The organism is Pseudoduganella sp. UC29_71 (assembly GCF_042693265.1).
Lineage (GTDB): Bacteria > Pseudomonadota > Gammaproteobacteria > Burkholderiales > Burkholderiaceae_D > Rugamonas.
Genome location: NZ_CP170549.1, coordinates 451,666 through 1,361,934, shown reverse-complemented (window position 1 = coordinate 1,361,934; position 910,269 = coordinate 451,666). Strand labels below are relative to the sequence as shown.

Annotated in this window: 773 protein-coding genes, 15 tRNA genes, 6 rRNA genes, 2 other RNA genes, 23 pseudogenes and 4 riboswitches (2 of these 823 cut by a window edge); of the genes and pseudogenes, 338 read left to right on the top strand and 481 right to left on the bottom strand. The window is 65.5% G+C overall.

From position 1 onward, the window contains the following. From ACFJI2_RS06135 to ACFJI2_RS06105, 7 genes are all read right to left on the bottom strand, one after another. A protein-coding gene (locus tag ACFJI2_RS06135; protein WP_377704217.1) for a GFA family protein crosses the window boundary here: on the bottom strand, positions 1–104 show its beginning. It extends 295 nt beyond the left edge of the window; only the first 104 of its 399 coding nucleotides appear in the window; its start codon is at positions 102–104; the stop codon falls past the left edge of the window. Positions 105–119: 15 nt separating this feature from the next. Further along, entirely contained in the window at positions 120–542 is a 423-nt protein-coding gene (locus ACFJI2_RS06130; RefSeq protein ID WP_377704216.1) for a hypothetical protein, read from the bottom strand. Positions 543–608: 66 nt separating this feature from the next. Further along, entirely contained in the window at positions 609–1,562 is a 954-nt protein-coding gene (locus ACFJI2_RS06125) for a chemotaxis protein (RefSeq protein WP_377704215.1), read from the bottom strand. A gap of 69 nt (positions 1,563–1,631) precedes the next feature. Further along, positions 1,632–2,591, bottom strand: a complete 960-nt coding sequence (locus ACFJI2_RS06120) for a threo-3-hydroxy-L-aspartate ammonia-lyase (RefSeq protein ID WP_377704214.1) — start codon at positions 2,589–2,591, stop codon at positions 1,632–1,634. Between the two features lie 23 nt (positions 2,592–2,614). Continuing rightward, a complete protein-coding gene (locus tag ACFJI2_RS06115; protein WP_377704213.1) occupies positions 2,615–3,583 on the bottom strand; it encodes an ornithine cyclodeaminase family protein in 969 nt (322 codons plus the stop codon). Then, positions 3,573–4,217, bottom strand: a complete 645-nt coding sequence (locus ACFJI2_RS06110; RefSeq protein WP_377704212.1) for a transcriptional regulator — start codon at positions 4,215–4,217, stop codon at positions 3,573–3,575. Before ACFJI2_RS06110 ends, ACFJI2_RS06115 begins: the two co-directional genes overlap by 11 nt. A 52-nt stretch (positions 4,218–4,269) precedes the next feature. Beyond that, positions 4,270–5,856: an amidase gene (locus ACFJI2_RS06105; RefSeq protein WP_377704211.1), complete on the bottom strand. Its 1,587-nt coding sequence runs from the start codon at positions 5,854–5,856 to the stop codon at positions 4,270–4,272. 389 nt (positions 5,857–6,245) lie between these two features. On the opposite strand from ACFJI2_RS06105, the gene ACFJI2_RS06100 reads away from it, so the two are divergent. Further along, positions 6,246–6,812: a TolB family protein gene (locus ACFJI2_RS06100; RefSeq protein ID WP_377704210.1), complete on the top strand. Its 567-nt coding sequence runs from the start codon at positions 6,246–6,248 to the stop codon at positions 6,810–6,812. Positions 6,813–6,840: 28 nt separating this feature from the next. Further along, the gene (locus tag ACFJI2_RS06095) at positions 6,841–7,923 is read left to right on the top strand and encodes a DUF4214 domain-containing protein (protein WP_377704209.1); all 1,083 of its coding nucleotides are present in this window, start codon (positions 6,841–6,843) and stop codon (positions 7,921–7,923) included. Positions 7,924–7,972: 49 nt separating this feature from the next. Here ACFJI2_RS06095 and ACFJI2_RS06090 read toward each other — a convergent pair whose 3' ends face one another. The 17 genes from ACFJI2_RS06090 to gltX form a co-directional block, all read right to left on the bottom strand. Further along, positions 7,973–8,548, bottom strand: a complete 576-nt coding sequence (locus ACFJI2_RS06090) for an elongation factor P (protein WP_056396798.1) — start codon at positions 8,546–8,548, stop codon at positions 7,973–7,975. Positions 8,549–8,698: 150 nt separating this feature from the next. Then, positions 8,699–9,895, bottom strand: a complete 1,197-nt coding sequence (gene earP, locus ACFJI2_RS06085; protein WP_377704208.1) for an elongation factor P maturation arginine rhamnosyltransferase EarP — start codon at positions 9,893–9,895, stop codon at positions 8,699–8,701. A gap of 39 nt (positions 9,896–9,934) precedes the next feature. Next, positions 9,935–10,010, bottom strand: a tRNA-Glu gene (locus tag ACFJI2_RS06080). A gap of 27 nt (positions 10,011–10,037) precedes the next feature. Further along, positions 10,038–10,113 (bottom strand) — tRNA-Glu (locus ACFJI2_RS06075). A gap of 81 nt (positions 10,114–10,194) precedes the next feature. Next, positions 10,195–10,512 carry a cytochrome C oxidase subunit IV family protein gene (locus ACFJI2_RS06070; RefSeq protein ID WP_107875390.1) on the bottom strand — a complete coding sequence of 106 codons (318 nt, stop codon included), beginning with the start codon at positions 10,510–10,512 and terminating at the stop codon, positions 10,195–10,197. An 8-nt stretch (positions 10,513–10,520) separates the two neighbouring features. Further along, complete coding sequence (locus ACFJI2_RS06065) at positions 10,521–11,198, bottom strand: heme-copper oxidase subunit III family protein (protein WP_377704207.1); 678 nt, start codon at positions 11,196–11,198, stop codon at positions 10,521–10,523. A 3-nt stretch (positions 11,199–11,201) separates the two neighbouring features. Then, complete coding sequence (locus tag ACFJI2_RS06060) at positions 11,202–11,843, bottom strand: cytochrome c oxidase subunit 3 (protein ID WP_377704206.1); 642 nt, start codon at positions 11,841–11,843, stop codon at positions 11,202–11,204. Beyond that, positions 11,840–13,648 (bottom strand): cbb3-type cytochrome c oxidase subunit I, encoded by a 1,809-nt coding sequence (locus ACFJI2_RS06055; protein WP_377704205.1) that lies wholly within the window; start codon positions 13,646–13,648, stop codon positions 11,840–11,842. The genes ACFJI2_RS06060 and ACFJI2_RS06055 overlap by 4 nt, the downstream gene beginning before the upstream one ends. Positions 13,649–13,662: 14 nt before the next feature. Continuing rightward, positions 13,663–14,871 carry a c-type cytochrome gene (locus tag ACFJI2_RS06050; protein ID WP_377704204.1) on the bottom strand — a complete coding sequence of 403 codons (1,209 nt, stop codon included), beginning with the start codon at positions 14,869–14,871 and terminating at the stop codon, positions 13,663–13,665. Positions 14,872–14,965: 94 nt separating this feature from the next. Next, a complete protein-coding gene (locus tag ACFJI2_RS06045) occupies positions 14,966–15,457 on the bottom strand; it encodes a hypothetical protein (protein ID WP_107981537.1) in 492 nt (163 codons plus the stop codon). A 157-nt stretch (positions 15,458–15,614) separates the two neighbouring features. Continuing rightward, positions 15,615–15,690, bottom strand: a tRNA-Glu gene (locus ACFJI2_RS06040). Positions 15,691–15,720: 30 nt separating this feature from the next. Then, a tRNA-Ala gene (locus ACFJI2_RS06035) sits at positions 15,721–15,796 on the bottom strand. A gap of 38 nt (positions 15,797–15,834) precedes the next feature. Beyond that, positions 15,835–15,910, bottom strand: a tRNA-Glu gene (locus tag ACFJI2_RS06030). A 57-nt stretch (positions 15,911–15,967) separates the two neighbouring features. Further along, a tRNA-Ala gene (locus tag ACFJI2_RS06025) sits at positions 15,968–16,043 on the bottom strand. Positions 16,044–16,177: 134 nt separating this feature from the next. Further along, a tRNA-Glu gene (locus tag ACFJI2_RS06020) sits at positions 16,178–16,253 on the bottom strand. Positions 16,254–16,285: 32 nt separating this feature from the next. Next, positions 16,286–16,361, bottom strand: a tRNA-Ala gene (locus ACFJI2_RS06015). Between the two features lie 82 nt (positions 16,362–16,443). Next, positions 16,444–17,853, bottom strand: coding sequence for a glutamate--tRNA ligase (gene gltX / locus ACFJI2_RS06010; protein ID WP_377704203.1), 1,410 nt, complete (start codon positions 17,851–17,853; stop codon positions 16,444–16,446). Positions 17,854–17,940: 87 nt separating this feature from the next. On the opposite strand from gltX, the gene ACFJI2_RS06005 reads away from it, so the two are divergent. Beyond that, the gene (locus tag ACFJI2_RS06005; protein WP_377704202.1) at positions 17,941–19,395 is read left to right on the top strand and encodes a serine hydrolase domain-containing protein; all 1,455 of its coding nucleotides are present in this window, start codon (positions 17,941–17,943) and stop codon (positions 19,393–19,395) included. Between the two features lie 84 nt (positions 19,396–19,479). Here ACFJI2_RS06005 and ACFJI2_RS06000 read toward each other — a convergent pair whose 3' ends face one another. From ACFJI2_RS06000 to apbC, 3 genes are read right to left on the bottom strand one after another with little or no spacing between them, the layout of a single operon-like run. Beyond that, positions 19,480–19,878 (bottom strand): DUF4399 domain-containing protein, encoded by a 399-nt coding sequence (locus ACFJI2_RS06000; RefSeq protein ID WP_377704201.1) that lies wholly within the window; start codon positions 19,876–19,878, stop codon positions 19,480–19,482. A gap of 18 nt (positions 19,879–19,896) precedes the next feature. Further along, a complete protein-coding gene (locus tag ACFJI2_RS05995) occupies positions 19,897–21,003 on the bottom strand; it encodes a WD40/YVTN/BNR-like repeat-containing protein (RefSeq protein ID WP_377704200.1) in 1,107 nt (368 codons plus the stop codon). Beyond that, entirely contained in the window at positions 20,996–22,084 is a 1,089-nt protein-coding gene (gene apbC / locus ACFJI2_RS05990; RefSeq protein ID WP_377704199.1) for an iron-sulfur cluster carrier protein ApbC, read from the bottom strand. Before apbC ends, ACFJI2_RS05995 begins: the two co-directional genes overlap by 8 nt. A 133-nt stretch (positions 22,085–22,217) precedes the next feature. Between apbC and metG the strand changes: the two genes are divergently transcribed. Together metG and ACFJI2_RS05980 are read left to right on the top strand one after the other, a co-directional pair. After that, entirely contained in the window at positions 22,218–24,386 is a 2,169-nt protein-coding gene (gene metG / locus ACFJI2_RS05985) for a methionine--tRNA ligase (RefSeq protein ID WP_377704198.1), read from the top strand. A gap of 15 nt (positions 24,387–24,401) precedes the next feature. Continuing rightward, positions 24,402–24,881 (top strand): GNAT family N-acetyltransferase, encoded by a 480-nt coding sequence (locus ACFJI2_RS05980; RefSeq protein WP_377704197.1) that lies wholly within the window; start codon positions 24,402–24,404, stop codon positions 24,879–24,881. 7 nt (positions 24,882–24,888) lie between these two features. Here ACFJI2_RS05980 and ACFJI2_RS05975 read toward each other — a convergent pair whose 3' ends face one another. The 6 genes from ACFJI2_RS05975 to ACFJI2_RS05950 all read right to left on the bottom strand — a co-directional run bounded on the left by ACFJI2_RS05975 (position 24,889) and on the right by ACFJI2_RS05950 (position 32,890). Then, positions 24,889–25,356 carry a cache domain-containing protein gene (locus tag ACFJI2_RS05975; RefSeq protein WP_377704196.1) on the bottom strand — a complete coding sequence of 156 codons (468 nt, stop codon included), beginning with the start codon at positions 25,354–25,356 and terminating at the stop codon, positions 24,889–24,891. Then, positions 25,353–25,928, bottom strand: a complete 576-nt coding sequence (locus ACFJI2_RS05970; protein ID WP_377704195.1) for a hypothetical protein — start codon at positions 25,926–25,928, stop codon at positions 25,353–25,355. The genes ACFJI2_RS05975 and ACFJI2_RS05970 overlap by 4 nt, the downstream gene beginning before the upstream one ends. Before the next feature lie 8 nt (positions 25,929–25,936). Beyond that, positions 25,937–26,992, bottom strand: coding sequence for a porin (locus tag ACFJI2_RS05965; protein WP_377704194.1), 1,056 nt, complete (start codon positions 26,990–26,992; stop codon positions 25,937–25,939). Positions 26,993–27,089: 97 nt separating this feature from the next. After that, on the bottom strand, positions 27,090–30,728 hold the full coding sequence (locus ACFJI2_RS05960; protein ID WP_377704193.1) for a hydantoinase B/oxoprolinase family protein: 3,639 nt from the start codon (positions 30,726–30,728) through the stop codon (positions 27,090–27,092). 35 nt (positions 30,729–30,763) lie between these two features. Further along, entirely contained in the window at positions 30,764–32,035 is a 1,272-nt protein-coding gene (locus ACFJI2_RS05955; RefSeq protein WP_377704191.1) for an MFS transporter, read from the bottom strand. 81 nt (positions 32,036–32,116) lie between these two features. Continuing rightward, complete coding sequence (locus tag ACFJI2_RS05950; RefSeq protein WP_377704189.1) at positions 32,117–32,890, bottom strand: putative hydro-lyase; 774 nt, start codon at positions 32,888–32,890, stop codon at positions 32,117–32,119. Between the two features lie 153 nt (positions 32,891–33,043). On the opposite strand from ACFJI2_RS05950, the gene ACFJI2_RS05945 reads away from it, so the two are divergent. Continuing rightward, positions 33,044–33,979, top strand: coding sequence for a LysR family transcriptional regulator (locus ACFJI2_RS05945; RefSeq protein ID WP_107875349.1), 936 nt, complete (start codon positions 33,044–33,046; stop codon positions 33,977–33,979). Positions 33,980–34,196: 217 nt separating this feature from the next. Here the strand turns inward: ACFJI2_RS05945 and ACFJI2_RS05940 are convergent. Further along, positions 34,197–35,088: pseudogene (locus tag ACFJI2_RS05940) on the bottom strand (DMT family transporter). 122 nt (positions 35,089–35,210) lie between these two features. Between ACFJI2_RS05940 and ACFJI2_RS05935 the strand changes: the two are divergent. From ACFJI2_RS05935 to ACFJI2_RS05920, 4 genes are all read left to right on the top strand, one after another. Continuing rightward, positions 35,211–35,420 (top strand): DUF3460 family protein, encoded by a 210-nt coding sequence (locus ACFJI2_RS05935; protein ID WP_107875343.1) that lies wholly within the window; start codon positions 35,211–35,213, stop codon positions 35,418–35,420. 20 nt (positions 35,421–35,440) lie between these two features. Continuing rightward, the gene (locus ACFJI2_RS05930) at positions 35,441–36,286 is read left to right on the top strand and encodes a ScpA family protein (protein ID WP_107875340.1); all 846 of its coding nucleotides are present in this window, start codon (positions 35,441–35,443) and stop codon (positions 36,284–36,286) included. A 19-nt stretch (positions 36,287–36,305) separates the two neighbouring features. Beyond that, positions 36,306–37,145 carry a pantoate--beta-alanine ligase gene (gene panC / locus ACFJI2_RS05925; RefSeq protein WP_107875338.1) on the top strand — a complete coding sequence of 280 codons (840 nt, stop codon included), beginning with the start codon at positions 36,306–36,308 and terminating at the stop codon, positions 37,143–37,145. Between the two features lie 98 nt (positions 37,146–37,243). Next, positions 37,244–38,257, top strand: a complete 1,014-nt coding sequence (locus ACFJI2_RS05920; protein ID WP_377704186.1) for a porin — start codon at positions 37,244–37,246, stop codon at positions 38,255–38,257. 64 nt (positions 38,258–38,321) lie between these two features. Here the strand turns inward: ACFJI2_RS05920 and ACFJI2_RS05915 are convergent, their stop codons facing one another. The 15 genes from ACFJI2_RS05915 to flhD all read right to left on the bottom strand — a co-directional run bounded on the left by ACFJI2_RS05915 (position 38,322) and on the right by flhD (position 51,966). Next, a complete protein-coding gene (locus tag ACFJI2_RS05915; RefSeq protein WP_377704184.1) occupies positions 38,322–39,536 on the bottom strand; it encodes an EAL and HDOD domain-containing protein in 1,215 nt (404 codons plus the stop codon). 68 nt (positions 39,537–39,604) lie between these two features. Next, on the bottom strand, positions 39,605–39,994 hold the full coding sequence (gene cheY / locus ACFJI2_RS05910) for a chemotaxis response regulator CheY (protein ID WP_028104141.1): 390 nt from the start codon (positions 39,992–39,994) through the stop codon (positions 39,605–39,607). A gap of 122 nt (positions 39,995–40,116) precedes the next feature. Continuing rightward, entirely contained in the window at positions 40,117–41,187 is a 1,071-nt protein-coding gene (locus ACFJI2_RS05905; RefSeq protein WP_377704183.1) for a chemotaxis response regulator protein-glutamate methylesterase, read from the bottom strand. 22 nt (positions 41,188–41,209) lie between these two features. Next, complete coding sequence (cheD, locus tag ACFJI2_RS05900) at positions 41,210–41,806, bottom strand: chemoreceptor glutamine deamidase CheD (protein WP_107875327.1); 597 nt, start codon at positions 41,804–41,806, stop codon at positions 41,210–41,212. 17 nt (positions 41,807–41,823) lie between these two features. Further along, on the bottom strand, positions 41,824–42,654 hold the full coding sequence (locus ACFJI2_RS05895; protein WP_377704181.1) for a CheR family methyltransferase: 831 nt from the start codon (positions 42,652–42,654) through the stop codon (positions 41,824–41,826). A 53-nt stretch (positions 42,655–42,707) separates the two neighbouring features. Continuing rightward, positions 42,708–44,426, bottom strand: coding sequence for a methyl-accepting chemotaxis protein (locus ACFJI2_RS05890; protein WP_107875612.1), 1,719 nt, complete (start codon positions 44,424–44,426; stop codon positions 42,708–42,710). A gap of 75 nt (positions 44,427–44,501) precedes the next feature. Then, positions 44,502–44,993: a chemotaxis protein CheW gene (locus ACFJI2_RS05885; RefSeq protein ID WP_107875321.1), complete on the bottom strand. Its 492-nt coding sequence runs from the start codon at positions 44,991–44,993 to the stop codon at positions 44,502–44,504. Between the two features lie 58 nt (positions 44,994–45,051). Beyond that, on the bottom strand, positions 45,052–47,256 hold the full coding sequence (gene cheA / locus ACFJI2_RS05880) for a chemotaxis protein CheA (RefSeq protein ID WP_377704179.1): 2,205 nt from the start codon (positions 47,254–47,256) through the stop codon (positions 45,052–45,054). A 38-nt stretch (positions 47,257–47,294) separates the two neighbouring features. After that, the gene (locus ACFJI2_RS05875) at positions 47,295–47,660 is read right to left on the bottom strand and encodes a response regulator (RefSeq protein WP_107875314.1); all 366 of its coding nucleotides are present in this window, start codon (positions 47,658–47,660) and stop codon (positions 47,295–47,297) included. Between the two features lie 62 nt (positions 47,661–47,722). Next, positions 47,723–48,271 (bottom strand): chemotaxis protein, encoded by a 549-nt coding sequence (locus ACFJI2_RS05870; protein ID WP_107875311.1) that lies wholly within the window; start codon positions 48,269–48,271, stop codon positions 47,723–47,725. Positions 48,272–48,310: 39 nt separating this feature from the next. Further along, positions 48,311–49,270: a flagellar motor protein MotB gene (motB, locus tag ACFJI2_RS05865; protein ID WP_377704176.1), complete on the bottom strand. Its 960-nt coding sequence runs from the start codon at positions 49,268–49,270 to the stop codon at positions 48,311–48,313. A 50-nt stretch (positions 49,271–49,320) separates the two neighbouring features. Continuing rightward, complete coding sequence (gene motA / locus ACFJI2_RS05860) at positions 49,321–50,181, bottom strand: flagellar motor stator protein MotA (RefSeq protein WP_377704175.1); 861 nt, start codon at positions 50,179–50,181, stop codon at positions 49,321–49,323. A gap of 93 nt (positions 50,182–50,274) precedes the next feature. Then, positions 50,275–51,045 (bottom strand): SAM-dependent methyltransferase, encoded by a 771-nt coding sequence (locus ACFJI2_RS05855; RefSeq protein ID WP_377704174.1) that lies wholly within the window; start codon positions 51,043–51,045, stop codon positions 50,275–50,277. Between the two features lie 46 nt (positions 51,046–51,091). Continuing rightward, complete coding sequence (flhC, locus tag ACFJI2_RS05850; RefSeq protein WP_107875299.1) at positions 51,092–51,634, bottom strand: flagellar transcriptional regulator FlhC; 543 nt, start codon at positions 51,632–51,634, stop codon at positions 51,092–51,094. A 14-nt stretch (positions 51,635–51,648) separates the two neighbouring features. Beyond that, positions 51,649–51,966, bottom strand: coding sequence for a flagellar transcriptional regulator FlhD (flhD, locus tag ACFJI2_RS05845; protein ID WP_057157943.1), 318 nt, complete (start codon positions 51,964–51,966; stop codon positions 51,649–51,651). A gap of 512 nt (positions 51,967–52,478) precedes the next feature. Between flhD and kynU the strand changes: the two genes are divergently transcribed. From kynU to ACFJI2_RS05825, 4 genes are all read left to right on the top strand, one after another. Continuing rightward, entirely contained in the window at positions 52,479–53,738 is a 1,260-nt protein-coding gene (gene kynU / locus ACFJI2_RS05840; protein WP_377704172.1) for a kynureninase, read from the top strand. Between the two features lie 11 nt (positions 53,739–53,749). After that, positions 53,750–54,649 carry a tryptophan 2,3-dioxygenase gene (gene kynA / locus ACFJI2_RS05835; RefSeq protein WP_377704171.1) on the top strand — a complete coding sequence of 300 codons (900 nt, stop codon included), beginning with the start codon at positions 53,750–53,752 and terminating at the stop codon, positions 54,647–54,649. Positions 54,650–54,705: 56 nt separating this feature from the next. Next, positions 54,706–55,248: an RBBP9/YdeN family alpha/beta hydrolase gene (locus ACFJI2_RS05830; protein WP_377704169.1), complete on the top strand. Its 543-nt coding sequence runs from the start codon at positions 54,706–54,708 to the stop codon at positions 55,246–55,248. Positions 55,249–55,382: 134 nt separating this feature from the next. Further along, on the top strand, positions 55,383–55,955 hold the full coding sequence (locus tag ACFJI2_RS05825; protein WP_377704168.1) for a CHRD domain-containing protein: 573 nt from the start codon (positions 55,383–55,385) through the stop codon (positions 55,953–55,955). A gap of 67 nt (positions 55,956–56,022) precedes the next feature. On the opposite strand, the gene htpG is transcribed toward ACFJI2_RS05825, so the two are convergent. Next, complete coding sequence (gene htpG / locus ACFJI2_RS05820; RefSeq protein WP_377704166.1) at positions 56,023–57,945, bottom strand: molecular chaperone HtpG; 1,923 nt, start codon at positions 57,943–57,945, stop codon at positions 56,023–56,025. An 89-nt stretch (positions 57,946–58,034) separates the two neighbouring features. Then, on the bottom strand, positions 58,035–59,552 hold the full coding sequence (locus ACFJI2_RS05815; RefSeq protein WP_377704164.1) for a PLP-dependent aminotransferase family protein: 1,518 nt from the start codon (positions 59,550–59,552) through the stop codon (positions 58,035–58,037). Between the two features lie 97 nt (positions 59,553–59,649). Between ACFJI2_RS05815 and ACFJI2_RS05810 the strand changes: the two genes are divergently transcribed. From ACFJI2_RS05810 to ACFJI2_RS05790, 5 genes are all read left to right on the top strand, one after another. After that, a complete protein-coding gene (locus ACFJI2_RS05810; RefSeq protein ID WP_377704163.1) occupies positions 59,650–60,618 on the top strand; it encodes a threonine dehydratase in 969 nt (322 codons plus the stop codon). Between the two features lies 1 nt (position 60,619). Beyond that, a complete protein-coding gene (locus ACFJI2_RS05805) occupies positions 60,620–61,552 on the top strand; it encodes a DMT family transporter (protein WP_377704161.1) in 933 nt (310 codons plus the stop codon). A gap of 77 nt (positions 61,553–61,629) precedes the next feature. Continuing rightward, positions 61,630–62,091: a RidA family protein gene (locus ACFJI2_RS05800; protein WP_107875277.1), complete on the top strand. Its 462-nt coding sequence runs from the start codon at positions 61,630–61,632 to the stop codon at positions 62,089–62,091. Positions 62,092–62,119: 28 nt separating this feature from the next. Next, positions 62,120–63,313 (top strand): PLP-dependent aminotransferase family protein, encoded by a 1,194-nt coding sequence (locus ACFJI2_RS05795; RefSeq protein WP_377704159.1) that lies wholly within the window; start codon positions 62,120–62,122, stop codon positions 63,311–63,313. A 288-nt stretch (positions 63,314–63,601) separates the two neighbouring features. Then, a complete protein-coding gene (locus tag ACFJI2_RS05790; protein ID WP_377704158.1) occupies positions 63,602–64,963 on the top strand; it encodes a diguanylate cyclase in 1,362 nt (453 codons plus the stop codon). Here the strand turns inward: ACFJI2_RS05790 and ACFJI2_RS05785 are convergent. Beyond that, positions 64,960–65,871, bottom strand: coding sequence for a bile acid:sodium symporter family protein (locus ACFJI2_RS05785; RefSeq protein WP_377704157.1), 912 nt, complete (start codon positions 65,869–65,871; stop codon positions 64,960–64,962). The two genes, ACFJI2_RS05790 and ACFJI2_RS05785, sit on opposite strands and share 4 nt — an antisense overlap. Positions 65,872–65,933: 62 nt before the next feature. Beyond that, complete coding sequence (locus tag ACFJI2_RS05780) at positions 65,934–66,689, bottom strand: class II aldolase/adducin family protein (protein WP_377704155.1); 756 nt, start codon at positions 66,687–66,689, stop codon at positions 65,934–65,936. 77 nt (positions 66,690–66,766) lie between these two features. On the opposite strand from ACFJI2_RS05780, the gene ACFJI2_RS05775 reads away from it, so the two are divergent. Further along, complete coding sequence (locus ACFJI2_RS05775) at positions 66,767–67,435, top strand: Crp/Fnr family transcriptional regulator (protein WP_377704153.1); 669 nt, start codon at positions 66,767–66,769, stop codon at positions 67,433–67,435. Between the two features lie 300 nt (positions 67,436–67,735). On the opposite strand, the gene ACFJI2_RS05770 is transcribed toward ACFJI2_RS05775, so the two are convergent. Genes ACFJI2_RS05770 through ACFJI2_RS05760 form a run of 3 tightly spaced genes read right to left on the bottom strand, consistent with a single transcriptional unit; the run spans position 67,736 to position 72,575 of the window. Beyond that, positions 67,736–69,298 (bottom strand): FGGY-family carbohydrate kinase, encoded by a 1,563-nt coding sequence (locus tag ACFJI2_RS05770; protein WP_377704151.1) that lies wholly within the window; start codon positions 69,296–69,298, stop codon positions 67,736–67,738. A gap of 2 nt (positions 69,299–69,300) precedes the next feature. After that, positions 69,301–70,944, bottom strand: coding sequence for a glycerol-3-phosphate dehydrogenase/oxidase (locus tag ACFJI2_RS05765; RefSeq protein ID WP_377705800.1), 1,644 nt, complete (start codon positions 70,942–70,944; stop codon positions 69,301–69,303). Positions 70,945–70,964: 20 nt separating this feature from the next. Beyond that, a complete protein-coding gene (locus ACFJI2_RS05760) occupies positions 70,965–72,575 on the bottom strand; it encodes an FAD-binding oxidoreductase (RefSeq protein WP_377704149.1) in 1,611 nt (536 codons plus the stop codon). A gap of 90 nt (positions 72,576–72,665) precedes the next feature. Between ACFJI2_RS05760 and ACFJI2_RS05755 the strand changes: the two genes are divergently transcribed. Further along, a complete protein-coding gene (locus ACFJI2_RS05755; RefSeq protein ID WP_377704147.1) occupies positions 72,666–73,700 on the top strand; it encodes an AraC family transcriptional regulator ligand-binding domain-containing protein in 1,035 nt (344 codons plus the stop codon). Positions 73,701–73,740: 40 nt separating this feature from the next. On the opposite strand, the gene ACFJI2_RS05750 is transcribed toward ACFJI2_RS05755, so the two are convergent. The 3 genes from ACFJI2_RS05750 to ACFJI2_RS05740 form a co-directional block, all read right to left on the bottom strand. Next, on the bottom strand, positions 73,741–74,181 hold the full coding sequence (locus tag ACFJI2_RS05750) for a hypothetical protein (RefSeq protein WP_377704146.1): 441 nt from the start codon (positions 74,179–74,181) through the stop codon (positions 73,741–73,743). 61 nt (positions 74,182–74,242) lie between these two features. After that, complete coding sequence (locus tag ACFJI2_RS05745) at positions 74,243–74,770, bottom strand: SRPBCC family protein (RefSeq protein WP_377704145.1); 528 nt, start codon at positions 74,768–74,770, stop codon at positions 74,243–74,245. A gap of 103 nt (positions 74,771–74,873) precedes the next feature. After that, positions 74,874–76,289, bottom strand: a complete 1,416-nt coding sequence (locus ACFJI2_RS05740) for a cytochrome P450 (RefSeq protein ID WP_377704143.1) — start codon at positions 76,287–76,289, stop codon at positions 74,874–74,876. A 66-nt stretch (positions 76,290–76,355) separates the two neighbouring features. Here ACFJI2_RS05740 and ACFJI2_RS05735 point away from each other — a divergent pair, with 66 nt between their 5' ends. Beyond that, the gene (locus ACFJI2_RS05735) at positions 76,356–76,796 is read left to right on the top strand and encodes a VOC family protein (RefSeq protein WP_377704142.1); all 441 of its coding nucleotides are present in this window, start codon (positions 76,356–76,358) and stop codon (positions 76,794–76,796) included. Here ACFJI2_RS05735 and ACFJI2_RS05730 read toward each other — a convergent pair. The 3 genes from ACFJI2_RS05730 to ACFJI2_RS05720 all read right to left on the bottom strand — a co-directional run bounded on the left by ACFJI2_RS05730 (position 76,748) and on the right by ACFJI2_RS05720 (position 82,673). Next, complete coding sequence (locus tag ACFJI2_RS05730; RefSeq protein ID WP_107875221.1) at positions 76,748–76,948, bottom strand: hypothetical protein; 201 nt, start codon at positions 76,946–76,948, stop codon at positions 76,748–76,750. The genes ACFJI2_RS05735 and ACFJI2_RS05730 overlap by 49 nt on opposite strands. Before the next feature lie 63 nt (positions 76,949–77,011). Further along, the gene (locus tag ACFJI2_RS05725) at positions 77,012–79,831 is read right to left on the bottom strand and encodes a M16 family metallopeptidase (protein WP_377704140.1); all 2,820 of its coding nucleotides are present in this window, start codon (positions 79,829–79,831) and stop codon (positions 77,012–77,014) included. Positions 79,832–79,847: 16 nt separating this feature from the next. Next, positions 79,848–82,673, bottom strand: coding sequence for a M16 family metallopeptidase (locus tag ACFJI2_RS05720; protein WP_377704138.1), 2,826 nt, complete (start codon positions 82,671–82,673; stop codon positions 79,848–79,850). A 94-nt stretch (positions 82,674–82,767) separates the two neighbouring features. Next, positions 82,768–82,910, top strand: a riboswitch (FMN riboswitch). 101 nt (positions 82,911–83,011) lie between these two features. On the opposite strand from ACFJI2_RS05720, the gene ribB reads away from it, so the two are divergent. Then, positions 83,012–83,674, top strand: coding sequence for a 3,4-dihydroxy-2-butanone-4-phosphate synthase (gene ribB / locus ACFJI2_RS05715; protein ID WP_377704137.1), 663 nt, complete (start codon positions 83,012–83,014; stop codon positions 83,672–83,674). A gap of 52 nt (positions 83,675–83,726) precedes the next feature. Here ribB and ACFJI2_RS05710 read toward each other — a convergent pair whose 3' ends face one another. Beyond that, positions 83,727–85,169 carry an MFS transporter gene (locus tag ACFJI2_RS05710; RefSeq protein WP_377704136.1) on the bottom strand — a complete coding sequence of 481 codons (1,443 nt, stop codon included), beginning with the start codon at positions 85,167–85,169 and terminating at the stop codon, positions 83,727–83,729. A 105-nt stretch (positions 85,170–85,274) separates the two neighbouring features. Between ACFJI2_RS05710 and ACFJI2_RS05705 the strand changes: the two genes are divergently transcribed. Genes ACFJI2_RS05705 through ACFJI2_RS05690 form a run of 4 tightly spaced genes read left to right on the top strand, consistent with a single transcriptional unit; the run spans position 85,275 to position 88,632 of the window. Next, positions 85,275–86,141 carry a LysR family transcriptional regulator gene (locus ACFJI2_RS05705; protein ID WP_377704135.1) on the top strand — a complete coding sequence of 289 codons (867 nt, stop codon included), beginning with the start codon at positions 85,275–85,277 and terminating at the stop codon, positions 86,139–86,141. A 22-nt stretch (positions 86,142–86,163) separates the two neighbouring features. Beyond that, positions 86,164–86,961: an MlaE family ABC transporter permease gene (locus ACFJI2_RS05700; protein ID WP_377704133.1), complete on the top strand. Its 798-nt coding sequence runs from the start codon at positions 86,164–86,166 to the stop codon at positions 86,959–86,961. A gap of 13 nt (positions 86,962–86,974) precedes the next feature. Next, entirely contained in the window at positions 86,975–87,928 is a 954-nt protein-coding gene (locus ACFJI2_RS05695; protein WP_377704132.1) for an MlaD family protein, read from the top strand. Beyond that, complete coding sequence (locus ACFJI2_RS05690; protein WP_377704131.1) at positions 87,925–88,632, top strand: hypothetical protein; 708 nt, start codon at positions 87,925–87,927, stop codon at positions 88,630–88,632. The genes ACFJI2_RS05695 and ACFJI2_RS05690 overlap by 4 nt, the downstream gene beginning before the upstream one ends. 142 nt (positions 88,633–88,774) lie before the next feature. Here the strand turns inward: ACFJI2_RS05690 and ACFJI2_RS05685 are convergent, their stop codons facing one another. Further along, positions 88,775–90,040 carry a DEAD/DEAH box helicase gene (locus ACFJI2_RS05685; protein ID WP_377704130.1) on the bottom strand — a complete coding sequence of 422 codons (1,266 nt, stop codon included), beginning with the start codon at positions 90,038–90,040 and terminating at the stop codon, positions 88,775–88,777. Positions 90,041–90,175: 135 nt separating this feature from the next. Here ACFJI2_RS05685 and ACFJI2_RS05680 point away from each other — a divergent pair, with 135 nt between their 5' ends. Next, complete coding sequence (locus ACFJI2_RS05680; protein ID WP_377704129.1) at positions 90,176–91,162, top strand: dipeptidase; 987 nt, start codon at positions 90,176–90,178, stop codon at positions 91,160–91,162. Between the two features lie 98 nt (positions 91,163–91,260). On the opposite strand, the gene ACFJI2_RS05675 is transcribed toward ACFJI2_RS05680, so the two are convergent. After that, the gene (locus ACFJI2_RS05675; protein WP_377704128.1) at positions 91,261–92,430 is read right to left on the bottom strand and encodes a mandelate racemase/muconate lactonizing enzyme family protein; all 1,170 of its coding nucleotides are present in this window, start codon (positions 92,428–92,430) and stop codon (positions 91,261–91,263) included. An 88-nt stretch (positions 92,431–92,518) separates the two neighbouring features. Between ACFJI2_RS05675 and ACFJI2_RS05670 the strand changes: the two genes are divergently transcribed. After that, positions 92,519–93,409, top strand: coding sequence for a LysR substrate-binding domain-containing protein (locus tag ACFJI2_RS05670; protein WP_377704127.1), 891 nt, complete (start codon positions 92,519–92,521; stop codon positions 93,407–93,409). On the opposite strand, the gene ACFJI2_RS05665 is transcribed toward ACFJI2_RS05670, so the two are convergent. Then, a complete protein-coding gene (locus ACFJI2_RS05665; RefSeq protein ID WP_377704126.1) occupies positions 93,410–93,799 on the bottom strand; it encodes a VOC family protein in 390 nt (129 codons plus the stop codon). Positions 93,800–93,840: 41 nt separating this feature from the next. Here ACFJI2_RS05665 and ACFJI2_RS05660 point away from each other — a divergent pair, with 41 nt between their 5' ends. Beyond that, positions 93,841–94,581 carry a Mut7-C RNAse domain-containing protein gene (locus ACFJI2_RS05660; RefSeq protein ID WP_377704125.1) on the top strand — a complete coding sequence of 247 codons (741 nt, stop codon included), beginning with the start codon at positions 93,841–93,843 and terminating at the stop codon, positions 94,579–94,581. Here ACFJI2_RS05660 and ACFJI2_RS05655 read toward each other — a convergent pair. Both ACFJI2_RS05655 and ACFJI2_RS05650 read right to left on the bottom strand, forming a co-directional pair. Further along, positions 94,558–95,055 (bottom strand): VOC family protein, encoded by a 498-nt coding sequence (locus ACFJI2_RS05655; RefSeq protein ID WP_377704123.1) that lies wholly within the window; start codon positions 95,053–95,055, stop codon positions 94,558–94,560. The two genes, ACFJI2_RS05660 and ACFJI2_RS05655, sit on opposite strands and share 24 nt — an antisense overlap. A gap of 28 nt (positions 95,056–95,083) precedes the next feature. Then, positions 95,084–95,497, bottom strand: coding sequence for a hypothetical protein (locus tag ACFJI2_RS05650; protein WP_377704121.1), 414 nt, complete (start codon positions 95,495–95,497; stop codon positions 95,084–95,086). A 68-nt stretch (positions 95,498–95,565) separates the two neighbouring features. On the opposite strand from ACFJI2_RS05650, the gene ACFJI2_RS05645 reads away from it, so the two are divergent. Beyond that, on the top strand, positions 95,566–95,925 hold the full coding sequence (locus ACFJI2_RS05645; RefSeq protein WP_377704120.1) for a MerR family transcriptional regulator: 360 nt from the start codon (positions 95,566–95,568) through the stop codon (positions 95,923–95,925). A 57-nt stretch (positions 95,926–95,982) separates the two neighbouring features. Here the strand turns inward: ACFJI2_RS05645 and ACFJI2_RS05640 are convergent, their stop codons facing one another. Further along, positions 95,983–97,815, bottom strand: a complete 1,833-nt coding sequence (locus ACFJI2_RS05640) for a DUF4153 domain-containing protein (protein WP_377704119.1) — start codon at positions 97,813–97,815, stop codon at positions 95,983–95,985. A gap of 140 nt (positions 97,816–97,955) precedes the next feature. Here ACFJI2_RS05640 and dapC point away from each other — a divergent pair, with 140 nt between their 5' ends. The 8 genes from dapC to ACFJI2_RS05600 all read left to right on the top strand — a co-directional run bounded on the left by dapC (position 97,956) and on the right by ACFJI2_RS05600 (position 106,970). After that, positions 97,956–99,170 (top strand): succinyldiaminopimelate transaminase, encoded by a 1,215-nt coding sequence (gene dapC / locus ACFJI2_RS05635; RefSeq protein WP_377704118.1) that lies wholly within the window; start codon positions 97,956–97,958, stop codon positions 99,168–99,170. A 12-nt stretch (positions 99,171–99,182) separates the two neighbouring features. Next, a complete protein-coding gene (dapD, locus tag ACFJI2_RS05630) occupies positions 99,183–100,010 on the top strand; it encodes a 2,3,4,5-tetrahydropyridine-2,6-dicarboxylate N-succinyltransferase (protein ID WP_056397036.1) in 828 nt (275 codons plus the stop codon). 83 nt (positions 100,011–100,093) lie between these two features. Continuing rightward, positions 100,094–101,230 carry a PilT/PilU family type 4a pilus ATPase gene (locus tag ACFJI2_RS05625; RefSeq protein ID WP_377704116.1) on the top strand — a complete coding sequence of 379 codons (1,137 nt, stop codon included), beginning with the start codon at positions 100,094–100,096 and terminating at the stop codon, positions 101,228–101,230. A gap of 93 nt (positions 101,231–101,323) precedes the next feature. Continuing rightward, the gene (locus tag ACFJI2_RS05620; protein WP_377704114.1) at positions 101,324–102,469 is read left to right on the top strand and encodes an MFS transporter; all 1,146 of its coding nucleotides are present in this window, start codon (positions 101,324–101,326) and stop codon (positions 102,467–102,469) included. Between the two features lie 82 nt (positions 102,470–102,551). Then, positions 102,552–102,905: an ArsC family reductase gene (locus tag ACFJI2_RS05615; protein WP_377704113.1), complete on the top strand. Its 354-nt coding sequence runs from the start codon at positions 102,552–102,554 to the stop codon at positions 102,903–102,905. Beyond that, the gene (dapE, locus tag ACFJI2_RS05610) at positions 102,902–104,035 is read left to right on the top strand and encodes a succinyl-diaminopimelate desuccinylase (RefSeq protein WP_107875157.1); all 1,134 of its coding nucleotides are present in this window, start codon (positions 102,902–102,904) and stop codon (positions 104,033–104,035) included. Before ACFJI2_RS05615 ends, dapE begins: the two co-directional genes overlap by 4 nt. 42 nt (positions 104,036–104,077) lie before the next feature. Next, complete coding sequence (gene prmB, locus ACFJI2_RS05605; protein ID WP_132138090.1) at positions 104,078–104,965, top strand: 50S ribosomal protein L3 N(5)-glutamine methyltransferase; 888 nt, start codon at positions 104,078–104,080, stop codon at positions 104,963–104,965. Between the two features lie 10 nt (positions 104,966–104,975). Beyond that, positions 104,976–106,970 carry an ATP-binding cassette domain-containing protein gene (locus ACFJI2_RS05600; protein WP_377704112.1) on the top strand — a complete coding sequence of 665 codons (1,995 nt, stop codon included), beginning with the start codon at positions 104,976–104,978 and terminating at the stop codon, positions 106,968–106,970. Between the two features lie 60 nt (positions 106,971–107,030). Here the strand turns inward: ACFJI2_RS05600 and ACFJI2_RS05595 are convergent, their stop codons facing one another. Beyond that, positions 107,031–107,519, bottom strand: a complete 489-nt coding sequence (locus ACFJI2_RS05595; RefSeq protein WP_377704111.1) for a chemotaxis protein CheW — start codon at positions 107,517–107,519, stop codon at positions 107,031–107,033. 135 nt (positions 107,520–107,654) lie between these two features. On the opposite strand from ACFJI2_RS05595, the pseudogene ACFJI2_RS05590 reads away from it, so the two are divergent. The 3 genes and pseudogenes from ACFJI2_RS05590 to arfB all read left to right on the top strand — a co-directional run. Next, positions 107,655–108,515 (top strand): annotated as a pseudogene (locus ACFJI2_RS05590) (HDOD domain-containing protein); the annotation flags it as partial. Between the two features lie 168 nt (positions 108,516–108,683). Next, positions 108,684–109,772, top strand: a complete 1,089-nt coding sequence (locus tag ACFJI2_RS05585; protein ID WP_377705799.1) for a CaiB/BaiF CoA transferase family protein — start codon at positions 108,684–108,686, stop codon at positions 109,770–109,772. Next, on the top strand, positions 109,769–110,161 hold the full coding sequence (gene arfB, locus ACFJI2_RS05580) for an alternative ribosome rescue aminoacyl-tRNA hydrolase ArfB (RefSeq protein ID WP_377704110.1): 393 nt from the start codon (positions 109,769–109,771) through the stop codon (positions 110,159–110,161). The genes ACFJI2_RS05585 and arfB overlap by 4 nt, the downstream gene beginning before the upstream one ends. A gap of 110 nt (positions 110,162–110,271) precedes the next feature. On the opposite strand, the gene ACFJI2_RS05575 is transcribed toward arfB, so the two are convergent. The 3 genes from ACFJI2_RS05575 to ACFJI2_RS05565 all read right to left on the bottom strand — a co-directional run bounded on the left by ACFJI2_RS05575 (position 110,272) and on the right by ACFJI2_RS05565 (position 114,587). Beyond that, positions 110,272–112,149, bottom strand: coding sequence for a flagellar assembly protein A (locus ACFJI2_RS05575; protein WP_377704109.1), 1,878 nt, complete (start codon positions 112,147–112,149; stop codon positions 110,272–110,274). Positions 112,150–112,158: 9 nt separating this feature from the next. After that, positions 112,159–114,039: a flagellar assembly protein A gene (locus ACFJI2_RS05570; protein ID WP_377704108.1), complete on the bottom strand. Its 1,881-nt coding sequence runs from the start codon at positions 114,037–114,039 to the stop codon at positions 112,159–112,161. Positions 114,040–114,224: 185 nt separating this feature from the next. Further along, a complete protein-coding gene (locus ACFJI2_RS05565) occupies positions 114,225–114,587 on the bottom strand; it encodes a hypothetical protein (RefSeq protein WP_377704107.1) in 363 nt (120 codons plus the stop codon). A 178-nt stretch (positions 114,588–114,765) separates the two neighbouring features. Between ACFJI2_RS05565 and ompR the strand changes: the two genes are divergently transcribed. The 3 genes from ompR to ACFJI2_RS05550 all read left to right on the top strand — a co-directional run bounded on the left by ompR (position 114,766) and on the right by ACFJI2_RS05550 (position 117,989). Then, positions 114,766–115,533, top strand: a complete 768-nt coding sequence (gene ompR / locus ACFJI2_RS05560; protein ID WP_107875135.1) for a two-component system response regulator OmpR — start codon at positions 114,766–114,768, stop codon at positions 115,531–115,533. Positions 115,534–115,550: 17 nt separating this feature from the next. Then, positions 115,551–116,909 (top strand): ATP-binding protein, encoded by a 1,359-nt coding sequence (locus ACFJI2_RS05555; RefSeq protein ID WP_377704106.1) that lies wholly within the window; start codon positions 115,551–115,553, stop codon positions 116,907–116,909. A gap of 75 nt (positions 116,910–116,984) precedes the next feature. Then, positions 116,985–117,989 carry a diguanylate cyclase domain-containing protein gene (locus ACFJI2_RS05550; RefSeq protein ID WP_377704105.1) on the top strand — a complete coding sequence of 335 codons (1,005 nt, stop codon included), beginning with the start codon at positions 116,985–116,987 and terminating at the stop codon, positions 117,987–117,989. On the opposite strand, the gene ACFJI2_RS05545 is transcribed toward ACFJI2_RS05550, so the two are convergent. From ACFJI2_RS05545 to ACFJI2_RS05530, 4 genes and pseudogenes are all read right to left on the bottom strand, one after another. Beyond that, the gene (locus ACFJI2_RS05545) at positions 117,965–118,546 is read right to left on the bottom strand and encodes a flavin reductase family protein (RefSeq protein WP_107875126.1); all 582 of its coding nucleotides are present in this window, start codon (positions 118,544–118,546) and stop codon (positions 117,965–117,967) included. The two genes, ACFJI2_RS05550 and ACFJI2_RS05545, sit on opposite strands and share 25 nt — an antisense overlap. 16 nt (positions 118,547–118,562) lie before the next feature. Then, positions 118,563–119,081 carry a nuclear transport factor 2 family protein gene (locus tag ACFJI2_RS05540; RefSeq protein WP_377704103.1) on the bottom strand — a complete coding sequence of 173 codons (519 nt, stop codon included), beginning with the start codon at positions 119,079–119,081 and terminating at the stop codon, positions 118,563–118,565. 36 nt (positions 119,082–119,117) lie between these two features. Continuing rightward, positions 119,118–119,643 (bottom strand): annotated as a pseudogene (locus tag ACFJI2_RS05535) (2,4-dienoyl-CoA reductase); the annotation flags it as partial. Positions 119,644–119,820: 177 nt separating this feature from the next. Continuing rightward, a complete protein-coding gene (locus tag ACFJI2_RS05530; protein ID WP_377704102.1) occupies positions 119,821–120,813 on the bottom strand; it encodes a LacI family DNA-binding transcriptional regulator in 993 nt (330 codons plus the stop codon). An 81-nt stretch (positions 120,814–120,894) separates the two neighbouring features. Here ACFJI2_RS05530 and ACFJI2_RS05525 point away from each other — a divergent pair, with 81 nt between their 5' ends. Next, positions 120,895–121,794, top strand: a complete 900-nt coding sequence (locus ACFJI2_RS05525; protein ID WP_377704101.1) for a hypothetical protein — start codon at positions 120,895–120,897, stop codon at positions 121,792–121,794. Between the two features lie 54 nt (positions 121,795–121,848). On the opposite strand, the gene ACFJI2_RS05520 is transcribed toward ACFJI2_RS05525, so the two are convergent. Continuing rightward, the gene (locus tag ACFJI2_RS05520) at positions 121,849–123,228 is read right to left on the bottom strand and encodes an MFS transporter (RefSeq protein WP_377704100.1); all 1,380 of its coding nucleotides are present in this window, start codon (positions 123,226–123,228) and stop codon (positions 121,849–121,851) included. A gap of 227 nt (positions 123,229–123,455) precedes the next feature. Here ACFJI2_RS05520 and ACFJI2_RS05515 point away from each other — a divergent pair, with 227 nt between their 5' ends. The 4 genes from ACFJI2_RS05515 to ACFJI2_RS05500 are packed head-to-tail and all read left to right on the top strand — an operon-like array spanning position 123,456 to position 126,438. Beyond that, entirely contained in the window at positions 123,456–123,941 is a 486-nt protein-coding gene (locus tag ACFJI2_RS05515; protein WP_107875088.1) for a VOC family protein, read from the top strand. 11 nt (positions 123,942–123,952) lie between these two features. Continuing rightward, positions 123,953–124,387, top strand: coding sequence for a YciI family protein (locus ACFJI2_RS05510; RefSeq protein WP_132138072.1), 435 nt, complete (start codon positions 123,953–123,955; stop codon positions 124,385–124,387). Positions 124,388–124,418: 31 nt separating this feature from the next. Then, positions 124,419–125,156, top strand: a complete 738-nt coding sequence (locus ACFJI2_RS05505) for a YciI family protein (protein ID WP_377704099.1) — start codon at positions 124,419–124,421, stop codon at positions 125,154–125,156. A gap of 7 nt (positions 125,157–125,163) precedes the next feature. Beyond that, positions 125,164–126,438, top strand: coding sequence for an RNA polymerase sigma factor (locus tag ACFJI2_RS05500; RefSeq protein WP_377704098.1), 1,275 nt, complete (start codon positions 125,164–125,166; stop codon positions 126,436–126,438). On the opposite strand, the gene ACFJI2_RS05495 is transcribed toward ACFJI2_RS05500, so the two are convergent. The 3 genes from ACFJI2_RS05495 to ACFJI2_RS05485 form a co-directional block, all read right to left on the bottom strand. Further along, positions 126,435–126,974, bottom strand: coding sequence for a DUF488 family protein (locus ACFJI2_RS05495; protein WP_377704097.1), 540 nt, complete (start codon positions 126,972–126,974; stop codon positions 126,435–126,437). The genes ACFJI2_RS05500 and ACFJI2_RS05495 overlap by 4 nt on opposite strands. 98 nt (positions 126,975–127,072) lie before the next feature. Continuing rightward, a complete protein-coding gene (locus tag ACFJI2_RS05490) occupies positions 127,073–127,930 on the bottom strand; it encodes an STY0301 family protein (RefSeq protein WP_377704095.1) in 858 nt (285 codons plus the stop codon). A 139-nt stretch (positions 127,931–128,069) separates the two neighbouring features. Then, positions 128,070–128,480 (bottom strand): GFA family protein, encoded by a 411-nt coding sequence (locus ACFJI2_RS05485; RefSeq protein ID WP_377704093.1) that lies wholly within the window; start codon positions 128,478–128,480, stop codon positions 128,070–128,072. A gap of 118 nt (positions 128,481–128,598) precedes the next feature. Between ACFJI2_RS05485 and ACFJI2_RS05480 the strand changes: the two genes are divergently transcribed. Together ACFJI2_RS05480 and ACFJI2_RS05475 are read left to right on the top strand one after the other, a co-directional pair. Beyond that, positions 128,599–129,759 carry an iron-containing alcohol dehydrogenase gene (locus ACFJI2_RS05480; protein ID WP_377704091.1) on the top strand — a complete coding sequence of 387 codons (1,161 nt, stop codon included), beginning with the start codon at positions 128,599–128,601 and terminating at the stop codon, positions 129,757–129,759. Positions 129,760–129,773: 14 nt separating this feature from the next. Beyond that, positions 129,774–129,873, top strand: a riboswitch (TPP riboswitch). Between the two features lie 48 nt (positions 129,874–129,921). Continuing rightward, positions 129,922–132,042 (top strand): TonB-dependent siderophore receptor, encoded by a 2,121-nt coding sequence (locus ACFJI2_RS05475; protein WP_377704090.1) that lies wholly within the window; start codon positions 129,922–129,924, stop codon positions 132,040–132,042. On the opposite strand, the gene ACFJI2_RS05470 is transcribed toward ACFJI2_RS05475, so the two are convergent. The 12 genes and pseudogenes from ACFJI2_RS05470 to ACFJI2_RS05415 all read right to left on the bottom strand — a co-directional run bounded on the left by ACFJI2_RS05470 (position 132,043) and on the right by ACFJI2_RS05415 (position 150,018). Continuing rightward, on the bottom strand, positions 132,043–132,789 hold the full coding sequence (locus tag ACFJI2_RS05470; RefSeq protein ID WP_377704089.1) for a hypothetical protein: 747 nt from the start codon (positions 132,787–132,789) through the stop codon (positions 132,043–132,045). Then, positions 132,786–133,319, bottom strand: coding sequence for an AAA family ATPase (locus tag ACFJI2_RS05465; RefSeq protein WP_377704087.1), 534 nt, complete (start codon positions 133,317–133,319; stop codon positions 132,786–132,788). The genes ACFJI2_RS05470 and ACFJI2_RS05465 overlap by 4 nt, the downstream gene beginning before the upstream one ends. Before the next feature lie 24 nt (positions 133,320–133,343). After that, positions 133,344–133,967 (bottom strand): nicotinamide riboside transporter PnuC, encoded by a 624-nt coding sequence (gene pnuC, locus ACFJI2_RS05460; RefSeq protein WP_377704086.1) that lies wholly within the window; start codon positions 133,965–133,967, stop codon positions 133,344–133,346. Positions 133,968–134,061: 94 nt separating this feature from the next. Beyond that, the gene (locus ACFJI2_RS05455) at positions 134,062–136,206 is read right to left on the bottom strand and encodes a S46 family peptidase (protein WP_377704085.1); all 2,145 of its coding nucleotides are present in this window, start codon (positions 136,204–136,206) and stop codon (positions 134,062–134,064) included. An 80-nt stretch (positions 136,207–136,286) separates the two neighbouring features. After that, positions 136,287–137,453, bottom strand: a complete 1,167-nt coding sequence (locus ACFJI2_RS05450; RefSeq protein ID WP_377704084.1) for a histidine kinase — start codon at positions 137,451–137,453, stop codon at positions 136,287–136,289. Beyond that, a complete protein-coding gene (locus ACFJI2_RS05445) occupies positions 137,450–139,672 on the bottom strand; it encodes a CheR family methyltransferase (RefSeq protein ID WP_377704083.1) in 2,223 nt (740 codons plus the stop codon). The genes ACFJI2_RS05450 and ACFJI2_RS05445 overlap by 4 nt, the downstream gene beginning before the upstream one ends. Before the next feature lie 23 nt (positions 139,673–139,695). Further along, entirely contained in the window at positions 139,696–140,013 is a 318-nt protein-coding gene (locus ACFJI2_RS05440) for a chemotaxis protein CheB (protein ID WP_377704082.1), read from the bottom strand. A 100-nt stretch (positions 140,014–140,113) separates the two neighbouring features. Next, positions 140,114–140,758 (bottom strand): TolC family protein, encoded by a 645-nt coding sequence (locus tag ACFJI2_RS05435; protein ID WP_377705798.1) that lies wholly within the window; start codon positions 140,756–140,758, stop codon positions 140,114–140,116. A gap of 136 nt (positions 140,759–140,894) precedes the next feature. Then, a pseudogene (locus ACFJI2_RS05430) lies at positions 140,895–141,737 on the bottom strand (TolC family protein); the annotation flags it as partial. Continuing rightward, positions 141,734–144,963, bottom strand: a pseudogene (locus ACFJI2_RS05425) (efflux RND transporter permease subunit). The pseudogenes ACFJI2_RS05430 and ACFJI2_RS05425, both read right to left, overlap by 4 nt. Continuing rightward, the gene (locus tag ACFJI2_RS05420; RefSeq protein WP_377704081.1) at positions 144,960–148,142 is read right to left on the bottom strand and encodes an efflux RND transporter permease subunit; all 3,183 of its coding nucleotides are present in this window, start codon (positions 148,140–148,142) and stop codon (positions 144,960–144,962) included. Before ACFJI2_RS05420 ends, ACFJI2_RS05425 begins: the two are co-directional and overlap by 4 nt. A 34-nt stretch (positions 148,143–148,176) precedes the next feature. Next, the gene (locus ACFJI2_RS05415) at positions 148,177–150,018 is read right to left on the bottom strand and encodes an efflux RND transporter periplasmic adaptor subunit (protein WP_377704080.1); all 1,842 of its coding nucleotides are present in this window, start codon (positions 150,016–150,018) and stop codon (positions 148,177–148,179) included. A gap of 257 nt (positions 150,019–150,275) precedes the next feature. Between ACFJI2_RS05415 and ACFJI2_RS05410 the strand changes: the two genes are divergently transcribed. Further along, positions 150,276–150,968 (top strand): response regulator transcription factor, encoded by a 693-nt coding sequence (locus tag ACFJI2_RS05410; RefSeq protein ID WP_107981127.1) that lies wholly within the window; start codon positions 150,276–150,278, stop codon positions 150,966–150,968. Then, positions 150,968–152,512 (top strand): ATP-binding protein, encoded by a 1,545-nt coding sequence (locus ACFJI2_RS05405; protein WP_377704079.1) that lies wholly within the window; start codon positions 150,968–150,970, stop codon positions 152,510–152,512. Before ACFJI2_RS05410 ends, ACFJI2_RS05405 begins: the two co-directional genes overlap by 1 nt. Here ACFJI2_RS05405 and ACFJI2_RS05400 read toward each other — a convergent pair. The 3 genes from ACFJI2_RS05400 to ACFJI2_RS05390 all read right to left on the bottom strand — a co-directional run bounded on the left by ACFJI2_RS05400 (position 152,509) and on the right by ACFJI2_RS05390 (position 155,319). Further along, complete coding sequence (locus ACFJI2_RS05400; RefSeq protein WP_377704078.1) at positions 152,509–153,654, bottom strand: PEP-CTERM sorting domain-containing protein; 1,146 nt, start codon at positions 153,652–153,654, stop codon at positions 152,509–152,511. The genes ACFJI2_RS05405 and ACFJI2_RS05400 overlap by 4 nt on opposite strands. A 271-nt stretch (positions 153,655–153,925) precedes the next feature. After that, positions 153,926–154,828 carry an anti-sigma factor family protein gene (locus ACFJI2_RS05395; protein ID WP_377704077.1) on the bottom strand — a complete coding sequence of 301 codons (903 nt, stop codon included), beginning with the start codon at positions 154,826–154,828 and terminating at the stop codon, positions 153,926–153,928. Further along, positions 154,825–155,319 (bottom strand): sigma-70 family RNA polymerase sigma factor, encoded by a 495-nt coding sequence (locus tag ACFJI2_RS05390; RefSeq protein ID WP_107875014.1) that lies wholly within the window; start codon positions 155,317–155,319, stop codon positions 154,825–154,827. The genes ACFJI2_RS05395 and ACFJI2_RS05390 overlap by 4 nt, the downstream gene beginning before the upstream one ends. 105 nt (positions 155,320–155,424) lie before the next feature. Here ACFJI2_RS05390 and ACFJI2_RS05385 point away from each other — a divergent pair, with 105 nt between their 5' ends. After that, complete coding sequence (locus ACFJI2_RS05385; RefSeq protein ID WP_377704075.1) at positions 155,425–156,810, top strand: S8 family serine peptidase; 1,386 nt, start codon at positions 155,425–155,427, stop codon at positions 156,808–156,810. Positions 156,811–156,911: 101 nt separating this feature from the next. Next, complete coding sequence (locus ACFJI2_RS05380; protein ID WP_377704073.1) at positions 156,912–157,817, top strand: hypothetical protein; 906 nt, start codon at positions 156,912–156,914, stop codon at positions 157,815–157,817. Positions 157,818–157,979: 162 nt separating this feature from the next. Here ACFJI2_RS05380 and ACFJI2_RS05375 read toward each other — a convergent pair whose 3' ends face one another. The 3 genes from ACFJI2_RS05375 to ACFJI2_RS05365 form a co-directional block, all read right to left on the bottom strand. Then, positions 157,980–158,519: a GNAT family N-acetyltransferase gene (locus ACFJI2_RS05375; protein WP_377704072.1), complete on the bottom strand. Its 540-nt coding sequence runs from the start codon at positions 158,517–158,519 to the stop codon at positions 157,980–157,982. Further along, entirely contained in the window at positions 158,516–160,387 is a 1,872-nt protein-coding gene (sppA, locus tag ACFJI2_RS05370; protein WP_377704071.1) for a signal peptide peptidase SppA, read from the bottom strand. Before sppA ends, ACFJI2_RS05375 begins: the two co-directional genes overlap by 4 nt. 72 nt (positions 160,388–160,459) lie before the next feature. Continuing rightward, complete coding sequence (locus ACFJI2_RS05365; protein WP_377704070.1) at positions 160,460–161,938, bottom strand: sodium:solute symporter; 1,479 nt, start codon at positions 161,936–161,938, stop codon at positions 160,460–160,462. Positions 161,939–162,038: 100 nt separating this feature from the next. Here ACFJI2_RS05365 and dgt point away from each other — a divergent pair, with 100 nt between their 5' ends. Next, entirely contained in the window at positions 162,039–163,250 is a 1,212-nt protein-coding gene (dgt, locus tag ACFJI2_RS05360) for a dGTP triphosphohydrolase (protein ID WP_377704069.1), read from the top strand. 118 nt (positions 163,251–163,368) lie between these two features. On the opposite strand, the pseudogene ACFJI2_RS05355 reads toward dgt, so the two are convergent. After that, positions 163,369–164,579, bottom strand: a pseudogene (locus ACFJI2_RS05355) (MFS transporter). A gap of 98 nt (positions 164,580–164,677) precedes the next feature. On the opposite strand from ACFJI2_RS05355, the gene ACFJI2_RS05350 reads away from it, so the two are divergent. Next, on the top strand, positions 164,678–164,926 hold the full coding sequence (locus ACFJI2_RS05350) for a DUF3820 family protein (RefSeq protein WP_377704068.1): 249 nt from the start codon (positions 164,678–164,680) through the stop codon (positions 164,924–164,926). Then, entirely contained in the window at positions 164,923–165,486 is a 564-nt protein-coding gene (locus tag ACFJI2_RS05345; RefSeq protein ID WP_377704067.1) for a DinB family protein, read from the top strand. Before ACFJI2_RS05350 ends, ACFJI2_RS05345 begins: the two co-directional genes overlap by 4 nt. 65 nt (positions 165,487–165,551) lie before the next feature. Here the strand turns inward: ACFJI2_RS05345 and ampC are convergent, their stop codons facing one another. Next, complete coding sequence (gene ampC / locus ACFJI2_RS05340; RefSeq protein WP_377704066.1) at positions 165,552–167,456, bottom strand: class C beta-lactamase; 1,905 nt, start codon at positions 167,454–167,456, stop codon at positions 165,552–165,554. Positions 167,457–167,575: 119 nt separating this feature from the next. Here ampC and ACFJI2_RS05335 point away from each other — a divergent pair, with 119 nt between their 5' ends. The 3 genes and pseudogenes from ACFJI2_RS05335 to blaOXA all read left to right on the top strand — a co-directional run bounded on the left by ACFJI2_RS05335 (position 167,576) and on the right by blaOXA (position 169,809). Then, positions 167,576–167,956, top strand: a complete 381-nt coding sequence (locus tag ACFJI2_RS05335) for a BlaI/MecI/CopY family transcriptional regulator (RefSeq protein WP_377704065.1) — start codon at positions 167,576–167,578, stop codon at positions 167,954–167,956. Beyond that, positions 167,953–168,867, top strand: a pseudogene (locus tag ACFJI2_RS05330) (M56 family metallopeptidase); the annotation flags it as partial. The gene ACFJI2_RS05335 and the pseudogene ACFJI2_RS05330, both read left to right, overlap by 4 nt. Positions 168,868–169,002: 135 nt before the next feature. Then, on the top strand, positions 169,003–169,809 hold the full coding sequence (blaOXA, locus tag ACFJI2_RS05325; RefSeq protein WP_377705797.1) for a class D beta-lactamase: 807 nt from the start codon (positions 169,003–169,005) through the stop codon (positions 169,807–169,809). A 34-nt stretch (positions 169,810–169,843) separates the two neighbouring features. On the opposite strand, the gene ACFJI2_RS05320 is transcribed toward blaOXA, so the two are convergent. The 3 genes from ACFJI2_RS05320 to ACFJI2_RS05310 are packed head-to-tail and all read right to left on the bottom strand — an operon-like array spanning position 169,844 to position 171,920. Next, positions 169,844–170,224 (bottom strand): glutaredoxin domain-containing protein, encoded by a 381-nt coding sequence (locus tag ACFJI2_RS05320; RefSeq protein ID WP_377704063.1) that lies wholly within the window; start codon positions 170,222–170,224, stop codon positions 169,844–169,846. 33 nt (positions 170,225–170,257) lie between these two features. Beyond that, positions 170,258–170,671 carry a DUF1810 domain-containing protein gene (locus ACFJI2_RS05315; protein ID WP_377704062.1) on the bottom strand — a complete coding sequence of 138 codons (414 nt, stop codon included), beginning with the start codon at positions 170,669–170,671 and terminating at the stop codon, positions 170,258–170,260. A gap of 40 nt (positions 170,672–170,711) precedes the next feature. After that, complete coding sequence (locus tag ACFJI2_RS05310; RefSeq protein ID WP_377704061.1) at positions 170,712–171,920, bottom strand: MFS transporter; 1,209 nt, start codon at positions 171,918–171,920, stop codon at positions 170,712–170,714. A gap of 101 nt (positions 171,921–172,021) precedes the next feature. Between ACFJI2_RS05310 and ACFJI2_RS05305 the strand changes: the two genes are divergently transcribed. Beyond that, positions 172,022–172,930, top strand: a complete 909-nt coding sequence (locus tag ACFJI2_RS05305; RefSeq protein ID WP_377704060.1) for a LysR family transcriptional regulator — start codon at positions 172,022–172,024, stop codon at positions 172,928–172,930. A 25-nt stretch (positions 172,931–172,955) separates the two neighbouring features. Here ACFJI2_RS05305 and ACFJI2_RS05300 read toward each other — a convergent pair whose 3' ends face one another. From ACFJI2_RS05300 to ACFJI2_RS05285, 4 genes are all read right to left on the bottom strand, one after another. Beyond that, positions 172,956–174,056, bottom strand: a complete 1,101-nt coding sequence (locus ACFJI2_RS05300) for a PEP-CTERM sorting domain-containing protein (RefSeq protein ID WP_377704059.1) — start codon at positions 174,054–174,056, stop codon at positions 172,956–172,958. Positions 174,057–174,235: 179 nt separating this feature from the next. Continuing rightward, positions 174,236–176,434 carry a putative bifunctional diguanylate cyclase/phosphodiesterase gene (locus ACFJI2_RS05295; RefSeq protein WP_377704058.1) on the bottom strand — a complete coding sequence of 733 codons (2,199 nt, stop codon included), beginning with the start codon at positions 176,432–176,434 and terminating at the stop codon, positions 174,236–174,238. Continuing rightward, positions 176,427–177,389 carry an EAL and HDOD domain-containing protein gene (locus ACFJI2_RS05290; RefSeq protein WP_377704056.1) on the bottom strand — a complete coding sequence of 321 codons (963 nt, stop codon included), beginning with the start codon at positions 177,387–177,389 and terminating at the stop codon, positions 176,427–176,429. Before ACFJI2_RS05290 ends, ACFJI2_RS05295 begins: the two co-directional genes overlap by 8 nt. Before the next feature lie 113 nt (positions 177,390–177,502). Beyond that, positions 177,503–178,420, bottom strand: a complete 918-nt coding sequence (locus ACFJI2_RS05285; protein WP_107874954.1) for a LysR substrate-binding domain-containing protein — start codon at positions 178,418–178,420, stop codon at positions 177,503–177,505. Between the two features lie 154 nt (positions 178,421–178,574). Between ACFJI2_RS05285 and ACFJI2_RS05280 the strand changes: the two genes are divergently transcribed. The 4 genes from ACFJI2_RS05280 (at position 178,575) to ACFJI2_RS05265 (ending at position 182,517) form a co-directional block, all read left to right on the top strand. Further along, complete coding sequence (locus ACFJI2_RS05280) at positions 178,575–179,276, top strand: pirin family protein (RefSeq protein ID WP_377704055.1); 702 nt, start codon at positions 178,575–178,577, stop codon at positions 179,274–179,276. A 156-nt stretch (positions 179,277–179,432) separates the two neighbouring features. Then, on the top strand, positions 179,433–180,083 hold the full coding sequence (gene ribA / locus ACFJI2_RS05275; RefSeq protein ID WP_056397224.1) for a GTP cyclohydrolase II: 651 nt from the start codon (positions 179,433–179,435) through the stop codon (positions 180,081–180,083). 35 nt (positions 180,084–180,118) lie between these two features. Beyond that, positions 180,119–181,537, top strand: coding sequence for a serine protease (locus ACFJI2_RS05270; RefSeq protein ID WP_377704053.1), 1,419 nt, complete (start codon positions 180,119–180,121; stop codon positions 181,535–181,537). Next, positions 181,534–182,517 (top strand): FHA domain-containing protein, encoded by a 984-nt coding sequence (locus ACFJI2_RS05265; RefSeq protein ID WP_377704052.1) that lies wholly within the window; start codon positions 181,534–181,536, stop codon positions 182,515–182,517. Before ACFJI2_RS05270 ends, ACFJI2_RS05265 begins: the two co-directional genes overlap by 4 nt. Positions 182,518–182,530: 13 nt before the next feature. Here ACFJI2_RS05265 and ACFJI2_RS05260 read toward each other — a convergent pair whose 3' ends face one another. From ACFJI2_RS05260 to ACFJI2_RS05110, 31 genes and pseudogenes are all read right to left on the bottom strand, one after another. Next, the gene (locus ACFJI2_RS05260; protein ID WP_377704051.1) at positions 182,531–182,935 is read right to left on the bottom strand and encodes a VOC family protein; all 405 of its coding nucleotides are present in this window, start codon (positions 182,933–182,935) and stop codon (positions 182,531–182,533) included. 11 nt (positions 182,936–182,946) lie between these two features. After that, on the bottom strand, positions 182,947–183,249 hold the full coding sequence (locus ACFJI2_RS05255; protein ID WP_377704050.1) for a hypothetical protein: 303 nt from the start codon (positions 183,247–183,249) through the stop codon (positions 182,947–182,949). A gap of 232 nt (positions 183,250–183,481) precedes the next feature. Then, positions 183,482–183,973 (bottom strand): 2-C-methyl-D-erythritol 2,4-cyclodiphosphate synthase, encoded by a 492-nt coding sequence (gene ispF, locus ACFJI2_RS05250; RefSeq protein WP_377704049.1) that lies wholly within the window; start codon positions 183,971–183,973, stop codon positions 183,482–183,484. Further along, on the bottom strand, positions 183,970–184,782 hold the full coding sequence (gene ispD, locus ACFJI2_RS05245; protein WP_377704048.1) for a 2-C-methyl-D-erythritol 4-phosphate cytidylyltransferase: 813 nt from the start codon (positions 184,780–184,782) through the stop codon (positions 183,970–183,972). The genes ispF and ispD overlap by 4 nt, the downstream gene beginning before the upstream one ends. Positions 184,783–184,792: 10 nt before the next feature. Continuing rightward, positions 184,793–185,509: a hypothetical protein gene (locus ACFJI2_RS05240; protein ID WP_377704047.1), complete on the bottom strand. Its 717-nt coding sequence runs from the start codon at positions 185,507–185,509 to the stop codon at positions 184,793–184,795. Positions 185,510–185,523: 14 nt separating this feature from the next. After that, positions 185,524–186,081, bottom strand: a complete 558-nt coding sequence (locus ACFJI2_RS05235) for an NUDIX domain-containing protein (RefSeq protein ID WP_377704046.1) — start codon at positions 186,079–186,081, stop codon at positions 185,524–185,526. A 36-nt stretch (positions 186,082–186,117) separates the two neighbouring features. Continuing rightward, positions 186,118–186,471, bottom strand: coding sequence for a DUF2818 family protein (locus ACFJI2_RS05230; protein WP_132138026.1), 354 nt, complete (start codon positions 186,469–186,471; stop codon positions 186,118–186,120). Continuing rightward, complete coding sequence (gene nuoN / locus ACFJI2_RS05225) at positions 186,471–187,988, bottom strand: NADH-quinone oxidoreductase subunit NuoN (protein WP_107981110.1); 1,518 nt, start codon at positions 187,986–187,988, stop codon at positions 186,471–186,473. Before nuoN ends, ACFJI2_RS05230 begins: the two co-directional genes overlap by 1 nt. A 21-nt stretch (positions 187,989–188,009) precedes the next feature. Then, positions 188,010–189,494: an NADH-quinone oxidoreductase subunit M gene (locus ACFJI2_RS05220; RefSeq protein WP_377704044.1), complete on the bottom strand. Its 1,485-nt coding sequence runs from the start codon at positions 189,492–189,494 to the stop codon at positions 188,010–188,012. A gap of 37 nt (positions 189,495–189,531) precedes the next feature. Then, on the bottom strand, positions 189,532–191,619 hold the full coding sequence (nuoL, locus tag ACFJI2_RS05215) for an NADH-quinone oxidoreductase subunit L (RefSeq protein WP_377704042.1): 2,088 nt from the start codon (positions 191,617–191,619) through the stop codon (positions 189,532–189,534). A 36-nt stretch (positions 191,620–191,655) separates the two neighbouring features. Continuing rightward, positions 191,656–191,964, bottom strand: coding sequence for an NADH-quinone oxidoreductase subunit NuoK (gene nuoK, locus ACFJI2_RS05210; RefSeq protein ID WP_008450334.1), 309 nt, complete (start codon positions 191,962–191,964; stop codon positions 191,656–191,658). Then, positions 191,961–192,593: an NADH-quinone oxidoreductase subunit J gene (locus tag ACFJI2_RS05205; RefSeq protein ID WP_377704041.1), complete on the bottom strand. Its 633-nt coding sequence runs from the start codon at positions 192,591–192,593 to the stop codon at positions 191,961–191,963. Before ACFJI2_RS05205 ends, nuoK begins: the two co-directional genes overlap by 4 nt. A gap of 28 nt (positions 192,594–192,621) precedes the next feature. Then, positions 192,622–193,110: an NADH-quinone oxidoreductase subunit NuoI gene (nuoI, locus tag ACFJI2_RS05200; RefSeq protein ID WP_056397264.1), complete on the bottom strand. Its 489-nt coding sequence runs from the start codon at positions 193,108–193,110 to the stop codon at positions 192,622–192,624. Between the two features lie 9 nt (positions 193,111–193,119). After that, positions 193,120–194,202, bottom strand: a complete 1,083-nt coding sequence (gene nuoH, locus ACFJI2_RS05195; RefSeq protein WP_377704040.1) for an NADH-quinone oxidoreductase subunit NuoH — start codon at positions 194,200–194,202, stop codon at positions 193,120–193,122. Next, on the bottom strand, positions 194,202–196,532 hold the full coding sequence (gene nuoG, locus ACFJI2_RS05190; protein WP_377704039.1) for an NADH-quinone oxidoreductase subunit NuoG: 2,331 nt from the start codon (positions 196,530–196,532) through the stop codon (positions 194,202–194,204). Before nuoG ends, nuoH begins: the two co-directional genes overlap by 1 nt. A 17-nt stretch (positions 196,533–196,549) precedes the next feature. Next, a complete protein-coding gene (nuoF, locus tag ACFJI2_RS05185; protein ID WP_377704038.1) occupies positions 196,550–197,845 on the bottom strand; it encodes an NADH-quinone oxidoreductase subunit NuoF in 1,296 nt (431 codons plus the stop codon). Beyond that, entirely contained in the window at positions 197,842–198,330 is a 489-nt protein-coding gene (gene nuoE, locus ACFJI2_RS05180) for an NADH-quinone oxidoreductase subunit NuoE (protein ID WP_107874902.1), read from the bottom strand. The genes nuoF and nuoE overlap by 4 nt, the downstream gene beginning before the upstream one ends. Positions 198,331–198,348: 18 nt before the next feature. Beyond that, a complete protein-coding gene (locus tag ACFJI2_RS05175; RefSeq protein WP_107874899.1) occupies positions 198,349–199,602 on the bottom strand; it encodes an NADH-quinone oxidoreductase subunit D in 1,254 nt (417 codons plus the stop codon). Continuing rightward, complete coding sequence (locus ACFJI2_RS05170; protein WP_377704037.1) at positions 199,602–200,195, bottom strand: NADH-quinone oxidoreductase subunit C; 594 nt, start codon at positions 200,193–200,195, stop codon at positions 199,602–199,604. Before ACFJI2_RS05170 ends, ACFJI2_RS05175 begins: the two co-directional genes overlap by 1 nt. Positions 200,196–200,213: 18 nt before the next feature. Next, a complete protein-coding gene (locus ACFJI2_RS05165; protein ID WP_056397301.1) occupies positions 200,214–200,690 on the bottom strand; it encodes an NADH-quinone oxidoreductase subunit B family protein in 477 nt (158 codons plus the stop codon). A 3-nt stretch (positions 200,691–200,693) separates the two neighbouring features. Continuing rightward, positions 200,694–201,053: an NADH-quinone oxidoreductase subunit A gene (gene ndhC, locus ACFJI2_RS05160; RefSeq protein WP_056397304.1), complete on the bottom strand. Its 360-nt coding sequence runs from the start codon at positions 201,051–201,053 to the stop codon at positions 200,694–200,696. Between the two features lie 188 nt (positions 201,054–201,241). Continuing rightward, positions 201,242–201,326: transfer RNA gene (locus ACFJI2_RS05155), tRNA-Leu, on the bottom strand. Between the two features lie 131 nt (positions 201,327–201,457). Beyond that, positions 201,458–201,913 (bottom strand): preprotein translocase subunit SecG, encoded by a 456-nt coding sequence (gene secG, locus ACFJI2_RS05150; RefSeq protein WP_377704035.1) that lies wholly within the window; start codon positions 201,911–201,913, stop codon positions 201,458–201,460. Between the two features lie 48 nt (positions 201,914–201,961). Continuing rightward, on the bottom strand, positions 201,962–202,723 hold the full coding sequence (gene tpiA / locus ACFJI2_RS05145) for a triose-phosphate isomerase (protein WP_377704034.1): 762 nt from the start codon (positions 202,721–202,723) through the stop codon (positions 201,962–201,964). 86 nt (positions 202,724–202,809) lie between these two features. Further along, a complete protein-coding gene (locus tag ACFJI2_RS05140; protein WP_377704033.1) occupies positions 202,810–203,787 on the bottom strand; it encodes an NAD(P)H-quinone oxidoreductase in 978 nt (325 codons plus the stop codon). A gap of 115 nt (positions 203,788–203,902) precedes the next feature. After that, positions 203,903–204,499: a tetratricopeptide repeat protein gene (locus tag ACFJI2_RS05135; RefSeq protein ID WP_377704032.1), complete on the bottom strand. Its 597-nt coding sequence runs from the start codon at positions 204,497–204,499 to the stop codon at positions 203,903–203,905. 98 nt (positions 204,500–204,597) lie between these two features. Then, positions 204,598–205,374: a GIN domain-containing protein gene (locus ACFJI2_RS05130; protein ID WP_377704031.1), complete on the bottom strand. Its 777-nt coding sequence runs from the start codon at positions 205,372–205,374 to the stop codon at positions 204,598–204,600. 137 nt (positions 205,375–205,511) lie between these two features. After that, entirely contained in the window at positions 205,512–206,558 is a 1,047-nt protein-coding gene (locus ACFJI2_RS05125) for a serine endopeptidase (RefSeq protein ID WP_377704030.1), read from the bottom strand. Positions 206,559–206,602: 44 nt separating this feature from the next. Then, a pseudogene (locus ACFJI2_RS05120) lies at positions 206,603–208,104 on the bottom strand (ATP-binding protein). Then, positions 208,097–208,810: a response regulator gene (locus tag ACFJI2_RS05115; protein WP_181259912.1), complete on the bottom strand. Its 714-nt coding sequence runs from the start codon at positions 208,808–208,810 to the stop codon at positions 208,097–208,099. The pseudogene ACFJI2_RS05120 and the gene ACFJI2_RS05115 overlap by 8 nt, the downstream one beginning before the upstream one ends. A gap of 2 nt (positions 208,811–208,812) precedes the next feature. Then, the gene (locus ACFJI2_RS05110; RefSeq protein ID WP_377704029.1) at positions 208,813–210,087 is read right to left on the bottom strand and encodes an ABC transporter substrate-binding protein; all 1,275 of its coding nucleotides are present in this window, start codon (positions 210,085–210,087) and stop codon (positions 208,813–208,815) included. A 328-nt stretch (positions 210,088–210,415) separates the two neighbouring features. Here ACFJI2_RS05110 and ACFJI2_RS05105 point away from each other — a divergent pair, with 328 nt between their 5' ends. From ACFJI2_RS05105 to ACFJI2_RS05080, 6 genes are all read left to right on the top strand, one after another. Next, entirely contained in the window at positions 210,416–211,684 is a 1,269-nt protein-coding gene (locus tag ACFJI2_RS05105) for a maltoporin (RefSeq protein ID WP_377704028.1), read from the top strand. 37 nt (positions 211,685–211,721) lie between these two features. Next, on the top strand, positions 211,722–212,975 hold the full coding sequence (locus ACFJI2_RS05100) for an ABC transporter substrate-binding protein (protein ID WP_377705796.1): 1,254 nt from the start codon (positions 211,722–211,724) through the stop codon (positions 212,973–212,975). A gap of 175 nt (positions 212,976–213,150) precedes the next feature. Further along, positions 213,151–214,137, top strand: coding sequence for a carbohydrate ABC transporter permease (locus ACFJI2_RS05095; RefSeq protein ID WP_377704027.1), 987 nt, complete (start codon positions 213,151–213,153; stop codon positions 214,135–214,137). Between the two features lie 40 nt (positions 214,138–214,177). Next, positions 214,178–215,005: a carbohydrate ABC transporter permease gene (locus ACFJI2_RS05090; RefSeq protein ID WP_377705795.1), complete on the top strand. Its 828-nt coding sequence runs from the start codon at positions 214,178–214,180 to the stop codon at positions 215,003–215,005. Positions 215,006–215,015: 10 nt separating this feature from the next. Then, positions 215,016–216,155 carry an ABC transporter ATP-binding protein gene (locus tag ACFJI2_RS05085; protein WP_377704026.1) on the top strand — a complete coding sequence of 380 codons (1,140 nt, stop codon included), beginning with the start codon at positions 215,016–215,018 and terminating at the stop codon, positions 216,153–216,155. A 181-nt stretch (positions 216,156–216,336) separates the two neighbouring features. Next, entirely contained in the window at positions 216,337–217,962 is a 1,626-nt protein-coding gene (locus ACFJI2_RS05080; protein WP_377704025.1) for an Ig-like domain-containing protein, read from the top strand. Positions 217,963–217,975: 13 nt separating this feature from the next. Here the strand turns inward: ACFJI2_RS05080 and ACFJI2_RS05075 are convergent, their stop codons facing one another. Beyond that, a complete protein-coding gene (locus ACFJI2_RS05075; RefSeq protein ID WP_377704024.1) occupies positions 217,976–218,989 on the bottom strand; it encodes an aldo/keto reductase in 1,014 nt (337 codons plus the stop codon). A 98-nt stretch (positions 218,990–219,087) separates the two neighbouring features. Here ACFJI2_RS05075 and ACFJI2_RS05070 point away from each other — a divergent pair, with 98 nt between their 5' ends. After that, positions 219,088–219,984, top strand: a complete 897-nt coding sequence (locus tag ACFJI2_RS05070) for a LysR substrate-binding domain-containing protein (protein ID WP_377704023.1) — start codon at positions 219,088–219,090, stop codon at positions 219,982–219,984. Here ACFJI2_RS05070 and ACFJI2_RS05065 read toward each other — a convergent pair. Beyond that, complete coding sequence (locus ACFJI2_RS05065; RefSeq protein WP_377704022.1) at positions 219,981–220,421, bottom strand: DUF29 domain-containing protein; 441 nt, start codon at positions 220,419–220,421, stop codon at positions 219,981–219,983. The genes ACFJI2_RS05070 and ACFJI2_RS05065 overlap by 4 nt on opposite strands. A gap of 106 nt (positions 220,422–220,527) precedes the next feature. Between ACFJI2_RS05065 and ACFJI2_RS05060 the strand changes: the two genes are divergently transcribed. Beyond that, complete coding sequence (locus ACFJI2_RS05060) at positions 220,528–222,027, top strand: c-type cytochrome (RefSeq protein ID WP_377704021.1); 1,500 nt, start codon at positions 220,528–220,530, stop codon at positions 222,025–222,027. Here the strand turns inward: ACFJI2_RS05060 and ACFJI2_RS05055 are convergent, their stop codons facing one another. Next, a complete protein-coding gene (locus tag ACFJI2_RS05055; protein WP_377704020.1) occupies positions 222,028–222,399 on the bottom strand; it encodes a c-type cytochrome in 372 nt (123 codons plus the stop codon). Between the two features lie 246 nt (positions 222,400–222,645). Between ACFJI2_RS05055 and ACFJI2_RS05050 the strand changes: the two genes are divergently transcribed. The 7 genes from ACFJI2_RS05050 to ACFJI2_RS05020 all read left to right on the top strand — a co-directional run bounded on the left by ACFJI2_RS05050 (position 222,646) and on the right by ACFJI2_RS05020 (position 234,509). Next, positions 222,646–223,917 carry a dicarboxylate/amino acid:cation symporter gene (locus ACFJI2_RS05050; protein ID WP_377704019.1) on the top strand — a complete coding sequence of 424 codons (1,272 nt, stop codon included), beginning with the start codon at positions 222,646–222,648 and terminating at the stop codon, positions 223,915–223,917. Between the two features lie 25 nt (positions 223,918–223,942). Further along, the gene (locus tag ACFJI2_RS05045; RefSeq protein WP_377704018.1) at positions 223,943–225,022 is read left to right on the top strand and encodes a porin; all 1,080 of its coding nucleotides are present in this window, start codon (positions 223,943–223,945) and stop codon (positions 225,020–225,022) included. A gap of 61 nt (positions 225,023–225,083) precedes the next feature. Next, complete coding sequence (locus tag ACFJI2_RS05040; protein ID WP_377704017.1) at positions 225,084–226,958, top strand: ATP-binding protein; 1,875 nt, start codon at positions 225,084–225,086, stop codon at positions 226,956–226,958. After that, entirely contained in the window at positions 226,958–228,292 is a 1,335-nt protein-coding gene (locus tag ACFJI2_RS05035; protein WP_377704016.1) for a sigma-54-dependent transcriptional regulator, read from the top strand. The genes ACFJI2_RS05040 and ACFJI2_RS05035 overlap by 1 nt, the downstream gene beginning before the upstream one ends. A gap of 106 nt (positions 228,293–228,398) precedes the next feature. Next, the gene (locus ACFJI2_RS05030) at positions 228,399–231,482 is read left to right on the top strand and encodes a response regulator (RefSeq protein WP_377704015.1); all 3,084 of its coding nucleotides are present in this window, start codon (positions 228,399–228,401) and stop codon (positions 231,480–231,482) included. A 1-nt stretch (position 231,483) separates the two neighbouring features. Then, positions 231,484–233,622, top strand: a complete 2,139-nt coding sequence (locus ACFJI2_RS05025) for a putative bifunctional diguanylate cyclase/phosphodiesterase (protein ID WP_377704014.1) — start codon at positions 231,484–231,486, stop codon at positions 233,620–233,622. Positions 233,623–233,750: 128 nt separating this feature from the next. After that, positions 233,751–234,509, top strand: a complete 759-nt coding sequence (locus tag ACFJI2_RS05020; protein WP_377704013.1) for a hypothetical protein — start codon at positions 233,751–233,753, stop codon at positions 234,507–234,509. Positions 234,510–234,570: 61 nt separating this feature from the next. Here ACFJI2_RS05020 and ACFJI2_RS05015 read toward each other — a convergent pair whose 3' ends face one another. From ACFJI2_RS05015 to dnaX, 5 genes are read right to left on the bottom strand one after another with little or no spacing between them, the layout of a single operon-like run. Then, the gene (locus tag ACFJI2_RS05015) at positions 234,571–235,776 is read right to left on the bottom strand and encodes a CaiB/BaiF CoA transferase family protein (RefSeq protein WP_377704012.1); all 1,206 of its coding nucleotides are present in this window, start codon (positions 235,774–235,776) and stop codon (positions 234,571–234,573) included. Beyond that, positions 235,773–236,363: a recombination mediator RecR gene (recR, locus tag ACFJI2_RS05010; RefSeq protein ID WP_107874818.1), complete on the bottom strand. Its 591-nt coding sequence runs from the start codon at positions 236,361–236,363 to the stop codon at positions 235,773–235,775. Before recR ends, ACFJI2_RS05015 begins: the two co-directional genes overlap by 4 nt. A 3-nt stretch (positions 236,364–236,366) precedes the next feature. Further along, complete coding sequence (locus ACFJI2_RS05005; protein WP_377704011.1) at positions 236,367–236,657, bottom strand: YciI family protein; 291 nt, start codon at positions 236,655–236,657, stop codon at positions 236,367–236,369. 3 nt (positions 236,658–236,660) lie between these two features. Next, positions 236,661–236,987, bottom strand: coding sequence for a YbaB/EbfC family nucleoid-associated protein (locus ACFJI2_RS05000; RefSeq protein WP_107874812.1), 327 nt, complete (start codon positions 236,985–236,987; stop codon positions 236,661–236,663). Positions 236,988–237,022: 35 nt separating this feature from the next. Next, positions 237,023–239,806 (bottom strand): DNA polymerase III subunit gamma/tau, encoded by a 2,784-nt coding sequence (dnaX, locus tag ACFJI2_RS04995; protein WP_377704009.1) that lies wholly within the window; start codon positions 239,804–239,806, stop codon positions 237,023–237,025. Positions 239,807–239,903: 97 nt separating this feature from the next. Here dnaX and ACFJI2_RS04990 point away from each other — a divergent pair, with 97 nt between their 5' ends. Continuing rightward, complete coding sequence (locus ACFJI2_RS04990) at positions 239,904–240,566, top strand: hypothetical protein (protein ID WP_377704008.1); 663 nt, start codon at positions 239,904–239,906, stop codon at positions 240,564–240,566. 54 nt (positions 240,567–240,620) lie between these two features. Here ACFJI2_RS04990 and ffs read toward each other — a convergent pair. Together ffs and ubiD are read right to left on the bottom strand one after the other, a co-directional pair. Continuing rightward, positions 240,621–240,719, bottom strand: an RNA gene (ffs, locus tag ACFJI2_RS04985) — signal recognition particle sRNA small type. Between the two features lie 118 nt (positions 240,720–240,837). Further along, complete coding sequence (ubiD, locus tag ACFJI2_RS04980) at positions 240,838–242,322, bottom strand: 4-hydroxy-3-polyprenylbenzoate decarboxylase (protein ID WP_107981094.1); 1,485 nt, start codon at positions 242,320–242,322, stop codon at positions 240,838–240,840. 513 nt (positions 242,323–242,835) lie between these two features. Here ubiD and ACFJI2_RS04975 point away from each other — a divergent pair. Then, on the top strand, positions 242,836–243,759 hold the full coding sequence (locus ACFJI2_RS04975; protein WP_377704007.1) for a transglycosylase SLT domain-containing protein: 924 nt from the start codon (positions 242,836–242,838) through the stop codon (positions 243,757–243,759). Positions 243,760–243,828: 69 nt separating this feature from the next. Here ACFJI2_RS04975 and nusB read toward each other — a convergent pair whose 3' ends face one another. The 3 genes from nusB to ribBA are packed head-to-tail and all read right to left on the bottom strand — an operon-like array spanning position 243,829 to position 245,979. Then, positions 243,829–244,299, bottom strand: coding sequence for a transcription antitermination factor NusB (gene nusB / locus ACFJI2_RS04970; protein WP_107874798.1), 471 nt, complete (start codon positions 244,297–244,299; stop codon positions 243,829–243,831). A 30-nt stretch (positions 244,300–244,329) separates the two neighbouring features. Next, entirely contained in the window at positions 244,330–244,824 is a 495-nt protein-coding gene (ribH, locus tag ACFJI2_RS04965; protein WP_107874795.1) for a 6,7-dimethyl-8-ribityllumazine synthase, read from the bottom strand. A 45-nt stretch (positions 244,825–244,869) separates the two neighbouring features. After that, the gene (gene ribBA / locus ACFJI2_RS04960) at positions 244,870–245,979 is read right to left on the bottom strand and encodes a bifunctional 3,4-dihydroxy-2-butanone-4-phosphate synthase/GTP cyclohydrolase II (protein WP_377704006.1); all 1,110 of its coding nucleotides are present in this window, start codon (positions 245,977–245,979) and stop codon (positions 244,870–244,872) included. Positions 245,980–246,155: 176 nt separating this feature from the next. Between ribBA and ACFJI2_RS04955 the strand changes: the two genes are divergently transcribed. The 10 genes from ACFJI2_RS04955 to ACFJI2_RS04910 all read left to right on the top strand — a co-directional run bounded on the left by ACFJI2_RS04955 (position 246,156) and on the right by ACFJI2_RS04910 (position 254,828). Beyond that, positions 246,156–247,049: an SMP-30/gluconolactonase/LRE family protein gene (locus tag ACFJI2_RS04955; RefSeq protein ID WP_107981092.1), complete on the top strand. Its 894-nt coding sequence runs from the start codon at positions 246,156–246,158 to the stop codon at positions 247,047–247,049. A 179-nt stretch (positions 247,050–247,228) separates the two neighbouring features. Next, a complete protein-coding gene (locus ACFJI2_RS04950; protein WP_377704005.1) occupies positions 247,229–247,978 on the top strand; it encodes a GntR family transcriptional regulator in 750 nt (249 codons plus the stop codon). 19 nt (positions 247,979–247,997) lie between these two features. Continuing rightward, positions 247,998–249,773 (top strand): fumarate reductase/succinate dehydrogenase flavoprotein subunit, encoded by a 1,776-nt coding sequence (locus ACFJI2_RS04945; protein ID WP_377704004.1) that lies wholly within the window; start codon positions 247,998–248,000, stop codon positions 249,771–249,773. An 8-nt stretch (positions 249,774–249,781) separates the two neighbouring features. After that, positions 249,782–250,015 (top strand): ferredoxin family protein, encoded by a 234-nt coding sequence (locus tag ACFJI2_RS04940; protein ID WP_056397410.1) that lies wholly within the window; start codon positions 249,782–249,784, stop codon positions 250,013–250,015. A 9-nt stretch (positions 250,016–250,024) separates the two neighbouring features. Further along, positions 250,025–251,413, top strand: a complete 1,389-nt coding sequence (locus ACFJI2_RS04935; RefSeq protein WP_377704003.1) for an ABC transporter substrate-binding protein — start codon at positions 250,025–250,027, stop codon at positions 251,411–251,413. An 8-nt stretch (positions 251,414–251,421) separates the two neighbouring features. Continuing rightward, positions 251,422–252,228 carry an ABC transporter permease gene (locus tag ACFJI2_RS04930; RefSeq protein WP_377704002.1) on the top strand — a complete coding sequence of 269 codons (807 nt, stop codon included), beginning with the start codon at positions 251,422–251,424 and terminating at the stop codon, positions 252,226–252,228. Beyond that, positions 252,225–253,076 (top strand): ABC transporter ATP-binding protein, encoded by an 852-nt coding sequence (locus ACFJI2_RS04925; RefSeq protein WP_377704001.1) that lies wholly within the window; start codon positions 252,225–252,227, stop codon positions 253,074–253,076. The genes ACFJI2_RS04930 and ACFJI2_RS04925 overlap by 4 nt, the downstream gene beginning before the upstream one ends. Next, the gene (locus ACFJI2_RS04920; protein WP_377704000.1) at positions 253,073–254,041 is read left to right on the top strand and encodes a HEAT repeat domain-containing protein; all 969 of its coding nucleotides are present in this window, start codon (positions 253,073–253,075) and stop codon (positions 254,039–254,041) included. Before ACFJI2_RS04925 ends, ACFJI2_RS04920 begins: the two co-directional genes overlap by 4 nt. Continuing rightward, the gene (locus tag ACFJI2_RS04915; RefSeq protein WP_377703999.1) at positions 254,038–254,337 is read left to right on the top strand and encodes a DUF971 domain-containing protein; all 300 of its coding nucleotides are present in this window, start codon (positions 254,038–254,040) and stop codon (positions 254,335–254,337) included. Before ACFJI2_RS04920 ends, ACFJI2_RS04915 begins: the two co-directional genes overlap by 4 nt. A gap of 68 nt (positions 254,338–254,405) precedes the next feature. After that, complete coding sequence (locus ACFJI2_RS04910; RefSeq protein WP_377703998.1) at positions 254,406–254,828, top strand: OsmC family protein; 423 nt, start codon at positions 254,406–254,408, stop codon at positions 254,826–254,828. Between the two features lie 10 nt (positions 254,829–254,838). On the opposite strand, the gene ACFJI2_RS04905 is transcribed toward ACFJI2_RS04910, so the two are convergent. The 9 genes from ACFJI2_RS04905 to pilV all read right to left on the bottom strand — a co-directional run bounded on the left by ACFJI2_RS04905 (position 254,839) and on the right by pilV (position 264,396). Further along, positions 254,839–256,962, bottom strand: coding sequence for a multicopper oxidase family protein (locus tag ACFJI2_RS04905; protein ID WP_377703997.1), 2,124 nt, complete (start codon positions 256,960–256,962; stop codon positions 254,839–254,841). Between the two features lie 218 nt (positions 256,963–257,180). Beyond that, positions 257,181–257,810: a riboflavin synthase gene (locus ACFJI2_RS04900; RefSeq protein ID WP_107981082.1), complete on the bottom strand. Its 630-nt coding sequence runs from the start codon at positions 257,808–257,810 to the stop codon at positions 257,181–257,183. Positions 257,811–257,822: 12 nt separating this feature from the next. Continuing rightward, positions 257,823–258,917 (bottom strand): bifunctional diaminohydroxyphosphoribosylaminopyrimidine deaminase/5-amino-6-(5-phosphoribosylamino)uracil reductase RibD, encoded by a 1,095-nt coding sequence (gene ribD, locus ACFJI2_RS04895; protein ID WP_377703996.1) that lies wholly within the window; start codon positions 258,915–258,917, stop codon positions 257,823–257,825. A gap of 12 nt (positions 258,918–258,929) precedes the next feature. Continuing rightward, complete coding sequence (locus ACFJI2_RS04890; protein WP_377703994.1) at positions 258,930–259,601, bottom strand: GspH/FimT family pseudopilin; 672 nt, start codon at positions 259,599–259,601, stop codon at positions 258,930–258,932. Continuing rightward, positions 259,529–259,984 carry a type IV pilin protein gene (locus ACFJI2_RS04885; RefSeq protein ID WP_377703993.1) on the bottom strand — a complete coding sequence of 152 codons (456 nt, stop codon included), beginning with the start codon at positions 259,982–259,984 and terminating at the stop codon, positions 259,529–259,531. Before ACFJI2_RS04885 ends, ACFJI2_RS04890 begins: the two co-directional genes overlap by 73 nt. Continuing rightward, positions 259,981–262,095 (bottom strand): pilus assembly protein, encoded by a 2,115-nt coding sequence (locus ACFJI2_RS04880; protein WP_377703992.1) that lies wholly within the window; start codon positions 262,093–262,095, stop codon positions 259,981–259,983. Before ACFJI2_RS04880 ends, ACFJI2_RS04885 begins: the two co-directional genes overlap by 4 nt. A 131-nt stretch (positions 262,096–262,226) precedes the next feature. After that, positions 262,227–262,856 (bottom strand): PilX N-terminal domain-containing pilus assembly protein, encoded by a 630-nt coding sequence (locus ACFJI2_RS04875; protein ID WP_377703991.1) that lies wholly within the window; start codon positions 262,854–262,856, stop codon positions 262,227–262,229. Then, positions 262,856–263,770: a PilW family protein gene (locus ACFJI2_RS04870; RefSeq protein WP_377703990.1), complete on the bottom strand. Its 915-nt coding sequence runs from the start codon at positions 263,768–263,770 to the stop codon at positions 262,856–262,858. Before ACFJI2_RS04870 ends, ACFJI2_RS04875 begins: the two co-directional genes overlap by 1 nt. A 71-nt stretch (positions 263,771–263,841) precedes the next feature. After that, positions 263,842–264,396, bottom strand: coding sequence for a type IV pilus modification protein PilV (gene pilV / locus ACFJI2_RS04865; RefSeq protein WP_377703989.1), 555 nt, complete (start codon positions 264,394–264,396; stop codon positions 263,842–263,844). Positions 264,397–264,618: 222 nt separating this feature from the next. Here pilV and ACFJI2_RS04860 point away from each other — a divergent pair, with 222 nt between their 5' ends. Further along, the gene (locus tag ACFJI2_RS04860; protein WP_377703988.1) at positions 264,619–265,782 is read left to right on the top strand and encodes a DUF4351 domain-containing protein; all 1,164 of its coding nucleotides are present in this window, start codon (positions 264,619–264,621) and stop codon (positions 265,780–265,782) included. A 7-nt stretch (positions 265,783–265,789) separates the two neighbouring features. Here ACFJI2_RS04860 and nrdR read toward each other — a convergent pair whose 3' ends face one another. Together nrdR and glyA are read right to left on the bottom strand one after the other, a co-directional pair. Continuing rightward, complete coding sequence (nrdR, locus tag ACFJI2_RS04855; RefSeq protein WP_377703987.1) at positions 265,790–266,251, bottom strand: transcriptional regulator NrdR; 462 nt, start codon at positions 266,249–266,251, stop codon at positions 265,790–265,792. A gap of 78 nt (positions 266,252–266,329) precedes the next feature. Next, positions 266,330–267,574: a serine hydroxymethyltransferase gene (gene glyA, locus ACFJI2_RS04850; RefSeq protein ID WP_107874736.1), complete on the bottom strand. Its 1,245-nt coding sequence runs from the start codon at positions 267,572–267,574 to the stop codon at positions 266,330–266,332. A gap of 90 nt (positions 267,575–267,664) precedes the next feature. Continuing rightward, a riboswitch (ZMP/ZTP riboswitch) is annotated at positions 267,665–267,784 on the bottom strand. 87 nt (positions 267,785–267,871) lie between these two features. Here glyA and ACFJI2_RS04845 point away from each other — a divergent pair. From ACFJI2_RS04845 to ACFJI2_RS04800, 10 genes and pseudogenes are all read left to right on the top strand, one after another. After that, positions 267,872–268,619: pseudogene (locus tag ACFJI2_RS04845) on the top strand (SDR family NAD(P)-dependent oxidoreductase). Positions 268,620–268,726: 107 nt separating this feature from the next. Then, on the top strand, positions 268,727–269,149 hold the full coding sequence (ybgC, locus tag ACFJI2_RS04840) for a tol-pal system-associated acyl-CoA thioesterase (RefSeq protein ID WP_107875573.1): 423 nt from the start codon (positions 268,727–268,729) through the stop codon (positions 269,147–269,149). Between the two features lie 4 nt (positions 269,150–269,153). Continuing rightward, positions 269,154–269,843 (top strand): protein TolQ, encoded by a 690-nt coding sequence (tolQ, locus tag ACFJI2_RS04835; RefSeq protein WP_377703985.1) that lies wholly within the window; start codon positions 269,154–269,156, stop codon positions 269,841–269,843. A gap of 15 nt (positions 269,844–269,858) precedes the next feature. Continuing rightward, positions 269,859–270,299: an ExbD/TolR family protein gene (locus ACFJI2_RS04830; RefSeq protein WP_165917977.1), complete on the top strand. Its 441-nt coding sequence runs from the start codon at positions 269,859–269,861 to the stop codon at positions 270,297–270,299. A 3-nt stretch (positions 270,300–270,302) separates the two neighbouring features. Beyond that, positions 270,303–271,235: a cell envelope integrity protein TolA gene (gene tolA / locus ACFJI2_RS04825; protein ID WP_377703984.1), complete on the top strand. Its 933-nt coding sequence runs from the start codon at positions 270,303–270,305 to the stop codon at positions 271,233–271,235. Between the two features lie 8 nt (positions 271,236–271,243). Further along, positions 271,244–272,518, top strand: a complete 1,275-nt coding sequence (gene tolB, locus ACFJI2_RS04820; protein ID WP_377703982.1) for a Tol-Pal system beta propeller repeat protein TolB — start codon at positions 271,244–271,246, stop codon at positions 272,516–272,518. A gap of 36 nt (positions 272,519–272,554) precedes the next feature. Further along, positions 272,555–273,082 carry a peptidoglycan-associated lipoprotein Pal gene (pal, locus tag ACFJI2_RS04815; protein WP_107874724.1) on the top strand — a complete coding sequence of 176 codons (528 nt, stop codon included), beginning with the start codon at positions 272,555–272,557 and terminating at the stop codon, positions 273,080–273,082. Between the two features lie 86 nt (positions 273,083–273,168). Further along, positions 273,169–273,936, top strand: a complete 768-nt coding sequence (ybgF, locus tag ACFJI2_RS04810; protein ID WP_377703981.1) for a tol-pal system protein YbgF — start codon at positions 273,169–273,171, stop codon at positions 273,934–273,936. A 76-nt stretch (positions 273,937–274,012) separates the two neighbouring features. Next, positions 274,013–274,088, top strand: a tRNA-Lys gene (locus tag ACFJI2_RS04805). A 29-nt stretch (positions 274,089–274,117) separates the two neighbouring features. Next, positions 274,118–274,193 (top strand) — tRNA-Lys (locus ACFJI2_RS04800). 54 nt (positions 274,194–274,247) lie between these two features. On the opposite strand, the gene ACFJI2_RS04795 is transcribed toward ACFJI2_RS04800, so the two are convergent. From ACFJI2_RS04795 to ACFJI2_RS04780, 4 genes are all read right to left on the bottom strand, one after another. After that, complete coding sequence (locus ACFJI2_RS04795) at positions 274,248–274,862, bottom strand: DUF308 domain-containing protein (RefSeq protein ID WP_377703980.1); 615 nt, start codon at positions 274,860–274,862, stop codon at positions 274,248–274,250. Positions 274,863–274,939: 77 nt separating this feature from the next. Then, positions 274,940–275,524 (bottom strand): TetR/AcrR family transcriptional regulator, encoded by a 585-nt coding sequence (locus ACFJI2_RS04790; protein WP_377703979.1) that lies wholly within the window; start codon positions 275,522–275,524, stop codon positions 274,940–274,942. A 56-nt stretch (positions 275,525–275,580) separates the two neighbouring features. Continuing rightward, positions 275,581–276,549 (bottom strand): quinone oxidoreductase family protein, encoded by a 969-nt coding sequence (locus tag ACFJI2_RS04785; RefSeq protein WP_377703978.1) that lies wholly within the window; start codon positions 276,547–276,549, stop codon positions 275,581–275,583. Further along, positions 276,546–277,007: a nuclear transport factor 2 family protein gene (locus ACFJI2_RS04780; RefSeq protein ID WP_377703977.1), complete on the bottom strand. Its 462-nt coding sequence runs from the start codon at positions 277,005–277,007 to the stop codon at positions 276,546–276,548. Before ACFJI2_RS04780 ends, ACFJI2_RS04785 begins: the two co-directional genes overlap by 4 nt. 8 nt (positions 277,008–277,015) lie before the next feature. Between ACFJI2_RS04780 and ACFJI2_RS04775 the strand changes: the two genes are divergently transcribed. Continuing rightward, entirely contained in the window at positions 277,016–277,876 is an 861-nt protein-coding gene (locus tag ACFJI2_RS04775; RefSeq protein ID WP_377703976.1) for an AraC family transcriptional regulator, read from the top strand. A 25-nt stretch (positions 277,877–277,901) separates the two neighbouring features. Here the strand turns inward: ACFJI2_RS04775 and ACFJI2_RS04770 are convergent, their stop codons facing one another. Beyond that, on the bottom strand, positions 277,902–279,206 hold the full coding sequence (locus ACFJI2_RS04770; protein ID WP_377703975.1) for a family 1 glycosylhydrolase: 1,305 nt from the start codon (positions 279,204–279,206) through the stop codon (positions 277,902–277,904). Positions 279,207–279,420: 214 nt separating this feature from the next. On the opposite strand from ACFJI2_RS04770, the gene ACFJI2_RS04765 reads away from it, so the two are divergent. Both ACFJI2_RS04765 and ACFJI2_RS04760 read left to right on the top strand, forming a co-directional pair. Next, positions 279,421–281,037: a family 43 glycosylhydrolase gene (locus tag ACFJI2_RS04765; RefSeq protein ID WP_377703974.1), complete on the top strand. Its 1,617-nt coding sequence runs from the start codon at positions 279,421–279,423 to the stop codon at positions 281,035–281,037. An 11-nt stretch (positions 281,038–281,048) separates the two neighbouring features. Further along, positions 281,049–282,383 carry a hypothetical protein gene (locus tag ACFJI2_RS04760; protein ID WP_377703973.1) on the top strand — a complete coding sequence of 445 codons (1,335 nt, stop codon included), beginning with the start codon at positions 281,049–281,051 and terminating at the stop codon, positions 282,381–282,383. A 66-nt stretch (positions 282,384–282,449) separates the two neighbouring features. Here the strand turns inward: ACFJI2_RS04760 and ACFJI2_RS04755 are convergent, their stop codons facing one another. Continuing rightward, a complete protein-coding gene (locus ACFJI2_RS04755; RefSeq protein WP_377703972.1) occupies positions 282,450–283,196 on the bottom strand; it encodes an SDR family oxidoreductase in 747 nt (248 codons plus the stop codon). A 99-nt stretch (positions 283,197–283,295) separates the two neighbouring features. Between ACFJI2_RS04755 and ACFJI2_RS04750 the strand changes: the two genes are divergently transcribed. Together ACFJI2_RS04750 and ACFJI2_RS04745 are read left to right on the top strand one after the other, a co-directional pair. Further along, positions 283,296–284,276 carry a cupin domain-containing protein gene (locus ACFJI2_RS04750; RefSeq protein WP_377705794.1) on the top strand — a complete coding sequence of 327 codons (981 nt, stop codon included), beginning with the start codon at positions 283,296–283,298 and terminating at the stop codon, positions 284,274–284,276. A gap of 29 nt (positions 284,277–284,305) precedes the next feature. Then, entirely contained in the window at positions 284,306–284,770 is a 465-nt protein-coding gene (locus tag ACFJI2_RS04745; protein WP_377703971.1) for a DUF6130 family protein, read from the top strand. An 18-nt stretch (positions 284,771–284,788) separates the two neighbouring features. On the opposite strand, the gene gstA is transcribed toward ACFJI2_RS04745, so the two are convergent. Next, entirely contained in the window at positions 284,789–285,418 is a 630-nt protein-coding gene (gene gstA / locus ACFJI2_RS04740; RefSeq protein WP_377703970.1) for a glutathione transferase GstA, read from the bottom strand. Between the two features lie 115 nt (positions 285,419–285,533). On the opposite strand from gstA, the gene ACFJI2_RS04735 reads away from it, so the two are divergent. After that, positions 285,534–285,848 carry a helix-turn-helix domain-containing protein gene (locus ACFJI2_RS04735; protein ID WP_107981065.1) on the top strand — a complete coding sequence of 105 codons (315 nt, stop codon included), beginning with the start codon at positions 285,534–285,536 and terminating at the stop codon, positions 285,846–285,848. 13 nt (positions 285,849–285,861) lie between these two features. Here ACFJI2_RS04735 and ACFJI2_RS04730 read toward each other — a convergent pair whose 3' ends face one another. Next, positions 285,862–286,551: a pentapeptide repeat-containing protein gene (locus ACFJI2_RS04730; protein WP_377703969.1), complete on the bottom strand. Its 690-nt coding sequence runs from the start codon at positions 286,549–286,551 to the stop codon at positions 285,862–285,864. Positions 286,552–286,703: 152 nt separating this feature from the next. Here ACFJI2_RS04730 and ACFJI2_RS04725 point away from each other — a divergent pair, with 152 nt between their 5' ends. After that, on the top strand, positions 286,704–287,717 hold the full coding sequence (locus ACFJI2_RS04725; protein WP_377703968.1) for a methyltransferase: 1,014 nt from the start codon (positions 286,704–286,706) through the stop codon (positions 287,715–287,717). Positions 287,718–287,727: 10 nt separating this feature from the next. On the opposite strand, the gene ACFJI2_RS04720 is transcribed toward ACFJI2_RS04725, so the two are convergent. Then, entirely contained in the window at positions 287,728–289,278 is a 1,551-nt protein-coding gene (locus ACFJI2_RS04720; RefSeq protein ID WP_377703967.1) for a helicase HerA-like C-terminal domain-containing protein, read from the bottom strand. A 119-nt stretch (positions 289,279–289,397) separates the two neighbouring features. Between ACFJI2_RS04720 and ACFJI2_RS04715 the strand changes: the two genes are divergently transcribed. After that, a complete protein-coding gene (locus tag ACFJI2_RS04715) occupies positions 289,398–290,000 on the top strand; it encodes a hypothetical protein (RefSeq protein WP_377703966.1) in 603 nt (200 codons plus the stop codon). 22 nt (positions 290,001–290,022) lie between these two features. Here ACFJI2_RS04715 and ACFJI2_RS04710 read toward each other — a convergent pair whose 3' ends face one another. Next, a complete protein-coding gene (locus ACFJI2_RS04710; protein WP_377703965.1) occupies positions 290,023–290,673 on the bottom strand; it encodes a GGDEF domain-containing protein in 651 nt (216 codons plus the stop codon). 212 nt (positions 290,674–290,885) lie between these two features. Between ACFJI2_RS04710 and ACFJI2_RS04705 the strand changes: the two genes are divergently transcribed. Next, on the top strand, positions 290,886–291,233 hold the full coding sequence (locus tag ACFJI2_RS04705; protein WP_377703964.1) for a hypothetical protein: 348 nt from the start codon (positions 290,886–290,888) through the stop codon (positions 291,231–291,233). 164 nt (positions 291,234–291,397) lie between these two features. On the opposite strand, the pseudogene ACFJI2_RS04700 reads toward ACFJI2_RS04705, so the two are convergent. The 4 genes and pseudogenes from ACFJI2_RS04700 to ACFJI2_RS04685 all read right to left on the bottom strand — a co-directional run. Beyond that, a pseudogene (locus tag ACFJI2_RS04700) lies at positions 291,398–292,195 on the bottom strand (two-component regulator propeller domain-containing protein); the annotation flags it as partial. Beyond that, positions 292,156–292,956, bottom strand: coding sequence for a two-component regulator propeller domain-containing protein (locus ACFJI2_RS04695; RefSeq protein ID WP_377703963.1), 801 nt, complete (start codon positions 292,954–292,956; stop codon positions 292,156–292,158). The gene ACFJI2_RS04695 and the pseudogene ACFJI2_RS04700, both read right to left, overlap by 40 nt. Before the next feature lie 88 nt (positions 292,957–293,044). Then, entirely contained in the window at positions 293,045–294,217 is a 1,173-nt protein-coding gene (locus ACFJI2_RS04690) for a glycerophosphodiester phosphodiesterase family protein (RefSeq protein ID WP_377703962.1), read from the bottom strand. Positions 294,218–294,326: 109 nt separating this feature from the next. Then, the gene (locus ACFJI2_RS04685; RefSeq protein WP_377703961.1) at positions 294,327–294,764 is read right to left on the bottom strand and encodes a hypothetical protein; all 438 of its coding nucleotides are present in this window, start codon (positions 294,762–294,764) and stop codon (positions 294,327–294,329) included. 276 nt (positions 294,765–295,040) lie between these two features. Here ACFJI2_RS04685 and ACFJI2_RS04680 point away from each other — a divergent pair, with 276 nt between their 5' ends. Then, positions 295,041–298,358 (top strand): DUF4450 domain-containing protein, encoded by a 3,318-nt coding sequence (locus tag ACFJI2_RS04680; protein WP_377703960.1) that lies wholly within the window; start codon positions 295,041–295,043, stop codon positions 298,356–298,358. A 24-nt stretch (positions 298,359–298,382) separates the two neighbouring features. On the opposite strand, the gene ACFJI2_RS04675 is transcribed toward ACFJI2_RS04680, so the two are convergent. Then, positions 298,383–300,341 carry a helicase-related protein gene (locus ACFJI2_RS04675; protein ID WP_377703959.1) on the bottom strand — a complete coding sequence of 653 codons (1,959 nt, stop codon included), beginning with the start codon at positions 300,339–300,341 and terminating at the stop codon, positions 298,383–298,385. A 55-nt stretch (positions 300,342–300,396) separates the two neighbouring features. On the opposite strand from ACFJI2_RS04675, the gene ACFJI2_RS04670 reads away from it, so the two are divergent. From ACFJI2_RS04670 to ACFJI2_RS04655, 4 genes are all read left to right on the top strand, one after another. Next, a complete protein-coding gene (locus ACFJI2_RS04670) occupies positions 300,397–301,002 on the top strand; it encodes a YigZ family protein (RefSeq protein WP_107874662.1) in 606 nt (201 codons plus the stop codon). Positions 301,003–301,053: 51 nt separating this feature from the next. Next, positions 301,054–301,129 (top strand) — tRNA-Lys (locus tag ACFJI2_RS04665). Between the two features lie 183 nt (positions 301,130–301,312). Further along, on the top strand, positions 301,313–301,897 hold the full coding sequence (locus ACFJI2_RS04660; protein ID WP_377703957.1) for a LysE family translocator: 585 nt from the start codon (positions 301,313–301,315) through the stop codon (positions 301,895–301,897). A gap of 9 nt (positions 301,898–301,906) precedes the next feature. Continuing rightward, positions 301,907–303,373, top strand: coding sequence for a PLP-dependent aminotransferase family protein (locus tag ACFJI2_RS04655; RefSeq protein ID WP_377703956.1), 1,467 nt, complete (start codon positions 301,907–301,909; stop codon positions 303,371–303,373). On the opposite strand, the gene ACFJI2_RS04650 is transcribed toward ACFJI2_RS04655, so the two are convergent. Further along, the gene (locus ACFJI2_RS04650; RefSeq protein ID WP_377703955.1) at positions 303,370–303,930 is read right to left on the bottom strand and encodes a YceI family protein; all 561 of its coding nucleotides are present in this window, start codon (positions 303,928–303,930) and stop codon (positions 303,370–303,372) included. The two genes, ACFJI2_RS04655 and ACFJI2_RS04650, sit on opposite strands and share 4 nt — an antisense overlap. Positions 303,931–303,956: 26 nt before the next feature. Further along, on the bottom strand, positions 303,957–304,394 hold the full coding sequence (locus ACFJI2_RS04645; protein ID WP_377703954.1) for a hypothetical protein: 438 nt from the start codon (positions 304,392–304,394) through the stop codon (positions 303,957–303,959). 139 nt (positions 304,395–304,533) lie between these two features. Between ACFJI2_RS04645 and ACFJI2_RS04640 the strand changes: the two genes are divergently transcribed. Beyond that, a complete protein-coding gene (locus ACFJI2_RS04640) occupies positions 304,534–305,481 on the top strand; it encodes a winged helix-turn-helix domain-containing protein (protein ID WP_377703953.1) in 948 nt (315 codons plus the stop codon). 16 nt (positions 305,482–305,497) lie between these two features. Here ACFJI2_RS04640 and ACFJI2_RS04635 read toward each other — a convergent pair whose 3' ends face one another. After that, on the bottom strand, positions 305,498–307,549 hold the full coding sequence (locus ACFJI2_RS04635; RefSeq protein WP_377703952.1) for a PKD domain-containing protein: 2,052 nt from the start codon (positions 307,547–307,549) through the stop codon (positions 305,498–305,500). A gap of 266 nt (positions 307,550–307,815) precedes the next feature. Between ACFJI2_RS04635 and ACFJI2_RS04630 the strand changes: the two genes are divergently transcribed. Further along, positions 307,816–309,468: an OmpA family protein gene (locus tag ACFJI2_RS04630; RefSeq protein WP_377703951.1), complete on the top strand. Its 1,653-nt coding sequence runs from the start codon at positions 307,816–307,818 to the stop codon at positions 309,466–309,468. 46 nt (positions 309,469–309,514) lie between these two features. On the opposite strand, the gene ACFJI2_RS04625 is transcribed toward ACFJI2_RS04630, so the two are convergent. Next, on the bottom strand, positions 309,515–310,054 hold the full coding sequence (locus ACFJI2_RS04625) for a PEP-CTERM sorting domain-containing protein (RefSeq protein WP_377703950.1): 540 nt from the start codon (positions 310,052–310,054) through the stop codon (positions 309,515–309,517). 122 nt (positions 310,055–310,176) lie between these two features. Between ACFJI2_RS04625 and ACFJI2_RS04620 the strand changes: the two genes are divergently transcribed. Together ACFJI2_RS04620 and ACFJI2_RS04615 are read left to right on the top strand one after the other, a co-directional pair. Further along, positions 310,177–311,094, top strand: coding sequence for a GGDEF domain-containing protein (locus ACFJI2_RS04620; RefSeq protein ID WP_377703949.1), 918 nt, complete (start codon positions 310,177–310,179; stop codon positions 311,092–311,094). A 39-nt stretch (positions 311,095–311,133) separates the two neighbouring features. Next, positions 311,134–312,017, top strand: a pseudogene (locus ACFJI2_RS04615) (neutral zinc metallopeptidase). A gap of 9 nt (positions 312,018–312,026) precedes the next feature. On the opposite strand, the gene ACFJI2_RS04610 reads toward ACFJI2_RS04615, so the two are convergent. Next, positions 312,027–312,425, bottom strand: a complete 399-nt coding sequence (locus ACFJI2_RS04610; protein WP_377703948.1) for a hypothetical protein — start codon at positions 312,423–312,425, stop codon at positions 312,027–312,029. 139 nt (positions 312,426–312,564) lie between these two features. After that, positions 312,565–313,431, bottom strand: coding sequence for a helix-turn-helix transcriptional regulator (locus ACFJI2_RS04605; RefSeq protein WP_377703947.1), 867 nt, complete (start codon positions 313,429–313,431; stop codon positions 312,565–312,567). Positions 313,432–313,611: 180 nt separating this feature from the next. Between ACFJI2_RS04605 and ACFJI2_RS04600 the strand changes: the two genes are divergently transcribed. After that, positions 313,612–314,499, top strand: a complete 888-nt coding sequence (locus ACFJI2_RS04600; protein ID WP_377703946.1) for an RNA polymerase sigma-70 factor — start codon at positions 313,612–313,614, stop codon at positions 314,497–314,499. A gap of 48 nt (positions 314,500–314,547) precedes the next feature. On the opposite strand, the gene ACFJI2_RS04595 is transcribed toward ACFJI2_RS04600, so the two are convergent. From ACFJI2_RS04595 to ACFJI2_RS04585, 3 genes are all read right to left on the bottom strand, one after another. After that, a complete protein-coding gene (locus tag ACFJI2_RS04595) occupies positions 314,548–317,631 on the bottom strand; it encodes a diguanylate cyclase (protein WP_377703945.1) in 3,084 nt (1,027 codons plus the stop codon). Next, a complete protein-coding gene (locus tag ACFJI2_RS04590; protein WP_377703943.1) occupies positions 317,628–318,590 on the bottom strand; it encodes a hypothetical protein in 963 nt (320 codons plus the stop codon). The genes ACFJI2_RS04595 and ACFJI2_RS04590 overlap by 4 nt, the downstream gene beginning before the upstream one ends. A 117-nt stretch (positions 318,591–318,707) precedes the next feature. Beyond that, positions 318,708–318,917 (bottom strand): hypothetical protein, encoded by a 210-nt coding sequence (locus tag ACFJI2_RS04585; protein ID WP_377703942.1) that lies wholly within the window; start codon positions 318,915–318,917, stop codon positions 318,708–318,710. On the opposite strand from ACFJI2_RS04585, the gene ACFJI2_RS04580 reads away from it, so the two are divergent. The 10 genes from ACFJI2_RS04580 to ACFJI2_RS04535 all read left to right on the top strand — a co-directional run bounded on the left by ACFJI2_RS04580 (position 318,916) and on the right by ACFJI2_RS04535 (position 332,825). Continuing rightward, on the top strand, positions 318,916–321,624 hold the full coding sequence (locus tag ACFJI2_RS04580) for a response regulator (protein ID WP_377703941.1): 2,709 nt from the start codon (positions 318,916–318,918) through the stop codon (positions 321,622–321,624). The genes ACFJI2_RS04585 and ACFJI2_RS04580 overlap by 2 nt on opposite strands. Beyond that, positions 321,621–322,751: a two-component system response regulator gene (locus ACFJI2_RS04575; protein WP_377703940.1), complete on the top strand. Its 1,131-nt coding sequence runs from the start codon at positions 321,621–321,623 to the stop codon at positions 322,749–322,751. Before ACFJI2_RS04580 ends, ACFJI2_RS04575 begins: the two co-directional genes overlap by 4 nt. Positions 322,752–323,085: 334 nt before the next feature. Further along, complete coding sequence (locus ACFJI2_RS04570) at positions 323,086–324,756, top strand: glycosyl hydrolase family 18 protein (RefSeq protein WP_377703939.1); 1,671 nt, start codon at positions 323,086–323,088, stop codon at positions 324,754–324,756. A gap of 19 nt (positions 324,757–324,775) precedes the next feature. Next, positions 324,776–325,807: a cupin-like domain-containing protein gene (locus ACFJI2_RS04565; protein WP_377703938.1), complete on the top strand. Its 1,032-nt coding sequence runs from the start codon at positions 324,776–324,778 to the stop codon at positions 325,805–325,807. A gap of 12 nt (positions 325,808–325,819) precedes the next feature. Then, the gene (locus tag ACFJI2_RS04560; RefSeq protein WP_377703937.1) at positions 325,820–328,114 is read left to right on the top strand and encodes a chitinase C-terminal domain-containing protein; all 2,295 of its coding nucleotides are present in this window, start codon (positions 325,820–325,822) and stop codon (positions 328,112–328,114) included. 159 nt (positions 328,115–328,273) lie between these two features. Then, the gene (locus ACFJI2_RS04555) at positions 328,274–329,101 is read left to right on the top strand and encodes a hypothetical protein (RefSeq protein WP_377703936.1); all 828 of its coding nucleotides are present in this window, start codon (positions 328,274–328,276) and stop codon (positions 329,099–329,101) included. 65 nt (positions 329,102–329,166) lie between these two features. Further along, positions 329,167–330,576, top strand: a complete 1,410-nt coding sequence (locus tag ACFJI2_RS04550; RefSeq protein WP_377703935.1) for an L-cystine transporter — start codon at positions 329,167–329,169, stop codon at positions 330,574–330,576. Between the two features lie 83 nt (positions 330,577–330,659). Beyond that, on the top strand, positions 330,660–331,421 hold the full coding sequence (locus ACFJI2_RS04545; protein ID WP_377703934.1) for a histidine phosphatase family protein: 762 nt from the start codon (positions 330,660–330,662) through the stop codon (positions 331,419–331,421). A gap of 23 nt (positions 331,422–331,444) precedes the next feature. Then, the gene (locus ACFJI2_RS04540) at positions 331,445–332,377 is read left to right on the top strand and encodes an NAD(P)H-hydrate dehydratase (protein ID WP_377703933.1); all 933 of its coding nucleotides are present in this window, start codon (positions 331,445–331,447) and stop codon (positions 332,375–332,377) included. Positions 332,378–332,471: 94 nt separating this feature from the next. Beyond that, positions 332,472–332,825 carry a hypothetical protein gene (locus ACFJI2_RS04535; protein ID WP_377703932.1) on the top strand — a complete coding sequence of 118 codons (354 nt, stop codon included), beginning with the start codon at positions 332,472–332,474 and terminating at the stop codon, positions 332,823–332,825. Positions 332,826–332,894: 69 nt separating this feature from the next. Here the strand turns inward: ACFJI2_RS04535 and ACFJI2_RS04530 are convergent, their stop codons facing one another. From ACFJI2_RS04530 to ACFJI2_RS04515, 4 genes are all read right to left on the bottom strand, one after another. Then, positions 332,895–334,307: an OmpP1/FadL family transporter gene (locus ACFJI2_RS04530; RefSeq protein ID WP_377703931.1), complete on the bottom strand. Its 1,413-nt coding sequence runs from the start codon at positions 334,305–334,307 to the stop codon at positions 332,895–332,897. A gap of 164 nt (positions 334,308–334,471) precedes the next feature. Next, on the bottom strand, positions 334,472–337,684 hold the full coding sequence (locus ACFJI2_RS04525) for an efflux RND transporter permease subunit (protein WP_377703930.1): 3,213 nt from the start codon (positions 337,682–337,684) through the stop codon (positions 334,472–334,474). Positions 337,685–337,687: 3 nt separating this feature from the next. Next, positions 337,688–338,866: an efflux RND transporter periplasmic adaptor subunit gene (locus tag ACFJI2_RS04520; RefSeq protein ID WP_377703929.1), complete on the bottom strand. Its 1,179-nt coding sequence runs from the start codon at positions 338,864–338,866 to the stop codon at positions 337,688–337,690. Between the two features lie 166 nt (positions 338,867–339,032). Beyond that, on the bottom strand, positions 339,033–339,464 hold the full coding sequence (locus tag ACFJI2_RS04515) for a divergent PAP2 family protein (RefSeq protein WP_377703928.1): 432 nt from the start codon (positions 339,462–339,464) through the stop codon (positions 339,033–339,035). Between the two features lie 105 nt (positions 339,465–339,569). Here ACFJI2_RS04515 and ACFJI2_RS04510 point away from each other — a divergent pair, with 105 nt between their 5' ends. Together ACFJI2_RS04510 and ACFJI2_RS04505 are read left to right on the top strand one after the other, a co-directional pair. Continuing rightward, positions 339,570–340,601: a DUF475 domain-containing protein gene (locus ACFJI2_RS04510; RefSeq protein ID WP_377703927.1), complete on the top strand. Its 1,032-nt coding sequence runs from the start codon at positions 339,570–339,572 to the stop codon at positions 340,599–340,601. 37 nt (positions 340,602–340,638) lie between these two features. Continuing rightward, positions 340,639–341,013, top strand: coding sequence for a hypothetical protein (locus ACFJI2_RS04505; RefSeq protein WP_377703925.1), 375 nt, complete (start codon positions 340,639–340,641; stop codon positions 341,011–341,013). Positions 341,014–341,124: 111 nt separating this feature from the next. Here ACFJI2_RS04505 and ACFJI2_RS04500 read toward each other — a convergent pair whose 3' ends face one another. The 4 genes from ACFJI2_RS04500 to ACFJI2_RS04485 form a co-directional block, all read right to left on the bottom strand. Beyond that, complete coding sequence (locus tag ACFJI2_RS04500) at positions 341,125–343,455, bottom strand: hypothetical protein (RefSeq protein ID WP_377703924.1); 2,331 nt, start codon at positions 343,453–343,455, stop codon at positions 341,125–341,127. Positions 343,456–343,594: 139 nt separating this feature from the next. Then, positions 343,595–344,017: a cupin domain-containing protein gene (locus ACFJI2_RS04495; protein WP_377703923.1), complete on the bottom strand. Its 423-nt coding sequence runs from the start codon at positions 344,015–344,017 to the stop codon at positions 343,595–343,597. A gap of 30 nt (positions 344,018–344,047) precedes the next feature. Beyond that, the gene (locus ACFJI2_RS04490) at positions 344,048–344,803 is read right to left on the bottom strand and encodes an SDR family oxidoreductase (RefSeq protein WP_377703922.1); all 756 of its coding nucleotides are present in this window, start codon (positions 344,801–344,803) and stop codon (positions 344,048–344,050) included. Between the two features lie 98 nt (positions 344,804–344,901). Then, positions 344,902–345,906 (bottom strand): serine/threonine protein kinase, encoded by a 1,005-nt coding sequence (locus ACFJI2_RS04485; RefSeq protein ID WP_377703921.1) that lies wholly within the window; start codon positions 345,904–345,906, stop codon positions 344,902–344,904. Between the two features lie 87 nt (positions 345,907–345,993). Between ACFJI2_RS04485 and ACFJI2_RS04480 the strand changes: the two genes are divergently transcribed. The 5 genes from ACFJI2_RS04480 to ACFJI2_RS04460 all read left to right on the top strand — a co-directional run bounded on the left by ACFJI2_RS04480 (position 345,994) and on the right by ACFJI2_RS04460 (position 351,166). Then, on the top strand, positions 345,994–346,692 hold the full coding sequence (locus ACFJI2_RS04480) for a UPF0149 family protein (protein WP_107874565.1): 699 nt from the start codon (positions 345,994–345,996) through the stop codon (positions 346,690–346,692). Between the two features lie 201 nt (positions 346,693–346,893). Then, on the top strand, positions 346,894–348,717 hold the full coding sequence (locus ACFJI2_RS04475; RefSeq protein WP_377703920.1) for a DUF1800 family protein: 1,824 nt from the start codon (positions 346,894–346,896) through the stop codon (positions 348,715–348,717). Between the two features lie 14 nt (positions 348,718–348,731). Then, positions 348,732–350,108, top strand: coding sequence for a DUF1501 domain-containing protein (locus ACFJI2_RS04470; protein ID WP_377703918.1), 1,377 nt, complete (start codon positions 348,732–348,734; stop codon positions 350,106–350,108). 108 nt (positions 350,109–350,216) lie between these two features. Next, positions 350,217–350,681, top strand: a complete 465-nt coding sequence (locus ACFJI2_RS04465) for a hypothetical protein (RefSeq protein WP_377703917.1) — start codon at positions 350,217–350,219, stop codon at positions 350,679–350,681. 80 nt (positions 350,682–350,761) lie between these two features. Beyond that, positions 350,762–351,166: a hypothetical protein gene (locus ACFJI2_RS04460; RefSeq protein WP_377703916.1), complete on the top strand. Its 405-nt coding sequence runs from the start codon at positions 350,762–350,764 to the stop codon at positions 351,164–351,166. A 6-nt stretch (positions 351,167–351,172) separates the two neighbouring features. Here the strand turns inward: ACFJI2_RS04460 and orn are convergent, their stop codons facing one another. After that, complete coding sequence (orn, locus tag ACFJI2_RS04455; protein ID WP_056397682.1) at positions 351,173–351,757, bottom strand: oligoribonuclease; 585 nt, start codon at positions 351,755–351,757, stop codon at positions 351,173–351,175. 47 nt (positions 351,758–351,804) lie between these two features. Here orn and ACFJI2_RS04450 point away from each other — a divergent pair, with 47 nt between their 5' ends. The 17 genes from ACFJI2_RS04450 (at position 351,805) to ACFJI2_RS04370 (ending at position 373,260) form a co-directional block, all read left to right on the top strand. Next, positions 351,805–353,073, top strand: coding sequence for a M48 family metallopeptidase (locus tag ACFJI2_RS04450; RefSeq protein WP_377703915.1), 1,269 nt, complete (start codon positions 351,805–351,807; stop codon positions 353,071–353,073). A 10-nt stretch (positions 353,074–353,083) separates the two neighbouring features. Then, positions 353,084–353,434 carry a 4a-hydroxytetrahydrobiopterin dehydratase gene (locus ACFJI2_RS04445; protein WP_377703914.1) on the top strand — a complete coding sequence of 117 codons (351 nt, stop codon included), beginning with the start codon at positions 353,084–353,086 and terminating at the stop codon, positions 353,432–353,434. Beyond that, entirely contained in the window at positions 353,431–354,339 is a 909-nt protein-coding gene (gene rsgA / locus ACFJI2_RS04440; protein WP_377703913.1) for a ribosome small subunit-dependent GTPase A, read from the top strand. The genes ACFJI2_RS04445 and rsgA overlap by 4 nt, the downstream gene beginning before the upstream one ends. 75 nt (positions 354,340–354,414) lie before the next feature. Continuing rightward, positions 354,415–357,276 (top strand): ATP-binding protein, encoded by a 2,862-nt coding sequence (locus ACFJI2_RS04435; RefSeq protein ID WP_377703912.1) that lies wholly within the window; start codon positions 354,415–354,417, stop codon positions 357,274–357,276. Positions 357,277–357,361: 85 nt separating this feature from the next. Further along, positions 357,362–357,619: a hypothetical protein gene (locus tag ACFJI2_RS04430; RefSeq protein ID WP_377703911.1), complete on the top strand. Its 258-nt coding sequence runs from the start codon at positions 357,362–357,364 to the stop codon at positions 357,617–357,619. A 320-nt stretch (positions 357,620–357,939) separates the two neighbouring features. After that, on the top strand, positions 357,940–359,385 hold the full coding sequence (locus ACFJI2_RS04425) for a polysaccharide lyase family 1 protein (RefSeq protein WP_377703910.1): 1,446 nt from the start codon (positions 357,940–357,942) through the stop codon (positions 359,383–359,385). Positions 359,386–359,395: 10 nt separating this feature from the next. Continuing rightward, complete coding sequence (locus ACFJI2_RS04420; RefSeq protein WP_377703909.1) at positions 359,396–360,088, top strand: PEP-CTERM sorting domain-containing protein; 693 nt, start codon at positions 359,396–359,398, stop codon at positions 360,086–360,088. A 170-nt stretch (positions 360,089–360,258) separates the two neighbouring features. Next, positions 360,259–361,185, top strand: coding sequence for an ornithine carbamoyltransferase (argF, locus tag ACFJI2_RS04415; protein ID WP_057155223.1), 927 nt, complete (start codon positions 360,259–360,261; stop codon positions 361,183–361,185). A 32-nt stretch (positions 361,186–361,217) separates the two neighbouring features. Then, positions 361,218–362,450: an argininosuccinate synthase gene (locus ACFJI2_RS04410; protein WP_132139229.1), complete on the top strand. Its 1,233-nt coding sequence runs from the start codon at positions 361,218–361,220 to the stop codon at positions 362,448–362,450. A 95-nt stretch (positions 362,451–362,545) separates the two neighbouring features. Beyond that, a complete protein-coding gene (locus ACFJI2_RS04405) occupies positions 362,546–364,357 on the top strand; it encodes a methyl-accepting chemotaxis protein (protein WP_377703908.1) in 1,812 nt (603 codons plus the stop codon). A 79-nt stretch (positions 364,358–364,436) separates the two neighbouring features. Further along, on the top strand, positions 364,437–366,257 hold the full coding sequence (locus tag ACFJI2_RS04400; RefSeq protein ID WP_377703907.1) for a methyl-accepting chemotaxis protein: 1,821 nt from the start codon (positions 364,437–364,439) through the stop codon (positions 366,255–366,257). 9 nt (positions 366,258–366,266) lie between these two features. Next, positions 366,267–366,731, top strand: coding sequence for a chemotaxis protein CheW (locus tag ACFJI2_RS04395; RefSeq protein ID WP_377703906.1), 465 nt, complete (start codon positions 366,267–366,269; stop codon positions 366,729–366,731). After that, on the top strand, positions 366,728–368,098 hold the full coding sequence (locus ACFJI2_RS04390; RefSeq protein WP_377703905.1) for a CheR family methyltransferase: 1,371 nt from the start codon (positions 366,728–366,730) through the stop codon (positions 368,096–368,098). The genes ACFJI2_RS04395 and ACFJI2_RS04390 overlap by 4 nt, the downstream gene beginning before the upstream one ends. Further along, positions 368,095–368,778, top strand: a complete 684-nt coding sequence (locus tag ACFJI2_RS04385) for a chemotaxis protein CheW (RefSeq protein ID WP_377703904.1) — start codon at positions 368,095–368,097, stop codon at positions 368,776–368,778. Before ACFJI2_RS04390 ends, ACFJI2_RS04385 begins: the two co-directional genes overlap by 4 nt. Further along, complete coding sequence (locus ACFJI2_RS04380) at positions 368,775–371,189, top strand: response regulator (protein WP_377703903.1); 2,415 nt, start codon at positions 368,775–368,777, stop codon at positions 371,187–371,189. The genes ACFJI2_RS04385 and ACFJI2_RS04380 overlap by 4 nt, the downstream gene beginning before the upstream one ends. Further along, positions 371,186–372,211 (top strand): chemotaxis-specific protein-glutamate methyltransferase CheB, encoded by a 1,026-nt coding sequence (gene cheB, locus ACFJI2_RS04375; RefSeq protein WP_377703902.1) that lies wholly within the window; start codon positions 371,186–371,188, stop codon positions 372,209–372,211. Before ACFJI2_RS04380 ends, cheB begins: the two co-directional genes overlap by 4 nt. Positions 372,212–372,228: 17 nt before the next feature. Beyond that, entirely contained in the window at positions 372,229–373,260 is a 1,032-nt protein-coding gene (locus ACFJI2_RS04370) for a diguanylate cyclase (RefSeq protein WP_377703901.1), read from the top strand. 48 nt (positions 373,261–373,308) lie between these two features. On the opposite strand, the gene murB is transcribed toward ACFJI2_RS04370, so the two are convergent. Further along, entirely contained in the window at positions 373,309–374,337 is a 1,029-nt protein-coding gene (gene murB, locus ACFJI2_RS04365) for a UDP-N-acetylmuramate dehydrogenase (protein ID WP_377703900.1), read from the bottom strand. Positions 374,338–374,490: 153 nt separating this feature from the next. Here murB and ACFJI2_RS04360 point away from each other — a divergent pair, with 153 nt between their 5' ends. After that, positions 374,491–374,976: a YajQ family cyclic di-GMP-binding protein gene (locus ACFJI2_RS04360; RefSeq protein ID WP_025595779.1), complete on the top strand. Its 486-nt coding sequence runs from the start codon at positions 374,491–374,493 to the stop codon at positions 374,974–374,976. Between the two features lie 106 nt (positions 374,977–375,082). Further along, a complete protein-coding gene (locus ACFJI2_RS04355; RefSeq protein ID WP_377703899.1) occupies positions 375,083–376,342 on the top strand; it encodes a nitronate monooxygenase in 1,260 nt (419 codons plus the stop codon). A 96-nt stretch (positions 376,343–376,438) separates the two neighbouring features. Here ACFJI2_RS04355 and ACFJI2_RS04350 read toward each other — a convergent pair whose 3' ends face one another. The 5 genes from ACFJI2_RS04350 to ACFJI2_RS04330 all read right to left on the bottom strand — a co-directional run bounded on the left by ACFJI2_RS04350 (position 376,439) and on the right by ACFJI2_RS04330 (position 381,845). Continuing rightward, positions 376,439–377,377: an exopolyphosphatase gene (locus ACFJI2_RS04350; RefSeq protein ID WP_377703898.1), complete on the bottom strand. Its 939-nt coding sequence runs from the start codon at positions 377,375–377,377 to the stop codon at positions 376,439–376,441. A gap of 63 nt (positions 377,378–377,440) precedes the next feature. After that, a complete protein-coding gene (locus ACFJI2_RS04345) occupies positions 377,441–378,199 on the bottom strand; it encodes a phosphatase PAP2 family protein (RefSeq protein WP_377703897.1) in 759 nt (252 codons plus the stop codon). Next, positions 378,180–379,817 (bottom strand): phosphoethanolamine transferase, encoded by a 1,638-nt coding sequence (locus ACFJI2_RS04340; RefSeq protein WP_377703896.1) that lies wholly within the window; start codon positions 379,815–379,817, stop codon positions 378,180–378,182. Before ACFJI2_RS04340 ends, ACFJI2_RS04345 begins: the two co-directional genes overlap by 20 nt. A gap of 98 nt (positions 379,818–379,915) precedes the next feature. Continuing rightward, positions 379,916–381,169 (bottom strand): sensor histidine kinase, encoded by a 1,254-nt coding sequence (locus tag ACFJI2_RS04335; protein WP_377703895.1) that lies wholly within the window; start codon positions 381,167–381,169, stop codon positions 379,916–379,918. After that, entirely contained in the window at positions 381,156–381,845 is a 690-nt protein-coding gene (locus ACFJI2_RS04330) for a response regulator (RefSeq protein WP_025595952.1), read from the bottom strand. The genes ACFJI2_RS04335 and ACFJI2_RS04330 overlap by 14 nt, the downstream gene beginning before the upstream one ends. A 139-nt stretch (positions 381,846–381,984) precedes the next feature. Between ACFJI2_RS04330 and ACFJI2_RS04325 the strand changes: the two genes are divergently transcribed. Then, positions 381,985–384,300, top strand: a complete 2,316-nt coding sequence (locus ACFJI2_RS04325) for an alpha-amylase family glycosyl hydrolase (protein ID WP_377703894.1) — start codon at positions 381,985–381,987, stop codon at positions 384,298–384,300. 72 nt (positions 384,301–384,372) lie between these two features. On the opposite strand, the gene rrf (ACFJI2_RS04320) is transcribed toward ACFJI2_RS04325, so the two are convergent. The 7 genes from rrf (ACFJI2_RS04320) to ACFJI2_RS04290 form a co-directional block, all read right to left on the bottom strand. Further along, positions 384,373–384,485, bottom strand: a 5S ribosomal RNA gene (rrf, locus tag ACFJI2_RS04320). 133 nt (positions 384,486–384,618) lie between these two features. Next, a 23S ribosomal RNA gene (locus ACFJI2_RS04315) occupies positions 384,619–387,492 on the bottom strand. Between the two features lie 200 nt (positions 387,493–387,692). Further along, positions 387,693–389,223, bottom strand: a 16S ribosomal RNA gene (locus ACFJI2_RS04310). The 16S, 23S and 5S rRNA genes sit together here, the layout of an rRNA operon. A gap of 336 nt (positions 389,224–389,559) precedes the next feature. Next, entirely contained in the window at positions 389,560–391,893 is a 2,334-nt protein-coding gene (locus tag ACFJI2_RS04305) for a penicillin acylase family protein (RefSeq protein ID WP_377703893.1), read from the bottom strand. Between the two features lie 127 nt (positions 391,894–392,020). Then, positions 392,021–392,133: ribosomal RNA gene (gene rrf, locus ACFJI2_RS04300) — 5S ribosomal RNA — on the bottom strand. 105 nt (positions 392,134–392,238) lie between these two features. After that, positions 392,239–395,111: ribosomal RNA gene (locus tag ACFJI2_RS04295) — 23S ribosomal RNA — on the bottom strand. Positions 395,112–395,275: 164 nt separating this feature from the next. Further along, positions 395,276–396,806: ribosomal RNA gene (locus tag ACFJI2_RS04290) — 16S ribosomal RNA — on the bottom strand. A 460-nt stretch (positions 396,807–397,266) separates the two neighbouring features. Between ACFJI2_RS04290 and ACFJI2_RS04285 the strand changes: the two genes are divergently transcribed. The 3 genes from ACFJI2_RS04285 (at position 397,267) to ACFJI2_RS04275 (ending at position 400,348) form a co-directional block, all read left to right on the top strand. Further along, a complete protein-coding gene (locus ACFJI2_RS04285) occupies positions 397,267–398,637 on the top strand; it encodes a sensor histidine kinase (protein ID WP_377703892.1) in 1,371 nt (456 codons plus the stop codon). A gap of 63 nt (positions 398,638–398,700) precedes the next feature. Beyond that, positions 398,701–399,474 (top strand): LytR/AlgR family response regulator transcription factor, encoded by a 774-nt coding sequence (locus ACFJI2_RS04280; RefSeq protein WP_377703891.1) that lies wholly within the window; start codon positions 398,701–398,703, stop codon positions 399,472–399,474. 97 nt (positions 399,475–399,571) lie between these two features. After that, complete coding sequence (locus tag ACFJI2_RS04275; protein WP_377703890.1) at positions 399,572–400,348, top strand: sensor histidine kinase; 777 nt, start codon at positions 399,572–399,574, stop codon at positions 400,346–400,348. Positions 400,349–400,399: 51 nt separating this feature from the next. Here the strand turns inward: ACFJI2_RS04275 and ACFJI2_RS04270 are convergent, their stop codons facing one another. The 4 genes from ACFJI2_RS04270 to ACFJI2_RS04255 form a co-directional block, all read right to left on the bottom strand. Then, positions 400,400–400,849, bottom strand: a complete 450-nt coding sequence (locus ACFJI2_RS04270) for a porin (RefSeq protein ID WP_377703889.1) — start codon at positions 400,847–400,849, stop codon at positions 400,400–400,402. Continuing rightward, entirely contained in the window at positions 400,785–401,489 is a 705-nt protein-coding gene (locus ACFJI2_RS04265; RefSeq protein ID WP_377703888.1) for a porin, read from the bottom strand. The genes ACFJI2_RS04270 and ACFJI2_RS04265 overlap by 65 nt, the downstream gene beginning before the upstream one ends. 195 nt (positions 401,490–401,684) lie before the next feature. After that, positions 401,685–402,335, bottom strand: a complete 651-nt coding sequence (locus tag ACFJI2_RS04260) for a class I SAM-dependent methyltransferase (RefSeq protein WP_377703887.1) — start codon at positions 402,333–402,335, stop codon at positions 401,685–401,687. Positions 402,336–402,337: 2 nt separating this feature from the next. After that, entirely contained in the window at positions 402,338–403,279 is a 942-nt protein-coding gene (locus ACFJI2_RS04255; protein WP_025595741.1) for a CysB family HTH-type transcriptional regulator, read from the bottom strand. Between the two features lie 178 nt (positions 403,280–403,457). Here ACFJI2_RS04255 and ACFJI2_RS04250 point away from each other — a divergent pair, with 178 nt between their 5' ends. The 8 genes from ACFJI2_RS04250 (at position 403,458) to ACFJI2_RS04215 (ending at position 412,519) form a co-directional block, all read left to right on the top strand. Next, on the top strand, positions 403,458–405,149 hold the full coding sequence (locus tag ACFJI2_RS04250) for a nitrite/sulfite reductase (RefSeq protein WP_377703885.1): 1,692 nt from the start codon (positions 403,458–403,460) through the stop codon (positions 405,147–405,149). Next, positions 405,142–405,705 carry a DUF934 domain-containing protein gene (locus ACFJI2_RS04245; protein ID WP_377703884.1) on the top strand — a complete coding sequence of 188 codons (564 nt, stop codon included), beginning with the start codon at positions 405,142–405,144 and terminating at the stop codon, positions 405,703–405,705. The genes ACFJI2_RS04250 and ACFJI2_RS04245 overlap by 8 nt, the downstream gene beginning before the upstream one ends. A 15-nt stretch (positions 405,706–405,720) precedes the next feature. Then, positions 405,721–406,437 carry a phosphoadenylyl-sulfate reductase gene (locus ACFJI2_RS04240; RefSeq protein WP_377703883.1) on the top strand — a complete coding sequence of 239 codons (717 nt, stop codon included), beginning with the start codon at positions 405,721–405,723 and terminating at the stop codon, positions 406,435–406,437. 33 nt (positions 406,438–406,470) lie between these two features. Beyond that, positions 406,471–407,418, top strand: a complete 948-nt coding sequence (gene cysD / locus ACFJI2_RS04235; protein WP_377703882.1) for a sulfate adenylyltransferase subunit CysD — start codon at positions 406,471–406,473, stop codon at positions 407,416–407,418. Further along, a complete protein-coding gene (locus ACFJI2_RS04230; protein WP_377703881.1) occupies positions 407,418–408,725 on the top strand; it encodes a sulfate adenylyltransferase subunit 1 in 1,308 nt (435 codons plus the stop codon). The genes cysD and ACFJI2_RS04230 overlap by 1 nt, the downstream gene beginning before the upstream one ends. Positions 408,726–408,728: 3 nt before the next feature. Then, complete coding sequence (gene cobA / locus ACFJI2_RS04225; protein WP_107878017.1) at positions 408,729–409,463, top strand: uroporphyrinogen-III C-methyltransferase; 735 nt, start codon at positions 408,729–408,731, stop codon at positions 409,461–409,463. A gap of 217 nt (positions 409,464–409,680) precedes the next feature. After that, complete coding sequence (locus tag ACFJI2_RS04220) at positions 409,681–411,726, top strand: M13 family metallopeptidase (protein ID WP_377703880.1); 2,046 nt, start codon at positions 409,681–409,683, stop codon at positions 411,724–411,726. A gap of 52 nt (positions 411,727–411,778) precedes the next feature. Next, positions 411,779–412,519, top strand: coding sequence for a hypothetical protein (locus ACFJI2_RS04215; RefSeq protein ID WP_056402589.1), 741 nt, complete (start codon positions 411,779–411,781; stop codon positions 412,517–412,519). A 14-nt stretch (positions 412,520–412,533) separates the two neighbouring features. Here ACFJI2_RS04215 and ACFJI2_RS04210 read toward each other — a convergent pair whose 3' ends face one another. Genes ACFJI2_RS04210 through lptF form a run of 3 tightly spaced genes read right to left on the bottom strand, consistent with a single transcriptional unit; the run spans position 412,534 to position 415,213 of the window. Continuing rightward, on the bottom strand, positions 412,534–412,914 hold the full coding sequence (locus ACFJI2_RS04210; RefSeq protein ID WP_377703879.1) for a sirohydrochlorin chelatase: 381 nt from the start codon (positions 412,912–412,914) through the stop codon (positions 412,534–412,536). Beyond that, a complete protein-coding gene (lptG, locus tag ACFJI2_RS04205) occupies positions 412,914–414,083 on the bottom strand; it encodes an LPS export ABC transporter permease LptG (protein ID WP_107878009.1) in 1,170 nt (389 codons plus the stop codon). Before lptG ends, ACFJI2_RS04210 begins: the two co-directional genes overlap by 1 nt. Further along, a complete protein-coding gene (gene lptF / locus ACFJI2_RS04200) occupies positions 414,080–415,213 on the bottom strand; it encodes an LPS export ABC transporter permease LptF (protein ID WP_377703878.1) in 1,134 nt (377 codons plus the stop codon). Before lptF ends, lptG begins: the two co-directional genes overlap by 4 nt. A 60-nt stretch (positions 415,214–415,273) precedes the next feature. On the opposite strand from lptF, the gene ACFJI2_RS04195 reads away from it, so the two are divergent. Beyond that, entirely contained in the window at positions 415,274–416,767 is a 1,494-nt protein-coding gene (locus tag ACFJI2_RS04195) for a leucyl aminopeptidase (RefSeq protein ID WP_377703877.1), read from the top strand. A gap of 38 nt (positions 416,768–416,805) precedes the next feature. On the opposite strand, the gene ACFJI2_RS04190 is transcribed toward ACFJI2_RS04195, so the two are convergent. The 3 genes from ACFJI2_RS04190 to ACFJI2_RS04180 form a co-directional block, all read right to left on the bottom strand. Further along, positions 416,806–418,131: an IS4 family transposase gene (locus ACFJI2_RS04190; protein ID WP_377702271.1), complete on the bottom strand. Its 1,326-nt coding sequence runs from the start codon at positions 418,129–418,131 to the stop codon at positions 416,806–416,808. Positions 418,132–418,231: 100 nt separating this feature from the next. Further along, entirely contained in the window at positions 418,232–418,582 is a 351-nt protein-coding gene (locus ACFJI2_RS04185; RefSeq protein ID WP_377703876.1) for a hypothetical protein, read from the bottom strand. A gap of 174 nt (positions 418,583–418,756) precedes the next feature. Continuing rightward, complete coding sequence (locus tag ACFJI2_RS04180; protein ID WP_377703874.1) at positions 418,757–419,128, bottom strand: hypothetical protein; 372 nt, start codon at positions 419,126–419,128, stop codon at positions 418,757–418,759. 477 nt (positions 419,129–419,605) lie between these two features. Here ACFJI2_RS04180 and xth (ACFJI2_RS04175) point away from each other — a divergent pair, with 477 nt between their 5' ends. Further along, on the top strand, positions 419,606–420,373 hold the full coding sequence (xth, locus tag ACFJI2_RS04175; RefSeq protein WP_377703873.1) for an exodeoxyribonuclease III: 768 nt from the start codon (positions 419,606–419,608) through the stop codon (positions 420,371–420,373). Positions 420,374–420,380: 7 nt separating this feature from the next. Here xth (ACFJI2_RS04175) and ACFJI2_RS04170 read toward each other — a convergent pair whose 3' ends face one another. The 5 genes from ACFJI2_RS04170 to prpB form a co-directional block, all read right to left on the bottom strand. Next, positions 420,381–423,662, bottom strand: coding sequence for an EAL domain-containing protein (locus ACFJI2_RS04170; protein ID WP_377703872.1), 3,282 nt, complete (start codon positions 423,660–423,662; stop codon positions 420,381–420,383). Between the two features lie 173 nt (positions 423,663–423,835). Next, a complete protein-coding gene (gene prpF, locus ACFJI2_RS04165; RefSeq protein WP_377703871.1) occupies positions 423,836–425,038 on the bottom strand; it encodes a 2-methylaconitate cis-trans isomerase PrpF in 1,203 nt (400 codons plus the stop codon). Between the two features lie 2 nt (positions 425,039–425,040). Next, complete coding sequence (acnD, locus tag ACFJI2_RS04160) at positions 425,041–427,635, bottom strand: Fe/S-dependent 2-methylisocitrate dehydratase AcnD (protein WP_377703870.1); 2,595 nt, start codon at positions 427,633–427,635, stop codon at positions 425,041–425,043. Next, a complete protein-coding gene (gene prpC, locus ACFJI2_RS04155) occupies positions 427,635–428,786 on the bottom strand; it encodes a 2-methylcitrate synthase (protein WP_377703869.1) in 1,152 nt (383 codons plus the stop codon). Before prpC ends, acnD begins: the two co-directional genes overlap by 1 nt. Positions 428,787–428,809: 23 nt before the next feature. After that, positions 428,810–429,697, bottom strand: a complete 888-nt coding sequence (gene prpB, locus ACFJI2_RS04150) for a methylisocitrate lyase (RefSeq protein WP_377703868.1) — start codon at positions 429,695–429,697, stop codon at positions 428,810–428,812. Between the two features lie 159 nt (positions 429,698–429,856). Here prpB and prpR point away from each other — a divergent pair, with 159 nt between their 5' ends. Together prpR and ACFJI2_RS04140 are read left to right on the top strand one after the other, a co-directional pair. Next, entirely contained in the window at positions 429,857–431,536 is a 1,680-nt protein-coding gene (prpR, locus tag ACFJI2_RS04145; RefSeq protein WP_377703867.1) for a propionate catabolism operon regulatory protein PrpR, read from the top strand. Positions 431,537–431,653: 117 nt separating this feature from the next. Further along, positions 431,654–432,121 carry a DUF6328 family protein gene (locus ACFJI2_RS04140; protein WP_219914930.1) on the top strand — a complete coding sequence of 156 codons (468 nt, stop codon included), beginning with the start codon at positions 431,654–431,656 and terminating at the stop codon, positions 432,119–432,121. Between the two features lie 23 nt (positions 432,122–432,144). On the opposite strand, the gene ACFJI2_RS04135 is transcribed toward ACFJI2_RS04140, so the two are convergent. Further along, on the bottom strand, positions 432,145–435,510 hold the full coding sequence (locus ACFJI2_RS04135) for a PDZ domain-containing protein (protein ID WP_377703866.1): 3,366 nt from the start codon (positions 435,508–435,510) through the stop codon (positions 432,145–432,147). Between the two features lie 182 nt (positions 435,511–435,692). Between ACFJI2_RS04135 and ACFJI2_RS04130 the strand changes: the two genes are divergently transcribed. The 5 genes from ACFJI2_RS04130 (at position 435,693) to ACFJI2_RS04110 (ending at position 440,581) form a co-directional block, all read left to right on the top strand. After that, positions 435,693–436,568 (top strand): alpha/beta fold hydrolase, encoded by an 876-nt coding sequence (locus ACFJI2_RS04130; protein WP_377703865.1) that lies wholly within the window; start codon positions 435,693–435,695, stop codon positions 436,566–436,568. Further along, positions 436,568–437,605, top strand: a complete 1,038-nt coding sequence (locus ACFJI2_RS04125; protein ID WP_377703864.1) for a sensor histidine kinase — start codon at positions 436,568–436,570, stop codon at positions 437,603–437,605. Before ACFJI2_RS04130 ends, ACFJI2_RS04125 begins: the two co-directional genes overlap by 1 nt. Further along, positions 437,605–438,408, top strand: a complete 804-nt coding sequence (locus ACFJI2_RS04120) for a LytR/AlgR family response regulator transcription factor (RefSeq protein WP_377703863.1) — start codon at positions 437,605–437,607, stop codon at positions 438,406–438,408. Before ACFJI2_RS04125 ends, ACFJI2_RS04120 begins: the two co-directional genes overlap by 1 nt. Then, positions 438,405–439,088 (top strand): alpha/beta fold hydrolase, encoded by a 684-nt coding sequence (locus tag ACFJI2_RS04115; protein WP_377703862.1) that lies wholly within the window; start codon positions 438,405–438,407, stop codon positions 439,086–439,088. Before ACFJI2_RS04120 ends, ACFJI2_RS04115 begins: the two co-directional genes overlap by 4 nt. A 167-nt stretch (positions 439,089–439,255) precedes the next feature. After that, positions 439,256–440,581, top strand: coding sequence for an IS4 family transposase (locus ACFJI2_RS04110; RefSeq protein WP_377703861.1), 1,326 nt, complete (start codon positions 439,256–439,258; stop codon positions 440,579–440,581). Positions 440,582–440,625: 44 nt separating this feature from the next. Here the strand turns inward: ACFJI2_RS04110 and clpA are convergent, their stop codons facing one another. Then, positions 440,626–442,929, bottom strand: coding sequence for an ATP-dependent Clp protease ATP-binding subunit ClpA (clpA, locus tag ACFJI2_RS04105; protein ID WP_107877978.1), 2,304 nt, complete (start codon positions 442,927–442,929; stop codon positions 440,626–440,628). Continuing rightward, positions 442,926–443,228 (bottom strand): ATP-dependent Clp protease adapter ClpS, encoded by a 303-nt coding sequence (gene clpS, locus ACFJI2_RS04100; RefSeq protein ID WP_056402670.1) that lies wholly within the window; start codon positions 443,226–443,228, stop codon positions 442,926–442,928. The genes clpA and clpS overlap by 4 nt, the downstream gene beginning before the upstream one ends. A 333-nt stretch (positions 443,229–443,561) precedes the next feature. Between clpS and ACFJI2_RS04095 the strand changes: the two genes are divergently transcribed. Beyond that, positions 443,562–443,765, top strand: coding sequence for a cold-shock protein (locus ACFJI2_RS04095; protein WP_056403455.1), 204 nt, complete (start codon positions 443,562–443,564; stop codon positions 443,763–443,765). Between the two features lie 114 nt (positions 443,766–443,879). Here the strand turns inward: ACFJI2_RS04095 and ACFJI2_RS04090 are convergent, their stop codons facing one another. The 3 genes from ACFJI2_RS04090 to icd all read right to left on the bottom strand — a co-directional run bounded on the left by ACFJI2_RS04090 (position 443,880) and on the right by icd (position 446,154). Then, positions 443,880–444,500, bottom strand: coding sequence for a PEP-CTERM sorting domain-containing protein (locus tag ACFJI2_RS04090; RefSeq protein WP_377703860.1), 621 nt, complete (start codon positions 444,498–444,500; stop codon positions 443,880–443,882). A 77-nt stretch (positions 444,501–444,577) separates the two neighbouring features. Beyond that, on the bottom strand, positions 444,578–444,784 hold the full coding sequence (locus ACFJI2_RS04085; RefSeq protein ID WP_377703859.1) for a type II toxin-antitoxin system MqsA family antitoxin: 207 nt from the start codon (positions 444,782–444,784) through the stop codon (positions 444,578–444,580). Between the two features lie 116 nt (positions 444,785–444,900). Then, positions 444,901–446,154, bottom strand: coding sequence for an NADP-dependent isocitrate dehydrogenase (icd, locus tag ACFJI2_RS04080; RefSeq protein ID WP_377703858.1), 1,254 nt, complete (start codon positions 446,152–446,154; stop codon positions 444,901–444,903). Between the two features lie 102 nt (positions 446,155–446,256). Here icd and ACFJI2_RS04075 point away from each other — a divergent pair, with 102 nt between their 5' ends. Further along, on the top strand, positions 446,257–446,820 hold the full coding sequence (locus ACFJI2_RS04075) for a pseudouridine synthase (protein ID WP_377703857.1): 564 nt from the start codon (positions 446,257–446,259) through the stop codon (positions 446,818–446,820). 125 nt (positions 446,821–446,945) lie between these two features. Here the strand turns inward: ACFJI2_RS04075 and ACFJI2_RS04070 are convergent, their stop codons facing one another. Further along, positions 446,946–447,248 carry a hypothetical protein gene (locus ACFJI2_RS04070; protein ID WP_377703855.1) on the bottom strand — a complete coding sequence of 101 codons (303 nt, stop codon included), beginning with the start codon at positions 447,246–447,248 and terminating at the stop codon, positions 446,946–446,948. 56 nt (positions 447,249–447,304) lie between these two features. Next, entirely contained in the window at positions 447,305–447,571 is a 267-nt protein-coding gene (gene rpsT / locus ACFJI2_RS04065) for a 30S ribosomal protein S20 (protein ID WP_056402684.1), read from the bottom strand. A gap of 263 nt (positions 447,572–447,834) precedes the next feature. Here rpsT and murJ point away from each other — a divergent pair, with 263 nt between their 5' ends. Then, entirely contained in the window at positions 447,835–449,385 is a 1,551-nt protein-coding gene (gene murJ, locus ACFJI2_RS04060; protein WP_377703854.1) for a murein biosynthesis integral membrane protein MurJ, read from the top strand. Positions 449,386–449,446: 61 nt separating this feature from the next. Here murJ and ACFJI2_RS04055 read toward each other — a convergent pair whose 3' ends face one another. The 23 genes and pseudogenes from ACFJI2_RS04055 to ACFJI2_RS03945 form a co-directional block, all read right to left on the bottom strand. Beyond that, positions 449,447–449,935: an FxDxF family PEP-CTERM protein gene (locus ACFJI2_RS04055; RefSeq protein WP_377703853.1), complete on the bottom strand. Its 489-nt coding sequence runs from the start codon at positions 449,933–449,935 to the stop codon at positions 449,447–449,449. Between the two features lie 223 nt (positions 449,936–450,158). Next, positions 450,159–450,902 (bottom strand): type II secretion system protein, encoded by a 744-nt coding sequence (locus tag ACFJI2_RS04050; protein ID WP_377703852.1) that lies wholly within the window; start codon positions 450,900–450,902, stop codon positions 450,159–450,161. Beyond that, on the bottom strand, positions 450,877–451,263 hold the full coding sequence (locus ACFJI2_RS04045; RefSeq protein WP_107876827.1) for a type II secretion system protein: 387 nt from the start codon (positions 451,261–451,263) through the stop codon (positions 450,877–450,879). The genes ACFJI2_RS04050 and ACFJI2_RS04045 overlap by 26 nt, the downstream gene beginning before the upstream one ends. Further along, positions 451,257–451,732: pseudogene (locus ACFJI2_RS04040) on the bottom strand (type II secretion system protein). Before ACFJI2_RS04040 ends, ACFJI2_RS04045 begins: the two are co-directional and overlap by 7 nt. Continuing rightward, positions 451,729–453,816, bottom strand: a complete 2,088-nt coding sequence (locus ACFJI2_RS04035) for a secretin N-terminal domain-containing protein (protein WP_377703851.1) — start codon at positions 453,814–453,816, stop codon at positions 451,729–451,731. Before ACFJI2_RS04035 ends, ACFJI2_RS04040 begins: the two are co-directional and overlap by 4 nt. Further along, on the bottom strand, positions 453,816–454,433 hold the full coding sequence (locus tag ACFJI2_RS04030) for a hypothetical protein (protein WP_377703850.1): 618 nt from the start codon (positions 454,431–454,433) through the stop codon (positions 453,816–453,818). Before ACFJI2_RS04030 ends, ACFJI2_RS04035 begins: the two co-directional genes overlap by 1 nt. Continuing rightward, positions 454,430–454,993, bottom strand: coding sequence for a hypothetical protein (locus ACFJI2_RS04025; RefSeq protein WP_377703849.1), 564 nt, complete (start codon positions 454,991–454,993; stop codon positions 454,430–454,432). Before ACFJI2_RS04025 ends, ACFJI2_RS04030 begins: the two co-directional genes overlap by 4 nt. Continuing rightward, complete coding sequence (locus tag ACFJI2_RS04020; protein ID WP_377703848.1) at positions 454,990–455,583, bottom strand: hypothetical protein; 594 nt, start codon at positions 455,581–455,583, stop codon at positions 454,990–454,992. The genes ACFJI2_RS04025 and ACFJI2_RS04020 overlap by 4 nt, the downstream gene beginning before the upstream one ends. Continuing rightward, positions 455,580–456,428: a hypothetical protein gene (locus ACFJI2_RS04015; RefSeq protein WP_377703847.1), complete on the bottom strand. Its 849-nt coding sequence runs from the start codon at positions 456,426–456,428 to the stop codon at positions 455,580–455,582. The genes ACFJI2_RS04020 and ACFJI2_RS04015 overlap by 4 nt, the downstream gene beginning before the upstream one ends. After that, positions 456,421–458,109 carry a GspE/PulE family protein gene (locus tag ACFJI2_RS04010; RefSeq protein WP_377703846.1) on the bottom strand — a complete coding sequence of 563 codons (1,689 nt, stop codon included), beginning with the start codon at positions 458,107–458,109 and terminating at the stop codon, positions 456,421–456,423. Before ACFJI2_RS04010 ends, ACFJI2_RS04015 begins: the two co-directional genes overlap by 8 nt. Then, positions 458,106–459,302, bottom strand: coding sequence for a type II secretion system F family protein (locus tag ACFJI2_RS04005; RefSeq protein WP_377703845.1), 1,197 nt, complete (start codon positions 459,300–459,302; stop codon positions 458,106–458,108). The genes ACFJI2_RS04010 and ACFJI2_RS04005 overlap by 4 nt, the downstream gene beginning before the upstream one ends. A 45-nt stretch (positions 459,303–459,347) precedes the next feature. Next, positions 459,348–459,791: a type II secretion system major pseudopilin GspG gene (gspG, locus tag ACFJI2_RS04000; RefSeq protein WP_107876843.1), complete on the bottom strand. Its 444-nt coding sequence runs from the start codon at positions 459,789–459,791 to the stop codon at positions 459,348–459,350. Positions 459,792–459,949: 158 nt separating this feature from the next. Continuing rightward, positions 459,950–463,123, bottom strand: a complete 3,174-nt coding sequence (locus ACFJI2_RS03995; protein ID WP_377703844.1) for a S8 family serine peptidase — start codon at positions 463,121–463,123, stop codon at positions 459,950–459,952. A 40-nt stretch (positions 463,124–463,163) separates the two neighbouring features. Beyond that, positions 463,164–463,886: an NF038120 family PEP-CTERM protein gene (locus ACFJI2_RS03990; protein ID WP_377703843.1), complete on the bottom strand. Its 723-nt coding sequence runs from the start codon at positions 463,884–463,886 to the stop codon at positions 463,164–463,166. Between the two features lie 255 nt (positions 463,887–464,141). Further along, positions 464,142–464,600 carry a hypothetical protein gene (locus ACFJI2_RS03985; RefSeq protein WP_377703842.1) on the bottom strand — a complete coding sequence of 153 codons (459 nt, stop codon included), beginning with the start codon at positions 464,598–464,600 and terminating at the stop codon, positions 464,142–464,144. A gap of 64 nt (positions 464,601–464,664) precedes the next feature. Continuing rightward, a complete protein-coding gene (locus ACFJI2_RS03980; RefSeq protein ID WP_377703840.1) occupies positions 464,665–465,498 on the bottom strand; it encodes a LuxR C-terminal-related transcriptional regulator in 834 nt (277 codons plus the stop codon). 14 nt (positions 465,499–465,512) lie between these two features. Further along, entirely contained in the window at positions 465,513–466,295 is a 783-nt protein-coding gene (locus ACFJI2_RS03975) for a winged helix-turn-helix domain-containing protein (protein ID WP_377703839.1), read from the bottom strand. A gap of 186 nt (positions 466,296–466,481) precedes the next feature. After that, positions 466,482–467,162 (bottom strand): NF038129 family PEP-CTERM protein, encoded by a 681-nt coding sequence (locus tag ACFJI2_RS03970; protein ID WP_377703838.1) that lies wholly within the window; start codon positions 467,160–467,162, stop codon positions 466,482–466,484. A 12-nt stretch (positions 467,163–467,174) separates the two neighbouring features. Then, positions 467,175–470,177 (bottom strand): ExeM/NucH family extracellular endonuclease, encoded by a 3,003-nt coding sequence (locus ACFJI2_RS03965; RefSeq protein ID WP_377703837.1) that lies wholly within the window; start codon positions 470,175–470,177, stop codon positions 467,175–467,177. A 144-nt stretch (positions 470,178–470,321) separates the two neighbouring features. Next, entirely contained in the window at positions 470,322–471,248 is a 927-nt protein-coding gene (locus tag ACFJI2_RS03960) for a TIGR03790 family protein (RefSeq protein ID WP_377703836.1), read from the bottom strand. 175 nt (positions 471,249–471,423) lie between these two features. Beyond that, positions 471,424–471,969 (bottom strand): FxDxF family PEP-CTERM protein, encoded by a 546-nt coding sequence (locus ACFJI2_RS03955; protein WP_377703835.1) that lies wholly within the window; start codon positions 471,967–471,969, stop codon positions 471,424–471,426. 260 nt (positions 471,970–472,229) lie between these two features. Then, complete coding sequence (locus tag ACFJI2_RS03950) at positions 472,230–473,447, bottom strand: MFS transporter (protein WP_377703834.1); 1,218 nt, start codon at positions 473,445–473,447, stop codon at positions 472,230–472,232. Next, positions 473,444–474,613, bottom strand: a complete 1,170-nt coding sequence (locus ACFJI2_RS03945) for an amidase (RefSeq protein ID WP_377703833.1) — start codon at positions 474,611–474,613, stop codon at positions 473,444–473,446. Before ACFJI2_RS03945 ends, ACFJI2_RS03950 begins: the two co-directional genes overlap by 4 nt. Before the next feature lie 401 nt (positions 474,614–475,014). Between ACFJI2_RS03945 and gcvA the strand changes: the two genes are divergently transcribed. After that, complete coding sequence (gcvA, locus tag ACFJI2_RS03940; RefSeq protein ID WP_377703832.1) at positions 475,015–475,899, top strand: transcriptional regulator GcvA; 885 nt, start codon at positions 475,015–475,017, stop codon at positions 475,897–475,899. A 102-nt stretch (positions 475,900–476,001) separates the two neighbouring features. Further along, positions 476,002–477,327: an IS4 family transposase gene (locus tag ACFJI2_RS03935; protein WP_377703831.1), complete on the top strand. Its 1,326-nt coding sequence runs from the start codon at positions 476,002–476,004 to the stop codon at positions 477,325–477,327. A 43-nt stretch (positions 477,328–477,370) separates the two neighbouring features. On the opposite strand, the gene ACFJI2_RS03930 is transcribed toward ACFJI2_RS03935, so the two are convergent. From ACFJI2_RS03930 to ACFJI2_RS03905, 6 genes are all read right to left on the bottom strand, one after another. Further along, the gene (locus ACFJI2_RS03930; protein ID WP_377703830.1) at positions 477,371–478,801 is read right to left on the bottom strand and encodes a mannose-1-phosphate guanylyltransferase/mannose-6-phosphate isomerase; all 1,431 of its coding nucleotides are present in this window, start codon (positions 478,799–478,801) and stop codon (positions 477,371–477,373) included. Between the two features lie 15 nt (positions 478,802–478,816). Continuing rightward, positions 478,817–479,959: a sugar phosphate nucleotidyltransferase gene (locus ACFJI2_RS03925; protein WP_377703829.1), complete on the bottom strand. Its 1,143-nt coding sequence runs from the start codon at positions 479,957–479,959 to the stop codon at positions 478,817–478,819. A gap of 48 nt (positions 479,960–480,007) precedes the next feature. Beyond that, entirely contained in the window at positions 480,008–481,288 is a 1,281-nt protein-coding gene (locus tag ACFJI2_RS03920) for a nucleotide sugar dehydrogenase (protein ID WP_377703828.1), read from the bottom strand. Between the two features lie 39 nt (positions 481,289–481,327). Continuing rightward, positions 481,328–482,065, bottom strand: a complete 738-nt coding sequence (locus ACFJI2_RS03915) for a WecB/TagA/CpsF family glycosyltransferase (RefSeq protein WP_107876872.1) — start codon at positions 482,063–482,065, stop codon at positions 481,328–481,330. After that, a complete protein-coding gene (wecB, locus tag ACFJI2_RS03910; protein WP_377703827.1) occupies positions 482,062–483,189 on the bottom strand; it encodes a non-hydrolyzing UDP-N-acetylglucosamine 2-epimerase in 1,128 nt (375 codons plus the stop codon). Before wecB ends, ACFJI2_RS03915 begins: the two co-directional genes overlap by 4 nt. Before the next feature lie 76 nt (positions 483,190–483,265). Beyond that, positions 483,266–484,411: a glycosyltransferase family 4 protein gene (locus tag ACFJI2_RS03905; RefSeq protein ID WP_377703826.1), complete on the bottom strand. Its 1,146-nt coding sequence runs from the start codon at positions 484,409–484,411 to the stop codon at positions 483,266–483,268. Between the two features lie 135 nt (positions 484,412–484,546). Between ACFJI2_RS03905 and ACFJI2_RS03900 the strand changes: the two genes are divergently transcribed. Continuing rightward, positions 484,547–485,467 carry a glycosyltransferase family 2 protein gene (locus ACFJI2_RS03900; protein WP_377703825.1) on the top strand — a complete coding sequence of 307 codons (921 nt, stop codon included), beginning with the start codon at positions 484,547–484,549 and terminating at the stop codon, positions 485,465–485,467. 55 nt (positions 485,468–485,522) lie between these two features. Further along, on the top strand, positions 485,523–486,614 hold the full coding sequence (locus ACFJI2_RS03895) for an Rpn family recombination-promoting nuclease/putative transposase (RefSeq protein WP_377703824.1): 1,092 nt from the start codon (positions 485,523–485,525) through the stop codon (positions 486,612–486,614). A gap of 9 nt (positions 486,615–486,623) precedes the next feature. On the opposite strand, the gene ACFJI2_RS03890 is transcribed toward ACFJI2_RS03895, so the two are convergent. From ACFJI2_RS03890 to ACFJI2_RS03825, 14 genes and pseudogenes are all read right to left on the bottom strand, one after another. Further along, positions 486,624–488,213: a hypothetical protein gene (locus ACFJI2_RS03890; protein ID WP_377703823.1), complete on the bottom strand. Its 1,590-nt coding sequence runs from the start codon at positions 488,211–488,213 to the stop codon at positions 486,624–486,626. A 104-nt stretch (positions 488,214–488,317) separates the two neighbouring features. Then, positions 488,318–489,193 (bottom strand): polysaccharide lyase, encoded by an 876-nt coding sequence (locus tag ACFJI2_RS03885; protein ID WP_377703822.1) that lies wholly within the window; start codon positions 489,191–489,193, stop codon positions 488,318–488,320. A gap of 18 nt (positions 489,194–489,211) precedes the next feature. Next, the gene (locus ACFJI2_RS03880; protein WP_377703821.1) at positions 489,212–490,000 is read right to left on the bottom strand and encodes a heparin lyase I family protein; all 789 of its coding nucleotides are present in this window, start codon (positions 489,998–490,000) and stop codon (positions 489,212–489,214) included. A 240-nt stretch (positions 490,001–490,240) separates the two neighbouring features. Continuing rightward, a complete protein-coding gene (locus ACFJI2_RS03875) occupies positions 490,241–491,803 on the bottom strand; it encodes an oligosaccharide flippase family protein (RefSeq protein ID WP_377703820.1) in 1,563 nt (520 codons plus the stop codon). 19 nt (positions 491,804–491,822) lie between these two features. Further along, entirely contained in the window at positions 491,823–492,515 is a 693-nt protein-coding gene (epsI, locus tag ACFJI2_RS03870; RefSeq protein WP_377703819.1) for an exosortase-associated protein EpsI, B-type, read from the bottom strand. Beyond that, positions 492,512–493,408: an exosortase B gene (xrtB, locus tag ACFJI2_RS03865; RefSeq protein WP_377703818.1), complete on the bottom strand. Its 897-nt coding sequence runs from the start codon at positions 493,406–493,408 to the stop codon at positions 492,512–492,514. The genes epsI and xrtB overlap by 4 nt, the downstream gene beginning before the upstream one ends. Then, positions 493,409–494,290 carry a chain length determinant protein tyrosine kinase EpsG gene (gene epsG, locus ACFJI2_RS03860; RefSeq protein WP_028833620.1) on the bottom strand — a complete coding sequence of 294 codons (882 nt, stop codon included), beginning with the start codon at positions 494,288–494,290 and terminating at the stop codon, positions 493,409–493,411. It abuts the gene before it with no gap. A 28-nt stretch (positions 494,291–494,318) separates the two neighbouring features. Next, positions 494,319–495,722, bottom strand: a complete 1,404-nt coding sequence (gene epsF / locus ACFJI2_RS03855) for a chain length determinant protein EpsF (protein WP_377703817.1) — start codon at positions 495,720–495,722, stop codon at positions 494,319–494,321. A 9-nt stretch (positions 495,723–495,731) separates the two neighbouring features. Further along, positions 495,732–496,529 carry a polysaccharide export protein EpsE gene (gene epsE / locus ACFJI2_RS03850; RefSeq protein ID WP_377703816.1) on the bottom strand — a complete coding sequence of 266 codons (798 nt, stop codon included), beginning with the start codon at positions 496,527–496,529 and terminating at the stop codon, positions 495,732–495,734. A 35-nt stretch (positions 496,530–496,564) separates the two neighbouring features. Continuing rightward, positions 496,565–497,584, bottom strand: coding sequence for an EpsD family peptidyl-prolyl cis-trans isomerase (locus ACFJI2_RS03845; protein WP_377703815.1), 1,020 nt, complete (start codon positions 497,582–497,584; stop codon positions 496,565–496,567). Between the two features lie 101 nt (positions 497,585–497,685). Further along, a pseudogene (locus tag ACFJI2_RS03840) lies at positions 497,686–499,067 on the bottom strand (undecaprenyl-phosphate glucose phosphotransferase). 8 nt (positions 499,068–499,075) lie between these two features. Next, positions 499,076–500,275, bottom strand: a complete 1,200-nt coding sequence (gene epsL / locus ACFJI2_RS03835; protein WP_377703814.1) for an XrtB/PEP-CTERM-associated polysaccharide biosynthesis outer membrane protein EpsL — start codon at positions 500,273–500,275, stop codon at positions 499,076–499,078. Between the two features lie 6 nt (positions 500,276–500,281). After that, the gene (locus ACFJI2_RS03830) at positions 500,282–500,977 is read right to left on the bottom strand and encodes a CAAX prenyl protease-related protein (protein ID WP_377703813.1); all 696 of its coding nucleotides are present in this window, start codon (positions 500,975–500,977) and stop codon (positions 500,282–500,284) included. A 123-nt stretch (positions 500,978–501,100) separates the two neighbouring features. After that, the gene (locus tag ACFJI2_RS03825) at positions 501,101–503,011 is read right to left on the bottom strand and encodes an ATP-binding cassette domain-containing protein (RefSeq protein ID WP_377703812.1); all 1,911 of its coding nucleotides are present in this window, start codon (positions 503,009–503,011) and stop codon (positions 501,101–501,103) included. Positions 503,012–503,143: 132 nt separating this feature from the next. On the opposite strand from ACFJI2_RS03825, the gene ACFJI2_RS03820 reads away from it, so the two are divergent. Then, positions 503,144–503,218 (top strand) — tRNA-Arg (locus ACFJI2_RS03820). A gap of 289 nt (positions 503,219–503,507) precedes the next feature. Beyond that, positions 503,508–504,794 carry an aldehyde dehydrogenase family protein gene (locus tag ACFJI2_RS03815; RefSeq protein WP_377703810.1) on the top strand — a complete coding sequence of 429 codons (1,287 nt, stop codon included), beginning with the start codon at positions 503,508–503,510 and terminating at the stop codon, positions 504,792–504,794. Here the strand turns inward: ACFJI2_RS03815 and ACFJI2_RS03810 are convergent. Further along, positions 504,791–505,243: a hypothetical protein gene (locus ACFJI2_RS03810; protein WP_107876915.1), complete on the bottom strand. Its 453-nt coding sequence runs from the start codon at positions 505,241–505,243 to the stop codon at positions 504,791–504,793. The two genes, ACFJI2_RS03815 and ACFJI2_RS03810, sit on opposite strands and share 4 nt — an antisense overlap. An 80-nt stretch (positions 505,244–505,323) precedes the next feature. Next, entirely contained in the window at positions 505,324–506,025 is a 702-nt protein-coding gene (locus ACFJI2_RS03805; RefSeq protein ID WP_377703809.1) for a PEP_CTERM-anchored TLD domain-containing protein, read from the bottom strand. A 108-nt stretch (positions 506,026–506,133) separates the two neighbouring features. On the opposite strand from ACFJI2_RS03805, the gene ACFJI2_RS03800 reads away from it, so the two are divergent. Further along, complete coding sequence (locus ACFJI2_RS03800; RefSeq protein WP_377703808.1) at positions 506,134–507,012, top strand: heparin lyase I family protein; 879 nt, start codon at positions 506,134–506,136, stop codon at positions 507,010–507,012. 29 nt (positions 507,013–507,041) lie between these two features. Here the strand turns inward: ACFJI2_RS03800 and ACFJI2_RS03795 are convergent, their stop codons facing one another. The 21 genes from ACFJI2_RS03795 to ACFJI2_RS03695 form a co-directional block, all read right to left on the bottom strand. Then, complete coding sequence (locus tag ACFJI2_RS03795) at positions 507,042–507,437, bottom strand: RidA family protein (protein WP_377703807.1); 396 nt, start codon at positions 507,435–507,437, stop codon at positions 507,042–507,044. Beyond that, the gene (locus ACFJI2_RS03790) at positions 507,434–508,606 is read right to left on the bottom strand and encodes an acyl-CoA dehydrogenase family protein (RefSeq protein WP_377703806.1); all 1,173 of its coding nucleotides are present in this window, start codon (positions 508,604–508,606) and stop codon (positions 507,434–507,436) included. The genes ACFJI2_RS03795 and ACFJI2_RS03790 overlap by 4 nt, the downstream gene beginning before the upstream one ends. Beyond that, on the bottom strand, positions 508,606–509,460 hold the full coding sequence (locus tag ACFJI2_RS03785) for an enoyl-CoA hydratase family protein (RefSeq protein WP_377703805.1): 855 nt from the start codon (positions 509,458–509,460) through the stop codon (positions 508,606–508,608). The genes ACFJI2_RS03790 and ACFJI2_RS03785 overlap by 1 nt, the downstream gene beginning before the upstream one ends. 12 nt (positions 509,461–509,472) lie before the next feature. Beyond that, positions 509,473–509,964: a MarR family winged helix-turn-helix transcriptional regulator gene (locus ACFJI2_RS03780; protein WP_377703804.1), complete on the bottom strand. Its 492-nt coding sequence runs from the start codon at positions 509,962–509,964 to the stop codon at positions 509,473–509,475. Beyond that, the gene (locus ACFJI2_RS03775; RefSeq protein ID WP_377703803.1) at positions 509,964–510,737 is read right to left on the bottom strand and encodes an SDR family NAD(P)-dependent oxidoreductase; all 774 of its coding nucleotides are present in this window, start codon (positions 510,735–510,737) and stop codon (positions 509,964–509,966) included. Before ACFJI2_RS03775 ends, ACFJI2_RS03780 begins: the two co-directional genes overlap by 1 nt. Positions 510,738–510,740: 3 nt before the next feature. Further along, positions 510,741–513,152, bottom strand: coding sequence for a bifunctional salicylyl-CoA 5-hydroxylase/oxidoreductase (locus ACFJI2_RS03770; protein ID WP_377703802.1), 2,412 nt, complete (start codon positions 513,150–513,152; stop codon positions 510,741–510,743). A gap of 4 nt (positions 513,153–513,156) precedes the next feature. Then, positions 513,157–514,809: an AMP-binding protein gene (locus ACFJI2_RS03765; protein WP_377703801.1), complete on the bottom strand. Its 1,653-nt coding sequence runs from the start codon at positions 514,807–514,809 to the stop codon at positions 513,157–513,159. Between the two features lie 118 nt (positions 514,810–514,927). After that, positions 514,928–515,650, bottom strand: a complete 723-nt coding sequence (locus ACFJI2_RS03760) for a response regulator (protein ID WP_377703800.1) — start codon at positions 515,648–515,650, stop codon at positions 514,928–514,930. 90 nt (positions 515,651–515,740) lie between these two features. Beyond that, on the bottom strand, positions 515,741–520,678 hold the full coding sequence (locus ACFJI2_RS03755) for a two-component regulator propeller domain-containing protein (protein ID WP_377703799.1): 4,938 nt from the start codon (positions 520,676–520,678) through the stop codon (positions 515,741–515,743). Between the two features lie 69 nt (positions 520,679–520,747). After that, positions 520,748–521,917 (bottom strand): patatin-like phospholipase family protein, encoded by a 1,170-nt coding sequence (locus ACFJI2_RS03750; protein WP_107876935.1) that lies wholly within the window; start codon positions 521,915–521,917, stop codon positions 520,748–520,750. Positions 521,918–521,935: 18 nt separating this feature from the next. After that, complete coding sequence (gene ggt, locus ACFJI2_RS03745; protein WP_377703798.1) at positions 521,936–523,690, bottom strand: gamma-glutamyltransferase; 1,755 nt, start codon at positions 523,688–523,690, stop codon at positions 521,936–521,938. A 73-nt stretch (positions 523,691–523,763) separates the two neighbouring features. After that, positions 523,764–524,522, bottom strand: coding sequence for a 3-hydroxyacyl-CoA dehydrogenase (locus ACFJI2_RS03740; RefSeq protein WP_107876939.1), 759 nt, complete (start codon positions 524,520–524,522; stop codon positions 523,764–523,766). Between the two features lie 80 nt (positions 524,523–524,602). Beyond that, positions 524,603–525,079 carry a hypothetical protein gene (locus tag ACFJI2_RS03735; protein WP_377703797.1) on the bottom strand — a complete coding sequence of 159 codons (477 nt, stop codon included), beginning with the start codon at positions 525,077–525,079 and terminating at the stop codon, positions 524,603–524,605. A 209-nt stretch (positions 525,080–525,288) separates the two neighbouring features. Continuing rightward, positions 525,289–527,436 (bottom strand): sodium-translocating pyrophosphatase, encoded by a 2,148-nt coding sequence (locus ACFJI2_RS03730; RefSeq protein WP_377703796.1) that lies wholly within the window; start codon positions 527,434–527,436, stop codon positions 525,289–525,291. A gap of 217 nt (positions 527,437–527,653) precedes the next feature. Then, positions 527,654–529,402: a methyl-accepting chemotaxis protein gene (locus ACFJI2_RS03725; protein WP_377703795.1), complete on the bottom strand. Its 1,749-nt coding sequence runs from the start codon at positions 529,400–529,402 to the stop codon at positions 527,654–527,656. A 146-nt stretch (positions 529,403–529,548) separates the two neighbouring features. Further along, positions 529,549–530,205 (bottom strand): adenylate kinase, encoded by a 657-nt coding sequence (gene adk / locus ACFJI2_RS03720; RefSeq protein WP_377703794.1) that lies wholly within the window; start codon positions 530,203–530,205, stop codon positions 529,549–529,551. Positions 530,206–530,372: 167 nt separating this feature from the next. Continuing rightward, positions 530,373–531,125 carry a 3-deoxy-manno-octulosonate cytidylyltransferase gene (kdsB, locus tag ACFJI2_RS03715; RefSeq protein WP_377703793.1) on the bottom strand — a complete coding sequence of 251 codons (753 nt, stop codon included), beginning with the start codon at positions 531,123–531,125 and terminating at the stop codon, positions 530,373–530,375. A gap of 12 nt (positions 531,126–531,137) precedes the next feature. Continuing rightward, the gene (locus tag ACFJI2_RS03710) at positions 531,138–531,314 is read right to left on the bottom strand and encodes a Trm112 family protein (protein WP_107876951.1); all 177 of its coding nucleotides are present in this window, start codon (positions 531,312–531,314) and stop codon (positions 531,138–531,140) included. Then, a complete protein-coding gene (gene lpxK, locus ACFJI2_RS03705; protein WP_377703792.1) occupies positions 531,295–532,401 on the bottom strand; it encodes a tetraacyldisaccharide 4'-kinase in 1,107 nt (368 codons plus the stop codon). Before lpxK ends, ACFJI2_RS03710 begins: the two co-directional genes overlap by 20 nt. Positions 532,402–532,502: 101 nt before the next feature. Then, entirely contained in the window at positions 532,503–532,937 is a 435-nt protein-coding gene (locus tag ACFJI2_RS03700; protein WP_107877145.1) for a biopolymer transporter ExbD, read from the bottom strand. Between the two features lie 8 nt (positions 532,938–532,945). Then, the gene (locus ACFJI2_RS03695) at positions 532,946–533,554 is read right to left on the bottom strand and encodes a MotA/TolQ/ExbB proton channel family protein (protein WP_377703791.1); all 609 of its coding nucleotides are present in this window, start codon (positions 533,552–533,554) and stop codon (positions 532,946–532,948) included. Positions 533,555–534,665: 1,111 nt separating this feature from the next. Between ACFJI2_RS03695 and xseA the strand changes: the two genes are divergently transcribed. Then, positions 534,666–536,027 carry an exodeoxyribonuclease VII large subunit gene (gene xseA, locus ACFJI2_RS03690; RefSeq protein WP_377703790.1) on the top strand — a complete coding sequence of 454 codons (1,362 nt, stop codon included), beginning with the start codon at positions 534,666–534,668 and terminating at the stop codon, positions 536,025–536,027. A gap of 103 nt (positions 536,028–536,130) precedes the next feature. On the opposite strand, the gene ACFJI2_RS03685 is transcribed toward xseA, so the two are convergent. The 3 genes from ACFJI2_RS03685 to ACFJI2_RS03675 all read right to left on the bottom strand — a co-directional run bounded on the left by ACFJI2_RS03685 (position 536,131) and on the right by ACFJI2_RS03675 (position 541,148). Further along, a complete protein-coding gene (locus ACFJI2_RS03685; protein ID WP_377703789.1) occupies positions 536,131–537,168 on the bottom strand; it encodes a glucokinase in 1,038 nt (345 codons plus the stop codon). 80 nt (positions 537,169–537,248) lie between these two features. Then, positions 537,249–539,723 carry a TonB-dependent receptor gene (locus ACFJI2_RS03680; RefSeq protein WP_377703788.1) on the bottom strand — a complete coding sequence of 825 codons (2,475 nt, stop codon included), beginning with the start codon at positions 539,721–539,723 and terminating at the stop codon, positions 537,249–537,251. A gap of 90 nt (positions 539,724–539,813) precedes the next feature. Next, complete coding sequence (locus ACFJI2_RS03675; RefSeq protein ID WP_377703787.1) at positions 539,814–541,148, bottom strand: GH1 family beta-glucosidase; 1,335 nt, start codon at positions 541,146–541,148, stop codon at positions 539,814–539,816. Between the two features lie 195 nt (positions 541,149–541,343). Between ACFJI2_RS03675 and ACFJI2_RS03670 the strand changes: the two genes are divergently transcribed. From ACFJI2_RS03670 to ACFJI2_RS03650, 5 genes are all read left to right on the top strand, one after another. After that, positions 541,344–542,357: a substrate-binding domain-containing protein gene (locus tag ACFJI2_RS03670; RefSeq protein WP_165918047.1), complete on the top strand. Its 1,014-nt coding sequence runs from the start codon at positions 541,344–541,346 to the stop codon at positions 542,355–542,357. 124 nt (positions 542,358–542,481) lie between these two features. Further along, entirely contained in the window at positions 542,482–543,060 is a 579-nt protein-coding gene (gene sodB / locus ACFJI2_RS03665) for a superoxide dismutase [Fe] (RefSeq protein ID WP_377703785.1), read from the top strand. Between the two features lie 307 nt (positions 543,061–543,367). After that, a complete protein-coding gene (locus tag ACFJI2_RS03660) occupies positions 543,368–544,504 on the top strand; it encodes a TRAP transporter substrate-binding protein (RefSeq protein ID WP_377703784.1) in 1,137 nt (378 codons plus the stop codon). 66 nt (positions 544,505–544,570) lie between these two features. Beyond that, the gene (locus ACFJI2_RS03655) at positions 544,571–545,158 is read left to right on the top strand and encodes a TRAP transporter small permease subunit (RefSeq protein ID WP_377703783.1); all 588 of its coding nucleotides are present in this window, start codon (positions 544,571–544,573) and stop codon (positions 545,156–545,158) included. Beyond that, positions 545,155–547,191: a TRAP transporter large permease subunit gene (locus tag ACFJI2_RS03650; RefSeq protein WP_377703782.1), complete on the top strand. Its 2,037-nt coding sequence runs from the start codon at positions 545,155–545,157 to the stop codon at positions 547,189–547,191. Before ACFJI2_RS03655 ends, ACFJI2_RS03650 begins: the two co-directional genes overlap by 4 nt. A gap of 41 nt (positions 547,192–547,232) precedes the next feature. Here ACFJI2_RS03650 and ACFJI2_RS03645 read toward each other — a convergent pair whose 3' ends face one another. The 3 genes from ACFJI2_RS03645 to ACFJI2_RS03635 all read right to left on the bottom strand — a co-directional run bounded on the left by ACFJI2_RS03645 (position 547,233) and on the right by ACFJI2_RS03635 (position 550,153). Then, on the bottom strand, positions 547,233–549,530 hold the full coding sequence (locus ACFJI2_RS03645) for a hypothetical protein (protein WP_377703781.1): 2,298 nt from the start codon (positions 549,528–549,530) through the stop codon (positions 547,233–547,235). Positions 549,531–549,594: 64 nt separating this feature from the next. Next, a complete protein-coding gene (locus ACFJI2_RS03640) occupies positions 549,595–549,894 on the bottom strand; it encodes a hypothetical protein (protein ID WP_377703780.1) in 300 nt (99 codons plus the stop codon). Positions 549,895–550,006: 112 nt separating this feature from the next. Continuing rightward, positions 550,007–550,153, bottom strand: a complete 147-nt coding sequence (locus ACFJI2_RS03635) for a hypothetical protein (RefSeq protein ID WP_377703779.1) — start codon at positions 550,151–550,153, stop codon at positions 550,007–550,009. A gap of 49 nt (positions 550,154–550,202) precedes the next feature. Here ACFJI2_RS03635 and mgrA point away from each other — a divergent pair, with 49 nt between their 5' ends. Beyond that, the gene (mgrA, locus tag ACFJI2_RS03630; RefSeq protein WP_377703778.1) at positions 550,203–551,246 is read left to right on the top strand and encodes an L-glyceraldehyde 3-phosphate reductase; all 1,044 of its coding nucleotides are present in this window, start codon (positions 550,203–550,205) and stop codon (positions 551,244–551,246) included. Between the two features lie 11 nt (positions 551,247–551,257). Here mgrA and ACFJI2_RS03625 read toward each other — a convergent pair whose 3' ends face one another. The 3 genes from ACFJI2_RS03625 to ACFJI2_RS03615 form a co-directional block, all read right to left on the bottom strand. Further along, complete coding sequence (locus tag ACFJI2_RS03625; RefSeq protein WP_377703777.1) at positions 551,258–553,876, bottom strand: ATP-binding protein; 2,619 nt, start codon at positions 553,874–553,876, stop codon at positions 551,258–551,260. Positions 553,877–553,982: 106 nt separating this feature from the next. Then, a complete protein-coding gene (locus tag ACFJI2_RS03620; protein WP_377703776.1) occupies positions 553,983–554,873 on the bottom strand; it encodes an SDR family oxidoreductase in 891 nt (296 codons plus the stop codon). An 82-nt stretch (positions 554,874–554,955) separates the two neighbouring features. Next, entirely contained in the window at positions 554,956–555,711 is a 756-nt protein-coding gene (locus tag ACFJI2_RS03615) for an SDR family oxidoreductase (RefSeq protein ID WP_377703775.1), read from the bottom strand. A 115-nt stretch (positions 555,712–555,826) separates the two neighbouring features. Here ACFJI2_RS03615 and ACFJI2_RS03610 point away from each other — a divergent pair, with 115 nt between their 5' ends. Next, positions 555,827–556,723 (top strand): LysR family transcriptional regulator, encoded by an 897-nt coding sequence (locus tag ACFJI2_RS03610; protein ID WP_377703774.1) that lies wholly within the window; start codon positions 555,827–555,829, stop codon positions 556,721–556,723. A gap of 15 nt (positions 556,724–556,738) precedes the next feature. Here the strand turns inward: ACFJI2_RS03610 and ACFJI2_RS03605 are convergent, their stop codons facing one another. Then, positions 556,739–557,062 carry a hypothetical protein gene (locus tag ACFJI2_RS03605; RefSeq protein WP_132139338.1) on the bottom strand — a complete coding sequence of 108 codons (324 nt, stop codon included), beginning with the start codon at positions 557,060–557,062 and terminating at the stop codon, positions 556,739–556,741. 146 nt (positions 557,063–557,208) lie between these two features. Here ACFJI2_RS03605 and ACFJI2_RS03600 point away from each other — a divergent pair, with 146 nt between their 5' ends. The 6 genes from ACFJI2_RS03600 to ACFJI2_RS03575 are packed head-to-tail and all read left to right on the top strand — an operon-like array spanning position 557,209 to position 562,872. Then, positions 557,209–557,430: a DUF4148 domain-containing protein gene (locus ACFJI2_RS03600; RefSeq protein ID WP_377703773.1), complete on the top strand. Its 222-nt coding sequence runs from the start codon at positions 557,209–557,211 to the stop codon at positions 557,428–557,430. Between the two features lie 18 nt (positions 557,431–557,448). Beyond that, positions 557,449–558,891, top strand: coding sequence for an efflux transporter outer membrane subunit (locus tag ACFJI2_RS03595; RefSeq protein ID WP_377703772.1), 1,443 nt, complete (start codon positions 557,449–557,451; stop codon positions 558,889–558,891). A 48-nt stretch (positions 558,892–558,939) separates the two neighbouring features. Then, the gene (locus ACFJI2_RS03590; protein ID WP_377703771.1) at positions 558,940–559,437 is read left to right on the top strand and encodes a MarR family winged helix-turn-helix transcriptional regulator; all 498 of its coding nucleotides are present in this window, start codon (positions 558,940–558,942) and stop codon (positions 559,435–559,437) included. A gap of 15 nt (positions 559,438–559,452) precedes the next feature. Beyond that, entirely contained in the window at positions 559,453–561,726 is a 2,274-nt protein-coding gene (locus tag ACFJI2_RS03585) for an FUSC family protein (RefSeq protein ID WP_377703770.1), read from the top strand. Beyond that, positions 561,716–561,916, top strand: coding sequence for a DUF1656 domain-containing protein (locus ACFJI2_RS03580; protein WP_107876988.1), 201 nt, complete (start codon positions 561,716–561,718; stop codon positions 561,914–561,916). The genes ACFJI2_RS03585 and ACFJI2_RS03580 overlap by 11 nt, the downstream gene beginning before the upstream one ends. 14 nt (positions 561,917–561,930) lie before the next feature. Further along, positions 561,931–562,872 carry an efflux RND transporter periplasmic adaptor subunit gene (locus ACFJI2_RS03575; protein WP_377703769.1) on the top strand — a complete coding sequence of 314 codons (942 nt, stop codon included), beginning with the start codon at positions 561,931–561,933 and terminating at the stop codon, positions 562,870–562,872. Positions 562,873–562,937: 65 nt separating this feature from the next. Here ACFJI2_RS03575 and ACFJI2_RS03570 read toward each other — a convergent pair whose 3' ends face one another. From ACFJI2_RS03570 to ACFJI2_RS03560, 3 genes are all read right to left on the bottom strand, one after another. Next, positions 562,938–563,243 (bottom strand): hypothetical protein, encoded by a 306-nt coding sequence (locus ACFJI2_RS03570; RefSeq protein ID WP_107876992.1) that lies wholly within the window; start codon positions 563,241–563,243, stop codon positions 562,938–562,940. Between the two features lie 11 nt (positions 563,244–563,254). Beyond that, the gene (locus tag ACFJI2_RS03565) at positions 563,255–563,905 is read right to left on the bottom strand and encodes a thiol:disulfide interchange protein DsbA/DsbL (RefSeq protein ID WP_107876994.1); all 651 of its coding nucleotides are present in this window, start codon (positions 563,903–563,905) and stop codon (positions 563,255–563,257) included. Positions 563,906–564,047: 142 nt separating this feature from the next. Further along, the gene (locus ACFJI2_RS03560; RefSeq protein ID WP_377703768.1) at positions 564,048–566,015 is read right to left on the bottom strand and encodes a TonB-dependent receptor; all 1,968 of its coding nucleotides are present in this window, start codon (positions 566,013–566,015) and stop codon (positions 564,048–564,050) included. 64 nt (positions 566,016–566,079) lie between these two features. Beyond that, positions 566,080–566,328: riboswitch (cobalamin riboswitch) on the bottom strand. A 62-nt stretch (positions 566,329–566,390) separates the two neighbouring features. On the opposite strand from ACFJI2_RS03560, the gene ACFJI2_RS03555 reads away from it, so the two are divergent. From ACFJI2_RS03555 to ACFJI2_RS03545, 3 genes are all read left to right on the top strand, one after another. Beyond that, the gene (locus ACFJI2_RS03555) at positions 566,391–568,595 is read left to right on the top strand and encodes a M1 family metallopeptidase (RefSeq protein WP_377703767.1); all 2,205 of its coding nucleotides are present in this window, start codon (positions 566,391–566,393) and stop codon (positions 568,593–568,595) included. Further along, complete coding sequence (locus ACFJI2_RS03550) at positions 568,592–569,449, top strand: hypothetical protein (protein WP_377703765.1); 858 nt, start codon at positions 568,592–568,594, stop codon at positions 569,447–569,449. Before ACFJI2_RS03555 ends, ACFJI2_RS03550 begins: the two co-directional genes overlap by 4 nt. A gap of 79 nt (positions 569,450–569,528) precedes the next feature. Continuing rightward, positions 569,529–570,332, top strand: coding sequence for a class III extradiol ring-cleavage dioxygenase (locus ACFJI2_RS03545; RefSeq protein WP_107877002.1), 804 nt, complete (start codon positions 569,529–569,531; stop codon positions 570,330–570,332). Positions 570,333–570,420: 88 nt separating this feature from the next. Here the strand turns inward: ACFJI2_RS03545 and ylqF are convergent, their stop codons facing one another. Continuing rightward, the gene (gene ylqF / locus ACFJI2_RS03540; protein WP_107981408.1) at positions 570,421–571,371 is read right to left on the bottom strand and encodes a ribosome biogenesis GTPase YlqF; all 951 of its coding nucleotides are present in this window, start codon (positions 571,369–571,371) and stop codon (positions 570,421–570,423) included. Between the two features lie 155 nt (positions 571,372–571,526). Here ylqF and ACFJI2_RS03535 point away from each other — a divergent pair, with 155 nt between their 5' ends. Further along, a complete protein-coding gene (locus ACFJI2_RS03535) occupies positions 571,527–573,509 on the top strand; it encodes an OPT family oligopeptide transporter (RefSeq protein WP_377703764.1) in 1,983 nt (660 codons plus the stop codon). A gap of 119 nt (positions 573,510–573,628) precedes the next feature. After that, positions 573,629–576,709 carry a response regulator gene (locus ACFJI2_RS03530; protein ID WP_377703763.1) on the top strand — a complete coding sequence of 1,027 codons (3,081 nt, stop codon included), beginning with the start codon at positions 573,629–573,631 and terminating at the stop codon, positions 576,707–576,709. A gap of 16 nt (positions 576,710–576,725) precedes the next feature. Here ACFJI2_RS03530 and ACFJI2_RS03525 read toward each other — a convergent pair whose 3' ends face one another. Both ACFJI2_RS03525 and ACFJI2_RS03520 read right to left on the bottom strand, forming a co-directional pair. Beyond that, positions 576,726–577,112 (bottom strand): VOC family protein, encoded by a 387-nt coding sequence (locus tag ACFJI2_RS03525; protein ID WP_377703762.1) that lies wholly within the window; start codon positions 577,110–577,112, stop codon positions 576,726–576,728. Between the two features lie 20 nt (positions 577,113–577,132). After that, the gene (locus tag ACFJI2_RS03520; protein ID WP_377703761.1) at positions 577,133–578,059 is read right to left on the bottom strand and encodes a histone deacetylase family protein; all 927 of its coding nucleotides are present in this window, start codon (positions 578,057–578,059) and stop codon (positions 577,133–577,135) included. A 60-nt stretch (positions 578,060–578,119) separates the two neighbouring features. On the opposite strand from ACFJI2_RS03520, the gene ACFJI2_RS03515 reads away from it, so the two are divergent. The 6 genes from ACFJI2_RS03515 (at position 578,120) to ACFJI2_RS03490 (ending at position 584,099) form a co-directional block, all read left to right on the top strand. Further along, positions 578,120–579,040 carry an AAA family ATPase gene (locus ACFJI2_RS03515; protein ID WP_377703760.1) on the top strand — a complete coding sequence of 307 codons (921 nt, stop codon included), beginning with the start codon at positions 578,120–578,122 and terminating at the stop codon, positions 579,038–579,040. 111 nt (positions 579,041–579,151) lie between these two features. After that, positions 579,152–580,135 carry a DUF58 domain-containing protein gene (locus ACFJI2_RS03510; protein WP_377703759.1) on the top strand — a complete coding sequence of 328 codons (984 nt, stop codon included), beginning with the start codon at positions 579,152–579,154 and terminating at the stop codon, positions 580,133–580,135. Between the two features lie 31 nt (positions 580,136–580,166). Next, positions 580,167–581,726: a transglutaminaseTgpA domain-containing protein gene (locus tag ACFJI2_RS03505; RefSeq protein WP_377703758.1), complete on the top strand. Its 1,560-nt coding sequence runs from the start codon at positions 580,167–580,169 to the stop codon at positions 581,724–581,726. Next, positions 581,726–582,199 (top strand): DUF4129 domain-containing protein, encoded by a 474-nt coding sequence (locus ACFJI2_RS03500; protein WP_377703757.1) that lies wholly within the window; start codon positions 581,726–581,728, stop codon positions 582,197–582,199. Before ACFJI2_RS03505 ends, ACFJI2_RS03500 begins: the two co-directional genes overlap by 1 nt. Beyond that, positions 582,196–583,350 carry a lytic murein transglycosylase B gene (mltB, locus tag ACFJI2_RS03495; RefSeq protein ID WP_377703756.1) on the top strand — a complete coding sequence of 385 codons (1,155 nt, stop codon included), beginning with the start codon at positions 582,196–582,198 and terminating at the stop codon, positions 583,348–583,350. Before ACFJI2_RS03500 ends, mltB begins: the two co-directional genes overlap by 4 nt. A 437-nt stretch (positions 583,351–583,787) precedes the next feature. Then, entirely contained in the window at positions 583,788–584,099 is a 312-nt protein-coding gene (locus tag ACFJI2_RS03490; protein ID WP_056402943.1) for a hypothetical protein, read from the top strand. A 63-nt stretch (positions 584,100–584,162) separates the two neighbouring features. On the opposite strand, the gene cysM is transcribed toward ACFJI2_RS03490, so the two are convergent. Continuing rightward, entirely contained in the window at positions 584,163–585,065 is a 903-nt protein-coding gene (gene cysM / locus ACFJI2_RS03485) for a cysteine synthase CysM (RefSeq protein ID WP_377703755.1), read from the bottom strand. A gap of 104 nt (positions 585,066–585,169) precedes the next feature. After that, positions 585,170–585,709, bottom strand: a complete 540-nt coding sequence (locus ACFJI2_RS03480; protein WP_377703754.1) for a GNAT family N-acetyltransferase — start codon at positions 585,707–585,709, stop codon at positions 585,170–585,172. Between the two features lie 130 nt (positions 585,710–585,839). Here ACFJI2_RS03480 and ACFJI2_RS03475 point away from each other — a divergent pair, with 130 nt between their 5' ends. After that, on the top strand, positions 585,840–587,603 hold the full coding sequence (locus ACFJI2_RS03475) for a cyclic nucleotide-binding domain-containing thioredoxin-disulfide reductase (RefSeq protein ID WP_377703753.1): 1,764 nt from the start codon (positions 585,840–585,842) through the stop codon (positions 587,601–587,603). 178 nt (positions 587,604–587,781) lie between these two features. On the opposite strand, the gene ACFJI2_RS03470 is transcribed toward ACFJI2_RS03475, so the two are convergent. The 16 genes from ACFJI2_RS03470 to gyrA all read right to left on the bottom strand — a co-directional run bounded on the left by ACFJI2_RS03470 (position 587,782) and on the right by gyrA (position 605,984). Then, positions 587,782–589,158 carry a M28 family peptidase gene (locus tag ACFJI2_RS03470; RefSeq protein WP_377703752.1) on the bottom strand — a complete coding sequence of 459 codons (1,377 nt, stop codon included), beginning with the start codon at positions 589,156–589,158 and terminating at the stop codon, positions 587,782–587,784. A gap of 180 nt (positions 589,159–589,338) precedes the next feature. Further along, positions 589,339–589,707, bottom strand: a complete 369-nt coding sequence (locus tag ACFJI2_RS03465) for a helix-hairpin-helix domain-containing protein (RefSeq protein ID WP_107877026.1) — start codon at positions 589,705–589,707, stop codon at positions 589,339–589,341. A gap of 97 nt (positions 589,708–589,804) precedes the next feature. Next, positions 589,805–590,722: an FAD:protein FMN transferase gene (locus ACFJI2_RS03460; protein ID WP_377703750.1), complete on the bottom strand. Its 918-nt coding sequence runs from the start codon at positions 590,720–590,722 to the stop codon at positions 589,805–589,807. A gap of 29 nt (positions 590,723–590,751) precedes the next feature. Continuing rightward, positions 590,752–592,050, bottom strand: a complete 1,299-nt coding sequence (locus tag ACFJI2_RS03455; RefSeq protein WP_377703748.1) for a DUF4214 domain-containing protein — start codon at positions 592,048–592,050, stop codon at positions 590,752–590,754. Positions 592,051–592,125: 75 nt separating this feature from the next. Beyond that, entirely contained in the window at positions 592,126–593,070 is a 945-nt protein-coding gene (gene rfaE1, locus ACFJI2_RS03450) for a D-glycero-beta-D-manno-heptose-7-phosphate kinase (protein ID WP_377703747.1), read from the bottom strand. Positions 593,071–593,191: 121 nt separating this feature from the next. Further along, complete coding sequence (gene lapB / locus ACFJI2_RS03445) at positions 593,192–594,367, bottom strand: lipopolysaccharide assembly protein LapB (protein ID WP_107877034.1); 1,176 nt, start codon at positions 594,365–594,367, stop codon at positions 593,192–593,194. A 13-nt stretch (positions 594,368–594,380) separates the two neighbouring features. After that, positions 594,381–594,686, bottom strand: a complete 306-nt coding sequence (locus ACFJI2_RS03440) for a lipopolysaccharide assembly LapA domain-containing protein (protein ID WP_107877036.1) — start codon at positions 594,684–594,686, stop codon at positions 594,381–594,383. 104 nt (positions 594,687–594,790) lie between these two features. Beyond that, positions 594,791–595,096 carry an integration host factor subunit beta gene (locus tag ACFJI2_RS03435; protein ID WP_050408958.1) on the bottom strand — a complete coding sequence of 102 codons (306 nt, stop codon included), beginning with the start codon at positions 595,094–595,096 and terminating at the stop codon, positions 594,791–594,793. A gap of 16 nt (positions 595,097–595,112) precedes the next feature. Continuing rightward, on the bottom strand, positions 595,113–596,792 hold the full coding sequence (gene rpsA, locus ACFJI2_RS03430) for a 30S ribosomal protein S1 (RefSeq protein WP_056402965.1): 1,680 nt from the start codon (positions 596,790–596,792) through the stop codon (positions 595,113–595,115). A gap of 107 nt (positions 596,793–596,899) precedes the next feature. Continuing rightward, positions 596,900–597,568, bottom strand: coding sequence for a (d)CMP kinase (cmk, locus tag ACFJI2_RS03425; RefSeq protein WP_377703746.1), 669 nt, complete (start codon positions 597,566–597,568; stop codon positions 596,900–596,902). 7 nt (positions 597,569–597,575) lie between these two features. Beyond that, complete coding sequence (aroA, locus tag ACFJI2_RS03420) at positions 597,576–598,931, bottom strand: 3-phosphoshikimate 1-carboxyvinyltransferase (RefSeq protein ID WP_377703745.1); 1,356 nt, start codon at positions 598,929–598,931, stop codon at positions 597,576–597,578. Between the two features lie 14 nt (positions 598,932–598,945). Continuing rightward, positions 598,946–599,869, bottom strand: coding sequence for a prephenate dehydrogenase/arogenate dehydrogenase family protein (locus tag ACFJI2_RS03415; RefSeq protein ID WP_028833812.1), 924 nt, complete (start codon positions 599,867–599,869; stop codon positions 598,946–598,948). Beyond that, entirely contained in the window at positions 599,862–600,989 is a 1,128-nt protein-coding gene (hisC, locus tag ACFJI2_RS03410; protein WP_132139311.1) for a histidinol-phosphate transaminase, read from the bottom strand. The genes ACFJI2_RS03415 and hisC overlap by 8 nt, the downstream gene beginning before the upstream one ends. Positions 600,990–601,002: 13 nt before the next feature. Continuing rightward, a complete protein-coding gene (gene pheA / locus ACFJI2_RS03405) occupies positions 601,003–602,076 on the bottom strand; it encodes a prephenate dehydratase (RefSeq protein WP_028833810.1) in 1,074 nt (357 codons plus the stop codon). Positions 602,077–602,100: 24 nt separating this feature from the next. Beyond that, positions 602,101–603,183 carry a 3-phosphoserine/phosphohydroxythreonine transaminase gene (gene serC / locus ACFJI2_RS03400; RefSeq protein ID WP_377703744.1) on the bottom strand — a complete coding sequence of 361 codons (1,083 nt, stop codon included), beginning with the start codon at positions 603,181–603,183 and terminating at the stop codon, positions 602,101–602,103. A gap of 146 nt (positions 603,184–603,329) precedes the next feature. After that, the gene (gene gyrA / locus ACFJI2_RS03395; RefSeq protein ID WP_107877050.1) at positions 603,330–605,984 is read right to left on the bottom strand and encodes a DNA gyrase subunit A; all 2,655 of its coding nucleotides are present in this window, start codon (positions 605,982–605,984) and stop codon (positions 603,330–603,332) included. 404 nt (positions 605,985–606,388) lie between these two features. Between gyrA and ompA the strand changes: the two genes are divergently transcribed. The 7 genes from ompA to ACFJI2_RS03360 all read left to right on the top strand — a co-directional run bounded on the left by ompA (position 606,389) and on the right by ACFJI2_RS03360 (position 612,577). Next, on the top strand, positions 606,389–607,105 hold the full coding sequence (ompA, locus tag ACFJI2_RS03390; protein ID WP_107877052.1) for an outer membrane protein OmpA: 717 nt from the start codon (positions 606,389–606,391) through the stop codon (positions 607,103–607,105). A 125-nt stretch (positions 607,106–607,230) separates the two neighbouring features. After that, positions 607,231–607,926, top strand: a complete 696-nt coding sequence (ubiG, locus tag ACFJI2_RS03385) for a bifunctional 2-polyprenyl-6-hydroxyphenol methylase/3-demethylubiquinol 3-O-methyltransferase UbiG (protein WP_028833898.1) — start codon at positions 607,231–607,233, stop codon at positions 607,924–607,926. Between the two features lie 56 nt (positions 607,927–607,982). After that, the gene (locus ACFJI2_RS03380) at positions 607,983–608,690 is read left to right on the top strand and encodes an HAD-IA family hydrolase (protein WP_028833899.1); all 708 of its coding nucleotides are present in this window, start codon (positions 607,983–607,985) and stop codon (positions 608,688–608,690) included. 84 nt (positions 608,691–608,774) lie between these two features. Then, positions 608,775–609,731: a hypothetical protein gene (locus ACFJI2_RS03375; protein WP_377703743.1), complete on the top strand. Its 957-nt coding sequence runs from the start codon at positions 608,775–608,777 to the stop codon at positions 609,729–609,731. Between the two features lie 177 nt (positions 609,732–609,908). Next, positions 609,909–610,268, top strand: a transfer-messenger RNA (tmRNA) gene (gene ssrA, locus ACFJI2_RS03370). 96 nt (positions 610,269–610,364) lie between these two features. Continuing rightward, positions 610,365–611,840 (top strand): DUF6538 domain-containing protein, encoded by a 1,476-nt coding sequence (locus ACFJI2_RS03365; RefSeq protein WP_377703742.1) that lies wholly within the window; start codon positions 610,365–610,367, stop codon positions 611,838–611,840. A gap of 86 nt (positions 611,841–611,926) precedes the next feature. Then, entirely contained in the window at positions 611,927–612,577 is a 651-nt protein-coding gene (locus tag ACFJI2_RS03360; protein WP_377703740.1) for a DUF6988 family protein, read from the top strand. A gap of 27 nt (positions 612,578–612,604) precedes the next feature. Here ACFJI2_RS03360 and ACFJI2_RS03355 read toward each other — a convergent pair whose 3' ends face one another. Beyond that, the gene (locus tag ACFJI2_RS03355; RefSeq protein ID WP_377703739.1) at positions 612,605–613,603 is read right to left on the bottom strand and encodes a hypothetical protein; all 999 of its coding nucleotides are present in this window, start codon (positions 613,601–613,603) and stop codon (positions 612,605–612,607) included. 157 nt (positions 613,604–613,760) lie between these two features. Then, positions 613,761–614,420 carry a recombinase family protein gene (locus ACFJI2_RS03350; RefSeq protein WP_377703738.1) on the bottom strand — a complete coding sequence of 220 codons (660 nt, stop codon included), beginning with the start codon at positions 614,418–614,420 and terminating at the stop codon, positions 613,761–613,763. A 106-nt stretch (positions 614,421–614,526) separates the two neighbouring features. Here ACFJI2_RS03350 and ACFJI2_RS03345 point away from each other — a divergent pair, with 106 nt between their 5' ends. From ACFJI2_RS03345 to ACFJI2_RS03335, 3 genes are all read left to right on the top strand, one after another. After that, complete coding sequence (locus tag ACFJI2_RS03345) at positions 614,527–614,898, top strand: hypothetical protein (protein WP_377703737.1); 372 nt, start codon at positions 614,527–614,529, stop codon at positions 614,896–614,898. 368 nt (positions 614,899–615,266) lie between these two features. Continuing rightward, positions 615,267–615,851 (top strand): hypothetical protein, encoded by a 585-nt coding sequence (locus tag ACFJI2_RS03340; RefSeq protein ID WP_377703736.1) that lies wholly within the window; start codon positions 615,267–615,269, stop codon positions 615,849–615,851. Positions 615,852–616,056: 205 nt separating this feature from the next. Next, complete coding sequence (locus tag ACFJI2_RS03335) at positions 616,057–617,400, top strand: Fic family protein (protein ID WP_377703735.1); 1,344 nt, start codon at positions 616,057–616,059, stop codon at positions 617,398–617,400. A 424-nt stretch (positions 617,401–617,824) separates the two neighbouring features. On the opposite strand, the pseudogene ACFJI2_RS03330 reads toward ACFJI2_RS03335, so the two are convergent. From ACFJI2_RS03330 to tnpA, 4 genes and pseudogenes are all read right to left on the bottom strand, one after another. Then, positions 617,825–618,250, bottom strand: a pseudogene (locus ACFJI2_RS03330) (transposase); the annotation flags it as partial. A gap of 83 nt (positions 618,251–618,333) precedes the next feature. After that, on the bottom strand, positions 618,334–619,875 hold the full coding sequence (gene tnpC / locus ACFJI2_RS03325) for an IS66 family transposase (RefSeq protein WP_377700834.1): 1,542 nt from the start codon (positions 619,873–619,875) through the stop codon (positions 618,334–618,336). A gap of 29 nt (positions 619,876–619,904) precedes the next feature. After that, the gene (gene tnpB, locus ACFJI2_RS03320) at positions 619,905–620,252 is read right to left on the bottom strand and encodes an IS66 family insertion sequence element accessory protein TnpB (RefSeq protein ID WP_377700833.1); all 348 of its coding nucleotides are present in this window, start codon (positions 620,250–620,252) and stop codon (positions 619,905–619,907) included. Further along, entirely contained in the window at positions 620,249–620,635 is a 387-nt protein-coding gene (gene tnpA, locus ACFJI2_RS03315) for an IS66-like element accessory protein TnpA (protein ID WP_377700832.1), read from the bottom strand. Before tnpA ends, tnpB begins: the two co-directional genes overlap by 4 nt. Positions 620,636–620,924: 289 nt before the next feature. Here tnpA and ACFJI2_RS03310 point away from each other — a divergent pair, with 289 nt between their 5' ends. The 12 genes from ACFJI2_RS03310 to ACFJI2_RS03255 all read left to right on the top strand — a co-directional run bounded on the left by ACFJI2_RS03310 (position 620,925) and on the right by ACFJI2_RS03255 (position 631,331). Further along, complete coding sequence (locus tag ACFJI2_RS03310; protein ID WP_377703734.1) at positions 620,925–622,157, top strand: helix-turn-helix domain-containing protein; 1,233 nt, start codon at positions 620,925–620,927, stop codon at positions 622,155–622,157. A gap of 46 nt (positions 622,158–622,203) precedes the next feature. Continuing rightward, positions 622,204–622,857: a hypothetical protein gene (locus ACFJI2_RS03305; protein ID WP_377703733.1), complete on the top strand. Its 654-nt coding sequence runs from the start codon at positions 622,204–622,206 to the stop codon at positions 622,855–622,857. Positions 622,858–622,867: 10 nt separating this feature from the next. Further along, on the top strand, positions 622,868–623,632 hold the full coding sequence (locus ACFJI2_RS03300) for a DUF899 domain-containing protein (protein ID WP_377703732.1): 765 nt from the start codon (positions 622,868–622,870) through the stop codon (positions 623,630–623,632). A 20-nt stretch (positions 623,633–623,652) separates the two neighbouring features. After that, positions 623,653–624,435: a hypothetical protein gene (locus ACFJI2_RS03295; RefSeq protein WP_377703731.1), complete on the top strand. Its 783-nt coding sequence runs from the start codon at positions 623,653–623,655 to the stop codon at positions 624,433–624,435. Continuing rightward, positions 624,365–625,585 (top strand): MFS transporter, encoded by a 1,221-nt coding sequence (locus ACFJI2_RS03290; RefSeq protein WP_377703730.1) that lies wholly within the window; start codon positions 624,365–624,367, stop codon positions 625,583–625,585. The genes ACFJI2_RS03295 and ACFJI2_RS03290 overlap by 71 nt, the downstream gene beginning before the upstream one ends. Next, positions 625,582–627,222: a glycoside hydrolase family 43 protein gene (locus ACFJI2_RS03285; RefSeq protein WP_377703729.1), complete on the top strand. Its 1,641-nt coding sequence runs from the start codon at positions 625,582–625,584 to the stop codon at positions 627,220–627,222. Before ACFJI2_RS03290 ends, ACFJI2_RS03285 begins: the two co-directional genes overlap by 4 nt. 62 nt (positions 627,223–627,284) lie before the next feature. Next, entirely contained in the window at positions 627,285–628,058 is a 774-nt protein-coding gene (xth, locus tag ACFJI2_RS03280) for an exodeoxyribonuclease III (protein WP_377703728.1), read from the top strand. Positions 628,059–628,138: 80 nt separating this feature from the next. After that, positions 628,139–628,429 carry a hypothetical protein gene (locus ACFJI2_RS03275; RefSeq protein ID WP_107877088.1) on the top strand — a complete coding sequence of 97 codons (291 nt, stop codon included), beginning with the start codon at positions 628,139–628,141 and terminating at the stop codon, positions 628,427–628,429. 97 nt (positions 628,430–628,526) lie between these two features. Further along, positions 628,527–628,826 (top strand): antibiotic biosynthesis monooxygenase family protein, encoded by a 300-nt coding sequence (locus ACFJI2_RS03270; protein ID WP_107877092.1) that lies wholly within the window; start codon positions 628,527–628,529, stop codon positions 628,824–628,826. Positions 628,827–628,904: 78 nt separating this feature from the next. Further along, a complete protein-coding gene (locus ACFJI2_RS03265) occupies positions 628,905–629,207 on the top strand; it encodes a hypothetical protein (RefSeq protein WP_377703727.1) in 303 nt (100 codons plus the stop codon). A 137-nt stretch (positions 629,208–629,344) separates the two neighbouring features. After that, positions 629,345–630,352, top strand: coding sequence for an SLAC1 anion channel family protein (locus tag ACFJI2_RS03260; RefSeq protein ID WP_377703726.1), 1,008 nt, complete (start codon positions 629,345–629,347; stop codon positions 630,350–630,352). 16 nt (positions 630,353–630,368) lie between these two features. Then, positions 630,369–631,331 carry a GlxA family transcriptional regulator gene (locus tag ACFJI2_RS03255; RefSeq protein ID WP_377703725.1) on the top strand — a complete coding sequence of 321 codons (963 nt, stop codon included), beginning with the start codon at positions 630,369–630,371 and terminating at the stop codon, positions 631,329–631,331. Here ACFJI2_RS03255 and pncB read toward each other — a convergent pair. The 3 genes from pncB to ACFJI2_RS03240 form a co-directional block, all read right to left on the bottom strand. Continuing rightward, entirely contained in the window at positions 631,328–632,515 is a 1,188-nt protein-coding gene (gene pncB / locus ACFJI2_RS03250) for a nicotinate phosphoribosyltransferase (RefSeq protein ID WP_181259924.1), read from the bottom strand. The two genes, ACFJI2_RS03255 and pncB, sit on opposite strands and share 4 nt — an antisense overlap. Before the next feature lie 12 nt (positions 632,516–632,527). Next, on the bottom strand, positions 632,528–633,409 hold the full coding sequence (locus tag ACFJI2_RS03245) for a cysteine hydrolase (RefSeq protein ID WP_377703724.1): 882 nt from the start codon (positions 633,407–633,409) through the stop codon (positions 632,528–632,530). Positions 633,410–633,552: 143 nt separating this feature from the next. Beyond that, positions 633,553–634,167: an FMN-dependent NADH-azoreductase gene (locus ACFJI2_RS03240; RefSeq protein ID WP_107877102.1), complete on the bottom strand. Its 615-nt coding sequence runs from the start codon at positions 634,165–634,167 to the stop codon at positions 633,553–633,555. 112 nt (positions 634,168–634,279) lie between these two features. On the opposite strand from ACFJI2_RS03240, the gene ACFJI2_RS03235 reads away from it, so the two are divergent. Then, the gene (locus ACFJI2_RS03235) at positions 634,280–635,197 is read left to right on the top strand and encodes a LysR family transcriptional regulator (protein ID WP_107877105.1); all 918 of its coding nucleotides are present in this window, start codon (positions 634,280–634,282) and stop codon (positions 635,195–635,197) included. A gap of 13 nt (positions 635,198–635,210) precedes the next feature. Here the strand turns inward: ACFJI2_RS03235 and ACFJI2_RS03230 are convergent, their stop codons facing one another. Genes ACFJI2_RS03230 through ACFJI2_RS03195 form a run of 8 tightly spaced genes read right to left on the bottom strand, consistent with a single transcriptional unit; the run spans position 635,211 to position 643,801 of the window. Further along, positions 635,211–636,515: an EAL domain-containing protein gene (locus ACFJI2_RS03230; protein WP_377703723.1), complete on the bottom strand. Its 1,305-nt coding sequence runs from the start codon at positions 636,513–636,515 to the stop codon at positions 635,211–635,213. 7 nt (positions 636,516–636,522) lie between these two features. Beyond that, positions 636,523–637,329, bottom strand: a complete 807-nt coding sequence (locus ACFJI2_RS03225; RefSeq protein WP_377703722.1) for a CheR family methyltransferase — start codon at positions 637,327–637,329, stop codon at positions 636,523–636,525. Positions 637,330–637,353: 24 nt separating this feature from the next. Next, positions 637,354–637,899 carry a chemotaxis protein CheW gene (locus ACFJI2_RS03220; protein WP_377703721.1) on the bottom strand — a complete coding sequence of 182 codons (546 nt, stop codon included), beginning with the start codon at positions 637,897–637,899 and terminating at the stop codon, positions 637,354–637,356. 15 nt (positions 637,900–637,914) lie between these two features. Further along, positions 637,915–639,576, bottom strand: a complete 1,662-nt coding sequence (locus ACFJI2_RS03215) for a methyl-accepting chemotaxis protein (RefSeq protein WP_377703720.1) — start codon at positions 639,574–639,576, stop codon at positions 637,915–637,917. A gap of 28 nt (positions 639,577–639,604) precedes the next feature. Continuing rightward, the gene (locus ACFJI2_RS03210) at positions 639,605–641,896 is read right to left on the bottom strand and encodes a chemotaxis protein CheW (RefSeq protein WP_377703718.1); all 2,292 of its coding nucleotides are present in this window, start codon (positions 641,894–641,896) and stop codon (positions 639,605–639,607) included. Continuing rightward, positions 641,893–642,219: a lipid asymmetry maintenance protein MlaB gene (locus ACFJI2_RS03205; protein ID WP_377703717.1), complete on the bottom strand. Its 327-nt coding sequence runs from the start codon at positions 642,217–642,219 to the stop codon at positions 641,893–641,895. The genes ACFJI2_RS03210 and ACFJI2_RS03205 overlap by 4 nt, the downstream gene beginning before the upstream one ends. A gap of 16 nt (positions 642,220–642,235) precedes the next feature. Then, entirely contained in the window at positions 642,236–642,604 is a 369-nt protein-coding gene (locus tag ACFJI2_RS03200; RefSeq protein ID WP_107877119.1) for a response regulator, read from the bottom strand. A gap of 9 nt (positions 642,605–642,613) precedes the next feature. Further along, positions 642,614–643,801 (bottom strand): methyl-accepting chemotaxis protein, encoded by a 1,188-nt coding sequence (locus ACFJI2_RS03195; protein WP_377703716.1) that lies wholly within the window; start codon positions 643,799–643,801, stop codon positions 642,614–642,616. Positions 643,802–643,987: 186 nt separating this feature from the next. Here ACFJI2_RS03195 and ACFJI2_RS03190 point away from each other — a divergent pair, with 186 nt between their 5' ends. Continuing rightward, entirely contained in the window at positions 643,988–644,506 is a 519-nt protein-coding gene (locus ACFJI2_RS03190; protein WP_377703715.1) for a chemotaxis protein CheD, read from the top strand. On the opposite strand, the gene ACFJI2_RS03185 is transcribed toward ACFJI2_RS03190, so the two are convergent. From ACFJI2_RS03185 to ACFJI2_RS03175, 3 genes are all read right to left on the bottom strand, one after another. Then, positions 644,472–644,825 (bottom strand): MerR family transcriptional regulator, encoded by a 354-nt coding sequence (locus tag ACFJI2_RS03185; protein WP_107877123.1) that lies wholly within the window; start codon positions 644,823–644,825, stop codon positions 644,472–644,474. The two genes, ACFJI2_RS03190 and ACFJI2_RS03185, sit on opposite strands and share 35 nt — an antisense overlap. Positions 644,826–644,827: 2 nt before the next feature. Next, positions 644,828–645,799: a DnaJ C-terminal domain-containing protein gene (locus ACFJI2_RS03180; RefSeq protein WP_377703714.1), complete on the bottom strand. Its 972-nt coding sequence runs from the start codon at positions 645,797–645,799 to the stop codon at positions 644,828–644,830. 99 nt (positions 645,800–645,898) lie between these two features. Beyond that, a complete protein-coding gene (locus tag ACFJI2_RS03175) occupies positions 645,899–646,597 on the bottom strand; it encodes a beta/gamma crystallin-related protein (RefSeq protein WP_377703713.1) in 699 nt (232 codons plus the stop codon). Between the two features lie 144 nt (positions 646,598–646,741). On the opposite strand from ACFJI2_RS03175, the gene ACFJI2_RS03170 reads away from it, so the two are divergent. Beyond that, the gene (locus tag ACFJI2_RS03170) at positions 646,742–648,139 is read left to right on the top strand and encodes an MATE family efflux transporter (protein WP_377703712.1); all 1,398 of its coding nucleotides are present in this window, start codon (positions 646,742–646,744) and stop codon (positions 648,137–648,139) included. A 115-nt stretch (positions 648,140–648,254) separates the two neighbouring features. Beyond that, positions 648,255–650,471: an alpha/beta fold hydrolase gene (locus ACFJI2_RS03165; protein WP_377703711.1), complete on the top strand. Its 2,217-nt coding sequence runs from the start codon at positions 648,255–648,257 to the stop codon at positions 650,469–650,471. Between the two features lie 101 nt (positions 650,472–650,572). Here the strand turns inward: ACFJI2_RS03165 and ACFJI2_RS03160 are convergent, their stop codons facing one another. From ACFJI2_RS03160 to ACFJI2_RS03145, 4 genes are all read right to left on the bottom strand, one after another. Next, positions 650,573–651,898 (bottom strand): IS4 family transposase, encoded by a 1,326-nt coding sequence (locus ACFJI2_RS03160; protein WP_377702271.1) that lies wholly within the window; start codon positions 651,896–651,898, stop codon positions 650,573–650,575. Between the two features lie 114 nt (positions 651,899–652,012). After that, entirely contained in the window at positions 652,013–652,204 is a 192-nt protein-coding gene (locus tag ACFJI2_RS03155; RefSeq protein WP_377703710.1) for a CsbD family protein, read from the bottom strand. Positions 652,205–652,300: 96 nt separating this feature from the next. Then, a complete protein-coding gene (locus ACFJI2_RS03150) occupies positions 652,301–652,951 on the bottom strand; it encodes a class I SAM-dependent methyltransferase (protein ID WP_377703709.1) in 651 nt (216 codons plus the stop codon). Between the two features lie 9 nt (positions 652,952–652,960). Further along, positions 652,961–654,979, bottom strand: coding sequence for a M13 family metallopeptidase (locus tag ACFJI2_RS03145; protein WP_377703708.1), 2,019 nt, complete (start codon positions 654,977–654,979; stop codon positions 652,961–652,963). Between the two features lie 233 nt (positions 654,980–655,212). On the opposite strand from ACFJI2_RS03145, the gene ACFJI2_RS03140 reads away from it, so the two are divergent. Together ACFJI2_RS03140 and ACFJI2_RS03135 are read left to right on the top strand one after the other, a co-directional pair. Further along, positions 655,213–656,040 (top strand): HDOD domain-containing protein, encoded by an 828-nt coding sequence (locus ACFJI2_RS03140; RefSeq protein ID WP_107877873.1) that lies wholly within the window; start codon positions 655,213–655,215, stop codon positions 656,038–656,040. A 169-nt stretch (positions 656,041–656,209) separates the two neighbouring features. Beyond that, a complete protein-coding gene (locus ACFJI2_RS03135) occupies positions 656,210–656,491 on the top strand; it encodes a flagellar protein FliT (protein WP_377703707.1) in 282 nt (93 codons plus the stop codon). A 129-nt stretch (positions 656,492–656,620) separates the two neighbouring features. Here the strand turns inward: ACFJI2_RS03135 and ACFJI2_RS03130 are convergent, their stop codons facing one another. Continuing rightward, positions 656,621–657,838: an aminotransferase class I/II-fold pyridoxal phosphate-dependent enzyme gene (locus tag ACFJI2_RS03130; RefSeq protein WP_377703706.1), complete on the bottom strand. Its 1,218-nt coding sequence runs from the start codon at positions 657,836–657,838 to the stop codon at positions 656,621–656,623. A gap of 206 nt (positions 657,839–658,044) precedes the next feature. Beyond that, positions 658,045–659,346 carry a hypothetical protein gene (locus ACFJI2_RS03125; protein ID WP_377703705.1) on the bottom strand — a complete coding sequence of 434 codons (1,302 nt, stop codon included), beginning with the start codon at positions 659,344–659,346 and terminating at the stop codon, positions 658,045–658,047. A 133-nt stretch (positions 659,347–659,479) separates the two neighbouring features. On the opposite strand from ACFJI2_RS03125, the gene fumC reads away from it, so the two are divergent. The 3 genes from fumC (at position 659,480) to ACFJI2_RS03110 (ending at position 661,589) form a co-directional block, all read left to right on the top strand. After that, positions 659,480–660,877 (top strand): class II fumarate hydratase, encoded by a 1,398-nt coding sequence (gene fumC, locus ACFJI2_RS03120; protein WP_107877881.1) that lies wholly within the window; start codon positions 659,480–659,482, stop codon positions 660,875–660,877. Between the two features lie 67 nt (positions 660,878–660,944). Next, a complete protein-coding gene (locus tag ACFJI2_RS03115; RefSeq protein ID WP_056403114.1) occupies positions 660,945–661,181 on the top strand; it encodes an RNA-binding S4 domain-containing protein in 237 nt (78 codons plus the stop codon). Positions 661,182–661,304: 123 nt separating this feature from the next. Next, positions 661,305–661,589 carry a DUF883 domain-containing protein gene (locus ACFJI2_RS03110; protein ID WP_107877883.1) on the top strand — a complete coding sequence of 95 codons (285 nt, stop codon included), beginning with the start codon at positions 661,305–661,307 and terminating at the stop codon, positions 661,587–661,589. 6 nt (positions 661,590–661,595) lie between these two features. On the opposite strand, the gene ACFJI2_RS03105 is transcribed toward ACFJI2_RS03110, so the two are convergent. The 10 genes from ACFJI2_RS03105 to ACFJI2_RS03060 form a co-directional block, all read right to left on the bottom strand. Next, positions 661,596–662,060, bottom strand: a complete 465-nt coding sequence (locus tag ACFJI2_RS03105; RefSeq protein WP_377703703.1) for a DoxX family protein — start codon at positions 662,058–662,060, stop codon at positions 661,596–661,598. A 46-nt stretch (positions 662,061–662,106) separates the two neighbouring features. Then, on the bottom strand, positions 662,107–663,783 hold the full coding sequence (locus tag ACFJI2_RS03100) for a DUF692 family multinuclear iron-containing protein (RefSeq protein ID WP_377703702.1): 1,677 nt from the start codon (positions 663,781–663,783) through the stop codon (positions 662,107–662,109). A gap of 49 nt (positions 663,784–663,832) precedes the next feature. Next, positions 663,833–664,099 carry a DUF2282 domain-containing protein gene (locus ACFJI2_RS03095; protein ID WP_107877889.1) on the bottom strand — a complete coding sequence of 89 codons (267 nt, stop codon included), beginning with the start codon at positions 664,097–664,099 and terminating at the stop codon, positions 663,833–663,835. A gap of 178 nt (positions 664,100–664,277) precedes the next feature. Further along, positions 664,278–664,457: a hypothetical protein gene (locus ACFJI2_RS03090; RefSeq protein ID WP_107877891.1), complete on the bottom strand. Its 180-nt coding sequence runs from the start codon at positions 664,455–664,457 to the stop codon at positions 664,278–664,280. A 94-nt stretch (positions 664,458–664,551) separates the two neighbouring features. After that, complete coding sequence (locus ACFJI2_RS03085) at positions 664,552–664,752, bottom strand: YjfB family protein (protein ID WP_107877893.1); 201 nt, start codon at positions 664,750–664,752, stop codon at positions 664,552–664,554. A 52-nt stretch (positions 664,753–664,804) separates the two neighbouring features. Next, positions 664,805–665,350 carry a molybdopterin-guanine dinucleotide biosynthesis protein B gene (gene mobB / locus ACFJI2_RS03080; protein ID WP_377703700.1) on the bottom strand — a complete coding sequence of 182 codons (546 nt, stop codon included), beginning with the start codon at positions 665,348–665,350 and terminating at the stop codon, positions 664,805–664,807. Positions 665,351–665,361: 11 nt separating this feature from the next. Continuing rightward, positions 665,362–666,312 (bottom strand): general secretion pathway protein GspB, encoded by a 951-nt coding sequence (locus ACFJI2_RS03075; protein ID WP_377703699.1) that lies wholly within the window; start codon positions 666,310–666,312, stop codon positions 665,362–665,364. Between the two features lies 1 nt (position 666,313). Next, complete coding sequence (locus ACFJI2_RS03070; RefSeq protein ID WP_377703698.1) at positions 666,314–668,143, bottom strand: AAA family ATPase; 1,830 nt, start codon at positions 668,141–668,143, stop codon at positions 666,314–666,316. Positions 668,144–668,191: 48 nt separating this feature from the next. Continuing rightward, the gene (locus tag ACFJI2_RS03065) at positions 668,192–668,662 is read right to left on the bottom strand and encodes a hypothetical protein (protein WP_377703697.1); all 471 of its coding nucleotides are present in this window, start codon (positions 668,660–668,662) and stop codon (positions 668,192–668,194) included. A gap of 2 nt (positions 668,663–668,664) precedes the next feature. After that, positions 668,665–668,850 carry a hypothetical protein gene (locus ACFJI2_RS03060; protein ID WP_056403149.1) on the bottom strand — a complete coding sequence of 62 codons (186 nt, stop codon included), beginning with the start codon at positions 668,848–668,850 and terminating at the stop codon, positions 668,665–668,667. Between the two features lie 226 nt (positions 668,851–669,076). On the opposite strand from ACFJI2_RS03060, the gene ACFJI2_RS03055 reads away from it, so the two are divergent. The 15 genes and pseudogenes from ACFJI2_RS03055 (at position 669,077) to ACFJI2_RS02985 (ending at position 684,706) form a co-directional block, all read left to right on the top strand. After that, on the top strand, positions 669,077–669,364 hold the full coding sequence (locus ACFJI2_RS03055; RefSeq protein ID WP_377703696.1) for a hypothetical protein: 288 nt from the start codon (positions 669,077–669,079) through the stop codon (positions 669,362–669,364). Positions 669,365–669,547: 183 nt separating this feature from the next. Further along, positions 669,548–670,027, top strand: a pseudogene (locus tag ACFJI2_RS03050) (GIN domain-containing protein); the annotation flags it as partial. A gap of 97 nt (positions 670,028–670,124) precedes the next feature. Beyond that, a complete protein-coding gene (locus tag ACFJI2_RS03045) occupies positions 670,125–670,916 on the top strand; it encodes a GIN domain-containing protein (RefSeq protein ID WP_377703695.1) in 792 nt (263 codons plus the stop codon). A gap of 282 nt (positions 670,917–671,198) precedes the next feature. Continuing rightward, a complete protein-coding gene (locus ACFJI2_RS03040; protein WP_377703694.1) occupies positions 671,199–672,083 on the top strand; it encodes a BadF/BadG/BcrA/BcrD ATPase family protein in 885 nt (294 codons plus the stop codon). Between the two features lie 71 nt (positions 672,084–672,154). After that, the gene (locus ACFJI2_RS03035; protein ID WP_377705793.1) at positions 672,155–672,832 is read left to right on the top strand and encodes a GntR family transcriptional regulator; all 678 of its coding nucleotides are present in this window, start codon (positions 672,155–672,157) and stop codon (positions 672,830–672,832) included. After that, entirely contained in the window at positions 672,829–673,944 is a 1,116-nt protein-coding gene (gene nagA / locus ACFJI2_RS03030; RefSeq protein ID WP_132139490.1) for an N-acetylglucosamine-6-phosphate deacetylase, read from the top strand. Before ACFJI2_RS03035 ends, nagA begins: the two co-directional genes overlap by 4 nt. After that, positions 673,934–674,947, top strand: coding sequence for an SIS domain-containing protein (locus tag ACFJI2_RS03025; RefSeq protein WP_107877909.1), 1,014 nt, complete (start codon positions 673,934–673,936; stop codon positions 674,945–674,947). The genes nagA and ACFJI2_RS03025 overlap by 11 nt, the downstream gene beginning before the upstream one ends. 176 nt (positions 674,948–675,123) lie before the next feature. Continuing rightward, positions 675,124–676,350 (top strand): ABC transporter substrate-binding protein, encoded by a 1,227-nt coding sequence (locus tag ACFJI2_RS03020; protein WP_377703693.1) that lies wholly within the window; start codon positions 675,124–675,126, stop codon positions 676,348–676,350. Continuing rightward, on the top strand, positions 676,347–677,213 hold the full coding sequence (locus ACFJI2_RS03015; RefSeq protein ID WP_107877913.1) for a carbohydrate ABC transporter permease: 867 nt from the start codon (positions 676,347–676,349) through the stop codon (positions 677,211–677,213). Before ACFJI2_RS03020 ends, ACFJI2_RS03015 begins: the two co-directional genes overlap by 4 nt. Then, positions 677,210–678,019: a carbohydrate ABC transporter permease gene (locus ACFJI2_RS03010; RefSeq protein WP_377703692.1), complete on the top strand. Its 810-nt coding sequence runs from the start codon at positions 677,210–677,212 to the stop codon at positions 678,017–678,019. Before ACFJI2_RS03015 ends, ACFJI2_RS03010 begins: the two co-directional genes overlap by 4 nt. Further along, the gene (nagZ, locus tag ACFJI2_RS03005; protein WP_377703691.1) at positions 678,016–679,503 is read left to right on the top strand and encodes a beta-N-acetylhexosaminidase; all 1,488 of its coding nucleotides are present in this window, start codon (positions 678,016–678,018) and stop codon (positions 679,501–679,503) included. Before ACFJI2_RS03010 ends, nagZ begins: the two co-directional genes overlap by 4 nt. A 40-nt stretch (positions 679,504–679,543) precedes the next feature. Beyond that, positions 679,544–680,854 (top strand): MFS transporter, encoded by a 1,311-nt coding sequence (locus tag ACFJI2_RS03000; RefSeq protein ID WP_377703690.1) that lies wholly within the window; start codon positions 679,544–679,546, stop codon positions 680,852–680,854. 4 nt (positions 680,855–680,858) lie between these two features. Next, complete coding sequence (locus tag ACFJI2_RS02995; protein ID WP_377703689.1) at positions 680,859–681,989, top strand: ABC transporter ATP-binding protein; 1,131 nt, start codon at positions 680,859–680,861, stop codon at positions 681,987–681,989. A 94-nt stretch (positions 681,990–682,083) separates the two neighbouring features. Then, positions 682,084–683,394 carry a tetratricopeptide repeat protein gene (locus ACFJI2_RS02990; protein ID WP_107877924.1) on the top strand — a complete coding sequence of 437 codons (1,311 nt, stop codon included), beginning with the start codon at positions 682,084–682,086 and terminating at the stop codon, positions 683,392–683,394. Between the two features lie 67 nt (positions 683,395–683,461). Next, positions 683,462–684,706: a hypothetical protein gene (locus tag ACFJI2_RS02985; RefSeq protein ID WP_377703688.1), complete on the top strand. Its 1,245-nt coding sequence runs from the start codon at positions 683,462–683,464 to the stop codon at positions 684,704–684,706. On the opposite strand, the gene ACFJI2_RS02980 is transcribed toward ACFJI2_RS02985, so the two are convergent. From ACFJI2_RS02980 to ACFJI2_RS02970, 3 genes are all read right to left on the bottom strand, one after another. Then, entirely contained in the window at positions 684,703–685,923 is a 1,221-nt protein-coding gene (locus ACFJI2_RS02980; protein ID WP_377703687.1) for an acyltransferase family protein, read from the bottom strand. The two genes, ACFJI2_RS02985 and ACFJI2_RS02980, sit on opposite strands and share 4 nt — an antisense overlap. Continuing rightward, a complete protein-coding gene (locus ACFJI2_RS02975; RefSeq protein ID WP_377703686.1) occupies positions 685,920–686,930 on the bottom strand; it encodes a glycosyl hydrolase in 1,011 nt (336 codons plus the stop codon). The genes ACFJI2_RS02980 and ACFJI2_RS02975 overlap by 4 nt, the downstream gene beginning before the upstream one ends. A 74-nt stretch (positions 686,931–687,004) precedes the next feature. Further along, a complete protein-coding gene (locus ACFJI2_RS02970; protein ID WP_377703685.1) occupies positions 687,005–689,650 on the bottom strand; it encodes a TonB-dependent receptor in 2,646 nt (881 codons plus the stop codon). A gap of 367 nt (positions 689,651–690,017) precedes the next feature. Between ACFJI2_RS02970 and ACFJI2_RS02965 the strand changes: the two genes are divergently transcribed. After that, complete coding sequence (locus ACFJI2_RS02965) at positions 690,018–690,758, top strand: GntR family transcriptional regulator (RefSeq protein ID WP_377703684.1); 741 nt, start codon at positions 690,018–690,020, stop codon at positions 690,756–690,758. 116 nt (positions 690,759–690,874) lie between these two features. On the opposite strand, the gene ACFJI2_RS02960 is transcribed toward ACFJI2_RS02965, so the two are convergent. From ACFJI2_RS02960 to rpsP, 8 genes are all read right to left on the bottom strand, one after another. Further along, the gene (locus ACFJI2_RS02960; protein ID WP_377703683.1) at positions 690,875–693,598 is read right to left on the bottom strand and encodes a M16 family metallopeptidase; all 2,724 of its coding nucleotides are present in this window, start codon (positions 693,596–693,598) and stop codon (positions 690,875–690,877) included. Between the two features lie 46 nt (positions 693,599–693,644). Beyond that, complete coding sequence (locus tag ACFJI2_RS02955; RefSeq protein ID WP_107877935.1) at positions 693,645–693,983, bottom strand: DUF3579 domain-containing protein; 339 nt, start codon at positions 693,981–693,983, stop codon at positions 693,645–693,647. 163 nt (positions 693,984–694,146) lie between these two features. Then, the gene (locus ACFJI2_RS02950; RefSeq protein WP_107877937.1) at positions 694,147–695,106 is read right to left on the bottom strand and encodes a CobD/CbiB family protein; all 960 of its coding nucleotides are present in this window, start codon (positions 695,104–695,106) and stop codon (positions 694,147–694,149) included. Positions 695,107–695,175: 69 nt separating this feature from the next. After that, on the bottom strand, positions 695,176–695,838 hold the full coding sequence (locus ACFJI2_RS02945) for a CoA pyrophosphatase (RefSeq protein ID WP_377703681.1): 663 nt from the start codon (positions 695,836–695,838) through the stop codon (positions 695,176–695,178). 86 nt (positions 695,839–695,924) lie between these two features. After that, positions 695,925–696,311, bottom strand: a complete 387-nt coding sequence (gene rplS, locus ACFJI2_RS02940; protein WP_056403202.1) for a 50S ribosomal protein L19 — start codon at positions 696,309–696,311, stop codon at positions 695,925–695,927. A gap of 120 nt (positions 696,312–696,431) precedes the next feature. Next, positions 696,432–697,193 carry a tRNA (guanosine(37)-N1)-methyltransferase TrmD gene (trmD, locus tag ACFJI2_RS02935; protein WP_107877941.1) on the bottom strand — a complete coding sequence of 254 codons (762 nt, stop codon included), beginning with the start codon at positions 697,191–697,193 and terminating at the stop codon, positions 696,432–696,434. Between the two features lie 13 nt (positions 697,194–697,206). Next, a complete protein-coding gene (gene rimM / locus ACFJI2_RS02930) occupies positions 697,207–697,770 on the bottom strand; it encodes a ribosome maturation factor RimM (RefSeq protein ID WP_377703680.1) in 564 nt (187 codons plus the stop codon). Positions 697,771–697,785: 15 nt separating this feature from the next. After that, on the bottom strand, positions 697,786–698,034 hold the full coding sequence (rpsP, locus tag ACFJI2_RS02925) for a 30S ribosomal protein S16 (RefSeq protein WP_107877945.1): 249 nt from the start codon (positions 698,032–698,034) through the stop codon (positions 697,786–697,788). 216 nt (positions 698,035–698,250) lie between these two features. Here rpsP and ACFJI2_RS02920 point away from each other — a divergent pair, with 216 nt between their 5' ends. The 4 genes from ACFJI2_RS02920 to ACFJI2_RS02905 all read left to right on the top strand — a co-directional run bounded on the left by ACFJI2_RS02920 (position 698,251) and on the right by ACFJI2_RS02905 (position 701,510). Then, a complete protein-coding gene (locus ACFJI2_RS02920; RefSeq protein ID WP_377703679.1) occupies positions 698,251–698,667 on the top strand; it encodes an NINE protein in 417 nt (138 codons plus the stop codon). Positions 698,668–698,692: 25 nt separating this feature from the next. Then, positions 698,693–699,544 (top strand): TIGR02285 family protein, encoded by an 852-nt coding sequence (locus tag ACFJI2_RS02915; protein WP_377703678.1) that lies wholly within the window; start codon positions 698,693–698,695, stop codon positions 699,542–699,544. Next, positions 699,541–700,854: a GGDEF domain-containing protein gene (locus tag ACFJI2_RS02910; protein ID WP_377703677.1), complete on the top strand. Its 1,314-nt coding sequence runs from the start codon at positions 699,541–699,543 to the stop codon at positions 700,852–700,854. The genes ACFJI2_RS02915 and ACFJI2_RS02910 overlap by 4 nt, the downstream gene beginning before the upstream one ends. A 62-nt stretch (positions 700,855–700,916) precedes the next feature. Further along, the gene (locus tag ACFJI2_RS02905; RefSeq protein ID WP_377703676.1) at positions 700,917–701,510 is read left to right on the top strand and encodes a glycine zipper 2TM domain-containing protein; all 594 of its coding nucleotides are present in this window, start codon (positions 700,917–700,919) and stop codon (positions 701,508–701,510) included. Between the two features lie 108 nt (positions 701,511–701,618). On the opposite strand, the gene ACFJI2_RS02900 is transcribed toward ACFJI2_RS02905, so the two are convergent. The 6 genes from ACFJI2_RS02900 to alaS form a co-directional block, all read right to left on the bottom strand. Beyond that, positions 701,619–702,239, bottom strand: a complete 621-nt coding sequence (locus ACFJI2_RS02900) for a LysE family translocator (protein ID WP_377703675.1) — start codon at positions 702,237–702,239, stop codon at positions 701,619–701,621. A 252-nt stretch (positions 702,240–702,491) separates the two neighbouring features. Further along, the gene (locus ACFJI2_RS02895; protein ID WP_377703674.1) at positions 702,492–704,282 is read right to left on the bottom strand and encodes an acyl-CoA dehydrogenase; all 1,791 of its coding nucleotides are present in this window, start codon (positions 704,280–704,282) and stop codon (positions 702,492–702,494) included. 75 nt (positions 704,283–704,357) lie between these two features. Then, positions 704,358–705,290, bottom strand: a complete 933-nt coding sequence (locus ACFJI2_RS02890) for an electron transfer flavoprotein subunit alpha/FixB family protein (protein WP_377703673.1) — start codon at positions 705,288–705,290, stop codon at positions 704,358–704,360. Between the two features lie 84 nt (positions 705,291–705,374). After that, complete coding sequence (locus tag ACFJI2_RS02885) at positions 705,375–706,124, bottom strand: electron transfer flavoprotein subunit beta/FixA family protein (protein ID WP_056403237.1); 750 nt, start codon at positions 706,122–706,124, stop codon at positions 705,375–705,377. A gap of 204 nt (positions 706,125–706,328) precedes the next feature. Further along, on the bottom strand, positions 706,329–706,556 hold the full coding sequence (locus tag ACFJI2_RS02880; RefSeq protein ID WP_056403241.1) for a sulfurtransferase TusA family protein: 228 nt from the start codon (positions 706,554–706,556) through the stop codon (positions 706,329–706,331). A 201-nt stretch (positions 706,557–706,757) separates the two neighbouring features. Next, positions 706,758–709,367, bottom strand: a complete 2,610-nt coding sequence (alaS, locus tag ACFJI2_RS02875) for an alanine--tRNA ligase (protein ID WP_377703672.1) — start codon at positions 709,365–709,367, stop codon at positions 706,758–706,760. Positions 709,368–709,601: 234 nt separating this feature from the next. On the opposite strand from alaS, the gene ACFJI2_RS02870 reads away from it, so the two are divergent. After that, on the top strand, positions 709,602–711,272 hold the full coding sequence (locus ACFJI2_RS02870) for a methyl-accepting chemotaxis protein (RefSeq protein WP_377703671.1): 1,671 nt from the start codon (positions 709,602–709,604) through the stop codon (positions 711,270–711,272). Here ACFJI2_RS02870 and ACFJI2_RS02865 read toward each other — a convergent pair. The 3 genes from ACFJI2_RS02865 to ugpQ all read right to left on the bottom strand — a co-directional run bounded on the left by ACFJI2_RS02865 (position 711,269) and on the right by ugpQ (position 713,339). Beyond that, the gene (locus ACFJI2_RS02865; protein ID WP_377703670.1) at positions 711,269–711,718 is read right to left on the bottom strand and encodes a hypothetical protein; all 450 of its coding nucleotides are present in this window, start codon (positions 711,716–711,718) and stop codon (positions 711,269–711,271) included. The genes ACFJI2_RS02870 and ACFJI2_RS02865 overlap by 4 nt on opposite strands. A 38-nt stretch (positions 711,719–711,756) precedes the next feature. Continuing rightward, on the bottom strand, positions 711,757–712,266 hold the full coding sequence (locus tag ACFJI2_RS02860) for a helix-turn-helix transcriptional regulator (RefSeq protein WP_377703669.1): 510 nt from the start codon (positions 712,264–712,266) through the stop codon (positions 711,757–711,759). Positions 712,267–712,586: 320 nt separating this feature from the next. Continuing rightward, positions 712,587–713,339, bottom strand: a complete 753-nt coding sequence (ugpQ, locus tag ACFJI2_RS02855; RefSeq protein ID WP_377705792.1) for a glycerophosphodiester phosphodiesterase — start codon at positions 713,337–713,339, stop codon at positions 712,587–712,589. Between the two features lie 109 nt (positions 713,340–713,448). Between ugpQ and ACFJI2_RS02850 the strand changes: the two genes are divergently transcribed. Next, positions 713,449–714,678, top strand: a complete 1,230-nt coding sequence (locus tag ACFJI2_RS02850) for a CaiB/BaiF CoA transferase family protein (protein ID WP_377703667.1) — start codon at positions 713,449–713,451, stop codon at positions 714,676–714,678. A gap of 66 nt (positions 714,679–714,744) precedes the next feature. Here ACFJI2_RS02850 and ACFJI2_RS02845 read toward each other — a convergent pair whose 3' ends face one another. Then, a complete protein-coding gene (locus ACFJI2_RS02845; protein ID WP_107878055.1) occupies positions 714,745–715,071 on the bottom strand; it encodes a hypothetical protein in 327 nt (108 codons plus the stop codon). A gap of 172 nt (positions 715,072–715,243) precedes the next feature. On the opposite strand from ACFJI2_RS02845, the gene ACFJI2_RS02840 reads away from it, so the two are divergent. Continuing rightward, a complete protein-coding gene (locus ACFJI2_RS02840; protein WP_377703666.1) occupies positions 715,244–715,978 on the top strand; it encodes a hypothetical protein in 735 nt (244 codons plus the stop codon). An 18-nt stretch (positions 715,979–715,996) separates the two neighbouring features. Here the strand turns inward: ACFJI2_RS02840 and ACFJI2_RS02835 are convergent, their stop codons facing one another. After that, positions 715,997–717,244: an MFS transporter gene (locus ACFJI2_RS02835; RefSeq protein ID WP_107878058.1), complete on the bottom strand. Its 1,248-nt coding sequence runs from the start codon at positions 717,242–717,244 to the stop codon at positions 715,997–715,999. 67 nt (positions 717,245–717,311) lie between these two features. Between ACFJI2_RS02835 and ACFJI2_RS02830 the strand changes: the two genes are divergently transcribed. Continuing rightward, the gene (locus ACFJI2_RS02830; RefSeq protein WP_377703665.1) at positions 717,312–718,217 is read left to right on the top strand and encodes a LysR substrate-binding domain-containing protein; all 906 of its coding nucleotides are present in this window, start codon (positions 717,312–717,314) and stop codon (positions 718,215–718,217) included. Between the two features lie 14 nt (positions 718,218–718,231). Here the strand turns inward: ACFJI2_RS02830 and ACFJI2_RS02825 are convergent, their stop codons facing one another. The 4 genes from ACFJI2_RS02825 to ACFJI2_RS02810 are packed head-to-tail and all read right to left on the bottom strand — an operon-like array spanning position 718,232 to position 720,719. Next, the gene (locus tag ACFJI2_RS02825) at positions 718,232–719,104 is read right to left on the bottom strand and encodes a hypothetical protein (RefSeq protein WP_377703663.1); all 873 of its coding nucleotides are present in this window, start codon (positions 719,102–719,104) and stop codon (positions 718,232–718,234) included. After that, positions 719,104–719,892, bottom strand: coding sequence for a hypothetical protein (locus tag ACFJI2_RS02820; protein ID WP_107981608.1), 789 nt, complete (start codon positions 719,890–719,892; stop codon positions 719,104–719,106). Before ACFJI2_RS02820 ends, ACFJI2_RS02825 begins: the two co-directional genes overlap by 1 nt. Then, positions 719,892–720,407 (bottom strand): hypothetical protein, encoded by a 516-nt coding sequence (locus tag ACFJI2_RS02815; protein WP_107878068.1) that lies wholly within the window; start codon positions 720,405–720,407, stop codon positions 719,892–719,894. The genes ACFJI2_RS02820 and ACFJI2_RS02815 overlap by 1 nt, the downstream gene beginning before the upstream one ends. 18 nt (positions 720,408–720,425) lie before the next feature. Next, positions 720,426–720,719 (bottom strand): DnaJ domain-containing protein, encoded by a 294-nt coding sequence (locus ACFJI2_RS02810; protein ID WP_056403275.1) that lies wholly within the window; start codon positions 720,717–720,719, stop codon positions 720,426–720,428. 143 nt (positions 720,720–720,862) lie between these two features. Here ACFJI2_RS02810 and ACFJI2_RS02805 point away from each other — a divergent pair, with 143 nt between their 5' ends. From ACFJI2_RS02805 to ACFJI2_RS02790, 4 genes are all read left to right on the top strand, one after another. Next, the gene (locus ACFJI2_RS02805) at positions 720,863–722,635 is read left to right on the top strand and encodes a glutamine--tRNA ligase/YqeY domain fusion protein (protein ID WP_377703662.1); all 1,773 of its coding nucleotides are present in this window, start codon (positions 720,863–720,865) and stop codon (positions 722,633–722,635) included. Between the two features lie 158 nt (positions 722,636–722,793). Continuing rightward, on the top strand, positions 722,794–724,602 hold the full coding sequence (locus ACFJI2_RS02800; protein WP_377703661.1) for a CHASE domain-containing protein: 1,809 nt from the start codon (positions 722,794–722,796) through the stop codon (positions 724,600–724,602). Between the two features lie 134 nt (positions 724,603–724,736). Beyond that, positions 724,737–725,381, top strand: a complete 645-nt coding sequence (locus tag ACFJI2_RS02795) for a glycine-rich domain-containing protein (RefSeq protein ID WP_377703660.1) — start codon at positions 724,737–724,739, stop codon at positions 725,379–725,381. Positions 725,382–725,620: 239 nt separating this feature from the next. After that, a complete protein-coding gene (locus tag ACFJI2_RS02790; protein WP_377703659.1) occupies positions 725,621–726,475 on the top strand; it encodes a glycine-rich domain-containing protein-like in 855 nt (284 codons plus the stop codon). Between the two features lie 73 nt (positions 726,476–726,548). Here the strand turns inward: ACFJI2_RS02790 and ACFJI2_RS02785 are convergent, their stop codons facing one another. From ACFJI2_RS02785 to ACFJI2_RS02775, 3 genes are all read right to left on the bottom strand, one after another. After that, a complete protein-coding gene (locus tag ACFJI2_RS02785) occupies positions 726,549–726,716 on the bottom strand; it encodes a hypothetical protein (RefSeq protein WP_229202410.1) in 168 nt (55 codons plus the stop codon). A 325-nt stretch (positions 726,717–727,041) separates the two neighbouring features. After that, the gene (locus tag ACFJI2_RS02780) at positions 727,042–727,302 is read right to left on the bottom strand and encodes a hypothetical protein (RefSeq protein ID WP_107878077.1); all 261 of its coding nucleotides are present in this window, start codon (positions 727,300–727,302) and stop codon (positions 727,042–727,044) included. A 57-nt stretch (positions 727,303–727,359) separates the two neighbouring features. Next, on the bottom strand, positions 727,360–728,274 hold the full coding sequence (locus ACFJI2_RS02775; protein ID WP_377703658.1) for an SDR family oxidoreductase: 915 nt from the start codon (positions 728,272–728,274) through the stop codon (positions 727,360–727,362). 12 nt (positions 728,275–728,286) lie between these two features. Between ACFJI2_RS02775 and ACFJI2_RS02770 the strand changes: the two genes are divergently transcribed. From ACFJI2_RS02770 to ACFJI2_RS02755, 4 genes are all read left to right on the top strand, one after another. Further along, positions 728,287–729,312, top strand: coding sequence for a CDP-6-deoxy-delta-3,4-glucoseen reductase (locus tag ACFJI2_RS02770; RefSeq protein ID WP_377703657.1), 1,026 nt, complete (start codon positions 728,287–728,289; stop codon positions 729,310–729,312). A gap of 115 nt (positions 729,313–729,427) precedes the next feature. Further along, positions 729,428–730,681, top strand: a complete 1,254-nt coding sequence (locus ACFJI2_RS02765; protein WP_377703656.1) for an MFS transporter — start codon at positions 729,428–729,430, stop codon at positions 730,679–730,681. Positions 730,682–730,693: 12 nt separating this feature from the next. Next, the gene (locus tag ACFJI2_RS02760; protein ID WP_377703655.1) at positions 730,694–731,350 is read left to right on the top strand and encodes a DUF1345 domain-containing protein; all 657 of its coding nucleotides are present in this window, start codon (positions 730,694–730,696) and stop codon (positions 731,348–731,350) included. 111 nt (positions 731,351–731,461) lie between these two features. Further along, positions 731,462–731,833: an HPF/RaiA family ribosome-associated protein gene (locus ACFJI2_RS02755; RefSeq protein ID WP_377703654.1), complete on the top strand. Its 372-nt coding sequence runs from the start codon at positions 731,462–731,464 to the stop codon at positions 731,831–731,833. A gap of 37 nt (positions 731,834–731,870) precedes the next feature. Here ACFJI2_RS02755 and ACFJI2_RS02750 read toward each other — a convergent pair whose 3' ends face one another. Next, positions 731,871–732,650 (bottom strand): helical backbone metal receptor, encoded by a 780-nt coding sequence (locus tag ACFJI2_RS02750; protein WP_377703653.1) that lies wholly within the window; start codon positions 732,648–732,650, stop codon positions 731,871–731,873. Positions 732,651–732,773: 123 nt separating this feature from the next. Here ACFJI2_RS02750 and ACFJI2_RS02745 point away from each other — a divergent pair, with 123 nt between their 5' ends. After that, complete coding sequence (locus tag ACFJI2_RS02745) at positions 732,774–733,757, top strand: GGDEF domain-containing protein (RefSeq protein ID WP_377703652.1); 984 nt, start codon at positions 732,774–732,776, stop codon at positions 733,755–733,757. A 70-nt stretch (positions 733,758–733,827) separates the two neighbouring features. On the opposite strand, the gene ACFJI2_RS02740 is transcribed toward ACFJI2_RS02745, so the two are convergent. After that, a complete protein-coding gene (locus ACFJI2_RS02740; RefSeq protein ID WP_377703651.1) occupies positions 733,828–734,400 on the bottom strand; it encodes a DUF5610 domain-containing protein in 573 nt (190 codons plus the stop codon). Between the two features lie 91 nt (positions 734,401–734,491). Between ACFJI2_RS02740 and sbcB the strand changes: the two genes are divergently transcribed. Next, a complete protein-coding gene (gene sbcB / locus ACFJI2_RS02735) occupies positions 734,492–735,940 on the top strand; it encodes an exodeoxyribonuclease I (protein WP_377703650.1) in 1,449 nt (482 codons plus the stop codon). 91 nt (positions 735,941–736,031) lie between these two features. Here the strand turns inward: sbcB and pyrF are convergent, their stop codons facing one another. Next, positions 736,032–736,856, bottom strand: coding sequence for an orotidine-5'-phosphate decarboxylase (gene pyrF, locus ACFJI2_RS02730; protein WP_377703649.1), 825 nt, complete (start codon positions 736,854–736,856; stop codon positions 736,032–736,034). Positions 736,857–736,936: 80 nt separating this feature from the next. Here pyrF and ACFJI2_RS02725 point away from each other — a divergent pair, with 80 nt between their 5' ends. Then, the gene (locus ACFJI2_RS02725) at positions 736,937–737,701 is read left to right on the top strand and encodes a glucose 1-dehydrogenase (protein ID WP_028833868.1); all 765 of its coding nucleotides are present in this window, start codon (positions 736,937–736,939) and stop codon (positions 737,699–737,701) included. A gap of 360 nt (positions 737,702–738,061) precedes the next feature. Next, positions 738,062–738,457 (top strand): VanZ family protein, encoded by a 396-nt coding sequence (locus ACFJI2_RS02720; RefSeq protein WP_377703648.1) that lies wholly within the window; start codon positions 738,062–738,064, stop codon positions 738,455–738,457. Here the strand turns inward: ACFJI2_RS02720 and ACFJI2_RS02715 are convergent. After that, positions 738,454–738,759, bottom strand: coding sequence for a hypothetical protein (locus ACFJI2_RS02715; RefSeq protein ID WP_377703647.1), 306 nt, complete (start codon positions 738,757–738,759; stop codon positions 738,454–738,456). The genes ACFJI2_RS02720 and ACFJI2_RS02715 overlap by 4 nt on opposite strands. 152 nt (positions 738,760–738,911) lie before the next feature. Between ACFJI2_RS02715 and ACFJI2_RS02710 the strand changes: the two genes are divergently transcribed. Continuing rightward, on the top strand, positions 738,912–739,403 hold the full coding sequence (locus ACFJI2_RS02710) for a hypothetical protein (protein WP_377703646.1): 492 nt from the start codon (positions 738,912–738,914) through the stop codon (positions 739,401–739,403). Positions 739,404–739,410: 7 nt separating this feature from the next. On the opposite strand, the gene ACFJI2_RS02705 is transcribed toward ACFJI2_RS02710, so the two are convergent. Together ACFJI2_RS02705 and ACFJI2_RS02700 are read right to left on the bottom strand one after the other, a co-directional pair. Continuing rightward, positions 739,411–740,376, bottom strand: coding sequence for a TraB/GumN family protein (locus ACFJI2_RS02705; protein ID WP_028833872.1), 966 nt, complete (start codon positions 740,374–740,376; stop codon positions 739,411–739,413). A 222-nt stretch (positions 740,377–740,598) separates the two neighbouring features. Continuing rightward, complete coding sequence (locus ACFJI2_RS02700) at positions 740,599–742,107, bottom strand: dipeptidase (RefSeq protein WP_377703645.1); 1,509 nt, start codon at positions 742,105–742,107, stop codon at positions 740,599–740,601. A 107-nt stretch (positions 742,108–742,214) separates the two neighbouring features. Between ACFJI2_RS02700 and ACFJI2_RS02695 the strand changes: the two genes are divergently transcribed. The 4 genes from ACFJI2_RS02695 to ACFJI2_RS02680 all read left to right on the top strand — a co-directional run bounded on the left by ACFJI2_RS02695 (position 742,215) and on the right by ACFJI2_RS02680 (position 746,866). Next, the gene (locus ACFJI2_RS02695; RefSeq protein ID WP_377703644.1) at positions 742,215–743,225 is read left to right on the top strand and encodes an LLM class flavin-dependent oxidoreductase; all 1,011 of its coding nucleotides are present in this window, start codon (positions 742,215–742,217) and stop codon (positions 743,223–743,225) included. Positions 743,226–743,298: 73 nt separating this feature from the next. Next, positions 743,299–744,765, top strand: coding sequence for a hypothetical protein (locus ACFJI2_RS02690; protein ID WP_377703643.1), 1,467 nt, complete (start codon positions 743,299–743,301; stop codon positions 744,763–744,765). Positions 744,766–744,958: 193 nt separating this feature from the next. Then, on the top strand, positions 744,959–746,113 hold the full coding sequence (locus ACFJI2_RS02685; protein WP_377705791.1) for an MFS transporter: 1,155 nt from the start codon (positions 744,959–744,961) through the stop codon (positions 746,111–746,113). A 111-nt stretch (positions 746,114–746,224) separates the two neighbouring features. After that, positions 746,225–746,866, top strand: a complete 642-nt coding sequence (locus tag ACFJI2_RS02680; protein WP_028833831.1) for a hydrolase — start codon at positions 746,225–746,227, stop codon at positions 746,864–746,866. A gap of 78 nt (positions 746,867–746,944) precedes the next feature. Here ACFJI2_RS02680 and ACFJI2_RS02675 read toward each other — a convergent pair whose 3' ends face one another. From ACFJI2_RS02675 to ACFJI2_RS02660, 4 genes are all read right to left on the bottom strand, one after another. Beyond that, positions 746,945–747,406: a hypothetical protein gene (locus tag ACFJI2_RS02675; RefSeq protein WP_377703642.1), complete on the bottom strand. Its 462-nt coding sequence runs from the start codon at positions 747,404–747,406 to the stop codon at positions 746,945–746,947. After that, positions 747,403–748,311 carry a DUF6160 family protein gene (locus tag ACFJI2_RS02670; RefSeq protein WP_377703641.1) on the bottom strand — a complete coding sequence of 303 codons (909 nt, stop codon included), beginning with the start codon at positions 748,309–748,311 and terminating at the stop codon, positions 747,403–747,405. The genes ACFJI2_RS02675 and ACFJI2_RS02670 overlap by 4 nt, the downstream gene beginning before the upstream one ends. Then, positions 748,312–749,103, bottom strand: a complete 792-nt coding sequence (locus ACFJI2_RS02665; RefSeq protein WP_377703640.1) for a hypothetical protein — start codon at positions 749,101–749,103, stop codon at positions 748,312–748,314. Positions 749,104–749,179: 76 nt separating this feature from the next. Then, on the bottom strand, positions 749,180–749,695 hold the full coding sequence (locus tag ACFJI2_RS02660) for a DUF6160 family protein (protein WP_028833804.1): 516 nt from the start codon (positions 749,693–749,695) through the stop codon (positions 749,180–749,182). Between the two features lie 406 nt (positions 749,696–750,101). Between ACFJI2_RS02660 and ACFJI2_RS02655 the strand changes: the two genes are divergently transcribed. The 7 genes from ACFJI2_RS02655 to ACFJI2_RS02625 are packed head-to-tail and all read left to right on the top strand — an operon-like array spanning position 750,102 to position 756,431. Next, a complete protein-coding gene (locus tag ACFJI2_RS02655; protein ID WP_377703639.1) occupies positions 750,102–750,869 on the top strand; it encodes a C39 family peptidase in 768 nt (255 codons plus the stop codon). Between the two features lie 27 nt (positions 750,870–750,896). After that, positions 750,897–751,901, top strand: a complete 1,005-nt coding sequence (locus ACFJI2_RS02650; protein WP_377703638.1) for a transporter — start codon at positions 750,897–750,899, stop codon at positions 751,899–751,901. A gap of 1 nt (position 751,902) precedes the next feature. Further along, positions 751,903–753,543 carry an OmpP1/FadL family transporter gene (locus tag ACFJI2_RS02645; protein WP_377703637.1) on the top strand — a complete coding sequence of 547 codons (1,641 nt, stop codon included), beginning with the start codon at positions 751,903–751,905 and terminating at the stop codon, positions 753,541–753,543. Positions 753,544–753,553: 10 nt separating this feature from the next. Continuing rightward, complete coding sequence (locus tag ACFJI2_RS02640; protein ID WP_377703636.1) at positions 753,554–754,096, top strand: DUF2059 domain-containing protein; 543 nt, start codon at positions 753,554–753,556, stop codon at positions 754,094–754,096. Between the two features lie 14 nt (positions 754,097–754,110). Beyond that, positions 754,111–755,070 (top strand): AraC family transcriptional regulator ligand-binding domain-containing protein, encoded by a 960-nt coding sequence (locus ACFJI2_RS02635; RefSeq protein WP_377703635.1) that lies wholly within the window; start codon positions 754,111–754,113, stop codon positions 755,068–755,070. 12 nt (positions 755,071–755,082) lie between these two features. Next, positions 755,083–755,802: a hypothetical protein gene (locus tag ACFJI2_RS02630; protein ID WP_377703634.1), complete on the top strand. Its 720-nt coding sequence runs from the start codon at positions 755,083–755,085 to the stop codon at positions 755,800–755,802. Continuing rightward, positions 755,802–756,431, top strand: coding sequence for a hypothetical protein (locus ACFJI2_RS02625; RefSeq protein ID WP_377703633.1), 630 nt, complete (start codon positions 755,802–755,804; stop codon positions 756,429–756,431). The genes ACFJI2_RS02630 and ACFJI2_RS02625 overlap by 1 nt, the downstream gene beginning before the upstream one ends. 11 nt (positions 756,432–756,442) lie before the next feature. Here ACFJI2_RS02625 and ACFJI2_RS02620 read toward each other — a convergent pair whose 3' ends face one another. Continuing rightward, on the bottom strand, positions 756,443–757,597 hold the full coding sequence (locus ACFJI2_RS02620) for an acyltransferase family protein (protein ID WP_377705790.1): 1,155 nt from the start codon (positions 757,595–757,597) through the stop codon (positions 756,443–756,445). Positions 757,598–757,748: 151 nt separating this feature from the next. Between ACFJI2_RS02620 and ACFJI2_RS02615 the strand changes: the two genes are divergently transcribed. After that, positions 757,749–759,116 carry an HNH endonuclease gene (locus ACFJI2_RS02615; protein ID WP_377703632.1) on the top strand — a complete coding sequence of 456 codons (1,368 nt, stop codon included), beginning with the start codon at positions 757,749–757,751 and terminating at the stop codon, positions 759,114–759,116. A 27-nt stretch (positions 759,117–759,143) separates the two neighbouring features. Here ACFJI2_RS02615 and ACFJI2_RS02610 read toward each other — a convergent pair whose 3' ends face one another. After that, complete coding sequence (locus ACFJI2_RS02610) at positions 759,144–760,784, bottom strand: M28 family peptidase (RefSeq protein WP_377703631.1); 1,641 nt, start codon at positions 760,782–760,784, stop codon at positions 759,144–759,146. 133 nt (positions 760,785–760,917) lie between these two features. Between ACFJI2_RS02610 and gluQRS the strand changes: the two genes are divergently transcribed. Then, the gene (gene gluQRS, locus ACFJI2_RS02605; RefSeq protein WP_377703630.1) at positions 760,918–761,829 is read left to right on the top strand and encodes a tRNA glutamyl-Q(34) synthetase GluQRS; all 912 of its coding nucleotides are present in this window, start codon (positions 760,918–760,920) and stop codon (positions 761,827–761,829) included. A gap of 78 nt (positions 761,830–761,907) precedes the next feature. Here gluQRS and ACFJI2_RS02600 read toward each other — a convergent pair whose 3' ends face one another. Continuing rightward, positions 761,908–763,323, bottom strand: coding sequence for an ATP-binding protein (locus ACFJI2_RS02600; protein WP_377703628.1), 1,416 nt, complete (start codon positions 763,321–763,323; stop codon positions 761,908–761,910). Between the two features lie 164 nt (positions 763,324–763,487). Then, positions 763,488–765,920, bottom strand: a complete 2,433-nt coding sequence (locus ACFJI2_RS02595) for an ATP-binding protein (protein WP_377703626.1) — start codon at positions 765,918–765,920, stop codon at positions 763,488–763,490. A 197-nt stretch (positions 765,921–766,117) separates the two neighbouring features. Between ACFJI2_RS02595 and ACFJI2_RS02590 the strand changes: the two genes are divergently transcribed. Beyond that, positions 766,118–766,840 (top strand): response regulator, encoded by a 723-nt coding sequence (locus tag ACFJI2_RS02590; protein ID WP_377703625.1) that lies wholly within the window; start codon positions 766,118–766,120, stop codon positions 766,838–766,840. Here the strand turns inward: ACFJI2_RS02590 and ACFJI2_RS02585 are convergent. Beyond that, on the bottom strand, positions 766,837–766,980 hold the full coding sequence (locus ACFJI2_RS02585; protein ID WP_377703623.1) for a hypothetical protein: 144 nt from the start codon (positions 766,978–766,980) through the stop codon (positions 766,837–766,839). The genes ACFJI2_RS02590 and ACFJI2_RS02585 overlap by 4 nt on opposite strands. 565 nt (positions 766,981–767,545) lie before the next feature. Between ACFJI2_RS02585 and ACFJI2_RS02580 the strand changes: the two genes are divergently transcribed. From ACFJI2_RS02580 to ACFJI2_RS02560, 5 genes are all read left to right on the top strand, one after another. Further along, positions 767,546–769,702, top strand: a complete 2,157-nt coding sequence (locus ACFJI2_RS02580; protein WP_377703622.1) for a UvrD-helicase domain-containing protein — start codon at positions 767,546–767,548, stop codon at positions 769,700–769,702. A gap of 115 nt (positions 769,703–769,817) precedes the next feature. Next, positions 769,818–772,781, top strand: coding sequence for a TonB-dependent receptor (locus ACFJI2_RS02575; protein ID WP_377703621.1), 2,964 nt, complete (start codon positions 769,818–769,820; stop codon positions 772,779–772,781). Positions 772,782–772,878: 97 nt separating this feature from the next. Next, complete coding sequence (locus tag ACFJI2_RS02570) at positions 772,879–774,990, top strand: DUF4214 domain-containing protein (RefSeq protein WP_377703620.1); 2,112 nt, start codon at positions 772,879–772,881, stop codon at positions 774,988–774,990. A gap of 9 nt (positions 774,991–774,999) precedes the next feature. Then, positions 775,000–775,971, top strand: a complete 972-nt coding sequence (locus ACFJI2_RS02565) for a GyrI-like domain-containing protein (RefSeq protein WP_377703619.1) — start codon at positions 775,000–775,002, stop codon at positions 775,969–775,971. A gap of 28 nt (positions 775,972–775,999) precedes the next feature. Further along, positions 776,000–776,794, top strand: coding sequence for an alpha/beta fold hydrolase (locus tag ACFJI2_RS02560; protein WP_377703618.1), 795 nt, complete (start codon positions 776,000–776,002; stop codon positions 776,792–776,794). A gap of 148 nt (positions 776,795–776,942) precedes the next feature. Here the strand turns inward: ACFJI2_RS02560 and ACFJI2_RS02555 are convergent. Next, positions 776,943–777,682, bottom strand: a pseudogene (locus ACFJI2_RS02555) (metallophosphoesterase family protein). A gap of 67 nt (positions 777,683–777,749) precedes the next feature. Here ACFJI2_RS02555 and ACFJI2_RS02550 point away from each other — a divergent pair. After that, positions 777,750–778,340, top strand: coding sequence for an ACP phosphodiesterase (locus ACFJI2_RS02550; protein ID WP_377703617.1), 591 nt, complete (start codon positions 777,750–777,752; stop codon positions 778,338–778,340). On the opposite strand, the gene ACFJI2_RS02545 is transcribed toward ACFJI2_RS02550, so the two are convergent. The 7 genes from ACFJI2_RS02545 to ACFJI2_RS02515 all read right to left on the bottom strand — a co-directional run bounded on the left by ACFJI2_RS02545 (position 778,337) and on the right by ACFJI2_RS02515 (position 783,038). After that, positions 778,337–779,026 (bottom strand): YjjG family noncanonical pyrimidine nucleotidase, encoded by a 690-nt coding sequence (locus ACFJI2_RS02545; RefSeq protein WP_377703616.1) that lies wholly within the window; start codon positions 779,024–779,026, stop codon positions 778,337–778,339. The two genes, ACFJI2_RS02550 and ACFJI2_RS02545, sit on opposite strands and share 4 nt — an antisense overlap. A gap of 67 nt (positions 779,027–779,093) precedes the next feature. Further along, positions 779,094–780,065, bottom strand: coding sequence for an amidohydrolase family protein (locus tag ACFJI2_RS02540; RefSeq protein WP_377703615.1), 972 nt, complete (start codon positions 780,063–780,065; stop codon positions 779,094–779,096). Between the two features lie 18 nt (positions 780,066–780,083). Then, entirely contained in the window at positions 780,084–780,371 is a 288-nt protein-coding gene (locus ACFJI2_RS02535) for a hypothetical protein (protein WP_377703614.1), read from the bottom strand. A 114-nt stretch (positions 780,372–780,485) separates the two neighbouring features. Then, positions 780,486–781,328: a ThuA domain-containing protein gene (locus ACFJI2_RS02530; RefSeq protein ID WP_377703613.1), complete on the bottom strand. Its 843-nt coding sequence runs from the start codon at positions 781,326–781,328 to the stop codon at positions 780,486–780,488. After that, a complete protein-coding gene (locus ACFJI2_RS02525) occupies positions 781,328–781,789 on the bottom strand; it encodes a cupin domain-containing protein (RefSeq protein ID WP_377703612.1) in 462 nt (153 codons plus the stop codon). The genes ACFJI2_RS02530 and ACFJI2_RS02525 overlap by 1 nt, the downstream gene beginning before the upstream one ends. Before the next feature lie 32 nt (positions 781,790–781,821). Next, complete coding sequence (locus ACFJI2_RS02520) at positions 781,822–782,406, bottom strand: YdeI family protein (RefSeq protein ID WP_377703611.1); 585 nt, start codon at positions 782,404–782,406, stop codon at positions 781,822–781,824. An 11-nt stretch (positions 782,407–782,417) separates the two neighbouring features. Further along, positions 782,418–783,038: a cation transporter gene (locus tag ACFJI2_RS02515; RefSeq protein WP_377703610.1), complete on the bottom strand. Its 621-nt coding sequence runs from the start codon at positions 783,036–783,038 to the stop codon at positions 782,418–782,420. 62 nt (positions 783,039–783,100) lie between these two features. Between ACFJI2_RS02515 and ACFJI2_RS02510 the strand changes: the two genes are divergently transcribed. The 5 genes and pseudogenes from ACFJI2_RS02510 to ACFJI2_RS02490 all read left to right on the top strand — a co-directional run bounded on the left by ACFJI2_RS02510 (position 783,101) and on the right by ACFJI2_RS02490 (position 786,982). Next, entirely contained in the window at positions 783,101–783,448 is a 348-nt protein-coding gene (locus ACFJI2_RS02510; protein ID WP_377703609.1) for a YnfA family protein, read from the top strand. Positions 783,449–783,575: 127 nt separating this feature from the next. After that, positions 783,576–784,217, top strand: a complete 642-nt coding sequence (udk, locus tag ACFJI2_RS02505) for a uridine kinase (protein WP_107877652.1) — start codon at positions 783,576–783,578, stop codon at positions 784,215–784,217. A 695-nt stretch (positions 784,218–784,912) separates the two neighbouring features. Continuing rightward, a complete protein-coding gene (locus ACFJI2_RS02500; RefSeq protein ID WP_377703608.1) occupies positions 784,913–786,535 on the top strand; it encodes an FAD-dependent oxidoreductase in 1,623 nt (540 codons plus the stop codon). A gap of 55 nt (positions 786,536–786,590) precedes the next feature. After that, a pseudogene (locus tag ACFJI2_RS02495) lies at positions 786,591–786,719 on the top strand (LysR family transcriptional regulator); the annotation flags it as partial. A 65-nt stretch (positions 786,720–786,784) separates the two neighbouring features. Continuing rightward, on the top strand, positions 786,785–786,982 hold the full coding sequence (locus ACFJI2_RS02490) for a LysR substrate-binding domain-containing protein (RefSeq protein ID WP_377705789.1): 198 nt from the start codon (positions 786,785–786,787) through the stop codon (positions 786,980–786,982). 561 nt (positions 786,983–787,543) lie between these two features. Here ACFJI2_RS02490 and ACFJI2_RS02485 read toward each other — a convergent pair. Together ACFJI2_RS02485 and acs are read right to left on the bottom strand one after the other, a co-directional pair. Further along, positions 787,544–787,634, bottom strand: a tRNA-Ser gene (locus ACFJI2_RS02485). Between the two features lie 87 nt (positions 787,635–787,721). Then, the gene (gene acs / locus ACFJI2_RS02480) at positions 787,722–789,713 is read right to left on the bottom strand and encodes an acetate--CoA ligase (protein WP_377703607.1); all 1,992 of its coding nucleotides are present in this window, start codon (positions 789,711–789,713) and stop codon (positions 787,722–787,724) included. Positions 789,714–789,936: 223 nt separating this feature from the next. On the opposite strand from acs, the gene ACFJI2_RS02475 reads away from it, so the two are divergent. The 5 genes and pseudogenes from ACFJI2_RS02475 to ACFJI2_RS02455 all read left to right on the top strand — a co-directional run bounded on the left by ACFJI2_RS02475 (position 789,937) and on the right by ACFJI2_RS02455 (position 793,911). Beyond that, the gene (locus tag ACFJI2_RS02475) at positions 789,937–790,542 is read left to right on the top strand and encodes a TIGR00645 family protein (RefSeq protein ID WP_377705788.1); all 606 of its coding nucleotides are present in this window, start codon (positions 789,937–789,939) and stop codon (positions 790,540–790,542) included. A 27-nt stretch (positions 790,543–790,569) separates the two neighbouring features. Then, the gene (locus tag ACFJI2_RS02470) at positions 790,570–792,099 is read left to right on the top strand and encodes a fumarate hydratase (protein ID WP_107877658.1); all 1,530 of its coding nucleotides are present in this window, start codon (positions 790,570–790,572) and stop codon (positions 792,097–792,099) included. A gap of 7 nt (positions 792,100–792,106) precedes the next feature. Further along, positions 792,107–792,949, top strand: coding sequence for a glutamate racemase (gene murI, locus ACFJI2_RS02465; protein WP_377705787.1), 843 nt, complete (start codon positions 792,107–792,109; stop codon positions 792,947–792,949). Between the two features lie 122 nt (positions 792,950–793,071). After that, positions 793,072–793,147 (top strand) — tRNA-His (locus ACFJI2_RS02460). Positions 793,148–793,327: 180 nt separating this feature from the next. Further along, positions 793,328–793,911: pseudogene (locus ACFJI2_RS02455) on the top strand (DVUA0089 family protein). A 162-nt stretch (positions 793,912–794,073) separates the two neighbouring features. Here the strand turns inward: ACFJI2_RS02455 and ACFJI2_RS02450 are convergent. Beyond that, a complete protein-coding gene (locus tag ACFJI2_RS02450; RefSeq protein ID WP_377703606.1) occupies positions 794,074–796,257 on the bottom strand; it encodes an ATP-binding protein in 2,184 nt (727 codons plus the stop codon). Positions 796,258–796,689: 432 nt separating this feature from the next. Between ACFJI2_RS02450 and ACFJI2_RS02445 the strand changes: the two genes are divergently transcribed. After that, entirely contained in the window at positions 796,690–797,136 is a 447-nt protein-coding gene (locus ACFJI2_RS02445) for a hypothetical protein (protein ID WP_377703605.1), read from the top strand. A 237-nt stretch (positions 797,137–797,373) separates the two neighbouring features. On the opposite strand, the gene ACFJI2_RS02440 is transcribed toward ACFJI2_RS02445, so the two are convergent. The 23 genes and pseudogenes from ACFJI2_RS02440 to ACFJI2_RS02330 all read right to left on the bottom strand — a co-directional run bounded on the left by ACFJI2_RS02440 (position 797,374) and on the right by ACFJI2_RS02330 (position 824,948). Next, positions 797,374–797,715 (bottom strand): hypothetical protein, encoded by a 342-nt coding sequence (locus ACFJI2_RS02440; RefSeq protein WP_377703604.1) that lies wholly within the window; start codon positions 797,713–797,715, stop codon positions 797,374–797,376. Positions 797,716–797,874: 159 nt separating this feature from the next. Beyond that, positions 797,875–798,216: an energy transducer TonB gene (locus ACFJI2_RS02435; protein WP_107877666.1), complete on the bottom strand. Its 342-nt coding sequence runs from the start codon at positions 798,214–798,216 to the stop codon at positions 797,875–797,877. A 53-nt stretch (positions 798,217–798,269) separates the two neighbouring features. Continuing rightward, positions 798,270–798,602 carry an energy transducer TonB gene (locus ACFJI2_RS02430; RefSeq protein WP_107877727.1) on the bottom strand — a complete coding sequence of 111 codons (333 nt, stop codon included), beginning with the start codon at positions 798,600–798,602 and terminating at the stop codon, positions 798,270–798,272. Between the two features lie 72 nt (positions 798,603–798,674). Continuing rightward, positions 798,675–800,405, bottom strand: coding sequence for a methyl-accepting chemotaxis protein (locus ACFJI2_RS02425; RefSeq protein WP_377703603.1), 1,731 nt, complete (start codon positions 800,403–800,405; stop codon positions 798,675–798,677). A gap of 343 nt (positions 800,406–800,748) precedes the next feature. Continuing rightward, entirely contained in the window at positions 800,749–801,780 is a 1,032-nt protein-coding gene (gene dusA / locus ACFJI2_RS02420; protein WP_377703602.1) for a tRNA dihydrouridine(20/20a) synthase DusA, read from the bottom strand. 89 nt (positions 801,781–801,869) lie between these two features. Next, on the bottom strand, positions 801,870–802,652 hold the full coding sequence (fabI, locus tag ACFJI2_RS02415; RefSeq protein ID WP_377703601.1) for an enoyl-ACP reductase FabI: 783 nt from the start codon (positions 802,650–802,652) through the stop codon (positions 801,870–801,872). A gap of 2 nt (positions 802,653–802,654) precedes the next feature. Further along, positions 802,655–803,272 (bottom strand): annotated as a pseudogene (locus ACFJI2_RS02410) (acetate kinase); the annotation flags it as partial. Beyond that, positions 803,248–803,985 carry a hypothetical protein gene (locus tag ACFJI2_RS02405; RefSeq protein WP_377705786.1) on the bottom strand — a complete coding sequence of 246 codons (738 nt, stop codon included), beginning with the start codon at positions 803,983–803,985 and terminating at the stop codon, positions 803,248–803,250. The gene ACFJI2_RS02405 and the pseudogene ACFJI2_RS02410, both read right to left, overlap by 25 nt. Before the next feature lie 73 nt (positions 803,986–804,058). Further along, positions 804,059–805,018, bottom strand: coding sequence for a phosphate acetyltransferase (locus ACFJI2_RS02400; RefSeq protein ID WP_377703600.1), 960 nt, complete (start codon positions 805,016–805,018; stop codon positions 804,059–804,061). Continuing rightward, the gene (locus ACFJI2_RS02395) at positions 805,015–807,273 is read right to left on the bottom strand and encodes a DUF3141 domain-containing protein (protein WP_377703598.1); all 2,259 of its coding nucleotides are present in this window, start codon (positions 807,271–807,273) and stop codon (positions 805,015–805,017) included. The genes ACFJI2_RS02400 and ACFJI2_RS02395 overlap by 4 nt, the downstream gene beginning before the upstream one ends. A gap of 166 nt (positions 807,274–807,439) precedes the next feature. After that, a complete protein-coding gene (gene typA, locus ACFJI2_RS02390) occupies positions 807,440–809,272 on the bottom strand; it encodes a translational GTPase TypA (protein WP_107877679.1) in 1,833 nt (610 codons plus the stop codon). Between the two features lie 95 nt (positions 809,273–809,367). Beyond that, positions 809,368–810,297, bottom strand: coding sequence for a tRNA pseudouridine(55) synthase TruB (gene truB, locus ACFJI2_RS02385; protein WP_377703597.1), 930 nt, complete (start codon positions 810,295–810,297; stop codon positions 809,368–809,370). After that, the gene (gene rbfA, locus ACFJI2_RS02380) at positions 810,294–810,698 is read right to left on the bottom strand and encodes a 30S ribosome-binding factor RbfA (protein ID WP_107981682.1); all 405 of its coding nucleotides are present in this window, start codon (positions 810,696–810,698) and stop codon (positions 810,294–810,296) included. Before rbfA ends, truB begins: the two co-directional genes overlap by 4 nt. 87 nt (positions 810,699–810,785) lie before the next feature. Beyond that, positions 810,786–813,655, bottom strand: a pseudogene (gene infB, locus ACFJI2_RS02375) (translation initiation factor IF-2). Positions 813,656–813,701: 46 nt separating this feature from the next. After that, a complete protein-coding gene (gene nusA, locus ACFJI2_RS02370) occupies positions 813,702–815,267 on the bottom strand; it encodes a transcription termination factor NusA (protein ID WP_107877686.1) in 1,566 nt (521 codons plus the stop codon). Further along, positions 815,264–815,752, bottom strand: a complete 489-nt coding sequence (rimP, locus tag ACFJI2_RS02365; RefSeq protein WP_377703595.1) for a ribosome maturation factor RimP — start codon at positions 815,750–815,752, stop codon at positions 815,264–815,266. The genes nusA and rimP overlap by 4 nt, the downstream gene beginning before the upstream one ends. Before the next feature lie 285 nt (positions 815,753–816,037). After that, positions 816,038–818,164: a pseudouridine synthase gene (locus ACFJI2_RS02360; protein WP_377703593.1), complete on the bottom strand. Its 2,127-nt coding sequence runs from the start codon at positions 818,162–818,164 to the stop codon at positions 816,038–816,040. Next, positions 818,151–818,870 carry an SMC-Scp complex subunit ScpB gene (gene scpB / locus ACFJI2_RS02355; RefSeq protein WP_107877692.1) on the bottom strand — a complete coding sequence of 240 codons (720 nt, stop codon included), beginning with the start codon at positions 818,868–818,870 and terminating at the stop codon, positions 818,151–818,153. The genes ACFJI2_RS02360 and scpB overlap by 14 nt, the downstream gene beginning before the upstream one ends. Before the next feature lie 160 nt (positions 818,871–819,030). Beyond that, entirely contained in the window at positions 819,031–820,050 is a 1,020-nt protein-coding gene (locus tag ACFJI2_RS02350; protein WP_377703592.1) for a glucokinase, read from the bottom strand. Between the two features lie 234 nt (positions 820,051–820,284). Then, on the bottom strand, positions 820,285–821,253 hold the full coding sequence (locus ACFJI2_RS02345) for a VTT domain-containing protein (protein ID WP_377703591.1): 969 nt from the start codon (positions 821,251–821,253) through the stop codon (positions 820,285–820,287). A gap of 12 nt (positions 821,254–821,265) precedes the next feature. Next, positions 821,266–822,975, bottom strand: coding sequence for an ABC transporter ATP-binding protein (locus ACFJI2_RS02340; RefSeq protein WP_377703590.1), 1,710 nt, complete (start codon positions 822,973–822,975; stop codon positions 821,266–821,268). Continuing rightward, positions 822,976–824,001 (bottom strand): ABC transporter permease, encoded by a 1,026-nt coding sequence (locus ACFJI2_RS02335; RefSeq protein ID WP_377703589.1) that lies wholly within the window; start codon positions 823,999–824,001, stop codon positions 822,976–822,978. An 8-nt stretch (positions 824,002–824,009) separates the two neighbouring features. Beyond that, a complete protein-coding gene (locus tag ACFJI2_RS02330) occupies positions 824,010–824,948 on the bottom strand; it encodes an ABC transporter permease (protein WP_377703588.1) in 939 nt (312 codons plus the stop codon). A gap of 411 nt (positions 824,949–825,359) precedes the next feature. On the opposite strand from ACFJI2_RS02330, the gene ACFJI2_RS02325 reads away from it, so the two are divergent. The 5 genes from ACFJI2_RS02325 (at position 825,360) to ACFJI2_RS02305 (ending at position 840,660) form a co-directional block, all read left to right on the top strand. Further along, the gene (locus tag ACFJI2_RS02325) at positions 825,360–828,140 is read left to right on the top strand and encodes a TonB-dependent receptor (RefSeq protein WP_377703587.1); all 2,781 of its coding nucleotides are present in this window, start codon (positions 825,360–825,362) and stop codon (positions 828,138–828,140) included. A gap of 418 nt (positions 828,141–828,558) precedes the next feature. Continuing rightward, the gene (locus tag ACFJI2_RS02320; RefSeq protein WP_377703586.1) at positions 828,559–831,333 is read left to right on the top strand and encodes a TonB-dependent receptor; all 2,775 of its coding nucleotides are present in this window, start codon (positions 828,559–828,561) and stop codon (positions 831,331–831,333) included. Positions 831,334–831,611: 278 nt separating this feature from the next. Then, a complete protein-coding gene (locus tag ACFJI2_RS02315) occupies positions 831,612–834,437 on the top strand; it encodes a TonB-dependent receptor (RefSeq protein ID WP_377703585.1) in 2,826 nt (941 codons plus the stop codon). 300 nt (positions 834,438–834,737) lie between these two features. Next, the gene (locus ACFJI2_RS02310) at positions 834,738–837,413 is read left to right on the top strand and encodes a TonB-dependent receptor (RefSeq protein WP_377703584.1); all 2,676 of its coding nucleotides are present in this window, start codon (positions 834,738–834,740) and stop codon (positions 837,411–837,413) included. A gap of 481 nt (positions 837,414–837,894) precedes the next feature. Next, complete coding sequence (locus ACFJI2_RS02305; RefSeq protein ID WP_377703583.1) at positions 837,895–840,660, top strand: TonB-dependent receptor domain-containing protein; 2,766 nt, start codon at positions 837,895–837,897, stop codon at positions 840,658–840,660. A gap of 52 nt (positions 840,661–840,712) precedes the next feature. Here the strand turns inward: ACFJI2_RS02305 and aroG are convergent, their stop codons facing one another. Beyond that, positions 840,713–841,774: a 3-deoxy-7-phosphoheptulonate synthase AroG gene (gene aroG / locus ACFJI2_RS02300; RefSeq protein ID WP_377703582.1), complete on the bottom strand. Its 1,062-nt coding sequence runs from the start codon at positions 841,772–841,774 to the stop codon at positions 840,713–840,715. Between the two features lie 386 nt (positions 841,775–842,160). Here aroG and ACFJI2_RS02295 point away from each other — a divergent pair, with 386 nt between their 5' ends. Continuing rightward, positions 842,161–844,971: a TonB-dependent receptor gene (locus tag ACFJI2_RS02295; RefSeq protein WP_377703581.1), complete on the top strand. Its 2,811-nt coding sequence runs from the start codon at positions 842,161–842,163 to the stop codon at positions 844,969–844,971. Between the two features lie 88 nt (positions 844,972–845,059). On the opposite strand, the gene tldD is transcribed toward ACFJI2_RS02295, so the two are convergent. From tldD to ACFJI2_RS02280, 3 genes are all read right to left on the bottom strand, one after another. Further along, positions 845,060–846,520, bottom strand: a complete 1,461-nt coding sequence (tldD, locus tag ACFJI2_RS02290) for a metalloprotease TldD (protein WP_377703579.1) — start codon at positions 846,518–846,520, stop codon at positions 845,060–845,062. Between the two features lie 98 nt (positions 846,521–846,618). Further along, the gene (locus ACFJI2_RS02285; protein WP_377703578.1) at positions 846,619–847,416 is read right to left on the bottom strand and encodes a carbon-nitrogen hydrolase family protein; all 798 of its coding nucleotides are present in this window, start codon (positions 847,414–847,416) and stop codon (positions 846,619–846,621) included. Between the two features lie 24 nt (positions 847,417–847,440). After that, on the bottom strand, positions 847,441–851,598 hold the full coding sequence (locus ACFJI2_RS02280) for a YhdP family protein (RefSeq protein ID WP_377703577.1): 4,158 nt from the start codon (positions 851,596–851,598) through the stop codon (positions 847,441–847,443). Positions 851,599–851,768: 170 nt separating this feature from the next. On the opposite strand from ACFJI2_RS02280, the gene glnE reads away from it, so the two are divergent. From glnE to ACFJI2_RS02265, 3 genes are all read left to right on the top strand, one after another. After that, the gene (gene glnE / locus ACFJI2_RS02275; protein ID WP_377703576.1) at positions 851,769–854,513 is read left to right on the top strand and encodes a bifunctional [glutamate--ammonia ligase]-adenylyl-L-tyrosine phosphorylase/[glutamate--ammonia-ligase] adenylyltransferase; all 2,745 of its coding nucleotides are present in this window, start codon (positions 851,769–851,771) and stop codon (positions 854,511–854,513) included. 36 nt (positions 854,514–854,549) lie between these two features. Next, the gene (locus ACFJI2_RS02270) at positions 854,550–855,005 is read left to right on the top strand and encodes a cache domain-containing protein (protein WP_377703575.1); all 456 of its coding nucleotides are present in this window, start codon (positions 854,550–854,552) and stop codon (positions 855,003–855,005) included. 382 nt (positions 855,006–855,387) lie between these two features. Further along, positions 855,388–858,108 (top strand): TonB-dependent receptor, encoded by a 2,721-nt coding sequence (locus ACFJI2_RS02265; protein ID WP_377703574.1) that lies wholly within the window; start codon positions 855,388–855,390, stop codon positions 858,106–858,108. A 62-nt stretch (positions 858,109–858,170) separates the two neighbouring features. On the opposite strand, the gene gap is transcribed toward ACFJI2_RS02265, so the two are convergent. Together gap and tkt are read right to left on the bottom strand one after the other, a co-directional pair. Next, the gene (gene gap, locus ACFJI2_RS02260; protein WP_028833731.1) at positions 858,171–859,181 is read right to left on the bottom strand and encodes a type I glyceraldehyde-3-phosphate dehydrogenase; all 1,011 of its coding nucleotides are present in this window, start codon (positions 859,179–859,181) and stop codon (positions 858,171–858,173) included. A gap of 38 nt (positions 859,182–859,219) precedes the next feature. Then, complete coding sequence (gene tkt / locus ACFJI2_RS02255) at positions 859,220–861,217, bottom strand: transketolase (RefSeq protein WP_377703573.1); 1,998 nt, start codon at positions 861,215–861,217, stop codon at positions 859,220–859,222. A 121-nt stretch (positions 861,218–861,338) separates the two neighbouring features. Here tkt and ACFJI2_RS02250 point away from each other — a divergent pair, with 121 nt between their 5' ends. Then, positions 861,339–862,064 carry a 16S rRNA (uracil(1498)-N(3))-methyltransferase gene (locus ACFJI2_RS02250; protein WP_377703572.1) on the top strand — a complete coding sequence of 242 codons (726 nt, stop codon included), beginning with the start codon at positions 861,339–861,341 and terminating at the stop codon, positions 862,062–862,064. 29 nt (positions 862,065–862,093) lie between these two features. Here the strand turns inward: ACFJI2_RS02250 and ACFJI2_RS02245 are convergent, their stop codons facing one another. Then, complete coding sequence (locus ACFJI2_RS02245) at positions 862,094–864,904, bottom strand: TonB-dependent receptor (protein ID WP_377703571.1); 2,811 nt, start codon at positions 864,902–864,904, stop codon at positions 862,094–862,096. A 312-nt stretch (positions 864,905–865,216) separates the two neighbouring features. Between ACFJI2_RS02245 and ACFJI2_RS02240 the strand changes: the two genes are divergently transcribed. After that, complete coding sequence (locus tag ACFJI2_RS02240; RefSeq protein WP_377703570.1) at positions 865,217–866,845, top strand: NAD(P)/FAD-dependent oxidoreductase; 1,629 nt, start codon at positions 865,217–865,219, stop codon at positions 866,843–866,845. Between the two features lie 31 nt (positions 866,846–866,876). On the opposite strand, the gene ACFJI2_RS02235 is transcribed toward ACFJI2_RS02240, so the two are convergent. The 9 genes and pseudogenes from ACFJI2_RS02235 to glnA all read right to left on the bottom strand — a co-directional run bounded on the left by ACFJI2_RS02235 (position 866,877) and on the right by glnA (position 880,104). After that, positions 866,877–868,223, bottom strand: coding sequence for an ATP-binding protein (locus ACFJI2_RS02235; protein ID WP_377703569.1), 1,347 nt, complete (start codon positions 868,221–868,223; stop codon positions 866,877–866,879). A 22-nt stretch (positions 868,224–868,245) separates the two neighbouring features. After that, the gene (locus tag ACFJI2_RS02230; protein WP_377703568.1) at positions 868,246–869,823 is read right to left on the bottom strand and encodes an HD domain-containing phosphohydrolase; all 1,578 of its coding nucleotides are present in this window, start codon (positions 869,821–869,823) and stop codon (positions 868,246–868,248) included. Between the two features lie 143 nt (positions 869,824–869,966). Then, positions 869,967–872,891 carry a TonB-dependent receptor plug domain-containing protein gene (locus ACFJI2_RS02225; protein ID WP_377703567.1) on the bottom strand — a complete coding sequence of 975 codons (2,925 nt, stop codon included), beginning with the start codon at positions 872,889–872,891 and terminating at the stop codon, positions 869,967–869,969. Positions 872,892–873,353: 462 nt separating this feature from the next. Continuing rightward, entirely contained in the window at positions 873,354–874,151 is a 798-nt protein-coding gene (locus ACFJI2_RS02220) for a hypothetical protein (protein ID WP_377703566.1), read from the bottom strand. Positions 874,152–874,243: 92 nt separating this feature from the next. Beyond that, positions 874,244–875,217, bottom strand: a pseudogene (gene corA / locus ACFJI2_RS02215) (magnesium/cobalt transporter CorA). 77 nt (positions 875,218–875,294) lie between these two features. Beyond that, positions 875,295–876,857 (bottom strand): nitrogen regulation protein NR(I), encoded by a 1,563-nt coding sequence (gene ntrC / locus ACFJI2_RS02210; RefSeq protein WP_377703565.1) that lies wholly within the window; start codon positions 876,855–876,857, stop codon positions 875,295–875,297. A gap of 68 nt (positions 876,858–876,925) precedes the next feature. Beyond that, positions 876,926–878,035 carry a nitrogen regulation protein NR(II) gene (glnL, locus tag ACFJI2_RS02205; protein ID WP_377703564.1) on the bottom strand — a complete coding sequence of 370 codons (1,110 nt, stop codon included), beginning with the start codon at positions 878,033–878,035 and terminating at the stop codon, positions 876,926–876,928. A gap of 45 nt (positions 878,036–878,080) precedes the next feature. Beyond that, the gene (locus ACFJI2_RS02200) at positions 878,081–878,590 is read right to left on the bottom strand and encodes a DUF4124 domain-containing protein (protein WP_107876368.1); all 510 of its coding nucleotides are present in this window, start codon (positions 878,588–878,590) and stop codon (positions 878,081–878,083) included. A gap of 98 nt (positions 878,591–878,688) precedes the next feature. Beyond that, positions 878,689–880,104: a type I glutamate--ammonia ligase gene (gene glnA, locus ACFJI2_RS02195; RefSeq protein WP_028833743.1), complete on the bottom strand. Its 1,416-nt coding sequence runs from the start codon at positions 880,102–880,104 to the stop codon at positions 878,689–878,691. A gap of 280 nt (positions 880,105–880,384) precedes the next feature. Between glnA and ACFJI2_RS02190 the strand changes: the two genes are divergently transcribed. After that, the gene (locus ACFJI2_RS02190) at positions 880,385–880,843 is read left to right on the top strand and encodes a rhodanese-like domain-containing protein (protein ID WP_107876366.1); all 459 of its coding nucleotides are present in this window, start codon (positions 880,385–880,387) and stop codon (positions 880,841–880,843) included. 86 nt (positions 880,844–880,929) lie between these two features. On the opposite strand, the gene ACFJI2_RS02185 is transcribed toward ACFJI2_RS02190, so the two are convergent. From ACFJI2_RS02185 to ACFJI2_RS02150, 8 genes and pseudogenes are all read right to left on the bottom strand, one after another. Further along, the gene (locus ACFJI2_RS02185) at positions 880,930–883,404 is read right to left on the bottom strand and encodes a TonB-dependent receptor domain-containing protein (RefSeq protein WP_028833745.1); all 2,475 of its coding nucleotides are present in this window, start codon (positions 883,402–883,404) and stop codon (positions 880,930–880,932) included. 120 nt (positions 883,405–883,524) lie between these two features. Next, positions 883,525–884,877, bottom strand: a complete 1,353-nt coding sequence (locus tag ACFJI2_RS02180; RefSeq protein WP_377703563.1) for a TAXI family TRAP transporter solute-binding subunit — start codon at positions 884,875–884,877, stop codon at positions 883,525–883,527. A gap of 164 nt (positions 884,878–885,041) precedes the next feature. Further along, a pseudogene (locus tag ACFJI2_RS02175) lies at positions 885,042–888,219 on the bottom strand (transglycosylase domain-containing protein). Positions 888,220–888,528: 309 nt separating this feature from the next. Next, on the bottom strand, positions 888,529–889,314 hold the full coding sequence (locus ACFJI2_RS02170; RefSeq protein ID WP_377703562.1) for a competence/damage-inducible protein A: 786 nt from the start codon (positions 889,312–889,314) through the stop codon (positions 888,529–888,531). 9 nt (positions 889,315–889,323) lie between these two features. After that, positions 889,324–890,145 carry an EI24 domain-containing protein gene (locus tag ACFJI2_RS02165; RefSeq protein WP_377703561.1) on the bottom strand — a complete coding sequence of 274 codons (822 nt, stop codon included), beginning with the start codon at positions 890,143–890,145 and terminating at the stop codon, positions 889,324–889,326. Next, a complete protein-coding gene (locus tag ACFJI2_RS02160; RefSeq protein WP_377703558.1) occupies positions 890,142–891,140 on the bottom strand; it encodes a sterol desaturase family protein in 999 nt (332 codons plus the stop codon). Before ACFJI2_RS02160 ends, ACFJI2_RS02165 begins: the two co-directional genes overlap by 4 nt. Before the next feature lie 16 nt (positions 891,141–891,156). Continuing rightward, the gene (locus ACFJI2_RS02155) at positions 891,157–891,966 is read right to left on the bottom strand and encodes a polysaccharide deacetylase family protein (protein ID WP_377703557.1); all 810 of its coding nucleotides are present in this window, start codon (positions 891,964–891,966) and stop codon (positions 891,157–891,159) included. Between the two features lie 7 nt (positions 891,967–891,973). Continuing rightward, positions 891,974–892,945 (bottom strand): beta-propeller fold lactonase family protein, encoded by a 972-nt coding sequence (locus ACFJI2_RS02150; RefSeq protein WP_107980717.1) that lies wholly within the window; start codon positions 892,943–892,945, stop codon positions 891,974–891,976. Positions 892,946–893,094: 149 nt separating this feature from the next. On the opposite strand from ACFJI2_RS02150, the gene ACFJI2_RS02145 reads away from it, so the two are divergent. After that, positions 893,095–893,451 carry an FKBP-type peptidyl-prolyl cis-trans isomerase gene (locus ACFJI2_RS02145; protein WP_107876350.1) on the top strand — a complete coding sequence of 119 codons (357 nt, stop codon included), beginning with the start codon at positions 893,095–893,097 and terminating at the stop codon, positions 893,449–893,451. A gap of 69 nt (positions 893,452–893,520) precedes the next feature. Here ACFJI2_RS02145 and ACFJI2_RS02140 read toward each other — a convergent pair whose 3' ends face one another. Continuing rightward, the gene (locus ACFJI2_RS02140) at positions 893,521–894,288 is read right to left on the bottom strand and encodes a hypothetical protein (RefSeq protein WP_377703556.1); all 768 of its coding nucleotides are present in this window, start codon (positions 894,286–894,288) and stop codon (positions 893,521–893,523) included. Positions 894,289–894,466: 178 nt separating this feature from the next. Between ACFJI2_RS02140 and ACFJI2_RS02135 the strand changes: the two genes are divergently transcribed. After that, positions 894,467–894,754 (top strand): HU family DNA-binding protein, encoded by a 288-nt coding sequence (locus ACFJI2_RS02135; protein ID WP_050409188.1) that lies wholly within the window; start codon positions 894,467–894,469, stop codon positions 894,752–894,754. Positions 894,755–894,838: 84 nt separating this feature from the next. Here the strand turns inward: ACFJI2_RS02135 and ACFJI2_RS02130 are convergent, their stop codons facing one another. Beyond that, positions 894,839–896,293, bottom strand: a complete 1,455-nt coding sequence (locus tag ACFJI2_RS02130; protein ID WP_377703555.1) for a wax ester/triacylglycerol synthase family O-acyltransferase — start codon at positions 896,291–896,293, stop codon at positions 894,839–894,841. A gap of 123 nt (positions 896,294–896,416) precedes the next feature. Here ACFJI2_RS02130 and ACFJI2_RS02125 point away from each other — a divergent pair, with 123 nt between their 5' ends. Beyond that, positions 896,417–896,674, top strand: a complete 258-nt coding sequence (locus tag ACFJI2_RS02125) for an acyl-CoA-binding protein (protein WP_107876346.1) — start codon at positions 896,417–896,419, stop codon at positions 896,672–896,674. 49 nt (positions 896,675–896,723) lie between these two features. On the opposite strand, the gene ACFJI2_RS02120 is transcribed toward ACFJI2_RS02125, so the two are convergent. Next, the gene (locus ACFJI2_RS02120) at positions 896,724–896,915 is read right to left on the bottom strand and encodes a polyhydroxyalkanoic acid system family protein (RefSeq protein ID WP_377705785.1); all 192 of its coding nucleotides are present in this window, start codon (positions 896,913–896,915) and stop codon (positions 896,724–896,726) included. A 135-nt stretch (positions 896,916–897,050) separates the two neighbouring features. After that, positions 897,051–898,326, bottom strand: a pseudogene (locus ACFJI2_RS02115) (putative Na+/H+ antiporter). Between the two features lie 173 nt (positions 898,327–898,499). Here ACFJI2_RS02115 and ACFJI2_RS02110 point away from each other — a divergent pair. From ACFJI2_RS02110 to nth, 6 genes are all read left to right on the top strand, one after another. Next, a complete protein-coding gene (locus ACFJI2_RS02110) occupies positions 898,500–899,018 on the top strand; it encodes a hypothetical protein (protein ID WP_377703554.1) in 519 nt (172 codons plus the stop codon). Further along, the gene (locus ACFJI2_RS02105) at positions 898,952–899,935 is read left to right on the top strand and encodes a hypothetical protein (RefSeq protein ID WP_377703553.1); all 984 of its coding nucleotides are present in this window, start codon (positions 898,952–898,954) and stop codon (positions 899,933–899,935) included. Before ACFJI2_RS02110 ends, ACFJI2_RS02105 begins: the two co-directional genes overlap by 67 nt. A gap of 155 nt (positions 899,936–900,090) precedes the next feature. Next, on the top strand, positions 900,091–900,411 hold the full coding sequence (gene fdxA / locus ACFJI2_RS02100; protein WP_057153479.1) for a ferredoxin FdxA: 321 nt from the start codon (positions 900,091–900,093) through the stop codon (positions 900,409–900,411). A gap of 188 nt (positions 900,412–900,599) precedes the next feature. Next, complete coding sequence (locus ACFJI2_RS02095; RefSeq protein WP_107876340.1) at positions 900,600–901,835, top strand: polyhydroxyalkanoate depolymerase; 1,236 nt, start codon at positions 900,600–900,602, stop codon at positions 901,833–901,835. A gap of 84 nt (positions 901,836–901,919) precedes the next feature. Further along, entirely contained in the window at positions 901,920–902,618 is a 699-nt protein-coding gene (rsxB, locus tag ACFJI2_RS02090) for an electron transport complex subunit RsxB (protein WP_377705784.1), read from the top strand. Positions 902,619–902,627: 9 nt separating this feature from the next. Further along, complete coding sequence (nth, locus tag ACFJI2_RS02085; protein WP_377703552.1) at positions 902,628–903,275, top strand: endonuclease III; 648 nt, start codon at positions 902,628–902,630, stop codon at positions 903,273–903,275. Between the two features lie 57 nt (positions 903,276–903,332). Here nth and proB read toward each other — a convergent pair whose 3' ends face one another. From proB to rplU, 4 genes are all read right to left on the bottom strand, one after another. Next, complete coding sequence (gene proB, locus ACFJI2_RS02080; RefSeq protein ID WP_107876333.1) at positions 903,333–904,451, bottom strand: glutamate 5-kinase; 1,119 nt, start codon at positions 904,449–904,451, stop codon at positions 903,333–903,335. A gap of 222 nt (positions 904,452–904,673) precedes the next feature. Then, positions 904,674–905,783, bottom strand: a complete 1,110-nt coding sequence (gene obgE / locus ACFJI2_RS02075) for a GTPase ObgE (RefSeq protein WP_377703551.1) — start codon at positions 905,781–905,783, stop codon at positions 904,674–904,676. 89 nt (positions 905,784–905,872) lie between these two features. Then, positions 905,873–906,130: a 50S ribosomal protein L27 gene (gene rpmA, locus ACFJI2_RS02070; RefSeq protein WP_056399363.1), complete on the bottom strand. Its 258-nt coding sequence runs from the start codon at positions 906,128–906,130 to the stop codon at positions 905,873–905,875. Positions 906,131–906,169: 39 nt separating this feature from the next. Then, complete coding sequence (gene rplU, locus ACFJI2_RS02065) at positions 906,170–906,481, bottom strand: 50S ribosomal protein L21 (RefSeq protein WP_107876437.1); 312 nt, start codon at positions 906,479–906,481, stop codon at positions 906,170–906,172. A 266-nt stretch (positions 906,482–906,747) separates the two neighbouring features. Here rplU and ispB point away from each other — a divergent pair, with 266 nt between their 5' ends. Beyond that, positions 906,748–907,737 (top strand): octaprenyl diphosphate synthase, encoded by a 990-nt coding sequence (ispB, locus tag ACFJI2_RS02060; protein WP_107876330.1) that lies wholly within the window; start codon positions 906,748–906,750, stop codon positions 907,735–907,737. Positions 907,738–907,821: 84 nt separating this feature from the next. Here the strand turns inward: ispB and arsC are convergent, their stop codons facing one another. The 3 genes from arsC to ACFJI2_RS02045 all read right to left on the bottom strand — a co-directional run. After that, positions 907,822–908,169, bottom strand: a complete 348-nt coding sequence (gene arsC / locus ACFJI2_RS02055) for an arsenate reductase (glutaredoxin) (RefSeq protein ID WP_377703550.1) — start codon at positions 908,167–908,169, stop codon at positions 907,822–907,824. 98 nt (positions 908,170–908,267) lie between these two features. Beyond that, positions 908,268–910,085, bottom strand: a complete 1,818-nt coding sequence (locus ACFJI2_RS02050) for a methyl-accepting chemotaxis protein (RefSeq protein WP_377703549.1) — start codon at positions 910,083–910,085, stop codon at positions 908,268–908,270. A 64-nt stretch (positions 910,086–910,149) separates the two neighbouring features. Beyond that, positions 910,150–910,269, bottom strand: the end of a protein-coding gene (locus ACFJI2_RS02045; RefSeq protein WP_377703548.1) for a chemotaxis protein CheW. It continues 414 nt past the right edge of the window; the window shows 120 of its 534 coding nt (coding positions 415–534); the start codon falls outside the window, past its right edge — the gene reads right to left on this strand; the stop codon is at positions 910,150–910,152.

Sequence of the window (910,269 nt, the reverse complement as noted above, 5' to 3'; positions counted from 1 at the left end):
CGCTGGCAGGCCAGGCAGTGGCAGAGCGAGACGCGAACCGGGTCGCCGGTGGTGCGGGCCGTCAATTGGCCGCAGCTGCAAGATGCGAGTCGGGTGGTCAACATTCCTCCTGAAGGGTGTTACGACGCGCCGAACAAGTCGTGGGCGTCGAGGATGGTGTAGATGATGGCGGGGTTTTTCTTGAGGCAGCGGCGCACGGCGGCCGGGACGGCTTCGCGCGTTTTGCGGCACAGGCCGGGGCGCATGGTCAGTTCGATCTGCAAGCCCATCACGGTGCGCACTTCGTTCTCGCCGGGGGCGATCTTCAAGGCCACGCCGAGGTTTTCGTGCAGGCGCAGGCCGATGCGCTGCAGCTCGTCGTAGCTCTGCGCCGCTTCGATGCGCTCGATCAGGCGCTTCTCTTCTTCCCTGGTCAGCCGCAGGATGGCCAGCTCGGCCATGCCCACCGACGGGTCGTCCAGCAGCAGCTCGCGCTTGCAGTCGCAGGCGCCGGGCGGACATTCTTTGCGGATGGGGAAGTCGATGTGCAGCATGGGTTCCATTGCGGCTAAGCGGGCGCTCCGGATGGCGCCCGCTTAAATTCTACCGCGATTTTTCCCTGCGCCGCCCTATTTCGCCAGCACTTTGCGGATGGTCGCGGCCAGCTCTTCGGCCATGAACTTGGCCACGTAGGCGTCCGCGCCCACGCTCTTGACGTGCTCTTCGTTGGTGGTGCCCGACAGCGATGAGTGAATCACCACCGGCAGCGCGGCGTAGCGGCCGGTCTGCTTGATGTTGCGGGTCAGCGTAAAGCCGTCCATCTCGGGCATTTCCAGGTCGGTCAGCACCAGCGCGATCTTGTCGTAGACGGTCTTGCCTTCGGCTTCGGCGGCGGCGGCGATCTGGCCCAGCTTGTCCCACGCTTCCTTGCCGGACTTGGTCATGATGAAGGGCGCGCCCATCGCGTCCAGGCCTTTTTCGATCAGCGAGCGCGCCACCACGGAGTCGTCGGCGGCCAGGATCATGGTGCCGGGACGCAGGTTCAGGCTCGGCCCGATGGTCTCGGGGTCGACGTCGGGACGGTCGGTGGGGTTCATATTGCGCAGGATGGTTTCCACGTCCAGCACCTGCGCCAGGCGCGAGCCGCTTTCGCCGTCCAGGCGGGCGATGCTGGTGACCATGCCGCCCACCGCGGTCGATTCGGCCGACAGCACCTGGCCCCAGTCCAGGCGCACGATGTCTTCCACCGACTCCACCGCGAAGGCCTGCGTGGTGCGGGCAAATTCGGTGACCAGCATGATATTCAGGCCGGTCTTGGGCTTGCAGCCGCAGATGGCGGGCAAGTCCAGCACCTGGATGATCTGGCCGCGCAAGTTGACCACGCCCAGCATGTGCGGCTGCGAGCCGGCCACCGCCGTGATGGGCGGCATGGCGACGATCTCGCGGATCTTGAACACATTGATGCCGAACAGCTCATTGCGCTCGCCGGCGGCGTCGCCGCCCAGGCGGAACAACAGCAGCTCGAACTTGTTGGTGCCGGTCAGGTTGCTGCGCTCGTCGACTTCCTGTTGTACGGAATGCATTTGGTGCCCTCGCCTTCATCGTTGATGTTACGACTCTACCCGCCCTGGTCCCGGCCTGTAACTTGTCCTTTAGGCCAATAGGGCGCAGAAGCGCTCCATGTCCACGTTGCCGCCACTGATGATAACCCCGATGCGCTTGCCCTTGAGCTGTTCCCGCATGGCGCGCGCCGCGGCAAATCCGAGACAGCCGGTGGGCTCGACCACGACTTTCATGCGCGCGGCGAAGAAGCGCATTTCGGCCACCAGTTGCGCGTCGCTGACGGTCAGCACGTCGTCCACGTCGCGGCGGATGATGTCAAAAGTGTAGTTGCCCAGGTGCTGGGTCTGGGCGCCGTCGGCGATGGTCTTGGGGGTGTCGATGTGGACGATGGCGCCGCTGCGGAACGATTGCTGGCCGTCGTTGCCCGCTTCCGGCTCCACGCCGTAGATGGTGCAGTCCGGGGACAGCGCGCGCGCCGCCAGCGCGGAGCCGGACAGCAGGCCGCCGCCGCCCAGGCAGACGAACAGCGCGTCGAGCGGTCCCACCTCGTCGAACAGTTCCTTGGCCGCCGTGCCCTGGCCGGCGATCACGTCCGGATGGTCGTAGGGCGGGATCAGGGTCAGGCCGCCCTCCTCGGCCAGCTTGCGGCCGATGGCTTCCCGGTCTTCGGTATAGCGGTCGTACAGCACCACCTTGCCGCCGTAGCCCTTGGTGGCGGCGACCTTGGCTGCCGGCGCGTCCTGCGGCATGACGATGGTGGCGGGAATGCCGAGCAGGCGTGCGGACAAGGCAATGGCCTGCGCGTGATTGCCGGACGAGAAAGCCACCACGCCGGCCTTGCGCTGCGCCGCGTCGAAGCGCGACAGCGCATTGAAGGCGCCGCGGAACTTGAAGGCGCCCATGCGCTGCAGGTTCTCGGCCTTGAAGTACACCTGGGCGCCCAGTTCCTCGTCCGCGGTGCGCGAGCGCAGCACGGGGGTGCGGTGGGCGTGGCCTTCGATGCGCTGCGCGGCGGCGGCGACGTCGTCGTAAGTCGGCAAAACTAACATGGGGGTCCTTTCTGTATTGATGATTACCACGGCCAGGCGACGCTGGTGCCCACGCCGCGCGCCAGCGCGCGCTCGTAGATCAGGCGCGCCACGGTGAGGTCCTGCAGGGCGATGCCGGTCATGTCGAAAATGGTGATGTCTTCCGGCTTGCGGTGCGCCTGCAACTGGCCCGACAGCAGCTCGCCCAGCTGGCGGCACGGCAGCTCGGGCGCCCACTGCATCTCGCCGATCTGGCGCGCCTGGACATGGTCGTCCACGAACAGGCGCGCTTGCTGCAGCAGGCCTTCGGGCAGCTCGCGCTTGCCCAGCGAGTCGGCGCCGACACAGTTGAAGTGAGTGCCGGGGCGCACCGCGTCCAGGTTGAACAACGGACCGCGCCCGGTGGTGGCGGTGATGACGATGTCGGCCAGCGCCACCGCGGCGTTGCGGTCGGCCGCCGGGCCGATGGTGCAGCGCTCGGAGAACTGGCGCTCGAAGGCCAGGTCCGCCTCGCCGCTGGAGCTGACGTAGTCCACCTGGTGCAGCGACGGGATCAGCTCGAGCGCATAGCGCAGCTGCACGCGCGCCTGCACGCCGGTGCCGAACACGCACACGCGGTTGCTGTCGGCGCGCGCCAGCTGCAGCAGGCCCAGGCCGCCGGCCGCGCCGGTGCGCATGGTGGTGACGCCGTTGCCGTCAATGATGCACAGCGGCCGTCCGGTGGCCGGGTCCACCAGCATGATGGTGGCCTGGTGCGGCTCGCCGCCCTTGTCGCGGTTGGCGGGCCAGAAGCCGGCCGACTTGAAGCCGAGCAGGTTCTGCTCGACCACGTTGCCGGACTTGATGCCCCACACGCCCTCGGGCAGGCGCTCGCGCACCAGCGGGAATACGCGGCCCTCGCCCTGCTGGTGCAGCACGAAGGACTCGCGCGTGGCCTCCAGCACGTCGCGGAAGTTCATCAGGGCCTCGCCCTGGATGCTATCGATCAGCAGCAGTCTCGCGTTATTTGGCATAGCTGTACACAGTCGCTCTTGAAATGCCCAGGTGCTGGGCGATGATTTCCATGGCGCGCCGCACGTCCAGGCAGCCCGCCTCCCGTAGTTCAACGATCAGTGCGCGCCGCTCGTCGGCCTTGAGCGCGCGCGGCGTGCTGGAAAGACGTGCCGCATATTCGTCGATGCGGCGCCGGATGCCGTCGGCGCCCACTGGGTCCAGCGATTCCTGCGGCGCGCCGGCGCCGGCATCCACGCGGCTGAACTGCGCGAACATGGATTGCAGGCCGTGGAACATGGTGAGGTCCACGTTGATGCACAGCGCGGCGATGTACTGTCCGCTGGAGTCCCTGATGCCGATGGAGGTGCTCTTGGCCTGGCGCCCGTCGGCAAAACTGTTGGCGTAGTTTGCCACGATGGCAGGATAGGCGGCGTCCGCGATACGGGCCAGCCCCAGCTCGGTGGCCGGGTCGCCGACATCGCGGCTGGACAGGTTGTTGTGGAGGGCGGCGATGGCGTGCGACGGGTCGAGCAGGTCGTGCACTACCACTTCGCAGAACGGGGCCAGGGTCTGGCCCAGGCCTGCGGCGACCGTTTTGAGCTGGTCCAGCAGCAGCTGTTGTTCCGCCGTACGGGTGATCTTCTGTTTTCGCATTAAGACAGAATATCCAGAGTTGGACATTCTGTCAAATCCTTCCGTCGAGCCCTTACCGGACGGCGGGCGACACGCTGGCCGGGAACTGCGGCGCGCGGCGGTGGTGCGTGGCCTGCTCATAGGCGTAGGCCATGCCGATCAGCTTCGCTTCCGTGTAGCTGCCGCCGACGAAGGACAAGCCCACCGGCAGGCCGCGCACATAGCCGGCCGGCACCGTCACGTGCGGATAGCCCGCCACCGCGGCGGGCGACGAGAAGCTGGCGTTGTAATGGTCGCCGTTGATGAAGTCCGTCAGCCATGCCGGGCCGTCGGTGGGCGCCACCAGCGCGTCCAGCCTGTGCTCGCGCATCACCTGGTCGATGCCTTCGGCGCGCGCATAGCGGTGGTTGTTGGCCAGCGCGTCCAGGTAGGCTTGCTCGTCCAGGCCGCCCTTGGCGGCGGCGCGTTCCAGGTACTCCTGGCCGAAGTACGGCATTTCCTTGTCGGCGTGCCGGCGGTTGAACTCCACCAGTTCGGCCATGTTGCGCACCGGCGCGGTAGGCGCGTAGTCCTTCAGATAGGCCGCCAGGTCGGACTTGAATTCGTACAGCAGCACTTCGGTCTCGGTGCTGTCGTACTTGTTCACGTTGGGCACTTCCACGTCGATCAATTGCGCGCCCTGCGCCTGCAGCACTTGCAGGGACTTGGCGATTTCAGCGTCCACGTCGGGATTCTTGCCGAAGAAGTTGCGCGCCACGCCGAGGCGCTTGCCTTTCAGGCTGTCGCGGTCCAGCGCGGCGGCGTAGCCGGCGGCCTTGCCGCCGCTGCCGGCGGTGGCGGCGTCGGCCGGGTCCTCGCCGGCCATGGCGGCCAGCATCAGCGCGGCGTCGGCCACCGAGCGCGCCATGGGGCCGGCCGTGTCCTGCGAATGGGCGATGGGGATGATGCCGCTGCGGCTGACCAGGCCCAGCGTGGGCTTGATGCCGACCAGGCCGCAGATCGACGCGGGCGAGACGATGGAGCCGTCGGTCTCCGTGCCCACTGCCAGCGTGGCCAGGCCGGCCGCGATGGCGGCGCCGGAGCCGGAACTGGAGCCGCTGCAGTTGCGGTCGAGCGAGTAGGGATTGCGGGTCAGGCCGCCGCGCGCGCTCCAGCCGCTGACCGAATGCGTGGAGCGCATATCGGCCCACTCGCTCAGATTGGTCTTGCCGATGATGACGGCGCCGGCGGCGCGCAGCTGGGCCGCCACATGGGCGTCGCGCGCGGCGCGCACGCCGGCCAGCGCCAGCGAACCGGCAGTGGTACTCATGCGGTCCGCAGTGGCGATATTGTCTTTCAGTAGCACCGGGATGCCGTGCAGCGGGCCGCGCACGCGGCGCAGCAGGCGCTCACGGTCCATCTCGCGCGCGATCTTCAGCGCTTCCGGGTTGATCTCGATGATGGCGTTGATGCGCGGGCCGGCCTTGTCGATGTTGCGGATGCGGGCCAGGTATTGCGAGGTGAGCGAATGCGAGGTGAGCTTGTTGGCGGCCATCAGCTCCTGTTGCTGCAGCACGCCGCCGTCGAGGATGCCGCCCGGCGCGGCCTTGGCCGACGCCTCGCCCGCCACGCCTGCCGCGCCCGCGGCCAGCCCCATCCGAACAAATCCCCTGCGATCCATGCCAGCTCCGTGAGTGGTTTATACCAAAAGTATCAATGCACGCAATCCACTAGCATACCAGCCGAAATGTTTCCGAGCCACTAATTTAATTATCCTTCCGAAATGCCTAGGAATGTTTCCAGAAAGACCAAAATATCCGGCCGGAACCGTGCGGCGGTGCGCGTCCCAGCTGAGGCACAATTTGTCGGCCATACCCCTACAACCATTTATTACATCCTCTGACAATCATGCTGCCAAATATCTCTAGCACGGTGCAAACCGGCGTAACCGCAGCCGATATCGGCGCGCGTATATCTTCGAATGGACGCTATGTAGCGTACTCCTCCAACCAGCAAATTCAGCCTGCCGACAGCGTTCCGCTGGATGGCGACATCTATCTGAAAGACCTATTGACCGGCACAGTGACCCAGGTTTCGACAGCGTCGAACGGCAGCCAGCTGGCCTCCGTGAAGACAGGCGTGTCGCTGAGTGCAGACGGAAGCCTGGTGGCGTTCCAGAGCACGGACTCGGACCAGCATGCCGGCATCATGGTGAAGAACCTGGTCACAGGAGGCCTGAGCAGCGTGTCGACCAATGGCGCGGGGGTGGAAGCGAACGGCCAGAGCTACAACGCACAGATGGCCGCAAATGGCCAGTACGTAGCCTTCCTGAGCAAGGCGACCAACCTGGTGGCTGCCGACACCAACAATGCCGACGATGTGTTCGTCAAGAACCTGCTGACCGGCGCCGTCGTCAACGCGTCGACCTCGGCCGCAGGCGCGCAAGCCAATGCGCCCAGTGCCGACGTGGCACTGTCGGCCGACGGCCACTGGGCCGCCTTCACCACCTACGCCAGCAACCTGGTCGCCGGCGACGACAACTACGCCGACATTTACGTGAAGAATCTCCTCACAGGCGCCATCACGCGCGCGTCCACCAACTCGGCAGGGGGTTGCCGCCAACGACAACAGCGATAACGCGGCGCTGGCGGCGGACGGCCGTTACGTGGTGTTTAGCAGCAGCGCGAGCAATCTGGTCGACGGCGACACCAACGGCCACCGCGACGTGTTCCGCAAAGACTTGCAAACCGGGGCAACCCTGCGCGTCTCCCTGAGCGCCGACGGCCAGCAGGGCTTGGGCGATTCAAGCAACGCCAGCATCAGCGCGGACGGCCGTTATGTGCTGTTCCAGAGCACGTCCGACTTCACCGCCGGCGACGGCGACGGCAGGGCCGATATCTTCGTCAAAGACCTGTACACCGGCGCGCTGACGCGACTCTCCAGCGGCGGCGGTGCCAACCACTACAATTACACCAGCGGCGGCGCCTTGTCGGGCAATGGCCAGTCAGCCACCTATATCAGCTACGAGCAGCTGACCGGTGGCCCGAGCGATGCGCGCACCGTGCATCAAGTCAGCCTGGGCAGCGGCTTCGGCAGCGTGGCGGATGGCACGCTAACAGGCACCGCCGGCAGCGACACACTGCTGGGCAACCAGGGACGCGACACCTTGAACGGGCTGGCCGGCAACGACGTGATCGACGGCGGCGGCGGCATAGATACAGCCAACTACAGCGGCGCGCGCGCCAACTTCGCTGTGAACATTGCCGCCTCGGGCGTAACGGTGACCGACAGCACCGGCGCCGAAGGCGTGGACCAGTTGGCCAATGTCGAACGCCTGCATTTCGCCAACGGCGACCTGGCGCTGGACATCCACGGCAACGCGGGCGAAGTGTACCGCCTGTACCAGGCCGCGTTCAACCGCGCGCCAGACTTGGGCGGCGTGGGCTTCTGGCTCAAGTTCATGGACGGCGGCATGTCGCTCGCAACCGTAGCGGACTTCTTCCTGGATTCGCCCGAAGGTGTGGCGCTGTACGGTAGCGCACCCAGCAACACCGAACTGCTCACGCGCTTCTACGCCAACACCCTGCACCGCGCGCCCGACGCCGAGGGCATGGCATTCTGGACCGACCTGCTGGAACGCGGCATGACCCCGGCCCAGGTGCTGACGGGCTTCAGCGAAAGCCCGGAGAACGTGGCCAACGTGGCAGCGGCCATAGAACACGGCATCACCTACACGCCATACGGCTAAAAAAAAGCCAGGCTCGCATGAGCCTGGCTTTCTTCGAAGCGGTGCAGTCTTAGTTGCGGACGACGCGCTTGTATTCGTTGGTGCGGGTGTCGATCTCGATCACGTCGTCCTGCGACACGAACAGTGGCACCATCACGGTGTGGCGCTTCGATTCGATCGCGTTTTCGATCTTGGCTTCTTTCAGGACGTTGCCCGAAGTGTTGCCTTTCACTGCAGGCTCGGAGTAAGCAACCAGGCGAGCGATGGTGGTCGGCAGTTCTACCGAGATGGCTTTGCCGTCGTAGAACACGGCTTCGCATTCCATGCCGTCTTTCAGGTAGTTCAGTGCGTCGCCCAGGTTCTCTTCTTCGATTTCGTACTGGTTGTACTCTTCGTCCATGAAGACGTACAGCGGGTCGGCGAAGTAGGAGTAGGTCACTGGCTTCTTGTCCAGAACGACGACGTCGAACTTGTCGTCACCGCGGAACACGTTTTCCAGGGGTGCGTTCGTCAGAAGATTCTTCATCTTCCATTTGTAGGTGAAGCCCGTGCGGCTCGAACCGTTGACATCAGAACGCAGAACGATGAAAGGCTTGGCGTCAACCATGATGATGTTGCCAACACGAATTTCTTTTGCGGGTTTCATAGCGAGTGTACGTATAAAGTGGGTTGCGTGAAAATCATCTGTCGCCTGCTGGCTTCTAACGCCGTAAGCTCTAGCTTGATCGAGTAATAATACCGAGTAAAAATACCTGATAGAGTAACCGGGCAGTATACCTGATTTTTGTTGCGCCGCCTACTTGAGCGAAGCGGCGAAACGCAGCAGGTTTGTTGCCAGGTCGCCATGGGCGAACATCTGCTGCTGCCACTCGGCGGCGCGGCTGGCGGCGGCCGGCATCACTGCCTGCAGCGACGGCCACAGGGCGCGCCAGTCGGCGGCCGCGTCGGGACCACTGTCCGCGCCGGGCGGCAGCGCGCCGTTCCAGCGCAGCGAGAAGGCGTCCAGCGCGCGCCCGCCCTCTTCCATCGGCGCCGAATACCGCTGCAGGAAAGCGCCCAGTTTCTTGTGGTGCAGATTCTCGTCCTGCGGGTAGATGTGCCACACGAACGGCTTGCCGGCCCATTGCGCGCGCACCACGGAATCTTCCCCGCGCACGAAATTGAGGTCGCAAGCCCACAGCAGCTTGTCGTAATCCTGCTGCGGCACGAAAGGCAGCACGCGCACGGTCAGCGCGCCGCTGCTGCGCGCCGCGCCGGCTGCCGGCTCCGCGCCGAGGAAGGCCCGCACCGCGTCGGCGGCCACGCCCGCCGGCACCAGGCACAGCACCGGTTCGCTGCCCTGCGCCCAGGCGCCGAACAACTCGGCCACCGGCGCGTGCGGGTAGCAGAACAGCGACACTTTCAGCGCCGCCATATCGGCCGGCGCCACGCCGAAGCGCGCCAGGAATGCCGCCATCGCGGCGGGATCGGACTGGAACGCCAGGCGCTGTGATTCCAGCGCCGACTCGCGCAGCAGGCCGCCGGTCTTGGCGGTGAAGCCGGGGAAGAAGAAATGTTTCGTCAACGGCAAGCGCGGATGCGAGGACGGCAAGGTGTGGCAGCCCTCCACCCACTCCTCGGCCGTCAGGCCTTCCAGGTTCAGCCATACCGGGCGCGGCTCGCATTGCGCCATGGCGGCAATGTAACCGGGCGGAATGTCGCAGCCGAAAAACTCGATGACGATGTCGGCGATATCGGCCGGCGCGAACTCGCCGTCCTGGCCGGCCCAATGGCGCACCGCCACGCCGGCCACCTGCTGCCGCGCCGCGTCGGGGTCGACGTCGGGGCAGATGCGCTGGAACGTTTGCAGGTCGTCCACCCACAGCGTGACGGCAATGCCGTGCTCGTGCTGCAGCTGGCGCGCGAGGCGCCAGCAGATGCCGATGTCGCCGTAGTTGTCGACAACTTTGCAGAACAGCGCCAGCGTGGTGGTTGCGTTAGTTTCGGTAGCCATGTCGGTAGAAAAAAAGCCGCTCAAGGCGGCTTTTTTGTTTGGCGTCCCCACGGGGATTCGAACCCCGGTACTCACCGTGAAAGGGTGATGTCCTAGGCCTCTAGACGATGGGGACATGATCGGTACAGTGCTCTTTTTGACTTGGCGTCCCCACGGGGATTCGAACCCCGGTACTCACCGTGAAAGGGTGATGTCCTAGGCCTCTAGACGATGGGGACGTCGTAAAAGCGTGCGCGAATTGTAGCATGGTAAGAGCTGCGAAATCAAGGCAAGCCCGTCACACCAGCCGCTACGCCATCTCAGCCGAAATGCGTCATGCGCGTCAGGAAGGTGTGGTCGCCCTCCACCATCATCAGCCACACCAGCACCAGCAGCGCCGTGGGCGGAATGACGATGGTGTAGATCAGCGCCAGCCGCTCCCATTTCAGGTGCATGAAATAGGCCACGATCAGGCCCGCCTTGGCCGCCATCAGCAGCAGGATCAGGGTCCAGCGCAGGTAGCCTTGCACATGGAAAAAGTCGACCGCATACGAGAAGGCGCTGAGGACGAACAGCAGGCCCCAGATCTTGAAGTAAATGCCGATCGGATGCTGGTTGTGTACGGTCGCGGTGGCCATGGCCCCTCCTACCACAGGTAGAACAACGCAAAGATGAAGACCCACACCAGGTCCACGAAGTGCCAGTACAGCCCGGCGATTTCCACGATATCGTACTTGCCGCCCAGCTCGGCCGCGCTGCGGCGCTCGTAGTGCCCGCGCTGCACGCGGCGCGCCACGATGATGAGGTAGATCACGCCGGCCGACACGTGCAGGCCGTGGAAGCCGGTGATCATGAAGAAGCAGGCGCCGAACTGCGCCGCGCCCATGGGATCGGCCCAGGGCCGCACGCCTTCATGGATGAGCTTGCTCCACTCGAAGGCTTGCATGCAAACGAACATGGCGCCGAACACGGCGGTGACGAACATCAGCCGCGCGCTGGTGGCCCGCTCGCCGCGGTAGGCAAAATTGACCGCCATGGCCATGGTGCCGCTGCTGGTGATGAGCACAAAGGTCATGATGGCAATCAGGATCAGCGGCAAATTGGTGCCCGCGATGGTGAGCGCGAACACTTCACTGGGATTGGGCCAGGCTGCCGTGGCCGACAGGCGCACCGTCATGTAGCCGGTGAGAAAGCTGCCGAAGATGAAGGTATCGCTGAGCAGGAAAATCCACATCATCAGCTTGCCCCACGGTACGTGGTAGGCAACCTTGTCGCCGGAGAAGTCGCTGACCAGGCCCGACATGCCGCCGCTGGACGTATCCATGATTCACCTCGCTTGCGGCGGCCGGATGCCGACGCTTTCGCACACCACTTGCACAAAGTCCGGCGTGACCAGGAACATCAGCGCGAACAGGGCCAGCCAGAGCAGCAACAGGAAATGCCAGTAGCGTGCGCACAGCGCGGCGCTGGCGGCGAAGCTGGCGCGAGCGGCCGCGCCCCGGCCGGCAGCCGCGCCCGCCAGTGCCGCCGCCACCAGGCCGCCTGCCACGTGCAGGCCGTGCAAGCCGGTCAGCAGGTAGAAGAAGCTGCTGGCGGGGTTGCCGTTGACGGTAAAGTTCATCGCCGTCATGGCTTGCCACGCCCACAGCTGCACGGCAAGAAAGGCCAGCGACAGGCCGCAGGCGACCATGCCGGCGCGCGCGGCCGAGCCCGCAGCACTGGGCTGCGCGCCGCGCCGGCGCGCCACTTCCCACGCCAGGCTGGCCAGCGCCAGCACCGCCGTGCTGAGCCATAGCTGCCAGGGCACATAGCGCAGCGGCTGCCAGTCCGCCATCGCCATGCGCATCACATAGGCCACGCTGAACAGCATGAACAGCGAACACACCACTCCCATGAAGACCCACAGGCCGACCCGGCGCGCCTCCGGCGCGGCCGCCATCAAGCCAGGCACGCCGGCCCCGGCGCTCATGCCGCACCGCCGCTGGTGACCGGCCGCGCGTGGCCGGGCACGCCGCCGGGCGCCCCGGCAGGCGCGCCGGGCGGATCGTCGTCCGGCCCGACATTCTGCGGAATGTAGTCGCTGTCGCCGGTCTGCTGGCCGTAATCGTAGGCACCGCGATAGACCACCGGCAGTTGCGGCCCCCAGTTGCCATGCACCGGGGGCGTTTGCGGCGTGAACCACTCCAGGCTGGCCGCGCGCCACGGATTGCCGCCCGCCACCCTGCCCTTGAAGGTGCTGTACGCCATGTTGAAGATGAACAGCAACTGCGCCACCCCGACCACCAGCGCGGCGACGGTGATGAACTCGTTCATCACCTGCGCCGACGCGGGAATGAAATTGTAGTTGTCATACGCGTAGTAACGGCGCGGCATGCCCAGCACGCCGAGATAATGCATGGGGAAAAAGATCGCATACGCGCCGAGGAAGGTGATCCAGAAATGCAGCTTGCCCAGCGTCTCGTTGAACATGCGCCCGCTGATCTTGGGATACCAGTGGTAAATCCCGCCGAACACCGCCAGCACAGGCGACACGCCCATCACCATGTGGAAGTGCGCCACCACGAAATAGGTGTTCGACAAGGGGATGTCGACGCTCACGTTGCCCAGGAACAGCCCGGTCACGCCGCCCAGCACGAAGGTGCTGATGAAGCCCAGCGCGAACAGCATGGGCACGGTCATGTGTATGTCGCCGCGCCACAGGGTCAGCGTCCAGTTGTAGACCTTGATCGCGGTCGGCACCGCGATGACCAGCGTGGTGGTGGCGAAGAAGAAGCCGAACAGCGGATGCATGCCGCTCACATACATATGGTGCGCCCACACGACGAAGCTCAGCGCGCCGATGATGACGATGGCCCACACCATCATGCGGTAGCCGAAGATGCACTTGCGCGCATGCACGCTGACCAGGTCGGAAATAATGCCGAACGCCGGCAAGGCCACGATGTAGACCTCGGGGTGGCCGAAGAACCAGAACAGGTGCTGGAACAGCAGCGGATTGCCGCCCTGGTGGTTCAGGTGCTGCCCCATGGAGACGATGGCGGGCATGAAGAAGCTGCTGCCCAGTGTCTTATCGAACAGCATCATCACGCCGCTGACGAACAGCGCCGGGAACGCCAGCAGCGCCAGGATGGTGGCGACAAAAATGCCCCATACGGTGAGCGGCATGCGCATCAGGGTCATGCCGCGGGTGCGCGCCTGCAGCACCGTGGTGACGTAGTTCAAGCCGCCCATGGTGGCCGCCGCGATGAACACCAGCAGCGAGATCAGCATCACGATGATGCCCCACTCCACGCCCGGCGTGCCCTGCAGGATGGCCTGCGGCGGATACAGCGTCCAGCCCGCGCCGGTGGGACCGCCCGGCACGAAGAAACTGCCGATCAGGATCAGCACGGACAGCAGGTAGAACCAGTAGCTGAGCATGTTCAGGAAGGGGAACACCATGTCGCGCGCCCCCACCATGAGCGGAATCAGGTAATTGCCGAAACCGCCCAGGAATAGCGCCGTCAGCAGATACACCACCATGATCATGCCGTGCATGGTGATGAACTGGTAGTAGCGCGACGCGTCGATGAAGGCAAACTTGCCCGGATAGCCGAGCTGCAGGCGCATCAGGTCCGACAGCACCAGTCCGATTAACCCCACCACGATGGCCGTCAGCGCATACTGCACCGCAATCACCTTGTGGTCCTGGCTCCACACGTATTTCGTGACCCAGCTTTGGGGACCGTGCTCGTGCCCGTGCTCATCCCCGCCGTGTCCGCTGTCGTATGCCATCGCAACCTCCCGCGTCACTTCACAGTCTTGATGTAGTCCACCATTGCCGCCAGCTCCGCCTCCGTGAACGGCTGCTGCGGCATGATAGGTGGGAAGCCGCGCACGATGCTTGCCTTCGGGTCCGCAATGGACTGCTTCAGGTAAGCCTCGTCCGCCACAGCGGTCTTGCCGCTGTCCAGTGTTTCCGTCTTGCCGTACAACCCTTTCCAGCTCGGACCCACGCCGGGGCTGCCGTCCACGCTGTGGCAGGCCGTGCAGCCGCGCGCCTGCGCCAGCAGCTTGCCCTGGGCGGCGGTGTCGCCGGCCCCGGCCGCCGCTGCGGCCGCCGTGCCGCTCTCGCCCGCCCCCGGCGTACCCGCCTCCGTTCCCTCCGCGCCTGCCGCGCCGGCGCCGGCAGCAGCGGCCGCAACCCCGGTGCCGCCGGCCGCGCCGGCCCGCATCTTCGCGGCAAAGGTCGGCTGCGCCGCCAGCCATTTCGCGTACGCCGCCTCCTCGTCCACCACCACGTAACCGCGCATGTTCGCGTGCCCGATGCCGCACAGCTGCGCGCACATCACCTCGAAGCGCCCGGTGCGGGTGGGCGTGAACCAGAACGAGGTCACCATGCCGGGCACCATATTCATGCGGGTGCGGAAGTGCGGCACATAAAAGTCATGCAGCACGTCCTGCGAGCGTAGCAGCACCTTGACCGGCTTGTTGAGGGGAATATGGATTTCCTGCGTATCGACCAGCACGTCGTCCTGGCCGTTCGGGTCCTTGGCGTTCACGCCGAAGGGATTTTCAGGGCTGATGTGGGTGACGTCGGTCTGCCCCATGCGGCCATCCTTGCCGGGCAGCCGGTAGTGCCATTGCCACTGCTGGCCCATGACTTCGAACTGCATCGCGTCCGACGGCGGCGAGATCAGCTTGGCGTACACGTCCAGCCCCGGCGCCAGCATGATGACGATGCCCACCGACGTCACGCCGATCAGCCACCACTCCAGTTTCTTGCTGCCGTGTTCGGCGGACGCGCGCACGCCGTCGCGGTGACGGAACTTGATCACCGCGTAGGCCACGAACAAATTGATAATCACGAAAATCGCCGCCGTAATGACCAGTGTCAGCATCAGGGCGTCGTCCATCTGCTGCCAGTTCGACGCCAGCGGTGTGAGCCACCATGGGCTCCAAAAGTGGAACACGAGCGTGCCCACCACGATCAGGATCAAAGCCAGTGCCAACGCCATAAGCCGCCCCGTTTCTGTCAGATGCTTCGCTCTAACGCATGTGCAACTACATGCCCTACACCATGCTCAACGAACCACGCAACAACGGTACTGATTAAGGCTTTTCCATCCTGCGATAGATATAGGCAGCCGACATGCCGAACACGGCGTGGCCTACTGCGGTCGGCCAGCCGCGCATTTCAGCGAACCACGAGAACGCGCCGGCCATGCCGTAGAAATTCAGCACGTACAGCACCAGCCCGAAGGCCGCGCCCGCCAGCAGCACCATGCCGGTGCTGGAATCGAGCTGGAACGGTGCGATGATGGCTGCCAGCATGATGCCGAACACCACGCCGAGGATATAGTGCACGGCCAGCGCCGCCACCAGGATGCCGAGCGCATAGCCGGTGGTCTGCAGCGCATCCCAGCCGAGCACCATGGCGGCGACCATGTGCGTCACCTGCCACGGGTCGCGCACGCCGGCCATCGCCGCCCACGCCACTTCCAGAACCATGAGGATACCGCCGGCGCCAAAGCCGGCTACCGCTGCTGCCGCCCAGTCAGGCTGGCGCGCCACCCAGCGGTGCGAGTGCATATGGAGTTCCATGTCCGTCTCCCTGATTTGATAGGCAGCTACGATGGCCACCCTCGTCCAGTGTAGAACAGTTTCGCCAACATGCAATCTCGTTAAGTTTGCAGGCAAATACAAAAAAAGCCGCCCACGGCAGCTTGCTTGTCGAATAAGGTGTGATGTTTGCCAGAACTGGCGTCCCCACGGGGATTCGAACCCCGGTACTCACCGTGAAAGGGTGATGTCCTAGGCCTCTAGACGATGGGGACCTGAGAACTTCCGATGTATTTCTGCGCTGTTGGTGGAGGTAAGCGGGATCGAACCGCTGACCTCTTGCATGCCATGCAAGCGCTCTCCCAGCTGAGCTATACCCCCCGGGCGCAGAAACAATGCACTACTTTACTACAACTACCTGGCGTCCCCACGGGGATTCGAACCCCGGTACTCACCGTGAAAGGGTGATGTCCTAGGCCTCTAGACGATGGGGACCTTGGAACTTCCGCTACTACCATACTGCTTGCTACACTCTACTCTCTTCCGCACTCATGGTGGAGGTAAGCGGGATCGAACCGCTGACCTCTTGCATGCCATGCAAGCGCTCTCCCAGCTGAGCTATACCCCCTCTGGTGCAGAAAAAAATAAAGCCGCACTTGGCGACCTTGTTACCACTTCTGCGATAATCCGGCGGGCCGAATTATAAGCTTTCAGTACAACAAACGTCAACTACTTATTTACTACTGAACTACCTTGCTGCCTTGGCGTCCCCACGGGGATTCGAACCCCGGTACTCACCGTGAAAGGGTGATGTCCTAGGCCTCTAGACGATGGGGACCCTGAACTACCGTACTGCATTCTTCGCTGAACTGGTGGAGGTAAGCGGGATCGAACCGCTGACCTCTTGCATGCCATGCAAGCGCTCTCCCAGCTGAGCTATACCCCCCGTTTCGCGAAGAAACAGGAGTATAGCAGGCCTCCCGAAGAATGCAATACTCGATTGCAACTTTGCGAAAATATCTGCGGTTTTACAGATATTTCGCCACGCGGGCCGCCACCGTTTCGCGGCCGAAGATCTGCAGCACGGCATCGATGGCCGGCGTCTGCAGCTGGCCGGTGATGATCAGGCGCAGCGGCATGGCGATCTGCGGCATTTTCAGGCCGTTGGCGGCCAGCACTTCCTTCAGCATGGCCGCGATGGCTTCCTTGGTCCACTCCACAGTCGCGATGCGCTCGGCAAACAGCGCCAGCGCCGGCTTGACCATGTCGGTCAGGTGCTGCGCCAGCAGGGCCGCGTCCGGTTGCGGCTGGCGGAAGAACAGCATGGCCGCATCCGCCAGTTCGTTGGTGGTGTTGGCGCGCTCCTTCATCAGGCCCAGCACGGTGGCCAGTTCCGGCGCGCCCTCGAACACGGCGCCCGCCTCCAGCATGCGCGGCTTGACCAGCCCGGCCAGGCGCGCGTTGTCGGCCTGCTTGATCCAGTGGTTGTTCAGCCAGGCCAGCTTTTCGTTGTTGAACTGGGCGGCCGACGCGGTCAGGTGCTCCAGGTTGAACCAGGCGCAGAACTGCTCCATCGAGAACACCTCGTCGTCGCCGTGGCTCCAGCCCAGGCGCGCCAGGTAGTTCAGCATCGCTTCCGGCAGGAAGCCCTGGGCCGGGTATTCCATCACGCTGACGGCGCCGTGGCGCTTGGACAGCTTCTGGCCGTCCGAGCCCAGTATCATCGGCAGGTGGCCGTATTCCGGCAGCGGCGCGCCGATGGCGCGCAGGATGTTGATCTGGCGCGGCGTGTTGTTCACATGGTCGTCGCCGCGCAGCACGTGGGTGATCTTCATGTCCCAGTCATCCACCGCCACGCAGAAGTTATAGGTCGGCGTGCCGTCCGGGCGCGCGATCACCAGGTCGTCCAGCTCGCGGTTGGAGATGGTGATGGTGCCTTTGACCACGTCGTTCCAGGTCACGTCGCCGTCCAGCGGGTTCTTGAAGCGCACCACCGGCTTGCGGTCGGCCGGCACCGGCGGCAGGGTCTTGCCCTCTTCCGGACGCCAGGTGCCGTCGTAGCGCGGCTTCTCGCCGGCGGCGCGCATGCGTTCGCGCATCGCCTCCACTTCTTCCGGCGACGAGTAGCACAGGTAGGCCGTGCCTTCCTTCAGCATCTGCGCCACCACTTCGCGGTAGCGGTCCATGCGCTGCATCTGGTAGAACGGGCCTTCGTCGTGGTCCAGGCCCAGCCATTGCATGCCGTCGATGATGGCCTGCACCGCTTCCGGCGTCGAACGCTCCAGGTCGGTGTCCTCAATGCGCAGCACGAAGGTGCCGCCGAAGTGGCGCGCGAAGGCCCAGGAATACAGCGCGGTGCGGGCGCCGCCCAGGTGCAGGAAGCCGGTCGGGCTGGGAGCGAAACGGGTGCGGACGGAAGTTGCTGGTGTGGTGGTCATTTCTGGACTAAAGCGATAGGATTAAACGGGTATTTTAACCCGTCTATGGCTATATACTCGAACCACACCAATACTAAGGAGCCAGCCTTGCACCCACGCACCCGCCTGTACGCCGCCATCGGACTGCTGTCCGCCCTGCCCGCGCTGACCGCCGCCACCGCATTTGCCGCCGATGACGGCCTCGACCAGCGCATCGCCCGCGTGGAGCAGGGCCTGCTGCCCGCCATCACGCTGGAAGGCGCGCCGCCGGCCCGGCGCAAGCTGGCCGACGAAATGGCGCGCCTGGGCGTGCCGGGCGTGAGCATTGCCGTGATCCACGGCGGCGAAGTCGAATGGGCCAAGGGCTACGGCACCGTTACGCCGGGCGGCGCGGCGGTCACGGTTTCCACGCTGTTCCAGGCCGCCTCCATCAGCAAGCCGGTGGCCGCCATGGGCGCGCTGAAGATGGTGGAGGAAGGCAAACTGGAACTGGACCGCGATGTGAACAGCTACACCGGCCTGTGGAAGCTGCCCAAGGATGCGGACAACAACCCCGTCACGCTGCGCCAGCTGCTGTCGCACACGGCCGGCACCACGGTGCACGGCTTCCCCGGCTACGCGGCCGGCGCGCCGGTGCCGACGCTGGTGCAGCTGCTGAACGGCGCCAAGCCTGCCAACACCGGCGGCGTGCACGTCAGTTCGCGCCCCGGCAGCCGCTGGCGCTACTCGGGCGGCGGCTACGAGGTGGCACAGTACGTGATGATGGAGCGCAGCAAGACGCCATTCGCCGAGCTGATGCAGGACAAGGTGCTCAAGCCATTGGCCATGACCGACAGCACCTTCGCCCAGCCGCTGCCGCCGTCCCTGCTGCCGCGCGCCGCGCTGCCGCACGACCGCAGCGGCAAACCGATCCCGGGCGGCCCGCACACTTATCCCGAGCAGGCGGCGGCGGGCCTGTGGACCACGCCGTCCGACCTGGCCAAGTTCGCCATAGAAACGCGGCGCGCCGCAGCGGGCCAGTCCAACGCGGTGCTGTCGCAGGCGATGACGCACCTGATGCTGACGCCGGTGCTGCAAAACTACGGCCTCGGCCTGGGCATCGACGGCGACGGCCAGACACAAAGCTTCGGCCACGGCGGCTCCAACGCGGGCTACCGCGCGCGCATGGCAGCCTACACGGAGCGCGGCGACGGCATCGTGGTGATGACCAACGGCGACGGCGGCGACGAACTGGCGGGGGAACTGGTGCGCGCGGTGGCGGCCGAATACGGCTGGCCCACCATGGGCGCCAAGGTACGCCGCAACGTGCCGCTCACGGCGGAGGCGCTGGCCACCGTGCCGGGCCGCTACGTGATTGCGGGCGCTGGCGATTTCACCATCCGCCGCGCAGGCAATGGGCTGGTAGTGGATCTGCAAGAAGGCGCCAGCGAAACCTTGCTGGCAGCGCCGAGCGGCAGCTATTTCGTGCAGTCCAGCGAAGCCGAACTGCAATTCACCGGCAGGGACGGCGGCCGCCTTGTCAGCGGCTCGTTCGACATGCCGTTTACCCGCGCGAAAGAGTAGGCACGGAAAAAAGCGCGTGACGCCACACCGTATCATCGTAGGGCGGGTTAGGCGCGCAGCGCCGTAACCCGCCGGCACCGCCGCTTACTTGACCGTAACCTCGATGGTCTTGCTGGCCCCCGGCCCATAAGACTGGTGCGCCCCGTTGGCAAACTGCATGGTCAGCTTATATTTACCCGGCGGCAGCTTCACCTCGGTTTCGGTCTGGCCCTTGCCGAAATGCAGATGGGTGTCGTCGAACGGCACCGACTCCCCCTCCTTGATGCTCGCGCCGTTAATAATCAGATGGTGGTGCCCGGTGTTGGCCGCCATCTCGCCCGCCGGCTTGACCTCCATGCCGCTGACCGCGAACTTCACCTTGAACGGGCTGCTGACCACCGCGCCGTCCGCCGGTTCGGCGAAAGAAACGGTCTGCGCCGACGCGCCAAGGACGATGCCGCCCAGTGCCAGCGCCGCCCCGGCGCGCTTCAGGATGTTCTGCATGATTCCTCCAGTCGTTGATTATTTCTTGCCGAGGATCGGCCCTGCATACTTCATCACCAGCCCTTTCGGCCCCACTGCCCAGCCCACGGCGGGCGAAGCGAAGCCCACGGTATTGATCGGCGTGCGGTCCAGCACAGTCCAGTTCTTGCCGCCGTCGGTGCTGTAGCCGGACCCCGCCAGCCCTGCCGCCACAAAGGCATCCGGCGCGCCGCGCACCGGCATCACCACCGACATATAACCGGTCGGCAGGATGGGCGCGGTGGTCCAGGTGGCGCCGCCGTCCTCGCTGCGGGCGCCGTTCACGGTCGCCATCGAGGTTTCCTTGTAGTCGCCGCCCGCCGCCAGGCCCACGCGGCCATCGCGGAAGCCCACCGAGAAAATGCCGCGCGCCGGCGCGCCGGCCGGGATAGGCACGGCCGCGGCGCGCCAGCTGCGGCCACGGTCGGACGAATGGAACACGCGCGCGTTTTCCGCGCCGCCGGTGGCGAACCAGGCGTCGCCGCTGCCGGCCACCGTCAGGCAAGTGCCGCTCGCCGCGAACGCGCCCTCGCTGGGCAGCGATGCCAGCCCTTTCGGGTCGGACACCGGCTGCCAGGTGGCGCCGCCGTCTTCCGTCAGCAGCACCTGGAAGGCGCCTTGCACCGGGTCGCCGAACATGATGCCGTGCCTTGCGTCCCAGAACGCGATCGCGTCCCAGAAACCCTCAGCGTCCGGATTGGACGCCTGCAGCTTCCAGCTCGCGCCGCCGTCGGTGGTGCGGTAGATGCGCGACGCCGCGCCAGGGCCGGCGCTCATGACCACGGCAGTGTTGGCGTCCACCGCGTGGATGTCGCGGAAATCCAGCGCGCCCGCATCGGGCACCGCCAGCTGGGTCCAGGTGAAGCCGTCCACCGTGCGCAGCACCGTGCCCTTGGCGCCGCTGGCCCAGGCCACCGTGTCGTTCACCACCGACAGGCCGCGCAGTTCAGCAGTCGTGCCGCTGGCCTGCAACTGCCAGCCGGACACCTGCACCAGCGCCTGCCCCACGGCCGACAGCGGCGGCGGAGGCAACCCCGGCGCCTGCTGCGCCAGGGCCGCGCCGGCCGAAGCGGCCAGCAGCAGGGCCGCAGCCGCGCGCTTAGTCATTCTTGACCACGATGCTGGGGAACTTGCTGGTCATGTCCTTCGCCTTTTCCGCCACTTTGACCGCGATCTTGCGGGCGATTTCCTTGTAGATGACGGCAACCGGACCGTCCGGCTCGGCCGCCACGGTAGGCTTGCCCGAATCGGTCTGCTCGCGGATGGCCATGGTCAGCGGCAGCGAGCCGAGGTACTCGGCGCCGAAGTCGGCGCACATCTTGGCGCCGCCGCCGTGGCCGAAGATATGCTCCTCGTGGCCGCAGTTCGAGCAGATGTGCGTGCTCATGTTCTCCACCACGCCCAGGATGGGGATGCCCACCTTCTCGAACATTTTCAAGCCCTTGCGCGCGTCCAGCAGCGCGATGTCCTGCGGCGTGGTGACGATGACCGCGCCAGTGACCGGCACCTTCTGCGACAAGGTCAGCTGGATGTCGCCCGTGCCCGGCGGCATGTCCACCACCAGGTAGTCCAGGTCGCGCCAGTTGGTCTGCTCCAGCAGCTGCTGCAGCGCCTGCGTGACCATCGGGCCGCGCCACACCATGGGCTCGTCCGGATCGATCATGAAGCCGATCGACGACACCTGCACGCCGTGGTTTTCCAGCGGCTCCATGGTTTTGCCGTCCTTGCTCTCCGGACGGCCGTTAATGCCCAGCATCATCGGCTGCGACGGGCCATAAATGTCCGCGTCCAGCACGCCCACCGACGCGCCCTCGGCCGCCAGCGCCAGCGCCAGGTTCACCGCCGTGGTCGATTTGCCAACACCGCCCTTGCCCGAGGCCACCGCGATGATGTTCTTCACGTTGGGCATCAGCTTCAGGCCGCGCTGCACCGTGTGCGAAATGATCTTGCTGTATACATTAGCGGACACCTTGCCCACGCCCGGCAGCGCCGCCACGGCGCCGGTCACGCTGGCGCGGATGGCTTCCACCTGGCTCTTGGCCGGGTAGCCCAGCTCGATGTCGAAGGAAACGTCGGCGCCCTCCACTTTCAAGTTGCGCACTTCCTTCGAGGTGCAGTAATCCTTGCCCGTGTTCGGGTCTGTAACTTTAGACAATGCTGCTTTGACGTCTTCTACCGTGATGCTCATCTGAATCTCCGTAAGTGATCCCGCAGTCTAGCGCAAAATAGACAGAAAAACAGCGTGCCGCCGCCGTCGCGGTGCGCATGAGCGGCCAGCGCTGGTAAAATGCTCTTTTTCCCACCAACAAAGTGCATCAATCATGACCCGCAAGCTGTTCGTCACTACTGCCCTGCCCTACGCTAACGCTGCCTTCCACATCGGCCATATGATGGAGTACATCCAGGCCGACATCTGGGTCCGTTTCCAGCGAATGCAGCGCGAAGGCGGCGGTTTGCGCGAGGTGCACTTTGTCGGCGCCGACGACACCCACGGCACGCCCATCATGATCGCCGCCGAGAAGGAAGGCATCACGCCGCAGGAATTCGTGGCCAAGATCGCCGCCGGCCGCGCCCAGTACCTGGATGGCTTCCATATCGCTTTTGACAACTGGTACTCGACCGATTCGCCGGAAAACGTGGAGCTGTCCCAGGGCATCTACCGCAAGCTGCGCGACACCGGCCTGATCGCCACCAAGATCGTGGACCGCTTCTTCGACCCGGTGAAGGGCATGTTCCTGGCCGACCGCAACATCAAGGGCGAATGCCCGAAATGCGGCGCCAAGGACCAGTACGGCGACAACTGCGAAGTGTGCGGCGCGGCCTACCAGCCGACCGAGCTGGTGAACCCGTTCTCCGTGTTCACCAACGCCACGCCCATTTTGAAGCCGTCGGAGCAGTACTTCTTCAAGCTGTCCGACCCGCGCTGCTTCGAATTCCTGCGCGACTGGCTCAACACGCCCGGCCGCCTGCAGCCGGAAATGGTGAACAAAGTCAGCGAATGGCTGGGCGAAGCCGGCGAGAAGCTGGCCGACTGGGATATTTCGCGCGACGCGCCCTACTTCGGCATCCCGATCCCGGACGCGCCGGGCAAGTTCTTCTACGTGTGGCTGGACGCGCCAGTGGGCTACCTGGCCAGCCTGAAGAACTACTGCGAGAAGAAGGGCATCGATTTCAACGCCCTGCTGAACGACCCGGGCACCGAGCAGATCCACTTCATCGGCAAGGACATCGTGTCCTTCCACCTGCTGTTCTGGCCTGCGATGCTGAAGTTCGCCGACCATCCGGTGATCGACAAGCTGAAAGTGAATGTGCACGGCCACCTGACCGTGAACAACGAGAAGATGTCCAAGTCGCGCGGCACCGGCATTTCGCCGCTGCGCTACCTGAACCTGGGCATGAACCCCGAGTGGCTGCGCTACTACATCGCCTTCAAGCTCAACTCCAAGGTGGAAGACCTGGACTTCACCGGCGACGACTTCGTGGCCCGCGTGAACTCGGACCTGATCGGCAAATACGTCAACATTGCCAGCCGCTGCGCCGGTTTCATCAACAAGAAGTTCGACGGCAAGCTGGCCACCAGCCTGTCCGACAACGCCATGGGCTGGATCAAGCGCGCGCTGACCGCCGCTGACGGCGCCGAGCGCCAGGCCAGCATCGCGGCCAACTTCGAGCACCGCGAATTCGGCAAGGCGCTGCGCGAGATCATGGAAATCGCCGACGTCACCAACCAGTACGTGGACGAGAACAAGCCATGGGCGCTGGCCAAGGACGAGTCCAAGGCCGACGAGCTGCACGAAGTATGCACCACGGCGCTGATCCTGTTCCGCCAGCTGACCATCCTGCTGTCGCCGGTCTTGCCGGGCGTGGCCGCCAACGTGAGCCGCTTCCTCAACGACGACAAGCTGGTCTGGGCCGATACCGAGCTGGCCTCGGGCGCCGCCTTCCAGCCTATGCTGGGCCGCACCATCGGCGCCTACAACCACCTGATGACGCGCGTGGACGCCAAGATGATCGAAGACCTGTTCGACGCGCAGAACCAGATCGCCGCTGCCGGCGCCGCCCCTGCCGTCGCCGCCAAGCCGGCCAAGGCGCCGAAAGCGCCGCCGCTGGAGCCGCTGGTGGCCAAGGACGGTGTGGAAGCGCTGGCGCCGGAAATCTCGATCGACGATTTCATGAAGGTCGACCTGCGCATCGCCAAGATCGTCAACTGTGAACACGTGGACGGTTCCGACAAGCTGCTGCGCCTGACGCTGGACGCCGGCGAGAGCCGCTACCGCAACGTCTTCTCCGGCATCAAGTCGATGTACCAGCCGGAAGACCTGATCGGCAAGCTCACCGTGCTGGTGGCCAACCTGGCGCCGCGCAAGATGAAGTTCGGCATTTCGGAAGGCATGGTGATGGCCGCGTCGGCGCAGGACGAAAACGCCAATCCGGGCATCTACATCCTGAACCCATGGCCGGGCGCCGAACCGGGCATGCGGATTCGCTAACCATCGAACCCGCCTATGAACATCGTAGTACGTGAAGCAACGGATGACGATGCCAAACTGATTGCCGAGCTCACGCGCGCCGCGTGGGCCGGCAAGGTCAACGTCACCTCCAGTGGCCACCGCGAAACCGCCGTTCTCGTCTCGCAGCATTTGCGCGACGGCGGCGGTTTTATTTTGCTGGTGGACGACGTGCCGGTGGGCTCGGTGCGCTGGCTGCCGCTGGAGACCGAATCCCACATCTGGGAAATCCTGCGCATGGGCGTGCTGCCCGCCTGGCGCGGCAACAACATCTCCCAGCATCTGCTGGAAGCGGTGATCCACCACGGCCTGGAAACCGGCATCGAAGAACTGCGCATGGCCGTGCGGGCCGACCAGCCCAAGCTGATCGACTTCTACATGGCCTACGAATTCGAGCTGGCGGAGGAACTGGAGTACACCCACGCCAATCCGCTGGAGCCGGCGCCCTTCGTGATGCGGCGCCAGCTGAAGTACTGACCTCGCTTTACTTGTAGACGCCACAGCCGAGTATCACGTCGTCCACCCGCTCCACATAGGTGCGCTTGGCGTCGATGCTGCCGGTGGCGGGGTTGGGCCACTTGTAGTCAACCCAGCCCTTGCCCTCCTGGCCCACGCCCTGCGCCAGGATGTCTTTGATCAGGAACTTGCCGTCGGCATCCTTCATCTCCTTCACATTCTTCCCCACCAGCTTCACGTTCGCGCCGTTGGCCTGCTCCACGCCGTCGCCATTGGCGAGGAAAGCGAAGATATACAAGTCTTTCTGGATGAAGGCGCCTTGCGGGTTGTTGAATTCGGCGAAGGCCTTCTCCTTGCCGTGCTTCCTGAGGAAGTCGCCGGCCTTCTTCACCATTGCCACCGCCTCGTCGGCCGTGCCCTTGTCCGCGGCCGACGCGCCCGCGCTGAACATCAGCGCGGCGCAGCCCAATACCAGGTACTTCAACAGTTTCTTCATTGTTCAACTCCTTGCGTCAGTTGAGTTTCAAAAAGCGCTTCAATTTCCTGCAGCCAGCCCAGCACTGGCGCCACGCCAACCACGCCGCCGGCGCGGGCGACCGCAGTGGCCGTCGCACACCATGGATACGGCAGCGAGGCCGCCCATTGCATGACCGGCTCCAGCGCCGCCGGCGGCAGGATCTGCATCATCTCCACCGTGATGGCGAGATGCTCGGCCAGCCCCGTGCCGGCCTCGAAGCGCCAGTCATAACGCCCGCAGCCCACGCGCACGTTGCCGCCGGCCTTGTCCGTCATCGCCACCAGCCACGCGCAGCTGAATCCGGACAGCGCCTGCCGTGGCGGCGGCGCCAGGCAAAACGTGTAGACGTTCTCGTAGCTTTGCCCGAAGCGGCGCACCAGCACGTCCGCAATCGCCTCGCGTCCCCAGGATAAAGGCGGGAACGCGATGCCGCTGGTGTTGACCTGCATCGCCAGCGTGGCGTCTTCGCTGAAGGCGCCGGACATGAGATGCGGACGGTTGCCGTCTTTCGCCATCAGGTAGCGGTGGATGACATCGGCGGGTTGGCGCATGGCGGCCCCTAGAAGGCGTGGCGCAGGCCGAGGTTGAAGGCGCGGTCGCCGCTGCCGCCCTCAATGGCGCTGCCCACTGTGTAGCCCGCGCCGTTCCTGTTGCGGATGGCTGCGTACACCGCATACACGTCGGTGCGCTTGGACAGGTAATGGCGGTAGCCTGCCGCCAGCTGCCGCGCGTCCTGGTTGACGCCGGTCTTGTCGTCCTTGCGTATCCAGGAAGCCAGCCAGGTGCCCGCGCCCTGCGGCACCGACACGCCCAGCAGCAGCACGTTGCTGTCGGTGCTCGGCGTGGGCGCGACGGCGTAGCCGAAGGGGTTGGCCAGGTTGCGCGGCAAGGCGCTGTTCAAGCCCTTGTCCACGCCGTACGCGGCATGCGCCTTCAGCACGCCGAAATCGTACAGCGCCGTCAGCACGGTATTCTTCGCGTTGCTGGTGTTCTTCAGCGTAGCCGTATCGTTGTTGCGGTTGTGATGCGCCAGGCGCAGCACCAGCGGCCCGGCCGCGTAGGCCAGCGCGCCACCGAACTGCCTGCCGGCGCTGCTGTCGCCCGCCACTTCGCCCGCGCCGTACACCACTTCCGCACTGAAGCCGCCCAGCACCGGAGAGGCGTACTTGACGGCGTTGTCCATGCGGCTGGCGCCGTTGCCGGTGGCCGCCATCAGGTTCTTGGTGTCGCCGGCCGTGCCGGAGCCGAAGGGATCGGCTGCCGCCACGGTCAGGTACTGCGGCGTGTACTGGCGGCCCAGCGTCAGCGTGCCGGCGCTCTTGCTTTGCAGGCCCACATACGCCTGGCGGCCGAACAGCAGGCCGCCCTGCCCCATGGCGCCGGTGTCGGCCTGGAAGCCGTTCTCCAGCAAGAAGATGGCCGACACGCCGCCGCCCAGGTCTTCGCTGCCCTTGAAGCCGAGGCGCGAGCCGGCTTCCACGCCGGAGGTCAGCTTGGTGCTGCTGGCCGTGCCGCCACTCTCGCGCACCAGCGCCACGTCCACAATGCCGTATACCGTTACGTTGCTCTGGGCGACAGCCGCCCCTGCCGATGCGCCCAGCATGAGCGCAAGCATAGTCTTCTTCATTTTTATCCCGGTTGTTATATAGGCTCGGAAGTCGGCGGCGGAACAGGGAGCCCTGCCTGCCCCGCCGTGCACTGCAATATGCCGATCAGGCGCCGAAGCCGCCGCCTCCCGGCGTTTCGATGGCGAACACGTCGCCGGCCTTCATCTCGGCCGTGTGCGTGGCGCCGAATTCCTCCACCGTGCCGTCGCCGCGCTCCACCCAATTGCGGCCCAGCGCGCCGGGCGCGCCGCCCTGCAGCCCGAAGGGCGCGATGCGGCGGTGGCCAGCCAGGATGTTGGCCGTCATCGCTTCCAGGAAGCGGATGCGGCGCAGCGCACCGTCGCCGCCCTGGTGCGCGCCCTGGCCGCCGCTGCCGCGCCGGATGGCGTGGGTTTCCACCAGCACCGGGAAGCGCCACTCCAGCACTTCCGGATCGGTCATGCGCGAGTTGGTCATATGGGTCTGCACGGCGGCCGTGCCGTCGAAGCCCGGGCCGGCGCCGGAGCCGCCGGCGATGGTCTCGTAATACTGGTGCTCATCGTTCCCGAAAGTGAAGTTGTTCATGGTGCCCTGCGAGGCCGACATCACGCCCAGCGCGCCGTACAGCGCGTCGGTCACGTACTGCGACACTTCCACGTTGCCCGCCACCACCGCGGCCGGATAGCGCGGGTTGAGCATGGAGCCTTCCGGGATGATGAGATTGAGCGGCTTGAGCACGCCCTCGTTCATCGGAATGTCGCTGTCGATCAGCGTGCGGAACACATACAGCACGGCCGCCTTGCACACCGACAGCGGCGCGTTGAAGTTGGTCGGGCGCTGCTCGCTGGTGCCGGTGAAGTCCACCGTCGCGCTGCGGCTTTCGTGGTCTATGGTCAGCTTCACCTTGAGGATGGCGCCGTCATCCATCTCGTAGGCGAAGCTGGCGTCGCGCAGGCCGCCGATGGCTTTGCGCACCGCCGCCTCGGCGTTGTCCTGCACGTGCTGCATGTACGCCAGCACCACGTCCTGCCCATAGGTGGCCACGGCTTTCATCAGTTCGTTGGCGCCGGTTTCGCAGGCGCCCAGCTGCGCGATCAGGTCCGAGATGTTCTGGTCGATATTGCGGCTCGGCCAGGGGCCGGCGGCGAACAGGCCGCGCACCAGCGGCTCCAGGAACACGCCCTTGTCCACGATCTTGATGTTGTCCAGCAGGACGCCTTCTTCCTCGATGGTGGTGCTGTTGGGCGGCATGGAGCCGGGCGTGATGCCGCCCACGTCGCCGTGGTGGCCGCGCGCGGCAACGTAGAACAGCGGCTCCGGCCCGTCGCCGTGCACCGGACACACCACGGTGATGTCCGGCAGGTGGGTGCCGCCGTTGTAGGGCACATTGAGCACGTAGGCGTCGCCGGGCGCCATGGTGGCGGCGTGCTCGCGGATCACGCACAGCACGCTGTCGCTCATCGAACCGAGGTGCACGGGAATGTGCGGCGCGTTGGCGATCAGGTTGCCGTGCCGGTCGAAGATGGCGCAGGAGAAGTCCAGGCGCTCCTTCATGTTCACCGAGTAGGCGGTGTTCTCCAGCGTGGTGCCCATCTGCTTGGCGATGGCCATGAACAGGTTGTTGAAGATCTCCAGGTGGATGGGATGCACGGCGGTGGTCATCTTGTGCGTGCTGCCGGCGGCGGCCACGCGCTCCAGCAGCAGCGTGTGGTCCGGCAGCACGCGCGCGCTCCAGCCAGCGTCCACCACGGTGGTGGCGATCTGCTCGCGGATCAAGGCCGGGCCGGCAATGCGGCTGCCCACCGGCAGCCCGGCGCGCACGTGCAGCGCGATCGGCACGGTCTGGCCGTCAACGTAGCTGTCCACGTGGCTGCCGGCGTGGGCGCCGGGGTGCGGCGCAGCCGCCACGGTGCTGCTCCCGGCAGCGGGCACCTCGATGACAAAGCTTGCGCCGCCGCCCGCGCCGATGGCCTCCGCCGACACCGACTCGATCACCAGCGCCTGGCCTTCCATCACGAAGCCGAAGCGGCTGCGGTACTGCGCCGCGAACGCCGCCGACATCTCTTCCACGGAACCGAGCGGTATCACGAAGGCCGAATCGCTGTCCTCGTATTTCAGCCGCGCGCACAGCTCAACGCGGATGTCTTCCTGCGCCACCTGCTGCTCCAGCAGCTCGGTGGCCGCTTCCTTGGCCAGCGCCACCAGGCGCGGCTGCAGTGCATCCAGCGCCGCTCCGGTCAGCAGCTGCTCGACCGCGCCTTCGCGCATGGCACGGATGTCCGCCAGGCCCATGCCGAAGGCCGACAGCACGCCCGCAAACGGATGGATTACGATCTTGGTCATGCCCAGCACGTCGGCCACGCGGCAGGCGTGCTGCCCGCCGGCGCCGCCGAAGCAGCACATGGCGTAGCGGCTCACGTCGTAGCCGCGCTCGACGGAAATGGACTTGATGGCCTGCGCCATATTGTCCACCGCCACCGCCAGGAAACCGTCCGCCACGGCGGCTGGCGACAAGCGGGTGCCGGTTTCGCGCTCAATCTGCGCGGCCAGCTCGCCGAAGGCGCGCGCCACCACGTCCCGGTCCAGCGGCAGGTCACCGTTGGGGCCAAACACGTGCGGGAAGTGCTCCGGCTGGATACGGCCCAGCATCACGTTGCAGTCGGTGACGGTCAGCGGACCGCCCTTGCGGTAGCTGGCCGGGCCCGGATTGGCGCCCGCCGATTCCGGCCCCACCTTGAAGCGGCCGTTCTCGAAGCTGCAGATGGAGCCGCCGCCGGCCGCCACCGTATGGATGTGCATCATCGGCGCGCGCACCCGCACGCCGGCCACCACGGTTTCGAACACGCGCTCGTAGGCGCCGTCGTAATGCGCCACGTCGGTCGAGGTGCCGCCCATGTCGAAGCCGATCACCTGTTTCAGGCCGATCGCCTCGCAGCTCTTGACCGCGCCGACGATGCCGCCGGCCGGCCCGGACAGGATGGCGTCCTTGCCCTGGAAGCGGCCGGCGTCCGTCAGGCCGCCGTTCGACTGCATGAACATGATGCGCACGTCGCCCGTGTCGGCGGAAACCCGCGACACGTAATCGCGCAGCACCGGCGACAGGTAGGCGTCCACCACCGTGGTGTCGCCCCGGCCCACGATCTTCATCAGCGGGCTGACCTGGTGGCTCACCGAAATCTGCGTGAAGCCCGCCTCCTCGGCCAGCACGCGCAGGCGCTGCTCGTGCTGCGGGTAGCGGTAGGCGTGCATCAGCACGATGGCAATCGCATCGATGCCCTGCCCGCGCAGGCCGGCGAACTGCCGGCGCAGCAGCGCCTCGTCCGGGGCCTGCAACACCTCGCCGTGCGCGCCGATGCGCTCGTCGATCTCGATCACCTGCTCGTAGATCAGGTCCGGCAGCTCGATGCGCATGGCGAAGATGTCGGGGCGGTCCTGGTAGCCGATGCGCAGCTGGTCGGCGAAGCCGCGCGTGATGGCCAGCGCTGTGCGCGCGCCCTTGCGCTCCAGCAGCGCGTTGGTGGCCACGGTGGTGCCCATCTTGATCACTTCGATCTGCTCGGCCGGCAGCGGGTCGCCGGTTTTCAGGCCCAGCAGGTCGCGCATGCCCTGGGTGACGGCGTCGTCGTAGCGCTCAGGGTATTCGGACAGCAGCTTGTGGGTCACCAGCTTGCCGTCCGGGCGGCGCGCCACGATGTCGGTGAAGGTGCCGCCGCGGTCTACCCAGAACTGCCAGCGAAGTTGTTGAGCGGGGATGTCGTTTTTCATGGTATTGCCTCTATTTCTATCTGTTACAACCAAAATCAGGATTCGAGTTTCTTGCCGGCGGTTTCAGGCAGGGTCAAAGCGGCCAGGATCATCACGCCGTAGGCGGTGCCGGCAAACACGCCGATGGCCTCGCCCAGCGCCATCGAATGGCTGCTCAGGCCTATCATCAGCGGGAACAGCGAACCGATTGCGCGGCCCATGTTGTAGCTGAAGCCCTGGCCGGAGCCGCGTATCGCGGTCGGGAACAGTTCGGTGAGAAAGGCGCCCATGCCGCTGAACACGCCGGACACGCAGAAGCCCAGCGGGAAGCCGAGGAACAGCATCACGTTGTCCGTCACCGGCAGGCGGGTGTAGGCCAGCGCAATGCACATCGAGCCGGTGGCGAACAGGATGAAGTTCTTCTTGCGGCCCAGGTAGTCGGTCAGGAAGGCGCTGACGATGTAGCCCACGTAGGAGCCGACGATGACCATCGCCAGGTAGCCGCCGGTGCCCAGCACCGTCAGGTGGCGCTCGGTTTTCAGGAATGTCGGCAGCCAGGTGGTGATGGCGTAGTAGCCGCCCTGGGCACCGGTGGTCAGCAGCACGGCGCGCAGCGTGATGCTGAGCATACCCGGCGCGAAAATCTGGGCAAAGGAGATGCGCTCCTCGGTGCTGGCCTTCTTCTGCACGGCCATGAACACTTCCGGTTCGTCGACAAAGCGGCGGATGAAGATGACGAACAGCGCCGGCAGTATCCCCAGCAGGAACAGCGAACGCCACGCCCATTCAGGCGGCAGCAGCGAGAACATCAGCGCGTACAGCAGCGCGGACACGCCCCAGCCCAGTGCCCATCCGGCCTGCACCATGCCGACCGCCTTGCCCCTGTCCTTGGCGCGGATTACCTCGCCGATCAGGATGGCGCCGGCGGTCCATTCGCCGCCCATGCCGAAGCCCATCAGCCCGCGCGCCCACAGCAATTGCTCGAAGTTCTGCGCGAAGCCGCACAGCACGGTGAAGAAGGCAAACCACAGGATGGTCAGCTGCAGCGTCTTGACGCGGCCGATGCGGTCCGACAGAATGCCGGCGATCCAGCCGCCGGCGGCGGACGTGAGCAGCGTGACGGTGCCGATCAGGCCGGCATCGCCCTTGGACAGGTCCCAGGTGGCGATCAGCGTCGGAATGACGAAGCTGAGGAACTGCGTGTCCATCGCATCGAGCGCGTAGCCGATCTTGCAGCTCCAGAAAGTGCGGCGCTCCTTGCCGGTCAACGCATGGAACCAGGAAAAATATCCCTCCCGCCCTTCAGTGCTGAGTGCTCTTGTGTTCATGGTCTCTCCCCTTTTTGGACGCAGCAGTCCCCATCGGACGCGTTGTGTGGGTCCGTTGACGATGCTGCATGGTTTATAAAACTAGAAAGCCGCTAGCGAGGCATTGCGGATGTCGGTCACCAGCATGTAGCCCGGCTGGTGCGTAATGACCAGCGGCAGCTGCGCCTGGCGGATGGCTTCCTGCGGCGTGACGCCGCAAGCCCAGAAAACCGGCAGCTCGCCGGGCATGATCTCGACCGGGTCGCCATAGTCCGGGCGATAGATGTCGCTGATGCCGATCAGCGCGGGATCGCCCAGGTGCACCGGCGCGCCGTGCACGGCCGGGTAGCGGCTGGTGATCTGGATGGCGCGGATGGCGTCGGCCGCCTTCATCGGCCGCATCGACACCACCATATTGCCGCCGAACGGGCCGGCCGCCTGGTTGGGGATGCTGGTGCGGAACATGGCCACGTTGCGGCGCTGCTCGATGTGGCGCAGCCGGATGCCGGCGTCCATCAGCATCTGCTCGAAGGAGAAGGAGCAGCCGATGGCGAACACCACCAGGTCGTCGCGCCACACTTCATGCAGCGCGTGCGCCTGCTGCGCCAGCTCGCCGTTGCGGTAAATGTTGTAGCCGGGAACGTCGCTGCGCAAGTCCATGTCCTGCCCCAGGCGGCTCAGATCCCACTGGCCCGGCTCGCCCACGGCCAGCAGCGGGCAGGCGCGTTGGTTGCGCTGGCAGAACAGCAGGAAGGCGTCGGCGTGGGCTTGCGGCAGAATCACCAGGTTGGCCTGGGCGAAGTCGCCGCAATAGCCTGCCGTGGGCAGCCGGAATTCGCCGCTGCGTACCTTGTGCCGTAGTTCGAGTGGGGTCATGGGTGTCTCGCTGAAGAATAATAGTTGAACTGCATGAATCTAGAATAATCGTGAACATCCTGACTTGCTATCTAGTTATTTTTGTTGTTGCTGTTTAGTTTTTCTTACCGGCGTGCGCTATCACGGTGCATGGGGTTAAGGTATTCTTGACTGATGAACACGCGCTTCCTCGAAACCTTCGTCACGCTTGCGCAGCTGCGCAGCTTCCGCGCCACGGCCCACGCGCTGCACGCGACGCCGGCGGCCATCTCCCTGCGCATCAAGACCCTGGAAGAGGAATTGCAGACCGAACTGATTGACCGCAGCAGCAAGGATTTCCGCCTGACGGCGAACGCGGAATACCTGCTGGGACACGCCAAAGCGGTGGTGGACGCGGTGCGCCGACTGCAGGCGGCGGCGCACAAAGACAGTGCAATCCGGGGCCGGCTGCGGCTGGGCGTGATCGAATCGGTGGTGCACAGCTGGCTGGCGCAATATATCCGCGAGCTGAATGTGTTGTATCCGGAACTCGAAGTCGACCTGGCGGTCGATATGAGCAATGTGCTGGAACGGCGTTTGCGCGCGCGGGAACTGGATCTGGTTATCCAGGTGGAAGGCGTGGAAAGCAGCGATATTGTTTCCGAGGCGCTGGCGGTCTATCCGCTGCACTGGATTGCGCGCCGGGGATTAATCGATACCAGGAAAGAAGGATTGAATCAGCGCCTGCTGCAATTGCCGATATTAACTTTTGGACGCGGCACGGCGCCGCAGCGCATGCTGGAGGAAATTGTCAGCAAAATGGCGAACCTGGCCATGATACCGCTGGAACAAACCCGTATTACCTGTTCGCCATCCGTCGCGGCCATTGTGCAGCTGATTAAAGACGGTTATGGCGTTGCCGCCATTCCCAGCCTGTTTGTCGTCAGCTCGCTGGAAAGCGGCGAGTTTATCGAATTACCGGTGCAGCCGGAACCGCCATCGATTATCGTATCGATGTGTTTTCATTCAAATGCGGAAATGCTGGTGCACGCGGCGGCCAATGCGGCGCGCCAGGCTTGCGCCAGTTATTGCTCGCAAGTCGATCCACGCTATATCAAATCGCTGGGCTGATCAGGCCGATCGAAGCCACCTTGGGTTTCATCGGCTCGATCGGCTTGTCCTGGCACGCAGCCAGGATGACAGCGGCGGCCAGCATCAAGGTCAGGTTACGCATCACGTTCTCCCTCCCGTTTCGATTCCTTCAGCATAGCAGCTAGCCGCGCGGATGGGCGCACGCGCGCCCTTCCGCCTTGCAACCATGCCAACTCTTGGCGCGAACGCGCCAACATCAGGTTCGCCGCGAGGACACCACGATGCCGGCCACGATAAGCAGGAAGGCCGCGCCATGGTACAGATGCGGCGCCTCGCCCAGGAAAGCGGACGACATCAGCGCCGCGAACAGCGGCGTGAGGTTGCTGAAGAACGCCGCCACGCTGGGACCTGCGCGCTGCACCCCGGCGCCCCAGCAGCGGAACGCAATCACTGCCGGCCCGATTGCCACGTAGGCCAAGGCCGCCGCCAGTGTCCAGCTCCACTGAATATGCGCGTCGCTGATGGCCCACTCGCCTGCCGCAAATGCACCGGACCAGATAACCCCGAAAACCCACTTGCGCCAATAAGAAACTGGCCCATTGCCCGCGTATCGCCGCCGGTTCAATTGGCCGCGTCAGCAGCCAGCTGTAAATCGACCAGGCGATCGTGGCCAATATCATGAACATATCGCCCGCGACCAGGCGCAATTCCAGCAGATGCCGGATTTCGCCGCGCGCCAATACCAGCAATACGCCCGCAATCGATAATGCCGCGCCTATCATCTGCCGGCGCGACACTTTGGCGCCGAAAAACATCCAGCCCGTCAGCATCATCCACACCGGCATGCCCGCCGCCACCAGCGTGACATTAATCGGCGTGGAACTCTGCAAGGCCAGGTATTGCAGGGCGTTATACATGCCGATGCCCAGCAGGCCCAATAAGGCAAACCGGCGCCAATTCTGCCATAAACCGCTTCCCCGGCTAAATACTGGCCCGGCCAACGGCAGCAGGATTAAAAAGGCGATGCACCAGCGCAGGAAATTCAGCGTAATGGGCGGCACCATATCGTGCACCAGCCGTCCGACGATGGCATTACCGGCCCATAATAATGGCGCCAGCGTGAGGAGGAATACCGTGTAGGGAGTCATAGGCCGACGATTCTACCCGCAACGCCGGCTTCCCGCCGGCGGCCCCGGGCGGAAAGAGAAGTTCCCGCCTGGGGCTGGGGCGCGGTAAAATAGCTGTTGCTTCTTTTACGAACTCTCACAATATGAAACTCTCCAAACAGCACAGCATGTACGAGTCGGACCACACCCAGTTCATCAAGCAGCTGAAAGAAAAGAACCCGGGCATGGAACAGCGCCAGCGCGAAGGCCGCGCCCTGCTGTGGGACAAGGAATCGACTCCGCTGACCGAGCAGGAACGCGTGCGCGCTTCGACCGTGAAGCAGCAGGCTTACGTCTACCAGAACAAACTGTAAGACCGGCCTGAACGGCACGTATGTCGCCGACGGACGGGGTGGCGAGCGCAGCACCTGCTGACAGCAGCGCCGAGGCAGTAGCGGACGGCGCCGCGCTGGCACGCCTGTATGGCGAGCCCATGCTGAAGATGCCGAACGACCTCTACATTCCGCCGGATGCGCTGGAAATCTTTCTGGAGGCGTTCGAAGGCCCGCTGGACTTGCTGCTGTACCTGATCCGCAAGCAGAATTTCAATATTCTCGACATCCCGATGGCGCAGCTGACGCTGCAATATCTGAAGTATGTGGACCAGATCCGGTTGTCCAACCTGGAGCTGGCGGCGGAATACCTGCTGATGGCGGCCATGCTGATCGAGATCAAGTCGCGCATGCTGCTGCCGCAGCGGCAGTCGGAAATCGAGATCGAAGCGGGCGACCCGCGCGCCGAGCTGGTGCGGCGCCTGCTGGAGTATGAACAGATCAAGCTGGCGGCCTACGACCTGAACGCCGTGCCGCAGGTGGACCGCGATTTCGTGCGGACGCAGATCTTCATCGAGCAAAGCCTGGTGCCGGTGTGGCCGGACGTGAACGTGTCCGACCTGCAGGAAGCCTGGCTGGGCCTGATGAAGCGCGCCAGGCTGGTGCAGCACCACAAGATCAGCCGCGAGGAGCTGTCGGTGCGCGAGCACATGACCTCCATCCTGCGCCGCTTGCAGTCGCAGCGCTTCGTCGAGTTCGCCGACCTGTTCGACGTGGCCGGCGGCCCGCCGGTGCTGGTGGTCAATTTTGTCGCCCTGCTGGAGCTGGCGAAAGAGACGCTGATAGAAATTACCCAGGCCGAACCGTTCGCGCCTATCTATGTGCGGCTGGCGTATTCACCGGCCTGAACAACAAGAGAAAAACACCATGAAAATCATTTCCTCCATAGAAGAACTGCGCGACCACCTGAGCGGCCAGTTGCGTACGGCCTTCGTGCCGACCATGGGCAATCTGCACGAAGGCCATTTGTCCCTGATGCGCCTGGCGCGCAAGCACGGCGACCCGGTGGTGGCGTCCATCTTCGTCAACCGCCTGCAGTTCGGCCCGAACGAGGATTTTGAAAAATACCCGCGCACCTTCCAGGCCGACGTGGAGAAACTGGAAAAGGAAGGCGTGTACGTGCTGTTCGCGCCGACCGAGAAGGATATGTACCCCGAGCCGCAGGAATACCGCGTGCAGCCGCCGGACGGCCTGGGCAACACGCTGGAAGGCGAATTCCGCCCCGGCTTCTTCACCGGCGTGAGCACGGTGGTGATGAAGCTGTTCTCCTGCGTGCGTCCGCGCGTGGCCGTGTTCGGCAAGAAGGATTACCAGCAGCTGATGATCATCCGTAACATGAGCCGCCAGTTCGCGCTACCCACCGAAATCATCGCCGCCGAGACCTACCGCGCCGACGACGGCCTGGCGCTGTCTTCGCGCAATATGTATCTGTCGCCGGAAGAGCGCGCCGAAGCGCCGGCGCTGTACCAGAGCCTGAACTTCGTAGCCAACGAGATGCGCGCCGGCCACCTGGACATCTTCCAGCTGGAGCACAAGGCCATGGAAGAGCTGGCCAAGCGCGGCTGGCAGCCGGACTACATTTCCATCCGCAAGCGCAGCGACCTGCAGCCGCCCGCCGCCGGCGACCTGGCGCAGGGCACGCCGCTGGTGGTGCTGGCCGCCGCCAAGCTGGGCACCACGCGCCTGATCGACAACCTCGAAATCTGACCGGCATCCATCATCCGTACAACGGTGGCGGTCCGCAGCGGCCGCCGCCGTGCTAAGCTGCATTTCCCGAGCTGCAGCTCCCTTCGCGAGGCGCCCTCATGCGGTTTGCTCCCCCTCCCCTTGCTTTGATCCTGCTCCTTCCCCTTGGCGCCAGCGCGCAGCTCGGCACCGTGCAAGTGTACGGCCAGGCCGACGTGTTTCTTGGCCGCGTCGCCACCAGCGGCGTGGCGGCGCGCGGCAACGCCGTCAACAGCGGCGGCATGACCACCTCGTACTGGGGCATAGGCGGCGTGGAGAGCCTGGGCGGCGGCCAGTCCGCCACCTTCGCCATCGAAGGCTTCATGCGGCTCGATACAGGCGAACAGGGCCGCACGCCGGGCGAAGGCCTGCTCACGCGCGCCGCCTACGTTGGGCTGAACGGCAGCTGGGGCGCCACCAAGATCGGACGCGTGCCCAATCCGCTGTTCCAGGCGTCGGCCGCGCTGAATCCCTACGGTTTCTCGACGCGGCTCTCGCCGCTGATGACGCAGATGTGGATCGTTCCCTACGGCAGCACGTCGGCCGGCGATTCGGGCTGGAGCAACGCGGTGCACTACACCTCGCCGGTGGTGAACGGCTTCAACGTGGTTGGCCAGTACGGGCTGGGCGAGCATGCGGCCAACAGCCCCGGCAACAACAAGGTGGCGGTGCTGAAGTACACCGGCCCGGCGCTGAGCGCGGCCGTGGCGGCGCAGCAGATCGGCTACGGCATCGGCATCACCAATGCCGCGCCCAGCCAGCGCACTTACTTTGCCGGCGCGGCGTATGACTTCAAGGTGGTGAAAGCCTATGCCAGCGTGGCGCGCAACAGCCAGGTCGGCAATGGGCGCAACACGCGCACCAGGCATCTGGGCTTGACCGTGCCGCAGGGCGCGGGGCGCTGGATGCTGGCGTGGGCGCGCGCCAATGAGCGCGTGCTGGGGAAGGCACCGTTCCACCGCGATACGGCGGCGGCCGGCTACGATTACAACCTGTCGCTGCGCACCGATGTGTACGCGTCCTATCTGTACGACAAGCTGAGCACGGCGGCCGATGGCAATACCTTCGCGCTGGGCATCCGGCACAGGTTCTAGGCGGCTCGCGGCGGCTTACGCAACCAGCCGTAGGGCGGGTTAGCCGCAGGCGTAACCCGCCGGATCAGCCGGCGATGCTCTGGGTCCAGGCCAGCGCCGACAGGTGGGCCTTGTTGACTTCGGCCGGCGTCAGGCTGAGCGCGCCGGCCAGCGAGGACACCAGGTTGCTGTTCAGCTCGCACGCCTCGGCCAGCGCCAGGTACTGGCCGTACTTGCCCGAGCGCGACAGCAGCGCCGCCACCACATCGTCCGACAGCTGGATGCTGGACAGCACCTCTTCCATCGGTATGCCCAGCAAGCGGTCCAGCAGCGAGAACATGCCGGCCACGAAGATGTTCTCCGCGTCCGCCTTGCCCAGCGCCTTGGTGCCGAGCAGCTCGGCCAGGCGGCCGCGCACCACGGCCGTTTCCAGCAGCACCGGCGAATAGCCGCTGGTGCTGGCGGTGGCCAGCAGCAGCGTCAGCCAGCGGTACAGCGGCGCGTAGCCCAGCAGGGTGATGGCCTGGCGCAGCGAGGCGATCTCGCGCCCGGCGCCGAAGCCGGCGGAATTGATGTAGCGCAGCAGCTTGTAGGACAGCGCGGCGTCGCGCTTGAGCACGTCTTCCAGCTGCTTGATGTCGGCGTTCGCGTTCACCATCTGCATCAGCTGCATGATGATGGTCTGCGCCGGGTTCATGCCCTTGGTGTCGCTGCCGGGGCGCGGCGTCAGGTGCAGCTTGCCGACGAAGGCATCCAGGCCGAGCGCGGCGCAGGCGTCGAAGTCGGCCCAGGTGGTGACGGGACGGCCCACCATGCGCAGGTTGGACGCCTTCAGCGCCGCGTAGGCGCGCGCCTGCGCGGCCACGTCGGCGCCGGTGAACTTCACTTCCACGAAGGACGCGATGGTGCCGAGGCGGCTGCCCACGCGCGCCAGGTCGGCGTCGCGCAGCAGGATGCCGACGCCGCCGGCGCGCAGCGCCTGCACGGCCGACAGCGTGTCCGCATTGGCCAGCGCGACCGCCTTGAGCGACAGCACGGTGTGCTCGGGCGGCAGGTTGTGCAGCGCGTCGGTCGACAGCATGCCGGGCACCGCTTCGAGGAACAGGGTTTTGTCGCGCAGCAGCCAGCCGTCTTCCTCGCTGTACACCTCGGCGGCCACGAAAGCCACCAGGTCTTCCAGCGCGGCTTGGGTGGGCAAGGCCACCTGGCCCGCCCCGCCCTGCCACGTCAGTTCGTATCCGACCACGCGCTGCCTGGGGTCGAGCAGCGGTTCACGAACAAGGTAGTTGGTTTGATGCATGTGGTGGTCGCTAAAAGTCAAAAAGCCGGCGCGTGCGCCGGCCCGTGCCCCTCGGGCCGCCCTGGCGGTCAGGCGCCGAGTTTTTCGAAGATCTTGTTCAGCTTTTCATCCAGCGTCGCGGCCGTGAACGGCTTGACCACGTAGCCATTGGCGCCGGCCTGGGCGGCGGCGATGATGTTTTCCTTCTTCGCTTCCGCGGTCACCATCAGCACCGGCAGCTTGGCCAGCGCGGGATCGGCGCGGATGTTTTGCAGCATGGTCAGGCCGTCCATGTTCGGCATATTCCAGTCGGACACCACGAAGTCGAACTGCTCCGCGCGCAGCTTGGCCAGTGCCATGACACCGTCTTCTGCCTCGTCCACATTGGCGTAACCCAGTTCCTTCAACAGATTCCGGACGATGCGGCGCATCGTCGAAAAATCGTCTACTACTAAAAATTTCATCTTTGGATCAGCCATGAATTACTCCGTTGATTCTCTTACGCGGTTGTTAATAGTGTCTATAAGCACGAGCTATTTGTAGCATAGCATTTTCGTTGCCCTAAGGCGAACAAAGTAGCAGTAATACGTCACCTGGCACTTTAAACGCGCAGTGCGCGCATGCCGTGTGTTGCAAGGTAGCCAAGCACCATGCCCGGCAGTGCCTGCAGCGCTCCCACCTCGTGCGTGGCGCCTACCGCGATCGCTTCGCGCGGCATGCCGAATACGACGCAGCTCGCTTCATCCTGGGCGAAATTATACGCCCCGGCGTTCTTCATCTCCAGCATGCCGGCCGCGCCGTCCTTGCCCATGCCGGTCAGGATCACGCCGACCGCGTTCTTGCCAGCGAACTGGGCCGCCGAACGGAACAGCACGTCCACCGACGGGCGGTGCCGGTTCACCGGCTCGCCCTGGTCGATCTTGGTCATGTAGTTGGCGCCCGAGCGCGCCAGCGTCAGGTGTGAGTGGCCGGGGGCGATGTAGGCGTGGCCCGGCAGCACGCGCTCGTTGCCGGCCGCTTCCACCACCGAGATCTTGCACAGCGAGTCGAGGCGCTTGGCGAAGGAACGCGTGAAGCCTTCCGGCATGTGCTGCGTGATCAGGATGCCGGGGCAGTCGGACGGCATCTGCATCAGGAATTCGCGGATCGCTTCGGTGCCGCCGGTGGAGGCGCCGATGATGATCAGTTTTTCCGACGACATCAGCGGGTTGCGCAGCTGCGGCAGCGCGGCCTGGCCGGGGGCGCCGGCCTGCGGCAGGGTGCGTGCGCGCACGCGGGCCTTGGAGGCGGCGCGGATCTTGTCGGCGATCAGGTCGGTGTATTCGCGCATGCCGCTCTGGATCGAGATCTTGGGCTTGGTGACGAAATCGACCGCGCCCAGCTCCAGCGCGCGCATGGTGATCTCGGAGCCGCGCTCGGTCAGCGAGGACACCATCACCACCGGCATGGGCCGCAGGCGCATCAGCTTTTCCAGGAAGTCGAGGCCGTCCATTTTCGGCATTTCCACGTCCAGCGTCAGCACGTCCGGGTTGGTCTGCTTGATCAGCTCGCGCGCCACCAGCGGATCGGGCGCCACGCCCACCACTTCCATGTCGGGCTGGTTGTTGATGATTTCGGTCATCACGCTGCGGATCAGCGCGGAGTCATCTACGATCACTACTTTGATCTTCATGATGGGGTCGTTTTTTTATTGGTTAAAACAGCTCAATCTCGCCAGCCACAGGCTGCTTCTTGAGGCGGCTGGCATACTCGATCTCGCGTTTCGCCAGCGTGTCGTTGTGCGACTGCATCAGCTTCTTGACCAGCACCTTGCCGGTGCGCGGGAAGAAGTACACCTTGCGCGGGTAGATGTCGTTCAGGTCTTCGGCCACGATGCGGATTTTTTCATTGCGCAGGAAGGTCTGCACGAAGGCGGCGTTGCGTTCGCCGACGTTGATGGCGGTGAAGCCCTTGAGCACCGCGCCGCCGCCGAACACCTTGGCTTCCAGGTTGTCGCGCCGCGCGCCCGCCTTCAGCAGGTCGTTGATCAGGATCTCCATGGCGTAGGTGCCGTAGCGCGCCGAAGCCGATACCGGGCTGCCGTCGCCGCCGCCGTCCGGCAGCATGAAGTGGTTCATGCCGCCCAGGCCCGTCACGCGGTCGCGGATGCAGGCCGACACGCAGGACCCCAGCACGGTCACGATCAGCATGTCCTTGGCGGTGAAATAGTATTCACCCGGCAGTATCTTCGCGGCGTCGCAGTCGAAGGTCCTGTCGTAATAGACGTTGGTGGCAAATTGTTCTAAATCCATGGCGCGCCCTTAGTGTTCTATCTTCTGTCCAGCTCATATACGGTCTTGCCGCGCAGCTTCAGCGAATCGGACACATACAGGAAGTTCTCCGAGTGGCCGGCAAACAGCAGCGCGTCCGGTTTCATCAGCGGGACGAAGCGGGACAGTATTTTACGCTGAGTAGCCTTGTCGAAGTAAATCATCACGTTGCGGCAGAAGATCACGTCGAACGGGCCGGTCACCGGCCACTGGTCGGCCAGCAGGTTGAGCTGCTTGAAGGTGATCATGTTGCGCAGCTCGGGGCGCACGCGCGCCATGCCCTCCTTGTCGCCCTTCCCTTTCAGGAAAAAGCGGCGCTGGCGCTCGGGCGACATCTTGTCCAGCCGGTCCATGGTGTAGACGCCGTTGGCGCCCGCCGCCAGCACATTGGTGTCGATGTCGGTGGCGATGATGGTGGCCGGCGGCGTCAGCGTGTTGAACGCCTCGCACAGGGTCATGGCGATGGAGTACGGCTCCTCGCCGGTGGAGGCGGCCGAGCACCAGATGGTCAGGTCGCGCTTGTTCTTCACGTGCTCGGCCAGCAACGGGAAGTGGTGCGCCTCGCGGAAGAAGGAAGTGAGGTTGGTGGTCAGAGCATTGGTGAAGGACTCCCACTCATCGCCCAGCCGCCCTGCCTCCAGTTCGTCCAGGTACGTCATGAACGACGAGATGCCGGTAGCGCGCAGGCGCCGCGCCAGCCGGCTGTACACCATCTCCTGCTTGCTGTCGGCCAGCGAAATGCCGGCCCGCTTGTAGATCAGGCCACGGACCCGCTCGAAGTCCCTGGCGTTGAAATCAAACTCTTTGACGGTGTCTTTAGAATGCGGCATTTGTCTATCCTTAAATCGTACTGCCTGGAACAATGCCTGCTACGGCGTCCTGCTTAAAATTCTTCCCAATCGTCGCCCGGGGCCGCCGAAGCGAGTTTTTTGGGCGCGGCCTTGGGCGCCGCTTTCGGCGCCGCCACCACGGCGGTGCGCGGGGCCGGCTTGGCCACAGGTGCCGGCTTGGCCGCTGCGCGCGGCGCCGGTGCCGCCATGCGGCTGTGCATGGCGTCGCTCGAGAGCTTGAAGATGCTCACCGCGTGCGCCAGGTTCTGCGCCTGCTCCTGCATGCTTTCGGCCGCCGCCGCCGCCTCTTCCACCAGGGCCGCGTTCTGCTGCGTCATTTCGTCCATCTGCGTGATGGCCTGGTTCACTTCCTCGATGCCGTTGCTCTGTTCCTGCGTGGCGGCCGTGATCTCGCCCATGATATCAGCCACCTGCTTGATCGAGGTCACGATCAGTTCCATGGTCTGGCCGGCTTCGTCCACCAGGCGGCTGCCCGCGTCCACCTTGTCCACCGAATCGCCGATCAGTTCCTTGATCTCCTTGGCCGCGCCGGCCGAACGCTGCGCCAGGTTGCGCACCTCGGACGCCACCACTGCGAAGCCGCGGCCCTGCTCGCCCGCGCGCGCCGCTTCCACCGCCGCGTTCAGCGCCAGGATGTTGGTCTGGAAGGCGATGCCGTCGATCACGCCGATAATATCCACGATCTTGCTGGACGATGCCTTGATCGAACCCATGGTCTCGACCACTTGCGACACCACCGAACCGCCCTTCACCGCCACCGAGGAGGCCGACACGGCCAGCTGGTTGGCCTGGCGCGCGTTGTCCGCGTTCTGCTTCACGGTGGAGGTCAGTTCCTCCATCGAGCTGGCCGTTTCCTCCAGCGAGCTGGCCTGCGACTCGGTGCGCGAGGACAGGTCGGCGTTGCCGGAGGCGATTTCCTGCGAGGCCACGGTAATGGTCTCGGTGCTGGCGCGCACGTCGGCGACGGTGCGCACCAGGCTTTCGTTCATGTCTTTCAGCGCCTGCAGCAGGTCGCTGGTTTCATCCTTGCCTTCCACGGTGACTTGCGAGGTCAGCTCGCCGGCCGCCACCTTCTGCGCCACCGCCACCGCGCCTTGCAGCGGGCCGGTGATGGAGGACGTGATCAGGATGGCGCCCAGCACGCCGATGGCCACCGCCACGCCGCCCATCACGAACAGCATCACCATCAGCTGGGTGTCGGCCGAGACCGAGCCTTCCAGCACATTGTTGGCGGCCTTCTGCTGCATGTCCACCAGGCCGTTCAGGGCCGCCAGCGTTTGCTGGTTGAGCGGGTCGATGCGGCTGGCGATCACCTTGGCCGCGCCTTCGCTGTTAAACGCCAGCACCTGGCCGATGGCTTCCTTGAAGGCCACGTCCACGTCCTTGTCCAGCGCGGCGATATCGCTCAGCGCCTTCTTTTCCGCGTCGTTCAGGCCCAGGCTTTGCAGCTTCTCGCGCGCCGCGTCGTAGCGCTTGCGCTGCTCCTTGACCTTGTTTTCTTCCTTCTGCATCAGGCTCACGTCCGACTGCAAGCCGATATTGCGCATGGCGATGCCGGTTTCCAGCATCGCGCTTTTCATGGTGGCCGCCTGCAGCGTCTTGGCCGTGGTCAGTTCCAGGCCGGTGCGCAGCTGGCCCTTGTTGCGGTAGTTCAGTACGTTCGTCAGCAACACCATCGCGACCAGGATCAGCAAAATGCTGCCAAAGCCCAAACGCAGGCGGGTACCAATTTTAAAGTCGCGTAAATTCATCTTCATCTCCCTGTTTTTTATTGCGCGGCGGGCGCAGCCTCTCCGGGCCATCGCCGCCGCCGCTGCCGCGCGGTCTTACGCAGCCAGCTTGTCGATCAGGCCCATCTCCGGGCTGGACATGAGCTTGTCGATGTCGACCAGGATCAGCATGCGCTCGTCGATGGTGCCCAGGCCTATCATGTACTCGGTGCTGAAGGCGGTGCCCATTTCCGGCGCCGGCTTGACCTGCTCGGGCATCAGCGTGGTCACGTCCGACACCGAATCGACCACCATGCCGACCACGCGGCCGTTGATGTTCAGGATGATGACGACGGTGAACTGGTCGTACACCGGATCGCCCAGATTGAACTTGATGCGCATGTCCACCACCGGGATGATGATGCCGCGCAGGTTGATCACGCCCTTGATGAACTCCGGCGCGTTGGCGATGCGGGTCACCGCTTCGTAGCCGCGGATCTCCTGCACTTTCAGGATGTCGATGCCGTATTCCTCTTTGCCGAGGGTGAAGGCGAGGAATTCGCGGCCGGCGATATCGTGGTTGCCGGCGTTCTGGATTGCGTCTGACATGATGGATTCCTTCTAGCTAGGGTACTGACTTAGTGTAGAGCCCAGTGTATGGGTTAATTCAGGAAAAAATGGATTCGTCCGCCAGTTGGCGCGACGAGCGTATCAACGCCGCCACATCCAGGATCAGCGAAACGCCGCCGTCGCCCAGGATGGTGGCGCCGGAGATGCCGGCCACCTTGCGGTAGTTCGACTCCAGGTTCTTCACCACCACCTGCTGCTGCCCGACCAGGTCGTCGATGAACAGCGCCGCCTTGCGCCCTTCCGTTTCCAGGATCACCACCAGCCCCTCGGACGGGTCGGTGAAGCGCGGCGTGATGTCGAACATCTGGTACAGCGGGATCAAGGGCAGGTATTCGCCGCGTACCTTGATCACCTTGCCCTTGCCGGAGATTTCCTTCACGTCCTCCGGCACCGGCTGCATCGATTCGATGACGAAGCCCAGCGGCAGGATGTAGATCTCCTCGCCCACCTTGATCGACATGCCGTCCAAAATGGCCAGCGTGAGCGGCAGCGAAATCGAGATGGTGGTGCCGAAGCCCTTGGCAGAGCGGATGTCCACCGTGCCGCCCATGGCGGCGATATTGCGCTTGACCACGTCCATGCCCACGCCGCGGCCGGACACGTCGGTGACCTGGTCGGCGGTCGAGAAACCGGGCGCGAAGATCAGCTGCCACACTTCGGCGTCGCTCATGGTGTCGGTCACCGGCAGGCCGGAAGACTTGGCCTTGGCCAGGATCTTCTCGCGGTTCAAGCCGCCGCCGTCGTCCGACACTTCGATGATGATGTTGCCGCCCTGGTGGCTGGCCGACAGGAACAGCCGGCCGGCGTCGGTCTTGCCGGCCGCGCGCCGCACCTCCGGCATTTCGATGCCGTGGTCAATCGAGTTGCGCACCAGGTGCGTCAGCGGGTCGACAATGCGCTCGATCAGGCCCTTGTCCAGTTCCGTGGCGGCGCCGTTGGTAATGAAGTCCACCCTCTTGCCCAGCTTGGCGGCCAGGTCGCGCACCATGCGCGGGAAGCGCGAGAACACGAAGTCCATCGGCATCATGCGGATCGACATCACCGCTTCCTGCAGGTCGCGCGTGTTGCGGGTCAGCTGGCTCACGCTGTTGAGCAGGCGCTCGTGCACCATGGGGTCCAGCGTGTCCACGCGCTGCTCGATCATGGCCTGCGTGATCACCAGCTCGCCCACCAGGTTGATCAGCTGGTCGACCTTTTCGATCGATACGCGGATCGACGACGATTCCGCGCCGCCGGCGGCCGGGGCAGGCTTGTCGGCCTCCTTCTTCACCACGGCGGCCTTTTTCTCCTCTTCCACCGGGGCCGGTTCGTCCTTGATGCCGGCCTTGGCGCGGATGGCCTCCACCGGCTCGAAGAAGCCGTAGCCGCGCGCGTCGTCGGCGCCGGCAGCCGCATCGGCGCGGATCTGTTCGAGCGGCTGGAAGAAGCCGTAGCCCGGCGCGCCCGCCGATGCGGCCACGGCGGCAGGCTTGGCGGCCGGTTCGGGATCGAAGAAGCCGTAGCCCTGGTCGTCCTCCACGCGCTTGCGCTCGGCGCTTTCCAGCGCCTGCTGCTCGGGCGTGAGCGCGGGCAGCTCGGACACCGTCATGTCGTCCGGGTTCAGGATGAAGGAGCAGATCGAGATGATGTCGTCCAGGCTCTCGTGCGTGGTCACCACCAGCGCGGTGCGCCCGCCGTCGAGCGGCGTGGTGCTGACGGCGCCCAGCAGGCCCACTTCGGCCGCCAGCGCGCCGATTTCACGCTGCTCCATCTGCGGCAGGTCCAGGCGGTAGCGGCGCCCGCCGCTGTGGTCCACCGTTTCCTCGGGCGGCGCGCTGACGAAGGACGGCGCCACGTGCGTCATCTCGGCCACCACGTCCTGCGACAGCGACTGCAGCATCATGCGCACATTGGCCACCGCGTCCTGGTCCACGGCCGAACCGAGGCGGTGCCCGTCCAGCTGCATCTTGAGGATGTCCTTGGCGGCCAGGAAGGCGTCCACGTGCTCGGAAGTGAGCGCCATCTCGCCCTTGCGGATGCGGTCCAGCAGCGTTTCCAGGATATGGGTCACTTCCGTCATGTCGTTCAGGCCGAACGTGCCGGCGCCGCCCTTGACGGAATGGGCGGTGCGGAAGATCGCGTTCAGATCCTCTTCGGTGGGCGCGGCGAGATCGACCGCCAGCAGCAGCCGTTCCATTTCAGCCAGCAGCTCCTCGGCCTCGTCGAAGAAGACCTGGTAGAACTGGCTAATGTCGATGGTCATGGCGAGACTCCATCAAGTACTAAACACATGGCAGCCCCTTAGCCAATGACCTTTTTTACTACCTCGATGAGACGCTGCGGATCGAAAGGCTTGACCAGCCAGCCATTGGCGCCGGCAGCACGGCCCTTGGCCTTCATTTCGTCGGACGATTCGGTGGTCAGCATCAGGATCGGGGTCTTCTGATAGGTCGGCAGCTCGCGCAGCAGCTTGATCAGCTGCAGGCCGTCCATGCGCGGCATGTTCTGGTCGGTCAGCACCAGGTCCACGGTCTGCTGCTTGGCTTTCTCGAGGCCGTCCTGTCCGTCGACCGCTTCCACCACCTGGTAGCCGGCCGCCTTCAGGCTGAAGGCCACCATCTGGCGCAAAGAGCTGGAATCGTCAACTGCAAGTATTGTTTTAGCCATTGTGTTTTCTCGCTATGTTCAAAGTGTTACATTCGAATTGCATTCGGGACGGCAGACCGGGCTCAGAACAGCTCGATGTCGCCGCTTTCCAGGTGTTTTTGGCTTACCGCCTTGCGCAGCACGCTGCGCAGCTCCAGGCTCTGGATTGCCAGCGCCATGCTGACCTTCCCGAGCAGGTCCACGATTTCTTCATTGTCGCTGTCGGGCACCATCTCGGCGCCGTGCGCGCCCAGGGTGCCGAGGAATTCGCGCAAGCCGGTCACCCGCTTCAGCGTGCGGTCGATCAGCTGGCTGGTCATGTCCTGGAACTGCATGCTGGTGACGGCCGCATTGACGTAGGCGCCCACCTGCTCGGACAGCGCGGCCAGTTCGGCCTTTTGCTCCGGCGACGGCGAGCCGCCCTCGAGCAGCAGGTTGATGGCGGCCTGCTGCGCCGTCACGGTTTCATGGATGGCCATGAAATTGCGCGACAGCTTCTCGATGGCCTCTTCCAGCAGCAGATTGGTCTGGATCAGGTCCGTCTCGACTTCCGTCAGATGGCGCCGCCCGTGGTCCGACACGCCCGACAGCAGGCGCTTCACATGGGAGCCCAGGATTTTTTTTCTCGTCATATCAGTCTCGTTCTCGATACCCGCCGTGGTACGGCGTCGCTACTTCTTGTTCGGTGCTGCCGGCGCCGGCTGGGGCGCCGCCGCCCCCGCTGCGGCATTGGTGGCGTCGGTGTCGGTGCCCACGTCGAGCTTGGCGCCGTCGCGCGATACCGCGTCCTCGGTTTTCTTGTTCATCACCACGATGCTGATGCGGCGGTTGATGGGGTTGAACGGGTCGAGCCGGTCCAGGTGCACGGCCGAGGCCAGGCCGACCACGCGCAGGATCTTGGTGTCGGCCATGCCGCCTGCGATCAGCGCGCGGCGCGAGGCGTTGGCGCGGTCGGCCGACAGTTCCCAGTTGCTGTAGCCGGCGTCGGTGAAGTACGGCGTGGAATCGGTGTGGCCCGACAGGCCGATCTTGTTTGGCACGTCGTTCAGCACCACGCCGATCTCCTGCAGGATCTCCTTGGTGTACGGCTGCAGCTGGGCACTGGCCAGCGCGAACATGGGCCGGTTCTGCTCGTCCACGATCTGGATGCGCAAGCCTTCGCTGGTGAAGTCCAGCAGCAACTGCTTCTTGTACTTGCTCAGCAGCGGATTGCTCTCGATCTTGGCTTCGATTTTTTCCTTCAGCTTCTGCAGGCGCTCGGTTTCCTGGCGCTCCAGCTCGGCCTTGGCGGCGGTCAGGTTGAAGGTCTTCTTGCTGACGGTGGGATCGTCGGCCAGCTTGACCTGGCCTTCCTTGCGCGTCAGGTCCTTGCCGCCGCCGGGAATCACGGACGAGCTGTCGCCGCTGCCCGAGCCGCCCTGCATGGCCACCTTGAGCGGCGTCTTGAAGTACTCGGAAATGCCGTTCAAGTCGCCCTTGGTGGTCGAGCCGAGCAGCCACATCAGCAGGAAGAACGCCATCATCGCCGTCACGAAGTCGGCGTACGCGATTTTCCACGCGCCGCCGTGGTGGCCATGGCCGCCTTTCTTGATGCGCTTGACTACTATCGGCCGCAAGCCCTCGTCAGCCATGGCGTTTCCTTAATGTTTCCATATTTCAATAATGATACGTGAGACCGGGCTTATTTGGTTTTGGATTTTTTGATGTGTTCCTCTAATTCGGAGAACGTCGGACGCTCGGTCGAGTACAGCACCTTGCGGCCGAACTCGATGGCCAGCGCCGGCGCGTAGCCGTTCAGGCTGGCCAGCAGCGTCACTTTCACACATTGGAACATCTTGGTTTCTTCTTCCAGCTTCTGCTCGTGCAGGCTGGCCAGCGGGCCGACGAAACCGTAAGCGAGCAAGATACCGAGGAAGGTGCCGACCAGCGCCTTCGCGATCAGCAAGCCCAGCTCGGACGGCGGAATGCCGACCGACTCCATGGTGTGCACCACGCCCATCACGCAAGCGACGATGCCGAACGCCGGCATGCCGTCGCCCAGCTTGGCGATGGCGCCGGCCGGCACCATGCCCTCGTGGTGGTGGGTGTCGATCTCGTTGTCCATCAGGTTCTCGATCTGGAAGGCGTCCATGTTCCCGGACACCATCAAGCGCAGATAATCGGTCATGAATTCCACGACGTGGTGGTCGGCCAGCACCGCCGGATATTTGCTGAACAGCGGGCTCTCGCCGGGCGAATCGATATCGCCCTCGATCGACATCAGGCCTTCCTTGCGCACCTTGGACAGCACGTCGAACATCAGCGACATCAGTTCCATGTACAGGTCTTTGGTGTGGCGCGAACCGCGGAACAGGCCGGGGATGGCGGCCAGCGTGGCCTTGATGGCCTTGCCGTTATTGCCCACAAAAAAAGCACCAACCGCGGCGCCGCCGATCTGCAGCAATTCAACGGGCTGGAACAGCGAGGCTATGTGCCCGCCGGCGGCGGCGAAACCGCCGAACACGCAGCCGAGTACGACTAAATATCCAAGTATGACTAACAAGAGTGGCGGCTCCGAAATAGATAGAGAAACGCTAAATTAACAGGTGGAACTACAATAGCGTGAGACAGGGGGGAGGGGCAAGCAAAAGACGCGTTAAAAGCGCCAGACATAGAGCGCTGGGCCGTGCTCTGTGGTAACTATGGTCTTGACGGGTGGACAAGCGTGGATCTCGAATTCATAGCTCATCAACAAGCTGCCGGGCCGCATCTCGACCTCGGCCTTGGCCCACAGTCCGCTCATGGCGGCCGGCGACAGATAGGCAAACACCATGTCATAGTCGCCGAAGTGGAGCTGCTCGTAATCGCCGCACACGAAGCGGGCGCGGCTGCCGGACATGGCGGCCCGCAGGCGCGAATACAGCCAGGGCAGCGGCGCCAGCTCGATGCCGGTGACCTGCGCGTCCGGCCGGGCGCGCGCCAGGTGCAGCGCCATGCCGCCCATGCCGCTGCCGATATCGATCAGGCGCAGGCCGGGCGTGGCCGGCAGTTCGGCCGCCACGGCCGCCCACACGGCCGGACCGGACGGGTACAGCGGCACCTGGGTGCGGTAGGTGGACCAGAACAGGCCCATCAGCACAACGAACACTATTAAATAGAAAGCCGGCGGCAGCGCCAGCGCGCTCGCGCCCAGCAGCGCCAGCGGGAACAGCAGCTGGATCGGGCGCCACCACTGCGCCAGGCCGTAATGCACCGTCAGCAAGGCGGCAATCACGCCCTGCACCACCGCCACGTCCGGCAGGCCGGGCTTCAGGCCCACGGTGGCCAGCAGGTAGATGACGGCCAGCGTCATGGGATAGGCGCCGGCCTGGATGAAGGCGGCGCGCAGGATGGGAACGCGCGCCAGCCGGCGCAGGCGTGCAAGCATGCTCACGCCCTGCCCCGGCTGGCGAGGAGAATGATGGGGGTACGGCTCACGCGGCAAGCGCGTCTTCTTTGGCTTTTTTGGTCTTGCCGGCGCGCGAAGGCATGTGGCACAGGCCGCAGACGTAGTCGCCATGCAGGTCCATGGTGTTGACGACGAATTTGCCCTGGCATTTGCCGCACGGGGCCAGCTTCAGCATGTCGCTGTTGAAGAAGCGCACCAGGGTCCAGGCGCGCGTCAGCGACAGCACGGCTTCCTGGCCGGGTTCCGGCGGCATTTGTTCGAGGTAGAGCTGGTAAGCCTTCATCACGGCCTGGATGCCGCTGGCGCCCGCATGCAGCACCAGGAAGCTGTGGATGTTGATGAACAGCGAGGAATGGATGTTGGGCTGCCAGGTCAGGAACCAGTCGGTGGAAAACGGCAGCATGCCCTTGGGCGGCGACACGCCGCGCAGTTCCTTGTACAGCTTGAGCAGGCGTTCGCGCGACAGCGACACTTCGTTTTCCAGCAGCTGCAGCCGGGCGCCCAGGTTGATCAGCTCGATGGCCAGCTGGATTTCCTGTGCTTCGCTAACGACGCTCTTCTTGCTCATGGTGTGCTCCCGAATTAAGCGATTTCTTCGGCTGGCTGGCCGGCCATCAGGATGGCGGCGTGCGACTGGGCCAGCGAACGGTCTTTATTGTAGTTGGTCAGCATGCCCAGGATGGCGCCGTCGTCGAAGCGGAAGCGGGCCAGCATCATGTTGCCGCCTGCCAGTTTCAGGATCTGGGCATTGCTCATGCCTTCGATCAGTTCGGCGATGTCGGCCGAGATGCCCAGGCGGAAGATTGCGGTCACTTTGTCGGCACGGATCATCTGCTGAGCCAGCATCAAATAGCTCAGGTTTGCGTCGCGGATCTCAGCCATCATGTCGTTCGCAGTCATTTCCATCTCCTCGTCAGAACTCGTTAGTAACGCAATTGCGTTTCCGTTGAGATACATTCTGCTGGAGCGGACTCAGGGGGAGAAGCGGACGACGGCTGTATTTTGGGTCGGGAAATGGCGAACGCACCCTGTCAGCGTTTGTCTGACAAACGCAGGGCGATCATAGTGCAACACCAGGACTGGTGCGGGTTTGCGGCGATGTTACTTTCAAGATATAACCTTGTTTTTAGGCAAAAAACAGAGGGGTAATCTGACTCTTTTTTGCTACATCTAAACCGGTAACGGCACGGTTTCCAGGAACTTTAGGGTCCAAACCAAAATTTTTTGAAAAATTTTGAAGTTTTTCCCGGCCTGCCGAACACGCTTTGCGGCGTATCTAAACCGGGTAACGGCAGCGATTTGGGGAACTTTAGGGTTTTTTTGAATTTTTTTTTGAAAATTCTCAAAAAAGTTCGCAGCCGCCTGCGGTTTGCTACACTTCGCCATCCCCACACTAGTTGAAGCCTAAAGCAATGACTGCACAGACCAACCGCAACGACTGCCTGGCCCGCGACGCGCAAGATCCGCTCGCCGCCCTGCGCGACCAGTTCGATCTGCCCACCGGCGTGATCTACCTGGACGGCAACTCCCTGGGCGCCCGCCCGAAGGCGGCGCTGGCCCGCGCCCAGGATGTCATCGCCCGCGAATGGGGCAAGGACTTGATCAAGAGCTGGAACACGGCAGGCTGGTTCGACCTGCCCAAGCGCCTGGGCAATCGCCTGGCGCCGCTGATCGGCGCGGGCGGGGGCGAAGTCGTGGTCACCGACACCACCTCGCTGAACCTGTTCAAGGCGCTGGCCGCCGCCGTGCACCTGCAGGCGCAGTCGCCGTCGCGCGCCACGCGCCGCGTCATCGTTACCGAGCGCAGCAACTTCCCGACCGACATCTATATGGCGCAGGGCCTGTCGAGCTGGCTCGAGCGCGGCTACACCGTCAAGCTGGTGGACAGCGTGGACGAGCTCCCGGCCGCTGTCGATGGCGACACCGCCGTGCTGATGCTCACCCATGTGAACTACCGCACCGGCTACCAGCACGACATGGCCGCCGTCACCGCCCTCGCCCACGCGCGCGGCGCCGTGGTGATGTGGGACCTGGCCCACTCGGCCGGCGCGGTGCCGGTGGACCTGAACGGCGCCGGCGCCGACTTCGCCGTGGGCTGCACTTATAAGTACCTGAACGGCGGTCCGGGCGCGCCCGCCTTCATCTGGGTGCCCGAAAAGCACCAGGCCGCGTTCACGCAGCCGCTGTCGGGCTGGTGGGGCCACGCGGCGCCGTTCGCCATGGCGCCGGACTTCGAGCCGACCGCCGGCATCGGCCGCGCGCTGTGCGGCACCCAGCCCATCGTCTCGCTGGCCATGGTGGAATGCGGGCTGGACGTGTTCGAGCAGACCAGCATGGCCGCGATCCGCGCCAAGTCGCTGGCGCTGACCGATCTGTTCATCGAACTGGTGGAGGCGCGCTGCGGCGGCCATCCGCTGGGCCTGGTCACGCCGCGCGAACATGCGCGGCGCGGCAGCCAGGTCAGCTTCACGCATCCGCACGGCTACGCCGTCATGAGCGCCCTGATCGCGCGCGGCGTGATCGGCGACTACCGCGAGCCGGAAATCATGCGCTTCGGCTTCACGCCGCTGTACACCAGCTATGCCGACGTGTGGGATGCGGTCGAAATCCTGAAACAGATCCTGGACAATGAAGACTACGACGTGGCCGCCGAACGCGGCGCCGTGACCTGAGAAAGCACGCAATGAGCGACAACAAAGAAATCCCCAGCGGCTGCCCGATGCACGCCGCCGCAGCCGCCACGGCAGCCCCCGCCGCCGGCGACGCACAGTGGCACGGCGCCCAGATGGACTTCAGCAAATCCATGAGCTACGGCGACTACCTGGGCCTGGACCGCATCCTGACCGCGCAGCACCCGCTCTCGCCCGAGCACAATGAAATGCTGTTCATCGTCCAGCACCAGACCAGCGAACTGTGGATGAAGCTGATGCTGCACGAAATGCACGCCGTGTGCGCCAACTTGCAGGCCGGCGAGCTGTCGCCCGCGTTCAAGATGCTGGCCCGCGTGGCCCGCATCATGGACCAGCTGGTGCACGCCTGGGACGTGCTGGCCACCATGACGCCGCCCGAATACACGGCCATCCGCCCCTATCTGGGCGCCTCGTCCGGCTTCCAGTCCTTCCAGTACCGCGAAATCGAGTTCATCCTCGGCAACAAGAACGCCGCCCTGCTGGCCGTGCACACCACCTCGCCCGAGAACCACGCCATCCTGGACCAGGCCCTGCGTTCGCCCTCGGTGTACGACCACGCCATCCAGCTGCTGGCGCGCAACGGCCTGCACATCTCCCCCGAGCGCCTGGCGCGCGACCCCAGCCTGCCCACCGAGGCGGACGAATCGGTCAAGGAAGCCTGGCTGGCCGTCTACCGCGACCCGGCCAAATACTGGGCGCTGTACGAGCTGGCCGAAAAGCTGGTGGACCTGGAAACCGCGTTCCGCTTCTGGCGCTTCCGCCACGTCACCACGGTCGAGCGCATCATCGGCTTCAAGACCGGCACCGGCGGCACCGCCGGCGTGAGCTACCTGCGCAAGATGCTGGACGTGGTGCTGTTCCCCGAACTGTTCTCCCTGCGCACCGCGCTGTGATGCGCTGCAAAATCCGTTAAGATTGGCAGTCTGACAAACCGCCAATCGGAGCACACATGGAATTCGCAGTCCTCACCCTGGCCGGCCTCTGGAACTCGGGGCCGCAGCACTGGCAGACGCATTGGGAAGCCAGGCACGGCTGGCAGCGCGTGCCGCACCGCGACTACGAGACGCCGGACCGGGATGAATGGGTAGCGGAACTGGATGCGGCCATCGCCCTGTGCGAGCGGCCGCCGGTGCTGGCGGCGCACAGCCTGTCCTGCTCGCTGGTCACGCGCTGGGCCGCTTCCGGCTCGCGGCACAAGATTGCCGGCGCCTTCCTGGTGGCGCCCAGCGACACCGACGCGCCGTCCTATCCCACCTGCACCACCGGCTTCCAGCCCATGCAGCTGGCGCGCCTGCCCTTCCCCAGCGTCGTGGTCTCCAGCAGCGACGACATCTATGTGAGCGACGCCCGCGCGCGCCAGTTCGCCGAAGCCTGGGGCAGCCGTTTCGTCTCCATCGGCCCGGCCGGCCACATCAACGGCGACGCCGGCTACGGCCCGTGGCCGGAGGGCGAGGCCTTGCTGCTGGAGCTGTGCGCGCAGACGCAACGGTAGAGTAATATCCTTCGAGCATTGGAATATTGCAATCTTTGCATTATTTCGGCTGCGGCCTATAGTGAAGAAGCCGGGTTCCCTCTCCCACTTCGAAGAAAGGTCGCGCCATGAAGAAGACACCAATAAGAATCGGTTTGGCAATTTGCGCCCTGCTGGCGGCTGCGGCCGCCAGCGCAGCGCCAGTCACCTACACGGGCACGCTGAGCGGCGCTGCCGAAAACCCGCCGGTGCCCTCGCCCGCCACCGGTTCCACCGTCGTCGTATTCGACATAGCCGCGCATACGCTGACCGTGAACATGACGTTCAGCGGCCTGCTGGGCACCACCACCGCGTCCCACATCCATTGCTGCACCTTGCTGCCGAACAGCGGCAATGCCGGCGTGGCGACGGAAACGCCCACTTTCAATGGTTTCCCCCTGGGCGTGAGCAGCGGTTCGTATTCGATGAGCTACGACACCTCGCTGGCGTCCAGCTGGAGCCCGACCTTCCTGTCCAATAACGGCGGCACCACGGCCGGCGCGGAAGCGGCCTTCGGCGCGGGGCTGGCCAGCGGCGAGGCTTATCTCAACATCCACACCAATCTGTATTCCGCCGGCGAAATCCGTGGCTTCCTGGCGCCGGTGCCGGAACCGGGAACCTGGGCCATGCTGCTGCTCGGCATACCGGCGGTGCTCGGGCTGCGCCGGCGGGTTACGCCTGGCGGCTAACCCGCCCTACGGCACAAAAAAGCCGGCGCCCTTGCGGGTCGCCGGCTTTACGCTGGACGCTGCGGGCTTACTTGGCCGCGCCGCTCAGCAGCATTTCATTCAGGCGCTTGACGAAGGTGGCCGGGTCGGCCAGCGAGCCGCCTTCAGCCAGCAGGGCCTGGTCGAACAGGATGTGCGCCCAGTCCGCGAACTGGCTGCTGTCCGCGTTTTCGTATTTCAGGCGCGTCACCAGCGGGTGGTTCGGGTTGATCTCGAGGATGGGCTTCGATTCAGGCGCAGCCTGGCCAGCCGCCTTCAGCATGCGCAGCAGGTTGCCCGACAGCTCGTGCTCGTCCGCCACCAGGCAAGCCGGCGAATCGGTCAGGCGGAAGGTGACGCGCACTTCCTTGGCCTTGTCGGCCAGCGCGGCCTTCATCTTCTCGGTCAGTTCCTTGTACGAGGTTTCGGTTTCCTCGTGCTCCTTCTTCTCGGCTTCGTCTTCCAGCGCCCCCAGGTCCAGGCCGCCCTTGGCCACCGACACCAGTTCCTTGCCTTCGTACTCGGTCAGGAAGGACAGCATCCACTCGTCCACGCGGTCCGTCATCAGGATCACTTCCACGCCCTTCTTGCGGAAGATTTCCAGGTGCGGGCTGTTTTTCGCGGCCTTGTAGTTGTCGGCCGTGACGTAGTAGATCTTGTCCTGGCCTTCCTTCATGCGCGCCACGTAGTCGGCCAGCGACACGGTCTGCTCTTCGCTGTCGGCGTTGGTGGTGGCAAAGCGCAGCAGCTTGGCCAGGCGGTCCTTGTTGGCGGCGTCCTCGCCCACGCCTTCTTTCAGCACCTGGCCGAATTCTTTCCAGAAGGTGGCGTACTTGTCCTTCTTCTCCTGCTCGTCGGCGTTGGCCAGTTCTTCCAGCATGCCGATCACGCGCTTGGTGGAGCCGTCGCGGATCACTTTCACGTCGCGCGATTCCTGCAGGATTTCACGCGACACGTTCAGCGGCAGGTCGGCCGAGTCGATCACGCCCTTGACGAAGCGCAGGTAGGTCGGCATCAGCTGCTCGGCGTCGTCCATGATGAACACGCGCTTGACGTACAGCTTGATGCCGCCGCGCTTGTTGCGGTCCCACAGGTCGAACGGCGCCTTGGCCGGGATGTACAGCAGCTGCGTATATTCGCTGCGGCCTTCCACGCGGTTGTGCGTGTAGGTCAGCGGCGCGGCAAAGTCGTGCGATACATGTTTGTAGAACTCGTCGTACTGTTCCTGCGTGATGTCGGCCTTGTTGCGTGCCCACAGCGCGCTGGCCTGGTTCACGGTTTCCAGTTCGTCCTTGACGACGGTTTCCTTCTTCTCGTCGTCCCACTCCTCCTTGGCCATCACGATAGGCAGGGAAATGTGGTCGGAGTATTTGCGGATGATGGACTTGATCTTCCACGACGACAGCAGCTCGTCCTCGCCTTCGCGCAGGTGCAGGATGATGTCGGTGCCGCGCGAGGGCTTGTCGATCTGCTCGACCGAGTAGTCGCCCTCGCCGGAGGATTCCCAACGCACGCCGTGCGCCGCGTCCAGGCCGGCGCGGCGGGTTTCGACGGTGATCTTGTCGGCCACGATGAAGCCGGAGTAGAAGCCCACGCCGAACTGGCCGATCAGGGCCGCGTCGGCCTGCTGGTCGCCGGACAGTTTGCCGAAGAATTCCTTGGTGCCGGATTTGGCGATGGTGCCGAGGTGGGAAATGGCTTCGTCACGGCTCATGCCGATGCCGTTGTCCGAAATGGTGATGGTGCGGGCCGCTTTGTCGAAGCTGACCTTGATTTTCAGTTCGTGATCGTTGCCGTACAGGGCGTCGTTGTTGATCGCCTCGAAGCGCAGCTTGTCGGACGCGTCGGAGGCGTTCGAGATCAGTTCGCGCAGGAAGATTTCCTTGTTCGAGTACAAGGAGTGAATCATCAGCTGCAGCAGCTGTTTGACTTCAGCTTGAAAACCCAGTGTTTGCTTGTCGGTGTCAGCCATTTTTACCTCAATAGTCTTCGTTTAATAGGGGTGTTGCTCTAGCTCCCCGGCAATTGGGGATGGCCGAGCGTATTTCAAGGAGCAATATTTTACGCCTGCAGCTCGCGCTCCAGGAAGCGCCACACGGCCGGGTCCTGCATGGCGGCCAGGTTCAGGCGCATGCGGGTGGACGGCAACTGGCTGGGCGAAAACAGGCTGCCGGGCGCCAGCAGCAGGTTTTCGGCCATGGCGTGCGCGGTCAGCACGTTGGTGTCGCGGCCGGCGTCGGCCCAGATGAACATGCCGGCCGGCGCCAGCACGTCCACCGTCAGGCCGACGCGCTCCATCTGGCGCAGGGTGCGCCCGCGCAGCGCGTCCAGCCGCGCACGGATGCGGTCCACGTGCTTGCGGTACAGGCCCTCGGACAGGATCTTGTACACCACCCGCTCGCCGATCTCGCCGGTGGTGAGGGTGGACAGCATCTTGCGGTCCGCCAGGCGCTGCGCCCATTCGGGCTTGGTGGCAATGAAGCCCACGCGCAGGTTGGCGGCCATGGTCTTGGAGAAGCCGCCCAGGTAGATCACGCGGTTCAGCTGGTCCAGCGCGGACAGGCGCGTGGCCGGCTGCACCGCGCTGCCGGGGTGCAGGTCGCAATAGATGTCGTCCTCCACCACGGTGAAGCCGTGTTCCTCGGCCAGGCGCAGCACCTGGAAGGCCTTGGCGGCGGACAGCGAGGTGGAACTGGGGTTGTGCAGCACGGAGTTGATGACGTACAGGCGCGGCTTGTGCAGCGCGGCCAGCTGCGCCAGCTGGGCGATGTCCGGGCCGTCGGCCAGGCGCGGGATGCCGACCACCTTGGCGCCCAGCGCGGCGAAGGAGCCGAACATCAGGAACCAGGCCGGGTCGTCGACGAAGATGGTGTCGCCGGGCAGCGTGAACTCGCGCGCCACCAGGTCCAGCGCCTGCGTCACGCCCGCCGTGGTGACGATCTGCTCCGGCGCGGCGGAGATTTCCAGTTCGCCCAGCTTGTGCTGCAGCTGCTGGCGCAGCGGCAAGAAGCCCTGCGGCACGCCGTAGTTCACCAGCTGCGTGGGATTCTGGCGGCTGATGGCGCGCAGCGCATTGGCGATGCTGGCGCCATCCAGCCACTCGGACGGCAGCACGCCGGCGCCCGGCATCTGCTGGTGCGGCACCTGGCGGAACATATTGCGCACCAGCCAGACCACGTCCAGCTGGCCGCCGTCGCCGTCGGCCGGGGAGGACAGGGTGGCCAGCGCGCCGCCGGCCGGCGCGGAGCGTTCGCCCGCGTTCATGGGCGAGCGTTCGCGCACGAAGAAGCCGGCGCCGCGGCGCGACTCCAGGTAGCCGCGCGCCACCAGCTTGTCATAGCCCGCCACCACCGTGAACGGCGACACGCCGTGCGCCGTGGCGAACTGGCGGATGGACGGCATGCGCGCGCCGCTGCGCAGCAGCTTGTCGTCGATGCGGGCGGCCACCGAGCGCACGATCTGGTCGATCAGCGACTCGCCGGATTCGCGCGACAGCAGCGCCAGCAGCGGGATCGGCTTGACGCGCGCCGCCCGCGCCGCTGGCTGTGCAGGTGCATCTTGTAGATTTGTATTGGTCATATCACCATCACAGTATGTGAAATTATGTGAAAAAGTGTACCGGCACTGTACTGGTGCTCTCACGTAGGATACACCCATCCCTTACTGAAAGCGAACCATGTACCTGCCTACCCTCGCCGAACTCGACGCCGCTGCCGCCACCGTCTACGGCGCCATGCCCGCCACGCCGCAGTTTTCCTGGCCTTTGCTGAACGAGGCGCTGGGCGCGCGAGCCTGGGTCAAGCACGAGAACCATACGCCGACCGGGGCGTTCAAGGTGCGCGGCGGGCTGGTGTACATGAAGGCGCTGGCGGAACGCGAGCCGGACCTGGCCGGCATCATCTCGGCCACGCGCGGCAATCACGGGCAGTCGTTGGCGTTCGCCGCGCGGCGCCACGGGCTGCACGCCACCATCGTGGTCCCGCGCGGGAACAGCGTGGAGAAGAACGCGGCCATGCGGGCCTTGGGCGCGCAGCTGATCGAGCACGGGGACGACTTCCAGGCCGCGCGCGAACATGCGCAGATGCTGGCGGCGCGCGACGGGTTGCACATGGTACCGTCCTTCCATCCGGACCTGGTGACGGGCGTGGCGTCGGGCTGGCTGGAGCTGCTGCGCGCGCAGCCGGAGCTGGAGACGGTGTTCGTGCCGATCGGCCAGGGCTCCGGCATCTGCGCCGCCATCGCGGCGCGCCAGGCGCTGGGGCTGAAGACGCGCATCATCGGCGTGGTGTCCAGGCACGCGCCGGCCTACCAGCTGTCGTTCCGGGCGCGCGCCAGCGTGGAAGCGGACGTGAGCACCGTCATCGCCGACGGCATGGCTTGCCGCGTGCCGGATGCGCAGTCGCTGGAGATGGTCTTTGAATTCGTGGACGACGTGGTCAGCGTGACCGACGACGACGTGGCGCACGCCATGCGCCTGTACTACCGCACCACGCACAACCTGGCCGAAGGCGCGGGCGCCGCGGCGCTGGCGGCGGCCATGAAGCTGAAGGACGACGAGCGCGTGCGCGGCCGCCAAGTCGGCCTGCCGCTGACCGGCGCCAACGTGGACGCCGACCTGTTCCGCCGCGTGCTGCTGGGGGATTGAGATGAACGCACCAGTGAAAACCTGGGGTCAGGCCACCGTGGGGGCGCCCGGCCTCCGTTCCGCCGAAACCCGGGGCATGCTGCTCGGCCTGGCCGGCGTGGCCATCTTCAGCCTGACCTTGCCGTTCACCCGCATGGCGGTCGCGGCGTTCGACGCCTCCTTCGTCGCGCTGGGCCGCGCGCTGGTGGCGGCGCTGCTGGCCGGCCTGTGGCTGCTGTGGCAGCGCGCCCCGCTGCCGTCGCGCGCGGCCCTGCCGCAGCTGGCCATGGTGTCGATCGGCTGCGTGATCGGCTTTCCCTGGCTGACCTCGATCGCCATGCGCACCCTGCCCGCGTCGCACGGCGCCGTGCTGGTGGGTGTGCTGCCGCTGGCCACCGCCATGTTTTCCGCCCTGCGCGGCTACGAAAAGCCGTCGCTCGGCTTCTGGCTGATGGCGCTGCTCGGCTCCTCGCTGGTGGCCGGCTTCGCCCTGTACCAAAGCAGCGGCAGCCTGCACGCGGCCGACCTGGCCGTGTTCGCCGCCGTGCTGCTGGCCGCGATGGGCTATGCCGAAGGCGGCCAGCTGTCCAAGACCCTGGGCGGCCAGCAGGTGATCAGCTGGGCGCTGCTGCTGTCCGTGCCGCTGGTCCTGCCGGTGGTGCTGTGGCAGTCCTGGGGCCGGTGGGACGCCATGCTGGGCGCCGGCGCCCTGCCCTGGGCCGGTTTCGCCTATGTGTCCGTGTTCTCGATGTTCATCGGCTTCTTCTTCTGGTACCGCGGCATGGCGCTGGGCGGCGTGGCGCGCGTGGGCCAGGTGCAGCTGGTGCAGCCCTTCCTGTCCATCGTCGGCGCAGCGCTGGTTCTGGGCGAAAGTATCGAATTGAGCAATATTCTGTTCGCTTTGGCCGTTATTTCCGTAGTTGCTATGGGCCGCAAGATGCAGATCCGCAGCTAGAAAGACGTACAATAACGGTCTCGCGGCCAAATAATCACTACCCGCCACCACTTTTGCAACTTTTCTGGAATACCACTATGTCCGTCTACGAAAAACTCAAATCGCTCGATATCACCCTGGCCCCGCCGGCAGCTCCTGTCGCGGCCTATGTCATGTACGTGCAAACCGGCAACCTGGTATTCATCTCCGGCCACATCGCCAAAAAAGCGGACGGCAACCCATGGGTAGGCCAGCTGGGCAAGAACATCACCACGGAAGAAGGCCAGCAAGCGGCCCGCGCCATCGCCATCGACCTGATGGGCACGCTGCAAGCGGCCTGCGGCGGCGACCTGAACCGCGTCAAGCGCATCGTCAAGCTGATGAGCCTGGTGAACTCCACGCCCGACTACACCGAACAGCACCTGGTCACCAACGGCGCCTCCGAGCTGCTGGGCGAAGTGTTCGGCGACGCCGGCAAGCACGCTCGCTCCGCCTTCGGCGTGGCGCAGATCCCGCGCGGCTCGTGCGTTGAAATCGAACTGATCGCCGAGATCGCCTAAGCCGCCGACTTCCCCTGAGAGCAATCGTATGAAAATCGAAAACCCGAATCCATTCCAGTGGCAGTTCTCCGAACGCGCCAGCCAGATGCAAAGCTCCTTCATCCGCGAGATCCTGAAGGTGACCCAGCAGCCCGAGATCATCTCCTTCGCCGGCGGCCTGCCATCGCCTGCCACCTTCCCGGTGGAGCGCATGCAGGCGGCGTTCGACAAGGTGCTGCGTGAAAACGGCAAAGTGGCCCTGCAGTACGGCCCGACCGACGGCTACCTGCCGCTGCGCCAGTGGATCGCCGATTCGCTGTCCAGGAACGGCGCCAAGATTGTGCCGGAACAGGTGCTGATGACCTCCGGTTCGCAGCAGGCGCTGGACCTGCTGGGCAAAGTGCTGGTCGACGAAGGCAGCAAAGTGCTGGTGGAAACCCCGTCCTACCTGGGCGCGCTGCAAGCGTTCTCGGTGTACCGTCCGAACTTCGTGTCCGTGGACACCGACGAGCACGGCCTGGTGCCGTCCTCGCTGAACGGCGTGGCCGCCGGCGCGCGCCTGCTGTACGCGCTGCCTAACTTCCAGAACCCGACCGGCCGCAGCCTGTCCGTCGAGCGCCGCGTGGAACTGGTGGAAACCTGCGCCCGCCTCGGCGTGCCGCTGGTGGAAGACGATCCGTACGGCGCCCTGAGCTACAAGGGCGAACCGGCGCCGAAGATGGTGGCCATGAACCCGGACGGCGTGATCTACATGGGCTCCTTCTCCAAGGTGCTGACCCCGGGCATCCGCCTGGGCTACGTGGTCGCTCCGCTGGCGCTGATCCGCCGCCTGGAACTGGCCAAGCAGGCAGCCGACCTGCACACCTCGCAGCTGACCCAGATGGTGGTGCACGAAGTGATCAAGGACGGTTTCCTCGACCAGCACATCCCGACCATCCGCACGCTGTACGGCGACCAGTGCCAGTGCATGCTGGACGCCATGGCCGAACACTTCCCGGCCAGCGCCACCTGGACCAAGCCGGAAGGCGGCATGTTCATCTGGGTGAACCTGCCGAAGCACATCAACGCGATGGAACTGCTGGACGAAGCCATCAAGCAGAAAGTCGCCTTCGTGCCGGGCGCGCCGTTCTACGCCAACGAGCCTGAGACCAACACGCTGCGCCTGTCCTTCGTGACCGTGCCGCCGGAACGCATCCGCGTCGGCGTGGCCATCCTGGGCAAGCTGATCGCCGACCGCCTGTAAGCTGCCGCCGCAGCAACCGCAATACCGCAATACCGCGTGGGCGCATTCGCCGCCCACGCTTCCCTCCCTGCCGCCCCGACGCCTGTTGCCCGACAACAACATGGACCGCCTTGCACGCCGCCGAAAATACTAAAAGTTACATAGTTTCATAGCAGCAATAACAACATTACCGGAAAATCCGGACGTTCGTCCTTTATTTCCCGGAAGCGACTCATGTTTTTTTACAATTTGAATTGGCAAAGCGGTATGATTTAGACAGATAGTTACCCTCGACCCAGGCGACCAGTAATGACCATAGGCGGTTCAAGCTATTCCCCGCGACGCGACGCAGCGATCCTGATAGTCGACGACGCACCGGCCAATCTCAGCGTACTGCGCAAGATGATGGTCGAACAGGGCTACCAGACGTTTGTTGCCACCTCGGGCGAGCGCGCGGTGCAGATCGCCAAGCGCGTGCATCCCGATCTGATCCTGCTGGACGTGGTCATGCCCGGCATCGACGGGCTGGAAACCTGCCGCCAGCTGAAAGCCAACCCGCTCACCGCCCGCATTCCCATTATCTTCATGAGCGCCAAGAACGAGGCCGAAGACGTGGTGGCCGGCTTCGACACGGGCGGCGTGGACTACATCGGCAAGCCGCTGCGCATGGCCGAAGTGTGCGCCCGCGTGCGCACCCAGCTGCAGATCCGCATGAACAGCGAAACGCAGCAGGAGCAGGCCGAACGGCTGCGCACCATCGTCAACTCCATGGCCGAGGGCCTGCTCATCATCGAGCCGGACGGCCGCATCCAGTTCACCAATCCCGCCTGCGACCAGTACCTGGGCTATGCGCCGGGCGAGCTGGCCGGCAAGACCATCTTCGACCTGCTGAACCCGCTGGTGGCGCAGGAATACCTGGATTACTTCGGCCGCTACGCCGCCAACCCGGAAACCGCGCACAGCCACGGCACGCGCGAAGTGATCATCCGGCACAAGTTCGGCACCTCGGTGTGCATGGACCTGACCTTGACGCCGATGTTCATGCGCCAGCCGCTGTTCATCGGCCTGCTGCACGACATCACCCACCACAAGATGTCCGAGGATGCGCTGCAGCGCGCAGCCATGGTGGACCCGCTGACCAAGATCGCCAACCGGCGCCACTTCGACACCTTCCTGGAAAAGGAATGGCAGCGCGCCATGCGCAGCGGCGCGCCGCTGTCGCTGGTGGTGCTGGACGTGGACCACTTCAAGCTCTACAACGACAGCCTGGGCCACGCGGCCGGCGACGTCTGCCTGCAGCAGGTGGCGCAAGCCATCAACGCGCACGCGCTGCGCGCCACCGACCTGGCCGCGCGCTACGGCGGCGAGGAATTCGTGCTGCTGTTCGCCGAAACCGACGCCGACTCCGCGCTGGCGCTGGCCGAATCGATCCGCTGCCACGTGGAAGCGCTGCAGCTGCCGCATCCGCGCTCCATCACCTCGCCGTGGATCACGCTCAGCGTGGGCGTGGCCACCATCCATCCGCACCAGATGGAAAACACCGAAGCCCTGTTCGTCGCCGCCGACCGCGCCATGTACGCCGCCAAGGAAGGCGGCCGCAACCAGGTCCAGTCCAGCAAGACCGCCAGCCCGACCGCAGCGAGCAGCGAAGCGGCCGTCGCCGCCCGCTAGCTGCGGGCCTGCTCCGCGCACGCGAGGGGCATCGCAGCGGCGGGGTCTGCGGCCATGACGCGGCGCATGGCGAACGCGAACAGCAGGCCGCCCGCGTACATCAGCACCCCGTACACGGCGCCGGGGATGGCCATGGCGTCCTGCTTCAGCATGGTGCTAGCGATGACCAGCGCCAGCGTGGCGTTCTGCACCGCCGTCTCGATGCCCAGCGTGACTGACTGGCGGCGCGACAGGCGCGCCAGCCAGGCTGCGCCGAAGCCGCAGCCCAGCATCAGCAGGTTCAGGCACACGGCGAACGGGGCCAGCGTGGCGAAGTTGTCGCGCAGGAGCACCCAGTTCTTGGCCACGGCCGCCAGCACGATGATCACGAACAGCACGGTCGCCACCCTGGCCGCCTTCGGCTCAAAACTGATCGCCCAGCCGGCGCGCTTGTAGCGCACCAACATGCCGGCCGACACCGGCAAGCCCAGCATGAGGAAGATCTGCCCCGTCATCTGCCCCACCGGCGCCGGCACGGCCGGGCCGCTGCCGGTGAAATGGTTCAGCGCGAACGTCACCACCAGCGGCAGCGTGAAGATGGTGAGCACGCTGGCCACGGCCGTGAAGCTGAGCGCCAGCGCCACGTCGCCGCGCGCGATGTAGGTCAGCAGGTTGGAGGTGCTGCCGGTCGGGCAGGCGGCGAGGATCATGAAGCCGATGGCGAACGCGCCGGTCAGCCCGGCCAGCTTGATCATGCCGAAGCACACCAGCGGCAGCAGCACGAAGTGGCACAGCACGCCCACCAGCAGCGCGCGCGGCTGCTTGACGATGCGCGAGAAATCGCCCGGCATCAGGCCCAGCCCGAGCGAAAACATGATGAAGGCCAGCGACGCCGGCAGCAGTACGGTGGATACGAAATCGCCTTGCATGGGTAGTCTCCTGCGGCCGCTTTGCGCGGCTCGCTGTCGTTATTATTGGTGTGGCCAGCGTATCAGGTGCGGTAGCCCGCGTCGAGCCTGTCAAGCTTGCGGATCAGCGCCGGCCACACGAAGGCGCCGCCCAGGCCGCTGGTCTGCACGCGCATCGATTCGGCCACGCCCTGCACGATCTGCGGATGCACCTGCACCAGTTCGCCTCCCGCCTGCGCGGCCAGCTGTATCTGGCAGGCGGACTCGAAGATGTACATGCTGAGGAAGGCGTCCGCGACGGTGCCGCCGCAGGTAAGCAGGCCGTGGTTGCGCAGCATGAGGAAATTGGCGCGGCCCAGGTCGTCCTGCAGGCGCGGCTTTTCCTCGTCGCGGAAGGCCACGCCTTCGTAGTCGTGATAGGCCAGCGAGGCCAGCACAAAGGTCGATTGCTGCGAGATCGGCAGCACGCCGCACTTCTGCGCGCTCACCGCCACGCCGGCCCGGGTATGGGTGTGGATCACGCAGTGCGCGTCCTCGCGCGCAGCGTGTACCGCGCTGTGGATGACGAAGCCGGCCGGGTTCACCGGGAATGGCGATTCGATCAGCTTGTTGCAATCCTTGTCCACCTTGACCAGCGACGAGGCGGTGATCTCGTCGAACATCAGGCCATAGGGGTTGATCAGGAAATGGTGCTCGGGGCCGGGAATGCGGGCGCTGATGTGGGTGAACACCAGGTCGCTCCAGCCATGCATGGCGACCAGCCGGTAGCACGCTGCGAGGTCGACGCGCAGCTGCCATTCTTCGGGACTGACGAGGTGTTGTACGGATGGGATGTTCATGGGCTGTCTCCTGGGTTGTTTGAGCTAGTATCGCGATGCGCTGGACCGGAGACTGTCAATTTCTTTACAATCGTCCCATGCCTGCCGCCATCCTGAATGCCAATCCCTGGTTCGCCGCCCTCCCCGCCGACGTGCGCGAGGCCATGCTGCGCCACGCCGAGCCGGTGCGGCTGCGGCGCAGCGAGATGCTGTTCCGCCAGGGCGATCCGCCCGGCGGCCTGTACGCCGTGCTGCGCGGCTCGCTGAAGGTGTCCACCCTGCGCGAGGACGGGCGCGAAGCCATCCTCGGCGTGATCGAGCCGGGCACCTGGTTCGGCGAGATTTCGCTGATCGACAGCCTGCCGCGCACGCACGACGCCACTTCGATTGGCGCGTCCGAGCTGCTGGTCTTGCCGCACGAGGCTTTCCAGGCACTGATGGAGCGGCCCGTGTTCGCGCGCGCCATCGCCTCGCTGCTGGCGGCGCGGCTGCGCATGATGTACAGCATGATGGAAGACGTGACCTTGCGCAGCACCCGCGCGCGCGTGGTGCGCCGTTTGCTGTTGCTGGCGCGCGGTGACGCGGCCATGGCCAGCGCGGTGCGGCCGCGCGTGCCGGTGTCGCAGGAGGCGCTGGCAATGATGCTGGGCATTTCGCGCCAGACCTTGTCCAAAGAGCTGAAACTGCTGGAGGAACAGGGAGCGATCCACATCGGCTACCGCAGCATCGAACTGCTGTCCGAGGAACGCCTGCGCAGCGCCGGCTAAGCGGGCTCGACTTTGTTAACAGATTCTGTGGATAAGCATGTTAAGAAGCTTGGCCACTACCCACTAAGCTTTTGTTTTAAAAGGAAAAACTTATACTGCTTAAAATTCGCGCAACGTTGAGTTATGCACAGCCATGGCGGAAATTTAATGACCCGGGTTCCTATCATTTGTTAACAGAAACTGTGGACAAGCTTGTTAACAAGCCTACCCCGTCGCGCTTAAGCTACTGTTTTAAAAAGGAAAAGTTATCCTGCCCAATTTTCACGCAGCGGGACTTATGCACAGGCGACCACGCGCGCGCTACAGCGCCTCGGGGTAGCCGGTGATGTCGGCAATTTCCGCGTACATGGGCTGCAGCCGCTTGTACATTTTCAGGTAGACGCGCTTGTAGAGTTGCTCATAGGTCTTGCGGTTGGCCTCCACCGGCTGGAACACGCGGCCGGGGCGGGTCATGGCCTGGATGGCGGCGGCAAAGTCCGGGTGCAGGCCGAGGCCGGCCGCCGCGCAGATGGCGGCGCCGAGCCCGGAGGTTTCGTACAGGTGTGCGCGCGCGGCGGGCAGGCCGAAGATGTCGGCGGACAGCTGCATGGCCGCGTCGCTTTGCGAGCCGCCGCCGGCGATGCGCAGCTCCGTCACCGGCACGCCGCTGCGCTTTTCAATGCGCTCCATGCCTTCACGCAGGGCGTAGGCCAGTCCTTCAAGTATCGCCCGGTACATATGGGCGCGCGTGTGCACGTCGCCGAAGCCGATCATGGCGCCCTTCGCTTCCGGCCCCGGCACCTTGATGCCGGGACTCCAGTAGGGCTGCAGCATCAGGCCCATGGAGCCGGGCGGCACGGCGTTCACCAGCTTGTCGAACTGCGCCTCGGGCGGCGTGCCCTTTTCCGTGGCCGTGGCTTGCTCCAGGTGGCCGAACTGCTCCTTGAACCAGTTCACCATCCAGTAGCCGCGGAAGATCTGCACTTCGGTGCTGTACGCGCCCGGCACGGCCGAAGGATACGGCGGAATGAAGGGCGTCACTTCAATGTACCTGGTGTTGGTGGTGTTGATGGTGGCGGTGGTGCCGAAACTGAGGCAGCCGATATGCGGCGCAAGGCAGCCGGCGCCGATCACTTCGCAGGCCTTGTCGGCGGCGGCGGCCACCAGCGGCGTGCCTGCCGGGATGCCAGTGGCCTGCGCTGCTTCGGCGGTGATGGCGCCTATTACCGTGCCCGGCTTCACCAGCTCCGGCAGCATCTCGCGCCGCACCGTCAGCGCCTGCCATTTCCAGTCGCGCGCGCCGGCCCACTTGTGGCCCTTGTAGTCGAATGGCAGGTAGGCGACCTGCGAGCCGATGGAGTCCACGAAGCTGCCGCACAGGCGGAAGTTCAGGTAGCCGGACAGCAGCAACACCTTGCTGGTCTTCGCCCAGATGTCCGGCTGGTGCGCGGCGATCCAGTTCACTTCCGCTTCGCGGCGGAAGTAGTTGATGGTGCCTTCCACGCGGGCCAGCTTGAAGGCGGCTTTCCACAAGGGGCCGATGGGCGGTACGGTGTCGGTGCGGCGCTGGTCCAGCCAGGTGATGGCGGGCCGCAGCGGCTTGCCGTCCTGGTCCACGTTGATGACCGTGCCGCGCTGCGTGGTGACGGCCACGCCTTTCACGTCGGCGCGGTCGATGCCGGAGTCTTCCCACAGGCGCTGGCAGGCGATGCAGACCGCGTTCCAGTAGCCGTCCGCCTTGTGTTCGGCCCAGCCGGGGTGGTCGGAGTAGTAAGGCTGGAGGTGGACTTGGGCCTTGGCGGCGAGGTTGCCCTGCAGGTCGAACAGCAAGGCGCGTACGCTTTGCGTGCCGTTGTCGATGGAAAGGATGTAGGGTCCGGACATGGTTATGCGGGCAAGCTGTAGTGAGTTTTCCATAATGCCAGATAGGCGGCCTGCTCGGCATCCCAGCGTTCATCGCTCCAGCCCAATTCGTGCTGGCAGATGGCGCGCACGCGCGGCAGGATGCCGGCGCCGCCGCCTTGCAGTTGCAGGCCGATGCGCAGGCGGCGCAGCAACAGGTCATCCAGGCGCTGCACGGATTCGTGGCGCGCGGCCCAGCGCAGCTGCGCCCAGATGCTGGCGGTGCCGGGGATGAGTTCCAGTTCGCCCGCCTGCGCGCAGTCCAGCAGCGCCTGCGCGTGTGCGCCGTAGCGGCCTTGCAGGCGCTTGGCCTGGCCGGCCGGCAGGTGGTGGCAGTGCTTCAGCGCGGGAGGCGGCGCGAAGATGGGCTGTGCCGAGAAGTCCGCCTGCCAGCCTGGGAGCATGGCGGCGGCCTGGCGCAGCGCGTCGAGCGCGATCACGCGGAAGGTGGTGAGCTTGCCGCCGGTGACGGTCAGCAGGCCGTCTTCCATCCAGAGCGCGTGTTCGCGGGTCTCCTTCGACGGGTCGGCCTGCCCGCTGTCGATAACCGGGCGCACGCCGGCGTAGGTGGCGATGATGTCGGATTCGTGCAAGTCCAGCTGCGGGAACTGGCTGCGCAAGGCGGCCATCAGGTAGCCGGTTTCGCTGCGGGTGATGGCGGCCTCGAAGTTCATGTCTTCGCGGTGGTCCACGTCGGTGGTGCCGGCCAGCGTGACGCCCTCCCATGGGAAGGCGAAGACGGGACGGCCGTCGCCGGGGTGCATCAGGCTGACGGCCTGTGCCAGCGGCAGGCGCCATGCGGGAAAGACGAGGTGGCTGCCGCGCAGGGGGCGCAGGCGCCTGGCCGCGCCATCAGGGGCTGCGGTTTGGGCGCGCAGCGCGTCGGCCCAGGCACCGGTGGCGCTGATGACGACGCGGGCGCGCACCTCGTGTTGCGCGCCGCCATCCTCGTCGCGCAGCCGCGCGCCGCACACGCGGCCTTGCGCGCCCGCATTGCCGCCCTGCGTTGCACCGCCGCCGCTGCGCAGCAGGCTTTGCACCGACAGGTAATTGACCGCGACGCCGCCCAGCACCTGTGCTTCCTGCAGCACGCGCAGGACGAGGCGCGCATCGTCGGTTTTGGCGTCGGTGTAGCACATGCCGCCCAGCAGGCCCTCGCTGCCGATATTGGGCGCCATGGCGAGGAATTCGTCGCGCGGATAGTAGTGGCGCGCGCGCTGGCCGGCCATGTGGTCGTAGATGGCCAGGCCAGCCAGGAAGGTGCGGCGGCCCGGCTTGCGGCCGGCGTAGTGGCCGAACGCAAAGCTCTGCGGTTCCACCAGCCCGGCCGCTTCGCCCAGCAGGCTTTCGCGTTCGTGCACGGACTCGCGGGTGAGCGCGAATTTGCCTTCCTTCAGGTAACGCAGGCCGCCGTGCACCAGCTTGGACGAACGGCTGGACGTGCCCCAGGCGAAGTCGCGCTGCTCCACCAGCAGCGCCTTCAAGCCGCGCCGCGAAGCCTCCAGCAAAATGCCCGCGCCAGTGATGCCGCCGCCGATGATCAGCAGATCCCAGTCGCGCGCGAGCAGCGCAGCCATTCCCGCGCGCCCGCCGGGCTGCCAGTGCGCGGCGGCGCCCTGCGCTGCCATGCCGCGCGGGCCGGTGGCGGTCACGCCGGCTCCTGCGCCGCAGGCAGCAGCTTGCCAGGGTTCATGATGCCCTGCGGGTCGAAGTGGCGGAAGATGGCCTGCATGGCCGCGATGCCCGTCGCGCCCTTCTCCGCCGCCAGATATGGCGCATGGTCGCTGCCCACGCCGTGCTGGTGGCTGATGGTGCCGCCGTTGTCCACGATGGCCCGGCTGACCGCCTGCTTGAGCGAGCGCCAGCGCGCCAGGTCTTCCTCGTAGTCGCCCGCCAGCCGGTACACAAAGGTGCTGTACACGCTGGCGCCCTGCGCATACAGGTGCGACAGGTGCGTATAGGCGTGCACCTGCTCGCCGTGCCTGCCGAGCGCCTCGGCGGCGGCGGTTTCCACGGCGCGCATGGTGGGCTCCACCAGCGGCCAGTCCACCGCCGTCTCCACCGTATCGATCACGTAGCCGTGCTTCCATGCCGCATTGCGCAGGTAGACGTTGCGGAAACGGTTCTGCTTCCACTTGTCGCCCATCCTGCGGCCCACATGCACGCCGCCGTGGCGGCGCGCCATGCGCAACGCGGCCCCGATGGCCGCACGGGCCTGCGGCTTGGCGCCGCTGGCGCCTATCATCAGCATGCACTTGCCCTCCTTGCAGCCGCGCAGCGACAGCCAGCCTTCCAGCAATCCGATCAGCTTCCTGTGGCCGGCCAGCGCCAGCATGGTGGTGGTCTCGAGCGCGTTAGACAGGCGCAGCATGGACAAGCCCAGTTTCGCCTGCGCCAGCGCGCGCACCGCCGCCTCGGCGTGCGCCCAGTCCGGAAAGAACACCGCGTGGAACGCTTCGTGTTCGGGCAGCGGCGTCACGCGCACCACCGCTTCGGTGAGGATGCCGATGCGGCCCTCGGAACCCAGCACGATTTCGCGCAGGTCCGTGCCGGCGGCCGACGCCGGGAAAGTGGGAATCTCCAGCCGCCCCACCGGCGTCTCCACCGACCCGCCGGCGAACATCTGCTCGATGCGGCCGTAGCGCAGCGATTGCTGGCCGGAGGAACGCGTGACGACCCAGCCGCCCAGCGTGGAATATTCGAACGACTGCGGAAAGTGGCCCAGCGTGTAGCCCTGCGCGCGCAGCTGCGCTTCCAGGTCCGGGCCGTACACGCCGGCGCCGAAGGTAGCCAGCTGCGAGACGCGGTCCAGGTGCGCCATGCGGCACAAACGCGTCAGGCTCACCGCCAGCGTGGGCTGCTCGCCCTCGCCCGCAGTCAGATGCCCGGCCACGCTGGTGCCGCCGCCGTGCGGCACCACGGCCACGTTGTAGCGCTGCGCGTACTGCAGCAGCTCGCGCACCTGGTCCACGCTCTCCGGATAGGCCACGCCGTCCGGCGCCGTGCCGATGCGGCCGTAGCGCAGCTTGAGCCAGTCCGGCAGGCTCTGGCCCAGCGCATTGCGCAGGCGCACCGGCGCACTGGTTTCGATCAGCTTGTGGTAGGGCAGGCGCGACGGCGCGAGCGAGGCGCAGGCCTCCTCGAAACTGGCGTCCTGCCTGCCCTTGCCGGCGCCGATGCGCTGCGCCAGGAAAGCCAGCGCGTCCGCCTCCAGCGCAAAGTCGATCGCATCGTCGCCCCAGCCGTTCCAACGTCTCATCTTTTCCATTCTCCGCTTGCTATACTGGCGCACCTGGCCAAATGATGCCTGGAGAATAAGACCCAAACCCGATCCCGGTATTGCGCTTTCATGACAAACGCCTTGTTCGATTATGCCAACGATGGCCGCGTGGCCGGTTCCTATCTCCAGCCCCTGCTGGAGGCGGCGGCCGCGCGCGGCGTGACGCCGCAGGCGCTGGAACAGGCAGCCGGTCTGGCGCCGGGCGCGCTCGCGCCGCTGCCGGAATCCCTGCAGGCCGGCGACTACGTCCGCCTGCTGGAGCTGGCCGCCGCGCTGGCGGACGATCCGCACTTCGGCCTGCATGTAGGCGAGCGCGTGAAGCTGGGCACCTACAGCGTGTATGGCCTGATCTTGCTCAGCTGCCGCGACTTCGGCCACGCCTTCGAGCAGACCATACGCTACGAACAGCTGGCGCACGACCTGGGCCGCTCCAGCCTGCAGGTGGCGGATGGGCTCGCGCGCTACACCTGGCACAGCCGCTTTCCCAACGCCACGCGCCACCTGGCGGACAGCGTGTTTGCGGGCATCCGGGTGTTCGGCAACTGGCTGGCCGGCGCGCCGCTGCCGCCGGCGAAACTCGAACTGATGCATGACGGCGGCGGCGCCGGTCTGGGCGGCGAGTATCTGCGCGTATTCGGCGACCTGCCGCAGTTCGGCGCGCCGGCCAATAGGGCCAGCTTCGACGCGCAGCTGCTGGCGTGGCCGGTGCCGAATGCGGACGTGGGCATGTATCCGGTGCTGCAGCAGCACGCGGAAAACCTGCTGAAGCAGCGCGCGCAGGCCGATGCGGGCATCGCGGCGCAGGTGCGGGCGGCCATTGTGCGCGGCCTGTCGCAGGGGCAGGTGCGGCTGGCGTCGGTTGCGGAGGAACTGGAACTGTCGCCGCGCACCTTGCAGCGCAAGCTGAGCGATGCGGGCGTCAATTTTCAGCAGGTTCTGGACCAGACCCGCTTTGCGCTGGCCAGGGATTATTTGCGCCAGCCGGGGTTGAGCCTGGTGGATATCGCGTTTCTGCTGGGGTATCAGGAGCAGAGTGCCTTCAATCACGCTTTCCGCGAGTGGGCTGGGGTGAATCCGGGGGCTTGGCGGGTTACGCTGCGCTAACCCGCCCTACCGGTGCGGGGGTGCGGGGATGCGGGACCACTCAGGTTTCTTCGCCGCGCACGCGCACGAAGGGGCCGAGGCAGGCGTCCATGCTGGCCTCCAGGCACATCAGGAACATATTGCCGGATTCGTGGAACAGGATGAAGCTGGCCACCGTGTGCCCTACTTCGGACACCTGCCCGGTGCAGTCCTTCTTGCCGTTGTCTTTGACGATCTTGTCCGACGTCTTGTAGAAGCCGTTCTTGTCCGGCTTGTCGTCGATGACGAACTCGGTCTCGGCCACTTCGGACGCGCTGGTAATGAGCGCCGTGCCGTCCTGCCGCATGCGGTAGATTTCCTGGCAGGAGCCGTCCGGCAACACGAACCGCCAGGTGCCGACGATGGGATGGTCGGCCCGCACTGGGGCGGCGCTGCTGGCCGCCGCGCCGAAGACGGCGCAGGCCAGCATCATCAGGTGTACAGCCCGGCTCAGGACACACATGGCGAACCTCCGCATTCGGCGTTGGATGCCGCCAGTATATCCCGGCCCGGCCAAGCGCGTTTTACTTCTCAGCCACCGCCTTCATGCTGGCCAGGCCCTTCTCGAAGTCCGGCCCCACCATCTTGTCCATGCTCACGAACACGCCCATCAGCTTGGTGATGAAGGCGCTCGGGCCGGACATGGTCCAGACCACGGTGGTGCTGTCGCCCTTCGGCTCCAGCGTGAACACGGTGGTGTTGTGCGACTCGAACGGCTTCAGGAAGTCCAGCTTGATGTCGATCTTGCTTGGCGCGGTGGCGCTGGTGATTTCCATGCGGCCTGCGCCCACCTGGTCGTTGCCCTCCCAGCCGTACACCGCGCCCACGCCCGTGGCCGGGCCGCTGAAAGTGCGCACCATGTTCGGATCCAGGTGTTCCCATGGCGACCAGGTGCTCCAGTTGTGGAAGTCGTTGATCAAGGGGTAGATCTTCTCCGGCGCGGCCTTGATGGTGGTGCTGCGCGTAACGGTGAAGTTGTTGGGCTGGGCCAGTGCCAGGCCGACGATGATGACGATAATGGCGGTAATGCCGATCGCGATTTTTTTAAGCATGGGGTCTCCTGCTGTCATGGTTTTTATTGAGCCGGCTGTTGCCGAAGCCGCAAGACTAGCATGATTTTTTAGCTACGTTGCCAAAAAACATGTACGCGCGCGCTCAAGCGCCGCGTGCGCGCAACAGCAGCGGCAAGGCGCTCGGCGTCATGGTGAACGTGAAGCACTCCTCCACCGGCGGCGCGCCGGGCCGCAGCGCGAAATCGAAGTGATGCAGCATCATGGACATGGCCATCTTGATCTCGGCCATGGCCAGGTAGCGCCCCGGACAAAAGCGCGGCCCCCCGCCGAAAGGAAACAGCTTGCGGGCGGGATCGGATGCCGGCTCGCCGCCGTCGGCTCCGGCCAGCCAGCGTTCGGGCAGGAAGGCTTCGGGCTGCGCGAAGCCGCCTTCCCGCTCGGCCGCACTGCGCAGCAGCAGGAAGATCACCGTGCCGGGCGGCATCAGCACGCCGTCCACCAGCGTTGGCACGTTGGCCTCCGCAGCCATGAACGGCGCCACCGGCTTCAGGCGCATCGCTTCGCGCGTGGCCGCATCCAGGTAATCCATTTGTTCCAGCAACTGCGGATCGCGCGCCACGGCATCCTGCCCCAGCAGGCGGTCCGCCTCCTCCGTCGCGCGCGCCATGGCGGCTGGCGACCGGGGCAGCAGGTTGAGCAACCAGGCGACGGTGTTCGAGGTGGTGTCCTCGCCCGCGAACACCATGGTGATGGCATTGCCCACCACCACGCTGTCGCTGAAGCCCGAGCCGTCCTCGTCGCGCGCGGCCACCAGGGCTTCCAGCATGTTCGATGGCTTGCTGCGCAGCGAGGGATCGGCCTCCATGCGCGCGCGCGTCTGCGCGATGAAGCCTTCAATGGCGCGGTGGATGCGCGCCGCGGCCGCGTCGGCGTCGCGGTCCACCGGCAGCTTGAACACCTTCCAGTATTCGACCGGGGTGGTCAGGCGGCGCGCCACGCGCTTGAAGATGAATTCGATATCGCGCTGCAGCGGGTTGTCCTCGTGCTCCAGCGTGTTGATGTCCTGGCCCATGGCCAGGCCGATGGTCACGTCCAGCGTCCAGGCTTTCAGGTCGCGCAGCAGGTCCACATCACGCCCCGCCTGCAGCGCGCTTTTCCAGCGCAGGCACAGGCGCCCGGTCATCATGGCGAGCGTGGGAAAGAAGCGGTGCACCACTTCCGGCGTGAGCGCACGCATGGCCAGCTTGCGCTGGCGGCGCCACTCCTCGCCTTCGGCCGTAAACAGGCCGCGCGTGCCGGCCTCCTCCAGCATGCGCGCGGTGCGCGTGGAACGGCGGAAGGTGTCGGGGCGGTCGCGCAGGATGGCGGCAATGGCGTCGCGGTCCGACACCACCACAAAGCTGCGCTTCATCATGGTGAAGCGGTAGATGGGACCGAACTGGCGCGCCCAGTCCTCCAGGTTGCTATGGAAGCGGCCAGGCTGGACCTGGCGCAGATTGCCCAGCAATGGCACGCCCTTCGGACCCGGCAGGTCCGCAATGCTGCGCTTGTCGGCCATGTCTCGTCCTTGGGATGGCGGGTAATCTGTTATATTTTACGCCACATTTATGAAAGAGGAATATCCATGTTGTCACATGTGTTTATCGGCGTGACCGAGTTCGAGCGTGCCTATGCCTTCTACGCGGCGCTGATGGAGGAACTGGGGCTGGTGCGGAAATTCAGGGATGACAGCCGGCCGTGGGCGGGCTGGATGGCGGCCGATGCGCCGCGTCCGCTGTTCCTGGTGGGGAAGCCCTACGAGGGCGAGGCCAGCAGCGGCAATGGCCAGATGGTGGCGCTGCTGGCGCCGTCGCGCGCGGCGGTGGACCGCGCCCATGCCAGGGCGCTGGCGCACGGCGGCAGCTGTGCCGGCGCGCCCGGCTTGCGGCCGGAATACCACCCGCACTACTACGGCGCCTACCTGCGCGACCCGGACGGCAACAAACTGTGCATCTGCTGCCACCGTGAGGAGTCAGGTCAGGCCAGCGCTTCCTTCGCCGCTTCTTCCGGCGTCAGGCCGTCGTAGAACTGGTCGGTGAACCATTCGATCTGTTCTTCGATGTGTTCCTGCGCCTGTTCCACCGTGGCGCCGCCCTTGACGAGAAAGCCTTCCACTTCGATGCACCAGTGGATCAACTCCAGGGTTTCTTCGTCCAGCTCTTCTTTCTTCTTTGCCATGCTTGCTACACCTTCACTGTGTCATTAAACGTCCAGCCTACAGTGTAGCAGCATGGCCCGGCCTTACTTGGGTTCCGGGTACAGCACCATCTGCACGTAGTTGTCCATGTTGAAGTAGCGCCTGGCCGCCGCCTGCAGGTCGGCCGGCTTGATGGCCGCCACGCGCTGCTCATACTTCAGGAAGGCATTGGCCGGGTCAGTCCCGTTCAGCGCCGCGCCCTGCAGGCGGCTCAGCCAGTAGCCGTTCTCGCGCAGCGCCTTGCGGTGGCTGGTGTTCCAGTTCTGCTTGACCTTGTCCAGGTCCGCCGGGTCCGGCCCCTCGTCCTGCATCTTGCGGATCAGCTCCATGGTCGCCGCGATCACCTTGTCCACGTTCTCCGGCGCGCAAGGCAGCGAAGTCTGGATCTGGTAGGCGCCGTACGGCAGCTTGCTCAAGCCGCCGCCGAACTGGCCGCCGTAGATCACGGCCATCTTCTCGCGCAGCGTCTCGATCAGCTTGATGTTGAGCACTTCCAGCATGGCCTGCATCTGCATCTGCACCGCTTCCGAGTACTTGGCCTCGCCGGTGAACACCAACGCCACGCTGCTCTTCGGCTCGGAACCCTTGAACACTTCCTTCTTCACCACGCCCTTCACAGGACGAATGCCCTGGTCCTTGTACTGGACCGGGATGGCCGGCGTGGGCAGGCTGGCCAGGTAGGTGGCGATCAGCGGCTTGATCCTGGCGAGCTCGAAGCTGCCTACCAGGTAGAAAGTAAAACCCTTGGCGCTGGCGAAACGCTCCTTGTAGATCTCCATCACGCGGTCCAGCTGGATCTGGTCGAAGTCTTCCACGCGCGGCGCGCGCGGCGCCAGCGGGTGGTTGTTGTACAGCGTGGCCGTGAGCGTGTCGCCGAACACCGCTTCGGGCATCAGCAAGGCATTACGCGCCATTTCGCGCTGCCGGCCGATGAAGGACGCATACAGCGCCTCGTCCTTGCGCGGCTGGGTGAATTCCAGGTGCGCCAGCTGCAGCATGGTTTCCACGTCGTTGCTGCCGGAGCCGCCGCGCAAGCCTTCGGACAGGCTGGTGATGGACGCGCCGGAAGCCGCCGTCTTCCCCGCCAATACTTTTTGCATGTCGGTCGGCGAGTAGTTCAGCAAGCCCATCTGGCTCACGATGGCGCTGGCGTAGCGGGCATTGAACAAGTCCTTGGCGTCGTACAGCGACTGGCCGCCAAAGCGGTGGGCGCTCATCAGCACCTGGTCGTTCTTGAAGTCGGTCGGCTTCAGCACCACTTTCACGCCGTTGCTCAGCGTGAGCTCGGTCAGGCCCAGCGCCTTGTTGAACGTCTCCTTGACGATGCTGCCGGGCTTGGGCGGCTTGTCCATCAGGCTGGTGGCGTACACCTTCTCCGCCTGCGCCTTCACCGTCACCATCTCGGCCGCGTTCACGGCCGCCAGCAGGTCCTCGCCCTTCGGCGCCGGCTGCTCGGCCTTGTCGTTACCCATGTAGACCACCAGCTTGTGCTGGTCGGCCGGCAGCAGCTTGCGCGCGGCGGCGTTCACCTCGTCCAGCGTGACGCCGGGCACCAGCTCGTTGGTGTAGGCATACTCGTTGGCGATGCCGGGCATGGTTTCATTGACCAGGAAGTTGCGCGTGAACTCGGCCGCGAAGGTGGCCGATTCCGACTTGTCGCGCTCGTTGTACGCGCGCTCCACCTGGCGCAGCATGCCCTTCTTCACGCGTTCCAGTTCGGAAGCGGTAAAGCCGAACTGGCGCGCGCGTTCGCTCTCCTGCACCAGCGCGCTGATGGCCGGCTGCGGGCCGCCCTTGCCCAGCACGGCCAGCGCGCTGAAGGACTTGTAGCCGTGCGCCACCTTGCCTATCGTGCCGCCGCCCTGGATGAAGGGAGGCTCGGCCTGCTGCGTCAGTTCCTGCATGCGCTGGCCCAGCATGGACATCACCATGCCCTCCACCATCTTCTGGCGGTAGCCGGCGAAATCCGTCTCCTCCTTGTACGGCTCGATGGCGTAGCGGATGTAGAGCATATTGGCCGGCGACTCCTTGTCGAGGAATACCAGCGACTCGGAGTAGGCGCGCGACGGAATCGGCGCATAGGTGCGCGGGCGTGGCTGCTCGGGGTTTTTCAGGCCGCCGAAATGGCTCTGCACCAGCTTTTCCGCTTCGGCCGGATCGATGTCGCCCACCACGATCACCGCCATCAGGTCCGGGCGATACCAGTCCTTGTAGAAGCGCTTGATGGCCTCCGGCTTGAAGGTCTTCAGCGTCTCTTCCTGGCCGATAGGCATGCGGTCGGCATAGCGCGAGCCGTTGAACAGGCGCGGCATCAGCACCTTGTTCATACGGTCGCCGAAGCCTTTGCCGATGCGCATTTCCTCCAGCACGATGCCGCGTTCGCTGTCGATGTCCGCGTCGTTCAGCGACAGGCCGCCGGCCCAGTCCTGCAGCACCTTGAAGCCGGTCTCGATGTTCTCCTTCTTGGCGGTGGGAATCGGCAGCATGTAGACGGTTTCGTCGAAGCTGGTGTAGGCATTCAGGTCGGCGCCGAACTTCACGCCGATCGACTGCAGGTAGGACACCAGCTCATGGCGCTTGAAATGCGTGGAGCCGTTGAAGGCCATGTGCTCGGTGAAGTGCGCCAGGCCGCGCTGGTCCTCGTCCTCCAGGATGGAGCCGGCCTTGACCACCAGGCGCAGCTCCAGCTTCTGTTCCGGCTTGGCGTTCTTCTTGATGTAGTAAGTGAGGCCATTGGCCAGCTTGCCCGTCTTCACGTCCGGCGCCACCGGCAGCGGCGCGCTCAGGTTGATGTCGGCATGCGCCAGCAGCGAACAGCTGAGCAGGACGGCGGCGGACAGCACACGCAGTTTTGCGATACTCATGGGATTTCTCGTTCCTTTACTTGGTTTCCGGGTACAGGACCGCCTGCACGTAATTGTCGAATGAGATGTAGCGCCGGGCCACCGCCTGCAGGCTTTCCGGGGTGAGCGCGGCAATGCGCTGCTCGTCGCGCAGCAGCACGGCCGGATCGCTGCCGTTGGCGTAGGCGCCCAGCAAGCCGTTCAGCCAGTAGCCGTTCTCCTGCAAGCCCCTGCGGTAGGCAGCGTTCCAATTGGCCTTCACCTTGGCCAGGTCGGCCGGCGCCGGCCCCTCGTCCTGCATTTTTTTCAGCAGTTCCATGGTCGCCGCCAGCACCTTGGGCACGCTGGCCGACGCGCACGGCAGGTTGGCGCTGAACGCCACCTGGCCATACGGCAGCTTGCTCATCTTGCCGGTGAAGCTGCCGGCGTAGATCAGGCCCTTTTCCTCGCGCAGCACGTCCAGCAGCCTGATGTTGAGCACTTCAGCCAGCGCGCGCACCCGCATCGCCTCGTCGTCCGAATACGGCGCCTCGCTGGTAAAGCGCAGGCTGATGCGGCTTCTCTGCTCGCCGCCGCGGCGCATATCGGCCTTGATCACGCCGGCCGCCGGGCGCACGCCGCGGTCGCGGAAGGCGGTGGGCACGTCGGATACCGGCAGGCTGCCCAGGTAGGCCGCCAGCAGCGGCTTGACCTTGTCCACCTCGAAGCTGCCCACCATCACGAAGGTGAAGTCCTTGGCGCTGGAAAAGCGCTCCTGGTAGATTTGCGCCACGCGCTCCAGCTTGAGCTTGTCGTAGTCCGCCGGCAGCATCAGGCGCGCCAGCAGCGGATGGTCGCCATACATGGCGCCGGTGACCCTGTCGCCGAATACCGCCTCCGAATTGTCGGCGCGGCCGCGCGCCAGCTCGCGCTGCTTGGCGATGTAGGTGGCAAACAGGTTTTCATCCTTGCGCGGGCGGGTGAAGCGCAAGTGCACCAGCTGCAGCATGGTTTCCACTTCCCCCGTGGCCGCGCTGGCATTCACGTTCTCATACAGCTCATTGATGGCCACGCCGGCCTGCACGGTCTTGCCCGCCAGGACCTTGCCCAGTTCCAGCGGCGCGTAGTCCATGACGCCCATCTGCGCAATGATGCTGCTGGCCAGGCGCGCGCTGTGCAAGTCGGCCGCATCGTACAGCGACTGGCCGCCCGGGCGGAAGCCGCCCAGCAGCACCTGCTGGTTCTTGAAGGCGGTCGGCTTGAGCACCACCCGCACGCCGTTCTCCAGCGTCAGTTCGGTGGTGCCCAGCGCCTGGTTCACGGCTTCGCCGACGATGGCGCCCGGCCTGGGCGGCGCCGCCATCAGGCTGGTGCCGTACGCCTTCTCCTCCAGCGCCTGCACCGGCGCCGCCTCGGCCGCGTCGGCCGCCGCCAGCAGCGCCTCGCGCGAAGGAGCGCGCTGCTCGCCGCGGTCGCCGCCGCTGTAGGCCACCAGCTTGGGCTGGCCCGACGGCAGCGCCTTGCGCGCCGCCTGGTTCACTTCATCCAGCGTAATGGCCGGCAGCAGCGCACTCAGGAACTCGAACTCGTACGCCGGGCCGGGAATCGGTTCGCCCAGCAGGAAATGGCGGAGCAGCGGCGCCACCACGCTGACCGAGTTGATGGTATCGCGCTCCTTGTAGCGGACCTCCGCCGCGTTCAGCATATTTTTCCTGGCGCGATCCAGCTCCGCCGCAGTGAAGCCGTGCCGGCGCGCGCGCTCGTTCTCCTGCACCAGCGCGGTCACCGCCGGCTGCGCGCCGCCCTTGCCCAGCACGGCCGTCGACTGGAACACCCGGTAGCCGTGCGCCAGCGCGGTCCTGCCGCTGCTGGCCTGGATGAACGGAGGCTGGGCGCCTTGCGCCAGTTCGGCCAGCCGCAGCGACAGCATCGCCGTGTACAGCCGCTCGATGGCGTGCGCGCGGTAGTCGGCCATGGTGGCTTCCGGCTGGCGGCGCTCGGCGGGATAGCTGATCGTCACCGTATTGGACGGGCTTTCCCTGAAGCGCTGCACCAGTGCTTCGTTGGCGGCGTAGGGCGGGATTTCCACATATTTGCGGAGGCGCGGCGCCGCCGGGCCGGCCAGCTTGGCGAAGTGCTGGTAGAGCAGCTTTTCCGCCTCGGCCGGCTCAACGTCGCCCACCACGATCACGGCCATCAGGTCGGGGCGATACCAGTCCCGGTAAAAGCGCCGCACCGCGTCCGGCGTGAAGCTGTGCAGCGACTCCACGGTACCGCCGGGCACCCGGTCGCCGTAGCGGGCGCTGTTGAAGCGCCTGGCGAACAGCTCCCGCGCGCTGTTCGACCCGCCGCGCAGGCGCAGCTCCTCCAGCACGATGGCGCGCTCGCTTTCGATATCGGCGTCGTTAAACGCCACGCCGTGCGCCCAGTCCTCGAGCACCAGGAACCCCTTGTCCAGGTCCTGCAGCGAGTCGACCGGCAGCGGGAGCATGTAGACCGTTTCGTCAAAGCTGGTGTAGGCGTTCAGGTCGGCGCCGAATTTCACGCCGGCGGACTGCAGGTAGGACACCAGTTCGTGCCGCTTGAAATGCGTGGAACCGTTGAAGGCCATGTGCTCGGTGAGGTGCGCCAGGCCGCGCTGGTCATCGTCCTCCAGGATGGAGCCGGCTTTCACCACCAGCCGCAGTTCCACCCGCTTGGCCGGCCTGGCGTTCTTCTTGATGTAATAGGTCAGGCCATTGGCCAGCCGGCCGGCCTTGATGTCCTGCGCCATGGGCAAGGGCGCGGCCAGATCGATCGCGGCCCGCGCCGGCGAACCACCCAGCAGGAAGGCGCCAAGGAGAGCCGCAGCGGCGCTGGCGATGCGCAATTTCAAAATAGTCACACTTAGCAAGATGATATTGAGTAAGTTGCCACAATACACGAAGTTGGGCGATTTCCGCTACAATCGCCCAGCCTCATTTTAGAGGCTTTAACCAATACGTCTTCGGGGCGGGGTGAAATTCCCCACCGGCGGTAAAACCGGCAACGGTCAAGCCCGCGAGCGCTTGCTCACGCAAGGTCAGCAGATCTGGTGCAATTCCAGGGCCGACGGTCATAGTCCGGATGAAAGAAGATGTGCGCTGCAACGCGGCTGTCCTATCGAGCGATCGAGACGGGCAGCCGCGCGTCGTCGCTTGCCCTGATGCGTTTTTCGCCCACTTTATGCGAGGAGCGTTTCACATGCTAGTCAATCAAGAAAACCACCCATACCGCCTGTCCAGTCCCGACCTCGAAGGCCGCATCCAGTCCGCGCTGGCGGCCATGCGCGCCGGCGTGCCCGTCATCCTGCTCGACGATTTCGACCGCGAAAACGAAGCGGACCTGATCGTGGCCGCCGACAAGCTCACCGTCGAGACCATGGCGCTGATGATACGCGAGTGCAGCGGCATCGTCTGCCTGTGCCTGACGGCCGACAAGGTGCGCGAACTGGAGCTGCCGCCGATGGCGCCGGACAACGGCAGCCGCTACGGCACGCCGTTCACGGTCTCGATCGAAGCGCGCCACGGCGTGACCACCGGCGTCTCGGCGGCCGACCGCGTCACCACCGTCCGCGCCGCCACGGCAGCCCGCGCCAAGCCGGAAGACGTGGTCCGTCCCGGCCACGTCTTCCCGCTGCGCGCCACGCCGGGCGGCGTGCTGGCGCGCCAAGGCCACACCGAAGGCTCGGTCGACCTGGCCATCATGGCCGGCCTGAACCCGGCGGCCGTGCTGTGCGAGCTGATGAACCCCGACGGCACCATGATGCGCGGCGACGCCATCGAACGCTTCGCCGAACTGCACGGCATGCCCATCCTCACCATCGCCGACATGATCGCCTGGCGCCGCAACAGCGAAGCAGCCTGAGCCGCATTCGGGGTCAGACCCCGAATGCGGCTCACTTCGCTAGAGGCAGGCTCTAGCGGGAAAGGTGGACGTGGCGGTGCACCAGCGTGCCCGCCGCCGCGAACGCCAGTGCCGCGACGCCGAAGGCGACCGGCAGGCGCGCGCTCCACGCTGGCAAGGCGTGGATGACCGTGCCCATCAGCGCCACGCCGACCAGCGCGCCGATCTGGCGGTTGGCGTTGAGCGCGGCGGCGGCGCTGTTGGAGTAGGCCTTGCCGGCCACTTGCATCACGGTGGCGGTCATGGCGGGAATGGCTATGCCGACCGCGACATTCATCAGCACGATTACCGTGAGCATCAGCGCCAGCGGCATGTCGGGCTGCCAGCATGCCAGCGCCAGCAGCACCGCCGCCATCATGGCGCCGACCGCCAGGCCGGCCCGCAGCGGCAGGCGCAGGCCGGCCCGCGCCGAGATGCGGCCGGATGAGAAATTTCCTATCGTGAAGGCGGCCATCATCGGCAGCAGCGTGTAGCCAGTGTGCAGCGCGTCGGCGCCGCGCGCCTGGATGTACAGGCTGAGCAGGAACAGCTGGCCGAACACGGCCAGGTTGATCAGGAATCCGGTGGCGTTGGCGGCCGCGAAGCTGCCGTTGCCAAGCAAGGCGCGCGGCAGGATGGGGTGGGCAATGCGCCGCTCGCGCCGCACCAGCACCGCCGCGAACGCGACGGTGGCGGCCATGCCGGCCAGCAGCGGCGCCGAGGTCCAGCCCAGCACCGGGCCTTCGATCAGCACGAAACTGAGCGCGGCCAGCGCCAGCACGCCCAAGCCGTGGCTGAGCAGGGACAGCGGCCGCGGCTGTGGCTGCACCGCCGGGATCAGCCGGTACGCCAGCGCCATGCCGAGCAGGCCCAGCGGGACGTTGACCCAGAATACGCTACGCCAGCCGAACTCATGCACCAGGATGCCGCCCACCAGCGGGCCGATGGCCGACGAGGCGCCCACCATGGCCGACCAAGTGCCGACCATGCGCGCGCGCACCTTGTCGTCTTCGAAGGTGTGCGTGAGCAGGCTGAGGGAGTTGGGCAGGAACAAGGCGGCGCCGGCGCCCTGCAGCAGGCGCGCCGCCGTCAGCGCCGTGCCGCCGGGCGCGATGGCGCACAGGATGGAGCCGAACAGGAACACGCCCAGGCCGGCGATGTAGGCGCTGCGCGCGCCCATGCGGTCGCCCAGCGCGCCGCCGGCCAGCAGCAGCGCCGCGAAGGTGAGCGTGTAGCCGTCCACCACCCACACCAGGCCGGACACCGGCACCGACAGGTCGCGCGCAATGTCGGACAGCGCCGTGTTGACGGCGGTGAGGTCCACCATCGCCATCACGAAGCCAATGGCCAGGGTGAGCAAGGTCAGCGTGCCGCCGGTGGCCGCGGCCGGCGCAGGGGCCGCCAAGGGTGCGGCCGGCGTCGCGGCCGGTGTGGCGGCCCGGCTCGCGACAGCAGCGCAGTTCGAATTGTTTGTCATATCCAGCTCCCAATACATGTTCCCCGCATCGTAGGCCGCTTGCGAAATGCAGTAAACACGCATAACATCAGCACTCTGCTGCAAAAATGCATCACAGGAGCCGCCATGGACTGGGACAACGCCCGCATCTTCCTCGCCATCCACCGCGCCGGCACGCTGCGCGGCGCGGCGGCGCAGCTCGACATCGACCAGGCCACGGTGGGCCGCCGCCTGGCCGCCATGGAAAAATCGCTGAACGCGAAGCTGTTCCTGCGCACGCCCGGCGGCTATGTCTCCACGCCGGCCGGCGACCTGGCCGCCAGCGCCGCCGAGCAGATGGAAACGGCCGCCGACCGCCTGCAGCGCGAAATGCAGGGCATCGACAACCGCCTGTCCGGCACCATCCGCGTGGCGACCTCCGACACCATGGCCGCCCATTTCGTCATCGACGCCATGCAGCGCCTGCACGTGCGCCACCCGGACATCCGCATCGTGCTGAGCGCCGCCACCCACCTTTCCAGCCTGACCCGGCGCGAGGCCGACCTGGCCATCCGCACCGTGCGGCCGGACAGCCCGGACCTGATCTCGCGCCACCTCACCCGCCGCACGCTGGGCCTGTACGCGTCCAGGGCCTACCTGGAAAAGCACGGCATGCCCACGCCCGGCAACGCCCTGGCCGGACACGACATCGTGATCTACCAGCACAGCGTGGCGCCGCGCCATGCGGAAAAGCTGTGCGGCGAACCGGTGGCCAACGCGCGCGTGGCAATGGAAGTCAATACCGGCCTGATATTGCACGAGGCCGTGCTGGCCGGCCTGGGCATAGGCGAGCTGGCCACGCACATTGCCGCCACCACGCCCGAACTGGTGCGCATCTGGCCCGAACGCGAGCAAAGCTACGAGGTCTACCTGGTGATGCACAGCGACCTGAATCGCAGCGCGCGCGTGCGGGCGGCGGCGGACGCCATCATCGAATCGTTCCCTTCCAAATAGCGCGGAATGCTAAGATGCCAATATGAGTACACAGGCATCATTTTCCGCTCCGCTGCGCGACATGCAGCGCTGGGCCATGGACTGGATCGTCAGCTGGTGGCAGCTGCTGCACTTCAGCGTGCTGGTCGCCACGCTCGCCCTGACGCCGTCCAGCTACAACCCGCGCCACCGCCCCGCCCTGGCGCGCCAGCTGGTGCTGGGCAGCGCGCCGCACTTGCCATGGTTTACGCTGGTGTCGGCGCTGATCAGCATCGTCATCATCCGCGTCGTGGTGGTCACCTCGCAAAGCTACGGCCTGTCGCGCTACGCGCTGGAGATGGTGGTGCGCGTGCTGGTGCTGGAGCTGATCCCGCTGATCACGGCGCTGTTCGTGGCCCTGCGCAGCACCCTGCCGGCCGGGGTGGAGTTCGCGCAGATGCGCGCCGCGTCCAAGGGCAAGAATACGGCCACCAGCTTGATCGGCCTGCGCGACGAATTTTTCCCGCGCGCCGTGGCGGGCATGTTCTCGGTCTGGCTGCTGGGCGCGGTGAGCTGCGTGCTCACGCTGATCCTGGCCTATCTCACCATCTACGGCTTCACACCGTACGCGCTGCAAGGCTACACCCGCGTGGTGGGGCAGATCTTCACGCCGCCGGTGGCGCTGATACTGGTCCTGAAAATATTCTTCTTCAGCCTGGCCGTGGGCCTGATCCCGCTGGCATCGTCCTTCCACACCGGCTCGTGGCGGCTGCGCCATGTGCACGGCCTGTCGGACATGGTGCGCATGTTCTCCGTGCTGCTGCTGATCGAAGCCGCCTCCCTGGTGGGCAACTACTACTGAACCCGGAACCATCATGAATGAACCGACACCGGCTCCCGAAGCCTCCCCCGTCCGCAACGCCGAACTGAAGGCCGCGCTGCTGCTGGCGCTGATGTTCGTGCTGGTGGTGGGCACCGCCATCTACCTGCTGTATGCGCGCGGCGCGTTCGAGGCCACGCAAAGGCTGGTGCTCACGGCCGACGACTCGGAAGGCGTGAGCGTGGGCATGGACGTGACCTTTGCCGGTTTCCCCATCGGCCGCGTGCAGCGCATCGAGCTGGGCCAGGACGCCAAGGCGCGCGTACTGATCGACATACCGACCAAGGACGCGCACTGGCTGCGCACCAGCAGCATCTTCACGCTGGAGCGCGGCCTGGTGGGCGGAGCCAAGCTGCGCGCCTTCAGCGGCATCCCCAACGACCCGCCGCTGCCGGACGGCGCGGTGCGCGACATGCTGGTGGGCGACGTGGCGGCCGAAATCCCGCGCCTGCTGAACGCGGCCAAAGAGCTGCTGCAGAACGTGACCAACCTGACGGCCGCCGATTCGGCGCTGGGCGCCAGCCTGGAGAACGTGCGCGGCATGACCGAGCGGCTGAACGGCCCGGGCGGCGCCATGGGCTTCATCGCGGGCGAGGACAAGAAGGCGCAGGAGCTGCTGCGCAACGCCAATTCGCTGATCGTCAAGGCGGACAAGCTGGTGGGCAATGCCGACGCCCGCGTGTTTGGCAAGGATGGCGTGATGACGGACACGCAGGCCGCAGTGGTGCAGATGAACGGCCTGCTGATGGATGCGCGCGCCAGCCTGAAGAAGCTGGACGGCGTGCTGGCCGAGGCGCAGGCCGTGGGCGCGAACGCGCGCGTTGCCACGCAGGACCTGGGCGCGCTGCGCGGCGACGTGGACGCCAACCTGCGCAAGATCGAGCAGTTGATCAATGAGATCAACCGCAAATGGCCGTTCAAGCGCGACACGGAGATCAAGCTGCCATGAAGAAGACGACTTTCCCGCACCACGCCGCTGGACCGGCGACGTTCCGGCGCGTCGTCCCGCTGGGTTCAGCACTGGCCGTGGCGCTGGCGCTGTCGGCCTGCGGCAGCAGCCCGCCGGTGCCGGACTGGAAGATGAACGCGCACAGTTCGCTGGAGCGCGCCGAATCGGCCTACCTGAGCGGCAAGGACAGTGTGGAGGAAAGCGAATTCGCGCGGGTGCGCAGCCAGATCGGCAGCACCGGCAACATCGAGCTGGCCATCCGTGTGGAACTGGCGCGCTGCGCAATGCGAGTGGCCTCGCTGGTGTTCGAGGAATGCCCGGGATTCCAGAAGTACGCGCATGACGCGTCCGGTGCGGATATTGAATACGCGGCTTACCTGGCCGGCACCCTGCCGCCGTCGCAGGCGGCACGCCTGCCGGAGCAGCACCGTGCCGTGGCGGGCGCTGCGAGCGACGTAGCCGCCGGCGCGGCGGTCGTGGCCATCAAGGACCCACTATCGCGGCTGGTGGCCGCTGGCGCAGTGTTTCGCGCCAACCGCGCCACGCCCCAGGTGATCGCTGCGGCAGTCGATACCGCGTCCGAACAGGGCTGGCGGCGTCCGCTGCTGGCGTGGCTCAACGTGCAGGCCCTGCGCGCCGAGAAGGCCGGCGACGCAGCCGAAGCCGCCCGCCTGCGCCGCCGCATCGCGCTGGCATCGGAATAGTCCACGACGGCGCACGGCGGGTTACGGCGTGACCGCCTAACCCGCCCTACGTGATGCCCAATCGGCTCACGCGCCGGAACCGGCCGGCTCCGTAGGGCGGCTTAGCGCCGCAGGCGCGTAAGCCGCCGCGCGCCGCCCGCGCCTACTCCGCAGCAGCGGCCGCAGCTTCCCGCAGCTTATCCTTCTTGCTCTTGCGCTTACCCTTGATCCCGCCATTGATGGTATCCGTGGCCGGGTGCACGGCAGGCGCCGTCCCGATCGGCTCGAATCCCGCCACCTGCTCACGCGCCACGCGTATCCCCAGCCGCTTCTCGATCAGCCGGAAATGGGCCTCTGACTCCGCGCTGACAAAGCTCACAGCGACGCCGCTCGCCCCCGCCCGACCCGTGCGGCCGATGCGGTGCGTGTACTCGGCCGGCGCGCGCGGCAAATCGAAATTCACCACCACCGGCAACTGCGCAATATCGATCCCGCGCGCAGCGACATCGGTCGCCACCAGCACCTGCAGGCGCGAATTCTTGAAGTCCGCCAGTACCTCCGTGCGCGCGCCCTGGCTGAAATCCCCATGGAACGCTTCCGCGCGGATGCCGTTGCGGCGCAGCTTCTCCGCCACATGCTCGGACGCATACTTGGTGGCCACGAACACCAGCACCCTGCTCCACTTGTTCTCCTTGATCAGGTGCTTCAGCAGTACCTGGCGCCGCACCGCGTCCACCATGATGGCGCGCTGCGTAATGTCCGGCTCATGCTCCGGCGCCGACGCCGCCTCCACCCGCACCGGATTGCGCAGCAAATGGTGCGCCAGCGTCTGCACCGCGCTCGGGAAGGTCGCGGAGAAGAACAGGTTCTGGCGGCGCGCCGGCAGCAGCGCGAGGATGCGCCCAATCTCCTCGGTGAAGCCCATGTCCAGCAGCCGGTCCGCCTCGTCCAGCACCAGCGTGGCGGTCGACGAGATGTCCAGCGCGTTATGGTCGATCAGGTCCAGCAAGCGGCCCGGCGTGGCCACCACGATGTCCGCGCCGCCGCGCAGTGCCATCATCTGCGGGTTGATCGACACGCCGCCGAATACGATGGATACCTTCACCGGCACCGGCAGATGCTGCACCAGCTGGCGGATCGCCTCGCCCACCTGCGTCGCCAGTTCGCGCGTCGGCACCAGCACCAGGCCATGCAGGCCTGGCCCGCCCTGCGCACCGCCGCGCGCGCCCCGTTTCGCCAGCAGCGCGTTCAGCATCGGCAGCGCAAAAGCGGCGGTCTTGCCCGAACCGGTCTGCGCGGCGCCCAGCACATCGTCGCCGCGCAAGGCGGCGGGAATGGCGGCGGACTGGATGGCAGTCGGTTTGGTGTAGCCGATTTCGGTGACGGCGTTGATCAGCGAAGGCGCAAGGCCTAGCGAGGAAAAGGACATGGATGCCTTGTTATGTATAGCGTGGAGAACCCGACAGTATACGCCACCCGCGCTGGCCGCATGCGAATTGCATGTTGCCCACAGCTTGTATTCATGGGAATATTACCAAGTTAAAAACATTCGAATGCATCGCCAATGATCAACTGGGACGCCCACATTTGCCTGCCGCAGCACCCGCAGGCCGACTTCACGCCCGTGGCGCAACTGCGCGCCGCTGGGGTCAACTACGTGTCGCTGAACGTGGGCGCCGACATGAACCCGGTCTCGCAGGTGATGTCGGTGATCGCCGGCTACCGCGCCACCATCGCGGCAGAATCGGAGCGCTACGTGCTCGTGTCCAGTGTCGACGACATCATCCAGGCCGCCGCCGACGGCAAGATGGCCATCACCTTCGACCTGGAAGGTTCGATGCCGCTGATGGACCAGCCGGACATGGTGGCCCTGTACGCCCAGCTGGGCGTGCGCCAGATCCACTTCGCGTACAACCGCAACAACAGCGTGGCCGGCGGCTGCCACGACACCTCGTACGGCCTCACGCCGCTGGGGTACCGCATGGTGCAGGCGGTGAACGACGCGGGCGTGCTGATGGACTGCGCCCACACCGGCGTGCGCAGCACGCTCGACATCATGGCCGCCTCGTCGCAGCCGGTGATCTTCAGCCACGCCAACGCCTACGCGCTGGTGCAGCACGGCCGCAACGTGACGGACGAGCAGATCCTCGCCTGCGCCGGCACCGGCGGCGTGGTGTGCGTGTCCGGCCTGTCCTGGTTCCTTGGCAGCGAGAACCCCGGCGCGGCCGACGTGGCGCGCCACATAGCCTACATCGCCGAACTGGCCGGCGTGGCGCATGTGGGCATCGGCACCGACATCTGCTTCCAGCAAAAGGGCCTGGACGACACGCCGCCCGGCGAATTCGACCCCGGCCACTGGTGGCCCGCTTCGGCAGGCTACCGCGCCGACGCTCCGCCCACTTTCACGCCGCCCAGCGTGTGGCGCAGCATCGCGCCGGAGCTGCGCAAGCTGGGCATGTCGGTCAGCGAGATCGAAATGGTCATGGGGCGCAATATGATGCGCGTGGCGCAGCAGGTGTGGTCCAGCCCCGTCCAGGCAGAAGCCGCGTAACGGCGGATTACGCTTCGCTAATCCGCCCTACGGTTGGTACGAATGCCCGAATACGTAGGGCGGGTTAGCGCCACAGGCGCGTAACCCGCCAAGCTCCGTCACTGCCCGCTCAGCGCGCGCATCTCGGCGTACAGGTTGGACTTGCCTTCGAAGCCAATGCCCGGCAGATCCGGCATCGTGATGTAGCCCTTTTCCACGCTGACGCCGTCCGGGAAGCCGCCGAAGGGCTGGAACAGGTCCGGATAGGACTCGTTGCCGCCCAGCCCCAGCCCCGCAGCAATGTTCAGCGACATCTGGTGCCCGCCGTGCGGAATGCAGCGCGTGCGCGACCAGCCGTGTTCGTGCAGCATGTCCAGCGTGCGCAGGTACTCCACCAACCCGTAACTCAGGGCGCAGTCGAATTGCAGCCAGTCGCGGTCCGGGCGCATGCCGCCGTAGCGGATCAGGTTGCGCGCGTCCTGCATCGAGAACAGGTTCTCGCCCGTGGCCATGGGCTTGTCGTAGTAGCTGCGCAGCGTGGCTTGCAGCTCGAAGTCCAGCGGGTCGCCCGCTTCCTCGTACCAGAACAGGTCGTACTGCTTGAGCGCCTTGGCGTAGGCAATGGCGGTGTCGAGGTCGAAGCGGCCGTTGGCGTCCACCGCCAGCTTCTGGCCATCGCCCAGCACGCTCAGGATGGAGTCGATGCGGCGCAGATCTTCGTCCAGCGAGGCGCCGCCGATCTTCTTCTTCACCACCGTGTAGCCGCGGTCGATGTAGCTGCGCATTTCATCCTTCAGCGCCTCGTGGCTCTGGCCGGGGTAGTAGTAGCCGCCGGCCGCGTAGACGAACACCTTCTTGTCCGGCGTGCCGTTGCCGTAGCGTTCGGCCAGCAGCTGGTACAGCGGCTTGTTGGCGATCTTGGCCACCGCGTCCCAGATGGCCATGTCGATGGTGCCTATGGCCACCGAGCGCTCGCCGTGGCCGCCCGGCTTTTCGTTGGTGTACATGCAGTTCCAGATCTTGTGCGGATCGAGGTTGCTGCAGTCGTCGCTCACCAGCGTGGCGGGATCGGCTTCCAGGATGCGCGGGATGAAGCGCTCGCGCATCAGCATACCCTGGCCGTAGCGGCCGTTCGAGTTGAAGCCGTAGCCGACCACCGGTTTGCCGTCGCGGATCACGTCGGTGACCACGGCCACCAGGCTCAGGGTCATCTTGCTGAAGTCGATATAGGCGTTGCGGATCGGGGAGCTGATGGGCAGGGTCTTTTCGAGGATGGTGACGATTTTCATGCTAAGTCTCCTGGTTGGGAATGACACCAGCATAGCCTTAAACAACAGCGCTATAATTCATCGATATTTACATGATTATTTACTTCAAGTGAAGAATGACACGTCCGAGCTGGGTTTCTTCGTGCTGCTGGCCAAGCTGGGCAGCCTGTCGGCCACTGCGCGCGAGCTGGACATCACGCCGCCGGCCGCCACCAAGCGCCTGATGCAGATGGAGCAGCGCCTGGGCGTGCGGCTGGTGAACCGCACCACGCGCCGCATCAGCCTGACCAGCGAGGGCGAGACTTACCTGGCGCAGGCGACGCAGATCCTGGCCGATATCCGCGCCATGGAGGAATCCGTGTCCAGCAGCCGTGCGGCGCCGAAAGGCCTGCTGCGCGTTAACGCCACGCTGGGCTTTGGCCGCACCGCCATCGCGCCGCTGGTGTCCGCGTTCGCGCAGCGGTATCCGGAGGTGGACGTGCAGTTGCAGCTGACCGACCGCGCCATCAACCTGGTGGAGGAAGCCTACGACCTGGGCATCCGCTTCGGCGAGCTGCCGGATACGCGCCTGAGCGCGCGCAAGATCATGTCCAACCGGCGCTTCCTGTGCGCCTCGCCGGCCTACCTGAAACGCGCCGGCACGCCCGCCGCGCCGAAGGACCTGGCGCAACACCGCTGCATCCTGCACCGGCAGAACGACGATGCCTACGCCACCTGGCGCCTGAGCAAGGGCCGCAAATCGGAGTCCGTGAAGGTGCGCGGCAGCCTGTCCAGCAATGACGGCGACGTGGTGCTGGGCTGGGCGCTGGACGGCCACGGCATCCTGCTGCGCTCCGAGTGGGACCTCGCGAAGTATCTGGACAGCGGCCGCCTGCAAGTGGTGCTGCCCGACTACACGCTGCCCTCGGCGGACCTGTACGCCTACTATCCCAGCCGCCAGCACCAGCCGGCCAAGCTGCGCGCCTTCATCGACTTCCTGGCCGCGCAGTTCGCCAGCTGATTACATGCCGACGTCGCCGTAAGGCCCGGCGATGACGACCACATAGCCGTCCAGGTCGCGCAGCCAGATTTCGCGGTGGGAGGCATTGGTGTTTTCGCGCGGGCCGTCCAGCACGGTGGCGGAGATGGAGGCGGCGCGCTCCACTGCTTCGTCGAAGTCTTCGGTATGGAACCACAGCAGCACGCCGTTGCCGTAAGGCCGCGCTTCGGGGTTGCCCATATGGGCGTGGCCGTGCGCCTCCCAGCGGTGCAGCTGCAAAATCATGTGTTCGCCGAACATCAGCTGTTCGTAATCCTTGCCGCCGTGGCCGCTGCGTGCGCCCAGCACCACCTGGTACCAGCGGCTGCTGGCTTCAACATCGCTCACTGCAATAAGGGGTTGCGCTTGCATGGCTTGCCTCCTTTCAGGGATGGGTAGATGATACTCGCATCATGGTGACCGCTACATTCCGATTCTACGAAGAACTCAACGATTTCCTGCCGCCGTCCCGGCGCCGGCGCGCGTTCGATGCGCCCTGTGCGCGCGCCGCCACGGCCAAGCACATGATCGAAGCGCTGGGCGTGCCACACACCGAGGTGGAACTGGTGCTGGTGAACGGCGAGTCCTGCGGCTTCGAGCGCCTGCTGGCCGACGGCGACCGGGTGGCGGTGTATCCCAAGTTTGAAACCTTCGACATCAGTTCACTGCTGCGGGTGCGCGAGCGTCCCCTGCGCGAGACCCGCTTTATCGCCGACGCCCACCTGGGCGGCCTGGCGCGCCTGCTGCGCATGGCCGGCTTCGACACGCTGTACGACAACGCCATCGACGACCGCGAAATCGAAGTCATCTCCGCCGAGCAGCAGCGCATCGTGCTCACGCGCGACCGCGACCTGCTGAAGCGGCGCGGCGTCACGCACGGCTGCTACGTGCGTGCGCTCAAGCCCGAACAGCAGCTAGGCGAAATCGTCGCCCGCCTGGACCTGGCGGGGAGCATGCGCCCGTTCACGCTCTGCCTGCAATGCAACGCCCCGCTGCGCGTGATCGCCAAGCAGGACGTGCAGGACAAGCTGCCGCCCGCCGTGCGCGCCCGCCACACGCTGTTTGTCACCTGCGACGTGTGCGGCGGGGTGTTCTGGCAAGGCTCGCACTGGCAGCGCATGCGCGCCGTGCTAGCCGGCGTAGGCGCGCTGTAGCTCGGCGATATCGATCTTCTTCATCGTCATCAGGGCTTGCATGGCGCGCTGCGTCTTGGCCGAGCTGTGGTCTTTCATCATTTCTATCACCACGCTGGGCAGGATCTGCCAGGACAGGCCGAACTTGTCCTTCAGCCAGCCGCACTGCTGCGCGGCCGGGTCGCCGCCCTCGCCCAGGTGCAGCCAGAAGCGGTCCACTTCCTGCTGGCTTTCGCACATCACCTGGAAGGACACCGCCTGGTTGAACGCAATCGGCGGCGTGCCGTTGAGCGCACTGAATGGCGTGCCGTTCAGTTCAAACGACACCATCAATACGGAGCCGGGCTCGTGGCCGTGGAGTTCCCTCCCCGTCTCGAAGTAGCGCACGATCTGCGTAACCTTGGAATTATCGAAAATGCCGACGTAGAAATTGGCGGCTTCCTCCGCCTGGGTGTTGAACCACAGGCAGGGAACGATTTGCTGGATGCTGGCCATAACATGCCTCCTCGCTTGACAAGGTTGCCTATATTACACCGCTGGATGAAGGATGGCGCACGGGCAGGCACTGGACGACGCACCAGGCAGCTTCAGGCAGCAGGAACAGCCAGATCAACGGCTCGCCGGTGGCGGCCAGCGCCCACGCCATCCAGCTGGAGAACAGCAAGCGCCCTGCCGCGTCGTAGCGTCCGAAACGGGGCTGCGGGTCGCGGATGCGCAGCACCGACCATACCAGCACGATGCTGCCCATCAGGCAGGCGATCAGCACGTGGAATGGCCCGAATGCCGGCAAGGCCGCGCCGCCCAGTTGCTGGTTGACTGCCGACAGGTGGGCCAGCACCAGCGCGAAGGTCCAGGGCGTGGCGAAGGGCGCGGTCACGGCCAGGTCGTAGATGGCGCTGGCGCGGACGATGCGGCGGAAAGTGGCGGGATTGGGCATGACAAGCTCCTTTTGAAATGGAGCTTGATGCTAAAGCCTGGAGTATACTCCAGGGTCAAGGAGAAAATATGCAGATAGGGGAAATCGCCAGCGCCACCGGCATCAGCCGCGACACGCTGCGCTTCTACGAGAAGCGCGGCCTGCTCAATGCCCGCCGCAGCGCCAACGGCTACCGCGACTATCCACCCGAGGCGGTGGACTGGCTGCGTTACATCCGCACCGCGCAGCAGCTGGGCTTCAGCCTGAAGGAGATCGAGGCCGACCTGCCGCTGCTGGCGGCGCCGGAGGCGTCGGCCGACCAGCTGCGCGCGGCGCTGCGGGCGAAGATGGCGGAGATCGACCAGCGCATCGCCGGCCTCGCGGCGCTACGCGGCGAACTGGCGCGCCGCCTGGGCGACCCGATGGCGGACTGCCCGCTGCAGGGCTGATTCAGCGGCACAGCGGCACAGCGGCTCAGCGGCTCGGCTGCTCGGCTGCTCGGCTGCTTAACGGCACAGCGGCACGCCCCGACGGTGCGGCTCGACCGAAACGCGCTGCCCATCGACTTCGATGTCCAGCAGCGGCTTGGCCACCGCCCTTGCCTCACCCGCCTTCAAGCGCGCGAGCAAGGGTGCGCAACCGGCCAGGCTGTAAGGCAGGCTGGCCACCTGCTGCCACTTGCCGTCCTTTTCACCCACCACCGCCGAGCCGACACCCGGCTCCGCGCCGATCAGCACCACTTCCGGCTTGCCGTCGCCGCTCAGGTCCAGCATGAACGCGTCGCAATGCACGCCGGCCTCGCGCAGGCAACGCAGCGCCGGGCCGCCATCCTCGCCCCGGTCGGTCCAACTGCGCAGCGGGAAGCCTGCCGGCAAACGGCTGCCTTGCGGCCACACGGCCAGGTTGGCGCCGATGTCCACCGCCACAGGCGCAGAAGGCGGACGCCAGCTGCGGTGCTCCTTGGCCAGCGCGGCAACGGCGCCAGCGCGCTTGAGGGCCGCGTCCGGACCGGCGGCCATTTTCAGGCGCTCCAAGGCGGCGCGGCCGTAGCGGGCGCCTTCGAACTTCAGGTATTCGTAGTCGAACTTGTCGGCCTTCACGGCGCCGCGCTCCAGCCGCGCCAGCTGGCTGTTGACGGAGATGCGCGCCGGGTCGGCGATGGGCGTAAACAGCGCAAGCAGCACCGCCAGCACCAGCCAGGCCGCGCCCACATTGGTCATGGACAGAGTGCGCAGCCACGCGCCGCGCTGCAAGGCTGCGTAGGCGTAGCCCAGCGCATAGCACGCGGCCACCACCATGCAGGCGGCGGCGATCAATCGGTCCGAGCTCCAGCCGTAATCGCCCACGCGCAGGCTGAGCGCGTAGACGGCGATGACGACCAGCGGCAGCAGCATCAGCGCCCCGATGCGCGCGCTCCAGCGCACCACGCGCGCCACCGTGCCCGCCACTTCGCCATTCTGGTAGGCCGCGTTGATTAGCACCACCAGCGCGGCGGCGGCGCCCAGCAGCACGCTGGTAGCGTGGCCGGTCTTCCACAATGCATCCAGGCCGGTGAACGGCAGGCTGCCGAGGAAGCCCGCCAGCAACAGCACCGTCACCGGCAGCAGCCAGGACATGAGCACCAGCAGCAGCGTGCGGATGCCGCGCACAATCGCGGGCCGCACGTCCGTGATGTGCATGGCGCAGGCAAAGGCGAAAAACAGCACCGGCATGTTAAACCAGGCTTCCAGCAGCATCCGCTTCAGAAAGCCGAGCTTCACTAGCTGGAACAGTCCCGCGCCCAGGTTCAGCATGGCCCACAGCGCGCCGACGAACAGCGCCGAGAACGCGGCCTGGATGAACAGCTTCCACGCCGTTTCGAAGTACGTGGCGTAGCTGGCCAGGCGGCGGCCTTCCTGCACGCCCGCCATCACCAGCGAGTGGGCGATGAAGAAGAAGGCCGCGCTGAACACGGCCACCAGCGCGGACGGATAGCGCGCCTCCCTGGCCGACGCGGACGATGCGGCGGCCGCCGCGGCCGCGATGCGCGTCCCCTCCATACGCCACACGTCATGCAGCGCCAGCGCCGCAATGACGGCGGCAGCGGCCACCATCCACAGCGCCAGATTGCGCCCGCCTATGTGACCCAGGCTGGATATCAGGAGCACGGGCAGCAGCACGCCCGCCATCAGCAGCGGCACAAACAGGAAAGGCTCGGTGGCTGGCCACGCGTTGGCGCTGTTGGCGCGGTACAGCAGGTACAGCAGACCGCCCTGCAGCAGGCCCACGGCCAGGCGCAGGTAGCCGTTGCTGCGGGTGGTGGTGGCTTCGAGTATGGTCTGGGCGGAATCTGCCTGCACGGCGGGCTTTCATAGCTGGGATGCCCGCATTATTGCATGTGCTATCAATTTTGCAATATCGCCCATCTCCGCTGCGGCGCACAACCCGGCCGCGCTGGCGCTATAATGGCTGGTTCCGATTTCCGCTCTTTGGTCCGCCTGTGAATCCACATCTCGATAAGCTGCAACCGTACCCGTTCGAAAAGCTGCGCCAGTTGTTCGCCAAGGTGACGCCGAACGCCGACTATTCCGCCATCAGCCTGGGCATGGGCGAGCCGAAGCATCCTACGCCGCCTTTCATCCAGCAGGCGCTGGTCGACAACATCAACGGCCTGGCCACCTACCCGACCACCATTGGCTCGGAAGCGCTGCGCGGCGCCATTTGCGGCTGGCTGGAACGCCGCTACGGCATCCCGGCGCTGAACCCGGCCACCCAGGTGCTGCCGGTGAACGGCTCGCGCGAGGCGCTGTTCGCGCTGGCGCAGACCGTGATCGACCCGGCCGCCAAGGCGCTGGTGGTGTCGCCCAACCCGTTCTACCAGATCTACGAAGGCGCCGCCTACCTGGCCGGCGCCGAGCCGTATTTCGTCAACTCCGACCCGGCCCGCAATTTCGGCTGCGACTACGACAGCATCCCCGCCTCCGTGTGGGAGCGCGTGCAGCTGCTGTTCCTGTGCTCCCCGGGCAATCCGACCGGCGCGGTACTGTCGCTGACGGACTGGGAAAACCTGTTCGCGCTGTCCGAGCGCTACAACTTCGTGATCGCCGCCGACGAGTGCTACTCCGAGATTTACCATGGCGACGAAGCCCCGCTGGGCGCGCTGCAGGCGGCGCACATGCTGGGCCTGTCCACCGTGGAGCGGCCGTACGCGCGCCTGGTGGTGTTCTCCAGCCTGTCCAAGCGCTCCAACGTGCCTGGCATGCGCTCCGGCTTCGTGGCCGGCGACGCCGACGTGCTGAAAAAATTCCTGTTGTACCGCACCTATCACGGCGGGGCCATGAGCCCTTCCGTTCAGGCTGCGTCGGTGGCGGCCTGGAACGACGAAACCCACGTCGAAGCCAACCGCGCCCAGTACCGCGCCAAGTTCGCCGCCATCACCCCGCTGCTGCTGCAGGTGATGGACGTGGCGCTGCCGGACGCCGGCTTCTATCTGTGGGCCGACGTCAGCCGCACCGGCCTGTCGGACACCGAATTCGCCCAGCGCCTGTACGCCGAATATAATGTCACCGTACTGCCCGGCAGCTACCTGGCGCGCGACGCGCACGGCGTGAACCCGGGCCGCAACCGCATCCGCATGGCGCTGGTGGCCGAGGCCTCCGAGGGCCTGGAAGCGGCGCAGCGCATCGTCCAATTCTGCAAAAACCTGTCTAAATAAAAGAGAAGCATCATGACCCAACAACTGCAAAACATCATCGAACAAGCCTGGGACAACCGCGCCGAGATCAACCCTGCCAACGGCAGCGCCGAACTGCGCGACGCGGTCTCGCACGTGCTGGCCGGCCTGGACAACGGCTCCCTGCGCGTGGCGCAGAAGGACACCGGCACCTGGGTGGTGAACCAGTGGATCAAGAAGGCCGTGCTGCTGTCGTTCCGCCTGGAGAACAACGTGGTGCTGCCATCCGACGGCACCATGCAGTTCTACGACAAGGTGCCGACCAAGTTCGCCAACTACACCGAAGCCGACTTCCAGGCGGGCGGTTTCCGCGTGGTGCCGCCGGCCGTTGCGCGCCGCGGCTCCTTCATCGCCAAGAACGTGGTGCTGATGCCTTCCTACGTCAACATCGGCGCCTACGTCGATGAAGGCGCCATGGTCGACACCTGGGCCACCGTGGGTTCCTGCGCGCAGATCGGCAAGAACGTGCACCTGTCGGGCGGCGTGGGCATCGGCGGCGTGCTGGAGCCGATGCAGGCCAATCCGACCATCATCGAAGACAACTGCTTCATCGGCGCGCGTTCGGAGATCGTGGAAGGCGTGATCGTGGAAGAGAACTCGGTGATCTCGATGGGCGTGTACATCGGCCAGTCGACCAAGATCTACGACCGCGCCACCGGCGAAGTGACCTACGGCCGCATCCCATCGGGTTCGGTGGTGGTGTCGGGCTCGCTGCCGTCGGACGACGGCAAGTACAGCCTGTACTGCGCGGTGATCGTCAAGCGCGTGGACGCGCAGACCCGCTCCAAGACCGGCATCAACGAACTGCTGCGCGGTATCTGATGCAGCGGCGGGTTACGCTACGCTAACCCGCCCTACGCGGCCGTCCGCATTAAATAATCGTAACCCGCCGCAGGGAGAGCACCATGGCAATGGACCGCCTGTTCCAGCTGATGAAGGAAAAGAACGCGTCGGACATGTTCTTCGCGGTCAATTCGCCTGTCCACATCAAGATCAACGGCAACCTGATCCCGATCAACCAGCAAAAGCTGGAGCCGGAGAACATTCACGCGCTGCTGGCCGAAGTCTGCTCGCCCGAGCAGATGGCGGAACTGGAGCGCGAGAATGAGCTGAACATGGGCGTCTCGGTGCCCAACCTGGGGCGCTTCCGCCTGTCGGCCTTCCGCCAGCGCGGCAGCATCTCGGCTGTGTTCCGCTTCGTGCCGGCCAACATTCCCGTGCTGGCCGAGCTGGCGCTGCCGCCCATCCTGGCGGAGTTGATCATGGAAAAGCGCGGCCTGCTGCTGCTGGTGGGCGCCACCGGCTCCGGCAAGTCCACCACCATCGCCTCCATGCTGGATCATCGCAACGAACTGCGCTCGGGCCACATCCTCACACTCGAAGACCCCATCGAGTATCTGTTCAAGAACAAGAAATCCATCGTCAACCAGCGCGAGATCGGCAGCGACGCCAAGGACTTCTACACCGCGCTGCGCAACTCCATGCGCCAGGCGCCGGACTGCATCCTGATCGGCGAAATCCGCGACCGCGAAACCATGGCCGCCGCGCTGGCCTACGCGCAGTCCGGCCACCTGGTGCTGGCCACGCTGCACGCCAACAACAGCTACAACGCGCTGAACCGCATCATCAGCTTCTACCCGATCGAAAACCGCGCCGCGCTGCTGCAGGACTTGTCGTCCACGGTGAAAGCCATCGTGTCGCAGCGCCTGATCCGCTCCATCAACGGCGGCACGCGCACGGCGGCGGTGGAAGTGATGCTCAACACCCGCCACATCTCGGACCTGATTGAACAAGGCGACATCAGCCAGATCAAGGAAGCGCTGGAAAACAGCCTGTCGGCCGGCTCGCAGTCGTTCGAGATGGCGCTGTTCAAGCTGGTGCAGGAAGGCCTGATCAGCCAGGAAGAAGCGCTCGCCAACGCCGACTCGGCCACCAACCTGCTCTGGCTGCTGAACAACGGCCCGGACAGCAAGCACGAAGAGCCGGAGCAGAAGGCGCCGGTTGCCGAAACCTCCTTCACCGAGTTCACCCTCAACACCTGACGCGCCTCAACACGCGCCTGCCCCAGCCACGTAAACTCCTGCCCCCGATATCTAACGCGGAACATCTCGTTAGCGCTAACTCCGTCCGCACATATGAACAACTCAGCAGCACACCGCCTCTCTACCCGTCTTGGCTTTCTGGTTGCCGGCATCACCATGGCCGCCTGGGCACCGCTGGTGCCGTACGCCAAGGACCGCCTGAATCTCGAAGCGTCGCAGCTCGGCATGCTGCTGCTATGCCTCGGCATCGGCTCGCTGCTGGCCATGCCCGTTACCGGTGCGCTGACCACGCGCTTCGGCTGCCGGCCAGTGGTGCTGCTGTCCGGCGCGCTGGTGTGCGCCGTGCTGCCCTTCCTCGCCGTGGCGCCCTCGCCGCTGCTGCTGGGCGTGACCCTGTTCCTGTTCGGCGCCACCATCGGCACGCTGGACGTGGCCATCAATGTGCAAGCCGTGCGGGTGGAAAAGGAAAGCGGCGGCGCGCTCATGTCCGGCTTCCACGGCATGTTCAGCGTGGGCGGCATCGCCGGCGCGGGCGGCATGGCAGCGCTGCTGTGGGCCGGCATGGACACGCTGATGGCCGCCGTGCTGGTAGCCGCCATCGCAGCAGCCGTGCTGGCCTTGGCAGCGCCCAAGCTGCTGCCGGCCGCCCCCGCCGCGCAAGGCGAGGCCGGGGAAGACAAACGCCTGTTCGTGGTGCCGCGCGGCGCCGTGGCCGTGATCGGCCTGCTGTGCTTCGCCTGCTTCATGGCCGAAGGCGCGGTGCTGGACTGGAGTGCCCTGCTGCTCACCAGCGCCACCGGCATCAGCGCCGACCAGGGCGGCCTCGGTTACGCCGCCTTCGCCGTCGCCATGACGCTGGGCCGCTTCAGCGGCGACAAGATCGTGGCCCGCTTCGGCCGCCAGCGCGTGCTGCTGGCCGGCGGCCTGTGCGCCGCCGCCGGCTTCTTCACCGCCGTCGCCGCGCCCTCGCCCGCCGTGGCGCTGCTCGGCTTCGTGCTGATCGGCCTGGGCGCCTCCAACATCGTGCCCATCCTGTTTACGGCGGCGGGCAACCAGCACGACATGCCGGCCGGGCTGGCGGTGGGCGCCATCACCACGCTAGGCTACGCCGGCATCCTGGCCGGCCCCGCGCTGATCGGCTTCATCGCCCACGCCTCCAGCCTGCAGATGGCCTTCGCCGGCTTGGGCTGCGCCATGCTGCTGGTGGCCGCCAGCTCGCGCTCGCGCATCGCCACCTGAGCCGGCATGGACGCCAGTCACGCTATAATGCTGCACTTCGGCCGCCACCCGGCGCGGCCACGCTTCCGAACCTGCACATTCCATGATTACTCTTTACGGCATCCCCAACTGCGACACGGTGAAGAAAGCCCGCGTCTGGCTGGCTGACCAGCAGCACGAATTCACCTTCCACGATTTCAAGAAGCAGGGCCTGGACGCGCAGACCGTCAGCGGCTGGCTGCAGACGCTGGGCTGGGAAGTCCTGGTCAACAAGAAGGGCACCACCTGGCGCGGCCTGCCGGACGAGCGCAAGGCCGCCGTCACCGACGCCGCCAGCGCCACCGCGCTGATGCTGGAATTCCCGTCCGTGATCAAGCGCCCCGTGCTGCAAGGCGCCGGCAGCGCATGCCACGTCGGCTTCTCGCCGGACGCCTACCGCCAGATCTTTTCCAAATGACGGCCTCCCGTACCCTCGCCCTGACCGAGAAGCTGCTCGGCCGCGCCTCCGTCACGCCTGAAGACAAGGGTTGCCAGGACCAGCTGATCGCGCTGCTGGAGCCGCTCGGCTTCGTCTGCGAGACCATCGTCTCCGGCGACGTGACCAATCTCTGGGCGCGGCGCGGCACTGCCAGCCCGGTGCTGGTGTTCGCCGGCCACACCGACGTGGTGCCCACCGGCCCGGTCGAGCAGTGGTCGTCCGAGCCCTTCTATCCCACCCACCGCGACGGCAAGCTGTATGGCCGCGGCGCGGCCGACATGAAGACCTCCATCGCCGCCTTCGTGGTGGCCTGCGAGGAGTTCGTGGCCGCCAACGCGGACCACAAGGGTTCGATCGCCTTCCTCATCACCAGCGACGAGGAAGGCCCGGCCACCGACGGCACCGTGGTGGTGGTGGAGAAGCTGAAGGCGCGCGGCGAGAGCATCGACTACTGCATCGTCGGCGAACCGACCTCGGACAAGACGCTGGGCGACATGATCAAGAACGGCCGCCGCGGCTCGCTGTCCGGCCACCTGGTCATCAAGGGCATCCAGGGCCACATCGCCTACCCTCAGCTGGCGCGCAACCCCATCCACCAGGCCGCGCAGGCGCTGGCGGACCTGGTGGCCGAAGTCTGGGACGAGGGTAACGAGTACTACCTGCCCACGTCCTGGCAGATGTCCAACATCAAGGCAGGCACCGGCGCCAACAATGTGATTCCCGGCGCCATGGAGATCGACTTCAACTTCCGCTTCTCCACCGCCAGCACGCACGAAGGCCTGCGCGCGCGCGTGCACGCCATCCTGGACAAGCACGGCCTGGAGTACGAGCTGAAATGGACGCTGAGCGGCCTGCCCTTCCTCACCCCGCGCGGCGCACTGAGCACCGCGATGGCCGACGCGATCCGCGCCGAAACCGGCATCGAGACCGAGCTGTCCACCACCGGCGGCACCTCGGACGGCCGCTTTATCGCGCAGATCTGCCCCCAGGTGATAGAATTCGGCCCTCCCAACGCCAGCATCCACAAGATCGACGAGCATATCGAGCTGCGTTTCATCGATCCGCTGAAGAACATCTACCGCCGTACCCTTGAGAACCTGCTGGGCTAAGCTGGCACACCCGCCCGGCACGTACTTTTTGCGAGAATAATAATGACCACCTCCATCTTCACCACCCCGCGCGACCTGCTGCGCTACGCCGTCACCCGCTTCAACACCGCCAAGCTGTTCTTCGGCCATGGCAGCGTGGAAGCGCTGGACGAAGCGGCCTACCTGATCCTGCACACGCTCAAGCTGCCGCTGGACAAGCTGGACCCGTTCCTGGACGCGCGCCTGCTGCCGCAGGAGATCGACGCCGTGCTGGCCGTGATCGAGCGCCGCGCCACCGACCGCGTGCCGGCCGCCTACATCACCCGGGAAGCGTGGCTGGGTCCTTACAGCTTCTACGTGGACGAGCGCGCGCTGGTGCCGCGCTCCTTCATCGCCGAACTGATCCCGGATTACTTCTCGCCGTGGATGGTCGATCCCGAAGCCACCACCAACGTGCTGGAACTGTGCACGGGTTCCGGCTGCCTGGCCATCATGCTGGCCGAAGCCTTCCCGAACGCGCACGTGGACGCGGTGGACATTTCGAAGGACGCGCTGGACGTGGCCCGCATCAACGTGGACACCTACAAGCTGCAGGACCGCCTGACGCTGATCGAGTCCGACCTGTACGCCAACGTGCCCGACAAAAAGTACGACCTGATCATCACCAACCCGCCGTACGTGAACAGCGGTTCGATGGCCAAGCTGCCGCCGGAATACCTGGCCGAGCCGCAGATCGCCCTGGAAGGCGGCGCGGACGGCATGGACCTGGTGCGCAAGATCGTGGCCGGCGCCGCCGAGCGCCTGACCGACGAGGGCCTGCTGATCGTTGAAATCGGCAATGAGCGCGAATTCGCGGAGAAGGCCTTCGGCCACCTCGGCCTGACCTGGCTCACCACCAGCGCCGGCGACGACATGGTCTTCCTGCTGACCGCCGACCAGCTCAAACTGTAAAGAACGAACCATGATCCGCTTTATTCAAGTAAGCCTGATGCGCGGCGTGAAGCCGCTGCTGGAACAGGTCGATGTCACCCTCAACCCCGGCGACAAGATCGGCCTGATCGGCGCCAACGGCGCCGGCAAGTCCAGCCTGTTCGCCATGATGCGCGGCGAGCTGCACCCGGACCAGGGCGAGATCGACTTCCCGGCCAAATGGCGCGTCGCTTACGTTGCGCAGGAAACCCCGCCGCTGGAGCGCTGCGCGCTCGACTACGCCATCGACGGCGACGTGAACCTGCGCAAGCTGGAAGCGGAACTGGCGCGCCTGGAATCGGAACCGGCCACCAGCGAGAACGGCATCGCCATCGGCGAGATCTACAGCGCGCTGGCCGACGCCGACGCCTACACCGTGCAGTCGCGCGGCGAGCAGCTGCTGCTGGGCCTGGGCTTCACGCTGGACCAGATGCAGCTGCCGGTGGCCAGCTTCTCCGGCGGCTGGCGCATGCGCCTGAACCTGGCGCAGGCGCTGATGTGCCCTTCCGACCTGCTGCTGCTCGATGAACCGACCAACCACCTGGACCTGGACGCCATCATCTGGCTGGAAGACTGGCTCAAGCGCTACGCCGGCACCCTCATCATCATCTCCCACGACCGCGACTTCCTCGATGAAGTGGTAAACGTGGTGGTGCACATCGACGAGCGCAAGCTGAAGCGCTACTCGGGCAACTACTCGTCCTTCGAGCGCCAGCGCGCAGCGCAGATGATCCTGGCCGCCGGCGCGCTGGAAAAGCAGCAGCGCAAGCGCGCCCACCTGGAATCGTTCGTGAACCGCTTCAAGGCGCAGGCCTCGAAGGCACGCCAGGCGCAGAGCCGCATGAAGGCGCTGGCCAAGATGGAAGAGCTGGCGCCGCTGCGCGCCGCCGCCGAATTCTCCTTCGAATTCCGCGAGCCGCTGAGCGCACCGAACCCGCTGCTGGTGATGGAAGACGTGGATGCGGGCTACAAGATCGAGAACGAGAAGACCGGCGACATCACCACCAAGAGCATCGTCCACGGCATCAATTTCTCGCTGCAGATCGGCCAGCGCATCGGCCTGCTGGGCGTGAACGGCGCGGGCAAGTCCACGCTGATCAAGACCATCGCGGGCGAGCTGGCACCGCTGACCGGCGACGCCACCATGGGCAAGGGCCTGAACATCGGTTACTTCGCCCAGCACCAGGTGGAGATGCTGCGCCACGACGAATCGCCGCTGTGGCACCTGGCCAAGATCGCGCCGACGGTGCGCGAGCAGGAGCTGCGCAACTTCCTGGGCGGCTTCAACTTCCCGGGCACCATGGTCACCAGCTCGATCGCGCCGTTCTCCGGCGGCGAAAAGGCGCGCCTGGCGCTGGCGCTGATCGTGTGGCAGCGCCCCAACCTGCTGCTGCTCGATGAACCGACCAACCACCTGGACCTGGAAACGCGCGAAGCGCTGACCGAGGCGCTGGCGCAGTTCGAAGGCACGCTGGTGGTGGTATCGCACGATCGCCACCTGCTGCGCGCCACCACCGACCAGTTCATCATCGTCGCGGACGGCAAGCTGCAGCCCTTCGACGGCGACCTGGACGACTACAAGGACTGGCTGTTCCAGACCAAGCTGGGCAAGGGCACCGACGTGCTGCCGGCGGCGGGCAAGGCCAACAAGACCGACTTCCCGGTGGCTTCGCCGGTGGCGCCTCCCGTGTCCACCGTCAACAGCAAGGACCAGAAGCGCCTGGACGCCGAACAGCGCCAGAAGCTGTCCGCGCTGCGCAAGCCGATCGAGAACAAGATCAAGCGCCTGGAAGAGCAGATCGCCAAGCGCAATGCGCAAAAGGCGGAAGTGGACGCGGCGCTGGGCGACAGCGCCATCTACGACGCGGCCAACAAGGCCAAGCTGAAAACCCTGCTGACCGACCAGGCCTTCTACACCAAGGACCTGGGCCAGCTGGAGGGCGAGTGGCTGGAGTTGCAGGAACAGCTGGAGGCGCTGGCGGCGTAGTGTTGGCGGGTTACGCGCTACCGCGCTAACCCGCCCTACCGTTTGCCCTCGTAGGGCGGGTTAGCGCACAGCGCGTAACCCGCCGAAGCCGGCGCGCCGTATCGACATCAGCTTGTCGATATCCACCACGATCAGGCGCCGTCCGGCCTGCGTGGTCCCCACCCCCAGCAGATAATCCACATCGGCCGCCAGCCCCGGCATGGGCTGGATGCTGCCCTGGGCCAGCGTGACGATATCGGTCACGCCATCGGTCACCATCCCCATCACGCAATCCGTCAGCTTGAGGATGATCACATCCGTGCGCGGGTCGTGCACAGGCGGGCGCGGGCCGAAGGCGATGCGCATGTCCACGATAGGCATGATCACCCCGCGCGACACCGCCACGCCGCTGATCACCTCACCGTCGGCCGAAAAGCGCTCCAGCGCGGTCAGCGGGCGCAGCTCCTGCACGTTGCGGTAGTCCAGCGCATATTCCAATCCGCCCAAGCGAAAGCTCAGGTACTGGCGCAGCCCGGCGTCGGCAGCGCCCTGCAAGGTAGAGGATTGCATGATGATCCTTTCACGGTGGGATGACGCGTGCACCATCCTACCCGGCGCGGCTAGCGCAAGTGTTGATTGCAGTCAAGTTTGCTGACACAACACCATCCCCCGCAGCGCGTGGCAAACGCAAGCCAACCCGCTACAATGGGACGCGCTCCTCCCACCCGATTTGAAAGCACCCCTATGTACCTGTGGCTCAAGCGTTTGATCGGCGGCGCCGGCCCGCGCACCGCGTCTTCCTCCGCGCCCCCCGCGCCCAGCCAGCCGCCTGCCACCGCGCCCGTGGCCCCGGCCACGCCTGCGCCAACGCCGATGCCAGCCGCCCACTCAGCACCGGCCGCGCCATCCGCGCCCACATTCGAGCAGAAAGACCTGCTCAACACCCGCTACAACCGCTGGCTGTTCAGCGCGGACCACGAAGACACGCTGGAAACAAGCGAGGCCGAGAAGCGCATCCTACAAGCGCTGTCCGGCATCGCCAGCTCGCCCACCTCGGGCGCGGACCTGATGCGCCGCATGCCCGGCCTGATCCCGCAGTTGCTGCAAAGCCTGCGCAGCGAACACTTCGCCGGCGCCGACATCGCCCGCAAAATCTCCAGCGACGTGGTGCTGGTGGCCGCCGTCATCCGCCTGGCCAACGGCGCCATGCTGCCAGGCGCACCCGCCATTACCAGCGTGGAGCACGCCGTCATCGTGATCGGCCAGGAGGGCCTGCGCCAGCTCATCACCACGGTGGCCTTCAAGCCCATCATCGACCTCAATTCCGGCCATTACACCAAACTGCTGGCGCCGCGCATCTGGGACCAGTCCGAGCGTTGCGCCGCCGCCAACCGTGCGCTGGCCGCACCGCTGGGCGTGGAACCGTTCGACGCCTTCCTGGCCGGCCTGGTGCAGAACGCCGGCCTGCTGGTATCGCTGCGCATGATGGACCAGGCGGCCGGCGACGCCAAAGACCTCGGCAGCCCCATGTTCTGCGCCCAGCTGCTGCGCAGCGCGCGCCAGGTGTCCGCCGCCATCGCGCAGGACTGGAACTTCCCGCCCTCCATCACGCAAGCGATCCGCGAACTGGACGCCCTGCAGAAAAGGCGCCGCCCTGTCACCCATGGGACACCTGCTGTCGCTGGGCGACTACCAGAGCAAGACAGCCATCCTCGAAGAACAAGAGACACTCCAATGACACAGCAAGATCCATCCCTGCCGCTGGCCGGCATCCGCGTCCTCGACCTCACCCGCCTGCTGCCCGGCCCCGCCGCCACCATGCAGCTGGCCGACCTGGGCGCCGACATCATCAAGATAGAAGACCCCGGCCCAGGCGACTACGCGCGCGCCATGGGTCCTGTGCGCAAGGAAGTCTCGCAGTTCTTCGTGGCCGTCAACCGGGGCAAGCGCTTCGTGCGCCTGGACCTGAAGGACGCCGCCCAGCGCGAGCAGCTGCTCGCCATGGTGGAGCAGGCGGACGTGCTGGTGGAAAGCTTCCGGCCCGGCGTGATGGACAAGCTGGGCCTGGGCTGGGACGTGCTGCGCGCGCGCAATCCCAAGCTGGTGATGTGCGCCATTTCCGGCTACGGCCAGGACGGCCCCTACGCCATGCTGGCCGGGCACGACATCAACTACATCGGCTACGCCGGCATGCTGGACCAGAACGCCGGCCCGGACGGGCGCCCCGCCCTGCCCAACCTGCAGGTGGGCGACCTGCTGGGCGGCGCCCAGACAGCACTGCAAGGCATCCTGGCGGCGCTGGTTGCGGTGAAGATGGGCGGCATCGGGCGCTTCGTGGACGTGTCGATGACGGACGCGGTCTTCGCCAACAACATCATGCCGCTGGTGGCGGTCAACAACGGCGGCGACGCCGCGCCGGGACGCGACCTGCTGACCGGCGGCGTGCCCTGCTACAACGTGTACCGCACCAGCGACGGCCGCTACATGGCGGTGGGCGCGCTGGAGCTGAAGTTCTGGCAGGGCTGCTGTGACGTGCTGCAGCGCCCGGACCTGAAGACGCGCCACTGGCAGCTGGGCCAGCAGGTGGGCGGCGCGGACGCGCTGGCGGTGCAGGCGGAGCTGGATGCCATCTTCGCGCAGCGCACGCTGGCGCAATGGACCGAAGCGTTCGCGGGCAGCGACTGCTGCGTGTCGCCCATCCTGCGCACCAGCGAGGCGCTGGCGCATCCGCTGTTCCAGGCACGCGGCATGGCGGCGCGCGCCCTGCATGAGAGCGAGGGCGAGTACTGGTCGGCGGCCGGGCCGCTCAAGTTCAAGGCATGAACGTCAATCCCGACGAGGTGGAGTTCAGCGCCATCCGGGCGCAAGGGCCGGGCGGACAGAATGTGAACAAGGTGTCGAACGCGGTGCATGCGCGCTTTGACATTGGTGCGTCCTCGCTGCCGGAGGCTATCAAGCAGCGGCTGTTTGCGCTGCGCGACACACGCATTACCAAGGAAGGCGTGGTGGTGCTCAAGGCGCAGCAGGCGCGCAGCCTGGAGGCGAACAAGGAAGAGGCGCTGCGGCGCCTGCAGGAGCTGGTCGACAGCGTGGCAGTGCTGGCCAAGCCGCGACGCCCGACACGGCCCACGCGCAGCTCGCAGCGCAAGCGGCTGGATGGCAAGACCAGGGACGCCGCCGTGAAGAAGCTGCGCGGGAAGGTGGATATGTGAGGGCCGCAGGCGGCGCTGCGGCGGGTTACGGCTGCACCTGACCCGCCCCACGGGCTGCCACGTTGCGGTGACCGTAGGGCGGCTTAGCGCGCAGCGCGTAAGCCGCCAAGCTACGCCGGCGGCAAGGACGGTGAATTTGCGGCCCAGTCCACCGAGCCGCTGCTGCCGGCGAAAATGGCTGCCACGCCGGAGGTGCTGCCGCGCAGCCGGGCCTTGATCTCCTTGGCAGGCCGGTCGTACGGCGCCCCCAGGTCCGGATTGAACTTCATCTCGCGCGCAATGGTGTCGCCGGTCACCAGCCGCACCGTGCAGCGCCCGTGGCCGATCACGGTTTCCTTCTGCTTGCGCACCAGCGCCGCCTGCTCCAGCGCCACGGCCTCCTGCGCCCTGGCCTCCTTCACGCTGAGCGAGAGCTTGCCCACCTGGCGCAGCGCCGGTCCCACCGACACGGCCATCTTCTGGAACAGCGCCAGCTGCTCGGGCGTGAGCATCACTTCCTGCTTGCGCACGCTGGTGGCCAGCGTCAGGTAGTTGCGCAGCTCGGGCTCGCTGGTCATTGCATCCAGCTCCGCCTTGAACTTCTGTGCCTGCGCGCCGAAGCGCCCGGCGCGCTCGGTGTGCTCGGCGATGCCCAAGTCATACTTGGCCGTATCGGGCACCAGCGGAAACAGCAGCATCTCGGTCTGCCGGCGCGGCCCCGCGCTGCCCACTTCGATGCGCCGGGCCGCGATGGCGCAGCCCTCGGCGGTCTTGATCAGCACCTCGTCCGCGATGATTTCGCAGTTGCTGGCTTCGCCGATCACCACCCGCGTGCCCGAGATGACACAGCTCTCGGCCCGCCCCAGCACCACCTCGCCCAGCTTGGTCTGGATCACCGCGCCCGAAGCCACGCCCTTCACCGCCACGTTGCCGCCCGCGTTGACTGCGCTGCCGCCCACCAGGTTGCGCTGCAGCGCGATGTTGCCGCCGCGCGAAACGATGTTGCCGAACACGTCGCCGTGGATCGTGATGTTGCCACCCTCGACCAGGCGCTGCTCCTGCACCTCGCCGAATTCCTCGTACTCGCCGGTCAGCTGCAGGTTGCCGGTGGTGCGCACGCTGACGCCCTCGCGGCTGATGATCTTGGGGCCGATGGACATCTTCTTGCTGCCGTCGATGCTGATAAAGCCTTCCACCGCCGACACCAGGTACTCCACGCCGCCCGACTGCTCCAGCATGGTGCCCTCGCCGGCCACGCTGCTCAGTTCCACGTCGCGCGGCGCGGCCGGTTCCAGCGGAATGCCGGACAGCTCGTAGCCGCGCAAGCCCGGTGAGCTCGGCACCTTCTTGAGCAGCTTCACGCCCGGCTGCACCTGCGGAAAACGGTTCTGGAAGGTGTGCAGGTCGAAGCGGCCGTTGGCCGTCTCGCGCGGCGCGTTGCTGCGGTGGATGCTCTGCGATACCTCGACAATGGCCGCGTCGCGCCCCGGCGTGGCGGCCAGCTTGCGCGCCGCGATCAGCCGCACCACGCGGCCGGCGGCGATGGTGGCCTTGACGGCCGGCGCGTCGATGCCGAAGCGGATGCCCTTGACCCACATGTCGGCCACGAATTCATCGAAGTTCAGGCGCGCCGGCTCGGGCGGCAGGTCGGGAACGTTGATGAATACCGGCTCGAAGTAGTACTCCGCCTCGCCGTTGACGATGCGCACCGATTTATACAGCTCGCGCCGGTGCGCAGGGAACGGCTCCACGCTGCCGGCAAAGCGCACCAGTGGCTGGTCCTTGAGGTTCTGCGGCAGCTCGGCGCCCACGCCGTACAGCATGCGGATGAACACCGCATAGTCCAGCCCCGCGAAATAGGCGCCCGCCAGGAAGAAGTGGTTCGCGCCGGCCACGCAGGCCGCCTGCGACGCGCCGCCCTTGAAGTAGACGCCGTCCGCGCGCTTGACGATGGACGACGGCAGCTCGCCTTCCGCTGCTACTTCTGCGGCCTGGACGTCGTTCTGCACCACGCCTCCTTATTCCGGCTCGACGCTATAGGTCCAGTCCAGCGACCCGAGGGAGTCGGAGAACAGGCTCTCGTAGCCCACGTGCGGCCCGCGCAGGAGGGCCTTGCCGTCCTTGGGCGCCATCTGGCTGGCGGCCGGCGCGCCCTCTTTCAAGGGCATGCTGCGCACCAGCGTTTCACCCGCCACCATCTGGATCTTACACCCGGCCAGGCCGTTCGACGCCAGCTTCTGCTTGCGCAGCTCCTCGATCTGGGCGCGCCGCACCATCTGCTGCGACTCGGCCGCTTTCATCTTCTGCAGCAAGTGGCCCACGGTCTTGAGCTGCGGCTCGACGGCGGCCGCCATCTTCTTCAGCTGCGGCGCCTGCTCGGGCGTCAAGGTCAGTTCGCCCTTGCGCATCTGCGCGGTCAGCGTCATGTAGCCGCGCACTTGCGGGATGGAGGTGATCTGCTCGGCCTCGTCGCGGAACTGCTGGCGCAGCTGCTCCAGCGCGTCGATCTTGGCCGCCAGGTCGGCGATTTCACCGTTGATCGGCCCCATGTCGGGCACCTGCACCAGCACCAGCATTTCGCTTTGCTTGCGCGGCCCGGCGCTTTCAATGTCGATGCGGCGCGCCGCCACGGCGCAGCCTTCGGCCATGCCTATCTTCACTTCGTCCGCCAGGATCTCGCAGTTGGAGGCTTCCTCGATGATGACCCTGGTGCCGACGATGACGCAGCTCTCGGCGCGTCCGGCTATCCTGATCTCGCCGTCGCGCGTACGCAGGGTGGAGCCGGAGGCCACTCCCTTGACCTTGATATCGCCCTTGACGTTGTAGGCGCTGCCGCCCACCAGGTTGGCGCCGAGGACGATGGTGCCGCCGGTGGAATTGATGTTGCCGAACACGTTGCCGCGTATGGTGATGTCGCTGCCGTCCACGGCGCGCAGTTCCTGCACGTCGCCGAATTCCTCGAAGGCGCCGGCCAGCGCCAGGTTGCCCGTGGTGCGCCCGCTCACGCCTTCGCGGCTGACGATCTTGTCGCGCACGGCGATCTTGCCGCTCTTGGCGTCCACGTCCAGGAAGCCATCCTGCGCGGCCACCAGGAACTCGCCGTCCGGCGTGTTCTCGATGACGGTGCCGTCGCCCACCCAGCGGCGGAAGTCCAGGTCGCTGGGCGGCTGCGGCAGCAGCGCCGTGCCGGCCATCTCCAGGCCCGGCGCGCCCGGTTCGCCGGGCACTTTCTTCAGCAGGCGCATGCCCTGCCGGATCTGCGGGAAGCGGTTCTGGAAGCTGTTCAGGTCCACGCGGCCGTCGGCTTTTTCGCGCGGCGCGTCGCTGCGGTGCAGGTCCTGCGACACTTCCACCACGTGCGCATCGATGCTCTTGCCCGGCTCCAGCCGGCGCGCCACGGTGCTGCGGTCGCCGCGCGAGGCGGCAATGCCGGCCTTGACGCTCTTGACGTCGATGCCGAAGCGGATGCCCTTGGTCCACATGTCGGCCACGAACTCGTCGAAGTCCAGCTTGACGGGGCGCTCGGGGATCAGGGTGCCGTCCGGCAGTTCCACGGCATCCAGGAACAGCGGCTCGAACACGTATTCGGCGATTTCCTTGTCCATTTTCACAGCACGGTACAGCGCGCGGCGCTGCAAGTCGAACGTGCTGATGGCGTCTGCGATGCGTATCAGCGCCTCGCCGGGGCGGCCGGGCGGCAGCGGCGGTCCGACGTTGAACAGGGCCTTGGTGAAGACGGCATAATCGAGCCCGGCGAGAAAGGCGCCGGCCGAGAATATCTGGTTAATCGCCGCCACGAACACCGGCCCCTGCAAGGATGCGTCCAGATACACCCCGTCCGGGCGCTGGATCAGGCCATGGGGCAATGCTGTCGCCGCAGCGTCTGCTACTTTGTCCACCACAAATCTCCTCCAGACCTACGCCAAATGCCGGCCCAGTGGTTCAGACTGGCGGCCGGCATTCTCTCAAGTAACCAATGTTACACGCAAGTCAAGAAAGGCAGGGAATTTTCGATACGTTGATGCGTCTATGCTACGCCGTATGATGCACCGCGAAGCAGAAGGTGCAGCCAGACTGACTCAGATCAACGGCGGGGAGGCAAAGCGTAGACTTCGGCGCCCGCTTCGTTGATCTGACGGCGCAGGTCACGGCGCTCGTCGGCCGTCATGCGGACCCGGCGCGACGCTTCGGCATTGTTGGTGCTATCCTGAAGCATGCGGCGGCGCTCTTCGGCACGCGCTTCCATGTCGCGCTGTGCGCGTTCGCGGTCTTCATTACGGTTGCGGTCGCTGCGCTCTTCCTTGCGCTGCGGCGGATTATCGGGACCGGAGGCAAGCGCCGGCACAGCGGCGCCCAGCAGCGTACAGACGGCCAGCGCTCCCACGGAAGCGCGGACCAGCTTGGACGCTTGGCGCGCCGCGTTCAGTTTGTCGGGATGCTTGTTCATGGTATTCCTCTGTAGCTTTACTGCCATGCGCCCAGTGTATGGACATTTCCCCACGGGGGTAAGACCAATTGGGTAAAGTTTGTAACAGTTTGTAATGGGTTGGCACGGACGTTTGCCTGCGGCGAATATGACGTTACCATAGCAACATAATTAAGACAATTCTGACAGCATGACAACTATGACTTCGACTGATTCCAGCAACAGCCCCAGCTCCGCCCACAGCGGCGGCCATCAAGCCAAGATCATGGTGGTGGATGACGACGTCCGCCTGCGCGACCTGCTGCGCCGCTACCTCACGGAACAGGGCTTCAATGTGTTCACGGCGGAGAACGCCACGGCCATGAACAAGCTGTGGCTGCGCGAGCGCTACGACCTGCTGGTGCTGGACCTGATGCTGCCCGGCGAGGACGGCCTGTCGATCTGCCGCCGCCTGCGCGGCGCCGGCGACCAGACCCCCATCATCATGCTGACCGCCAAGGGCGAGGACGTGGACCGCATCGTCGGCCTGGAGATGGGTGCGGACGACTACCTGCCCAAGCCCTTCAACCCGCGTGAACTGGTGGCCCGCATCGGCGCCGTGCTGCGCCGCAAGCAGCCCGACGAGATTCCGGGCGCGCCGTCGGAAACCCCGCAGACCTTCGAATTCGGCCAGTTCGTGCTGGACCTGGGCACGCGCACGCTGAAGAAGAACGGCGAAACCGTGCCGCTGACCACCGGCGAATTCTCGGTGCTGAAAGTGTTCGCGCGCCACGCGCGCCAGCCGCTGTCGCGCGAGAAGCTGATGGAACTGGCGCGCGGGCGCGAATACGAAGTGTTCGACCGCAGCCTGGACGTGCAGATCTCCCGCCTGCGCAAGCTGATCGAGCCGGACCCATCGAGCCCGCTGTACATCCAGACCGTGTGGGGCCTGGGCTATGTGTTCATTCCGGAGGGCCAGCCGCGCTAGCTTGCCGGTAGCGTCGCATGAAACTGTCCCGCTATTTCCAACTGTCGTCGCTGAAGAGCGGGCTGTTCTGGCGCACCTTTCTGCTGATGGGCGTGCTCACCACGCTCAGCATGTCGGCCTGGGTGGGCCTGGTGAGCGTGCTGCAGCGCGAGCCGCAGGTGCAGCAGATCTCGGCCCAGGTGATCTCCGTGGTCACCATCACCCACGCCGCCCTCACCCACTCGGCGCCCGAGCTGCGGCGCGAGCTGCTGTTCGAGCTGGTGTCGAACGAGGGCATCCGCGTGTTCACGCTGGAGGACGACGACGAAGTCGAGCCGCCGCCCGCCAATTCCCTGATGCCCGACATCGAAGCGCTGGTGAAAGCCAAGCTGGGCGCCGACACGCGCTTTTCGCGCAGCGTGAACGGCATGCCGGGCTTCTGGGTCAGCTTCAATATCGGCGAGGACCGCTACTGGCTGATGCTGGAGCGCGAGCGCATCCGCGGCATGACCGGCATCCAGTGGCTGGGCTGGGCCAGCGTGGTGTCGGTGGTGTCGCTGCTGGGTGCGGCGCTGATTTCCAGCCTGATCAACCGTCCGCTGGCGCGCCTGACCGCCGCCACGCGCGAGCTGGCCGAAGGCCGCCGCCCGGACAAGCTGCCGGAAAAAGGCCCGGCCGAAATCATCCAGGCCAACCGCAGCTTCAACCAGATGGTGGAAGACCTGCAGCAGATCGAGTCCGACCGCGCCGTGATCCTGGCCGGCATCTCGCACGACCTGCGCACGCCGCTGGCGCGCATGCAACTGGAAGTGGAGATGGCCAACCTGTCGAACGAGGCGCGCGAAGGCATCCAGTCCGACATCGGCCAGATGGACGCCATCATCGGCCAGTTCCTCGATTTCGCCAAGCCGACCGAGGCCTCCACCTTCACCACGGTGGACATGACGGCGCTGCTGGAAGAAACCGCGCACGAGGCGGCCCGCCTGCAGGATGTACGCATTACCACCGATATCGCCGACAGCGCCACGGTGCTGGGCAACCCGACCGACCTGAAACGGGTGCTGAACAACCTGATCGAAAACGCGCGCCGCTACGGCAAGACGCCGGACACCGACTACACCGAGATCGACATCAAGTGCAGCGTGAAGGGCATGCACACCTTCAAGCGCGTGACGATAGAGGTGCAGGACCACGGCGCGGGCGTGCCGGACGACCAGATCCAGGCACTGCTGAAACCCTTCACGCGCCTGGACAGCGCGCGCGGCCAGGCCAACGGCGCCGGCCTGGGGCTGGCCATCGTGGACCGCGTGCTGCTGCGCCACGGCGCGGAACTGCAGGTGCGCAACCGCGATGGCGGCGGCCTGCTGTTCCAGATCACCATGAAGGTGATGGCCTAGGCCCAGGCTCGGGCTAGGCGCCCGGCCCATCAAGCATACCCCTTGCCGCCTGCCGGCATGTGGCTATAATTCTGCATGCCCGAAAATACCCTCTCCCGCCCAGCCGCCGCCGTCGCGCCCCTGTCCAACCTGTGGGGCCGCGTGATCGGCCTGGCCAACCTGGGCCTGGCGGTGATCGACTCGAAACACCGCATCGTGCTGTGGAACCAGTGGATGGCCAGCCATTCCGGCCTGTCCGCCAGCCGGGTGCAGGGCAGCGACCTGTTCGAGCTGTTCGAGGATCTGCGCGGCCAGCGCATCGAGCAGGCCGTGCACAGCGCGCTGCAGAACGGCACCGCCGCCAGCCTGCCGCATGGCCTGCACCGCGCGCCCTTCCCGCTCTACCCGTCCGGCACCTGGGGCGGCGAGCGCATGGAGCAGGCGGTGTCGGTGACGCCGTTCACGGAGGGCAAGGAGAAATACTGCCTGATCGAAGTGAGCAACGTGAGCAGCACCATGGGCCGCGAGCGCCAGTTGCGGGTGCAGGCTGAGGCGCTGCGCGCGCAATCCTACGTGGACGGCCTGACCGGCATCGCCAACCGCCGCCACTTCAACGTGGCGCTCAGCCGCGAGCTGAAACGCGCCAGCCGCAACGACACGCCGCTGTCGCTGCTGCTGATGGATATCGATTCCTTCAAGGCCTATAACGACCACTTCGGCCACCAGCAGGGCGACGCCTGCCTGACGCTGGTGGCGGAAGCCTTCGCCGCTACGCTGCAGCGCCCAGCCGACCTGGCGGCGCGCTACGGCGGCGAGGAATTCGCAGCCGTGCTGCCGGACACCGACCTGGCGCAGGCGCAGATCGTGGCCGAAGCCATCCGCGCGCGCGTGGCCGCGCTCGACGTGCCGCACGCGCCGGCCGCCATGCATCCCAACGTCACGCTCAGCATCGGCGTGGCCACCTTCAGCAAGACGGAACTAAGCGACGCCGCCGCCATGCTGGGCGCGGCCGACCGCGCGCTGTACGTGGCCAAGAAGGCCGGCCGCAACTGCGTCATCGTCGGCACGCCGCCCGATCAGGCCCCGTCGTCCGCGACGTGAGCTTCGCCGGTGGCATAGAACTGGCCGCCCGCGACGTAATGCAGGCTGCGCCAGCACGGATCGGCCGACTCGAATTTCCAGTGCCCGTTCTCGAAGGCGCGCGTGTCCGCCCACGCGCCCACCACTTCGCCGATGTACAGGTCGTACGTGGCCTGGTTGTGCGGCTCGGGGATCACCTTGCACGCCAGCCAGGCCGAGCAGCCCGCCACGAAGGGCAAATCGTGGCCCGGGATGCTGAACAGGTTCGCGCTGGCGCGCGCCAGCTTGTCCGGCGTGTCCGCCATGCTGCTGGTCCCCACCTGGTGGGTCAGGCGCAGCTGCGCCACGGTGGGCACCTGGATCACGAACATGCCGCTCCCGTCCACCAGCGCGCGCGTGCCGGTGGCCTTGTCCAGCACCACCGTCAGCTTGGGCGGCGAGAAGTCCAGCGCGCAGGCCCAGGCGGCGGCCATCACGTTGTCCACGCCGCCGTGGCGGGCCGACACCAGCACCGTGGGACCGTGGTTGATCAAGCGGTAGGCCTTCTGCAGCTCCACCGGTGCGATATGGCTATCCAATTGCTTCCTTTCCGTCCTAGCCTGGCGGGTAGTGCGCGGACCACACCACGCTGAAGATCTTCCATTTGCCGTCGCGCTTGACCATGTTCCAGCTCTCGACGCCGTAGTTGCTCACCTTGTTCTCGCGCAGGAATTCGTAGTCGAACACCACCCAGGCCACATGGCCGTCCTGCGTGATCTTCACATTGTAGAACTTCTCCTGCAGCGGCACCTTGGTGTTGGCGATGAGGCGCGCGAAACTGCGGTAGCCGGCACCGTCCATGCCGTCGTCGTTCACGTCCGTCGTCTCGCGGCTCTTCCTGACGTATTCATCGGAAGCCGGCGACGTGAACAGGATATGCGGGTTGAGCACCAGCGCCGACAGCCGTTTCGCGTCTTTCGCGATGATGGCGGCCTGGAATTCCTCGGTGACCCGGGTGATGGCCTTGATGTCTTCGGGGCTGCCGGCGGGCGCAGGCGGCTGAGCGTAAATGGCGGCGCTGGCCAGCAGCGCGGCGGCGCCAAGCGCTGCCCGGCGGAAGAAGGAATGGGTCATGGCGTATTGAGTAATTTACAAGAACGCCATCATATCTCAGGAAGGCCGTGCGCGCTGCGCCATCAAGTTGCGGTACTGGCGCGCGCGGAACAGGTTGCCGATCTGCTGCACCACCAGCGCGCGCAGCGGCGACACCTGGGGATGGGGCGCCTTGCCGTGACTGAGTTTGCGCAGCTGGAATTTGACGGCCGCCATATTCGCCAGCGAGGCCAGCGTCTTGTTCTTCCACGCGATGGGCGGCAAGGCTGGCGCATCATCCTTGCCGGCGCGCCAGTCGCGCGGCAGGTGGGGCACGATGGCCAGCGCCGTGCCAATGCCGACCATGCCTACCCGAACCACCCCAGGCGCCCGCACGCCGGTTGCTCAGCGGCGAAAGGAACTGGCTGAGCAAATAGCCGTGGGCCGCGTGGACCTCCACGCCGGTGAAGCCGGCCTGCTCGCCCAGCCGCGCGGTGACCGCGAAGCGCCAGATCACGTCGGCAATCACCTCCTCCGTCATCGCGAAGGGCGTGTTGAAATGCCTACGCGCCGGAGGCGGAATGGATACTGGCGCTGGAGCAGGCACGCGCGGACGCTTGACCTTCAAGCCGGCTTCAAGCTTACAGAGCTTGAAGTTAAATCTTGAGAGAGGTCATTGATGGACAAGCGATACACGCAGGTTGCCGGCGCCGCTGCCGCACAGCGGCACGAAATGCGCATCCCGCGTGCCGCCGCAGCCGCTGCGAAATGCGGCATGGGCTCAGTTCCGGTTCATGGTGGAAGCGCGCAGGATCAGTTGCGGTTCGATCGCGGTGCAGTGGTCGGCCGCCTTGCCGTCGATGATGGCAAGCAGTTTCTCCATCGCCGCCACGCCCATGCGCTCGCTCTGCAGGTCCACCGAGGTGAGCGCAGGCGAACTGTAGCTGCCGAACTGGATATTGTCGAAGCCGGCCACCGAGATCTCGGCAGGCAGGCGGAAGCCCAGTGTCTGCGCTGCCTTCATGAAGCCCAGCGCCATCAGGTCGTTGTAGCAGATCAGTGCATCGGGATGTTCGCCGCTCAGCATGATGGACGAGCACATGCGCTCGCCTTCGGCGGACGATGGCGCAGTGCTGTCGAATACGGTCAGCTCCATGCCGTGCGCGGCCAGGCATTCCTTGACGCCGGCCCTGCGCTCCTCGTCGCGGCGCGACCGGGAAAAGCCCAGGTAGGCAATGCGGCGGTGGCCTTGCGTGAGCAGGTGGCGCGTGAGCATGTAGGCGCCGCGGTGGTCGTCGCTGGTCACGGCGGGCACGGCCAGCTCGCTCAGGCGGCCGAAGCACACCAGCGGCCGGTCCATGTCCGCCAGCCAGCGCAAATCCGATTCGGCCAGGCGCGAGAAGACGAGCATGCCGTCCACCCGGCGGCTCAGCGCTTCCAGCATGGGACGCTCACGTTCCGGGCTTTCCTCGGTGTCGATCAGCAGCACCGTGTAGCCATGCGCCTGCGCCACGCGGTTGGCCCCTTTCACAATGCTGGTGAAATGCGGGTTGGTGATGTCCAGCACGGACAGGCCGACGGTCTTGGTGCGCCCGGTGATCATGGACTGCGCCAGCGGATTGGAGCGGTATCCCAGTTCCGCGATCACGCGCTTGATGGTGTCTTCCACCGGCGGGGAAAAGCGCTGCGCGCCGTTGACGAACTTGGACACAGTGGCAGTCGATACGCCTGCGGCAGCAGCGACGTCGCGTATGGTCGGAACACTTTTCTTCATGTGGCAGTCAGCGCTGTATGCTTGCACGAAAGGAAGACGATCTTATCACGGCGCCAAGCCATATCTGCTAGTCTTGCAGCCATGACGATGCAAAGAATGAAGCTGGCCGCTGCCGCCGCCATCGCCGCGCTGGGCGCCTGGGGCGTGATGCAGCACGGCGCCAACCGGACACCGGCGCCAGCCGGCGCGCCGGCCCATGCTGCTGCGCAACCGGTCCCCGGCAACGGTAACAACAGCGGTAACAACAACAGCAACAACAGCTGGTTCAGCGCGCTCGGCAGCGCGCCGCTCGCCGGGACCGTGCCGGCCGATCCCGTGCCGCTGGCGCAGCAGGTCGATACGCTGGCGGCCAGCGGCACGCCGGAAGACAAGTACCGGGCCTACAACCTCATTGACGACTGCATGACCTTCCAGAGGCTGGGCACGCTGCCCTTCCTGCATTTCCCGGACGCGCGTGACATGACCGGCGCGGAGAAAGCTGCGGAAGCGAAGGTCTGCACCAGCCTGACCGAGCTGCATCGGCGCGCGCGCATCGAGTATCTGGCGGCGGCCGCCAGGGCCGGGGTGATGGGCGCGGACACCGCCTTCATGGTGGCTGGCCCGTTCGGCGACCGCGACGCCCTGAACACGCGGCCGGACGATCCGCTGGTGATCGAATGGAAGCAGCAGGCGCTGGAGCAATTGACCAGGCAAGCCATGAATGGGGACCTGGGCAGCCTGAACACGCTGTGGACCGGCCACCTGAGCGGCTGGCTCGCCATCCCCAAAGATCCGGTGCTGGCCTACACCTACCACAGCGCCTTGCAGCGCATCGACCAGCAGCAAAACCCCCACGTGGCAGACGGCCCGTACAGCGGCAATATGTTCGCCTTCCTGAAGGACAATCTCACGCCGGAGCAGATCGCCGCCGCCAACGCGCAGGCGGAACGCATCGCGCAGAATTTCCGCCAGCGGCTGGAAACGCAAAAGGCCCGGCAGTAAGCAAGTTCGCTCGCTGCCGGGCCTTTGGGCACGCCACCGGATGACGCAACCGGATTACAGGTCCGTGATTTCCTTATGCTTGGGCACCAGGGTCTTCATCACGCCCCACGCGGCCAGGTAAGCCAGTGCGCAGAAGGTGAACATGATCATGTAGCCGGTCTGGATCTGGCCCAGCGCGCCGTAGTAGTCGAACAGCCAGCCGCCGACCTTGGACACGGCCACGCCGCCCAGGCCGCCGGCCATGCCGCCGATGCCCACCACGGACGCCACCGACTTTTGCGGGAACATGTCGGACACGGTGGTGAAGATGTTGGCCGACCACGCCTGGTGCGCCGAGGCGCCCACGCCGATCAGCAGCACCGGCACCCAGAAGCTGATGTAGCCCAGCGGCTGCGCCAGCAGCACCACCAGCGGGAACAGCGCGATCACCAGCATGGCCTTCATGCGGCCGTCGTAGGCGTGCATGCCCTTGTTCATGAAGTAGGCCGGGAACCAGCCGCCGCCGATGCTGCCCACCATGGTCATGCTGTAGAGCACGGCCAGCGGCACGACGATGTCTTCCTTGCCCATGCCGTACTGCACCGACAGGTACTTCGGCAGCCAGAACAGGAAGAACCACCACACGCCGTCGGTCATGAATTTGCCGAAGGCGAAGGCCCAGGTCTGGCGGTAGCCCAGCAGCTTGAACCAGGACGTCTTCTCGCCGGCCGGCGCCGCCGGCGCGGTGGCCACGGCGTCGCTGCGGATGTAGGCCAGTTCGCTGGCCGACAGGCGTTTCTGGCGGTCCGGCGTGTCGTACATCAGCTGCCAGGCCAGCATCCACAGGAAGCCGACCGCGCCGATGACGATGAAGGCCGCTTGCCAGCCCCAGTTAATGGCGATCCATGGCACCGTCAGCGGCGCCAGCACGGCGCCGATGTTGGCGCCCGAGTTGAAGATGCCGGTGGCGAAGGAGCGTTCCTTGCGCGGGAAGTATTCCGCCGTGGCCTTGATGGCGGCCGGGAAGTTGCCCGCCTCGCCCACCGCCAGCACCGCGCGCGACAGCATGAAGCCGGCGATCGACACGGGAATGGCGGCCATGCCGAAGGCGCCCAGCACCTTGGCGATGCCCTCGCCCATCGGCACCGAGTAGGCGTGCATGATGGCGCCTATCGACCAGATGACAATGGCCAGCACGTAAGCTTGCTTGGTGCCGATGCGGTCCACCACGCGGCCGGCGAACAGCATCGAGATGGCGTAGACGAACTGGAACACGGCGGTAATGTTGGCGTAGTCGCTATTGGACCAGCCGAATTCCTTGGACAGGTCCGGCGCCAGCAGACTGAGCACCTGGCGGTCCAGATAGTTGACGGTGGTGGCGAAAAACAGCAGCGCGCAGATGGTCCACCGGTATTTGCCAATAACTTGCTGGCTGACAGGCTCACTCAGGTTCATGGGGAATTCACTTATTCTGGTTGGTCGTTCCGGCCCCTATCTCCACGGGACCTCTAAGTTGTATGTCATCGTACAACCTTGAGGGGCGGCAGGCAAGCAAAAAATAGTACAAAAATATATTTATGTAGCGTGTCGATCTGGCGTTTCTCCGTCCGTCGTGTGAGTATGAGCGCCGCAGTTGCGTTCAGCCTTGATCACTTATCTAAACACTTAGCAAGGAGATAGCCATGACCCAAGTTGCCCCGATCCCACAAGGTTTCCAAACAGTAACGCCGCACCTGGTGTGCGAAGGCGCCGCTGACGCAATCGAGTTCTACAAAAAAGCGTTCAACGCGGTGGAAATGGCGCGCATGCCCGGCCCGGGCGGCAAGATCATGCACGCCCAGGTCAAGATCGGCAACGCCATCGTGATGCTGGTGGACGACTTCCCCGACTGGGGCAGCGTCGGCCCGAAAGCGCTGAAGGGTTCCCCCGTCGTGCTGCATATGTATGTGGAAGACGTGGACCAGGTCTACAACCAGGCCGTGGCCGCCGGCGCCGAAGCGAAGATGCCGCCGGCCGACATGTTCTGGGGCGACCGCTACGGCATGGTGGTGGACCCGTTCGGCCACGTCTGGTCCATTGCCACGCACAAGCGCGACATGACGCCGGAACAAATGCAGGAGGAAATGAAGCAATCCATGTCCGAAAACTGCCCCGGCAAGGAAGCCTGAAAGGAAGCGCCATGAGATTCATGCTGATAGTGAAGGCCAGCCCGGAATCCGAGGCCGGCAAGATGCCCAGCGAGGAGTTGCTGACGGCGATGGGCAAGTTCAACGAGGAACTGGTGAACGCCGGCGTGCTGCTGGCCGGCGAAGGCCTGCACCCGAGTTCGCGCGGCGTGCGCGTGCGTTTCTCGGGCAAGAACCGCACCGTGATCGACGGCCCGTTCTCCGAAACCAAGGAGCTGATTGCCGGCTTCTGGCTGGTTCAGGTAAAGTCGCTGGAAGAGGCGATTGAATGGGTGAAGCGCTGCCCCAATCCGATGGAGAGCGAGTCCGACATCGAGATCCGCCAGGTGTTCGAGATGGACGATTTCGGCGCCGAGTTCACGCCGGAATTGCGCGAGCAGGAACAGCGCATCATGGCGAAGGCGGCGGAGCTGCAGAAACAGCACTGAGCAATCAATAAAGGAGAGCAGGATGCAATTCATGATCTTACGCAGGGGCGACAAGGTATCGGAAACGGCGGGCTTCCCGTCGCCTGAACTGGTGCGCGCCATGCCGTCGGCGAAGTGGTTGCATCCCAGCGCCAGCGGCTTGCGCATGACGCGCAGCGGCGGCCAGTGGCGCGTGAGCGATGAAGGCCCGTTCGACCCGCGCGAGCTGGTGGCCGGCTACGCCTTCATCGAAGCCGACAGCCGCGAACAGGCGGCGCTGTGGGCCAGCCAGTGGCCCGTGGCGGACGCCGAGGGCCATGCCGAGCTGGAAGTGCGCCAGGCCGGCTGCCCGGGCGGCTGCGTGGGCTTCGACATGCAAACGCCGCCGCAAGGCGCGCCGGCGGATTTGCAGCCGGCGCAACTCAAGCCGGGCATGCAGCCCTACGCCGTGCTGCTGCGCTCGGACGCCGGCAGCGAGGCGGACCTGGAGCCGCCCGCCGCCATCATCGACACCATGAACCGCGCCAACCTGGCCGGCATCCGTGCCGGCATTGCGTTGGCGGGCGAAGGGCTGCGCGCCTCGTCCAAGGGAGCGCGCGTGAAGTTCAGCGGTGGCAAGCCGTCCATCATCGACGGGCCGTACACCGAAGTGAAGGAACTGATCGCCGGCTACTGGCTGGTGCAGGCCGAGTCCATCGAAGGCGTGATGGACTGGGTGAAGAACTATCCTTACCCGCAGCCGCCGGAAATGGACGTGGTGGTGGAACTGCGCAGCGTGCACGTGTCGTAAGCCGGGCATGAACCAGCAAGGCATCCACCGCGCCATTGAAGCGGTCTGGCGCATCGAATCGGCCAAGATCATCGCCGTGCTGGCGCGCATGCTGCGCGACGTCGGCCAAGCCGAGGAAATCGCGCAGGACGCACTGGTGAGCGCGCTGGAGCGCTGGCCCGACAGCGGCACGCCCGACAACCCGGCCGCCTGGCTGATGACGGTGGCCAAGAACCGCGCCCTCGACCATCTGCGCCACCGCAAGCTGGAGCAGGACAAGGAAGCCGAACTCACTTACGAAATCGAAGGCCTGCTGCAGGACGCCGCGCCGGACCTGGAGCGCGCGCTGGACGACAATATCGGCGACGACCTGCTGCGCCTGGTGTTCGTCGCCTGCCACCCGGTGCTGTCCACCGAAGCGCGCGTGGCACTGACCCTGCGCCTGCTGGGCGGCCTTACCACCGACGAAATCGCGCGCGCCTTCTTCGTGCCGGAAGCCACGGTGGCGCAGCGCATCGTGCGCGCCAAGCGCACGCTGGCCGAGGCCAAGGTGCCGTTCGACGTGCCGCGCGGGCACGAGCTGGTGGAGCGGCTGGCGTCCGTGCTGCAGGTGGTCTACCTGATCTACAACGAGGGCTATTCCGCCAGCGCGGGCGCGGACTGGATGCGCCCCGCCCTGTGCGAAGAGGCGCTGCGGCTGGGCCGCGTGCTGGCCGAGCTGGCGCCGCAGGAACCCGAGGTGCACGGGCTGGTGGCGCTGATGGAAATCCAGTCCTCGCGCGCCCGCGCCCGCACCGACGCGCGCGGCGCCCCGGTGCTGCTGCTGGAACAGGACCGCTCGCGCTGGGACCAGCTCTTGATACGGCGCGGCCTGGCGGCGCTGGCGCGCGCCGAGCAGATCGGGCGCGGCTTGGGGCCGTACGCGCTGCAAGCGGCCATCGCCGCCTGCCATGCCCGTGCGCGCCGCGCCGAAGACACCGACTGGCACCGCATCGCCGCGCTGTACGACGGCCTGGCGCAGCTGGCGCCCTCGCCGGTGGTGGAACTGAATCGCGCGGTGGCCCTGTCGATGGCCTTCGACCCCGAAACCGGCCTAGAAGTGGCCGACGCGCTGCTGGACGAACCGGCGCTGAAGAACTACCACCTGCTGCCCAGCGTGCGCGGCGACTTCCTGTTCAAGCTGGGGCGCAAGCGCGAAGCCCGCGCCGAATTCGAGCGCGCCGCCGCGCTGACGCAAAACGAGCGCGAGCGCGACCTCCTGCTGACCCGCGCCGCCGCCTGCGGCGAGCTGCCCGCGCCTTAGCTGTCCTCGGTCTGCTCGGGCGGATACGTGATGCGCAAGCCTTCGACGCGGGCGAACGGCGTGAGCTTGTGCGGACGCCGCTGGCGGACGTCGATGATCTCATCGACAGGCACTCCGCGCACCAGCAAGGCATCGGCCACCAGCGAACGGTGGCAGCGCCACGGCACCGCCTCGGCGCACATCAGCGCGCAGGCCTTGCTGCGCCCCAGTTCGATGACGGTATCGACGTTGTCCGCGAATTCCTCGGTCTGCATGTAATCGGCATAGCCGCGGAAGGACATGTTGCGCCAGCCGGCATTCGGCGAATCCTTGCGCGCGCGGCGCAGGCCGCCGAGGCCGGGCAGGTAGCGGTACTCGATGCCGGCTGCGGCCAGCGAGGCCGGCAGCTGGTCCTGGCCGAACTGCGGGTTATGGCGCGACTTGGGCACCGTGCGGATATCGAGCAGGCAGGCAATGCCGTTCTGGCGCAGCAGCCCGATGAAGTCCTCAATGGTGCGGTTCGAATGGCCGATGGTGCAGATCAATTCCTGTGTCATGCGCAGCTCCCGCGATAGCTCCGCCCACATTCTGGCACGCGTGTTGCGTGCGCAGCGCACCATCCGGCAATGCGAAGCCGGACGGCCGGGTCAAGGACTTATCCGACCAGGACAGCGTCGTTCCTGACGGTTGTCTTGGTGTAATTGACGGGCGGGTATTCGCAATGATTTTGAAAGTACCACCACAAGAGCTGGCCCTCGGCCTTTAAAAGCGACTCGCCGAAATGGGTGTGCGACGCAAGCGCTATCCTGATGGGTCCATATTCCTGCACCAGATGCTCGAACTTCATCTTGTTCGCCCTGGAAGTGGCATGCAGCGCCGCCGATGGGAGATAGCGCTGCCTGAAGGTGCCTTTAGTCTGGCCGATATACACTACATCGCTTTCCCCCCTAAGACGGGGAATAGGCTTTTCCGTGCGAAATACATAGACAATATTCTTTTCTATGCTCGCTTCCTCATGTCCATAGACGCGCCGGAACGTCACTTCGTCGACTGAAGTAATGCGTTCCGGGAGCACGCGAAACAGGTCCAGTGCATCGCCAAATTTTTCTGCTGTTAAAAGCACTGAATACCGTCCTCCATACTCCACTCCAGTTTCCCAGGGAACCGCACAGCCAAGTTTGCCGTATTTCCACATAGAAATGCAAGTCCGGAGAGGCCGCCATCGGTCACACTCGATTCGCTTCGTGCTGGCAAACCGGGGCGTGTAATCCAGCGTTACGCGGCACTGTTTTGTGGCGGGCGGCAGGTTGCGGTTCAGCGCCAGCGAGGTTCCCGTGTAGGAGCGCACCAGCCACGGCTGCTGCGGGGCGACGAAGTCGTAGATCAGGACCTTGTCCTTGCCGTGTTGTGTCTCAGCGGAGTGCATGAGCGCAGCCATTCTTTCAGGCGGACCGTCAGCGAATCCGCCGAAAAAGTAGGGATGGTTTCCCTCATCATCCTCGTCAAAGGCCACCCAGGCATTGTCAGCCTGTCATCCTCCTGTTCGACAAAAAAGGATCACTGTTGCGGCCTGAGGGAAAACCCTTTTGACTGCGCACAAGAAAATGCGGTGAAACGTGCCGCGTCCGGCGCCAGCACTGGGAAACGCAAGCTTAGGGTGTGCGGCTGCGTGGATAACGCGGCAGGCCGTCGCCGAGGTGCAGCCAGCCTAACTGGCCCTCCACCTGGGTATGGTCGAGCGGCGGCAGCACTTCGGGGTCGTCAAGGCTGCAGGTGGTGACGTCGATGAAGCCGGGGCCGCTGGCGGATTCGTAGGTCAGGTGGGCGCCGCAGCGGGCGCAGAAGCAGCGCGTGACACCCGGGCTGGATGCGAAGCACTGCGGCGCGCCCAGCGTGTAGCGGAAACCCGCCAGCGGGATGGTGAACCAGGCCACGCATGGCGCGCCGGCGATGCTGCGGCAACTTTCACAGTGGCACAGCGTGCTGCCAGCCACGGGGCCGCGCGCTTCGTAGCGCACCGCGCCGCAATAGCAGCCGCCGGTCCAGGCAGTTTGGGTATCCATGTCGTCCTCCCGATGGCGTTTACTGCATTGTAGGCGCCAACGCGTTTTCCGTCGCTGAGCGATAATGGCGGGCTCAAGCCAGCCACATCTGGCCAGCCATATCTATCAGGAGCACGCCTTGCTTAACTTCGACTTTTACAATCCCACTCAAATCCTGTTCGGCCAGGGCCAGATCGCGGCCATTACGCCGCTGGTGCCGGCCGGCGCGCGCGTGATGATGCTGTACGGCGGCGGCAGCATCAAGCGCAACGGCGTCTACGAGGAAGTGAAGGCGGCACTGAGCGGCCATACGGTCATCGAATTCTCCGGCATCGAGCCCAACCCGCACTACGAAACGCTGATGAAGGCGGTGGACATCGTGAAGGCCGAGAAGATCGACTTCCTGCTGGCCGTGGGCGGCGGCTCGGTGATTGACGGCACCAAGTTCGTGGCCGCGGCGGCGCTGTTCGGCGACGAAGACCCGTGGCTGATCCTGAAAAAAGGCGGCACCAACATCAGCGCCGCCCTGCCCTTCGGCAGCGTGCTGACCTTGCCCGCCACCGGCTCGGAGATGAACGCGGCTAGCGTCGTCACGCGCGCGGCCACGCAGGAAAAGCGCGCCTTCCACAGCCGCCATGTGTTCCCGCAGTTTTCCGTGCTGGACCCGGGCAAGACCTTCACGCTGCCGCTGCGCCAGGTGGGCAACGGCGTGGTCGACGCCTTCGTGCACGTGATGGAGCAATACATGACCTACCCTGTGAACGCGCCGGTGCAGGACCGCTGGGCCGAAGGCCTGCTGCTCACGCTGATCGAGGAAGGCCCGAGAACGCTGGCCGAGCCGGACAACCTGGATGCGCGCGCCAACGTGATGTGGAGCGCCACCATGGCGCTGAACGGCGTGATCGGCGTGGGCGTGCCGCAGGACTGGGCCACCCACCTGATCGGCCACGAGCTGACCGCCCTGTACCACCTGGACCACGCGCAGACGCTGGCCGTCGTCCTGCCGGGCATCCTCACGGTGCGCCAGCAAGCCAAGCGCGCCAAGCTGCTGCAGTATGCGGCGCGCGTATGGGGCATCAGCGAGGGCGATGAGGACAGCCGCATCGCCGCCGCCATCGCGCGCACGCGCGGCTTCTTCGAGCAGATGGGCGTGAAGACGCGCCTGTCCGGCTACGGGCTGGACGCCGCCGCGATCGACGCCGTGGTGGCCGCGCTGGAGGCGCACAAGATGGTGAAGCTGGGCGAACATCGTGACGTGGACGCCGCAGCCGCCCGCGCGGCGCTGGAGCTCAGCTTGTAAATCATGTTACACTTGTAATTCGCTAGGGGTCCTGGGAACGCGTTTTCCGGGTGAGAGATACCCTTCGTACCTGATCTGGATAATGCCAGCGAAGGAAAGCGCAAAGTTGTTTCCCCTCCTTTGTTCCCTTCCGTTGGCTCCCTTTGTTGATGAGAGCCCAAAATGTCCGCACGAAATTTAGCAGTTAGCACGATCGCCCTGGCGGTCTCCCAAGCCTTTGCCGTTTCCGCCTTCGCCGAGGATGCGCCCGCCGCGCCGGCCGAAGCCACCATGGCCGACGTGGTCGTCATCACCGGCAAGACCGGCGCCCAGGGTGCTTCCGTGGCCGGCTTCACCGATATGCCGCTGCTGAACACGCCGGCCTCCGTGACGGTGCTGAACCGCGAGAAGATGCAGGAGCTGAACATCCGCTCCACCACCGACGCCGCCAAGTTCGACGCCAGCATCAGCGACGCCTACAACGCGGTCGGCTATGCAGAGCAGTTCTCGATCCGCGGCTTCAATCTTGATAACGGCAGCAGCTACCGCAAGGACGGCCTGATCATCCCGGGCGACACCCAGATCCCGCTGGAGAACAAGGAATCCATCGAAGTGCTGAAAGGCCTGGCTGGCCTGCAGGCCGGCATGGCCACGCCGGGCGGCATCATCAACTATGTGACCAAGCGCCCTACCGCTACGCCGCTGCGCTCGGTCACCATAGAAGCGAGCGAACGCGGCACGCTGCTGGGCGCCGTGGACGTGGGCGGCCGCTTCGAAGACCGCCGGTTTGGCTACCGCGTAAACGTGGCCAGCGAGCGCCTGCGCTCCTACGTCAAGGGCGCCGACGGCCACCGCAACTTCGTCTCGGGCGCCTTCGACTGGCAGATTTCGCCGCAGGCGCTGCTGCAGCTGGACGCGGACTACCAGAAAAAGTCGCAGGTGTCCGTGCCCGGCTTCCAGCTGATTGACAACCAGACGCTGCCCAACATCCCGGCCGATACCATGCTGAACAACCAGCCGTGGAGCTACCCGGTGCAGACCGAGAGCAGCAACATCGGCGCGCGCTTCACCTACCAGTTCAACCAGAACTGGAACGCCACCGTGAGCGCCAACAGCCACTCCTTCAAGCGCGACGACTACACCGCCTTCCCTTACGGCTGCGGCGCGCAGAATCTGTATCCCGGCTTCTGCTCCAACGGCGACTACGACGTGTACGACTACGTGAGCCTGGGCGAGCGCAAGAAGCCGCAATCCGTGCAGGCCATGGTGCAGGGTAAATTCGCCACCGGCGGCGTCAAGCACGCCGTCACGGCCGGCTATTCCTTCTTCAGGAACAGCGAGAAGTGGGGCGACGATGTCTATGAATACGCGGGCACCAGCAATATCTACCACCCGGTGGTGGTGCAGCCGACCGGCTTGACCAGCGGCCCGGTGACCGAGCGCCGCAGCGACCGCGAACGCGCCGTGTTCTTCCAGGACGTAGCGAGCCTGACCGACCAGCTCACGCTGCATGCCGGCGCGCGCCATACCCAGGTTGAGCGCAACCAGCTGGCCGCCGTGGCGCCCACCGACGAAAGCTTCTGGCTGCCGAACGTGTCGCTGGTGTTTGCGCCGCGCGCCAACGTGTCGGCTTACGCCAGCTGGGCCGAGGGCCTGGAGCGCGGCGGCATCGCGCCCAAGCTGACGAACAACCAGAAGCAGGCGCTGTCGCCGTCGCTGTCCAAGCAGATCGAACTGGGCGTGAAGGCGGACCTGTACAAGGACCTGAGCCTGGCCATGGCCGTGTTCCAGATCCGCAAAGGCCTGGAGTACACCGACGCCGGCAACACCTACGTGCGCAACGGCCGCGCCGAGCATCGCGGCCTGGAGCTGTCGGCGCAAGGCCACCTCACGCCGGACCTGATGCTGGCCTTCTCCGCCATGGCGCTGAACACCGAGCAAAGCGGTACCGGCCAGGCCAGCCTGGATGGCAAGCGCGTGACCAACGTGCCGAAGTTCAAATCGTCGCTGTATGCGGAATACGCGGTGCCGCAAGTGGCCGGGCTGAAGGTCAACGCCAACTGGCAGCACGCGGGCAAGAAGGCCTTCGACCCGGAGAACACTTTCTTCGTGCCGAGCTACAGCACCCTGAACCTGGGAGCCTCCTACGCCACCAAGATCGGAGCCACCGCCGCCACCTTCCGCGCGCAGGTCTACAACGCCACCGACAAGTTCTACTGGCGCGACGCCACGCCGGACTTGGGCGGCTACCTGTTCCCGGGCGCGGAGCGCACCGTCAAGCTGTCCGCGCAGTTTGACTTTTAACTAGAAGATGTACTGCACCCGCATGGTGAAGCTTTTCGCCGTGCGGGCTGAATTCCTGCCGATCAGCCAGGCCGCCTCGTACTTGAGCTGCTGGCCTGCGCCCACGTCGCGCGAGCCGAATACCGCCGGTCCAAGCCGGTGCGAGCGCTGCTTTTCCGGCAGCCAGTCGTTCCATTTCCCCACTTCGCCGAAGCCCTGCATGCCGGGCTGCAGCCAGCTTTTCCAGCGCTGCTTCACCTGCCACTGATAGACCAGCTGGGTCTGTTCCGGTTCGCCGGTGCGGTAGTCGCGCTGCAGGAACACGTTGAAGTTGAACTGCGTGCGCCAGACCTCCGTCTGCAGCACGGGGCCGATCTCCGTGCTGTAGCTGTGCGCGCCGTTGGCACCGCGCGCGTCGCTGCGGCCGATGGTGGTGTGCAGCGCCAGGTCGAAAGGATACTGGCCTTGCGTGAGCATGTAGTCGTTCTGCCACTCCAGCTCGGCCAGCTTGTCGAAGCGGCCGTGCACGCGTACCCAGACGGCCGAGACTTCGGTGTACCAGCGCGAGGTGACGCCGTAGCCGAAGCCCAGTTCGGGCGAGGACACGCTGGCGGAACGCTTGTAGTCGGCGTTCCAGTACTTGAAGTCGATGGATTTCTGGCCTTCCACGTCATAGGTGGAGACCAGGTAGTAGCCGGTTTCGGCGTTGGCCGGTGGCGGCAGCGCGGCGGCCAGGACGAAGGAGAGGACGGCGGGTGCTCTGTTCATCCCGCTAATGTAGCAGGGCTGCCCAGCACTTGCTCGACTTTCATCAAGCGTTGTTCAGGTGAACCACTCACCAGTGTGTACGGAATGCCACGCGCAGCCAGTTCATCGAGCAGCAGCGCACTGACCGGGCCGCTGGCGTCCTCGGGTTCGCGCATCAGGCCATCGGGCACCCAGGGCAGGTCCGGGGCGCACAGCAGGGTGATGTCGTAGCGGTGCGCGGCGGCCAGCGCGGCCAGTTCGGCGTCCACGCCGCCGAAGTAGTGGCGGCTGTAGACGGCCGTCATCAGCGGCGTGGTGTCGCAGAACAGGAAGCGGCGCGCCTGCGGCAAGGCCGCTTCCTCGCGCGCCACCTGGGTGCGGGCGATGTGGATCTGGTCGGACGACACCGGCAGGCGCGCCTCGGTGTCGACGAACTCGCGCAGGTACTCCGGCACCCAGATGGTGCGGTAGTGCTGCGCCAGGCGCGCCGCCAGCGTGGTCTTGCCGGAGGACGCGGAGCCGACGATGGCTACGCGCAGCGCGGGCGTCACGCGGCCTCCATCATTTCAGCACCATCATTTCAGCACCATCGCTTCGGCCGCGGCGCCGCCCTCGCCCATGGACTTCTTCCACGCCAGCAGGCCGACGGCGGCCATGGCCACGAACATGGCGTACAGGAGCGCGGTCAGCATCAGCCCTTTGTGAATGTAGAGCGCCACGTAGATCACGTCGACGATGATCCAGACGTGCCAGTTCTCCAGCTTCTTGCGCGACAGCAGGAACTGGCCCACCAGGCTGCCGGCGGTGAGGAAGGCGTCGGTCTTCGGCACGTCGGTGTCGGTGTAGCGGTGCAGGAACCAGGCCAGGACGGCGAAGCCCACGGCCCAGCCGGCGGCGGCCAGCCGCAGGCCGCGCTGCGTGGTGCGGGTGACCGGGAGCTGGTCGTGGGTGGCGTCGCCGTGCAGCCACTGGTACCAGCCCCAGAACGACACGCTGATGAACACCAGCTGCAGCGCCATGTCGCCGTACAGGCGCGCGCCATAGAACACCACGCCATAGGTGGCCGAGGACAGGATGGCGAACAGCCACGCCCAGTGGTTCTGGCGGATGTTGAGCAGCACCGTGAGCACGGAGAGCACGAAGGAAATCAGCTCAATGGGCGTGGTACTCAGCCCGAACAGGGCAAATGATTCATTCATGGCGGGCGATCGAAGGAGAACCGCCGATTATGACGCAAAAAGGGGCCGGGCTCAATATTGAAGCCGGCCCCTCATTAATTAACCCTGACCCCTTTTATTTTTTAGGGTACTTGATGGTCATTTCTTTCAGCAGGTTGTCGGCGTGGTCGACTTCCTTCATGACCCACAGCATGTAGCGGATGTCGAGGTGGATGGCGCGCGTGATGGCGGTGTCGAAGTACCAGTCCTTGGTGATCGATTCGTAGGTCGAGTCGAAGTTCAGGCCGATTAGCTCGCCGTGCTTGTTCATCACGGCCGAGCCGGAGTTGCCACCGGTGGTGTCGGCGCTGCTCAGGAAGTTTACCGGCACGGTGCCCAGCACGGGGTCCTTGAACTGGCCGTAGCGCTTGGCCTTCACCGCTTCGATCAGGTTGTCCGGGGCGATGAACGGGTCTTTGCCGGTGTGCTTCTCGACGATGCCTTCCACGGTGGTGAACGGGCCTTTGGTCAGGCCGTCCTTCGGCGAGTAGGCCGACACGGTGCCGTAGGTGACGCGCAAGGTGGAGTTGGCGTCCGGGTAGACCGGCTTGCCCTGGGATTTTTTCCAGGCGATGACGGCGGCCATGTATTGCGGCACCACGCGTTCCAGGTTGCCGTCCACTTCGGAGCGGCGCTCTTCCAGCGACAGGCCTACCGCGTGCAGCTTGACGGCCAGCTTGAGGAAGGCGTCGTCGGAGGCGGCGATGGCGGCGGCGTCCTTGTCCATCAGCGCCAGGCGCTCGGCGGTCACGCCCAGCTTCGACTGCGCGTACAGCGCCGGCACGTCGGCCACTTGCGGCAGCAGCGCGTCCAGCCCTTGCGGGTGGGACTTGGCGGCCAGCTTGGCGTAGCGCGCCAGGCCGTCGGCGAAACGGGCCTGGTCCACCTTCAGCGTGAAGGACTGCTCCAGGCGGCTCAGGCGGGCCTTGATCGGGCTCACGTCGCGCTGCTGGTAGCCGGCCTTGCGCTCGGCGTCCGGCTTCTGCTTCTCCAGCGCCAGGCGGTACAGGGTGCGCGCGCTTTTCAGCAGGTCGCTATTGGTGGCCACGCCCCAGGCGAATTCTTCGTCGGACAGGGCCATGTCGGCGGCGATCGCCGCGTCCAGTTCGGCCAGCATGGCGGACGACACGCCGGGCTGCTTGGCGTACCAGGCGCGGAATTCGGCGTCCTGCGCGTCCTTGACGGCGGCCAGGTCCTTGCGCGCGAAGCCGTCCATCAGGCCCAGCGTCTTCTTCATGCGGTTGTTGATGCTCTTGACCACGCTGGCGTAGCGCACCACGCCGGCTTCGTCGCCCTTGGTGGCGGCGGCGATGGTGTCCAGGTCGGCCTGGTATTCGGCCGCCTGCAGCGGATAGGCCGAGTCGCGCGCGTTGCGGATTTCAACCGGCAGCTTGTAGCGGCTGGTGCGGCCCGGGTAGCCGGCCAGCAGGATGGGGTCGCCGTTCTTCAGGCCTTCGGCCGAGACCACCAGGAAGTCCTTCGACTTGTACGGCACGTTGTCCGGCGACGGGTCGGCCGGGCGGCCGTCCTTGCCGACGTAGGCGCGCAGGAAGGAGTAGTCGCCGGTGTGGCGCGGCCATTCGTAGTTGTCGATGTCGCCGCCGTAGTTGCCGATCTTGTCGGACGGCGCGTACACCAGGCGCACGTCGCGGATCTGCATCTGGCGGATGCGGTAGTACTCGGCGCCGCGGTGGAAGCTGGGCACCGAGCAGCGGTACATCTTGTCGGTTTCGCATTCGGCGATCAGGGCCTTGATGCGCTTTTGCGCTTCTTCATGGCGCGCCTTGCCGCCCAGCTTGTCCAGGCCTTGCAGCACGCGGCTGCTGACGTTTTCCACCTTGTCGGTGATGTAGACCTGCAGGTTGGGGCCGCCCGGCAGCTCGGCGTCGCGCGTCCTGGCCAGGAAGCCGTTGGCGATGTAGTTGTGCTCCGGCGTGGAGTTGCGCTGGATGGCGCCGTAGGCGCAGTGGTGGTTGGTGACCACCAGGCCGTCTGGCGACACGAAGGAGGCGGAGCAGCCGTCGGTGGAGACGATGGCGCTCATCGGGTGCTTGGACAGGTCGGCCAGTTTTTCTGCCGGGATGGCGATGCCGATGCGTTTCAGCTCGGCCTTGAGCTGCGGCAGCTGGTGCGGCTGCCACTGGCCTTCGTCGGCGTGTGCAGGGCTGAAGGCGGCCAGCAAGGCGGCCGGCAATGCTGAAAAAGCTAGCGTTTTGAACAAGATAATCCCCTAAGATGAAAAGCTGCGGCAGTATAGACCTTGCGCCCGGCCCTGAAAATGGTTTTTAGCTAAATGGTGTTTTAGCTACGGCGGCCCGGCAGGCGCATGCTGATGCGGCAGCCCTGGCCGACGCCGTACACCACTTCCAGCTTGCCGCCATAGGAGCGCAGGCGTTCGCCTATGGCCAGCATGACCAGTGCCTGGCGCTGGCGCCGGCCGGAACCGGCCGCCGCGCCGCCGTCGCCGGCGCCGTCGTCCGTCACCATCAGCAGCACGCCGCCGCTGCCGCCCTGGCGCCGCAGGCTGACCGCCACCGAACTGGCGCCGGCGTCGCCCTGTATCGACTGCAGCGCGGCCTGCAACTGGCGGAACAGCACCAGGGCGGCGCCATCGTCCAGGCAGTCGAAGACCTGCTCGTCCGGCACGTCCAGCGTGCAGGCCAGGCCGCTGCGCTTGCGGAAGTCGGCCAGCAGCCAGTCCATGGCCGCTTGCAGGCCCAGGTCCAGCACGGCCGGCCGCAGCTGGTTCAGCATGGCGCGCACGCTGCGCAGCGTGACGTCGACATTGTCCAGCGCGGCGCGGGCGCGCATGTGCAGCGGCCCCTGGCGCGGCTGCGTGCGCTGGTTCAGCAGCGCCACCTCCATGCGCAGCGCCAGCAGGTTCTGGCCCACCTGGTCGTGCATGGTGCGCGCCAGCTCCATGCGCGCGGTCTCCAGCGCATTGGCCTCATGCTCGGCCAGCAGGCGCAATTGCGCCACCGGGACCGCCTCATCCCTGGCCTGCGGCGCCATCACCACGCAACACAGGCCGGTGGCCGCGTCCAGCCGGGCGTCGAGGCGCACCGCGCAGGCGCCGGGTATGGCGGCAAACAGCTGCGAGTCCATGCCGGCGGCGCCGCCACCGCTCAGCAGCGCGGCAGCCAGCGCGCGCCAGCGCGGCTGCTCCTCGGGCGCCAGGTAGCGTTCGAAGGGCTGCCCCTGCAGCGCCAGCGGGCTTTGCGCCAGCAACGCGGCGCCGGCCTGGTTGGCGCACACCACGCGGCCGGCCCGGTCCAGCGCATAGCTGCACGCGGGCGACAGTTCGAACAGCTGCTGGTACAAGGCCTGCCCGGCCTGCGCCTGCTCGCTGCTTTGCTGCAGCGCCGTCAGCGCCTGCTGCTGCAGTTCGAGTTCGAGCTTGCTGAGCTGCAGCGCCTGCCACTGGCGCAGCGCGTCGCTGTCCGGACGGCCGCCCTGCCCCCGGCTCATCGCAGCGCTCCGTCGCCACCTTCCGGATGGCTCAATGCGCGCAGCCGCGATTCCAGTTCCTTGGCGCTGGTGATATTGATGAAGGTGAGCACCAGGCCGTCGATCACATTGTCCACCGTGCGGTAAGGCATGATGCGCACCGTGAACCAGCGCCCGCTGCGGGTGGGGATCTGCTTCTCGCTGAACACCAGGGTGCGCAGCACTTCATTGGCGTCCTCCTCCAGTTCCGGATAGATCAGGTCGCTGGAAATATCGCTCAGCGGGCGCTGCACGTCGCCGGCGATCAGCTTGTAGATCTGCGTGGCCTGCGTGGTGAAGCGGCGGATGTGCAGCACATTGTCCAGGAAGATGGTGGCAATGTCGGTACTGTTGAGCAGGTTCTTCATGTCGCTGTTGACCAGCGACAGGTCGTCCACCTTCGATTGCAGCTCGGCGTTGACGGTGTACAGCTCCTCGTTGAGCGACTGCATCTCCTCTTTCGACGTGGTCAGCTCTTCGTTGGTGGACTGCAGCTCCTCGTTGGTGGACTGCAGTTCCTCGTTGGCCGAGCGCAGCTCCTCGCGCGAAGTCTGCATTTCGTCGCGCACAGCCTGGATCTCCAGGCGCGCCTGGGCCAGCTGCTGCTCCAGTTCCGTCACGCGCGGACTGGCCGAGCGCGAGCGCCGCCCGGCCGGACGCGGCGCGCTGGCGAACGTCACCAGCACCATGCCGTGCAGCGCCTCGCCGTCGCCCAGCGCCTCGGCGCTTAGGTCCACCGACAGTTCCTGGCCGCCGCTGTTGATCACCAGGCCGCCCAGGATCTGCGGGCCTTCGTTGGCCAGCGCGCGCTGCAGCAAGTCGGCCAGCTCGTAGCGCAGGCAGTCGCGCGCCATGGCGTGGATGTTCCAGTTGGCCTTGCCGGCCGCCGGCTCCAGGTAGGTGCCGGTGCGGCCGTGGATATAGAGAATATCGCCGTCGTGGTTGAGCAGCACGGCCGCCGGCGTGTGCTTTTTCAGCAGCAGCTGCTCGACCTGCGTTTGAAGATTGCCGTTCATGGATGCGGACCTGGCTTCATTGGGGATGGGGGCGACCGCCGCCACCTTGGTTGGGAAATAGTGTACCAGCCTGTGCGTGCTGGCATCGAGACGCTGGTAAATCCGGCTCACGCCCTGCAGCGGCGCGAACAGCTCCGTGAACTGGCCCGGCGTGTCGGCGCTGCCCAGCAGCAGCAAGCCTTCCGGCTTGAGCGCGTAATGGAACAGCGGTATCAGGCGCTGCTGCAGCTTGGGGCTGAAATAGATCAGCAGGTTGCGGCAGCTCAGGATGTCGAGCTTGGTGAACGGCGGGTCCGAAATGATGTTCTGCTGCGCGAAGATGATCATGTTGCGCAACTCCTTGCGCACCCGGTAGCCCTGCTCGTCGGCCACGAAGAAGCGCTGCAGCCGCTCGGGCGACACGTCGGCTTCGATGTTGCGCCCGAACTGGCCGTTGCGGGCGCGGTCGATGGCGTCCGGATCGAGGTCGGTGGCAAAGATCTGCAGCGTGTACTTGGCTTTCGGGCTGACATGCTCGACCGCCTCGCTGAACGCCATGGCCAGCGAATACGCTTCCTCGCCGGTCGAGCAGGCCGGCACCCAGGCCTTGAAGGCGGCGCCGTCCGGGTGCGCCTGCTGCAGCTGCGGCAGCGCCGTCGTCCTGAGCTGCTCCCATACCTTCTGGTCGCGGAAGAAGCTGGTCACGCCGATCAGCATTTCCTTGAACAGCAGCTGCACCTCAGCCGGGTTCTGATGCAGCAGGCTGACATAGGATTCCAGCGAGGCGCGCTGGTGCAGCGCCATGCGGCGCTCGATGCGGCGCATGACGGTGTTCATCTTGTAGTCGGCGAAGTCGTTGCCGGTGCGCGCCAGCAGGAATTGCAGCAGTTCGTTCAGGGCGTTGCGGCGCTGCGTGCCGGGCACCACGCGCAGCGTCTGCTGGTGCGCCAGGCGGCCGGCGATCAGGGCGGGCATCTCGCCCGGGCGCGCCACGATGTCAACCGCGCCGGTATCGATGGCGCTTTGCGGCATGGCGGCAAAGCGCGCCGAAGCCGGCTGCTGGGCCAGCGTCAGGCCGCCGTGCTCCTGGATGGCGCGCAGGCCCGCGCTGCCGTCGCTGCCCATGCCCGACAGCACCACGCCGGTGGCCAGCGTGCCGCAGTCGGCCGCCAGCTCACCCATGAAGCGGTCGATCGACAGGCTCACGCCGGGCACGCGCTGGCGGCGCGTCAGGCGCAGCGCGCCGCGCGCGCGTAGCCGAGGTCGCGGTTCGGGGGAATCACGTACACGCTGCCCGCTTCAACCTGGGTGCCGTCGGCCGCTTCCTGCACCGGCATGGCCGTCACCCGCTGCAGCAGCTCGGGCAGCATGCCGGTGTGCTGCGGATCGAGGTGCTGCACCACCACGAAGGCGAAGCGGCTGTCCGGCGGCACGGCCGCCAGCAGCTCGCAGATGGGCTCCAGGCCGCCGGCGGACGCGCCGATCGCCACCACGGGAATGGCAGGCTTGGGTGCCGGGGCCGGCACGGCGGGGTCAGGGTTGCTCATCGGTGCGGACGATCCAGGGCGCTGAAGTGAATTGCCGATTATACAAAGCGGCCCCCCCGAAAGCCAGCGCCCGCCGGTGCACGCGTCCGATTGGCGACAGTTAGCGCTCCGCGTGCCAGCCGCCGCCCAGCGACTGGATCAGCGCCACGGCCGTGGTCTGGCGGTCGGCCTGGGCCTGCAGCAGGGCGCGGCGCGCGTTGAGCGCCGTGACTTGGGCCTGCACCACGTCGGTGTAGCCGACCTGGCCGGCGCGGTAGCGGTTCAGCATCTGCTGCTCGACCTGGTCGGCAGCGGCGGCGGCGGCGCGGCGGTGCGCCTGCTGCTGCTCCAGGGCGCGGCTGGCGGCCAGCTGGTCTTCCACGTCGGCGAAGGCGGCCAGCACGGTCTGGCGGTAGCGCGCGATGGCCGCATCGCGCGACGCTTCGGCGCCGGCCACGCGGGCGCGGGTGGCACCGGCGTCGAACAGGGTCTGCGCGGCCGACAGGCCGAGCGACCACAAGCTGTTCGAGGCGTTGAACAGGCCGGACGCGGCGCTGGCGCCGAAGCCGTAGGACGCACTCAGGTTCAGGTTGGGGGAAGTAGGCGGCGCGGGCGATGCCGATCTGCTCGTTGGCGGCAGCCACGCGGCGCTCGGCGGCGGCGATGTCCGGGCGGCGCTGCAGCAAGGCCGACGGTACGACAGCCGGAATAGCCGGCACCACCGCTCCGCCCCATGCCGCCGGCTCGGCGCCGTCCGGCGACGCATAGACCAGCGGCGGCGCCATCACGATGCGCCCGGAGCCGTCCGGCTGGCGGGCCGGGGAGGCGCCTGGCAGCGGCGCGGCTGCGGCGGCCTGGGCCGGCAGCGACGGCAGCGCGAGGCTGGACGCTTGCGGCAGCGGGGCCAGGGTGAACTCGGCGGGCGCCTTGCCCAGCAGGACGGCGATCGCGTGTTCGAGCTGGGCGCGCTGGCGGGTGATGCTGATCAAGTCTATGCGGGCGTTGGCCAGCTGGGTCTCGGCCTGCAGCACGTCGGACTTGGCGGCGATGGATGCGTTGAAGCGGTTTTGCGTGATCTGCAGCACGCGCTCGTAGCCCTGCACGGTGGCGTCCAGCAGCGCCTTCTGCGCGTCGGCCTGGCGCAGCGCGAAGTAGTTGGCGGCCAGCTCGCCCTGCGCGGACAGGCGCGCCGCAGCCAGGTCGGCCGCGCTGGCGGCGGCGCTGGCGCTGGCGGCGGTACTGGCGGCGCCCAGGCGGCCCCAGATGTCCGGTTCCCAGCTGCCGCCCAGGTTCACGCGGTAGGCGCTGGAGGTGCGCGTGGCGCCGCCCCCGCCGCTGCGGTTGGCGCTGCCGGTCAGGTCCACCGCCGGGAACAGCTGCGCGCGCTGCTCGGCCACCAGTGCGCGCGCCTGGGCGTACGACGCGGCGGCGGCGGCCACGTTCTGGTTCGACACCTCGATGGAGGCGGCCAGCTCGTTCAATACGGGGTCGCCGAACAAGGTCCACCACGGGCCGCGTTCCAGCATGTCCGCCGGCGCGGCGGGCGCCCAGCCGTCGGCCTCCTTGAAGGCGGCGGCCTGCGGCGTGGCGGGCACCTGGTACTTGGGTCCGACCGCGCAGCCGGACAGCGCGCACGCGGCCAGCACGCAGGCGGCCAGCCCGGTCAGGCGCGGCGGCCGCGCAGCGGCGGGACCGGCGGGGTGAATGGCGGTGGCGCGGCGGGCGCTGGATGGGGACGGGTTCATGGCGTACTCGGTTCGGCAGTTGCCTGCCTGCTCAATTGGATTTCGGATTCGCTGCGGCTGCGCAGCTTGTCCATCAGGACGTAGACCACCGGCGTGGTCAACAAGGTCAGCAACTGGCTGGCGATCAGGCCGCCGATGATGGCGATGCCCAACGGCTGGCGCAGTTCGGAGCCTTCGCCGAAGCCGATCGCCAGCGGCAAGGCGCCCAGCGCGGCGGCCAGCGTGGTCATCAGGATGGGGCGGAAGCGCAGCAGGCAGGCTTCGCGCACCGCCTCCACCGCCGTCAGCCCGCGCGCGCGCTCGGCTTCCAGCGCGAAGTCGATGATCAGGATGGCGTTCTTCTTGACGATGCCGATCAGCAGGAACACGCCGATCAGCGCAATGATGGAAAACTCCATCTTGAACATCAGCAGCGCCAGCACGGCCCCCACGCCGGCCGACGGCAAGGTGGACAGCACGGTCACCGGGTGCACCAGGCTCTCATACAGGATGCCCAGCACGATGTAGATGACGACGATGGCCGCCAGGATCAGCAAGGGCTGCTGCTTGTTGCTGTCGTCGGCCGCCTTGGCCGTGCCCTGGAAGCTGCCGCGCACATTGTTCGGCATGCCGATGTCGGCTTCGGCCTGCTTGACGGCGGCCTGGCCGTCGCTCAGGCTGAAACCGTCGACCAGGTTGAAGGACACCGTGGTGGCCAGCTCGCCGTCCTGATGGTTCACCGACGTGGGCGTGGCGCTTTCGGCGAAGGTGGCCAGCGCCGTCAGCGGCGCCATGGCCGCCACCGAGGTGCTCAGCGCCGAGCCGGTCGACGCGTCGCGCGCGGCGGCCACATTGTTCGAGCCGCCGCCGGTGCCCTTGGCCGACACGTACACGTCCTTCAGCGCTTCCGGGCTCTTCGCGTATTCCGGCGCCACTTCCATCACCACCTTGTACTGGTTCAGCTCATCGTAGATGGTGGCCACCTGGCGCTGGCCGAAGGCGTTGTACAGCGCGTTGTCCACGTCGCGCACGCCGATGCCCATGCGGCTGATGGTGTCCTTGTCGATGGTGACGAAGGTCTCCACGCCGTTTTCCGCCTGGTCGGTGTCCACGTCGATCAACTCGGGCTGCTGCTTCATCGAATCGGCAAGCTTGCCGGCCCAGGCCTTGAGGTCGGCCCGATTGTCGCTCTTGAGCGTGTACTGGTAGGTGGAATTGGCCGAGCGCCCGCCCATGCGCAAGTCCTGCACCGTGTTCAGGAACAGCGACACGCCGGTGACCTGGGCCAGCTGCGGGCGCAGGCGCGCGATGACGGCCTGGCCGGACTCGCTGCGCTCGGAGGCCGGCTTGAGGTTGATGAACATGAAGCCGCCGCCGGCGCGCGAGCCGCCGGTAAAGCCCACCACGGTGGCCACGGCCGGGTCGCGCTTGATGATGTTGACCAGCTGGCGCAGCTTGCCCTGCATGGCCTGGAAGGAGATGCTCTGGTCGGCGCGCATGCCGCCGTTGATCTGGCCCGTGTCCTGCTGCGGGAAGAAGCCCTTGGGCGCGGCCGCGAACAGGTAGACGTTCAGGCCGACCACGAACACCAGGATGGCCATCACCAGCCACAGGCTGTGCAGCGCCCAGTCCAGCGAATGCTCGTACACCCGCAGCACGGCCTGGAAGCCGCGCTCGAACAGGCGCGCCACCCTGCCCTCGGGCTTGCCGTCGTGGCCGGGCTTGAGCAGCCAGGCGCACATCATCGGCGTGGTGGTGAGCGAGATCACCAGCGAGATCATGACCGCCGCCGACAGGGTGACGGCGAACTCGCGGAACAGCCGTCCCACCTGGCCGCCCATGAACAGCAGCGGAATGAACACGGCCACCAGCGACAGCGAAATGGACAGCACGGTGAAGCCCACCTCGCGCGCGCCCAGCAGCGCGGCCTTGAAGCGGTCCATGCCGGCTTCGATATGACGCGCGGTGTTTTCCAGCACCACGATGGCGTCGTCCACCACGAAGCCGGTGGCCACGGTGAGCGCCATCAGGCTCAGGTTGTTCAGGCTGAAGCCCAGCAGGTACATCACGCCGAAGGTGCCCAGCAGGGACACGATGGTGGCCACCGCCGGGATGATGGTGGCGCGCGCGCTGCGCAGGAAGGCGCTCACCACCAGCACCACCAGCACGATGGAGATGATCAGCGTGAGCTCGATTTCGTGCAGCGAGGAGCGGATGGAGTTGGTGCTGTCGGACGCCACTTCCAGCTTCACGTCCGGCGGCAGCTGCGCCTGCAGCTGCGGGATCAGGTCGCGCACGCCGTCCACGGTTTCGATGACGTTGGCGCCCGGCTGGCGCGTGACCAGCACGATGACGGCCGGTTCGCCGTTGAACAGGCCGAGCGTGTTCTTGTTCTCCGCGCCGTCTTCCACGGTGGCGATGTCGCGCAGGCGGATGGCGGCGCCGTCGCGCCAGGCCACCACCAGGTCGCGGTAGTCCGCCGCGTTGAGGCGGGCCGCCGGGTTGCCGACCGCGGAGCCGGAACCGGGCACCACGCCACTGGCGCGCGCGGGCGCCGAGTAGATCTGCAGGCGGCGCTCGTCGCCTTCCAGCGCCCCCTGGGGCGGTTGGCGTTGGAGGCCTGGATGGCGGCGCGCACGTCCTCCATCGACACGCCATAGCGGTTCACGGCGTACGGCAGCAGTTCCACGCGAACCGCCGGCAGCGAGCCGCCGCCGATCTCCACATCCCCCACGCCCTTCACCTGCGCCAGCTTCTGCTGCACGATGTTGGACACGGCCTCGTAGATCTGGCCGGGCTTGCGGGTGGGCGATGTGAGCGCCAGGATGATCACGGGCGCGTCCGAGGGGTTGGCCTTGCGGTAGGTGGGATTGCTGCGCAAGGTGGCCGGCAGGTCGGCGCGGGTAGCGTTGATGGCGGCCTGCACTTCGCGCGCGGCCGCGTCGATCTTGCGGTTCAGGTCGAACTGCAGGCTGATGCGGGTGGAACCGCTGCCGGAGGACGAGGTCATCTCGTTGACGCCGGCGATCACGCCCAGGCGCCGCTCCAGCGGCGTGGCTACGCTGGAGGCCATGGTGTCCGGGCTGGCGCCGGGCAGGCTGGCGCTGACCGAGATCGACGGATAGTCGACCTGCGGCAGCGGCGACACCGGCAGCACGAAGAAGGCGCCGATGCCGGCCAACGCCATGCCGATGGTCAGCAGCACGGTGGCGATGGGGCGCCGGACGAAGGGTTCGGACAGGTTCACGGCTGCGCTCCCGGCGGCACGGCGCGCGGCGGCGGGGCCGATGCGGATGCGGATGCCGGCGCGTCCTGTCTGCCGTCGTCACTGCGGCCGCTGCGGCCGCGCCAGCGCCGCCCCAGGCGGTCGAAGCCGAGGTAAATCACCGGCGTGGTGTACAAGGTCAGCACCTGGCTCACGATCAGGCCGCCGAAGATGGACAGGCCCAGCGGCCGGCGCAGCTCGGCGCCCTCGCCGAAGCCCAGCATCAGCGGCACGGCGGCAAACAGCGCGGCCAGGGTCGTCATCAGGATGGGCCGGAAGCGCAGCAGCGCGGCCTGATGGATCGCTTCCTGCGGCGGCTTGCCCGGGTTGACACCGTCGCCCCGCTCCGCCTCGATGGCGAAGTCGATCATCATGATGGCGTTCTTCTTGACAATGCCGATCAGCAGAATGATGCCGATGATGCCGATCACGCCCAGGTCCTGGCCGCTGACCATCAGCGCCAGCAAGGCGCCCACGCCGGCCGACGGCAGGGTGGACAAAATCGTCAGCGGGTGGATGTAGCTCTCGTACAGCACGCCGAGCACGATGTAGACGCAGATCACGGCCGCCAGGATCAGCCACAGCTGGTTCGACAGCGAGGCCTGGTAGGCGCCGGCCGCGCCCAGGAAGGTCATCGACACCGACGGCGGCAGCTTGATCTCTCCGGCCGCTTCGCGGATCGCTTCCACCGAATGGCCCAGCGACACGCCGGGCGCCGTGTCGAAGCCCAAGGTGGTAGCGGGATACTGCGCCACGTGGGTGATCTGCAGCGGCGCCGGGCGCTCGGTGATGCTGGCCACCGCCGACAGCGGCGTGGGCTTGCCGGAGCCGGTTTTCAGGTGCAGGTTGCCCAGCGAGTCGGTGGTGGTCAGGGTGTCCGGCTGCGCTTCCAGGATCACGCGATACTGGTTGGTCTCGGTGAAGATGGTGGAGACGATGCGCTGGCCGAAGGCGCTGTAGAGCGCGTCGTCGATGGCTGCGGCGGTGATGGACAGGCGCGAGGCGCTGTCGCGGTCTATGCTCACCTGCGCGGCCACGCCGGTGGCGCCGGCGTCCGACACCACGTTGCGCAGCTGCTCCTTCTTCTGCATCTGCGCGGCCAGCTTGCCGGCCCATTCGGTGACGGTGGCCGTGTCCGCGCCTTCCAGCGACACGCGGTACTGCGTGGGGCCGGATTCGGCGTCGATGGTGAGATCCTGCGTGGGCTGCAGGTAGATGGTGACGCCGGCCACGGCGGCCACGCGGCGGCGCAGGCGCTCCATGATCTCGTCCTGGTGGCCGCGCTTGTCCTTCAGGTTGATCAGCATGCGGCCGGTGTGCAGCATGGTGTTGTTGGCCGCGTCCACGCCCACCAGGGAACTCAGGGTGGCGACGTCCGGATCCTCCAGGATGGCGCGCGCGGCGGCCTGCTGCAGCTCGGCCATGCGGCTGTACGACACCGCCTGCGCGGTTTCGATGCGGGCCTGCAGCTGGCCGGTGTCCTGGGTGGGGAACAAGCCCTTGGGGATGAACACGTACAGCAGCACCGTCAGCCCCAAGGTGGCCAGCGCCACCAGCAAGGTCAGGCCCTGGCGCCGCAGCACCCATTGCAGCGAGGTGTCGTAGTGGCCGATCACCTTGTCGAAGAAGCGCTGCACGCGGCCGCCGAAGGAGTTGGGCGCGTCGTCCTTGTGGCTGGTGAGCCAGCGCGCCGACATCATGGGCACCAGGGTAAGCGAGACCACGGCCGAGATCAGGATGGTGATGGCCAGCGTGACGGCGAATTCGCGGAACAGGCGGCCCACCACGTCGCCCATGAACAGCAGCGGGATCAGCACGGCGATCAGCGACACGGTCAGCGAGATGATGGTGAAGCCGATTTGCGTGGCGCCCTTGATGGCGGCGGCCATCGGCGTCTCGCCCTCCTCGATGTAGCGGGCAATGTTCTCGATCATGACGATGGCGTCGTCCACCACGAAGCCGGTGGCGATGGTGAGCGACATCAGGCTCAGGTTGTTCAGGCTGTAGCCCAGCAAATACATGACGCCGAAGGTGCCCACCAGCGAGATCGGCACGGCCAGGCTGGCGATGACGGTGGCGCGCACGCTGTGCAGGAAGAAGAAGATCACCAGCACCACCAGCAGCACGGCCAGCACCAGCTCGAATTCGACGTGCTTGACGGAGGCGCGGATGCCGGTGGTGCGGTCGCTCAGCACGTCCACCTTGAGCGCGCCGGGCAGGCCGGCCTGCAGCTCGGGCAGGCGCGCCTTGATGGCGTCCACGGTGGCGATGACGTTGGCGCCGGGCTGGCGCTGCACGTTCAGGATGATGGCCGGCACCAGGCCGGCGCTGCTGCCGGACCAGGCGCCCAGCTTGACGTTCTCCGCGCTGTCGACCACGCGCGCCACGTCGGTCAGGCGCACCGGGGCGCCGTTGCGGTAGGCCACGATGAGGTTTTTGTAGTCCTGCGCGGTGACCAGCTGGTCGTTGGCGTTGATGGTGAACGAGCGCGTGGGGCCGTCGAAGCTGCCTTTGGCGCTGTTGGCGTTGGAGGCAGTGATGGCGGTGCGCAGCGTGTCCAGGCCGAGGCCGTAGGACGACAGCGCCTGCGTGTCGGCCTGGATGCGCACGGCCGGGCGCTGGCCGCCGCTCAGCGTGACCAGGCCGACGCCGGACACCTGGCTGATCTTCAGCGCCAGGCGGGTGTTGACGATGTTCTGCACTTCCGTCAGCGGCATGGTGTCGGAGGTGATGGCCAGGGTCAGCACCGGGGCGTCGGCCGGGTTGACCTTGGCGTACACGGGAGGCGCCGGCAGGTCGGTGGGCAGCAGCGAGCCGCCGGCGTTGATGGCGGCCTGCACTTCCTGCTCGGCCACGTCCAGCGTCTGGCCCAGGCCGAACTGCAGGGTGATGATGGACACGCCGGCAGCGCTGGTGGAGCTCATGCGCTGCAGGCCGGACATCTGGCCGAACTGGCGCTCCAGCGGCGCGGTGACGGTCTGGCCCATCACTTCGGGGCTGGCGCCGGGGTACAGCGTCTGCACCTGGATGGTGGGGAAATCGACTTGCGGCAGCGCCGACAGCGGCAGGAACTTGAAGCCGACCAGGCCGGCCAGCACGATGGCCAGCATCAGCAGCGAGGTCGCCACCGGGCGCTGGATGAAGGGACGCGACGGACTCATGGCGCACCGCCCGCGTGATGGATGCATGCGGCCATCAGCGCGCTCCCGGCGCCGGCGCGGACGATGCCGGCGCGGACGATGCCGGCACGCCGGCTGCCGGCGGCGCCGACGCGCGGGCGCCTGCCGACCAGTCGCGGTGGCGGCGTTCGCCCGGCGTAGCGCCGGCAGCCGCGCCATCGGCGGGAGAACCGGCGGCGGGCGAACCGCTGGCGGATGGAGCGGCGTCGCCCTCGCTGCGGCGGTGGCGGCGTTCGCCTGTCCCGGTGCCCTGCGCTGCGTCGCCGGAGCCGCCTGCCGCTGCGCCCGAGGCGCCGCCTTCGCCGCGGCGGTGGCGGCGTTCGCCGCTTCCGGCGTCCGTGCCGCGCGCGCCCTCGCCTCCGGCTCCCTGCCCCCCACCCTGCGCGCCTGCCGGCCCGGTGGCCGCGCCAGCGCCAGCTGCGCCCGCAGCGCCCGCTGCGCCTGCATCAGCGGCAGCACCGGCGCCGCCGCCCGCAGCCTGCCCGCCCTGGCCGACGCCCTGCCCGTCCCGCTTGCCGCGCCGGCGTCCTTCGCCGCCGCCCGCGCCCGGCTTATCGCCCGGCAGCACCACCCTGGCGCCGTCCTTCAGGCGGTCCGCGCCCTCGGTGATGACTTGCTCGCCCGCCTTCAGGCCGGTGCGGATCTCAACCTTGTCCACCGTGGCCTGGCCGCGCGTGACGGGGCGCGTGCTGACGGTCTTGTCGCCGTTCAGCACATAGACGAAATCGCCCTTGCTGCCGTGCCGCAGCGCGGTCACCGGCACCATGACGGCGTCCTTGATGGTGCGCAGTTCCAGCCGCACGTTGACGAACTGGCTGGGGAACAGCGTGTTCTTGGCGTTGGCGAAGCGCGCCTTGGCTTTGATGGTGCCGGTCTGCGTGTCGACCTGGTTGTCCAGCGCCGAGAAGCGGCCGCTGTCGAGCGTGACGGCGCGCGTGCGGTCCAGCGCAATGGCCGGCAGCGCCGCGCCCGCGCTCACGCCCTCCATCACCAGCGGCCCCTGGTCCTGCGGCACGGAGAATTCCACGTCGATCGGCGAGAGCTGGGTGATGACGGCGATGCCGGCCGCGTCGCCCGAGCTGACCAGGTTGCCGATGTCGACCACCCGCAGGCCGACCCGCCCGCTGATCGGCGCCACCACCCTGGTATAGCCCAGGTTCAGGCGCGCCGTGCCCTCGTTGGCGCGGTCGGTCATGACGGTGCCTTCCAGCTGCTTGACCTGCGCGGCCTGTGTGTCCACGTCCTGGCGCGCGATCGAGTCCTGCGACAGCAAGGTGCGGTAGCGCTCCAGCGTCAGCCTGGCGTTCTCCAGCTGCGCCTCGTCGCGCTGGCGCTGGCCCGTGGCCTGCATCAGCGCCAGCTCGAACTGGCGCGGGTCGATCTGGGCCAGCACCTGGCCGGCCTTGACCATCTGGCCTTCCTTGAACAGCACTTTCTGCAGGATGCCGGACACCTGCGGACGCACCGTGGTGGTGGCCGCCGCCGTGACCGTGCCCAGCGCATCCAGCACCACCGGGATGTCGGCTTGGTCGGCCGTGGCCACGCCCACCGTGGTGGCGCCGCCGCCGCGCCGCCCGCCGCCCCCGCCGCCTGGACCGCCGCCGCCCGGCCCGCCGGGGCCTGCGCCAGACCCGCCCGCTTGCGCGCCCTGCCCTGCGGCGGGATGGGTCAGGTGCCAGGCCAGGCCGCCCAGGCCGGCCATGGCGGCCACGGCCAGCACGCCGCCGATGAGCTGCGCGCGGCGGCTGCGCTTGGGGGTGGCGGGTTTGGCGGCTTTGTTATCGGTCGAGGGTGATGCGGGCGAAGTCATCGCGGTGTCCTTGTTCTTGGCGGCGCGCCCAGTACGCGCCGGTAGCATGAAACGACTCTAGCACATTGGTATTTTGCCTACGTGTCGGTTTGAAACAATTCGCGCCCGCGCCGCCGCGGTGCAGCATGGGGCCGGCCGGCCCAAAACCGGGGTAGTTTCCAACATGCAAGCCAGAGCGCCTGCAACGGCGGGCCGGCGCGCCGCCGCCGGCTGCGGCGGGAGCCGGTTACATGCGATCACCGCCCGATACAAAGCTGCTACAAAATAGTGGTGACCGGGGGCGGCCGGGCTCCGTAAAATGGGGCATGAGCGAACATATCCTGATTATCGAGGACGATCCGCGCCTGAGCGAGATGCTGTCCGAATACCTGACCACGGCCAAGTTCGAGGTCACCGCCCACACGCGCGCCAAGCCGGCGCTGGCCTGGCTGGCGGCCAACCAGGCCGACGCCGTGATCCTGGACCTGATGCTGCCGGACATGGACGGGCTGGAGGTGTGCCGCCAGCTGCGCGCGCACTCCAACATCCCGGTGGTGATGCTGACCGCGCGCGGCGACGCGATCGACCGCATCATCGGCCTGGAGCTGGGCGCGGACGACTACCTGCCCAAGCCCTTCGAGCCACGCGAGCTGCTGGCGCGCCTGCGCGCGGTGCTGCGCCGGGGCGGCGAGGCGCAGCGCGCGGCCAACGAGGTGCTGCGCTTCGGGCGCCTGGAGATCGAGCCGGGCGCGTACGGCGCGCGGCTGGACGGCAAGGCCTGCGAGCTGACCGCCTGCCAGTTCGACGTGCTGCTGATGCTGGCCCGGAACGCCGGCCGGGTGCTGTCGCGCGAGGCGCTGATGGACGCCACCAGCGGCGGCCAGGCCGAGGCTTTCGACCGGTCGATCGACGTGCACATGTCGCGCATCCGCGCCGCCGTGGAGGACGATCCCAAGCATCCGCGCCGCATTATCACGGTGCGCGGGGCGGGCTATCTGTTCGCCAAGGACCAGGACTGATGCCGCGCCTGTATTTCCGCTTCTACGCCGCGCTGCTGGCCAGCCTGGCGCTGCTGACGCTGGCGGTGGTGCTGCTGTGGCAGTGGGCCGGGGCGCCGGTGGAGCTGTCGGACCGCACGCTGGGCACGCTGCTGCGCAACGCGCTGCCGCCGGCCGAGGCGCCGCCCGAGCAGCAGCAGGCCGCGCTGGAGCGCATGACGCGCGGCCTGCGCGCCGACATCACGCTGTTCAGCAAGGACTGGCAGCGGCTGGCCTACGTGGGCGAGCCGCTGGAACGCCCGGACCGGCGCCAGCTGCGCGCGCAGCGCATGGCGCAGCTGGAGCGGATGCAACGCATGGACGGCGGCCAGGAGGGGCAAGGCGGCCGTTGGCAGCGCGGCGAGCGCGGCGCGGAACACGGCGATGCAGGCGGTGCGGGCGACGCAAGCGATGCGGGCGCGCGGCGCGGCGGCGCCGCACAGGACGGCGGCATGGGCGGCGCGGCGGCGGACACGCAAGATGCGCTGGACGCGAAGGACGACGAGCGCACGGCGCCACGCGCCGGGCCGCTGGACCGCGCGCGGCGCTGGGCGCGCGGCGACGAGGACCTGGACCGCCCGCTGCGCCAGCGCCGCTTCCAGATGCGGCTGGACGACGGCCGCCACATCGTGTCGAACACGCCGCTGCGCCAGATGCCCTCGCGCATGCGGCTGCACACCATCCTGATCGGGCTGGCCACCTTCATCGCCATCGCCGCCTATCCGGTGGTGCGGCGCGTGACGCGGCGCCTGGAGCAGCTGCAGCTGGGCGTGGAGTCGCTGGGCGCGGGCAACCTGTCGGCGCGGGTGGAGGTCAAGGGCAGCGACGAGGTGGCCGCGCTGGCAGCCAGTTTCAACCGCTCGGCCGACCAGATCGAGGCGCTGGTGGGCGCGCACAAGACCATGCTGGCCAACGCGTCGCACGAACTGCGCACGCCGCTGGCGCGCATCCGGCTGGCGCTGGAGCTGACCAAGGACAACGTGGACCCGAAGCGCCGCGCGGGCCTGGAGCAGGACATCGCGGAACTGGACCAGCTGATCGACGAGATTCTGCTGGCCAGCCGCCTGGACGCGGTGGGCGAGCGCACGGAGAACGAAGAGCTGGACCTGCTGCCGCTGGCGGCCGAGGAATGCGCGCGCTACGACGAGGCGGACCTGGACGGCGAATCGCTGCCGGTGCGCGGCGACGCGCGCCTGCTGCGCCGCATGCTGCGCAACCTGCTGGAGAACGCGCGCCGCCACGGCCTGCCGCCCACCACGGTGAAGCTGCGCCGCAGCGGCGCGGGCGAGACGGCCTGCGCGGAGATCGTGGTGCAGGACGCGGGGCCGGGCATACCGAAGGCGGAATTCGACAAGGTGTTCGAGCCCTTTTACCGCAGCAGCAATGCGCGCGACAGCGTGGGCACCGGGCTGGGCCTGGCGCTGGTGCGCCAGATCGCGCGCCGCCACCGCGGCGACGCGCGCTGCGCCGAGCTGCGCACGGGGCACAGCGCCTTTATCGTGACGCTGCCGCTGGCGCGGGACTAGGCGGGCGCCGCCTGCGCCGGCAACGCGTTGCGGCCTTGCCTGCGCGCGCGCCAGCCAAGCAGCCCGAGCCCGGCCAGCAGCATGCCGCAGCTAGCCGGTTCCGGCACCGGCGACAGCAGCGCCGCGTAGCAGCCTATGCCGTCGCGGCAGGCACGGCCCACGATCTGGCCGCTGTCGTTGATGTCTTCCACCTCGGTGATGCGCCAGTTGCCGCCGCCGGAAAGCAGGGTGTCCAGGTCGTACTGCACGCCATCCTGATACAGATAGGCATGCTTGCCCTGCTCGCTGCCGTCGGCCCAGTTTTCGCCCACCACGTCGCCGTGGTTGTTGATCGCCTTGGCCGCGTTGCTCATGCCCAGGCTGCCCAGCGCCCGCAGCACGCCGTCCTGGTAAATAAAGGAATGGAAGCTGAGGGCCTGGTTGCCGAAACCGTGGTCCGACAAGCCGACCACCGTGCCTGCGTCGTTCACGTCGGTGGCCGCGCTATTGCCTTCGAGATCGCTTGGCAGCGCGCCCAGGTCCACGGCCTGGCCGTTGGCGTAGAGCATCGCGTGCCGGGGGCCGCCGTCTATCCTCCCGGTGCCGGCCACCTGGCCCGCCTCGTTAATGGCCGATACATGGTTCAGCGGCAGGATGGTCGTCGTGCCGTGGCTGTCCATGTAGGCGCCGCTGGCGCCGTTGGTTTGCTGATTCGCCACGACGGTGCCGGCGCTGTTGACGCCGGCCGGCGAGACATAGCTGAACCAGCCTGACACATCGTACTGGGGAGAAAACGGGGCCGGCAAGGTGGTCGCCGCGCCCTGGAAATACAGCAGGCCGGCATTGATCGTGATCCGGCCGTCGTCGATCAGGGCGATTTCCGTGCTGCCGACCACGTGCCCCATTTCGCTGATGCCGGTGGGGGTGCGCATCGGCGCCGGCAGCATGGTCCGCCCCCCCGCGCTCCAGGTGAAGGCGCTGCGCCCTTCGCGGTCCGGCTCGCGCAAGGAACCGAGCGCCACGCCGGCATTGTTGATTGCGGACACGGCGCTGGCGTTGGGCCTGCTGTCCAGCACCGTGACGCTGTAACGCGGCGCGGCCGCGAGGGCGCTGCCGGCGGCGCAGAGCAGCATGGCCGGGAGCAGGCAATGAGATTTGGGCATGGGGTGTCTCCGGATTGGGACGAGGGACATCCATGCTAACGCTGGCAAGGCCGCGCACCGCAGCGGCGCGGCTTTATTTTATTGTGTGGATATCGGTGTACCGTGCGCGCGCCATACGGCGTATGCTGGGGAGGGGGTGGCACGGGTTGACGCTGAGGTGGCGGGTTACGCACCTGCGGTGCTAACCCGCCCTACCTGCCCTACCCGCCCTATCCGCCCTACCCAGCCCTCGCTGCCTACCGGGCAACCTGGCAACCTGTGGGGGCGCGCGTTAGCGCCAGCCGCGCTGCTGCGCGGCTTTTTCGGCTTGCGCGTCGAGCGCGGGGCCGGCGATGCGCGCGTCGATGGCTTCCAGCACGGCGGCGGGCATGGCGCTGCCGGCCTGGCGGTAGTCGCCGCCGGCGCCCTTCTCCGCTTCGGCCAGCACGGCCAGCTTCCATTGTTCGCCGCTGCGGCAGGCCAGGCCGGCGGCGCTGCCGGCGGTGAAGCTGCGGCACAGCGCGCCGTCGGTGGCGGCAAACGTTACGCCGATCCGCACGGCGCCGTCGCCGGCGCCCGCACCGGCCTGCCCGCTGCCCGCCAGCTGATTGGACAAGGCTTCCGCCAGCCGCCCCTGCGCGACGGGCACACCATCAGCGCCCTGCACGGCCACGAGCACGCCCACCGGGCCGGCAGCGCCCGCACCCACGCCTGCGCCTGCGCCCGCGCTGGCGACGCGCTCGGCGGGGCTGGCGTCATGGCCGCCGCCCAGCACCACGCTGCCCACCAGCACGCCCACCGCCAGCGAGGCTGCCATGGCGCCCCATTCTGGCCAGGCCCAGCGGCGCCTGAACGCGTGCTGCGCCTCCTGTGCCTCTTGCGCCTGCAGCGTCTGCTGCATCCTCCTTGCCTGCGCTTCCGCCACCTGCGCGGACCGCGCTTCTTCGCGCGCGGCGCGTGCCGCGCCCAGGTCGCGCACCTGCTCGGGCATGGCGGCGGCCAGCAGCGCGGGCGGCACCGGCTCCTCGGCGATGGGCGCGAACGCGGCGAACACGTCCGAGCGTAGCGCCTGGTGCTGCGCCACGCGCGCGGCCAGCACCGGGTCGGCGCGCACCGCGCGTTCCAGCTCGCTGCGCGCCGGCTCGGCCAGCTCGCCGTCAGCGTAGGCCATCAGGGTTTCGTCGGTGATGCTCATGGTGCAGTCCTCGCAGTATCGGATAACAGGTCTTGCAGCGCCGCGCGGGCGCGCGCCAGGCGGCTGGTCAGGGTGCCCATCGGGATGTCGAGCACCTCGGCGGCCTCTTTGTACGGCATGCCGTCCACCAGCACCAGCGCCACCACGAGGCGGTGTTCGTCGGACAGCAGGCTGACGGCTTTCTGGATCGCCATGCGCTGCTGCTGCGCCTCGGCGGCGGCGTCGCCCACGTGTTCGCCGGCTTCCTCGGGAGCGAACACGCGGTCGCGCCGCATGCGCGCGCGCGCCTCGTCTATCCACGCGTTCTTCATGATCCTGAACAGCCAGCTGTCGAGCCGCGTGCCCGGCTCCCACTGCGCGCTGCGCTGCAGCGCGCGTTCAACGGCGATCTGGACGAGATCGTCCGCATCCTCCCGGTGATAGGTGATGGTGCGGGCAAAACGCCTCAGGCGCGGCAGCAAGGCGGCGATGTCGGTATTAATCGTTGTCATCGTTGGCATGAATAACCGGTAAACGACGCGGCGAGGGATTTTAATCCCTGTCCCGTTCGTTTAACCAAAAGAAAGTGCGATTTCTTATACTATCATTTGACTATCATGCCTATCCGAACCTTGATTGCCGCGCTGGCGTGCGCGTTGTGCACGAGCGCCGCCCATGCCCAGTTGCGCTTGCCGCAATTGCCACTTCCGCAAGTCCCCCAGCTGCAGCAGTTGCAGGACCCGCTGCGCGACAGCCGTCGCCTGCTGGACCGCGCCGACGCCGGCGACCTGCGCGCGCTGCGCCTGGAGCGCATTGCCGGCCTGCTCAGGCAGCACCGCGCCGAATTGGAGGCGGACCCGCGCGGGGAACCCATGGTGCGCGGGCAGATCCTGGCCTGGTCGCCCAGCGCGCAAGGACTGGCGGCGGCGCAGGCGGCCGGGCTGGCCGTGGATGGCGAACAGGTCATCGATGGCGGCGAGCGCATGGCGGTGCTGCGCGTGCCCGCCGGCACCGCCACGGCAGCGGCGCTCGCGCAACTGCGCATGCTCGATCCGGATGGCGCCTACGACTTCAATCACGTATACATGGGCAGCGGCGCGGCAGGCGGGAACCCGGCTGGCGCGGGGACCGCTGCTGGTGCGGTGGCGGCTGCGGGAGCCGCTCGGGCGGCGGCTGCGGCTGCGGGTACGGCTGCGGCTGCGGGCGCGGGCGCGGGCATGGACGCGGCGGCGCGCGGCGGCGCAGGGGCGCGTGTCGGCCTGGTGGACGGCGGCGTCGAGCGCGGGCATGAGGTGTTCCAGGACTCATCCATTGTGCGCTGGGGTTGCGACGGCGCGGCTCATCCCAGCCAGCACGGCACGGCGGTGGCGGCGCTGATGGTGGGGCAGTCCAGCCGCTTCAAGGGCGTGGCCCCGCAAGCGGCCTTGTATGCGGCCGACATCTATTGTGACAGCGCCACCGGCGGCTCGGCCGCGCGCGTGGCCGCCGCGCTGGGCTGGATGGCGCGCGAGCAGGTGGCGGTGGTCAATCTGAGCCTGGTCGGCCCGCCGAACCAGATCCTGGAGCGCGTGGTGGCCGGCATGGTCAGGCGCGGCTACCTGCTGGTGGCGGCGGTGGGCAACGACGGCCCGGCGGCGCCGCCGCTGTATCCGGCCAGCTATCCCGGCGTGGTGGGCGTGAGCGGCGTGGACAAGCGCGGGCGGCCGCTGCCGGAAGCGGCGCGCGGGCCGCAGGTGATGTTTGCGGCGCCGGGCAGCCAGATGGTCAGCGCCGCCGTCGGCACGCCGCCGTACCGCGTGGTGCGCGGCACGTCCTTCGCGGCGCCCATCGTGGCGGCGCTGCTGGCCGGCGCCCTGCCCCGGCCCGCGCCGGATGCGGCCCGCGAGGCGCTGGCGGCGCTGGCCAGGCAGGCCGTGGGCGCGGCGCCCGGCACGCAGAGCAACGAGACCGGTCACGGGGTGCTGGGCGCGGCGTTCCGCACCGATCCGTCGGCGTTTCAATAAATTTTAAAAATATTTTCAGGACGATGGATTAAACGACTGAGCAGGGACGTTTTCCTATCAACGGCGGCAGACAGTCTGCGGCCAACGACCAGGAGAACATCATGAAGAACCAGACCATCGCTAAACAACTGATCATCGCTCTGTCCATCGGCGTGGCTTGCTCGGCGCAGGCGCAATTGCTGGGCCGTGGCGGTCCGGTAGGCGGCATGATAGGCGGCGCGGGCAGCTTCGGCGGGCAGCTGAGCGGCATGGGCAGCATGCACGCTGCCGGCAACCGCGCGTCCACGCTCGATGCGGCGCGCTCGGCCACCAGTGCTGTTGACGGCCGCAGCGCTGTCGATGGCCGCAGCGCCGTTGATGGCCGCAGCGCGGCCGGCGCGCCGTCGGCAGCGGGCGCGGACGGCGCGGCCGCAGGCCAGAAACCGGGCTTCTTCAGCAGTTTGTTCGGCTCGAAATCCGCTGCGGCGGATGGCCAGGCGGCGGGCGGCGCAAGCGGCAACGGCTCCCTTGCCAGCAACCTGGCGCCGGCCGCGGCCCCCGCCACAGCCCCCGCCGCAAGCACCGCTGCGCAGCCAGCACAGCAAGTACAGCCAGCACAGCCTGCACAAGGCGGGCATGCCGCTGCCAATGGCAACGGGAGCGGGAACTTTGGCATCTCGGTGGCAGCCGATGGCAGCGGCAGCCGTCAACTGGCGGGCACTGCGGCTCAAGCGGGACGCGGCACGGCGGCGCCTTTGCGCGACGGTGTGAAAACCCAGGCGGACAGCACCCGCGCCTACGCGCAGTCCAGCGCGGCGAACGCTTCCGGTGCCGCAAAGGGCAGCAAGCAGGCTGCCGCAAGCGGCGCCAGGAGCGCGGCAGGCAGCGTTGGCGCACAGCCACCGGTGAACATCCAGGGCTCGGCCGGTGGTAGCGGCTCGGCGAGCGGCAGCGGCTCGGCCGGCGGCGGCAGTTCGTCGCACGGCAGCGGCGCGTCGAACGGCAGCGCGTCGAACAGCGAAACGTAAGACAGCGAAACGCAAGGCAGCGAAACGTAAGACAGGCGGCACTTGGCTCCTGGGCAGAGGTCCGGCCTACGGCAGCTGACCGATGCGAGACTGCGGAGCCGGCGGGCCGCTTCAGGCGAAGCGGTCCTCAGAACGGTTGACGCTGTCCGACCAGGGGCCAACTTAGAAACACACCACCCACATGCCGACGGTATCGCCGTCGGCATCGATCCGGGTGCCGCCGAACTGGAAGCCCAGCTTGCGAACGACGCCGATGGACGCCGTGTTATCGGGAAGGACTTCGGCGCACACCTCGCGCACGCCGCTGGCGAAGGCGAGATCCAGCATGGCCCGCACGGCGCGAACCGCCGCGCCCTGTCGGCGATGCGCAGGGGCGATACCGTAAGCGATTTCAACGCGCCCATCTGCAGGCTCGCCCTTGAAGCCGCAACCGCCGATAATCACACCGTCCTCGCGCACGATGAGAAACGTGGCGCACCAAAACTCGGAGCCGCCCTGCGCGATGCGGTCCAGCGCGCGCTGTGCCACGAACGCAGGCGGCAAGGCGCCCGGCTGCGCGCGCCCTGCCATGCCGGCGGGAATGCGGGTAGCCGCCAGATCGGCCAGCTCGCCCAGCGTCAGTGGCCGCAGCGACAACTGCAACGCCGCCGACGCACTCTCCGGCGCGGCCGCCGCTATCGCAGACGGCACGGCATCCGTCACGGCGACTCGCACAGGCAGTGCGTGACCGCCGTAAACGGCTTGCGCTTGTCCGCCACTTCCGACAGCCAGCTCAGCTCATGCGCCGCCTCGGCCGCCGCGCCCAATGGCATGCCGGTCGGCGCCAGCGACGCCTTGATGTAGGGCGACAGCGCCTGCGCCGCAGCATGCGCCGCCGAGCCGCCGAAGAACTCCACGATGCGGTCGAACTTCGACACCTCGCGCTCGATGTACGCCACGCGGTAATCGCTGCCCAGCTTGGCGCGGTCCGCCGCCGCCTTCAGCGCGTCGCCATACGTGCCCACGCGATCCACCAGCCCGCGCTCCTTGGCCTGCACGCCGGTCCACACGCGGCCCTGCGCCACCTCGTTGATCTTCTCCGGCGTCGTCTTGCGCGCCGCAGCCGCCTTGGTGGTGAACTCGCTGTAAATGTGATTGATGCTGCCCTGGATCACCTGGCTGAAGCGCGGGTCCAGCGGACGCAAAGGGTTGGCCGCATCGGCCAGCCACGTGGTCGTCACGCCCGCCGTATGGATGCCAAGCTTGTCGATCACCTTGTCGGCGCGCGGCAGCAGCGCGAACACGCCGATGGAACCGGTAATCGTGTTCGGTTCGGCGATCACCTCGTCCGACGACATCGAAATCCAGTACCCGCCGGACGCGGCCACGTCGCCCATGGACACCACCACCGGCTTGCCGGCCGCGCGCGTCAGCTCCAGCTCGCGGCGGATCAGCTCCGAGCCGAACGCGCTGCCGCCCGGCGAATTCACGCGCAGCACGATAGCCTTGATGCTGCTGTCCTCGCGCGCCATGCGGATCAGATTGGACGTGGACTGGCCGCCGATGGAGCCGGCCGGCGCCATGCCGTCGCTGATCTCGCCCACCGCCATCACCACGCCCACCGCGTCGCCCAGCGCCTTCGGATGCACGCGCGCCAGATAATCCTCATAGCCCACCTGGCGGAATGTCTTGCCCTGCGCATCCTTCTCGCCGCGCTCCATCATCAGCGTGCGGATTTCATCGCGCGTCTTCAGGCCGTCCACCAGCTTGGCGTCCAAGGTCACCTTGCCCAGGTCGCCCTTGGCCGCCTCCACCAGCGCCGGCAGGTCGTTGATGTTCTTCATGATGTGGCCCTGCGGCAGCTTGCGCGCCTTCTCCACCTCGTCGGTGTAGCTGGCCCACAGCGCATTGTTCAGGTAAGCCTCGGCCTCGGTGGCCGCCTCGGATGGGCCGTTGGCGATGTAGGGCTCGGCAAAGCTCTTGTACGTGCCCACCTTCAGCAGGTTGACCGTCACGCCGATCTTGTCGAGCGCGTCGCGGTAGTAATTGCGGTGGCGGCCGAAGCCCTCCAGCAGTACCGCGCCCATCGGATGGACGTAGACTTCATTGGCGTGCGCCGCCACCAGGTACTGGCGCTGGCTGTAGCTCGAGCCCCAGGCCACCACCTTCTTGCCGCTGGCCTTGAAGCGCTCCACGGCGCCGGCCACCTCGCGCAGGCTGGCCTGGCCGCCGCCTTCCAGCTCGTCCAGCAGCAGCACGGCGCCGGCGATCTGCGGGTCCTTGGCGGCCGCGTCGAGCACATTGCGCACGTCGCGCAGCTGCACGGTGCGGCGCACCTCGCCGCCCAGCAGGTTGGCCTTGACGGCCTCGCGCACGCCGGCGCTGCCCTGCTCCACCAGTTCGCCCTTCAGGTCCAGCACCAGCATGGTCTTGGCGCCCAGCGGCTTGGCGCCGCCGCTGAAAATGGCGATGGCCAGGATGATGAGCACGATCAGGAACAGCACATTCAGTACGGCGCGGCGGCCAAAGTCCAGCGCGCGCCAGGCATAGGCAAAACCGCTGCCGATGCGGGAAACAATAGATCGTGACATGGATGCTCCTTGAATAATTTAAATCTGACAACACTGTAAGCGAAATCGGCCAGTTTTGCCCATGAAAAATACTTAGGGAACGCTTACGGCCTGGCCTTCGCCGGGCACGCGCGCCGGCGCCGAAATCAGGAACAGGCCGGCCATGACCAGCAGACCATTCATGATAAGCAGTTCCAGCCCCAGCTGGTAGCTGCCGAATAGCAAGGCCTGATGGCGGTCAATGAGCCAGCACAGCAGCGGCCCGGCCAGCACCGCCAGCGGCACCCAGCGGTCCTGCACGGTGCGCCGCGTCAGGATGCCGAAGGCGAACAGGCCCAGCAGCGGGCCGTAGGTGTAGCCGGCCAGCTTCAGGATCACGCCTATCATGCTGGCGCTGTCGATCCACTTGAACACCATCACCAGCGCCAGGAACAGCGCGCAGAAGGCCAGGTGCACGCGGTGGCGGGTGCGGGTGCGGGCGCGCTCGTCCTGCCCGGCGCGCCGCTGCAGGCCCAGGATGTCGATGCAGAACGACGAGGTCAGCGCCGTGATGGCGCCGTCGGCGCTGGGGAACAGCGCCGACACCAGCGCAATGAAGAAGATCAGCTGGATGGCGGCCGGCATGTGGCCCATCACCACCGCCGGGAACAGCTTGTCGCCGGCCGCCGCCACGCCGGCAACGGGCGCGTACAGGTGCAGCAAGCCGCCGAGGAACAGGAACAGCGTCAGCACGCCGATCAGGATCAGCGTCAGCGCCACCATGTTTTTTTGCGAATTGCCCACCGTACTCACCGAGATATTTTTCTGCATCATCTCCTGGTCCATGCCCGTCATCGCGATCGTGATCGCCATGCCGGCCAGCACCTGCTTCCAGAAATAGGTGGGGCTGTCCACGTCCAAGGTCAAGACCCGCGCCAGGCCGCTGTCCTGCATGCGCGCCAGGCTGTCGAGCAGGCCCAGGTCCAGCTGCTGCAGCAGCCAGCCGGTGCAGACGACCAGGCCCAGCAGCATACCGGTGGTCTGCAAGGTGTCGGTCCAGACGATGGTCTTGACGCCGCCCTCGTAGGTGTAGAGCAGTATCATCAGCAGGATCACGCAGTTGGTGGCCCAGAACGGCACGCCCAGGCTGTCCAGGATGGTGGCCTGCAGGATGTTGACCACCAGGTACAGGCGCGCCGTGGCGCCCAAGGTGCGCGACAGGATGAAGAACGCGGCTCCGCTCTGGTAGGCGCGCCGGCCCAGGCGCACGTCGAGGTAGTGGTAGATCGAGGTCAGCCCGAGCCGGTAGTACAGCGGCAGCAGCACATAGGCCACCGTGACGTAGCCGAAGGCATAGCCCAGCACGATCTGCAGGTAGCCGAAGCCGTCGCGTCCGACCGCGCCCGGCACGCTGATGAAGGTCACGCCGCTCAGCGTGGTGCCCACCATGCCGAAGGCCACCAGCATCCAGTTGCTGTTCTTGTTGCCGATGAAGAAACTGTCGTTATTGGCGTTGCGCGAGGTCAGCCAGGCCACGCCCAGCAGCAGGGCAAAGTACGCGAGGACGACGCTAAACAGGGCAACGGGCGACATAGGGGATTCCGATTCAGAAATATTTCGCCAGCAATATACACCCGATCCGGCGCGCGCTCGTCTAAAATCCCTTTGCCCTTCCATCACCCAGAGTTATCGCATGTACTCAGCAGAAACGATCGCCTACGCGCGCGACCAGGAAACCCTGGTGCGCCCGCTCGAATACCGCGTGCACCAGCAGCAGGACAGCCGCAGCGACGGCCGCGAGGACGCCATGCGCGACTATGCGCGGGTGCTGTACGCGGCCTCCTTCCGCCGCCTGCAGGGCAAGATGCAGCTGCTCGGCGTGGACGCCAACCAGTCCAACCGCAACCGCCTCACGCACAGCCTGGAAGTGGCGCAGATCGCCCGCTCGATCGCCGCCGACATGGGGCTGGAGCGCTGCGTGGTGTCGGAAACTTGCGCGCTGGCGCACGATATCGGCAACCCGCCGTTCGGCCACTACGGCGAGAAGATCCTGAACGCGCTGTGCACCGAGCACGGCGGCTTCGAAGGCAATGCGCAAGCGTTCCGCATCCTGCGCACGCTGGAAAAGCGCCACTACGGCTACGCCGGCCTGAACCTGACGGTGCGCACCCTGTTCGGCATCACGAAATACTTCCACACGCGCAGCGAGAACGCGCGCAAATTCCTGTACGACGAGGACCACGCCTTCCTGACCGCCGAGCTGGCGCGGCACGGCATCGCCGCGCGCAAGAGCATCGACGCGCAGATCATGGACTTGTCCGACGAAATCGCCTACGCCGCGCACGACGTGGAGGACGCGCTCAGCTTCGGCATCATCACCGTGGGCGAGATCGCGCACGAATTCAAGATCAGCGCCGACTATGCCGGTGCCTACCCACTGTTCTCGGCCATTGCCGAGCGCGCCCACAACGAGGCGCTCAAGTGCGAGCAGCAAGCCTCGTCCGAGGAATACTCCATCGTGCTGCGCAAGGAACTGACGTCGGAAATCGTGCACACCCTGTGCCGCGACTTGGCCGTGGTGGACGGCCAGCTGGGCTACCGCAGCGCCGAACTGCTGGCCAAGGGCCTGAAAAGCCTGCTGTGGAAAGCGATCCTGCGCAAGAAGGACGTGCAGCTGTACGAAAAACGCGGCGAGAAGATCATCCGCGGCCTGTTCGAGGTGCTGACCGACAAGCAGTACAACAAGGACAACATCCTGCTGCCGCCGGAGCTGCGCTGCCTGAAGGACAGCCGCGAGCGCCTGGTGATCGACTATATCGCCGGCATGATGGACTCGTACGCGGCGCAGGAATACGAACGCTATTTCGGCCCCGGCAGCCTGGACGCCATCTACCGGCGCGCCTGACGCGGGACCCGGACCGCCGGCCCAGCTGTGCGGCCTGGTGTGCGGCCCGGTGTGCGGCCCGGTGTGCGGCCCGGTGTACGGCTTGGTGTGCCGCTTGGTACGCCGCTTGGGATGCCGCTTAGTGCGCCGCCACGCGCACCGTGCGCGGGGCCGCCGCGTCCACGGCGCGCGGGTTCAGGCGGTCCAGGCGGCCGCTCAGCGCCGTCAGGCCCAGCGCGCCCAGCACCACCAGCGCGCCGATCCAGCCCGTGTGCACCAGGCCCAGGTGCTCGACAATCAGCCCGCCGCCCCAGGCGCCGCCGGCGATGCCGAGGTTGAAGGCCGCGATGTTCAGGCCCGAGGCCACGTCCACCGCGCGCGGCGTGTAGTGCTCCGCCTGCTGCACCACGTACACCTGCAAGCCCGCCACGTTGCCAAAGGCCACCGCGCCCCACAGCAACACGGTCGCCACCACCAGCCACGGATGCGGCGCCGTGAAGGTCAGCGCCAGCAGCACCGCCGCCAGGCCGGCAAAGATGATCTTCAGCGCGCCGACCGGGCCGCGCCGGTCGGCCAGCTTGCCGCCCCAGATATGCCCACCGCAACCGACACGCCGTACACCAGCATCACCAGACCCACCGCGTTCTCGCTGAAGCCCGCCACGCCCTGCAGGATGGGCGCCAGATAGGTGAAGGCGATAAACGAGCCGCCATAGCCCACCGCCGTCATCGCATACACCAGCAGCAGGCGCGGCTGGCCCAGCACCTTGACCTGCTGCAGCAGCGAGGCCGGCGCACTGTGCTGGATCGCCTTCGGCACGAACAGCAGGCTGCCGACAAAGGCCACGACGCCCAGCGCCGACACGGCCAGGAAAGTGGCGCGCCAGCCGAAATGCTGGCCGATGAAGGTGCCCAGCGGCACGCCCGTCACCAGCGCCACCGTCAGGCCGGTAAACATGATGGCGATGGCCGAGGCCGCCTTCTCGCGCGCCACCAGCGAGGTGGCGATGGTCGAGCCGATCGAGAAGAACACGCCGTGCGCCAGGCCGGTCAGCACGCGAGCCACCACCAGCGACGCATAGCCGGGCGCCAGCCACGCCATCAGGTTCCCGGCCGTAAACAGCACCATCAGCGACAGCAGCAAGGTCTTGCGCGGCAGCTTGCCGGTCAGCGCCGTCAGCACCGGCGCGCCCACGGCCACGCCCAGCGCGTACAGGCTCACCAGCAGCCCGGCCGACGGCAGGTTCACGCCCAGATCGGCGGCGATGGTCGGCAGCAGGCCGACAATGACAAACTCGGTGGTCCCGATGGCAAACGCGCTGATGGTCAGCGCCAGCAAGGCAATAGGCATGACATAACTCCTGTAAAGTAGATGTCACGCAGTATCACTGCATTCATTCTTTCGAAAAAGATGCCGCCGGGCAGAAGATATTTGAACCTGAATCAACAATGAACCTGGACTCCGACGCCCTGGCGCAGCTGCTGCGCTATGAAATGCCCTACGGTAAATACAAGGGCCGGCTGCTGGCCGACCTGCCCGGCCACTACCTGGGCTGGTTCGCGCGCGAAGGCTTTCCCGCCGGCCAGCTGGGCGCCCTGCTGGCCCTGATGTACGAACTCGACCACAACAACCTGCGCGGCCTGCTGGACCCCTTGCGTCCGGCCCGGCCGCGCCCGCACCCGAGCACACCCCGATGAGCCGCAGCCGCCATATCCAACTCCTGTCCCGCTACAACAGCTGGATGAACCAGAAACTGTACGCGGCGGCCGCCGCGCTGCCGGCCGACGAGCTGGCGCGCGACCGGGGTGCGTTCTTCGGCTCGCTGCTGGGCACCTTGAACCACCTGGTCGTGGCCGACACCGTGTGGCTCAAGCGCTTCGCCGCCGACGGCGCGCTCTCGCCGGCCGCGTCGCCGGCCGCGTGCGCCGCGCTGGCGCCGGTGCGCGCGCTGCCCATGCCGGCCAGCCTGGACGCGCCGCAGTTCACGGCGCTCGCGCCCATGGCCGCGCACCGCGCCTGGCTGGACGGCGTGATCGCCGCCTGGACCGGCGCCCTCGGCGACGCCGACCTGGACGCCGTGCTGCGCTACGCGCGCATGAACGGCGACAGCCACGCCAAACCGCTGTTCGACGTGCTGCTGCACTTCTTCAACCACCAGACCCACCACCGCGGCCAGGCCAGCACGCTGCTGTCGCAAGCCGGCGCGGACGCCGGCGTGACCGACCTGCTGATGCTGATCCCGGACCTCGACGCCTAACGCCTGCGCCCAGGCCAGCTGCGCGGAGGCCACCCGCGGCGCCGGCCACCTGCGGCGCGGGCCGCCTACGGCGCGGCCGGCGCCGCAGGGGCAACTGGGGCAGCGCCTGCGACAGCGGCAGCCACAGCCGCAGTGTCCGCCGCTGCCGCCGGCGCCACGCGGTTCAGCACCTCGTAGGCCGCGCGCACCCGCTGCGCGTTCGGGAAGCCCCGGTTCGCCAGCATCACGATGCCCGCCTTGCGCGCCGGGTTGAACAGCACATAGGCGCCGAAGCCGCCGGTGGAACCGGTCTTGTGCAGCCACGCGTCCGCCTGCGGCGCCAGCGGCGGGCTGATCGCCTCGGCCGGGTTGGGCTCGAACACCATCTTCTGGTCCGTGCTGGCCAGCAGCTGATCCAGCCCGGCCGCGCCCGGATACTGCTCCCAGATCAGATCCTGCGTCATCGGGCCGGTGCGGTAGTAGCCGGTGTGCGTGTCGGCCACCGCGCGCGCCAGCCTGCCCTCCAGCGGCAGCAGGCCCAGGTTGGCGTCCACGAAGCGGATCAGGTCGCGCGTATTGCTCTTCACGCCGTACGCCTCCTCCGCCAGCACGCCCGGATTCACGCGCACCGGCGCACCGTTGCTGTTATAGCCTTGCGCATACTGCGCCATCTGCGCCGCCGGCACGCGGATATAGCTGTGCGCCATGCCCAGCGCCGGGAACAGCGTCTGCTCCACCGCGTCCGCGTACGGCACGCCCAGCGCGCCAACGGTGGCGATGGACAGCAGCCCGATGCCCAGGTTGGAATACGTGCGGTGCGTGCCCGGCGCGTGGCGCGGCTGCCAGCGCTGGTAATAGTCCATCAGTTGCGGATAGCTCTGGATCTGGTCCGGCACCTGCAACGGAAAGTCGCCCACCGTGTGCGTGCCCAGCTGGACCAGGCTGACCCGGTCGAAGACGCTGCCGCGCAGCGCCGGCACATGCCGGCTGACCGGGTCGGTCAAGGCCAGCTTGCCCAAGGCCTGCGCGTAGGCGGCCAGCGTGACCGTGAACGTCTTGCTCACCGAGCCCAGCTCGAACAGCGTGGCCTCGCTGACCGGCTGCCCGTTCTCCGTGGCCGTCACGCCGTAGTTGTAGAAGTAATGCTTCCCGTTCACGCTCAGCGCCACCGCCATGCCGGGCACCGCATGCGTTTCCAGCAGCGGCTTGAACGCCTGGTCCACCTCGATGGCGTTGACCAGGCCGGGAAAGTCGGCGATGAGGCCGTCCCGCGCCAGCAGGCCGCTGGGCGTGTCCTGCGGGTCGCTGCTGTCCTTCTGGATCAGGCGCGCGAACACGTATTGGCGCTCCCCCTTCGACGCCCAGCCCACATACCAGCCGTAGCCCGAACCGCTGCCGGTCTTGCCGTTCACGCGCCAGCCTTCCACCGGCTGGCCGTAGCGCGTCAGGCGCGCCGTCATCGCATAGGCGTGCTCGCTCACGCCCAGCTGGCGGTTCACCACCTTGCCCAGGAAGGACAGCTGGCCCAGCGGCGAAATGCGCAGCGACGAGCCCAGCCACGACGCGGTCAGGCCGTCGTGCTGCGCGTCGCCCACCACGTCGGCGTTGCCGTACTCGAAGCGCCTGGTGTAGGCGGCAAAGCGCGCCTTGCCCAGCGCCACCGTCACGCGCTGCGAATACCACACCACCGAATCGCTCATCCACTTGGCCGGATCGGTGTCGCTGCGCCAGCTGGGGCGCCAGTCCACGTCGCCCTGGCGGAACGGCAGCTGCGGCGCGTGCTCGTCCTTCAGGAAGCCCGCGTCGTAGCCCATCAGCGCGATGGGAATCTTGAAGGTGGACGCCGGCGTCACCTGGCGCTGGCAATCGCCGCGCTGCAGCAGCACCTTGCCGCTGGCCGCGTCCGCGATCGCCGTGCAGATTTCGGCCGCCTGGGCCGGGGACATGGCCAGCGCGCCCAGCGCCGCCACCACGATATTGCGCAATTCCATACTGCTCCTCTCAACGCCGCGTCATGCGACAAACATGCGCATCATGCGACATTGGTCACATGCGTGTCAAATATTTTATTTTGAGTGACATTGGTCGCAAAACCCGGCACAATGGCGCCATGGCCATTCCCTCTATCTCCGAACTGTCCGTGCTCAAGGCGCTGTGGAAACAGCAGCCGCTGAGCGCGCGCGAAATCCACGACCAGGTCGAGCCCGAGCTGGGCTGGTCCTATTCCTCCACCCGCAAGACGCTGGAACGCATGCTCGACAAGGGCGCGCTGCGCCAGCACACGCGGCACGGCGTGCAGGTCTACGACGCGGCGCTGGAAAAGGTCGGCACGCTGGCCGCCTTCGCGCACGACTTCGGCAAGCGGGTGATGGAAATGGACACCCCGCTGCCGGTCAACATGTTCACCGGCAGCAAGCTGGTCGATGAGGCCGAGCTGGCGCAGCTCGAACAATTGCTGCAGGACTGGCCGGACGACCAGGACGCGCCATGAGCGGCGGCGCGCCCTGGTCGGCGCTGTTGCCGGCGCTGCTGCCGGCGCAGTGGCTGGAACAGCTGCCGCTGCGCTTCCTGCTGGCCAGTGCCGGCTGCCTGGCGGCCGGGCTGGGCGTGTGGGCGCTGACGGCGCTGTGCCGCCGCCTGCCCGGCGTCGCCCTGCACCGCTCGACCTGGCTGCTGGCCCAGGCCACCGTGCTGGCCGCCTTCCTCGTGATCCTGCTGCCGCACAGCGAGCGGCTGCGCCTCGTCCCGCCGATCGACCTGCCCGACACCGCCCAGCTACGCCCCGCCGGCCACACCGGCGCCGCCCAGCCGGCCGGCGGCGACGACGCCGACGCCGCCGCCGGCCCGCGCGCCCCGGCCGCCGCCTGGCTGGCGCGCGCCGCGCAAGCCTGGCTGCTGGCCTACCTGCTCGGCCTCGGCTACACCGTGTGCCAGCTGCGGCGCGCGCGCCGCATGCTCGACAGCCTGGCCGCCGCCGGCAGCGCCGCCGGCGCCGCCAGCGCCATCAGCCCGGGCAGTCCGGCTAGCCCGGCCGGCCCCGACGCGCGCGCGCCCGCCGTCATCGAAGTGGACGCCCCGATCTCCCCCATGCTGTTCGGTCTGTTCAAGCCGCGCCTGCTGCTGCCGCGCCACCTGCGCAGCTTCGACCCCGCGCAGCAGCAGCTGATCATCGAACACGAACTGACGCACTGGCGGCGCCGCGACCTGCACTGGATGAGCCTGGGCCTGCTGCTGCAAACCCTGCTCTGGTTCAACCCCTTCATGCGCGTGCTGCGCGCCAGCCTGTCCTGGGCGCAGGAACTGGGCTGCGACCGCGACGTGCTGCGCGGCCGCCCGCCGGCCCAGCGCAAGGCCTACGCCGCCGCGCTGGTGGCGCAGCTGCGCCTGCAGCACGGCACGCCCAACACCGCGCTCGCCTTCGGCGGCGTGTGCGCCAGCACGCTGGCCTCGCGCATCGCCCTGATCCGAGAACCGTCCCGCGCGCAAGGCCGCCGCGCGCGCGCCGCCCGCATCCTCGCGCTGGCCGGCCTGGCGGCCATCTTCGCCGCCAGCCTGGCCTTCCAGCCTGCGCTGGCCTGGCGCATCGCCCCGGCCGCCTCGCAGGCGCCGTTCGCCTGCACCGTGCTGGCCGACGCCGCCACCGGCCGCGAGCTGGCCCGCGAAGGCCATTGCGAGGAACGCGTCACGCCCGCGTCCACCTTCAACATCGCGGTCGCCCTGATGGGCTACGACAGCGGCATGCTGCACGACGAACACAGCCCCATGCTGCCCTTCAAGGCGGGCTACCCCGCCTACATCCCCTCCTGGCGGGCGGACACCGACCCCAGCAGCTGGCTGCAAAACTCGGTGCTCTGGTACGCCCAGCAAGTAACCTCCGCGCTGGGCGCGGCGCGCTTCCAGGACTATGTGCGGCGCTTCGGCTACGGCAACGAAGACCTGGGCGGCGATGCCGGCAAGGACAACGGCCTGACGCAATCCTGGGTCGGCTCCAGCCTGCGCATCTCGCCGCTGGAACAAGCTGCCTTCCTGCGCAAGGTGGTCAGGCGCGAACTGCCGCTGTCCGCGCAGGCGTACGCCATGACGGCGCGCATCATGCCGCGCCGCACGCTGGCCAACGGTTGGGAAGTATTCGGCAAGACCGGCACCGCCTCGGCCGTGCTGCCGGACGGCGGCGACGACGACACGCGCCAGTACGGCTGGTATGTGGGCTGGGCCAGCAAGGGCCAGCGCACGGTGGTGTTCGCCCGCCTGGTGCTGGACGCCAAGCAGGACGATGCCATGGGCGGCCCGCGCGCCCGCGCCGCGCTGCTGCGCGACTTGCCGGCGCGGCTGGACGCGCTCTAGCCGGCGGCCGGCCGCGGCGGCCGCGCCGCCAGCGTCATGCCGGCAGCTTGGGCGCCACCAGCGCCGTGAACTCGCCGCTGTCGACCAGCTTCCTCAGATCCTGGAAACCGCCCACCAGCGTGCCGTTGATGAACACCATCGGCAAGGTCGGCCAGCCGCTCCACATTTTCAGCGCCGTGCGGCGGCGCCACTGGCTCAGGTAGCTGCCGTACTCCAGGTAGGCATACGGCGCGCCCTGCGCGTCCAGCAGCGCGCGCGCCTTGCGGGGAAAGGGATTCATCGCCATGCCGACCACCACCACCTTGTTGGCGGCGATGGCAGCCTGCACTTCCTGCACGATGTCGGCATGGTGGCCGGCGACCCTGGCGCGGATGGCGGGATGGATGCGGGATTCTTCAAGTACGGGACGGCTCATGGCGCTTCCATTGTCGTTGTGGATGCCGCGATATTACAGCAGCGCCAGCGTCTCCGGATCGGGCTCGCCGCCGAAAAAGCGCCGCAGGCAGGCATCGAACAGCGTCTCGGCCGGCGCGGCCTGCGCAAACAAGGTCACGCAGGAGCGGAACTTGACGTCGTCCGGCGAGCCGAAGATATCGTGCGCCGACACGCCCTTGCCCGCCGCCAGCACCAGCGCGCAGCACTCGCGCAGCCGCCCGCCGAGCAGCGGATGGTCCAGGTAGGCGCGCGTTTCCGCCAGCCCGGACAGCGCATAGCGGTGCGCCATGTCGCTGCGCCCCAGCCCGGCCAGCTGGGGAAAGATGAACCACATCCAGTGGCTGCGTTTGTGCCCGGCGTGCAACTCGGCCAGCACCGTCCCGTAGACCGGCTCCTGCGCCGCCACAAAGCGTTCCAGGTCCCACATGGCGCCTCCTTGCATAGCGATGCGGGAAGTATAGCGCCGCTCAGTGCGCGGCCGCCGCACTGCTAGCGCCGGCCGCCGGCGCGCCGATCGGGCGCCGCGCCAGCCAGGCCAGCGGCACCAGCGCCGCCAGCGAAATGGCCACGCCGGCCCACGGCGTGGCGTCCATCAGGCTGCGCGCCACCATCAGCCCGCCCAGCGACGAACCAAGCGAGATGCCGAAGTTGAAGGCCGAGATGTTCAGGCCGGAGGCGAAATCCACCGCCTTCGGCGTGTAGTGCTCGGCCGTGGCCAGCATGCCGGCCTGCAAGCCCGGCGACAGGCCGAAGGAGAACATGCCCCACAGGAACAGCAGCGGCACCAGCGCCCACGGCGTGTGCAGCGACACGGCCAGGCCGGCGTGCGTCAGCGCCAGCAGCACCAGCAGCATGCGCAGCGAACGCTGCCAGCCCATGTGGCTGCTCAGATAGCCGCCCGCCAGGTTGCCGGCGAAGGTGGCCGCGCCGAACACGACCAGCAGCGCGCTGGCCGTGGTGGCCGAAAAGCCCGCGATGTCGGTCAGGATGGGGGTCACGTAGGTGAACGCGGCGAAGATGCTGCCGAAACCCAGCGTGGTAACCGCCATCATGGTGAGGATGTGGCGGTCGGCCAGCGCCGCCAGCTGCGTGGACGCCTTGCCGCCTGCCGCCTGCGCCATGCCGGCCGGCAGCCAGCGCAGCATCGCCAGCAAGCCCGCCAGCGCCATGGCCGCCACCGCGAAGAACGGCAGGCGCCAGCCCATCAGGTTGCCCAGGAAGCTGCCCAGCGGCACGCCCAGCACCATGGCCAGGGTCAGCCCGCCGAACATCACCGAGATAGCCCGGCCCGCCTGCCCCTTGGGCGCCAGCGACGCCGCCACGGTGGCGCCGATGCCGAAGAAGGCGCCGTGCGCCACGGCCGTGATGACGCGCCCGGCCAGCAGCACGCCGTAGCTGGTGGACAAGGCCGCCAGCAAATTCCCCAGCAAGAACACCCCCATCAGCCCCGCCAGCACCGGCTTGCGCGGCAGGCGCGACAAGCCCAGCACCGCCAGCGGCGTGCCGAGCGCCAGCGCCAGCGCGTACAGGCTGACCAGCGCGCCGGCCGCGTCGAGCGAGACGCGCAAGTCCGCCGCAATGGCCGGCAACACGCCCACCACGATGAACTCCGTCACGCCGATGGCAAAGGCGCCCACCGACAGCGACAGCACGCCTGGGTGCATTTTGTTTTCCATGGCATTACTCCATTAGTGAAATGATTCCCTCCATTGTAGAACTCGCGTCACTGATGATATAGACTCTCAAATGCGCAAACACTTGTGAAATGGATTCAATCATGGCCCGGCAGGACATCAACCGCGCAGCGGAAATGGCGGTCTTTGTGGACGTGGTGGACGCAGGCGGCTTTTCCGCCGCCGCGCAGCGCCTGAAGATGACGCCGTCGGCAGTGAGCAAGCTCATCTCGCGGCTGGAAGCGCGCCTCGGCACGCGGCTGCTGCACCGCTCCACCCGCCAGCTGCAGACCACGCCCGAGGGCTCGGCCTTCTACAGCCAGTGCGTGCGCATCCTGGAAGACATGGACAGCGCCGAGCGCGAAGCGTCCACCACCGGCGTGCCGCGCGGGCGGCTGCGCATCAACTGCTTCGTGCCCTTCGCCATGCTGTACCTGCTGCCCATCCTGCCCGAATTCCTGGAGCGCTACCCGGACATCACGGTGGACGTGGCCGGCACCGACATGGTGGTGGACCTGCTGGAAGACCGCACCGACATCGCCATCCGCGCCGGCAAGCTGAAGGCGTCGAACCTGGTGGCGCGCAAGCTGGGCGAAGGCCGCATGGTGGTGCTGGGCTCGCCCGCCTACCTGGCCAAGCGCGGCACGCCGCAAACGCCGGACGACCTGGCGCAGCACAACCTGCTCGGTTTCAATTTCCGGCGCCAGGTGCCGCTCTGGCCCTTCCTCGACGGCAAGGGCGGCATCATGCAGCTGCGCCCCGAAGGCAACGCCCTGCTGGGCGATGGCGAAAGCATGCGCCACCTGGCGCTGTCCGGCGTCGGCCTGGTGCGGCTATCGCGCATGCACACCAAGCACGACATCGCCGCCGGCCGCCTGGTGCCGGTGCTGGAAGACTACAACCCGGCCGACCTCGAAGCCGTGCACGCAGTCTTCCTCGGCCCCGGCAAGCAGCTCCCGCCGCGCGTGCGCGTCATGCTCGACTTCCTGATCGAAAAAATCCGCCTCGACTAAGCGCACCGAATAACCGTAGGGCGGATTAGGCGGCCCGCCGCCGTAATCCGCCACGCCTGCGCGCCGCCACCACCCCCAGCCCCGCCAGCAGCATCCCCCACGTGGCCGGCTCCGGCACCGGCACCAGCAGCGCCGCAAAGCACTGCCCCGCCCCGTTGCACGCCCGTCCCGCGATCTGGCCGCTATCGTTAATGTCCGTCACATCCGTGATGCGCCAGCCGCCGCCGCCGGCCAGCAAATCCTGCAAGTCATACTGCACGCCATCCTGGTACAGATAGGAATGCCGGTAGTCCAGCCCCGTGCCGCCGTGGACGAAGGTGCCAATCACGCCATCGTGGTTGTTGACCGCCGTGGCAGTTTCGTTCGCCAGGCTGCCAAAGGCCTCCATCACGCCATCGCGCCAGATGAAAGTGCGCCCGCCCGAGGCCCCCACCGCGAGGCCGCTGTCGTTCAGGTCGCTGGCGACGCTGCTGCCGTCCGCGGCCAGCGAGCCCAGCTCCACCAGATTGCCGTCGTCGTACAGCACCGCGCGGACCGACGCGCCATTGCCGAAGTAGCTATTGCCCAGCACCTGGCCGGCCTCGTTGATCGCCTCGCCCTGCGACAGCGGCAGCATGGTGGCGGTGTCGCCCTGGGCCAGGAAAACGCCGCTGCCGGCATTGGTTTCCTGCATGGCCAGCACCGTACCGGCGCTGTTCACGCCCAGCGGCGACGTGAAGGTGTACCAGCGGCCGGTGGAATAATCCGGCGTGATCGGATCGGGCACGCCGTGCATCACGCCGTGGTGGTAGACCAGGCCCCAGCTCATCATCTGCTGGTAGCCGCCCTCCTCGTAGACCGGGCTGACGCCCGCGATATGGCCGGCGTTGCTGATCGCGCGCGGCGACTCCATCTGCCCCGGCAGCGTGGTGAACTGGCCCGCGTTCCACGCGTAGGCGACATAGCCGCCCAGCGCTTCATCGTAGCGCCTGCCCACCACCGTGCCGGCGTTGTTCAGGGCCGCCACCGTGGCATTGCCCGGCACAGGATCGATCAGGGTCACGCCGTAGCGCGGCGCGGCGGCCAGCGACGGCCCCGCGCACAGCGTGCACAAGGCGGCGGACAACAGGGTGTTTCGTATGCGCATGGCGGCTCTCCCGGCAATGGACGAGCACACATGCTACGCCCGCGCATGCGTGCGCACGGCAGGGTTGTCTCATCTTCGACTGAGATTTCGCAAAGTGACAATTGGTGAGCCGTGCGCCCCGCCGCGCAGCGTATGCTGGGGCGCCCCGGACTGCGGCCGGGCCGGGGCGGCGCGCCCGGCTAGCGCGCCCCGAAGGCCAGCCGCTTGCCCTCGCGCAGCATGCGCTCGAAATCGTCGGCCGGCACCGGCTGGCTGAAGAGATAGCCCTGCAGCTGGTCGCAGCCCAGGTCGCGCAGGAAGCTCATCTGCTCCGCCGTCTCCACGCCCTCGGCCACGATCTCCTGCCGCAGCTGCTGCGCCATGGTGACGATGGCGCGCGCGATGGCGCAATCGTTTTCCTCGTACGGCAGGCCGACCACGAAGGAGCGGTCGATCTTCAGCGTGCTGATGGGAAATTTCTTCAGATAGGCCAAGCTGGAATAGCCGGTGCCGAAATCGTCCAGCGCCAGCGCCAGCCCCATGGCCACCAGTTCGTTCATGATGGCCACCACATTGTCGGCGCCGCGCACCAGCAGGCTCTCGGTAATCTCCAGCATGATCTGCTCGGGGTGCACCTGATAGCGCCGCAGCACGTCGGCCATGCGGGCCGGCAGCTGGCTGTCGAACTGGCGCGCCGACAGGTTGACGGCGATCGGCGGCATGATCAGGTTGGCGTCCTTCCACGCGCGCACCTGGCGGCACGCTTCCTCCAGCACCCAGTTGCCCAGCTCCAGTATCAGTCCGGTTTCCTCGGCCACCGGGATGAACACGCCGGGCGACACCAGCCCGCGCACCGGATGGCGCCAGCGCAGCAGCGCCTCGGCGCCCACGATGCGGCCGCTGCGCAAGCTCACCTTGGGCTGGTAGTACAGCTGCAGCTCGTCGTGCAGCAGCGCCTGCCGCAGCTCGCTCTCAATGCGCAAATGCTCCTTGGCGCGCTGGTTCATTTCCTCGCTGTAGAACAGGAAGGCCGACTCGGCCTGGACCGCCTTCGAGGTGGCCACGTCGGCATGGCGTATCAGCGCGCTGGTCTCCAGCCCGTCCTCGGGGTAGACCGCGATGCCGATACTGGCGCTCACCTGCAGGCTGTGCGCGGCCAGCTGGATGGGCGCGGCCAGCGCGCCGGCCAGCTTCTGCGCCACGATGGCGGCGTGCTCGCGCTTTTCAATGTGCAGCAGCGCCACGCCGAAACGGTTGCCGTCCAGCCGCGCCAGGATGTCGGCGTCGCGCAGCACGGTGCGGAACAGCTTGCCGATCGCGTTCAGCAATTCGTTGCCCACGTCATGGCCCAGCGTGTCGCTGATGGCGCCCAGGCGGCCGATCTCGATCACCAGCAAGGCGCCGTGCTCGTTGCTGCGGCGCGCCTCGGTCAGCGCCTGCGTCATCAGCTGGGTCAGCAGGCACTGGTTGGGCAGGCCGGTCAGGGTGTCGTAGTTGGCCATGCGCTGCATGCGCGCCTCGGCGTCCTTGTGCACGCTGATGTCGGAGAACAGCGAGAAGGTGTGGCTGATCTTGCCCTCGGCGTCGCGCACCGCGCTGATGGTCACCGACTGCGGGAACAGCTCGCCGTTCTTGCGCCGGCCGACGATCTCGCCGCGCCACGGGCCGTTGCCGGCCATGGCCGCGCGCACCTTGGCGCGGAACTCGGCGTCGTGCACGCCGGAGCGCAGCAGGTCCGGCGTCTTGCCCAGCGATTCGCCCGGCGTGTAGCCGGTGATGCGCGTAAACGCGCTGTTGATGGAAACGATGCGCTCCTTGGCGTCGGTGATCAGCACCCCCTGCTCGCTGTCCTCGATGATGCGGGCGTGCAGGCTGATTTTGTCGAAGTCCGACAGCGGCTCGCTCACGTGCACCATGCGCACCCGCATGCCCTGCGGCTCGCCCATCTCGTCCTGCAGCAGCGACAAGGCCAGCTGCACCCAGATCACTTCGCCGGACTTGCGGCGCCGCCGCACTTCGCACACGCCGCCGTCCTGCTCGTACAGCAGTTCGGCCAGCGCGCCATCGTCGTCTTCGGTGTACAGGAACAGAATGTTCTGGCCCACGGCCTCCTGCTCGGTGTAGCCGAACAGGCGCTCGGCGCCGGCGGTCCACGCGGTGATGTAGCCGGCCAGGTCCAGTTCCAGGGCAGCTTCCCCGCCATCCGAGGGGACCGAGGCGGGGGCCGAGGCGCCGGCGCCGGCTGCATGCGCCGGGCCGGCGGCTTGGGCGGCGCGCGCGCCGGCCACCTCGGCCAGCGCCGCATCCAGTGCGGCGAGCGTTGCCGCCAGGGCCGCGCCCTGTTGCGTCCGGGCCGCCTGGCTCAGGGCCAGGCAACGCGCGATCGCATCGTCAAGCATGGCTGCTGCCTGCCCTGTCGGTGGCCACGCTGAGCATCCACAAATGCGCCTCGGCCACCACGCGATTGAATTCAGCCGGCTCCAGCTGCGCCGCTTCCAGGCGGCCGGCCACGGCGGCGAAGTCGCCCCGTTCAGCCGCCTCCACCAGCGCCAGCAGCTCGCCCAGTTCGCCCTGCTTCTCCAGCAGCGCCTGCTGCACCGCCTCGCTGATGGTCAGCGGCGCCAGCACCTCGTCCAGCGGCATGCCGAACAGCACGCCGAGCAGCGAAAACATGCCGACCATGAAAGCCTGCTCCTGCTGCGCCTTGCCCAGGCCCGTACCGCGCGCCAGCAGTTCCAGCGCGTGCGCCCTCACCGCCACCTTGGCCAGCAGCATGGGCGAACGCAAGTCGCCTTCGCGCGCCGAGAACAGCATCAGGTTCAGCCAGCGGCGCAGCTGCTGCCGCCCCAGGATCAGGATGGCTTGCGCGAAGCTGCTGACGCGCCGGCTGCTGCCCATGCCCAGCGAATTGACCAGCTTGAGCAAGTGGTAGGACAGCGTGGGGTCGCGCCGCAGCAGCGCCTCGATTTCATGGGTGTCGCCGTCGTTGCTCACCAGTTGCACCAGCTGCAGCGCCAGCGCGCGCGAGGCGGCTTGCGCGCCCACTGCCTTGGGCGGCGGCGCCAGCGGCCAGCGGCCTTCCACCAGCACCGCGCCCGCCGGCAGCGCGGCCTTGTCGAACACCGTGTCGGCGCGCTGCACATTGCCCGGCAACGCCAGCCAGCCGGCCTCCAGCCACGCTTGCGCGTGCTCCAGCCCGGCGCGGATGAAACAAGGGAACAGGCCCGCCAGCGCCTTCATCTGCTCGTCCGGCAGCGCGGCGGCGGCGCCGTCCAGCACCAGCCCGGCAGGCTTGCCGTTGCGGTCGGCCAGCAATTGCAGAAAAACAGGAGGTGCGTCAGTCAATACGGTCATGGCGTGGGTCCGGTAGAGCGCGAGGCTGGGCCTTTAATGATTTCATTATGTTACTCCGAAAGTATTGGCTCTGGTCAACAAAGCTGCCGATGGCGCACCATGGCGCGACCGGCTTAACTGGACAAAAAACGACACAAATGGTCGAACACGCCCGGCTGGCGCATGCGCTTGATCCACCAGCTCAGCGCCGCGCCCTCCTCCCCGGTGCGCCAGGCGAGATAGAACGTCTCATCCGGCTTGGGTTCCTCCACCGCCTTCTCCACCAGGCGCCCCTCGGCTATGGCCTTGCGCGCGCACGGCTCGGGCAGGAAGCCGAAGCCCAGCCCGGCCACCTGGTACTGGAACTTGGCGTACATGGTGGGCACGGTCAGCGTGTCCTGCCCCAGCAGCAGGCCGACCGTGCGCGGCGCCATCTGGCGCGCCGAATCCGACATGACAATGGCGCGGTGGTGCTGCAGCTCGTTGCGGCCCAGCGTACCGGTGGCCGACGCCAGCGGGTGGCTGGGCGCCACGGCAAACACGAACTTGATGCTGCCGATGGGGTGCGAGACATAGCCGCCGCCGGCCGGGCCGTCGCCGGGCGCGCCCACCAGCACGTCCACGCGCCGGTCCAGCAGCGCTTCCCAGGTGCCCGACAGCGCCTCCTGCACAATGCGCAGGCGGGTCTGCTGCGCCACCTCGTAGAAGGCGCGCACGTCCTGGTCGAAGGCCACGGCCGAAAACATCGAATCGATGCCCAGCGCCAGTTCCGTCTCCCAGCCGGACGCCACGCGGCGCACCCGGTGCTCCAGGTCCTGCGCCGCTTTCAGCAGGTAGCGTCCCTCCTTGAGCAGCTCGCGGCCGGCGCGTGTCAGCTCCACGCGCGGGCCGTTGCGCTCGAACACTTGCACGCCGAGATCGTCCTCCAGCTTGCCCACGGTATAAGAAATGGTGGACGGCACGCGGTGCAGCTCCTTGCCGGCGGCGGAGAAGGAACCGCGCCGGTCGATGGCGTCCACGATTTGCAAGGCTTCCAGGCTTAGTCTAAGCATTCGATTTTTTCGATGATAGGTCCATAAATTTTCCGTTTTTTGAAACGGAAGCACAGGCCTATACTTTGACCTATCGGTGCAGCGAATTCAAGGCGCAAGTTTACAACCCTTCGAATTTATTGCACATAACCTGATAAAAGAAACGGAGTTCACCATGTTGCAAGTACGTAAAAGCGAAGAACGCGGTCTGGCTAACCATGGTTGGCTGAATTCGCGCCACACTTTCTCCTTCGGCAGCTACTACGATCCCAAGCACACCGGCTTCGGCCCGCTGCTGGTCATCAACGAAGACAAAGTGACTCCGGCGCAAGGCTTCGGCACCCACGGCCACCGCGACATGGAAATCATTTCCTACGTGCTGGAAGGCGAACTGGCGCACAAGGACAGCATGGGCAACGGTTCGGTGCTGAAATACGGCGACGTGCAGCGCATGAGCGCAGGCACCGGCGTGCGGCACAGTGAGTTCAACCATTCGGAAACGAACGGCGTGCACTTCCTGCAGATCTGGATCCAGCCTAACGTGACGGGCATTCCTCCCAGCTACGAGGAAAAGCACTTCGCGCCGGAAAGCAAGCAGGGCCAGCTGCGCCTGGTCGCCTCCAGCGACGGCCGCGAAGGCTCGGTGCTGATCCACCAGGACGCGGCCATCTACGCCACCATCCTGAACGGCGCGGATGCGGTGGAGCACACGCTGGCCAAGGGCCGCACCGCCTACGTCCACGTGATCCGCGGCAGCGTGTCGGTCAACGGCGTGGAGCTGAAAGGCGGCGATGCGCTGAAGGTGAACGACGAGCCTGCGGTAGCGCTGGCCCGTGCCGAGGCGGCCGAGGTGCTGGTATTCGATTTGCCCTATTGAAATAGGTATAACAGGGCCTAACATAGCTACAGCGTAATTTTTGCTATGATGGCAGGGCACGCACGATCCGCAATGCGGTTCGGCGTGCCTTTTTTACTTTTAGCACCCGATTAGCACCCGAAACATCTGATACACATCTGATAGAAGAGCACAGCCATGCAGTCCGCCGCCGAAGCACCAGTGAAAGAAGAACTCGATTACGTGACCTCCTGCGCGCTGCCGACGCCGTGGGCGCAGTTCACGCTGCACGCGTTTGTCGAGCACGCCACGGGCAAGGAGCACCTGGCCATGGTGCTGGGCGACATCGGCGACGGTGCGCCGGTGCTGGCGCGCGTGCATTCGGAATGCCTGACCGGCGACGTGCTGTTCTCGCAGCGCTGCGATTGCGGCGCCCAGCTCGAAGGCGCGCTGAAGAAAGTGGCTGCCGAGGGCCGCGGCGTGGTGCTATACCTGCGCCAGGAAGGCCGCGGCATCGGCCTGATCAACAAGATGCGCGCCTACCGCCTGCAGGAAGCCGGCGCCGACACGGTGCAGGCCAACGAACAGCTCGGCTTCAAGGCCGACCAGCGCAACTACGCGCTGGTGGAACCCATGCTCAAGCAGTTCGGCGTGCAAAGCTTGCGCCTGATGACCAATAACCCGCGCAAGATCGCCGCCATGGAAGCGCTGGGCATTCCGGTGGCCGAACGCGTGCCGCTACTGGTCAACCGCAACAAATTCAATCAGAATTACCTGAACACGAAGGCCGCCAAGCTGGGCCACATGATGACCCCGCCGCCAGCGGCAGCCGAGGACGGCGAACTGTAAGCATCTGACTTCGCCGTCCCAAGTCTAAGGAATGCATGAAACTTACCCGTCTTGCCACCGTATTGACCATGACTTGGGGCTGCGCCCAGGCGCTGGCCGCCCCGCAGGCCCAGACCGCGCCGCAAACGCCCAGCATAGCGCCCCGTCCTATTCCCGGCTCCCCCGCGCAGGGTCCGCAGCAGCCCGGTCCAGGCGCGGCTGCCCCCGCTGCCGCTGAAGCAGGCCAGCCGCTGCCGCCACCCTCCAGCGCGGCGCAAAAACTCTATTCCAGCGCCAAGGCCGACTTGCTGCAGGTGCGCTCGCTGCTGAAAAGCGGCCGCACCCAGTCTTCGGTCGGTTCCGGCTTCCTGGTCGGCAACAGCAACCTGGTCGTCACCAACTACCACGTCGTGTCGCAGTTCGCGCTCGATCCCGACAACTACATCGGCGAATGGGTCGACACCGGCGGCCAGCGCGGCAACGTGGAACTGCTGGCGGTGGACGTGCTGCACGACCTGGCCGTAGTGCGCGTGAACCGCAACGGCACCGGCGTGTTCAAGGTGCCCGAGCAGCTGGCGCACCTGAGCCAGGGCCAGTACCTGTACTCGCTGGGCAACCCGCTCGACCTGGGCTTCGCGATCTCGGAAGGCTCATACAACGGCGTCATCACGCGCAGCTTCTACGACCAGCTGATGTTCACCGGCCCCATCAACTCCGGCATGAGCGGCGGCCCCAGTGTGACCGTGGACGGCGACATCGCCGGCGTGAACGTGTCCAAGCGCCTGGACGGCGAGCTGGTCAGCTTTCTGGTGCCGGCGCGCTTCGCGCAGGATTTGCTGAAGAAGGTCCAGCAGGACAAGGCGCCGCCGCGCAACTTCACCTCCGTGGTGGTGGAGCAGCTGCTGCAGCACCAGAAAGCCATGGTGGACCAGCTGCTGGCCACGCCCATGACCATGAAAGCCATGGGACCCTACATGGTGCCGGTGCGCGAGTCGGAGCAGATGCGCTGCTGGGGCCGTTCCAACGTCAAGGCCAACAAGCCGTACACGGTGGACATCACCAACTGCTCGATGGAATCGGCCATTTTCGTATCCGGCAACCTGCAGACCGGCGCCATCGGCATCCGCCACCAGTTCATGCGCAGCACCGGGCTGGACGCGGTGCGCTTCGCCCAGCTGTCGAGCGCGTCCTTCCAGAACGAGGCCTTCGGCGGCAACAAGGAAACCCACCTGACCGGCCCGCAATGCACGGAGATGTTCGTCAAGAACAAGACCTTGCCGCTGCGCGCCGTGCTGTGCGTGCGCGCCTACCGCAAGTTCGCCGGCCTGTACGATTTCGCCCTGCTCACGGCCAGCACCGACGAAGGCCTGATGAACCTGCAGAGCCGCATGGACGCGCGCGGCGTGTCCTACGACAACGGCATGCGCGCCACCCAGGCGTTCCTTGAAGCGCTGGCGCGCGGGGCGGTGAAATGACGCCCCCTTATTTCATTGAAGTGCTGGCAGCCAATGGCGACGTGGTGCAGCGTCAGCGGATCGAGCATTTGCCCATCCATATCGGGCGCGGCTACGGCAACGATTTCATCCTGGACGACGCCCACACGGCCGAACGCCACGCCGTGGTGGAAGCGGACGACAACGGCCACCTGGTGATGCACGACCTGGGCACGCAGAACGGCCTGGTCCACCTCGGCAAGCGCCAGCTCAGCGTGCCGCTCAGCGGCACCACGGTGGTGCGCCTGGGCCACACCCGGCTGCGGATACGCGACGCGGAATTCCCCGTGCCGGCGGAAATCGCGGACACCACCATGCATGCCTGGGAAGGCGGCGCGCCGGCGCTGGCCGGCGTGGCGCTGATCGCGCTGTTCGTCGGCGCCGAGGCGGCGCTGGTGGATTCGGACGCGGAATCGTTCCAGACCATCCGCTATCTACTGCTGATCGCTTCGGGCATCGGCGGCGGGCTGGTGTGGAGCGGGCTGTGGGCGCTGGCCAACCGCCTGTTCGGCGGGCATGCGCGCATGGGACGGCATCTGTTCATCCTCGGCTCCGGCCTGGTGGCGGCGGGCGCGTGGCGGGTGGTGAGCAATGTGCTGGCTTACGCGTGGTCGCTGGAGTTCCTTACGCGCTACGGCAATCTTGTCACACTGGCCATAATCTGCGGCGTGATCTTTTTCCACATGCGCACCATTAAGCCGCGTAATCCTAAACCGCTGCTGAAGGGCTGCCTGGTGCTGATGGCGCTGGGGTCGGGTCTGATACTGGCAAGCAACCTGCAAAGTTCGGGCAGGCTGGCGGACGAGCCGTATATGTCGGTGCTGCTGCCGCCGGCGGTGCGCCAGAGTCCGGACCATCCGATCAAGGACTTTATGGCGGAAGCGGCCAAGCTCAAAGCCCAGGCCGACGCTGCCCGCTCGCGCGGCGGCAAAGCCGACCTGGACGACGACGACCAGGATTGAATATCGGGGCGGCCTATTCCCAGGCCGGCCCTTTTAATTCCACCGTATTGCCTTCGGGGTCGTTGATATAAATCGACGGCCCTTCTCCTTCCGCGCCGTAGCGCGATTCGGCCGGACCGGCTGTTACGCCGGCGGCTTTTAGCTCAGCCAGAATGGCGGCCTCATTAAAATCCGCCACCCGGAAACAGAAATGATCGACATTGCGGCCTTCTTTTCCCGGCGCGGCGCCGCCCATTTTACCGAGCTTGCCGTCCACCGGAATCAAATCCACCAGCGAACTCCCGGCGCGCAACTGGATTAATCCGATTTCTTCCTGTTTCTTCTCAATCGTGCAACCCAGCACGCCGGTATAAAACTGGACCATTTTATCCAGGTCCACCACGCGCAGCACAATATGGTCGATTTCCCTCAGCTTCATTTAGTCTCCCTTTAAATGCGCCCTCGAATAAACTTCCCAAGGAACACTTCGCACTCCCTGGGCGATAAAACCTTCAACGGGTCGCCGGGATATACATACAGGAATGGCGTACCGCCCTGGCGGTCAGTCAGTTTCGCGGACACCAGGAATTGCGTTCCCACCGGATAAACATCGGTATCGCTCATTGCGCGCGCACAATGCACCAGCAAAGCATTGGAATAAGCCTGGCCCGGCACCGGGCAAATCTTCACCTGCCCGTCGCGCCAGCAGGATTCCACTGCCACATCCCGGTAAGCATAAATATCACGCGCCATCGCACTTCCTCATAAATTATCCACCCGTATTATGCCTTCATTCGCCCGCCGCAGCGAAACCCCGCCTCCATCATGCCCATTTGCGGCACATTCAAGCCAATAAGTAGCATGAGATGGCCGTACCTCTGCCCAAACTCAAGGCACAAGCAACGCTTCACTTGGGACGAGTCCAAGCGGCTTGCCGATATCCTGTAAGAACAGGAAGCTCGTGCGCGAGGTAAAGCAGGGACAGTTAGATACGAATCAGCAACGCGACTGCGTCGGCATTAATTCCTTCCTCGCGGCCGAGGTAGCCCATCTTTTCGTTGGTCTTGGCTTTGATATTTACCTGGCCGACCGACACGCCCAAATCTTCGGCGATATTCGCCACCATGGCAGGAATATGCGGCGCCATTTTAGGACGCTGGGCGATAATGGTGGCGTCGATATTGCCGATGTCGTAGCCGGTGGCTTTGACGCGCTTGGCGGCTTCGCGCAGCAGGACTCGGGAATCGGCGCCTTTGAAGTCCGGGTCGGTGTCGGGAAAATGCTTGCCGATATCGCCCAGCGCGGCGGCGCCTAATATGGCGTCGGTAATGGCGTGCAATAAAGCGTCGGCATCGGAGTGGCCGAGCAGGCCGAGGTGGTGGGGAATATCGACGCCGCCCAGTATCAGTTTGCGGCCTTCCACCAGGCGGTGGCAGTCATAACCCTGGCCGATGCGGAATGGGAGTGCGACGGTCATGTTTCTTCCTTTTCTGGGTGTGACAAATACATTTCGGCGATGCGTATATCGCTGGGCAAAGTTACTTTCAGATTCCTCGGATGGCCTTCGACCAGTTGCGGCGACAGGCCCAGCAGCTCGACGGCGCTGGCGTCATCCGTGATCGCGTTGGGGTCGGCGGCGCTCGACAAGGCGCGCAGCAGGAGCTCATAGCTGAACATTTGCGGAGTCTGGGCCAGCCACATGCCGTCGCGCGGGATGGTGGCGGTGGCACCGGATTGGGTGGTTTTCACGGTGTCCACCACCTGCAGGGCCAGCAGGCCGCCGGCCGGATTCGTGCCCGCCTCCGTGATCAGTTTGGCAATCAGGGCGGGCGTCAGGCCTGGGCGCGCGGCGTCGTGCACCAGCACCAGGTCGGCGTCGCCGATCAGTTCGCGGGCGGCGCGCAGGCCGTTCAGGATGCTGTCCATGCGGGTCGGGCCGCCGCAGCGCAGCACGGTGACGCGTGAGCCGGCGCCGCCCAGCCCACCGGCACTGCCCGCCGCAGCCGCTTCCGGCAGCACCTCGGCCACGTAGCCGTCGGCCTCGCTGACCACGACGAAGGTGTGCGCGATCAGCGGGCTGGCCAGGAAGGCGTCCACCGTGTGGCGCAGCATGGGCTTGCCGTTGATCGCGAGGTACTGCTTGGGACTCGCCGCAGCCATGCGCGCGCCGACGCCGGCGGCCGGGATCAAGGCGAAATGGCGCACGCCGGCCGCGCCGCTTGGCGCTGCCGGCGCTACCGTCGGCTGCACTGGCCGTTCGGAGTTATTGCTGGTTTGTTCAGTCATACTATTCTCTTTAGCGGCGGCCCCGGCTCTTGTTCAGCACGGCCTGGATCTCGCCATTGCACGCCTTGCTCAGGCGCTGGTACTCGGCGGGGGCGTCGATCAGCGCCTGCACCGCTTCCACTTTGGCCATCTCGGCCTTGATGTACGGCAGCCAGCCGGTGTCGATTTCCCGCGCCAGCGCCACCCGCGCGGTGCCCCCCGGCGCGTACAACGGCTTGCCGCCGTAGCGGTTGGCCAGCGCGGCGCGCACGGTCTGTTCCACCCTGGGCAGATGGTCCATATACGCTTTCATGTGCCGGAACTCGTGCTCCAGGATTTCCCGGTAGCCGCAGGTCCCCGGCGGGAACTCGCTGCCGACGTAGATCAGCACCGGCGCGTAGCTCAGCTTCACGGTCACCTGCGGCGATACACACTCGTAGCCTGTCACCGGATCGACCAGCATCGCGCCGTCGGTGGCGATGGCCACGCGCGACTCGGTCTTGGTCAGGCCCAGCACATAGGTGTTGGCCCGCGCCGCGCCCTTCATCGTGGTCAGCGTGCGGTAGGACAGGTGGTTGTCCACGCTGTAGCCGTTCTGCTGCGCCGTCAGTATGGACACCGATTTGTTGATGCTGTCCTCGCAGCGCGCCTGGAACGGCGTCCGGCTCGCGCCCGCCGCCGAGGCCGCGCCGGCTGCGAGCAGCAGCAGCAGCCACAGTGCAAGCCACCGCGAAGGCCATTGTTGCATGCCTCTCATCGCGCTCAGCCCGGCTGCCACACTCCTGCCAATATCTTCTCCACCCAGAACGCGCCGATGATGGTTTTCACGTCGGTGATCTCGCCGGTGCGCACCCATTCCAGCATCTGCCCGGCAGTGGCGGTAAAGGTTTCCACGAACTCGCCATCGTCCAGCTTGGGCGGGCCGGCGGTCAGGCCGCGCGCCAGGAATATATCCAGGTGCTCGTCCGAATAGGCAATCGCGTTGTGGATGGTGCAGACGAAGTGCCAGTCGCTGGCGGTGTAGCCGGTTTCTTCTTCCAGCTCGCGCTTGGCGCCGTCCAGCGCGCTCTCGCCCTGGTCCTTCTTGCCGGCCGGGAGTTCGATGAACACCCGGTCCAGCGGATAGCGGAACTGGCGCTCGAGCAGCACGCGGCCGTCGTCGAGCAGCGGGATGATGACGACCGCGCCGGGATGTTTGATGTATTCGCGGCCGGTGTGCTTGCCGTCGGGCAGCGCAACGCGGTCGTTGTGGACTTTGAGGAAGCGGCCGTCATAGGCCACGCCGCCGTCGATTTTGGTTTCTTTCAGGTGCGCATCCATGCGCCCTCCTCTTGCTGAGACAGAAACCGCAGTGTATCAGTGACGGGGCTTGTACAGGTAGCGCAGGACGAAACCGGGGAATGCGAGCACGATGAAGAGGCAGGCAGAGATGGCGTAGAACTCCCACGTTTGCGGGAACACGGTGCCGATGCGGCCTTCCAGCAGGACGGCCACGCCGCCCACCAGGAAGTACAGCACCGCCAGCTCCATCAGGCGCACCAGGAAGTTCTTGTGCACCGTGGCGCCGGCGCGCCGGGTGGCCGAAGGCGCGCCGGAAGTGAGCGCGGCCTTGACCGGGATGACTGCGAAGACCTTGTCGTTAAAGAACGGCAAGTTGGCGCCCGCAACCGCGAGCATGATGACCAGCCAGCTGGAGGCGCCAATATCCATTACAGTGCCAGGGTCTGGGTCATGGCCTTCATGCAGGCGTTCAGCAGCGGACCTGGAATCATGCCCATCGCCACGATCGCCAGCGCGTTCAGGCCCAGCACCACGCTGGTGTCCGCGTTCACGGCCAGCGGAGCGGTGTCGGTCGGCTCATCGAACCACATGACCTTGACCACGCGCAGGTAGTAGAACGCGCCGATCAGCGAGAACATCACGGCCAGCACGGTCAGCCACAGCGCGCCGGTGTGCAGCACGGACTGCAGCACCGAGAACTTGGCGGCAAAGCCCACCAGCGGCGGCACGCCGGCCAGCGAGAACATCAGGATGGACATGATCAGCGCGTACCATGGGGAACGCTTGCTCAGGCCCTTGAAGTCGTTCAGCTCGTCGGCTTCGAAGCCCACGCGCGACAGCACCATGATCAGGCCGAAGCTGCCCAGCGTGGTCAGCACGTAGACGATGGAGTAGTACATCGCCGAGCTGTAGGCAGCGGCGGCAGCGCTCTTGTCCACGCCCACCACGCCGGCCATCAGGCCCAGCAGCACGAAGCCCATTTGCGCGATGGTCGAGTACGCCAGCATGCGCTTCAGGTTGGTCTGCGCGATCGCGGTCAGGTTGCCGATACCCAGCGACAGCACGGCCAGGATCATCAGCATCTGCTGCCAGTCGTTGGCCATCGGCAGCAGGCCTTCCACCAGCAGGCGCACGCAGATGGCGAAGGTCGCCAGCTTGGGCGCGGCGCCCAGCAGCAGGGTCACCGGCGTCGGCGAACCCTGGTACACGTCCGGCACCCACATGTGGAACGGCACGGCGCCCAGTTTGAAGGCCAGACCGGCTACCACGAACACCAGGCCGAACACCAGGATGGCAGGCTTGACGGAACCGTCGGCGGCCTTGCGGGCCACTTCGGTCAGTTCCAGCGAACCGGTGGCGCCGTACAGCATGGAGATGCCATACAGCAGGAAGCCCGACGCCAGCGCGCCCAGGATGAAGTACTTCATCGCCGCCTCGGTCGACTGCGCGTGATCGCGGCGCAGGGCCACCAGCGCGTACAGCGACAGCGACATCAGTTCCAGGCCCAGGTAGATCGACAGGAAGTTGTTACCCGAGATCATGACCATCTGGCCCAGCAGCGCGAACAGCGCCAGCACGTAGAATTCGCCGCCCAGTTCGCCGCCCAGCATGCCGCGCTGGTGCGCGTACTGGCGCGAGTAGATCAGGGTCAAGGCCACGGCCACGTAGGACGCGATCTTGAGCAGGTTGGCCATCGGGTCCGAGATGAACATGTCGTTAAACGCGTACACCGTGGCGCCGGCGTTGAAGTCGGCAAAGGAGAACACCGCGCAGCCCGCCAGGGTCAGCAGCGACAGCACGTAGGTGACGACGCGCTTGCTCTCGCCGAGGAACATGTCGATCAGCAGGATGGCCGAGGCGGCCACCAGCAGGAAGATCTCCGCGTACAACGGCGTCAGCGTGGTCACATGGGTGGCCACCGCGGTGGCCTGAGTGATTGGATTCATGTAGAACTTTCCCGTTATTTCTTATGGCAGCTTGGTCTGGGCGACGTGCTTGAGCAGGTCGGCAACCGAGGTTTGCATCGTGTCGGTGAACGGCGCTGGGTACAGACCCATCACCAGCACGGCGATCGCCAGGACGCCCAGCATCAGGAACTCGCGGCCGTTGATGTCGGTCAGTTCAGCCACGTGGTGATTCGTCACTTTGCCGAAGATCACGCGCTTGGCCATCCACAGCGAGTACGCCGCGCCCCAGATCAGGGCCGATGCGGCCACGATGCCGGTGACGAAGTTGAACTGCACCGCGCCCAGGATCACCATGAACTCGCCGACGAAACCGGAGGTCGCCGGCAGGCCGCAGTTGGCCATCGAGAACAGGATGAAGAAGGCTGCGAATTTCGGCATCTTGTTGACCACGCCGCCGTAGTCGGCGATGTTGCGCGAGTGGGCGCGGTCATACAGCACGCCGATGCACAGGAACATGGCGCCGGAGATGAAGCCGTGCGAGATCATCTGCACGATGCCGCCCTGCACCGACATGTCGTTGAACATGAAGAAGCCCAGGGTGACGAAGCCCATGTGCGCGATCGACGAGTAGGCGACCAGCTTTTTCATGTCCTTCTGCACCAGTGCCACCAGGCCGATGTAGACCACGGCGATCAGCGACAGGCCGATCACGAACCAGGCCAGTTCACGCGAAGCGTCCGGCACGATAGGCAGCGAGAAACGCAGGAAGCCGTAGGCGCCCAGCTTCAGCATGATGGCGGCCAGCACGGCGGAACCGCCGGTCGGCGCTTCCACGTGGACGTCCGGCAGCCAGGTGTGGACCGGGAACATCGGCACCTTCACGGCGAAGGCCATGAAGAAGGCGAAGAAGATCAGGACCTGCTCTTTCATCGACAGCTTGGCCTGGTGCCAGTCGAGGATGTTGAAGCTGCCGGTCTTGTTGTACAGGTAGATGATGGCCACCAGCGTCAGCAGCGAGCCGAAGAAGGTGTACAGGAAGAACTTGAACGACGCGTAAATGCGGTTCGCGCCGCCCCACACGCCGATGATGATGTACATCGGGATCAGCGTGGCTTCGAAGAAGAAGTAGAACAGCAGGCCGTCGGTGGACGTGAACACGCCGATCATCAGGCCGGACAGGATCAGGAAGGCGCCCATGTACTGGGCCACGCGTTCCTGGATCACTTCCCAGGCCGAGATCACCACGATGATGGTGATGAAGGCGGTCAGCGGCACGAACCACAGCGACAGGCCGTCGATGCCCAGCGCGTAGAAGATGTTGAAGCGGTCGATCCACGGCGATTTCTCGACGAACTGCATGCCGTGAGCGGCGTTGTCGAAGTGCGAAATCAGCGGCAGCGTCGGCAGCAGCGAGACGATGGAACCGATCAGGGCCAGCACGCGCACCAGGCCGGCGCGCGAGTCGCGGCCGATGGCCAGCACGATCAGGCCTGCCAGTATCGGCAGCCAGATCGAGAGGCTCAGGTAGGGAGTAAGATTATTCATTGTTGACTGCATCTTTTTTCTCTTTGCGTGTCAGCTGTTAAGCGTGCCAAAACGGCAGGAAGTAGACCAGGAAACCGACAATGCCCAGGATCATCACGAACGCATAGTGGTAGATGTAGCCGGTCTGCGCCAGACGGGTCAGCGAGGAGAACCACGCCACCACTTTGGCACTGCCGTTTACCACCAGGCCGTCGATCAGGGTACGGTCGCCCACTTGCCACAAGCCGTTGCCCAGCACGCGCGCGCCGCCGGCGAACACTGCCTGGTTGAACTTGTCCATGTAGTACTTGTTGTCCAGCAGGGTGTGCAGCGCCTTGAACTTGGCGTAGAACCATGCCGGTACACGCGGGTTCACCATGTAGCAGTAGTACGCGGTGGCGACACCGGCGATCGCCAGCCACAGCGGCAGCGAAGTCAGCGAGTGCAGCGCCATGGCCATCGGGCCGTGGAACTCTTCGCCCAGGATCTTCATCGCCTCGTGGTTTTCACCGATGGTGATGACGCCCTTGAAGAAGTCGCCGTGCAGCATAGGGGCGATGGTGAAGTAGCCGATCAGCACCGACGGGATGGCCAGCATCACCAGCGGGAACCAGACCACGAACGGCGACTCGTGCGGTTTCTCGCCCGGAGCCAGGCCGTGGTGGCCGTGATCGTCTTCTTCCTCTTCGTGGTGCGCGTCCGAGTCATGCGCCGGAGCGGCATGCTTGTCGTGCGCGTGGGCGTCGTGCGCGTCGTGCGCATGCGCCTTGCCGAAACGCTCTTCGCCGTGGAACACCAGGAAGTACATGCGGAACGAGTAGAACGCGGTCACGAACACGCCGGCCAGCACGGCGAAGTTGGCGAAGCCCGCACCCCAGATATGGGTTTCATGCACGGCTTCGATGATCGAATCCTTCGAGTAGAAGCCCGAGAACAGCGGCGTGCCGATCAGCGCCAGGGAACCCAGCAGCGAGGTGATCCAGGTGATCGGCATGTATTTGCGCAGGCCGCCCATGTTGCGGATGTCCTGGTCGTGGTGCATGCCGATGATGACCGAACCGGCGCCCAGGAACAGCAGTGCCTTGAAGAACGCGTGCGTCATCAGGTGGAACACGGCCACCGAGTAGGCCGACGCGCCCAGCGCCACGGTCATGTAGCCCAGCTGCGACAGCGTGGAGTACGCCACCACGCGCTTGATGTCGTTCTGGATGATGCCCAGGAAGCCCATGAACAGCGCGGTAATCGAACCGATCACCAGCACGAAGGACAGCGCGGTGTCGGACAGCTCGAACAGCGGCGACATGCGGGTCACCATGAAGATGCCGGCCGTCACCATGGTGGCGGCGTGGATCAGCGCGGAGATCGGGGTCGGGCCTTCCATCGAGTCCGGCAGCCACACGTGCAGCGGGAACTGGGCCGATTTGCCCATGGCGCCGATGAACAGGCAGATACAGGCCACGGTCAGCAGCATCCAGCCGGTGCCCGGCAGGTGCAGCTGTGCCAGCGCTTCCTTCTTGGCGAACACTTCCTGGTAGTCCATGGAGCCGGCGTAGGCCAGCAGCAGGCCGATGCCCAGGATGAAGCCGAAGTCGCCCACGCGGTTGACCAGGAAGGCCTTCATGTTGGCGAAGATCGCGGTCGGACGGGTGTACCAGAAACCGATCAGCAGGTAGGAAACCAGGCCCACTGCTTCCCAGCCGAAGAACAGCTGCAGGAAGTTGTTGGACATGACCAGCATCAGCATCGAGAACGTGAACAGCGAGATGTAGGAGAAGAAGCGGTTGTAGCCTTCATCGTCCTTCATATAGCCGATGGTGTAGATGTGCACCATCAGCGACACGAAGGTCACCACGTTCATCATCATCGCCGTCAGGGCGTCGATCTGGAAACCGACCGCCAGCTTCACGCCGGCCACGGTCATCCAGCGGTACACATCGCCGTTATAGGATGCGCCGTCCAGCACTGCGAGCAGGGTCTGGAAGGAGATAATGAAAGCAATCAGCACGCCCAGGATGGTCGCGGTGGTTGCCACTTTACGGCCAACTACGTTGCCGAAGAATTTCGTGCCAAGCAGGCCCGCAATTGCTGAGCCTGCCAGCGGAGCCAGCGGTACAGCCAAAAGGAGGTTAGGGTTAAGCCCCGTCATGATGAACCTTAATGTTTATTATTCGAGGTTGTTAACTCAGCCTTTGAGGCTGTCCAGGTCTTCCACGTTGATGGTGTCCAGGTTACGGAACATCACCACCAGGATCGCCAGGCCGATTGCCGATTCGGCAGCCGCCACGGTCAGAATGAAGAAGACGAAGATCTGACCGGCCGCGTCGCCCAGGTAGTGCGAGAAGGCGATGAAGTTCATGTTCACTGCCAGCAGCATCAGTTCGATGGCCATCAGCAGGACGATGATGTTCTTGCGGTTCAGGAAAATACCGACGATCGAGATCGCGAACAGGATCGCGCCCAGGACCAGGTAGTGAGCCAGAGATAAAGTCATTGCGCCTCCTTCGTTGCTTCAGTCGTTGCCGCGTCGCGGGCGGTCGCCTTCATCTTGACGATGCGCAGGCGGTCGTTGCGCTTGACGCGTACGGCGTCAGCAGGATCGAAGTACTTGATGTCCTTGCGCTTGCGCAGGGTCAGCGCCACGGCGGCGATGATGGCCACCAGCAGCACGGCTGCGGCGATCTCGAAGGCGTAGATGTACTCGGTGTAGATCAGCATGCCCAGCGCCTTGGTCGAGCCGATGGTGCCGGCCGCTTCCGGCGCGGCTGCGCCGTTGATGCCGAACGAGCGCCAGATCACCGAGGCCATTTCCAGCACGATGATGCCGCCGATCACGGCGGCCACCGGCAGGTAGCCCCAGAAGCCTTCGCGCATCTTGGCCACGTGGATGTCGAGCATCATCACCACGAACAAGAACAGCACCATCACGGCGCCGACGTACACCAGCACCAGCACGATGGAGAGGAATTCAGCTTTCAGCAGCATCCAGATGCCCGCGGCCTGGAAGAAGGCCAGCACCAGGAACAGCGCGGCCTGAACCGGGTTCGGGGCCGTGATTACGCGGATCGACGCCAGCACCAGGATGGCGGAGAACACGTAGAATAAAACGGTTGTAAAGTCCATTTGTAGTCCAGATCAGTATCGGTGGCGATCAGCGGTACGCTGCATCCGCTTCGCGGTTGGCGGCGATGTCCGCTTCGTAGCGGTCGCCCACTGCCAGCAGCATCTCTTTGGTGTAGTACAGATCGCCGCGCTTCTCGCCGTGGTATTCCAGCACGTGGGTTTCCACGATGGAGTCCACCGGGCAGGATTCCTCGCAGAAGCCGCAGAAGATGCACTTGGTCAGGTCGATGTCGTAGCGCGTGGTGCGGCGCGAGCCGTCGTCGCGCTGTTCCGATTCGATCGTGATGGCCATCGCCGGGCACACCGCTTCGCACAGTTTGCAGGCGATGCAGCGCTCTTCCCCGTTCGGGTAGCGGCGCAGCGCGTGCAGGCCGCGGAAGCGCGGCGACATCGGCGTCTTCTCTTCCGGGTACTGCACCGTGATCTTGCGCGCGAACATGTACTTGCCCGTCAGGGCCATGCCTTTGATCAGTTCCGACAGCATCAGGCTGCCGAAGAAGTCTTTAACTTTTTCCATGTTGCTTCCTTACTTCCAAATATTCCAGGACGTCTGCATCACGCCGGCAACCAGCACCAGCCAGACCAGGGTCAGAGGGATGAACACTTTCCAGCCCAGGCGCATGATCTGGTCATAGCGGTAGCGTGGGAAAGTACCGCGCACCCAGATGAAGATCGACACGATGGCGAAGGTCTTCACGAACAGCCAGAAGAAGCCGCCGAAACCGCCGCCGAATTCCAGGAACTTGAACGGTGCAGCCCAGCCGCCCAGGAACATGATCGATGCCAGCACGCCGACCAGGATCATGTTGGCGTATTCGGCCAGCATGAACATGGCGTACGACATGCCCGAGTATTCCACCATGTGGCCGGCCACGATTTCCGACTCGCCTTCCACCACGTCGAACGGGTGGCGGTTGGTCTCGGCCAGGCCGGAGGTCAGGTAGATCACGAACAGCGGCAGCAGCGGCAGCCAGTTCCAGGACAGGAAGTTCAGGCCGGCGTCGACCATCTGGCCCCTGCCCTGCATGCCCACGATGTCGATGAAGTTCAGCGAACCGGACACCATCAGGATCACCACCAGCACGAAGCCCATCGGGATTTCGTAGGAGATCATCTGCGCCGAGGCGCGCATCGCGCCCAGGAAGGAGAACTTCGAGTTCGATGCCCAGCCGGCGATGATCACGCCGTACACTTCCATCGAGGTCACGGCCATCAGCAGCAGCAGGCCGGCGTTCACGTTGGCCAGCACGGCTTCCGGACCGAAGGGCACCACCGACCAGGCGGCCAGCGCCGGCATGATGGTCATCACGGGACCGATCACGAACAAGCCCTTGGCGGCCTTGGTCGGGATCACGATTTCCTTGAGCAGCAGTTTCAGCGCGTCGGCGATCGGCTGCAGCAGGCCGGCCGGGCCGACACGGTTAGGACCGATACGGATCTGGATCCAGCCGATCAGCTTGCGCTCCCACAGGGTGGCGTAGGCGACCAGGCCCATCAGCGGCAGCAGCACGCACAGCAGCTTGATCATGGTCCAGACGAAGAACCACACTTGCGGGCCGAGCAGGGCCGAGCCGTTGGTGGTGATGGTGTTGACGAATTCCAGCGCCATTACTTGGCCTCCCCTGCTTTGGCTACGGTGATGGCGCCGAACATGGCGCCCAGCTTGGCGGTCGACTCGTGTGCGGCAGGCACGCGGATCACATTGGCCGCCAGGCCTGCGTCGATCACGGCTTCCAGCACGGCCGAACCGCTGCCCTGGGTCACACTGACCTTGTCGCCGGACTTGATGCCCAGCGCGGCGGCGGTCGCCACCGGGATGCGCGCCACGGGGGCGGCGCCGTCGATGGTGGCCAGCAGCGGGCCGGAGCGGCGTGCGATGGCGTCGGCGAAGTGGATAGGCACGTCGGCCAGGCGCTCGAGCGCGCCGGCGATACCGAAGGTGGCCGAGGCCACGGCCTTCTTCGACACGTTGTTCAGCTTGGCCGACAGGTCGGTCACGCCCTTGCCGAACAGCTCGTCGCGGATCGCTTCCGAGGTGTCGTAGTCGAAACCGGACAGGCCCAGCACATTGCCCAGCACGCGCAGCACTTTCCAGGCCGGACGCGCTTCAGCCAGCGGCTTGACGGTGCCGTTGAAGCTCTGTGCGCGGCCTTCGGCGTTGACGAAGGTGCCCGAGGTTTCGCTGAACGGCGCGATCGGCAGCAGCACGTCGGCGTAGTCCATGCCGTGCTTGAAGGCGGACATGACCACCACCATTTCGGCTTGCTTCAGCGCGGCGGCGGCCGCTTGCGGGTTGGCCGCGTCCAGCTCCGGTTCCGCGTTCAGCAGCACGTAGGCTTTCTTCGGCGCGGAGAAGGCCGGCGCGGCGTTCTTCGCGGTGGCCTTGGCCAGGTAGCCGCCCACGGTGTTGGCGGCGTCCACCAGGTAGCCCAGCTTGGCGCCGGTCTGCTCGGCGATCCACTGCGCGGCGGCGTGCAGCGCGGACGCTTGCGGATGCGCGGCGGCGGCGTTGCCCAGGAAGACAGCCTTGCGCTCGCCCGACAGCAGCGAAGCGGCGATGCCCTTGGCGGCGTCGGAAGCGTTGATGCCTTCGAAGCCGGCCGGCGCAGCCACTTCCTTGGCGGCGGCAACAGCGGCCACCACTTCGGACAGCGCGGCCAGCCAGTCGGACGGCGCGGCGGTGATGTGGTTGGCCACGGTGATCAGGCTGTCGTCGGCGGTCGCGTTCAGCACCGACAGCTTGGCGCCCGACTTGACGGCGGCGCGGATGCGGGTCGCCAGCAGCGGATGGTCCTTGCGCAGGAAGGAGCCGACGACGAACACGCGCTGCAGGCCGGTCACGTCGGCAATCGGCATGCCCAGCCATGGCGTCACTTCGCCGTCCAGCGCGAAATCGCTCTGGCGCAGGCGGAAGTCCACGTGCTCGGAACCGAGCGCGCGGGTCAGCTTTTGCAGCAGGTGCAGTTCTTCGGTGGTCGAGTGCGGGGTCGCGTAGGAAGCGATCGCGTCGGCGCCGTGTTCATGCTTGATGTTCTTCAGGCCGTGCGCCACGTATTCCAGCGCGGTCTGCCAGTCCACTTCCTTCCACTCGCCGCCCTGCTTCAGCATCGGCTGGGTCAGGCGCTCGGCGCTGTCCAGCGCCTCGTAGGAGAAGCGGTCCTTGTCGGAGATCCAGCATTCGTTGACCGCGTCGTTTTCCAGCGGCAGCACGCGCATGACCTTGCCGCCCTTGACCTGGACGATCAGGTTGGCGCCCAGCGAGTCGTGCGGGGACACCGATTTGCGGCGCGACAGTTCCCAGGTACGGGCGCTGTAGCGGAACGGCTTGGACGTCAGCGCGCCCACCGGGCACAGGTCGATCATATTGCCCGACATTTCGGAGCTGACCGCTTCGCCGACGAAGGTGGTGATCTCGGAGTGCTCGCCGCGGCCGACCATGCCCAGCTCCATCACGCCGGCCACTTCCTGGCCGAAACGCACGCAGCGGGTGCACTGGATGCAGCGCGCCATTTCCTGCATGGACACCAGCGGGCCGGCCTGCTTCGGCACGACCACGCGCTTTTCCTCCGCGTAGCGCGACTCGCCCTTGCCGTAGCCCACGGCCAAGTCCTGCAGCTGGCATTCGCCGCCCTGATCGCAGATCGGGCAGTCCAGCGGGTGGTTAATCAGCAGGAATTCCATCACGGACTTTTGCGCCTGCACCGCTTTTTCGCTGTGCGAGCGCACGATCATGCCGGCGGACACGGGCGTGGCGCAAGCGGGCAAAGGCTTGGGCGCCTTTTCCACTTCGACCAGGCACATGCGGCAGTTCGCTGCGATCGACAATTTCTTGTGATAGCAGAAGTGCGGGATGTAGGTTCCCAATTTGTTGGCAGCGTCCATCACCATGCTACCAGCAGGGACTTCGACTTTCTTGCCGTCTATTTCGATTTCAACCATGGTGATCGTTACGCAGCTTAGAGGTAAGCGGGCACCAAGCAATGCTTGTGCTCGACGTGATATTCAAATTCTTCGCGGAATTGCTTGACGAAGGCGCGTACCGGCATCGCGGCGGCATCGCCCAGGGCGCAAATGGTGCGGCCCTGGATGTTGTCGGCGACCGAGTTCAGCAGATCCAGATCTTCCGGACGGCCCTGGCCGTGCTCGATGCGGTGGACCACGCGGTACATCCAGCCCGTGCCTTCGCGGCAGGGGGTGCACTGGCCGCACGATTCTTCGAAGTAGAAGTAGGCCAGCCGTTCCAGCGCCTTGACCATGCAGCGCGTCTCGTCCATGACGATGATGGCGCCCGAACCGAGCATGGAGCCGGCCTTGGCGATCGAGTCATAGTCCAGGTCGGTCTGCATCATCAGGTCGCCGCGCACTACGGGCGCCGACGAACCGCCGGGAATGACGGCCTTGATCTTCTTGCCGCCGCGCATGCCGCCGGCCAGCTCCAGGAAGGTCGAGAACGGCGTGCCCAGCGGGACTTCGTAGTTGCCCGGACGCTCGACGTCGCCCGAGATCGAGAAGATCTTGGTGCCGCCGTTGTTCGGCTTGCCCAGCGCCAGGTAGTTCTCCGCACCCATGTTCAGGATGAAGGGAACGGCAGCGAAGGTTTCCGTGTTGTTGATGGTGGTCGGCTTGCCGTACAGGCCGAACGACGCCGGGAACGGCGGCTTGAAGCGCGGCTGGCCTTTCTTGCCTTCCAGCGATTCGAGCAGCGCGGTTTCCTCGCCGCAGATGTAGGCGCCGTAGCCGTGGTGCGCGTGCAGCTGGAAGCTGAACTCGCTACCCATGATCTTGTCGCCCAGGAAGCCGGCGGCGCGCGCCTCTTCCAGCGCTTCTTCAAAGCGCAGGTACTCGGCGAAGATTTCGCCGTGGATGTAGTTGTAGCCCACCGTGATGCCCATGGCGTAGGCGCCGATGGCCATGCCCTCGATCAGTGCATGCGGGTTGTAGCGCATGATGTCGCGGTCCTTGAACGTGCCCGGTTCGCCTTCGTCTGTATTGCAGACGAGGTACTTCTGGCCCGGGAACTGGCGCGGCATGAAGCTCCACTTCAGGCCGGTCGGGAAACCGGCGCCGCCGCGGCCGCGCAGGCCCGAGGTCTTCAGGTCGGCGATGATGGCTTCCGGCGCGATCTTCTCTTCCAGGATGCGGCGCAGGGCCGAGTAGCCGCCACGCTTGACGTAGTCGGCCAGGTGCCAGTTGTCGCCGTTCAGATCCTTCAGGATCAGCGGCTTGATGTGACGGTCGTGCAGACTGGTCATTTGTTAGCTTCCTTCAGTTCAACCACGAGCGCATCGATCTTGTCGTTCGACATGAAGGAGCACATGCGGTGGTTGTTTACCAGCAGCACCGGGGCGTCGCCGCAGGCGCCCATACATTCGCCTTCCATCAGCGTGAATTCGCCGTCGGCGGTGGTGTCGCGGTAATCGATGCCCAGCTTCTGCTTCAGGTGGTGCGCAGCGCGCTCGCCGCCCGACAGGGCGCACGGCAGGTTGGTGCACACGGTGATCTTGTGCTTGCCGACCGGCTTGGTGTTGTACATATTGTAGAAAGTGGCCACTTCCTGCACGGCGATGGCCGGCATGCGGATGTAGTCGGCCAGTTCCTGCATCACTTCGGTGGAGACCCAGCCCAGTTCAACCTGGGCGTGGGCCAGCGCGGCCATCACGGCGGACTGGCGCTGGTCGTCCGGATACTTGGCCAGCTCGCGGTCGATTTTTTTATAGCACTGCTCTGATAACAACATTCTCTTCGCCTCTCGGACTTAGCGGTCAATACTGCCGAACACGATGTCCTGTGTACCAATGATGGTCACGGCATCGGCAATCATGTGGCCACGCGCCATTTCGTCCAGCGACTGCAGGTGGGCGTAGTCTGGCGCGCGCAGCTTCATGCGGTATGGTTTATTGGCGCCGTCCGATAGCAGGTAGATGCCGAACTCGCCTTTCGGATGCTCCACCGCAGCGTATGCTTCGCCCGGCGGCACATGGAAGCCTTCGGTAAACAGCTTGAAGTGGTGGATCAGCGATTCCATATTGGTCTTCATGTCCACGCGCGACGGCGGCGCCACCTTGCGGTTGCTGGACATGACCGGACCCGGATTGTTGCGCAGCCATTCCACGCACTGCTTGATGATGCGGTTGGACTGGCGCATCTCTTCCACGCGCACCAGGTAGCGGTCGTAGCAGTCGCCGTTGGTGCCCACCGGGATGTCGAAGTCCATCAGGTCGTACACTTCGTACGGCTGCTGCTTGCGCAGGTCCCACTCGATGCCCGAGCCGCGCAGCATGGCGCCGGTGAAGCCCATGGCCAGCGCGTCTTCCGGCGTGACCACGCCGATGCCCACGGTACGCTGTTTCCAGATACGGTTGTCGGTCAGCAGCGTTTCGTATTCGTCGACATAGGTCGGGAAGCGGCGCGTGAAGTCTTCGATGAAGTCGAGCAGCGAACCCTGGCGGTTGTCGTTCAGTTCCTTGATGGTCTTGGCCGACTTGATCGGCGAAGCCTTGTGCTGCGGCATGGCGTCCGGCAGGTCGCGGTACACGCCGCCCGGACGGTAGTAGGCCGCGTGCATGCGCGCGCCCGATACCGCTTCGTAGCAGTCGAACAGGTCTTCGCGGTCGCGGAAGGCGTACAGGAAGGGACCCATGGCGCCCACGTCCAGCGCGTGCGCGCCCAGCCACATCAGGTGGTTCAGCAGGCGCGTCATCTCGTCGAACATGACGCGGATGTATTGCGCGCGCAGCGGCACTTCCACGCCCAGCAGCTTCTCGATCGCCATCACGTAAGCGTGCTCGTTGCACATCATCGACACGTAGTCGAGGCGGTCCATATAAGGCACGGACTGCAGGTAGGTCTTCTGCTCGGCCAGCTTCTCGGTGCCGCGGTGCAGCAGGCCGATATGCGGGTCGGCGCGCTGGATCACTTCGCCGTCCAGCTCCAGCACCAGGCGCAACACGCCGTGCGCTGCCGGGTGCTGCGGACCAAAGTTCAGGGTGTAATTCTTAATCTCAGCCATTATTTCATCCCGTAGTTTTCTTCGCGGATCACGCGCGGCACGTTTTCGCGCGGCTCGATCGTCACAGGCTGGTAGATCACGCGCTTCTGTGCTTCGTCGTAGCGCATTTCCACATAGCCGGAGACCGGGAAATCCTTGCGGAACGGATGGCCCACGAAGCCGTAGTCGGTCAGGATGCGGCGCAGGTCGTTGTGGCCTTCGAACAGGATGCCCAGCAGGTCGAACGCTTCGCGCTCGTACCAGTTCACGGCACGCCAGATCGGCATCACGGACGCCACCACCGGCATGTCGTCGTCGGGCGCGAACACGCGCACGCGCACGCGCCAGTTGTGCTTGACCGACAGCAGGTGCGACACGACCGCGAAACGCAGGCCGTCCCACGTGCCTTCGCCATAGGTCGAATAGTCGACGCCGCACAGGTCGATCAGCTGCTCGAAATGCAGCGTCGCGTCGTCGCGCAGGGTCTGCATGACGGCGTAGTAATCGGCCGCTTTCACGGTCACGGTGATTTCACCCAGCGCTACTACCGTAGTAACGCGATCGCCCAAAGCCGTAGCCAGGGCGTTTTGCAAGACTTCCAATTGTGTACTCATAGTTCTGAAGCGCCCCGTTTAGCGTGCGATCGTGTTGGTACGCTTGATCTTGTTCTGCAACTGCAGGATGCCGTACAGCAGCGCTTCGGCCGTAGGCGGACAGCCCGGCACGTACACGTCCACCGGTACGATGCGGTCGCAACCGCGCACCACGGAGTAGGAATAGTGATAGTAGCCGCCGCCGTTGGCGCAGGAGCCCATCGAGATGACCCAGCGCGGCTCGGACATCTGGTCGTAGACCTTGCGCAGTGCCGGCGCCATCTTGTTGCACAGCGTGCCGGCCACGATCATCACGTCGGACTGGCGCGGCGACGGACGGAACACGATGCCGAAGCGGTCCAGGTCATAACGGGCAGCGCCCACGTGCATCATTTCAACCGCGCAGCAGGCCAGGCCGAACGTCATCGGGAACATCGACCCGGTGCGCGCCCAGTTGATCAGCTTGTCGGCTGTGGTGGTGATGAAACCTTCGTTTAATACGCCTTCAATAGCCATGGCTTATTCCCAATCAAGGGCACCTTTCTTCCAGATATACCAAAAACCGACCACGAATTCGGCGATGAACACCATCATCGTAATGAAACCCTGCCAGCCCAGTTCGCGCATCGAGACGCCCCATGGGAAGAAGAATGCCGTTTCCAGATCGAACAAAATAAAGAGAATTGCGACGAGGTAGTATCGTACGTCGAATTTCATGCGCGCGTCTTCGAAGGCTTCGAAACCGCACTCGTAGGGGGACAATTTGGCCGCGTCAGGCTTGTGTGGGCCGAGCAGACGGCCGAGCACCTGGGGAACTACGCCGACACCGACGCCGACGAGCAGGAATAAGAGAACGGGGAAGTAATTTTCGAGGTTCATTGATGAGCTTAATGTTGAACGATCGGTTAGGAAGGCACCGCGCTACCCTGCGGTACATTTAACGCTCGACCCCAATCAACATTGAGACCAGGATCAAACGACACATCCTCGTAAAAAAACCAGCTTAGGCCCGGGCGGAGGGTTTTACTCCCCTGCCCAGACGCACCTGCTGGCTTTCTTTATTTCTTTGGTGCCGACGACGAGACTCGAACTCGTACAGCTTTCGCCACTACCCCCTCAAGATAGCGTGTCTACCAATTTCACCACGTCGGCGTTAAGCCCGTTATTCTACAGTGATTTCACTGCTTTGTTAATGCGTATTGCGGCAAAACAAGAAGAAAACGGTAAAGCTTGACTGAATCCCTAGAGTATCCGGGGCATCCTCGCCCCGGGAATATCAGGTATTACTTTTGCGGCGCTGGCGCAGGCGCAGCCGGTGCCGAAGCGGCCGGTGCGGCCGGAGCCGAGGCAGCAGGTGCGGCCGGCGCAGGCACGCCTGCGGCCGCGGCCGCTTCAGCGGCGCTCGGCGCAGCCGGTGCCGCGGCAGGAATCGCCGCGGCGCCCTTGGTCGGCGCCGGCGCGGTGATCTTGTCCATCACGCCGCCGCCGGTGCTGATGCTGCGGTTGCTGGCCATGGACGACAGCGCCAGGGTGGCGGCGAAGAAGATCGCGGCGGCCACGGCAGTCGACTTGGACATGAAGTTGGACGAGCCGCTGGCGCCGAACAGGCTGCCCGAGGCGCCGGAGCCAAAAGCCGCGCCCATGTCGGCGCCCTTGCCGTGCTGCAGCAGCACCAGGCCGATGATGGCCAGCGCCGACAGAACCTGTACGACGATGATGAGGTTGTGCAAAGTGTTCATGCTATTCCATTTCCAGTTGAAGGTATTTCAGTTAAATCCGTACTGCCACTACCCGGCCGCGTGCACGATGGCGAGGAAATCCGCCGCCTTCAGTGCCGCACCGCCGATCAGGCCGCCGTCGATATCGGGCTGGGCCAGCAATTCTTTCGCGTTGTCCGGCTTCATGCTGCCGCCGTACAGGATCTGCATGCCGGCCGCCACCGCTGCGTCGCGCGTGGCGACCTGCTGGCGCAGCTGCGCGTGCACTTCCTGCGCCATGGCCGGCGTGGCCGTCTTGCCGGTGCCGATGGCCCAGACCGGCTCGTACGCCAGCACGATCTTGCCCACGGCGGCCGTTTCCAGCACATCCAGCACCGCCTGCAGCTGCGCGCACACCACCACGGCGGTGCGCCCTGCTTCGCGCTCGGTCAGCGTTTCGCCCACGCACACCACCGGCGTCAGGCCGGCGGTCAGCGCGGCCAGCGCCTTCTGCGCGACCAGCTCATTGCTCTCGTGATGGTAGGCGCGGCGCTCCGAATGGCCCACGATGACATAGCGGCAAGCGAAGTCGGCCAGCATGGACGCCGCCACCTCGCCGGTGTAGGCGCCTGCGGCATAGGCCGAGACATCCTGCGCGCCCCATGCGACCGGCGAACCCGTCAGCGCAGCCTGGCATTGTGCCAGGTAAGGCGCGGGCGCGCACACGGCGCAATCCGCCTGCCTGGCTGCGGGTTCAGCCGCAACGCCAGCCGTAATGCCGGACAACAGCGCAGCGTTGCGGTCGCGGCTGCCGTTCATTTTCCAATTTCCGATGACGAGTTTGCGTCGCATAGTAGCCTAAAATTCAATAACCCGCTATTTTAACGCGAGCCGCAAACCGGGGTCAAACCAGCGCCGCCACAGCGTTGTTAATCCGGCTATATTTCCAGCATGATTTTGCCGACGTGGGTGCTGCTTTCCATCAGCGCGTGCGCGGCGGCGGCCTGCTCCAGCGGAAATACCTGGTGGATCACGGGCTTGATGGCGCCCGATTCGAGCAGCGGCCAGACGCGCGCGCGCAGCTGGGCCGCAATGCGCGCCTTGAAGGCCACGGAACGCGGGCGCAAGGTGGAACCGGTGACGGTGAGGCGGCGGCGCAGCACCTGGCCCAGGTCCAGCGTGGCCTTGGCGCCGCCCAGCAGCGCGATGACCGCGATGCGGCCGTCGTCGGCCAGGCAGTTGATCTCGCGCGGCAGGTAGTCGCCCCCCACCATGTCCAGGATCACGTCCACGCCCTTGCCGCCGGTCAGTTCCTTGACCACGGCGGCGAAGTCCTCGGTTTTATAGTTGATGCCGCGCTCGGCGCCCAATTGCTCGCAGATGCGCGCCTTGTCGTCGCTGCCGGCGGTGGCGAACACGCGGTGGCCCATGGCGGCCGCCAGCTGGATGGCCGTCACGCCGATGCCGGAAGTGCCGCCCTGCACCAGCAGGGACTCGCCCTGCATCAGGTGGGCGCGGTCGAACACATTGCTCCACACGGTGAAGAAGGTTTCCGGCAGCGAGGCCGCCTCCAGCATGGACCAGCCCTTGGGCACCGGCAGGCACTGCTCCACCGGCGCGGCGCAGTATTCGGCGTAGCCGCCGCCCTGCGCCAGCGCGCACACCAGGTCGCCCTTGCTGAAGCGGCTGCCGGCCAGGTCGCCGTCGACGATTTCGCCGGCCACTTCCAGGCCCGGCAAATCGGACGCGCCCGGCGGCGGCGCGTAGCTGCCCAGGCGCTGGAACACGTCCGGCCGGTTGATGCCGGCCGCGTGCACCTTGATCAGCACTTCGCCAGCCTTGAATCCGGGAACGGGACGCTCGCACAGGCGCAGCACGTCGGCCGGGCCGGGCTGGGTAATTTCTATCGCACGCATGGCTGCCCTCTCATAGTGAAAGGGCGATTGTACCTTGGCGGGTTACGCTGCGCTAACCCGCCCTACGTGACCAAGTGCGTAGGGCGGGTTAGTGCGCAGCACGTAACCCGCCACCTCAGCCGCCGCCCGTACGCGACTGCTTCGGCAGCGGCGTACCCACCTTCCACGCGGCCGACAGCGCCTGCCCCTCCTCGATCTGCTCCGGCGTCATCTTCTTGACCACGGCGGCGCGCTGCTCGGCAGCGTTGGCCGAACCGTTGGCGGCGGCCAGGTTCCACAGCATATAGGCCAGCACGTTATCCTGCGGCATGCCGCCGATGTGATAGCGGTACATCAGCCCCAGCGTCTGCTGCGCGTCCGCGTGGCCCTGCTCGGCCGCCTTGCGGAACCAGATCACGGCCTGCTTATGGTCCTGGATCACCGCGTTGCCGGTGTAATACATGGCCCCCACCACATACTGCGCGTCGGCCTTGCCCTTCATGGCCGCCTTGCGGTGCCAGTTCAGCGCCTGCTTGTAGTCCTGCGGCACGCCGCGGCCCATGTAGTACATCAGCCCCAGCAGATGCTCGGCATCGGTATTGCCGGCGCGCGCCAGCGGCTCGATTTCCTTGTATGCCAGGCTGTAGTTCCGGTTGTTGTAGGCCGTGGCCCCTTCGGCGAAGCCGGCCCGCGCGGCGTGCTGCACGCCCAGCGCGAAACCGATCGCGATCATTATTTGTAATAGTTTTTTCATGTTGCTCAAGAAATGGGTACTTGTGTCTCTTATTACCGCGCTCCCGCGCGGCACCATTTATGCTTTGGCCGTGCGGCCTACTTCCAGCTGACCTTGCCCAGGCCGTCGACACTGACGTTGCGGTTGGCCGGCTTGCCATAGACTGTGACCGACCCCAACCCACTGAGGTTCAGTGTCGCGTTGTCGCGCGCGGTCACGGTGGCGTTGCCCAAGCCGCTCAACTCCAGGCTGACGCTGTCGGCCTGGAACTGCTGCGCGTTCAGGCCTCCCAGCCCGCCCAGCGTGGCCTTCAGCATCTTGCTGCGCCCGCCTATGGTGACGTAGCCGGCGCCCTGCAAGTCCAGCTCCACGCTGTCGTTCTCGCTGGCCCACACGTGCATGCTGCCCACGCCGCCCAGGTTGACCCGCATGGTGCGGTAGTCACAGACCACCTTCATGCTGCCGGCCCCCTCCAGCGTCAGCTCGATGTCGTCGCCGCTGAAGCCGGTCACCTCGGTGGTGCCGACGCCGTCCGACACCACCTGACGCAGGTTGGGCAGCACCAGTTCGGCGCGCAGCGTGCTGCGGTTGAGCTTGAACCCATGCACCTCCGAATCCAGGTGCAGCGTGTCGCCCGACTGGGCGGTGGTGATCTTGCCGATATAGCGCTTGTCGGCGATGACGGTGAGCGAGGGCGTATCGCCTCGTCGCAACTTGAGGTCGATCACGCCATCCAGCTTGACCCGCACCACGCGCGCGTCGATGGCGCGGGTCTCGGTAACGGTCTCGTCGGCGGCGCGGGCGGCCGGCAGCGCGAAGCCGAAGGCGGCCAGCAGCAGGCCGAAGCGGAACATCATGGATGCGGAAATGGTCATGTCTGGAATCCTCGAGCGGGCGTATCGCCCTACATTATCGGTATTCCAACACTATACCCAAGCCCTCCCCGTCCCGGCCGGATTTGCGACGAACTGCAAAAAACGCGGACCAGATTACATATTCGAGGCGGATTTGCTTACTGCGGGGCGGCTTGGGCGGGGGTGCCGCAGGCGTGGCAAAAGCGGCTGAAGGCGTTCTTGCGGGTGCTGCAGCTGCCGCAGTGGTCGTACAGCCCGATGCCGCAGTGCGGGCAGAAGTCGATCGCCGGGTCTTTCAGGTCCACCTTGCGCTCGCAGCCGGGACACACGCTCTTGGCCAGCCGCGCCAGCGCCACGTCGTATTGCAGGGTTTCCCGGCGCTGCCGGTCGGGCATGGCTTCGGCGGCCTTCTGCCGCTCCAGGTAGCGCTGCAGCGAGACGATGGCCTGGCGGCCGATCAGCACCGTCAGCGCGATGCCGACGAGGTAGCGCACGTAGCCGCCGTAGCTCGGCAGATACGGCACCAGCTCGACGAAAAAGGCGAAGCCGGCGAAGAAGACGAAACCCCACACGAAGGGCCAGTACTTGCCCTTGCGCCGGGTCTTGAACAGCCAGCCCGCCGCCAGCAGCAGCGGCAGCGTGAGCAGCAAACGGTAGCCGAACACGCGCAGCTCGCGCGCCCGCAGCGCGTCGCCGTAGGGCACGCGCGCGGCCTCTTCCAGCGCGTTCCATTGTTCCTGCGCCTGGTCCCTGGCCTGGCTGGCGTCCAGGTCAGCCTGCTCCTGCGCCTCCACCAGCGCCAGCGCCTGCCGCTCGGCGGCGGCCAGCGCGTCCAGCTCGCGGGTACGCTTGATCACTTCGGGGTCCTGCTCGGAGCGCGCCGTGACGCTGCGCGTGGCCAGCCAGTTGTCGAAGGTCTCGCGCGCCGAGTGGCTGTTGGCCACCGCCACCTGGTGCTTCTGGCGCGCCTGCTGCAGCGCGGCGTTGGCGTCGGCCTGGCGGCGCTGCTGCTGCGCCAGCGCGGCCTTGAGCTGCCCGGCGCGCGGCTGCTGCATGAACTGCTCGACGGTGAGCGTGTCCTCCACGCCGCCCAGGTTGCCGACAATCTTGCCGCCCAGGCCGATCAGGAACCAGGCGAACGCCAGCGCCACCAGCCACAGGCCGCGCTGGAACCATTTCTCGGACAACCGCAGCGATTTGCTCATGTCAGCCTTTCTGTCAGTCTTTCTGTCAGCTTTCTGGCAGCCTGTCAAAGCGGGACGAAGGCGCCACCCGGCAGCACGATGGTGGCGCAGAAGCCGCCGCCGGGCGCGTTGGCCAGCAGCAGCTCGCCGCCGTGCGCCTGCACGATACCACGCGCAATGCCCAGGCCCAGCCCCATGCCGCTGTTGTTCTGGTTGCGGCCATGCTCCAGGCGCACATAGGGCTCGAACAGGCCGGGCAGCGCCTCGTCCGGCACGCCGGGGCCATGGTCGCGCACTTCGATCTCGATATTGCCGGCGTGCTCGCGCACCGCCAGCTCCACTTGCCGCCCGTAGTGCAGCGCATTGTTCAGCAGGTTGCCGATGGCGCGCTTGAGCGCCAGCGGCTTGGCCGCCACGCTCAGGCCCGACGCGGTGAACGACACCGCGTGCCCCGCCAGCTGCGCATCGCGCACCATGCGCCCCAGCAGCGCGTCCAGCCGCACCTCGGTGGGGTTCTCGTGGATGTCGCTGTCCTTCACGGTTTGCAGCGCGCCCTTCACCATCATGTCCAGCTCATCGAGGTCGTCGTGGAACTCGCTTTGCATGTCCTCGTCGTCCAGCAGCTCGGTGCGCAGCTTGAGGCGCATGATGGGCGTGCGCAGGTCGTGCGAGATGGAGACGAACAGCCGCTCGCGGTCCTCGATGTAGCGCTGGATGCGCTGGCGCATGGCCTCGAAGGCGCGCGCCGTGTTGACAAATTCGCGGCTGCCGGTCTCCGGCAAGGCCGGCGCGTTCTCCCCCTTGCCGAACGCCGTGGCGGCCTCCGACAGCGCCGCCAGCGGCCGCGTGATCCAGCGCACCACCATGATGGACAGCAGCAGCACCGCCGCCAGCGACAGCGCCTGCAGCAGCAGCCGGTCGCGCGTCAGCGGGTTGCCGGTTTCGAGGAAATAGGGGTTGGGCATCAGCGTGGCCAGGTAGAGCCAGTGGCCCGGGTCCATCTCGACCTGGATCAGCAGCACCGGCGCCGGCTTGGTGAGCATGATGTGCTGCACCCAGGTGTCCGGCAGGTCGGCGATGGTGGCGCCGTTGTCGCCCACCGGCAGCTTCTCCGGCCAGGCAAAAGCCAGCCGCACGTCGGCCATGTTCGGCAGGTCTTCCTTCAGCGTGGCGCGCACCTGCCTGAGCGCGGCGTCGGCCAGCTCCTGGCCGGCGATGGCGCGCACCTGCACCGGCGCCCGGTTGATGTTGACCAGGAAGCGCGTGCCGCCCATTTCGCGGAATTGCTGGATGATGAGGGGCCGGTAATCGGCGGCAGGCTGAGAAAGAAGCGCACCGCGCTGGCGGCGCTGTGCGCCAGATGCTGCGCGGCGGTGGTGGTCTCGCTGAGCGCTTCGGCACGGCGCTGCGCGGCCCAGATGATGTTGCCCACCAGCTGGGTGAGCAGCACGCCGATCACCATGACAAGCGTCAGCCGCCCGAGCAGAGATTGCGGCAGGAGGCGCGGCAAGATGCGCGGCAGCCAGCGCGCGGAAACACCCGCGCCGCCCGCACCGGCCTTACGCATTGGACGCGGTGACGTCGGCCGAGAACACATAGCCGGCGCCGCGCACGGTCTTGATCAGCAGCGGATTGCGTCCGCCGTCGTTCAGGCGCAGGCGCAGGCGGCTGATCTGCACGTCCAGGAAGCGGTCCAGCGGCCCGGAATCGCGCCCGCGCGTGCCTTCGCACAGCGCGCTGCGGTCCAGGATGTCGCCCGCGTGCTCGACGAAGTATTTCAGCAGCTGGAAGTCCAGCCCCGTCAGCGGCACGATCTCGCCCGCCGCGTCGGTGACGGTGCGCGCCACCGTGTCCAGCGTGAAGCCGACGAAGCGGTAATAGCGCGGCGCCGACTCGTTGCCCATGCCGGTGCGTCGGTGGATGGCCTTGATGCGCGCCAGCAGCTCGCGCGGGCTGTAGGGCTTGGACACGTAATCGTCCGCGCCCAGCTCCAGCCCCACCACGCGGTCGGTTTCGTCCGAACTGGCGGTGAGCATGATGATGGGCACGTTGGAACGGCTGCGCACCGCCTTGCACAGCGCGAAGCCGTCCGTGTCGGGCAGCATCACGTCCAGGATCACCAGCGACAGCTCGTCGGCATAGCGGTTGAACTCGGCCAGGAAGGTCTGGCCGTCGTGCGCCAGGCCGACGTCGTACTGGTTCTTCTCCAGGTAGGTCTTCAGCAGGGTACGGGTTTTTTGGTCGTCGTCAACGATCAGGATCTTGCGCATGATGATTATCTTGTCTTGGTAAACGTGCGGGCGATGGTGCCCAGCCGGCGCTGGGTGTCGGCCACACTCACATTATCGTCCAGGAAGTAGCGGTGCACCTCCGCCACGATGGCGTCGCGCACGATCTCCTCGGTGGCCATGCGGTGCACCAGGCTGGGCACCAGCGCGTCCGGGCCGCTGTTGAACAGCTTCCACGAGGCGCGCGCGCAGCTGTCCATCTTCGACAGCACGGGATTGCGCAGCACCGGGATGGAACCCTTGATCTGGTTGTAGTCGTTCTGCAGCGCGGGCGACATGATCAGCGCGGCCAGCTTCTCCTGCGCCGGGCGGTGCGATTCGCGCGTGGCCAGCATGCCCAGCGTGTCGATGTTGTACAGGTGGTAGCTGGCCGTGCCCGGCACGGCGGCGCAGCCGAAGCCCTCCTCCACCGTCAGCCCGCGCGACACCAGCTCACCCTTGGCCCAGTCACCCATCACCATGAAGGCGGCGCGCCCTTCGGCCAGCTCGCGCACGCCCTCGTCCCAGCTGCGCTCCTGGATAGGAGTGCCCATCCACTTCTTCATGCTGCGCAGCCGCTGCAGGGCCGTGGCCAGGCGCGGGTCCATATAGGCGGCGGCGCTGCGGCGCTGGAACAGGTCGCGGTGGAACTCGGCGCCTTCGGACAGCACCAGCGCCTCGAACAGCGTCGTCACCTGCCACGGCTCGCTGCTTTGCGCCAGCGGCACGATGCCCGCCTGGTGCAGCTTCGCGGCCGCGTGTTCGAACTGCGGCCAGTTCTCGGGCACGGCCAGGTTCACGCGCGCCAGCAGCTTGCGGTTGTAGAACATGGTGTTCATGCGGTGGATGCCGACCGGCGCCGCGTACACGTGGCCGTCGGACTTGATGGCTTCGGCCACGGTGGGCAACAGCTGCTTGTCCCATTTGCCGGCGGCGGCCACCGCATCCAGGTCCAGCAACAGGTCCAGCCTGGCCCAGTCGCGGATCACGATGCCGTTCACCTGCGCCACTTCCGGCGCGTCCTTGGCCAGCATGCGGCTGCGCAGCACGATGCCGGCGCCGGCGCCCGAGCCACTGGGGATCATGCTGTCGCGCCAGCCTATATCGGCCTCCGATGCGAGGCGCGCGGCGATCAGGTCCACGGCCTTGCGTTCGCTGGCCGACTTCCACCAATGCAGCACTTGCAGGGATTCGGCGCGCGCGCCGGCGGACGCGGCAAAGCCTGCCACGCTCAATAGCAGGCATGCAGCAAAACACAGCTTGTAGCGAGTGGTCTCCGTCATTTTTTCCAGCCATTCTGTGATGGCATTTTGTGTGCACAGACTATAACCCAAAGCATTCTTGAAACGATGGTAAGGATGCACAGCATTTTGCAAGAAAGCGTATGGATTTATTGCGAAATGTTGCAGCCGCTGCGGCGCAGCATGCTGGGGCTTTGTAAAGTTTTGTTAGCGCGCCGCCTGCCCTCGCACAGATGTTTTTCATATAAATCAACTACTTAAGTAGCGCATTGGTGCTGCGGCGGCGCCTGCTGGAATCACATGTCGGCCGATGCTACTGTCGGTCCCGGTAGCAAAAACACATAACAAACTTATACCGGAGACCGACCTTATGATGAACCGATTCATCCGCCGTTCCCTGCCCGCCGCCATTGCGCTGGCCCTGTCCTGCGGCGCCGCGTATGCCGGCGACCACGAAACCGAAGGCTTCCACGGCTATGTGCGCGCCGGCGGCGGCACCAGCAACCACGGCGGCACGCAGACCTGCTACGGCCTGGGCGGCATCACCATGTCCTACCGCCTCGGCAACGAGTGCGACAGCTTCACGGAACTGGGCTACACGCAGCAGCTGGCCAAGTCCGCCAACGGCGCCACCTTCGTCGGCACCTTCTGGGCGGACGCCTACAAGAACAGCTCCGACTTCGGCGACGCCAAGCTCGGCGTGTCCAAGGCCTACATCGAAGCGAAGAACCTGCCCTTCATGGACGGCGGCATCATCTGGGTCGGCAAGCGCCACTACTACCGTCCCGACATCCACATGCTGGACATGCAGTACATCAATATGAACGGCACCGGCGGCGGCATCGACGGCTACCCGCTGGGCGCCGGCAAGATCAGCTACGCGGTCTTCAAGGACAACGACTTCAACACCACCGACCCGGCCACCGGCAAGGTGATCGACTCGCCGTCCGCGCTGCGCCAGAACATCGTCTACGAAGGCCTGCCGGTCAACCCCAACGGCACGCTGGACTTCGCGGCGTCCATCATCTCGGCCCAGGGCCAGGACAAGACCACGCACGACGGCTGGCAACTGTCGGTCTTCCACCGCCAGGCCAAGGTCTTCGGCGGCGGCAACACCTTCGGCGTGCAGTACGGCGTCGGCCCGGGCACCGGCATCAACGGCCCGTGCTGCGCCCGCATCGGCCCGTCGGGCAGCACGCTGCTGGGTTCGGACTACACCCGTTTGCGCGTGTTCGACGACGTATGGATACAGCCGACGCGCGACTTCAGCATGGAATTCGTGGCCCTGTACCAGCGCGACAAGAACGACAAGGACGGCGCCACCACCTGGACCACCGTCGGCACCCGCCCGGTGTACGCCTTTGCCGAGAACTTCAAGCTGCAGGCCGAACTGGGCGTGACCCAGCTCAAGTCCGACAAGACGCCCGGCACCCAGCGCCTGACCAAGCTGACCATCGCGCCGACCATCAGCCTGGCGCGCGACTACTGGGCGCGTCCGGAACTGCGCTTCTTCGTCAGCTACGGCAAGTGGAACGACGCGGCCAGCAAGGCGGTCAACGCCTTCAACAATTCCGGCGCGGTGTACGGCAGCGACACCAGCGGCGTGTCCTACGGCATCCACATGGAAGCCTGGTGGTAAGCGCTTTTTTCTATAATCAAGGAGACACACAATGAACATGAAACCACTGGCGCTGCGCGCCCTCGTCCTCAGCGTGGCAGCCGCTGCCCTCGCATCGGCCGCCCAGGCCGCGCCGCAAGTCGAAGTGCTGCACTACTGGACCTCCGGCGGCGAAGCGAAATCGGCCGCCGAACTGAAAAAGATCATGGAATCGAAAGGCGTGGCGTGGAAGGACTTCGCCGTGGCCGGCGGCGGCGGCGAGAACGCCATGACCGCGCTGAAGGCGCGCGTGATGGCCGGCAGCGCGCCGACCGCCGCGCAAATCAAAGGCCCGTCCATCCAGGAATGGGGCCAGGAAGGCACGCTGGCCAATATCGACGCGGCCGCCACCGAAGGCAAGTGGGAATCGCTGCTGCCGCCGGTCGTCACCGGCGTGATGAAGTACAAGGGCCACTTCGTGGCGGTGCCGGTCAATGTGCACCGCGTGAACTGGCTGTACGTGAATCCGGCCGTGCTGGCCAAGGCCGGCGCCAAGGCGCCCACCAACTTCGCCGAGTTCTTCGACGCGGCCGACAAGATCAAGAAAGCCGGCCTGGTCGCCGTTGCCCACGGTGGCCAGCCGTGGCAGGACGCCACCGTCTTCGAGTCCGTGGTGCTGGGCGTGGGCGGCGCAGACTTCTACAAGAAGGCCCTGGTGCAGCTGGACCAGGCCAGCCTGACCGGCCCCACCATGATCAAGGCCTTCGAAACGCTGGCGCGCATCAAGACCTACATCGACAAGGATGCGGCTGGCCGCGACTGGAACCTGGCCACGGCCATGGTCATCAACGGCAAGGCCGGTATGCAGTTCATGGGCGACTGGGCCAAGGGCGAGTTCACCGCCGCCGGCAAGGTTCCGGGCAAGGACTTCCTGTGCCTGGCCGCGCCGGGCACAGACCAGGCCTTCACCTTCAACATCGACTCGCTGGCCATGTTCAAGGTGAAAAGCGCGGACGACCAGAAAGCCCAGCTGACCCTGGCCAATGCCGTCATGAGCCCCGAGTTCCAGGAAGTGTTCAACCTGAACAAGGGTTCCATCCCGGTCCGCGCCGGCGTCTCGCGCGCCAGGTTCGACAGCTGCGCCACCAAGTCGATGGACGACCTGGCCGCCACCAGCAAGAGCAACACGCTGGTGCCGTCGCTGGCGCACGGCATGGCCGTCGACAGCGCCAAGGCCGGCGCCATCCAGGACGTCATCGCCAAGTTCATGAACTCGAACATGACGCCGCAAGCCGCCGCGCAAGCGCTGGCCAAGGCAGCCAAGACCATGTAACACGCCGCACCGAGGCACCGCGACCGGTGGCACCCCACCCGGTGCCACCCCATCGATGGCCCCCTATCGATGGCACCGTAGGGCGGGTTAGCGCAAAGCGCGTAACCCGCCAGCGCGCCGCCAAGCGCCGCCCCACGGTACACGGTCCTGCCTCACGCTCTGGAGAACCCGCACTATGTCCGCCACACCGCTCTATTCCGTTCCGCCCGCACCGGCGCCCAAGGCCGCTGCCAAGCCCGCCGCCGCCAACGACAGCTCGGCCAAACCTCCCGCCAGCAGCCGCTTCGGCGCCCTGGCCGACGCCTGGCTGCCTCGCCTGGTGCTGTCACCCACCATCATCGCCTCGCTGGTCTTCGTGTACGGCTTCATCGGCCTGACCGCCTGGCTGTCGCTGACCGAGTCGCGCATGATGCCCAATTTCGACTACGCCGGTTTCGGCCAGTACGAACGCCTGTTCGGGATCGAGCGCTGGTGGGTTTCGGCCAGCAACCTCGGCATCTTCGGCGGACTGTTCATCCTGTTCTGCCTCGCCATCGGCCTGACCATGGCCATCCTGCTGGACCAGCGCATCCGCCACGAAGGCGCGCTGCGCGCCATCTACCTGTATCCGATGGCGCTGTCCTTCATCGTCACCGGCGCGGCCTGGAAGTGGATATTGAACCCCGGCCTGGGCCTGGAAAAAATGCTGCACGACTGGGGCTACACCAGCTTCACCTTCGACTGGCTGGTCAACTCCGACATGGCCATCTACACCGTCGTCATCGCCGGCGTGTGGCAATCGTCCGGCTTCGTCATGGCGCTGTTCCTGGCCGGCCTGCGCAGCGTGGACGACAGCATCATCAAGGCCGCGCAGGTCGACGGCGCCAGCCTGCCCACCATCTACCGCCGCATCGTCATCCCCTCGCTGCGCCCGGTGTTCTTCAGCGTGCTGCTGGTGCTGGCCCACATCGCCATCAAGAGCTTCGACCTGGTGATGGCATTGACCGCCGGCGGCCCCGGCACCTCGTCCGACGTGCCGGCCATCTTCATGTACCAGTTCTCGTTCACGCGCGGCCAGCTGGGCCTGGGCGCCGCCTCGGCCATGATGATGCTGGCCACCGTGCTGGCCGTGCTGGTGCCGCTGATGTATCTCGAAACGAAAGGAGCGCGCCATGGCCGCTGACCTGAACCACGACGGCAGCCGCATCACGGCCGGCCGCGTGATGCTCTACACCCTGCTGGTACTGGTGGCGCTGTACTACCTCGCGCCGCTGTACGTGATGCTGACCACCTCCGTGAAAACGCTGGACCAGATCCGCGAGGGCAACCTGCTCGACTTCCCGCTCGCGCCCACCACGGCCGCCTGGTCCAAAGCCTGGTCGCAAGCCTGCACCGGCGTGCGCTGCGAAGGCCTGGCGCCCTACTTCTGGAACTCTGTGCAGATGGCGATACCGGCCGTGCTGATCTCCAGCCTGATCGGATCGCTGAACGGCTACGTGCTGGCCCACTGGCGCTTCCCCGGCCACAACCTGGTGTTCACCGCGCTGATGGTGGGCTGCTTCATCCCCTTCCAGGTGGTGATCCTGCCGATGGCGCGCCTGCTGGGCATGGCCGAACTGGCCAACACCACCAGCGGCCTGATCGTCGTGCACATCATCTACGGCATCGCCTTCACCACGCTGTTCTTCCGCAACTACTACGTGACCGTGCCGGATGAACTGGTGAACGCCGCGCGCATCGACGGCGCCGGCTTCTTCATGATCTACCGCCGCATCATCTTCCCGCTGTCGCTGCCCATCTTCATGGTGTGCTTCATCTGGCAGTTCACGCAGATCTGGAACGACTTCCTGTTCGGCGTGGTGTTCGGCGGCTCGGATGCGCAGCCGGTGACGGTGGCGCTGAACAACCTGGTCAATACCTCCACCGGCGTGACCGAATACAACGTGAACATGGCGGCGGCCATCATCGCCGCGCTGCCGACACTGCTGATCTACCTGGTCGCAGGCAAATACTTCGTGCGCGGCCTCACCGCCGGCGCCGTCAAAGGTTAAGGAGACTCTCATGGCAAGCTTATCAATCCGCAATGTGCGCAAGGTGTATCCGAACGGCGCCGAAATCCTCAAGGGCATCGACCTCGATATCGAAGACGGCCAGTTCCTGATCCTGGTGGGCGGTTCCGGCTGCGGCAAGTCCACCTTGCTGAACATGATCGCCGGCCTGGAAAACATCTCGCAGGGCGAGATCCGCATCGGCGAGCGCGTGGTCAACAACGTGCCGCCCAAGGAGCGCGACATCGCCATGGTGTTCCAGTCCTATGCGCTGTATCCCACCATGACGGTGCGCGAGAACATCTCTTTCGGCCTGGGCATCCGCAGGGTGCCGAAGGCCGAGCAGGAGACCATCGTCAACCGCGTCGCCGAGACGCTGCAGATGACGCACCTGCTGGACCGCAAGCCCGCCATGCTGTCCGGCGGCCAGCGCCAGCGCGTGGCCATGGGCCGCGCCATCGCGCGCGATCCCTCGCTGTTCCTGTTCGACGAGCCGCTGTCCAACCTGGACGCCAAGCTGCGCGTGGAAATGCGCGCCGAGATCAAGCTGCTGCACCAGCGCCTCGGCGCCACCATCGTCTACGTCACGCACGACCAGATCGAAGCGATGACGCTGGGCGACCGCATCGCCGTCATGCGCGACGGCGTGGTGCAGCAGTTCGGCAGCCCGCAGGAGATCTATGACCAGCCGGACAACCTCTACGTGGCCGGCTTCATCGGCTCGCCGTCGATGAACTTCCTGCGCGGTAAGCTGGTGGCCCACGCCGCAGGCGCCGCCTTCGCGCTGGAACACGAAGGCGCCACCACGCTGCTGCCGCTGCCGGCCAACCACGCCGCCGCCAGCCACTTCGGCGCCTGGCTGGGCCGCGAACTGATACTGGGCATCCGCCCCGAGCACGTGACCGACGCACTGAGCGCGCGCCGCGCCGAAACGCCGGAAGGCTACCACCCGATGGAAGTGCCCTGCGCCATCGAGATGACCGAACCCACCGGCCCGGACACGCTCGCCTTCGCCTGGTTCAACGGCGTGCGCGCCACGTGCCGCACGCACCCGCGCGCCGGCGCCGAGCCGGGCGCGCGCATCCCGCTCGCGTTCGACCTGTCGAAAGCCATCCTGTTCGATCCGGCCACGGAGATGCGCCTGGGCGCCTGATCCCGCACCGCTTTACCGCTGCTCCCTCTTTTGACCGGCACTCGCCGGTCTTTTTTTACCTGCCGTATTTATCATCCTGCAAATGAGTGCACACTCACCCTGCGCACGATTGAATCCACTGTTGACCCCGGTCCCTTGCATCGCAATACTGACCAGCCCGATTACTCCAAGACACCGCGACATGGCAACCGTTACCGAAGTCCGCAGCACCACCCTCTCCGGCTTGAACCACATCGACGCACTGCTGAACAACCTGCCAAACTGGAACTACCAGACCTCCGGCGGCAACAACCTGTACTACTCCTTCTCCACCACCGCCGGACTGGAAAGCGGCAACAGCGCCATCGTCAGCGCGCCGCAGGCATTCACTGCGGCGCAGCAGGTCGCCGCGCGCGGCGCGCTGTCGTACATCTCGCAGCTGACCGGCATCCGGTTCACCGAGACCAGCGACGGCAGCGCCGCCCAGATCCACCTGGCCAACGCCAACATCAGCGGTTCCAATACCACCGGCCTGGACAGCTCGCGCTACAGCTACTCCTACGACGGCAGCAACACCGTCACCAAGTTCGCTGCTGCCACCTGGGTCTATCTGGACAGCGCGGAATGGGCGGGCATGAACGCCAACCTGGCGGCAGGCACGCAGGGCTACGAGACGCTGCTGCACGAACTGGGCCACGCGATGGGGCTGAAGCACTCGTTTGAAGGCGCGATCACGCTGCCTGCCGCCACCGACAACACGGCCTACACGCTGATGTCCTACACCCACAGCGGCGGCGCGCATTCCACCTTCGGCGAGTACGACATCGCAGCGCTGAAATGGCTGTACGGCGGCGACGGCCTGGGCGGCGCGCTGGGCGTGAACTCCACCGGCGGCGGGCGCTACTTCACGGGCACCAGCCTGGCCGACACGCTGAACGGCACGGCCGCCAACGACATGCTGGAAGGCGGCACCGGCGACGACACGCTGAACGGCGGCGCCGGCACGGACACGGCGTTCTACAACGGCCTGCATACGGCTTACACCGTGTCGCAGCTCAGCGCCGGCAGCTGGCGCGTGAGCGGCGCGCAGGGCACGGACACGCTCAGCAACATCGAGCAACTGCGCTTCAGCGACGGCACCTTTGCCATCGGCAGTGCCGGCGCCACCACGCCGCCGGCGGACACCACCGCGCCGGCGCAGCCGACGCTGGTATTCACCAAGGACGGCTGGGCTGCCGCCAGCGGCAACCACCCTACCTTCAGCGGCGTGGCCGAAGCGGGCGCCAAGGTGGAGATCTTCAACGGCAGCACCAGCATGGGCGTGGGCACGGCAGCGGCCAACGGCAGCTGGTCCATCACGCCGGTGGCGGTGGCCAACGGCAGCTACCACGTGACGGCCAAGGCCACCGACGCGGCCGGCAACGTGTCGGCCGCATCGGCCGCGCAGGACTTCACGGTGCTCAGCGCGCGCAACGTGACCGGCACGGCGGGCAACGACACGCTCAACGCGCTGACCGCCAACAACTACATCGACGGCGGCGCCGGCACCGACACCGTGGTCTACGCCGGCGTGCGCGCCAACTACACCGTCGGCAAGACGGCCTATGGCTACAAGGTCACCGACGTGGCCGGCACCGGCGGCGGCAGCGACCTGCTGGTGCGCAGCGAATTCATCAAGTTCGCCGACGCCACCATGGCGCTGGATAACAGCGGCATCGTGGCCACGTCCGCCAGCGCCTCGGTGGCCTCTTTCGACCTGGCGCCCGATCACGAGATCCAGCTGATCGGCCGCCACCACCACGCGGCCGAGCACGCGCACTTCGGCTGAAACCTGGCTGGCCTCAGGCGCCGAACGGCAAGGGGGCGTTGGGCGCCACCAGCTGTTCGGCGCGCAGCGCGTGCCAGAACTCGGCCGGAATCTTCTCGGCCATGGCCGCCGCGTCTTCCGCGATGCGTTCGGGACGGCTGGCGCCCGGGATCACCGCCGCCACGGCCGGATTGGCCAGCGAGAACTGCAGCGCCGCCGCCTTGATGCTGACGCCGAAGCGCTGCGCCAGCGCCTTCAGGCGCGCCACCCGGGCCAGGATGTCAGGCGAGGCTTGCTGGTACTCGAAGGTCTGGCCGCCGGCCAGCACGCCCGAGCTGTACGGGCCGCCCACCACGATCTCGGCGCCATGCTCCAGCGACATCGGCATCACGCGCTGCAGGGCGCTGGCGTGGTCCAGCAGGGTGTAGCGGCCGGCCAGCAGGAAGCCGTCCGGCTTCGGTTCGTCCAGCGCCAAGGTCAGCTCGATCGGCTCCACCTTGTTCACGCCCAGGCCCCAGCCCTTGATGACGCCCTCGTCCTTCAGCTTTGCCAGTGCGCGGAAGGCGCCGGTGCGCGCGCTTTCGAACTGCGCCAGCCATTCGTCGCCGAAGAAGTCCTGCGCCACGTCGTGCACCCAGACGATGTCGATGCGGTCGGTCTTCAGCCGCTTCAGGCTGCCTTCGATGGAACGCAGCGTGGCGTCGGCCGAATAGTCGTTGACGATCTTGTTGCGGTTGCCGTGCTCGAACAGGCCGCCCTTCTCGCCCAGGCTGCGCTGGGACGGGTCTTCCAGTTCATCCAGGACCACGCGGCCCACCTTGGTGCTCAGCACATACGCGCTGCGCGGGCGCTGGCTCAGCGCCGCACCCAGGCGCTGCTCCGCCAGGCCGGCGCCGTACAGCGGCGCCGCGTCGAAGAAGCGCACGCCATGGTCCCAGGCCGCATCCACGGTGGCCAGCGCTTCGGCTTCGGGAATGTTGCGGAACATATTGCCCAGGGGCGCGGTGCCGAAACCGAGTTGGCCCGGCAGTTTATCTTTGAGACTCATTGCGTTTCCTTTCGAGAAGTAAGTGACGAAATCTTAGCTTGCCGAGTTAATGCAGTCCAAGACATAATATGCACAACTTGAGTCTCACGAGGTCTGACATGCTGGATATCCGCCAATTGAACTACTTCGTCGCCGTGGCGGAGGAAGAGCACGTGGGACGCGCGGCCGAGCGACTGCATATATCGCAGTCTCCGCTCAGCAGGCAGATCGCCCAGCTGGAGGAGCGGCTGGGATTGATGCTATTTGAACGCAGCCAGCAGCGCATCCGACTTACGGCAGATGGCAAGACCTTTCTGGCCGAAACGCGCGGCTTCCTCACGCACGGGCAGCGCCTGGAATCGCTGGGGCGCAGGCTGGGCAGGGGCGACGAAGGCGGGCTGTGCATCGGCTATGTCGAGAACGCCATGCATTCGGGCGTGCTGCCGGCCGCGCTGCGCACGGTGCGCAGCACGCGGCCGGCGGTGCACGTGGCACTGTACAACCAGCAGTCGTCGGACCAGCTGGAAGGGCTGCGCCAGCGCAGCCTGGACGTGGCGCTCGTGTGCATGCCGCCGGCAGCGGACGATCCGGAACTGGATCGCGTGCAGGTACTCAGCGATCCCATGCTGCTGGCCCTGCCCGCCGGGCATGCGCTGGCGCAGTCCGAGGCGCTGCAGCGGCCGCTGGCGGTTGCCGACCTGCGCGAACAGGAATGGATCGCCATCCAGCACAAGGACGGCGCGCTGGAACACGACCAGCTCACCGTCACCTGCGCCAAGGCAGGCTTCACGCCGGACGTGCGCATGAGCGCGCCGGAGCCGATGACGGCGCTGGGCCTGGTGGCGGCCGGCCTGGGCATCGCCATGCTCCAGCAGAGCCTGCGCCACCAGGCGCCGCCTGGCGTGGTGCTGCGCGAAGTGCCATGGTTCGAATACCGCACGCCGCTATGGGTGGCCTGGCACCGCGTCACCTTGCGGCCGCTGGTGGACATCTTCCGGCAGATACTGGTTTCCTAAGCCGGCAGGAATGAATCGTCGCGCAATTGCGCCATGCTCCACGGACACTGCGCAGGCAATACGGCCAGGTCCAGGCCCGTTTCGCGCACAACGCAGTCGACCGCATCGTCCCAGTTTTCCTCGATCCACTCAGGATCGTCCAGCAGATGGCGCAGGCTGGGCGTGCGCCGCAGCGTGCGCTCGATCGCGCGACGCTGCACGCGTATGGTGTTGCGCCAGCTGGCGCCGCGCCGCTCGGGCTGATACTGCCACTTCAGCAAATGCTGCATCAGCACCACGAAGCGGCTGGAAATGCCGCGCCGCTCGCTCAGGCTCAGATCTATCATCTCTTCCGCGATTCGTTCGGCATCAATCAGCTGCAACTGCCCCGAACGCAGCAGCTGCGCCTGCTCAAGCGCCCAGGCGGCGATATCGTCGTCGTGTGCAGTGGTATCCATGGCTCCTCCTTTAATGATGTGACCGCAGCGGAGGAAAAAAGTTCCCTGCGGGTAGGGCTGGATACCGGTAAGATGCGCGTGTCCCTACAACAACATTCCACTTGCCATGAACAAGTCCCTACGCATACGCCTCGCCGGGCTGCTGTGCCTGTCCGCGCTGGCTCCGCTTGCCGCACACGCCGCTGTCCAGGCTGGCGAAAAACTGTACCAGGCCCATTGCGCTGCCTGCCACGGCGTGAAACTGGAAGGCGCGGCCGGCCCCAGCCTGGTCGACCAGGTTTGGCTGCACGGCGCGCCGACCAAGGCCAACCTCATCACCGTTGTCAGCAAGGGCGTGGCCGACAAGGGCATGCCGGCGTGGTCGCCCACGCTGAGCGCGGCGCAGATCGCGCAGCTGGCGGACTACGTGGCGCAGTCGGCCCGCGCCGGCGGCAAGCCGGCGGCAGGCGCGGCAAGCCCCGCCACGGCCGCCGCTCCCGCCGTGGCCACTACGGCAACCGTCGCCGCCGCAACCGTGGCTGCCGCCGCGCCGGCAGCGAAGACCGCCCCTGCCGACAAGACCGCCGCCATCCTGGGCGGCCTGAAACTGCCCAAGGGCTTCCGCATCGCCGTCTACGCCGACAAGGTGGAAACGGCGCGCTCGATGGCCGTGTCGGGCAGCGGCGTGGTCTACGTCGGATCGCGCAAGGCCGGCAAGGTGTACGCGCTGGTCGATGCGGACAAGGACGGCGTGGCAGAGAAGGTGGTCACCGTCGCCGAAGGCCTGCAAAACCCGATCGGCGTTACCTTGCTGGACGGCGCGCTGTACGTGGCTGAAATCTCGCGCATCATCCGCTTCGACAATATCGACGCCACCTACGCCGCCAAGCCCGCCTACAAAGTGGTGAAGGACGACTTGCCCAAGGAAACCTGGCACGGCGAGAAATTCATCAAGGCCGGCCCGGACGGCAAGATTTACGTCCCGATCGGCGCCCCGTGCAACACCTGCAACAAGGAAGACCAGCCCTACTCCAAGCTCTGGCGCATGAACGCGGACGGCAGCAACTTCGAGGAATACGCGCGCGGCATCCGCAACACGGTGGGCTTCGCGTGGCATCCGCAGACCAGGGAGCTGTGGTTCACCGATAACGGCCCGGACATGATGGGCGACAATACGCCGTCGTGCGAGCTGAACGTGGCGCCCAAGGCGGGCCTGCACTTTGGCTTCCCCTACTGCCACGGCGGCGTGCTGCCCGATCCCGAATTCGGCAAGCTGCAAGCGTGCGAACAGTTCGTGGCCCCGGTCGCCAAGCTGGGGCCGCACGTGGCGCCGCTGGGCCTGGCCTTCTACACCGGCACCCAGTTCCCGCAGCAATACCGCAACAACCTGTTCATCGCCGAACACGGCTCGTGGAACCGCGACAACAAGATCGGCTACAAGGTCAGCCTGGTGACGCTGTACAACAGCAAAGTGGTGAGCACCACCACCTTCATCGACGGCTTCCTGCGCGACGGCGACGACGTGGTGGGCCGCCCGGTCGACATCGCCGTGCTGGCCGACGGTTCCATGCTGGTCTCCGATGACCACGGCGGCCGCGTGTACCGCGTCACCTACACCGGCAAGTAATCACTGCACGGTGCGCAGATACGCCAGCAGGTTGGCGATCTGCTGCTCGTCCCCGATTCCCCAGAAACGCATCTGGTTATCGGGGACGACTTTTTTGGGCGAGCGCAGGAACGCCGCCAGATTCTGCTCGTTCCACACGATGCCGGACTGCTTCATCGCAGGCGAATACTTGAAATCCGCCGTGGCCCCCGCCTTGCGTCCCACGACGCCATTGAGCTGGGGTCCGAACGCCCCGCGCGCCGACGGCCCCACCTGGTGGCACCACGCGCAGCGCGCGAACGCCCGCTGGCCGGCGGCCGCATCGCCCGGCTTCACCGCCCCCTCAGCCGCCGCCAGCGCGGGCAGCATCAGCAATAAAAATACGCGCAGCATCGCCACTCTTCCGTTTTCCTTGATGACCGCAGTCTAGCACTCCGTCCAAAGTCTCGGACCGGAGGCTCCCGCGCCGTCCAAACATCGGGACGAGAAGCTTGCCGCGCAGCATCCTTAAACGATAGCTCAGCTTACAAATCAAGCACTTAGCGCACATTTCCGCTCCAGGATCGGCAGGCATACGGCTTGCTAAAGAGGCTGGACTCCGCCTACCGCGCGGGGACCTGACTACAAACGGAGACCGGTATGCAAAAGAAGCGCCCCCTCACCCTCTACATCCTGATTGCGATGCTGCTTGGCATCGCCGTCGGCTATGCCTGTAACACGGTGTTTCCCGATAAGAAACTCACCGCCGACATTTCCGCCCACATCTCGCTGGTGACCGACATCTTCCTGCGCCTGATCAAGATGATCATCGCGCTGCTGGTGTTCTCCACCCTCACCGTCGGCATCGCCAACCTGAGCGACGGCAAGGCCGCCGGCCGCATCGGCGCCAAGGCCTTCGCCTGGTTCATCGTCGCTTCGCTGTGCTCGCTCGCGCTGGGCATGGTGCTGTCGAACCTGATGCAGCTGGGCACCAACCTCGGCCTGCCGCTGCCCGACGTGCACGCCAGCACCGGCCTGAAGACGTCGGCCTTCACGCTGAAGGACTTCATCAGCCACGTCGTGCCCAAGTCGCCGATCGAAGCCATGGCCAACAACGAGATCCTGCAAGTGCTGGTGTTCTCCATCTTCTTCGGCTCCGCGCTGGGCGCGCTGGGCGACTCCGGCAAGCGCCTGCTGGCCGTGGTCGATGAACTGGCGCAAGTGATGCTGCGCATTACCGGCGCCATCATGAACCTGGCGCCGCTGGCCGTGTTCGCCGCCATGGCGTCCGTGGTCACCACCAACGGCCTGGGCATCCTGGCCACCTTCGCCAAATTCATGGGCGGCTTCTACCTCGGCCTGTTCTGCCTGTGGGCGCTGCTGATCGGCGCCGGCTTCGTGGTGCTCGGCCCGCGCGTGTTCCGCCTGGTGGGCCTGATCCGCGAACCCTTCCTGCTGGCCTTCTCCACTGCCAGCTCGGAAGCGGCCTACCCGAAACTGCTGGTGGCGCTGGACAAGTTCGGCGTGCAGCGCCGCATCTCCAGCTTCGTGCTGCCCATGGGCTATTCCTTCAACCTGGACGGTTCGATGATGTATTGCACCTTCGCCGTGCTGTTCATCGCCCAGGCCTACGGCATCGACCTGTCCGTCGGCACCCAGATCACCATGCTGCTGTTGCTGATGCTGACCTCCAAGGGCATGGCCGGCGTGCCGCGCGCCTCGCTGGTGGTGATCGCCGCCACGCTGACCCAGTTCAACATCCCCGAAGCCGGCTTGCTGCTGCTGATGGGCGTGGACCAGTTCCTCGACATGGGCCGTTCGGCCACCAACGCAGTCGGCAATGCCGTCGCCACCGCCGTGGTGGCGAAGTGGGAAGGCGCGCTGGGCGAAGAAGAAAAAACGGACGAGCACGCCTACGTGCGCGCCGCATAACCATAATCATACTCAAGGAGACCTGATGAAACACACCGTGACCACCTCCCTGCTGGCCCTGGCCTGCTGCACCGCCCACGCCCAATCCGGCGTCAAGATCTATGGCGTGGCCGACGCCGGCCTGGTCATCGAACGCGGCACCGACGCCGCCACCACCAAGGTCGGCAGCGGCATTGCCTCCGGCTCGCGCCTCGGCTTCAAGGGCACGGAAGACCTCGGCAACGGCCTGACCGCCGGCTTCGTGCTCGAAAGCGGCGTCTATCTCGACACCGGCGCGTCCGGCCAGGGCGGGCTGACCTTCGGCCGCCAATCCTATGTGTCGCTGAACAGCAGCACGCTGGGCAGCATCAGCGCCGGCCGCCAGTACTCCCCTTACTACAAGGTGCTGCGCGACGTGGCCGACCCGTTCGGCGACGGCCTGGCTGGCCAGGCCGCCAACCTGATGGTGCCTAACGCCCGCATGGACAATGCCGTGGTGTACGCCACGCCCACCTGGGCCGGCTGGTCCGCCAACCTGGCCTACAGCGCCGGCGAAGTGGCCGCCGACAGCACCCGCAAGCGCGCACTGGGCGGCGCCGTCAGCTACAGCGGCGGCCCGCTGCTGGTGTCGCTGGCGCACCACCGCCGCGAGGACGCCCTGTCCGCCACGCACGCGCGCAACAGCATGCTGGCGGCACGCTACACGCTCGGCGCCTACCAGCTGCACGCGGCCTACGCCGCCAACCGCGGCATGGGCACGGTGGGCGGCAGCATCCTGGGCACGGCGGGCACCGGCACGCTGACGGGCGGCGGCGCGGCCATTGCCGGCGGTCCGGTCGGCGCGCCCGGCGCGGCCAGCCGCGACCTGCTGCTCGGCCTGTGCGCCACGTTCGGCCCGCACAGCTTCGCCGGCTCGGTGGTGCAGCACGCGGACCGCAGCCCGGCCGACAAGGACGCGCGCCAGTACGGCGTGGCCTATCTGTACGCGCTGTCCAAGCGCACCGACCTGTACACGGCCTACGCCCGCATCCGCAACACCAACGGCGCCACCTTCACCGTGGGCAACGCCAGCGACGACGGCAAAGGCCACAGCGCCATCAATATCGGCCTGCGCCACCTGCTCTGAGGCTAGGGCCTAGCCTGCGCGCGCGGGGTCCGCGCGCGCAGGTTTGCTATAGTTGCCCCTGATGCCAGTCCAGTCCGACACTACCGTTGCCCAGCAGGCGCATGCGCGCCGGCCCCACCGCGTCCGTACCGTGTGGGGGCTGGTGCTGCTGATCGGCCTGGCCCTGCCCTATTTGGCGTACTGGTGGGTGAACCTGGTGACCACGGAGCGCCTGCGCGCGGCGGGCGCGCAACGGCTCGAAGTCTACGCCACCAGCCTGGAAAACCTGCTCGACAAATACGACCTGGTGCCGCGCATGCTGGAGCTGGAAAAGGACGTGGTCGGCCTGCTGGAAAAGCCCGGCGACGAGGACTTGCGCAACAGCGTCAACGAATACCTGGAAGGCCTGAACCGCAAGGCCGGCTCCAGCAATATCTACATCGTCAATCTGCAAGGCCGCACGCAGGCGGCCAGCAACTGGCGCAGCAAGGACAGCTTCGTCGGCGACGACGTCAACTTCCGCCCCTACATCCGCAACGCGCTGCGCGGCCACCCCGGCGGCTTCTACGGCGTTGGCACCACCAGCCTGGAACCGGGCTACTTCTACGCGCACGGCATCTACAAGGACGGCCGCATGGTGGGCGTGGCCGCCATCAAGGTCAGCATCGAAAGCCAGCAGCTGAGCTGGGCGCAGGGCGCGGACAAGGTGGCGCTGGTGGACCCCAACGGCGTGGTCTTCCTCACGTCCGCCTCGGCCTGGAAATTCAAGACGCTGCGTCCGCTGCCGGCCAGTGTGCGCGCCGAGCTGGAGCAGACGCGCCAGTACCACGAGCAGCCGCTGCCCGCGCTGACGCTGGCGCACGACGAACCGCTGTCGAACGGCACCCGCCTGCTGGCCATCCGCGACAGCAACAGCGGCCTGGCGGCCGCGCCGCCGCGCATGCTGGCGCAAACGCGCTCGCTGGCGCCGCGCGACTGGACCTTCATCTACCTGTCCGACCTGAGCGCGGCGCGCGGCAACGCCCGCGTGGCCTTCCTGTTCGCGCTGCTGGCCTACGGCTTCCTGGTGCTGCTGTTCCTGTACTGGCGCCAGCGCGTGCAGTCCAAGGAGGACATGCAGCACGCCTACGACGACCTGGAGCGCATGGTGGACGAGCGCACCGCCAGCCTGGCGCGCATGACGCAGGACCTGAGCAAGGAAGTGGACGTGCGCCGCCAGGCCGAGCAGCAGCTGCACATCACGCAGAACGAGCTGTTCCAGGCCGGCAAGATGGCCGTGCTGGGGCAGATGTCGGCCAGCATCACGCACGAGCTGAACCAGCCGCTGACGGCGCTGCGCACCATGTCCGACAACGCCGTGCTGCTGTTCGAGCGCGGCCGCATGGACGAGGTGCGCAACAACCTGAAAACCATTTCGCAGGTAGTGGCCCGCATGGGCACCATTACCGGCAAGCTGAAAAGCTTCGCCCGCAAGTCCAACGCGGAGCTGGCGGCGGTGTCCATCCATACCTCGATTTCCAACGCGCTGGTGCTGGTGGAGCGCCGCCTGCAGCTGGACAAGGTGAGCTTCCAGCTGCATATCGACGAGGCCGACATCTACGCGCTGTGCGACAGCAACCGCCTGGAACAAGTGCTGCTCAACCTGATGACCAATGCGCTCGACTCCATGGACGGCTGCCCGGTGCGCCAGCTGCGGCTGGACGTCGACAGCACGCCCGAGCGCGTGGTCATCCGCGTGGCGGACAGCGGTCCCGGCCTGAGCGACGAGGCGCGGGCGCGCTTGTTCGAACCGTTCTACACCTCCAAGCCGCAAGGCGAAGGGCTGGGCCTGGGGCTGGCCATTTCAGAACAAATCATCCGGGACTTCGGCGGCAGCCTGCGTGCGGAAAAGCAAACGGAACAGGCCGGTGCCGGCGCCTGCTTCGTCATTGAACTCAAAGCGGCACAGGAGACATGATGGACCCGATTGCAAACGACATCCAGGTGATCCTGGTGGAAGACGACCCGACCGTGCGCGCGGGCAGCGAGCAGGCGCTGGACCTGGCCGGCTTTGTCGTGCACAGCCACGAGAGCGCCGAGCCGGTGGCCAAGCTGCTGCAGCCGCACTGCGCGGCGGTGCTGGTGAGCGATGTGCGCCTGCCCGGCATGAGCGGGCTGGAACTGCTGGCGGCGGCGCGCGCCATCGACGCCGAGCTGCCCGTCATTCTGGTGACCGGCCACGGCGACATCGCGATGGCGGTGCAAGCCATGCACGACGGAGCCTACGATTTCATTGAAAAACCCTATTCGTCCGAGCAGCTGGCTGAGGTGGTGCGGCGCGCGGCGGACAAGCGCCGCCTGCAGCTCGAAGTGCGCGCGCTGCGCCAGCGCCTGGCCCACAGTGTCGGCATCGAAGCCTGCCTGCTGGGCAATGCGCCCGCCATGCAGGCCTTGCGGCAAGTGATACTGGACGTCGCCGGCCAGCCGGCGGACGTGCTGATCTACGGCGAAACCGGCACCGGCAAGGAACTGGTGGCGCGCTGCCTGCACCAGTTCAGCGAGCGCAACAAGCACCAGTACGTGCCGGTCAATTGCGGCGCCATCCCGGAGACCATCTTCGAGAGCGAGCTGTTCGGCCACGAGCCGGGCGCCTTCACCGGCGCCACCAAGCGCCAGATCGGCAAGATCGAGCACGCGTCGCAAGGCACGCTGTTCCTGGACGAGATCGAAAGCCTGCCGCTGGCCATGCAGGTGAAGCTGCTGCGCGTGCTGCAGGAACGCTACATCCAGCGCCTCGGCTCGAACACGCCGGTGCCGCTGGACGTGCGCGTGATCGCGGCCTCCAAGGAGGACTTGAAGGACTACTCGGACCAGGGCAAGTTCCGCAGCGACCTGTACTACCGCTTGAACCTGATCGTGCTGCACATTCCGCCGCTGCGCGAGCGCCGCGAAGACATCCCGCTGCTGTTCGAGCATTTCATGCTGGACGCGGCGGCGCGCTACAAGCGCCCCTGCCCGGTGGTCCCCGCCGCGCAAATGCAGCAGCTGATGGCGCAGGACTGGCCCGGCAATGTGCGCGAGCTGCGCAACGCGGCGGACCGCTTCGTGCTGGGCCTGTCCGCCTGCGCCGAGGCCGCGCCGCCGGCGCCGCTGGCCGACCAGGTGAGCGCCTTCGAGCGCATGCTGATCGAACAGGCGCTGCGCGCGGCCGGCGGCAATGTGGCCGACGCGTGCAGCGCGCTCAGCCTGCCCAAGCAGACCATGTACCACAAGATGCAAAAATACGGCCTGGCAGCCGAGGACTACCGCTGACCTGAACCGGTAGCGCGCTGCAAGCCGTCCGAAGTTAGATCCATATCAAGATGTCGGATTTTCTGGCAGTTATATTTTTCTTAACGGAAATGGCCAGGATCGGCATATGTTCAGCTTCGAACGCTCCGGCTTGAGCCGGAAACTCACCTTGATCAGTGCCTTGTCGACCGGCGGCGCGCTGTTGCTGGCGTTCGCCGTGTTTGCCACTACGCACGTCATGAGCCAGCTTGAACAGGAGCGGCGCCAGCTGTTCACGCTGGCCGGCAGCCTGGCCGCCAGCAGCGAGATCGCGCTGCTCTACGTTGATCCGGCACAAGCCGACCAGGTGCTGGCCCAGGCCGGTTTCGACGGCCGCGACGATATCCGGCAAGTGGCGCTGTTCGACCGCGACGGCAAGCTGCTGTCGCGCATCGTGCCGCGCCAGGACGACCGTCCGCCGCCGCAGGACTTGACGTCGCGCGCGCTGGCCGAACTGGGCAAGACGGGCGCATCCGAGCTGAGCGGCCCGCCCTGGGCGCCCGGGCTGCGCCAGTTCCGCGGCGTGCATTTCCAGCAGGACCAGGTGGGCGCCGTGATGGTGGAAGCGGGCCTGCCGCGCATGTGGCTGGACGTGCTGCAAAACCTGCTGGCGGGCGCGGCGGCGGCGCTGCTGTCCTTCTTCACGGCCCTGTTCCTGGCGCGCCGCTTCCGCGACAACATCGCCGAGCCCATCGCCAGCCTGATCGCGGCGGCGCGCCAGACCGCGGACGGCCAGCCCGGCGCGCCGGTATTGCACACGCGCAGCGACGAGCTGGGCGCGCTGATCGACAGCTTCAACGACATGCTGGTGCAGATCGCCAGCCGCGACGCCAAGCTGGCCCAGTACCGCGACCAGCTTGAGCGCCAGGTGGGCGTACGCACCGAGCAGCTGGAGAAGGCCAAGAATGCGGCCGAAGCGGCCAGCCAGGCGAAAAGCAACTTCCTGGCCACCATGAGCCACGAGATCCGCACGCCGATGAACGGCGTGCTGGGCATGACCGAGCTGTTGCTGGCCTCGCCGCTCACGCCGCAGCAGCGCCACTACACCAGCATGGTCAAGCGCTCGGGCGAACATTTGCTGTTCATCATCAACGACATCCTGGATTTTTCCAAGATCGAGGCCGGCAAGCTGACGGTGGAATACATCCACTTCAACTTCCGCGAGCTGCTGGACGATATCGACAATGTGTTTTCGCCGCAGGCGCAGGCCAAGCGCATCCTGCTGGAGTTCGCCATTGCCAACGATATTCCGGTGGCCATCTGCGGCGACCCGAACCGGCTGCGCCAGGTGTTGTTCAACCTGCTGGGCAACGCCATCAAATTCACCGAGACCGGCAAGATCACGGTCAAAGTGCACGTGACCAGCGAGGACACCCAATCGGTGGGCCTGCGCTTCGAAGTGCACGACACCGGCATCGGCGTGTCGCGCGAGGCGCGCGCGCGCATCTTCGATTCCTTCTCGCAGGCGGACGGCTCCACCACGCGCAAGCACGGCGGCACGGGCCTGGGCCTGGCGATCTCCAAGCAACTGGTGGAGCTGATGGGCGGCACTATCGGCGTGGACCATGCTTTAACGCAAGGATCGATCTTCTGGTTCGCCGTACAGTTCGACAAGCGCCGCGTGGAGGCTGAGGACGCGTCGTTCGACCAGAACATCACCTTGGGGATGCGTGCCTTGATAGTCGACCAACACAGCGACAGCCGCGTGCTGCTGGAAAGGCAGCTGGCGCGCTGGCAGATCCACAGCGACAGCGCCGCCAACCCGGAGGCGGCGCTGCGCATGCTGCACGAGGCGGTGGCGCGCGGCCATCCCTACGACGTGGCGCTGCTGGACATGGAGCAGCGCATGGGCAGCGGCCTGATGCTGGCGGCCGAGATCAAGGCCGATCCGGCCATTTCCGCCGTGCGCGTGCTGCTGCTGAGCGACGAGCGCAACGCGGCCGACACGCGCCAGCGGCGCGAGGCCGGCGTCGCCTTCCAGCTGATCAAGCCGCCGCGCGCCTGCGACCTGTACGACTGCATTGCCACGCCCGCGCGCGGCGGCGACGGCAAGCGCACGCCGCGCCCCGCCCCGTCCGCTCCCGAAGCCGCGCCAGCGGCCGCTTGCGAGCCCCCCGCCGCGCCTTTCGCAGCGTCTTTCGCAGCGCCTCTCGCCGCGGCACCCGAGCGCGTACCCGCGCAAGCCGACGCTGGGCTGGCGGCGCCGCCGCGCATCGCGTCCGGCGGCGAGCGGCCGCGCGCGCGGCAGCGCAACAAGGTGCTGCTGGCCGAGGACAACCCGGTCAACGTGGAGGTGGCGTCGGCCATGCTGCAAGGCCTGGGACTGGACGTGAGCCTGGCCTCCAACGGCGCCGAGGCGCTGGACGCCGTGCGCGAGCACCAGTTCGACCTGGTGCTGATGGATTGCCAGATGCCGGTGATGGACGGCATGGCCGCCACCGCCGAAATCCGCCGCCACGAACAGCAGCGCGGCGCCTCCCAGCATCTGCCCGTGGTGGCCATCACCGCCAACGCCATGCCCGGCGACCGCGAAAACTGCCTGGCCGCCGGCATGGACGACTACCTGAGCAAGCCCTTCACGCAGCAAGGCCTGGGCGACACGCTGGCCCACTGGATCGCCCTGCCCCTGGCCGCCACGCTGGCCCGCGACGCCGCCAGTCCCGATGACGAGACCGACCTCTACATCCAGGTGCTGGCGGACACGCCTGCACCGGCTGCAGCCGCGCCCGCAGGACGCACGCCCGGCCAGCTCCGGCGCGCCATGCCCGGCGAGGACACCGGAGCCGCGCAGGACGCCGCCGGCATACCGCCGGCGGCCATCAACTTGCAGGCGCTGGAGAACATCCGCGCGCTGCGCCCGGGCCAGGGCGGCGCACTGCTCAAGCGCGTGCTGCAAGCCTTCCTGGCCGACACGCCGCGCCACCTGGCGGCCATCCGCGCCGCGCTGGACACGGCCGGCGGCGGCACGGAAACGCTGCGCCGCACCGCCCACAGCCTGAAATCGAGCAGCGCCAACGTCGGGGCCGATGCCCTGGCCGCGCTGTGCAAGGAACTGGAACACCTGGCCGGCGCCGGCCTTTCGGATGGCGCACTCCCCCTGCTCGCCAGCATCGAGCGGGAATTCGACGCAGTGCGGCAATCGCTCGGCGCCATCCTCGAGAAGGAACCATGACATGGCAGCGCACCCCTCCCCCAAACGCGGCACCGTGCTGGTGGCCGACGACGATCCCGTGATGCGTCTGCTGATGCTGGAAATGCTGGCCCAGGTGGGCCTGGACGCGGTGGAAGCCGGGGACGGCCCGGCCGCCATCGCCAGCTTCCAGCGCCAGCCGCCGGACCTGGTGCTGCTGGACGTGGACATGCCCAATATGGACGGCTTTGCCGTGTGCCGCGCCATCCGTGCGCTCGGGGAGCCCGGCGCGCAAGGCAGCGACGGCGCGGCCGCTGCCTCGCCGTCCGCCGCCACGGTGCCCATCATCATGGTCACCGGCGGCGACGACCTGGAAGCCGTGACCCAGGCCTATGAAGTGGGCGCCACCGACTTCGTCTCCAAGCCCATCAACTGGCCCATCCTGGGCCACCGCGTCCTCTACGTGCTGCGCGCCAGCGACGCCATCGCCCGCCTGCGCGTGGCCGACGCCCACAACCGCGCCGTGCTGGCCGCCATTCCCGACACCTTCTTCCGCCTGAACCGCGACGGCGTCTACCTCGACTACGAACAGGGCCACGAAGCAGGCAGCGCCTTCCCATCCGACCACTGCGTGGGGCGCCACGTGAGCGACGTGCTGCCGCAGCACATCGCCGGCCAGCTGCTGGAACAGACCCGCGCCGTGCTGGCGTCCCAGCAGATCCGCTCCTTCGACTACGAACTGCTGCTCGGCCAGCAGCAGCGCCATTTCGAGGCGCGCCTGGTGAGCACCGGCGCCGGCGACGTGCTGGGCCTGGTGCGCGACATCAGCGAACGCAAGCGCACCGAGGAGCAGATCCGCCGCCTGGCCTATTGCGACAGCCTGACCGGCATCCCCAACCGGCAAGCCTTCCTGGAATTGCTGGAGCGCGAACTGGCCCATTCGCGCCAGGCCGGCAAGAAATTCGCCGTGCTGTTCATGGACCTCGACTCCTTCAAGCGCATCAACGATACGCTGGGCCACAATGTGGGCGACCTGCTGCTGCAAACGGTGTCCGAACGGCTGCGCGACACCATCCGCCCGAGCGACGTGGTCAGCCACAACCATCTGGCGCGCCTGGGCGGCGACGAATTCACCATACTGATCCCCGACCTGGACCGGGTGGAAGACGCGCTGGCCGTGGCGCAGCGCGTGAAGGACGCCATGCGGCGCCCCTTCCAGCTGGACGGCAATGAAATCTTCGTCACCGCCAGCATCGGCATTTCGCTGTACCCGGAGGACGGCGAGGACAGCGAATCGCTGCTCAAATACGCCGACACGGCCATGTACCACGCCAAGAACTGCGGCAAGAATAACGCCAAACTTTACAGTTCCTCGCTGACCATGCAGATCATGAGCCACGTGAAGCTGGAAGTGGGCCTGCGCAAGGCGCTGCAGAACAATGAGCTGTACCTGCTGTACCAGCCGCAGATCGACGTGCCCAGCTCGCAGATCGTCGGCGTGGAGGCGCTGGTGCGCTGGCGCCATCCCGAACACGGCATCATCCCGCCCAACGACTTCATCCCGCTGGCCGAGGAAACCGGCCTCATTGTGCCGATCGGCGAGTGGGTGCTGCGCACCGCCTGCACCCAGGCCAAGGCCTGGCAGCAGACCTGCCGCCGCGCCATCCGCATGGCGGTGAACCTGTCCGCGCGCCAGTTCAAGGACGAGAACCTGACGCAGATCGTGCTCTCCGCGCTGGGCGACACCGGCCTGGAGCCGCGCCTGCTGGAGCTGGAGCTGACCGAGGGCACGCTGATGGACGACGCGCGCGCCACCATGGCCATGCTGGAGCAGTTGCGCGGCATCGGCGTGCTGCTGTCGATCGACGACTTCGGCACCGGCTACTCGTCCATGAGCTACCTGAAACGCTTCGACGTGCGCGCTCTGAAGATCGACAAGAGTTTCATCACCGGCCTGCCGCAGGACCCGGAAAACGCCGCCATCACGCGCGCCATCATCGCCATGGCGCACGGCCTGAAGATGATCGTGGTGGCCGAAGGCGTGGAGACCGACGAGCAGCTCACGCTGCTGGAGCAATACGGCTGCGACATGGCGCAAGGCTATTTCCTGGGCCGTCCGTCACCGCAGGAATCCATTACCCAGATGCTGACCGTGCAGCGCGCCCCCGCGTCGCCGGCCTGATGCGTCGCTTTCTTTTACACAGCGGAGCGGCCTGAAAGCAGAGGCTGCCATAAGTGCTTGTTTCTGATGCAGTCGCGCGCGGCTGGCACTGAATATGCTGCCTTTCCAGGCATACTCAGGAGATCATCATGGCAATCTGGCCAAGCGCAATGCAGGTAGTGCTGGGGCTGCCTGTTATCGAGAACGTCAGCGGCAAGCTGATCGTTACCCCTGAAATCATCAACGCGGGCGGCGCCCCCATCCGGCGTTTGATGTGCCACGACATCACCCTGGGCTGCGCGCGCCGGCTGGGACCGCCGCATGGCTACCCGGTGGTGCTGGGCGACGTCGAGCGCAGCGGCGTAGCGCGCGTCACGGCGGTGTTTCCCGGCATTGGTTTGCTGCCGGGCGCGCAATACCTGCTGACGGTGCGCGGCAGCTATATCGTCGACGAGATCAGTTTTCCGCTGGCGTTGACGCGCTATGTGCAAGTACCGGCGCCGTCGTCCAGCGCCGAACAGCGCCTGCTGCGCGCGCGCGTGGCCAGCGCGGTGTGCACGGACTTCTGGAACTATGAGCTGGTCAATGAAGAAGAGGCCGGCAGCGGACTGGATATCGCCAGCTTCACCCTGAGCCTGGCGGCGCCCATCACGGTGACCGGCATTCCGCTGGGCTGGACCATGGAGACGGATTCGGTGAGTTTCGTGCGCTGGTCGGTGTTGCCGCAGGACCAGGGGACCTCCGGCCGCATCGGGCCGGGCCGTTCGCTGAGCGGTTTCCAGCTGATGAGTCCGCACACCCGCTCGGAGGCGACGCTCAGCACGCTGGGCGCCTGGGACCACGTGACCGGCCGCGCGGGGCCGGCGGTACAGGACTACGCCGTGGTGCCCTACCGCTACGGCATGTGACGGACACGCCGCGCGGCGCACGCTGCGCGGCGGCGCCCGGCCGTGCGGGTGCAAAGGGCCGCTACAGCACCCCGTCGCCGCGCAAGGCGGCGATGTCGGCGTCGCTGTAGCCCAGCGCGCGCAGCACTTCGTCGTTGTGCTGGCCCAGCGCGGGGCCGAGCCAGTTGGTGTGGCCGGGCGTGGCGGACAGCTTGGGCGAGATGGCGGGCAGCTTGACCGGCGTGCCGTCGGCGAAGTGGTGCTGCTCGAACATGCCGCGCGCCAGGAACTGCGGATCGCTCATCATGTCGCGCACTGAATAGATCTTCCCGGCCGGCACGTCGGCCGCCTTCAGCACGGCCAGCGCTTCGTCGATGGTGAGCGTGTCGCACCAGGCCTGGATGGCGCCGTCGATGTACTCGGTGCGCTGCACGCGGCCGTCGTTGCGCTCCAGCTGCGGGTCGGCCGCCATGTCGATGCGGCCCATGGCCAGCACCAGGCGCTTGAAGATGGCGTCGCCATTGCCGGCGATGACGATGTTCTCGCCATCCTTGGTGGTGTAGGTGTTGGACGGCACGATGCCCGGCAGCGAGCCGCCGGTGCGCTCGCGCACCACGCCCGCGTGGTCGAACTCCGGCACCAGCGATTCCATCAGGTTGAACACGGACTCGTACAGGGCCACGTCCACCATCTGCCCCTGGCCCGCGTCGCGGCCGCCGGTGGAGTCGCGGTGGCGCAGCGCCATCATGGCGCCGATCACGCCGTGCAGCGCGGCCACCGAGTCGCCGATGGACACGCCGACGCGCACCGGCGGCCGGTCCGCATGGCCGGACACGTAGCGCAGCCCGCCCATCGATTCGCCGATGGCGCCGAAGCCGGGCAAGTCCTTCATCGGCCCGGTCTGGCCGAAGCCGGACAGGCGCACCATGATGATGGACGGCTTGATGGCTTTGAGCTGCTCGTAGCCCAGCTCCCACTTCTCCAGCACGCCGGGGCGGTAATTCTCGACGATGATGTCCGCTTCCAGCGCCAGCTGCTTCGCAATGGCGCGGCCGCGCGCATCCTTCATGTTGAGGGTGATGCTTTTCTTGTTGCGCGACTGGACCGACCACCACAGCGAGGTGCCGTCCTTCAGCACGCGCCATTTGCGGATCGGATCGCCGTCGCCGGGCGCTTCCACCTTGATCACTTCGGCGCCGAACTCGCCCAGCATGCGGGCGCAGAACGGCCCCGCGATCAGGGTGCCGAGTTCGAGGACTTTGATGCCGTTTAATGCGCCTGGGGTCATGTCGTTCGCCTGTCCAGCATGGCGCGCGCGATGGTGCCCGCGTCCACGTATTCGAGCTCGCCGCCGACCGGCACGCCGCGCGCCAGTCGGCTCACCTTCAGTCCGCGCGCCTTCAGCATCTCGCTGATGTAGTGCGCGGTGGCTTCGCCTTCGTTGGTGAAATTGGTGGCCAGCACCACCTCGCCGACCACGCCGTCATTGGCGCGCTCGACCAGCTTTTCCAGGTGGATGTCCTTGGGGCCGATGCCGTCCAGCGGCGACAGCCTGCCCATCAGCACGAAGTACAGGCCCTTGTAGGTCAGGGTCTGCTCGATCATCATCTGGTCGGCGGGGGTCTCGACCACGCACAGCATGCGCCGGTCGCGCTGCTCGTCGCTGCAGGTGCCGCAGATCTCGTCTTCGGTGAAGGTATTGCACAGCGCGCAGTGGTGCACCGCCTCCACCGCCTGGAACAGCGCGCGCGACAGCATGGACGCGCCTTCGCGGTCGTGCTGCAGCAGGTGGTAGGCCATGCGCTGCGCCGATTTCGGGCCGACGCCCGGCAGGCGCCGCAAGGCCTCCGTGAGGAATTCCAGCGATGTCGCCATAAATCAGCCTTGCTTGAAGGCGCTCAGGATGTCGGCCGTCATGGTCGGCACGAATTCGGTGATGGCGTAGCTGGCGGCGCCGGCTTCGTTGAAGGGATCGAGTTCGATCACCGCTTCGATGTCGGCGCGGCTGTCCGCCGTGGCGATGATGATGCCGCCGGTGCGCGGCACCATGCGGCCCGACATGAGGAACATGCCGTTGTCATACTGCTCGCGCAGGTACTCGCGGTGCGCGGCCAGGAGCGCATCGATCTCCTCGGCCGGTTTCAAATACGTGAGCGTAATGATGAACATGGCTTAGAAAGGCATCTTGAAGCCGGCCGGCAGGTTCATGCCGGCGGTCAAGCCAGCCATTTTCTCGGCGGAGGTGGCTTCGGCCTTGCGCACGGCATCGTTGAAGGCGGCGGCCACCAGGTCTTCCAGCATGTCCTTGTCGTCGGCCAGCAGCGACGGATCGATGGACACGCGCTTGACGTCGTTCTTGCAGGTCATCACGACTTTCACCAGGCCGGCGCCGGACTGGCCTTCGACTTCGATCGACCCCAGGGCTTCCTGGGCTTTTTTCATGTTGTCCTGCATTGCTTGCGCCTGCTTCATCAGGCCAGCCAGTTGGTTTTTCATCATGGTGATGTTCTCCGTATCAGATTCAGAAGTATAAATTAATGCGCGGGCGGCGCCGGCGGCGGCACGATGGAACCGGGCACCACGAAGGCGCCGAACTCGCGGATCATGCTTTGGATAAACGGGTCGTTGGCCACGGTTTCCTCGGCGGCGCGCTGCACCGCTTCACGGTGCGCCTGCGCTTCGGCGCTGGCGGTATACCACGTCGGGCCGAGTTCGGTTTCCACGCGCACCGGGCGGCCGAAGCGTTCCGTCAGCGCGGCGGCCAGTTTCTCTACATTGGGCGGGGTACGCCAGGTTTCAATTGGCACGCGGATGTTGAATACCGCGCTGTGGGTGCCGTCCGGCACGCAGGTGATCAGTTCGGCCTGCGTGGCCAGTTGCTGGGCCACGCCGCGCAACGGCAGGCGGGCCGACAGCGCGGGCCAGTTGCCGTCCCAGTCCAGTTCGGGGATCGGCGTGATGACGTAGGCATGCGGCGCCTTGGCCGGAGCCGGCGCGGGACGCGGCGCGAACGTTGGCTGCTGGGCCTGCTGGGCCTGCTGGCCATGCTGGCCATGCTGGGCTTGCTGTCCATGCTGAGGCTGGTGGCCTTGCTGGGCCTGGTGTGCATAGTCGTGCGGTGCGGCGTCGGCTTGGCCGGCGGCCGGCATGGCGCTGTCGTCGGAAAATTCAGTGACCCAGGGCGGCAGGTCGTCCTCAGCGGCCGCCTGCCGCGGAGCGGGCACGGCCTGGGCAGGCTGCGGCGCCGGACGCGGTGCGGCGTATTGCTGTGGCGCAGGCTGGACGGCAGCTTGCCGCGCCTGCTGAACCGGCGCTTCCATGACGGCCGCGCCCATCGATGGACGGCCGTCATCCCACGGCGCCGCAGCCTGCGCGCGCGGCGCCGAAGCGGCAGGCGCGTCATCCCACGGTGCAGACGACTGCGCGCGTGACGCTGCAGTGGCGGGGACATCGTCCCAGGGTGCCGACGGCTGCGCGCGCGGGGCTACGCCGGATGGGGCATCGTACGGTGCAGCCGTCTGCGCGCGCGGCGCCGAAGCGGCAGGCGCGTCATCCCACGGCGCGGACGCTGGCGCACGCGGCGATGGGGCAGCCTGCGGCGCGGATTCCGCCGGCGCATCTTCCCACGGCGCAGGCGCACGCGCCGGGGCCGAAGGGGCGGCGTTTTGCACAGGTGCGGGAGCGGCGGGCGCAGGTTCCGGGGCAGCGGCTGGCGCGCCCGGCGTCAACGTTGGGCGGCTGCTGACCGGTTTTTGGCCGGAGGCTGCGCGGGCAGCTTCCAGCGCGGCCTGGATCGCAGCACGGGCTGGACTAAGCGGCGCTGCGGATGACGGCGCCGCGGCCGGTGCCGGTGCCGGGACAGGTACGGCGGCGGCTGGTGCGGGAGTATGCGCCTGCGCTGGTGCGGGAGTGTGCGCCTGCACTGGTGCGGGCGACGGAGCCGGCGTTGGCATCGCCGTCGGCGCAGGCGCCGCAGGACGGACAGCCGGCGCGGCAGCTTCGGCGCGCGCCATCGCGGCGGCGCCAGCCACCACGGAAGGCGGCGGCACGGACAAATGGCTGGCCGCCGACACCGAAGCGGCGCGCGCAGGCGCCCCACCCTGCTGAGCGTTAGCGGCGGCGCCCACATTCAATCCCGCCGCAGCGGCAGCCGCGCGGGCAGCGCCCGGGCCGCGCGCTACGGCCGGCGCGGCTGACGGTACACCCTCGGCGCCACCGACGCCGGGGCGAAAGGCAAGCATGCGCAGCAGGGTCATGGAGAACCCCGCGTATTCATCCGGCGCCAGGCCCAGCTCATTGCGCCCGTGAACGGCAATCTGGTAATACAACTGCACCTCTTCCGCGTCGAACGCCGCAGCCAGGCGCACGATGTCCGCGTACTCCGGCAGATCGGACGGCACAGCCGACGGCACCGTCTGCGCCAGCGCGATCCGGTGCAGCAAGGTGCCCAGGTCCTGCAAGGCGCCGTTGTACGACAGGCTGCGTGTGGCCATTTCATCGGCCACGGCCAGCAGGTCCGCACCGTCCTGCGCCGCCAGCGCATCGAGCAGGCGGATCAGATAAGACTGGTCCAGCGCGCCCAGCATGCCCTGCACTGCCTCCAGCGTCACTTCGCCGGCGGCGTAAGCGATAGCCTGGTCGGTCAGCGACAGCGCGTCGCGCATGGAACCGTGCGCGCCCTGCGCCAGCAGGCGCAGCGCCGGCTGCTCAAACGTGATGCCCTCCTGGCCGAGGATGTTGTCCAGGTGGCTGATGATGTGGCCCGGCGGCATCTGCTTCAGGTTGAACTGCAGGCAGCGCGACAGCACGGTCACGGGAATCTTTTGCGGATCGGTGGTCGCCAGGATGAACTTCACGTGCTCCGGCGGCTCCTCCAGCGTCTTCAGCATCGAGTTGAAGGCGTGGTTGGTCAGCATGTGCACCTCGTCGATCATATAGACCTTGAAGCGCGCATTCGACGGCGCGTACACCGCCTGCTCCAGCAACTGCGCCATTTCATCGACGCCGCGGTTCGACGCCGCATCCATCTCTATATAGTCGACGAAGCGGCCGCCGTCGATGGCGGTGCAGGCTTCGCACACGCCGCACGGGGTGGCCGTGATGCCGCCGCTGCCGTCCGGGCCGACGCAATTGAGCGATTTGGCCAGGATGCGCGACAGCGTGGTCTTGCCGACGCCCCGCGTGCCGGTGAATAAATAAGCATGGTGCAGGCGGCCACTGTGCAGCGCGTGCGTGAGCGCGCGCACGACGTGCTCTTGGCCGACGAGCGTTTCAAAGTTCCGGGGACGGTATTTGCGGGCGAGGACTTGATAGGACATGGCAGGGATTTTACCGTAGATAGCAGGTGCTGCGGTCAACATTAGACGTTGCACATGACTTCGCTTACACTCTTGCTTTCCTTTTAACAATTGAAAAATGAAAAAACTCGCTATTGCCCTGCTGTGCGCCCTGCCCCTGCTCGCTTGCGCCGAAGAGCGCGAATGGGCGCCGTACAAAAAAATCATCGAAACGGTGAAGCTGGATAAATTCTACAGCCTGCCCGCCGCCGAGCGCGACAAGCTGAAAGTGTATGCCCGCTTCACGCCGGTGAACAAGGCCATCGCGCCAGGCAGCCTGAAGCTCACCGTGGTGCACGCGGACGGCAAATCGCCGCTGGTGCTGGACGAACAGGGGCGCACGGTAATCGTGCCGACCGAGAAATGGATCGCCGAAGACGCGAAAATCTGGACCAACCAGCCCAAGGGCGAAAAAGCCGGCATCGGCTTCGACCTGGTAGCCGTGGTGCCGGAAACGGCGCAATGGAACTACGCCAGCGTGATGGGCAGCGTACCGCAGGCCAACGCCGCCATCGACAAGGTAGCCGGTGCGCTAAGCCTGTTTGCGCCGACCATGAAAGTGGTGATCTTCAAATTCCGCAAGCCGGCGCAATTGACCGTGCAAGCCAAGGGCGGCGAAAAGCGCTACGCCACCGACGCCAAGCACCAGATCAAGCTCAAGCTGGACAAGGCGCTGCTGGCGGAAAACCCGCTGGTGACGGTCAGCGAGCCGCCGTACGAGGCGGAAGTGGACGGCGAATAAAACCGCCGGGCGAAAAAAAAGCTGCGTCAGCAGCTTTTTACTTCTCAGATCTAAAGAGGCGAGCCTGATCTGCGGCACTTGCGGTGAATAGCTGTGGCTGCTTCGTTCCCGACCTGACCAGGTTGGCCATGCCGCAATGCGCAGGGGCCCGCCGACAGCAATTATACCCGCTCTATCGAATTCTGCCTAATCCCCTCCCCAAAAGCGGGCTGAGCCGCATTCGGGGTCAGACCCCGAATGCGGCTCAGTCCGGCAAGCTTACAGTCCCGGCTTATAGCCCGAGCTCTTGCCAGATCTGGTCGACGCGGGTTTTCACTTCGGGGGTCATCACGATGGTGGTGCCCCATTCGCGCGTGGTTTCGCCCGGCCATTTGTTGGTGGCGTCGATGCCCATCTTGCTGCCCAGGCCGCTTACCGGGGAGGCGAAGTCTAGGTAGTCGATCGGCGTGTGGTCCACCAGCGTGGTGTCGCGGGTCGGGTCGACGCGGGTGGTGATGGCCCAGATGACTTCGTTCCAGTCGCGGATGTTGACGTCTTCGTCCACCACCACGATGAACTTGGTATACATGAACTGGCGCAGGAAGCTCCATACGCCCATCATCACGCGCTTGGCGTGGCCGGCGTATTGCTTGCGGATCTGCACCACTGCCATGCGGTAGCTGCAGCCTTCGGCCGGCAGGTGGAAGTCGGTAATCTCGCTGAACTGCTTTTGCAGCAGCGGCACGAACACTTCGTTCAGCGCCAGGCCCAGCATGGCCGGCTCGTCCGGCGGCTTGCCTGTGTAGGTGGAGTGATAGATAGGGTCGCGCCGCATGGTGATGCGGTCGATGGTGAACACGGGGAAGCTATCCTGCTCATTATAGTAGCCGGTGTGGTCGCCATACGGCCCTTCCAGCGCGTGCTCGTAGCCGCTCGGGTGGTTCTGGTCCGGGTAGATATGCCCTTCCAGCACGATCTCGGCCGAGGCCGGCACGCGCAGCTCGCTGCCGATGGCTTTGACCAGCTCGGTGCGGCTGCCGCGCAGCAGGCCGGCGAACTGGTATTCGGACAGCGTGTCCGGCACCGGCGTCACCGCGCCCAGGATGGTGGCCGGGTCGGCGCCCAGCGCCACGGCGATCGGGTAAGGCTTGCCCTTGCTCTGGATGGCGTGCTCGCGGAAGTCCAGCGCGCCGCCGCGGTGCGCCAGCCAGCGCATGATGACCTTGTTCGGCCCCAGCACCTGCTGGCGGTAGATGCCCAGGTTCTGGCGCTTCTTGTTGGGTCCCTTGGTGATGACCAGGCCCCAGGTGATCAGCGGCGCCACGTCGCCCGGCCAGCAATGCTGGATCGGCAGGCGTGACAGGTCCACGTCATTGCCCTCCCACACGATTTCCTGGCACGGCGCGCCCTTCATCTCTTTCGGCGACATGTCCCACACGGCTTTGACCAGCGAACCCATGTCCATCAAATCCTTGAAGCCCTTGGGCGGTTCCGGCTCTTTCAGGCGCGCCAGCACGTGGCCGATCTTGCGCAGTTCGCTGGTGTCCTGGGCACCCATGCCGAGCGCCACGCGGCGTTGGGTGCCGAACAGATTGCCCAGCACGGGCATGCTGTGGCCGGTCGGATTCTGGAACAGCAGAGCCGGTCCGCCAGCCCGCAAAACGCGGTCGCAGACCTCGGTCATCTCCAAATGGGGGGAAACTGCTGCCAAAACAGGCTTAAGCTCGCCCATTTTTTGCAGTTGGGCAATAAAATCGCGCAAATCGGAATATTTCATACTTTTTTACTTTTTTTTCGCTTCGGACGGGCTGGACGAGGTTTTTCGGTCAAGTGGTTGATTTTATTGGTTTTTGCTGCTTTGCAAGGCAAAAAGCTAGATTCATAAGTTATAAAGATCGCTCGCGTTAGTATTGACGTGATATAAAACGGCTTCTACAATTTGCCTACTTGAAGAGGACATGGTCACTTAGCCAACTTTATCACCGCTAAAACCAGTTGCTCATTCATTCACGGAGTCGGGGCTCCACATGACATTTTAAGGAGTGTTTTCAAAAGGCGTCTGCCTTACCCCCGAAAAAAGTTGTATTGCGACTGTTTACATATAGGCCTCCAGCATACGCTCCAGGCAGTAACAGCTCAGGCAAGCAATGATGGCGTTCGGTGCGCGCCCACGGCGGCTACGAACGAATGATATTTCTGATGCACGGCATTGGCACATCGATACGACCGCGTATGCATATTTGCGCGCGGCAGGGATGCGCTCGTTACGGACATTTCAGGGGAGTTCTGAATGACTAATCGTTTTACCTCGGTAGCCGATGCTACCCGTCAGCTGGCGCGTGCCGCTGCTGACCTGGCCCGTTCGCGCGTCACCGCGCGCAGCGTGCTGACCACCGCCCAACACACTTTGACCGTTTTCGGCGTGAGCGCCCTGGTCATGATCGCCGTCCTGTTTGTCCGCCCGGACGTCGCCCAGGCGCTGAGCAAAAGCCTGCTGCCGCAACCGGAAGCCGTCGCCACCGTTACCGCGCCGGCCCTGCATGAACTGATGGAAGCCCCTGCCGGCGGCGCCACCGCCACCGCTGCGGCCGACGCCGCACCGCTGACGGCCGAGGAAAAAGCCATCATGGGCACCCGCAAGCAGCAGGAATGGGTGACCTCCTGGCTGTCCAAGCGCTACCGCGTGGCGGGCGACGCCACCAATATGCTGGTCTCCACCGCCTACCTGACGGCGCGCGAAATCAAGCTGGACCCGCTGCTGATCCTGGCCGTGATGGCGATTGAGTCGGGCCTGAACCCGTTCGCCGAGAGCCCGATGGGCGCCCAGGGCCTGATGCAGGTGATGTCCAAGATCCACCATGAGAAGTTCCAGGACATGGGCGGCGTGCAGGCGGCGCTGAACCCGGTAGCCAACATCCGTGTCGGCTCGCTGATCCTGAAAGACTACGTGACCCGCGGCGGTTCCGTGGAAGCCGGCCTGAAGACCTACGTGGGCGCCGCCGCCTTCGAGACCGACGACGGCTACGGTTCGCGCGTGCTGGCCGAATACAGGCGCCTGAAGCAGGTTTCCGCGGGCAAGAAGGTCCCCACCACCACGCCGGTGATGGCAGCCGCTCCATCGCCTGCCAAGCAGGTTGAAACGGCCGTGGCGGCCAACACCGCCCCCGTGACCGCTGCAGCCAAGCTGCCGGATGCCCAGCTGGCCGGCCTGTAGTTTCCCTTCCGCCCATTAAAAAAGCCGCTTGCGCGGCTTTTTTTACGTCTATTGCAGGTCTGTGGCAGATTAACGCTTCTTGTCGTTCTCGACTTCTTCCGGACGGATCTTGCCGGCCAGCTTGTCCAGCACGCCGTTCACATACTTGTGGCCGTCGATGCCGCCGAAGGACTTGGTCAGCTCCACCGCTTCGTTGATGACGACGCGGTAAGGGATTTCCAGGTTGTTCTTCAGCTCGTAGGCGCCGATCAGCAGCACGGCGTGCTCGACCGGAGACAGTTCGGCCACGCCGCGGTCCACCAGCGGCGCGAAGCTCGCGCGCAGCTCTTCCGATTCCTTGATGGCGCCGTACAGCAGGTTGGTGAAGTGCTCGGCGTCGGCCTTGTCGAAGCCGTGCGCGGCGCGGATGTGGTTGACGACGGTTTTCGCGTCTTCATTGTTCAGCAGCCACTGGTACAGGCCCTGCAGCGCGAACTCGCGCGCGCGGTGGCGCGGCGTGCGGTTCTTGCTCGGGTTGGCGTGCGTAGAGTTGTCGGTCATGATTTCCTGCCTGTTCTTATTAAGTACTGATTATTCTTCTTCGTCGTAGCCGCCGTCTTGCTGGAGTTCTTCCAGCGCGATCGACAGATTGGCCATTTCCACGGCCACGCGGGCGGCGTCCGCACCTTTGACGGCCATGCGCACTTCGGCTTGTTCGTCGTTTTCGGTGGTCAGCACGGCGTTGGCGATCGGGATGCCGAAGTCCAGGCCGATGCGGGTGATGCCCGCGCCCGATTCGTTCGACACCAGCTCGAAGTGGTAGGTTTCGCCGCGGATGATGGCGCCCAGCGCGATCAGCGCGTCGAACTGCTGCGATTCGGCCAGCTTTTGCAGCACGAAGGGAATCTCCAGCGCGCCCGGCACGGTCACGTGCAGCACGTCCTCATCGGCAACGCCCAGGTGCTTCAGCTCGGCCAGGCAGGCCGACAGCAGCCCGTGGCAGACGTCTTCGTTGAAACGCGCTTGAACGATACCGACGCGCAAGCCGTCGCCGGACAGATTGGTTTCGTAGCTTCCTACGGTCATGGCATGCCTCTTTTCTGTATGTATATAAATGTGGGGTGAACGGGATTACGCGGCCGGCTTGGCAACGTAGCCCGTGACTTCGAGGTCGAAACCTGCCATGGAAGGCATTTTACGCGGGCTGGCCAGCAGCTTCATCTGGCGCACGCCAACCGCGCGCAGGATCTGCGCGCCGATACCGTAGTCGCGCAGGCCCATGCTGGCGGCGCGGCCTTGCGGCTTGGCGTCCTTGCCCAGCGCGTCGAACTGGCTGAACAGCTGTTCGGCCGTCTCTTCGCAGTTCAGCAGCACGATCACGCCCTGCTCGGCCGCTTTCACCGCCTGCATCGAGGACGAGATGTTCCACGAGTGGGTGGTCGCTTCCGACTCCAGCAAGTCCAGGATGGACACCGGCTGGTGCACGCGCACCAGCGACTCCCTGCCGGCGGCCATGTCGCCATGCACCAGCGCCAGGTGGGCCGAGCCGGTCGGCGTGTCGCGGAAGGCGATCATGCGGAAGTCGCCGTGGACGGTCTTCAGCGGACGCTCGGCCACGCGCTGCACGATGCATTCGTTCTGGCTGCGGTAGTGGATCAGGTCGGCGATGGTGCCGATCTTCAGGCCGTGTTCCTTGGCGAACTCCAGCAGGTCCGGCAGGCGCGCCATGGTGCCGTCGTCCTTGACGATTTCGCAGATCACGGACGCCGGGGTCAGGCCGGCCATCGCGGTCAGGTCGCAGCCGGCTTCGGTATGGCCGGCGCGCATCAGCACGCCGCCCTTCTGGGCCTTGAGCGGGAAAATGTGGCCAGGCTGCACGATATCCATCGGCACGGCGTTCTTGGCCACGGCCACCTGGATGGTCTTGGCGCGGTCGGCTGCCGAGATGCCGGTGGTCACGCCTTCGGCCGCTTCGATCGACACCGTGAAGTTGGTGCCGAAGGAGGTGCCGTTGCGGGCCGTCATCATGGACAGGTCCAGCTGCTTGCAGCGCTCTTCGGTCAGGGTCAGGCAGACCAGGCCGCGCGCATATTTGATCATGAAATTGATCGCTTCCGGCGTGACGAAGTCCGCCGCGAGCACCAGGTCGCCCTCGTTTTCCCGGTCTTCTTCGTCGACCAGGATCACCATGCGGCCAGCGCGCAACTCGGCGACGATTTCTTCGGTGCTGGAAATAGACATTTCAAATCCTTCGGTTCAGGTTTCTTTAACCCTCTATTTTAAAGGATTTGGAGAAACTAATCTGGAACTCCGCCTCGATTCCCTTTGTCAGCCTTGAATTGATACCGGTGGTAGCGCAACACAGGACCCCGCTTTTCAGGTAAGGTATTGCGTCCACCACTCACCAAATAGCGACCGTGACCGCACACAACACCGACCTCGCGCCCCGCCTGATCTGGCAGCTGGGCGCCGAACTGGGCGAAGGCCCGCTGTGGCTGCCCGAACAGCAGCGCCTGTATTTCGTCAATCTGAAGGGCTGCACGCTGCACGCGCTGGACGCCGACGGCAGCCAGCACAGCTGGAAGCTGCCCACCTTCATCTGCTGGATCGTGCCGCGCCAGGACGGCGACGGCTTCATGGCGGGCTTGCGCGACGGCGTGGTGCGCCTGTGGCTGGAGCCGGCGCTGCGCTTCGAGTACGTGGAGCGTCCCACCGAAGGCAAGGCCGGCGTGCGCCTGAACGACGCCAAGGCCGATCCGCAAGGCCGCCTGTGGTTCGGCAGCATGAACGCGGCCGACGTGCACAGGCCGGACGGCCAGCTGTTCCGCCTCGCCGTGAACGGCGAGCTGACGGTGGCGCAGGACGGCGTCCACATCTGCAACGGTCCGGCCTTCAGCCTGGACGGCAGCGTGATGTACCACAGCGACAGCCTGCTGAACCGCACCTACGCCTACGACGTGGCGGCCGACGGCAGCCTGGGTCCGGCCCGCCTGTGGCGCCAGTTCGGCGACGGCGAAGGTTCGCCGGACGGCATGACGGTCGATACCGAAGGCTGCGTGTGGATTGCGCAATGGGGCGGCAGCCGCGTGTGCCGCTACAGCGCGGACGGCGAACTGCTGGCCACCATCGCCATGCCGGTGTCGCAGCCTGCCTCCGTCGTGTTCGGCGGGCCTGACCTGAAGACGCTGTATATCACCACCGCCTGGGAAGGCATGAGCGACGCGCAACGCGCCGCCGAACCGCTGGCCGGTTCGCTGTTTGCCGTCCAGCTGGACGTGGGCGGCGTGCCGCCGGCGCGCTACGGCAAATAATCACTGTGATTCGGCGGGTTAGGCGCGCAGCGCCGTAACCCGCCAAGCTCGCCCACCGCATAAGCTTACTCCCCGCCCCCGCATAAACTAACGCAATCTTATTCGTTCCACAACGCGAAGCGCGTGGCTAGACTCGGTTATTCCAGGTACTCATAACCTGTCATAACAGGTCAGCCGCCATGCCGAGCAACAGCTTCCACCCGATCACCCTATCGCCCGTTCCGCTCCACACCCAGATCCGCGAACGCCTGCGCGAGCGCATCCTTGACGGCAGCTACCCTGCCCACGCGCAGCTGCCCGCCGAGAGCGAGTTGGGCAGCATCTTCGGCGTCAGCCGCATCACCGTGCGCCAGGCGCTGGGCGACCTGCAGAAGGAAGGCATGATCTTCAAGGTGCCCGGCAAAGGCACCTTCGTCTCCAAGCCCAAGGCCTTCCAGGAACTGACGCAGCTGGAGGGCTTCGCCGAAGCCATGTCGCGCATGGGCTATGAAATCTACAACCAGGTCATCAGCCACAAGACGCTGCCCGCGCCCGCCAAGGCCGCCCAAAAACTCGGCCTGCCCAAGGACCAGCCGGTGTGCGAGATCAAGCGCATCCGGCACCTGAACCGCGAGCCGCTGTCGCTGGAAGTGACCTATCTGCCGGAGGACATCGGCGAGCGCCTGCGCCGGGAAGACCTGGCCGGGCGCGACATTTTCCTGATCCTGGAGAACGACTACGGCATCGCCCTCGGCCGCGCCGACCTGCAGATCGAAGCCACGCTGGCCGACGCCGCGCTGGCGCACGCGCTGCGCGTGGCCGAAGGCAGCGCCGTGCTGCGCATGGAGCGCCTGACGCACACGGCGGCCGGCGCTCCCCTGGACTTCGAGTACCTGTACTTCCGCGGCGACGCATTCCAGTACCGCATGCAAATCGCCCGCCGCACCTAAACACTATCAGGGAGCACACATGGAAACCCATATTCAAACAGTCGACGTACTGGTGATCGGTGGCGGCACTGCCGGACCGATGGCCGCTGTCAAGGCCAAGGAAGCCAATCCCGCGCTGCGCGTGCTGCTGCTGGAGAAGGCCAACGTCAAGCGCAGCGGCGCCATTTCGATGGGCATGGACGGCTTGAACAACGCCGTGGTGCCCGGCTTCGCCACGCCCGAGCAGTACGTGAAGGAGATCACCACGGCCAACGACGGCATCGTCAACCAGGCCACCGTGATGGCCTACGCGCAGAACAGCTATCCGATGATCGAGGAGCTGGACCGCTGGGGCGTGAAGTTCGAGAAGGACGAAAACGGCGACTACGCCATGCGCAAGGTGCACCACATGGGCACTTACGTGCTGCCGATGCCCGAGGGCCACGACATCAAGAAGGTGCTGTACCGGCGCCTGAAGCGCACCCGCGTGGAGATCACCAACCGCCTGGTGGCGACGCGCCTGCTGACGGCGGACGACGGCAGCATCGCCGGCGCCATGGCCTTCGACTGCCGCAGCGGCGACTTCCACGTGATCCGCGCCAAGACCGTGGTGCTGTCCACCGGCGCGGCCGGCCGCCTCGGCCTGCCTGCCTCCGGCTACCTGTTCGGCACCTACGAGAACCCGACCAACGCCGGCGACGGCTACAGCATGGCCTACCACGCGGGCGCTGAGCTGAGCGGCATCGAGTGCTTCCAGATCAACCCCTTGATCAAGGATTACAACGGCCCGGCCTGCGCCTACGTGACCGGCCCGTTCGGCGGCTACACCACCAACGCCAAGGGCGAGCGCTTCATCGAGTGCGACTACTGGAGCGGCCAGATGATGCAGGAGTTCTACAACGAGCTGCAAGGCGGGAACGGGCCGGTGTTCCTGAAGCTGGACCACCTGGCCGAGGAAACCATCAGCACCATCGAGGAGATCCTGCACACCAACGAGCGCCCGAGCCGGGGCCGCTTCCATGAAGGGCGCGGCACCGACTACCGCCAGCAGATGGTCGAGATGCATATCTCCGAAATCGGCTTGTGCAGCGGGCATTCCGCCTCCGGTGTGTGGGTCAACGAACATGCCGAGACCACGGTGGCGGGCCTGTACGCGGCCGGCGACCTGGCCTGCGTGCCGCACAACTACATGCTGGGCGCCTTCGTGTACGGCAAGCTGGCCGGCGAGAGCGCGGCGCGCTACTGCGCCGAACACGAACTGGCCGGTGTGGATGAGGCGCAGGTGGCGGCGGAACGCGAGCGCGTGTGGGCGCCGCTGCACCGCAAGGACGGCCTGCCGCCGTCGCAGGTGGAGTACAAGCTGCGCCGCATGGTGAACGACTACCTGCAGCCGCCCAAGGTGACGCGCAAGATGGAGCTGGGCCTGCAGCGCTTCGAGGCCATCCGTGCGGACCTGGACCGCATCACCGCCGCCGGCCCGCATGAGCTGATGCGCGCCATGGAAGTGCATTTCATCCGCGATTGCGCAGAGCTGGCGGCGCGCGCTTCGCTGTACCGCACCGAGAGCCGCTGGGGCCTGTACCACAACCGCGTGGACTACCCGGAGCGCAACGACCAGGACTGGTACGTGCACGTGCAGGTGAAGAAAGTGAACGGCGAGATGACGTGCTTCAAGCGCCCCATCGCGCCCTATATCGTGCCGCTGGACGAGCAGGAGAGGTCCGCCTACCAGCGCCTGCGCGTGCGCAGCGGCACGCACGCCGACGCGGCCGGCGTCGCCGATACCGCGCCCGCCGCCGAACCGATTGCCGCCTGAGGAGCCTTATGACCATCGCCTTTACCCCATCCAGCGTCCCCGTGCGCGTAGACGACGAGCTATGCATCGCCCACAAGGGCTGCACCGTGTGCGTGGACGTGTGCCCGCTCGACGTGCTGGCCATCGACATCGTGAAAGGCAAAGCCTACATGAAGTTCGACGAGTGCTGGTACTGCATGCCATGCGAAAAAGACTGCCCCACCGGCGCCGTCACTGTCGATATCCCTTACCTGCTACGTTAGGAGAACACCATGCATCAAAAACTGATCGCGCTGCTGTTGACGGCGCTCGTTGGCGGCGCGGCCAATGCCGAAACCATCCGCGTAGCCATCGGCACGCAAGACACCACCATCAACTGCGCTACCGGCGGCCTGCTGATCCGCGAACTGAAGCTGCTGGAAAAGTTCCTGCCGCGCGACGGCAAGTACAAGGACGCGCAGTACGACATCCAGTGGAAGAACTTTACCTCGGGCGCGCCGCTGACCAATGAAATGGTGGCGGGCAAACTGGATCTGGGCTCGATGGCCGACTTCCCCGGCTCCTTCAACGGCGCGGCCTTCCAGAAGGCGGGCAAGCAGAGCCAGTTCATCACCGTGCTGTCCGGCAGCACGCAGGGCAGCGGCAATGGCATCGTGGTGCCGAAGGCATCCGGCGTGCAGTCGCTGGCTGAACTGAAGGGCAAGACCATCTCGGTGCCGTTCGCGTCCACCGCGCACGGCATGCTGCTGCGCGCCGTGAAGGCTCAGGGCTGGGACCCGGAGCGCGACGTGACCATCGTGACGCAGGCGCCGGAAGTGGCCGGCTCGGCGCTGCAGGCCAACAAGATCGAAGCGCACGCGGACTTCGTGCCCTTCGCCGAACTGTTCCCGCACCGCGGCTATGCGCGCAAGATCTACGACGGATCGCAGGCCGGCGCGCCGACGCTGCACGGCAGCCTGGTGGACACGGAGTTTGCGAAGAAGTACCCGGAGATCGTGGTGGCTTACCTGCGCGCCGCCATCGAAGCGGAGCGGCTGATCGCGGCCGAGCCGGAGAAGTACAGCGAGCTGATTGCGAAGGTGACCGGCATCGAGGCCGAGGTGAACTACCTGTTCCACGGCCCGCTCGGCTTGCAGACGCGGGACTTCACCTGGAAGCCGGAGTACCGCCAGGCGGTGCAGACGTCCATCGACACGCTGCGCCTGATGAAGCGCACCGACGCGGACCTGAACGTGAACAGCTTTATCAACGACCAGTATCTGCGCACCGCCTTCAAGCAGGCCGGCATCGACTATGAGGCGCGCCTGAAGAACTACGCCCGCCAGCCGCTCGCCGCGAAGGACGCCGCCAGCGGCAAGGCCATCACGGACTTCAAGCGCGTGGCCCAGCTGTGGGTGCAGGGCGAGCCGCTGGTGCGCAGCTACGCCTCCACCGAGACGGCGTTCAGCGAGCTGGCAAAGCTGGAGAAGGCCGGCAAGAAGGTGCGCGTGATGTATGCCCATGACCGCAACAGCGGCCTGAAACTGCTGGCCGAGGACGCGTGGTACGTCAGCGCAAAGAAGGAAATCAGCAGTTTCCTGCTGAAGGACGCGGCTGAAGCGTGGGCAAAACAGAATGGCGGCAAGGTATTGGACTACAACGCCGCCAAGAGCGCGATCTGAGGACCACCATGACTGTCGCTACCGCATGGGCGCCGCCCGCACCGCTCCAGCTGGCGCTGCGCCTGGCTTCGCTGCTGGCCTGCCTGCTGGCCTGGCAATGGGCCTCCACGCGCCACCTCAACCTTGGGCTGGTGACGTTCCAGAACGTACCGGCGCCGGCGGAGGTGCTGCGCGCGGGATGGGACCTGCTGCAGTCGCCGCTGCTGCTGAAGCACCTGGGCGCCAGCCTGGCGCGCGTGTTCAGCGGCTTCGCGGCGGCCGCGCTGGCCGGTATCGCGCTCGGCTTGCTGATCGGCCGCTCGCGCTGGGCCGAGGACGTGCTGCTGCCGCCGCTCGAGATGCTGCGCCCCATCCCCGCCGTGGCCTGGATACCGCTCGCCATCCTGATGTTCCCGTCGTCCGAGCTGTCGATGATCTTCATCACCTTCACCGGCGCGCTGTTTCCCATCCTGCTCAACACCATACACGGCGTGGAGCATGTGGACGCGCGGCTGGTGGCTTCGGCGCGCAGCCTGGGCAGCGGCAAGCTGTCCGTGTTCGCGGAAGTGATTTTGCCGGGCGCCGCGCCCAGCATCGTCACCGGCCTGGCGATCGGCATGGGCACGGCGTGGTTTTGCCTTGTCACTGCCGAGATGATTTCGGGCCAGTTCGGCATCGGCTATTACACCTGGGCCTCGTACACCATCCAGAATTACGCCGACATCGTGGTCGGCATGCTGGTCATCGGCTTGTTCGGCATGGGCAGCAGCGCGCTGATCAAGCGCGCCGGCCATGCGTGCATGCCCTGGCAGCGACAGGAAAGGGAAAAATCATGAGCAACGACTACGGCCGCATCCGCATGGAGCAGCTGCACATCCAGTTCGGCCACGGCGCGCAAGCCTTCGAGACCGTGCAGGACATCACGCTGGACGTGGCGCCCGGCGAATTTGTCTGCCTCCTTGGCCCTTCCGGCTGCGGCAAATCCACGCTGCTGGGCGCCCTGGCCGGCCATCTGCGGCCCAGCCGGGGCAGCATCAGCGTGGACGGCGAGGCCGTCGATGGCCCGCACCCCGAGCGCGGCCTGGTGTTCCAGCAGCACACGCTGTTCCCGTGGAAGAAGGTACTGCAGAACGTGGCCTTCGGCCTGAAGATGAAAGGCGTGCCGCGCGCCGAACGCCATGCGCGCGCGCAGGAGCTGATCGACCTGGTGGGACTGTCCGGCTTCGAGCATCACTACCCTTCGCAGCTGTCCGGCGGCATGCGCCAGCGCGTGGAGATCGCGCGCGTGCTGATCAACCATCCGCGCGTGATGCTGATGGACGAGCCCTTCGGCGCGCTGGACGCGCAAACGCGGCTGATGATGCAGGAGCTGCTGCTCGACGTGTGGGCGCGCATCAGGACCACCATCGTCTTCATCACGCACGATATCGACGAGGCGCTGTTCCTGGCCGACCGCATCCTGGTGATGAGCCCGCGCCCGGGGCGCATCATCGAAGAGCTGCGGCTGGACTTCGCGCGCCCGCGCGGCGCCGAGCTGGTGACTTCGCCGGAATTCACGCGCCTCAAGCGCCACTGTCTGGCGCTGCTGCACCCGTCGGTGCATGCGCTGCCGCTGGAACGCCTCAGCCCCCTGGGCGGCCTGGCCGCCGCCCCCAATCACAGCTTTCTGAGAAGAACCGCATGACGACATTACTGAACGACGATCCCGCCCTGCTGCAGCGCCTGCAGGCGGAAGACAGCGGCATCCGCCGCATTGCCGTGCTCGACCTGGCCGACATCGCCGGCGAAGAACATACGCCGCTGTTCATCGCCGCGCTGCGCGACCCCGCCGCCGACGTGCGCGTGGAGGCGGCACGGGCGCTGGAGACCTGGGAAAGCCCGGAAGGCGTGGCCGCGCTGGCCATCGCGCTGGCCGACGGCGACGAGGAAGTGCGCGCCGCCGCGGCACAAACGCTGGCCGAGCTGAAGGAGCCATCCTCCGCCGCCGCGCTGCTGCCGCACGCCGCGCATGCGCTGCCCTCGGTGCGCGCCGCCGTGCTGCGCGGCCTGCGCGCACTGCGCGTGCCCGCCAGCCTGCAGCCTGCCTTGGCCGCGCTGGAAGACAGCGACGCCACGGTGCGGCGCGAAGCGGTCTCCGTGCTGGGCTACCTCAAGCATGCCGGCGCCGTCGGCGCACTGACAGCCGCCGCCACCGGCGACGCTTCCGCCGACGTGCGCCGCGCCGCCATTGGCGCGCTGGGCTATGCAGGCGTCGACGCGCTTGGCGGCGTGCTGGCGGCCTTGCTGGACGGCCTGGCAGATCCCGCGTGGCAGGTGCGCGAGGAAGCGGCTGGCACCTTGGGCAAGCTGCGCCTGCCGGCTGCCGCCGCACCGCTGACGGCCGCGCTGGAAGACCCGTACTGGCAAGTGCGCCTGCGCGCGGCGCGCAGCCTGGGACGCCTGCGCCATGCCGGCGCGGTGCCCGCCTTGTCCGCCGCGCTGGCGCACGCCATCGGCAATCTGCGCAAGGAAGCCGCGCTGGCGCTGGGCGAAATCGGCGACGCTGCCGCCCTGCCCGCGCTGGCTGCCATCGAACACGATCCCGACCCGGAGGTGCGCAAGGCGGCCCGCCTGGCCATCGCGCAGATCCGGCAAGGCGCGCACCCGTGAGCATCCAGGCCATCAGCAACCACGCCGCGCAAGGCACGCTGGAGATCGTGCTGGCCGGCGGCGCCCGCCGCACGCTCACGCACGCCGCCCTGCGCGCCAGTTGCCGCTGCGCCGACTGCACCGCGCTGCGCCGCGCCGGCACGCCCCTGCAAGCCGACCACGCCATCCGCCTGCTTGCCATCGAACCGGTGGGCGCCTACGGGGTGCAGCTGTTTTTCAGCGACCGCCATGACCGGGGCATCTACCCCTGGATTTACCTGGAGCAACTATCGGCGGCGCCCGCGCCTCTCCCATAAGCGAGCGGCGCGGATTCGGCGTTCGGCATAGGATAGTCACTCCCGTACAACATCACTGAGGAGTGACCATGAAGACTCACGGATCGGCCGTCTGGTCGGGCGGTATCAAGGACGGCAAAGGCGCCATCAGCACCCAGAGCGGCGCGATGAAAGACTACCCCTACGGCTTCGCCAGCCGCTTCGAGGGCAAGCCGGGCACCAACCCGGAGGAACTGATCGGCGCGGCGCACGCGGGCTGCTTCACGATGGCGCTGTCGCTGATCCTGGGCGAAGCCGGGCTGACCGCCGAGAAAATGGAAACCAAGGCTGAAGTGACGCTCGACAAGGTGGCCGACGGCTTCTCCATCACCGCCGTGCACCTGACCCTGCAGGCCAGGATCCCGGGCGCCGACAAGGCCACCTTCGACGAACTGACTGCCAAGGCCAAGGCGGGCTGCCCGGTGTCGAAACTGCTGAACGCCAACATTACCCTGGACGCGACATTGCTGTAAGGCGCGCGCCTCAATGATGGCCGTGCGACGCGCCGCCCTTGCCATCCGGTAGCGCTACGCGGATGTTCTGCATCATGCCCTGGTCTTCGTGGTCCAGGATATGACAATGCAGCACGAAATCGCCGATGTAGCGCTCGTAGCGCGTCCGCACCACGATGGTGTACTCCCCCTTCCTGGACGTGGCCGGGTCGTTCGATGCGTACAGGTTCTTGACCCACAAGGTGTCCTTCCAGACGCCCTTCATGCCGGCATACTGCGGGTCGCCATCGGGGTCCTTGCCGTTGTCGCCGCTGATGTCGACACCGTCCGGCGTCTTGATGCTGACAATCTGGAAGGGGTTCACATGGATGTGGAAGGGATGCGAAACGAAAGCCGACTTCAGCGTCCATTCGTCCACCGCGCCCAACTGCAGCACGCGGTCGATGCGGGCGCCGTCGAAAGGCCGGCCGTCCACCTGGAAAGTGGCCGCGCCGGGTTTGCTGGTGTCGATATTAAACGTCAACAACTGCGTGCCGGTGACTTCCGTTTCCTCTATCGTGCGGTGCGGAACAAAGCTGCTCAGCTTGAACCCATCCTTGAGTTCGCCAGCCACCTTGGCGCCCACCTGGCCGGGAAGATTGGCTTGCGCCGCCGCCACCAGCTTGCTTTGCACATAGGCGCTGGCGCTGCCACCGACCGCCGCGCCCGGCTCGACTTCAACCAGGCCCAGCAAGCGCGCCGAGGGCGCTGCGCGGTCTATGGTGCTCGCCACCTGCACGTCGTTGATGACGCAGTAGTCGCCCGCCTGCGGGAATACGACCAGGGCGTCCCAGCGATAGGCTGGCTGGAAGGTCACCGCCTTCCTCGGCATGGCCCTGGCCAGCGTCAGGCCGTCCGCCGCGATCAGCGACAGGTCCAGCTCCGGCCCGGTGCAATAGCGCTGCACATAGTCCTCGGTGTCGCTGGCTTTCAGGCCCGCAGCGGCGGGCGCGTTGTCGGCGCGCCGGCGCAGCTTGAAAGAGATGGTGTCGCGCACCCCGCCATGTATCATGCGCCAGCGCTCGACCACGCCCGCCTTCGCCTTGGCGAGCTTGCCCAGCACCACGCCGTTAATGCTGGTGTAGCGGCCGGACTGCGCCCAGCCGCCCGGCCCGAACTGGTCGTAGCCGTCGATCTGGCCGACATCGCCGGGATCGCACTTGTAGCGCTTGTCGTTCGGATTGGTGGCGGGATCGTTGCCATAGGTCTTGATCTGTCCCTTCATGTCGCCGGCGTCGGGGCCAAACCGGCACGCGTACTGGATCTGCTGGAACAGCAGCACCCGCTCGGGAAATTGCGTGGCGCCGTGGGGCTTGAGCAGCGTATCGATATCGCCGTTTTCGGTCAGCGTGGGCGGCCGCGTGCCGCGGATGACCAGGGCGCCGGCCATGCCGCTGCCCACTTGCAGTGCGGTCGAGCCGTGCCGGTGCGAGTGATACCAGAAGGTGCCGGCCGGATGGGTGGGCGGAATATTGTATTCGTACTGGAAGCCGACCCCGGGATTGATCGAGATCAGCACATTGTCGCTATTGCCGGCCGGGTTGATCCACAGTCCGTGCGTATGCAGATTGGTGCCGTTGAAGCAGTGCGGGACGTTGGCGCTGCCGCCCTGCGCGATGCAACTGGGGTCGTCCGGCAAATTGTTGTTCAGCGTGACCCGGACGGTTTGCCCCGGATAGGCCTCGATCTGCGGCGCGACAAACACGGTCTGCCCCTCCTTGCCCCAGCCGGCGTCGGCGGCCAGCGATCTGGCGGGGCGGCCATCGCCCTGCACATAGCTGCGCAGGCGGACCTTGTCGAACTTGATTTCTCCCGGCTTTTCGATGGCGGGATTGCGTATCCAGCCGTTGACATACTGGATCGATAAATTCAGCTCCACTTCGCGCGCTATGCCCGGCGCCAGTTCGGTCGCCAGCGGCTGGCGCAGCAGGTTCAGCTTGCGCGGCGCTGCCGCCCCGGCCTGCAAGCCAGCCGTTGCCGTCACGGCCGGGACAGCGCCCAGCACGGGCGGGTTGCGGATGATCTCCTCCGGCGCGCCGCCGGCGCTGGCATGGCCGCCCAACGCCAGACTTAGGCCCAGGGACAGGCCGATATTGCGGGCGATGCAGTTCGTCATGCTGTCTTCTCCGGTGAGTGACTGAAACATGTGGGGCGGCGCCGGCCTCGGCCGTTGCCTGCAGAACACAGTCTTCGCCCCAATTGTCAACTCGTCAAGAAAAAAGGTGCTCGTGAGAATTGGTGGTCTTGTCGTGGCAACACTACGGAATGGAAAGGGACAGCTGCAGGGGAAGGGACAAGCGTGCGCGGGCAGGACGCCCGCGCGAAAGGGAGCCGTTACGCTTTTTGATGGCTCAGCATGCGTTCGACGTAGCGGGCAATCAGGTCGATTTCCAGATTGACCTTGCCGCCCACCGTCAGGTGCTTGAGCGTGGTGACCGAGATGGTGTGCGGAATCAGGTTGATGGAGAACTGGCACACCTGCGCGTCGCCGCTGCCGATGTCGTGCACGCGGTTGACGGTCAGCGATACGCCGTTGACCACCACCGAACCCTTGAAGGCCAGGAATTTGGCCAGCTCGCGCGGCGCTTCGATCACCAGCTCCCATGATTCGCCCACCGGCTCGAACTTGCGCACCACGCCCAGGCCGTCCACATGGCCGGATACCAGATGCCCGCCCAGGCGCTCGGACAGCGTCAGCGCTTTTTCCAGGTTGACTTCCGAGGTGCCGTCCAGGCCCACGGTGCAGTTCAGGCTTTCGCGCGACACGTCCACCTTGAAGGTGGTGTCGGTCTTTTCGATGACGGTCATGCAGGCGCCGTTCAGGGCGATGGAGTCGCCCAGTGCGACATCGGCCAGCGGCAGGCCGCCGGCATCGATTTCCAGGCGCACGCCTGCGTCATGGCCGCCTTCCAGAGGCTGGACCGAAGTGATTTTGCCGACTGCGGCAACAATTCCAGTAAACATGGTGCTATCTCATTATGAAGTGAATCTGGCAAGGATACGCAAATCTGCGCCGGTCTGCTGGACCTCGTGGAATTTCAGGCTCTTGCGGCCACTCAGCTCGGTCAGCGCGGGCAAGGCGAACATGCCCTGGGCGTCGCCCAGCAGCATGGGCGCCAGGTAGACCAGCAGTTCGTCCACGCAGCCTTCGCGGATCAGCGAGCCATTCAGCTTGCCGCCCGCTTCCACGTGCAGCTCGTTGATCTGGCGGCGGCCCAGTTCGCGCATCAGCTCGGGCAAGTCCACCTTGCCGTGCGGGTTGGGCAGCGTAATGATCTCGGCGCCCACGGCGCGCAGCGCGGCTTCCTTTTCGGGGTTGCTGACGGCGGCCACCACCCAGGTGCCGCCGCCTTCCAGCACACGCGCGGACGGGCTGATGCCCAGGCGGCTGTCCACCACGATGCGGCGCGGCTGGCGCGGCGTGTCCACCGCGCGCACGTTAAGCTGCGGATCGTCTGCCTTGACGGTGCCGATGCCAGTGAGGATGGCGCAGGCGCGCGCGCGCCAGGCGTGGCCGTCGGCGCGCGCCTCGGGGCCGGTGATCCACTGGCTTTGGCCGTTGTGCAGCGCCATCATCCCATCCAGGCTGGCGGCGGTTTTCATGCGCACCCACGGCAAGCCGCGCGTCATGCGCGAGAAGAAGCCGATGTTCAGTTCATAGGCCTGGTGCGCCAGCAGCCCGCTGGAGACTTCGATGCCGGCCGCCGCCAGCTTGGCCAGGCCTTGTCCGGCCACCAGCGGGTTGGGGTCTTCCATCGCGGCCACCACACGGCCCAGGCCCGCGCGCACCAGCGCGTCCGAGCACGGCGGCGTGCGGCCGTGGTGGTTGCACGGCTCCAGCGTGACGTAGGCGGTGGCGCCGCGCACGTCGTTGCCGCGCGCCTGCGCGTCCTTCATGGCCTGGATTTCGGCGTGGTCCTGCCCGGCGGGCTGGGTGACGCCCGCGCCGATCACGCGGCCCTCGCGCACGATGACGCAGCCGATGCGCGGATTGGGCGAGGTGGTGTACAGCCCCTTGGCGGCCCATTCCAGGGCCAGTTGCATGCCTTCGGTGTCGTTGTTGATGTCCACTGGTTCGCTTGTTCAGTCTGCGCTGGTGCAGGTGTCCGGCTGCGCGACGGGATCGCACACCCTTACCCGGCCCAGCATGTTGATCTTGATGAGGCGTTTGTGCTCGCCGGCTTCCAGCGTCAGCGTGCCCCAGCGCGCCGCCTGGCTGTTGCCAGCCTGGCAGGAGCGTCCAGCGCCATTATAGGCAAGATATTGCGCGCCCGTGCCGGAGGTGAAGCGCGAGCCGAGCCGGAGGCCGTCCGCGAGCGCCTGCTGCATGGCGATGCGCTCCTCACCGGGATCGGGGCGGCGGTTGGCGTTGCGGTCGGCGAAGATGGTCCAGCCCTGCTCCCAGCTTGTACCGGCCGGGTCGGCGGGCACCATCAGCATGACGCTGCCGCGCGCGATGGCCAGGGAGCGGGTCAGGTCGATGGCGCCCAGCAGGTCATTCAGGGCGGCGCGCATTTGCTGCTTTTGCAAGACGGTTTGCAAGCTGGGAACGGCGGCGCCGGCGAGGATGATCGCCACCGCCAGGGCCACCAGCAGTTCGATCAGCGTATGCGCGGCGGCGGCGCAAAGGCGGGGGCCGCGCGGCGCGCGCGGTGCAGCGACCGGCACGGCGCGGCGGCGGCTCAGCGCCAGCAGCGCGCGCCCGGGCCTGTTGCCAGGCGCAGGCCGGTGCTGGTCAGGATCAGTTTTCCGCATTCATCGTCCTTGTAGTGCGCGTCGACCCGGGCCGTGCCGGGCGTGGCGACCAGTTGCACACACTCCTCGATGCTCTCATCCTCGCAGGCCTTCGCCTCGATCTCGTAGGCGCTGCCGGCGGCGCTTTCGCCGGACCACCATTTGAACCGGAGCTCGGCAGGATCGCTGGAGGCGGACGAGAAGGCGATGTATCGGTTGTTGGCGCTGAAGTAGCGCTCCTGCTGCTGCATCAGCTGCAGCAGCGCGGCCTGCCCTTCCACCCGCTTGCTGCGGATGACGAACTGGCTGTACGAGGGATAGCAGAACGCAGCCAGCACCAGGCCGATCACCAGCACGATCAAGACCTCCAGCATGGTCCAGCCCTGGCTGCGCCGCATGGTCATGGCCGCGCCTCCCGCGCCCGCGCCGCCTGGTGCAGCTCGCGCCAGTTCGCCACTTCGCGCCAGCCAATACGTCCAGCCACCACCACCGCCCGGGTGCGCACGGCCGCCAGCGGCCCCGCCGCGCCGGACCCGAGGCTGACTGCAGTGATGCGCTTGCCGACCGTGGTCCGGCCGCTGGCCTGGCGCACCGCCGGCCCGCCCGCGCCACCGGCGCCGCCCGAGTTCCCCGCTCCTCCCGCTCCTCCCGCTCCCCCGGCTCCGCCCACCTCGCCTGCAGTGACCACTACCGCCGGAGGGCCGGGCAAATAGTCGGCCGCCAAGGTTCCCGTGGCCTCGCCGGATGCGGGCAGGCCGGCACTGTCCGGCACCAGTCCAGTGAACGCATCCATCGCATAGCTGCGGCTGGAAACCGGCGCGCACGGCCCGGCGCCCGTGATTACCGTGTTAAAAAACACCTGCCCGAGCGCCAGCGTGGCGCCGCTTGTGCTGCGCTCCCCGCCGGCCGTGCCAGCAAAATCCACGTACCAGCCCTGCCTGCCTGCGGCGCCATAGCTGAAGCTGCGCCCGCGCAACGCAAGCGTGGCGCTGCCGGCAGCGACCTCCAGCGTGCGCTCAGCCAGATCCGGCCTGCCGAGCGGCGCACCCGGGCCGGCTTCCGGCCTGTCGTCCAGCACCGCATAGAACGATTGCTGCGCGTAGCCGGCTGGCTCACGGTCTTCCGCGCCCAGCAGCCGCCCGGTGCCGAACAGGACGAGGTAGCCACCGTCCGGCGCGATGACGGCACGAGGCTGGCCGGTGATGGCTTGCCGCGTGCGCCGCGCGTCGCGCGCCACGAACAGGGGTCCTTCGGCCGCGCCCCGCCACGGCGCGCCGCCCGTGAAATTGAAGCGCCACAGATTGCCCTGCAAGTCGCCCGCGTAGGCGAAGCGCAAGGCGCCGCTGCCATCCACCGCAAGCGCTGGCGCGCCCAGCGCGTTGGCGCGGCCCGGCTCGCCGGGAGGCGTCGTCCAGCGGTAGTAGTTGCGGTTCAGGCGCCACGCTTCGCCGGCCGGTTTGTCCAGCGCCAGCAGGAACAAGGCGCTCGTATTGCCCGCGTCGGCGTGACCGTCGCTGGCGTGGTTATTGAAGCCGCTGGCGACCAAGGCGAAGTAGCGGTACTCGTCCGCACCGCTGCGCAGGCGTGCCTTCACGATCTGCGGCAAGGAGGTGACGTTGCCCATCGCCGCATCGTCCCGGTCCGTGAATTCCCACAGCGCGCCGCCGCCGAGCGGGAAGGCGGACGGGTTGGTGACGTCCAGCGCGAACACGCCCTGCGCGCCAACGCCCATGGCCGACACCAGCACGGTCTTCCAGGTGCCGGCCAGCTGGGCGTCCGCCACGGCCGCCGGGCCATCGACGTAGGCGCCATGCACATAGGATCGCTCGGGCAGCCGGTTGAGCGCGGGGAACAAAGCGTCCGGCACATAGGCGAACAGCTCGGCGCCGTTCTCCGCGTCGAAAGCATGCAGCATGCCGTCGTTCGCCCCGAGGTAGACGGCCGGGCGGCGCGACTGGTTGCTGCCGCGGTAGGCGCGGTAGCTGCTGCCGCCGTCGCCGCCTGCCGCCGACGGCGGGCCGGCGTAGACCGGGACGCTGTTCACGGCATCGCCGAGCAGGCTGCTGCGGCGGCGGAACAAGCGGTCCTCCTGGCCGCGGTCACCGCGCAGCCAGGCCAGGCGCTGCTCGCCTTTGCGGTCGGACACGGGACGCGCGGGCGGCGGCGCGCGGTTCAGGGCGGTGCGCTGAGCAACGGACAGCTCGTCCCACGCGAACGGAATCGTTACCCTGACGCCCTGCTCCAGCTTGGACGTGTAAACGCGGCGCGACGCGGCGGCGTCCGGCAAGGCGTCCAGCAAGACGGCGGCCTCCCATTGCGGAGCCGATACCTGCGGCGCGCCGGTGTCGTCCACGCTCAGCGCGGACCGCGTGAACTGCCCGCTCCAGCTGCCAGGCCGGGCGCTGCCTTGGAACACTGCCGTACCCGACGGCGTGGCCGCCAGCACCGCTGCGGCGCGCAAGGATTCCGGACGCGGCGCACAGCCGGCGCCCAGCGGCTCGGTCGCCAGCTCCACCAGAGGCGGCTCGGCGCCCCCCGCACTGGCGGCACTCGCGGCATTGGCGGCAATGGCGGCAATGCAGGCTGCCGCAGCGATCAGCAGCGCGGCACAGCGCCTGCCCCGCCACCTTCGGGCACACGCCGCCTTCACGGTGCACCTCCCCCATCGGCCTGGCGGTAGCTCCCCTGCAGCACAACCTCGGTGGATTCGCGCGCGCCGAAACCGATGGCGGTCACACGGTAGAAGTAGTGCGTGCTGCCCGCATCCGCGCCCGGCGGATGATATGGAACGCGCTCGATGATGTAGCGCGGCCGCTTGAACGGCAGAAATCCCTGGCCGGTTTCCATTGCAGCGCCAGTGAAACGGCCGAACGGAACCGACGGCGAAGCCGCGCCATCGTCGCCGATATCGACCATCTCCCATGCCGGCGCATCGGCGCCCGCGTATGCGCACAGGCCGAGCGCGGGATTGTCGGCGCCCACACCGCAGCCGGGGATAAATCCCAGGCCATTGCCTGCCGCGAGCAGCCCGGTACGCGCCGGCGCACTGGCGGCGCTGCCATTGATCTCCTTTTCAGCGTCGGCCAGCGCATCCTCGGCCGCCTGCAAGGCCACGTAGCGGTCGCGCTCCGCGCGCGCAGCCTTCTCTCCCAGCATGGCCATGCGCGCGGCGGACGCGCCCAACAGCAGCACCGCGATCAGCATCAGCAACGTCACCAGCAAGGCAATGCCCTGCTCCCCAAGCACGGTACTGCCCACCTGCCTGAAGACGGCCATCACGCACCTCCCGCATTGCGCAGCGCGATCGATGTTTCGAACACGCGCCGCACGCGCCTGCGCTGGCCCTCAGGCAACAGGCGCTCGCTGATGCGCACGCCCTGGTCGTTGCCGGCTGCGCTGGCCGCGTAAGCCGCGCCAAGCAAATCGTATTGGGCCGGTTCCCCATCCGGGCGCGAGTGGGCTTCGCCATGCAGCAGCAGGCCCACCTCCACGGTGACGACGCGCTTCCACCACGTTTTGCGGTTCAGGTCTTGCGCCCGCATGGCAGCGGTCGCGCCCTCCAGCACCAAGTCCCCATCCAGCGTGTTGACCGCGCCGGCATTCAGGTAGCGGTTGGGGATGCCGTCGGCAGGCGTGTCCGTGTCGATGCCGTACAGGACCTGGAAGGAATCGACGCCGCGTACAACGGCGTCCGCGCCCCAGCCGTGAGCGCTCTTGTACTTGCAGCGCAGTTCGGGCTCTCCGTCGCCGCCCACGGCAACATAGAAGATGCTCCAGCCGCGCTGCGCCTCGCTGCCGGCGGCGGCGACGCCGAAGCCGGCGCAGTTCAGCACGGAGCCGTCCGCATCCGGCGCGCCGGAGCCCGCATAGCGCAGGGCGAGCACGTCGCTGCCGTTAACCGCACCGGCGAGCGGCTCGTCTATGCCGTTGGCGGTGCGGCTGACGCTGGCCGCGTCCAGGCCGCCGATATTGGCGCTGGTTTCGGGCACCGTGGCTGGCGGCACGCCGGAGGCGTCCCAATTCACGAACGCGGCCTGCCGCACCGCCTGGGTGATGATAGCCAGGGCATAGCGGCCGCTGTCATTCAAGCGCGCGCTTTCGGCGTGGTGAACATAATTGGCGCTGGCGTTCACCACCAGCGCGCTCGCCGCCAGCGTCACCAGCATGCCCACCAGCAGCGCAACAAACATTTCGACCAGTCCCAGTCCTCGCACAGTGTGCCGGCAGCGGAGCGCAGGCCTGCGGCGGCGGGCGCAGCGGCTCATGGCGCAATTCCCGCCATCGCCAGCGCCACGCCGGGCGCATGGCCGCCTTCGGTGTCCCTGGCGGGCGTGCCGTCGGGATTCTTGCCGCGCCAGCCTATCTTGATGACGACCGGCGCGCCAGGCCCACCCACACACGACCAGCGTAGCCGGCCGCCGGCCCACATGCCCGCGTCGCGGCAGACGCGAACCCGGCCGCCCGGCAATTGCGCAGCCACTTGCCGTTTCAAGTCGTAGATATCGGCGTCCGCCATGGCCGCGCTGTCGCAGGCGGACGCCCAGCATGGACGGGCCGGCGCAGCCGGCACCGGTTCGGCGTGGGCATCGTAGTCCAGTGCAAGGTAAGCCGTGCCGATTTGAGCGGGATTGGCGCGCATGCGGTCGGCCAGGGCGGAGGCCATTTGCGCGGCGTTGCTCAGCAATTGCGACTCGTAGCGCACCCGCATGGCCACAAGTTGCATGGCGCTGGCACCCAGCACGCCGATGGCCAGCACCACCACGGCCACCTGCACTTCGATCAGTGCGAAACCATGCACCCGCCGTTGCGACGCCATTCGCCACCTCCGCTCAAGCCGACTGGGGGACAACCTGTCTGCAAGTTAGCAGCGCGCGCAAAGATCGGCTTGATGCAGATCAAAGCAGAGTTACCTCTGCCTGGGTTTTCGCCAGACGATTGCCGGGTGTCATTGCAGAAGGGAATGAAATATGGCTGACCGAAATGGCCCAAGCTTGCGCTAGATCGAAGAGCCTGCCGCTCTCCGGACTAGACTGATGCAATGCCAGCCCCCTTCCCGCCACCGCCAAACGACAACTACGACGCTCCCTGGAAGAGCGCGCTGGCGCTGTATTTTTCAGATTTCATGGCCTTCTATTTTCCGGATGTGCATGAGGCGATCGACTGGAACCAGGCGCCGGAATTTCTGGATACCGAACTTCAGCAACTGGCGCGGGATGGCGCGCTCGGCAAGCGGCTGGCGGACCAGCTGGTTCGCGTGTACACGCTGGACGGACAGGAACGCTGGGTGCTGTTGCACATCGAGGTGCAGGCCAGCCGCGACCACGAGCTGGCCGAACGCATCTTTGTCTATCAATACCGGATCTATGACCACTACCGTCGCGAAGTTGCCAGCCTGGTGGTGCTGGCTGACCCGGAGCGGGTGTGGCGGCCCGCGTCGTTCAGCTATGAGGTCTTCGGGTGCGGATTGCTGCTCACATTTCGTACCGCCAAGCTGCAAGACCACGCGGACCACATTGATGCGCTGCTGGCGGACGACAACCCCTTTGCCCTGCTCACAGCGGCGCATCTGCTCACGCAGCAGACCCACCACCAGCCAATGCTGCGCCTGGCTGCCAAGTGGAAGCTGACACGATTGCTGCTGGAGCGAGACTGGGAGCGGCAACGTATCGTAAACTTATTCCATGTCATAGACTGGATCATGCGCCTGCCGAAGGAACTGGAAGACCAGTTCTGGCAGGACACCGTTGAACACCAGGGGAGGCCAACCATGGAAAACTATATTCCGCGCGGAGCCAGAATCGAAATGCAGCGCGAGCTTGCTCAGGCCAAGGAAAAGGCCATGCACGATGGGCGCTTGGAAGGGATGCAACTCGGACGGAAGGAAGGAATACAGCAAGGCATGCGCCAGGGCATGCAGCAAGGCATGCAGCAAGGCATGCAGCAAGGCATGCAGCAAGGCATGCAACAGGGCATACAGCAAGGCATGCAACAGGGCATACAACAGGGCATACAGCAAGGCATGCAACAAGGTATGCAACAAGGCCAGGCTAGCCTGCTCACGCTACAGCTGACTCAGCGCTTCGGCCCGCTACCAGGCGACGTCGCGGTGGCGCTCGCCGGCGCCGGGCCGGCGCAGTTGCAGGAGTGGGCCAAAGCCGTCATCGACGCGGGCAGCCTGGACGAGATTTTCCCTCGCCACTGAGCCGGCATCAGGTCTTGGGCGCTTGCCCGACTTCTTCGATGGCGTCCTGGAACTCGGCCAGGTCCTCGAAATTCTTGTAGACGGACGCGAAGCGGATGTAGGCCACCTTGTCCAGCCGCTTCAGTTCCTGCATCACCAGCTCGCCGATGTAGTGCGAGTCAACCTCGCGCTTGCCGCTGGTGAGCAGCTTTTCTTCGATCGCCTGCACCGCCAGGTCCACCGATGCCGCCGCGACCGGGCGCTTGCGCAAGGCCAGCGTCAGCGAGCCGCGCAATTTGGCCGCAGCGTATTCCGTGCGGCTGCCGTTCTTCTTGACCACGAACGGCATCACCAGCTCGATCCGCTCATAGGTCGTAAAGCGCTTGTCGCACTTGCCGCAGCGGCGCCGGCGGCGGATTGCGTCCCCCTCCTCCGACACGCGGGTGTCGAGGACGTGGATTTCTTCATGCTGACAGAACGGACATTTCATCTGGCGCTGCGCTTTCGAATGTTAAAAGAGCGCCGGACCGACACGGCCACGGCGCCCCTGATGTTACCAAGACAAGGTTTACGCGTAAACCGGATGCGCGTCAGCCAGCACCTTCACCGCCGCTTTCACGCGCTCGATGGTGGCCGCGTCATGCGGGTTGTCCAGCACGTCAGCGATCAGGTTGCCCACTTGCTCGGCTTCTGCTTCCTTGAAACCGCGGGTGGTCATGGCTGGCGAGCCCAGGCGAATGCCCGACGTCACGAACGGCTTTTGCGGGTCGTTCGGGATGCCGTTCTTGTTGCAAGTGATGTGCGCCTGGCCCAGGATGGCTTCGGCTTCCTTGCCGGTCAGGTTCTTGGCGCGCAGGTCCACCAGGAACACGTGCGACTCGGTGCCGCCCGACACGATGCGCAGGCCGCGCTTGATCAGCGTCTTGGCCAGCACGTCGGCGTTCTTCACCACTTGCTGCTGGTATTCCTTGAACGCCGGCTGCAGCGCTTCCTGGAAGGCCACGGCCTTGCCGGCGATGACGTGCATCAGCGGGCCGCCCTGGATGCCAGGGAAGATAGCCGAGTTGATGATCTTCTCGTGCTCGGCCTTCATCAGGATGATGCCGCCGCGCGGGCCGCGCAGCGACTTGTGCGTGGTCGAGGTGACGAAGTCGGCGTGCGGCACTGGGTTCGGATACAGGCCGGCGGCGATCAGGCCGGCGTAGTGGGCCATGTCCACCATGAAGTAGGCGCCGACGGCCTTGGCCACGGCGGCAAAGCGCTCGAAGTCGATCTTCTTGGAGAACGCGGACGCGCCGGCGATGATCAGCTTGGGCTTGTGTTCCTTGGCCAGCGCTTCCATCGCGTCGTAGTCGATGTCCTCTTCGGCGGTCAGGCCGTAGGACACCACGTTGAACCACTTGCCCGACATGTTCAGCGCCATGCCGTGGGTCAGGTGGCCGCCTTCTGCCAGCGACATGCCCATGATGGTGTCGCCCGGTTTCAGCACGGCGAAGAACACGCCCTGGTTGGCTTGCGAGCCCGAGTTCGGCTGCACGTTGGCCGCTTCCGCGCCGAACAGCTTCTTCACGCGGTCGATGGCCAGTTGCTCCACCACGTCCACGTATTCGCAGCCGCCGTAGTAGCGCTTGCCCGGATAGCCTTCGGCGTACTTGTTGGTCAGCTGGGAACCTTGCGCTTCCATCACGGCCGGCGAGGTGTAGTTTTCCGAAGCGATCAGCTCGATGTGGTCGTGCTGGCGGGTGTTTTCCTTCTGGATCGCGGCGAACAGGTCTGGATCGACGGAGGACAGGGTGTGATCTTTTGCAAACATGAAAAAACTCCAAGTGAGAGAGTAAATCTGGCAGGTGGATCGAATGAGGAACGCCAATAAGCGAGGAGCAGCCTCTTCGTGCTTTCCATCGGTGGCTGCCCAGGCGAACGGCTGTTGATTTGAAATCTCACGTTCCCCGGTGGATGCCCACCTTTCGCCGATAGATCGCGCAAGCGCAGACCCGGCTTTTCGCCAGTCACGTGAGACGTAATGGAAGCCAGATTGTACTATCAACTCAGGCAATTACGCTACACTTGCGACAACTTCCACCATGCCATCACCTTGCAAGGAACCATTATGATCGTCTTCATCACCGGCGCCAGCGCCGGCTTCGGCGCCGCCATGGCCCGCGCCTTCACCGCCAACGGCCACCAGGCCATCATCGCCGCGCGCCGCATCGAGCGCCTGGAAGCGCTGGCCGCCGAACTGGGCGACAAGGTATTGCCGCTGCAACTGGACGTCACCGACAAGGCCGCCATCCGCGCCACGCTGGACGCCCTGCCCGCCGAATGGCGCCAGATCGACGTGCTGGTCAACAACGCCGGCCTGGCGCTGGGCGTGAAGCCGGCCCACGAAGCCTCGCTGGACGACTGGGAAACCATGATCGACACCAACTGCAAGGGCCTGGTCACGATGACGCACGCCATCCTGCCCGCCATGGTGGCGCGCGGGCAGCGGCACCATCATCAACATCGGCTCCACCGCCGGCGCCTACCCGTATCCGGGCGGCAACGTGTACGGCGCCACCAAGGCCTTCGTCGAACAGTTCACGCTGAACCTGCGCGCCGACCTGGTGGGCACCGGCGTGCGCGCCACCAACCTGGCGCCCGGCCTGTGCGGCGGCACCGAATTCTCCAACGTGCGCCTGAAGGGCGACGACGCGGCCGCCGCCAAGGTCTACGAAGGCACGGTGCCGCTGTCGCCGCAGGACATCGCCAACACCGCCTTCTGGATCGCCACCCTGCCGCCGCACATGAACGTGAACCAGATCGAACTGATGCCGACTTGTCAGGGTTTCTCCCCATTCACGATCAAACGGGGCTAAAATTAGCGTTTTCGCCGGAAAAAACGTAAGCGAGTGTTACAAGAGGGCCAAACTCGCTTGCGAAATCGCGTAGAATGTTGCCCAATCTCATTAGTAGTCAGAACAACATGCCTTCAGAGTTTACCTGGAATGTCCGTGTCTATTACGAAGACACCGATGCCGGTGGCATTGTCTATTACGCAAATTATCTCAAATTCTTCGAACGCGCGCGGACCGAATGGCTGCGCGCGATCGGCGTCGACCAGCACGCCCTGCTGCAGCAGCACGACGCCATGTTCGTCGTCAAGAACGTCGCTGCCGAGTATCATGCGCCAGCCAAACTGGACGATGTACTAAAATTAACCTTAAGTATCGAAAAACTGGGCCGCGCTTCCCTGCAGTTCGTGCAGCAGGCGTGGAACGGCGAGCAACTGCTGAACACGGCGCGCGTGAAAGTTGGTTGCGTCGATTCCGCGCTGCGTCCGCGCGCGGTTCCCGATGTGGTAGCGGCCCGCATGCGCGGCGCCGTGTCATCCCCAAACTCAGACTGAAACAATGAACGTCACCCAAGACCTCTCCTTCATCGCCCTCATCACCAATGCCCACCTGATCGTTCAACTGATCATGGCGCTGCTGCTCGGTATTTCCCTCACCAGCTGGACTTATATTTTCCGCAAGATGTTCGCCGTGCGCGCCGCGCGCCGCCAGACCATCGACTTTGAAAAAACCTTCTGGGCCGGCGGCAACCTGCACGCGCTGCACCAGAGCGCCTGCAGCAACCGCGAACAGAGCGGCGCTCTGGCGCGCATCTTCGAGGCCGGCATGGGCGAATTCATCAAGGGCAAGGCCGCGCACGCGGGCAGCCGCGAAATGGACGCCGGCGCCATCCTGGACGGCGCCCGCCGCGCCATGCGCGCCGCCTTCCAGCGCGAAATGGATGCGCTCGAATCGCACCTGGCCTTCCTCGCCTCGGTCGGCTCGGTGTCGCCGTACATCGGCCTGCTGGGCACGGTGTGGGGCATCATGAACGCCTTCCGCGGCCTGGCCAATGTGCAGCAAGCCACGCTGGCCGCCGTCGCGCCCGGCATTGCCGAAGCGCTGATCGCCACCGCCATCGGCCTGTTCGCCGCCATCCCGGCGGTGGTCGCGTACAACCGCTTCTCGCACGATATCGACCGCCTGGCTATCCGTTTCGAGAGCTTTGTGGAAGAATTCTCCAACATCCTGCAGCGCCAATCGCGCTAATCGGGGAGGACAACCATGGCATCTTCCTTCTCCAGCGGCATGCGCGGCAGCCGAGGCGGCCGCAAGCTGAAATCCGAGATCAACGTCGTGCCCTACATCGACGTCATGCTGGTGCTGCTCATTATTTTCATGGTGATGCCGTCGTCGAACAACCCGTCGCAGGTGGACCTGCCGCAGGCCGAGCGCTCCACCCGCCCGCCGGACGACTACATCCAGATCGTCATCAAGCCCAACGGCGCGCTGTCGATCGGCGTGCAGGGCAAGAACGCGGACGCCCCTGAAACCGAGCCGAACCGCGACGCGCTGGTGCGCAAGCTGCGCAAGCTGCATGAGGCGCATCCCGAGTATCCGGTGATGATCGCCGGCGACAAGGAGAGCAAGTACGACGACGTGATCCAGCTGATCTCCGAATCGAAGAAGATGGGTATCGGCCGGGTTGGCCTGGCCACGAAGTAAAGCATGACGATGAAACACGCAACCGCAGGCGGCCCGTACCGGGTGCCGAAACGCGACGACCGCTGGAGCTCGATCGGCCTGGCTGCGGCCATGCACGCGGGCCTGCTGTTCTTCCTGTGGGTGGGCGTGGCGTGGCAGAACAACGAGCCGGTGGCGGTGGAAGCGGAAGTGTGGGACATGACGACCCAGACCGCCGCCCCGCCTGCGCCGACGCCGCCGGAAGTAAAGCCGGAACCGGAGCCGGAGCCTGAACCCGCGCCCCCGCCGCCGAAGGCGGTGACGCCGCCGCCGGCGGAAGCGCCGCCGCCGGCCATCGATCCGGACATCGCGCTGCAAAAGCGCAAGGCCAAGGAAAAGGCCGAGAAGGAACGCGTCGAGGAAGAGAAGCAGAAGAAGCTCGAAGAGCAGCAGAAACTCGACGAGAAGAAAAAGCTCGAAGAGAAGAAGAAGCTCGAAGAAAAGAAACAAGCAGAAGAAGACAAGGCCAAGGAAGACAAGGCCAAGGAAGAGAAGAAGGCCGCTGAAAAAGCAGCCAAGGCCAAGGCGGAAGCAGAACAGAAGAAGCTGGATAAACAGCGCGCGGCGGACATGGCGCGCATCATGGGCACCGCTGGCGCAGGCACCACCGGCACGGCCGCGAAAGCGACCGCACCGCGCCTGGACAGCGGCTACGTGGCTGCCATTACCGCCAAGATCAAGAGCAACATCGCGTACGGCGGCAGCGACGTCGCCGGCAATCCGCGCGCCGAGTTCAAGATCGAGCAACTGCCAACTGGGGAAATTATTTCGGTCCGGAAGATCAAGAGTAGCGGTATTCCCGCCTACGACCTGGCGGTGGAAGCAGCCATCGCCAAGTCGTCGCCTTTGCCGAAGAAGAAAGACGGCTCGGTGGAACGCGAGATTACCGCGGGATTCAACATGAAAGATTTGCCTTGAGAACCAATATGAAAAAACTGACTAGCGTGACCAATGCACTCGTCGCCGCCAGCCTGCTGGCCAGCCTGAACGCCTACGCGCAACTGAAGGTGGAAATTTCGGGCGTCGGCAGCAACCAGATCCCGATCGCCGTGGCCGCCTTCGCCGACGAAAACCTGGCACCCAGCCAGGCCTCGGCCATCATCAAGGCCGACCTCGAACGCAGCGGCATGTTCAAGATCATCGACGCCGGCACGGTCAGCAACGTCAACGACGTCGACTACAACCAGTGGAAATCGCGCGGCGCCAACGCCATCGTGGTCGGCACCGTGAGCAAGCTGGCCAACGGCGCCTTCGACGTGCGCTACAAGCTGTTCGACACCATCAAGGCCGCCAAGCTGTCCCAGCTGGACCAGTCTGCGCACCCGAACGAAACCCGCCTGGCGGCCCACAAGATCGCCGACGACGTGTTTGAAAAGCTGACCGGCGTACGCGGCGCCTTCGCCACGCGCGTGGCCTACGTGACCCAGCAGGGCCGCCAGTACCGCCTGGTGGTGGCCGACTCGGACGGCGAGAACGAACAGCCGGCGCTGATTTCGAACGAACCCATCATCTCCCCATCCTGGTCGCCGGACGGCAACAAGGTGGCTTACGTGTCGTTTGAACAGAAAAAGCCGGTGGTCTACGTGCAGAACCTGGTCACGCGCGCGCGCACCGTCATCGCCAACGAAAAAGGCAGCAATTCGGCGCCCTCCTGGTCGCCGGACGGCAGCAAGGTGGCCGTGGCCCTGTCCAAGACCGGCAATACCCAGATCTACATTGCAAACGCCGACGGTAGCGGTATCCGGCGCATCTCCAACAGCTCCGGCATCGATACCGAGCCGCAGTTCTCGGCCGACGGACAGTACATCTACTTCACCAGCGACCGCAGCGGCGGCCCGCAGATCTACCGCATGAGCGTCAACGGCGGCGACGCCAAGCGCGTCACCTTCAGCGGCAGCTACAACATCAGCCCGCGTATTTCCTCCGACGGAAACACGCTGGCTTACATCTCCCGGCGCGACGGCGGCAACTTCCAGCTCTTCGTACTGGATCTCGCCTCCGGCCAGGAACAACGCCTGTCCGACACCACCAGCGACGAGTCGCCCAGTTTCGCTCCGAACGGCAAGTACTTGCTGTACGCGACCGTTTCGGGCGGCCGCAAATCGCTGGCCGTGGTGTCGGTCGACGGCCGCGTAAAGCAGCGCTTGACGATTCAAGCGGGTAATATCAAGGAGCCCACCTGGGGTCCTTTCATGAAGTAATAGCAGTCCTTTCATCAACGACCAGGAGAACTAAAAATGCGTAACGTTAAAAGCGTAGCCTTCGTCCTCAGCACCGCAGCCCTGCTGTCGGCTTGCTCGACCCCAGTAAAAGTGGCAGAACCAGCACCAGTGGTAGAGAAGCCGGTAGCAGCTGCTCCTACCCCTGAGCCAACCCGCCCAGTGGCCCCAGTACAAACCGCTTCGATCGATCCACTGGACGATCCTAAAGGCGTGCTGGCCCAGCGTTCCGTATACTTCGACTTCGACAGCTACGTGGTGCGCGAAGACGGCAAGCCAGTGGTGCAGAACCACTCCGGCTACCTGACCAAGAACCCTAAGCGTTCGATCCTGATCCAAGGTAACACCGACGAACGCGGCGGCGCAGAATACAACCTGGCCCTGGGCCAGAAGCGCGCTGAAGCCGTTCGCAAGGCCATGACCGCCCTGGGCGTGCCAGAGAGCCAGATCGAAGCCGTATCGCTGGGCAAGGAAAAGCCAAAAGCTGAAGGCCACAACGAAGAAGCATGGGCGCAAAACCGCCGTGCCGACATCGTCTACAAGTAATTCCGTAGCCGTAGTATGGCAACACACGGGGCGGCGCGCAGTTTATACTGCGCCCTGCCCCGTTCTCTTTTGAAAGCGCACTGCACATGATGACACTGACCAAAACCGGCCTGCGTTCCGCTGCCGCCGCCCTGCTGGCCGCCTCCGCCTTCCTGCCGCTGCACGCCAGCGCCGCCCTGTTCGACGACGACGAAGCCCGCAAAGCCATCCTCGACCTGCGCGCCAAAGTGGAAGCCATGCGCAGCGAGCTGAACGGCCGCATCGACAGCAAGGCCGACAAGTCCATCGCGCTGGACATGAACAACCAGCACGAGCAGACCATGAGCGAAATCGCCAAGCTGCGCGGCTCGCTGGAAGTGCTGGCCAACGAACTGGCCAACACGCAAAAACGCCAGAAAGATTTCTACGTCGACCTCGACGCCCGCCTGCGCAAGCTGGAGCCGCGCCAGGTCACCATCGACGGCAAGACCGCCGCCGTGGACCCGGCCGAACAAAAAGCCTACGACGCGGCCATGCTGCTGTTCAAGTCCGGCGACTTCAAGACCGCCGCCGTGGCCTTCGCCGAGTTCGTGCGCCAGTACCCGGAATCGGGCTACGCCGCCAACGCCCAGTACTACCTGGGCACCACCCACTACGCGCAGAAGGACTGCAAGGCCGCCATCGTGGCAGAGCAAGTGGTGGTGAAAGCCTACCCGGACAGCCCGCGCGCGCCGGAAGCGATGCTGCTGATCGCCGGCTGCCAGGCCGAGCTGAAAGCAGCGGCCAACGCCAAGAAGACGCTTACCGAGCTGGTCAGCAAATACCCGGACAGCGAAGCGGCTGCCACCGCGCGCGAGCGCCTGAAGGGCAAGTAAGCAGCGGCCAAGCCGTTTGATGCTCAAGAGCATTTGACAGGACAGCGGGACGCCCCTATAATCTTGCTTCTTTCGGGGGTCGTTAGCTCAGCTGGTAGAGCAGCGGACTTTTAATCCGTTGGTCGCAGGTTCGAATCCCGCACGGCCTACCACTCGAAAGAAGCCAAGGTTTCATACCTTTGGGTCGTTAGCTCAGCTGGTAGAGCAGCGGACTTTTAATCCGTTGGTCGCAGGTTCGAATCCCGCACGGCCTACCAAGATTCATCAAAAAAGCCCACGAATTTGCGTTCGTGGGCTTTTTTGTTTCTGGCTTAATTTGGCCGCTTTACGCCTTCGCCGGCTGCCCAAGTTGCTGCATTCTTTTTCCGCCGACTCGCAGCGAAGGTTAGCAACAGTGCCGAAATCAGGAAGTAGAACGCGCCGAATCCGGCATAGCCAATGACGGTGGCGATAGACGGCACTGCGGGCGTTTGTGCCTGGAAAACGAACACTGCGCCTGCCAGCGCGGACTGCGCGCCGCTGAGTACCATCGCCCATTGCGCACCGTACAGTTTCCAGCGCCGCAGCGCCGTGCCAAGCTGCAGCAGCCCGGACAAGATGGCCCAAACGCCAAACACACCGAGGACGTGATTCATGTCGGGCAGCGCTATCCAAACCGCCGCCGCCACCGCCAGGCTGACGCCCACATTTGCCAGTTGAGTTCGATTCCGCAGGAGGCCTCCGCTGCGCGCGCCGTCGGCCAGATTAGCCAGCGCATCCCAGGCGGGGTACACAACCAGCAGGCAGGCGGCAACCGTGGCCGAATGCGCCGCCAGAGTAAGGGCTGCGACGACCCACGCAATTGAAACGGCGGCCCGGGCGAAATAGTATGTCTTCAGCCAGCTTTCGTTGCCGGCCTGATCCTGCATTGCATGCGGGTTTTCCATGAGGTCTTCCTTTGAGATTATGCCCATCCTACTAGTTGGTAGGCATTGGGGTTAAAAAAAGAGCGCCAAATCGGCTCTCAGCTGCTCGCCGAGATGCGCTCCACCTGCGTATCCATGATGGCGCCAAAAATGCCGGCATCACCGTAAGCCCGTGCAGACAGCATCGCCCCATGCACCGTAGCCATGAATGTCTCCGCTTCGACGCGCGGTGCATGGCTCAATGACACGGCGCCCTGCTGCAGGCCCCGTTCCAACACCGATGCCAGCCACCCCGACAGGAAACGGAAATGGGCGCGAACTTCCAGCGCCACTTCCTCCGGCAAGACAGGCAGTTCGCTGGCCAGCAAAGCACATACACAGAAGGGCGCGCTCGCATCGCTGATGCAAGTCCTCCAGTACTGAACATAGGCGCGCAATTGGCCGAGCGCGCCCGGAATGCTGCTTTCCAGGCTCTTCACACCAGCTTCCGTCTCCTCGCGATAGCGGCTCAGCAGCGTTGTCACCAAGTCGACTTTGCTCGGAAAATGGTGGTGGATGCTCGCCTTGCGTATGCCCACGACGTCCGCGATGTCAGCGTAGCTGAAACCGTTATAGCCGCGGGCGACAATCAGCGCTCGCGTACACGCCAAAATATCATCCGAGGTCGTGGAAATTTTGTTCATGAGCGACAGCCTACCTTCTAGTAGGTTGGCTGTCAAGCGTGGCGGAGCACGTCACCTCACGGTATCAGCAGCAGCTTGCCCGTCGTGGCACGGCTTGCCACGTCGGCGTGGGCGCTGGCCGCGTCCGCCAGCGGGTACTCGCCGCCGATGGCGATCTGCAGTTTGCCTTCCGCAATCCAATCGAAAAGCTGGGCCGAGCGCGCGCGCAGCAGTTCGGGCGTATGGATATGGTCGAAAAAGACCGCATAGCCCAGCTTGATACTCCTGGGCAGGCTCATGATGTCGAGCGGTCCCGGTCCGCCCAGCACGGGGCCGTACCAGCAGAAGGTTCCCGAGCGGCGCAGCACGTCCAGCGAACCCTGGAATGTGCTGGGGCCGGAGCCGTCGAACACCGCATGCACGCCCTCGCCGCCGGTCAGGCGCAGCACCTCGTCGGCGAACTTGCCTTCCGCGTCGACGATCACATGGTCGGCGCCGGCCGCTTTGGCAGCCGCCACCTTCGCGGCCGAAGACACCCGCCCTATCACCGTTCCACCCCGCAGCCTGACAATCTGCGTCAGCAGCAGCCCCACCCCGCCGGCGGCTGCGTGAATGAAGGCGACGTCACCCGGCTGGGTCGGATAGAAATCCGTGCCGAAGTGGCTGGCGGTCAAGCCCTGCATCATCACGGACGCGGCAGTCTTGTCGTCGATGCCGTCCGGTATGTGCACCAGCGACGCTGCAGGAATCGCGATCTTTTCCGCATAGCTGCCGGGTGCATACACCCAGGCTACCCGCTGGCCCGGAGCAAAACCCTGCACCCCATCGCCCACCGCCAGCACGCGGCCGGCGCCTTCCACTCCCAGTATCTTGGGGTTGGGCATCTCGTTCCAGGCCATGCCCTGGCGCACGCCGATATCCATGAAATTCACGCCGGCGACGGCGATCTGCACCAGCACTTGCCCGGGACCGGCCACCGGATCGGGCCGCTCCACGAGGGCCAGCACGCTCAGGTCCCCGGTTTGCTTCATCACGACGGCCTTCATTGCACGCCCTCCTGCTTGGGCGTGATTTCAAGTATGGTGCGGCGCAATTCCATGCGGGCGATGCGCCACGCGCCATCCTCCAGCACCCAGGTTTCGTGATAGTGGCCGTAGCCGTGATGGCGGGCCGGGCGCGGATCGGCGGCGGCGTCGGCGGCGGGGAAAATCACGCAGTCCTCCATCGACCAGATGGCGCCGATCTCGGTGCCGGATACTTGCGTGAACTCCTCGTTGTGGACCTGGTGGATGGACTGCGCGCCTTCCAGATAGCCTCGGCATGCGGCCACGAAGGCTTCCCGGCTGTCGAACGACACGATCAACTGGTCGGCCGTGTCATAGATGAGTATGTCGGGCGCGGCGACGAACAGGGAGGAAAAGGCCTCCCACTGCTTGGTGTCGACATAGCGGCAATAACGGGCCTTGCTCGCTCGGACTTGCTCGAACGGGGACGACTGGTACATGGACCCGCATGGACGCGAGCGCGCCGTGGGGCGTGAACTCGCCCGGCGAGCGGGGGGTGAATTTCGTGCTGGTGGTGCGCGGCTCCGCAGTGCTCAGCACGCCAGGCACTCCGCACCCGGTTGCGCTGCGCAGCGGCGATGTCTTCATGATGCTGGGCGACGCTCCCTACCGCTTGTTCGACCATGAGGATTCCGCCCTGATCGACTGCGTGGAGGTGGAAAAGCTGCGGGTTGGCAACCATATCCAACTAGGCGGCGGCCCGCTCACGACCTTTATCAGCGGCTCATTCGAACTCGACGCGCTGGAGGCACGGCCTTTGCTGCGGGCGCTGCCGTCACTGCTGTGCCTGAAGCTGGACCAGCACCGCAGCCTGGCCTTCCAATCCGTACTCGAAATGCTGGCGCTCGAAACCGAATCGCCGGGCCTCGGCTCGGAAGCGGTGATCAGCCGCCTGTTCGAACTGCTCTTCGTGCACGCGATCCGCGCCTACTCCGCGCAGGCAGGCGGGCCTACCCCGGGCTGGCTGAGCGCCATTGCAGACCGCCATCTGGCGCGGGCGCTGGAGGCCATGCACCGCGCCCCGGCACGGGACTGGACGGTGGAATTGCTGGCGCAGACGGCCGGCATGTCGCGCTCCGGCTTTGCGGCGCGCTTCAAGACCGTGGTCGGACAGTCTCCGCTCGACTATCTCACCCAATGGCGCATCTACTGCGCGACGCGGCTGCTGCTGAAGGGGAACATTGCGCTGTCCGAAGTGGCCCGGCAGGTGGGATACGAGTCGGTGGCCGCCTTCAACCGTGTTTTCCGGCGCGAGACCTCGATGACCCCCGGCGCCTTCCGCAAGGCTGGCGCTGCCGCCGCCGCTTAGGCCGAGGCGGTAAGCGGGGATCTGTCTATTCCGTGTTTTTAGGCGCGCAGTTGGCATCGTCCGACGCCGGAACCTCGCGCGGCGGCGCCTCCATACCGGGGTAATCCTGGCGCAGCGACATCGGCACTTGCAGGCACACGCTCTGCGTGGGCAGGACCTCCGTCCAGTCATGGATCAGGTCGCGGTAGGCCTCGCCCACCGGGCGCAGCTTGCGGTCGAGGTCCGCCAGCCCCAGCGCATTCACGCGGCCGTTGTTTTCGCGCAGGCCGGTGTCCCAGTCCACCTGGTCCGTCAGCGAGTACCAGGTGAAGCCGACCAGCGGCACGCCGTTGTTGCGCACCCGAAGCACGTTCGCCCACTCCTTGCGCAGCCAGCGCACCGCTTCGTCCCCGGCCCGCCCCTGGCAGAAATTGGTTTCGGTGTGCATCACGGGCAGGCGGTAGCGGTTGTAGTACTGGTGTGTGATGACGGCGTAGCCGAACACTTCGCCGGACGGCCCCGTCGTGCCGTCCGCCGCCACGTGGTGCTCATTGGACTGGTAGTAATCGTTCCCCATGATGCAGTGATGCTTGAGGTTGTTGTTCAGGAAGAAGTGGTACTCGTCGCGCGTCATGCCATTGTCGAGCAGGTACTCGTACATGGTGGAATCCACGCGGCGGCCGTAATTCAGGTCCAGCGACAGGAAGCGGCGCGAGTTCATGGTCTCTGCCGGCCCGATCGCGGCCGGCGTCTCCGCATGAAAATACTCCGACGATTCGCTCTGGATGAACAGCGCATCCGGACGCACGGCCAGGATGGCGCGCATGGCCAGCAAATTGGCCTTTACCAGGTGCTTGAGGGCGGTGACGAAGGCCTGGTCGCTGCGCATCTGCTCGTTCCACCAGCCGTAGAGGCCGGAAAACAGCGCGCAGATCGACATCTCGTTCACCGGGGTGTACAGCTGCAGCCATGGATAACGCTGCGCAAACGCGCCGGCGTAGTCGGCGAACAGCGCGGGGAAGTCCGGGTTCTGGAAATTGCCGAGAAAGTCGGGCACGCCGAAATGGCACAGGTCCACAATCGCGACGATGCCGCGGCGGCGCAAATCCAGGAACGTCTCGTCGGCAAAGGACCAGTCGTAGCGCCGCGCCCCCACCAGCGACGTGTGCAAGGGCGGGCCATAGCGCAGGAAGCGGATGCCCAGTTCCTGCACCAGGTCGAAGTCGCGCCGCCATTGCCGGTAATGCCCGCATTTTTCCATTTCATCCATGCGGACTGTGCCGCCAGCAATGGTGGGAATGCTGTTTTCTATGCCGGTTGCGAAGATAAAGCCAGGAGGGTTGGCGACCATGTTCGGCTCCTTTCGGCGCATGTCTGCCTCAAAAACAGCACTATATGAACGGGCGGCCGGCTTCACCGTGCACTGGATAACATAGTCCCGGCTTGCCTTGCATGCCGTGGCTTGGCCCGGCTGCGGTTTTGTGCGATGATCACACCGGCCTGACCAATTTTAAGTATTCTGATATTGGCCATACCAATTCCCTCATCCACAAGGAAGCCCGCCTATGCATTCAGCAGCAGTACTCCTGGCCTTGTCGGCCCTCGCGGCACCGCTCGCCGCGGCGCAAAATGCAGTGCCCTGCACCAGGGAGCTGGGCAATCCCTTCCTGCGCCACTGCCAGGACTGGGCCAGGGGCGTCGAGCAGCAGCGCAAGGCCGACCTGGGCAACGGCAGCTATCTGAATCCCATCATGGCCGGCGACCATCCCGATCCCAGCGTGCTCAAGGACGGCGACGACTACTACATGACTTTCTCGTCCTTCGAGGCCTACCCCGGCCTGACGATCTGGCATTCGCGCGACCTGGTCAACTGGGAGCCGATCGGCAGCGCGCTGAAGAAGTACATCGGCAGCGTGTGGGCGCCCGAGCTGACCAAGCACAACGGCCGCTACTACCTGTACATTCCCGCCAAGCTGCCCGGCAATAACAACATCTACGTGATCCATGCGGACAATATTCGCGGGCCGTGGTCCGAGCCAGTGGCGCTGGGCAATGCGCGCATCGATCCCGGCCACATCGTCGGCGAGGACGGCAAGCGCTATCTGTTCCTGTCGCACGGCGACCGCGTCCAGCTGTCCGACGACGGCCTGAAGATCGCCGGGCCGGTGCAGCACGTCTACGACGGCTGGAAATACCCGGCGCAATGGGACGTGGAAGGCTATGCGCAGGAAGGCCCGAAGATGACCCGCCACGGCGACTATTACTACATGACGCTGGCCCTGGGCGGCACGGCAGGCCCGCCCACCGGCCACATGGTGGTGTCGGCGCGCTCGAAGTCGATCCACGGCCCGTGGGAGAACTCGCCGTACAACCCCATCATCCGCACCGAGTCGGCGGCGGAAAAATGGTGGTCCAAGGGCCACGCCACGCTGGTGGAAGGGCCTGGCAAGTCGGGCTGGTACATGATGTACCACGGCTACGAGAACGGCTTCCACGCCCTCGGCCGCCAGGCCCTGCTGGCGCCTATCGTCTGGACCGACGATGGCTGGTTCAAGGCGGCCGACCATGACGCCGGCAAGCCCATCCCCAAGCCGGCTGGCGGCAGCGCGGTCCCGCACGGCATGGCCCTGTCCGACGATTTCTCGACCAATAAGTTCGGCCTGCAGTGGAGTTTCTTCCGTGGCGGGGTGAGCGAAAACGAACGCGTGCGCTACCGCGACGGCCTGCTGGAACTGGAAGCGAAAGGCAGTTCGCCCGCCAACAGCTCGCCGCTGACCTTCCTGGCCGGCGACCAGGCTTACCAGTTCGAGGTGGACATCGATTTCGACGACGGCGCGCAAGCGGGCGCCCTGCTGTTCTACAACGACAAGCTGTATGCCGGCGTCGGCGTGAACAAGAGCGGCTTCATCCTGCACCGCTACGGCATGGACCAGGCGCGTGGCGACAAGCCGGCCGGCATGGCCAACAAGCTGCGCATGCGCGTCACCAACGACCGCCACATCCTCACCATCCACACCAGCATCGACCAGGGCAAAACCTGGCACAAGTACGGCGTGCAGATGGAAGTGTCCGGCTACAACCACAACGTTGCCTACGGTTTCATGAGCCTGCGCCCTGCCATCTATGCGGCCGGCAAGGGCAAGGTCCGTTTCAGCAACCTCGTCTACCGCGCCCTGCCTTGAACTGGAGAAGCATGAAGCTGCCCGCCATCCGCGTCCTCGCCCTTGCACTTGCCGTCTCTGCCGGCCTCGGCCTGCAAGCCCCTGCTGCCGCAGCAGCCACCATGGACCGCGCCGCGATCGACGTGCGCGGCTGGGCCGCCGGCACCAGGGGCGGCGCTGGGGGCGCCATCGTCCGCGTCACCAACCTCAATGCCGGCGGCGAAGGCTCGCTGGCCGCCGCGCTGGCCGCCGACGGCGCGCGCATCATCGTGTTCGAAGTGGGCGGCGTGATCGACCTGCAAGGCGCCAGCCTGCGCATCAACCAGCCGCACGTGACGGTGGCCGGGCAGACCGCGCCGCATCCCGGCATCACCTTGATCCGGGGCGGCCTGTCGGTGTCCACCAGCGACGTGATCATCCAGCATATCGCTGTGCGCCCCGGCGAGAACGGCAAGCCGAAAAAAAGCGGCTGGGAAGCGGACGGCCTGTCCACCAGCGGCGCCAGCGACATCATCGTCGACCATTGCAGCTTCAGCTGGGCCACCGACGAGAACCTGTCCGCTTCCGGGCCGCGCTTCAACGGCACATCGCCGGACGACTGGCCCAACGGCACCTCGCGCCGCGTCACCTACAGCCACAACATCATCGCCGAAGGCTTGCAGAACTCCACCCACGGCAAGGGCGAACACTCGAAAGGCACGCTCATCCACGACAACGCCGAGCAGATTCTCCTGTACGGCAACCTGTACTCGTCCAACGTGGAACGCAATCCGCTGGTGAAAGGCGGGGCCAAGGTGGCCGTGGTCAACAACCTGATCCACAATCCCGGCAAGCGCGCGGTGCACTACAACCTGATTGCCCACGAATGGGGCGAGCGCGCGCCGCGCACCGGCGCCGTGACGATCGTCGGCAACGTGCTGCGCGCCGGGCCGGACACCAGGCGCAACACGCCGCTGTTCAGCCTGGGCGGATCGGGCGACGTCAGCCTGTACATGCAGGACAACATCGCCGTCGACGCCAACGGCGAGCCGCTGCCGATGACAGGCCGCTACACCGCCGACACGGCCCAGATGCTGAAGGCCGGCCAGCCCTACCTGCCGTCCGGCCTGGCACCGCTGCCGGCGCAAGGGTTGGAAAGCGTGATCTACGCCAGCGCAGGCATGCGCCCGTGGCAGCGCGACGCGATCGACTTCAAGATCCTGTCCGACGTGGCCGAAGGCCGCGGCAACATCGTCGACAGCGAAGCCCAATCGTCCGGCTACCCTGCCTACGCCGCCACGCGCAAAGCCTTCGTGCCCGGCGACTGGAACCTGGCCGACATGTCGCCCAAGGCGGGCTGGCAATCGCTGGCCGTCAAGCGCCCTTAGCCCGGCCAAAAACAGCAGCACCGCCGACGCGATCCGCAACGCCGGCCCGCAACGGAGCGGCTCGCGTCAGGCCGCTGTCCGCGCCAGCGCCACTGCATCGGCGCCGGCGGCAAAGCGCAGCCCTGGCGACCCGTCGTTCGCCGCCCGCCAGACTGCCTGCGCCACGTCCGCTTCGGTGGTAACGGCGGCCGGCTGGGTGAACGCGGCGAACACGGTCTGCGCGTACGGCGCATAGGGCTCGGGGATCAGCCCCTCCAGGCGCGCGCCCGTGTTCGCCGTGAACGCAGTGCTGGGGCCGTAGCCCGGCTGCACCAGCTTCACCAGCACGCCGAACTCCTCCAGTTCGAACGCCAGCGATGCGGTAAAGCCTTCCACCGCCGTCTTGCTGGCGGTGTAGGCCGCCACCAGCGGCATCGGCGCCAGCACGGCGCTGGACGTGACATTGACCACCACGCCCGAACGGCGGGCGCGGAACTGCGGCAACACCGCCTGCGTCATCGCCATGGTGCCGAAGGTGTTGGTATCGAACACCTCGCGCACGGTTGCCATGGGCGTGGCTTCGAACGCGCCGAACAGGCCTATGCCTGCGTTATTGACCAGGACATCGATCGGGCCGCTGGCCTCCATCGCAGCCGCGATGCTGTCGGGCCGGGTGACATCCAGCGACAGCACACGCATGCGCTCGGAGCGCGGCAGCAAATCGGTGCGCGGCACGCGCATGGTGGCGATCACGTTCCAGCCTTGCGCGTGAAAGTGGCGGGCCGTTTCCAGGCCGTAGCCAGAGGAGCAGCCGGTAATCAGTACGGTTTTCATGGTGTTTTCCAGTGTGGGTTGGGACAGACGCAACAATAGCGAAGCTGCGCCGGACGAACTACAATGAAGAGTCCAAATTTCATTTGCCATCGTCCAGCAATGAGTGATCCCCTTTCCCAGCTCATCTCTCTTTTCCAGCCGCGCGCCGTGCTCTCGAAGGGCATCAGCGGCGCCGGCGCGTGGGCGGTGCGCTATGCCGAGTTCGGCCAGCCGAGCTTCTGCGCCGTGCTGGAAGGCAGCTGCCTGCTCGCTGTCGACGGCGAAGATGCCGTCACGCTGGAGGCGGGCGATTTCGTGCTCTTGCCGCAGACGCCGGGCTTCACCATGTCCGGCTTCGAGCCCGCGCTGCCCAGGCAGGTTACGCCTGACGCCACAGGCACGGCGCAGGGCGAAGTGCGCCACGGCAGGCAGGATGGCCCGCCCGGCGTGCGGCTGCTCGGCGGCGCCTTCGCCTTCGACTCGCCGGATGCGGCCATGCTGGTGTCGCTGCTGCCGTCCATGGTGCATGTGCGCGGCGTGGAGCGGCTCGCCATGCTGGTCGGCCTGCTGCGCGAGGAGTCTCTTGCGGACAGGGCGGGCCGGGAACTGGTGCTCACGCGTGTCGTAGAAGTGCTGCTGATCGAGGCGGTGCGGCTGGCGTCCGGCCATGACGCGCCGCCGGGGCTGCTGCGCGGACTGGCGGACGAACGCCTGGCAGTTGCCATGCGGCGCATGCACGCCGAGCCCGCACGCACATGGACGATGGCGCAGCTGGCCAGGACGGCGGCACTATCCCGCTCCGCCTTCTTCGAGCGATTTTCACAGGCGGTAGGCCTGCCGCCGATGGAATACCTACTGGCCTGGCGCATGGCGCTGGCCAAGGATCTGCTGCGCCGGCAAGACTTGGGACTGGCGCTTGTCGCGGAACGCGTCGGGTACAGCTCGGCCAGCGCGTTCAGCACGGCGTTCAGCCGCCACGTGGGCATGGCGCCCAGCCGCTACGCACGAATGTATCGCCTTGTGTCTGCACGGCGCGCGGACACAAATCCTCCCCCTGCCGCCGCCAGCAAGACAAACAGGCGATACATGGAGAGCGTCTAATCGTCCTGTCCCCTCACGCGAAAGGAAGCATGATGTCTACCCTGATCAAACAGCTGGCCCTGGCCTTCGCCGCCGCCCTGCTCTGCAGCGCAGCCGGCGCGCAGACCGCCTCGGAAGCCGGCCGCCCGGCCGCCGTCATTCCGCTGGAATCCGAGCCCGCGCCCAAGCTCATCGCCTACGCGCCGCTGCCGGACGCGCTGGCGCGCGGCGTAGTCATCATCCAGCACCGCACGGAGAACCTGCGCGTCATGCCGGTGTTCGGCAAGGAAGCCGTGGCCGTGTCGCCGCACCTGGGCCACATCCACGTCACGGTAGACGACTGGAAAGGCACCTGGGCGCACACCAGCACCGATCCGCTGATCCTGGTCGGCCTCACGCCCGGGCCGCACAAGGTGCTGCTGGAGATCGCGGACCCCAGCCACAAGATCCTCGGCAGCCAGACCGTGACCTTCACCGTGCCACCCAAAAAAGGCGCCGGCGAGCACGCGCACTGACCGCCGGCCTGGCATGCGTCACGCCAGGCCTTCGCGCCCCAGCGCCAGTTGCACCGAGGGGCGGGCACGCACGCGCCCATACCACGCGGCCAGCCGGGGCAAGCCGTCAAAGTGGATATCGGCCTTGTAGTAGGACGTGAGCCAGGCCGCCTGGCCCCAGCCCGTCAATGCGAACAGGTAGGCATCGGCGACGGTGAACTGTTCGCCCATCAGGAAGTCGCGGCCGGCCAGTTGCGCCTCGATCCACGCGTAGCGCTGCTCCAGCCTGGGCTTGGCGGTCTCCACGTATTTGCCCGCCAGCGTCGCGTACAGCAGCGGTATATAGCCCTTGTGAATTTCGGACGACAGGAAGTTCAGCCATTCCTGGAGGCGGTAGCGCTCAGTGGTCCCGTGCGGCGGCGCCAGCCCCGCCTCGGGCTTCACATCGGCCAGGTACTGCAGGATGACAGCGCCTTCACGGAAGACCTGCCCATCGTCCAGCTCCAGCGCGGGAACATAGCCGAGCGGATTGACGTCGCGGTAATCGCCGCCTGCTTCCGTGCGGTGCTGGCGGTGGTCGACCTTCACCAGCGTGACGTCCAGCCCCAGTTCATTGGCAACGATGTGCGGAGCCAGCGAGCAGCTGGCGGGAATGTAATACAGTTTCACGGCGGATCTCCCGGTTCTTTGGTCGGCAGATTATGGAAGATCCGGTATAAAAAAGTAAGAAGGCACCAATTTGTGGTGTAGGTACAAAAAGTATACCGCCGTGCTACCATGGCGCATGAAGAAAAATGTCAGTGGCTGTTCCGTGGAAGAAGCAATGCACCTGCTGGGCGGCCGCTGGCGGCTGCTGCTCGCGTCGTATCTGATCGATGGCCCCAAGCGCTTCAATGAGCTGCGGCGCGACGTGCCGGGCATCTCGCAGCGCATGCTGACGCTGGACCTGCGCGCGCTGGAAGACGCCGGCCTGGTGAGGCGCACGGTCTACCCCACGGTGCCGCCGAAAGTGGAATACGCGCTGACGGAAGACGGCGAGCGCATGACGCCCGTGATCGCGGCGGTGAAGGAATTCGGCCTGTGGCTGAAGGCGCGCTGACGACATCCGCTGACTACATCACCACCAGCCCCATTTCCCTGAGCACGCTGGCCGCCTGCGCGTGCGAGATGACGGCGCCACGGAACATCCTGGCGTCGTTCAGCTTCATGCCGCCGATCTCCGCGCTGCGCAAGTCGGCGTTGTCGAACCTGGCCAGTTTCAACATGGCGTCGCGCAGGCTGCCGCCTTCAAAGACGGCGTCCCTGAAATCGCAGCCGGACAAGTCGGCGTCCGAGAAGTCGAGATTCTTCAGCTCCGCCTTGCGGAAGGAGAAGCCGCGCAGGTCGGCGCCCACCAGCAGGCAGTCCTCGAACGCTGCGCCCAGGTGGGACACTTCTTCGAACGATGCGCCGGTGAGCTTGCAGCCCCGGTAGCTGGCCGAGGCCAGCTTGGCGCGGCGCCACTTGGTGTTGTTCAGGTCGCAGCCCTGGAATTGCGCGTCCACCAGCTCGGCCGCCTCGAAGTCCGCCCCGCCGGCGCGGCAGCGCAGCCACTTGGAGTGGGACAGCTTGCAGGCGTACAGCACGGTTTCGCTGAACACGCAGCGCTCGAAGGTGCACGACTGCAGGTCCAGGCGCGACAGGTCGGCCTGCGTGAAGTCGCAGTTGATGAAATGGCGGGTGGCTTGCGCCAGGTGCTGTTCCAGCTCTTCGCGGCTGGGGCTGGCGTCGGAAATGGCGGTGGCGGCTTGGTGCGGATGCATGGCGGATTCGGGACTGGCTGGCCGGTGGAGGCGCCGAGTATGCGCGCCTCCGCGCAAATTGACCAGTCTAGCCAGATCGCCGGAATTCTGAGCAAATAAGCGTAGAATCGTAGACTCCGTATGCTCCGTAGGTACCAACAGGAGGGCAAACCATGAGCGATCAGTTGAGTCCGGAGAAAATCCTTCAAACCGGCATGGCGTTTTGGGCTTCAAAATCGCTGTTGAGCGCGATTGAATTGGGCGTGTTCACTGAACTGGCCGACGGCCCGCTGGCCTTCGATCCGCTTGCAGCCCGGCTGGGCCTGCACGCGCGCTCGGCGCGCGACTTTCTCGATACCCTGGTGGCGCTGGGCTTCCTGCGGCGGCAGGCCGGCGTCTACGCCAACACGCCGGAAACCGCCCTCTTCCTCGACAAGGGCAAGCCGTCCTACGTGGGCGGCATCCTGGAGATGGCCAACAACCGGCTCTACCCGTTCTGGGGCCATCTCACCACCGCGCTGCGCACCGGCCTGCCGCAAAACGAGGTCAAGTCGGGCCAGGCGGGCTTGTTCGAGACGCTGTACGCCGACCCGGAGCGCCTGAAAGGCTTCCTGGCGGCCATGACCGGCATCAGCCACGGCGCCAATATGGCGATCGCGCAGCGCTTCCCCTGGAAGGATTACAGCAGCTTTGTCGATGTCGGCACCGCGCAGGGCGACCTGGCGGTGCAGATCGCGCTGGCCAATCCGCACCTGGCGGGCCGGGGCTACGACCTGCCGGAAGTGCGCCCCATCTTCGAGGACTATGCGGCGGCGGCCGGCGTGGCCGGCAGGCTGGTGTTCGAGCCCGGCAATTTCTTCGAGCAGGATATCCCGGCGGCGGACGTGGTGCTGATGGGGCACATCCTGCACGACTGGGACCTGCCCACCAAGAAAATGCTGCTCCAGAAGGCCTACAACGCCCTGCCCAAGGGCGGCGCGCTGATCGTGTACGAAGCCATCATCGACGACGACCGTTCGCAGAACGCCTTCGGCCTGATGATGAGCCTGAACATGCTGATCGAAACGCCCGGCGGCTTCGACTACACCGGCGCGGACTGCGCCGCCTGGATGAGGGAAGCGGGCTTCAGCGGCACCCGCGTCGAGCACCTGGTGGGGCCGGACTCGATGGTGGTCGCCATCAAGTAGGCCCGCCGCGTCAACGCTTCTTCATGATGGAGCCCAGCACGCCGCGTATGATCTCGCGGCCGACCTGGGAGCCGATGCTGCGCGCGGCCGATTTCACCATGGCCTGCACCGCCGTGTCGCGCTTGCCGGCGCCCTTGCCGCCGCCGAACAGGCCGCCCAGCACGTCGCCGAATACCGAGCCTTCTTCCGCCGGCGCCTCTGCCTGGCGAGGCTCCGGAGCCTCGCGCCGGGCCGGCTCGGCGCCCCGTCCCGTCGCTGGGGCTTCCGCCTGGCGCGCACCGCTGGCCAGGCGGCTGTTCAGTTTCTCGTAGGCCGATTCGCGGTCCACAGCTTTTTCATACACGCCCGCCACCACCGAGCTGTCCATGGCGGCCTTGCGCTCGGCCGCGTCGATGGGACCGAGCTGGCTGGCCGGTGGCAGGATGAAGGCGCGCTGCACCACTTGCGGCGTGCCCTTCTCGTCCAGGAAGGACACCAACGCCTCGCCCACGCCCAGCTCCGTGATCACCTGCGCCACGTCCAGCGCGGGATTGGGACGGAAGGTTTCGGCGGCCGCTTTTACCGCCTTCTGGTCGCGCGGCGTATAGGCGCGCAACGCGTGCTGCACGCGGTTGCCGAGCTGGCCCAGCACGGTGTCCGGAATGTCGAGCGGGTTCTGCGTGATGAAGAACACACCCACGCCCTTGGAGCGTATCAGCCGCACCACCTGCTCGATCTTCTGCAGCAGCGGCTTGGGCGCCTCGGCGAACAGCAAGTGCGCCTCGTCGAAGAAGAACACCAGCTTGGGCTTGTCCAGGTCGCCCACCTCGGGCAGGTTTTCAAACAGCTCGGACAGCATCCACAGCAGGAACACCGCGTACAGGCGCGGCGCGTTCATCAGCTTGTCCGCGCACAGGATGTTGACCACGCCCTTGCCGCGCGCATCGGTCTGCAGCAGGTCGTCGATGTTGAGCATGGGCTCGCCGAAGAACTGGTCGCCGCCCTGCTCCTCGATGGCGATCAGGCCGCGCTGGATGGCGCCGATGCTGGCCGCGCTGATGTTGCCGTAGCTGGTCTTGTACTCGGCCGCGTTGTCGCCCACATGCTGCAGCATGGCGCGCAAGTCCTTGGTGTCGAGCAGCAGCAGGCCGTTGTCGTCGGCGATGCGGAACACCAGCTGCAGCACGCCCTCCTGCGTATCGTTCAGGTTCAGCATGCGCGCCAGCAGCAGCGGCCCGAGGTCGGACACGGTGGCGCGCACCGGGTGGCCCTGCTGGCCGAACACGTCCCAGAACGTTACCGGGCAGCCTGCCCATTGCGGCGGCTCCACCTTCAGGGCTTCGAGCCGCTTGCCCATCTTTTCGCTCAGCGTGCCGGCCTTGGCGATGCCGGACAAATCGCCCTTGACGTCGGCCATGAACACCGGCACGCCGATGTCGGACAGGGACTGCGCGATCTTTTGCAGCGTAACCGTCTTGCCGGTGCCGGTGGCCCCGGTGATGCAGCCGTGGCGGTTCACCAGGCTGGATAGCATCTCCAGCACCAGTTGGTCATTCTTCGCAAGCAAAAGGGATGTCGGCATGATAAGTCTCTCGGCGAATGAGGATGAAACTATCATACCTCAGTGACAATTGAATAGTATTGGTGTTTTATGAAGACGCTACTATCGGCCCACGATCAACCCTTCTACGAGCAGCCCCAATGAACGACAACGTCTACGCACCACCGAAAGCTGAACTCAGTCCCGCCGCCGACAGCCTGGCCGGCGTGCCGTTTTACGTCGTCTCGCCGCGCAAATTCCTGATCCTGTTCTTCGCCACGCTCAGCATGTACCAGGTGTACTGGATGTACAAGAACTGGGCGCTGTACCGCCAGGCCACCGGCGAGAAGCTGTGGCCGGTGCCGCGCGCCATCTTCAGCGTGTTCTTCATGCACTCGCTGTTCCGCAACGTGAAGACGCACAAACAGGAGGATGCGCCGGGCGAATGGAACAACAACGCCAGCGCATGGACCATCGTCGGGCTGCTGGTGGTGAGCAATGTGCTGAGCCGCACCTCCAGCCGCGCCATCGGTTCGCCCTACACCGACTGGCTGTCGCTGCTGGTGCTGATCCCGCTGGCGTTCTGCTTCCTGCCGGTGCAGAGCCAGATCAATGCGCGCTGCGGCGATCCCACAGGCAGCAGCAACGACAAGCTGACCGGCGCCAACATCGCATGGTGCGTGGCAGGCGTCGTCATCTGGGTACTGGCGTTGATCGGCCTGTTCGCCACCGATACGATGACCGCTTCGTCCGGCGGCCTGTGATCTCGTTGATCGGTTATATCAACTAGCAGCAGACGCGGTTGCGCCCCCCGCGCTTGGCGCGGTACAAGGCCTCGTCCGCTTCCTGGATCAGGGCGTCGATGGACACGCCGTCGGACGGGCGACAGGCCGCCACGCCCAGGCTGAGCGTGACCACCGGGCCGGCCGCCGAGGCAGGGTGCGGAATCGCCAGCGCCTCGCAGGCGCCGCGCAACTCCTCGGCGATCGCCAGCGCTGCTTCGCGCCCGGTGCCGGCGATCAGGAACACGAATTCCTCGCCGCCGTAGCGCGCCGCCAGGTCGCCCGCGCGCCGCGCGTGGTTGAGGAACACGGCCGCCACGGCGGCCAGGCAGCGGTCGCCCTCCTGGTGGCCGAGCGCGTCGTTGTACGGCTTGAAGCTGTCTATGTCGGCAATCACCAGCGCCAGCTGGGCGCCGCTGCGGCTGGCCCGGTTCCATTCCTCGCGCAGCACCTCGTCGAAGCGGCGGCGGTTGGCCAGCCCGGTCAGCGCGTCCACGAAGGACAGCCGCGACAGGTGCTCGTTGGCCTGCTTCAGCGCTTCGGTCTTCTGCGCCACCAGGCGCTCCATCTCCACGTGGCGTATACGCAAATGGCGCACGCGCAGGCGGAACATGGCGTAGATGCCGGCCGCCGCACCGGTCAGCAGCAGGCCCACGAACCAGAAGGTCTCGTAAAAGTACCGGCTGCACCGTCACCACCAGCGGCGGTCCGGCCTCGCTCCAGCGCTTGCCGTCTATGGTGGCGGCCACGCGGAAGCGGTAGCTGCCATGGGCCAGCGCCGGGAAAGACACTTCGCGGTTCGGCCCGGCGTCGATCCAGCCCGGCGCCAGCCCCTCCATCTGGTAGCGGAAGCGCGCCCGCTCGGCATTGAGCAGCGTCCGGGCGCTGTACTGGATGGACAGCGTGACCGGCCCGGGAGGCAGCGCCAGCGCCGCCTGCACGGGCGCGCTGCGCATGCTGCCGTTCACCACCACGCGCTCCAGCCGCACGGCCGGCGGCTGGTTGGTATCGGGCAGGTGGCGCGGGTCCACCATCACCAGGCCCTTGGCCGACGGCAGCAGCAGATTACCCGCAGCATCCATCGCCGCGGTGGGCTGCAAGCCGCCGGCAAAGGTGGTGCTGCGCATGGACTCGCCGGGACCGAAGCCGTTGGACGCCACCCTGGCCACGCGTCCTTCCGCGAACGCATCCAGTTCGCTGCGCGCCACGCGGTAGAAGCCCCGGTTGCCGGTCACCCACAGGTAGCCGGCGCGGTCTTCCTGGATGCTCAGGCAGGTGCCGTCCCACAGCCCGTCCGCCGGGCGGATGGCGCTCAGGCGCCGGCCCTGCAAGCGGTTCAGGCCATCGCCGTTGCTGCCTATCCAGAGCGTGCCGCCGGCATCCTCGTACAGCGACATGATCCAGTTCGACAGCAAGCCGTCCGCCGCCGTCATGGCCTTGAAGGCGCCGTCGCGGTAGCGCGCCAGCCCTTCGCCCGTGGTGCCGAACCACAGCGTGCCGCTCCTGTCCTGCAGGATGGACGACACGCCGCCGGAGGGCGCCCCCGGCGCGCGCACCGGCGTAAAGCCTTTGCCGTCGAGCCGCGCAATGCCGGACTGGGTGCCGGCCCAGACCACGCCCTGCCGGTCCTGGTACAGCACCCGCACCTCCGAACTGGGCAAACCCTCGGCCGTGCCGTACACGCTCACCCTGCCCTGCTGCAGGCGCGCCGCGCCGCCGGTATAGGTGCCTATCCACAGTGCGCCGTCGCGGTCCTCCATCAGGCTGGAAATCTCCTCGCTGGGCAGGCCATCCTTTTTCCCCAGCACGGTGATGCCGCCGGCGTCGATGCGGTTCAGGCCACCGCCCGCAGTGGCCACCCAGGTGACGCCGTTGCGCGCGTGCAGCACGGAACGCACATTGTCGTGCGACAGCCCTTCCGGCACGCCCAACACGCCGAAAGCGCGGTCGCGCAGCCGTACCAGCCCGCTCACCCAGGTGCCGACCCAGACGCTGCCTTCATGGTCGGTCTGGATGGACCAGATATGGTCGCCGGCCAGCCCGCCGCCGGTGCCGATGGCACTGAAATGCTCGCCCACCATGCGCACCACGCCATTGCCCCAGGTGCCTATCCACAGCGTGCCGTGGCTGTCGCGCGTCAGGCCGGTAAGCTGGTCGGTCGGCAGGCCGTCGGCCACCGTGTAGACCTTGATCTTGCCGCCGTTGACGCGCGCCAGTCCGCCGCCAGCCGTGGCCGCCCACACGCCGCCGGCCGGGTCGGCCAATACCGAGCGCACCTGCAGATGGGGAAACCGTTGTCCGGCGTCAGCGCATGAAAGCGGCCATCCTTGAACGACACCAGGCCGCCGCCGGAACTGGCGATCCACAGCACGCCGTCACGGTCGAAGGCCAGCGCGCGCAGGCGGTCGGTGGGCAGGCCGTCGGCCTCCCGGTAATGCTTGACGGCGCCCTTGTCCCAGCGCAGCAAGCCGCTGCTGGTGGCGGCCCACACCGCGCCGTCCGGCGCCTGCGCGAACGCCCACACGCGCTGGTCGCCCAGCGGACCGGCGGAGAACACCTGGCGGAATTTGCCGTCGCGGTAGATGGCCGCGCCCTTGTTGTGGCCTATCCAGAGATTCTGCTGCGCGTCCTGCATCAGCCCCAGAACCGGCTGGGACGCGATCTCGGCGAACTCGGAAGCGTCGAACGTGGTGAAGCGGGCGCCGTCGAAGCGGGCCAGGCCGCCCAGCGTGCCCACCCACAGATAGCCGTCGCTGGTATGCAGCAGCGCCGCCACCGCATTCTGCGGCAAGCCCTGCTCGATCTGCCAGCCATCCAGCCGATACTGGCTCAGCGCTTTTTCCTGGGCGGCCGGCAGCAAGACCGTCGCCGCCGCCTGCGCGCGCGCAGGAAATTGTAGCCATGCCAGCACGGCGAACAGGACCAGTAGGAAACGCAAACCAACTCCTTTGTCTATTGGGCAACATCATACCGTACCGTGGCTGCATAGACAAAACGATGGCTGCTGCCTGGACAAACGAGCGTTGTCAGTAGCCCACTTCCTTCAGGTATTCCGCACGCGCCGCCAGCGCGGTGTCGGCAAAGTCGGCGAACACGCCGTCCACGCCGAGCGCGTAGAACTGCTTGAACTCGGCCTTGGGGTCGCCCTTGTAGTCGGACGCCAGGCGGCGCTGCTCGTTGCGGAAGGTGTAGGGATGCACGAACAGCCCGGCCTTGTGCGCGTCCGCCACCAGCGTGCTGGCCGGCTGCGACGTGGTGTCGGCCTCGTTCACCTTGCCGTCGCCGTTCACGTCCGCCACCTTGCCGTCCGCACCCACGGTGCCCTTCACGCTGACGATGTAGCGCTTCCAGGGGCCGATGCCGTCCGCATAGGTCTTGATCTCGGCCAGGCCGGCCGGCGTCACCATGGCGCTGAACAGGCGCTGGTCGCCCGCCTGCGCCCAGTCGTAGGGGCGGTCGTACGGCGCGGCGAAGGTGAGCGCGCCGGTTTTCAGGTCCACGTCGTCGGCGTCGATGAGCTGCACCATCTTCAGCGTGGAGCCCTTGCCGCGCATGTATTTCAGGCTGCCCGGCTCGAAGCTTTGCAGGAACACCGGCGCACTGCGCTCGGTCCAGCCGGCGGCGGCCAGCAGCGCCAGCAGCTTGTCTTCCAGCGGCAGTCCCTGCTGGCGGTGGAAGGTGGGGTTCTTGGTTTCCGCGTAGAGCGCGATATTGCGGCCGCTTTTCTTGATCATGTCGATCACTTCCTGGATGGTCGCGATCTTGTACTTGCCGTTGAATTCCTGCGGCCGTTCGGCGTCGGTCGAAATGCCGCCCAGCGTTTTGATCTCGGCCAGCGTGAAGTCGCTGGCGAACCAGCCTTCCTGCAGCTCGCCATCCACGCTCAGCTTGCGCTTGCGCGCGGCGAACTCGGGATGCTGCGCCACGTCGGTGCTGAAGGCCAGGTTGGGATCGTGGCGTGCGATCAGCACGCCATCCTTGGTGGAGATGACGTCCGGCTCGATGGCGTCGGCGCCCTGGTCGATGGCCCGGGCGTAGGCCTCCACGGTTTCCTCGGGCAGCGTGCCGCCCGCGCCGCGGTGCGCCAGCACCAGCGCCGGTTTGCCGTCCAGCGTGGGCAGGGTTACGCCATCGCTCCCGCCGCACGCGCTCAGCGCGCCAGCGGCGCAAACCATCATCAAGCCCTGTACATGCTTCATTATCCGCCCCTTGAAAATTTAACAATGGGCGGATTCTAGGGACGTAAAATGACAGGCGCATGAATCATGCGCAATCGTGCGCTGTGTTGCGCAGCGCCGGACCGGCCGCTCAGCGCACCGTGGCGGACACCACCTTGGCCTGGCTCAAGGTGCCGTCAGCCATGCGCTGGGCAGGCACTTTCATCAGCACTTCGCCGCCGGCATCGCCGTCCGGCTTCATGTCCAGCGTAATCTTCAGCGACAAGTCCTTCGCCACGAACGTGCGGGGCGAGGCGGCAACCAGCTTGCGCGGGCCTTGCTCGTCGATCTCAGCATACAGCGCCGGGCCGGAGCCGTACTGGCGCATATGCAGCGTCTGGCCGTTGGACAGCGAGTAGCTGCCACGGAAGGCGCTGCTCTGGTCGCGGTCCATATGCAGCGGCATTTCCGGCAATTCGATCTTGAGCGCGCGGCCTGGAACAGGTACCGATTCCTCGCCCTGTGGGGTTTGCGCAAACGCAGCCAGCGAAGCTACGCCAAGCATCGCTGCCAGAATGATTTTTTTCATGATAAGGCCCATCCATAGTATTTATACGATCGGAAAAAACTGCCAGGGCCAGCCAACATTCGTGTGGCCGGTTGCTAATACTTTAAACAACAGCAGCCGGCGCCACATGCGGTTTGGGATGAACGGCGTTTTCGCGGGGTTGAACTGCACGAATCCATGCCTGGTTTGCGGCAGCGTCCGGCCCCCGCGCGAACAATCACGAAGATGATCCGGCCGGGCTGCACAGCCTCGCCCGCTGCCGCTATCATCTGCGGGATATCCACTGCTGGGGACACGATGAACCGCTTCGCCCGCCGTACGCTGGCCGCAGCCATACTGGCGCAGGCCGCCGCCTCGGCCATGGCCGCCGCCGGCGCCGCGCCTTCCGCCACCGCAGGGCTGCGGCCCAACCTCGAGGGCCGCGTGCAGCAGGCCTTGCGCTACCGGCCGGACGGGCAGGACTTCGTCATCGACAACGGCGCGGAGTTCTTCAACCGGTCGCTCTACGGTGGCAACACAGCCTTCCGCGCGGACGGCGGCGACAAGCCGGAATTCCTGCTCTACCTGCCCGGCCGGGGCGGCAACCTGCGGCTGGCCGTGCGCACCGCGGCCGGCGCAGTGTGGCTGCATGACGCCGCCGCCATCACCACGCGCTACCGGCCCGGCGAGCTGCGCTACGAGATCCGCGATCCGGTGTTCGGGACCAACGCGGTCATCAGCGTGGCGGCGCTGGCGTACGCGCGCACCGAGGGACTGATCGTGCGCGCCGAGGCGCAGGGCCTGGCGCCGGGAGCGGAGCTGGTGTGGGCATACGGCGGCGTGAACGGCGCGCGCGGCGTGCGCGACGGGGACATCGGCACTGAAAAGGTAGCCATCAGCGAATACTTCCAGTTCAAGCCGGAGTACGCCAGCGGCAACCAGATAGCGCTCACCTCCGACGGCTACACCGTGAACAGCCGCGTCGCCGCGATCGCCGGCGTGGCGCCGGAGGGCAGCACGCTGCGCATTGCGGACGGCGCGCAGTGGAACGCACTGGCCGCGCTGCTGGCATCCGCAGCCCCTCCTGCGCCCGACGCTGCGCCCATCATCGTCGGCCGCGTGGCGCTGGAGAACGGCGTACCGCTGCTGCTGTCGCTGCAGCGCTTGCCGGGCGGCGCGCCGGCCCAGGATCTCGACCAGTACAAAGCCGTCACCGCCGGCAAGCCCGCTGCGCGTCCCAAGAAGCTGGTTCCGCTCGACCCGCTGTATGCCCGCTCCCGGCTGCCGGCACTGTTCGCCGAAACGCAGCAGCACTTCGCGGCCCTGCGCAGCAAAGTGAGCATCGACACGCCCGATCCCTATCTGAACGCAGCGGTGGGCGCGCTCGGCGTGGCCGCCGACGCGTTGTGGGACGAAGCAGACCAGGCCATCATGCATGGCGCCATCGCCTGGCGCACCAAGCTGCTGGGCTGGCGCGGCCCGTACGCGCTGGACGCCCTCGGCTGGCACGCCCGCGCCCGCAGCAACTTCGACGCCTGGACGCCGCGCCAGAATACCCAGCCGATACCGGACGCGCTGCCGCCTGCCGACACCGCCACCAACCTGGCCCGCAACGAAGCCGGCCTGCACTCGAACGGCGACCTGTCCAACTCGCACTACGACATGAACATGGTCTTCATGGACGCGCTGTTCCGGCACCTGCTGTGGACCGGCGACCTGGAATACGCCCGCAGCGCATGGCCGGTCATCGAGCGCCACCTGGCCTGGGAGCGGCGCCTGTTCCGGCGCGAGTTCGGCCCGCGCAAGCTGCCGCTGTACGAAGCCTACGCCAACATCTGGGCCAGCGACGACCTGTATTACAACGGCGGCGGCGCCGCCCACGCGTCCGCGTACAACGTCTACGCCAACCGCAGCGCGGCGCGCATCGCCCGCCTGCTCGGCAAGGATGCAGCGCCGTATGAGCGCGAAGCGGACCTGATCGCGCAGGCGATGCGCGCTTACCTGTGGATGCCGGAGCAAGGCGCATTCGCGGAGTACAAGGACCTGCTGGGCGCGCAACTGGTACACCCAAGCTACGCATTGTGGAGCTTCTATCACACCATCGATTCCGGCGTGCCCACCCCGCAGGAAGCCTGGCGCATGGCCGCCTCGCTCAAGCGGCACCTGAAGCCGATCCCCGTCAGCGGCCCCGGCGTGCCGACCGACGCCGCCTACCAGGTGCTGCCGACCACAAACTGGATGCCTTACTCCTGGTCCATCAACAACGTGGTGATGGGCGAAAACATGCACACGGCGCTGGCGCTGTGGCAGGCAGGCCGGACGGAAGACGCCTTCGTGCTGGCAAAAAGCGCCCTGCTGGCCAGCATGTATATGGGTATCTCGCCCGGCAACGTGGGCAGCATGAACTACCTGGACGCCTACCGCCGCGAATCGCAGCGCGACTTCGCCGATGGCGCGGGCGTAACGTCGCGCGCCATAGTGGAAGGCTTGTTCGGCATTGCGCCGGATGCGCTGGCAGGCACGCTGACGGTGCGGCCGGGCTTTCCGTCGGCATGGCAGCGCGCGCGCCTGGCGCATCCCGACGTGGGTGTGGATTTCGCGCGCAGCGGCAAGCGCGAACGCTGGACCATTTCGCAGCCCGCAGCGCGCTTCGGCAAACTCGTGCTGCGCATTCCTGCCGCCTACCAGCGCGTGCAAGGCGTCACCATCAACGGTGCGACGGCGAAGTGGCGAGCCGATCCCGCCGCAGCCGGCCAGCGCGCACTGCTGATCGACACTCCCATGGCGCGCGAGGCGGCGGTGGTGATTGAATGGGCCGGCGCGCCTGCGGCCGCGCCGCCGGCAAGCGGCGTTCCCCGCAGCGAGCATGCAGTGAGCGCAGCCGCGCTACCGTCCGCAACGGATTGGCGCGCCGACAAAAACAATGCCGTCCTGGAGGCGGTCAGCCTGGAGCCCTACTTCAACGACAAGGTAACGGAGATCTTCAAGCCGGGCAAATACCAGTCGCCGCGCTCGCCGCATGTCTCGCTTGCGCTGCCCGCTCAAGGTATAGGCGCGTGGGCCGGGCACGTCAACGCCACGGCGGAAATCGACGACAGCGGCGTGCGCGCAACGGCGGCGGCCAACGGCGGCAAGCTGCGCATGCCCAACGGCGTCAGCTTCGTCACGCCCGGCGCGGCCGACGCCCGCAACATCATCTTCACCTCCCAATGGGACAACTATCCCAAGTCAGCCGAGGTCCCGCTCACAGGCAAGGCGCGCCAGGCCTGGCTGCTGATGGCCGGCTCCACCAACTTCATGCAAAGCCGCATCGACAACGGCGAGGTGCTGGTGCGTTACGCGGACGGCAGCAGCGCGCGCCTCGCGCTGCACAATCCCGTCAACTGGTGGCCCATCGAGCAGGACTACTTTATCGACGACTACCAGTTCAACCGCCCACAGCCCGTCCCTCCGCGCGTGGACCTGAAGACCGGCGCGGTGCGCTTGCAGAGCAGCGGCGGCGTGGTGCCGGGTGGCGCAGCCACTGCGCTGGCCATCGCACTCGATCCGCGCAAGCCCTTGCGCAGCCTGACCGTTCGCACGCTCAGCAACGACAGCGTGATCGGCCTGATGAGCGTGACGCTGGAACGGCCGTAAGCGCCCGCCCTTCAGGGGGCGCCGTTAGCGGAAGCGCTTGGGATTGCGCTTGCGGTTGACGGCGTTCTGCTCCTGCAGGATCGAATCCACGCGCTCGGACGCGTGGCGCGACAGCTCCTGCGCCAGTTCGATATCGGGGAAGAACTCCGGCAGCCGGTAGCCCAGCCAGGCGTAGGCGGAATACAAACGGCAGGTGTCTTCCACTTCCTGCAGCGACAGGTAGGACAGCGCATAATCGTCCGCCTTCAGGCGGGTGGCCTTGCCGCGCGAGAGCGACATGGCCCAATGCTCCCACGCGCGCTGCAGGGACATCACCTTGCTCGACACCGGCACCAGCGACAGCGTGAACTTGTCGGCCACCGACAGCGGCAGGCTGTCCAGCCACTCCGCGCGGCTGGACTGGTCTTCCGTAATGCGCGGATAGAAGAAGCCGTCCGGCACGTCGATGTTGTGCACGAAGCGCTTGAGCAGCTTGGCCAGCGACGTTTCGCTGGTCACCGACGCAATGCGGTGCAAGTGCTCCAGCGTGGGCGCCACCGAGAAGCCGCTGGTGTTCAGCGGCGCCAGCTTCTCCTTCAGCAGCGCGCGCATCACCTGGTGCGTTTCATCGTCGAAGCCCGCCACCAGGCCTTCCTCGTGGATGCCGTAACGCCCTGCCCGGCCCGCGATCTGGCGCGCCAGCGCGGCCGAGATCTCTTCTTCCTCGTAGCCGTTGTACTTCACGCTGGTGGTCATGACGATGCGCGAAATCGGCATGTTCAAGCCCATCGCAATCGCATCCGTGCCCACCACCACGTCCGCCCGCCCCTCGCGGAAGCGCTGCGCCTGCGCGCGCCGCACCTCGGGCGACAGGTTGCCGTACACGGTGGCCACCGACAGCCCGGCCTCGGTCACCATGTCGCGCCACATCAGCACCTCGCGGCGCGAGAAGGCGATCACCGCATCGCCCTTGCGCAGATTGCGCACCTTGCGCACCGAGGTGTGCTCCATCGACAGCGGCGCCTTGCGCTTCAATACATGCACCTCCAGCGGACACTCCAGCCGCTCGGCCAGCGCCTCGATGGCGCGGCGCGCTTCCGGCGCCCCCACCAGGTACACCGTGCGCGCCGGCGCGCCGCACACGGCGGCGGTCCAGGCCGCGCCCCGGTCGCGGTCGGCCAGCATCTGGATCTCGTCGATCACCGCCACGTCCACCGGCGTGCGGGTATCCAGCATCTCCACCGTGCTGGCCACGTGCGTGGCGCCTTCGGCCAGGCGGCGCTCCTCGCCCGTCACCAGGCTCACCGCCAGCGGCTTGCCGTGCTGCTTGAACGCCTGCAGGCGCTCGTAGTTCTCCAGCGCCAGCAGGCGCAGCGGCGCCAGGTAGATGCCGCTGGGCGCCTTGGCCAGCGCTTCGATGGCGCGGTGCGTCTTGCCGGAGTTGGTCGGTCCCAGCAGCGCGATGAAGCGGCGCGGCAGGCGGCTGGCCACCTCGAAGGAATCCGGATACTCCGCCAGGTTGATGCTTTGCTTGGTGCGCTCGGCGTAGCGCTCCTCGGTCTGGCGCTCGATGGCGTGGTCCAGGCGCTGGCGGATGCGGTCGAACACTTCGCCCGCCGGCGAGGATGTCTGCATGTCGGCCAGCGTATGCAGGAAACTCATTGCGTCGAGGTCGTAGTCCTCGGCGGCGGCGGCCATCTCGTGCACGAAGCCGGTCACGTGTTCGTGCAGCTCGTGGATGGCCTTGTCGGCACTGCGCTCGCGCAGCAGCGCGCTGCGCGCCTCGTTGTCCATCTTGCGCCACTTGGACGGCTTGGCCAGCACGCCCTGCGCCGGCACCAGCTGGTAAGGCACGGTCAAGCCCTCGGCCTTCACTTCGCCGGCCATGCGCAGGAAGACGCGGCCCTCCATCTTCACCAGGCTGACGCCCTTGGCGGGCAAGCCCAGTTGCTGGCACAGGAGATCGTCGTCGCCCGGGTCGTGTTCTTCGGTGGTGCTGGTCATAAAGTATCGCTAGGTTGAGTTGGGGGCGAGTATAGCAAGGCTGTACAATCGCGCCATGCCGCAGACTATCACCACCGCCGTCCACCACGAATTGATCATCAAGAAAAGCCGCTTCATCGCCTGCGTGCAGCCGATGGCGGACCGCGCCTCGGCGCAGAAGGTGGTAGCCGAATTATGGGCGCAGCATCCGGGCGCGGCGCACGTTTGCTGGGCGCTGCTGGCCGGCGGCCAGTCCGCCGCCGTCGATGACGGCGAACCGAGCGGCACCGCCGGCCGCCCCATGCTGGACGTGCTGCGCCACCAGGACCTGGAAGGCGTGCAAGCCACCGTGGTGCGCTATTTCGGCGGCGTGAAGCTGGGCGCCGGCGGCCTGGTGCGCGCCTACACCGACAGCGTGGCGCAGGCGCTGCTGGGCGCCGAGAAGGTGGCCATCGTCAAGCTGCGCGCGCTGCGCTGCGCCGTGCCCTACGCGCTGGAAGGGCTGATGCGGCGCGAGATCGAACTGGCCGGAGCGCGCCTGGACCAGGTGCAGCACGCCGACCTGGTGCAATTCGACTTCAGCCTGCAGGACAGCGCCGCCGTGGCGCTGATGGCGCGCCTGGCCGAAACCGGCGGCGGCCGCATCGTCTGGCTGGACGTGCCGGACGAAATCGGCGAATAAGAAACGGGGCTTGCCGAAACGCGCAAGCCGCCCTATAATGCTGCCTCTTTCGGGTCGTTAGCTCAGCTGGTAGAGCAGCGGACTTTTAATCCGTTGGTCGCAGGTTCGAATCCCGCACGGCCTACCACGAATTCGCAGTACGGAAAAAGGGTTGCATGCTTCGGCACGCAGCCCTTTTTTGCGTCCCGCTGCCGCCAACTGTCACTGCCCGCCGACTGATACAGCATGGGTCTGTACCCGCCGCCCTGTGTCTTGTCCCCGCTGCGCCGCGCTCCTAGACTGGTGCCATTCCAACGCTGCGGACGCATCCATGACTGAACTTATTCCCCTGATGAGCTACTGCCTCGTCATGTCCGCCACGCCAGGCCCCAACAACGTCATGCTGGCCGCCACCGGCGCCAATTTCGGCGGCCGTGGCGCGCTGCCGGTCATCCTGGGCATCCAGGCCGGCCTGTTCGTGCAGACCATGCTCATGTGCCTCGGGCTGGGAAGCGTGTTTGCGATCTACCCGCTGGCGCACCAGGTGCTGCGCATTTCGGGCGCGCTGTACCTGGTGTTCCTGGCATGGAAGCTGGGCGGAGCGTCGGCCAGCGGCGCGCAGGCGCCCAAACCGGTGTCGTTTGCCCAGGCCGCAGTGTTCCAGGCGCTCAATCCCAAGAGCTGGATCAAGGCCATCACCATGGCCTCGGTTTTCATGCCCGCCTCGCATGACACGGTCTCCAGCGCTCTGCTGGTGTCCGTGATCGGCGCCGTGGTGGGCGCGCCCTGTAACACCATGTGGGCCTTGTTCGGCATGTCGATCCGCCGGCTGCTGCAGGACCCGCGCAAGCAGCGCATCTTCAATCTGACCATGGCCGCCACGCTGCTGGTCCTGGCCGTGACGTTTTTGCGCTAGACTGCCACCATGTTCGCCATCGACCGCTCCTCTCCCATCGCCCTGTCCGCGCAGATCGAGGCCCGGCTGCGCCATATGGTCGGAAGCCGCGCCCTGCCCGGCGGCGCCAGGCTGCCGTCGATACGCCAGCTGGCCACCCAGCTGGAAGTGAGCACCAACACCGTGGTGGTGGCCTATGACAGGCTGGTGGCGGCAGGCGTGATCGATTCCCACGGCACGGCCGGATTCTTCGTGTGCGCGCCGCACGACGCCGGCAAGCCGCTGCCCGACGAGGTGGCGCTGGAAGCGGGCGAGGAGCAGGAGCCGGTGTGGCTGGCGCAGCAATCCAACGACCAGCGCGCCGGCGTGCTGTTGGCCAGCAGCGGCGCCTTGCCGCCCACCTGGCTGCAGGACGCGGTGCCGGCCGCCGCCGTGCAACGTGGCCTGGCGCGCAGCGCCGCCGGCATGGCCTCGCGCTGTCCGCCGCAGGGCCTGCCGGAGCTGCGCGAGCACATCGCGCTGCTGTTGCGCGGCATCGGCATCGCAGCCGACGCGGGCCACATCCTCACCACCTACGGCGGCACCCATGCGATCGACCTGATCTGCCGCAGCTTCCTGCAGGCCGGCGACACCGTGCTGGTGGAAGACCCCGGCTATTTCCTGATGTTCGGCAGGCTGCGCCAGGACGGCATCCGCCTGGTGCCCGTGCGGCGCGGTCCCGACGGCCTGGACCTGGACGCGCTGGAAGCGGCCTGCCGCGAACATCGCCCGCGCCTGCTGTTCATGCAGACGGCGCTGCACAACCCCACCGGCTGGAGCAGCAGCGCGGCCAATCTGCACAAGGTGCTGATGCTGGCGCAGCAGCACGGCTTCCTGATCGCCGAAGACGATGTGCACGGCCATTTCCAGCACGGCCACAGCACGCGCCTGGCGTCGCTGGCGGGACTCGACGGCGTGATCTACTACTCCAGCTTCTGCAAGGCGCTCAGCCCCGCGCTGCGGCTGGGCTATCTGGCAGCCGCGCCCGCCCTGCTCAAGGTGCTGATGCGCACCAAGATCCATTCCATCCTGACCATGCCGGCGCTGAACGAATACGTGCTGCTGGAAGTGCTCAAGGCCGGCAACCTGCGCAAGCACCTGGAGCGCCTGCAGCGCAAGATCATGGCGGCGCGCAACGCCAGCACGCGCCAGCTGAGCGCGGCGGGCGTGCTGTTCGAGCAGCCCGGCGACGCCGGCATCTTCCTGTGGGGTACGCTGCCGGACGGCGTGGACGTGGACCTGCTGGTGCAGGACGCCTACCAGAACAAGCTGCTGCTGATGCGCGGCGCCGCCTTCTCGGCCAACGACACGCCCGACCAGCACATCCGCTTCAACGTCGCCTTCAGCCAGCACCCGCGCCTGAGCGGCTACCTGCAGGAGCGCTTGCAGGCCATGGCCGGCGCGCGCTCCAGCCTTGCGCGCGCGCGCGGAACGGCCGCTGCGGACCCGGGGCGCTAGCCGCCGGCCTCCAGGGTAATCCGGACATGCAGCTCGTCCGCGACCGACGGCACATATTTGCCCACGCCAAAGTCCGACCGCCTCAGCATCGCCTCGGCATCGAAGCCAGCCCGGCTCTTCTTCGTTACCGGATCGGTGCTGATCTTGTTGATTCTCCCCTTCAGCACGACGGGCCTGGTCACGCCGTGCACGACCAGCCTCCCCGCGATGCTGAAGGTGCCCATCGGCCCTTTTTCGATCCCCGTGCTGGTAAATGTGATGGCGGGATAATTGGCGGCGTCCAGGAAATCCTCCGATTTCAAGTGCTCGTCCAACGCATCGACACCGGTTCGCAGACCGTCCAGCGGCATGCTCACCGTGACGGACGATTTGGCCAGGTCCTTTTCATCGAGCACCAGCGTACCTTCCATCTTCTCAAGGCGCGCGACCGGATTGGAATAGCCAAAGTGGTTCCACTGGAACACCACGGCGCAATGGCGCGCGACGATAGGCAGCGCTTCCGCACCGAATGCAGGCAGGCCGAGGGGCAGCAACAGCGGCAGTAACAGATATTTCATTGAGCAGGCTCCGTGTCTGGATACGATTAATCGCGCACGCACAGCGCGCGGGCGCCGTGCGGCATGAACTTGAAGGTCTGGTTCTGGCTGCCGTTCACCAGCTGCACGCCCCAGGCCAGCAGCGGCGAGGATTCGCTGCTGTTCTTCTTCAGGTCGCTGGCGCTCCAGAACCAGCTTCCGCTCAGCTTGAACGTGGGCGGCGCTGCGCAACTGGCACCGGCGCAGGGAACCGACCTGCCTTCGCGCTGCGCGGCGCTGTACAAGCCGGACAGCTCGTCCGGGCGCGGCAAGCGCCAGCCAGGCCCCACGCCGGCGCAGAATGCTTTCGCATCCTCCCAGTTCACGTCCTGTCCGTTGTCAGTTGTAGTCCAGCTCGGCTGCGGCTGCGCCTTGCAGCAATTCGCTGTCAGCGAGGCGGCCAGCCCCACGCAGCAGATCCAGAGGGGAATGTGAACAGCAGTCATACAGGCTCCGTTTCATCAAAGGTGAGCCCGCACAATGCGCCCGGAGCAGCCAAAAGTCCTGAAAACGGCCTGAATTCGGTCTGAAATCGGCCTGAAAATTTCTGAAAGCGCCGCCACGGCGCTCGGCTATAATCGCGCCATGCTAAAAATACAAGAAAATCAGGACCCCATCGAGACCGTCCCCGGCGGCAAGCTGCGCGTAGGCGCGTGGTGCGTCGATACCGCGCTCAGCGAAATGACGCGGGAAGGCGCCACCGTCCGGCTCGAACCGCGCACCTTGCGCCTGCTCATGTGCCTGACAGCGCGGCCCGGCAGCACCGTCAGCGCGGACGAACTGCTGGCCTCGGTCTGGCCCGGCGTGGTGGTCACGCCGGATTCCGTGTACCAGGCGATCGCGTCGCTGCGCCGCCTGCTCGGCGACGATCCGAAGCAGCCCTGCTACATCATCACGGTGCCGCGCCAGGGATATCGCATGGTGGCCGAGGTGGCGCCGTGGAGCATGCCGGCGCCGCAAGCCGCCCTGCCGTCCCCGCCTGCGAAGCGCAGCCGCCGCGCCTGGCTGCTGGCAGGTGCAGGCGCACTCGCCGGCGCGGCGTTCTGGCTCACAGGCACGCGTACCGGCGTGGCGTTGCCCGCCGCGCCAACGCTGCGTTCGGTTGCCGTGCTGCCCTTTGCGGATTTAACCGATGGCATGGGGCATGAAACCTTCGCCGACGGCATGACGGAAGAGCTGATTGACCGGTTCAGCAGATTGCCGGGACTGAAAGTACCGGGGCCGACCTCGTCGTTTTACTACAAGGGCAAGCAAAAAGCGCCGGCGGAGATCGCGAGGGAACTGGGCGTCAGCTATATATTGGACGGCAGCGTGCGCAAATCCGGCGGCACGCTGCGCGTGGCGGCGCGGCTCATCAAGGCCGACAGCGGCTTCATTGTCTGGTCGGGCAGCTACGACAAGCCGGTGGCCGATTTGCTGATGGTGCAGGACGATATCGCCGACGCGGTGGTCAAGGCGCTGGCGGCAGCCATGGAAAAAGGCGCGGCGCCGAATCGGGCGCCGCGCCCTGAAAACCGTGCGGGACAGTCCTAGACAGTCTTCGACAGTATTAGCGCGAAATCGCGTTGCTGCTCATGGTGTTGAGGCTCGCGTCGTAGGTATAGCCTGCGGCCGTGATGCCGGTGATGGTGAACTTGAACGTACCGCTCTTCTTGCTGGAGGCCGAATTGATGGTGGCGGCGCCGCTGGCATTGGTTACGCCCGACGCGGCGCCGCTGACGATGCCGCTCCAGGTGCCGGACACGGTGGCGTTCGGAATCAGCTTGCCGCTGCTGTCCTTGACCGTCACCGTCGCCTGCGCATAGCCCTGCTGGCGGTTGGGCGCCACCAGCGCCATCGTGATGCCGCTGGCGTAGACCTTGGGCTGCGCCGTGGTGGCCGTAATGACCACCGTGCTGCTGCCGCTGAAGCCGGCGCTGTTGGTCACCTTCAGCGAGGCGGTGTAGCTGCCGCCGGCGTTGTACACATGGCTGGCGGTCACGCCGCTGGCCAGCGGCGTGCCGTCGCCGAAATTCCACTCGTAGCTGACGATGGCGCTGCCGGAGCCGTTCGAATTGGCGCCCGAGAAGGACACGTTCAGCGGCGCCGGGCCGGAGGTGGCGCTGGTGCCGATGACGGCCACCGGCGCGCCGGCCGCCGGCACCGGCGCGGACACTGCCACCACATAGCGGCCGATGCTGCCGTAAGAGCTGTAGCCGGTGCCCAGCGGATCGCCCATGCCCGTGCCTTCCACGCTCAGGTAGTAGGTGCCGGCGGCGGGCAGGTTGACGGACACGGTGGCGTTCAGCGCATCGGCCGGATTGGCCTCGGCCACCAGGTTGCCGGCCGCGTCGCGCAGCTGCAGCAGGATGTCCAGGTTGGGGCCGCGCTCGAAGGGCTTGGCGTTGATGGTGACGATGCCGGCGCCGGCGTCGAAGCGGAACATGTCCACGTCGTCCGGCGTCTCTATCACGCCCAGGATGTCGTAGGTGTTCATGCCGCTGACGGCCGTTGGCGTGAGGGTGGCGGCGGTGGCGATGGTATTGCCGAAATCGTCAGCCGCGAACAGCAGACCGTTGCTTTGCATGACCAGGAAGTCGTCCTCGGTGTTGTTGGCGCCCAGGTACTCGCCCTTGCTGAACTGGGTCAGTTCCTTGTTGTAGCCCACGCCCATGATGGGCGCCCAGCCGGTGGCGCCGCTGCCGTGGCCGGCGTAGTAGCCCACCGTGCTGGTGCCGTCGTGCGACAGGCCCAACGTGTGGCCCACCTCGTGCGAGGTCGCTTCGGCGATGGCTTTCTCGCCGTTGCCCAGCTTGTCCTGGAAGATGAAGGCGGGCTTGTTGGCTTCGCTGGTGGCGTCGAACACGCCCACGTAGGCGAAACCGCCGCAGCCGCAGTCGCCCTTGGCCGTGCCGGCCGTGAAGTTACGCGTAATGACCGCACGCACGCCATAGGTGTCGTCCAGCGAAGAGGTGCGCGTCATCTGGTCGGCCGGAGGCTCCTCGGTGGTCACGTCCACGTCGAAAGCGGCGTAGTCTTCCGCCACGCGGCGCCAGATATTCTGGATCATCGCCAGCTCGGTGCTATTGAAGGTGCCTGGCAGGCCGTCCAGGTCGAAGGCTGGGCTAACGATGGTGCTCAGGCCGTAGCTGGTGTTCCAGGCGGTGCCGGTGGTGGTGTGGCCGGTGAAATCGAGGTAGATCTTGCGCTTGGAGCTTTTGCGCGAATGCAGCAGGAAGGTCTGGTCGGCGGGGTAGACGGCGCCGCTTTGCACCAGGTCCGACGGCGAGGCGGTCAGGCCCTGCTCCACGAAGTACAGGCGGCCGCTGCGGTCGATCCAGGCCGAGCGGTCCTTGCGCAACTGGGCGCGCAGCGCGTCGGCGCTCTTGCCGTAGTGCGCCGCCACGGCGGGCAGATTGGCGCCCAGGCGGGTGATGGCCAGCTCGCCGTTGCTGTGGTCGGGCAAATTGAGCTGAGGATGCGGCGGCTTGGCCTTCTGCGCGGCGTCCGAACGCTTGGCAGCCGTTTGCGCCCAGGCGCTGTCCGGCAGCGCCATCGTCCCCAGCGCCATGGCGGCCAGCGCGGCCGCGGTGGCGAACTTTTTGATGATGGCGGTTGGCATGTGGACTCCTTGGCGGTTAGTGCTGATGATTAAGGCTTACAAGCTCTAACATACCAAGAAAAACTATCCGTGCGGCAACAAAACGCAAAAAAAGCCGGATTTTTGACTGTGAGTGTGCACTCAGGCGAAATTCGTCAACATTAAAGAAAATAGCCAGTCAGTTTCCCGAGCGACAACACTTTCTCCCTCGCCCGCGTGGCATTTGGATAGTTTTCAGCCATCATCCGGCAGCTAGAATCGCAAGCCTTACCATTCACTCGATTCCCATGGCCGTCCCCGCTCCTTTCAAAAAAAAGCCTGGCGCTCCATCCCCAAAGCTTAGCGGCTACCTCAGCGAGGATCTGCACAAGACGGTACTCAAGCTGCTCTTGGCGCTAGGTTTTTTTAACCTGTTCAGCTATTTCTTCCATATCGATTATTTTCCCGGTATCGATCTGCAGGGCGTCACCGGCCATATCCTCCCCATGGCGTTCATTCTCGTCCTGCTGACGACGGGCCTGTCTTTACCGCTGATGTCGCCCTATCTGTTTTCCGCCCCATTCATTACGGTGCGGCCCGGCAAGCTCCGCAACGGAAAGGCAATTGCCGAGATAATGGAGTGGATGGCATATGGCTTTTTAAGCCTGGCTTTGCTCGCCGGCTACGCCTACCTGTACACCTACCTGGACTGGCCGCTGCAATGGGCACTCTGCAACTGGGCGGGCACGGCGCTCGCCGCTTTCGGTTTGCGTATGCGCGCCGCGAGAACGCGGCGTCTCGAACGCTATGTCGAGCGCCACGTTCAGGCGGCGCAGGACAGTGCCAGGAATCGGCTGCTGGCGAGGAAGAAGTTCGACCAGATCTTCAATAAAAAAGCGTTAGGGGGAGTGCTTGTCGGGACCCTGTCTATTCTGCCGCTGATGGTGCTGTTCACCATCCTGTCCAAGGCTTCCTCGATCAAGGATGACGATTGGCTTGCCTTCATCGAAGCGGGCGTTTGGTACGCACTTCTTCTTTCCGGTGTATGCGGCGTTATTCTGTACTGCGCATTGTCACGTAAGCACAGGAGAAAATGGTTTCTGGCGATCCCGGTTGTGCTGCTACTCCCTATCGTTTTAAGCACCATTATGAAGGCGCCTGCCATGCTGCAGATGTCTGTCGCGCATATTACGAAAAGCGGCAACTTCCGCGCGAACAAGGTCGTGCTGTCCCCAAAGTCTTGCGACAGCGTCGCGCCCATCCTGGGGATCGAATGCGCGGACAAGAATCCCAAGCCGATCCAGCTTTGCAATGTGCACATCATGTCGCGCGTGGGGCCGGAAACGTATCTGCGCGTGGGCGCGGCCGATGCGGGAAGCGACGGCAAGCACGCGGTGCTGCGGGTATTCGTGCCGACCGCCGACATCGCCGCCATGGAGGTGAATTTCAATGTCAAGGAACTGCGCCTGAGCGAGATCGACGCGGCAATCGGGAAAAGCAGCTATGCGTGCCCGCAAAAAGCCGACGTCACCTATGGCGACTCGGCCTTCAAGACGGATGGCTACACGCTCAGCGAGAAAGGCAGGACCCAGCTGAACCGCCTGGTCCAGACCATCAAGGACAGCCCGTCCGCCGTCGCCGCGGCCATCATCACCGGCCATGCGGACTCCACCGGCAGCGCCAGCTACAACGACTGGCTGGCAGGCCGGCGCGCCACCGAAGTGCGCCTGTTCCTGGAAAGCGAACTGCGCAACCTGCCGGCCAAAGTGAAGCTGGCCAGCGAATCGAAAGGCAGTTCGCAGCCGCTGGTGAGCAACTGCGGCAAGGCCAAAGACCGCCGTGCCTGCGAAGCGCCCAACCGGCGCGTGGAAGTGCGGCTGATCGAAGCGGACAAGGCCGGCAGCGACAAGGCTGCCACCGTGTCCGCTTCGAGTAGCGAGGCTGGCGCGCCCGGCAAATAAGCAGCCGGCGCGGGCTGGCGCCCGTCAGCGCGACGCGCGGCGCCGATCAGCGCTGTGCGCCGCTCTTGCGCAACGCCAGCAGCAGGATCAGGCCGCCGGCCAGCAGCAGGACGTAGGCGGCCGGCTCGGGCACGGCACTCAGGTAGAGCACCACCTGGGTGTCCTCGTCAAAGGACAGGCCCTGCCAATTCACATAGGCCGCGTTGCCGCTGATGGACACGCTGGCCGGCGAAAAGCCCGCCATATTGGTCTGCCGGCCTAGCGCGGCGAAGGGCTGCCAGCGGTGGTCCAGGTCGGTAAGCACAAAGCCGTTGAAGGCGCCGCGCAGCCACATGGCGTCGGTATTGAAATTGCTGGCGATGACCTGGGTGTCGGTGATGGTGAGGTCGAACACGCCCGCCACGTTGCGGAACACGGCGCCGTCGCCATCGACCAGCTGGGCCGCGAAGCTGCGCGTGGGCGTATCCAGGTCGGGATAGAAATACTGCAACGATACGCGGTCGCCCTGCGTCCCGGCAGAGGCGCCGGCGCAGGCCAGCAGGGAAAAAATCCATGTCCACAGCGCGCGCTTCAACGACATCCACATGGCCGGCCCTCCCCCGAAAGAATGAGCGCCATGGTAGGCGAACTGGAGCACGGCAGGCGCCACCTTGCCTTATGGCCATGGCTCTGCTACCGTTGCGGCACTGCACAATAATCAAAACTTCCATGCTGTACAAGACTGTCCTGTCGAGCGAACAGATCGCATCGGTCCTCAAAGCCCTCCCCGACCCGGCCTTCCTGCTGACCCGCAGCGGCCGCTACGCAGCCATTTTCGGTGGCGCGGACGTGCGCTACTACAATGAAATCGGCTTTCTCGCGGGTAAAACCATGAGCGGCCTGCTGGTGCCGGCCAAGGCCGAGTGGTTCCTGGGTGAGATCCACAAGGCACTGGCCACGCGCAGCCTGCACGTGGTGGAGTACGGCCTGGACAGCGAAGACCTGCTCGGCATGAACGGCAAGGCGCCGCTGAAAGCCAGCTGGTTCGAAGGCCGCGTGCAGGCGCTGGACTTCCAGGTGGACGGCGAGGACGCCGTGCTGTGGGTGGCCAGCAATATCACGGCGCGCCACCAGCTGGAAGCGCAGCTGCGCCTGCACAGCGAAAGCGACGAGCTATCCGGCCTGTACAACCGGCGCAAGCTGATGGCCTCACTGGCCGAACATTATCAGGTGTTCCGGCGCTACGGCACGCCGACCACGCTACTGATTTTCGATATCGACCACTTTAAGAACATCAACGACCAGTTCGGCCACCTGTTCGGCGACAAGGCCATCCGCGCCGCCGCCGACGTCTGCCGCGACGAGTTGCGCAGCACCGACTTCCCGGCCCGCCTGGGCGGCGACGAGTTCGTGGTGCTGATGCCGCACACCACCCGCGAGCAGGCCGCGCCCATCGCCGAGCGGCTGCGCCTGCGCGTGGCCGAAGCCCTGCTGCGGCTGGGCGCCATCGGCGGCGGCGGCACCATCAGCGGCGGCCTGAGCGAGTTCCTGGCGGGCGACGCCCACGCCGAAGACGCGCTCAAGCGTGCGGACGACGCACTGTACCGCGCCAAGCGCGGCGGCCGCAACCGGATAGTAAGCGTATAGTGGCTGCATACCGATAAGACTGCACCACAGGAGCACACCATGAAATGGGAAGGCAATCGCGAAAGCGACAACGTAGAGGACCGGCGCGGCGATGGCGGCGGCGGGGGTGGCGGCTTCGGCCTGGGCGGCCGTTCGATCGGCATCGGCACCGTGGTGCTGGCCCTGATCGGCTCCTATGTGTTCGGCGTGAACCCGCTGACCATGCTCAACCTGCTCAGTGGCGGCGGCGGGCCGGTGCCCACGCAGCAGCAAAGCCAGGAACCCACGGCGCCGCCGTCCGACCGGCAAGGCAAGTTCGTCTCCGTGGTGCTGGCCGATACCGAGGACGTGTGGACGGAACTGTTCCGCGCCAAGGGCGGCAGCTACGTCAAGCCCCGGCTGGTGCTGTTTTCCGGCAGTACGCCCACCGCCTGCGGCACCGGCCAGTCCGCAGTCGGCCCCTTCTACTGCCCGGGCGACCAGAAAGTGTACATCGACCTGAGCTTCTACCGGCTGATGCAGGAGCGCTTCAAGGTTAACGGCGAGTTTGCGCAAGCCTATGTGATTGCGCACGAAGTGGGCCACCACGTGCAGCACCTGAGCGGCATTTCGGACAAGGTGGACCAGCAGCGCCGCCGCGCGTCCGAACGCCAGGGCAATGCCCTGTCGGTGCGGCTGGAACTGCAGGCGGACTGCTTCGCCGGTGTGTGGGCCTTCCACGCCAACCGCGCGCGCAGCATCCTGGAACAGGGGATGTGGAAACGGCGCTGGCCGCCGCCACCGCCATCGGTGACGACGCCCTGCAGCGCCAGTCGCAAGGGCACGTGGTGCCCGACTCCTTCACGCACGGCAGCTCGGATCAGCGCGTGCGCTGGTTCAAACGCGGCATCGAAAGCGGCGACACCGCGCGGTGCAACACCTTCGACGCCCAGCAGCAGCTGTAGCCTGCACGCTTAGCGGAAAGCCACGCGCAGCAGCTGTTCCTGCGCGGGCTGGCCGGCCACGCTATTGCCCGGCACCACCATCAGCAGTTCCCCGCCCACGTCGCCGGAGTTGTTGATGTCGATGCGCACTTTGAGCTTTTGGTCCAGCGCCACAAAGGTGTCTTTCGACACCGCCACAATCTGGTGCTGGCCCCAGTCGCCCACTTCGGCGTACATGCGGTTGCCCACCCGTTTCAGCGTCAGGATCTGCCCGTTCGACAGGTCATAACCGCCCTTGAAGGCGGCAAACTCCATCTCGCCCATATAGCGCTTGACCGGCGCGTCGATTCTCAGCGTGGGCGCAGGTATGGTCACGGTGTCGCCCTGCTGTTCGGTTTGAGCGCTTGCCGGCAGCCACGCCGCGCTCATTGAAAGTGCTCCCAGTAATGCAGCCACAATTGATTTTTTCATGATAGATACCATCCCTGTATGCTGGACTAAGAAACTGGCTTGCCTGCCTGTCTGCAGCAGGTCGAAGTCATTGTAGGCAGGGGCACTGGGAATAGCGTCATCCAACTGGATGAGGAGGCAACAAGGTGGCGGTGGAACCGTGGATCAGGGCGATCAATTCGCCTTGCCGCCGCGTCGACGTTTTGCTGTACACATGGTGCAGATGGGTCTTTACCGTGTTGACCGACACGCCGGTGGACGCCGCGATATCCTCCAGCGAAGCGCCCGCTGCCAGCGCACGGCTGACCGCCGCTTCGGCCGGCGTCAGCTCGAACAGCTGCTGCAGCACCTCGGCCGAGGCGGTCACGGTCTCCGGATCGCGCGCCATGACGATGGCGCAAGGGCGGCCGCTGCCCAGCATGAACGGCGCCACCGACAGCGTCAGCGGCAAATGGCCGCTGCGCGGCAGGCAAAGCGACTGCGGCGCCTGCGCCGGCCCGCTCAAGGCGCCCGGCTCCAGGCAGCGCACGGCGCGCCCCACCATGTGCGCCAGCGTTTGCGCGCCGCGCGACGCGGTCTGCGCCAGGCGCGCGCCGCGCAGCTGCAGCGGCGACTCGGCGCAGAACAGGGCGCCGGCTGCGCCGTTCGCATACAGCACGGTCAGGCCGCTGTCGAGCAGCACCACGGCCGTGGCCAGCGCGTCGAGCGCGGCCACGCTGCAGCGTTCGGCCATGTCGTTGTGGGCCAGCCGGCTGCGCAGTTGCAGCGCGCGTTCAAGATGGGGCAGCAGGGTCGGCAGCCAGCCCTGGCCGTCGCCAGCGGCCACGCCGGTGCTGCCGGCATGCTGCAGCAGCGCTGCGGCGCTGTTGGCGCCAAACGCGGCGGCAATGTCTTCGCACAGGCCCGCCCAATGGTCTTCATGCAGGGCCGCGTCGTACAGGCGGCCGATCAATTCGTATTGCAAAGCCAGTTCCGCTGCGTGCATAGCGTACCTCCCCCACCACTGCAGCTATCAGCTTAGGACGCAGCACCGGGAATTGCCACGTGATTAGCCACAAACGGTATTTTTATCGATGATGTCCGGCCTGCATCGCCTTGGGCAAAACGTATATGTCATGTCTTGGTGCATACTATGGTTTTGAACCCTACAGCCCGCTTTTCTGTCATGCCCATCGCCGCCCCTACCGATTCCGCGCTTGTCTTTTCCCGCCTGCGTCCGCGCCTGTTCGCCATCGCCTACCGCATGCTGGGCGTGCGCGCCGACGCCGAGGACGTGGTGCAGGACGCCTGGCTGCGCTGGGACGGCAGCGAACAGGCGGCGCTGCAATCGCCGGAAGCCTGGCTGGTCACTATCGTCACGCGGCTCTCGATAGACCGCCTGCGCGTGGCCAAGGCCGAGCGCGAATCCTATGCCGGCTGGTGGCTGCCGGAACCGCTGCTGGAAGTGGACGAGCACACGCCCGAGTCGCAGGCCGAAATGGCCGGGGAACTGGGCGTGGCCTTCATGTGGGTGCTCGAGCGCCTGTCGCCGGACGAGCGCGCGGCGTTCCTGCTGCGCCAGGTGTTCGACTACGACTACAGCGAAGTGGCCGGCCTGCTGGGCAAAAGCGAAGCGGCCTGCCGCCAGATGGTGCACCGCGCGCAGGAACGGGTGCAGCAGGACAGGAAGCGCTTCGGCGTCGACCAGGACGCGCACCGCAGCCTGCTGGGCAAGTTCCTGGACGCCGCGCGCAGTGGCCAGGCCGCCGCCATCCAGGCGCTGCTGGCGGCCAACGTGGAACTGGTGAGCGACGGCGGCGGCAAGGTGCCGTCCTTCCCGCGCATCATCCACGGCATCGGCGCGGTCACGCGCCTGTTCTGCCGCACGCTGGACAAATACCCGGGCCAGGTGGAGTACCGCAGCGCCACGCTGAACGGCGAGCCGGGCTTCCTGCGCTACATCGGCGGCCAGCTGGAATCGGCGCTGGCCTTCGGTATCCAGGATGGCCAGATCACCGGCATCTACGTGGTGCGCAATCCGGACAAGCTGACCGGCATTCCGCAGCACATCTGACGCAGCAGCAGCAGCAGCAGCAGCAGCGCCCACGCGCCGGGCCTCTGCTCAGGCGGAAGCGGCACGGTTGCGGCCTTCCGCCTTGGCGCGATACAGCGCCAGGTCGGCCGCATGCATCAGCGCGGCCGCACCAGCCGCCATGCCGGCGGCCATGGCGCTGCCTTGCGCTGGCACCACCGCCGCGACGCCCACGCTGGCCGTCACGCGGCCGAACGGCGACAGCGCGTGCGGCAGCGCCAGCGCCTCCACCGCGTGCCGCAGGCTGTCGGCCATGTGCAGCGCCTCCTGCGCCGTGGCCGCCGGCGCGATAAAGGCGAATTCCTCGCCCCCGTAGCGCGCCACCAGGTCGCCGGCGCGGTGCATGCCGCCCGCCAGCGCCAGCGCCACGCGCCGCAGGCAGTCATCGCCTGCGGCGTGGCCGTATTGGTCGTTATAGGCCTTGAAGCAGTCCACATCGAACATGGCCACGGCCAGCATTTCGCCGCGCCGCGCCGCCCGCCGCCATTCGCGCTCCAGCGCGCCGTCGAAGCTGCGCCGGTTGGCGATGCCGGTCAGCGCGTCGGTGGCCGACAGCGCCGCCAGCTTCTGGTTCGATTCCTGCAGCGCGCGGGTGCGCTCGGCCACCATGGCCTCCAGGCGCGAAGTGCGCAAGGTCAGGCCGCGCACGCGCCAGCGGTACAAGGCCGCCAGCAGCGCCAGCGCCGCCGCTGCCACCGCCGTGCGGAACCACCATGTCTGCCACGGCGGCGGCGTGATGGTAATGGGCAGCAGCACTTCGCCCTTGCTCTCCAGGCCTTTGTTATTAGTGCCCATCAGGCGCAGGCGGTAGCTGCCCGGATACAGATTGGTGTAGGTGGCCACCGGCCGGCTGGCGTCGGCCTGCACCCAGTCCTGGTCGAAGCCTTCCAGCTTGTAGCGGTAGCCGTTGCGCGCCGGCTCGGCGTAATGCAGGGCCGCGAACTCGATGCTCAGCACGTCCGCGTTCCACGGCAGCGTGAGCGACTGCGGCGCCGTCACGCTGCCGCGCAGCACCACGCCGGGCGGCAAGGCGTTGGGCTTGAGCGGACGGTTGAACAGGCTGATATTGGTTATGGCCAGCTGCGGCGGGCGCGACACGCTGCTGTGGATGGCCGGGTTGACGCTGGTGATGCCGCTGGTGCTGCCGAAATACAGGCGGCCGTCGCTGCCGCGCGCGGAGGCGTCCAGGTAGAAGCCCTCGGTCAGGCCGTCCTCCACCGAGTAATTGGTCACGCTTTCGCTAAGCGGTTCCAGCTTCGACAACCCGGCCACCGTGCTCACCCACAGCATGCCGGAGCGGTCGGACTGGATCGCCTCCACCATCTGCGTGCCCAGACTGCCCTTGGCGGTGTAGCGCTTGATCCGCAGCTTGCCATCGACGAAGCGGATGCGGTTCAGGCCGCGCGCGGTGCCGATCCAGATGGTGCCGGTGGCGTCTTCGTGCATGCAGGTGATGCGGTCGCTGTTCAAGGTGTCGGCGCGCGCCGGCTCGCTGCGCACGCGGGTGAACTTGCCGGTCTCCGGGTCGCGCACGTCCAGGCCGCCCCGGAAGAATTCGCCGGTCCAGACCCGGCCCGCGCTGTCCTCCATCACGGTGGTCACGCCGTCCACGCTGCGGCTTTCCGGGTCGCGCGGGTCGTGCGCATGCAGCGTGTGTTCGCCGCTGGCCGGGTCGTAGCGCACCAGGCCTGCGCTGGTGCCCAGCCACAGCACGCCGCCGCGCCCGGGCGCGATGCGGTTGATGAAGTCGATGCCGCCGCTGCCGAAGTGGATCACCTTGAACGGCCCGTCCACCTTGTCCAGCCGGTTCAGGCCGCGCGAAGTGCCGGCCCACAGCGGCCCGCCGGGATGCTGGTACAGGCTGTAGATCACGTTGTTGCTCAGGGTCCCCGGCCCGGCCGCACGGGCCGCGCCGGCAGCATAGTGCCGCAGCAGCTTGCGCGCGGCCGGGTCGAACAGCACCAGGCCGTCGTCCACGCCCAGCCACAGCTTGCCGTCCGGCGCCGCGCCCAGGCTGCGCACGAAATTGCTGGCCTTGAACACATCCGGCGCTACGTCGCGCGGGACGATGCGCTCGAAGCCGTGGTAGCCCAGGTTGGCGCGGCTCACGCCGTCCGTGAAAGTGCCTACCCACAGCGTTCCGGTGCGGTCGTGCATGGTGAGGTTGACCGCGTTGGTGGACAGGCTGTGGCCATCCTCGGCGCGGCGCTGGTAGACCTGGAACGTTTCCGTCTCGCGGTCCCAGCGCCACACGCCGGCGGTGCGGGTGCTGATCCACAAGTCGCCGCCCAGGTCCTCGTCCAGGTGCGTGATGCGGCCGGTCTGCTGCGGCAGACGGCGCCGCGCGTGCCAGGGCGTGCCGGCCTTCCACACCACCAAGCCGTCGTCCGTGCCTATCCACAGCTTGCCGGCGCTGTCCACATGCAGCGAGCGCACGTCGTTGCCCTTCACATTGGGCGCGGCCTCGTCGTCGACCCGGTAGTGCACAAAGCTGCTGCTGCCGGGAGCCAGGTAGTCCAGGCCGCCCGGCCAGGTGCCGGCCCAGATGCCGCCCTGCGCGTCCATGGCCAGCGCGCTGATGTCGTTGTGGGCCAAGCTGTCCGGCCGCGCCGGATCGTGCTGGTAGAGCTGGAAGCGGCCCGTTTTCGGGTCGAAGTGCTGCAGGCCGCCCCAGGTGGCCAGCCACATGCCGCCGGCGCCGTCAGCGATGATGCGGCGCACGATGCGGAAGTTCTTCGGCCCCGATGCCGGCGCATAGCGCACAAAGCCGTCGCTGGCCGGGTCGTAGCGCACCAGGCCCTCGTCGGTGCCAGCCCAGATGCGGCCCTGCTCGTCGTTGTACAGCGCCGCGATGCGGCCGCCGGGCAAGCTGCGCGGGTCCAGCGGGTCGTTCTGGTAGCGCACCGCCTGGCGCCCGTCGTAGCGGAACAAGCCGCCCTCGATGGTGCCTATCCAGACGAAACCCTGCCGGTCCTGCAGCATGGAGATGATGGACTGCGCGTCCGAGCCCAGCGTGTCGATGCGCTTGAAGGCCAGCGCCTGCGGGGCGGCGGCAGCGGGCGGCGCGCCGGCGCCCGCGAGCAGCGCGGCGAGGAGGAAATGGGCGAGTCTCATGTTACGGGCCAGTATAAGCACATCGCTTTCGGTGAAGCAACACCGGGGCCGTGAATTGTCGTTATAATTTCCTCAAGAATAGCGACCCGGCCCCGATGAACGCTCCTATCCAGCCCCCTGCCCCGCTGCCGCGTCCGAAGGCCCGCGCCGGAGCGCAGCTTCAACGCCTGCTTCAGCGCGTGCTTCGGCGCCTGCTGCGCCCGCGCAGCGCCGCCTTCCGCTGGGGTGCGCTGGCGCTTGGCATGGCGGCCGCGTGCGTGCTGGTGCAGCGCCAGATCGTGTTCCAGCAGCACGGCAGCGGGCTGGCCGCCGCCACCACCGAACTGGCCGCCAAGGTGCAAGGTGAAAGCAGCGAGAACAAGGTGATAGGCGGCGCCATCCTGATGGGCCTGGTCGAATCCAGCATCAAGCAGCTGCTGGAGGGGAAGCTGGCCTTCGACTCGAACGAAATCCACGCCGACTTTGCCGCCATCATCGACCAGTACGGCGCCGACAATGCCTTCCTGCTGTCCGGCGACGGCACCACGCTGGCATACCTGAACAAGGAAGGCAAGGCGTCGGGCCTGGGCCGCAACCTGGCGTTCCGGCCTTATGTGCGGCGCGCGCTGGCCGGGCAGGCTACGGTGTATCCGGCCATCGGCGGCACCTCGAACGAGCGCGGCCTGTATTTCGCCGCTCCCGTTCACGGCGGCAACAGCCGCGACACCCCCATCACCGGCGCCTACGCCATCAAGATGCCGGTGGCCGACATCGACCGCCTGTTCGAACGCACCGACGATCCGGTGCTGCTGCTGTCGCCGGACGGCGTGGTCTTCGCCAGCAACCGCGCGGACTGGCTGCTCAAGCTGGCCGGCCAGGTAAGCGTGGAGCGGCGCGAGGAACTGGTGCGCGGCAAGCAGTTCGGCAGCCTGTTCGACGACGATGGCCCGGAGCACCTGCCCTTCAGCGTGGATGGCCACGCGACCTGGCTGAACGGCTCCTTCCACGCGCTGGCCTCGGCGCCGCTGGACTGGCCGGACGACAGCGGCGGCCAATGGCGCGTGGTGCGCCTGCAGGACCGTTCCGCATGGCTGCCGCTATGGCGCGACCTGGCCGCGGCGGCCGGCGCGCTGCTGGCCGTGTGGCTGCTGGCCCTGGTCGTCACCGGCCGCCAGCGCCAGCAGGAAGCCGAGCGCCGCCTGCGCTTCGAGAACGAGAAACGCATGCGCGAGATCACCAACAACCTGCCGGTGGCCGTGTACCAGTTCCGGCGTGGGGGCCGACGGGCGGCCGGCGTTCAATTTCATGAGTCCCGCCATCACCGCCATCACCGGCTTGCAGCCGAACGACGTGCTGGGCGACGGCAGCTTGCTGTTTGCGCTGCTGGATCCGGACGGCCGGGACGGACCGGGCGGGCTGCTGGCGCAAGTGGCGGACGCGGCGCTGCACCAGCGGCCGCTGCACCGCAGGCTGGCCTTCGGCGGCAGCGCCGGTGCGGACTCGCGCTGGGTCGAGCTGCACTGCACCTGCGCGCACCAGCCGGACGGCGAGGATGTGTGGAACGGCTACCTGGCCGACATCACCGCCGAGCACGACGCCGCACAGGCGCTGGGCGCGGCCAAGCAGGCGGCGGAAGACGCCACGCGCAGCAAGTCCATGTTCCTGGCCAATATGAGCCACGAAATCCGCACGCCGATGAACGCCATCATCGGCATGAGCCACCTGGCGCTGAAGACGGGCCTGACGCCGCGCCAGCACGACTACGTGCAGAAGATCCAGCGCGCCGGCCAGCACCTGCTGGGCATCATCAACGACATCCTGGACTTCTCGAAGATCGAGGCCGACAAGCTGCAGGTAGAGCACACCGCCTTCGACCTGAACCAGGTGCTGGAAAACGTGGCCACGGTGATCGCGGAGAAGGTCAACGCCAAGGGACTGGAGCTGGTGTTCGACGTGGCCAGCGACGTGCCGGACAGCCTGGTGGGCGACCCGCTGCGGCTGGGCCAGATCCTGATCAACTACGCCAACAACGCCGTCAAGTTCACCGAGCGCGGCGAGGTTGACATCACCGTGCGCGTGCAGGCCAGCGGCGACGGCAAGGTGCTGCTGCGCTTTGCCGTGCGCGACACCGGCATCGGCCTCACGCCGCAGCAGAAGGCGCAGCTGTTCCAGAGCTTCCAGCAGGCCGATTCCTCCACTACCCGCAAGTACGGCGGCACCGGCCTGGGGCTGGCCATCTCGAAAAAGCTGGCGGAGCTGATGGGCGGCACGGTGGGCGTGGAAAGCGAGCACGGAAAAGGCTCGACGTTCTGGTTCACCGCCAGCCTGGCGATCGGCGCGGCTTCGCGCCGTTCGCTGCTGCCGCATCCCGACCTGCGTGGCCGCCGCATCCTGGTCGTGGACGACAACGACAACGCGCGCGCCGTGCAGACGGGCATGCTGGCCTCGATGCGTTTCGAAGCCAGTGCCGTCGCCTCCGGCGCGGAAGCGCTGCAGCGCGTGCGCGTCACGGCAGGCACGCCGCAAGCGTTCGACGTGGTGCTACTGGACTGGCAGATGCCCGGCATGAACGGCGCAGAAACGGCCGCCGCGTTGCAGGCGCTGGCGGCAGAGCTGCGGATGGAGCGTCCGCCGCGCCTGGCCATGGTGACTGCCTTCGGGCGCGAGGAAGTGCTGGCGCAGGCACGCGCCGCCGGCATCGAGGACGTGCTGGTCAAACCGGTGAACCCGTCGGTGCTGCTCAATACCCTGATCCGCCTGCTGGGCGGCGATTACGAACACGATCCGGAATACGCTCAGCGCGCCGAGGGCCTGCCGCCGTATGAATCCATGGCCGGCGCGCTGGCCGCCATCGCCGGTGCGCGCGTGCTGCTGGCTGAAGACAATGCGCTGAACCAGCAAGTAGCCACCGAACTGCTGGCCGACGCCGGCCTGCAGGTGGACGTGGCTGCAAACGGGCTGGAAGTGCTGGACCTGGCGCAGCGGGAGCGCTACGACATCGTGCTGATGGACATGCAGATGCCGGAGATGGACGGCCTGGAAGCCACGCGCAGGCTGCGCGCCATGCCGGAGCTGGACGCTTTGCCGGTCGTCGCCATGACGGCCAACGCCATGCATAGCGACCGCGAACTATGCCTGGAAGCCGGCATGGTCGATTTCATCAGCAAGCCGATCGAGCCGGACGAACTGTGGCGCGCCCTGCTGCGCTGGATACCCGCGCGCCGCGCCGCCAGCCCGGTGCCGCCCGCCCCCGGCCCCGCCATCCTCGGTCCCGCCCCCCCAGGTCCCGCCACCTCCGCTGCCGCCACCTCCGCTGCCGCCACCTCAGCTGCCGGCGATTCGCCCGCCAGCGTCCTAGGTTCCGGAACGCCGGACGGCCTTGCTGGCCCGGCGCCCGGCGCTGCATCCGGCCGCGCCGCGCCTGATGACGACTGCGGCCTGCCTGCCGCCATCCCCGGCCTGGACGTGCACTCCGGCCTGCGCCGCGTGCTGGGCAAGCGCCCCCGTTACCTGTCCATGCTGCGCGGCTTCGTGTCCAACCAGTCCGGCATGGACGCCAGGATTGCCGCCGCCGTCGCGGCCGGCGACAACGGCGGCGCCGAGCGCATGGCGCACACACTCAAGGGCCTGGCCGGCAACATCGGCGCCGACGCCCTGCAGCAAGCCGCGGCGGCGCTGGAACATGCCATCGCCGCCGGTGGCGCCACGGGCGAGCTGCAAGCTGCGTTGGCCCAGCAACTGAACGCGCAGCTGGACGCCATCACGGCCGCCCTGCCCGCCGAAACCGAAACCGCCTCCGCCCCAATCGCTGTCGACGCCGCCCTGCGCGACAACGTCCACGCCCAGCTGGTGCGCCTGCTGTCCGACGACGACGCCGAAGCCGAGAAAGTACTGATGGAGCACCATGCGCTGCTGGCCAGCGCCTATCCCAACCACATCCGCCGCCTTCAGCAAGCGATCGGCCAGTTCGACTTTGACACGGCGCTGGCCGTCCTGGAAGAAGTGCAACCATGAGCTACCCTCCCGGCTTGACCCGCAAACCCGTCATCCTGATCGTCGATGACACGCCCGACAACCTGTCCCTGATGAGCGGCCTGCTGTCCGGCGACTACACCGTCAAGGTCGCGCCCAGCGGCGCGCGCGCGCTCAAGATCGCCCACGCGGACACGCCGCCCGACCTGATCCTGCTCGACATCATGATGCCCGAGATGGACGGCTACGAAGTGTGCCGCCAGCTGAAAGCGGACCCGCGCACCGCCGCCATCCCCGTCATTTTCCTGACCGCCAAGTCCGAAGTGAAGGACGAGCAGCACGGCTTCCAATTAGGCGCAGTGGACTACATCACCAAGCCGGTCAGCCCACCCATCGTGCTGGCACGGGTGCGCACGCACCTGACGCTGAAAGCATCCTCCGACTTCCTGCGCGACAAAAACGACTACCTGGAAAAGGAAGTGGCGCGCCGCACCGACGAAGTGCGCGCCGTGCAGGACGTGACCATCCTCACCATGGCCTCGCTGGCCGAAACGCGCGACAACGACACCGGCAACCACATCCTGCGCACGCAGTGGTACGTGAAGCTGCTGGCAGACCATCTGCAGCACCACCCGCGCTTCGCCGCCGAGCTTACGCCCGCCTACATCGACGTGCTGTTCAAGTCCGCCCCGCTGCACGACATCGGCAAGGTCGGCATCCCGGACCGCATCCTGCTCAAGCCGGGCCGCTTCGAGCCGGACGAATGGGAAATCATGAAGACCCACTGCGCGCTGGGCCGCGACGCCATCGTTCACGCCGAACGGCGCCTGGGGGTGGACGTGCCCTTCCTCAGCTGCGCCAAGGAGATCGCCTATTCGCACCAGGAGAAATGGGATGGCAGCGGCTATCCCGATGGCCTGGCCGGCGACGTCATTCCGCTATCGGCGCGCCTGATGGCCGTGGCCGACGTCTACGACGCCCTGATTTCGCGCCGCGTCTACAAAGAAGCCATGCCGCACGAGAAGGCCGTTGCGCTGATGCGCGAAGGACGCGGCACGCACTTCGACCCCGACATCCTGGACGCCTTCGTGGCCCTGGAAGCCGAATGCAAAGCCATCGCCGAACGCTACCTCGACAGCGATGAAGACCTGGAACGGCACACGCAATAAAGTGGCCGAAGGCTGCGGCGGCGCCCGAAACCGCTCCCCCATGCCCGTGTCACTTCCGCGCGCAGCCATACCACTTTAACTCCAATCAAAACTGGTACGCACAAAATAACAAAGTGTCTCATTTAAGACATTTTGCCGATGTGCTATGGAGAAGCACAGCTTTTCCATCCCGCCAGCCCCCCTCGCTTTTCAATTCGTATCAACAATTGGTCTTAGATTGGCAGTAATTTTTAAAACCACTTGACTACCACTTTTCATGCTCGCATTCTGGTCCCTGGCTATGTAAGAAAGCCGGGGACAAATCCAGAAATAAAACCTAGACCAAGGAGCATGTATGGGCAAGGCATTAAGGGCGAACAGCCTCGTGATCGGCCTGATAGGCAGCGTGTTGGCCGCGTGTGGCGGCGACTCGAACCAGGCAGCACAACCGCAGGCCATGCGCCTGCTCGCGATGGCGGCAGCGGACACCGGCTGTCCCGCGTGGGACTCGGCCGCCATCTACACGGTGGGCATGTGCGTCACCTACAACGGCGCCACCTATAAGGCCAAGTGGTGGACCCAGAACAATGTGCCGGGCACCGAGCAATGGGGGCCATGGGAGCTGCAGGCAAGTACGCCGACGCCAACCCCGACACCGACACCAACCCCAACGCCCACGCCGACACCCACACCTACTCCAACCCCAACTCCTACGCCAACGCCAACGCCGAACGGCCGCGAAATCGGCTCTTACTTCGCGCAGTGGGGCGTGTACGGCCGTGGCTACGAAGTGGCGGACATCCACACCACCAAGACTCCGGTCAACGGCGTACAGACCAGCATCGCCGACCAGCTCACCTTCATCAACTACGCCTTCGGCAACGTCTACCAAAAGAACGGCGGCTACGAGTGCGACATGGTGACGCGCGCCGAAACCGGCAACGAAAACCCCACCTCGCCCGCAGCCGGCACCGGCGGCGATTCCTACGCCGACTACCAGCGCCAGCCCGCGCGCACCGTCAACGGCCAGTCCGTGCCGTGGGACGCGCCGCTGTCCGGCAACTTCCTGCAACTGAAGCTGCTCAAGGCACAGCACCCGAACCTGAAGGTCTTCATCTCGCTGGGTGGCTGGAGCTGGTCGAAGTTCTTCTCGGCCGCCGCCAAGACCGACGCGCTGCGCAAGCAACTGGCCAAGTCCTGCGTGAAGATGTTCATCGCCGGCGACCTGCCGGTGCAGGACGGGCGCGGCGGCCCCGGCTCCGCCAAAGGGGTGTTCGACGGCATCGACATCGACTGGGAATACCCGGGCGGCGGCGGCCAGCCCTACAACACCTTCGACGCGGTGAACGACAAGCATAACTTCACCCTGCTGATGGCCGAGTTCCGCGCCCAGCTCGACGCGCAAGGCGCCATCGACGGCAAGCGCTACCCGCTCACCGCCGCAGTCGGTGCCGGCGCGGACAAGATCGCCCAGACCGAGCCGGGCCAGTACGGCCAGTACATGGACTGGATCAACCTGATGACCTACGACTTCCACGGCGCCTGGGAAAGCACCACCAACTTCCACTCCCCGCTGTACCACGATCCCGCCGATCCATCGACCGGCAACGTCGCCAAGTACAACGCGCACGACGCCATCACGGCGCTGGTGGCGGCCGGCATGCCGAAGAATAAGATCCTGCTCGGCGTGCCCTTCTACGGCCGTGGATGGAAAGGCGTCACGGCCGGCCCGAACGGCAATGGCCTGTACCAGTCCGCCACCGGCGGCGCGCCCGGCGCCTACGAAACCGGCATCGAGGACTACAAGGTCCTGATCGGAAAAGCCGGCCAGCGCTGGACGCATCCCGTCACCAAGCAGCTCTACCTGTACACCACCACCGGCGAATGGTGGAGCTACGACGATCCCGCCGTCATCGGCACCAAGATGAAATACGTGCGCGACGAAGGCTTGCGCGGCGCCTTCTCCTGGGAGCTGGACGGCGACGCCAGCGGCGCCCTGACCAGCGAAGTGTGGAAAGGACGGTAAGCCCATGAAAGCGCGCGCAATGGCCCAAACTCAGGCTCAGGCCCAGACGGGCAGCATCAGCGATGAATGGAAATGCTGGATCGCCGAGAACCTCATCCTCGGTAGCCACCCGGACACGCTGGCCGGCATCCTGGTCAAGTCCGGCGTCATTGCGCGCGATGCGCACGCGGAAATCCGGGCCGCGCTGCGCAGCCCCTACCTGCAAGGCGTACAACGCCTGCACAACCGCCTCGCCAAGCGCGACTGGGTGCTCGGCATCCAGTCGCAGCTGAACCTGCTGGCGCCGGCGGAGGAAGCGGCGCAGATCCCGCGCCGCGAGCGGCTCTCCACTGAGGACTTCCTGCACCAGCACTACCGCGTCAACCGGCCCGTCATCATTACCGGCATGCTGGAGGACAGCGTGGCGCGCGCCACGTGGACGCTGGAGTCGCTGGGCCAGCGCTTCGCCGAGCGCATGGTGGAAGTGCAGTTCGGCCGCAACGCGGACCCGGACTACGAAATGAACAGCATCGCGCACAAGCGCCGCATGCCTTTCGGCGACTACGCGGCGCTGGTGCGCAGCAGCGGCGTGACCAACGACTTCTATATGACGGCCAATAACGACACGCAGAACCGCCAGGCGCTGCACGAGTTGTGGGCCGAGGTCCCCGCCCTGCCCGACTACCTGACGGGCGAGCGCGCGGGCTTTTTCTGGCTCGGTCCGGAGGGTACCGTCACGCCCTTCCACCACGACCTGACCAACAACTTCATGCTGCAGATCTCGGGCCGCAAGCGCGTGCGCCTGATCGCGCCCTGCGATACGCCCCGCATGTACAACCAGCGGCACTGCTTCACGCCGGTGGACGGCCGCGCCATCAATTTGCAGCGCTTCCCCGCCATGGCCGGCGTACCGGTGCTGGACTGCGTGCTGGCGCCGGGCGAGATCCTGTTCCTGCCGGTGGGCTGGTGGCACTTCGTGGAGGCGCTGGACGTCTCGATCACGGTATCGGCCACCAACTTCCGCTGGGATAACGACTTCTACAGCAACTACCCACCACATCACGATTTCTGAATCGGAGACACAATGAAGACCAATCTGCTGATGCTCATGCTGCTGAGCGGCGCCCTTGCGGCCTGCGGCGGCGCGGGCGATACCGCCACCACCACGCCCGCGGCCAGGAAGCTGTCCGGCGCCGTCGCCGCGCCGTGCGACGAATGGGCCGCCGCCAGCGTCTACACCGCCGGCGCCTGCGTTACCTATCAGGGCAAGACCTACACCGCCAAGTGGTGGACCCAGAATAACGTGCCCGGCACCGAGCAGTGGGGACCGTGGGAACTGCAGGCGACGACGCCGACTCCCACGCCTACCCCGACGCCGACACCGACACCGACGCCGACGCCAACGCCGGTCGCCTGCCGCCCCGACGGCCTGGCCTCGCCCGTGACCAACGTGCCCTACTGCGGCGTGTACGACGCCAACGGCCGCGAGAAGCTGGCCAATGGCCTGAACCGCCGCATTGTCGGCTATTTCACCAGCTGGCGCACCGGCGCGGGCGGCACGCCGTCCTACCTGGTCAACAACATCCCATGGGACAAGATCACCCACGTCAACTACGCCTTCGCAGCGGTGGACAGCGCCAACAAGGTGCAGATCGGCAGCGGCCCCGCCAACCCGGACACCGGCATGACCTGGCCCGGCATTCCTGCCGCCGCCATGGACCCGGCCCTGCCCTACAAAGGCCACTTCAACCTGCTCGCGCAGTACAAGAAAAAATACCCCGGCGTGAAGATCATGCTGTCCGTGGGCGGCTGGGCCGGCAGCGGCGGCTTCTACACCGCCACCACCAACGCCGACGGCTCCCTGAACAGCGCAGGCATCAACACCCTGGCCGATTCCATGGTCGCCTTGCTGCGCCAGTACACCTTCTTCGACGGCATAGACATCGACTACGAGCATCCCACCACCAACAACGAAGCCGGCAACCCGCTCGACTTCGGCGTGTCCAAGCCGCGCCTGGCCGGCCTGATGAAGAGCTACAACGTACTGCTCAAGACCGTGCGTGAAAAGCTCGACACCGCCGCCGTGGCGGACCAGAAGTACTACATGCTGACCATCGCCGGTTCCGCCTCCGCGTGGATATTGCGCGGCGAAGAGAACCTGTCCGGCCTGAAGTACCTGGACTACGCCAGCCTCATGTCCTACGACCTGCACGGCGGCTGGAACCAGTACGTCGGCCCCAACGCCGCCCTGTTCGACGACGGCAACGACGCCGAACTCAAGGCCGGCAACGCCTACCAGTACGGCGGCATCGGCTACCTGAACGTGGACTGGGCTTACCGCTACTACCGTGGCGCCTTGCAAGCGGGGCGCATCAATATCGGCGTGCCTTACTACACGCGCGGCTGGAAGGACGTTACCGGCGGCACCAACGGCCTGTGGGGCACTACGCCGCTGGTCAACAGCACCGTCACTTGCGCCGGCGTGAAAACCTGCGGCACCGGCGCCGTCGGCATCGACAACGTCTGGCACGACCTGGACGCCAACGGCCAGCCTGTCCCCGGCGGCGGCAACCCGCTGTGGCACGCGCTCAACCTGCAGAACGCCATCGTGCCGGACTACCTGGACGCCTACGGCATCACCGAGAAAACGCTGACCGGCACCTATGCGCCGAACTACAGCGCCACCATGTCCGCGCCGTGGCTGTGGAACGCAACACGCAAGGTCTTCCTGTCCACCGAGACCGCGCAATCGATGGCCGCCAAGACGCAGTACGTCATCGACAACAATATCGGCGGCATCATGATCTGGGAACTGGCCGGCGACTACGCGTGGGACGCCAGCAAGCGCGGCGGACTGGGCGAGTACTTCATGGGCTATACGCTCACCACCAACATCTATAACGCCTTCAAGGCCGCGGGGCCGTATGGCGCAGCGCGCGCCGAATCGGCGGTCCCGGCCGGGAGCGCCAGGGTGAGCATCGAGCTGGGCGGCTGGAAGCTGGGCGACAGCAACTACCCAATCAACCCGGTGATGACGGTGACGAACAACTCCACCGCCACCATACCGGGCGGCTCGGTGGTGGAGTTCGACTATCCGGTGTCGGCGCCGGCCAGCATGAGCGACCAGTCGGGCTACGGGCTCACGGTGATCAAGGCCGGCTACACGGGGCCGAACAATATCGGCGGCTTCAAGGCAAACTTCAACCGCGCCAAGTTCACCATCCCGGCGTGGCAGTCGCTGGCGCCGGGGGCGTCGGTGTCGCTGACCTTGAACTACACGCTGCCGATCGCCGGGCCATCTGCCTACACCATCACCGTCAACGGCGTGCGCTACGCGCTGGCTGACGAATATCCGGACTTGCCGGTGGTGCTCAAGTAAGCCTGCGGCGGCGCACGGCGGGTTACGGCCTTTGGCCTAACCCGCCGACCACGGCTGCGCGCGGGTGTTAACTTTTTTTGCGTAAGTGACAATGCGCGCATTTTTGCGCCCCCTGTTTGCCCTATCCTTACCGCAATTCTGTTAAGCCGTTTATCCCGCATGCCAAACTCCGACGACCAGGCCGCCGCTGGCCTGCCTTCACGCTATCGCGTCATTGCGCGCGGCCCGCTGCCGGGGCAGGACGCCGCGCTGGTGGCGGCGCGGCTGGCCGCGCTGTTCCAGCGCAGCGTGCAACAGATGCACGCCTTGCTGGCGGCGCCGTTCGCCATCGTGAAGAAGGGTATCGACCTGGCGAGTGCGCAGCAGTTCACCAAGGCGCTGGCTCACTGCGGCTGCGCCTGCCATATCGAGGCGGAGGCGCCGGACTTCAGCGCGCTGCAGCTCAAGCGTTTCGCCAGCCCCGGCATCGGCATCGTGCTCGACGCGCCGACCGCCTGGCGCGACAGCAGCGACGGCCATGCATACCAGCTGTTCGACCTGGCCGGCGGCAGCCAGCTCACGGCCATCGGCGTGGCCAACACCAGCCTGACCGTGCATGACTGGAACGAACTGCGGCTGAGCAAGGTGGCCGAGGAAATGCCGTGGCTCAAGCAGGTCAAGCGGCCCTACCGGTTGGAAGGCGAAAACTGGGGCATGCGCGTGCAGGGCGTGGCCACCGAGTACCAGGGCGCGTTCCCGGGGCTGGCCGCGCATGCCGGGGCCGATGCGGCAGAGGACGGCCTGAGCCACCATCTGGTGCTCAGCCTGTGGACGCGGCAGGCGCTGGCCTGCCTGACCATCCACGCGCCCGCGGCCGCCTTCCGGCAGAACGAGGCGCTTTACCGCTGGCTGCTGCAAACCCAGCTCAGCGTACAGGAACACCCGCCCGGCCCCGTGCGCGATGAAGCCATGGCGCGCTGGCTCAAGTACAACAAGGTGGCGGTCTGACAGCTGCGTGGAATTTGCCTTAAAATGGCCCGGCGACAATTTATTCACGAGAATAAGGCCGGTGTATGGCAATTAACGTAACGATCAACCTGGCGGTGGCGCTCGCGCTGCTCGCCTTCATGTACCGCCAACAAAGCAGGCACGCCAGCTTCACCGTGCGCGTGTTCACCGGCCTCGGCCTGGGCGTGCTGCTGGGCGCCGGCCTGCAAGCCATCTACGGCACCGCCAGCCCCGAACTGAAGACCACCAGCGACTACCTGGACATTATCGGCACCGGCTACGTGAAGCTGCTGCAGATGATCATCATGCCGCTGATCATGGTGTCCATCATCGCGGCCATCCTCAAGCTCAAGAACGCTTCCTCGCTGGGCAAGATCAGCGCGCTCACCATCGGCACGCTGATCGCCACCACCATCGTGGCGGCCGGCCTCGGCATCGTGATGGCCAAGCTGTTCAACCTGAGCGCCGTGGGCCTGACCGCCAACGCGGCCGAGGCGGCGCGCGGCGCCTACCTGCAGGGCAAGCTGGGCGACGCGCAGGCGATTTCGCTGCCAAGCATGCTCATCAGCTTCATCCCCGCCAATCCCTTCCTCGACCTGACCGGAGCGCGCAAGACCTCCACCATCGCGGTGGTGATCTTCTCCATCTTCATCGGCATCTCGGCCATCGGCATCCACGACAAGAAGCCGGAGCTGTTCGCCTCCTTCGACCACTTCATCAAGGTGGCGCACGCCATCGTGATGCGCATGGTGACGCTGGTGCTGCGCCTGACCCCGTACGGCGTGTTCGCGCTGATGGCCGGCCTGGTGGCCACCTCCAGCTATGCCGACATCCTCAACCTGATCAGCTTCGTGCTGGCCTCGTACAGCGCGCTGATCCTGATGTTCTGCGTGCACCTGGCGCTGGTGTCGGCGGCCGGTCTCAATCCGCTGCGCTACGTGCAGAAGATTTTCCCCGTGCTGGCCTTCGCCTTCACCTCGCGCACCAGCGCCGGCTCCATCCCGATGAGCGTGCAGACGCAGACGCGCCGCCTCGGCACGCCGGAAGGCATCGCCAATTTCGCCGCCTCCTTTGGCGCCACCATAGGCCAGAACGGCTGCGCCGGCATCTACCCGGCCATGCTGGCGGTGATGATCGCGCCCACCGTAGGCATCGACCCGTTCACGGCCAGCTTCATCGTGCCGCTGCTGGCCATCATCGCCATTGGCTCGGTGGGCGTGGCCGGCGTGGGCGGCGGCGCCACCTTTGCCGCGCTGATCGTGCTGTCGTCGATGAACCTGCCGGTGGCGCTGGCCGGCCTGCTAATCTCGATCGAACCGCTGATCGACATGGGCCGCACGGCGCTCAACGTGAGCGGCTCCATCATGGCCGGCACCGTCACCAGCCGCGTGCTGGGCGAAACCGATATGGCCGTGTTCAACGGCGACGCGGAACTGGGCGACGAGCCGGAGCCGGAGGCAAGCCGCGCCGCCTGAGCGCCGCGCCCGGCACGCTTGCGCCACACTTTTGTAAATTCGACTAGCATGGGCCGCACTTCCTCTCGAACGGAGCGGCCGGCATGGAACAAAAGTGGCCCCAGCAGTTGTGGCTTGTGCGGCATGGCCAAAGCGCGGGCAATGTGGCGCGCGAAGCGGCCGAGGCGGCCTCGCAGTTTCTGATCGATATCGCGCACCGCGACGTCGACGTGCCCCTGTCCGAACTGGGTGAACGCCAGGCGCGCGCCCTGGCGGCCTGGTTTGGCGCCCTGCCTGCCGGGCAGCAGCCCGACGTGGTGCTGCACTCCCCTTACGTGCGCGCCGCCGGCACGGCCGCCGCCGTCATCGAACAGCTGGGCCGCCAGCGGCTCACGGTGATCGCCGACGAGCGCCTGCGCGAGAAGGAGTTCGGCATCCTGGACCGGCTCACGCCGCTGGGCATTGCCGACAAGTTCCCCGAACTGGCCGAACAGCGCAAGCACGTGGGCAAATTCTATTTCCGCCCGCCCGGCGGCGAAAGCTGGTGCGACGTCATCCTGCGCCTGCGCAGCGTGCTCGACACCATCACCCGCGAATACCGGGGCGACCGCGTGCTCATCGTGGGCCACCAGGTGATCGTCAATTGCTTCCGCTATCTGCTGGAGCGCATGGACGAGGCTGAAATCCTGGCGGTGGACCGCGAGGCGGACGTGCCCAACTGCGGCGTCACGTCCTATCTGTTCGATCCTGCGGCGGGCAAGCACGGCAAGCTGGTGCTGCAACAGGCCAACTTCGTGGCGCCGCTGGAAGACACCGGCACGCCCGTCACCGCCAAGCCGGACGTGCCGGCCGCGCCCAAGTCCTGAGCGACGCACTGCAGGAATCCGCCATGCCCAGCAACAAGACCCACGCCATCGACATCAGCCTGCGTACCCTGCGCGAGTGGCCGCTGCCGCTGCCCAATTTCGACAGCGACAAGGAATTGCGCGGCCACGTGCTGGTGGTGGCCGGCTCGCGCGAGATGCCGGGCGCCGCGCTGCTGGCGGCCACGGCGGCGCTGCGCGCGGGCGCCGGCAAGCTGACGCTGGCCACGGCGGCCAGCACGGCGCCGCACGTGGCGGCGGCGCTGCCGGAAGCGCGCGTGATCGCGCTGGCGGAAACGCCAGGCGGCGGCTTTTCCATCGAAGCGGCACGCAAGCTGGGCGAGCTGGCCGCCAAGGTGGACGCGCTGCTGGTGGGGCCGGGCATGCAGGACGAGGCGGCCAGCGCGGAGCTGGTGCGTGCCCTGCTGCCGCGTTTCGCCGGCTGCAAGATCATCCTGGACGCGGGCGCCATGGAACTGCTGCGCCCGCCCGACGAGCCGCACCTGCTGGCCGAGCCGGTGGACAGCGAACACTTCCGTTTCGAGGAAGCGGTGCTGCTGACGCCGCACGCGGGCGAACTGGCCCATCTGTGCGGGCAGACCAAGGCGGCCGTGACGGCCGAGCCGCACGGCGCGGCGCTGCGCTGCGCGGCGCGCTGGAACGCGGTGGTGGCGCTGAAGGGGCCGCTGACCGTGATCGCCGCACCGGGCGGCGAGCTGTGGGAGCACCAGGGCGGCAATATCGGCCTGGCCATCTCCGGTTCGGGCGACGCGCTGGCCGGCATCATTGCCGGGTTGGCGGCGCGCGGCTGCGCGCTGGAACAGGCCGCCGCATGGGGCGTGGCGCTGCACGCCGCCGCCGGCGACCAGCTCGCGCTGCGCTACGGCACGCTGGGCTACCTGGCGCGCGAAATCTCGGCCGAAGTGCCGGCCCTGCTGCGCACGCTCGCGCCCGCATGAAATAAGCGGAACCCTCTGGCCGCAAACGAATCCAACGATAAGGACTTACTCTGGCGTATTCCCCTTAGCCTTTATATTTTGAAAGGAAAACACCATGAAAACATTGAGCACCACGCTGCTGTTGAGCGCCATCCTCGCCACCGCCACGCTGGCGGGCTGCAAGAACCGCGCCGCCGACACCGGCACCACCGACAACGCAACAACCCCATCCACCACGCCGAGCACCACGCCGCCGGCCGCGTCGCCCACTCCTGGCACGGGCCCTGACACCACCACGCCGGCCACGCCGACCACGCCAAGCGACCAGAACGCCACGCCGCCGGCAAGCGGCACCAGCGGCAGCGGCACGTCCGGCACCAGCGGCACCTCGGGCACCACCGGCAGCGGTACCGGCACCAGCACAGGCACAGGCACCAGCAAGGACAACCCGCCGCCGCCGAAATACTGAGGCCAACAATAAAAAAGCAGGCTGCCCTTGCGGGACAGCCTGCCTGGTCACGACACTGCTACGGGCGGCTTAGAACTTGTAGTTGTACGCCACGCCCAGCAGTTGCAGGTTGGTCTGGTAGGTGCCGCGCGTGGTTTCACCGTTGCCGGTGCAGCCTGCCGTCAGCGGCGAACAGTTGTTGCGGTAGTTGGCGTTGGCATCCTTGAAGTCCAGGTAGCTGTACGCCAGGTCGATCGACGCGCGCGGGGACAGCTTGTAGTTGGCGCCGAAGGAGAGCTGGTTGCGGTCGCTGTCCGGCAGCGCTGGATGGCGCAGCTCGTCGCTGTTGACCGGGGTCTGGTCATGCGCAATACCGCCGCGCAGGGTCAGCTTGTCGTCGAACTTGTAGCTCGTGCCCAGCGACACGCGCACGGTGTTCTTCCACTGCTGGCGGATCACTTCGTCGCCCTCGTCCGTGCCTGGGAACTGGATGTGCAGGTCGCCCATGCGCGAATGGCGGGTCCAGGTCACGTCGCCCATGGCGGCCCAGCGCTCGTTAATCTGGTGGAAGGCGTTCAGCGACAGCTTTTCCGGCGTGCGCAGCGCCACCAGGGCGGCCGAGTTCACCTTGCGCGAGCTGGCTGCCAGCACCTTGTTCACCACCGGATCGGCGGTCACGTTGGAGAAGTCCCACACGGTCGAGCCTTTCAGCTTGTGCGAGATAGACGAGCGGTAGGCAATGCCGAAGCGGGTGTCCTTGTCCAGCTGGAACATATAACCCAGGTTGAAGCCGAAGCCCCAGTCCTTGCCGTCGTTCTCGCCACGGCCGTCCTGCACTTTCGCCAGCGCGGCCGGATTGCCGCCCAGGGCCATGATCTGCTTGACCAGCGCGGCGCTGTTCGGCGTGCCCGCCAGCGCGGCCACGGTGCCCGGCACGTCCACGGCCTGGCCCAGCTCAGCCTTCATGAACTCGGCGGTCAGGCCGAAGCCGAAGGAGTGCTGCTCGTTCAGCTTGAACGACGCGGACGGGTTCAGCGCAATCGCTTCCAGCTTGATGTTGGTCAGCGCGTAGCGTCCGTTCCAGTTGTCGCCGTAGTTCAGCTTGGTGCCGTACGGGACGAACAGGCCCATGCCGGCGGTCCACTGGCTGTTGATCTGCCTGGTGTAGTACAGCGACGGGGCAACCACCACGTCCGGCGCGTAGTCTTCGGTGGGCGTGCCGCCGGTTGGCGTGCCGGTGAAGCGCTTGGAGCCGGTGTCGTTGTAGGTCGAGTGCGGCACCACGGCGGTGGCGCCGGCGCTGAAGTTCTGGCCCTGCAGGCGGCTCATGCCGGCCGGGTTGGCGAACAATACGCTGGCGTCTGCGGCTTCGGCGCCGTTGGCGTCGGCAGTCGCTTGCGCGGACACGCTCTGGGAACCGAAATGGTAACCCGAAGCCAGGGCGGAGGTGGACATGGCGGCCAGCGCGGCGGCCACAATCAGGGGCAGGTGTTTAGGTTTCAATGTGAGTCTCAAGGTAGTTGCTATTGTCATATCCCCGGCAGCGGCCAGCCGGCGCCAGGCGGGGGGCCAGCATACTACATTCATGAAGCAATTGCCTTGAGTTAACCCTCTAAGAAAAGAAAAGGGACCCCGCAGGGTCCCCCAAGGAATGAAGCCTGGCGCGCTTAGGCGGCCGGCTTCAGGCTGGCGGTGCCGCGGCCCGCCACCTTCAGCACCACCCACTTCAGCATGCGGTACACCAGGCGCACGAAGACCAGCGCCAGCAGCGCCTCCACGAAGGTCATCAGGAAAGCCAGGGCCGAGCCCCAGCGCGCGTCGCGGCGGTGGAACTTGGCCACCATGCGGTCGCGCGCGATTTCGATGCTGTCGTAGAAGGTCGGCACCACCAGCAGCGTCAGGAAGGTGGAGGTGATGGTGCCGCCGATGATGGCGATCGCCATCGGACGGTAGAACTCGCCGCCCTCGCCCATGCCGATGGCCACCGGCATCATGCCGGCGATCAGCGCAAAGGTCGTCATCAGGATGGGGCGCAGGCGCATGCGGCCCGCATACATCAGCGCATCCTCGCGGCCATAGCCTTCCTCTTCACGCTTGCGCGCCGCATCCAGCAGCAGGATGGCGTTCTTGGCCACCAGGCCCATCAGCATGATGACGCCGATAAAGCTCATCAGGTTCAAGGTGCCGCCGGTCACCAGCAGGCCCACCACCACGCCGATCAGCGACAGCGGCAGGGACAGCATCACCGCGCCGGGCGCCGTGAAGGAGCCGAACTGCATCACCAGCACCAGGTACATCAGGCCGATGCCGGCCACCAGCGAAATGCCCATCTGGGTGAACACTTCCTGCTGGTCCTTGCCCGAACCGCCCACGGCCAGGCCGAAACCGGGCGGGTAGTCCAGCGACTTGGCCAGCTTCATGGCGTCCGAAATCACTTCGCCGTGGGCGCGGCCTTCCACGTTGGCCGACACCGAAATGGTGCGCTTGCCGTCCTTGTGGCGGATGGTGGACGGACCCTTGCCCATGGTGATGCGGGCGATCTGGTCCAGCGGCACCATCATATTCGTGTTGGACACGCCGATCGGCAGGCGCTCGATGTTGTCCAGGCTGACGCGGTCATCCGGGTGCAGGCGCACCGCCACGTCGCGCGTTTCGCCGGTCGGATCGACCCAGTCGCCCACTTCGATGCCGGCAAAGGCCACGCGCAGCGCCTGCGCCGCGTCGCCGGCGGAAATGCCCATCGAGTTGGCCAGCGAACGGTTCAGTTCAATCTGCAGCTCATCCTTCGGGTCCTGCTCGGACAGGCCCACGTCCACCGCGCCCGGCACCTGGCGCAGCTTGTCCATGAAGGTGTTGGTGATATCCATCAGCTTGCGCGAATCCGGGCCGACGAAGTCGATCTGCACCGGCTTGCGGGCGTTGTTGGACAGGTCGTCCAGCACCACGAACTCGCCGCCCACCAGGCCGGCCAGCTTCTGGCGCAGCTCCACGCCGATCTCGGTGGCGTCGCGCTTGCGCTTGGAGCGCTTGCCGATGTCGACCCAGATGCGGCCGCCCGACAGGTTCACATAGGTGCTGGTGGCCTTCACTTCAGGAATGGTGTGGGCGATTTGCGCCGCCTTGTCCATCTTCATCTTGGTGTAGTCCAGGCTGGACGAGGACGGCGTGCGCACCTCGATGGCCAGCGAACCGAAGTCCGACTTCGGCAGGAAGCTGGTGCCGCCCCACTTGGCCTGCAGGAACAGCGCGCCGACGAAGGTGGCGAAGGCGATCACGGCCATCCAGCGACGGTGGTGCAGCGCCCAGGCGATCACTTTGCCGTAGCGGTCGGCCTGGTGGTCGAACCAGTGGTTGAACTTGTCCAGCACCTTGCCGATGCCCTTTTTCTGGGCCGTATGGTGGTCGGGCGGGTCGCCCCAGTAGGCCGACAGCATCGGGTCCAGCGTGAAGGAGATGAACAGCGACACGGCCACCGAGCAGGTCACGGTCAGCGCGAATGGACGGAACCACTCGCCCGGCATGCCCGGCATGAAGGCCACCGGGATGAACACGGCCATGATGGAGAACGTGGTCGCCGCCACGGCCAGGCCGATTTCGGCGGTGCCGTTCAGCGCGGCCTTGCGGCGGTCCGAGCCCATCTGCATGTGGCGCACGATGTTTTCGCGCACCACGATGGCGTCGTCGATCAGCACGCCGATCGCCAGCGACAGGCCGAGCAGGGTCATGAAGTTCAAGGTGAAGCCGCACAGCCACACGGCGATGAAGGCCGCCACCACGGAAGTGGGCAGCGACAGCGCCGTAATCAAGGTCGAGCGCCACGAGTTCAGGAAAGCGTACACCACGAAGATGGTCAGCACGGCGCCGAACACCAGCGCCTCGATCACGTTGTTCAGGGAATCCTGCGCGTCCTCGCCGCCGTCCTGGGTGATTTCCAGCGAAGCGCTATCGCCCAGTTCCTTGTTGATTTCCTCGACCAGCTTGCGGGTTTCCTTGGCCACGGCCACGGTGGACGCTTCGCGCGAGCGGATGATGGACAGGCCCACGTTGGCCTTGCCCGAACGCAGGCTGACGTTGTTGATTTCGGCAAAGCCGTCCTCGATCACGGCCAGCTGGCCCAGGCGGATCAGTTCGTCGCCGCGGCGCTTGACCACCACTTCCTGGAACTCTTCCGGACGCTCGATGCGGCCGACCAGGCGGATCGCCTTCTCGTCCAGGTTGCCGCGCACCTTGCCCACCGGCGCATTGGTGTTCTGCATGCGCAGCGCGTTGGCCACCTCGGCCACCGACACATTGTATTCACGCAGCTTTTCCGCGCGCAGCAGCACCGACAGCTCGCGGCGCAGCGCGCCGTTCACATTGACCACGGCCACGCCGTCCAGCGCGCGGAAGCGGTCGGCCAGCTTGTCTTCCGCCAGGCGCGAAATGGCCGCGTGCGACATCGACTTGGACGACAGCGACACCTGCATGATGGGCTGGGCCGAGGTATCGACCCGCTGTATCATCGGCTCGCGCATCTCGGTCGGCAGCTTGTAGCGCACCGCCGCGATGGAGTTGCGCACCTCGTCGGATGCCTCGATCAGGTTCTTGTCGAAGTTAAAGCGCAGTTCGATGGTGGCGCTGCCCTCGCGCGAGGTGCTGTAGGACTCGGTCACGCCGGAAATGCTTTGCAGCGACTTTTCCAGGCGGTTGATGATTTCGCGCTCCACGGTTTCCGGCGACGCGCCAGGGTACGGGATGTTGACGATCAGCACCGGGACGTCCACGTCCGGGTTCTGGTTGACGCGCAGCTTGGACAGGGCCAGCAAGCCCATGGCCATCATCGCCACGATCAGCACGATCATGGCGACGGGGCGCTTGATACTGAAATCGGATAAGAACATGGCTTAGTTTCCTTTGTTCGCTGCCGCAGCGGCCGAACCGGCCGAAGCCACCGCCTTGGGCTGCTGCATCTCGACCTTCTGGCCGTCGCGGAAGGCCGACGACGGCGCGCGCAGCACCATGTCGCCTGAGGCCAGGCCGTTTTCCACCTGCCAGTTGCCGCTGCGCGCGTCGCGCGCGCCGATGGCCAGGCGGGCTTTCACCAGGGCCTTGTCCTTGATCTTCCAGGCGAAGGTGTCGTCGCCCTGCTTGACCAGCGCCGATTCGGGGATCATCAGGGCGGCGGTGGTGGCCGCTTCGATGCGGCCTTCGGCGAACAGGCCGGCCACGCCTGGACGGGCCTTGTCGGTGAATTCCACCAGCACTTCGACCTGGCGGGTCACCGAGTTGGCGGCCGGATCGACGCGCTTGATCTTGCCGGTGAAGCTCTGGCCCGGGTAACCGTTGATGGCGAACACCACGTTCTGGCCGGTTTTCACCACGCCCACCTTGTCGGCCGAGACGCGGCCTTCAAAGCGCATCGACGCCGGATCAACCACCTTGATCAACTCCTTGCCCACCTGCGCGGTATCGCCGGCCGACACCTTGCGCTCGGAGACGATGCCGTCGAACGGCGCGCGCACCAGCGTGCGCGAGAGCTGCTGGTTGGCCGCCACGAGGCGCGCCTTGGCGGCCGACAGGTCGCTCTGGGCGTTGTTGCGGCGCACTTCGGCGTCTTCCAGCACCTGCGAGGACACCATGCCGGACGATTTCAGCGTTTTCTGGCGCGCCAGCACGCGCTCGGCCTGCTCCAGCGACTGGGTCGAGGCGCGCACGGCCTCGCTGGCCGAATTCATGGCGTCGCGCAGCGAGGTATCGTCCAGGCGCACCAGCAGGTCGCCCTTCTTCACCGGCTCGCCGTTTTCCTTCAGCACCTGCATCACCACGGCGCCCACTTCGGCGCGCATGTCGGCCTTGCGTTCCGGCTCGATGGAGCCGGTGACCACCGGGCCGGAAGCCAGCGCATTGGTTTCCACGGTGACCAGATCCTCTGGAGCGATCTGCAGCGTAGCCAGTTTCTTGTCGTCCTTCGCAGCGGCTTTGGCCGACGCGCTGGCCTGGCCGGCCTCGGGCGCTTTATCAGACTTGCCGCAGGCGACTAGCGCTGAAGCGACGGCAAAAGCTATGAGGGTTTCACGCAACATATAAATCTCCAGAGGATAGGACTACTTTGCTGTTATTAGATGCAGTTTCTGCAAGCCGCAGAGTATCCGGGGGCGGAGGTGCAGTGTCAATTCGCAGGGGGCCAGACTGCGGGTTTTTGTGGCTGGAATGCTGAAATGGCGGATAGACCGCAAAATCAGCGGACGATCATCGGCCGAAAAAAGCGTGCACCAAATGACCGATGGCAATGCCGGTGCACAGGCCGCCGATGATTTCGACCACCGTGTGGCCCATGCGTTCGCGCAGCCAGGTGTGGGCGCCGCTCTTGCCGTCGTCGCCCTTGGCCAGGCGGTTGATGGCCGCCGCCTGGCGCCCGACGTGCTGGCGCAGGCTGTTGGCGTCGATGACGACGATGAAGCACAGCGTCACCGCCACGCCGAAGGCCGGATGGCCGATGCCCTCGCGCAGCGCGATCAGGGTGGCCATGCTGGACACCACGGCGCTGTGGTTGCTGGGGAAGCCGCCGTTGCCGACCAGATTGAACGCCCAGCGGCGCGCTTTGGCGCTATTGATCAAAAATTTGATCGGACCGACGGCGGTCCAGGTAATGACAGGAGTGAGCAAATAGGCGAGATCCATCGAGAATTCCTTTGTGGCAATCCGTCCATTATCGCAGAATGGATGTGGACGGCGATAGCAAGTCATATAAAATCGACACCCTAAAAGAACACAACAGGGAACTACATGAAACACTTCAGAATATCCATCCTCGTCACCGTCATCCTGATGGGTATCGCCGGCTGGTGGGGCTATAGCCGGGGCGGCAGCGCCGGACTGCTGACCGCGCTGTGGATTACCGCCGTGCTGGGCGTGATGGAAGTCTCGCTGTCCTTCGACAACGCGGTGGTCAACGCCGCCGTGCTGAAAGACTGGAACGCCTTCTGGCAGAAACTGTTCCTGACGGTGGGCATCATCGTGGCCGTGTTCGGCATGCGCCTGCTGTTCCCGCTGCTCATCGTCTCCTTCGCCACCGGCCTGGGCCTGGTGGACGTGTGGAATATGGCGCTCACCACGCCGGACGAATACTCGCGCTACCTGACCGGCGTGCACGCCGAGGTGGCAGCCTTCGGCGGCGCCTTCCTGCTGCTGGTCTTCCTCAATTTCCTGTTCGACGAGGAAAAAGAGCTGCACTGGCTGGGCTGGGTGGAGGAAAAACTGGGCGCGCTGGGCACCGGCGGCCTGGCCATCCTGCTGACCCTGCTCGGCGTGCTGGCCTGCGTGGCGCTGGTGCCGGAAGCGAAAAAGTTCAGCGTGCTGTCGTCCGGCGTGATCGGCGTGGCAGTGTACGTGGCGGTGGACTGGATCAGCGGCCTGCTCGAGAGCGAGGAACACGACCCGCACACCGGCGTGGCGCTGGCCAAGGGCGGCATCGGCGGCTTCATGTACCTGGAAGTGCTGGACGCCTCGTTCAGCTTCGACGGCGTGATCGGCGCCTTCGCCATCACCTCGGACGTGGTCATCATCATGCTGGGCCTGGCCATCGGCGCCATGTTCGTGCGCTCGCTGACGGTGTTCCTGGTGCACAAGGGCACGCTGGACGAATTCGTGTTCCTGGAACACGGCGCGCACTACGCGATCGGCATCCTGGCGCTGATCATGCTGGCCAGCGTGAAATACCACATTCCCGAATGGTTCACGGGGCTGTCCGGGGTGGCGTTCATCCTGGTGTCGCTGTGGTCATCGGTGCGCCACCGCCGCCAGATGGGCGGGGAGTGATAAGATCGCAAGGTTGCCACCCTAACCAGCAAAACACATGATCAAATCACCCCGCATCAAATACATCCTGCTGGCGCTCGTGCTGGGCGCCGGCCTGCTGTTCGCCGGCTACACCTGGATCACGCTCAACGTGTCCTACTCGGAAGGCGAACGGGCCGGCTACCTGCAAAAGTTCTCCAAGCGCGGCTGGATCTGCAAGACCTGGGAAGGCGAGCTGCTGCTGACCTCGATGCCCGGCGCGATCCCGGAGAAATTCCAGTTCAGCGTGCGCGATCCCGAGCTGGCCAGGCAGATGTCCGCCGCCACCGGCAAGCGCGTGCTGATCACCTACGCGCAGCACAAGGGCGTGCCGACCGATTGCTTCGGCGAAACCGAGTATTACGCCGAACGCCTGCAGGTTCCCGCGCAATAAAAAATGGCGGATTACGGTGCTGCGCCCCTAATCCGCCCTACGACATCAATCCCATCACGTACTGTACGTACTGTAGGGCGGGTTAGGCGCACAGCGCCGTAACCCGCCGCCTCACCGGCCGCGCCACACCGCGCCGGCCGTCTCCTTCAAGCGCCCGATCACGTCGCGCGCCATGGTTTCGGACTGCTCGTGCTCGGCACGTGCGCGCGCCGCCGCCAGCGTCGCGGCAAAGGCATTTTCTTCCGCCAGCGCCGTCTGCGCCACTTCCACAGCCAGCTTCTCCTCAATCGCGTTCAGCGCATTCTGCGCCGCGTGCTGGCGGCGGGTTTCCAGTTCCAGCAGCTTCTGCTTGGCCAAGGTCATGGCCTGGGTAGTATCCACCACCTTGCGCTGCAAGGCCGCGTGCGCCTGCGCCGCCGCCACCAGCGCCTTCTGCTCGTCCGCCTTGTCCTGCGCAGCCTTGGCCGCCGCCTGCACCGCCAGCTCATGCTCGCGGGCCAATTCGGCCTGCTGCTGCTCCGCCTCCGCCTGCGCGCGCAGCGCGGCGGCAGCGGCCTTCTCCGATTCCAGACGGCTCTCGATGGACTTGGCGGCGCGCTCTTCGGCCGCATTGGCCAGGCGCTGCTGGGTCAGTTTCTGGTCGATCACGGCCAGCGAATGGCGCTCGGTTTCCACGAATTCCTGCTCGGCCTTGAGCAGTTCGGCAGCCTTGGCCGCCTTCTCCTCTTCCACCTGGGCGCGCTGCACATGCACTTCGCTCAGCTCCACGGCCAGGCGGGCCTGCGCCGTCACGGCTTGCGCGGCGATGGCCTTCTGTTCGGCTTCCACGGTGGTCTGCTCAGCCATCAGCTGCATGGCGGCCGCTTCCTTGCCCGCTGCGGCGGCCAGGCTTTCATCGGCGGCCTGCTGCTGGCGCAGCGCTTCGGCCTGCTGCTGCTCGGCGGCGGCGCGGGCTTGCGCGGCGGCGAATGCGCCCTCCTCGGCTTCCAGGCGCTCCTTCAGCGCGGCGATGGCTTGCTGCTCGGCAGCGGCGCGGGCTTGCTCGGCGGCCAGCAAGTCGGCCGCGCGGGCGGCTTTTTCCTCGGCCAGCGCGGTGGCGGCGTTCTGCGCTTCCACCTGCGCAGCCAGCGTGGCCACTTCGGCCTGCTCGGCGGCATTCTGCGCCGCGGCCAGCTCGACGGCGGCGCGCGACAGCGAAGCGCGCTCGTCGGCCAGCTGGGCGGCGCGCTGCTGCTCCAGGCTGTCGGCGCGGGCCGCTTCGGCGGCGGCCTGCTCGGCGGCTTGGCGCAGGCGGGCCTGCTCCAGCGCCTGCGCTTCGGCTTCCACCTTGGCCAGGGTTTCAATTTCCGCCTGCTGCTCGGCTTCGAAGCGCGCCAGCGCCACGGCGCGCAGCTGGCGGTCCACTTCGATGCGCGCCTCGGTGGCGCTGATGATGCGCGCGTCCGCGTCGCGGCGGGCCTGCGCGCTGGCGGCGGCCACCGCTTCCAGGCGCTCGCGCTGGATAGCCGCGTCGCGGATTTCCTTTTCGGTCTGCAGGCGCAGGTGCAGCGACTGGGCGGCGCTGCGCTCGGATTCGGCCTTGGCCAGGGCAATGGCTTCGCGCTCCTGCTCCAGGTGGGCCAGCGCGCGGGCTTCTTCCAGCGCGCGCGCTTCGGCGGCGGCGCGGTTGAAGGCCGCTTCCAGCGCGATCTGGTCGGCCCGTTCGCGCTGCACGGTCAGTTCCAGCGCTTCCGCTTCGGCCGTGGCCAGCGCGTCGGCGGTCTGGCGCGCACCGTAGGCATGGCGCTCGCGTTCGCGGGCCAGCGTGGCCAGGCGGGCGTCGGCCGAGGCGATGCCCACCATTTCCTCGCGCGCGGCCTGCACGGCGGCCAGGCGCTCGGCAGCCTGCTTGCGGGCCTGTTCGGTTTGCGCGGTCAGTTCGTCGGCGGCGCGGGCGGCTTGTTCGGCCAGTTCGGATTCGGTGGCGATCTGCTCGGTGGCGCGGCGGCGGCTTTCCTCTTCGGCACGGGCGCGCTGCTCGGCGGCCAGGCGGATCTGGGTGTCGGCTTCCGCGCGGGCGCGCAGCTCGGCCGTTTCCATTTTCACCGCTTCCAGGCGCGCCACGCTGGCCTGGGCGGCGGCGCGCAGGCTTTCCAGGCGCTCGCGGTTGGCGGCAATGGCTTCCTCGGCCGCTTGCGCGCTTTGCTGGGCTGCCGCGGCGGCGGCGGCATCGATGGCGGCGCGGTCGTCGGCCAAGGCGCGGGCGCGCGCCTCGGCGTGGGCGCGGCTCTCGGCGGCGCAAGCCGCCTTGGCTTCGGCTTCCACGCGGGCGATGGCTTCCTTGATGGCGTTCATGTCCATGGCGCCGCGCGGGGCCGGTTCAGCGGACTCTTGCAGGGGCGGAACGGGAACATCGATGGCCGGAATGACTGGTTCGAAGGACTGTGCCGGTTGTGCTTGCATGAGATTTCTCGCTTAATCGTGCGCCCCGGCACCCGCCGGGACTTCTGAATAAGCATTATCAAACAGCAAGCGCGCCGGCCTAGCCCCAAGCAGAGCGGGAAAACCCCGCCATTTCGTCACATGGCGGGGCCGGCCGGACTCAGTCGAACGGCGTAGTTAACTCTTTGTCATTGGTATCGACCACGAACACTGCGAGCAGCTTGGCCGGCTTGGTCTTGCTGGCGTTGGCGCTGACGCCGTGGCGGTCGCCCGGCAGCTCAGAGAAGTTCTGGCCGGCCGTGTACACCGTTTCCGGGCCGTCGTTGACCTGGCTGCGGATGGCGCCTTCCAGCACGGTGGCGTAAATGAAGGCGGAGCGGGCGTGAGTGTGGCCGGGCGAATAGCCGCCGGGACCGTATTCGACCAGCACGCCCTTGATGCTCTTGCCGGGCACATTCGGCAGTTCGTGCTGGTAGACCTGCGTCACTTTGGCATTTTTCGCCTTGGGCGCCTCCGCATTGGCGCTGCCGAACGGCAGGGCGGCGGCAAGCAGGACGCTGAGGATGCTGAGGGTGGCTTTCATGGAATTCTCCTTACAGATCAAGTGCGTTTATCAAGCCGATGCCTGTGCACGGCGCAGCCATGCGTCCAGGTTGATGCTGCCCAGGCGGGCCTCGCCCATCGGCACCAGCGACAGTTCCTCCACGCGGCCGCCAAAGTAGCGGGCTTCGGTGTCGCGCACGACGGTGCGTTCGTCGCCCACGGCTTTCAGGTAGCGGGCAATGAATTCGTTCAGCGGCGCGCGCTCCGGGCCGGCGATCTCGACAATGCCGTTGATGGGCGCGGCCTGCGCCACGGCGGCTACGCTGGCAGCCACGTCGTCGGCCGCAATGGGCTGGAACTGGCCCGGCGCCAGCCTGATCACGTCGCCGTCCACGCCGGCGGCAGCGATACCGCCGAGGAATTCCATGAACTGGGTGGCGCGGACGATGGTGTAGGGAATGCCGGAGGCCACGATGGCCTGCTCCTGCGCCACCTTGGCCAGGAAGTAGCCGTTGTCCGGCATGCGGTCGGTGCCGGCGATGGACAGCGCAAGATGATGCTGCACACCCGCCTCGGCTTCCGCCGCGAGGATGTTGCGGCTGGTGGTCTGGAAGAAGTCCAGCACTTCGCTGGGCGCCCACGACGGGGCGTTGGCCAGGTCGATCACGACTTGCGCGCCGGCCATGGCCTCGCGCAGGCCTTCGCCGGTGTAGCTGTTGATGCCGCTGGACGGCGAGGCCGCAAGCACTTCGTGGCCTGCCTGGTGCAGGATGGCGACGGTTTTCGAGCCGATCAGCCCGGTACCTCCGATGACGACGATTTTCATGATGTGCCTTTCATTAGATTGAGATGCGATCTAAGGGTGTTCCCTTGCATATTAGACGCAGCGGGGAAACACTTTGTGACAGGCAATCGGAAAACTTTTTACACCGGCAGCGGCGCCTCGTCCATCAGGGCGATCTGCTCGCGCAGCTCCAGCACGCGGTCCTGCCAGTAGCGCTGGGTGTTAAACCAGGGGAAGGCAGCCGGGAAGGCGGGATCGTCCCAGCGGCGCGCGATCCAGGCCGAATAGTGGATCAGGCGCAGCGTGCGCAGCGCTTCCACCAGGTGCATTTCGCGGCTGTCGAAGTCGCAGAAATCCTCGTAGCCGGCCAGGATGTCGCCCATCTGGCGCACCTGCTCGTGGCGTTCGCCGGACAGCATCATCCACAAGTCCTGGATGGCCGGCCCCATGCGGCTGTCGTCGAAATCCACGAAGTGCGGGCCGGCGTCGGTCCACAGCACGTTGCCGCCGTGGCAGTCGCCGTGCAGGCGCAGCAGCGATACGTCCCCTGCCCTGTCATAGCAGCGCTGTACGCCCTCCAGCGCCTGGTCGATCACGCTGCGGTAGGCAGCCAGCAGTTCGGCCGGAATGAAGTTGTTGGCCAGCAGGTAGTCGCGCGGCTCGGTGCCGAAGGTGGCGGGGTCCAGCGCAGGGCGTTCCTGGTAGACGCCCAACTTGCCGGCCTCGTGGATGCGGGCGATGAAGCGGCCCGTCCATTCCAGCACGGCCGGGTCGCCCAGCTCGGGTGCGCGGCCGCCATGGCGCGGGAACACGGAAAAGCGGAAGCCCTGGTATTCATGCAGGGTCTTGCCGTTGACGGTCAGCGCCGGCACCACGGGAATCTCCCGCTCGGCCAGTTCAGCCACGAAGGCGTGTTCTTCCAGGATGGCGGCGTCGCTCCAGCGGCCGGGGCGGTAAAACTTGGCCACCAGCGGCTTGCCGTCTTCGATGCCGACCTGGTAGACGCGGTTTTCATAGCTGTTCAGCGCCAGCAGGCGGCCGTCGCCGTACAGGCCGATGCTGTCCAGCGCGTCGAGCACGCAATCTGGCCCGAGGGCGGCGTAGGCGTGCGGAACGCCGGATGGGTCTGGAGTGTCGGTTGTCATGGCGCCATTGTAAGCGCCGCCGCATTCTTCCGCCCGGAACATTGCGCCGCAGCGTATACTGGCGCCATTCAAATAGAAGGAATGCATATGCAACTCGATCAGCCCCTGAGCGAAAAAGAATTCGACGAACTGGACAACTTCCTGCTGTCCGAGCGCAGCCCGGAGGACTCCATGACCATGGATCACCTGCACGGCTACCTGACCGCCATCGCCATCGGCCCGGAGCCGATCATGCCGGCCGAGTGGCTGTCGCGCGTGTGGGGTCCGGACGGCAAGGACGCGCCCAAGTTCAAGAATGCCAAGGAAGAGGAGCGCATCGTCAACCTCATCATGCGCTTCATGAACGAAGTGCTGGTGACGTTCGAAGTGGCGCCCAAAGAATTCGAGCCGCTGTTCGTGGAGCACGAGGTCAACGGCCAGACCCTGATCGACGCCGAAGCGTGGTGCTGGGGCTTCTGGGAAGGCATGGAACTGCGCCCGGGCTCGTGGGATGCGATCTGGGACTCGGAAGTGGGCGACCTGATGCGTCCGATCTACCTGCTGGGCGCGGACGAGATCGAAGAAGACGAGCTGCCGCTGGTGGAAGACCCGGTCAAGGCGCACAAGCTGGGCCAGGAGCTGGAAGCGAACCTGCCGGCCATCCACAAGTTCTGGGTGCCGCGCCGCAAAGCGCCGGTCAGCACCGTGGTGCGCGAAGAGCCGAAAGTGGGCCGCAATGACGACTGCCCCTGCGGCAGCGGCAAGAAGTACAAGAAGTGCCACGGCGCGGAAGGCGCAGCCGAGTAACATCTTCTTTGCGGCGAATTGACATTTTTCGCCGCCCCCGCATGACCCGAGTGACAATTTTTGTCGCCTTGCAGCCCGCAAGCGAACAAGAATTGTCACTTTTTGCTTGGCACGAGACTTGCTCTTTGGAAACAAGATTCCAAAAACAAGGAGCATGTCATGCAACGAACACTATGCCGGGCCTGGACAGCGGCCTGTCTGATGAGCCTGGCCGCAAGCAGCTGGGCCGCCACCGCCACGCTGGAGCATACGGCCCGGGGCGAAGTGGCGCTGGGCAGCAAAGTGTGGTTCCTGGGTAAGGTCGACGGCGTTGGCACGTATATGAACTTCACGGTGAACGGCGTCGCCGGCGGCAATGCCGTGTTCGGCACGCTGAATTCGCAGAACGGCGAGTACAAGGCGCCTGCTGCCATGCCGGCCAACCGCGTCATCACCATCACCGGCACCACCGCCACCGCAACCAAGCTGAGCGCGACCACCACGCTGACGCTGAAGCTCGCGTCCACGACCACGCCAACCCCGAATCCGACGCCGACGCCGACGCCAGCTCCAACGCCGACGCCAACACCGGCGCCCCCGCCGCTCGGCGCCCAGCCGCCGGTTGACCCCGCCACCGTGGCGGCGGCGCGCCTGCTCGAACAAGCCACCTTCGGCCCCACCGCCGCCGACATCGCCAAAGTAAAAACCCTGGGCCAGGCCGCCTGGCTGGCGCAGCAGTTCGAGCTGCCCGCCAGCGCCCTGCCCGCCACCGAGGACATGAACGTCCTGCGCGCCAACTGGTTCAACAACATGGCCGGCGGCCAGGACCAGCTGCGCCAGCGCATGATCTTCGCGCTGTCCCAGCTGTTCGTCGTCTCCGCCGACAAAAACCCCTACGCCAACGAGATGCAGCCATGGCTGGCCACCCTGTCGGCCAACGCCTTCGGCAACTTCAACACCCTGCTGCGCGACATGACGCTGAACCCGTCCATGGGCAAATACCTGGACCTGGCCAACAGCAAGGCGCCCGCGCCGAATGAAAACTACGCCCGCGAAGTGATGCAGCTGTTCACCATCGGCCCGGTCATGCTGAACCAGGACGGCAGCGTGCAGACCGACCGCAACGGCGCCCCCATTCCCAGCTACGACCAGGCCCGCATCGCCGACATCTCGCGCGCCCTGAGCGGCTGGACCTACCAGGGCACCAGCACCACCGGCGCCAACTGGGAAAAGTTCACCGGCCCGCTGCAGCCGCGCGACCGCCTGCACGACAAGGGCAGCAAGACGCTGCTGCAAGGCACGGTGCTGCCTGCAGGCCAGACCACGGTGCAGGACTTCGACGCCGTAATGGAGAACCTGTTCGACCACCCCAACCTGCCGCCCTTCATCGCCACCCGCTTGATCCGCGCCTTCACCACCAGCAATCCCAGCCCCGCCTACATCGAGCGCGTGGCCGACGTGTTTGCCAGCGGCCCGGCCGGGCGCGGCGACCTGAAAGCCACGCTGACGGCCGTGCTGACCGACGCCGAAGCGCGCCAGGACATTCCCGGCGCCACCCAGGGCAAGCTGAAGGATCCGATGCTGCACTCGCTAAGCCTGTTCCGTGCGCTGGACGCCACCGTCGTCAATCCCACCAACGCCTTCTGGGAATACTTGCAGCTGGGCCAGAAGCTGCTCAACGCGCCCAGCGTGTTCAATTTCTATTCGCCCATGACCGGCCTGCCCGGCTCGCCCGGCAAATTCGGCCCCGAGTTCCAGGTCTACGCCCCGGCGCTGGCCGTGGCGCGCGCCAACTTCCTGTACCGCTTCCTGTCCGGCGAGTACAAGGGCATGGTGGCCGTCAATATCGCGCCCTACGTCAACGTGGCGGGTGACGTCACCGCACTGATGAACCTGGTGGACGCCAGGCTGCTGCAGGGCCGCATGTCGCCAGCCGCGCGCAGCGCCATCGCCGGCCCCGTCAGCGCCACCACCGACAAGACGCAGCGCGCCCTGACCGCGCTCTACCTGACCGCCATCAGCGCCGAATTCGCGGTGCAGCAATGAAACCGGAGACCTCCATGAACAAGAACCACCTGTCCCGCCGCGGCTTCCTCGGCCTGGGCGCGCAAGCCGGCATGCTGGGCGCACTGTCCTCGCTGGGCCTGCTGGCGGCCCGCCCCGCGCAAGCCGCCGTGAGCGATTACAAGGCACTGGTCTGCCTGTATATGTTCGGCGGCAACGACGGCAACAATATGATCGTGCCGCTGGACAGCGTCCGCTACGGCAAGTACGCCGCCATCCGCGGCAGCCAGGGCCTGGCGCTGTCGGTGGCCAGCAAGACGCTGGTGGCCGAGCGCAGCGCGCGGTTGCAGGCGGTGGACAATCCAGTTGACCAGCCCTTCGGCTTCCACTACGGCATGCCCGAGCTGGACGCGCTATACGGCCAGGGCCAGGTGGCCGCCGTGCTCAACGTGGGCAGCCTGCGCCAGCCGCTCAGCAAGGCGCAGTACCAGTCCGGGCTGGGCGTGCCGCCCCAGCTGTTCTCGCATCCGGACCAGCAGCTGCAAAACCAGGCCGGCACGCCGTCGCTGGCCGGCACCGGCTGGGGCGGCCGCCTGGTGGACCTGCTGGGCACCGGCGGCGACCTGGACGCGGTGGCGCTGGGCGGCGGCGGCCTGTTCATCGAAGGCGCCAAGACGCATGGCAACCTGATCCCGGCCAACGGCCAGCTCAACCTGGCCGGCATGAACTTCTGGCCGCAAGCGGAAGCCGACAAGCGCCGCGCGGCGCTGCTTCAGCTGCTGTCGGCCAACCACGCCAACCTGATGGCCGGCACGGCCAACCGCACGCTGCTGAACGGCATGGAATTGGTGTCCGACCTGAAGGCGGCCACCGGCGGCGGCGCGCTGGCCACCACCTTCCCCGGCTACAGCCTGGCGCAGCAGCTCAAGACCGTGGCGCAACTGATACGCCTGCGTTCCACCCAGGGTCCCGGGCGGCAGGTGTACTTCGTGTCGCAGGGCGGCTTCGACACGCATGGCGGCCAGGCCTACCAGCAGTTCGACATGCTGCGCCAGGTGTCGCAGTCGCTGGCCGCTTTCCAGCTGGCGCTGGCCGAAATCGGCGCGCAGCAGCAGGTGACCACCTTCACGCTGTCCGACTTCGGCCGCAGCCTGCAGCCCAACAGCGGCGGCACCGACCACGGCTGGGGCAACCACCACCTGATCGTCGGCGGCGCCGTGAAGGGCGGCCTGTACGGCCAGTTCCCCGATTTCACGCTGGGCGGCAGGGACGACGCCACCGGGCGCGGCGTGTGGATACCGCAAATCTCCAACCAGCAATACGGCGCCACCCTGGGCCGCTGGTTCGGCGCCGACGACGCCATGCTGGAGACCCACGTCTTCAAGAACGAACTGGCCAACTTCGCGGTCAGGGACCTGGGCTTCATGGGCTAAGCGCACGCTGCATTGAAAATTTTTGACTGTCGCTGCTGCAATTACTTGCTAAACTTTCAGCTGTAATTGCAGCAATCTTATCGGAGCGACTATCAAAAAAGGATCAATATGCCCTGCGCCCACGTCACGCCTGCGAAAGGCCACGCCAAAGAAATCAAATGTAAGAACCCGGAAAGCAAGGGCGGCTTTTGCGACCAGCACCAGCCCAAGCCGGTCATCGTTGCCGTCACTCCGGTGACGCTGACCTGGTTTCCCAAGCCGGAAGCCGGCACCGCCGTCAACGCCACGTTCCAGGCAGCGTGCGACGGCATGGCCGACCACATTGAAAACACCTGCCAGAACGGCATCCAGTCCGGCGGCATGCCGTTTAAAGGCAAAGGGACCAAGGGGCCGCATTCGCTGCTGCACAACACCAAGCCGCGCGCCAACGACGCCGTCTTTTACAAGTGGACCGGCAGCAGCATGGAAGTGTTCGGCGTCGGTTCGCACGGCGTCACCAACACGGACTACGTGCTGACCTGGTACGACGGCAGCCGCGCCACGGTCGACCTGAAAGCCAAGACCATCGTCTGACGGCCCTGCGCACGTCGTGCCCGCCCATTTTTTCAGCAACCCGCTACAATGAATCGAGGCTGACTTTCACCGGGCTAGCAATGGGGCATGACGCGTATGAGCAGCGCAGGCAGCAATGGCTGGCGCGCATCGATGGCTTTTACAGCCAGGTGCAACTGTGGCTGGCGCGTTACGCGGCCAGGGGGCTGGTGAAATATGATTTCCATGCGCTGGTGCTGACCGAGGAACTGCTGGGCACTTACAGCACGCGCTCGCTGGGCATCAGCCTGGGGCGCCAGCACGTGCTGCTGCGCCCGGTCGGCGTGATGCTCGACACGGCGGGCGGTCGCGTGGACCTGGAGGGACATCGCGGCAAGGTGCGGTTTGTGCTGCCCGACCTTGCCGCCGGCTGGAAGATCGCCACCAAGGAGGGCGAATATCCAGCCTTTGAAGACTTCAACGAAAACAACTTCCTCGAAGCGCTGCTGGAAGTGTCCAGCGACTAATCCAGCTTACAACTTGATGAAATGCTCGCGGTAATACTTCAGCTCCTCGATGGACTCGACGATGTCGGCCAGCGCGGTGTGCTTCTGGTGCTTCTTGAAGCCGCCGACGATTTCCGGCTTCCAGCGCTTGCACAGTTCCTTCAGCGTGGACACGTCGATATTCCGGTAGTGGAAGAACGCTTCCAGCTTGGGCATGTACTTCACCATGAAGCGGCGGTCCTGGCCGATGGTGTTGCCGCACATCGGCGCCTTGCCGGCGGGGACCCACTTTTTCAGGAAGGCGATCAGCTCGGCTTCGGCGAACTCTTCCGTAATGGTGGACGCTTTCACGCGCTCGGTCAGGCCGGAACGGCCGTGGGTGCCCTTGTTCCAGTTGTCCATCTTGTCCAGCGTTTCATCGGATTGATGAATGGCAAACACCGGGCCTTCCGCCAGGAAGTTCAGGTGCATGTCGGTGACGATGATGGCCACTTCGATGATGCGGTCAGTCTCGGGTTCCAGACCCGTCATTTCCATGTCCACCCACACCAGGTTGGTCTCGTTGGGACGCTCTTGCGGGGTAGTCGTTGGGATTTCGGTCGCTTGTGACATAATTCTCTCTTGGCCTAAACAATCCGCCATTTTCTCACAGGCATAGAATGTATTCACACGCGTTTTCGATTTTGTTCGTCACTTTCCTCGTGCTGACCCTGGCCGTCCGCTTCTGGCTGGCCTCGCGCCATATCCGCCACGTGCTTGCGCACCGCAACGCCGTGCCGGCCGAGTTCGCCGAAAAAATCCCGCTGGCGGCGCACCAGAAGGCCGCCGACTACACCATCGCGCGCACCAAGTTCGGCATGCTGGGCATGGTGGTCAACGCTGCCGTGCTGGTGGCCTTCACCTTGCTGGGCGGGCTGCAGTGGCTGTCGGTGGAGGTGTACAAGCTGGCCGGCCCCGGCATGGGCTACCAGATCGGCCTGCTGGTGGCCTATGCCGCCATTTCCGGCCTGGTCGACCTGCCCTTCGACTACTACAAGCAGTTCGGCCTGGAACAGCGCTTCGGCTTCAACAAGATGAGCCGTGGCCTGTTCTTCGCCGACCTGGCCAAGGGCGTGGCGCTGGCCGCCGTGATCGGCCTGCCGCTGGTGTGGGTGGTGCTGACGCTGATGGACAAGAGCGGCGGCCTGTGGTGGCTGTACGCCTGGTTCGTGTGGAGCGGCTTCCAGCTGCTGATGATGGTGCTGTTCCCGACCGTGATTGCGCCGCTGTTCAACAAGTTCACGCCGCTGGCGGACGAATCGCTGAAGTCGCGCATCGAAGGCTTGATGCAGCGCGTCGGCTTCGCCTCCAAGGGCCTGTTCGTGATGGATGGCTCCAAGCGCAGTGCGCACGGCAATGCCTACTTCTCCGGCTTCGGCGCCAACAAGCGCATCGTATTCTTCGACACCCTGCTGTCGCGCCTGGCGCCGCAGGAGATCGAAGCGGTGCTGGCGCACGAGCTGGGCCATTTCAAGCTCAAGCACATCGTCAAACGCATCGGCATGATGTTCGCCGTGTCGCTGGCCTTTTTGGCGCTGCTGGGCTGGCTGAAGAACCAGCTGTGGTTCTACACCGGCCTGGGCGTGGACCCGCTGCTGCTGCCGGGTGCCAGCAACAACGCCATGGCGCTGCTGCTGTTCGCGCTGGCGCTGCCGGTGTTCACCTTCCTGCTCGGCCCGCTCACCTCGCTCAGCTCGCGCAAGCACGAGTTCGAGGCCGACGCCTTCGCCGCCAGGCATACCGACGCGCGCGACCTGGTGTCGGCGCTGGTGAAGATGTACGAGGACAATGCCTCCACCCTGACGCCGGACCCGCTGCATTCGGCGTTCTACGATTCCCACCCGCCAGCCAGCGTGCGCATCCGCCAGCTGAACCTGGCAGTTCACTGAGGAGCCGACCATGACCATCCTGGACGCACAACACCTGCTGGCGCTGCATTGCGCGCCCGCCAAGGACGCACTGGACGGCGAGGAGGCGCGCCGCCTGGCCGCCCTGCTGCCGCTATGGCGCCTGGAAAAGGGCAAGCTGGTGCGCGAGTTCCGCTTCGCCGACTATTATCAAACCCTGGCGTTCGTCAACGCGCTGGCCTATATCACCCACGCCGAAGACCACCACCCGGAACTGACTGTGACCTATAACCGCTGCACCGCCCGCTACGACACCCACTCCGTGAACCAGGGCCAGGGCGGCCTGTCGCTGAACGACTTCATCTGCGCCGCCAAGGCCGACGCACTGGCGGAGCGCGCATGAGCAAGCCTGCACAGCTGACCGGCACCATCATTGCCGCCCACGGCCGCCACTACCTGGCGGACGTGAACGGCGAACGCGTGCAGTGCGTGACGCGCGGCAAGAAGACCAATGTGGCCGTGGGCGACATCGTCAAGCTGACCGCCACCTCGGCCGACCAGGCCGTCATCGACGAGATCACCGAGCGCAAGACGCTGCTGTACCGCTCCGACCAGTACAAATCCAAGCTGCTGGCGGCCAACGTGAGCCAGCTGTTCATCGTCGTGGCCACCGAGCCCGGCTACACGGACGACCTGGTCTCGCGCGCCACCGTGGCGGCCGAAGCGGCCGGCATCGACGTGCACCTGATCCTGAACAAGGTGGACGTGACCGAATCGCTGGAGCGCACCCGCGAGCGCCTGACCATGTATTCCAGGCTGGGCTACCCGGTGCACGAGGTATCGGCGAAAGGCAATCCCGGGCACGCCGTGGCCACGCTGCAGCCGCTGCTCAAAGGCCAGTCGTCCATCCTGATCGGCCAGTCCGGCATGGGCAAGTCGTCGCTGATCAACCTGCTGGTGCCGGGCGCCGACATCGCCGTGCGCGAAATCTCGGCCGCGCTCGATACCGGCAAGCACACCACCACCTTCACCCGGCTGTACAGCATGCCCGACCTGGGTCCGGACACGTCCATCATCGACTCGCCCGGCTTCCAGGAATTCGGCCTGTACCACCTGAGCGAAGGCATGCTGGAGCGCGCCTTCCGCGACTTCAAGCCCTACCTCGGCGGTTGCAAATTCTACAACTGCCGCCACCTGAACGAGCCGCAGTGCCCGGTGCTGGACGCGGTCAGGTCCGGCGAGATCGCCAGGCTGCGCCACGAGCTGTACGGCCAGCTGCTGCACGAGTCGGCGCAAACTTTGTATTAAAAAAACAATTGACTTGGCATCTATTCAAAAAGTCGATTGCACCTTTCAATGCCCTGGAGCATTATTGACAAGGTGGTGACAAACAAGGGCCAGGCCATGGACATGTTCGCGCTCGACGAAGACGTTGCGCAATGGGAGGTTTCCCTGCTTCCCCTGCGCGGCGTTGCGCGCCTGCCGGTGCTGGTCCCGCTGGCCTGGCATGTGCGCCAGCGCGACAGCGAACGGGCCGACGCCCTGGCCGCCGAAGCCCTGGCCCTGCTGCCCCAGACCAATCTCGACACCCTCGCCCAGGCCACCGTTGCCGGCCGCATGCAGCTGGTGCAGGCCGAAGTGCTGTGGCTGCGCGGCGCGCTGGACGCGGCCGAGGCGCGCGCCAAGGAAGCGTTCGCCCAGCTGTGCGCGCTGGGCGACCACGCCGGCTGCGCCGACGCGCACTGGCTGCAAGCCTGGATCGACGTGGACCGCGGCGACCATGCGCAGCGCGACAGCGAACTGGCGCTGGCCCTGGCGGCCGCGCGCCTGGCCGGGGACGCGCAGCGCCAGCACATCATTGAAGCGGGCAGCGCGCGCTGGGCCATCCTGCGCGACCCGAACAGCGCCGCCGGCTGGACGCCGCGCTTCGCGCCGGAGCCGCCGGCGGCGCTGGCGGTAGCGGGCTGCGCCGCCTGGCGGCACGACTACCTGGGCGTGGCGGCCAGCCTGTCGAGCGACTTCGGCACCGCCGCCGGCCACTACATCCGCTGCTACGAAAACGCGCTGGCCAGCGGCCAGCTGCGCGCCGCCATCACCGCCGCCACCAATATCGGCGAAGACTTCACCAACCTGAACGACCACCACGCCGCGCTGGAATGGATGCAGTGCGCGCTGGACCTGGCGCGCCCCACCGGCTGGCCGCGCAGCGTGGGCGCCAGCCTGATGCACACGGCCGACACCATGCGCCGCCTGGGCCGGCTGGACGCGGCCGAGGAACTGCTGCACGAAGCGCTGGACATGCTGGCGCCGCTGTCCGGTGCGCGCAGCTACGCCATCGCGCTGCAGTATCTGGGCGACCTGTCGCTGGACCGGGGCGACTACGCCGCCGCGCTGGACGCCTTCCAGCGCCTGGAAGCGCGCGCCGACGCCCTGCAGCAGGCCGACGTCCAGACCGTGGCGCGGCGCGGCCAGGCCCACGCGCTGTCCGGCCTGAACCGGCCGCAGGAAGCGCTGCAGGCCGCGCACGAGGCGGTGCGGCTGGCCGGCGAGCAGCGCAACACGCACCACCAGGTGACCGCGCTGCGCGTGCTGTCGCTGATCTACAGCCGCCACGCGCTGCCCAGCCCGAACGGCATGACGGAACTGAACGCCACGCTGCACTATCTGCACCGCGCGCTGGCGGTGGCCTCCACCATCGAGGGCTACACCGTGCCGGGCGAGCTGCTGGACGCGCTGGCGCGCGAATACGCCCGTGCCGGCAGCTACCAGCAGGCCTACCAGATGGCGGTGTCGGCCAGCGCCGCGCGCGAGAAGACGCACAGCCAGGAAGCCACCAACCGCGCCGTCGCCATGCAGGTGCACCACCAGACCGAACACGCGCGCGCCGAGGGCCTGCACCACCGCCAGCTGGCCGAATCCGAAGCGCGCCGCGCCGCCGTGCTGCAGCAGACCAGCGCCATGCTGGAGCGCCTGTCCGCCATCGGCCAGGAAATCACCACCCACCTGGACGCGGGGGCCGTGTTCCAGGCACTGGACCGCCACGTGGAAGCGCTGCTGCACGCGCACACCTTCGCCATCTACCTGTACGACCACGGCGCCCGGTCGCTCACGCGCGCCTTCGGCGTGGAAGGCGGCCACGCGCTGCCCACCAATGTGATTCCGCTGTCGCATCCGCACTCCTACTCGGTGCGCTGCCTGAACGAGCGGCGCGAAGTGTACGTCGCGGACCTGAACAGCACCGACCACACTTACGTCATCCCCGGCACCTGCCTCAACCGCAGCGCGCTGTACGTGCCGCTGCTGGTGGGCGAGCGCGTGCTGGGCGTGATGACGGCGCAGTCGCTGGAAGTGAACGCCTACGGCGAGCGCGAGCGCCTGATCTTCCGCACCCTGTGCGCCTACGGCGCCATCGCGCTCGACAACGCCGAAGCCTACCGCCAGCTGCAGGACGCGCAGACGCAGTTGGTGTCGCAGGAAAAGCTGGCTGCGCTGGGATCGCTGATGGCGGGCGTGGCGCACGAGCTGAACACGCCGATCGGCAACAGCCTGCTGATTGCCAGCACCTTGCAGCAGAAGACCGCCGAAATCGAGCAGCAGATGAACGGCGCCGGCCTTCGCCGCTCCGAGCTGGCCGCCTACGTGGCCGACGCGCAGAAGGCGTCCGAACTGGTGATGCGCGGCCTGACCAGCGCAGCCGACCTGGTGAACAGCTTCAAGCAGGTGGCGGTGGACCGCACCACCGAGCAGCGCCGCGTGTTCAACCTGCAGCAGGTGGTGCACGAAGTGGTGGCCACCATGATGAACCGCATCCGCAACGCCAACCACAGCATCGAATACGAGGTGCCCGACGCGCTGGCCATGGACAGCTATCCCGGCCCCTTCGGCCAGGTGCTGGCCAACTTCATCAACAACGCGCTGCTGCACGCGTTCGAAGGCCGCACGCATGGCTGCATGCGACTCAGCGCCAGCATGACGGCCGAGGGCCGCGCGCTGGTGGTGTTCAGCGACGACGGCGGCGGCATCCCGGCCGAACACCAGTCGCGCATCTTCGACCCCTTCTTCACCACCAAGCTGGGCCAGGGCGGCAGCGGGCTGGGGCTGTCGATCAGCTACAACATCGTCACCTCGCTGCTGGGCGGCCAGATCAGCGTGGCCAGCGGCCCGGGCGGCACCGTCTTCACGCTCGACCTGCCCCTCACTGCGCCCATGCAGGACGATACCGGCCCGGTGGCGATTTACCATTAAAAATTTGTCCACATAACAATTTGCCATTAAACAGGCCGGCATGAAGCCGCGCTCATCCGGTGCCGGCCCGTTACCGAGGACGCCCATGAAACTTCCCCCTTTCGGCACACTGGCCATGCTGGCCGCAGCGGCAATCCCGCTGCTTTCCGGCTGCGCCAGCACCGGCGAACCACGCACGCCCATCGTCTCCAACTACGACACCGACGCCTACATCCCCACCGGCACCAACCTGAAGCGCAAATACAAGGACAGCGCGGACCGCATGCAATCGATGTCCGCCGAAGACGCCCAGCGCCAGCTCCAGTTCGTGCCGGTGGCGCCGTCGGCCGCCACCAACCGCTGAGCCGGGCAAACAAACCACAGCGGCGCCACGGTGCGCAGCTTGCCTGTTGCATAATCTTGCACACGGGCGTAGCATGAATCGATCGGTGCCGTGCTGCGCCTTCCGGCGCCAGCGGCAGCGGTACACCACCTGAGCGAACTCGGCTCCCCGCCCTCTTCGCAAAGGCGACAGGTACGCAAGGTGCCTGTAGCAGCGCCGTAGCCAGGCGCTGAAAGTTTTTCCTTACCCCCACGCGCTTTACCGATGTTTGCTGTTTTCCAGGGCAAGGCGCCGTCGCGCGGGTATGGGCTCGTCACTTTTAAAAATAACGGAGACCAAGCTTGAAAAACACCTTGATTGCGGCCAGCATCCTGCTGGCCTCGGCAGCCCAGGCTGCCACCATCGACGCCGCCACCCTGACCGGTGCCAGCACGCCCCTGCAAACCGCGCAATACGGCATTCGCAACTACTCGGCGCCGGTGCTGGTGGGCGGCTTGCACGACCCGGCCAGCTACATGGCGGCGCCCCGGCTGCCGGTATGGCAGTTCGCCAGCGGCGACCCGACCGGCGGCGTGCTTACCTTCGAGCGCCAGACCGCGCCCGCCACCGGCTGGCATACCTGGTCGCGCAAGGGCAAAGTACTGGTGACCGGCGGCAGCGCCGCCACCGCCAACCGCGTCTACACCGTCTACAACGGCCAGCAGCTGGTGGCCGCCATCAACGAAGCGGGCAACGAGCCCAAGATCATCCGCGTGATCGGCCACATCGACCTGCGCTGGAGCCAGAACAACACCGTGTTCCGCGAGTACACCAGCTACTCGGACCAGAAGTACGGCGGCTCGATCAGCATTCCTTCCAACACCACGCTGGTGGGCATCAACGACGCCCAGGGCCGGCCGGCGCGCATCACCGGCACCGCGCTGCTGATCGGCGGCGAACTGGCGCTCACCCCGGGCGGTAGCGAGGAAACGGACTTCAAGAAATGGATCGCCGACGGCAAGGATGGCGACGACTATCCAACCTGGACCCGCAACGTCATCGTGCGCAACCTGGCCATCGACACGCCGTGGGACGTGAACCCCGAGGACTCGGCCAACGCCTACGCCGACGGCCTGACCGTCTCGCGCGCGCAGAACATCTACCTCGACCACCTCACCATGAGCGACGGCGACACGCCCGAGTCGCTGGCCACCGGCACCTACACGACGCGCCACGACGGCGCGCTCGACGTGGTGCGCGGCAGCGACTACGTCACCATATCCAACAGCGTGTTCAACAAGCACCACAAGACCACGCTGGTGGGCAATGGCGACTCCGGCCGCGCCTGGAGCGACGAAGGCCGCCTGCACGTGACCTTCTCCGGCAACTGGTGGGATGGCGCCACCACGCGCCTGCCGCTGAACCGCTACGGCCAGGTGCACCTGTTTAACAACCTGGTCAGCGGCAGCGTGTCCACCACCAACGCCGACATCAAGTTCGCCAGCGGCACCGACGCGCGCTACCGCTCCAACATGCTGCTGGAGAATAACTACTACAACATCACCGGCCTCAAGCTCGCCGAGTTCTGCGGCAAGGCCATCAAGGGCAAGGACTTCATCGGCTTCCGCTCGTCCGGCCACATCTTCACCAGCGACAAGGCCGGCACCAATGCGGTGGACGGCCAGTGCGGCTATGCGCTGCCCAGCGCGGCCAACACGTGGACGCCGCCCTACCTGTACGCGCTGCAGACAGCCACTTCGACGCTGACCGCCGTACCGGCCGCCGCCGGCGCCGGCAAGCTGCCGTAAGGAGACGTCCATGCTGAGACCATACGCATACGCGGATACCGCGCCCCCGGTGCCGCCCGCGGCGGGAACGCGGGCGCGGGCGCCGGGGCTGGCCCTGGCCCTGGCGTTGCTGCTGAGTTTGGCCCCCGGCGCGGCGCACGCGACGCTGGTGGCCAACACCGGCACGCCATCCAACGCGGTCGGCGCCGGCTGGGCCTTCAACAGCGGCCACGCCTACGCCGGCCAGTTCTCGCTGCAGGACGCGATGACCATCGACAGCATCCAGGGCTACTTCAGCACCGATGCCGGCACGGTGGGCATCAGCCTGTTCAGCAGCGTGGCCGACGGCGACGGCGGCTTCATCCCCGGCGCAGCGCTGCGCACGGCCAGCATCGCCACGGCGGCCGGCGCGCTGGCCTGGAGCGGCGCCTCGGCGCTGGACTGGGCCGTCGGCCCCGGCGCTTACTGGGTGGTGTTTACGTCCAGCTACGGCGCCGCCAGCCAGGCCAGCATGCCCGGCCGGGCGCCGCAGCCGCTGGGCGGCTACGCGCTGCAGCAAGGCGGCCAGTGGTACGACGCCGCCGACCTCGCCCTCGGCCTGGGCCTGCGCGTGGACGCCAGCGCGGCGGCACCGGCGGCCAGCGTGCCCGAGCCGGGCAGCATGGCGTTGCTGAGCCTGGGCCTGGCCGCCGCCGGCGCGCTGCGCCGCCGCAAGCGGGGCTGATCCCCTCACCGCGCGCAGGCCTGCCGGCTGCGCGCGGTGTTTCCCTCAGGCACATGCCTGTGGCATGCAGGCAGCCACATCGCTATAGCCTGAATTTAGCCGTATAATGTTTTGCTAAGCTGGCGCTTCCGGCACCCCCGCCCCTGCCAGCCCAACAAATCGTTGTCACTATGTCTACCCAAAAACCGATTCGGCACTACCTGCAGTTTTCCGACTTGTCGTTGGATGAATACGAATACGTGATCGAACGCGCCCACGTCATCAAGCGCAAATTCAAGAACTACGAGATCTACCACCCGCTGGTCGACCGTACGCTGGTGATGGTGTTCGACAAGAACTCCACCCGCACCCGCCTGTCCTTCGAGGCCGGCATGCACCAGCTGGGCGGCGCCGCCATCTACCTGAACACGCGCGACTCCCAGCTGGGCCGCGGCGAGCCGGTGGAAGACGCCGGCCAGGTCATGTCGCGCATGTGCGACGTGATCATGGTGCGCACCTTCGGCCAGGACATCATCGAGCGTTTCGCCGCCTTCTCGCGCGTGCCGGTGATTAACGGCCTGACCAACGAGCACCACCCCTGCCAGGTGTTCGCCGACATCTTCACCTACTACGAGCACCGCGGCTCCATCGCCGGCAAGACCGTGGCCTGGGTGGGCGACGCCAACAACATGCTGTATTCCTGGCTGCAGGCGGCCGAAGTGTTCGGCTTCCACGTCAACGTGTCCACGCCCAAGGGCTACGACATGGACATGTCGCTGGTCTCCACCGACCGCTACACCTTCTTCGCCAACCCGTCCGACGCCTGCGAAGGCGCGGACCTCGTCAACACCGACGTGTGGACCAGCATGGGCTACGAGGACGAGAACGCGGCCCGCCTGAAAGCCTTCGACGGCTGGATCGTCGACTCGGCCAAGATGGCGCGCGCCAAGCCGGACGCGCTGTTCATGCACTGCCTGCCCGCGCACCGCGGCGAGGAAGTGTCGGCCGACGTGATCGACGGCCCGCAATCGGTGGTCTGGGACGAAGCCGAGAACCGCCTGCACATCCAGAAGGCGCTGATCGAGTACCTGCTGCTCGGCCGCCTCGACGGAAAATAACGAATCTAATTTTGACCAAGAATGGAACGACCATGAGCGACATCAAAAAAGTAGTCCTCGCCTACTCGGGCGGCCTGGACACCTCCGTGATCCTGAAGTGGCTGCAGGATAACTATCAATGCGAGATCGTCACCTTCACGGCCGACCTGGGCCAGGGCGAGGAACTGGAACCGGCGCGCGCCAAGGCGCTCAAGTTCGGCATCAAGCCTGAGAACATCTACATCAACGACGTGCGCGAAGAATTCGTGCGCGACTTCGTGTTCCCGATGTTCCGCGCCAATACCGTGTACGAAGGCGAATACCTGCTGGGCACCTCGATCGCGCGTCCGCTGATCGCCAAGCGCCTGATCGAAATCGCCAACGAGACCGGCGCCGACGCCATCTCGCACGGCGCCACCGGCAAGGGCAACGACCAGGTGCGCTTCGAACTGGGCGCCTACGCGCTCAAGCCGGGCGTGAAAATCATCGCTCCATGGCGCGAGTGGGACCTGCTGTCGCGTGAAAAACTGCTGAAGTACGCGGAAGACGCCGGCATCGACATCGACATGAAGCACAAGAACGGCGGCGCGCCGTACTCGATGGACGCCAACCTGCTGCACATCTCCTTCGAAGGCCGCCACCTGGAAAACCCGAGCGCCGAAGCCGAAGAATCGATGTGGCGCTGGAGCGTGAGCCCGGAAGCGGCTCCCGACCAGGCCGAGTACCTGGACATCGAATACGAAAAGGGCGACATCGTGGCCCTGAACGGCGTGCGCATGTCGCCGGCCACCGTGCTGACGGAACTGAACCGCCTGGGCGGCAAGCATGGCATCGGCCGCCTGGACCTGGTGGAAAACCGCTACGTCGGCATGAAGTCGCGCGGCTGCTACGAAACCCCGGGCGGCACCATCATGCTCAAGGCGCACCGCGCCATCGAATCGATCACGCTGGACCGCGAAGTGGCGCACCTGAAGGACGACCTGATGCCGCGCTACGCGTCCATGATCTACAACGGCTACTGGTGGGCGCCTGAGCGCGTGGCGATCCAGACTCTGATCGACCACACCCAGGCCACCGTGAACGGCTGGGTGCGCGTCAAGCTGTACAAGGGCAATGTGATCGTCGTGTCGCGCGATTCGAAGACCGATTCGCTGTTCGACATGAACATCGCCACCTTCGACGAAGACGGCGGCGCCTACAACCAGGCCGACGCTGGCGGCTTCATCAAGCTGAACGCGCTGCGCATGCGCATCGCCGCCAACGCACGCCTGAAGCGCGGCCAGTAATACCGCCGCGCCACAGTGTACGGGCCGCCTCGCGCGGCCCGTTTTGTTTTTCCGGGCGACGGTGCTACATTGCCATATCACCGCCGGGAGAATCCATGAAAGACATGCGTATCAAAACCAAGCTCACCGCCGGCTTCGGCGCCATCGTCGCCATCCTGCTCATCCTCCTCAGCCTTTCCTACCACCAGTTCACGCGCCTCTCCGAGGCCAACGCGTGGGACCGCCACACGCTGGAGGTGCTGCTGGAGGCCGACCAGATCGCCAACGCGGTGCTGCAGATCCAGAACTCCACGCGCGGCTTCATGCTGACCGGGAACGAAAGCCTGGTGCAAGTCATCCCGCAGGAAGAAGAAGCCATGCGCCGCCACGTGGCGCGCGCGCTGGCCCTGACCCAGGACAATCCGCAGCAGCAGGCCCGCATCAAGCAGCTCGCCCCCATGGCGGAAGACTGGGTGCAGAACATCATCCATCCCCTGCTGGACAAGCGCCGCGAACTGAACAAGCAGGTGGGCGTGTCGCAGCAGGTGGCCACCGCGGCCGATGTGCTGAACGGCGCCAAGATCATCGCCGACGTGCGCAAGCTGCTGGCGGACGTGAGCGCCGAGGAAAACCGCTTGCTGGCGCTGCGCTCGGCCGAGGCGCGCGACATGCAGCAGGCGCAGGCCTGGCTGCTGGGCGGCGGCGGCGCGCTGGCCACGGCGCTGGCGCTCGTCATTGGCTGGCTGCTGCTGCGCGCCCTGCTCTCGCCACTGGGCCTGCTGATGCAGGCGGTGGCGCGCATCGCCGCCGGCGAGCAGTCGGCGCGCGCCACCGTGGTGTCGAACGACGAACTGGGCGAAGTGGCCACGGAATTCAACCGCATGGCGCAGACCATACAGGACAGCCAGGCCAAGGAACTGGCCGGCACCAACCTGCTCAAGGCCAAGGTCGATTCGCTGCTGGAGGTGGTGTCCAAGGCTGCCTCGGGCGACCTGACCGGCCAGGTGATGGTAGGCGGCAGCGACGCCATCGGCCAGCTGGGCCAAGGCCTGTCGAAGATGTTCGATAACCTGCGGGCACTGCTCAACAATATCCAGAAAGCCGGCATCCAGGTCACCACCTCGGCCACCGAGATCGCCGCCTCGGCCAAGCAGCAGGAAGCCACCGGCGTGGAGCAGGCGCAGACCAGCGTGGAGGTGCTCAGCACCACCAAGGAAATCTCGTCCAACACCTCGCAGCTGCTGCAGACCATGCAAGGCGCCACCGCCGTGGCCGACTACACCACCAGCGCCACCGCCGAAGCGCAGGACAACCTGAAGCGCATGGACGAGACCATGCAGCACATGGTGTCGGCCACCGACTCCATCAGCGCCAAGCTGGCCGCGCTGTCGGAAAAGGCGTCCAACATCAACAGCGTGCTCACCACCATCACCAAGGTGGCCGACCAGACCAACATCCTGTCGCTGAACGCGGCCATCGAGGCCGAGAAGGCCGGCGAGGCCGGACGCGGCTTCTCGGTGGTGGCCACCGAGATCCGCCGCCTGGCCGACCAGACTTCCGTGTCCACCTGGGACATCGAACAGATGCTCAAGGAAATGCAGTCGGCCGTGTCGGCCAGCGTGATGGGCATGGACAAATTCTCCGAAGAGGTGCGCCGCAGCGTGAACGAAGTGCGCCAGGTGACGGACCAGCTGTCCGGCGTGATGGACCAGGTGCAGAAGCTGGCGCCGCAGTTCGACGCCGTGCTGCAGGGGATGCAGTCGCAGGCCGTGGGCGCGCAGCAGATCACCGCCACCATGATGCAGCTGAACGACGCCACCCAGCAAACGGTGGAGTCGCTGAAAGCCACCAGCGAGGCGGTGCAGCAGCTGCAGTACGCAGCCAGTGGCCTGCAAAGCAGCGTCGCCACCTTCTCGGTCAACAGCTAGGGCCTGCCGCTGCACTTTCCCGCCATGCCGGCCACGCCCATGGCAGAATGGCACATTGCGACCGGAATATGGAGATCATATGCTCAAAGACCTGAGTATCAAGAAGAAACTCTACTTTGGCTTTGGCGGCATACTCGCCATCATCACGCTGCTGCTGCTGGTGGCCTACAACAACTTCACCCGCCTGTCCGAAGCAAACGGCTGGGACAGGCACACGATGGACGTGCTGCTCTCGATTGACCGCGTCAGCAACGACATCCTGGAAGTGCAGGCGGAAACGCGCGGCTACTACCTGACCGGCGACGCGGCGCGCGCCGCGCGCATCAAGGGCGAACTGGAGGACGTGGCGGCATCGCTGCGAAAGGCGCAGGAGCTCACGCGCGACAATCCATCCCAGCAAGCGCGCCTGAGCAAGGTGCGGACCCATATCGACACATGGGCCAAGACCGTCATCGAGCCGCAGGTGGCGCGCCGCCAGCAGCTGGGCGACACGCCCGGCGCGGCCGACGCCATCGGACGCGCGCCCGACTCCCAGCTCAAGCAAGGCAGTCCGCTGATCACGTCCATCCACGACGAACTGGAAGCCGCTTCGGCCGACGAGAGCCGCATGCTGGCGGCGCGTTCGCAAGCCTCCAGCGATTTGCAGCGCTCCATGCTGGTGGTGCTGGTGGCGGGCGGCGCGGGATGCATCGTACTCGGCCTGCTGATCGCCTACTTCCTGTCGCAGGCGCTGATGGCGCCGTTGACCAATCTGACGCAGGCCGTGGGCCGCATCGCCGCCGGCGAGCAGTCGGCGCGCGCCGCCGTCATCTCGCGCGACGAACTGGGCCAGGTCACCACGGAATTCAACCGCATGGCGCAAGCGATGCAGGACAGCCAGGCCAAGGAACTGGCCGGCACCAACCTGCTCAAGGCCAAGGTCGATTCGCTGCTGGAGGTGGTGTCCAAGGCTGCCTCGGGCGACCTGACCGGCCAGGTGATGGTAGGCGGCAGCGACGCCATCGGCCAGCTGGGCCAAGGCCTGTCGAAGATGTTCGATAACCTGCGGGCACTGCTCAACAATATCCAGAAAGCCGGCATCCAGGTCACCACCTCGGCCACCGAGATCGCCGCCTCGGCCAAGCAGCAGGAAGCCACCGGCGTGGAGCAGGCGCAGACCAGCGTGGAGGTGCTCAGCACCACCAAGGAAATCTCGTCCAACACCTCGCAGCTGCTGCAGACCATGCAAGGCGCCACCGCCGTGGCCGACTACACCACCAGCGCCACCGCCGAAGCGCAGGACAACCTGAAGCGCATGGACGAGACCATGCAGCACATGGTGTCGGCCACCGACTCCATCAGCGCCAAGCTGGCCGCGCTGTCGGAAAAGGCGTCCAACATCAACAGCGTGCTCACCACCATCACCAAGGTAGCCGACCAGACCAACATCCTGTCGCTGAACGCGGCCATCGAGGCCGAGAAGGCCGGCGAGGCCGGACGCGGCTTCTCGGTGGTGGCCACCGAGATCCGCCGCCTGGCCGACCAGACTTCGGTGTCCACCTGGGACATCGAACAGATGCTCAAGGAAATGCAGTCGGCCGTCTCGGCCAGCGTGATGGGCATGGACAAATTCTCCGAAGAGGTGCGCCGCAGCGTGAACGAAGTGCGCCAGGTGACGGACCAGCTGTCCGGCGTGATGGACCAGGTGCAGAAGCTGGCGCCGCAGTTCGACGCCGTGCTGCAGGGGATGCAGTCGCAGGCCGTGGGCGCGCAGCAGATCACCGCCACCATGATGCAGCTGAACGACGCCACCCAGCAAACGGTGGAGTCGCTGAAAGCCACCAGCGAGGCGGTGCACCAGCTGCAGTATGCGGCCGGCGACCTGCAGGCCAGCGTGTCCAACTTCGCCGTGTCGGTGTAAGGCGCGGCCATGAAGCTGCTGGTATTCCACATCGGCCAGGACCGCTACGGCCTGCGCCTGGGCGCGGTGCAGCGCGTGCTGCCGCTGCTGGACCTGAAGCGCCTGCCGCTGGCGCCGCCCGCCGTGGCGGGGCTGATGAACCTGCACGGCCGCAGCGTGCCGGTGATCGACCTGGCGCGCCTGGGCGGCGGTGCCGCCAGCGCGGAGCACGTGGACACGCGCATCGTGCTGGTGGACTACACCACGCCGGAAGGCGATGTGCATACGCTCGGCCTGCTGGCCGAACGCGTGCTGGGCGTGCAGGACGTGGCCGAGCGTGCGCTGGCTGACAGCGGCGTGCAGGCGGCGCCCTTCCTGGGCGACGTGGCGGGCGACAGCGCCGGCATCGTGCAGCTGGTGGAGCCTGAGCGCCTGCTGCCGCCCGATTTGCGCGCAGCGCTGTTCCAGGCCTCCGCAGGGGCCTCCGCGCCATGAGAGCCCAGGCCATGCTGCGCCGGGTGACCGGCCTGACTGTCTCCAGGGCGGCGGCGGACCGCGCCATCCGCGAGCGCATGGACATCACGGGGGAGGTCAATCGCGAACACTACCTGGCCAACCTGACGCCGGCCGAACTGACGGAGCTGGTGGAGCTGGTGGTGGTGCCGGAATCGTGGCTGTTCCGCGATGCGCAGGCTTTCAGCGTGGCGGTGGAGTTCGTTCAGGCCAGGCTGGCCCTCGGCGCTGGCAGCGCAGGCAGGGCCGCCCGCGCCGTGCGTCCGGTGCGCATCCTGTCGGTGCCATGCGCGGGCGGCGAGGAACCCTACTCCATGGCCATGGCGCTGTGCGACGCCGGCGTGCCGCGCAGCGCCTTCTCCATCGACGCCTATGACCTGAGCCCCGGCTGCGTGGCGCGCGCGCGCGCCGGCGTGTACGGCCGCAACGCCTTCCGCGCGCAAGACCTGGCATTCCGCGAGCGCTACTTCACCAGCATCGGCAACGACGAATACCTGATCGACGCGGCGCTGCGCGAGCAGGTGCGCTTCAACCAGGGCAACCTGCTGGAACTCGACGCGCACGGCCGCCGCTACGACATCATCTTTTGCCGCAACCTGCTGATCTACTTCGACAAGCCCACCACCAAGGCCGCCATCGAACGCCTGTCCGCGCTGCTGGCCGACGACGGCATCCTGTTGGCGGGCTACGCGGAAGTGCCATCGTTCACGCAGCACGGCTTCACGCCGCTGCCGCACCGGCAAGCCTTCGCCCTGAAAAAAGACGCGGCGCCCGAGCCCGCGCCGCCGGCGCCACCGTTGGCCGCCATGCCCCGCGCCTCGGCCGGCCGGCGCGCGGCCGGCCACGCCGCTGCGCAAGCCCCGGCACAAGCGGCGCCGAGGGCCGCCGCCCGTACGCCGGCCAGGGCCGCCCCTTCGCCCGCCGCGCCCACCACGCCCACCACGACGGCGGCACCGGGAGCAGCGGCTGCTCCCGGTGCATCCGCTGCTCCCGCTGCACGTGCCCCTGCTCCCGCCGCGCTGCTGTCGCAGGCACGCGATCTGGCCGACCGCGGCAAGAACAAGGAAGCCATCGCCGCCTGCCAGGCCGTGCTGGCGGCCGCCCCGGAAAGCGCCGAAGCCTATTTCATCCTCGGCATGCTGAGCGAGCACGCCGGCCAGGCCGCGCAAGCCGAAACGCACTGGCGCCGCTGCATCTACCTGCAGCCCGACCACTATGAAGCGCTGTGCCACCTGGCACTGCTGGCCGAGCAGACCGGCGACAGCGGCGGCGCCGCCACGCTCAAGGCCCGCGCCGCGCGCATCTTCCAGCGCCGGCAAAAATCTAGCCCCCTGAGAGCTGAACCATGATGACCATCGCCGAACAATCCATCCAGGACATCCACGATTGCTGGAACCGCATCGGCGTGTCCGGCGACCATAGCTGCGACAAGCTGCAGCAGTTCGTCCACTGCCGCAACTGCGACGTCTATGCCGCCGCCGCCCAGCGCAACCTGCAGCGCCCGGTGGACGCGGCCTACAAGCAGGAATGGGCCGCCCACTTCCGCCAGCCCGAGGACGACCGCGCGCAGCTCGACAGTTCCTGCATGGTGTTCCGCATCGGCAGCGAATGGCTGTCGCTGCCCACGTCCGTGTTCCTGTCGGTGGCGCCGCAAGCCGCGCCGCACCGCCTGCCGCACCGCAACGCGCGCGGCCTGGCGGGCGTGGTCAACGTGGCCGGCAAGCTCCATCCCTGCATCTCGCTGGCGGCCTTGCTGGACGTGGATGAATCGGAGGGCGTGACGCGCACCGGCCGCCATACCTTTGCGCGCCTGCTGCTGGTTCAGTGGGAAGGCCAGTCCTACGCGCTGCCGGTGGCCGACCTGCATGGTATATTGCGCTACGCGTCCACCGCCGTGCAGGCACCCGCCGCCACCATCAACAAGGGCTTGTCGCGCTACCTGACCGGCGTGATCAGCCACGACGGCATGCAGATCGGCTGCCTCGATGCCGGCCTGCTCGGCTACCAACTCGCAAGGACGCTACGATGAGCCAGGACAATAACGGCGACCTGAGCCAATTTTCCATGCAGGAGCTGTTCCGCATGGAAGCGGACACGCAAACGGTGATCCTGACCGACGGCCTGCTGGCCATGGAGCGCCACGGCGGCGACGCCGGCGCGGTGGAGCCGATGATGCGCGCGGCCCACTCGATCAAGGGTGCGGCGGCCATCGTCGGGCTGGACGTCGTGGTGCAGCTGGCGCACGGCATGGAAGACGCCTTCATCGCCGCCCAGCACGGCAAGCTCAAACTCACGCCCAACCGCGTGGACGTGCTGCTGGCTGGCGTGGACCTGATCCTGCAGGTGTCGCGCCTGGACGACAATGGCGTGACGCCCTGGCTGGCCGCCAACGGCGCGCAGATCAGGAAGACCATGGACAGCATTGCGGGCATCGCCTACCTGCCCGAGCCGGTGGCCAGCTACGCTGCCCCGGCCGCCGCCGCGCCCCTCCCGGCCCCCACGGCCGCCGAGACAGCCGCCCCGACAGCCGCTGCGACGCCGCCCGACATTGCCGCGCTGCTGGCCGGGATGGCGGAAGGCGAAGCCCTGGCAAGCGCCCTGTCCGGCGCCGATGCGGCCGTCCCGGTTGCGCCCGATGCGTTCATCACGGCAGCCGCTCCTGCGGAGCCGGAAGACACTGCCGCCGCCCCCGGCGCGCGCATCATGGCCCCCATGAAGTCCGTGCAGAACTTCGACCGCCTGCTGTCGCTGGCCAGCGAATCGCGCATCAATGCGCACCAGATGCACCCCATGCTGCAGGCCATGCAGCGCTTCAAGCGCAACCAGGCCAGCCTGTTCACGGTGATCGAACAGCTGCACGAAGCCGTCTCCGGCAGCGCCGACGCGGGCCTCAAGGAGAAATCGCTGCTCGCCCTGCAAAAGACCCAGCCGCTCAAGCAATTCGTGCTGGAACAGATTGTCGACTTCGAAAACTGGGAACGCCGCCTGCTCACCGTGTCGCAGAACATGGTGGACGAGGTGCTGGCCCTGCGCATGCGCCCCTTCCGCGACGGCGTGCAGCACTTCCCGCGCATGGTGCGCGACCTGGCGCGCAGCCTGGGCAAGGACGTCCAGCTGCGCATCGACGGCGAAGACACGCTGGTCGACCGCGACATCCTGGCCAGGATCGAAAGCCCGCTCAACCACATTCTGCGCAACGCCATCGACCACGGCATGGAGCCGCCCGCCGAGCGCGTGGCGCTGGGTAAGCCGGCCAGCGGCTCCATCGTGCTCGAGGCGCGCCACCGTGCCGGCATGCTCAGCATCGAAATCAGCGACGACGGGCGCGGCGTGGACCTGGAAAAGATCCGCAGCACCGTGGCCGCGCGCAAGATGGCCAGCGCCAGCATGGCCGCCGCCATGTCGCAGGCCGAGCTGCTCGAATTCCTGTTCCTGCCCGCCTTCAGCCTGAAGGAAAGCACCACCGAGATCTCCGGGCGCGGCGTGGGCCTGGACATCGTGCACGACGTGATCCGCCAGCAGAACGGCACCGTGCGCCTGGAGTCCGAGCAGGGCCGGGGCTTCCGCAGCTACATCACGCTGCCGCTGACGCAATCGATCGTGCGCGCGCTGGTGGTGGACATCAAGGGCGAAGCCTATGCCATCCCCATCGTCAAGGTGGAGCGCGTGATCAAGGTGCCGCAGGCCGACATCCACACGCTGGAGAACAAGCAGTTCTTCGACCACGGCGGCGAGCACCTGGGACTGGTGTCGGCGGCACAGGTGCTGGAACTGGGCGACAGCAGCGCCACCGAAGCCGAGCTGCCGGTGGTGCTGATCGGCGCCGGCGCGCGCCGCTACGCCATGGTGGTGGACGCCATACGCGGCGAGCAAAGCCTGGCGGTGCAGGCCATCGACCCGATCTTCGGCAAGATGCGCGACATCTCGGCCGCCGCCCTGCTCGACGACGGCGAGCCGGTGCTGATCCTGGACGTGCCGGACCTGCTGCTGTCGATCGACAAGCTGCTGCACGAAGGCGGCCTGCACCAGCTGGCGCGCGGCAACCGCGGCGAAAAGCGCCGCATGAAGCGCATACTGGTGGTGGACGATTCGCTCACGGTGCGCGAAATGGAGCGCAAGCTGCTGGTCGGACGCGGCTTCGAGGTCGATATCGCCATCGACGGCATCGACGGCTGGAACGTGGTGCGCAGCGGCGACTATGACCTGGTCATCACCGACGTGGACATGCCGCGCATGGACGGCATCGAACTGGTCAACCTGATCAAGAAGGACCTGCACTTGCACAAACTGCCCGTCATGATCGTGTCCTACAAGGACCGCCCGGAAGACCGGGCGCGCGGCATGTCCGCCGGGGCCGACTATTATCTGACCAAGGGCAGCTTCCACGACGAGACCCTGCTCGACGCCGTGGCCGACCTGATAGGGGACGCGCACAAATGAAAATCGCCATCGCCAACGATGTCGCCATGGCCGCCGAAGCACTGCGCCGCGTGGTGGCCAGCACCGCCGAGCACCAGGTGCTGTGGATCGCCCGCACCGGCGTGGAGGCGGTGCGCATGTGCGCCGAGAACCGGCCCGACCTGGTGCTGATGGACCTGAACATGCCCGAGCTGGACGGCGTGGAGGCGACCCGCCAGATCATGGAGCAAAGCCCGTGCGCCATCCTGGTGGTGACCGGGCGGCCGCAGGACAACGTCAACCAGGTGTTCCGCGCGCTGGGCGCGGGCGCGCTGGACGTGACGGCCACGCCCATGCTGCAGGGGAAAGCCGACGGCGCCGCCGAGCTGCTGGCCAAGATCAAGACCATGGACAAGCTGATACGCCACAGCGGCGGCAGCCAGGCCATGCAGCCGCGCAGCAGCAGCGCCCCGCCCGAGCGCAAGGAAGCGCCGGCCACCCGGCTGGTGGCCATCGGCGCCTCCACCGGCGGGCCGCTGGCCGTGTCCAAGATCCTGGCCGGCTGGCTGCCGCCGCCCGGCTGCGCCATCGTGGTGGTGCAGCACATCGACGAGAACTTCGCCGAACACTTCGCCAAATGGCTGGGCGAACAGCTGCAAATGCCGGTGCGCGCCATCGAGCACGGCGACGAGCTGGCCCCCGGCACGGTGCTAATTGCCAAGAGCAACGACCATTTGGTACTGGATAAAGACTACCGGCTAGGTTACGATGCCACACCGAAGGACTATGCCTACCGGCCTTCGGTCGACGTGTTTTTCCGCTGCGTGGCGCAGCACTGGCGCGGCGAGGCGGTGGGCGTGCTGCTGACCGGCATGGGTCGCGACGGCGCCGAGGGCTTGCTGGCCATGCGCCGCGCCGGCCATACCACCATCGCGCAGGACCAGGCCAGCAGCGCGGTGTACGGGATGCCGCGCGCGGCGGCCGAGTTGGATGCAGCGCAATTGGTGCTGCCGTTAGACAAGATTGGCCCCATGCTGCGCAGCGTCACCGGCAGCCGGGGCTAGCAACCAAGAGAGCATCAATGTCCGAAAGCTTTTCCGTTCCAGCCGAACTGGAACCGGCCCGCACCGCCTTCAAGGTGCGCGTCCTGCTGGTGGACGACCAGCTGATCATCGTGGAAGCGGTACGCCGCATGTTGAGCGACCAGCCCGACATCGAGTTCCACCACGTGACCGACGCCGCGCTGGCGCAGCAGACCGCCGCGCTGCTGCAGCCCACCGTGATCCTGCAGGACCTGGTGATGCCCTCGGTGGACGGCTTCGCGCTGATCCAGGCCTACCGCGCCGACGAACTGACGCGCAATGTGCCGGTGATCGTGCTGTCGGCCAAGGAAGACCCCAAGCTCAAGGCACACAGCTTCGCCATGGGCGCCAACGACTACATCGTCAAGCTGCCGGACAAGCTGGAACTGCTGGCGCGCGTGCGCTACCACTCGGCTGGCCACATCAGCCGCCTGCAGCGCGACCAGGCCTTCCGCTTCCTGCGCGAGAGCCAGAAGCACCTGGCCGACGCCAACATCGAGCTGCAAAAACTGGCCGCGCTGGACGGCCTGACCGGCATTGCCAACCGGCGCCGCTTCGACGAGACCATGAAGGTGGAATGGCAGCGCGGCCAGCGCGAGCGCCAGCCGCTGTCGCTGCTGATGTGCGACGTGGACTGCTTCAAGATCTACAACGACACCTTCGGCCACCTGTCCGGCGACTTGTGCCTGAAGAAGACGGCGGCCGTGCTGACCGAGCACCTGAAGCGCCCGGCCGACCTGGCGGCGCGCTACGGGGGCGAGGAATTCGCCATCCTGCTGCCGGACACCCGGCTCGAAGGCGCGCTCGCGCTGGCCGAATCCTGTGTCGAGCACCTGGCCCGGCTGGGCATCGACAACCCGGACGCCAAGCCGCACGGCGTGGTGACGATGTCGGTCGGCGTGGCCTGCGTGCTGCCGTCGCCGCATTCTTCCATCGAGGAGCTGATCGGCAGCGCGGACCGCGCGCTGTACGCGGCCAAGAGCGGCGGACGCAACCGCGCGGTCGCAGCGCCGTCCACGGTGCAAGCGTAATCGGCGGCCGGCGGCCGGGCGGCTTGGGCGCCGCGGCGCCAACCCGCGCTACACGAACACCGGCTCGGGCTCGAGCAGCACGCCGTAGCGGGCTTGCACGTCGTCCTGGATGGCTTGCGCCAGGCGCTGCACGTCGGCGCCGCTGGCGCCGCCGCGGTTCACCAGCACCAGCGCCTGTTTTTCATACACGCCCGCCGCGCCCAGGCTGCGGCCCTTCCAGCCGCACTGGTCGATCAGCCAGCCGGCGGCCAGCTTTTCGCTGCCGTCGGCCTGCCGGTGGTGCACCAGGGCCGGGAACTGCGCCAGCAATCGCGCGCACTGTTCGCCGCTCACCACCGGATTCTTGAAGAAGCTGCCCGCGTTGCCGATGTCGGCCGGGTCGGGCAGCTTGCGGCGCCGCACGGCGATCACCGTGTCGGCCACCTGCTGCGCGCTGGGCGTACCGATGCCCTGTTCGGCCACCGCCTGCGCCAGCTCGGCATAGCGCAAATTCGGCTGCCAGGCGCGCGGCAGCGCGAACGTCACATCCACGATGATCAAGCCGCGCCCGGCTTCCTGCTTGAACACGCTGTCGCGGTAGCCGAAGCGGCAGTCGGCCGCGTCCATCGTGCGCAGCGCGCCGCTGGCCGGGTCGTAGGCCGTCAGGCTGTGGAAATAGTCCTTGGTCTCGGCGCCGTATGCCCCGATGTTCTGGATCGGCGCCGCCCCCACCGTGCCGGGGATCAGCGACAGGTTTTCCAGTCCGTCCATGCCGTGCGACAGGGTCCACTGCACAAACTGGTGCCAGTTCTCGCCGGCCGCCGCGCGCACATGGTGGTGCGTGGCGGTGCCGGCCAGCACTTCCCTGCCGTGGATGGCGATGTGCAGCACCAGGCCCGGGAAGTCGCCCGTCAGCAGCAGGTTGCTGCCGCCGCCGAGCACCAGGCGCGGCAGCGCGGCCAGCGCCGGATCGGCCAGCGCCGCCTGCAGCTGGCCGGCCGAGGCCACCCGCAAATAGGTGGCGGCCTGGGCGTCGATGCCGAAAGTGTTAAGCGCGCGCAGGGAGTAGTTGTGGCAGAGGGGCAGGTTCGGGTGCATGGCTGGGTCGATTTTTTGGTCGATTATAGTGTGAAAGTGGGAAAATCGCGTCAAAAACGACCGAGCGTTTGGTCCGTTGTCCGTTAAAATGGCACATCTTTTTACGCGGCGCCGCGCCATGCGGCGCCACCGCACTAATTAAAGGAAAGCAACATGCCGTCGTTTGATGTAGTCTCCGAAGCCGATATGATCGAAGTGCGCAATGCCGTCGACCAGGCAAAGAAAGAAATCACCACCCGTTTCGACTTCAAGGGCAGCAGCGCGAATGTCGAACAAAAGGAAGCCGAACTGACCGCCTACGCGGATTCGGATTTCCAGCTGACCCAGGTCAAGGACGTGCTGATCAACAAGCTGGGCAAGCGCAACGTGGACGTGCGCTTCCTGGACGAGGGCAAGATCGAAAAGATCGGCGGCGACAAGGTCAAGCAGGTCATCAAGATCAAGAACGGCCTGGAAACCGAGGCGGCCAAGAAGATCACCCGCATCATCAAGGACAGCAAGATGAAGGTGCAGGCCAGCATCCAGGGCGAATCGGTGCGCGTGACCGGCGCCAAGCGCGACGACCTGCAGGCGGCCATGGCCATGCTGCGCAAGGAAGTCAAGGACACCCCGCTGGAATTCAACAACTTCCGCGACTAAGCCCCGCTTCGGCACCCGCAAGCATCCCTATCCCGACCCGGTGCGCCCAGGCGCGCCCTGCCGCCGGCCGCTTTGGCACGGCGGCGCCACGTAGTTAAGGACTGTAATGAAACGAGTAGACGACTTCCGCCTGCGCTTTGGCGACAAGGAATATGTACCCATCATGATAGGCGGCATGGGCGTGGATATTTCCACGTCCGAGCTGGCGCTGGAGGCGGCCCGCCTGGGCGGCATCGGCCATATTTCGGACGCCATGGTGGAAGACGTATCGGACCGCAAGTTCGACACCACCTTCGTCAAGGACAAGACCAAGCTCTACAAGTACAACATCTTTAACATGGACAAGGCCGTGGTGCAGTTCGACCTCGAGCGCCTGGCCGACGCGCAGCGCCGCCACATCGGCGCCACCATGGCGGCGAAGAATGGCCCCGGCCTGATCTTCGTGAACTGCATGGAAAAGCTGACCATGAACGGCCCGAAAGAGACGCTGCGCACGCGCCTGAACGCGGCGCTGGACGCCGGCATCGACGGCATCACGCTGTCGGCCGGCCTGCACTTCGGCTCCTTCGCGCTGATGGCCGACAATCCGCGCTTCCGCGAAGCCAAGCTGGGCATCATCGTGTCCTCCGTGCGCGCGCTGCAGATCTTCCTGCGCAAGAACGCCAAGCTGAACCGTGCGCCGGACTACGTCATCGTCGAAGGCCCGCTGGCCGGCGGCCACCTCGGCTTCGGCATGGAAGACTGGAAGGACTACGACCTGCACACCATCGTGGCCGAGATCCTGGCTTACCTGAAGGCGGAAAACCTGGACATCCCCGTCATCGCGGCGGGCGGCGTGTTCACCGGCAGCGATGCCGTGTCCTTCCTGGAAGCGGGCGCGGCCGGCGTGCAGGTGGCTACCCGCTTCACGGTGACCAAGGAATGCGGCCTGCCGGACGACGTCAAGCAGGAGTACTTCAAGGCCGAGGAAGAGGACATCATCGTCAACGGCGTGTCGCCGACCGGCTACCCGATGCGCATGCTGAAGAACACGCCGGCCATCGGCGCCGGCATCCGCCCGGGCTGCGAATCCTACGGCTACCTGCTGGACGCCACCGGCAACTGCGCCTACATCAACTCCTACAATCGCGAAGTGGTCGCCAACGGCGGCAGCGACAAGGGCATTTCGGTGATGGACAAGACCTGCCTGTGCACCCACATGCGCAACTTCAACTGCTGGACCTGCGGCCACTACACCTACCGCCTGAAGGACACCACGCACAAGAAGGCGGACGGCAGCTACCAGCTGCTCACCGCCGAGCATGTGTTCAAGGACTACCAGTTCAGCGTGGACAACCAGGTCGCGCTGCCGGAAAAAGAAGGCTGAACAGGGGCCGCATGCAGCGGCGGGTTACGCTGCGCTAACCCGCCCTACAGTACCGACCTCTGGTAGGGCGGGTTAGCGTAGCGTAACCCGCCGAACTCAGCCCTCGTGCGTAATGCGCGTGATCAGCGCGCCCAGCACCTCGTCCGCGCGTTCATTGTCCACCTGGCAGGTGCCGGCGTTCTCGTGCCCGCCGCCCCCGTATTCCAGCATCAGCGCGCCAATATTGGTCTTCGAGGTCCGGTTCAGGATCGACTTCCCGGTGGCAAACACCGTGTTCTGGTTCTTCAGCCCCCACAGCACGTGGATCGAGATATTCGTCTCCGGGAACATGGCGTAGATGATGAAGCGGTTGCCGGCGTAGATGGTTTCCTCGCCGCGCAAGTCCAGCACCACCAGGTTCTGATGGATGGTGGAACAGCGCTTGATCTGGTCCTTGCACTTCTCGCTGTGCTCGAAGTACAGCTCCTTGCGCTCCTTCACGTCCGGCAGTTCCATGATCTGTTCGATCGTATGGTTCTTGCAGTAGTCGATCAGGTCCATCATCAGGTTGTAGTTCGAAATGCGGAACTCGCGGAAGCGGCCCAGGCCGGTGCGCGCGTCCATCAGGAAATTCAGCAAATCCCAGCCTTGCGGATTGAGCACTTCCTCGCGGTTGAACTGGGCCGAGTCGCCCTTGTCCACCGCCGCCATCATGCCGTCCCACGAGGCCGGGAAAGCCTTCAGGCCGCCGTAGTAGTCGTACACGACGCGCGCGGCAGACGGCGCCTCCGGGTGGATGATGTGGTTACCGCGCTCGCCGCTGTTGCGGATGGTTTCCGACAGGTGGTGGTCGAATGCCAGGTGCGCGCCCGCCACGTAGGGCAGATTGGTCGTGATGTCCTTGTCACTGATCGCTATCTTCCCGTCCTGCATGTCCTTGGGGTGGACAAACAGGATATCGTCGATCATGTCCAGGTGTTTCAGGAGCACAGCGCATACCAGGCCGTCAAAGTCGCTGCGGGTTACGAGGCGAAATTTTTTTGCTTCAGCTGACATGGGATACCTTTTCGTTGAGTGACATGATGAATAATACAACTCAACTCCCAGGCTTGCCCAGTATTATGCGGAGGCCCTCGCGGCAGCGGTTTCGGTCCTGGCGGCGCGCAGCGCCTTGTGCGCGGCCAGCAACGCGGCCAACGCCGCGCACGCTATCCACATGGACCACAGCGTATGGGTGAGGAAATGGGCGCCGCGCATCTGTTGCATCCAGCCCACGACGGCGCCGAAACCCAGCGCAGCCAGCGCCACGTCGGCCGCCTTGCGCGGGTCGTGCGGCAGCCAGAACACCGCCAGCCCCACCAGCCACAGCGCGCTGGACGCATGGCCGCCGGGCAGGCAGTGGCCCGCCTCGACCCAGCGCGGCATGTGCTCCAGCAGCCGGTAGTACGGTTGGTAGCCGCCGTAGCGCTCCAGCTCCCACGGGCAATGCGAGCGGCTGGCGCGTTTCAGCATGGAAGTGACGAGTGGGATCAGGACCACGCACAGCGACAGCAGCCGCACACGCAGCCGCCACCAGGCCGGCAGCCCGCCGCCCGCCTGCCGGCGCCGCGCCAGCCCGTCCCAGGCGCAGGCCGCCAGCGGCACCGCGCCCAGCAGCGTCAGCGCGGTTTTCAGGATGCCGTGGCCGAAGCGCTCGGTCAGCCAGGCGTGCTCCCAGGGGAACTCGTGGACATGGAAGTCGAACATCAGGTCGGCGAGGAACAGGTCCACGCTGCCCATGCCCAGCAGCAGGATCACGGCCGCCGCGCCCGCCAGCAGCCATGCCGCCCGCCGCAGCGCAGGCCAGCTAACCAGTCCGCTATCCATGGGTGCAGGCATTGAACATGTCCAGTGCAGGGTTATAGACGGCCGTGCTCACGTCCAGCATGCCCAGCACCGAATGAAACACATTGTCGTGCGAAAAGGGCTGGCTGGAACGCGCGGCCAGGCAGCGGCGGTCGATCTTGAAGCGCTCGGCATAATGGTCCGAGAACCACAGCATGAACGGCACACGGCGCTGCTCGGGCGGCGAAATGATGTAGGGCGCGCCGTGCAGGTACATATTCTTCTCGCCCAGCGATTCGCCGTGGTCGGAGAAGTACATCATGCCGGTGTCCACGTTGTCGTCGACGCTGCTCTGCTGCAGCAGCTTGATCACGCGGTCGAGGAAGTAGTCGGTGTACAGGATGGTGTTGTCGTAGGCCGCCACGATCTGCTCCTGGGTGCATTTCTCCAGCTCGTTGGTGGCGCACACCGGACCGAACTTGGCGAAGGCGGCCGGGTAGCGCTTCCAGTACGCCGGGCCGTGGCTGCCCTTCTGGTGCAGCACGATGACCAGGTCGTTCTTTGCCGCGCGGATCAGCTCGGGCAGGCGCTCCAGCAGCTTCTCGTCATAGCACTCCTCGCTGTTGCACAGCGGGTCACCCGCCACCGGCTCGGACCAGTCCTCGTATTCGACGCGGGCGCAAGTGCCCTTGCAGCCGGAATTATTGTCGCGCCACAGCACGTCGAAGCCGGCGTGCTTGAGCACGTCCAGCAAGCCTTCCTGGCCTTGCGCACGGGTGTCGGAATAGTTCTCGCGGCCCAGCGCCGAGAAGACGCAGGGCACGGACACGGCGGTGGCCGTGCCGCATGAGGATACATTGCTGAAATTGATCAGCCCCGGCTGCTGCGACAGCAGCGGATTGGTGTTGCGCCCATACTGGTTGAGGGAAAAATTCATGGCGCGCGCGGTCTCGCCCACCACCAGCACGGTGACGGTGCGGTGCCGCTCGCCGGCCCAGGTCACGCCCTTGGCGGCGTCGCGTCCCAGCGGCGCCACCACCAGCGGCTTGGCCCATTTCTGCTTGAGGAAACTGTTGGTGGCCTGGATGTAGTTGGTGGGCGTGAGCAGGAAGCGCAGCTCGCGGTGCTCGCGCACGGCCGGCGCGTAGCTCTTGAAGAACAGCAGCAGGATGCCGGCCGCCAGCAGCAGCGAACCGGCCACGATGCTGGCATTGGTCAGCAAGTGGCGGCCGCGCGGCGCGAAGGTCAGCCTGGTGCGCGCCACCAGCACGGCGGGCAGCACACCCAGCAAGCCTATGGTCAGCAGCATCTTCAGGCTCAGCAGTTCACCGGCCTCGCGCACGTCCGTTTCCACCACGTTCTGTATCATGGCCTTGTCGATCTGCGTGCCGTACTGGTTCATGAAATAGGTGGCCGCCGAGGTGGCCAGCAGCAGCACGATCACGACCGGCTTGATGACGAAACGGAAATTGACCAGGCTCAGGCAAGCGTTGAAGGTCAGCACCAGTAGCAGGAAGGTGGCGGCCAGCAGCGGCAAGTTGCCCAGGCTGAAGCCCCCGGTAGCAAACAGGAAGCGTTGCCAGAAGCTGTAGTTGTAGGCGGCCACCAGAAAAACGGACGCAGCCAGGGTGAACAGGGGCGCGCTCAGGCGCGGAGCAAATTTGACGGTCACAAGGTTTTCCAGGCTGCAATGGCTTTCATACGATGCCACTATAGCCAGCAGCCGGTCAAGGCCGCGTCAACCGCGCGTTAGGAAAGCGTTAACGCACCCTAATCGGCCCCAACTTCAGCGAAGCGGATTATAAAAATGCTGCCGCCGCCGGGTCGGTCTTCGAGTGCCAGGCTAGCACCCAGATAGCCGCAGATGCGGCGCACCAGCGCCAGGCCCAGGCCGGTGCCGGCCGAGCCGCTGCCCCCGCCCGCTGGTATTCCGCCCTGCCCTTGCAGCGCCGCGCGCACGGCGGCCGGCAGGCCCGGGCCGGTGTCCTCCACGCTGACGCAGCGCGGCCCCATGCGCACGGTGACCGTGCCGCTGTCGGTGTACTGGCAGGCGTTGCGCACCAGGTTGCCGATGGCGCTGATGCACAGCTCGCGCGGGGCGCGTACGGCGAAGCTGGCGCCGTCGGCGCCGGCGTCGAACAGCAGCTGCACGGGCCGCGCCGCCACCAGGTGCTGGTAGCGCTCCGTTTCGCCGCGCGCCACCTGGCCGATGTCGACCTGCGCCTGCTCGTCCAGCTGCGGCGCGCGCGCCAGCAGCAGCAATACCGTCACGCACTCGGCCGCCTCCTGCGCGGCGCGGTAGATGCGCGCCGCCTGCGCATAGCCGGCGCTGCCCTCGCCGTGCGCCATGATCACTTCGGCCGCGCCCATGATGACGGTCAGCGGGCTGCGCAATTCGTGGCTGACGTCGCCGGTGAAGAAACGTTCGCGCTCAAGCACGTCGCGCAGCTGCGCGGTATGGGCGGCGAAGGCGCGCGCCAGCACGCCCAGCTCGTCCTCGCGCTCCTGCAGCGGCAGGTTGGGACTATCGGCCCGCACCGCCTCGGCCATGTCCATGATGGGCGCGACCAGCCTGCGCGCCACGTAGCCGCCCAGGAAGTAGGAAAACAGAAGGAAGCCGAGAAAACCGATCGCGAATACCGAATACACCACCAGTTCGACTTTTTCGTAGTCGCTTTCATGGTCCACCGCCACGTAGTCGCCCATCGCATCGTGCCCGGCCAGGATGTGCAGGCCGACGCCGTCCACGGTCTTCTCCTGCACGCCGGGCGGCAGGCCGCGCAGCGATAGCGGGATATCGGCATCGCGATGGAAGCTGAGCCCGGCCGGCATCTCCACCGGCAAGTTGCCGGCCTGGCGCGGCGCGGCCCACGCCGCCACTTCGCGCAGCCGGTTGTCGACCAGGTGCTTCTCGATGCCTTCCACCGCAAAGGCGGCGATCAGCGCGAAGAACAGTACAAAGCCGAAGGAATACAAGGTGTATGCGACGACGATATGCCGCCGCAGGGAATTAGACACCGTCATCGTGGCTCACCAGTTTATAACCGATGCCGGGCACGGTGCGCAGCATGGAGAAGGAAAAGGGCTTGTCCAGTGCCTGCCGCAGCGCATGCAAATGGGTACGCAGGGCGTCGCTGTCGGGGCGGTCCTCGCCCCATACTTCCTGCTCCAACGTTTCGCGCGGCACCAGGCGCGGCGCCTCGCGCATCAGGCAGCGCAGCAGCACATAGCCAGTCTTGGTCAGGACCAGCGGCCGGCCGGCGCGCGTGGCGGTATAGGTGCTGGTGTCGAAGCTCAGCTCGCCCACCCGCAGCACCGACGACGCCCCATGGCCGCCCTTGGCGCGCCGCACCAGCGCCTTCAGGCGCACTTCCAGCTCCACCAGCGAGAACGGTTTGACCAGGTAATCGTCGGCGCCGGCGTCGAAGCCGGCCACCTTGTCGGCCAGCGTGTCGCGCGCGGTCAGCATCAGCACCGGCGTGGCATCGTTCAGTTCGCTGCGCAGCTTCTGGCACAACTCCACGCCGTTCAGGCCGGGCAGCATCACGTCCAGCACCACCGCGTCGTACTGGTGCTGGCTGGCCAGGCCCAGGCCGGCGTAGCCGTTGACGGCCGAATCGAGCACATAGCCCTTCGGTTCAAAAAATTCGTAGAGATTGGCGACAATGTCGGGATTGTCTTCGATGATGAGCAGGCGCATGCAGCTATTCTAACTTCCACGTTGGATGTAATTGAACTACAACACAGTTTTAGACTGTCGTTGACGGTTCCAGTATACGGGCGTACATTTTTACAGCCGCACAGTAGTAAAAGTACACATTAAAAACAACGGAGACTTTATGACACTACGCCGCACCACAAGCGCCGCCCTGGCCGCGCTTGCGTTTTCCGCCCTGGCCGCCGCCGTCCCGGCCCCGGCCTGCGCCGCCATCAACGCCAGCCAGCTCGGCGCCGCCTATGATGCCGGGAAAACCAGCATCAACTTCCGCCTCTATTCCAGCCGCGCCACGCGCATCGAGCTCTACCTGTACAGCACCGCCACCGGGACCCAGGAGAAGGCGCGCCTGGTGCTGACCAAGGGCAGCGGCGATATCTGGAGCGCCAACGTCACTGCCACCGCGCTGGCCGGCTACGGCATCACCGGCACCGTCTACTACGGCTACCGGGCCTGGGGACCGAACTGGCCTTACAACGCGGCCTGGACCAAGGGCTCGGCCACCGGCTTCATCAGCGACGTGGACGCCGCCGGCAACCGTTTCAACCCGAACAAGTTGCTGAGCGACCCGTACGCGCGCGAGCTGAGCCACGATCCGACCACGCCCAGCATGACCAACGGCACCATCTACGCCAGCGGCGCACTGTACCGCAACGTGGACAGCGGCGCCTCGGCGCCGAAAGGCATGGTGCTGGCCGGCGACACGCAGTCCATCGGCACCAAGCCCACCCGCGCGCTAAAGGACGACATCGTCTACGAAGCCCATGTACGGGGCCTGACCATGAACGATACCGGCATCGCGTCGGCCTACCGCGGCACCTATAAAGGCGCGGGCCTGAAAGCGGCCTACCTGGCCAGCCTGGGCATCACCGCCATCGAGTTCCTGCCGGTGCAGGAAACCCAGAACGACACCAACGACGTCGACGCCGCCAGCACCACCGGCGACAACTACTGGGGCTACATGACGCTGAACTATTTCGCGCCCGACCGCCGCTATGCCGCCGACAAGACGCCTGGCGGCCCCACGCGCGAGTTCAAGGAGATGGTGAAAGCCTTCCACGACCAAGGCATCAAGGTGCTGATCGACGTGGTCTACAACCACACCGGCGAAGGCGGCGCATGGAACGCGGGCGACACCGGCACCTACAACGTGCAAAGCATGCGCGGCCTGGACAATCCCACCTACTACTCGCTCACCAGCGATATGCAATCATCGTGGGACAACACCGGCGTAGGCGGCAACTACAACACCCGCAACACCATTGCGCAAAACCTGATCGTCGATTCCCTGGCTTACTGGCGCGACACGCTGGGCGTGGACGGCTACCGCTTCGACCTCGCTTCCGTGCTGGGCAACACCTGCGAGCACGGCTGCTACAACTTCCTGAAGACCGACAGCGGCAACGCACTGAACCGCATCGTGACCGAATTGCCGCCGCGTCCAGCTGCAGGCGGCAGCGGCGTCGACCTGATCGCCGAACCCTGGGCCATCGGCGGCAACTCCTACCAGGTCGGTGGCTTCCCGGCCGGCTGGTCCGAATGGAACGGCCTGTACCGCGACGTGCTCCGCCAAAGCCAGAACAAGCTCGGCTCGGTAGACGTCACCACCGGCACCATGGCCACCCGCTTCGCCGGCTCCAGCGACCTGTATGGCGATGACGGCCGCAAACCGTGGAATTCCGTCAACTTCATCACCGCGCACGACGGCTTTACGCTGAAGGACCTGTACAGCTGCAACAGCAAGAACAACACCCAGGCCTGGCCCTACGGCGCGAGCGATGGCGGCGAGGACAATAACAACAGCTGGGACCAGGGCGGCATCGCGTCCGATCAGCGCAAGGCGGCGCGCAACGGCTTGGCACTGATGATGCTGTCCGGCGGGGTGCCGATGATGGTGGGCGGTGACGAGGCGCTGCGCAGCATCAACTGCAACAACAACCCCTACAACCTCGATTCGAGCGCCAACTGGCAGGGCTGGAGCTGGACCACGGACCAGAGCAACTTCCAGAACTTCAGCAAGGGCATGATCGCCTTCCGCAAAGCCCATCCGGCGCTGCGCCCGGCAAATTTCTATTCGAGCGCGGACAACAACGGCAACGTGATGGAACAGCTGCGCTGGTTCAAGCCCAACGGCCAGGTGGCGGACGCCAGCTACTTCAACGACACCGCCAACCACGCCATAGCCTGGCGCATCGACGGCAGCGAGTTCGGCGACAGCGCGTCGGCCATCTACGTGGCGTACAACGCATGGAGCGCGCAGGTCAACTTCGTGCTGCCGTGGCCGGGCACGGGCAAGACCTGGTACCGGGTGACGGATACCTGCGGCTGGGCCGAAGGCGCCACGCAGGTGCGTGCGCCCGGCAGCGAAGACGTGATCGGCGGTGAAAACACGTCCTACGGCCTATGTGGGCGCGGCGCACTGGTGCTGATCGCCAAGTAAGCCCGCAAGGTTTAGCGGAAAAAAGCAAAAACCCCCGCCAGCTTTCGCCAACGGGGGTTTTCTATATAACTAGCCTGACGATAACCTACTTTCACACTGGTTGCAGCACTATCATCGGCGCAAAATCGTTTCACGGTCCTGTTCGGGATGGGAAGGGGTGGGACCGATTTGCTATGGTCATCAGGCTTTGACTTGTCAGCTTTGCGGCGCTTGGGCGCCGCAACAGCAAAATTTGGAAGAATTCAGATTTATTAGTAGCGATTGCGTATCAACTACGCACAACATGCGCACTTCTCGCCTACAACTTATCAATGTTATAGGGACAAGCCTTACGGGCAATTAGTACTGGTTAGCTTAATGCATTACTGCACTTCCACACCCAGCCTATCAACGTCCTGGTCTCGAACGACCCTTCAAGGAGCTTAAAGCTCCGGGAAATCTCATCTCAAGGCAAGTTTCCCGCTTAGATGCTTTCAGCGGTTATCTCTTCCGAACTTAGCTACCCGGCAATGCCACTGGCGTGACAACCGGTACACCAGAGGTTCGTCCACTCCGGTCCTCTCGTACTAGGAGCAGCCCCCTTCAAATTTCCAACGCCCACGGCAGATAGGGACCAAACTGTCTCACGACGTTTTAAACCCAGCTCACGTACCACTTTAAATGGCGAACAGCCATACCCTTGGGACCGGCTACAGCCCCAGGATGTGATGAGCCGACATCGAGGTGCCAAACTCCCCCGTCGATATGAACTCTTGGGAGGAATCAGCCTGTTATCCCCAGAGTACCTTTTATCCGTTGAGCGATGGCCCTTCCATACAGAACCACCGGATCACTATGTCCTACTTTCGTACCTGCTCGACTTGTCGGTCTCGCAGTTAAGCACGCTTATGCCATTGCACTATTAGCACGATGTCCGACCGTACCTAGCGTACCTTCGAACTCCTCCGTTACACTTTAGGAGGAGACCGCCCCAGTCAAACTGCCTACCATGCACTGTCCCCGATCCGGATCACGGACCAAGGTTAGAACCTCAAACAAACCAGGGTGGTATTTCAAGGTTGGCTCCACGAGAACTGGCGTCCCCGCTTCAAAGCCTCCCACCTATCCTACACAGATTGGTTCAAAGTCCAATGCAAAGCTACAGTAAAGGTTCATGGGGTCTTTCCGTCTAGCCGCGGGTAGATTGCATCATCACAAACACTTCAACTTCGCTGAGTCTCGGGAGGAGACAGTGTGGCCATCGTTACGCCATTCGTGCAGGTCGGAACTTACCCGACAAGGAATTTCGCTACCTTAGGACCGTTATAGTTACGGCCGCCGTTTACTGGGACTTCAATCAAGAGCTTGCACCCCATCATTTAATCTTCCAGCACCGGGCAGGCGTCACACCCTATACGTCCACTTTCGTGTTTGCAGAGTGCTGTGTTTTTATTAAACAGTCGCAGCCACCAGTTTATTGCAACCCTTTCGCCCTACTGAAGTAAATCAGCCAAGCTACCGGGGCGTACCTTTTCCCGAAGTTACGGTACCAATTTGCCGAGTTCCTTCTCCCGAGTTCTCTCAAGCGCCTTAGAATACTCATCTCGCCCACCTGTGTCGGTTTGCGGTACGGTCTCGTATGACTGAAGCTTAGAGGCTTTTCTTGGAACCACTTCCGATTGCTACGCGGACAAGTCCGCTCGTCCCGCTCCCTTGAATTACGTGCCCGGATTTGCCTAAGCACCTTCTATGAAGCAGAAACTGACTATTCCAACAGTCAGACAACCTTCCGCGATCCGTCCCCCCATCGCATCATACGACGGTGCAGGAATATTAACCTGCTTCCCATCAGCTACGCATCTCTGCCTCGCCTTAGGGGCCGACTCACCCTGCTCCGATGAACGTTGAACAGGAAACCTTGGGCTTACGGCGTGGGGGCTTTTCACCCCCATTATCGCTACTCATGTCAGCATTCGCACTTCTGATACCTCCAGCATCCTTTACAAGACACCTTCGCAGGCTTACAGAACGCTCTCCTACCATATCCTTGCGGATATCCGCAGCTTCGGTGACTGGCTTAGCCCCGTTACATCTTCCGCGCAGGACGACTCGATCAGTGAGCTATTACGCTTTCTTTAAATGATGGCTGCTTCTAAGCCAACATCCTGACTGTTTTAGCCTTCCCACTTCGTTTTCCACTTAGCCAATCTTTGGGACCTTAGCTGGCGGTCTGGGTTGTTTCCCTCTTGACGCCGGACGTTAGCACCCGACGTCTGTCTCCCAAGCTCGCACTCATCGGTATTCGGAGTTTGCAATGGTTTGGTAAGTCGCGATGACCCCCTAGCCATAACAGTGCTCTACCCCCGATGGTGATACTTGAGGCACTACCTAAATAGTTTTCGGAGAGAACCAGCTATTTCCAAGTTTGTTTAGCCTTTCACCCCTACCCACAGCTCATCCCCTAATTTTTCAACATTAGTGGGTTCGGTCCTCCAGTGCGTGTTACCGCACCTTCAACCTGGCCATGGGTAGATCACTTGGTTTCGGGTCTACACCCAGCGACTGGCGCCCTGTTCGGACTCGATTTCTCTACGGCTCCCCAATCTGGTTAACCTTGCCACTGAATGTAAGTCGCTGACCCATTATACAAAAGGTACGCAGTCACGGAACAAGTCCGCTCCTACTGTTTGTATGCACACGGTTTCAGGATCTATTTCACTCCCCTCCCGGGGTTCTTTTCGCCTTTCCCTCACGGTACTGGTTCACTATCGGTCGATTACGAGTATTTAGCCTTGGAGGATGGTCCCCCCATCTTCAGACAGGATTTCTCGTGTCCCCGCCCTACTTGTCGCATACTTAGTTCCACACGTCGCATTTCGTGTACGGGGCTATCACCCGCTATGGCCGCCATTTCCAGGGCGTTCCACTATGCGTCATGCTAAATCATGCAGGCTCATCCCATTTCGCTCGCCACTACTTTGGGAATCTCGGTTGATTTATTTTCCTGCAGCTACTTAGATGTTTCAGTTCGCCGCGTTCGCTTTGCATGCCTATGTATTCAGCATGCAATGACCTATAAGGCCGGGTTTCCCCATTCGGAAATCCTCGGATCAAAGCTCGTTTGTCAGCTCCCCGAGGCTTATCGCAGACTTCTACGTCCTTCATCGCCTGTAATCGCCAAGGCATCCACCATGTGCACTTATTCACTTGTCCCTATAACATTGATTCCTTGCGACTAACAAAGAACCGCTATAAAGCAAGAAGTACTACGTTGTTGCGTTTGTTGATACATACAATCACTACCCTCGTTCAATCTTGCGATCAAACGAAAATAATAAATCTTTACTTCTTCCAAATTGTTAAAGAACGAAACAATCGATAAGTGTGAGCGCTTGGCGTGGTGCCTACTCTAGAAAGGAGGTGATCCAGCCGCACCTTCCGATACGGCTACCTTGTTACGACTTCACCCCAGTCACGAATCCTACCGTGGTAAGCGCCCTCCTTGCGGTTAAGCTACCTACTTCTGGTAAAACCCGCTCCCATGGTGTGACGGGCGGTGTGTACAAGACCCGGGAACGTATTCACCGCGACATGCTGATCCGCGATTACTAGCGATTCCAACTTCATGCAGTCGAGTTGCAGACTACAATCCGGACTACGATACACTTTCTGGGATTAGCTCCCCCTCGCGGGTTGGCGGCCCTCTGTATGTACCATTGTATGACGTGTGAAGCCCTACCCATAAGGGCCATGAGGACTTGACGTCATCCCCACCTTCCTCCGGTTTGTCACCGGCAGTCTCATTAGAGTGCCCTTTCGTAGCAACTAATGACAAGGGTTGCGCTCGTTGCGGGACTTAACCCAACATCTCACGACACGAGCTGACGACAGCCATGCAGCACCTGTGTGAAGGTTCCCTTTCGGGCACTCCCCGATCTCTCGGGGATTCCTTCCATGTCAAGGGTAGGTAAGGTTTTTCGCGTTGCATCGAATTAATCCACATCATCCACCGCTTGTGCGGGTCCCCGTCAATTCCTTTGAGTTTTAATCTTGCGACCGTACTCCCCAGGCGGTCTACTTCACGCGTTAGCTGCGTTACCAAGTCAATTAAGACCCGACAACTAGTAGACATCGTTTAGGGCGTGGACTACCAGGGTATCTAATCCTGTTTGCTCCCCACGCTTTCGTGCATGAGCGTCAATCTTGACCCAGGGGGCTGCCTTCGCCATCGGTGTTCCTCCACATCTCTACGCATTTCACTGCTACACGTGGAATTCTACCCCCCTCTGCCAGATTCTAGCCTTGCAGTCTCCATCGCCATTCCCAGGTTGAGCCCGGGGATTTCACGACAGACTTACAAAACCGCCTGCGCACGCTTTACGCCCAGTAATTCCGATTAACGCTTGCACCCTACGTATTACCGCGGCTGCTGGCACGTAGTTAGCCGGTGCTTATTCTTCAGGTACCGTCATTAGCTCCGGATATTAGCCGAAACCGTTTCTTCCCTGACAAAAGAGCTTTACAACCCGAAGGCCTTCTTCACTCACGCGGCATTGCTGGATCAGGCTTGCGCCCATTGTCCAAAATTCCCCACTGCTGCCTCCCGTAGGAGTCTGGACCGTGTCTCAGTTCCAGTGTGGCTGGTCGTCCTCTCAGACCAGCTACTGATCGATGCCTTGGTAGGCCTTTACCCTACCAACTAGCTAATCAGATATCGGCCGCTCCAGGAGCACAAGGCCTTGCGGTCCCCTGCTTTCATCCTTGGATCGTATGCGGTATTAGCGTAACTTTCGCTACGTTATCCCCCACTCTTGGGTACGTTCCGATATATTACTCACCCGTTCGCCACTCGTCAGCGGAGCAAGCTCCCTGCTACCGTTCGACTTGCATGTGTAAAGCATGCCGCCAGCGTTCAATCTGAGCCAGGATCAAACTCTTCAGTTCAATCTCTGTTTAAAGTCATTGCTGACTTGGTCGCTCTTCAAAATAACTGACGATTCCATCTTTCGATGGTCACGTTTGTTTTTCGTTGAGCGTTTAATAATTTGAGTTTCACAGCTTGCGCTGCGGGCCTCATCATCAAACGCCCACACTTATCGATTGTAAATTTTTAAAGAATTCTGCGTTGTTGCTGAAGCGTTTTGTTCAGCAGCAGAGAAGGAAGATTATGGGGCCTTTCGTTTAATCCGTCAAGCCCTGATTTTTCTCTTCCATCCTGCGCTGCGGTGTTCAGCAGCGCGGGGACAGGATTATAGCCGCCATAGTGCGGCACCGCAAGGACTAATTTCCCGTCAGTACTTTGTACTGGTAGCCCACGTCGGAGCGGATCTGCGCGTCCGTGAAGGGCAGCTTGAACAGCGTCTTGCGCGCATACAGCGGCAACTGGTCCGCATAGTGCGTGGACTTCGGGTCCACCGACTGGCCGTACACCAGCAAGCCCTTGGCCACCGGCCCCGCCTGGTCAAAACCCACCACCTGGATGTAGCTGGTACCCCAGCTGACGTTGGTGTAGCCGGCCGGCCCGAGATCGCCCACCATATTGATGGAATTGTAGGAACCGTCGATGTCGCCAATGGCACCATGCAGCGGATAGCGCTTGCCGTTGCGCACTTCGTTCTGGTAATCCCCAAGACGGCCATACAGCGGCACGCGCTGCGCGTCCAGTTTGGCGACCGCGGCGCGCAAGGCGTCCAGCATGGCCGGCTTGGCGGCCGGCGCCAGCCCGCGCGGCGTATTGACCGGGTCCGCCGCATCGAACGGCACTTTCCACTTGTCAGGGATGGCGGCAGCTATATTCCAGAACTCGCGGAACAGCACGGCGCCCCGGCTATCCAGGTCCGCCTTGCGGTCCCAAATCAGCAGCACGGCGCAAGCCAGCAGCAGTTGCCGGTCATTCGACGCCAGGCAGGCCGGCAGCAATTCGGGCAGGATCAGCTCGGCCGCATGCACACGGTTGGCAAACATCAGGCGCTGCAGGTCGTCGGTATCCAGGAAACGCTCCTCCGACAGCGCGGACTCCAGCTGCTTGAAGCCGATGCGGGTACGTAGCGTCTGCTCCACCCCGGTGGAGCCGTACATCGGCGAGTAGCCGTACGGCGCAGGGCCGGTCAGGAATTCGCGCGCATTGCTGAGCCAGTAAGCGTCGTTCGAGTTGGCCACGTAGTCTTGCCGCTCCTGCGCCGGCATATTGGCGCCGCCGAAAATGCCGGCCGGCGTGTCCGGGTCCTGGCCCCATGCGCACTCGCTGCGCGAACCGTCGAAGCCCACTAGTTCAGGCAGTATCAGGCAGTCCGACAGGAATTTGTCGGTGCCCATGTTCGGCACGGCGCTGCCGTCCATGTACAAAGTATTGCCATCGCGGTCAGCCGCGATGGTGTTCACCCACGGCAGGCCGGCAATCGCGGTCAGGCTGCCTTTCAGCGCCGCCACATTGGCGGACTTGCCCATGGCCAGCCATTGCTGCACCAGCCGCGTATTACCGCGGTTGGCGTCGCCGAGCACAAAGGCGCTCGACGCGGTCCAGTCCACGCCCGCGTCCGGCATGACGATCACCGCGCCCTGCTTGCTGAAGTAAAAGGTCTTCTGTTTCGACGCCAGCGTGCCGTCCGCTTGCAGGCTGTCGACCGACACGGTCCGCGACGTCATTTTCACGGGTGCGCCGTCATAGAAGTACGTGGTGCCGGTCGGATCGGCCGGGTCCAGGTCGAGCTTGAAGGTGGTGAAGTGCACCGCCTTGGTGACCGTGTGGGTCCAGGCCAGATCCTTGTTGAAGCCGATGACTACGGCAGGCATGCCGCCCAGGCTGGCGCCCATGGCGTCGTACTTGCCGGGGACGGTCAGGTGGACCTGGTAGAAACGGTCGGCGCTGGTCCACGGATAATGGGGATTACCGAGCAGGATGCCGCGCCCGTTTGCGCTGGCCGCCTTGCCCACGGCCAGGCCATTGCTGCCCAAGCCAGCAGGCATGCCCATCGGAATCTTGCGCACGGCGGGCGCGAGGCTCTTCGCCATAGCCACGGCGGCGGACGGCTCGCGCGCGGCGCCAACGATGGCGGCGGCGAATACTTCGCCGGTGGCGTGCAGCGCCTTTTCCGCGATCAGCAAATACATGTCATCCAAACTCATGGGCTTGACCCAGGCCGCGCCCTTGCAGGCGGCTGGCAGGCCGGCGCCGTGGTCGCGCAGGTAGCGGTTGTACCCGGCCACATAGCCGGCCAGCACATCGCGCACTTCCTGCGTGCTGGCCGCGTACCCGGCGCGCAACTGATCGGGATCGAGATAGCCCTTGAAGAAGAAGTCGCTGTCCTCGTTGCGCAGGTCCACGTATTCCAGCGCGGCGCCGTATTCGCCGTTCTTCGGTTTGGTCGCCTTCTCGTCCGGGCCGAAATAGCGCGAACGCTCGCCGCGCACGGTCAGCAGCGTGTCGGCCAGCATACAAATATTGTCTTCAGCGTAGGCATGCGCCAGACCGTAGCCCAGGCTGCGGAAGTCGGCCGCCTTGACGTGCACCACACCGTAACTGGTGCGCGTCACCTCGCTGCGGAACGACTCCGCCGCCTCGCCCGTCGTCATCACGGCCGCTACCAGCAGCCCAAAGAGAGCCTGTGTTCGCATGTAAATTCCTTTGTTTATTGATAATTATCAAAATCTTATCAGATAACAAAAGATCAAAAGTTGTTTTTTTGTGCAGAACGCAAAAAAGCCCACCAAGATCACTTGGTGGGCTTTTTCTTTATAACTAGCCTGACGATAACCTACTTTCACACTGGTTGCAGCACTATCATCGGCGCAAAATCGTTTCACGGTCCTGTTCGGGATGGGAAGGGGTGGGACCGATTTGCTATGGTCATCAGGCTTTGACTTGTACGCTGCGTGCTATGGCACGCAGCTGCAATCTGGAAGAAGTAAATTGGGTAGTAATTCAAACACAGGCAAATGCGATATAACCGTCAAGGTTATAGGGACAAGCCTTACGGGCAATTAGTACTGGTTAGCTTAATGCATTACTGCACTTCCACACCCAGCCTATCAACGTCCTGGTCTCGAACGACCCTTCAAGGAGCTTAAAGCTCCGGGAAATCTCATCTCAAGGCAAGTTTCCCGCTTAGATGCTTTCAGCGGTTATCTCTTCCGAACTTAGCTACCCGGCAATGCCACTGGCGTGACAACCGGTACACCAGAGGTTCGTCCACTCCGGTCCTCTCGTACTAGGAGCAGCCCCCTTCAAATTTCCAACGCCCACGGCAGATAGGGACCAAACTGTCTCACGACGTTTTAAACCCAGCTCACGTACCACTTTAAATGGCGAACAGCCATACCCTTGGGACCGGCTACAGCCCCAGGATGTGATGAGCCGACATCGAGGTGCCAAACTCCCCCGTCGATATGAACTCTTGGGAGGAATCAGCCTGTTATCCCCAGAGTACCTTTTATCCGTTGAGCGATGGCCCTTCCATACAGAACCACCGGATCACTATGTCCTACTTTCGTACCTGCTCGACTTGTCGGTCTCGCAGTTAAGCACGCTTATGCCATTGCACTATTAGCACGATGTCCGACCGTACCTAGCGTACCTTCGAACTCCTCCGTTACACTTTAGGAGGAGACCGCCCCAGTCAAACTGCCTACCATGCACTGTCCCCGATCCGGATCACGGACCAAGGTTAGAACCTCAAACAAACCAGGGTGGTATTTCAAGGTTGGCTCCACGAGAACTGGCGTCCCCGCTTCAAAGCCTCCCACCTATCCTACACAGATTGGTTCAAAGTCCAATGCAAAGCTACAGTAAAGGTTCATGGGGTCTTTCCGTCTAGCCGCGGGTAGATTGCATCATCACAAACACTTCAACTTCGCTGAGTCTCGGGAGGAGACAGTGTGGCCATCGTTACGCCATTCGTGCAGGTCGGAACTTACCCGACAAGGAATTTCGCTACCTTAGGACCGTTATAGTTACGGCCGCCGTTTACTGGGACTTCAATCAAGAGCTTGCACCCCATCATTTAATCTTCCAGCACCGGGCAGGCGTCACACCCTATACGTCCACTTTCGTGTTTGCAGAGTGCTGTGTTTTTATTAAACAGTCGCAGCCACCAGTTTATTGCAACCCTTTCGCCCTACTGAAGTAAATCAGCCAAGCTACCGGGGCGTACCTTTTCCCGAAGTTACGGTACCAATTTGCCGAGTTCCTTCTCCCGAGTTCTCTCAAGCGCCTTAGAATACTCATCTCGCCCACCTGTGTCGGTTTGCGGTACGGTCTCGTATGACTGAAGCTTAGAGGCTTTTCTTGGAACCACTTCCGATTGCTACGCGAACAAGTCCGCTCGTCCCGCTCCCTTGAATTGCGCACCCGGATTTGCCTAAGTGCCTTCTATGAAGCAGAAACTGACTATTCCAACAGTCAGACAACCTTCCGCGATCCGTCCCCCCATCGCATCATACGACGGTGCAGGAATATTAACCTGCTTCCCATCAGCTACGCATCTCTGCCTCGCCTTAGGGGCCGACTCACCCTGCTCCGATGAACGTTGAACAGGAAACCTTGGGCTTACGGCGTGGGGGCTTTTCACCCCCATTATCGCTACTCATGTCAGCATTCGCACTTCTGATACCTCCAGCATCCTTTACAAGACACCTTCGCAGGCTTACAGAACGCTCTCCTACCATATGCTTACGCATATCCGCAGCTTCGGTGACTGGCTTAGCCCCGTTACATCTTCCGCGCAGGACGACTCGATCAGTGAGCTATTACGCTTTCTTTAAATGATGGCTGCTTCTAAGCCAACATCCTGACTGTTTTAGCCTTCCCACTTCGTTTTCCACTTAGCCAATCTTTGGGACCTTAGCTGGCGGTCTGGGTTGTTTCCCTCTTGACGCCGGACGTTAGCACCCGACGTCTGTCTCCCAAGCTCGCACTCATCGGTATTCGGAGTTTGCAATGGTTTGGTAAGTCGCGATGACCCCCTAGCCATAACAGTGCTCTACCCCCGATGGTGATACTTGAGGCACTACCTAAATAGTTTTCGGAGAGAACCAGCTATTTCCAAGTTTGTTTAGCCTTTCACCCCTACCCACAGCTCATCCCCTAATTTTTCAACATTAGTGGGTTCGGTCCTCCAGTGCGTGTTACCGCACCTTCAACCTGGCCATGGGTAGATCACTTGGTTTCGGGTCTACACCCAGCGACTGGCGCCCTGTTCGGACTCGATTTCTCTACGGCTCCCCAATCTGGTTAACCTTGCCACTGAATGTAAGTCGCTGACCCATTATACAAAAGGTACGCAGTCACGGAACAAGTCCGCTCCTACTGTTTGTATGCACACGGTTTCAGGATCTATTTCACTCCCCTCCCGGGGTTCTTTTCGCCTTTCCCTCACGGTACTGGTTCACTATCGGTCGATTACGAGTATTTAGCCTTGGAGGATGGTCCCCCCATCTTCAGACAGGATTTCTCGTGTCCCGCCCTACTTGTCGCATACTTAGTTCCACACGTCGCATTTCGTGTACGGGGCTATCACCCGCTATGGCCGCCATTTCCAGGGCGTTCCACTATGCGTCATGCTAAATCATGCAGGCTCATCCCATTTCGCTCGCCACTACTTTGGGAATCTCGGTTGATTTATTTTCCTGCAGCTACTTAGATGTTTCAGTTCGCCGCGTTCGCTTTGCATGCCTATGTATTCAGCATGCAATGACCTATAAGGCCGGGTTTCCCCATTCGGAAATCCTCGGATCAAAGCTTGTTTGTCAGCTCCCCGAGGCTTATCGCAGACTTCTACGTCCTTCATCGCCTGTAATCGCCAAGGCATCCACCATGTGCACTTATTCACTTGTCCCTATAACCTTGACGGCTATCGGTATCAAGCATTTACTACTGTGTTTGATGATTTATCTACTACCCTGAATATCTTGCGATATTCAATAAATCTTTACTTCTTCCAAATTGTTAAAGAACGGAACAATCGATAAGTGTGAGCGCTTGGCGTGGTGCCTACTCTAGAAAGGAGGTGATCCAGCCGCACCTTCCGATACGGCTACCTTGTTACGACTTCACCCCAGTCACGAATCCTACCGTGGTAAGCGCCCTCCTTGCGGTTAAGCTACCTACTTCTGGTAAAACCCGCTCCCATGGTGTGACGGGCGGTGTGTACAAGACCCGGGAACGTATTCACCGCGACATGCTGATCCGCGATTACTAGCGATTCCAACTTCATGCAGTCGAGTTGCAGACTACAATCCGGACTACGATACACTTTCTGGGATTAGCTCCCCCTCGCGGGTTGGCGGCCCTCTGTATGTACCATTGTATGACGTGTGAAGCCCTACCCATAAGGGCCATGAGGACTTGACGTCATCCCCACCTTCCTCCGGTTTGTCACCGGCAGTCTCATTAGAGTGCCCTTTCGTAGCAACTAATGACAAGGGTTGCGCTCGTTGCGGGACTTAACCCAACATCTCACGACACGAGCTGACGACAGCCATGCAGCACCTGTGTGAAGGTTCCCTTTCGGGCACTCCCCGATCTCTCGGGGATTCCTTCCATGTCAAGGGTAGGTAAGGTTTTTCGCGTTGCATCGAATTAATCCACATCATCCACCGCTTGTGCGGGTCCCCGTCAATTCCTTTGAGTTTTAATCTTGCGACCGTACTCCCCAGGCGGTCTACTTCACGCGTTAGCTGCGTTACCAAGTCAATTAAGACCCGACAACTAGTAGACATCGTTTAGGGCGTGGACTACCAGGGTATCTAATCCTGTTTGCTCCCCACGCTTTCGTGCATGAGCGTCAATCTTGACCCAGGGGGCTGCCTTCGCCATCGGTGTTCCTCCACATCTCTACGCATTTCACTGCTACACGTGGAATTCTACCCCCCTCTGCCAGATTCTAGCCTTGCAGTCTCCATCGCCATTCCCAGGTTGAGCCCGGGGATTTCACGACAGACTTACAAAACCGCCTGCGCACGCTTTACGCCCAGTAATTCCGATTAACGCTTGCACCCTACGTATTACCGCGGCTGCTGGCACGTAGTTAGCCGGTGCTTATTCTTCAGGTACCGTCATTAGCTCCGGATATTAGCCGAAACCGTTTCTTCCCTGACAAAAGAGCTTTACAACCCGAAGGCCTTCTTCACTCACGCGGCATTGCTGGATCAGGCTTGCGCCCATTGTCCAAAATTCCCCACTGCTGCCTCCCGTAGGAGTCTGGACCGTGTCTCAGTTCCAGTGTGGCTGGTCGTCCTCTCAGACCAGCTACTGATCGATGCCTTGGTAGGCCTTTACCCTACCAACTAGCTAATCAGATATCGGCCGCTCCAGGAGCACAAGGCCTTGCGGTCCCCTGCTTTCATCCTTGGATCGTATGCGGTATTAGCGTAACTTTCGCTACGTTATCCCCCACTCTTGGGTACGTTCCGATATATTACTCACCCGTTCGCCACTCGTCAGCGGAGCAAGCTCCCTGTTACCGTTCGACTTGCATGTGTAAAGCATGCCGCCAGCGTTCAATCTGAGCCAGGATCAAACTCTTCAGTTCAATCTCTGTTTAAAGTCATTGCTGACTTGGTCGCTCTTCAAAATAACTGACGATTCCATCTTTCGATGGTCACGTTTGTTTTTCGTTGAGCGTTTAATAATTTGAGTTTCACAGCTTGCGCTGCGGGCCTCATCATCAAACGCCCACACTTATCGATTGTAAATTTTTAAAGAATTCTGCGTTGTTGCTGAAGCGTTTTGTTCAGCAGCAGAGAGGCGAGATTATGAGGTCTTTCGCTACGTCCGTCAACCCCTGCTTTTCCACCTCTCCTGCGCTGCAAGCTGTGCTCAGCAGCGCGGGGACAGAACTATAGCAAAGGCCCGCGCATTCCGCAAGGGCCTGCCGTCCGGCTGTGCCCTATCCCATTCCAGGACCCGATTTATGCAGACTGTCGCAATGCCGTGGCGCATAGCGTCCACTTTGCGTACAGTTGCATCATCCGAGAAATTGAAGGCATTACATGTTTCCCCAACCCAAAGTCCAAGACACGCTGAAGACCATCCTCGCCTGGCTGCACAAAGGCTTCGACGCTACCGCCACTTGGGTCACGCAATTATCTTGGTGGAAATTCTTTCTGTTCGCCGCACTGGCCCTGATTGCCGGCTCCATCCTGCAGGACGAGCTGTTCTCGTCACGGCCGGACGAGGAATACGTGACCAAGGAGCGCAAGCGCTCCCGCCCCGGCAGCGATACCAATATCCTGATCGACGACAGCGGCATCCACTTCAACCCGCGCGGCAGCAAGATACGCAAAGAAGCGCCTCCCGCCGGCGCCGAAGATGGCAGCGACACTTCGGCACCAGCCTTGCCCGAACCACCTGAGCACGGCGAGCCGGCCGCCCCGCCGGCAGCGCCGGCGGCACCGGCCGCTCCCGCAGCACCGGCGGCACCGGCCGGCAAAGCCGAGAACGCCGGCCGCGCTGGCCGCGCCGCCCGCGCACCGGCCGCGCCCGCCGCCCCCGCCCTGCCCGGCGAAGAGGTCCACATCGAATTGCCGCCGCAGATCGGCGAAGAACTGTCCAATGCCATCGAGGAGGCGGTGGACGACGCGGCCGAACAGAAAGTGTCGCGCTACCACAAGCAAGCCTCGACCTGGTTCAAGAGCTTTGTATCCTTGCTGGTGCTGGCCCTGTTCGCCACCAAGGCGCTGATGGGCGGCAAAAAGCGCGCCGAAGCGCAAACCCAGTCCGCCAACGCCGCCGCCGAGCGCGAATCCATGCAGCGCCAGCTGAGCGAAGCGAAAATGCAGATGATGCAGGCGCAAGTGGAACCGCACTTCCTGTTCAACACGCTGGCCTCGGTCGAGCACCTGATCGAAACCGACCCGCCGCGCGCGTCGGCCATGCAGCGCAGCCTGATCAAGTACCTGCGCGCCGTGCTGCCGCAAATGCGCGACAGTAACCTGATCACCAACCTGGGCCGCGAGGCCGACATGGTGGCTGCCTATCTTGCGCTGCTGAAAATGCGCATGGAAGAGCGCCTGACCATCGATTTCGACGTGCCGGACGGCCTGCGCACCGCCGCCTTCCCGCCGATGATGCTGCAGTCGATGGTGGAAAACGCCATCAAGCACGGCCTGGAAGGCAAGCCCGAGGGCGGCACCCTGCGCGTGCGCGCCGAAGTGGCGCACAACAAGCTGCGCGTGATCGTGGCCGACGACGGCCTGGGCTTCGGCGCCAAGCCCAGCGACGGCACCGGCTTGGGCCTGAGCAATATCCGCGAACGCCTGAAGCTGCTGCACGGCAGCCAGGGTTCGCTGAACATCCAGCCCAACCAGCCAAGCGGCGTGATTGCCACCATCGAGGTGCCGTACGCGCTCGCCGCCAAGTAATCGATTGCGCCCGCCGCCGATTCATTGAATAATTAGCACTTACTTTTGACACTGTTACCGAATATGCCAACTGCAATTCTTGCCGACGACGAAAGACTGATGCGCGACCAGCTGCGCATGCGCCTTGGCCAGGTGTGGCCTGAACTGGACATCATCGGCGAAGCGAAGAATGGCGAAGAAGCGATCGAGCTGGTGGACCAGCTCAAGCCCGACTTCGCCTTCCTGGACATCCGCATGCCGGGCAAGAGCGGCATGGAAGCGGCCGCCGCCATCGGCAACAAGAGCAATGTGGTCTTCGTCACCGCCTACGACGTGCACGCGGTGGAAGCATTCGAGCGCGGCGCTGTCGACTACGTGCTCAAGCCTGCCGAGCCGGAGCGGCTGCAGATCACGGTGGAGCGCCTGAAGCACCGTATGAGTGCGCCGGCCGGCGCCGGCGGCGCCGACGTGAACGCCAGCGTGACGGCCATGCTGTCCCAGCTGGCCGAAAAGATCGCCGCGCCGAAGAAAACCTATCTGCAATGGATACAGGCCAGCATCGGCCAGGACCTGCGCATGATACCGGTCGAGGAAATCCTGTTCTTCCGCTCGGACGAAAAGTACACCTGCGTGCAAACCGCTAAGTACGAGGCGCTGATCCGCAAGCCCGTGCGCGACCTGGCCGAGGAACTCGATCCCGACCTGTTCTGGCAGATCCACCGCGCCACGCTGGTCAACGTCAACGCCATCGAAGGCGTCACGCGCGACATACGCGGCCGCCACCTGGTGCTGATCAAGGACCGCTCCGACAAACTTGAAGTGTCGCGCAGCTTCCTGCACCTGTTCAAGCAGATGTAATGACGTAATCCACCTCGCGTGCGCCAGATCAAGGTCCGGCGCAAGCTGCTATCCTATTGTGTAACCTTAGGCCGACTTCCGGCCAAGGGCATGGACAATGGAAAAATCCCGAAAAACGGTGCGGCGCCGCCCCACCCCTGCTGCAATGCACTCGCGCCGCGACTGCCAGGCGCCGGGACGGCGCGCGACGGACCGCGCCATTTCCTACGAACAGTTGCGCGACCTGTCTGCCGCGCTGCAAACCATACGCGAAGACGAGCGCGCCCACATCGCGCGCGAACTGCACGACGACCTCGGGCAGCTGCTGGCCACGCTGCGCGTGGACCTGAGCCTGCTGCAACAGCAGCAGCAACCCAGCGCCTCGCCGCTGGCCTTGCGCCAGATGCGCTCGATGGACAAACTGCTGCAGCGTGCCATCACCTCGCTGCGGCGCATCGCCAGCGACCTGCGTCCGCACGCGCTCGATGAAGGCGGGCTGTACTACGCGCTGCAGACGCTGCGCCAGGAATTCATCCAGCGCCACGGCATCGGCTGCCAGCTGGACGCCGAGGAACATGAGCTGATCCTGGACGACCGCTACAGCACCGCCGCCTTCCGCATCGTACAAGAGTCGCTGACGAATATTTCACGTCACGCCCAGGCCAGCCAGGTGCGCATCGCGGTGCGCCGGCGCGACAGCCGGCTGCACTTGTCGATCGAAGACAACGGGCGCGGCATCTCGCCGGACGACCTGAACAAGGCGCACTCCTTCGGCCTGCTCGGCATGCGCGAGCGCGTGTGGGCGCTGGACGGCGAGATCGATATCCGCGGCCGCGACGCCAGCGGCGACGGCGGCACCCGCATTACAGTGGACTTGCCGCTGCCGCAGGCATAAAACAGGCGCCCCGCAGGGCGCCTCTCCTTCAGGCAAAAAAGCAGGAACAGCTTAGAACGCGTGGCGCAGGCCGATGTTGAAGGCCTTGTCGCCGGTGCCGGCTTCGTTGTTGTTGCCAACGGTGTAGCCAGCGCCGTTCTTGTTCTTGATCTTGGCGTACGCAACGTAGGTGCTGGTGCGCTTCGACAGAGGGTAGATGTAGCCCACGGCGATCTGGTTCGCGTCCTGGTTGTTGATGGTCTTGTCGTCCTTGCTGGTGTACGACGCCAGGATGTTGCCTGGGCCGGCCGGCACGGACACGCCAACCAGGATATCGCGCGCATCGGTCGAGGGCTTCGGCGCGGTCTTGAAGCCGAACGCGTTGGCGACCGGGATCGGCGAGCTGTTCAGGCCCTTGTCGGTGGCGTAGGCGAAGTAGGCTTTGACCACGGTGAAGTCATAGTTCACGGCCAGCAGGGTGTTCTTGGCTTCTTCCTGGTTCTTGGCCGGGGTGGCGCCCACGGCGGCGATGTCCTGGTTGCGGTTGTCTGTACACCAGGCGCGCGTTCAGCGGACCCTGGGCGTAGTTCAGGCCGAAACCGATCTGGCGGCCGGCAGTGCTATCGCCAGCCTGTTCGCCCAGCGCGTACAGCAGCTCGGCCGAGAAGCCCGACACCACAGGCGACGCGTACACCATGGCGTTGCTGACGCGGGTGTTGGCGCCGGCGGTGGCGAACAGGTTCTTGATCGAACCGGCGTAACCGGCGCCGAACGGGTCGGCCACCTGGCTCATGGCGTTGTACAGCATGGTGTACTGGCGGCCCAGGGTGAAGGAACCCAGTTCCTTGCTCTTCAGGCCGACGTAGGCCTGGCGGTTGAACAGCGCGCTGCTGGTGTTGTCCAAGGTGCCGTCATCGGCCTTGAAGCCGGTTTCCAGGGCGAACACAGCCGACAGGCCGTTGCCCAGGTCTTCCACGCCGCGGAAGCCGATGCGCGACTGGCCGCCGATGCCGCTGGTGACCTTGGTGACGCTGCCGGCAGCGCCGCCGCTCTCTTTAACCAGGCCCGCATCCACCAGACCGTAGATGGTCACGTTGGACTGTGCTTGTGCGGATGCCGAGAAGGCGCCGATAACCAGTGCTGCCAGAGTAAGTTTTTTCACTTGATGATCCATATCGTTTGTTGAGGAAGCGTCGCTTGAAACTTGACGGGACGAATCTTGCCTAACAAATGCTTCAACAATATGACATCAACAATTGTTGTTCCTTCACAACAAAAAAATGGGGTCAGGGTTAATTACACGAACCGTATATGGATCGCATAATTAACCCTGACCCCATTTTCGGGGCAACAAAATTTATTTCAGGCGGCAGGTGGCGAGCCAGTAGTGTGCCAGGCGCTCGATACGCACTTCCTTGGCGGCGCCGGACAGGCGCTTGCGCAGCCAGCTGTCGGACGGGTAGCTTTGCGCCACGTCGTAGCGCTCGCCCTTGGTGTCGGTGAGGATGTGGAAGGTGTTGCCGTCCAGGTCGGTGCGCGCGATCGGCGGGCTGAAGCCGTCCACGTGGTTGGCGTCCAGCAGGACCAGCAACACGTCCTTGCCCAGTTTGGCGCGCAGCTGGGCCAGGTATTTGTCCTGGCCCGAGCGCGGCACTTGCGACCAGAAGCCGGCCGCGAAGCAGGCCGTGTACTGGCCCGGGGCGATGTCGGCCGGCAGGTTGAAGGCGTCCGCTTCGGTGAATTGGACGAAATCTTCGTCCAGGCCGCGCTCGCGCGCTGCCGCCAGCATCTGCGGGCTGTTGTCGATGGCGTGCACGGATTCGGCCACGTCGGCGATGATCTCGGTCCAGTAGCCGCTGCCGCAGGCCAGTTCCAGCACCTTGTGGCCATTCAGCAGTTCGGCCAGCGCCTCGTGCAGTTCTTCCAGGTCGTCTTCCACTTCCGGGCGCTCGTATTGCAGGTCGTAGGTGGCGGCGACGGCCGCGTAATATTCTTGTTGGGTCTTCATAGTTACAACTCGTAATTGTCTTTTTCACCGTTCATGGCCTGTTCGATCAACTTGCGGTTGAGCGTCGGGGCCAGCAGTTCGATGAAGGTGTAGATATAGCTGCGCAGGTAGGCGCCCTGCTTGACCGCCACGCGCGACACGTTCATGCCGAACAGGTGGCCGGCCGGGATGGCGCGCAGGCTGCGGTCGCGCTCGGGATCGAAGGCCATGCCGGCGATCACGCCTATGCCCATGCCCAGTTCGACATAGGTCTTGATCACGTCCGCGTCGATGGCTTCCAGCAGCACGTCCGGCTTCAGGCCGCGCAGCGAGAACGCGTGGTCGATCTTGCTGCGGCCGGCGAAGGCGCCATCATAGGTGATGAGCGGGAAAGCGGCAATCTCCTCCAGCGTCAGCGTCTTCGATTTGAGCAGCGGATGGTCGGGCGGCACCACCACCACGTGTTCCCATTGGTAGCATGGCAAGGTGATCAGATTGTCAACCCCGGCAATGGATTCGGTGGCGATGGCCAGGTCGGCCTGGTCGCGCTGCACCATCTCGGCGATCTGGCGCGGATTGCCTTGCAATAAAGACAAACGCACCTTGGGGAACTTCAGCATGAAGGCCTGCACCACCTTGGGCAGGGTGTAGCGCGCCTGGGTGTGGGTGGTGGCGATGGTGAAGCTGCCGCTGTCCTGCGCCGCGTACTCTTTGCCGATGCGCTTGAGGCTGTCGATCTCCTGCATGATCAGCTCCACCGAAGACAGCACCAGCCGTCCCGGCTCGGTCAGCCCGCGGATGCGCTTGCCGTGCCGCGTGAAAATGTCCACGCCCAGCTCTTCCTCCAGCTCGATGATGGCCTTGGACACCCCGGGCTGGGACGTAAACAGGGCCTTGGCGGCGTCTGTCAGGTTGTAGTTCTGGCGTACTGCTTCTCGGACAAAGCGCAGTTGATGAAGATTCATTGTTCTCTCGTTGGGGCTGCTCTAGCTCTATTTTACGCTCATGCTTATACCCAATACGTATATAAGCAAATAAAGACTAAGTCGTTTGGAATAAAGATGAAGTTTATTACCATTGACGCCAGTTTGGGATACTTTGAAAGAGCCAGCCCCGCCGGCAAGCGATTTTTTTAGGAATGACATGTATCAATACGATCAATACGACCACCTCATCGTCCGCGAACGCATCGCGCAATACCGCGACCAGGTGCGCCGCCGCCTGGCCGATGAGCTGACGGAAGCCGAATTCCTGCCCCTGCGCCTGCAGAATGGCCTGTATTACCAGCGCCATGCCTACATGCTGCGCATCGCTGTGCCGTACGGCCTGCTGGCGAGCAAGCAGATGCGCATGTTCGCCCACATCGCGCGCAAGTACGACCGCGGCTACGGCCACTTCACCACGCGCCAGAACATCCAGTTCAACTGGATCGAGCTGGAACAGACCCCGGACATCCTGACCGACCTGGCCTCGGTGGAAATGCACGCCATTCAGACCTCGGGCAACTGCATCCGCAACACCACCACCGACGAATTCGCCGGCGTGGCGGCTGACGAGATCATCGATCCGCGCCCCTACTGCGAAATCCTGCGCCAGTGGTCGACCTTCCACCCCGAGTTCATCGCGCTGCCGCGTAAATTCAAGGTCGCCGTCAACGGCGCCGTGGAAGACCGCGCCGCCATCGCCGTGCACGACATCGGCCTGACCGTGGTGTACAACGAGCACAAGGAAATCGGCTTCAAGGTGATGGTCGGCGGCGGCATGGGCCGCACCCCCATCCTGGGCACGGTGATCCGCGAGTTCCTGCCGCGCGAACACCTGCTGACCTATATCGAAGCGGTGATGCGCGTGTACAACCAGTACGGCCGCCGCGACAACAAGTACAAGGCCCGCATCAAGATCCTGCTGAAAGCCATCGGCGCGGAGGAGTTCACGCGCCAGGTGGAAGCGGAATGGGCGGACCTGAAGGGCAACGCCGAAACGCTGACCCAGGAAGAAATCGACCGCGTGGTGGCCTACTTCGAGCCGCATCCGTACAAGCAACTGGACGCGATCGACCCGCTGGCCGCGCACGCCGACAACAAGGCCTTCGCCAACTGGCTCAAGCGCAACGTCAAGGCGCACAAGCAGCCCGGCTACGCGGCCGTGGTGCTGTCGCTGAAGAAGACCGGCGTGCCGCCGGGCGACGCCACCGCCGAGCAGATGGACTTCATGGCCGACCTGGCGGACCGCTACAGCTTCGGCGAACTGCGCGTGACGCACGAGCAGAACATCGTGCTGGCCGACGTGGAACAGAGCCAGTTGTTCGCGCTGTGGCAGGAAGTGAAGGCCAAGGGCCTGGCCACGCCTAACATCGGCCTGCTGACCGACATGATCTGCTGCCCTGGCGGCGACTTCTGCTCGCTGGCCAACGCCAAGTCGCTGCCGATCGCCGCCGCCATCGCGGAGCGCTTCGACAACCTGGACTTCCAGCACGACATCGGCGACATCGAATTGAACATCTCGGGCTGCATCAACGCCTGCGGCCACCACCACGTCGGCAATATCGGCGTGCTGGGCGTGGACAAGGACGGCAGCGAGTGGTACCAGGTGTCGATCGGCGGCGCGCAGGGCAACGACTCGGCCATCGGCAAGATCATCGGCCCGTCGTTCTCTGCGCTGCAGATGCCGGAAGTGATCGGCCGCCTGCTGGAAGTGTATGTGCGCGAGCGCCACGAAGAAGAGCGTTTCGTCGACACCGTGCAGCGCCTGGGCGTTGCACCGTTCAAGGAATATGTATACGCCACGCCGATTGCCGAAGCGGGCCGCCTGGTTGGAGAAGATGAATATGCGTGAAGATAAACTGATCATCAAGGGCCGCGACATCACCGGCAACGACTGGACCGTGCTGCGCGCCGCCGAAGGCGAAGACGCGGCCGCCCTGCCAGTCCCGGCCGGCAAGGTCATCGTGCCGCTGGCCACCTGGCTGGCGCAGGGCGAAGCACTGGCCGCGCGCCGCGCCGCCGGCGAGATCGGCGTGTGGTTCGGCCCGGACGAGCGTCCCGAGACGCTGAAAGGCGACCTCGATGGCTTCGCGGTGGTGGCGGTGGACTTCCCCAAATTCACCGATGGCCGCGGCTACTCGCTGGCCTACAACCTGCGCACGCGCCTGGCCTACACCGGCGAACTGCGCGCCATCGGCGACGTGCTGCGCGACCAGCTGTTCTCCATGCAGCGCGTGGGCTTCAACGCCTACGACGTGCGCAGCGACCGCAGCATCGAAGACGCGCTGAAAGGCTTGTCGGACTTCACCGAAACCTACCAGGCTTCCGTGGACCAGAAAGCGCCGCTGTTCCGCCGCCATGCCCGTCCCGCGCCCGCCGAAGGCGGCGACGCAGGCTACGGCATCTGACGCGCGGAGCCAGCCATGAGCGAGCTGAATACCCTGATCCAGTCCACCCAGCAAACGCTGGAGCGCATCGTGCGTGATTTCACGCCTGCGGTGTTTGCGTCCAGCCTGGCCGCCGAAGACATGGTGCTGACCGATCTGATCCTGAAGTCCAAACTGCCGATCACCATCTTCTCGCTGGAGACCGGCCGCTTGCATGCTGAAACGCTGGCCATGCTGGACAAGGTGAAGGAAACCTACGGCTACGAGATCGCGCTGTACCGCCCGCAGCCCGAGGCGGTCGAAGCCTACGTGGCGCAGAACGGCCTGAACGCCTTCTACGACAGCGTGGAGATGCGCAAGGAATGCTGCCGCATCCGCAAGGTCGAACCCTTGGGCCGCGCCCTGGCCGGCAACAAGGCCTGGATCACCGGCCAGCGCCGCGCGCAGTCGGCCACCCGCACCTCGCTGATGATCGAAGAGGACGATCCTGGCCACTTCATGACCAAGTTCAATCCGCTGGCCGACTGGTCCGAGGAAGACGTGTGGACCTATTTGCGCGACAATATGGTGCCGTACAACGCCTTGCACGACCAGGGCTACCCGTCGATCGGCTGCGAACCCTGCACCCGCGCCATCGAGCCGGGCGAGGACGTGCGCGCCGGGCGCTGGTGGTGGGAGAATCCCGAATCGAAGGAATGCGGCCTGCACGTGGTAGACGGCAAGCTGATACGCATCAAATCCGTGGCCGCGTAATCAACCGGCCACCAATCAAGAATAGGCAAAGCCATGAATACTGTAGTTGACCGTTACGCCTCCACCATAGGCCTGAGCGAAGTGAACGCCCGCCACCTGGACGCGCTGGAATCGGAAGCCATCCACATCCTGCGCGAAGTGGCCGCCGAATGCAGCAACCCCGCCCTGCTGTTCTCGGGCGGCAAGGACTCCGTGGTGCTGCTGCGCCTGGCCGAGAAGGCTTTCCGGCCCGGGAAATTCCCCTTCCCGCTGGTGCACATCGACACCGGCCACAACTTCCAGGAAGTGATCGACTTCCGCGACCAGCGCGTGGCCGAACTGGGCGAGCGCCTGATCGTGGGTTCGGTGGAGGACTCGATCAAGAAAGGCACCGTGCGCCTGCGTAATCCGCAAACCGATTCGCGCAACGCCGCGCAGGCGGTGACGCTGCTGGAAACCATCGCCGAACACGGCTTCGACGCCTGCATCGGCGGCGCCCGCCGCGACGAAGAGAAGGCCCGCGCGAAGGAGCGCATCTTCTCCTTCCGCGACGAATTCGGCCAGTGGGACCCGAAAGCGCAGCGCCCGGAACTGTGGGACCTGTATAACACCCGCGTCCACCCGGGCGAGAACATGCGCGTGTTCCCGATCTCGAACTGGACCGAACTGGATGTGTGGCAGTACATCGCCCGCGAAAAACTGGCGCTGCCGCCGATCTACTTCGCGCACGAGCGCCAGGTGATCCCGCGCAACGGACTGCTGGTGCCGCTGACCGACCTGACCCCGGCGCGCGAAGGCGAAACCGTGGAAACGCAAGTGGTGCGCTTCCGCACCGTGGGCGACATCTCCTGCACCTGCCCCGTGTCTTCGGACGCGGAAACGGTGGAAGCGATCATCGCCGAAACGGCCGTCACCCAGATCACTGAACGCGGCGCTACCCGGATGGACGACCAGACCTCCGAAGCCTCCATGGAAAAACGCAAGAAAGCAGGTTACTTCTGATGAACGCTCGCATTGAAAACACTGAAAACCAGGCCGGCCTGCTGCGCTTCATCACCGCAGGTTCGGTGGATGACGGCAAGAGCACGCTGATCGGCCGCCTGCTGTTCGACAGCAAGGGCATCTTCGCCGACCAGCTGGCCGCCGTGTCGCGCGCCAAGAACAAGCGCACCGTGGGCGACACCATCGACCTGTCTCTGCTGACGGACGGCCTGGAAGCGGAGCGCGAGCAAGGCATCACCATCGACGTGGCTTACCGCTACTTCGCCACGCCGAAGCGCAAGTTCATCATCGCCGACACCCCGGGCCACGAGCAGTACACCCGCAACATGGTGACCGGCGCTTCCACCGCCGACGCCGTCATCATCCTGATCGACGTGTCGAAAGTGAAGCTGCGCGAAGACGGCGGCGTGGACCTGCTGATCCAGACCAAGCGCCACTCCACCATCGCCCACCTGCTGCAGATCGAGCACGTGGTGGTGGCTGTAAACAAGATGGACCTGGTGAACTACGACCAGGCGATCTACGACCGCATCGTCAAGGCTTACCAGGAATTCGCGCAGACGCTGGGCCTGAAGGACATCACGCCGATTCCGCTGTCGGCCCTGAGCGGCGACAACGTGGTGGACGCGGGCGAGAACATGCCCTGGTACCAAGGCCCGACCCTGATCGAGCTGCTCGAATCGCTGTCCGTGTACGACGAGTCGCACCGCGCGCCGTTCCGCTTCCCGGTCCAGCTTGTGGCGCGCCACAACGGCCACGAAGCGAATGACTTCCGCGGCTACATGGGCCGCATCGAAGCCGGCAATGTGAAGGTGGGCGACAAGCTGGTGGTGCAGCCCTCGGGCCAGGCCGCCACCGTCAAGGACATCCTGACGCTGGAAGGCTCGCACCAGTCGGCATCGGCCGGCCAGTCGGTCACGCTGCTGCTCAACGAATACCTGGACATCTCGCGCGGCGACCTGCTGGCCAGCAGCGAGCAGCCGGCCACCCTGCTGAAAAACCTGAACGCGGACGTGTGCTGGCTGTCGGAAGACGCACTGGACCTGCGCCGCAAGTACTGGATCAAGCACGGCACCAAGCAGACCGCCGCCAAGATCACCAGCATCGAATCGCTGCTGGACATCAACACCCAGGAACGCCGCAGCGCCGACGCGCTCAAGCTGAACGACGTGGCGCGCATTGCGCTGACCGTGCAGCAGCCGCTGGCCGCCGACGACTACACCGACAGCCGCGCGACGGGCGCCTTCATCCTGATCGATGAAGTGACCCACCAGACCGTGGCGGCCGGCATGATCCGCCTGGGCTGATCCATGTCTGTGCTGGCGCCCAAGTTCGGCAAGGTCTATCTGATCGGCGCAGGCCCCGGCGCGCAGGATCTCATCACCCTGCGCGGCGCGCGCCTGCTGGCGCAGGCCGACGTGGTGCTGCACGACGCGCTGGTGACCGAGGAGATGCTGGAACTGTGCCCGCAGGCCGAGAAGATCTCGGTCGGCAAGCGCTCGGGCCAACGCTCCACGGCGCAGCACGCCATCAACGCGCAGCTGGTGGACAACGCCGGCCGCCACAAGCTGGTGGTGAGGCTGAAGGGCGGCGACCCGATGCTGTTCGGCCGCGCGGACGAGGAACTGCGCGCGCTGGAGGAAGCCGGCATCGAGGTGGAAGTGGTGCCGGGGATTACTACCGCTGTGGCGGCGGCGGCGGCCACCAAGCAACCGCTCACCAAGCGCGGCGTGGCGCGCAGCGTGGCCTTCTTCACGTCCAGCACCGCGCCGGAACACCCGGCCGACGTGGACATGCCGGACAGCGACACCCTGGTGCAGTACATGGGCGGCCGCGAAGCCATCATCACCGCGCAGCGGCTGCTGGACCAGGGCCGGCTGGGAGAGACGCCGGTGGTGGTGATCGAGAACGTGAGCCGCGCCGACCAGCGCATCCTGCGCCTGACGCTGGATACGCTGGCGCATGGGCTGGAGCCGTCACACGGGCCAGTACTGGTGATGCTGGGGCATGCCATGGCGCGCCGGCCGAATCAGGCCGCCGACTAAGCGCGGCGGCTTACGGCGCAGGCGCCTAACCCGCCCTACGCATCCACGCATTTCCGTATCCACGTGTTCCCGCATTCCGGTATCCACGCATGGCCGCATCACTCGCCCCTCCGTAGGGCGGGTTAGGCGCCCCGCGCCGTAACCCGCCGCAGCGCGCCGATTGCCATTTCAACAACCCCCGCCGTAGAATAGCTGCTTCGACTCACCGGAGCACTCCATGCGCAATTTCGCCCCTCTCCTGCTGGCTTTCAGCATCGGCACCGCTTTCGCCCAATCTCCCGACGCACCGCTGACCGCCCTGCCCTACACGCCGGGCCTGGACGTGAGCGCGATGGACAAGAGCGCCGATCCCTGCGAGGACTTCTACCAGTACAGCTGCGGCGGCTGGATGAAGAACAATCCCATCCCCGCCGACCAGAGCGCGTGGAGCGTGTACGGCAAGGCCGCGCAGGACAACCAGCGCTTCCTGTGGGGCATCCTGGCCACGCTGGCCGCCCAGGATACCGGCCGCAACGCGGCCCAGCAGAAGATCGGCGACTACTTCGCCGCCTGCATGGACGAGAACACCGTCAACCAGCGCGGCGCCGCGCCGCTGCAGGAATACCTGTCGCTCATCGGCGGCATGACTGCCAAGCAGGACCTGCCGCGCGTGCTGGCTCGCCTGCACACCGAGGTCGCCAACAGCATGCTGTTCGGCTTCTCCTCCAACCAGGACCTGGGCGACTCGTCGCAGGTGATCGCCTTCGCCACCACGGCCGACGCCGGCCTGCCGGACCGCGACTACTACCTGAAGAACGACGCCAAGTCGAAAACCATGCGCGCCAAATACACCGAGCACATCGCGCGCTCGCTGGAACTGGCTGGCGATACGCCACAGGCGGCCAGGCGCGCCGCCGCCGCCATCCTGCGCTTCGAGACAGCGCTGGCCAAGGCCTCGCTGTCGCGCGTGGACCAGCGCGATCCATACAAGCTGTTCCACAAGACCGACCTGAAAGGCCTGCAGGCCATGACGCCCGCCTTCAGCTGGAAGGACTACCTGCAGGCGCTGGGTATGGGCGGCGCCAACAGCTTCAACGCCACCGAACCGGCCTACCTGCGTGCGCTCAACAAGGGCCTGCAGCAACTGAGCCTGGACGACATCAAGACCTATCTGCGCTGGCACACCACGCGCGCCATGGCGCCCTTCCTGTCGCAGGACTTCGTGGCCGAGAACTTCGCCTTCTACCACAAGACGCTGCTCGGCACGCCGGAGCAGAAGCCGCGCTGGAAGCGCTGCGTGCAGCTGGTGGACCAGCAGTTGGGCGAGGCGCTGGGCCAGGAGTTCGTCAGCCGCGCCTTCAGCCCCGAGCTGAAGGAGAAGACGCTGCACATGACGCGCCAGATCGAGGCCGCCATGGAGCAGGATATCAACGCGCTAGCGTGGATGAGCGAGCCGACCAAGGCCAGGGCGCGCGAGAAGCTGCACGCGGTGGCCAACAAGATCGGCTACCCGGACACCTGGCGCGACTACAGCGCCTATGAAGTCAAGCGCGGCGACTTCGCCGGCAACGTGGTGCGCGGCAGCGCCTTCGAAGTGCGGCGCCAGCTCGACAAGATCGGCAAGCCGCTCGACCGTTCCGAATGGGGCATGACGCCGCCCACCGTGAACGCGTACTACAACCCGCAGATGAACGACATCAACTTCCCGGCCGGCGTGCTGCAGCCGCCGCTGTTCGACGCGAAAATGGACGATGCGCCCAACTACGGCAACACCGGCGGCACCATCGGCCATGAACTGATCCACGGCTTCGACGACGAAGGCCGCCAGTTCGACGCCAAGGGCAACCTGAAGGACTGGTGGGCCAAGCAGGACGCCAAGGCCTTCAACCAGCGCGCGCAGTGCATCGTGGACCAGTACGCGCAGTACACCATCGTCGACGACATCAAGATCAACAGCAAGCTGACGCTGGGCGAGGACGCGGCCGACCTGGGCGGCCTGGTACTGGCCTGGATGGCGTGGAAGACGGAGATCGCCAACAAGGTGCTGGAAAACCGCGACGGCCTGACGCCAGAGCAGCGCTTCTTCGTCGGCACCGCGCAATGGACGTGCGAGAACGAGCGCCCCGAGCGGCTGCGCGTGAACGCGCTCACCAATCCGCACTCGCCGGGCAAGTACCGCATCAACGGGCTGGTGGTGAATATGCCGGAATTCGCCAAGGCGTTCTCCTGCAAGCCTGGCCAGGCCATGGTCAAGCCGAAGGACAAGCTGTGCCGGGTCTGGTGAGCGTTGGGACGGCGCCTGTTAAAATGTCGCCTTCGATTTTCAAGGAGGTGATATGCAGCAGCCGAATGAAGTGTTTGAACGCGCCCGCGAAGCCCGCCTCGCCGGCCGTTACCAGGACGCGCTGAAGGACCACCTCTGGCTGCATGAACACGCGCTGGAGGTGTCGCCCGAGTGGCGCGGCGTGCGCCTGTCCTTCGCCCTGCGCGACTGGATCTACCTGGCCGACGCCTTCCCGCCCGCGCGCGCCGCGCTGCAGAGCATCCGCGACCGCGAATCGTCGCGCATGCTGCTGGGCGCGGCCACCGTGGAGCGTTTCCGCGAAGTGGCCGCCATCAACGAGGCCCTGCGCGAAGTGGGCGCCACCCACCAGCTGTTCCTGAAACTGGACGAGATCGATTCCGCGCTCGCCGAGCAGTGCGCCGAACTGGCCATGACGGCGCTGGTGAAGTGCGAAGACTTCCAGCTGGCGCGCCGCTTCCTGCCCTCGCCTTCCGGCCGCATCGAAGCGCTGGCCGCGCGCCTGAACGATGGCGCGGACGCGCTGGCCAGCCAGCCGGCATCGGCCGCGCCGACGCTGCTGGCTTACGTGCTGAACTACGCGAAGGAAGTGCGCCTGGTGCTGGCCGTGCTGAACGGCCTGGAGGAAAAGGGCGAAGCGGACAATATGCAGAAACTGGCGCTGGACGAGATCCGTTCGGACGGCCTGCGCGCCATCATTCAGCGCGAACTGGAGCAGCCCGGCTCCACGCTGGCCGCCATGGCGGCGCAGTCGGAAGCCGACGGCGAAGAGTAAGGAAGAGTAAGGCTTCAGTTCCCCGGCAGGGTGCCAACGCAGTAGTCGGCGATGGCGTTCAGCACCGCCGGGTTTTCCCCCGCCGCTTCGGCCACGCTGAAGCGGATGGCGGGATAGGCCGCACGCAGCTCGTCCAGCATCAAAGGCAGGTCGCGCAGCACGTGGCCGCCCTGGCCGAGAAACACCGGCACCACCACCACCTCGTCCACGCCGGCGGCGGCCAGTTCGGCCACCCGCTCCGGCAGGCGCGGCGACATCAATTCCAGGAAAGCCAGCGATACGTCCGTGTCGGGCACGCGCGCCTGCACCAGGCCGCGCAGGCGCTCGAAGGGCGCCGCCCAGCTGGCGGCGCGCGCGCCGTGCGCGAACAGGATCAGTGCTTTGTTAGTAGCCATCAGTGCCTCTCCACCCACCACAGCGCAGCCATGGCCAGCATCAGATAAATCACGCTGGGCGCGGCGGCCGTCAGGAACGGCGGCCAGGTGCTCAGCATGCCCACGTGCGAGAACAGGGTGTTCACCAGCAGGAAGCTGACGCCGATCATGATGCCGACGAACACCTTCAGGCTCACGCCGCCGCTGCGCGCGTGCAGATAGGCGAACGGCAGCGCCAGCGCCATCAGCACGAACACGGCCAGCGGATCGATCAGCTTCTTCCAGAACGCCACCTTGAACATCTTGGACTCCTGCTTGTTCTCCTGCAGGTGACGAGTGTACACCGCCAGTTCGTTGGCCGACATGCGCTCCGGATCGCGGCGCGATACCGACAGGATTTTAGGCGTAATCTCGGACACCAGGTCGCGCGAGGCCAGCTTCACCACTTCGACCTGACTGGTCTCCTGCGCAAAGTGATTCTGCGCGGTGGCGGTGGCCCCAGCCACCAGCAGGGCCGGATTGCTGAAGCGGCTTTCGGTCACATCCTCCAGGCGCCACACGCTCTTGCCCTGGAAGGTGGCGCGCTTGGCCTGGATCAGCGCACGCAGGCGGAAGCTGTTGTCGAATTCGTAGAGCTGCACGTCCAGCAGCTGGCCGTCCGGGCGCACTTCACGCACGTTGAAGAAGCGCGAACCCTGCACTTCGCCGGTCAGCCCTTCGCTCTTGATGATGTCCTTGGTCCACAGGCCGGAGCGGAATTCGGCCGACACCGTGGCGCCCTGCGCTGTCAGGCGCACCTTGTCCGCCAGCGGCGAGGTGCGCGGCACGATCAGTTCGCCGAAAATGAAAGCCACCGCCACGAACACCACGCCGATCTTGAACAGCATGCCGATCGCCATGCGGGTGGACAGGCTGGCCGCACGCATGATGGTGAATTCGGACGACGAGGCCAGCTGCGCCATGGTGTAGATGGTGCCGATCAGCGTGGCCACCGGCAGCACGCGGTAAATCCGCTCCGGCACCATGATGGCCACGTACAGCACGGCGTGCTGCAGGCTGTAGCCGTTCTTGCCCACCGACGGCAGTTCGCCGGTCAGGTCCATGAAGGCCATCAGGCCCAGCAGCGCCAGCAGCACAAAGGCCACCGCCTGCGCAATCGAGGTGGCGAAATAGCGTTGCAGGATACTCATTGCTTGACTTCCTTGGCCGCGCCCTTGCCGCGCTTGAGCGCCGCCCAGAGCACGCGCGGGTGATAGCGGTGGTTCACGTTCAGGCGCCAGACAAACATCAGCACCACGATAATGGCCAGCGCCAGGTGCAGCGGCCACCAGCTCAGTCCAAAGCTCATTTTGCCCTGGCGTACGCTGCCCTCGAGCACCTTGACCAGGTTGTTATAGCTGAAGAAGATCAGCAAGGCCACGATCAGGTTGGACGAGCTGCCCGCGCGCGGGTTGACGAAACCGAGCGGAATGGCCAGCAGCGGCAGCAGCAAACAGGTGATCGGCAGCGCGATGCGCCACAGGATTTCGCCCTGGATCACGGGGCCGCTGCCCTTGAACAGTACCGCGCTCGGCATGGCGTCTACGCCCAGCGCGCCGTCCAGCTCCTGCGTCTTGGTGGCCACGCGCATGCTGTAGCGCTCGAATTCCATGGTCTGCACATCGGCGCTGCCGGGCGTGCCCTGGTAGCGCCGGCCGTTCTTCAGCACCAGGTAGCGGTCGCCCTCGGGCGAGGTGGTGATCACGCCTTCCTTGGCCACCACGGTGGCGGTGCCTTTCTCGTCCACCGTGTTGACGAACACGTTGTGCACCACGGCGCTCTGGCCGGACACGCCTTCGACGAAGAAGATGCGGTTGGCCGACGCCGATTCGCGGAACTGGCCCGGCGACACCTGCTGCAAGTCCTCGCGCTTCTGGAAACGTTCGGCGTACTCGCCGCTTTTCTGCTTGGCCCACGGGGTGGCGTAGAAACTGAGCACGCCGGTCAGCAGCACGATGGGCAGGATGAACAGCAGCACCGGGCGTATCCAGCGCGCCAGGCTCAGGCCCGATGCGAACCACACCACCATCTCGGAATCGCGGTAGCTGCGCGTGACCACCATCAGCACCGAAATAAAGCTGGTGAGGATCAGGACAGTTGGCAGATAATTCAGGGCCGCGAACGCTATCAGCGCGATCACATCGCTCGATGCGACCTTGCCGCCCGCGGCTTTGCCGAGGATGGTGATCAGGGTCCAGGTGACGATAAGGGAGAACAGCACCGTGAAGGTTGCCCCGGCAGCACTGGCCAACTCGCGTTGAAGGGCACGTTGAAAAATCATTCGAAGTTTATAATTCGGTCGTCAAGTTAAGTAAGAACCAAGCCTACACGGAGAAATCTAATGGACTTTAGCATAAAAGCATTCGACGCAAAAAACACCATTGCGTCCGCCAAGACCGGCTGCATGGCCGTCGCGGTATTCGAAAACAAGAAGCTTTCGCAAGCGGCCAAGGCCCTCGACAGTGCGGGTGAAATCACGGCAGCGCTGAAGTCCGGCGACATCACCGGCAAGCCAGGTACGGCCCTGCTGCTGCGCGGCCTGAAAGGCGCCGCCGCCGAGCGCGTGCTGCTGATCGGCCTGGGCGCCGACGACGCCGTGAGCGAGAAAAGCTTCGCCTCCGGCGTTCAGGCTGCAGTCAAGGCGTTCTCCACCCTGGGCGCGGCGGACGCCATTATCGCACTACCGCTGGAAGAAGTGAAAGAGCGAGACGCAGCGTGGGCCATCCGCTGCGTGGTGCAGGCCGGCCGCGAAAGCATCTACCGCACCGACAGCCAGAAGAGCAAGAAGGACCCGGCCCCCGCCGGCGTGAAGAAAGTGGCCCTGGCCGTGGCCAACAGCGCCGCCAACAAGCTGGCGCTGTCGCAGGCCATCGCCATCGCCAACGGCATGGAGCTGACCAAGGACCTGGGCAACCTGTCGGCCAACGTCTGCACCCCGACCTACTTGGCCAACACCGCCAAGAAGCTGGCCAAGGACTTCAACTTCGACGTCGAGATCCTGGACCGCAAGCAGCTCGAGGCGCTGAAGATGGGCAGCTTCCTGTCGGTGACCAACGGCAGCGAGCAGCCGCCCAAGTTCATCGTGCTCAAGCACAAAGGCGGCAAGGCCAAGGACGCGCCGGTGGTGCTGGTCGGTAAAGGCATCACCTTCGACACCGGCGGCATTTCTATCAAGGCCGGCCCCGGCATGGACGAGATGAAGTACGACATGTGCGGCGCCGCTTCGGTGCTGGGCACCTTCCGCGCCATCGGCGAGATGGGCCTGAAGTCCAACGTGGTGGGCATTATCGCCGCCTGCGAGAACATGCCTTCCGGCCGCGCCACCAAGCCAGGCGACATCGTCAGCTCCATGAACGGCCTGACCATCGAGATCCTGAACACCGACGCCGAAGGCCGCCTGGTGCTGTGCGACGCACTGACCTACGCCGAGCGCTTCAACCCGGCCGCGGTGATCGACATCGCCACGCTGACCGGCGCCTGCATCGTGGCCCTGGGCCACCATAACAGCGGCCTGTTCACGCGCGACGACGACGCCCACAACAAGCTGGCCGACGAGTTGCTGGCCGCCGGCAAGGCCGCCGGCGACACCGCATGGCGCCTGCCGATCGGCGAGCAGTACAACGAGCAGCTGAAGTCCAACTTCGCCGACCTGGCCAACATCGGCACGCCGGGCGGCGCGTCGTGCACGGCGGCGGCCTTCCTGGAAAACTTCACCCGCAAGTACAACTGGGCTCACCTGGACATCGCCGGCACCGCCTGGAAGTCCGGCGGCGCAAAAGGCGCCACCGGCCGTCCGGTGCCGCTGCTGGCGAACTTCCTCATCAACCGCGTGTAACAAACTAAAAACGGGCCGCAAGGCCTAATGCCGTTCAGTTAAGGGCTTTTCTTTAGTACCCTGGCGGCATATTTCCTTGGTCTGCCCTTGACGGCCCGGTCGAATTTCCGACCGGGCCGTTCCTCATTGAGGAGGGTAACCAACCTTTCCCGCAAATGCTTCATCGATGCCGGCAGCTTGCCGTAAGAGCGCGTGACGCCGGCCCAGTGCAATTCGAACTGGATGAGGTGGAATGCCCTGATGAAGCTCACCTCCGATGGCTCGCACTTGGCGACTAGTGCCGCCTTGGCGATTTCCAGTCGAATCAGATTGTATGCAGTCAGCGTGCCCCATATTTCCTGATACACGCCTTCGACCGTCTTTGATCGCAAGGTGAACGCCGTGCCCAGCATGGTCTGTTTGAGCTCGCGGTAACTGGTTTCGATGCCCCAGCGTCGTTCATAGCAGGCCGCCATGTCGGCAGCGCGATAGCGCCGACGGTCGCGTAGCGAAGTAAGCAGGATCCTTTTGCGCGCCTGTTGGTCAACCACTGTGATGGCGCGCGCTTCCCAGAACTCCGGCAATGCCGGACACTTGACGCGCGCTTGTGGTGATACCCGCATGCGCACGATGGCGTCGTGCTCCTCGCCCTCGATCACCTCCCACTTGGTGTTGGATTTGGCGGGGATGAGGAAATGGCGGTTCTCGGCCCCGGTCGTCACAGCGCACAGAATTTCGGCCGCCAGAAAGCCCTTGTCAAATATGGTGAGCGAATCAGCCGGAATATGGGGTACCAGCTCTTTAGCATAGACCATCTCGTTGCTTGCGTAAGGCCCAAACGCGGCGTTGCGAATCAAGTGGGTGGGGAGCGCGGTCAGCGTTACGCCGCGTACTTGCGGATAGCCGGCCACAGTGTCGCCGGCGTAATTTTGCGCACCGAAATGGACCCTGTTATCCGCTGTGTCGTGGGTGCGCAAGGTCGTGCCGTCCATAGCGAACAACTGGAGCCCCTTGAATACATAGGCCCGGCGATCTTGCTCGCACCAGGCTTGCGCCGAGCGCTCGAACAACCATTGCAGTGGCTCGGCCCCGAGGCGCTGACGCGCCTGGGCCGCCGCACTTTTACTCACAAAAGGCGCTTGCGCGTCCGGCAATGCCAAGCCCAAGTCGTCAAGTACCTCGCCTATGGATTTGTGCCGGTACAGCGCCAGAGCGATGATCAACCACACCACTTGCTCGGCTGGCAACCGACGCTGGCGGATGCTCACCGCGTGTGTGCAGACAACCGCTTCTTCGATCCAATCATAGGGTAAATGCTGCCCAAGCCGCCGCCAATCGGGGCACTCTAAACCATCGGCGAGGAAATGAACGGCGTCATCTAGCATTGCGACGCAGGTTAACAGCGATTTGCAATGTTTACAACCACAAAATAAAAATGCCGCTCAGTCTTAACTGAACGGCATTACCGCAAGGCCCGTTTTTTTATCAGTACACCGCGCGTCCCGCGTCCGGCGCCGCATGCCCCGCATCCGGGTCGTAGCGCTTCAACTCCACCGTCAGCACGTCCGGGTAGTCGAATCCCTGCCCCGTGTTGCGGTCCACCATGATGCCGATGCCCGCCGTCAGGGCGACGTTGCCCCACAGCGTGCTGTTCTGTTTTGATTTGATGTTCTCGTAGGCCCAGGCGGCGTTGTCCAGCCGACAGTCCACGCGCAGCTGTCCCACGCTCTTGCGGATGGCCACGCGCGCCGGCGTGGTCACGAACCACTTGCCCGCGTCGTTTTGCAGGATGCAGCCGGCGCCGGCCACTTCACGGTGGTCGAGTACGGTCTGCACCAGCACACGCTGGCTGGGGGATTCTGTCAGGGTACCGCACCCGGCCAGCGCGGCCAGGAGGGCAATTGCAGCAGGAACGGCTGTCCGGGACATAACAGTCCTTTAGGCAAGGCGGCAGGCCTCCGAGGCAGTACCTGGCGGTACTGCCCATTCAGTGGCTCTGGCGGCGGCGTATTAGCGCTCGACAGCCTTGCCGGTGTCCATCGTACGCTCAGCGGCTTGCGGCTTGGACGGCTGCTTCAGGCTTTGGATCACCTGGAGTATGTCTTCCATGCCGGACTCGCCGTTCAGCCGCGAAAACGCGTCCAGTACCTCATTGAGCACCTGGTTGCGAACCACAGCCTCGTCCTGGCTCAAGGCCGGCGCGCGCTGCAAACCCGACGAACGTGCGGCGGCGGCTTTCTCGGCGGCAGCTGCTTCCTTCTGCGCTGCCGTCTTTCGCCCTGCCGGCGTTTTGCCGTGCTCCAGCGCCGCCTGCCAGATCACCCAGCGGCGTTGCGTTTCGAACACCAGATACTCTTCTGGTTTGTCTTCGCGGCGGCGCACGATGTGCCCATCGCGCTGCGCCCATGCTTCAAATGCAGATCGCATTTCAGTCCTTTACAAATGCTTCGCGCATATCTCACTGTTTAAACAACAACTATTTCCCAATAGTACCATTTCTTGATGCGTTCCAACACAATTCTATCTTTTTTTGCATCAAAACTGTTGCTTCATGGAAAATTCAGTGTCATCCCGAGTTCTTTAAGTATATTTCTGTTTTCGGCTGCCGTTTATGGAATCTTAGTACTAATTTGATAACAATGAAGCACTATCGGCAATTATTTTTTAAATTGTTACATTTTGCAAACAGCTTGCCGATCAATAGTTCCATTCCAAAGGGCTTTTTTTGCCAGCGCGTATGATGCCGCCTTCGTAAATTTCCGCCAACACAATAGAAAAGCCCGCCAGTAGCGGCGATTTCCTGCTCGGCGCATTCGGTTAGAATGCCGGTGAACCGATTTAAGAGAGAAGATACAACACATGAAACTCGCTACCTGGAATGTCAACTCGCTCAACGTCCGCCTGCCGCACGTGCTCAAATGGCTGGAGGAGAATCCGGTCGATGTGCTGTGCATCCAAGAGACCAAGCTGACCGACGACAAGTTCCCCACTGCGGCCATCGAGGCGGCCGGCTACCACGTGGTGTTCAGCGGCCAGAAGACTTACAACGGCGTGGCCATCCTGTCCAAGCTGCCGATGACGGACGTGGTGCGCAACAACCCGCACTACGAGGACGTGCAGCAGCGCATCCTGGCCGCCACCATCGCTGGCGTGCGCGTGGTGTGCGCCTATGTGCCGAACGGCCAGGCGGTGGGCACCGACAAGTACGAGTACAAGCTGGGCTGGCTGGCCTCGTTCCGCCACTGGCTGGAGCTGGAGGCGGCGCAGCATCCCAACCTGGCGGTGCTGGGCGACTACAACATCGCCCCCGACGACCGCGACGTGCACGACCCGGTGCTGTGGGCCGGCCAGGTACTGTGCTCCGAGCCGGAGCGCAGCGCGCTGCAGGCGCTGTTCGCGCTGGGACTGGCCGATTCCTTCCGCCTGTTCGAGCAGGCCGAAAAGACCTTCAGCTGGTGGGATTACCGCATGCTGGGCTTCCAGAAGAACAAGGGCGTGCGCATCGACCATATCCTGCTGTCGCCGCCGCTGGCCGCGCGCTGCACCGCCTGCGTGGTGGACCGCGCGCCGCGCAAGTGGGAACAGCCGTCCGACCACGCGCCGGTGATCGCCACGTTGAACGATTAAGGCCGGATCAAGCCCGCCGCTCCAGCATGTGCTGCGCGTTAGTGTGCGGCACGGGCTGCGAGAACAGGTAGCCCTGCGCGTACTGGCAGCCCTGGCGCTGCAGCAGGGCGAACTGCCCTTCCGTCTCCACTCCTTCGGCCACCACCGGCATCTGCAGGCTGTCCGACAGCGCAATGATGGCCGCCACGATGGCGCGGTCTTCCGAACTTTGCTCCAGGTCCTTGATGAAGGCGCGGTCGATCTTGATCTTCTTCACCGGGAAGCGCTTCAGGTAGGCCAGGCTGGAGTAGCCGGTGCCGAAATCGTCGATCGACAGGCGGATGCCCATGGCGTTGATCTGGCCCAGGATTTCCATGGTGTGCTCGCCGTGCTGCATCAGCGCCGTTTCCGTGATCTCGAATTCGATCATGGACGGGTCGATGCCGGTTTCGTCCAGGATGCGGCGGATCGATTCCACCAGCCCGCGGTGCATGAACTGGCGCGGCGACAGGTTCACCGCCAGCGGCACCGGCTGCAGGCCCATCTTCAGCCATTCCATGCTCTGCTCGCAGGCGCGCCGCATCACCCATTCGCCGATCGGCACGATCATGCCGTTCTCTTCGATCAGCGGAATGAAACTGTCCGGCATCACCAGGCCCTGGCCGGGACGGCGCCAGCGCAGCAGCACTTCCATGGTGTGCACGCGGCGCGTGGCGATGTCCATGATGGGCTGGAAGTGCGGTTCGAACTGGCCCAGCGCCAGCGCGCTGCGCAGGCTGTTCTCCAACTCGAAATGCTGCGCCGCCGACACGTTCATCTTCTGCGTGAAGAACTGGTAGTTGTTCCGGCCGGAGGCCTTGGCGTGGTACATGGCGCCGTCGGCGTGGCGCATCAGCGTCTCGACGTCCTCGCCGTCGTCCGGGTAGACGCAAATGCCGATGGAGGGCGTGATGTGCAGCATGCGCCCTTCCAGCGGGAACGGCACGGCCAGCGCCTCGATGATTTTCTCGGCCACGCGGCTGGCCTCCTCGATGGAGCGGATGCCCGGCACCAGCACCACGAACTCGTCGCCGCCCAGGCGGGCCACGGTGTCGCTGGCGCGCACGGCGCGGCACAGGCGGCTGGCCACCTCCTTCAGCAGCTGGTCGCCGGTCATATGGCCGAGCGAATCGTTGATGGTCTTGAAGCGGTCCAGGTCCAGGAACATCACGGCCAGGCGCCGGTTCGAGCGCTGCGCGGCCAGCATGGCGCGGTCCAGGCGGTCGGCCAGCAGCGCGCGGTTGGGCAGGCCGGTCAGGCTGTCGTGGTAGGCCATGTGGTGCACGCGCGCCTCGGCCTGGCGGCGTTCGACGATCTCGCCTTGCAGCTGGGCGTTGGCGCCGGCCAGTTCGGCGGTGCGCTCGAGCACCCGCACTTCCAGTTCGTCACGCGCCTGGCGCACCGCTTCGGCGTCGGCGCGGCGCGCGGTGATGTCCTCCACCAGCCAGACCGAGCGCCCGTGCGGCTGCGCCATGTCGAACGGGCGGCCGGACAGGCGCGCCCAGAAGCGGCTACCGTCCTTGCGCACCAGCTGGTATTCGGAGGTGTTGACGTGGCCGGCCTGGAAGTCGCGCGCGGTTTCCTTGCGCGCCGCATCCCAGGCCTGCAGGTCGGGATAGAAGGCTTGCACGCTCAGGTTGTTCATCTCGCCCGGCGCGTAGCCGAACAGCTCTTCCATCTTGGCGTTGCAGCGCAGGTTGAAGCCGCCTTCGCACACCGAGATGCCCAGCACGGCGCTGTCGAGTATGGCCTGGTTTTCCAGCAGCGCGTTGCGCAGCGATTCCTCGGCCAGCTTCTGCTCGGTGCGGTCCTCCGCGATCCAGATGGTGCCCTGGCTGGGGTCCTCCGGATTCACCACGTAGGCGATCAGCTGTGCCCAGAAAGTGGTGTTGTCCTTGCGCCGCATTTCCACTTCGGTCTGGAAGGGCTTGCCCACCATCAGGAAGGGCGTGGCGGCCGCGCCCAGGCGCTCGTAGGCGTCCCGCGATGGATACAGCGACATGCCGGGCAAGCCCAGGCCCTCGTCGCCCTCGTAGCGGAACATCTCGGCGAAGCCGCGGTTGTAGCGCGTGATGACGCGGTTCTTGGTGAACAGGATGCTGATCGACGCGTTGGTCATGATGGCTTCGACTTCCATCTGCGTCTGGCGCGACTGCGTGATGTCTTCCAGTATCCAGATGGTGCCGCCGTCGCTGCTCTCGTGGCTGATCGCCTGGGCGCGCACGCGGCACCACAGCAGGCTGCCGTCCTTGCGCTTGAACTGGAACTCCCGCTTCTCGAACGGCAGGCCGCTGCCCAGCAGCGGTCCGGCCTCCCGGCCGAACGCGGCGTACGCTTCCGGCGACTCGAACACTTCCACCGACGGCCGGCCATACATCTCCTCGCGCGTGTAGCCGAACATTTCGGCCATGCGCGGATTGCAGCTCAGCAGCGTCTGCGACTTGGTGAACAGGATGCCGACCGAGGCATTGTCCAGGATGGCCTTCTGCTCCATCAGCAGCTGGCGCATGCTCTCCTCGGCCGCGCGCTGCTCGCTGATGTCTTCCACGATCCACACCGTGCCTTCGGCCATGTCGGACGGGTCCAGCGAACGGCCGTAGATGCGGCCCCAGAACAGCGTGCCGTCCTTGCGGCGCAGCTGCACTTCGGACTTGTAGGACTGGCCCTGCGCGAGCAAGGGGCGCGATTGCTCGGCCACGCGCAGCCGGACTTCGTCCGTGGCGTACAGCACGTTGCCGCTGGCGCCTTCCATTTCGTCGCGCGCGTAGCCGAACATTTCCGCCGCGCGGATATTGCATTCGATGATGAAGCCGGCCTTGCCGAAGATGATGCCGACCGCCGCGTTTTCCAGGATGGCCTGCTGTTCGAGCAGCGTCTTGCGCAGCGCGCGCTGGTCGCGCTGGAAGCCGCTGGTGTCGTGAAACACCACCATGGCGCCGCAGGCTCCCCCCTCTCCGGGCAGCGGCTTGAGCGTGGCTTGCACCGGGATGTACTGGCCGTCGGCATGGGCCAGGCAGCTGTCCCATTGACGCGGCGCAGCCGCCGCAGCGCCGCCGGCCAGCGCTTCGCCCAGCCGCGCCATGCTGTCGTTGCGCACATGGCGCGCGAACACGTCGGCCGCCAGCCGTCCCTTGGCCGCAAAGCCGAGCAAGACGTCCAGCTCGGGACTGGAGGCGAGCACGCGGCCGTCGCTGCCGCACGCGCACGCGGGCAGGCCGATCAGCTGCAAAGCCTCGGCTACGGAATCCGGAGGGGGCGGAACACGACTCATGTACACCTGGGCACCTTAGTTGGGACGATGCCTGTCTCCTTGCGGCAGCGTAGTTGGCAGATCATAAACCACAATATGCGGGTCCGCCACTTCGCACGCCGACTGCGCCCTCTAAAAGCGGCTATGCCCGCGAGAAGCGGGCATAGTTACAACAATGCAAGGGTTATGGCGCTCTAGAACGCGTCGCCGGGCACCCTGACCCAGCCTTCCATCAGCACGCGCGCACTGCGGCTCATGATGGCTTTGGTGACGCTCCATTCGCCGCCGTTGCTGGTCGCTTCGGCGCCGACGCGCAGCGTGCCGGACGGATGGCCGAAGCGCACCGCATTGCGCGCGCCGCCGCCCGCCGCCAGGTTCACCAGCGTGCCCGGCACCGCCGCCGCCGTGCCGATGGCCACCGCGGCGGTGCCCATCATGGCGTGGTGCAGCTTGCCCATGGAAAGCGCGCGCACCAGCAGGTCGGTGTCGCCGGCGCCTACCTGCTTGCCGCTGGACGAGGTGTACGCCGCAGGCGGCGCCACGAAGGCCACCTTGGGCGTGTGCTGCCGCTGCGCCGCTTCATCGATGTGCTTGATGAGGCCCATGCGCAGCGCGCCGTACGCGCGGATGGTTTCGAAGCGCGCCAGCGCCTGCGGGTCGCCGTTGATGGCGTCCTGCAGCTCGGTGCCGGTATAGCCGATGTCCGTTGCGTTGACGAAGATGGTCGGGATGCCGGCGTTGATCATGGTGGCCCTGAAGGTGCCGACGCCCGGCACTTCCAGCTCGTCCACCAGGTTCCCGGTCGGGAACATGGACTTGCTTGCCCCCGCGCCGGCGCCCTCCTCGTCCGCCGCAGGGTCCATGAATTCGAGCTGCACTTCGGCGGCAGGGAAGGTCACGCCGTCCAGTTCGAAGTCGCCGGTTTCCTGCACTTCGCCATGGGTCATCGGGACGTGGGCGATGATGGTCTTGCCGATATTGGCCTGCCAGATGCGCACCACGGCCACGCCGTCGCGCGGCACGCGGGCCGCGTCCACCAGGCCTCCGCTGATGGCGAAGGCGCCCACGGCGGCGGACAGGTTGCCGCAGTTGCCGCTCCAGTCGACAAAGGCCTTGTCGATGGAAACCTGGCCGAACAGGTAGTCCACGTCATGGTCCGCTTTCGCGGACTTGGACAGGATTACCGTCTTGCTGGTGCTCGAGGTGGCGCCGCCCATGCCGTCGATCTGCTTGCCGTACGGGTCGGGGCTGCCGATCACGCGCAGCAGCAAGGCGTCGCGCGCCTTGCCGGGAACGCGCGCCGCTTCCGGCAAGTCCTGCAGCCGGAAGAACACGCCCTTGCTGGTGCCGCCGCGCATGTAGGTGGCGGCGATTTTGATTTGGGGTGCGTGCGCCATGGTCATGCCGCCTTCACGGATTCAAGGAAGTCCTGCGCGAAGCGCTGCAGCACGCCGCCCGCTTCGTAGATCGACACTTCCTCGGCGGTGTCCAGGCGGCAGATCACGGGAACGCTGAGCTGTTCACCGTTCTTGCGCGTGATGACCAGCGTGAGCGTGGCGCGCGGGGTGCGCTCGCCTTTCACGTCGTAGGTCTCGGTGCCGTCGATGTTCAGGGTCAGGCGGTTCACGCCCGGCATGAACTCCAGCGGCAGCACGCCCATGCCCACCAGGTTGGTGCGGTGGATGCGCTCGAAGCCTTCGGCGACGATGGCTTCCACGCCTGCCAGGCGCACGCCCTTCGCCGCCCAGTCGCGCGAGGAACCCTGGCCGTAGTCGGCGCCGGCGATGATGATCAGCGGCTGCTTGCGCTCCATATAGGTCTCGATGGCTTCCCACATGCGCGTGACCTTGCCATCCGGCTCAACGCGCGCCAGCGAACCGGCTTTCACCTTGCCGTCTTCCCGCACCATTTCGTTCTTCAGCGTCGGATTGGCGAAGGTGGCGCGCTGCGCGGTCAGGTGGTCGCCACGATGGGTGGCGTAAGAGTTGAAGTCCTCTTCCGGCAGGCCCATCTTGTGCAGGTACTCGCCGGCCGCGCTGTCCATCATGATGGCGTTGGACGGCGACAGGTGGTCCGTGGTGATGTTGTCGCCCAGGACCGCCAGCGGACGCATGCCCGACAGGGTGCGCGCGCCGGCCAGCGCACCTTCCCAGTACGGCGGACGGCGGATGTAGGTGGTCTGCGGGCGCCAGTCGTACAGTGGGCTCACTTTCACGCCGTCGTCGGCCTGCTTGGCGAACATCGGGATGTAGACCTTGTGGAAGTGCTCGGGCTTGACGCTGGCGGCCACCAGCGCGTCGATATCCTCGTCGCTCGGCCAGATATCGGCCAGGCGGATCTCCTTGCCGTCTGCGCTCACGCCCAGCACGTCTTTTTCAATGTCGAAGCGGATGGTGCCGGCAATGGCGTAGGCCACCACCAGCGGCGGCGAAGCCAGGAAAGCCTGCTTGGCGTACGGGTGGATGCGGCCATCGAAGTTGCGGTTGCCCGACAGGACGGCGGTGGCGTACAGGTCGCGGTCGATGACCTCCTTCTGGATCGCCGGGTCCAGCGCGCCGGACATGCCGTTGCAGGTGGTGCAGGCGTAAGCGACCACGCCAAAGCCCAGCTGCTCCAGCTCAGGCATCAGGTGCGCTTCTTCCAGGTATAAGGTGACAGCCTTGGAGCCGGGCGCCAGCGAGCTTTTCACCCATGGCTTGCGGGTCAGGCCCAGCTTGTTGGCGTTACGCGCCAGCAGGCCGGCGGCGATCATGTTGCGCGGGTTGTTGGTGTTGGTACAGCTGGTGATGGCGGCGATGATGACGGCGCCGTCGGGCATCAGGCCCGGCTCGTTTTCCACCACGCCGGAGATGCCGCGCGCGGCCAGCTCGGAAGTGGGCACGCGCTTGTGCGGATTGGACGGGCCGGCGATGTTGCGCACCACGGTGGACAGGTCGAAGCGGATCACGCGCTCGTATTCGGCATGCTTCAGCGTGTCGGCCCACAGGCCGGTTTCCTTGGCGTAGACTTCGACCAGGTCCACCAGCGCGGCGTCGCGGCCGGTCAGCTTCAGGTACTTGATGGTCTGCTCGTCGATGTAGAACATCGCGGCGGTGGAACCGAATTCCGGCGCCATGTTGGAGATGGTGGCGCGGTCGCCCAAGGTCAGGTGCGATGCGCCCTCGCCGAAGAACTCCAGGTAGGACGACACCACTTTTTCCTTGCGCAGGAATTCGGTCAGCGCCAGCACCGTGTCGGTGGCGGTGATGCCAGGCTGCGGCTTGCCGGTCAGCTCCACGCCGATGATGTCCGGCAGGCGCATCCACGAGGCGCGGCCCAGCATCACGCTTTCCGCTTCCAGGCCGCCCACGCCGATGGCGATCACGCCCAGCGCGTCCACCATGGGGGTGTGGGAGTCGGTGCCGACCAGCGTGTCCGGGAAGGCCACGCCGTCCTGCACCTGCACCACCGGCGACATGCGCTCCAGGTTGATCTGGTGCAGGATGCCGTTACCCGGCGGGATCACGTCAACGTTCTTGAACGCCTTCTTGGTCCAGTTGATGAAGTCGAAGCGGTCCTCGTTGCGGCGCTCTTCGATGGCGCGGTTTTTTTCGAAGGCGTCCGGGTCGAAACCGCCGCACTCCACCGCCAGCGAGTGGTCCACCACCAGCTGGGTCGGCACCACGGGATTGACCAGCGCCGGGTCGCCGCCCTGCAGGGCAATGGCGTCGCGCAGGCCGGCCAGGTCCACCAGCGCGGTCTGGCCCAGGATGTCGTGGCACACCACGCGCGCCGGGAACCATGGGAAGTCCAGGTCGCGCTTGCGCTCTATCAGCTGGGACAGCGAAGCGTTCAGCGCGGCCGGGTCGCAGCGGCGCACCAGGTTTTCGGCCAGCACGCGCGAGGTGTAGGGCAGCTTGTCGTATGCGCCGGGAAGGATCGCATCGACGGCGGCGCGCGCGTCGAAGAAATCGAGCTTGGTGCCCGGGAGGGCTTTACGGAATGCGGTGTTCATTATTTACGGTCCTTGATCGGCACGAATTTCAGGTCATCCGGGCCGACGTAGTTCGCACTCGGGCGGATGATCTTGTTGTCAATGCGCTGTTCGATGATGTGCGCAGCCCAGCCGGAAGTGCGCGAGATGACGAACAGCGGCGTGAACATGGCGGTCGGCACGCCCATCATGTGGTACGACACGGCAGAGAACCAGTCCAGGTTGGGGAACATCTTCTTGATTTCCCACATGACCGATTCCAGGCGCTCGGCGATGTCGAACATCTTGGTCGAACCGGCTTCCTCGGACAGCTTGCGCGCCACTTCCTTGATGACCACGTTGCGCGGGTCGGAGATGGTGTAGACAGGGTGGCCGAAACCGATCACCACTTCCTTGTTCTCCACGCGCTTGCGGATGTCCGCTTCGGCTTCGTCGGCGTTTTCGTAGCGCTTCTGGATCTCGAAGGCGAATTCGTTGGCGCCGCCGTGTTTCGGGCCGCGCAGCGCGCCGATGGCGCCGGTGATGGCCGAGTGGATGTCGGAGCCGGTGCCGGCGATGACGCGGCTGGTGAAGGTCGATGCGTTGAACTCGTGCTCCGCGTACAGGATCAGCGATACGTGCATGGCTTTCACCCACGATTCGGAAGGCTTCTCGCCGTGCAGCAGGTGCAGGAAATGGCCGCCGATGGAGTCGTCGTCGGTTTCCACTTCGATGCGCTTGCCATTGTGGCTGAAGTGGTACCAGTACAGCAGCATGGAGCCGAAGGAGGCCATCAGGCGGTCGGCGATGTCGCGCGCGCCGGGCACGTTGTGGTCGTCCTTCTCCGGCAGCACGCAGCCCAGCACGGAGCAGCCGGTGCGCATCACGTCCATCGGGTGGGCCGACGCGGGCAGCGCTTCCAGCGCGGACTTGACCGCCTGCGGCAGGCCGCGCAGCGATCTCAGCTTGGCCTTGTAGCCGCGCAGTTCGGATTCGGTCGGCAGCTTGCCGTGCACCAGCAGGTAGGCGATTTCTTCGAATTCGCTGGTGGTGGCCACGTCCAGGATGTCATAGCCGCGGTAGTGCAGGTCATTGCCGGTTTTGCCGACCGAGCACAGGGCGGTATTGCCGGCGGTGACGCCGGACAGGGCGACGGATTTCTTAGGCTTGAAGGTTGGGGCTTGTTCGGTCATTTGGGGTCTCCTCGGATATCAGCTTATTTTTTCTGGGCGGCGAACAGCGCGTCCAGCTTCTGTTCGAAATCGTGATAGTTGATGCGCTCGTACAGTTCCATGCGGGTCTGCATGGTGTCGAGCACGTTCTGCTGGGTGCCGTCGCGGCGGATCGCGCCGTAGACGTTTTCGGCGGCCTTGTTCATGGCGCGGAAGGCGGACAGCGGGTACAGCACCAGGCCCACGTCGGCGCCGCGCAGCTCGTCGACGGTGAACAACGGGGTCGAACCGAATTCGGTGATGTTGGCCAGGATGGGCACGCCCACCGCCTTGGCGAACTGCTTGTACATGTCCAGCGAGATCATCGCTTCAGGGAAGATCATGTCCGCGCCGGCTTCCACGCAGGCCACGGCACGCTCGATGGCGGCGTCCAGGCCTTCCACGGCCAGCGCGTCGGTGCGCGCCATGATGACGAAGTTCTCATCGGTGCGCGCGTCCACGGCGGCCTTGATGCGGTCCACCATCTCCTGCTTGCTCACGATTTCCTTGCCCGGACGGTGGCCGCAGCGCTTGGCGCCTACCTGGTCTTCAATGTGCATGGCGGCGGCGCCGAACTTGATCATGGACTTGACGGTGCGCGCCACGTTGAAGGCGGAGGCGCCAAAGCCGGTATCGACGTCCACCAGCAGCGGCAGGTCGCACACGTCGGTGATGCGGCGCACGTCGGTCAGCACGTCGTCCAGGTTCGAGATGCCCAGGTCCGGCAAGCCCAGCGAACCGGCAGCGACGCCGCCGCCGGACAGGTAAATCGCCTTGAAGCCGGCGCGCTTGGCCAGCAGGGCGTGGTTGGCGTTGATGGCGCCGACGACCTGCAGCGGGGATTCTTCCTGGACGGCTTTGCGGAACGCGGCGCCTGCGGAGTATTGGCTCATGTGATGCCCTTTCAAGTTAGGTTGCAGCCAGTATTGCAAGGGCCGTGCCAGCTGTGAAACACAGGAAAATCAAGCACTTGCCACTCTGGCGTTGCCTGGAGAATGTTTCATACTGCAACATAATGAAACACTGAAACGCTGATGAACTATAATTGAAACATGCGCCATTCGACACCCCTGCCCTTCGACACCGCCGACAAGCCCGTGATCTGGACGGTGGCAGTGTCGCGCCTGTCGGAACTGTTCCGCGACATCACGCTGGAATACGACGAGCTGGCCACCATCGAACCGATCAACCTCGGCTTTGACGAAGCCGCGCGCCACATCCGCGAACGCATGGCCACCGAGCGCTGCGACGCGGTGATCGCGGCCGGCTCGAACGCGGCGTATCTGAAGGGGCGGCTGTCGGTGCCGGTGGTGATCGCCAAGGCCAGCGGTTTCGATGTGATGCAGGCGCTGGCGCGCGCGCGGCGCGTGTCCGAGCGCATCGGCGTCATCACCTACCAGGACAAGATGACTGAGCTGGCCGAGTTCACCGCCACCTTCGGCTTCGACGTGGCGCAGCGCACCTATGCCACCGAAGAGGATGCGCGCGCCCAGATCAACGACCTGAAAGCCTCCGGCGTGCGCGCCATCGTGGGGGCCGGCCTGATCACCGACCTGGCCGAGGAAGCCGGGCTGACGGCGGTATTCGTCTACTCCGCAGCCTCCATCCGGCGCGCCTTCGACGACGCGCTGGAAATGGCGCGCCTGACGCAGCTCGAATCGAACCGCGCCCGCGCCCGCGTGGGCGTGGTAGCCGACACGCTGCGCGCGCGCCATGGCCTGAACGACTTGCGCGGCGATTCGGCGGCCATGGAGAAGACGCGGCAGGCCGTGGTGCTGTACGCGAAATCGCCCGCCACGGTGCTGATCCAGGGCGAAACCGGCTGCGGCAAGGAACTGGTGGCGCAAGCCATCCACCGCGAAGCGCCGCGCGCGCTGGGGACCAACCGGCCCTTCGTGGCCGTCAATTGCGGCGCCATCGCCGAGTCGCTGCTCGAATCCGAGCTGTTCGGGCACGAGGAAGGCGCGTTCACCGGCGCGCGGCGCGGCGGACATGCAGGGCTGTTCGAAGCGGCCAACCGGGGCACGCTGTTCCTCGATGAAATCGGCGAGATGCCGCTGGCGCTGCAAACGCGCCTGCTGCGGGTGCTGGAAGAACGCGAAGTGGTGCGGGTGGGCGGCACGCGGCCGATCGCCATCAATGTGCGCATCATCAGCGCCACGCACTGCGACCTCGAACAGCGCGTGCGCGAGGGCCGCTTCCGCGCCGACCTGTTTTACCGGCTGGCCGTGCTGCGCCTGGCGCTGCCCCCGCTGCGCGAACGCGGCGAAGACATCGTGCCGCTGGCCGAATGGTCGCTGAAGAATGCGTTGGCGGCGCTGGGCGCGCGGCCGCATGCCAATCTGCACGCCGAGATCACCGCCTGCGCCCCGCTCCTGCTGCGCTACGGCTGGCCGGGCAACGTGCGCGAACTGCGCAATCTGACCGAGCGGCTGGCGCTGTTCCTGGCCGCCGAGCCCCTGCAGGCGCTCACGCCAGGTTTCGTGCTCAGCGTCGCCCCCGAGCTGCAGGCCAGTGCCAGCACAGGGCCGCGAGGCGCCACCGGCGCCCCGCCAGCCGTCGCCGGCGCCCCCCTCCTGCCGTCCACCGCGCCGGGTGGCGCGGACAGCCAGGAAAGCGCCACCGCCGTGCTGGCCCGCTTCGGCGGCCGCCGCGACGCCGCCGCCGACTACCTCGGCATCAGCCGCACCACCCTCTGGCGCCGCCTGCGCGCCGAACAATCCGCCTCCTGAACATAGCAGCCTGAGCCGCATTCGGGGTCAGACCCCGAATGCGGCTCAGGCTGCTGGTGAAGGGCGCGCCACGCTGGCGGGAGCGGCGCTAGAATCACCTCATCAATGGAGGCGTCTATGCGTGAGCAGGTGGAAGCGGAGTCGCTGAAGGAGCAGATGGGTCGCATCATCGAGGAGGCGCGCATGCTGCTGCCGGGTATCCAGGCGCTGTTCGGATTTCAGACCATAGCCGTGTTCAACGAGCCGTTCAAGAAGCTGCCCATGCTGGTGCAGGATTGCCACGTGGCGGCGTTGGCCCTGGTGGTGGTGGCGATTGCGCTGGTGATGCTGCCGGCCGCGTATCACCGGCAGGCCGAGCCTTTTCATATTTCACGGCGCGCCACATCGCTGTCGTCGCGCTGCATCTGCTACGCGCTGGCGCCGCTGGCGGCCGCCATTTCGCTGGACGTGTTCGTGGTGCTGCAGATGGTGACCGGCGATACCACTGTGGCCGCCATCGGCGGCGGCAGCGCCTTCGTGCTGCTGATCAGCGTTTGGTTTGCGTACCCGCAGCTGATGCGGCGCAAATTGAGCCGCATCAGTTGAGTCGCATCAGCTGAGCCGCCGGATTACTTGCTCTTGTCCGGGAAGGCGGGGTGCACCGGCCGCACCGGCGGGTTCTTCGCCAGTTCTGCCTTGATCACGTCGATCGCTTTCTCCAGCTGCGGGTCGCGGCCGGCGATCACCAGCGCCGGGGTTTGCTCGACCTCGATGTCCGGCGCCACGCCTTCGTTCTCCACGCCCCAGCCGCCGTCGCGCGTCCAGAACGCCAGGTTGGGCGCCATGATGAAGCCGCCGTCCATCAGCACCGGGAAGCCGAGGATGCCGACCAGCCCGCCCCAGGTGCGCTTGCCGATCAGGGGTCCCATCTGGTTCTTGCGGAACATCCACGGCAACAGGTCGCCGCCGGAGCCGGCCGTCTCGTCGATCAGCATGGCGCGCGGCCCCTGGATGGAGGCGGACGGCGTTTTCATGTCGGCGCCGTAGCGCATGGTCCACCAGGCGATTTCCTTCTTCTGCAGGATCTCGATGTAGTAGTCCGCCACGCTGCCGCCGCCGTTGAAGCGTTCGTCGATGATGACGGCGTCCTTGTCGGCCTGTGGGAAGAAGTAGCGCTTGAAGTAGGTGTGGCCCAGGCTCGCGGTGTTGGGCACGTAGACGTAGGCCACGCGGCCGTTGGTGGCGGCGTGCACCTTGCGGATGTTCCCTTCCACCCAGTCGCGGTTGCGCAGCGCGTCCTCGCTGGCCACCGGCACCACGGTGATAGTGCGCGACTTGCTGCCGTCCGGGTTGGGGCCAACGGTGATGTCGATGGCCTTGTTGGCGGTATTCTCGAAAGCGCTGTACAGATTGGTGGGCGGCAGCAGCGGACGGCTTTCCACCGCCAGCAGGTATTCGCCCGCCTTCACGTTCAGCCCCGGCTCGGTGAGCGGCGCGCGCAGCGTGGGGTTCCAGTTCAGGCCTCCGTACACTTTCTTGAAGCGGTAGCGGCCGTTGGCGATCTCGTAGTCCGCGCCCAGCAGGCCGCCCGGCACGGCGCGGCTTTCGATGAAGTTGTCGCCGCCGCCGCCGCGATGGTGGCCCACCGCCAGTTCGCTGCACATCCACTGGATCAGGCGGTTCAGGTCCGCGCGGCTGGACAGTTCGGGCAGGAAGGCGGCGTATTTGGCGCGCATCTTGTTCCAGTCCACGCCGTGCATGCCAGGATCGTAGAAGAAGTCGCGGTTGATGCGCCAGGCTTCGTTGAAGATCTGCTCCCATTCGGCGCGCGGCACCGCCTTCACCTCGATGTTGTCGACCTTGATGCGGCCTTCGCCGGCGGGCAGCATCTTGCCGGTGGCCGAGCCCATCACCCAGTTGTCCTTCAGCTTGTAGAGCAGTTTCTTGCCGTCGGCCGAGATGTCGTAGCCGTCCACTTCGGCCACCAGGGTTTCGGCCTTGCGGTCTTTCAGGTCGAAGCGCTGCACGGCCTTTTTGCCGTCCGCTTCGCGCGTGAAGAAGATCTGGCCGGCGGCGCCGGCTTCCAGGTCGCTAATCTGCGCGGCGGGCACCGGCAGGTCGATGATGCGCGTTTCGATGCCGTCGAAGTCGATGCTGATGGGCGGCACCACGGTCAGCGCCACCTTGGGGTCGTCGCGGCCGGTTTTCGGATCGACCTTGGGCGTCTCGGCCGTTTCGGTTTCGGACTTGGCCTTGGCGATTTCCTTCTTCTCGGGTTCTTTTTCCTTGGGCGCGGCCGTGCCCTTCTCTTCGTCGCTCTCCTTGATCAGCGGCGAAGGCAGGTCGCGCCGCAGCACCGCCATCCAGATGGTGCGCGTGACGAGGTTGTCCTCGTTCTGCTGCGAGAACCAGTTGTTGCTTGGACCGGCGTTGGTGGAGGCGAAGAAGTACAGGTATTTGCCGCTCTTGTCGAACACGGGGTTGGCCACGTCCGACAGGCCGTCTGTCACGGCATACGATTTGTTCTGTTCCAGCGAGTAGATGTAGGCCGAGCGCGTGTAGCTCATGGAGTTGAGCGTGTAGGCGATCCAGCGCGAGTCCGGCGCCCAGGCCGCGCGCAGCGTCTTGTTCACGCCGTACAGCGGTTCGGATGCGATCTTCTTCGTGGCGCCGGTGGCGACGTCCAGCACGTACATGGTCCAGGCGTTGTCGGTGTAGGCGATCTTCTTGCAGTCCGGCGACCAGACCAGGTTGTCGTAGTAGCCGGCGCCGGTGAGCTTGAACTTCTTCACGGCGCCCTTGCCGTCTTGCTGGCGGATGTGCAGTTCGTATTCGCCCGATTCGTCGGACACGTAAGCCACCGAGCGGCCGTCCGGCGACCAGGCCGGGTTGCGCTCATGCGCGGAGGCGCTCTGCGTCAGGTTGCGCACGTCGCCCTTGTCGGCGGGGATGGTGACGATCTCGCCCCGGAATTCGTAGGCCACGCGCGCGCCGGATGGCGAGATGGAGGCGTTGCGGATGTACCTGGCGCCGCGCACCCAGCGCTCGCGCGACAGGCCCAGGTCGGCGCTGACGCCGATGGTGAGCTTGCGGCCTTGCGCGTTCGCTTGCGCATTGGCCTGCACGCCGCCCAGGTCCAGCGTGTGCAGGTAGCCCGCCTGTTCGTACACCAGCGTGTTGCCGGCGGCGGAGATGTTCAGCACCGGGAAGTCGCGGTGGTCGGTGATCTGGCGCACGGCCTTGGTTTTCAGGTCGTAGGCGTGCAGGTTGAATTCGCCGCTGCGGTCGGAGCGGAAGTAGACCGTGTCGCCAATCCAGATGGGGTCGACGTCGTTCGAGTAGGTGGCTGGCTGCGGGATTTTTTCCACCGATTTGTCGCCGAAGCTGTACAGCCACAGGATGGAGTTGGTGCCGCCGCGATAGCGCTTCCATTGCATGAACGCGGGCGAGAACGGGTTGTAGGCCACGCGCTTGCCGTCCGGCGAGTAGGCGGCGCGCGCGGCGTTCGGGATTTCCAGTTCGGTTTCCACGCCGCCGTTCACCGGCACCGTGTACAGCTTGCGGTAGCGGTTGTTGAAGGCTGCGCGCGGAGAGGTGAACAGCACCGATTTGCCGTCCGGGGAGAAGCCCTGCGCGATGTCCTGGCCGGGATGGTAGGTCAGGCGCTTGGGTACCCCGCCTTCCACCGGCAGCACGTATACGTCCCAGTTGCCGTCCAGCTGCGCGGTGTAGGCCAGCAGCTTGCCGTCCGGGGAGAACACCGGGTTGGACTTCTCGCCCACGTCCGACGTGAGGCGGCGCGGCGCGCTGCCGTCCAGGTTGGCGAGCCAAAGGTCGCCGGCGTACATGAAGGCGATGTGGCGCGCCGAGACGGCGGGCTCGCTCAGCATGCGGGTGTCGCTGGTGCTCGGCAGGGCTGCGGCGCTTGGGGCCAGCAGCATGGCACTGGCAGCGGCCAGCGGGGCAATAAGGGATTTCAGACGGTGTACTCTCACGTGCGGCTCGCTCAGTGGTGGTGAATGTGGCAATACCTGGTTGGCAAATATACACCAGTGCGTCGCGCCGTTCATCCTCAATTTTTGCCGTTCATCCCAAGGCCGTGGCCGGGCGGACAACGCGCCGATAGCATCGGTCTTCATCGCAACCAAGCATCGCAACCAACCAGAGGATACGCACCATGTTCAAACGCCTGCTCTCCCGCGCCCTGTTCGCCGGCGCCCTGCTGTCCGCCACCGGCACGTCCTTCGCCGCCAGCCATCCGGCCTTCACCGTGAAGGTGACCGGCAGCGGCGCGCCGGTGATCCTGATCCCCGGCCTGGCCTCGCCGGGCGAGGTGTGGGCCGGCACGGTGCAGCGTTTCTGCGCCACGCGGCAGTGTCACGTGCTGACGCTGGCCGGCTTTGCCGGCACGCCCCCCATCGACGCACCGCTGCTGCCGACGGCGGAGCAGCAGCTGTCCGACTACATCGCGGACAACAAGATGGCGCAGCCGGTGCTGATCGGCCACAGCATGGGCGCCTACCTGGCGCTCAAGCTGGCGGCGGACCATCCGGCGCAGGTGGGCCGCGTGGTGGTGGTGGATATGCTGCCCGCGCTGGCGGCGACCCAGATGCCAAACATGACGCGAGAGCAGCTGGAGGCGGCCGCCGCCCAGGTACGCGACCGCACGCTGCAAGCGGACGACGCCAGCTTCGCGGCGCAGCAGCGCCGCACCGCAGGCACCATGGTGACCGCCACCGCGAACGTCGAACGCATTGTGGGCTGGGGCCAGAAATCGGACCGCAAGACCATGGCAACGTCCATGTACCAGATGCTGTCGCACGATCTGCGTCCCGACCTGGCCCGCGTTACCGCACCGACGCTGGTGCTGGCCGGCTGGGCCGCCCATAAGGGCGTGCTGCCCCGCAGCGCGATCGAAGGCATGTATCAAAGCCAGTACCGGCTGCTGCCCAACGTGCAGTTCGAGCTGACCGATACCGCGCGCCACTTCATCATGTACGACGATCCCGATTGGATGTATGCTCGCATCGACCAATTTTTGAATCCAATGTAATGGACTACTCGGCCCGCCCCTGGCTCTCGCGCATCAACTGGTACTGGACACTGCAGCTAAGCGGCTGGCTCTGCATCCTGCTGTTCGTGCTGGCCACCTACAGCTGGGCGCTGCACATGAAGGGCGTGCTGCTGACCACAGTGTGGGCGGCAGCCAGCGGGTTGTTGCTGTCGCACGCCTGGCACTGGCTTTTCAAGCGCCAGGGCTGGCATGCGCCGCGCATCCGCTGGCAGATGTTTGCGGTGCCGGCGCTGGTGCTGTCGCCGCTGCAGGCGGCCAGCGTCACGCTCGGCATCAAGCTGATTCAGCACGCGTCGCCGGCCAGCTACGGCTTCCTGCCGATGGCGCTGATCTTCTGGGCGCTGGTATTCGTCAGTTGGACCGGCTTTTACCTGATGGTGAAAGCAATCGGCCGCGCGGCGCGTGCCGAGGCGGAGACGCTGCGCCTGCAAGTCAGTTCCATGGACGCCGAGCTGCGCGCCCTGCAGGCGCAGGTGAATCCGCACTTCTTCTTCAATAGCCTGAACAGCGTGCGCGGCCTGATGTATGAGGACCGCGATGCGGCGGCGCAGATGATAGACCAGCTGGCCAGCCTGATGCGCTATGCCCTGCAGTCGGGGCAGTCCGACACGGTGTCGCTGGCCTCGGAGCTGGAGGCGGTGCAGGCTTACCTGGCGATCGAGCAGATCCGCTTTGAGGAGCGCCTGCGCGCCAGCCTGCATATCGAGGCCGGTACGGAAACCGTGCAGGTGCCGCCGATGTCGCTGCAGACGCTGGTGGAGAACGCGGTCAAGTACGGCGTGGAAGGCAGCACCACCGGCAGCGACATCACCATCAGCGCGCGGCGCGAAGCAGGCTGCGTGCGCATCGAGATCGCCAACACCGGCGCGCTGCGCCAGTTCAGCAACTCCACGCAGGTGGGCTTGAGCAATGCGCGCAAGCGGCTCGCGCTGGCGGTGGGCAACGGCGCCAGCCTGGAACTGGCGGAACACGGCGGCTGGGTGCGCGCCACGCTGACCTTGCCGGAGGCTGCCTGATGCGCGTGCTGCTGGTCGATGACGAGCGCCTGGCGCGCGCGGAACTGCGGCGCCTGCTGGCGGCGCATCCGAACGCGGAGATCGTCGGCGAAGCGGTGAGTGCGGCCGACGCGCTGACGCAGATCGCGGCCCTGCAGCCGGACCTGCTGTTGCTCGACGTGCAGATGCCCGGCGGCAGCGGCTTCGACCTGCTTGCTTCGCTCGACAGCGTGCCGGACGTGATCTTCACCACGGCTTTCGACCGCTACGCGCTGCAGGCCTTTGAAGTGAATGCCCTCGACTACTTGCAGAAACCGATTCAGCCCGCGCGCATGGCGGCGGCGCTGGCGCGCGCGGTGCAGCGCAGGCAAGCCGCCGCAGCGCTGGCCGGCGGGACGCGGGCCGGCGCAGTCGCCTGCGCCAGGGCCGGGGCGGCACCGGGAGTCCCGGATGGCGGTATGAACGGCGCCATGGACGGCGCTGATGCCCCGCGCCCGCCGCAGAAGCTGTTTATCAAGGACGGCGAGCGCTGCTGGTTCGTCGCGCTGCACGATATCCGCCTGTTCGAGTCCGAGGGCAATTACACGCGCGTGTACTTCGACGGCCAGCAGCCACTGATGCTGCGCACGCTGACGCAGCTGGAAGAGAAGCTCGATCCGCAGCGCTTCTTCCGCGCCAGCCGCCGCCACATCGTCAACCTGGACCACGTGCGCGGCGTGGCGCCGAACGAGGCCGGTGGTCTTGACCTGACGCTGCGCGACGGACCGGCAGTGGAAGTCTCGCGCCGGCGCGCCGCCCAGTTCAAAACACTTTCAAGCTTATGACACCTCTAGTCCTGATCCCCGGCTACATGCTGGACGAAACGCTGTGGGACGACGTGCTGCCCCTGCTCGGCGCGGACACGCCCATCGTCCATGCCAGCTTGCGCGAGGGTGCCACGGTGGAGGAGATGGCGCGCCACATCCTGGCTGCCTGTCCTCCGGTGTTTACGCTGGCCGGATTTTCGATGGGCGGCTACATCGCCCGCGAAATGGCGCGCCTGGCGCCGCAGCGCGTGCAGTCGCTGATATTGATCGCCACCTCCGCGCGGCCGGATTCGCAAAGCACGCGCGAACAGCGCGCCAAGGCTGCGCTGAATACGCCGCCGGGACCATTCCGGGGCTTGAGCAAGGGCGCCATCGTCACGTCGCTGCATCCGGACCGGGTGCGCGACGAGGTCTTGATTGCGCGTGTGCGCGCCATGGGGGAGCGGCTGGGGCGGGAGGTGTTCCTGCGCCAGTCTTTGCTGGAGCGCGGCGATGTGGAGCGGCTGGGGGCTATCGCTTGCCCTACGCTGGTGGTGGCGGCTGCGCAGGATCAGTTGCGCTCGGCCGATCAGGCGGAGCAACTGCGCGATGGGATTCCGGGGGCGGTGCTGGAGATTGTGCAGGACTCGGGGCATTTGATACCGCTGGAACAGCCGGCGGCGCTGGCGGCGCTGATGCGGCGGGTAACGCTGCGCTAACCCGCCCTACCCGCCCTATCTGTCACCCACGGCTGCAGCCCGCAGCCGGGGCGCTGGCTTGGAGGCGAAAAAAAACCGCCCGAGGGCTAATGCCGTTCAGTTAAGACTGAGCGGCATTTTTATTTTGTGGTTGTAAACATTGCAAATCGCTGTTAACCTGCGTCGCAATGCTAGATGACGCCGTTCATTTCCTCGCCGATGGTTTAGAGTGCCCCGATTGGCGGCGGCTTGGGCAGCACTTACCCTATGATTGGATCGAAGAAGCGGTTGTCTGCACACACGCGGTGAGCATCCGCCAGCGTCGGTTGCCAGCCGAGCAAGTGGTGTGGTTGATCATCGCTCTGGCGCTGTACCGGCACAAATCCATAGGCGAGGTACTTGACGACTTGGGCTTGGCATTGCCGGACGCGCAAGCGCCTTTTGTGAGTAAAAGTGCGGCGGCCCAGGCGCGTCAGCGCCTCGGGGCCGAGCCACTGCAATGGTTGTTCGAGCGCTCGGCGCAAGCCTGGTGCGAGCAAGATCGCCGGGCCTATGTATTCAAGGGGCTCCAGTTGTTCGCTATGGACGGCACGACCTTGCGCACCCACGACACAGCGGATAACAGGGTCCATTTCGGTGCGCAAAATTACGCCGGCGACACTGTGGCCGGCTATCCGCAAGTACGCGGCGTAACGCTGACCGCGCTCCCCACCCACTTGATTCGCAACGCCGCGTTTGGGCCTTACGCAAGCAACGAGATGGCCTATGCTAAAGAGCTGGTACCCCATATTCCGGCTGATTCGCTCACCATATTTGACAAGGGCTTTCTGGCGGCCGAAATTCTGTGCGCTGTGACGACCGGGGCCGAGAACCGCCATTTTCTCATCCCCGCCAAATCCAACACCAAGTGGGAGGTGATCGAGGGCGATGAGCACGACGCCATCGTGCGCATGCGGGTATCACCACAAGCGCGCGTCAAGTGTCCGGCATTGCCGGAGTTCTGGGAAGCGCGCGCCATCACAGTGGTTGACCAACAGGCGCGCAAAAGGATCCTGCTTACTTCGCTACGCGACCGTCGGCGCTATCGCGCTGCCGACATGGCGGCCTGCTATGAACGACGCTGGGGCATCGAAACCAGTTACCGCGAGCTCAAACAGACCATGCTGGGCACGGCGTTCACCTTGCGATCAAAGACGGTCGAAGGCGTGTATCAGGAAATATGGGGCACGCTGACTGCATACAATCTGATTCGACTGGAAATCGCCAAGGCGGCACTAGTCGCCAAGTGCGAGCCATCGGAGGTGAGCTTCATCAGGGCATTCCACCTCATCCAGTTCGAATTGCACTGGGCCGGCGTCACGCGCTCTTACGGCAAGCTGCCGGCATCGATGAAGCATTTGCGGGAAAGGTTGGTTACCCTCCTCAATGAGGAACGGCCCGGTCGGAAATTCGACCGGGCCGTCAAGGGCAGACCAAGGAAATATGCCGCCAGGGTACTAAAGAAAAGCCCTTAACTGAACGGCATTAGCCCGAGGGCGGTTTTTTTCGGCCTTGCGGCTTAGTCGACTTCCACCGTTTCGGGCGGCGGGCTGGGCGCGGCGTCCGATTCGGGGAACTCCAGCTTGACCTGGTCTTTCTCGTCCAGGTCCACCGTCACGCGGCCGCCGGACACGAGGCGGCCGAACAGCAGCTCGTCGGCCAGCGCCTTGCGGATCATGTCCTGGATCAGGCGCGACATCGGGCGCGCGCCCATCAGCGGGTCGAAGCCCTTCTTGCCCAGGAACTTGCGCAGCGCCTCGGTGAACACAGCTTCCACCTTCTTCTCGTGCAGCTGCTCTTCCAGCTGCATCAGGAACTTGTCCACCACGCGCAGGATGATTTCCTCGTCCAGCGCGCGGAAGCTGATGGTCGCGTCGATGCGGTTGCGGAACTCCGGCGTGAACATGCGCTTGATGTCGGCCATCTCGTCGCCCGCCTGCTTGGTGGTGGTGAAGCCGATCGACGTCTTCTGCAGGCTCTCGGCGCCCGCGTTCGTGGTCATGATGATGATCACGTTGCGGAAGTCGGCCTTGCGTCCGTTGTTGTCGGTCAGCGTGCCATGGTCCATCACCTGCAGCAGGATGTTGAAGATGTCCGGATGCGCTTTCTCGATCTCGTCCAGCAGCAGCACGGCGTGCGGCTTCTTGGTGATCGCCTCGGTCAGCAGGCCGCCCTGGTCGAAGCCGACGTAGCCAGGCGGCGCGCCGATCAGGCGCGACACGGCATGGCGCTCCATGTACTCGGACATGTCGAAGCGGATCAGTTCAATGCCGAGGATGAAGGCGAGCTGCTTGGCCACCTCGGTCTTGCCCACGCCGGTCGGACCGGAGAACAGGAAGGAGCCGATCGGCTTGTCGGTCTTGCCCAGGCCGGCGCGCGCCATCTTGATGGCGGACGACAGCGCGTCGATGGCAGGGTCCTGGCCGAACACCACGTTGCGCAGGTCGCGGTCGATGGTTTGCAGCTTGCTGCGGTCGTCCTGGTTGACGGTTTGCGGCGGGATGCGCGCGATCTTGGAAATGATTTCCTCGATCTCGGTTTTCCCGATCGTTTTCTTCTGCTTGGACTTCGGCAGGATGCGCTGCGCTGCGCCGGCTTCGTCGATCACGTCGATGGCCTTGTCGGGCAGATGGCGGTCGTTGATGAAGCGGGCCGCCAGTTCGGCTGCGGTGGACAGCGCGGACGCGGAATACTTCACGCCGTGGTGTTCCTCGAAGCGCGACTTCAGGCCGCGCAGGATCTGCACGGTTTGCTCGACGGTAGGCTCGTTCACATCCACTTTCTGGAAGCGGCGGGAGAGCGCGTGGTCCTTCTCGAACACGCCGCGGAACTCCGTGTACGTGGTCGCGCCGACGCATTTCAGCTGGCCGTTGGCCAACGCCGGCTTGAGCAGGTTGGACGCGTCCAGCGTGCCGCCCGAGGCCGAACCGGCGCCGATGATGGTGTGGATCTCGTCGATGAACAGGATGCCGTTCGGGTTGTCCTTGAGCTGCTTGAGCACAGCCTTCAGGCGCTGCTCGAAGTCGCCGCGGTACTTGGTGCCGGCCAGCAGCGCGCCCATGTCCAGCGAGTAGACCACGGCGTTCTGCAGGATTTCCGGCACGTCGCTTTGCGTGATGCGGTAGGCCAGGCCTTCGGCGATGGCGGTCTTGCCCACGCCGGCTTCGCCCACCAGCAGCGGGTTGTTCTTGCGGCGGCGGCACAGGATCTGGATCACGCGGTCCACTTCCTCTTCGCGGCCGATCAGCGGATCGATCTTGCCGTCGGCGGCAGCCTTGTTCAGGTTCTGCGTGAACTGGTCGAGCGGGCTTTCCTTCTGCTGGCCCTCGGCGCCGGGGGCGCCCTCTTCCACGCCCTCGGACGCCTTGGCGGCATCCGATTGCTGGTCCTTGCGCACCCCGTGCGAAATGAAGTTGACCACGTCCAGGCGGGTCACGCCCTGCTGGTGCAGGTAGTAGACCGCGTGCGAATCCTTCTCGCCGAAGATGGCCACCAGCACATTGGCGCCGGTAACTTCCTTCTTGCCGTTGGAAGCGGACTGCACGTGCATGATGGCGCGCTGAATCACCCTCTGGAAGCCCAGCGTCGGCTGGGTATCCACTTCGCCCGTGCCCGGCACGGTCGGCGTGTTATCGCCGATGAAGTTGGTCAGGGTTTTCCGCAGGTCCTCGATGTTGACTGCGCAAGCACGCAACACTTCGGCCGCCGATGGGTTGTCCAGCAACGCCAGCAGCAGATGCTCTACCGTGATGAATTCATGCCGTGCCTGCCGTGCTTCGACAAACGCCATGTGCAAACTTACTTCCAGTTCCTGCGCAATCATACTTCCTCCATCACACACTGCAGGGGGTGGCCTGCCTTGCGTGCATGCGTTAATACAAACTCCACTTTGGTACTCGCGATATCCTTCGAGAAGACGCCGCACACGCCCTTGCCGTAGCGGTGCACGCTCAGCATGATCTGGGTGGCCGTTTCACGGTCCTTGTTGAAGTACTCCTGAATGATGGCCACCACGAATTCCATCGGTGTGTAGTCGTCATTCAGCAACGCCACCTGGTACAGGGGAGGCGGTTTTAGCGTCTGCCGTTCCAGCAGCTGTTCGGTGTCATGCTTGGTTGCCATACGCTTATATTCTAATGCTTTCGGTGTTGTTGCAACGTGCTTTATGGACGTAAATCCATTTGTATTCCATCTTACGCGTTTTCCCGACTTGGCGCAGATGGCGCCCGTCGCGTCAAAATCAAGAGTGGCTTTTCTGACAGGCTGTGCAGCTGTTGCAAGAAAAATACTAATAGGGCTGCGAAAGCGCTTGACATTAAAAATTGTTCCGCCAACAATGCGATATCGACTCGTGCAGAAATGTACATGTTGATAAGAAGTGAGGCGTCGAGGAGGGGGCAGGAAGCTTCTTGCTTTTATGGCTCGTGTGATTCGTTTTTATTGAAAGTTTTTTTTATGGCAACTGGTACCGTTAAGTGGTTCAATGACTCCAAAGGCTTTGGCTTCATCACTCCTGATGATGGCGGCGAGGATTTGTTCGCACACTTCTCCGCGATCAACATGAATGGCTTCAAGACCCTGAAAGAAGGTCAAAAAGTTCAGTTCGAAGTCACCCAAGGCCCTAAAGGCAAGCAAGCTTCCAACATCCAGTCGATGTAAGCAATAGCTGTTCTGGAAGTGAGAAACCCCGCAATCGTGGGGTTTTTTTTCGTCTCCAAACAACAACGCCAACCGGAGCGGTTGGCGTTGTCGCTTGCGTCGGAGGCGCCGCCCTTATTTGGCGCGGCGGCGGCGCACCAGGCCGGCCACACCCAGCCCGGCGAGCAGCAAGGCCACACTGCCCGGTTCCGGCACCGCGTTCACGCTGACATTGTCGATAAACAGCGACGAGTCGGCGGCGCCCGACAGGTTGATGCCGTTAAAGCTCAGCGTGTGGCTGCCGCCGGTCAGGCCGGAAATATTATAAGTGTAGGAAGTCCAGCTTGAGTCCACCGGCTGCAGCGTCGGCGCCAGCGCCTTGCCATCTATCAGGACATTCACGCTTTCGTGGTTGCCGGTGCGCTGGGACAGCTGGAAGCTGACCTGGAAGCTGCCGGCTGCGGAACTGAATACTTGCGACAGGACCGGGTCGGCCCAGCCAAAGGGGCTGTAATTCTGCAGGAAAGCCACGGTGCCCTGGGAGGCCACGCCGTCCCAGGAATGGTCAATGATGCCGCTGCCGTTGGTGAAGGTCCAGCCCGGGGCGGACACCACGGTGGAGCTGAAGCCGTTGCCGTACAAGGCGCTGCCGCTGCCGACGTTGGAATTGCTGAAGCTGCCGTTCTGTATCAGGTTGGCGTGGGCGCAGGTGGCGAAGGCGCTGGCGCACGCCAGCAACAACATGGAACGGAACATAGGAGCCTTGTATGATGGGAATGGAATTTCCCCATTATACATTTAAATTACAAAATAGAAACAAAGTTGCATTAAAATCACTTGCCTGCTTGCACCTCGCGGTTGAAGGCCAGCATGGCGTCGCCGATGCGCTTGCTCTCCTTGTCGGTGAACACGCATTCGCCGCAGGCGCCGCAGAAGTCGCCGGTCACGGCAGGGATGACGGTGGATTTGCCTTCGTAGGTGTACGGCATGTCCCTGGTCTGGTGCACCAGTGAACCTTCGCCGCAGAATGGACACTGCATAACTGCTCCTGTGTTGTCGTCTAGCATCAGCATACACCAAGCAAAAAGGCCCCGCACTCGCGCGTAGTGCGGGGCCTGGCAGCCTTGTACGGCGGACCTCGCCGCCGGCTTGCAAGTTACATGTTGTCGATCATGACGTCGCCGAAGCCGGAGCACGACACCTGGGTCGCGCCTTCCATCAGGCGCGCGAAGTCGTAGGTGACTTTCTTCGAGGCGATGGCGTTTTCCATGGACGAGATGATCAGGTCGGCCGCTTCGGTCCAGCCCATGTGGCGCAGCATCATTTCGGCGGACAGGATCAGCGAACCCGGGTTCACGTAGTCCTTGCCGGCATACTTAGGCGCGGTGCCGTGGGTGGCTTCGAACATGGCCACCGAGTCCGACATATTGGCGCCCGGCGCGATGCCGATGCCGCCCACTTGCGCGGCCAGCGCGTCCGAGATGTAGTCGCCGTTCAGGTTCAGGGTGGCGATCACGCTGTACTCGGCCGGGCGCAGCAGGATCTGCTGCAGGAAGGCGTCGGCGATCGAATCCTTGATGGTGATTTCGCGGCCGGTTTTCGGGTTCTTGAACTTGCACCATGGGCCGCCGTCGATCAGCTGGGCGCCGAATTCCTTCTGTGCCAGGGCGTAGGCCCAGTCGCGGAAGCCGCCTTCGGTGTACTTCATGATGTTGCCCTTGTGGACGATGGTCACGGAAGGCTTGTCATTGTCGATGGCGTACTGGATGGCCTTGCGCACCAGGCGCTCGGTGCCTTCGCGCGAGACCGGCTTGATGCCGATGCCGGAGCTGTCCGGGAAGCGGATCTTCTTCACGCCCATTTCCTTGACCAGGAAGTCGATCAGCTTCTTCACGCCTTCGCTGCCTTCCTGGTACTCGATGCCGGCGTAGATGTCTTCGGAGTTTTCACGGAAGATGACCATGTCGGTCTTCTCCGGCTCGCGCACCGGCGAGGGCACGCCGGCGAAGTAGCGCACCGGGCGCAGGCAGACGTACAGGTCCAGCTCCTGGCGCAGCGCCACGTTCAGCGAACGGATGCCGCCGCCGACCGGCGTGGTCAGCGGGCCTTTGATGGAAACCACGTAGTCCTTCAGCACTTGCAGGGTTTCTTCCGGCAGCCACACGTCCGGGCCGTACACGCTGGTCGACTTCTCGCCGGCGTAGATTTCCATCCAGCTGATCTTGCGCTGGCCGCCGTAGGCCTTGGCCACCGCCGCATCCACCACCTTGATCATCACAGGGCTGATGTCCACGCCGGTGCCGTCGCCTTCGATGAAGGGGATGATGGGTTGGTTGGGTACGGTCAGGGAAAAATCGGCATTGACGGTGATTTTCTGGCCGTCAGCCGGAACTTTGATATGTTGAAACATCGTGATCTCCGAGGTGGATGGGGTAGGTCTTCTATAAGACATAAGACGTGTGTTTCACATTATGCACCAGTATTTTAACCAGCGCCACGGTACAATTCTGCCATGCCGCTAATCTTATTCAACAAACCATTCCAGGTATTGTGCCAGTTTTCCCCGCAGCCCGAGCGCGAAACGCTGGCCGACTACGTCAAGGTGCCCAACGTCTACCCCGCCGGCCGGCTGGACGCGGACAGCGAGGGCCTGCTGCTGCTGACCGACGACGGCAAGCTGCAGCACGAGATCGCCCATCCCGAACGCAAGGAGGCCAAGGTCTACCTGGTGCAAGTGGAAGGCGTGCCGGACGCGGACGCGCTGGCGCGCCTGCAGGCCCCGCTCGACCTGGGCGACTTCACCACCAAGCCCTGCAAGGCGGTGCGCATTGCCGAGCCGGCCTGGCTGTGGCCGCGCAATCCGCCCATCCGCAGCCGCGCCGATGCGCCCACCGCCTGGCTGGCCATCACGCTACAGGAAGGCAAAAACCGCCAGGTGCGGCGCATGACGGCCGCCATCGGCCACCCTACCCTGCGCCTGGTGCGCAGCGCCATCGGCGGCATTTCGCTGGCCAGCCATCCGCTGATGCCGGGCGAGTGGATGGAGGTGTCGCCCAAGGATTTGCGGCCGCGCTGAGAGGGGCTGGCAGCGTGCGTATTGATGCATAGCAGCAAAAATAGTTCCGGAATTTGATGAAAATCATGTCAACTGCCGATAGTTCTCAGCGTTAATGAAGCAGATTCATCCGAATCTCCTCGTTGTCAAAAACCGCTAAAGGAAATCGACATGTCCAAACTTATCGCTGCTCTGGTTGCTTCCCTGTTCGCTGCATCCGCTTTTGCTGCCGCTCCTGCAGCCTCCGCTTCGGCGTCGGCGTCGGCCATGGCGTCCGCTCCGGCAGCGTCGGCATCCGCCTCGATGGCCGCTTCGGCACCGAAAGAGAAGAAACACCACAAGAAAGCATCGGCTTCCGCTGCAGCATCGGCTGCCTCGGCCGCCTCCGCCGCCTCCAAGTAACAGCATCCCTGCAGGCAAACGCAAAAACCCGCGATGGCTTGCGCCACGCGGGTTTTCTTACATCGTGCTTCACGACGCGGCGGCGCAAGCGCCGCCAGCGGAATTAGGCTGCCAGTGCTTTCAGAGCAGCGGCCAGACGGCTCTTATGGCGAGCTGCCTTGTTTTTGTGGATGATTTTCTTGTCGGCGATGCTGTCGATGGTCGACACGGATGCCTGGAAGATTGCGGTAGCAGCAGCTTTGTCGCCGCCCTGGATCGCTTTACGCACTGCCTTGATTGCGGTGCGCAGGGTCGAACGCTGAGCCGAGTTGTGAGCGTTTTGCTTGACTGCTTGACGAGCGCGTTTGCGCGCTTGTGCGGTATTTGCCATGGTGGTTCCTAATCGTTGTCAAAGTTCGTTTGCAAACAATAGCGTTTGCCAAACAGGTGTTTGTTCAGTCTGTCTGCCTAACCATGTAAGCCAAGGGACGCTGGCAAAACATTAGTGTCTGCGATACTGAAATCTGTACAGCCTTAAATTATAGCGGGCTTTTGGCGGCAGGGCAATTCCCAAAATGGCAAATTGCTCTTTTCACAGCACTTTCACGGGGGCTTAAGCCTGTGCGATGGATGCGCCCGCTATAATCGCGGCCCATGAACCTGCTCAAAACCCTCGCCGCCATCTCCAGCATGACGATGCTGTCCCGCGTCACCGGCCTGCTGCGCGAAAGCCTGTTCGCGCGGGCCTTTGGCGCCGGCGCCTACACCGACGCCTTCATTGTCGCCTTCCGCATCCCCAACCTGCTGCGCCGGCTATTTGCCGAGGGGGCGTTCTCGCAAGCCTTCGTGCCCATCCTGGCCGAATACAAGAACCAGCACGGCCAGCAAGCCAGCAAGGATCTGGCCGACCACGTGGCCACTACGCTGGTGTGGGCCACGGTGCTGGTGAGCGTGGCCGGTATTATAGGCGCTCCGCTGTTTGTCTACCTGATCGCCACCGGCCTGCGCAGCACGCCGGACGCGTTCGAGGCTTCGGTGTGGATGACGCGCCTGATGTTCCCGTATATCGCCTTCATGTCTTTCGTGGCGCTGGCCGGCGGCATATTGAATACCTGGCGCCAGTTCAAGATTCCCGCCTTCACGCCGGTGCTGCTGAACCTGAGCTTCATCGCCGCCTCGCTACTGCTGGCCCAGCACCTGGAGCAGCCCATCTACGCCATGGCCATCGCCGTGTTCGTGGGCGGCATCCTGCAGGTGGCCATCCAGGTGCCGGCGCTGATCGGCATCGGCATGCTGCCGCGCCTGTACCTGAACCCCATGGTGGGCTTGCGCGACGGCGGCGTGCGGCGCGTGCTGAAGAAAATGGGGCCGGCCGTGTTTGCCGTGTCGGCCGCGCAGATCAGCCTGATGATCAACACCAGCATCGCGTCGCGCCTGGCCGAAGGCAGCATTTCCTGGCTGTCCTACGCCGACCGGCTGATGGAATTCCCGACCGCCATGCTGGGCGTGGCGCTGGGCACCATCCTGCTGCCCAGCTTGGCCAAGGCCAATGCTGACGCGGACCACGAGGAATATTCGGACCTGCTGGACTGGGGCCTGCGCCTGACTTTCCTGCTGGCGCTGCCTGCGGCGGTGGGCATGGCCACGCTGGCGGTGCCGCTGATCAGCACCCTCTTCCACTACGGCAAATTCACAGCCGAGGCCGCCGTCATGTCGGCCCAGCCGCTGATGGCTTATAGCGCTGGCCTGATCGGCATCATCCTGGTGAAGACACTCGCGCCGGCGTTTTACGCCAAGCAAGATATCCGCACGCCGGTGAAGATCGCGGTCGGCGTGCTGGTGGCCACGCAGCTGATGAACTTGTTGTTTGTACCCTACATTGCCGTGTCCGGTCTCGCGCTTTCAATCGGACTCGGAGCCTGCATCAACGCCGCCTTCCTGTACCGCGGCCTGCGCAAGCGCGGCGTGTACCAGCCGAAAGCTGGCTGGGGGAAATTCTATTTGAAACTCTTGGTAGCGGTCAGTTTGATGGGCGCAGCCGCATGGTTCAGTGCAGCAAAAGTTGATTGGCTGGCGATGCACCAGCATCCTTTCCTGCGGGCAGGCGCATTATTTCTATTAATAACTATTTGCGCCGTTATTTATTTCCTAGCATTATTTATTATGGGCTTCCGCTTCCGCGACTTTAAACGCCGCGCCAAATAAAAACTTGCCTCTAAAATACAAAAACCCGCTTGCGCGGGTTTTTTTTAAACTTGGTCCCGCGTCACGCGTCGGTATCTTTTTTGCGGCGTGCCAGGAACGCCAGGATGCCCAGGCCACCCAGCAGCATGCCGTAGGTAGCTGGTTCCGGTACAGCCGTCACCGTCACTTCGCCGCTGTACTTGGCGCCCACCGAACCGGTGCCGAACAGGTTCAGCACGAATGGGGCCGCGCCGCTGTGTTCAACGCCGAAGAAGCGCAGTTTGCCATCGTTAAACACGCTGCCGGTGGTACCGTTCAGGTTCGACTGGGTGCCGTCGAAGGTCAGGTTTTGGCCGCTGATCGTCACGACGATCTCGTACAGGCCTGGTGCCAGGCCGCCAAAAGTGATCACGTCGGAGCCGCCCGACAGCACATCATCGGTCGGCGATTTGACGGATTGGAAGAAGTTATTCGCCAGTGGGTTGTCATCCAGAATAACTAGCTGATCAGCCGCGGAGGCGCCGAAAGATGCTGCGGCCATCAGGCTCGCAACAATAAGTTTCAATTTCATAGGTTATCCTTAAAAAGTTGATGTTATTGGTCGAACAGCCAACCAACGTTGATCGGGACTGCGAAAACAGCATAGCATAAACCTCACGGAAGTCTTGTTCTTTTGATTATATTTAATTTCCGACAATAAAGTAATTTATGCAAGTCTATTATTTATGTTGCATAGCAATATTTCAGTAAATAAAAAGCCCGGCATGCAACAGGGCATCCGGGCGGAGTTTTATTTACCTTTGCGGTTCGGGCGGCGGGTCGGGATCGGGCTTGACATCGTCCGCTCTGGCCTCGTCGCCTGACGGTTCGGGCCGCGCCGGGGGCTCTGGCGGCGTCTCGGCCGGTTCCGCCGGTTCGGCGGGAGGGTCGGCAGGCTGCGCCGGCATGGCAGGGAGATCGCCGGACTTGGGCTGCTGCGGCTGCCCGGGCTGCGGCTGCTCGCCGGGCTGGGGCTTGCTGACCGGCTGCCCCGGCAGCGGCTGTGCGTCGCCCGCACTGACGAATTTCCAGTCGGAGATGCGCTGCTTGCCTTCAAACCCCTGGAAGCGGGCCGGGAAGTTGCCTATCTTGACCGGCTTGGCGGTGGACAGGCTGTACACCGCCACCACGCCCGTGGTGCCCGCCACATACGTCATGCCCCACTCCGCTCTGCCCGTCATGGGATCGACGAAGATCTTGCGCAGGTGGCGCCGCACGCCAGGAAAGCGCGGGTCCAGCAGCAGCTCCTTCAGCGAAGGAGGCTGCGTGGGCTGGCCGGGCGGCGTGGCCTTGGCGTAGCTTTGCAGCGCGTCGCTGAACTGGGCGCCGATGTTGAGCAGTTCGCGCTCGGCGGCGCTGCGCTGCATTATCGAACCGAGCTTGACCGAGGTGGCGCCCACCAGGCCGATGATGGCCACCAGGATGATCAGGCTGATATAGGTGAAGCCGGCGGCGCGGCGGCGCCCCGGCAGCCTACCAGTCCGCGTAGGGCTTGCCATGGCGGTCATTGCCGGGCGCTCCACTCTTCAGGTCGGCCACGCCGCCCTTGCTGCCATCTTCCGGCGGCACCAGTATCCAGGTGGTGCTGCTTTCGGTGATGGGGTCGATAGGCGCGGCGCGCAGGTATTTTTTCTCCACCAGCTGCTCCAGCGTGTCGGGATAGCGGCCGGTGTCGCCGTAGTACTGGTCGATGGTGGCGCGGGTGTTGCGCAGGTTGTCGGCCAGGATGGTTTCCTTGGCGCTGTCCACGCTGGGGAAATAGCGCGGCACGGCCAGTGTCAGCAGCAGCGCAATGATGCCCAGCACCACCAGCAGCTCGATCAGCGTGAAGCCCTTGTTGAATTTCTTCATGCTTACCATTTTTTGTAGGGAACGCCGTTCAGGCCGGTCTTTTCGGACAGGGAAAAGACATCGTACACGTCCTCGCCTTCGCGCGGCTGGTCGGCGTCGCTGGCGTAGCTGCGCTTGCCCAGGTTTGCGCGTCGGCCGCGTCCGGCTCCGCGCTGAAGGGGTCGCGCGGGATGCGGCGCAGGAAATAGATCTTGCTGCGCTTGGGGCTTTTCTGGTCCGGCACGCCTTCCACCAGCAGTTCCAGGTTCTTCGGGTAGCCGGTGCTGACGGTGCTCTTGGCGACGCGGCCGTCGTCATAGGCTTGCTTGTAGGCGTCGATGGCCTGGCGGATCTCGTTCAGCGAGCGGCGCAGCTCCTGTTCGTTGCGGCGCTGGATGGTCACCTGGGCCACCGGCACCACGAGCGTGCCCAGCAGGCCCAGGATGGCCAGCGTCACCAGCAGTTCGATCAGCGTGAAGCCACGGCGCCGTGCGTTCATTTGGCGGGCGGCTGCGGCGGGGCCGGTATCGGTGGCGCCGGCTCGGGCTGAGCCACGCTGGTGGCCGGGCCGGGCTGCGAGGTGGACAGCGGCACGCCGGCCGGCGCGCTGGCCGGCAGGGACGCCGGCCCGGACGACGCGCCCGGCGCCGCATCGGCTGGGGCAGGCTGGCCGGGCGCCGGGACGGTCAGCGGCTGGGCGCCCTGCCCTTGCGGCTGAGCCTGGCCTGGCGCAGGCAGCTGCGGCGCCGCCGGGCGCACCGGCGCGGCCGGGACGCTGGGCGCGCCCAGCGGCAAGGCCACCGGGGTGCGCACGGCGGGATCGGGGCGGCGGCGGAAGTTGCCCTCGGTGCCGGCCGAGAACTCGGCGGCGGCCGCTTCGGGACGCTGCACGTTGCGGATCAGGTGCGGGGTGATCGACAGCACGATCTCGGTTTTTTGCTTGTCGTCCGTGGTGCTGCCGAACAGCCGGCCCAGGATGGGCACGTCGCCGAACAGCGGCACCTTGCTGCCGTTGCTGCGGTCTTCGTTGTTGATCAGGCCCGCCAGCACCTGGTTCTCGCCATCCTTCAGCTGCAGCATGGTGGTGGCCTGGCGGGTGCCGATCTGGTATGCCTTGGTGCCGGACTTGGTCTCCACCTGGCTCACCAGGTTGCTGACCTCGAGCGCGACGCGGATCGCCACTTCGTTGTTCAGGTAGATAGTGGGCTCGGCGTTCAGGGTCAGGCCCACGTCCACGTAGCTGACCGATTCGCTGGCGAAGCCGCCGGTGCCGGGCGAGATGGTGGTGGTGATCACGGGCACCTTGTCGCCGATCAGGATCTTGGCCTTTTCCTTGTTGCGCACGCGGATGCGCGGATTGGCCAGCAGGTTGCTGTCGCCGTCGGTCTTGTTGACCTTGGCCGTCACGTTGAGCGCGGACACGCCGATGCTGCGCTGGTTCAGATGGTTCAGGTCATTCACCGTCAGCACCGTGCCGCCGGATGAAATCAGCGGGCCGAAGGTGACGTTGGTGGGCCAGGCCACGCCCAGCTCCATCAGGCGCGTGCGCTTCACCTCCAGGATTTCCACCTCCAGCATCACTTCCGGTTCGGCCACGTCCTGCAGCGCCACCAGGCGCTCGGCCAGGCGGATCGCCTCGGCGTTGTCGCGCACGATCAGCAGGTTCAGTTTTTCATCCACCACCACGTCGCGCGTCTTGAGGATGGTCTTGAGCGTATTGGCCACCGATTTGGCTTCGGCATTGGCCAGGAAGAAGGTCTTGACCACCATCTCCTGGTATTCCTTCAGCTTGGCCGCCACGTTGGGATAGATCAGGATGGTGTTGCCGTCCAGGACCTGCTGCTCCAGCTGGTTGGTCATCAGCAGGTAGTACACCGCCGCTTCCACCGTGCTGTTCTTCAGGAAGATGGAGGCTTTCTGATCGGTCTTCACGTCCTTGTCGAAAACGAAGTTCAGGCCCGAGCGGCGCGCGATGATCTCGAACACCTGCTTCAGCGGCGCGTCGCGGAACTCGATGCTGATGGGCTGCTTGAAGGCTTTCGACAAGCCCGTTTCGGCCGTGGGCTGGGCGCTCTTGTCGTTCACGTCGCGCAGCATCAGCCGCGCTTCCTCGTAGGACGGCCTTTCAGCCAGCACGGCGCTCAGTTTCTGTTTGGCGCCGTCGTAGTCTTTTTTCGCGGCCAGTTCGGCGGCCGAGGCCACCATCTTTTCCAGGCGCTCGGCCGATTCCACCGCGCGCAGGCCGGCGCGGGCGCGCTCGTTCATCGGGTCCAGCGCGATCACGCGCTGGTAGCCCTGCAGCGCAGCGGGACGGCGGCCATCGGCCAGGTCGCGGTCGGCCTGTTCCAGGTAGCGCACGGCGGTGCGGTCACGCGTGAGCAGGTAGGCGGAGCGGAACTGCGCATTGTTCGGTTCCTTGGCGATGGCTTCCTGGAACTTGGCCAGGCCCGCTTCCGGGTTGTTCTGTTCGACCAGCGTGCGGCCTTCGCGGTAGGCCATCTCGCCGGCGCAGCCGGCCAGGGCCAGCGCCACCAGCGCGGCCATGGCCGTGGTTTTGAACATGCGGTGTGGGATGCAGGCCATTAGTCGGGAACTCCAATATTGAGCTGCTGGGATTGATTCAGCGGCAGATAGGTAAGCTTCAGCATGGGCGGCGCGATGGCGTCGACGCGGTAGACGCCATCGATCACCATGTGCGCGCGCACCACGTAAGTCTTGTCGGCGCGCGCCAGGAAGACTTCCCAGGCGCCCTCGCTGGCGGCCTTGCCGATGTAGGTGAACGGCAGTGGCGGCGCTTGCGGCGGCGGTGGCGGCGGCGGGGCCTGCGGCGGTGGCGGCGGCGGTGTCCAGTTCTGGCTGCCGAATACGGCGCCGCCGCCGCCGAAGCTGCCCTCGCCCATTTCGCCGATCAATTCGGCGCGCGGCTGCAGGCGCAGGATCTGTACCTCGGGCGCGGCGGGTTTGGCGCCGTTCGCGGCCACGGAACGTGCGGCGGGCGCGGCCAGCACGACATCGGCCATGCCGGCAGGCGCTGCGCTGGCGGCGCTGGTGCCGGAGGAGGCGCCGGTGGCGGCGGGCGCCGGTCCGCGGCGGTCCACCGCTTCGGCAACCTCGCTGCCGGCCGGCGTCTTGTCGCCGAAGATCACGAGGCCGGCGGCAACGATCAGCGCGGCGGCCATCAGCATGTGGCGCGGCGTCATGGCTGTGCGTCCTTCAGGTACAGCGTGAAGCGCACGCGCGCCTCGACCTGCGCGTCGCCGATGTTCTCGCGGCGGAAGCCGATATCGTCCAGCGCGGCGAACGGCAGCTCGCGCAAGGCAGCCAGCGCGAACTGCCAGATGGCCTGGTAGCTGCCCTTCACCGGCAGCGTGATCTGGTAGCTGGTGGCGCGGCTGGCCTTGTCATAGCCGAATTTGTACTCGCCCTGGTTCAGGCTCAGGCCAGCCTTCGCGGCCAGTCCGAACAGCACCTTCACATGCTGCTCGGCGTAGCGCTTCTCGCCCAGCGTCTCCTGGAACAGCGCCAGGTTTTCATTGGCCGACGGCGGCGGCGCGGCCACCACCAGCGCGCTCGGCAGGGGCAGCGGGCGGGCCAGCTCCTGGCGCTGTTCGGCGCGCTGCGGGATCAGCCAGGCCCACGCGGCGGCGCCGGCCACGCACAGCACGGCTGCCGCGCAGGCGCCCGGCCCGGCGCGCGCCACGGCCAGGCGCGCGCGCAGCAGCAAGGCCGGCACGGACAGCTGCATCTGCTGCGCCTTCATCGCGTGCCCCACTGCGCTTCAACCTGGAAGCGGATCGGCCGGTTCGGATCGGCGTCGTTGATTTCGTGCCGCGACAAGGCGGCGCCGACGAAGAATTCCTGCTGCTTGAGCTGCTCGATATAGTCGATCATGTCGTCCGCGTTCTTCGCCTCGGCGCTGATCTTCAGCATCTGCTTGTTGGGGTCCGGCTCCAGCGCCAGCAAGGCGATATTGGGCGGCGTGGCCGCGCCCACGGCTTCCTGCATGTCGCGCCACGGCAGGTTCAGTTGCAGCACGGTGGCGTTGATGGCCTTGGCCTGCGCATCCGGGATCTGCACCTTGGCCGCCTGCAGCGCGGCCGCGCCCTGCGCGCCCATGCGCTGCTGCGCCAGTTGCTGCTGTTGCTGCACCAGCATGCGTTGCTGCTGGCGTTCCAGTTCGCGCAGCTGGGCCGCGCGGGTGCGCTGCTGCTGCACCATCTGGTAGCCGTACAGGCCCGCCCCGGCGCACAGCGCCAGGCCCAGCACGCAGCCTGCCAGTGCGGCCGGATGCAGGCGGTACATGGCACGGCGCCAGCCGGGCGCCGCGAAGTCGATGCGCATCGTCCTCATGCCGCCAGCCCTCCACGCGCCAGCACGCTGGCCAGCGACCACTTCTCCTCGCCCGGCATGGCGGCGCCCAGCACGCTGCAGGAAACCTGGTCCGCATTGGCGGCAGGCTTGGCCAGCTGCGCCGGCACCTGGCCGCACAGCTGCACCAGCTGCGGCGCCTCCAGCCCTGCCAGCAGCGCTTCGCGCTTCAGCGTTTGCGACAGCCAGTACTGGTCTGCGCCGCGCGGCACCGGCAAGGCGCGCACCGCGTGCAGGCGCCCGCTGTCGATAACGGCCAGCGTCAGCAGGTTGTCGTGCACCTGGCCGAACCAGGCGCCCGCTTTCAGCGCGCCATGCCAGCGGTTCCACGCGGTGACGAAGTGCGGCTGCACTTCCACCACGGCCATGGCGTGGTCGGTGGCCACCTGCTCCAGCGTGGCCAGCAGGGGCTGCGGCATGGCGGCGGCGAAGAACGGGCGCTGCGTGTCCCAGTCGGCGACGATTTTCCATCCGGAGGCCGGTTCGCCGTACAGGCCGTGGAAGCGCAGCGCGGCGGCCGCTTCCAGGTCGGCCAGGCGCGCCGCCTGCGCGGGCGGCGTGACCTGCCACATGCGCGCCAGGTCGTCGGCCAGCACGAAGCCGGCCGGCCAGCCCTGCACGTCCTGCCCGGCCAGCAGCTCGCGCAGCGCCAGGCCGATAGCGTGGTGGGCGTGCAGCGCGCTGACGCCTTCCGGCGAGAACGGCTGCTCCGCCAGCAGTTCGGCCTTCGGTCCGAACCAGCGGCTGACGCGCAGCAGGCTGACGGCAAAGCCCGATACGCCGATGCGCAGCGCCTGGCCCGGCAAACGGTTGAATGGCTTAGGCATGCAAGGTCACCCGCTTGATTTCGGACAGCGTGGTGCCGCCGCGCTTGACCAGCTCCAGCGCCGCCAGCCGCAGGCTGCGCGTGCCGTTCTTGTAGGCGGCGGCCTTGATCTGGCGGATCGGTTTTTTGTCCACGATCAGTTCCCGTATTTCGTCGTTCAGCGTGAGGATCTCGGCGATCGAGCGGCGCCCCTTGTAGCCGGTGCCGCGGCAGTCGCCGCAGCCCTTGCCTTCCATGAAGCGGTAGTCGAACACGTCGGCGCGCGACAGGTTGACGCTGGCCAGTTCCTGCTCCGACGGCGTGTATTCGGCCGCGCAGTGCGGACAGTTGATGCGCACCAGGCGTTGCGCCCAGATGCCGTTCAGCGCCGACACGAAGGCATACGGATCGATGCCCATGTGGGTGAAGCGGCCGAACACGTCGAACACATTGTTGGCGTGCACGGTGGTGAGCACCAGGTGGCCCGTGAGCGCGGACTGCACGGCGATTTCGGCGGTCTCGCGGTCGCGGATCTCGCCCACCATGATCTTGTCCGGGTCGTGGCGCAGGATGGAGCGCAAGCCCTTGGCGAAGGTCAGGCCCTTCTTCTCGTTGACCGGAATCTGCAAGATGCCGGGCAGCTGGTATTCCACCGGGTCTTCGATGGTGATGATTTTTTCGCGGCCGTTGTGGATCTCGGTCAGCGCGGCATACAGCGTGGTGGTCTTGCCCGAGCCGGTCGGGCCGGTCACCAGCAGCATGCCGTAGGCTTCCTGCGCCAGCACGCGCAAGGTGGCCAGCGAGGGCGCGTCGAAGCCCAGCGCCTCCAGCGTGAGCGAGCCGTAGGCTTCGATCATGGCGCGCTTGTCGAGGATACGGATAACCGCGTCCTCGCCATGGATGCTGGGCATGATGGACACGCGCAAGTCGATCTCGCGCCCGCCGGACTCCACGCGGAAGCTGCCGTCCTGCGGGATGCGGCGTTCGGAGATGTCCAGTTCGGCCAGCACCTTCAGGCGCGAGATGATCTGCTCGGCCACTTCGATGCCGTTTACCGCCGTGGCGTGATCAAGCACGCCGTCCACGCGGTATTTGACGGCCAGGCCGCCGGCCGTGCTTTCCAGGTGGATGTCGGAGGCGCCGGCCTTGAGCGCGTCGTATAGCGTGGAATTCACCAGGCGCACGGCGGGGCTGGCCGCTTCGGACACGGAGGCGAAGGACAGCACGGCGGCGGTCTTGCCGTCGCGCCGGCCTTCGCTGGCGCCGGGCAGCAGGCTGTCCACCGCGCGCGCCGATTCTTCCTGCTTGGACAGATAGGCCTGGATATCGGACTGCAGCGCCAGGCGCGTGTGCAGCGGCGCATGCGGCGTGGCGCGCGCCTGCGCGCCCAGCCAGGTTTGCAGGTCGAGGTCGAACGGGTCGGCGATCACGCCCACCAGCACGCCGTCGTGCGCGCGCAGCAGCACGCAGCGGCGCGCCATGGCTTGCGACAGCGGCAGCAGGTCGAAAGCCGGCGTGAAGCCCAGCATGTCCACCGTTTCCAGCACCGCCAGGCCGAAGGGCTGGGCCAGCGCCTGCACCGCCAGGCGCGGCTCGATGCCGGTCAGCGCTTGCAGCTCTTCCACCAGGCTGCGCTTGCTCTGCCCGGCGCACGCGCGGGCGCGCACCAGCGTGGCGTGGTCGATCGCCGGGGTTGGCGTCATGACATGTCTCCAGCGAGGTCGAAAATTGGCATGTAGAGTAGCACGACGATGGCGCCCACCACGAGGCCGATGCAGGCCATCAGCAGCGGTTCGAAGGTACGCGTGAAGCGGTCGATCCAGCGGCTGATTTCGCCGTCGTAGAAGGCGGCCGACTGGGTCAGCATCGGCCCCATGTCGCCGGTGCGCTCGCCCACGCGCAGCATGCGCAGCGAGATCGGCGTGGTCAGGCCGTTCGCTTCGAAGGCGGACGACAGCGGCAGGCCGGATTCGACGTGCGCGCGCGCCGCCTGCAAGCCCTGGCGCACCGAGGGCGACACCATGCCCTGCACCGTGTCGATGGCGTGCAGGATGGTGATGCCGCCTTCGCTGAGCATGCCCAGCGTGAGGTAGAGGCGCGACAGTTCGTAAATGCGTACGCGCTCGCCGATGCCCGGCAGGCGCGACATCAGGCGCAGCAAGCCGCCGTTGGCCATCAGGCGGCGCAGGCCGAACACCAGCGTGCCCAGCACCAGCGCCACGCCGCCCAGCAAGGCGGTGGTGTGCGCGGCGGCGAACTGGCCCCAGCTGAGCATGAGCTGCGACATCCACGGCAGGTTGCGCCCGGCGCCCTGGTAGACCTCGGCGAAGCGCGGCACCACGTAGGCGATCAGGAACAGGCTGACGCCGCCGCCCACCAGCAGCAAGATGGAGGGATAGATGGCGGCGCTGACGATCTTGGCGCGCACCGTGTCGATGCGCTGCTGGTAGTCGATGAAGCGGGCCAGCGCGCGCGGCAGGTCGCTAGTGCCTTCGGCGGCCTTGACGATGCCGACGTACAGCGGCGGGAACAGTTCCGGCTGGTCGGCCAGCACGGCCGAGAAGCGCTGGCCTTCGCGCAGGCCGCCCAGCAGGCGTTCGAGCACGCTGCGCGTGGCGGGGCTGGCTTCCTTTTCCAGCAGCGCTTCCAGCGCTTCGACCACGCCCAGGCCGGCGGTGAGCAGCGCCAGCAGTTCCTGGCTGAACAGCACCAGCGACAGCGACCTGCCCTTGCCGCGCCCAAGCGGCAGGCCGAGGCCGCCGCGCACCGGTGCGATGGCGCTGACGAACAAGCCGCGCGCCTCCACCTGGCGGCGCGCATCCGCTTCATCGCGGCCATCGACCACCTGGCGGCCGATCACCATTTCCGGCGACAGGGTACGTACTTCGAACTGCATGGGAGGAGCCGGTGTGCTGAGGGTTGCGGGTTGCCGAGCGGGACGTTATTGGGACGTGATGTCGGCGTCTTCGCCGGTGCCGCCGGGCTGGCCATCCTTGCCCAGGGACAGGATTTCGTATTCGCCCTTGGTGCCGGGCGAACGGTACTGGTAAGGCTTGCCCCATGGATCGGGCGGCACGCCTTTTTTCAGGTAGGGGCCGTTCCACTTGGCACCGGCCGACGCCGGGGCCACCAGCAGCGCGCCCAGGCCTTCCTCGGCGCTCGGGTAGCGGCCCACGTCCAGGCGGTAGGTGTCCAGCGACTTTTCAAACGCTTCGATCTGGGCCTTGGCAATCGTCACTTCCGACTTGCCCAGCTGCGAGAAATATTTGGGGCCGACGTAGGCCGCCAGCAGGCCGATGATGACGATCACCACCAGCAGTTCCAGCAAGGTGAAACCGGGGGCGCGGCGTGGCGCTTTGTTGCCTTGTAGCTGTGCTGCGTGCATCCGAACGACTCCTTTTTTGCTGCGGAAGGCTGAAACCGCCTAGCCTACCACGCGGTTTAAGCATTCGACAACGTTTTCCGCAATAAAAACAGCCGCGCGGGACGAGCCCGCGCGGCTGCGATTTACTGCTCTTGCTGAGCGACAATTAGTCCATCAGATTAGTCGATCAGTTTCGAGCGGGTGCGTTCCGTTTCCGCCACAGGAATGGTGGCCGAGCCGGTGTTGATGTTGACAATGGTGGTCGCCTGCACCACGCCGCTCAGGTCCTGGAACTGGATGCCGCCCAGGTAGGAGGTATCGTTGGCCAGGCCGGACCAGGTGGCGACGACGCTGGCGGCGGTGTTGGCCACCACTTTGCCAGGCAGCACCACGGTGAACTTGCCGCCCACGTCGGCCGTGGTCACCACGGTCGACTGCAGTTTGTGCGACATGGTCGCGCCGCCGCCGTAGGCCACCACGCACACCTTGTAGTTGCCCGCATCGGGACCGGCCACTTGCACCGATTCATTGCTGCCGTCGTTGCCCGAATACACCCAGGCGCCCGACGGGGTCAGCAGGCCCATGTCGTTGTCGTCACCGGCGGTGCTGACGTCCGCATTGCGCAGTGCGAAGCGGGCCGCCACCGTGTTGGCAGGGATGGCCACGTTGTACACCTTCACGTTCGGCAGGTCGTTGCCGGCGGCGCAAGCCAGCTTCAGGTTGGCCGAGCTCAGCGGTGCCGGGGTCAGGGTTGCGGCCTCGCCCAGGGTCGGCGCTTTCAGGCCGCCCTTCAGGGCCGTCATGCGGCCGTTGAAGGTGGCTTTCACCGGGAAGATGCGGGTACCGGAAGTCTTGTCGCCGGTCAGCTGCGCGGTGGCGGCAATGGATTTGCCGGTGCGGGCCTGGATCGGGCTGCGCACCACGTGGGTGCCGTCGGTCCAGCTCAGGCTGCCGAAGTTCCAGACGCCGTTGGCGGCGCCGGCGGCCGTCAGCTTGACGGTGAAGGCAGCGGTTTCGCCCGGCGCCAGGGTCAGGCTGGACGGGGTGACCACGGTGCTGAAACCCGGCACGGAAGCGGTGGCGTTGTAGGTGGCGCTGGCGCCGCCCACGTTGGTCACGCTGCGGCGCACGGTGACGCTGGTCTGCACGCCGCCCACAGTGATCGAAGGCAGGTTCAGGTTGTAGCTCTCGTCCAGCGTGCCGTAAGTGGTGCAATCGCTTTGCGGCTGCACCGCAGCCTTATTGACCTTGCACTGGTAAGCCACGAAGTCCGGCTTTTTCAGGTCGTACACCAGGCCAGGATCGGCAGCCTTGTTCGGGTCCACGTGCCCGGCGCCTTGCGCCCATGGCAGCAGGCCGTTCTGGGCACCGGCCAGGTTGTCGTTCAGGGTGGTGTAGGCGGTGGTCATCAGCGCCGACTTGATGGCGGCCGGGGTCCAGTCAGGATGCAGCTGGCGCAGCAGCAGGCCGAGGCCGGCCACGTGCGGGCTGGACATCGAGGTGCCCTGGTAGGACGCGTAGGCAGGCGGCGGCACCAGCGTGCCGGCGGCCACCTGGGCGTGCTCGGCCGGGGTCAGCGCGGCGGTGACGCTGGCGATCACGTCCACGCCCGGCGCGGTCAAGTCCGGCTTCAGCATATTGCTGTCGCCGGCGTTCGGGCCGCGCGAGGAGAAGCCGGCCATGATGGGCGCCGGCACCGACTTGATGGCGAAGGCGCTGAGGGCAGCGCTGGCGGCCTGCGTCTGGGCGTAGGTCTTGATCGCCGCGCCGTCGGCTGCCGACACGTGCACGCTCGGCACCGAGTGCGCTTCGGACACCAGGCCGCCGCCGTTGTCGGCCATGATCATGCCGGCACCGCCGGCTTGCAGCACGGCCAGGCTCTTGTCGACACGGGCGTTTTCGCCGCGCGTGCAGATGACCACCTTGCCGGCCACCTTGGCCGGGTCCAGCACGACCTGGTTGAAGCCGGCGGCAGCGCCGGCATCGCTGAAGCACAGGCTGGCGGTACCGCCGCCCAGGCCGGCGTCTTCCCCGCGGATCAGCGGCGACGACGGCAGCGGGGTCACGTTCAAGGAGGCGCCGCTGTACTTGGTGCCGCTGCCCAGCGTGACTTCCGCTTGCGTGCTGCGGTCGTGGGTGGACGCGGCCACCGTGGTCAGCCATGGGCTGACGTGCGCCACCGCTTGCGCAGGACCGCTGTTGCCGGCCGAAGCGGCCACGAACACGCCGGCCAGCGAGGCGCGGTAGAAGGCTTGCTCGACCGGGTCGTTGACCGAGGTCTGGGAACCGCTGATCGAGTAGTTGATGACGTTCACGCCGTCCTTGACCGCCTCGTCGATGGCCAGCACCGAGTCCGAGTTGTAGCAGGTGTTGCTGGCGTTGGTGCCGTCTTCGGCAGCCGGATCGTCGAAAGTCCAGCACACCTTGTAGGCGGCGATGCGGGCGCGCGGCGCCATGCCGGTGCTTGGTCCCATGGGCACGCCGTTCACGGTGGCGAAGGCGCCGTCGTTGCCGGCAGCGGTGGACGCCGTATGGCTGCCGTGGCCGCCGTGACCGGTGGACACGCCGTTGCTGCCGATGTTGGAGTCACGCGGCGAATAGAACTCGCTCCAGTTCTTTTTCGAGCCGTTGGGCGAGGCCAGGAAGCCGGCGTTGAAATATTTGGCGCCGATCAGCTTATTGTTGCAATGCAGGCCGGCGTCGAAGCCTTCGCCGCTCTGGCAACCGCCCTTGAAAGTAGCGGGCGGGCTCAGGTAGGCCAGCGTGCCGGAACCGTCGAAGGTCGGGTTGCCGTTGGCGTCCACGCGGTCGGCGAAGGCCGGGTTTTCCGGCCAGATGCCGCTGTCGACTACGCCGATCACCATGTTCTCGCCTTTCACCAGCTGGCCGCCGGTGAATTTCGACCACAGGCCGCCGGTCGTGCTCAGGCCCAGGAAGCGCGCGGTGGAGATGGTGTCGACGCGGCGCACGGCGTCGGCCTGGACGTCGGCCACGGCCGGATTGTTCTTCAGCGCCAGCACTTCGGCGTCGGTCAGCTGCACGGCGAAGCCGTTCAGCACCACGTCATAGTTGGCGATCACGGTCGGATTGCCGACGCTGGCCAGTACTTCAGTTTTGCGTTCGCCCAGGTAGCGGATGTATTCCTGCGCGCTGGGGGCGCGCGAATCGAACACTTGGCCGGGGGCCGGCTGGGTGGCAGCGAGGCCGTCAACGCCACCGGCGTAGGTGGCGGCGGGTTGGTCTTGCAGCTGCACGATGTAGGTGCGGCGCTCTTCTTGCGCGCTGGCGGTGATGGTCAGGCTGGACAGCAGTGCCAGCACGGCCAGCGAAATTGGACGCAGGTTCAGGTTCATGGTTTTTCCCGGAATGGATTAAAAATGGAACAGCACGAGCTCAAGCCGAACGGCGGCGGCGCAGCGCGCCAAGGCCGAACAGGCCGAGGCCGAACAGGGCCATGCTGGTGGGTTCCGGGACGGTGACGATGTTGTCGAGGGCAATATTGCCTATGCCGGCAGTGCGGCTGCAGCTGCCGGTGGCATCGCAGCCGTAGCCATAGATGCGCACGAAGTTGAATTCATAGCCGGACAAGGGCGACAGGTCGTAAGTGGCGAAGTTGAACGCGCCGCCGGTCGGGCCTGGCAGGAAGATGGTTTGCGAAACGCCCACGGCCTGGCCCAGGGCGTTGAAGCCCTGGATCAGCAGCGCGCCAGCAGTACTCGGGAAGGTGGTGCCGTCGGCGCCCACATAGCTGGCCTGCAGGCTGCCGAGGTGGAAATTGTTGCCGTTGTTCAGGCCGAAGTACAGATAGCCGTCGTTCAGGGCAGTCAGGTAATTGGTCTTGTTGTTGACCGGGCAACCGCCCGCTACGCACAGGTCGTTGGTGGAACCGTCGACAATCACGCCGGCCAGGTCGGTGCCTAACGTGGCGCCGTAGGCGTAGGTCTCGATCCAGTACTCGCCCGTGGTCCGGGTTTGGCCGGCCAGGAGGACCGGGTCGTCAAACCCGCTCTCAAAATTGATTACTCCCGCTTGTGCAAAACTGCTTGCTGCTAGCGCCGCAGCGCATGCCGCTTTTTTGAACAGTTTGCGCGTACCGCTTGTCGTAAATTTAGCCACGAAATCCCCTGGATATAAATGGTCTCTTAATTTTTAGAAAGTTATCTTGTCTTGTGGATAGATAACTTGCCCGTCTCAACCACTCCCCTAGTTGAGTTCGCCTAATGAAGCATTAAACGTGCCTAGGAAATATTTTCAAAAGAATCAGGAAGTTGACCTGACAACATTATTGCAAGGAAGTCAAAGTGTAAGATTTTTCGACAAGAAAGGTTCCGCGAGTGAAGTAAATTCACGCAAGCGGGAAATGACGAGGACTCAGTCTGCGCGGCCGGACGGCCCGCTGGGGAGGGCGCGGCAATAGCCACCGGCGCAGCCGACGGCGGGCTGCGGTATGACCTGGCAAGTGGAGACCATGCCGTCCTTTTCAGCGGCCTCGTTGGCCGCCTTTCGCAAAGCCGTATAGCGTTCCGCGAGCGGCGCGGCGGCTGGCATTTGGGCGTTGGACATGGCTATCCAGGCGGACGGGCCGCCGCACAGGCGGGCGCCCAGCGGCACGGCGCGGCAGTCGGCTGCGGCGTTGCAGGTGGACGCGGCTTCCATGGCGCGCAGGCGTTGCAGCAGTTCGGGCGCGCCGGCCGTGGCGGCAGACGCCTGGACTGCGGCGCTGCCGTTGCTGCCGTTGCTGCTATTGCTGCTATTGCTGCCGCCGGCCTGCGCAGCGCAGCCAAGCAAGGCGCCGGCGGCGGCAAGGGCGAGTAGCAGGGTCAGTCGCATGGACGTGGGCAGCGCAAGCCGGTCGGGTTGGGATGCGCCATCATGTGCTTGTGCGGGCGCCGCGTCAAGCGTGCGCTGCGCCGCCGTCCAGCAGCCGCAGCGCGATACCGCGCGCCACGGCCTGGGTGCGGTTGCTCACGCCCAGCGTCCTGTAGATGCGTTGCAGATGGTTTTTCACGGTCAGGCCGCTGATGCCGAGGATCTGCCCTACTTCGGTGTTGCTCTTGCCTTCCCTGACCCAGTGCAGGATTTCCATTTCGCGCCGGCTGACGGCGCGCTCGGCCGGCGCGGCGGCGGGCGCGGCGTCCAGCCGCAGCAAGGCGAAGTGCAGGTGCGGCAGCAGCAGTTCGAGGAAATACGCCTGGCGCGGACCGGGCCGCTGCGGCATGCCGAACAGCGCGAAACAGGTGCTGCCGCCCGGCAGCGCGCCGCTGCCATGCAGCAACACGTTGTCCAGGCCCAGGCGCAGCAGCTCGGGCGCGAATTCGTTCTCCGGCTCGGCGCCGCTGGCCGCACCGGCAGCGCGCTGCGGCGCAGCCGCCAGCGCCACAGGACGCGCCGGCGCGGCATCCCCGGCGATCCGGGCACGGGCTTGAGCGCAGGCGGCGGCATGGCGCGCCAGGCGCGGCGCCAAGCCTTGGGCGGGTTCGCACAGCTGTGTCAGCACGGCACGGTCGAGTATGGTGCCATGCAGGCACTCGATGCGCAGCAAAGCGCCACGCTGGCCGCCCGCCGGACCGAACTGCATGCAGACCATGACGCGGTGCGGCAGCAGCGCTTGCAGCTGGCCTTGCGACCACAGGAAATAGCTGCGCAGCTCCCGCACGGACAACGACGCTTCGATGGCGCCCAGCAGGTATTCCTGCTCCAGCTTGCTCAGGATGACGGCTTGCTCCATGGCGCGCCCGGCGCTCAGGCGGTGGCGGCCGCACGGGCCGTGAAGCGGTAGCCGCTGCCGCGCACGGTTTCGATGTGATCGTGGTGGCCGCTGGGCTGCAAGGCGTTGCGCAGGCGGCCGACGTGGGCATCCACGGTGCGCTCGTCCAGGCAGGCGTCCGCGCCCCATACGAGATCCAGCAACTGCGCGCGGCTGTAGACGCGTTCCGGATGCCGCATGAGGAAATGCAGCAGGCGGAACTCCACCCGCCCGAGGCTGAGCTGACGGCCGCCGGCCACCACGCGCTGGGCGGCGGCGTCCAGGCGCAACGCGGCCAGCTGCAGCGTGCCGCCCGCGCTGGCCGGCCCTTCGGCATGGGTTCCGGGCGGCGTTCCGGCATGGGGTCCAGCCTGCGTTCCGGCCTGCATGGCCTGCATGGCGGCGTGCGTCTGGCGGCGCAGCACGGCGTGCATGCGGGCCAGCGTTTCGCGCGGGCTGAAGGGCTTGGTGATGTAGTCGTCCGCGCCGCTCTCGAGCGCCAGGATCTTGTCGGCCTCGGCGCTGCGCGCGGTGAGCATGAGGATGGGCAGGCCAGCACTGCGCTGCGTGGCGCGCAGGCGGCGCAGCAGCGCCAGCCCGGACTGGCCGGGCAAGTCCCATTCCAGCAGCAGCAGGCCCGGCGCCACCGATTCCAGCATCAGCAGTGCGCTCTCGGCATCGAGTGCGCACAGCGGCTGGTGGCCAGCCTGGCGCAAGTTCAGCGCCAGCAGTTGCTGGACCTGCGGATCGCTGTCGATGATCAGGATGGGCGGGGGCATAAGCTTCACTATGCACCAGCCGCGATTGTGCGCGCTAATACAATTTAATTGCGCGATTGATAGCTTTTTCGACTAAATTCCAGCCCACCCCATGAAAAAACGCGCCGCCCTTGGCGGGACGGCGCGTTGCAGGCTGGCGGGTCGGCGCACACCGCCGGTGCGCGGATACAACAGCGTGGCGGCGCGTTAAGCGGCCAGCGCCGGCGTTGGCACAGCAGCAGCAGCAGCAGCAGCAGCAGCGGCAGTAGGCGCGGTAGCGGCGCGGCGGCGGCGCAGCACCAGCGCCATCAGCGCCAGGCCGGTGCCGCTCAGCAGCCAGTCGGACGGCTCGGGCACCGTGGTGACGGCATCCGGGTCGCCTGGACCCTGGCCGATGGAACCGTTGCCGCCCGGCGTGGTCGGCGGCGTCCAGAGGTACTGGGCAATGGCGCCGGTGACCGGGTCGTAGTTGCCTACCCATTCGCCGAGGGCGTTGTAGGCCGTGATGCTGAAGTTGGAGATATAGCCCGACACCGGATCGGCCGCGCCGGCAAAGCTCAGGTCGAAGGACAGCACGGCATCGAACGGCAGCGCGAAGGCCAGCTCGTTGAAGGCCAGGTTGCTGAACAGGTAGCCGCCGCCTTGCGGCGTGACGTTGTCGTTCAGGTCGACCACGGCGCTGCCAAAGCCCACCAGGTTGGACATCAGCGCGGTGGCTTCCACGCCGTTGCCGGGAGAACTGAACTGGAAGTCCAGGTAGCCGTTGGCGGCGCCGAAGGTCTTGGTGTCGATGGTGACAATGACGCCAGCCGAAGCCAGGCCGCTAACGGCTGCCAGCACCAGGGTCAGCGCGGCGCGGCGCAGGGTTTTGTTGAAGAAGTTGCTCATGGTTGGATGTCCTTAGAAGGTGCCGGTGTAGAACTTGGGCGTGTAGGTCACGACCGCTTTATTCGGATTGCTGAAGGTCAGCGCGACCGTCATGGTGGCGCCCGGCGCGAGCGTGCCGCCCAGCGTGATGTAGGGCGCGCCGCCAAAGGTGCCGCTGGCGTTGTCCAGCACCAGGCCGTTACCCAGGCCGTTTAGCTGCAGCTGGAACGGACCGTTCAGCGGCGTGCTGCCGTTGTTGGTAACCGTGATCACGCCGGAGGATTTCTGCGTGAAGCGGTTGTACACCGTGCCCTGCTGTACGAACTTGACGCTGCCGCTCATGTCGATGAACTTCGGCTGCAGGTTCAGGCTGACCACTACCGGGTCATGGTCCGACGCGCGGTATGGCAGCGCGTTGTACAGGTCCTGCGGCTTGCCGTCCTTGTTGTAGTCGATCACGGTCGGCTCGTCGGCGTTCAGGTGCCATTCGGCGGCGCCGGCCACTTGCGGGCTCAGCGAGCCGCTGGCCAGCGCGTGGTCCAGGTAGCCGCTGTTGCTGCCGAAGACGTAGGAGTACGGCGTGCCGTTCGGGCGCACATAGCGTTCCAGCTGGTTGACGAAGCCGGCACCGGTCATGACGAATACCGGGTCTTCCATGCCGTAGGAATTCATGTCGCCGATCAGCAGCACGTCCGGGTCGCCGGCGGCGGCCACCACCTGCGGCACGAAGGTGTTCACCAGGCGCGCGGCCTGCTGCTTGCGGGTGTTGTTCCAGCAGCCCTGGCTGTCGCCCTGGTCGGCGTCCAGGCCGCTGCCGGACGGGCAGCTGCCTTTCGATTTCAGGTGGTTCACCACCAGCGAGAACTTCTCGCCGTTGGCGGCCTGGAAGGTTTGCGCCATCGGCGGACGGTTGTTGATGGCATCGCCGTCCGACAGCGCGCTGCCCACCAGCGTCAGTTTGGACGGCTTGTAGATCACGGCGACGCGGATGGCGTCGGTGCCGGTGGCGGCCGGGGCCGGCACCACGGCGTAGGTGTTCGAGCCGACCGCCGCGTTCAGCGCATTGGTCAGGTAGGTGACCGCGTATTCGCCGTTGTTCTGGATTTCCATCAGGCCGTAGACGTCGGCGTCGATGGCTTTCAGTTCGGCCACGATCTTGTCGCGCTGGCGCACGAACTCTTCCATGTTGTCGGCGCCGCGGCAGTTGCCGGCCGTGGTGGTGCTGCCGATCTTGCAGCCCTGCCCGGTCTGGCCTTCCACGTTGCGGCCGTTGGTGAAGGTGGTGAAGAAGTTCAGCACGTTGGCGCTGGCCACTTTCACGTTGCCGGCGGCCAGCGCGGGCGCGTCTTCACGGGGATTGCTGCGCGAGAACACCGGCGCGGCGGTCGGCTGCAGCTTGAAGGTGGTGACGTTGCCGCCGGCGGCGCCGAAGTCGATCACGCCCACCAGGTCGCTGACCGTGTCGCCCACGCGCACGGTGCCGTCCTGGCCGATGTAGGGGATGGTGGCCGGGGTGACGAACAGGCCGTCATCCAGCACGATCATTCCGGCCGCGTTGGCGGCCGCCAGCGCGTACGCTTCCGGCGTGCGCGCGGGGTAGCGGTTGGTCGGCACTTCCAGGCGGCCGTTGGCCAGGGTCAGTTCGCCGCGGTCGCCCAGGAACTCGGCCTGGTTGACGGTCAGCGGACGGGTGAAGCGCACCAGCATGCCTTCGTACTGCGCCAGGTTGGCGCCCAGCTCGATGTTGGCGGGCGTGATGGCCGGGCCGTCGCCCATCGGCACCACGGCAGTCACGTCCTTGAATTCGGTGTAGGAACGCTTGGCGCCGGTCGGCGTGTATTCGAACACCAGGCCGGTGACGCGGGCGACCTGGCCCACTTGCACGGTGGGCGCGGTGACGGTGTAGACGAAGATGCCGTCCGAGCTGGTGGGGTCGTTGTCGCCCGCGGCGTCCTGCATGAAGAAGCCGTTCGACACTTTCAAGGTAACCACGCCTTCGGCGGTCTGCACGGTGTTGGCCACCGGGCTGGGCGCGTCGCCCGGGCTGGCGCCCTGGATTTGCGGAATGGTCATGGTGACGTTGGCCAGGCCGCTCACCTTGACCGTGACCGGGCAGGTGGCGAACTGGTTGGCGTCGTTGGCGAACTGGATGGTGACCGGGTAGCTGCCTACCGCCAGGCTGGCGGCCGCGCTTAGGTTGACGCTGGCTGTGCCGCCGACGGCGCCGGCGGCGGTGAAGCCGTCCAGGCTGATACCGGGCTGCGCACCGGCAGTGATGGTGGCGGCGGTGACGATGCTGTCGTCATCGCTGGCGGTCAGCGGCACGCTGCCGCTGTAGCCTTGCGCGACGGACAGCGTGGACGGGCAGGCCGGGACGATGGGCTTGACGATGGGCGCGCCGCAGACCTGGATCACGGCGGTGTTGCGCGGATTCGGTTCGGCGACGGTGAAATCGGCGCCGTTGTTGTCGGTGTCGGTGCAGCCGTTGTTGTTGCGCAGCGCAGCGGCCAGATTGCCCAGCGTGCCGGTCGGCGTGCCGCCTTCGGAGAAGTTGGCGGTGCTGCCGTAGCCGACGAAGTCCACCAGCGCCGCGCCGCTCGGGTTGGCGACCGCGAAGGCGGTGGTGGTGGTGCTCAGCGCGACCTTGCCGGCGCCGGCCGCCATGGGGATGGTGCCCACTTTGTCGGCCGTGACGGTGGTGGCGGTGCCGCCGGTTCCTGCCGCCTCCTGCACCATGTAGAACTGGCCGGGCTGCAAGGTAACGTTGGTCAGCGGCGTGACCTGCCAGCTGCTGCCGGTGGCGGACGCATATTGCACGCTCCAGCCGTTCAGCGACACCGGTGCGGTGCCGCGGTTGTACAGTTCGATGAAGTCGTGCTTCAGCACGGCGCCGGTGGCGCCGCTGCCGTTGCCGCCCGCGCCGTAGACCTGGCTGATGACGACGGCCGAATCGGCCAGGGCGGGTGCGGACAGGCTGGCCAGCAAGGCGGCCAGGATGGTGAGGCGGCCTGGCACGGCGGGGGCGGATGGTTTCATGTGCGGTCCTGATGTGGGGGCGTTAACAAAATGACTTTATAGTTGCTATCTGCATATTAATATAATCACATGACAGATTGATGACTAGTCATTAGTCCGAACGGACTAAAGTTGTAACGATCCAACAAATGTCTCAGGACGCCCTTAGGGACGCTTGTAGGGGGCGGCCAGCGGCTCGCCGATGAACAGGCCTTGCGCCGGCCAGGACACGCTTTTCCAGTACGCTTCCAGGGCGGTGTCGCCATTCAGGTAGTGGCGCAGCAGCACGGCGGGATGGGGGAATTTCTGCCAGTAGTTGCACGGCTCGCTGACCGTGCCGTAGCTGGCGGTGGCGCCCGCCTCCAGCCAGCGCAGGCTGCTCATCTGCATGGTGCCGTACAAGTCGCCGCCGAAGGAGGTCAGGTGGTCGGCCAGCGCGCCGGGCAGGAAGGCCAGCGTGTCGAGCTTGTCCACTTTGGCCATGCCGGTCTGGTAGACCATGATGTCGCGCGCGCCCTCCAGCACGTCGGCGCGCTGGTTATGGATGGTGAGCCGGCGCTGCGCCAGCACGCCGGCGCGCGGGAAGAACGGCGCGCGGCTGTTGCGCTGCACCTCGCTGGTGGCCAGGTAGTAGGCGCCGGCCGCCGGCACGCGGAAGCCGCTGGCCACGCCCCGCCCTATCAGCGCCTTGGCCTCCTCGACCGAGTCTGCCGGCAGCAGCATGGCCAGGCGCATGCCGAGCGCGCTGAACGGCTGCGCCATGGCAGGCCCGGTGGCGTTGAAGTAAGCGCTGGGCTTGCTCGGCTGGCAGGTCTTGGCGCACAGGCCGCTATCCAGGCCCAGCGTGTAGGCGGCCGTGATGCCGTTGCACTCCACCGCGTAGGGCGCGGTCCACACCATCAGCACGGCCTGGATGTCCGGTCCCAGTTTGGCGTCGATGTCGTCCTTGAGCTGGCGGAATTGCGCGGCGCTGAGCTTGCGCGGCTTGTCGGCGATGCGCACGTGCACCATGTTTTGCTGCGGGATGCCGCGCTGCTGCCGGTAGTACTCGGCCACCTGCACGCTGTTCGGATCGGCATCGTTGACGACCACGGCCAGCTGGGCCGGCGTAATGGCGGCCTGGGCGAACGGGGCGGACAGCGCGGCTAGGAGGCACGGTGCGGCGCAGAGAGTCGATAGGCGGATAGGGGTCTCCTGACGAAAAAAACGGAAGCCGCAGCTTCCGTTCCGATTATAGCGCCGACAGGCGCTACAGCCGCGGCTAGTATCAAGCCTGGTTGTTCTTGCGGCGGCGGGCCAGGAAGCCCAGTACGCCCAAGCCGCCCAGCATCATGCCGTAGGTGGCTGGCTCCGGTACCGGCGCCAGGGTCAGGTGGCCGGCGTAGCTGGCGTCGTCGGCGGACAGCACGGTGCCGCTGACTTGCAGGTAGTAGTTGTCCGCAGCCAGCGGGCCCATCGATTTGATGGTCCAGACATCGGCAGCGCCGTTGCCATGGCTGACACCGCCCACTACCAGGCCCAGCGAGTTGTACAGGCTCAGGTCGGTAATATCGATGTCTTTGGCGGGGCCGGCGCCCGGCGACACGTGGATCACGCCGCCCACGAAGTTGCTCAGGCTGGCGGTGGTGAACGTGAAGCGGTCGGTGAACAGGTCGCCCACGCTGTAGGCGGTCAGGTCCCGGCCAAAGTGCGCCGTGTTGCCGGTAAGCGAAAGAGCGGTGGTCTGGCTGATGTCGGCGGCGTGCGCCAGGCTGCCGCCTGCGGTAACGCCCACCAGGGCCAGCGTGGCCAGGATGGATTTGGTTTTGGTCATATGTAACCCCGTTAAAAAAGTTGGATGGCTCAACAAGCTGTCGTGTGCGCACAGGACTGCACAGTCATCCTAGCATGCTGAAATCGAAACATTGACAAGGAATCACCAAAAAATTTCCGTTCAAAAACAATGTCTTATGTAAATTTTTGCCCCGGATCGGCTGGCAGGCCCGGCCGTTAGGGGCTTCCCGGGCGACGCGGGAAACGGCGTAGGAATCTGCCTACAAAAATGCAAGGCAAATTTGAAGTGCGCCGTGGCTGTCATCTCGAGGATCGGTTTTTACGCAGGGAAATAAACGCAACGGCCGCTGCGATGGCGTTGGCGGCAGCGCTGACCGCGATCGGCACGGTGTAGCTGTGGCTGGCATCGAACATGAAGCCGGCTGCGCTGGGACCGACCAGCGTGCCGGCCGCCACGCTGGTGTAGAGCGCGCCGATGATGGCCCCCACATGGCGGCTGCCGAAGTAATCGATGGCGATAGCGGGCAGGATGGCCACCCAGCCGCCGTAACAAGTCCCGAACAGCAAGGCGAACACCAGCAGCGGCCAGAAGCTGCCGGCCAGCGCCCAGATCGGCATGGCCGCCGCCATGCCGGCGAACATGGCGACCAGGAAGGCTTCCCGCCCCACCCTGTCAGCAACACCGCTCAGCAAGGCACGCCCGGCCGCGCTGCCCAGGCCAATGGCGCCAAGCAGCAAGGCGGCCGCTGCCGGCGCAAGCCCATGGCCGAGCGCACTGGGCAGCAGATGCACAAAAGGCACAAACACGCCCAGCGCGCACAGCAGGCAGGCAAGGTACAGCCCTTTGAAATGCACCGTGCGCATGGCCTCGCGCAGCGCCATCCCGGGCGGCTCGGCCGCGCCGCTGTCCGCTGCCGCGCCGTCCGGCGCCAGGCCGTGGTCGCGCGGATCGTTCCGGATCAGCAGCGACATGCCGGCGCCGACGAACACGGCGATCCCGGCCAAAACCAGATACGCCAGCCGCCAGCCGAAGGCGGCGATCAGCCAGGCGGCAAGCGGCGGCATCACCAGCGTGCCGATGCCGATGCCGCTCACCGCCAACCCCGATGCCAGGGCGCGCCGCTTGAGGAACCAGCGCTGCACCGCTCCGATCACCGGCACATAGGCGCAGCCGACGCCCAGCCCCACCCCGAGCCCGTAGGCCAGGTAGACCTCGGCCACCGTGCGCGCCTGGCTGGCCAGGGCCAGCCCCAAGCCGACTAGCAGCATGCCGGATACGGCCAGGCGGCGGGCGCCCCACCGGTCGGCAAGCGGGCCGGACACCGCGCCGAGGGCGAAATACAGGAATCCCGCCAACGAAAATACCAGCGACACCGAGCCGCGCGAGGCATCCAGATCGCGCTGCAACGGCGCCACGAAAGCGCTGAAGGTGTAGGCGCTGCCAAAGCCCACGAAGGTCACTGCGAAGGCGGCAGCGACCACCACCCATCCATGGAAGAACCGGCGCGACGGCCTCATTGCGCAGTTCCATGCGGCAGCGCCGGGTGGCGGCGATGCCAGTCGGTGGCGGCCTGGTAGGCGACGCCGGCGCGCAGCAGCGCGGCCTCCTGGAATGCGCCGGCCACCAGCTGCATGCCGATCGGCATGCCGGCTGCCGTGCAGCCGGCCGGCAGCGTCAGCGCCGGGTGGCCGCTCATGTCGAACGGGCAGGTGTAGCGTTGAAGCGCTGCAATCAGCCCCGCTTGCTCGCCCAGCGTGGCGACGGCGGCGACCGTGAGCGGCGCAAAGGGCTGGACCGGCGTCAGCAGCAGGTCCACCGACTGAAACAGGGCGTCCACCCGGCCGCGGAAGACCGCGCGCCGCAGCAGGATCTGTTGGTAGCCGGTGCCCGTGACGGCTTGCCCGGCCTCGATCACGGCAGCCAGGATGGGGCCATAGGCCGCCCGCTGCGCGGCATAGGCGCTTTGGTGAGCGACAGCCGCCTCCACGGCGCAGTTGGCCACCCAGTCGGCCACGACCTGGGTTACATCGGGAAACTGGACGGGGACGATATGCGCGCCCAAAGCCGCAAACACCGCGGTGGCGGCTTCCAGCGCCGCCTGGGTGCCGGGATCGACGCCGCCGCTGTTCCAGCGCGCGTCCACGCCCAGGCGCAGGCCTGCGACACCCATGGGAAGCGCGTCCAGGTAGTCGGGCACCGGCGCCCAGGCTGCGGTTGGGTCGAGCGGATCGGGTCCGGCGATGGCCGCCAGCATGGCCGCGACGTCCCTTGCGCTGCGCGCCATGGGGCCGATATGGTCGAGCGAAGCAGCCAGCTCGAACACGCCGTGCCGGCTGACGCGGCCCCAGGTCGGCTTCAGCCCGGTGACGCCGTTGGCGGCCGACGGCCAGCGTATGGAACCGCCGGTGTCCGACGCGATGGCGCCATAGCACAGGCCGGCTGCGGTGGCGACGGCCGAGCCGCTGGAGGAAATGCCTGCCCAGTAATCGCCGTTCCAAGGATTGCGCGGCGGTGCAACGGTCGGGTGGTAGTCAGAGTACGCCCCCTCGGTCAGCTGCGTTTTACCGATGAGGACGGCACCGGCCGCTTTCAGGCGCTGCACCACGGTGGCGTCCTGCATAGGAACAAAGTGCCGATGGACGGCGGTGCCGGCCGCGGTTGGCGCGCCGGCCACCCAGCACAAGTCCTTGACCGCGATGGGGACCCCGTGCAGCGGTCCGCGACCATGCCCTGCCAGCGATTTCCCGGTCGGCCGCCTCCGCCTGTGCCATGGCCTGCGCTTCCAGCACGCAGGCGTAGCTGCGCAAGCCCGGGTCCAGCAGGGCGATGCGCCGCAACTGCGCCGCGAGCACCGCGCGCGAAGAGACGGCGCCGCGCCGGATCAGGGCGGACACCTCCGTCAGGTCGAGCAAGGCCAGGCTGTCGGGATCGGTCATGTTGCGGCTCCTTTACGGGTATACGGGCGTGCATGCGTTAGATAATATGAGGTGCACCTGGTACGACTGTGCAGCCGACACTGATTATGTGCCAACAACGCGGCCGGGACAAACGACAATACCTCCGCCATCCGAGTGAGAATTTCTAATGAATGTACAGCACTGCCCGCCGCTTAACGCACTGCGCGCCTTCGAGGCCGCCGCACGCCATGGCTCCGTCAAGCTGGCGGCCGAGGAATTGTGCGTGACGCCGGGCGCGGTGAGCCAGCTGCTCAAGACCCTGGAAGCCTACCTGGGCGTGCAGCTGTTCGAGCGGGCCAGCCGGGGCATCTGCCTGACCGAGGCCGGGCGCAGCTACCATCCCGCCATCCGCAATGCTTTCCGGCAGATCGGGGAAGCCACGCGGCGCGTCGCCGTGCAGGCCGATGACGGCATGCTGACCGTGAGCGCGACGCCGTTCTTCGCCTCGGCCTGGCTGATACCGCGCATGCAATCGTTCCGCGACGCGCACCCCGATATCGACCTGCAGATCGTCGCCAGCAGCGCGCCGGCGGACTTCCAGCGCGGCGGCGTCGATGTCGCGGTGCGGCACGGCATGGGTCGCTATCCCGGCCTGCGCAGCGACCGCGTCGTTACCGTGGCCATGATTGCCGTCGCCGCGCCGCAGCTGGTGGAACAGCGGGGCTGGCCGGGCGGCGCGGCCGACCTGGCCGCGTGGCCGCTGGTGCACGACGCGCAGCGCAAGGGCTGGGCGCTATGGTTCCAGACCCAGGGCGTGGCCGGGCCGGCCGCGCCGCGCGGCCCTGCGTTCGACGACTCCGGCCTGCTGCTCAGGGCGGTGCTTTCCGGTCAAGGCGTGGGATGGTTGCCGGCGGCGATGGTCGCCGCCGAGCTGGACGCCGGGCAGCTGATCTGCCTGGCGCAGGCGACGCAGATGGAGGCGTTCGCCTATTACCTGGTCTGTCCGGAAGAGAATGCGGACCGGCCCAGGATTGCCGCGTTCCGCCAGTGGATACTGGACGCGGCGGCCTAGCATGCAAAAAGGGGCCGCAGCCTAATGCCGTTCAGTTAAGACTGAGCGGCATTTTTATTTTGTGGTTGTAAACATTGCAAATCGCTGTTAACCTGCATCGCAATGCTAGATGACGCCGTTCATTTCCTCGCCGATGGTTTAGAGTGCCCCGATTGGCGGCGGCTTGGGCAGCACTTACCCTATGATTGGATCGAAGAAGCGGTTGTCTGCACACACGCGGTGAGCATCCGCCAGCGTCGGTTGCCAGCCGAGCAAGTGGTGTGGTTGATCATCGCTCTGGCGCTGTACCGGCACAAATCCATAGGCGAGGTACTTGACGACTTGGGCTTGGCATTGCCGGACGCGCAAGCGCCTTTTGTGAGTAAAAGTGCGGCGGCCCAGGCGCGTCAGCGCCTCGGGGCCGAGCCACTGCAATGGTTGTTCGAGCGCTCGGCGCAAGCCTGGTGCGAGCAAGATCGCCGGGCCTATGTATTCAAGGGGCTCCAGTTGTTCGCTATGGACGGCACGACCTTGCGCACCCACGACACAGCGGATAACAGGGTCCATTTCGGTGCGCAAAATTACGTCGGCGACACTGTGGCCGGCTATCCGCAAGTACGCGGCGTAACGCTGACCGCGCTCCCCACCCACTTGATTCGCAACGCCGCGTTTGGGCCTTACGCAAGCAACGAGATGGTCTATGCTAAAGAGCTGGTACCCCATATTCCGGCTGATTCGCTCACCATATTTGACAAGGGCTTTCTGGCGGCCGAAATTCTGTGCGCTGTGACGACCGGGGCCGAGAACCGCCATTTCCTCATCCCCGCCAAATCCAACACCAAGTGGGAGGTGATCGAGGGCGATGAGCACGACGCCATCGTGCGCATGCGGGTATCACCACAAGCGCGCGTCAAGTGTCCGGCATTGCCGGAGTTCTGGGAAGCGCGCGCCATCACAGTGGTTGACCAACAGGCGCGCAAAAGGATCCTGCTTACTTCGCTACGCGACCGTCGGCGCTATCGCGCTGCCGACATGGCGGCCTGCTATGAACGACGCTGGGGCATCGAAACCAGTTACCGCGAGCTCAAACAGACCATGCTGGGCACGGCGTTCACCTTGCGATCAAAGACGGTCGAAGGCGTGTATCAGGAAATATGGGGCACGCTGACTGCATACAATCTGATTCGACTGGAAATCGCCAAGGCGGCACTAGTCGCCAAGTGCGAGCCATCGGAGGTGAGCTTCATCAGGGCATTCCACCTCATCCAGTTCGAATTGTACTGGGCCGGCGTCACGCGCTCTTACGGCAAGCTGCCGGCATCGATGAAGCATTTGCGGGAAAGGTTGGTTACCCTCCTCAATGAGGAACGGCCCGGTCGGAAATTCGACCGGGCCGTCAAGGGCAGACCAAGGAAATATGCCGCCAGGGTACTAAAGAAAAGCCCTTAACTGAACGGCATTAGGCCGCAGCCCCTTTTCTTGCGAGCGCCGCTTAGGTGCGCTGGTAGACGTCTTCGAAACGGACGATATCGTCCTCGCCCAGGTAGCTGCCGGACTGCACTTCGATCAGGTGCAGCGGCAGTTTGCCGGGGTTCTCCAGGCGGTGGTTCATGCCGATAGGAATGTACGTCGATTCGTTTTCCGTCAGCAGGGTCACCTTCTCGCCGCAGGTCACGCGCGCGGTGCCGCTGACCACGATCCAGTGTTCGGCGCGGTGGTGGTGCATCTGCAGCGACAGCTTACCGCCCGGATTGACGGTGATGCGCTTGACCTGGAAGCGCTCGCCGATGTCGATGCCTTCGTAGCAGCCCCATGGACGGTAGACCTTGGTGTGGTGCAGGTGCTCGGTGCGGTCCTTGGTCTTCAGGTGGTCGACGATCTGCTTGACGCGCTGCACCTGGTCCTTGTGGGCCACCAGCACGGCGTCGTTGGTTTCCACCACCACCAGGTCCTTGACGCCCACCACGGCCACGATGCGGCTCTCGGCGCGCACCAGGGTGCCCTGCACGTCGTCCAGGTAGACGTCGCCGCGGGTGACGTTGCCGGCGGCATCCTTGGGCAGCACGTCGTGCAGCGCGGACCAGGAACCGACGTCGTTCCAGCCGATGTCGGCCGGCACCACCACGGCGTGCTGGGTCTTCTCCATCACGGCATAGTCGATCGAGTCCGACGGGCAGGCGGTGAACGCGGCTTCATCCAGGCGGCAGAAGTCCAGGTCGCGGTAGTCCTTCTGCACGGCCGCTTCGGCGGCGGCGGCGATGGCCGGCTGGAACTTGGCCAGTTCGGCGATGTAGGCGTCGGCGCGGAACAGGAACATGCCGCTGTTCCAGAAGTAATTGCCGGCGGCGACAAAGCCTTCGGCCGTTGCGCGGTCCGGCTTTTCGACGAAGCGGTCCACCTTGAAGCAGTGCTCGGCGCCGGCGCCGGCGCCGCTCTGGATGTAGCCGTAGCCGGTTTCCGGCGCGGTCGGCACGATGCCGAAGGTGGCCAGCGCACCGTCCTTGACCATCACCAGCGCACGCTCCACCGCCTGGTGGAAGGCGGCCACGTCGGCGATGACGTGGTCGGCCGGCAGCACCAGCATGACAGCCTCGGCGTCGATCGCCTTCAGGTAATGGGCGGCGGCGGCCACGGCCGGGGCAGTGTTGCGGCCCACGGGCTCCAGCAGGATGCCCAGCGGCTTGATGCCGATTTCGCGCATCTGTTCGGCCACCAGGAAGCGGTGCTCGTTGCCGCACACGATCAGCGGCTGCATCAGTTCCACGGTGGCGGTGGCGGCGCGGCCGGCCACGCGCAGCGCGGTTTCCTGCAGCATGGTTTTATCGGCCACCAGCGGCAGCAGCTGTTTGGGCAGCACGGCGCGCGACAGCGGCCATAAGCGGGTGCCGGCACCGCCGGACAGAATGACGGGATAGATTTTCATGCAGAGTTGATCCAATTATTTATAGAGTAATTCTTCTTGCCTGCGGCGGCGACGGCGGTCGCGGGCATTGGCCCATTCGCCTGTTTCATATTCCGAAACATGCTTCATTTCGCCAGCTCGGTCGACACTATAATCCTTGAAGACGATTAATTCTTCCAAGGTAACATCCGGTAACACGCGAGTATATTCGAACAACACGCTTCGCACCACCTCCGCGCCACTGCAGACGTGGCTGCCGTGGCCTATCCACGTCGGTCCGACGATATGGGCGCCCGCCTCCACCCGGGCGCCGGAGCCGATATACACCGGTCCCTCGATCTTGGTGCCGCCGCTCCAGTCGATGCTGGTGTTCAGGCCGACCCACAAGCCCTCGTCGACCTGGATGCCGGGCACCTTCATGTTTTCCACCTCGCCCAGCAGCACGCTTTGCAGCACTTCCCAGTAATCCTTGACGCTGCCGATGTCGATCCAGTTGAATTTGCGCTGCTGCGCATAGAAGGGCAAGCCTTTTTCCGCCAGCAGCGGGAACAGCTCGGAGCCGATGTCGAACGGCCGGTCGGCGGGGATCAGGTCGATCACTTCGGGCTCGAAGATGTAGATGCCGGTGCTGGCGAAGTTGGACAGCGCCTCTTCCTGCCTGGGCTTTTCCTGGAAGGCGCGGATGCGGCCGTCGGCGTCGGTGACCACCACGCCGTAGCTGGGCACCTTGTCCCACGGCACTTCGCGCGTGATGACAGAAGCCAGCGCGCCCTTGCGGCGGTGTTCGAACAGCGCCGACTTGATGTCCAGGTCGATGATGGCGTCGCCGCACAGCACGATGGTGGTGTCGTCGAAGAAGCCGCCGAACTCCTGGATTTTCTTGATGCCGCCGGCCGAACCCAGCGGTTCGGGCACAACTTCGCCCTCGTTGTTGGTGTAGCCCTCAAAGGAATAGCCGATCTGCACGCCGAACTGGTGCCCTTCGCCGAAGTATTCCTCGATCTTTTCGTGCAGATAACTGACGTTGACCATGATTTCCGTGATGCCGTAGCGCGCCAGGTGTTCCACCAGGTAGGCCATCACGGGCTTGCCGAGGATGGGGATCATGGGTTTCGGTACATCGTAAGTCAATGGGCGCACGCGCGTCCCCTTGCCTGCTGCCAATATCATCGCTTTCATGCATATGCTCCTTGATGAAAAAGGGCCGCAAGCGGCCCTTTATGTACTTTACAGGCGCCAGACGCAGAGTCCGGCATCCTTCAGGGCCGCCGTATCGAACGCCGCCTTGACGTCGATGAAGCAACCGCCCTTGATCAGTTTTTTCTGGATGTCCTCGACCGGGCGCGCCAGCAGTTCGGCGTGCGACACGGCCGCCACCACCGCGTCGGCGCGCGGCAGGTCGTCCCAGCCGTACAGGCGCACGCCGTACTCGTGCATGGCCTCGTCGGCGTCGGCGTACGGGTCGTGCACGAAGACTTCGATGCCGAAGTCGCGCAGCTCGTTGATGACGTCGCCCACTTTGGAATTGCGCAGGTCGGCGCAGTTTTCCTTGAAGGTCAGGCCCAGCACGTTGACGCGCGCGCCCTTGATGTAGCTGCCGGCGGCGATCATGTTCTTGACGGTCTGCTCGGCGATGTATTTGCCCATGCCGTCGTTGATGCGGCGGCCGGCCAGGATCACTTGCGGGTTGTAGCCCAGCTGCTCGGCCTTGTGGGTCAGGTAGTAGGGGTCGACGCCGATGCAGTGGCCGCCCACCAGGCCGGGGCTGAACTTGAGGAAGTTCCACTTGGTGCCGGCGGCCTGCAGCACTTCCGAGGTGTCGATGCCGATCTTGTCGAAGATGATGGCCAGCTCGTTCATCAGCGCGATGTTCAGGTCGCGCTGGGTGTTCTCGATCACCTTGCACGCTTCGGCGGCCTTGATACTGGTGCAGCGGTGCACGCCGGGCACCACGATGCGCTCGTACAGCTGGGCCACTTTTTCCAGCGTGTCCGGGGTGTCGCCGGCCACCACCTTGAGGATGGTGGTCAGGGTGTGGTGCTTGTCGCCCGGGTTGATGCGCTCGGGCGAATAGCCGACGTTGAAGCCCTCTTTCCATTTCTTGCCGGACGCCTGCTCCAGCACGGGAATGCAGACTTCCTCGGTGGCGCCAGGGTACACGGTGGACTCGTAGACGATGATGGCGCCGTCCTTCATGTGCTTGCCCACGCTCTTGCTGGCGCCCACCAGCGGCGTGAAGTCGGGGTTGTGGGCGTTGTCGACAGGGGTCGGCACGGCCACCACGATGATGTCGGCCTCGGCCAGCATGGCCGGGTCGGACGTGTACTCGGCGTGCTTGGAGGCCGCCATTTGCTCGTCGCTCAGCTCGCGCGACGGGTCGGTGCCGTGGCGGCAGGCGTCGACCTTGGCTTGCGAAATATCAAAACCGATGGTGCGGCCGTGCTTGCCGAACTCGATCACCAGGGGCAGGCCCACGTAGCCCAAACCAATTACTGCAACTGTCGTCATATTCTTCATCCTGAGTTTTGCGATGTTGGGAGATGCTGGTCAGCGGCGTGCCGCTTCCTTGAGGAACAGCCACACGAAGGCCATGTCCTCGATAAAGTAGCGCCGGAACATGCGGCGCGGTTCCTGCAGAAAACGGTAGAACCATTCCAGCCCGGACTTTTGCATCCACAGCGGGGCGCGCTTGACGCGGCCGACCGCCACGTCGAAGGTGCCGCCCACGCCCATGGCGAACGGGATTTTCATGTGTTCCTGGTACTGGCCCAGGAAGTGCTCTTTCTTCGGAGAGCTGATAGCGACAAATAACAAATCGGCCTGGGCGGCGCGGATCTGTTCGACCACGCCGGCTTCTTCTTCCGGTTTCCAGTAGCCGTTGCGGTAGCCGCACACGGTCAGGCCGGGATACTTGATTTCATACTGGCGTTTCACTTCGGACACCACCTCTTCGCGCGCGCCCAGCAGGAACACGCGCCAGCCGGTCCGGGACGAGCGCTGCATCAGCGCTTCGAACAGGTCGACGCCGGCCACGCGCTCCTTGAGCGGCTTGCCCAGCAGGCGCGAGGCCCACACCACCGGCATGCCGTCCACGTTGACCAGCGCGCAGTCGTTGATGATGCGGCGCAGCTCGGCGTCGTGCGCGGCCTTGACCAGCTTGTCCACGTTGACCACCACGTGCTGGTGCGGCTTGCCGCTCTGGATAAAGCCGTCGATTGTTTGCAGGGTCTCTTCCATCGTCAGATTATCGACCTGGCAGCCCATCATCGTGATGCGTTTCGTCATGCGGTGCGCTCCTTTTTCAATTCCGCGTCCAGCACGGCTACGATGCGCTCGGCGGCCTTGCCGTCCCACAGGTGCGGACGGCGGCCCTGCTTGCCTTCGCCGCGCAGGATGTGCGCGGCGGCGGCCGTGATCGCCTGCGGCGAGGTGCCGGCCAGCACATTGGTGCCCTCTTCCACCGTGACCGGGCGCTCGGTGTTGTCGCGCAGCGTGACGCAGGGCACGCCCAGCGCCGTGGTTTCCTCCTGCAGGCCACCGCTGTCGGTCAGCACCAGCGCGGCGTCCTTCCACAAATCCAGGAAGGCCATATAGCCTTGCGGGCCGACCAGCGTAACGTCCGGCCCCAGGCTGATGCCGAATTTTTCCAGGTTGGCGCGGGTGCGCGGGTGGACCGGGAACACCAGCGGCAACTCGCGCGCGATGTCGCGCAGCGCGCCGGCCAGCTGGCCCAGCATGACGGCGTCGTCCACATTGCTGGGGCGGTGCAGGGTGACCACGCCATAGCGCTTGCCGCCGGACAGGCCGAGGCCGGCCTTGATCGCCGCGCTGTCCAACCCGGCGCCGCCGCTGGCGGCCAGCTTGTTGGCCTGGAACAGCACGTTGTCCACCATCACATGGCCCACGTAGTGCACGGCCGAATCGGGCTTGCCCTCGCGGCGCAGGTGCTCGACCGCGCTCGGCTCGGTGACGAAGAACCAGTCGCTGATGCTGTCGGTGACCAGGCGGTTGATCTCTTCCGGCATGCTCATGTCGCCGCTGCGCAGGCCGGCTTCTACGTGGGCCACCGGTATCGTCAGCTTCTTGGCGACGATGGAGCAGGCCAGCGTGGAATTGACGTCGCCCACCACCAGCACGGCGTCCGGGCGCTGTGCAACGCACAATTCCTCGAAAGCGAGCATGATCTTGGCGGTCTGCTGGGCGTGGCTGCCGCCGCCGGCGGCCATGAACAGGTCGGGCTGGGGGATGCCGAGTTCTTCAAAGAAGACGTCGTTCATTTCGCGGTCATAGTGCTGGCCGGTATGAATGATCTTGAACGACAGCCCGCCGTGCGCCTGCAGCGCGCGCACGATGGGGGCGATTTTCATGAAGTTCGGGCGCGCACCGGCGACCAGATAAATCATAGCCATAACATTCCTAAGCATTAAAAAGATCAAAGAGACAACATGTTAATCGCAGTGCAGCAAAGCCTGTCGCACGGCTGAGTCAGGCCGCGCGCGCCAGGCCCTTGCCCACTTCCGGGGCGCCAAGCGGCACGCCCAGCTCGGTATATATCGCGCGCAGCTGCGCCAGGACGGCGTCGAACGAATAGTCGCGGCCGACGCGCGCAAAGGCTTGCTCGCGCAGGCGGCTGCGCAGCGCCGGGTCCTGCAAGGCGGCGATAATGGCGCCGGCCAGCGCCGTGCCCGGGCCGGGCGGCACCAGCAGCGCTTCCACGCCGTCGTCGATGAAATCGGGGATGCCGCCGACCGGCGTGGCGATCACCGGCACACCGCAGGCCATCGCTTCCAGCAGCGCCACGCCGAGCGCTTCGAAATACGTGGGCAGCACGAACAGGTCGGCCTGCTCCAGGTGCTGCTGCTTGGCGGCGCCGTCGACCCAGCCAGGCAAGCGCACCGCGTGCGCGACGCCCAGCTCCTCGGCCAGCTTGCGCACACCTTCGATCTCGCCGTCGCCGGCAAACACGAAGCGGGTGCCGGGCAGCACGGACAGCACGGCGGGGATAGCGCGCACCAGGTCGAAGATGCCCTTCTTTTCGTGCAGGCGCCCCAGGAACAGTACGGTGGCGGCACTGCCGGCCGGCACGCTGCGCGGCGGCTTGAGCAGGGGCGGCACCCGCACCGGGTTGCCGACCACCGCCACGCGCGCGGCAGGTTCGATGCGGAGTACGTCGGCGCGCCAGCGCGGCGCCACCACCACCACGCGCGCGGCGCGGCGCAGCACCAGGCGCACCCAGGAACGCGCCGGCGCGCCGCAATGGTTGGCGTAGAAATCGGGGAACTCGCCGCTATGGAGATGGAACACATACGGCACGCGGAAGGCGAAGGCCAGCGCTGCCACCAGCGACTTGCGCCAGAAGCTGCCGCGCGAGGCGCTGTGCACATGGACCACGTCCACGCGGCGCGCGGCCAGCAGCCAGACGATGCGCCACAGCGCGGAGACCATGGTGCGCAGCTGAATCAGCTTGCCCTTGCCTTCGTAGGTCGAAATGTAGCGCACGCCCCACTGCTCGAACAGGCGCACGTCCATATAGGAGCGGATCACGGCGGTGATGCCACCGTGGGCCTGCAGGCCGGTGCCGACCATCAAAATGCGGCGCGGGCCGGAGGCTGCGATACTGGCTGAACTCATGACTGATCAATGACTAAAATGAAAGTAAGCAAGATAATCATAGCAGTTATGCACAGCGATTCTATTGTGCGCCGTGCGCACGATACGAGATATATTTAGAGCAAGTTTGACAAAGTGCCATGCTAGAATCGGAGCATGAAAATCAGCATCGTCATCCCCGCTTACAACGCCGCTGCCTGCATCGAAACGGCGCTGCGTTCCGTCCAAAAACAGAGCTACCGCGACTGGGAAGTGCTGGTGGTGGATGACTGTTCGCGCGACGCGACGCGCGAGCTGGTGCGGCGCTGGGCGCTGGCCGACGACCGCATCCGCCTGATCGAACAGCCGCACAACGGCGGCCCGGCGGTCGCGCGCAATGCCGGTTTCGATGCCGCGCGCGGCGAGTGGATCGCGCTGCTGGACGCGGACGACGCCTGGACCGACGACAGGCTGGCCAGCTTCCTGCCCTATCTGGAGTCGGGCCAGTATGACCTGCTGGCCGACCGGCTGGCGCTGTACAACGCGGCGCAGGACCGGGTGGTGGCGGCCAGTTGGCCGTGGGTGCGCCAGCCGCAGCGCATCGGCATGCGCGAATTGCTGCTGTGGGACTTGCCCGGGCAGCGCGCGCCGCTGGGCTGGGCCAAGCCGCTGTTCCGGCGCGCCTGGCTGAACCAGCACGCCTTGCGTTACCAGCCCGCGCTGCGTTTCGGCGAAGACTGGCGTTTGCTGGCCGACGCCGTGATGGCCGGCGCGCGCGCCCGGCTGCTGCCCTTCGCCGGCTACCGCTACACCATGCGGCTGGCGGAAAAGAACTTCAGCCAGACCAAGGTGGACACGGTGTCGCCGCTGCGGCTGCACCGCGACATCGTGCAGCAGTACGGTGCGCGCTGGCCGCGGGCCACGCGCTTCGCCGCCCGCCTGCGCGGCTGGCTGATCGGCGGCCTGGACGCCAAGGCGCGCCTCAAGCCGGCCGTACGCGGCAAGCACTGGCTGGAACTGGCCACACTGCTATGCAGCCCGCGCTGCTGGGGCATTCTGCTGGTGCATCAGTACGAAAAACTGGTCTGGTACCGCTAAGCAAAAGCTTGCGTTACATCAAAACGATGCCGGGCGCGGCCGCTAAGCTGGCACGATGCCTGGCCCGCCTTCCGACACCGATGACTTTGACACGCCCTGGAAACGGGTGCTGGCGCATTATTTCGACGAGTTCCTCGCCTTCTATTTTCCTGACATCCACGCCGCAATAGACTGGCGGCGTCCGTACAGTCTGCTCGACAAGGAGCTGGCGCAAGCGACGCGGACCGCGGCCATAGGCCGCCGCGTCGCTGACACGCTGGTGCGCGTACACACCGCATGCGGCGAGCAATGGGTACTGATCCACGTAGAAGTGCAATCCAGTCACGACAGCGATCTCGCCGAGCGCATGTTTGTGTACAACTACCGCATCTACGACCAGCACCGCCAGCCCGTAGCCAGCCTTGCGGTACTTGGCGACGAGGCTGCCGGGCCGGCCGTGACGAGCTTTGGCTACGGCCTGTTCGGTTGCGAAATGCGCCTGAACTTCCGCACCACGGCGTTGCACGACCATGCCGCCGATATCGATGCGCTGCTGGTGCAAGACAATCCCTTTGCCATCGTGACAGCGGCGCATGTGCTCACCCAGCAGACACGTTCGCAGCCAGCGCTGCGTTACGCGGCCAAATGGCGCCTGATGCACTTGCTGTACGCGCGTCACTGGGACAGGCGACGTATCATGGAACTATTCCACGTGATCGATTGGATGATGCGTTTACCGGCGGAGCTTGAGGGTGAACTCCTGCTCGGCGTAAGCGCGCTGCAAAGGAGGACAGTGATGACATACGTTCCACGCGGCATACGTGCCATCTACCGCGAGGCCCGCCGCGCTGCGCAAAAACGCGGCCTGGAGGCGGGACAAAAACTCGGGCTGGAGCAAGGACGAGAGTGGGGACTTGAGCAAGGACTTGAGCAGGGACTTGAGCAGGGACTTGAGCAGGGACTTGAGCAAGGGCTGGAGCGAGGACTCGAGCAGGGTATGCAACGCGGGCAAGCTTCGCTGCTGGCGAGCTTGCTAGCCAGACGCTTCGGGCAGCTTCCCGAGCATATCCAGCAGCGCGTCGCTGCAGCTGATACCAGCCAGATCGAGCGCTGGGCGATGGCGGCGCTGGATGGCGCCAGCCTGGACGAGCTGTTTCCCCAACACTAAGCGGCGACCTTACGCGGCCCAGGTCGCCGGCACTGGGGCCGGCTGCACGGCGTGGGGTGACACCTCGCCGCCGTGCTTGGCGCGTTCGGCCGCTTCGGCGCGGCGCAACTTCAGCGAGTAGGCGAAGGCCATGCCGAAGAACATGAACGGGATCGCCACGGTGTTCGGGTCGCCGTAGATGGGCGCGGTCAGCGAGCCGGTGAAGGCGAGGAAGTGGCCGACAAAGGCCAGGCGCCACAGCATGCGCTCGCGCGGATGCTGCACGGTCCAGGCGCGCTGCAGGGCGAACAGCGTCATCACGCCACCAAACAGGAACACCGCGCCGCCGCCTAGCCAGCCGGTCTCGGCGAACAGGTTGGGCCAGTAAGTGTCCAGCAGGTACAGGTCCTGGCGGTACCACCAGTAGCGCGTGCTGTAGCCCAGCATCTCGTAGACCGAGCGGTCGTACATGCGCGCGGCATCGCCGCCGAACTTGCCGAAGCCGGTGCCGAACGGGAAATAGGTGTTTGCCAGGTGGAAGCCGTCCAGGTACAGCACGGTGCGCGGATTGCCCAGCGCCTGGTAGGACGGCAACAAGCCCCACTGCAAGCCCAGTTCGGCGCGGTGCACCGGCCCCAGCAACAACAACAGGACCCCCAGCAGCAGCGCCACGGCGGCCACGGCCAGCAGCACCGCGCTGATCCGCGGTTTCATCTTGGCGGCGAACAGCAGGATGGCGCAAGCGGCCAGCGCGTCAAAGATTTCCTGGCGCTCGCCGGCCAGCGCCAGCACCAGCAGGAAGCCGGCCAGCAGCGCATAGTTGCCGGCCGTGCTGCCCTGCCCGCTCAAGCGACGCACGAACACGCAGCACAGGAACAGCGAGCCGACCGAAGCCAGCACGCTAGGGTGCACGAAGGGGCCGGTGGCCAGGTGCAGCCCCGGCACCAGCGGATTGCCGTTCAGGCCGCCACCGGCGTTGCGCGCGATCAGGTGGTGCACCGACGGCGCGGCGAATTCGAGCGCCAGCGCGGCCAGGCACAGCACCAGCACGGCCTTGACCAGCAGCCAGAAACGCTGCTCGCTGCGCTCGCCCAACGTCACGCTAAAGCCCAGCAGCAGCATGATGGGCAGTTTCAGATCATAGCCGATCTGGTAGAAGAAGGGATGCCAGTGAATGCGTCCGGCGACCATGGAACTGGCCGCGCCCAGCGCAAAGAACAGGCCGAACACCACCACCAGCAACTTGCCCAGCCAGGAGTTGCCGGCAAAGATGAACAGCCCGCGCAAGGCATAGATGGCCAAGGGGATCAGCATGATGGACATGACGCCGCGCGTGCGCACCGGCGAGACCGTGTCGGCCAGCGCGGTCAGCAAGGTCAGTCCCAGCATCAGCCAGAACACGCCCTCGCCGCCGAAGCGGAAACTGGAGAAGGAATTGGTGAACAGCAGCAGCCCGAACACCAGGACCGGCGCAATCAAGATCAGCGCAAACACGCCGGCGCCCAGACCGACCAGGCCGCCGAACAGCACCACGCTGAGCAGGCAGACCAGGACCAGGGGCAGCGCGGACAGGCTGGAGCGCAGCTTGCCAGGCAAGCGCGGCGCGGTGGGGAACTTCATGATGGTTACCGTGGAAATCTGTAGTCCAGGTAACTTATCATATCGTCAAAAAACCGCCCACGCGATTGCGCAAGCGGTGCACGGATTTTACGCAAGCGGCCGGCTTATTTCGGCGCGCACGGGGTCTGTGCGTACATCAGATCGTAGGTGCTGGCCGGGCCGCCCAGGTTAATGAAATCGGCGTACAGGTGGCGCGACGGCACCATCATGGTGCCCGGCAGGTACAAGCCGACCTTGGCGTAGTTGCCGAGCCAGGTTTCGTAGCTGTTGTAGGTATTTTTCGCGCTGAACACTTCCGTGCCGTTCATCCACACCTGGATCTGGCCCACGCCGGGCTTGTACGACCAGTCGGCGCGCACCACGAAGCAGTACCACTTGTTCAGCTCCACCGTGCCGAGGCGGATCGACTCGGCCACCGAGTTGGCGCGGGTGGCCGGGTCGGTGCCGCCGCTGGTGCTGCGGTGGTTATAGTTAAAGTCCAGCGCCAGGGTACGGTCGGTGACCGTCAAGGACGCCGGCGGCGACACCACCGCCGTATTCTGGCTGGTATGCAGCTGCGCCACCAGGGTCGGCGAATTATGGAAGATCCAGTCGCCCGGGAAATACACGCTGAAGGTATACCAGCGCAAGCCTTCCTTCACGTACTCGTTGCGCGGCGAGATCTCGGTGCGCGAGCCGCCCAGCACCAGCGGATCGGTCTTCGCCACCTTCATGTGGAACACCTTCCTGCCGCTGCCGGCCGGATCGTCTGCCAGCGTGACGTTGCTGGGCGAGCCGCTGTTAATCGTGTAGAAGTCCGGGAAATAGCGGATGGTGGCCGTGGCGTTGGCCGCCAGCAGCCAGGAAATGTACTGGTAAGTCTTGGGGTTGGTGGCCATGGTGGTGACCGGGCCGCCGCGCGCCGGATCGATCTGGGCGTAGGCGCCGGCCATGGTGCCGCACAGGGCCGCCAGCGCGATGAATTTTTTCGTCAATTGCATGCTCAACCTCTCTCGGGTTTATTTCACCAGCGCCGTCGTCGCGCTGGTCGTTTTGCAGGGCGTTTCCGCCAACAGTTTTTCCAGGGTGGTGTCCGGGCCGCCCAGGCGGATGAAGTCCGTGTACAGCACGCGCTCGGCCACGCCCAGCAAGCCGGGGAAGGACAAGCCGACGCGCGGTACATTGCCGGCGCTGCCGGGATAGGAATTGATGTCGCGCTGGGCGTCGAACACCTTGTCGCGGTTCTGGTAGATCGTCAGCGCGCCGCTGCCCAGCGTGGGCGACCACTCGGAGCGCACGGCAAAGCAATACCATTTGCCGGTCTGCAGCGTGCCCAGCTTGACCGCCTTGATCGCCGAATTGGCCGGCGTGGCCACGTCGGTGGTGCCGCTCAGCGGACGGTGGTTGAAGCCCAGGTTCAGCTCGATCGAGGTGCCGCGCACGACGATGGACAGCGGGGCCGGCAAGCCGGCCACGGGCACCACCTGGTCCACCTGCGCCACCACGGCCGGATTCGGATGGGCCACCCAGGTGGTGGGGAAGTACACGCTCAAGCCGTACCAGCGCGGCCCGGTCTTGCCGGCCTCGCCCAGCGGCAGGAAGTCGGTGCGCAGCAGGCCGCCGACCTTGGCGTCCGTGCTGCGCACGCGGCTGCGCAACACCGTGCGGCCGCTGCCGGACGGATCGGTCGCGTACGTCAGGTTGCCGCTCCAGGCGGAATACAGCGCGTAGCGCTTGGAAAAGTCGGCTTGCGGCACCGCGCCACCCACGCTGGGATCGATCTGGCTCCAGGCGCTGGCGCTGGCCATGGCACTTAAAATAATAAAACCAAGTTTCGGTAATTGCATAACGGCGTCCTCCGTGTTTCGTTATTTAATTACGATAGCATAAAACCGGCAATTAAAGCGTTGCCGCAGGCCAACACAAAAATATTAATCCAGCTTATTAACGCCGCATGCAATTTTTGAATGAAAACTCGCCAATTGATAAAGCCATCACGACTATTTATTTTCGTTAATATCAATTTGGGAATAGCGGATTCATTTATATTAACTTGAAACAGCCGGACTCTGGCGCAGCAGACGCAGCGCGCGCGCCGGCAGCAGCGCCAGCTCGGCAGCGGAGAGCGGCCGCAGCAGCAGCAACGCCCCCCAGCTCACGCCAGTGGCCGCGCACAGCGCCAGCGCCAGCCGGAAGGCGTCCGCGCCGCCGGGCAGGCCGGCCAGCACCACCGCCGCCAGCAAGCCCGCCACCGCATATTTCGCCAGCCCGCTCCAGTGCAGGCGGTAGTGCCAGGCGGGCGTCCGCAGCTGGCGCAGCACCAGCGCCGAATACACGGTTTCGGCGACAATGAGCACGGCAAAGAGCAGGCTCCAGCGCTGCTGGGGCGCGGCCAGCAACAGCGCCAGCGGCGTCACCAGCAGCATGACGTTGGCGCGCGTGGTGGCCGACGAACGGCCCAGGGTATGGGCCATCAGGTCGGTCAGGCGGCGGTGGGCCAGGATCACCAGCACGGCCAGCCAGCCCGTCAGCAGCCAGTGCGCGTCCGGATAGCGGCCGTTGCTGAGGAAGGCGGCCAGGTCGGCGCCGCGCACCGCGCACAGCACCAGCAGCGGCAGCAGGCACAGCAGGTTGACCTTGTAGATCAGGCCGGCGCGCAAGCCCAGCTTGTCCTTGTCCTGCTCGGCCGCATAGCGCACCACCAGCAGGGTGCGCACGATGCCGAGCAAGAATTCGCTGGGCAGGTATTTGCGCACCTGCTCGGCCAGATTGCGGGCAAAACCCAGCGGCGCCGCGGCGTCCGGTCCCAGCGTGCGGGTGGCCAGCAGGATGACGGCCTGCCAGCTCCACGTCAGGTTGGCGATATTGCTCAGCCAGGCATTGCGGCCCACGCGCAGCATGTCGCGCCAGCACGGCATGGTCCAGGCCGGCTGCGGCGCGGCCCTGCCGGCCTGCGGCTGCGCCTGCGCGCGCACCTGCAGCAAATGGCGCTGCAAGCACCAGGCCGCCACCAGCAGGCTGCAGCTGCTGGCGATCAGCTCGCCCACCGCCAGCGCGTGCGCATTGCGCCACTCCTCGTGCGAGAACGCCAGCACCGCATAGCCGGCCAGCGCCACGTTGCGCAGCAGCTGGCTGGCCTGGCCGGCTTTCTGCAACAGCAGGCTGGACAGCAATTGGTCGCGGAACACGCGGCTCACGCCCTCGATCAGCATGACGCCGGCGTACAGGCGCAGCACGCCGTCCGCGTCGCGCAGGCCCAGCCACTGGGTCAGCAGCGGCGCTGTAAAAAACAGTATCAAGGCGCCGCCCGCCAGCAGCAGCGCCTGCAGTCCCGCGCTTTGCCATACAAACCGGTATAACACCCGGCCACTGGCGTGCATGCGGATTTGCGGAATATAGATTCCGGTCACCCATTCCATGCCAAAGCCGGATAATACAATGCCCATCTCGATAATCGAATACGCGGCAACGTAATTAATATATTGGTTTTCGGGGAGCTGGCGCGCGATCCAGATAAGAATAAAAAAAGCGGCCAACGCATTTAAAAAACGGCCGCCTACGTAATAGCCTATGCTTTTATTAAAAGCACGGCCAGAATAATTTTCTGACATGATCTTCTTCGGTGACTTCCTATGACTTCCTGGCCGGATTGCCGACCAGCTTGGCCGCATCGGCCGGTGCCAGGCTGCGCACCAGGTCGGCGATGAAGCTGTCCTGCAGCGCGTAGCCGGCGGCGCGGTCCGCGCCAATGCTGGAGACGCGGAACAGCAGCCCGTCCGGGATTTGCCCGTTCAGGCTGAAGCGCAGCTGGGTCAGGCGCTGCGCCAGCGCGCCATCGACGGTTTCGTCGCCCACCCGCACCCAGTAGCTGATCGGTTCCTGGCGCGCGCCCAGCGCCGCATACAGCCGGTTCACGGTGACGTCGGCGCCGCCGATGCGCTGCTGCTGCTGGGCTATCTTGTCGACGTGGAAGCCCTGTGCCGAATAGCATTTCTCCGGGCGGTGCACGCGCAGGCGCCCGGTCTGGTCGCCGCCGTAGGCGATCGACAGCATGACGCGCTGGCCGCGCGCGTTGACGTAGGTGCGCGCCAGGGTTTCGTCGTACAGCTTGCCGATCACCTCCTCCACCTCGGGCGGCGGCTGCACCGGCACCACGCTGCGGTCGATGCGCCAGCCGGCGAACTCGGCCGGGATCAGGGTTTCCAGGCCCAGCTTTTCCATCTCGGGCGCGTCGTGCTTTTTCGGCTTCAGCAAGGCGGCGGCGGCGCTGGTGCCGCCCATCAGCGCGGCCAATATGGCCCCGGCGGCGGTTCTGCGGTTCATTTTGCTCTCCTGCGCACGGCGCTGCGCAACAGCGTATCGACGCCGATGATCAGCAATAGCGCGCTAATAAACAGGACCATGCCGGCAAATCCATGCAGGAAACCCTGCCCGGCGGCATCGCCGAAATGGTAGGTAATCAAGGTCAGCGTCATGACACGGATAATATTCGCAGTAAATGAGATCGGCACAATCAATAGCGCCAGCCCCACATTGCGCAGGAAAGAGCCGTGCCGGACAATATTCAGATACAGCAGCCCCAGCGCTTCCAGCGTGAACAGCGTGTGCAGCCCGGCGCAGGCGTCAGCAACCAAAAGTTGATATTGGCCCACCTGCAGTACCACCCCGCTGCGCGCGATCGGGTAGCCGGCCGCGAACAGGATGTGCTCGGCGCACCAGGACACCGCCATCTTCATCGGCATGGTCACGGTGTCAACAAACGGCCCCGGCAGCGGCAGCATGAACAGCATGAAGAACAGCGGGAACCACTGCACGCGCAGCGCGGCCGCCCCTTGCAGCAACAACAGCACCGCCACCACCGTGCACGGGAAGGAAAACATTTCAATGACCTGGATGTCGAGCACCCGTCCCAGCAGGTAACTCAGCAGGCCGACCACCAGCACCGGCCAGCCCCAGGCCGAGCCCGGGTTGTCGTGCTTGCCGCTGGCGGCCAGCATGGCCGGCCAGTTGCGGTACAGCAGCCACAGCGACACGCCCAGGATGATGGGGCCGTGCGCCTGCTCTTCCCTGCCCCACACCTCGCGCAGCGCGTCGTAGAAGGTGGGCAGGTACAGCGCCAGCAGGCCGGCCAGCGCCAGCAGCCAGGCTGCGGGCAAACGGCCTGGGCCGGCGGCCGATTCGCGCGCCGGCGGCATGGGTGTGCTGGCGGACAGCATTTAGTGCTCCACCATCACGGAGCCGACCACGGCAATGCCGGCATGCTGCAACTGGTCGACCGCGGCGCTGATGGCCGCCAGCGAGGTGCGGTTCTTGCGCGCCACCAGCAGCACGCCGCCCACGCGCGAGGCCAGCGCCAGCGTGTCCGAGCCCAGCACGCACGCCGGCGCGTCGTACAGCACCACGTCGTAGCGCGATTCGACATTGAGGTTCAGGCCGGCGAACGCGGCGCGCGCCAGCAGTTCCTGCGGGTTGGGCGGCAAGGTACCGGCCACCAGCACGGACAGGTCGACCAGCTCGGCGATTTTCTCCACCACGCCCAGCTCGGCGCGCCCGGCCAGCACGTCCGACAGGCCGGCGCGCTGCTTCAGGCCGAAGATGTCCTGCTGGCGCGGCGTGCGCAGGTTGGCGTCCACCAGCAGCGTCTGTTCGCCCAGCTGCGAGAACACCACCGCCAGGTTGGCGGCGAACAGGCTGGCGCCGTCGCCCGGCTCCACGCCGGCCACGGCCAGCGCCTTGCGGCCGCGCCCGAACCAGCGCAGCATCAGCTGGCTGCGCACCGCGCGCAGCACTTCCACTTGCGGCGAGAACGGATGGTAGGCCGCCACCAGTTGCGGCGACATGCCGCCGTCGCCCGGGGCCAGGTAGGGATAGTCGAACTGGCGCGCCAGCACTTGCTGGATGTCGGCCTCGGAAATGAGGCCCAGGCGCTGGGCCGCTTCGCCGAAGCGGATGCCCAGTTCCTGCTGCATGCGCAGCACGCGCTCGGCGTTCTCAGGGCTCAGCTTGCCGGAGGCCAGCAACAGGCCGCCGATGCTGGAATCGACGGCGGGCGGCAGCGCCGCGGGAGGCAGCCCCTTGGGGCTTGCGGCGGGGTTCATGGCAGGGTGGTTCATAATCAATCCCATATCAGGTCAGGCGCACACGGCGTGGCATCAATGCCATGCCCAGCTTGGAGCGGGCACGGGCCGGACCCCAGTGAATTTCGCCCAGCACAGGGATCTGCACCAGGTCGGCCAGGTCGGCGCGCGAGCGCACCCGGCGGTCCAGCATTTCGGCCAGCATGCCAAAGCCTATGCCCAGCAAGCTGCCCATGAACAGCGCCAGCACGGTGTTGAGCACCAGGCGCGGCGAGGACGGCTCGACCGGCGCCACGGCCGGATTCAGCAGCGCGATGTCGGACTGGTCGGACTGGCCTTCCATGCGCGTCTGCGACAGGCGCAGCGATGCCGCGTCCATGGCGCGCTGGGCCGCTTCGACGTCGCGCTGCAGCACGTTCAGTTCGTCGCGCGAACGGTTGATCTCAAGGATCTTGGTTTTCTGCTGCGCCAGCGCTTCGCGCAGCTGCGACTCGCGCGCACCGAGGATTTGCGCATTGTTGCCGACGCTGTTGGAAGTCGACGCCACCGCCGAATTGAGGCTGGCGCGCAGCTGGTCCGCTTCCGCCTTGGCGCTCTGGTACTGCGGGTGGTTGCGGCCCAGGCGCTGGCCCACTTCGGCCAGCTTGGTGTCGGCCATGCTCAGCTGGGCGCGCAGGTTCTGCACCAGCGGGCTGGCCGCCACGTCCGGCGAATCAAGCGCGCGCCCGCTGGCCACGCTGCGGCGCGAACTGGCTTCCATCTGCTGGGCCTGCGCCACCACCAGCTGGGCCGACAGGTCGTTCAGGCGGTTCGATTCCACGTCCAGCCGGTTGTCCAGGCTGACGATGCCGTTTTCCTGCTGGTATTTCGAGAGCCGGCTTTGGGCCGCTTCCAGCTGGTCGCGCAGGCCCTTGATCTGCTCGGTGAAGTAGCTGGTGGCCTTCTTCATCGGATCGGCCTTCAGCTGCACGCTGAGCTTCTGGTATTCGTCGGCGAAGGTATTGGCCACGGCCGCCACGAAGGCCGGGTCGGAGCCCTTGAAGTTGATTTCAATGACGCTGCTCTCGCGCGAAGGCACCACGTCCAGCTTCTTGAGCAGCAGGTCGGCCAGCCAGTCGCGCACCGTGCCCTTGCCGCCGGTGTCCTCGCGGAACTGCTGCTGCACCAGGGGATTGGTGGCCAGCTTGAGCTGGTCCACCACGCGCAGCGCCACGTTCTTGCTCGAGATCAGGTCGATCTGGGTCGCCACGTAGCTCGGCATGAGCTGGCCCGGCATGGTCATGCCGGTCACCGGGTCGACGCCCTTGGTGTTCAGCAGCACGGTGGACGAGCCCTTGTAGGTGGCCGGCAGCAGCACGCTGACCAGCACGGTGATCGCCACGGTGGCGATCAGGGTGCCGAGCACGATCTTCTTGCGTGCCTGCAGTATCAATAAAAATTGGGCGAAATTCATGGTCTTTCCTTAGAACAGGCTTTCCTTGACGTACACGATGTCGTCAACCTGGATCACGTCGTCGTGCTTCACGTTCAGGATCTGCAGCTGGCCGTTGGCGTCCTTGCGCTTGATGCGCATGCCGCGTTCGGTGCCGCGCGGGGTCAGGCCGCCGCCGGCCGACAGGCCCTGCAGCACCGTCATGCCGCGCTCCAGGCGCACCGGGCCGGGATGCTGCACTTCGCCGTAGATGTAGAAGCGCGGCGCGCGCTCGACAAAGATGATGTCGTTCGGCTGCAGCTGGTAGTCGCGGCCGAAGTCGGCTGCCTGCACCATCTGCACCACGTCGATCACTTCACGCGTGGTCTTGCCGTCGCGGGTACGGATCAGGGTCACGCTGTCGCCGCCTTCCGGGCCGATGCCGCCGGCCTGGGCCAGCATGTCCATCAGGCTGCGCTTGCCGTCCACCGGGTAGCGGCCCGGACGGTTCACCTGGCCCAGCACGGACACTTGCTGGCTCTGGATCTGCGTGACCAGGATGTTGACCTGGGCCCGTTTCACATAGCCGCCGCTTTCCAGCATGCTGCCGATTTTCTTTTCAGCGGCCGGCACCGTCAGGCCGCCCAGCGCCACCTGGCCGATCAGCGGGAAGGTGATGCTGCCGCTGTCGCTGACGCGGGTTTCCAGCGCCAGGTCGGGACTGCCGTAGACCGAAATCTTCAGCACGTCGCCCGAACCGAGCACGATATCGGCCGCCACGACGGGGCGCACGGCCAGCGCCATGACCATGGACAGGGCCATGGCCAGCCACAGGATGAGTTTTTTCATGATGAGCTCACTTATTGTCGGGTGAATGCGGGACGTTATTTCAGGCCGGCCACGCCGCGCGCGGCGGCCTCGTCAGCCGCGGTTTGCGATGCGGCGGCCTGGGCCGGCGGCACCACCGGCGCGGCCGCCGTGGCCGCAGGCGCGCCGGCGGCCGGCGTGGCGGCGGGCGCGGCGGCAGTGGCCGCCGCCGGGCTGGCCGGTGCGCCCGGCGCGCCGGGGGCGCCGTCGGCCGGCTTGTTGAAGTACTCGATCTTGGCGGTCGAGCGCAGGCGCTTGATCTCGGCCTCGGCCGCTTCCTTGTTCTTCTTGTTGAACAGGAACTGCTCGATCTGGGCGGTGGCCGCGTCCAGGCTGAGCGGGCTGTCCTTGATCTCGGCAATCTGGATCAGCATGCTGCGCTCGCCTTCGCGGATGATGAACAGCTGGCCCTTGGGCATGGACGCCAGGCGCGCGCCCAGTTCCGGCGGCAGGTCGGTGCTGGTGCGGGTCAGGCCGGCGCGCACGTACTTGATCTGATGCTGGTCCAGCCAAGCGGCGGCCTCGTCCAGCGACTTCACGCTGTCGAGCTGGGCCTTGAGCGGCTCGCTGACATCCTTGGTGGCCAGCACCAGCTGGCGCATGTCGAACTGCTTGCGGTTGGCGAAGAATTCGGGGTGCTGCTGGTAGTACTGCTCCACGTCGGTCTTGGCCGGACGGGCCTGGTTGCCGATGCGCTTCTGCATATAGGCCTGCGCCACGATCATGGCCTTGGCCCGTTCTATCGCCTGCATCACTTGCGGGTCGCGCTCCAGCTTGTCCTTGGCCGCCTCGTTTTGCAGCAGCTGGCGGTCGATCAGGCCTTCCAGCAATTGCTTGCGGGCCGTTTCCTGCTGCGCCGCCTGCACGCCGGAGCGCTGCATCTCTTCATTGAGCTGCAACACGGTGATTTCCTCGCCATTGACGCTGGCCAGCGCCTGGCCGGTCTTCTTGGCCTTTTCGCCGCACGCGCTCAGCGTGAGCGCCGCCAGCAGCATGACGGCGGCAAGCGAACGACTGGATGGGGATGCATTTTTCATGATCGTTCCTTTGTGAAAACTTTTCTAAGCAATATTGTCATTAGACAAACATCTTAGCGAAACAACGCCAACCGTGACGCACGAATGGCCGAGCGCTGCAGTTAGTGGGCGTTTTCGCGGGCGGCGACCACTTTCAGGGTGCGGACCACGATCCACAGGTCCATCCACAGCGACCAGTTGCGCAGGTAGTCGAGGTCGTAGCGGATGCGCGCTTCCATCTTGTCCAGCGTTTCCGTTTCGCCGCGCAGGCCGTTGACCTGTGCCCAGCCGGTGATGCCCGGCTTGACCTTGTGGCGCAGCATGTAGCCCTTGATGAGCTTGCGGTATTGCTCGTTGTGCGCCACCGCGTGCGGGCGCGGGCCGACAATGCTCATGCGCCCTGCAGCACGTTGATAAACTGCGGCAGCTCATCCAGCGAGGAGCGGCGCAGGAAGGCGCCTATCCTGGTCACGCGCTGGTCGTTCTTCTTGGCCTGCACCACCTGCGCGCCATCCTCGGCCACCGTCATCGAACGGAATTTGTAGACGATGATTTCCTCGCCGTACAAGCCGTAGCGGCGCTGGCGGAAGATCACCGGGCCGGGCGAACTGATGCGCACGGCGGCGGCGATCACCGCCATCACCGGCACCAGCGCCAGCGTGATCAGCGCGGCCAGCACGATGTCGCTGGTGCGCTTGACCAGGCTGTTGAAGCCGGTGAACGGGCTCTCGCAAATGGCGATCACCGGCATGCCGCCCACGTTGTCGAAGCGGGCTTGCATCAAGTCGAACACGTAGATATCTGGCAGGAAATAAACCGAAGCCGTGGTGTCCTGCAATTCATCGAGCAGGCGGCGGATGCGCGGCTGCGCCGAGATCGGCTGGCTGATGAAGATCATCTTGATCTGGTGCTGGCGCACATAGGCGGCAATGTCGTCCATCGTGCCCAGCACCGGATGGCGCATATTGCGCGGCTGGCGCTCGTCGGTGCGGTCGTCGAAGAAGCCGCACACCTTCATGTACAGGTTGGGGAAACGGTCGATGGTGTTGGCGAATTTCACGCCCACGTCGTTGGCGCCGATGATGAGCACCGAACGCACTTCGCTGTCCTTGTTGGGGTCCGAACCGAGCTTGCGCGCGGCCAGGTGGCTCAGCAGCAGCACGAAGGGGGTGGCGGTGAACCACACCAGCACCACGTTCTCGTCGTAGTGGTAGGACAGGCCGCTGACCGAGCCGAGGAAGACCAGGATCAGCGCGGTGACCACCCAGCCCACCACGATGTCGCGCGCGTAGGCCATCATGCGGCCGCTGCGCCACGTGCGGTAAGGGTCGACGTACTGATAGACCGAGGACGAAATGAAGAAAGCCAAAATCATCAGCACCAGCGAATAGCCGGTGAACGGTTCTGCGAACAGCATGGAAAACAGGTACAGCGTACCCATGATGATGAGCGGATCCAGCACGCGCTGGAAGAAAGAAATCAGGGGTATGTCGTTAACCGTCATGGCCATTCTCAAAACTGTATGCTGGCACTGACGGCGGCGCCGTGAGTGCGGTAGTTGGTGGAGGCGTTTCCGCTGCGAACTTCATGAAACACATTGGCGGACAGCCGTACCGACTGCAGCGGCGCATAATTCACGCCCAGGGACGCGTTGCGGCTTTTGTCGTGCAGATTGGGCGGCGCGATCCGGCCCTCCAGAGTACTAAAATCCCGCTTTTCACGACGCACCGCAGCGTTCACGTTGACCTTGGCGCTCACATCCCAGGTGGTGCTGAAGCTGGCCCCCTTGTTCAAGCTGTTGTTGACGAAGTTGCTCTCCACCGGCGCAAACTCGCGCCAGGCCGACGCTTCCATGCGCAGCTTGCGCAGCATGGACCAGTTCATCCTGGCCCGGCCGTTCAGGCCGCTGCTGTCGCGCTCCGGGAAGAAGCTGTGCTTGCGCTCGGCCCAGCCGGCCAGCATGGTGAATTGCGAGGTGGCCGAAAACAGCCAGTAGACATTGGCCTTCAGTTCGTTCTGCGTGTAGCCGTCGTCGATCGGCGTGCCGCCCAGGATGCGGTGGTCGGGGTACTTGCCCTTGAGCTGGCTGGCCTGCAGGCCGAAGCGGCTGCCGCTGGCCGGCAGGTAGTCAAAGCCGAGGTCGACCTGGTCTTCGGTGCGGTTGTTGAACTGCTGCTGCGGCAAGTCGTAGGTGAACTTCTGGCTGCTGGCGGCCGCGCGCACGCGGTAGCTGGGATGGAAGCGCCAGGCGCCGTCCACGTATTCGCGCTTTTGCACGCGCAGGTTGCGCGCGTTGGTGTGGAAGTCGCTGAAGGACGTCAGGGTCTGCGCATACAGGCCGCCGATATGGCCTTCCAGGTGGTTGCCGATATGCCACTCGAGGTCGGCCAGGTAATCCTTGCCGCTGTAGTCGAGTTCGCTGTAATGGTCGAACTTCACGCGCGACTGCTTGAACTGCCCGGTCAGTTTCTGGCGGCTGATCGGCATGTCGATCAGCACGCCGTACTGGGTCTGCGTGAGCGTGTCACCGCGCGGGCCGACGAAGCCGGGCGTGCTGTCGTCCAGCCGGAACAGGTTGGCGTCGTACGAGCGCGTCACGGCCAGATAGGGATGGATGGTGTCGCTGATACCGGCGCCGGCCATCACCGGCGCGGCAGCGCCTATGGCGCCGAGCAGCAGCGCCAGTGGTTGGGGTTTGAATAGAAGTCGCATGGGAATTTACCAGTAGTGCCAATTGCCTGTGACCACGATCCACACGCCCAGCACGCCATTGGTGACGCCGTGCGCCACGATGGCGGTCCAGAGATTGCCGCTGCGCATATACAGCAGGCCGTAAGCCAAGCCGGCAACCATGCCGGCCAGCCACAAGTTGTGCTCAAAGCCGAACAGCACCACCATGATGACGAGCGCCTTGAGCGACACGGCAGCGGTGCGGACGTTGAGGAAATCGGGGGAGTGGAGCCAGCGCAGCAGGAAGGAGCGCCAGAACAGTTCTTCCATCACGGGCACGACCAGGGCGGCGCCGGCAATGCGCAGCGCGACCAGGCCCCAGAGGATGGCGCCGTCGGCGCCGCGCGGGTCGAAGCCGTCGGCGCTGCCGATCTGCATCCAGCCGGCATCGAGGCTGATCCACAGGACGAACACGGCCACGCCGATGGCGGCGCTGGCGGCCAGCAGCGGGGCGCGCAGGCCGCGCCATTCCAGCTCGCCATACTGGCGCCAGTACAGCACCAGGGCGGCGCACACGGCCAGGATCTTGATGCCGTACAGCCAGCGCGTGTCTTGCGCGCTGTAGCCCATGCGGGCCAGCATGTCGGCGACGAAAATAAAGAAGAGGTAGACGGCAAACGGAACGATCCGTGCCAGCGCGGGGGCCGAACCTGCCGGTCCGGCTGTTGAGATGTAAGGTTTCACAGTCGTGCGCCTCGGCAAAATTGAAAATCTGCATTGCTGCCGCAGCCCAATCGGGCCGCGTAGGCAACTTTGCAGATCTTACAATTTTCCGCTCAGCAGCAGCGCACGGCTGCGTAGCGTCTGCTAACCCTTAGCGCGGGACTCGATCGCTTCCCATTTTTCCAGCGCTTCCAACAGTTCGCCCTCGATTTGCTCAATACGTGCGTTGACGCGCTTCGCCTCGGCCGCATTTTTCTTGTAGAAATCGGGATCGGACAGCTGCACATTGAGCGCGGTCTGCTCGTCTTCCAGCGCGGCAATCAGTTTCGGCAGCTCGTCCAGCTCGCGTTGTTCCTTGTAGGACAGCTTTTTCTTCGGCGCAGCCGGCGCGGCAGCTGCGGCGGCCGGCGCAGGCTCGGCCTTGGGCGCGGCTTTGGCGGCGGCGGCCTTGGCGGTGGCCGTGGTGTCGCGCACGCGCTCCCAGTCGGTGTAGCCGCCGACAAACTCGCGCCAGTGGCCCTCGCCTTCCGCCACGATCACCTGCGTCACCACGTTGTCGAGGAACATGCGGTCGTGGCTGACCAGGAACACGGTGCCCGGATAATCTTCCAGCAGTTCTTCCAGCAGCTCCAGCGTGTCGATGTCCAGGTCGTTGGTAGGTTCATCGAGTACCAGCACATTGGCCGGCTTGGCGAACAGGCGCGCCAGCAGCAGGCGGTTGCGCTCGCCGCCCGACAGGGTCTTGACCGGCGAACGCGCGCGCTCCGGCGCGAACAGGAAGTCGCTCAGGTAGCTCATGGCGTGCTTGCGCTGGCCGTTCACTTCCACCCAGTCGCTGCCCGGGGCGATGGTTTCCAGCAGGCTGGCCTCCTCGTTGAGCTGGGTGCGCATCTGGTCGAAGTACGCCACCTGCAGCTTGGTGCCCTGCTTGACGGTGCCGCTGTCCGGCTTGTCCTCGCCCAGGATCAGCTTGAGCAAGGTGGTCTTGCCGGCGCCGTTGGCGCCGATCAGGCCAACCTTGTCGCCGCGCAAAATGGTGGCGCTGAAATCGCGGACGATGGGACGGTTGTAGGACTTCGACACGTTCTCCAGCTCCGCCACGATCTTGCCCGAGCGGTCGCCGGCCGACACCTGCAGCGTGACCTGGCCCTGCTGCTCGCGGCGCACGGCGCGCTGCTCGCGCAGGCGCTCCAGGCGGCGCACGCGGCCCTCGTCGCGGGTGCGGCGCGCCTTCACGCCCTTGCGTATCCACACTTCTTCCTGCGCCAGGAATTTGTCGAACTTGGCGTTCTCGATTTCCTCGATCTCCAGCTGCTCGGCCTTGCGCACCTGGTAGGTGGTGAAGTTGCCCGGATAGGACAGCAGGCGGCCGCGGTCCAGTTCGATGATGCGGGTGGCCACGTTGTCCAGGAAGGAGCGGTCGTGGGTGATGAACAGCACCGAGCCGCGGAAGTCCTTCAGCAAGCCTTCCAGCCACATGATGGAGGTGAAGTCCAGGTGGTTGGTCGGTTCGTCGAGCAGCAGCACGTCCGGCGCCGACACCAGCGCGCGCGCCAGCGCCACGCGCTTCTGCATGCCGCCGGACAGGGTCTTCATCAGCGCGTCCGCGCCCAGGTTCAGGCGGTCCAGCGTGGCTTCCACCTTGTTCTTCAGGTTCCACGCATCGGCCGCGTCCAGCTTGACCTGGATGTCGTGCATGCGCTCCATCAGCGCCTCGTCGTCGCCCTGGCCGAACTGGCCGGTCAGCGCATCGTATTCCTTCAGCAGATCCTGCAGGTCGCCCATGCCGGAGGCCACCGCTTCGTACACGCTCATCTCCGGCTCGAACACCGGCTCCTGCTCCACGTACGCGATCTTCAGGCCCTGCTGCATCACCAGCAGGCCGTCATCCAGCTTGAAGCGGCCCGAAATGATTTTCAGCAGGGACGATTTGCCCGTGCCGTTGCGGCCGATCAGGCCGACGCGTTCGCCCGTTTCCAGCGAAAATTCCGCATGGTCAAGGAGCGCAAAGTGGCCAAACGCCAGTTGCGCGGAAGAAAGAGAGATGACTGCCATAGTGAGTAAGCCTGCGCGCGGCGTGCTGAAAAAGCCGCTGAAAAGATGAATGAAGCCAGCATTGTACCGACATCGCGGGGGCGGGACTATTTTTTGCCCGACCATCGGCTATAATTGCGCTCGCCTAGCGTCCTCCCCGTAGCACAATGGATAGTGCACATGCCTCCTAAGCGTGGGATACTGGTTCGATTCCAGTCGGGGGGACCACGCCGCAACAACTTCATTGCCCGGCGAGCCAATTAGAGTGTTCCTGTAAAAAATGGCATCGCGCCCGTGCTACGCTGAATGGATTCCCATTGACCGTATGCCGCCATGAGCGAAGCCTTGCACGCTGTTACTGCCCCGCCCTCGGGCGAATCCGATCCCATCGATATCCAGGCCGCGTTCGACGCGCAGCTGGCCACCGCCTTGGCCTGGCGCACATCCACGGCCGAGCAGCGGCTGCGCCGCATCCGCCGCCTGCGCGATGCGATGATGGCGCAGCGCGAGGCCTTCTATGCAGCCTTCGCCCAGGATTACCGCAAATCCCCCCGCCGAAGTGGAGGCGTCCGAATTCCTGCCGGTGATGGAAGAGATCCGCCACGCGCTGGGCCGCCTGAAGCGCTGGATGAAGCCGCGCAGCGTATGGCCGACCACCACCATGCTGGGCACGCGCGCCTCGGTGCAGGCGCAGCCGCGCGGCCGCGTGCTGATCATCGCACCGTGGAATTATCCGCTCAGCCTGTGCTTCGGCCCGCTGGTGTCGGCCCTGGCGGCGGGCAACGCCGCCATCATCAAGCCGTCCGAAATGACGCCGGCCGTGTCGGCGCTGATGGGACGCATCATTACCGCCGTGTTCCCGGCCAATGAGGTGGCGCTGTTCGAGGGCAGCCAGCCGACCTCGCGCGTGCTGCTGGACTTGCCGTTCGACCATATCTTTTTCACCGGCTCGCCCGCCGTCGGCAAACTGGTGATGGCGGCCGCCGCCAAGCACCTGGCCAGCGTGACGCTGGAGCTGGGCGGCAAGTCGCCCACCATCGTGGACGCCAGCGCCAACCTCAAGCTGGCGGCCGAAACGCTGATGTGGGGGAAGTTCCTGAACAATGGCCAGACCTGCGTGGCACCCGACCACGTGTACGTGCACGCGTCCGTGAAAGCGGCCTTCGTGGACGCCTGCCGCTCCGTACTGCAGCAGCGCTACGGCGCGGGCGCCCAGGCGCAGAAGGCCAGTCCCGACCTGGCGCGCGTAGTCAACCGGCGCCATGCGCAGCGCCTGGCCGGCCTGCTGGCGGACGCGCAGCGGCGCGGCGCGCGCGTGCTGGCGGGCGGCGACGTGGACGAAGCGATCTGCTATATCGCGCCCACGCTGCTGGACCAGATTCCGGCCGGCGCGGCGATTTTGTCGGAGGAGATTTTTGGTCCGCTGCTGCCTATCATCGGCTACACGGAACTGGACGAGGTGATCGCCGCCATCAACGCGGCGCCCAAGCCCTTGGCGCTTTACGTGTGGAGCACGGACCGGCGCGCGGTCAGCAAGATGCTGGCGCAAACCAGTTCCGGCGGCGCCTGCGTCAACCATTGCGTGGCGCAATTCGCGCATGGCAATCTGCCGTTCGGCGGAGTCAACAATTCAGGCCTGGGCAGCGCGCACGGCGAGCACGGGTTCAAGACCTTCTCGCACGAACGCGCGGTGCTGCGGGCGTCACCGCTCATGCTCATCAAGCTGTTCTTCCCGCCCTACACGCAGCGGCGCACGGACCTGATACGCAGGATTGTCGACGCGCTGCGCCTGCCGATGCTTTAAGCCGGCACGGCCTGGAAAGCGCGCTCGAGCACCAGCGCCAGCGCGGCGGCCAACTGCGGTTCGTTGCCGTTGGCCAGCGCCAGCTTGCCGCTGAAATAGCGCATGCCGCCGCTGGTGCGTTCCGCCACCAGCGATGCGTCGCCGTCGCGCGGAATGCGCAGGCTCACCGTCAGCAGGCTGGCTTCGGCGCCGCGCGCGCGGACTTGCAGCGTCAGGCCGGCATGCGTGTCGAACAGCTTGCGGCTGGCCTCGCACACCAGGCTGCCGCTGAACGCGCCGCCAATCGCGGTGCGGCAGCTACGTAGGGCCGCGTCGGCACGCCGCGCGAGGTCCTCACGGGCAGCGCCAACCTCGGCCATGCCTGCCATGCGCTCCATTTCGGCGAGCATCAGCTCGTCCTCCATCCGCTCCAGCATGAGCAGGATTTCGTCTTTGTTTATGTTACCCATAAGAAATATATATTTCCAAATGACAATGACATGTGCAGTATATCACCAAGAGTCACAGCCATCGCGGGAATATTTACTGCTCAGTGCGCTTTGCGGCACGCATAGGCCATCACGCCCAGTCCCGCCACCAGCAAGGCCAGCGTGCCGGGCTCGGGGATGGCGCGCACGGAATACACTTCCATCGCCGTGTAGGTGAACTGGCCGGTGCCGGCCAGGCTGCCGCCGAACGGTTCGGCGCCGGGCTCGAAGCTGTAATAGGAGGTGAGGTAGGAGCTGCCGCCGGTAGTCAGGTCGTTGGTCACGAGCAAATCGGCGCCACTGCCGAACGCGGGGCCGCATTGCGGGCAGTTATAGGTCTGGTGCGAGCCGTAATCGGGAACGCCCTGGTCCGGCGGAGCCGGCACCTGACGGTACACATGGCCGGCAGTGATGTTAAAAATGAAGGCCGTGCGTTCCGACTCGGGCAGCGTGATGTGTTCGCCTTCCACCGAACTCCAGCTCTGCGGGTTGTAGCCGCCAATGAGCCAGCTGTTACCGCCGCTGTCGCGCGCCATCAGCAGGGTGAATGTCGCGCCCTTGCCGTCCGCTGCAGCGTGGAATTGGGCGGCGGTATCGCCATCCTTGCGCACGAACAGTTGGTCCAGCTGGGAATTCGGCTGTCCCAGCCAGCCCAGCAGTTGAGTCTTCACCTCCGACGTCATGATGGGCGTGGCATGCGCCGGCACCGCCCCCAGACACCAGAGCAGTCCCGCCATAGCGGCGGTCCTCACAGCGTTCAACATTCCAGCCTCCGTCCATCATTGCAAAAGATTTAACATTATCATAACGGTGCGCGCCTGTCGCCACGATTGGCATATCATGCCGGACCCATCAATATGGAGAACCGACGCATGCGTTTTGCCGCCGTTGCGCTACTGATCAGCGCCGCCCTGCCCGCTTCAGCCCAAGTCGTCGCGGGCCTCGGCGGCGAGATCGACACCATGGAAGCCACCCCGTTGCCGCTGCCGCCCAAGGGCGGCGTGCAGGACGAAATCCAGCGCAATGCGGAAGCCGGCATGCGCCGCTTCGACCGCTTCTATACCCTGAATGCCGGCCATGCGGCCAACGTGACGCTGGCGCCGGACCCGGCCAACGGGCGCCGCAATGTGTTCCACGTGGTGCTGCGCAATACCGACCCCGACAGCGCTGGAGCCAAGCGCACCGAGGTATCGCCCACCTACGAGTATATGCGCCAGGGTGTGCGCTGGTACGCGGCCAGTGTGTATTTCCCAACGGATTGGGTGACGGAAGAGGAAAGCGGGCGGCCGGTCGTGGTGTTCCAGTTGAACAGCGCCAAGGGCGTGTTCGCCGGGCCGCCGCCGCTGGCGATCGAGGCGAGCGACGGCGTGCTGCGCCTGCACGCCACCTTCAACCACCGCAACGCGACCGATGCGGTGCTGCCCACCAGGGCCAATGCGGCCGTCAAGAGCGTGGTGCTGGACAAGCTGCGGCTGGGCCAGTGGTACTGCTTCGTGGTGCGGGCGGACTGGCAGCACAGGCTGGGCAACGGGTCGCTGCAGCTGTGGATGAACGGCGAGCAGGCGTATGCCACGACCAACCTCAGCAGCCACTATGCCAACAACCTGGGCAATTTCCCCAAGACCGGTATCTACCAGCCGGGCACCATGTACGTGCCGTCGCGGCATCTGTACGCGGACTTCATCCATGTCGGCGCGGCGGACAGCACCATGGAGGAGCTGTACGCGCGCACGCCGTGCGGCGGAAGCTAAGCGGAAGCTAAGCGGATGCTAAGCGGATGCTAAGCGGCAGGCACCACGGCGGTCACTTCGATCTCCACCCGCGCCTGCTCTTCCAGCAGGCCGGCCACCTGCACCGCCGTCATGGCCGGATAGTGCTGGCCGATGATTTCGCGGTAGGCTGCACCGATCTCCTTGTAGGCGCCCATGTACTCGCGCTTGTCCAGCACGTACCACGTCATGCGCACGATGTGCTCGGGCCGCGCGCCGCCCTCGGCCAGCACGGCCACGATGTTGAGCAGGCACTGGCGCACCTGGCCGGCAAAGTCCGCGGTGTGGAACTTGCCCTCGGCGTCCCAGCCTATCATGCCGCTGACGGCAATCGTGGTGCCGTTGGCGGCCACGCCGTTGGAGTAGCCGCGCGGCCGTACCCAGCCTGGAGGTTGGAGGAATTTCATGGCTGGCCTTTCTGTGATTTCAGCAGTTCGCGCGCAATGATCAGTTGCTGCACTTCGGTGGCGCCTTCGTAAATGCGCAGCGCGCGGATTTCGCGGTACAGGCGCTCGACCGGATGCTCGCTGACCACGCCCAGGCCACCGAACATCTGCACCGCCGCGTCGATCACCTGCTGCGCCGTTTCGGTGGCGGTCATCTTGGCCATGGCCGCTTCCCTGGTCACGTTGCGGCCCTGGTCGCGCTGCCAGGCGGCGCGGTAGGTCAGCAGCGCGGCGGCGTCCACGCCGGTGGCCATCTGCGCCAGCTTGGCCTGCGTCAGCTGGAAGTCGGCCAGCGTCTGCCCGAACATCTTGCGCTGCGTGGCGTGCGCCAGCGCCTCGTCCAGCGCGCGGCGCGCAAAGCCGAGCGAGGCTGCCGCCACGGAGGTGCGGAACACGTCCAGCGTCGCCATCGCCACCTTGAAGCCCTGACCTGCTTCGCCCAGGCGCTGCGCGGCCGGAATGCGGCAGTCGCTGAACCTGAGCCGCGCCAGCGGATGCGGCGCGATCACATTGATGCGCTCTGCAATCTCGAAACCGGGCGTGTTCGCGTCGACAATGAAGGCGCTGATGCCGCGCGCTCCGGGCTGCTCGCCGGTGCGCGCGAACACCACGTAGAAGTCGGCGATGCCGCCGTTGGAGATCCACGTCTTTTCGCCGTTCAGGATATAGCTGTCGCCATCGGCCACGGCGGCGCACTGCATGGCCGCCACGTCGGAACCGGCCTGCGGCTCGGACAGCGCGAACGCCGCAATCGCCTCGCCCTTCGCCACGCGCGGCAGATAGGCTTCCTTGTTGGCCGCGCTGCCGAACAGGCTGATGGCGCCGGAACCCAGGCCCTGCATGGCAAAGGCGAAATCGGCCAGCCCGGAATGGCGCGCCAGCGTTTCGCGGATCAGGCAGATGGCGCGCGTATCGATGGCGTCCAGCGCGCCGCCGTGCTGCACGCCGCCCACGGCGTGGCGCAGCCAGCCGCCCTGCCCCAGCAGGCGCACCAGCTGGCGGCAGGCTGCATCCACGTCGCTGCCATGGCCGTCGTGGATATGCTCGGCGGCCCAGGTGTCCAGCGCCTGCTCCAGCGCGGCGTGCTGCGGCGCGAAGAAGGGCCAGTCCAGATAAGTCTTGTCCGCCATCAGTCCCCCTCGAACACCGGTTTTTGCTTGGCCACGAAAGCGTGGTAGGCGCGGTGGAAGTCGTTGGTGGCCATGCAGATGGCCTGCGCCTGCGCTTCCGCTTCAATGGCTTCGTCCACGCCCATGTTCCACTCCTGCTGCAGCATCTTCTTGGTCATGCCGTGCGCGAAGGTGGGGCCGTCGGCCAGCCCTTGCGCGAAGGCCTGCGCGGCGGCCAGCAAGGCGTCCGGCGCATGCAGGCTGTTGAAGAAGCCCCAGCGCTCGCCTTCCGCGCCCGACATGGAGCGGCCCGTGTACAGCAGCTCCGCAGCGCGGCCCTGGCCGATCACGCGCGGCAGCAAGGCGCAGGCGCCCATGTCGCAGCCGGCCAGGCCGACGCGGGTAAACAGGAAGGCGGTCTTGCAGCGCTCCGTGCCCAGGCGGATGTCGGAAGCCAGCGCCATCATCGAGCCGGCGCCGGCGCAGATGCCGTCGATGGCCGCGATCACCGGCTGCGGGCAGGCGCGCATGGCTTTCACCAGGTCGCCCGTCATGCGGGTGAAGGACAGCAAGCCGGGCATGTCCAGCTTGGTCAGCGGGCCGATGATGTCATGCACGTCGCCGCCGGAGCAGAAGTTCTCGCCGGCGCCGTTGATGACGATGGCTTGCACGTCGTCCGCATAGGCCAGCGCGCGGAACAGGTCGCGCAGCTCGGCGTAGGATTCGAAGGTGAGCGGGTTCTTGCGCTCTGGGCGGTTCAGCGTCAGCGTGGCCACGCCGTCGCGCACGGCGAACAGGAAGTGGCGCGCTTGGTAGCCGGCCAGCGCGGCGCGGTTGCCGGGCAGGTCTTGCGGCTCGCCGGGGAGGTATTTCATGGTGTGTCCTTTTTATTCGGAGGCGTTCAGATGGCGCTTCATTTCGGATAGCAGCTCGATCAGCTGGCCCTTGTCCTCGGACGACATGGGCTGCAGCAGCTCGGCCACCCAGCTTTCGTGCACTTCCGCCATCCTGGCGAAGGCGCTGCGCCCTTCCTGCGTGAGCTTGACGCTGTAGGCGCGGCCGTCTTTCGGATCGGGCACGCGCATCACCAGCTTTTCCTGCTCCAGCTGGTCGGTGATGCCGGTGATGTTGCCGCCGGTGACCATCATGCGCTTGGACAGTTCGCCCATGCGCAGGCCGTCCGGATGGCGCTCCAGTTGCGCCATCAGGTCGAAGCGCGGCAGGGTGATGCCGAAGGTGGCGCGCAGGCGGCTGCGGATTTCGTTTTCTATCTTCACCGTGCAGGACAGCATGCGCAGCCACAGCTTGAGCGACTGGTGGTGATCCTGGGTGAGGCGGCTGGCCAGGTCCAGCTCCTGCTTGTTGTCCGATAAAGGCATCACATGACTTCCCCGCCGGCGACGGCGATAGCTTGTCCATTCATGGCGGCCGAATCGGGCTGGCACAGCCAGGCCACGGCATTGGCCACCTCTTCGCATTGCACCAGGCGCTTCTGCGGATTGCCCGCCGCCAGTTCGGCGCGCGCTTCCTCTTCGCTGCGGCCGGTCTTGGCCATGATGTTGGCAATGGCGTCTTTCACGATATCCGTTTCCGTGTAGCCGGGGCACACCGCGTTCACCGTCACGCCCTTGGCCGCCACCTCCAGCGCCAGCGCGCGCGTCAGGCCCACCACGCCGTGCTTGGCGGCCACGTAGCCGGACACGTAGCGGTAGCCGGTCAGGCCGGCGGTCGAGGCCACGTTCACGACGCGTCCCCAGCCCGCCTCCAGCATGCCTGGCAAGGCAGCCTGGCAGCAGTGGAACACGCCGGACAGGTTCACCGCCAGCATCTGCTGCCAGTGCTCGGTATCCGTCTTGAGGAAGGGCGCCGGGCGCGCCTGGCCCGCGTTGTTGACCAGGATGTCGATGCGGCCAAAGCGCTGCACGGCGGAGGCGAAGCCGGCGTGCACGGAATCCTCGTCGGCCACGTCCAGCGTCTCCATCGCCACCTCACCCAGCGGACGCAGCTCCTGCATCGCTTCGGACAGGGTGGCGAAGTCGCGCCCGGCCAGCGTCACGCGGGCGCCGCGCAGCAGCAAGGCGCGGGCGCAGGCCAGGCCGATGCCGCGTGAGCCGCCGGTCACCAGCGCGTGTTTTCCAGTCAGTGAGTTCATGGCTTAGCCCTCCAGCAGTTTGGCGGCAACTTGCTGCGGGCTGAGGCCGGTATTGGCCGCCGCCATCTGCCGCTCGCGTTCCAGGTTGCGTTCCAGCTGCTGCTTGCCGGGCAGGTATTGCTTGGGCCAGCGCACCATCTGGAAGCCCAGCTTCGCTGCCTCATTCAGCGTCCATGCCGGGTTGGCCAGGTGCGGCCTGCCCACCGCGCACAGGTCGGCACGGCCGGCGGCAATGATGCCGTTGGCGTGGTCGGCCTCGAAGATGGAGCCAACCGCCATCGCGGCGATACCCGCTTCGTTGCGTACGCGGTCGGCGAACGGGGTCTGGAACATGCGTCCGTAGACGGGCTTTTCCAGCTTGCTCACCTGGCCGGATGAGCAGTCGATCACGTCGGCGCCGGCCTGCTTGAACAGGCGCGCGATCACCACCGCGTCGTCCGGCGTAATGCCCCCCTCCACCCAGTCATGCGCGGAGATGCGCACGCTCATGGGCTTGCGCGCGGGCCACGCGGCGCGCATGGCGGCGAACACGCGCAGCGGGAAGCGGCAGCGGTTTTCCACGCTGCCGCCGTACTCGTCGCCGCGCTGGTTGGTCAGCGGCGAAATGAAGGAGGACAGCAGGTAGCCGTGCGCGCAGTGCAGTTCCAGCCAGTCGAAGCCGGCCTGCTCGGCGGCTACCGTGGCGCGTACGAAGTCCGCTTCAATGCGCTGCATGTCCGCCAGCGTGGCGCTGCGCGCGGTTTGCGACACGCCGGCCAGGTACTGCTGGGCGGAGGCGGACACCAGTGGCCAGTTGTCCCTGTCTTCGGGCAGCGGCAGGTCGATGCCGTCCCACATGGCGCGCGTGGAGCCTTTGGCGCCGGCGTGGCCGAGCTGCAGGCCGATTTTTGCATCGCTGTTGGCGTGCACGTAGTCGGTGATGCGTTTCCAGGCTTGCGTATGCTCCGGGGTGTACATGCCGGGGCAGTACGGCGTAATCCGCGCGTCGGCGGAGACGCAGGTCATTTCGGCCATCACCATCGCGGCGCCGCCCATGGCACGCGCGCCGAGGTGGACCAGGTGATAGTCGCCCACGGTGCCGTCCACGGCGCTGTATTGCGCCATCGGCGAGACCACGATGCGGTTTTTCAGCACCAGTTCGCGCACCTTGAAGGGCGTGAACATGGGCGGGATGGCGGATGCGGACTCGGACGCGGCGGCGGCCGGCGCCGGAAGCCCCGCCTGCGCGAACGCGCGAGCGGCGAGCCAGCGCTCATAGCCGGCCACGTAGTCCGGGTCGCGCAGGCGCAGGTTTTCGTGCGACAGGCGCTGGCTGCGCGTGAGCATCGAGTAGGCGAACTGCGGCGCATCCATGGCGGTGTAGCGCTCGACGTTCTCGAACCATTCCATGGAGTTGCGCGCCGCGCTCTGGATCTTGATTACTTCCAGCGCGCGCACGTCCTGGTACGTGGCCAGCGCCGCGCGCACGTCGTCACCGTGCTGTCCGAAGCAGCGCGCCAACTCGATCGCGTCCTCCAGCGCCAGCTTGGTGCCCGAACCGATGGAGTAATGCGCGGAGTGGGCGGCATCGCCCATCAACACCACCGGCACGCTGCGGCCGTCCACTTCGTTCCAGTGCACCCACTGCGCGCACACGATGCGCGGGAACTTGATCCACATATTCGAGCCGTGCAGGTGCGGCGAATTGGACATCAGCGCGTGCCCGTCCAGCTGGTCGGCGAACAGCTGTTCGCACCAGGCGATGCTCTGCTCCTGCGTCATTTCTTCCAGCCCGGCCGCGCGCCACACGGTTTCCGGCGCTTCGACGATGAAGGTGGACGTGTCGCCGTCGTACTGGTAGATATGGGCCTGGAACCAGCCGTGCGGCGTCTCCTTGAAGGCGAAAGTGAACGCGTCGAACTTCTTCCTGGTGCCCAGCCACACAAAGCGGCAGTGACGCGTTTCGATCTGCGGCTGGTAGCTGGCGGCGTAGCGGGTGCGCACGCGGCTGTTCAAGCCGTCGGAGGCGATCACCAGGTCGGCCTGGTAGCGCGCGGCGATCTGCTGGTCGTCCGTCACCTCGGTCTCGAACACCAGTTCCACGCCCAGCTCCTCGCAGCGCTGCTGCAGGATGTTGAGCAGGCGCTTGCGGCCGATGCCGCAGAAGCCGTGCCCGCCGGACGTGACCTTCTCGCCCTTGAAGAAGATGTCGATATCGTCCCAGTGGTTGAAGGACTGCAGGATGGAGCGCGCGGTGGCCTCGTCCGAGTTCATCAGGTTGCCCAGCGTCTGGTCGGAGAATACCACGCCCCAGCCGAAGGTGTCGTAGGGCCGGTTGCGCTCGATGACGGTGATGCGGTGCGACGGATTCTGCTTCTTCATCAGCAGGCCGAAATACAGGCCGGCCGGGCCGCCGCCTATGCAAACAATATTCATGGTTCTATTCCTGGTTGGCGCGCAGCTTGAAGCGCTGCAGCTTGCCCGTTTCCGTGCGCGGCAGCGCCGCCAGGAACTGGATGGCGCGCGGGTATTTGTATGGCGCGATCTGGCCCTTCACGAACTCCTGCAGTTCGGCCGCCAGCTGCGGCGAGGCCTCGTGGCCGGGCTTGAGCACCACGTGCGCTTCCACGATCTGGCCGCGCTCCTCGTCCGGCTTGCCCACCACGCCGCATTCGGCTACCGCCGGATGGCGCAGCAGCGCGTCCTCCACCTCGGGGCCGGCGATGTTATAGCCGGCCGAGATGATCATGTCGTCGGTGCGGGAGCGGTAGAAGAAGTAGCCGTCCGCGTCCATTTCGTAGGCGTCGCCGGTGAGGTTCCAGCCCTTGTGCACGTAGTCGCGCTGGCGCTCGTCGGCCAGGTAGCGGCAGCCGGTCGGGCCTTTCACCGCCAGCCGGCCGATCACGCCCGGCCCCACCGGATTGCCGTCGCGGTCCAGGATGCAGGCCTGGTAGCCCGGCACCGGCTTGCCGGTGGCGCCGGGGCGGATGTCGCCGTCGGCCGCCGAAATGAAGATGTGCAGCATCTCGGTGGCGCCGATGCCGTCTATCATCCGCAGCCCGGTGGCCTGCTGCCAGGCTTCGCGTGTGGCTTGCGGCAGCGCCTCGCCGGCCGACACGGATTTTTTCAGGCTGGAGATGTCGTACTTTGCGGCCAGCGGCACCATCTGGCGGTAGAACGTGGGCGCGGTGAAGCACACGGTGGCGCGGTATTCCTGGATCGCCTGCAGCAGCGTTTCGGGCGTGAGTTTTTCCAGCAGCACGGTGGCCGCGCCCACGCGCAGCGGGAACAGCAGCAGCCCGCCCAGCCCGAAGGTGAAGGCCAGCGGCGGCGTGCCGATGAAGGTGTCGTCGCGCTCCGAGCGCAGCACGGAGCGCGGGAAGCAGTCGCAGATGGCCAGCACGTCGCGGTGGAAGTGCATGGTGCCCTTGGGGACGCCGGTGGTGCCGGAGGTAAAGCTGATCAGGCAGACGTCGTCCGCCGCCGTGTCGCAGGCGGCGAAGCTGGCCGGCTGCTGCGCCATCAGCGCTTCCAGCGAGCCGGCGGCGTCAGTGGCCGCAGCGCCGCCAAACCGCACGACGCTGGCGGGCAAGCCTTGGGCCGCCGCCAGTTCGGCGTGCAGGCTGTCCGCGCACAGCACCGCGTTCACTTCGGCCTTGGCCATGATGGCGCCCAGTTCGCGCGCGCGCAGCAGCGGCATGGTGGGCACCGCCACCAGGCCGGCCTTCAGCACCGCCAGCACGGCGGCCGCCATCAGCGGGTTGTTCGCGCCGCGCAGCAGCACGCGGTTGCCGGTTTTCAGGCCCATGGGGCCGCGCAGCACGTGGGCGATGCGGTCCACCTGCTCCAGCAAGTGGGCGTAGCTCCAGGCGCCGCCGGCAAAACGGATGGCGGTGCGGCTGCCCTGCCCGTCCGCGACGGCGCGGTCCAGCAACTCGGCCACGCAGTTCAGCCGCTCGGGATAGTGGAGTTCGGGAAGGTCGAAGCGCAGCTCGGGCCACAGCTCCGGTGCGGGTAGATGGTTGCGCGCGAAGGGGTCTTCGTGTGCGCTGGCGCTCTGCCCCGGTAGGGGTGCGGCATGTGGTCTGTTCATGGTCGCCCTGGATAGGTGGTCGGTTCAAGTCAGCCTGCTAGGCTTTTACTTTAAACCTAAACTATCTTGGGTACAAGCGGATTCGCTTGCCGCGCAAGCTGCCGGGTCAGTTGCCGCGTCAGTTCCCGCCGCCGATGGACTTGCGCACCAGGGCCGACTGGTGGATGACGGCGCGGATCACGTCCGACAGCACGGCCTGCACCGCGTCGCTGGAAAGGAAACCGGGCGCGAAACTTTTCAGCGCGGCCGCCGCGCCGTTCAGCCCCAGCGTGACGCAGCCTGCATGCAGGCGGTCGATGCGCGCTTGCGCCTCCTGCTGCTCGCCGCGCGCAAACAGCGCATCGAGCTCGCCGCTGGCCACGGTCAGCTGGTTCTGGAAGCCGGTGAGGTAGACCAGCAAACGGTCGGCGTTGATGCCGAGCCGCAGCTGGGTGGCGGATGGCGCTTCGGCCACGTGCTCATAGCCGCTGGCGGCCTGGTCGAGAAAGGCGGTGAGGTGGATGCGCACCTGGTCGGCCTGGAAGGGCTTGACGATGTAGCCGGCCGCGCCGGCCTTGGTAGCCTGCTGCACGGTTTCCTTGTCGGTGGCCGAGGACACCAGCACGAACGGCATCGCCGTCAGCGCGTGGTCGCCTTTGACGCGCTGCAGCAATTCCATGCCGGACAGGCGCGGCATGCGCAGATCGCAAAAGACGATAGCGGGCCGCAGCCCGTCTTCCAGCTGCTGCCAGGCATCCGCCCCATCCTCCGCTTCGACGATATCGAATTTTCCGCAGCTATCGATCAGGTGCATCAGCACCATGCGCGAGACCACGTCATCGTCTACTACCAAAACTTTCATGTAACTCTCCAGTGCCCCGCCGCATCCGTTGCCGGAGCGGATTTTCAGTCAGTGATGGCCGTTCTGTGGCACTTCCGTCAATATACCCGATTAGGCTGCGGCTGTCAGTCCGGCTGAACCTGCCAGGTCCGCCAGCAGCGCGCGCAGCTGCGGCATGCGCCCGGACACATCTTCCCACGCGGCGCGGTCGGCGCACTGTTCCAGCTCGCCGCACAGATCGCGCAATTCCGGTTCGTCGAGATAGGCGGCGCTGCCCTTCATGCCGTGGAACAGGCGCGCCGCGCCGTCCGCGTCGCCGGCGCCGATGGCCTCGTCCAGGTCCACCAGCCGCGCCGGCAGATCGGCCAGGAAGGCGGCGCGCAGGCGCGCTTTCAGCGGATCGTCGTCATGCCCGCGCGGCGCGGCCTGCATGCCCACCACGGACGGCGCCACCGGCGCGGCCGGCACGCCGAACATGGCGTCCAGTTCATCGATGCTGGGCGCGCGCGGCGCCATGCGCGGCAGCACGATGCCGCGCTGCAGCTGGCGCTCGATGGCGCGGCTGAGCTGGTAGTGCAGCGCCGCCTCGTCGATCGGCTTGGTCAGGAAATCGTCCATGCCGGAGGCCAGGTAGCGGCTGCGGTCTTCCTCGCTGGCGTTGGCGGTGAGCGCGATGATCATCAGTTCCTGGTCGCGCACCGGCGCGCCGTCCGGGCCACCCTCGCGTATCAGGCGCGTGGCGGTGGGGCCGTCCATTTCCGGCATGCGGCCGTCCATCAAAATAAGGTCGTAGCGCGTGCGCGCGCAGGCGGCGACCGCCAGCAGGCCGTTGGCGGCGATATCGACCTTGTGGCCCAGTTCCTCGAGCATCATGCGGATGATGATCTGGTTGGTGGGGAAGTCCTCCGCGCACAGCACCTTGAGCTGGTGGCTGTGCGGCTCGCGCGGCACGTGCACCACCAACGGCGGCGCCACGCCGTCGGCCAGCGGCAGCTCGAAGGTGAACACGCTGCCCACGCCCGGCGTGCTGGCCACGCGGATCTCGCCGCCCATCAGCTCCACCAGCTGGCGGCAGATCGCCAGTCCCAGGCCGGTGCCGCCGTAGCGGCGCGTGGTGGTGGTGTCGGCCTGCTCGAACTTCTGGAACAGGCGCGGCATGGCGTCGGCCGGGATGCCGATGCCGGTGTCCTCCACCGTGAAGCGGATCAGGTTGGCGCCGGCGGCGGCAGCGGCCTTGGCCGGGTCGGCCTGCACCTGCAGCCGCTCAACGCGCAGCCGCACTTCGCCGCGCTGCGTGAACTTGAAGGCGTTGCCGACCAGGTTGACCAGCACCTGGCGCAAGCGGGTCGGGTCGCCCAGCACATACACCGGCAAGTCTTCATCCAGTTCCACGGCAAAGCCCACGCTGTAGGCGGCGGCCTGTTCGTCGAACAGGGCGGCCACGTTCTGCACCATGCCGCCCAGCGCGAAGTCGATGTTCTCGATGGTGAGCTTGCCCGCCTCGATCTTGGAGAAGTCCAGCAAGTCGTTGATGATGCCCAGCAGCGCCTGCGCGTTCACCTGCGCCCGTTCGATCTGCTCGCGCGTCGCGTCCTGCAGCGTGGCGTCGCGCAGCGCGAAGCCCTGCATGCCGATCACGCCGGCCAGCGGCGTGCGCATCTCGTGGCTCATATTGGCCAGGAACTCGGACTTCTGGCGGGTGGCGTCTTCCGCCTTCTGCTTGGCGTAGCGCAGGCGTTCCTCGTTGTCCTGCAAGGCGCGGTTGGCCAGCGCCAGCTCCTCGGTGTGCAGGCGCACCTTGGCCTGCTGCTGCATCAGCTCCGCCTGCGTCTCGCGCAGCTCCTGCAGCGTCTCCTCCAGGCGCTGGTAGGCCAGCGCGTTATCGAGCGACACGGCGGCGTGCGCGGCCAGCGTTTGCAGCATGTCCAGGTGCACCTGGCGGTAGGCGCCCTTTTCCTTGCTCTGCACCGACAGCACGCCCACCACGCGGTCGTTGACGATCAGCGGCGTGTACAGCATGGACTGCGCGTATTCGGGCTCGGTGCCGTCGGCCAGCAGCACCGGCTTGAGCTTTTCCAAGCCGGCCGGCCCCATGTAGCGGCCGTACTCGGCGAAGAAGTCGTTGATGAAGATATCGCGGCGGTGGTACAAGCACCACACGGCCAGCTGGTCCGGGTCGTTCACGTCGCGGCTGTAAGGCAGGCTGCGCACGCCGCGCTCCATGGAGAACGGGAATTCCAGGATGCCATCGTCCTCGCGGTAGAAACCGACGCCGAACATATGCGTATCCATCAGGTGGCGCACGTGGCGGTACAGGGTGCGCATGGCTTTCTCGATGTCCAGCGTGGCGCTCATCTCGCGCCCGATCTCGCTTAGCACCGAGATGTTGCGGTGCGCCTGCTCCACCGCCTCCTTCTGCAGTTCCACTTCCTGCTTCTGGCGCTCGGCGTCCATGCGGCGCTGCTCGGCCTCGGCGCGCTGCGCCTCCGCCTCCACGCGGCGCCGTTCCAGTTCCGTCTTCTGCTGCTGCAGCAGCTGGTTCTTCAGCTCCACCTCGGCCGTGCGCAGGCCCACCTGCTGCTCCAGGCGCGTCTTCTGGCCGCGCAGCTGGCGCATGCGCACGCGGTACACCGCGTAGGCGCTGCCCAGCAGCAGCAGCGCGGCGCCGCCGCGGAACCACCAGGTCTTCCAGGGCGGCGGCAGGATGGTGATTTCCAGCGTGGCCGCGTTGTCGTTCCAGATGCCGTCCTTGTTGGCGGCCTTCACCCGGAACAGGTAGCGGCCCGGATCGAGGTTGGTGTAGGTGGCGAAGCGCTTGGCGGCATCGGTCACCACCCAGTCGTGGTCGAAGCCGAGCAGCTGGTAGGCGTAGCGGTTGCGCTGCGGCGCGGCGTAGTGCAGCGCGGCGAACTCCAGCGAAAACACCGAGTCCTCTTCGCGCAAGGTGAGCGCGGCGGTGTGCTCGATGGCGCTTTTCAGCACGCTGGCGTCGCCGTCCTGTCCCGCCTTGACCGACTTGTTAAAAATCTGGAAATCGGTGATGGCCACGGTGGGCGCCACGCTGTTCTCGCGGATCTCGGCCGGCGCGAACGCCGTCACGCCGTTAAAGCCGCCGAAGTACATGGTGCCGTCCGGCGCGCGCAGCGCCGCGCCGTCGAAGTAAGCGCCTTCAATGGTGCCGTCGGCGCCGGCGTAGTTGCGCATCTGGCCGCTCTGCACCGTCAGGCGCGTGATGCCGGTATTGGTGCTCAGCCACAGGTTGCCCTGCTCGTCGTCGAGGATGCCGGCCACCGCGTCGTCGGCCATGCCGTCCTTGCGCTGGTAGCGCTTGAAGCGCACATTGCCGTCCGCCGCCATCTCCATGCGGTTCAGGCCACCCGCCGTGCCGACCCAGATCACGCCGCGCTTGTCCTCGTACAGGTAATGCACCTCGTCGTGGCTGAGCGAGGCGGGGTCCTTCGGGTCGTGGTGGAAGTGGCGGAAGCGGCCGGTCTGGCGGTCCAGCAGGTCGAGGCCGTTGAAGGTGCCTATCCACAGTGCGCCGCGCCGGTCTTCCAGGATGGGCCGCACCACGTTGTCGGCCAGGCTGTTGCTGTCGGCCGGGTCGTGGCGGTAGGTCTGGCTGGCGCCGGTCTTCGGGTCGTAGCGGTGCAAGCCGCCGCGCGTGGCCACCCACAGCTGGCCGCTGCGGTCGCCGACGATGTTGCGCACATTGTCGCCGTCCGGGTCGCTGGACCAGGCGCGCACGCGCTGGTAGCGGCGCGTGGCGGTGTCGAAGCGGCGCAGGCCGTTGCGCCCGCCTACCCACAGCGCGCTGCCGTTCTTGTCCTTCCATAGCGAGATCACCTGCGGATCGCGCACGTCGGCGAAATCGGGCGCCGGGTCGCGGAACACCTGGCCTTCGGCGCTGATCGGATCGTACAGCGTGAGGCCGTCGTTATTGCCCAGCCAGAGCTTGCCGCCGCCGGCGTCGACGATGGCGCGCACCTTGTTGTCGCTCAGCGAACGGGGCCGCTCGGCGTCGTGCACCAGGCGCGCGAAGCCGCCGCTGCCCAGGTCCACCCGGCTCACGCCGCTGTACCAGGTGCCCACCCACATGGTGCCCAGCCGGTCGCGGAACAGCGCCGACACGTAGTTGTCGGCCAGGCTGTGCGGGTCCGCCACCTGGTGCCGGTACTGCACGAAACGGCCCTCGGCGGGACGCCAGCGGAACAGGCCCTCGGTCTGGCTGCCGGCCCACAGCGTCCCTTCCACGTCCTGGTAGATGACGGTGACCACGCCCGGCTTCAGGCCTTCCTTCTCGCCCAGGCGGCGGCGCTGCGGCGCCGCGGCGCCGGCCGCCAGCTTCCACTGCTCGATGCCGGCCATGGTGCCTATCCACAGCGTATGGTCCTTGTCGGCGAACAGCGACAACACCGCTTCGAAGCGCGTGTCCGGCGCCGCTTCCACCTTGAAGTGGCGGAAGGCTTGCGCACCTGGTTCCAGCAGGTCCAGGCCGGCCGCCGTGCCCACCCACAGGCGGCCCTCGGCGTCGCGCGCCAGCGCGTTCACCTGGTCGCTGCCCAGGCTGCCCGGCAGCGCCGCGTCGTGGTGCCAGTAGGTGTAGCGGCCGCTGGCCGGATCGAAATGCTGCAGGCCGTCGGAGGTGCCTACCCACAGACCGCCCTTGCCGTCGTCGACGATGGCGCGCACGTGGCGGTTGCCGTTGCCGCGCTTGGCCGGCTCGTTGGGCGGAAAGTGCGTGAAGCTCTGCGTCAGCGGCTCGTAGCGGTCCAGGCCGCCGTCCGTGCCTATCCACATGCGGCCGGTGCGGTCCACGTGCAGCACGCGCACCCAGTTGTCGGCCAGGCTGCGCGGGTCGGACACCGAGTTGCGGTAGGTGAGGATGCGCGCGCCGTCATAGCGGCTCAAGCCGGCCTGGCTGCCGAACCACATGAAGCCCTGCTGGTCCTGCGCCACCGCCAGTACCGATTCCTGCGCCAGCCCGTCTTCCACGTCCAGCTGCTCGAAGCGCAAGGTGCGGGGCGGCGCGGCCGCCTCGGCCAGCACGGCGGCGCAGAGCAGTGCAGCACAGAGCACTCGGCGGAAAAGACGGCGGAAGGACAACACGGACCAGCCCTAGCTATTGAAGAAGGCCAGCACATCGGCCTTGCGCGCATGCGTGTCGCGCTGGCCTAGCCGGATTAACTCGCAAGTATACGTGGACTCGAACAGCAGGTAGGAAGCGAGCGAGGAGCCGCGCGTTTCGGTGGCCCCTATGCCCGACAGCATGGTGCGGATCGGCGCCGGCAGGCTGCCGATGTGGCGGCTGGCGATATCGTCCAGCCGCTCGGACGGCGCAATCACCAGCAGCTCCACCGGCTTGAGCGGCGTCTGCGCCAGGTATTCCTGGGGCAGCAGCGACAGCGTCTTGTTGATGCGCTCCAGGCGCTCGATGTCCACCGCCAGGCTGTCGAGGAAAATCGAGGACAGCGCGTGGCCGGCGATCTGCGCCAGGCTGGGGTAGCGCGCCGTCTCCGTGCGCTGCTCGACCGGTTCGTGCAGCCGCCCCGCCCCGATCACCAGCACCTTGTCCGCGCCCAGGTGGATGGCCGGCGAAATCGGCGCCAGCTGGCGCATGGAGCCGTCGCCGCAGTATTCGTGCTGGCCGCCCAGGTACAGCGGCGTGGCCGGGAAAATGAAGGGGATGGCCGACGACGCCAGCAGGTGCTCGACGCCGATCTGGTCTTGCATGGCGATGCGCTGGGTGCGCACCCACGGCGCGATATCGGCGGCGGTCTGGAAAAAGGTCACGTGCTGGCCGCCGGTGTAGGACGAGGCAGTGACGGCCAGCGCGTGCAACAAGCCTTCCTGCAGCACCATGTCCAGGCGCGGCAGGTCCAGCATGCGGTGCAGCAGGCTCACCAGCGGGGTGTTGTCGAGCAGGGAGCGCGGCGGCGCGGCGCGCCATTTGCGCAGCAGCCAGCCGAAGGACAGCAGCGACAGCCAGCGCGCGCCGGAGCGGATCACGCCCAGCGAATCGGCGCGGTACACCTGCTCGACGGCGAAGTTCTGCCACACGTCGAGCAGCTTCTGCACGCCCTCGCTGAAATTGTCGGCGCGGCAGGCCAGCGCGGTGGCGTTGATGGCGCCTGCCGAGGTGCCGCAGATGATGTTGAACGGATTGCGGGAAGGCGGCCAGCCCTCCTCCCACAGGATCTCGTTAATCGCCTGTAGCACGCCTACCTGGTAGGCGGCGCGGGCGCCGCCTCCCGAGAGGATCAGGCCGGTTTTCTTTTTCATTCCCATTTGTCAAGATTAGCAGGGTCAGTCGCCGCGCACAACGCCCTCGCGGCGCGGATCGGCGCCGCCGAACCACACTTCCTTGCCATTGCGCGTGACGCGCATGATGCCCTGCAGGCCGGAATTCTGCTCATACTGGCGCACTTCATGGCCGCGCGCCTTGAGCGCCTCCACCACCTCCGGCGCCACGCGCGCCGCTTCCAGCTCGGTGGGGCCGTTGCGGCTGCCGACGTTGGGCAGGCTGATGGCCTGCTGCACGTCCAGCTTCCAGTCCAGGGTGCCGACCAGCACCTTGGCCACGTAGTTGATGATGGCCGAGCCGCCCGGCGAGCCGGTCGACAGCACCAGCTTGCCGGTCGCCTTGTCGAACACCAGCGTGGGCGACATGGCGCTGCGCGGGCGCTTGCCCGGCTGGACGCGGTTGGCGATGGGGCCGTTCTCGTCCACCGAGTCGAAGGAGAAGTCGGTCAGCTGGTTGTTCAGGATGAAGCCGTCCACCATCTGGCGCGAGCCGAAGGCGTCTTCCACCGAGGTGGTCATGGAGATCGCGTTGCCGTAGGCGTCGGCCACCGACAGGTGCGAAGTGGCCGGGCTTTCGATGGCGTTGTCCGCGCCCCAGGCCACTTTCACGGTGTCCGGCACGCCGAACGCGGCGCGGCCCATGGAGCGCTCGCTGATCAGCGCGGCGCGCTGCTGCAGGTAGTGCTTGTCCAGCAGCGCCGCCACGCCCTTGCCGGGCAGCGGCACGAAGTCGGTGTCGGCCACGTAGCGCGCGCGGTCGGCGTAGGCCAGGCGGCCCGCTTCGCTGAACAGGTGGATGGCCTCCACGCCCAGCTGGCCGTTCACCGGCGCATAGCGCTCGATGCCCTTGGTCTCCAGCACGCCCAGCATCTGCGCGATGGCGATGCCGCCGGACGATGGCGGCGGCATGCCGCACACGGTCCAGGCCTTGTAGTCCGAGCACACCGGATCGCGCTGCCGCGGCCGGTAGCTGGCGATGTCGGCCGCCGTCAGCAGTCCGGGATTGGTCGGGTGCGACGCCACCTTGGCGGCGATGTCGCCAGCGATGCGGCCCTTGTAGAACGCGTCCGCGCCGCCCTTGGCGATTTCGCGCAGGGTGCGCGCCAGCTCGGGGTTCTTCAGCACGTGCCCCACCGGCCAGGGCTTCTTGTCCTTGTCGTAGAAATAGGCGGCGGCCACCGGGTCGCGGGCAATGTATTTGTCCCAGGTCAGCAGGCCGTTCAAGCGCGGGCTGACGGCAAAGCCGCTGTCGGCCAGCTTGATGGCGGGACCGAACAGCGTGGCCCATGGCAGCTTGCCGTGCTCCTTGTGGGCCAGCTCCAGCATGCGCAGCACGCCGGGCGCGCCGGTGGAGCGGCCGCCCACTACGCCCGCCTCGCGCGACAGCGGCTTGCCGTTCGCGTCCTGGAACAGTTTTTCGGTGGCGGCGGACGGCGCGGTTTCGCGGCCATCGTAGGCTTGCACGCGCTTGCCGTCGAAGTGCATCACGAAGGCGCCGCCGCCGATGCCCGACGATTGCGGCTCCACCAGCGTCAGCACCAGCTGGGTGGCGATGGCGGCGTCGATCGCGCTGCCGCCCTGCTTGAGCATCTCGTAGCCGGCGTTGGAAGCGTGCGGATTGGCCGACGCGACCATGAACTTCTCGGCAATGACGCCGGCTTTTTCGGTGTAGCCGGTGGCGATTTCGGGCGCGCGGTCCTGCGCGTGGGCGGAAGACGCCAGCAGGGCAGCCAGCGCCAGCGAGTGCAACTTGATCATGTAGGCTCCAAAAATGAATCGGGCGCGCAACCAAGGCTGCGCGCCCGATGACACTCGCATCCTACATCAAAAGTTACTTGGGCTGCATGCGGATCGCGCCGTCCAGGCGGATGGTTTCGCCGTTCAGCATGACGTTCTCGATGATGGACTTGGCCAGCATGGCGTATTCGGACGGCTTGCCGAGGCGCGGCGGGAACGGCACCATCTTGCCCAGCGCGTCCTGCACTTCGGCCGGCATGCCCAGCAGCATCGGGGTTTCAAAGATGCCGGGAGCGATGGTCATCACGCGGATGCCGCTGCGCGACAGGTCGCGCGCCATCGGCAGCGTCAGCCCGACCACGGCGGCTTTCGAGGCGCCGTAGGCGGCCTGGCCGATCTGGCCGTCATAGGCCGCCACGGAGGCGGTGTTGATGATGATGCCGCGCTCGCCGTGCTCGGCCGCTTCGGTTTTGCCCATGGCGTCCGCAGCCAGGCGGCACATATTGAAGGTGCCCACCAGGTTGATGTTCACGGTGCGCTGGAATACGTCCAGCGGGTGCGGGCCGTCCTTGCCCACGGTTTTCACGGCGGGCGCCACGCCGGCGCAGTTGACCAGGCCGCGCAGCGTGCCCAGCGCAGTGGCCGCTTCCACCACGGCCTTGCCGTCCGCTTCGGACGTGACGTCGCACTTGACGAATACGCCCTTCAGCTCAGCAGCCAGCGCCTGGCCGGCTTCAACCTGCACGTCCGCCAGCACAACCTTGCCGCCCGCCTCCACGATCATGCGCGCGGTCGATGCGCCCAGGCCCGATGCGCCGCCGGTGATGATGAATACATTGTCCTTGATTTGCATGTCTTCCCCTAGTCTGAATTCCGCAGGATGTTAGCTTACGCGCACTTTACGCTTACGTAAACGTCAGGTCGAATTGTAGCTCAACACTGGACCCATTGGCCATCCGTTCGGCAGGGGCGGCCGGACGGGTCCAGCAGCACCGGGCCGGTGCCCTGGTAGCGGGTGCCGCTGGCGTCGCGGCAGCCGGCGGCGTCGCAGGTGCCCAGCGGACGGGTGGCAGGCGGCGGGACCGGGACTGGCGTGTAGGCAGTGGCGGGCGGGCGCGACAGCTGCGGCAGAGGCTGGGCTTGCCGGGAAGGCGGCATGGTCAGGATCGTCTGCGGCACGGAGCGGCGCTGGGTGAAGTTGCGGGATGGCGCCGGGCGGCAGGGTTCGACCAGCAGCTTCTTGCCGTCCGGGGCGAGGGAGCAGACCGGCAGCTTGCGGAAAGCCTCGGCGGCCGCTTCGCCGCCGGAGGCATCCGGCACCACGCGCGGCAGCGAGGCTGGCGGCGTTTGCGCCCAGGCCTGGCACAGGGGCTGGCAGGCGAGCAGCCCGGCTAACAGCAGAGTTTTCATGGCATCCTCCCGCAACGCGGCGATGCGAGCATGATAGCGCTGCCCGGCCGGGCCTGTCGCACGCGGCCCAGAGGCGCACCGGGCGCAGCGGGCGACCATGCGAACCATGCGAACCACGTGAACACGTAGGGCGGGTTAGCGGGGCACAGCCCCGCGTAAGCCGCCATGCGTCGCGACGGCTCCGGCGGGTTACGCGGAGCTAACCCGCCCTACGGCGAGGTGGTGACCGGTTCGGCGGGCGCCGTCAGGACCGGGGGCGGCGGCACGACGGCCGGTGCATGCACCGGCGCCTGCTGCGTCACGGCCAGCCAGCCGGCCGCCGGCAGCAGCGGCACCAGCAGCAGCGCGACAATGTTGATGATCTTGATCAGCGGATTCACCGCCGGACCGGCCGTATCCTTGTATGGATCGCCCACGGTGTCCCCGGTGACGGCGGCCTTGTGGGCATCCGAACCCTTGCCGCCGAAATTGCCGTCCTCGATGTATTTCTTGGCGTTGTCCCAGGCGCCGCCGCCGGTGGTCATGGAAATGGCCACGAACAGGCCGGTGACGATGGTCCCCATCAGCAGCCCGCCCAGCGCCGCCGGTCCCAGCAGCATGCCGACCAGGATGGGCACCAGCACCGGCAGCAGCGACGGCAGTATCATTTCCTTGATGGCCGAGGCGGTCAGCATGTCCACCGCCTTGTCGTATTCCGGCTTGCCGGTGCCGTCCATGATGCCCTTGATGTCGCGGAACTGGCGCCGCACTTCCACCACCACGGCTCCCGCCGCGCGCCCCACCGCTTCCATGGCCATGGCGCCGAACAGGTAAGGTATCAGGCCGCCGATCACCAGCCCCACGATCACCATGGGATTGGACAGGTCGAACGTGATGCTCTTGCCCACCGATTCCAGCGCGTGCGTGTAGTCGGCAAACAGCACCAGCGCGGCCAGGCCGGCCGAGCCGATGGCGTAACCCTTGGTGACCGCCTTGGTGGTGTTGCCCACCGCGTCCAGCGGATCGGTAATGGCGCGCACGGAGTCGGGCATGCCGGACATCTCGGCGATGCCGCCGGCGTTGTCGGTGATGGGGCCGTAGGCGTCCAGCGCCACGATGATGCCGGCCATGGACAGCATGGCGGTGGCCGCGATCGCGATGCCGTACAGGCCGGACAGCTGGTAGGACACCAGGATGGCCGCGCACACCGCCAGCACAGGATAGGCGGTGGACTTCATCGACACGCCCAGGCCGGCGATGATGTTGGTGCCGTGACCGGTAGTCGACGCTTCGGCGATGTGGCGCACCGGGTGGAAGTCGGTCCCGGTGTAGTACTCGGTGATGTAGACCATCAGCCCAGTCAGCACGATGCCGACCACGGTCGAGCCCATCATCCGATAGCGCATGGCGTCGTCCGGCCACACTTGCCAGGTGACGGCGGCAAAGCCCACCAGCGACAGGCCGGCGGCCCACCACAGCCCGGTGTACAGCGCCGACATGATCTTCTTGCCCGGCTTGGCCTTGACCATGGAGCAGCCGACGATGGAAGCGAGGATGGACACCGCGCCCAGCAGCAGCGGATAGACGATGGCCTGGGTCGGCGCATTGACGATCATCAGCGCGCCCAGCAGCATGGTGGCGATCAGGGTCACCACGTAGGTTTCAAACAGGTCGGCCGCCATGCCGGCGCAGTCGCCGACGTTGTCGCCCACGTTGTCGGCGATCACGGCGGGGTTGCGCGGGTCATCCTCCGGGATGCCGGCTTCCACCTTGCCCACCAGGTCGGCGCCCACGTCGGCGCCCTTGGTGAAGATGCCGCCGCCCAGACGCGCAAAGATCGAAATCAGCGACGCGCCGAAGGCCAGGCCGATCAGCGGCTTGATCACGTCGTGCGGCGTCAGCTGGGGATTGGGGTAGCCATTGGAAGCGATGCTGGTCAGCATGGCGTAGAACAGCACCACGCCCAGCAGGCCCAGGCCCACCACCAGCATGCCGGTGATGGCGCCGCCCTTGAAGGCCACGTCGAGCGCTTCGTTCATGCCCTTGGTGGCCGCTTGCGCCGTGCGCACATTGGCGCGCACCGACACGTTCATGCCGATGAAGCCGCAGGCCCCGGACAGCACGGCGCCGATCAGGAAGCCGAGCGCGGTTTTCATGTCGAGCAGGAGGCCAATGGCGATCAGCAGCACCACGCCCACCATGGCGATCGTCTTGTACTGCCTGCCGAGGTATGCGGCAGCGCCTTCCTGGATCGCAGTTGCGATTTCCTGCATGCGCGGGTTGCCGGCGTCCTGCTTCAAGATCCAGCTTCGCGCCCATAAACCATACATCACGGCGATCACGCCGCATGCCACTGCGAACCAAAGGCTTGCTGTCATATTGTCCCCTTCGTTTGTTATCAAGCTCGACCACTACGACTTCGAAAGCCGGTCTTTTGGACCCGCTGCCAACTGCGTACTGCACTGCGCTGATGCACCCGCCGCAGGACGGCGGGCCGAAAACAGAAGTTGAGGTCGAGTCTACAACAAACGTGGAAAATTAAGCAATTCACCTTTGAATTGATTTTTACCTAATGTGGGGATTTTGTGAACAAGCTCAGAATTCCTCCCACTCGTCATTCGCCACCGGAGCGGGTTTGCGGGGCTTGGCCGGGAGCTGGGCCGCGACGGCAGGTTTCGCCGGGCGCGCCGGCTGGGGGCGCGCGGCCGCCGCAGTGGCCGGCTTGCGCTGGACGGCATGAACGGCACGCTGGGCACTCGGCGCACGCACGACGGGCGCCTGGTGCGCCATGCCGTCCAGCTTGAACACGCTCACCGCCTGCGCCAGTTCGCTGGCCTGGTCCTGCATGGACTGCGCGGCGGCGGCGGCCTGCTCCACCAGCGCGGCGTTCTGCTGGGTGGCGTTGTCCATTTCCGTGATGGCGCCGTTGACCTGGTCGATGCCCGCGCTCTGCTCCTGGCTGGCGTGCGTAATATCGCCCATGATGGCCGTAACGCGCTCGATGCTGGCGACAACCTCCTGCATCGTCGCGCCGGCCTGCGCCACCTGCCGGGTCCCCGCGCCCACCTTGTCGACCGAATCGCCGATCAGCGTCTTGATATCGCGCGCCGCGGCAGCCGAGCGCTGCGCCAGGTTGCGCACTTCCGACGCCACCACCGCAAAGCCCCTGCCCTGCTCGCCCGCGCGCGCCGCTTCCACCGCCGCATTCAGCGCCAGGATATTGGTCTGGAAGGCGATCCCGTCAATCACGCCGATAATGTCCACGATCTTGCGCGAAGACTCGTCGATCGACTGCATGGTGCCCACCACGTCCGAGACCGCCTCGCCACCCTTGCGCGCCACATCGGACGCCGCCAGGGCCATCTGGTTGGCCTCGCGCGCATTGTCTGCGTTCTGGCGCACGGTGGACGTGAGCTCCTCCATCGACGACGCGGTCTCCTCCAGCGAACTGGCCTGCTGTTCGGTGCGCGACGACAGGTCCAGGTTGCCGCTGGCGATTTCGCCGGACGCTGCCGTAATGGCATCCGTGCCGCTGCGCACCTGGCTCACGATGCGCACCAGGCCCTGGTGCATGTCCTGCAAGGCCTGCAGCAGCTGGCCGGTTTCATCCTTGGCGTACGCGCCGCTGCCGCCGCCGTGCGCGCCGGTCAGGTCGCCGTCCGCGACGCGGCGCGCCATGTCCACCGCGTTGCGCATCGGCCGCGTGATGCCGGTCGCCAGCCACCACGCAAAGGCCACGCTGAAGGCCGCCGTCAGCACCGCCAGCAGGATCTGGAGATTGCGGCTTTGCGCGGCAATCTCGTCGATCTGGCGCGCAGCGTTGTCGATTTCCTTGTTCTGGTGTTCCAGCAGCTTCTGCAGCATGGCCTCGTAGCCCTTGGCCGCAGGCTGGTAATCCTTTTCCATCAGCTTGGCGGCTTCCTCCATATTGCCTGCCGCCTTGGCCTTGTTGATGCCGTCGCGCGAATCGACGTAGGCCTTGCGCACCCCGCCCAGCTCGGTCATCAGGCGCTTGTCCTCGTCGGTGGACAAGGCCTCGATCTTCTTGATCAGTTCCTGCGCTTTCTTGGTGGAATTGGCGATATCTTCGGCGAAGAACGGCGCCAGCGACGTGTCGCTGCTCTTGGCGATGGCGGTGGTGCGGCGGATGCCCGCGTACACGATGCGGTACCACTCGGAGATCAGGCGCTCCTTCGCCAGCGGCACCTCCATCATGGCGCGGGTGGCGTCGGCGCTGCCCTGCAAACGATAGATGCCGAAGCCGGTGTTGAAGATCATGCCCGCCAACAGCACCGCGAAACCGAGCGCCAGGCGGCGGCCTATGCTCCAGTCTTTTATATTCATTGTCGTCCCCAAAAGGTGTACGGAATCCCCACGGCCTAGTGTAGTGGCGCGGCAGAAATTCGGGTGTTGTACTTTGGTGCTAGTGGGGCGGAAACGACGAGGCGGACCGATGGGTCCGCCTGCGGAGGGTGCTACAAAAACAGCGCTTAGTTCGACAGGGCAGCGAACGCGCGGTCGCGGATTTCTTCCACGCCGCCGATGCCTTCGATCTTGCGGTACTTCGGCGCTACCGGGTCGCCCGACTGCGCCCAGTTGTTGTAATAGCCCAGCAGTACTTCGGTCTGGTTGTGGTACACATCCAGGCGCTTTTTCACGGTCTCGGCCTTGTCGTCGTCGCGCTGCACCAGGTCTTCGCCGGTGACATCGTCCTTGCCTTCGACCTTAGGCGGGTTGAATTTCACGTGGTACACGCGGCCCGACGCCGGGTGCGAGCGGCGGCCGCTCATGCGCTCGATGATGGCCTCGTCCGGCACGGCGATTTCCAGCACGTAGTCCACCTTGACGCCGGCTTCCTTCATGGCTTCCGCCTGCGCGATGGTGCGCGGGAAGCCGTCGAACAGGTAGCCGTTCTCGCAGTCGCATTCCTTCAGGCGGTCTTTCACCAGGCCGATGATGATGTCGTCCGATACCAGCTGGCCAGCGTCCATGACCTTCTTGGCGGCCAGGCCCATTTCCGTGCCGGCCTTGATGGCCGCGCGCAGCATGTCGCCGGTGGAGATCTGAGGAATGTTATATTTTTCCTTGATGAAGTTCGCTTGGGTGCCCTTGCCGGCACCGGGTGCTCCTAACAGAATGAGACGCATGAAAAAGTCCTAAAACGATTATAAGAATCTGGTGGTATGTGTGGAAATGCTGCCGCTCTGCTACCTTCGTACGAAACTTACCACAAAACCGGCGCTTGACGCCAGTTTGTGGACGATTAGGCATGGTTTAGTGGGAGCTTGCTGACCAGTTAGTGGCAAATTAGTGGCTAATTGGCGAAATGCCGGCGCACGCGTTCCAGGTCTTCCGGGGTGTCAACGCCGGCGGCCGGCGCGGAGTCGGTCACATGAACGGCAATCGGGTAGCCGTGCCACAGCACGCGCAGCTGCTCCAGCGCTTCGATCGATTCCAGCGGCGACACGGCCAGCTGCGGGTATGCCTGCAGGAAATCATTGCGGTAGGCGTACAGGCCGATATGGCGCAGCGGCACGTAGCCGGCCGGCAGCGCGGACTTGTCCAGTGCGAAGGCGTCGCGGTGCCACGGAATGGTGGCGCGCGAGAAGTACAGCGCGCGGCCGGCCTTGTCCAGCACCACTTTCACCACGTTGGGATTGAAGGCGTCCGCCGCGTCGTGCAGCGGGTGGGCGCAGGTGGACATGGGCACGTCGGCGCCGATGCGCGCGGCGGCGGCGGCCAGCAGCGCCGGATCGATCAGCGGCTCGTCGCCCTGCAGGTTGACCACCACCGCGTCCGCCGCCAGGTTCAGCGCGCGCGCCACCTCGGCGATGCGGTCGGTGCCGGAAGGATGGTCGGCGCGCGTCATGAAGGCCTGCACGCCGTGCTGCTCGCAGGCGGCGCGGATATCCTCATGGTCGGTGGCGACGATGATGCGGGACGCGCCCGCCTCTGCCGCGCGCTCGGCCGCGCGCACCACCATGGGCTTGCCGCCCAGGTCGGCCAGCGGCTTGTTCGGCAGGCGGGTCGATGCCAGGCGCGCCGGGATGATGGCGATAAAGCTCACGGATAAGGCCCCTTATTCCACCGCATCCTGCAGCGTACGGGCCTCATCGGCCCACATGATGGGAATGCCATCGCGAATCGGGAAAGCCAGGCGGTCGCCGCGGCAAATCATTTCCTGGGCTTTTTTATCGTACTCCAGCGGACCCTTGCAAACGGGGCAGACCAGGATATCAAGCAGACGAGCATCCACGACATTTCTCCACAATGTATTCGGCCAGCGCGGCATCGATGCGCGCTGTCACCGGAACCACCCACAAGCGCGGGTCGTCCCTCAGTTCTTCAATTTGGGCACATTTTACTGCATCCTTCTCGGTCATCAGGATGCAATCCGCGTCCAGGCCGTCGAAGGGGCGGTCGAGGAAATCGTGATGGTCGGGCAAAGGCAGCTCGATGATGTCCAGGCCGGCGCCGCGCAGCATGTTGAAAAAGCGCGACGGGTTGCCGATGCCGGCCGCCGCCGCGATGCGCAGCTTGCCGTGCGAGCGGGCCGCCAGCTCAGCCAGGGGCACGCGCTCGCTGCGGTCCGCCAGGCGCTCGGCCACGTCGCCGGCCAGCGTCATCTGCACCGGCACCGAAGCCTGGCCGGTGGCGGCAGCGCGGCCCAGCTCGCGCTGGGCCATGCTGGCCAGCGGCGCCACGCTGTGGGCCAGCTCAGTGCTCAGGTGGGGCGTATTGACCACGGTGACATCGCGCCGGCGCGACGGCCGCTCGCGCAGCGGGCCGGCCGGCAGCAGCCAGCCATTGCCCACGCCGCGGCCGTCGAACAGCACGATTTCCACGTCGCGCTGCAGCTTGTAGTGCTGCAGGCCATCGTCCGCAATCAGGACATCCACCGCAGCATTGGCCGCCAGCAGCGCCCTGCCCGCTGCCGCGCGGTCGCGGCCCACCATCACCGGGCAGCCGGTGCGCATGGCGATCAGCAGCGGCTCGTCGCCCACCTGCTGCGGCGTGGACGACGGCGTGACCAGGCGCGGCGCGCTGTCCTTGCTGCCGAAGCCGCGCGAAATCACGCCCGGCGTGAAGCCCGCCTGCTGCAGCGCTTGCACCAGCCAGATCGTCAGCGGCGTCTTGCCGGTACCGCCGATAAAGATATTCCCCACCACCACCACCGGTACCGGCAAGCGCTCCGACTTCAGCACGCCCGCCCGGAACAGCCCGCTGCGCAAGCCCGACAGCCCGCCAAACACCAGCGAGAGCGGCCACAGCGCGCAAGCAAGCGGCCCCCTGCGCAGCCAACTGCGCGTCAACGTCGATTCAAGCGAAGAAGTTCTAGTCATCTAGTCGTAAGGACAAAATCGGTAGCTCCCGCATCAAGCAGTCTGAGCCGCATTCGGGGTCTGACCCCGAATGCGGCTCAGACTGCTTGAGACACAGCTTCTTATTTGGCGGTGCCGGTCTGGGCGGCGAAGGTGAGTTTGTCGTAGCCGGCCAGGCGCGCGGCTTCCATGACGTTGATGACCATCTGGTGCATGGCGAACTGGTCGGCGTTGATGATGATGACCGGCGACTTGGCATCCGCACCGCCGGCCTTCGCCGCGCTCTTCAGCGACTCGGCCAGCCCGGCCACGTTCTGGAACGACACCGGCACGTTGTTCACCGTGTAGTTGCCCTTGGCGTCCACCGTCACGTTGATTTCGTTGGGCCGCTCGTGCGCTTTCTCGGCCTCGGCGGTCGGCAAGGTGATCTGCAGTTCGGTGAACTTGCTGTAGGTGGTGGTCACCATCAGGAAGATCAGGATCACCAGCAGCACGTCGATGAAGGGGATCAGGTTGATCTCCGGGTCTTCGCGGTGCTGGCCGCGGCGGAAGTTCATGCCCATGGTCAGGTCTTCCGCGAGCAGTGCACCACGTCGACGAATTTGACGGCTTGCTGCTCCATCTCGATGATGAAGCTGTCCACCAGCGCGCGGAAGTGGCGGTAGAACACCAGCGTGGGCATGGCGATGGCCAGGCCGAAACCGGTGTTGTACAACGCCACCGAGATGCCGTGCGCCAGCTGCGCCGGGTTGGTGCCGGTGGCGTTCTGGGCGCCGAAGATTTCGATCATGCCGACCACCGTACCGAACAGGCCCATCAGCGGAGCCAGGGTGGCGATGGTGCCCAGCGTGGTCAGGAAGCGGTCCAGCATGTGGGCCACGCCGCTACCGGCTTCTTCAATGGTTTCCTTCATCACGTCGCGCGGCGAGTCGATATTGCGCAGCGCGGCCGACAGCACCACACCCAGCGGCGAACTGTGCTCCAGCTTCTGGATCACGTCCGGCGTGATATTGCCGCTGCGGTAGACCCCCACCACTTCGTCAAGCAGCTGGCGCGGAATGATCTTGGCGCGGCGCAGGAACAGCAGACGTTCAATGATGAGGGCGGTGGCGACGATGGAGGCGATCAGCAGAGGCCAGATAGGCCAGCCTGCGGCTTGAATGATGGCGAGCAAAACGAACTCCTGTGTTGGGGGCTTGCGCAGGCAGGAATGCCTAGACGCGCAATGTATCTTGTTGGGGCATTATCGGCAAGTAGTTCGCCGCAAGCGGGCTTATCCCTATTCTGCACACTTTCTGTGGACAAGATTGTTAGCAAGGCAGCTTGCAAGCCATCAAGTGCTTGATTCGCAAGGGTAATTTTTCCATGCGTAAAAAAAGCGCAGTCCGGCAGGCGTGCGGGCGGAAACGGCTGTCCACACTTCTCCCCATATTCTGTTGATAAGATTGTTAGCAAGGACATTGATGATAGGAAAAGTCCTTGATTCATAAGCACTTTCTTGCCATGCGTAAAAATTTCGCATACTGACGAAACAGCGGGGTTTTGTATGGTTTCTGCCATTAAAAGCCATGTTTCCGCAGGCGTTTGGGGACAAGCTCTTCATTCTGCACAAAAACTGTGGACAAAATTGTTAGCAAGGCCAATGATTGCAGACTAAGTACATGATTTAAAACATAAAACATGCTTCGATGAAAAAACAGGCAGCAAATTCCGGACCAGCTACCGGTGGTCACTTGCCGCTGGGCACGTGTACAACTGTGCACTTCTGCACACAATATGTGGATAAGATTGTGCGCAAGGCTGCCAACTGCTTGCTATGTCATTGATTCGTAACAATTAAGTTTCGCTGCTTATTTTTTAAACAGCGCCCTTGCCGGTTCTCAGCATTCAGGTCCGGCGTCTGGTCGCACTGGTATGCAGGGGAGTTCTGCACATCTTCTGTGGATAAAATTGTGAGCAAGCCCCGCTGGGGGCACCCAAGTGCTTGATTCTTCAAGAAAAGATTTCTATGCGTAAATTTTTAGCACAGTTGTTCTTGTCCACACAAAAGCGAATTTGGTACCAAAAAGTTCCACACATTTTTTGTGGATAACTTTGTGCGTAACCTCCACCCCCATCCGCAAAGTGCTTGATCCATAAGGATTTTCCTGAAATGCACGTAAATGAAGCATCGTTGTTTACCTTTTAAAATCAAGCGTTTACAAAAAATACTTGCCTTGAAATGTGATGTATGACATAAGCATGACCTCCGCGTGAATTTGTGGACAGTTTCCCTTTCCTGAACGATGAATACCAGCCTTCCACCCGATAGCAGTAACCAGCAAGCAGCCGTTATCTCCGTCAGTGCGCTCAACCAGGCGGTCAGCCGGCTGCTGGAGCGCAGTTTCCCCCTGACGTGGATATCTGGCGAAATTTCCAATTTCACGCGCGCCAGTTCCGGCCATTGGTATTTCACCTTGAAGGACGATGCGGCCCAGGTGCGGGCAGTGATGTTCCGTGGCCGGGCGCAATATGCGGGTTTTGTGCCGCGCGAGGGCGACAAGGTGGAGGTGCGGGCGCTGGTCACGCTGTACGGGCCGCGCGGCGACTACCAGATCAATGTGGAGGCGATCCGCCGCGCGGGCGTGGGGGCGCTGTTCGAGGCCTTCCTGCGCATGAAGGAGCGGCTGGGCGCGGCCGGCTTGTTCGACCAGGACCGCAAGCGCGCCCTGCCGATGTTCGCGCGCACCATCGGCGTGGTGACCAGCCCCACCGGCGCAGCCCTGCGCGACGTGCTGACGGCGCTGAAGCGGCGCGCGCCGCATGTGCGGGTGGTGCTCTACCCTACCCTGGTCCAGGGCCAGCAGGCGCCAGAGCAGATCGCGGCGGCCATCAATACCGCGTCGGCACGGGCCGAGTGCGAGATCCTGATCGTGTGCCGGGGCGGCGGCAGCATCGAGGATCTCTGGGCGTTTAATGACGAGGCGGTGGCGTATGCCGTGGCGAACTGCAATGTGCCGGTGATTTCCGGCGTGGGACACGAGACGGATTTCACCATTGCGGACTTTGCGGCGGACCTGCGCGCAGCCACGCCGACCGCCGCCGCCGAACTGGCCGCTACGCCGCGCGCGGACTGGCTGGCGTCGCTGCGCGCGGACGCGAACGATCTGCGGCGCGCCATGCAGCGCGCGCTGGGCGACGCGGCGCAGACGCTGGACGGCTATACGCGCCGCCTGCTCAGCCCGTCGGCGCAGATCGCGCAGCAGCGCGCCAAGCTGCAGGCGCACGCCACCGCGCTGACGCACGCGAACCGCGCGCCGCTGGCTTATGCGCGCGTGGGATTTGATAAGTTGCAGTCGCGCTGGTCGGCGCTGCGGCCGGACGTGCGCGCGTTCAGGGGGCAGCTGGAGGGCTTGCAGCGGCGCGCGGCGCTGAGCATCGCCAATCAGCAGGGGCAGAAGCGCGAGGCGCTCAATGCGCTGGCGGCGCAGCTGGAGATGCTGAATCCGCAGCGCACGCTGGAGCGGGGCTATGCCATCGTGACCGGCAAGGACGGCGCGATCCTGCGCGCGCCGTCGCAACTGCAGCCGCGCGACAGCGTGACGGTGCGCCTGGCCGAGGGCAGCGCACAGGTGGAGATTGCGGATGTGAAGCCGGCCGCTGGCTGATCCGGCGGGTTACGGCTGCGCCTAACCCGCCCTACGGCCCGGCGGCCCGGCGGCACGATGCACGCGGACGTAGGGCGGGTTAGCGCAGCGTAACCCGCCAGCGCTACGCCAGCTCAGCCAGGATGACGGACATGCCAATCAGCGCCGGATAGTCGGCGGTGATGACGTAGGTCGGTATCTGCGCGTTGTAGCCGCTCAGCCGCCCTTTCTGCTCGAAGCGGGAACGGAATCCCGAGCGCGCGAAGAACCCGCCCAGGCGCGGCACGATGCCGCCGCCGATGTAGATGCCGCCGCGCGCGCCCAGCGTGATGGCGACGTTGCCCGCGATGGTGCCGAGCATCTCGCAGAAGGTCTCCAGCGTCTCCACGCACACCAGGCATTCGCCGCGCAGGCCGCGCTCGATGATGGCGGGCGTGTCGATCGCTTGCGGCGCCGCGCCAGCCCGCTCCGCCAGCACTTCGTATATCAGCCGGATGCCCGGCCCGGACACCACGCGCTCGGCCGACACGTGCCCATAGCGCTCGCTGGCCTTGCGCAGGATGTGGATCTCGCGCTCGCTGACGGCGGCGAAGGTGCTGTGCCCTCCTTCGCTGTCCAGCGCTATCCATTGCTTGCCCGCCGGGACCAGGCCGGACACGCCCAGCCCCGTGCCCGCGCCCACCAGGCCGATCACGCCGCGCTCGCGCGCTTCGCCGCCGCCCACCTGCACGCGGTGCTGCGCCGACAGGAAGGGCACGGCACGCGCGAGCGCCGCGAAGTCGTTCACGACGTGCAGCGAGGTCAGGCTGAATTGGGAGCAGATCGCTTCGATGGAAAACGACCAGTGGTGGTTGGTCATGCGCACCGCGTCGCCGTCGATGGGGTTGGCGATGGCAATGCCGGCCTGGCGCGCCTGGTAGCCGCCCGCAGCCACCGTGGCCGGCTGCGACAGGTATTGGACAATGGCCGCGCCCAAGGTGGGATAGGCCGCGCATTCGGCTACCCAGATGGCGTCGATGCGCCCGGCCGCCGTCTGCAGGCCGAAGCGCGCATTGGTGCCGCCGATGTCGGCCAGCAGCCACGGGCGCTCGTAGCGCGCGCCGCCGCCGTCATCTTCGTCGAAGAAGGCCAGGGAATGCTGGGGGATGTTCTCGATTTTCATGGTTGCCACCTGTGTAACCACGGCACAACCTGAGGCCGGCCCCGTTCAACTCGGGTCCGGCCCCGGCCCTGCGGGGTTGGTTAGAACTTCATCGACACGCGCGCGCCTACCGTGCGCGGCGCATTATAGAACGCGCCGTAGATCTGCTGGGTAGGCTGGCATGGCATGCCGGTGTCGGTGCACAGCTCCACCACGTCCAGCTTCACTTCGCGGTCGGTGGCGTTCTGCACGAACACTTCAGCCGTGTAGGCCTTGTTCAGCGGCTGGAAGCGCAGGCTCAGGTCCAGCGTGGAATAGGCTTTCTGCTTCTTCACGCCTGGGTGGCCGGGCACGTCGTTGCTGAAGGCGCCGGCGCCGACGAAGGTTTCGCCTTCGTAGTGGGCCGAGATGCGCGGCGTGAGCAGGCCTTTGCCGGTGGCGAAGTCATGCTCGTACTGCAGCGTGGTGGCGAACTTCGGCGCGTGCTTCATCACGCTGCCGCCCACGTCCACGTTGGGCGCGGTCGAGCCGCAGGCCAGGCCCTTGGCGCGCGCGGCGTCCACGTCGCAGGAGATGAAGCTGTCGTAGGTGGCGTCGAGCCAGGTGGCGTTGCCGGTGAAGCGGTCCACCTTGCTCGGACGCCAGGTCCATTCGGCTTCCACGCCGTTCACCGTGGCGCCGGCCGCGTTGAAGTTGGCCAGCACGCTGTTCACCACTTGCGATTCCAGCTTGTCCTTGTACTTCATGTGGAAGGCGGCCAGGTTCAGTGTCAGCGCGCGGTCCAGCAGGTCGGACTTCATGCCCAGCTCATAGCTGGTCAGCTTCTCCGGCTTGGTGGTGGCGCCGCCGTCGCCGATGGCTGGCGAGTGGAAGCCGGTGGTGACGGAACCGTACAGCAGGATCTCGGGACGCAGCTTGTATTCCACGCGGCCCAGCCAGGTGGCCTGGCCGTATTTCAAGTCTGCCGTGTTGTCGCCGAAGGTGTTGCCGCAGGTGGCCGCGCTCACCACGCCGCCAGGACCGATGTTGTGGGTGTTGATGGTGCCGGTGCCCGGCGTGACCAGTTGCTTGATCTGGTCCGGCGTCAGCACGGTGGTGCCCAGCGGGACGTTGGCCGGCCAGTTCGGGCAGGCCCAGTTCTGGCCGCCGATGTCGAACTTGTGGTCCTTGGTGTAGCGCGCGCCGACCGTGGCTTTCAGTTCGTCGCTCACCTGCAGGCTGCCCTGCGCGAACACGGCTTTCGATTTCAGCTGGCGGTCGCCCTGGATGAAGGACATGGCCGACGCGTACTGGCCCACGGTGGGACGTACGAAGATCACGTTGCCGGCGGCGATGTCCTGCTGCACGGTGGCTTGCGAGATCTGGCTGCGGTCGATGTCGAAGCGGACCTTGTTCTTCTCGCCGAACAGGAACAGGCCGCCCACCCACTGGAACGGCGCGTCGTTGTCCGAGCGCGCCTGCAGTTCGTGCGAGTAGCTGTCGAACTTGGCCCACTCGGTGCGGTTCTCGGATTTGAAGCCGGGGAACAGACCCGCGTCGGCGTCGTTCACGTTGGCGCGCTTGTAGCGGCTCCAGCTGCCCAGGTAGGTCAGGTCCAGCGCATCGCTCGGATGGTAATTGAGCTTGCCCTTGAAGGTGGTGATGGACTGGTCGAGCGAGCCGGGACTGTCGATCAGCGCGGAGCGCAGTTCGGTGCCGGCTGCCGGCTCGGCCGCCAGGTAGACGTTGCCGGCGCCCTGGTCCTTGTAGTAGTCGGCGATGACGGTAGCCTTCAGCTCGGGCGTGAAGCGCCACAGCAGCGAGGCGCGCGCGCCCATCTTGTCTTCGGCGCCGTATTTCTTCGCGCCGGGCAGCACGTTGGAGCCCTTGCGGAAGTCCACGGTGCCGTCATGGCTGTCCTTGATGGCGGCGATGCGCAGCGCGATGTCGTCGGCCAGCGGGATGTTGATCATGCCTTGCGTTTGCAGGCGGTGGTAGTCGCCGATGGTCATGCCGGCCGAGCCGAACACCTTCTCGGTGCTGGGCGCGCCCGACACCAGGTTGACCGCGCCGGCGGTGGAGTTACGGCCGTTCAGCGTGCCTTGCGGGCCGCGCGCCACCTCGACGTGGGACAGGTCGTACATCAGCGCGGTGGCGCCCTGCGGACGCGGCGAGTAGATGCCGTCGATGTAGAAGGCCACGGCAGGGTCGCCCAGTTCGGTGTGGTTGGCGGAACCGACGCCGCGCATGTAGACGTGCACGCCGCCCGAGTCGCCGTGCTGTTCCACCACCAGGCTGGGCACCATGGTGGTGAGCGAGGCCAGGTCTTTCACCTGGTTGTTGGCCAGCGTGTCCTGGTTGTAGGCGGTGATCGCCAGCGGGGTTTCCTGCACAAAGGTGTTGCGGCGGGTGGCGGTAACGATGATCTTTTCCATCTCGCCGTTGCGCGCTGGCGCGGCGGCTTCCACGGGAGCGGCAGCGGCGGCCGGCATGGCGGGGTTGCCCGCAGCGGCGGCGCCTTCTTGCGCGAAGGCGTTGGCGGTCAGAAGGGCGAGTGGCGCGAGTTTCCACATCGCTTTGGTGTGCGAATTTTTCATTGTCATTCCTCTATAGTCCGTTAATTAATTGGTGTTGCATAGCTCTACCGGCTACTACCGCACTCCAGCTGACTTCAGCTCGAATTCATGTCATTGCTCCTTGATGAAGTTGCGGTACCAGTGGGCGCTGTCTTTCAGGGTGCGCTGCTGGGTGTCGTAGTCCACGTGCACCAGGCCGAAACGGCGCAGGTAGCCGGAATTCCATTCGAAGTTGTCGAGCAGGCTCCAGTAGAAGTAGCCCTGCACGTTCACGCCCGCGTCCATGGCGTCGTGCAGCGCGGCCAGGTGCATCTTCAGGTAGTCGATGCGCGGCTGGTCCTGCACGCGGCCGCCCTCCTCGCGGTCCGGCACGGCCATGCCGTTCTCGGTGATGTAGACCGGCGGCAGCTGGTATTGGCCGTGCAGCTTCACCAGCAGCTCGGTCAGGCCTTGCGGGTAGACCTCCCAGCCCATGTCGGTCACGCCCAGATCGCACGGCGGCTTGCGCGGCGGATTCTCGGTGCTGACATAGGCGCGGAAGTAGTAATTCACGCCCAGGAAGTCGATCGGCTGCCGGATATCCTTGAAATCGTTTTCATGAATGGACAGCAAAGAGCAGTCGATATTGTCCAGCGCCAGCTGCGGGTAGCTGCCCTTGAAAATCGGGTCCATGAACCATTCCACCGAGCGCGCCCACTCCACTTCGGCGGCCTTGATGTCGGCGGCCGAGTCGGTGGCCGGGTCGGCGGTCCACTGGTTCAGCACGATGCCCAGCTTGGCCGACACGTTCTGCGCGCGCATCGCTTGCATGGCCAGGCCGTGCGACAGCAGCAGCTGGTGCGAGGCGCTGACGGCGGCGGCCGGGTTGGCGATGCCGGGGGCGAACTGGCCGGTGCCGTAGCCCAGGTTGGCGGTGCACCAGGGCTCGTTATGGGTGGCGATGGTGGCCACGCGGTTGCCGAAGCGGCGCGCCACTTCGGCGGCGTAGGCGGCGAAGTGTTTGGCGGTGTCTCGGTTCAGCCAGCCGCCTTTTTCTTCAAGGGCTTGCGGCAAATCCCAGTGGTACAGCGTGACGTGGGCGGCGATGTTTTTCTCTGCCAGCTTGTCCAGCAGGCGCGAGTAGAAATCGAAGCCGGCTTCGTTCCAGGCGCCGCTGCCGTCGGGCTGCACGCGCGGCCAGGCGATGGAGAAGCGGTAGGCGTCCACATTCAGGGAGGCGATGATGTCCACGTCTTCCCCGTAGCGGTGGTAGTGGTCGCAGGCCACGTCGCCGCTGCTGGCGTCGGTGATCTTGCCGGGCGTATGGGTAAAGGTGTCCCAGATGGACGGGCCGCGGCCGTCGGCGGTGGCGCCGCCTTCGATCTGGTAGGCGCTGGTGGCCACGCCCCAGGTGAAGGCCGGGGGGAAGGCAGGCACGGTTGCCGGAACTGCGTCAGGTTTGGTCATGGGTTGCGATCGCTTGAAAACGTTTTCAAAGAATGTGTGCATTTAACACCGGCTGAAAATCGAAGTCAATCATAATATTTTGAACAACTGTGCGTTTTTTTGCCTGTGAAACGGCCCCGCCCCAGCGGGAAGCGGTAAAAAACTGTGCTATGCTGGCCCTGAAAAGGATTTCAAAAAACAACGACAGGACCGACCTTGAGCGACGACGATCACACCACCCCCTCGACTTTGCTGGACGTCGCGCGCGAAGCCGGGGTGTCGCCCAGCACCGTGTCGCGCATCCTGAACGGCACCGCCAAGGTGTCGGACGACAAGCGCCAGGCCGTCATGGCCGCCATTGCCCGCACCAAGTTCGCGCCCAACCTGATGGCGCAGGGCCTCAAGCGCGGCCGCTCGCAAACCATCGGCATCGTGGTGCAGGATATTTCCTCGCCCTACTTCGACGAAACCCTGCGCGGCGTGGACGACGGCCTGAAAGACACCGGCTACGCCTCGGTGATCGTGTCCGGCCACTGGAACGCGGAAGAGGAAGCGGACCGCATCCGCCTGCTGCTGGCGCGCAAGGTGGACGGCATCATCCTGCTGTCTGGCCGCATGTCGGACGAGACCGTGCTGCAGTTCTCCGGCCAGCGCCCCATCGTCTCCACCGGCCGCTCGCTGAACACGCCGACGGCGCTGGGTTTCAAGCAGGACAACGAGCACGGCGCGTGGATGGCGGTGCGCCACCTGATCGAGCTGGGCCACCGGCGCATCGCCTTCGTGTCCGGCCCGGCCGACAATATCGACGCCGAGGAACGCGCCGCCGGCTACCGCCGCGCGCTCAGCGAGGCCGGCATCGAGATCGATCCCAAGCTGATGGTCGAGGGTAATTTCCACGAAAACAGCGGCCTGCTGGCCGTCAACCACCTGTTCGACACCGGCCAGCAGTTCACGGCCGTGTTTGCCGCCAACGACCAGAGCGCCTACGGCGTGCGCCTGTGCCTGTACCGCAAGGGCATCCGCGTGCCGGACGACGTGTCGCTGGTCGGTTTCGACGATTTGCCCGGCTCTTCCTATACCACGCCACCGCTAACGACCATACGCCAGCCGCTATACGACATGGGGCTGGTGGCCACCAACGCGCTGCTGCGGCTGATCCACGGCGAGCCGGTCAAGGCGCAGGTGCCGCCGCTGGAGCTGGTGGTGCGGGAAACCACGCGCCGGCGCTGACCCGGGCCGCCGCGCTTGCCCCCACACGGTCCGGGGACAATTCTGCGGCTTGGCGTACTAAGGATTACAATGATGGTCGTTTCAGCAAAAATGACTTTTCAGACTTAACTAAAAGGATAGACACATGGAACATACCCTGCCACCTCTGCCGTATGCAATGGACGCCCTGGCTCCGCACATCTCGCAAGAAACGCTGGAATACCACTACGGTAAGCACCACCAAGCGTATGTGACCAACCTGAACAACCTGATCAAGGGCACCGAATTCGAAGCCCTGTCGCTGGAAGAGATCATCAAGAAGTCCTCCGGTGGCATCTTCAACAACTCGGCCCAGGTATGGAACCACACCTTCTACTGGAACGGCCTGAAGCCAAACGGCGGCGGCGAGCCGACCGGCGCGCTGGCAGACGCGATCAACGCGAAATGGGGTTCGTTCGCCAAGTTCAAGGAAGAGTTCACCAAGTCGTGCGTAGGCAACTTCGGTTCGAGCTGGACCTGGCTGGTGAAAAAGCCGGACGGCACCGTGGACATCGTCAACACCTCCAACGCCGCCACCCCGCTGACCACCGAAAACAAAGCGCTGCTGACCTGCGACCTGTGGGAACACGCTTACTACATCGACACCCGCAACCTGCGTCCGAAGTATGTTGAAAACTTCTTCAACGTGGTGAACTGGGACTTCGCGGCCGCCAACTTCGCTTAAGCCCAGCGCAAGCGGTCGCACCTCAAAAAACCTGTGCCCCGGCGCAGGTTTTTTACTTTCAGGCCCATGAAAATTCCGGCTTGCTTATCCTGGCGTGCGCGGCCGGCAGCGCCGGCAAGGCGGCGACTTCGCCCTCCCGCGCAAGTTGTAAGCCCCATGTAAGCAATCTGTAAGCAAGCTGGAACATTCTTGCATTTCAGTCACTAGTGACTTACCAGACAGGAGGTAGCCCGCCCGTTCCGCTTTTGCAATCGCATCAGGACTTATCGCTTTGTTCCATGTACAAAACTACAACAGGAGACACACGATGAAGAAGATCGACACCGCAGCCAAGCAGTCCCTCAGCACCCGCCGCAAGTTCCTGGGCAGCGCCGCCGCCGGCACCGCAGGCGCCGCGCTCGCGCTGCCCATGATCGCCACCGCCCAGGCGCCCACCCAGCTGCGCTTCCAGAGCACCTGGCCGAGCAAGGACATCTTCCACGAATACGCGGGCGACTTCGCCAAGAAGGTCAACGACATGACCGGCGGCGAACTGAAAATCGAAGTGCTGCCGGCCGGCTCGGTGGTGCCCGCCTTCGGCCTGCTGGACGCGGTGTCGAAAGGCACGCTGGACGGCGGCCACGGCGTGATGGGCTACAACTACGGCAAGCAGAGCGCCATCGCCCTGTGGACTTCCGGCCCGGTGTTCGGCATGGATGCGAACATGGTGCTGGCCTGGCATAAATACGGCGGCGGCAAGGAGCTGCTGGTCAAGCTGTACTCGTCCATCGGCGCCAACGTGGTGTCCTTCCTCACCGGCCCCATGCCGACCCAGCCGCTGGGCTGGTTCAAGAAGCCCATCACCAAGAAGGAAGACCTGAAAGGCCTGAAGTTCCGCACCAACGGCCTGGCCATCGACCTGTTCACCGCCATGGGCGCGGCGGTCAACGCGCTGCCGGGCGGCGAGATCGTGCCCGCCATGGACCGCGGGCTGCTGGACGGCGCGGAGTTCAACAACGCCACCTCGGACCGCCTGCTGGGCTTCCCGGACGTTTCCAAGGTCTGCATGCTGCAAAGCTTCCACCAAAGCTCGGAGCAGTTCGAGATCACCTTCAACAAGACCAAGTACGACGCCCTGCCGGCGAAGATGAAGGCCATCATCGACAACGCCGTCGAGGCGGCGTCGGCCGACATGTCGTGGAAGGCCATCGACCGCTACTCCAAGGATTACGGCGAGCTGCAGTCGAAAGACGGCGTGAAGTTCTACAAGACGCCGGACACGCTGCTGCAGGAACAGCTGAAGGTATGGGACGAGGTGGTGGCGAAGAAGGGCGCCGACAATCCGTTGTTCCGCGAAGTGGAGAAGTCGCAGCGCGCCTTCGCGGCGCGCGCCATGAAGTGGGACATGGACACCAACAACCCGCGCCGCATGGCGTACAACCACTACTTCGGCAAGAAGGCCTGACGCCGGGACCGGCTGCATCCGGCGCGCACCCGCGCGCCGGCCCACACCTTGTTCCGGAGTTCCCGCATGCAGAACGTATTGTTTTTCATCGACCGCGTGAGCAGCTGGATCGGCCAGGCGTTTTCCTGGCTGATCGTCGCCCTCACCTTCCTCATCTCATGGGAAGTGTTCGCGCGCTACGCGCTGAACCGTCCGAACCCCTGGGCCTTCGACCTGATGATCATGATGTATGGCGCGGCCTTCATGATGGCGGGCGCCTACACCCTGGCCAAGAACGGCCACGTGCGCGGGGACGTGCTGTACAGCTTCTTCCCGCCGCGCCTGCAGGCCGGGCTGGACCTGCTGCTGTATATCGTGTTCTTCATCCCCGGCGTGGTGGCGCTGGTCTGGGCCGGCTATACCTACGCGGCCGAATCGCTGGCCATCAATGAGCATTCCACGCTGACCGCCAACGGTCCGCCGCTGTATCCCTTCAAGATGGTGATCCCGGTGTCGGGCGTGCTGTTGCTGCTGCAAGGCCTGGTGGAAATCGTGCGCTGCGTGCTGTGCCTGCGCGACGGCGCCTGGCCCTCGCGCGAACCGGACGTCGAGGAAGTGGACGTCGACAAGCTCAAGGAAATGGTGCACAGCGAAGACCTGGGAGAGCAGCGATGAGGAAAGAAATCTGGTTCGGCTTGTCCATGCTGCTCGCCATCGTCGTCGCGCTGTTCGCGCTGCTGCCGGCGCCGGCCGACATGACCAATGGCCACGTCGGCCTGCTGATGCTGGCCCTGGTGGTGGTGGCCATCATGCTGGGCTTCCCCACCGCGTTCACGCTGATGGGCATGGGGGTGCTGTTCGCCTGGTACGCCTTCCACAGCCGCGATCCCAGCCAGGCCATCCAGCTGACGCTGGACCTGATGGTGCAGCGCGCCTACTCGGTGATGGCGAACGACGTGCTCATTTCGATTCCGCTGTTCGTCTTCATGGGCTACCTGGTGGAGCGCGCCAACCTGATCGAGAAGCTGTTCAAAAGCCTGCACATAGCCATGGCGCGGGTGCCGGGATCGCTGGCGGTGGCCACCATCGTCACCTGCGCCATCTTTGCCACGGCCACCGGCATCGTCGGCGCGGTGGTCACGCTGATGGGATTGCTGGCCCTGCCGGCCATGCTGAAGGCGGGCTACAGCACGCGGTTGTCGGCGGGGTCGATTACGGCCGGCGGCTGCCTCGGCATTTTGATTCCGCCGTCGGTGCTGCTGATCGTCTACGGCGCCACGGCGGGGGTGTCGGTGGTCAAGCTGTACGCGGGCGCGCTGTTCCCGGGCATTATGCTGGCCGTGCTGTACGTCGGCTACGTGATGCTGGTGGCCAAGCTCAAACCCAGCGCCGCGCCGCCGCTGTCGGCCGAGGAGCGCCGCGTGGAGCTGCCGCCGTTCGCGCGGGCCCTCTCGGCGGGCGGGCGCGGCACGGCGCTGGCGGGACTGGCCGGGGCGCTGTCGCAATCCGGCCCGGCGCCGGCCGGCGTGAGCAAGCGCACCTTGCTGCAGCAGATGTTCATCGCCCTGCTGCCCGCGCTGGCCTTCGCCGCCTTCATGGGGGTGGGCTACCGCGTCGTGACGGCGCCCGATGCCGCGCCCAGCGAGCTGGTGGAACTGGGCAGCACGCAAGACTTGAACGCGTCCGCCAGCGATGCCGGCGGCCTGGCAGAGCCGCCGCCCGAAGGCGGGCTGGAAGAACCGCCGGCCAGCAACGACCTGGCCGAACCGCCCGGCGCGGAGACGCCGCAGCCGCTCGGCAGCGCGGCCAATACGCCGGCCGGGGCGGACCGGGCCGGGCAGCCTCCCGCGGCGGCAACCGGCACGACCACGGCGCCTGGCGGAACGCCCGTCCCCGCCGACGCCACGGGCAAGAGTGCGGCGGCCAGCGGAGCTGCCGCGGGCCAGCCTGCCAAGCCCGCGCCCACGGGCTTCTGGATCGCGCTGGGTGTCGGGGCGCTGGCGCTGCTGCTGTTCTACGCCTACTTCTCCTTTGCCCGCCTGGAGATCCTGAAAATGCTGATGGGCTCCCTGTTCCCGCTGGCCTTCATGATCCTGGCGGTACTGGGCAGCATCGTCTTCGGCTTCGCCACGCCCACCGAGGCGGCGGCCATGGGCGCGTTCGGCGGCATGCTGCTGGCCATCGCCTACCGGCGCTTCAACATCGGCATGCTGCGCGAATCGGCCCACCTGACGGCCAAGACCAGCGCCATGGTGTGCTGGCTGTTCGTCGGTTCCAGCATCTTCTCGGCGGCCTTCGCGCTGCTGGGCGGGCAGGAACTGATCAACAACTGGGTGCTGGGCATGGAGCTGACGCCGGTGCAGTTCATGCTGCTGGCCCAGGTGATCATTTTCCTGCTCGGCTGGCCGCTGGAGTGGACCGAGATCATCGTGATCTTCATGCCCATCTTCATACCGCTGCTGGCCCACTTCAACATCGACCCGCTGTTCTTCGGCCTGCTGGTGGCGATGAACCTGCAGACGGCCTTCCTGTCGCCGCCGGTGGCGATGTCGGCCTTCTACCTGAAAGGCGTGGCGCCGCCGCACGTCACGCTGAACCAGATCTTCCTCGGCATGATGCCATTCATGGGGCTGCAGATCCTGGGCGTGATCCTGCTGTACATGTTCCCCGCCATCGGCCTGTGGCTGCCGGGCGTGCTGTACAACTAAGCGCCGGGGGCGCCGGCCCTACCTGGCCGGCCCCCCCCCGCCTAGTGATGTTCTTCTTTTGGAATTAGAATCGTACGCGGCGTGCCAAAAATTCTGCGCCGGTAATAAATCACATGGCGCGCAGCGACCATGATCGGCAGATAGCGGTGCTCGGTCAGATGCTTGAGACTTTCCAGCGTAGCCCTGTTGCTCGCGTTATCGTCCCCCTCACGGGCGTTGATCGATTCAATAACGCTGTCGGGAGTCATCGGCGCGCCCTCGGCGCCGCTCAACACGATGGACTTCGCATAGCGGCTTTCAAAGTCCAGCTTGAAGCGCTCCGGCGCCTCTATCCGGGGCAGCCCCGACGCCCCGGACTTGAACTCGGCAGGCGTCACGGCGCCCCAGCTGGTGAACAGTATGCAGCCGTTAGCCATCGGCGAAATCATCGCAGAGGCGTTGTCCGCCATGCCCTTATCGTCCGGCTTGTAGACATACTTGCACTGCTTGAAGGTCTCCACCAGCTCCGGTTCATCCAGATTCAATTTAAAGAACACGGGCAGCGGCAGGTTGTCCCATCGACTCTCTTCGGCTAAAAGGTGGTCGCGTTTCGCCCCCCACGCGCGCTGGACTAGCAGTTCAGCGTATTGCGGAGCGAGCCTGCGCTGCTCTTCCGTCAGAAGCTTCTGGTACTCAGGGTCGTCAACGGCGAATGTAAACCGGTCCGGTCCTGCGCGCGCTGCAAAATACTGCTTCTGCGCCGCCGCCAATTGTTCTCCTATGGCGCGCTTATCGCGGTCCTTCAACAGCGTTTGGGTTGGTTTTCCCAGTCCCGGCCGCACGCCCAGGCGCGCCTGGTCGTCCTTGATCTCGCTCAGCGGGCGGGGGTTGTCCAGGCGGTGCCTGGCGTAACAGGCCGCCCGCAACTCCTCGCAGGCGCGCAATTTTTCGCTGACAGCGCTGTTGAACGCGTCGTCGTTGCCATTCGCGGCGATATCGAGCTTCTTCAGCCATTCCGTCTCGGCAAACACCGTCTTGTAAATTTCATCCCTGAACACGTTCCTTACCAGCGCTTCAAACTCCTTGAAGATTCCTGTCAGCTTGCCTACCACCCACACCGCCCAGCGCTGTTCGTGTCCAGGGGAGCCTGCGTGGTAGTCGCGCAGATATCTCGTCTGCAGCGCGCCACCGAGATCGGCGGCACGCTCGAAGCCTTTGCCGGGACGCAGCATGCCGAACATCAGCACCCGGCTAGGGCGTGCCAGAACGGCCTCCACGTCGATATTTTCAAAGGCAACGGTAATCGGAATCGGGATAAAGGTCGATTCCGCCACCGCCGCATCGCGCTGATCAAGGTCGTTGACAAAAATCGCGCCATGCGCAGCTTCGCAGATGGCCTGTGTCGGCACAGTGATGGCCTCGGCCCGGGTCGGTATGTGCTTCTTGTTGTACAGCCATTCATGCACCGTCACAAACACCGAAATCCCGGCGTCCCTGAACCTCCGTATCGTCTCCGCCGTGACAAATGCGCTGCCGCTGCTGGGCAGGCGGGACTGGATGTGCAGGATGGGCAGAATATCCGGATTGTCGTGCATCTCGCCGGCGAAGAACTTGAGCATGCAGACGATGGCGGCTTCGATCTGCACCGCCAAATTGGTTTCCTTGAATTGGCGTTGTTCCTCCGTCAGCGCGGCGTAGTAATCCAGCGTCACCAGCCTGCCTTCGCGGAGCTGGGCTCTTTGCTCGTCGCCCATCGGCATCATCGAATTCGCCAGGCGCACCGCCTCCACGCCGAGTGCGCTCAGGCCATCTACCATTGACTTCATGAAGTCCGCATCGCCGCCGCGGTACTCTTCGTGCACTGCCGATGAGAAATAGACTTTCAGACGCTTTGGCGGCGCATCGGCCGGCTCCAGCGGTGCCGTAGCCGATGAGGCACGCTCAGGCGCGCTGCCCGGTGGCGGACCTTTTGGCACGTGCCGCGTCAGCGGACAAGCCAATATCGGCTTGACCGTGCTCTCGCCGAACAGCACGCCCATCCGGTCGAAAGCGCGCTCGAATTCGTCATCGTCGTCGGCCGGCCAGTCGCACAGCACTTCGAAGGTAGGCACGGTGACGTAATAGCCGTCGGGGATAAGATCTTCGCCGATCAGGGGGACGGTGGCGCCGGAGGAGGAACTGTCGCGGTGCAGCAGCACCTTGAGCACCCTCGAAAACCGCAGCTCGCCAAGCAGCTTGGCGGAGAATGCCTCATCCAGGGCTCGCCCTATGGCCGGCTCGATAAAGCCAGCCGGCAGGTCGGCGTAGAACTCGACATCTTTCAGCGTCGGGACATCCTTAACGATGATCTTGGCGTACATGTCCTGTCAGTCCGCGCTCAGTTTGACCCGGCTGCCATTGCGCACGTATACAAGCCACTCGTCGTCATCGGACATGCTGCCGGCCTCGCGCGGCTGCGAGACCCAGCCCGGCGGCTGGGCCTGGACGAAATCCACCCCCCAGCTTCAGGAAGCACAGCGCCATCTGCGCGATATGCTTTTTCTTTGCCAGCCCATGCTGGACGCTATACGAGACAGTGTCGGCGCAAAACTGCGCCAGCGCCTGGTCATCCAGCCGGGCCGACATGCGGGGTGCCTCGGCGCGCAGCGTTTGCTGCAACTCGACGGCAAACTGCTTCAACCCCGCCTTTTCCAGCGCAGCCATCTGCGTGTTCCTGATCTCCATGCCGGCACCGCCCCAAATGGTTCAAATTGGGCAACCATTCTAACCGAACCCCGGAACCCGGGCCGGCCCCATCAGCCTTGCTGCAGCGTCTTGATAATGCGGTGTTCCGATTTCAGCCGGGATCGGACTCGCACCCGGTCAGCACGCCGGATATCGTCACCAGCAGCAGCCGGTGCGGCAGCGGCGCCACGCGCCCCTGCGCACCAGGCATGCGACGAATCGACGGCAGCGCCGACGGACGGTCATGCGCGCGCCACATGATTACGCTATCATCGACTTGCGAACGGACACCCAGCAAGGAGACCAGCATGACCTACCACGCATCCCGCCACCGCTACGAGGAAATGCAGTACCGCCGCTGCGGGCGCAGCGGCCTGAAACTGCCGGCCATGTCGCTCGGCCTGTGGCACAACTTCGGCGACACCAGCACCCTCGCCTCGCAGCGCGACATGCTGCGCACCGCCTTCGACCTGGGCATCAACCACTTCGACCTGGCCAACAACTACGGCCCGCCGTACGGCAGCGCCGAAACCAATTTCGGCCACATCTTCAAGGAAGACTTCCGCCCCTACCGCGACGAACTGATCATCTCCACCAAGGCCGGCTGGGACATGTGGCCCGGTCCCTACGGCCAGGGCGGCGGCTCGCGCAAATACGTGCTGGCCAGCCTGGACCAGAGCCTGCGGCGCATGGGCTTGGAGTACGTGGACATCTTCTATTCGCACCGCTACGACCCGGACACGCCGCTGGAAGAAACCATGGCCGCGCTGGCCCACGCGGTCCACCAGGGCAAGGCGCTGTACGTGGGCGTATCGTCCTACTCGGCCGAAAAGACCGCCGTCGCGGCGCGCCTGCTGGCCGACTGGAAAGTGCCCTGTTTGATCCACCAGCCATCCTACAATATGCTCAACCGCTGGATCGAAACCGAAGGCCTGCTCGACACGCTGGGCAGGGAAGGCATAGGCTGCATCACCTTCACGGCGCTGGCGCAAGGCATCCTGTCGGACAAATACCTGAACGGCATCCCGCAGGAGGCGCGCGTGAACCGCCCCGGCGGCGGCTCGCTGCAGCAAGCCCACCTGAGCAGCGAGAACCTGGAACGGGTGCGCGGCCTGAACGAGATCGCCAGGCAGCGCGGCCAGACGCTGGCGCAGATGGCGCTGGCCTGGGTGCTGCGCGACCCGCGCGTGACCTCCACGCTGATCGGCGCCAGCAATAGCGCGCAGATCCGCGAAAACGTGGCGGCGCTGAAGAACCTGGCCTTCACGCAGGACGAATTGTGCGCCATCGACCTGCAGGCGCAGGAAGGCCAGGTCAACCTGTGGGCCGGCTCGTCCAGCCACAAGACGTAGCCGCCAGGACCTCAGCCGGCCTGCTCCGCGCACACCGCCTCGATCATGCTGCACAGCTGCGGATACTGGTGCTGTTCCAGCATCGCCTCCACCGCCAGCACGGTGTCGCCATGGTCGGCGCGGAAGGCCTCAAGCAGCTGCAGCGCGCGCGCCGGATACAGCAGGTGCAGCGCCTCGCGCATGGCCATCAGCACCTCGTAAGGCAGCAGCGCCAGGCGCGCCTCGGTCAGCGGCGCGCGCTGCACCGACGGCAGCCGCTGGCGGCGCCGGAAGCGCACCCCCAGCTGCTGCTCCAGCACCTGGAACAGCTTATCCTGCTCGATAGGCTTGCACATGAATTCGTCGGCCCCGGCATCCAGCGCCTCGCGCCGCTCCTCCTCGAAGGCGTGCGCCGTCATCATCACCACGCGCGGCTGCGCCAGCGCCGGCTCGGCGCGCAGCTGCCGTATCACCGTGATCCCGTCCAGGCCCGGCATGCGCCAGTCCATGAACACCAGCGCCGGCTGCGCGCGCCGCAGCGCCGCCAGCCCGGCGGCGCCATCGGCGGCCAGCTCCACCTGGAAACCCAGCGGAGACAGCAGGCTGTCGATCAGATGGCGGCTGTCCTCGTTGTCGTCCACCACCAGGATGCGGCGCCCGCGCTGCGACGCCTCCAGCGCCTCCACCACGCTCAGCGCCTCGCCCGGCACGCAGTCCGCCCCCTGCACCTCCAGCGTGAAGCGGAACTCCGCACCCCGCCCCAGTTCCGACTCCACCTCCAGCGAACCGCCCATCATGCGCACGAATTCGCGCGAGATGGTCAGCCCCAGGCCGGTGCCTTCCTGCGCGCCGGTGTTGTCGGTCTGGACGAAAGGCTCGAAGATGCGCTGCTGGTCGGCCTTGGCGATGCCCTTGCCGGTGTCGCGCACCGAGAACGACAGCCGGTGCCGCCCGCCCTCCAGCGGCTCGGCGCGCGCGATCAGCATTACGCTGCCCTGCTGCGCAAACTTCACCGCGTTCGAGACCAGGTTGAGCAGCACCTGGCGCAGCCGCGCCCCGTCCATCTGCACCGCCGCCGGCAGGCCATGGCAGTCCAGCGTCATGTGCAGGCCGGCCTGGCGGGCGCGCGCGCCCAGCATGTCCATCACTTCGCGCAGCACGCCCTCCACCGCCACCACCGTGGACTGCAAGGTGATGCGGCCGGCCTCGATCTTCGACAGCTCCAGCAAGTCGTTAATCAGCGTGAGCAAATGCTGGCCCGAGCGGTTGATCACGCCCAGGTTGCGCTTCTCCTCGTCCGTCATGGACTGCGAATCAGCCAGCAGGCGCGAGAAGCCGATCACCGAATGCAGCGGCGTGCGCAGCTCGTGGCTCATGGTGGCCAGGAACACGCTCTTGGCGCGGTTGGCCGCCTTGGCCTCGGTCACCGCCACCGACAGCGCCTCGGTGCGCTCGGCCACCAGCTCCTCCAGGTGGTTGCGGTGGCGCCGCAGTTCTTCCTCGGCCTGCTTGATGTCCGTGATGTCGTAGTTCACGCCCACCAGGCGCCGCAGCGCGCCGCCGGCGTCGCGGAAGGCCTTGCCGGCCGACTTGATGTGACGCAGCTGGCCGTCCGGCCAGCGGATGCGGAACTCGGTGTTGTATTGGCGCTCGCCGCGCTGCACCTCGGCCACCAGGCGGTTCACGCGCTCCAGGTCTTCCGGCAGCAGGGTCGCTTCCCAGCTGGCCAGCGTGCTGTCGAAACCGCCCTGCGGCACGCCGTACTGGCGGTGCATTTCGCGGTCCCAAAGCAGCTGGTTGGTCTCCACGTCCCAGTCCCAGATGCCGATATGGGCCGCGTCGGTGGCGATGGCCAGGCGCTCCTCGCTGGCCTGCATGGCGCTGTAGCGCTGGTCCAGCAGCGCCACCATCTCCAGGATGGATTCGTTCAGCGTCTTCAGCTCGCCCAGGAACAGCGACTGGTGCGGCCCCTCGCCGGTGCCGCCGGCCTTCACGCTGGCCGCGTACTGGCCCACCGACTTGAGCGGTTTGAGCATCAGATACCACAGCAGCAGATACACGCCCAGCACCAGCGTCACGTCCAGCGCCACGATGGCGAAAGCGAGCGCGATGCGGCGCTCGCGCAAGGTCTGCAGCACATACTGCGGCGTGACATACATCTTCACGACGCCGATCTCCCGGCCCGCCACGAGGATCTGCCGCTCCGCCGTGCGCAAGGCCGGAATGTCCGGCGGCTGCGCCACCTGCTCCAGCACGCCTTGCGCATTGCGCAGGAAGACGAACTGCATCCTGTTGCTGAGGGTGACGGTGCAGCCATACAGGTCGCGGTTATTCAGGCTGGCCTGCACGATGGCGACGATCTGGCGGTCATCGAAGTTCCAGGCCGGCAGCGCGATGGCCGCGGTTAGCTGGTCGGCGCTGGCATCGAGCTCGCGGTGCAGGCTGCGCCAGCGCTCGTCGCGCTCCTGGTTATACGACAGCACCGCAAAGGCCACCAGCACCACCGTCACCAGCGCCGCCAGTGCCAGACTCACGATCAGCGCAATCGACACCCGGCGCGACGCGATGCGCCGCAGCAGCGCGCGCGGCACGCAGACGTCCGCCAGCAGCGCAGCGAAACGCCGCGCCGCCTGCCTGCAGCGATCCGCCAAGTTAGCCACCATGCCCATCATCCCGCCCCGGACTTTTCCCTATGCCAGCGATGCTAGCGCCACGGGGCAGGATTGTATCTTGTACTTTGGTACAGTATGAATCAATTTACACCCCCGGCTGCAGCAAGTCCGCGATGCCGATGCGCTGGGCGAACTCGATGCGCACCCGTTCCGCCACCTCCGTCACCGCCGCCGCGCCATCGTCGATAAAGTCCACCACCGAGCGGAACGGGCGCGCGCCGTGCGGCAGGCCGACGATGCGCGCAATCTCCGCCCCCACCGCCGCCGGATCGGACTCCGGCGGCGACAGCTGCGCCAGCCGCGCCGCCACTTGGTCCAGCAGGCCGTCGTAGCGTGCATAAGCGGCGATGGTCGCCGCGTCGGCCGCGCGGCCCGCCTTCGGGAAATGCTCGGTGCCCGCCGTGAACGCGCCCGGCACCACGATGGACGTCTCGATATTGAAGCGCGCCAGCTCGAAAGCCATGCTTACCGCCATCGAATCCATGGCCGCCTTGGCCGCCGCGTACGGCCCCAGGAAGGGCGGGAAGCCGCCGCGCGCCGTCGTGCTGCTCACCCACAGCAGCAGGCCGGACTGCTGCGCGCGCATCACCGGCAGCACCGCCCTGTTCACGCGCTGGGTGCCGAGGAAATTGGTATCGAAGACCGCCGCGATCTCCTCCGGCGAAAACGCCTCGGCCGGCCCGATCACCAGGTGGCCCGCGTTATGCACCACCACATCCAGCCTGCCGCGCTCCGCCACGATGGTGGCCACGGCCGCATCGGCCGAGCGCTGCGACAGCACGTCCAGCTCCACGGCGCGCACATCCGCGCCACTGGCGAAAGCCCAGTCCCGCAGCTCCCGCACCCTGGACGCATTGCGCCCCTGCACATCGCGCATGCTCGCATACACCGTATGCCCCGCCAGCGCCAGCGCCTTCACGGTCAAGTGGCCAATGCCGGTCCCGGCACCAGTCACCAGCACAATAGATTTCTTCATCTCAATTCTCCTACGTACCCCGAAAATGGGGTCAGGGTTAATTAGTGGTCAGGCCAATTCAGCCCAATCCGTGGACACGTGCTCAGACCAGTCCGCCATTGGCGCGCAGGGTCTGGCCATTGATCCATCCGCCGTCCGGGCCGGCCAGGAAGGCGACCGCGGCGGCGATGTCGTCCGGCGTGCCCAGGCGTTCCAGCGGCGCCATCCTGGACATGCGCTGGATGGCTTCTTCCGATTTACCGTTCAGGAACAGCTCGGTGGCGGTCGGGCCGGGCGCGACGGCGTTCACGCTGATGTTCTTGCCGCGCAGCTCCTTGGCCATGATGTTGGTCATCACTTCCACCGCAGCCTTGGTGGCGCCGTACGCCGCGTAGCCAGGCAGCCCGAGGCCGACGATGCTGGTCGAAAAGTTCACGATGCGCCCGCCCTGTTCCAGCCGCGTCGCCGCCTCGCGCAGCGTGTTGAACGTGCCTTTCACGTTGACGGCGAACAGGCGGTCGAAGGTCTGGTCGTCGGTATCGGCCAGCGTGGGCAGCGACGGCGGCATGATGCCGGCATTGTTCACCAGCACATCCACCCGGCCGAAGCGCGCGGCCGCGCTGTCGAACAGGGCTTTCACGGCGGCAGGATCGGACACGTCCGCCTTCACGGCCAGCGCCGCACCGCCCTGCGCTTCGATGGCGCCGACTACCTCCTGCGCCTCGGCGGCGTTGCCTGCGTAGTTGACGACGACGGCGTAACCGTCCCGCGCCAGCCGCTGGGCGATGGCGGCGCCGATGCCGCGCGAGGCGCCGGTGACGATGGCTACTTGTTTTTGCTTGGTGTTCATGGTGTGCATGGTGTGGCTCCTTGGGTTGACTTGATTAGTGCTGCAGTGAAGCCAGTATCACTTAACCACCCATATCAATAAATGCACTAAAATCAGTATCACAATTCAATATTCACCAATAATCATGGACAGACTCGACGCCATGCGCCTGTTTACGCGCATCGTGGAACTGGAAAGCTTCAGCCGGGCGGCGGACGACCTGCAGCTGCCCGCCGCCACCGCCACCCACACCATCAAGCAGCTGGAGGCGCGCCTCGGCGTGCGCCTGCTGCAGCGGACCACGCGCCACGTGAGCGCCACGCTGGACGGCCAGGCCTATTACCAGCGCTGCGTACGCATCCTCGCGGACGTGGAGGAGACCGAGGCCGGCTTCGGCAACAGCGGCGTGCTGCCGCGCGGGAAATTGCGGGTGGATTTGCAAGGGACGCTGGCGCGCCACTTCGTGCTGCCCCGGCTATCGGAATTCTTCGCCCGCTATCCGGACATCGAACTGGAAATCGGCATGGGCGACCGCCTGGTGGACCTGGTGCGCGAAGGCGTGGACTGCGTGCTGCGCGGCGGCGAGCTGCGCGACTCCAGCATGGTGGCGCGCCGCGTCGCCAGCCTGCAGCAGGTCACTTGCGCCAGCGCTGCCTACCTGGACCGGCATGGCACGCCGCGCACGCTGGACGAGCTGGCCCGGCACCGCGCGGTGAACTTCTACTCCATCGCCAGCGGCAAGCAGTTTCCGTTTGATTTCGTGGTGGACGGCGCGGCGCGCAGCGTGTCGCTGCCCGGCTCCGTCTCGGTCAGCAACGCGGAAGCGTACGTGCAGTGCTGCACCAATGACCTCGGCCTGATCCAGCTGCCGCGCTACCACGTGGCTACGCAGCTGCGGGACGGCAGCTTCCGCGAAGTGCTGGGAGCGTGGCGGCCGCCGGCGATGCCGGTGTCCGTGATGTATCCGCACCAGCGCCAGCTGTCGCCGCGCGTGCGCGTGTTCGTGGACTGGCTGGCGGACATGATGTCCGCCGCCAGCTGAGCCTAAGCCCAGGTTCTAGCGCCTTTCGCCGGCGCTGCTGTCCTCATCCCCCTCCAGGTCCGCCAGCGGAACCGTTTCAATGTGGTCCACATTGATGTCCGCGCCGTCCTTCTCCACCGACTCGCGCCCCACCTCGGCGCGCTCGCCGGTGCCGCGCGAATCGGTATCGCTGTCCAGGTCCGCGTCGCCCAGTTCCGGGCCGGCCGTGCCGCCGGCCACGTCGCTGCCGGAATCCGAACTGTCGCTCGGCCCCAGCGCGCCGGTGCCGTGGCCGCGCCCCAGCGTGCGGTCGGGTGCCTGCGGGAAATTGTCAGGATCAAGTGTACTGGTGCCCGTCATGATTGCCTCCATAGGCCTGATTGCGAATGCTTTCACTCTAACAAAGCAGCGGCCGGAGCGGCGCGCACCATGCCTAGTGGAAAACACTTACTTCACAAATGTACTATTCATTGATATACTGATTTCACTCAATCAGGAGAACCATCATGAAGACCCTTATCGCCGCTCTCGCCCTCATCGCCGCCGCAGGCACCGTTTCCGCCCAAACCGCCGCACCGGCGCCGGACGCCAAGCAATCCCAGGGCAGCACCGGCCGCACCCGCGCCGAAGTGATCGCCGAAGTCATCGAAGCCCGCAAGAACGGCACCCTGGTCGAAACCGAAGCCGACATGGACGTGGCCCAGACCAGGAAGCACATCGCCAAGTAATCCAGCCCGCCCACGCCGATGACCTTCACGCGCCGCCTTACCCTGCTCAGCCTTGCACTGGCGCTTGCCGCCTGCGCCGACATGAGCAAGGTCGCACCGACCCAGGCCCGCAAGCTGGACCCGGTGCACCTGAACGCAGGCGCCGCCATTCAGGCGGCGGCCGCGGAAGGCGCAGCGGCGCAAGCAGCCTGGCCGAAGCAAGCCTGGTGGCGCGCGCTGAACGATCCGCAGCTGGACCGGCTGCTGGCGCGCGCGCTGGAAGGCAATCCCAGCCTCAAGGCCAGCCAGGCGCGCGTGCGCCAGGCGCAGGCGCTGGCCGGCGTGGCCGAAGCGGCCACCAGGCCGCGCGTGGACGGCAGCGCCGTGATCGACCGCGAACTGTATTCCGCGCACAGCACCGTGCCCGCGCCGCTGGCCGGCAACTACGCCACCAAGAACACGGTGAACATCACCGCGTCCTACGACCTGGACCTATGGGGCCGCAACCGCGACGCACTGGCCGCCGCGCTGCACGACGCGCAAATGGCCGCCGCCGAATCGCAGATGGTGAAGCTGGCCCTGGAAACGGCCATCGTGCACAGCTACATCCAGCTGGCCAACGCCTTCGCCATGCAGGACGCGGTGGCCGCCAGCCTGCAGCAGCGCCAGCAGATCCTGGAACTGACGCGGCGCCGCCGCAACGCCGGCCTGGCCAGCGACATCGACGTGGCCACGATAGAGACAACGCTGCCGGCCGGGCGGCGCGAGCGGGAACAGGCGGCCGAATCCGTCGCCCTGCTGCGCAACCAGCTGGCAGCCCTGATCGGCCAGGGACCGGGCGATGGCGACACCATCGCCCGGCCAGTGCTGACATTGAACCAGGCCGCCGTGCTGCCGAGCGCCCTGCCGGCCGAACTGGTGGCGCGCCGCCCCGACCTGGCGGCCCAGCGCTGGCGCGTGGAAGCGGCGGCCAGGCGCATCGGCGTGGCGCGCGCCGACTTCTACCCCAACATCAACCTGGTGGCCTTCGCCGGCTTCCAGGCGCTGGGCTTCAGCCGCCTGCTGGACGTGCACTCCGCCACGCGCGGCGTGGCCCCGGCCGTGAGCCTGCCGATCTTCGAAGGCGGCCGCCTGCGCGCCCAGCTGGGCAGCCAGAACGCGCTGTACGACATCGCCGTGGAGCAGTACAACGCCACGCTGGTGCAGGCGCTGGCCGAAGTGGCCAACGCCGTCACGCAGGCGCGCTCGGTGGACGAGCAGCAGAAACTTGCCGAGAAGGCGCTGGCCTCGGCCAGCAAGGCGCACGCGCTGGCCGACCGCGCCTTCCGTGCCGGCATGACCGACTCGCTCAGCGTTTTACAGGCGCGCCTGATCCTGCTGGCCGAGCAGCAGCAGATGATACAAGTGCAAAGCAGGCGTCTCGATAGCTATGCCGCGCTGATGGCGGCGCTGGGTGGAGGACTGAAACAAGATTTCCCTTGATACAACGATAGTACAATCACTACTTTCGTACAGGGAGAGGAGAGCGCAATGAGCAGTTTTGATGCGACAAACAAGCGCCTGAAGAACATCCACGCACGCATGCCGGAGTTCCCGGAGGAGACCATGCGGCTGATGCGGCTGACGTACCACGTACAGAAGCGCATGAAAGACCTGACCAACGCGGCCTTGCGCAAGTATGACCTGGTGGACGCCAGCTACATGGTGCTGGCGGTGCTGTACGGTTCGGACGACGAAACGTCGACCGCCTCCACGCTGGGCGAAGCCTGCATGGAAAAGCCGGCCAACCTGACGCGGGTGTGCAACGACCTGGAGGCGCAGGGCCTGATCACGCGCGGCAACCGCCCCGGCGACCGCCGCTGCGTGATGATTTCGCTGACCGACAGCGGCCGCGCCCTGATCGAGCAGGTGATGCCAGAGGTCTGGGCTCGCACTACCCGCGCCTACGACGGCTACAGCGCCGACGAGCGCAAGATACTGGAGCAGCTGTTCAAGCGACAGCTGGCAAACTTAGAGAACGTCAGTTGATCCTGACCTGAAAACATGACCCCGGACCCAGCCTCGTACAAACTGCAACACACGCCAGCGCGGCTGGCAGGGCTGGTCCGGGACTGGGCAGGCAGCGAGGGCGAACGCTGGATCTTCGTCGTCAAGACGCTGCTGGCGGCCTTCACCGCGCTGTGGCTGGCCTTCCGCCTCGGCCTCGATTCGCCCAACACGGCGATGACCACCACCTTCATCCTGGCCCTGCCCAGCAGCGGCATGGTGCTGGAAAAGGCCTTCTACCGCCTGCTGGGCACCCTGGTGGGCTGCGCCAGCGCGCTGCTGCTGGTGGCGGTGTTCCCGCAGCAGGCGCCGCTGATGTTCATCGGCCTGGCGCTGTGGATCGCGGCCTGCACCTGCGGCGCGGCCATGTACCGCAACCAGCAATCCTACAGCTTCGTATTGGCCGGCTACACCGCCGCCATGATCGCCATTCCGGCGCTGGACCATCCGGCGGCGGTGTTCTCGCTGGCCGTCACGCGCGTGGTGGAGGTGAGCCTGGGCGTGATCTGCGCCACCGTCGTGCATGACGCGCTGTTCCCGCGCCACCAGAGCGCACAGGTGATGCGCACGGTGCAGGCGCGCTACCTGCGCTTCCTGGACTTCTGCCGCGACGTGCTGGAGCACAAGGCGCCGCCAGCCGAAACCGAGCTGGCGCATTTGCGCTTCGCGGCCGACATCGCTGCGCTCGAGTCGGGCCGCGCCGCCGCGTTCTTCGAAGCCGCGCACGCGCGCGCCCACACCCGCCAGCTGCATGCCTTCAACAGCGCCTTCATGGCGGCGCTAACCACCTTCTACACGCTGCACCGCCTCACGCACCGCCTGCGCCAGGACGCCGCCTCGCCCGTGCCGGCGCTGATCGAGCCGCTGCTGGCCCAGCTGGCGGCCGCCTTGGCGCATGGCGAAGCGCTGCAAGGCCCGGCGCTGGATGAAATGCAGACCGCCCTGGCCGACGCCATCGCAGCCGCCCGCAGCGCTATTGCCCTCGCACCGGCACCGGCATCGGACGCGGGCAGCGGCAAGCCCGCCTCGCCGCACCGGATCGACTTCGAAACGGCCAGCGAGCTGCTGGAGCGCTTTGCGCGCCAGTTCGGCGAATTCGCGGCCATCTACCACGGCCTGGCGCAGCGCAAGCGCATGCAGGCCAGCGAGCCGCAAGCCTACACGCCAAAGACGCCGCCCGCCATCGTGCTGGCCAGCGGCTTCCGCGCCGCCACCGCGCTGCTCACCGTGGCCGGCGTGTGGTACTGGATGGCGTGGCCGTACGCCGTCAATGCGGTCCTGATGACCGCCATCTTCTGCGCGCTGGCCTCGTCCTCGCCGCGCCCCACGGCCATGATCAAGCAGGTGATGCAGGGCTTCCTGATCGCCTGGCCGCTGTCCTTCTTCACCGAATTCTTCCTCGTGATGCCCGGCGGCGGCTACCCCATGCTGGTGCTGGCGGCCGCGCCGCTGTTCGCAGCGGGCGCCTATGTGACCACCGATCCCAAGCGCGCGGGCATCGGTATCGGCATCACCTTGTTCAGCGCGCAGGTGATCGCGCCGCTGAACCTGGCGCACTACGACGTGGCCGCCTTCCTCAACACCACGCTGGCCATGCCGCTCGGCGTGGCGCTGGCATGGGCCATCTTCGCCGTGGTGCTGCCCGAGCACACCATGGGCCACAAGGACCACGTGGCCGCCGCGCTGTGGCGCGAAGCGCTGGCCACCTGCACTACGCCGCTGCGGCCCGCGCTGCCAAGGGCGTGGCTGCCGCAGGCATGGCGCCACGCCACGCCGCGTCTGGCCGCCGTGCGCCACCGCTTCGACAACCGTGTGCGCGACCTGCTGAGCCAACTGAACGCCGCCGCCGGCCCCGCGCCGAGCGAAGCCGCGCGCGCCGTGGTACGCCAGGGCCTGACCTTGCTGGAGCTGGGCCACTCGGTGCTCGAGCTGCGCGCGCTGATAGGCGATGCCGGGCGCAGCGAAGCCCGCAGTGCGCTGCAAGATTGCGTCGCCGCGCTGGCGGCCTACTTCAAGGCGCCCACCCAGGAGCGCTGCGCCACCGCAGTCGGCGCCGTGCTGCGTGCCGGGGCCGCCGTGCGCGCGGCCTTGCCGGAGGCCGAACTGGCCACCGCCCAACGCCCCGGTACCGCCGCGCCAGACCGCGCCGTCCGCCTGCGCAGCGCGCTGACGGACCTGCATTCCATTTACACCAGCCTGCTGGACCAGCTGCCGCAAACCAGCGCCAGCACCGGCAACAGCACCAGCCCCGGAGTCCGCCATGCCTCGTGAACTCGCCGTCTTCGGCATCCTGATCCCCACCCTGCTGCCCATCTTCCTGGCCAGCCTGCTGCTGCAAGGCGCGCTGGACTGGGCGCTGGGCCATGCGGGCCTGTACCGCCGCATGTGGCACCCGGCGCTGGTGCGCCTGTGCCTGCTGGTTTGCATCTTCAGCGCGCTGACGCTGGCCTTCTATTCCTAACTCTCCAAGTGACCATGACCGCCAAGATCTTCCGCTTCTTCATCACCGCCCTGCTGCTGTGCGGCGCCCTGTGGCTGGGCAAATCCGCCTGGGACCGCTACATGGAATCGGCCTGGACCCGCGATGGCCGCATCAAGGCCGACGTGGTCAACATCAGCGCCGACGTGGCCGGCACCGTCACCGACGTGCTGGTGAAGGACAACCAGCTGGTACAGCAAGGCGACGTGCTGTTCGTGATCGACAAGGCGCGCTACAGCGCCGCGCTGGCGCAGGCGAACGCGCTGCTGGCCGGCCAGCAGGTCGAGCGCGGCCGCCGCACCAAGGAAGCCCAGCGCCGCGCCGCACTGGACGACGCCGTCATTTCCACCGAGAACCGCGAAACCGCCAGCTTTGCCGCCGACAGCGCCGGCGCCCAGCTGCGCGCCGTGCAGGCCGCGCGCGAAGTGGCGCAGCTGAACCTGGAACGCACCGTGGTGCGCGCTCCCGTGTCCGGCTATGTGACCAACCTGAACGTGCACGCGGGCGACTTCGCCGCCGTCGGCGCGGCCAAGCTGGCCATCATCAACAGCGCCTCCTACTACGCGGTCGGGTACTTCGAGGAAACCAAGCTGCCATTGCTGAAGACCGGCGCGCCGGTGGAGCTGGGCCTGATGGGCGGCGGGGCCGTGCTGCATGGCCATATCGACAGCATCGCGCGCGGCATCACCGACCGCGACGCCGGCACCGGCCGCGAACTGCTGGCGGATGTGAATCCCACCTTCAACTGGGTACGGCTGGCGCAGCGGGTGCCGGTGCGCATCACGCTGGACGACGTGCCCAAAAACTTGACGCTGGTGGCGGGGACCACGTGCACGGTGAGCATACTCGGCGGGTTACGCGCCGCGGCGCTAACCCGCCCTACGCCGCCCCACGCCCCCGGCACGGCAGACCACGGACCACACCGTAGGGCGGGTTAGCGGGGCCAGCCCCGCGTAACCCGCCATGCCCGGGACGTAAAAAAACCCGCCGTAGCGGGTTGTTCTCATGGCGAGGTGTGCGTGAGCGCGTAGCCCACATGCTCCCACCAGTGATCGCGCGTGCGCACCGTCTTCATGCATTGCATGTCGGTTTCACCCTTGAACATGCGGTCCTCGCACTTCTTGCTGGCATACGCGTTGCGCTGATTCTCCGCATTGGCCAGCGCAATCATCAGCCATACCGAAAAGGCGACCACCACCAGCAGCAAGCTCCACGCAACATGGTTGACGTGCGTGCGCCAGAACAGCTTGTTCTCGTCCGGCGCCGACTCGCGGTACATCGCCATCACTTCTTTTTCGGTATCGCTCATGTCTTCCCGTCTTATTTCTTCGCGGCCTTGGCCACCAGGTAATCCATCACTTGCAGCGTTGCCTGCTGCGAAGCCTGCTCCGGCATGCCCGGACGGCCGGCCTGCGAAGGCGACGTGACGAAACGGCCATCGATCACGATGGTCGGCGCGCTGTCCACCTTGTAGGCGCTGATCACTTGCGCTGCACGCTTCATTTTAGTCTGCACGGCGAAGGAATTAAAGTATTCCAGGTATTTCGCCTTGTCGATGCCGTTCTTCACCAGGAAATCCGTCATCGCGTCATCCTTGTTCAGGCGGTTGCGGTCGACGTGGATGGCGCGGAAGATCTTGTTGTGCATTTCGTCCAGCTTGCCCATCGCTTCCAGCGTCAGGTAGGCGTGCGCCTGCGCGTCGTTCGGGCCGCCGGCCGGGAAGTGCACGCGGCGGAAGGCGATCTTGTCGCCCTGCTTGGCCACCCAGTCATGCAAAGAAGGCTCGAAGGCGTTGCAGTGGGGGCAGGAATACATGAAGAATTCAATGACTTCCACTTTCTTGCCGGTGTCGGTACGCACAGGCGAAGCCAGCGTGGTGTAGTCCACGCCTTCCTTCGGTTCAGCAGCGGAAGCGCCGGCTGCGGTGAACGACAGGGCGGCGGCGGCAATGATCAGGCGCAGAAATCGCATAGTGGTCCTTCTAGAGTAAGAGTGGCAAACGCCGCGAGATTACCATTTTTTTGCCCCTGCCATCAGGCCGGATAGCAAAAATCCCCGGCTGGCGGGGACTTTAAGCTGCAATTAAGGCCGGTCAAGCCCGGTCAAGCCCGCTTCAGAACTCGTAGCGTGCCGACAGCTTCAGCTGGCGGCCGTCCGAGGTGTAGATGCCGCCGCGGCACTGGAACGCCATGCCGTAGTAGTTCTTGTCGGTCAGGTTCAGGCCGGACAGCGCCACTTCCCAGGCGCCGAACTTGCGCGCGTAACGGGCGTCCAGCGTGGTGTAGGACGGGATGCGCGCGATGCAGCTGTTGTCAAAGTCGGAACCGAAGCGCTGGCTGTCCACCCACTGCGCGCCGATGTCGGCGGTCTGGCCATCGGCCGGGGTCCAGGTCAGGCGCGCGCTCAGCACGTTCTTCGGCACCAGCACCATTTCGCGGCCGGACATGGCGCCTTCGGTGAAGGTGGCTTTCACGCGCTGGTAGTGGCCGCTCAAGGTCCAGTCGCGCGCCAGCTCGGCGCTCGCGTCCAGCTCGAAGCCCTGGCGCTTGGTCGGCGCCAGGTTGGTGTTGGCGCCGAAGCCGAACGCGCCGGCGGTCGGATCGTAGAAGATCTCATTGCGCAGCTCGTGGCGGAACACGCGCGCCGACAGCTTGCCGCTGCCGTCGGTGTAGGTGGTGCCCAGCTCCAGGTCGTGCGAGGTCTGCGGCTGCAGCACGGTGTTCGGCACCGGCGTGTAACCGTTCTCGTCGGCGTTGGCGACGCGGTAGCTGTGGCCGATCTTGGCGTGCAGCGTGGCTTTCGGCGACAGCGCATAGCTGCCCTGCATGTCCCAGGCGTTCAGGCCCTGGGTCACGTCGTAATTGGCGGTGGCCCATGGCGCAGCGTCGGCGTTCTGCTTCTCGAACAGCTCGCGGCGCACGCCGGCGGCCAGGCGGAAGGCGTCCCACTTCACTTCGTCGCGCAGGTACAGCGCCTTCGATTTCTGCGTGGCCTTGACCGGCATGGCGCCCTTCTGGTCGCGGGTCCAGTCGATGAAGTCTATGCCGGCCACCGCCTCGTTCAGCACGCCGCCGAACTGGCCCAGCTTGCGCACGCGCGGCGAGAACTGGGTCTGCTTGCTTTCATAGTCCAGCGCGGCGGAGCCGGTGCCGAAGAAGTAGGTCGCCTCCAGCTCCTTGCGGCGGTGCGACAGCTCGGCGGCCAGGTCGTAGCCCGCCACCTTGGCTTCGATGAAGGCGGTGAAGCGGTCGCTGTCGAGCGAGCCGAAGTCATCCGGCGTGGACGCCTGGCGCGGGTTGGTGTCGAACTGCGCCTGGCTCAGCGAGCCGGCAAAGCGCGAATCCTGGCGCGTGCTGGACAGGCGCACGCCGGCGCGGCCATCCGGGAACGCCACTTGCGCGCCGGCGTTCACGCTGCGCGACTTGAATTTGTTGTTGTCGCGGTAGTTGTCGGTGTCCAGCGCGCCGCCGGACAGGTCGAAAGCCCAGCTGTCCGTGCTGTGCGTCATGGCCGCGCGGCCTTCGCGCAAGCCCAGCTGACCCGCTTCGCCGAACACCGAGCCGTGCGTGCCGGCCGTGCGCGCGCCGGGGCGCTTGGTGACGATCTGGATCACGCCGCCGGTGGCGCCGTCGCCGAACAGCACGCTGCTGCCGCCGCGCGTGATCTCGATGCGCTCGACCGAATCGACCGGGATGGTGGACAGGATGGCCGAGCTCAGCTCGTTTTCGGACAAGCGCACGCCGTCCAGCATCACCACCATGTTCTGGCTGCTGTTGGTGCCGAAGCCGCGCAGGTCCAGCGCGAAGTCCGGGCTGCCGTCCAGGCTCTGGTGGCCCAGCACGCCGCCGATCTTGCGGATGGCCTGGTTCACGTCGCTCACGCCGGAGCGGCGGATCTCGGCCGCGCTGATGACGGTGGCGCCGATGGGCAGCAGCGACGGGTCGCTGTCGAAGCGGGCGCCGGTGACGACCACCGGAGCCAGCGCTTGCGCGGCGGTTTGAGCGAAGGCCGGAGCGGCGAAGCAAAGAGCGACGGCAAGCGCCAGCGGTGCCGGCGTGCAGCGGGAATTCGAGTTGTTCATGTGTTCTTTACGCGTAGTGAGCATCCGCCTGCGTCCCCGCAGGGCGGATTCAACGGAAGGCTGTTCGCGCTTCCACCTGTCTGGCCGGTATCCGGGCTGGCAAGACGGGACGGGATCACCTTCCGGCGCAGGCAAGCCTGCACAGTGGTTGTCGATCCAGCCTGCCGCGCAATCGACAGCGCGGCGCTTGCGTACCGTTGCGGGGGCAGCACACCTTGGCCGCCGCGCTGCCGATGAGCGCTGGCTGCCTTGTGTTTCCCGTTTAACTGCATCCATGGGCATGGACGCGGGCACCAAAACGCCGCCATTATACTCCTGCCATCGCCCCGGCAATTTCGTTGGCAAAATATCATGTGCTTGGTTATAGTGGCGGGCATGAACGCACACCACTACCGCAAACTGGCCGCCGCCGCCGCGCTGGCCACGGCCGCCACGCTGGCAGCACTGGCGCTGGCGCAAGTCCAGGTCATCGCCATCCCCGAACCCTACACGGACACCGGCATCCCCTTTGCACCCGCGCAGGCGGCGGCAGTGGCCACGCCCAGCGCGCCGGCCGCCTGGGGCGGCCCGCGCACCGGCAGCGAGCCCACCCTGTCGGACCGCGTGGTGGACTACAAGATCGACGCCACGCTGGACCCGGTCAAGCACACCGTGGACGGCAAGCAGCAGCTCACCTGGCGCAACCGCAGCGCGCACCCGGTGCGCACGGTCTATCTGCACCTCTACCTGAACGCCTTCGAGCACGCCGGCACCACCTTCTTCACCGAGCACCGCGCCATGGGCGGCGGCATGTTCAGCGCCGATCCCAAGGACGGCGAGTGGGGCCACATCGACCTGCGCAGCGTGACGCAAGGCGGCGCCAAGGTGGAACAGTCCTTCGTCCAGCCCGACGGCGGCCCGGCCAGCGACCGCACCGTGGTGCGCTTGGACCTGCCGCAGCCGGTGGAAGCCGGCGCCAGCACCACGCTGGCCATCGACTTCCACAGCCAGCTGCCACGGCTGCTGGCGCGCAGCGGCTACTTCGGCAGCTTCCACCTGGTGGCGCAATGGTTCCCCAAGATCGGCGTGCTGGAACTGGCGGGCGAACGCGGCGCCACCAAGCCGCGCTGGAACGTGCACGAATACCACGCCGAGTCCGAGTTCTACGCCGACTTCGGCAGCTACGACGTGAAGCTCACCGCGCCCAAGGAGTACACGGTGGGCGCCACCGGCGAGCAGCAAGGCGCGCCGGTCGAGAAAGACGGCATGCTCACCCACCACTACGTGCAGGGCGACGTGCACGATTTCGCCTGGACCGCCGACAAACGCTACGCCGCCCCGCTCACCGCCAGCTGGAGCGGCGCGGGCAGCCCGCCCGTCAGCATCAAGGTGCTGTACACGCCGGAGTTCGCGGCCAGCGCCGCGCCGTCGCTGAAGGCGGCGCAGGACGCGCTCACCTATTACTCCAAAACCCTCGGCCCCTACCCCTACAAGACCCTGACCGTGGTGCTGCCGCCGCATAACGCCACCGCGGCGGCCGGCATGGAATACCCCACCTTCTACACCGCCGACAGCTACACCAAGGTAGAAAAAGGCTCGCTGGAAGAATTCGAGCTGGACCTGGTGAACATCCACGAATTCGGCCACGGCTACTTCTACGGCATCCTCGCCTCCAACGAATTCGAGGAACCGATGCTCGACGAAGGCCTGAACGAATACTGGAACATGCGCATGGCGCGCGAACGCGGGCAACAGATCCATCCCGCGCTGGCATGGATGCGCGCCATCGGCATCTCGCCGGCGTTCGACGGCTTCCACTTCGAAATGGGCGGCGCGGTGCGCGAAAATCCCGCCGACCCGGCCGGCCAGAACGCATACTCGCGCCTGCAAGGCATAGGCCCGGCCTACAACCGCAGCGCCATCCTGTTCCACGATCTGGAAGCGCAGCTGGGCAAGCAAGCCACCGAACAGGCCTTCAAGGAATACTACAAGCGCTGGCGCTTCCGCCACCCCAGCACCGCCGACCTGCGCGAAACGCTGGCCGAAGCGAGCGGCCAGCGCGCGCTGGTGGAACGCGTGTTCGCGCAGCAGGTCTACCGCACCGGCAAGGTGGACGACCGCGTGCAATCGGTCAGCAGCGAAGAAGTGCTGCCGCAGCCGGGCAGCAGCATCGTCAACGGCAAGCGCGTGGCGCTGACGCAGGAGCAGGTGGACAAGCAGATCGACGAAGCGCGCGAGAAATGGGACAAGGCCCATCCCGACGCCAAGCCCGGCACCGGCCCCTACCCCTTCCGCACCGAAGTGGTGGTACGCCGGCGCGGCGAAGCCGTGCCGCAAACGCTGCTGGTGCGCTTCGCCGACGGCAGCAGCGACACCGTCAAATGGGACCCGCAGAACGGCGAGCGCTGGCAGCGCTTCGTCTGGCAAAAGCCGGCCAAGGCCGTATCGGCCGAGCTGGACCCGGAACGCAAGCACCTGCTGGACACGAATAAACTCGACGACAGCCGCACGCTGAAGGCCGACAGCACCGCCTCGCGCCGCTGGACCTTCGACCTGGCCGCGCTCGCGCAAGCCCTCCTGACCCTGATCGCAACGATATGAAACTGACCGACACCTGCCTGTCCGCCGCGCGCGCCGCGCTGCAATGGCGCCTGCTGGCGCTGTGGACCATCGCCCTGCTGCTGCCCACGCTGGCGCTTACGCTGCCGTTCTGGAGCCAGCTCAGCGCCGCCTTCGACCACTCCGTGCACGCTGCCCAACTGGCGCAGCGGCTGGACCTGTCCAACATCGCCGACCTGATGGGCGAAACGCACCGCAATCAGCTCGCCATCCAGCTGGGCGCGGGCGTCGCGCTCGTGACCACGCTGCTGCTCTCGCCGCTGCTCACCGGCGCCGTCGCCACCGCCGCGCGCTTCAACGGCACGCCCGTGTTCCGCGAACTGTTCGCCGGCGCGGTGGCCGAGTATCCGCGCATGTTCCGCATGCTGCTATGGGCCGCCGTGCCACTGCTCGCCGCGCTGGGCGCCGGCAGCGGCCTGCAGCACCTCGCCAATCTGGACGCCGACAGCGCCATCACGCCCGCCGACGGCCAATACCTGCGCGGCGCGGCCGACGCCCTTGCCGCCCTGCTGCTCGCACTGGCCCTGGCCACGCTGGACGCCGGCCGCGCCGTGCTGGCGGCGGACCGCCGGCGCCGCTCCGCCGTCGTCGCCTGGTGGCACGGCCTGCGGCTGTTGGCGCGCCGCCCGGGCGATGTGGCCGGCAGCTACATCGCCATTACCCTGGCTGGCCTGGCTGTGGCCGCCGCACTGGGCCTGGCGCGCGTGCACCTGCCCCACGCCGGCCTGGCCGGCTTCCTGTTCGCGCTGCTGCTGACGCAGATTATCGCCGTGCTGCTGGCCTGGATGCGCAGCGCGCGGCTGTTCGCCCTCATCGCTATCATTAACAAATCCTGAACAATCCATCCACAAAAACACCATTGATGAACAAGGTGGGCAAGCCTATAGTAAGTGCATCGAAAACTAGGAGCAATCCATGTCCAGCACTGCACTCCCCACCTATTTCCTGTCCCACGGCGGCGGCCCCTGGCCGTGGATGCTCGACCAGTACGGCGGCCGCTACGACGCGCTGAAAGCCTCGCTGGAAGACATCCCGCGCCAGCTGGGCGTGCGGCCCAAGGCCGTGCTGGTGGTGACGGCGCACTGGGAAGCGCGCGAGCCGCTGATCTCGTCCAGCGCCAAGCCGCCGATGATCTACGACTACGGCGGCTTCCCCGCCTACACCTACGAGATCCAGTACAGCGCCCCCGGCTCGCCCGAAGTGGCCGCGCGCGTGCAGCAACTGCTGGCCGGCGCCGGCATCGCCGCCCACCTCGACCCGCAGCGCGGCTTCGACCACGGCACCTTCTCCGCCATGCAGCCGATCTACCCGGCGGCGGACGTGCCCATCGTCCAGCTATCGCTGAAGCAAGGCCTGGACCCGGCCGAGCACATCGCCATCGGCCGCGCGCTGGCGCCGCTGCGTGAAGAAGGGATACTGATCATCGGCAGCGGCCTCAGCTACCACAACCTGCGCCAGTTCGGCGCGGCGGGCGCGGCCGCCTCGCACCAGTTCGACGCCTGGCTGCGCGCCTCGATGGCGCTGCCCCCGGCCGAGCGCGAAGCGCGCCTGCTGGCCTGGGCGGACGCCCCGGCCGCGCGCGCCGCCCACCCGCGCGAAGAGCACCTGCTGCCGCTGATGGTCGCCCACGGCGCCGCCGCCGGCGACGCCGCCGCCAACGTCTACCACGAAGACGCCTTCATGGGCAGCCTCGCCGTCTCCAGCTTCCGCTTCGGCTAAAAAAAATGGGGTCAGGGTTAATTATTTTGGAAATATTTCCAAAATAATTAACCCTGACCCCATTTGTGGGTGCAACATTTTTCGTGGCTCAGGTGCCGCGCTTGCCTTTCATGCGCTCGGCTTCCTTGGCGGCGGCTTTGGCGGCGGCGAGTTCGGCTTTGATGCGCTGTTCTTCGGCGAAGGCGGCCAGCGCGGCTGCGCGGGTGGCGGGCGTTTCCAGGGAGATGCGGCCCAGGGCGCCGGTGCGGTAGTCTTGCAGGAAGATGTGGGACGCTTTTTCGTAGTCGTAGTCGCCGCCCTTCTGGCGGTAGCCGCGCTTGGCGGCGATGCCTTCGACCACGGCGATGCCGTCCATCTCCTCGAGGTTTTTGTAGCCGTAGCGCGCCGCCAGCAGCTCGGGATAGCGGCGCAGCATTTCGTTGGCCAGGAATTCGGCCACTTCTTCTTCAATCAGCGCGTTGGAACCGATCGCGTGGCTGGCGGCCAGCATCAGGCCGTCGCTTGGCATGGCGATCTTGGGCCACAGCATGCCGGGCGTGTCGACCAGCACCGTGTTTTTGTCCAGATACAGCTTTTGCTGTACCTTCGTCACCGCCGGCTCGTCGCCCACCTTGGCCACGCGCTTTTTCAGCAGCGCGTTCATCAGCGTCGATTTGCCGACGTTGGGGATGCCCATGATCATGATGCGCAGCGGCTTGGTCGGCACGCCGCGGTGCGGCGCCAGCGATTTGGCGATGTCGGGGATGCGCGCGACGTCGCCCGGCTTCTTGGTCGTCATGGCGTAAGCGGTCACGCCTTCCTGGCGGTCGTAGTATTCCACCCACGCGGCCGTGGCGGCGGGGTCGGCCAGGTCCACCTTGTTCAGGATCTTCAGGCAGGGGCGCTGGCGGAACAGGCGCAGTTCTTCCACCATGGGGTTGCAGCTGGCTTCGGGCAGGCGCGCGTCCACCACCTCGATCACCAGGTCGGTGTTCTCCATCTGCTCGGCCGCCTTTTTCTTGGCGGCGTTCATGTGCCCCGGATACCATTGAATTGCCATGCTGTTGCCTTCTGCGCCAAACGTGTAATCCGCTATTTTACCTGCTCGCGTGCGCGGGGCGCCGGTTTGGTTCCCGTTTACGTCAAGGTCGGCTATGATGAGGCACAAATTTTTTCCATTTTATAAATATTTATATATACATGGAGTTGTGAAACATGACTAAAGCTTCCCCGTCCACGCCCGGTGAAATCACAGCACGCGGCGTGATCCTCGGTATCCTGATTACGCTGGTGTTCACGGCGGCGCAGGTGTACCTGGGCCTGAAAGTGGGCCTGACGTTCGCCACGTCCATCCCGGCGGCGGTGATTTCGATGGCGCTGCTGAGCGCTTTCAAGAACGCCACCATCCAGGAAAACAACATCGTGCAGACCATCGCGTCGGCCGCCGGCACGCTGGCGTCGGTGATCTTCGTGCTGCCCGGCTTGCTGATGATAGGCTGGTGGGCCAATGTGCCGTTCTGGCCGACCTTCGGCGCCTGCGCCATCGGCGGCGTGCTGGGCGTGATGTACACGGTGCCGCTGCGCCGCGCGCTGGTGTCGACCTCGGACCTGCCCTATCCGGAAGGCGTGGCTGCCGCGGAAGTGCTGAAAGTGGGCACTTCCTCGCGCGCCGGCGCCGCCGAGGGCAAGGCCGGCCTGATGGCCGTGATCCTGGGCAGCGTGGCCTCGGCGCTGTATGCGGCCGGCGCGGCCGTGAAGGTGATGGCGGGCGAGATGGCCGTGTATTTCCGCACCGGCAACGGCGCCACCGGCCTGGGCGCGTCCAGTTCGCTGGCGCTGATCGGCGCGGGCCACCTGATGGGCATTACCGTCGGCATCGCGATGCTGGCCGGCCTGGCGATCGCCTGGGGCGTGCTGGTGCCCATCCTGACCGCCGCCCAGCCCATGGCTGACGCGTCGGCGGCCGACTGGGCGCTGAAAGTGTGGAAGACGGATGTGCGCATGATAGGCGCGGGCGCCATCGGCGCGGCCGCTATCGTGACCCTGGCGGGCCTGGCCAAGCCGGTCATCGGCGGCCTGAAATCGGCCATGGAGGCGTCGCGCCAGTCCAAGCTGAACGGCGGCGTGCTGCCGCGCACCGAGCAGGACATGCCGATCTTTATCGTCGGCCTGGTGACCCTGATCGCCATGGTGCCTGCCGGCTGGCTGCTGGCCACCTTCCTGCAGGGCGGCGTGCTGCATAGCGTGGCGCCGGCGCTGATCGCCGTGGGCGTGGGCTATATCCTGATCGCCGGCATCTTCGCCGCCGCCGTGTGCGGCTACATGGCGGGCCTGATCGGTTCGTCCAATTCGCCGGTGTCCGGCATCGCCATCCTGACCGTGCTGGGCGCCGCCCTGTCGGTGGGCGCGGTGGGCAAGCACATGATGGGGCCTGAAGTGGCGCATGCGCTGATCGCCTACGCGCTGTTCGTCACCACCGTGGTGCTGGCCGTGGCCGTGATCGGCAACGACAACCTGCAGGACCTGAAGACCGGCCAGCTGGTCGACGCGACGCCCTGGAAGCAGCAGGTTGCGCTGCTGATCGGCGTGTTCGCCGGTTCCTGCGTGGTGCCGCCGGTGCTGGAACTGCTGAACCGCGCCAACGGCTTTGCCGGCGCGCCCAACCTGCAGGCGATTTCCTCGCAGCCGCTGGCCGCGCCGCAGGCGACGCTGATTTCCACGCTGGCCAAGGGCGTCATCGGCGGCAACCTGCCGTGGCACCTGATCGGCTGGGGTGCCGCGCTGGGCCTGGGCCTGGTGGTGGTGAACTTCGTGCTGAAGAAGGCTTCCAACGACAAGTACAGCCTGCCGCCGCTGGGCGTGGGCCTGGCGATCTATCTGCCGAGCGCCGTCACCGCGCCGGTGGTGGTGGGCGCCGTGGCCGGCTACCTGTTCGAGCGCGCCGTGCACCACCAGACCTGGGGTGAAGTGGCCAAACGCCTGGGCGTGCTGATCATGTCCGGCTTCATTGTCGGCGAGAGCTTGTTCAACGTGGCGCTGGCCGGCTTGATCGTGCTGTCGGGCGAAGGCGAGCCGCTGGCGATCGCCAATTCGCTGGGCGAGCATACGACCATGCTGATTTCGCTGGTGGTGGGCGCGGCGCTGGTGGTGGGCTTGTACCGCTGGTCCAGCAGCAACGCGGAGCGCGTTTCGGTCTAAGCACTCCGTCCTGCCCCGGAAAACCGGCCGCCCTGTCTGTGACACGGCGGCCGGTTTGCTTGTGGCCTCCTGTGGTGTTAATGTAGCTAGCACTGGGCGCCCCGGCATAAAAAGATCACATGAGATTCGAGACCCTGCGAAGGTTGCGCAAACTGTTCGCTGTGCTGGTGACGGCAGTGGCGGTGGCATTCCTGATCGTGACCGGCTTTGTGCTGCATACGCTGCACGAGAGCCGCGAGCGCTATTTCGCCAACGCGGAGGAGACCTCGCGCAACCTGGCCATCACGCTGGAGCACTTCCTGCGCGGCCACTTCTACGAGGTGGACCTGGCCATGCGGCGCGCGGCGCTGGAGTTTCGCACCCAGCACGCGCAGGGCCGCTTCGACGACGCTGGCTTCAGCGCCTATCTGCGCTCGCTGCGGGAGCGCATCCCTTACGCACGCTCGGTGCGCGGCGCGGACCGCGAGGGCCGCGTCATCTACGGCGAGGATATCGATCCGTCGAAGATCCAGGACCTGACTGTGCGCGAGTTCTACCAGCGGGTGAAAAACGGGCGCGAGCTGGTGTTCGGCGTACCGGTGAAGTCGCGCATCACGGGCGACTGGGTGCTGCCGCTGCTGTACCCGCTCACGTACGAGGACGGCCGCTTCGGCGGCACGGCCTATGTGAACATGACCACGGAAACCATCACGGACGTGCTCAAGTCCCTCAACGTGGGCGCGCACGGCGTGATCACGCTGGTCGACAGCGAACGCCGCCTGCTGCACCGCTATCCTGAAACGCCGGAAGCGCCGATCGGCACCCAGGCCACGCTGTCCGCGCCGACCATGGCGGTGCTGTCCAGCCAGCGCCAGCACGCCACCTACACCACCACCAGCGCGCGCGACGGCCTGCAGCGCGTGATCAGCATTGAGCGCATCGGCAAATACCCGGTGTTCGTGCTGGTGGGCCTGTCCAGCGACGATTTCCTGGCGCCGTGGCGGCGCGAGGCCTTCAACGACGCCATGTTCCTGATATTGCTGTTCATCCTGGCGGCCGGTTCCCTGCTGGGTGCGAACTACGCCTTGCGCCAGCTGGCGCGCACGGTCGACAAGCTGGCCGAGGCCAAGGACCAGGCGCTGGACGCGGGCCGCGCCAAGTCGGCCTTCGTGGCCAATATGAGCCATGAAATCCGCACGCCGATGAACGCGGTGCTGGGCATGCTGCAGCTGCTGCAGCAAACGCCGCTGGACGGCCGCCAGCGCGACTACGCGGCCAAGGCCGAATCGGCGGCGCGCTCGCTGCTTGGCCTGCTCAACGACATCCTCGATTACTCCAAGGTGGAAGCGGGCAAGCTGGCGCTGGACCTGCATCCCTTCAGCCTGGACCGCCTGCTGCGCGACCTGTCCGTGATCCTGTCGGCCTACGTGGGCGGCAAGCCGGTGGAGGTGCTGTTCGAAGTGGACCCGGCGCTGCCGAAATGGCTGGTGGGCGACTCGCTGCGCTTGCAGCAGATCCTGCTGAACCTGGCCGGCAACGCCATCAAGTTCACCGAACAGGGCGAGGTGGCGCTGTCGGTGCGGCGCGTGGACTCGCCCATGGGCGCGCGCGTCCTGTTTGCCATCCGCGATACCGGGATCGGCATCACGTCGGAGCAACGCGCGCATATCTTCGAAGGCTTTTCGCAAGGCGAGGCCTCCACTGCGCGGCGCTTCGGCGGCACCGGACTGGGACTGGCTATATCACAGCGCCTGGCGCGCCTGATGGGCGGCACGCTGGAAGTCGACAGCACGCCGGGCCAGGGCAGCACGTTCCGTTTCGAGCTGGCGTTGCCGCAAGCGGAGCCGCCGCCGCAGGCCTCGCAGGGGGACGAGACGGCGCAGCTGCGCGGCTTGCAGTGCCTGGTAGTGGACGACAACCCCAGCGCGCGCCAGGTGCTGGCGGAGATGGCGGCCTCCTTCGGCTGGCAGGTGGATACGGCGGAAAACGGCGTCGATGCGCTGCAGCAGGTGATGCGGCGCAGCGCCGGCCAGCCGTACGACGTGCTGCTGGTGGACTGGCGCATGCCGCTGCTGGACGGCTGGGAAACCAGTATCCAGATCCGCGAGCTGATGCCGTCCGCCGCCATGCCGCTGATTATCATGGTGACGGCGCACGACCGCGAACTGCTGGCGCAGCGCCAGGCGCAGCAGGGCTGCGACAGCGCGCCGGTATTGGATGGCGTACTGGTGAAGCCGGTCACGGCGTCGATGCTGTTCGACGCGGTGGCCGATGCGCGCGCCGGCCAGCACGCCGCCCAGCGCCCTGCCCTGCCGCACCAGCCGGCCGCGGCGCGCTGCCTGCTGGCCGGCATGCACATTTTGCTCGTGGAAGACAATCCGACCAACCAGCAGGTGGCGCGCGAGCTGCTGTGCCACGAGGGCGCAGTGGTGGAAGTGGCGCCGTGCGGGCAGGACGCGATCAGCGCGGTGCGGCGCGTGGGTCCGCTGCCGGATGCGATCCTGATGGATATCCAGATGCCGGACATGGACGGCTATGCGGCCGCGCGCGCCATCCTGGACCTGCTGGGCGGCCGCGCTCCGCCCATCATCGCGATGACGGCCAACGCCATGCAGTCGGACCGGGAGCTGGCGCTGGCGGCGGGCATGGTGGACCATGTGGGCAAGCCATTTGACTTGCAGCAGCTGATCGACGCGATCCTGCAGCATGCCGCGCCGCGCGCGGAGGCGAGCCAGCCGATCACCGCCGGCGCAGCGCCACAGCAGCTTGCGGCGCCACGCTCGCCGGCCGCCGCGCACGGCGCAGCCGCGGCGACGCCAGGCGCCGCAGCACCGTCCAGCGCCGCGGCGCCGGCCGCACGGCCGCTGCCGCTGCTGGACCGCGCCGGCGCGCTGAAACGCATGGGCGGGCTGGAGCCGGTTTACCAGATCGCGATCAGCAGCTTCGGCGGCGAGGCGGCCGAGCTGTCCGGCCAGTTGCGCGCCGCAGCCGAGGCGCGGGATTTCGCGGCCGCGCGCGCCGCGCTGCACGTTCTGAAGGGACTCGCCGGCACCATAGGCGCCGACCAGCTCAGCCAACTGGCGGCGCTGGCCGAGCAAACCATCCGCCAGGAGCGCGGCGCCGATGCCTGCAGCAACGGCATCGGCGCCGTGCTGGCGGCGCTGCCGCCGGTGGTGGACGAGGCGGCGCTGCTGGCGGCGGGTTACGCGGCAAGCCGCTAACCCGCCCTACGCGTCGCTACGCCTGGCGCGCGTAGCTGACTGTCAGCAGTTCCCATTGGTGGCCGTCCGGCTCGTTCCAGTAGACCATGCGGCCGCCGTATTCGGTGTTGATGCGGCCGTCGTTCGGACCGCGCACGCTGCCGCGGAACGGGATGCCATGGGCTTTCAACCGCGCCAGGATGGCGTCGAACTCGTCCTCGCCGACGCGGAAGCAGTAGTGGTGCACGGGGAAGGCTTCATCCGTGGTCTGGAAATCCAGCGTCAGGCCGTCGTTGATGAACACGGGAGAGAACGGCCCCAGCGCGGTCTTGGACCACGGCACGTCCAGCAGTTCCGCCAGCAGCTGCGCGGCCGCTACCTGGTCGCGCGTCGGTACGATGAAATGGTCCAGCTGTATCGCCATGTTGCCCTCCCATGGAAAAGTCAGAGTTCGGCCAGCACCTTCACATGCGCCACCACGCTGCGGCCCAGCGCCGACAGGTTGTAGCCGCCTTCCAGGCAGCTGACGATGCGGCCCTTGGCGTATTGATTGGCCACCGCCATCACCTGCTGCGTCATCCACGCGTAGTCCGCCTCCACCAGGCCCATGCCGCCGATGTCGTCCTCGCGGTGCGCGTCGAAGCCGGCCGAGATGAAGATCATCTCCGGCTTGAAGGCGTGCAGCGCGGGCAGCCATTTGTCGGCCACCAGCTGGCGCACCACGTCACCCTTGGAGTGCGCAGGGACCGGAACGTTCACGCGGTTCGGCGTTTCCGGCGCCACCTCGCTGTAGGGATAAAACGGATGCTGGAAGAAGCTCACCATCAGCGCGCGCGGCTCATCCTGCAGCGCTTCCTCGGTGCCGTTGCCGTGGTGGACGTCGAAGTCGACGATGGCCACCCGCTGCAGGCCGTGCACGTCCAGCGCGTGCTTGGCCGCGATGGCCACGTTGTTGAACAGGCAGAAGCCCATCGGCTCGCTCGGCCGCGCATGGTGGCCGGGCGGGCGGACGGCGCAGAAGGCGTTGGCGATCTCGCCGGCGATCACCGCGTCGGTGGCGGCCACGGCCGCGCCGGCCGCGCGCAGGGCCGCTTTCCAGCTGTGCGCGTTGAGCGAGGTGTCGCCGTCGATGGGGTAATAGTCGCCCGCGTCCGGCACGTTGTCGCGCACGATGCCGATGGCGTTGCGGCTGTGGTTGCGCTCGATGTCGGACAAGTCGGCCAGCGGCGCCTCGCGGTGCTCCAGCAGGTCGTCGATATGCGAATTGATGAGCTGGTCGGCAATCGCTTGCAGCCGCGCGGGCGATTCTGGATGCCATTCGCCCATTTCGTGGCGCTGGCAGTCGGGATGGCTATAAATTGCTGTACTCATGTCTCATTTCTTTGCCGTAGAATCAAGCTGTAATCTATCACGGGATAATAACAGGGAACCATGTATACCAAACTGCATGCGGTAGCGCGCCAGGTAAGCCAGGTCATCGTCGGCAAGGACCCGCAAGTGCGCCTGGCGCTCACGTGCATGCTGGCCGGCGGCCATTTGCTGGTGGAGGACGTGCCCGGCGTGGGCAAGACCACGCTGGCCCACGCGCTGGCCATTTCCCTGGGCCTGAACTTCAACCGCATCCAGTTCACCAGCGACCTGCTGCCGGCCGACGTGTCCGGCATTTCCATCTACGAGCGCGAGAAGAACGGCTTCGTGTTCCATCCCGGGCCCATTTTCACGCAGGTGCTGCTGGCCGACGAAATCAACCGCGCCACGCCCAAGACCCAGTCCGGCCTGCTGGAGGCGATGGAGGAGCGCCAGGTGTCGGCGGACGGCGTGACGCGCACGCTGCCGGAACCGTTCTTCGTCATCGCCACGCAGAACCCGCTGCACCAGGTGGGCACGTTCCCGCTGCCTGAATCGCAGCTGGACCGCTTCCTGATGTGCCTTTCATTGGGCTACCCGGACGCGGCCGCCGAGCGCGCCCTGCTGCTGGGCGACGACCGGCGCGCCATGCTGAAATCGCTGGCGCCGGCCATGACCTCGGCCGAACTGCTCGACGCGCAGCGCAGCCTGCGCCAGATCCACGTCTCGCCCGCGCTGGCCACGTATGTGCAGGCGCTGGCGCAGGCGTCGCGCCAGAACGGGGCCTTCGCCGAAGGCCTGAGCCCGCGCGCGGCGCTGGCGCTGCTGCAGGCGGCGCGCGCCTGGGCTGCGCTGGAGGGGCGCGACCACGTGCTGCCGGAGGATGTGCAGGCGGTGCTGGTGCCGGTCTGCGCGCACCGGCTGCGGCCGCTGAAGGCGGCGCACGGCGTGGCGCTGGCCAGCCGCGACCTGGTGCTGCAGCTGCAGGCGTCGGTGCCGGTCTAGGCGCGGCCGCCGATGCCGCCGATGCCGCCGATGCCGCCGATGCCGCCGATGCCGCCCATGCCGCCTTTGCCGCCCACGCCGCCCGAACCGCGCCGTCCGTTCCAGGCCGCCATGCCGGCCCCGCTGCGCCGCTGGCTGAACAGCTGGCTGTTCCAGTTGCGCGAGCGAGAGCCGGGCGAGGTGCTGCTGGTGATGCGGCGCGTGTTCATCCTGCCCACCCGGCCCGGCATGGCCTTCACCGGGCTGCTGCTGATCATGCTGATCGGCTCCATCAACTACACGCTGGGCCTGGGCTTTGCGCTGACCTTTTTCACCGGCGCCTGCGCCGTGGCCGACATGGTGATGACGGCCCGTAACCTGGCCATGTTGCGCCTGGCGCCGGGCCGCGCGCAGCCGGTGTTTTCCGGCCAGGAGGCGCAGTTCGAGTTGCAGGTGCACAACGGCACGCCGCGCGACCGCTACGGCGTCTGGCTGGGCTTCCAGCACGACGGCGAGCCGCGCCACGCGGTAGACGTGCCGTCCGGCGGCAGCGCGGCGCTGGCGCTGGCCGCGCCCACCGAGGGCCGCGGCTGGCTGGCGGCGCCGCGCGTGCGGCTGGTGACGCGCTTTCCGCTCGGCCTGTTCCGCGCCTGGGCTTACTGGCAGCCGGACTTGCGCGTGCTGGTCTACCCCGCGCCGGAAGCGAACGCGCCGCCGCTGCCCATGAGCGGCGCGGCCAGCGAGGACGGCCACGGCCAGGTCGGGCTGGACAATTTCGCCGGCATCCGCAGCTACCAGCCCGGCGACCCGATGCGCCACCTGGCCTGGCGCCAGATCGCGCGCCACGACCCGGAACTGGGCGGACAGCTCAGCACCAAGCATTTCGAGGGCGGCGCCGTGGCCGAGATGGTGCTCGATTTCGCGCTGCTGCCCATCGCCATGGACCTGGAGCAGCGCCTGTCGCGCATGACGCGCTGGGTGCTGGAGGCGGAACAGCGCGGCGTGCCCTACGGCTTCCGCATCGGCCACCACGACCTGCCGCCGGCGCTCGGCGACGCCCACCGCGCCGCCTGCCTGCGCGCGCTCGCCCTGTACGGGCAGGAAGCCTACGCATGAGCGCGGCGCTGCCCCGCGCCGGGAGCGCCGCGTGAGCGCGCGCGGCATGGCGCCGGCCGGACCGCTGGCGCGCTGGGCGCAACGGCTCACGCGCGACAAGGCCGATACGCTGTTGCTGCTAGCCGCCGCGCTGCTGGTGCTGGCGCCGCACTTCGTCCACCTGCCGGCATGGACCAGCGCCGTCATCTGCTGCGTGCTGCTGTGGCGCGGCGCCATCACCCTGCAGGGCCGGCGCATGCCGCCGCTCTGGCTGCTGCTGCCGGTGTCCTTGCTGGCCATGGGCGGCGTCTACCTGTCCTTCCGCACCCTGCTCGGCCGCGACGCCGGCGTGGCCATGCTGGCCCTGCTGCTGGCCTTCAAGCTGCTGGAAATGCACGCCCGGCGCGACCTGTTCGTGGTCATCTTCCTCAGCTTCTTCCTGCTGCTGACCAATTTCTTCTACTCCCAGTCCATCTTCACCGGCCTGGCCATGGTGGCCACCATCATCCTGCTGCTGGCCACGCTGATGACCTTCCAGTACACCGGCGCGGTGCCGCCGCTGCGGCGGCGCCTGCTGGTGGCTGCGAAAATCTTCCTGGCCGCCGCCCCGCTGGCCATCCTGTTGTTCTTCGCTTTCCCGCGCATCCAGGGCCCCCTGTGGGGCTTGCCCGGCGACGCGCGCAGCGCCCGCAGCGGCATTTCAGACACCATGTCTCCCGGCAGCATGACCAGCCTGGCGCTGTCGGACGAAGTGGCCTACCGGGTGCGTTTCTTCGGCGCGCTGCCCGCGCAGAACCAGCTCTACTGGCGCGGCATCGTGTTGAGCAACTACGACGGCGCCACCTGGACCCGCACCGAGCGCCGCCGCTTCAGTCCCGGCGAGGCCAACACCCGCGCCTCCGTCACCGGCGCGCCGCTGCGCCACGAAGTGACGATGGAGCCGACCGGCAAGCGCTGGCTGTTCGCGCTGGAACTGACCAACCCCAACCAGCCCATGCCCGGCCTGAGCACCAGCCTGAGCGACGAGTTCGAATTCATCAGCCGCGAACCGGTGCAGCAGCGCCTGCGCTATGAGGCCAGCGCCTACCTGAACTACCGCCTGCAACCCAGCCTGGACGACGGCCAGCAGGCGCGCGCGCTGCGCCTGCCGGAGGGCTACAACCCGCGCACCGTGGCGCTGGCCGCCACCCTGCGCCGGCCGGACGGCCCGGCCGCGTCGGCCCAGGCCGTGCTGCGCATGTTCCGCGCCCAGCAGTTCAGCTACACGCTGGAGCCGCCGCTGCTGGGCCGCAACGCGGTGGACGATTTCCTGTTCGGCAGCAAAGCCGGCTTCTGCGAGCACTACGCCGGCGCCTTCGTGGTGCTGATGCGCGCCATGGGCGTGCCGGCGCGCGTGGTCACCGGCTACCAGGGCGGCGAACTGAACCCGGTGGACGGCTACCTGACCGTGCGCCAGTCCGACGCCCACGCCTGGGCCGAAATCTGGATCGAGGACCAGGGCTGGCTGCGGGTCGATCCCACCGCCGCCGTGGCGCCGAACGGGTCAATCTCGGCCTGGGCCGGGCGCTGCCGCAGCAGGCGCCGTTCGGCCTGGAAGGCCTCGGCGAGCTGATGAATTTCCGGAATGACAGCAATTCGTGGCTGGCACAGCTCAGATTCCGCGTGCACGCCTTGAATAATGCGTGGAATCAATGGGTCCTGGATTACAATCCAGATAGGCAGAGCAGTTTCCTTGCGGAACTATCCGACGCGTCCGGCAACTGGCGCACCGGCGCCGCGCTGATGGCGGCGGCCCTGTTGCTGTTGCTGGGACGCAAGCTGCGAGCCAGGGTGGCGCAGGAACCGGTGGACGCGGTCTACGCCGACTTCTGTGCGCTGATGGCGAAGCGCGGCATGCCGCGTGCGCCGCACGAGGGACCACACAGCTATGCCCGCCGATTGCAGGCGATGCAGGTACAGGATGAGAAGAAAGCCGCCATGCTGGCCTTTCTGGAATTGTATGGGGCGCTGAAGTATGCCGCGCCCGATGAAAAGATAACGGCGCCCGCCAAAAGGCTGGCCATTTTGCTGAAACGAATACGATGAAACTGTCTTTGCGCAACAACACCATCTCGTCCGCCCTGCTGGCCCTGGCGCTGGCCGGCACCGCTCTGGCGCCCGCCGCTGCCTCCGCCGCCCAGCCCACCCAGGGCAGTAAGGCCAAAGCCAAGGCGGCCGCCGCCAAGAAAGCCAAGGCCAAGGCTGCGGCGGCCAAGAAAACCGATTATGAGGGCGAGTTCGTCAACTTCGGCCAGTGGAAGGAAGTGGGCCTGTTCCTGGACGAGATGGCCGCCAAGCACGGCTTCGACCGCAAAGAACTGGAAGCGACCATGATGCAGGTGCGCTACGTGGACTCGGCCGTGCAGCTGATGAAGCCGGCGCCGCCCGGCAAGCCGAAAAACTGGCAGGCGTACAGCAAGCTGTTCATCGAACCGGTGCGCATCAACGGCGGCGTGAAGTTCTGGAACGACAACCGCGAAGCGCTGGCGCGCGCCGAGTCGCTGTACGGCGTGCCGGCCGAAATCATCGTCGGCATCATCGGCGTGGAGACGGTGTATGGCGCCAACACGGGCCGCTTCCGCGTGATGGACGCCCTGACCACGCTGGCCTTCGCCTACCCCTTGGCGCCCGCGCGCGAGGCGCGCATGGCCTTCTTCAAGGGCGAGCTGGAAAGCACGCTGCTGTACGCGCGCCAGACCGGCATCGACCCGTTCTCGCTGCTCGGCTCCTATGCCGGCGCGGTGGGCCTGCCGCAGTTCATGCCGAGCAATATCGTCAAGTACGCGGTCGACTTCGACGGCGATGGCCGCATCGACCTGCGCAACTCGCCCACCGACGCCATCGGCAGCGTGGCCGCCTTCCTGGTGGCGCACGGCTGGCGCCGCGACGACCCGGGTCCGCTGGTGTACGCGGCCACCGTGTCGCCCACCCGGCAGTGGGAACGCTACGTCAACCAGGGGCTGGAAGCAAAATTCCAGCAACAGGACTTGATGTCGGCCGGTGTCGTCACCACATCTTCCTTGCCCGATGGAATGTTGTTTGGCCTGGTGGACTTGCAGAACGGCTCCGAGCCGACTGAATTTTGGCTGGGTACCAACAATTTCTTCTCGATAACCCAATACAACCGCAGCTACTTCTACGCGATGTCGGTGCTGGAACTGGGCCGCGCCGTCAAATTATCGCGGCGCGAGTTGTAAGGAGGCGTAAAGCCACTTGAAAACTTGCCTCGTAGCAGCTATTGTATAATTGATAGTTGGAAACACGACAGGAATCATATCGTGCGGCAATGCGAGGTGGTTTTGCCCTATACTCAACTTTGTCCAAAAGACAAAGAAAGTGTCGGCATCCGCGTAGGCATGGTAGCACAGGCGGCCAGCGTCAATTCTCACACATTGTTGCGGACCGACAACAACGACGACGGGCGGCAGGTATTTTTTATTGCTCCTAAGTATTACATTGCGTGATGTTGTACAATTGTGTATATATTATGAAACTTGTTATTTCGGAATTCCGTCCGTGTGGTGAATTCGTTCCCGAGTAAGGATGAACATGGCTAATCTCCGAGTGTTTCACTTTGCAGGACAAACTTTACAGAAGGAACAGACGAATCATGACTAACCAAGTGGGTATTGATATGAACAGCGATTCGGAAGGCGATGATCTGCTGCAATACAATCCGAACCGACTGCTCGACACGCTGATCGAAAATCTGCGCCTGAAAAACGATGCCGCCCTGTCGCGCGCATTGGAAGTGGCGCCGCCGGTGATCAGTAAAATCCGTCACCACCGCCTGCCGGTGGGCGCTTCGCTGCTGATCCGCATGCACGAAGTGAGCGATCTGAGCATTCGCGACCTGCGCTACTTGATGGGCGACCGCCGCAACAAGTTCCGCATCAGCGACAAGCAGTTCAAGCCTAAAGAAGGCGAAACCCCGAACCAAGGCTGATTCGGCCGCGGTTTGCACTCCCTCCCCTCGCACGGGAGGAGGGAAGCAGTTTTCCCAAAATCCTCAGGCCGGGAACACCCCGGTGGACAGGTAACGGTCGCCCCGGTCGCAGACGATGAACACGATGGTTGCGTTCTCCACGGTCTGCGAAATCCGCAAGGCGATCTCGCAGGCGCCCGCCGCCGAAATCCCGCAGAATATGCCCTCTTCCGCCGCCAGCCGGCGCGCCATGCGTTCCGCCGCAGCCTGCGTCACGTATTCCACCTGGTCCACGCGCGCCTTGTCGTAAATCTTGGGCAGGTAGGCTTCCGGCCATTTGCGGATGCCGGCGATCTGCGAACCTTCTTCCGGCTGGGCGCCGATGATGCGCACCGCCTCGCTTTGCTCCTTCAGGTACTGCGACACGCCCATGATGGTGCCGGTGGTGCCCATGGCGCTGACGAAATGGGTGACGCGGCCGCCCGTGTCGCGCCAGATTTCCGGTCCGGTGCCCTCGTAGTGCGCGCGCGGATTGTCGCCGTTGGCGAACTGGTCCAGGATGATGCCCTTGCCGTCGCGCTGCATCTGTTCGGCCATGTCGCGCGCGTATTCCATGCCGCCGGTCTTCGGCGTCAGCATGATCTGGGCGCCGTAGGCGGCCATGGCCTGGCGCCGCTCCTCGCTCTGGTTTTCCGGCATCAGCAGCAGCATCTTGTAGCCGCGGATGGCGGCCGCCATCGCCAGCGCGATGCCGGTGTTGCCGGAAGTCGCTTCGATCAGCGTATCGCCCGGCTTGATGTCGCCGCGCTCTTCGGCGCGGCGCAGCATGGACATGGCGGCGCGGTCCTTGACGGAACCGGCTGGATTATTGCCTTCGAGCTTGCCGAGGATGATGTTGCCGCGCGCGTCGGCGTCGGCGCCGGGGATGCGTTTCAGCTGCACCAGGGGCGTGTTGCCGATCGTATCGGCAATAGTCATGTAAGCCATCGTGTTCTGTTTTCGTTCAGCAAAAAAGATCATTTTAATCCGGGACGCAAAAGCGCGCCCGGCGGGGGGCGAAAGCGCCGAGCTTCGGGCTCAGAGCCTCGGGCTCAAAGCTTCAGGCTCATCAGCGTATAGGCCAGCTGCTCGCCGTCGATGCGGAACATGTCGGCGATCTCGCCGGTCTGGCGGAAGCCGCAGTCGCGGTACAGCGCGCGCGCCGGCTCGTTAATGCTCAGCACTTCCAGGTCCACCCATTCCAGGCCCTGCTTGCGCGCCCAGTCCATGGCCGAGGCCACCAGCACGCGGCCCAGGCCCTGGCGCCGCGCCAGGCGGTGCACGCCCATGCCCAGCATGGCGCGGTGCGCGCTGGCGTTCTCGGGACGGGCGCGCAGGTCGATATGGCCGAGGATGCCGTCCTGCCCGGTGGCGACCCAGGCGCGGCGCCAGCCCGGCTGGCCTACGGCGATCCCCATGCCCTTGACGAAGGCGGCGGCCTTCTCTTCCGGGAACACCGAGCGGCTGCGCGGCAGGGGCTGGAACAGCGGTTGGCTGCCGGCGCCGTTGTCCCGCAGGTGATCGTTCAGGTAGACGAAAAACTGGTCGGTCTCGCGCGGATCGAGCGCGCGGATGGCGGGAACAACAGGCATGGGTGAGTTGTCAGAAAGAATAAAGAAGATTGTACCAGTACGGCTCTCCAATAAGATGTTGGCATGAAAGCGACCGCATGCGATAGACTCTCTGTGACAGATTTCCACACCCTATTTCACAGAATCCACCATGGCCAACGAAGACACCCCATTTGAAGCCGAAGCCAACGCGAATGCCGCGCTGGCCGGCTTGCCCAGCTCGCTCGAATCGCGCCGCCACCAGATGTTCCCGACCTTGTCCGACGCGGAAATCAAGCGCATGCAGCGCTTCGGCACGGTGCGCCATTTCCGCGACGGCGAGCGCTTGTTCGAAGCGGGCCGCAGCACCTTCGGCATGCTGGTCATCCTGAAGGGGCGCGTAGCCATCAGCCGCTACGACGGCCTGGGCAACACCTCGCTGATCGTCGAGCATGGCGCCGGCCAGTTCTGCGCCGAGGTGGGGCAGCTGTCGGACCGTCCCTCGCTGGTCAACGGCGACGCGGTGGGCGACGTGGAAGTGCTGGTGATTCCGTCCGAATCGCTGCGCGCGCTGGTGGTGGCAGAAGCCGAGCTGGGCGAACGCATCGTGCGCGCGCTGATCCTGCGCCGCGTGGGCCTGATCGAAGCGCCGTCGGGCGGCCCCGTGCTGGTGGGCGCGCCCAGCCATCCGCGCCTGCACAATCTGCAGACCTGGCTGCAAAGCAATGGCCATCCCTACACGGTGCTGGACCCGAAATTCGACGCCCAGGCGCGCGCGCTGTGCGAGCACTACCAGCCGCAGCCGGAAGACATGCCGCTGGTGGTGTGCCCGGACGGCAGCGTGAAGAAGAACCCGACCAACGTCGAACTGGGCCGCTGCCTGGGCACGCTGCCTGAGCTGAGCAGCGACAAGGTGTGGGACGTGATCGTGGTGGGCGCCGGCCCGGCCGGGCTGGCGACGGCGGTGTATGCCGCGTCCGAAGGCCTGTCGGTGCTGGCGCTGGAAACGCGCGCCTTCGGCGGCCAGGCGGCGGCCAGCGCGCGCATTGAAAACTACCTTGGCTTCCCGACCGGCATTTCCGGCGGCGCGCTGGCCGGGCGCGCCTACGTGCAGTCGCAAAAGTTCGGCGTCGAGATCGCCATTCCCGCGCCGGCCGGACGCCTGATCTGCGACACCTACCCGCTGCAGGTGGAAATGTGCGGCAGCCTGACGCGCCTGCAGGCCAAGACCGTGGTGCTGTCCTGCGGTGCGCGCTATCGCCGTCCGTCGCTGGCCAACCTGAAGTCGTTCGAAGGGCGCGGCGTGTACTACTGGGCTTCGCCGATCGAGGCCAAGCTGTGCAAGACGGAAGAGATCGTGCTGGTGGGCGGCGGCAACTCGGCCGGCCAGGCGGCCGTGTTCCTGTCCGGGCACGCGTCCAAGGTGCACATGCTGGTGCGCGGCCCCAGCCTGGCGGCCACCATGTCGAGCTACCTGATCGAGCGCATTCAGGCCACGCCCAACATCGTGCTGCACACGCACAGCGAGATCGTGGCGCTGGAAGGCAACGACGAGGACGGCCTGCAGCAGGTGCGCGTCCGCAACAGCAAGGCCGACACTGAAACCGACTACGATGTGTGCCGCGTGTTCCTGTTCATCGGGGCCGACCCGAACACCGGCTGGCTCAGCGACTGCGGCGTGGACGTGGACGGCAAGGGCTTCATCCGCACCGGCTTCGACGTGACCAAGGCGCAATGCCGCGCCAACTTCGCCAAGGGCGTGTACCCGGCGGAGCTGCCGGCGCGCGCCGCGCTGGAGACCAGCGTGCCGGGCGTGTTCGCCATCGGCGACGTGCGCGCCAACTCCACCAAGCGCGTCGCGGCGGCGGTGGGCGAAGGCGCGGCGGTGGTGGCGCAGATCCACGCCTTCCTGGCCAACCTGCCGGCCGAACGCTGATACGCGCCGCAGGCGGCGGGTTACGCGCTCGCGCGCTAACCCGCCCTACGTCCACCGTGCGAACCGCGCGTCCCTCCGCAATCCGTGGCGGGCGGCGTCCAGCGTGCGAACCGCGCATGCCTGATCCGCAATCCGTAGGGCGGGTTAGTGCCGCAGGCACGTAACCCGCCGCAGCGGCTCAGCGCAGCGGCACAGGGTACGTGGCGGGGCTGGCGTTGCCGTCCTTGTCGATGGCCTGCACGCCGAAGTAATAGTTGTCCTTCGACAGCGGCAAGCGCGCCTCGGTAACATTGCCGACGAACTTGCTGCCCTGCCAGACGGCCGCATCGGTCGCCCGCCACACGACGCGGTAGCCCGCCAGGTCCGGCTCGCTGTTCGCCTTCCACACCAGCGCCGTATCGTTCTCCAGCTGCGCAGTACGCACCTGCACTTGCTGCGGCGCGGCCGGCGCCAGCGCCAGCGTGGCCAGCGCGGCGGCGTTCACGCGCGCCACCTTGGCGATGTAGTTGTAGTCGTTGTACTCCGGCATGTCGCCGATCAGCACGCCGTTTTCCGTGCGCACGTTCTGGTGCTGGTGGTTGAAGTCCTCCGCCGGCTCGGTGAAGCGCAACGCCGCGTAGCCGCGCTCCAGGAAAGGCATGTGGTCGCCGCCGCGCAGGTAGCGGTCGCGGCGCTGAATGACGTTGACCTTGAAGTCTTTCACGTAGCGCTCGCCCTGCTCCTTCACATGCCGCGCCAGCTGGCGCGAAATCGAATCGTTCTCGCCGCCGGTCTGGATCAGCGTGCGGTTGGCCTCGCTCGCCTCCTTCTCCACCGGCAAGCCTTCCGCGAACAGGCGCACCTGCTTGTCGTCCACCTTGCCGTGCTCGTCGCGCGAGCTGCCGATGATGTCGTTGGTGAACATGCCGGCGATGTTGAGCTTCTTCTGTTTCGCCTGCTCAGCCCAGTGCGCCGCGCCCAGCAGGCCCTGCTCTTCGGCGGCCACCGTCATAAACACCAGCGTGGCGTCGAATTTGTACCGGGACATCACGCACGCCATCTCCATCACGGCCGCCGTGCCAGATGCGTCGTCGTTCGCGCCGGGCGCGAAGCCGGTCGCATCCATCACGTCCGTGTTGCGCGAGTCGTAGTGGCCGCTGACGACGTAGATGCGCTCTTTCGACGCGTCCTGCGTGCCGGGCAAGGTGGCCACCACGTTGACGATCTCGGTCGGGCGGCTGATGCGGCGCGACACGGGCGCGATGTGGCCGTCGAACTGCACCTGCAGGCGGCCGCCGTTCTGCGCATTGCAACGCTCGAATTCGCTCTTGATCCAGCGCCGCGCGGCGCCTATGCCCACCGTGTCGGACTCGGTGTCGGACATGGTGTGCCGGGTCTGGAAGGAGACCAGCTTGCGGATGGTCGCTTCGATGCGCTGCGGCGAAATGTTGCGCACGATCTTGTCGATCTCCGGCTGGTGGCGGGCGGTATCTGGCGCGGCGGCGGGCGCGGCGCTGGCGCTGCCGGCGGCGATCGCAGCGCTCGCTGCCAGCAATGCGAGGGTGGAGTAGGCCATGAATGCGAGTCCTGTGTTGGTAACAGGCTGCGATCTTCTCATGAAGCCCGCACACGGCGGAACGGGATTTTTGTATCGGCAAGTTGCAGCAAGCCCCGCCATGGCGCGGCGGGGCTTGCCCGGGTGCTGCCGCTAATTATTCGCCGGCTATTTGCCGGCTATTTGCCTCCTATTTGCCCGCTATTTGCCGGCGGGCGCGGCGGCCATCTTGTCGGCCTTGCCTGCCTTGTCCGCTTTGTCTGCCTTGTCCGCCTTGGCCGGCTTGGCGGCGGCGCCCTCGCGCGACTTGCCGTTCACCTGCAGCCCGGCTTCGGACAGCTTGATGGCGTTTTTCTCGCCCACGCCTTTCACGCGCTTCTCGAAATCGGCCCAGTCCTTGAACTCGCCGCCCTTGGCGCGCTCGTCCAGGATGGCCTTGGACTTGGCCGGGCCGATGCCCTTCACCGCGTCAAGCGCGGCCGCGTCGGCCTTGTTCACGTCTACCTGTGCGAATGCGAAGCCCATCGTTGCCACCAGCGCGGCGATTGCCATCAATAGTTTCTTCATCATATCTGTCTCCATCAGGTTGGATAGCGTAGCGGGGTTCCGCACGCCAGCCATTAACGCCCTCCCCCATCCGGGGTTGACGCCGCCACTTTGCGGCAGATCAAACCCCTTTGCTGTGCAGGACGCCGGCCGCATCCTGCGCCAGCCAGGCATTGCCGCTGGCGTCCAGGAAGGCCTGCGCCTGCGCGCCCTTGAGCATGGCGATGGTGGCGCACGCGCCGGCCGCCACCGTCAGCGGCGCCAGCACGCTCACCGAGCGCCAGACCGACACCGGGTAACCTGTGGCGGGGTCGAGGATGTGGCAATAGCGCCGGCCGTCCAGCTCGAAGTAGCGCTCGTAGTCGCCCGACGTGGCCAGCGCGCCGCTGGCCACGTCGATGGAAGCCATGGTGCGGTCTTTGCGGCGCGGGTCCTGGATGCCGATGCGCCACGGGCTGCCGTCGGGCTGCGGACCCAGTACGCGCATGTCGCCGCCCAGGTTCACATAGCCGGAGCGCACGCCTTGCGCCAGCAGCGCGGCGGCGGCGCGGTCGGCCGCGTATTCCTTGCCGAAGCCGCCGAAGTCCAGTTCCATGCCGGCCAGCGGCAGGCGCACGCTGTGCGCCGCGCGCTGCACGCGGCGCCAACCCGTCAGGGCCAGCAGCGGCGCCAGCTCGTCCGGCGCGGGCACGCGCGGCACGCCGAAGTTCCAGGCCTTGCGCAGCACGCCGGTGGTGATGTCGAACAGGCCGCCGCTCAGCTCGAACAGCTGGTCGGCGTATTGCAGCAGCGCCACGGTTTCCTGGTCCAGCGGCACGGCGTGGCGCCCTGCCGCGCCATTGATGGCGCTGACCACGCTGTCGGCGCGGTAGCGCGAGTACTTGGTTTCGATGCGCCGCACTTCGGCGATGGCCGGCTCGGCCAGCGCGCGCGCTTCGGCTTCGCTGGCGGCGGCCAGCAGCACCTGGCACGGGCTGGCCATGGCGTGGAATTCAACGGTGAACAGGGCGGACTCCCTACGGTTGCTGTGTCCGCCCATTATCGTTGAAACCGGCAACGGCGACAGCCTCAAGGCATGCCTGCCGCGAACCAGGCGGCCAGCAGGTCGCGCTCGGCCTGCGTCATATCGGTGATGTTCCCGTAGGGCATGCTCTTCTGGATCACGGCCACGCGCTGGATATCGCCGGCGCGAGCGCGCACCTCCGCCTCGCTGTCGAAGCGGATGCCGAGCGGCGCAGTACCGTAGCCAGGCTGGGTCGGCTGCGCAGAGTGGCACGGCATGCAGCGCTGCGCGATGATGGGCGCGATCTGCTGCGCATAGGTGACGGGCGGCGGCGGGGGCGGCGCGGCAGGCTTGACTGCCGAGTACACGCCGCCGATAGTCGGCACGCCTGTAACGGTCCAGCTGCCGGCCGCCACGCCGGTGGCAAGGTTGAAGCTGCCGCTAAAGTCGAAACTGTGGCCGCCGCCGGCCAGCGTGATCAGGTAGCGCCCGCCTGGCGCGATGCCGGTCACCCCGCTCATGTCCACGTTAAAGGCGTTCGAATGGAGCAGGCCAACCAAAGCGCCGCTCTCGGTGACGGTGAAGGTCAGTGTGCCGGTGTCGTCGCCGCGTATGCTGCCGGTGTAGCTGCCGATAAAATCGGTGGCCGGATTGGACGGCGCGGTGGTGCCCCCCGGCGTGTATTCGAGGCCATTCTTAATGTCCGGCAGCACCAGCGCCTTGTTTTCCGCCGATTCCGAAAAGCCGAACAACACCTCGGCGCGTGTCAGGCGGCGGCCGTCCGGCCGCGTGCCCTCCAGGAAGGAAACATGGAACGCCAGCCCTTCGGCATCCGGGGCGCGGCGCAGCACGTTCGCGTACAGCAGCGTGACGAAGCCGACCGAATCCAGGCTGCCGTAAGTGGCGGCGAACTCCGCGCTGTCGATGAAGTTCTGCGAGATCTGCGTGAAGGACAGGCCCAGCACTTCCTGCGCGTACATCTGGAAGCCCAGGCCGGCCAAGTCCGGCTTGCGGTTGAAAGCGGCCTGGTACAGGCGGTAGGTGCGGCCGGCCACGCCGTCCAGGTCCAGCGCCCAGGCGGTATCGGCGAAGCGCAGGCGGCTGTTCGGCGGCACCACCTGCGCTGCACCGCTGACGATGTCGGTGACGGCATAGCCGCCCTCGGCGGCGCCAATCGTGTATTGGCTGCGGTTGCCGGCAAAGGTGATGAATTCGGGCGCGGCGCCCTGGCGCACCGATGGGGCTGGGCCGCTTTGGGACAGCAGGCTGGGCGCGGCGGTGGCGGCGGGAGCGGGGTTGTCGCCCGCGCCGCAGCCGGCCAGCGCCAACAAGAACAAGATACTGCCGATGCGCAATGTATTCATGGCGGCCACCTGTGCGGGAAACTGCTTACATCTTAGGTCCGCGTCCCCGCATTGGCAACCACAAGTAGATCAGGCTCAGCCGAACAGTTCCTCGCGCGTGACGGTGGCCGTGCCCAGCTTGCCCACCACGATGCCGCCGGCGCGGTTGGCCGTCTGCACCGCTTCGTTCCAGCCCGCCCCCGCGCCCAGCATGGCCGCCATGGTGGCAATCACGGTGTCGCCGGCGCCGGACACGTCGAACACTTCGCGCGCGTCGGCCGGGATGTGGAACACTTCCTGTTCGGTGTACAAGGTCATGCCTTCTTCCGAACGGGTCAGCAGCAGCGCGTCCAGCCTCAGCTCGGCGCGCAGCTGCTGCGCCTTGGCGGTGAGCTGCTCTTCGCTGCTCCAGCCGCCGGCGATGTGGCGGAATTCGGACTTGTTGGGCGTGAGCACGGTGGCGCCGGCGTAGCGCGTGAAGTCGTCCCCTTTCGGGTCCACCATCACCACCTTGCCGGCCGCGCGGCCGGCCGCCACCATGTCGGCCACGTTGACCAGGCTGCCCTTGGCGTAGTCGGACAGGATGATCACGTCGTAGTCGGCCAGCAAGGCCTTGTACTGCATCAGCTTGTTGCGCAGCACGGTGTCGCTGGGCGGCTCTTCGAAGTCGATGCGCAGCATCTGCTGCTGGCGGCCGATGACGCGCAGCTTGATGATGGTGGAGATGGCTTCGTCGCGCTTCAGGTAGCTGTGGATGCCGCCGCCGTGCAGCAGCTGCTCCACCTGGTCGCCGGCCTCGTCGGCGCCGACCACGCCCAGCAGGCCGGCATGCGCGCCCAGCGCGGCCGCGTTGCGCGCCACGTTGGCCGCGCCGCCCAGGCGCGCCTCGCGCTTGTCCACGCGCACGATGGGCACCGGCGCTTCCGGCGAAATGCGGCTCACGTCGCCGAACCAGTAGCGGTCCAGCATCACGTCGCCGACGACGAGGATGCGCACTTGGTCGAGCGCGGGGGCTTGGTAGGTAGTCACGGCAGTGCTCATGGCAGGTCTCTCAGGGTCGCGGCGCGCTCGGCGGGTTACGCTGCGCTAACCCGCCCTACGTCCATCCACGGACCGTGGCGGCTGTAGGGCGGATTAGCCGAAGGCGTAATCCGCCGGCGCATCAATTCATTACGTTCAGTTCTTCCGTGCGGCGCGGCGGGTAGGATTCCCACTTGCTGCAGCCCGGGCAGTGCCAGTAATACTGGCGTGCCTTGAAACCGCAGTGGCCGCACTGGTAGCGCGCCAGCTTCTGGGTATAGCCGTGCACCAGGCCTTTGACCATCGACAGTTCCGACAGCAGCTCCGCCGGCGCGTCCATCATGCGCGCTTCCAGCAGCTTGTCCAGGCCCAGCAGGGTCGGCGTGCGGCGCAGTTCGTCGCTCACCAGCTGCTTGGCCGCGCCCACGCCGTCCAGCTCGATGACGGCCTTGAACACCACCTCCAGCAGGTCGATCGACGAGGCCTGCTCCAGGTAGGACTTGAGCACGGACACACCTTCCTGCGGCCGGCCGACCTTCTTGTAGCCGTCCATCAGGCGCTGCGCCACCAGCGCCACGTGCGGTACGCTTTGCTGCTCGACGCGGCGCCAGGTGTTCAGCGCGGCCTCGACGTCGCCCTGCATCAGCTGTGCGTCGCCCACCAGGATGGTGGCGCGCACGCTGGTGCGGTCGGCCTGCAGCGCCTGTTCCAGCAGCTGCAGCGCTTCGTCGGGGTGGATGTGGACCAGCGCGTCCTGCGCCATCTCGCAGTAGAACTGCGAAATCTCCTTCTGGCGCGCGCCGGCGCCCGATTCCTGCAGGCCGATGGCGGCCTCGATGGCGCGCGGCCATTCCTTCTCGCGCTGGAAGATCTCCAGCAGCGAGCGGCGCGCCTGCACGCCGTACGAGGTATCGACCAGGCGCTTGAAGGTTTCCTCGGCGCGGTCCAGCAGGCCGGCCTTCAGGTAGTCCATGCCCAGTTCATACTCGGCGTGCGCTTTCTGCTCGGCCGGCAGGTCCGGGCGCGACAGCAGGTTCTGGTGCACGCGGATGGCGCGCTCGGTCTCGCCGCGGCGGCGGAACAGGTTGCCCAGCGCGAAGTGCATATCGGACGTTTCCGGGTCCAGGCGCACGATCTCGATGAAGGCGTCGATGGCCTTGTCCGGCTGGTCGTTCAAGAGGAAGTTCAGGCCCTTGAAATAGCCGCGCGGCAGGCTGCGCGACTCGGACACCAGCTGGCGGATGTCCACCCGCGCGGCGACCCAGCCCAGGCCGAAGAAAATGGGCATGCCCAACAACCACCAGAGTTCGAATTCCATACTTTTCTTAGGATTATTGTTGCGTGTTGATGCTGTCCGGCTGCGGCTGCGCATTCACCTGCAGGGCCGAGGTTTGCAGCGTCTGGATCGTGGATTTTTGTTTGGTCGCTTCGCGCCGGTGGCGGAACACGGTGGGGGTGAGTGCGAGCACGCCGAGGAAGGCGCCGGCGGCAAAGAAGCCGAGCAGCATCAGCACCAGGGGGCCGCGTAATTCGTAATTCAGGAACAGGACCAGATTCACTTCCTGGGTGTTTTTCAAGGCGAAGCCGAAAAACAGCACGAACAGGATAAAACCAAAAACAGTGGAAACAATTTTCATTCGTCAGCTTCCCGTTTCAAAAAAAAACGGCATCCAGGGACGCCGCTCTTTTACATCAGCCGGAACAGGCTTGCACCCGCCCCGGCTACCGTCATGTAGACGCTTCAGTCCTCGATGATGGGCTGGCCCACCATCGCGTCGACACGCTCGCGCAACTGCTTGCCCGGCTTGAAGTGCGGCACCCGTTTTTCGGGCACCATCACCTTGTCGCCGGACTTCGGATTGCGGCCGATACGGGGCGGCCTGCTATTCAAAGCAAAGCTGCCGAAGCCGCGGATCTCGATGCGCTGGCCGCTCGCAAGCGCGCCGGTCATCGCATCGAGTATCGTCTTGACGGCGTACTCCGCATCCTTGGCCACCAGCTGAGAATAACGCTCAGCCAGGCGGTTGATCAACTCGGACTTGGTCATCTACGTAGACTGACGCTCAGTTCTTGTTGTCGAACTTGGCTTTCAGCAGTGCGCCCAGGCTGGTGGTGCCCGAAGCGGCGCTGCTGTCGACCGATGCCATCTTCTGCATGGCTTCTGCAGTTTCAGCATTGTCTTTAGCTTTGATCGACAGCTGGATCGAACGTGCTTTGCGGTCGATGTTGATGACCAGCGCTTCCACGGAATCGCCCACCTTCAGGTGCGTACCGGCATCTTCCACGCGATCGCGGGAGATTTCGGAAGCGCGCAGGTAGCCTTCAACTTCTTCGGACAGCTGGATCACGGCGCCCTTAGGCTCAACCGACTTGACGGTACCGGTAACCAGTGCGCCCTTGTCGTTGATGGCTGCGAAGTTGTTGAACGGGTCGCCTTCCAGTTGCTTGACGCCCAGGGACACGCGCTCGCGCTCAACGTCGATGGCCAGAACCACGGCTTCCAGTTCGTCACCCTTCTTGAACTTGCGCACGGCTTCTTCGCCGGACTCGGTCCACGACAGGTCGGACAGGTGCACCAGGCCGTCGATGTTGCCGGCCAGGCCGATGAACACGCCGAAGTCGGTGATCGACTTGATGGCGCCACGGACTTTATCGCCCTTCTTGTGGGTTACGCCGAAGTCATCCCATGGGTTGGCTTTGCACTGCTTCATGCCCAGCGAAATACGACGACGCTCTTCGTCGATTTCCAGAACCATCACTTCTACTTCGTCGCCCAGCTGGACAACCTTGTTAGGAGCAACGTTCTTGTTGGTCCAGTCCATTTCGGAAACGTGTACCAGGCCTTCGATGCCCTGTTCCACTTCAACGAACGCGCCGTAGTCGGTCAGGTTCGTTACTTTACCGAACAGGCGGGTGCCTTGTGGGTAACGACGGGACAGACCGGTCCATGGGTCGTCGCCCAGTTGCTTCACGCCCAGCGAAACGCGGTTCTTTTCCTGATCGTACTTCAGGACTTTCGCGGTGATTTCCTGGCCAACGGTCAGCACTTCCGATGGGTGACGCACACGACGCCATGCCAGGTCGGTGATGTGCAGCAGGCCGTCGATGCCGCCCAGGTCCACGAACGCGCCGTAGTCGGTGATGTTTTTCACCACGCCGGTTACCACGGTGCCTTCTTTCAGCGTTTCCATCAGTTTCTGACGCTCTTCGCCCATCGAAGCTTCGATGACGGCGCGGCGGGACAGAACGACGTTGTTACGCTTGCGGTCCAGCTTGATAACCTTGAATTCGAGGGTCTTGCCTTCGAACGGGGTGGTGTCTTTGACAGGACGGGTGTCCACCAGCGAACCTGGCAGGAACGCGCGGATGCCGTTGGTCAGAACGGTCAGGCCGCCCTTGACTTTGCCATTGACGGTACCGACGACGATTTCGCCGGATTCCATTGCTTTTTCCAGAGCCAGCCACGAAGCCAGACGCTTGGCTTTGTCGCGCGACAGGATGGTATCGCCGAAACCGTTTTCCAGCGATTCGATGGCCACGGAAACGAAGTCGCCTACTTTGACTTCCAGTTCGCCTTGGTCATTTTTGAATTCTTCAACAGGGATGAAAGCTTCCGATTTCAGGCCGGCGTTTACGATCACGAAGTTGTGATCCAGACGAACGACTTCAGCGGAGATCACTTCGCCGGAACGCATGTCCTGACGGGACAGGGATTCCTCGAAGAGGGCTGCGAAACTTTCCATATTAGACATAGTACTTCCAGGTTAGCCAGTAAGACCCGCACCATGCGGCTTCAACTGGGTTAGGGTTAATAAACTGCCATGGCACTCAGAGCTTGCCCGGCAACCAACTATTTCCCGACGGCCGCATACCACTGCAACACCTGCGAAACCGCCTCATCGACGGTCATCTGCGAGGTATCGAGGACATGCGCCCCCTCTGCGGGGACCAGCGGCGCGATGGCCCGGTTCGTATCCCGGTCATCCCTTGCCTTCAAATCCATCAGGAGGTCTTCCATATTAGCAGAAAATCCCTTAGCTATCAATTGCTTATATCGGCGTTCCGCACGCGCCTGCACGCTGGCCGTCAAAAACACCTTCAACGGGGCGCTAGGGAAGATCACCGTGCCCATGTCGCGCCCGTCGGCCACCAGGCCCGGCGTCTTGCGAAAGCCCAGCTGCAGGCCATACAGCGCCTGGCGCACGGCCGGGAAGGCCGCGATTTTCGATGCCGTATTGCCCACCTCTTCCTGCCGGATCGCGTCGGTGACGTTTTCATGCGACAAAAACACCGCCTCACCGGTAAAACTGATGTGCAGGTGCTCGGCCAGCTTGGCCAGCGCGTGTTCGTCGGTCAGGCTGGTGTCGCGGCGGATAGCCTGCAGCGCGGTCAAACGGTAGAGCGCGCCCGAGTCCAGCAGGTGGAAGCCGAGGTGGTCGGCAACCTTGTGTGCGACGGTGCCCTTGCCGGATGCGGTGGGGCCGTCAATGGTAATGACAGGAATGTGGGATGTCGGCATAAATGTCTTATTTGTCCGCTATCGCCGCAAACGCGGCGAAATAGTCAGGGAAAGTCTTGGCCACGCACTTGGGATCGTTGATCCGCACATTATTGCCTTTGCGCAACGCGCCGTCCAGCGAGGCCAGCGAGAAGCACATCGCCATGCGGTGGTCGTCATAGGTGTCGATGGCGGCGCTGCCGATGACGGCCGGCGGCGTCACCTTCAGGTAGTCGGCGCCCTCCTCCACGTCGGCGCCCAGCTTGCGCAGCTCGGTGGCCATGGCGGCAATGCGGTCGGTTTCCTTCACGCGCCAGCTGGCGATGTTGCGCAAGGTGGTGGTGCCCTCGGCGTACAGCGCGGCCACGGCGATGGTCATGGCGGCGTCCGGGATGTGGTTGAAGTCCATGTCCACGGCCTTCAGCGGGCCGTTGCCCTTGGCTTCGATCCAGTTGTCGCCCATGGTGATCTGCACGCCCATCCGTTCCAGCGCCTCGGCAAAGCGCACGTCGCCCTGGATCGAGTCGCGGCCCACGCCTTCCACGCGCACCGGACCGCCGCCGATGGCGCCGGCGGCCAGGAAGTAGGACGCCGACGAGGCGTCGCCTTCCACGTGGATCAGGCCCGGGCTGCGGTAGCGCTGGCCGGCCTGCACGGTGAACGCGGCCCAGCCGTCCTGCTCCACCGTGACGCCGAAGCGGCGCATCAAGTTCAGCGTGATCTGGATGTAGGGCTTGGAAATCAGTTCGCCGACGACATCGATGGTGACGGCGTGGCCTTGCGCCATCAGCGGCGCCACCATCAGCAGCGCGGTGAGGAACTGGCTGGACACGTCGCCGCGCACCGACAGGCGCTGCGCCGTCAGCTTGCCCTTGCGGATGTGCAGCGGCGGATAGCCGGGGTTGCCGGTGTATTCAATCTGCGCGCCGATGGCGTTCAGCGCGTCCACCAGGTCGCCGATCGGGCGCTCGTGCATGCGCGGCACGCCGTGCAGCGTGTAGTCGCCGCCGATCACGGCCAGCGCGGCCGTCAGCGGGCGGATGGCGGTGCCGGCGTTGCCCATGAAGAGGTCGGCCGACGGCGCCAGCTGCACGCCGGTGTCGCCGCCCTGGCCGCCCGCGCCCTGCACGGTGTGCATGGGGTAGCCGTCCATGGTGGGCTGTTCGCTCCATTGCACGCCCAGCGAACGCAGCGCGTTGAGCATCACGTGCGTGTCGTCCGAGGCCAGCAGGCCGCCGATGCGGGTTTCGCCCTCGGCCAGCGCGGCCAGCAGCAGGATGCGGTTGGAGATCGATTTCGAGCCCGGCAGCCGCACCACGCCTTCAACGTGGGCGACCGGCGTCAGGTCGAGGTGCTCGGGGTATTGGGATTGATGCTGCGTCATGCCTGTCCTTTTGCTTATTCAGCTTTGTCTTGTGCGGGCGGCGCTTCGGCCGCCTCTATCGTCGCGATCCAGCGCTCGCGCGCGTGGCGGGCGTTGCCGTACACCGCCTCCAGGGCGGCGCCGTCGCCGGCGGCAAGCTGCGCGCGCAGCGTGGTCAATTGTGCCAGATAGGCGTCCAGTTCCGTCAGCAGCGCGGCGCGGTTGGCCAGGCTGATGTCGCGCCACATTTCGGGCGACGAGCCGGCAATGCGCGTGAAATCGCGGAAGCCGCTGGCGGCGTACTGGAACAGCAGATCGGCGTGCGGCTTGTGGGCGATGTCGTCCACCAGTGCGTAAGCCAGCAAATGGGGCAAATGGCTGACGGCGGCGAACACCTTGTCGTGTTCTTCCGGCGAGAGGCGATGGATCACAGCGCCGCAGGCACGCCAGGCGGCGGCCACCAGCTCCACGTCCGCTTCGGCGTTTTCGGCCAGCGGCGTGAGCACTACTTTCTTGCCCTGATACAGATTCGGAATGGCCGCGTCCGGGCCATTGGTTTCGCGGCCGGCGATGGGGTGGCCGGGCACGAAGCGGCCCAGCTTGTCGCCCAGCACGGCGCGCGCGGCGGCGGCCACGTCGCCCTTGGTGCTGCCGGCGTCGGTGACCACGGTGCGCGGGCCGAGGTGCGGCAGCAGGGCCGCCAGGATGGCGGCGGTCTGCGCCACCGGCGCGGCCAGCAGCACCAGGTCAGCGTCCTGCATGGCGGCGGCGAGGCCGGCCTCCGAGCCATCGCCGATCGCGTCGATGATGCCCAGCTCCAGCGCGCGCTGCAGCGACGCCGGCGAACGGTCCATGCCGACGATGCTGCGCGCGGCGCCGGCCTGTTTCAGCGCCCGCGCAAACGAGCCGCCGATCAGGCCGACGCCGAAGATGACGATCTTGTTTGCTACATTATTCACGGTCCGATGCCAGCGCTTTCTGCAAAGCCGAGATCAGGATGGCGTTTTCCTGCGGCAGGCCGATGGAGATGCGCAGCCACTCGGGCAGGCCGTAGTTGCCCACCGGGCGCACGATCACGCCCTGCTTGAGCAGCGCCAGGTTGACGCGCGCGCCTGCGGCCAGGTCCTTGCCCACTTTGACCAGCACGAAGTTGCCGTAGGACGGCACATACTCCAGGCCCATCTGCTCGAACGCTTCCACGAACTGCTGGTAGCCGGCGGCGTTGTTGCGCGCGCCCTGCTCCAGGAAGTCCTTGTCGTTGAGCGCGGCGATGGCGGCCGCCTGCGCCAGCGAGTTCACGTTGAACGGCTGGCGGATGCGGTTCATCAGGTCCGTCAGCGCCGGCTGGGCGATGGAGAAGCCCACGCGCAGCCCGGCCAGGCCGTACGCCTTGGAGAAGGTGCGCGACACCAGCAGGTTCGGGTACTGCTTGACCCACGCGGCCGATTCGTACTGGTTTTCCGGCGACAGGTATTCGTTGTAGGCCTCGTCCAGCACCACCACCACGTTGGCCGGCACCTTCTTCAGGAAGGCTTCGATCTCGGCCGCGCCGATGAAAGTGCCGGTCGGGTTGTTCGGGTTGGCAATGAAGACCAGGCGCACATCGTCGCCTGCCGCCTCGATGGCGGCGGCCATGGCGTCCAGGTCGTGGCCGTAGTCCTTGGCCGGCACCACGATGGCGCGCGCGCCCACGCCTTGCGTGGCCAGCGCGTACACGGCGAACGAGTACTGCGCATAGACGATGGACTGGCCCTTTTCCACGAAGGCGTGGGCGGCGATTTCCAGGATGTCGTTGCTGCCGTTGCCGAGGGTGATCCAGTCGGCCGGCACGTCGTAGCGCTCGGACAGCGCGGCCTTCAGTTCGAAGCCGTTGGCGTCCGGGTAGCGGCCCAGCTCGGCGGCGGCGGCAGCCATGGCGGCCTTGGCCGACTCCGGCACGCCGTAGGGGTTTTCATTGGACGCCAGCTTGACGATGGCCGCCTCGTCGAGGCCGAACTCGCGCGCCACTTCAGAGATGGGTTTGCCAGCCTGGTATGGGGCGATGGCGCGGACGTATTCAGGACCGAAGTTCTTGGACATGGTAATTCTCGTGTTAAGTCAGACTGACCGGGTAGGAACCCAGCACCTTGAAGAATGCGGCCTGGTCTTTCAGTTCCGCCAGCGCCTGCGCCACGGCCGGGTCGTTCACATGGCCGTCCACGTCCACATAGAAGTAGTACTCCCAGGTGCCGATGCGGGCCGGGCGGGATTCGAAGCGCGTCATCGACACGCCGTGCTTGGCCAATGGCGCCAGCAGCTGGTACACCGCGCCCGCCTTGTTCGGCACGGCCAGCACCAGCGAAGTGTGGTCCTTGCCGGAGGGCAGCGTCTGCAGGTGGCCGATGACGGCGAAGCGCGTGCGGTTGTGCGGGTCGTCCTGGATGTGGCCCTTGACCACGCCCAGCTTGTACTGCGTGCCCGCCATTTCGCTGGCAATCGCCGCCACGGTGGCGTCGTCGCCGGCCATGCGCGCCGCTTCGGCGTTGGACGCGACCGCGCGGCGCTCGATGTTGGGGTAGTTCTGGTTCAGCCACACCTGGCATTGCGCCAGCGCCTGCGAATGGGCGCAGATCACCTGCACGCCGTCCATATTGCCGGTCTTGGTCATCAGGCTGTGGTGCACGGCGATGGCGACTTCGCCGCTGATCAGCGTGGTGGTGCCCAGCATCAGGTCCAGCGTGCGGTTGATCGCGCCCTCGGACGAGTTCTCCACCGGCACCACGCCGAAATCGGCGGTGCCCGCCTCGGTGGCGCGGAACACTTCGTCGATGGAGGCGCACGGCAAGCCTTCGACGGCGCTGCCGAACTGCTGGTACACGGCCTGTTCGCTGAAGGTGCCGACCGGGCCGAGATAGGCCACCGTGACGCGCTTTTCCAGCGCGCGGCAGGCGGACATGATTTCGCGGAAGATGGTCTGCACGTCGGTGGCGACCATGGGGCCGGGATTGCGGTCGGCCACGCCGCGCAGCACCTGCGCTTCGCGTTCGGGGCGGAACACCGGCGCATTGGTCTCGGCCTTGACGTGGCCGACTTCCTGCGCCACTTTGGCGCGCTGGTTCAATAAGGCGAGGATCTGCGCGTCGATCGCGTCGATCTGCTCGCGCAGGGGTTTGAGTTTATCGTTCATGAAGGTTGCCTTAGCGGCCGGCACTCAACGGCCGGCGAATTCGTTCAAGTAATCGACGAGGGCTTGCACGCCCTCGATAGGCATGGCGTTGTAAATGGATGCACGCATGCCGCCGACGGACTTGTGGCCCTTCAGCTGCAACAGGCCGCGCGCTTTGGCGCCGGCCAGGAATGCTTCGTTCTTGCTTTCGTCGCGCAGGTAGAACGGTACGTTCATGCGCGAGCGGTATGGCGGCAGGACGCGATTCTGGTAGAAGTCGTCCGCATCGAGCGCGGCGTACAGCAGCGCTGCTTTTTCTTTGTTGCGGCGTTCCATCTCGGCCACGCCGCCCTGGCGCTTGAGCCACTGGAACACCAGGCCGGCGATGTAGATGCCGTAGGTGGGCGGCGTGTTGTACATCGATTCGTTGTCGGCCACGTTCTTGAAGTCGAACGCGGACGGGCAGAACGGCAGGGCTTTGCCCAGCAGGTCTTCGCGCACGATGACCACGGTGACGCCGGCCGGGCCGATGTTCTTCTGCGCGCCGCCGAAAATCACGCCGTACTTCGACACGTCCACGGGACGCGACAGGATGTGCGAGGACATGTCGGCCACCAGGGTGGTGCCGCCCTGCGCGGTGGGCACGAAGTCGATCTCGACGCCGTCGATGGTCTCGTTGGTGCACAGGTGCAGATAGGCCGCGCCTGGCGTGAGCTTCCATTCGGATTGCGGCGGCACGAAGGTGTAGCCGTTGTCCTTGGCGCTGGCGGCCACGTTCACCCTGGCGTAGCGCGCCGCTTCCTTGATGGACTTGCCGGACCAGGAGCCGGTCTGCACGAAGTCGATCGTGCTGTCGGCGCCGCCCACCAGGTTCATGGGGATGACGGCGTTCTGCGACAAGCCGCCGCCCTGCATGAACAGGATTTTGTAGTTGTCCGGCACGGCCAGCAGCTCGCGCAGGTCGCGCTCGGCGGCGCGGTAGATCGAAATGAACTCCGGGCCGCGGTGGCTCATTTCCATGACGGACATCCCACTGCCGTTCCAGTCAAGCATTTCAGCCGCTGCCTGGGCCAGCACTTCTTTCGGCAGCACGGCGGGACCGGCCGAGAAATTGTAGATGTTCGTCACAACTTGTTCCTTTTAAATGAAAAACGGGGCCGTGTCATTGTCGCATTATTCTGCGAACACGACACCGGCCCCGCCAGCAAATCAATTGCGCCGCCGGCATGGCGGGTGACGGCGTACCGCCTAACCCGCCCTACGGCTGCTGCAACTTACTCCGGTGCCGCCTCCGGCTCGTCCGGGGCCGCAGCGGCGGCCGCGCCGCCGGATGGCTCCAGCTCCACCTCGTCGATGTCGGTTTCCACGATGCGCTGCAGGCCGGACAGCTTGGTGCCGTCTTCCACCGCGATCAGGGTCACGCCTTGCGTGGCGCGGCCCATCTCGCGGATCTCGGCCACGCGGGTGCGGATCAGCACGCCGCCCGTGGTGATCAGCATGATCTCGTCGGTCGGCTCCACCAGCGTGGCCGCCACCACCTTGCCGTTACGCTCGGAGGTCTGGATGGCGATCATGCCCTTGGTGCCGCGGCCGTGACGGGTGTACTCGGTGATCGGGGTACGCTTGCCGAAGCCGTTCTCGGTGGCCGTGAGCACGGACTGCTGCTCGTTCTCGGCCACCAGCAGCGCGATCACGTTCTGGCCCTCTTCCAGGTTCATGCCGCGCACGCCGCGCGCGGTACGGCCCATCGGACGCACGTCGTTCTCGTCGAAGCGCACCGCCTTGCCGGCGTCGGAGAACAGCATCACGTCGTGCTGGCCGTCGGTCAGCGCGGCGCCGATCAGGAAGTCGCCCTCGTCCAGGTCCACGGCGATGATGCCGGCCTTGCGCGGGTTGCTGAAGTCCTTCAGCGGGGTCTTCTTCACGGTGCCCAGGCTGGTGGACATGAACACGTAGTGGTCTTCCGGGAAGGTGCGGTTTTCGCCCGACAGCGGCAGCACCACGGTGATCTTCTCGTCGTCCTGCAGCGGGAACATGTTCACGATAGGCTTGCCGCGCGAGTTGCGCGAGCCTTGCGGCACTTCCCACACCTTCAGCCAGTACATGCGGCCGCGGTTGGAGAAGCACAGGATGTAGTCGTGCGTGTTGGCGATGAACAGCTGGTCGATCCAGTCCTCGTCTTTGGTGGCCATGGCCTGCTTGCCGCGTCCGCCGCGCTTCTGCGCGCGGTATTCGGAAATCGGCTGCGACTTCATGTAGCCCAGGTGCGACAGCGTCACCACCATGTCCTGCGGCGTGATCAGGTCCTCGGTGCCCAGGTCGGTGGCGTTGTGCTCGATGGTGGAGCGGCGCTCGTCCTTGCTGCCGTATTCCAGCTGCGCGGCGGTCATTTCGTCGGTGATGATGGTGGTCACGCGGGCCGGCTTGGACAGGATGTCCAGCAGGTCGGCGATCAGGGCCATCACGTCCTTGTACTCATTGACGATCTTGTCCTGTTCCAGGCCGGTCAGGCGCTGCAGGCGCATCTGCAGAATCTCTTGCGCCTGGTCGTCGGACAGCTTGTACATGCCGTCCGGCTGCAGGCCGTAGTGCTTCGGCAGGTGCTCGGGGCGGAAGGCGTCGATGCCGGCCTGGCCTTCGTCGCCGGTACGGGCCAGCATTTCGCGCACGATGGACGAATCCCAGCCGCGCTCCATCAGGGCGGTCTTGGCCACCGGCGGCGTCGGCGCGGCCTTGATGATGGCGATGAAATCGTCGATGTTGGCCAGCGCCACGGCCAGGCCTTCCAGCACGTGGCCGCGTTCGCGCGCCTTGCGCAGTTCGAACACGGTGCGGCGCGTGACCACTTCGCGGCGGTGCGACAGGAAGCACTGCAGCATCTCTTTCAGGTTCAGCAGCTTGGGCTGGCCATCGACCAGCGCCACCATGTTCATGCCGAAGGTGTCTTGCAGCTGGGTTTGCTTGTACAGGTTGTTCAGCACCACTTCCGGCACTTCGCCGCGCTTCAGCTCGATCACCACGCGCATGCCCGACTTGTCGGACTCGTCGCGGATGTCGGAAATGCCTTCCAGTTTCTTGTCGCGCACGTTTTCGGCGATGCGCTCCAGCAGCGATTTCTTGTTGACCTGGTAGGGCAGCTCGTCAACGATGATGGCGGTGCGGCCGCCGTCCTTGCCGTACTCCTCGTAGTGGGTCTTGGCGCGCATGACCACGCGGCCGCGGCCGGTGCGGTAGCCGTCGCGCACGCCGGACACGCCGTAGATAATGCCGGCGGTCGGGAAGTCCGGCGCCGGGATCAGTTCGATCAGCTCGTCGATCGAGCAATCCGGGTTGCGCAGCACGTGCAGCGCGCCGTTGATCACCTCGGTCAGGTTGTGCGGCGGGATGTTGGTGGCCATGCCCACCGCGATGCCGGACGAACCGTTGATCAGCAGGTTGGGGATGCGGGTCGGCAGGACGGTCGGCTCTTTTTCCTTGCCGTCGTAGTTCGGTGCGAAATCAACCGTGTCCTTGTCGATGTCGGCCAGCATTTCGCCGGCGATCTTGTCCAGGCGGCACTCGGTGTAACGCATGGCCGCGGCGTTGTCGCCGTCGACCGAACCGAAGTTGCCCTGGCCGTCGACCAGCATGTAGCGCAGCGAGAAGTCCTGCGCCATGCGCACCAGCGTGTCGTAGATCGAGGCGTCGCCGTGCGGGTGGTATTTACCCATGACTTCGCCGACCACGCGCGCGCATTTGACGTAAGGGCGGTTCCAGACATTGTTCAGTTCGTGCATCCCGAACAGGACGCGGCGGTGTACCGGCTTCAGGCCGTCGCGCGCATCCGGCAAGGCACGACCCACGATCACGCTCATGGCGTAATCGAGGTAGCTCTTGCGCATCTCTTCTTCGAGGGAAATTGGGATTGTTTCTTTTGCGAATTGATCCATGGGTGGGTTCGTCTGTTCTTTACTGAGGTTGACTTATCTGTTACGCACGCTAACCGTGATTACCCGCTGTCCGCAGACAAGCGTACGATTTTAGCATGCGCGCCATGGCTGCTGCGCAATTCCGGCGCCAGCCCCTGTCATCGCCCTGTCATCGGGCTGAAATAATGAAACGTTATTATTTCGGCCGACGTTGCGCAAAAACAACATTTTGGTCAATTGCGACCCGGATTCAGTTTGCGATGTTGGTATTCCATTTCCATGCCTATGGCAAAATGGACGAGAAGTTAATTGCTTGTTTCGCAATCGGGAACCGGCGCGACATAGGGGCATATGGTAGGATGCGCCCCACGTACCACCGTCGCGCAGTCTTTACTGCGGATATCACCCCGAAAGGAAGAAAAAATATGAATAAATATGTTGCATCGATTTTTGCTGCGTCGGCAGTGATCGCTGGTTCCGCCACGGCCCAGCAGCCTACCTCCCCACCTTTCGCCCCGGTGACCCAGGACATCAAAGCTCCTACGCCGAAGAGCGCCTACGTGCAGGATGCACGCGGCGTGATCGCCCGCGATCCGTTCGGCCTGTGCTGGCGCACCGGCTACTGGACCCCGGCTGACGCCGTGCCAGGTTGCGATCTGCCGATCTGCGTTGAGCCAGAGAAGCTGGAAAACGGCAAGTGCGTAGCACCGCCGCCGCCACCAGCGCCGGCACCGGCTCCAGCACCGGCCCCAGCGCCTGCGCCGGCACCGGCTCCAGCACCAACCTCGGAAAAAGTCAGCTTCGCCGCCGACGCCTTCTTCGACTTCGACAAAGCCGTGCTGAAGCCTGAAGGCAAAGCCAAGCTGGACGACCTGAGCTCGAAACTGGGCGCCATCAACCTGGAAGTCATCATCGCCGTGGGTCACACCGACTCCGTGGGTACCGATGAATACAACCAGAAGCTGTCGGTCCGCCGTTCGGAAGCTGTCAAAGCCTACCTGGTCTCCAAAGGCGTGGAAGCGAACCGCGTGTACACCGAAGGCAAGGGCGAGAAGCAGCCAGTCGACGACAACAAGACCGCCGCCGGCCGCGCTAAAAACCGCCGCGTGGAAATCGAAGTTGTGGGCACCCGCGGCAAGTAATTCTTAGCCAGCCAGCCTGCTCCAAGCCGCCCGGCGCACCCGGGCGGTTTTTTTTGGCCCACTTTTTGCCCCACTTTGTTACGCGCACGCTTTGGCGCGCGGCAAAATCCCGCTATCATGCGGATATGAATGCCGACCCTTTAGAAATCCAAAAATTTAGCGAACTGGCCCACCGCTGGTGGGACCCCACGTCCGAATTCCGTCCCCTGCACGAAATCAACCCGCTGCGCCTGGAGTGGATCAACGCGCGCGCCCCGCTGGCGGGCAAGAACGTGATCGACATCGGCTGCGGCGGCGGCATCCTGGCCGAATCGATGGCGCGCAAAGGCGCCAAGGTGACCGGCATCGACCTGTCCGAAAAGGCGCTCAAGGTGGCCGACCTGCACAGCCTGGAGTCCGGCGTGCAGGTGCGGTACAAGCTGATCGCCGCCGAGGACATGGCCGCGCAGGAAGCCGGCCAGTACGACGTGGTGACCTGCATGGAAATGCTGGAGCACGTGCCCGATCCGGGCGCCATCGTGCGCGCCGCCGCCACCCTGGTGAAGCCGGGCGGCCACGTGTTCTTCTCCACGCTGAACCGCAACCCCAAGTCCTACCTGTTTGCCGTGATCGGCGCCGAGTACGTGCTGCGCATGCTGCCGCGCGGCACGCACGACTACGCCAAGTTCATCACGCCGGCCGAACTGTCGCAATACGTGCGCAGCGCCGGCCTGCAGGTGGACGGCCTGAAAGGCCTGGGCTACAACCCCCTCAGCAAGATCTATTCGCTGAACGAGGACACCAGCGTCAACTACATGGTGGCCACCAGCCGCCCCGCCTGACAACCCAACTTCCCGCCACGGCGGCTGCGGCCGCCCACCTTACCGCCCTCCCCTTCATGAGCCATCCTGCCCCCACGTCCGCCCCGCGCGCCATCCTGTTCGACCTGGACGGCACCCTGGCCGATACCGCGCCCGACCTGGCCGCCGCCGTCAACCTGCTGCGCAGCGCGCGCGGCCTGGACGCCACGCCATACGAACTGCTGCGCCCGACCGCCTCGGCCGGCGCGCGCGGCATGATAGGCGCGTCCTTCGGCCTGACGCCGCAGGACGCCGGCTTTGACGAGCTGAAGAACGGCTTCTTCGACAACTACGAAGCCGCCATCGCCGTGCACAGCACGCTGTTCGACGGCGTGCCCGAACTGCTGGCCGGGCTGGCAGCGGCCGGCCTGGCCTGGGGCATCGTCACCAACAAACCGTCCCGCTTCACCGACCCGCTGCTGCCGCAGATCGGCCTGGCGCACGCCGGCTGCGTCGTGTCCGGCGACACCACGCCGCACGCCAAGCCGCACCCGGCGCCGCTGCTGGAAGCGGCGCGCCGCCTCGGCCTGCCGCCCGAAGCGTGCTGGTATGTGGGCGACGACCTGCGCGACATCCAGGCCGGCCAGGCCGCCGGCATGGCCACCGTGGCCTGCGCCTGGGGCTATTGCGGCGCCACCGAGCCGGCCGGCTGGAATGCCGACCATTTGTTGCCGACTCCCCAATCTTTGTTGCAGCTGGTGCAAACGGTGTTGGCCGCACGCGCCGCAAACGCGCTGGCAGCCTGAGAGATTGTCACGCGGCCATTGCCGCACGGAAATTCTGCGCGTAAGATAAACGGGTAACCAACACATGAAAGCCGGAGTACGCACATGACTAGCGATGAACTAATCGCCGACGCCGCTGCGCGCAGCCACACGCCGCAGAGCTGGGATGTGACGGTGTCCGAATCCAAGTTTTACTGGTATGACCTGCTGACCGACTTTCCGCCCATTCCGGACTTCCGCGACCCGCTGGGCCGCTACCTGCGCCGCATGCAGTTCGCGGTGGAGGCGACCATGGAAAAGCGGCTGATGTACATGCTGGTGAGCCGCCCCAAGCTGCGCTTCGACACGTCGAAATCGACCAGCTGGGGCTTTTTCGGCCTGAAGCTGAGCATCCCCATCCTGGTGGGCGCCGACCAGAAGCGCGACGCCATCACCATCGAGCTCAACACGCCGGAGGACGCCACCCTAAAGAAGCCGACGGTGCAGGTGTTCGAGCGTTTCATCACGCTCAACTGGGGCTCGCTGATCGAGACCTACTCCATCCACGACCTGCTGCAAAACTTCAACACCAAGCATGACTACCCGTCCAAAGTGCAGTACGTTGGCCAGACGCGCGACCCGGCCGGGCGCCTGATCAAGGGCCGCATCAGCGGCGTGAACCGCGCCTGCGACAACAGCGGCCCGGACAACGACAACTTCCTGCTGATCCAGCGCATGGACTTCAGCACCGGCGCGCCCATCGTCGCCGACGAAGGGTCCGACGAGCTGCACGACCTGCTGCTCAAGGACCAGATGGACCTGCTCGAGTGCATCCTGATCAAGTACTTCGAGAAGGACGACGAGAAGATGCGCAGCCCGCGCGAAGTGCAGGCCCGCCAGGCGCGCGTGGCCAATCTGTACCAGGCGCACATGCTGCAGCGCCTGCAGGTCGACCTCGGCCTGGAAGCGCCGGACGCGTTCCAGAACCTGTATTCCGACCGCGCCAAGGAAGCCAGCCGGCACCTGTTCGAAGTCACGTTCAAGGGCAGCGAGCCGGTATTCCGGCTGCCAGGCAAAGTCTGACCCGGTGCGACGCGCTCCCTGCGCGCCGCGCGCCGCTTCAGCAGCACAGGCGCAAATCGTAGTGCCAGATCATCCAGATCAGAAACACCACCTGCACCGCCTCACCCAGCTTCGTCTCGCAGCGATCGCGAAGCCGAATGCACGGGGACCGGGAATCGGGTACAATGACAAGTCTGTGGGGACGACCTGGCTTCGACGTGGGTTGCAAAGCAGAACAGGGCATACCGAGGCCTGGTTACCTCGTAAATACACCCAGAAATCAATAACTGCAAACGATAACTCGTACGCACTGGCAGCTTAATTGCTGTTAGCTCCTCAACGCTTCTTCCCTGGGGCGGGCCGTTAAAAGCTGAGGAGTCATTTACAGGGAATCGCGCTATAACGGGTCACTTGAAGTAGCGCTAAATCTAAGGTGAATCGCTGGTATGTAACGTGCACATCCGTGCCGTACCGGTTAAATTAAATGATAGTGCTAAGTATGTAGAACTGTCTGTAGAGTGCTTGCGGACGCGGGTTCGATTCCCGCCGTCTCCACCACAAATTCGATAAGCCGTTGATTCGTCAACGGCTTTTCTTTTTTGCCTGTCCGGTTTGGCTCAGAACCCCAAGTCAGCACCCCAAATCGGACCAGAAATGGCAATCAAACTACCGTCCCACCTCCACCGTAGCCGGTCAGGCGTTTTGCATTTCCGTATTGCAATCCCGCCTGACCTCCGCCATCATTTCGCCTCTCGCGAAATTTACCGTAGCCTTCGAACCCCGAACGTCCGTGATGCGGGCTATGCCGCTCAAGCCTTGGCTGTGGCCTTTAAGCGCGGTTTTGCCAGGCTGCGGCAAGAAACCATGCCTAACAAAAATAATGACGCCCTAGCCGACATCGACTTCGGCCTGACCCTGGAAATCAACTTCGATGAATTTTTGCGCCCACAGAGTGCCAAGTTGCAGACTGATGCGAATGATTCGCCGGAAGCCATTCGGGCCGCCGTAGAGGCTCTGGCGGCCGCTGGCACTGGTCGGCAGGCAATTCCATCCAGAGCGTCGATACCGGCTTCCCCGTTGTTCTCTGAGACGGTTGCCGATTATTCCCGAATGAAGCGAGCACAGGGCAAGTGGACGGAAAAGACGCAGGACGATTATGAGGCGGTCTACAGATTATTCATGCGCATCGTTGGCGACAAGCCCATTGCAGAAATTGACGACACGGTAATCGTCCACTATCTGGAGACGCTGCAAAAGCTACCTGCGAACATGAACAAGTCGCCCATGTATGTCGGCAAGACCATAGAGGAGATAGTGGCGCTTGCGGCCCCGCCGATGGCTGCGCGATCCGTGAACAAAAACGTCGAGCGGGTCAGCAGTATTTTCAAATGGGCACTCAGTAAGACTAAATATGGAATCACACGTAACCCCGCTGCTGGCATGAGTGTTAGCGAAAGCTCTGCTCCAAAGCGGCAGCCATTCTCAGTCGCGGAGTTGGTGACGTTGTTCAGTGGCAGCGAATTCAAGGCTCAGCGATTTGAAAACCACTATGCCTACTGGTTGATGCCGTTGGGACTGCTGACTGGTGCCCGATTGGGCGAACTATGCCAGCTTTACCTAAAGGATTTTGTTGAGCACAACGGCGTCCAGTGCATTGAAATCTCGGACGAAGAGGAAGGGCAGCGGGTGAAGAATCAAAACGCTAAACGCCTCGTTCCAATTCATGAAAAGCTGATTGAGCTTGGTTTGCTGCGTTATGTAGCTGCTCTCCGTGGCGCCGGACAGGAACGCCTATTTCCTGAACTGAGCCATCGGAGGGATGGGTTCGCGCATGCTGCGTCCAATTGGTTTCAGCGCTACAAGAAGCGCTGCGGCATTGAGGGAAAGCACACTAAGGTATTTCACAGCTTCCGGCATACCTTCATATCAGCGCTGCTTGACGACGATGTGCCAGAACACGCGGTTGCGCAGATCGTTGGGCATGAGGCTCAACTTATCACGGGGAAGGTCTATTGGAACGCAAGAGACGCGGCAAAACGCAAGCCGACTGTAGAGAAGTATCAACCTCCGGCGGAATTTTGGGCACGGGTCCCGCGATTCGAAACGGTTGCGTTTGGAGACCCTGCTTAATCACGCGCGGCCAAGTGGCGCATCTGTTGATTACGGCCAAGCATTATAGTGCGGGAAGTCCATAACATTCTGATCCGAAGAAAATTATGATTGGTCAAACAGCAGTAATGCCACAGCGCCAGGAATATTCGAAGGTGTTAACCGAGAGAATTCTAAACGCACAGCGGCTTTCTTCTTGGTTGCTCGAAAATCAGCCTCAGGAAACAAAGGCAACTAACCGCAATCGAATTTCTGGGGCATTCTTTAACATTGCTCTGGATCATCACGTGGCAGTTGTCTTCTTGATGGCAAATTATATGGTCAGCCCCGCGTTTGCTTTGGCTCGATCAATATGGGAAGCATACTTACGCGGCTTGTGGGCGAAGGAACTCGCCACTGATAGTGATTTGGGGAAATTCATCGTAGGTCAGGGCGATCCGAAGATGGTGAGCATCATCAAGGCCATAAAAAGTCATCCCGACCTCGACTTGGAAAATACAATTGCAAAGCTGCATGACGAGGCATGGGAGCCTCTGAATTCTTATGGACACGGCGGTTCGCTTCAAGTTCAGCGATGGATAACCGGCGAATCTGTCGAAGCGGCGCATACAGACGATGAAGTGGCAGACCTGCTAAGGTTCATCAATCACGTGGCCTTTAGAGCTTGCGTAGCTTTAGTTGAACTCGCGGAAGCGGATCACTTGGCAGAAGTATTCCTTCGCAAGGGAAATGAGCTTGCTACTACTGATTGGTTCTAGGATGTGGTCTCTGTGTAGAAACTGAAACTAACAATCATATTCATATGGCAGCAATATAAGTTTCTTTCCAACTGAATTGGCAATTATCGCTCCAAATTCATTAAGCTCGTCCGCTTCAATTGCAGAACAAATAGTCAATACCTTTGTCACCTGATCTGCATATTCACACCGGCATTCTACTTGCAGCCAGGAACCTCCGCCGCCTTTTGCAGGTAAAACCCGACCGACCTGGAATTGCTTGATATCCGCAATAGGCACAACGTATAGTTCGTTGGTGAAGAATATTAAAGTGGATCGGTCTGGTGAGCATCCAATCCAGCCATGGAGCTTTTCAAAATCGCTCTCCGCAAGTCGAATGAATTCCAATTCGCGTTGCGGCGTTCTTGCTATGTGAGAATTCCTGCTCGCAAAATGGTGTTCTGCTATGCGGGCGATAGGAGAGAAAGTCTCAATCCTGACTCTTTCCTCTGGGCTGACGGACTGCCTGAAGCCAGTGTCTATGCTTATGTGACAGCCAGTTTTTAGTCGCGGTTCAAGTGCATGTGCCGGATTAGTAGCGGGCCACTTTTGTAATTCTGGAGGCCAAGCGTGAAGTTCAACAGAACCTGACGTGAAATCCCATCTGTGTCCAACGCAATTCGATACGGATGTTGCCATTCCCAGCCCTAGAATTGGCTGAAGCTGTTTCACGACTAATTGCAAATTCTGTCGAGCGTCTTTGCTGCTGTAAGAAATCCCCGAAAACAGGGCTGCGGGCATTTTGGGTGAAAACTCAGGAAAATCCTGCACTGAGATAGGCCAGATTAAGTTGTCTACAAAAGCTTCCCTTGAGACAATCTCGATAACGTTCCAGCTATAAGCCGGGTGTTTTTTTGCTCCAAAGTTCGCTTCAAGCTGAGAACGAGGTAGCTGCCACGGGAAGCCCAGACGATTTAAATATTCATGTAACGGATTTGATCTTGGTGAATTTTCGATGACGTTAGTATGAGTCGTCGTTACTTTGTTATTCTTTTTAAATGGCCACATTTTTCAAATTCATCACTTAGCAATAGACTTTCATTATTTGTCGAAGCGTCCACGGGAACTCTGTCCCATCTTTCAATGAGTGCCAACCAATCCTGATACTACAGCATAATGTTGGCCTGTCTCATGCGACACTGACTGCTGGCGCTGGTTTACCAGATCACGACGCCCATTCCTGAATGCGGCTTACCGTCTTTGCTGTCCACTTCCCGCCACGGATAGTTGGCACTCCCATCTGATTCAAGTGGGCTGCAATCGCATTCAGGCTCATGCCTTCGCGCAGGTTTTCTAGGTGGCCCATCATCTTCTTGGAGAATTCGGTAGAGGCCTGTTCCCGAGCCTCGCGGCCTTTGGCCTGTGCGTCGCTCAGATTCGTCCTGTTGCCCAGCACGACGCCGGAGGCCTTTTTTATCGCTAGTGCCGCCTTGGTGCGCTCAGAGATAAGTCGGCGCTCTTTCTCTGCAAGCGAGGCATACAGGTGCAGGACGAACGGATCAACGTCAGCGCCAAGCTCTGCTACGATGAATGGCACGCGGCGAGCCATTAGGCCAGAGATAAACGCCACGTCGCGGCTCAAGCGATCCAGCTTAGCCACGATGACTGGGCAACCCAGTCGGCGGGCAGCGTCGAGCGCACCGGCCAAGCCCTGGCGATCCTCAACGGCCAGCTTACCGCTGGCGACATCGACGAAACCGTCCACGACCTCAAAACCCTCTGTGGCACAGAACCGCTCAAGCGCCGCCAGTTGGCCGTCCAAACCAAGGCCGCTCTTGCCTTGCTCGGAAGTGCTGACACGCCGGTAGGTGATTGCCTTTTTCATATTGATCCCTGTTTGTGTCATAGGTAAATGACCGTTTACATATGACATAGTCTAGTGGCTATTCTTATATTTTGCAACAGTTGCGAAACTATGTTATGATCCGCGCATGACTACACACACCGTCTCCACTAAGCCTGTCAAGGTCGGTCGCCCCCTCAAAGGTGACGCCCCTATGTCTAGTGCCGAACGGATGCGTCGCACCCGCGAGCGTCGCCAAGCTTCTGGGGGCAAAGAGTTTCAGATGCAAGTTCAGGGCTTGCATCTGCAAGCCGTCGAACTGACAGCGGCTCGCACGCATGTCTCCACTGGTGCAGCATTGCGCATGATCTTGGAGCCTGCGCTAGATCGATACACCGGCCTGATGCTTCGCTGCGTGCGAATGATTGAGAACGGTGCTACCGATGACGAGGTCGCTCAATTCATGAGCACCTATTGGATGCCGGAACTGCCACCTATGCCGGAGATAAACGGGCAGTAATGAACTGAGCTGCTGCGCTTTATCGGCTCCAAACGTTCGGGCGCAGCAGGAAAGCAAGAAGATAGAAGGACTGGCAGATCTTCAACGGCGGGAGTTGGCTCGAAAGAGTCGCCGCAGGCCGTGCCAGTGAGTAGAGTTGACCGGCGCCGGACCCTGATCCAGTCAATTCTGCAACATAAGCTGTGGCTATGATCAGGGGCGAATGGAACCTATACCCAAGGCACCTTGGGGCAGGTGAGGCGACCAACCAACCCGGCGATACGTCGCCGGGTTTGGGGAGTATTGCACCTCACCTACCCCAAGGCATACATTCCAAACAGAATCAAACCCCTTCGGGGTTTTCTTCTTACCTTGAAAGACCCGCCCTCATGTCGAAGACCCACGCAACTCCGGAAGACATTGCCGAAGCCCTGGCATTGCGCGAGGCCGGTTTCACCGCCCTCGCGATCAGCCAGCGCCTCGGCATTAGCATCCGGACGCTACAGCGCCACTTCGCGGCCGCAGGGACGCGCAAGGGGGCAGCTAAGGCAGAAGTTTTGCAGCGGGCCAAAGACGACCTGATGGCACGTATCACCTGCGACCAAGCAATCAAGGAAGAGGCGGCCCGCCTCGTCGCCGACGATCTGGCCCATTCTCTCCACCTGCGGGAAGTCATCCTGGCCGCATCCGAACAGATGAAGGCAACCAATCTGGAAGAAGCGGCTCTCGTGATGCGTGCGGCGGCGGCATACTCGACCACGATCAAGAACACGTCGGACATCATCCGTCATAGCCTTCGCTTGAAAGACTTGGCGGACGACATGGATGAACTGCCGGAACTGGTAGTGACGGAACTCAGTGGGCAAGAAATTGCCATGCTTGGTCGCCAACTCGATGGTGATGTGCCAGTTGTCGATCGCGGCACGGAACTCCCTGAAGAAGAGAATGAAATTGTTAGCGAACAGCCCTCATGACGCATTTTTGGCAGTTTTTTGGCATATCGCGAAGTCCTAGAAAAAAAGCTCTATGGCGGAGGGAGAGCGTTCATTAACAAGAGGTGGAATTTGAAAATCAGTCTTGGCTTCCCAGCTGAAATTTAGCGGGACTTCGAAGTTGCTCCTCTCAATACAAGATACAATGAAGAAAGCTTAAGGATCTATCAACCTAGTGGAGCACTGCATGTTTAATTTGGAGAAAACACCATACCTGCTAAGTTCGGCAGCGCAGGCGCAAGTGAAAAAACGCTTGGACTCAATTGAGGAGCGAGTTTCCCTGCTAAGAAGCCAGGGGACGCTTTCAGAGAAGACTATTCGGGATTATTACGGAGATAAGCGGTTTGAGCAGGTAGCGGAATCTAACGCGATCGAAGGAAGCCCGCTGACGGCAGGCGAGACTGAGCTTGCTGTGATGAAGGGGATTACTATTTCTGGGCATGATCCGGCCTACACGAAGGATGCTGTAGCCCTCGACAAAGCATTAACTCGAATCTCTGAGTTAGCAAGAAATGCGTCGCAACCCACGGATATCTCGCAATTGCATGAGGTGCATGGTTTGTTGCTTGGTGAGCGTCTTGGCGCTGGAATTTTTCGGAGAGAAAGAGTCAAAATTTCCGGTGCCAATCATACGCCTCCAAAGACCTGGGAAGAGGTCATGAAGCAGATGGAAGACTGGCAAGCGTGGTCAAAAGAAAATCATGAACTTCCTGCTCCAATACGTGCGGTAGTTTTGCATGCATGGCTGACCCACGTTCACCCTTATATTGATGGAAATGGTCGGTTGTCGCGAGCTATTGGAAATCTCGAACTAATTCGAGCAGGCTACCCGCCTATAATCATCAAAAAGAAAGAGCGCGAGCGTTACATACAGGCGTTGGCTGAGTCAGATGAGGGAGGTGATATACGGGCGTTTCTTGAGTTGGTTTTTGATCGTATCGAAGGCTCATTGATCGGACTTGAGCTATCAGCTAAGAAGCGGCAAGCATATAATCCGGCGCTTGAACGTATCCATAAACAACAAGAAAAGCAACTGAAAATTTGGGAAACCAGTGTAAAACTACTAGCGTCTATTGTTGAACACGAAGTATCCAAACAGTTGGAGGCGGTGAATGGGACTTGTATCGTAAAACTGTTTGACGCGCCCTTGGACTTTGATGATTACTTAGAAGTTTGCAGCGGCCACTCAGTGCCTCAGAGCTGGGCTTTTACAATTCGGTTAGATGTGCCCGGTGCAAATCGTATTGAAAAACTTGCATACATCGGCCATCGGAGTGCGCGACTGCACCAATACCTTAACCATAGCGGAGGACCTTCGTTATATTGGTCGCGTAAAAACCCTGATGGCCTGCCTAAGTGGATCAGCGATGCGGAGAAGTCTCCTTTTGCCATCGAGTTGACTTCTAAAGTTGGCAATGGGGATGAATGGTTTGCTCGAAAGTCGGATGACAGTGTTGAAAAGTTAAGCACCACGCAACTCGCAGGGCGGATTGCACATGAGCTAATTCAACAGATGGGAACTGACGAATAACACTTTTCCTACGTGTTAGAATTGCTCCATGTTCGCACCCCAAGTGGGGTGCGCCGCCGAGCTAAATCCGCATTGGCAGCGCTGAAGAATCAACAGCTTACGTGTGCCGATGGTGGAGATTGCAGATTCCCGCCGTCTCCACCACCGAACAAAAAAACTGGGCCCCAAACGCAAGTTTGGGGCCCAATTTTTTTGTTCGTCGCGCAGACAGCCGGAAACGGATCCGCGTCCGTCCCCGACGGGCGCGGGGCTTTTGCGGGAATTCGGCGAGCGCTGCTCGCCGCCGCAAAAGCGGGTTGCGCTTGCAAGCGCAACCCTCTCCGATTCGTCCATTCCGAAAATGTAAGCGTCCGCTCAGCGCCGTCTTGAGTGCCTTGGCAATTTGATCGATGATGGCATCACACCGCTGGGAAGCGGCGTAATCTCAGAGGGCTGCTGGCAGGCCGCAGTTCCACGGCAAGAATTCATCAACCCGGTTGACGGGATGATCGGCGATATGCGTCAGCACATGGCGCAACCAAGCTTCGGGGTCGACACCGTTCAGCTTGGCCGTCCCGATCAACGAGTAGATCGCGGCGGCGCGCTCGCCGCCGCTGTCGGCGCCGGCAAACAGGTAGTTGCGGCGGCCTATCGCTACGCCACGCAAGGCGCGCTCGGCCGCCGAGTTGTCGATCTCGATGGCGCCGTCATCGCAATAGCGCAGCAGCGCCGGCCAGAGTTTGAGCGCGTACAGGATCGCCGCCGCAGTGTCGGACTTGCGCGACAGCGTATCGAGCGTGGTGCGCAGCCAGTGTTCCAGGTCATCGAGTAGCGGGCGCGAGCGGGCTTGCCGAACCTGCCTTCGTTCGTCGGTAAGCGTCCGCTCAGCGCCGTCTTGAGTGCCTTGGCAATTTGATCGATGATGGCATCACACCGCTGGGAAGCGGCGTAATCTCAGAGGGCTGCTGGCAGGCCGCAGTTCCACGGCAAGAATTCATCAACCCGGTTGACGGGATGATCGGCGATATGCGTCAGCACATGGCGCAACCAAGCTTCGGGGTCGACACCGTTCAGCTTGGCCGTCCCGATCAACGAGTAGATCGCGGCGGCGCGCTCGCCGCCGCTGTCGGCGCCGGCAAACAGGTAGTTGCGGCGGCCTATCGCTACGCCACGCAAGGCGCGCTCGGCCGCCGAGTTGTCGATCTCGATGGCGCCGTCATCGCAATAGCGCAGCAGCGCCGGCCAGAGTTTGAGCGCGTACAGGATCGCCGCCGCAGTGTCGGACTTGCGCGACAGCGTATCGAGCGTGGTGCGCAGCCAGTGTTCCAGGTCATCGAGTAGCGGGCGCGAGCGGGCTTGCCGAACCTGCCTTCGTTCGTCGGGAGGTTTGCCTCGGATATCTGCCTCGATCACATAGAGCTCGGCGATCCGGCGCAATGCCTCGGTGGTCAGCGCCGTCGGTCGCGCCGCGTGCAGGTCATGGAACTTGCGTCGCGCGTGCGCCCAGCAGGCGGCTTCGCGGATCGTTCCATTTTCAAACAAGGCATTGAAGCCAGCATACGCATCGGCTTGCAGCACGCCTTCGAACTTGGCCAGGTGGGTCTGCGGATGAATGCCCTTGCGGTCGGGCGTGTACGCAAACCAGACTGCTGGCGGTGCGGTGTCGCCCGAAGGCCGGTCGTCACGCACGTAGGTCCACAAGCGCGCCGTCTTGGTTTTTCCGTTGCCGGGCGCCAGCACAGGGATCGGGGTGTCGTCGGCATGCAGCTTCGACGCTGCCAGCACGTGGCGCCGAACGGCGTCAACTAACGGACGCAGCAGTGCGCTGGCCGAACCGACCCAGCTCGCCAACAGGGCGCGGTCAAGGTCGACGCCCTCACGGGCATAAATGACCGACTGGCGATACAGCGGCAGGTGATCGGCAAATTTCGCCACCAGGATGTGGGCCAGCAGGCCGGGACCGGCAATGCCGCGCTCAATCGGCCGGCTCGGTGCCGGTGCCTGGACGATCGCATCGCAGCAGGAACAAGCAAGCTTGGGACGCACATGGCGGATCACGCGGAAGCTGGCCGGCACGAAATCCAGTTGCTCGGCCACGTCTTCGCCCAGCGGCCGCAGGCCGCCACCGCAGGCCGGGCAGGCGTCGGCCGCTGGCGCATAGACCTTCTCGTCACGCGGCAGGTGATCGGGCAGAGGCCGACGCACCGATTTTTTGCGCGGCGCCTGGTCGGCCGCCGGCATCTCGCGCGCCGCCTCGGCCTCGTCGGCCTGCAGGTCTTCCAGTTGCAATTCCAGCTGCTCGATCTGGTGGTCCAGCTTTTCCGACTTGCGGCCGAACTGCATGCGCCGCAACTTCGCGATCTGCAGCTTGAGGTGTTCGATCTCGACGGCGCGCGTGTTCAGTTGTTCGCGCAGACCTTCCACCACCTCGTTTTGAGCGAGCAGCAGCGCCTTCAAGGCGGCGATTTCGTTGGGCAGGTCGGCTGGGCTGAGCATGCGCCGAGTTTACGCGAGGCGTATCACGTTTACAAGGCCGAGGTTGGTTTCCAAGTTCGCTCGGGGCGCCGCCAGTCTATGCCCTCGAGCAGCATCGACAGCTGCGCCTGCGTCAACGCCACCGAGCCGTTGCTGGCCTGCGGCCAGATGAAGCGGCCACGCTCCAGCCGCTTGGCCAGCAGGCACAGCCCGTCACCGGTCCACCACAGTAATTTGATGAGATCGCCGCGCCGGCCACGAAACACGAAAACGTGCCCGCTGAACGGATCTTCCTCCAGCGCCGTCTGCACTTTGGCAGCCAGCCCATTGAAGCCGGAGCGCATGTCGGTGGTGCCGGCGGCGAGCCAGACCTTGGTGCCAGCGGGCAGGCCGATCATCGTAGAACCCGATCCAACACTTGCGCCAGCGCAGCGGCATTGGGCTGACCTTCGATCCGCACGCGGACCTGGCCCAACTCCAACACGATAATGCCGCTGGCGTCGGAGGTGTCGTTATTCGGAGCAGGCGCCGTTGGCGCCAGCACCACCGGCAACAAGCCATCATCCCGCATTAACGCAGGCACGCCGAGGCGCCCTTGCTCATAGAGACGGCGCCAGCTGAACACCTGGTTAGCGTTGACGCCGTGCTCGCGCGCGATGCGCGCGACCGAAGCGCCCGGCTCCAGCGACAGCGCCACCAATGCGCGCTTGAACTCGAGCGGGTGCTGGCGGTAGTGGCCGCGTGGATTCTTGGAAATGATCGGTTGAAAATTTGTGTCCATAATCGAAAATTGTGGGCACAACGCTGTGCCAAAATTCGATCATGGATTACGCTGGTCAGGCAGTCCAGACGGCGCTGGGAAGACGCTTACCCGAAAATCGCCTTTGGCGATTTTCCGGGTGCGTCATCTATCCGGCGCAGGGAGGATTATATGCAGAGTAGCTCGCTTGCGCCTGCTTGGCCGCTTTCCTTTGTCGTCCGCCAGGCCGCCGCAAGGCAGCGGACAGGGCCTCCGCTGGACGCTGGAAGCGCCGTGTGTGCACCAGCCGAACGCAGTGTATGCTCTCGCCATGGACTCCCTGATCGCCGCCTCCGCGCGCGCCCTCGCCGCCGGGGACGTACTCGGCGCGCTCAAACGTGTCGCCCTGCGCGACGATCCGCCCGCACTGGCCTTGCGCGGCATCGCCATGGCGCAGCTGGGCGAACACACGCGCGCACGCGAGCTGCTGAAGCTGGCGGCGCGCGGCTTCGGTACGCACGAAGAGCTGTCGCGCGCCCGCTGCGTCGTGGCGGAAGCCGAAGTGGCCATGGCCGTGCGCGACTTCGGTGCCCCGCCGCGCGCGCTGGCGGCGGCCATCGCCACGCTTGAAGCACATGCCGACCACGCCAATGCGTTGCAGGCCCGGCTGGTGGCCGCGCGCAAGCTCTTGCTGCTTGGACGGCTGGACGAGGCGGGCGCCGCGCTGGCGCAGCTGGACGCGACAGGCCTGCCGCCGGCGCTTGCCGCAGTGGCCGGCCTGGCCAAGGCGGAACTGGCGCTGCGCTCGCTCAACATGGAACCGGCCCGCACGGCGCTCGCAAGCGCGCGCGAGGCCGCCGAACGCGCCCGCGTACCGGCCTTGATGGCGGAAGTGGCGGAAGCCCAAGCCGCATTGGAACGCCCCGCCGCGCGCCGCCTCTCCGCCGGCTGCGAACAGTTGCTGCGCCTGGACGAGGTGGCCGCCCTGCTCGCTTCGGACACGCTGGTGGTGGACGCCTGCCGGCGCGGCATCGCCGCTGGCGCCAGCGGGCTCGCCGGCTGGCAATCCCTGGCCCGCCGCCCCATCCTGTTCTCGCTGGCCCGCGCGCTGGCCGAAGCCTGGCCCGGCGACGCCGACCGCGAATCGCTGATCGCCACGGCTTTCAACCTGCAAGCGCCGGACGAGACCCACCGCGCCCGCCTGCGCGTGGAAATCGGCCGCCTGCGCGCGCTCGTCAAGGACGTTGCGCGCATCGATGCCACGCCGCGCGGCTTCGTCCTCAAACCACATGGCGAGCGCACCGTGGCCGTGCTGGCGCCGCCCATCGATGGCGAACAAGCTTCTCTGCTGGCCCTGCTTTCCGACGGCGCCGCCTGGTCCACCTCCGCGCTGGCGCTGGCCCTGGGCGCCAGCCAGCGCACCGTGCAGCGCGCGCTGGCCGAGCTGGAAATGGCCGGGCGCGTGCGTTCCATCGGCAAGGCCCGCACTTGCCGCTGGCTGGCGCCGCCGCTGGCCGGATACACGACAATCTTGTTACTCCCTGCCGCGCTGGCAATGGCATAAAGTTCTCCTGCGGCGCCGGTTCCTGGCGCGACAACAGGAGACGTTAATGACGAACAAGAACCACCCTGCCCCGCGAGCGGCCGAGATCGTCCGCGAGTACGGTCCTTTCGACGGCGCCAAGAGCATAGCCGGCGTCACCCATGACGGCCAGCGCGTCTGGGCCGCCACCGGTGACAAGCTGATCGCCTTCGATCCCGCCAGCGGCGAGACCACGCGCTCGCTGGAGCGCGCCTGCGATGCCGGCACCGCTTTCGACGGCACCTATCTGTACCAGATTGCCGAGGAGCGCATCGACAAGATCGATCCCGCCACGGGCGATGTGCTGTCCACCATTCCCGCGCCCGGGCACGGCTTCGATTCCGGCCTGACCTGGGCCGAAGGCAGCCTGTGGGTCGGCCAGTACCGCGACCGCAAAATCCACCAGATCGATCCGGCCACCGGCGCCGTGATCCGCAGCATCAGTTCGGACCGTTTCGTCACCGGCGTGACCTGGGTGGACGGGGAGCTGTGGCACGGCACCTGGGAAGGTGACGAAAGCGAAATCCGGCGCATCAATCCGCAGAGCGGCGCCGTGCTGGAGCGGCTGGAGCTGCCGGCCGGCGTGAATGTCAGCGGCCTCGAGTCCGACGGTGCGGACCTTTTCTATGCAGGTGGGGGCGGCAGCGGCAAAGTGCGCGCCGTGCGCCGTCCCAAAAACTAAGGAGCAGATCATGAAAGATACCGTAACCCATCCCGTTGTAAGCCATGCGCAGTGGATCAGCGCGCGCAAGGCCTTGCTGGCGCGCGAGAAGGAGCTGATGCGCCAGCACGATGACCTGGCCCGCGAGCGCCGCGCGCTGCCGTGGGTGCGCGTGGAGAAGAACTACGTGTTCGACACGCCGCAAGGCAGGCGCACGCTGGCCGACCTGTTCGAGGGCCGGCGCCAGCTGATGGTGCAGCACTTCATGTTCACGCCGGGCAAGGAGCAAGGCTGCCGCAGCTGCTCCTACATGGCGGACCATACGGACGGCGCGCTGCCGCACCTGGCTCAGCGCGACCTGAGCTTCGTGGCCATTTCGCGCGCCCCGATCGCGGACATCGAACGCTTCCGCCAGCGCATGGGCTGGCAGTTCAAGTGGGTGTCGTCGGGCGAGAGCGATTTCAATTATGACTTCAACGTGAGCTTCACGCCGGAGCAGAGCGCGCAGGGAGCAGTGGACTACAACTTCACCATGCAGCCCTTCCCGCTGCCGGACGCGCCCGGCATCAGCGTGTTCTACAAGGACGACGCGGGGCAGATCTTCCGCACCTATTCCAAGTACGGGCGCGGGGTCGAGGTGATGATGCACACGTATGCGCTACTCGACCTGACGCCGCTGGGACGGCAGGAGGACGGCCTGGCGGACACCATGTCCTGGGTGCGCCACCATGACCTGTACGAGACGGCGCCGGCCGCCGCGCCCGCAGCCGCCGCGTGCTGCCACGCGACAGCCTGAAACACTGAGGCGGGGGCGGCGTGGAAACCTTATGGCCATGGCTGGCGGTGGCGGGGGCAGGCGCACTGCATGGGCTGAATCCCGCCACCGGCTGGTTCTTCGCGGCCGCGCAAGGCCTGCGCGCGCGGGACCGCAGGCAGGCCTTGCGCGCGCTGCTGCCGATTGCGGCAGGCCATGCTGCATCGGTGGCGCTGGTGGCCGCTGCGGCGGTGCTGGGCATGAGCATGGACCGGACCACGCTCTGGACGCTGGCGGGCGCGGTCCTGGCGCTGGCGCTGGCACTGGCACTGGCAGCATTGGCCAGGTTCGCCATATTGGCTGCATCGGCTACATTGGTCACGCCAATCGCCCCGCAAGCCACACGAGCTCTACGAGCCCCACGGGGGCAAGCTGCGCTGGCGCTGTGGTCCTGCGCCATGTCCACCGTGCACGGCGCCGGCTTGATGCTGGTGCCGGCGCTCATCCCGATCTGCCTCAGCGCCGGTCCTGCCAGGCAGATCACCGCGTCCGGCTCGCTCGTGCTGGGGCTGGCCGCCGTGGGCATCCACACCGTGGCGATGCTCGCCGCCACGGCAATTATCGCTTCTATAACATGCAGCAAGTTTGCGCAATCATTACTGTGCGGGGCGCGCCGGGTTTATGGTATCGTTCAGCTCCCATCACATTTATGGTTGCGCAAACATGCTTATCTCCAAGATCCGAGGATTACGCTGGTGGATGATAGGCCTGATCATGCTCGGCGCAGTCATCAACTACCTGACGCGCAGCACGCTGGCCGTGTCGGCGCCGACGTTGCTCACTGACCTGCACATCACCACGCAGGAGTACTCGTACATCACGGCCGCCTTCCAGGGCGCCATCATGCTGCAGCCGCTGTGCGGCTATGTGCTGGACGTGATCGGCCTGAAATTCGGCTTCGCGCTGTTCGCGGCGGCGTGGTCGGTCATCTGCATGGCGCACGGCATGGCCACCAGCTGGCAGGCACTGGCGTGGCTGCGCGGCTTGCTGGGACTGGCCGAAGGCTCGGCCAATCCGGCCGGCATGAAGGCCGTGTCCGAATGGTTCCCGGCCAAGGAGCGCGGACTGGCGGGCGGCATCTTCAACATCGGCGCCTCGTTCGGCTCCATGCTGGCGCCGCCGCTGGTGGTGTGGGCCATTTTGCACTACAACTGGCAGTCCGCCTTCGTCATCACCGGCGCGCTGGGACTGGTGTGGGTGGCGGCCTGGCTGCTGCTGTATGACGCGCCCGCGCGCCACCGCCGCCTGTCCGAAGCCGAGGCGCGGCACATCGCCGCCGGGCAGGAACAGCACCTGCAGGGCGACGGCACGCGGCCGTCCATCAGCAGCATCCTCAAGATGCGCAATTTCTGGGGCATTGCCCTGCCCCGCTTCCTGGCCGATCCCACCTGGGGCACGCTGTCGTTCTGGGTGCCGCTGTACCTGACCACGGTGCGCCATTTCGACCTGATGCAGATCGCCATGTTCGCCTGGCTGCCCTTCCTGGCGGCGGACCTGGGCTGCCTGTTCGGCCCAGTGGTGGTGCTGGCGCTGCAAAAGCGCGGCGTGCGGCTGATTAACGCGCGCCGCAGCGCGTTCACGCTGGGCGCCTGCATGATGATGGGCGTGGCTTTCGTCGGCTTCGTGGACAGCCCATACGCGGCGATTGCCTTGCTCAGCCTGGCGGGCTTTGCGCACCAGACCCTGTCCGTCACCGTCATCACCATGTCGTCCGACCTGTTCCGCCGCAATGAAGTGGCCACCGTCGCCGGCATGTGCGGCACCTTCGGCAACCTGGGCCTGCTGCTGTTTTCGCTGCTGATCGGCGGGCTGATTTCCAGCGTCGGCTACACGCCGTTCTTCGTCAGCCTGGCCGTGCTGGACCTGCTGGCCGCAGCGCTGCTGTGGTGCCTGGTGCGCGAGCAGCCCCCTACTCTCATCACGAAACAACCATGATCCAGAATCCCATCCTCCCCGGCTTCAATCCCGATCCGTCCATCGTGCGCGTGGGCGACGACTACTACATTGCCACGTCCACCTTTGAATGGTATCCGGGCGTGCAGATCCACCATTCGCGCGACCTCGTGAACTGGCGCCTGCTCACGCGCCCGCTCACGCGCGCGAGCCAGCTCAACATGCTGGGGACGCCGGATTCCTGCGGCGTATGGGCGCCCTGCCTGACTTACGCGGACGGCTTGTTCTGGCTGATCTACACGGACGTGAAACGCTACGGCCGCACCTCCACCGGCGCCGCCGGCGGCAGCGCATCGCTGCGCGACTTCCACAACTACCTGGTCACCAGCCCGTCCATCGAAGGCCCGTGGTCCGACCCGGTCTATCTCAACAGCAGCGGCTTCGACCCTTCGCTGTTCCATGACGACGACGGCCGCAAGTACTTGCTGAACCAGCTGTGGGACCACCGTCCGGGCAGCAACCGTTTCGCCGGCATCGTGCTGCAGGAATATTCGGTGCAGGAAGGACGGCTGGTTGGCCAGCGCGAGAACATCTTCAAGGGCACGCCGCATGCGCTGACCGAAGGGCCGCACATCTACAAGCGCAACGGCTACTACTACCTGCTCACGGCCGAAGGCGGCACCGGCTGGAACCACGGCGTGACCATGGCGCGCTCGCGCAATCTGCACGGGCCGTACGAGCTGCATCCCGACCAGACCATCCTCAGCGCGCGCCACCGCCCGGACGCGGCGCTGCAGCGCGCCGGCCACGGCGACCTGGTGGAAACGCAGGATGGCCAGACTTACATCGTCTACCTGTGCGGCCGGCCGCTGCGCAACCGCGGCACCTGCACGCTGGGCCGCGAGACCGCGATCCAGCCCATGGTCTGGGGCGAGGATGGCTGGCTGCGCACCGTGGACGGGTTGGGAACGCCCGAGCTGCAGGCCGCCGCGCCCGGCCTGCCGGAACACCGCTTCCCCATCGCCGCTGCGCGTGAGGACTTCGACGCGGCCGAGCTGCCCGCCGCCTTCCAGTGGCTGCGCACGCCGTGGCCGGAAGAGCTGTTCAGCCTGACCGACCGACCCGGCCATCTGCGCCTGTACGGACGCGAGACCATGGGCAGCCAGTTCCGCCAGGCGCTGGTGGCGCGCCGCCAGCAGTCGCACTGCTACAGCGCCGCCACCGTGGTGGAGTTCGAGCCGCAGCACTACCAGCAGCAGGCCGGCCTGGTCTGCTACTACGGCGGCGCCAAGTTCCACTACCTGTACATCACGCATGACGAGACCGTGGGCAAGCACTTGCGCGTGATGAGCAGCCTGCCCAATCATCTGCAGACGGACAGCTTCACCGCGCCGGTGGCGCTGCCGCCCGGCGTGCCGGTAGAGCTGCGCGTGGAGGTGGACGAGGAGCGCCTGTATTTCGGCTACCGGCTGGGCGGGGACGGCGGCGGCTGGCAATGGCTGCCGCAGCAGTTCGACGCCAGCATCCTGTCCGACGAAGCCAGCGCGCCAGGCCAGCCCAACTTCACCGGCGCCTTCGTCGGCATGGCTTGCCAGGACATGGCCGGCAGCGGCCTGCACGCCGACTTCGACTACTTCGACTACCGCGAGCGGCCGTACAGCGCCAACCCGATGAAGTAAATGTGCGGCAGACCTGGCCGCTTGCGGTCACAATAGGCGCTCCACATGACTGCGGAGGCGCCATGCGCATAGCCACGTTTAATGTCAACGGCATCACCAGCCGCCTGCCGGCCCTGTTGCAATGGCTGGCTGAAACCCAGCCCGACGTCGCCTGCCTGCAGGAGCTGAAGGCGCCGCAGGAGAAGTTCCCGGAGGCGGCGCTGAACGACGCCGGCTACCAGTGCATCTGGCACGGCCAGAAGAGCTGGAACGGCGTGGCGATCCTGGCGCGCGGCAAGGCGCCGCTGGAAGTCGGGCGCGGCCTGGCGGGCGATCCGGAGGATGCGCAAAGCCGCTACATCGAAGCGGTGGTGGATGGCGTGGTGATAGCCTGTCTCTACCTGCCCAACGGCAATCCCGCGCCCGGCCCCAAGTTCGACTACAAGCTGAAATGGTTCGACCGCCTCATCGGCCGCGCCGCCGAGCTGCTCGACACCGGCGCGCCGGTGGTGCTGGCGGGCGACTTCAACGTCATGCCCACCGAACTGGACGTGTACAAGCCCGAGCGCTGGGTGGACGATGCGCTGTTCCGCCCGGAAACACGCGCCGCTTTCCACAGGCTGCTGGAGCAAGGCTGGTGCGACGCCTTGCGCACCATGCATCCGGGCGAACGCATCTACACCTTCTGGGACTATTTCCGCAACGCCTATGGCCGCGATGCCGGCCTGCGCATCGACCACCTGCTGCTCAGCCCAGCCCTGGCCAGCGTGCTGAAGGCGGCCAATGTGGACCGCGACGTGCGCGGCCGGGAAAAGCCGAGCGACCATGCACCCACGTGGATCGAGCTTGATTTATAGCTGAAGCTATTTAACTGGACATCGCCGGAGCGAATCCTATACTCCTCATACCCACGCGTAACCTGAATGAGGAGACCATCATGGACGCATACGAACCGCGCCGCCGCAAATTCGAGCAGCAGACCCACTCGGGCACCAGCAGCGCCGGCAGCATGGGCGCAGGCGGCACCGGCGGCAGCAGCCAGTCCGGCATCCGCGACGCAGCCGCCCCCGGCAACAGCCAGTCCGCCGGCCGCACCGACGACCTGCTCTCCGGCTGCTGCACCGAAGACCAGCGCGCCGAAGGCTTCCAGCGCGACTGCAACGCCGAAGCCCTGCGCCAAGGCCTGGAAACACCCGCCCCCGCCCGCAGCGGCGGCAACCGCCAGTAAAGCTACCGCCTAGCATCTGGTTGATATCGCGGCAGCGGCATGCATGGTTTTGTGCTTTCGGGCAAAATGGTTGGATTGCCACCGATAGGACCTGACCATGATTTACGAAATTGCCGAAATCCAGATCAAACCAGACAGCAACGCCGCCTTCGAAGCGGCCGTCAAGGAGGCGGTGCCGCTGTTCAAGCGCGCCAAGGGCTGCGAGGCGATGCGCCTGGAGCGCATCATCGAACGCCCGGACACTTACCACCTGGTCATCAACTGGACCACGCTGGAAAACCATACCGTCGACTTCCGCGGCAGCGAGGACTTCCAGGCCTGGCGCGCGCTGGTTGGCGGCTTCTTCGCCCAGCCGCCCAAGGTTGAGCACACCGAGACCGTGATCACCGGCTTCTGAGCCCGGTCACCGAAGGCGGCGACGCAGCGCGCCGCTTTCGCTCACAATAGGCCATCACGCATCCAGGAGCATGCCGTCATGGCCAATACCATCCACCGCAACTTCATGTCGCAGGAAGACGCCGAAGCCGCGCGCAGCGCGCTGCTGGCTGCGGGCTTCCCCGCCACCGCCCTCAACCTGGCGCCGCACCGCGCACTGGCGCAAAGCACCACGGTCAGGGCCGTCGACAACATCTTCAACTCGCTCACGCCGGACAACGCCGACAGTACCGACGAGCCGCGTCCGCGCCCCGTCGCCCTGCTCAGCGTGGACGTGCTGGACGACGAGCAGCGCGAGCAGGCCGACGCCATCCTGCGCCGCCACAACGCCATTGACGCCTGAGCGCCGCGCTATGGCCGACATGGCTGACATGGCTGACATGGCGCCCAATTTGGCCGAAAACGACGCTTTGCAGCACTTTCGGCCAGAATGGGCGCGGCCGATAATGGACCCATTGAAATCAACCCGATGGAGTCCCCATGCCAGCCGCCAACCCGAGCACGCAGCCCGCCGCCGATAACGCCGTCCTTCCCGCCAGCCGCTCATCCATCCGCAACCTGCCAGTCAACCTGTTCGCCGCAGTGATGGGCCTGTCCGGCCTCACGCTGGCCTGGCGCGTGGCCGCCAACAGCTTCGGCGCCGACATCGCCATCGCCAACGGTATCGGCGTGCTGGCCATCCTGGCCTTCCTGCTGATCGCCTCCGGCTACCTCGTCAAAGCGGTGCGCTACCCGGACGCGGTGCGCAAGGAATTCACGCATCCGGTGGCAGGCAACTTCTTCGGTTCCATCACCATCTCGCTGCTGTTGCTATCCACCGTGGTGGACGGCTACAGCACCGCGCTGCAGCAAGCGCTGTGGACGCTGGGCGTGCTGACCACCGTGGCGCTCGGCGCCATCGTGGCCGGCCGCCTGCTGCGCGGGAACGGCGCGCCCGGCAGCGCCGTTCCCGCCTGGCTCATCCCCGGCGTGGCCACGCTGGACATCGCCGTCACCGGCGCCACCATGCCCATGGCCTGGGCGCATGAAGTCAACCTGCTGGCCGTGGCCATCGGCAGCGTGCTGGCGGTGGTGTTCTTCGTCATGATCTTCTCGCGCCTCGTTCACAGCGAACCGCTGCCGCCCGGCATGACGCCCTCGCTGATGGTGCTGGTCGCCCCGTTCGAGGTCGGCTTCCTGGCCTACGTCAACCTGGTGCACCGGGTGGACATGTTCGCCTCCATGCTGTTCTACTTCGGCCTGTTCATCTTCGTGGTCGTGGCGCCGCGCGTGTTCCGGCCGTCGGTGCCGTTTGCCGCCTCGTGGTGGGCCATCGGCTTCCCGCTGGCCGCGCTGGCCATCGCCGCCCTGAGGTACGCCACGGCTACCGACAGCGGCGTGCTGGCGGTGCTGGCCGCCGTGCTGCTGTCCTTCCTCACCGCCGCCATTGCCGTGCTGCTGGTGCGCACGCTGCACGCACTGATTTCCGGTAAGCTGCTCAGTGCCTAAGCCACAGGAGTTCACGATGCGCATTGCCATGCTGGTCTTCCCTGGAGTGCAGATGCTGGACGCGGTCGGCCCCATCGAAGTATTCAACGAAGCCGCCCGCCACACCGGCAAGCCGGACGCCTACCAATTCGAGCTGGTGGCGCCGCAAGCCGGTCCGCAGCGCGCCTCGAACGGCATGGTCTTCCACGCGGACGTGGCGTTGGACGCAGCCGCTCCCGGCATCGATACGCTGCTGGTGGCCGGCAGCCCGGACATGCACACCATGGAGGTGCCCCCTGCTCTGCTGGACTGGCTGCGCGTCCAGGCCACGCAAGTGCGGCGGCTGGGCTCCGTGTGCAGCGGCGCCTTCCTGCTGGCGCGCGCCGGCCTGCTGGACGGCAAGCACGTCACCACGCACTGGAACAGCTCTGCCAGGCTGGCGCGCGACTTTCCCAAGGTGCATGTGGAGGCGGACCAGATCTACGTGCGCGACGGATCGCTCTACACCTCCGCCGGCGTGAGCGCGGGCATGGACCTGGCGCTGGCAATGGTGGAGGAGGATTTCGGCCGCGAAGTGGCGCTGAGGACGGCGCGCGAACTGGTGATGTTCCTGAAGCGCCCCGGCGGCCAGTCCCAGTTCAGTGCCCACCTGGCGGCGCAGTCGTCCGAACGCAGCGCGATACGCGAGGTGCAGGAATGGGTGCTGGCCAGCCTGGCCGAGCCGCTGACGGTGGACGACATGGCCGCGCGCGCCGGCATGAGCACGCGCAATTTCTCGCGCCAGTTCAAGCAGGACACCGGCATGACGCCGGCCGATTTTGTGGAAGGCGCGCGCATCGACGCCGCGCGGCGCCTGCTGGAAGACACCATGAACCCGCTCAAGCGCGTGGCCGCCTGGAGCGGCTTTGGCAATCCCAACGGCTTGCGGCGCGCCTTCCAGCGCCGCCTCGGCGTTACGCCCGGCGATTACCGGACGCGCTTCCAGAAGGCTGCCAGCTAGGCAGGATGGTGAAACACCTGGCGCAGGTAAGCCAGGAAAGTCTCGTCCTTGCACATGGTCTTGCCCGGCGAATCGGACAGCTTAGCTACCGACTGGCCGTTGCAGCGCACCAGCTTCATGACGATGTTCAGCGGCGTCAGGCCCACGTCGTTGGTGAGGTTGGTGCCGATGCCGAAGCCGGTCATGATGCGGCCGGCGAAATGGCGGTACAGGCTGAAGGCGGTCGGCAGGTCCAGCCCATCCGAGAACACCAGGCGCTTGGTGTTGGCGTCGATGCGCAGCGCGGCGTAGTGCGCCAGCGCCTTCTCGCCCCACAGCACCGGGTCGCCCGAATCGTGGCGCAGGCCGTCGAACAGCTTGGCGAAGTACAGGTCGAAGTCCTCCAGGAAGGCATCCATGCCCACCACGTCGGTCAGCGCCACGCCCAGGTCGCCCCGGTATTCCTGCACCCAGTCCTCCAGTGCAGCCTTCTGGAAGTCGCGCAGGCGCACGCCGAAGGCCTGGAAGGACTGCATGTACTCGTGCGCCATGGTCCCGATGGGCACCATGCCGAGGCGCTTGGCCAGGTAGACGTTCGACGTGCCCTTGAAGTACTGCGGCACCTCGGCCGCCAGGCGCAGCACCACCTCGTCGTGCCACGCGGCCGAGAAGCGGCGGCGCAGGCCGAAATCGGAAAACTCGAATGGATGGCGCAGGCCGGGCTGCAGGCCGAAGGCCTTCAGCGACGCGATCTTGTCCAGCAGGCGCTCGCGGCCCTCGGCCAGCGCGGCCTCCTGGTCGAAGCGGCGGAAGTACAGCTCGTTGACGATGTAGAGCACGAAAATCTCGAAGCCCATCACGTGCACCTGCGGGCCGGCCGCGCGGATCGCCAGGCTGTCGCCCTGCACTTCCACCTGGATGAACTTGCGCTGGAAGCGGAACACGGCCAGGAAGTCGACGAAGTCCGATTTCATGTAGCGCAGCGAGCGCAGGTAATCCAGCTCGTCGTCGGCGAAGGACATATTGCACAGGTGGTCCAGCTGCGCGTTCACTTCATCGGCCAGTTCGGCCAGCGGGAACACAGTGCTGTTCCGGCACAGGAATTCGTATTCGGCGTGGGCGCCGGGATGGCCATGCAACAAAGCCTGCCACATGCTGAATTTATACAGGTCGGTTTCCAGCAGACTGCGGACCACGGGGATCATCAACATATTCTCCTAGCGGCCGGCATTGAGCAGCAGCTCTTGCAGCACGTCGCCCGACTGCGCCAGGCGCACGCCGCGTTCTTCCATCTCTTCGAGGAAGTCCTGGTACTGGTCGCAGAAGCCGGCCACGGGGCTCATGCAGTCGGTGACGAGCACCAGGCGGCGCAGGCCGTCCTCGCCGAAGCGGGCCGCGAACTGCGCGGCGATATGCTCGGTGGTCGCCTTCACGCAGTGGCTGCCCGCTTCGCCGGCGATGTAGACCAGGTCCGCCTCGGCCAGGTGGTCGATCAGGGTGCGGTTCAGCTGCGTGTCCGGGTCCGCGTCGTCCGGCACCTCGGCCATCACGGCGGAATAGTGCTCGGTCCACGGATTGGAACCCTTGGTGATCTTGGTGACGGTGCCCAGCGACGCGTCTTCCCAGCGGTTGTATGCCGAGCGCACATCCTCGTGCACGTTGTGGCCCCAGGAGCCGATCTCGCAATGCACGGGCCAGATCATCAGGCGGTAGCGGTCGGCCTGCTCCAGCGCATCCAGGTAAGCCAGCGCGCGCGGCAAGGCGGCGCTGTCGCGCGGCAGGAAGGCCTTGCCGCGCACATCGGCGGCGGTGATCTGCGTAAAGGGAGCGGGCGCGGCGCCGTCGGCAGTAAGCCAGAAAGTGGGATGCGCAATGTCGTAGCGGTGGTGGGAATCGAGCGTAACGCTAATTGCCGTCAAGCCATGGCGGCCGCGGTTGATCAGGCCGGCCAGGCGCAGCATATCCTGGTGGGCGCCGGGCACAGGCAGCGCCGGCGCATGCAAGCTCTTGGTGGCCGGATTCTCCGGCAGATAAGCCGCAGGCAGATCGCAAAAATCGTTTTGCGGGTCAATGACAAGCAGATGCAGATTGCGTTTCATGGGCAGGCTCCGGGGCGCGATTACCCCATGATACCTGCTGTCAAGAATTCCTACTAAACCCTAACGGATTCCTACAAACGGCCTGAGCCGCATTCGGGGTCTGACCCCGAATGCGGCTCAGGCTGCTTGAGGTGCCTGGCGGCTTAGGCGGCGACGAGGTCGTCGATGGATTTGCGGCTCTTGGCGATGGTGTCGGCGACGGCTTGCTCGCCCAGCGCGGCGCCTTCGGCTTGCACGAAGGTGACGTCGGTCAGGCCCAGGAAGCCCAGCACGGCGCGCAGGTAGGTGGTCAGGTGGTCGTAGGCGGCGGCCGGGCCTTCGCTGTAGATGCCGCCGGTGGCGGTGAAGACGTACACTTTCTTGCCTTTCAGCTGGCCTTCGGGGCCGTTGGCGCCGTACACGAAGGTGACGCCGGCACGGGCGATGTGGTCGATCCAGGCTTTCAGCGTGGAGCTGACGGAGAAGTTGTACATCGGCGCGCCGATCACGATCACGTCCGCTGCCTGCACTTCGGCTACCAGCGTGTCGGAGGTTTTCACGGTGTAGGCCTGGTCGGCGTTGCGCGCTTCGGCCGGGGTGAAGAAGGCGCCCATCATCTGCTCGGTCAGGTGCGGCACGGGATTGGCCGCCAGGTCGCGCTCGACGATGGTGTCGGCCGGGTTGGCGGCCTTCCATTTGGCGATGAATTCAGCCGACAGCTGGCGCGACAGGGAACCGGAATTACGCACGCTGCTGTTGATGTAAAGTACGTTTGCCATGATGCTGCTCCTTCATTGTGTGGGACCCGGTTGGGATTGCATGCATGATAGAACGGGTTTAATATCGATGAAATACAGTAAATTTCAATCGAAATTATCGATTTTTTAGATCATGCGAGATCCCGGCCTTCCCTCCCTCGACCAGCTGCGCGTGTTTATCGCCGTCATCGACCATGGCGGCTTTGCGCACGCGGCGCGCGCGCTGCACCGCACGCAGTCGGTCATCAGCTATACCATCGCCAACCTGGAGGAGCAGTTGAACATCGCGCTGCTGGACCGCAGCAAGCGCAAGCCGACGCTGACCGAGGCGGGCCGCGCGCTGCTGGCCGATGCGCGCGCGGTGTCGATGAAGGTGGACAGCATGCGTTCGCGCGCCAAGGCGCTGTCGGCGGGGCTGGAGGCGGAGGTGTCGCTGGTGGTGGACGTGATGTTCCCCACCTGTTTGCTGGTGCGCATCCTGAACGACTTCCAGCAGCAGTACCCCACGGTGGCGATGCGCTTGCGCACCGAGGCGCTGGGCGCTGTGACGCAGCTGGTGCTGGAGCGGGTGTGCCATATCGGCATCAGCGGCGGCGTGATCGCCACGCCGGACGCGATCGAGCGCCGCGGAGCGGGCGAAGTGACAATGATGCCAGTGTGCTCGCCGGACCATCCATTGGCCAAGTTCGACGGCAAGATCCCGGTGTCGGCGCTGCGCGACCATATGCAGCTGGTGCTCACGGACCGCAGCTCGCTCACCGCCGGCAAGGACTTCGGCGTGCTGGGCCTGCGCAACTGGCGCCTGGGGGACCTGGCGTCCAAGCACGCGCTGCTGCGCGGGGGCCTGGGCTGGGGCAGCATGCCGCATGCGCTGATCTATGACGACCTGGCCAGCGGCCGCCTGGTGCAGCTCGATATCGCGGACGGCAAGGCCTTCCAGTATCCGCTGTTCGTCATCCACCGCGGCGACGAGGAGCCCGGCCCGGCGGGCCGCTGGCTGATGCAGCAGTTCCTGGACCTGGACCACAAGCTGCCGCACGGAGCTTATTGAGCCCGGGCGCCCTTTAGCGCAGCGCGGCGGCGGGCGACGAGAGCTGGCGGAGGCGCGCGCGGTTGGATTTGATCCAGCCGGCGATGTCGCCAGCCGGCATGGGTCGCGCAATCATGTAGCCTTGCGCCAGTTCGCAGCCCAGCTCGCGCAGCAGCGCCCAGTCGCTGAGCTTTTCCACGCCTTCGGCCACGGTGGTGACGCCCAGGCGCTGGCCCATCTCGATGGCGCTTTCGAGGATTACGCGCCGGTTTGGCCGCTGCGAGGCGCCGTCCACGAACATGCGGTCTATCTTCAGTTCCGTGAACGGGCAGCGCGACAGCTGCTGGATCGAGGAGTAGCCGATGCCGTAATCGTCCATCGCCAGGCCGTAGCCTTTCAGGCGCAGGCGCGCCACATTGGCCAGCGCTTGCGCGAGGTTGTTCATCACCATGGTCTCGGTGATTTCCCAGATCACCAGTTCGGGCGAGATGCTGAAGGACTCCACCATGTCGTCCAGCTGGTCGATGAAGGTGCGCTCGGCCAGGATGTCGGCCGACAGGTTGATCGATACTTTCATCGAGGTGAGGCCGATGCGCTGCCATTCCACCAGCCGCGCCAGCGATTGTTCGACAATGGACAGCGTGAAACCTGCCATCAGCGGCGTGCCTTCCAGGCTGGAGATGAAGTGCCACGGCGCCAGCAGGCCCTGCTCGGGGTGCTGCCAGCGCGCCAGCGCTTCGAGGCCTTTGATCAGGCCGGAGTTCATCGATATCTTGGGCTGGAACACCGGTACGAACTGGGACGCGGCGAGTGCCTGTTCCAGCTGGCCCAGCGTCAGCTCGGGACGCTCCATCACCGCCGCCGGCGCCTGGCGCACGTGGCCGACGCGCCGCAGCAGCACGTTCAGCTCGTCCATCATCACGGGCTTGAGCAGGGTGCCAAGCAGCGTGAGGCCGGTGTTGTCGGCGTCCATGTTCTCGACAAGCTCCAGCAGGCGCGGGTCACGCGCGCTCATGACGATCAGGCTTTCGGTGAGCTTGCGTTCGTTCAGGTGGCGTATCAGTTCGATGCCGTCCATGCGCGGCATGTCGAGGTCGGTCAGCACAAGCTGCACGCCTTGCACGCCTTGCACGCCCGGCTTGCCGCTGCGGCAGTACTGTTCCAGCACCTCCAACGCATCGGCGCCGTTCCAGGCTTCCAGCACCAGGCCGAAGCCCAGCGAGCGCAGCATGCTGACCATGTGGGCGCGCTGCACCGCGCTGTCTTCCACCACCAGGGCGGTGTGAGTGGACCAGTCCAGCGCGTTCAGCGGCGCGCTCTTTTCCTGGATCGTTTGCATGGCGGGCTTACGGCTTGCGGTATATCGACGGCGCCACCATGGCCACGTCGCTGTTGATGTCATTCAGGCTTTCGGAGTGGCCGATGAACAGGTAACCGCCCGGCTTGAGCTGCTGCACCACGCGCCCCACCACCTGGCGCTTGGTGTCGGCGCTGAAGTAGATCAGCACATTGCGCAGGAAGATCACGTCGAAAGTGCCAACCTTGGGCAGCGTGGCGTTCAGGTTCATTTCCATGAACTGCACGCGCTCGCGCAACGGGCGCTGCACCAGCAGCGTGCCGGCGTACTTGTCCAGGCCTTTCAGGCAGAAGCGCTGCAGGTAGCTGTGCGGGATATTGCCGGTGCGTTCCATCGGGTAGTGGCCGAAGCGCGCCTTCTGCAGCACGCGGGAACTGATGTCGGACGCGGTGATTTCCCACGGCCGCTCCTCCAGCACATCGGCCAGCACCATGGCGATGCTGTAGGGTTCCTCGCCGGTGGAGCAGGCCGCGCTCCACACGCGCAGGTTCCCGCTGCGCTCGCGCGCCTCTTGCGCCACCGTGCGCAGCAGGTCGAAGTGCTTGTTTTCGCGGAAAAAGTAGGTTTCGTTGGTGGTCAGCAGATCCACCGCGCACTGCGTTTCGCCCGGCTCCTCACCGCTGGACAGCAGCTTGAAGTACTCGCCATAGGAGCTTACGCGGTGGTGCTGCAGCCGCTTGGACAGGCGGCCGCCGACCAGCGCCTTTTTGCTGGGCGCCATCGCGATGCCGGCGGCTTCAAAAATGAATCGCTGGAACTGTGCGAACTCCTGGTCGCTGATGGCGGTGGGGGTCATGGCGTCTGCTCGCTATGGCCGGGGTCAGGCTTCCACCGCCAGCGCGCGTTCGCCGGACGAGGCCAGCGCGCTGATCTCCTGGACCGACAGCACCTGGCTGGCGTCCAGCAGGATCACGAACTTGCCATTGACCTTGCCCATGCCGGCGATGAAATCGCTGCGGATGCGCGCGCCGAAGGACGGCGCCGGTTCGATGTCGGCGGCGGCAATCTCCAGCACGGCGTTGACGGCGTCCACCATCACGCCGATCACCTGCTGCTCACCGCCCTGCTCCACTTCGACGATGATGATGCAGGTGCGCTTGGTGATCTCGCTGGCCTGGCGGCCGAAGCGCGCCGCCAGGTCCATTACCGGCACCACGGCGCCGCGCAGGTTGATCACGCCGCGTATGGCTTCGGGCATCATCGGCACCGAAGTCAGGCCGGCGTACTCGATGATCTCCTTCACCGCCAGGATGCCGACCGCGTAGATTTCGCCGCCCAGCACAAAGGTCAGGTACTGCTTCGGCTCGGCGGCGCCGGCTGCACTTGGTGCCAGTGCGTTCGGCTGTGCGTTCGACTGTGCGTTCATATTGCGCTCCCCCGCTCAGAATTTGGTGAAGTGCGCTTCGTCCGGCTCGCCTTCCGGGAAGTGGGCGGTGCTGACATGGCCGCCCGACGGCGCCGCCAGCTTGCGGCCTGCGCCGCGCGCGGCCGGCTTGCGCAGCGGCTGCACCGTGGCGCGGTGCTGCACCGGCGCGGCGCCGGCCACGCGGAAGAAGGCGATGGCGGCCTGCAGTTCCTCGGCCTGGCTGCTCATCTCTTCGGCGGTGGAGGCCAGTTCCTCGGAACCGGCGGCATTCTGCTGCGTGGTGCTGGACAGCTGCCCCACGGCCGCGTTGATCTGCGCCACGCCGGATGACTGCTCTTCCGACGCCGCCGTGATTTCCTGCACCAGGTCGGAAGTCTTCTTGATGTTGGGGACCATGGAGTTCAGCAGTTCGCCGGCGCGTTCGGCCAGGCTGACGCTGCTGGCCGCGACTTCGCCGATTTCCTGCGCCGCCACTTGCGAGCGCTCGGCCAGCTTGCGCACTTCGGCCGCCACCACGGCGAAACCCTTGCCATGTTCGCCGGCGCGGGCCGCTTCGATGGCCGCGTTCAGCGCCAGCAAATTGGTCTGGTAGGCGATATCGTCGATGATGACGATCTTGTTGGCGATCTGCTTCATCGCCGCCACGGTTTCCTTCACCGCCGCGCCGCCTTCGGTCGCTTCGATGGCGGCCTTGCTGGCCATGGCGTCGGTGACCTTGGCGTTCTCGGTGTTCTGCGCGATGGAAGCGGTCATTTCCTCGACCGAGGCGCTGGTCTGCTCCACGCCTGCGGCCTGCTCGCTGGCCGCCTGCGACAGCGACTGCGCCGTGGCGCTGACTTCTTCCGATGCGCCGGCCAGCACCTGGGCGCCGTTGGTCACTTCGGCCACCACTTGCGACAGCTTGTCCACCATCTGCTTCATCGAGTACAGCAGGCTGCTGCGGTCACCGTCCTTGACGCGGATGTCCAGCGCCAGGTTGCCGTTGGCGACTTCGCCCACGATCTGCGCGGCGTAGTCAGGCTCGCCGCCCAGCTGGCGCAGCAGGCTGCGGATCAGCGCCCAGGACAGCAGCACGCCAAGCAGCAGGCCGCCGCCGATCAGGCCCGCGTTCATGCGGGTGGTCGCGTCGTACTGCTTCACCGCGTCTTCATACTCCTGCTTGGCCACTTCTTCCTGCAAGGTGCGCAGCTTGGTCAGCAGTTCCAGCGGCGGGTAGAAGTCCTTTTCGATATTGCGCATCGCTTCCGCCGATGCTTTCTGGTTTCCGGCCTTGGCCAGCGCCATGGCGGCCATGCGCTTCTCGTTGTAGGCGTTCCAGGCCGGCGTGAATTCGTCAACCATCTTCTTTTCGTCGGCAGTGAGGACGGTTCCAAGATAGTCGGCCATATTCTTCTTGAATGCCGCGTCGTTCTTTTCCAGCGCCACCAGGTCGGCTTCCACTTCGGCAGGCGTTGCGCCGAACGAAGCCTGCACGCTGCGATGGCGCATGCGCAGCATGGCGTCGCTGATCTTGGCCAACTGGCCGAGCGCGACGGTGCGGTCTTCGTACACGGTCTTGAGCTTGTCGTTGCTGAAGCTCATGCCGCGCATGCCGGCGTAGCCGACCGCCATCACGATGATGGACAGCAGCGCGACCAGGATACCGAGGCGGGTGCCTACTTTAAGTTTGTTGAACATGCTCATCTCCAATGAAAGCCTGAATTTATTATGCCGCGTGGTGCTGCAGATGCGGTTGTAGATGCGGTTGCATTTGATGCTGGCCCGGCTGCCCGGCGCCGCCGACCTGCTGCAGCAGCGCCGCCACGTCCAGGATCAGCGCCACTTCGCCGCTGCCCAGGATGGTGGAACCGCTGATGCAGCGTACGCCGCTGAACACGGGACTGAGCGGCTTGATCACGGTCTGGAATTCGCCCAGCAGGCTGTCCACCACCAGGCCGGCGCGCTGGCCGGCATGCTTGAGCACGACGATGGATTCGCGCCGCCCGGCCGCGCCCTGCACGCCGAACATGTCGCGCAGCCGCACGAAAGGCAGCACCTGGCCGCGCAGGTTGGCGTAGTCGTGCCCCGCCTCGGCCGCGAATTCGATGCATTCCTCTATCGTGTCGAGCGGGATCACATAGGTGGACTTGCCCAGCCCGACCAGGAAGCCGTCGATGATGGCCAGGGTCAGCGGCAGGCGCACGGTGACGATGGTGCCCTTGCCTTCCGCGCTGTCGATGCCGACGCTGCCGCGCAAGGCGTTGATGTTGCGCTTGACCACGTCCATGCCCACGCCGCGCCCGGACAGGTTGGTCACCTGTTCGGCGGTGGAGAAGCCCGGCTCGAAGATCAGCGCGTAGATTTCGCTGTCGGTCAATTTGCGGTCCGCCTCCACCAAGCCGCGCTCGACCGCCTTGGCGAAGATGCGCTCCTTCTTCAAGCCGCCGCCGTCGTCGGAAACTTCGATGACGATGCTGCCCGAGTCGTGGTAGGCGTTCAGCCTGACCGTGCCGCGTTCGGGCTTGCCCGCCGCGCGGCGCTGTTCGGCCGGTTCGATGCCGTGGTCGATGGCGTTGCGCACCAGGTGCATCAGCGGGTCGCCGATTTTCTCCACCACGGTCTTGTCCAGCTCCGCATCCTCGCCGTTGACCACCAGGCCGATGTCCTTGCCCAACTCGCGCGACACGTCGTGCACCACGCGCTGGAAGCGGTTGAAGGTGGCGCCGATTTTCACCATGCGCAGCTGCAGCGCGCTGTCGCGCACCTCCTCCACCAGCGTGGACAGGCGCGAGGTGCTTTCCTGCAGCTCGGCGTTGTGCACGCGGCGCGCGATCAGGTTGGCCGACGCGCCGGCGATGATCAGTTCCCCCACCAGGTTGATCAGGTGGTCCAGCTTGTCCGCGTCCACGCGCACGGTGCGCGCTTCGGCCGGCTTGGCGTCTCCGGCCTGGCCGGCGCTCTTGTTCTGCTGTTGCTTGTGCAGCGCGGCGGCCACCACTTCCGGCTCCACCGTGCCCTGGCCCACCAGGATGGCGCCCAGCGGCGCCGTGGCGGCCTGCGTGTTCGCTTGCCAGCCCGAGGCTTCCTGCTGCTGGTCCAGCGCCGCGGCCAGCTCGCGCGCGGTGACGCTGCCGCAGCGCACCAGGATCTCGCCCAGGCGGCCGGCGCGTTCCGGCAGTTCGCGGATCAGCTGCACGTATTCTTCGATGCGGCTGCGCGGCGGTACGATGCGCAGCGTGCACTCGTCCTGCACGAACTCGAACACCGCTTCGATGGTGGCCTTGTCGGCCGTGCTGTCGAAGGCGATTTCATAGCCCAGGTAGCAGGACTCGGGGTCCATCTGTTCGTTCTCCGGCATCGCGTCCGGCAAGGTGGCGATGGCGGTGATGCGGCCGATCTGGTTCAGGTAGCGCAGGAAGGACAGCGGGTCCATGCCGTTGCGCAGCACGTCCGGGCCGAAGCGCAGCGAGATGTGCCAGTGGTCGCCTTCGGCACCGCTGCCTGCCATGCGCTCCACGCCGCTTTCCTCGGCCGCCACGGCGACCGCCGTGCCGCCGGAGCCGCCGGAGCTGCCAGAGCTGCCAGCGCCGGCGCACGCGGCGCCGTGGGTCTCGCCCAGGTAGGCCGACAGCTGCTGCAGCAGCGGCGCGCCGCGCTGCTCGGTCTCGGCGTCCGGGCCGGTCTGGCCGGCTTCCACTGCGTCCGTCATGCTGCCGATATGGTCGCAGCAGGACAGCATCACGCTGACCAGGTGGCTGTCGGTGTTCACCGTGCCGGCGCGCACCTCATCGAGCACGCTTTCCAGCACGTGGGTGAAGGCGACGATGTGATCGAGGCTGAACAGGCCGGCCGAACCCTTGATGGTGTGGGCGGCGCGGAAGATGGCGTTGACCGCTTCCAGCTGGCCACCGGATGCGGCGGCACCATGGCGCTCCAGCGACAGCAGCGCGTTTTCCATGTCCTCCAGCAGCTCGCGGCTCTCCGCGATGAAGGTTTGCAGCGCGTCGTCGAGGTTCATGCTGCGCTCCCGCTGGCGGTATCCGCCGCCATCAGCAGCGGATCGCCAAACCAGGCGCCCAGGTCCAGCAGCTCGAAGACTTCGAGCACCGCCGGGCTGTGCGACACCAGGCGCACCTGGCGCTGCAGCTGCAGCGCGCTGCGCTTGGCCAGCATCAGCAGCTGCACGCCGGCGGTGTCGATGTCGGTGACGCCGGCCAGGTCCACCTCCAGCACGGGAGAATGGTTGACGGCGGCCAGCAGAGCGTCTTTCAGCTCGGCGGCGCGGTAGATGGTCAGCTCGCCTTCGATAAACAGCAGACCCTGATCGGTATCACCTGGCATGGCGGCTCCCGGTCGCTTACGGCAAGCAGAGTTTTTGCACGGCGCCCAGCAACACTTCCGGCTTGAAGGGCTTGACCACCCAGGCGCGCGCGCCGGCGGCCTGGCCTTCGCGCTTCTTGGCTTCCTGCGATTCCGTGGTCAGCATGATCACCGGGGTGAACTTGTGGCTGGCCTGCTGCTTCAGTTCGCGCACGAAGGTGATGCCGTCCATATTCGGCATGTTCACGTCGCATACGATCAGGTTGATCTTCTTGTCGCCCAGTTTGCTCAGCGCGATCTGGCCGTCGGCCGCTTCAATCACGTCATAGCCCGCGCTTTTCAGCGCAATGCCCACGACCTGCCGCAGCGAAGCCGAATCGTCTACCACCATAATGGTCTTGGCCATATTTACTCCTTAAAAGAACGTGACTTCATCGGCCGGCGCCGGCAGCGCGGCGGGCTTGGCACTGTGGGCGCCGCCGCCCGGGGCGGGCGCGGCCTGCCGGTCCAGCGCGTATTCCTCGGCCATGGCATAGGTTTTCTCCAGCTCGGCCAGCAGGCCGGCCGCGTCCAGCGGCTGCAGCTTGCGGTCCTGCTGGAAGCTGTCGCAATTCTGTTCCAGCGCGCTGCGCAGCAGGTCGATGTTCTGCTTGACGTGGCTCATGATCTGGGTAACGCGGTCCTGGAACTGCAACTGCACCAGCGCCTCGCCCACTTCGTACTGGATGCCGACGCTTTCTTCCTTGAGCAGGTTGCTGGACTGGACCAGCGCGTCCGTCACGCCTCGGAAGCCGCCCAGCACACTGGCGATGGCTTCTTCAGACAGGCGCATCGATTCCTCTTCCAGCGCGCCCGATTGCTGTGCCGCCTGCGTGGTGGCGACGATGGCGCTGCTCACCAGGGCCACCTTTTCGGCGATGCGGCGGCCGGTGTCGGCCGACTGGTTGGACAGCATGCGCACTTCCTTGGCCACCACGGCGAAGCCGCGTCCGCGCTCGCCGGCGCGCGCCGCCTCGATGGCCGCGTTCAGCGCCAGCAGATTGGTTTGCGCGGCGATGCTGGCCACGTCGGCCGCCATCTCCTTCAGCTCGCGCACGAACTGGCCCAGGCCGTTCACCTTGTCCAGCATGGCGGCCTTGCTTTCGGTGGCCGAACGCAGCGAGGCCACCACGCCCTGCAGTTCGCGCTCGCTGTTGGCGAACACCGTCACCAGGCCGTCGCCGCCATCCATGGACGCGGTGGCCACGCTGGAGGCGCCCACCGCCTGGTCCAGGCGCTCGACGATGCCGCCGAAGCGGCCGGCCAGCGCGGCCACGGCTTCGTCCATCTGCGTAATGGAATTTTCGATGTGGCGCGACCAGATCGGCGCCACCGACGCGCCCAGCGCGCGCTGGCCGTCCAGGTACTGGTCCACCGACTGGTGGAAGGTGTGCTGCATGGACTTGAAATACAGGCCGCTGGCGTAGCCGCAGCCCACCAGCAGCAGCACCGTGAGGAATCCGGCCAGGCTGAAGCCGCTGAAGGCCAGCACGGCAAACGCAGCGAGCACCGCCAGCGAAAGCGGAAGGAGCAGACAGGCATGGCTGCGCACGAAATTATTCACTACGGGAGTTCTCCAGGGAATACGCCGCCCGTCCATACGGGTGGAGTCGCCAGCGAACTGTATCCACCAGGGAACTTTTTGTAACCTGTACTTTGGTACAGTGTCACATTCGCCGCAATGCACCAAAGTACAAGTTACGCGCGGCGGCGGCGGCATTACAGTGTCGATATGGCTAGGAATAAGCACATGATCGATGTTTTCCTGCTGCCCGGCGAGTACTTCGTCGGCGGGCCGGAATACCGCATCCGCACCCTGCTCGGGTCATGCGTGTCGATTACCCTTTGGCATCCGGTGCGGCGCATCGGCACCATGTCGCATTTCCTGTTGTCCGCGCGCAACTCGTCAAAGGAAACGGGCTTGAACAGCCGCTATGGAGAAGAGGCGCTGCAGCTGATGCTGGCCGAGCTGCGCGCCATGGGCGTGGACCCGACCGAGTGCCAGGCCAAGATTTTCGGGGGCAGCAAGATGTTCCCCGGGCTGGACGACAGGAAGCCGAGCAATATCGGGCGCCGGAACGGCGAAGTGGCGCTGCGCCTGCTGCGCGCGCACGGCATCCCGGTGGTGTCCGAGAGCCTGTACGGCGTGGGCCACCGCAGCATTATTTTCGATATCAGCAGCGGCAATGTGTGGAGCCGCCAGGCGCAGCCGGAGGAGGAAGCCGGCAAGCCTCTTATGGCGTCCCCGCGCTGTGCAGCCTGGACCTGAGGCGCCGTACTTCCTCGCACAAATCCACCACCAGCGCGGCCAGTTCCTCGTCCGCTTCGAAGTCGCGTTCCACGCGCAGCAGGCTGAGCGCGCGCCGCAGTTCGCCGCTGGCGAAGCGCCACGCCTGCGGCGGCGCCGGCATCGCTGCCCCGGCCGCGTCCACCACGAAGGCGGCGCCTTCGACGTTGCACAGCAGCGCGCCGCTGCTCACGTGGCGCACCACCCAGTCCGGCTCGACGGCGCAGGCGCGCGCCAGCTCTTCCAGCGTCAGCGCCGCCTCGTCCAGCACCTGGCCATAAATGAGGCTGTCGTTTTGCATCGTTATGCTCCCATGCCGGCGCGCGGATTGAAGTGCAGCTCGCGCGCCATGGTTTCGTACAGCTGGCGCGCGCGCTCGGTGTCGGCCGGCGGCAGCACCAGCTCCAGCATCAGGTACAGGTCGCCGCCCGGCGCGCCCGACTGCGCCTGCGCGCGCGACGGCGGGATGCCGCGCCCCTTCAGGCGCAGCTTGCGTCCGCCCTGCGACTTCGGCGGCACCGTCACCGTCACGCGGCCCGAGGGCGTGGGCACGTCGATTTCGGCGCCCAGCGCCGCTTCCCACGGCGCCACCGGCACCGTCTCGTAGACGTCGCGGCCTTCGATGCGGTAGCGCGGGTTGGCGCGGAAACGGATTTCCAGGTACAGGTCGCCGGCCGGCGCGCCGCCGAAGCCCGGGTGGCCCTGGCCGGACAGGCGCAGCTGCTGGCCGGCGGTGATGCCCTGCGGGATGTTCACGTCCAGCGTGCGTTCGCGCGTGACGGTGCGCCCATGCGCGTCCTGCTCCTGCAGGCGGATGCTGACGGTGCGGCTGGCGCCGTGGTAGGCGTCGGCCAGGTCGATTTCCAGCGACGCGTGGCTGTCCTCGCCGCGCTGCTGCGACGGCCGCCCGCGCCGGCCGCGCCCGCCGCCGATGTTGGCGAACAGGTCGGCGAAGAAGTCGCTGTCGAAGCCGCCGGGGCCGTTGCCCATGCCGCCGCCCATGCCGCCCATATCGCCCCAGTCCGGCGGCGGGCGGAATTCCTGCCCGGCGCGGTACTGGCCGCTATTGCCCAGCGCATCGTAGGCGGCGCGTTTTTCCGCGTCGCCCAGCACGCCGTAGGCCTCGTTCAATTCCTTGGTTTTCTTGTCCGCGTCCGCTTCCTTGCTGACGTCCGGATGGTATTTGCGCACCAGCTTGCGGTACGCTTTCTTGATCTCGTCGGCGCTGGCGGTCTTGGGCACGCCGAGCGCCTGATAGTAGTCCTTGTATTCCACGATGGATGGTCTCCAGGCTGCCCTGTCAGGCCCAGATTACAAGGAAACGCGCGCCCGAAGCGCGCGCTTGCTGCCAGCCGAAGCCTGCCAGGGCGAAAATTAGCGGATGCGACGCAGCGACGAAGGCTTGTCGTTCATCGGCCCCAGATTATCATAACGGCCCGGGCCGTACACGGCGCACTGGCCGCCGAAGTTGTCGTGCTCGCACAGCTGCCACTGGCCTTCGTAGATCACCATCGAGCTGGCGCGGTCGTTGAAGTCGACGGCGCGCAGGCTGCGGGCCTCGCCCTGGAAGGACACGCGGCGGCCTTCGAAGCGCGCGTGCTCGAACAGTTCGATCGGGTCGGGACGGCCGTAGCCGCCGCCCTGGCGGTCGTCGCGGCGGTCGCGCCACTCTTCGCGGCGTTCTTCGCGATCATCGCGGCCGTCGCGGTCACGGTCGCGGAAGCCGCCGGCGCCGTAGCCGTTGCCACGGCCGCCGCGCTCGATCTGGCGCAGCGAGGAGATGCTGTTGTTGAAGCGGCGCAAGTCGTTGTGCTCGCCGCGCTCGAATACGGCGCAGTAACCGCCGAAATCCTTGTGCTCGCACACCTCCCAGACGCCCGAATGCACGATCAGGCTGGATGTGCGGTCGTTGAAGCCGGCGTCGCGCAGGTCGCGCGCGCCATCGCGGATGGTCACTTCTTCGCCGCGGAAATTATCGCGCGAATACAGCGTGACCTCGCCGGCCTGGGCGGCGGCGAACTGGCTCAGCAGGGCGGCCGCGAAGGCCAGGGTCTTGAGGGTAGTGCGTGTCATGGTAAATGCTCCGTAATGTTCTTCTCATCCAGCGCTCGATGCTTTCTATCAACGATTTGGCTGGAGCATCAGCCTACACGACTGTGTAACAAATTCCTACTGAACCGGGTAATATCGTTGCTTTAGTCCCAAGATTTCCTCCCCATGCCGACCACCTTCACCCTGTCCAACATCCGCACCGAAGCCGCCGCCCTGTGGAAACTGGCGTGGCCGGTGCTAGTGGGCCAGCTGGCCACGGTGGGCATGGCCGTGGCCGACGTGGCCATGACCGGCCACGCCAGCGCCAGCGAACTGGCGGCCGTGTCGCTGGGCGCGTCGATCTGGTCCATCATCCTGGTCACCGTCAGCGGCACCATGATGGCGATTAACAGCGTGGTGGCGCACGAGGTGGGCGCCGGCGCCTTCGGCACCATCCCGCACTCGGTGCGCCAGGCCTTGTGGAAAGCGCTGGGCGTGGGCGTGGCCGCCGCGCTGCTGGCCAACCTGGCCACCCTGCTGTTCGACCACCTGTACCTGGCGCCCGAGATCAATGCGCGCGCCTCGCTGTTCGTGCACATCATCAGCCTCGGCCTGCCGCCGTTCGCCGCCTACCGCGCGCTGTACGGCTACAGCACCTCCATCAACCAGACCAAGCCGGTGATGGTGATCGCGCTGCTGGGACTGGCCTTCAACGTGGTGGTGAACTGGCTGCTGATCTTCGGCCGCTTCGGCCTGCCCAAGCTGGGCGGCATAGGCTGCGCGGTGGCCACGGCCGGCTGCATGTGGCTGATGCTGGGCGCCATGCTGCTGTGGGTACGCCACGCGCCGGCCTACCGCCAGACCTATCCGTTCACGCACTGGGAATGGCCGCACTGGCCGGAAATCCGCAGCATGCTGCGGCTGGGGCTGCCGATCGGCGTCACCTATTTCGCCGAGGTCAGCGCCTTCGGCGCGGTCAGCCTGCTGGTGGCGCGCTTCGGCGTGGTGGAAGTGTCGGCGCACCAGATTGCGCTGAACTTCGCCTCGCTGGTGTTCATGGTGCCGCTCAGCTTCGGCATCGGGCTGATCACGCGCGTGGGCCAAGCCATGGGCGAAGGCAACCCGGCGCGCGCCCGCTTCGCGTCCTGGGTGGGCGTGTCCATGTCGCTCCTGTTCGCGCTGCTGTCGGCCATTTTCATTGCCTTGTTCCGGCACCAGATCGCCGCCGCCTACACCTCGGACGCGGCGGTGCAGGCGCTGTGCGCCCACCTGCTGCTGTTCGCCGCGCTGTTCCAGCTGTCCGACGCCACCCAGGTGGCCACCTCGTGCGCGATACGCGGCTACAAGGTCACGCGCCAGCCCATGCTGATCCAGCTGCTGGCGTTCTGGGTGTTCGCGCTGCCGCTGGGCTATCTGCTGGGCCTGGCGCCGCAGTGGGCGCAGGGCTTGCCGCTGGCGCCGGCCGCGCCCATGGCCGCCAGCGGCTTCTGGATCGGCCTGGTGCTGGGGCTGACCATTGCCGCCGTGCTGCTGACCGGCTTCCTGAACCGGCTATCGCTGCAGCGCCTGCACACAGCGCAATAGCAGCCAGGTTCCCGCCGCGCGCCGAACGAACCACGGTTTTTCGGCGCGTTTTCCAAATCCCAGTGATGCGCCACTCTGGTATTGTCTTGCCCACGTGAACATTTCGGGATCTTCCATGCGCTTTATTCTTTCCTTCCTCGCACTCGCGGCTGCCATGCCGGCCTACGCTGAACGTTTGACGCTGGACCGCATCTACGGCGACCAGGCCCTGGCCGGCGCCGGCGTGCGCAGCCTCAAGGTGTCGCCCGACGGCGCCCGCGTCACTTTCCTGCGCGGCCGCGACGACAACCAGTACCAGCTGGACCTGTGGGAATTCAACATGAAGGACAAGACCCAGCACCGCCTGGTGGACTCGAAGACCCTGGTGCCGGAAGAAGTGCTGTCGGACGCGGAAAAAGCCAAGCGCGAGCGCGAGCGCACCGCCAGCCTGAAGGGCATCCTGAGCTACAGCTGGTCGCCGGACGGCAAGCAGCTGCTGGTGCCGATTGCCGGCAACCTGTACCTGATCGACACCGCCAAGCCGGACTCGGCGCGCCTGGTGGCTTCGGGCGCCGTGCTGGACCCGAAAATCTCGCCGCAGGGCCGCTATGTGTCCTTCGTGCGCAAGCAGAACCTGTTCGTGATCGACCTGTCCACCGGCAAGGAACGCCAGCTGACCACCGACGGCGGCGGCCTGGTCCACAACGGCGAAGCCGAGTTCATCGCCCAGGAAGAAATGGGCCAGCGCACCGGCTACTACTGGGCGCCGGACGACAGCGCCATCGCCTACAAGCGCTACGACGAGACCCAGGTGCCGGTGGCGCGCCGCTTTGAAATCTACGCCGACCGCACCGACGTGGTCGAGCAGCGCTACCCGGCCGCCGGCGACCCGAACGTGACGGTGCAGCTGAAGATCGTGTCGCCGGTGAGCGGCGACACGCGCGACGTGGACCTGGGCGCCAACCCGGACATCTACCTGGTGCGCGCCGACTGGAGCGCCAACAGCAAGTCCCTGCTGTTCCAGCGCCAGAGCCGCGACCAGAAGACGCTGGAACTGGTGTTGGTGGACGCCGCCACGCTGAAGCAGCGCGTACTGCTGACCGAGAAATCGGACACCTGGACCACCATCCACGACGACCTGCGCTTCCTGAAAAACCGCGACGCCTTCCTCTGGTCGTCCGAGCGCAGCGGCCGCAACCACCTGTACCTGTACAGCCTGGACGGTAAGCTGCTGCACGCCATCAGCAAGGGCGACTGGGGCATCGACAACGTGCTGGCGGTGGACGAAAAGGCCGGCAAGGTCTACATCGCCTCCAACCGCGACGCCGTGGTGGACAAGCAGACCTATGTGCTGGCCCTGGACGGCAGCACGGCCGACAAGCCCAAACGCATCACCCAGGGCGACGGCTGGCACGACGCCTCCTTCTCGCGCAACGGCGAAGTGTTCGTGGACACCTACTCGAATCCCAGCACGCCGCCGCAGGTCAGCATCCGCCGTCCCGATGGCAGCATGGTGGACTGGCTGGAGCACAACGAGCTGAACGACAAGCATCCCTACGCCAGGTTCAAGGCCGACCACCTGCCGACCGAGTTCGGCACCCTGCCCGCGAAAGACGGCCAGACGCTGTACTACTCGCTGATCAAGCCGTACAAGTTCGACGCCAGCAAGCGCTACCCGGTCTACCTGTCCACCTACGGCGGTCCGCACTCGCAGCACGTGTCGCGCAAGTGGGGCAACTATTTCGACCAGTACATGGCGCAGCAAGGCTTCGTCGTATTCCGCCTGGACAACCGCGGCTCCTCGCGCCGCGAGCGCGTGTTCACCGACGCCAACTACAAGCGCCTGGGCACGGTGGAAGTGGAAGACCAGCTGGCCGGCATCGAATGGCTGGGCAAGCAGAGCTTCGTGGACGCCAAGCGCATCGGCGTGTTCGGCTGGAGCTACGGCGGCTTCATGACCTTGCGCCTGCTGTCGCAAGCGTCCGACAAGATCGCCATGGGCGTATCGGTGGCGCCGGTGACCGACTGGCAGCTGTACGACACCCACTACACCGAGCAGTTCATGAGCACGCCGAAGGACAACGCCGAAGGCTACAAGCAGAGCAGCATCTACGCCCACGTGGACGGCCTGAAGTCGCCGCTGCTGCTAATGCACGGCATGGCCGACGACAACGTGCTGTTCACCAACACCACGCGCATGATCGATGCGCTGGTCAAGCGCAACGTCCACTTCGAGCTGATGACCTATCCGGGCGCCAAGCACGGCATCTCCGGCACCACCAGCCAGCGCCACGTGTACGGCAACATCGAAGCCTTCTTCAAGAAAAACCTGAAACCCGACACCATCCAATAAATGGAGCCAGGGTTAATTTTTCCAATAAATGGAGCCAGGGTTAATTTTTCGAGCAACAAATGAGCAATAAAAAAGCCCGCGCAAGCGGTAATGCCGTTCAGTTAAGGGCTTTTCTTTAGTACCCTGGCGGCATATTTCCTTGGTCTGCCCTTGACGGCCCGGTCGAATTTCCGACCGGGCCGTTCCTCATTGAGGAGGGTAACCAACCTTTCCCGCAAATGCTTCATCGATGCCGGCAGCTTGCCGTAAGAGCGCGTGACGCCGGCCCAGTGCAATTCGAACTGGATGAGGTGGAATGCCCTGATGAAGCTCACCTCCGATGGCTCGCACTTGGCGACTAGTGCCGCCTTGGCGATTTCCAGTCGAATCAGATTGTATGCAGTCAGCGTGCCCCATATTTCCTGATACACGCCTTCGACCGTCTTTGATCGCAAGGTGAACGCCGTGCCCAGCATGGTCTGTTTGAGCTCGCGGTAACTGGTTTCGATGCCCCAGCGTCGTTCATAGCAGGCCGCCATGTCGGCAGCGCGATAGCGCCGACGGTCGCGTAGCGAAGTAAGCAGGATCCTTTTGCGCGCCTGTTGGTCAACCACTGTGATGGCGCGCGCTTCCCAGAACTCCGGCAATGCCGGACACTTGACGCGCGCTTGTGGTGATACCCGCATGCGCACGATGGCGTCGTGCTCCTCGCCCTCGATCACCTCCCACTTGGTGTTGGATTTGGCGGGGATGAGGAAATGGCGGTTCTCGGCCCCGGTCGTCACAGCGCACAGAATTTCGGCCGCCAGAAAGCCCTTGTCAAATATGGTGAGCGAATCAGCCGGAATATGGGGTACCAGCTCTTTAGCATAGACCATCTCGTTGCTTGCGTAAGGCCCAAACGCGGCGTTGCGAATCAAGTGGGTGGGGAGCGCGGTCAGCGTTACGCCGCGTACTTGCGGATAGCCGGCCACAGTGTCGCCGGCGTAATTTTGCGCACCGAAATGGACCCTGTTATCCGCTGTGTCGTGGGTGCGCAAGGTCGTGCCGTCCATAGCGAACAACTGGAGCCCCTTGAATACATAGGCCCGGCGATCTTGCTCGCACCAGGCTTGCGCCGAGCGCTCGAACAACCATTGCAGTGGCTCGGCCCCGAGGCGCTGACGCGCCTGGGCCGCCGCACTTTTACTCACAAAAGGCGCTTGCGCGTCCGGCAATGCCAAGCCCAAGTCGTCAAGTACCTCGCCTATGGATTTGTGCCGGTACAGCGCCAGAGCGATGATCAACCACACCACTTGCTCGGCTGGCAACCGACGCTGGCGGATGCTCACCGCGTGTGTGCAGACAACCGCTTCTTCGATCCAATCATAGGGTAAATGCTGCCCAAGCCGCCGCCAATCGGGGCACTCTAAACCATCGGCGAGGAAATGAACGGCGTCATCTAGCATTGCGACGCAGGTTAACAGCGATTTGCAATGTTTACAACCACAAAATAAAAATGCCGCTCAGTCTTAACTGAACGGCATTACGCGCAAGCGGGCTTTTTACATGGGCAGGCGCGCTTAGCGGTTGCCGCGGTCGATGGCGTCTTTCACTGCTTCCTTGGCGTCGCCGACGCCCTTCTGCACTTTGCCTTCGGATTGCTTGGCCAGGCCCTTGGCCTGCTGTTCCGAGCTGCCTACCAGCTTGCCAGCTTCTTCCTGAACTTTACCGGCGATGTCTTTCGCTTTACCTTTGACTTGGTCCTTGTTCATGATGCTCTCCTTGGTTGGTTAGGCTCACACGCAGATGCGGTGTGCTGGAGTGCATCGTATCCCGCAGGAACGAACGCCTCTGTACGCTCGCGCACATTAGCTGGACATTGGCTTGCGCCACAGGCTGGCCAGCCAGGGCTGCTCCTCGCGCGGCAAGCCCGGCGGACGATAGTAATGGCCGAGCGCCTCGAAACCGGCAGCCGTCACGTAGCGCTCCCACGTTTCGTAGTCGTAATAGCTGCCATAGCGCGGACCGTTCCAGCCCTCGCGGTTGTCGCCGCGCGGGTTGGAACTGAACAGGACGCCGCCCGGCTTGAGCGCGCCGTGCAGGCGCAGCAGCACATCCGGCAAGGCGGCGCTGGGCACGTGGAACAGGGAGGCGTTGGCGAAGATGCCGTCGAACTCGGCGGCGGGCAGGTCGAGCTGCACGAAGTCCTGCCGCCACACTTCGCAGCCGCTCCATTCGCGCGCCATGCGCACGAACTCGGCCGAGCCGTCGAGCCCGACGGCACTGTGGCCCAGTTCGCTGAAAGTCTTCAGGTCGCGCCCCGGCCCGCAGCCCAGGTCCAGGATGCGGTAGGGAGCGCTGGACCGGATCGCGCCCAGCAGCGCCGACACGTTCTGGCTCACGTCGTGGTCGCGCGTGCCCTCGAAGAACTGCTGCGCACTGCGTTCGTAGTGCTGCAGCGTGGCCTGCGTGATTTGCGTGAGCTGAGCGAGCTTGTCGATGTCGTTGTCCGGTTCCATTCCCCTACTTTACCAGACGCGCACGCGCTCCTGCGGCGCCAGGTAAAGCTGCTGGCCGGGCTGCACGTTGAAGGCCTTGTACCACGCGTCCAGGTTGCGCACGGTGTAAGTGCGCCACTTGGCCGGGGCGTGGCCGTCCGTCATCACCTGGCGGCGCAGCGACGGTTCGCGCGCCTGGCTGCGCCAGCTTTGCGCGTAGCCCATGAAGAAGTCGCGGTCGCTGCCTTGCGGATTGGCGGCCTTGAAAGCGTCGTAGGAGGCGGCCAGGCCGGCCAGGTCGGACAGGTTCTCGCTCAGGGTCAGCTGGCCGTTGATGGCCAGGTCGGCGAACGGCTTGTAGCCGGAGTACTGCGCCACCAGCGCGTTGGACGCAGTCTTGAAGTGGGCCGCGTCGGCCGGCGTCCACCAGTCGCGCAGGCGGCCCTTCGAATCGAACTGCGAGCCGGAATCGTCGAAACTGTGGCTGATTTCGTGGCCGATGATGGCGCCGATGGCGCCGTAGTTCAGCGCGTCCGGCCCTTTCGGGTCGAAGAACGGCGGCTGGAGGATGGCGGCCGGGAAGTTCAGCGCGTTCTGCATCGGCATGTTGACGGCGTTCACCAGCTGCGGCGGCATGCACCATTCCTTGCTGTCCACCGGCTGGTGCAGCTTGGCCAGTTGCTGGGCGTAATGCAGTTTGGACGCGCGCTCGGCGTTGCCGTAGGCGTCGTCGGCCTTTACGGCCAGGTGCGCGTAGGAGGTGAACTTGTCGGTATAGCCGACGCCAACATACAGCGCGTCCAGCTTGGCGTGCGCTTCCTTGCGCGTTTCCGGCGCCATCCAGTCCAGGCGGTCGATGCGGCCGTGGAAGGCGCGCACGATGTTGGCCACCATCTGCTGCAGCTTGGCCTTGGATTCGGGCGGGAAGTATTTGGCCACGTACATTTTGCCGACCGCGTCCGGCATGCCGCCGTTGACGGCGTCCAGGGCACGCTTCCAGCGCACCGGCATCTGCGGCGCGCCGCCCAAGGTACGGCCATAGAAGTCGAACGACTGTTCGGTGAAGGCTTGCGGCAGGTGGCCGGCGTTGGTGTTGATGGTGTGGAAGGCGAGGAAGTCCTTCCACGCGTCCAGCGAGCATTCTTTCAGCAGCGCGGCGACGCCCACCACCGCGCTCGGATGCCACAGCATGAATTGCTGCTGCTTGCCCAGTCCTGCAGTGTGGAAGAACAGCTTCCAGTCCATGCCCGGCGCTTTTTTGGCAAAGTCGGCCGCGCTCCAGGTGTTGTTGGCCTTGAGCACGTCGGCCGAGTCTTCGCGGCTGGCGTGGGTCAGCGCCAGTTTGCGCTCCAGTTCGTAGACGCGCGCGGCGCGGGTTTCGGGGTCGCTATAGCCGGCCAGCTTGAACATGGCGGCGATGTGGGCTTGGTAGGCGGTGCGCAGCTTGTGCATGCGCTCGTTGTCTTCCAGGTAGTAGACGCGGTCCGGCAGGCCCAGGCCGCCTTGCAGCAGATAGGGCATGTTGCGCTTGGGATCGTTCAGGCCCTGGGCGACCCACAGGCCGAAGATGTTCTCGGTATGGAATTCGGTGGCGTTCAGCGGATCGACGTCGGCGCGCACGGTGGCGGCCAGCGCGCGGGTCAGCTCGGTCTTGTCCTTGATGGCGGCGATTTTCTTCAGCGCCGGCTGCATCGGCTCGATGCCTTTGGCGTCGATGGTGGCCTCATCCATGAAGGCGCGGTAGTAGTCGCTCACTTTCTGCGCCTCGGCGCCGGCGTGCTGATCGCCCGGCACCGCCTCGATCAGCTTGATGATGCGCTGGTTGGTTTCCTCTGCCAATTGCGCCATAGCGCTCCAGCTGCCCCGGTCGGCCGGGATCTGGGTGGCTTTCAGCCAGTCGGCGTTGGCGTAGCTGAAGAAATCATCGCCGGGCTGCACGGCGGCCGCGCTGGCAGCGGGCACCTCGGCCTGGGCGGCGTATGAAGGAGCAATTGCCTGCAGGGCGGCGGCCAGTGCGAAACTGAGTGCGGTCTTGATGGGTACGTGCATGTCGTGTTCCTGTTGTTGTGTTTTGGCTGGCGTGGTACGCCAAGATCCACTCTACGCAAGCGCATGGCGCGACGCGAGCGCCGTGCGACAGACTGCAATTTTCGGGGATGCGCTGCAGAATACAGGGAATGCTGTGCGTCTACGCTACGCGCGGAGCAAAAAGGCCACAACGTGACGGAGAATCGCTATATAGTTCACCTACAGCAACGCACATAAAACAAGGAGAGCCCCCTATGAAACTCGAAGCACTTTTCCAGAACCCGACTGCGTTGCCCACGGCTCCCAAAGTTGTTGAAGAATTGATCAGCAGCTTCGACAAGGCCAGCGTTTCCACCGAAGAAATCGCCAAGAAACTGTCCGCTGACCCGGTACTGAGCGCAAAACTGCTGCGCCTGGCCAACTCCGCTTATTACCACGTCTCGCGCAGCATCGGCACCGTCGAAGACGCCGTGCTGATGCTGGGCTTCGTCACCGTGCGCACGCTGGTGATCAGCTCGGGCCTGGTGAGCGGTTTCAAGACCGTGCCCGGGTTGGACCTGAAACAATTCTGGCGCTACAGCCTGTACACCGCCTGCTCGGCCAAGTGGATTGCAAAAAAGACCAAGGAAAACACCGACCTCGCCTTCACGATCGGCATGATGCACGCGATCGGCCAGCTGGTGATGCACGCCGCCATGCCGGAGCAAGCCATGCAGCTGGACAAAGTGGCCGGCCCTCTGGATTCGCGCCGCCTGGACGCCGAGCAAGCCTCGCTGGCCTACAACTTCGCCGACGTGGGCGCGGAACTGGCCAAGCGCTGGAAGTTCCCGGAAACCTTCTCCGAAACCATCATGGCCTTCCCCGACCCGATGAACCACGAACACGGCACCCGCCTGGCCGGCGTGATCCACCTGGCGGCGTGGCGCGCACGCGTGGAAGAGAACAAGCTGACGGACGAGGAAATCGAAGCCTGCTACCCGACCGAGATCGCGGAAGAACTGGGCCTGGAGCCGAATGCGCTGATCGACGACATGCCGCCGCCTAGCGAGCTGAGCGCCGGTCTGGAAGAACTGGTCAAGTAATCCGCCCTGCCCCGTGCCGGCCGGCGCCGCCTTTCCAGGCCGCGCCGGCCTTGTCTTTTTGGCCACATCAAAATATTTTCAAATTATTTTAAGAAAACCCTAAAGTTCCCGAAACGCATGACGTTAATCCAGACAAGCAGTAATCCATTTTTACTTTTCAGGATGCGCCATGACCTCCACCGAAGTGCTCGCCATGTACGAAAATGTTGCCAGCCTGACCAGTAATATGGTGATGGCGGCGCGCGCAAGCGACTGGGAGAGCCTGGGCCGCCTGGAAAACCAGACCGCCGCAACCACCGCCACCGTGGCAGCCGGCGCGACTGTCGCCACGCTGGACGGCGCCGCCCGCCAGCGCAAAATCGACCTGCTGAAGCAAATCCTGGCCAACGACCGCGCCATCCGCGACGTGACCGAGCCCTGGCTGAACCGCACTCCCGGCATGGCCCAATAAGCCATCCCGCCCCAACGAAAAAAGCGCCGCACGGCGCTTTTTTGTTGCCCGAAAAATCGAGCCAGGCTCCATTTTCAGGGCAATATTTCCCGAAAAATCGAGCCTGGCTCCATTTTGGGGAAATATTTCTTACCTGCCAATCGCTACGCGCAGGGACAGGGCGATGCCTTGGGCGGCTTGGCGGATTTCGTCCAGCGAGGGGAAGCTGGGGGCGATGCGGATGTGGCTGTCATCGGGGTCGTTGCCGTAGGGGTAGGCGGCGCCGGCCGGGGTCAGTGTGATGCCGGCTTCTTTTGCTAGCGCGATGGTGCGCTTGGCGGCGCCCGTCGGGGTGACCAGGTCGATGAAGTAGCCGCCTTTCGGACGGGTCCAGCTCACGCCTTCCACCTGGCCGAGGTATTCCTCGAACTGCGCCAGCACGGTGTCGAACTTGGGCTTGAGCAGCGCGCGGTGCTGTTCCATCAGTGCTTCGACGGTGGCTTTGTCTTTCAGGAAGCGCACGTGGCGCAGCTGGTTGACCTTGTCCGGGCCGATGCTGCGGATGCCGGCGTGCTTGGTCCACCAGGCGATGTTGGCCGGCGAGGCGGCCAGCGCGGCGACGCCGGAGCCGGCCCAGCTGACCTTGGAGCTGGAGGCGAACACGAAGGCGCGGTCCGGGTTGCCGGCCTTGGCGCACTCGTCCAGGATGTTGGCCATGCCGATTTTCTCGTCGCCCAGGTGGTGGAAGCGGTAGGCGTCGTCCCACATCAGGCGGAAGTCGGGGGCGGCGGTTTTCATGGCGGCCAGGCGGCGCACCGTGTCGTCCGAGTAGACCACGCCGCCCGGGTTGCTGTACTTGGGCACGCACCACATGCCTTTGATGCTGGCGTCTTCGGCCACCAGGCGCTCGACCAGGTCCATGTCCAGGCCGTCTTCAGTCATCGGCACGTTGATCATCTTGATGCCGCGCTGTTCGCAGATGGCGAAGTGGCGGTCGTAGCCGGGCACCGGGCACAGGAAGGTGACGGGCTGGGCGCTCATCCACGGCGCGTGGCCGGGCACGCCCAGCAGCAGGCTGTAGACGATGACGTCGTGCATCAGCGACAGGCTGGCGCTGCTGTCGACCACCACCTGGGCGGCGGGCACGTCCAGCAGTTCGCCGAACAGGGCGCGCGCTTCTGGCAGGCCGACGCCGCCGCCGTAGTTGCGGGTGTCGGTGCCGTCTTTGGCGGCGTAGCCGTCCAGCGCAGCCATCAGCGAGTTAGACAGGTCCAGCTGTTCGGGCGCGGGTTTGCCGCGCGACATGTCGAGTTTCAGGCCGAGTTGCTTGAATGCGTCGTATTGCGACTGGGTAGATGCGGTGCTCATGATGCCTTTCCTTTGATTGAAAGCGGGTGCGCAGTGCGCGGGCACCACCCAGCGCTTGTCGCCAGGCGGGCCGCTGGCGGTGCTGGGTCAGGAGAGGGGTAAGGCTTGGCGGCCAGGTCGTTCACGGCGCCGGAGGGCTTGCTGAAGTAGCGAATGAGTATATCGCGTTTTTTGCCGCGCTGCCGGGGCCGACGCCGCAATGGCGCTTATTCCTTTTCAGGTATAGCTTCTTCGGCGGTGGCCGGGGTATCCGGCTCGGCGGGTTTCTTGTCCTTGCGCCAGCCCTGCCAGACCTTCAGCGGGGCGGTGGAGAATTTGATCTTCTTGCGGCGGATCAGGTAGGCGGCCAGGCCGCCAAGCAGCGCCAGCAGCAAAATGCCGCCGGTCACCATGGCGGTGCTGTTGATGCCGCCGGGCTCGCGCTTTTTCTTGCCGTTGGCCTTGGGCGGGGCGGATGGCGGGATGACCGTGCCTGCCTTGTTGGCCGCTTCGGTCTCGCCGGCAGCCGGCGCGCCGCTGGCGGCACTGGCAGCAGCGGACGTGGCAGCTCCGGCACCGGACGGCGGCGGGAGCGCAGCCGCGCCCACAGGCAACGCGGCGCCTGCAGCCGGGCCACTCTGCCCCAGCGCAGCTTGCAGTTGCTTGACCTTGCCTTCCAGGTCCACCAGCTTGGTTTTCAGCTCGGCATTGGTCTGGTCCAGCGCCATGCATTGCTGCGCTTCGCTGTCGGACTGGCCGGGCGCGCACACGGCAGCCTTAGCGGCGCCCGGCCTGCCCTTGGCGACGCGCGGCTCGGGGGCGAGCTTGATGGGCACGGGGGCCGGTCCCGGCTTGGTCTCGCCAGCCTCGGTGGCGGCGCGCGCAGCGGACGCGGCAGGGCCTGCCGATGCCGTCCCGCCGGCTGGATCGCGCAAGGAGTCGCGGGCAGCATTGGCGGCGGCGCGCATTCTTGCAGCGCGCATTGCCGCTGCACGGTTGGCGGCCGCCTGCGCTTCCTGTGCCGCACGGTCTGCGGCGGAAAGCGGAGCGGGTAAGCCCAAGTCCACGCCGGCGTCCGCCGGCGCTGCGGCTGGCGCGCGCGCGGGCGCCGCCGGCTGGGCCGGTTCCGGCGTCAGCCACAGCGTTGCCGAGCGCACGCTGGCGCGGCTGCCCGCCCCCAGTTCAAAATACAGGTGCACCAGCTCTGCATCCACCGGCTGGAAGGTGGTCAGGTGCAAAAATTGCCGGTTGTCGCGCTTGACCACCGACATGCGCAGCGAGGACAGCGCCGGATGCATGCGCACGTTGGCGCCCTGGTAGACATTCGGCCCGGCCAGCTTGACCTGCACGCCAGCCTGGTCCTCCGGCGTCAGCATCACCAGCTCGATGTCGGCCGACAGCTGCTGCCCGATGTGCGAGCGCACCACCACATCCCCCAGTTCCGCCGCCAGAACGGTGGCCGAAAGGCAGGCCGCCAGCACGAGGCCGCCGGCATGGAGGGCAAGAAAACGGTAAGGGCTATGCTGCATGTAGTCGGGTCGCCTGGCTGCGAATTTCTAAAGTGTAACAGTCTTAACGGCTGGAATTCCCGGTTTTGAAGTCCTGCGCCGGAAATTGGACTCTGCGCTACACTAATTGCATATTCCACCACGAGAGGCATCCATGAGCACCCGTTCCGAGCGCGACAGTTTTGGCCCGATTGACGTCCCCGCAAACCAGTTATGGGGCGCGCAAACCCAGCGCTCGCTGGAACACTTCGCCATCTCCACCGAACGCATGCCGCCCGAACTGATCAACGCGCTGGCCAACGTCAAGCGCGCGGCCGCCCGCGTGAACTTCGACCTGGGCCTGCTCGATGAAGCGAAGGCCTCCGCCATCACGCAGGCGGCCGACGAAGTGTTGGCTGGCAAGCATCCGACCGAGTTCCCGCTGGCCGTATGGCAGACCGGCTCCGGCACCCAGTCCAATATGAATATGAACGAGGTGCTGGCCAACCGGGGCTCGGAGATCCTGGGCGGCGAACGCGGCGAAAAACGCCTGCTGCATCCGAACGACCATGTGAACATGGGCCAGTCGTCCAACGACATCTTCCCCACCGCCATCCACGTGGCCGCGGCCAACGCCATCGCCCACACCGTGCTGCCGGCGCTGCGCGACCTGCGCGCCACGCTGGACGCCAAGGCCAAGGCCTTCGCCGGCATCGTCAAGATCGGCCGCACCCATCTGCAGGACGCCACGCCGCTGACGCTGGGCCAGGAATTCTCGGGCTACGTGGCGCAGCTGGACTATGCCGACCTGATGATCACCGCCGCCCTGCCCCCGCTGCTGGAGCTGGCCGCCGGCGGCACCGCCGTGGGCACCGGCCTGAACGCGCATCCGGAATACGCCACCCGCATCGCCGCCGAACTGGCGGACCGCTTGCAGCTGCCCTTCCAGACCGCCGACAACAAGTTCGCCGCGCTGGCCGCGCACGACGCGCTGGTGGCCGCGCACGGCGCCCTGAAAACCCTGGCCACCGCGCTGATGAAGATTGCCAACGATGTGCGCTGGATGGCGTCCGGCCCGCGCTCGGGCCTGGGCGAAATCACCATCCCGGAAAACGAGCCGGGCAGCTCCATCATGCCGGGCAAGGTCAACCCTACCCAGTGCGAAGCCGTTACCATGCTGTGCTGCCAGGTGTTCGGCAACGACGTCGCCATCACGGTCGGCGGCGCGTCCGGGAACTTCGAGCTGAACGTCTACAAGCCGCTGATCGCGCACAACTTCCTGCAAAGCGCGCGCCTGCTGGGCGACGGCATGCGCAGCTTCGACCACCATTGCGCGCAAGGCATCGAGCCTAACCTGGGCCGCATCAGCGAGCTGATGGAACGGTCGCTGATGCTGGTCACTGCGCTGGCGCCGCATATAGGCTATGATCGCGCCGCGCAAATCGCCAAGAAGGCGCAGCATGAAGGCACGACCTTGAAGGAAGCGGCGCTGGCATTGGGTTTTGTCAGCGCGGAACAGTTCGATCAGTGGATCGTGCCGCTGGAGATGACGCAGCCCAACGCCAAGGGATAAGCTTGTGCGCTTCGGGTGAATTTTTTGATAACTGAACAACACGTCATCGCGACAAAGGATAAAATAAATGCAAAAGGTTAGTTTTGAACTGACGTCGGAATTCATCGAACTGAACCAGCTGTTGAAGAACGTGGGCCTGTGCGACAGCGGCGGCGCCGGCAAGGTGCTGGTGGCCAGCGGCCAGGTGAAAGTCGACGGCAAACAGGAATTGCGCAAGACCTGCAAGATACGTGCGGGTCAGCAAGTCAGCGTAGGCGATGTGCGCATCAGCGTGGAAGGCGACAGCGGCGCCGACGGCGCTTGAGCAAGGCAGGAACCGTTATGCAATAGTTCTTGCATCTGAGCAATCCATTGCTAAGCTGATGGTGGAGCGGGCAGAGTCCGTTCCATGCAATGATTTTGCTCAACTAGCAGGAGGGGGATCGCCATGGACGGCCCTGAACACAAGCTGCGAACCCAGGAGCGCCTGATCGGCGATTTGCGGCAAGTGATAGAAAATGCGGAAGAACTCCTGAAAAACACCGACCAGCACACCAGCGCGCTGTACCAGAGCGCGCGAGCCAAGCTCACCCAGGCGCTGCAGGCCGCCACCGAAGAGCTGGCGCGATTTGAAGACGCACAGCTGGCGCGCATGATCGCCGCCACCCACGCTGCCAACCTGCAGTTCCACGACCGCACTGGCGAAGCCAAGCTGATGCGCGCGTTCCGTTAATCTCCTTTAAACCAGCCGCTTGCTCCCGATCAGCGCATCGAGCGAAAAGCGGCCAGGACCGAACACCGTGACCACCAGCAGCATCGCGCCCCAGTAGAAGTGGTCGTTGATGGCCGCCGGGCATTCAAAGCTGAACAGCTGCGGGTAGGAAATCACCGCCATGGCGTTGACGAAGAACAGCGCCAGCGCGGCCGGGCGCGAAAACAATCCCACGAACAGCAGCAGCGGCAGCACCAGCTCGCCTCCCGCGCCGAGGTAGGCGGCCAGGTCGGGCGGCAGCAGCGGCACCTTGTATTCGTCGTGGAACAGCGCCAGCGTGGCGCTCCAGTCATTCAGCTTGGCCATGCCGGCTTTCAGGAATTGCCAGCCGACGTAGAGGCGGATCGCCAGGCTGAGCAGGGAGCCGCCCCACTCGCTCAGCGCGGCGTCGTGGCGGGTGGACAGGCGATGCAATGCAGACAGGTTCTTCATGTCGGTCTCTCGGTTCAGGTTGTGGGGCAGCCGCAGGGCTGCGTCGTCAAGTCGGTGTACTGATGGCGCGGAACACGGCGTGCTCCAGCCATTGCTGCAAATGCGTGGCGACGTCGAAGGCTTCATCGATGTCGAAAGCGGCGTCCAGTACGGCGCCGAAGCTGCCGCCGGACGCCAGCACGGCTAGCGCGGCGTGACTGGCGGGCGTGAGCGGCAGCAGCACCATTTTCCAGCGCGGACGGGCAACCAGGGCGTGGCTGGGGCGGTCCATATGGTCCGGGAACGGCGGGCCGTCCGGCTGGTGTGCCTGCCACAGCTGCACCACGTTCCAGTCCGACGCGAACAGGCTGCACGCCGGGCGCAGCGGCAGGTGCGCAGCTTCGATTTCTTCGGGCGGCACGGCGGCCACGTCGGCGGCTGTTACGGCAGGCGCATCGGGGGCGTAGTGGGCGCGGTGCAGCGCCCATTCGAGGCGGGCCATGTCGGGCAGGTACGGCAGGTCGGCCGTGTGTGGGAAATCGGAAAGGAAAGCGGCGAAGTCGGCGCCGAACTGGTTCAGGTCGCCGCTTGCGGATGGATGGGCGCGGCCGTATTCGCCGCTCAAGCCGCCAAAGAATTCCTCGCCCACCAGTTGCGCAATCACCGGGTAGGCGTTGGACAACGTCTTGTGCCAGGTGGTGCTCATGTTGCCGCGATACAGCGCGTAGCGGTGCTCGTTGGCGTCGCCCCGGAACGTGGCCAGCGCAGGGGCGGATGCGGCCACGTCGAGCAGGCCGGCGGCGAACGCTTGCTGGGTTTCGGCCAGCGCCGCCAGCCGGGCGGCCGGCGCGGCGTCCACGTTCGGCACCGCAACGCGCATCGCAGCGACGTCCAGCGGCGCGGGGGTGAACTTATCGGCGATTGCGCGCGCTTTGGCGGCCTCGCCCAGCAGCACGTCCAGCTCGGGAATGTCGGTGTCCCACTCGATCAGCGTGGGCAAGGGGCCGAAGCGGCGCAAGGCGGCTTCGTACAGCGTCCAGACGGGATCGGCAACCGTCGCGCCATGGTGGTCGATCACCGCGTCCGGTGTCGCCAGATGGCCCGCGAGGTGGAACTCGCCCACCGTGCCGGGCGCAATGGCGGCGATGGCGGCGAGCGCGTCCTCGCCGTGGTTGCACTGGTTCACGTACAGATTATTGATGTCCAGCAGCAGCCCGCAACCGGTGCGCTGCGCCAGCGCGGCCAGGAACTCCGCTTCGCTCATGGCATCGTCGCGGAACCGCACATACGTGGACACATTTTCCAGCAAAATCCTGCGCTGCAGCCTGTCCTGCACGCGCTGCACGCGCTCGCTCAGCAGGTCCAGCGCGGCGCCGTTCAGGGCCAGCGGCAGCAAGTCGTTCAGGTGCCGCCCGAACACCGCCCCCCAGCACAAATGCTCGGACACCAGCGCCGGCTGCACCGCCCGCACCAGCTCCCGCACGCGCTCAAGGTGCTGCTCCGAAAAGCCGCGCGCCGAACCCAGCGCCAGCCCCACGCCATGCAGGCTCACCGGATAGTCGCGCCGCAGCTCCTGCAGCACATGCCAGTCCCATCCGCCCAGGTCGAGATAATTCTCGGTATGGACTTCGAGCCAGCCGGCGGGTGGCCGCTGCTCCAGGAAGCGGCGGTAATGCGGCGCCCGCAGGCCAACGCCGACGCCCAGTGCCGGAGCAGCTTGGGCAGGTGGGACGTCGCGTGGCATGACCGTGGCTCTGCGGACGGTTAATGGGCTGTTAATGGGCGGTTAACGATTACTTGGCTGGCGCGGTGGTTTTGCCGCCGGCTTTTTCGCAAGTGCCCTTGGCTACATACTTCCACTCGGTAGGAGCGTTGTCGGCTTTTGCCTGGCCTGCGCACGAGTGCGAGCCGTTGGCCGAAGCGCAATCGTTCTGGCCGGCCTTCACGATGCCGAAGCACTTTTCCTTGTCGGCCGACGCTTCCATGGCCGAAGCGGACACGGTAGCGGCGCTGCAGACGGTGGCCAGGGCGGCGGCGATCAGGGCTTGACGTTTGTTCATGACTATCTCCTAGGTAAATAAGGTTATCTCTCTTGGTGCGCAGAAATCTGCGACTGAAGCATAGTCGCGCACCGAACACGCATCCTTACACATTTTTTTAAATTCACAAAAGAAAAAGCCCGGAGTCACCGAGGCAGTGAATCCGGGCTAGCTGGTGCGCTTGCAGCGCGTCAGGACATCAAGCGGCAGGCGCTGCCTTCTTGACCTTCTTGTGAGCGGCTTTCTTATGCGCAGTCTTCTTGTGCGCGGCTTTCTTGTGCACAGGAGCGGCGGTTTCGGTAGCTGCGACAGGTGCTTGAGCGAAAGCGGTGCCCATGGCGAAGGTGGCGGCGATAGCGGCGGCGATCAGTTTCTTCATTTGGTGTTTCCCTCGATGTTGTCCGTAAGAACTTCCTACGTAGGGCATTAACGCAGCTCGACGCCCTTGAGTTGACGCAATCTGAGAGGAAAATTTAAGCCGTGGTGTTGATATTGTTGCCGAGATTGGAAGGCAGGTTGGATGCCTTCGGCACAGGAGGGATCGCTTCGATCAGCGCCTGCGCGCTCGATGCCTGGACATCCTGGGCTTTTTTCTGCACGGCCAGGGCCACGTCCTGCTTGATGCCGGTGTCGGCGATGCTGGATGCTAAGCGTGCAATTCCTGAAACGTCCATGACTTTCTCCACTATGGGGTATCCCCTGTTTACGGACGTTTTTTTGCAAGCTTTAGGGCGCCGGCGAAATTATTTTCAGGCGCTGCCGCAGCCAGGCCAGGATGGCAGGCGGATGGTTCAGGTCGAGCCAGGCCAGGCCGTCGCGCAACTGGTCGGGGCGGGGCTGGTCGGAGGCGACTGCCATGATGTTAGCGTCGTCCGGGTAGAGCGGCGGGCGGCCGGCGGCGGGGCGGTAGACTTCCAGCTTGTCGTAGGGATAGGATTTGAAGCCTTCAACCAGGGTCAGGTCGGCTGGCGACAGGCGGGCCAGCTGCTCGTACAGGGTGGGCTCCGGGGCGCCGCGCAATTCCCGGATGATGGCGAAGCGGTATGGCGAAGCCACCATCACTTCGGCTGCGCCGGCCATGCGCAGGCGGGCGGAATCCTTGCGCGGCGGCTCCAACTCGAGGTCGTGGTGGCTGTGCTTGATGATGTTGACGCGAAGGCCTTGCGCCGACAGTTGCGCCACCAGGAATTCCAGCAGCGTGGTCTTGCCGCTGCCGGAGGTGCCGACGATGCCGATGACGTTGCTGGGGAGCGCGGGGAGGTCTTGGTGCATCAGGGAGTCTTTCAGTACGGCACGCGGTAGCGGTAGCCCTTGAAGGTGAAGATGGCGCCTTTCGGCAGCAGCTTCTCCAGCACCAGGCCGGGGGCCACTTCTTCACCTTCGCGGCGCAGGATTTTGTCGATCAGCACGAGGCGGTCGGCGGGGTTCTTGGAGTACATATAGCCGCCCATGGCGATCGGCGGGATGCTGCGCTGGATGGGTTCGGGCAGTTCGCGCAGCAGCTGGACGGGCTCTTCCGGGGCCTCGGCGACCGGGGCCGGGGTGGGCTTGGCAGGCTTGGCAGGCTTGGCAGACGATGTGGCGGGTTTGGAAGGTTCGGCAGAGGCGTGTACTGACGGCGCAGCTTGTGCGGCTCGCGATGGCGCTGGCGCGGCAGGTACCGGGGCGGCGGCGGGCGGTGCTAGCGGCGCGGCACCGGCGAGGGACGCGGCGGGCGACGGGCGGGCATCCAACGGCGCGCGCGCGGCGGACAGCGTGGGCGCGGCGGTCGCCGGCACAGGCGCGGGCGCATCGGTCGCCTGCATAGGCGCGGGTGCGGCGGTCGTCGGCACAGCGGCGGGTGCGGCGGTCGTCGGCACAGCGGCAGGTCCAGCGGTCATCGGCACAGCAGCGGGCGCGGCGGGCGCCGGCACAGCGACTGGCACGGCGGGCACGGAGGATCCGGCGGTCGTCGGCGCGGCGGCGGCAGGTGCGGCGGCGTTGGTCTGACCGGCTGCGGCGACTGGGGAAACGCCGGGGGCGGCGGGGGCGGCGGGGGCGGATTGATGGCGCCAGGCCAGCGCGGCGGCGCCTGCTATCGCGACGGCAGCGGCGGCCAGCGCCAGCGGTTTCCATGGCGTGCCGGCGGCGCTGCGCGGGGCGGCGGCGTCCAGCGTCGGAGCGTGGATGGTCGGCGTGGCACCCAGCTGGCGTTCCGCTTGCGCCTTCTTGAGCGCTTCAAGTATGTACGACATATTATTTCCCCGCCACGGCCACGTCGGGCTTAGCCGCCGCCAGCAGGCGCGGTTCGTTCACGCCGCCCAACTGGTTCAGCCTGATAAAAGTCTTCGGTCCGGCTACGCCGTCCGCCTTCAGGTTCTGGCTGAGCTGGAATTCGCGCAGCAGGCGCTGGGTTTGCGCGTCCATCGGACGGTTCTCCTGCGGCTTCGCTGCGCCGTTCAGTGCGGCCAGCCGCTTGGCCAGCCAGTCCACGTCCGGCCCGTGGTCGCCGGCTGTCACCTCGTCGCGCCAGCCGCGCGGCGTGCGCCACAGCGTGATGAAGCTGCCATCGAAGCGGCTGGCCAGCGCTTCCAGCCTGACGGCCTCACGCTTGCCCGCAACCTCCAGCGTAGCGCCCTGCCCGTCCATCGCGGTCAGCACTGCAAAGCGCGGCGACACCGGGTCGTCGATCAGCTTGAGTACCGCTGGGCGGTCCAGCAAACGCAAGTCGTCCAGCCCGCCTTTGCCGAACAGGCAGCGCAAGTTCTGCCTGGCGGCCGCGGGGCAGAATTCTCCTGGAGGCACCGTCTGGCCCCACAGCGATGCCATCTGCCGCAGCGCCACGTCCGACGTCGCCACGGCGGCGGCCGCCGGCTGCTGGCCAGGCCCCGCCTGCGGTACTCCGCCAACGGACGCAGGCACGACCGGCGGCGAGCCCGCGCCTGCCAGGCCTGGCGCTGCAACCGCGCCGGACTGCGCCTTGCCCGCATCCGGCTTGACGCCAGTCTGCGCACCGCCGGCACCGGCCATGACACCGTCGACAACGCCCGCTGGCGCCCTGCCCGCACCGGCTAATGCGGGCGCTTGCGCGGCACTACCGGCAGACGCCCCGTGCGACAGCGCTTGCACGGCACTCCCGGCAGGCGCCCCTTGCGACGGCGCATGTGGCATCAGTTGCCAGGCGGCGGTGGCAGTCAGCGCCGCGCCGGCCAGCACGCCTGCAGCAATGGCGGGCCACAGCCGCCGCGCGGGCACTGCGCCGGACTCGGTGGCGAACACCTCAGCGGCGGCGCGGCGCAAGATCGTGCGCGTCACTTGCTGCGCGTTTTCGACATAAGCACCCAGCATGGCCCGGTCGCACAGCAAGTTGATACGGCGCGGCACACCCTTGGTCAATTGATGGATCTGCTGCATCAGCCCGCGCGGAAACGGCGCCACGCCAACCGCGCCCGCCACCGCCAGACGGTGGCCGATATAGCTGCCAGTCTCTTCCACCGACAGCGAACCCAGGTGATAGCGCGCAATCACGCGCTGCGCCAGCTGCTCCAGTTCCGGCCGCGCCAGCATGGCGCGCAGTTCGGGCTGCCCGATCAGGATGATCTGCAGCAGCTTGCGCTCGCTGGTTTCCAGGTTGGTCAGCAGGCGCAATTGCTCCAGCACGTCGGCCGACAGGTTCTGCGCCTCATCGATGATGAGCACGTTGTTGCGGCCCTGCGCATGGCTCTCCAGCAAGTGCAGGTTGATGGCGTCCACATAGCCCTTGACGCTGACCGCGCCCGCCCCCTGCGGCGGTAACGTAACGCGGAACTCATCGCAGATCGACAGCAGCAGCTCCTCCACCGTCAGCTTGGGATTGAAGATATAACCCAGCTGGCAATTCTCCGGAATCTGCTCCATGAAGCAGCGGCACACGGTGGTCTTGCCGGCGCCGATCTCGCCCGTCAGCAGCACGAAGCCGCCGCCGCTGTTCACGCCATACAGCAAATGCGCCAGCGCTTCGCGGTGGCGTTCGCTCATGTACAGATAGCGCGGGTCGGGCGCGATGGAGAACGGCGATTGTTTCAGATTGAAAAATTGCGTGTACATGTAGTCCCTGGATGAACGCCCGGCCAAGCCCGCACAGCGGCCCCGCCGTCAGCGCAGGGCGGGCGGCAGCGGCTTGAACTTGGCGCAGTATATCTTGGCCCTGCGGTCGGCATACACGATGCGGCTGCCAGGCTTGGCCTCCCGCACAGGGTAGCGCGAACTGTCAATTTTCGCATACCGCAGCCCATCCTGGGCAACGATGGCTTCTTCCAGCTTTTCCGGCGTGCTTTCGGCCACCGCGCCCACGAATACCATGGGCCAGGTGTCGTCGCTGACGATCACTTCCACGATCTCGGTGCCCCACAGCCGCGCATCCTGCGTGCGGAACCACCAGGCGCCGCCTTCGCGCTTGTACGGCGGCCCGAAAAACTTGACCATGTAGTCGTAATAGAAACGGTTGCTGGTTTCGTCGCGGCACAGCAAGCCGCCGCCGATGACAGTGCCGAACGTGGTGGGCGGCGCGGCCCGGACAAGCGGAGCGGCTAGCAGCAGGCTCAGCGCGAAGAGTAAGGGCCGCATTACTAAATTTTGGACATCCAGGCGCGGTTGGCGCTGATCTTGGCTTTGGCGGCCGCCGGCAAGGCGTCATAGCAGCCCGGATATTGCTTCAGCGCGCTCTCGCGCACTTCCTTCTGCAAGCCATTAATCAGGAAAACATAGAGGGTTCCGCCTTCACTGGTTTTCTTGGTCCCTATGTATTTGATCATGCTGATTCTCCTTCCCGGCTTGGCAGATGCTCTGCCGGCGTCGCTCTGCAACCATTATGACAGTTCTGCAGCCGTGCAACAGCACTAAGAGTGGCAATGCCGCGACACAGACAGCCGCCATAATTGCTGATTCTAAAATTGTGCATTGCGATTATGCGTCTTTTTCACCCCAATCCCGCTGTATACACTGGGCTCATATTGATGTTTCCCAACAAGGAGCCAGACCATGAAAACCCTGAAACTGATCGCTGCCCTGACCGTCCTGACCGCTTCCTCGGCCTTCGCCGCCGACGCGCCCAAGGCCGACGCCCAAGCCGAAGCCAAACCTGTGCTGCTGGCCAGCGCCGCCGCGCCAGCCGCAGTAGCAACGGCAGCAGCGGGCGTAGCCGCGCCAGCAGCCCAAATCAAGAAGGACGGCGGCCGCTCGCGCGCCGAAGTGCAGCGCGAGGCGGCGGAGGCGGTGCGCACCTATGAAAACACGCTGTCCAGGGACCTGAGCTTTTACACCAAGTAATCCCCCGCCCGGCCGCGCAGCCCGCAAGGGCCGCCGGCCGGCTGCATTTCAGCGCCGCTATTTTGCAGTTGATCCCGCGATTTCGCGCTTTCATCCCATTCCGCCCACCGGCCGCTGCTTTTTATCATATTGTTCACACACTTCCCGCCCCTCCTGGGATGAATACTACAGTGTGAAAACTATATGAATAAGCTGATCAAACAAACGGCCTTCGTCTCCCTGCTGGTAGCGGGGGGCGCCATCTCCCAGGCCAGCCTGGCGGAAACCGCACCTTCCAACGCAGTCGCCAACGAATCGCGCCCGGTCGCGGCGTTCACGGCCATCGAACTGGCCGGTCCGTACAACGTCGTCATCAAGGACGACGGCGGCCGCGCGGTGGAGGTGCGCGGCACCCGCAAGCAGCTGGACAACCTGGAAACCGTGGTGGTGAACGGCACGCTGATCGTGCGCCCCGTCAAACGCAACGGCTTCTCCTTCCACTTCGGCAAGACCGCTGAAGCGCCCACCGTGCGCATCAGCGCAGCCGGCCTGAAAAGCCTGGTGGCCGGCGGCAGCGGCGACGTGCGCGCCGACCTGCTCAAGGGCCAGCAGTTCGCCCTGACCGCCAGCGGTTCGGGCGACGTGGAAGCCAGCGGCGCGGTCGGCAACCTGGTGGTGCGCTCCGGCGGCAGCGGCGACCTGGACATGCGCCAGCTGAAAAGCGGCAGCGTGAACCTGCAGATCGAGCGGATCGGGCGACGTGCAGGCCGGCGCCATCAGCATGGACCTGAATGCCGAACTGAGCGGCTCGGGCGACCTGGATGCGCAAGACCTGCGTACCAACACCGTCAACGCGCTGATGCACAGCTCGGGCAGCGTGACGCTGGGCGGCAGCAGCAAGGAAATCCGCGCCGAGATCACCGGCTCGGGCGACCTGGAAGCGTGCAACCTGTCCGTGGAAAACGCCAGCGCCATGCTGCGCAGCTCGGGCAATGCCTGCATCGCCGGCAACATCAAGAAATTCGACGCCGAAGTGCATGGCTCGGGCGACCTGAGCGCGCGCGGCCTGGCCAGCAACAATGTGCGCGTGATCCTGGACAGCTCGGGCAACGTGGAACTGTCCGGCACCAGCAACACGCTGAGCGCCGAAGTGAACGGCTCGGGCGACCTGAACGCCAAAGGCCTGGTGGTGGCGCGCGCCGTCACCCGCAACCGCGGCCCCGGCAACATCTACCTGAAGAAGGTGAGCGATACGCTGGACGCCGAAGTGCGCGGTTCGGGCGAGCTGAAGACCTGGGCCGAATGCAAGGACGTGAAAGTAACCATGAGCGGCCCCGGCCAGGTCCACCTGGACGGCAACACGGCCAACCTGAACGCCCGCCTGACCGGCTCGGGCAACCTGGAAGCGCGCGGCCTGGTGGCCAAGCAGGCCGACGTGGTGGTGCGCGGCCCGGGCGCAGCCTGGGTGCACGTGCAGGGCAAGCTGAACGCCGAAGGCAAGCCATCCGGCATGGAAGGCTCGCGCATGGTGATAATAGACCGCAGCGGAGTGAAATCCGGCAGCGACAATTGACGGTGGGGGCGGGCCTGCGGGTCCGCCCAGCCAGACTTTCCCGAACGCCCGGCCCCGAGCCGGGCGTTTTTGCGTTTACCACCGAAAAATTGGCCTTATGCCAGACCAGATTCAATACCAACACCGCAAAATATTTTATCCTTATAAACCATGGAGTTAAGCCTGCATTGCCAGCATGGAAAGCAAGTCCACTTCATCAAAATACAATACCAGTTAAATACCTGTTGACAAGCTGGTTAGGCAACCATATAGTGCCCCACAGCTCCTCACACAGATATGAACATGATTGAATTCCTAATCGGCGTCGACGGCGGCGGCAGCGGCACCCGCGTGCGCCTGATGCGCGCCAACGGCGCGGCGCTGGGCGAAGGCGAAAGCGGCCCGTCGGGCCTGCTGCACGGCATCAAGAACGCCTGGTCCTCGGTCGAGGATGCGGCTGCCAAGGCCTTCAAGGCCAGCGGCCTGGACTACCCGGCGCGCGAGCGCATCGCCATCGGGCTGGGCCTGGCGGGCGTGCACAACCGCCAGTGGGCGGCCAACTTCGTGGCGGCCAATCCCGGCTATGCGGCCGTGGCGCTGGAAACGGACGCCTACACCACCGTGCTGGGCGCGCACCAGGGCCAGCCCGGCGCCATCATTGCGCTGGGCACCGGCAGCGTGGGCGAGATCCTGCTGGCGGATGGCAGCCGCAAGGAAGTGGGCGGCTGGGGCTTTCCCGCCGGCGACGAAGCGGGCGGCGCCTGGATCGGCCTGCGCGCGATCAACCATATCCAGCAAGTGATCGACGGCCGCGTGGAAGGCGGCGCCTTCGCGGCCACCGTCATCAACGCCTGCGGCGGCGAACGCAACGCCATCCAGGTGTGGCTGGCCAACGCCACGCAAACCCACTACGCGCACCTGGCGCGCATCGTGCTCCAGCATGCGGACAGCGACGAAGTGGCGCGCGGCATCCTGCTTGAAGCGGGCCGCCAGGTGGCGCTGATCGCGCACGCGCTGGACGCGTCCGGCAAGCTGCCGATCGCGCTGTGCGGCGGGCTGGGCGAGCCGCTGCGCGCCTACCTGCCGTCCGAGCTGCTGCGCCGCATCGTCGCGCCGCAAGGCGATTCGGCTGCCGGCGGACTGCGGCTGATCCAGCAGCACCTTCAACAGAACCACTCCAACCCCTGAGCAAGGAGCCACCCGTGCTAGACCAGTTGAGCGATTTCAGGCCAGACCATGAAAGCGACACGCCGCTGTACATGCAGCTGGCGAACAAGCTGTCCGACGGCATCGCCAGCGGCGACTGGCGCGCCAACGAAGCGCTGCCGTCCGAACGCGTGCTTTCGGAAATGCTCGACATCTCGCGGGTGACCGCGCGCAAGGCCATCGACATGCTGTGCGACCGCGGCATGCTGACCCGCAAGCGCGGCTCCGGCACCTACATCACGCCGAAACTGGAACAGCCGCTGTCGCGCCTGACCAGCTTCTCCGAAGAGCTGCGCCAGCGCGGCTTCACGGCCGGCTCGCGCTGGCTGGCGCGCGAGATCGGCGTGGCCGCGCCGCTGGAACTGCTGTCGCTGGGCCTGTCGCCCAATATGCCGGTGGCGCGCCTGAAGCGCCTGCGCACGGCCGACGACGTAGTGATGGCCATCGAGACCACCACCATCCCGGCCACCTATATGCCCAACCCGCACAGCGTGACGGGCTCCCTGTACGGCTACCTCGAAGCCAACGGCACGGTGCCGATGCGCGCCCTGCAGCACATCCGCGCGGTCAACGCCACCACGGAACAGGCCAAGCTGGCCAATATCCAGCCCGGCGAAGCCATGCTGCACATCACGCGTGTGAGTTATCTGGAAAACGGCGCAGCGGTGGAACTGACACACTCCTACTGCCGCAGCGATTATTATGAATTTGTAGCGGAGTCGCGCAGATGAGCGATGTAACAATCCAAGGCAATATCCTGACCCCGGCCGGTTGGCTGAGCGGCGCAATCACGTTCGGCGAGCGCATCGCCGGCATCCACGGCGCGGCGGCCGACCCGCAGCAGAACGGCGACGACTACATCCTTCCCGGCTTCATCGACCTGCACGTGCACGGCGGCGCCGGCAAGGACGTGATGGAAGGCGGCGACGCGGTGCACACCATTGCCCGCATCCACGCGCAGCACGGCACCACCAGCATGCTGGCCACCACCATGACCGCGCCGCCGGAAGACATCGACATTGCGCTCACGGCCATCGGCAAGGCCGTGCGCCAGCGCGGCAAGAACGAGGCGCGGGTACTGGGAGCCCACCTCGAAGGCCCCTACATCAACTCCGGCAAGCTCGGTGCGCAGCCCAACTTCGCGCGCGCCGCCACGCTGGCCGAAGTGCAGCGCCTGGAAACCATGGCGCCGCTGCGCGTGATCACCGTGGCGCCCGAAATCGCCGGCCACCTCGGCCTGGTGCGCGAACTGGCCGACGAAGGCATGCGCGTGCAGATCGGCCACACGCTGGGATCGTACGAAGACGGCGTGGCGGCGCTGGAGCACGGCGCGGCCGGCTTCACCCACCTGTTCAACGCCATGAGCGGCCTGCACCACCGCGAGCCCGGCATGGTGGGCGCCGCGCTGGCGCACGCCGAATACGCCGAACTGATACCGGACCTGCTGCACGTGCACCCGGGCGCCATCAAGACCGCGCTGCGCGCCATTCCGCGCCTGTACTGCGTGACCGACTCCACCGCCGCCACCGGCATGCCGGACGGCGAATACATGCTGGGCCGGCACACCGTGCACAAGTGCATGGGCGGCGTGCGCCTGCCCGACGGCACGCTGGCCGGCAGCACCCTCACACTGGACCAGGCGCTGCGCAACCTGGTCGGACTCGGACTGGACCTGGCGGACGCCTCGGCCCGCGTCTCAACCCATGCTGCCGACTACCTCGGCCTGCAGGAACGCGGCCGCCTCGCGCCGGGCGCGTATGCCGATCTGGTGGTACTGGATCGCGATCTCAAACTCAAAGCCGTATATATCGAAGGAGAACGTTGTGACCTCAATGATGCTTAAAGAAGCCCTGTCCGCCGCTGAATGCGTCGCGCTGCAACTGGCGAACGACGCGGACCGCTACGCGGAGCTGGGACGCAAATTGAGGAGCACGCCCTTCTCGACCGCGCTGACCGTGGCGCGCGGCAGCTCGGACCACGCCTGCAACTACATCGCCTACCTGATCATGGCGCGCCTGGGCCGCGTGGTGGCCTCGCTGCCGATGTCGCTGGTGACGCTGCACAAATCGCCGCTGATCACGCGCGACACGCTGACCATCGCCGTCTCGCAATCGGGCCAGAGCCCGGACGTGGTGGAACCGATCCGCTACTTCCGCGACGGCGGCGCCACCACCGTGGCACTGGTGAACGACATCGACTCGCCGCTGGCGCACGCCGCCGAATGGTCCATGCCGCTGCGCGCCGGCAAAGAGCAAAGCGTGGCCGCCACCAAGAGCTTCATCACGTCGCTGGTGGCAGGTGCGCGCCTGGTGGCGCAATGGCAGAACGACCCCGAGCTGCTGGCCGGCCTGCAGGCGCTGCCCGAGTCGCTGCTGAAAGCGACCGAAGCCGACTGGACGCCCGCGCTGGACGTGCTGGCCCCGGCCAAGAACATCATGGTGGTGGGACGCGGCATCAGCTTCCCGGTGGCGCTGGAGTCCGCGCTCAAATTCAAGGAAACCTCGGCGCTGCAAGCCGAAGCGTTCAGCGGCGCCGAAATCAAGCACGGTCCGATGGCGCTGATCGACGAAGGCTACCCGCTGCTGATCTTCGCCACCCGCGGCCCGACCCAGGCCGGCCTGCTGGCCCTGGCCGACGAAATGCGCGGCCGTGGCGCGCGCGTGCTGCTGGCCGCGCCGGACGACGTCGCATCGCGCGACCTCACCCTGCCGGTTGCCGCCACGCCGGACCTGGACCCTATCGTCGCCATCCAGGCGTTCTACGTGATGGCCGCCAAATTGTCCGCCGCGCGCGGCCTGGACCCGGACCGCCCGCGCCACCTGAGCAAAGTCACCAAGACCAATTAAGAGCCGGCGGGTTACGGCTGCGCCTGACCCGCCCTACGCACCCGATGCGGTGCACCGCCATTCCCGGACCCTCGATGAAAATCAAATCACTACTGGCAGCATTGATGGTCCTGGGAAGCGCAACGTGCGCCCTCGCCGCGCCGCCGATACAGAAAATCGAATTCTGGACCTTCAGCATGAAGCCCAAATTCACGCCCTATTTCGACGGCCTGGCGCGGCGCTACGAAGCCACCCATCCCGGCGTCAAGGTTGAATGGGTGGACTTCCCCTGGGACATCATCCAGACCAAACTCGTGACCCGCATCGTGGCCGGCACCCCGCCCGCGCTGGTCAACCTGAACGTCCCCTGGGCCGACGAATTCGCCCGCGACGGCCTGCTCACGCCGGTGGACGATCTTCTGCAAGGGGCGCGCCAGCGCTACCTCGCCAGCACCCTGGAAGACCTCACCTTTGGCGGCAAGACCTACGGCTTCCCGATGTACAGCAACGTCGCCGTCATCACCTACAACACCGAGATCTTCAAAGCCGCCGGCCTGGCGCGCGCCCCGCGCAGCCTGGATGAGCAGCTCGCGTTCGCGCGCCAGATCGCGCAGCGCACCGGCAAGGCCGGCCTGTGCCCCGCCCTCGCCAAGATCGACGGCCTGATGATGCAGCAAGGCCTGCCCGTCATCAAGGACGGCCGCGCCGCCTTCAATTCTCCCGCGCACGTGGCGCTGATCGCCAAGCTGGCCGAGACCTACAAGGCAGGCGGCCTGCTGAAGGACAGCCTGTTCGCCGAGGACAACTTCCCCGCCGCCATCGACGCCTACAAGGGCGGCCGCCTCGGCATGCTACTCGCGCCGCCGACGGCCGTGAAACGCATCGAAACCGACGCCAAAGACATCTACGCCAAGACCGACGTCGCCCCTGCCCCGCTAGGCCCGACCGGCATCGCCGACGGCGGCTGGCTGGTGCATTTCGCCGTGCCGGCCGGCGTGGACAAAAAGCTGCTGCCGCAGATCGGCGAATTTGCCCGCTACCTGACCAACGACGCCAACCAGCTCGCCTTCGCCAAACAGGCCAGCGTCTACCCCGCCGCTGCCGACGCCGCGCGCGACCCGTTCTTCCTGGCCGTGCCGCCCAACGCCGGCGCCGCCGAAAAAGCCGTCAGCGCCGGCGCCGTCTCCATGCCGCACTCGCACACCCTGTACGTCTCCGGCGTCACCGACTACGACGAACTGCGCCGCGCGCTCGTCAAAGCCGTGGAAGCCGGCGTCACGGGCCGCCAGGACATCCAGCAAGCGCTCGACGCCGCCGCCGCCATCTGGAACAAAAAACTCGCCCGCCAAAACAAGCTGAGCCGCATTCGGGGTCAGACCCCGAATGCGGCTCAGCTTGTTTTGGTTGCGGGAGCGGTGCTGTGAGCGCGCGCCGCACTACGCTGACGGCGTGGCTGTTCTTGGCGCCGGCGCTGGTCTTGCTGGCGGCGTTTTCGTTCTGGCCGGTGGGCTTCGGCTCTTACCTCGCTTTCACAGACTACAGCCTGATCCGCCCGACCTCGTGGGTAGGCCTGGATAACTTCCGCTACATCTTCGATAACGAGATGTTCGTCACCGGCCTGAAAAATTCGCTGGTGTTCCTGCTGATGGTGCCTTTCGTTCAGGTCGGCGCGCTGGGCCTGGCGGTGCTGGTGAATAACCAGCTGCCCGGCATCCGCCTGTTCCGCGCCGCGTTCTATGTGCCGGTGGTGACCACCGTGTCCGTGGTCGGCATCATGTGGGGCTTCATGTTCCACGAGCAGGGTGCACTCAATTACGTGCTGATGGCGCTGCGCTTCGTGGACGCGCCCATCGGCTGGCTGTCGAACGATACGCTGGCCCTGTTCTGCATCATGTTCGTCACGCTGTGGCGCGGCCTGGGCTGGTATATGGTGATGTACCTGGCCGCGCTGCAGGCCGTGCCCGCCGATATGCAGGAAGCGGCCATCCTCGACGGCGCCAACCGCTGGCAGCGCTTCTGGAAAATCACCGTGCCCATGCTGCGCCCCACCATCATGGTGTGCACCATCCTGTCCGTGCTGGCCGCGCTCAAGGCCTACCAGGAGGTGGACGTGCTTACCCAGGGCGGCCCGATGAACTCTACCTTCACTGCGCTGTACTATTCTTACGACCAGGGACTGAAGCACCTGAAGCTGCCGCGCGCGCTGGCTGCCAGCTTCGTGGTCTCCGTGTTCTGCGTCGGCATCGCCATGCTGTGCCTGCGCTACCTGAAGCCGAGGCACAAATGACGGCGCGCACCTTGCTGCACTACGCCGCACTGTGCGCCATCGCGCTGGTGTGCGTGTTCCCATTCTGGTGGACGGTGGTGACGGCCGTCTCCACCGACGGCAACATCTTCGCCTTCCCGCCGACCTTCTGGCCCAAGTCGCCGTCGCTGGCGAACTTCGAGGAGGCGTTCCGCGTCATCCCTTTCCTGGCCTTCTTCAAGAACTCCATCCTGATCGCCGCCTTCACGGTGTTCTGGAAGCTGGTGCTGTGCTCCATGGCCGCCTATCCGCTGGCGCGCATGCACTTCAAGGGACGCCAGCTGGTGTTCGGCCTGATCCTGGCCACGCTGGTGCTGCCGTCCGAGGTGAACTTCCTGGTCAACTTCATCACGGTGACGAAACTGAGCCTGGTGGACACCTACGCCGGCGTGATCCTGCCGAACGTGGTGACGGCCGTCGCCATCCTGCTGCTCAAGCAGGCCTTCGAGGAGGTGCCGCAGGACCTGATCGACGCAGCCCGCGTGGACGGCGCGTCCGAGTGGATCATCTTCACCCGCATCATGCTGCCGCTGATCGCACCGTGGCTGGCCACGGTCGGCATCCTGACGGCGGTGGAGGCGTGGAATGAATACATCTGGCCGTCCATCGTGATGAGCAAGCCGGACGAATTTCCGCTGTCGGTGGGCGTGCTGTATTTGCGCGGCACCTTCGGCAGCAGCACCCGCGTGATCGCCGCCGGCACGGTGCTCACCATCCTGCCCACGCTGGCAGCTTTCCTTTTCACCCAACGTTATTTCATGCGCGGCATGGACGGAGCAGTCAAATGAATCACCAGGAACTTCGAAAAATTGCGGGTCAGCTGATCATGATCCGCTTTCCCGGCACGGTGCTGGACGCGGCCACGGCCGATTTCATCCGCACCAACAGCATACGCGGCGTGTGCCTGTTCCGGGGGAACATGACGGACTCCGAGCAGCTGGCAAAGCTGACCGCCGACCTGCGCGCCGTGATGGGGCCGGAGGCGCTGATCGCCATCGACCAGGAAGGCGGCGCCGTGGTGCGTTCGACCTGGGTGCCCGCGCCGCCCGCCGCCATGGGCCTGGGCGCAGCCGACGACACCGACCTGGCCTACCGCACCGGCGCCGCCGTGGCGCGCGCGGTGAAGTCGCTGGGCTTCAACTGGAACTTCGCCCCGGTGCTGGATTTGAACAACAACCCGCACAATCCGGTAATCGCCGAGCGCTCCTTCGGCGCCGAACCGCAGCGCGCCGCCGAGCTGGCGATGGCCTGGATGGCCGGCAGCCATGCCGAAGGCGTGGCCTGCTGCGTGAAGCACTTCCCCGGCCACGGCGACACCCACGTCGATTCGCACCGTGACCTGCCCACTGTGGACAAGCCCTTGTCCGAGCTGGAGGACTTCGAGTTCAAGCCGTTCAAGCTGGCCGCGCCGCAAGCGCCCGCCATGATGACGGCGCACATCGTCTACCCAGCCATCGATGCCGACAATCCGGCCACGATGTCGCCCGCCATCCTGGACGGCTTGCTTCGCAAGCAGTGGGACTACCGGGGCGTGATCATCACCGACGGCATGGACATGCACGCCATCGCCGGCCGCTACGGCGTGGGCAACGCGGCCGTGCGCGCGCTGGCCGCCGGCGCGGACATGGTGATGGCGCTCGGCACGCCCGAAACGCAGGACGAAACGCTGAACGCCATCGCCACCGCGCTGGCCGACGGCTCGCTGCCGCAGCCCGCCGTGGACGAGCGCCTGGCGCGCCTGGCGGCGCTGGCGCAAGCCTACCCGTGCAAGCCGCGCTCATACAAGGAAGATGCGGCCGACCGCGCCATCATGGCCGAAGGCTGGCGCCGCGCCCTTACCGCGCGTGGCAATCCGCAGCGCCCTGCCCCCGGCGCCAGGGTGCGCCTGGTGGCGCGCCAGGACGTGGTGAGCGACGGCGTGTCCGAAGCGGGCGTGCCGGCCGCCGTGGTGGCCGCTTCGCTGGGCAGGCTGTTCGACGTGGAGCTGGTCACGTACTGCGACGCGGACGCCTTCGACTGGTCCGCGCTGCCGCAGGACGGCCGCTACACCATGCTGGCCTCCACGTCGCGCCTGCGCTACGGCGCCAAGCCGCGCGCCACGTGGAAGCCGGACCTGCACCTGGCGCTGTGGAATCCCTATCAGGCGCTCGATATCGCTGCGCCGGCGCTGATGACTTACGGCTTCGCCGCACCCGCGCTGGAGGCGGTGAACGCATGGCTGTCCGGCGAACTGGAAGCGCAAGGCCGCTGCCCGGTGCCGGGCTTCGAATAACGCAGCCATGCCGCAAGAACAACAAAGACAGGATGACGCAATGATGGAAAAGACCACCACCCGCAGCCCCATGGCCTGGGTCCCCACGCTGTACTTCGCGCAAGGCCTGCCCTTCTTCGCCGTGGCGCTGATCGCCAGCCTGATGCTCAAGTCCATGGGCGTGCCGAACGACGACATTGCGCACTGGACCGCCTACATCGGCTTTGCCTGGGTCTTCAAGCCGCTGTGGAGTCCTTTCCTGGAACTGGCCGGCAGCAAGAAGGTCATCGTGGTCGGCTTCCAGCTGGCTGGCGGCGCGTGCCTGGGCCTGGTGGCGCTGGCGCTGCAGCTGCCGTTCTGGCTGTCCGCCTGCGTGGCCGTGCTGGCCCTGGTGGCGATCTGCTCGGCCACCCACGACATCGCCTGCGACGGCCTGTACATCGCCAGCCTGAGCGAAAAGCAGCAGGCCGAGTACGCCGGCTGGACCGGCACCTTCTTCAACGCCGGCCGCTTCATTTCACTGGGCGGCCTGGTGATCCTGGCCGGCTACCTCGAGAAGTCGCAGGGCGTGGTGCCCGCCTGGACCATCATCTTCTGCATCCTGGCCGCCACCATGGTGGCGCTCGGCCTGTACCACAGCTGGGCGCTGCCGCCGGCCTGGAACGTGGTCACGCCCGACACCACGGCGGCCGGCATCGCCCGCACGCTGAAGGACGTCATCATCGACTACGTCAACAAGCCGGGCATCTGGGTGTCCATCGTCTTCATCATCCTGTTCCGCGCGGGAGAAGCGCAGATCCAGACCATAGGCCCGCTGTTCCTGCGCGAGGCGCGCAACCTCGGCGGGCTGGGGCTGACCACCTCCGAAGTGGGCGCCGTGTACGGCACCACCGGCACCATCGCCTTCATCATCGGCTCCATCGCCGGCGGCTACTTCACCTCGTGGCTGAGCCTCAAGCGCGCCATCCTGTGGCTGATCCTGGCGGTGAACCTGCCCAACGTGGCGTTCTACTTCCTGTCCACCTACCAGCCTACCGACCTGGCCGTGATCGGCGTGGCGCTGAGCGCGGAGATGTTCGGCTACGGCTTCGGCTTCGTCGGCATCATCCTGTACATGATGCAGGTGGTCGCCCCCGGCAAATACCAGACCGCGCACTACGCCTTCTCCACCGGCGTGATGCAGCTGGGCTTCGTGCTGTTCAAATACGTGAGCGGCAATATCCAGCTGGCGCTCGGCTACCAGAAATTCTTCATCTGGGTGCTGATCTCCGCCATCCCGGTGGCGGTGCTGTCGCAGCTGATTCCGATGACCTCGCGCGCCGCCAGGCCCGACGCGGCGGCGCCCACGCAAGACCCTGTCGCCGCGAGCTAAGCCCATGTCCAGTGTCAGCCTGAAAGGCGTCGTCAAGCATTACGACGCCAAGCATCCCGTGATCCACGGCGTGGACCTCGACATCCGCGACGGCGAATTCGTGGTCTTCGTCGGCCCGTCCGGCTGCGGCAAGTCCACGCTGCTGCGCATGATCGCGGGCCTGGAAAGCATCACCGCCGGCGAGCTGCGCATCGGCGAGCGCCTGGCCAACGACGTGGCGCCGGCCGAGCGCCGCATCGCCATGGTGTTCCAGTCCTATGCGCTGTACCCGCACATGACGGTGTACGAGAACATGGCCTTCGCTCTCAAGCTGGCCGGCCACAAGGCGGCCGAGGTGCGGCAGATGGTGGAGCGCGCCGCTGCCATCCTGCAGCTGACGCCCCTGCTCAAGCGCAAGCCGAAGGAGCTGTCCGGCGGCCAGCGCCAGCGCGTGGCCATCGGCCGCGCCATCGTGCGCAAGCCGGAAGTGTTCCTGTTCGACGAGCCGCTGTCCAACCTGGACGCCAGCCTGCGCGTGCAGATGCGGGTGGAGATCAGCCGACTGCACCAGGATCTGAAGACCACCATGATCTACGTGACGCACGACCAGGTGGAAGCGATGACCTTGGGCGAGCGCATCGTGGTGTTCAACGGCGGCCGCATCGAGCAGGTAGGCACCCCGCTGGACCTGTACCACAACCCCGCCAACCTGTTCGTGGCCGGCTTCCTCGGCTCGCCGAAGATGAACTTCATCCCCGGCGAAGTCATGGCGGCCGGGCCGCACTTCGTGGCGGTGATGGCGGCCGGCGGCGCGGTCGTCGAAGTGGCGGCACAGGGCGGCGAGGCGCAGCGCGGCGACCGCGTGACCATCGGTATCCGCGCCGAGCACACGGGGCTGCGTCCGGCCGCCGTGCTGGAAGACCAGCTCCGGCCGCAGGAAGCCAACCTGCTGGACGCCGCCATCGGCCACGTGGAGAACCTGGGCGACCTGTCCATCGTCTACGCCGCGCTGCCGGGCGTGCCGGACATGGTGGCGGTCAAGCAGGCGGCGGAAAGCCTGCAGCTGGCGCCCGGCAGCGCCGCCCGGCTGCACCTGCCGGCCGAACGTTGCCTGCTATTTAATTCCGATGGTCAAGCTTACGCACGCGCCATGTAACAGCGGTTACAATTCACGCACTTTTGAAACCCGGCGCCCCTCCTGTTTTATGGGAGAATACGCGTTTGTCTTTATTTAGATTGAAGGATTATCCATGTCCAAGTTTCGTTTCGCACGTACCAGCCTGATCGTCGCCGCACTCGGCCTGAATTTCGCACCGGCCCTGGTGGCTGGCGTGCACGCCGCTGAAAAAGCCGCGCCCGCCCCGGAAGCACCGAAGCCTGACACCGTGCGTCCTGAACTCTTCAAATTGATGGACCCGGCCCAGATCAAGGAACTGATGACGGCCAAGAACTACGCCGAAGTCCAGAACCGCATCACCCAGGCCGAAGCGCTGCCGAACCTGACCCCGTACGAAATCTTCGTGCTGAACCGCATGAAGGTATCGCTGGGCTCCGTCACCAACAACAACCCGATGACCATCCAGGGCCTGGAAGCCGTGCTGGCCTCGGGCAAGCTGCCGGCCGCCGACCAGGGCGACTTCATCCAGGCGCTGGGCAACCTGTACTACAACGGCAAGGACTATCCCAAGGCCATCGCCACCTTCAACAAGTACGCCGAAGTGACCGGCGACGCGACCAAGCTGCGTCCCTACGTGCTGCGCGCCTACTACTTCAACAACGACTTCGCCACCGCGAAAGCCGAACTGCTGAAGGACCTGGAAGCCAACACCAAGGCCGGCAAGACGCCGTCGCTGGAAGAGCTGCAACTGCTGGCCAACACCGGCGCCAAGTCCAAGGACACCGCCACCTACCTGATCGCCGTCGAAAAGCTGGTGCAGTTCTACCCGACCGACGACTACTGGATCGACCTGCTGAGCCGCACCCAGGGCAAGGCCACCTACTCCACCCGCTTCGCGCTGGACGTGTACCGCCTGGAGAAGGCCGCCGTGTCGAAGATGTCGCAGGAAGACTACGCCGAGATGGCTGAACTGGCGCTGCTGGCCGGCCAGCCGATCGAAGCCAAGAAAGCCATGGATGCAGGCTACGCAGCCGGCGTGCTGGGCACCGGCGGCAACGCGGACAAGCACAAGAAGATCAAGGCGCAGGCCGACAAGCAGGCAGCCGACGACGTGAAGAACATCGCCAGCGGCGAAGCATCGGCCAAGAAGTCGAAAGACGGCACCGGCCTGGTCAACCTGGGCTACGCCTACGTGACGCTGGAGCAGTTCGACAAGGGCATCGACCTGATTCAGCAAGGTATCGCCAAGGGCGGCCTGAAGAACGCCGACGACGCCAAGCTGCGCCTGGGCTACTCCTACGCCATGGCCGGCAAGAAGGAAGAAGCGATCAAGGTGCTGGAAACCGTGCAAGGCGCCGACGGCCGTGCCGACCTGGCCCGCTACTGGATCCTGTGGGTTAACCGCCCAACGACCTCGGCAGCAGCCGCTTCCGCCGCCAAATAACTTGCTCCACCGCTAAATGGGGTCAGGGTTAATTTTTTAATTAACCCTGACCCCATTTTTTTTGCCTATGCCTCGTCTACTCAGTCTCGACGCGTTCCGCGGCTTCGTCATCCTGGCCATGATCTGGGTGAATTACATCGCCGGGATGCCGCGCATTCCGTACTGGCTGGAGCATTCCAGCGCCACGGCGGACGGCATCACCTTGCCGGACCTGGTGTTCCCTGCTTTCCTGTTCATCGTGGGCATTGCCATTCCGCTGGCGCTGAACCGGGAAGGCGGGCGCTTCAGCGCGGCCCTGGCCGGGCGCCTGCTGTGGCGCGCGGGCAGCCTGATGGCGGCCGGCGTGGTGCTGGCCAACGCTTACCGCTACGACGCCTCCGCCGCCCTGCTGCCACGCGCCGTGTACTTCCTGTTGTTCTACGTGGCCATGATACTGCTGTGGCGCCAGGGCGCGCAGCGCGGCGCCGCCTTCTGGGGCGGGCTGGCGCTGATGCTGTTCCTGATGGCGTCCTTTCGGGGGCAGCTGAACGCGGAGTTCAGCAGCGTTTATCTGCAACACACGTGGTGGGGCATCCTCGGGATGATAGGCTGGGCGTATCTGCTGTGCAGCGTGATCTATGTGGCGGTGGACGGCAAGCCGCCGCTGCTGATGGCGGCACTGGCGCTGCTGATCGTGCTGTACCTGGCGGGCACGGCGGGCGTGCTGCCGCTGCCGCAGGCACTGAATGCGTTCGTCAATGTGCCGCAGGTGCTGGGCTCCACCTCGGCCAATGTGATGGCGGGGACGCTGGTGGGGACGCTGTTCTTGCGCCGCCCGCAAAGCGCCGGGGTGAGCGCCAGCGTGGGCGGTGCCACCGGTGCCGTTCCGGCGGACGGCGCGGAGCTGCCGCCGGCGGCGCTGCACCGCCGCCGCATCGTGCTGATGGCCTGCTTCGCCGTGGCGCTGTTCGGCGCGGGCATGCTGCTGCGTCCCCTGCACGGCATCAACAAGATCCAGGCCACCGAGTCGTACGCGCTGGTGTGTTCGGGGCTGGTGCTGGCGCTGTTCCTGCTGTTCTATGTGCTGATCGACGTGCTGCACTGGCGCGCGTGGAGCGCGCTGCTGATGCCGGCCGGCGCCAACGCGCTGTTTGCCTATATCGCGCCGGACCTGTGGGAGCAGCTGGCGGCGGTGCTGCGTCTGCCGCGCTGGTGGTGGCCATACCTGGAATCGGGCGGCGCCCAGGGATTACTGAACGCCGCCGCGATGACCGTGGCCATGATGGGACTGACGGTGCTGGCCAACCGAGCCGGTCTGCGCCTGAAGTTCTAGACCTTGACGTAGATCCTGCGCCGGTCCATGGCGTAGCCCACCACCCAGCAGGCCAGCATGAAGCTCACGGCGAACAGCAGCGACGCCACTTTGGGTGGCGCCAGCGGCTGGAAGGTATGTGCGTACAGCCAGTCGTAGCCGTTACCCTTGCCCGCCTGCGTCTTCACCAGGATCACCACCGCCAGCTCGGACAGCAGGTAGATGAACAGGGTGTTCTTGCCGAACACTTCGAAGAAGTAGGTCCAGCCGCGCTGCCCGCGCATCTCGGTCGCGTAGATCAGCAGCGGCAGCACCAGCAGGTCCAGGCCTATCGTGTACAGCACGTAGGAGCTGGTCCACAGCTTCTTGTTGATCGGGAAGGCCTGGTCCCAGCACAGCGCCACGCCGATGCATGCCACGCCCGCCATCATCAGCCTCGCCAGCGTTTCGTAGCTCGCGCCCCTGGCCAGTATCAGCCTGCCCGCGAAGTAGCCGGCGATGACGTTCACCGTGGCCGGGATGGTGCCCAGCATGCCTTCCGGGTCGAATGGCAGCCCTTCGCCGTGGTACAGGTGGCGTTCGCCCAGCAGCCACAGGTCGAACTTCGCAGGCGCGTTGCCGGTGAGCGTGTAGTCGCCGCATAGCGCCAGCACCAGCCAGTAGCCGAGCAGCGCCAGCACGCTGTAGGCCAGCGCGCCCTTCTCTTTCCAGAAATGCAGGATCAGCGCGGCCAGGCCGAAGCACAAGGCGATGCGCTGCAATACGCCGGGGATGCGCGTGCCGGACAGCGGGATCAGCCCCCAGTTGCCGGCGCCGTCCACCGCCACGAAGGGGAACCAGAACAGCAGGAAGCCGAGCAGGAAAATGATGGCGCTGCGCTTGCCCACCTTGGCCAGCACGGCGCCGTTGCCCATCCGCGCGTATTTGGGCAGGGCGAAGCAGAGCGCGTTGCCGACCACGAACAGGAAGGTGGGGAAGACCCAGTCGGTGGGCGTGAAGCCGTGCCACTGCGCGTGCAGCAGCGGCGCGAACACGGTGTTCCAGTCGCCCGGCGTGTTCACCACGATCATCAGCGCGACGGTCAGGCCGCGCAGCACGTCCAGCGACAGATAGCGGCTAGCGGATGCTGGCGCTGCGGCGGCGGGCGGGCCTGAGACACGATCGCCGTCGGCAGCATGCGTTTGCGGCGGGGCCGTGGCGACAGGCGGTGCCGTGGCGACTGGTGGCACCGCGCTCACTTGCTGGCTCCCGCCGCTTTGGCGTGCGCGTCCAGCGCGCGCGCGTAGGCGCCGGGCGGCACGCCGGGCATGCCGCTGCAGGCGGCGTCCGCACCTTTCACTTCAGTGCGGCATGGCGTGTCGCGGTCCACCGACCAGAAATGCAGCCCGGCCAGTTTCAGCTTGCGCGCACCGCGCGCCATCGCGTCCATGTCGGCCATGGTGAACACGTTCTCCACCACGTCGTTCACCCCTATCATGGCGGTCAGCTCGATCTGGCTGTACGGCACCTTGTACTTCTCATGCACGTTGCGCACCGCCTGCAGCGCCGACGCGCCCATGTCGCAGCGGCCCTGGCGCACCACGCATGCGTCTTTCGCGGCGGGGCCGTAGTCCATCACCATGATGTTCAGCGCGTAGTCCTTCAGGCCGCTGCGGCGCACCGCGTCCAGCACGGTCTCGGCCATGTCGTTCAGGCTGCGGCGGCTGCCGTCCGACGCGGCATGGGTGGCGACGGTGAAGCTGAAGCGCAGCTGCGGGTGCAGCGCCTGGGCGGACGCGATGCGCCGCACCAGCGATTCCACTTGCTCGCGGGTCTGCCCCGCTTCGATGTCGAAGTCGATGCCGATCAGCTGCGGCGACTCGTAGCGCTTGATAAAGCGCTCCATGCCCTCGTCGCTGCCGCAGGTGAACACGTTGCCCTGTCCGCCGGTGGAGATGATATAGCCCACGCCGGCCGCCGCGAAAGCCGGCACGTTGGCGTCCGCCACCGCCTGCGCCGGCTGGCCGCCCCAGTTCTCGCCACCGCACTCGCCGGTGGCAAAGGCCCAGGTCAGCGCCTGCTTGCTGTGGCCGATGTACGGCAGCCGCTTGCCCTCCGGCGCGACGGTGATGACATTGCTGGCTGCGTCGTTGTGCATCGCCAGGTGCTTGTATGGGCTGTAGACGACGCGCGGCGCCGGCCCGGCCGCCTGGGCCGCCCCAAGGAAAGCGCCCGCCAGCAGCGCCGATTTGATCAGGTAATGCATTCCCGCTCCAATATGAAAAAAGGCAGGGCCTCCGAAGAAACCCTGCCCTGTATTGCGTCAGACTTCAGCCGGCATTACATCTTGCCGCGCACGCCCAGGAAGAACTGCTTGCCGTTCTTGTAGAAGGCGCGCGGCTGGTCCTTGGTGGTGGCGTAGGACTTCAGCAGCGGATCGTTCAGGTCCTTGCCTTCGAACGACAGCGTCAGGTTCTCGGTCAGATTGTAGTTCAGCGCCAGCGACACGGTGCCCACGTCGTCCTGGTAGATCGCGCTGTTGCGGTCCAGGCCATTCAGGAAGGCCGAGCGGAAGCTGTAGTTCAGGCGTGCGCTGAACTTGTCGTTCTCGTAGAACACGCTGGCGTTGTACGAGTTCTTCGAGGTGCCGATCATGCTGCAATCGCCCAGGTCGGCGCAAGCCGATTTAGGCGCCTTGCCGGTTTCCTTGCCGTCCGCGTAGGTGTAGTTCACGCTGGCGCCAAAGCCGTTCCCCAGGTCCTGCGAGTACTGCAGTTCCACGCCCTTCACGCGGGCCTTGGTGTTCAGGGCCGAGCTCATGTTGTAGTTGGTGACCGAGTGCGTGGACTGGTTGAAGAACTGCGCCACCGACGAGCCGAAGGTCACGTAGGAGCCCAGGTGCATGTCGTACACGCTCATCGCGATCAGCGACTTCGGCATGAAGTACCACTCGATGCCCGCATCCACGTTGTTCGAGTAGATCGGCTTCAGGTTGGGATTGCCGCCGGTGCCCGAGAAGGTCAGGTCGTTCAGGCTCAGCGAACCGAGCGCGCCGAAGTCCGGGCGCGCCAGGGTGCGGCTGGCAGCGCCGCGCAGCACGACGTTGTTGGCCAGGTCGGTGCGCAGATTCAGGCTGGGCAGGAAGTCGTTGTAGGTCTTCGACGTGTAGACCGGGTTCCACACCGTGTTCGGAGAACCGTTGGCCACGTTGATCTCGGTCTTCACGAAGCGCACGCCGAAGTTACCGGTGATGGCGCCCACGTTCAGGTCGGCCATCGCGTAGGCGGCATGCGCTTTCTCGGCGATGGTGAACTCGTTCTGGTAGGAGTGGCTGTCGAAGGTCACGTACTTGTCGCCCCACTCCTTCATCGAGTCAGCGGTGAAGGTCCATGGGTTCTGCAGCACGTTGTCCAGCGGGCTGGTTGGGTAGGTCGTCAGGCCGGTAGGACGGTTGGCCAGTTGCGAGCCCGCAGGCGCCACGGTGCCGGCCAGCCAGGTCAGCTGGCGGTCATGCTTGGCGGTGCGCAGGCCCATGCGGATGGTTGGCACCATGTCCCACGGGGTCTTGTAGGTGCCGTCCACCTGGCCGTAGGTTTCCTTGTCCTTGGCGGTGGTGTCCGAGGCCCAGCCGCCGAAGAAGTCGGCGCCGGTGCGCGGGTTGAAGGTGCCGGCGTTGTCCACGGTAACGGTGGCCGGTGCGTCCAGGCCGTGCATGGTCAGGCTGGTGCCCGAGTAGGCCAGCCAGGCCTCGTAGCCGTAGTCGCGCGCATAGCCGGTGCCACGCGTGGTGCCGATCTGGCCGGTGAATTTCAGGTCGTCGTTGACGCGGTATTTCCAGTCCACGTTGACGAACTTCGAGTCGCTGTACGAACCGGGACGGGCGATGATGTCCTGCACCGACGGACCCATGTTGGCGCAGCTGGCGACCGGACAGGTTTTCGGGAAAGTGATTGAGGTGATCTGGTTGCCCGTGATGGTGTACGCCGACGGCACCACACCGCCCACGCCGGACCAGTTGTTCGACAGCGGCTGGTAAGGCGCCAGCATGAAGTTGGCGTTGACGTTGTCCGCGTCCAGGCGGGTGTACAGGCCGCTCACGTCGAAGCTGAAGTCGCTGTTGACTTTCACTTCCACGTCCACCATGCCGCCCTTGCGCTCGCGCTTCTGCTGGAACAGCGAGGAGCCGGTCAGCATGGACAGGTATTTGTTTTCGACTTCAGGATTTTTCGCGATCCAGTCCGGTGCGAAGCCCTTGGTCAGCTTGTCCCACCACAGGAATTCCTGGCCCATGCGGCGCAGCGTGCGCTTCTCGTCGAATACCTGCACCAGCACGCCGAGGTTGTTTTCCTGGTTCTTCCAGTTGGCCAGCGCGCTCACCTGCAGGTCGGTCTTCTTGGCCGCGTCGCCGTAGGCGCCTTCGATGGAACCCATCAGGGTCAGCGGCTTCTTGAAGCTCAGCGGCTTGCGGGTTTCGATGTCCACGTTACCGGCGGCGCCGCCTTCGGTCAGGTTGGCCTGCGAGCTCTTGTGCACGGTCACGCGGCCGATCAGTTCGGACGGGAACATGGAGTAGCTCACCGAGCGGCCGCCGCCGGTGATGTTGGAGATATACCAGTCGCCGCTGGAGACGGTGTGGCCGTTCAGCGTGGTCAGGGTCAGGTTGGACGGCGTGCCTTTCAGGCTGACGCGGTCGTTCTCGCCAAAGCCGCCTTCGGAGCCGCCGGCGGTGGCAACGGACACGCCAGGTACGCGCTGCAGCGAGTCGGCGACGCTCTTGTCCGGCATCTTGCCCACGTCTTCGGCGGTGATCACTTCCACCAGCGAGTCGGCGTTGCGCTTCTGGTTGATCGACTGCGCCAATGCGGCACGCACACCGGTCACGGTCACGACCGCGTCGGGCGTCTTGGATGCATCCTGCGCCATCGCGGCGGTGCTGCTAATCAGGATGGCGACCGCAGTGGCGATCGGTGTCAAATTGCGCTTCATTTACTCCCCCTTGATTGTGGCCTTCGTCGAAGGCCCGTCCGTTTTTAAGTAGATCCTCTTGCAGACCGCCGCGCTCCCCGCAACGCCCTACAGATCCATCTATGCAACCACTAACAAAACCAATTCAACGCCAATATACTCTCATCCAATACCAGAACACTACCAATTTTCGTATTTTTTTCACATGTTGTTTGTACCACACAGACCACTTTGCCAATATTTCACCTTAGTTAGCGCTATCTCCCTCTGGGCGGGCGCCAGCGCAATGCAAACCGCTAGCGTGCCGGTCTTTTTTTGGTATTATCGGATCGCATAAAAGTGCATAAAAGTGCATAAAGAAGTGCATAAAAACTACAGGGGACGAGACATGACATCGCTCGCAGAGATCATGCAGCACCTGGGGCAGACCAGCAGCCAGCCCCTGTACCAGCAGTTGCAGCGCGCGCTGCGCGAAGCGATCGACAAGCGCATCTTCGGGCCGGACGAGGCCCTGCCGGCCGAGCGCCAGCTGGCCAACGACCTGGCCATTTCCCGCATCACGGTGCGTAAGGCCATCGACGGCCTGGTGGACGAAGGCCTGCTGGTGCGGCGCGCCGGCTCGGGCAATTTCATCAACACGCGGATAGAAAAGAACTTCGCCAAGCTGACCTCCTTTTCGGAAGACATGCGGGCGCGCGGACGCATGCCGCGCAGCGTGTGGCTGAAGCGTTCGGAGGGGACGGTGACGCCGGAAGAAGCGCTGCGGCTGCGGCTTAGCCCGGGCGCGCCGGTGTTCCGCTTCAACCGCATCCGCTATGCGGACGAGATACCGATGTGCCTGGAGTACGCCACCATCGTGGCGGGCGCCCTGCCCTCGCTGGAGGCGGTGGACACGTCGATGTACGAGGCGCTGGAACTGGCCGGCAACCGGCCGGTGCGGGCGTTGCAGCGCTTGAGCGCGCTGCTCCTCACCGGCGAGCAGGCCGCGCTGCTGCAGGCCAGGGAAGGCGATGCGGGACTGGCGGTGGAGCGGCTCGGCTTCCTGCGCGACGGGCGCGCGGTGGAATTCTGCCGCTCCTACTTCCGCGGCGATATGTACGACTTCGTGGCCGAATTGAGTACGCCGTGACGCCGGCGGGTTACGCGCTGCGCGCTAACCCGCCCTACGGCAGATGCATCGCGCCGCTACCGGGGCCGTAGGGCGGGTTAGCGGCGCAGCCGCGTAACCCGCCGCAGCGCCGCCGGTTACCTGGCCTTGGCCTGGTCGCCCGCCACCGCCACGCTCAGCTTATCGAGGTCCACCGCCTTGCGGAAGGCGGCGTTCACCTGCGCCGGCGTGAGCGCCTTCAGCTTGTCCTCGAAAGCCTGGCTCCACGCGTACGTGCGGTTCAGGTACAGGAAGTTGGCCCAGCCGCCGGCCAGCACATTGTCCTGCGAGCGGTTCTGGATGCGCTGCTGCAGCATGCCGGACTTGGCGCCCGCCACTTCGGCCGCCGTGAAGCCGTCCTTCAGTGCGCGCGCCACTTCCTCGCGGATCGCCGCTTCCAGTTTCTTCAGGTTCTGCGGCGCCGCGATGGCCGAGATGGACAGATTGCTGGCGCGGTCCACATCGCTCACCGACAGGCTGGAACCGCCACCGTAGGACAGGCCATCCTTCTGCCGGATGCGGTCCATCAGGCGCGACTTGAGGCCGCCGTCGCCCAGGATGTAGTTGGCCAGTTCCAGCGCCACGTAATCCGGGTCTTCCGAATTCATGTCGATGTTCACCTGCGCGGCGTAGAAGCCGTTCTCCTTGTCCGGCGTGTTGATCACCTGGTGCAGCGGCGGGCGCTCCACGTTGGCGTTCAGGATGCGCGCATACGGCGCCTTGCTGGCCCAGTTGCCGAATTCCTCGGCCAGTACGGCCTGGATGGCGGGCGAATCGAAGTCGCCGACGATGGCCACTTCGCCGTGCGAGGCGCCGTAGAATTCGCGGTGGTAGGCCTTCAGTTCATCCAGCGTCAGCGCCTTGATGGCTTCGATCTGCTCATCGATGCTCATCGCGTAGCGCACGTCGCCTTTCGGGTAGTGGTTGTAGTGCTTGGCCAGCGCATTGGCCGCCAGCACCTGCGGCTCGTTGCGCGACGCTTCCAGGCCCACCAGCCATTGCTGGCGCAGCTGCTCGAATTCGGCCGCATCGAAAGCCGGTTCCTTGAGCACGTGCGCGGCCAGGTGCAGCGCGTCGGCCAGGTGGCTGCGCGTGGTGTCGAACTGGTACACGCTGCCGGACATCTTCAGCTTTTCCATCGCGTCGGCCAGCTGCGCGCGGCTGTACTTGCTGGTGCCGCGCGTGAGCATGTGGTTGACGGCGGCGGCGACCACGGTCTTGCCGAACTGGTTCTTCTCGTCGCCCCAGTGCAGGCGCAGTTGCACCGACACGGTCTCGCCCCGGTTCTTCTTCGGCAGCAGCGCCGCCTTCAGCCCGCCGATGGTTTTCAGCTCGGTGCGTTTCAGGATGTTGGCCTGGCTGGGGTCGAACACTTCCGACACCAGCGTGTCTTCCTTGCCCTTGAAGTCCTGCATCACCTTCTCGATCGGCGGCGCGGCCGTGATCTCGGCGCGCTGCGGATTGTCCTCCGGCAGGAAGCTGCCGACGGTGCGGTTGTCGCGCTTCAGGTAATGGCCGGCGGCCTTGGCCACCTGCTGCGGCGTCACCTTGGCCAGGCTATCGCGGCCCAGGAACAGCAAGCGCCAGTCGCCCAGCGCGATCTGCTCGGACAGCGCCACGCCCACTTTCTGCGGGTCGTTCAGCGCCTTCTCGATGCTGTTGCCGATGTTGCGCCGCACGCGCTCCATTTCCTCCTCGGTGGGCGGGGTTTTCGCGAAGCCTTCCACGGCGGCGATCAGCTCCTCGCGCACCGGCTCCAGCGGCTGGCCGGCTTTCACCACGGCGCCGATCAGCTGCAGGCCGGGCGCATAGCCGGTCTGCGCAAAGCTGAACACCTGCGCCGCCTTGCCGGATTCCACCAGCGCCTTGTGCAGGCGGCCGTTCGGCGTGTCGTTCAGGATCTCGGACATGAAGCTGAGCGCATCGCTGTCGTCGTGCAGCGCGGCCGGGATCTTGTAGCCCAGCGCGACGATCTGGATGTCGCCCTTGCGGCGCACGATGAAGGAACGCTCGCCGTCCTGGGTCGGCTCCACGGTCCAGAAAGGCGGCAGCTTGCGCTTCGGTTTCGGGATGGCGCCGAAGGATTTGGAGATCCACGCCAGCGTCTGCGCCGGTTCGAATTTGCCGGCCACCAGCAGCACCGCGTTGTCCGGCTGGTAGTAGGTGCGGTAGAAGGCCTGCAGGTTCTCGATCTTGACGTTCTCGATGTCGCTGCGGTTGCCGATGGTGGAGCGGCCGTAGCTGTGCCAGTCGTAGGCCACGCTCTGCATGCGCTTGAGCAGTACCTCGAACGGGCTGTTCTCGCCGCTCTCGTACTCGTTGCGCACCACCGTCATTTCCGAGTCCAGGTCCTTCTTCGCCACGAAGGAATGGACCATGCGGTCCGCTTCCATGTCGAGCGCCCATTTCAGGTTGTCCCCGCCGGCCTGGAACACTTCGTAGTAGTTGGTGCGGTCATAGGACGTGGTGCCGTTGTACTCCATGCCGCGGTCGGCGAACTGCTGGGGAATGCTGCGGTTTTTCGGCGCGCCCTTGAACAGCATGTGCTCAAGCAGGTGGGCCATGCCGGTCTCGCCGTAGTTCTCGTGGCGCGAGCCGACCAGGTAGGTGACGTTGACGGTGACGGTGGGCTTGGAGGCGTCCGGGAACAGCAGCACTTTCAGGCCGTTCGGCAGCCGGTATTCGGTGATGCCCTCGACCGACGGGCCTTTGACGACGCCGGCCGGCAGCGCGCCGGCGGCAGCCGGTGCGGCGGAAGCGGGAAGAAAGGAATAGCTGCACAGCAGCAGCGTGACGGCGAAACCGGACTTGGATAAATTCATAAGCGATCGCAGGGCTGGCTTTGGTTGAAAGAGCCCTATCCTACGCTTATTTTTCTCCGGGCAGGGGCACCAGGCAGGCGTCCACCACCTGCAGGCCGTTGTCCTTGGCGAAATTGAGGACAAAGTGGTAAGCCATCGGTTCGAAATCGCGCAGCGCTTCGTTCACCACCACGGCCTTGACGCCATTGATATGGGTCGGGCGCACGAAGGTGGAATAACCGAGGTGGGAATCTCGGCCGCTGGTGCCTTCCGGACGGAAGCACGACATGACGCCGCACAGGCGGTCGGCCCAGTCGCTGGGACGGAATTGCCTGCCATCGGCAGTGATGCCAAGGATAAAGAACTCGTTGGCCAGTTCTTTGGGGGATTGAGCTGACTCGGCCATAGATGACTCGCGGGACCTGGATGCGTGAAAAATCCTAGGTATTATATCTTATAGAAGACCTAAGGAGGTAAGTACTTGATTTGAAACACGCATTGGCGGCCGCACCGACTGTTTGCGCCCGCCAATCCCGACATTGTAACGCGTTCCGGCTGTCGGTTTTCTTTCAGCCGAGCCAGACCGCGCCGGAAAGCAACAGCAGCAGCATCATCCACAGCAGCAGCGCGCGCCACACCAGGCCCACCGTGCTTTGCAGCGCGCGGATGCCCGGCTCTTCGCCCGGCAGCGCCTCGGCTTCCATGTCGCTGCTGTCGACCACGGCCGCGTCGGCCGGCAGCACGCGCGGCGCGTTTTCCTGCGGCGTGCCCAGGCGCACGCCCATGGCGCCGCCGCCGGCGGCCAGGATGATGCCGCGCGCCTCGTCCGTCCAGCGGTGCGCGAAGTTGCGCCAGGCGTAGATGGCGTCCTCGAAGTTGCCCACCACGGCGAAGGCCACGGCGGTCAGGCGCACCGGCACCCAGTCGATCCAGTAGAAGGCCTTGGTGGCGAACTCGCCGAAGGCTTCGTTGCGCATGTGCTCGGGCTCGTTCCATGCGCGCGCCAGGTATTCGGACACGCGGTACAGCACCGCGCCGGCCGGGCCGAGCGGCATCAGGAACCAGAAGAACACGCCAAACACATTGCGGTGCGTCGTGATGAGGGCCTTTTCCACGGCGATGCGCGAGATTTCGCCCGCCTCCATGCCCACGGTGTCGAGCTTGGTCCACTCGGCCAGCAGCGCGCGCGCGGCCGCCTCGTCGCCGGCGTTCAGGGCCAGCTGGATGGAGGTGAAATAGTGGCTGTAGTGGCGGAAGCCCAGCGTCAGGTAGACGATGAGCACATTCCATGCGAAGGCGGCCAGGAACCAGTCGTAGCGTATCAGCACCCAGTGGATCAGCATGGTGGGCGCGATCAGCGCGAACATCATCAGGAACCAGCCCATGCGGCCATGCTTGGAGTCGCCCGCGTTGAACCATGCTTCCATGCGCACCGCCAGACTCTTGATCTCGGCGTAGATGGGATTATCCGCCCGCAGGGGCTTCATCTGCTCGATCAGCAGTGCGCACAGAATGGAAAGAAAAGTCATTAAACGTCCTTAAGATGGGCATTGCCGCAATGCCCGCTACGATAGCGCAGCGGCGCGCGGGAATCAAACTTATTCCGCTCTCAAAAAGTGGAACAGGTTGCGCAGCATGCCGGCGGTGGCGCCCCAGATATAGTAGCCCTGGTAGGGCATGGCGTAGAAGCTGCGCCGCCCGCTGGCCAGCTCGGCCGACAGGCGCTGGTGGTTCAGTCCGTCCATCAGGAAGGCCAGCGGCACCTCGAAGATCTCGGCCACCTCGCCGGGGTCGGCGCGCAGCTCGAACGGCGGCTGCAGCAGGGCCACCACCGGGGTCACGCTGTAGTTGGTGCCGGTGTGATAGACCGGCAAGGTGCCGATGATTTCGGCGTGGCGGCGGTCCAGGCCGATCTCCTCGTGCGCCTCGCGCAGCGCGGTGTCGGCCGGGCCGGCGTCGTACGGCTCGGCGCGTCCGCCGGGAAAGCTGATCTGGCCCGCATGGCTGCTCAGGTGGTCGGTGCGCTGCGTGAGCAGCAGGCTCAGGCCTTCGGGACGCTGCACCAGCGGCACCAGCACGGCGGCCGGCTTGGGCGGCACCTGCGGCGTGAAGGTGGTTTCCGAATCTTCCGGCCGCCAGGCCGGGGGCGCGGCAAAGCGCGCGCGCAGCCAGTCCGGCGCCAGGCGCTCGGCCGGCACGGCCGGCTCGCCGGCGATGGCGTCGATCGGGAGTTGCTGCGGGTCGAACAAAAGCTTGGCCATACCACCTCCAAATAGCGAAAGGGCGCCAAGCGGCGCCCTTTTGAAGGGGCGCCACCCAGGCGCCCCTGCCCCAAACCCAAACGCGATTAAGCGCTTGCTTTTGCCGCTGCTGGGCGACGGTTTGGCAGTTTTTCCTTGATACGTGCCGATTTGCCCGAACGGTCGCGCAGGTAGTACAGCTTGGCGCGACGTACGTCACCGCGGCGTTTCACTTCGATCGAAGCGATCAGCGGGGAGTACAGCTGGAAGGTACGCTCAACGCCTTCGCCGGACGAGATCTTGCGAACGATGAAGTTCGAGTTCAGGCCGCGGTTACGACGGGAGATGACCACGCCTTCGTATGCCTGGGCGCGCTTGCGGGTGCCTTCGACTACGTTAACGTTGACGATCACGGTGTCGCCAGGTGCAAATTCAGGGATGTTTTTGCCCAGGCGAGCAATTTCTTCTTGCTCGAGTTGTTGAATCAGGTTCATTTGATGACTCCAATTACCATCATGCCGGCGCGTACGAAACCCGGTAGAGGATGGGGTTAAAACCAGCGGGCGACATGCCCGCCGTCTCTGCTGCTTTTGCTGCTTATGCTGCTTTTGCTACTACGGTGCCGGTTTTTCTAAACCGGCCAAAAATTTCTCGTCCTGGCGCGTCAGCAAGCCTGCTGCGCGCGCCTTGGGCAATAAATCCGGGCGCTTGCGCGCGGTCGCTTCCAGCATGCGCTGGCGGCGCCATTTTTCTATCTCGGCGTGGTTGCCGCCCATCAGCACAGCGGGCACATCCTCGCCTTCATACGTCACCGGCCGCGTGTAGTGCGGCGAATCGAGCAGGCCGTTGACAAAGCTGTCTTCAACCGCCGAGGCCTCGGTGTTGAGCACGCCCGGCAGCAGGCGCACCACCGCGTCCATCAGTGCCATGGCCGGCAATTCGCCGCCCGACAGCACGAAGTCGCCCAGGCTGATTTCCTCATCGACGCAACGGTCGATCAGGCGCTGGTCCACCGCTTCGTAGCGGCCGCACAGGATCACCAGGCCGGGCTCGGCTTTCAGCTGCATCACGCGCTCGTGCGTCAGCTGCTTGCCCTGCGGCGACATGAACACCACGCGCGGCGCCGGCAAGCCGGCATCGATCTGGCGCTGCTTCGCGGCGGCGATGGTCGCCTCCAGCGGCTTGGCCAGCATCACCATGCCGGGGCCGCCGCCATAGGGGCGGTCATCCACGGTGCGGTGATTATCGGTGGTGAAATCGCGCGGATTCCACAGCGACAAAGCCCACTTCTGCTGCTCGAACGCACGGCGGGTCACGCCCGATTGCGTCAGCGCGGCAAACATCTCAGGGAACAGCGTGACGACGTCGAATTGCATAGCGGCTCCCGGATCAGTAATCCAGGCCCCAGTCCACGGTGATCTTTTTCGCTTCCTTGTCCACCGTAATGATGAACTGGTCCACAAATGGAATCAGGCGCTCTTGCGCCGCGGACTCGGCGTCGCCGGATTCAGCGTCGACCGGAGCCGTGACGCGCAGGATGGACTGCGGACCATTGCTCATCATGTCGGCGACGACACCCAGGCTTTCGCCCTGCAAATTCTCTACTGCCAGCCCGATCAGGTCGGACCAGTAAAACTCGCCGTCATCCAGCACGGGGAACTGGCTGCGCGGGATGTACACGCCGGCACCCTTGAGCGCCTCCGCGAGATCCCGGTCCGTCAGGTCCCCCAACTGGGTTACGACATCGCCGCCGTGCAGCTTCGCACGGCGCACGCTGACTTCATGCAGGCTGGGTTTATCCAGCCACCAGGTCTTGGCATGCAACAAGGCATCCGCGTCGTCGGAAAAGGGGCGAACCCGGATTCCGCCTGCTACGCCATAAGCGCCGGACACAAAGCCCACTTGCACCAGATCGTCGGGGAGTTGCACCCCGGATGCCAATTTATCTGCCAAAACCTGAACGCCGAATTAGGCTGCTTTCTTGTTCGAAGCGACCAGGCGCGCAACGGCTGGGGACAGCTGTGCGCCCACGCCGATCCAGTGCGCCAGACGGTCTTCGGTTACTTTGAATGGCACTTCCTGGCCGGAAGCCATTGGGTTGTAGAAGCCAACGCGCTCGATGAAACGGCCATCGCGGCGATTGCGCGAGTCGGTTGCAACGATGTTGAAGAATGGGCGCTTCTTGGCGCCTCCACGAGCTAAACGAATAACGACCATAATATTTCCAAAAAGTGTGCTGAGACGGAAAAAGCCGCAAATTATAGCGCGCTTTCTCTTCCGCCAGCAAGCATTAATAACAATTGGGGTGGGTTTGGGGCAATCGAAGATTATCCCCCAGTCCGGCAAGCAGGGCAAGCTTTGTGTGCAAAAACGCTGGGCTGGCGGCCGATTATGACCGATACTGGCCATCCCGCAGTTTTTGTTATCATTTTTATGGCAACTAAGCACAAGAACAAGACTTTCGCCACCTTGCTGGCCTTCCTGCTGGGCGGCATCGGTGCCCACCGCTTCTATCTGCGTGGCGTAAACGATACATGGGGCTGGGTTCACGCGGCCAGCGTACCGGCCATCGGCCTGGTGATGGCTGCCGCCCCGGACGCCGACATGTACTTCAAGCTGCTGCCGCTGTTTGTCTCCATGCTGGCCGGCTTCCTGCAGGCGCTGGTGCTGGGCTTGATGTCCGACGAGAAGTGGGACGCCACCTTCAATGCCGGCTCCGGCCGCAGCTCGGACACGCGCTGGCCGCTGGCCGTGATCCTGGTGGCGACCATGCTGGTGGGCTGCGGCAGCCTCATCGCCGCGATATCCCGGCTGTTTGACTTGCTGTACACTGGGGGCGCTTACGGCTGACCCAGCCCCTCACCGCATTTACCAGATGACGTCCCGCCTTTCCGCCCTGCTGTGCTGCTTCCTTGTTGCCGCCGCCATCCCCCAGGCCCAGGCCACCGACCGTCTCAACTGGGGCTGGTTCAACGCCGCCCCGTACATGATTGCCGAAGGGCCGGACAAGGGCCAGGGCATCTTCGACCAGATCCGCACGCTGCTCAAGGAAGACATGCCGGGCTACGAGCACAAGGACGTGCAAGCGCCCTTCCCCCGCATCTTCCAGGAAATCAAGAACGGCAATCCGTGGTGCTTTGTGGGCGGCGTGAAAAACCCGGAGCGCGAGCAGCTCGCGTATTTTTCCGTGCCGGTGGCGGTGTTCCTGCCCTTTAAGGTGGTGGTGCGGCGCGACCGCCTGGCCGAGTTCGCCGGCGCCAACGGCTCCGGCGGCGCCGTCTCGCTGGCCGAACTGATGGCAAAGGACGGCGTGCGCACCAGCTACCTGCGCGGACGCTCGTTCTCGCCGCAGATCAACGCCTTGCTGGAACAGCAGCCCAACCGCCAGTACCACTCCGAGTTCAACGAGGCGCTGCAGATGCTGCTGGCGCGGCGGCTGGACTATCTGCTCGAACTGCCCATCATCAGCACCTACTCGGCGCGCCAGCTGGGCCGCGACGGCGAGCTGGCCGCGCTCACCATCCGCGAGCACGCCGACCCCACGGTGAACCGCGTGATGTGCCCGCGCACCGAGTGGGGCAAGCAGGTGGTGGCCAAGGTCAACGCGGTGCTGCACGCACAGCGCAACACGGCGCGCTACCGCGCCATCGTCGAGCGCTGGTCGGACGACGAATCGGTGCGCGTGATCCGCGCCATCTACCCCACCCAGATCCTCAAAGCCGAATGAAGAGCAACCTGGCCGCGCGCCTGCTGCGCATCATCTTCGGCTGTTACTTCATCGTCACGCTGGTGGTCACCTGCCTGCAGCTGGCCGCCGAATACCGCCACACGCAGCAGCGCCTGAGCGAGGAAATCGGCGCCATGGCGCACACCTTCGGCCCCGGCATCACCGGCGCGCTGTGGCGCTTCAACGGCGAAGTGCTGGCCAGTATCGTCACCGGCGTGAAGGCGCTGCCCATCGTCATCGGCGTCAAGGTGGAGGACGAGCAGGGCAAGCTGCTGCGCGCCATCGGCACCGTGGACGACGCCAGCGGCCGCCGCATGGAAGCGGGCGCGAACGGCGAACTGGTGCCGGCCGCCGCGCCGGCGCTGTTGTTCGACCATATCTTCAGCCGCCGCTTCGCCGCCGTCTACGTGGACGAGGCCGGCGAACGCCACCCGGTGGGCCGCTGGACCGTCTACTCCAGCCAGCAGGTGGTGGTGCGCCAGGTGGCGTACGGCTTTTGCCTGATCCTGGTGAACTCCGTCATCAAGACGCTGGCGCTGTGGTTCATCTTCCTGTACGTGATCAAGCGCACCCTGGGCCAGCCGCTGCGCCAGATGAGCGACTTCGTCGGCCAGCTCAATATCGACAATATCGGCGACCGCCATTTCGTGCTGAAGGACAAGGGCAAGCACGAGCTGCACCAGCTGACCGACAAGCTGAACCAGATGGCCGACACGCTGCGCAAATCGGTGGCGGAAAACGCCGCGCTGTACGCGGAACTGAAGGAAATGAACCGCACGCTGGAGTCGCAGGTGGCCGAACGCACCCGCGAGCTGCAGCGCGTGGCCAGCACCGACATGCTGACCGGCCTGCACAACCGGCGCAAGCTGGACGAGGTGCTGGGCTACGAAGTGGAACGCGTGCACCGCTACGGCGGCGGCCTGGCCGTGATCCTGCTCGACATCGACCATTTCAAGCAGACCAACGACAGCTACGGCCACCCGGCCGGCGACCGCGTGCTGGCGGCGGTGGCCTCCATCCTGCGCAGCGGTGCGCGCAGCATCGACAGCGTGGGCCGCTGGGGCGGCGAGGAATTCATGGTGATCTGCCCGCAGACCGAGCTGGAAGGCGCGCGCGCCCTGGCCGAGATGCTGCGCCTGCGTATCGCCGCCGCCGAGTTCCCGGAAGTGGGCCGCAAGACCTGCTCCTTCGGCGTGGCGGCGCTGGCGCCGGACGAGACCCTGCCCGGCCTGGTGGCGCGCACCGACGCCGCGCTGTACCGCGCCAAGCAGGGCGGCCGCAATGCCGTCGCACACGATACGAACGTATAATTGCTGTAAAGCCATTCTCAAGGTTTATACTGCGGAAACAACCCAGTCACCGGAGAATCACAATGAACGTACGCACCCTGACCCTGTCCCTGATGCTGGCCGGCATGGCCGGCACCGTGTCCGCCCAGCCTTACACCAAGGCGCAATACGCGGCCGACACCAAGCAGGCAGCCACCCGCTACGCCGAAGATAAAAAGCTGTGCGCCGAAGAGAGCAGCTCCAGCGCGCGCATGCAATGCCAGCGCGACGCGAAGACCGAATACGACAAAGCCCTGGCAGCGGCCAAGGCCGACCTGAAAAACGCCGGCGCCAAGCCGGTCGCCTGCAATGACTGCGGCCGCGTGATCGCGGTCAACGTGGAAGATAAAAAAGGCGAAGGCAGCGCCGTGGGCGTGATCGCCGGCGGCGTGGCCGGCGCCCTGCTGGGCAACCAGGTCGGCAGCGGCGGCGGCCGCAAGCTGGCCACCATCGCCGGCGCGGCTGGCGGCGCCTACGCCGGCAACAAGGTGGAAGAGCATGTCAAGTCCAGCAAAGTCTGGCACGTGAAGGTCCAGTACGACAACGGCACGCAGGGCGAATTCACCTTCGACAAAGACCCGGGCTACGCGAACGGCGACCTGGTGCGCAGCGCCAACGGCACCATCGTGCGCCGCTGATCCGCAGCCCGTCCCGGCGCACGCAATTGCGCGCCGGGACCAAGAGCTTCAGCTACAACGTGCCGGATGAACTGAAGTACTGAGCCGCCGGCCGGCTGCGGGCTGCTGCTACGCGCGGCGCGACAGCAGCAGCCCGAGGCCGGCGCTGGCCAGCAGGCCGGCGCAGCTGCGGTTGAAGATGCGCTTGCCGCGCGGCTGCGCGAACCAGCGGCGCAGGTGCGTGCCCATCCACGAATAGATGGCGATGGCCGCCATCTCCAGCGCCAGGAACAGCGCCCCCAGCACCGCGAACTGCGGCGCCATGGGCTGGGCCGGATGGACGAATTGCGGCAGGAAGGCCGTGAAGATCAGGATCGCTTTCGGATTCCCCGCCGCCACCAGGAACTCCTGGCGCGCCAGCTGCATCAGCCCGGCAGCGGGCGCCGCCGCCTCCTCATGCCCGCCCGGCACGGCGCGCCACAGCTGGAAGGCCAGGTAGAACAGGTAAGCCGCGCCCACCGTCTTAATCCCGTAAAACAGCAGTTCCGACGTATGCAGCACCGCCGCCAGCCCGGCAGACGCCAGCGCGATCATGCCGCCGAAGGCCAGCAGCCGCCCCGCTCCCGCGGTGCACGCCTGGCGGAAGCCATAGCGTGTGGCATTGCTGATGGATAGCAGGTTATTCGGCCCGGGCGCCATATTCAGCGCAAAGCAGGCAGGCACAAACAGCGCAAGCGTCGACAGTTCCATGGGACCGGCTCCAAAAGATCGAGCCCCATTCTACCCAGTTCCGCCGGCCCCGCTCAAGTTGCCCGCGCCGGCGGGGCGAATAATTCCGGCGGGACAGCACCGTCATACAGACGCTCAAGCCAGCGCTCCAACTCGGCCTGTCCCGCCCGGTCAATAGCGAGCGCCCACGCCGGCTCCAACGCCTTGCCATGGCGCAAAAAAGGCAGCCGGAGCTGCCTTTCGCAATACTGTGCGCCGCGTGGCGGGGCGGGTTTAGAACTGGTCTTCGCTCAAGGCCAACACGCCGGCGCTGCCGTCGATGATGGCAGTACGCATGCCGGTCGATTGCGTCAGGAAGTGGTCGGCGAAGAAGCGCGCGGTGGCGATCTTGGCTTTGTAGAAGCTGGCGTCGCCGTCGCCGGCGCCCAGTTTCTGCTGCGAGATCACGGCGGCGCGCGCCATCTGCCAACCGCCCAGCACAATGCCGGCCAGCTTCAGGTAAGTGACGCTGCCCGAGAACACGGCCTTGATGTCGGTCTTCATATTGCCGGCCACGTAGTCCACCACCGCTTCCAGGTCGGCCGCGCCCTGCGCCAGGTGCTTGCGGATGGCGGCGAAGTCGGCGCCTTCCAGCTTGGCCAGCTCGGCTTCCGTGGCGCGCACTTGCGCGATTAGGCCCTTGGCCACCTTGCCGCCGTCGCGCACGGTCTTGCGGCCCACCAGGTCGTTGGCCTGGATCGCAGTCGTGCCTTCGTAGATGGTGAGGATCTTGGCGTCGCGGTAGTGCTGCGCCGCGCCGGTCTCCTCGATGAAGCCCATGCCGCCATGCACCTGCACGCCGTCGCGCGCCACGTCCTGCGACAGCTCGGTGGACCAGCCCTTGATGATGGGCACCAGGTATTCATACACAGCCTGGTTCTCGGCGCGGGTGGCCGCATCCGCATGGTGGTGGGCCGCGTCGTACAGCGAAGCGCCGACGTAGGCCAGCGCGCGCGCGGCCTCGGTCTGCGAACGCATATTCATCAGCAGGCGGCGCACGTCCGGATGGTGGATGATGGACACCGGACCGGCCGAACCGGCCAGGTCGCGCGACTGCACGCGGTCCTTGGCGAAGGCCACGGCCTGCTGGTAGGCGTTCTCGGACAGGCCGATGCCCTGCATGCCGACGCCGAAGCGGGCCGCGTTCATCATGATGAACATGTATTCCAGGCCACGGTTCTCTTCGCCCACCAGCGTGCCGATGGCGCCGCCATTGTCGCCGAACTGCAGCACGGCGGTGGGGCTGGCCTTGATGCCCAGCTTGTGTTCGATCGACACGCAGTGCGCATCGTTGCGCGCGCCCAGCGTGCCGTCGGCGTTGACCAGGAACTTCGGCACGATGAACAGCGAAATGCCCTTCACGCCTTCCGGCGCGTTCGGCGTGCGCGCCAGCACCAGGTGGATGATGTTCTCGGCCATGTCGTGCTCACCGTAGGTGATGAAGATCTTGGTGCCGAAAATCTTGTAGGTGCCGTCTTCCTGCGGCACGGCGCGGGTGCGCACGGCGGCCAGGTCGGAACCGGCTTGCGGTTCGGTCAGGTTCATGGTGCCGGTCCACTTGCCGGTCACCAGCGGTTCCAGGTAGGTCGCCTTCATTTCGTCGCTGCCGGCGGTCAGCAGCGCTTCGATGGCGCCGTCCGACAGCAGCGCCACCAGCGCGAACGCCAGGTTGGCGCCGTGCAGCATCTCCACGCACGGCGTGCCGACCAGCTTGGGCAAGCCCTGGCCGCCGAAGTCGGTCGGATGCTGCAGGCCTTGCCAGCCCGCTTCCGCGAACTGCTTGAAGGCTTCCTTGAACCCATTGGAGGTGAAGACGTTGCCGTCCTTCCAGTAGCTCGGCTCCTTGTCGCCGGCGTGGTTCAGCGGCGCCACTTCGCCGGCCACGAATTTCGCGCTCTCTTCCAGCACGGCTTCGGCCGTTTCCGGGGTCGCGTCCTCGCAGCCCGGCAGCTGGCTCACGGCTTGCAGGTTGGCCAGTTCGTTCATCACGAACAGCATGTCTTTCAGGGGGGCTTGATAGCTCATCTTCTACTCTCCAAGAAAAAGGCCACGCGGCGGCGCAATGCCTCGCCAGCGTGGCCTCGGTACTCAACGCGTGGATTAACCCAGTTCTTTGACCAGTTCAGGCACGATTTCAAACAGATCGCCCACGATGCCGTAGTCGGCAACGGAGAAGATCGGCGCTTCGGGGTCCTTGTTGATGGCCACGATGGTCTTCGAATCCTTCATGCCGGCCAGGTGCTGGATCGCGCCGGAGATGCCGACGGCGATGTACAGCGACGGCGCCACGATCTTGCCGGTCTGGCCAACCTGCCAGTCGTTCGGCACGTAGCCCGCGTCCACGGCGGCGCGCGATGCGCCCATGGCGGCGCCCAGCTTGTCGGCCAGCGGTTCCAGGATCTTGAACGCTTCGCCCGAGCCCATGCCGCGGCCGCCGGACACGATGATCTTGGCGGCGGTCAGTTCTGGACGGTCGGACTTGGCCAGCTCGCGGCCGACGAAGGCCGACTTGCCGTTGTCGCCGACCGCGGCGATGGTTTCGGTGGCGGCCGAACCGCCGGTCGAGGCAGCGGAGTCGAAACCGGTGGTGCGCACGGTGATGACCTTGACCTTGTCGGCCGACTGCACGGTGGCAATCGCGTTGCCGGCGTAGATCGGACGCTCGAAGGTGTCGGGCGCATCGACCTTGGTGATTTCCGAGATCTGGGCCACGTCCAGCTTGGCGGCCACGCGCGGCAGGATGTTCTTGCCGTAGGCGGTGGCCGGGGCCAGGATGTGGGAGTAGGCGCCGGCGACAGCCAGCACCTGCTCGGCCACGTTCTCGGCCAGGCCGTCGGCGAAGTGGGCGGCGTCGGCCAGCAGCACTTTCGAGACGCCGGCGATCTGCGCCGCTTGCGCAGCGGCGGCGGCGGCGTTCGAACCGGCCACCAGCACGTGCACCTCGCCGCCGCACTGGGCGGCTGCGGTCACGGTGTGGTGGGTGCTGCCCTTCAGGCTGGCGTTGTCGTGTTCAGCGATAACTAATGCGACCATGATTATTCCTTTGTGTGCATGTCGGCGGCTCGGCGGGTTACGCGCTCGCGCTAACCCGCCCTACGGCCGCTGGCGTGCTATTAATTAGATGACTTTGGCTTCGGTGCGCAGTTTTGCGACCAGGGTTGCAACGTCCGGCACCTTGATGCCGGCGGAGCGCTTGGCTGGCTCGGCGACTTTCAGGGTCTTCAGGCGCGGGGTCACGTCGACGCCCAGGTCTTCCGGCTTGACGGTGTCCAGCGGCTTCTTCTTGGCCTTCATGATGTTGGGCAGCGTCACGTAGCGCGGCTCGTTCAGGCGCAGGTCGGTGGTGATGATGGCCGGCAGCGTCAGCGCCAAGGTTTCCAGGCCGCCGTCCACTTCGCGCGTCACGGTCGCTTTGCCGTCTTCCAGCACCACTTTCGAGGCGAAGGTCGCTTGCGGCCAGCCCAGCAGGGCGGCCAGCATCTGGCCGGTCTGGTTGGAGTCGTCGTCAATGGCCTGCTTGCCCAGGATGACCAGCTGCGGCTGTTCCTTGTCGACCAGCGCTTTCAGCAGCTTGGCCACGGCCAGCGGTTCCAGTTCGGTGGCGGTTTCCACCAGGATGCCGCGGTCGGCGCCGATGGCCATGCCGGTGCGCAGGGTTTCCTGGCACTGGGCCACGCCGCAGGACACGGCCACCACTTCGGTGACTTTGCCCGCTTCCTTCAGGCGGGTCGCCTCTTCCAGAGCGATCTCATCGAACGGGTTCATCGACATTTTGACGTTGGCGATATCCACGCCAGTGCCGTCGGATTTGACGCGCACCTTGACGTTGTAGTCGACCACGCGTTTGACGGGTACCAAGACTTTCATAGCTCTGCCTTTGGAAAAATTAATAAAGTGTGAACTGATATGTGGGCTAGATTATATGAGAAATTCCATCGCCAGACTGAATTAAAGCACGATCGTGCGTTTTTTTGGTAGTAGAAATCGTCTAATTTTCATCTTGCGCACATGATCGGGGAGAGCCTGCGGACAGGGGAAGCCAGCCCGGCTTCCCGCTGAAAGAATAACAGCTTACTTGCGTTGCATCAAAAACACAAATTCCGTACCGTATTGCGCGTGCGACAGCAGCGCATTGCCGGTCTGCTTGGCGAACGCCTGGAAGTCGCGCACGGAGCCCGGATCGGTCGCCATGATGCGCAGCACTTCACCGCTCTGCAGTTCCGCCAGGGCCTTCTTGGCCTTTAGAATCGGCAGCGGGCAGTTCAAACCCCGCGCGTCGAGTTCTTTTTGAAATTCCATGATTTCGGTATCAACTAGTGTGTCGCTCATCGAAGTCCCGCTAAATTGGTTGACCAGTTCTGCACAGTCTACTCCAATTCGGCGGTTGTGACGCGGTGCACCAAAATAGTTCCTCTCTCGTTGCAAGTTCACAACGAGCAGAGTCATTAAGTTAACGGCCCGCACTCTCGCGCGGGCCGCGTGTTTGCTGGCTTTGCGCGCTTAAACGCGCTGTTCGACCCATGCTGCAACGCCGGCCAAAGCGCCCGGCAATGCCGCAGCATCGGTGCCGCCGGCCTGCGCCATATCGGGGCGTCCGCCGCCTTTGCCGCCCACTTGTTGTGCAACAAAGTTCACCAGCTCGCCCGCCTTGACCCTGGACGTGGCGTCTGCCGTCACGCCGGCGATCAGCGACACCTTGCCGTCGGCCACGCTGGCCAGCACGATGGCAGCCGTCTTCAGCTTGTCCTTCAGCTTGTCCATGGTCTCGCGCAGGGTGGCCACGTCGGCGCCTTCCAGCGTTGCCGCCAGCACCTTGATGCCCTTGATCTCGACCGCCTGGGTAGCCAGTTCGTCGCCCTGGCCGGAAGCCAGTTTCGATTTCAGCGCGGCCAGTTCCTTCTCCAGCGCCTTCACGTGGTCCTGCACGGCCGCGATCTTCACGGTCAGCTCGTCCGGGTTGGCCTTCAGCACGGCTGCAGCCTCGCCCAGCTTGCGGGTCAGGCCCTGCACCAGCGCCAGCGCGCCTTCGCCGGTCACCGCTTCCACGCGGCGGATGCCGGCCGCAACGCCGCCTTCCGACACGATCTTGAACAGGCCGATGTCGCCGGTGCGGTGCACGTGCACGCCGCCGCACAGCTCTTTCGAGGAGCCGATGTCCATCACGCGCACTTCGTCGCCGTACTTCTCGCCGAACAGCGCCATGGCGCCATGCTTGACGGCGTCGTCGAACGACATATTGTGCGACTGGGTGGCCGCGTTCGCCAGGATCTCGGCGTTCACGATGGCTTCCACCTTGGCGATTTCCTCGGCGGTCAGTGCGGCGTTGTGGCTGAAGTCGAAGCGCGCCTTGTCAGGATCGACCAGCGAGCCCTTCTGCGACACGTGCGAACCCAGCACTTCGCGCAGCGCCTTGTGCATCAGGTGGGTGGCCGAGTGGTTGCGGATGGTGCGGCCGCGGCTCACGGTGTCCACCTGGGCCGAGACGGCGTCGCCCACTTTCAGCGTGCCCTTGGACAGCACGCCGTGCTGGCCGAACACGTCGGCCTGGATCTTCAGCGTGTCTTCCACGTCGAACTGCGCGCTGGCGCTGGCGATCACGCCCTGGTCGCCCACCTGGCCGCCCGACTCGGCGTAGAACGGCGTGGTGTCCAGCACCACGATGCCCTGCTCGCCCGCTTTCAGTTCCTGCACCGGCGCGCCGTTGGCGTACAGGGCGATCACCTTGGCGTCCTGCGCCAGCTGATCGTAGCCGACGAACTTGGTCTTCTCGCCCGAATACTCGACGTTGGCGGCCATCTTGAACTTGCCGGCCGCGCGCGCGGTCTTCTTCTGCTGCTCCATGGCGGCGTGGAAGCCGGCTTCATCCAGCGTCACTTCGCGTTCGCGGCAGATGTCGGCGGTCAGGTCCAGCGGGAAGCCGTAGGTGTCGTACAGCGTGAAGGCGGTGGCGCCGTCCAGGTTTTTCGCGTCCTTGGCCAGCTGCGCTTCCAGGATCTTCATGCCGTGTTCCAGCGTTTCGCCGAAACGCTCTTCCTCGGCCTTGAGCACCTGGGCCACGCGGGCCTTGGCTTCGGTCAGCTCCGGATAGGCGGTGCCCATCTCGGTGTTCAGGTCTTCCACCAGCTTGTAGAAGAACGGCTTGGTCTGGCCCAGCTTGTGGCCGTGGCGCAGCGCGCGGCGGATGATGCGGCGCAGCACATAGCCGTGGCCTTCGGAGCCCGGGATGATGCCGTCGACGATCAGGAAGGAGGCGGCGCGGATGTGGTCGGCGATCACGCGCAGCGACTTCGATTCCAGGTCGGTGGCGCCGGTTTCGCGCGCGGCGGCCTTGATCAGGTTCTGGAACAGGTCGATTTCGTAGTTGCTGTGCACGTGCTGCAGCACGGCGGCCAGGCGCTCCATGCCCATGCCGGTATCGACGCAGGGCTTCGGCAGCTTGTGCATCACGCCCGCTTCGTCGCGGTTGAACTGCATGAACACCAGGTTCCAGATTTCGATGAAGCGGTCGCCGTCTTCCTCGGGCGAGCCGGGAGGGCCGCCCCAGATGTCGGCGCCGTGGTCGTAGAAGATCTCGGTGCACGGGCCGCACGGGCCGACGTCGGCCATCTGCCAGAAGTTGTCCGAGGCGTAGCGCGCGCCCTTGTTGTCGCCGATGCGGATGATGCGCTCGGTCGGCACGCCGATTTCCCTGGCCCAGATGTCGTAGGCTTCGTCGTCCTCGATGTAGACGGTGACGGTCAGCTTGTCGGCCGGCAGCATGTAGACCTTGGTCAGCAGCTCCCAGGCGTACTGGATGGCGTCGCGCTTGAAATAGTCGCCGAAGCTGAAATTGCCCAGCATTTCGAAGAAGGTGTGGTGGCGCGCGGTGTAGCCGACGTTTTCCAGGTCGTTGTGCTTGCCGCCGGCGCGCACGCAGCGCTGCACGGTGGTGGCGCGCGAATACGGGCGCGTGTCCAGGCCCAGGAACACGTCCTTGAACTGGACCATGCCGGAGTTGGTCAGCAGCATGGTGGGGTCATTGCCTGGCACCAGCGGGCTGGAACGGACGATCGTATGACCCTTGGACTCGAAGAATTTAAGGAACTTCTCGCGGATTTCAGATGATTTCATGTCGTATTGGTTAAGTTGCTGGCTGGTGCAAAGGGTTGATTATACGTGATGTCGCGCCCGGAAAATCAGAGCGGGGCGCCGGATGGACGGGATAGCGTCCGCCGGTGTCCGCCGACAAGGGCCGCGGGGCGTTGCCGCCTTGCGACAGAAGCAACAAAGCAGCCGCGCGCGGCACCCGATATTCCTTATACTGAAATCCGTCCTACACGCCCTCCCCCTCTGCGAAAGGCTGTCATGCTGAATAATCTCCTGCTTCGGACCAAGTTGATTTTGCTGCTGGTGCTGGCCATCCTGGCGGTGGGGCTGGTGGGGGCGGCGGGCCTGGCGGGCCTGCGCAGCGCGCGCGCCGGCTTTGCCGAGGTGGCTGACGTGCGGCTGCCCTCGCTGGTGGGCCTGTACCAGATGAAACTGGGCAACCGCGAAGTGCGCATCGGCGCGCTGACCGTGTTCCGCCTGCTGGAGAACCCGGCCACGGTCCCCAGGATCGCCGGCCAGGCCGACGTGATGCGGGCCGGCTTCGCCGAGGTGGCGGCAGGGCGCAAGATCTACGATCCGCTGCCGCAGACGGCCGAGGAAGCCGTGCTGTACAAGGAGTTCCTGGCCGCCTGGGAACTGCGCCTGAAGGGCGGCGAGCGCGTGATCGCGGCGGCCGACCGGCTGGCGCGCGGCGGCGACGCCGCCACCATGAAGGCGGCCACGGAGGAGTTCACCCAGGCCGCCAACGACGTGGCGCCGCATGTGGCGGCCGTGCAGGCCTCGCTCGACAAGATCGTCGCGCTCAATGTGAAAGTGGCCGAACAGGCCAACGCCGAGGCCGGCGAGGCCATTGCCGCGTCGCAGCGCAACATGGCCATCATCTTCGGCGCGGCGGCGCTGCTGGTGGCGGCGCTGGGCATCCTGATCCTGCGCAATACGCTGAAGCAGCTGGGCGGCGATCCCGGCTACGCGGCCAGCATCGTCAACCGGGTGGCCGACGGCGACCTGACGGTGCAGATCGACACCAGCGCCGGCGACCACGGCAGCCTGCTGTACAGCATGAAAAACATGGTCGAGCGCCTGGCCGACGTGGTCGGCCGCGTCAACAGCAGCGCCGACGCGCTGGCCAGCGCCTCCGAACAGGTCAGCGGCACCGCGCAGTCGCTGTCGCAGGCGGCCACCGAGCAGGCCGCCAGCGTGGAGGAAACCAGCGCCTCGGTCGAGCAGATGACGGCCTCGGTGGCGCAGAACACGGAAAATGCGCGCGTCACCGACGGCATGGCCAGCCAGGCCGCCGCCGAGGCGGTGGAAGGCGGCAACGCGGTGGGCGGCACGGTGGACGCCATGCGCCAGATCGCCAAAAAGATCGTCATCATCGACGACATCGCCTACCAGACCAATCTGCTGGCGCTGAACGCGGCCATCGAGGCGGCGCGCGCGGGCGAACACGGCAAGGGTTTCGCCGTGGTGGCGGCCGAAGTGCGCAAGCTGGCCGAGCGCTCGCAGGTGGCGGCGCAGGAAATCGGCGAAGTGGCCGGCAGCAGCGTGGACCTGGCCGAGCGGGCCGGCAAGCTGCTGAACCAGATGGTGCCCAACATCCAGCGCACGTCCGGACTGGTGCAGGAGATCAGCGCGGCGTCGGAGGAACAGTCGACCGGGCTGGCGCAGATCAACTCCGCCATCAGCCAGCTCAGCCAGGCCACCCAGCAGAACGCCGCCGGCTCCGAGCAGCTGGCCGCCACGGCCGAGGAAATGAGTTCCCAGGCCGAAGACCTGCAGCGCACCATGGGCTTTTTCAACACCGGCGGCGGCAAGGCGGCGCGCAAGCCGGTGCGCACGCTGCGCCAGGCGCCGGCTGCCCGCCGCACGGGACCGCCCCTGCAGGCGGCCGGCTGGGAGCCGGACCAGGCCAGCTTCGAGCGCTTCTAGTTCATCACCAGCGCCACCAGCTCCTCGGTCACCGCGCCGCTGGCCATGTCGCGGCGCGGCACCACCATGACCACTTCGCCGCCCACGCTGCCGTCGCCATGCCAGTCGATGCGCACCTTGAGCTTGAGGTCCGTCGCGACGAAGGAACTGCGGCCGGATGCCACTACCGGGTGACGGCCCTGCCCGTCAATTTCCGCGTACATGGTGTAGCCGCCCCGCGTCAGGTACAGGGTCTGGCCGTTGGACAGCTGGTAGGCGCCGCGCAGTTCCTCGAAACGGTCGCGGTCCATCCAGTACGGCTGCACAGGCAGTTCGATTTTCAGCAGCGGCCCCGGCACCGTCACGCGCTCGGCGCCGCCCTGCGGCTGCGGCTGCGTCTGCACCCCTGCGCCCCAAGCCGTGGCGGCCAGCGCCAGCCCCGCAATAAGGCTCATATGCTTGTTCATGTTGTTCTCCCTGTTGTGGACCAAGTTGCCAACTCAGTCTAGGGCGCGGCCACGGCGTCGGCATCAACCGAACGGCTGATGCCGGGCACCATGGCGGCCGGAGAACCGTGCAGCACCGCCACCAGCTCGCCCTGGCGCCGCGTTCCCGTCTTGCGGAACAGGTGCTGCAGATGGGTTTTCACGGTGTGGGCGCTGATGGCGAACGTGGCGGCGATGGCGTCCAGGTCCTGGCCCCGCGCCAGTTCCTGCGCCACGCCCGCCTCGGCCGGCGTCAGGCTGAACAGCTGGCTCAGCACCACGGGCGACAGGCGCTGCGCGGCCGGGTCGCGCGCCATGATGATGGCGCACGGCGGCAGCCAGGCCACAGCGGGCGGCGGGCGGTATGGCGTCACCGTCAGCAGCAGCGGCGGTCCCTGGCGGCGCGCCACGCGCAGCGACCAGCGCGCGGCGCCGCCATGCAGCGGGTCGAGCGCGGCCTGCACCACGCGCGCCAGCGACTGCGCGCCGGCCGCGCCATCCTGCAGCAGCGTGCCGCCGCACAGGCGCAAGGCGCTGTCGCGGCCCAGCAGCGCCGTGGCGGCCGCGTTGGTCCGGTGGCGTCCAGCAAGGTGGCGGCGGCGCGCGGCCGCAGCACCATCAGCGTAGCGCTGTCGGCGCCGAATGCATGCGCAATGTCGGCACTGAGTCCCCGCCAACGCTGCGGCTCGGCGGCTGCCTCAAACAGCCTGCATACCAGTTCCGCTTGCCGCCGCTCGTCCACGATGCCCATGCCGGCCTCCTGCAACATGCAACCAGCTTAGTGCTTGCGGCGGGAAAGGAAATCCACCAATTGTCACAAACGGCATTGGACGTTTATATCGGCACGGTGTCAGGCGAAGCCGGGGCCGATCAGGTCGATGCGGTCGGTGCAAAAGCCGTCCACGCCCCAGGCCAGGATCTCGGCGGCGCGCTCCGGCGTATTGACGGTGTAGCAGAACAGGCCGTAGCCGGCCGCCTTCACCGCCAGCGCCAGTTCCGGCGTCAGATGCTTGTGGTTGGTGTGAATGGCCACCGCATCCAGCGCTGCGGCCTGGTCGCGCCAGTCCGGCGGCAGCGTGTCGAACAGGCAGGCACGCGGCACACTGGGCGCCGCCTCGCGCGCAGCGGCCAGCGCCGCCATGCTGAACGAGGACAGCAGCGGCACCGCCTTCTGCTCGCCGTCGCGCAGCTCCTCGCTGAAGCGCGCCCGCGTTTTCTGCGCCACCCAGCGTCCCGTTTCCGTCTCGAAGCCCGGCACCGGCTTGATCTCGATATTCATCCAGATGCCCTGCGAGCGGCAATAGTCGATGTATTCGGTGAACAGCGGCACGGTCTCGCCGGCGAACTGCGGCCCGAACCAGGCGCCGGCGTCCTTGCGCACCAGGTCCGAGGCCGGCGTGCGCGCCACATTGCCCTCGCCCGCCACGGTGCGGCCGAAGTCCGGGTCGTGCATGACCACGCCGATGCCGTCCTTGGACAGCATGACGTCGAACTCCACGGCCTTGTAGCCGTAGGCTAGGCCGCAGCGCAGCGCGGCGATGGTGTTTTCCGGCGCCAGCGTGCCGCCGCCCCGGTGGGCGAGAACTTTGGGATAGGGCCACATGGTGTGCATGCCTCGGTCGATGTTGAAAACGCGTGTCGCATCTCTTGTATTCAAAACATACCACAAGACGTTAAGCTGGCGCTCTTGCTAACTGCCACGAGGTGAAGTGATGACTGTGACCAAGGCCCTGGGCCACATCCGCGTACTGGACCTGAGCCGCGTGCTGGCCGGCCCCTGGTGCTCGCAGAACCTGGCCGACCTGGGCGCGGACGTGATCAAGATCGAACGCCCCGGCAGCGGCGACGACACGCGCGCCTGGGGGCCGCCCTACGCGCGCGACGCGGACGGGCGCGACACCACCGAAGCGGCCTACTACCTGGCCGCCAACCGCGGCAAGCGCTCGGTGACGGTGGACATCGCCAGCGCCGAGGGCCAGCAGCTGATCCGCGAGCTGGCGGCGCAATCGGACGTGGTGCTGGAAAACTACAAGGTGGGCCAGCTGAAGCGCTACGGCCTGGATTACGCATCGCTGAAGGCAGTCAAGCCGGACCTGGTGTACTGCTCGGTGACCGGTTTCGGCCAGGACGGCCCCTACGCGCACCGCGCCGGCTACGATTTCCTGATCCAGGGCATGGGCGGGCTGATGTCGGTGACCGGCGAGCGCGACGACCTGCCCGGCGGCGGCCCGCAGAAAGCCGGCGTGGCGCTGGTGGACCTGATGACCGGCATGTACGCCACCATCGCCATCCAGGCCGCGCTGATGCACCGCGACCGCACTGGCGAAGGCCAGTACATCGACATGGCGCTGCTGGACGTGCAGGTGGCCATGCTGGCCAATATGGGCAGCAACTACCTGAACAGCGGCAAGGCGCCCAAGCGCTGGGGCAATGCGCATCCGAACATCGTGCCCTACCAGACCTTCGCCTGCAGCGACGGCTACATCATCGTCGCCACCGGCAACGACGGGCAGTACCAGAAGTTCGTCGAAGCGGGCGGACGCGCCGACCTGGCCTTCCACGAGCGCTACGCCACCAATCCGCTGCGCGTGCAGAACCGCGACGAGCTGGTGCCGATATTGGCCGGGATGGTGAAAACGAAAACGCGCGCGGAATGGATCGCGCAGCTGGAAGCGGTGGGCGTGCCGTGCGGCCCGATCAACGACATCGGCGACGTCTACCAAAACCCGCAAGTGCAGGCGCGCGGCCTGGTGACGGAAGCGCCGCATCCGACGGCGGGCAAGGTGAAGCTGGTGCGCAGCCCGATGCGGCTGTCCGCCACGCCCACCGACGGCGGCAGCGCCCCGCCGCTGCTGGGCCAGCACACCGACGAAGTGCTGCACGGCCTGCTGGGCCGCAGCCCCGAAGAAATCGGCGCCCTCAAGTCCAAAGGCATCCTGTAAAGCCCTCCCCGCCGTAGGGCGGATTAGCTGGCGCCCCGCGCCAGCGTAACCCGCCGCAGCGCCGCCTCAGCGCAAATCGTGCTTCAGCTCCGCCAGCTCGTCATGCACATGCTGGACCGCGCTGCGCATCTGCGCCGTCAGCGTCGGCATGTTGCGGCAGACCCGCTGGGCGCGGTCGCCCAGCACTTCCAATTCATCGACCATCTTGCGCAACCGCGTCACATCGTACGGTTCCAGCACCTGCTGGGCCGAATCGGCGTGCCGGTCCAGCTTGTGAATACAATCGCGCAGCTCGCCGGGCAGGTTGCGCTCCGCCGAACACGCCTGCGCCGCCTCGCCGATGGCGCGCCCGACCCGGTTGATTCTTTGCCGTATCTCATACTCTTGCAGCATGGTCTCCTCCTTGCGGTGAGCAGGCACGGCGTGCCTGTCCGCTTTGGACAGCAATCTCAGCCTGAAGTTGCCTGTGCAAGGTTGAGCAGGCTCAAGGCGCCGCCCCCGGCGAAGGTGTAAGCACTTGTTACAAACTTGGCAAGCCCGGCCGTCCCCGCGTTACATTGGAACAATGACAAGATTACCCCGCAACAAGTCCGGCTTGCTGCTGACTGTGGCGCTGCATGTGGCGCTGCTGGGAGCGCTGCTCCAGCGCCATCCGGCGCCGCCGACGCCCGCCGGCGGCGGCCCCGCCATCCAGTGGCTGCTGCCGCTCGCGCCGGCGCGCACCGCCAAGGCCACGTCCGCAGCGCCGCCTGCCGCGCTAGCAGCGCTAGCCGCAAGTGCCGCAAGCGCGGCGCGCAGGCCAGCCGCCAAGCCCCAGCCGACGCAGCCGCGCCGCGCGGCCGGCCAGCCGGAAGCCGGCGCGCTGCCCGAGCCGATCGCTGCCTCTGCAGCGGCCGCGCAGGAGCAGGATGCCGTCCGCGCCGCCCCGTCCGCCGGCGACTTGTCGGCCACGCCGGCCGCGCCCGCGCCCGCTTCCCCGGCCCCGGCGGGCGCCGCAGCGCTGCTGGGCCGCACCACGTACGGCGCAGGTCAGCTGGACAGGGAATTGCGGGGAGGGAAACTGGCCAAGCTGAACCAGGAAGATGCGGCCCTGCGCGCCAACGTGGACATGGCCTTCCGCGAGGCGGTGGCGCGCAAATGGTATGAGCCGGCCACGATCACGGAGATTTCCACGCCGTCCGACCGCGTGCGCGTGTACAAGATGAAGACGCTGGCCGGCACCGTCTGCATCTCGATCCCCGACCCCAGCCTGGAAAAGAGAACCCGCTACACCATCACCAACTGCGCGCGCGAAAAGTAGCGCGGGCTGGAGGCCAACTCAGGCGGCGGCCAGGCGGACCGGTTCGACCGGCGCGATAGGCGTCAGGTTGCGCAGGCGCAGGGCAATCAGCAAGGCACCGGCCAAAGCGCTGCCGAGCACGGCGACCACGCCGATCCAGCCGGCATACCCCCAGGCCAGGCCCGCCACCCAGCCGATCACGGCCGAACCGAGGTAATAGAAGAACAGGTACAGCGCGGAAGCCAGCGCCGAGGCCGACAGCGCGCGCCGGCCCACCCAGCTGCTGGTGACCGAGTGCGACGCGAAGAAGCAGAAGGTGAACAGCGCCATGCCGCCGAAGATCAGCACCAGGTTGCCGCTCAGGGTCAGCAGCACGCCGCCCAGCATGGCCGAAAGCAGCAGCCACAGCACGCGGCGGCGGCCCAGCCTGTCGGCCAGGCGGCCGGCCCACACCGAGCTGTAGATGCCCAGCAGGTAAAGGAAGGAAATCGATCCCACCACGCTCTGGCGCAGCGCGAACGGCTCGCCCAGCAGGCGGAAGCCGATGAAGTTGTAGGCGCTGACCATGCAGCCCATCAGCAGGAAGCCCATGCCGAACAGCCACGGCATGCCGTCGTCCGTGAACTGGCGGCGCAGGCCGTTGCCCAGCTCGCTCAAGCCGCCCTCGGCCGGCCGGAAATGCTTCGAACGCGGCAGGCTGCGGTAGAACTCGGCCGCCGCCAGCAGGCCGGCCACACCCATGGCCGCCATGGCCACGCGCCAGGAGAAGAAATCGCTCATGAAGGACACCAGGATGCGCCCGGCCATGCCGCCGAACGCGTTGCCGCTGATCAGCAAGCCCATCGACAAGCCCAGCGAGCCAGGCTCCACTTCCTCGCTCAGGTAGGTCATGGCCACGGCCGGCATGCCGCCCAGCGCGAAGCCGAGCAGCGCGCGCATGACGAGGAACTGGCCGTAGTTCTGCGCCACCGCGCACAGCACCGTCATCAGCGCGGCGATGGTGAGCGCGGCGCCCATCAGCGGCTTGCGCCCGATGCGGTCGGACAGCAGGCTAGACAGCAGCAGCGACACCGCCAGCGCCGCCGTCGATACCGACAGCGCCAGGCTGCTCTGCGCCGCCGTGAGCGCGAACTCGCGGCCCAGCAGCGGCATCAGCGGCTGCACGCTGTACAGCAGCGCGAAGCAGGAAAAGCCGCTGAAAAACAGCGCGCGGTTGGTGCGTTTGAACGTGGGGGAGCCTGCTGCGATGCCCATGATGACGGCCTGGCTGGTGAATGATGGCTTCATCTTAGGATTGCGCAGTATTACTGTCCAATATATATTTAAGGCGTTAGTAATACTTTAAACAGATAACATGGAACTGCGCCACCTGCGTTACTTCATCGCCGTTGCCGAAGAATTAAGCTTTACGCGCGCGGCCGAACGGCTGCACATCGGCCAGCCGCCGCTGAGCCAGCAGATCCAGGCGCTGGAGGCCGAGGTCGGCGCGCAGTTGCTCGAGCGCAGCAAGCGCTGGGTGCGCCTGACCGAGGCCGGCAAGCTGTTCCTGGACGATGCGCGGCGCGTGCTGGCGCTGTCGGAGCAGGCCAAGCTGACGGCGCGCCGCGCCCAGCGCGGCGAGGCGGGCGAACTGCGCATCGGCTTCACTTTCTCCACGCCGTTTACACCGCTGTTTGCCACCGTCATCAACCGCTACCGCGCGCGCTACCCGGACGTGCTGCTGACCCTGCGCGAACTGGCCACCCTGCCCCAGATCGCCATGCTGGAAAACCGCGAGCTGGACCTGGGCTTCGTGCGCCCGCCCGAGGCCGCCATTCCGGACGCGGTCAGCCTGACCGTGCTGCGCCACGATCCGCTGATCGCCGTGCTGCCGGTGGGGTCGCCGCTGGCGCAAAAAGAGAAAGTGGCGATCCGCGACCTGCAGGGCCAACCCTTCATCATGTACCCAAAGACGGCCGGCACCGGCATCTATCCGCAAATTTTCAGGCTGTGCAAGGAGGCCGGCTTTACGCCGGACATTGTGATGGAGGCGGGCGAAGCGTCCACCATGATTGGACTGGTGGCGGCCGGCTGCGGCATCACCGTGCTGCCCGGCTCGTTCGACAGCATCCACATGGAAGGCGCGTGCTACCGCCCGCTGGCCGACCCGGACGCCAACACCGTGCTGTCGCTGGCGCAGCGCAAGGACGCGCACGGCGCGCTGGTCGAAGGCTTCATTGCGCTGGCGCGCGCCGCTGCCGGGGAGGCAGGGCCGCGCTAGCGCCTCCTACGGGCTCAGCCGTAGTCGGCTTCCAGCTCGGAACCGGCGTAGTTCTCCAGCTCGGCGAACAGGGTCTTCATGGCCGTGCGGCCGGGAATGTGCTGCAGCACCGTGCAGCTGTTGCGGTACACGGCGATGCGCTCCAGCAGCACCGCGTGGTGCTGCACCGGCACCTTGGCCACCAGCGCGGCCCAGCCTGCTTCAAAGTCCGGCTTGGCCTTGCGCACCGCTTTCACGAAGCGCTCGAACTCCTTCTGACCGGTGCGCGCCACGATGCGGCCGCCGCCTTCCACCGCGAAGATGATGGCCAGCGCGATCACCCCTTCGGCGTTCAGGTCGGTGTCCGAGATCGGTCCGTTGTCGTGGTGGCGGCGCAGCCAGCCCGCCAGCCGCACGATGGCCTGCACTTCCTTGCGCTGCTTGAGCAGCACCTGGTAGCGCTCGTGCCCGTTCCAGTTCTGGTTCGGGTCGGCCAGGCAGATATCGACAAACAAGTCGCGCAAGCGCCTTTGGGCATACACCGGGTCCTGGTCGTATTCGCCCACCAGCGAGTCTTCCGGCATGGCCGCCAGGTCCTTGATCAGGCGGAAACCGGCCTGGAAGGCCGCCTCGGCGCCGTTATCGACCAGGAAATCCAGCGCGGCCTCGTCGCTGTCCACCGTCAGCACCTGCTCCAGCCCCAGCGACACGCCTCCCACCGCCAGCTGCAGCGCGCGCGCGATGCCGTCGGCGGTGCGGTCGTTGGTGAACTTCTCGGCCACCATGGCGGTGATGCCGGTCAGCTCGTCGGCCAGGATGACGGCCGCGTCCGGGCGCTCGTCGCCCGGCAGCAGCTTGATGGCGCGCACCAGGCGCGGCAGGCTTTCCTTGACTAAAGCCGGCAGCATCAGGAGAAGATCCCCGTGCCGATGGAACGGCGGGTGCTGGCCGCCTTCGGCGCGCTGCGGGTGCTCGGCACTTGCTTGCGCAGGCGGTACAGCAATTCCTTGGTGCTGCGCTGCAGGAACTTCGGCTCCTCGTCCGGGTCGTCGCTGAACTCGGCGTCGGCCAGGTCGGCGCTGTGGCGGAAGTCCGGGAACAGCTCGAACAGCGCGCGGTCCCAGCCGTCTTCGCTGGCTTGCGCCAGGGCCACGGCCAGCGGCACGATGTCGTTATCGGCCGACGTCAGGCCGCTCACGTAAGGGCCTTTCGAGATGATCTCGCCGGCCACCTCCAGGATTTCCTTGGGCGCCATCGAGAACAGCACGGCAAAGGCGGTGCAGCCGTGGTCGGTCGCCGAGGCCGCCTGCAGCAGCTCCTCGCGGCGCGCTTCATCCTCGGTCGAGAACACCACGCCGTGGATGTGGGCGAACAGCTGCTCGGCCAGGCGCTCCGGGTCGTCCTCGATCAGGTCGTCCGGGAAGGTGGCGGCGAAGAAGGCCAGGCTGTCGGCCCAGGCCTTGGGCGGCACCAGCAGGGTCGCCAGCGACATCTTGCCGCCGTCGAAGCCGGCCAGGTGCAGCGCCGTCACTTGCGGCGGGATGGTGTTGAGCACTTCGGCCACGGCGTAGTCGCCGAACTGGTCGGCCGCTTCGGCGAACGCCTGTTCGGCGTGGCCCAGCGAGCCGGCCAGCACCAGCTCGGTGACCTGCTTGCTGAGCGCGGGCAGATTGGTTTCAGCAGTGTTTTCTGACATTAGTGTTCTCCTTCCTGGTCGAACATCTGGGCGAAGTCGTCGGTTGCTTCGCCTGCTTCGTCGTAGTCATCTTCATCGTCGCCATCGTCGCCGGCGGAGAGCTGCTCAAGCGAGGTATCGTCGTCGTCCCACAGGCGCGGATGCTTGTGCAGGCAGGCCGTGATGATGGCCTGGCGGCCGATGTCCGGGAAATTCTCTTCAATGGCGGCCAGCATTTTCGCCGCTTCGCCGTCCGGCGCCGACACCAGCGCGAACACGCGCGCCGGGTCGCCCTCTTCATAGTCCTGGGCTTCGGCCAGCACCGCTTTCGGGTTGTCGAACTTGATCACGTCCACCAGCGCGAAGGCCATCATGTTGACGTCCTCGATGCCGCCGCCGCCGGCGTACTCCGACATCAGCGCGTTCAGCATCATCTTGTAGTTCTTGTGGTCGGGCGGGTCGCCCAGGATGCCCTCGATCTGGCCTTCCAGCTCGCGTGACTGGTAGGCGAATTCGGGATGTACTCTTCTGCTCATGTTGTTCTCTTTTCTAAACTACGCTGCCGGCAGGGTCACGCCGTGCAGGCCGAACACGGAACGCCACAGCTGGTAAGCTTCGGCTTCCGGGTCGATGATGATGCGGTGGTTCACGCTCTGGTTGTATTCCTCGCGCTTGACCGGGTCCGACAGGATTTCGTAGGCCTTGGTAATGGCCTTGAAGCGCACTTCCGCGCCGGGGGCGGGGTTGCGGTCCGGGTGGTAGCGCATGGCCAGCGACCGGTAAACCTTCTTGATTTCCTCGTCAGAGGCGTTAGGCGCCACACCCAGCACGTTGTATAAATTTTCCATTTGGGAAACTCCGTAGGGTTGTATGCCGAGCTGTAAAGACGAATTATCCTATAGAAAAGCATTCGCCGTCCCGCCGGCCCGCTGCGGTACGGTAAAATGCCCAGAATCAGCCTTCATTTTTCTGCCTCTTTTCTGCCTCTTACATGAGCAACGACAAAAAAAATTCCGCCCCAGCTGCACCGGCTTTGCCGTCCAACTTCCTGCGCGCCATCATCGAATCCGACCTGGCCTCGGGCGCGCACGCCCGCGAAGGCCTGCCGGGCGTGATCACCCGCTTCCCGCCGGAGCCGAACGGCTACCTGCACGTGGGCCATGCCAAGTCCATCTGCCTGAACTTCGGCCTGGCGCGCGACTACAACGGCCGCTGCCACCTGCGCTTCGACGACACCAATCCGGAAAAAGAAGAACAGGAATACGTCGACACCATCAAGGACAGCGTGCAATGGCTGGGCTTTTCCTGGGACTGGCAGGGTCCGGCCGGCGTGGAGCACCACCTGCACCACGCGTCCGACTATTTCGACCAGCTGTATCTGATGGCCGAGTACCTGATCCAGCAGGGCTACGCCTACGTGGACAGCCAGAGCGCCGAAGACATGGCGGCCAACCGGGGCAATTTCAACACCCCGGGCAAGAATTCGCCGTTCCGCGACCGGCCGCGCGAGGAATCGCTGCAGCTGTTCCGCGACATGAAGGCCGGCAAGTACGCGAATGGCGAGCACATCCTGCGCGCCAAGATCAGCGAGGACGCGATGTCCTCGCCCAACATGAACATGCGCGACCCGGCCATCTACCGCATCCGCCACGAGCACCACGTGCGCACCGGCGACGCCTGGTGCATCTACCCGATGTACGACTACACGCACCCGATCTCGGATGCGCTGGAAAACATCACCCACTCGGTCTGCACGCTGGAGTTCCAGGACCACCGCCCGTTCTACGACTGGCTGCTGGAAACCCTGTCGGCCGGCGGCTTCTTCACGCTGCCGGTGCCCAAGCAGTACGAATTCTCGCGCCTGAACCTGACTTACGTGATCACCTCCAAGCGCAAGCTGCGCCAGCTGGTGGACGAAAAAGTGGTGACCGGCTGGGACGACCCGCGCATGCCCACCATCGTCGGCCTGCGCCGCCGCGGCTACACGCCGGAATCGATCCAGCTGTTCTGCGAGCGCATCGGCGTGACCAAGTCCGACGGCTGGATCGACATGAGCACGCTGGAAGGCTGCCTGCGCGAAGACCTGGACCCGAAAGCGCCGCGCGCCACCGCCGTGCTGCGCCCGCTCAAGCTGATCGTCGAGAACTACCCTGAAGGCCAGAGCGAGCAATGCAGCTCGCCGGTGCACCCGCACCACCCGGAAATGGGCTTGCGCACCTTCCCGTTCACGCGCGAGCTGTGGATCGAGGAAGAGGACTTCATGGAAGCGCCCAGCAAGGGCTACTTCCGCTACTACCCGCCGGTCGGCGACCAGCCCGGTTCGCGCGTGCGCCTGCGCCACGGCTTCGTGACCGAGTGCACCGGCTATGACAAGGACGAGAACGGCAAGGTGACCGCCGTGCGCGTGAAATACTTCGAGGACAGCAAATCCGGCACCCCCGGTTCGGACACCTACAAGGTCAAAGGCAACATCCACTGGGTCTCGGCCGCCACCGCGCTGGAAGCCGAGGTGCGCCTGTACGACCGCCTGTTCACCGACCCGCAGCCGGACGCCGGCGGCAAGGATTTCATGGCCGCGCTGAACCCGAACGCACTGGAAACCGTCACCGCCTACCTGGAGCCGGGCATGAAGGATGCCGCGGCCGACCAGCGCTTCCAGTTCGAGCGCCACGGCTATTTTGTCGCGGACCGGGTCGATTCCCAGCCGGGCAAACCAGTCTTTAACCGCATCGTCACTCTGAAAGACAGCTGGTCTGCAAAATAGATACCAACTGCATACCTATTTAAAAAAATCGCCTTCGGGCGGTTTTTTTTTTTTGGCTTTTCGCGCAACATACCGCCCCCGATGCAAGATAAGATACTTGACGGAATCAATTGCCAATCTATATATTTAATTAACTTTTCACACGGCAACTTGGGGACATGCGCGCTTTGATCGCAAGGAAAAAACTGTTCTCCCCGGCCCAGCCTTTGTGGTGGACAGGCCTGCTCCTGTCGCTAGGCGTGGGGGTTGGCCTGCACGTGTTTACCGCCAATTCGCTGGAAGCCGAGGCGAGCGAGCGCTTCCGCACCCAGGCGCGCAGCAGCCAGTTCAACATCGCCACCGGCATCAAGGCCTACACCGACGTGCTGCGCGGCACGGCCAGCTTCTTCCAGTCGGTGGACAGCATCACGCGCGAGAACTTCCACCGTTATGTGCAGGGCCTGGACCTGCGCCGCAACTTCCCCGCCATCGTCAGCATCAATTTCGCCCAGCACGTGCCGGCCGAGCAGCGCGCCGCCTTCGAACAGTATGTGCGCCGCACGGCCAAGCCCGGCGATGGCTACCCGGAACTGGTGCTCAAGCCCAGCGCCAGCCAGGCTGACGCGGCCATCCTGTCGCTGATGGAGCCGATCGCCGGCCTGGAAGCGAAGTTCGGGGTCGACATCGCGGCCCGCCCGGCGGTGGCCGAATCGCTGGCGGCGTCGCGCGACACGGGCATGCTGAGCGCGTCCGGCCTGCCGATCGGCTTCGACATCCTGCCCAACCGGCAGGCCCTGGCCATGCGCCTGCCGGTGTACCGGCCCGATATGCCCCTCAGCACGGTGATGCAACGGCGCGCCGCCTATGTGGGCTCGGTGGGCATCGGCTTCAGCGTGCACCGGCTGGTGTCCGAGGCGCTGGCGGAAATCCCGGTGCACAACGCGCGCCTGACCTTGCAGGACGTCAGCGAAGGCACGCCCGCCGACGGCGCCCTGCTGTACGACAGCGCCGACACCGACGAGGCCGCCATCGGCAATGAACGCCTGATCACCTGCGTGCTGCCGATCGACTTCAACGGCCGCCAGTGGCAGGCACGCTTCACCGCGCCCATGAGTTCGCTGTACTCACGGGTCGACGTGCTGCTGCCGTGGCTGGCGCTGCTGACCGGCTTCGCCGGCACCATGCTGATCTACGCGCTGTTCTACACGTTGTCGTCGTCGCGCCTGCGCGCCATCCGCATGGCCAAGGCCATGACGCGCGAGCTGCGCGAAAGCCAGGCCAAGCTGCAGCTGTCGCACCACAAGCTGCGCCGCCTGGCCGCGCACGCCGAGCAGATCAAGGAAGAAGAGCGCAAGCGCATCGCGCGCGAAATCCACGACGACCTGGGCCAGAACCTGCTGGCGCTGCGCATCGAGGCGGACGTGCTGACCACGCGCACCAGCCACCGCCATTCGCGCCTGCACGAGCGCGCCCGCTGCACGCTGGCGCAGATCGACAACACCATCAAGAGCGTGCGCCAGATCATCAACGACCTGCGCCCCAACGTGCTGGACCTGGGCCTGAGCGCCGCGGTCGAGTGGCAAATCGGGCAGTTCCGACAGAGAAGCGGCATCGTTTGCGAGCTGATCGAAAACGGTGCCGACATCGACCTGGGCATCGACGACAAGTGCGCGATTGCCTACTTCCGCATCCTTCAAGAATCCCTCAGCAACATCCTGCAACATGCCCACGCCAGCCTGGTGCGGGTGGAACTGCGGCGCCAGGACGGCGTGCTCAGCATGAGCATCAGCGACAACGGCGTCGGCCTGCATGACCGCTCCCGCAACAAGTTCGGCTCCTTCGGCCTGGTGGGCATCGAGGAACGCGTGAGCATCCTCGGCGGCACCTGCACCATCACCGGCGCGCCCAACGCCGGCACTACCATCCTGGTCACCGTACCGGTCAACCATGCCCCGTCCTCCTTCACCCGCCGGCTCGGAACTATCTGACAGTTCGTCTAGGACATGACCGTTGCGAATAGGAATTTCCTCACCAAAGTTTGCGTATTCTCAAATGCAACACCGTGCAGCCAGTCAACAATCGTTCCTGCAACACCCCTTCCACTTTTGAAAGGAACGAACACATGAATTCGAACGACGACTTCAAGGCGATTGCCGACCTGGACCTGGAACCGATCAAGGTCAAGCTGATGCACGAGGAATCCGGCGAGGGCTGGACGCTGGAACGCGCCAACGCCATCGAGTTTGAATACCGCCGCTTCCTGCTCCTGATGAAGAAATTTCCCCACGAGCAGACCGCCCCGCTGGTCGACGTCGACACCTTCTGGCACTACCACATCCTGGACACCATGAAGTACGCGGCAGACTGCGAAGCGGTGTTCGGCTACTTCCTGCACCACTTCCCCTACATCGGCCTGCGCGGCGAGGATGACGAGGCGGCCCACCAGCGCGTCGGCCAGCGCATGAAGGAACTGTACGAAACCACCTTCGGCGAAGAGTATGCGCGCGGCGCGGCCAACCAGGCTGCGTTCTCCGGCGTGGCGAGCGTGGGAACGACGGCCTTCTCGGGCGTCGCCGCCAAGACCGCCTTCTCCGGCGTGGCCGCCAAGACGGCATTTTCCGGCGTGGCGGCGAAAACCGCCTTTTCCGGGGTCGCGGCGCAGTCCGCGTTCTCCGCCGCCGCCAACCGCACCGCGTTCTCCGGCGTAGCCGCCGGCGCGGCCGCCGAGTTCTATACGGAACGTCCCCGCCTTGCTGCAAGTATTTGATTTACTTGCATTTTGCTAGTGATACAGAGGCCGCCATGGCCTCTGCTTCCTTGTATCGCTAATGCCGTGCACGATAGAAAAACATGACTTGCATTCAGCACTAACTTGCATATACTTGGACTCGTTGACCCACATCAACACTCGTTCCCAACTCCGAACGATCAAGCGCTCGCCGCTCCGGCCCAGACACAACGCGTGCCTCTATCCAACTTATGCCTCTCAATAAAGGGATGTCACTCATGATTTCTGCTGAAAGCTTCCAAGCCATTGCCGACCTCGATCTGGAGCCTATCAAAGTCAAGCTGATGCACGAAGAATCCGGCGAAGGCTGGTCGCTGCAAAAAGCCAACGCCGTGGAATTCGAATACCGCCGCTTCCTGTACCTGATGAAGACTTTCCCGCAGGAGCAGACCGCGCCGCTGATGGACGTGGACACCTTCTGGCACTACCACATCCTGGACACGATGAAGTACGCGGTCGACTGCCAGGCCGTGTTCGGCTACTTCCTGCACCACTTCCCCTATATCGGCCTGCGCGGCGAGGACGACGTGGAAGCGCACCACCGCGTCGGCGAGCGCATGAAGGAACTGTATGAAGCCACCTTCGGCGAAGACTACCTGCGGGCCGACACCGCCTACTCGGGCGCCAGCACCGTAGCGTATTCGGGCGCCACGGCAAAAGCGGCGCAAACGGCCTACTCCGGCGCAGCCGCCGGCAAGACCGCCTACTCCGGAGCCAGCGTGGCCTACTCGGGCGCCGCCACCCAGCAAGCCAGAACCGCCTACTCGGGTGCAGCCGTGGCGTACTCGGGCGCTGCCACCCAGCAAGCCAAGACCGCCTACTCGGGTGCAGCCGTCGCCTACTCGGGCGCTGCCACCCAGCAAGCCAAGACCGCCTATTCAGGCGCGGCGGTCGCCTACTCCGGCGCCGCCGTGCAGGCCAAAACCGCCTACTCAGGCGCCACGGCCGGCAAGACTGCCTACTCCGGCGCGCAGGTAGCGTATTCCGGCGCTGCGCAGCAGCCGGCGCAGGCCCAGCAGGCGGCCCAGTCGGCGATGTACACGGTCCGCCCGCGCATTACGCCTGAAGCGTAACACCCGGTCCGCAAACGAAAATGGCCCCCCTCCTGGCGACAGGCGGGGGCCATTGCTTTTCGCGTAAGCCGGATCAGGCAGCCATCATCTCGCGCAGTTCGCGGATGCTGAAATCGCTGATTTCATGCATGCGGATCAGGATGGTGGCGCCGATAGGCAGCGTGTTATGGCGGATCTTGCTGATCACGGGAGGAGCCACCTCGAGCGCGCGCGACAGTGCCGCGTCGTTCTTGAGCTGCAATTTTTCGATAATTGCATCCAGGACTCGGTTCGGGTTGTAAGTTGCCGAAGCAGTAATTTCTTTAAGAGACGTCATCGGATTCGTTCAGGTTCGGGTCGTCTTCTTGGAAAAAAAACGACACATTGACAAAATATTTACCGGAAAAGTACAGGAATGACACTAGCGTACATAGGTCGTTTGCTATGTTTTATAGCATCTGAACCGTATGATACACGTTTTTATTGCCCAAAGGCCAATCCAGCACGAAAAAAGTGAGAATTAGATAGATTTCTTCACCGTATGATGTGCTAGGAAATGTTAAAGGGTTATTCCGGGAAAGACATAGTCAATGTGCAACGCTGTAGCCGGCCGCCAGGAACAGCCATTCCATGGTCAGCAGGGCGCTGAGCTGGGCCAGACTACCGGGGAGAACGAGGGAGAACTGCGGGGAGGGAAAAACGAGGCAGGCGCTACCGTTATCGCATTGCCAACGCCAGCCAAGCTGGCGGCGGATTTCATCCGGCGCCGGCGGCGGCAGCCCCGCCTGGCAACGCTGCAGCATGTAAGCACGTACTTGTTCCTTGCTGGGATGCGGACTGGCTTGCATGGCGTCTCCTGGCAACCTTGTTTATTTATTATGTGCTTTTTTGCTTACACCTGCCTTTCAGTGGGCGCCTGCGGTGCGCAGCTGTTGTAGGCAGTCCACAACGCGCGCATAGCGCAAACGAACGCCCAGTTCGCTTTTCAGCCGCGTGTTGCGCATGCGGCGCGACTCCGACATGAACGACAGCAAGGCCGGCGTGACCACCGCCGCCAGCTCCGCGCGCGGCAGGCGCGGCGGACGCGGCAGGTCGAAGGCGTCCGCCACGGCGTCGAAGTACTCGGCCATTTTCATGTCGCTGTCGTCCACCGCGTGGTAGACGCGGTTCGCCCTGCCCTTGCTGAGCGCGCGCACGATGATGCGGGCCAGGTCGTCCGCGTGGATGTGGTTGGTATACACGTCGTCGCGCTCCAGCAGCGCCGGCGTGCCCAGTTCCAGGCGCTTGAGCGGCAGCCGGTCGGCCGCGTAAATGCCGGGCACGCGCAGGATGGACAGGGTGCCGCCGCTGCGCACGGCCCAGCGCCGCAGCACCTGCTCGGCGTCCACGCGGCGCAGCGCGCGCGCGTTGTGCGGCGCCACCGGCCGGCTTTCGTCGAACCACGCGCCGCCGCAATCCCCGTAAACGCCGGTGGTGCTAATGTAAACCACGCGCCCGCCCTCGGGTAAAATGGCGGCCACGCGGCGGCTGCGGCGGTCCAGCTTGCCCTCGGCCGGCGGCGGCGCCAAGTGCACCACGGTATCGGCCAGGCCTTTCAGGCGGCGCAAACTGGCCGGGTCGTCCAGGTCGGCCACCACGGGCACGGCGCCGGCCGCGCGCAATTCCGCGCGGCGCTCCGGCTGGCTGGTGACAGCGAAAATGCGGTACTGCGCGCGCAGCAAGGGCAGCAAGCGCATGCCGACGTCGCCGCAGCCGAGCACCAGCAGGCGCGGGCGGGAGATTTTTTTAGTGTGCAAGATATTGGTTTCCAAGATATTCATTTGAAGGATTGTATGACTTTCCAGATTACTGTTCAGCCCAGCGGCCACCAATTCGCCTGCGACGCGGACGAAACCGTCCTCGCGGCAGCCATGCGCGCCGGCGTCGGGCTGCCGTACGGCTGCAAGAACGGCGCCTGCAGCTCGTGCAAGGGCAAGGTCATTGCCGGCAGCGTGACGCACAAGCCGCACCAGGTGCGCGCGCTCACGCCGGAAGAAGAAGCGGCCGGCATGTCGCTGTTCTGCTGCGCCATCCCGCAGGCCGACCTGGTGATCGAAGCGCGCGAAGTGGCCGGCAGCGGCGACTACCCGGTCAAGAAAATGCCGTCGCGCGTCTCCACCATCGAAAAAGTGGCGCCGGACGTGGTGGTGATCTCGCTGCAGCTGCCGGCCAATGAAACGCTGCAATTCCGCGCCGGCCAGTACATCGAATTCCTGCTGCGCGACGGCAAGCGCCGCAGCTACAGTGTGGCCACCGCACCGGACAACGGCCCCATCACGCTGCACATCCGCCACATGCCGGGCGGCCTGTTCACCGACCAGGTCTTCAGCACCATGAAAGAGCGCGACATCCTGCGCTTCGAAGGCCCGCTGGGCACCTTCTTCGTGCGCGACGACAGCGACAAGCCCATGGTGCTGCTGGCCTCGGGCACCGGCTTCGCGCCGATCAAGGCCATCGTCGAGCACCTGGTGCAGACCGGCTCCACGCGCAAGATGGCGCTGTACTGGGGCGGCCGCCGCCCGCAAGACCTGTACATGGACGCGCTGTGCCGCGAATGGGCCGCCAGGCTGCCCAACTTCCAGTACGTGCCGGTGGTCTCGAACGCCGAAGCGGAAGACAACTGGAGCGGCCGCAGCGGCTTCGTGCACCAGGCCGTGATGGCCGACCTGCCCGACCTGTCCGGCCACCAGGTCTACGCCTGCGGCGCCCCCATCATGGTCGAATCCGCCAAGCGCGACTTCGTCGCCCAATGCGGCCTGCCGGCCGACGAATTCTACGCCGACGCCTTCACCTCCGAAGCCGACCTCGCCAACCCTTAGCAAGCTGAGCCGCATTCGGGGTCAGACCCCGAATGCGGCTCAGGCCGGCTGACGGCAAGCGGGGTGGTCTGACATCTGGCACAATGACGGGCTACGCCAGCCTGTCATCGCTCCCATGTCTTCCTCCGCAGCCAACGGTTTTTCCGTCCTCAAGCACCGCAATTTCGCTTTTTACCTGTCCGCGCGCGTGCTCGGCACGCTGGCCGTGCAGATGCAGCACGTGGCCATCGGCTGGCATGTCTACGCGCTGACCGGCAACCTGTATGACCTGGGCCTGATCGGCCTGGCGCAGTTCGCGCCCTTCCTGCTGCTGATCCTGCCGGCCGGCCACGTGGCGGACCGCTACAACCGCCGCAACATCATCGCCTTCTGCCTGGCCGCGCAGCTGCTGTGCGGCTTGCTGCTGCTGGGCTTCACGCTGACCGGGCTGGGCATCGTCTGGCCGGTGTTCCTCATCCTGACGCTGTTCGGCAGCGCGCGCGCTTTCATGATGCCGGCCACGCAGGCGGTGCTGGTGAACATGGTGCCGGCCGAGGACTTCAGCAAGGCCGTCGCGCTCAGTTCGTCCACGTTCCATATCGCCGTCATCCTCGGTCCCACGCTGGGCGGCCTGCTGTATTTCTACGGCGCCACCACGGTGTTCCTGGCCGCGTCCGCGCTGCTGGTGGTGGCGGTGGCACTGATGTGCATGACCAAGGCCGCCCCGCAGGCGGTGAACAAGGAGCCGGCCAGCTGGCACAGCGTGCTGGAAGGCTTGCGCTTTGTGCTGTCGCGCCCGGTGGTGCTGGGCGCCATGTCGCTGGACCTGTTCGCGGTGCTGTTCGGCGGCGCCACCGCCCTGCTGCCGGCGCTGGCGGCGGACGTGCTGCATGTCGGCCCGAGCGGCCTGGGCCTGCTGCGCACCGCGCCCGGCGTGGGTGCCGCGCTGTGCTCGGTGGCGCTGGCGTTTTTCCCCATCACGCGCCGCGTCGGCTTGTGGATGTTCGGCGGCGTGGCGCTGTTCGGCGCCTGCACCGTGCTGCTGGGTTCGACCACCAGCTTTGTGCTCGCACTGCTGGCCTTGCTGCTCATGGGCGCGGGCGACATGATCAGCGTCTACGTGCGCCACCTGCTGGTGCAGTATGAAACGCCGGATGCGATCCGCGGCCGCGTGAGCGCCGTCAACGCGGTGTTCATCGGCGCCTCCAACGAGCTGGGCGAGTTCGAGTCCGGCGTCACGGCCGGCTGGTTCGGCCTGACGCGCGCGGTGGTGTTCGGCGGCGCCGCCACGCTGGCCGTCACCGGCCTGTGGACGGTGCTGTTCCCGGTGCTGTCGCGCATGGACCGTTTCCCGCACGCAGAACGCGAGGCGCAAGCCCAAGCCGCTTGATATGATGTCCGGATGAAAATATTCCCGGACCTGATACACCGCCGCCCCCACCTCGCCGTCGCCATCGCGCTGGGCGCGCTGACCGGCCCCTTCCTGCCCGAGAGCTGGCGCCTGGTGACGCGCATCCTGGCCGGCTGGGACGCGGCGGTGTGGGCCTACCTGCTCACCATGGGCTGGATGATGATGCGGGCCGACCACCGCAAGGTCAAGCGCGTGGCCGCCGCCGAAGACGAGCGCGGCCCCATGATCCTGGCCGTGCTGTGCGTTGCGGCGGTGATCAGCCTGATGGCCATCGTGTCCGAACTGGCGGTGCTGCACGGCCAGCCGCTCAAGGAACACCTGCTGGAGTACGCGCTGGTGGGCCTGACGCTGATCGGCTCCTGGTTCCTGCTCGGCACCCTGTTCTGCTTCCACTACGCCCACCTGTACTACAAGACCACGCCCAACGCCCGCCCGCTGCAATTTCCCGGCGAGCACCACGAACCCGACTACTGGGACTTCCTGTACTTCTCCTTCACCATCGCGGTGGCCGCGCAGACCTCGGACGTGGCGGTGCGCAGCGCCGGGCTGCGCAAGCTGGTGCTGGGCCAGTCGGTGCTGAGCTTCTTCTTCAACCTCTTCATATTGGGGCTGTCCGTCAATATTGCAGCAGGCTTGATGAATAACTGAAAATAAATATGTTCCTTGCGGCAATGGACTAGCAAGCCGCGCCAAAAGGAGTAAGATGGTCTCGCGTCCCCTTCACACGGGTACGCTTTGATGAACAAACGGGAGCAGTATATGCAGATCAAAGTCAACACCGATAAGACCATCGAACGTCATGCGGGCCTGGATGACCATGTACAAACCGTCGTCACCGCAGCCATCAGCCGCTTTGCCGAGCACATTACCCGCGTCGAAGTCCACCTGAGCGACAACAACAGCCAGAAATCGGTCGACGGCGACAATCGTTGCCTCATGGAAGCCCGCGTCACCGGCTACCAGCCCATCGCGGTCAGCGACCATGCCGCCACCCTGCATCAAGCCATCAGCGGCGCCGCCGACAAACTGAAGCGCGCCATCGACAGCGCCCTGGGCCGCCTGTACGACAAGCGCAACGTGCCGCTGTCGCAAGCCGTGTCGGAAGCAGCCGACGAAGAAACCACCGAATAATTCCACCACAGGCCGCCGGCCAGCCAGCCCTGGATGACTAGGGCTGCGTCAGCCGGCGCAGGTAAGCCAGCCCCTGCAGCGCGCGGCTGCCGTACCACGACATCATCTCCCCATCCACCAGTTGCACCGGCTTGCCGATCTGGCGTTCCAGCGCGTCCACGTGCGCCTCCGTGAAACGGTAGGGCTCGGACGACAGCAGCACCTGGTCGATCTGCGCCAGCAGTGCCGGCGTCCAGTCGAAGCGCGGATAGCGCTCCGTGCCCAGCTGCGGCACGCGCCAGCCGATCTCGGCCAGCATGCGCGCGATGTAGGTGTCGGCGGATATGCTCATCCACGGGTCTTGCCAGATGCAGTACAGCACGGTCTGCGGCGGCGGCTTCGGCATCGATTGCAGCTGCGCGTATTCGGCCTCGAACGCCGCGCACCAGGCTTCGGCCTTGTCCTGCGCGCAGAAGATGCCGCCCATCAGCCGCGCCAGCGCCAGGTTGTCGCGCGGCGCCAGCGGATGCGTCACCACCACGTGCGGCACGAACTCAGCCAGCGCGTCGGCGGTCGGCTTCTCGTTCTCGTCGATATTGACAATAACGTGGGTGGGCGCGAGCTTGCGGATTTTCTCCAGGTTCACGTCCTTGGTACCGCCCACCTTGGCAATCGCGCGCACCGTGTCGGCCGGGTGGATGCAGAATCCGGTACGGCCCACCAGTTGCCCGGCCAGCCCGAGCTCGCACAGCAGCTCGGTAATGGACGGCACCAGCGAGACGATGCGGGCGGCGGGATCGGCGGGATGCGGCTGTCCCAGGGCGTCGGTATAAATCATCAGGCAATCTAGGCGTGGTTCGTCGCGGTATTGAAACACAAAGCGGTGCGGCAACGCTAGCGGCGGCACGGTTTGCGCTATGATTTGCCTGACAGTATCCAATATTTTTCTTCGGACTTTATCTTGAAGCAGATCAGCACTTTTGGCGCATCCACCTACCGGATCGAGGACTTGCAGCTGTTCCGCGATTCCGACGCCGCGCTGGCGGCGCGCTCGCTGGCGCACTGCCCCGTGGTGCAGTTGCAGCAGGGCGAATCGGTGGCCGACACCAGCCGCGCGCGCCTGTACATCGTGCTCAGCGGGGCGCTGTCGGTGACGGCCGACACCCGCACCGGCATGGCCGACGGCACCGTCAGCAAGGTGCTGCCGGGCGAGAGCGTGGGCGAACAGTCGGTGCTGGACGAGGAAGCCAACCTGTCGGCCATGACCGCGCTGGAGACCAGCGAGCTGGTAGTGGTGGAGGCCGAAATCGTGTGGCGCCTGATCGACGAATCGAACGGCGTGGCGCGCAACCTGCTGCGCCTGCTGTCTTTCCGCATCCGCGCCGCCAACGCGCAGCTGCGCCGGCGCCAGAAGCTGGGCGAGTTCTACCGCCAGATGTCGATGATAGATGGCCTCACCGGCCTGTACAACCGCGCCTGGCTGAACGACCTGCTGCCGGAGATGGTGGCCAGCGCGCACGGCGCCGGCAAGCCGCTGTCGCTGATCATGATCGACCTGGACCACTTCAAGCAGTTCAACGACAGCCATGGCCACCTGGCCGGCGACCAGGCGCTGCGCGCTGCCGCGCAAGTGCTGAGCGGCGCGCTGCGGCCGTCCGATTGCGCGGTGCGCTACGGCGGCGAGGAATTGATGGTGCTGCTGCCGGACACCAGCGACAAGGTGGCCGTGGTGGTGGCCGAACGGCTGTGCGAACGCATCCGCCAGGCGGTGGTGTTCCGCGACATGCGCGTGCCGCTGCCGCACCTGACCGCGTCGCTGGGCGTGGCCAGCCTGCTGCCGGGCCAGGACGACCATGGCCTGATCGCCACCGCCGACGCAGCGCTGTACCGCGCCAAGGACGGCGGCCGCAACCAGGTGGCGGTGCAGGAATCGCTGTTTTCGTAGGGCGGGTTAGCGTAGCGTAACCCGCCGGAGCCGCCGGCCACGCTGGCGGGTTACGCTGCGCTAACCCGCCCTACCCGCCACCGGCAGCCGGCGCCTCACCGGCGCGCTTGCCGGCCGCGAAATCCTGCAGCCCCTGCCGCACCAGCTCGTACGTCTTGTCGATATTGCTTGAAATATCGCCCTTCAGCACCTGCAAGCCGTCCAGGATGCCGCGCGCTTCCTTGAAGCCCTGGTCGACGCCGCCCTGGATGGTATCCATGAACTTCTGCAGCACGGCCTCGTCGTCCATGCCCTTGTTCTGCGCCTTGAAGGCATCGAAAAACGCCGTGCTGAGCGACACGATGCGGCCCGCCGTGCCTTCCGGCGAGTTGTCCTGCCCCGTGGCGTTCTCGATGGCATTCGGCCCGAAATCCGGCGCCAGCGCCTCGTTGATGCCGGTCAGCGCCGATTTGTACAGCAGCGCCAGCGGTTCGTTGCCGGAACTGATGGCCACCGACATGGACGCCTGCACGATCGCCGTGTTGAGCTGCTGCCTGGCCTGCACGCGCGGCGGCGCGGCCACCGCCCCGCTGCGCGCCGTGTCGTCCGCGCCGGGCAGCTCGGCAACTTTGCCGCCGGACTTCAACGAAGTGGGATTTACCATAATCACTCTCCTTGTTTGCGCCATTCCCCTTTATCATATCGGCCAGAAAGCGGCGAACTGTAGCCGTACCTCCGACAAATAGAACGAATCCATGAGCCAGCAAACTTTCCTTTGGCATGACTATGAAACCTTCGGCGCGCAGCCGCGCCGCGACCGCCCAGCCCAGTTTGCCGCCATCCGCACCGATGCCGACCTGAACGAGATAGGCGAGCCTATCATGCTGTACTGCCAGCCGGCGCCCGACTTCCTGCCGGACCCGGTGTCCTGCCTGATCACCGGCATCACGCCGCAGCAATGCCTGGAATGGGGCGTGCCGGAGCACAAGTTCGCCGCCACCATCGAGCAGGCCTTCTCCCAGCCCGGCACCGTGGGCGTGGGCTACAACACCATCCGTTTCGATGATGAAGTGACACGCTTCCTGTTCTGGCGCAACCTGATCGACCCGTATGCGCGCGAATGGCAGAACCAGTGCGGCCGCTGGGACTTGCTGGACGTGGTGCGCATGACCTATGCGCTGCGCCCGGAAGGCATCGAGTGGCCGACCCGCGAAGATGGCAAGCCCAGCTTCCGCCTGGAGCACCTGGCGGCCGCCAACGGCCTGCTGCACGAGTCCGCGCACGATGCGCTGTCGGACGTGCGCGCCACCATCGCGCTGGCGCGCCTGATCAAGCAGAAGCAGCCCAAGCTGTGGGACTTCTGCTTCGCGCTGCACAAGAAGGACCGCGTGGCCGACGAGATCGGCATGCATCTGCTGCCGCACTTGCGCCAGCCTTTCCTGCACGTGTCCGGCATGTTCCCTGCCGAGCGCGGCTGCATCGGCCTGGTGTGGCCGCTGGGCACGCACCCGACCAACAAAAACGAAATCATCGTCTGGGACTGCGCCTACGACCCGAGCGAGCTGTACGGACTGGACGCGGACACGGTGCGCCTGCGCATGTTTACCCGCAGCAGCGAGCTGCCGGAAGGCGTGACGCGCCTGCCGATCAAGAGCGTGCACCTGAACAAGTCGCCCATGCTGGTGTCCAACCTGAAGACCCTGTCGCCGGCCATGGCGGCGCGCTGGGGCATCGACGTGGAAGCGGCCAGGCGCAACGCGCAGACGGCGGCGGCCGGGCCGGACCTGGGCGCGCTGTGGGCGCAGGTCTACCACCGCCCGGGCGCGGCCGAGGAAACCGATGTGGACGAGGATCTGTACGGGGGCTTTGTCGGCAAGGACGACCGTCGCCTGCTGGACGCGATGCGCAAGGAATCGCCAGCCAAGCTGGCCATGATGACGCCGCCGTTCGACGACCAGCGCCTGGGCGAGCTGGTGTTCCGCTACCGCGCGCGCAACTTCCCGCAGACCCTGAGCGAGCAGGAAGCCGAGCACTGGGAAGCGCACCGCGCCGCGCGCCTGTTCGACGGCGCGGCGGGGGCGCGGACGGTGGAGCAGCTGTTCGGCGAGATCGACCATCTGTCCGAAACCGCAGACGAGCGCAGCGAGGAAATCCTCGGCGCGCTCTACGATTACGCGGAGATGGTGGCGCCGCAGCGCTATTGACGGCCCCGGCGGGTTACGGCGCGATGCGCCCCCGCGGCTATGCTTCGGCCGTAGGGCGGGTTAGCGGCGCAGCCGCGTAACCCGCCAATGCTCAGCCCGCGCGATGCGCGTTGATCGCGTCGCGGGTTTCCTGCGCCACGCGGCGCGCGGCCATGGCGAAATCCTCACCCGGCTGCTGCGCCGCATACAAAATGGCGCGCGAGGAATTGATCATCATGCCGGTGCCGTTCGCGGTGCGCCCCGCCTTCACGGTCGCGGCCACGTCGCCGCCCTGCGCGCCGACGCCCGGCACCAGCAGCGGCATGTCGCCGATGATCGCGCGCACCTGCGCCAGCTCTTCAGGGAAGGTGGCACCCACCACCAGCGCGCACTGGCCGTTGGCGTTCCACTTCTCCGCCACCAGGCGCGCCACGTGCTGGTACAGCGGCTTGCCGTCCACGTTCAGGAACTGCAGGTCCGACCCGCCCGCGTTCGACGTGCGGCACAGGATGATGACGCCCCGGTCCGCCCACTCCATGTACGGCTCCACCGAATCCGAACCCATGTAGGGGCTCACCGTCACCGCGTCCGCGCCGTAGCGGTCGTAGGCTTCGCGCGCGTACTGGCGCGCCGTGGCGCCGATGTCGCCGCGCTTGGAGTCCAGGATCAGCGGGATGTGCGGGTAGTGCGCGCGCGCGTAGGCGCAGATGTCTTCCAGCTGGCGTTCCGCGCTCAGCGCGGCGAAATAGGCGATCTGCGGCTTGAAGGAGCAGGCCAGGTCGGCCGTCGCGTCGATGATCTCTTTGCAGAAATTGAAGATGCCGTTCGGGTCTTGCCGGAACTGGGCCGGCAGCTTGTCCATGTCGGGATCGAGGCCGACGCACAGCAGGGAGTCGTTGGCCGTCCATGCGGCATTGAGCTTGTTAATGAAATTCACGGCGACCCCTCCAATTAAAATGCAAACCCGCCATTATAGCGCGGAGTAAAATTCGTCCATCATCGACACAGGAAGCAGATATGAAACTATCCCAAAAAGTAGCCATCGTCACCGGCGCCACCCAGGGCATCGGCCTCGCCTGCGCGCAGCGGCTGATCGCCGAGGGCGCCAAGGTCATGCTGGTGGACATCAAGCCGGAAGGCGTGCAGGCCGCCGAGGCGCTGGGCGACGCGGCCCGCTTCTACACCGCCGACGTGAGCCAGAAGGCCGACGTGGATGCGCTGGTGGCCGAAACCGTCGCCGTGTTCGGCCGCATCGACATCCTGATCAACAACGCCGGCGTGACCCACAAGGCCGATTTCCTCGACCTGACCGAGGACGATTTCGACCGCGTGATGCGCATCAACCTGAAATCGATGTTCCTGTGCAGCCAGGCCGTGGCACGCCAGATGGTCAAGCAGCACAGCGGCTGCATCATCAATATGTCCAGCGTGAACTCGGAGCTGGCCATTCCCGACCAGGTGCCTTACGTGGTGTCCAAGGGCGGCATCAACCAGCTGACCAAGGTGATGGCGCTGAACCTGGCCCAGCACGGCATCCGCGTGAACGGCATCGGCCCCGGCACCATCCTGACCGAACTGGCCAAGAAAGCCGTGCTGGGCAGCCCGGAGGCGCGCCACACCATCCTGTCGCGCACGCCGATGGGCCGCTGCGGCGAGCCGGAGGAAGTGGCGTCCATCGCCGCCTTCCTGGCCAGCGACGACGCCAGCTACATGACGGGCCAGACGCTGTACGTGGACGGCGGCCGTCTGGCGCTGAACTACACGGTGCCTGTCAAGGAGTGAGTTATATAGAAAACTTATGTCTGTTATCGAAAACGAAAATTAGACATATATGCGGCGGCGCAGCATAATTACACCTGTCTCCACTATTCTCCTCCAAGATAATAGTTTTAAGCCCGCTTTCACCAGCGGGCTTTTTTTTTGCTCAAAATTTTTGCTGCCCACTTGAGATATGTCATGGTGGCGTCATATGGAGCATGTAAAGTTGCTTCATCTGCTGCACATGCAACCGATATGCGTGGCAAGCAGAACGGTGCGCCCAGCGCGCACCACCCGAATTCTCTGCTCTCTTGACCCGGATATGGGTTTTTCGGCCCGCTTTAATCAGCGGGCATTTTTTTTGCCCCGTGCTATCCTTGCGCCATGCGTTCCCTACTTCAGCAAGTTGTCCTCACCTCCGCCCACGCCAACTTGCGCTACCGCGCGGCGCTGGTGCTGTACCTGATGATATTGGTGCTCGGCTCCATCCCCGGCGCGCGCAGCGACATCGGCGCGGTGGCTTCCGGCCTGGTGCTGCATTCCTGCGCCTATGCCGGCCTGACCTTTTTGTTGTTTACCGGCAGTAGCGGCAGCGCGGCGGTGCGCGCCACCAAGGCGGTGCTGACCATCATGGCCATGGGCGCGCTCGACGAACTCGTGCAGAGCTTCCTGCCCTACCGCCATGGCGCGGTATCGGACTGGGCGGTGGACACCTCCGCCGCCCTCGTCACTGCCAGCATCATGTGGCTGCTGTGGAGCCGCAACAAGGTCGCGGCCTAGCCCGGCTCGTCTTTCCGTTCCGGGCACTGCTGGCCGAATTCCAGCTCGCGCTGCCGGCTCCTCACATCCATGCCTATCTTGCGCAGGATGGCGCGGGTCTGCCGCTTGCGGCTGGCGCACGCCAGGCTGCCCGCCGCCCGCTCCACGTCCAGCCGCATTTCCAGCAGTTGCTCGGCTTTCGCCAGGCGCACCAGCCCTTGCAGCGCCTGCGCGTACACGTGGCGCTGGCGCATTTCCGACTGCAGCCCGCAGGTAGCTGCAACCAAATCCTCGATCACCCTGTCCGTCCTGCGTTTAAACATAGCCTTTTCCTATGAGTTTCTGACACGCAATTATGGCCATGCATTCGGGGCCATAATTTGATATGCATCAAGGGTGCGCGCTTCGGCCGGAACCGCTGGAATAATAGGAACTCCAAACTATTCGAGCGCACGCTCGTTTAACGGAGACCATCATGAAGACAAAAATCACTGTAGTGGCTTGCGCCCTGATCGCGCTGGCCGGCTGCGCCTCGGATCGCAGCGCATCAATGGCAAGTGACAGCGGCACCAGCATGGGCAGTAGCAGCGGCAGCAGCAGCATGGGCAGCACCGGCAGCAGCTTGGGCAGTACCACCACCAGCAGCAGTATGGGCAGCACCGGCACCACGGCCAGCGCAAGCTCGCAGGACAGCCGCAGCACCGGGAGCAGCATGGCGCAAACCGGCAGCGCAAGCGGCGTGGTCCAGACCATAGACCAGATCACGCGGCAGGACGCCACATCCATGGGCTTGTCCGCCGGCGCCGCAGCAGCGGGCGGCAGCATGGGTTCGCCCACCGACAAGGTCTACCGCGTCACGCTGCGCCTGGACGACGGCACCACACAAACCGTGGTATCGGAAAGCATGCCCAGCTACAAGACCGGGGACCGTGTGCGCTACGCCAACGGCAGCGTGACGCGCGAATAGCGGCGCTTCAGTAGATCTGCTCAACCTGGTAGCCGCGCTGGCGCAGCAGTTCGGGCACGCCCTGCTCGCCCAGCAGATGCAGCAAGCCGACGCCGACGAACGCGGTCTGGTCCGCCTTCATGATGTGCTCGATCGACGCGGCCATCTCGGGGTTGCGCTTGCCCAGCAGGGTACGGTCCATGAATGCGGCGGACACGCTGTCGCCGCTGACCATGGATTGCCAGGCCGCGTTGATGCCGGGCGCGTCTGCCTTGCTCCAGGCGTCAATCAGGCCGGCGGTCTTTTTCAGCGACACGCCGCTGGCCAACTCGGCCAGGTTTTCGCGCAGATACGTTTCCTGCTGCGCATCGTTCATGGAAGCGAACAGGCCCAGCTGGTAATCGGCGCTCTCCAGTTCGCGCAGCGGCTTGTCATGCTGCGCGGCTTCCTTCAGCAGGAACTGCTCCACGCCCTGGCTGCGTGTATAGCCGTTGCGTTCGATTTCCGCGCCGATCAGCAGGTTGGCCAGCAGCCAGGGGCGGTATTGCTCCAGGTTGTCCAGCGACATGCCGGCGCGCGCCAAGGCCTGCTGCAGCAAGGCCAGCGTGTCGCGCGACAGATGGTGGCGGATCGAATCGCCTTTCGGATAGCGGCCGTGCGCCGCCAGCGCCTGCTGGAACGGTTCGCTGGCGCGCACGTCCAGTTCCAGCACCAGCGCATTCGAATCGGCCAGCGCGCGCGTCACCTGCGGCTCCAGCGGGAAAAAACCCTGCTTGCCCGCATGCACGGTGCCGAACAGATAGCTCGTGCGGCCGTCATATTGCACCTTGAACAGCGCACCGCGGCGCGGCGCCGCCTCCTCCACCGACGCCGCAATGGCGCCCACCGGCTGGGTATGCGCGCTCAGCTCCATGTCGGCGGCAAACGCGGCCTGGCTGGCGGGCTGGCAAACAGCAAACAGCAATGCACAAACTGACAATAATTTACGTGGCATGCAAAGTCCCTTGCCGGGATCGTTGGCGATCCGGCATCCCAAATAGTGAAAGTGAAAAGATGAGGTTTCGGTAAGAAGCGGCGTGAAAGTAAGCCTTATTGCTGCTGATAGTAAGGCTTATTTTTCCGCGAGGGAATACGTATCGGCACGTAGCGGGCAAAAAAAATGCGGCGCACCAACAAAGGTGCGCCGCGCCGATAACAAGCTGATACTAAAAGCGGATTAACGTGCCAGTTCGACCAGCACAGCCGTGTACATTTGCAGGTTCAGCAGCAACTGTTTGGTGGTGATGAACTCGTGCTCGGAGTGGCCGGTGTAGGCCGTGCCCGGCATGGCGGGACCGAAGGCCACCGCTTTCGGGAACAGGCGCGAGTTGGTGCCGCCGCCGATCGATATCGGTTTGGCATTCTGGATGCCGGTGTAATGCGAGAACACGTCCAGCAGCACCGGCACCTGCGGCGCATCGGCCTGCACCCACGGCTCGCCGATCTGCATGGCGATGGACGCTTGCGGCACATGGGTGCGCTTCCACTCGTCGAATGCCTGCTGGAATTCGCCCTGCAGCTGCGCCGTGGCCTTGCCTTTCGGACGGCGCAGGTTGATGTTCAGCTCGATGCCGCCATCCTTTTGCTTGAGCACGGTAGGCGCCACCGTCATCGGCCCCATGAAGTCGTCACGGTAAGCCACCTTGCCGAAACGCTCGCCGTGGATGCCGGTGCCCACCAGGTCGTTCAGCAGGGTCACCATGCCGGCGGCGGCGGTGGCTTTCCAGGGCTGCACCTTGAGCGCGTCCGCCAGCATGCTGATGGCGTTCACGCCGTCTTCCGGCTTGGACGAGTGCGCCGACACGCCCAGCGCGGTGATTTTCAGGTCGCGGCCCTGCCACGCGTACTGGTAGCGCATGCCCTTCTGCGCGGCGGCGCGCGCGCGGATCTGCTTTTCCAGCGCCGGCGTGGCATTGCCGATCACGGCGCTGGCATCCTCGGGGATCTGGCTGCCGAAGAAGCCGCCGGCGAATTCGCGCAGCAGCGGGCCTTTCGCCGACGCCGGCGCGGGCAGCGCAGGCACGGTCACTTTCACGGCGCCCCAGCCCTTCTCGGCCGTCACCACCGGATACTCGGCGTCCAGCGTGATGTTCATCTGCGGCGGGGTGTGGTCCTTCAGGAAGGCTTCCAGCGGCGCCCAGTCCGATTCCTCGGCCATGTAGACGTACAGCTCCAGGCGCTTCTTCAGCGCCACCTTCTGGTCCTTGATGGCCCTCATCGCGTACATGGCGGTGGCGATCGGCCCCTTGTCGTCCTCCGAACCGCGCGCGATCAGGCGGCCCGGCTCGCTGGTGCTGTCCAGTTCAAAGGGCGACTTGGCCCACTTGGCCGGATTCACCGGCTGCACGTCGCCGTGCGTAATGATGCCGACGCGCTCGGCACTGTCGCCCAGGCCGATCACCACCACATAGCCGTGGTCCTGGTAGTCCAGGCCCAGGCGCGCGGCTTCTTCCTTCAGCAGCTGCTTGAAGCCGAGGTGCTGCGGGTTCTTGTCGGCCGGGATGGCCGGATCGGCCACCGTGTTGTAGCTGACCATGGCGGCCAGCGCGGCAGTCATTTGCTGTGGATAGGTTTCTACGGCGTAGCGGGCGGTGGCGGTGGCGGCATCGCTCAGTGCGGCGGCTTGCACGCTCGGATAGAGCGCGGCTTGCGCCAGCATGGTCATCAAGGCAATTTTCTTCAGCATGACGTCTGTTCAGTCCCCTGTGTTATGGTTTTGCAAGTGTAGCGGAAAGGCCATGAGCGCGTCAGGGCCTTCATTGAAACCCGGCTTGCCGTCGCCATATCCCTGCCATGACTCCATTTTCCATACTCGACCTCTCCCCCATCGCCCAGGGCAGCAATGCCTCCGCCTCGCTGCGCAACACGCTCGACCTGGCGCAGCACGGCGAACGCTGGGGCTACAACCGCTACTGGCTGGCGGAACATCACGGCATGCCGGGCATCGCCAGCGCCGCCACCTCGGTGGTGATGGCGCACGTGGCGGCCGGCACCAGCACCATCCGCGTAGGCGCCGGCGGCATCATGCTGCCGAACCATTCGCCGCTGGTGATCGCCGAGCAGTTCGGCACGCTCGAAGCGCTGCATCCGGGCCGCATCGACCTGGGCCTGGGCCGCGCCCCCGGCTCCGACCAGACCACGGCGCGCGCCCTGCGCCGCAGCCTGGCGTCGGACGCGGACGAATTCCCGCAGGACGTGCTGGAGCTGCAGGACTACATGTCCGACGCGCCGCGCCAGCACGTGCTGGCCGTACCCGGCAAGGGCGCCAAGGTGCCGCTGTGGATACTGGGGTCCAGCCTGTTCGGCGCGCAGCTGGCGGCGCACCTCGGCCTGCCCTATGCGTTCGCCTCCCACTTCGCGCCGGCGCAAATGATGCAGGCGGTGGCGCTGTACCGCGCCAATTTCAAGCCGTCCGCGCAGCTGGAGCGGCCCTACGTGATGCTCGGCTTTAACGTGTTTGCGGCAGACACGGACGAAGAGGCGCAACTGCTGGCCACGTCCATGCAACAGGCCTTCGTCAACCTGCGCACCGGCCGGCCGTCGCAGCTGCCGCCGCCGCTGGCGAACTACCGCCAGACCCTGGGCCAGCAGGAAAACGCCATGCTGGATTCGGTGCTGTCGTGCTCGGCAATCGGCTCGCCGGAGACAGTGGCCACGCAGCTGCAAGGCTTCATCAACACCGCCCAGCCGGACGAGCTGATGATCACCTCGCAGATCTTCGAGCACAGCAAGCGCCTGCGCTCGTACGAGATCACGGCCGACCTCCGCAAGCGGATTGAGCCTGCGCAAACGCGCACGCCTTAAGCATTGCTGTAGCTCTCCTGCCTGCTTAACTGGAACAGGGCAAGCTCGCCCGGCCAAGCAGCAGGAGAGTGCCATGAAGATACCCACCGCCACGGGCAGCACCGTCGCCGCCTTCGCCATCCGCATCGCCACCCTGGCCGCCGCAGCCGCCATCGCGGCGGCGGCCTTCGCCGCCGCCGCGCGCGCCCCCGAAGCGCAGCAAACCCCGCCCGGCTCGCCCACGCCGCCGGCCGAGCGCCCCACCAGCTACATGAAGGTGGACATCACCGAAGACTTCAGCGTCACGCTGGCGCGCATGCGGGCCGCGCGCGAAGGGCTGATGCAGCGCCAGCGCGAACTGCTGGCCCAGCGCTACGACCTGGCCAACCGCCCCAGCGGCGCCACCATGTTCCGCGGCAAGCCGGTGCAAAGCGGCGTGCGCGTCAAGCTGCCGCCCGGCGCCAGCTGGCAGCGCCTGGCCGAACTGAGTCCCGACGAGATCCGCGCGCGCGACCTGTTCCCGGCCGGCTTCCTGCCGCTGCCCCATCCCAACCACGCCGAAGGCGGCATGCTGTTCCCGCACTTTGAAATCGACGAGCTTAAACGCCAGGAGCAGCGCGACCTGGCCCGCTTTGACCTCGATTTCGACCTGCCCGACCATTTCCTGCCCGAGTTCCCCGCGCCCATCTTCCTGACCACGCGGCCCGACCTGGGCGACGTCTCCGGCGGCAAGCTGCTCACCATCGACAACTTCCACGGCATGTTCAACGGCCTGCTCAATCCCAAGCAGCTCGAAGGCCTGCGCCTGCTGCTCACGCCCTTCCCGCAGCAGCAGTTCAACCAGACCGAAGACCGCCGCTCCGAGCGGCCCAGCCGCGGCGTGGCCTGCCTGGACTGCCACTCCAACGGCCACAGCAACGGCGCCACCCATCTGGTGGGCGACATCCGCCCGCAGATCTTCCGCCACCGCATCGACACGCCCACCTTGCGCGGCGTGAACATCCAGCGCCTGTTCGGCTCGCAGCGCGCGCTGAAGACGGTGGAAGACTTCACCGAGTTCGAACAGCGTGCCGCCTACTTCGACGGCGACCCGGTGATCGCCACCAAGAAAGGCATCAACCCGCTCGAGCGCGGCAGCCAGGTGCACTTCATGGCCGAATTCCAGGAACTGCTGGACTTTCCGCCCGCGCCCAAGCTGGGCATCAACGGCAAACTCGACCCGAAAAAAGCCAGCGAAGCCGAGCTGCGCGGCCAGGCGCTGTTCTTCGGCAAGGCCCAGTGCTCGACCTGCCACGCCGCGCCCTATTACACCGACAACCTGATGCACAACCTGAAGGCGGAGCGCTTCTACAAGCCACGGATCGTCAACGGCATGATGGCCACGGCCGACGGTCCCATCAAGACCTTCCCGCTGCGCGGCATCAAGGAATCCCCGCCCTACTTGCACGACGGCCGCCTGCTGACCCTGGAAGACACGGTGGAATTCTTCAACCTCATCCTGGAAACCAGGCTCAGCGACAAAGAAAAAGCCGACCTCACCGCCTTCCTGCGCACGCTTTGAGGCGCAGCTCATGCAGTGCCGGATATACCTCCCATATCCGGCCCCTTCCTGCAGAGATCGGGATTCCCTACTACAATGTTTGTCCGGCTGCGCCCGCTTTTACCACACGCAGGGCGCGGCACTTGTAGTACGCATCCAGGAGTCCCCGTTGACCACCAACCAAACCCTCGCCGTGCCCGGGATTTCCCGCGGCATGGTACTGCTGCTGGCGACCGCCACCGGCCTCATCGTCGCTAATCTGTACTACGCGCAACCGCTTGTCGGCCCCATCAGCCGCGCCACCGGCCTGTCCGCAGGCGCGGCCGGCCTGATCGTCACGCTCACGCAAATCGGCTACTGCCTCGGCATGGTCTTCATCGTGCCGCTGGGCGACTTGATGGAAAACCGGCGCCTGATCGTCACCTGCCTGGGCGCCACCTCGGCCGCGCTGATGGTGGCCGCCAGCACCAGCAACGCCGGGCTGTTCCTGGCCGCCGCGCTGTGCATCGGCCTCGGCTCGGTGGCCGCGCAAGTGGTAGTGCCGTTCGCGTCCCACCTGGCGCCGCCGCACACGCGCGGCCAGACCGTGGGCAAGGTCGTGTCCGGCCTGCTGATGGGCATCATGCTGGCGCGGCCCGTGTCCAGCCTCGTGACCGACGCGCTGAACTGGCACGCGATCTTCGTGCTGTCCTCCATCGGCACCGCGCTGCTGGCGGTGCTGCTGCACTACAAGCTGCCCAAGCGCCAGCCGGTGTCCGCCATGCGCTACGGCGCGCTGCTGGCCTCGCTGTGGAAGCTGCTCAAGGCCACGCCCATCCTGCGCCGCCGCGCCGCCTACCAGGCCTGCATGTTCGGCGCCTTCAGCCTGTTCTGGACCACGGTGCCGCTGGTGCTGTCCACGCCCTACTTCAACCTGTCGCAAACCGGCATCGCCATCTTCGCGCTGGCCGGCGTGGCCGGCGCCATCGCCTCGCCCTACGCCGGCCGCCGCGCCGACCACGGCAAGAGCCGCTCCACCACCGGCATGGCGCTGGCCGCCGCGGTAATCGCCTTCGGCACGCCGCTGCTGCTGCACGGCGGGCGCGTATTCGACCTGGCATTGCTGGTGGCCGCCTCCATCGTGCTGGACGCAGGCGTCTCGGCCAGTCTGGTCACCGGCCAGCGCGCCATCTTCGCGCTCGGCGAGGAAGTGCGCAGCCGCCTGAACGGCCTGTACATGGCCATCTTCTTCTGCGGCGGCGCCATCGGTTCCTCGCTCGGCGCATGGATGTATGCGCATCACGGCTGGCACGGCGTGCTGCTGACCGGGCTCGCCTTCCCGCTCATCGCCTCGCTGGTCTACGCCACCGAGTTTATCGGCAAGGAATAGCGCTCTCCCCTAAGCAAGAGCAAGGGCAGTCCTTATAGCAGACGTGCGAACAAGGCAAAGCTGGCAAAGTGCGAACGTACTTTGCCACCCCTACTTTTCAAGGAGAGAACGATGTCCTACAACACCCTGCTCAACCCGCAAGACTGCGTACTGGCCCTGATCGACCACCAGCCGCAAATGCTGTTCGGCACCATGTCGCACGAACGCACCGCCCTCTTGCACAATGCGCAGATCCTGGCCAAGACCGCCAAGCTGTTCGGCGTGCCGACCATCCTCACCACCATCGCCTCCGAAACCTTCAGCGGCCACCTGATCCCGGAAATCCAGTCCGTGTTCCCGGACCAGAAACCGATCGACCGCACCTCGATGAACTCGTGGGAAGACGAGGGCTTCAAGGCAGCGATCAAGGCCACCGGCCGCAAGCGCGTCATCATCGCCGGCCTGTGGACCGAAGTATGCGTGACCTTCCCCACGCTGCAAATGCTGGCTGAAGGCTACGAAATCTTCGTGCCGACCGACGCCTGCGGCGACACCACGGTGGAAGCGCACGAGCGCGCCGTGCAGCGCATGATCCAGGCCGGCGCCACGCCGACCAACTCGCTGCAATGGATGTGCGAACTGCAGCGCGACTGGGCGCGCGGCGAAACCTACGACGGCTGCATGGACATCTTCAAAGCCCACTCCGCCTACGGCATCGGCGTGCGCTACGCCAAGCAAATCCTCGGCGAACACGCCAACGAAGGCGGCAAGTAAGCCCCCCGAAGTAGCAAGCTGAGCCGCATTCGGGGTCAGACCCCGAATGCGGCTCAGGCTGCCTGTGGGCAGCTGGGGCTAGTGCGCCCAGATGCGCAGCTGGCCCTGCATCCACAGGCTGCCGTTGATGTTGACGCTGCCCATGCTGCTGGTCACCGGCGCTTGCGGGTCGTTCTGCACGCTGAGCGATTCGAAGCCGAAGTTGGTGTACTTGACGTAGCCGGGCAAGGTCAGCGCTACGTAGTCGCCGCCGTCGGGCTTGCGCTCGATACTCAGGCCGACGCCGAACATGTCGATCACGCCGCGCACGTTCTTGATGACGACGTAGCGGTTTGGGCCATCCCCTCCAAATCCCAATGACAAGCGGCTGTCCGTCACCGCGCCCACCAGCGTCGGGTCGTTGATGACGATGTGCGCCGCGAACGCGATGCCGTCGCGCGCCGATACCTGCGCCAGCTCCTGGTCGTCCAGCGCCTGCAATGGCGGCGCGGCTTGCGCCAGGCCGCAGCACAGCATCAATGGGAATAAGGCGTTCTTCATCGGCGGAATTTAATGTCGAGGTATTGGATTTCCATCGAGCCGATGCGCGAGGAGCCCAGGTCCACCACCGGCTTGCCGGGACTCGTGAACGAGATGTTGTCGATCTGCAGGCCGCCCGCCGGCGCGGCGCCGCTGCCGTTGCGCGCGTCCGGCCAGCCGATGCCGATGTGCAGGCGCGGGCCGCTTTCGTCGTTCAGCGCATTCAGCACGCCCGGCTGCGCGGCCACGTCAGCCAGCTGCCACGGGCGGTTGGTGAAGTTGCCGTCGGCGTCCACCGCACCGATGCGGATGCCGCCCAGGGCCATCTGCTCGTCCGTGTCGGTGCGGCCGTTGGGCCGGAACGCGAGCTGGCCGATGTCCATGCGCAGCCCCATGCCGAAAGCGATGCCGTCGTAGCCTTGCGGCGTGGAGAATTGCAGGCCGCCGCCGCGCAAGGCCAGGTCGCTGATGGCGACGCTGCCGTTGTGCAGCGCCATGCCGTCGGCATTCACGCCCCAGTCGTAGGCCAGCTGCCATTTCTGCTCGCCCAGCGCGTTGGACGGGAACGCCAGCTGGATCACGTCGGCCAGTCCCGGCGCGCCGGAGACGATGTCGAGCTTGTAGGGATCGGCGAACTGGTTGCTGCTGTCGCTGCGCGATGCGGACAGCTTTTCCTTGTAGATGCTGGCGCCGTTGGCCGTGGTGTAGGTCACGCGCACGTCGCCGCTCATGGCGAAGCCGGACAGGTCGAAGCTCACGCCGTCCTGCCCGCGCACGGCCGACAGCGCAACGTCGGGCAGCGGCTCCATCGCGTGTGCGGGCGCGGCGCCGGCGCACAGCGCCACACACAGCGCTGCCCACAGCCCTGCCCACCGCAGCGCGCAAGCACGGGCGGCGCCGCGCGGGCCGGTACCCAGGGCGAGCATTCAGCGCCCCTTCGGCAGGTTGGGCGGCGCGATGCCGTTGGTGGACAGCGCGGTCAGCTTGTCGCGCCAGTTCAGCCACACGCCGGCTTGCGCCACGTCCGGCGCCGTGCCGCCTGCGGGGGCGGCGAACTGCACGCCGGTTTTCAGAATCGAGATCCAGAAATCGCGGCTCGGGCCGGATGCGTCGCCGGCCGTCACGCCGCCCAGCTGCGCCATCGGCAGACAGGGGGCAGCGCAGGCGCCGTCCCAGCGCTTGCCACCCAGCGCGTCGGTGCGCGAGTCCAGCAGCAGGCCGCTGCCGTCGGGCGCATTGGCGGCCACGCGCAGCGAACCGGACAGGCTGTTGAGCTTCAGGCCCACGTCGCCGCTGATGCCGTCGAAGCCCAGCCGCATGCCGATCACTTCGCGCGCGCCGCCGTCCACGCCGGGCTTGTAGACGAACTCCATGTAGGGATTGGTGATATGCACCAGGCGCTGCGCTTCGCTGCCGTCGCTGCGGCCGAACTGCAGCAGCGGCATGTCGATATCGGCGCCCAGGCCGTTGCGCGCCGTGTAGCTGTATTCGCCCAGGCGCATGCTGCGGAAATTGGCGCTGAGCGTGACGTCGGCATCGAGTGCGATGCGCGAGAAGTCATAGCCGCCCAGACTGGTGTTGCTCATGGCGATCAGGCCCTGGCCGCGCGTGCGCGACAGCTCGTCTTCCGTCAGCGGCTGCATCTGCGCGTGGCAGTGCAGCGCAACGAGAGAACACAGCAAGGTAGCGGCGCGGCGCGCCAGGAGCTTGAGAGTCATGGGAGTTCCTGCAAGGTGAGGTCAGGCGGACGGACATGCGGGTAGCGCGTCCGCCGCTGCTCGGGATGGCCGGGGATTAGTGTGCCCAGATCCAGACTTGGGTGCCGCGCAGGTCGATCTGGTTCATGGCCATCGAACCGTAGGAAGCGGCGTTGTTGCCCATCTTGATGGCGTCGACCGATACGTTCAGCAGCTTGCCGGCCGCCACTTGGACGTCGGCCGGGATGGCGATCTGCACCACGTCGCCGCCGGTGGCCGGGCTGTAGAAGGTGCCCGGGTTGGTCACGCCGGCAGCGCCTGCCGCCTGCAGGAAGGACGCTTTCGACAGGATGTCGATGCTGGCGGCGATCAGGCCGTTGACCTTGATGCCGTTGAAGCTTACCGAACCGCCGCCCAGGCCGGTGGTGGTGTCGACCGCGTCCGTGTCGGTGTAGACGAAGGAATCGATTTTCACGTTCAGGTTGGCGGCGATCGACACGCCGTCCTGGCCGGTGACGGCGCTCAGCTCAGCGTCTTGGATCGGGGTCATGGCGGAAGCCGAGAAAGCCAGGGTAGCCAGGGCAGCTGCAACAGCGGTTTGGATCAGTTTCATGTGTATCTCCAGTGTTTTGGTTGGTATGGGATGGATGCACTGCGGTGCTCTTAATATTGTGCGAATATTAATTAAATTTATGATATGGGCCGCGCTGCACAACGGTCCATCGCAACGTGTTGACCGAAAAAGCCAACCGCAGGGCCTGGAGAGCCACACAGAGTGAGCGCTGTGTTGTAGCGATGTTGCTTGCGTTAGCATGCTTTAACACCAAGCTCGACGCTGCACCCTAGAGGAACAAATCTAATTTTTTTGCTGCTCGCCGCGGAACTTTCATGCGTTAATAAATTACAAAAAAGACAAACAGCGAACCGTCAAAAATAAGCACGGTCGTTCGTAACGGAGACATGGGAATCATGAAGAAATCGCAATCGGGGCGCCAGACGCTCCAGGGACCGGTGCAGCCATGCTGATGATATTGCTCGGCGTGGTGGCCGTCCTGATCGGCGGGTCCGGCGTGATGTCGCGCCACGAACCGCAAGACCGTCCGCAAGGCCAATACGAGATGCCGCAGGCGCTGCTGGGCGGCGGCAGCTATAGCCAGCCGGTGGCGATGGAGCCGCATTCGCAGCTCAAGTACCGCCACATCGTGCGCCAGGCCTACGACTACAGCTGCGGCTCGGCCGCGCTGGTCACCATCCTGAACTACCACATCGGCCTGGACGTCAACGAGCAGCAGGCCATGGAAGGCATGCTGGAGAAGGGCGAGAAGGAAAAGATCATCGAGCGGCGCGGCTTCTCGCTGCTGGACATGAAGCGCTACGCCGCCTCGCTGGGCGTGAGCGGCGCCGGCTTCCGCGCCGAGGTGAAGGACCTGATGGCGCTCACCGAGCCGGCCATCGTACCGATCGATTACGCCGGCGCCAAGCACTTCGTGGTGCTGCGCGGCATCCGCGACGGCGTGGTCTACATCGCCGATCCGTCCGCCGGCAACATCGCCTTCTCGGTCGAGGAATTCGCCACGCTGTGGGACAAGAACACGCTGTTCATCCTGTCGCCGCCCAAGGACAAGCCGGCGCTGGCGCAGCTGGCCCTGAGCGACCAGGAGCTGGGCGTGACCGATATGGACCGCATTACCAACCGTGGCCGCCTCGGCGGCATCAACAACAGCGCCCAGCTGCTTGAACGGGCGCTCAACTCCGGCGTATCCGGCACCTGGATGCACCGACATTAACGCCCCCACTTAGCTAAGGACTTGCCCATGAAAGTGTGTACCCTGCCCGCCATGCTCGCAGCCGCATTCCTGTCGGCTGCGCTGCCTGCGCTGGCACAGACCTCCCCTGCCAGCGCCGACGCCGCGCGCGATGCGCTGGCCAAGAAGGAAGGCGAAGGCGACCAGAGCGCCCTGCTCAAGCAGACGCTGACCGCCGTCGACAAGCAATACAGCCTGATACGGCGCGGCCAGGTGCAGGTGAGCTATGACCTGAACTACAGCTACATCGGGCAGGAAAAGATCGTCACCGACATCGGCGCCGGCGGCTTCACGCTGTTCGAGATCGAGAACGTCAGCTCGCACACCATCACCAACACGCTGTCGGCCGACTACGGCCTGCTGAACAACCTGACCGGCAACATCACGCTGCCGCTGATCTCCAAGTATGCCGAAGCCAAGGGCCACAGCGGCGTGTCCAACTCCATCGGCGACATCGCGCTGGGCGCGCGCTGGCAGCCGATGGAAGCGCGCCGCGACCAGCCGAACATGACCGTCACCGGCAATGTGCGCCTGCCCAGCGGCCGCAGCCCGTTCAAGATCATCGCCGGCAGCGGCCAGGCCACCGGCAGCGGCGTTACCGCCTTTTCGGCTGGCCTGAACATCAACAAGATCGTCGACCCGGTGGCGCTGTTCGGCTCCATGAGCGTGACGGCCAGCCTGCCCGCCAAGAACCTGTATCAGCTGAACGGCACGCGCACGCTGACGCGCGTGGCGCCGGGCCACAGCGTGGGCTTCGGCATCGGTTTCGCCTATGCCCTGTCCTATGGCATCTCCACCACCATCTCCTTCCAGGAAGCGATTTCCGCCGGCTCCAAGCTGCGCTTCGCGGACGGCCTGAACGCCAAGACCAGCATGCAGACGTCGGGCATGCTGAACCTGGGGCTGGGCTACCGCGTGTCGCCCAAGACCACGGTCAACCTGTCGGTGGGCATCGGCGTCACGCCCGATTCGCCCAATCTGTCGGTGGGCATGAACCTGCCGCTGGCGTTCTGACATGCCGCGCCGCACCCCCGCCACCTTGCGCCCGCTGCCGCTTCCCATGGCCGCGGCGGCCGCGCTGGCCTGCGCCACCTTTGCCGCCGGCACGCCGGCACGCGCCGCGCTGGTCGAGAACCTCACCACCAGCGTCACCGCCATGGCGCTGGGGAACGCCGTCACGGCCGACCCGCCGGGCATCGACTCCATCCATTTCAATCCCGCCGGCCTGGCGCGCATACGCGGCGACATGGAAAGCCACAACGCCTTCGGCGCCTCGATCCGCACCGCCGCCAGCTTCCACCAGCCGGACGGCTTCGACGTGGGCGGCTGGACCCAGGACCCGCTGGCCGGCGCCAAGACCGGCCCGGTACGCCAGGCCATGTATATTCCCGGCTACGGCATGCCGGGCTGGCGCCTGCCGGGCGTGGTCATTCCCGGCATGGGCTTCGCGTTCAACAAGCCGGAATCGAAGTTCACTTTCGGCACCGGCGTCTACATGGCGCAGGCCATCAGCATAGACCGCACCAAGGACGTCAACGACCCGGCCCGCTTCGACGGCCGCCAGATCCAGCTGCAACGCCTGGTGTATGCCTCGCCGTCGGTGGGCTACAAGTATTCGGACACGCTGAGCTTCGGCGTGGCCGTGCCCATCGCGCACTCGGCCTTCGTGGTGGACACGCATATGCGCTTCCCCAACGAATTGCTGGGCATCTTCGGCAAGCTGCAGCAGGGCTGGTGCCCCGAAAGCGGCGGCAACATCCTGGACACCTTCGGCTTCGGCCTGTGCGGCGGCGGCAAGGAAGGCATGGTCAATCCATTCAAGCAGGCCGCCAATATGCGCCTGCAAATGACCGCGCCGTTCGACCCCACCATCAACGTGGGCGTGTTGTGGGAACCCTACAAATGGCTGGCGCTGGGCGCGGTCTACCAGGGCGGCGCCAAGACGCGCTACTCCGGCACCTACGAATTCAACACCGAGCCGATGCTGCGCAACTTCATCAAGGGCTTGAACTCCGGCCTGCTCGGCCCCATCGCCGGCGCGGTGCTCGGCTTCCCCAGCGAAATCCCGGTGCAGCAGAAGGGCAACCTGAGCGCCACCATCCCCTTCCCCACCCACGTCCAGCTGGGTATCAAGCTGCGTCCCATCAAATACGTGCAGCTGAACGTGGACGCCAGCTACGCCACCTGGGGCGACTGGAACGCGCTCACGTTCGAATTCGACCAGAGCGTCAAGCTGCTCGAAGTGGCGCGCCTGTACGGCATACCGGATTCGGGCAAGCTGAAGATCCCGCGCGGTTATAAGAGCGTGGTCAACTTCGGCTACGGCCTGCAGCTGTTCCCCACCGAGAAGCTGACGCTGCGCTTCGGCTACGAGCCGCGCAAGTCCTCGGTCCCGGCGGACAAGCTGGACCTGATCGCGCCGCTGCCGGACACCAAGCTGTTCGGCGTAGGCGTGGCCTACAAGATCAACAAGGACATCGACGTGGCCCTGACCGGCTCGTACATGAAGGGCCGCTTCAACGCGCCTGCCAACAGCGACTGCAATTTGAACTGCAACACCTTCCTCAATGTGATCTACAACCCTTATGCCGGGCTCGATGTGGCCGGCGACATCCATGTCCGCTACGTCGGATTCAATCTCAACAAGCGTTTTTAGGAGATCAATCATGTCTGTACTACGCCACACCGTATTCATGATGGCCCTGTGCGCGGGCGTGCCTGCGCTGGCTGCCGCCCCCATTCCTCCCGCCAAGCAGGCGCTGATCGACAAGATGCTGTCGCTGTGGCATATGGACAGCATAGGCCAGTCCATGCTGCAGGCGCCCGTCACCGACGCCGTGGCGCAGGCGCGCGCCATGCTGCAGGGCCGCGCTTCGGCCGAGCGGCGCGACGCCGCCATGACCGAGATCGTCGGCGAAGCGCAGAAGTTCATGGACGACGCCACGCCCACCGTGCGCGCCAGCGCGCAAAAGCTGATACCGTCGAAAGTGGCGCCGCTGCTGGCCGAACGCTTCACCGAGGACGAGCTGCGGCAGATGGTGGCCATCCTCGAATCGCCGGTAAAGCAGAAGTTCGAGAAGATGCTGCCCGAACTGCAGAAAAGCCTGGGCGAAGGCGTGGCGGCGGACACCGGCCCCGTCATCAACCCAAAACTGCAGGACCTGAAGCAGCGCATCGGCATGCGCCTGCGCAGCGCGGTCACGCCGTGAGCGCAGGAGGCGGCATGGCTTACTCATCTGCCCTGCATCTGGTGCGCGGCGTGAAGTCGCGCCTGGCCCACTCCGGCGTTCAAGCGGAAGCGCTGTTCCAGCAGGCCGGCCTGGACGAAGGCGACGGCCTGGCGTGCGACGCGCTGACGCTGTCCGACAAGCTGAGCCACCTGTGGTCGCTGCTGGTGGAGCATTCCGGCGATCCGCTGATCGGCCTGAAAGTGTCCACACCCCACCGCCTTGGCTGGCTGGGCGTGATGGGCCACATCATGCTGATATCGCCGACGGTGCAAAGCACCATCGAGCGCTGCCACGGCCACACCCGCGTGGGCCTGGTGCTGCCCGGTTCGCAGCGCGTGGTGCCTCAGCAGCGCTACGACTTCGTCTGGTGCGTGCTGCTGCGCAGCCTGCGCAGCGCGGCCGGCCGCGACGACGCCGCGCCGGTGCTGGTGGAATATGCCTTCCCGGAGCCGGCCAACGCCGAGCTGTATGCGCAGACCTTTGGCTGTCCAGTGTATTTCAACCGGCCGCACAATGTGATGGAATTCGCCGACACCGACCTGGTGGCGGCGCTGCCCGACTACCGGGGCGGCAACGGCGTGCTGGCCAGCCTGGCGCACGCGCAGCCGCCCACCATCACCGCGCGCGTGCAAGCCATGGTGGCGGTGATGCTGCCGAAAGGTCCGCCGCACCGCGAGGACGTGGCCGCGCACATGATGATGAGCGAGCGCACCTTGCAGCGGCGGCTGGCAGAGGAAGGCACCAGCTTCACCACGCTGGTGGACGACACCCGGCGCGAACTGGCGCGGCAGTCGCTGTCCACCGGCGAACTGTCGCTGAAGATGCTCAGCTTCCAGCTCGGTTTCTCGGAGCCGAGCGCCTTCTACCGCGCCTGCAAGCGCTGGTTCGGCATGACCCCGTCCGATATCGTCAACCACGCGCCGCCGCGCGCACCCGGCGAGAAGTCCGCCTGAAAGGAGCACAGCATGGCCTGGTTCAAACAGGATCACAACAAAGCGCTGCTCGGCCAGCTGCTGGTAAAGCAGAAGCTGATTTCGGAAGAACAGCTGACGCAGGCTATCGAACACCAGCGCGCCACCGGCCAGCGCCTGGGCGACATCTTCGCCGAATGGAACCTGGTCACGCAGCAGCATGTGCAGGAAGCGCTGCGCAAGCAGCGGCACCTGCGCATGGCGGCCGCTGTCGTCACGGCCCTGCTGGCGCCATTAGAAACGTACGCCGCCACCGCGCTGCCAGCCGTGGCGGTGACGGCGCCCGTGGTGCTACCGCGCAACGAGGGCGGCTCGGGCAGCGCCGGCATTTTGGGCGGCATGCAGCCGCTGTCGGAGGAGGAACTCGGCGCCACCTCCGCGCAGGGCCTGAACGACGAACTGGTGCAGCACGTGAAGCAGCAGATCAACAACAACGGGCTGGAAGTGATCGGCGACCTGGCCAGGGCGCTCAATCCGGTGCTGGGCTTCCTTGAATCGGACACCACCATGAAGAACGTGGTCTACGATCCCACCAAGGCCGCCGCCACCATCGCCAAAGACGGCACGCTGACCCTGAACCTGCCGACTTCCATCGGCGAGATCAGCTTCCAGAACATCCGCGTGCGCGGCTCGGAAGGCCCCAGCTTCGGCAGCATCAGCATCAAGGGGATCGACCTGACGGGCACCGTCATTTCGCTGGCGTTGCGTCACTGATGCGCGCCGCCGCCCCCACGGTCCTCCGTGCAACCCGGCTGCCCGCCCTGCTGGCCGGACTGCTTGCCGCGCTCCCGGCGTTCCCGGCGCGCGCGGCGTCCGGCGAAACCGTCACGGTGTCCGAAATGCCACAGACCGCCGCAGCCGGCAAGACCTTCCTCGCCACTACCGCGATGAACGCCCCGCCGCACAAGCTGTGCGCCATCGTGCAGGACTACGGCGCCTACGGCCGCTACATGCCCAACACGCGCAGCGCCGTGGTGGTGGCCACGCCGGCGCCCGGCCAGGCGCTGGTCGACATGACGCTGGATCTGCCGCTGGGCAAAGTAAAACGCTACCGGCTGCAGCTGGATGCGCAAGCCGGCGCCGCCAGCTGCCAGCTGTCATGGAAGCTGGTCCCGCGCGACGACCTGAAAACGGAAGACACCATAGGCGACACCAGCGGCTACTGGAAATTCACCCAGCAGCCCGCCAACGAGGCCGCCTCGGTAGTGGAATACTTCGTCTACGCCGATCCCGGCCCGGTGCCCTTCGGCCTGGGCTGGATCGTCAACATGATGAGCAAGCGCAGCCTGCCCGCCACACTGGAAGCGCTGCGCGGCGAGGCCCAGCGCCGGGAAGCCAGATAGCGCGGGCGCCCTTACACCTTCACGAACCAGCGGCGGCGCCACATGAACCAGGCAACGGCGAACATGGCAGCGTTGAACAGCAGCGCGTGCAGCAGCGAGGCGGCCTGCGGCTGCAAGGGCAGCGCCTTGATGGGCGCGTACAGCATGGCGCCCAGCGAGCGCTGCGTACCGTCCTCCTGCGCGAACTTGATGAAGCCCAGCATCTTGGCCACCAGGCCGGACAGGGCGAAGATGAACAGCGCGTTCATGCCGTAGATGATGAAGAATGTGGAGGCGTCCTGCGCGCGCAGGCGCAGCTTCTGCGAGGGCGCGGCGTCCAGCAGCCAGTAGAACACCGAGAACATCAGCAGTGCCCAGCCGCTGATAAACAGGCAGTAGGACGTGGTCCACAAGCTCTTATTGATCGGCATGAGCACCACGTCCAGCATGGCGCCCACCAGCAGCAGCGCCAGGCCGGCCACCATCATCCACGCCGTCTTCGCGGCGCGCTCCACACCGGACATCAGCCAGCGCCCGGCCAGCACGCCGATCAGCTGGCTGCACAGCGCGGGGATGGTGGTGAACAGGCCTTCCGGGTCCCACGTTTTCGACTGCACCCACATATGGCCGCTCAGGAACTGGCGGTCCAGCCAAGCGCCGAAGTCGCGACCGGGCTCCAGCACGCCGGCGCCGACCACGCCGTTCACGTCCGGCACAGGCACCAGCAGCATCACCGCGCTGTAGAAGGCCAGCAGGCCAACGATCCAAGCGATGAGCTGGCGCCAGTTGAAGTACACCACCAGCGGCGCGGCCAGCATGGTGCATAGCGCGATGCGCTGCAATACGCCGGGAATACGTACGCTGGACAAGTCGAAGCGCGGGATGTAGTTGAGCAGGAAGCCGATCAGGAAAATCAGCAGCGCGCGCTTGAACAGCTTGCGCAGCAAGGCACCCTTGTCCGCGCCCGCATCGGCCGCGCGGCCCAGCGAGAACGCCATCGAGATGCCGCCGATGAACAGGAAGAAGGGGAAGATCCAGTCGGTGAAGGTCCAGCCGTTCCAGTGCGCGTGCGCGAGCTGCGAGTACAGATTGCTCCAGTCGCCCGGATTATTCACCAGCAGCATGCTGGCAATGGTAAAGCCGCGGAATGCGTCGAGGGAAGTCAGGCGCGTGGCAGTCAATATCATCTCCATTCAAACGCGTTCTTAGTCGACGCGCAACGCGAAATCATACAGCGGACTGGAAGGCAAGATCAAACCCGGCATGACGGCGGCTTGACAAGTTCGGCCTGTCAACAGTAAAACGCAATTTCACCCACTCCATCGAAGCCCACAACATATGAATATTTGCTATGTCTGCGAAAACCCTTTTGATGGAGAAGAGATCAAGCGCCACGAAGAACATGTTATTCCGAATGCAATCGGAGGCAGGCTGACTTCGTATGAATTCCTTTGCGAAGGCTGTGGTGTCGACCTGGCCGATAGTATCGATACTCCGTTCAATGACCACCTTCAGGTTTTCTCCGTCCTGCATGGGATCTCGCGGGATCGAGGGGTATCAAAAAAGGCGGCGATCGAAGTCATCTCCCGCGTGATGCCACAGGGCGGAGGGAAAGCTCCCACTTACTCGTTGAACAGCGATTTCACCGTGATCCCGGACCGCCCTATCTACTTCGTTAACGAGGAAGAACGCAGAGTGAGCGTCTGCTGTTCGGTGCCCAAGAAGGCGAAAGTCTTTATGCGGAATCCTGAGCTGAGCAAGCTTAAAGCGCAAGGCTATGAAGTGGTCCTTGAAAGTGATATGACGCAGTTCCTGGTGCAGGGTTCGCTAAGAATCAATCACGAAAGTACGGTAGTGCTGCGTGGCGTAGCAAAGATCGCGATCGAATATGCTTTGCACTGCGGGGTAGACTTTTCAAGTCTGCGCGGATTCAAGGCAGACCTGATCGACCGCTGTGAAGAAGAAAAGCTTCGGTCAGCAGTGGTGCAATACTATCCAACAACGAACGAGGAAAAATTGTATGAGACTGGGAAGTTCCGTCACGAAGACTGGTATCCGAATCACCAGCTCTTCCTGTTTTCCGACGGCCCAGACTTGTATTGCTATGTTGAGTTGTTTGGCGCGATTCAAAAGTACGTGCATCTGTCTGCACACTTCCTTGGGCGACTGGAAGTCCAGAAGTACCTTCAACGGGTGCAGAGCTGGAACTTTGACCCCAGTGACTGGTATGGCGGGCCGAAAGATCTGCACATGTTCGCCGGTCAGTTCGGGATTCCATTTACTGGGCGGCCGCTGGAAGATGTCCAGAAGGACGTCCTGCACCGGGCGGAAACTAGGGCGTATGAAATCGATGCGGATGCTCAAATAGACAAGGTGCGAAATCTGGTACAGCTGCTGGTGCAGTTTGTCGTCTCAGATATTCCGGCTGGATTCCCAAGTGTCGATGCCTTGCTGCGCAAGGCGGCCGATGCGAAGTCGGGACTGGGGTTCACCTTGGTGGACCGCCTGAAACACGATATGAGGTACGCCTTGCAATGGGTTCATGCCGATTTCTCGCAATTCCGCATTCAGTCCGAAGGGGAGCCGGCCCCAAGACTTGCAGGCCGCGTCACGCCAGACGAGCGGCGCAAGTACGCCGCCTTTCGACTTTATGAATCACTCTGCAGCATAGGCCGGGAAAATGAGATCGCGTTCCTTTCAGAGTGAGTGACCAGCAACCAAAGCCCTCTGCGCTTACTTGGCGCGGGCCTTGCCGAAGGCGTCGCCGGCTTTCCACTCGGGCATCCTGGGCGCGTCGGCCACCATGCGGCCCAGGTTCAGCGCGAACTGCGCGTGCTGCACCATGCCGGCCATGTTCCACGATGGATCGTATTCGTCCGAGGCCTGGTGGTAGCGCTTGCTGTAGCCCTCGGCCTTGGCCTTGGCTGCGGCCTTGTCGCCCAGGTAGTCGCGCCCGCCGGTGATGGAGAATGCCGGCACGCCCATCTTGGCGAAGCTAAAATGGTCGCTGCGGAAGTAGCCGCCGCTCAGGTCCGGCTTGGCTTCCGAAATCACCATGTGCATGGCCTTGGCCGTCGCTTCCGCCATCTTGCCCAGCTCCGTGCGTTCGCTGCCCGCCGCGCCGATGTCGCGCGTGACGGCGATGAAGTTCAGGCTGTCCAGGTTCAGGTTGGCGGCGGTCTTGGCTAATGGCCACAGCGGTGCGCTGGCGTAGGCCGAGCTGCCCAGCAGGCCCTGTTCCTCGGCCGCCACCCACAGGAACATCTGGCTGCGCCTGGCGGGATTCTGCGAGGCTTCCTTCGCCATGGCCAGCAGCGCCGCGCTGCCGGAGGCGTTGTCGATGGCGCCGTTGAAGATCGTGTCGCCTTCCGTGCCCTGCTTGCCCAGGTGGTCCCAGTGCGCGCTGTAGATCACCACCTCGTCCTTCAGCTTGGGATCGGTGCCCGGCACCATGCCCGCCACATTGAATTGCTCGATGCGGCGCACGGCGGCCTTCATGTCGCCCGCCACCTTGGCTTTCAGCGGTACCGGCTGGAAGTCCTTGCTTTCGGCGGCGGCGCGCAGCGCGTCCAGGTCCTGGCCGCCCGCCTTGAACAGGGCGCGCGCCGCGTCGTCGGTCAGCCAGCCTTGCAGGCCGGTGCCGGCGTCGCCTTGCGCCAGCTGGAAGCGTTCCACGTTGTCCCAGCTGTTCTGGATCACGCTCCAGCCGTAAGAGGCGCTTGGCGTGGTGTGGATCAGCAGCACGCCGGCGGCGCCCTGGCGCGCGGCTTCCTCGAATTTGTAAGTCCAGCGGCCGTAGTAAGTCAGCGCCTTGCCGCCGAAACGGTTGGGCTGCTCTGCGGTCGGCTGCGGATCGTTCACCATCATCACCAGTACTTTGCCCTTCAGGTCCTGGCCCTTGTAGTCGTTCCAGCCTTCTTCCGGCGCAGTCGTGCCGTAGCCGACGAAGACCAGTTCCGCGTCCAGCGTGTGCGCAGCTTGCGCGTCGCCCGGCGCCCATACCCAGTCCTTACCATAGGCAAGCGGCAGCGCGGCGCCGTCGGCTTCCAGGCGCAGCGAGCTTTCCGCCGGCAGCGATTTCACGCCGGCGATCTGCACCGCCTGGCGGTAGCTCTTGCCCGCCACCGGCTTCAGGCCTGCCGCCAGCGCCTGCGTTTCCAGGTAGGCCACCGTCAGGTCGCCGCCGCGCTGGCCGGTGCCGCGCCCTTCCAGCAGGTCGCTGGCCAGGAAGGCCAGGTGCGCGCGCAACGGCGCTTCCTGTACTTTGGGCTGCTTTTGCTGAGCGGCTTTGGGGGCGGCGGCATGGGCCGGGAAGGACAGTGCCATCGATGCGGAGATGGCGGCGGCGAGGACGGACGGGAACAGTTTCTGCATGGTGTCTTTATGGTGTCGTGAAGGCGGCCACATCGCCGCGCCGAGCATTGTATGCGAACTTTTCCGCCAGTCCATTGCGCGCTGCAGCAAGCGGCGGTTGACGCGCACCGCGCCGGTCGGGGATACTTTTCATATGACGTCAGCACGCCCTCCCTACATCGGCCGTTTCGCGCCCTCTCCCACCGGCCCCCTGCACCTCGGTTCGCTGGTGGCCGCCATGGCCAGTTATCTGGACGCCAAGGTTCACCAGGGCCAGTGGCTGGTGCGCATCGAGGACCTGGACCGCGACCGCAACGTGGCCGGCGTGGACCAGCACATCCTGGCCTCGCTGCAGCGCTGCGGCATGCAATGGGACGGCGAGGTGACGTGGCAAACCCTGCGCACGGATTTGTACGAGGCGGCGCTGGCCCAGCTGGGCGACGCGGGCGCGGTCTATCCCTGCGCCTGCTCGCGCAAGGAGATCCAGGATTCGCAGGTGCGCCTGGGGCATGCCTCGTCGGCGCTGGTGTACCCGGGCACCTGCCGCAACGGCCTGGCGCCGGGCAAGGCCGCGCGCGCCGTGCGCCTGCGCACGCCGCAAGCGCCGCACCGCGTGATCTGCTTCCACGACCGCTGGCACGGCGAGGTGTGCCAGGACCTGACGGCCGAGGTGGGCGACTTCGTGATACGCCGCGCCGACGGCTTCTGGGCCTACCAGCTGGCGGTGGTGGTGGACGACGGCGCGCAAGGCATTACGGACATCGTGCGCGGCGCGGACTTGCTCGACTCAACGCCGCGCCAGCTCTACCTGCAGGAGCTGCTGGGATTGCCGCAGCCGAGGTATCTGCACGTGCCCGTGGTCGCGAACGCGGACGGCGAGAAGCTGTCCAAGCAAACCGGCGCGCAAGCCTTCGACAACGGCGCGCCGGTGGAGCAGCTGCTGCAGTCGGCGCTGCTGCCGGCGGCGCGCTTCCTCGGCCTGGACGTGCAGGCCGGCAGCGTGGAAGGATTCTGGCGCGGCGCGGTGCCCGCCTGGGCGCGCTTGCTGGCGGCGCGCGGCGCTTAAGCTGCAGCGTGCGCGCACGCGGCACCCCGGCGGCGGCGCTTACTGCAGCGCTTTACTGCGGCGCTTTACTGCGGCGCTTCACTGCGGTGGGCCGCTGAGCGCCACGTAGTGCGCCAGGATCACATCATGCTCGCCGCTTTCGGCCAGCTTGGCAGCCGCGTAGCTGCGCGTGGTTTCGAGCATGCGGTAGCGCGCCGCGCCGGTGTCGGCCACGGTGGCCAGCATCGATTTGCTCACCAGGCTCGATAGCGCGTCCATCGCGTCCTCCATCCCCGCCCTGTCGTCGGCCCCGATGGAGAGCGCTTCCTCCAGCGAGAAGCGGCGCCGGAATACCGACAGCCGGTGCAGCATCTTGCGCTCGCGCTCGCCCAGCAAGGCGTAGCTCCAGTCCAGCGTGGCTTCCAGCGTGCGGTGCCGCACCTTGGCCGTGCGGCGCCCGCCCTTGAGCAGATAGCAGCAGTCGTCCAGACGCGCCACCAGGCCGCGTATGCCCAGCAGTTCGACACGCGCCGCAGCCAGCTCGATCGCCAGCGGGATGCCGTCCAGGCGGCGGCAGATGTCGGCAATCTGGGGCGCTTCCCGGTCGCTCAGCTCCAGGCCGGAGGCACTGGCCTGCACGCGCTCGGCGAACAGCTGCACTGACGGGTAAGCCATGGCTTGCGCCATGGTCAGCGGCGGCGCGTCCGGCGCCGGCTCCGGCGGCAGGTCCAGCGCCGGCAGCCGGTGCACCCATTCGCCTTCGGCGCGCAACGGCTCCCGGCTGGTGGCCAGCAGACGCACGCCGGGCGCGCCGTGCAGTATCTGTTCAGCCAGCAGCGACACAGCTTCCAGCACGTGCTCGCAGCTGTCGAGTATCAGCAGCAGGTGGTGGCTGTGCAGCGCGGCGACGATGGCGGCCGCGCTCATAGTCTCGGGACGTTCCATCACCAGTGCGGCGGCCACCGCCAGCGGCACCTGCCGCGCATCCGTCAGCGAGGCCAGGTCGACGAACACCGTGCCCTGGCGCCAGTGGGTCTGCATGCTCTCGGCGGCCGCCAGCGCGGCCGTGGTCTTGCCCATGCCACCGGTGCCCACGATGGTGACGAAGCGCCGTTCGGACAATTGCCGCCCCAGCGCCGCCACCGTCTGTTCGCGGCCGAAGATGCGCGTGGCGCACGGCGGCAAGCCGTCGCTTTGCGGAAGGTAGACGGTGCTGGCCGGGGCGCCGGCCGGGGCCCCGGCCAGCGGGGCGGCGCCCACGCCTTCACTGCGCACCACGGGCGTGATGAAGCAGTAGCCGCGCCCGACCACGTTCTCGATGTGGCGCTCGCCCAGCATCTTGCGCAGCGCGGCCACGTGCACGCGCAGGTTGCCCTCCTCGACCACGGTGTTGGGCCAGGCGCGCGCGATCAACTGGTCCTTGGTAACGGTTTCGCCGGCCCGTTCCAGCAGCACGTGCAGGATGTCGATAGCGCGGCTGCCCAGACGCAGCGGGCGGTCTTCTTCGTAGAGCATGCGGCGGGCCGGGAAAAACCGGAACGAATTGAAGGCCAACACCAGCTCACCAGCTTCTGTAGCGTCGTAAAACATACTGTCCTCTTATGACGCGAAACGTAATTCAAACTGGCAGTATGCCAGCAGCGCGTGTCCCTCGCATGACGCGATTCCCTCCAATTGTGTCAATTGACATGCGGCCCGAATATCTGCGCCAGCGCCTGCGCCAGTTCCATCATCGAATACGGCTTGCGCAGCACGCCGCCTGCACCACCCTGGTGCGCCAGCGCCGCGCCCACGTAGCCGCTGGCGAGCACGATGGGGACGCCGGCGCGGATGCCGCGCAGCGCGCGTATCAGTTCGGAGCCGGTCATGCCGGGCATGCGTTCGTCGGTGATCACCGCGTCATACCGTTCCGGCGCCGCCGAGAACGCGGCCAGCGCCTGGGCCGGCGATGTGAAGACGGCGTGCGCGTAGCCCAGGTCGTCCAGCATGGCGCCGGCCAGCCGCGCCAGCGCTTCCTCGTCGTCTACCACCAGCACGCGCTGGCCCTGGCCGCGCGGCGCCTCGGGTTGCGCGGACGCGCTGCCGCCGGCCGCCACCTCTCCGAAGCGCGGCAGGTAGACCGTGAAAGTGCTGCCTTTGCCCTCGGTGCTGGCCACGCTGATGGCGCCGCCCAGTTCCGTGACGATGGCGTGCACCATCGACAATCCCAGCCCGGTGCCCACGCCCACTTCCTTGGTGGTGAAGAAGGGATCGAAAATACGTCCCAGCAGTGCGGGCGGGATGCCCGCGCCGTCGTCGCTGACGGTGAGCACGATGTAGTCGGCCGCCGCGATGCTGCCGACGGTGGCCAGCGCCTGCGCGCCGAAGCTGCGCGTCTCCAGCGCCACCCGCAGCACGCCGCCGCCTTCCATCGCCTGCACGCCGTTCAGCATCAGGTTGCTCAGCACCTGATGCACCTGGGTGCAGTCGCCCAGCATGGCGGCCCGCCCGGCCTGCAAGCGGGCGCTCACTTGCACGCCCGGCGGCAGCTTGGGCGCCAGCTGGTCCAGCGCCTCGCGCGCCACCGACTCCACATGGACCTGCACGCGTTCGCCCATGCCGCTGCGGCTGAACGCCAGGATGCGGTCCACCAGCGCGCGCCCGCGCTCCCCGGCCGCCACGATCTGCGCCACGTCGCGCCGAAGGCGGCTGCCTTCGGGCGCGTCGCGCAGCGCCATTTCGCCGTAGCCCAGTATCGTGGCCAGGATGTTGTTGAAGTCGTGCGCGATGCCGCCGGCCAGCGTGCCCATGGCCTCCATGCGCTGCGCCAGCCGCAGCTGTTCCTCCAGGCGGCGCCGTTCGGTGACGTCGCTGACCGCCCCGCTCCAGCGCACCGGCGTGCCGGACGCGTCGCGCTGGCACATGCCGGTCAGGTGTATCCAGCGCAGCTCGCCGCGCGGCAGCATGCGGATCTCGAGGTCAAAGCGCGCGCTGCGGCCGGCGAAATGCTCGGTCACCGCCTGCGCCCACTTCGGCTTGTCCTCCGGATGGAAGGGGAAGCGCGCCAGGAAATCGGCGCGCCCGGCGAACACCGTGTCCGGCGGGAAGCCGTATAGCTCCATCATGCGCGGCGAGCCGTAGAACTCGTCCTTCTGGATGTCCCAGTCCCAGTGGCCCTCTCCGGCTGCGCTCATGGCCAGCGCATAGCGCTGCTCGGAGGCGCGCAGCGCCGTTTCGCTGCGCACGCGGTCGGTCACGTCGGTGGTGGCGGCGTTCCAGCGCACCAGGCGCCCCTGCTCGTCGCGCGAGCACAGGCCGGTCAGCTTCTGCCAGCGCACCTCGCCGCGCACGATGATGCGCAGTTCCAGCTGCAGGCGGATGGTGTTGCCGGCAAAGTGTTCGGCCAGCTGGTCGATGACGCGCTGCCAGTCTTCCGGGTGGTAGGGGAAGCGGGCCGTGAAATCGGCGCGGTTGGCGAACACGGTGTCGGGCGGCATGCCGCACAGCTCCAGGAAGCGCGGCGAGGCATAGTAGGTGTCGGTGGCCACCACCCAGTCGGTGTGGCCGTCGCCGGCCGCGTTCACCGCCAGCTCGTAGCGCTCCTCGGAACGGCGCAGGGCCACGATGGACGTGCAGCGCTCGATGGCGATGCTGGCCAGGTCGGAAAAGCGCGCCATCACGCTGCGCTGCAGGGCGGTGGGCAGCGAGGCGTGGCGTGAGTACACGCCGAACGTGCCCAGCACCTTGCCGCCACTGGACAGGATGGGCATGGACCAGCAGGCCAGCAAGCCGTGTTCCAGGGGCAGGCGGCGGTACTTGTCCCACAGCGGGTCGGTGGCGATGTCCGCCACGAACACCGGCTCGCGGCGCCAGGCGGCGGCGCCGCAAGAGCCTTCGCCCGGTCCGATCAGCGCCGAGCCTTCCAGCGCCACCATGAACTCGGGCGGCATGTTGGGCGCCGCGCCCGGGCGCAGCAGCGTGCCGCCCTCGTCCATCAGCAGCAGCGAGCACACCGCATCCTCCGCCACTTCGTCAAACAGGCGGCAGCACGCATCCAGGATGTCGGGCAACGGTTCGGCGCGCACGATCATCTCCAGCAGGCGCTTTTCGCCGGCCAGAAGGCGTGCGGGCATGTCATGCTCGGTTTCGGTCGGACGGTCCATGGCGTCGATGGCAGAAGTTCAACTTTGTCACAGTTATGCACTGCGGTCAAAACAACAGTATGCCGCCGCGGCGCTGAAATGTGTCAACTGACACGAGGGGAGGATAGTGACTATCCTGTTACAATCTTGTCTCGATAACAGGCTGATTTTCAACAGGATAACCCTCCATGTCAGGCGAAGCACACGTGCTGGTAGTGGACGACGATGCGGGCGTACGCCAGATGATCGCCGACTACCTGGGCGATAACGACATCCGCACCACCGCCCTTCCCGACGGCCGCGAAGTGGACCGCGTGATGGCCGAGGAAGTCATCGACCTGCTGATCCTGGACCTGAAGCTGCCCGGCGAGGACGGCATGCACATCGCGCGCCGCCTGCGCGACCGCTCCAACCTGCCCATCATCATGCTCACCGGCCGCAAGGACGAGGCGGACCGCGTGATGGGCCTGGAACTGGGCGCAGACGACTACCTGACCAAGCCCTTTTCGCCGCGCGAGCTGCTGGCCCGCATCCGCGCCCTGCTGCGCCGCGCGCGCGCTCAGCAATCCGTGGCCGACGGCCTGGCGCGGGTGCGCGCCTACCGCTTCGCCGGCTGGGTGCTGAACGTGCGCCTGCGCCGCCTGAGCACGCCGGCCGGCGCCGACGTCGGGCTCACCAACAACGAATTCAACCTGCTGGCCGCCTTCCTGGCCGCGCCGCAACGCGTGCTGTCACGCGAGCAGCTGCTGGACATGTCGCGCCTGCACAACGACGAAGTGTACGACCGCGCCATCGACGTGCAGGTGGGCCGCCTGCGCAAGAAGCTGGAACCGGACGGCGGCCCGGCCCTCATCCTCACCGAGCGCGGCGCCGGCTACCTGTTCACCGCCGAAGTAGAAACGGTGCGCTAGCCCCCCATCTTCAGCAGCGCCTTGCCGATGCGGCCCGCCTCCACGTGTTCGTGCGCCTCGGCCGCCTGCTCCGGCGCAAACGTGGCCTGCGGCGCGTGCCGCAACGCGCCGTCCGCCAGCTGGTGCGTGATATCGCGCACCAGCTCCTTATCCGATGAGCCAGTAGGGAAAGGCCAGCCCTGAACACGCCAGGCAAAAAATTTGACGGCGCCGTTAAAAAAAAGCCCTAGTCCTGGGATGACCTGTACACCCTGTCCACGCTGGCGCAGGCGCGCTCCTAGTCGCGGCCGCTGCCGCGCTGAAGCTCAGACGCGCCACCGCGGTGCGCCGCATGCAGCGGCTAGAAGAGCACCAGGGCGCCGTCGCACCGACCGCGCGCGGCGAACAGGTGCTGGCCACCGCGCGCCAGATGGGCGAGCTGGCCGAAGGCTAGGCCGGCGCGCCAGCCGGCGCCGCTGCGGGCAGGCATGCCATTACCAGCGGCAAGGTGCGGCTGACGGCGCCCGAGGGCATCGCAGCCCACCTGCTGGCGCCCGCGCTGGGCGACTTGCTGCGCACGCATCTGCAGCTGCGCGTGGATCTGCTGGCCGATGCGGCAGTGCTGAGCACCGGCCATAAGCGAAACGCAGGCGCTGATCGGCTACGACGGCAGTTGCCCCCCCTTGCGACGGCGTCTTCGGTGGCTGCGCAAGGTATACTGGCGGGATGACCGAATCCAATACGCCCCGCTTCACCCCGCAAGGCCTGATACGCACCCCGGAACAGACCGCCATCCAGCTGGCCCAGAACAAGGTGGTGCTGATCGACGCCAACGCCGGCGCGGCGAAGACCACCACACTGGCCCTGCGCATCGGCGAGGCGCTGGCGCGCAAGCTGCCGCCGGAGCAGATCCTGGCGCTAGTGTTCACGCCCGAAGCGCGCGACGTGATGCGCCAGCGCCTGCTGGACATCGGCATTCCCTACGCCACCGCCGCGCGCGTGGACGTGGCCACCTTCGAAGATTTCTCCGCGCGCATGCTGGCGCAGAGCGGCAGCGGCGGTGCCGAACGCCTGGCGCAGGCGCGCCAGCTCAAGCCCTACGTGCTGCATGCGCTGGAGCGCGTGAGCGAACGCTATACCGGCCAGGTGGAGTATCTCGACATCCGCACCCACAACATCGCGCTGTCGCAGTTCCTCGACATCCAGCTCACGCTGAAAGCCACCATGGCGCTGGACGCGGACCTGGAATACATGGAGCTGGAAGAAGCGGCCGACCTGCTGAAGGTGCCGCTCACCGACTACGTCACCACCTGCGAATACGAAACCATGCGCCTGGGCGGCGACGAGGGCGCCGAGTTTCGCGGCCCGTTCGACGCCACCTACGACCTGGCCTGCATGCTGTCGCAGTCGTCCGAGAACGCGCAGGCGCTGCCGGCCTACCGCGTGGTGGTGTGCGACGAGCTGCACGACCTGAACGAAGCTGCCTTCCGCATCCTGAACGCGCTGCTGGCGCGGCCGGACTGCTATTTCGTCGGCGCCGGCGACAAGGACCAGGTGATCTACTCCAAGCTGGGCGCCAGCCAGGAGTTCCTGGAGCACCGTTTCGCCCGCAACTACCCCGGCCTGAAACACTACCCGCTGACCTACACCTACCGCCACGGCCCGCACCTGGCCTACGCCATGAAGGAGTTCAAGAACAAGCCGGTGGAATCGAGCCTGCCGCTGCACACGGAAATCAAACAGCTGCACTACGCCGATGCCGACGCCTGCGGCGAGCAGGTGGTGGCCGCCGTCAAGGCCTGGAAGCGCGACGGCTATCCGCTGGAAGGCTGCGCCATCCTGCTGCGCGACCGGCACCAGTCCATCGCCGTGGAGAACGCGCTGCTGAAGGCAAAGATAGGCTACCGCACGCCCGCCATGGCCGGCTATTTGCAGCGCGACGAAATCCTGTTCCTGCGCGGCATGGTGGCCATCGCGCTGCGCGACCTGGAGGCGGTGAAATCGCTGGAAGTGCGCGCCGCCATCGTCGAAGCGCTGGCCGTGTTCGGCGAGGTGAACCTGGCGCCGCAGCGGCTGGAGATGGCCAAGCGCGAAGTGGCGCGCACGCCGTCGCTGCTGGGCGACTTCTACACGCTGTACATCGAGGGCGACGGCGGTAACTACGGCAGCAGCGGCAGCAGCGCCATGCGCGGCGTGATCGCCGCCGCCATCGACTACGCCGCCGCGCTCGACCCGGCCACCGGCGCGGCCGAAGCGCTGCGCGCCATCTGCGGCCAGATGAACCTGGAACAAGCCGCCAAGCGCATCTTCGTGCGGCCCTACGAGGCCAGCGTGGTGTCGAAGTCGGTGGCCGGCTTCCTGGCCTTCGCCGAACAGTCCGGCCAGACCTTGGACGAATTCTGGCAGACGCTGAACGCGGCCGAAGCCTTCGCCAGCCGCAAGCGCGAGAAGGACTACGTGACGCTGGACTGCGCCGCCAACGCCAAGGGCAAGGAATTCGAGCACGTGATCCTGCCCTTCCTGGAAGCGGGCGAATTCCCCAACCCCATGTTCGCCGCCAGCGAAGAGGAAAACCTGTTCTACGTGGCCGCCACGCGCGCCAAGGCGCGCCTCACGCTGCTGTCGCCAAGCGAGGCGGAGCAGCGCAGTCCTTACCTGGCGCGCATGCGCCTGGGCGCGGTCACTGCCGCCGCCGAACTGGCCATTGCGCGCAACAGTGAGGCTGCACAACAACAGTTACCGGACAGGTATTACCTGAGCGCCACCATCCACGAAGCGCAGCAGGTGAAAGCGCTGGGCGCCAGGTTCGACTGGTCCCGCAAGGCGTGGTACGTGGAGCCGGGCACCGATCTGGCCCCGTTCAGCCGCTGGCTGCGCAGCTGAAATTCACTGCTCATTCCTCAAGGTTATAGTTCCAATAAGATAACTCATTATTCATCCCGCCGCCGTTCATCAATACTGCCACTTGCATACCAATTCATAACAGGGAGAGCAAGGCATGAACTTGAAGAAGACACCGGTGGCGGCAGCCATTTCCATCGCGCTGGGCGCCATGGCGGCCCCGGCCTGGGGCCAGCAGGCTGAAGAACCTGCCGTACAAAAAGTCGAAGTTTCCGGTATCCGCGCCTCGCTGGCCAAGTCGCTGGGCGTGAAGAAGGACGCCACCGCCAACGTGGAAGTCATCACCGCCGAAGACGTGGGCAAGATGCCGGACAAGAACCTGGCCGACTCCCTGCAGCGCCTGGCCGGCGTGGCCGTGCGCACCGACTACGACGAGGCGGAAAAAGTGTCCATGCGCGGCACCAACCCGGACATGTCGCTGATCCTGTTCAACGGCCACACCGTCTCCGGCGGCGACTGGTACGTAGCCGACCAGGGTTCCAGCAGCCGCAGCACCAGCCTGTCGCTGATGCCGTCCTCGGTGCTGAACCAGGCCATCGTCTATAAAACTTCGCAGGCCAACATTGTCGACGGCGGCATGGCCGGCACCATCAACGTCACCACCCGCAAGCCGCTGGCGCAGAAGAACACCTTCGGCGGTGTGATCAGCGCCGGCCTGACCTACGCCCAGCTGCCGGACAAGACCTCGCCCGACCTGAACGCCACCTTCAACTGGAAGAACGAGGACAACACGCTGGGCGTGATCGTGCAGGGCTTCAAGGAAAAGCGCTACATCCGGCGCGACTCGGTGTCGCGCTTCGCCTACGGCGCCAGCAGCGGCTGGGACGTGATCAACACCAGCACGATGCTGGGCATCACCGACGCCTCGCTGGCCGGCACCGGCCTGAAGGCGTCCGACCTGAACGGCGTGCGCATGCCCGGCTCGATGAGCTCGGAATTCGTGGAAGGCGTGCGCGACCGCGCGGGCGGCATGGTGTCGCTGCAGTTCAAGCCGAACGCCGACCTGGACGTGACCGCCACCGGCTTCTATTCGGAAATGAAGGCCAATAACAACGGCCGCCTGACCTCCGGCGCCATCTACAGCATGCTGCTGGGCAAGAACGACCCGTTGGGCGGCGTGGCCGCCAGCAGCGCCAACACCAATTCCAACGGCCAGCGCGTGTACGCGCAGATCCGCAACCCGGTCATCGCCAACGAAACCTCGATGTACGGCTACCCGCTGCGCGTGCTCAAGAGCGCCGACATCGTGTTCCCGGACGGCACCACGCCCCAGTACGTGGGCAACTCGGAGGGCTTCTTCCGCGAAGGCGCCAAGGCCACCAGCGGCTTCCTGGACCTGGACGCCAAGTACCGTGTCAACCACGACCTGACCTTGAAGACCCTGCTGAGCACCACGCGCGGCGTGGGCACCACCAAGGCCGACCAGGGCCTGACCTACGCCCGCTACGGCACCGGCATTTCCTACAGCCTGAACGGCCTGAACGACGCGCCGGATTCCAAATACATCGGCGCCGGCAGCAATACCGTGGGCCTGAACCCGGACGGCAGCGGCTACAAGCTGGTCGGCCGCACCATTTCCGGCATCCGCACCGTGGACAAGGAAAGCAGCGGCTCGCTGGACGCCGAATACAAGCTGGACAAGGGCGTGCTGCAGTCGCTGGAGTCCGGCGTGCGCTATGCCGACCACAAGCGCCAGAGCGGGCGCTGGAACCCGGCCTTCAAGGGCGCCTCGGTGGCCGAACCGTCCGGCAGCGGCATCGTGCCCTACCCTGGCGACTTCGGTAGCGACCTGGGCGGCGGCAACTGGGACAACACCGGCTTCAGCTTCACGCCGGAAGCGCTGCAAGCCTATATGGCGGCCAACACCAAGACCACCACGCCGGAATGGGAACGCCGCGTGGCCACCGAGATCGACATGCGCGAGCGCCAGACCTCGGCCTACCTGATGGGCAACCTGGAAGGCGAAGGCTGGTCCGGCAACATCGGCCTGCGCTGGGTGCGCACGCGGGTGAACGCGCAGATCCCGACCCCGATTCCGGCCGGCGCGTGCGACCGCACCGAACCGGGCAAGCCGGCCACCACCTGCGCCGCCTACCCGGGCGCCATCACCACTGCCGGCGAAGCGCAGTCCTACTACGACGGCGTGCCCTTCAATCCGAAGAGCGGCATCCTGTACTACAAGACCGCCACCGACCGCAGCTTCAACAACCTGCTGCCCAGCCTGAACCTGCGCTACGAGCTGCAGAAGGACATGATCGCCCGCTTCGGCGCCAGCCGCACCATCGGCCGCCAGAACTACAACGTGCTGGGCACCGGCTTCGGCACCCCGACCTGCGACGCCAGCGGCTGCGTGGTCACCGGCCCGAACCCGGACCTGAAGCCGCTCACCTCGGACAACCTGGACCTGTCCTGGGCCTGGTACTTCAAGCCGCGCGCGCTGGTGGCGGTGAACCTGTTCCACTCGAAGATAGACGGCTACGTGAAAACCGGCGGCAACCCCACCGGCGCCACCGTGCAGCTGGTCGATCCGCGCGACCAGCAGGTGAAAACCTTCTCGATCAACTCGTCCGGCCAGCAAGGCGCCAAGATCAGCGGCATCGAGCTGTCGTACGAGCAGCCGATCTGGGGCGGCTTCGGCTTCCAGAGCAACGTCAGCCGCGCCAAAACCAAGGTGGACGACGGCCGGCCGATGGTGGGCGCGTCCGAATGGGCGGGCAACCTGGGCGCCTACTTCGAGAACGACGTGTTCAGCACGCGCCTGGTGGCCAACTACCGCGGCAAGTACGTCAACAGCACCACCGCGCCGTCGCCGACCGCCAACAGCCAGGGCCAGTCCGTGATCAACGGCGTGGCCATGCCGACCGCCCCCACCATGGCAGCCGGCGTAACCACCCTGGCGTTCTCGGCCAACTACACCTTCGCCAGGAACTGGCAAGTGTCGTTCGACGCCACCAACCTGCTGAACCAGGTGCGCGCGCAGTACCGCTACAGTGAAGAAGAGCCGCAGAAACTGGACGTGTCGGGCCGCCAGTTCTACCTGAACCTGAAATACAAGTTCTAAAAGCAGCTCGCCTGGATGGGCCGAAATGTGATGGCCGACACATTTTAAAGTTAACAATGTTGCTAATCTTTAAATTCCATCACAAGGAGGTCCGTCCATGGCAACTTCACCGCTCGACGTCGTCAAGATCTACGTCGCCTATTTCGGCCGTGCACCCGATACGGTCGGTTTGGCCTATTGGTCCGAACGCGACAGCAGCGCCATCGCTGCCGCCTTCGGCGCCTCGCCCGAATTTCAGAGCCAGCACGGCAGCCAGACCACGGCCCAGCTGGTGCAATCCATTTACCACAATGCCTTTGGCCGCGCCGCCGAAACCAGCGGCGTGAACTACTGGAGCGCCCTGGTCGACAGCGGCGCCATCACGCGCGGCGATCTGCCGGCCCGCCTGGCGCTGGCCGGCCAGGGCGGCGACGGCGACGCCATGGACTACAAGGCCGCCGCCGCGCTGGCCTTCACCAGCGAACTGGACACGGCATCGGAAATCCTCGCCTACCAGTCGCCCCTTGGCGCCGCACTCAGTCCCTATTTCGACCGCGTCAGCGACGCAGCCTCGCTGCTCGCCTTCAAGGCGCTCATGCCGGAGATGCTGGCCTTCCTGGACGGCCACGGCGGCGTGGTGCGTTCCGGCCAGCTGCAATCGGCCGGCTACCTGCAAGGCGCCACCGTGTTCCGCGACGCCAACGGCAACGGGGTGCAGGACCAGAACGAACTGGGCGTGGTCACCGACAGCCAGGGCCGCTTCGTGCTGCCCGACAGCCTGGGCGACTTCCCGTCCAACACCCCCTCCTCCCGCCTGCTGACGGTCACCGGCGGCACCGACGCCGCCACCGGCCTGGCCCACCACGGCAGCTACACCGTGGGCGTGGAGACCAAGGCGGTCAACGCGCTGTCCTCGCTGCACGCCTTGCTGGTGCAGCAGGGCCTGAGCGCCAGCCAGGCCAGCGCGCGCCTGGACCAGGCGCTGGCCTTGAACGGCGCCGACGTCAACAAGAGCAATCCGCTGTTCGCCGCATTCGAGGCGGACGCGCTGTCGCCGGCCGCCATCAAGTCCGCGCTGCACCAGCAGGCCGCCGTGGCCAGCGTGGACAGCCTGCAGCTGGCCATCGCGCAGACCCTGGTCAGCCTGGCCGGCGGCAGCGCCAAGCTGAGCGAGCCGCAAGCGCTGCGCGCCGTCGAGGGCGCGCTGGCGGACACGCTGGCCCACGCCACCGGAGCGAGCGACCTGGGCAGCGCCAGCTTCATCACCGCGCTGCTCGACAGCAGCGTGGCCAAGGCCGGCAACGCCGGCCTGAGCACGGCCGCCGCCACCCTCGGCGCGCAGGCCAAGGCCATGTTCGGCCTGCTGCTGGAAGCGGGCATCGACAATATCGAAGCGGGCGCGGCCGGCAGCGACGGCATCTACGGCGGGCTGGCCCACATCGGCCAGGCCACGTCGCTGCTGCAGGGCACGCTGGCCGGCAAGCTGGCCGCCGCCATGGCCGCCGGCCATCCGGAATCGCTGCTGTCGAGCTACCTGGGCGCCGCGCTGGCCAACAGCACGCCCGCCGTCCTCCTCGGCGATATCGATCCCGCCACCAAGGCCGACCAGGGCGCCATCGACGCGGCCAACAGCGGCGCCAACGTGCCGCACGTGAATGCGCTCGAGATCGGCAAGCTCTACCTGGCCTTCCTGCACCGGCCCGCCGAGCCGCAGGGCGAAACGTTCTGGCAGCACACTGGCAACATCGATACGCTGGTCAACGCGATCGCGCTGGCGCCCGAGTTCATCAACCAGTTCGCCGGCAAGGACAGCCACCAGATCACCACCGAGCTGTACCACAACCTGTTCGGCCGCGCGCCCGAGCCGGACGGCCTGGAATTCTGGTCCTCCCAGCTCGACAGCGGAAAGCTGACCACGGCCAGCCTGGCGCTCGGCCTGACGCGCGGCGCACAGGGCAACGACATCGTGGCATTGGCGGACAAGGCCGTGGCGGCCGCTGAATTCACGGCCGCGCTGAACACCCCGGCATTGGAAGCGGCCTACAGCCAGAGCCAGTTCAACTGGCCGCTGGTGCGCGCCTGGATAGACGGCGTGAAGGACGACGCCACGCTGGCCAGCGCCATGGCAGCGCTGCCCGAGCTGATCGCCAAGCTCGACGGCAACACCGGCCCGCTGCCGCCACACGCCACGCTGGTGGGCGTGGCCGACAGCGGCGGCCTGTACCTGTAAGGGCGCGGCGTGAGCGAGGACCTGCCGCCGGACGCGCGCATGCGCGCCAGCCGCGCCGAGTACGCGCGCCGCATGAACCGCGTGCTCGACTACATCGACCAGCATCTGGACGCGCCGCTGGACCTGGCGCAGCTGGCCGACGTGGCCAATTTTTCGCGCTTCCACTTCCACCGCATCTTCGCCGCGTGGATGGGCGAAACCCTGGGCGACTACGCGCGCCGGCGGCGCCTGGAAAAGGCGGCCTTCCGGCTGGCGCGCGGCAGCAGCGAGCCGGTGCTGGACATCGCGCTGGCGTGCGGCTTCGGCTCCGGCGAAGCGTTCGCGCGCGCGTTCAAGCAGCAGTTCGGCCATACGCCCAGCGAGTGGCGCGCCACCGCCCCGCAGCGCGCGGCCGAGCTGCGGGCGGCGCGCCACAGCAATCCTGATCAGGTCCACAGCAATCCCGGTCAGGCGCGCCCGCGCCCGCTGGGCGACCATGACGGTTCCCTGACCTTACACGGAGAAACCGAAATGGAAGTGCACATCACCGACCTGCCCGCCGCGCGCGTGGCTTACCAGCGCCTGATCGGCCCTTACGGCCCCAACATCGGCGTGTTCTGGCGCCAGACGATGGGGCCATGGATACAGTCGCACGGGCTGCAAGGCCAGCAGTGCTACGGCGTCGGCCACGACGACCCGAGCATCACGCCGCCCGACAAATGCCGCTACGACGCCTGCGTCACCGTGCCGGACGGCTTCCAGCCCGCCGCCCCCGCCAGCCTGGCCACGCTGCCGGGCGGGCGCTACGCGGTAGCCAGGTTCAAGGGCCAGCCCATGGCCATCGGCAACGCGTGGATGTGGCTCACCCGCGAATGGCTGGCTTCCAGCGGCCTGCAGGCCGACGACCGGCCCAGCTTCGAGCGCTTCGATCCCGCCAACAGCATCGACCCGGCCACGGGCGAACTGACCTGCGATATCTGCATCCCGGTGCGCGCGCTATAATCGCGGGTTTGCCGTTTGCGATAGTCACATGACCACCTTCAACACCCAGCCGGACAGCCGTCCGGCCGTCGTACTGCTGCACAGTTCCATGAGTTCCAAGGGCCAGTGGAGCGAGCTGATGGCCCAGCACGAAAGCAGCTACCGCTTTATCGCCGTGGACCTGCTCGGTTACGGGAAGTCGCCCTTCCCGGCCGGGGCCGAAGCGCATTTCTCGCTGGCGCACGAGGTAGACGCGGTGAACGCGGCCATCGCCGGCAAGCTGGCGCCGGACGAGCCATTCCACCTGATCGGGCACTCCTACGGCGGCGCCACCGCGCTGCGCATGGCGCGCCAGTTGCGCGCGCGCGTGCTGTCGCTGGCCGTGTTCGAGCCGGTGGCCTTCCACCTGCTGTCCGAGGACGACGCGGCGCGGATTGAAATTGAAAACGTGGTGGCCGACATCCACAGCGCCACCAGCGCATACGGCGCGGCGCGCACCTTCATCGACTACTGGAACCGCGCCGGCGCGTTCGACGCGCTGGCCGAAGCGCAGCAGCAGCGCTTCGCCGCGCAGATCGCCAAGGTGAAGCTGGACTTCCAGGCGCTGCTGGGCGAAGCGGCTACGCTGGCCGACATGGCCGCGCTGGACATGCCGGCGCTGGTGCTGTCCGGCGAGCGCAGTCCGCAATCGACGCGCCGCGTGGCCGAGTGCTTGGCCGCCGCGCTGCCCAACGGCGTCGCCGTGCAGACCAAAGGCGGCCACATGGCGCCCATTACGCATGCGGCGGTGGTGAATCCGCTGTTGGCGGGATTCCTTGCCGGCGCAGAGATCGCGAGCGCCTGAAGCGGCGGATTACGGCGGGCACGCCCGCCTAATCCGCCCTACGTGCCCCACCCGTTATATCCGCAATATCCGCGATATCTGTGATATCCGTAGGGCGGGTTAGCGGCGAAGCCGCGTAACCCGCCGCACCGGCGCCGCAGCCACCGCCCTACACAGGCATGCGCCCCGTCTTCAAAGCAAACGCCCATTCCGGCCGCCCATTGCGTGCCGCCAGATCGCTGGCCGCATCCCAGTCATACGGCACCGCCACCTGCTCCACCTGCCAGCCCTGCGCGGTGCGCTCCACCAACGCATAGCGCGCGTGCGGCGTAGAGTTCTCCGCCTTGTGTGGAAACGGCAGGTCCGCGTCATACGCCTGCAAACCCACACTGCCCGGATTCACGATCAGCCGCCCGTCATCCAGCTGCATGCTGCGCGGCACATGCGTATGCCCGCACAATATCAGGGACGCGCGCGCCTCCCCGCCCGCTCCAGCACCTCGCCATGCGTGGCCGGCCGCTGCCCCTGCTCCGTCACCGTCTCCATGAAATACACCAGGTCATTCCCCGGAATCCCATGCACCAGCAGCACCTCGTGCGCCAGCCGCAGCTCGGCCGGCAGCGCGCCTATCCACGCGCGCTGGTCCTCGTCCAGCTGCTGGTGCGCGTACAGATCGGACGCCCCCATGCGCGCCGGATCATGCGTCAGCACCTGCCGCTCATGATTCCCCGCGATGGTGGGCAGCCCCAGCGCCATCAGCCGCTGCGCCGTCTCGCGCGGCAGCAGCGGGCCGGACAGGATATCGCCCAGGTTCACCGTCATGTCCGCCCCGCGCCGCGCGATGTCGGTCAGCACCGCCTCCAGCGCCCACAGGTTGCCATGTATGTCCGAAATTGCCGCTATCCGCATAGTGCCCCGCTCGTTGAACAATGTTGGTCCGCGCAGGAAAGTATAGCGCCGGGCTACAATGGACGCCATGAATTACCTCGCGCACATCTTCCTCGCCCGCCAGAGCGACGCCGCCATGATAGGCGCCATGCTGGGCGATTTTGCCAAGGCCAATGTGCAGGGCGTGTACACGCCGGAGATCGAACGCGAGATCATGCTGCACCGCTATATCGACAGCTACACCGACAGCCACCCCGTGGTGAAGGAGTCCGTGCAGCTGTTCGAAGGCCCGCGCCGGCGCTATGGCGGCATCGTGCTCGACGTGTTCTACGACCACCTGCTCACGCAGCGCTGGGACCACTACAGCGACATGCCGCGCCATGAACTGATCGCCCGCTTCCACCGCGCGCTGCGCGCGCACATGGACATCCTGCCGGAAAAGCTGCAGGCGATCGCGCCGCGCATCATCGAACAGCAATGGCTGGCGGGATATGAGGAACTGGCGGGCGTGGAAATGGCCGTCACACGCATCTCGACGCGCCTGAGCCGCAACGGCCACCTGATGCGCGAAGGTCTGGAAGACTTGCGCGCGAACTACGCCGCCATCGCGGACGGCTTCGAGCGCTTCTTCCCGGACCTGATGCGCTTCACCGAGCAGCGCCGCGCCGAACTGGCCTAGGCAGCGAGCCTGGGCAGGACGTCGTGCAGGCTGGCCACCTCATAGGTGGGAACGGCTTCCGACTCATTGGCCACGCGCTCCGGATTGAACCAGCAGCTTTCGATGCCGTACCGGTTCGCGCCGAGTATGTCCGCATCCAGCCGGTCGCCGACAATGATGGCCTCCGTCTTGCTGAAGGCGCGCGCCATCTTCGACGCGTATTCGAAAAAGCGCACGTCCGGCTTGGCGTAGCCACACGCTTCCGACGTGGAGACAAAGGAGATGTGTTCGCGCAGCCCGGAGCTGGCGATACGCCGGTTCTGGATATGCTCCACACCATTGGTGATGATGCCCACCTCGCCGATGGCCGACAGCGTTTCGCACAGCTGCTTGGCGCCATCGATCAGCACCACCGTGTCCGGCAGCGAGTCCAGATACAGGCGGCTGGCCAGTTCGGGATCGCAGGCGATGCCGTTGTCCGCGAAGGTCTTGCGGAAACGCTCCACCTTCAGGAAATCCTTGGTGACAGTGCCCGCCTCGAAGCTGCGCCACAGCGCCACGTTAATCGCCTGGTAGTGCGCGAACAAGGTGTCCATGCCGTCGCGCAGGCCAAGTTCCTGCATGGTGCGGGTGAAGGAGAGCTTCTCGGAGGCTTTAAAGTCGAGCAGCGTGTCGTCTAAATCAAATAGGAACAGTCTATGCTTCATAAGTTGCATGGTAGCACGTTACCCCGACGCGCATGGTGGACGACGCCTGGCGTTATGCGCCACTCGCTTAGTGCTCGCGGAAGTACGGCGCCACGTTGGCCGCGATACGCTCCAGCTCGGCGGGCGTCAGCGGCAGGCGGGTGAACGCGGCCCAGGCTGCCGCCGGGCGCAGATTGTCGCCCACCGCCGCGTCCGTGCCGTAGAGGATGCGGTCCACGCCCACCTGGCGGATGCGCCTGACCAGCAAGGCGGCGTGCTCGGGCGAGATATTGGCGTCGGCGGATGAGGCCACGTCGAACCACAGCTGCTGCGTGCGCGGATCGCGCCGCTCGGCCGCTTCCGCCAGCACCGACATGGCCGCGTCGGCGGGCGGATCGTCGTAACCCGGTCCGCTGCCGGCCATGTGCGCGACCTGCACCGGGATGTCCGGCGCCAGCGGCAGCAGCTCATCCAGGAACAGCTTGGCCTGCCCGGCACCGTAGGGGCGCTTGTTCGAAATCGATGCACGCATATGGACCGCAATCGCCATGCGGTTCGCGTTGGCGGCGCGGAACACCTCGCGCAGGCGCGCCAGGTGCTCGGGATTGTCCACCTGTACATCGGAGTTGCCAAAGTGCAGCTTCAAGCCGTGCCGCAGCTGCGGATCGGCGGCGCAGCGCGCCAGTTCGCGCAGCGCGTAATCCTTCAGAGGATTGACGCTGCAGAAGGCGATCAGCCGCGATGGAAACTGCGCCGCCTGGGCGCCGGTCCAGTCGTTCTCCGCGCGCACCTTGGCGTATTCGTCGTCCACCCTGCGCGAGGGCCGGCCGTACATATAGGCCGCCGACAGCAGCACGCCGCGCTGGATGCGCGCAGCGTCCAGCAGGGCCACCACGTCGCTGGCGGGCAGCGGCTTGAACGCGCCGGGTGAACTGGACGCCAGCTCGGCCGCAGCGGGGCTGAAGACATGCTGGTGGTGGTCGGCCAGCGGCGCGCCTTGCGCCATGGCCAGGCGCGCAGCAAGCAGGCTAATGGACAGTACCAACAGATGTCGTTTCATGGGCGCCGATCAGCGAAGTTAGCCGCCCTTCCTCCGCAACGGCGAAGTCAACGGCGCGTGGGCAGGCTTGCCAGTATACTGCTCCGGCCCCTTCGATTCATCCACGTGTTGCTTGGCGTACTGGATGCACAGATTGCGCGCGCCAGCCGGCGTCCACGCATTCAAGTCGATCTCGTAATGCAAAGGTTCGGGCTCATCAAGCGCCCTGATGGTCAGCGCACAATGCCATCGGGCGCTGGGCTTGCCGGTTTCTGCTTTTGCTACAACACAGTCGATTTCAAACCCACGGTAAATATGCGGTCGCACAGCTTGTTCTACTCCCAGTAATCGTTACACAGCAACGTACTCCATTGCTGAAACTATAGCGATTCACATCGGAGAGCCGATGTACGTTTGCCTCAGGAAATCCTTGCTGCCGCGCTATCTCAGCAGGTAGCCGGCCTCTGCAGCGCCATCGTCGCGCAGGTGGCCGGTGGACCACAGCAGGCCGCGCGCCACCAGGTCCAGGTAGCGCGGGTCGGCCATGCCGGCTTCGTTGTGCGCCAGCGTGATGCTGAACACGCGCGCCTGTTTGGGACCGTAGCGGTGCGTCCACGCCACGTTGAACTTCAGCGCACGCTCGGCCTCGGCCTTCGCTTCCGGCTGCGTGCCGGTGAGGACAGGCGTGACGTTGAACTGGGTGAGGTTGTTGTACAGCTCTTCGTTGGCGGTGACGAAGGGCTGGAATCCTTGGGCCACCGGATGGCCCGCCGGGTCCACCACCAGGTGGATGGGCGATTGCGGGCCGTGGCCGGTGGACTGGATGCCGGTGTATTCAAACCACCTGGCGTTCGCGTCGCCCGCCTTGACAGGCTGCTTCCAGGTGCCGGAGCGGTAGGAGTGCATGGCGCAATGCAGGTTTACGCCCGGCATGCCCTGCCGGTGCGGCGCCAGCACGGCATCGAGGGCTTCCGCGCTGTCCTCGTCGGCCGCGCACTCGTTGTGGAGCACGACGTCGTAGCCGTCCGCGTAGTGCGGATTGCCGTAGATCGGCAGCGCGGGCCGGGTGGCCTTCTCGCCCGGTTTGGGGTCGTAAAACACGTGCGAGACTTCCACCGGTATGCGCGCTTTCAGCCCCGCTTCCAGGATGGCGCGCTGCGCTGCGTAGTGATGGCAGCAACCGCCGCTCACCATCAGCACCTTGATGGGCTTGACCGTCTGCGCCTCCGCCGGCAAGGCGGCGGCGAACGTCAGCGCTACAACGCAAGAGATCCGTGTCATCATCAGTACGGACTCGACGCAGGCTCGCCGGCCCCGTTCAGCCAGATATCGTCCGGCAGCGAACGGTCGCGGTGGCAGACGCGGTCGTGGTCCGGGTAGGTGATGTGGTCCACCGGCGCGCGGGTGCCGACCACCAGGCAGCGCGTGGGCATGGCGCTGCGGTTCCACAGGCAGTGGCCGACCGGATCGCCGGCGCGGAAGGTGGCCGCGTCGCCGGGGCGCAGCAGCGTCTCGTTGTCGCCTTCAATCAGCGTGACCTCGCCCTCCAGCACATACACCATTTCATCCTCGGCGCTGTGCCAGTGCTTGATGGATGAACGCGTGCCCGGCTGCAGCACTTCGACGAAGGCGCCGAATTGCGTCAGGCCGCCCGCCTCTGAAATCCACAGCGTCTGGTTGGGCGCGTCCGATCCCTCGGCCGGGTTTTCCTCTTTAACGAAACCGTGTGGCGTGAATGCTGGCATATGCCGCTCCTTTGAATGTGCCGCTCCTTTGATCATGTTGGCTTGCCGGACCAGTCCAGCCGCTCGCCTGCCGCGCAGGCGTCCACCAGCTTGGACAGCCGCCCGGCGCGCGTCTCTTCCTTCTTGGCGCTGGTCACCCAGTGCAGCAGGCGCTTCTTGTAGCTCGGCGGGGTCGCTTCGAAAAACTGCCAAGCCTGCGCGTGGGCCTTGAACTGCTTGCGTTCCGCCGCCGACAGTTCGGCCGTTTCGGCCTGCTCATGGGAATACACGACGGACTTCTTTTCCGAGCGCAGCGCGAACGCCTGTTCACCCGCCGGCGTCATGCGCCCTTCCGCGCGCAGCTTGGCCATCTTCTCGATATTGATCGCGCTCCAGATGGACGTCGGCCGCCGGGGCGTAAAGCGGATGGTATAAGTGTCGTCGTCGACGCGCCTGCGCACGCCGTCTATCCAGCCGAAGCACAGCGCCTCGTCCACCGATTCGGACCACGACATGCTCGGCTTCCCGCTACCCACCTTGTGGTATCCCACCAGCAGCTCGGGCGCGCTGGCGGCGTGCGCCTCGAGCCATGCACGGAACTGGCTTGCGTCGGAGAAGAACATGGGGGCAGTCGGCATCGGGGATACTTTCAGGTTGGGGCAAGGCGCAGCGCATGCAGGGCGCCGCGCAGCACGTCGTAAGCGGAATGCAAAAATAGCACAGCAATGGTGCCACCGACAATGATGTCCGGCCACCGCGACGCGAATGCATAGCTGGCGGCGGCTGCCAGCAGCACACCCGCGTTGGCGATCAAATCGTTGCGCGAACACAGCCAGGTGGAACTCATGTTCAGGTTGTCGCTGCGGTGGCGGTAGAGCAGGAAGAAGCAGACCAGATTGGCGGCCAGCGCCAGCGCGCCGACCAGCCCCATGGTCACGCTTTCAGGCAACACAGGATGGACGATCTTGTAGCCGGCCTCGCCCAGCACGCCGAGTCCGAAAGCCAGCATGAAAGTGCCCTTGATGAAAGCCGCTCTCGCCTGCCAGCGCACGGGACGCGCCAGCACGAACAGGCTGAAGCCGTACACCAGCGCGTCGCCCAGCATGTCGAGCGCATCGGCCAGTAGCGAGGTCGACTGGGCCAGCAAGCCGGCCGCGCCTTCGACCACAAACATTGCCGCATTCACGGCCAGCACAATCCACAGCACGCGGCCGTGCCTGGCACGCATGGCGTTCAGCTCGCAGCCCTTGTCTTCGCAGCAGTTGGCCATTGCCGGTCTCCCTCCCGAATACGCTTGCTTACAGGGTAGATCCTAAAGTAACTTTAGCCACCATGGAAACCTATACCATCCCCCTGGCCCGCACGTTCGGGCTGTTCTTCGCCACCGCAATCGCCGAATTGCTGGGCTGCTACCTGCCGCTGCTGTGGCTGACGGGCAAAGGCTCTGCCTGGCTGCTGCTGCCGGCCGCGCTGAGCCTGGCGGTGTTCGTGTGGCTGCTGACTTTGCACCCGGCAGCCAGCGGACGTGTATATGCAAGCTACGGTGCCGTCTACATCGCCACCGCGATCGGCTGGCTGTATTTCGTTGACGGCGTGAGGCCGGCATGGAACGATTACGTCGGCGTGGGCCTGGCGCTGGCGGGCGCCGGCTGCATCGCAATCGGGCACCGGGCCGCTTGACGACGTAGCGTTTTAGCGCTGGCATTAATGGAAGTATTGCATTTTTCGCCAGGCATTTGAACGTCGGGGCAACAAGCCAACCAGCCGGCCCGGTGTCCGGCCAGTCGCGGTTCCGGTATCATTCGGTATGAAAAAGATTTCCTCCCCACCGTTTATTATTGGCGTCGCAGGCGGTAGCGGCAGTGGCAAGTCCACGGTTTCCCAAAAAGTGCTGGCCGCGTTCGGCACGGATATGGTCTCTGTCGTGATGCAGGACGATTACTACTGCGACCAGACTCATCTCAGTCCTGAAGTCCGCAGCCAGCAGAATTACGACCATCCGCAGGCTTTCGAGTGGCCCTTGCTGGTGCAGCATGTGCAGGCTTTGCGCAATGGCGAAGCGATCGAGATGCCGGAGTATGACTTCACGCTGCACAATCGCTCCGACCGGACCATTCCGGTCAAGCCGGCGCCCGTCATCGTGATCGAAGGCTTGTTTGCCCTGTATGACACGGATTTGTGCGACATGATGTCGCTGAAGATCTTTGTCGATACGGCCTCGGACATCCGCTTCATCCGCCGCATGCAGCGGGATATCACCGAGCGCGGCCGCTCGGTGGAAAGCGTCATCAGCCAGTATCTGGAGACCGTGCGGCCGATGCACAAGCAGTTCATCGAGCCGACCAAGCGCAACGCCGACATCATTATTCCGCATGGCGCGAACGGGCCGGCGGTCGATATGATTACGACCAAGGTGGCAAGTGTTATCGGGCAGTTGAAGCAGCCCTGATTTTGTCGGCGCGATCGCCAGCGGCCCGGATCAGTGCCGTTCGGCGCATACACCCGTCGCGTGTGCTGTGGCGCCAGAAGAAGTCGAGACTGGCGTTCCGCTGGCCCCCTCGGGCCGGCCGCAAGGTCAGGGCCGGGTGCATGTTGGAGAAGTTGCGTGGCCCTAGCGTTGCCTCGTCTCCGAAATAATTGCCGCGCGAGGAGCAGCGCCACCCTTGGCTGGCCGGCCACGCCATCGAAGGTGTAGCCGGTGTCCGTGGCCAGCGACCAGGGGCGGATCCCTGCGGCGCCGAAACACCCGCCCCTGCACGACGAATTCCCCATTCCACGCCCTCACCGGGCCTGGGGATAGCCGCCGAAGTGTTTGATCGGTGACCAGGCGGTTGTCCTTGGCCAGCACTTCGGCCCCGGAGACCGACTTCCGGGACACCATCCAGCTGATGCCGACCCACGGGTTGAACGAGGCCGCCCGGAAGGCGTCGGTGGTCGCGGGACTGATGGTCTCAGCGTGTTCGAGGCTCCACCGCAGGCCATCGAGCGGCATCTTCTGGTTCAGCTTCTCGAGCGCATCGAGGAAAGGCGCGATGTTGCGTTCCCTAATCTACGACACAGCAGGACGGTTAGCGGTACTAGCGCGTCTATAATCGGAACGGCAATACTTTCTAAGTTTTTGACGACATCGACCAGGAGCTGAACGTGGAGAAAATTGGGCAGGATCTCGCAGCAATGCAGCGCATTCCGCTGGCGGAATCTCATATAGCCGCGATCCGCTCGGCTGGCACCGAGGTCCTCTATCCGGCCGGCGCAGTGCTGGTGCGGCCCGGCGATGCCGCTGAAAGCTTCGTTTTTGTCGAGCAAGGCGAGATCGAGGTGGTCAACGCCTTCACCGGCGAGCGGCTGATCAACGCGACTCTCGGTCCGACCCAGTTTATGGGGGAGATCTCTTTCCTTGCGGGCGGCAACTGGTCGAATACCTTCCGTGCAGTCCGGGACACCAGCGTGATCGAGGTTCCCCGCGCCGCCATGCTGACGCTGATGGCGCACGTCCCCGAAATGTCGGACATCATCATCACCGTGCTCGCGGCGCGGCGCCGGAAGCAGCTGGAATCGGGCCTCAGTTCGCTGGTGCTGATCGGGGAGGAGGCTGACCGGGGCATCCGGCGCATTGCCGAGTTCGCGACCCGCAACCGGATTCCGTACGTCACCCATCCGCTGGGCAGCGCGGAGGCGCGAGTGGTTGCCCTGAGCTGCTCTGCCAACCCTGAGCAGCCCGCTGTGATCTTCGGAAAGGACGTGGTGATTACCGATCCGACGCCGGAAAAGATTGCCCGCCTGACCGGGCTGAACCAGGATCTGGTGGACGACGAGGAGGTCGACGTGCTGATCGTCGGCGGCGGTCCTGCGGGCGTGGCGGCAGGCGTCTACGCGGGGGCTGAGGGGCTGAGCGCGCTGGTGGTGGAGGATATCGCCATCGGCGGGCAGGCCGGCACGTCGAGCAAGGTCGAGAACTACATGGGATTTCCGACTGGCATCTCCGGCGCCGACCTGGTGTGGCGGGGCCAAGTGCAGGCGATGAAGTTCGGCACCCGTTTCGCCATGCCGCTGCGTGTCGAGGCGCTGGAGAAGCTGGAGGGCGGCGCGTTCTGCGCCACGTTCCACAATGGACGGCGGGTGCGCTCCAGGGCCGTGGTGATCGCCACCGGCGTCCAGTATCGCCGGTTGCCGATCGACCGCCTTGCCGAATTCGAGGGCGCGGGGATTTACTATGCCGCTACTGAGAACGAGGCGCGCTTCTGCCGCAACGCGGAGGTGATCGTCATCGGCGGCGGCAACTCCGCCGGGCAGGCGGCGATGTATCTCAGCCGCGTCGCAGCGCGGGTCCGGGTCCTGGTACGCGGCAGTTCGCTGGTCGACTCGATGTCCAGCTACTTGTCGACCCGCCTGGAGGCCGATCCCGCGATCACCATCGTCTACGGCGCCCAGGCCGTTGCCGTGCATGGCAAGGAGAAGATGGAGGCGGTGACCATCCGGCGCAACGGCTCGGAGGAGACAGTCGACACCTGCGCCATGTTCGTGATGGCTGGTGCCGTGCCGAATACAGGCTGGCTTGCCGGCCTCGTGCGGCTGGACGACAAGGGTTTCGTGCTGACCGGCAGCGACGTGCAGGCCGCGTCGCCCTACGCAGCCTCATGCCATGGCGTGTTTGCCGTCGGCGACGTGCGCGCCGGTTCCTCCAAGCGCGTTGCCGCGTCGGTTGGCGAGGGTTCGGTCGTCATCTCTGGTGTCTGGGACCACCTCAATCGGCCAGGCGCAGGCTAGACTCCGGGTACGGGGCTGTCCACCGATGCCGAAATTGTCTCGCGAATAAGGGAGCATGATATTGGACATCGAAGAATTGTGGACATTCGTGGCAGTCGCCGATGCCGGAGGAGTCTCGGCTGCCGCACTCCGGCTTGGCGTGGCCAAGTCGATTGTCAGCCGCCGGCTCGCCCGGCTGGAAGCTGGCATGGGCGTCCAGCTGCTGTCCCGGACCACGCGGGGCGCGGCGCTGACGGAAGCGGGCACCACGTGCCGGGATTTGCCGCCGGGGTCTGCGCCGAGATCGACGTGGCAAAAGAAACGATTGCACCTGCCGGCGACCTTCGCGGCCGCTTGCGCATTGCCGCCCCGCTTACTTTCGGCCCGACTCACTTCGCTCCAGTGCTTGCGGAAATGGGACGACGCCATCCGCAGCTGCATATCCACACTTGCTCCGCAATGAGTTGATCGCAGCAAGAATCTCTTCAACAGCCTCGATGTTTGCACGCCTTCGAAGCCGGCGCCCTTCGAGCTCACTCTTGACTTCCTTCAAATGCCCATGCCCACCTGTTATCTGTGTAGCACGCGGTTATGCAAATGCAAACGAGGTACTAGAGGAGATAACTTGCGGAAAAAAGAGGGATTGATGAAAGACTGTACTGAAGCGTATTTCAGGCGGGTGGGGTCAAGCGGGTGGGGTCAAGCGGGCGGGGTCAGGTCCAGCGGGCGGGGTCAGGTCCGGCATCGCGACACGGGCTCGACTGTAGCGGGGCGCGGACTTCGGATGCATTGGGGTTGTGTTGGGGCTGCTGACTTCGAATAGCCACAAGCTTGAAATGGGGATACGAGCGCGCGCCCTCGGCGCGCGGGGCTTCCCGCGCAGCGGGAAGCAGTCGGACGATTCGGAGAGGGCTTCCCCGGCAGGGGAAGCCCTTCGAATCCCCCGCGTAAGCCGCGCAGGCGGCTTACTTCTCTCCGCCACGCTAAAAACGAAAAGGCCACCCGAGGGTGGCCTTTCCATTTTTATCCTGGCGGAGAGAGGGGGATTCGAACCCCCGATAGGCTATGAACCTATACACGCTTTCCAGGCGTGCGACTTCAACCACTCATCCACCTCTCCAGTTCTCTCGCATCGCTGCAAGAGGCGCACATTGTAGCAAAGATTCTTGAAAGTACCAATGTTTTTTGCTCCGCCTCTTTAGCCCGCTTAAGACGCTTCTTTGAGCTGCTCCAGAATGGCCGGGTTTTCCAGCGTGGAGACGTCCTGCGTAATCGTCTCGCCTTTGGCCAGCACGCGCAGCAGGCGGCGCATGATCTTGCCGGAGCGGGTCTTGGGCAGGTTGTCGCCGAAACGGATTTCTTTCGGCTTGGCGATCGGGCCGATCTCTTTGCCCACCCAGTTGCGCAGCTCGAGCGCCAGGCGCTTCGCTTCCTCGCCGGTCGGACGGGCTTGCTTCAGCACCACAAACGCGCAGATCGATTCGCCCGTGGTCTCGTCTGGCTTGCCCACCACCGCCGCTTCGGCCACCAGCGGGTTCGCTACCAGCGCGGATTCGATTTCCATCGTGCCCATGCGGTGGCCGGATACGTTCAGCACGTCGTCGATGCGGCCGGTGATGGTGAAGTACCCGGTGTCCTTGTTGCGGATGGCGCCGTCGCCTGCCAGGTAGTAGCGGCCGCCCAGCTCTTCCGGGAAGTAGCTGCTCTTGAAGCGCTCGGGGTTGTTCCAGATGGTGCGGATCATCGATGGCCATGGGCGCTTGACCACCAGGATGCCGCCCTGCCCGTTCGGCACGTCCTGGCCGGCTTCGTCCACGATGGCGGTCATGATGCCCGGCAGCGGCAGGGTGCACGATCCCGGCACCATGGGCGTGGCGCCCGGCAGCGGGGTGATCATGTGGCCGCCGGTCTCGGTCTGCCAGAAGGTGTCGACGATCGGGCATTTTTCGTTGCCGACGTTCTTGTAGTACCACACCCAGGCTTCCGGATTGATCGGTTCGCCCACGGTGCCGAGCAGGCGCAGCGAGGACAGGTCGTAGTTCTTCGGATGCACTTTCGGATCGACGTCGGCGGCCTTGATCAGCGAACGGATCGCGGTCGGCGCGGTATAGAAGATGCTGACCTTGTGCTTGGCCACGGTCTCCCAGAAGCGGCCCGCGTTCGGGTAGGTCGGGATGCCTTCGAAGATGATCTGGGTGGCGCCCACTGCAGTCGGACCATACGCAATGTAGCTGTGGCCCGTGACCCAGCCGATGTCGGCGGTGCACCAGTACACGTCGGAAGGCTTGATGTCGAAGGTCCATTTCATCGTCAGCGCGGCCCACAGCAGGTAGCCGGCGGACGAGTGCTGCACGCCTTTCGGGGTGCCGGTGGAGCCGGAGGTGTAGAGGATGAACAGCGGGTGCTCCGCTTCCACCCATTCCGGTTCGCAGTCGGCGGACTGGCCGTCCACTAGTTCGTGCAGCCAGATGTCGCGGCCCGCCACGTGCGATACGTCGCCGCCGGTGCGCTGGTAGACGATGACGTCCTTGATGGTGTCGCAGCCGCCCATGGCCAGCGCTTCGTCGACGATGGATTTGAGCGGCAGGCGCTTGCCGCCGCGCTGCTGTTCGTCGGCGGTGATCACGGCCACGGCGCCGGCGTCGATGATGCGCTCCTGCAGGGACTTGGCGGAGAAGCCGCCGAATACCACCGAGTGCGTGGCGCCGATGCGCGCGCAGGCCTGCATGGCGGCCACGCCTTCAACCGACATGCTCATGTAGATGATGACGCGGTCGCCCTTCTTGATGCCGCGCGACTTCAGGCCGTTGGCGAACTTGCACACTTTTTCGTGCAGCTGCTTGTAGGTGACGTTGGTGACGGCGCCATCGTCCGCTTCGAAGATGATGGCGGTCTTGTCGGCGTTGCCGTTTTCAAGATTGCGGTCCAGGCAGTTGTAGGACACGTTCAGTTTGCCGTCTTCGAACCACTTGTAGAACGGGGCGTCGTCTTCGTTCAGCGTGCGCGTGAACGGTACTTTCCAGTCGAGGTTTTCGCGCGCCAGGCGCGCCCAAAAACCTTCGTAGTCTTGCGATGCTTCGGTCCACAGGGCTTTGTACGCGTCCATGCCGGACACGTTGGCCTGCGCTGCGAATTCCGCCGACGGGGCGAACACGCGCGATTCCTGTGGGCCTTGTTGTTCTGTGGTCTGGGTGCTCATGCTAGGTCTCCATTAATAGTATTAGTAGTAATTGTTTGCAAACACCTTAAGCCCTGCCGCTTACGGATGCCTTACATTGCCTGCGCATAGCCAAACTGGGCGTAATGACAACTTGGCTTTTTCACCAATTCTACGGCAGATCCGCCTGTGCCGGTGCCGACAGCGTTGAGCGAGTGTAAAATGTCGGCAATTCAAACGCAGCCTACCGGAGCAAGCATTAATGATGGAACAACCGCGTAACACGCAAGCGAACAAACTGTCGCCACTGCCCGCCTTTATTTTCATGTCGCGCTGGCTGCAGCTGCCGCTGTACCTGGGTCTGATCCTGGCGCAGTGCGTCTACGTGTTCCATTTCTGGGTGGAGCTGAAGGACCTGATCGGCGCGGCGCTCGGCAACGAGGCGGCCTTGGAACACATCTTCCACGCGGTCGCCGTCGGCAACACGGTGCCGACCAAGCTCAATGAAACCACCATCATGCTGGTGGTGCTGGGGCTGATCGACGTGGTCATGATTTCCAACCTGCTGATCATGGTGATCGTGGGCGGCTACGAGACCTTCGTCTCGCGCATGCACCTGGAAGGCCATCCGGACCAGCCGGAGTGGCTGTCGCATGTGAACGCTTCGGTGCTGAAGACCAAGCTGGCCATGGCCATCGTCGGCATTTCGTCCATCCACCTGCTGAAGACCTTCATCAACGCCAAGGAGTACGACGAGAAGGTGCTGGTGGCGCAGACCGCCATCCATATCGTCTTCCTGCTCTCCACCATCGCTATCGCCTACACCGATAACCTGATGACCCGTACCCAAGCCCTCACCAAGCAGCACTAAAAGTTTTCATCCTCCAGCGAGAACACCATGACCATCATAAAGCAAGACGATCTGATCGAATCCATCGCAGCGGCGCTGCAGTACATCAGCTACTACCATCCGGCTGACTACATCCAGCACCTGGCGCGCGCTTATGAAGCCGAGCAAAGCCCGGCGGCGAAGGACGCGATTGCGCAAATCCTGACCAACTCGCGCATGTGCGCCGAAGGCAAGCGCCCGATCTGCCAGGACACCGGCATCGTCAACGTCTTCCTGAAGATCGGCATGGGCGTGCGCTTCGAGGGCTTCTCCGGCACCGTCACCGACGCCGTCAACGAAGGCGTGCGCCGCGCGTACAACTTCGCCGACAACAAGCTGCGCGCCTCCATCGTGGCCGACCCGCACTTCGAGCGCAAGAACACCAAGGACAACACGCCTGCCGTGGTGCACATGGAACTGGTCGAGGGCAATACCGTCGACGTGAGCGTGGCGGCCAAGGGCGGCGGCTCGGAGAACAAGACCAAGTTCGTCATGCTGAATCCTTCCGATTCGCTGATCGACTGGGTGCTGAAGACCGTGCCGCTGATGGGCGCCGGCTGGTGCCCGCCGGGCATGCTGGGCATCGGCATCGGCGGCTCGGCCGAGAAGGCGATGCTGATGGCCAAAGAGTCGCTGATGGAAGACATCGACATGTATGAGCTGAAGCAGCGCGGCCCACGCAACAAGACCGAAGAACTGCGCATCGAACTGTGCGACAAGATCAACGCGCTGGGCATCGGCGCGCAGGGCCTGGGCGGCCTGACCACGGTGCTGGACGTGAAGATCAATATGTACCCGACCCACGCTGCATCGAAGCCGGTCGCCATGATCCCGAACTGCGCCGCCACCCGCCACGCGCACTTCGTGCTGGACGGCTCCGGCCCATCCTACATCGAACCGCCGAAGCTGTCGGACTGGCCGGACGTGAGCTGGACCCCGGACACCGAGAAGTCCAAGCGCGTCAACCTCGACACGCTGACCAAGGAAGAAGTGGCTTCGTGGAAGCCGGGCCAGACCCTGCTGCTGAACGGGAAAATGCTGACCGGCCGCGACGCCGCGCACAAGCGCATCCAGGACATGCTGGCCAAGGGCGAGCAGCTGCCGGTGGACTTCAAGAACCGCGTCATCTACTACGTCGGCCCGGTCGATCCGGTGCGCGACGAAGTGGTAGGCCCGGCCGGCCCGACCACCGCCACCCGCATGGACAAGTTCACCGACATGATGCTGGAGCAGACCGGCCTGATCGCCATGATCGGCAAGGCCGAACGCGGCCCGGCCGCCATCGAGTCCATCAAGAAGCACAAGTCGGCTTACCTGATGGCCGTGGGCGGCTCGGCGTACCTGGTGTCGAAAGCCATCAAGTCGGCCAAAGTGCTGGGCTTCGAGGACATGGGCATGGAAGCCATCTACGAGTTCGAAGTGGAAGACATGCCGGTCACCGTGGCCGTGGACGCTGGCGGCACCTCGGTGCACACCACGGGTCCGAAGGAATGGGCCGCCAAGATCGAGGCGCTGAACGTGCCTGTCGTGGTCAAGTAAGCCCGTGATTCCGACGCTGCCTTTCCCCACGCCGGCCGATGCGCCCATCGGCGTCTTCGATTCCGGCGTTGGCGGACTGTCGGTGCTGCGCCATGTCCGCGCGCAGCTGCCGCAGGAGCACCTGATCTACTTCGCCGATTCCGGCTTTGCGCCTTATGGAGACAAGACGGAAGCGGTGGTGGTGGAGCGTTCGCTGGCGGTGGCGGCCTTCCTGGTGGCGCGCGGCGTGAAGGCGCTGGTGGTGGCCTGCAACACGGCCACCGTGGCCGCCATCAAGGCGATCCGCGCGCACCACCCGGAACTGCCGGTGGTGGGCGTGGAACCGGGCCTGAAGCCCGGCGCGGCCGCCACGCGCAACGGCAAGGTGGGCGTGCTGGCCACGCAGCGCACGCTGTCAGGCGAAAAGTTCCTGCTGCTGCGCGACCAGATCGCCGGCGCCACGCAAGCGCAGTTCCTGCTGCAGCCTTGCGTGGGCCTGGTGGACCTGATCGAACAGGGGGAGCTGGACACGGACGCCACCCGCGCCATGCTGGAACGCTATATCGCCCCGCTGGTGGCGCAGGGCGCGGACACGCTGGTGCTGGGCTGCACGCACTACCCCTTCGTGCAGGAAGCGATTGCGCGCGCGGTGGCGCAAGCCGGCGGCGCGGACGTGGCGCTGATCGACACCGGCGACGCGGTGGCGCGCCAGCTGGCGCGCCTGCTCGAGAGCGGCGGCCTGCAGCGCCCGGGCAGCGCGGGCCACCCGCCGCTGCTGCATGGCTACACCACCGGCGCCGCGGAGGCGCTGGCTTCGGCCTTCGCCACCCTGCTGAAAATGACGGCGGACGTGGAATCGCTTAAAATCTAGGCAATTCGGCGTTTTTCTAAAAAAAGCGCCGTAGGCCTTTGCAAGATGCCGGATGGCCTAGTATAATTCGGCACCTGACGCGCAAACAGTGCTTCAGGAGAAGTAAAAGCAGTAAATCAGTGGTGGCCGTAGCTCAGTTGGTAGAGTCCAGGATTGTGATTCCTGTTGTCGTGGGTTCGAGCCCCATCGGTCACCCCACAGAATTACGGTAAAAAGCCCAGTCATCGACTGGGCTTTTTTCTTTTCCGGCCCGCTAGCGGCAAGCACATCCTTCACATCCCGCAAGGCACTAAGTGCACGAAGTTTGACGGATTCGACATCGTGGCGCGGCGGCCTTGCCTAGCATGGGATGGTGCCATTTATGCCAAGGAGAGCGCCATGAAATGCGTATTGCGGATGCTGGTGGGGTTGTGGGCGGCGCTGGCCGCGCAGGCGGGGGCGGTAACGTTCGATGCGTCGGGCAGCCTGGTCTACCATAACGATGTGAGCTTTGTGCCCTTCACGCTGGCGCAGGATGCCGGCGATATCAAGATCTGGACCGACTCGTTCCGGAACGGCCTGAATTTCGATCCCATCATCGCGCTGTGGCGGGACGGCGCCCTGCTGGGGAGAACGACGATTATCCCTACTTCACCGCAGAACAAACCCGCTACGACTCGGGCTTGTTCTTTGCCCTGCTGCCGGCCGGCAGCTATGAGATCAGCATTACGCCGTTCAGTAATTTCACCAGCGGACCGCGCATGGAAGACGGCTTTGCCTTCAGCGCGCAAACGCCGCGCGCGCTGTCTGAGAACGGCCAATGGCAGCTGCACCTGACCGACGCGGCGCTGCCGCCCCTGCCCGCCGTGCCGGAACCGGCGCCGGCGGCCATGCTGCTGGCGGGCGCGGCCCTCGTGTTCGGCGCCAGTGTCCGGCAGAAAGCCGCACACAAGCACATCGGCACCGCCCTGCCTAGGGGGTAAGCGGCCTAAATGCACAATAATTGACGCATTCGATATCAACGTCGGATAACTGCCGCGCCAGCTCTGCAATACGGTACAGTGAAATCGCTCGGCATGCAGTGTCGCCGGCACAGTTGAGGGGACTATTCGCTGCACCACCGACCAGGCTGGTGCAGCGTTTTTTTATCCGGCGATGCGTGCCATCAGGGCATACAAGCGCGGCATATCGACCGGCTTGACGAAGTGGTAGTCGAAGCCGGCCGCGTAGGATTCGTTGCGGTCGCGCTCCTGGCCATAGCCTGTAACGGCAATCAGCACGGCGCCGGCCGTCTCGGGCTGCAGGCGCAGCCGGCGCGCCAGTTCGTTGCCGTCGATGTCGGGCAGGCCGATGTCGAGCAGGCAGATGTCCGGCTGGATTTCCCGCGCCCGATCCAGCGCCACGCGCGAGCTGTGCTCCACCGTCACCTGGTGGCCGGCCTCGGCCATGAGCATGCCCAGCGTTTCGGCTGCGTCCACATTGTCGTCCACCACCAGCAGGCGCAGGCTGCGCGACGGCGCTGCGGCGGCCGTGCCAGCCCCTTCCTGGCCGGACGGCGCCGCCGGCTGGGCCAGCGGCAGCCGCAGGATGAAGGTGCTGCCCTTGCCGATGCCGTCGCTGTGCGCGGCCACGCTGCCCTGGTGCGCCTCGGCCAGGCGCTGCACCAGCGCCAGGCCCAGGCCCATGCCGCCCTGCGAGCGGTCCAGCGTGCGCTCGTCCTGCGCGAACAGTTCGAAGGCGCGCGCCAGCAATTCCGGCAGCATGCCGACGCCGTTGTCGCGCACCGTCACGGTGGCGCTGTCGCCGCGCAGGCTCAGGCGCAGCTCGACAAAGCCGTCCTCCGGCGTGTACTTGGCCGCGTTGTTGAGCAGGTTGGCAATCACTTGCACCAGGCGTTTCTTGTCGCCCAGCACGTGGATGGCGTCCTCGGGCAGCTGCACAGCGAAGCGGTGGCGGCGCGCCTCCATCAGCGGGCGGGCCTGCTCGGCGGCGTAGTCCAGCACGTCGCGCAGGTCCAGCGTTTCCTTCTGCAAGGTGACCATGCCGCGCGTCACGCGCGACACGTCCAGCAAATCGTCGATCAGCCCGGTCATGTGCTTGACCTGGCGCGAGATCACTTCGCTGGTGCGCTTGACGGTGGCTTCGTCGAACTGGAAGTGGCGCAGCAGCTCGGCCGCCGTGCCGATCGGCGCCAGCGGGTTGCGCAGCTCGTGCGCCAGCATGGCCAGGAACTCGTCCTTGCGTTTGTCGGCGTCGCGCAGCGCGGCTTGGGCGCGCTTGCTGTGCTCGTGTTCGGAACGCAGCGCGGCCACGGCGCGAGCGCGCTCCACGGCTTCCCAGGTGCGCTGTACGACGTCCTGCGTGATGGCGATATCCTCGCGCGACCAGCTGCGCGGCGCGCGCTGCGACAGGTTCAGCGCGCAGGTAACGCGGCCATCCTGCAGCAGCGGCACCACCACGATGGCACCCATGCCCAGCGCCAGGTAGGCGTCCGCATACGCTTGCGTACGGCGGTCCAGGCGCACGTCGTTCACCACGAAGGCCTTGCCCTCATTCAGGATGCCGATGATCTCGGGGCTGTAGTCGTCCAGGCAGGCGCTGCCGGGCAGCGGCGGCAATTCGGCCGCACCCCACGCGCCCTGCACGAAGGCGGTGCGGCTGGCTTCGTTAATCTCGGTATAGAACACGCGCGAGGCGTGCAGGTAGTTGCCCAGCAGCTCGGTGGCGGCCGCCGTGATGTCGGTGACGGCGGACATGCCGCGCAGGCAGTCGGCCAGGTCGAGCTGGAAGGCCTGGCGGCGATTCAGCGCCACGAAGGCGCGCTCGGCCAGCACTTCGCGGGTGGACTCGGTCAGCACCAGCAGCACGCCCTCCACCTTGTTGTGCTCGTTCCAGATCGGGCTGTGGCAGTGGGTGAAGTAGGTTTCGCGCTGGCTGTGGCCGCGCTCGGGCGCGTAGCTGGCGTTCTCCACGTAATAGGTCTCGCCTGCCAGCACATGCTCGACGATGGGCGCCATCTGGTCCCACATCTCGCGCCACCACTCCTTGGCGGGACGGCCCAAATGGCCCGGGTGCTTGCTGCCCAGTACTTGCGCAAAAGCATCATTGTAAAACGTCAGCAGTTCGCTGCCCCAGTGGATGGCCATCGGAAAGCGCGAGCCCAGCACGGTGCGCAGGACCGTCTGCAAGCTGGCCGGCCACAACTCCGGCGGCCCCATGCGCGAGCCCGCCCAGTCGTAGTTGCGCAGGCGCTCGCCGCATTCGCCGCCTCCGTCCAGGAAGGCGGGACGGGGCGGAGCGGCTGGTGGGGAGGAAGCGTTGGTCATCATTCTGGTGTTTGGTATTGCAAGAAAAACATGCAACCCGCATCATACACTTAGTTGACAATCTGCATGAGAAACCTGGCGCCGCGCGGCGCCGCTTCGCGCTGCGGTATAAATACAACGCGGCGCCCGAAAAACGGCGGCCGCATGCAGATATCGCTGCCGCCGGGCTGCGGGTGGTGCTATGCTGGCTTCATAGCAAAAAGAAATTTAGCTTTCTCTCCTGGCAATACCGAACACCGATACTTAGCACCGATACCAAGCACCGAATAACGTTCCCTCATGGGAATCCGCCGCAGCACTCCGCGAGGACGCGCCGGCCTTGGATGCCGCCACTAGCTGGCGGTATTTTTTTGCCTGCGCTTATCGGATGACTTTCCCTAAGGCATTAGATTGACGCTACAATGTCAGCCTACCTGTAACACTTCCAAGCTCACCATGTCCGAAGAAAAAATCCTGTCCGCTGTCTCGACCTACAGCAAGGACACCCCTGTCGGCCATCCCGACGTCGACGGCCGCGCAGGCGTGTTCGTGCCCACCGACGACTTCGACCTGGCCAATACCACCACCATCCGCAAGGGCGCAGGTATTGTCGGCTTCGGCAACCCGGACGGCTCGCTGACGGTGTACTTCGAAGCCAACCGCTTCGACGAGAGCAGCCTGCACAAGTGGGAAAACAAGGCCCGCAAGGCCTACGACCGCATGGTGATGCGGGCGCCCACGGTGTCCAAGGCCAAGATCGATGCGCGCATGCTGGAACAGGTCGGCATCATCGACGGCATGGGCATCAGCATCAAGCAGCCGGAACGCCTGCAGCAGTGGCTGGCATTATCGAATGCGCTCGATACCGCACCCGAAGGGGTTGTGGTGCATTGGAAGAAATAAAACGGGACGAGCCATTGTCCTACAAGGGGGCGGACGCTCCGCTGATGCCGAGATGCATTATTAATGCATAAGATGGTGACATAACAAACACCAATCCGGAGTCCGCCATGTCACGCATCTGCCCTCTTACTATCGGTACCCTGCTGATGGGGCTGGCCAGCGTATCCACCTGGCTGCTGCTGTCGGCCGACGTGTTGCACGAAGCATCCTTCTTCTTCGTGCATTAAACCGCCCTGCTTAGTGCCGGCGGCCGTAGCCACGGCCGCGGTGGCCCCAGTTACCGAACACAAAATCCAGTCCTATCGTCACCGGCGGGTAGTAATACGCCGGGGCCGGCGCGTACAGCGGCGGCGCCACATAGACCGGCACCGGCTCGGTGGTGTACACCACGCGCGGCTGCTGGGCCACCGGTTCCGTCGTGTATTCCACCTGGCCGGAAGCGGTACCGCGCTGCACCGGCGTCACCGACACGGTGTGCCAGTCGTAGGGGTTGGCCGGCTGCGGGTAGTAAACGGTGGACGGCTGCGTAGCGCAGCCGGTCAGGGCCGCAAGGGCGGCCAGGGCAATAATCGTTTTCATGGGAGACTCCTGTTCCAGGCTTCTACTATAAGAACATTCCGCCTTTCCTGCCGCACTTTTACAGCCTGTTACATGCATTTGCTCAAGCGAAAAAAAACCGGCGCATGCGCCGGTCCAAGTACGCGCCGGCTCAGGCAAGCCGGCGGAGTAATCCACGCATTAATCCAGTTTCCAGGCGTAATCGACCTTGGTCCAGGTCGTGTCCGGCTTGCCGTCCTTGGTGCCCGGCTTGAATTTGCAGGCGCTCAGCGCCTTGATGGCCGCCTTGTCCAGGTTCTTGAAGCCGCTCGACTTATCCACTTTCGAGTCCAGCACGTCGCCGCTGCCCGACACCTGGAAGGACATCGACACGGTGCCCTGCTCTTCGTTCATCAGGGATGCCTTCGGATATTCGGCCTTGCAGTTCTTGGCGTCGAAACTGGCCGGCACTTCTGCTGCAAAGGCGCCGCCCGATACGAGCACTGCCGCGATAACACTCAACCAACGCTGTTTAGTAGACATCTGATTTCCCCAAGTGCTTTTTTTAAATTGACTGGATCAAGGCGGCGCCGGAATTACAACTTCCAGACGTAATCGACTTTGGTCCAGGTTTGTGCCACGGCGCCATCCTTGGTGCCCGGCTTGAATTTGCAGGCGCTGATGGCCTTGAGTGCTGCCTTGTCCAGGTTCTTGAACCCGCTGGATTTTTCCACTTTCGAGTCCAGCACTTCGCCGGCTGGCGATACCAGGAAGGCCATCGATACCGCGCCCTGCTCTTCGTTCAGCAGCGAGGCTTTCGGATATTCGGCTTTGCAGTTCTTGGCATCAAACACGGCTGGCACTTCAGCGGCGAAAGCGGAGGTGCTCAGCAGAGCGGCGGCGATGAAACTGATCGAATGCTTGGTCATGATTTTCTTGATTTCAAAAAGTTTAAAAAACTGTTCAACGGCCGCTCCAAACGCGGCCATCGTGAAGGCTGCTTAGAACTCTTCCCACTCGTCGCTGCTGGCAGCGGCGGCGGCGATCTTCTTCGGCTTGGCGGCCGGCGCAGCCACGGCCTTCTTCACCGGCGGACGCGCGGCAGGCTTGGCCACCACGACCGGCGCGGTGTACACCGGCGCGGCGGCGCGCGGCGTGCGCTCCTCGTGCTCGGACAGCTTGAAGATCGATACCACGCGGGCCAGTTCGCCAGCTTGGTCTTGCAGGCTTTGCGCTGCGGCGGCGGCTTGCTCGACCAGCGCGGCGTTCTGCTGGGTCATGCTGTCCATCTCGATGATGGACTGGTTGACCTGCTCGATGCCGGCGCTCTGCTCCTGGCTGGCGGAGGCGATTTCGCCCATGATGTCGGTGACGCGGCGCACCGAGTCCACCACTTCGTCCATCGTCACGCCGGCCTGGCCGACCAGTTTCGAACCGCGTTCGACTTTCTCCACGGAGTCGCCGATCAGGGTCTTGATTTCTTTCGCGGCGCCGGCCGAACGCTGGGCCAGGTTGCGCACTTCGGACGCCACCACGGCGAAGCCGCGGCCTTGTTCGCCGGCACGCGCTGCTTCCACCGCGGCGTTCAGCGCCAGGATGTTGGTCTGGAAGGCGATGCCGTCGATGACGCCGATGATGTCGACAATCTTGTTGGCCGATTCGTTGATCGAGCTCATGGTGTCCACCACTTGCGACACCACTTCGCCGCCCTTGCGCGCCACGTCGGATGCGTTCGCTGCCAGCTGGTTGGCCTGGCGGGCGTTGTCGGCGTTCTGCTTCACGGTGGAAGTCAGCTCTTCCATGGCCGACGCGGTTTTCTCCAGCGACGACGCTTGCATTTCGGTGCGCGACGACAGGTCGATATTGCCGGCCGCGATTTCGCGCGATGCGGTGCCGATGGTCTCGGTGCCGGTGCGGACCTGGCCCACGATGCCGACCAGGCTGTTGCGCATTTCCTTCATTTCCACCAGCAGGCTGTCCTTGTCGGTCGAGCTGGTGTTGATCGAGATGGACAGGTCGCCGTTGGCGATGCTGCCGGCGATCGACGCGGTGTAGTCAGGCTCGCCGCCCAGCTGCTTCAGCAGGCCGCGGGTAATGACGATGGCGGCGCCCACGCTGATCACCACGGCCAGCAGGCCCATGAAGATCATGAAGGTGCGCGCGCTCTTGAAGCCTTCGGCCGCATCCACCTGCACTTGCGCATTCAGCTTGTCTTCCAGCGCGCCCAGCTGGTCCAGCGCATCCATCCACTTCTTCTGCGGCGGACGGATTTCCTTGATCATCACCTTGGTGGCCGCTTCAGCCTGGTTCGACAGCCACAGCTCGGAAGCCTTGGCAATCGCCGGCATGGTGGCCGCTTCGAATTCCTTGATGGCGCCCATCAGCGCCTTTTCTTCCGGCGTCACTTCCAGCGCGAACTGGGCTTCCAGTTTCTTCTGCGCGGCGGCGTACTTGTCGGACAGTTCCTTGATGCGCTTCATTTCCGGTTCCATGTCGGCCGGGTCGCTCATCAGGGTCAGGGTACGCAGCGAGCTGACGCGCTCGTTGACGTTGTTGCGCATATCGATCACGAGGCGCGTCACGACGTTGTTAAAGCTCACAACGTGATCCAGGCGGTCCTGGATCTGGGCCATGCGCACGATGCCGACGCCGGTCACGGCGATCAGGAACAGCAGCACCAACGCAAACCCGAGGCCCAGGCGCGTCCCCACTTTCATTTTTGCTAAATTCATTTCGGCTTCTTTGTAAGTGACACTATTGATAAGAGTACCCAGGTACGCACCCGCTTTGCACGGAAAAACACCCAAAAATCCCTTGCCGCTGCGCAAGTAATGACAGTAACAAACAATGACTGCGAATGCAAAAATTGCTCTACGGATCGTTACAATGTGTGGTTTTTCAGCGCAACCGTCGCTGGAGAGGCTGGACGGCCTTGGTGACTATGTGTGAATTTTATGAAATTATAGGTGCATATTTTGCCGCAGAGCAAGCAAAAACTCGCTGCAAAATACGCAACCTAACTTTCTGCGGAGAAAGAGGGGAAAAGCAGATTTTGGTTCGGGCGCAGAGCCCGGATCAGGCCGCCAAACGCAGGCGGGCTGCGGCTTCCAGCAACAGATTGGCGTCGCCGAGGGCGAGCTTTTTAGAGTCGGACAGGGTCTGGCGGAACTGGCGCGCGCCGGGCAGGCCTTGCATCAGGCCGAGCATGTGGCGGGTGATGCTGTTCAGCTTGAGACCGCGCCCCCCCTCTTTTGCCAGTTGGGCCTGGATGTAGGGCACCATGGCGGCCAGTACTTCTTCGCGCGTCTTGGGCGCGGCGCTGTCGCCGTAGTAGCGCTGGTCGAACGACGCCATCAGGAAGGGGTTGTGGTAAGCCTCGCGGCCCAGCATCACGCCGTCCACGTGCTGCAGGTGCGCGTCGATCTCGGCCTCGGTCTTGATGCCGCCGTTGATCAGGATCTCGAACTGCGGGAACTCGCGCTTGAGGCGGTAGGCGTATTCATACTTGAGCGGCGGGATCTCGCGGTTTTCCTTGGGCGACAAGCCCTTCAGGATGGCGTTGCGGGCATGCACGATGAAGGTGCTGCAGCCGGCTTCGGCCACGGTGCCGACGAAGTCGCGCACGAAATCGTAGCTTTCGCTGTCGTCGATGCCGATGCGGTGCTTGACCGTCACGTCGATGGAGACGGCGTCGCGCATCGCCTTCACGCAGTCGGCCACCAGTTGCGGCTCGGCCATCAGGCAGGCGCCGAACGCGCCCTTCTGCACGCGTTCGGACGGGCAGCCGCAATTGAGGTTGATCTCGTCGTAGCCCCACTTCTCGCCCAGTTTGGCGCTGGTGGCCAGGTCGGCCGGATCGCTGCCGCCCAGCTGCAGGGCGACCGGATGCTCTTCCTCGTTGAAGCGCAGGTGGCGTTCCACGTCGCCGTAGACCAGGGCGCCGGTGGTCACCATTTCCGTGTACAGCCAGGTGTGCTTGGTGATTTCGCGGTGGAACACGCGGCAGTGGCGGTCGGTCCAGTCCATCATCGGCGCCACGGACAGGCGGCGGCTCGGCAGATTGCGCGCTGCGGTGGTGTCGGCGGTCGGAGCGGTGATGGTGGTCATGTCGGCAACAGTCGGGGAAACGGAAGGGGGGCCGTCATTATACAGCGGAAGCGCAGCCGGCGCCGGCCGCGCCCTGCCGGGCTAGTCCATCAGGCGATGATGTTCAGGCCGCCGTCCACGTAGACGGTGCTGCCGGTCAGGCGCCTGGCGTAGGGCGAGGCCAGGTAGGCGCAAGTGTTGCCGACGTCGAAGATATCGACCAGTTCGCCGATCGGCGCGCGCGCGACGGCGTCGCTCAGCAGCAGGTCGAAGTCTTTCAGGCCGGACGCGGCGCGCGTCTGCAGCGGGCCGGGCGAGATGGCGTGCACGCGGATGCCTTGCGGCCCGAGTTCATGCGCCAGGTAGCGGCAGGACGCTTCCAGCGCGGCTTTCACCGGCCCCATCACGTTGTAGTTGGGGACCACCTTGTCGGCGCCGTGGTAGCTCATGGCGAACATGCTGCCGCCTTCGGTCATCAAGGGCGCGGCCAGCTTGGCCATGCGCACGAAGGAGTGGCAGGACACGTCCATGGCCTGCAGGAAGCCGTCCAGCGAGCAGTCCAGCAGGCCGCCTTGCAGGTCGGCCTTGGGCGCGTAGGCGATGGAGTGCACCAGGATGTCCAGGCTGCCCCAGCGTTCGCCGATGGCGGCAAACACGGCGTCCAGCTGGCCGGGCTGGGACACGTCCAGCGGCAGCAGCAGGCCCGCGTCCAGTTCTTCGGCGATGGGGTCGACGTAGGGCTTGGCCTTGTTGTTCAGGTAGGTCAGCGCGAGCTCTGCGCCCAGTTCGCGGAATACCTTGGCGCAGCCGTAGGCGATGGAGTGCTCGTTGGCCACGCCGACCACCAGCGCGCGGCGCCCGGACAAAATGGGATAAACAGTTTCGATGCTCATGCCTATGCCTCCAGCAGGGACTGCGCGTGGCGCGCGATCATCAGTTCTTCATTGGCGGGGACAACCCAGACCGGCACCGCGCTGCCGGCGGCGCTGATGCGGAAGGCGCCGCCGGGAAGCGGCACGCCTGCGGCACCGGCTGCGTTCGCGGCTTCGTCGAGGCGCACGCCGAGCCAGGCGGCGTCGCGGCAGACGGCGCTGCGCAGCGCCACGCTGTTCTCGCCTATCCCGCCGGAGAACACGATGCCGTCCAGGCCACCCAGCGCGGCGGCGAGCGAGCCGAGTTCGCGCCCGATGCGGTACACCATCAGGTCGATGGCCAGCCGCGCGCGCGGATCGCCACTCTGCTCCAGCGTACGCATGTCCGAGGAAATGCCGGATACGCCCAGCAGGCCGGATTGCTGGTACAGCAGGCGCTGGATGTCGCTCTGGCCCATCTGCAGTTCGTCCATCAGGTACAGCACCACGCCGGGGTCGACGCTGCCGCAGCGCGTTCCCATCGGCAGGCCGTCGACCGCGGTGAAGCCCATGGTGCTGGCCATGCTGCGCCCGCCGTGCATGGCGCACATGCTGGCGCCGTTGCCCAGGTGCGCCGCTACCACGCGCCCGCCGGCCAGCGGCGCGGCATGGCGTGCCGCCGGCGGCGCCGCGCCGCCCAGCGCCGCATGCGAGGCAGCAGTAGGCGCGCCACCCAGCAACACCGGTAGCACCGGCGGCACCGGCGACATCCCGCCCTGCGTCCCCACTCCGGCTTGCGCGGCCGCGCGGCCGCGCTGCCCGCCGGCGGCGGTGCGGCCTGGGCGTCGTCCAGCGCCGGCAGCACGCTGGCGACGTATTCATACGACAGGCCGTGGAAGCCGTAGCGCCGCACGCCGCGCTCCGTGATCTCGGGCGGCAGCGCGAAGGCTTGCGCCAGCGGCGGCTGCGCGGTGTGGAAAGCGGTGTCGAAGCAGCCCACCTGCAGCACATGCGGCGCCAGCGCGAAAATGCTGCGCACCGGCGCCAGGTTGTGCGGCTGGTGCAGCGGCGCCAGCGGCACCAGCGTGTCCAGCCGCGCCAGCACGTCCTCGTCCAGCTTGACGGGCCCGCTGAACTCCATGCCGCCGTGGACGATGCGGTGGCCTATCGCCATCACGCGGTGCCCTTGCAGATGGCCCTGCGCATACTCGACCAGGTAGCGCATGGCCTCGCCGTGCGCCAGCGGCGCACCAGGCCACACATGCCCGGCGGACGGCTGCCCTGCCCCGTCCTGCGCGGTAAAGCGGGTCTGCCCCGCGTACAGGTTTTCTATCTTGCCCTTGGCCCTCAGCTGCAAGTCCGCGCCCGCATACATCGAGAACTTGATGCTGGACGAGCCGGCGTTGATGACGATGACCGCATCGTCCGCGCGCATGGCCGCCATGGCGTCAGCTCCCCAGCAGCTTCGCGCCGGCCAGCTTGCTGTGCGCAATCAGCGCCGCCACCGCGCACGACGCCAGCCGCGCCTGCACCGAGTCCGCGCGGCTGGTCAGGATCACGGGCACTCTTGCGCCCAGCACGATGCCGGCCGCATCCGCGCCCGCCATGAAGGTCAGGCTCTTGGCCAGGACATTGCCCGTTTCCAGGTCCGGCACAAGCAGCACATTGGCGCGCCCGGCCACCGGCGAGTTCAGCGCCTTGACCTGCGCCGCCGCGATGCTCACCGCATTGTCCAGCGCCAGCGGGCCGTCCAGCAGCGCGCCGGTGATCTGCCCCCGGTCCGCCATCTTGCACAGCGCCGCCGCTTCGATGGTGGACGGGATTTTCGGATTGACCGTCTCCACCGCCGACAGGATGGCCACGCGCACTTCCTCGAACGCCAGGATGTGCGCCAGGTCGATGGCGTTCTGCGCGATGTCCACCTTGTCCGCCAAGGTGGGCGCGATGTTGACGGCGGCGTCGGTGACGATCAGCGGCTCGGGAAAGCCCGGCACGTCCATCACGAAGCAGTGGCTCAGGCGGCGCGCGGTGCGCAGGCCGCCTTCGGCCTGCACCACGGCGCCCATCAGTTCGTCGGTGTGCAGGCTGCCCTTCATCAGCGCGGCCGCGCGGCCTTCGCGCACCAGCTGCACGGCGCGCTGCGCCGACGCATGGCTGTGTTCCGTGGCCACCAGTTCCAGGCTGGAGATGTCCAGGTCCGCCCCGGCCGCGGCGGCGCGGATGCGCGCTTCCGGCCCCACCAGGATGGGCGCCATCAAGCCCAGGCGCGCCGCGTCCAGCGCCGACTCCAGCGCGCTGCGGTCGCACGGGTGCGCCACCGCCACCACCGGCGCTTCCACCGCCTGCGCGGCGGCGATCAGGCGGTCGTAATGCAAATGCTGGCGGCCGGCGGCCGCGCCAGCACTCATGCCCGCTCCTGCTGCGTCAGCTGCGCCGGCGGCGTGGCCGCCACCGCTGCCGCCACGGTCAGCGCCGCGTTGGCCGGCGTATTGAACACCTGGGCCACGCGCTCCATGCGCTCGGCTGCTTCGCCGCTCAGCGCCCCGGCGGCGCTGGCGACCTGGCGCACCGTGTCCAGCGCGCGCGCCCGCTCGTCGGGCTCGGGCGGCAGCAGGGCCGGCAGCGCGGCGAAACCGGCCGCCTCGTCCCAAGACAGGATCTGCGCCTGCTGCTGCACCACTTCCTTGAAGTGCGTCAGCGTCATCAACTGTCCGGCGCGCGAGTGGGCGCGCAATTCACGCAGCGTGGCATAGGCCCGCTCGTCTGCCGCGCGCAGTTCCGGCGCGCGGAATACATACAGCAGCGCGCGCACAATCGCTTCCACCGTGCCGCCCACGGCCGCCTGCTCCACCAGCTTGGCGCGCGCGGACGCGGCCACGGTTTCACGCGCGATATCGCGCCCCAGCTGGCGCACGCGCTGGTCGTCCGCGCGCAGGCCTACCAGCGCCTGCAGCACCGGCGAGCCGTACAGGTTCATGAAGTAGCGTTCCACCGCCGTGTCGCGCACGTCGCGGTACTGGTCCAGCGCGGCCACGATCTGGCGCGAGAACGCTTCCTGCATGGCGGTGAAGATATTGTTCGGCGCCGCCGGACGGCGCTCCGCGCGCACGCGCTCGGCCAGCCTGCCGATACCGTGCAGCAGCGGGTTCTTGCTGGAGTAGACGCGGTAGCGCAGGCGGTAGGGATGCAGCTGGCGCAGCGCCTCGGCGCTCTGGTCGTTGATGGCGGCGCGCACCAGCGGGCTGACGAAGGTGCGGTACAGGCCCACGTTCACGTCCGACAGGCGCGCCACGGCGGCGAAGCGGCGCTCGTCCTCGGCATCGTTGCCGCCCAGCGCCCGCAGGTCGTCCAGGAAGCGGCGCTCGAAGCGCATCACGTAATTGCCGGTGGCCAGGGCTGCGTTCAGCGTGTCCGGGGTCTTCTCCAGGAACACCGCCTCATACAGGCCGGGCGGCAGCACGTCGATCAGGTCCATGGCGGAGGTGAATTCCTCGTGCTCCTTGTTGGCCACCGTGGCCGACACGAAGATGCCCAGGTGGCCTATGGTTTCGTGCATGGCGTAGATGATGGTCTGGCCGCTCATGGCCAGCGCCTCGTCGTCCTGGTACATATCCAGCACCCAGCCCAGCGCCTGGTGCGGCGGCGTGATGTCGTCGCCCCAGGAGCAGAACACCACGATGGGCGACTTCACGTTGCGCAGGTCGATGCGGCGCCCGGTGGAGTCGTGGATGGAACCGGAGCTGAGGCGGTTGCCGACGAACAGGTTGTCGGCGATGTACTGCATTTCGGCCGCGTTCAGCAGCACCGGGTTGCCCCACCATTTTTCAAACTCCAGGAAGCGCTGCGCCTCGCTATCGACCTGCGAGTACACCTTGTACTCCTTCTTCCACCAGGTGTTGGCCGGGTTCATGCTCTCGAAATTGCTGACCAGGTTGGCGCCGTCGAACACGCCGTTGCCGAGGTCCCCGGCCAGCGCGGTCAGCCAGGTGCCGCCCAGCAGGCCGCCCAGGTAGCGCAAGGGATTCTTGCCGTGCACGCCGTTCCAGTACGACAGCGGCGCGCCGGCCAGCACCAGCGGGCCGGGCAGGTCGGGATTGAGGGCGGCAGTCATCATGATCTGCCAGCCGGCCTGGCAGTTGCCGATCAGCGCGGGCTTGCCGTCGGCGTGCGGGTGCAGCTCGGCCACCTTGGCGATGAAGCGCGCCTCGGCGCGGCACACGTCCTCGATGGTCTGGCCGTGCACCGGCTGCGGCAGGAAGCCGACGAAATAACAGGGATGGCCGGCGCGCAGCACCACGCCGATCTCGCTGTCGTGCTTCATGCCGCCGATACCGGGGCCGTGCCCGGCGCGCGGGTCGAACACGATGAAGGGGCGGCGGCTGGCGTCCACTTCCACGCCCTCGGGCGGACGGATCTTGAGCAGGCCGTAATTGACCGGGCGCTCCAGGTCGCGCCCGTCCAGCACCACGTCGAATTCAAAGTTCAGGACGTGGGGCGCGGCCTGCGCCACGCTTTCCGCGTGGTCGTCGCCGCGCTGGCGCAGCACATCCATGAACAGCACGGAGCGCTGCCAGGCGTCGACCCAGTACTCGCCCGCCTGGCGGGCGATATCGAATGGACTGCCGGGCCATGCCGGATGGAATAGATTGGTTCTATCGTTCACGCTGAATCTCCCTTTGCTGTGTGCAGTGCACAATTTCGCTTCCGGACCGTGATTCAGTATATCAGCAATAAAAAAAAGGCAATTGATTAGTGCGCTATGGTGCGGCGCAAAAAAGCAAAAACCGCCGCCCCTTGCGGGGGCGGCGGTTTTTTTTAGCGCTCAGCGATTACGCTTCGCGGGAAGCTTTCTTACGCTCGTGCTCTTTCAGGAAGCGCTTGCGCAGACGGATCGATTTCGGGGTGATTTCCACCAGTTCGTCGTCGTCGATGAATTCCACGGCGTATTCCAGCGACATCTGGATAGGCGGCACCAGGCGCACAGCTTCGTCGGTACCCGACGAACGCACGTTGGTCAGCTGCTTGCCCTTGATCGGGTTGACCACCAGGTCGTTGTCGCGCGAGTGGATGCCGATGATCATGCCTTCGTACACCGGGTCGTTGTGGACCACGAACATGCGGCCGCGATCCTGCAGTTTCCAGATGGCGTAGGCCACGGCGGCGCCGTCGTCCTGCGAGATCAGCACGCCGTTGCGGCGGCCGCCCAGTTCACCCTTGGTGTTGTCCACAGGGCCGTAGGCGTCGAACACGTGGCTCATCAGGCCGGTGCCGCGGGTCAGGGTCATGAATTCGCCCTGGAAGCCGATCAGGCCACGCGCAGGGATGCGGTATTCCAGGCGCACACGGCCTTTGCCGTCCGATTCCATGTTCTGCAGGTCGCCACGGCGGCGGCCCAGTTCTTCCATTACGCCGCCCTGGTTGACTTCTTCCACGTCAACGCTCAGCTGTTCAAACGGCTCGTGGCGCACGCCATCGACCATCTTGAACACCACGCGTGGACGCGACACGGCCAGCTCGAAGCCTTCGCGGCGCATGTTTTCGATCAGGATGGTCAGGTGCAGTTCGCCGCGGCCCGATACTTCGAACACGGTGTCGTCGTCGGTCGGCGCGACGCGCAGTGCCACGTTGGCCTTCAGTTCCTTGTCCAGGCGGTCGCGCAGCTGGCGCGAGGTCACGAACTTGCCTTCGCGGCCAGCCAGCGGCGAGTTGTTGACCATGAAGTTCATGGTCAGGGTCGGTTCGTCGACGGTCAGCATCGGCAGCGCGTCCGGGGTGTCCGGTGCGCATACGGTCGAGCCTATGCCGATTTCTTCGATACCGTTGATCAGGATGATGTCGCCGGCGACGGCTTCGTCCACCAGCACGCGCTCCAGGCCCTTGAAGTTCAGCACCTGGTTGATGCGGCCCTTTTGCGGGGTCGAACCAGGACCGTTCAGGAATACCACGTCCTGGCCAGCTTTCACGCGGCCGCGGGACACGCGGCCGATGCCGATCTTGCCCACGTAGGACGAGTAGTCCAGCGAGGTGATCTGCATCTGCAGCGGGCCGTCCGGATTGTCGTCGCGCACCGGCACGTATTTCAGGATGGCGTCGAACAGCGGCTTCATGTCGCCGCCGCGCACGTCGTCGGTCATGCCGGCGTAGCCGTTCAGGCCCGATGCGTACACGATAGGGAAGTCCAGCTGCTCATCGGTTGCGCCCAGCTTGTCGAACAGTTCGAAGGTCTGGTTGATGGCCCAGTCGGCGCGCGCGCCCGGACGGTCGATCTTGTTCACCACGACGATAGGCTTCAGGCCCAGGGCCAGCGCCTTGCGGGTCACGAAACGGGTCTGTGGCATCGGGCCTTCCTGCGCATCGATCAGCAGCAGCACCGAGTCCACCATCGACAGCACGCGCTCCACCTCGCCGCCGAAGTCGGCGTGGCCCGGGGTGTCGACGATGTTGATGTGAGTGCCTTCGTATTCGACTGCGCAGTTCTTCGACAGAATCGTAATGCCGCGCTCTTTTTCGAGGTCGTTCGAGTCCATCACGCGGGTGTCGACCGCCTGGTTTTCACGGAAGGTGCCGGACTGCTTCAGCAGTTGGTCCACAAGGGTGGTTTTGCCGTGGTCAACGTGAGCGATGATGGCGATATTGCGAATTGCGCGTTTAGTATTAGACATAGTCGTTGTATTTACAGAAAAACTGCGGAGTGAATGCGAATGCGGTCACTGGAACCCACTATTATAGCATGTTGCGGGGCAAGGATACTGGCGGGTTACGCGACGCTGATCAGGCGCTCGGGCGCCAGGATGTCGTACTCGCCCAACTGGGCGGTGCCGAGCAGCTTCTCGCCCAGGTAGACGCGCACGCGGCCGGGCACCTGCTCCAGCCTGGGCGGCGCGACTGCGGGCTCTTTGCCCAGCGGCAGGCGCTGCCCGTTCAGGAAGCGCTTGGCCAGCTCCTCGGTCAGCTGCACCGGCGGGAAGGACGACAGCAGCGCGTCCACGGGCGCCAGCAGTTCCAGCGGCGCGGCGTGCGCGGCCACCTCTTCCAGGGTCACCACGCCGTCCATCACCAGCTCGCCGACCTGGATGCGGCGCAGCGCGTTCAGGTGCGCGCCGCAGCCCAGGGCCGCGCCGATATCTTCGCCCAGCACGCGGATGTAGGTGCCCTTGCTGCACGTGACTTCCAGCTTCAGGAACGGCGCCTCGTAGCTGATGAATTCCAGCTTGTGGATGGTGACCGGGCGCGCTGCGCGCTCCAGCGTCACGCCCGCGCGCGCGTATTCGTACAGCGGCTTGCCGTCGCGCTTGAGCGCCGAATACATCGGCGGCACTTGCTCGATGGGGCCGCGGAAGCGCGCCAGCACGGCGTCGATCTGCTCGCGCGTGACGTTCACCTCATGCGTCTCGATGACCTGGCCTTCGGTGTCGCCGGTGTCGGTGCGCTGGCCCAGGTGCACGGTGGTCAGATAGGTCTTGTCCGCTTCCAGCAAGTCCTGCGAGAACTTGGTCGCTTCGCCGAAGCACAGCGGCAGCAGGCCGGTGGCGAACGGGTCCAGCGTGCCGGTGTGGCCCGCCTTCTTCGCGTTCAGCATGCGCTTGGCCTTGATCAGCGCGTCGTTGGAGGACAGGCCGACCGGCTTGTCCAGCAACAGCACGCCATCGACGATGTCGCGCACGCGTTTTACTTTGGCTTGATTCATTCGGCTTGGTCCGAACCTTCCTCGTCGTCGAGGGCGCGGGTGGAATTGGCCTGGTCGATCAGCGCCGACAGCTCCATGCCGCGCGAGGCGGACATGTCGTGGTGGAAGTGCAGCGCCGGCAGCGTGTGGATGTGCAGGCGCTTGCCCAGCATGTTGCGCAGGTAGCCGGAGGCCGCGTTCAGGCCGGCCAGCGTGTTCTTCACGGTTTCCGGATCGTCCTTCAGCATGGTGAAGTAGATCTTGGCGTGCGCGTAGTCCGGCGTGAGCTGCACTTCGGACAGGGTGATCATGCCCACGCGCGGGTCCTTCAGTTCGAAGGCGATCAGCTCGGACAGGTCTTTCTGGATCTGGTCTGCCACGCGCAGGCCGCGCGCCGGGATGGTTTTGCTATGTTTTGCCATGATGTGTTACCTAAAAAAGATGGCGGGTCAATGACCCGCCCTACGGTGTAGGGCAGAGCATTGACCCGCCAGTGCGCCGAACCGCTATTACAGCGTACGGGCGATTTCCTGCACTTCGAACACTTCCAGGGTGTCGCCAACCTGGATTTCGTTGTAGTTCTTCAGCGACAAGCCGCATTCCAGGCCGGCGCGTACTTCTTTCGCATCGTCCTTGAAGCGCTTGAGCGAATCGATCTCGCCGGTCCACAGCACGATGTTGTTGCGCAGCAGACGGACGGACGACGAACGCTTGACCACGCCATCGGTAACCAGGCAGCCGGCAATCGCGCCGACCTTGGACACCAGGATAACCTGGCGCACTTCGACCTGGCCGATGACCTGCTCGCGGCGCTCCGGCGCCAGCATGCCCGACAGCGCTGCCTTCACCTCTTCGATCGCGTCGTAGATGATGTTGTAGTAGCGGATGTCCACGCCGTTCGACTCGGCCAGCTTGCGCGCCTGTGCATCGGCACGGGCGTTGAAGCCGATGATGACCGCTTTCGAGGCCACCGCCAGGTTGACGTCCGATTCCGTGATGCCGCCCACCGCCGCGTGCACAACCTGTACGCGCACTTCGGAGGTCGACAGCTTCTGCAGCGAGGAAACCAGCGCTTCCTGCGAACCCTGCACGTCGGTCTTGACGATCAGCGGCAGGTTCTTCACTTCGCCTTCGGCCATCTGTTCGAACATGTTTTCCAGCTTGGCCGCCTGCTGCTTGGCCAGCTTCACGTCGCGGAACTTACCTTGACGGAACAGGCCGATCTCACGGGCTTTACGCTCGTCAGCCATGACCATGACTTCTTCGCCGGCGGCCGGCACTTCGGTCAGACCCTGGATTTCAACCGGGATCGATGGACCGGCTTCGGACACCGACTTGCCGTTCTCGTCCAGCATGGCGCGCACGCGGCCATAGGAGGAGCCGGCCAGCACGACGTCGCCGCGCTTCAGGGTACCGGACTGCACCAGGATGGTGGCCACGGGACCGCGGCCCTTGTCCAGGCGGGCTTCCACCACCAGGCCGCGCGCTGGCGCGTCGACCGGTGCTTTCAGTTCCAGCACTTCGGCTTGCAGCAGCACTTGCTCCAGCAGGTCGTCGATGCCCTGGCCGGTTTTCGCCGACACCGGCACGAACGGCGAATCGCCGCCGTATTCTTCCGGCACCACTTGTTCCGAGATCAGTTCCTGCGTCACGCGCTCCAGGTTGCCGCCCGGTTTGTCGATCTTGTTGATCGCCACCACCAGCGGTACGCCTGCAGCTTTCGCGTGGGCGATTGCTTCCTTCGTTTGCGGCATCACGCCGTCGTCCGCCGCCACCACCAGGATGACGATGTCGGTTGCCTTGGCGCCGCGGGCACGCATGGCCGTAAAGGCTTCGTGGCCCGGGGTATCCAGGAAGGTGATGGTGCCGCGCGGCGTGTCGACGTGGTAAGCGCCGATGTGCTGCGTAATGCCGCCGGCTTCGCCGGACGCCACTTTGGCGCGGCGGATGTAGTCCAGCAGCGAGGTCTTGCCGTGGTCGACGTGACCCATGACGGTCACGACAGGCGCGCGCGAGGTGGACTCGAAGTGAGCGTGCTCACCCTGGTCCGCCAGCAGCGCTTCCGGATCGTCCTCGGCGGCGGCGTGGGCTTTGTGGCCCATTTCTTCCACCAGGATCATCGCGGTTTCCTGGTCCAGCACCTGGTTGATGGTGCACATCTGGCCCAGCTTCATCAGCTGCTTGATGACCTCGGATGCCTTGACGGACATCTTGTGCGCCAGTTCGGCCACGGTGATGGTTTCCGGCACGTGCACATCTTTGACGATGGCTTCGGTCGGCGCCTGGAAATTGGTCTCGCGGTCATCCGCGTGCGAACCGCCACGGCGGCCGCCACGGCCACCGCTGCGCCAGCCGTCGCGGCCGCCGGTCGAACCGGTGTTGCCGCCGCGGCCCTTGCCTGCGCCGCCGCCAGGGGCGCCGCGCTTCTTGGCGTCATCCTGCCAGGTCGAGGACACATTGGCCGACTTGATGGATTTCTTGTCGCCGGCGGCAGGCTTCTTGTCGCCCGGCTTGTCGGTGGCTGGCTTCTTGTCGGCAGGCTTGTGCAGCGTGCCTTCAGCGGCCTTGGCCTTGACGGGTACCGGAGCCGGGGTCGGCTCAGGCGCCTTGATGGCGCGGCGCGGCGCGTTCATCATGGCCTTGATCTGCGCCACTTCGTCGGCCACGGCCTTGCGTGCGCGCTCGGTGGCGGCAGCGCGTTCGGCGGCTTCCTTGTTGGCTTGTTCGGCGGCCTTCTTCGCTTCTTCAGCGGCAGCGGCCTTCTTCGCTTCGGCGGCAGCGTCCACCACCGGCGCGCTGGCGGCGGCAGGCTTGTCGGCGGCGGCCTTGGCGGCAGCGGCGGCCTTCTTCGCTTCGGCGTCGGCGGCTTTCTTCGCTTCGGCTTCGGCTTCGGCGGCGGCCTTGGCTTGTTCAGCCTTTTCCGATTCCAGCTTGGCCAGGCGTTCCTGCTTCTCGCGCAGTTCCGCTTCCTGGCGGGCGATCAGCTCGGCCTGTTTGCGGGCGTCTTCCTCGCGGCGCGCCACTTCGGCGGCGTCCACCACCGGTGCGGCAGGCGCAGCAGGCGGGGCCACCACGTCGTCGCGCTGGACGAAGGTGCGTACTTTCTTGACCGCGACCTGGATGGTGCGGGATTTGCCAGTGGCGTCAGCCTGCTTGATCTCGGTGGTTTCCTTGCGGGTCAGCGTGATCTTCTTTTTTCCGTGTCCGCGCCTGCGCCATGGGTGCGGCGCAGGTGTTCCAGCAACTTATCCTTATCATCTTTCGACAATGGATCTGACGTCGAACTCTTTTCGACGCCAGCAGAACGCAGCTGCGTCAGCAGCAAATCTGCAGGCATCTTCAGTTCGGTGGCAAATTGGGCTACGTTGTTACTCGCCATTCAGTCCTCTTTTCTATGTGTCGCGGAGATGATAAAGATACTCAAATTATGCCTTTGCGGATTCGGCCGCCGACCAGGCTTTGGCTTGCAGGGCCTTGGCGCGGTCGTCGTACTTCGAGTCAACCAACTTCATCTCATCGTCGGTCACATCTTCAAATTCACTTGCAATCAGTGCACGGGCACGGTCGGCGGACAGGGCCAGGATGGCGCCAAATTCGTCGTAAGCCAGTGCGGCAAAAGCTTCTACGGTCTTGATACCAGCCAGACCCAGCTTGCCGGCGGTGATACGGTCCATGCCTTCCAGACCAACCAGCGCCTCGTCCATGCCTTCCAGACCTTCTTCCGAGGCGATCGCCTCGGTCACCAGCGCATCGCGTGCGCGGGTCCGCAATTCATTGACGGTATCTTCGTCAAACGCGTCGATTTCCAGCATTTCGGAGATCGGCACGTAAGCAATTTCTTCCAGGCTGGCAAAGCCCTCTTCCACCAGGATGTCGGCCACTTCCTGGTCGACGTCCAGTTTTTCCATGAACAGCGCGCGGATCGCGGCCGTTTCCTGGGCTGCCTTGTCGGCCGATTCCTCGGCCGTCATGATGTTGATCTTCCAGCCGGTCAGGTCGGCGGCCAGGCGCACGTTCTGGCCCGAGCGGCCGATGGCGATGGCCAGGTTTTCCTCGTCCACCACCACGTCCATGGCGTGCTTTTCTTCGTCCACCATGATGGACGACACATTGGCCGGGGCCAGCGCGCCGATGACGAACTGGGCCGGATCTTCCGACCACAACACGATGTCCACGCGCTCGCCGCCCAGCTCGCCGGTCACGGCCTGCACGCGCGAACCGCGCATGCCGACGCAGGTGCCGATCGGGTCGATGCGCTTGTCGGCCGTGTAGACGGCGATCTTGGCGCGCACGCCGGCGTCGCGGGCGGCGGATTTAATTTCCAGCATGCCCTGCTCGATTTCCGGCACTTCCAGCTCGAACAGCTTCATGATGAATTCCGGCGCGGTGCGCGACAGGATCACCTGCGGGCCGCGCATATTGCGGTCCACGCGCAGGATGAAGGCACGCACGCGGTCGCCGATACGCAGATTCTCTTTCGGGATCATCTGGTCGCGCGGCAGGCGCGCTTCGATCTTGCCCGATTCGACGATGGCATCGCCGCGCTCCATGCGCTTGATGGTGCCGGTCACGAGCGAGTCGCCGCGTTCGAGGAAGTCGGCCAGGATCTGCTCGCGCTCGGCGTCGCGCACGCGCTGCAGCACCACTTGCTTGGTGTCCTGCGCGAAGCGGCGGCCGAATTCCACGGATTCGATCGGCTCTTCGATGTGGTCGTCCACTTCGATGTCCGGGATCTGTTCCTTGGCTTCGAACAGCAGCACTTCCTGGTCGGGCAGCTGCAGGCCGGCTTCGTCGGGCACCACGTGCCAGCGGCGGAAGGATTCGAACTCACCCGAATCGCGGTCGATCGAAACGCGGATGTCGACCTCGCCTTCGTAGCGCTTCTTCGTGGCTTGCGCCAGCGCGAACTCGAGCGCACCAAAGACCACGTCCTTGTCGACGTTTTTTTCACGCGCCAGCGCGTCCACCAATAACAAAACTTCGCGACTCATGCTTTGCGTCCCTTAAAATCCACCTGCGGCACCAAGCGTGCCTTATCCATATCGGCGAGCGTAAACTCCAACAGCGCCGGACCTTCTTTACCTTCAAACTCCAACGCCAGCTGGTCGCCTTGCGGTTCCTGCAGCACGCCCTGGAAGGACTTGCGGTTGGAAGTGCCTGGCATGGCGACCTTCAGTTTGACGATGGCTTCGCAACCTGCGAAGCGGGTGAAATCTTCCAATTTGCGCAGCGGCCGATCCAGGCCGGGCGACGAAATCTCCAGCCGCTCGTAGTTGACGTTTTCGACCGTCAGCACATGGCTCAGCTGGTGGCTGACCGTGGCGCAGTCTTCAACCGTGATCGGGCCTTTTTCGGCCGCATCCGCCGCGCTGAAATCGATATAGACACGCAGCAGTCCGCGCTCGGCCCGTTCGACATCAACCAGCTCGTAGCCCAGACCGGTGACGGTCTTTTCAATTAGTTCCGGCAGTTGCAAAAAAATTTCTCCGCTAAAAACGGTTCACCAAAAAAAAAATGGGCAATTGCCCATCTTCTTGTATTCCAATCCAGATGAAAGCACACTCAGCGTTAAAACCTGCGTATCACTTTTCCTAGGCTGGTCATTATAACCGCCAATTGGCTTCGCTGCAATGCCACATACCACAGTGGACGCGCAAACAACAATCAAAACCGCCAAAAAACCCGGCCGACCGTGCGAATTCTGCCAGCCTGAGCCGCATTCGGGGTCAGGCCCCGAATGCGGCTCAGGCTGCTGGATCGATCAGCCTTTGCGGCGGCGCGGCATGCCGTGGTCGGAGGCGGCGCCGCGCGGGTGCGGGTTGCCGCGGCGCTGGCCGCCGGCGTTGGCGAAGCCGAAGGTGGTTTGCAGCGGGTCCGGCTGGCGCGGGCCTTTCGGTCCCTTGCCGCCTGCGCCCTGGCCGCCCTGGCCACGGCCGGGACCGCCCTGCGCGCCGCCGGCGCCACCGGGACGGCCCGAACCTGGACGGCCGGAGCCGCCCGCGCCGCCCGGACGGCCGAAGCCGCCGCCCTGGCCGGCGCCGAAATAGGCGCCCTGGCCACGGCCCTGGCCGCGCGGTGCTTGCGGGAACGGGTCGGCGTTCTTGTTGCTGACGTCCATGCGGTTGCCGTTCGGCTCGCCGTCGTCGTGTTCGTCGCGGTCGCGGCGCGGCTTCTGGTTGCCGCGCTGGCCGCCCTGGACCGGCGCTGGCCCCTGGCCACGGCCGCTTGGCGCGCCTTGCGGACGCTTCTGGCCGCCATGGCCGCCCTGGGCGGCTTCGCCCGGCTGCTTTTTCTCGACGCCATACGCGGCCAGCAGGTCGCGCACGGTGTTTTCTTCCATTTCTTCCCAGCGGCCGCGCTTCAGGTCGCTTGGCAGCGTCATGGCGCCGTAGCGGGTACGGATCAGGCGCGACACGGTCAGGCCAATGGCTTCGAACATGCGGCGCACCTCGCGGTTGCGGCCTTCGCTGATGACCACGCGGTACCAGCGGTTGATGCCTTCACCGCCGCCGTCGGCGATCTTGGAGAAGTTGGCCATGCCGTCTTCCAGCTCCACGCCGGCCAGCAGTTTCTGGCGCATGCCCTCTTCCAGCGTGCCCAGCGTACGCACCGCGTATTCGCGGTCGATGTTGTAGCGCGGGTGCATCAGGCGGTTAGCCAGGTCGCCGGAGGTGGTGAACAGCAGCAGGCCTTCGGTGTTAAAGTCCAGGCGGCCGATGGCCAGCCATTTGCCGGCCTTCATGGTCGGCAGGCGGTCGAATACCGATGGGCGGCCATCCGGGTCGTCGTGCGACACGATCTCGCCGGCAGGCTTGTGGTACACCAGCACGCGCGGCGGCTTCTTGCTTACCTTGCGCTGGATCAGCTTGCCGTTGATGCGCACGGCATCGGTCGGCAGGATGCGCTGGCCGATGTGGGCCGGCTCGCCGTTGACCGACACGCGGCCGGCAACGATCAGGTCTTCCATGTCGCGGCGCGAGCCCAGGCCGGCTTCGGCCAGCACCTTGTGCAGCTTGGGCGCGTCGTCTTCGGCGGTCAGGTCGCGGCGCACGGCCTTGGCCGGGGCGCGGCCCTTGCCGTCTTCGCGGTCGAAGGCGTCGGAGGTGGCGTAGGCGAACGCGGCATCGGCTTCGCTCAGCTTGGCGCCGCCCTGGCCGGCTTGCGCGCCCTGGCCACCCTGGCCGCGCTGCTTGCCCTTCTTCTTGTTCTTGTTGCGGCCTTCGTTGCGCGGGCCGCGCTCGTGGCGCTGGCCTTGACCCTGAACGGCCGGGCCTGCGCCCTCGCCTTCCGCCGCGCCTGCAGCCGGAGCGCCGGCGGCACCCGAAGCAGCGTCAGCGGCGGCAGGAGCCGGCGCTGGGCGGGTGGCTTCACGCACGGCGCGCAGTTCGCGCATCTGGCGCGGGCCGCGCGGGCGGCGATCGGATTTGTCTTGCTTGCCACCCTGGGCGGCGTCGCCGGCCGGCGCGTCGCCGGAGGCAGCTTGCGCGGCGGGCACGCCAGCGTCGGCAGCGGCGGCCGGTGCGTCGGCTTTCGGCTTCTTGGCACGCGGCGCTTTCGCTGGCGCGGCTTCGGCCGGTGCGGCAGCGGCAGCGGCAGGCGCGGCGGCGAACCCGGCGGGGGCAGCGGCGCCGCTATCGGCGCCGTCGGCGGCCTTGGCCGGCTTGGCGCGCGGCTTTTTCACGGGCGCGGCGGCGTCAGCGGCCACAGCGGCGGCAGGCGCATCGGCGGCGTCGACCTTGGTCTTGCGTTTCGGTTTCGGCGTCTCGCCGGCTGCCAGCGCCGCGTTGTTGTCGGCTTCGATCTGGGCTTTGGTGCGGCGCTTAGGCTTGGCTGCCGCGTCGGCGGCAGGGGCGCCGGCGACAGTCTCTGGGGTATCAGTGTTGTTCATTATTCATTTCTTGGTTGGGCTCAGCGTCAACCGTCGTTTCAGGCGCAAGGGCGTGAGCCGGTGCCTCATTGATGGGCGGCGCGGCGTGTTGCGCCGCTTTGTCAAAGTTCTCCTGCAGGGCTGCTTCCAGCGCTTCCATGTCGGGCGCGCCACCTCGCATATCGCTGATTTGCTGCAACGGCGGCAGCTGGGACAGCGAATTGAGTCCCAAATCATCCAAAAAGTGCTTGGTGGTGCCCAGCAGGGCGGGCCGTCCCAGCACATCGCGATAGCCGACTACATCGACCCAACCGCGGTCTTCCAGCATCTTGATCGTCTGCGAATTCACGGCCACGCCGCGAATTTCCTCGATATCGCCGCGCGTTACCGGCTGGCGGTAGGCGATGATAGCGAGCGTTTCCAGCGTCGCACGCGAGTATTTCTGCGGCTTTTCCGGATTCAGGCGGTCCAGATATACCTTCATATCCGGCCGGCTCTGGAAGCGCCAGCCCGTGGCCAGGCTCACCAGCTCGACGCCGCGCCCGTCCCACTCCAGCTTCAGTTCTTCCAGTATTTCCTTGATCGCATCGGTGCCCAGGCCGTCATTGCGCGGCCGGCCCTGATCATCCAGCTCGACAAACAGCTTTTTCAGGCTGTGAATCGACAGAGGCTCATGCGCGCATAGCAAAGCGGTTTCGAGGACCTTTTTCGCCTCAACTCTAATCATAGCTTCTTGTGTTTGCAAAATAATTGCAAGATGTGCGCCCGGCCTATGCGCGCTGGGCAGGGGCAGTACCGATGGGGATGGAGGTGTCAGGTCCAACTGCGGCAATTGTACCTGATAAAACTACGAAACGGATAATTTGTCCAGTCAACCGGAACAAGAATTACGCAGAGGCAAGTCGATCGCTCAAGATTGCCGAAACGCCAACGAATGCCGGGTACTGGGCGGTAATGACGAAAGTGGGGATGCGCGCCAGGTACTGCGCGAAGCGGCCCTTCTGCTCGTAGCGGGCGCGGAAACCGGAGCGGTCGAAGCGTGCGCCCAGGCGCGGCACGATGCCGCCGCCTATATAGATGCCGCCCTGCGCGCCCAAGGTCACGCCCAGGTTGCCGGCCACGGTGCCCAGCATGCAGCAGAAGGTTTCCACGACCTCGTCGCACAGCGCGCATTCGCCGTCCAGCGCGCGGCGCACGATTTCCGGCACGGCAATCTGCTCGGCGGACACGCCACGGTGGTGGCACAGCGCGCGGTAGATCAGTTCTATGCCCACGCCGGACATCAGGCGCTCGGCCGACACGTGCTCGAACTCGGTCCACGCGTATTGCAGGATGGCCACTTCGGTCGGGTTGGCCGGCGAGAAGCTGACATGGCCGCCCTCGCTCAGCAGCGCGGTCCAGCCGCCATCCTTGCCCGGGATCAGTCCGGACACGCCCAGGCCGGTGCCCGCGCCGATCAGGCCCAGCGGCGCGCCGGCTTGCGCCGTGCCGCCGCCCACCTGGCGCTTTTGCTCGTCCGACAGGAAAGGCAGCGAGCTGGCCAGGGCCGTAAAGTCGTTCACCACCGCCAGCACGTCGAAGCCGCACTCGGTGCGCAGCGCCTCGATGGAGAATTCCCAGTGATGATTGGTCATGCGCACGAAGTCGCCGGTCACCGGGTTGGCGATGGCGATGGCGCCGTGGCGGATGCCGCCGCCGGCCACGGCCGCCACTTCGGGCAACGCCAGATAGGCGCGCAGCGCATCGGCCAGGCTCGGATAGTCCGCGCAGGCCAGCACATTGATGTGGGCAATGCTGCCAGCAGCCACTTCCAGCGCAAAACGGGCATTGGTGCCGCCCACGTCCGCCAATAAACGCGGGCCGCCTGGGAAGCCGGAATGTTGAGGGGAAGTAGGCTGGACAGTCATGATGGCGAAAAAATAGTTGAGGCCTTAGCTTAAAGGAAATCCCGTCCAGCGCGCAAGCCTTCTTTGTAGTTTTAGTACATTTTCAAACCCACTGAGAACAAAAACTAACGTTTCGCAATAATCCCAACGTAGTATGACTACCGCCCAAAAGCAAAAAACCCCGGCCGAAGCCAGGGTTTAGCGGTCCAGTAAATCCGTAGGGCGGGTTAGCGGCGCGCCGCGTAAGCCGCCAGCTCAGCCGTGGGACGCCGTAACAGCCGAATCCGCCTCATCGCGCGGCCGGCGCAGCTCATGGGCAAACGCGGTATTCCACGCGTCCAGGCCGCCGTGCAGCGGCCGCGCATAGCTGTAACCCTTGGCGTGCATCTGCTTGGCCACGTGGGCGGCAGTGACATCGTTCGGGCAGCTGCAATAGACGATGATATGGCGGTCCTTGGGCAGCGCCGCAATCACGCCCAGCGGGTCGCCGTTGACCAGCAGCGCCCCCGGCACAGCCGGTTCCAGCATTTGCGCGGTGGCGCTGCGCGCGTCCACCATCACGGGCGCGTGGCCGTCCATCAGCAACTGCTTGAGCTCGTCCACGGTGATGCGCTCCATCTGCACCGCCTGCTGGAAGCGCTTGCGCTCCACATATTTGTACAGGATGAACAGCAGCAGCAGCGCGCCCAGCACGGTCAGCGCAGTACTGCCCATGGTGGAGAGCACATCCAGCACGTCGTCGATGCTCTGGTGGAAGTAGGCGCCGATGCTGATGCCGGTGCCGCACCAGATCAGCCCGCCCGGCACGCTGAAGCCGAGGAAGCGCGGATAGGAAGTCCCCATGGCGCCCGACATCGGCGGCGCAATGGTATTGAAACCTGGAATGAATTTGGCGACCAGCAGCGACTTCGGCCCCCAGCGGCGGAAGTTGTCCTCGGTCTGGCTGACGCAGTAGTCCGGCGACAGCGAGATGCGGCACAGCAGCTTCAGGATGCGCTTGCCGTAGCGGCGGCCGGCGCGGAACCAGAAGAAGTCGCTCACCGAGCAGGCCAGCAGCGCGGCAGCCAGCACGCCGCCCCAGTGCAGCTCGCCGTTCGCCGCCAGCGCGCCGGCGACGATGAGCAGCGGGAAGGCGGGAATGGGCAGCCCCATCTGTTCGATCAGGACAACCGCAAACACGATGAACACACCGTATTCCTGCAGCAATGAGAGTAAGTTCGCCATGGTGGTGCTATCTTATCCGAAATCGTGACGCGGGATCGCCCCAAGCAGCGTACGGGTATAGGGATGTGTGGGATTGCGGTACAACTGGTCCGAATCGGCCAGCTCCACCACCTCCCCCTTGCGCATCACCATCACCTGGTCGGCGATGTACTTCACCACCGACAAATCGTGCGAAATGAAGATGTAGGACAGGCCGAACTCGTCCTGCAAGTCCTGCAGCAGGTTCAGCACCTGTGCCTGCACCGACACGTCCAGCGCCGACACCGATTCGTCGCAGACCAGGATTTCCGGCTTCATCGTCAGGCAGCGCGCGATGGCGATGCGCTGCCGCTGGCCGCCGGAAAATTCGTGCGGGTAGCGATGGAAGGCATGTGCGGGCAGCCCCACCCTTTCCAAGAGCTGGTACGCGTTTTCCACACGCTCGCGCTCGCTGGCGCCGATGTTGTGCAGCTTCATCGGCTCCAGCAGGATCTGGCCCACCGTGAAGCGCGGGTTCAGCGAGGCGTACGGATTCTGGAAAATGATCTGGATGCGGCGCTTGTAGGCCATGTACTCCCTGGCCGGCATGGAGATCAGGTCCTTGCCCTCGAACATGGCGGTGCCGCCGGTGGCCTGGTGCAGGCGCAGCAGGGTCAGGCCGACCGTGGTCTTGCCGGAACCGGATTCGCCGACAACGCCCAGCGTCTTGCCGCGCGCCAGCTTGAACGACACGCCCTTGACCGCCTGGAACTCGCGCTTGCCGAACAGGCCTTCGCGGAAGTAGAAGCTCTTGCTGAGATTGTCCACCACCAGCACGTGCTCGTCGTCCGGCGCGCTGCCGCGCTGGCGCTGCTTAAGCTGCGTCAGCTGCATCGGGCCGGTGCCGGCGCCGGCCTGCGCTTCCATGTAATCGTTGATGACCGGCAGGCGCCATGGGCGCGCATCCAGCGACGGGCGGCAGTGCAGCAGCGCCTTGGTGTAGCTGTCCTGCGGGTTGCCGAAGATCTGCCTGGTTTCGCCGGTCTCGCGCACGTCGCCGTGGCGCATGACGATCACGTGGTCGGCGATCTCGCCCACCAGGCCCAGGTCGTGCGTGATGAACAGCACCGACATCTGGCGCTGCTTCTGCAGGCTGGCGATCAGCTCCATGATCTGCTTCTGGATGGTGACGTCCAGCGCCGTGGTGGGCTCGTCGGCGATCAGCAGCCTGGGCTCGCAGGCGATGGCCATGGCGATCATCACGCGCTGCTGCTGGCCGCCGGACATCTGGCTGGGGTAGGCGTCGATCTTGTGCGCCGGATCGGGAATGCCGACTTCGTCCAGCAGCGCCAGCGTGCGCGCCCTCGCCTCCTTCTTGTTCATGCCCATGTGCCGGCGCAGCACCTCGCCGATCTGGTAGCCCACCGTGAACACGGGGTTGAGCGAGGACATCGGCTCCTGGAAGATCATCGAGATGTCCTTGCCGCACATGCGGCGGCGCTCGTCCACGGAGAGCTTGAGCACGTCCTGGCCCTGGAACAGGATGCTGCTGGCAGCGTCGATCAGCGTGGTGTCCGGCGGCAGCAGGCCCATCACGGCCAGCGAGCTGACCGACTTGCCGCTGCCCGATTCGCCCACCAGCGCCACCGTGCTGTTGCGCGGCACGGCGAAGCTGATGCCTTTCACGGCCTCGAAGGTATTGGTCTTGTCGATGCGGAAGCGCACGCGCAGGTCGCGCACTTCGAGCAGGTTGGCGTTGTCCATTTACTTCACTTTCGGATCGAGGGCGTCGCGCAGCGCGTCGGTGAACAGGGAGAAGGCGGTAACCAGCAGCGCCATCGCGGTGGCGGCCGCCGTCAGCTGCCACCACTTGCCGAGGATGAGTTCGTTCTGCGCCTCGTTCAGCATGGAACCCCAGCTGACCACGCCCACCGGCACGCCGAAGCCGAGGAAGCTGAGGATGACTTCGGCCTTGATGAAGCCCACCACCAGGATGGACAGCTGCACCAGCGCGACGTGGCTGACGTTGGGGAAGATGTGCGAGAACATCTTGCGCCAGCTGGAGGCGCCGATGGCGTCGGCCGCCATCACGTATTCGCGCGCCTTGTGCTTGATGTATTCGGCGCGCATCAGGCGGTAGGGGCCGGTCCAGCCGGTCAGGCCGAGTATCAGGACGATGGTGGCGACGCCCTTTTGCTGCAGCACGGCCGCCACCGTCAGTATCATCAGGATGGACGGGATGGAGGTGAAGATGCTGTAGAACCAGTTGAAGAAGTCGTCCACCAGGCCGCCGTAGAAGCCGGAGACGGCGCCGAACAGGGTGCCGAGTGAGACCGCCACCAAGGCAGCGACCAGGCCGACCACGATGGAGGTTTCGCCGCCTTTGATGGTTTTCTTGATGACGTCGTGGCCCCATTTGTCGGCGCCGAAGGGCAGCGAGGGACGGCGCTCGGGCGGAGCCAGCGCGGCGGCGGGGAGTGTGGCGCGCAGGGCTTGCAGGTCGGCGGCCAGGGGGTCGAATTCGTTGGGCGGCGGCGGCTCGCGGCGGGTTACGTGCTGCGCACTAACCCGCCCTACGGCTTCGGTTGCGTCGCTGGCCAGGAAGGATGGCGGGGCGTAGTTGGTGCCGACTTCGTCTTCCCAGTCCTTGACGATGAGGCCGCTGGCGGACAGTGCCAGCAGCAGCATGAAGATGCCGACGACGGCCAGCGCGGCCATGGCCACGCGGTCGGCGCGCAAGCGGCGCCAGGCGAGTGCCCACAGTCCGGGGGCGGCGTGTGAATTTTGCATCTGCACTGTTACCTCAATTGCACGCGCGGATCGACTGCCTGGTACAGCAGGTCGGTCAGCAGGTTGAACACCATGGTGGCGGCGGCCACGTAGACGGTGATGGCTTTGATGACGGGGAAATCGCTGCGCTCGACCGCCAGGATCACTTCGCGCCCGATGCCGGGAATGCCGAAGAAGCGCTCCAGCAGGAAGGCGCCGATCAGCAGCGCCGGCAGGCTGGCCATCACGTGCGTGATGATGGGGATGGCGGCGTTGCGCAGCACGTGCACCCACATCACGCGGCGCTCGGGCAAGCCCTTGGCGCGCGCGGTGCGCACGTAGTCCTGGTTCACCTCGTCCAGCACGAAGGTGCGGTACAGGCGCAAGGTGGGCGCGATCGACACCGCCAGCCCGATCAGGATGGGCAAGGTGGCATAGCGCAGCAGGCTGTCCCAGAAACCGCTGCCCCAGCCCTGCACCGGGAACCAGCCCAGCTGGTACGCCAGGCCGTACTGGAACACGATGATGTAGACCAGGATGGAAATCGACATGCCGACGGTGCAGGCTATCATCACCGCGCGGTCCAGCACCGAGCCGCGCACGAAGGCGACGATGAGCGCCAGCGCGATGCCGATCAGCGTTTCCAGGATGGTCAGCGGCACCAGCACCGTCAGCGACGGCCCGAGCCGGGTGGTGATGATGCTGGACACCGCCTCGCCGGTGGCCCAGCTCTGGCCGAAGTCAAAGGTGACGATCTGCTTCAGGAAGATGCCGAGCTGGACGTAGTACGGCTGGTCCACGCCCAGCTGGCGGCGGATATTGGCAATGCTCTCGGCGCTGGACATCTTGCCGGCCAGGATATAGGCCGGATCGCCGCCCACCCAATTGAACAAAACAAACACCAGCAGCACCACGCCCAGCATGGTGGGCAGCATCTGCCACAATCGGCGCAGAATATAGGCAAGCATTAATCAGGTATTCCTTAGAGTTATAGGAGCACCCGCTCCCCCACCATCATCCTTACCCCGGCTGCGCATGCAAGAAAAAGTTATGCTGCGTTGCAATATTTCAATTCGATAAAACAACGTTACCGTCGATTTTTCATAGGCAAACGCAGCGCAGCATCTTACCCACCTGCAAAGAAACCGCCCGTTGTTTTTACGCATCGCAGAATGCGCTTTTCATTGACAATTCTTATCCGGCAATGTTCTGATGCGATCCCTCTCCGAAAACAATATGTGATTTTTGGAGAGAATTGTTGGCGTGCAACTAATTCATCTAGCGAGCTGAGCCGCATTCGGGGTCTGACCCCGAATGCGGCTCAGCTTGGCTACGCCTTGGATGCCGCCATACGATACTTTTCTTGGGAGTTGTTTGTAATGATGATGGAAACGGTTTTATCCCGCTCGGTGCGCCTGATCTTCTCGGGCAGCGTGGTGGCGGCGGGTCTGATGGCCCAACAGGCTTTTGCACAAGACGCTAACGTCCAGCGCGTGGAAATCACGGGCTCGAGCATCAAACGCGCGACCGCGGAAACCGCGTCGCCGATCCAGGTCCTGACCAGCGACGACATGATGAAGTCCGGCAAGGCCACCGTCGCCGAATACCTGCAGACCCTGTCCGCAGACGGCGCCGGCTCCCTGCCAACCGGCTTCGGCTCCGGCTTCGCCGCTGGCGCCACCGGCATCTCGCTGCGCGGCCTGGGCGCGACTTCCACCCTGGTGCTGCTGAACGGCCGCCGCATGGCGCCGTTCGCCCGTGCCGATGACGGCCAGAAGAGCTTCACCGACCTGTCCACCATCCCGATGCAGATCGTCGAGCGCATCGAAGTGCTGAAGGACGGCGCTTCCTCGCTGTACGGCGCCGACGCCATCGCCGGCGTGGTCAACATCATCCTGAAGAAGGACTTCGAAGGCGTCCAGATCAAGGGCGATACCGGCGCTTCGCGCTACTCCGACGCCAAGCAGGGCAAGATCTCCCTGACCGCCGGCAAGGGCAACCTGGACGACGACAAGTACAACATCGTCTTCAACGCCGAATACAGCCACACCGACGGCCTGCAGGCTTCCGACCGCGGCAGCCGCGCCTGGATCGGCCACGGCGACATCCGCCCATGGGGCTATGGCATCGGCACCCAGTACGCTGGCGGCTACATCACCAACGGCGCTGCCTCGCCTTCGCCTACCGGCGCGCTGCTGAACCCGAAAACCGGCCAGTACGTGTCGCTGCCGGGCTGCGACCAGTTCTCCACCTCGGCTCCGCAAGATCCGAACGGCGGCTGCCTGTGGCACCAGGACAAGTTCCGCTCGATGAATCCGGAAATCGAGTCGATCAACCTGTACTCGCGCGGCACCTTCCAGCTGAACGCCGACCACCAGGCGTTCTTTGAAGCGGGCTACTCGGAGCGCGATACCGCCTTCACCCTGACCCCGTCGTCGACCTCGTCGACCGTGGTGTTCCCGGGCGCGAACGGCGGCCCGAACCAGCTGATCAACTACGGCAACACCATTCTGATGGCTGCCAACCACCCGCAGAATCCGTACGGCGTGCCAGTGCGCGTGCGCTACTCGGCCTTCGACGTGGGTCCGAGCACCCGCAAGAACACCAACGAGTTCACCCGCTTCGTGGCTGGCCTGAAAGGCAACGTCAAGGGTTGGGACTATGAAACCGGCTTCACCTTCTCGCAGTCCAAGCTGAACCTGGACTGGAGCAATATGCTCAACATGAAGGCGCTGCAGTCCGCACTGGGCGACCCGAGCTCCAAGCTGTTCCCGTACTACATCGGCGCGCAAGCGGGCAAGAACCCGGCTTCGCTGTACTCGGCCCTGGTGACCAACGCCACCTCCGATTCCAGCACCAAGCTGCTGATCGCCGACTTCAAGGCCAGCCGTGAACTGTGGGCACTGCCAGGCGGCAACATGGGCCTGGCAATCGGCGGCGAACACCGCCGCGAGACGCTGAGCAACCCATCGCTGACCGGCACCGCCGACGGCTCCATCAACTCCAGCTACACCGCCGCCTTCGGCAAGACCAACGTGTCGGCGATCTACGCCGAGGTGCTGGCGCCGGTGCTGAAGACCGTGGAAGTGACCGCTGCCCTGCGTTACGACCACTACGACCAGTTCAACTCGACCACCCCGAAAGTGGGCGTGAAATGGACCCCGGCCAAGAACTTCGCCCTGCGCGGTACCTACACCGAAGGCTTCCGTGCTCCTAGCGCGGCCGAGTCCAACACCCTGAGCCAGGCCGTCGGCAGCGCTCCGGTGCGCGACCCGGTCCGTTGCCCGGGCGGCACGCCAGCGGCCGGCGCTTCCCTGACCGACTGCTCGATCACCGTCAGCTCGATCAAGGTCGGCAACCCGAACCTGCAGCCCGAGGAATCCAAGGGCTACACCCTGGGCATGGTGTGGGACCCGTTCGAAGGCAACAGCATCGCCGTCGACGCGTTCAAGATCAAGCGTTCCAACGAGATCAACCCGGTTTCCTACGCCGAAGCGGCGCAGTCGCCGACCGCCGTGCGCAACGACAACAACCTGAAGGACGCGTCGGGCAAGGTCATCCCGAACTCCGGCTCGCTGCTGGTGGTGTCGGGCGCGTACCGCAACTCGAGCTACACCGAAGTGACCGGCGTGGACCTGGACGTCAAGCAGCGCCTGCGCCTGGGCGCCTGGGGCAAGGCCGTCATCGGCCTGAACCTGACCCACATCTCGTCCTGGCTGCGTGCCGAGTCCGACACCGTGCAGTACCAGTTCGCTGGCACCCACGGCAACTGCGACACGTCAAACTGCGCCGGCACGCCGAAGAACAAGGCTACCCTGTCCGCTTCGTGGGACATCGGCGCCTGGAACTTCGCGTCCAACGTGAACTACCGCGACAGCATGAAGAACATCAAATATGAAGGCGATATCTGCGCCTCCAAGTTTGCTGACGGTACCGCAGCTCCTAACGGCTGCAAGCTGGCTTCGTTCACCACCATGGACCTGTCCACCCGCTACAACTTCAGCAAGAACCTGCAGCTGACCGCGTCGATCGCCAACGTGTTCGACAAGATCGCGCCGCTGGATCCGCTGACCTACGGCGGCATGAGCTTCAACCCGCTGGACGCTTCGGGCGCCATCGGCCGCTACTTCAAAGTGGGCGCGAACTACACCTTCAAGTAATTTAACAATTTGAAGGTGGGACCCTAAAAAGGGCGATGAGCAATCATCGCCCTTTTTGCGTTCAAGTGTCGCCAAAAACTAACGGATTACCACGTATTCGTTAAACAACGCCGAGCGCGGCGAGACAAATCCGATACGGCACGTTGCCAGCTGAAGTCGGAAGTTAGTGGATTTTATGACGCTCGTGCGCTTTCCCCCTGCTTAAAACACAACGATGTGCCGCCCGCTACGGGTTTCGCTTACATTGACAGCCGAACCCGGCAGGTGATTTCATCAGCCAATTGAGCAAATGCCTAGACGTTTGCTCAACTGGGAACGGGCAGACTTTGCAGAACATGCAGTTAACAATAAGTCAGTGCAGTCGCTTCGTTTATCACTACATTAGTTGGAGGTTTTTAGCATGATGATGGAAACAGTTATGGCACGTTCCGTGCGCCTGATATTCTCGGGCAGCGTGGTTGCAGCAGGTCTGCTGGCAACGCCGGCGATGGCACAAGATGCCAGCGCGAATGTCCAACGCGTTGAGATTACCGGCTCGAGCATCAAGCGCGCCACGGCGGAAACCGCGTCGCCGATCCAGTTGATCGGCCGCGAAGAGCTGCTGAAGTCGGGCAAGGCCACCGTGGCCGAGTACCTGCAAACGCTGACCGTGGACGGCGCCGGCTCGCTGCCAACCGGCTTCGGCAACGGCTTTGCCGCCGGTTCCACCGCCATCTCGCTGCGCGGCCTGGGCGCGACCTCCACCCTGGTGCTGCTGAACGGCCGCCGCATGGCGCCGTTCGCCCGTGCCGACGACGGCCAGAAGAGCTTCACCGACCTGTCCACCGTGCCGATGCAGATCGTCGAGCGCATCGAGATCCTGAAGGACGGCGCTTCGTCGACCTACGGCGCGGACGCGATTGCCGGCGTGGTCAACATCATCCTGCGCAAGGACTTCGAAGGCCTGCAAGTGAAGGCCGACACCGGCGCTTCGCGCTACAGCGACGCCAAGCAGAACAAGGCTTCGGTCTCGTTCGGCAAGGGCAACCTGGATAACGACCGCTACAACTTCGTCTTCAACGCCGAATACCAGCAGGCCGACAAGCTGAAAAACAGCGACCGCGCCAGCCGCGGCCACATCGGCCATGGCGACCTGCGTCCATACGGCTTCCCGATCGGCACCCAGTTCGCCAGCGGCTACATCAACGGCACCAACAACGCCACCGCCTCGCCGGTCGGCCTGCTGCGCGATCCGAAGACCACCAACTACGTCGCCCTGCCAGGCTGCGCGTCGCTGACCAGCGCCAGCCAGACCGGCGCCAACGGCGGCTGCGTATGGTACGCCGACCAGTTCCGCGACATGCAGCCTGAAATCGAGTCGCTCAACCTGTACTCGCGCGGCACCTTCCAGATCAACGAGAACACCCAGGCTTACGTGGAAGCGGGCTACTCCAAGCGCGACACCTCGTTCACGCTGGTGCCGCCGTCGGTCACCCCGACCGTGGCCTTCCCGCCGAACGCCGCCAATCCGCTGGGCTTCATCAACTACGGCAACCTGAACATCATGTCGGCCGCGCACCCGCAGAATCCGTACGGCGCGCCGATCCGCATCCGCTACACCGCGTTCGACGTCGGCCCAAGCACGCGCTCGGCCAACAACGAGTTCAACCGCTTCGTGATCGGCGTCAAGGGCTCGGCCATGGGCTGGGACTACGACACCGGCTTCACCCACTCCGAGTCCAAGCTGCACCTGGACTACAGCAATATGCTGAACATGAAAGTGGTGGCGGCGGCGCTGGGCGATCCGACCTCGAAGTACTTCCCGTACTACATCGGCGCGCAGGCGAACAAGAACCCGGCCTCGCTGTACGCGGCCATGGTGACCAACGCCACCTCCGATTCGACCACCAAGCTGAACGTGATCGACTTCAAGGCCTCGCGTGAGCTGTGGGCTCTGCCAGGCGGCAACATGGGCCTGGCAGTCGGCGCCGAGCACCGCCAGGAAAAACTGTCCAATCCTTCGCTGAAGGGTTCGGAAGACGGTTCCATCAACTCCAGCTACGTGGCCGCCTTCGGCGACACCAAGGTGTCGGCTATCTACGCCGAGGTCCTGGCGCCGGTGATCAAGAACGTCGAGCTGAGCGCCGCCGTGCGTTACGACAAGTACGACAACTTCAACTCCACCACCCCGAAAGTGGGCGCCAAGTGGACCCCGGTCAAGTCCTTCGCTCTGCGCGGCACGTACACCGAAGGCTTCCGCGCCCCAGGTCCTGCTGAAGGCTCGGCACAATCGCAATCGACCGGCACCTCGACCGTGGCCGATCCGATCCGTTGCCCAGGCGGCAAGACCCCGGCCGCCGGCGGCGCCACCTCCACCGACTGCGCCATCCCTGTGGCAGCGGTGAAAGTGGGCGATCCTAAGCTCCAGCCTGAAACCTCCAAGGGCTACACCCTGGGCGTGGTATGGGACGTGCTGGCCGACACCGGCATCACGCTGGACGGCTGGAAGATCAAGCGCTCCAACGAGATCAACCCGCTGCCGTACAACGAAGCGGCCGCCCTGCCGACCGCTATCCGCAACGACAACAACCTGGTCCAGAACGGCGTGGTGATCCCGAACTCGGGCACCCTGGTGCTGACCCAGGCCCCATACCGCAATTCGAGCTTCACCGAAATCAGCGGCGTGGACCTGGACATCAAACAGCGCCTGCGCCTGGGCGCCTACGGCAAAGCCCAGCTGGGCCTGACCTGGACCCACGTGGCTTCCTGGAAGCGTCACGAGTCGGCCACCACGGTGTACCAGTTCGCTGGCACCCACGGCAACTGCGACACCTCGAACTGCGCCGGTACGCCTAAGGACAAGATCAACCTGACCGGGACCTGGGACATCGGCGACTGGAACTTCAACGGCATCGTGAACTATCGCGCCAAGATGAAGAACATCCTGTTCGAAGGCAACACCTGCGCGTCCAACCTGGCCAACGGCCAGCCGGGCACCACCGATTGCCAGATCGCCTCGTTCACCACGCTGGACCTGTCGACCCGCTACAACTTCAGCAAGCAGCTGACCTTGTTCGCGTCGATGAACAACGTGCTCGACAAGATCGCACCGCTGGACCCGCTGACCTACGGCGGCATGAGCTACAACCCGATGGACGCGACCGGCGCCATCGGCCGCTACGTCAAAGTGGGCCTAAACTACAAGTTCTTCTGATCGCCTAGCCGTCAGTAAAACTGCCTCGAAGGGCGGTGCGCAAGCACCGCCCTTTTTCTTTTGACCGGTCTATACAGATAGTTTTGCCAAAACAGTATCGAGTTAGCAGAAATACTCCGGTTTCCGCTGAAAACCCGAACAAAAATTGACAAGACCGCGTGATTAGTGGTTTCATACCGCCCCTGTGATTTTTAGTGAGAATTACAGGAACCTGCAATAACGGCAAGTTAAGCAGCAGTAGATTCCTCCCCATCGCATCAAGAGAAAGCTTCAAAGCAATGATCAAAGAAACAGTACTGTCTCGCTCCCTGCGCGTGATGTTCGCAGGCGGCCTGGCACTGGGCATGCACGCCGCTGCCGCCCAGGAAGCAGCACCCGCAGCCGAATCCATGCAGCGCGTTGAAATCACCGGTTCCAGCATCAAGCGCATCGCCGCCGAAGCGTCGCTGCCGGTGCAGTCCTTCAACCAGAAGGACATCAAGAAGACCGGCGTCAGCACCGTCACCGACTTCATCCAGCAGCTGCCCGCCATGCAGGGCTTCTCCGTGGCCGGCGACTCGGTCGGCGGCGGCGGCGGCGGCATCACCACCGCCTCCATCCACGATATCGGCTCGGCCTACACGCTGGTGCTGCTGAACGGCCGCCGCGTGGCGCCGGCCAATTCCGGCACCACCATCGACCTGAACTCGATCCCGCTGTCGGCCATCGAGCGCGTGGAAGTGCTGACCGACGGCGCCTCGGCCCTGTACGGCGCCGATGCCATCGCCGGCGTGGTCAACTTCATCCTGAAAAAAGGCGCTTCCCCGTGGGAAGTGAACGCCAAGTACAACAGCCCGCAGAAATCCGGCGGCAAGAGCAACTCCTTCAGCATCAGCAAGGGCTTCGGCGACTACGAGGACGACGGCTACAGCGTGTTCGTCTCGGCCAGCCACGACGAGCAGAAGCAGCTGAAAGCCTCGCAGCGCGGCTTCGCGCGCACCGGCATCGTCAACTTCACCGATCCGAAAACGGGCAAGGCGCTGCAGTTCATCAACGGCTCCTCGCGCGCCCTGCCGGCCAACGCCGCCGTCAGCTACGACACCATCGACCCGGCCACCGGCAAGACCGTCGAGAAGAACATCAACCTGAACCCGTACGCGCTGGCGCACGGCGGCAAGTGCGCGGCCAGCAACCTGGACTTCTACGGCGACGGCAACTGCTTCTACGACTCGCCGTCCACCATCGAGATCAACCCGGAATCGCAGCGCGACTCGATCTTCAGCTCGGGCAGCCTGAAGCTTGGCAACACCGGCTTCAAGGGCTTCTACGACTTCGCCTACACCGAAGCGAAGATCGTCGCCAGCATCGCGCCCTACCCGGCCGACTTCTCCATCAGCAAGGGCTCTGCGCTGTACAACAAGTACATCCAGCCTTACCTGACCGCGGCGCAGGACGCCAACGCCACTTCGGTGGTGGCCAAGTACCGCCTGTATGAAATGGGCAACCGCACTTACGACTACGGCACCAAGGCCACCCACATCGTCGCCGGCGTGGACGGCCAGGCCTTCGGCTGGGACGTCAATTCGGCGGTGACCTACTCGAAAAACAAGCAGACCCAGAAATACGTGGGCGGCTTCCCCCTGGCCGACAAGTTCCAGGCAGCGCTGGACGCCGGCACCATCGACCCGTTCGGCTACGCCCAGGGCGAGATGCCGCAATCGATGCGCGACGCGCTGGTGGGCACCGGCTTCTCCGGCACCTACAACACGCAGACCGTGGAAATGAAGGGCATCGACGCGCGCGCCTCGCGCGAAGTGTTCAAGCTGGCCGGCGGCGCGGCCATGCTGGGCGTGGGTGCGGACTTCCGCAACACCGCCTTCCGCATCGACCAGGCCGACGTGGCCAAGCAGGCCCAGATCCTGTTCGACAACGCCCAGGTCGACAGCAACTACGAGCGCAACAACGCCGGCGCCTACGCCGAGCTGGTGATGCCGTTCACCCGCAAGCTGGAAGCGACCACCTCGGTGCGCTACGACCAGATCGGCGCCATCGACAACAACCTGACCGGCGCCAAGGTCGGCAGCAAGGAAAACGCCGCCACCTGGAAAGTGAGCACCAAGTACTCGGCCGCCAAGAACCTGATGCTGCGCGCAGCGGCAGGCACCGGCTTCCGCGCCGCCAGCATGACCGAGATCGCAGGCCCGCTGGAAGACTGGGGTGTGACCGGCGGTAACTACCAGTGCCCGCTGACGGCCGCCAACGGCATGGGCAGCCACCCGCTGGCGTCCTACTGCAACGGCGTGCAGCGCCAGCAGTTCGAAGCCTTCCAGGGCGGCAATCCGGAGCTGAAGCCGGAGAAGTCCAAGCAGTGGAGCGTGGGCTTCGTGTTCGAGCCGCTCGACAGCCTGTCGATGGCCATCGACCTGTGGAACGTCGAGATCCGCGACCAGGTGACCTCGGTGTCCGAAGGCCTGATCTTCGCCAACCCGGCCAAGTACGCCAGCCTGTTCACCACCAAGCACATCAGCTCGACCGGCAAGGACGTGCTGGCCATCAAGCTGCTGCCGATTAACATCGGCAAGGTGGAAAACCAGGGCGTCGACTACGACTTCACCCACAAGATGAAGCTGTTCGACGGCAAGCTGACCAGCCGTCTGGCCGGCACCTGGCTGCTCAAGTCGCGCTACACCACGCCGGGCACCGACGACCAGTGGGAAACCAGCTTGAACCGCTACGGTTCGAACGACAAGGTCAGCTTCCGCCACGTGGTGCGCGCCACCACCTCGTACGAGACCGCCAGGTTCACCCACACGCTGGCGGCCAACTACCGCAACGGCTACACTGACAAGCCGCAGTCGGAAGACGACTGCGCCGTCATCGTGGCCGGTTCGCCCGGCGAGTGCTACGGCATCACGCTGGACGTGCCGAGCTACACCACCTTCGACCTGCAGTCGGCCTACCGTCCGCTGAAGAATGTGGAGCTGACCGCCGGCATCATCAACCTGTTCGACCGCACGCCGCCGTTCACGCTGCGCAACACCGGTTCGCACCAGGTCGGCTACAACCCCTCGTATTCGAGCGCGCTGGGCCGCCAGTTCTGCATCAGCGGTTCTTACAAGTTCTAATCGCAAAAGCCGGCATCTGACGGCAAACAAGCGGTAACTTCGAGCAAAGGGCGGCGAGCGATCACCGCCCTTTTTATTTTCCTGCACAAAACACCTCACTTGCACAGCGGGATTTACAGGCCGTTGTATTAACCTGACACGCAATCTTTCATTATTGACATGGATAACCACCGGTGGTTACATCTGTGTGCTTGAAGATTAACATTTCTTCAGGGAATTGCCATACGAGGGGCCGACGCGCCTATCCGGCACGCTCGGCCCATGACATGTACAACGATGTTCTTTTGGGAGTTTTGGGCAATGATGAATGAGAAAACAATCGCACGCTCGGTGCGCCTGCTGTGCGCCGCCGGCCTGGGCCTGAGCCTGGGCCTGGCCACCCAGGCCGCGCTGGCGCAGGACAGCACGCAGCCCATGCAGCGGGTGGAAGTGACCGGTTCCTCCATCAAGCGGCTGGTATCGGAAACGGCCAACCCGCTGACCGTGTTCAAGGCCGAGGACTTCGTCAAGCAAGGCTTGACCACGGCCCAGGAAGTGCTGGACCGCATCCCCTCCAACAGCTCCAGCTTCAGCTCCGGCAACGTGGTCGGCGGCAACAGCTCCGGCCTGCCCACCGGCGGCCAGTCCAGCGCCGACTTGCGCGGCCTGGGCAGCGACAAGACCCTGGTGCTGCTGAACGGGCGCCGCATCGCCAACCACCCCTACGACGGCGCCAGCGTCGACCTCAACATCATTCCCGTGTCGGCGCTGGAGAAAGTCGAAGTGCTGCGCGACGGCGCCTCGGCCATCTACGGCACCGACGCCATCGGCGGCGTGATCAACTTCATCACCAAGCGCTCGGTGCAAGCGACCACCATCACGGCCGAAGCCCTGCTGCCGCGCGCGCCCGGCGCCGACGAGAAGCGCGTCAACATCTCTTCCGGCTTCGGCAACCTGGAGACCGACGGCTACAATGTGTTCGGCGTGTTCGACTGGCACAAGCTCGACATCCTGACCTCGCAGCAGCGCGAATTCTCCAAGACCGGCGTGATCCCCGAGCGCGGCCTGAACCTGACTTCCGGCACCACCTTCCCCGGCAACTACTTCGACCCCGGCTCCAACGTCACCGGCAACCCGGGCCGCGCGGCCGGCTGCGACCAGCCCCTGTCCCTGCCCATCGGCGGCGGCGGCACCTGCCGCCAGGACTACACCCGCCTGATCGACGACTTGCCGGCGCAAAAGCAGATCGCCTTTTTCGGCAAAGCCACCTTCAAGATCAATAACGACCACCAGGCCAGCATCGAATACCTGCACGCCGAGAACGACGTGCTGTCGCACACGGCGCCGCCGCCGCAGACCGGCCTGATCCTGCCGAAGACCAGCAAATACTATCCGGGCAACCCGGGCGGCGGCGTGCCCGCCATGCCGGGCCTGTCCGGCCAGCCGCTGTCGGTCAACTGGCGCCCCACCGAAGCGGGCCAGCGCGAAATCAACTCGCTGGGCGCGGCCGACCGCCTCAGCATCGGCGCCGAAGGCTTGCTGTACGGCTGGGACTACAAGACCGGCTTCACGCTGTCGGAAAGCCGCTCGGCCGAATGGTTCACCGGCGGCTACGTGCGCGACGAGTCGTTCGCGGCGGGCGTGCTGAACGGCATCCTGAACCCCTTCGGCCTGCAGGACGCGGCCGGCAAGGCCTACCTGGCCAGCACCGCGCTGCGCGGCAAGGTACAGGACGGCAAAACCCGCAACACCGGCATCGACTTCAAGGCCAGCCGCGAGCTGTGGGACATGGCCGGCGGCAAGGCCGCGCTGGCCTTCGGCGGCGAGCTGCGCCGCGAAGAGGCGGACTTCTTCGTCAACCGCGACATCGCCGGCCAGGCGGCCAGCTCCGGCCTGTCCGGCTCGCAGTCCACGGCCGGTTCGCGCACCATCAAGGCGGTGTTCGGCGAAGTCCGGCTGCCGCTGATGAAGGACCTGGAAGTGCAGTTCGCCACCCGCTTCGACGATTACAGCGACGCCGGCAACACCACCAACCCGAAACTGGCGCTGAGCTACCAGCCGACCAAGGAAGTGCTGCTGCGCGGCTCGGCCTCGACCGGCTTCCGCGCCCCGACGCTGTTCGAGAAGAACGCGCCGCGCTCGAAGAACGACACCAACAACTCGTACAACGACCCCATCCTGTGCCCGGGCGGCGTGCCCTCGTCCAACCCGATCACCAACCCGCTGCGCGACTGCGACCTGCAGCAGTTCAAGCTGCAGGGCGGCAATCCGGACCTGAGCCCGGAAGAGTCGCGCACCTTCGCGGCCGGCATCGTGATCGAGCCCATCCCGCAGGCCACCCTGGCGCTGGACTACTGGAACATCAAGCTCAAGGACAAGATCAACGCGCTGCCGGAAGAAGTCATCTACGGCAACTACGCCAAGTACAAGGACCGCTTCCTGCGCAACCCGGACGGCTCGCCGTTCGCCATCCTGGACCTGAAGGAGAACCTGGGCCGCGTCAACACCGACGGCGTGGACGTGTCGCTGACCTTGCGTTCGGGCAGCAGCGCCTACGGCAGCTTCATCTTCGCGCTGGACGGCACCTATGTCCACAAGTACGAGTACCAGGACGAGCGCGACGGCCCGTTCACCCAGAACGTGGGCCGCTACGCCGCCAACAACCCGGTGTTCCGCTGGAAGCACAACGCCTCGCTGAACTGGCGCATGGGCGTCTGGAGCGCCACCCTGGCGCAGTCCTTCAAGTCCGGCTACACCGACCAGAACCTGGACATCGACGACCAGTTCCTGAACCACGTGCCCTCGTACAGCCTGTGGAACCTGACCGCCAGCTACACCGGCATCAAGGGCGTGACGCTGACGGCCGGCGTGAAGAACCTGCTGGACAAGGACCCGCCGTTCTCCAACCAGGGCACGCTGTTCCAGAAGGGCTATGACCCGCGCTACACGGACGCGGTTGGCCGCGCCATCTACCTGCGCGGCAGCTACACCTTCTAAGCCTGCGCAGCGCCTTTGCAGCACCCGCCGCCGGCTCACGCCGGCGGTATCATTTTGTAGCGCTAAGTATCGTTTTGTAGCAAAAAAGTGACATTCCAGCCAGCAAGTTACATTATTTACTATTCGCTCCAAAGCGGCAAACACCACCTTTCCGCTGCTTTAGCCGCTTTTACAGATTCCCCGGACTTGGCCGCAACGTCGCCCATCCGCCGCCTTATGGCACCCAACGTGCTCGCTTAACGCCCCATTCCCGTCCAGCCCGCGACGGCGCGAAAAACAGGGGAATCGCTCGAAACCGCAAATTTCTCACGTTGACACCACCTTGTCGGAGTGATTACATGGCTCCTAGCCAACTTTTGCCGTTTATCAACGGCTGGCCATGGTGTTATCTAAAAGATAAAAGTTATCCAAACTCGGCCGTAGACGCCGTTTCACTAAAGTAGTACATCTTGGGAGTAGTTAAATGATGAAGGAAACAGTTTTGTCCCGTTCGGTACGCCTGATCTGTGCCGGTGGCCTGGTGCTGGGCATGCATGCCGCCCAGGCGCAATCCGCCCCGGAATCCATCCAGCGCGTTGAAATCACCGGCTCCTCGCTCAAGCGCGTGGACGCCGAAACCGCCCTGCCAGTGCAGGTGATGACGAAGGCGGAAATCTCCCGCACCGGCGCCACCAGCACGCAAGAACTGCTGACCTCGATCTCCGCCCTGTCCTCCTCCGGCTCGACCCAGAACTCCACCGGCGCCGGCAGCTCGACCTACGGCATGTCCTCGATCTCCCTGCGCGGCCTGGGCGATGAGCGCACCCTGGTGCTGGTGAACGGCCGCCGCCTGGCAGCCTTCGCCGGCGGTGGCGGCGCAGCCGTCAACGTCAACGTCATCCCGCTGGCCGCCATCGAGCGCGTCGAAGTGCTGAAAGACGGCGCATCGGGCGTGTACGGTTCGGACGCAGTGGCCGGCGTGGTCAACTTCATCCTGTCCAAGTCCTTCAAGGGCGTGGAAGTCACCGCAGGCTACGGTTCCCCAACCGAAAGCGGCGGCGGCAAGAACTCCAAGGCATCGATCACAGGCGGCATCGGCGACCTGAGCACCGACGGCTACTCCGTGGTGCTGTCGGCATCGTACGAAAAAGAAAAACTGCTGAAAGCGACCGACCGCTCCTACTCGGCCACCGGCAACAACCTGCCGTACTACGCTTCCGGCGCCACCGGCCAGGGCAACATCGAAGGCGCCATCATCCCGGGCGCCTACCCTAACGACCGCGTGACCGGCTTCGGCAACTCGCCAGGCACCGGCTACGGCAACCCGCTGGCCGACCAGGGCAAGTGCGCGTCCATCCTGATGTACCAGAACGCCACCAACACCTCGAAGAACACGCCTTACTGCGCCTTCGACAGCGCCGCCTTCGTGGGCCTGATTCCGCAGCGCGAGCTGAAGAACCTGACCGCCAACGGCTCGTTCAAGATCAACGCCGACCACGAACTGTTCGCCGACGCGCTGTACTCGGAATCGACCGTCACCCAGAGCTTCCAGGGCAGCCCGGTCCGCCGCTCCTTCCTGGAAACCGACGGCGAGTTCGCCAAGCAAGGCGTGCACCCGGCGCTGCTGCTGTACCCAAGCAACCCGGTGTACCAGTCGATCGCCGTGCCTTACCTGAACAAATACGGCTTCAGCAGCCTGGTCGGCAAGCCGCTGGCCATCACCAGCCGCGTGTTTGACTTCGGCAACCGCACCAGCGTCGACGAAGCCAAGCAGTCGCGCCTGGTACTGGGTTCGAAAGGCACCGTCTGGGGCCAGGACTACGAAGTGGCCGTTGCCACCAACGAGAGCAAGATCCACGGCACCGTGCCGGCCGGTTACTTCTCGCAAGTGGCCTACGCCAAGATCATCAACGATCCTGCCAACAACTGGAACCCATGGGCACCAGGCGCGGTGCAGACCGGCGCGCTGGCTGAGAAGCTGAAATCGGCCCAGTACTCGGGCGACACGCTGACCGGCAAATCGACCAGCAATACCTTCGATGCCAAGATCGCAGGCGAGCTGCCGCAATTCGCCGGCATCACCCCGCAGTACGCCGCAGGCTTCCAGTCGCGCAAGGACAAGTTCCACACCACCCCTAGCCCTGCGCTGGAAACCGGCGACATCGCCGGCCTGGGCGGCAGCGTGCCTCCTGTGAACAAGTCGCGCACCATCAACTCGGTGTTCGCCGAAGGCAGCCTGCCGCTGACCAAGACCCTGGACCTGGGCCTGGCGCTGCGCCGCGACGACTACAACGACGTCGGCAGCACCAACAACTACAAGGTGAACGGCCGCTGGCAGCCACTGAAGTCGGTGCTGGTGCGCGCGTCCGCAGGTTCGGGCTTCCGCGCCCCTACCCTGAGCGACCTGTGGCAGCCGCAGACCACCGGCTCGTCGGAAACCTTCAACGATCCGGCCACCGGCCAGTCCCAGCTGCAGGTTAACGCCGTGTCCGGCGGTAACCCCAACCTGAAGCCTGAAGAATCGCAGCAGCGTTCGATCGGTATCGTCCTGTCGCCAGCCGACAGCTTCACCTTCGGCGTGGACTGGTTCAAGATCAAGGTGTCCGACATCCTGGCCACCCCGTCGGCACAGGAAGTGGTGTCCGGCTTCCGCCGCGGCGACTCGGCCTACGCCAACCTGGTGAAACTGCAGGGCAACGATGTCGACCTGATCTACACCACGCTGGCCAACACCGGCAACGCCACCGTCGAAGGCTTCGACGTGTTCGCCCAGTTCCGCCAGAACACCAGCTTCGGCCGCTTCGACACCACGCTGAACGGCACCTACATGGACAAGTTCGACCAGACCAGCCCGGGCGGCACCCTGTCGCACAAAGTTGGCACCCTGGTAGACAAGAACGGCGACCCGGTACTGGGCGCGCAGGACGGCGGCGTGGTACTGCGCTGGCGCCATGCCCTGAGCGGCACCTGGACCCAGGGTCCGCTGGCCATCTCGCTGACCCAGAACTTCTCCTCCGGCTATGAAACCGGCTTCCGCCAGGGCGATGGCCAGCGCAACTTCATCGGCGCCATGACCACCTACGACACCAACGTGACGTGGAAGGGCTGGAAATCGCTGGTGCTGAGCGCAGGCGTGCGCAACCTGTTCGACAAGCAGCCTGGCATCTTCGTGCCGGTGTCGAACCAGTTCCAGGCCGGCTACGACATCAACCAATACGACCCGCGCGGCCGCTTTGTGTATGTGTCGGCAGGCTACACCTTCAAGTAATACGTAGCAGCTGAAAAAAACCCGCCGTAGCGATACGGCGGGTTTTTTTTATTTAGTCTTCGGTGCGCAGGCGGCGCTGGCGCACCGCGGCGGCCAGGCCTTCGAGCACCTGCACGCTGCTGTCCCAGTCGATGCAGCCGTCGGTGATGGACTGGCCGTAGGTCAGCTCCTTGCCCGGCACCAGGTCCTGGCGCCCCGCCACCAGGTGCGACTCCACCATCACGCCGACGATGCGCGCGTCGCCGCCGGCGATCTGGCCGGCGATGTCGGCGCACACGGGAATCTGGTTTTCCGGCTTTTTCGAGCTGTTGGCGTGCGAAGCGTCTATCATCAGGCGCGCCGCCAGGCCCTGGGCCGCGATGGCCTTGCAGGCCTCGTCCACGCTGGCCGCGTCGTAGTTCGGCGCCTTGCCGCCGCGCAGGATGATGTGGCAGTCCTCATTGCCGTTGGTGGACACGATGGCCGAGTGGCCGCCCTTGGTCACCGACAGGAAGTGGTGCGGCTGCGAGGCGGCCTTGATGGCTTCCACGGCGATCTTGACGTTGCCGTCGGTGCCGTTCTTGAAGCCCACCGGGCACGACAGGCCGGAAGCCAGCTCGCGGTGCACCTGCGACTCGGTGGTGCGGGCGCCGATCGCGCCCCAGCTGATCAGGTCGGCGATGTACTGCGGGCTGATCACGTCCAGGTATTCGGTGCCGGCCGGCAAGCCCAGCTCGTTGATGTCGCGCAGCAGCTCGCGCGCCATGCGCAGGCCGTCGTTGATGCGGAAGCTGTTGTCCATGTAGGGGTCGTTGATCATGCCCTTCCAGCCCACCGTGGTGCGCGGCTTCTCGAAGTACACGCGCATGACGATTTCCAGGTCCGCGCCCAGCTTCTCGCGCAGCGGCGCCAGGCGGCGCGCATATTCCATGGCCGCTTTCGGATCATGGATGGAGCACGGGCCGATCACCACCATCAGGCGGTCGTCCTGGCCGTGCAGGATGCGATGCAGCGCCACCCGCGCGTTCGCGGCGGTGGTGCTGGCGGCCTCGCTGACGGCGTACTCGCGGATCAGGTGCGAGGGGGGGACCAGTTCCTTCATTTCGCGGATGCGCAGGTCGTCGGTGCGTTGCATGTCTATCTCCTGGAGTCTAAGGCTGAAAAATCTTGGGCTAAAAAAAAACCGCCATCGCTGGCGGTTTGTCTGGGTCTGCTGGGATCTCGTTTTTGCTGCTACGTGAACCGGCCGCTACTCCACCGCCTTTGGGCTGGAATTGCTAAAGTAAAAGTGGCCGGTAAAGAAAAACGCAACGCTGCATGGGAGAAATCCTAAAAGGTTGCAATGACTATAGCAACAAGTCACAAGCTTTGGCAAGCGATTTGTCAAGCGGCCTGTTCAAGCGGGCGCGTGGCGCGCGCACCACATTGGGGCAGCATCCCACCTGCTCTTTGATCCAGATCAGAATCTCCTCATGCAAACGCAGCAAGACTGGACAATCCTGCTTACCTCTTTGGAGTGACATGATGAAAAAACTGATCTTGCCCGGCTTGCTCAGCTTGCTCGGCCAGGCTTACGCGCAGGAGGCTGCCCAGCAGCCCATGCAGCGGGTGGAAATTACCGGCTCCAACATCCGCCGCGCGCAGGCCGAAACAGCCTCGCCGGTGCAGACGCTGAGCCGCGCCGACATTGAAAAATCCGGCAAGACCACGGTGGCCGAACTGATGCAGACGCTGGCGGTGGACAACCAGGGCTCGGTGCCCATGACCTTCGGCGGCGGCTTCGCCTCCGGCGCGTCCGGCATTTCGCTGCGCGGCCTGGGCGCGGCCTCCACCCTGGTGCTGATCAACGGCCGCCGCGTGGCGCCCTACGGCCTGGCCGACGACGGCCAGAAGGTGTTCGCCGACCTGAACGTGATTCCGTCCGAGGCCATCGAGCGGGTCGAGATCCTGAAGGACGGCGCCTCGGCCATCTATGGCTCGGACGCCATCGCCGGCGTGGTCAACGTGATCCTGCGGCGCGATTTCGAGGGCACCACGCTGCGCGCCAGCCAGGGCATCTCGGAAGAGCGCGACGGCCACGACACGCGCCTGGCCATCACGCACGGGGTCGGCAAGCTGGATACCGACCGCTACAACTTCATGGGCAGCTTCGAATACGGCCGCAAGGGCGCCATCGCCAACAGCGCGCGCAGCGACCGCCGCTACATCGGCCGCAGCGACCTGCGCGACTACGGCTTCTCGGCCCAGGAAACCCTGGGCGGCACCGGCGCCATCGTCAGCACCAACAACGCCGGCAGCGCGGTCAACGGCAACGTGCGCAACCCGGACACGCTGGAGTACTACAACCGCGGCAACCTGGCCGGCGCCGGCTTCACGCGCCTGTTCCCCGGCGCGGCCTGCGCCAACTTCACCAGCCACCCGCAGGGCGACCCCGGCGGCGGCTGCCTGACCGACGCGCAGCAGCAATACAGCGAAATCCAGCCCGAGCAGGAAACCGCCAACGTCTTCGCGCGCCTGAGCTACCAGCTCGCGCCCGACTGGCTGGCGTACGGCGAGCTGAACTTCTACCACAGCAATTCCACCGCCAGCACCACCCCGTCCACCGTCAGCGCCTCGGTCGGCTATCCGGGCGGCCCGGTCAGCAACGCCGCCGTGCAGCTGGGCGCGGGCCATCCGGACAATCCCTACTTCGGGCGCGCCGCGCGGCTGCGCTACCTGGCGGCCGACGTCGGTCCGCGCGTGAGCCACGTGGGTTCGGACTTCACGCGCTTCGTGGCCGGCGCCAAGGGCAGCTGGCAGCAATGGGACATCGACGCGGCGTGGCTGTTCTCGCAGAACGAAGTGAGCAACACGCGCACCGGCTACCTGCAGCGCGACGTGGCCTTCGCCCTGCTCGATCCCAGCCCGGCCAACGTGGCGGCGGCACGCGCGCGCAGCGCCGCCTATGCCGCGCTGCCGCCCGGCAGCTTCTGGCGCATCGCCGAGAACGCGGGCCTGAACTCGGCCGCGCTGTACGGCGCCCTCTCGCCCACCATCGCCAACGACGCCGAAACCCGCATCAACCAGATCGACGTGAAGGCCAGCCGCGAAATCGGCCAGCTGCCCGGCGGCGCGCTGGGCGTGGCGCTGGGCGCCGAGTACCGGCGCGAGTCCACCGAGCTCGAGCCCACGCAGGGCACCGAGCTGGGCAACATTATCGGCCTGGGCTACTCGGCCTACCAGGGCAAGCGCAACGCCAGCGCGCTGTACGCAGAGCTGCTGGCGCCGGTGCACAAGACGCTGGAAGCGTCGGCCGCGCTGCGCTACGACCACTTCTCCGACGTCGGCAATTCCTATACGCCGAAGGCGGGCCTGAAGTGGACCCCGACCAGGACCTTCGCGCTGCGCGGCACCTTCGCGCGCGGCTTCCGCGCCCCCAGCGCGGCAGAGAACGGCGTGGGCGGCCTGGCCGCGTTCTCCACGGCGGACGATCCGGTGCGCTGCGCATTGGGGGTGCAGGTGGCGTGCGACCCGGCCTCCATCGCCATCATCACCTCGCCCAACCCGGCGCTGGCGCCGGAGCGCTCGAAGAGCTATAGCGCCGGCCTGGTGTGGGACCCGCTGCCGCGCACCAGCGTGTCGCTGGACTTCTGGCAGATCAAGCGCAAGAACGAGATCAACCAGGAGCAGACCGACGCCGCCATCGCGGCCGGCCACATCGCGCGCGACCCGTCCACGGCCACCCGTCCGGGCGACCCGGGCGCCATCACGGCGGTGCTGGCGCGCTACGTCAACTCCAGCAACACCAAGGTGCGCGGCGCCGACCTGGACCTGCGCACCACCTTCGGCCTGGGCGGCTGGGGCACGCTGGCGGCGGACGCCAAGTGGACCCATTTGTTCAAGTGGCTGCGCACGGAAACCGACGGTTCGCAGCGCGACTTCGCCGGCACGCACGGCAACTGCGACGTGACCAACTGCATCGGCACGCCGGACGACCGGGTCAACCTGAGCGCCACCTGGGAGCGCGCGGCCTTCCGCGTGACGGCCACCGCCAACTACCGCGGCAAGATGGACAACACGCTGTTCAAGAACGATCCGGACGGCTGCGCCACGCACTTTGCCGACGGCTCGGACGCGCCGCGCGGCTGCAAGCTGGCCTCGTTCACCACCATCGACCTAACGGCGCGCTGGAAGGTGAACCCGAAGATGGAAGTGACGGCGTCGATCCAGAACCTGTTCGACAAGATCCCGCCGCTCGATCCGCTGACCTATGGCGCGGTGTCGTATAACCCGCTCGATTACAGCGGGGCGCTGGGGCGTTATTTCAATGTGGGGATGCGCTATCAGTTCTGATGGCGCTGCGGGCGGCGCCGGCGGGTTACGCGGTTCCCGCTGACCCGCCCTACAGGCTAAAAAAAACGGGCGTCGCGCCCGTTTCTTCTTACGCCGTGCCGCCGACGGTCACGCCGTCGAGGCGCAGGGTGGGCTGGCCCACGCCCACCGGCACGCTCTGGCCTTCCTTGCCGCACACGCCCACGCCGGAATCGAGCTTCATGTCGTTGCCTATCATCGATACGCGGTTGAGCACATCCGGACCGTTGCCGATCAGCGTGGCGCCCTTGACCGGGTAAGTGATCTTGCCGTTCTCGATCATATAGGCTTCGCTGGCCGAGAACACGAACTTGCCGTTGGTGATGTCGACCTGGCCGCCGCCGAAATTAACCGCGTACAGGCCGTTCTTCACCGACGCCAGGATCTCGCCCGGGTCCTTGTCGCCGCCCAGCATATAGGTGTTGGTCATGCGCGGCATCGGCAGGTGGGCGAACGATTCGCGGCGCGCGTTGCCGGTCACCGGCATCTTCATCAGGCGCGCGTTCATGGTGTCCTGGATATAGCCTTTCAGGATGCCGTCCTCGATCAAGGTGGTGCACTGGCTAGGGTTGCCCTCGTCGTCGATGTTGAGCGAGCCGCGGCGGTCCTTCAGCGTGCCGTCGTCCACCACGGTCACGCCCTTGGCCGCCACGCGTTCGCCGATGCGGCCGGAGAAGGTGGACGAACCCTTGCGGTTGAAGTCGCCTTCCAGGCCGTGGCCGATGGCTTCGTGCAGCAGGATGCCGGGCCAGCCCGGTCCCAGCACCACGGTCATCGGGCCGGCCGGCGCGGGGCGCGCGTCCAGGTTGACGATGGCCGATTTCACGGCCTCGTCGGCATACTGTTCCAGCAGCTCGTCGCTGAAATAGCCGTAGTCGTAGCGGCCGCCGCCGCCGGACGAACCGACTTCGCGCCGTCCGTCCTGCTCGGCGATCACGGTCAGCGACACGCGCACCAGCGGGCGGATGTCGGCCGCCAGCACGCCGTCGCTGCGCACCACCAGCACCACGTCGTATTCACCGGCCAGGCCGGCCATCACCTGCACCACGCGCGGGTCCTTGGCGCGCGCCATCTTTTCCAGGCGCTCCAGCAGCTTGACCTTGGCGGTCGCGTCCAGCGAAGTGAGCGGATCGTGCGGCAGGTACAGCGAGCGGCCGCCCACCTGGGTCATGCCGCTGGCCACCTTGACCTTGCCAGCGCCGGCACGGCCGATGGTGCGGGTAGCCGCCGCCGCTTCCATCAGCGCGCGCTCGGAGATGTCGTCCGAATAGGCGAAAGCGGTCTTGTCGCCCGAGATGGCGCGCACGCCCACGCCCTGGTCGATCGAGAAGCTGCCGGTCTTGACGATGCCCTCTTCCAGGCTCCAGCCCTCGTTCTTGGTGAACTGGAAATACAGGTCGGCATAATCGACCTTGTGGTTGAACATGCTGCCCAGCGTTTTCAGCAGCTTGGCCTCATCCAGGCCGAACGGCGTCAGCAGCAAATCGCGCGCCACGGCCAGGGTGGACAGATTGGGTTCGAATGGAGTCATGTTGAATGCCTAAAGAATTATGTCGCGGATAATGCTGCCATTGTAGGGCGGATTAGCGCGCAGCGCGTAATCCGCCGTTGTAGGCAGGCCAGCGGCCATCACATGGTGCGGTGCTTCAGCGCCGGCAAGCTCTCGCGCACGCTGTCCATGAACAGCGCATCGACCTCCCCGTGCACCACGCCCTCGCCCTCGGCCAGCACGGTCTTGACCGCGCCCCACGGGTCGATCAGCATGGAATGGCCCCAGGTGCGGCGCCCGTTCTGGTGCGTGCCGCCCTGCGCCGCCGCCAGCACATAGCACTGGTTCTCGATGGCGCGCGCGCGCAGCAGGATTTCCCAGTGCGCCTGCCCGGTGGTGTAGGTGAACGCGGCCGGCACCACGATCAGCGACACCGGCCCCATGGCGCGGAACAGCTCGGGGAAGCGCAAGTCGTAGCACACCGACATGCCGACCTTGCCCACCGGCGTGTCCACCGTGCCGACGTTGCGGCCGGGCACGATGGTGCGCGCCTCGTCGTAGGATTCGCTGCCCTTGGTAAAGCCGAACAGGTGGATCTTGTCGTAGCGGCCCACGTGGCGGCCCTCGTCGTCGTACACCAGCGTGGTGTTGACCACGCGCGCCGGGTCGTCGGACGCCAGCGGCAAGGTGCCGCCCAGCAGCCAGATATTGTGGTGGCGCGCCATGTCGCTCATGAAGTCCTGGATCGGCCCCTTGCCCAGCGGCTCGGCCACGGCCACCTTGTCGCTGTCGCTCAAGCCCATGATGGCCCAGTATTCGGGCAGCAGCACCAGCTTGGCGCCGGTGTCGGCCGCCTGCGCGATCAGGCGCCGCGCCGTGGCCAGGTTCTCGCCCACGGAGGGCGAGGAAATCATCTGTATCGCTGCGACGGTGTTCATGGGCTGGGTCCTTTATCGGTGTGCTTACTGTTTGGGCTTGGCGGCTTCCCTGGCGGCTTCCTTGACGGCGTCCAGCCTGGCCGCATCGAGCTTGGTGATCACGGGCGCCTTCCACGGCCCCGTCACTTGCATCTCATAGGTCAGCGCGCGCATCATCGGCTGCGCCAGGAACAGCTGGGCCAGGTAGCTGCCCAGGCCGATCACCGGATTCACCGCCAGCGCGTACACCAGCGGCGCCGTGCCGAGATTGACTTCCGGCATCACCACCACGCGCAGATTGGTCGATTCGTTGGCGATATCAACGGTGCCGTCCATCAGTACAGTAGCGGCCACGCCGTGCATTTTCAAGTTGTCCGTCTTGACGATGCCGCGGTTGATGGCGGCCTGGGCGCTGATGCCGTCGAAGGCCAGCCCTTCCGAGAACACGTCGTGGAAGTCCAGTTTCAGCATGCGCGGCAAGGCCTGCAGGCTGAGTACGCCCAGCAGCTTGGCCGCGCCCGGGTCCTGCTTGAGGAACTGGCCCTTCTCCACGTTCATATTGATCTGGCCCGACAGGCTGGGGATGTCCAGCGCGTAGGGCAAGCCCTTCCAGGATATATCGCCGCTGAGCTTGCCCTTGCCGTTGCGCAAGGTGTCGGCGAAGCCGAAGCGGTCCAGCAGCTTGCCGGCGTTGGCGATGTCCAGTTCGAAGTTCAGGCTGGTCTGCGGCTGGCCGTCCTTGACCACCCAGCGCCCGGTGCCGTTCAGTTCGCCGTCCGCGTTGGCTAGCGACAGCCTGGACACGCGCCACTCGCGCGCCGCCGTGATCAGCGCGTTGTGCGCCTGCAGCTCCAGCCGGCCCAGCGGCTTGTTGAAGAGCTCGAAGCGGTCCACCACCACGTCCAGCGCGGGGATGGTGGGCTGGGTGGCCTTGTTCTCCAGCAAATCCTTGACGTCGTTGGCCTGCGACTCGGGAATGATGAGCGAGGACAGCCGCGCCGTCACCTTGCCCACGCCCTGCCCGGTCGGCGACTCGTTCCACGTGACATAGCCGTTCACGTGGCGCGAGTCGATATTGGCCTGCCACACATTCTTCTGGTGGCTCACGCCCACCACCACGTTCTCCAGCTTGCGTTCGCCCACCACCAGCTCGCCCGCGCGCGCGGCCAGGGTGTCGGCCACCACGTACTGCGCCACGTCGGCGCCGCCGCTGCCCGCGCCGCCGGCTGGCTCCTTGCCGGCGATGGCGTCGCCCAGCGCCAGCCACTGGTCCACATTGAGCGTCTTCACATTGGCCTGCATCATCATGCCGCTGTCCGGTTCCGGCGCCGGCACGTTCACGCCTATGCCGCCGCGCACCAGCTTCCACGCCTCCTTGCCCTGGCGCTGGCGCTGGTAGGCGGCCGACATGCCGGCGCCCAGCGCCACGCGGATCTCGTCGCGCATCAGCCCCGCCTCGTTGGCGGCCGTGCCGTTCAGCACGAAGTGCAGCGGCAGCGTGTCGGCCGCGCCCTTGGCCAGCGGCGCCGGGAAGTCCAGGCCCAGGCCGGCCAGGCTGGAGTCGACGGTGACCGAATAATGGTGGTCGCGCGCCACCACCAGGCCGGTGTAGCGCGTGCCGCCGCTGAAATGGCTGGCCACGCGCTGCATCTGCGGCGACGGCCAGGTCTTGCGCAAGCCGTCCGCCGTGGCGGTGCCGGCCAGGCGCACCTGGATGCTGCCGTCGCGCTGGCTGCCGCCGGTGATCGACACCGGGCCGCCGATGAAGCTGCCCGCCAGGTTGTTCAGGTTGACGCCTTTTTCGTTGAATTCGATCTTGCCGGTGGAGCCGGTCACCACCGGCATGTCATGCCACAGCACGATGTCGTTGTTGGCCAGCTGCAGCGCGCCCTGCACTTTCGAGTCGTGCATGTGGTTCAGCGGCAGCTGCAGCTTGAGCGCCAGTTTCGCGCTGCCGGTGGCCTGCGTTTCGTCGGTGAAGTGGCCGATCCACTCCAGCACCGGGCTGGCCGCCATATAGTTGAGGAATTCCTGCATCGGCCCGGCCGCGTTGCCGTCGATCTCCAGCACGCTGTCGTGCGAGGACAGGTCGGCGATCACGGCCTTCACGCCGCTCAGCGCCACGCCGCCGGTGGCGGCCGTGTCGCCGCGGATTTCCATGCGCGTGCCTTCGAACACGAAGCCGCCCTTGATCTTCTCGGCCTGCGGCCACAGCGGCGACTTGCCGTCCTTGGCGTAGAAGCCGGGGTCGTAGTTGAGCTTGCCGTTCGTGATGCGGCCGGCCACGCGGAACTCGCCCTTGGCACGCTCGGCGGCGGTGGGCGCCGCGCCGGCGCTCTTGAACGGGAAGTGCGCCAGGTCGCCGCGCAGGCGCAAGGTCACATCGTCGGCCATGCCGTCTTCCAGGGCGCCGCTCAGCCAGTGGCGCAGGTGTTCGGGGGTTTGCAGCGGCAGGTAGCGGCCTATTTTCTTCACGTCGAAGCCGCTCAGCTTGCCGGTGAAATCGGCCAGGCCGGCGCTCTTGCCGTCCAGCGCCAGCACATGGGTGCCGGACAGGGAACCGTTCAGGCCCTCCTGCGAGAATTCCAGGTTCTGCAGCTCCACCTTGAGCTGCTCGTTGCCCTCGAAGGACCAGTACACCTGGCCGCGCAGCTTGTCGAAGGGCATGGACGCTTCGGCGAAATAGTCCGGCATCTGCAGCACCAGCTGGTCGGCGTCCAGCGTGAAGCTGCCGCCCTTCTCGCTCGCTTCCAGCGTGCCGCTCAGGTGTTCAAAGCCGGGCAGCGCGGGCATGCCGCGCACGGCCGGGGTCTTGGCCGTTTTCGGCTGCGGCAGGCGGGCCGGGCGCGGGCGCAGGCCCAGGCCGTCCAGCTGCGCCTTCACATGGTAGGACAGCAACGCCGGATAGCTGCCGTACCAGGACGCGGCCACGTCGCGCAGCCGCCCCGTGGGCGCCACGTCTTCCAGCATGGCGCGCTGGTTGTCGCTCAGCGGCAGGCGGCCGGCCAGCGCGGCCAGCGTTTCGAGGTCCAGCACGCTGGCTTTCAGCTCCATGCGCGCGGGCGCCTTGGCGGTGGCCGCCACGTAGCGCTCGGACAGCTCGGTGGGCGGCATCTCCAGGCCGTCGCGCGTGCGCAGCGAGAAATTGTTCAGGGTGACGCTGTGGCCCAGCACGCCGAACGCCGGCTGGCCGCTTTGCAGCGTGGCCGGGATTTCCTCGCGCGCCGAAACCCGGCCGCGCACTGCCACCAGGTCCAGCGGCTCCAGCTCCTTGCCCAGCTGGGCCGTCACGTCGGCCAGGCTGACGTCGGCCGTGAAACCGGCCAGCTTGGCATGGTCCAGCTTGATCCAGGCGCGCACCGAACCCATGCCGGAGCGCAGGTCGAAGGGATAGTCGATGTGCTGCTTCCACGCGGCCAGGTCGGCCTCGCGCACGTCCGCGTACAGCTCGCCCTGCCAGGCGCGCACGTCCGACTTGCGGGCGGCGAACGCCGGGTGGGCGAAGTCGGCGCGCACGTCCAGCGGGCCGCCCAGCGCGGCCGGCGGGGTGGCCGTCATGCCGAACTGGTGGCGGCGCCACTTGTTGCGCAGCACCAGGCGCACGTCCGCCAGGCTCACCTGCGGCGTGCCGCGCAGCTTGTCGGTCCAGTCCAGCTGACCTTCGCGGATGACGATCTCGCGCTGCGCCAGCAGCCAGTCGGCGCCCTGGCCGTCGCCCTTCTTGTTCAGGTCGATATACACGCCGGCCGCGTACAGCTTGCCGTCCGCCTCGCGCCGCACGTCCAGCTTGGGGCGTATCAGTTCCAGCGATTCGAAGCGCACGTCGGCCGCCGCCACGCTCCACCACGACAAGGTGGCCGACACGCTGGGCAGCGCCAGCACTTCGCGGCCCTGCGGGTCGCGCAGCACCACGTCGCCCAGGAACAGGCTGGGGCTCAGGCCGGACCAGGAGGCGTAGATGCGGTCGATGGTGACGGGGTTGCCCACCGCGCGGCTGGCCAGGCGCTCGATGTCGCCCTTGTAGTGGTCGATATTGGGCAGCACCAGGTAGCGCAGCGCCAGCAGCAGGACGGCGAATGCAAAGTACACCAACAAGGCCAACTTGACAGTAAAGCCCAGCACATGGTGGGTGGCCAGATTGCAGACGCGATAGGCGGAACGCAGCCGCTGCCAGCGCACGGCCAAGGGCACACTGCCTGTCACGGTCTCCTCTGACGGATTTTGCATCAATAAGCTAATAATTCGGGCCCGGCTTCAAATAAATCGCTAAAATCGTTTCCAGCCCTAAAGGAGCCTGCGCGTCCATTTTACCGCATAGGCTGGTGTCCCTACGCTCTGTTTATTACGTTGCAACATTAAGTTACTTAACGCCCATGACCTCATCCGCACTGACCTCCGCCTCCCGATACTACCAGCGCTGGATCAGCGCCGATCCGGGCCGCGCGGCCAAGGTTGATGCATTGGCGCAATTATCGCTTGCCCAACTGGATTTTGCCGATTATTTAACGCGCGAAGCGGACATGGGACCGGACCAGGCGCCGCTGCCGCTGCCGCGCGCCATGCGCCGGTTGCGCAACCTGCTGGTGTGCGGCCTGATCCGGCGCGACCTGGAAGGCCGGGCCGACCTGCACGAAGTGGTGACCGCCATGACGCGCTTCGCCGACTTCGCCATCCAGCGCCACCTGGCCGCGCTGCACGCGGAAATGGTGGCGCTGCACGGCCAGCCCGTCGGCCACGACAGCGGCGAGCAGCAGGAACTGATGGTGCTGGCCATGGGCAAGCAAGGCGGCGGCGAACTGAACGTGTCATCCGACATCGACCTGATCTTCGTCTATCCGGAGGACGGCGACACCGCGGCCGGCCCGGCCCAGCGCTCGCTGTCCAACCACGAATTCTTCGTCCGCCTGGGCAAGAAGCTGATTGCCGCGCTGGCCGAGATCACCGAGGACGGCTACACTTTCCGCGTCGACATGGCGCTGCGCCCGAATGGCGGCTCCGGCCCGCTGGCGGCCAGCCTCAGCATGGTGGAGCAGTACCTGATCGTGCAGGGGCGCGAATGGGAACGCTACGCCTGGGTCAAGGCGCGCGCGGTCACCGGCAAGCCGGCCGACATTGCCGCGCTGGACGCCATCGTGCGGCCCTTCGTGTTCCGGCGTTACCTCGATTTCGGCGTCATCGACGCCATCCGCAGCATGCACGCCCAGATCCGCGCCGAAGTGAACCGCCAGGAGCGGCTGCACCCGGACCGCAGCAACAACGTCAAGCTGGGGCGCGGCGGCATCCGCGAAATCGAGTTCCTGGCCCAGGTGTTCCAGCTGATACGGGGCGGGCGCGACGCCACGCTGCGCGACCGCTCCACCCGCGCCACCTTGCGCATCCTGCCGGAAAAAGGCCTGCTGACCAACGACATCGTGCTGCAACTGCTGGCTTCCTACACCTTCCTGCGCAACCTGGAACACCGCCTGCAATACCTGGACGACGCCCAGACCCACACCCTGCCGCCCAACGAGGCCGACCAGCTGGTGGTGGCGCAGATGATGGGCTTGCCCGACGTGGCCACCCTGCTGGCGCAGATCGAGGCGCACCGCAAGTTCGTGGCCGAGCAATTCGACGCCATGTTCGCCGAAAAAGCCGCCAACGGCCAGCAAGACGCCGACATCGACCCGGCCACCAGCAATGAGTGCGCGGACCCCGACAACCTGGAGGCGATCCAGGCGCGCTTCGCCGCGCTCGGCTACGACGATCCGGCCAGCGCCGCCCAGCGCTTGGTGGCCACCTGGCAGGCGCCGCGCTTGCAGTCGCTGCCGGAGGCGAGCCGCAACCGCCTGGTGTCGCTGGTGAACGCCGCGCTGCCGCTGATCGCCCGCACCGCCGAGCAGTCCAGCATCGGCAGCCAGCTGGTGACCCTGGGCAGCCTGCTGGACTTCCTGGAAGCGATCGCGCGCCGCTCGGCCTACTTGTCGCTGCTGACCGAGTACCCGCACACGCTGGAGCGGGTGATCCGCATGATGCACGCCAGCGGCTGGGCCGCCAAATTCCTCACCAAGCACCCCATCCTGCTGGACGAACTGCTGGACGACCGCATCCGCAACGCCGTGTTCGACCCGGTGGCGCTGGCGGCCGAACTGGACGGCCAGCTGGCTGCCGCCGCCGGCGACACCGAGCGCCAGATGGACATCCTGCGCGAAGTGCACCACGCCCAGCTGTTCCACCTGCTGGCGCAGGACCTGGCCGGCGACCTGACGGTGGAAAAGCTGGCCGACCACCTGTCCGCGCTGGCCGACGTGATCGTGGCCGCCACCGTGCAGGCCGTGTGGAAGACCGTGGCCACGCGCCACCGCGAAGTGCCGCAGTTCGCCGTCATCGCGTACGGCAAGCTGGGCGGCAAGGAGCTGGGCTATATCTCCGACCTGGACGTGATCTTCCTGTTCGACGACGATGACCAGGACGCGCCGGCCCAGTACGCCAAGCTGGCGCAGCGCTTCATCACCTGGATGACCTCGCACACCTCGGCCGGCCAGCTGTTCGACGTGGACATCGCGCTGCGGCCGGACGGTGCCAGCGGCATGCTGGTGTCCAGCGTGCAGGCCTTCGAGCGCTACCAGCACAACTCGGCGTGGATCTGGGAACACCAGGCGCTCACGCGCGCCCGTTTCTGCGCCGGCGACGCCGCCATCGGCCAGCGCTTCGAACAGATCCGCTGCCAGGTATTGCGCCGCGAACGGCCCGCCGACGGCGAATTGAAACGCGAAGTGCAAGCCATGCGCAAGAAAATGGCCGACGCCCGCCCCAACCGCTCCGACCTGTTCGATTTAAAACAGGACGCGGGCGGCATGATCGATATCGAATTTATCGTCCAGTACCTGGTGCTGCAGCATGCCAGCACCTATTCCCAGCTGACGGGAAATGTGGGTAATATTGCCCTACTGAAAATGTGCGGCGAGCTGGGATTGATTAAACCCGAACTGGCCGCCAGCGTGGCCGATGCCTACCGCGCCTTCCGTAAATTGCAGCACCAGATGCGCTTGCAGGGCCAGGAGAATGCCCGCGTCGACCCGGCCCGGGTGGCCGGCCACGCGGCGCATGTAATACAGTTGTGGAAAGACATACTCGAATAAAACATGACCGGCAGTCCCATTCCAAAGGAGAGACAAATGAAAATGTTTTTAGGCGGTATCGCAATCAGCCTGGGTTTATTGGCAGCGCCGGCGTATGCGGCGGATAAAGGCAGCGCCAACGAAGCAGTCGCCATGGTAAAAAAGGCCGTGGCGCTGATTAAATCGGACGGCAAGGAAAAGGCGTTTGCCGCCTTTTCCGATCCAGCGAATAAGGATTTCCACGACCGCGACCTGTATATCTATGTATATGACCTGAATGGGGTCGCGGTGGCGCACGGCGTGAATCCCAAACTGGTGGGAAAAAACCTGCTCGATATGAAGGATAACGAAGGCAAGCCGATGATCCAGGAAATGGTCAAGGTAGCCAAGGAAAAAGGCAGCGGCTGGGTCGATTTCAAATGGCCGAATCCGGTAACCAAGGCCGTGGAGTCGAAATCGGGCTATGTGGAACGCGCAGGCGACCTGCTGGTCGGGTCCGGCGTCTACAAGTAAGTCGCCCGCCCTTGGCCCGGACGCCGCATTCTGCGGCGTTTTTTTTCGGCCGATGCGCCCATTTCTGGCGCGATCACGCCAGAACCTGGCACAACATGGCACACTGCTCACTGTGGCAATATTGCAACATTGCCGCCCCACCCATCGGCGTCCGATACAAAGCAGAAAACGGCCAAAAATGGGCCATATCCCGGGCTAGCCCCTGCTAAGTGAAACACTTATTGCGATTGCGCCCCTGCCAGCGGGCCTGTCAAGACTTGCTTTGTTTCAACTGCGTTACAAACACACATTTGACATGCAATTCCCCGCAGTGTCTGATAGGCCGATTAGCAATCCCAGAAGGATTGCTAATGCAACAGACACTCTAATAAGGAACATGACTATGTTGATTGAAAAAGCCCTGGCTCGCTCGCTGCGTGTCGTATTTTCCGGCGGTGTAGCCATCGCCGGCCTGGGAATGCTGGCCCAGCCGGCGTTCGCACAAAATGCCGCACCTGCAGCCGCGCCTATCCAGCGCGTGGAAATTACCGGCTCCGCCATTAAGCGTATTGACGCCGAAACCGCCGTGCCGGTGACCGTGGTAAAAATGGATGACCTGAAAAAGCAGGGTATTACCACCATTGAACAGGTAATGGCCAATCTGAGCTCCGTGCAAACCAACCAGGGCACCAGCCAGGTTGTAGGTTTGAGCACCGGCGGCGCATCGTTTGCCGATTTGCGCGGTATTGGCGCGAATAAAACCCTGGTGCTGCTGAATGGCCGCCGCCTGGCTAATAATGCGCTGGACAGCTCGGCACCCGACTTGAATATGATTCCATTCGCCGCGCTGGAGCGCGTCGAAGTATTGCGCGATGGCGCATCGTCGCTGTACGGTTCCGATGCGGTGGGCGGCGTGATTAACTTTATTACCCGTAAAGATTACACCGGCGTCACCGTGACCGCCGGCCTCGATTCGCCCAATAAAAAAGGCGGCGGTTCGAATAGCGCCAATATCGGCGTCGGCTACGGCAATCTGGACACCGACGGCTTCAACATCTTCGCCATGGGCGACCACCAGGTGCAGCGCCGCATCAACGGCGTGCAGCGCGACTACAACAAGCGCTACGCAGGCGGCCTGTCGCCAACCACCAGCCCGGCCAACTATTACCAGGACGGCAACAGCGGCAACCCGGTCGCCCCGAACTGCACCGGCGCGCCCAACCTGATTCCGGACGCCACCGGCAGCGGCTGCCAGATGACCACCTCCTCCTTCGTCGATTACATTCCGAAGAGCGAGCGCAACACCGGCCTGGTCAAGGGCACCATCAAGCTCAACGAAAACCATGAACTGGGCCTGGAATACCTGATCACCAAGAGCCGCATCGGCAGCGAAATCGCACCGGTGCCATACGGCGGCCTGTTCCAGAACCGCGTCCGTCCCGACGGCTCGCTGAATCCGTTCTACCCGGGCAACCCAGGCTCCATCACGCCTAACGTGCCGCTGAGCCCGACCTACACCGAAGAGAACACCCCGGCCGGCGTGCTGCCGGGCTTCGTGCACGTGAAGTGGCGCGACCTGCCGAACGGCTCGCGCGCCGGCGACGACGTCAACCAGCAGCAGCGCTTCGTCGCTTCGCTGCAGGGTTCGATCGCAGGCTGGGATTACGGCGCAGCGTTCACCTATAACAAGAACAAGGTGGCCAGCAACCTGATCGGCTACAGCGACGGCGGCATCATCACCAAGGGCGTGCTGGAAGGCGTGATCAACCCGTACGGCGAGCAAAGCGCCGCCGGCATGGCGCTGATCGAAAGCGCCGCGCTGAATGGCAACATCCAGAACGCCAAGGGCACCATGAAGGGCTTCGACGTGCGCGCCAGCCGCGAGGTGGGCGATTGGTTCGGCGCCGGCCGTCCTAGCGCACTGGCCCTGGGCGGCCAGTTCGACAAGCAGGAGTTCCACAGCGCGGCCAACACCGAGTACGCGGAAAAAGTGGTGGCCTCCACCGGTATCGACCCGAACACGCTGAACGAAGGTTCGCGCAAGGTCAGCGCCGCGTACGCCGAGCTGAACCTGGCCCTGCTGAAGGACCTGGACGTGACCGCCGCCGTGCGTTACGACAAATACAACGACTTCGGCAGCACCACCAATCCGAAGTTCGGCTTCCGCTACCAGCCGACCAAGACCGTGCTGCTGCGCGGCTCCTACTCGACCGGTTTCCGCGCGCCGTCGCTGTACGAGATCAACTCGGCCCAGACCTACACCAACTCGAACCAGTATGACGATCCGGTCAACTGCCCAGGCGGCACCCCGCTGCCAGGCAAGCCGGCCGCGGCCAACTGCCAGCAGCAGTTCCAGACCCTGACGGGCGGCAACAAGGCGCTGGCGCCGGAAGAATCGAAGAACTACGCGCTGGGCGTGGTGTTCGAGCCGGTCAACAACCTGTCGGTTGGCCTGGACTTCTGGAAGCTGAAGCTGGAACACCAGATCGGCCAGCTGAACCAGGATGACGTGTTCGGCGACCCGGCCAAGTACGCTTCGCTGTACCACCGCACCGCGGCCGGCAACCTGGCCACCGACGGTTCGCAGTGCCCGAACCCGCTGACCTGCGGCTATGTCGACCTGCGCACCCAGAACCTGGGCGGCGTGAACACCGACGGCCTGGACGTGAGCGTGAACTACCGCTGGCGCCATGCCGAGTTCGGCAACACCACCTTCACGCTGAACAGCACCTATGTGCACAAGTATGAGTACCAGAACAGCGATGGCGGCGAGTGGCACCAGAACGTCGGCGTGTTCTCCGGCACCGGTCCGATCTTCAAGTGGCAGAACAACGCCAGCATCAACTGGACCAAGGGCATCTGGGGCGCCGGCATTGCTGCGCACTCGAAGACCGGCTACATCGACCAGGATCCTGAATTCCGCGTCGCTTCCTACACCACCTGGGACAGCTATGCGACCGCGAACTTCATGAAGAACCTGTCGCTGACCCTGGGCGTGCGCAATATGTTCGACCGCGCTCCGCCGCTGTCGTACCAGACCGAGACCTTCCAGGCTGGCTACGATCCGCGCTTCACCGATCCTAAGGGCCGCACCTTCTACGCCCGCGCCACCTACAACTTCTAAACTGTAGCGGCGTAAAAAAACCCGGGCTAGCCCGGGTTTTTTTTGCGCTTTGCGGTCGGCGATTACTTGGCGTTCATCAGCGCCACGGTGGTGTCCAGCATGCGGTTGCTGAAGCCCCACTCGTTGTCGTACCACGACGATACTTTCACCAGGCGGCCCGACACCTTGGTCAGGGTCGAATCGAAGTTCGACGAGGCCGGGTTGTGGTTGAAGTCGATCGACACCAGCGGTTCGGTCTGGTAGGTCAGCACTTCCTTCAGCGCGCCTTCGGAGGCGGCCTTCATCAGCGCGTTCACTTCGTCCACGGTGGTGTCGCGCGAGGCGATGAAGGACAGGTCCACCAGCGACACATTGATGGTCGGCACGCGGATCGCGAAACCGTCCAGCTTGCCGTTCAGCTCAGGCAGCACCAGGCCGACCGCGGCGGCGGCGCCGGTCTTGGTCGGGATCATGGACATGGTGGCCGAACGGGCGCGGCGCAGGTCTTCATGCATCACGTCGGACAGCACCTGGTCGTTGGTGTAGGCGTGCACGGTGGTCATCAGGCCGTTTTCCACGCCGATGGCGTCGTTCAGCGGCTTGACCAGCGGGGCCAGGCAGTTGGTGGTGCAGGAAGCGTTCGAGATCACGGTGTCGGTGGACTTCAGCACGTGCTGGTTCACGCCGTACACGATGGTCGCGTCCACGTCCTTGCCGCCCGGTGCCGAGATGATCACTTTCTTGGCGCCGCCCTTCAGGTGGGCCGAAGCCTTTTCCTTGGTGGTGAAGAAGCCGGTGCATTCCAGCACCACGTCCACGCCCAGGTCGCCCCATGGGATTTCAGCCGGGTTGCGCTGCGCGAACACGCGGATCACGTCGCCGTTGACGATCATGTTGTCGCCGTCCACCGTCACGGTGCCGGGGAACTTGCCGTGCGCGGTGTCGTAGCGGGTCAGGTGCGCGTTCGACTTGGCGTCGCCCAGGTCGTTAATGGCAACGATCTGGATGTCTTGCTTCTTGCCGCCTTCGTAGAAAGCGCGCAGAACATTACGGCCGATGCGGCCGTAGCCATTGATTGCTACTTTGATCGTCATACTAAGCTCCTGATGAATAAGAAAAGGGTACTAGGTAATTATGCAACCAGAACAGATTTTACTTTCGCCACGACGTTTTCCACCGTGAAGCCGAAGTGCTTGAACAGCACCGGCGCCGGGGCGGATTCGCCGAAGGTGTCGATACCGACCACGGCGCCTTCCAGACCCACGTATTTGTACCAGAAATCGGTCACGCCGGCTTCGATGGCCACGCGCGGCACGCCCTTGGTCAGCACGCTGGCCTTGTAGGCGGCGTCCTGGCGGTCGAACACGTCGGTCGACGGCATCGACACCACGCGCGCGGCGATGCCTTCGGCGGCCAGCGCGCTGGCGGCGTTGACGGCCAGTTCCACTTCAGAACCGGTGGCGATCAGGATGACCTTGGCGTCAACCACGTCGTTAAGCACATAGCCGCCCTTGGCGATATTGGCCACCACCGCTTCGCTGCGCTCCAGGTAAGGCAGGTTCTGGCGCGAGAAGATCAGGGTCGAAGGACCGTTCTTGCGCTTGACCGCCTCGCCCCACGCCACCATCGATTCGACGGTGTCGGCAGGACGCCAGTTGTCCAGGCCGGGGATCAGGCGCAGCGAGGACACGTGCTCGACGGACTGGTGGGTCGGGCCGTCTTCGCCCAGGCCGATCGAGTCGTGGGTGAACACGAACAGCGAACGCTGCTTCATCAGCGCGGCCATGCGCAGCGCGTTGCGGCTGTAGTCCGAGAAGGTCAGGAAGGTGGCGCCGAACGGGATGAAGCCGCCGTGCAGGGCGACGCCGTTCATGATGGCGCTCATGCCGAACTCGCGCACGCCGTAGTTGATGTGGTTGCCAGGCTTGCCGGAACGCAGGTTGACCGACTCTTTCCAGTTGGTCAGGTTGGAGCCGGTCAGGTCGGCCGAGCCGCCCAGGAATTCCGGCAGCACGGGGGCCAGCGCCTGGATCGCGTTCTGGCTGGCCTTGCGGGTGGCGATGGTTTCCTTCTTCTCGACGCAGGCGGCGACGGCGGCAGCCAGCGTGGCCTCGAAGTTGGCCGGCAGGTCGCCGGCCATGCGGCGCGCCAGTTCTGCCGCTTCGGCAGGGAACTGCGCGCTATAGGCTGCGAATTTCGCGTTCCAGTCGGCTTCGTGCTGCGCGCCGGCCGCTTTCGCGTCCCATGCGGCGTACACTTCGGCCGGGATGTCGAACGGGGCCGGGGTCCAGCCGATGTATTCGCGCACGGCGGCGATTTCCTTGTCGCCCAGCGCGGCGCCGTGCACCTTGTCGCCGCCCTGCAGGTTCGGCGAACCCTTGCCGATGATGGTCTTGCAGCAGATCAGGGTCGGCTTGTCGGCCTGCTTGGCGGCGGCAATGGCGGCGTCCACGGCGGCCACGCTATGGCCGTCCACGTCGCGGATCACATTCCAGCCGTAGGATTCGAAGCGCTTAGGCGTGTCGTCGGTGAACCAGCCTTCGACCTTGCCGTCGATGGAGATGCCGTTGTCGTCGTACAGGGCGATCAGTTTGTTCAGGCCCAGGGTGCCGGCCAGCGAGCATACTTCGTGCGAAATGCCTTCCATCAGGCAGCCATCGCCCACGAACGCGTAGGTATAGTGGTCCACCACGTCCAGGCCCGGCTTGTTGAACTCGGCCGCCAGCAGGTACTCGGCCAGCGCCATGCCGACCGCGTTGGCGATGCCCTGGCCCAGCGGGCCGGTGGTCGTTTCCACGCCCGGCGTGATGTCCACTTCCGGGTGGCCCGGGGTCTTCGAGTGCATCTGGCGGAAGGCGCGGATGTCGTCCATGGTCACGGCGTAGCCGGCCAGGTGCAGCAGCGCGTAGTGCAGCATGGAACCGTGGCCGTTCGACAGCAGGAAGCGGTCGCGGTTCAGCCATTTCGGGTTGGCGGGGTTGTGGCGGTGATGACCGCTCCACAGCGCGACAGCGATTTCGGCCATGCCCATCGGCATGCCCGGGTGGCCGGAATTGGCCTTCTGTACAGCGTCCATTGCCAGCGCGCGGATCGCGTTGGCCATTTGAGTGGTGGGGAGCGTAGTAGTCATCGTGGTGATTGCGGAAGGTTTGAAATAAGGTAAAGCGTGCTTGCTTGAACCAAGTATTTTACCAGAGCGGGGGGCCGCCCATTAAAATTACGCATCCAAGTGCACTCATCAAGGCCCCCGCATGCCCCGTTTCTACTGCCCGCAGCCGCTCGCCGTCGGCCTCCTCATCGACCTGCCGGACGCGGTGGCGCACCACGTCCACGTGGTGCGGCTGGCGCCGGGCGAGAGCATCACCCTGTTCAACGGCGAGGGCGGCGAGTACACGGCGGTGCTGCACACGGTGGAAAAACGCCGCGCCAGCGCCGAAATCAAGGCCCATACCGCGCGTGACGCCGAACTGCCCTACGCGGTGACGGTGGCGCAGGCGCTGCCGGAAGCGTCCAAGATGGACTGGATCATAGAAAAAGCGGTGGAACTGGGCGCCGCCGCCATCCAGCCGCTGGCGGCGCGCCGCTGCGTGGTCAAGCTGTCGGGCGATCGGGCGGAAAAAAAGTTGGCGCATTGGCAAGGTGTGATCGTCTCGGCCAGCGAACAGAGCGGCCGCAACCGACTGGCCCAGCTGGCGCCGGTGGACGAGTTCAAGGACTGGATCGCGCAGCAAGACCTGCACCGCCGCGTGATCCTGACCCCGCGTGCCAGCCAGTCGCTGGCCGACTGGGCGCGCCACCAGCCGCCGCAGGCGCTAACCATCATGGTCGGCCCCGAGGGCGGCTTTTCCGAGGACGAGGAAAACCTGGCCGTGGCGCAGGGCGCGCTGCCCCTGTCGATGGGGCCGCGCATCCTGCGCACCGAAACGGCGGCCCTGGCCGCCCTGGCTGCACTGAATGCCAGCTGGGGCGGCATGTAGGGCCGTTGCTACCTCACTAAGCCGCTACCTCAGAACTTGTAGTTGGCCTTGACGGTGAAGAAGCGGCCGCGCGCGCTGTGCAGCGACGAGTTGTAGCCCGCGGTGGCGTACGACGGATCGTACGGCGCCTTGGTATTGAACACGTTGGCCACGTTAAAGCTCAGCACGGTGTTGCGCAAGCCGGTGTAGGCGTACGCCAGGTCCAGCGTGGTCATCGATTTCACCTTGCAGTCCGGGTAGAACTTCAGGTAATTCTCGTTGCGGTTGGCGCGGCCGTATTCGCAGTACGCTGGATCGTATGGACCCACCATGCCGTCTTCCTGGGTGCTGTAGGCCGCCATCATCGAAATCGACGAGATGTAGTTGGCGGTGGCCGTCAGGCTGTGCTGCTGGATGCTCCAGGTGGACGACAGCGACGCGCGCAGGCGCGGGATCTCGCCGACGCTGGTGGTGTCGTTGTAGATCGCGCCGTTGGTGCCGACCAGGTCGATCATCGGGTCGCCGTCGGCCTGGGCCTTCTTGTAGCTCAGCGTGTAGCTGGCGTTCAGGCGGCTGGCCAGCTTGCCGTAGGCGCCCAGGTTGTTGCGCAGCGCCAGCTCCAGGTCGATGCCGCTGGTGCGGGTGCCGCCGGCGTTGATGTACGGCGTCTCGATGCTGATCAGCGGACCGGAGTTCGGGATCAGGTTGCCGGTCGCCGGGTCGCGCAGCCAGGTGCCCTGGTTCTGGTCACGCTTGACGCGGCTGGCCAGCTTCGGGTCCTGGATCACGGCCACCGCCGACATCAGGTCGGTTTCCTTTTCCTTGCGGATGTTGTAGTAGTCGAACAGGATGTCGAAGTTGCTCACCGGCGAGAAGATCAGGCCGGCCGTGAAGCTCTTCGAGGTTTCCGGCACCAGGTCCTTGTTGGCGGCAGCCACGCCCGACAGGCTCTTCAGGCAGTCGGTGGCGTCCGCCCCGGGCTTGCCGCAGCGCAGCTTGTCCTCGAAGTTGTTCAGGAAGTACTGCGTGCCGCCGTCCACCATCTGCGTCAGCGACGGTGCGCGGAAGCCTTCCGAGTACGTGCCGCGCACGGCCAGGGTCGGGCTCACGGTCCACTTGACGCCGGCTTTCGGCGTGAAGCTGCCGGAGAAGCCGTCATACTTGTCGTAGCGGCCGGCCAGTTCCACGTCCACCGACTTCAGCACCGGCAGGCGCACTTCGGAGAACACCGAGCGCACGTCGCGCTTGGCTTGCGAGTACTGGTTCGCCAGGCCGATGATCTGGCCGTTGACGGTGCGCGCATCGGGCACGATGCTCATCTTTTCCTGCTTGATCTCGCCACCCAGCGCCAGGCCGATGGCGCCGCCGGCCAGCTGGCCCAGCTCGGTGCTGCCCTTGAAGTCCCACTGGGTGATGCTGGCCTTGCCGTCCAGCGGCGAGTCCACCGTCACGCCCGGGGTGCTGGCGATGGTTTTCAGCGGCACGTTGTCGGTCACCAGGCGCTGCACGATAGGCAGGTACAGGAAGCCGTTCGACACCTGGTGGCGCTTGGACTCGTTGTACAGCAGGCCGGTATCCCAGTCCCAGTTCATGTGGCTGCCCTTCAGGCCGGCCAGCAAGCGGGTCGAGGTGTTCTCGTTGGAGCTGCCGCCCTTGGCGTCGGTGAAGCGGTAGTTGACCGCCACCGGCACCGCGCCGGCCGTGCCGCGCGTCGGGTTGTCCGGGTGGTTCACGCCCAGGATGGGCTGGAAGCTGATGCCGGGGCCGTCTTTCGGGAACACCGTGGTCTTGTTGCGCGACAGGGTGCGCGACACGCCGGCGTATTCCAGTTCCGATTTGCTGTACGACGCTTCGGCGAAGGCGCGCATGTTGGCGTCGATCTTGAATTCGCCGCGCGCCAGCACGTTCGAGCTTTCCGCCTTGCCTTGCGCGTCCTCGTACTGCCAGCCGTCGTAGTTGCAGAACTTGTTACCGATCATCACGTCCGAGGCCAGCATCGGCACCAGCGCGGTGGAGCCGGTGCGGATATCGGCCGGGTTGCAGCTCAGGTCGGCCGACACGTAACGGTTGAAGGACCCGCTGCCCAGGCGCGACTCCTTGAAGAACACCGGATACTGGCTCACGCTGCTGTAGAAGTTGCTCAGGCGGCCATCCATGGCCATCGACTGGTCGGCGTGCACGGCGCGCGCCTCGGCGATCGGGGTGCGGTCGCGGCGCGAGAAATCGAAGGCGACGAAGGCGTTGAAGCGGTCCTCGTCCAGGTCGCCGAAGCCGTAGGCGCCGCTGATGCCGTTGCGGCCGAAGTTGCCGTAGCCGTCCTGGCTGTGCTGGGCGGTGATGTCGCCGCCCTTGAAGTTGCTCTTGGTGATGAAGTTGATCACGCCGGCAATCGCGTCCGAACCGTACACGGCCGAGCCGCCATCCTTCAGGATTTCGACGCGCTCAAGCGCCGACAGCGGGATGGAATTCAGGTCGTACTGGGTGGACTGGCCGGCGTTCGGGTCGGCGTAAGCGGCCGGCGACATGCGGCGGCCGTTGATCAGCACCAGCGTGGACGCCGAACCCAGGTTGCGCAGCGACGCGGTGGCCAGGCCCTTGGAGAAGCCGCCGTCGCGCGAGTCGACCTGGTTGGACGAGCCCAGCGCAGGCACCTTGGCCATCAGGTCGGCCACGCTGACCGCGCCGGACTGCTCAATTTCTTTCTTGGAAATGACCTGCACCAGCGACGGGTTCTCCGTCGAGGTGCGCTTCAGGTTGGAACCGGTCACGATGACGCGCTCGATCGGCGCGTCGGCGGCCTGCATTTGCGCCAGTGCGAACTCGCTCCAGCCCACGGTACCCAGCAGTGCTATTGACTGCACTATCAACTTTTTCTTCACGTTTTCTCCAGTCGAGGAAAGACCGGCGGCACCCTTGTGGGGCGCCATCCAGCCAGTAGTCGGCCCGGCTGCGCTTCGACAGCAGGGTCCGCTTCCGAGTATATCCATAGCAATTCGTAAAGATTGTTACTTTCCGATGGTAACCAAACAATATTGTTTAATTACAACAGCACCAAAGTGGTGCAAGCGGCCGCGCTGGACGGGTGCGCCGCCCCGTGCTACAATTGCCGGTTCCGCGCCGCGCGCGCGATTTCCCGATCAACCTGCTTGATAACTACAAGCACAGGAACCGCCATGCTCAGACTGAACGAAGTAAAGCTCCCGCTCGACCATACCGAAGAGCAACTGACCGCCGCCATCCTGGCCCGCCTGCACATCGCGCCGGCGCAGCTGACCGGCTACACCGTCTACAAGCGCAGCTACGACGCGCGCAAGAAATCCGCCATCGTGCTGATCTACTCGCTGGACGTGGAAACCGCCGACGACGACGCCGTGTTGAAAGCCAACGCGCGCGACAGCCACCTGATGCCGTCGCCGGACACGCGCTACAAATACGTGGCGCACAACGTCAACGCCAGCGGCGCCCAGCCGCGCCCGGTGGTCATCGGCATGGGGCCGTGCGGCCTGTTCGCCGCGCTGATCCTGGCGCAGATGGGCCTGAAGCCCATCATCCTGGAGCGCGGCAAGACCGTGCGCGAGCGCACCAAGGACACCTTCGGCTTCTGGCGCAAGCGCGAGCTGAACCCGGAATCGAACGTGCAGTTCGGCGAAGGCGGCGCCGGCACCTTCTCGGACGGCAAGCTGTACAGCCAGATCAAGGACCCCAAGCACTACGGCCGCAAGGTATTGACCGAGTTCGTCAAGGCCGGGGCGCCGGAAGAAATCATCTACGTCAGCAAGCCGCACATCGGCACCTTCCGCCTGGTCAAGATGGTGGAAGCGATGCGCCAGGAAATCGTGGCGCTGGGCGGCGAGATCCGCTTCGAGGCCAAGGTGACCGACATCGAGATCGACCAGGCCAACGGCGAGCGCCAGGTGCGCAGCCTGCTGCTGAGCACGGGCGAGCGCCTGGTGACCGAGCACGTGGTGCTGGCCATCGGCCACAGCGCGCGCGACACCTTCGAGATGCTGTATGAGCGCGGCGTGTTCATCGAAGCCAAGCCCTTCTCGATCGGCTTCCGCGTCGAGCACCCGCAGTCCATGATCGACTCCTGCCGCTTCGGCCCCAACGCCGGCCACCCCATCCTGGGCGCGGCCGACTACAAGCTGGTGCACCACGCCTCCAACGGCCGCGCCGTGTACAGCTTCTGCATGTGCCCGGGCGGCACCGTGGTGGCGGCCGCGTCCGAGCCTGGCCGCGTGGTCACCAACGGCATGAGCCAGTATTCGCGCGCCGAGCGCAACGCCAACAGCGCCATCGTGGTGAGCATTTCGCCGGAAGACTATCCGGGCCACCCGCTGGCCGGCATTGAATTCCAGCGCCGCCTGGAAGAGAAGGCGTTCGAGCTGGGCGGCAGCAACTACAGCGCGCCGGGCCAGCTGATGGGCGACTTCGTGGCGGGCCGCCCGTCCACCGAGTTCGGCGCCGTGGTGCCCTCGTACAAGCCGCAGGTGCACCTGACCGACCTGGCCACCATCCTGCCGGAGTTCGCCGTGACGGCGCTGCGCGAAGCCTTCCCGGCGTTCGACAAGCAGGTCAAGGGCTACTTCAAGCACGACGCGGTGCTGACCGGCCTGGAAACGCGCACCTCGTCGCCGATCCGCATCAAGCGCCGCGACGACGACCTGCAAAGCCTGAACACGCGCGGCCTGTTCCCTGCCGGCGAAGGCGCGGGCTACGCCGGCGGCATCCTGTCGGCCGGCGTGGACGGCATCAAGGTGGCCGAGGCGGTGGCGCTGTCGATGGCGGCGAAGGACAAGTAAGCCCGGCCGCTGCCCCGCTGCGCCACCAAACCTAAGCGGGCAGCGGCAGGCGCACGTGGAAACGGCAGCCCCGCTCTGCGTTGCCGTCCACGCTGACCTGCCCGCCCATCTGGTGCACGATGGTGTAAACGATGTGCATGCCCAGCCCGGAGCCGCCCTGCCCGCGCTTGGTGGTGAAGAAGGGTTCGAACACGCGCTCGCGCACGGCGGGCGGCATGCCGACGCCGTCGTCGGCGAAATCGATCAGCAGCCAGGCGCGCCCCTCGGCCTGCTCCTGGCGGGCGGCGATGGTGACGGCGCCCGGCCCGCCGTCCGGATAGCCATGCTTGGCTGAATTCATCAGCAGGTTCGACAGCACCTGCGACAGCTTGCCGGCCGGCAAGCGCGCGCGCAGCGCGGCATCGATGTCCAGCCGCACGCCGATGGCGCCCTTGCGCAGCTCCGGGCTGTGGGCCGACACCACGCCCTGCACATGCTCGCGCAAGCCCAGTTCGGTGACGTGCTCGGTGCCCTGGTCCACCGCCAGCTGCTTGAAATTGCCGATCAATTCGGCGGCGCGCGCCAGGTTCTGCTCGATCAGTTCGGCCGCGCCCTTGAGGCGCTCGGCCAGCGCCACCATGTCCGAGCGGCTCACCTTGGGTCCGCTGAGCGTTTCCACCATCTGCGCCGCGTAGGCGCTCATGCCCGAGGCGGCCGTGACCGCCACGCCGATGGGCGTGTTCACCTCGTGCGCCACGCCGGCCACCAGCGCGCCCAGCGCCGCCATCTTTTCCTGCTCCACCATGCTGGCCTGCGCCGCGCGCAGCGCCTCGGTGCGCTGCTGCACCTTGTGCTCGAGCACTTCCTCGCGGTCCTGGTGCTGCAGCTCGGCAGCGCAGCGCGCCGCGAAGATGGACAGCAGCGACAGCGCCAGCAGGCGCTTGTTCTCGTCGATGGGCTTGGTGTCGATGGCCGACAGGATGCCCAGCGTCTTGCCTTCGGTGTCTATCATCGGCATGCCGACATAGCTTTCGGCCCGCATGTCCACCAGCAGCGTGTCCTGCGGATAGTCGGCCTGGATGCCGCAGGCGTGGAAGCACATGGTCTGGTCGGTCACGTCCTGGCAGGGCGTGTGGCGCAGGCTGTACTCCATATTGGGCAGGAAGTCGGCGCCGCCCCAGACGGCCAGCGTGCGTATGCCCTCGCCGTCCGCCATCTGGATCACGCGCCCCGCGATTACATAGGTCACGTCCAGCGCCTGCGCCAGGTCGCGCACCAGCGTGCGCAGGAATTCCTCGCCGCGCAGGCGCGAGGTGGAGGCGGTGATGGAGCGCAGCGCCGCCTCGGCCAGCAGGCGGCCGTCGTGCTCGTCAAACAAGGCGGGAGGACTGGTGGTCATGGCAAGGGCTCCGGTGTGGGGTTCAGGCAGGTGGGCAGGCCAGGTACAGCCGCTGCAGCTCGGACGCACGCTGCAGCAGCAGCGCGGCCAGCGCAGGGTCGAAGCGTTTGCCGCTCTCGGCCCGCACCTGCTCCAGCGCGTGCGCCAGCGGCCAGGCCGGCCGGTAGCAGCGCGGGCTGACCATGGCGTCGACAAAATCGGCCAGCGCCGTGATGCGCCCGGCCAGGCTGATCTGCTCGCCGGCCAGGCCGCGCGGGTAGCCGCTGCCGTCCCAGCGTTCGTGGTGTTCGTGGGCGATGGCGGCGGCCAGCTGCAGCACCGGCTGGTCCGAGCGCTGCAGCATGGCGTGGCCAATCTCGCTGTGCTGCCGCATCAGCCGCCACTGCTCCTCGTCGAGCGGGCCGGGCTGGTTCAGCACCGCGTCCGGCACGCCGCTGTGGCCCGCGTCGTGCAGCGGCGCGGCCTGGCGCAGATGACGCACGGCGGCCGGCGCCAGCTGCACCGCCTCGGCCAGCATGGCCGCGATGGCGCCGACCCGCGCCACATGGTGGCCGCTGGCGGGCGCGCGCCGTTCCAGCGCCTCGCCCAGGATGGCCACGGTGGCCTGCTGGGTGGCGGCGTCTTCCTCGCGCTGCAGCAGTTTTTCGTAGGTGATGGCGACATTGGCCGAGAACAGCGCCAGCAGCTCGCGCTCGGCCTCGCCCACCGGATGGGAGAAGGCCATGTACAGCAGGCTCTCGTTGCCCTCGCCGGTGCGGTGGTAGCAGGCGTAGTGGCTGTCGCCGTGGTGGTCGCGCCGTTCGCGCATGCAGCGCGCGAAGGCGGCCGCCACCGGCGCCGGCAGCTGGGCCAGCGTTTCGTCGGCCGGCAGGCCGGCGTAGGCCGGCGTGACGGCCAGCACCCGCAGCCGCTCGCCCTGCGGCGCGGCGGCGTAGGCGTCGGTCGGTGGATTGCCCCCGGCATGGGCCGCAGCCTCATGGCGGCGGCTGGCGCAGACGCCCTCGCCGTCATTGCCCAGCAGCGCGCTGACCTGCTCCAGCACGGCTGAGCAGAAGGCGCGCAGGCTGTCCGAGTCGCCCACCTGGGTGATGGCGTCGATCGAGCGCCGCAGGCCGCTGCGCGCGCGCTCCAGGCGCATCAGGTCGCGGTAGCCGCGCAGCGCGGAATAAAACACCGTGCTCAGCTTGGCGTGCGTGAGGTCGGCTTTCTCGCGGTAGTCGTTGATATCGTAGGTTTTCAGCACATAGGCCTGCGGCGCCTGGCCCGGCTGGCCGGTGCGCAGCACGATGCGCACATTGCAGTTGCCCAGCTCCCCGCGGATGTATTCCACCAGGTCCAGCCCGGCGTGTTCGCTCTCCATCACCACATCGAGCAGGATCAGCGCGAACGGCGTGGGGCCGGCCAGCACGGCGCGCGCCTCGGCCGCCGAATAGCAATGGGTGAACTGCAGCGCGCGGCCGTCGAACTCGAAATCGCCCATCACCAGCTGCGTCACCTGGTGCACCGAGCGGTCGTCGTCGACGATCAGCACCTGCCAAGGCGCAGCTGCGGCGGACGGCGCCGGGGCATCGTCGTCAAACTGCATTTCGTCGTCCATCATGGCGGCCTCGCATGGGCTCTTGATATTGCCAATTGTACATCCGGCGTGCGGCTTGGTTTGCCTCCAGCAAAAAAAAACGCCGGCAGGGCCGGCGTTAAAATCTGGGAGCAACGCCGCCGGCAAGCTGGCGGCGGGACCTGCAGTTAGAACTTGTAGTTGTACTCAGCAGTGAACTTCAGCGAGCGCGGTGCGGTGTAGCTGATCACGCGGCCATAGGTCGAGCTGATGGTGGTGCCATTCAGGTTGTAGGTCTCGTCGATGGTCTGCTCGGTCTGCTTGTTGAACACGTTGAAGATGTCCAGCTTCAGCGCCAGGCCCTTCGCTTGCGCGGGGCGGAACACTACGTTCATATCAGTGCGCACATCCCAAGGCAGGCGGCCGAGGGTGCCGCGCGGCACCGGCTTGTCGCAGTAGAAGTACACCGAACCGTAATCCTGGATGTTGGCCGGGATGTTGGGGCTGTTGCCGAAGCAGCTGCGCGGACGGCCCGACGCTGCCAGGAAGTTGCCGCCCAGGGTCAGCTGAGGCATCACTTCATAGAAGCCGAACGCCTTGACCTGGTGTTCGCGGTCGTTAGGCAGCAGGCCGTTGGCGCCTACCATCAGCGGCCAGTTGTCCCAGGTCGAGGTGGCTGCCACGTCGGTCTGTGCATTGTCCGAGCGGGTCTGGCCTTCGGTGTTGCCACGGCTGCGCGACCAGGTATAGTTCACGCGGCCATACCAGCCGTTGCGGAACGGGTGCTCGGCAAACAGATCCAGGGCGGTATAAGTACGGGCCGCCTTGTCGAACTTCAGTTCTTCCGCAGTCAGGCTGACGACCGAGTAATTCTTGCCGGTGCCGGCAAAGTCCACCAGGAAGGTGTTGCCCTTGCCAGGGTTGAACGATGCGCAGTTGAAGCCGCCGTAGTTGTCCGTGTTGACCTTGTTACGCTCAGCCCACGCGAGGATGGCCGAGTCATCGCAGTAGTCGTCGATGGTTGCCTTCAGCTTGCGGTAGGTTACTTTCGCGCCAAAGTTCAGGCTAGGCGAGAACGCGCGCTCGAAACCCAGCGTGATTTCGTCCTGGTAGGTTGGATCGATATCGACGGCGGTCAGCGTGGCCGGGTCTTTCGCCTGGCCCAGCTCGTTGTTGGTCGAGAACACGCCGGTCATCGGGGTCAGGCCGGTTGGCTGGCCTTGCGCATCGGTGCCGGTGTACGTGAAGTACTGGCGCACGTTCAGCGAACGGCTGGCGCCGCGCACTGCCAGGTGGGTCGGGATCTGCAGCGCATAGCGGCCGGCGCTACCAAACACCTTCATCGATGCGTCGCCATTCACGTCCCAGGCTGCGCCAAAGCGTGGCTGGATGAAGTTCTTCACTTCCAGGAAGGTGACGCCGTCACCGTTCTTGTTCTTGAAGCTTTCATTGCGCAGGCCGAAGGTCAGGCGAACGTCCTTGGTAACCTGGAAGATGTCTTCCAGATATTGCGCGGACTGGTCGGAACCGGCAGAGGTGGTGTCATCGAAGATACGCTTGGAGACATAGTAACCTTGGGTGCCGAGTCCGCCGAACGAGGCTGGGGCAACGCTGTAACCACCACCCAGGCTGATCTTGGTGGTCGGATTCAGGGTGCGGAAGTAAGTCCACAAGCCGCCGCCGCCGTACACTTCGCCCGCCGCTTCGGACGTCAGCTTATTATCGTCCAGACCGCCGCGCAGGGTGTGCTTACCCAGTTTGTATTCCAAGTCGACGCGCGAGGACTTGATTTCGCTGGAGGAGTCGCTGGCCGACACCAGGCCGGACAGCACCTGGGTGGTGGTGTAGTTCAGGCCTGGATATTGGGCCGCGGCCGGCGCGCTCACCTGGTACAGGTCGCCCGTGGTCGGCGCGCCGATCACGTCGTACTTGCTGCCATTCTTGGTTTTGCTCTTGCCGAACAGCGCGGTGACGGTCAGGTCGTCGGTGAAATTGCCGGTGTAGCGCAGGATCTGCGAATTGGCGCCCACGGTCGGGGTAAAGTTCGCATCGTTCTTATAGTGCTGCGAGGCCTTCACAGCCGTGCCGTGCGTGAAGGTCGTGTAATCGTAGCTGTACAGCTGGCGATCGGTCTTGGCGGTGTCGCCCAGGAAGGTGGCTTCCAGGCGGTGGCTGTCCGAGATGTTCCAGTCGAACTTGGCCATGTAGCGGTCAGTCTTGTCCTGCTTGGCTTCCCAACCGTCGGTGAGGTTGGTGGTGGAGGTACGGGTGCCTTTGGTGGCCAGCGTGGCGTTGGTGCCTTCGCGGTCGTAGCGGCGGGTTTCGGCCGAAACGAACATGAACAACGTGTCCTTGATCAGCGGGCCGCCCACGTAAGCGCCGTAGATCTTGTCGGTGCGCGAGTTATCCTGGTTGCGGCGGAACAGCGTGCCGTCGGTCTTGCCCTGGGTTGGGCCGTTTTCCGGCGCACCGGTGACCGGGTAATAGGTGTCTTTCGCATTGGAGCGCAGCGAGTTCGGCTCGATGCTGGCGCTTGCGCCCGCTTCCCAATTGTTGGTGCCGCTCTTGGTGGTGATGTTCACCACACCGCCGACCGAACGGCCGAACTCGGCGCCGAAGCCGCCGGTCAGGATCTGCGCCTGCGCGATGGCGCCAAACGGCAGCTCGGACGCGCCCAGCTGGGTCAGCGGATTGGTGACGGGGAAGCCGTTGATGTAGTAAGCGTTCTCCGACGCTCCGCCGCCGCCGAAGGACGCGCCAGCTGCGTAGCGGGAGTCGGCGCGGGTTGTGTTGGGCGCCAGCTGAATGATGGCGTCCACGGTTTGTGGAATCGGCAGGCGGGCCAGTTCCTTGGCGGTGAAGGTAGCACCGTTGTTCGAGTTCGACACGTCGATGCGGTTGCGTATACCCGTTACTTGCACAGCCTGAACAGTCTGCACGAAGGAGGCGTCCACGCCCTGGCCGACGATCACGTCCACTTCGCGCGTGTCGACGGTCTTGCCATCACGAATCAGTTCGACCTTGTAGTGTCCTGGCGACATCGCGGTAGCGTTGTAGCGCCCACTGGCATCCGGCGAGATGGTGCGTTTGGCACCAGTGTCGGTATTTTGCATGACGACCGATGCGCCGGCTGGCGCATCGACACGGCCGAAAATATTACCAGCTGCATTCGACTGGGCCATAGCTGCAGGCACAACTGCGGCGCTCATGGCGGCCGCACCGAACGCAATAGTGAGAGCTCTTACCAATACGGTTTTTCTTAACATTGTGGTTCTTTCCCAATTAAGGCCACCCCGGCAGGCAGCCGCTTTAATTTTATTTACAGTCGCTTCCCGTAATACGACTTTGATCCAAGGCGATACATTCCGCTTGCGCAGATTAGCCAGAAATATTTCCCAGTATTTTTGGCAAGCGCCTATAAGAACACGCCGCAAATTGCAGTGTCAACCAAGTTATTGTATCGACGTATTTTCGCAACAATGTTGCTGCGAATATATTAATTGGCAATAGGAATTTCACCAAAAAAGTGCAGTGCACTTAATTGGATGCGCTTATATGGGGAGGGGGTTAATGCCTTATTGCTTGCGCACGCCATTGGCGGCATTGATACGTCTCTGGACGGCGTCCTGCTCTTCCAGATTAAATCGCTCGAAGCGTGCTTTATCCGACGCTGCCTTACCGGCTATTTTTTCGTTGCTGTCCGCCGCAAACTTTTCGGTGGCGGCTTTCCAGGCCGCATTCTCGCTGCCTATCTGATCCGCAATGCGCTGGGCATCCACGGCGATTTTCTCATATACTTTCTCGATTAACGCGCTAGCGCGCTGGTATTCCGCGTTACTCATTAATTTAAGCACGCCGGGAGAAATGGTATTCGTTGCGGGCAGGCTCTTATTCAAATCGGTGACAAAACGTCCATGGCACGCCGCCCAGGTATTGACAGCGGAATTGACGGCGGCAATCTCCGCATTGGTCGCCGATTGCGCCGGAATCAGCGGACGGGTACAGCCGTAATTGGAATAGGCCCGGTCTGCGCCGTCGAAATGTTCGGTGAAGTAGGCGATTTCAGCTTTGCGTGCATGGCGCTCGCGCACCAGCTCCAGCGACGCTGCCGCTTCGGGTACGCCGGCTGCCTGCGCCTGCTTGAGCCAATGCTCGGCTTGCACAGCATCCTCAGCAGTGCCTTCGCCGAATCCGAACATTTCTCCTAACTGGAGCTGGGCGGCGCCATTGCCCGCCTTGGCCAGCGCCGAGAACGCCTTGAAGGCGCGTCCGTAGTCTTTGCTTTCCCATGCTTTTTGAGCATCCGCGAGGTCATCTGCCAAGGCCGGCGCGGAGAACGCCAGCAAGGCAATACCTAAGAGCACAGCTTTCATGTAGCCGCCCATAGTCACCAAAACAACAACAATAAATTAAAACCTATAGCAACACCAGTAGCCCGTAGTAAATTCGCAACACTGCTTGTCGGTTACAACCATCCCGCCTTGCGGAATCGGCGGTACAGGTACACGCAGGTGCCAGCCATCAGCGCCAGCGCGGCCGGGTAGCCCCAGGGCGAATCAAGCTCGGGCATATACTTGAAGTTCATGCCCCAGATGCCGGCAAACGCCGTCATCACGGCGAAGATGGCCGCGTAGGCGGCCAGCTTCTTGTTCACCTCGCCCTCGTCGATAGCCACCATGGACAGGTGCACCTGGATCGCGGTGCTGATGGTGTCGCGGATGGAGTCCAGCGTGCCGCTGATGCGCAGCAGGTGGTCATGCACGTCGCGGAAGTATTCCTGGGTGTCGGCGCACACGGCCGGCACGCGGCCGCCGTGCAGCTTGCCCACCGCGTCCAGCAGCGGCGCCACCGCGTGGCGCAGCGTCAGCGCCTTGCGCTTCAATCCGTACAGGCGCTCGATGTTGTCGCGCTGCGCGCTCTGCACGAAGATGCGCTCCTCGATTTGCTCGAGCTCGGTTTCCATGGCGTCGGCAATGGGGAAATAGCGGTCCACCACCGCGTCCATGATGGCGTACAGCACGAAGGCCGGCCCCTGCTTGAGCAGGTGCGGCTCGCGCTCGGCGCGCGCGCGCGCACGCCCAGCAAGTCATGGCTGCTGTTCTGGCGGTTCGACAGCACGTAGTTGGGACCGACGAACACGTCCACCTCGCCCACCACCAGCTCGTCGCTGTCCGGGCGCGCCTCCACGGTCTTGACCACCACGAACAGCGAATCGCCGTATTCCTCGATCTTGGGGCGCTGGTGGCCGCGGCTGGCGTCTTCCACGGCCAGCTCGTGCAAGCCGAATTCCTCCTGCATCACGGCCAGTTCGGCCGCGTCGCCGTCGCGCAGCGCGACCCAGACGAAGCAGTCGCCGCGCGCGACGTAGTCGCTGATGTCGGGCACGGCGACGTCGGCCAGCTTACGGCCGTCCTGGTAGGCAACACAGTTGATCAGCATGGTGACTCAGCTTCCGCAATAAAGCCGGAAGCTTAGCACGGCCGGGCCGGGCCTGGGCCGGCCGTGCTAACCGCGCCTCAGTCGTCCTTGGCGCCGTCTATGCCCAGCTCGGCGATCTTGCGCGTGATGGTGTTGCGGCCTATGCCCAGGCGCACCGCGGCGTCGTTCTTGCGGCCGTGGGTGTACTTGAGCGCGGTGCGTATCAGCGCCGATTCGAACTGCCGCCCCAGCACGTCCATCACTTCCTGCTGGCCGCTGGCCAGCATGCCGGCCGCCTGCAGCTCCAGCAGGCTGAGCCAGCTGTCGGCGCCGCCGGCCGCGCCATGGGCGCCGTTCGCCGCCCCGGCCAGCCCGGCCGCCGCCATGCCTTCGGCCGGCAGCGGCAGCACGGTGCCGTGGTGCTGCAAGCTGCCGTGCTCCTGCATGCCGCCCGGCGCCGCCAGCCCGGCTGCGACGGGTGCGCCGCCGTCGGCGGCCCGCCCGCCCTGCTCCTGCGTCAGCTCCAGCGGCAAATCCTTCACCTCCACCGTCTGGCCCGGCGCCATCACGGTGATCCAGTTGCACAGGTTTTCCAGCTGGCGCACATTGCCCGGCAGCTCCAGGCTGCACAGGAAGGCCAGCGCCGAGTCGCTCATGCGCTTGGCTTCCACGCCCAGCTGCTTGGCGCTTTGCACCAGGAAGTGCCGCACCAAAATGGGGATGTCCTCGCGCCGCTCCCTCAAACTGGGCAGGCGCAGGCGGATCACGTTCAGGCGGTGGTACAAGTCCTCGCGGAACAGGCCGTCGCGCACGCGCTGTTCCAGGTTCTGGTGCGTGGCGGTAATGACGCGCACATTGGCCTTCATCGGCTGGTGCCCGCCGACGCGGTAGAAGTGCCCGTCCGACAGCACGCGCAGCAAGCGCGTCTGCAAGTCGAACGGCATGTCGCCGATCTCGTCGAGGAACAGCGTGCCGTTCTCGGCCTGCTCGAAGCGGCCGCGCCGCGTGGTCTGCGCGCCGGTGAAGGCGCCGCGCTCGTGGCCGAACAGTTCCGATTCCAGCAAGTCCTTCGGAATCGCGGCCGTGTTGAGCGCGATGAAGGGCTGCGCCGCGCGCGGGCTGTGCTTGTGCAGCGCGCGCGCCACCAGCTCCTTGCCGGTGCCGGACTCGCCGGTGATGAGCACCGTCACGTTCGACTGCGACAGGCGGCCGATGGCGCGGAACACTTCCTGCATGGCCGGCGCCTGGCCCAGGATCTCGGGCGTCTCGGCCGGGCCGGATTCCACGCTGGTCTCGCGCAGGCTCTCGTCGAGCGCGCGCCGTATCAGCTCGACGGCCTTGTCGATGTCGAAGGGCTTGGCCAGGTACTCGAAGGCGCCGCCCTGGAAGGCCGCCACGGCCGAGTCCAGGTCGGAGAAGGCGGTGATGATGATGACCGGCAGGCCGGGATGGCGCGACTTGACCAGCTGCAGCAGGTCCAGCCCGGAATCGCCCGGCATGCGGATGTCGGACACCAGCACCTGCGGTGTTTCATGCTCCAGCGCGGCGATCGCGTCGCGCGCGTTGGCAAAACTCTTGGTGGCCAGGCTTTCCCTGGCCAAGGCTTTTTCCAGTACCCAGCGGATCGATTCGTCGTCGTCAACTATCCAGATTGGCTTCATGTGTGCTTTGTATCCCGCGGATGGATCGTCAATCAAGGGACTCGGACCCGGCATCGCGCCGCGCCCGCTTATGGCAGGGGCAGCAGAATCCTGAAGTCCGTATATCCAGGCCGGCTTTCGCACTCGATCACGCCCATGTGCTGCTGCACAAAGGTCTGCGCCAAGGTCAGCCCCAGGCCGCTGCCGCCTTCCCGTCCCGACACCAGCGGGTAGAAAATGCGGTCGCGGATCTGGGGTGCGATACCCGGTCCATTGTCTATGATATGCAAGTCTAATGCCAGGTTGTAGCGCACCTTGGCCAGGGTCACCTGACGCGCCACCCGCGTCTTGAGCACCAGCTCGGCGTCGCCCTGCTCGATGCGCTGCGACAGCGCCTGCGCGGCGTTGTGCGCGATGTTGAGCACGGTCTGGATCAGCTGCTCCTTGTCGCCGCGGAACTCGGGGATGGAGGCGTCGTAGTCGCGCCGGATCGCCAGCCCGGACGGGAACTCGGCCAGGATCAGGCTGCGCACGCGCTCGCATACTTCGTGGATGTTGACGTCGCCCACGATATGCGGGCGGCGGTGCGGCGCCAGCAGGCGGTCCACCAGCGTCTGCAGCCGGTCCGCTTCCTTGATGATGACCTGGGTGTACTCGCGCAGCTCGGCCAGGTGCAGCGGCGGCAGCTCCATCTCCAGCAGCTGCGCCGCGCCGCGGATGCCGCCCAGCGGATTCTTGATCTCGTGCGCCAGGTTGCGGATCAGCTCCTTGTTGACCTGGCTCTGGTCCAGGATGCGCTCCTCGCGGTCCAGCTTGAGCTGCTGCACGTTCTCGCGCAGCTCGATCAGGATGGCGCCCGGCGGCTCGTCCAGCGCCGACACGATGCTGTGCACCTGCAGCGGCTCCTTGCCGGCGCGCTCCAGCGCCAGGTCCTGGCGCAGGTCGGAAAACTTGTGCTCGCGCGCCTGCGCGATGATATTGACCAGCTCTTCCGGATTGGTGAACAGCGCGGCGAACTTCTGATGCGACAGCGCCTTCACCGAACTCTCCAGCAGGTTCTCGGCGGCGGCGTTGACGTAGGTGATGAGGCCGTCCGCGTCCAGCAGGATCACGGCCGAGGCCAGCAGCTCCAGCCCGGCCAGCGATTGCGGGCGCGCCATGGCGGCCGCCGCGCGGGCGATATTGGTGACGATGCTCATGGTGCCTCCCCTTGGGATGCTTGCGGACGCGCCCGGCGCGGGATCTCAGCGGATGTTCTGGATCTCGCGCTTGAGCGCTTCCACGTTCTTTTCGGACCGGCTGATGCTGTCCTTCAGGCTGGCCACGCGCTCCTGGTATTTGGCGTAATTGCGCTCGTCGCCACGGCGTTCCGGCTCGCCGTTGTTGAACTCCTTGCGCAGCTCGTTCAGCTTGGCCTGCTCGCCGTTCAGCTCGTCCATCAGGATCTGCCGGCGGTCGGCGTCGCGCGCCTTCTGCTCGCTGCTGTCCACGCGCGGGAAGTCGCCCGGCGTGGCGGCCGGCGCCGCAGCCGGCGCCGCCGCGCGCGGCCTGGCGTTCTCCGCGCGCCGCGCCGGCGCCGGGATCGCGCCCGGGATGTCGAGCGGCTTGCAGGAGGCGTGCTTGCGGCTGTCGGTCAGCTCCTTGTGGCCGCTGGCGTCCACGCACAGGAAAATCTGTCCCTGGGCCGATGCCGCGCTGGACACCAGGCCGGAGGCCAACAACAAAACGAGAGGTGCAAAATTCCAGGTAGTCATGCCCCGACTATACAACATCCGGCAAAAAAAACGCGAGGAGAGCAGTTGCCGTCCTCGCGTCTGGTGGCAGGCCGGCCCGTGGCCGGCGCTGCTGCTGATTACAGCGAGTAGTACATGTCGAATTCGACCGGGTGCGTGGTCATGCGCATACGGGTCACTTCGGTCATCTTCAGCTCGATGTAGGCATCGATCATCGAATCGGTGAACACGCCGCCGCGGGTCAGGAACTCGCGGTCCTTGTTCAGGTGGTCCAGTGCCTCTTCCAGCGAAGCGCAGACGGTCGGGATCAGCGCGTCTTCTTCCGGTGGCAGATGGTACAGGTCTTTCGATGCGGCTTCGCCCGGGTGGATCTTGTTCTGCACGCCGTCCAGGCCGGCCATCATCAGTGCCGCGAAGCACAGGTATGGGTTGGCCAGCGGGTCAGGGAAGCGGGTTTCGATGCGGCGGCCCTTAGGATTGGCCACGTGCGGAATACGGATCGAAGCCGAGCGGTTGCGGGCCGAGTAAGCCAGCTTCACAGGCGCTTCGTAGCCTGGCACCAGGCGCTTGTACGAGTTGGTGCCTGGGTTGGTGATCGCGTTCAGCGCCTTGGCGTGCTTGATGATGCCGCCGATGTAGTACAGCGCGAAGTCGGACAGGCCGGCATAGCCGTCGCCGGCGAACAGGTTCTTGCCGTCTTTCCAGATCGACTGGTGCACGTGCATGCCGGAACCGTTGTCGCCAACGATAGGCTTAGGCATGAAGGTGGCGGTCTTGCCATAGCTGTGGGCCACGTTCCAGACCACGTATTTCAGGTTCTGGGTCCAGTCGGCGCGCTCGACCAGGGTCGAGAACTTGGTGCCGATTTCGTTCTGGCCGGCGCCGGCCACTTCGTGGTGGTGCACTTCAACCGGGATGCCCAGCGATTCCAGGATCAGGCACATTTCCGAACGCATGTCCTGGAAGGAATCGACTGGTGGCACTGGGAAGTAGCCGCCCTTGACGGTAGGACGGTGGCCGCTGTTGCCGCCTTCGATGTCCTTGTCGGTCGACCAGGAAGCCTCGTCGGAGTCGATCTGCACCTTGGCGCCCGACATGTCGATTTTCCATTTGACGGAATCGAAGATGAAGAACTCTGGCTCGGGACCGAAGTAGGCGGTGTCGCCCAGGCCGGACGATTTCAGGTAGGCCTCAGCGCGCTTGGCGATGGAGCGTGGGTCGCGGTCGTAACCTTTGCCGTCCGACGGTTCGATCACGTCGCACTGCATGAACAGGGTGGTCTCTTCCATGAACGGGTCAATGTTCGCGGTAGCCGGATCAGGCAGCAGGATCATGTCGGATGCTTCGATGCCCTTCCAGCCGGCGATCGAGGAGCCGTCGAAGGCGTGACCGGATTCGAACTTGTCGATATCGAAGTGCGATACAGGCACAGTAACGTGCTGTTCTTTGCCGCGGGTGTCAGCAAAGCGGAAATCAACGAATTTCACTTCGTTATCTTGTACCATTTTCAATACTTCTGCGGCGGTCAGTGCCATGCGTCTCTCCTAGTGAAAAAGTGGGGCAGCCCACGCTGTTGCGTGCAGCTTGAAACTCGTCAATCCATTAAGCAGGAAGCGTGCCAGAAGATTTTCCCTCTTGCACTACTTTTGCGCATAATCAAATGCGCACCGTGTTGGTGCAGGACGCAAATTTCGCACGCTTTCGGTGCGAAAGTTGAGTAAAACGAAAAAATGCATCAGCTTGGTGCAAAAACTTCGGTGGACGAACGGGCACTATAATAAACGCAATATTGACAGCCGATTGGGAAAAATCGCCATGAGCACTATTACCGAGATCCTCGCCCGCGCCCGCAGCCGCGACGCCGCCCTGCCCTACGCCGGCGCCGTGACGCCGGCCGAGGCGCACGCCCTGCTGAATGCCGACAGCGCAGTCAAGCTGATCGACGTGCGCACCAATGCCGAGCGCGACTGGGTAGGCCGGGTGGCCATCCCGGAGGCCCAGCATGGTGCAGTCCAGTGGAGCACCTACCCGGGCGGCGTACCCAACCCGCAATTCCTCGAACAGCTTGCCGCCGTGGCCGCCAAGGACCAGGTGCTGCTGTTCCTGTGCCGCTCCGGCGTGCGCTCGCGCCACGCGGCCAAGCTGGCCACGGAAAACGGCTACAGCCAGTGCTACGACATCCTGGAAGGGTTCGAGGGCGACAAGGACGCGGAAGGCCACCGCAAGCAGGTGGGCGGCTGGTGCAAAGCCGGCCTCCCCTGGCTCGGCGCCTGAACAAAAAAAATGGGGTCAGGGTTAATTTTCCAGGAAATATTTCCTGGAAAATTAACCCTGACCCCATTTTGAAGGGGCCTTGCCGATTACAGCGAGTAGTTCAGGCGGGCGTACACGTAGCGGCCGGAGCGGCCGAACGGGGAGTAGTTCGAGTACGGGGCGTTGCCGGTCGTGTTCAGGTTGGCCGGGTAGGAGTCCGGGTACTGGTCGAACAGGTTGTCCGCGCCCACCGCCAGCGACAGCTTCTTGGTGACGGCGTAGCGCCCTTCCAGGTCCACCAGCGTCTTGGCGCTCAGCCAGAAGTCCAAGTTGGCCGTGGTGCCCGGCGCCAGGATCTTGCCGTAGCGCGTGGCGCGCGCCGTGACGCCGAAGTCGCCGTAGGACCAGGTGCTGCTGGCGATGAACTTGGTCTTGGGCGTGCCGTCGGTGAAGGTGAGCACATTGACGCGGTCGAACAGCACCGGCGCCGGCGACAGCGCGGCCAGCTGCGCCGTGACCGGCACCTTGGTGACGTCGGTCTTCGTGTAGTTGCCGGCCAGCGTGAAGTCGAGCTTGCCGTAGCCGTCGGTCTTCACCGGCATGCTGGCGACCACGTCGATGCCCTTGGTGGTGGTGTCCACGCCGTTGATGAAGAAGCGCCCGCCGCCCACGCCGATGAAGCCTTGCTTGGTCAGGAAGTCGCGCACATTGGCGGCGGTCAGGTTCTCGGACAGCACGATGCGGTCCTTGATCTTGATGTGGAAGGCGTCCGCCGTCAGGCTCACGGCGCCGAAGCGCATCACGGAGCCGAGCGAGAAGTTGACCGATTTCTCGGCGTCCAGCGGCTTGGCGCCCAGGGCGATCGCGGCCGGGTCGCTCGGCTTGAAGGTGGTGATCTCGAACGGCACGCCGTTGATGAAGTTGGTGGACGTGGACGTGAAGAACTGCTGCTGCGGCGACGGCGCGCGGAAGCCGTTCTGCACCGAGCCGCGCAGCGCGAACTCGGGCACGAAGTCGTAGCGGCCGGCCAGCTTGCCCGACACGCTGTTGCCGAAGTCGGAGAAGTGTTCGCCGCGGATGGCTACCGAGCCGAGGAACTGCTTGGTCAGGTTGGCTTCCAGGTCGACGTAGGCGCTGTAGGCCTTGCGGCTGTTGTCCGAGGCGTCGGCCGGGCGGAAGCCGGGGAACACCTGGGCGCCCGGCGCGGCCGGCGTGCCGTTGGCCAGCACCTGGCCGCCGTAGCGCCAGGAGTCCGGTTCGCCGGCAAACAGCTTATAGCCTTCGCGGCGCACTTCGGCGCCCACCGCCACGTTCAGCGGCGAGGCCAGGCCCGCTTCGATCTGGCGCACGCCGGACACGTTCAGCGTCAGCTGGTCGTACCAGAAGCCGCCGGCGTCGAACACGGTCTTGCTGCTCGGGCCAATGGAGCGGTTCAGTGTGTTCTCGATGGTGTACTGCATCTTGTTCTTGCCGTAGCCGATGGAGGCGTCCATGTCCCACGCGCCGGCGGTCCAGGTCACGCCACCGGTGGCGCTGTAGTCGTCCACGTCCGGCGCGATGATGGGCAGGAAGCCGTCCGGGTAGACCGAGATGATGTTCTGGTCCTGCAGCGCGCGGCGGAAGAAGCCGGCCGAACGCGCTTCGCGCTTCTGGTAGCTGGTCCAGCCATACAGCTTGGCGCCGCCTTCCAGCGCGTAGCCGGCATTGGCGAAGATCGTGGACTGCTTCAGTTCCGGCTCGCCGTACCAGGCGTTGAAGCGGTTGATGGTTTTCTCGCGCGGGTCGAAGCCGCCGTTGACCAGCGGGTATTGCTGGCGCACGTCGTAGCCGCTGCGCTCGGTGTGCTCCTGGTCTTTGTATTCGGCGGCGATGGTCAGGTAGCCGCTGTCGCCCAGTTCCAGGCCTTTCCAGCCGCTGACGGTGGCGGTGCCGCCGTCGTGGCGCTTGCGCGAGGTTTCCGTGCCCCAGGTGGCGCCGGCGGGCAGCGCGCCCACGGCGAAGTCGTATTCGGTGCGGCGCTCGCCGTAGGTGGCGGTGAATTCGCCGCCGGTCTTGTCGGTGCGCAGGCGCAGGTTGACCACGCCGGCAATGGCGTCCGAGCCGTACTGGGCGGAGGCGCCGTCGCGCAGCACTTCAATATTTTTCAGCATCGCCACCGGGATGGTGTTCATGTCCACCGAGGACGAGCCGCGGCCGATGGTGCCGTTCAGGTTCACCAGCGAGGAGGTGTGGCGGCGCTTGGAGTTCACCAGCACCAGGGTCTGGTCCGGGGCCAGGCCGCGCAAGGTGGCGGGACGCACGGTGTCGGTGCCGTCGGACAGGCCGGGGCGCGGGAAGTTCAGCGACGGCAGCGCCACCGACAGCGCCTGCGCGATCTCGGGCACGCCGGTGTTCTTGATGGCGTCGGCGCCGATGATGTCGACCGGCGAGGCGGTGTCGAGCGCGGTGCGGTTGGCTACGCGGGTGCCGGTGACGACGACGGTGGCGGAATTGTCGGAAGAAGCTGGCGCGGTCTGGGCGGCGGCGTGGCCGGATGCGAACAGCGAGGCGATGGCTACAGCGAGGACATGATTTCTCTGCATTGCTACTCCTGGTGTGGTTGAATTTTTCTTATGCCTCTTCAGTATCACCGCGCCAAAAATAGAAAGTCAAAGCAAATGCAAGCAGGCTGTCGCGCCGCTGTAACAATTAAGTAATATTACTTACACTTCATGGGCCGCCAGTATCCGCTGCCGCACCAGGTTGATGTGGCTGCGCAGGCCGTACAAATCGTCGGCGAAGGAGAGCGGGATGGAGATCTGGTTGACGCGCTCCTCGATGTCGTTGAGGCGCTCCAGCTGTTCGGCGTAGACGGCGTCGCGCCGCTCTTCGGGCGCGGCGGCCAGCGCCTGCTCCACCGTGCGCAGCTGGCCGTACCAGCGGAACACGCGCGAGCGGATACGCCACACGTACAGCGGCGGCACCACCTTGGACAGCGGCAGGATCAGCGCGCCCAGCGCCACCACCACCACCCACATGCGGTCGAACAGATTGGCCAGCCAGAAGCTCATGTAGCGCTGCAGGAAAGGCGGGCCGTCCTTGTAGAATTTGGCCGCCTCGTGCGCCACCGGGATCTCGCTGTACTTGGGCGACGGGAACTGGCCCTGCTGCTGGAACCAGCCGGCGCCGCTGTGGATGGTGCTGGCGGCCTGCACCAGCAGGTCCACCAGCGCCGGATGCAGGTCGTCGCGCGCCACCAGCGTGGCGGTGGGGGCGATCAGGTGGTAGTCCTTGGCCGGCAGGTCGCGGCCCAGGTCCACGATGCCGCGCGGCAGCACCACATGGGTCAGGAAGGGCAGGCGGCGCGTGTAGGCTTCGGCCTGGGTGAAGTCGAACAGCTTGATGCCGGGCGTGATGAGCAGCATCTGGATCAGCGGCGCGTCCGGCGCGGAGCTGAACACCAGGCCGTCGATGCGCTTTTCCAGCAGCTCCACGGTGGCGGGTGTGTTGGCCAGCGAGCTGACCTTCAGCTCCGACGGCTCCAGCCCGTTGGCCTCCAGCACCTGCTTGAACAGGCGCGGCGCGCCGCTGCCCTCCGGGCCGAAGTTGATGCGCAAGCCCTTCAGCTGCGTCAGGTCCTTGGCTTTGACGTCGTCGCGCAGGAATAGCCACAGCGGTTCGGTAAACAGGCTGCCCAGCGATACCAGGCCGCGCCGTTCGGCTTCGTCCTGGCTGGTGGTGCCGCTTTGCAGGAAGGCGATGTCGGCGTCGCCCGAGGCCAGGCGCTGCAGGTTTTCGTAGGAACCCATGGAGGGCTTGAGCACGACCTTGATGCCGTGCTTGCCCAGCAGTTCGGCGTATTTCTTGCCGAAGGCTTCGTAGGCGCCGTTCTCCTGGCCGGTGGACAGGGTCACCACGCGCGGCGGTGTGGGGTCGACCAGCACGTAAGCCAGCGCGCAGGCGGCGGCGATGAGCAGGATGGTGGGACCGGCGGCGACAACCAGGTCGCGCAGGGAGAAGCGCGAGAAGTTGAGGATCTTGGTCACTTTGGTCATGTGGTGGCGCATGGGTTTCATGGGGCTACACCATGCCAACAAATGGCCAAACATGCAAGGGGCGCGCGGGGTGGGCGGGGTCGGCGGGTTACGCTTCGCTAACCCGCCCTACCCGCCCTACCGGCCCCCGGGTACACCGTAGGGCGGGTCAGGCGGAACGCCGTAACCCGCCGCCGGGCCCGCCATCAGCCCCCGCAAGCGCGCATCTGCGGCGTGGCGCCGGCTGCCGCGGGCGCCAGCGTCGGCTTGGCGCTGCCGGCGGCGTCCGGGTTGTGCACCGCCGCCACCACGCCCGCCTTGGGCACCGCATTCGGCTCGATCAGCGGCATCAGGCTGGGCGCCAGCACCACCAGCAGCTGCACCGGCAGCGCGCTGGTGAAGTCGTAGTTCTTCGATTCCGGCCCGTGCACATAAGCCGTCATGCTACCGAAGAAGCGTTCGCCGATGTTGAACACAAAGGTGGCAGAACGGTTCACGAAGCGCGATTCGATCAGCCGTCCGCCTGCGCCGTACACTTCAAAGCGCTGGTCGCCGGTGCCGGTCTTGCCGCCCACCGGGATGATGGAGCCGTCGGCCTTCACGAAGGCAGCCTTGACGCGCTTGGCGGTGCCGTCCGACACCACCTCGCGGATCGCGTCCGCCGCCGCGCGCGCCACTTCTGGCGACAGCACCTGCTCGTTGCTGGTCGGCTTGCCGCGCTTGACCAGGGTTTCATACGGCGTGCCGGAAGCGAAGTGCAGCGAGGTGATGCGCTGGCTGCTCTGGCGCACGCCGCCGTTGATGATAATGCCCATCATCTCGGCCAGCGCCGACGGCCGGTCGGCCGACGCGCCCAGCGTGGTGGCGTAGGACGGCACCAGCGACTCGAACGGGTAGCCCATCTTCTTCCACTGGCGGTGGATGGCCATGAAGCTCTCCATCTCCACCAGGCCGGCAATGCGCTTGTCCTGCGCGTGCTTGCGGTGCGTCTTGAACAGCCACTGGTAGACCTCCTGGCGCTCCTTCTCGCTGGCCGCCACCGCCTGCGCCATGGTGGCGTTTTCGTTGTTGCGCAGGTAGGCCACCAGCCACAGCTCCAGCGGGTGCACATTGGCCAGGTAGCCGCGGTCGGCCAGCGACCATTTGTCCATCGCGTACTGCTCGTACATCCTGGCGGCGCGGTCGTCCTGGATCTCGTTCTGCGACGGCAGGTTGTCGTTCAGGTAGCTGCTGAACTGCTCCACCGTGGCGTTGGGGAACAGCGTGCGGTGGATATTGGCCAGCCGCACCGGCGTCGGGCGGATGCTGGACACCAGGATCTTGTCCAGCTCCGCCTTCGGCTTGCCGCGGTACTTGGCGTAGAAGCGGTACAGGAATTCCTTGCCTTCCTTGTCGGCGAAGCGCGCCAGGTACTCGGCGCGGCGCGGATCGTCGGCGTCGGCCAGCAGCGAGGCCGAGGAGCCGGGCGCCTGGAACATGTAGTACTTCACCACGTCGCGCATCAGGCGCACGAACACCAGGTTGGTGGAGCGGCGCAGCGCTTCGCGCACGGTCAGGATGCGGCTATCGTCCTCTTTCGAGAAGTTGCCGAAAGTGTGCACGCCGCCGCCGGTGAAGAAGCCTTCGCCCGGGTTGCCGGAGTACTTGCGCTCCATCGCCTCGGCCAGCATGGACGGCAGGTCGCGCTTGTCGCTCGGGTGTTCGAGGAAGTAGGCCACGCCCCACTGGCTCAGGCGGTCCTGCGGCGCCAGCGTCACCTTGCGCAGCTGGTCCGGGCTCATGTCCTTGTAGCGCTTGTGCAGCTGGTCGATGATGTCCAGGTAGGTCACCAGGGTGCGCAGCTTGGCGGTGGAACCCAGGTCCAGCTTGGCGCCTTCGTTGATGTCCAGCGGCTGGTCGAAGTTGTCGGTCTGCAGGCGCAGGTAGTTGGTGCCCTCGCCCTTCTCCAGCAGGGTGAAGCTGTACACCACGTTGGCCGGATCGCCGTTGCCCAGCATGCCCTTGCCGGTCAGGCCGGCAGCCTTGGCCATCTCCGGGTCGCGCAGGTCGCGCAGCACCTGCGTCACCTTGCGCTGCGCTTGCGCGTCCAGCGTGCTGACCACGTTCAGGTCCAGGCGGTCCAGGTTGTACATGCGGTTGTCGCCCAGCAGATTGGCCAGGTGGTTGCGCACCGAGTTGGACGCCTTGCGCTCGACGAAGGACATGTCCGGCGCCGCCGCCAGGCCGTTGCCGGCGGCCGGGTGCAGGCGCTCCTTGAGCGCCGCGTCGCGCAGCTGCGGCGTGATGATGCCGGCTTGCGCCAGCACGCGCAGGTGGCTGTTGGCCAGCGTTTCCAGGTCGGCGTCGCCGGCGCCCAGGTAGTAGCTGGGGCGGCGCTGCGCGATCAGCAGGCTGAGGGCTTCCTTGAAGGCCAGCGCGCTGCCCGGCTGGTCCATCTTGCCGCTCAGCAGGCGGTTGATTTCATTGAAGTCGCGGCCGTACCAGACCCACATGCCGTCGCCGATGCCGTTCACTTCGCCATAGCCCGGCTTGGCCGACAGCGGCACGGTGTTCAGGTAGTCCACCACGATCTGGCGCCGCACGGCGGTGGTGTCCGGGCCGTGCTGGTAGGCGCGCAGGGTGGCCGAGATCATCTGCTGCAGCTTGCTCCTTCATCGAGCCGGTGCGGCCCTCGGGCGAATGGCGGTACTTCTCGATCTGCGTGGCCAGCGTGCTGCCGCCGGCGGCGCGGTGGCCGCCCGCCACGGCGCTGACGGATTTCTCCAGCACCGCCTTGCTCAGCCGGTCCCATTCCACCGCCGGGTTACGCTTCGGATAGGTGTTGTCGAGCAGCTCGCGGTTCTCGATGAACAGCAGGCTTTGCACCAGCGCGGTCGGGGTTTCCTTGAAGCCGGGATAGATGCGCTCGGGGTAGCTGGCGGTAAACAGCGGCTCGGCGCGGCAGTCCACGATATTCAAGCCGGTGCGGGTCTTCTCGCGGTAGGTGGCGAAGATGCCCATGTCGGCCAGTTCTATCATCTTGGGCGAGAAGCGCGCCTGCGCAGCCACCTCGTAGTCGCGCGTTTTCAGCTTGCCCGAGTAGTCGGGCAGGTTGGCGTAGCCGAGCCGCTCGTCGTAGGGGCTGTCGTGCGGGTAGCGGATCGCCTTGCTGGGACCGGGTTCGACCTTGTAGCTGACCTTGCCGGCCAGCTCGGAGAAGAACTTGGCCTGCATGGCCGAGGTGCGCATTTCCTGCAGCATCCACCAGATGGCCAGCGACAGCAGCACCAGCAACAGGAGGATGAAGGCGTTGCGCGAGCGCTTGCTCTTCGGCTTGCCCGGTTCGGCCGGCTCGGGCGCGGCGGTCTGCGCGTGCAGCAGCACGGCGGTCTGCGGCGGCGGCACCACCCGCAAACGGCTGCGGCGGCTGAAGCCGAATACTGCAGCGCCTGCGCGCAATTTGCGCACTGCGCGCGCAACGATGAGGGGCCTGCGGAAACGTCGATTGCCTGGGTTGCTTGCCATGATATTGCTTAATATTGCTTAGCCGTGATGATTCGGTGATACCTGCTCTTGCTATCCATTGCACCACATCGGCACCGCACGCACAGGCCGGTACGCCGATTATTTGATCTGGGCTCAGGCTTTTTCGCAAAAAAACAACGTATACGGTTGAGCTGTCATCCCGCTGTCACGGCGCTGTCATCCCACGTCCTACAAGCGCACGTACTCAACCTGCAGGCGGTCCAGCTCCGCGCACATTTTCGCGAACGCTTCGGCAGCCTGGCCCGGCTCGCCCTTCACCCCCAATTCGATGTGCCGGCGCGTGTTGGCGTCGCCCACGCTGGGCAGGCTGAATACCTTGATGCGCGGGTATTGCGCCTCCAGCGCCACCATCAGCGGCGTGAGCGCCGATTCGGCCGCCTCGTACACCAGCGTGCCGTGCTCGGCGCGCGGCTCGCGGTTGAACAGGTCGGCGTAATGGGTGTCGAGCACCCATTCAATCATCGGCCAGGCCATCACCGGGAAGCCCGGCACGAAGTAATGGTTGCGGATGGCGAAGCCGGCCACGTTGTTGTAGGGATTGGGCACCAGCGCCGCGCCGTCCGGGAACTCTGCCATCTTGAGCCGGTGCAGATTCTCTTCCGACTCCAGGTCCACCGGCTGGCCCGCTTCGCGCCCCATTTGCAGGATGCGCTGCTGGATGTTCTGCTTGCCCTGTTCGTGCAGCACCAGCGGCAGGCCGAGCGCGTCGGCCGCAGCCTGGCGCGTGTGGTCGTCCGGCGTGGCGCCGATGCCGCCGCAGGAAAACACGATGTCGCCGCTGGCGAAGCTGCGCTTGAGCGCGGCCGTAATGCGCGCCGGATCGTCGCCCAGGTATTCGGCCCAGCCCAGCTGCAAGCCGCGCGCGGCCAGCAATTGCACCACTTTGGGGAAATGCTGGTCGACCCGTTTGCCCGAGAGGATTTCGTCGCCGATGATGATCAGTCCAATAGCCATAGCCCTGCCCTATTCAGTTTGGTCGGATTGCGGTCGCATGGCGCGCTGCTGCTGCAGCGCCTCCAGACAATAATACTCAAACCACAAACCGGTGAAGATAAATATCAGCACGTACAGCCAGATCGAGGCTGCCGCCAGGAAGGGGAAGAACACCACCGCGATGGTAGCCCCGCCCACCCACACCACGCCCGGAATGGCGCCGGCCACGCCGGACACCACGCCGATCACCATCAGCTGCCAGCGGTGCGCGCGCCGCAGCTCGGCGCGCTCTTGCTCGCTGGCGTAGTCGGCCAATGCGTCGTAGGTCATCACGCGCTGCGTCAGCCAGCCCCACAGCAGCACCTGCACCAGCAGCGCGGCCGGCGGGAACAAATACAGCGGCAACGCCAGGAACCACACCAGCACGAAGATGGCGAAGCCGCCCAGCGCGGCCGCCACGCTGCCGGCGATGCTGCCGCCGCGCTTTTTCTCCAGTTGCGGATAGTGGCGCCCGCCCACGTGGCGCACCACGAAAGGCATGGCGGCCACGCCGATAAAGATCAGCGCCGTCAGTATCATCAGCGGCAGCAGCGTGAGCATGGCGATCAGGGGCGGCACCACGGTCTTCAGCACGCCCAGGCCGATGGCATTGAGCCAGCTGGTGCTGCTGCCGAACAGGTCGTGCTCGATGAAGGCGGCATGCAGGTAATCGACCATGGGCTGCAGGCAGAAATACAGCAGCACCGCCCACAGCGCCACCGACAGCAGGAAGGGCGCAATGCTCAGCACCAGCATCTTGCCGTGCAGCTGCGACAGCAGCGCGCGCCCGTAAGCGTTGATGACACCCCTCATTGCGTCGGCTCCTTGCCAAAGTTATGCACCATGCGCTTCAGGCCCAGCCACTGCTGCTGCCAGAAGCCGCGTCCGTACTCGCGGCCCGGCCTCACGCTGCCGTCCGGCGCAGTCTGCGGCAGCTGGTCGCGGATGCCGGTCTGGACGAATGCGGGCGTGAAGTTAGCGGTGCGGAACAGCATGTCCCAGACCGGGAACAGCACCGCGAAATTGCAGCCGCCCAGCGTGCCCTTGCCGTGCGATTCGTGGCCGACGCCGATGGCGTGGTGCATGCGGTGGTAGCGCGGCGACACCAGCAGCCGCTCGCCGATGGCGCCGAAATGCACGCGCACATTGGCGTGCTGCAGGCTCTGGATAATGCGCGACAGCGACACCAGCAGCACGTACTGCGCCGGCGGCACGCCGATGCCGATGGCCACCAGGCCCATGACGACGTCGCGCAGCAGGTCGTCCAGCACGTGGTTGCGGTCGTCGCTCCACAGGTTCATATTCATCTGGCTGTGGTGCAGGCTGTGCAAGCCCCACCACCAGTTGAACTGGTGCGAGGCGCGGTGGTACCAGTAATCGACGAAGTCCAGCACCAGCAGGTACAGCACGAAACTGCCCAGCGGGCCGATGTCCGGGAACAGGTTTTCCAGGTTGAAGGGACGCACGTCTTCCAGCCGCAGCAAGGCGTTCAGGTGATCCAGCAGCGGGTCGAGCGTGAAGAAGATCACGACGGTGAACAGGCCGAGGCGGTGCAGCACGGTGTAGATGAAGTCGTTCCAGCGCGCGCGCGGGTCGGTGAACTTGTGCACCGGGATCAGCGCTTCCAGCGGACGCAGCACCAGGAACAGCAGCACCAGCTCGGCCAGGCCGATCAGCAGCCATTCGGTGCCTTCGAAGGCTTCCTCGGTAATGTCGCCCAGGCCGCCGTAGAACAGGATGGGCTGGATCACGGTCTCGAACAGCCAGCCCTGGGCGGCGCCGAGCCAGTCGCTTAACAGTTGGATCATGCTTGGATCGTGCTTTTCAATGCTTGAATTGGGATGAATAGTCCGGATGCTCGCGCAGCGTGGCGAAGCAATAGCCTTTCTGCTTCAGGCCCGCGATCAGCGGTTCCAGGTTGGCCGGTGCCCACGGGTCCTTGCGCGACCAGATGCCCATGTGGGCCATGAAGATGTCGCCGCCGCGCAGCTCGCGCAGCGATTTCTCCAACAATACCGCATTCGGCCAGGCGCTGCTGGACAGCTCGTCGCCCGAGAAGCCGGCCTTGGCCCAGCCCACGTGCGCGTAGCCGCAAGCGCTGGCGGCGGCCAGCGAACGCGGCGAGGTCTTGCCGCCGGGGGCGCGCCAGATCGGGTCCAGGTGCTTGCCCGTCAGTTCGTGGAAGCGGTTGTCGACCCGCTTGATCTCTTCGCAGTACTGGGCCGGCGTCCAGTTCTGCACCTTGCCGGCGGCCGCGCCGAATTGCGGCTTGACCTGCAGGCGGCCGTCGGGCGCGTCTTTCAGCCAATACACATGGTCGAAGGTGTGCGAGCCGAAAGCGTGGCCTTCGGCCGCGCGCGCCTTCCAGAACGGTGCCCAGGATGGGTCCAGCGCGTAGTCGCCGCGCACCGTCTTCTCGTTGGCGAGGAAGAAGGTGGCCTTGATCTGGTGCTTGTTCAGGGTTTGCGCGATCAGCTCGGCCTGCGACTGGCTGCCGGTATCGAAGGTGAGGTAGACGGTGCCGCGGCACCCGGCCGCAGGCGCGGCCGCCCCGGCCGGCGCGGCGGCCGCGCATGCCAGGGCCGCCAGGGCAGCGAAGGCGGCAGCGCCGCCCGATAGCAGCGGGCCGCTCATGGCGTGCTCAAACGCGCGGCGAGGAATTGGCAAAGAACACGCCGTGCGGCGAGCGGCCGACCGGGATCAGCTTGACCACCTTGCGCGTGGCCAGGTCGACCACCGCCACCTTCTTGATCCAGCGCAGCGTGACCCACATGGTCTTCTTGTCGTCGGTGATCTCCATGCAGTCCGGGCCGCCCGGCACGTTGATCGTGCCGACGTTCTCCAGCGTCTTCTGGTCGATGATGTTGATGGTGTTCGACACGCGGTTCGACACATAGGTCAGGCGGCCGTCGCCCAGCGCGCGGAAGTTGTGGGTGCCGTTGCCGGCCTTGATCTTCTTGACCGTCTTCTGGGTCTTCCAGTCGATCACTTCCACGTAGTCGCTGCCCATGATGCCGACCAGCAGGTTCTTGTCGTCCGGCGTCATCGAAATCCCGGCCGGCAGCTTGCCAACCGGCATGGTCCACTTGATCTGCTGGGTTTTCAGGTCGATGCAGCTGATCTGGTCGCTGCCCTGCTGGGTGATGAAGGCCATGCTGCTGGCCGCGTCGAAGGCGATGTGGCTGGGCAGCTTGGGCAGCGGCAGGCGCTTGGACAACGTGAAGGTCTTGCCGTCGTACTTGTAGATATCGACCCGGTCCAGGCGCAGCGACGTCACCACGAACCATTTCTGGTCCGGCGAGAAGCCGATCTGGTAAGGATCGAGGATGTCCTTGATGGTGCGCTGGACCTGGCCCGTCTTCGGGTCCAGGAACACCAGCTCGTTGCCCACCGAGCTGGCCACGATCAGGGACTTGTTGTCCGGCGTGGCCATCAGGTGGTGCGGCTCTTTGCCGACGGGGAAAGTGGACAGGGTCTTGTAGCTGGACTGGTCCAGCAACTGGACGGTGGCGTCGCGCGAATTGAGCACGACAACCACGTTCGCTTGCGCCGAGCTGAGGGCGGAAACCAGGCAGACACTGGAAAGGATGATGCGGCGGAGACTGCGGAACATGACGTGAATCGCTTCTGAAGAGCAAAACACTATTCTAAGTGCAAACCGCAGCCGTGTAAGGGGAATTGGCGACAATTATGCTGGGGAATAGCGCCGATGCGCGGCACAGACTACAATAAATGGCTAACCTAACAAACAAAAGGAAGATTATGTCCACTATTACCACCCCATCCGGCCTGCAATACGACGACGTCAAGGTCGGCGAAGGCGCCGAAGCGAAAGCCGGCCAGAACGTCACCGTGCACTACACCGGCTGGCTGCGCAACGACGACGGCAGCAAGGGTTCCAAGTTCGATTCCAGCAAGGACCGCAACGACCCGTTCGAGTTCGCCCTGGGCGCCGGCATGGTGATCCGCGGCTGGGACGAAGGCGTGCAAGGCATGAAAATCGGCGGCACCCGCGTGCTGACCATCCCGGCCGACCTGGGCTACGGCGCGCGCGGCGCCGGCGGCGTGATCCCGCCGAACGCTACGCTGATCTTCGAAGTCGAGCTGCTGGGCGTTTAATACTGCGGCTCGCTGCGGCGGATTACGCTGCGCTCGGCGCGCCCCGCTAACCCGCCATCAGCGCCGCCATCAGCGCAGCCAGCCGCGCTGCATGGCTTCCTGCTCGGCCGCCGCGTCGAGCAGCGCCCCGCTGCTGCGCTGCTCCGCCACCGCCTGCACCGCCGCAGGCAATTCGGTCCGCGCCGGCTTGTCGCCGGCCGCCGGACTCTGTACCAGCACCGCCAGCTTCCATCCGGCCGCGCCCTTGCAGGCCAGCCCCGCCAATTCCTGATTTCCCTGTCCCGCGCCCTGCCCCGTGCCTGCCGCACTCCCATGAGCACTATTGGCGCTGAAGCTGCGGCAATACGCGCCGTCGGCCGCCACGAAGCTGGCCACGATGCGCACGCTGCCGCCGTACACCCCGCCCGCGCCGGACGGCGCCTGGTCCAGCGCCAGCGCCAGCCTGCCCTGCGCCACCAGCGCGCCGTCGCGCCAGGCCACGCCGGGCGGCGCCTGCGGGTCCGGCTGCCAGTCGGCCAGGCCGAACTTGCCCGCCACCACGCCCACCGCCAGCACGGCGGCCAGCGCGCCCCACTCCATCCACGACCAGCGCCAGCCCTTGCGCGCCTTGCGCGCGGCCTGCTGGCTGGCGGCGCGGGTAGCGCGCACGGCCGCCAGCTGCACCACGGTGGCGCCGCGGCGCGGCCCGGCCATGCGCCGCCGCGCCGCCTGGAAGTGCGCCAGGCGCTGCGCCAAGGCCGCGTCGCGCAGCACGGCTGCCTCCACGGCCTGCCGGGTTGCCTGGTCCAGTTCGCCGTCGGCGTAAGCCATCAGGATGTCGTCGGAAAAGCTCATCATACGGTTCCTCGCTAGTTCCGATCATACCCCCAGAGACGCGGCAGGGGTAGCAGGCGTGGCACAAAATCGACGCAAGCCAACGCCCGTATGGCTTACTTTAAAAATTCTGTCAGCAGATTCTTACCCCAAGCAATAATTATGTGCTAATCTGCGCGCTCTATTAACCAAGGAGGTAGTAATGAAAAAAGGCGAACTGATTGCAGAATTTGCTAAGCGTACCGAGATGTCGGGCGCAGCAGCCAACGATGCAGTGAACACTCTGATTGCCATCGTTACCGAGCGTCTGAAAAAGGGCGACACGGTCGGCATCACCGGCTTCGGCACCTTCTCCGTCGCCAAGCGCGCAGCTCGTAAAGGCCGCAATCCTGCAACCGGCGAAGCGATCAAGATCGCCGCGTCCAAGACCCCGAAATTCTCCGCTGGCGCCACCCTGAAAGCGGCAGTGAACCCAACCAAGAAGAAGTAATCACTTCGGTGATTGGGTTGCAGGCCGGGCCAAGCCCGGCCATTTTTTTGCCCGCACCTTTGCCCGCCCCCTTGCCTGCACCGTTTACGCGCAGCCGTCCATCAGCGCCAGCAGCACCAGTTTTTCGAACTCGGGCGCGAAGCGGCGGATGATGTTGTCCGGGTCCTTCACCAGCGCGTCGTCGGTCACGATGCCGAACTGCACCCCGCCGTTGTAGGACAAAATGGATACCCCCACCCCGATATCGCCCGACTGCGGCACCCAGAACATGATCTGGTCCAGGCGGCTGCCGGCCAGGTACAGCGGCGTTTGCGGCCCCGGCACATTGCTCATCACGGCGGTGGCCTTGCGCGCGAAGAAGTTCTGGATCTCGTTTTGCACCTGTTTCGGCGAAGCGCCCAGCACGCCCAGCACCGACATGGCCACCAGCGCCGTGTAGCTGCCCTTCAGTTCCGTCATGCGCCGCTTGACCTCCTCCAGCCGCGCCACCGGATCGGCCAGCCCCACCGGCAGCACCAGCGGCACCAGGCCGAAGGCATTGCCCAGGCGCTGCTGGCGGCTGGCCTTGCGCAGGTTGACCGGCACCATCACGCGCACTTCGCAGTCGCCCGCCACGGTGTCGCCGCAGTCCTTCAGGTAGGCGCGGATGGCGCCGGCCACGCTGGCCATCAGCACGTCGTTCACCGAGCAGCCATAGGCCTTGCTGACCGCCTTGATCTCGTCCAGCGGCAGCGGCTCGCTCCACGACACGTGCTTCTTGCCGTTCGGCTTGCCCTTCAGGCGGGTGGCGCTGTCATCGGCCATGGTCGTGAGCTTGACGGCATCCGTGGTCAGCTGGGCGGCGGTCTGGCCCACGGCCGCCACGCGGCCCGCCACTTTGTCCAGGTCAGCCCACATGCTCATCGATTTGAGCAGCACCGACGAGGACAGGTCTATGGTCTTGACGCTGGCGGCGGTGATGGGATTGAGGATCTGCTCCCAGGGATTGGCCTCCGCTTCGGCCACGGCGGCCGCCGGCGGCTGCACCGGCTGCTCGTCCGGATGCTGGCCGAACATGGACATGAACACGCCCACCAGCGCAATGCCGTCGGCGATGCAGTGGTGGATGCGCACGATCAGCGCCTGGCGCACCTTGCCGTCCTCGCCGATGCAGTTGTCCACCAGGTGCATCTGCCACAGCGGGCGCGCCGGGTCCAGCGGCTGCTGCGACAGCAGGCCCACCATGCGCTGCAGCGCGGCCTTGTTGCAGGCGCCGTCCTCGTCGTCCAGGCGGGTGTGCACCACGTGGTCGTCCAGGTCCACCTCATCCTCTTCCCACCAGGCGCCGGCCAGGTCGGTCACCACGCGGCTGCGGAAGCGGCGGTAGGCCAGGAAGCGCGTCTGCAGCGCGTCCTTCAGCCCCGCCACGCCGATCGGCTCGGCCATCATGGCCACGCCGACGATCATCATCTGGTTTCCTTCGGAATCCATGCGCAGCCAGGCGGTATCCACCGTGGACATTTTTCTGCGGCCGAGCGCCGACAAGGCATGAGACAGCATATTTGAATTTCTCCTCTATAGTTTTCGGGCCAACCGCACCGGCGCAGCATAATTTTTGTATTATGTGGCTTCCGGCACGGACGTGCGCAAAGTTACTTTAGTGATATTACTCTAGGAGAGTTTATGAGTCTGCAAGAACAATTCGACCAAGCGATGGCCGATTCGAAAAACCTTCCGGAGCGTCCGGACAATATGACCCTGCTGAAGATCTATGCGCTGTTCAAGCAGGGTTCGGCCGGCGACGTGGAAGGCTCGCGTCCGGGCTTCACCGACATGGTGGGCCGCGCCAAGTACGACGCCTGGGCTGCCCTGAAAGGCACCGCGCAGGACGAGGCCAGGCAGCAGTACATCGACCTGATCGAAGAACTGAAGGACGCATAAAAACAAAGCCCGCTCGCAGCGGGCTTTGTTTTATCAGGCAGCCTTTTTATCAGGCAGCCTTGGCGCCGCCGAAGATCTTGGCCATCTTCTCGGTGGCCTTGGCCTGGATGACGGGCGCAAAGGCGCCGAACAAAAAGCCCAGCTTGATGAACATTTCCGCCTTGTGCCTGGTCAGCGTCAGCGTGCCGTTCACGCCGCTGCGCTCGAAGCGCAGCACGTCGCCGTCCCACTCATAGGCCAGGTCGAACTCCTCGGCCAGCTTCTCAGCGACCTTCTGCGCCGCGTCGCGGGCTTTTTTCGGGCGTCAGGCTGTGTTCCTGAACGATATTGATGTCTGCCACGAATATCCTCTCCTTAATCTGGGGCGGGCGCCATTTTACAGCAGGCGGAAGGCCGCGATGGCGGTCATGGTCGGCGGCAGGGCGCCGAGGAACAGGCCCAGCGGACTGACGCAGCCGTCGCCGAAGTAGCGCTTGAGCAGCGCCATGCCGGCCGGATTGGGCGCGTTGGCGATCACCGTCAGGCCGCCGCCGGTGACGGCGCCTGTCACCAGCGCGTACTTGAAGTCCTCGCTCAGCCCCTCCACCAGCGAACCCAGGTAGGTCAGCGCCGCGTTGTCGGTGACCGCCGTCAGCGCCGTCGCGCCATAGTAGACGGCCTGGCTGCTCATGCTCATCAACACCTCTTTGCAGCCACCACTGCTGCTGCCCGCCCAGCACCACCAGCCCGGCCAGGAAGAAGGCCACCATCAAACCTTCGCGCAGCATCAGGCGGTCCTGGTGGCGCTCGTAGGCGTGCGCCACGCCGAGGAAGAACAGGAACAGGCCCATGAACACCGCCGGATGGTGCGAGAACACCACCACGCCGGCCAGGAACAGCACGTGCACCAGCACCAGCGGCAGCGGCACCGGTGCCTCCTTCACTTCGCCCGGGCCGATGCCGTCGCTCGGATCGTCCAGCCGGCCCAGCTCGCGCGCAAACAGCAGCGCGGCGGCCACGGCGTTGAAACCGACCGCCACGGCAGCCTTCCAGCCGATGTGGCTGAGCATATACGCCATGTCCCAGTTCCACTTGGCCGCCACCATCAGCACCGGCGGCGCGGCAAACGGCGTCAGCGTGCCGCCGATGGAGACGTTGACGAACAGTACGCCCAGCGTGGCGTACTGCAGGCGCGGCGAAATGCCGGCGGCGAAAATGCGGCGCGCCAGTATCAGCGCGCCCAAGGTCATGGCGGCCGGCTCGGTGATGAAGGAGCCCAGCAGCGGCACCACCGCCAGGATCACGATGTACGGCCCCATGCTGCCCGGCAGCGGCAGTGCGCGCGCCAGCAGGCCAACCGCGGCGGCCGTGCTCTGCAGGATGGGGCGCGTCGCGGCGATCACCATGATGACGAACACGAACAGCGGCTCGGTGAAGTTGCGCCCGTCCAGGTAGGCAATGGCGCTGTCCCGACCCTGCAGCGCGAACAGGCACAGCACCAGCACCAGCGCCCAGAAGCCGAACACCACCTCCACTTCGCCCAGCAGGTGCCACAGCCCGGCGTGGGCCGGGCGCGCGTGCGCCAGCCGCTCGAACAGCTTGGTTGAAAAGGTATGCACGATGGCCACGGCAAACAGGGCCGCGCCGATGATTTCAATGATGCCGGGTGCCACGCTGTCTCCTCTATGCCGATGCCAGCGGGCATTGTACGACAGCGCGGCCAGCGGGTGGCCGGGGCGGCGCAGCGCAGTGGCTTTGAGCAAACGCAAACGGTGGCGGCGCGCGCCGGGCCACACTCTGTATTCGGCGCGGCATTCGGCCGCCGCCGCTTCGACTTGGAGGCGATATGGAATCCGAAGTGATCGAAACCCTGCTGACCCCGGCCAACAAGCTGCCGGTCAGCTACGTGCCCACCCCGTCCGCGCCCTACCGCGTGCACCGCAAGGCGGCCCAGGCCACCATGCAGCCGGGCCGGCCCTGCCGCAGCACCAACGGCCTGGCCGCGGCCGCCTTTCCGGCCGGTTCGCGCGTGCTGATCTGGAAGCAGGACCCCTCGGTAACGGAGCTGGGCACGCGCAAGACCTTCCTGCCCGGCGTGATCCTGGAAGGCCCGCGCGACGCCCGCATCGCCAGCGGCGCGCCCGGCATCCTGCCGGTCAGCCCGAACGCCTTTGGCGACTTCATCATGCAGCCCAACACCGACCAGTTCGACGCGGTGCACACCTTCGCCGTGGTGCGCCAGACGCTGACCATGTACCAGCGCGCGCTGGCCAGCGGCGGCGAGGCGGCGCCGCTGCCATGGCAGTGGAACAGCGCCAGCGACACCAAGCCGCTGCAGACTTCCCGCACGGCCTGCCGGACGTGATGAATGCCTACTACAGCCGCGACGAACGCGCCCTGAAGTTCGGCGACTTTGTGCCCAACGGCGCCGACGAGCGCATGTATACCTGCCGCTCCTTCGACATCGTGGCGCACGAGACCGGCCACGCGGTGCTGGACGGCCTGAAGCCGCGCTGGCTGCTCAACAACAACCCGCCGCAGACCGGCGGCCTGCACGAATCCTTCGGCGACCTGACCGCCATCTTCCTCACCCTGTCGCAGCTGGACCAGACCGAGGCCGTTATCGCCCAGACCAAGGCCGACCTGCACGACAAGACCTTCCTGGCCGACATGGCCGAACAGTTCGGCCTGGCGCTGGGCCGCCCCAACGGCCTGCGCAACGCCGACAACGACCTCAAGCTATCCGAGGCCGGCAACGAGGTGCATGCCATTTCGCAGGTGTTTACCGGCGCCGTCTACGACATCCTGGCCGACATGTTCGCCCACGAACGCCAGCCCGGCTTGCAGGACGACGCCGCCATGCTGCACCGCGTGGGCGAATACCTGTGCGGCCTGGTGCTGCGCGCGCTGATGGCCGCGCCCGACCACGCCGCCAGCTACGCCCACGTGGTGAACCAGATGCTGCGCATCGTGGCCGAGGACGGCAAGCCGGCCGAGTACGGGAACTTCATCCGCAACCGCTTCAGCATGCGCGAGGTGGTTATCGCCCCTGCGGCGCAGGACCAGGGACAAGGCCAGGGACCGACCGGCAACGGCGGGACGGCCGCGCCAGCCGAGTTGGCGCCCGACGTGGAAGACCAGCCCGGCGTGCCGCAGGACCGCCGCGCCTGCTGCGGCACCATGAACAACGCCCAGTACTTCGAGCTGGAGGACGCGCTCGACCAGGAACGCGCCGAGCTGGCGCGCTGGTGCCAGGGCTATGCGGCGCGCAACGGCGGCTGACGCTTCCCGTCTATTTCGCAGCCGGCGAAATAGACGGGACGCATTTGCTTATGCGCATAGTATCTAAGGCCAAACCGCCTGCGAATTGTGGCGGCGCGCAAATTACCTTAAAATACAGTGCTTTGCTGTAGTCGACCAACATAGATAGGACTGTCATGACCCACGTAGTTACCGAATCTTGCATCAGCTGCCGTTACACCGACTGCGTCGATGTTTGCCCGGTAGATTGCTTCCGCGAAGGCCCGAACTTCCTGGTTATCGATCCGGACGAGTGCATCGATTGCGCAGTCTGCGTTGCCGAATGCCCAGTGAACGCCATCTTCGCCGAGGAAGACGTGCCGGCCAACCAGGTCCAGTTCATCAAGATCAACGCCGAGCTGACGCACTGGCCTTCCATCACCAAGACCAAGGCCGCCCTGCCGGAAGCGGAGCAGTTCAAAGACGTCCAGGACAAACTGCACCTGCTGGTGCGGTAATCTCAGACACGTCCTACACAAAAGCAGCGGAAACGCTGCTTTTTTTGTTTCCGGTCCAGTATTATCTTAGTACCCATGGTCAGCGCGGTGCGCGGTCGCTCTTGCCCATGGTTACGGCAAAATGCTTTACGTCATGGGCAAATATCCTATAATGGGTTCATGATTTCCCATCGTTAACAGGAATATTTATGCTTTACCAACTGCACGAAATGCAACGCACGTTCCTGACTCCCCTGATGCAATGGGCCGATGCGTCTTCCAAACTGTTCAGCAACCCAGTCTCTCCTCTGGCGCACACGCCCTTTTCGCAGAGGATCGCAGCAGGTTACGAGCTGATGTACCGTTTAGGCAAAGAATACGAAAAACCGGCGTTCGGCATTGATAGCGTTACCGTCAACGGCAAGGAAACCCGCATCGTTGAGCACGTGGTGATCAACAAGCCGTTCTGCCGCCTGATCCATTTCAAGAAAGACCTGAGCGACAAGGAAAACCGCGCGCTCAAGCATCCCACCGTGCTGCTGGTGGCGCCGCTGTCGGGCCACCACTCCACGCTGCTGCGCGACACCGTATCGGCGCTGCTGCACGAGCAGGACGTCTACATTACCGACTGGACCGACGCGCGCATGGTGCCGCTGTCGGCCGGCCCCTTCCACCTGGACGACTACATCTTCTATGTGCAGGAATTCATCCGCCACCTGGGGCCGGACCTGCACGTGATTTCCGTGTGCCAGCCGACCGTGCCGGTGCTGGCCGCCATCTCGCTGATGGCGTCCGCCAAGGACCCGAAGCTGCCGAAGACCATGACCATGATGGGCGGCCCGATCGACCCGCGCAAATCGCCCACGGCCGTGAACAACCTGGCCACCGAGAAGAAATTCTCGTGGTTTGAAAACACCGTCATCTACGCGGTGCCGCCGAACTACCCCGGCTTTGGCCGCAAAGTCTATCCGGGCTTCCTGCAGCACGCCGGCTTCATCGCCATGAACCCGGGCCGCCACGCGCAGAGCCACCGCGAGTTCTACATGCATCTGGTGACGGGCGACGACGAGCCGGCGGAAAGCCACCGCAAGTTCTACGACGAGTACAACGCCGTGCTGGACATGCCGGCCGAGTACTACCTGGACACCATCAAGACCGTGTTCCAGGACTTCTCGCTGCCGCAGGGCACGTGGAAAGTGGGCGGCCAGCTGGTGCGTCCGCAGGACATCACCAATGTGGCGCTGTTCACCGTGGAAGGCGAGCTGGACGACATCTCCGGTGCCGGCCAGACCCAGGCCGCGCACGAGCTGTGCGCCAACATCCCGGCCGACATGCAGCAGGACTTCGTGGCGCCGGGCGCCGGCCACTACGGCATCTTCTCGGGCCGTCGCTGGCGCGAGGTGGTCTGTCCCAAGATCAGCGAATTCATCCGCAAGCACGGATAAGGCAGCGCACAGATCCCCGGCCCGTCCGGGGATTTTTTATTCCGCGCCGCGCGCAGATATAATGGCATATTCATCGCCACCGACATTGCCGTGCCCGACACCGCGCTCCCCTCCCTCGCCGACCGCATTGAAGACGTCCTGCCGCAGACGCAGTGCACCAAGTGCGGCTACAACGGCTGCCGCCCCTACGCCGAAGCGATTGCCGCCGGCAACGCGGGCATCAACCAGTGCCCGCCGGGCGGCGCGGAGGGCATCGCACGCCTGTCCTCCGTCACCGGCTATCCCGTCATCCCGCTCAACCCGGTCAACGGCCTGGAGCGCCCGCGCGCCGTGGCCTACATCGACGAATCGCTGTGCATAGGCTGCACGCTGTGCATCCAGGCCTGCCCGGTGGACGCCATCGTCGGCGCGGCCAAGCTGATGCACACGGTGGTGCCCGAGCTGTGCACCGGCTGCGACCTGTGCGTGCACCCGTGCCCGGTGGACTGCATCGTCATGTACCCCGTAACGGAAGCGACCGGCTGGCAAGCGTGGTCGCAGGCCGACGCCAACGCCGCGCGCGAACGGCACGACTTCCGCACCATGCGCCTGCAGCGCGAACGCGAAGAAAACGACGCGCGCCTGGCGGCCAAGGCGGCCGAGAAAATGAAAGCGGTGGAAGCGCTCGATCCGGGCACGGCGGCCGGCGAAGCGGAGAAAGAACGCAAGCGCGCAATCATCGCCGCCGCCATGGAGCGCGCGCGCCTGAAGGCCGAAGCGGCCAAGAACGAGAAACCAGAATGAACGCAACGAATGAACGCCGCTAAGCGCCACGAAATCTTCAGCCGCCTGCGCGCGGCCAATCCCTCCCCCAAGACCGAGCTGGAATACAGTACGCCGTTCGAGCTGCTGATTGCCGTGCTGCTGTCGGCGCAAGCCACCGACATCGGCGTGAACAAGGCCACGCGGCGGCTGTACCCGGTGGCCAACACGCCGCAAGCCATGCTGGACCTGGGCCTGGACGAGCTGACCGACTACATCAAGACCATCGGCCTGTACAAGACCAAGGCCAAGAACGTGCTGGCCACCTGCCAGATCCTGATCGACAAGCACGGCGGCGAAGTGCCGCGCACGCGCGAAGAACTGGTGGAGCTGCCGGGCGTGGGCCGCAAGACCGCCAACGTGGTGCTCAACACCGCGTTCGGCGAGATCGCCATGGCGGTGGACACGCACATCTTCCGCGTGTCCAACCGCACCGGCATCGCGCCGGGCAAGAACGTCGACATCGTCGAAGAAAAGCTGATGAAGTTCGTGCCGAAGGAGTTTTTGCTGGACGCCCACCACTGGCTGATCCTGCACGGCCGCTACACCTGCCTGGCGCGCAAGCCCCAGTGCTGGAACTGCATCATCGCCGACCTGTGCGAATACAAGGCCAAGACCCCGATCCCCGACGGCGTGTAACGGCGGTGACGGCGGGTTAGCGGGGCGCGCCGAGCGCGCAGCGCGTAACCCGCCGTCTCACAGCAAGACCATATTATCGCGGTGGATCAGCTCGTGGCCTTCGAGGTAGCCCAGCACGGACTCGATCTCGGCCGACGGCTTGCGCTTGATCTTGCGCGCTTCCGCGCTGCTGTAGTTCGACAGCCCGCGCGCCACCGCGCTGCCGTCCTCGGCCACGCAGGTAATGACCGCGCCGCGCCCGAACTCGCCCTTCACGTCGATTACGCCGATCGGCAGCAGCGACTTGCCTTCCTTGCTCAGCTTCTGCACCGCGCCCGCGTCCAGCACCACCTGGCCGGCCGTGTGCAGGTGGTCGGCCATCCACTGCTTGCGCGCAGTCAGGTGGCCGGTCTGCGCGGCCAGCTCGGTGCCGATCGCCTCGCCGTTCGCCAGCCGCGTCAGCACGTTCTCCTCGCGCCCGAACGCGATCACCGTGTGCGCGCCGGACTTGGCGGCGCGCTTGGCCGCCAGGATCTTGGTCAGCATGCCGCCGCGTCCCAGCGCCGAGCCGGCGCCGCCGGCCATCGCTTCCAGCGCCGGGTCGCCCGCGCGGCCCTGCTCGATCAGGTAGGCGGCCGGGTCCTTGCGCGGGTCCGCGCTGTACAGGCCGCGCTGGTCGGTCAGGATGATCAGCGCGTCGGCCTCGATCAGGTTGGCCACCAGCGCGCCCAAGGTGTCGTTGTCGCCGAACTTGATCTCGTCGGTGACCACCGTGTCGTTCTCGTTAATGATGGGCACCACGCCCAGGCGCAGCAAGGTGGTCAGGGTGGAGCGCGCGTTCAGGTAGCGTTCGCGGTCGGCCAGGTCGGCGTGCGTCAGCAGCACCTGCGCCGTGCCCAGCTGGTGCGCGCGGAAGCTGGTTTCATAGATCTGCGCCAGGCCCATCTGGCCGACGGCGGCGCAGGCCTGCAGTTCGTGGATGTCGGTCGGGCGCGCCTCGAAGCCCAGGCGCAGCATGCCCTCGGCGATGGCGCCCGAGCTGACCAGCACCACCTCCTTGCCCAGCGCGCGCAAGGCGGCGATCTGCGCGGCCCAGCGCGCGATGGCGGCGTGGTCCAGGCCGCGGCCGTCGTTGGTGACCAGCGAGGAGCCGACTTTGATGATGATGCGGGTGGATTTCTGTATAACGGAATTCATGGGTGCGGCGGTTCTCATCTCAATGCTCAATAATCCCGGCGCGCGCTGCGCTGCCAAGTCGTGGCTTGCCTGATTTCGAAGGGCGGGTTGCCCTGCCTTGCCGCAGACAGCGCCAGCCCATGGTGGCGGGCTGGCACTGTTGTAGGGAATGCCAATCAGCGATTAGCTGATTATGCCGGTGTTGCAGAGTTATTGCGAGCTACTGAAACTTAATCAAGGACCTTATTCCAGGATCTTGAAGCGCGGATCGTCCGGATCGATCGAGGAAATGCCGCGCGCCTCTTCGGTCATCTGGGTCTCTTCGGCACGCTGTTCGCTGTGCTTGACCTGCTCCAGATGCTTGTAGATGGCGTTGACCAGTTCCTGCGTGCCTTCGTGGCTCAGGGCGGAGATCTCGAACACCGGTCCCTTGAAGCCGAACTTCTTGACGAAGTCCTTGACCCGCTTGGCGCGCTCGCCTTCCGGAATCACGTCCACCTTGTTGAGCACCAGCCAGCGCGGCTTGTCCACCAGCGCCTCGTCGTACTTCTTCAGTTCCTTGACCAGGGCTTTCGCTTCCTTGACCGGATCGACGGTTTCCTCGAACGGGGCCAGGTCCACGATGTGCAGCAGCAGGCCGGTGCGCGACAGGTGGCGCAGGAACTGGTGGCCCAGGCCGGCGCCCTCGGCGGCGCCCTCGATCAGGCCGGGAATGTCGGCGATGACGAAGGATTTTTCATGCGACACGCGTACCACGCCCAGGTTCGGGTGCAGCGTCGTGAACGGGTAATCGGCAATTTTCGGCTTGGCGTTGGACACGGCCGTGATGAAGGTGGACTTGCCGGCGTTCGGCATGCCCAGCAGGCCGACGTCGGCCAGCACTTTCAATTCCAGGCGCAGCTCGCGGCGTACGCCTTCCTTGCCTTCGGTCTTCTGGCGCGGCGCACGGTTCGTCGACGTCTTGAAGTGGATATTGCCCCAGCCGCCCTCGCCGCCCAGCGCCAGCAGTTCAGTCTGGCCGTGCTCGGTCATGTCGGCGATGATGTCGCCGTTGACTTCGTCGATGATCAGGGTGCCCACCGGCATGCGCAGGTAGATGTCATCGGCGCCCTTGCCGTAGCAGTCCGAGCCGCGGCCCGATTCGCCATCCTTGGCGCGGTGCACTTTCGAATAGCGGTAGTCCACCAGGGTATTGACGTTGCGGTCGGCGATGGCCCAGATGGAGCCGCCTTTGCCGCCGTCGCCGCCGTCAGGGCCGCCGAACGGGCGGAACTTCTCCCGGCAGAAAGAGGCGCAGCCGTTGCCGCCGCTGCCGGCGATGACTTCAATTCGTGCTTCGTCGATAAACTTCATAATGTGCCGCCATAAAACTAAAAAGGCTCTACCGTTGGCAGAGCCTTTCGATTGAAGGCTTGCGCCTTACTTTGCGTTGTAGCGCAGAATTACGCTGCTACTACGGTCACGAACTGGTGCGAGTTCGGGCCTTTGACAACGAACTTCACCTTGCCGTCCACCAGGGCGAACAGGGTGTGGTCCTTGCCGGTACCAACGCCTTCGCCGGCGCGCACTGGGGTGCCGCGTTGACGAATGATGATGCCGCCAGCGTTGATCGACTGGCCGCCGTACACTTTAACGCCGAGGCGTTTTGATTCTGAGTCACGGCCGTTGCGGGTAGTGCCGCCGCCTTTTTTGTGTGCCATTTATTAGCTCCTAAATTAGCTGTAAATTAAAGACGACGATTAGCCGTTGATCGAAACGATCTGGATTTCGGTGTAGTTCTGGCGATGGCCCTGATGCTTCTGGTAGTGCTTACGACGACGCATCTTGAAGATCTTGACCTTGTCGTGACGACCTTGGGAAACTACTTTCACCTGAACCGTTGCACCCGAGACGAGTGGCGTGCCGAACTTGATGGCTTCGCCTTCGCCTACTGCGAGTACTTGATCGATGGTGAGTTCGGAACCAATGTCAGCAGGTATCTGTTCTACTTTGAGTTTTTCGCCAGCGACAACTTTATACTGTTTGCCACCGGTTTTTATGACCGCGTACATGATTTGAAACCTCATCAAATGTTAAAAGAATCCTCCGCTGCGTACCGCAGAACAACAGTGTGGAACGGGGAGAACCTGCGATTATACACAAACTGAAAATTTGCGTCAAAGAGTATTCCAAATTCCCGGCGAGCATGGTATGTCGGCAATATTACGCGGCGCGGCGCGCGCCGGGGTTGCCAAGCCGACATCGCCTATGGCAATCGCCACCACAGCCGGGGCATGTCGTATAATCGCGGCACTTCACTCACCCTTGCAGGTTTGCCTTGTCTGCCGCTACCCAACACGCCAACTCCAACACCATCACCCAAACCATCGCCGCCGACATGGACGCGGTGAACACGGTGATCCGCCAGCGTTTGCACTCCGAGGTGCCGCTGGTTAACCAGATTGCGGAATACATCATCAGCGCCGGCGGCAAGCGCATCCGTCCCGTGCTCGTCTTGCTGGTGGCCAACGCCTATTCCTACAAGGGCGTGGCGCACCACGAGCTGGCGGCGGTGGTGGAATTCATCCACACCGCCACCCTGCTGCACGACGACGTGGTGGACGAATCGTCGCTGCGCCGCGGGCGCGCCACCGCCAACGCCCTGTTCGGCAACGCCGCCTCGGTGCTGGTGGGCGACTTCCTGTACTCGCGCGCCTTCCAGATGATGGTCTCGCTCAACAGCATGCGCGTGATGCAGATCCTGTCGGACGCCACCAACGTGATCGCCGAAGGCGAAGTGCTGCAGCTGCTGAATATGCACGACCCGGACGTGAGCGAAGAGCGCTACCTGCAAGTGATCCGCTCCAAGACCGCCAAGCTGTTCGAAGCGGCCGCCGAGCTGGGCGCGCTGATCTCCGGCGCCAATGACGAGCAGATCGCCGCCGCCGGCGAATACGGCCGCTCGCTGGGCACCGCCTTCCAGCTGATCGACGACGTGCTCGACTACGCCGGCGACGCCGCCGAAATCGGCAAGAACGTCGGCGACGACCTGCGCGAAGGCAAGCCCACGCTGCCGCTGATCTGGCTGATGAGCCACGGCACGCCCGAGCAGCGCCAGCTGGTGCGCTCCTGCATCGAAAACGGCGACGAACAGCACTTCGACACGATATTGGCCGCCATCACCGGCAGCGGCGCGCTGGACTACACCCGCCGCGCCGCCGAAGTGGCCGCCGAGCGCGCCGCCGCCGCGGTCGCCGGCCTGCCCGCCAGCGTCTACAAAGACGCCCTGCTGCAACTGGCCCGCTTCGCCGTCGACCGCACCCACTAAGAAACACCCCCCGAAAACGGGGTCAGGGTTAATTATTCAGGAAACATTTCCCGAATAATTAACCCTGACCCCATTTTTTGTTGCTTACAGGATTTCGTAGACCAGGGCGGGGGGACGGCACAGGCGCACGCCTTTGTCGGTGACGACGAAGGGGCGGTTGATCAGCGCGGGGTGGGCCATCATGGCGTCCAGCAGGGCGTCGTCGCTGAGGCTGGCGTCGGCCAGGCCGAGCTGGTCGTACAGCTCGCCCTTGTCGCGCATGGCGCCGCGCACGGTCAGGCCGGCCTGGGCGATCAGCTCTTGCAGCCGCGCGCGCGACGGCGGCGCGTTCAGGTAGTCGATGATCTCGGGTTCGACGCCGCTTTCGCGTATCAGCGCCAGCGCGCCGCGCGAGTTGCTGCAAGCGTTGTTGTGGTAGATGGTGATGGCCATGGCCGCTTCCTCCGGTTCGGTGAGGCGGCCATGCTAGGACATACGGGGCGCAAGCGCAAGCGCCCCCCCAAGCAACGCCTGGAAACGCCTGGAAACGCTTAGAAGCGCACGAAGTTGCTGTCGTCCGGCTCGGCCTCCATCACCAGCGTGCGCGCGCTGGGCGCGGCGGCGCGGCCGCGCACCGGCACCGGGGCGCGCCGCGCGGGCGGGCGCCGCTCGCCGCCTTGCACCCGGAAGAAGGACACGGCCTGCTGCAGCTGCTCGGCCTGCCCGCTCATTTCCTCTGCCGTGGCGGCCAGTTCTTCGGAGCTGGAGGCGTTCTGCTGCGTGGTCTGGCTGAGCTGGCCGATCGCGGAGTTGATCTGCGCCACGCCGCTCGATTGCTCTTCGGACGCGGCCGTGATTTCCTGCACCAGGTCGGAGGTCTTCTTGATGCTGGGTACCATCTCGTCCAGCAGCTTGCCGGCCTTCTGCGCCAGCTCCACGCTGCTGCCGGCCACTTCGCTGATTTCCTGCGCCGCCACCTGGGAGCGCTCGGCCAGCTTGCGCACTTCGGCCGCCACCACGGCGAAGCCTTTGCCGTGCTCGCCCGCGCGCGCCGCCTCGATGGCCGCGTTCAGCGCCAGCAGATTGGTCTGGTAGGCGATGTCGTCGATGATGCTGATCTTCTTGGCGATCTGCGTCATCGCTTCCACCGTGGACTTGACGGCCGAGCCGCCCTCGGCCGCCTGCGACGAGGCTTGCCCGGCCATGCTGTCGGTGACCTTGGCGTTCTCCGTGTTCTGGGCGATGGAGGCCGTCATTTCCTCCACCGAGGCGCTGGTTTCCTCCACGCCGGCGGCCTGCTCGCTGGCAGCCTGCGACAGCGACTGGGCCGTGGCGCTGATCTCCTCGGACGCGCCGGCCAGCGCCTGCGCGCCGCTGCTCACTTCGGTCAGCACCGAGGCCAGCTTGTCGACCATGGTTTTCATCGCGTACAGCAGGCTGGCCTTGTCGCCGGGGCGCAGCTCCACCTGCACCGTCAGGTCGCCGCGCGCCACGTCGTTGACGATGCGCGCCGCATACGCGGGCTCACCGCCGATCTGCGCCAGCAGCTTGTCCACCATCTGCTTCATCGAGTGCAGCAGGCTGCTCTGGTCGCCCGGCGCGAGCCGCACGTCCACCGCGAAGTTGCCTTGCGCGACTTCGTGCACGATGCCGGCCGCGTATGCCGGTTCGCCGCCCAGCTGGCGCAGGATGCCGCGCAGGATGGTCCAGCCTATGGCCACCAGCAGCACCAGCGCGGCCACGGCGGCGCCGTACATCAGGTACAGCGCGCGGCTGGACGAAGCTTCGGCCGCCGCCACCGCCTCCATCGCGCGCCGCTCGTTCAGTTCGATCACCTTGCCGAGCGCGTTTTCGGCGTTGGTGTACAGCGGACGCAGCGCGATCAGGTCCTGGTGCAGCGTGACGAAGCCGGCCTTGCGCTGCTCGGCGCCGCTGGCGCGCAGCAAGTCGCCGGCCACCTGGTCGAAGCGCTGGTCGGCCGCCTTCCACAAGTCCCAGTCCTTGACGAACTGCTGCCACAGGGCCGCCTCGTCGCTGTCCTGCGGCAGGCGCTCGTAGTTTTTCCAGGCCTTGTCCACGCGGCTCCAGAATTCCTGCTTGCTGCGCAGATTGCGCTCGATTTCGGCGAACTGCTCGGGATAGGCGGCCAGCGCGTCCACTGCGCGGCTGGCCGAGCGCAGCGCGGTCTGGCCTTCGTTGACGATTTGCAGGTTGAGCACCGAGGGCAGCTTGTTGCGGCCCACGTCGTCCAGCATGTCGCCGCCGTGCTGCATGCCGCGTATGCCGATCAGCATCACGATCAGCAGCGCCAGCAGGCTGACGCCGATCAGGGTGATCAGCTTGGCCCGCACCGTCATATTGTTGAGCATATTCGTCCTCCGTGGCGCCGCCGGGCCGGCGGCAGGTTGCGGCGCAGCTGCGCCGTGTGCAAGCTCAGGCGACGGCCGGGGCGCCGCCGCCCAACTGCGCCATCGCTTCCAGTTCCGTCACCGACAGCACCTGGTCGGTGTTGAGCAGGATGACGAACTTGCCGTTGACCTTGCCCATGCCGGC

Coding starts and splice junctions, on each gene's coding strand:
- ACFJI2_RS06130 (WP_377704216.1), bottom strand. CDS start 542: ATGGAACCCATGCTGCACATCGACTTCCCCATCCGCAAAGAATGTCCG.
- ACFJI2_RS06125 (WP_377704215.1), bottom strand. CDS start 1,562: ATGCATTCCGTACAACAGGAAGTCGACGAGCGCAGCAACCTGACCGGC.
- ACFJI2_RS06120 (WP_377704214.1), bottom strand. CDS start 2,591: ATGTTAGTTTTGCCGACTTACGACGACGTCGCCGCCGCCGCGCAGCGC.
- ACFJI2_RS06115 (WP_377704213.1), bottom strand. CDS start 3,583: ATGCCAAATAACGCGAGACTGCTGCTGATCGATAGCATCCAGGGCGAG.
- ACFJI2_RS06110 (WP_377704212.1), bottom strand. CDS start 4,217: ATGCGAAAACAGAAGATCACCCGTACGGCGGAACAACAGCTGCTGCTG.
- ACFJI2_RS06105 (WP_377704211.1), bottom strand. CDS start 5,856: ATGGATCGCAGGGGATTTGTTCGGATGGGGCTGGCCGCGGGCGCGGCA.
- ACFJI2_RS06090 (WP_056396798.1), bottom strand. CDS start 8,548: ATGAAACCCGCAAAAGAAATTCGTGTTGGCAACATCATCATGGTTGAC.
- earP (WP_377704208.1), bottom strand. CDS start 9,895: ATGGCTACCGAAACTAACGCAACCACCACGCTGGCGCTGTTCTGCAAA.
- ACFJI2_RS06070 (WP_107875390.1), bottom strand. CDS start 10,512: ATGGCCACCGCGACCGTACACAACCAGCATCCGATCGGCATTTACTTC.
- ACFJI2_RS06065 (WP_377704207.1), bottom strand. CDS start 11,198: ATGGATACGTCCAGCGGCGGCATGTCGGGCCTGGTCAGCGACTTCTCC.
- ACFJI2_RS06060 (WP_377704206.1), bottom strand. CDS start 11,843: ATGAGCGCCGGGGCCGGCGTGCCTGGCTTGATGGCGGCCGCGCCGGAG.
- ACFJI2_RS06055 (WP_377704205.1), bottom strand. CDS start 13,648: ATGGCATACGACAGCGGACACGGCGGGGATGAGCACGGGCACGAGCAC.
- ACFJI2_RS06050 (WP_377704204.1), bottom strand. CDS start 14,871: ATGGCGTTGGCACTGGCTTTGATCCTGATCGTGGTGGGCACGCTCGTG.
- ACFJI2_RS06045 (WP_107981537.1), bottom strand. CDS start 15,457: ATGGAACTCCATATGCACTCGCACCGCTGGGTGGCGCGCCAGCCTGAC.
- gltX (WP_377704203.1), bottom strand. CDS start 17,853: ATGACCACCACACCAGCAACTTCCGTCCGCACCCGTTTCGCTCCCAGC.
- ACFJI2_RS06000 (WP_377704201.1), bottom strand. CDS start 19,878: ATGCAGAACATCCTGAAGCGCGCCGGGGCGGCGCTGGCACTGGGCGGC.
- ACFJI2_RS05995 (WP_377704200.1), bottom strand. CDS start 21,003: ATGACTAAGCGCGCGGCTGCGGCCCTGCTGCTGGCCGCTTCGGCCGGC.
- apbC (WP_377704199.1), bottom strand. CDS start 22,084: ATGAGCATCACGGTAGAAGACGTCAAAGCAGCATTGTCTAAAGTTACA.
- metG (WP_377704198.1), top strand. CDS start 22,218: ATGACCCGCAAGCTGTTCGTCACTACTGCCCTGCCCTACGCTAACGCT.
- ACFJI2_RS05980 (WP_377704197.1), top strand. CDS start 24,402: ATGAACATCGTAGTACGTGAAGCAACGGATGACGATGCCAAACTGATT.
- ACFJI2_RS05975 (WP_377704196.1), bottom strand. CDS start 25,356: ATGAAGAAACTGTTGAAGTACCTGGTATTGGGCTGCGCCGCGCTGATG.
- ACFJI2_RS05970 (WP_377704195.1), bottom strand. CDS start 25,928: ATGCGCCAACCCGCCGATGTCATCCACCGCTACCTGATGGCGAAAGAC.
- ACFJI2_RS05965 (WP_377704194.1), bottom strand. CDS start 26,992: ATGCTTGCGCTCATGCTGGGCGCATCGGCAGGGGCGGCTGTCGCCCAG.
- ACFJI2_RS05960 (WP_377704193.1), bottom strand. CDS start 30,728: ATGAAAAACGACATCCCCGCTCAACAACTTCGCTGGCAGTTCTGGGTA.
- ACFJI2_RS05955 (WP_377704191.1), bottom strand. CDS start 32,035: ATGAACACAAGAGCACTCAGCACTGAAGGGCGGGAGGGATATTTTTCC.
- ACFJI2_RS05950 (WP_377704189.1), bottom strand. CDS start 32,890: ATGACCCCACTCGAACTACGGCACAAGGTACGCAGCGGCGAATTCCGG.
- ACFJI2_RS05945 (WP_107875349.1), top strand. CDS start 33,044: ATGAACACGCGCTTCCTCGAAACCTTCGTCACGCTTGCGCAGCTGCGC.
- ACFJI2_RS05935 (WP_107875343.1), top strand. CDS start 35,211: ATGAAACTCTCCAAACAGCACAGCATGTACGAGTCGGACCACACCCAG.
- ACFJI2_RS05930 (WP_107875340.1), top strand. CDS start 35,441: ATGTCGCCGACGGACGGGGTGGCGAGCGCAGCACCTGCTGACAGCAGC.
- panC (WP_107875338.1), top strand. CDS start 36,306: ATGAAAATCATTTCCTCCATAGAAGAACTGCGCGACCACCTGAGCGGC.
- ACFJI2_RS05920 (WP_377704186.1), top strand. CDS start 37,244: ATGCGGTTTGCTCCCCCTCCCCTTGCTTTGATCCTGCTCCTTCCCCTT.
- ACFJI2_RS05915 (WP_377704184.1), bottom strand. CDS start 39,536: ATGCATCAAACCAACTACCTTGTTCGTGAACCGCTGCTCGACCCCAGG.
- cheY (WP_028104141.1), bottom strand. CDS start 39,994: ATGGCTGATCCAAAGATGAAATTTTTAGTAGTAGACGATTTTTCGACG.
- ACFJI2_RS05905 (WP_377704183.1), bottom strand. CDS start 41,187: ATGAAGATCAAAGTAGTGATCGTAGATGACTCCGCGCTGATCCGCAGC.
- cheD (WP_107875327.1), bottom strand. CDS start 41,806: ATGGATTTAGAACAATTTGCCACCAACGTCTATTACGACAGGACCTTC.
- ACFJI2_RS05895 (WP_377704181.1), bottom strand. CDS start 42,654: ATGCCGCATTCTAAAGACACCGTCAAAGAGTTTGATTTCAACGCCAGG.
- ACFJI2_RS05890 (WP_107875612.1), bottom strand. CDS start 44,426: ATGAATTTACGCGACTTTAAAATTGGTACCCGCCTGCGTTTGGGCTTT.
- ACFJI2_RS05885 (WP_107875321.1), bottom strand. CDS start 44,993: ATGTCAGACGCAATCCAGAACGCCGGCAACCACGATATCGCCGGCCGC.
- cheA (WP_377704179.1), bottom strand. CDS start 47,256: ATGACCATCGACATTAGCCAGTTCTACCAGGTCTTCTTCGACGAGGCC.
- ACFJI2_RS05875 (WP_107875314.1), bottom strand. CDS start 47,660: ATGGCTAAAACAATACTTGCAGTTGACGATTCCAGCTCTTTGCGCCAG.
- ACFJI2_RS05870 (WP_107875311.1), bottom strand. CDS start 48,271: ATGACGAGAAAAAAAATCCTGGGCTCCCATGTGAAGCGCCTGCTGTCG.
- motB (WP_377704176.1), bottom strand. CDS start 49,270: ATGGCTGACGAGGGCTTGCGGCCGATAGTAGTCAAGCGCATCAAGAAA.
- ACFJI2_RS05855 (WP_377704174.1), bottom strand. CDS start 51,045: ATGCTTGCACGCCTGCGCCGGCTGGCGCGCGTTCCCATCCTGCGCGCC.
- flhC (WP_107875299.1), bottom strand. CDS start 51,634: ATGAGCAAGAAGAGCGTCGTTAGCGAAGCACAGGAAATCCAGCTGGCC.
- flhD (WP_057157943.1), bottom strand. CDS start 51,966: ATGACTGCGAACGACATGATGGCTGAGATCCGCGACGCAAACCTGAGC.
- kynU (WP_377704172.1), top strand. CDS start 52,479: ATGACTGCACAGACCAACCGCAACGACTGCCTGGCCCGCGACGCGCAA.
- kynA (WP_377704171.1), top strand. CDS start 53,750: ATGAGCGACAACAAAGAAATCCCCAGCGGCTGCCCGATGCACGCCGCC.
- ACFJI2_RS05830 (WP_377704169.1), top strand. CDS start 54,706: ATGGAATTCGCAGTCCTCACCCTGGCCGGCCTCTGGAACTCGGGGCCG.
- htpG (WP_377704166.1), bottom strand. CDS start 57,945: ATGGCTGACACCGACAAGCAAACACTGGGTTTTCAAGCTGAAGTCAAA.
- ACFJI2_RS05815 (WP_377704164.1), bottom strand. CDS start 59,552: ATGACCAATACAAATCTACAAGATGCACCTGCACAGCCAGCGGCGCGG.
- ACFJI2_RS05810 (WP_377704163.1), top strand. CDS start 59,650: ATGTACCTGCCTACCCTCGCCGAACTCGACGCCGCTGCCGCCACCGTC.
- ACFJI2_RS05805 (WP_377704161.1), top strand. CDS start 60,620: ATGAACGCACCAGTGAAAACCTGGGGTCAGGCCACCGTGGGGGCGCCC.
- ACFJI2_RS05800 (WP_107875277.1), top strand. CDS start 61,630: ATGTCCGTCTACGAAAAACTCAAATCGCTCGATATCACCCTGGCCCCG.
- ACFJI2_RS05795 (WP_377704159.1), top strand. CDS start 62,120: ATGAAAATCGAAAACCCGAATCCATTCCAGTGGCAGTTCTCCGAACGC.
- ACFJI2_RS05790 (WP_377704158.1), top strand. CDS start 63,602: ATGACCATAGGCGGTTCAAGCTATTCCCCGCGACGCGACGCAGCGATC.
- ACFJI2_RS05785 (WP_377704157.1), bottom strand. CDS start 65,871: ATGCAAGGCGATTTCGTATCCACCGTACTGCTGCCGGCGTCGCTGGCC.
- ACFJI2_RS05780 (WP_377704155.1), bottom strand. CDS start 66,689: ATGAACATCCCATCCGTACAACACCTCGTCAGTCCCGAAGAATGGCAG.
- ACFJI2_RS05775 (WP_377704153.1), top strand. CDS start 66,767: ATGCCTGCCGCCATCCTGAATGCCAATCCCTGGTTCGCCGCCCTCCCC.
- ACFJI2_RS05770 (WP_377704151.1), bottom strand. CDS start 69,298: ATGTCCGGACCCTACATCCTTTCCATCGACAACGGCACGCAAAGCGTA.
- ACFJI2_RS05765 (WP_377705800.1), bottom strand. CDS start 70,944: ATGGCAGCGCAGGGCGCCGCCGCGCACTGGCAGCCCGGCGGGCGCGCG.
- ACFJI2_RS05760 (WP_377704149.1), bottom strand. CDS start 72,575: ATGAGACGTTGGAACGGCTGGGGCGACGATGCGATCGACTTTGCGCTG.
- ACFJI2_RS05755 (WP_377704147.1), top strand. CDS start 72,666: ATGACAAACGCCTTGTTCGATTATGCCAACGATGGCCGCGTGGCCGGT.
- ACFJI2_RS05750 (WP_377704146.1), bottom strand. CDS start 74,181: ATGTGTGTCCTGAGCCGGGCTGTACACCTGATGATGCTGGCCTGCGCC.
- ACFJI2_RS05745 (WP_377704145.1), bottom strand. CDS start 74,770: ATGCTTAAAAAAATCGCGATCGGCATTACCGCCATTATCGTCATCATC.
- ACFJI2_RS05740 (WP_377704143.1), bottom strand. CDS start 76,289: ATGGCCGACAAGCGCAGCATTGCGGACCTGCCGGGTCCGAAGGGCGTG.
- ACFJI2_RS05735 (WP_377704142.1), top strand. CDS start 76,356: ATGTTGTCACATGTGTTTATCGGCGTGACCGAGTTCGAGCGTGCCTAT.
- ACFJI2_RS05730 (WP_107875221.1), bottom strand. CDS start 76,948: ATGGCAAAGAAGAAAGAAGAGCTGGACGAAGAAACCCTGGAGTTGATC.
- ACFJI2_RS05725 (WP_377704140.1), bottom strand. CDS start 79,831: ATGAGTATCGCAAAACTGCGTGTGCTGTCCGCCGCCGTCCTGCTCAGC.
- ribB (WP_377704137.1), top strand. CDS start 83,012: ATGCTAGTCAATCAAGAAAACCACCCATACCGCCTGTCCAGTCCCGAC.
- ACFJI2_RS05710 (WP_377704136.1), bottom strand. CDS start 85,169: ATGACAAACAATTCGAACTGCGCTGCTGTCGCGAGCCGGGCCGCCACA.
- ACFJI2_RS05705 (WP_377704135.1), top strand. CDS start 85,275: ATGGACTGGGACAACGCCCGCATCTTCCTCGCCATCCACCGCGCCGGC.
- ACFJI2_RS05700 (WP_377704133.1), top strand. CDS start 86,164: ATGAGTACACAGGCATCATTTTCCGCTCCGCTGCGCGACATGCAGCGC.
- ACFJI2_RS05695 (WP_377704132.1), top strand. CDS start 86,975: ATGAATGAACCGACACCGGCTCCCGAAGCCTCCCCCGTCCGCAACGCC.
- ACFJI2_RS05690 (WP_377704131.1), top strand. CDS start 87,925: ATGAAGAAGACGACTTTCCCGCACCACGCCGCTGGACCGGCGACGTTC.
- ACFJI2_RS05685 (WP_377704130.1), bottom strand. CDS start 90,040: ATGTCCTTTTCCTCGCTAGGCCTTGCGCCTTCGCTGATCAACGCCGTC.
- ACFJI2_RS05680 (WP_377704129.1), top strand. CDS start 90,176: ATGATCAACTGGGACGCCCACATTTGCCTGCCGCAGCACCCGCAGGCC.
- ACFJI2_RS05675 (WP_377704128.1), bottom strand. CDS start 92,430: ATGAAAATCGTCACCATCCTCGAAAAGACCCTGCCCATCAGCTCCCCG.
- ACFJI2_RS05665 (WP_377704126.1), bottom strand. CDS start 93,799: ATGCAAGCGCAACCCCTTATTGCAGTGAGCGATGTTGAAGCCAGCAGC.
- ACFJI2_RS05660 (WP_377704125.1), top strand. CDS start 93,841: ATGGTGACCGCTACATTCCGATTCTACGAAGAACTCAACGATTTCCTG.
- ACFJI2_RS05655 (WP_377704123.1), bottom strand. CDS start 95,055: ATGGCCAGCATCCAGCAAATCGTTCCCTGCCTGTGGTTCAACACCCAG.
- ACFJI2_RS05650 (WP_377704121.1), bottom strand. CDS start 95,497: ATGCCCAATCCCGCCACTTTCCGCCGCATCGTCCGCGCCAGCGCCATC.
- ACFJI2_RS05645 (WP_377704120.1), top strand. CDS start 95,566: ATGCAGATAGGGGAAATCGCCAGCGCCACCGGCATCAGCCGCGACACG.
- dapD (WP_056397036.1), top strand. CDS start 99,183: ATGACCCAACAACTGCAAAACATCATCGAACAAGCCTGGGACAACCGC.
- ACFJI2_RS05625 (WP_377704116.1), top strand. CDS start 100,094: ATGGCAATGGACCGCCTGTTCCAGCTGATGAAGGAAAAGAACGCGTCG.
- ACFJI2_RS05620 (WP_377704114.1), top strand. CDS start 101,324: ATGAACAACTCAGCAGCACACCGCCTCTCTACCCGTCTTGGCTTTCTG.
- ACFJI2_RS05615 (WP_377704113.1), top strand. CDS start 102,552: ATGATTACTCTTTACGGCATCCCCAACTGCGACACGGTGAAGAAAGCC.
- dapE (WP_107875157.1), top strand. CDS start 102,902: ATGACGGCCTCCCGTACCCTCGCCCTGACCGAGAAGCTGCTCGGCCGC.
- prmB (WP_132138090.1), top strand. CDS start 104,078: ATGACCACCTCCATCTTCACCACCCCGCGCGACCTGCTGCGCTACGCC.
- ACFJI2_RS05600 (WP_377704112.1), top strand. CDS start 104,976: ATGATCCGCTTTATTCAAGTAAGCCTGATGCGCGGCGTGAAGCCGCTG.
- ACFJI2_RS05595 (WP_377704111.1), bottom strand. CDS start 107,519: ATGCAATCCTCTACCTTGCAGGGCGCTGCCGACGCCGGGCTGCGCCAG.
- ACFJI2_RS05585 (WP_377705799.1), top strand. CDS start 108,684: ATGACACAGCAAGATCCATCCCTGCCGCTGGCCGGCATCCGCGTCCTC.
- arfB (WP_377704110.1), top strand. CDS start 109,769: ATGAACGTCAATCCCGACGAGGTGGAGTTCAGCGCCATCCGGGCGCAA.
- ACFJI2_RS05565 (WP_377704107.1), bottom strand. CDS start 114,587: ATGAACAAGCATCCCGACAAACTGAACGCGGCGCGCCAAGCGTCCAAG.
- ompR (WP_107875135.1), top strand. CDS start 114,766: ATGACTTCGACTGATTCCAGCAACAGCCCCAGCTCCGCCCACAGCGGC.
- ACFJI2_RS05555 (WP_377704106.1), top strand. CDS start 115,551: ATGAAACTGTCCCGCTATTTCCAACTGTCGTCGCTGAAGAGCGGGCTG.
- ACFJI2_RS05550 (WP_377704105.1), top strand. CDS start 116,985: ATGCCCGAAAATACCCTCTCCCGCCCAGCCGCCGCCGTCGCGCCCCTG.
- ACFJI2_RS05540 (WP_377704103.1), bottom strand. CDS start 119,081: ATGACCCATTCCTTCTTCCGCCGGGCAGCGCTTGGCGCCGCCGCGCTG.
- ACFJI2_RS05530 (WP_377704102.1), bottom strand. CDS start 120,813: ATGAAGAAAAGTGTTCCGACCATACGCGACGTCGCTGCTGCCGCAGGC.
- ACFJI2_RS05525 (WP_377704101.1), top strand. CDS start 120,895: ATGACGATGCAAAGAATGAAGCTGGCCGCTGCCGCCGCCATCGCCGCG.
- ACFJI2_RS05520 (WP_377704100.1), bottom strand. CDS start 123,228: ATGAACCTGAGTGAGCCTGTCAGCCAGCAAGTTATTGGCAAATACCGG.
- ACFJI2_RS05515 (WP_107875088.1), top strand. CDS start 123,456: ATGACCCAAGTTGCCCCGATCCCACAAGGTTTCCAAACAGTAACGCCG.
- ACFJI2_RS05510 (WP_132138072.1), top strand. CDS start 123,953: ATGAGATTCATGCTGATAGTGAAGGCCAGCCCGGAATCCGAGGCCGGC.
- ACFJI2_RS05505 (WP_377704099.1), top strand. CDS start 124,419: ATGATCTTACGCAGGGGCGACAAGGTATCGGAAACGGCGGGCTTCCCG.
- ACFJI2_RS05500 (WP_377704098.1), top strand. CDS start 125,164: ATGAACCAGCAAGGCATCCACCGCGCCATTGAAGCGGTCTGGCGCATC.
- ACFJI2_RS05495 (WP_377704097.1), bottom strand. CDS start 126,974: ATGACACAGGAATTGATCTGCACCATCGGCCATTCGAACCGCACCATT.
- ACFJI2_RS05485 (WP_377704093.1), bottom strand. CDS start 128,480: ATGGATACCCAAACTGCCTGGACCGGCGGCTGCTATTGCGGCGCGGTG.
- ACFJI2_RS05475 (WP_377704090.1), top strand. CDS start 129,922: ATGTCCGCACGAAATTTAGCAGTTAGCACGATCGCCCTGGCGGTCTCC.
- ACFJI2_RS05470 (WP_377704089.1), bottom strand. CDS start 132,789: ATGAACAGAGCACCCGCCGTCCTCTCCTTCGTCCTGGCCGCCGCGCTG.
- pnuC (WP_377704086.1), bottom strand. CDS start 133,967: ATGAATGAATCATTTGCCCTGTTCGGGCTGAGTACCACGCCCATTGAG.
- ACFJI2_RS05450 (WP_377704084.1), bottom strand. CDS start 137,453: ATGAGCCGGGGGCAGGGCGGCCGTCCGGACAGCGACGCGCTGCGCCAG.
- ACFJI2_RS05440 (WP_377704082.1), bottom strand. CDS start 140,013: ATGAGCAACCCTGACCCCGCCGTGCCGGCCCCGGCACCCAAGCCTGCC.
- ACFJI2_RS05435 (WP_377705798.1), bottom strand. CDS start 140,758: ATGCGTCGCCGGACGGCGCCGAGCCGGCGGCATGGGGCGGAGCGGTGG.
- ACFJI2_RS05420 (WP_377704081.1), bottom strand. CDS start 148,142: ATGAGTCCGTCGCGTCCCTTCATCCAGCGCCCGGTGGCGACCTCGCTG.
- ACFJI2_RS05415 (WP_377704080.1), bottom strand. CDS start 150,018: ATGCTACCGGCGCGTACTGGGCGCGCCGCCAAGAACAAGGACACCGCG.
- ACFJI2_RS05410 (WP_107981127.1), top strand. CDS start 150,276: ATGAGCGAACATATCCTGATTATCGAGGACGATCCGCGCCTGAGCGAG.
- ACFJI2_RS05405 (WP_377704079.1), top strand. CDS start 150,968: ATGCCGCGCCTGTATTTCCGCTTCTACGCCGCGCTGCTGGCCAGCCTG.
- ACFJI2_RS05400 (WP_377704078.1), bottom strand. CDS start 153,654: ATGCCCAAATCTCATTGCCTGCTCCCGGCCATGCTGCTCTGCGCCGCC.
- ACFJI2_RS05395 (WP_377704077.1), bottom strand. CDS start 154,828: ATGAGCATCACCGACGAAACCCTGATGGCCTACGCTGACGGCGAGCTG.
- ACFJI2_RS05390 (WP_107875014.1), bottom strand. CDS start 155,319: ATGACAACGATTAATACCGACATCGCCGCCTTGCTGCCGCGCCTGAGG.
- ACFJI2_RS05385 (WP_377704075.1), top strand. CDS start 155,425: ATGCCTATCCGAACCTTGATTGCCGCGCTGGCGTGCGCGTTGTGCACG.
- ACFJI2_RS05380 (WP_377704073.1), top strand. CDS start 156,912: ATGAAGAACCAGACCATCGCTAAACAACTGATCATCGCTCTGTCCATC.
- sppA (WP_377704071.1), bottom strand. CDS start 160,387: ATGTCACGATCTATTGTTTCCCGCATCGGCAGCGGTTTTGCCTATGCC.
- ACFJI2_RS05365 (WP_377704070.1), bottom strand. CDS start 161,938: ATGTCGCCCGTTGCCCTGTTTAGCGTCGTCCTCGCGTACTTTGCCCTG.
- dgt (WP_377704069.1), top strand. CDS start 162,039: ATGTACTCAGCAGAAACGATCGCCTACGCGCGCGACCAGGAAACCCTG.
- ACFJI2_RS05350 (WP_377704068.1), top strand. CDS start 164,678: ATGAACCTGGACTCCGACGCCCTGGCGCAGCTGCTGCGCTATGAAATG.
- ACFJI2_RS05345 (WP_377704067.1), top strand. CDS start 164,923: ATGAGCCGCAGCCGCCATATCCAACTCCTGTCCCGCTACAACAGCTGG.
- ampC (WP_377704066.1), bottom strand. CDS start 167,456: ATGGAATTGCGCAATATCGTGGTGGCGGCGCTGGGCGCGCTGGCCATG.
- ACFJI2_RS05335 (WP_377704065.1), top strand. CDS start 167,576: ATGGCCATTCCCTCTATCTCCGAACTGTCCGTGCTCAAGGCGCTGTGG.
- ACFJI2_RS05320 (WP_377704063.1), bottom strand. CDS start 170,224: ATGAGCCGTCCCGTACTTGAAGAATCCCGCATCCATCCCGCCATCCGC.
- ACFJI2_RS05315 (WP_377704062.1), bottom strand. CDS start 170,671: ATGTGGGACCTGGAACGCTTTGTGGCGGCGCAGGAGCCGGTCTACGGG.
- ACFJI2_RS05310 (WP_377704061.1), bottom strand. CDS start 171,920: ATGGAAAACAAAATGCACCCAGGCGTGCTGTCGCTGTCGGTGGGCGCC.
- ACFJI2_RS05305 (WP_377704060.1), top strand. CDS start 172,022: ATGGCCCGGCAGGACATCAACCGCGCAGCGGAAATGGCGGTCTTTGTG.
- ACFJI2_RS05300 (WP_377704059.1), bottom strand. CDS start 174,056: ATGCGCATACGAAACACCCTGTTGTCCGCCGCCTTGTGCACGCTGTGC.
- ACFJI2_RS05295 (WP_377704058.1), bottom strand. CDS start 176,434: ATGCTTGACGATGCGATCGCGCGTTGCCTGGCCCTGAGCCAGGCGGCC.
- ACFJI2_RS05290 (WP_377704056.1), bottom strand. CDS start 177,389: ATGACCGTATTGACTGACGCACCTCCTGTTTTTCTGCAATTGCTGGCC.
- ACFJI2_RS05285 (WP_107874954.1), bottom strand. CDS start 178,420: ATGCTTAGACTAAGCCTGGAAGCCTTGCAAATCGTGGACGCCATCGAC.
- ACFJI2_RS05280 (WP_377704055.1), top strand. CDS start 178,575: ATGTTGCAAGTACGTAAAAGCGAAGAACGCGGTCTGGCTAACCATGGT.
- ribA (WP_056397224.1), top strand. CDS start 179,433: ATGCAGTCCGCCGCCGAAGCACCAGTGAAAGAAGAACTCGATTACGTG.
- ACFJI2_RS05270 (WP_377704053.1), top strand. CDS start 180,119: ATGAAACTTACCCGTCTTGCCACCGTATTGACCATGACTTGGGGCTGC.
- ACFJI2_RS05265 (WP_377704052.1), top strand. CDS start 181,534: ATGACGCCCCCTTATTTCATTGAAGTGCTGGCAGCCAATGGCGACGTG.
- ACFJI2_RS05260 (WP_377704051.1), bottom strand. CDS start 182,935: ATGAAGCTGAGGGAAATCGACCATATTGTGCTGCGCGTGGTGGACCTG.
- ACFJI2_RS05255 (WP_377704050.1), bottom strand. CDS start 183,249: ATGGCGCGTGATATTTATGCTTACCGGGATGTGGCAGTGGAATCCTGC.
- ispF (WP_377704049.1), bottom strand. CDS start 183,973: ATGACCGTCGCACTCCCATTCCGCATCGGCCAGGGTTATGACTGCCAC.
- ispD (WP_377704048.1), bottom strand. CDS start 184,782: ATGACTGAACAAACCAGCAATAACTCCGAACGGCCAGTGCAGCCGACG.
- ACFJI2_RS05240 (WP_377704047.1), bottom strand. CDS start 185,509: ATGCAACAATGGCCTTCGCGGTGGCTTGCACTGTGGCTGCTGCTGCTG.
- ACFJI2_RS05235 (WP_377704046.1), bottom strand. CDS start 186,081: ATGGATGCGCACCTGAAAGAAACCAAAATCGACGGCGGCGTGGCCTAT.
- ACFJI2_RS05230 (WP_132138026.1), bottom strand. CDS start 186,471: ATGGATATTGGCGCCTCCAGCTGGCTGGTCATCATGCTCGCGGTTGCG.
- nuoN (WP_107981110.1), bottom strand. CDS start 187,988: ATGAATCCAATCACTCAGGCCACCGCGGTGGCCACCCATGTGACCACG.
- ACFJI2_RS05220 (WP_377704044.1), bottom strand. CDS start 189,494: ATGAATAATCTTACTCCCTACCTGAGCCTCTCGATCTGGCTGCCGATA.
- nuoL (WP_377704042.1), bottom strand. CDS start 191,619: ATGACGGGGCTTAACCCTAACCTCCTTTTGGCTGTACCGCTGGCTCCG.
- nuoK (WP_008450334.1), bottom strand. CDS start 191,964: ATGACTTTATCTCTGGCTCACTACCTGGTCCTGGGCGCGATCCTGTTC.
- ACFJI2_RS05205 (WP_377704041.1), bottom strand. CDS start 192,593: ATGGACTTTACAACCGTTTTATTCTACGTGTTCTCCGCCATCCTGGTG.
- nuoI (WP_056397264.1), bottom strand. CDS start 193,110: ATGGAAAAAGTTAAAGACTTCTTCGGCAGCCTGATGCTGTCGGAACTG.
- nuoH (WP_377704040.1), bottom strand. CDS start 194,202: ATGGCGCTGGAATTCGTCAACACCATCACCACCAACGGCTCGGCCCTG.
- nuoG (WP_377704039.1), bottom strand. CDS start 196,532: ATGGTTGAAATCGAAATAGACGGCAAGAAAGTCGAAGTCCCTGCTGGT.
- nuoF (WP_377704038.1), bottom strand. CDS start 197,845: ATGACCAGTCTGCACGACCGTCACATCAAGCCGCTGATCCTGAAGGAT.
- nuoE (WP_107874902.1), bottom strand. CDS start 198,330: ATGTTGTTATCAGAGCAGTGCTATAAAAAAATCGACCGCGAGCTGGCC.
- ACFJI2_RS05175 (WP_107874899.1), bottom strand. CDS start 199,602: ATGGCTGAGATTAAGAATTACACCCTGAACTTTGGTCCGCAGCACCCG.
- ACFJI2_RS05170 (WP_377704037.1), bottom strand. CDS start 200,195: ATGAGTACACAATTGGAAGTCTTGCAAAACGCCCTGGCTACGGCTTTG.
- ACFJI2_RS05165 (WP_056397301.1), bottom strand. CDS start 200,690: ATGGCTATTGAAGGCGTATTAAACGAAGGTTTCATCACCACCACAGCC.
- ndhC (WP_056397304.1), bottom strand. CDS start 201,053: ATGAACCTCGAAAATTACTTCCCCGTTCTCTTATTCCTGCTCGTCGGC.
- secG (WP_377704035.1), bottom strand. CDS start 201,913: ATGAACACTTTGCACAACCTCATCATCGTCGTACAGGTTCTGTCGGCG.
- tpiA (WP_377704034.1), bottom strand. CDS start 202,723: ATGCGACGCAAACTCGTCATCGGAAATTGGAAAATGAACGGCAGCCGC.
- ACFJI2_RS05140 (WP_377704033.1), bottom strand. CDS start 203,787: ATGCGTGCGATAGAAATTACCCAGCCCGGCCCGGCCGACGTGCTGCGC.
- ACFJI2_RS05135 (WP_377704032.1), bottom strand. CDS start 204,499: ATGATCGCGATCGGTTTCGCGCTGGGCGTGCAGCACGCCGCGCGGGCC.
- ACFJI2_RS05130 (WP_377704031.1), bottom strand. CDS start 205,374: ATGACCATTTCCGCATCCATGATGTTCCGCTTCGGCCTGCTGCTGGCC.
- ACFJI2_RS05125 (WP_377704030.1), bottom strand. CDS start 206,558: ATGAGCAAATCGCTGCGGTTGTCCGAGAAATGGTTCCAGCGCGGCCTG.
- ACFJI2_RS05110 (WP_377704029.1), bottom strand. CDS start 210,087: ATGACGGAGACCACTCGCTACAAGCTGTGTTTTGCTGCATGCCTGCTA.
- ACFJI2_RS05105 (WP_377704028.1), top strand. CDS start 210,416: ATGATGAACCGATTCATCCGCCGTTCCCTGCCCGCCGCCATTGCGCTG.
- ACFJI2_RS05100 (WP_377705796.1), top strand. CDS start 211,722: ATGAAACCACTGGCGCTGCGCGCCCTCGTCCTCAGCGTGGCAGCCGCT.
- ACFJI2_RS05095 (WP_377704027.1), top strand. CDS start 213,151: ATGTCCGCCACACCGCTCTATTCCGTTCCGCCCGCACCGGCGCCCAAG.
- ACFJI2_RS05090 (WP_377705795.1), top strand. CDS start 214,178: ATGCTCTACACCCTGCTGGTACTGGTGGCGCTGTACTACCTCGCGCCG.
- ACFJI2_RS05085 (WP_377704026.1), top strand. CDS start 215,016: ATGGCAAGCTTATCAATCCGCAATGTGCGCAAGGTGTATCCGAACGGC.
- ACFJI2_RS05080 (WP_377704025.1), top strand. CDS start 216,337: ATGGCAACCGTTACCGAAGTCCGCAGCACCACCCTCTCCGGCTTGAAC.
- ACFJI2_RS05075 (WP_377704024.1), bottom strand. CDS start 218,989: ATGAGTCTCAAAGATAAACTGCCGGGCCAACTCGGTTTCGGCACCGCG.
- ACFJI2_RS05070 (WP_377704023.1), top strand. CDS start 219,088: ATGCTGGATATCCGCCAATTGAACTACTTCGTCGCCGTGGCGGAGGAA.
- ACFJI2_RS05065 (WP_377704022.1), bottom strand. CDS start 220,421: ATGGATACCACTGCACACGACGACGATATCGCCGCCTGGGCGCTTGAG.
- ACFJI2_RS05060 (WP_377704021.1), top strand. CDS start 220,528: ATGAACAAGTCCCTACGCATACGCCTCGCCGGGCTGCTGTGCCTGTCC.
- ACFJI2_RS05055 (WP_377704020.1), bottom strand. CDS start 222,399: ATGCTGCGCGTATTTTTATTGCTGATGCTGCCCGCGCTGGCGGCGGCT.
- ACFJI2_RS05050 (WP_377704019.1), top strand. CDS start 222,646: ATGCAAAAGAAGCGCCCCCTCACCCTCTACATCCTGATTGCGATGCTG.
- ACFJI2_RS05045 (WP_377704018.1), top strand. CDS start 223,943: ATGAAACACACCGTGACCACCTCCCTGCTGGCCCTGGCCTGCTGCACC.
- ACFJI2_RS05040 (WP_377704017.1), top strand. CDS start 225,084: ATGCCAGTCCAGTCCGACACTACCGTTGCCCAGCAGGCGCATGCGCGC.
- ACFJI2_RS05035 (WP_377704016.1), top strand. CDS start 226,958: ATGGACCCGATTGCAAACGACATCCAGGTGATCCTGGTGGAAGACGAC.
- ACFJI2_RS05030 (WP_377704015.1), top strand. CDS start 228,399: ATGTTCAGCTTCGAACGCTCCGGCTTGAGCCGGAAACTCACCTTGATC.
- ACFJI2_RS05025 (WP_377704014.1), top strand. CDS start 231,484: ATGGCAGCGCACCCCTCCCCCAAACGCGGCACCGTGCTGGTGGCCGAC.
- ACFJI2_RS05020 (WP_377704013.1), top strand. CDS start 233,751: ATGGCAATCTGGCCAAGCGCAATGCAGGTAGTGCTGGGGCTGCCTGTT.
- ACFJI2_RS05015 (WP_377704012.1), bottom strand. CDS start 235,776: ATGACCCCAGGCGCATTAAACGGCATCAAAGTCCTCGAACTCGGCACC.
- recR (WP_107874818.1), bottom strand. CDS start 236,363: ATGGCGACATCGCTGGAATTCCTCACGGAGGCCTTGCGGCGCCTGCCG.
- ACFJI2_RS05005 (WP_377704011.1), bottom strand. CDS start 236,657: ATGTTCATCATTACGCTCACGTATTTGAAACCGGCCGAGGAGATCGAT.
- ACFJI2_RS05000 (WP_107874812.1), bottom strand. CDS start 236,987: ATGATGAAAAACCAACTGGCTGGCCTGATGAAGCAGGCGCAAGCAATG.
- dnaX (WP_377704009.1), bottom strand. CDS start 239,806: ATGTCCTATCAAGTCCTCGCCCGCAAATACCGTCCCCGGAACTTTGAA.
- ACFJI2_RS04990 (WP_377704008.1), top strand. CDS start 239,904: ATGAAAAAACTCGCTATTGCCCTGCTGTGCGCCCTGCCCCTGCTCGCT.
- ubiD (WP_107981094.1), bottom strand. CDS start 242,322: ATGAAATATTCCGATTTGCGCGATTTTATTGCCCAACTGCAAAAAATG.
- ACFJI2_RS04975 (WP_377704007.1), top strand. CDS start 242,836: ATGACTAATCGTTTTACCTCGGTAGCCGATGCTACCCGTCAGCTGGCG.
- nusB (WP_107874798.1), bottom strand. CDS start 244,299: ATGACCGACAACTCTACGCACGCCAACCCGAGCAAGAACCGCACGCCG.
- ribH (WP_107874795.1), bottom strand. CDS start 244,824: ATGACCGTAGGAAGCTACGAAACCAATCTGTCCGGCGACGGCTTGCGC.
- ribBA (WP_377704006.1), bottom strand. CDS start 245,979: ATGTCTATTTCCAGCACCGAAGAAATCGTCGCCGAGTTGCGCGCTGGC.
- ACFJI2_RS04950 (WP_377704005.1), top strand. CDS start 247,229: ATGCCGAGCAACAGCTTCCACCCGATCACCCTATCGCCCGTTCCGCTC.
- ACFJI2_RS04945 (WP_377704004.1), top strand. CDS start 247,998: ATGGAAACCCATATTCAAACAGTCGACGTACTGGTGATCGGTGGCGGC.
- ACFJI2_RS04940 (WP_056397410.1), top strand. CDS start 249,782: ATGACCATCGCCTTTACCCCATCCAGCGTCCCCGTGCGCGTAGACGAC.
- ACFJI2_RS04935 (WP_377704003.1), top strand. CDS start 250,025: ATGCATCAAAAACTGATCGCGCTGCTGTTGACGGCGCTCGTTGGCGGC.
- ACFJI2_RS04930 (WP_377704002.1), top strand. CDS start 251,422: ATGACTGTCGCTACCGCATGGGCGCCGCCCGCACCGCTCCAGCTGGCG.
- ACFJI2_RS04925 (WP_377704001.1), top strand. CDS start 252,225: ATGAGCAACGACTACGGCCGCATCCGCATGGAGCAGCTGCACATCCAG.
- ACFJI2_RS04920 (WP_377704000.1), top strand. CDS start 253,073: ATGACGACATTACTGAACGACGATCCCGCCCTGCTGCAGCGCCTGCAG.
- ACFJI2_RS04910 (WP_377703998.1), top strand. CDS start 254,406: ATGAAGACTCACGGATCGGCCGTCTGGTCGGGCGGTATCAAGGACGGC.
- ACFJI2_RS04905 (WP_377703997.1), bottom strand. CDS start 256,962: ATGACGAACTGCATCGCCCGCAATATCGGCCTGTCCCTGGGCCTAAGT.
- ACFJI2_RS04900 (WP_107981082.1), bottom strand. CDS start 257,810: ATGTTTACTGGAATTGTTGCCGCAGTCGGCAAAATCACTTCGGTCCAG.
- ACFJI2_RS04890 (WP_377703994.1), bottom strand. CDS start 259,601: ATGCGGAAAACTGATCCTGACCAGCACCGGCCTGCGCCTGGCAACAGG.
- ACFJI2_RS04885 (WP_377703993.1), bottom strand. CDS start 259,984: ATGACCATGCGGCGCAGCCAGGGCTGGACCATGCTGGAGGTCTTGATC.
- ACFJI2_RS04875 (WP_377703991.1), bottom strand. CDS start 262,856: ATGGCCGTCTTCAGGCAGGTGGGCAGTACCGTGCTTGGGGAGCAGGGC.
- ACFJI2_RS04870 (WP_377703990.1), bottom strand. CDS start 263,770: ATGTTTGTTGCGCTGCTGGTGGGCATGCTGGTGACGCTGGCGGCGAGC.
- pilV (WP_377703989.1), bottom strand. CDS start 264,396: ATGGCGTCGCAACGGCGGGTGCATGGTTTCGCACTGATCGAAGTGCAG.
- ACFJI2_RS04860 (WP_377703988.1), top strand. CDS start 264,619: ATGCCAGCCCCCTTCCCGCCACCGCCAAACGACAACTACGACGCTCCC.
- nrdR (WP_377703987.1), bottom strand. CDS start 266,251: ATGAAATGTCCGTTCTGTCAGCATGAAGAAATCCACGTCCTCGACACC.
- glyA (WP_107874736.1), bottom strand. CDS start 267,574: ATGTTTGCAAAAGATCACACCCTGTCCTCCGTCGATCCAGACCTGTTC.
- ybgC (WP_107875573.1), top strand. CDS start 268,727: ATGCCTTCAGAGTTTACCTGGAATGTCCGTGTCTATTACGAAGACACC.
- tolQ (WP_377703985.1), top strand. CDS start 269,154: ATGAACGTCACCCAAGACCTCTCCTTCATCGCCCTCATCACCAATGCC.
- ACFJI2_RS04830 (WP_165917977.1), top strand. CDS start 269,859: ATGGCATCTTCCTTCTCCAGCGGCATGCGCGGCAGCCGAGGCGGCCGC.
- tolA (WP_377703984.1), top strand. CDS start 270,303: ATGACGATGAAACACGCAACCGCAGGCGGCCCGTACCGGGTGCCGAAA.
- tolB (WP_377703982.1), top strand. CDS start 271,244: ATGAAAAAACTGACTAGCGTGACCAATGCACTCGTCGCCGCCAGCCTG.
- pal (WP_107874724.1), top strand. CDS start 272,555: ATGCGTAACGTTAAAAGCGTAGCCTTCGTCCTCAGCACCGCAGCCCTG.
- ybgF (WP_377703981.1), top strand. CDS start 273,169: ATGATGACACTGACCAAAACCGGCCTGCGTTCCGCTGCCGCCGCCCTG.
- ACFJI2_RS04795 (WP_377703980.1), bottom strand. CDS start 274,862: ATGGAAAACCCGCATGCAATGCAGGATCAGGCCGGCAACGAAAGCTGG.
- ACFJI2_RS04790 (WP_377703979.1), bottom strand. CDS start 275,524: ATGAACAAAATTTCCACGACCTCGGATGATATTTTGGCGTGTACGCGA.
- ACFJI2_RS04785 (WP_377703978.1), bottom strand. CDS start 276,549: ATGAAGGCCGTCGTGATGAAGCAAACCGGGGACCTGAGCGTGCTGGCC.
- ACFJI2_RS04780 (WP_377703977.1), bottom strand. CDS start 277,007: ATGTACCAGTCGTCCCCGTTCGAGCAAGTCCGAGCGAGCAAGGCCCGT.
- ACFJI2_RS04775 (WP_377703976.1), top strand. CDS start 277,016: ATGGACGCGAGCGCGCCGTGGGGCGTGAACTCGCCCGGCGAGCGGGGG.
- ACFJI2_RS04770 (WP_377703975.1), bottom strand. CDS start 279,206: ATGGTCGCCAACCCTCCTGGCTTTATCTTCGCAACCGGCATAGAAAAC.
- ACFJI2_RS04765 (WP_377703974.1), top strand. CDS start 279,421: ATGCATTCAGCAGCAGTACTCCTGGCCTTGTCGGCCCTCGCGGCACCG.
- ACFJI2_RS04760 (WP_377703973.1), top strand. CDS start 281,049: ATGAAGCTGCCCGCCATCCGCGTCCTCGCCCTTGCACTTGCCGTCTCT.
- ACFJI2_RS04755 (WP_377703972.1), bottom strand. CDS start 283,196: ATGAAAACCGTACTGATTACCGGCTGCTCCTCTGGCTACGGCCTGGAA.
- ACFJI2_RS04750 (WP_377705794.1), top strand. CDS start 283,296: ATGAGTGATCCCCTTTCCCAGCTCATCTCTCTTTTCCAGCCGCGCGCC.
- ACFJI2_RS04745 (WP_377703971.1), top strand. CDS start 284,306: ATGATGTCTACCCTGATCAAACAGCTGGCCCTGGCCTTCGCCGCCGCC.
- ACFJI2_RS04735 (WP_107981065.1), top strand. CDS start 285,534: ATGAAGAAAAATGTCAGTGGCTGTTCCGTGGAAGAAGCAATGCACCTG.
- ACFJI2_RS04730 (WP_377703969.1), bottom strand. CDS start 286,551: ATGCATCCGCACCAAGCCGCCACCGCCATTTCCGACGCCAGCCCCAGC.
- ACFJI2_RS04725 (WP_377703968.1), top strand. CDS start 286,704: ATGAGCGATCAGTTGAGTCCGGAGAAAATCCTTCAAACCGGCATGGCG.
- ACFJI2_RS04720 (WP_377703967.1), bottom strand. CDS start 289,278: ATGCCGACATCCCTTTTGCTTGCGAAGAATGACCAACTGGTGCTGGAG.
- ACFJI2_RS04715 (WP_377703966.1), top strand. CDS start 289,398: ATGAACGACAACGTCTACGCACCACCGAAAGCTGAACTCAGTCCCGCC.
- ACFJI2_RS04690 (WP_377703962.1), bottom strand. CDS start 294,217: ATGAAGCATGTACAGGGCTTGATGATGGTTTGCGCCGCTGGCGCGCTG.
- ACFJI2_RS04685 (WP_377703961.1), bottom strand. CDS start 294,764: ATGAAAAAAATCATTCTGGCAGCGATGCTTGGCGTAGCTTCGCTGGCT.
- ACFJI2_RS04680 (WP_377703960.1), top strand. CDS start 295,041: ATGAACCGCTTCGCCCGCCGTACGCTGGCCGCAGCCATACTGGCGCAG.
- ACFJI2_RS04675 (WP_377703959.1), bottom strand. CDS start 300,341: ATGACCAGCACCACCGAAGAACACGACCCGGGCGACGACGATCTCCTG.
- ACFJI2_RS04670 (WP_107874662.1), top strand. CDS start 300,397: ATGCCGCAGACTATCACCACCGCCGTCCACCACGAATTGATCATCAAG.
- ACFJI2_RS04660 (WP_377703957.1), top strand. CDS start 301,313: ATGACTGAACTTATTCCCCTGATGAGCTACTGCCTCGTCATGTCCGCC.
- ACFJI2_RS04655 (WP_377703956.1), top strand. CDS start 301,907: ATGTTCGCCATCGACCGCTCCTCTCCCATCGCCCTGTCCGCGCAGATC.
- ACFJI2_RS04650 (WP_377703955.1), bottom strand. CDS start 303,930: ATGAAATATCTGTTACTGCCGCTGTTGCTGCCCCTCGGCCTGCCTGCA.
- ACFJI2_RS04645 (WP_377703954.1), bottom strand. CDS start 304,394: ATGACTGCTGTTCACATTCCCCTCTGGATCTGCTGCGTGGGGCTGGCC.
- ACFJI2_RS04640 (WP_377703953.1), top strand. CDS start 304,534: ATGCTAAAAATACAAGAAAATCAGGACCCCATCGAGACCGTCCCCGGC.
- ACFJI2_RS04635 (WP_377703952.1), bottom strand. CDS start 307,549: ATGCCAACCGCCATCATCAAAAAGTTCGCCACCGCGGCCGCGCTGGCC.
- ACFJI2_RS04630 (WP_377703951.1), top strand. CDS start 307,816: ATGGCCGTCCCCGCTCCTTTCAAAAAAAAGCCTGGCGCTCCATCCCCA.
- ACFJI2_RS04625 (WP_377703950.1), bottom strand. CDS start 310,054: ATGTGGATGTCGTTGAAGCGCGCGCTGTGGACATGGATTTTTTCCCTG.
- ACFJI2_RS04620 (WP_377703949.1), top strand. CDS start 310,177: ATGCTGTACAAGACTGTCCTGTCGAGCGAACAGATCGCATCGGTCCTC.
- ACFJI2_RS04610 (WP_377703948.1), bottom strand. CDS start 312,425: ATGAGCGCGGCGTGGCTGCCGGCAAGCGCTCAAACCGAACAGCAGGGC.
- ACFJI2_RS04605 (WP_377703947.1), bottom strand. CDS start 313,431: ATGCACGCAGCGGAACTGGCTTTGCAATACGAATTGATCGGCCGCCTG.
- ACFJI2_RS04600 (WP_377703946.1), top strand. CDS start 313,612: ATGCCCATCGCCGCCCCTACCGATTCCGCGCTTGTCTTTTCCCGCCTG.
- ACFJI2_RS04595 (WP_377703945.1), bottom strand. CDS start 317,631: ATGAGACTCGCCCATTTCCTCCTCGCCGCGCTGCTCGCGGGCGCCGGC.
- ACFJI2_RS04580 (WP_377703941.1), top strand. CDS start 318,916: ATGAGTCCCGCCATCACCGCCATCACCGGCTTGCAGCCGAACGACGTG.
- ACFJI2_RS04585 (WP_377703942.1), bottom strand. CDS start 318,917: ATGAAATTGAACGCCGGCCGCCCGTCGGCCCCCACGCCGGAACTGGTA.
- ACFJI2_RS04575 (WP_377703940.1), top strand. CDS start 321,621: ATGAGCTACCCTCCCGGCTTGACCCGCAAACCCGTCATCCTGATCGTC.
- ACFJI2_RS04570 (WP_377703939.1), top strand. CDS start 323,086: ATGGGCAAGGCATTAAGGGCGAACAGCCTCGTGATCGGCCTGATAGGC.
- ACFJI2_RS04565 (WP_377703938.1), top strand. CDS start 324,776: ATGGCCCAAACTCAGGCTCAGGCCCAGACGGGCAGCATCAGCGATGAA.
- ACFJI2_RS04560 (WP_377703937.1), top strand. CDS start 325,820: ATGAAGACCAATCTGCTGATGCTCATGCTGCTGAGCGGCGCCCTTGCG.
- ACFJI2_RS04555 (WP_377703936.1), top strand. CDS start 328,274: ATGCCAAACTCCGACGACCAGGCCGCCGCTGGCCTGCCTTCACGCTAT.
- ACFJI2_RS04550 (WP_377703935.1), top strand. CDS start 329,167: ATGGCAATTAACGTAACGATCAACCTGGCGGTGGCGCTCGCGCTGCTC.
- ACFJI2_RS04545 (WP_377703934.1), top strand. CDS start 330,660: ATGGAACAAAAGTGGCCCCAGCAGTTGTGGCTTGTGCGGCATGGCCAA.
- ACFJI2_RS04540 (WP_377703933.1), top strand. CDS start 331,445: ATGCCCAGCAACAAGACCCACGCCATCGACATCAGCCTGCGTACCCTG.
- ACFJI2_RS04535 (WP_377703932.1), top strand. CDS start 332,472: ATGAAAACATTGAGCACCACGCTGCTGTTGAGCGCCATCCTCGCCACC.
- ACFJI2_RS04525 (WP_377703930.1), bottom strand. CDS start 337,684: ATGTTCTTATCCGATTTCAGTATCAAGCGCCCCGTCGCCATGATCGTG.
- ACFJI2_RS04520 (WP_377703929.1), bottom strand. CDS start 338,866: ATGTTGCGTGAAACCCTCATAGCTTTTGCCGTCGCTTCAGCGCTAGTC.
- ACFJI2_RS04515 (WP_377703928.1), bottom strand. CDS start 339,464: ATGGATCTCGCCTATTTGCTCACTCCTGTCATTACCTGGACCGCCGTC.
- ACFJI2_RS04510 (WP_377703927.1), top strand. CDS start 339,570: ATGAAACACTTCAGAATATCCATCCTCGTCACCGTCATCCTGATGGGT.
- ACFJI2_RS04505 (WP_377703925.1), top strand. CDS start 340,639: ATGATCAAATCACCCCGCATCAAATACATCCTGCTGGCGCTCGTGCTG.
- ACFJI2_RS04500 (WP_377703924.1), bottom strand. CDS start 343,455: ATGCAAGCACAACCGGCACAGTCCTTCGAACCAGTCATTCCGGCCATC.
- ACFJI2_RS04495 (WP_377703923.1), bottom strand. CDS start 344,017: ATGAAAGCCACCCTCAGCATCCTCAGCGTCCTGCTTGCCGCCGCCCTG.
- ACFJI2_RS04490 (WP_377703922.1), bottom strand. CDS start 344,803: ATGAAAATCGTCGTCATCGGAGGTACCGGGCTGATCGGCTCGAAAACC.
- ACFJI2_RS04485 (WP_377703921.1), bottom strand. CDS start 345,906: ATGACAACCGACACTCCAGACCCATCCGGCGTTCCGCACGCCTACGCC.
- ACFJI2_RS04480 (WP_107874565.1), top strand. CDS start 345,994: ATGCAACTCGATCAGCCCCTGAGCGAAAAAGAATTCGACGAACTGGAC.
- ACFJI2_RS04475 (WP_377703920.1), top strand. CDS start 346,894: ATGAGCCTGGCCGCAAGCAGCTGGGCCGCCACCGCCACGCTGGAGCAT.
- ACFJI2_RS04470 (WP_377703918.1), top strand. CDS start 348,732: ATGAACAAGAACCACCTGTCCCGCCGCGGCTTCCTCGGCCTGGGCGCG.
- ACFJI2_RS04465 (WP_377703917.1), top strand. CDS start 350,217: ATGCCCTGCGCCCACGTCACGCCTGCGAAAGGCCACGCCAAAGAAATC.
- ACFJI2_RS04460 (WP_377703916.1), top strand. CDS start 350,762: ATGGGGCATGACGCGTATGAGCAGCGCAGGCAGCAATGGCTGGCGCGC.
- orn (WP_056397682.1), bottom strand. CDS start 351,757: ATGTCACAAGCGACCGAAATCCCAACGACTACCCCGCAAGAGCGTCCC.
- ACFJI2_RS04450 (WP_377703915.1), top strand. CDS start 351,805: ATGTATTCACACGCGTTTTCGATTTTGTTCGTCACTTTCCTCGTGCTG.
- ACFJI2_RS04445 (WP_377703914.1), top strand. CDS start 353,084: ATGACCATCCTGGACGCACAACACCTGCTGGCGCTGCATTGCGCGCCC.
- rsgA (WP_377703913.1), top strand. CDS start 353,431: ATGAGCAAGCCTGCACAGCTGACCGGCACCATCATTGCCGCCCACGGC.
- ACFJI2_RS04430 (WP_377703911.1), top strand. CDS start 357,362: ATGAAACTTCCCCCTTTCGGCACACTGGCCATGCTGGCCGCAGCGGCA.
- ACFJI2_RS04420 (WP_377703909.1), top strand. CDS start 359,396: ATGCTGAGACCATACGCATACGCGGATACCGCGCCCCCGGTGCCGCCC.
- argF (WP_057155223.1), top strand. CDS start 360,259: ATGTCTACCCAAAAACCGATTCGGCACTACCTGCAGTTTTCCGACTTG.
- ACFJI2_RS04410 (WP_132139229.1), top strand. CDS start 361,218: ATGAGCGACATCAAAAAAGTAGTCCTCGCCTACTCGGGCGGCCTGGAC.
- ACFJI2_RS04405 (WP_377703908.1), top strand. CDS start 362,546: ATGAAAGACATGCGTATCAAAACCAAGCTCACCGCCGGCTTCGGCGCC.
- ACFJI2_RS04400 (WP_377703907.1), top strand. CDS start 364,437: ATGCTCAAAGACCTGAGTATCAAGAAGAAACTCTACTTTGGCTTTGGC.
- ACFJI2_RS04395 (WP_377703906.1), top strand. CDS start 366,267: ATGAAGCTGCTGGTATTCCACATCGGCCAGGACCGCTACGGCCTGCGC.
- ACFJI2_RS04390 (WP_377703905.1), top strand. CDS start 366,728: ATGAGAGCCCAGGCCATGCTGCGCCGGGTGACCGGCCTGACTGTCTCC.
- ACFJI2_RS04385 (WP_377703904.1), top strand. CDS start 368,095: ATGATGACCATCGCCGAACAATCCATCCAGGACATCCACGATTGCTGG.
- ACFJI2_RS04380 (WP_377703903.1), top strand. CDS start 368,775: ATGAGCCAGGACAATAACGGCGACCTGAGCCAATTTTCCATGCAGGAG.
- cheB (WP_377703902.1), top strand. CDS start 371,186: ATGAAAATCGCCATCGCCAACGATGTCGCCATGGCCGCCGAAGCACTG.
- ACFJI2_RS04370 (WP_377703901.1), top strand. CDS start 372,229: ATGTCCGAAAGCTTTTCCGTTCCAGCCGAACTGGAACCGGCCCGCACC.
- murB (WP_377703900.1), bottom strand. CDS start 374,337: ATGCACCCGAACCTGCCCCTCTGCCACAACTACTCCCTGCGCGCGCTT.
- ACFJI2_RS04360 (WP_025595779.1), top strand. CDS start 374,491: ATGCCGTCGTTTGATGTAGTCTCCGAAGCCGATATGATCGAAGTGCGC.
- ACFJI2_RS04355 (WP_377703899.1), top strand. CDS start 375,083: ATGAAACGAGTAGACGACTTCCGCCTGCGCTTTGGCGACAAGGAATAT.
- ACFJI2_RS04350 (WP_377703898.1), bottom strand. CDS start 377,377: ATGTCAGCTGAAGCAAAAAAATTTCGCCTCGTAACCCGCAGCGACTTT.
- ACFJI2_RS04345 (WP_377703897.1), bottom strand. CDS start 378,199: ATGCCTGCACCCATGGATAGCGGACTGGTTAGCTGGCCTGCGCTGCGG.
- ACFJI2_RS04335 (WP_377703895.1), bottom strand. CDS start 381,169: ATGACGGTGTCTAATTCCCTGCGGCGGCATATCGTCGTCGCATACACC.
- ACFJI2_RS04330 (WP_025595952.1), bottom strand. CDS start 381,845: ATGCGCCTGCTCATCATCGAAGACAATCCCGACATTGTCGCCAATCTC.
- ACFJI2_RS04325 (WP_377703894.1), top strand. CDS start 381,985: ATGACACTACGCCGCACCACAAGCGCCGCCCTGGCCGCGCTTGCGTTT.
- ACFJI2_RS04305 (WP_377703893.1), bottom strand. CDS start 391,893: ATGCGAACACAGGCTCTCTTTGGGCTGCTGGTAGCGGCCGTGATGACG.
- ACFJI2_RS04285 (WP_377703892.1), top strand. CDS start 397,267: ATGTTTCCCCAACCCAAAGTCCAAGACACGCTGAAGACCATCCTCGCC.
- ACFJI2_RS04280 (WP_377703891.1), top strand. CDS start 398,701: ATGCCAACTGCAATTCTTGCCGACGACGAAAGACTGATGCGCGACCAG.
- ACFJI2_RS04275 (WP_377703890.1), top strand. CDS start 399,572: ATGGAAAAATCCCGAAAAACGGTGCGGCGCCGCCCCACCCCTGCTGCA.
- ACFJI2_RS04260 (WP_377703887.1), bottom strand. CDS start 402,335: ATGAAGACCCAACAAGAATATTACGCGGCCGTCGCCGCCACCTACGAC.
- ACFJI2_RS04255 (WP_025595741.1), bottom strand. CDS start 403,279: ATGAATCTTCATCAACTGCGCTTTGTCCGAGAAGCAGTACGCCAGAAC.
- ACFJI2_RS04250 (WP_377703885.1), top strand. CDS start 403,458: ATGTATCAATACGATCAATACGACCACCTCATCGTCCGCGAACGCATC.
- ACFJI2_RS04245 (WP_377703884.1), top strand. CDS start 405,142: ATGCGTGAAGATAAACTGATCATCAAGGGCCGCGACATCACCGGCAAC.
- ACFJI2_RS04240 (WP_377703883.1), top strand. CDS start 405,721: ATGAGCGAGCTGAATACCCTGATCCAGTCCACCCAGCAAACGCTGGAG.
- cysD (WP_377703882.1), top strand. CDS start 406,471: ATGAATACTGTAGTTGACCGTTACGCCTCCACCATAGGCCTGAGCGAA.
- ACFJI2_RS04230 (WP_377703881.1), top strand. CDS start 407,418: ATGAACGCTCGCATTGAAAACACTGAAAACCAGGCCGGCCTGCTGCGC.
- cobA (WP_107878017.1), top strand. CDS start 408,729: ATGTCTGTGCTGGCGCCCAAGTTCGGCAAGGTCTATCTGATCGGCGCA.
- ACFJI2_RS04220 (WP_377703880.1), top strand. CDS start 409,681: ATGCGCAATTTCGCCCCTCTCCTGCTGGCTTTCAGCATCGGCACCGCT.
- ACFJI2_RS04215 (WP_056402589.1), top strand. CDS start 411,779: ATGCAGCAGCCGAATGAAGTGTTTGAACGCGCCCGCGAAGCCCGCCTC.
- ACFJI2_RS04210 (WP_377703879.1), bottom strand. CDS start 412,914: ATGGCTACTAACAAAGCACTGATCCTGTTCGCGCACGGCGCGCGCGCC.
- lptG (WP_107878009.1), bottom strand. CDS start 414,083: ATGAGTATCCTGCAACGCTATTTCGCCACCTCGATTGCGCAGGCGGTG.
- lptF (WP_377703878.1), bottom strand. CDS start 415,213: ATGATTTTTCAACGTGCCCTTCAACGCGAGTTGGCCAGTGCTGCCGGG.
- ACFJI2_RS04195 (WP_377703877.1), top strand. CDS start 415,274: ATGGACTTTAGCATAAAAGCATTCGACGCAAAAAACACCATTGCGTCC.
- ACFJI2_RS04190 (WP_377702271.1), bottom strand. CDS start 418,131: ATGCTAGATGACGCCGTTCATTTCCTCGCCGATGGTTTAGAGTGCCCC.
- xth (WP_377703873.1), top strand. CDS start 419,606: ATGAAACTCGCTACCTGGAATGTCAACTCGCTCAACGTCCGCCTGCCG.
- ACFJI2_RS04170 (WP_377703872.1), bottom strand. CDS start 423,662: ATGAGTCGTGTTCCGCCCCCTCCGGATTCCGTAGCCGAGGCTTTGCAG.
- prpF (WP_377703871.1), bottom strand. CDS start 425,038: ATGGCGCACGCACCCCAAATCAAAATCGCCGCCACCTACATGCGCGGC.
- acnD (WP_377703870.1), bottom strand. CDS start 427,635: ATGAACACCGCATTCCGTAAAGCCCTCCCGGGCACCAAGCTCGATTTC.
- prpC (WP_377703869.1), bottom strand. CDS start 428,786: ATGACCGAACAAGCCCCAACCTTCAAGCCTAAGAAATCCGTCGCCCTG.
- prpB (WP_377703868.1), bottom strand. CDS start 429,697: ATGAGCCAATACTCCGCAGGCGCCGCGTTCCGCAAAGCCGTCCAGGAA.
- prpR (WP_377703867.1), top strand. CDS start 429,857: ATGCGCCATTCGACACCCCTGCCCTTCGACACCGCCGACAAGCCCGTG.
- ACFJI2_RS04140 (WP_219914930.1), top strand. CDS start 431,654: ATGCGTGAGCAGGTGGAAGCGGAGTCGCTGAAGGAGCAGATGGGTCGC.
- ACFJI2_RS04130 (WP_377703865.1), top strand. CDS start 435,693: ATGTTCAAACGCCTGCTCTCCCGCGCCCTGTTCGCCGGCGCCCTGCTG.
- ACFJI2_RS04125 (WP_377703864.1), top strand. CDS start 436,568: ATGGACTACTCGGCCCGCCCCTGGCTCTCGCGCATCAACTGGTACTGG.
- ACFJI2_RS04120 (WP_377703863.1), top strand. CDS start 437,605: ATGCGCGTGCTGCTGGTCGATGACGAGCGCCTGGCGCGCGCGGAACTG.
- ACFJI2_RS04115 (WP_377703862.1), top strand. CDS start 438,405: ATGACACCTCTAGTCCTGATCCCCGGCTACATGCTGGACGAAACGCTG.
- ACFJI2_RS04110 (WP_377703861.1), top strand. CDS start 439,256: ATGCTAGATGACGCCGTTCATTTCCTCGCCGATGGTTTAGAGTGCCCC.
- clpA (WP_107877978.1), bottom strand. CDS start 442,929: ATGATTGCGCAGGAACTGGAAGTAAGTTTGCACATGGCGTTTGTCGAA.
- clpS (WP_056402670.1), bottom strand. CDS start 443,228: ATGGCAACCAAGCATGACACCGAACAGCTGCTGGAACGGCAGACGCTA.
- ACFJI2_RS04095 (WP_056403455.1), top strand. CDS start 443,562: ATGGCAACTGGTACCGTTAAGTGGTTCAATGACTCCAAAGGCTTTGGC.
- ACFJI2_RS04090 (WP_377703860.1), bottom strand. CDS start 444,500: ATGTTCCGTTCCATGTTGTTGCTGGCGTGCGCCAGCGCCTTCGCCACC.
- ACFJI2_RS04085 (WP_377703859.1), bottom strand. CDS start 444,784: ATGCAGTGTCCATTCTGCGGCGAAGGTTCACTGGTGCACCAGACCAGG.
- icd (WP_377703858.1), bottom strand. CDS start 446,154: ATGTTTCAACATATCAAAGTTCCGGCTGACGGCCAGAAAATCACCGTC.
- ACFJI2_RS04075 (WP_377703857.1), top strand. CDS start 446,257: ATGCCGCTAATCTTATTCAACAAACCATTCCAGGTATTGTGCCAGTTT.
- rpsT (WP_056402684.1), bottom strand. CDS start 447,571: ATGGCAAATACCGCACAAGCGCGCAAACGCGCTCGTCAAGCAGTCAAG.
- murJ (WP_377703854.1), top strand. CDS start 447,835: ATGAACCTGCTCAAAACCCTCGCCGCCATCTCCAGCATGACGATGCTG.
- ACFJI2_RS04055 (WP_377703853.1), bottom strand. CDS start 449,935: ATGAAATTGAAACTTATTGTTGCGAGCCTGATGGCCGCAGCATCTTTC.
- ACFJI2_RS04050 (WP_377703852.1), bottom strand. CDS start 450,902: ATGGCAAGCCCTACGCGGACTGGTAGGCTGCCGGGGCGCCGCCGCGCC.
- ACFJI2_RS04045 (WP_107876827.1), bottom strand. CDS start 451,263: ATGGTAAGCATGAAGAAATTCAACAAGGGCTTCACGCTGATCGAGCTG.
- ACFJI2_RS04035 (WP_377703851.1), bottom strand. CDS start 453,816: ATGGCCTGCATCCCACACCGCATGTTCAAAACCACGGCCATGGCCGCG.
- ACFJI2_RS04030 (WP_377703850.1), bottom strand. CDS start 454,433: ATGACGCCGCGCCACATGCTGATGGCCGCCGCGCTGATCGTTGCCGCC.
- ACFJI2_RS04025 (WP_377703849.1), bottom strand. CDS start 454,993: ATGAAGGCGCAGCAGATGCAGCTGTCCGTGCCGGCCTTGCTGCTGCGC.
- ACFJI2_RS04020 (WP_377703848.1), bottom strand. CDS start 455,583: ATGAGGACGATGCGCATCGACTTCGCGGCGCCCGGCTGGCGCCGTGCC.
- ACFJI2_RS04015 (WP_377703847.1), bottom strand. CDS start 456,428: ATGCCTAAGCCATTCAACCGTTTGCCGGGCCAGGCGCTGCGCATCGGC.
- ACFJI2_RS04010 (WP_377703846.1), bottom strand. CDS start 458,109: ATGACGCCAACCCCGGCGATCGACCACGCCACGCTGGTGCGCGCCCGC.
- ACFJI2_RS04005 (WP_377703845.1), bottom strand. CDS start 459,302: ATGCAGTTCGAAGTACGTACCCTGTCGCCGGAAATGGTGATCGGCCGC.
- gspG (WP_107876843.1), bottom strand. CDS start 459,791: ATGCACGCAGCACAGCTACAAGGCAACAAAGCGCCACGCCGCGCCCCC.
- ACFJI2_RS03995 (WP_377703844.1), bottom strand. CDS start 463,123: ATGAACCTGAACCTGCGTCCAATTTCGCTGGCCGTGCTGGCACTGCTG.
- ACFJI2_RS03985 (WP_377703842.1), bottom strand. CDS start 464,600: ATGCGACTGACCCTGCTACTCGCCCTTGCCGCCGCCGGCGCCTTGCTT.
- ACFJI2_RS03980 (WP_377703840.1), bottom strand. CDS start 465,498: ATGGAGCAAGCCGTCATCCTGAGCAAGCTGGAGCAGGAATACCTGCTG.
- ACFJI2_RS03975 (WP_377703839.1), bottom strand. CDS start 466,295: ATGCCCCCGCCCATCCTGATCATCGACAGCGATCCGCAGGTCCAGCAA.
- ACFJI2_RS03970 (WP_377703838.1), bottom strand. CDS start 467,162: ATGAGCAACTTCTTCAACAAAACCCTGCGCCGCGCCGCGCTGACCCTG.
- ACFJI2_RS03965 (WP_377703837.1), bottom strand. CDS start 470,177: ATGAAACCATCCGCCCCCGCCGTGCCAGGCCGCCTCACCATCCTGGCC.
- ACFJI2_RS03955 (WP_377703835.1), bottom strand. CDS start 471,969: ATGACCAAAACCAAATCCATCCTGGCCACGCTGGCCCTGGTGGGCGTT.
- ACFJI2_RS03950 (WP_377703834.1), bottom strand. CDS start 473,447: ATGAGGCCGTCGCGCCGGTTCTTCCATGGATGGGTGGTGGTCGCTGCC.
- gcvA (WP_377703832.1), top strand. CDS start 475,015: ATGAATGTACAGCACTGCCCGCCGCTTAACGCACTGCGCGCCTTCGAG.
- ACFJI2_RS03935 (WP_377703831.1), top strand. CDS start 476,002: ATGCTAGATGACGCCGTTCATTTCCTCGCCGATGGTTTAGAGTGCCCC.
- ACFJI2_RS03930 (WP_377703830.1), bottom strand. CDS start 478,801: ATGAAAATCTATCCCGTCATTCTGTCCGGCGGTGCCGGCACCCGCTTA.
- ACFJI2_RS03925 (WP_377703829.1), bottom strand. CDS start 479,959: ATGAAAGCGATGATATTGGCAGCAGGCAAGGGGACGCGCGTGCGCCCA.
- ACFJI2_RS03920 (WP_377703828.1), bottom strand. CDS start 481,288: ATGACGACAGTTGCAGTAATTGGTTTGGGCTACGTGGGCCTGCCCCTG.
- ACFJI2_RS03915 (WP_107876872.1), bottom strand. CDS start 482,065: ATGACGAAACGCATCACGATGATGGGCTGCCAGGTCGATAATCTGACG.
- wecB (WP_377703827.1), bottom strand. CDS start 483,189: ATGGCTATGATTTATCTGGTCGCCGGTGCGCGCCCGAACTTCATGAAA.
- ACFJI2_RS03905 (WP_377703826.1), bottom strand. CDS start 484,411: ATGAGTTCAGCCAGTATCGCAGCCTCCGGCCCGCGCCGCATTTTGATG.
- ACFJI2_RS03900 (WP_377703825.1), top strand. CDS start 484,547: ATGAAAATCAGCATCGTCATCCCCGCTTACAACGCCGCTGCCTGCATC.
- ACFJI2_RS03895 (WP_377703824.1), top strand. CDS start 485,523: ATGCCTGGCCCGCCTTCCGACACCGATGACTTTGACACGCCCTGGAAA.
- ACFJI2_RS03890 (WP_377703823.1), bottom strand. CDS start 488,213: ATGAAGTTCCCCACCGCGCCGCGCTTGCCTGGCAAGCTGCGCTCCAGC.
- ACFJI2_RS03885 (WP_377703822.1), bottom strand. CDS start 489,193: ATGCAATTGACGAAAAAATTCATCGCGCTGGCGGCCCTGTGCGGCACC.
- ACFJI2_RS03880 (WP_377703821.1), bottom strand. CDS start 490,000: ATGGCCAGCGCCAGCGCCTGGAGCCAGATCGATCCCAGCGTGGGTGGC.
- ACFJI2_RS03875 (WP_377703820.1), bottom strand. CDS start 491,803: ATGTCAGAAAATTATTCTGGCCGTGCTTTTAATAAAAGCATAGGCTAT.
- epsI (WP_377703819.1), bottom strand. CDS start 492,515: ATGAACCGCAGAACCGCCGCCGGGGCCATATTGGCCGCGCTGATGGGC.
- xrtB (WP_377703818.1), bottom strand. CDS start 493,408: ATGCTGTCCGCCAGCACACCCATGCCGCCGGCGCGCGAATCGGCCGCC.
- epsG (WP_028833620.1), bottom strand. CDS start 494,290: ATGAACCCCGCCGCAAGCCCCAAGGGGCTGCCTCCCGCGGCGCTGCCG.
- epsF (WP_377703817.1), bottom strand. CDS start 495,722: ATGAATTTCGCCCAATTTTTATTGATACTGCAGGCACGCAAGAAGATC.
- epsE (WP_377703816.1), bottom strand. CDS start 496,529: ATGAAAAAACTCATCCTGTGGCTGGCCATGGCCCTGTCCATGGTCATG.
- ACFJI2_RS03845 (WP_377703815.1), bottom strand. CDS start 497,584: ATGAAAAATGCATCCCCATCCAGTCGTTCGCTTGCCGCCGTCATGCTG.
- epsL (WP_377703814.1), bottom strand. CDS start 500,275: ATGCGACTTCTATTCAAACCCCAACCACTGGCGCTGCTGCTCGGCGCC.
- ACFJI2_RS03825 (WP_377703812.1), bottom strand. CDS start 503,011: ATGGCAGTCATCTCTCTTTCTTCCGCGCAACTGGCGTTTGGCCACTTT.
- ACFJI2_RS03815 (WP_377703810.1), top strand. CDS start 503,508: ATGCAGCCTTCGCCCAGGATTACCGCAAATCCCCCCGCCGAAGTGGAG.
- ACFJI2_RS03810 (WP_107876915.1), bottom strand. CDS start 505,243: ATGGGTAACATAAACAAAGACGAAATCCTGCTCATGCTGGAGCGGATG.
- ACFJI2_RS03805 (WP_377703809.1), bottom strand. CDS start 506,025: ATGTTGAACGCTGTGAGGACCGCCGCTATGGCGGGACTGCTCTGGTGT.
- ACFJI2_RS03800 (WP_377703808.1), top strand. CDS start 506,134: ATGCGTTTTGCCGCCGTTGCGCTACTGATCAGCGCCGCCCTGCCCGCT.
- ACFJI2_RS03795 (WP_377703807.1), bottom strand. CDS start 507,437: ATGAAATTCCTCCAACCTCCAGGCTGGGTACGGCCGCGCGGCTACTCC.
- ACFJI2_RS03790 (WP_377703806.1), bottom strand. CDS start 508,606: ATGGCGGACAAGACTTATCTGGACTGGCCCTTCTTCGCGCCGCAGCAC.
- ACFJI2_RS03785 (WP_377703805.1), bottom strand. CDS start 509,460: ATGAAATACCTCCCCGGCGAGCCGCAAGACCTGCCCGGCAACCGCGCC.
- ACFJI2_RS03780 (WP_377703804.1), bottom strand. CDS start 509,964: ATGCCTTTATCGGACAACAAGCAGGAGCTGGACCTGGCCAGCCGCCTC.
- ACFJI2_RS03775 (WP_377703803.1), bottom strand. CDS start 510,737: ATGAACTCACTGACTGGAAAACACGCGCTGGTGACCGGCGGCTCACGC.
- ACFJI2_RS03770 (WP_377703802.1), bottom strand. CDS start 513,152: ATGAATATTGTTTGCATAGGCGGCGGCCCGGCCGGCCTGTATTTCGGC.
- ACFJI2_RS03765 (WP_377703801.1), bottom strand. CDS start 514,809: ATGAACAGACCACATGCCGCACCCCTACCGGGGCAGAGCGCCAGCGCA.
- ACFJI2_RS03760 (WP_377703800.1), bottom strand. CDS start 515,650: ATGAAAGTTTTGGTAGTAGACGATGACGTGGTCTCGCGCATGGTGCTG.
- ACFJI2_RS03750 (WP_107876935.1), bottom strand. CDS start 521,917: ATGGGAATGAAAAAGAAAACCGGCCTGATCCTCTCGGGAGGCGGCGCC.
- ggt (WP_377703798.1), bottom strand. CDS start 523,690: ATGATCAAGTTGCACTCGCTGGCGCTGGCTGCCCTGCTGGCGTCTTCC.
- ACFJI2_RS03740 (WP_107876939.1), bottom strand. CDS start 524,522: ATGCAAATCAAGGACAATGTATTCATCATCACCGGCGGCGCATCGGGC.
- ACFJI2_RS03735 (WP_377703797.1), bottom strand. CDS start 525,079: ATGAAAACTCTGCTGTTAGCCGGGCTGCTCGCCTGCCAGCCCCTGTGC.
- ACFJI2_RS03730 (WP_377703796.1), bottom strand. CDS start 527,436: ATGACAGCAAGCCTTTGGTTCGCAGTGGCATGCGGCGTGATCGCCGTG.
- ACFJI2_RS03725 (WP_377703795.1), bottom strand. CDS start 529,402: ATGAATATAAAAGACTGGAGCATAGGCCGCCGCCTGGCGCTCGGTTTC.
- adk (WP_377703794.1), bottom strand. CDS start 530,205: ATGCGTCTCATTCTGTTAGGAGCACCCGGTGCCGGCAAGGGCACCCAA.
- lpxK (WP_377703792.1), bottom strand. CDS start 532,401: ATGACTAGAACTTCTTCGCTTGAATCGACGTTGACGCGCAGTTGGCTG.
- ACFJI2_RS03700 (WP_107877145.1), bottom strand. CDS start 532,937: ATGAACTTCCGCCGCGGCCAGCACCGCGAAGACCCGGAGATCAACCTG.
- xseA (WP_377703790.1), top strand. CDS start 534,666: ATGAATACCAGCCTTCCACCCGATAGCAGTAACCAGCAAGCAGCCGTT.
- ACFJI2_RS03685 (WP_377703789.1), bottom strand. CDS start 537,168: ATGAAAATCGAGAACATCCCCCAGCATTCCCTGGCCTTCTTCGACGAA.
- ACFJI2_RS03680 (WP_377703788.1), bottom strand. CDS start 539,723: ATGAAAAATTCGCACACCAAAGCGATGTGGAAACTCGCGCCACTCGCC.
- ACFJI2_RS03675 (WP_377703787.1), bottom strand. CDS start 541,148: ATGACCAAACCTGACGCAGTTCCGGCAACCGTGCCTGCCTTCCCCCCG.
- sodB (WP_377703785.1), top strand. CDS start 542,482: ATGGAACATACCCTGCCACCTCTGCCGTATGCAATGGACGCCCTGGCT.
- ACFJI2_RS03660 (WP_377703784.1), top strand. CDS start 543,368: ATGAAGAAGATCGACACCGCAGCCAAGCAGTCCCTCAGCACCCGCCGC.
- ACFJI2_RS03655 (WP_377703783.1), top strand. CDS start 544,571: ATGCAGAACGTATTGTTTTTCATCGACCGCGTGAGCAGCTGGATCGGC.
- ACFJI2_RS03650 (WP_377703782.1), top strand. CDS start 545,155: ATGAGGAAAGAAATCTGGTTCGGCTTGTCCATGCTGCTCGCCATCGTC.
- ACFJI2_RS03645 (WP_377703781.1), bottom strand. CDS start 549,530: ATGTACGCCAAGATCATCGTTAAGGATGTCCCGACGCTGAAAGATGTC.
- ACFJI2_RS03640 (WP_377703780.1), bottom strand. CDS start 549,894: ATGGAGATCAGGAACACGCAGATGGCTGCGCTGGAAAAGGCGGGGTTG.
- ACFJI2_RS03635 (WP_377703779.1), bottom strand. CDS start 550,153: ATGTGGCGCGCGCATGACCGTCCGTCGGCGCTGCCGTCGATTCGTCGC.
- mgrA (WP_377703778.1), top strand. CDS start 550,203: ATGACCTACCACGCATCCCGCCACCGCTACGAGGAAATGCAGTACCGC.
- ACFJI2_RS03620 (WP_377703776.1), bottom strand. CDS start 554,873: ATGAAGAAATCTATTGTGCTGGTGACTGGTGCCGGGACCGGCATTGGC.
- ACFJI2_RS03615 (WP_377703775.1), bottom strand. CDS start 555,711: ATGCACACCATGAACACCAAGCAAAAACAAGTAGCCATCGTCACCGGC.
- ACFJI2_RS03610 (WP_377703774.1), top strand. CDS start 555,827: ATGGACAGACTCGACGCCATGCGCCTGTTTACGCGCATCGTGGAACTG.
- ACFJI2_RS03605 (WP_132139338.1), bottom strand. CDS start 557,062: ATGACGGGCACCAGTACACTTGATCCTGACAATTTCCCGCAGGCACCC.
- ACFJI2_RS03600 (WP_377703773.1), top strand. CDS start 557,209: ATGAAGACCCTTATCGCCGCTCTCGCCCTCATCGCCGCCGCAGGCACC.
- ACFJI2_RS03595 (WP_377703772.1), top strand. CDS start 557,449: ATGACCTTCACGCGCCGCCTTACCCTGCTCAGCCTTGCACTGGCGCTT.
- ACFJI2_RS03590 (WP_377703771.1), top strand. CDS start 558,940: ATGAGCAGTTTTGATGCGACAAACAAGCGCCTGAAGAACATCCACGCA.
- ACFJI2_RS03585 (WP_377703770.1), top strand. CDS start 559,453: ATGACCCCGGACCCAGCCTCGTACAAACTGCAACACACGCCAGCGCGG.
- ACFJI2_RS03580 (WP_107876988.1), top strand. CDS start 561,716: ATGCCTCGTGAACTCGCCGTCTTCGGCATCCTGATCCCCACCCTGCTG.
- ACFJI2_RS03575 (WP_377703769.1), top strand. CDS start 561,931: ATGACCGCCAAGATCTTCCGCTTCTTCATCACCGCCCTGCTGCTGTGC.
- ACFJI2_RS03570 (WP_107876992.1), bottom strand. CDS start 563,243: ATGAGCGATACCGAAAAAGAAGTGATGGCGATGTACCGCGAGTCGGCG.
- ACFJI2_RS03565 (WP_107876994.1), bottom strand. CDS start 563,905: ATGCGATTTCTGCGCCTGATCATTGCCGCCGCCGCCCTGTCGTTCACC.
- ACFJI2_RS03560 (WP_377703768.1), bottom strand. CDS start 566,015: ATGAACAACTCGAATTCCCGCTGCACGCCGGCACCGCTGGCGCTTGCC.
- ACFJI2_RS03555 (WP_377703767.1), top strand. CDS start 566,391: ATGAACGCACACCACTACCGCAAACTGGCCGCCGCCGCCGCGCTGGCC.
- ACFJI2_RS03550 (WP_377703765.1), top strand. CDS start 568,592: ATGAAACTGACCGACACCTGCCTGTCCGCCGCGCGCGCCGCGCTGCAA.
- ACFJI2_RS03545 (WP_107877002.1), top strand. CDS start 569,529: ATGTCCAGCACTGCACTCCCCACCTATTTCCTGTCCCACGGCGGCGGC.
- ylqF (WP_107981408.1), bottom strand. CDS start 571,371: ATGGCAATTCAATGGTATCCGGGGCACATGAACGCCGCCAAGAAAAAG.
- ACFJI2_RS03535 (WP_377703764.1), top strand. CDS start 571,527: ATGACTAAAGCTTCCCCGTCCACGCCCGGTGAAATCACAGCACGCGGC.
- ACFJI2_RS03530 (WP_377703763.1), top strand. CDS start 573,629: ATGAGATTCGAGACCCTGCGAAGGTTGCGCAAACTGTTCGCTGTGCTG.
- ACFJI2_RS03525 (WP_377703762.1), bottom strand. CDS start 577,112: ATGGCGATACAGCTGGACCATTTCATCGTACCGACGCGCGACCAGGTA.
- ACFJI2_RS03520 (WP_377703761.1), bottom strand. CDS start 578,059: ATGAGTACAGCAATTTATAGCCATCCCGACTGCCAGCGCCACGAAATG.
- ACFJI2_RS03515 (WP_377703760.1), top strand. CDS start 578,120: ATGTATACCAAACTGCATGCGGTAGCGCGCCAGGTAAGCCAGGTCATC.
- ACFJI2_RS03510 (WP_377703759.1), top strand. CDS start 579,152: ATGCCGGCCCCGCTGCGCCGCTGGCTGAACAGCTGGCTGTTCCAGTTG.
- ACFJI2_RS03500 (WP_377703757.1), top strand. CDS start 581,726: ATGAATTTCCGGAATGACAGCAATTCGTGGCTGGCACAGCTCAGATTC.
- mltB (WP_377703756.1), top strand. CDS start 582,196: ATGAAACTGTCTTTGCGCAACAACACCATCTCGTCCGCCCTGCTGGCC.
- ACFJI2_RS03490 (WP_056402943.1), top strand. CDS start 583,788: ATGAACAGCGATTCGGAAGGCGATGATCTGCTGCAATACAATCCGAAC.
- cysM (WP_377703755.1), bottom strand. CDS start 585,065: ATGGCTTACATGACTATTGCCGATACGATCGGCAACACGCCCCTGGTG.
- ACFJI2_RS03480 (WP_377703754.1), bottom strand. CDS start 585,709: ATGCCTGTTGTTCCCGCCATCCGCGCGCTCGATCCGCGCGAGACCGAC.
- ACFJI2_RS03475 (WP_377703753.1), top strand. CDS start 585,840: ATGGCCAACGAAGACACCCCATTTGAAGCCGAAGCCAACGCGAATGCC.
- ACFJI2_RS03470 (WP_377703752.1), bottom strand. CDS start 589,158: ATGGCCTACTCCACCCTCGCATTGCTGGCAGCGAGCGCTGCGATCGCC.
- ACFJI2_RS03465 (WP_107877026.1), bottom strand. CDS start 589,707: ATGATGAAGAAACTATTGATGGCAATCGCCGCGCTGGTGGCAACGATG.
- ACFJI2_RS03460 (WP_377703750.1), bottom strand. CDS start 590,722: ATGGGCGGACACAGCAACCGTAGGGAGTCCGCCCTGTTCACCGTTGAA.
- ACFJI2_RS03455 (WP_377703748.1), bottom strand. CDS start 592,050: ATGAATACATTGCGCATCGGCAGTATCTTGTTCTTGTTGGCGCTGGCC.
- rfaE1 (WP_377703747.1), bottom strand. CDS start 593,070: ATGAGCACTGCCGTGACTACCTACCAAGCCCCCGCGCTCGACCAAGTG.
- lapB (WP_107877034.1), bottom strand. CDS start 594,367: ATGGAATTCGAACTCTGGTGGTTGTTGGGCATGCCCATTTTCTTCGGC.
- ACFJI2_RS03440 (WP_107877036.1), bottom strand. CDS start 594,686: ATGAAAATTGTTTCCACTGTTTTTGGTTTTATCCTGTTCGTGCTGTTT.
- ACFJI2_RS03435 (WP_050408958.1), bottom strand. CDS start 595,096: ATGACCAAGTCCGAGTTGATCAACCGCCTGGCTGAGCGTTATTCTCAG.
- rpsA (WP_056402965.1), bottom strand. CDS start 596,792: ATGGAAAGTTTCGCAGCCCTCTTCGAGGAATCCCTGTCCCGTCAGGAC.
- cmk (WP_377703746.1), bottom strand. CDS start 597,568: ATGCCGACATCCCACATTCCTGTCATTACCATTGACGGCCCCACCGCA.
- aroA (WP_377703745.1), bottom strand. CDS start 598,931: ATGACGCAGCATCAATCCCAATACCCCGAGCACCTCGACCTGACGCCG.
- hisC (WP_132139311.1), bottom strand. CDS start 600,989: ATGTCCAAGAACTTCGGTCCTGAATACGTCCGCGCCATCGCCCCATAC.
- pheA (WP_028833810.1), bottom strand. CDS start 602,076: ATGAACGATAAACTCAAACCCCTGCGCGAGCAGATCGACGCGATCGAC.
- gyrA (WP_107877050.1), bottom strand. CDS start 605,984: ATGGATCAATTCGCAAAAGAAACAATCCCAATTTCCCTCGAAGAAGAG.
- ompA (WP_107877052.1), top strand. CDS start 606,389: ATGAATAAATATGTTGCATCGATTTTTGCTGCGTCGGCAGTGATCGCT.
- ubiG (WP_028833898.1), top strand. CDS start 607,231: ATGAATGCCGACCCTTTAGAAATCCAAAAATTTAGCGAACTGGCCCAC.
- ACFJI2_RS03380 (WP_028833899.1), top strand. CDS start 607,983: ATGAGCCATCCTGCCCCCACGTCCGCCCCGCGCGCCATCCTGTTCGAC.
- ACFJI2_RS03375 (WP_377703743.1), top strand. CDS start 608,775: ATGACTAGCGATGAACTAATCGCCGACGCCGCTGCGCGCAGCCACACG.
- ACFJI2_RS03365 (WP_377703742.1), top strand. CDS start 610,365: ATGGCAATCAAACTACCGTCCCACCTCCACCGTAGCCGGTCAGGCGTT.
- ACFJI2_RS03360 (WP_377703740.1), top strand. CDS start 611,927: ATGATTGGTCAAACAGCAGTAATGCCACAGCGCCAGGAATATTCGAAG.
- ACFJI2_RS03355 (WP_377703739.1), bottom strand. CDS start 613,603: ATGTGGCCATTTAAAAAGAATAACAAAGTAACGACGACTCATACTAAC.
- ACFJI2_RS03350 (WP_377703738.1), bottom strand. CDS start 614,420: ATGAAAAAGGCAATCACCTACCGGCGTGTCAGCACTTCCGAGCAAGGC.
- ACFJI2_RS03345 (WP_377703737.1), top strand. CDS start 614,527: ATGACTACACACACCGTCTCCACTAAGCCTGTCAAGGTCGGTCGCCCC.
- ACFJI2_RS03340 (WP_377703736.1), top strand. CDS start 615,267: ATGTCGAAGACCCACGCAACTCCGGAAGACATTGCCGAAGCCCTGGCA.
- ACFJI2_RS03335 (WP_377703735.1), top strand. CDS start 616,057: ATGTTTAATTTGGAGAAAACACCATACCTGCTAAGTTCGGCAGCGCAG.
- tnpC (WP_377700834.1), bottom strand. CDS start 619,875: ATGCTCAGCCCAGCCGACCTGCCCAACGAAATCGCCGCCTTGAAGGCG.
- tnpB (WP_377700833.1), bottom strand. CDS start 620,252: ATGATCGGCCTGCCCGCTGGCACCAAGGTCTGGCTCGCCGCCGGCACC.
- tnpA (WP_377700832.1), bottom strand. CDS start 620,635: ATGGACACAAATTTTCAACCGATCATTTCCAAGAATCCACGCGGCCAC.
- ACFJI2_RS03310 (WP_377703734.1), top strand. CDS start 620,925: ATGGACTCCCTGATCGCCGCCTCCGCGCGCGCCCTCGCCGCCGGGGAC.
- ACFJI2_RS03305 (WP_377703733.1), top strand. CDS start 622,204: ATGACGAACAAGAACCACCCTGCCCCGCGAGCGGCCGAGATCGTCCGC.
- ACFJI2_RS03300 (WP_377703732.1), top strand. CDS start 622,868: ATGAAAGATACCGTAACCCATCCCGTTGTAAGCCATGCGCAGTGGATC.
- ACFJI2_RS03290 (WP_377703730.1), top strand. CDS start 624,365: ATGCTCGGCGCAGTCATCAACTACCTGACGCGCAGCACGCTGGCCGTG.
- ACFJI2_RS03285 (WP_377703729.1), top strand. CDS start 625,582: ATGATCCAGAATCCCATCCTCCCCGGCTTCAATCCCGATCCGTCCATC.
- xth (WP_377703728.1), top strand. CDS start 627,285: ATGCGCATAGCCACGTTTAATGTCAACGGCATCACCAGCCGCCTGCCG.
- ACFJI2_RS03275 (WP_107877088.1), top strand. CDS start 628,139: ATGGACGCATACGAACCGCGCCGCCGCAAATTCGAGCAGCAGACCCAC.
- ACFJI2_RS03270 (WP_107877092.1), top strand. CDS start 628,527: ATGATTTACGAAATTGCCGAAATCCAGATCAAACCAGACAGCAACGCC.
- ACFJI2_RS03265 (WP_377703727.1), top strand. CDS start 628,905: ATGGCCAATACCATCCACCGCAACTTCATGTCGCAGGAAGACGCCGAA.
- ACFJI2_RS03260 (WP_377703726.1), top strand. CDS start 629,345: ATGCCAGCCGCCAACCCGAGCACGCAGCCCGCCGCCGATAACGCCGTC.
- ACFJI2_RS03255 (WP_377703725.1), top strand. CDS start 630,369: ATGCGCATTGCCATGCTGGTCTTCCCTGGAGTGCAGATGCTGGACGCG.
- pncB (WP_181259924.1), bottom strand. CDS start 632,515: ATGATCCCCGTGGTCCGCAGTCTGCTGGAAACCGACCTGTATAAATTC.
- ACFJI2_RS03245 (WP_377703724.1), bottom strand. CDS start 633,409: ATGAAACGCAATCTGCATCTGCTTGTCATTGACCCGCAAAACGATTTT.
- ACFJI2_RS03240 (WP_107877102.1), bottom strand. CDS start 634,167: ATGGCAAACGTACTTTACATCAACAGCAGCGTGCGTAATTCCGGTTCC.
- ACFJI2_RS03235 (WP_107877105.1), top strand. CDS start 634,280: ATGCGAGATCCCGGCCTTCCCTCCCTCGACCAGCTGCGCGTGTTTATC.
- ACFJI2_RS03230 (WP_377703723.1), bottom strand. CDS start 636,515: ATGCAAACGATCCAGGAAAAGAGCGCGCCGCTGAACGCGCTGGACTGG.
- ACFJI2_RS03225 (WP_377703722.1), bottom strand. CDS start 637,329: ATGACCCCCACCGCCATCAGCGACCAGGAGTTCGCACAGTTCCAGCGA.
- ACFJI2_RS03220 (WP_377703721.1), bottom strand. CDS start 637,899: ATGAACGCACAGTCGAACGCACAGCCGAACGCACTGGCACCAAGTGCA.
- ACFJI2_RS03215 (WP_377703720.1), bottom strand. CDS start 639,576: ATGTTCAACAAACTTAAAGTAGGCACCCGCCTCGGTATCCTGGTCGCG.
- ACFJI2_RS03210 (WP_377703718.1), bottom strand. CDS start 641,896: ATGAACCTCGACGACGCGCTGCAAACCTTCATCGCGGAGAGCCGCGAG.
- ACFJI2_RS03205 (WP_377703717.1), bottom strand. CDS start 642,219: ATGCCAGGTGATACCGATCAGGGTCTGCTGTTTATCGAAGGCGAGCTG.
- ACFJI2_RS03200 (WP_107877119.1), bottom strand. CDS start 642,604: ATGGCCAAGACCATTATGGTGGTAGACGATTCGGCTTCGCTGCGGCAG.
- ACFJI2_RS03190 (WP_377703715.1), top strand. CDS start 643,988: ATGATCGATGTTTTCCTGCTGCCCGGCGAGTACTTCGTCGGCGGGCCG.
- ACFJI2_RS03185 (WP_107877123.1), bottom strand. CDS start 644,825: ATGCAAAACGACAGCCTCATTTATGGCCAGGTGCTGGACGAGGCGGCG.
- ACFJI2_RS03175 (WP_377703713.1), bottom strand. CDS start 646,597: ATGACACGCACTACCCTCAAGACCCTGGCCTTCGCGGCCGCCCTGCTG.
- ACFJI2_RS03170 (WP_377703712.1), top strand. CDS start 646,742: ATGCCGACCACCTTCACCCTGTCCAACATCCGCACCGAAGCCGCCGCC.
- ACFJI2_RS03165 (WP_377703711.1), top strand. CDS start 648,255: ATGCGCTTTATTCTTTCCTTCCTCGCACTCGCGGCTGCCATGCCGGCC.
- ACFJI2_RS03160 (WP_377702271.1), bottom strand. CDS start 651,898: ATGCTAGATGACGCCGTTCATTTCCTCGCCGATGGTTTAGAGTGCCCC.
- ACFJI2_RS03155 (WP_377703710.1), bottom strand. CDS start 652,204: ATGAACAAGGACCAAGTCAAAGGTAAAGCGAAAGACATCGCCGGTAAA.
- ACFJI2_RS03150 (WP_377703709.1), bottom strand. CDS start 652,951: ATGGAACCGGACAACGACATCGACAAGCTCGCTCAGCTCACGCAAATC.
- ACFJI2_RS03145 (WP_377703708.1), bottom strand. CDS start 654,979: ATGCACGTACCCATCAAGACCGCACTCAGTTTCGCACTGGCCGCCGCC.
- ACFJI2_RS03140 (WP_107877873.1), top strand. CDS start 655,213: ATGAAACTCGAAGCACTTTTCCAGAACCCGACTGCGTTGCCCACGGCT.
- ACFJI2_RS03135 (WP_377703707.1), top strand. CDS start 656,210: ATGACCTCCACCGAAGTGCTCGCCATGTACGAAAATGTTGCCAGCCTG.
- ACFJI2_RS03130 (WP_377703706.1), bottom strand. CDS start 657,838: ATGAGCACCGCATCTACCCAGTCGCAATACGACGCATTCAAGCAACTC.
- ACFJI2_RS03125 (WP_377703705.1), bottom strand. CDS start 659,346: ATGCAGCATAGCCCTTACCGTTTTCTTGCCCTCCATGCCGGCGGCCTC.
- fumC (WP_107877881.1), top strand. CDS start 659,480: ATGAGCACCCGTTCCGAGCGCGACAGTTTTGGCCCGATTGACGTCCCC.
- ACFJI2_RS03115 (WP_056403114.1), top strand. CDS start 660,945: ATGCAAAAGGTTAGTTTTGAACTGACGTCGGAATTCATCGAACTGAAC.
- ACFJI2_RS03110 (WP_107877883.1), top strand. CDS start 661,305: ATGGACGGCCCTGAACACAAGCTGCGAACCCAGGAGCGCCTGATCGGC.
- ACFJI2_RS03105 (WP_377703703.1), bottom strand. CDS start 662,060: ATGAAGAACCTGTCTGCATTGCATCGCCTGTCCACCCGCCACGACGCC.
- ACFJI2_RS03100 (WP_377703702.1), bottom strand. CDS start 663,783: ATGCCACGCGACGTCCCACCTGCCCAAGCTGCTCCGGCACTGGGCGTC.
- ACFJI2_RS03095 (WP_107877889.1), bottom strand. CDS start 664,099: ATGAACAAACGTCAAGCCCTGATCGCCGCCGCCCTGGCCACCGTCTGC.
- ACFJI2_RS03090 (WP_107877891.1), bottom strand. CDS start 664,457: ATGAAGAAACTGATCGCCGCCGCTATCGCCGCCACCTTCGCCATGGGC.
- ACFJI2_RS03085 (WP_107877893.1), bottom strand. CDS start 664,752: ATGGACGTTTCAGGAATTGCACGCTTAGCATCCAGCATCGCCGACACC.
- mobB (WP_377703700.1), bottom strand. CDS start 665,350: ATGCACCAAGACCTCCCCGCGCTCCCCAGCAACGTCATCGGCATCGTC.
- ACFJI2_RS03075 (WP_377703699.1), bottom strand. CDS start 666,312: ATGTCGTACATACTTGAAGCGCTCAAGAAGGCGCAAGCGGAACGCCAG.
- ACFJI2_RS03070 (WP_377703698.1), bottom strand. CDS start 668,143: ATGTACACGCAATTTTTCAATCTGAAACAATCGCCGTTCTCCATCGCG.
- ACFJI2_RS03065 (WP_377703697.1), bottom strand. CDS start 668,662: ATGCGGCCCTTACTCTTCGCGCTGAGCCTGCTGCTAGCCGCTCCGCTT.
- ACFJI2_RS03060 (WP_056403149.1), bottom strand. CDS start 668,850: ATGATCAAATACATAGGGACCAAGAAAACCAGTGAAGGCGGAACCCTC.
- ACFJI2_RS03055 (WP_377703696.1), top strand. CDS start 669,077: ATGAAAACCCTGAAACTGATCGCTGCCCTGACCGTCCTGACCGCTTCC.
- ACFJI2_RS03045 (WP_377703695.1), top strand. CDS start 670,125: ATGGACCTGAATGCCGAACTGAGCGGCTCGGGCGACCTGGATGCGCAA.
- ACFJI2_RS03040 (WP_377703694.1), top strand. CDS start 671,199: ATGATTGAATTCCTAATCGGCGTCGACGGCGGCGGCAGCGGCACCCGC.
- ACFJI2_RS03035 (WP_377705793.1), top strand. CDS start 672,155: ATGCAGCTGGCGAACAAGCTGTCCGACGGCATCGCCAGCGGCGACTGG.
- nagA (WP_132139490.1), top strand. CDS start 672,829: ATGAGCGATGTAACAATCCAAGGCAATATCCTGACCCCGGCCGGTTGG.
- ACFJI2_RS03025 (WP_107877909.1), top strand. CDS start 673,934: ATGATGCTTAAAGAAGCCCTGTCCGCCGCTGAATGCGTCGCGCTGCAA.
- ACFJI2_RS03020 (WP_377703693.1), top strand. CDS start 675,124: ATGAAGCCCAAATTCACGCCCTATTTCGACGGCCTGGCGCGGCGCTAC.
- ACFJI2_RS03010 (WP_377703692.1), top strand. CDS start 677,210: ATGACGGCGCGCACCTTGCTGCACTACGCCGCACTGTGCGCCATCGCG.
- nagZ (WP_377703691.1), top strand. CDS start 678,016: ATGAATCACCAGGAACTTCGAAAAATTGCGGGTCAGCTGATCATGATC.
- ACFJI2_RS03000 (WP_377703690.1), top strand. CDS start 679,544: ATGATGGAAAAGACCACCACCCGCAGCCCCATGGCCTGGGTCCCCACG.
- ACFJI2_RS02995 (WP_377703689.1), top strand. CDS start 680,859: ATGTCCAGTGTCAGCCTGAAAGGCGTCGTCAAGCATTACGACGCCAAG.
- ACFJI2_RS02990 (WP_107877924.1), top strand. CDS start 682,084: ATGTCCAAGTTTCGTTTCGCACGTACCAGCCTGATCGTCGCCGCACTC.
- ACFJI2_RS02985 (WP_377703688.1), top strand. CDS start 683,462: ATGCCTCGTCTACTCAGTCTCGACGCGTTCCGCGGCTTCGTCATCCTG.
- ACFJI2_RS02975 (WP_377703686.1), bottom strand. CDS start 686,930: ATGCATTACCTGATCAAATCGGCGCTGCTGGCGGGCGCTTTCCTTGGG.
- ACFJI2_RS02970 (WP_377703685.1), bottom strand. CDS start 689,650: ATGAAGCGCAATTTGACACCGATCGCCACTGCGGTCGCCATCCTGATT.
- ACFJI2_RS02965 (WP_377703684.1), top strand. CDS start 690,018: ATGACATCGCTCGCAGAGATCATGCAGCACCTGGGGCAGACCAGCAGC.
- ACFJI2_RS02960 (WP_377703683.1), bottom strand. CDS start 693,598: ATGAATTTATCCAAGTCCGGTTTCGCCGTCACGCTGCTGCTGTGCAGC.
- ACFJI2_RS02955 (WP_107877935.1), bottom strand. CDS start 693,983: ATGGCCGAGTCAGCTCAATCCCCCAAAGAACTGGCCAACGAGTTCTTT.
- ACFJI2_RS02950 (WP_107877937.1), bottom strand. CDS start 695,106: ATGACTTTTCTTTCCATTCTGTGCGCACTGCTGATCGAGCAGATGAAG.
- ACFJI2_RS02945 (WP_377703681.1), bottom strand. CDS start 695,838: ATGGCCAAGCTTTTGTTCGACCCGCAGCAACTCCCGATCGACGCCATC.
- rplS (WP_056403202.1), bottom strand. CDS start 696,311: ATGAACCTGATTCAACAACTCGAGCAAGAAGAAATTGCTCGCCTGGGC.
- trmD (WP_107877941.1), bottom strand. CDS start 697,193: ATGCAATTCGACGTCGTCACGCTGTTCCCTGAGATGTTTGCCGCGCTG.
- rpsP (WP_107877945.1), bottom strand. CDS start 698,034: ATGGTCGTTATTCGTTTAGCTCGTGGAGGCGCCAAGAAGCGCCCATTC.
- ACFJI2_RS02920 (WP_377703679.1), top strand. CDS start 698,251: ATGGCAACTAAGCACAAGAACAAGACTTTCGCCACCTTGCTGGCCTTC.
- ACFJI2_RS02915 (WP_377703678.1), top strand. CDS start 698,693: ATGACGTCCCGCCTTTCCGCCCTGCTGTGCTGCTTCCTTGTTGCCGCC.
- ACFJI2_RS02910 (WP_377703677.1), top strand. CDS start 699,541: ATGAAGAGCAACCTGGCCGCGCGCCTGCTGCGCATCATCTTCGGCTGT.
- ACFJI2_RS02905 (WP_377703676.1), top strand. CDS start 700,917: ATGAACGTACGCACCCTGACCCTGTCCCTGATGCTGGCCGGCATGGCC.
- ACFJI2_RS02900 (WP_377703675.1), bottom strand. CDS start 702,239: ATGGAACTGTCGACGCTTGCGCTGTTTGTGCCTGCCTGCTTTGCGCTG.
- ACFJI2_RS02895 (WP_377703674.1), bottom strand. CDS start 704,282: ATGAGCTATCAAGCCCCCCTGAAAGACATGCTGTTCGTGATGAACGAA.
- ACFJI2_RS02890 (WP_377703673.1), bottom strand. CDS start 705,290: ATGGTCGCATTAGTTATCGCTGAACACGACAACGCCAGCCTGAAGGGC.
- ACFJI2_RS02885 (WP_056403237.1), bottom strand. CDS start 706,124: ATGAAAGTCTTGGTACCCGTCAAACGCGTGGTCGACTACAACGTCAAG.
- ACFJI2_RS02880 (WP_056403241.1), bottom strand. CDS start 706,556: ATGGAATTTCAAAAAGAACTCGACGCGCGGGGTTTGAACTGCCCGCTG.
- alaS (WP_377703672.1), bottom strand. CDS start 709,367: ATGAAATCATCTGAAATCCGCGAGAAGTTCCTTAAATTCTTCGAGTCC.
- ACFJI2_RS02870 (WP_377703671.1), top strand. CDS start 709,602: ATGCTGAATAATCTCCTGCTTCGGACCAAGTTGATTTTGCTGCTGGTG.
- ACFJI2_RS02865 (WP_377703670.1), bottom strand. CDS start 711,718: ATGAACAAGCATATGAGCCTTATTGCGGGGCTGGCGCTGGCCGCCACG.
- ugpQ (WP_377705792.1), bottom strand. CDS start 713,339: ATGTGGCCCTATCCCAAAGTTCTCGCCCACCGGGGCGGCGGCACGCTG.
- ACFJI2_RS02850 (WP_377703667.1), top strand. CDS start 713,449: ATGACTGTGACCAAGGCCCTGGGCCACATCCGCGTACTGGACCTGAGC.
- ACFJI2_RS02845 (WP_107878055.1), bottom strand. CDS start 715,071: ATGCTGCAAGAGTATGAGATACGGCAAAGAATCAACCGGGTCGGGCGC.
- ACFJI2_RS02840 (WP_377703666.1), top strand. CDS start 715,244: ATGACAAGATTACCCCGCAACAAGTCCGGCTTGCTGCTGACTGTGGCG.
- ACFJI2_RS02835 (WP_107878058.1), bottom strand. CDS start 717,244: ATGAAGCCATCATTCACCAGCCAGGCCGTCATCATGGGCATCGCAGCA.
- ACFJI2_RS02830 (WP_377703665.1), top strand. CDS start 717,312: ATGGAACTGCGCCACCTGCGTTACTTCATCGCCGTTGCCGAAGAATTA.
- ACFJI2_RS02825 (WP_377703663.1), bottom strand. CDS start 719,104: ATGCTGCCGGCTTTAGTCAAGGAAAGCCTGCCGCGCCTGGTGCGCGCC.
- ACFJI2_RS02820 (WP_107981608.1), bottom strand. CDS start 719,892: ATGTCAGAAAACACTGCTGAAACCAATCTGCCCGCGCTCAGCAAGCAG.
- ACFJI2_RS02815 (WP_107878068.1), bottom strand. CDS start 720,407: ATGAGCAGAAGAGTACATCCCGAATTCGCCTACCAGTCACGCGAGCTG.
- ACFJI2_RS02810 (WP_056403275.1), bottom strand. CDS start 720,719: ATGGAAAATTTATACAACGTGCTGGGTGTGGCGCCTAACGCCTCTGAC.
- ACFJI2_RS02805 (WP_377703662.1), top strand. CDS start 720,863: ATGAGCAACGACAAAAAAAATTCCGCCCCAGCTGCACCGGCTTTGCCG.
- ACFJI2_RS02800 (WP_377703661.1), top strand. CDS start 722,794: ATGCGCGCTTTGATCGCAAGGAAAAAACTGTTCTCCCCGGCCCAGCCT.
- ACFJI2_RS02795 (WP_377703660.1), top strand. CDS start 724,737: ATGAATTCGAACGACGACTTCAAGGCGATTGCCGACCTGGACCTGGAA.
- ACFJI2_RS02790 (WP_377703659.1), top strand. CDS start 725,621: ATGATTTCTGCTGAAAGCTTCCAAGCCATTGCCGACCTCGATCTGGAG.
- ACFJI2_RS02780 (WP_107878077.1), bottom strand. CDS start 727,302: ATGCAAGCCAGTCCGCATCCCAGCAAGGAACAAGTACGTGCTTACATG.
- ACFJI2_RS02775 (WP_377703658.1), bottom strand. CDS start 728,274: ATGAATATCTTGGAAACCAATATCTTGCACACTAAAAAAATCTCCCGC.
- ACFJI2_RS02770 (WP_377703657.1), top strand. CDS start 728,287: ATGACTTTCCAGATTACTGTTCAGCCCAGCGGCCACCAATTCGCCTGC.
- ACFJI2_RS02765 (WP_377703656.1), top strand. CDS start 729,428: ATGTCTTCCTCCGCAGCCAACGGTTTTTCCGTCCTCAAGCACCGCAAT.
- ACFJI2_RS02760 (WP_377703655.1), top strand. CDS start 730,694: ATGAAAATATTCCCGGACCTGATACACCGCCGCCCCCACCTCGCCGTC.
- ACFJI2_RS02755 (WP_377703654.1), top strand. CDS start 731,462: ATGCAGATCAAAGTCAACACCGATAAGACCATCGAACGTCATGCGGGC.
- ACFJI2_RS02750 (WP_377703653.1), bottom strand. CDS start 732,650: ATGATTTATACCGACGCCCTGGGACAGCCGCATCCCGCCGATCCCGCC.
- ACFJI2_RS02740 (WP_377703651.1), bottom strand. CDS start 734,400: ATGGTAAATCCCACTTCGTTGAAGTCCGGCGGCAAAGTTGCCGAGCTG.
- sbcB (WP_377703650.1), top strand. CDS start 734,492: ATGAGCCAGCAAACTTTCCTTTGGCATGACTATGAAACCTTCGGCGCG.
- ACFJI2_RS02725 (WP_028833868.1), top strand. CDS start 736,937: ATGAAACTATCCCAAAAAGTAGCCATCGTCACCGGCGCCACCCAGGGC.
- ACFJI2_RS02720 (WP_377703648.1), top strand. CDS start 738,062: ATGCGTTCCCTACTTCAGCAAGTTGTCCTCACCTCCGCCCACGCCAAC.
- ACFJI2_RS02715 (WP_377703647.1), bottom strand. CDS start 738,759: ATGTTTAAACGCAGGACGGACAGGGTGATCGAGGATTTGGTTGCAGCT.
- ACFJI2_RS02710 (WP_377703646.1), top strand. CDS start 738,912: ATGAAGACAAAAATCACTGTAGTGGCTTGCGCCCTGATCGCGCTGGCC.
- ACFJI2_RS02705 (WP_028833872.1), bottom strand. CDS start 740,376: ATGCCACGTAAATTATTGTCAGTTTGTGCATTGCTGTTTGCTGTTTGC.
- ACFJI2_RS02700 (WP_377703645.1), bottom strand. CDS start 742,107: ATGCTGAAGAAAATTGCCTTGATGACCATGCTGGCGCAAGCCGCGCTC.
- ACFJI2_RS02695 (WP_377703644.1), top strand. CDS start 742,215: ATGACTCCATTTTCCATACTCGACCTCTCCCCCATCGCCCAGGGCAGC.
- ACFJI2_RS02690 (WP_377703643.1), top strand. CDS start 743,299: ATGAAGATACCCACCGCCACGGGCAGCACCGTCGCCGCCTTCGCCATC.
- ACFJI2_RS02685 (WP_377705791.1), top strand. CDS start 744,959: ATGGTACTGCTGCTGGCGACCGCCACCGGCCTCATCGTCGCTAATCTG.
- ACFJI2_RS02680 (WP_028833831.1), top strand. CDS start 746,225: ATGTCCTACAACACCCTGCTCAACCCGCAAGACTGCGTACTGGCCCTG.
- ACFJI2_RS02675 (WP_377703642.1), bottom strand. CDS start 747,406: ATGAAGAACGCCTTATTCCCATTGATGCTGTGCTGCGGCCTGGCGCAA.
- ACFJI2_RS02670 (WP_377703641.1), bottom strand. CDS start 748,311: ATGCTCGCCCTGGGTACCGGCCCGCGCGGCGCCGCCCGTGCTTGCGCG.
- ACFJI2_RS02665 (WP_377703640.1), bottom strand. CDS start 749,103: ATGACTCTCAAGCTCCTGGCGCGCCGCGCCGCTACCTTGCTGTGTTCT.
- ACFJI2_RS02660 (WP_028833804.1), bottom strand. CDS start 749,695: ATGAAACTGATCCAAACCGCTGTTGCAGCTGCCCTGGCTACCCTGGCT.
- ACFJI2_RS02655 (WP_377703639.1), top strand. CDS start 750,102: ATGCTGATGATATTGCTCGGCGTGGTGGCCGTCCTGATCGGCGGGTCC.
- ACFJI2_RS02650 (WP_377703638.1), top strand. CDS start 750,897: ATGAAAGTGTGTACCCTGCCCGCCATGCTCGCAGCCGCATTCCTGTCG.
- ACFJI2_RS02645 (WP_377703637.1), top strand. CDS start 751,903: ATGCCGCGCCGCACCCCCGCCACCTTGCGCCCGCTGCCGCTTCCCATG.
- ACFJI2_RS02640 (WP_377703636.1), top strand. CDS start 753,554: ATGTCTGTACTACGCCACACCGTATTCATGATGGCCCTGTGCGCGGGC.
- ACFJI2_RS02635 (WP_377703635.1), top strand. CDS start 754,111: ATGGCTTACTCATCTGCCCTGCATCTGGTGCGCGGCGTGAAGTCGCGC.
- ACFJI2_RS02630 (WP_377703634.1), top strand. CDS start 755,083: ATGGCCTGGTTCAAACAGGATCACAACAAAGCGCTGCTCGGCCAGCTG.
- ACFJI2_RS02625 (WP_377703633.1), top strand. CDS start 755,802: ATGCGCGCCGCCGCCCCCACGGTCCTCCGTGCAACCCGGCTGCCCGCC.
- ACFJI2_RS02620 (WP_377705790.1), bottom strand. CDS start 757,597: ATGATATTGACTGCCACGCGCCTGACTTCCCTCGACGCATTCCGCGGC.
- ACFJI2_RS02615 (WP_377703632.1), top strand. CDS start 757,749: ATGAATATTTGCTATGTCTGCGAAAACCCTTTTGATGGAGAAGAGATC.
- ACFJI2_RS02610 (WP_377703631.1), bottom strand. CDS start 760,784: ATGCAGAAACTGTTCCCGTCCGTCCTCGCCGCCGCCATCTCCGCATCG.
- gluQRS (WP_377703630.1), top strand. CDS start 760,918: ATGACGTCAGCACGCCCTCCCTACATCGGCCGTTTCGCGCCCTCTCCC.
- ACFJI2_RS02600 (WP_377703628.1), bottom strand. CDS start 763,323: ATGCTCTACGAAGAAGACCGCCCGCTGCGTCTGGGCAGCCGCGCTATC.
- ACFJI2_RS02595 (WP_377703626.1), bottom strand. CDS start 765,920: ATGCCCGCACGCCTTCTGGCCGGCGAAAAGCGCCTGCTGGAGATGATC.
- ACFJI2_RS02590 (WP_377703625.1), top strand. CDS start 766,118: ATGTCAGGCGAAGCACACGTGCTGGTAGTGGACGACGATGCGGGCGTA.
- ACFJI2_RS02580 (WP_377703622.1), top strand. CDS start 767,546: ATGACCGAATCCAATACGCCCCGCTTCACCCCGCAAGGCCTGATACGC.
- ACFJI2_RS02575 (WP_377703621.1), top strand. CDS start 769,818: ATGAACTTGAAGAAGACACCGGTGGCGGCAGCCATTTCCATCGCGCTG.
- ACFJI2_RS02570 (WP_377703620.1), top strand. CDS start 772,879: ATGGCAACTTCACCGCTCGACGTCGTCAAGATCTACGTCGCCTATTTC.
- ACFJI2_RS02560 (WP_377703618.1), top strand. CDS start 776,000: ATGACCACCTTCAACACCCAGCCGGACAGCCGTCCGGCCGTCGTACTG.
- ACFJI2_RS02550 (WP_377703617.1), top strand. CDS start 777,750: ATGAATTACCTCGCGCACATCTTCCTCGCCCGCCAGAGCGACGCCGCC.
- ACFJI2_RS02545 (WP_377703616.1), bottom strand. CDS start 779,026: ATGAAGCATAGACTGTTCCTATTTGATTTAGACGACACGCTGCTCGAC.
- ACFJI2_RS02540 (WP_377703615.1), bottom strand. CDS start 780,065: ATGAAACGACATCTGTTGGTACTGTCCATTAGCCTGCTTGCTGCGCGC.
- ACFJI2_RS02530 (WP_377703613.1), bottom strand. CDS start 781,328: ATGATGACACGGATCTCTTGCGTTGTAGCGCTGACGTTCGCCGCCGCC.
- ACFJI2_RS02525 (WP_377703612.1), bottom strand. CDS start 781,789: ATGCCAGCATTCACGCCACACGGTTTCGTTAAAGAGGAAAACCCGGCC.
- ACFJI2_RS02520 (WP_377703611.1), bottom strand. CDS start 782,406: ATGCCGACTGCCCCCATGTTCTTCTCCGACGCAAGCCAGTTCCGTGCA.
- ACFJI2_RS02515 (WP_377703610.1), bottom strand. CDS start 783,038: ATGGCCAACTGCTGCGAAGACAAGGGCTGCGAGCTGAACGCCATGCGT.
- ACFJI2_RS02510 (WP_377703609.1), top strand. CDS start 783,101: ATGGAAACCTATACCATCCCCCTGGCCCGCACGTTCGGGCTGTTCTTC.
- udk (WP_107877652.1), top strand. CDS start 783,576: ATGAAAAAGATTTCCTCCCCACCGTTTATTATTGGCGTCGCAGGCGGT.
- acs (WP_377703607.1), bottom strand. CDS start 789,713: ATGAGCACCCAGACCACAGAACAACAAGGCCCACAGGAATCGCGCGTG.
- ACFJI2_RS02475 (WP_377705788.1), top strand. CDS start 789,937: ATGGAACAACCGCGTAACACGCAAGCGAACAAACTGTCGCCACTGCCC.
- ACFJI2_RS02470 (WP_107877658.1), top strand. CDS start 790,570: ATGACCATCATAAAGCAAGACGATCTGATCGAATCCATCGCAGCGGCG.
- ACFJI2_RS02450 (WP_377703606.1), bottom strand. CDS start 796,257: ATGATGACCAACGCTTCCTCCCCACCAGCCGCTCCGCCCCGTCCCGCC.
- ACFJI2_RS02445 (WP_377703605.1), top strand. CDS start 796,690: ATGTCCGAAGAAAAAATCCTGTCCGCTGTCTCGACCTACAGCAAGGAC.
- ACFJI2_RS02440 (WP_377703604.1), bottom strand. CDS start 797,715: ATGAAAACGATTATTGCCCTGGCCGCCCTTGCGGCCCTGACCGGCTGC.
- ACFJI2_RS02435 (WP_107877666.1), bottom strand. CDS start 798,216: ATGTCTACTAAACAGCGTTGGTTGAGTGTTATCGCGGCAGTGCTCGTA.
- ACFJI2_RS02430 (WP_107877727.1), bottom strand. CDS start 798,602: ATGACCAAGCATTCGATCAGTTTCATCGCCGCCGCTCTGCTGAGCACC.
- ACFJI2_RS02425 (WP_377703603.1), bottom strand. CDS start 800,405: ATGAATTTAGCAAAAATGAAAGTGGGGACGCGCCTGGGCCTCGGGTTT.
- dusA (WP_377703602.1), bottom strand. CDS start 801,780: ATGACCACCATCACCGCTCCGACCGCCGACACCACCGCAGCGCGCAAT.
- fabI (WP_377703601.1), bottom strand. CDS start 802,652: ATGAGCATCGAAACTGTTTATCCCATTTTGTCCGGGCGCCGCGCGCTG.
- ACFJI2_RS02405 (WP_377705786.1), bottom strand. CDS start 803,985: ATGTATGCGGGCGCGGACTTGCAGCTGAGGGCCAAGGGCAAGATAGAA.
- ACFJI2_RS02400 (WP_377703600.1), bottom strand. CDS start 805,018: ATGAGTGCTGGCGCGGCCGCCGGCCGCCAGCATTTGCATTACGACCGC.
- typA (WP_107877679.1), bottom strand. CDS start 809,272: ATGTCTAATACTAAACGCGCAATTCGCAATATCGCCATCATCGCTCAC.
- truB (WP_377703597.1), bottom strand. CDS start 810,297: ATGAATCAAGCCAAAGTAAAACGCGTGCGCGACATCGTCGATGGCGTG.
- rbfA (WP_107981682.1), bottom strand. CDS start 810,698: ATGGCAAAACATAGCAAAACCATCCCGGCGCGCGGCCTGCGCGTGGCA.
- nusA (WP_107877686.1), bottom strand. CDS start 815,267: ATGAGTCGCGAAGTTTTGTTATTGGTGGACGCGCTGGCGCGTGAAAAA.
- ACFJI2_RS02360 (WP_377703593.1), bottom strand. CDS start 818,164: ATGAACAACACTGATACCCCAGAGACTGTCGCCGGCGCCCCTGCCGCC.
- scpB (WP_107877692.1), bottom strand. CDS start 818,870: ATGATTAGAGTTGAGGCGAAAAAGGTCCTCGAAACCGCTTTGCTATGC.
- ACFJI2_RS02350 (WP_377703592.1), bottom strand. CDS start 820,050: ATGACTGTCCAGCCTACTTCCCCTCAACATTCCGGCTTCCCAGGCGGC.
- ACFJI2_RS02345 (WP_377703591.1), bottom strand. CDS start 821,253: ATGGCGAACTTACTCTCATTGCTGCAGGAATACGGTGTGTTCATCGTG.
- ACFJI2_RS02340 (WP_377703590.1), bottom strand. CDS start 822,975: ATGGACAACGCCAACCTGCTCGAAGTGCGCGACCTGCGCGTGCGCTTC.
- ACFJI2_RS02335 (WP_377703589.1), bottom strand. CDS start 824,001: ATGCAAAATTCACACGCCGCCCCCGGACTGTGGGCACTCGCCTGGCGC.
- ACFJI2_RS02330 (WP_377703588.1), bottom strand. CDS start 824,948: ATGCTTGCCTATATTCTGCGCCGATTGTGGCAGATGCTGCCCACCATG.
- ACFJI2_RS02325 (WP_377703587.1), top strand. CDS start 825,360: ATGATGATGGAAACGGTTTTATCCCGCTCGGTGCGCCTGATCTTCTCG.
- ACFJI2_RS02320 (WP_377703586.1), top strand. CDS start 828,559: ATGGCACGTTCCGTGCGCCTGATATTCTCGGGCAGCGTGGTTGCAGCA.
- ACFJI2_RS02315 (WP_377703585.1), top strand. CDS start 831,612: ATGATCAAAGAAACAGTACTGTCTCGCTCCCTGCGCGTGATGTTCGCA.
- ACFJI2_RS02310 (WP_377703584.1), top strand. CDS start 834,738: ATGATGAATGAGAAAACAATCGCACGCTCGGTGCGCCTGCTGTGCGCC.
- aroG (WP_377703582.1), bottom strand. CDS start 841,774: ATGCAACGCACCGACGACCTGCGCATCCGCGAAATGAAGGAACTGGTC.
- ACFJI2_RS02295 (WP_377703581.1), top strand. CDS start 842,161: ATGATGAAAAAACTGATCTTGCCCGGCTTGCTCAGCTTGCTCGGCCAG.
- tldD (WP_377703579.1), bottom strand. CDS start 846,520: ATGACTCCATTCGAACCCAATCTGTCCACCCTGGCCGTGGCGCGCGAT.
- ACFJI2_RS02285 (WP_377703578.1), bottom strand. CDS start 847,416: ATGAACACCGTCGCAGCGATACAGATGATTTCCTCGCCCTCCGTGGGC.
- glnE (WP_377703576.1), top strand. CDS start 851,769: ATGACCTCATCCGCACTGACCTCCGCCTCCCGATACTACCAGCGCTGG.
- ACFJI2_RS02270 (WP_377703575.1), top strand. CDS start 854,550: ATGAAAATGTTTTTAGGCGGTATCGCAATCAGCCTGGGTTTATTGGCA.
- ACFJI2_RS02265 (WP_377703574.1), top strand. CDS start 855,388: ATGTTGATTGAAAAAGCCCTGGCTCGCTCGCTGCGTGTCGTATTTTCC.
- gap (WP_028833731.1), bottom strand. CDS start 859,181: ATGACGATCAAAGTAGCAATCAATGGCTACGGCCGCATCGGCCGTAAT.
- tkt (WP_377703573.1), bottom strand. CDS start 861,217: ATGACTACTACGCTCCCCACCACTCAAATGGCCAACGCGATCCGCGCG.
- ACFJI2_RS02250 (WP_377703572.1), top strand. CDS start 861,339: ATGCCCCGTTTCTACTGCCCGCAGCCGCTCGCCGTCGGCCTCCTCATC.
- ACFJI2_RS02240 (WP_377703570.1), top strand. CDS start 865,217: ATGCTCAGACTGAACGAAGTAAAGCTCCCGCTCGACCATACCGAAGAG.
- ACFJI2_RS02235 (WP_377703569.1), bottom strand. CDS start 868,223: ATGACCACCAGTCCTCCCGCCTTGTTTGACGAGCACGACGGCCGCCTG.
- ACFJI2_RS02230 (WP_377703568.1), bottom strand. CDS start 869,823: ATGATGGACGACGAAATGCAGTTTGACGACGATGCCCCGGCGCCGTCC.
- ACFJI2_RS02225 (WP_377703567.1), bottom strand. CDS start 872,891: ATGCAAAATACCGACACTGGTGCCAAACGCACCATCTCGCCGGATGCC.
- ACFJI2_RS02220 (WP_377703566.1), bottom strand. CDS start 874,151: ATGAAAGCTGTGCTCTTAGGTATTGCCTTGCTGGCGTTCTCCGCGCCG.
- ntrC (WP_377703565.1), bottom strand. CDS start 876,857: ATGAAGCCAATCTGGATAGTTGACGACGACGAATCGATCCGCTGGGTA.
- glnL (WP_377703564.1), bottom strand. CDS start 878,035: ATGAGCATCGTCACCAATATCGCCCGCGCGGCGGCCGCCATGGCGCGC.
- ACFJI2_RS02200 (WP_107876368.1), bottom strand. CDS start 878,590: ATGACTACCTGGAATTTTGCACCTCTCGTTTTGTTGTTGGCCTCCGGC.
- glnA (WP_028833743.1), bottom strand. CDS start 880,104: ATGGCACTGACCGCCGCAGAAGTATTGAAAATGGTACAAGATAACGAA.
- ACFJI2_RS02190 (WP_107876366.1), top strand. CDS start 880,385: ATGAGCACTATTACCGAGATCCTCGCCCGCGCCCGCAGCCGCGACGCC.
- ACFJI2_RS02185 (WP_028833745.1), bottom strand. CDS start 883,404: ATGCAGAGAAATCATGTCCTCGCTGTAGCCATCGCCTCGCTGTTCGCA.
- ACFJI2_RS02180 (WP_377703563.1), bottom strand. CDS start 884,877: ATGAAACCCATGCGCCACCACATGACCAAAGTGACCAAGATCCTCAAC.
- ACFJI2_RS02170 (WP_377703562.1), bottom strand. CDS start 889,314: ATGGCTATTGGACTGATCATCATCGGCGACGAAATCCTCTCGGGCAAA.
- ACFJI2_RS02165 (WP_377703561.1), bottom strand. CDS start 890,145: ATGAGGGGTGTCATCAACGCTTACGGGCGCGCGCTGCTGTCGCAGCTG.
- ACFJI2_RS02160 (WP_377703558.1), bottom strand. CDS start 891,140: ATGATCCAACTGTTAAGCGACTGGCTCGGCGCCGCCCAGGGCTGGCTG.
- ACFJI2_RS02155 (WP_377703557.1), bottom strand. CDS start 891,966: ATGAGCGGCCCGCTGCTATCGGGCGGCGCTGCCGCCTTCGCTGCCCTG.
- ACFJI2_RS02150 (WP_107980717.1), bottom strand. CDS start 892,945: ATGTTCCGCAGTCTCCGCCGCATCATCCTTTCCAGTGTCTGCCTGGTT.
- ACFJI2_RS02145 (WP_107876350.1), top strand. CDS start 893,095: ATGTCCACTATTACCACCCCATCCGGCCTGCAATACGACGACGTCAAG.
- ACFJI2_RS02140 (WP_377703556.1), bottom strand. CDS start 894,288: ATGATGAGCTTTTCCGACGACATCCTGATGGCTTACGCCGACGGCGAA.
- ACFJI2_RS02135 (WP_050409188.1), top strand. CDS start 894,467: ATGAAAAAAGGCGAACTGATTGCAGAATTTGCTAAGCGTACCGAGATG.
- ACFJI2_RS02130 (WP_377703555.1), bottom strand. CDS start 896,293: ATGCTGTCTCATGCCTTGTCGGCGCTCGGCCGCAGAAAAATGTCCACG.
- ACFJI2_RS02125 (WP_107876346.1), top strand. CDS start 896,417: ATGAGTCTGCAAGAACAATTCGACCAAGCGATGGCCGATTCGAAAAAC.
- ACFJI2_RS02110 (WP_377703554.1), top strand. CDS start 898,500: ATGGAATCCGAAGTGATCGAAACCCTGCTGACCCCGGCCAACAAGCTG.
- ACFJI2_RS02105 (WP_377703553.1), top strand. CDS start 898,952: ATGGCAGTGGAACAGCGCCAGCGACACCAAGCCGCTGCAGACTTCCCG.
- fdxA (WP_057153479.1), top strand. CDS start 900,091: ATGACCCACGTAGTTACCGAATCTTGCATCAGCTGCCGTTACACCGAC.
- ACFJI2_RS02095 (WP_107876340.1), top strand. CDS start 900,600: ATGCTTTACCAACTGCACGAAATGCAACGCACGTTCCTGACTCCCCTG.
- nth (WP_377703552.1), top strand. CDS start 902,628: ATGAACGCCGCTAAGCGCCACGAAATCTTCAGCCGCCTGCGCGCGGCC.
- proB (WP_107876333.1), bottom strand. CDS start 904,451: ATGAATTCCGTTATACAGAAATCCACCCGCATCATCATCAAAGTCGGC.
- obgE (WP_377703551.1), bottom strand. CDS start 905,783: ATGAAGTTTATCGACGAAGCACGAATTGAAGTCATCGCCGGCAGCGGC.
- rpmA (WP_056399363.1), bottom strand. CDS start 906,130: ATGGCACACAAAAAAGGCGGCGGCACTACCCGCAACGGCCGTGACTCA.
- rplU (WP_107876437.1), bottom strand. CDS start 906,481: ATGTACGCGGTCATAAAAACCGGTGGCAAACAGTATAAAGTTGTCGCT.
- arsC (WP_377703550.1), bottom strand. CDS start 908,169: ATGGCCATCACCATCTACCACAACAACGCTTGCAGCAACTCGCGCGGC.
- ACFJI2_RS02050 (WP_377703549.1), bottom strand. CDS start 910,085: ATGCTCAACAATATGACGGTGCGGGCCAAGCTGATCACCCTGATCGGC.